Annotated in this window: 646 protein-coding genes, 5 tRNA genes, 4 pseudogenes and 1 riboswitch (1 of these 656 only partly in view); of the genes and pseudogenes, 357 read left to right on the top strand and 298 right to left on the bottom strand. The window is 69.0% G+C overall.

The window, feature by feature from the left end; genetic code table 11:
- The first annotated feature begins 199 nt into the window (after positions 1 to 199).
- From SPF06_RS04650 to ku, 5 genes are all read left to right on the top strand, one after another.
- Entirely contained in the window at positions 200 to 1,741 is a 1,542-nt protein-coding gene (locus tag SPF06_RS04650) for a glycoside hydrolase family 32 protein (protein ID WP_323277753.1), read from the top strand.
- 109 nt (positions 1,742 to 1,850) lie between these two features.
- Positions 1,851 to 2,270 (top strand): YciI family protein, encoded by a 420-nt coding sequence (locus SPF06_RS04645; RefSeq protein ID WP_323277752.1) that lies wholly within the window; start codon positions 1,851 to 1,853, stop codon positions 2,268 to 2,270.
- Positions 2,267 to 3,574, top strand: coding sequence for an RNA polymerase sigma factor (locus SPF06_RS04640; protein WP_323277797.1), 1,308 nt, complete (start codon positions 2,267 to 2,269; stop codon positions 3,572 to 3,574). Before SPF06_RS04645 ends, SPF06_RS04640 begins: the two co-directional genes overlap by 4 nt.
- A 160-nt stretch (positions 3,575 to 3,734) precedes the next feature.
- Positions 3,735 to 4,589: an alpha/beta hydrolase gene (locus SPF06_RS04635; protein ID WP_323277751.1), complete on the top strand. Its 855-nt coding sequence runs from the start codon at positions 3,735 to 3,737 to the stop codon at positions 4,587 to 4,589.
- Between the two features lie 59 nt (positions 4,590 to 4,648).
- Positions 4,649 to 5,524 (top strand): non-homologous end joining protein Ku, encoded by an 876-nt coding sequence (ku, locus tag SPF06_RS04630; protein WP_323277749.1) that lies wholly within the window; start codon positions 4,649 to 4,651, stop codon positions 5,522 to 5,524.
- Positions 5,525 to 5,594: 70 nt separating this feature from the next.
- Here the strand turns inward: ku and SPF06_RS04625 are convergent, their stop codons facing one another.
- From SPF06_RS04625 to SPF06_RS04610, 4 genes are read right to left on the bottom strand one after another with little or no spacing between them, the layout of a single operon-like run.
- Positions 5,595 to 6,356 carry an ABC transporter permease gene (locus tag SPF06_RS04625; RefSeq protein ID WP_323277748.1) on the bottom strand — a complete coding sequence of 254 codons (762 nt, stop codon included), beginning with the start codon at positions 6,354 to 6,356 and terminating at the stop codon, positions 5,595 to 5,597.
- Positions 6,353 to 7,162: an ABC transporter ATP-binding protein gene (locus SPF06_RS04620; RefSeq protein ID WP_323277747.1), complete on the bottom strand. Its 810-nt coding sequence runs from the start codon at positions 7,160 to 7,162 to the stop codon at positions 6,353 to 6,355. The genes SPF06_RS04625 and SPF06_RS04620 overlap by 4 nt, the downstream gene beginning before the upstream one ends.
- On the bottom strand, positions 7,159 to 7,542 hold the full coding sequence (locus SPF06_RS04615) for a DUF1048 domain-containing protein (RefSeq protein ID WP_323277746.1): 384 nt from the start codon (positions 7,540 to 7,542) through the stop codon (positions 7,159 to 7,161). The genes SPF06_RS04620 and SPF06_RS04615 overlap by 4 nt, the downstream gene beginning before the upstream one ends.
- Position 7,543: 1 nt before the next feature.
- Complete coding sequence (locus SPF06_RS04610; RefSeq protein ID WP_323277745.1) at positions 7,544 to 7,876, bottom strand: PadR family transcriptional regulator; 333 nt, start codon at positions 7,874 to 7,876, stop codon at positions 7,544 to 7,546.
- A gap of 154 nt (positions 7,877 to 8,030) precedes the next feature.
- Here SPF06_RS04610 and SPF06_RS04605 point away from each other — a divergent pair, with 154 nt between their 5' ends.
- Positions 8,031 to 8,864: a MurR/RpiR family transcriptional regulator gene (locus SPF06_RS04605; protein WP_323277744.1), complete on the top strand. Its 834-nt coding sequence runs from the start codon at positions 8,031 to 8,033 to the stop codon at positions 8,862 to 8,864.
- A gap of 129 nt (positions 8,865 to 8,993) precedes the next feature.
- Complete coding sequence (locus SPF06_RS04600; RefSeq protein ID WP_323277743.1) at positions 8,994 to 10,346, top strand: cation:dicarboxylate symporter family transporter; 1,353 nt, start codon at positions 8,994 to 8,996, stop codon at positions 10,344 to 10,346.
- Positions 10,347 to 10,369: 23 nt separating this feature from the next.
- Here SPF06_RS04600 and SPF06_RS04595 read toward each other — a convergent pair whose 3' ends face one another.
- The gene (locus SPF06_RS04595) at positions 10,370 to 11,218 is read right to left on the bottom strand and encodes an SDR family oxidoreductase (RefSeq protein ID WP_323277742.1); all 849 of its coding nucleotides are present in this window, start codon (positions 11,216 to 11,218) and stop codon (positions 10,370 to 10,372) included.
- A 76-nt stretch (positions 11,219 to 11,294) separates the two neighbouring features.
- Between SPF06_RS04595 and SPF06_RS04590 the strand changes: the two genes are divergently transcribed.
- The 4 genes from SPF06_RS04590 (at position 11,295) to SPF06_RS04575 (ending at position 13,478) form a co-directional block, all read left to right on the top strand.
- On the top strand, positions 11,295 to 11,513 hold the full coding sequence (locus tag SPF06_RS04590; protein ID WP_323277741.1) for a hypothetical protein: 219 nt from the start codon (positions 11,295 to 11,297) through the stop codon (positions 11,511 to 11,513).
- Between the two features lie 170 nt (positions 11,514 to 11,683).
- Entirely contained in the window at positions 11,684 to 12,505 is an 822-nt protein-coding gene (locus SPF06_RS04585) for an aminoglycoside phosphotransferase/kinase family protein (protein ID WP_323277740.1), read from the top strand.
- 8 nt (positions 12,506 to 12,513) lie between these two features.
- Positions 12,514 to 12,897 carry a nuclear transport factor 2 family protein gene (locus SPF06_RS04580; protein ID WP_323277739.1) on the top strand — a complete coding sequence of 128 codons (384 nt, stop codon included), beginning with the start codon at positions 12,514 to 12,516 and terminating at the stop codon, positions 12,895 to 12,897.
- 53 nt (positions 12,898 to 12,950) lie between these two features.
- Entirely contained in the window at positions 12,951 to 13,478 is a 528-nt protein-coding gene (locus SPF06_RS04575) for a GNAT family N-acetyltransferase (RefSeq protein WP_323277738.1), read from the top strand.
- An 18-nt stretch (positions 13,479 to 13,496) separates the two neighbouring features.
- On the opposite strand, the gene SPF06_RS04570 is transcribed toward SPF06_RS04575, so the two are convergent.
- The 4 genes from SPF06_RS04570 to SPF06_RS04555 all read right to left on the bottom strand — a co-directional run bounded on the left by SPF06_RS04570 (position 13,497) and on the right by SPF06_RS04555 (position 17,793).
- Positions 13,497 to 13,955, bottom strand: a complete 459-nt coding sequence (locus SPF06_RS04570; protein WP_323277737.1) for an SRPBCC family protein — start codon at positions 13,953 to 13,955, stop codon at positions 13,497 to 13,499.
- 98 nt (positions 13,956 to 14,053) lie between these two features.
- Complete coding sequence (locus SPF06_RS04565) at positions 14,054 to 15,280, bottom strand: S53 family peptidase (protein ID WP_323277736.1); 1,227 nt, start codon at positions 15,278 to 15,280, stop codon at positions 14,054 to 14,056.
- A 216-nt stretch (positions 15,281 to 15,496) separates the two neighbouring features.
- Entirely contained in the window at positions 15,497 to 16,171 is a 675-nt protein-coding gene (locus SPF06_RS04560; protein WP_323277735.1) for a response regulator transcription factor, read from the bottom strand.
- Entirely contained in the window at positions 16,168 to 17,793 is a 1,626-nt protein-coding gene (locus SPF06_RS04555) for a sensor histidine kinase (protein ID WP_323277734.1), read from the bottom strand. Before SPF06_RS04555 ends, SPF06_RS04560 begins: the two co-directional genes overlap by 4 nt.
- 312 nt (positions 17,794 to 18,105) lie before the next feature.
- Between SPF06_RS04555 and SPF06_RS04550 the strand changes: the two genes are divergently transcribed.
- The 3 genes from SPF06_RS04550 (at position 18,106) to SPF06_RS04540 (ending at position 21,029) form a co-directional block, all read left to right on the top strand.
- The gene (locus tag SPF06_RS04550; RefSeq protein ID WP_323277733.1) at positions 18,106 to 18,957 is read left to right on the top strand and encodes an ABC transporter ATP-binding protein; all 852 of its coding nucleotides are present in this window, start codon (positions 18,106 to 18,108) and stop codon (positions 18,955 to 18,957) included.
- Positions 18,954 to 19,865 carry an ABC transporter permease gene (locus tag SPF06_RS04545; RefSeq protein WP_323277732.1) on the top strand — a complete coding sequence of 304 codons (912 nt, stop codon included), beginning with the start codon at positions 18,954 to 18,956 and terminating at the stop codon, positions 19,863 to 19,865. Before SPF06_RS04550 ends, SPF06_RS04545 begins: the two co-directional genes overlap by 4 nt.
- Positions 19,866 to 19,928: 63 nt before the next feature.
- The gene (locus SPF06_RS04540; protein WP_323277731.1) at positions 19,929 to 21,029 is read left to right on the top strand and encodes an ABC transporter substrate-binding protein; all 1,101 of its coding nucleotides are present in this window, start codon (positions 19,929 to 19,931) and stop codon (positions 21,027 to 21,029) included.
- Positions 21,030 to 21,205: 176 nt separating this feature from the next.
- Here the strand turns inward: SPF06_RS04540 and SPF06_RS04535 are convergent, their stop codons facing one another.
- From SPF06_RS04535 to SPF06_RS04525, 3 genes are read right to left on the bottom strand one after another with little or no spacing between them, the layout of a single operon-like run.
- Positions 21,206 to 22,195: an aldo/keto reductase gene (locus tag SPF06_RS04535; RefSeq protein WP_323277730.1), complete on the bottom strand. Its 990-nt coding sequence runs from the start codon at positions 22,193 to 22,195 to the stop codon at positions 21,206 to 21,208.
- 54 nt (positions 22,196 to 22,249) lie between these two features.
- On the bottom strand, positions 22,250 to 22,948 hold the full coding sequence (locus tag SPF06_RS04530; protein ID WP_323277729.1) for a hypothetical protein: 699 nt from the start codon (positions 22,946 to 22,948) through the stop codon (positions 22,250 to 22,252).
- Positions 22,945 to 23,313, bottom strand: a complete 369-nt coding sequence (locus SPF06_RS04525; RefSeq protein ID WP_323277728.1) for a MerR family transcriptional regulator — start codon at positions 23,311 to 23,313, stop codon at positions 22,945 to 22,947. Before SPF06_RS04525 ends, SPF06_RS04530 begins: the two co-directional genes overlap by 4 nt.
- 80 nt (positions 23,314 to 23,393) lie before the next feature.
- On the opposite strand from SPF06_RS04525, the gene SPF06_RS04520 reads away from it, so the two are divergent.
- A complete protein-coding gene (locus SPF06_RS04520) occupies positions 23,394 to 24,524 on the top strand; it encodes a glutamate--cysteine ligase (RefSeq protein ID WP_323277727.1) in 1,131 nt (376 codons plus the stop codon).
- A 13-nt stretch (positions 24,525 to 24,537) separates the two neighbouring features.
- On the opposite strand, the gene SPF06_RS04515 is transcribed toward SPF06_RS04520, so the two are convergent.
- From SPF06_RS04515 to SPF06_RS04475, 9 genes are all read right to left on the bottom strand, one after another.
- Complete coding sequence (locus tag SPF06_RS04515) at positions 24,538 to 25,038, bottom strand: hypothetical protein (RefSeq protein ID WP_323277726.1); 501 nt, start codon at positions 25,036 to 25,038, stop codon at positions 24,538 to 24,540.
- A 12-nt stretch (positions 25,039 to 25,050) separates the two neighbouring features.
- Positions 25,051 to 26,253, bottom strand: a complete 1,203-nt coding sequence (locus SPF06_RS04510) for an O-succinylhomoserine sulfhydrylase (protein ID WP_323277725.1) — start codon at positions 26,251 to 26,253, stop codon at positions 25,051 to 25,053.
- Between the two features lie 4 nt (positions 26,254 to 26,257).
- Positions 26,258 to 26,671: a rhodanese-like domain-containing protein gene (locus SPF06_RS04505; protein ID WP_323277724.1), complete on the bottom strand. Its 414-nt coding sequence runs from the start codon at positions 26,669 to 26,671 to the stop codon at positions 26,258 to 26,260.
- On the bottom strand, positions 26,668 to 27,006 hold the full coding sequence (locus SPF06_RS04500; RefSeq protein WP_323277723.1) for a DUF1737 domain-containing protein: 339 nt from the start codon (positions 27,004 to 27,006) through the stop codon (positions 26,668 to 26,670). Before SPF06_RS04500 ends, SPF06_RS04505 begins: the two co-directional genes overlap by 4 nt.
- An 8-nt stretch (positions 27,007 to 27,014) precedes the next feature.
- Positions 27,015 to 27,153, bottom strand: a riboswitch (SAM riboswitch).
- A 150-nt stretch (positions 27,154 to 27,303) separates the two neighbouring features.
- Positions 27,304 to 28,710, bottom strand: coding sequence for a DUF3100 domain-containing protein (locus SPF06_RS04495; RefSeq protein WP_323277722.1), 1,407 nt, complete (start codon positions 28,708 to 28,710; stop codon positions 27,304 to 27,306).
- 220 nt (positions 28,711 to 28,930) lie between these two features.
- Positions 28,931 to 29,293, bottom strand: coding sequence for a hypothetical protein (locus SPF06_RS04490; protein ID WP_323277721.1), 363 nt, complete (start codon positions 29,291 to 29,293; stop codon positions 28,931 to 28,933).
- A gap of 253 nt (positions 29,294 to 29,546) precedes the next feature.
- Positions 29,547 to 30,563: a sulfite oxidase gene (locus SPF06_RS04485; RefSeq protein WP_323277720.1), complete on the bottom strand. Its 1,017-nt coding sequence runs from the start codon at positions 30,561 to 30,563 to the stop codon at positions 29,547 to 29,549.
- 1 nt (position 30,564) lies between these two features.
- Entirely contained in the window at positions 30,565 to 31,221 is a 657-nt protein-coding gene (locus SPF06_RS04480) for a peroxiredoxin (protein ID WP_323277719.1), read from the bottom strand.
- A gap of 18 nt (positions 31,222 to 31,239) precedes the next feature.
- Positions 31,240 to 31,542 (bottom strand): antibiotic biosynthesis monooxygenase family protein, encoded by a 303-nt coding sequence (locus SPF06_RS04475; protein ID WP_323277718.1) that lies wholly within the window; start codon positions 31,540 to 31,542, stop codon positions 31,240 to 31,242.
- Between the two features lie 84 nt (positions 31,543 to 31,626).
- On the opposite strand from SPF06_RS04475, the gene SPF06_RS04470 reads away from it, so the two are divergent.
- Positions 31,627 to 33,354, top strand: coding sequence for a BTAD domain-containing putative transcriptional regulator (locus tag SPF06_RS04470; protein ID WP_323277717.1), 1,728 nt, complete (start codon positions 31,627 to 31,629; stop codon positions 33,352 to 33,354).
- A gap of 51 nt (positions 33,355 to 33,405) precedes the next feature.
- On the opposite strand, the gene SPF06_RS04465 is transcribed toward SPF06_RS04470, so the two are convergent.
- On the bottom strand, positions 33,406 to 34,392 hold the full coding sequence (locus tag SPF06_RS04465; protein ID WP_323277716.1) for an acyl-CoA thioesterase: 987 nt from the start codon (positions 34,390 to 34,392) through the stop codon (positions 33,406 to 33,408).
- A 194-nt stretch (positions 34,393 to 34,586) separates the two neighbouring features.
- Here SPF06_RS04465 and SPF06_RS04460 point away from each other — a divergent pair, with 194 nt between their 5' ends.
- Entirely contained in the window at positions 34,587 to 36,653 is a 2,067-nt protein-coding gene (locus SPF06_RS04460; RefSeq protein WP_323277715.1) for an MDR family MFS transporter, read from the top strand.
- 62 nt (positions 36,654 to 36,715) lie between these two features.
- Positions 36,716 to 37,300, top strand: coding sequence for a TetR/AcrR family transcriptional regulator (locus SPF06_RS04455; protein ID WP_323277714.1), 585 nt, complete (start codon positions 36,716 to 36,718; stop codon positions 37,298 to 37,300).
- A gap of 3 nt (positions 37,301 to 37,303) precedes the next feature.
- Here the strand turns inward: SPF06_RS04455 and SPF06_RS04450 are convergent, their stop codons facing one another.
- Both SPF06_RS04450 and SPF06_RS04445 read right to left on the bottom strand, forming a co-directional pair.
- Entirely contained in the window at positions 37,304 to 37,603 is a 300-nt protein-coding gene (locus SPF06_RS04450) for a hypothetical protein (RefSeq protein WP_323277713.1), read from the bottom strand.
- Between the two features lie 119 nt (positions 37,604 to 37,722).
- A complete protein-coding gene (locus tag SPF06_RS04445) occupies positions 37,723 to 38,610 on the bottom strand; it encodes a helix-turn-helix transcriptional regulator (protein WP_323277712.1) in 888 nt (295 codons plus the stop codon).
- Between the two features lie 102 nt (positions 38,611 to 38,712).
- Here SPF06_RS04445 and SPF06_RS04440 point away from each other — a divergent pair, with 102 nt between their 5' ends.
- The 4 genes from SPF06_RS04440 (at position 38,713) to SPF06_RS04425 (ending at position 43,811) form a co-directional block, all read left to right on the top strand.
- Positions 38,713 to 40,620 carry an SDR family NAD(P)-dependent oxidoreductase gene (locus tag SPF06_RS04440; RefSeq protein WP_323277711.1) on the top strand — a complete coding sequence of 636 codons (1,908 nt, stop codon included), beginning with the start codon at positions 38,713 to 38,715 and terminating at the stop codon, positions 40,618 to 40,620.
- 158 nt (positions 40,621 to 40,778) lie between these two features.
- Positions 40,779 to 41,258, top strand: coding sequence for a hypothetical protein (locus SPF06_RS04435; RefSeq protein WP_323277710.1), 480 nt, complete (start codon positions 40,779 to 40,781; stop codon positions 41,256 to 41,258).
- Positions 41,259 to 41,499: 241 nt separating this feature from the next.
- Positions 41,500 to 43,299: an AMP-binding protein gene (locus tag SPF06_RS04430; protein WP_323277709.1), complete on the top strand. Its 1,800-nt coding sequence runs from the start codon at positions 41,500 to 41,502 to the stop codon at positions 43,297 to 43,299.
- A gap of 2 nt (positions 43,300 to 43,301) precedes the next feature.
- Entirely contained in the window at positions 43,302 to 43,811 is a 510-nt protein-coding gene (locus tag SPF06_RS04425) for a MarR family winged helix-turn-helix transcriptional regulator (protein ID WP_323277708.1), read from the top strand.
- Positions 43,812 to 43,837: 26 nt separating this feature from the next.
- Here the strand turns inward: SPF06_RS04425 and mmsB are convergent, their stop codons facing one another.
- The 3 genes from mmsB to SPF06_RS04410 all read right to left on the bottom strand — a co-directional run bounded on the left by mmsB (position 43,838) and on the right by SPF06_RS04410 (position 47,114).
- Entirely contained in the window at positions 43,838 to 44,809 is a 972-nt protein-coding gene (mmsB, locus tag SPF06_RS04420) for a 3-hydroxyisobutyrate dehydrogenase (protein WP_323277707.1), read from the bottom strand.
- 9 nt (positions 44,810 to 44,818) lie between these two features.
- Complete coding sequence (locus SPF06_RS04415; protein WP_323277706.1) at positions 44,819 to 46,339, bottom strand: CoA-acylating methylmalonate-semialdehyde dehydrogenase; 1,521 nt, start codon at positions 46,337 to 46,339, stop codon at positions 44,819 to 44,821.
- 133 nt (positions 46,340 to 46,472) lie between these two features.
- Positions 46,473 to 47,114: a metal ABC transporter ATP-binding protein gene (locus tag SPF06_RS04410; protein ID WP_323277705.1), complete on the bottom strand. Its 642-nt coding sequence runs from the start codon at positions 47,112 to 47,114 to the stop codon at positions 46,473 to 46,475.
- 56 nt (positions 47,115 to 47,170) lie between these two features.
- Here SPF06_RS04410 and aztB point away from each other — a divergent pair, with 56 nt between their 5' ends.
- From aztB to aztD, 4 genes are all read left to right on the top strand, one after another.
- The gene (gene aztB, locus SPF06_RS04405) at positions 47,171 to 48,058 is read left to right on the top strand and encodes a zinc ABC transporter permease AztB (RefSeq protein ID WP_323277704.1); all 888 of its coding nucleotides are present in this window, start codon (positions 47,171 to 47,173) and stop codon (positions 48,056 to 48,058) included.
- 185 nt (positions 48,059 to 48,243) lie between these two features.
- Positions 48,244 to 49,320, top strand: coding sequence for an ABC transporter (locus SPF06_RS04400; protein ID WP_323277702.1), 1,077 nt, complete (start codon positions 48,244 to 48,246; stop codon positions 49,318 to 49,320).
- On the top strand, positions 49,317 to 50,252 hold the full coding sequence (gene aztC, locus SPF06_RS04395; protein ID WP_323277701.1) for a zinc ABC transporter substrate-binding protein AztC: 936 nt from the start codon (positions 49,317 to 49,319) through the stop codon (positions 50,250 to 50,252). The genes SPF06_RS04400 and aztC overlap by 4 nt, the downstream gene beginning before the upstream one ends.
- 134 nt (positions 50,253 to 50,386) lie before the next feature.
- Complete coding sequence (aztD, locus tag SPF06_RS04390; RefSeq protein ID WP_323277700.1) at positions 50,387 to 51,445, top strand: zinc metallochaperone AztD; 1,059 nt, start codon at positions 50,387 to 50,389, stop codon at positions 51,443 to 51,445.
- 12 nt (positions 51,446 to 51,457) lie between these two features.
- On the opposite strand, the gene SPF06_RS04385 is transcribed toward aztD, so the two are convergent.
- Positions 51,458 to 52,372, bottom strand: coding sequence for an aminodeoxychorismate lyase (locus SPF06_RS04385; RefSeq protein WP_323277699.1), 915 nt, complete (start codon positions 52,370 to 52,372; stop codon positions 51,458 to 51,460).
- A 22-nt stretch (positions 52,373 to 52,394) separates the two neighbouring features.
- Here SPF06_RS04385 and cls point away from each other — a divergent pair, with 22 nt between their 5' ends.
- Positions 52,395 to 53,867, top strand: coding sequence for a cardiolipin synthase (gene cls, locus SPF06_RS04380; protein ID WP_323277698.1), 1,473 nt, complete (start codon positions 52,395 to 52,397; stop codon positions 53,865 to 53,867).
- 9 nt (positions 53,868 to 53,876) lie between these two features.
- On the opposite strand, the gene pabB is transcribed toward cls, so the two are convergent.
- From pabB to SPF06_RS04355, 5 genes are all read right to left on the bottom strand, one after another.
- Positions 53,877 to 55,973 carry an aminodeoxychorismate synthase component I gene (pabB, locus tag SPF06_RS04375; RefSeq protein WP_323277697.1) on the bottom strand — a complete coding sequence of 699 codons (2,097 nt, stop codon included), beginning with the start codon at positions 55,971 to 55,973 and terminating at the stop codon, positions 53,877 to 53,879.
- On the bottom strand, positions 55,970 to 56,503 hold the full coding sequence (locus SPF06_RS04370; RefSeq protein ID WP_323277696.1) for a low molecular weight protein-tyrosine-phosphatase: 534 nt from the start codon (positions 56,501 to 56,503) through the stop codon (positions 55,970 to 55,972). The genes pabB and SPF06_RS04370 overlap by 4 nt, the downstream gene beginning before the upstream one ends.
- 61 nt (positions 56,504 to 56,564) lie before the next feature.
- Positions 56,565 to 57,185, bottom strand: a complete 621-nt coding sequence (locus SPF06_RS04365; RefSeq protein ID WP_323277695.1) for a LysE family transporter — start codon at positions 57,183 to 57,185, stop codon at positions 56,565 to 56,567.
- A gap of 56 nt (positions 57,186 to 57,241) precedes the next feature.
- Entirely contained in the window at positions 57,242 to 57,553 is a 312-nt protein-coding gene (locus SPF06_RS04360) for a type II toxin-antitoxin system VapC family toxin (protein WP_323277694.1), read from the bottom strand.
- 173 nt (positions 57,554 to 57,726) lie between these two features.
- Positions 57,727 to 58,548, bottom strand: a complete 822-nt coding sequence (locus SPF06_RS04355; protein WP_323277693.1) for a class I SAM-dependent methyltransferase — start codon at positions 58,546 to 58,548, stop codon at positions 57,727 to 57,729.
- 239 nt (positions 58,549 to 58,787) lie between these two features.
- Here SPF06_RS04355 and SPF06_RS04350 point away from each other — a divergent pair, with 239 nt between their 5' ends.
- The 7 genes from SPF06_RS04350 to SPF06_RS04320 all read left to right on the top strand — a co-directional run bounded on the left by SPF06_RS04350 (position 58,788) and on the right by SPF06_RS04320 (position 65,932).
- Entirely contained in the window at positions 58,788 to 59,201 is a 414-nt protein-coding gene (locus tag SPF06_RS04350) for a hypothetical protein (protein WP_323277692.1), read from the top strand.
- A 154-nt stretch (positions 59,202 to 59,355) separates the two neighbouring features.
- On the top strand, positions 59,356 to 60,732 hold the full coding sequence (locus tag SPF06_RS04345) for an MFS transporter (protein WP_323277796.1): 1,377 nt from the start codon (positions 59,356 to 59,358) through the stop codon (positions 60,730 to 60,732).
- Between the two features lie 173 nt (positions 60,733 to 60,905).
- Positions 60,906 to 62,786 (top strand): molecular chaperone DnaK, encoded by a 1,881-nt coding sequence (dnaK, locus tag SPF06_RS04340; RefSeq protein ID WP_323277691.1) that lies wholly within the window; start codon positions 60,906 to 60,908, stop codon positions 62,784 to 62,786.
- A 2-nt stretch (positions 62,787 to 62,788) separates the two neighbouring features.
- Entirely contained in the window at positions 62,789 to 63,487 is a 699-nt protein-coding gene (locus SPF06_RS04335) for a nucleotide exchange factor GrpE (RefSeq protein ID WP_323277690.1), read from the top strand.
- Between the two features lie 111 nt (positions 63,488 to 63,598).
- Positions 63,599 to 64,576 carry a DnaJ C-terminal domain-containing protein gene (locus SPF06_RS04330; protein ID WP_323277689.1) on the top strand — a complete coding sequence of 326 codons (978 nt, stop codon included), beginning with the start codon at positions 63,599 to 63,601 and terminating at the stop codon, positions 64,574 to 64,576.
- 3 nt (positions 64,577 to 64,579) lie between these two features.
- On the top strand, positions 64,580 to 65,005 hold the full coding sequence (locus SPF06_RS04325; protein ID WP_323277688.1) for a heat shock protein transcriptional repressor HspR: 426 nt from the start codon (positions 64,580 to 64,582) through the stop codon (positions 65,003 to 65,005).
- Positions 65,006 to 65,197: 192 nt separating this feature from the next.
- Positions 65,198 to 65,932, top strand: a complete 735-nt coding sequence (locus tag SPF06_RS04320) for a DMP19 family protein (RefSeq protein ID WP_323277687.1) — start codon at positions 65,198 to 65,200, stop codon at positions 65,930 to 65,932.
- A 55-nt stretch (positions 65,933 to 65,987) separates the two neighbouring features.
- Here SPF06_RS04320 and SPF06_RS04315 read toward each other — a convergent pair whose 3' ends face one another.
- On the bottom strand, positions 65,988 to 66,161 hold the full coding sequence (locus tag SPF06_RS04315; RefSeq protein WP_323277686.1) for a hypothetical protein: 174 nt from the start codon (positions 66,159 to 66,161) through the stop codon (positions 65,988 to 65,990).
- 155 nt (positions 66,162 to 66,316) lie between these two features.
- Positions 66,317 to 66,847 carry a COG4315 family predicted lipoprotein gene (locus SPF06_RS04310; RefSeq protein WP_323277685.1) on the bottom strand — a complete coding sequence of 177 codons (531 nt, stop codon included), beginning with the start codon at positions 66,845 to 66,847 and terminating at the stop codon, positions 66,317 to 66,319.
- 248 nt (positions 66,848 to 67,095) lie between these two features.
- Between SPF06_RS04310 and SPF06_RS04305 the strand changes: the two genes are divergently transcribed.
- Entirely contained in the window at positions 67,096 to 67,599 is a 504-nt protein-coding gene (locus SPF06_RS04305) for a sigma-70 family RNA polymerase sigma factor (RefSeq protein WP_323277684.1), read from the top strand.
- Positions 67,596 to 68,285 carry an anti-sigma factor family protein gene (locus tag SPF06_RS04300; RefSeq protein WP_323277683.1) on the top strand — a complete coding sequence of 230 codons (690 nt, stop codon included), beginning with the start codon at positions 67,596 to 67,598 and terminating at the stop codon, positions 68,283 to 68,285. The genes SPF06_RS04305 and SPF06_RS04300 overlap by 4 nt, the downstream gene beginning before the upstream one ends.
- A gap of 25 nt (positions 68,286 to 68,310) precedes the next feature.
- Here SPF06_RS04300 and SPF06_RS04295 read toward each other — a convergent pair whose 3' ends face one another.
- Positions 68,311 to 69,285, bottom strand: a complete 975-nt coding sequence (locus SPF06_RS04295) for a DMT family transporter (protein ID WP_323277682.1) — start codon at positions 69,283 to 69,285, stop codon at positions 68,311 to 68,313.
- A 69-nt stretch (positions 69,286 to 69,354) separates the two neighbouring features.
- On the opposite strand from SPF06_RS04295, the gene SPF06_RS04290 reads away from it, so the two are divergent.
- The 3 genes from SPF06_RS04290 (at position 69,355) to SPF06_RS04280 (ending at position 71,974) form a co-directional block, all read left to right on the top strand.
- Positions 69,355 to 70,218, top strand: a complete 864-nt coding sequence (locus SPF06_RS04290; RefSeq protein WP_323277681.1) for a LysR family transcriptional regulator — start codon at positions 69,355 to 69,357, stop codon at positions 70,216 to 70,218.
- A 233-nt stretch (positions 70,219 to 70,451) separates the two neighbouring features.
- The gene (locus SPF06_RS04285; RefSeq protein WP_323277680.1) at positions 70,452 to 71,537 is read left to right on the top strand and encodes a hypothetical protein; all 1,086 of its coding nucleotides are present in this window, start codon (positions 70,452 to 70,454) and stop codon (positions 71,535 to 71,537) included.
- Entirely contained in the window at positions 71,534 to 71,974 is a 441-nt protein-coding gene (locus tag SPF06_RS04280; RefSeq protein ID WP_323277679.1) for a hypothetical protein, read from the top strand. The genes SPF06_RS04285 and SPF06_RS04280 overlap by 4 nt, the downstream gene beginning before the upstream one ends.
- A gap of 184 nt (positions 71,975 to 72,158) precedes the next feature.
- On the opposite strand, the gene trmB is transcribed toward SPF06_RS04280, so the two are convergent.
- The 3 genes from trmB to SPF06_RS04265 are packed head-to-tail and all read right to left on the bottom strand — an operon-like array spanning position 72,159 to position 75,733.
- Positions 72,159 to 73,040 (bottom strand): tRNA (guanosine(46)-N7)-methyltransferase TrmB, encoded by an 882-nt coding sequence (gene trmB, locus SPF06_RS04275; protein WP_323277678.1) that lies wholly within the window; start codon positions 73,038 to 73,040, stop codon positions 72,159 to 72,161.
- Between the two features lie 23 nt (positions 73,041 to 73,063).
- Positions 73,064 to 74,368: an MFS transporter gene (locus SPF06_RS04270; RefSeq protein ID WP_323277677.1), complete on the bottom strand. Its 1,305-nt coding sequence runs from the start codon at positions 74,366 to 74,368 to the stop codon at positions 73,064 to 73,066.
- A 36-nt stretch (positions 74,369 to 74,404) separates the two neighbouring features.
- Positions 74,405 to 75,733 (bottom strand): M20 metallopeptidase family protein, encoded by a 1,329-nt coding sequence (locus tag SPF06_RS04265; protein WP_428985698.1) that lies wholly within the window; start codon positions 75,731 to 75,733, stop codon positions 74,405 to 74,407.
- Positions 75,734 to 75,820: 87 nt separating this feature from the next.
- Between SPF06_RS04265 and SPF06_RS04260 the strand changes: the two genes are divergently transcribed.
- The 5 genes from SPF06_RS04260 to SPF06_RS04240 all read left to right on the top strand — a co-directional run bounded on the left by SPF06_RS04260 (position 75,821) and on the right by SPF06_RS04240 (position 80,451).
- Positions 75,821 to 76,867, top strand: coding sequence for an Lrp/AsnC family transcriptional regulator (locus SPF06_RS04260; RefSeq protein ID WP_323277674.1), 1,047 nt, complete (start codon positions 75,821 to 75,823; stop codon positions 76,865 to 76,867).
- Positions 76,868 to 77,041: 174 nt separating this feature from the next.
- A complete protein-coding gene (locus SPF06_RS04255) occupies positions 77,042 to 78,751 on the top strand; it encodes a DEAD/DEAH box helicase (RefSeq protein WP_323277673.1) in 1,710 nt (569 codons plus the stop codon).
- A 127-nt stretch (positions 78,752 to 78,878) separates the two neighbouring features.
- Complete coding sequence (locus SPF06_RS04250) at positions 78,879 to 79,280, top strand: YccF domain-containing protein (RefSeq protein WP_323277672.1); 402 nt, start codon at positions 78,879 to 78,881, stop codon at positions 79,278 to 79,280.
- 75 nt (positions 79,281 to 79,355) lie between these two features.
- Positions 79,356 to 79,919, top strand: coding sequence for a YceI family protein (locus SPF06_RS04245; RefSeq protein ID WP_323277671.1), 564 nt, complete (start codon positions 79,356 to 79,358; stop codon positions 79,917 to 79,919).
- Between the two features lie 4 nt (positions 79,920 to 79,923).
- Entirely contained in the window at positions 79,924 to 80,451 is a 528-nt protein-coding gene (locus SPF06_RS04240) for a 2'-5' RNA ligase family protein (RefSeq protein WP_323277670.1), read from the top strand.
- 31 nt (positions 80,452 to 80,482) lie between these two features.
- On the opposite strand, the gene SPF06_RS04235 is transcribed toward SPF06_RS04240, so the two are convergent.
- Positions 80,483 to 81,385, bottom strand: coding sequence for a DUF4031 domain-containing protein (locus SPF06_RS04235; protein ID WP_323277669.1), 903 nt, complete (start codon positions 81,383 to 81,385; stop codon positions 80,483 to 80,485).
- Between the two features lie 144 nt (positions 81,386 to 81,529).
- Between SPF06_RS04235 and clpB the strand changes: the two genes are divergently transcribed.
- Positions 81,530 to 84,172, top strand: a complete 2,643-nt coding sequence (gene clpB / locus SPF06_RS04230) for an ATP-dependent chaperone ClpB (RefSeq protein ID WP_323277668.1) — start codon at positions 81,530 to 81,532, stop codon at positions 84,170 to 84,172.
- A 40-nt stretch (positions 84,173 to 84,212) separates the two neighbouring features.
- On the opposite strand, the gene SPF06_RS04225 is transcribed toward clpB, so the two are convergent.
- A complete protein-coding gene (locus SPF06_RS04225) occupies positions 84,213 to 84,803 on the bottom strand; it encodes a septum formation family protein (protein ID WP_323277667.1) in 591 nt (196 codons plus the stop codon).
- 201 nt (positions 84,804 to 85,004) lie between these two features.
- Here SPF06_RS04225 and SPF06_RS04220 point away from each other — a divergent pair, with 201 nt between their 5' ends.
- Both SPF06_RS04220 and SPF06_RS04215 read left to right on the top strand, forming a co-directional pair.
- Positions 85,005 to 85,223, top strand: coding sequence for a DUF3073 domain-containing protein (locus SPF06_RS04220; RefSeq protein WP_323277666.1), 219 nt, complete (start codon positions 85,005 to 85,007; stop codon positions 85,221 to 85,223).
- Positions 85,224 to 85,232: 9 nt separating this feature from the next.
- Positions 85,233 to 86,174, top strand: coding sequence for a Sir2 family NAD-dependent protein deacetylase (locus SPF06_RS04215; RefSeq protein WP_323277665.1), 942 nt, complete (start codon positions 85,233 to 85,235; stop codon positions 86,172 to 86,174).
- 145 nt (positions 86,175 to 86,319) lie between these two features.
- On the opposite strand, the gene purM is transcribed toward SPF06_RS04215, so the two are convergent.
- The 3 genes from purM to SPF06_RS04200 are packed head-to-tail and all read right to left on the bottom strand — an operon-like array spanning position 86,320 to position 89,503.
- A complete protein-coding gene (purM, locus tag SPF06_RS04210; RefSeq protein ID WP_323277664.1) occupies positions 86,320 to 87,525 on the bottom strand; it encodes a phosphoribosylformylglycinamidine cyclo-ligase in 1,206 nt (401 codons plus the stop codon).
- Complete coding sequence (gene purF, locus SPF06_RS04205) at positions 87,522 to 89,123, bottom strand: amidophosphoribosyltransferase (RefSeq protein ID WP_323277663.1); 1,602 nt, start codon at positions 89,121 to 89,123, stop codon at positions 87,522 to 87,524. Before purF ends, purM begins: the two co-directional genes overlap by 4 nt.
- Positions 89,124 to 89,158: 35 nt before the next feature.
- A complete protein-coding gene (locus SPF06_RS04200) occupies positions 89,159 to 89,503 on the bottom strand; it encodes a hypothetical protein (RefSeq protein ID WP_323277662.1) in 345 nt (114 codons plus the stop codon).
- A 324-nt stretch (positions 89,504 to 89,827) separates the two neighbouring features.
- Between SPF06_RS04200 and SPF06_RS04195 the strand changes: the two genes are divergently transcribed.
- Positions 89,828 to 90,724, top strand: a complete 897-nt coding sequence (locus SPF06_RS04195) for a helix-turn-helix domain-containing protein (RefSeq protein WP_323277661.1) — start codon at positions 89,828 to 89,830, stop codon at positions 90,722 to 90,724.
- An 83-nt stretch (positions 90,725 to 90,807) separates the two neighbouring features.
- Here the strand turns inward: SPF06_RS04195 and SPF06_RS04190 are convergent, their stop codons facing one another.
- The 10 genes from SPF06_RS04190 to SPF06_RS04145 all read right to left on the bottom strand — a co-directional run bounded on the left by SPF06_RS04190 (position 90,808) and on the right by SPF06_RS04145 (position 101,288).
- Complete coding sequence (locus tag SPF06_RS04190) at positions 90,808 to 92,310, bottom strand: nucleobase:cation symporter-2 family protein (RefSeq protein ID WP_323277660.1); 1,503 nt, start codon at positions 92,308 to 92,310, stop codon at positions 90,808 to 90,810.
- Between the two features lie 216 nt (positions 92,311 to 92,526).
- A complete protein-coding gene (gene pucL / locus SPF06_RS04185) occupies positions 92,527 to 93,447 on the bottom strand; it encodes a factor-independent urate hydroxylase (protein WP_323277659.1) in 921 nt (306 codons plus the stop codon).
- Positions 93,448 to 93,453: 6 nt separating this feature from the next.
- Complete coding sequence (gene uraH, locus SPF06_RS04180; protein WP_323277658.1) at positions 93,454 to 93,795, bottom strand: hydroxyisourate hydrolase; 342 nt, start codon at positions 93,793 to 93,795, stop codon at positions 93,454 to 93,456.
- A 4-nt stretch (positions 93,796 to 93,799) separates the two neighbouring features.
- Complete coding sequence (uraD, locus tag SPF06_RS04175) at positions 93,800 to 94,339, bottom strand: 2-oxo-4-hydroxy-4-carboxy-5-ureidoimidazoline decarboxylase (protein WP_323277795.1); 540 nt, start codon at positions 94,337 to 94,339, stop codon at positions 93,800 to 93,802.
- Positions 94,340 to 94,670: 331 nt separating this feature from the next.
- Positions 94,671 to 95,144, bottom strand: a complete 474-nt coding sequence (gene bcp / locus SPF06_RS04170) for a thioredoxin-dependent thiol peroxidase (protein ID WP_323277657.1) — start codon at positions 95,142 to 95,144, stop codon at positions 94,671 to 94,673.
- 21 nt (positions 95,145 to 95,165) lie between these two features.
- Positions 95,166 to 96,509: an allantoinase AllB gene (allB, locus tag SPF06_RS04165; protein WP_323277655.1), complete on the bottom strand. Its 1,344-nt coding sequence runs from the start codon at positions 96,507 to 96,509 to the stop codon at positions 95,166 to 95,168.
- Positions 96,506 to 97,717 carry a glycerate kinase gene (locus SPF06_RS04160; protein WP_323277654.1) on the bottom strand — a complete coding sequence of 404 codons (1,212 nt, stop codon included), beginning with the start codon at positions 97,715 to 97,717 and terminating at the stop codon, positions 96,506 to 96,508. The genes allB and SPF06_RS04160 overlap by 4 nt, the downstream gene beginning before the upstream one ends.
- A 12-nt stretch (positions 97,718 to 97,729) precedes the next feature.
- Entirely contained in the window at positions 97,730 to 99,517 is a 1,788-nt protein-coding gene (gcl, locus tag SPF06_RS04155) for a glyoxylate carboligase (RefSeq protein WP_323277653.1), read from the bottom strand.
- A gap of 12 nt (positions 99,518 to 99,529) precedes the next feature.
- Positions 99,530 to 100,462 carry a 2-hydroxy-3-oxopropionate reductase gene (locus tag SPF06_RS04150; protein WP_323277794.1) on the bottom strand — a complete coding sequence of 311 codons (933 nt, stop codon included), beginning with the start codon at positions 100,460 to 100,462 and terminating at the stop codon, positions 99,530 to 99,532.
- Positions 100,463 to 100,493: 31 nt separating this feature from the next.
- Entirely contained in the window at positions 100,494 to 101,288 is a 795-nt protein-coding gene (locus tag SPF06_RS04145; protein WP_323277652.1) for a hydroxypyruvate isomerase family protein, read from the bottom strand.
- Between the two features lie 263 nt (positions 101,289 to 101,551).
- On the opposite strand from SPF06_RS04145, the gene SPF06_RS04140 reads away from it, so the two are divergent.
- From SPF06_RS04140 to SPF06_RS04130, 3 genes are all read left to right on the top strand, one after another.
- Positions 101,552 to 101,800: a hypothetical protein gene (locus SPF06_RS04140; protein WP_323277651.1), complete on the top strand. Its 249-nt coding sequence runs from the start codon at positions 101,552 to 101,554 to the stop codon at positions 101,798 to 101,800.
- A gap of 108 nt (positions 101,801 to 101,908) precedes the next feature.
- Positions 101,909 to 102,478, top strand: a complete 570-nt coding sequence (locus tag SPF06_RS04135) for a dihydrofolate reductase family protein (RefSeq protein WP_323277650.1) — start codon at positions 101,909 to 101,911, stop codon at positions 102,476 to 102,478.
- Positions 102,478 to 102,795, top strand: a complete 318-nt coding sequence (locus SPF06_RS04130) for an MmcQ/YjbR family DNA-binding protein (protein ID WP_323277649.1) — start codon at positions 102,478 to 102,480, stop codon at positions 102,793 to 102,795. Before SPF06_RS04135 ends, SPF06_RS04130 begins: the two co-directional genes overlap by 1 nt.
- Before the next feature lie 145 nt (positions 102,796 to 102,940).
- Here the strand turns inward: SPF06_RS04130 and SPF06_RS04125 are convergent, their stop codons facing one another.
- Genes SPF06_RS04125 through SPF06_RS04110 form a run of 4 tightly spaced genes read right to left on the bottom strand, consistent with a single transcriptional unit; the run spans position 102,941 to position 108,147 of the window.
- Positions 102,941 to 103,771, bottom strand: a complete 831-nt coding sequence (locus tag SPF06_RS04125) for a bifunctional allantoicase/(S)-ureidoglycine aminohydrolase (RefSeq protein ID WP_323277648.1) — start codon at positions 103,769 to 103,771, stop codon at positions 102,941 to 102,943.
- 40 nt (positions 103,772 to 103,811) lie between these two features.
- Positions 103,812 to 105,119 (bottom strand): DUF6986 family protein, encoded by a 1,308-nt coding sequence (locus SPF06_RS04120; protein WP_323277647.1) that lies wholly within the window; start codon positions 105,117 to 105,119, stop codon positions 103,812 to 103,814.
- Positions 105,119 to 106,717: a malate synthase A gene (gene aceB / locus SPF06_RS04115; protein WP_323277646.1), complete on the bottom strand. Its 1,599-nt coding sequence runs from the start codon at positions 106,715 to 106,717 to the stop codon at positions 105,119 to 105,121. The genes SPF06_RS04120 and aceB overlap by 1 nt, the downstream gene beginning before the upstream one ends.
- A gap of 47 nt (positions 106,718 to 106,764) precedes the next feature.
- A complete protein-coding gene (locus SPF06_RS04110; protein WP_323277645.1) occupies positions 106,765 to 108,147 on the bottom strand; it encodes an NAD-dependent malic enzyme in 1,383 nt (460 codons plus the stop codon).
- 208 nt (positions 108,148 to 108,355) lie between these two features.
- Here SPF06_RS04110 and SPF06_RS04105 point away from each other — a divergent pair, with 208 nt between their 5' ends.
- From SPF06_RS04105 to SPF06_RS04075, 7 genes are all read left to right on the top strand, one after another.
- Positions 108,356 to 109,111 carry an IclR family transcriptional regulator gene (locus SPF06_RS04105; RefSeq protein ID WP_323277644.1) on the top strand — a complete coding sequence of 252 codons (756 nt, stop codon included), beginning with the start codon at positions 108,356 to 108,358 and terminating at the stop codon, positions 109,109 to 109,111.
- A 427-nt stretch (positions 109,112 to 109,538) separates the two neighbouring features.
- Complete coding sequence (locus SPF06_RS04100) at positions 109,539 to 110,045, top strand: nucleoside deaminase (RefSeq protein WP_323277643.1); 507 nt, start codon at positions 109,539 to 109,541, stop codon at positions 110,043 to 110,045.
- A 10-nt stretch (positions 110,046 to 110,055) separates the two neighbouring features.
- Positions 110,056 to 111,603, top strand: coding sequence for an NCS2 family permease (locus SPF06_RS04095; protein ID WP_323277642.1), 1,548 nt, complete (start codon positions 110,056 to 110,058; stop codon positions 111,601 to 111,603).
- Between the two features lie 116 nt (positions 111,604 to 111,719).
- Entirely contained in the window at positions 111,720 to 113,003 is a 1,284-nt protein-coding gene (locus SPF06_RS04090; RefSeq protein ID WP_323277641.1) for an XdhC family protein, read from the top strand.
- The gene (locus tag SPF06_RS04085; protein WP_323277640.1) at positions 112,994 to 113,827 is read left to right on the top strand and encodes an FAD binding domain-containing protein; all 834 of its coding nucleotides are present in this window, start codon (positions 112,994 to 112,996) and stop codon (positions 113,825 to 113,827) included. The genes SPF06_RS04090 and SPF06_RS04085 overlap by 10 nt, the downstream gene beginning before the upstream one ends.
- Before the next feature lie 2 nt (positions 113,828 to 113,829).
- Positions 113,830 to 116,757, top strand: a complete 2,928-nt coding sequence (locus SPF06_RS04080; protein ID WP_323277639.1) for a molybdopterin-dependent oxidoreductase — start codon at positions 113,830 to 113,832, stop codon at positions 116,755 to 116,757.
- Positions 116,758 to 116,875: 118 nt separating this feature from the next.
- Positions 116,876 to 117,037 carry a hypothetical protein gene (locus SPF06_RS04075; protein ID WP_323277638.1) on the top strand — a complete coding sequence of 54 codons (162 nt, stop codon included), beginning with the start codon at positions 116,876 to 116,878 and terminating at the stop codon, positions 117,035 to 117,037.
- A 150-nt stretch (positions 117,038 to 117,187) separates the two neighbouring features.
- Here SPF06_RS04075 and SPF06_RS04070 read toward each other — a convergent pair whose 3' ends face one another.
- A complete protein-coding gene (locus SPF06_RS04070) occupies positions 117,188 to 117,637 on the bottom strand; it encodes an SRPBCC family protein (RefSeq protein WP_323277637.1) in 450 nt (149 codons plus the stop codon).
- A gap of 155 nt (positions 117,638 to 117,792) precedes the next feature.
- Positions 117,793 to 120,564: a pyruvate dehydrogenase (acetyl-transferring), homodimeric type gene (gene aceE, locus SPF06_RS04065; protein ID WP_323277636.1), complete on the bottom strand. Its 2,772-nt coding sequence runs from the start codon at positions 120,562 to 120,564 to the stop codon at positions 117,793 to 117,795.
- A gap of 189 nt (positions 120,565 to 120,753) precedes the next feature.
- On the opposite strand from aceE, the gene SPF06_RS04060 reads away from it, so the two are divergent.
- Complete coding sequence (locus SPF06_RS04060; RefSeq protein WP_323277634.1) at positions 120,754 to 121,533, top strand: SDR family oxidoreductase; 780 nt, start codon at positions 120,754 to 120,756, stop codon at positions 121,531 to 121,533.
- Positions 121,534 to 121,542: 9 nt separating this feature from the next.
- On the opposite strand, the gene SPF06_RS04055 is transcribed toward SPF06_RS04060, so the two are convergent.
- Positions 121,543 to 121,959, bottom strand: a complete 417-nt coding sequence (locus SPF06_RS04055; RefSeq protein ID WP_323277633.1) for a sterol carrier family protein — start codon at positions 121,957 to 121,959, stop codon at positions 121,543 to 121,545.
- 11 nt (positions 121,960 to 121,970) lie between these two features.
- Positions 121,971 to 122,990, bottom strand: coding sequence for an asparaginase (locus tag SPF06_RS04050; RefSeq protein WP_323277632.1), 1,020 nt, complete (start codon positions 122,988 to 122,990; stop codon positions 121,971 to 121,973).
- 160 nt (positions 122,991 to 123,150) lie between these two features.
- On the opposite strand from SPF06_RS04050, the gene purD reads away from it, so the two are divergent.
- Positions 123,151 to 124,449, top strand: a complete 1,299-nt coding sequence (gene purD / locus SPF06_RS04045) for a phosphoribosylamine--glycine ligase (protein ID WP_323277631.1) — start codon at positions 123,151 to 123,153, stop codon at positions 124,447 to 124,449.
- Complete coding sequence (locus tag SPF06_RS04040) at positions 124,449 to 125,363, top strand: phosphoribosylaminoimidazolesuccinocarboxamide synthase (protein ID WP_323277630.1); 915 nt, start codon at positions 124,449 to 124,451, stop codon at positions 125,361 to 125,363. Before purD ends, SPF06_RS04040 begins: the two co-directional genes overlap by 1 nt.
- Positions 125,364 to 125,374: 11 nt before the next feature.
- Here the strand turns inward: SPF06_RS04040 and SPF06_RS04035 are convergent, their stop codons facing one another.
- The gene (locus tag SPF06_RS04035; protein WP_323277629.1) at positions 125,375 to 126,631 is read right to left on the bottom strand and encodes a helix-turn-helix domain-containing protein; all 1,257 of its coding nucleotides are present in this window, start codon (positions 126,629 to 126,631) and stop codon (positions 125,375 to 125,377) included.
- A 156-nt stretch (positions 126,632 to 126,787) separates the two neighbouring features.
- On the opposite strand from SPF06_RS04035, the gene SPF06_RS04030 reads away from it, so the two are divergent.
- From SPF06_RS04030 to SPF06_RS04005, 6 genes are all read left to right on the top strand, one after another.
- Positions 126,788 to 127,084 (top strand): hypothetical protein, encoded by a 297-nt coding sequence (locus SPF06_RS04030; RefSeq protein ID WP_323277628.1) that lies wholly within the window; start codon positions 126,788 to 126,790, stop codon positions 127,082 to 127,084.
- A gap of 528 nt (positions 127,085 to 127,612) precedes the next feature.
- A complete protein-coding gene (locus SPF06_RS04025; protein WP_323277627.1) occupies positions 127,613 to 128,272 on the top strand; it encodes a MerR family transcriptional regulator in 660 nt (219 codons plus the stop codon).
- A gap of 468 nt (positions 128,273 to 128,740) precedes the next feature.
- On the top strand, positions 128,741 to 129,286 hold the full coding sequence (locus SPF06_RS04020; protein ID WP_323277626.1) for a MauE/DoxX family redox-associated membrane protein: 546 nt from the start codon (positions 128,741 to 128,743) through the stop codon (positions 129,284 to 129,286).
- Positions 129,287 to 129,289: 3 nt separating this feature from the next.
- Complete coding sequence (locus SPF06_RS04015; RefSeq protein ID WP_323277625.1) at positions 129,290 to 130,021, top strand: hypothetical protein; 732 nt, start codon at positions 129,290 to 129,292, stop codon at positions 130,019 to 130,021.
- A 103-nt stretch (positions 130,022 to 130,124) separates the two neighbouring features.
- On the top strand, positions 130,125 to 130,517 hold the full coding sequence (locus SPF06_RS04010; RefSeq protein WP_323277624.1) for a hypothetical protein: 393 nt from the start codon (positions 130,125 to 130,127) through the stop codon (positions 130,515 to 130,517).
- A gap of 650 nt (positions 130,518 to 131,167) precedes the next feature.
- On the top strand, positions 131,168 to 132,016 hold the full coding sequence (locus SPF06_RS04005; protein WP_323277623.1) for a hypothetical protein: 849 nt from the start codon (positions 131,168 to 131,170) through the stop codon (positions 132,014 to 132,016).
- Positions 132,017 to 132,085: 69 nt separating this feature from the next.
- Here SPF06_RS04005 and SPF06_RS04000 read toward each other — a convergent pair whose 3' ends face one another.
- The 12 genes from SPF06_RS04000 to SPF06_RS03945 form a co-directional block, all read right to left on the bottom strand.
- Entirely contained in the window at positions 132,086 to 132,907 is an 822-nt protein-coding gene (locus tag SPF06_RS04000) for a hypothetical protein (RefSeq protein ID WP_323277622.1), read from the bottom strand.
- Between the two features lie 366 nt (positions 132,908 to 133,273).
- Positions 133,274 to 134,071, bottom strand: coding sequence for a metallophosphoesterase family protein (locus tag SPF06_RS03995; RefSeq protein ID WP_323277621.1), 798 nt, complete (start codon positions 134,069 to 134,071; stop codon positions 133,274 to 133,276).
- Positions 134,072 to 134,272: 201 nt separating this feature from the next.
- Entirely contained in the window at positions 134,273 to 135,490 is a 1,218-nt protein-coding gene (gene fdhA, locus SPF06_RS03990) for a formaldehyde dehydrogenase, glutathione-independent (RefSeq protein WP_323277620.1), read from the bottom strand.
- A gap of 39 nt (positions 135,491 to 135,529) precedes the next feature.
- Complete coding sequence (locus tag SPF06_RS03985) at positions 135,530 to 137,071, bottom strand: aldehyde dehydrogenase family protein (protein WP_323277619.1); 1,542 nt, start codon at positions 137,069 to 137,071, stop codon at positions 135,530 to 135,532.
- Between the two features lie 40 nt (positions 137,072 to 137,111).
- Entirely contained in the window at positions 137,112 to 138,119 is a 1,008-nt protein-coding gene (locus SPF06_RS03980; RefSeq protein ID WP_323277618.1) for an ABC transporter substrate-binding protein, read from the bottom strand.
- Positions 138,120 to 138,135: 16 nt separating this feature from the next.
- Entirely contained in the window at positions 138,136 to 140,190 is a 2,055-nt protein-coding gene (locus SPF06_RS03975) for an ABC transporter permease (protein WP_323277617.1), read from the bottom strand.
- Positions 140,187 to 141,302, bottom strand: a complete 1,116-nt coding sequence (locus tag SPF06_RS03970) for a quaternary amine ABC transporter ATP-binding protein (protein ID WP_323277616.1) — start codon at positions 141,300 to 141,302, stop codon at positions 140,187 to 140,189. Before SPF06_RS03970 ends, SPF06_RS03975 begins: the two co-directional genes overlap by 4 nt.
- Positions 141,299 to 142,972, bottom strand: coding sequence for a choline dehydrogenase (gene betA, locus SPF06_RS03965; protein ID WP_323277615.1), 1,674 nt, complete (start codon positions 142,970 to 142,972; stop codon positions 141,299 to 141,301). Before betA ends, SPF06_RS03970 begins: the two co-directional genes overlap by 4 nt.
- A 39-nt stretch (positions 142,973 to 143,011) precedes the next feature.
- On the bottom strand, positions 143,012 to 143,362 hold the full coding sequence (locus SPF06_RS03960) for a bifunctional 3-phenylpropionate/cinnamic acid dioxygenase ferredoxin subunit (RefSeq protein WP_323277793.1): 351 nt from the start codon (positions 143,360 to 143,362) through the stop codon (positions 143,012 to 143,014).
- 11 nt (positions 143,363 to 143,373) lie between these two features.
- A complete protein-coding gene (locus SPF06_RS03955; protein ID WP_323277614.1) occupies positions 143,374 to 144,582 on the bottom strand; it encodes an aromatic ring-hydroxylating oxygenase subunit alpha in 1,209 nt (402 codons plus the stop codon).
- 70 nt (positions 144,583 to 144,652) lie between these two features.
- A complete protein-coding gene (locus SPF06_RS03950) occupies positions 144,653 to 145,846 on the bottom strand; it encodes an NAD(P)/FAD-dependent oxidoreductase (RefSeq protein ID WP_323277613.1) in 1,194 nt (397 codons plus the stop codon).
- Positions 145,847 to 146,191: 345 nt separating this feature from the next.
- Positions 146,192 to 147,757 carry an HNH endonuclease signature motif containing protein gene (locus SPF06_RS03945; RefSeq protein ID WP_323277792.1) on the bottom strand — a complete coding sequence of 522 codons (1,566 nt, stop codon included), beginning with the start codon at positions 147,755 to 147,757 and terminating at the stop codon, positions 146,192 to 146,194.
- Positions 147,758 to 147,976: 219 nt separating this feature from the next.
- Between SPF06_RS03945 and SPF06_RS03940 the strand changes: the two genes are divergently transcribed.
- The 3 genes from SPF06_RS03940 (at position 147,977) to SPF06_RS03930 (ending at position 149,266) form a co-directional block, all read left to right on the top strand.
- On the top strand, positions 147,977 to 148,336 hold the full coding sequence (locus SPF06_RS03940; RefSeq protein ID WP_323277612.1) for a DUF2750 domain-containing protein: 360 nt from the start codon (positions 147,977 to 147,979) through the stop codon (positions 148,334 to 148,336).
- Positions 148,337 to 148,338: 2 nt separating this feature from the next.
- The gene (locus tag SPF06_RS03935) at positions 148,339 to 148,737 is read left to right on the top strand and encodes an ankyrin repeat domain-containing protein (RefSeq protein WP_323277611.1); all 399 of its coding nucleotides are present in this window, start codon (positions 148,339 to 148,341) and stop codon (positions 148,735 to 148,737) included.
- 100 nt (positions 148,738 to 148,837) lie between these two features.
- Positions 148,838 to 149,266 carry a hypothetical protein gene (locus SPF06_RS03930; RefSeq protein WP_323277610.1) on the top strand — a complete coding sequence of 143 codons (429 nt, stop codon included), beginning with the start codon at positions 148,838 to 148,840 and terminating at the stop codon, positions 149,264 to 149,266.
- Between the two features lie 225 nt (positions 149,267 to 149,491).
- Here the strand turns inward: SPF06_RS03930 and SPF06_RS03925 are convergent, their stop codons facing one another.
- From SPF06_RS03925 to glyA, 8 genes are read right to left on the bottom strand one after another with little or no spacing between them, the layout of a single operon-like run.
- Complete coding sequence (locus tag SPF06_RS03925) at positions 149,492 to 149,653, bottom strand: hypothetical protein (RefSeq protein WP_323277609.1); 162 nt, start codon at positions 149,651 to 149,653, stop codon at positions 149,492 to 149,494.
- 59 nt (positions 149,654 to 149,712) lie between these two features.
- Complete coding sequence (locus SPF06_RS03920) at positions 149,713 to 149,934, bottom strand: hypothetical protein (protein ID WP_323277608.1); 222 nt, start codon at positions 149,932 to 149,934, stop codon at positions 149,713 to 149,715.
- 24 nt (positions 149,935 to 149,958) lie between these two features.
- Positions 149,959 to 151,335, bottom strand: a complete 1,377-nt coding sequence (locus SPF06_RS03915) for an L-serine ammonia-lyase (RefSeq protein WP_323277607.1) — start codon at positions 151,333 to 151,335, stop codon at positions 149,959 to 149,961.
- Positions 151,335 to 151,967 carry a sarcosine oxidase subunit gamma gene (locus SPF06_RS03910; protein ID WP_323277606.1) on the bottom strand — a complete coding sequence of 211 codons (633 nt, stop codon included), beginning with the start codon at positions 151,965 to 151,967 and terminating at the stop codon, positions 151,335 to 151,337. Before SPF06_RS03910 ends, SPF06_RS03915 begins: the two co-directional genes overlap by 1 nt.
- Positions 151,960 to 154,893 (bottom strand): sarcosine oxidase subunit alpha family protein, encoded by a 2,934-nt coding sequence (locus tag SPF06_RS03905; RefSeq protein WP_323277605.1) that lies wholly within the window; start codon positions 154,891 to 154,893, stop codon positions 151,960 to 151,962. Before SPF06_RS03905 ends, SPF06_RS03910 begins: the two co-directional genes overlap by 8 nt.
- Complete coding sequence (locus SPF06_RS03900; protein ID WP_323277604.1) at positions 154,890 to 155,213, bottom strand: sarcosine oxidase subunit delta; 324 nt, start codon at positions 155,211 to 155,213, stop codon at positions 154,890 to 154,892. The genes SPF06_RS03905 and SPF06_RS03900 overlap by 4 nt, the downstream gene beginning before the upstream one ends.
- Positions 155,214 to 155,244: 31 nt before the next feature.
- Positions 155,245 to 156,462, bottom strand: coding sequence for a sarcosine oxidase subunit beta family protein (locus SPF06_RS03895; protein WP_323277602.1), 1,218 nt, complete (start codon positions 156,460 to 156,462; stop codon positions 155,245 to 155,247).
- The gene (glyA, locus tag SPF06_RS03890) at positions 156,462 to 157,775 is read right to left on the bottom strand and encodes a serine hydroxymethyltransferase (protein ID WP_323277601.1); all 1,314 of its coding nucleotides are present in this window, start codon (positions 157,773 to 157,775) and stop codon (positions 156,462 to 156,464) included. Before glyA ends, SPF06_RS03895 begins: the two co-directional genes overlap by 1 nt.
- 124 nt (positions 157,776 to 157,899) lie before the next feature.
- On the opposite strand from glyA, the gene SPF06_RS03885 reads away from it, so the two are divergent.
- The gene (locus tag SPF06_RS03885; protein WP_323277600.1) at positions 157,900 to 158,571 is read left to right on the top strand and encodes a GntR family transcriptional regulator; all 672 of its coding nucleotides are present in this window, start codon (positions 157,900 to 157,902) and stop codon (positions 158,569 to 158,571) included.
- Between the two features lie 46 nt (positions 158,572 to 158,617).
- Here SPF06_RS03885 and SPF06_RS03880 read toward each other — a convergent pair whose 3' ends face one another.
- Complete coding sequence (locus tag SPF06_RS03880; protein WP_323277599.1) at positions 158,618 to 159,910, bottom strand: LuxR C-terminal-related transcriptional regulator; 1,293 nt, start codon at positions 159,908 to 159,910, stop codon at positions 158,618 to 158,620.
- 149 nt (positions 159,911 to 160,059) lie between these two features.
- Here SPF06_RS03880 and hxlB point away from each other — a divergent pair, with 149 nt between their 5' ends.
- Positions 160,060 to 160,680: a 6-phospho-3-hexuloisomerase gene (gene hxlB / locus SPF06_RS03875; RefSeq protein WP_323277598.1), complete on the top strand. Its 621-nt coding sequence runs from the start codon at positions 160,060 to 160,062 to the stop codon at positions 160,678 to 160,680.
- Positions 160,681 to 160,725: 45 nt separating this feature from the next.
- Positions 160,726 to 161,349, top strand: coding sequence for a 3-hexulose-6-phosphate synthase (gene hxlA, locus SPF06_RS03870; protein ID WP_323277597.1), 624 nt, complete (start codon positions 160,726 to 160,728; stop codon positions 161,347 to 161,349).
- 69 nt (positions 161,350 to 161,418) lie between these two features.
- Here hxlA and SPF06_RS03865 read toward each other — a convergent pair whose 3' ends face one another.
- From SPF06_RS03865 to purU, 3 genes are all read right to left on the bottom strand, one after another.
- Positions 161,419 to 162,222 carry an IclR family transcriptional regulator gene (locus SPF06_RS03865; protein WP_323277596.1) on the bottom strand — a complete coding sequence of 268 codons (804 nt, stop codon included), beginning with the start codon at positions 162,220 to 162,222 and terminating at the stop codon, positions 161,419 to 161,421.
- Between the two features lie 129 nt (positions 162,223 to 162,351).
- Complete coding sequence (locus SPF06_RS03860) at positions 162,352 to 164,823, bottom strand: GcvT family protein (RefSeq protein ID WP_323277594.1); 2,472 nt, start codon at positions 164,821 to 164,823, stop codon at positions 162,352 to 162,354.
- Between the two features lie 51 nt (positions 164,824 to 164,874).
- The gene (purU, locus tag SPF06_RS03855; RefSeq protein ID WP_428985697.1) at positions 164,875 to 165,804 is read right to left on the bottom strand and encodes a formyltetrahydrofolate deformylase; all 930 of its coding nucleotides are present in this window, start codon (positions 165,802 to 165,804) and stop codon (positions 164,875 to 164,877) included.
- 120 nt (positions 165,805 to 165,924) lie between these two features.
- On the opposite strand from purU, the gene SPF06_RS03850 reads away from it, so the two are divergent.
- A complete protein-coding gene (locus tag SPF06_RS03850; protein ID WP_323277791.1) occupies positions 165,925 to 166,596 on the top strand; it encodes a GntR family transcriptional regulator in 672 nt (223 codons plus the stop codon).
- Here SPF06_RS03850 and SPF06_RS03845 read toward each other — a convergent pair.
- Positions 166,593 to 168,059, bottom strand: coding sequence for an FCD domain-containing protein (locus SPF06_RS03845; RefSeq protein WP_323277592.1), 1,467 nt, complete (start codon positions 168,057 to 168,059; stop codon positions 166,593 to 166,595). The two genes, SPF06_RS03850 and SPF06_RS03845, sit on opposite strands and share 4 nt — an antisense overlap.
- Before the next feature lie 131 nt (positions 168,060 to 168,190).
- On the opposite strand from SPF06_RS03845, the gene SPF06_RS03840 reads away from it, so the two are divergent.
- The 4 genes from SPF06_RS03840 (at position 168,191) to SPF06_RS03825 (ending at position 171,848) form a co-directional block, all read left to right on the top strand.
- Positions 168,191 to 168,508 carry a hypothetical protein gene (locus SPF06_RS03840; RefSeq protein ID WP_323277591.1) on the top strand — a complete coding sequence of 106 codons (318 nt, stop codon included), beginning with the start codon at positions 168,191 to 168,193 and terminating at the stop codon, positions 168,506 to 168,508.
- Entirely contained in the window at positions 168,505 to 168,705 is a 201-nt protein-coding gene (locus SPF06_RS03835; protein ID WP_323277590.1) for a hypothetical protein, read from the top strand. Before SPF06_RS03840 ends, SPF06_RS03835 begins: the two co-directional genes overlap by 4 nt.
- A gap of 363 nt (positions 168,706 to 169,068) precedes the next feature.
- Positions 169,069 to 169,479, top strand: coding sequence for a GlcG/HbpS family heme-binding protein (locus SPF06_RS03830; RefSeq protein WP_323277589.1), 411 nt, complete (start codon positions 169,069 to 169,071; stop codon positions 169,477 to 169,479).
- Positions 169,480 to 169,550: 71 nt separating this feature from the next.
- Positions 169,551 to 171,848, top strand: coding sequence for an FdhF/YdeP family oxidoreductase (locus tag SPF06_RS03825; RefSeq protein WP_323277588.1), 2,298 nt, complete (start codon positions 169,551 to 169,553; stop codon positions 171,846 to 171,848).
- A 94-nt stretch (positions 171,849 to 171,942) separates the two neighbouring features.
- Here SPF06_RS03825 and SPF06_RS03820 read toward each other — a convergent pair whose 3' ends face one another.
- The 8 genes from SPF06_RS03820 to SPF06_RS03785 form a co-directional block, all read right to left on the bottom strand.
- Positions 171,943 to 172,572, bottom strand: coding sequence for an MBL fold metallo-hydrolase (locus SPF06_RS03820; protein ID WP_323277587.1), 630 nt, complete (start codon positions 172,570 to 172,572; stop codon positions 171,943 to 171,945).
- Positions 172,572 to 173,666, bottom strand: a complete 1,095-nt coding sequence (locus SPF06_RS03815) for an S-(hydroxymethyl)mycothiol dehydrogenase (RefSeq protein ID WP_323277586.1) — start codon at positions 173,664 to 173,666, stop codon at positions 172,572 to 172,574. Before SPF06_RS03815 ends, SPF06_RS03820 begins: the two co-directional genes overlap by 1 nt.
- 285 nt (positions 173,667 to 173,951) lie before the next feature.
- Entirely contained in the window at positions 173,952 to 174,095 is a 144-nt protein-coding gene (locus SPF06_RS03810; RefSeq protein ID WP_323277585.1) for a hypothetical protein, read from the bottom strand.
- Positions 174,096 to 174,362: 267 nt separating this feature from the next.
- Positions 174,363 to 174,439, bottom strand: a tRNA-Pro gene (locus SPF06_RS03805).
- Positions 174,440 to 174,563: 124 nt separating this feature from the next.
- Positions 174,564 to 176,426, bottom strand: a complete 1,863-nt coding sequence (locus SPF06_RS03800; RefSeq protein WP_323277584.1) for an ABC transporter ATP-binding protein — start codon at positions 176,424 to 176,426, stop codon at positions 174,564 to 174,566.
- Positions 176,423 to 178,339, bottom strand: a complete 1,917-nt coding sequence (locus SPF06_RS03795) for an ABC transporter ATP-binding protein (protein WP_323277583.1) — start codon at positions 178,337 to 178,339, stop codon at positions 176,423 to 176,425. Before SPF06_RS03795 ends, SPF06_RS03800 begins: the two co-directional genes overlap by 4 nt.
- 75 nt (positions 178,340 to 178,414) lie before the next feature.
- A complete protein-coding gene (locus tag SPF06_RS03790) occupies positions 178,415 to 179,413 on the bottom strand; it encodes a metallophosphoesterase (RefSeq protein ID WP_323277582.1) in 999 nt (332 codons plus the stop codon).
- A complete protein-coding gene (locus SPF06_RS03785; RefSeq protein ID WP_323277581.1) occupies positions 179,413 to 181,713 on the bottom strand; it encodes a transglycosylase domain-containing protein in 2,301 nt (766 codons plus the stop codon). The genes SPF06_RS03790 and SPF06_RS03785 overlap by 1 nt, the downstream gene beginning before the upstream one ends.
- A 37-nt stretch (positions 181,714 to 181,750) precedes the next feature.
- Here SPF06_RS03785 and sp36 point away from each other — a divergent pair, with 37 nt between their 5' ends.
- From sp36 to SPF06_RS03770, 3 genes are read left to right on the top strand one after another with little or no spacing between them, the layout of a single operon-like run.
- Positions 181,751 to 181,909 (top strand): Sp36 family protein, encoded by a 159-nt coding sequence (sp36, locus tag SPF06_RS03780; RefSeq protein WP_197061821.1) that lies wholly within the window; start codon positions 181,751 to 181,753, stop codon positions 181,907 to 181,909.
- Positions 181,906 to 182,421 (top strand): RidA family protein, encoded by a 516-nt coding sequence (locus SPF06_RS03775; protein ID WP_323277580.1) that lies wholly within the window; start codon positions 181,906 to 181,908, stop codon positions 182,419 to 182,421. The genes sp36 and SPF06_RS03775 overlap by 4 nt, the downstream gene beginning before the upstream one ends.
- Positions 182,405 to 183,343 carry an NUDIX hydrolase gene (locus tag SPF06_RS03770; protein WP_428985696.1) on the top strand — a complete coding sequence of 313 codons (939 nt, stop codon included), beginning with the start codon at positions 182,405 to 182,407 and terminating at the stop codon, positions 183,341 to 183,343. Before SPF06_RS03775 ends, SPF06_RS03770 begins: the two co-directional genes overlap by 17 nt.
- A 98-nt stretch (positions 183,344 to 183,441) precedes the next feature.
- On the opposite strand, the gene SPF06_RS03765 is transcribed toward SPF06_RS03770, so the two are convergent.
- Positions 183,442 to 184,119, bottom strand: a complete 678-nt coding sequence (locus tag SPF06_RS03765; protein WP_136611216.1) for a Crp/Fnr family transcriptional regulator — start codon at positions 184,117 to 184,119, stop codon at positions 183,442 to 183,444.
- 130 nt (positions 184,120 to 184,249) lie between these two features.
- Here SPF06_RS03765 and SPF06_RS03760 point away from each other — a divergent pair, with 130 nt between their 5' ends.
- Positions 184,250 to 185,434, top strand: a complete 1,185-nt coding sequence (locus SPF06_RS03760) for a MarP family serine protease (RefSeq protein ID WP_323277578.1) — start codon at positions 184,250 to 184,252, stop codon at positions 185,432 to 185,434.
- Between the two features lie 15 nt (positions 185,435 to 185,449).
- Here SPF06_RS03760 and aroQ read toward each other — a convergent pair whose 3' ends face one another.
- Positions 185,450 to 185,956, bottom strand: coding sequence for a type II 3-dehydroquinate dehydratase (aroQ, locus tag SPF06_RS03755; RefSeq protein WP_323277577.1), 507 nt, complete (start codon positions 185,954 to 185,956; stop codon positions 185,450 to 185,452).
- Positions 185,957 to 186,226: 270 nt separating this feature from the next.
- Here aroQ and SPF06_RS03750 point away from each other — a divergent pair, with 270 nt between their 5' ends.
- Both SPF06_RS03750 and SPF06_RS03745 read left to right on the top strand, forming a co-directional pair.
- A complete protein-coding gene (locus tag SPF06_RS03750) occupies positions 186,227 to 186,673 on the top strand; it encodes a hypothetical protein (RefSeq protein WP_323277576.1) in 447 nt (148 codons plus the stop codon).
- A 207-nt stretch (positions 186,674 to 186,880) separates the two neighbouring features.
- Complete coding sequence (locus tag SPF06_RS03745; protein ID WP_323277575.1) at positions 186,881 to 187,813, top strand: cupredoxin domain-containing protein; 933 nt, start codon at positions 186,881 to 186,883, stop codon at positions 187,811 to 187,813.
- Between the two features lie 66 nt (positions 187,814 to 187,879).
- On the opposite strand, the gene SPF06_RS03740 is transcribed toward SPF06_RS03745, so the two are convergent.
- The 10 genes from SPF06_RS03740 to SPF06_RS03695 form a co-directional block, all read right to left on the bottom strand.
- Complete coding sequence (locus SPF06_RS03740) at positions 187,880 to 188,647, bottom strand: DeoR/GlpR family DNA-binding transcription regulator (RefSeq protein WP_323277573.1); 768 nt, start codon at positions 188,645 to 188,647, stop codon at positions 187,880 to 187,882.
- 4 nt (positions 188,648 to 188,651) lie between these two features.
- Positions 188,652 to 189,560, bottom strand: coding sequence for a carbohydrate ABC transporter permease (locus SPF06_RS03735; protein WP_323277572.1), 909 nt, complete (start codon positions 189,558 to 189,560; stop codon positions 188,652 to 188,654).
- Positions 189,557 to 190,474 carry a carbohydrate ABC transporter permease gene (locus SPF06_RS03730; protein ID WP_323277571.1) on the bottom strand — a complete coding sequence of 306 codons (918 nt, stop codon included), beginning with the start codon at positions 190,472 to 190,474 and terminating at the stop codon, positions 189,557 to 189,559. The genes SPF06_RS03735 and SPF06_RS03730 overlap by 4 nt, the downstream gene beginning before the upstream one ends.
- Positions 190,475 to 190,541: 67 nt before the next feature.
- Positions 190,542 to 191,843 carry an ABC transporter substrate-binding protein gene (locus SPF06_RS03725; RefSeq protein ID WP_323277570.1) on the bottom strand — a complete coding sequence of 434 codons (1,302 nt, stop codon included), beginning with the start codon at positions 191,841 to 191,843 and terminating at the stop codon, positions 190,542 to 190,544.
- A 112-nt stretch (positions 191,844 to 191,955) separates the two neighbouring features.
- A complete protein-coding gene (locus tag SPF06_RS03720) occupies positions 191,956 to 194,016 on the bottom strand; it encodes a beta-galactosidase (RefSeq protein ID WP_428985695.1) in 2,061 nt (686 codons plus the stop codon).
- Positions 194,017 to 194,182: 166 nt separating this feature from the next.
- Positions 194,183 to 194,485: a YciI family protein gene (locus tag SPF06_RS03715; RefSeq protein WP_323277569.1), complete on the bottom strand. Its 303-nt coding sequence runs from the start codon at positions 194,483 to 194,485 to the stop codon at positions 194,183 to 194,185.
- Positions 194,486 to 194,696: 211 nt separating this feature from the next.
- Positions 194,697 to 196,886 carry an alpha-galactosidase gene (locus SPF06_RS03710; protein ID WP_323277568.1) on the bottom strand — a complete coding sequence of 730 codons (2,190 nt, stop codon included), beginning with the start codon at positions 196,884 to 196,886 and terminating at the stop codon, positions 194,697 to 194,699.
- A 131-nt stretch (positions 196,887 to 197,017) separates the two neighbouring features.
- The gene (locus SPF06_RS03705) at positions 197,018 to 198,373 is read right to left on the bottom strand and encodes an ABC transporter substrate-binding protein (protein ID WP_323277788.1); all 1,356 of its coding nucleotides are present in this window, start codon (positions 198,371 to 198,373) and stop codon (positions 197,018 to 197,020) included.
- A gap of 79 nt (positions 198,374 to 198,452) precedes the next feature.
- Positions 198,453 to 199,361: a carbohydrate ABC transporter permease gene (locus SPF06_RS03700; RefSeq protein ID WP_323277567.1), complete on the bottom strand. Its 909-nt coding sequence runs from the start codon at positions 199,359 to 199,361 to the stop codon at positions 198,453 to 198,455.
- Positions 199,362 to 199,374: 13 nt separating this feature from the next.
- Positions 199,375 to 200,325 carry a carbohydrate ABC transporter permease gene (locus tag SPF06_RS03695; RefSeq protein ID WP_323277566.1) on the bottom strand — a complete coding sequence of 317 codons (951 nt, stop codon included), beginning with the start codon at positions 200,323 to 200,325 and terminating at the stop codon, positions 199,375 to 199,377.
- Positions 200,326 to 200,476: 151 nt separating this feature from the next.
- Between SPF06_RS03695 and SPF06_RS03690 the strand changes: the two genes are divergently transcribed.
- From SPF06_RS03690 to SPF06_RS03680, 3 genes are all read left to right on the top strand, one after another.
- On the top strand, positions 200,477 to 201,748 hold the full coding sequence (locus SPF06_RS03690) for a Gfo/Idh/MocA family protein (protein WP_323277565.1): 1,272 nt from the start codon (positions 200,477 to 200,479) through the stop codon (positions 201,746 to 201,748).
- Position 201,749: 1 nt separating this feature from the next.
- Entirely contained in the window at positions 201,750 to 202,775 is a 1,026-nt protein-coding gene (locus SPF06_RS03685; protein ID WP_323277564.1) for a LacI family DNA-binding transcriptional regulator, read from the top strand.
- A 241-nt stretch (positions 202,776 to 203,016) separates the two neighbouring features.
- Positions 203,017 to 204,048 carry a hypothetical protein gene (locus SPF06_RS03680; RefSeq protein WP_323277563.1) on the top strand — a complete coding sequence of 344 codons (1,032 nt, stop codon included), beginning with the start codon at positions 203,017 to 203,019 and terminating at the stop codon, positions 204,046 to 204,048.
- A gap of 54 nt (positions 204,049 to 204,102) precedes the next feature.
- Here SPF06_RS03680 and SPF06_RS03675 read toward each other — a convergent pair whose 3' ends face one another.
- A complete protein-coding gene (locus SPF06_RS03675; RefSeq protein WP_323277787.1) occupies positions 204,103 to 204,579 on the bottom strand; it encodes an IclR family transcriptional regulator in 477 nt (158 codons plus the stop codon).
- Positions 204,580 to 204,753: 174 nt separating this feature from the next.
- Positions 204,754 to 204,873, bottom strand: a pseudogene (locus SPF06_RS03670) (helix-turn-helix domain-containing protein); the annotation flags it as partial.
- A gap of 183 nt (positions 204,874 to 205,056) precedes the next feature.
- On the opposite strand from SPF06_RS03670, the gene SPF06_RS03665 reads away from it, so the two are divergent.
- The 6 genes from SPF06_RS03665 to SPF06_RS03640 all read left to right on the top strand — a co-directional run bounded on the left by SPF06_RS03665 (position 205,057) and on the right by SPF06_RS03640 (position 211,935).
- Complete coding sequence (locus tag SPF06_RS03665) at positions 205,057 to 206,565, top strand: mannitol dehydrogenase family protein (protein WP_323277562.1); 1,509 nt, start codon at positions 205,057 to 205,059, stop codon at positions 206,563 to 206,565.
- On the top strand, positions 206,562 to 207,566 hold the full coding sequence (locus SPF06_RS03660) for a zinc-binding dehydrogenase (protein WP_323277561.1): 1,005 nt from the start codon (positions 206,562 to 206,564) through the stop codon (positions 207,564 to 207,566). The genes SPF06_RS03665 and SPF06_RS03660 overlap by 4 nt, the downstream gene beginning before the upstream one ends.
- Before the next feature lie 47 nt (positions 207,567 to 207,613).
- Positions 207,614 to 209,005, top strand: coding sequence for an MFS transporter (locus tag SPF06_RS03655; protein ID WP_323277786.1), 1,392 nt, complete (start codon positions 207,614 to 207,616; stop codon positions 209,003 to 209,005).
- A gap of 74 nt (positions 209,006 to 209,079) precedes the next feature.
- A complete protein-coding gene (gene manD, locus SPF06_RS03650) occupies positions 209,080 to 210,321 on the top strand; it encodes a D-mannonate dehydratase ManD (RefSeq protein ID WP_323277560.1) in 1,242 nt (413 codons plus the stop codon).
- Positions 210,311 to 210,970: a bifunctional 4-hydroxy-2-oxoglutarate aldolase/2-dehydro-3-deoxy-phosphogluconate aldolase gene (locus SPF06_RS03645; RefSeq protein WP_323277559.1), complete on the top strand. Its 660-nt coding sequence runs from the start codon at positions 210,311 to 210,313 to the stop codon at positions 210,968 to 210,970. The genes manD and SPF06_RS03645 overlap by 11 nt, the downstream gene beginning before the upstream one ends.
- On the top strand, positions 210,967 to 211,935 hold the full coding sequence (locus SPF06_RS03640) for a sugar kinase (protein WP_323277558.1): 969 nt from the start codon (positions 210,967 to 210,969) through the stop codon (positions 211,933 to 211,935). The genes SPF06_RS03645 and SPF06_RS03640 overlap by 4 nt, the downstream gene beginning before the upstream one ends.
- Before the next feature lie 107 nt (positions 211,936 to 212,042).
- Here SPF06_RS03640 and acs read toward each other — a convergent pair whose 3' ends face one another.
- Entirely contained in the window at positions 212,043 to 214,022 is a 1,980-nt protein-coding gene (acs, locus tag SPF06_RS03635; RefSeq protein ID WP_323277557.1) for an acetate--CoA ligase, read from the bottom strand.
- A 254-nt stretch (positions 214,023 to 214,276) separates the two neighbouring features.
- Between acs and SPF06_RS03630 the strand changes: the two genes are divergently transcribed.
- Genes SPF06_RS03630 through SPF06_RS03620 form a run of 3 tightly spaced genes read left to right on the top strand, consistent with a single transcriptional unit; the run spans position 214,277 to position 217,304 of the window.
- Complete coding sequence (locus SPF06_RS03630; protein ID WP_323277556.1) at positions 214,277 to 215,743, top strand: hypothetical protein; 1,467 nt, start codon at positions 214,277 to 214,279, stop codon at positions 215,741 to 215,743.
- Positions 215,740 to 216,630: an endonuclease III gene (nth, locus tag SPF06_RS03625; protein WP_428985705.1), complete on the top strand. Its 891-nt coding sequence runs from the start codon at positions 215,740 to 215,742 to the stop codon at positions 216,628 to 216,630. Before SPF06_RS03630 ends, nth begins: the two co-directional genes overlap by 4 nt.
- Positions 216,627 to 217,304: an NUDIX hydrolase gene (locus SPF06_RS03620; protein ID WP_428985694.1), complete on the top strand. Its 678-nt coding sequence runs from the start codon at positions 216,627 to 216,629 to the stop codon at positions 217,302 to 217,304. Before nth ends, SPF06_RS03620 begins: the two co-directional genes overlap by 4 nt.
- A gap of 8 nt (positions 217,305 to 217,312) precedes the next feature.
- Here SPF06_RS03620 and SPF06_RS03615 read toward each other — a convergent pair whose 3' ends face one another.
- Positions 217,313 to 218,989, bottom strand: coding sequence for a bifunctional 3'-5' exonuclease/DNA polymerase (locus tag SPF06_RS03615; RefSeq protein ID WP_428985693.1), 1,677 nt, complete (start codon positions 218,987 to 218,989; stop codon positions 217,313 to 217,315).
- A gap of 115 nt (positions 218,990 to 219,104) precedes the next feature.
- On the opposite strand from SPF06_RS03615, the gene ssd reads away from it, so the two are divergent.
- From ssd to SPF06_RS03580, 7 genes are all read left to right on the top strand, one after another.
- On the top strand, positions 219,105 to 220,262 hold the full coding sequence (gene ssd, locus SPF06_RS03610) for a septum site-determining protein Ssd (RefSeq protein WP_323277554.1): 1,158 nt from the start codon (positions 219,105 to 219,107) through the stop codon (positions 220,260 to 220,262).
- Positions 220,259 to 221,437: a TadA family conjugal transfer-associated ATPase gene (locus SPF06_RS03605; protein ID WP_323277553.1), complete on the top strand. Its 1,179-nt coding sequence runs from the start codon at positions 220,259 to 220,261 to the stop codon at positions 221,435 to 221,437. Before ssd ends, SPF06_RS03605 begins: the two co-directional genes overlap by 4 nt.
- Positions 221,434 to 222,180, top strand: a complete 747-nt coding sequence (locus SPF06_RS03600; RefSeq protein WP_323277551.1) for a type II secretion system F family protein — start codon at positions 221,434 to 221,436, stop codon at positions 222,178 to 222,180. Before SPF06_RS03605 ends, SPF06_RS03600 begins: the two co-directional genes overlap by 4 nt.
- A 248-nt stretch (positions 222,181 to 222,428) precedes the next feature.
- Positions 222,429 to 222,830: a type II secretion system F family protein gene (locus SPF06_RS03595; RefSeq protein WP_323277550.1), complete on the top strand. Its 402-nt coding sequence runs from the start codon at positions 222,429 to 222,431 to the stop codon at positions 222,828 to 222,830.
- A gap of 171 nt (positions 222,831 to 223,001) precedes the next feature.
- Positions 223,002 to 223,433, top strand: coding sequence for a DUF4244 domain-containing protein (locus SPF06_RS03590; protein ID WP_428985692.1), 432 nt, complete (start codon positions 223,002 to 223,004; stop codon positions 223,431 to 223,433).
- A complete protein-coding gene (locus SPF06_RS03585; RefSeq protein ID WP_323277549.1) occupies positions 223,433 to 223,879 on the top strand; it encodes a TadE family type IV pilus minor pilin in 447 nt (148 codons plus the stop codon). The genes SPF06_RS03590 and SPF06_RS03585 overlap by 1 nt, the downstream gene beginning before the upstream one ends.
- A complete protein-coding gene (locus tag SPF06_RS03580; RefSeq protein WP_323277548.1) occupies positions 223,876 to 224,229 on the top strand; it encodes an Rv3654c family TadE-like protein in 354 nt (117 codons plus the stop codon). Before SPF06_RS03585 ends, SPF06_RS03580 begins: the two co-directional genes overlap by 4 nt.
- Positions 224,230 to 224,347: 118 nt before the next feature.
- Here the strand turns inward: SPF06_RS03580 and SPF06_RS03575 are convergent, their stop codons facing one another.
- A complete protein-coding gene (locus SPF06_RS03575) occupies positions 224,348 to 226,708 on the bottom strand; it encodes a DEAD/DEAH box helicase (protein ID WP_323277546.1) in 2,361 nt (786 codons plus the stop codon).
- A gap of 91 nt (positions 226,709 to 226,799) precedes the next feature.
- Positions 226,800 to 227,486 (bottom strand): GNAT family N-acetyltransferase, encoded by a 687-nt coding sequence (locus tag SPF06_RS03570; RefSeq protein WP_323277545.1) that lies wholly within the window; start codon positions 227,484 to 227,486, stop codon positions 226,800 to 226,802.
- Positions 227,487 to 227,602: 116 nt separating this feature from the next.
- Here SPF06_RS03570 and trhO point away from each other — a divergent pair, with 116 nt between their 5' ends.
- Positions 227,603 to 228,541 carry an oxygen-dependent tRNA uridine(34) hydroxylase TrhO gene (gene trhO / locus SPF06_RS03565; RefSeq protein WP_323277544.1) on the top strand — a complete coding sequence of 313 codons (939 nt, stop codon included), beginning with the start codon at positions 227,603 to 227,605 and terminating at the stop codon, positions 228,539 to 228,541.
- Here the strand turns inward: trhO and SPF06_RS03560 are convergent.
- Positions 228,531 to 229,085, bottom strand: a complete 555-nt coding sequence (locus SPF06_RS03560; RefSeq protein WP_323277543.1) for a hypothetical protein — start codon at positions 229,083 to 229,085, stop codon at positions 228,531 to 228,533. The two genes, trhO and SPF06_RS03560, sit on opposite strands and share 11 nt — an antisense overlap.
- Positions 229,086 to 229,208: 123 nt before the next feature.
- Between SPF06_RS03560 and SPF06_RS03555 the strand changes: the two genes are divergently transcribed.
- The 10 genes from SPF06_RS03555 (at position 229,209) to SPF06_RS03510 (ending at position 240,482) form a co-directional block, all read left to right on the top strand.
- A complete protein-coding gene (locus SPF06_RS03555) occupies positions 229,209 to 229,592 on the top strand; it encodes a hypothetical protein (protein ID WP_323277542.1) in 384 nt (127 codons plus the stop codon).
- Positions 229,593 to 229,635: 43 nt separating this feature from the next.
- Entirely contained in the window at positions 229,636 to 231,336 is a 1,701-nt protein-coding gene (locus SPF06_RS03550) for a DUF7059 domain-containing protein (RefSeq protein ID WP_323277541.1), read from the top strand.
- Between the two features lie 61 nt (positions 231,337 to 231,397).
- Positions 231,398 to 232,174, top strand: coding sequence for an ArsR/SmtB family transcription factor (locus SPF06_RS03545; RefSeq protein WP_323277540.1), 777 nt, complete (start codon positions 231,398 to 231,400; stop codon positions 232,172 to 232,174).
- A gap of 165 nt (positions 232,175 to 232,339) precedes the next feature.
- Positions 232,340 to 235,135 (top strand): type I DNA topoisomerase, encoded by a 2,796-nt coding sequence (gene topA, locus SPF06_RS03540; RefSeq protein WP_323277539.1) that lies wholly within the window; start codon positions 232,340 to 232,342, stop codon positions 235,133 to 235,135.
- Between the two features lie 153 nt (positions 235,136 to 235,288).
- Positions 235,289 to 235,666 (top strand): SseB family protein, encoded by a 378-nt coding sequence (locus tag SPF06_RS03535; protein WP_323277538.1) that lies wholly within the window; start codon positions 235,289 to 235,291, stop codon positions 235,664 to 235,666.
- A 7-nt stretch (positions 235,667 to 235,673) separates the two neighbouring features.
- Entirely contained in the window at positions 235,674 to 236,693 is a 1,020-nt protein-coding gene (locus SPF06_RS03530) for a Ppx/GppA phosphatase family protein (RefSeq protein WP_323277537.1), read from the top strand.
- Positions 236,690 to 237,559: a sugar phosphate isomerase/epimerase family protein gene (locus tag SPF06_RS03525; protein ID WP_323277535.1), complete on the top strand. Its 870-nt coding sequence runs from the start codon at positions 236,690 to 236,692 to the stop codon at positions 237,557 to 237,559. Before SPF06_RS03530 ends, SPF06_RS03525 begins: the two co-directional genes overlap by 4 nt.
- Positions 237,560 to 238,011: 452 nt before the next feature.
- Entirely contained in the window at positions 238,012 to 238,842 is an 831-nt protein-coding gene (proC, locus tag SPF06_RS03520; RefSeq protein WP_323277534.1) for a pyrroline-5-carboxylate reductase, read from the top strand.
- 111 nt (positions 238,843 to 238,953) lie between these two features.
- Positions 238,954 to 239,301, top strand: a complete 348-nt coding sequence (locus tag SPF06_RS03515) for a YciI family protein (RefSeq protein ID WP_323277533.1) — start codon at positions 238,954 to 238,956, stop codon at positions 239,299 to 239,301.
- Complete coding sequence (locus SPF06_RS03510; protein ID WP_323277532.1) at positions 239,295 to 240,482, top strand: RNA polymerase sigma factor; 1,188 nt, start codon at positions 239,295 to 239,297, stop codon at positions 240,480 to 240,482. Before SPF06_RS03515 ends, SPF06_RS03510 begins: the two co-directional genes overlap by 7 nt.
- Before the next feature lies 1 nt (position 240,483).
- Here SPF06_RS03510 and SPF06_RS03505 read toward each other — a convergent pair whose 3' ends face one another.
- Positions 240,484 to 241,995 (bottom strand): HD domain-containing phosphohydrolase, encoded by a 1,512-nt coding sequence (locus SPF06_RS03505; protein ID WP_323277531.1) that lies wholly within the window; start codon positions 241,993 to 241,995, stop codon positions 240,484 to 240,486.
- Between the two features lie 112 nt (positions 241,996 to 242,107).
- Here SPF06_RS03505 and SPF06_RS03500 point away from each other — a divergent pair, with 112 nt between their 5' ends.
- Positions 242,108 to 242,893 carry an alpha/beta fold hydrolase gene (locus tag SPF06_RS03500; RefSeq protein ID WP_323277530.1) on the top strand — a complete coding sequence of 262 codons (786 nt, stop codon included), beginning with the start codon at positions 242,108 to 242,110 and terminating at the stop codon, positions 242,891 to 242,893.
- Positions 242,894 to 243,019: 126 nt separating this feature from the next.
- Here SPF06_RS03500 and SPF06_RS03495 read toward each other — a convergent pair whose 3' ends face one another.
- Both SPF06_RS03495 and SPF06_RS03490 read right to left on the bottom strand, forming a co-directional pair.
- The gene (locus SPF06_RS03495) at positions 243,020 to 243,703 is read right to left on the bottom strand and encodes a potassium channel family protein (protein ID WP_323277529.1); all 684 of its coding nucleotides are present in this window, start codon (positions 243,701 to 243,703) and stop codon (positions 243,020 to 243,022) included.
- Complete coding sequence (locus tag SPF06_RS03490; RefSeq protein WP_323277528.1) at positions 243,696 to 245,108, bottom strand: TrkH family potassium uptake protein; 1,413 nt, start codon at positions 245,106 to 245,108, stop codon at positions 243,696 to 243,698. Before SPF06_RS03490 ends, SPF06_RS03495 begins: the two co-directional genes overlap by 8 nt.
- A 127-nt stretch (positions 245,109 to 245,235) precedes the next feature.
- Here SPF06_RS03490 and SPF06_RS03485 point away from each other — a divergent pair, with 127 nt between their 5' ends.
- On the top strand, positions 245,236 to 246,513 hold the full coding sequence (locus SPF06_RS03485) for an acetoin utilization protein AcuC (protein WP_428985691.1): 1,278 nt from the start codon (positions 245,236 to 245,238) through the stop codon (positions 246,511 to 246,513).
- 85 nt (positions 246,514 to 246,598) lie between these two features.
- Complete coding sequence (locus SPF06_RS03480; protein ID WP_323277527.1) at positions 246,599 to 247,087, top strand: ArsR/SmtB family transcription factor; 489 nt, start codon at positions 246,599 to 246,601, stop codon at positions 247,085 to 247,087.
- A gap of 28 nt (positions 247,088 to 247,115) precedes the next feature.
- Here SPF06_RS03480 and SPF06_RS03475 read toward each other — a convergent pair whose 3' ends face one another.
- The 6 genes from SPF06_RS03475 to SPF06_RS03450 all read right to left on the bottom strand — a co-directional run bounded on the left by SPF06_RS03475 (position 247,116) and on the right by SPF06_RS03450 (position 253,507).
- Entirely contained in the window at positions 247,116 to 249,257 is a 2,142-nt protein-coding gene (locus SPF06_RS03475) for an Ig-like domain-containing protein (protein WP_323277526.1), read from the bottom strand.
- On the bottom strand, positions 249,254 to 249,763 hold the full coding sequence (locus SPF06_RS03470; protein ID WP_323277525.1) for a hypothetical protein: 510 nt from the start codon (positions 249,761 to 249,763) through the stop codon (positions 249,254 to 249,256). Before SPF06_RS03470 ends, SPF06_RS03475 begins: the two co-directional genes overlap by 4 nt.
- 1 nt (position 249,764) lies before the next feature.
- A complete protein-coding gene (locus SPF06_RS03465; RefSeq protein WP_428985704.1) occupies positions 249,765 to 250,913 on the bottom strand; it encodes a COG1470 family protein in 1,149 nt (382 codons plus the stop codon).
- A 91-nt stretch (positions 250,914 to 251,004) separates the two neighbouring features.
- Complete coding sequence (locus tag SPF06_RS03460) at positions 251,005 to 251,454, bottom strand: hypothetical protein (RefSeq protein ID WP_323277523.1); 450 nt, start codon at positions 251,452 to 251,454, stop codon at positions 251,005 to 251,007.
- Between the two features lie 394 nt (positions 251,455 to 251,848).
- On the bottom strand, positions 251,849 to 252,433 hold the full coding sequence (locus SPF06_RS03455) for a DinB family protein (RefSeq protein ID WP_323277522.1): 585 nt from the start codon (positions 252,431 to 252,433) through the stop codon (positions 251,849 to 251,851).
- Between the two features lie 144 nt (positions 252,434 to 252,577).
- The gene (locus SPF06_RS03450) at positions 252,578 to 253,507 is read right to left on the bottom strand and encodes a carbamate kinase (RefSeq protein ID WP_323277521.1); all 930 of its coding nucleotides are present in this window, start codon (positions 253,505 to 253,507) and stop codon (positions 252,578 to 252,580) included.
- Between the two features lie 144 nt (positions 253,508 to 253,651).
- Here SPF06_RS03450 and SPF06_RS03445 point away from each other — a divergent pair, with 144 nt between their 5' ends.
- The 5 genes from SPF06_RS03445 (at position 253,652) to SPF06_RS03425 (ending at position 259,417) form a co-directional block, all read left to right on the top strand.
- Positions 253,652 to 254,542, top strand: a complete 891-nt coding sequence (locus SPF06_RS03445; protein ID WP_323277520.1) for an oxamate carbamoyltransferase subunit AllH family protein — start codon at positions 253,652 to 253,654, stop codon at positions 254,540 to 254,542.
- Positions 254,539 to 256,083: an acyl-CoA synthetase FdrA gene (gene fdrA, locus SPF06_RS03440; protein WP_323277519.1), complete on the top strand. Its 1,545-nt coding sequence runs from the start codon at positions 254,539 to 254,541 to the stop codon at positions 256,081 to 256,083. The genes SPF06_RS03445 and fdrA overlap by 4 nt, the downstream gene beginning before the upstream one ends.
- Positions 256,080 to 257,501, top strand: coding sequence for a YlbE family protein (locus SPF06_RS03435; protein ID WP_323277518.1), 1,422 nt, complete (start codon positions 256,080 to 256,082; stop codon positions 257,499 to 257,501). Before fdrA ends, SPF06_RS03435 begins: the two co-directional genes overlap by 4 nt.
- A 31-nt stretch (positions 257,502 to 257,532) precedes the next feature.
- The gene (locus SPF06_RS03430; RefSeq protein ID WP_323277517.1) at positions 257,533 to 258,843 is read left to right on the top strand and encodes a purine-cytosine permease family protein; all 1,311 of its coding nucleotides are present in this window, start codon (positions 257,533 to 257,535) and stop codon (positions 258,841 to 258,843) included.
- A gap of 181 nt (positions 258,844 to 259,024) precedes the next feature.
- On the top strand, positions 259,025 to 259,417 hold the full coding sequence (locus tag SPF06_RS03425; RefSeq protein ID WP_323277516.1) for a hypothetical protein: 393 nt from the start codon (positions 259,025 to 259,027) through the stop codon (positions 259,415 to 259,417).
- A 93-nt stretch (positions 259,418 to 259,510) separates the two neighbouring features.
- Here SPF06_RS03425 and SPF06_RS03420 read toward each other — a convergent pair whose 3' ends face one another.
- Both SPF06_RS03420 and SPF06_RS03415 read right to left on the bottom strand, forming a co-directional pair.
- A complete protein-coding gene (locus SPF06_RS03420; RefSeq protein ID WP_323277514.1) occupies positions 259,511 to 260,857 on the bottom strand; it encodes an MBL fold metallo-hydrolase in 1,347 nt (448 codons plus the stop codon).
- A 13-nt stretch (positions 260,858 to 260,870) separates the two neighbouring features.
- Positions 260,871 to 261,572 (bottom strand): ArsR/SmtB family transcription factor, encoded by a 702-nt coding sequence (locus SPF06_RS03415; protein ID WP_323277513.1) that lies wholly within the window; start codon positions 261,570 to 261,572, stop codon positions 260,871 to 260,873.
- A gap of 136 nt (positions 261,573 to 261,708) precedes the next feature.
- On the opposite strand from SPF06_RS03415, the gene SPF06_RS03410 reads away from it, so the two are divergent.
- Entirely contained in the window at positions 261,709 to 262,944 is a 1,236-nt protein-coding gene (locus tag SPF06_RS03410) for an MFS transporter (protein ID WP_323277781.1), read from the top strand.
- Between the two features lie 66 nt (positions 262,945 to 263,010).
- Here SPF06_RS03410 and SPF06_RS03405 read toward each other — a convergent pair whose 3' ends face one another.
- From SPF06_RS03405 to SPF06_RS03350, 12 genes are all read right to left on the bottom strand, one after another.
- Entirely contained in the window at positions 263,011 to 264,048 is a 1,038-nt protein-coding gene (locus tag SPF06_RS03405) for an aromatic ring-hydroxylating dioxygenase subunit alpha (RefSeq protein WP_323277511.1), read from the bottom strand.
- 4 nt (positions 264,049 to 264,052) lie between these two features.
- Positions 264,053 to 264,280, bottom strand: coding sequence for a recombinase-like helix-turn-helix domain-containing protein (locus SPF06_RS03400; protein WP_323277509.1), 228 nt, complete (start codon positions 264,278 to 264,280; stop codon positions 264,053 to 264,055).
- Between the two features lie 25 nt (positions 264,281 to 264,305).
- On the bottom strand, positions 264,306 to 265,268 hold the full coding sequence (locus SPF06_RS03395) for a PDR/VanB family oxidoreductase (protein ID WP_323277508.1): 963 nt from the start codon (positions 265,266 to 265,268) through the stop codon (positions 264,306 to 264,308).
- Complete coding sequence (locus SPF06_RS03390; protein WP_323277507.1) at positions 265,265 to 266,953, bottom strand: thiamine pyrophosphate-binding protein; 1,689 nt, start codon at positions 266,951 to 266,953, stop codon at positions 265,265 to 265,267. Before SPF06_RS03390 ends, SPF06_RS03395 begins: the two co-directional genes overlap by 4 nt.
- An 11-nt stretch (positions 266,954 to 266,964) precedes the next feature.
- Entirely contained in the window at positions 266,965 to 267,753 is a 789-nt protein-coding gene (locus tag SPF06_RS03385; protein WP_323277506.1) for an SDR family oxidoreductase, read from the bottom strand.
- An 18-nt stretch (positions 267,754 to 267,771) separates the two neighbouring features.
- On the bottom strand, positions 267,772 to 268,512 hold the full coding sequence (locus tag SPF06_RS03380; protein ID WP_323277505.1) for a 3-oxoacyl-ACP reductase family protein: 741 nt from the start codon (positions 268,510 to 268,512) through the stop codon (positions 267,772 to 267,774).
- Complete coding sequence (locus SPF06_RS03375) at positions 268,512 to 269,036, bottom strand: cupin domain-containing protein (RefSeq protein WP_323277504.1); 525 nt, start codon at positions 269,034 to 269,036, stop codon at positions 268,512 to 268,514. The genes SPF06_RS03380 and SPF06_RS03375 overlap by 1 nt, the downstream gene beginning before the upstream one ends.
- A gap of 20 nt (positions 269,037 to 269,056) precedes the next feature.
- Positions 269,057 to 269,857 carry an alpha/beta fold hydrolase gene (locus tag SPF06_RS03370; protein ID WP_323277503.1) on the bottom strand — a complete coding sequence of 267 codons (801 nt, stop codon included), beginning with the start codon at positions 269,855 to 269,857 and terminating at the stop codon, positions 269,057 to 269,059.
- 5 nt (positions 269,858 to 269,862) lie between these two features.
- Positions 269,863 to 270,702, bottom strand: a complete 840-nt coding sequence (locus SPF06_RS03365) for an aspartate dehydrogenase domain-containing protein (RefSeq protein WP_323277502.1) — start codon at positions 270,700 to 270,702, stop codon at positions 269,863 to 269,865.
- Positions 270,699 to 271,631, bottom strand: coding sequence for a VOC family protein (locus tag SPF06_RS03360; RefSeq protein WP_323277501.1), 933 nt, complete (start codon positions 271,629 to 271,631; stop codon positions 270,699 to 270,701). Before SPF06_RS03360 ends, SPF06_RS03365 begins: the two co-directional genes overlap by 4 nt.
- Before the next feature lie 84 nt (positions 271,632 to 271,715).
- The gene (locus SPF06_RS03355; protein ID WP_323277500.1) at positions 271,716 to 273,203 is read right to left on the bottom strand and encodes an aldehyde dehydrogenase; all 1,488 of its coding nucleotides are present in this window, start codon (positions 273,201 to 273,203) and stop codon (positions 271,716 to 271,718) included.
- Entirely contained in the window at positions 273,200 to 274,546 is a 1,347-nt protein-coding gene (locus SPF06_RS03350) for an MFS transporter (protein WP_323277499.1), read from the bottom strand. The genes SPF06_RS03355 and SPF06_RS03350 overlap by 4 nt, the downstream gene beginning before the upstream one ends.
- Positions 274,547 to 274,729: 183 nt before the next feature.
- On the opposite strand from SPF06_RS03350, the gene SPF06_RS03345 reads away from it, so the two are divergent.
- The 5 genes from SPF06_RS03345 to SPF06_RS03325 all read left to right on the top strand — a co-directional run bounded on the left by SPF06_RS03345 (position 274,730) and on the right by SPF06_RS03325 (position 280,062).
- The gene (locus tag SPF06_RS03345; RefSeq protein WP_323277498.1) at positions 274,730 to 275,278 is read left to right on the top strand and encodes a MarR family winged helix-turn-helix transcriptional regulator; all 549 of its coding nucleotides are present in this window, start codon (positions 274,730 to 274,732) and stop codon (positions 275,276 to 275,278) included.
- 109 nt (positions 275,279 to 275,387) lie between these two features.
- Complete coding sequence (locus tag SPF06_RS03340; RefSeq protein WP_323277497.1) at positions 275,388 to 278,069, top strand: trehalase-like domain-containing protein; 2,682 nt, start codon at positions 275,388 to 275,390, stop codon at positions 278,067 to 278,069.
- 255 nt (positions 278,070 to 278,324) lie between these two features.
- On the top strand, positions 278,325 to 279,464 hold the full coding sequence (locus SPF06_RS03335) for a 3-deoxy-7-phosphoheptulonate synthase (protein ID WP_323277496.1): 1,140 nt from the start codon (positions 278,325 to 278,327) through the stop codon (positions 279,462 to 279,464).
- 140 nt (positions 279,465 to 279,604) lie between these two features.
- Positions 279,605 to 279,817, top strand: coding sequence for a helix-turn-helix domain-containing protein (locus SPF06_RS03330; RefSeq protein WP_323277495.1), 213 nt, complete (start codon positions 279,605 to 279,607; stop codon positions 279,815 to 279,817).
- Between the two features lie 146 nt (positions 279,818 to 279,963).
- Positions 279,964 to 280,062: a 30S ribosomal protein bS22 gene (locus SPF06_RS03325; RefSeq protein ID WP_003792170.1), complete on the top strand. Its 99-nt coding sequence runs from the start codon at positions 279,964 to 279,966 to the stop codon at positions 280,060 to 280,062.
- A gap of 166 nt (positions 280,063 to 280,228) precedes the next feature.
- Here SPF06_RS03325 and SPF06_RS03320 read toward each other — a convergent pair whose 3' ends face one another.
- Entirely contained in the window at positions 280,229 to 281,038 is an 810-nt protein-coding gene (locus SPF06_RS03320; RefSeq protein WP_323277491.1) for an HAD family hydrolase, read from the bottom strand.
- 48 nt (positions 281,039 to 281,086) lie between these two features.
- Here SPF06_RS03320 and SPF06_RS03315 point away from each other — a divergent pair, with 48 nt between their 5' ends.
- Positions 281,087 to 281,356, top strand: coding sequence for a glutaredoxin family protein (locus SPF06_RS03315; protein WP_323277490.1), 270 nt, complete (start codon positions 281,087 to 281,089; stop codon positions 281,354 to 281,356).
- A 96-nt stretch (positions 281,357 to 281,452) separates the two neighbouring features.
- Complete coding sequence (locus tag SPF06_RS03310; protein WP_323277489.1) at positions 281,453 to 282,184, top strand: redox-sensing transcriptional repressor Rex; 732 nt, start codon at positions 281,453 to 281,455, stop codon at positions 282,182 to 282,184.
- On the opposite strand, the gene SPF06_RS03305 is transcribed toward SPF06_RS03310, so the two are convergent.
- The 3 genes from SPF06_RS03305 to SPF06_RS03295 all read right to left on the bottom strand — a co-directional run bounded on the left by SPF06_RS03305 (position 282,181) and on the right by SPF06_RS03295 (position 284,555).
- A complete protein-coding gene (locus SPF06_RS03305) occupies positions 282,181 to 282,816 on the bottom strand; it encodes a hypothetical protein (protein WP_323277488.1) in 636 nt (211 codons plus the stop codon). The genes SPF06_RS03310 and SPF06_RS03305 overlap by 4 nt on opposite strands.
- 18 nt (positions 282,817 to 282,834) lie before the next feature.
- Positions 282,835 to 283,713 carry a hypothetical protein gene (locus SPF06_RS03300; protein ID WP_323277487.1) on the bottom strand — a complete coding sequence of 293 codons (879 nt, stop codon included), beginning with the start codon at positions 283,711 to 283,713 and terminating at the stop codon, positions 282,835 to 282,837.
- Between the two features lie 293 nt (positions 283,714 to 284,006).
- Complete coding sequence (locus SPF06_RS03295; RefSeq protein ID WP_323277486.1) at positions 284,007 to 284,555, bottom strand: YceI family protein; 549 nt, start codon at positions 284,553 to 284,555, stop codon at positions 284,007 to 284,009.
- A gap of 230 nt (positions 284,556 to 284,785) precedes the next feature.
- On the opposite strand from SPF06_RS03295, the gene SPF06_RS03290 reads away from it, so the two are divergent.
- The 5 genes from SPF06_RS03290 to ccsB are packed head-to-tail and all read left to right on the top strand — an operon-like array spanning position 284,786 to position 289,623.
- A complete protein-coding gene (locus tag SPF06_RS03290; protein ID WP_323277485.1) occupies positions 284,786 to 285,454 on the top strand; it encodes a histidine phosphatase family protein in 669 nt (222 codons plus the stop codon).
- Positions 285,455 to 286,063, top strand: a complete 609-nt coding sequence (locus SPF06_RS03285; protein ID WP_323277484.1) for a TlpA family protein disulfide reductase — start codon at positions 285,455 to 285,457, stop codon at positions 286,061 to 286,063.
- Position 286,064: 1 nt separating this feature from the next.
- Positions 286,065 to 286,817 carry a cytochrome c biogenesis CcdA family protein gene (locus tag SPF06_RS03280; protein WP_323277483.1) on the top strand — a complete coding sequence of 251 codons (753 nt, stop codon included), beginning with the start codon at positions 286,065 to 286,067 and terminating at the stop codon, positions 286,815 to 286,817.
- Positions 286,817 to 288,568 (top strand): cytochrome c biogenesis protein ResB, encoded by a 1,752-nt coding sequence (gene resB / locus SPF06_RS03275; protein ID WP_428985690.1) that lies wholly within the window; start codon positions 286,817 to 286,819, stop codon positions 288,566 to 288,568. Before SPF06_RS03280 ends, resB begins: the two co-directional genes overlap by 1 nt.
- Positions 288,568 to 289,623, top strand: coding sequence for a c-type cytochrome biogenesis protein CcsB (gene ccsB / locus SPF06_RS03270; protein ID WP_428985703.1), 1,056 nt, complete (start codon positions 288,568 to 288,570; stop codon positions 289,621 to 289,623). Before resB ends, ccsB begins: the two co-directional genes overlap by 1 nt.
- Before the next feature lie 132 nt (positions 289,624 to 289,755).
- Here ccsB and SPF06_RS03265 read toward each other — a convergent pair whose 3' ends face one another.
- On the bottom strand, positions 289,756 to 290,016 hold the full coding sequence (locus tag SPF06_RS03265; protein ID WP_323277481.1) for a PLDc N-terminal domain-containing protein: 261 nt from the start codon (positions 290,014 to 290,016) through the stop codon (positions 289,756 to 289,758).
- 25 nt (positions 290,017 to 290,041) lie between these two features.
- Between SPF06_RS03265 and SPF06_RS03260 the strand changes: the two genes are divergently transcribed.
- Positions 290,042 to 290,341: a DUF4229 domain-containing protein gene (locus SPF06_RS03260; protein WP_323277480.1), complete on the top strand. Its 300-nt coding sequence runs from the start codon at positions 290,042 to 290,044 to the stop codon at positions 290,339 to 290,341.
- A 10-nt stretch (positions 290,342 to 290,351) separates the two neighbouring features.
- On the opposite strand, the gene SPF06_RS03255 is transcribed toward SPF06_RS03260, so the two are convergent.
- Genes SPF06_RS03255 through SPF06_RS03240 form a run of 4 tightly spaced genes read right to left on the bottom strand, consistent with a single transcriptional unit; the run spans position 290,352 to position 293,929 of the window.
- Complete coding sequence (locus SPF06_RS03255) at positions 290,352 to 291,230, bottom strand: 1,4-dihydroxy-2-naphthoate polyprenyltransferase (protein WP_323277479.1); 879 nt, start codon at positions 291,228 to 291,230, stop codon at positions 290,352 to 290,354.
- 49 nt (positions 291,231 to 291,279) lie between these two features.
- A complete protein-coding gene (locus tag SPF06_RS03250; protein WP_323277478.1) occupies positions 291,280 to 292,455 on the bottom strand; it encodes an AMP-binding protein in 1,176 nt (391 codons plus the stop codon).
- A 16-nt stretch (positions 292,456 to 292,471) separates the two neighbouring features.
- The gene (locus SPF06_RS03245) at positions 292,472 to 293,434 is read right to left on the bottom strand and encodes a 1,4-dihydroxy-2-naphthoyl-CoA synthase (protein WP_323277477.1); all 963 of its coding nucleotides are present in this window, start codon (positions 293,432 to 293,434) and stop codon (positions 292,472 to 292,474) included.
- 57 nt (positions 293,435 to 293,491) lie between these two features.
- The gene (locus SPF06_RS03240; protein WP_323277476.1) at positions 293,492 to 293,929 is read right to left on the bottom strand and encodes a VOC family protein; all 438 of its coding nucleotides are present in this window, start codon (positions 293,927 to 293,929) and stop codon (positions 293,492 to 293,494) included.
- Positions 293,930 to 294,118: 189 nt separating this feature from the next.
- On the opposite strand from SPF06_RS03240, the gene SPF06_RS03235 reads away from it, so the two are divergent.
- Positions 294,119 to 295,720 (top strand): ABC-F family ATP-binding cassette domain-containing protein, encoded by a 1,602-nt coding sequence (locus SPF06_RS03235; protein WP_323277475.1) that lies wholly within the window; start codon positions 294,119 to 294,121, stop codon positions 295,718 to 295,720.
- Positions 295,721 to 295,738: 18 nt separating this feature from the next.
- On the opposite strand, the pseudogene SPF06_RS22075 reads toward SPF06_RS03235, so the two are convergent.
- A pseudogene (locus SPF06_RS22075) lies at positions 295,739 to 295,861 on the bottom strand (DUF6177 family protein); the annotation flags it as partial.
- A 285-nt stretch (positions 295,862 to 296,146) separates the two neighbouring features.
- Between SPF06_RS22075 and SPF06_RS03230 the strand changes: the two are divergent.
- The 4 genes from SPF06_RS03230 (at position 296,147) to SPF06_RS03220 (ending at position 298,815) form a co-directional block, all read left to right on the top strand.
- Complete coding sequence (locus tag SPF06_RS03230) at positions 296,147 to 296,404, top strand: DUF1016 N-terminal domain-containing protein (RefSeq protein WP_323277474.1); 258 nt, start codon at positions 296,147 to 296,149, stop codon at positions 296,402 to 296,404.
- Positions 296,405 to 296,534: 130 nt separating this feature from the next.
- Complete coding sequence (locus SPF06_RS03225; RefSeq protein WP_323277473.1) at positions 296,535 to 297,110, top strand: TSUP family transporter; 576 nt, start codon at positions 296,535 to 296,537, stop codon at positions 297,108 to 297,110.
- A gap of 63 nt (positions 297,111 to 297,173) precedes the next feature.
- Positions 297,174 to 297,659 carry an RrF2 family transcriptional regulator gene (locus SPF06_RS22070; RefSeq protein ID WP_428985689.1) on the top strand — a complete coding sequence of 162 codons (486 nt, stop codon included), beginning with the start codon at positions 297,174 to 297,176 and terminating at the stop codon, positions 297,657 to 297,659.
- Between the two features lie 229 nt (positions 297,660 to 297,888).
- Entirely contained in the window at positions 297,889 to 298,815 is a 927-nt protein-coding gene (locus SPF06_RS03220) for an NADP-dependent oxidoreductase (protein WP_323277472.1), read from the top strand.
- Positions 298,816 to 298,929: 114 nt separating this feature from the next.
- Here the strand turns inward: SPF06_RS03220 and SPF06_RS03215 are convergent, their stop codons facing one another.
- Positions 298,930 to 299,259: a hypothetical protein gene (locus SPF06_RS03215; RefSeq protein ID WP_323277471.1), complete on the bottom strand. Its 330-nt coding sequence runs from the start codon at positions 299,257 to 299,259 to the stop codon at positions 298,930 to 298,932.
- 14 nt (positions 299,260 to 299,273) lie between these two features.
- On the opposite strand from SPF06_RS03215, the gene SPF06_RS03210 reads away from it, so the two are divergent.
- The 5 genes from SPF06_RS03210 (at position 299,274) to SPF06_RS03190 (ending at position 302,376) form a co-directional block, all read left to right on the top strand.
- Complete coding sequence (locus tag SPF06_RS03210; protein ID WP_323277470.1) at positions 299,274 to 300,221, top strand: AraC family transcriptional regulator; 948 nt, start codon at positions 299,274 to 299,276, stop codon at positions 300,219 to 300,221.
- A 129-nt stretch (positions 300,222 to 300,350) separates the two neighbouring features.
- On the top strand, positions 300,351 to 300,899 hold the full coding sequence (locus tag SPF06_RS03205) for a carboxymuconolactone decarboxylase family protein (RefSeq protein WP_323277469.1): 549 nt from the start codon (positions 300,351 to 300,353) through the stop codon (positions 300,897 to 300,899).
- A 29-nt stretch (positions 300,900 to 300,928) separates the two neighbouring features.
- Positions 300,929 to 301,273, top strand: a complete 345-nt coding sequence (gene trxA, locus SPF06_RS03200; protein ID WP_323277468.1) for a thioredoxin — start codon at positions 300,929 to 300,931, stop codon at positions 301,271 to 301,273.
- Positions 301,263 to 302,012 (top strand): SDR family NAD(P)-dependent oxidoreductase, encoded by a 750-nt coding sequence (locus SPF06_RS03195; protein ID WP_323277467.1) that lies wholly within the window; start codon positions 301,263 to 301,265, stop codon positions 302,010 to 302,012. Before trxA ends, SPF06_RS03195 begins: the two co-directional genes overlap by 11 nt.
- Before the next feature lie 88 nt (positions 302,013 to 302,100).
- Positions 302,101 to 302,376 (top strand): pyridoxamine 5'-phosphate oxidase family protein, encoded by a 276-nt coding sequence (locus tag SPF06_RS03190; protein WP_323277466.1) that lies wholly within the window; start codon positions 302,101 to 302,103, stop codon positions 302,374 to 302,376.
- A 563-nt stretch (positions 302,377 to 302,939) separates the two neighbouring features.
- Here the strand turns inward: SPF06_RS03190 and SPF06_RS03185 are convergent.
- Positions 302,940 to 303,119 (bottom strand): annotated as a pseudogene (locus SPF06_RS03185) (ISL3 family transposase); the annotation flags it as partial.
- A 452-nt stretch (positions 303,120 to 303,571) separates the two neighbouring features.
- The gene (locus SPF06_RS03180; RefSeq protein WP_323277465.1) at positions 303,572 to 304,333 is read right to left on the bottom strand and encodes a CPBP family intramembrane glutamic endopeptidase; all 762 of its coding nucleotides are present in this window, start codon (positions 304,331 to 304,333) and stop codon (positions 303,572 to 303,574) included.
- A 215-nt stretch (positions 304,334 to 304,548) separates the two neighbouring features.
- Between SPF06_RS03180 and SPF06_RS03175 the strand changes: the two genes are divergently transcribed.
- The 6 genes from SPF06_RS03175 to SPF06_RS03150 all read left to right on the top strand — a co-directional run bounded on the left by SPF06_RS03175 (position 304,549) and on the right by SPF06_RS03150 (position 309,330).
- Positions 304,549 to 304,758 carry a hypothetical protein gene (locus SPF06_RS03175; protein ID WP_323277464.1) on the top strand — a complete coding sequence of 70 codons (210 nt, stop codon included), beginning with the start codon at positions 304,549 to 304,551 and terminating at the stop codon, positions 304,756 to 304,758.
- 118 nt (positions 304,759 to 304,876) lie between these two features.
- On the top strand, positions 304,877 to 306,103 hold the full coding sequence (locus tag SPF06_RS03170) for an acetyl-CoA C-acyltransferase (RefSeq protein ID WP_323277463.1): 1,227 nt from the start codon (positions 304,877 to 304,879) through the stop codon (positions 306,101 to 306,103).
- On the top strand, positions 306,103 to 306,978 hold the full coding sequence (locus SPF06_RS03165) for an enoyl-CoA hydratase/isomerase family protein (protein ID WP_323277462.1): 876 nt from the start codon (positions 306,103 to 306,105) through the stop codon (positions 306,976 to 306,978). The genes SPF06_RS03170 and SPF06_RS03165 overlap by 1 nt, the downstream gene beginning before the upstream one ends.
- A 4-nt stretch (positions 306,979 to 306,982) precedes the next feature.
- A complete protein-coding gene (locus tag SPF06_RS03160; RefSeq protein WP_323277461.1) occupies positions 306,983 to 307,897 on the top strand; it encodes a 3-hydroxyacyl-CoA dehydrogenase family protein in 915 nt (304 codons plus the stop codon).
- 31 nt (positions 307,898 to 307,928) lie between these two features.
- Positions 307,929 to 308,591, top strand: coding sequence for a hypothetical protein (locus tag SPF06_RS03155; RefSeq protein WP_323277460.1), 663 nt, complete (start codon positions 307,929 to 307,931; stop codon positions 308,589 to 308,591).
- Positions 308,584 to 309,330 carry a tyrosine-protein phosphatase gene (locus SPF06_RS03150; RefSeq protein ID WP_323277459.1) on the top strand — a complete coding sequence of 249 codons (747 nt, stop codon included), beginning with the start codon at positions 308,584 to 308,586 and terminating at the stop codon, positions 309,328 to 309,330. Before SPF06_RS03155 ends, SPF06_RS03150 begins: the two co-directional genes overlap by 8 nt.
- Here SPF06_RS03150 and SPF06_RS03145 read toward each other — a convergent pair.
- Positions 309,327 to 310,115: an SGNH/GDSL hydrolase family protein gene (locus tag SPF06_RS03145; protein WP_323277458.1), complete on the bottom strand. Its 789-nt coding sequence runs from the start codon at positions 310,113 to 310,115 to the stop codon at positions 309,327 to 309,329. The two genes, SPF06_RS03150 and SPF06_RS03145, sit on opposite strands and share 4 nt — an antisense overlap.
- Before the next feature lie 145 nt (positions 310,116 to 310,260).
- Here SPF06_RS03145 and paaZ point away from each other — a divergent pair, with 145 nt between their 5' ends.
- On the top strand, positions 310,261 to 312,384 hold the full coding sequence (paaZ, locus tag SPF06_RS03140) for a phenylacetic acid degradation bifunctional protein PaaZ (protein WP_323277457.1): 2,124 nt from the start codon (positions 310,261 to 310,263) through the stop codon (positions 312,382 to 312,384).
- Positions 312,385 to 312,421: 37 nt separating this feature from the next.
- A complete protein-coding gene (locus SPF06_RS03135) occupies positions 312,422 to 312,826 on the top strand; it encodes a VOC family protein (RefSeq protein ID WP_323277456.1) in 405 nt (134 codons plus the stop codon).
- A 126-nt stretch (positions 312,827 to 312,952) separates the two neighbouring features.
- Here SPF06_RS03135 and SPF06_RS03130 read toward each other — a convergent pair whose 3' ends face one another.
- From SPF06_RS03130 to SPF06_RS03105, 7 genes are all read right to left on the bottom strand, one after another.
- Positions 312,953 to 313,252, bottom strand: a complete 300-nt coding sequence (locus SPF06_RS03130) for a TetR-like C-terminal domain-containing protein (protein ID WP_323277455.1) — start codon at positions 313,250 to 313,252, stop codon at positions 312,953 to 312,955.
- Positions 313,253 to 313,399: 147 nt separating this feature from the next.
- The gene (locus SPF06_RS22065; RefSeq protein ID WP_428985702.1) at positions 313,400 to 313,978 is read right to left on the bottom strand and encodes a 4'-phosphopantetheinyl transferase superfamily protein; all 579 of its coding nucleotides are present in this window, start codon (positions 313,976 to 313,978) and stop codon (positions 313,400 to 313,402) included.
- A gap of 44 nt (positions 313,979 to 314,022) precedes the next feature.
- Positions 314,023 to 315,207 carry a lysophospholipid acyltransferase family protein gene (locus SPF06_RS03125; RefSeq protein WP_323277454.1) on the bottom strand — a complete coding sequence of 395 codons (1,185 nt, stop codon included), beginning with the start codon at positions 315,205 to 315,207 and terminating at the stop codon, positions 314,023 to 314,025.
- A gap of 17 nt (positions 315,208 to 315,224) precedes the next feature.
- Positions 315,225 to 315,875, bottom strand: coding sequence for a 3,4-dihydroxy-2-butanone-4-phosphate synthase (gene ribB, locus SPF06_RS03120; protein WP_323277453.1), 651 nt, complete (start codon positions 315,873 to 315,875; stop codon positions 315,225 to 315,227).
- Between the two features lie 21 nt (positions 315,876 to 315,896).
- Positions 315,897 to 316,784: a glycosyltransferase family 2 protein gene (locus tag SPF06_RS03115; RefSeq protein WP_323277452.1), complete on the bottom strand. Its 888-nt coding sequence runs from the start codon at positions 316,782 to 316,784 to the stop codon at positions 315,897 to 315,899.
- Positions 316,781 to 317,542, bottom strand: a complete 762-nt coding sequence (locus tag SPF06_RS03110; protein WP_323277451.1) for an SDR family NAD(P)-dependent oxidoreductase — start codon at positions 317,540 to 317,542, stop codon at positions 316,781 to 316,783. Before SPF06_RS03110 ends, SPF06_RS03115 begins: the two co-directional genes overlap by 4 nt.
- On the bottom strand, positions 317,539 to 317,805 hold the full coding sequence (locus SPF06_RS03105; RefSeq protein ID WP_323277450.1) for an acyl carrier protein: 267 nt from the start codon (positions 317,803 to 317,805) through the stop codon (positions 317,539 to 317,541). Before SPF06_RS03105 ends, SPF06_RS03110 begins: the two co-directional genes overlap by 4 nt.
- Before the next feature lie 216 nt (positions 317,806 to 318,021).
- On the opposite strand from SPF06_RS03105, the gene SPF06_RS03100 reads away from it, so the two are divergent.
- Genes SPF06_RS03100 through SPF06_RS03080 form a run of 5 tightly spaced genes read left to right on the top strand, consistent with a single transcriptional unit; the run spans position 318,022 to position 322,930 of the window.
- On the top strand, positions 318,022 to 319,011 hold the full coding sequence (locus tag SPF06_RS03100; protein ID WP_323277449.1) for an ABC transporter ATP-binding protein: 990 nt from the start codon (positions 318,022 to 318,024) through the stop codon (positions 319,009 to 319,011).
- Between the two features lie 29 nt (positions 319,012 to 319,040).
- Positions 319,041 to 320,186, top strand: a complete 1,146-nt coding sequence (locus SPF06_RS03095; RefSeq protein ID WP_323277448.1) for an ABC transporter permease — start codon at positions 319,041 to 319,043, stop codon at positions 320,184 to 320,186.
- Between the two features lies 1 nt (position 320,187).
- Positions 320,188 to 320,655: a 3-hydroxyacyl-ACP dehydratase FabZ gene (fabZ, locus tag SPF06_RS03090; RefSeq protein WP_323277447.1), complete on the top strand. Its 468-nt coding sequence runs from the start codon at positions 320,188 to 320,190 to the stop codon at positions 320,653 to 320,655.
- Entirely contained in the window at positions 320,652 to 321,713 is a 1,062-nt protein-coding gene (locus tag SPF06_RS03085; protein WP_323277446.1) for a beta-ketoacyl synthase N-terminal-like domain-containing protein, read from the top strand. Before fabZ ends, SPF06_RS03085 begins: the two co-directional genes overlap by 4 nt.
- Complete coding sequence (locus SPF06_RS03080; RefSeq protein ID WP_323277445.1) at positions 321,710 to 322,930, top strand: beta-ketoacyl-[acyl-carrier-protein] synthase family protein; 1,221 nt, start codon at positions 321,710 to 321,712, stop codon at positions 322,928 to 322,930. The genes SPF06_RS03085 and SPF06_RS03080 overlap by 4 nt, the downstream gene beginning before the upstream one ends.
- Here SPF06_RS03080 and SPF06_RS03075 read toward each other — a convergent pair.
- Positions 322,920 to 323,570, bottom strand: coding sequence for a response regulator transcription factor (locus SPF06_RS03075; protein ID WP_323277444.1), 651 nt, complete (start codon positions 323,568 to 323,570; stop codon positions 322,920 to 322,922). The two genes, SPF06_RS03080 and SPF06_RS03075, sit on opposite strands and share 11 nt — an antisense overlap.
- Positions 323,567 to 324,334 carry a sensor histidine kinase gene (locus SPF06_RS22060; RefSeq protein WP_428985688.1) on the bottom strand — a complete coding sequence of 256 codons (768 nt, stop codon included), beginning with the start codon at positions 324,332 to 324,334 and terminating at the stop codon, positions 323,567 to 323,569. Before SPF06_RS22060 ends, SPF06_RS03075 begins: the two co-directional genes overlap by 4 nt.
- 197 nt (positions 324,335 to 324,531) lie before the next feature.
- Between SPF06_RS22060 and SPF06_RS03065 the strand changes: the two genes are divergently transcribed.
- Positions 324,532 to 325,899 (top strand): CoA transferase, encoded by a 1,368-nt coding sequence (locus SPF06_RS03065; protein WP_323277442.1) that lies wholly within the window; start codon positions 324,532 to 324,534, stop codon positions 325,897 to 325,899.
- Between the two features lie 16 nt (positions 325,900 to 325,915).
- Here the strand turns inward: SPF06_RS03065 and SPF06_RS03060 are convergent, their stop codons facing one another.
- From SPF06_RS03060 to SPF06_RS02995, 14 genes are all read right to left on the bottom strand, one after another.
- The gene (locus tag SPF06_RS03060) at positions 325,916 to 328,441 is read right to left on the bottom strand and encodes an HAD-IC family P-type ATPase (protein ID WP_323277441.1); all 2,526 of its coding nucleotides are present in this window, start codon (positions 328,439 to 328,441) and stop codon (positions 325,916 to 325,918) included.
- A 20-nt stretch (positions 328,442 to 328,461) separates the two neighbouring features.
- Positions 328,462 to 329,535: a hypothetical protein gene (locus tag SPF06_RS03055; protein WP_323277440.1), complete on the bottom strand. Its 1,074-nt coding sequence runs from the start codon at positions 329,533 to 329,535 to the stop codon at positions 328,462 to 328,464.
- Entirely contained in the window at positions 329,522 to 330,184 is a 663-nt protein-coding gene (locus SPF06_RS03050) for an ATP-binding cassette domain-containing protein (RefSeq protein WP_323277439.1), read from the bottom strand. The genes SPF06_RS03055 and SPF06_RS03050 overlap by 14 nt, the downstream gene beginning before the upstream one ends.
- On the bottom strand, positions 330,169 to 331,224 hold the full coding sequence (locus SPF06_RS03045; RefSeq protein ID WP_323277438.1) for a hypothetical protein: 1,056 nt from the start codon (positions 331,222 to 331,224) through the stop codon (positions 330,169 to 330,171). The genes SPF06_RS03050 and SPF06_RS03045 overlap by 16 nt, the downstream gene beginning before the upstream one ends.
- Positions 331,225 to 331,251: 27 nt before the next feature.
- Positions 331,252 to 331,872, bottom strand: coding sequence for a hypothetical protein (locus tag SPF06_RS03040; RefSeq protein WP_323277437.1), 621 nt, complete (start codon positions 331,870 to 331,872; stop codon positions 331,252 to 331,254).
- Positions 331,866 to 332,162: a hypothetical protein gene (locus SPF06_RS03035; protein WP_323277436.1), complete on the bottom strand. Its 297-nt coding sequence runs from the start codon at positions 332,160 to 332,162 to the stop codon at positions 331,866 to 331,868. The genes SPF06_RS03040 and SPF06_RS03035 overlap by 7 nt, the downstream gene beginning before the upstream one ends.
- A gap of 111 nt (positions 332,163 to 332,273) precedes the next feature.
- On the bottom strand, positions 332,274 to 332,585 hold the full coding sequence (locus tag SPF06_RS03030) for a hypothetical protein (RefSeq protein ID WP_323277435.1): 312 nt from the start codon (positions 332,583 to 332,585) through the stop codon (positions 332,274 to 332,276).
- A 16-nt stretch (positions 332,586 to 332,601) separates the two neighbouring features.
- Positions 332,602 to 333,201, bottom strand: a complete 600-nt coding sequence (locus SPF06_RS03025; protein WP_323277434.1) for a hypothetical protein — start codon at positions 333,199 to 333,201, stop codon at positions 332,602 to 332,604.
- Between the two features lie 70 nt (positions 333,202 to 333,271).
- Positions 333,272 to 333,913 carry a hypothetical protein gene (locus tag SPF06_RS03020; protein WP_323277433.1) on the bottom strand — a complete coding sequence of 214 codons (642 nt, stop codon included), beginning with the start codon at positions 333,911 to 333,913 and terminating at the stop codon, positions 333,272 to 333,274.
- Complete coding sequence (locus tag SPF06_RS03015) at positions 333,907 to 334,203, bottom strand: hypothetical protein (protein WP_323277432.1); 297 nt, start codon at positions 334,201 to 334,203, stop codon at positions 333,907 to 333,909. Before SPF06_RS03015 ends, SPF06_RS03020 begins: the two co-directional genes overlap by 7 nt.
- A gap of 205 nt (positions 334,204 to 334,408) precedes the next feature.
- Positions 334,409 to 335,497 carry a lactonase family protein gene (locus SPF06_RS03010; RefSeq protein ID WP_323277431.1) on the bottom strand — a complete coding sequence of 363 codons (1,089 nt, stop codon included), beginning with the start codon at positions 335,495 to 335,497 and terminating at the stop codon, positions 334,409 to 334,411.
- A 2-nt stretch (positions 335,498 to 335,499) separates the two neighbouring features.
- Positions 335,500 to 336,009 carry a GrpB family protein gene (locus SPF06_RS03005; protein ID WP_323277430.1) on the bottom strand — a complete coding sequence of 170 codons (510 nt, stop codon included), beginning with the start codon at positions 336,007 to 336,009 and terminating at the stop codon, positions 335,500 to 335,502.
- A 39-nt stretch (positions 336,010 to 336,048) separates the two neighbouring features.
- Positions 336,049 to 336,327 (bottom strand): HPr family phosphocarrier protein, encoded by a 279-nt coding sequence (locus tag SPF06_RS03000; protein WP_323277429.1) that lies wholly within the window; start codon positions 336,325 to 336,327, stop codon positions 336,049 to 336,051.
- Between the two features lie 23 nt (positions 336,328 to 336,350).
- Positions 336,351 to 338,066 carry a putative PEP-binding protein gene (locus tag SPF06_RS02995; protein ID WP_323277428.1) on the bottom strand — a complete coding sequence of 572 codons (1,716 nt, stop codon included), beginning with the start codon at positions 338,064 to 338,066 and terminating at the stop codon, positions 336,351 to 336,353.
- A 310-nt stretch (positions 338,067 to 338,376) separates the two neighbouring features.
- Between SPF06_RS02995 and SPF06_RS02990 the strand changes: the two genes are divergently transcribed.
- The 4 genes from SPF06_RS02990 (at position 338,377) to SPF06_RS02975 (ending at position 343,589) form a co-directional block, all read left to right on the top strand.
- Positions 338,377 to 339,387, top strand: a complete 1,011-nt coding sequence (locus SPF06_RS02990; RefSeq protein ID WP_323277427.1) for an LCP family protein — start codon at positions 338,377 to 338,379, stop codon at positions 339,385 to 339,387.
- A 106-nt stretch (positions 339,388 to 339,493) separates the two neighbouring features.
- Entirely contained in the window at positions 339,494 to 340,342 is an 849-nt protein-coding gene (locus SPF06_RS02985; RefSeq protein ID WP_428985687.1) for a TetR/AcrR family transcriptional regulator, read from the top strand.
- Between the two features lie 29 nt (positions 340,343 to 340,371).
- The gene (locus SPF06_RS02980) at positions 340,372 to 342,381 is read left to right on the top strand and encodes a PTS mannitol transporter subunit IICBA (protein ID WP_323277426.1); all 2,010 of its coding nucleotides are present in this window, start codon (positions 340,372 to 340,374) and stop codon (positions 342,379 to 342,381) included.
- Positions 342,378 to 343,589, top strand: coding sequence for a mannitol-1-phosphate 5-dehydrogenase (locus SPF06_RS02975; protein WP_323277425.1), 1,212 nt, complete (start codon positions 342,378 to 342,380; stop codon positions 343,587 to 343,589). The genes SPF06_RS02980 and SPF06_RS02975 overlap by 4 nt, the downstream gene beginning before the upstream one ends.
- A gap of 239 nt (positions 343,590 to 343,828) precedes the next feature.
- Here SPF06_RS02975 and SPF06_RS02970 read toward each other — a convergent pair whose 3' ends face one another.
- The 4 genes from SPF06_RS02970 to SPF06_RS02955 form a co-directional block, all read right to left on the bottom strand.
- Positions 343,829 to 345,529 carry a phospholipase C gene (locus SPF06_RS02970; protein WP_323277424.1) on the bottom strand — a complete coding sequence of 567 codons (1,701 nt, stop codon included), beginning with the start codon at positions 345,527 to 345,529 and terminating at the stop codon, positions 343,829 to 343,831.
- A 129-nt stretch (positions 345,530 to 345,658) separates the two neighbouring features.
- A complete protein-coding gene (locus tag SPF06_RS02965) occupies positions 345,659 to 346,291 on the bottom strand; it encodes a TetR/AcrR family transcriptional regulator (protein ID WP_323277423.1) in 633 nt (210 codons plus the stop codon).
- 54 nt (positions 346,292 to 346,345) lie between these two features.
- Positions 346,346 to 347,719, bottom strand: coding sequence for a phenylacetate--CoA ligase PaaK (paaK, locus tag SPF06_RS02960; RefSeq protein WP_428985686.1), 1,374 nt, complete (start codon positions 347,717 to 347,719; stop codon positions 346,346 to 346,348).
- A gap of 85 nt (positions 347,720 to 347,804) precedes the next feature.
- Entirely contained in the window at positions 347,805 to 348,368 is a 564-nt protein-coding gene (locus tag SPF06_RS02955; protein WP_323277422.1) for a hotdog fold thioesterase, read from the bottom strand.
- Positions 348,369 to 348,522: 154 nt separating this feature from the next.
- On the opposite strand from SPF06_RS02955, the gene pta reads away from it, so the two are divergent.
- Together pta and SPF06_RS02945 are read left to right on the top strand one after the other, a co-directional pair.
- The gene (gene pta / locus SPF06_RS02950; RefSeq protein ID WP_323277421.1) at positions 348,523 to 350,619 is read left to right on the top strand and encodes a phosphate acetyltransferase; all 2,097 of its coding nucleotides are present in this window, start codon (positions 348,523 to 348,525) and stop codon (positions 350,617 to 350,619) included.
- Between the two features lie 2 nt (positions 350,620 to 350,621).
- Complete coding sequence (locus tag SPF06_RS02945; protein ID WP_323277420.1) at positions 350,622 to 351,776, top strand: acetate/propionate family kinase; 1,155 nt, start codon at positions 350,622 to 350,624, stop codon at positions 351,774 to 351,776.
- A 9-nt stretch (positions 351,777 to 351,785) separates the two neighbouring features.
- On the opposite strand, the gene SPF06_RS02940 is transcribed toward SPF06_RS02945, so the two are convergent.
- Both SPF06_RS02940 and SPF06_RS02935 read right to left on the bottom strand, forming a co-directional pair.
- Positions 351,786 to 354,002 carry a S9 family peptidase gene (locus tag SPF06_RS02940; protein WP_323277419.1) on the bottom strand — a complete coding sequence of 739 codons (2,217 nt, stop codon included), beginning with the start codon at positions 354,000 to 354,002 and terminating at the stop codon, positions 351,786 to 351,788.
- 63 nt (positions 354,003 to 354,065) lie between these two features.
- Positions 354,066 to 355,064 (bottom strand): LCP family protein, encoded by a 999-nt coding sequence (locus tag SPF06_RS02935; RefSeq protein ID WP_323277418.1) that lies wholly within the window; start codon positions 355,062 to 355,064, stop codon positions 354,066 to 354,068.
- Between the two features lie 144 nt (positions 355,065 to 355,208).
- Here SPF06_RS02935 and SPF06_RS02930 point away from each other — a divergent pair, with 144 nt between their 5' ends.
- Positions 355,209 to 355,535, top strand: a complete 327-nt coding sequence (locus tag SPF06_RS02930; RefSeq protein ID WP_323277417.1) for a PqqD family peptide modification chaperone — start codon at positions 355,209 to 355,211, stop codon at positions 355,533 to 355,535.
- Complete coding sequence (locus SPF06_RS02925; RefSeq protein WP_323277416.1) at positions 355,532 to 356,809, top strand: PqqD family protein; 1,278 nt, start codon at positions 355,532 to 355,534, stop codon at positions 356,807 to 356,809. The genes SPF06_RS02930 and SPF06_RS02925 overlap by 4 nt, the downstream gene beginning before the upstream one ends.
- A gap of 25 nt (positions 356,810 to 356,834) precedes the next feature.
- Here the strand turns inward: SPF06_RS02925 and lepB are convergent, their stop codons facing one another.
- Positions 356,835 to 357,557 carry a signal peptidase I gene (gene lepB, locus SPF06_RS02920; protein WP_323277415.1) on the bottom strand — a complete coding sequence of 241 codons (723 nt, stop codon included), beginning with the start codon at positions 357,555 to 357,557 and terminating at the stop codon, positions 356,835 to 356,837.
- A 168-nt stretch (positions 357,558 to 357,725) separates the two neighbouring features.
- Between lepB and paaA the strand changes: the two genes are divergently transcribed.
- The 8 genes from paaA (at position 357,726) to SPF06_RS22055 (ending at position 364,896) form a co-directional block, all read left to right on the top strand.
- Positions 357,726 to 358,736, top strand: a complete 1,011-nt coding sequence (gene paaA, locus SPF06_RS02915; protein ID WP_323277414.1) for a 1,2-phenylacetyl-CoA epoxidase subunit PaaA — start codon at positions 357,726 to 357,728, stop codon at positions 358,734 to 358,736.
- On the top strand, positions 358,736 to 359,074 hold the full coding sequence (gene paaB / locus SPF06_RS02910; protein ID WP_323277413.1) for a 1,2-phenylacetyl-CoA epoxidase subunit PaaB: 339 nt from the start codon (positions 358,736 to 358,738) through the stop codon (positions 359,072 to 359,074). Before paaA ends, paaB begins: the two co-directional genes overlap by 1 nt.
- A complete protein-coding gene (gene paaC, locus SPF06_RS02905; RefSeq protein WP_323277412.1) occupies positions 359,071 to 359,928 on the top strand; it encodes a 1,2-phenylacetyl-CoA epoxidase subunit PaaC in 858 nt (285 codons plus the stop codon). Before paaB ends, paaC begins: the two co-directional genes overlap by 4 nt.
- A gap of 22 nt (positions 359,929 to 359,950) precedes the next feature.
- A complete protein-coding gene (gene paaD, locus SPF06_RS02900; protein WP_323277411.1) occupies positions 359,951 to 360,436 on the top strand; it encodes a 1,2-phenylacetyl-CoA epoxidase subunit PaaD in 486 nt (161 codons plus the stop codon).
- 18 nt (positions 360,437 to 360,454) lie between these two features.
- On the top strand, positions 360,455 to 361,648 hold the full coding sequence (gene paaE / locus SPF06_RS02895) for a 1,2-phenylacetyl-CoA epoxidase subunit PaaE (RefSeq protein WP_323277410.1): 1,194 nt from the start codon (positions 360,455 to 360,457) through the stop codon (positions 361,646 to 361,648).
- 22 nt (positions 361,649 to 361,670) lie between these two features.
- Positions 361,671 to 362,453, top strand: a complete 783-nt coding sequence (locus SPF06_RS02890; RefSeq protein ID WP_323277409.1) for an enoyl-CoA hydratase/isomerase family protein — start codon at positions 361,671 to 361,673, stop codon at positions 362,451 to 362,453.
- A gap of 20 nt (positions 362,454 to 362,473) precedes the next feature.
- Positions 362,474 to 363,889, top strand: a complete 1,416-nt coding sequence (gene gad / locus SPF06_RS02885) for a glutamate decarboxylase (RefSeq protein ID WP_323277408.1) — start codon at positions 362,474 to 362,476, stop codon at positions 363,887 to 363,889.
- 86 nt (positions 363,890 to 363,975) lie between these two features.
- Positions 363,976 to 364,896, top strand: a complete 921-nt coding sequence (locus SPF06_RS22055) for an HNH endonuclease (protein ID WP_428985685.1) — start codon at positions 363,976 to 363,978, stop codon at positions 364,894 to 364,896.
- Between the two features lie 93 nt (positions 364,897 to 364,989).
- Here the strand turns inward: SPF06_RS22055 and SPF06_RS02875 are convergent, their stop codons facing one another.
- Positions 364,990 to 365,442, bottom strand: a complete 453-nt coding sequence (locus tag SPF06_RS02875) for an Lrp/AsnC family transcriptional regulator (protein WP_323277407.1) — start codon at positions 365,440 to 365,442, stop codon at positions 364,990 to 364,992.
- Between the two features lie 125 nt (positions 365,443 to 365,567).
- Between SPF06_RS02875 and pdhA the strand changes: the two genes are divergently transcribed.
- The 5 genes from pdhA to SPF06_RS02850 all read left to right on the top strand — a co-directional run bounded on the left by pdhA (position 365,568) and on the right by SPF06_RS02850 (position 371,872).
- Positions 365,568 to 366,737: a pyruvate dehydrogenase (acetyl-transferring) E1 component subunit alpha gene (gene pdhA / locus SPF06_RS02870; RefSeq protein ID WP_323277406.1), complete on the top strand. Its 1,170-nt coding sequence runs from the start codon at positions 365,568 to 365,570 to the stop codon at positions 366,735 to 366,737.
- Positions 366,737 to 367,792, top strand: coding sequence for an alpha-ketoacid dehydrogenase subunit beta (locus tag SPF06_RS02865; RefSeq protein WP_323277405.1), 1,056 nt, complete (start codon positions 366,737 to 366,739; stop codon positions 367,790 to 367,792). Before pdhA ends, SPF06_RS02865 begins: the two co-directional genes overlap by 1 nt.
- Positions 367,792 to 369,228 (top strand): dihydrolipoamide acetyltransferase family protein, encoded by a 1,437-nt coding sequence (locus SPF06_RS02860; protein ID WP_323277404.1) that lies wholly within the window; start codon positions 367,792 to 367,794, stop codon positions 369,226 to 369,228. Before SPF06_RS02865 ends, SPF06_RS02860 begins: the two co-directional genes overlap by 1 nt.
- A 67-nt stretch (positions 369,229 to 369,295) precedes the next feature.
- The gene (locus SPF06_RS02855; protein ID WP_323277403.1) at positions 369,296 to 370,111 is read left to right on the top strand and encodes an MBL fold metallo-hydrolase; all 816 of its coding nucleotides are present in this window, start codon (positions 369,296 to 369,298) and stop codon (positions 370,109 to 370,111) included.
- A 69-nt stretch (positions 370,112 to 370,180) separates the two neighbouring features.
- A complete protein-coding gene (locus SPF06_RS02850) occupies positions 370,181 to 371,872 on the top strand; it encodes a nucleotide-binding protein (protein WP_323277402.1) in 1,692 nt (563 codons plus the stop codon).
- Positions 371,873 to 372,030: 158 nt separating this feature from the next.
- Here SPF06_RS02850 and SPF06_RS02845 read toward each other — a convergent pair whose 3' ends face one another.
- From SPF06_RS02845 to SPF06_RS02830, 4 genes are all read right to left on the bottom strand, one after another.
- Positions 372,031 to 372,942: a phosphatase PAP2 family protein gene (locus tag SPF06_RS02845; protein ID WP_323277401.1), complete on the bottom strand. Its 912-nt coding sequence runs from the start codon at positions 372,940 to 372,942 to the stop codon at positions 372,031 to 372,033.
- 59 nt (positions 372,943 to 373,001) lie between these two features.
- Positions 373,002 to 373,352, bottom strand: coding sequence for a PASTA domain-containing protein (locus SPF06_RS02840; RefSeq protein WP_323277400.1), 351 nt, complete (start codon positions 373,350 to 373,352; stop codon positions 373,002 to 373,004).
- Between the two features lie 93 nt (positions 373,353 to 373,445).
- Complete coding sequence (locus SPF06_RS02835; RefSeq protein ID WP_323277399.1) at positions 373,446 to 375,116, bottom strand: HNH endonuclease signature motif containing protein; 1,671 nt, start codon at positions 375,114 to 375,116, stop codon at positions 373,446 to 373,448.
- 182 nt (positions 375,117 to 375,298) lie between these two features.
- Positions 375,299 to 376,987, bottom strand: a complete 1,689-nt coding sequence (locus tag SPF06_RS02830; RefSeq protein ID WP_323277398.1) for a hypothetical protein — start codon at positions 376,985 to 376,987, stop codon at positions 375,299 to 375,301.
- Positions 376,988 to 377,130: 143 nt separating this feature from the next.
- On the opposite strand from SPF06_RS02830, the gene SPF06_RS02825 reads away from it, so the two are divergent.
- A complete protein-coding gene (locus SPF06_RS02825; RefSeq protein WP_323277397.1) occupies positions 377,131 to 377,847 on the top strand; it encodes a M50 family metallopeptidase in 717 nt (238 codons plus the stop codon).
- Complete coding sequence (locus SPF06_RS02820) at positions 377,844 to 378,860, top strand: o-succinylbenzoate synthase (protein ID WP_428985684.1); 1,017 nt, start codon at positions 377,844 to 377,846, stop codon at positions 378,858 to 378,860. The genes SPF06_RS02825 and SPF06_RS02820 overlap by 4 nt, the downstream gene beginning before the upstream one ends.
- A gap of 10 nt (positions 378,861 to 378,870) precedes the next feature.
- On the opposite strand, the gene SPF06_RS02815 is transcribed toward SPF06_RS02820, so the two are convergent.
- A complete protein-coding gene (locus SPF06_RS02815) occupies positions 378,871 to 381,522 on the bottom strand; it encodes an MGH1-like glycoside hydrolase domain-containing protein (protein WP_323277396.1) in 2,652 nt (883 codons plus the stop codon).
- A gap of 143 nt (positions 381,523 to 381,665) precedes the next feature.
- Here SPF06_RS02815 and SPF06_RS02810 point away from each other — a divergent pair, with 143 nt between their 5' ends.
- From SPF06_RS02810 to SPF06_RS02800, 3 genes are all read left to right on the top strand, one after another.
- Complete coding sequence (locus SPF06_RS02810; protein WP_323277395.1) at positions 381,666 to 383,756, top strand: PhoX family protein; 2,091 nt, start codon at positions 381,666 to 381,668, stop codon at positions 383,754 to 383,756.
- 66 nt (positions 383,757 to 383,822) lie between these two features.
- Complete coding sequence (menD, locus tag SPF06_RS02805; RefSeq protein WP_323277394.1) at positions 383,823 to 385,526, top strand: 2-succinyl-5-enolpyruvyl-6-hydroxy-3-cyclohexene-1-carboxylic-acid synthase; 1,704 nt, start codon at positions 383,823 to 383,825, stop codon at positions 385,524 to 385,526.
- 51 nt (positions 385,527 to 385,577) lie between these two features.
- Positions 385,578 to 386,198 carry a Pr6Pr family membrane protein gene (locus SPF06_RS02800; RefSeq protein ID WP_323277393.1) on the top strand — a complete coding sequence of 207 codons (621 nt, stop codon included), beginning with the start codon at positions 385,578 to 385,580 and terminating at the stop codon, positions 386,196 to 386,198.
- Between the two features lie 177 nt (positions 386,199 to 386,375).
- On the opposite strand, the pseudogene SPF06_RS02795 reads toward SPF06_RS02800, so the two are convergent.
- The 4 genes and pseudogenes from SPF06_RS02795 to SPF06_RS02780 all read right to left on the bottom strand — a co-directional run bounded on the left by SPF06_RS02795 (position 386,376) and on the right by SPF06_RS02780 (position 390,726).
- Positions 386,376 to 387,167 (bottom strand): annotated as a pseudogene (locus SPF06_RS02795) (amino acid ABC transporter ATP-binding protein).
- Between the two features lie 35 nt (positions 387,168 to 387,202).
- Complete coding sequence (locus SPF06_RS02790) at positions 387,203 to 388,207, bottom strand: amino acid ABC transporter permease (protein WP_323277392.1); 1,005 nt, start codon at positions 388,205 to 388,207, stop codon at positions 387,203 to 387,205.
- A gap of 5 nt (positions 388,208 to 388,212) precedes the next feature.
- On the bottom strand, positions 388,213 to 389,154 hold the full coding sequence (locus tag SPF06_RS02785; protein ID WP_323277391.1) for an ABC transporter substrate-binding protein: 942 nt from the start codon (positions 389,152 to 389,154) through the stop codon (positions 388,213 to 388,215).
- A gap of 228 nt (positions 389,155 to 389,382) precedes the next feature.
- The gene (locus SPF06_RS02780) at positions 389,383 to 390,726 is read right to left on the bottom strand and encodes an isochorismate synthase (RefSeq protein WP_323277390.1); all 1,344 of its coding nucleotides are present in this window, start codon (positions 390,724 to 390,726) and stop codon (positions 389,383 to 389,385) included.
- Between the two features lie 76 nt (positions 390,727 to 390,802).
- Between SPF06_RS02780 and SPF06_RS02775 the strand changes: the two genes are divergently transcribed.
- The 4 genes from SPF06_RS02775 to SPF06_RS02760 all read left to right on the top strand — a co-directional run bounded on the left by SPF06_RS02775 (position 390,803) and on the right by SPF06_RS02760 (position 395,134).
- On the top strand, positions 390,803 to 391,855 hold the full coding sequence (locus SPF06_RS02775) for an L-idonate 5-dehydrogenase (protein WP_323277389.1): 1,053 nt from the start codon (positions 390,803 to 390,805) through the stop codon (positions 391,853 to 391,855).
- A 67-nt stretch (positions 391,856 to 391,922) separates the two neighbouring features.
- The gene (locus tag SPF06_RS02770; protein WP_323277388.1) at positions 391,923 to 392,690 is read left to right on the top strand and encodes a demethylmenaquinone methyltransferase; all 768 of its coding nucleotides are present in this window, start codon (positions 391,923 to 391,925) and stop codon (positions 392,688 to 392,690) included.
- A gap of 12 nt (positions 392,691 to 392,702) precedes the next feature.
- Positions 392,703 to 394,040 (top strand): geranylgeranyl reductase family protein, encoded by a 1,338-nt coding sequence (locus tag SPF06_RS02765; RefSeq protein ID WP_323277387.1) that lies wholly within the window; start codon positions 392,703 to 392,705, stop codon positions 394,038 to 394,040.
- Positions 394,037 to 395,134 carry a polyprenyl synthetase family protein gene (locus tag SPF06_RS02760; RefSeq protein WP_323277386.1) on the top strand — a complete coding sequence of 366 codons (1,098 nt, stop codon included), beginning with the start codon at positions 394,037 to 394,039 and terminating at the stop codon, positions 395,132 to 395,134. The genes SPF06_RS02765 and SPF06_RS02760 overlap by 4 nt, the downstream gene beginning before the upstream one ends.
- A gap of 381 nt (positions 395,135 to 395,515) precedes the next feature.
- Here the strand turns inward: SPF06_RS02760 and SPF06_RS02755 are convergent, their stop codons facing one another.
- On the bottom strand, positions 395,516 to 395,944 hold the full coding sequence (locus SPF06_RS02755) for an SMI1/KNR4 family protein (RefSeq protein WP_323277385.1): 429 nt from the start codon (positions 395,942 to 395,944) through the stop codon (positions 395,516 to 395,518).
- A 58-nt stretch (positions 395,945 to 396,002) separates the two neighbouring features.
- On the opposite strand from SPF06_RS02755, the gene SPF06_RS02750 reads away from it, so the two are divergent.
- From SPF06_RS02750 to SPF06_RS02700, 11 genes are all read left to right on the top strand, one after another.
- The gene (locus SPF06_RS02750) at positions 396,003 to 396,689 is read left to right on the top strand and encodes a sirohydrochlorin chelatase (RefSeq protein ID WP_323277384.1); all 687 of its coding nucleotides are present in this window, start codon (positions 396,003 to 396,005) and stop codon (positions 396,687 to 396,689) included.
- A 115-nt stretch (positions 396,690 to 396,804) separates the two neighbouring features.
- Positions 396,805 to 398,538: a nitrite/sulfite reductase gene (locus tag SPF06_RS02745; RefSeq protein ID WP_323277383.1), complete on the top strand. Its 1,734-nt coding sequence runs from the start codon at positions 396,805 to 396,807 to the stop codon at positions 398,536 to 398,538.
- Positions 398,502 to 399,284, top strand: coding sequence for a phosphoadenylyl-sulfate reductase (locus SPF06_RS02740; protein ID WP_428985683.1), 783 nt, complete (start codon positions 398,502 to 398,504; stop codon positions 399,282 to 399,284). The genes SPF06_RS02745 and SPF06_RS02740 overlap by 37 nt, the downstream gene beginning before the upstream one ends.
- A gap of 137 nt (positions 399,285 to 399,421) precedes the next feature.
- Positions 399,422 to 400,366 (top strand): sulfate adenylyltransferase subunit CysD, encoded by a 945-nt coding sequence (gene cysD, locus SPF06_RS02735; protein ID WP_428985701.1) that lies wholly within the window; start codon positions 399,422 to 399,424, stop codon positions 400,364 to 400,366.
- Positions 400,366 to 401,736, top strand: coding sequence for a sulfate adenylyltransferase subunit 1 (locus SPF06_RS02730; protein WP_323277380.1), 1,371 nt, complete (start codon positions 400,366 to 400,368; stop codon positions 401,734 to 401,736). Before cysD ends, SPF06_RS02730 begins: the two co-directional genes overlap by 1 nt.
- Before the next feature lie 170 nt (positions 401,737 to 401,906).
- The gene (locus SPF06_RS02725; RefSeq protein ID WP_323277379.1) at positions 401,907 to 402,767 is read left to right on the top strand and encodes a hypothetical protein; all 861 of its coding nucleotides are present in this window, start codon (positions 401,907 to 401,909) and stop codon (positions 402,765 to 402,767) included.
- Between the two features lie 207 nt (positions 402,768 to 402,974).
- Positions 402,975 to 404,180: an ABC transporter substrate-binding protein gene (locus tag SPF06_RS02720; RefSeq protein ID WP_323277378.1), complete on the top strand. Its 1,206-nt coding sequence runs from the start codon at positions 402,975 to 402,977 to the stop codon at positions 404,178 to 404,180.
- Between the two features lie 9 nt (positions 404,181 to 404,189).
- Positions 404,190 to 404,915 carry an ABC transporter ATP-binding protein gene (locus SPF06_RS02715; RefSeq protein ID WP_323277377.1) on the top strand — a complete coding sequence of 242 codons (726 nt, stop codon included), beginning with the start codon at positions 404,190 to 404,192 and terminating at the stop codon, positions 404,913 to 404,915.
- Entirely contained in the window at positions 404,905 to 405,855 is a 951-nt protein-coding gene (locus SPF06_RS02710; RefSeq protein WP_323277376.1) for an ABC transporter permease, read from the top strand. Before SPF06_RS02715 ends, SPF06_RS02710 begins: the two co-directional genes overlap by 11 nt.
- A gap of 31 nt (positions 405,856 to 405,886) precedes the next feature.
- Complete coding sequence (gene cobA, locus SPF06_RS02705) at positions 405,887 to 407,131, top strand: uroporphyrinogen-III C-methyltransferase (RefSeq protein ID WP_323277375.1); 1,245 nt, start codon at positions 405,887 to 405,889, stop codon at positions 407,129 to 407,131.
- Positions 407,132 to 407,153: 22 nt separating this feature from the next.
- Positions 407,154 to 408,704 (top strand): FAD-dependent oxidoreductase, encoded by a 1,551-nt coding sequence (locus SPF06_RS02700; protein ID WP_428985682.1) that lies wholly within the window; start codon positions 407,154 to 407,156, stop codon positions 408,702 to 408,704.
- 124 nt (positions 408,705 to 408,828) lie between these two features.
- Here the strand turns inward: SPF06_RS02700 and SPF06_RS02695 are convergent, their stop codons facing one another.
- The 5 genes from SPF06_RS02695 to SPF06_RS02675 form a co-directional block, all read right to left on the bottom strand.
- Complete coding sequence (locus SPF06_RS02695) at positions 408,829 to 409,524, bottom strand: ABC transporter ATP-binding protein (protein ID WP_323277373.1); 696 nt, start codon at positions 409,522 to 409,524, stop codon at positions 408,829 to 408,831.
- The gene (locus tag SPF06_RS02690; protein WP_323277372.1) at positions 409,521 to 411,254 is read right to left on the bottom strand and encodes a branched-chain amino acid ABC transporter ATP-binding protein/permease; all 1,734 of its coding nucleotides are present in this window, start codon (positions 411,252 to 411,254) and stop codon (positions 409,521 to 409,523) included. Before SPF06_RS02690 ends, SPF06_RS02695 begins: the two co-directional genes overlap by 4 nt.
- Before the next feature lie 10 nt (positions 411,255 to 411,264).
- Entirely contained in the window at positions 411,265 to 412,125 is an 861-nt protein-coding gene (locus SPF06_RS02685) for a branched-chain amino acid ABC transporter permease (protein ID WP_323277371.1), read from the bottom strand.
- 98 nt (positions 412,126 to 412,223) lie between these two features.
- A complete protein-coding gene (locus SPF06_RS02680) occupies positions 412,224 to 413,402 on the bottom strand; it encodes an ABC transporter substrate-binding protein (protein ID WP_323277370.1) in 1,179 nt (392 codons plus the stop codon).
- Positions 413,403 to 413,634: 232 nt separating this feature from the next.
- Entirely contained in the window at positions 413,635 to 415,068 is a 1,434-nt protein-coding gene (locus tag SPF06_RS02675) for a PucR family transcriptional regulator (protein WP_323277369.1), read from the bottom strand.
- 104 nt (positions 415,069 to 415,172) lie between these two features.
- On the opposite strand from SPF06_RS02675, the gene SPF06_RS02670 reads away from it, so the two are divergent.
- The 6 genes from SPF06_RS02670 (at position 415,173) to SPF06_RS02645 (ending at position 421,392) form a co-directional block, all read left to right on the top strand.
- Positions 415,173 to 416,603 carry an aminobutyraldehyde dehydrogenase gene (locus SPF06_RS02670; protein WP_323277368.1) on the top strand — a complete coding sequence of 477 codons (1,431 nt, stop codon included), beginning with the start codon at positions 415,173 to 415,175 and terminating at the stop codon, positions 416,601 to 416,603.
- Positions 416,604 to 416,658: 55 nt separating this feature from the next.
- Entirely contained in the window at positions 416,659 to 418,017 is a 1,359-nt protein-coding gene (gabT, locus tag SPF06_RS02665; protein WP_323277367.1) for a 4-aminobutyrate--2-oxoglutarate transaminase, read from the top strand.
- An 87-nt stretch (positions 418,018 to 418,104) separates the two neighbouring features.
- Positions 418,105 to 418,986 (top strand): universal stress protein, encoded by an 882-nt coding sequence (locus SPF06_RS02660; protein WP_323277366.1) that lies wholly within the window; start codon positions 418,105 to 418,107, stop codon positions 418,984 to 418,986.
- A gap of 43 nt (positions 418,987 to 419,029) precedes the next feature.
- Complete coding sequence (locus SPF06_RS02655) at positions 419,030 to 419,467, top strand: OsmC family protein (RefSeq protein WP_323277365.1); 438 nt, start codon at positions 419,030 to 419,032, stop codon at positions 419,465 to 419,467.
- Positions 419,464 to 420,168, top strand: coding sequence for a hypothetical protein (locus tag SPF06_RS02650; RefSeq protein WP_323277364.1), 705 nt, complete (start codon positions 419,464 to 419,466; stop codon positions 420,166 to 420,168). Before SPF06_RS02655 ends, SPF06_RS02650 begins: the two co-directional genes overlap by 4 nt.
- Positions 420,169 to 420,429: 261 nt before the next feature.
- Positions 420,430 to 421,392, top strand: a complete 963-nt coding sequence (locus SPF06_RS02645; protein ID WP_323277363.1) for a type IV toxin-antitoxin system AbiEi family antitoxin domain-containing protein — start codon at positions 420,430 to 420,432, stop codon at positions 421,390 to 421,392.
- A 169-nt stretch (positions 421,393 to 421,561) separates the two neighbouring features.
- Here the strand turns inward: SPF06_RS02645 and rarD are convergent, their stop codons facing one another.
- Both rarD and SPF06_RS02635 read right to left on the bottom strand, forming a co-directional pair.
- Entirely contained in the window at positions 421,562 to 422,554 is a 993-nt protein-coding gene (rarD, locus tag SPF06_RS02640; RefSeq protein WP_428985681.1) for an EamA family transporter RarD, read from the bottom strand.
- Between the two features lie 62 nt (positions 422,555 to 422,616).
- Positions 422,617 to 423,366 carry an ABC transporter permease gene (locus SPF06_RS02635; protein WP_323277362.1) on the bottom strand — a complete coding sequence of 250 codons (750 nt, stop codon included), beginning with the start codon at positions 423,364 to 423,366 and terminating at the stop codon, positions 422,617 to 422,619.
- Positions 423,367 to 423,428: 62 nt separating this feature from the next.
- Here SPF06_RS02635 and SPF06_RS02630 point away from each other — a divergent pair, with 62 nt between their 5' ends.
- Entirely contained in the window at positions 423,429 to 424,862 is a 1,434-nt protein-coding gene (locus SPF06_RS02630; protein ID WP_323277361.1) for an FAD-dependent oxidoreductase, read from the top strand.
- A gap of 12 nt (positions 424,863 to 424,874) precedes the next feature.
- Here the strand turns inward: SPF06_RS02630 and SPF06_RS02625 are convergent, their stop codons facing one another.
- Positions 424,875 to 425,525: a hypothetical protein gene (locus tag SPF06_RS02625; RefSeq protein WP_323277360.1), complete on the bottom strand. Its 651-nt coding sequence runs from the start codon at positions 425,523 to 425,525 to the stop codon at positions 424,875 to 424,877.
- A gap of 243 nt (positions 425,526 to 425,768) precedes the next feature.
- Here SPF06_RS02625 and SPF06_RS02620 point away from each other — a divergent pair, with 243 nt between their 5' ends.
- The 3 genes from SPF06_RS02620 to SPF06_RS02610 all read left to right on the top strand — a co-directional run bounded on the left by SPF06_RS02620 (position 425,769) and on the right by SPF06_RS02610 (position 429,820).
- Complete coding sequence (locus SPF06_RS02620; RefSeq protein ID WP_323277359.1) at positions 425,769 to 427,373, top strand: sigma-70 family RNA polymerase sigma factor; 1,605 nt, start codon at positions 425,769 to 425,771, stop codon at positions 427,371 to 427,373.
- Positions 427,374 to 427,611: 238 nt separating this feature from the next.
- The gene (locus SPF06_RS02615; RefSeq protein WP_323277358.1) at positions 427,612 to 429,144 is read left to right on the top strand and encodes an APC family permease; all 1,533 of its coding nucleotides are present in this window, start codon (positions 427,612 to 427,614) and stop codon (positions 429,142 to 429,144) included.
- 82 nt (positions 429,145 to 429,226) lie between these two features.
- Positions 429,227 to 429,820 carry a TetR/AcrR family transcriptional regulator gene (locus SPF06_RS02610; RefSeq protein ID WP_323277357.1) on the top strand — a complete coding sequence of 198 codons (594 nt, stop codon included), beginning with the start codon at positions 429,227 to 429,229 and terminating at the stop codon, positions 429,818 to 429,820.
- 12 nt (positions 429,821 to 429,832) lie between these two features.
- Here the strand turns inward: SPF06_RS02610 and SPF06_RS02605 are convergent, their stop codons facing one another.
- Complete coding sequence (locus tag SPF06_RS02605; protein ID WP_323277356.1) at positions 429,833 to 430,303, bottom strand: Fur family transcriptional regulator; 471 nt, start codon at positions 430,301 to 430,303, stop codon at positions 429,833 to 429,835.
- 163 nt (positions 430,304 to 430,466) lie between these two features.
- Here SPF06_RS02605 and SPF06_RS02600 point away from each other — a divergent pair, with 163 nt between their 5' ends.
- Positions 430,467 to 431,264 carry an esterase/lipase family protein gene (locus tag SPF06_RS02600; RefSeq protein WP_323277355.1) on the top strand — a complete coding sequence of 266 codons (798 nt, stop codon included), beginning with the start codon at positions 430,467 to 430,469 and terminating at the stop codon, positions 431,262 to 431,264.
- A gap of 29 nt (positions 431,265 to 431,293) precedes the next feature.
- Positions 431,294 to 432,169 (top strand): zinc metalloprotease HtpX, encoded by an 876-nt coding sequence (gene htpX / locus SPF06_RS02595; protein WP_323277354.1) that lies wholly within the window; start codon positions 431,294 to 431,296, stop codon positions 432,167 to 432,169.
- 40 nt (positions 432,170 to 432,209) lie between these two features.
- On the opposite strand, the gene SPF06_RS02590 is transcribed toward htpX, so the two are convergent.
- From SPF06_RS02590 to SPF06_RS02580, 3 genes are read right to left on the bottom strand one after another with little or no spacing between them, the layout of a single operon-like run.
- Complete coding sequence (locus SPF06_RS02590; protein ID WP_323277353.1) at positions 432,210 to 432,782, bottom strand: RDD family protein; 573 nt, start codon at positions 432,780 to 432,782, stop codon at positions 432,210 to 432,212.
- Complete coding sequence (locus SPF06_RS02585; RefSeq protein ID WP_323277352.1) at positions 432,779 to 433,555, bottom strand: hypothetical protein; 777 nt, start codon at positions 433,553 to 433,555, stop codon at positions 432,779 to 432,781. The genes SPF06_RS02590 and SPF06_RS02585 overlap by 4 nt, the downstream gene beginning before the upstream one ends.
- Positions 433,552 to 434,607 carry a WXG100 family type VII secretion target gene (locus SPF06_RS02580; protein WP_323277351.1) on the bottom strand — a complete coding sequence of 352 codons (1,056 nt, stop codon included), beginning with the start codon at positions 434,605 to 434,607 and terminating at the stop codon, positions 433,552 to 433,554. Before SPF06_RS02580 ends, SPF06_RS02585 begins: the two co-directional genes overlap by 4 nt.
- Before the next feature lie 162 nt (positions 434,608 to 434,769).
- Between SPF06_RS02580 and SPF06_RS02575 the strand changes: the two genes are divergently transcribed.
- Positions 434,770 to 436,041, top strand: coding sequence for an MFS transporter (locus tag SPF06_RS02575; RefSeq protein WP_323277350.1), 1,272 nt, complete (start codon positions 434,770 to 434,772; stop codon positions 436,039 to 436,041).
- 180 nt (positions 436,042 to 436,221) lie between these two features.
- Here the strand turns inward: SPF06_RS02575 and SPF06_RS02570 are convergent, their stop codons facing one another.
- Complete coding sequence (locus tag SPF06_RS02570; RefSeq protein WP_323277349.1) at positions 436,222 to 436,707, bottom strand: YajQ family cyclic di-GMP-binding protein; 486 nt, start codon at positions 436,705 to 436,707, stop codon at positions 436,222 to 436,224.
- A gap of 181 nt (positions 436,708 to 436,888) precedes the next feature.
- Between SPF06_RS02570 and SPF06_RS02565 the strand changes: the two genes are divergently transcribed.
- Complete coding sequence (locus tag SPF06_RS02565; RefSeq protein ID WP_323277348.1) at positions 436,889 to 437,203, top strand: hypothetical protein; 315 nt, start codon at positions 436,889 to 436,891, stop codon at positions 437,201 to 437,203.
- Positions 437,204 to 437,308: 105 nt separating this feature from the next.
- Positions 437,309 to 437,390 (top strand) — tRNA-Tyr (locus SPF06_RS02560).
- A gap of 117 nt (positions 437,391 to 437,507) precedes the next feature.
- Here the strand turns inward: SPF06_RS02560 and SPF06_RS02555 are convergent.
- Entirely contained in the window at positions 437,508 to 438,794 is a 1,287-nt protein-coding gene (locus SPF06_RS02555) for a tyrosine-type recombinase/integrase (RefSeq protein WP_323277347.1), read from the bottom strand.
- The gene (locus tag SPF06_RS02550; RefSeq protein ID WP_323277346.1) at positions 438,791 to 439,339 is read right to left on the bottom strand and encodes a helix-turn-helix domain-containing protein; all 549 of its coding nucleotides are present in this window, start codon (positions 439,337 to 439,339) and stop codon (positions 438,791 to 438,793) included. Before SPF06_RS02550 ends, SPF06_RS02555 begins: the two co-directional genes overlap by 4 nt.
- A gap of 135 nt (positions 439,340 to 439,474) precedes the next feature.
- On the opposite strand from SPF06_RS02550, the gene SPF06_RS02545 reads away from it, so the two are divergent.
- The 15 genes from SPF06_RS02545 to SPF06_RS02475 all read left to right on the top strand — a co-directional run bounded on the left by SPF06_RS02545 (position 439,475) and on the right by SPF06_RS02475 (position 447,990).
- Positions 439,475 to 439,663: a helix-turn-helix domain-containing protein gene (locus SPF06_RS02545; RefSeq protein ID WP_323277345.1), complete on the top strand. Its 189-nt coding sequence runs from the start codon at positions 439,475 to 439,477 to the stop codon at positions 439,661 to 439,663.
- A gap of 127 nt (positions 439,664 to 439,790) precedes the next feature.
- On the top strand, positions 439,791 to 440,294 hold the full coding sequence (locus SPF06_RS02540) for a hypothetical protein (RefSeq protein WP_323277344.1): 504 nt from the start codon (positions 439,791 to 439,793) through the stop codon (positions 440,292 to 440,294).
- Positions 440,295 to 440,400: 106 nt separating this feature from the next.
- Positions 440,401 to 440,754, top strand: coding sequence for a hypothetical protein (locus SPF06_RS02535; RefSeq protein WP_323277343.1), 354 nt, complete (start codon positions 440,401 to 440,403; stop codon positions 440,752 to 440,754).
- Positions 440,754 to 441,644: a hypothetical protein gene (locus SPF06_RS02530; protein ID WP_323277342.1), complete on the top strand. Its 891-nt coding sequence runs from the start codon at positions 440,754 to 440,756 to the stop codon at positions 441,642 to 441,644. The genes SPF06_RS02535 and SPF06_RS02530 overlap by 1 nt, the downstream gene beginning before the upstream one ends.
- Positions 441,641 to 441,808, top strand: coding sequence for a hypothetical protein (locus SPF06_RS02525; protein WP_323277341.1), 168 nt, complete (start codon positions 441,641 to 441,643; stop codon positions 441,806 to 441,808). Before SPF06_RS02530 ends, SPF06_RS02525 begins: the two co-directional genes overlap by 4 nt.
- 157 nt (positions 441,809 to 441,965) lie before the next feature.
- A complete protein-coding gene (locus tag SPF06_RS02520; RefSeq protein WP_323277340.1) occupies positions 441,966 to 442,202 on the top strand; it encodes a hypothetical protein in 237 nt (78 codons plus the stop codon).
- Positions 442,199 to 442,834, top strand: coding sequence for a hypothetical protein (locus SPF06_RS02515; RefSeq protein ID WP_323277339.1), 636 nt, complete (start codon positions 442,199 to 442,201; stop codon positions 442,832 to 442,834). Before SPF06_RS02520 ends, SPF06_RS02515 begins: the two co-directional genes overlap by 4 nt.
- Positions 442,831 to 443,229 (top strand): excisionase family DNA-binding protein, encoded by a 399-nt coding sequence (locus SPF06_RS02510; RefSeq protein WP_323277338.1) that lies wholly within the window; start codon positions 442,831 to 442,833, stop codon positions 443,227 to 443,229. The genes SPF06_RS02515 and SPF06_RS02510 overlap by 4 nt, the downstream gene beginning before the upstream one ends.
- A gap of 7 nt (positions 443,230 to 443,236) precedes the next feature.
- Positions 443,237 to 443,524, top strand: a complete 288-nt coding sequence (locus SPF06_RS02505; protein WP_323277337.1) for a hypothetical protein — start codon at positions 443,237 to 443,239, stop codon at positions 443,522 to 443,524.
- Positions 443,521 to 444,087 (top strand): hypothetical protein, encoded by a 567-nt coding sequence (locus tag SPF06_RS02500; RefSeq protein ID WP_323277336.1) that lies wholly within the window; start codon positions 443,521 to 443,523, stop codon positions 444,085 to 444,087. Before SPF06_RS02505 ends, SPF06_RS02500 begins: the two co-directional genes overlap by 4 nt.
- 8 nt (positions 444,088 to 444,095) lie before the next feature.
- Entirely contained in the window at positions 444,096 to 444,308 is a 213-nt protein-coding gene (locus SPF06_RS02495) for a hypothetical protein (RefSeq protein WP_323277335.1), read from the top strand.
- A complete protein-coding gene (locus SPF06_RS02490; RefSeq protein ID WP_323277334.1) occupies positions 444,305 to 444,529 on the top strand; it encodes a hypothetical protein in 225 nt (74 codons plus the stop codon). Before SPF06_RS02495 ends, SPF06_RS02490 begins: the two co-directional genes overlap by 4 nt.
- A gap of 5 nt (positions 444,530 to 444,534) precedes the next feature.
- On the top strand, positions 444,535 to 444,954 hold the full coding sequence (locus SPF06_RS02485) for a DUF7426 family protein (RefSeq protein ID WP_323277333.1): 420 nt from the start codon (positions 444,535 to 444,537) through the stop codon (positions 444,952 to 444,954).
- 3 nt (positions 444,955 to 444,957) lie between these two features.
- On the top strand, positions 444,958 to 445,305 hold the full coding sequence (locus SPF06_RS02480) for an HK97 gp10 family phage protein (RefSeq protein ID WP_323277332.1): 348 nt from the start codon (positions 444,958 to 444,960) through the stop codon (positions 445,303 to 445,305).
- Between the two features lie 12 nt (positions 445,306 to 445,317).
- Positions 445,318 to 447,990: a hypothetical protein gene (locus SPF06_RS02475; RefSeq protein ID WP_323277331.1), complete on the top strand. Its 2,673-nt coding sequence runs from the start codon at positions 445,318 to 445,320 to the stop codon at positions 447,988 to 447,990.
- Between the two features lie 440 nt (positions 447,991 to 448,430).
- On the opposite strand, the gene SPF06_RS02470 is transcribed toward SPF06_RS02475, so the two are convergent.
- Positions 448,431 to 448,712 (bottom strand): hypothetical protein, encoded by a 282-nt coding sequence (locus SPF06_RS02470; protein ID WP_323277330.1) that lies wholly within the window; start codon positions 448,710 to 448,712, stop codon positions 448,431 to 448,433.
- Between the two features lie 96 nt (positions 448,713 to 448,808).
- Between SPF06_RS02470 and SPF06_RS02465 the strand changes: the two genes are divergently transcribed.
- From SPF06_RS02465 to SPF06_RS02450, 4 genes are all read left to right on the top strand, one after another.
- On the top strand, positions 448,809 to 449,105 hold the full coding sequence (locus SPF06_RS02465; protein ID WP_323277329.1) for a hypothetical protein: 297 nt from the start codon (positions 448,809 to 448,811) through the stop codon (positions 449,103 to 449,105).
- Between the two features lie 413 nt (positions 449,106 to 449,518).
- Positions 449,519 to 449,980, top strand: a complete 462-nt coding sequence (locus SPF06_RS02460) for a MarR family winged helix-turn-helix transcriptional regulator (RefSeq protein WP_323277328.1) — start codon at positions 449,519 to 449,521, stop codon at positions 449,978 to 449,980.
- Positions 449,977 to 451,191, top strand: coding sequence for an MFS transporter (locus SPF06_RS02455; RefSeq protein WP_323277327.1), 1,215 nt, complete (start codon positions 449,977 to 449,979; stop codon positions 451,189 to 451,191). The genes SPF06_RS02460 and SPF06_RS02455 overlap by 4 nt, the downstream gene beginning before the upstream one ends.
- A 78-nt stretch (positions 451,192 to 451,269) precedes the next feature.
- Positions 451,270 to 451,644, top strand: coding sequence for a thioredoxin family protein (locus SPF06_RS02450; RefSeq protein WP_323277326.1), 375 nt, complete (start codon positions 451,270 to 451,272; stop codon positions 451,642 to 451,644).
- Positions 451,645 to 451,732: 88 nt separating this feature from the next.
- On the opposite strand, the gene SPF06_RS02445 is transcribed toward SPF06_RS02450, so the two are convergent.
- From SPF06_RS02445 to SPF06_RS02430, 4 genes are all read right to left on the bottom strand, one after another.
- Positions 451,733 to 452,953 carry an SLC13 family permease gene (locus SPF06_RS02445; RefSeq protein ID WP_323277325.1) on the bottom strand — a complete coding sequence of 407 codons (1,221 nt, stop codon included), beginning with the start codon at positions 452,951 to 452,953 and terminating at the stop codon, positions 451,733 to 451,735.
- A gap of 36 nt (positions 452,954 to 452,989) precedes the next feature.
- Positions 452,990 to 453,427: a hypothetical protein gene (locus tag SPF06_RS02440; RefSeq protein ID WP_323277324.1), complete on the bottom strand. Its 438-nt coding sequence runs from the start codon at positions 453,425 to 453,427 to the stop codon at positions 452,990 to 452,992.
- Entirely contained in the window at positions 453,424 to 454,863 is a 1,440-nt protein-coding gene (locus tag SPF06_RS02435) for a hypothetical protein (protein WP_323277323.1), read from the bottom strand. Before SPF06_RS02435 ends, SPF06_RS02440 begins: the two co-directional genes overlap by 4 nt.
- A 111-nt stretch (positions 454,864 to 454,974) precedes the next feature.
- Positions 454,975 to 455,961 (bottom strand): DNA-3-methyladenine glycosylase family protein, encoded by a 987-nt coding sequence (locus SPF06_RS02430; protein WP_323277322.1) that lies wholly within the window; start codon positions 455,959 to 455,961, stop codon positions 454,975 to 454,977.
- 138 nt (positions 455,962 to 456,099) lie between these two features.
- Between SPF06_RS02430 and SPF06_RS02425 the strand changes: the two genes are divergently transcribed.
- Complete coding sequence (locus tag SPF06_RS02425) at positions 456,100 to 456,498, top strand: VOC family protein (protein WP_323277321.1); 399 nt, start codon at positions 456,100 to 456,102, stop codon at positions 456,496 to 456,498.
- Between the two features lie 3 nt (positions 456,499 to 456,501).
- Here the strand turns inward: SPF06_RS02425 and SPF06_RS02420 are convergent, their stop codons facing one another.
- From SPF06_RS02420 to SPF06_RS02410, 3 genes are all read right to left on the bottom strand, one after another.
- Entirely contained in the window at positions 456,502 to 460,272 is a 3,771-nt protein-coding gene (locus SPF06_RS02420) for an error-prone DNA polymerase (RefSeq protein ID WP_323277320.1), read from the bottom strand.
- A gap of 183 nt (positions 460,273 to 460,455) precedes the next feature.
- Positions 460,456 to 462,045 carry a DNA polymerase Y family protein gene (locus SPF06_RS02415; RefSeq protein ID WP_323277319.1) on the bottom strand — a complete coding sequence of 530 codons (1,590 nt, stop codon included), beginning with the start codon at positions 462,043 to 462,045 and terminating at the stop codon, positions 460,456 to 460,458.
- Positions 462,042 to 462,740: a hypothetical protein gene (locus tag SPF06_RS02410; RefSeq protein WP_323277318.1), complete on the bottom strand. Its 699-nt coding sequence runs from the start codon at positions 462,738 to 462,740 to the stop codon at positions 462,042 to 462,044. Before SPF06_RS02410 ends, SPF06_RS02415 begins: the two co-directional genes overlap by 4 nt.
- Before the next feature lie 127 nt (positions 462,741 to 462,867).
- On the opposite strand from SPF06_RS02410, the gene SPF06_RS02405 reads away from it, so the two are divergent.
- The 3 genes from SPF06_RS02405 to SPF06_RS02395 are packed head-to-tail and all read left to right on the top strand — an operon-like array spanning position 462,868 to position 466,402.
- On the top strand, positions 462,868 to 464,253 hold the full coding sequence (locus SPF06_RS02405) for a cystathionine beta-synthase (protein WP_323277317.1): 1,386 nt from the start codon (positions 462,868 to 462,870) through the stop codon (positions 464,251 to 464,253).
- Positions 464,254 to 464,264: 11 nt separating this feature from the next.
- Positions 464,265 to 465,443 carry a cystathionine gamma-synthase gene (locus tag SPF06_RS02400; protein WP_323277316.1) on the top strand — a complete coding sequence of 393 codons (1,179 nt, stop codon included), beginning with the start codon at positions 464,265 to 464,267 and terminating at the stop codon, positions 465,441 to 465,443.
- A gap of 20 nt (positions 465,444 to 465,463) precedes the next feature.
- On the top strand, positions 465,464 to 466,402 hold the full coding sequence (locus SPF06_RS02395; RefSeq protein WP_323277315.1) for a cytochrome b/b6 domain-containing protein: 939 nt from the start codon (positions 465,464 to 465,466) through the stop codon (positions 466,400 to 466,402).
- On the opposite strand, the gene SPF06_RS02390 is transcribed toward SPF06_RS02395, so the two are convergent.
- Positions 466,377 to 466,778 (bottom strand): hypothetical protein, encoded by a 402-nt coding sequence (locus SPF06_RS02390; RefSeq protein WP_323277314.1) that lies wholly within the window; start codon positions 466,776 to 466,778, stop codon positions 466,377 to 466,379. The genes SPF06_RS02395 and SPF06_RS02390 overlap by 26 nt on opposite strands.
- 198 nt (positions 466,779 to 466,976) lie before the next feature.
- Here SPF06_RS02390 and SPF06_RS02385 point away from each other — a divergent pair, with 198 nt between their 5' ends.
- The 9 genes from SPF06_RS02385 (at position 466,977) to SPF06_RS02345 (ending at position 475,561) form a co-directional block, all read left to right on the top strand.
- Complete coding sequence (locus SPF06_RS02385) at positions 466,977 to 468,548, top strand: sensor histidine kinase (RefSeq protein WP_323277313.1); 1,572 nt, start codon at positions 466,977 to 466,979, stop codon at positions 468,546 to 468,548.
- Entirely contained in the window at positions 468,545 to 469,219 is a 675-nt protein-coding gene (locus SPF06_RS02380; RefSeq protein WP_323277312.1) for a response regulator, read from the top strand. The genes SPF06_RS02385 and SPF06_RS02380 overlap by 4 nt, the downstream gene beginning before the upstream one ends.
- 71 nt (positions 469,220 to 469,290) lie before the next feature.
- On the top strand, positions 469,291 to 469,938 hold the full coding sequence (locus SPF06_RS02375; RefSeq protein ID WP_323277311.1) for an MOSC domain-containing protein: 648 nt from the start codon (positions 469,291 to 469,293) through the stop codon (positions 469,936 to 469,938).
- 328 nt (positions 469,939 to 470,266) lie between these two features.
- Positions 470,267 to 472,330 (top strand): DEAD/DEAH box helicase, encoded by a 2,064-nt coding sequence (locus SPF06_RS02370; protein ID WP_323277310.1) that lies wholly within the window; start codon positions 470,267 to 470,269, stop codon positions 472,328 to 472,330.
- 137 nt (positions 472,331 to 472,467) lie between these two features.
- Positions 472,468 to 472,539, top strand: a tRNA-Thr gene (locus tag SPF06_RS02365).
- A 56-nt stretch (positions 472,540 to 472,595) separates the two neighbouring features.
- Positions 472,596 to 472,669 (top strand) — tRNA-Met (locus SPF06_RS02360).
- A gap of 80 nt (positions 472,670 to 472,749) precedes the next feature.
- On the top strand, positions 472,750 to 473,475 hold the full coding sequence (locus SPF06_RS02355) for an SGNH/GDSL hydrolase family protein (protein WP_323277309.1): 726 nt from the start codon (positions 472,750 to 472,752) through the stop codon (positions 473,473 to 473,475).
- Between the two features lie 107 nt (positions 473,476 to 473,582).
- On the top strand, positions 473,583 to 474,632 hold the full coding sequence (locus SPF06_RS02350) for an acyltransferase family protein (protein WP_323277308.1): 1,050 nt from the start codon (positions 473,583 to 473,585) through the stop codon (positions 474,630 to 474,632).
- Between the two features lie 11 nt (positions 474,633 to 474,643).
- Positions 474,644 to 475,561, top strand: coding sequence for an aldo/keto reductase (locus tag SPF06_RS02345; RefSeq protein ID WP_323277775.1), 918 nt, complete (start codon positions 474,644 to 474,646; stop codon positions 475,559 to 475,561).
- A gap of 294 nt (positions 475,562 to 475,855) precedes the next feature.
- Here the strand turns inward: SPF06_RS02345 and SPF06_RS02340 are convergent, their stop codons facing one another.
- The 3 genes from SPF06_RS02340 to SPF06_RS02330 form a co-directional block, all read right to left on the bottom strand.
- A complete protein-coding gene (locus SPF06_RS02340; RefSeq protein WP_323277307.1) occupies positions 475,856 to 476,773 on the bottom strand; it encodes a hypothetical protein in 918 nt (305 codons plus the stop codon).
- 287 nt (positions 476,774 to 477,060) lie between these two features.
- Positions 477,061 to 477,966, bottom strand: coding sequence for an SDR family oxidoreductase (locus SPF06_RS02335; RefSeq protein ID WP_323277306.1), 906 nt, complete (start codon positions 477,964 to 477,966; stop codon positions 477,061 to 477,063).
- Between the two features lie 203 nt (positions 477,967 to 478,169).
- On the bottom strand, positions 478,170 to 479,393 hold the full coding sequence (locus SPF06_RS02330) for an ROK family transcriptional regulator (protein ID WP_323277305.1): 1,224 nt from the start codon (positions 479,391 to 479,393) through the stop codon (positions 478,170 to 478,172).
- 82 nt (positions 479,394 to 479,475) lie between these two features.
- On the opposite strand from SPF06_RS02330, the gene SPF06_RS02325 reads away from it, so the two are divergent.
- The 12 genes from SPF06_RS02325 (at position 479,476) to SPF06_RS02270 (ending at position 489,735) form a co-directional block, all read left to right on the top strand.
- A complete protein-coding gene (locus SPF06_RS02325) occupies positions 479,476 to 481,227 on the top strand; it encodes a glycoside hydrolase family 13 protein (protein ID WP_428985680.1) in 1,752 nt (583 codons plus the stop codon).
- A gap of 111 nt (positions 481,228 to 481,338) precedes the next feature.
- Complete coding sequence (locus SPF06_RS02320) at positions 481,339 to 481,776, top strand: pyridoxamine 5'-phosphate oxidase family protein (RefSeq protein ID WP_323277303.1); 438 nt, start codon at positions 481,339 to 481,341, stop codon at positions 481,774 to 481,776.
- A gap of 113 nt (positions 481,777 to 481,889) precedes the next feature.
- Positions 481,890 to 482,072 (top strand): hypothetical protein, encoded by a 183-nt coding sequence (locus SPF06_RS02315; RefSeq protein WP_323277302.1) that lies wholly within the window; start codon positions 481,890 to 481,892, stop codon positions 482,070 to 482,072.
- Between the two features lie 62 nt (positions 482,073 to 482,134).
- Positions 482,135 to 483,022: an HpcH/HpaI aldolase/citrate lyase family protein gene (locus SPF06_RS02310; protein WP_323277301.1), complete on the top strand. Its 888-nt coding sequence runs from the start codon at positions 482,135 to 482,137 to the stop codon at positions 483,020 to 483,022.
- A gap of 8 nt (positions 483,023 to 483,030) precedes the next feature.
- Positions 483,031 to 483,270, top strand: coding sequence for a hypothetical protein (locus SPF06_RS02305; protein WP_323277300.1), 240 nt, complete (start codon positions 483,031 to 483,033; stop codon positions 483,268 to 483,270).
- A 26-nt stretch (positions 483,271 to 483,296) separates the two neighbouring features.
- Positions 483,297 to 483,746 carry an FAS1-like dehydratase domain-containing protein gene (locus tag SPF06_RS02300; protein ID WP_323277299.1) on the top strand — a complete coding sequence of 150 codons (450 nt, stop codon included), beginning with the start codon at positions 483,297 to 483,299 and terminating at the stop codon, positions 483,744 to 483,746.
- On the top strand, positions 483,746 to 484,201 hold the full coding sequence (locus SPF06_RS02295) for a MaoC/PaaZ C-terminal domain-containing protein (RefSeq protein ID WP_323277298.1): 456 nt from the start codon (positions 483,746 to 483,748) through the stop codon (positions 484,199 to 484,201). The genes SPF06_RS02300 and SPF06_RS02295 overlap by 1 nt, the downstream gene beginning before the upstream one ends.
- 70 nt (positions 484,202 to 484,271) lie before the next feature.
- The gene (locus tag SPF06_RS02290) at positions 484,272 to 485,336 is read left to right on the top strand and encodes a UDP-N-acetylmuramate dehydrogenase (RefSeq protein ID WP_323277297.1); all 1,065 of its coding nucleotides are present in this window, start codon (positions 484,272 to 484,274) and stop codon (positions 485,334 to 485,336) included.
- On the top strand, positions 485,333 to 486,040 hold the full coding sequence (locus tag SPF06_RS02285; RefSeq protein ID WP_323277296.1) for a TetR/AcrR family transcriptional regulator: 708 nt from the start codon (positions 485,333 to 485,335) through the stop codon (positions 486,038 to 486,040). The genes SPF06_RS02290 and SPF06_RS02285 overlap by 4 nt, the downstream gene beginning before the upstream one ends.
- Positions 486,041 to 486,090: 50 nt before the next feature.
- The gene (locus SPF06_RS02280) at positions 486,091 to 487,272 is read left to right on the top strand and encodes an acyl-CoA dehydrogenase family protein (protein ID WP_323277295.1); all 1,182 of its coding nucleotides are present in this window, start codon (positions 486,091 to 486,093) and stop codon (positions 487,270 to 487,272) included.
- Positions 487,273 to 487,402: 130 nt separating this feature from the next.
- Positions 487,403 to 488,542 (top strand): winged helix DNA-binding domain-containing protein, encoded by a 1,140-nt coding sequence (locus SPF06_RS02275; RefSeq protein WP_323277294.1) that lies wholly within the window; start codon positions 487,403 to 487,405, stop codon positions 488,540 to 488,542.
- 236 nt (positions 488,543 to 488,778) lie between these two features.
- On the top strand, positions 488,779 to 489,735 hold the full coding sequence (locus SPF06_RS02270) for a type IV toxin-antitoxin system AbiEi family antitoxin domain-containing protein (protein WP_323277293.1): 957 nt from the start codon (positions 488,779 to 488,781) through the stop codon (positions 489,733 to 489,735).
- A gap of 125 nt (positions 489,736 to 489,860) precedes the next feature.
- Here the strand turns inward: SPF06_RS02270 and asd are convergent, their stop codons facing one another.
- From asd to SPF06_RS02255, 3 genes are read right to left on the bottom strand one after another with little or no spacing between them, the layout of a single operon-like run.
- Positions 489,861 to 490,988: an aspartate-semialdehyde dehydrogenase gene (asd, locus tag SPF06_RS02265; protein WP_323277292.1), complete on the bottom strand. Its 1,128-nt coding sequence runs from the start codon at positions 490,986 to 490,988 to the stop codon at positions 489,861 to 489,863.
- A 48-nt stretch (positions 490,989 to 491,036) separates the two neighbouring features.
- Positions 491,037 to 492,326, bottom strand: coding sequence for a M20 metallopeptidase family protein (locus SPF06_RS02260; RefSeq protein WP_323277291.1), 1,290 nt, complete (start codon positions 492,324 to 492,326; stop codon positions 491,037 to 491,039).
- Entirely contained in the window at positions 492,323 to 492,754 is a 432-nt protein-coding gene (locus SPF06_RS02255; protein WP_323277290.1) for an ester cyclase, read from the bottom strand. Before SPF06_RS02255 ends, SPF06_RS02260 begins: the two co-directional genes overlap by 4 nt.
- 155 nt (positions 492,755 to 492,909) lie before the next feature.
- Between SPF06_RS02255 and SPF06_RS02250 the strand changes: the two genes are divergently transcribed.
- The gene (locus SPF06_RS02250; protein ID WP_323277289.1) at positions 492,910 to 495,123 is read left to right on the top strand and encodes an ATP-binding protein; all 2,214 of its coding nucleotides are present in this window, start codon (positions 492,910 to 492,912) and stop codon (positions 495,121 to 495,123) included.
- 13 nt (positions 495,124 to 495,136) lie between these two features.
- Here the strand turns inward: SPF06_RS02250 and SPF06_RS02245 are convergent, their stop codons facing one another.
- The 6 genes from SPF06_RS02245 to SPF06_RS02220 form a co-directional block, all read right to left on the bottom strand.
- On the bottom strand, positions 495,137 to 495,676 hold the full coding sequence (locus tag SPF06_RS02245) for a dihydrofolate reductase (RefSeq protein ID WP_323277288.1): 540 nt from the start codon (positions 495,674 to 495,676) through the stop codon (positions 495,137 to 495,139).
- A gap of 17 nt (positions 495,677 to 495,693) precedes the next feature.
- Positions 495,694 to 496,527 (bottom strand): thymidylate synthase, encoded by an 834-nt coding sequence (locus SPF06_RS02240; RefSeq protein WP_323277287.1) that lies wholly within the window; start codon positions 496,525 to 496,527, stop codon positions 495,694 to 495,696.
- Between the two features lie 9 nt (positions 496,528 to 496,536).
- A complete protein-coding gene (locus tag SPF06_RS02235) occupies positions 496,537 to 497,514 on the bottom strand; it encodes an NUDIX hydrolase (RefSeq protein WP_323277286.1) in 978 nt (325 codons plus the stop codon).
- Between the two features lie 2 nt (positions 497,515 to 497,516).
- A complete protein-coding gene (locus tag SPF06_RS02230) occupies positions 497,517 to 499,745 on the bottom strand; it encodes an RNA degradosome polyphosphate kinase (protein ID WP_323277774.1) in 2,229 nt (742 codons plus the stop codon).
- A 185-nt stretch (positions 499,746 to 499,930) separates the two neighbouring features.
- Positions 499,931 to 500,914, bottom strand: a complete 984-nt coding sequence (gene mshD / locus SPF06_RS02225) for a mycothiol synthase (RefSeq protein ID WP_323277285.1) — start codon at positions 500,912 to 500,914, stop codon at positions 499,931 to 499,933.
- A gap of 244 nt (positions 500,915 to 501,158) precedes the next feature.
- Positions 501,159 to 501,854, bottom strand: coding sequence for a winged helix-turn-helix transcriptional regulator (locus SPF06_RS02220; RefSeq protein ID WP_323277284.1), 696 nt, complete (start codon positions 501,852 to 501,854; stop codon positions 501,159 to 501,161).
- A gap of 89 nt (positions 501,855 to 501,943) precedes the next feature.
- Between SPF06_RS02220 and SPF06_RS02215 the strand changes: the two genes are divergently transcribed.
- The 8 genes from SPF06_RS02215 to SPF06_RS02180 all read left to right on the top strand — a co-directional run bounded on the left by SPF06_RS02215 (position 501,944) and on the right by SPF06_RS02180 (position 514,529).
- Complete coding sequence (locus SPF06_RS02215) at positions 501,944 to 502,690, top strand: permease (protein WP_323277283.1); 747 nt, start codon at positions 501,944 to 501,946, stop codon at positions 502,688 to 502,690.
- Between the two features lie 191 nt (positions 502,691 to 502,881).
- Positions 502,882 to 503,511 (top strand): nitrobindin family protein, encoded by a 630-nt coding sequence (locus SPF06_RS02210; protein WP_323277282.1) that lies wholly within the window; start codon positions 502,882 to 502,884, stop codon positions 503,509 to 503,511.
- A gap of 75 nt (positions 503,512 to 503,586) precedes the next feature.
- Positions 503,587 to 504,714 (top strand): CAF17-like 4Fe-4S cluster assembly/insertion protein YgfZ, encoded by a 1,128-nt coding sequence (gene ygfZ, locus SPF06_RS02205; RefSeq protein WP_323277281.1) that lies wholly within the window; start codon positions 503,587 to 503,589, stop codon positions 504,712 to 504,714.
- Positions 504,715 to 504,955: 241 nt separating this feature from the next.
- Positions 504,956 to 511,033 carry an Ig-like domain-containing protein gene (locus tag SPF06_RS02200; protein ID WP_323277280.1) on the top strand — a complete coding sequence of 2,026 codons (6,078 nt, stop codon included), beginning with the start codon at positions 504,956 to 504,958 and terminating at the stop codon, positions 511,031 to 511,033.
- Positions 511,034 to 511,114: 81 nt separating this feature from the next.
- On the top strand, positions 511,115 to 512,680 hold the full coding sequence (locus SPF06_RS02195; RefSeq protein ID WP_323277279.1) for a DHA2 family efflux MFS transporter permease subunit: 1,566 nt from the start codon (positions 511,115 to 511,117) through the stop codon (positions 512,678 to 512,680).
- Between the two features lie 9 nt (positions 512,681 to 512,689).
- Positions 512,690 to 513,520, top strand: a complete 831-nt coding sequence (locus SPF06_RS02190) for an aldo/keto reductase (RefSeq protein WP_323277278.1) — start codon at positions 512,690 to 512,692, stop codon at positions 513,518 to 513,520.
- A gap of 230 nt (positions 513,521 to 513,750) precedes the next feature.
- The gene (locus SPF06_RS02185) at positions 513,751 to 514,260 is read left to right on the top strand and encodes a DUF2975 domain-containing protein (RefSeq protein ID WP_323277277.1); all 510 of its coding nucleotides are present in this window, start codon (positions 513,751 to 513,753) and stop codon (positions 514,258 to 514,260) included.
- On the top strand, positions 514,260 to 514,529 hold the full coding sequence (locus SPF06_RS02180; protein ID WP_323277276.1) for a helix-turn-helix domain-containing protein: 270 nt from the start codon (positions 514,260 to 514,262) through the stop codon (positions 514,527 to 514,529). Before SPF06_RS02185 ends, SPF06_RS02180 begins: the two co-directional genes overlap by 1 nt.
- A gap of 5 nt (positions 514,530 to 514,534) precedes the next feature.
- Here the strand turns inward: SPF06_RS02180 and SPF06_RS02175 are convergent, their stop codons facing one another.
- The 7 genes from SPF06_RS02175 to SPF06_RS02150 all read right to left on the bottom strand — a co-directional run bounded on the left by SPF06_RS02175 (position 514,535) and on the right by SPF06_RS02150 (position 521,234).
- Complete coding sequence (locus SPF06_RS02175) at positions 514,535 to 516,514, bottom strand: ABC transporter ATP-binding protein/permease (protein ID WP_323277275.1); 1,980 nt, start codon at positions 516,512 to 516,514, stop codon at positions 514,535 to 514,537.
- Positions 516,511 to 517,677, bottom strand: a complete 1,167-nt coding sequence (locus SPF06_RS02170; RefSeq protein ID WP_323277274.1) for an efflux RND transporter periplasmic adaptor subunit — start codon at positions 517,675 to 517,677, stop codon at positions 516,511 to 516,513. Before SPF06_RS02170 ends, SPF06_RS02175 begins: the two co-directional genes overlap by 4 nt.
- An 18-nt stretch (positions 517,678 to 517,695) precedes the next feature.
- Positions 517,696 to 518,568: a hypothetical protein gene (locus SPF06_RS02165; RefSeq protein WP_323277273.1), complete on the bottom strand. Its 873-nt coding sequence runs from the start codon at positions 518,566 to 518,568 to the stop codon at positions 517,696 to 517,698.
- A 12-nt stretch (positions 518,569 to 518,580) separates the two neighbouring features.
- Positions 518,581 to 518,967: a peptidase inhibitor family I36 protein gene (locus tag SPF06_RS02160; RefSeq protein WP_323277272.1), complete on the bottom strand. Its 387-nt coding sequence runs from the start codon at positions 518,965 to 518,967 to the stop codon at positions 518,581 to 518,583.
- A gap of 121 nt (positions 518,968 to 519,088) precedes the next feature.
- Positions 519,089 to 519,391, bottom strand: coding sequence for a LysR family transcriptional regulator (locus SPF06_RS22050; RefSeq protein WP_428985679.1), 303 nt, complete (start codon positions 519,389 to 519,391; stop codon positions 519,089 to 519,091).
- A 67-nt stretch (positions 519,392 to 519,458) separates the two neighbouring features.
- On the bottom strand, positions 519,459 to 520,163 hold the full coding sequence (locus tag SPF06_RS02155; RefSeq protein ID WP_323277271.1) for a GNAT family N-acetyltransferase: 705 nt from the start codon (positions 520,161 to 520,163) through the stop codon (positions 519,459 to 519,461).
- A gap of 45 nt (positions 520,164 to 520,208) precedes the next feature.
- On the bottom strand, positions 520,209 to 521,234 hold the full coding sequence (locus SPF06_RS02150) for a 6-phosphofructokinase (protein WP_323277270.1): 1,026 nt from the start codon (positions 521,232 to 521,234) through the stop codon (positions 520,209 to 520,211).
- A 199-nt stretch (positions 521,235 to 521,433) separates the two neighbouring features.
- Between SPF06_RS02150 and SPF06_RS02145 the strand changes: the two genes are divergently transcribed.
- The 6 genes from SPF06_RS02145 to SPF06_RS02120 all read left to right on the top strand — a co-directional run bounded on the left by SPF06_RS02145 (position 521,434) and on the right by SPF06_RS02120 (position 527,415).
- Positions 521,434 to 522,003: a helix-turn-helix domain-containing protein gene (locus tag SPF06_RS02145; RefSeq protein WP_323277269.1), complete on the top strand. Its 570-nt coding sequence runs from the start codon at positions 521,434 to 521,436 to the stop codon at positions 522,001 to 522,003.
- A gap of 140 nt (positions 522,004 to 522,143) precedes the next feature.
- Positions 522,144 to 523,148, top strand: coding sequence for a sugar ABC transporter substrate-binding protein (locus SPF06_RS02140; protein WP_323277268.1), 1,005 nt, complete (start codon positions 522,144 to 522,146; stop codon positions 523,146 to 523,148).
- On the top strand, positions 523,145 to 524,686 hold the full coding sequence (locus tag SPF06_RS02135) for a sugar ABC transporter ATP-binding protein (protein ID WP_323277267.1): 1,542 nt from the start codon (positions 523,145 to 523,147) through the stop codon (positions 524,684 to 524,686). Before SPF06_RS02140 ends, SPF06_RS02135 begins: the two co-directional genes overlap by 4 nt.
- Positions 524,683 to 525,804 (top strand): ABC transporter permease, encoded by a 1,122-nt coding sequence (locus tag SPF06_RS02130; protein WP_323277266.1) that lies wholly within the window; start codon positions 524,683 to 524,685, stop codon positions 525,802 to 525,804. Before SPF06_RS02135 ends, SPF06_RS02130 begins: the two co-directional genes overlap by 4 nt.
- Positions 525,801 to 526,043 carry a hypothetical protein gene (locus SPF06_RS02125; protein ID WP_323277265.1) on the top strand — a complete coding sequence of 81 codons (243 nt, stop codon included), beginning with the start codon at positions 525,801 to 525,803 and terminating at the stop codon, positions 526,041 to 526,043. Before SPF06_RS02130 ends, SPF06_RS02125 begins: the two co-directional genes overlap by 4 nt.
- Entirely contained in the window at positions 526,036 to 527,415 is a 1,380-nt protein-coding gene (locus SPF06_RS02120) for an amidase (protein ID WP_323277264.1), read from the top strand. Before SPF06_RS02125 ends, SPF06_RS02120 begins: the two co-directional genes overlap by 8 nt.
- 17 nt (positions 527,416 to 527,432) lie before the next feature.
- Here the strand turns inward: SPF06_RS02120 and SPF06_RS02115 are convergent, their stop codons facing one another.
- From SPF06_RS02115 to SPF06_RS02105, 3 genes are read right to left on the bottom strand one after another with little or no spacing between them, the layout of a single operon-like run.
- Entirely contained in the window at positions 527,433 to 527,735 is a 303-nt protein-coding gene (locus SPF06_RS02115; protein ID WP_323277263.1) for a PspC domain-containing protein, read from the bottom strand.
- Between the two features lie 44 nt (positions 527,736 to 527,779).
- The gene (locus SPF06_RS02110; protein ID WP_323277262.1) at positions 527,780 to 528,136 is read right to left on the bottom strand and encodes a hypothetical protein; all 357 of its coding nucleotides are present in this window, start codon (positions 528,134 to 528,136) and stop codon (positions 527,780 to 527,782) included.
- Position 528,137: 1 nt separating this feature from the next.
- Positions 528,138 to 529,661: a PspC domain-containing protein gene (locus tag SPF06_RS02105; RefSeq protein ID WP_323277261.1), complete on the bottom strand. Its 1,524-nt coding sequence runs from the start codon at positions 529,659 to 529,661 to the stop codon at positions 528,138 to 528,140.
- A gap of 125 nt (positions 529,662 to 529,786) precedes the next feature.
- Between SPF06_RS02105 and SPF06_RS02100 the strand changes: the two genes are divergently transcribed.
- A complete protein-coding gene (locus SPF06_RS02100; RefSeq protein WP_323277260.1) occupies positions 529,787 to 531,085 on the top strand; it encodes an ATP-binding protein in 1,299 nt (432 codons plus the stop codon).
- Entirely contained in the window at positions 531,082 to 531,735 is a 654-nt protein-coding gene (locus SPF06_RS02095) for a response regulator transcription factor (RefSeq protein WP_323277259.1), read from the top strand. The genes SPF06_RS02100 and SPF06_RS02095 overlap by 4 nt, the downstream gene beginning before the upstream one ends.
- Before the next feature lie 89 nt (positions 531,736 to 531,824).
- Here SPF06_RS02095 and SPF06_RS02090 read toward each other — a convergent pair whose 3' ends face one another.
- The 4 genes from SPF06_RS02090 to SPF06_RS02075 all read right to left on the bottom strand — a co-directional run bounded on the left by SPF06_RS02090 (position 531,825) and on the right by SPF06_RS02075 (position 535,557).
- Positions 531,825 to 532,070 (bottom strand): hypothetical protein, encoded by a 246-nt coding sequence (locus SPF06_RS02090; RefSeq protein ID WP_323277258.1) that lies wholly within the window; start codon positions 532,068 to 532,070, stop codon positions 531,825 to 531,827.
- A 1-nt stretch (position 532,071) separates the two neighbouring features.
- On the bottom strand, positions 532,072 to 533,367 hold the full coding sequence (locus SPF06_RS02085) for a PspC domain-containing protein (protein ID WP_323277257.1): 1,296 nt from the start codon (positions 533,365 to 533,367) through the stop codon (positions 532,072 to 532,074).
- Positions 533,368 to 533,440: 73 nt separating this feature from the next.
- Positions 533,441 to 534,346 (bottom strand): diacylglycerol/lipid kinase family protein, encoded by a 906-nt coding sequence (locus SPF06_RS02080; protein ID WP_323277256.1) that lies wholly within the window; start codon positions 534,344 to 534,346, stop codon positions 533,441 to 533,443.
- A gap of 5 nt (positions 534,347 to 534,351) precedes the next feature.
- Positions 534,352 to 535,557 (bottom strand): pyridoxal phosphate-dependent aminotransferase, encoded by a 1,206-nt coding sequence (locus SPF06_RS02075; RefSeq protein ID WP_323277255.1) that lies wholly within the window; start codon positions 535,555 to 535,557, stop codon positions 534,352 to 534,354.
- Between the two features lie 253 nt (positions 535,558 to 535,810).
- On the opposite strand from SPF06_RS02075, the gene SPF06_RS02070 reads away from it, so the two are divergent.
- The 9 genes from SPF06_RS02070 (at position 535,811) to rplL (ending at position 542,300) form a co-directional block, all read left to right on the top strand.
- Positions 535,811 to 535,883: transfer RNA gene (locus SPF06_RS02070), tRNA-Trp, on the top strand.
- A gap of 82 nt (positions 535,884 to 535,965) precedes the next feature.
- Positions 535,966 to 536,247 (top strand): preprotein translocase subunit SecE, encoded by a 282-nt coding sequence (gene secE / locus SPF06_RS02065; RefSeq protein WP_323277254.1) that lies wholly within the window; start codon positions 535,966 to 535,968, stop codon positions 536,245 to 536,247.
- Positions 536,248 to 536,345: 98 nt separating this feature from the next.
- A complete protein-coding gene (gene nusG / locus SPF06_RS02060; RefSeq protein WP_323277253.1) occupies positions 536,346 to 537,206 on the top strand; it encodes a transcription termination/antitermination protein NusG in 861 nt (286 codons plus the stop codon).
- A 133-nt stretch (positions 537,207 to 537,339) separates the two neighbouring features.
- A complete protein-coding gene (rplK, locus tag SPF06_RS02055) occupies positions 537,340 to 537,771 on the top strand; it encodes a 50S ribosomal protein L11 (RefSeq protein WP_307965108.1) in 432 nt (143 codons plus the stop codon).
- A gap of 147 nt (positions 537,772 to 537,918) precedes the next feature.
- Positions 537,919 to 538,626, top strand: a complete 708-nt coding sequence (rplA, locus tag SPF06_RS02050) for a 50S ribosomal protein L1 (RefSeq protein ID WP_323277252.1) — start codon at positions 537,919 to 537,921, stop codon at positions 538,624 to 538,626.
- 85 nt (positions 538,627 to 538,711) lie between these two features.
- Entirely contained in the window at positions 538,712 to 539,797 is a 1,086-nt protein-coding gene (locus SPF06_RS02045) for a GNAT family N-acetyltransferase (RefSeq protein WP_323277251.1), read from the top strand.
- A complete protein-coding gene (locus SPF06_RS02040; RefSeq protein WP_323277250.1) occupies positions 539,794 to 540,978 on the top strand; it encodes a hypothetical protein in 1,185 nt (394 codons plus the stop codon). The genes SPF06_RS02045 and SPF06_RS02040 overlap by 4 nt, the downstream gene beginning before the upstream one ends.
- Positions 540,979 to 541,262: 284 nt before the next feature.
- Positions 541,263 to 541,844, top strand: a complete 582-nt coding sequence (gene rplJ / locus SPF06_RS02035) for a 50S ribosomal protein L10 (RefSeq protein ID WP_323277249.1) — start codon at positions 541,263 to 541,265, stop codon at positions 541,842 to 541,844.
- Positions 541,845 to 541,919: 75 nt separating this feature from the next.
- Positions 541,920 to 542,300 carry a 50S ribosomal protein L7/L12 gene (gene rplL, locus SPF06_RS02030; RefSeq protein WP_323277248.1) on the top strand — a complete coding sequence of 127 codons (381 nt, stop codon included), beginning with the start codon at positions 541,920 to 541,922 and terminating at the stop codon, positions 542,298 to 542,300.
- Positions 542,301 to 542,504: 204 nt separating this feature from the next.
- Here the strand turns inward: rplL and SPF06_RS02025 are convergent, their stop codons facing one another.
- Positions 542,505 to 542,990: an aminoacyl-tRNA deacylase gene (locus tag SPF06_RS02025; RefSeq protein WP_323277247.1), complete on the bottom strand. Its 486-nt coding sequence runs from the start codon at positions 542,988 to 542,990 to the stop codon at positions 542,505 to 542,507.
- Between the two features lie 21 nt (positions 542,991 to 543,011).
- The gene (locus tag SPF06_RS02020; RefSeq protein WP_323277246.1) at positions 543,012 to 544,202 is read right to left on the bottom strand and encodes an acetyl-CoA C-acetyltransferase; all 1,191 of its coding nucleotides are present in this window, start codon (positions 544,200 to 544,202) and stop codon (positions 543,012 to 543,014) included.
- A gap of 381 nt (positions 544,203 to 544,583) precedes the next feature.
- On the opposite strand from SPF06_RS02020, the gene rpoB reads away from it, so the two are divergent.
- The 8 genes from rpoB (at position 544,584) to SPF06_RS01980 (ending at position 561,365) form a co-directional block, all read left to right on the top strand.
- The gene (gene rpoB / locus SPF06_RS02015) at positions 544,584 to 548,084 is read left to right on the top strand and encodes a DNA-directed RNA polymerase subunit beta (RefSeq protein WP_323277245.1); all 3,501 of its coding nucleotides are present in this window, start codon (positions 544,584 to 544,586) and stop codon (positions 548,082 to 548,084) included.
- A 55-nt stretch (positions 548,085 to 548,139) separates the two neighbouring features.
- Positions 548,140 to 552,042 carry a DNA-directed RNA polymerase subunit beta' gene (locus SPF06_RS02010; RefSeq protein ID WP_323277244.1) on the top strand — a complete coding sequence of 1,301 codons (3,903 nt, stop codon included), beginning with the start codon at positions 548,140 to 548,142 and terminating at the stop codon, positions 552,040 to 552,042.
- A gap of 362 nt (positions 552,043 to 552,404) precedes the next feature.
- Positions 552,405 to 552,779 carry a 30S ribosomal protein S12 gene (gene rpsL / locus SPF06_RS02005; RefSeq protein WP_043119407.1) on the top strand — a complete coding sequence of 125 codons (375 nt, stop codon included), beginning with the start codon at positions 552,405 to 552,407 and terminating at the stop codon, positions 552,777 to 552,779.
- Entirely contained in the window at positions 552,779 to 553,249 is a 471-nt protein-coding gene (rpsG, locus tag SPF06_RS02000) for a 30S ribosomal protein S7 (protein WP_323277243.1), read from the top strand. Before rpsL ends, rpsG begins: the two co-directional genes overlap by 1 nt.
- Before the next feature lie 88 nt (positions 553,250 to 553,337).
- A complete protein-coding gene (fusA, locus tag SPF06_RS01995) occupies positions 553,338 to 555,452 on the top strand; it encodes an elongation factor G (protein WP_323277242.1) in 2,115 nt (704 codons plus the stop codon).
- Positions 555,453 to 555,653: 201 nt separating this feature from the next.
- Positions 555,654 to 556,844: an elongation factor Tu gene (gene tuf, locus SPF06_RS01990; RefSeq protein WP_323277241.1), complete on the top strand. Its 1,191-nt coding sequence runs from the start codon at positions 555,654 to 555,656 to the stop codon at positions 556,842 to 556,844.
- Between the two features lie 142 nt (positions 556,845 to 556,986).
- Positions 556,987 to 561,204, top strand: coding sequence for a hypothetical protein (locus tag SPF06_RS01985; protein WP_323277240.1), 4,218 nt, complete (start codon positions 556,987 to 556,989; stop codon positions 561,202 to 561,204).
- Positions 561,205 to 561,239: 35 nt separating this feature from the next.
- Positions 561,240 to 561,365, top strand: a complete 126-nt coding sequence (locus tag SPF06_RS01980; protein WP_323277239.1) for a hypothetical protein — start codon at positions 561,240 to 561,242, stop codon at positions 561,363 to 561,365.
- Between the two features lie 10 nt (positions 561,366 to 561,375).
- Here SPF06_RS01980 and SPF06_RS01975 read toward each other — a convergent pair whose 3' ends face one another.
- The gene (locus SPF06_RS01975) at positions 561,376 to 562,806 is read right to left on the bottom strand and encodes a glycoside hydrolase family 1 protein (protein WP_323277238.1); all 1,431 of its coding nucleotides are present in this window, start codon (positions 562,804 to 562,806) and stop codon (positions 561,376 to 561,378) included.
- 385 nt (positions 562,807 to 563,191) lie between these two features.
- On the opposite strand from SPF06_RS01975, the gene rpsJ reads away from it, so the two are divergent.
- The 25 genes from rpsJ to SPF06_RS01850 all read left to right on the top strand — a co-directional run bounded on the left by rpsJ (position 563,192) and on the right by SPF06_RS01850 (position 578,847).
- Positions 563,192 to 563,500, top strand: a complete 309-nt coding sequence (rpsJ, locus tag SPF06_RS01970) for a 30S ribosomal protein S10 (RefSeq protein ID WP_043119398.1) — start codon at positions 563,192 to 563,194, stop codon at positions 563,498 to 563,500.
- A 20-nt stretch (positions 563,501 to 563,520) separates the two neighbouring features.
- Positions 563,521 to 564,171: a 50S ribosomal protein L3 gene (gene rplC, locus SPF06_RS01965; protein ID WP_323277237.1), complete on the top strand. Its 651-nt coding sequence runs from the start codon at positions 563,521 to 563,523 to the stop codon at positions 564,169 to 564,171.
- Between the two features lie 4 nt (positions 564,172 to 564,175).
- Complete coding sequence (rplD, locus tag SPF06_RS01960) at positions 564,176 to 564,799, top strand: 50S ribosomal protein L4 (RefSeq protein ID WP_323277236.1); 624 nt, start codon at positions 564,176 to 564,178, stop codon at positions 564,797 to 564,799.
- The gene (rplW, locus tag SPF06_RS01955) at positions 564,796 to 565,104 is read left to right on the top strand and encodes a 50S ribosomal protein L23 (RefSeq protein ID WP_323277235.1); all 309 of its coding nucleotides are present in this window, start codon (positions 564,796 to 564,798) and stop codon (positions 565,102 to 565,104) included. Before rplD ends, rplW begins: the two co-directional genes overlap by 4 nt.
- Positions 565,105 to 565,134: 30 nt before the next feature.
- Complete coding sequence (gene rplB / locus SPF06_RS01950) at positions 565,135 to 565,974, top strand: 50S ribosomal protein L2 (protein ID WP_323277234.1); 840 nt, start codon at positions 565,135 to 565,137, stop codon at positions 565,972 to 565,974.
- 12 nt (positions 565,975 to 565,986) lie between these two features.
- Complete coding sequence (rpsS, locus tag SPF06_RS01945; protein ID WP_043119392.1) at positions 565,987 to 566,268, top strand: 30S ribosomal protein S19; 282 nt, start codon at positions 565,987 to 565,989, stop codon at positions 566,266 to 566,268.
- A 57-nt stretch (positions 566,269 to 566,325) separates the two neighbouring features.
- Positions 566,326 to 566,691, top strand: a complete 366-nt coding sequence (gene rplV, locus SPF06_RS01940; RefSeq protein WP_323277233.1) for a 50S ribosomal protein L22 — start codon at positions 566,326 to 566,328, stop codon at positions 566,689 to 566,691.
- Positions 566,692 to 567,525 (top strand): 30S ribosomal protein S3, encoded by an 834-nt coding sequence (gene rpsC / locus SPF06_RS01935; RefSeq protein WP_323277232.1) that lies wholly within the window; start codon positions 566,692 to 566,694, stop codon positions 567,523 to 567,525.
- Positions 567,526 to 567,942: a 50S ribosomal protein L16 gene (gene rplP, locus SPF06_RS01930; protein ID WP_323277231.1), complete on the top strand. Its 417-nt coding sequence runs from the start codon at positions 567,526 to 567,528 to the stop codon at positions 567,940 to 567,942. It abuts the gene before it with no gap.
- 2 nt (positions 567,943 to 567,944) lie between these two features.
- Complete coding sequence (rpmC, locus tag SPF06_RS01925; protein ID WP_323277230.1) at positions 567,945 to 568,271, top strand: 50S ribosomal protein L29; 327 nt, start codon at positions 567,945 to 567,947, stop codon at positions 568,269 to 568,271.
- Positions 568,268 to 568,570 carry a 30S ribosomal protein S17 gene (rpsQ, locus tag SPF06_RS01920; protein WP_323277229.1) on the top strand — a complete coding sequence of 101 codons (303 nt, stop codon included), beginning with the start codon at positions 568,268 to 568,270 and terminating at the stop codon, positions 568,568 to 568,570. Before rpmC ends, rpsQ begins: the two co-directional genes overlap by 4 nt.
- Positions 568,571 to 568,988: 418 nt before the next feature.
- The gene (rplN, locus tag SPF06_RS01915) at positions 568,989 to 569,357 is read left to right on the top strand and encodes a 50S ribosomal protein L14 (RefSeq protein ID WP_307965132.1); all 369 of its coding nucleotides are present in this window, start codon (positions 568,989 to 568,991) and stop codon (positions 569,355 to 569,357) included.
- A 3-nt stretch (positions 569,358 to 569,360) separates the two neighbouring features.
- Positions 569,361 to 569,723 (top strand): 50S ribosomal protein L24, encoded by a 363-nt coding sequence (gene rplX / locus SPF06_RS01910; protein ID WP_323277228.1) that lies wholly within the window; start codon positions 569,361 to 569,363, stop codon positions 569,721 to 569,723.
- On the top strand, positions 569,723 to 570,301 hold the full coding sequence (gene rplE / locus SPF06_RS01905; RefSeq protein ID WP_323277227.1) for a 50S ribosomal protein L5: 579 nt from the start codon (positions 569,723 to 569,725) through the stop codon (positions 570,299 to 570,301). Before rplX ends, rplE begins: the two co-directional genes overlap by 1 nt.
- Positions 570,302 to 570,376: 75 nt before the next feature.
- On the top strand, positions 570,377 to 570,775 hold the full coding sequence (gene rpsH / locus SPF06_RS01900) for a 30S ribosomal protein S8 (RefSeq protein WP_323277226.1): 399 nt from the start codon (positions 570,377 to 570,379) through the stop codon (positions 570,773 to 570,775).
- A 19-nt stretch (positions 570,776 to 570,794) separates the two neighbouring features.
- On the top strand, positions 570,795 to 571,331 hold the full coding sequence (rplF, locus tag SPF06_RS01895) for a 50S ribosomal protein L6 (RefSeq protein ID WP_323277225.1): 537 nt from the start codon (positions 570,795 to 570,797) through the stop codon (positions 571,329 to 571,331).
- Positions 571,332 to 571,333: 2 nt separating this feature from the next.
- Positions 571,334 to 571,717: a 50S ribosomal protein L18 gene (gene rplR, locus SPF06_RS01890; protein WP_323277224.1), complete on the top strand. Its 384-nt coding sequence runs from the start codon at positions 571,334 to 571,336 to the stop codon at positions 571,715 to 571,717.
- 38 nt (positions 571,718 to 571,755) lie between these two features.
- Positions 571,756 to 572,406 carry a 30S ribosomal protein S5 gene (gene rpsE, locus SPF06_RS01885; RefSeq protein WP_323277773.1) on the top strand — a complete coding sequence of 217 codons (651 nt, stop codon included), beginning with the start codon at positions 571,756 to 571,758 and terminating at the stop codon, positions 572,404 to 572,406.
- 3 nt (positions 572,407 to 572,409) lie between these two features.
- A complete protein-coding gene (gene rpmD, locus SPF06_RS01880) occupies positions 572,410 to 572,616 on the top strand; it encodes a 50S ribosomal protein L30 (RefSeq protein ID WP_323277223.1) in 207 nt (68 codons plus the stop codon).
- A complete protein-coding gene (gene rplO, locus SPF06_RS01875; protein ID WP_323277222.1) occupies positions 572,616 to 573,086 on the top strand; it encodes a 50S ribosomal protein L15 in 471 nt (156 codons plus the stop codon). The genes rpmD and rplO overlap by 1 nt, the downstream gene beginning before the upstream one ends.
- Positions 573,087 to 573,377: 291 nt before the next feature.
- Positions 573,378 to 574,697, top strand: coding sequence for a preprotein translocase subunit SecY (gene secY / locus SPF06_RS01870; protein WP_323277221.1), 1,320 nt, complete (start codon positions 573,378 to 573,380; stop codon positions 574,695 to 574,697).
- Entirely contained in the window at positions 574,694 to 575,278 is a 585-nt protein-coding gene (locus SPF06_RS01865; protein ID WP_323277220.1) for an adenylate kinase, read from the top strand. The genes secY and SPF06_RS01865 overlap by 4 nt, the downstream gene beginning before the upstream one ends.
- Positions 575,279 to 575,365: 87 nt before the next feature.
- Positions 575,366 to 576,193 carry a type I methionyl aminopeptidase gene (gene map / locus SPF06_RS01860; RefSeq protein WP_323277219.1) on the top strand — a complete coding sequence of 276 codons (828 nt, stop codon included), beginning with the start codon at positions 575,366 to 575,368 and terminating at the stop codon, positions 576,191 to 576,193.
- A 33-nt stretch (positions 576,194 to 576,226) separates the two neighbouring features.
- Entirely contained in the window at positions 576,227 to 577,846 is a 1,620-nt protein-coding gene (locus SPF06_RS01855) for a hypothetical protein (RefSeq protein WP_323277218.1), read from the top strand.
- A 74-nt stretch (positions 577,847 to 577,920) separates the two neighbouring features.
- Positions 577,921 to 578,847: an NADP-dependent oxidoreductase gene (locus SPF06_RS01850; protein ID WP_323277217.1), complete on the top strand. Its 927-nt coding sequence runs from the start codon at positions 577,921 to 577,923 to the stop codon at positions 578,845 to 578,847.
- Between the two features lie 86 nt (positions 578,848 to 578,933).
- Here the strand turns inward: SPF06_RS01850 and SPF06_RS01845 are convergent, their stop codons facing one another.
- The 3 genes from SPF06_RS01845 to SPF06_RS01835 all read right to left on the bottom strand — a co-directional run bounded on the left by SPF06_RS01845 (position 578,934) and on the right by SPF06_RS01835 (position 582,202).
- Entirely contained in the window at positions 578,934 to 580,280 is a 1,347-nt protein-coding gene (locus SPF06_RS01845; RefSeq protein WP_323277216.1) for an ABC transporter substrate-binding protein, read from the bottom strand.
- 66 nt (positions 580,281 to 580,346) lie between these two features.
- Complete coding sequence (locus SPF06_RS01840; protein WP_323277214.1) at positions 580,347 to 581,258, bottom strand: carbohydrate ABC transporter permease; 912 nt, start codon at positions 581,256 to 581,258, stop codon at positions 580,347 to 580,349.
- Positions 581,255 to 582,202: a carbohydrate ABC transporter permease gene (locus SPF06_RS01835; protein WP_323277213.1), complete on the bottom strand. Its 948-nt coding sequence runs from the start codon at positions 582,200 to 582,202 to the stop codon at positions 581,255 to 581,257. Before SPF06_RS01835 ends, SPF06_RS01840 begins: the two co-directional genes overlap by 4 nt.
- A 216-nt stretch (positions 582,203 to 582,418) precedes the next feature.
- Here SPF06_RS01835 and SPF06_RS01830 point away from each other — a divergent pair, with 216 nt between their 5' ends.
- A complete protein-coding gene (locus SPF06_RS01830; RefSeq protein WP_323277212.1) occupies positions 582,419 to 583,429 on the top strand; it encodes a P1 family peptidase in 1,011 nt (336 codons plus the stop codon).
- 129 nt (positions 583,430 to 583,558) lie between these two features.
- Here SPF06_RS01830 and SPF06_RS01825 read toward each other — a convergent pair whose 3' ends face one another.
- Positions 583,559 to 584,065, bottom strand: a complete 507-nt coding sequence (locus tag SPF06_RS01825) for a type IV toxin-antitoxin system AbiEi family antitoxin domain-containing protein (RefSeq protein ID WP_323277211.1) — start codon at positions 584,063 to 584,065, stop codon at positions 583,559 to 583,561.
- A 441-nt stretch (positions 584,066 to 584,506) separates the two neighbouring features.
- Here SPF06_RS01825 and infA point away from each other — a divergent pair, with 441 nt between their 5' ends.
- From infA to truA, 7 genes are all read left to right on the top strand, one after another.
- Positions 584,507 to 584,728 (top strand): translation initiation factor IF-1, encoded by a 222-nt coding sequence (infA, locus tag SPF06_RS01820; protein ID WP_011775571.1) that lies wholly within the window; start codon positions 584,507 to 584,509, stop codon positions 584,726 to 584,728.
- A 64-nt stretch (positions 584,729 to 584,792) separates the two neighbouring features.
- Positions 584,793 to 584,906: a 50S ribosomal protein L36 gene (gene rpmJ, locus SPF06_RS01815; protein ID WP_011775570.1), complete on the top strand. Its 114-nt coding sequence runs from the start codon at positions 584,793 to 584,795 to the stop codon at positions 584,904 to 584,906.
- A 183-nt stretch (positions 584,907 to 585,089) separates the two neighbouring features.
- Complete coding sequence (gene rpsM / locus SPF06_RS01810) at positions 585,090 to 585,467, top strand: 30S ribosomal protein S13 (protein ID WP_307965148.1); 378 nt, start codon at positions 585,090 to 585,092, stop codon at positions 585,465 to 585,467.
- Positions 585,468 to 585,501: 34 nt separating this feature from the next.
- Complete coding sequence (gene rpsK, locus SPF06_RS01805; RefSeq protein ID WP_138414213.1) at positions 585,502 to 585,906, top strand: 30S ribosomal protein S11; 405 nt, start codon at positions 585,502 to 585,504, stop codon at positions 585,904 to 585,906.
- A 126-nt stretch (positions 585,907 to 586,032) separates the two neighbouring features.
- On the top strand, positions 586,033 to 587,043 hold the full coding sequence (locus SPF06_RS01800) for a DNA-directed RNA polymerase subunit alpha (protein ID WP_138442257.1): 1,011 nt from the start codon (positions 586,033 to 586,035) through the stop codon (positions 587,041 to 587,043).
- Between the two features lie 65 nt (positions 587,044 to 587,108).
- Positions 587,109 to 587,708 carry a 50S ribosomal protein L17 gene (gene rplQ, locus SPF06_RS01795; protein WP_323277209.1) on the top strand — a complete coding sequence of 200 codons (600 nt, stop codon included), beginning with the start codon at positions 587,109 to 587,111 and terminating at the stop codon, positions 587,706 to 587,708.
- A gap of 33 nt (positions 587,709 to 587,741) precedes the next feature.
- Positions 587,742 to 588,692, top strand: coding sequence for a tRNA pseudouridine(38-40) synthase TruA (truA, locus tag SPF06_RS01790; protein WP_323277208.1), 951 nt, complete (start codon positions 587,742 to 587,744; stop codon positions 588,690 to 588,692).
- Between the two features lie 3 nt (positions 588,693 to 588,695).
- On the opposite strand, the gene SPF06_RS01785 is transcribed toward truA, so the two are convergent.
- Positions 588,696 to 590,336 (bottom strand): sensor histidine kinase, encoded by a 1,641-nt coding sequence (locus SPF06_RS01785; protein WP_323277207.1) that lies wholly within the window; start codon positions 590,334 to 590,336, stop codon positions 588,696 to 588,698.
- Positions 590,337 to 590,463: 127 nt separating this feature from the next.
- Here SPF06_RS01785 and SPF06_RS01780 point away from each other — a divergent pair, with 127 nt between their 5' ends.
- Positions 590,464 to 591,306 carry a response regulator transcription factor gene (locus SPF06_RS01780; protein ID WP_323277206.1) on the top strand — a complete coding sequence of 281 codons (843 nt, stop codon included), beginning with the start codon at positions 590,464 to 590,466 and terminating at the stop codon, positions 591,304 to 591,306.
- A gap of 37 nt (positions 591,307 to 591,343) precedes the next feature.
- Here SPF06_RS01780 and SPF06_RS01775 read toward each other — a convergent pair whose 3' ends face one another.
- The 20 genes from SPF06_RS01775 to SPF06_RS01680 form a co-directional block, all read right to left on the bottom strand.
- Complete coding sequence (locus SPF06_RS01775; protein ID WP_323277205.1) at positions 591,344 to 591,736, bottom strand: Hpt domain-containing protein; 393 nt, start codon at positions 591,734 to 591,736, stop codon at positions 591,344 to 591,346.
- Between the two features lie 31 nt (positions 591,737 to 591,767).
- A complete protein-coding gene (locus SPF06_RS01770) occupies positions 591,768 to 592,655 on the bottom strand; it encodes a type II secretion system F family protein (RefSeq protein WP_323277204.1) in 888 nt (295 codons plus the stop codon).
- Between the two features lie 10 nt (positions 592,656 to 592,665).
- Entirely contained in the window at positions 592,666 to 593,598 is a 933-nt protein-coding gene (locus SPF06_RS01765; RefSeq protein WP_323277203.1) for a type II secretion system F family protein, read from the bottom strand.
- Positions 593,589 to 595,052, bottom strand: coding sequence for a TadA family conjugal transfer-associated ATPase (locus tag SPF06_RS01760; RefSeq protein WP_323277202.1), 1,464 nt, complete (start codon positions 595,050 to 595,052; stop codon positions 593,589 to 593,591). The genes SPF06_RS01765 and SPF06_RS01760 overlap by 10 nt, the downstream gene beginning before the upstream one ends.
- Entirely contained in the window at positions 595,049 to 596,245 is a 1,197-nt protein-coding gene (locus SPF06_RS01755) for a CpaE/TadZ family protein (protein ID WP_323277201.1), read from the bottom strand. Before SPF06_RS01755 ends, SPF06_RS01760 begins: the two co-directional genes overlap by 4 nt.
- On the bottom strand, positions 596,242 to 596,979 hold the full coding sequence (gene cpaB, locus SPF06_RS01750) for a Flp pilus assembly protein CpaB (protein WP_323277200.1): 738 nt from the start codon (positions 596,977 to 596,979) through the stop codon (positions 596,242 to 596,244). Before cpaB (SPF06_RS01750) ends, SPF06_RS01755 begins: the two co-directional genes overlap by 4 nt.
- Before the next feature lie 13 nt (positions 596,980 to 596,992).
- Positions 596,993 to 598,045, bottom strand: coding sequence for a pilus assembly protein TadG-related protein (locus SPF06_RS01745; RefSeq protein ID WP_323277199.1), 1,053 nt, complete (start codon positions 598,043 to 598,045; stop codon positions 596,993 to 596,995).
- Positions 598,045 to 598,419 (bottom strand): TadE family protein, encoded by a 375-nt coding sequence (locus SPF06_RS01740; protein ID WP_323277198.1) that lies wholly within the window; start codon positions 598,417 to 598,419, stop codon positions 598,045 to 598,047. Before SPF06_RS01740 ends, SPF06_RS01745 begins: the two co-directional genes overlap by 1 nt.
- An 89-nt stretch (positions 598,420 to 598,508) precedes the next feature.
- On the bottom strand, positions 598,509 to 598,688 hold the full coding sequence (locus tag SPF06_RS01735) for a Flp family type IVb pilin (protein ID WP_323277197.1): 180 nt from the start codon (positions 598,686 to 598,688) through the stop codon (positions 598,509 to 598,511).
- Complete coding sequence (locus SPF06_RS01730) at positions 598,685 to 598,894, bottom strand: Flp family type IVb pilin (protein WP_323277196.1); 210 nt, start codon at positions 598,892 to 598,894, stop codon at positions 598,685 to 598,687. Before SPF06_RS01730 ends, SPF06_RS01735 begins: the two co-directional genes overlap by 4 nt.
- 169 nt (positions 598,895 to 599,063) lie before the next feature.
- Positions 599,064 to 600,125 carry an acyltransferase family protein gene (locus SPF06_RS01725; RefSeq protein ID WP_323277195.1) on the bottom strand — a complete coding sequence of 354 codons (1,062 nt, stop codon included), beginning with the start codon at positions 600,123 to 600,125 and terminating at the stop codon, positions 599,064 to 599,066.
- Positions 600,126 to 600,217: 92 nt separating this feature from the next.
- A complete protein-coding gene (locus tag SPF06_RS01720) occupies positions 600,218 to 600,415 on the bottom strand; it encodes a Flp family type IVb pilin (RefSeq protein WP_323277194.1) in 198 nt (65 codons plus the stop codon).
- Entirely contained in the window at positions 600,412 to 601,380 is a 969-nt protein-coding gene (locus SPF06_RS01715) for a type II secretion system F family protein (RefSeq protein WP_323277193.1), read from the bottom strand. Before SPF06_RS01715 ends, SPF06_RS01720 begins: the two co-directional genes overlap by 4 nt.
- Complete coding sequence (locus tag SPF06_RS01710; protein WP_323277192.1) at positions 601,299 to 602,240, bottom strand: type II secretion system F family protein; 942 nt, start codon at positions 602,238 to 602,240, stop codon at positions 601,299 to 601,301. The genes SPF06_RS01715 and SPF06_RS01710 overlap by 82 nt, the downstream gene beginning before the upstream one ends.
- A gap of 5 nt (positions 602,241 to 602,245) precedes the next feature.
- Positions 602,246 to 603,745: a TadA family conjugal transfer-associated ATPase gene (locus SPF06_RS01705; RefSeq protein ID WP_323277190.1), complete on the bottom strand. Its 1,500-nt coding sequence runs from the start codon at positions 603,743 to 603,745 to the stop codon at positions 602,246 to 602,248.
- Positions 603,742 to 604,938 (bottom strand): CpaE/TadZ family protein, encoded by a 1,197-nt coding sequence (locus tag SPF06_RS01700; RefSeq protein WP_323277189.1) that lies wholly within the window; start codon positions 604,936 to 604,938, stop codon positions 603,742 to 603,744. The genes SPF06_RS01705 and SPF06_RS01700 overlap by 4 nt, the downstream gene beginning before the upstream one ends.
- On the bottom strand, positions 604,935 to 605,699 hold the full coding sequence (gene cpaB, locus SPF06_RS01695; RefSeq protein WP_323277188.1) for a Flp pilus assembly protein CpaB: 765 nt from the start codon (positions 605,697 to 605,699) through the stop codon (positions 604,935 to 604,937). Before cpaB (SPF06_RS01695) ends, SPF06_RS01700 begins: the two co-directional genes overlap by 4 nt.
- An 18-nt stretch (positions 605,700 to 605,717) precedes the next feature.
- Positions 605,718 to 606,689, bottom strand: a complete 972-nt coding sequence (locus SPF06_RS01690) for a Tad domain-containing protein (protein ID WP_323277187.1) — start codon at positions 606,687 to 606,689, stop codon at positions 605,718 to 605,720.
- 38 nt (positions 606,690 to 606,727) lie between these two features.
- Positions 606,728 to 607,072 carry a TadE/TadG family type IV pilus assembly protein gene (locus tag SPF06_RS01685; protein WP_323277186.1) on the bottom strand — a complete coding sequence of 115 codons (345 nt, stop codon included), beginning with the start codon at positions 607,070 to 607,072 and terminating at the stop codon, positions 606,728 to 606,730.
- Positions 607,073 to 607,189: 117 nt separating this feature from the next.
- On the bottom strand, positions 607,190 to 607,405 hold the full coding sequence (locus SPF06_RS01680) for a Flp family type IVb pilin (RefSeq protein ID WP_323277185.1): 216 nt from the start codon (positions 607,403 to 607,405) through the stop codon (positions 607,190 to 607,192).
- Between the two features lie 454 nt (positions 607,406 to 607,859).
- Between SPF06_RS01680 and rplM the strand changes: the two genes are divergently transcribed.
- Both rplM and rpsI read left to right on the top strand, forming a co-directional pair.
- Positions 607,860 to 608,303, top strand: a complete 444-nt coding sequence (gene rplM, locus SPF06_RS01675; protein ID WP_323277184.1) for a 50S ribosomal protein L13 — start codon at positions 607,860 to 607,862, stop codon at positions 608,301 to 608,303.
- Positions 608,304 to 608,341: 38 nt separating this feature from the next.
- Positions 608,342 to 608,845, top strand: coding sequence for a 30S ribosomal protein S9 (rpsI, locus tag SPF06_RS01670; protein ID WP_323277183.1), 504 nt, complete (start codon positions 608,342 to 608,344; stop codon positions 608,843 to 608,845).
- 74 nt (positions 608,846 to 608,919) lie between these two features.
- Here rpsI and SPF06_RS01665 read toward each other — a convergent pair whose 3' ends face one another.
- Genes SPF06_RS01665 through SPF06_RS01655 form a run of 3 tightly spaced genes read right to left on the bottom strand, consistent with a single transcriptional unit; the run spans position 608,920 to position 613,936 of the window.
- Positions 608,920 to 610,806, bottom strand: coding sequence for an ArnT family glycosyltransferase (locus SPF06_RS01665; RefSeq protein WP_323277182.1), 1,887 nt, complete (start codon positions 610,804 to 610,806; stop codon positions 608,920 to 608,922).
- Complete coding sequence (locus tag SPF06_RS01660) at positions 610,803 to 612,776, bottom strand: ArnT family glycosyltransferase (protein WP_323277181.1); 1,974 nt, start codon at positions 612,774 to 612,776, stop codon at positions 610,803 to 610,805. Before SPF06_RS01660 ends, SPF06_RS01665 begins: the two co-directional genes overlap by 4 nt.
- Entirely contained in the window at positions 612,695 to 613,936 is a 1,242-nt protein-coding gene (locus SPF06_RS01655) for a bifunctional glycosyltransferase family 2/GtrA family protein (RefSeq protein ID WP_323277180.1), read from the bottom strand. The genes SPF06_RS01660 and SPF06_RS01655 overlap by 82 nt, the downstream gene beginning before the upstream one ends.
- 287 nt (positions 613,937 to 614,223) lie before the next feature.
- Between SPF06_RS01655 and glmM the strand changes: the two genes are divergently transcribed.
- Both glmM and SPF06_RS01645 read left to right on the top strand, forming a co-directional pair.
- Positions 614,224 to 615,573 carry a phosphoglucosamine mutase gene (gene glmM / locus SPF06_RS01650; protein ID WP_323277179.1) on the top strand — a complete coding sequence of 450 codons (1,350 nt, stop codon included), beginning with the start codon at positions 614,224 to 614,226 and terminating at the stop codon, positions 615,571 to 615,573.
- A gap of 56 nt (positions 615,574 to 615,629) precedes the next feature.
- Entirely contained in the window at positions 615,630 to 616,706 is a 1,077-nt protein-coding gene (locus SPF06_RS01645) for a methyltransferase (RefSeq protein ID WP_323277178.1), read from the top strand.
- A 60-nt stretch (positions 616,707 to 616,766) separates the two neighbouring features.
- On the opposite strand, the gene mscL is transcribed toward SPF06_RS01645, so the two are convergent.
- The 3 genes from mscL to coaA form a co-directional block, all read right to left on the bottom strand.
- Complete coding sequence (gene mscL / locus SPF06_RS01640) at positions 616,767 to 617,156, bottom strand: large conductance mechanosensitive channel protein MscL (protein ID WP_323277177.1); 390 nt, start codon at positions 617,154 to 617,156, stop codon at positions 616,767 to 616,769.
- A gap of 83 nt (positions 617,157 to 617,239) precedes the next feature.
- The gene (locus tag SPF06_RS01635) at positions 617,240 to 618,085 is read right to left on the bottom strand and encodes a M15 family metallopeptidase (protein WP_323277176.1); all 846 of its coding nucleotides are present in this window, start codon (positions 618,083 to 618,085) and stop codon (positions 617,240 to 617,242) included.
- Between the two features lie 5 nt (positions 618,086 to 618,090).
- On the bottom strand, positions 618,091 to 619,056 hold the full coding sequence (gene coaA / locus SPF06_RS01630; protein ID WP_323277175.1) for a type I pantothenate kinase: 966 nt from the start codon (positions 619,054 to 619,056) through the stop codon (positions 618,091 to 618,093).
- Positions 619,057 to 619,131: 75 nt separating this feature from the next.
- Here coaA and glmS point away from each other — a divergent pair, with 75 nt between their 5' ends.
- The gene (gene glmS / locus SPF06_RS01625) at positions 619,132 to 621,009 is read left to right on the top strand and encodes a glutamine--fructose-6-phosphate transaminase (isomerizing) (protein WP_323277174.1); all 1,878 of its coding nucleotides are present in this window, start codon (positions 619,132 to 619,134) and stop codon (positions 621,007 to 621,009) included.
- Positions 621,010 to 621,024: 15 nt separating this feature from the next.
- Here the strand turns inward: glmS and SPF06_RS01620 are convergent, their stop codons facing one another.
- Entirely contained in the window at positions 621,025 to 621,993 is a 969-nt protein-coding gene (locus SPF06_RS01620) for a polysaccharide deacetylase family protein (protein WP_323277173.1), read from the bottom strand.
- Between the two features lie 49 nt (positions 621,994 to 622,042).
- Positions 622,043 to 622,606, bottom strand: coding sequence for a mycothiol transferase (locus SPF06_RS01615; protein WP_323277172.1), 564 nt, complete (start codon positions 622,604 to 622,606; stop codon positions 622,043 to 622,045).
- 107 nt (positions 622,607 to 622,713) lie between these two features.
- Between SPF06_RS01615 and SPF06_RS01610 the strand changes: the two genes are divergently transcribed.
- The 3 genes from SPF06_RS01610 to SPF06_RS01600 all read left to right on the top strand — a co-directional run bounded on the left by SPF06_RS01610 (position 622,714) and on the right by SPF06_RS01600 (position 625,619).
- Complete coding sequence (locus tag SPF06_RS01610; RefSeq protein WP_323277171.1) at positions 622,714 to 623,064, top strand: holo-ACP synthase; 351 nt, start codon at positions 622,714 to 622,716, stop codon at positions 623,062 to 623,064.
- Positions 623,065 to 623,474: 410 nt separating this feature from the next.
- Positions 623,475 to 624,905: an NAD(P)H-hydrate dehydratase gene (locus tag SPF06_RS01605; protein WP_323277170.1), complete on the top strand. Its 1,431-nt coding sequence runs from the start codon at positions 623,475 to 623,477 to the stop codon at positions 624,903 to 624,905.
- A gap of 180 nt (positions 624,906 to 625,085) precedes the next feature.
- The gene (locus SPF06_RS01600; RefSeq protein WP_323277169.1) at positions 625,086 to 625,619 is read left to right on the top strand and encodes a hypothetical protein; all 534 of its coding nucleotides are present in this window, start codon (positions 625,086 to 625,088) and stop codon (positions 625,617 to 625,619) included.
- Positions 625,620 to 625,696: 77 nt separating this feature from the next.
- On the opposite strand, the gene SPF06_RS01595 is transcribed toward SPF06_RS01600, so the two are convergent.
- On the bottom strand, positions 625,697 to 627,109 hold the full coding sequence (locus SPF06_RS01595) for a sugar transferase (protein WP_323277168.1): 1,413 nt from the start codon (positions 627,107 to 627,109) through the stop codon (positions 625,697 to 625,699).
- Positions 627,110 to 627,358: 249 nt separating this feature from the next.
- Between SPF06_RS01595 and SPF06_RS01590 the strand changes: the two genes are divergently transcribed.
- The 7 genes from SPF06_RS01590 (at position 627,359) to SPF06_RS01560 (ending at position 635,691) form a co-directional block, all read left to right on the top strand.
- Positions 627,359 to 628,540, top strand: coding sequence for a glycosyltransferase family 4 protein (locus SPF06_RS01590; RefSeq protein ID WP_323277167.1), 1,182 nt, complete (start codon positions 627,359 to 627,361; stop codon positions 628,538 to 628,540).
- A 6-nt stretch (positions 628,541 to 628,546) separates the two neighbouring features.
- The gene (locus SPF06_RS01585; RefSeq protein ID WP_323277166.1) at positions 628,547 to 629,593 is read left to right on the top strand and encodes a glycosyltransferase family 4 protein; all 1,047 of its coding nucleotides are present in this window, start codon (positions 628,547 to 628,549) and stop codon (positions 629,591 to 629,593) included.
- Positions 629,590 to 631,677, top strand: coding sequence for an acyltransferase family protein (locus SPF06_RS01580; RefSeq protein WP_323277165.1), 2,088 nt, complete (start codon positions 629,590 to 629,592; stop codon positions 631,675 to 631,677). The genes SPF06_RS01585 and SPF06_RS01580 overlap by 4 nt, the downstream gene beginning before the upstream one ends.
- Before the next feature lie 77 nt (positions 631,678 to 631,754).
- Positions 631,755 to 632,303 carry an LbetaH domain-containing protein gene (locus tag SPF06_RS01575; protein WP_323277772.1) on the top strand — a complete coding sequence of 183 codons (549 nt, stop codon included), beginning with the start codon at positions 631,755 to 631,757 and terminating at the stop codon, positions 632,301 to 632,303.
- Between the two features lie 9 nt (positions 632,304 to 632,312).
- Positions 632,313 to 633,443, top strand: coding sequence for a glycosyltransferase (locus SPF06_RS01570; protein ID WP_323277164.1), 1,131 nt, complete (start codon positions 632,313 to 632,315; stop codon positions 633,441 to 633,443).
- The gene (locus SPF06_RS01565; RefSeq protein WP_323277163.1) at positions 633,440 to 634,669 is read left to right on the top strand and encodes a hypothetical protein; all 1,230 of its coding nucleotides are present in this window, start codon (positions 633,440 to 633,442) and stop codon (positions 634,667 to 634,669) included. The genes SPF06_RS01570 and SPF06_RS01565 overlap by 4 nt, the downstream gene beginning before the upstream one ends.
- Complete coding sequence (locus tag SPF06_RS01560; RefSeq protein WP_323277162.1) at positions 634,666 to 635,691, top strand: acyltransferase family protein; 1,026 nt, start codon at positions 634,666 to 634,668, stop codon at positions 635,689 to 635,691. The genes SPF06_RS01565 and SPF06_RS01560 overlap by 4 nt, the downstream gene beginning before the upstream one ends.
- Here SPF06_RS01560 and SPF06_RS01555 read toward each other — a convergent pair.
- The 11 genes from SPF06_RS01555 to SPF06_RS01505 all read right to left on the bottom strand — a co-directional run bounded on the left by SPF06_RS01555 (position 635,669) and on the right by SPF06_RS01505 (position 647,676).
- Complete coding sequence (locus SPF06_RS01555; RefSeq protein WP_323277161.1) at positions 635,669 to 636,412, bottom strand: SGNH/GDSL hydrolase family protein; 744 nt, start codon at positions 636,410 to 636,412, stop codon at positions 635,669 to 635,671. The genes SPF06_RS01560 and SPF06_RS01555 overlap by 23 nt on opposite strands.
- The gene (locus SPF06_RS01550) at positions 636,409 to 637,293 is read right to left on the bottom strand and encodes a hypothetical protein (RefSeq protein WP_323277160.1); all 885 of its coding nucleotides are present in this window, start codon (positions 637,291 to 637,293) and stop codon (positions 636,409 to 636,411) included. The genes SPF06_RS01555 and SPF06_RS01550 overlap by 4 nt, the downstream gene beginning before the upstream one ends.
- Before the next feature lie 10 nt (positions 637,294 to 637,303).
- The gene (locus SPF06_RS01545) at positions 637,304 to 638,695 is read right to left on the bottom strand and encodes an oligosaccharide flippase family protein (RefSeq protein WP_323277159.1); all 1,392 of its coding nucleotides are present in this window, start codon (positions 638,693 to 638,695) and stop codon (positions 637,304 to 637,306) included.
- Positions 638,692 to 639,627, bottom strand: a complete 936-nt coding sequence (locus SPF06_RS01540) for a nucleotidyltransferase family protein (RefSeq protein ID WP_323277158.1) — start codon at positions 639,625 to 639,627, stop codon at positions 638,692 to 638,694. Before SPF06_RS01540 ends, SPF06_RS01545 begins: the two co-directional genes overlap by 4 nt.
- Before the next feature lie 19 nt (positions 639,628 to 639,646).
- Positions 639,647 to 641,155 carry a tyrosine-protein kinase domain-containing protein gene (locus SPF06_RS01535; RefSeq protein WP_323277157.1) on the bottom strand — a complete coding sequence of 503 codons (1,509 nt, stop codon included), beginning with the start codon at positions 641,153 to 641,155 and terminating at the stop codon, positions 639,647 to 639,649.
- 76 nt (positions 641,156 to 641,231) lie between these two features.
- Positions 641,232 to 641,822 carry an arsenate reductase/protein-tyrosine-phosphatase family protein gene (locus tag SPF06_RS01530; RefSeq protein ID WP_323277156.1) on the bottom strand — a complete coding sequence of 197 codons (591 nt, stop codon included), beginning with the start codon at positions 641,820 to 641,822 and terminating at the stop codon, positions 641,232 to 641,234.
- A 1-nt stretch (position 641,823) separates the two neighbouring features.
- A complete protein-coding gene (locus tag SPF06_RS01525; protein ID WP_323277155.1) occupies positions 641,824 to 643,086 on the bottom strand; it encodes a nucleotide sugar dehydrogenase in 1,263 nt (420 codons plus the stop codon).
- Positions 643,087 to 643,107: 21 nt separating this feature from the next.
- A complete protein-coding gene (locus tag SPF06_RS01520) occupies positions 643,108 to 644,781 on the bottom strand; it encodes a GMC family oxidoreductase (RefSeq protein WP_323277154.1) in 1,674 nt (557 codons plus the stop codon).
- Positions 644,778 to 645,686: an aldo/keto reductase gene (locus SPF06_RS01515; protein ID WP_323277153.1), complete on the bottom strand. Its 909-nt coding sequence runs from the start codon at positions 645,684 to 645,686 to the stop codon at positions 644,778 to 644,780. Before SPF06_RS01515 ends, SPF06_RS01520 begins: the two co-directional genes overlap by 4 nt.
- A complete protein-coding gene (locus SPF06_RS01510; RefSeq protein ID WP_323277152.1) occupies positions 645,683 to 646,942 on the bottom strand; it encodes a glycosyltransferase in 1,260 nt (419 codons plus the stop codon). Before SPF06_RS01510 ends, SPF06_RS01515 begins: the two co-directional genes overlap by 4 nt.
- A gap of 392 nt (positions 646,943 to 647,334) precedes the next feature.
- Positions 647,335 to 647,676 (bottom strand): hypothetical protein, encoded by a 342-nt coding sequence (locus tag SPF06_RS01505; protein ID WP_323277151.1) that lies wholly within the window; start codon positions 647,674 to 647,676, stop codon positions 647,335 to 647,337.
- 185 nt (positions 647,677 to 647,861) lie between these two features.
- On the opposite strand from SPF06_RS01505, the gene glgX (SPF06_RS01500) reads away from it, so the two are divergent.
- The 4 genes from glgX (SPF06_RS01500) to treZ all read left to right on the top strand — a co-directional run bounded on the left by glgX (SPF06_RS01500) (position 647,862) and on the right by treZ (position 656,789).
- Positions 647,862 to 649,967, top strand: coding sequence for a glycogen debranching protein GlgX (gene glgX / locus SPF06_RS01500; RefSeq protein ID WP_323277150.1), 2,106 nt, complete (start codon positions 647,862 to 647,864; stop codon positions 649,965 to 649,967).
- A gap of 96 nt (positions 649,968 to 650,063) precedes the next feature.
- Positions 650,064 to 652,502 carry a glycogen debranching protein GlgX gene (gene glgX / locus SPF06_RS01495; protein ID WP_323277149.1) on the top strand — a complete coding sequence of 813 codons (2,439 nt, stop codon included), beginning with the start codon at positions 650,064 to 650,066 and terminating at the stop codon, positions 652,500 to 652,502.
- A gap of 1 nt (position 652,503) precedes the next feature.
- Entirely contained in the window at positions 652,504 to 654,984 is a 2,481-nt protein-coding gene (locus SPF06_RS01490; protein ID WP_323277148.1) for a malto-oligosyltrehalose synthase, read from the top strand.
- On the top strand, positions 654,981 to 656,789 hold the full coding sequence (gene treZ / locus SPF06_RS01485) for a malto-oligosyltrehalose trehalohydrolase (RefSeq protein WP_323277147.1): 1,809 nt from the start codon (positions 654,981 to 654,983) through the stop codon (positions 656,787 to 656,789). The genes SPF06_RS01490 and treZ overlap by 4 nt, the downstream gene beginning before the upstream one ends.
- A 38-nt stretch (positions 656,790 to 656,827) precedes the next feature.
- On the opposite strand, the gene SPF06_RS01480 is transcribed toward treZ, so the two are convergent.
- Complete coding sequence (locus tag SPF06_RS01480; RefSeq protein ID WP_323277146.1) at positions 656,828 to 657,091, bottom strand: GlsB/YeaQ/YmgE family stress response membrane protein; 264 nt, start codon at positions 657,089 to 657,091, stop codon at positions 656,828 to 656,830.
- 59 nt (positions 657,092 to 657,150) lie between these two features.
- Here SPF06_RS01480 and SPF06_RS01475 point away from each other — a divergent pair, with 59 nt between their 5' ends.
- A complete protein-coding gene (locus SPF06_RS01475; RefSeq protein ID WP_323277145.1) occupies positions 657,151 to 658,167 on the top strand; it encodes an aldo/keto reductase in 1,017 nt (338 codons plus the stop codon).
- Positions 658,168 to 658,228: 61 nt separating this feature from the next.
- On the opposite strand, the gene SPF06_RS01470 is transcribed toward SPF06_RS01475, so the two are convergent.
- A complete protein-coding gene (locus tag SPF06_RS01470) occupies positions 658,229 to 658,486 on the bottom strand; it encodes a PLD nuclease N-terminal domain-containing protein (protein WP_323277144.1) in 258 nt (85 codons plus the stop codon).
- A gap of 126 nt (positions 658,487 to 658,612) precedes the next feature.
- Here SPF06_RS01470 and SPF06_RS01465 point away from each other — a divergent pair, with 126 nt between their 5' ends.
- The 6 genes from SPF06_RS01465 (at position 658,613) to SPF06_RS01440 (ending at position 665,250) form a co-directional block, all read left to right on the top strand.
- Entirely contained in the window at positions 658,613 to 659,698 is a 1,086-nt protein-coding gene (locus SPF06_RS01465; RefSeq protein ID WP_323277143.1) for an inositol-3-phosphate synthase, read from the top strand.
- A 281-nt stretch (positions 659,699 to 659,979) separates the two neighbouring features.
- Positions 659,980 to 661,317: an MFS transporter gene (locus tag SPF06_RS01460; RefSeq protein WP_323277142.1), complete on the top strand. Its 1,338-nt coding sequence runs from the start codon at positions 659,980 to 659,982 to the stop codon at positions 661,315 to 661,317.
- Between the two features lie 99 nt (positions 661,318 to 661,416).
- Positions 661,417 to 662,064 carry a GntR family transcriptional regulator gene (locus tag SPF06_RS01455; RefSeq protein WP_323277141.1) on the top strand — a complete coding sequence of 216 codons (648 nt, stop codon included), beginning with the start codon at positions 661,417 to 661,419 and terminating at the stop codon, positions 662,062 to 662,064.
- Positions 662,065 to 662,195: 131 nt separating this feature from the next.
- A complete protein-coding gene (locus SPF06_RS01450) occupies positions 662,196 to 663,014 on the top strand; it encodes an aspartate/glutamate racemase family protein (protein WP_323277140.1) in 819 nt (272 codons plus the stop codon).
- Complete coding sequence (locus SPF06_RS01445) at positions 663,014 to 664,516, top strand: amidohydrolase family protein (protein ID WP_323277139.1); 1,503 nt, start codon at positions 663,014 to 663,016, stop codon at positions 664,514 to 664,516. Before SPF06_RS01450 ends, SPF06_RS01445 begins: the two co-directional genes overlap by 1 nt.
- Positions 664,517 to 664,518: 2 nt before the next feature.
- On the top strand, positions 664,519 to 665,250 hold the full coding sequence (locus SPF06_RS01440; protein WP_323277771.1) for a maleate cis-trans isomerase family protein: 732 nt from the start codon (positions 664,519 to 664,521) through the stop codon (positions 665,248 to 665,250).
- A 205-nt stretch (positions 665,251 to 665,455) separates the two neighbouring features.
- On the opposite strand, the gene dctA is transcribed toward SPF06_RS01440, so the two are convergent.
- Complete coding sequence (dctA, locus tag SPF06_RS01435) at positions 665,456 to 666,766, bottom strand: C4-dicarboxylate transporter DctA (protein ID WP_323277138.1); 1,311 nt, start codon at positions 666,764 to 666,766, stop codon at positions 665,456 to 665,458.
- A 75-nt stretch (positions 666,767 to 666,841) separates the two neighbouring features.
- On the bottom strand, positions 666,842 to 667,981 hold the full coding sequence (locus tag SPF06_RS01430) for a PrpF domain-containing protein (RefSeq protein WP_323277137.1): 1,140 nt from the start codon (positions 667,979 to 667,981) through the stop codon (positions 666,842 to 666,844).
- Positions 667,982 to 668,107: 126 nt separating this feature from the next.
- Here SPF06_RS01430 and SPF06_RS01425 point away from each other — a divergent pair, with 126 nt between their 5' ends.
- Positions 668,108 to 669,040 carry a LysR family transcriptional regulator gene (locus tag SPF06_RS01425; protein WP_323277136.1) on the top strand — a complete coding sequence of 311 codons (933 nt, stop codon included), beginning with the start codon at positions 668,108 to 668,110 and terminating at the stop codon, positions 669,038 to 669,040.
- A 105-nt stretch (positions 669,041 to 669,145) separates the two neighbouring features.
- Positions 669,146 to 670,582, top strand: a complete 1,437-nt coding sequence (locus SPF06_RS01420; RefSeq protein ID WP_323277135.1) for an FAD-binding oxidoreductase — start codon at positions 669,146 to 669,148, stop codon at positions 670,580 to 670,582.
- Here the strand turns inward: SPF06_RS01420 and SPF06_RS01415 are convergent.
- From SPF06_RS01415 to mshA, 3 genes are all read right to left on the bottom strand, one after another.
- The gene (locus tag SPF06_RS01415; protein WP_323277134.1) at positions 670,572 to 671,240 is read right to left on the bottom strand and encodes a MerR family transcriptional regulator; all 669 of its coding nucleotides are present in this window, start codon (positions 671,238 to 671,240) and stop codon (positions 670,572 to 670,574) included. The genes SPF06_RS01420 and SPF06_RS01415 overlap by 11 nt on opposite strands.
- Positions 671,241 to 671,482: 242 nt before the next feature.
- Positions 671,483 to 673,168 (bottom strand): formate--tetrahydrofolate ligase, encoded by a 1,686-nt coding sequence (locus tag SPF06_RS01410; RefSeq protein WP_323277133.1) that lies wholly within the window; start codon positions 673,166 to 673,168, stop codon positions 671,483 to 671,485.
- 10 nt (positions 673,169 to 673,178) lie between these two features.
- On the bottom strand, positions 673,179 to 674,465 hold the full coding sequence (gene mshA, locus SPF06_RS01405; RefSeq protein WP_323277770.1) for a D-inositol-3-phosphate glycosyltransferase: 1,287 nt from the start codon (positions 674,463 to 674,465) through the stop codon (positions 673,179 to 673,181).
- Between the two features lie 173 nt (positions 674,466 to 674,638).
- Here mshA and alr point away from each other — a divergent pair, with 173 nt between their 5' ends.
- Positions 674,639 to 674,714, top strand: the beginning of a protein-coding gene (alr, locus tag SPF06_RS01400) for an alanine racemase (RefSeq protein ID WP_323277132.1). It continues 1,169 nt past the right edge of the window; the window shows 76 of its 1,245 coding nt (coding positions 1-76); the start codon lies at positions 674,639 to 674,641; its stop codon lies off the right edge, out of view.

The raw sequence follows: 674,714 nt of genomic DNA, 5'->3' as shown, positions 1-674,714 counted from the left end.
CCCTCCATCGCCATCTTCCTCCTCGCCCAGAAATACTTCGTCGAAGGCATCACCACCGGCTCATTCCGCTGACGAAATTGGGTGTTGGGGGTTTATGCCAGCGGGCCCGCCACATTGTCGGCGGGCCCGCTGTTCCATCCTGAATTGCGGCCCCGGCCTTTCGCTTCCCGCCTTTCGAAACCAAGAGAACAGCAGAGAAATGACTTCGACCGTTCCCGCATCCACGCGCGATCTCTACCGCCCACGGCTGCACTACACGTGTGCTCAGAATTGGCTCAACGATCCGAACGGACTCGTCTACCACGAGGGCGTGTACCACCTCTTCTACCAGCACAATCCGTTCGGCACGGGCTGGGGGAATATGTCGTGGGGGCATGCGACGTCGACCGATCTCCTCACGTGGACCGAGCGGCCGGTGGCGATCCTGTGCGACGAGGAGGAGCAGATCTTCTCGGGCAGCGCCGTCGTCGACGAGGGCAACACCGCCGGGTTCGGCGGCCCCGGCACCACGCCCCTCGTCGCGATCTACACGAGCGCCTACTCCGAGGCCTCCGCCCGCCCGCGCATCCAGGCCCAGTCCCTCGCCTACAGCCTCGACGGCGGCGAGACCTGGACCAAGCACTCCGGCAACCCCGTCCTCGACCGCGGCTCCGAGAACTTCCGCGACCCCAAGGTCTTCCGCTACGACAGCCCCACCGGCCCCTACTGGGTCATGGTCGCCGTCGAAGCCACCGAGCAGCGCGTGCTCCTGCACAAGTCGTCCAATCTCATCGACTGGGAGTACCTGAGCGACTTCACGGCTGACGGTCCCGACGACATCCTGTGGGAGTGCCCCGACCTCTTCGAGCTGGCGATCGACGGCGACCTGACGCGGACGGCGTGGGTGCTCATCGTGAGCGTCAACCCGGGCGGAGTGGCTGGCGGCTCCGGCACCAGATACTTCATCGGGACGTTCGACGGCGAGCGCTTCATCGAGGAGCCGTCGGCGGCCTCCGGGGCGGGGACAGCGGACGACGGCGGCCGGCAGTGCGGCATGTCGGGTCCTCTGGGCGGAGGCCTGCGGGGCTCGTGGCTCGATTGGGGCCGCGACTACTACGCCGCGGTCTCGTTCAGCGGCCTGCCGTACCGCCGCGTCATGATCGGCTGGATGAGCAACTGGGACTACGCGAACTCGACGCCGACCGAGGGCTGGCGCAGCGCCATGGCCCTGCCCCGCGAGATCTCGCTCAGGACGGTCGACGGGCGTGTGCGGCTCGCGCAGAGTCCCATCGCGCCCGAGGCGACGCGCACGACGGACGCGAGCGACGCCGTCGGCCGCCCCCTGTCCGCGCGGCGCACGCACCTCGCCTCGATGCCGCGTGGCTCCGCGTGCCGCGTGCGCCTGACCGCCCCCGCGCCCGCGCGCGGCACGTTCGGGCTGGTCTTCGGCGCGGGCGGCAGCGAGGGCGCGTGCGTGACTGTCGACGCGGCGGCGCGCGCGATCCGGCTGGACCGGACGGCTTCCGGCGTCGTCGACTTCCACGAGCTGTTCCCCTCGGTCGAGCACGCCCCGCTCGATCTCCTCGACGGCCGGATCCAGCTCGAGATCTACGTAGACGCATGCTCCGTCGAGGTCTTCGCACAGGGCGGCCTCTCGACGATCACGGATCTGGTCTTCCCGCAGGGCGAGCCGACGTCGATCGAATTCTTCGCGTCGTCCGATGTCACCGTGGACGAGCTCGAAGTCGCAGTCTTGGGCTGAGGCTCCGTCCCGGGGAATACTCGTCGACGTGCCGTGTCGATCCGTTGCCGTCCCGTTCGACCTGAGATAGACAGGGTCGAGAGGCGACCCCGGGATCAAGGAGATTGACATGGCCAAGTACATGCTCGTCCTGCGCGGCACTGACGAGTCCTTCAAGCAGATGATGGAAACGCCCTTCGACCAGATGCTCGAGACGATGGGGCGCTTCAACGAGGAGCTGATCCGCGCGGGCGTGCTGGTCGCGGCCGAGGGCCTGGATGACCCGAGCCAAGGCGTCGTGGTCGACTTCAGCGGGGAGACCCCGGTGGTCACCGATGGCCCCTACGGCGAGACGAAGGAGCTGTTCGGCGGCTTCTACATCCTCGACGTGGCGTCCAAGGAGGAAGCCGTCGAATGGGCCAAGCGGATCCCGGCGATCCCGGGCACCAAGGTCGAGATCCGCCGCGTGCCCGGCATCGACGAGTTCCCGCAGGACAACGAGTGGATCATCAGGGAGCGGGAGTGGCGGGAGCGGACCGGTCAGCGCTGAGGCCTCCGACCGGCGGCGGCGCGCCGAGCCCTGAGGGGGCGCGGCGTGCCGTCGAGGCCGTCTGGCGGATCGAGTCCGCCCGCATCGTCGGGGCGCTCGCACGTTACACCGGGAGTTTCGAGCTTGCCGAGGACGTCGCTCAAGAGGCGGTCGCGGAGGCGCTCGTGACGTGGGCGCGCGACGGCGAGCCGACGAACCCGGTCGGGTGGCTGCTCGCGACTGCGCGCCGGCGTGCCATCGATACGTTCCGCCGCACGTCCGCGCTCGACGAGCGGTACGCCCTGCTCGCTCACCAACTCGCCGAAGGCGAAGCGAGCTCAGGAGCATTGGGGCCAAGGGGGCAGTCCGCCGACCTGCCGTGGGACCCAGACCGGTTCGACGACGACGTCCTCGCCTTGATGTTCGTGGCCTGCCATCCGGTGCTCTCGCCCGAGGCCCGCGTGGCCCTGACGCTGCGTGTGGTCGGCGGGCTGTCGAGCGAGGAGATCGCGCGGGCGTTCCTTGTACCTGTGCCGACCATTCAGGCGCGGATCACGCGGGCGAAGAAGACGATCGCCGCCGCCGGGGTGCCGTTCGAGCTGCCGCCCTCCGACGAGCGGCGAGAGCGGCTCAGCGGTGTGCTGAGCGTGCTGTATGTGATCTTCACCGAAGGCTCGACGGCGACGAGCGGCGACCGCCTGCTGCGCACCGATCTCGCCTACGAGGCGATCCGGCTCGCGCGGATGTTGGCCGCAATGCTTCCTGACGAGCCAGAGGTGTACGGCCTGCTCGCGCTGTTCGAACTGACGGCCGCGCGTTTTCCCGCTCGCCTAGGGCCGGATGGCGAGGCGGTGCTCCTCGAGGATCAGGATCGCCGCCTGTGGGATCGCTCGGCGATTCGCCGAGGTCTGGCCGCGCTCGAGCGGGCTTCGGCCGCTGGTCGTGGCCTCGGCCCCTACGGACTGCAAGCGGCCATCGCAGCCTGCCACGCGTCGTCGCCCTCGGTGCGGGAGACTGATTGGGAACGCATCGTGCTGCTCTACGAGGCGCTCGGGCGGGTGGCTCCCTCACCCATCGTCGAGCTCAATCGCGCGGTCGCCGTCGCCATGGCGAATGGGCCGCAGCAGGCGCTGGATCTGGTGGACGAACTGACCGCGTCCGGTCGCCTCTCCGGCTCGCATCTGCTCCCGAGCGTTCGCGGCGAGCTGCTGGCCAGACTCGGCCGAACCGCCGAGGCGCGGGCCGAGCTGGAGCTCGCCGCGCGGCTGTGCCGCAATGTCCGTGAGCGTTCCGTGCTGCTGAACAAGGCCGCTGCCTTGCCGTGATGCTGTGCGTCCACGCGTCGCCGTGCCCGTGTGTCGCCGAGAAGGCCTGCGCGAGGCTGAGTGAGACCTTCCTGTCCGGCGCATTGCTGACGTAGCCTCGATCATCCGTGCGGCGCCCGCTGGGTGCCGTGGTGGTTCGAAGCGGCAAGAAGGGATCCGAATGAGCACCCTGACCCAAGCAGAGCAGGACGAGGTCGCTCGGGCGAACGCGAGCGGGCGGCGCGCCGTCGTGTTCGTCCACGGCCTGTGGCTGCTCTCGAGCAGCTGGGATCGCTGGCGGCGGCTGTTTGAGGATAACGGCTACGCGACCGTGGCCCCGGGGTGGCCCGACGATCCGGGCAGCGTCGAGGAGGCCCGCCAGAACCCCGACGTCTTTGCCAAGAAGATGGTGGGGCAGGTCACCGACCACTATCTCGAGGCGGTCGCCGGTCTCACGCACGCGCCCGCCGTCGTCGGCCATTCATTCGGTGGGCTGATCGCGCAGAAGATGGCGGGGGAGGGCATCGCGGCTGCGACCGTCTCGATCGACAACGCGCCGTTCCAAGGCGTCCTCGCGCTGCCGGCTTCTGCTTTGAAGTCGGCGGCCCCCGTGCTGACCCACCCGGGCAGCCTCGGCAAGGGGGTGTCGTTGTCTTTCGAGCAGTTCGTCTACGGCTGGGCCAACAATCTCGACGAGGCCGAGGCCCGCGAACTGTACGACACGTACCACGTGCCGGCTTCCGGTGCGCCGATCTTCCAGGCCGCGACGGCGAATCTCAACCCCTTTGCGGAGACGAAGGTGGATACGAAAAACCCCGAGCGTGGCCCGCTCCTGCTCATCTCTGGCGAGAACGACAACACCGTCCCGTGGGCCATCGTCGAATCGAGCTACAAGCTTCAGTCGAAGAACAGTGGCGTGACGCGAGTGGTGCGCTTGCCGGATCGCGGCCACTCGCTGGTGATCGACTCAGGCTGGCGTGAGGTCGCCGATACCGCGCTCGAATTCATCCAGGAGTTCGCGCCAGCGGAACCCTGAGCGGTTGTGCCGCTGCGCCACTCTCGCCAAGCCCGGAATTGTGCGGTTCACTGGGACACATGCGGTCGATCTGGAAGGGCGCCATCAGCTTTGGTCTGGTCAGCGTGCCCGTGAAGGTGTACAGCGCCACGGAGGACCACGACCTCAAGCTGCATCAGGTGCACGACAAGGACCAAGGGCGGATCCGGTACCAGCGTCGGTGCGAAGTGTGCGGCGAGGTCGTCGAATATGCGGACATCGACAAGGCCTACGAGGAGGGTGGCCAGACGGTCGTGCTCTCGGACGAGGACTTCGAGTCGCTTCCCGTCGAGCGGAGCCGCGAGATCGAGGTCGTCGAGTTCGTGCCCGACGCGCAGATCGATCCGATGCTGTTCGAGAAGAGCTACTATCTCGAGCCCGAGAAGGTCGGGGTGAAGCCGTATCAGCTCCTGCGGCAGACCCTCGAGGAGACCGAGCTCACCGCGGTCGTGAAGTTCGCCCTGCGGCAGAAGACGCGGCTCGGTGCGCTGCGTGTCCGCGGGAACACGATGGTGCTCCAGGCCCTCCTGTGGCGGGACGAGGTGCGCGAGGCCGAGTTCCCGATCCTTGAGGAGGAGGTCAAGATCTCCGACAAGGAGCTCAAGATGTCCTCCTCGCTCGTCGAGAGCCTTTCAACCGACTTCACACCCGAGTCGTTCACCGACGAGTATCAGGTTCAGCTGCGCCAGCTCGTCGAGGCGAAGCTCGAGCAGGGCGAGTCGATCGACACGGAGGCGACGTTCGGCGTGGCCGCCACGGAAGAGGGCGAGGGCGCCGAAGTGCTCGACCTCATGGAGGCGCTGCGGCGCAGCGTCGAGAACCGGCGCAATGCGGCCCGCGAGGGCAAGGCCGGCGGGGAGAAGGAGCCCAAGGAGGAGAAGCCTGCGCCGAAGCGGCGCACCCGCAGCGCGGGGTGAGGTCGCGGGTGGCGCGCGGACGACGGCGGGGCGTCCCGCTGTCGTCGTTCGTTGCCCAGGTGATTTGCGCCTAGGAGATCTTGCGTCGGTAGGTGGCCATCGCGACCGCGTACGCGACGACGAGGATTCCGACGCACCACGCGAGGGCGACCCAGATGTCGCTCCCGACCGGCTGTTGCGTGAACAAGTCGCGGATCGCGTTGACGATCGACGTCACCGGCTGGTTTTCCGCGAAGGCCCGCACCGGGCCGGGCATTGTGGCGGTGGGCACGAAGGCCGAGCTGATGAACGGCAGGAAGATGAGCGGGTAGGAGAACGCGCTCGCGCCGTCGACGGACTTCGCGGTGAGGCCCGGGATGACGGCGAGCCACGTGAGCGCGAGCGTGAACAGGACCAGGATCCCGGCGACGGCGAGCCACGCGAGCACTCCCGCGCCCGAGCGGAAGCCCATGAGGAGAGCGACGATCACGACGACGACGAGCGAGCCCAGGTTCGCGACGAGGGACGTCAGCACGTGCGCCCACAGCACGGACGAGCGCGCGATCGGCATGGACTGGAAGCGCTCGAAGATGCCGCCCTTCATGTCCAGGAACAGCCTGTATGCCGTGTACGAGATGCCCGAGGCGATCGTGATGAGCAGAATGCCGGGCAGGAGGTAGCTCACGTACGAATCCGACCCTGAATTGATCGCGCCGCCGAACACGTACACGAAGAGGAGCATGAAGCCGATCGGCATGATCGCCGTCGTGATGATGGTGTCGAGGCTCCGGGTGATGTGGCGCAGGGACCGTCCGAGCAGGACGGCGGTGTCGCCGAAGAAGTGCGTGGTCATGGCTGGTCCTTCCTCGTGCGTGTTGTGGTCATGGCCGGCGTCGTGTCTTTGCCGTCGTCGCCGACGATGGCGAGGAAGACGTCTTCGAGGCTCGGCTGCTTCTCGACGTACTCGATTTCGGCGGGCGGGAGCAGCTGCTTGAGCTCGGCGAGCGTGCCGTTGACGATGATCCGGCCCTCGTGGAGGATCGCGATCCGGTCGGCAAGCTGTTCGGCCTCGTCGAGGTATTGCGTCGTGAGGAGCACGGTTGTGCCATTGTGGGCGAGTTCCCGGATGGCCTGCCACACCTCGATGCGGGCCTGTGGGTCGAGGCCAGTCGTCGGTTCGTCGAGGAAGATGAGCGGCGGGTTGCCGATAAGGCTCATCGCGATATCGAGGCGGCGGCGCATGCCGCCCGAATACTCGGCGACTTTGCGCCCGGCGGCGTCGGTGAGCGAGAAGCGGTCGAGCAGGCCGTCGGCGACCTTGCCTGCGTCTTTGAGATGACGCAGCCGCGCGACGAGCACGAGGTTCTCCCGCCCGCTGAGGACCTCGTCGACGGCCGCGAACTGCCCCGTGAGGCTGATGGATTCGCGCACGTTCGCGGCCTGCGCCGCGACGTCGAACCCGTTGACGCTCGCCGTTCCCGCGTCGGCTTTGAGCAGCGTGGAGAGGATGCGCACGATCGTGGTCTTGCCTGCCCCGTTCGAGCCGAGCAGGGCGAAGATGCTGCCCCGCGCGACGTCGAAATCCACCCCGCGCAGGACCGTCAGGTTCTTGTAGGACTTCTCCAGGCCCTTCACCTGGATGGCTGCATCGGCGCTCATTGCTGTTCTCCTAGCTGTTTTCCTCTCTCCGCTTCCTCGATTGCCTTCGTCAGGCGGGCGCGTTCCTTGTCGATCCACCGCGTGCCTTCGTAGGCCTGCGCGAACGTCTCGGCGAACTCGACGGGATCCTCGCCGACGATCGCGCGCACCGACGTGCCGTCGGCCGCCGCACGCTCCCAGAAGTCGGCGAAATCGCTGAACATCTTGAGGGCGAGTTCGCCGTCCGTGGTCATGCCTCCGTAGTACATGAGGTACCGCTGGAGGGCCTTCGCCGCCGTGCCGTACGGCTCGGGGAGGGCCTCGATGCGGGACTTGTACTGCTTGTACTGCTTCTTCTGCTCGAGCGATCCTGTGACCAGCTCGATCCATTTCGCTGCCAATTCAGTTCCCTCCCTCGGTGTGGAGCTGCTCGAGCCGTTCGGCGAGGAAGCCCCACGTCGTCCAGAATTCGTCGAGATACTCACGCCCTTGAGCGTTGAGCGAATACACCTTGCGCGGTGGTCCCTTCTCGGACGGGACCTTCTCCACGTCGACAAAGCCTTTTTGCTCGATCCGCACGAGCAGGGCGTAGATCGTGCCCTCGGCGATGTCGGCGAAGCCCTCGTCGCGCAGCCGTGCCGTGATCTCGTAGCCGTACGCGGGCCGAACGGACAGGATCGCCAGGACGATGCCTTCGAGAGTGCCCTTGAGCATTTCGGTCATCTGTTTGCCCACCGAACACCTCCTGACTACTCAGTGTTGCTGATTACTAGTACATAGTAACGCTGAATAGTCGCCGCGCAAGTCCCCTGGTGGGCGGGCTGCACGGGGCGGAATTCGCCACCGAGGATTCGGCCGTTCCGGCCCGGGTCCGTGAGACGGTTGTTTCATGAGGATCGACGAGCGGATCGAGCAGCATTATGCGGCGCTCGGCCCGCAGGAGCAGCTCGTGGCGGACACCATCCTGAACCACATGGGCGATCTCGCCGTCTATAACGCCGCGGAGCTTGCACGCCTGAGCGGGGTCTCCAAGGCGACGGTGAGCCGATTGTTTCGCCGGCTGGGCTTCGCAGACTTTCATGAAGTCAAGGAACACGCGAGGGCGCTGCGGTCCAGCGGAGTGCCGCTCGCGACGAGAGGCTCCGAGGATGATCTGCTGGCGCATGCCGCTCAGGAGCAGGAGAACCTCGGGCGCCTGTTCGGGTCGGTCGACAAGGCACGGCTGGGCCACGCGGCACGCCTGGTCGCGGAGGCTCGGAGCGCGCTGCTCATCGGATTCCGAAACAGCTTTCCCCTCGCGCTTCACCTGCGTCAGCAGCTCCTCCAGTGTCGTGACGGCATCGGGCTGGCTCCGCAGCCGGGCCAGACTCTGGGGGAGGAGCTCGCGGGGCTTGGCCCGGCGGACGCCGTCGTGCTGCTGGGGTTTCGCCGCCGCCCGGAGGCATTTGCAAGCGTCCTCAAGGCGGCGGCCGGAACCGGCGCCTCGACCGTCCTGATGGGCGACGCGAGCGCGCGGCGCCTGGCCGCCCATGCCACGGTATGGATCGAGTGTCCCGTGGAATCCAGTGGGGCCTTTGACAGCTATGCCGCCGCGATGAGCCTCCTGAGCGTCTTCGCCAATGAGGTGCTGGCGACCGTGGGGAGGCTGGGGACCAAGCGCATCAGCGACATCTCGGCCCTTTTCGACTCGCTCCACGAAATCGAACGGCTGCCGAATCATTGAAACACATGTTTCAATGATTCAATAGCTTAATACCTTCGTTTCAGGCCGGAAATATTGCTCCCCTAGGTTGGAGAGGTCCCTTGAACTTCGGCCGCGGGCCCCTGGTTCCGCATGAGGATCGGCTTCGCCATGAAACTCGACAACACCGCTGCGCGGGCAGCCATCGTCAAGAAACCGCTGCACAAGTCCCTGTTCCTCCAGATCTTCATCGCCGTCGTCGCCGGTGTCCTGATCGGGTACCTCTGGCCGTCGATCGGACCGGGGCTGCGTCCGCTCGGCGACGGGTTCATCCAGCTCATCAAGATGATCATCGCGCCGCTGATATTCCTGGTGATCGTCACCGGCATCGCTGCCGTTGGCGACGTCAAGGCCGTCGGCCGTGTTGGGGTCAAGGCTTTGGTGTACTTCACCGGGGCCACCCTGTTTGCTCTCGCCTTCGGGCTCGTGGTCGCCAACATCGTGCAGCCGGGTGCCGGGTTGAACATCGACCCGAGCACCCTGAGCCAGGACGCGCTCAAGGCGAAGACCGGCACGGCTCCGCCCAGCGATGCCGGGCAGTTCATCCTGGGCATCATCCCGACCAGCGTGGTCGGCGCCTTCGCGAGCAACAACCTCCTCCAGGTCCTGTGCTTCTCGGTCTTCTTCGGCTCCGCCATCGTGGTGATCGGCAAGGACCGCTGCGCTCCGGTGCTGAATGTCATGGACACGACCCTCGAGGTCTTCTTCAAGATCATGGGCTGGGTCATGCGGCTCGCGCCGATCGGCGCCTTCGGTGCCATGGCGTTCATCATCGGCCAGTACGGGCTGGGCACGCTGGGCACCTACGCCCTGCTCATTGCGGCCTGCTACGGCGCGGCGATTGTCTTCATTGCCTTGCTCTTCCTGGTCGCGTGGAGCCTGGTCCGGGTTCCGCTGTGGCAGTTCATCAAGTTCACGCGGGAGGAGTTCCTCCTTGCGCTGGGCACCGCGTCCACCGAGTCGGTGCTGCCGCGGATCATGGCCAAGCTGACCGACGCCGGCTGCTCGCGGTCAACCGCAGGCCTGGTCATCCCGACCGGCTACTCCTTCAATCTGGACGGCGCAGCCATCTACCTTTCGATTTCGCTGCTGTTCCTCGCGCAGGCCTTCGGCCACCATCTGGACCTCGGGCAGCAGCTGGCGGCCCTCGGCATCCTGATGCTCACGTCAAAGGGCATGGCGGGCGTTCCCGGATCCGCCTTCTTGGCGCTTTCGGCGACGGCGGGCGCCTTGGGGATCTTCCCGGTGGCCGGCGTCGCGCTCCTGCTCGGGGCCGACCGGCTCATGGATTCCATGCGCGTCGTCGTGAATCTGCTCGGCAACTGCGTGGCGACTTTCGTCGTCGCCAAATGGGAGGGGCAGTTCGACCGCGACGCCATGCTCCGTGCCTTCAGCGGGCAGGGCCTCGCGGACGAAAGCGGCCCAGCAACAGAGAACCCCGCTCTGCTGGGCGCGGGAGCCTGATCAGGCTCGCGCGGCGGTGAGCGCTACCGTTGCGCGAGCAGCTCGGCGAGGCTTACCGGGCGACGGCCGGTGAGGCGTTCGACGTCGTCCGTCCTTTCGGCGACCTCGCCCGCGGCAATCGCGGTGTAGGTGGAGACCCAGGCGTCGTACTGCCACTGCGGTGCGGGCCACTTCTTGCGGGACTCGTAGGCCTCCGGGATGGTTTCGTTGTGGAACGTAAAGGGCCGGTTGCGGACCTTCGAGATGATCGCCGCTGCCTCTGTGAGCGTGAGCGACTCCGGGCCGGTGAGCGTATACGTCGCGTTCGCGTGCTGCTCCGGGGCCTTGAGGACGGCGGCGGCCGAACGCGCGACGTCGGCCTGCGCCACCGCGGCAACCCTCCCATCGGCCGCGGGGCCGCGGATCACGCCGTCCTCGCCGCCGAAGTACTCGAGATAGTCCATGTACAGGCAGTCGCGGAGGAACGTGTAGGCGAGGCCCGTTGCCTTGATGTGCTCTTCGGTCGCGTAGTGGTCGCGGGCGAGGGTGAAGATGGCGTCCGGCGCTGCCCCCATGAATGACGTGTAGACGATGCGCCGGACCCCCGCTGCCTTTGCGGCGTCGATGAAGGTCTTGTGCTCGGCCAGCCGGTTCTCGTTCTCGCGGCCGGACACCATGAAGAGCGTCTCGACGCCCTCGAGGGAGGGTTCGCACACGCTGCGGTTCCCGTAGTCGCAGGGGAGGACGACGGCGCCGGGCAGCTCGGGTGCCTTCGCCGGGTTCCGTGCGAGGAGGCGGAGCGGGAAGCCTGCTTCTGCGAGTTCTCGGCTCACTCGGGCGCCCACGACTCCCGTGACTCCGGTGATCGCTAGCGGGGGAGCGGCGGTGGTCATGGGTGGATCGTACGCCCGGGTAGCCGGAGCTGCGTGCCCTATTTTGTGTTTTGACCTGCGGGTCTACAGTGTGCGCATGAGTGAGCCGCGCGAGACCGCCCCCGAACCGGCCGACGACGTGCCGGTCGAATACCCCGCCGAGCAGGAGGCCTCCGGCCCCGGCGACTCGGGCGACGAGGCCAACGCCCTCCGCTTCACCGAGGAGGAGCAGCTCATCCATGAGCAGATTCGCCGACATCGCGAGGAGCGCGAGCGGCGGGAGCGGTTGGAGCGGGAGCGCCAGCAGAGGGGGTAAGGCTGACGCCCGAGAAGCGGTTCGCATCAAGTAACCGGTTGCTGGCAAGTTGACACCGCGACGAGCTCGCTCTTGCCGGCGTACCCCACGGTGGTCTCTTCCTCGGCCATCGTTCCCCCTGCCTTAGCCAATGAGGGGAGGCTACAGAGGGCCTCCGACAGAATAGAGGCGTGGCCCATCCCGAACCCGAACTCCCCCTCCCCAACGGCGACGTGACCGACGGGATCGTCCGCGTCGGAGGCACCGTCCGGAGGCCCCAAGGCCCGCACTCGCCGCTCGTCCATGCGGTGCTCCGCCATCTGGAACAGAGGGGCTTCGAGGGTGCCCCGCGCTTCCTCGGCATCGATGAGCGGGGCCGCGAGATCCTCACATACGTCGAGGGCGAGGTCGCCGGTCGACCGGCGCCAGCGTGGCTCGCGGACGAGTCTAGGCTCGTCTCGCTAGCCCGCCTCGTCAGACGCCTCGATAACGCGATGGCCGGCTTCGCGCCGTCGTCGTCCGCCCTGGAAGGCATCGCGGCGCCGGACATTCCCGGCATGCCGCCCGAGCCCGACGGCGCCCCGGAGTTCATCGGCCACCTGGACATCACGCCGGAGAACGTCGTGTTCCGGGACGGCGAGGCGGTCGCGCTCATTGACTTCGACCTCGCGAAGCCGGCAACGCATGTGGACGAGGTCTTCAACCTGTGCCTGTGGTGGGCACCGCTCATGCCGGACGAAGACCGGCCCGAACCGCTCAAGGGCGTCGCCGCCGTCGACCGCACCAGGCTCGTCGCGGATGCCTACGGCCTGTCCGCGGAAGGCCGCGCCCGCTTCGTCCCGACCGCCGTCAGGCGGACTGAACGGAGCTGGCATCTCATGAAATACCGTGCCGAGCACGACGGCGGAGGCTGGCTCCGCATGTGGCAGGACGGTGTGGGGGAGCGGATCGCCCGCCGCCTCTTGTGGCTCGAAGCAGAGGGGCCCAAGCTGGCCGAAGGACTCCGAATCTAGGAGGCAGGATGTCCCCCGAAGCGATCATCGAAACCTCGACAGCGCTCCGCGCCTACTACGCGATCCTCCTGGGCGGGATCGAGCGGTACGGCGATGGCCAGGAACTCCTCCCGATCCTCGCCGACGACTTCACCTTCGAGGGCCCCATCGCGGGCAGGGTCGCGGGCGCCGCCCGCTTCGCACAGGGCGTGAAGGGCTTCATCGAGGCGGTCCGCGAGATCACCTTCGTCCAGGCGGTGGCGACCGACGACGGCGCCGCGGTCCTGTACGACGCCGAGCTCCCCAACGCGACGGTCCGGTTCGCGGAGTTCTTCGAGTTCGAGGGCGGCGTGATCAGGGCCGTCCGCATCCAGTACAGCGCGGCGGATTACATCGCCGCAGGCGGACACTAGCCCGCCTAGCCTGTAGATTCGCGGAAGACACTCTCCGCAACCTTGGGGGATACATGGCTTCACCGACCGCCGTCGTCCGGGCCGCCGCCCCGGGTGACCTCGCCGCCGTCGCCCGCGTGTACGCATACTACGTCCACAACACGGTTGCGACGTTCGACGAGGTCGCCCCGAGCCCGGCCGAGTGGGAGGACAAGTTCGACGATCTCGTCGCACGGAGCCTGCCGTTCCTCGTCGCGGAACTCTCGGGCGCCGTCGTCGGCTTCGCGTACGCGTCGCCGTGGCGGCCCAAGCCCGGGTACCGGCACACGGTCGAGGACACGATCTACCTCGCGCCGGAGGCCGCCGGCCAGGGCATCGGGAGGGCGTTGCTCGGGGCGCTCATCGCCGCGGCCGCCCGGGCCGGCAAACGGCAGATGATCGCCGTCGTCAGCGAGAGCGCCACCGGCCCGTCCGCCAAGCTGCACACGCGGTTCGGGTTCACGGTGGCCGGGCACCTGGCTGGCGTCGGGTTCAAGCACGGCCGATGGATCGACACCTTCCTCCTGCAGCGCGCGCTTTCCGCCGACGACGGCGACCGCTAGCGTGCGGGCGGCCTCGCCTCAGGCATTGGCCTCGGCGAGGGCCGCGAGGCGGTCGATCGAGGCGCGCAGCCGCTCGGAGGTCGTCTGGCGGGCCCGTTCGAAGCGGGCGGGATCGGTCAGGTTGGTCCAGTCGTATGTGTGGGTCACGAGGGTGCGCCGCTCGTCGAGGGGCTCGAGTTCCCACCGCCACAGATGCCCGGGGGTGGGCTTGCCCGGCTCGCTCGGGAGCCACGCGATGCGGCGGCCCTCCTCGAACTCGACAACATGGTTCTCGCGCAGCGCCCCTCGCGTGATGCGCATCATGAACACGTCGCCGGCCGAGCGGACGCGTTGCCCCGGTGCGGCCTCGCTGAGGTTGTTGTTGCCGTCCCATTCAGGCTGGCGGGACGGATCGGCGATCAGCTCGAAGATCGCGGCGGCGGGGGCGTTGATCTCTCGAGAGGCAGTGGCTACGCGGGCATCCTGGTCTTCGCTCATGCGACCAGTCTTGCAGGAAGCGCGCGGCTGGGATGTGCGGCGTGAGGGAGGCCCGGGACACGCCCCCAACGCGCGTCCCGGGCCTCCCTTGGCGTGGGCTAGAAGCCGCTCACGCCGTTCGGGGTCCCCAGCCCCGTAGGCCCGTCCCACCCGGTGCGGGCTGTGCACCATTGGGTGGTCGGGCACGTCCCGTTGGTTCCGGACGCCACATCGAACAGCGCGCCCGGATGGGCGTACGGGATGCTGTTCGCGTACGTGCGGGTGGCCGCGGAACCAGTGTTCCCCGAGAGCGCGTACACCGACGCGATGATCGGCGAGGCCTCGCTCGTGCCGCCGAACTGGCCCCACGTGGACGAGCTGCTCGACGTCGGGTAGACCACCGCGAGGCCGCCGTTGTTCGGATCCGAGGCCGCGGCGACGTCGTTCATCGCGCGCTTCGAGCAGCCCGTGCCGTACGAGCTCGCGGCCGGGAGGGCGGCGTTGTACGCCGAGCAGCCGGAGCCTGTGCCGCTCCACACCGACTCGGTCCAGCCACGCGCATTCGTCGCCTTGACGAGCGAGGTGCCGCCGACGGCGGTCACGTAGCTCGACGTCGCAGGGTACGAGGCGCCCTTGTAGCCGCTGTCGCCTGCGCTCGCCGTGACGGCGATGCCGGGGAAGCTGTAGTACTTCCCGTAGGCTGCGTCGGAGGCGTCGGAGCCGCCGTAGCTGTTCGAGATCGCCACCACGCCGGGGATCCGGGCCGCTGCCTGCACGCCCGTGCCGAGGTCCGTGAACGATGCGCTGTTGGCCTGGATCACCACGATCTTGCAGTCGGGGCATGCGGCGGAGACCGCGTCGACGTCGAGCGCCTGCTCCTGCGCCCAGCCAAGGTTGAACGATGGCAGCGTCGTGCCGCCGTTCTGGTTGAGGATGCGCAGGCAGCCGCTCGCGACCGTGCAGGCGGGGAGGCCGAACTGCGCGCGATACGTCGCGAGGTCGCTCGCGAGGTTCGGGTAGCCGTACGCGTCGACGATCGCGACCGTCCTACCCCCGGAGGAGGTTCCGGTGAGCTTGTAGGCGTCCCGGAGCTGGGCCGGAGTGAGACCGGACGACGGCGGGGCGCTCAGCCGCGGAGCCGCCTTGCCGTTGGGCGTCACCTGACGTGCCGTACACGCCGCCTCGCCCGCGGCGGGGAGCGAACAGACCCTCGTGCTGTTCTCGAGTGCGTGGACGTTCGGTCCGCCGGGATCTGCCATAGCCGAGGCGCTCCCGGCGGCAAGGGCGGCCGCGAGCAGCAGGCCCGTGCCGGCGAAGGACAGTAGCTTTTTGATGGGACGCCCCAATCTGGTCGATCCGTGCTGGGCGGCGAGCCAGCCTCGAATTAGACCGTACGGGGGCGGACGGTAGCGTGGGCCGAACCTCACGTGAACCTTGGGAAAGCCTTGCAGAGCACGATTCTGCCGCGGCGTCTGCTGCCCTGAGCCGCATCTCCTGCCCGGATCCCGCACGGAGATGCGGCTTTGCCACGCAGAAGCGATTTCGCACTCCGCGGCGCCAACTTAGGCGCCGGCGCGTGCCGTGTAGGTGTTCACCGGCCGCCCCGTGGTCCCGTATTCGAGGCGCAGCTCAAGCCGCCCCTTCCGCTCGAGCTCGCTCAGATACCGCTGCGCCGTAGGACGCGAAATGCCGATGAGGTCGGAGACGTCCTGGGCACCGAGCGGGCGTTCGGCCGCGCGCACGGCGTCGAGCACTTTCTGCATCGTGGGCGGGAGGCTCCGGGCGGTCGGCTTGGGCGCGGGCGCGTGGCGGGACGTAAAGAGGGCGTCGACGTCGGTCTGGCCGGAGATGTGTCGCGACTCGGTCTCCGCGCGCCACCGGCGATACGCCTCGAGCTGGATTGTGAGCTGGTCGAACGTGAAAGGCTTCACGAGGTAGTAGACGGCGCCGCCGCGCATCGCGGCGCGCACGGTCGCGACGTCCCGCGCCGCCGTGATGATGATGGCGTCGACGTCCTCGCCCGCCTCGCGCAGCGAGCGGAGGAGCGCGATCCCGTCCTCGTCCGGAAGGTAGACATCGAGGAGCAGAAGGTCCGGCTTGAGCCGGGCGACGGCGGCCCGCGCCTCAGCCGCCGTGTGCGCCTCGCCGATCAATTCGTAGCCGGCCACACGCGTCACATGGGTCGCGTGGATCCTCGCCACCCGATAGTCGTCGTCGACCACGAGGGTACGGATCATCCCTGAGCTCCTTCTTCGTTGACCGCCGCCGGCACCGGAATCCACACCTCGAACCGTCCGCCCGGTCCGGCGAACACGTCCATCGTGCCACCAGAGCGGTGGACGATCCTCGCGACGAGTGCGAGGCCGATCCCGCGGCGCAGTCCCGTGGGCGAGCCAACCTTGCCGTCCTTCGTCGTGTACCCGTCCCGGACGACGTCGTCGATCGCCTCGGCTGGCACGCCCGGCCCGGTGTCGGTCACCGAGATGAAGATGCCGGAGGAGTCGTCGAGCTGGAGCGTGACGGTGCGGGGCTGTGGCTGGGGGACGACGGCGTCGATCGCGTTGTCCAAGAGGTTGCCGACGATCGTGAGCAGGTCCTGGGCGCCGAGGAACGGCTGGCGGAGCCGTGAATCGTCTGTGATGGAGAGCTGGACGTCCTGCTCTCCTGCGATCGTGATCTTGGCGAGGATGAGGGCCGCGAGCTCGGGCGGCTCGACGCGCGCGCGGAGGCCCTCTCCGAGCGAGCGGGACGTGTCCGAGACGCCCGAGATGAATGTCCTCGCCTGATCGACGTCGCCGAGGTCGAGCAGCCCGCTCACGACATGCAGGCGATTCGCGTACTCGTGCTCTTGCGCGCGGAGGGCCTGGATGAGCCCTTCCGTGGACCGAAGGTCGCGGACGAGCGCCTCGACTTCCGTGCGGTCGCGGAGCGTGACGACGGCGCCGACGCTCCGCCCCCCGACGCTCACCGGCATGCGGTTGGCCACGAGCAGGGCATCCTCGGTCAGCACCGTCTGGTCCGCTCCCGCTGCCTTGCCCGTCAGGATGTCCCGCAGGCGGCCGGCCGGCAGGACTTCTTCGATGGGCTGGCCGAGCGCGTTGCCTTCCACGCCCAGCAGGCGGCGGGCCTCGCTGTTGATGACCGTGATGCGGTCGTCGTCGTCGAGCCCGATCATCGCCTCGCGGATGCCATGAAGAAGCGCCTCCCGGTCCTGGAGGAGCGAGCTGATCTCAGCGGGCTCAAGCCCGAAGGTGGCTCGCTTGATGGCCCGCGCGAGCAGCACGGAGCTCGCCGTGCCGATGAGCAGGACGAGGGCCGAATAGCCGACGATGAGCCCGGCCTCCTCGCCGATCGCTGTATCCACCGCGGCCTCGAGGATGCCGACGGAGACTTGGCCGATCACGTTCCCCTCGGCGTCGCGGATCGGCGCCTTCGCGTTCGCGGAGAGTCCCAGGCTGCCGGGGTCCATTCCCACGTGCGTCTGCCCGTCGAGGGCGGCCACGGGTTCTTCGAGCTGCCGGCCGATGAGCGCCGGGTTCGGGTGGGAGAAACGGATGCCGTTGCGGTCGGCGACGACGACATAGTCGGGATGCGCCTGGTTCCGGACCTCCTCGGCGATCGCCTGGATCCGCTTGGAGGGATCTCCCGTTTCGAGGCCGGAGGCGATCTCGGGGATCTCGGCGACGGTCGTCGCGATCCCGAGGGCGCGGAGGCGGTATTGGTCGTCGAGGGTCTGGCGCAGGATCCGGCTCGTCACGAAGCCGCCGAGCGCCACGGTGAGCAGCAGGATGCACAGCGTCCAGGCGAGGATCTGCGAAGCGAGTGGCCGTGCGCGCCACCACGAACGAGCGAGTTTCACGGGGTTCTCACCAGACGATCAAAAGGCTCAAAACCTGAATGAAAGCTAAGAACCCTCGCAATCCGCGCAACTCTGGCTGCATCGTCGCGGCCCTTTCTATGGTTGGTGAAGCCACTGTGATTCAGCTCACCGGGGCCTACAGAAAGGATCCCGCAGAAGGCGACGTCGAGGCAAATTCTCCATCGGCCCCGAGCCGTATGGCGCCCGATTGAACCGACGTCTGCGGGACCGAAAACCCGAAGCTGCAATCCACAGGTTTTTTGCACTGAAAGACGCTGGCGTCTTTCCCGAAAGACAGAGAGGTCTTCCCAGATGGGTGACAATCCAATTCGCCCGCCCGCCGCCCGAGAGGGGGCTGACGAGGCGGCACGCATTGAGATCGCCGGGCTGGCCAAGCGCTACCTCACGCCCAAGGGCGAGACGTTCACGGCGATTCGCGACGTGACGCTGACCATCGAGCCCGGGCAGTTCTGCTCGATCGTGGGCCCGACCGGCTGCGGCAAGTCCACGACGCTCGCCCAGGTCTCCGGCCTCGAGAGGCCGAGCGCAGGCTCCGTCAAGGTCGGCGGCCACATCGTCGACGGCATCACGAACGGCGTGAGCTACATGTTCCAGGCCGACGCCCTCTTCCCCTGGAAGAGCGTGCTCAGCAACGTCATGATGGGCCCTATCCTCGTCGGCACGCCGAAGCGCGAGGCCACCGAGCTCGCACGGGACTGGCTGCGTCGGGTTGGCCTCGCCGGTTTCGAGGACCGCTATCCGCACCAGCTGTCCGGCGGCATGCGCAAGCGCGTCGCGATGGCCGCGGCGCTCATCAACAACCCGCGGATCCTCCTCATGGACGAGCCATTCGGCGCGCTCGACGTCCAGACGAAGGCCATCATGCAGAACGAGCTGCTCCAGCTCTGGGAGGAACTGCGCCCCTCGGTGCTGTTCATCACGCACGACCTCGACGAGGCCGTCGCGCTGTCGGACCGGGTCGTCATCATGACGAGCAGCCCGGGATCGGTCAAGGACGTCTTCGACATCGATCTCCCGCGGCCGCGCGGCAACGTCCAGCAGATCCGCCACGAGGAGCGCTTCCTCGAACTCCAGGAGCAGATCTGGGAGTCCCTCAAGGATGAAGTGACCCGCGCCTACGCGCGAACGGCAGGTGCAGCATGACAACTCTCACGCAGGGCAACGCGCGCGGCGAAGCCCGCAAGGCCGAGCAGCCGGCGGCCGAGATCGCGGCCAAGGCGCGCCGCGCCAACCAACGCCGCAAGGTGTGGATCTGGGTCGGAAGGGTCGCTCTCGCCGTCGTCATCATCGGCGGGTGGCAGCTGTGCACCAACGTGAAGCCCGACGGCAAGCACCCTTTGGTTGACCCCTTCTTCTTCGGCATGCCGACGCAGATCTGGGACAGCCTCGTGGCGCTCTTCACCAACACGGAAGATGCCTCCTTCGGCTCGATCTGGGAGAACATCTGGGTCACGGGTCAAGAAGCGATCCTCGGCTTCCTCCTCGGAACGGGGGTGGGAATCGTGCTCGGCCTGCTCCTCGGCTCGAACAGGTACCTCTCCGCAGTGGTCGGCCCGTACATCCGGATCGTCAACTCGATCCCCCGCATCATCCTCGGCTCGATCTTCATCGTCGCCTTCGGCCTCGGAACCTTCCCGAAGGTCCTGCTCGCGGCCGTGCTCGTGTTCTTCGTCGTCTTCTTCAACGCCTTCCAGGGCGTCCGCGAGGTGGACCAGAACCTCGTCGCGAACGTCAGGGTGCTCGGGGCGTCGCCGTTCCAGGTCGCGATGCACGTGACTATCCCGTCCGCCATGACGTGGATCATCGCGAGCCTCCACACGGCCTTCGGATTCGCGATCATCGGCGCGCTCGTGGCCGAGGTGCTCGGTGCGCAGCAGGGGCTTGGCCTCATCATTAGCCAAGCTCAGGGGAAGTTCGACCCAGACACTGTCTTTGCGTGCATGATCATCATCGCGGTCATCACGCTCGTGGCCGAATTCCTCATCGGACTCCTCGAGCACACGCTCCTCAAATGGCGGCCCCCGAACAAGTCCGAAGCCCAAACCATCTGACCCCAGATATCTGTCCCCCAACAATCCAATTCCCCAATTGATCAACAAAGGATGCGTAAAACAATGATGAAGCGCACTATCTTTGCCGTCGCCGCCGTCGGCGCCGTAGCGCTCAGCCTCACCGCGTGTGGCAGCTCCGGCAGCCCCGCCGCGGGAGCGGGCACTTCGGGTGCCTCCGGCCCGATGCCCACCGTGAAGATGATGATCGGTGGCATCGACAAGCAGATCTACCTCCCCTACAAGCTCGCAGAGCAGCTCGGCTACTACAAGGAGCAGGGCATCGACATGCAGCTCTCCACCGAGCAGGATGGCGGCGTCGGCGCGGAGGACGCGATGGTCTCCGGCCAGGTCGACATGTCGGGCGCGTGGTACAACCACACGTACGACTTCCAGCTCCAGGGCAAGGACATCATCAGCGTCGTCCAGCTCTCGGGCGCTCCCGGCGAGCGGATCATGTGCAGCCCCAAGGCCAACGTCCACTCGCCCGCGGACATCAAGGGCAAGAACATGGGCGTCACGGACCTCGGTTCGGGCACGGACACCCTCACGCAGTTCATCGCGTCGAAGGCTGGGCTCAAGTCCGGCAAGGACTACAAGACCGTCAAGGCGGGCGCCGGCGCAACCGCGATCGCTGCGATCAAGAACGGCCTGGCCGACTGTGTCATGACCACGCAGCCCACCGTCACCGCGCTTGAGAGCCAGGGTGTCGCGGAGTCGGCGATCGACCTCGCCACGACCGACGGCGCCACGAAGGCCGTGGGCGGCAACTGGCCGGCCGCGAGCATCATCGCGAAGAAGGAATGGGTCGACGCCAACAAGGACACCGTCCAGAAGGTCGTCAACGCCATCGTCAAGACGATGCACTGGATTGCCACGCACTCCGCTCAGGAGATCGCGGACAAGCTGCCCTCGGACTACACCACGAACAAGAACATCACGAAGGCGGATTACGTCAAAGCCCTCACGGCGGACAAGGGGCAGTTCCTTCCCGACGGCCTGATGCCGGCGGGCGGCCCGAAGACGATCGCGGACATGTTCACGACGCTCGGCAAGGACGTCTCGAAGATCAAGTACACCGACACCTTCGACATCAGCTTCGCCACGAAGGCGAACCAGACGCTCGGCGAGAAGACCACGACGACGCCGGCCGGCGCTGACGGCTAACTCCGGCGTCGCCTAGAACCCCCGGGGTGCGGCTCCCGCTCAGCCCGGGGACGCAAAGGCGGGCCCGCAGGACAACCTGCGGGCCCGCCGTCGTCTGTTTCGGGGGCGCACCATCCGGTCGTCACCTCTGGTGGGTGCGTCGTCGTTTGGTGGTCACCTCTTGAACGGGGGGGCGGTCAGCCCTGGTCTATGTGGCTCATGTCCCCGTAGCGAGAGCCGACGACGGCGCCGCGCGGCACGGCGGCTTCGAGCGCCGCGAGCTCGTCGGGAGTGAGCTCGACGTTCAGCGCGGCGGCGTTCTCCTCGAGGTATACGACGCGCTTCGTGCCGGGGATCGGCACGATGTCCTCGCCCTGCGCGAGCACCCATGCGAGCGCGATCTGGCCCGGCGTGACGCCCTTGCGCGCCGCGATCGCCTCAACCTGGGCGACCAGCCGGAGGTTGGCCTCAAGCGCCTCCCCCTGGAACCGCGGGAAGTAGCGCGAAGCCCGCGCGTCGCCGTCGTGCGCCATCGACTCCGCGGTGAGCCGCCCCGTGAGGATCCCGCGGCCCAAGGGGGAGTAGGGCACGAGTCCGATCCCGAGCTCGCGGATGGTGGGGAGGATCTCGTCCTCGAGGTCGCGCGTGAAGAGCGAGTACTCCGTCTGGAGAGCGGTGATCGGGTGGACGGCGTGCGCGCGGCGGATCGTCGACGCCGAGGCCTCCGAGAGCCCGAGGTGCCGCACCTTGCCCGCCGCGACGAGCTCGGCCATCGCGCCCACGGTCTCCTCGATCGGGACGCTCGGGTCGACGCGGTGCTGGTAGTACAGGTCGATGTGGTCCACGCCGAGCCGCTGGAGCGACGCGTCGCACGCGGCGCGCACATACTCGGGGCTCCCGTCGATGCCGAGGCGCTCGCCGCTCGGGCCGCGCTTGTTGCCGAACTTCGTGGCGAGCTGCACCTCGTCGCGGCGGCCCGCGATCGCGCGGCCCACGAGCCGCTCGTTCGTGAACGGGCCGTACATGTCCGCGGTGTCGAGGAGGGTGATGCCGAGGTCGAGGGCGCGGCGGATGGTGTCGAGGCCTGAGGCCTCGTCCGGCGCGCCGTAGAACTCGGACATGCCCATGCAGCCGAGGCCCATGGAGGAGACGGTGAGCGGAGAGGCGATGCCAAGGGTTCTGGTCATGGCTCCAGCCAACCCCTTAGAGTGCGCTCTAAGTCAAGCCCCTGCGCTCGCGGACTAGCGACGCCTGCGGCGCACCGCGACCGCGAGTCCCGCGGCGGCGACGGCGATCACGGCGAGGATGCCGAATCCGGTCACGGGCTGGCCAAACCACCCGTCCCACGCCCCCGCGGCGGGCGCGATGAGGGCGGCCGGGACGATCCCGCACGCGAGGCCCCCGGCGGTGACCGCGAGGCGCGCCCCGCGGCCCGCGCGGTCGGACGGGGGTGCAGCCTCCCGACTCAGCCAGTCTTCGCCGACCGCCCTCACCGCGCGCGCCCCATACACGACGACGTGCGCGATCACGAGGACGAGCCACACGAGAAAGCTCACAACGTGGATCCGCAGGAGGATGTCCGGCGCGGGGCCAGTGACGGCGAGCGCGATCCCGCTCCCGATGACGGCGAACGTCGACGCCATGAGGACCGGGGACAGCACCCGCATGAGGAGCCGCGGCGGGCCCTTGCGACGGTACGCCGCGTCGCGCGCGTAGTAGCGGACGAACCGCCAGCCCGTGCTCGCGGTCTTGACCGCCACGGGACCCGCGAGGAGCACGCCGACCACGAAGTGCCACAGCATGAGCTCGCGCAGGAGGGCGACCGTGACGATTTCCGCGGCGAACAGGACGAGCAGGACAGCCCCGGTCAGCGCCGTGAGCCGCTCGTTGGCGACGGCCCCGGAGCCGTTCCGCTTCGCCCGAGCGGGGCGCGCGTTCACCCGTCCCCGAGAAGCGAGCGGTACAGCTCGATCTTCGTCTCGACTGCGTTCAGGTTCTCGGTGACCTCGGCGAGCTGTGCGAGGACCCGCTCGCGGTGCGCCTCGAGGAGCGCCAGGCGCTCGCGCTCGTTGCCGTTGCCCGCGCGCACAAGCTCGGCGTACCGGCGCACCTCCCGCACGGGCATCCCGGTCGCCCTGAGGCGCGCGACCATGAGGATCCCCGTGACGTCCTGATCCGAGTACTCGCGCCGCCCCGATGGGCTGCGGTCCACGTCGTGGAGCATGAGCCCATCGCGCTCGTAGTAGCGGAGGGTGTGCGCGCTCAGCCCGGTGCGCTCGGCGACTTCGGCAATGGTCAGGCCCATGCTTCACTACTCTGGCCCCTCGGGAACACTTCGGCAATCGCCCCATTCAGGCGCGCCATCGCTGCTGACACAATGGCCGCATGCGCACCTTCGGCGTGGAGGAAGAGCTGCTCATCGTGGACCCGGCGACGGGCCAGCCGGCAGCCCTCGCTGACCGCATGCTCGCGGTCACGGGCAGGCCGCCGGACATGGTGCGCGAGTTCAAGCTCGAGCAGATCGAGGTCCAGACGCCGCCGTGCCGCGACCACGACGAGCTGCTTGAATCCCTCTTCGCGGGCCGCCAGCTCGCCGACCGCGCCGCTCGACGGTGCGGGGGTCGCGTCGTCGCGCTTGCGACGTCCCCCCTGAGCAGCGCCACGACCCTCACCCCCGACGAGCGCTTCGCGCACATGGACCACGAATTCCGCCTCACCGCGCGCGAGCAGCTCACGTGCGGCCTGCACGTGCACGTGGGCGTCGCCTCGCCGGACGAGGGGGTGGCCGTGCTCGACAGGATCCGCGAGTGGCTCCCGCTTTTCGCGGCCCTGAGCGCGAACTCGCCGTTCTGGTTCGGCGTCGCGACGGGGTACGCGAGCTACCGCACGCAGGCGTGGAACCGCTGGCCGTCCTCCGGCCCGCAAGAGCTGTACGGGAGCGTCGCGGCCTACCGCGAGCGGATCGCGGCGATGATCGCGACGGGCTCGATCTTCGACGAGGCGATGGCCTATTTCGACGCCCGGCTCTCCAGGAACCACCCCACGGTCGAGGTGCGCGTGCCCGACGTCCCGCTCGTCGCGGGCGATTCGGCGCTTCTCGCCGTCCTGATCCGCGCCCTGGTCGAGACGACCGCGCGGGAAGCGGCCGACGGCGTCGCCCCCTTGGGCACGCCGGTCGCCGTCTTGCGCCTCGCGGCGTGGAGGGCGAGCCGCTCGGGCCTCGACGCCGACCTCGTGCACCCGGTCGATGGCGTTCCCGTGCCCGCGGGCGCCGCCGTCGAGGCTCTCATGGCGTATATCGCCCCGGTGCTGCGAGACGGGGGCGAGTACGCGCGGACCGAGCTCGCCGTCGCCGAGCTCCTCGCGCGGGGCCCCGGTGAACGCGCGCAGCGCGAAGCGGCCGGCCGAGGAGGGCTCGCGGCGGTCGTGGCCATGGCGATCTCGCGTACCGCTTCGCCTGCCGGCGGCTGGGACGACGGCGCGCGAGCCACCTTGAGCGTCGTGCCGCGCGTGTAGGGTGGGTCGTGCCTCAGCCCCGCAGGAGGCGATGCAGCATCGCCCGGTACGCGACCGGGGCGATCCACGAGGCCACGAGGCCGACGGCGGCAGGGAACCTCCCGAGGCCGAACTCTTGGACCCAGCGGACGGTCGCGCCGTCCGAAGTACCCTCGCGGCCGTGCCCGACGGTACGACCATACTCAACCGTGAGGTCCACGAATCCGCGAATGAGCTTCCCCGACTTGACGATGAACACGTGGCCAGGAGACCCCGGAGCCGGGGGCGAGATCTCCTCGACCGTCATGATGTCGTTGAAGCCCACGCGCCCCAGCGTCGTGCAAGCCACAAACCGATGGCCGGGCTGCAGCTCCTCGGCCGGCGCCATGCCGTGCGTGATGTGCGTGAACGGGATGAGACGGTCGTGGGCCCGGAGATCGAGGATCCGGGCCCACGCCTCAGGGGGAGGCAGCGGCGTCTTGAGCTTCAGCTCGAATCGCGTCAGGTGGCCACGGGTTGGGCGGGATGTGGCCACGGGTTGGATCCGTTACCCGCGCAGCGCCTGCTCGAGGTCCCCGATGAGGTCCCCGACCTCCTCGAGGCCCACGCTCAGCCGCACGACGCCGTCGCCCAGCCCGATCGCGGCCCGCCCCTCGGCACCCATGGCGCGGTGCGTCGTCGTCGCCGGATGTGTGATGAGGGACTTCGAGTCGCCCAGGTTGTTCGAGATGTCGATGATCCGCAGGCCGTTGAGGAGGCGGAACGCGGCGTCCTTGCCCCCGCCGTCGGGCGCGTTGAGCTCGAACGTGAGCACGGTCCCGCCGGCGCTCATCTGCTTGCGCGCGAGCTCGTACTGCGGGTGGGACGCGAGGAACGGGTACTTGACCCAGCTGACCTCGGGCTGCGCCTCGAGCCACTCGGCGATCGCGAGGGCGCTCGCCGACGAGTGCCGCACGCGCAGCCCCATCGTCTCGAGTCCCTTCGTGAGGACCCACGCGTTGAACGAGCTGAGCGACGGGCCCGTGTGCCGCATGAGCTGCTTGACCGGGCCGTCGATGTAGTCCTTTGGCCCGAGGATCGCGCCCCCGAGCACGCGGCCCTGGCCGTCGATGTGCTTCGTGCCCGAGTACACGACGACGTCCGCGCCGAAGTCGAGGCTCCGCTGCAGGAGCGGGGTCGCGAAGACATTGTCGACGACGACGGTGGCGCCCGCTGCGTGCGCGAGGTCCGCGACGGCCTGGATGTCGACGAGCTCCTGCATGGGGTTCGACGGCGATTCGAAGAACACCGCGGTCGTCGGGACCGAGAGCGCCTCGCGCCATTGCTCGAGGTCAGGTCCGTCGACGAAGACCGTCTCGACGCCCCAGCGCGGGAGGATTTCGTTGAGGATCACGAAACACGAGCCGAAGAGGCTCCGGGCGGCCACGACGCGGTCGCCCGCGGCGAGCAGCGCCCCGAGTGCCGTGAAGACCGCGGACATGCCGGACGCTGTCGCGAAGCACGCCTCGGTGCCCTCGAGCAGCCGAAGCCGCTCCTGGAACGTGGCCACGGTCGGATTTCCGTACCGGGAGTAGACGAAGCGCTCGTCCTCGCCCGTGAAGGCACGCTCGGCGGCCTCCGCCGACTCGTAGACGAAGCCGGAGTTGAGGAACAGCGCCTCGGAGGTCTCCTGGAAGTTGGTGCGGTCGAGCCCGCCGCGCACAGCCTTGGTGTCTTCGCTCCAGCTGGCGGCGTTGATGTTGAAGGTCACTGACTTACTCTTGTCCTACGTTCGTGGGGAGACCCCGGTTCTTCCAGCCGTTGACGTTGCGCTGCCCATCGGGGCCCGGGACGCCTTCGAAGCCCTCGGTCACGTTGTATGCCGTGAATCCGAGGTTCGTCGCGGCGGCCGCGGCGGCCGCGGAGCGCTGGCCCGAACGGCACAGGAACAGGAGCTCGGTGCCCCTGTCCTCGGGGCCCTGGAGTTCGAGCTCCATGATGAAGTCCGGGTTCGGAATTCCACCCGCGAAGACCCACGGGATGAAGAGCGGGTCGTTGTCGGTCTGCCGCGTGTCCGGGATGCCGATGTGCGCCCATTCCTCCTCGGTGCGCACGTCCACGAGGACGGCGGAGCCGGACTTGAGCTTCTTCCACGCCTCGTCGGGCGTGATGTCTCCCGCGTAGCTCACGCGTGCCCCTCCCCGTCGTATTCGCCGTCGCTGCCAATGCCTTCGGCCAGGTCATCCACCGCCGAGGCGACGGCCGCGTCCGCGCGCGCCACGGCGTGGGGGAGGATCACGGCTTGGGCCACGATCACGTCGGTGCCGTTGAACGTCGCGGCGGGGCTTCCGTGCAGCACGTAGCCGTCGGCGAGGGCCTGGGAGATCCGGGCGCAGAATTCGCGCGTGTCGGGGCCGGTCAGGAGCCGGTAGGCGAGGCGCTCTTCGGAGGGGGTCGCCGGGGCGGCGGGATCGTTGAGCGGCGTGGCGGCCGGCTCTCCCGTGTCAAGGGCAGTGTCGGACATGGCGGGCTCCTTCTGGCTTGCGTATCGAACGTCGAATGGCCGAGTCGTCACCTGAGGCACCCCGCCGGACGGAGGGTTGCCGGCCAGCATGTCAGGGCAGTGCGACGGGGAGGGTGGCTCCGCCGTCGCGCGCTGGCGCTCGTTACTCTTCGTTGAACGTAGCATGCACCGCTGGGGCCAGCCATGGGAGGGCGGTAACGATTGGCAATATCGGCCCGCCGCCCGCTCAGTACCGCCAAGAGGCGAGGGGACGACGGCGGGAGGCTCCGCCGTCGTCCCCCCGCCTTCCGCCGGGCGTCAGTGGAGCACGAGCTGCCCGAGCACCGCGGCCGCGATGAAAGACGCACTGTAGGTCACGAGGGCCACGATGATGATCTTCCAGCTGAGCGACTTGAGGGCCGCGACGTCGCGGCCCAGCGTGAGGCCGATGAGCGTGAGCGACGGGAGGCCCACGAGGGTCGAGTCGAGGTGCTGGGTGATGCCGGCGATAAATCCGGCCGTCGGCATGAAGGGAGCTGAGACGATCGTTGCGAGGGAGAGGACCCACACGCTCGACGGGACGGACGGCAGCAGCCTGGCCAGGGCGAAGGAGACCCCGGTGAGCGCGAGCAGCACGACGACGCCGAGGATGTCCTCGGGGTGGAAGGACTTCGTGCCCACGGCGTTCGTCACGAGGGCGATGACGCCCATGATCGCGTAGGCGAAGACGAGCGTCCGCGGACTCGTCCTGACGGTCGGATCGTTCTCCACCGCGACCGGCGCCTCGCCCTCCGAGGCCGCCTCGGTCTCCACGGCGAGCTTCCGGAGGGACTTGCCCTCGTCGTTCCGGCCGAAGACGCGGCTCCAGAAGCGGTAGAGGGCGCGGCCCAGCGGCAGGGAGAGGAACACGCCCGCGTAGAAGCCCACGATGTTGGTCACGAGATTGGAGAGGGCGGCGAGCGCGGCGATCTCGCCCGCGTGCTGGGGGTAGAGGATCGACAGCGCGCCCACGCCGCCGAGCATCATCGAGGCCGAGCCGAGGCCCAGGCCGAGGGCGAGGGCGCGCGGGTCCAGGATGCCGAGGTTGCCGATCGTGCCGGCGAGCAGCGAGATGAAGACGGCGCCGAACAGGCTCCCGAGGAGCCACACCGAGAAGACGCCGCGGTATTCGCCCGAGCGGACGCCGAAGCGCTGGAGGGCGTAGGCGAGGAAGGACTCGCGGTCGATCGACCACGTTGCCCCGATGGCCACGCGCCCGAGGCCGAGGGCGACGGCGATGGGCAGTGCCAGGATGACGGTGCCGAAGATGTGCCCGGCCTCCTGGAGCACGACGGCCGGCCCGATCTCGGTGATCTTCGCGAGCGACGGCCCGATCCCGAGGCCGAGCCGGGCGAGGAAGACGATGATGCCGATCTCGAGGAGAAGCGTCGCGACGGCGCGGCTCGACGCGGACAGCCGCCGCACGCGCTGTGTGCCGACGATGCCCCCGATGATGACCGCCCAGATGATGGGGAGCAGCACGAGGGCGGCGGGGCCGATCTGGAACTTGTACGTTCCGATGAGCACCGCGACGACCGAGATGACGGCGGACACGACGATGACGGTCGTCCAATGCCCGCGCGTGATCCCTCGGGTGGATGTCTCTGAGGCCTGATCGAGGACCTGCGCTGGGGCGGTGGCGGGGGTGTCGGGGGTCTGGCCAACCGTCTGGGGCTGTTGAGCCATGTGATCACTGTCCTTTGGGAAGCGCATCGTTGCGCTCGTTTCTGTATACCAAATAACTCTAGGCTGTTCGCGCTGAGATGTAAATCACGTGCAGATTCTAGGTCGGCAGCTCGAACATAGGTATACCAAAGAACCGATGGCATGCCACCGTGGCCCGAAGCGGCTTTCGGCGACGCGAAGCGGCCGCCGCCCCCGCGCCCCGCGCGGGCGTCAGGTGGGGTCAGAACCCGCGCGCGGTGCCCAGCGTGCGCGCGAGCATCTCGAGACGGCTCACGTGCCGGCTCACGGCCTCGTTCACCAGCACGAGGTCGACCCCATGGGTTTCAGCGAAGGCGCGATGGGTGCTGGACGAGCGCATGAGGTCGGCGGCGGCGCGAGCGGCCTGCTCGGCCCGGTCGAGGGTGCGCTCGCAGGCTTCGAACGACGACGGCGTCTCCGCACCCAGGAGCCCCTCGATGCGGGCTTCGAGCGATGCGGCGGCGTCTCCCATCGCCTCGAGGCCGGCGGTCTTCGCTGCGACCCGCGTGCGCGCGAGCATGGGGAGGGCCTCGTCGAGGCTGAGCGGGCGGGCGGCAGGAGCCATGGCTGGTGTACCTCACGGTCGCGGTTCAGGGAGGTCGACGCTGACGCCGTGACGCTATCGGCTCGACGTGAAGGCGCGGGTCCGGGTGCGGTGAAGCCCGGATGAACGGTGTTTGAAGTCTGTCCACGGGCGCCTTGCGGTCGAGAAGGCGGCCTGAGGCCCCCTTTTCGACCGCAACGCGTCTCTCCCCGCGCGCGGGGTTAGCCGTGGCGGGAACTCAGTCTCAGCCGCCCAGTGTGTCGAAGCCGAGGCATCAGGCAACCCGGAACGACACGGCGTGGACTGCGTTGTTCCCGTAGCCCTGGCGGTTCCACGTGGGCGATTCCGGCTGGGTGCGACCGGCGAGATCCGTTGCCCGGGCTCGAACAGTTACATCGCCAGGCCGCTCAAGTCTCGCGCGCAGTTCCCACTGTTGCCAACTGTGCGGGCGGCGTTCGCCGACAAGCCGGGCGTCCTGCCATTCGGCACCGTTGACGCTGACCTCCACGCGGGCGATCGCGGCCGCCCCAGACCACGCGACGCCGCGAACGATGGTCTCGCCCCGCGGCAGGTCGGCCCCTTCGGTGGGCTCGATGATGAGCGATTTGACTCGCTGAAGGGTGACCGCATACGAGGCTCCCTCGACCTCGTACTGGTACGTCGTCGTCTGGAAGTGTCCAACGAAGGGATGATCCGTGAGTTCGATGGCGTGGAGCCACTTCACCGAGGCGACGCCGTACCACCCGGGCACGATCATGCGCAGGGGGAAGCCGTGCTGGATCGGGAGCGCTTCGCCGTTCATGGCGTAGGCGAGCAGGATCTCGCCGTCCCGGGCCGTGGCGAGGGACAGTCCGCGTTCGAACGAAACCTCTCCCGTCGAGCCGGAGACCGAGCCGTGGTCGGTACCCCGGAACACGACGTCGGTCGCCCCCGGCCGCACCCCAGCACGGTCAAGGACGACGGCGAGCGGGACACCTGTCCATTCGGCGGTGCTCACCGCCCCGCGCTCCCACTGCTCCCCGGGTGTCGCCGGCGACAGGAAACGGCGGCCGTTCCCAGCGCATTCGAGCAATACGGCGTGGGTCTCGGAGGGCAATCGGATCAGATCAGTCAAGCTCATGGCCAGCGGGCGCTCCACGAGACCCGTGACCTCGAGCTTCCAGGTGTCGGCATCAGAAGCCGGCACCTGGAAGTGATTGCGCACGTAGAAGTGCGCATTGGCTGTCACCGAATCGCCCAAGGCGCCGACGGGCGTCTCGCAGTTGAGCGGTTCCGCGCGGTGGATCAACATCTCACGCCGGCTGCGGGACGATCCGGATGTAGGGCTTCGGCTCCTTCCATTCTCCGAAGATCTCGCGGGCCTCGTCGTTCTTGACGGAGCCAGCGATGATGACGTCCTCACCTTGTTTCCAATTGACTGGCGTCGCGACACGGTGCTTCGCGGTGAGCTGGAGGGAGTCGACGACGCGGAGCACCTCGTCGAAATTGCGCCCTGTGGTCATGGGGTAGACGAGGATCAGTTTGACCTTCTTGTCAGGCCCGATGACGAAGACATTGCGCACCGTCTGGTTGTCCGCGGGCGTGCGGCTTTTGGCGTCCCCGGAGGTGGCTGCCGGAAGCATGCCGTACAGCTTCGCCACGGTGAAGTCGTCATCGCCGATCACGGGGTAATTGGGACGAGCTCCCTGCGTTTCCTCGATATCGGCGGCCCACCGTTCGTGGTCGGCTGTGGCGTCAACAGACAGGCCGATGATCTTGACGCCGCGCCGGTCGAATTCGGGCTTGATCTTGGCCATGTAGCCGAGCTCGGTTGTGCAGACGGGCGTGAAGTCCTTCGGATGCGAGAACAGCACTCCCCATGAATCGCCGAGCCATTCGTGGAAGTGGATATCTCCGGTGGTTGTCTTCGCGGAGAAATCGGGTGCGATATCACCCAGCTGCAGTCCCATCGTTTCCTCCTAAATTATTCACGGGACGCGTACTACGCGTTCGTAATCTGTACCGGCCATGTGTTCGCAGAGCGCCCTGCACGCACCGATCTTTTCGGCGAATCCCGGGTCGCGTTTCCATTGGGCCCGCGAGTCGGCGTCCTTCCACTCCGAGAAGGACAGAAACTCGCTGGGATTTGTCAGCCCCTGAAGCAGGCTCGCATCGACCATCGCTGGATGATGCTGGTGGGTCCACTCCAGGAACTCCCTCCAGCGGAGGACGAATTCCTCTTCCCGGCCCGGCAGCACCTGCCACCTTCCCGAGGCGTACGCGTCTGGCATCTGAAGTCACCTCCTGCGTTGTTTCCGCATTTCTGACGGTAGGGAAGCCTTGTTCCCCAACTGTTCCCCGCCTACCATCAGGTCGTGGTGACGTGTGTCATCGTCGTGCTGGGGTCTTTCCGGGTCGTGGTCGACGGCCGGCAAGTCCCCGACGATTCGTGGAAGCGGACCAAAGCGGCCGGGCTCGTCAAGATCCTCGCGCTCGCGGAAGGCCGGCAAGTGCACCGGGACGTCCTGGCCGACCAGCTCTGGCCCGATCTCAGCGGGCCGGCAGCCGGTGCGAACCTCCGCAAGGCGCTGCATTTCGCGCGGGCCGCGCTGGGCTCCCCCGACGCTGTGCAGGCGCGCGGCGACCTGCTGGTGCTGCTGCCCGACGCCGACGTCTCGATCGATGCGGAACGATTCGAGTCCGAGGGGCGAGCCGCACTCGCCTCATCGGCCGGGGTGGCCCCGGCCCTCGCCCTGTATGGAGGCGAGCTGCTTCCTGACGACCGATTCGCCGTATGGGCCGAGGCTCCACGCGACCGACTGCGTACGCTCTACCTGCGCCTGCTCAAGGCTGCGGGTCGGTGGGACGACGTGCTAAAGGCTGAGCCGACAGACGAAGAGGCCCACCGCGCGATCATGGTCAGGGCGCTCGGCGCCGGCGATCGCCAGAGCGCCATTCGTCAGTTTGAGCAACTCTGCCGCGAGTTGCGTGCCGATCTGGGGATCGGACCGAGTGCGGAGACGGTCGCGGTCTACGAGGAGGCAATAGCCGAGGACCGCCGGCGCGCGGAGCACCGTGCACGGGCGACGTTGGCGCGAGCGCTCATCGCGCTCAACAGGGGCGACCTCGACGAGGCCTCGTCATCTGCCAGGCGGGCGCGCGAGTTGGCCATTTCGGCGAATCTGGGCCGGGAAATAGGCGAGGCGAGCGCGGTGTTGGGGATCGCGGCGAACATGCAGAACCGATGGCCCGAGGTTTTCGAGGCGGAGTTCGAGGACTTCGCGCAGGGCGACTCCGCGCGAGCCGACTACGTGCTCGACGCCCAGCTGTGCCTCGCCGACTACTGCCTGTGCGGTCCTGACGGGCACCGCAGTATTGCGCAGCGCGCCGCGCGTCTTCGCACGGTCGCCGAGCAGACGGGTTCGCTTCACGGTCAAGCCATTGCGGAACTCTTGCTGGGGGTGGCATCGCTGTTCTCTGGTGACCTCGACGGGGCGCGGAGATTTCTTGAATCAGCCTTGGAGCTCCACCGACGGGCGGGAGCCAAGGCCGGTGAGATCCTCACGCGCCAGCGGTTGGCAGAGCTCGACGTCCTCCAGGACCGACGTCCCGACGCGGCCAGGGAAGCGAGCCGTGCGCTGACAGCCGCCGAGTCGACGTGGCTCGAGCCCCACCTCGTGGTTCGCCTCTACGGCGTGCTTGCCGGGGCAGCCCGGTCTCCGGCTGAAGCCGTCCGCGTTATCGAGCGAGCCGACGCTGCCCTGGCCGGCAGGAGCGTCTGTTCGCCGTGCTCGATGGGCTATCACGTGGCAGCCGCGACGAGCTACGCCCTCGCGGGGCGACTGGCCACCGCCCGCCGTCGGCTCGCCACTGCTGAACAACTCGCTGGCATGTGGCCCGGGGGCCCTTGGCACGCCGCCCTCTGGGAGGCGAGGGCCGTCCTCCGTCAGGCTGAGGGTCACGACGATCAGGCCAACGCCCTGTTCCGGGAGGCCGCAGCTGGCTTCGCGGAGCTTGGAAGGCCCCTCGATGAGCTGCGTTGCCTGACCCGCGCCGAGCGGAGGCCCTCGCTCGCGACGAGCGGAACGCCTCTTGCCGGCTAAACGCTGGCGCGCGACCGATAGGCGCCGGTCCGCGCAACGTTCACGTGTGGACTACGTGTAGCCGTTCTCCATGAGGTGGTTCGGGAGGCGGTTGCCGGGGGCCCGGCCGCGGATCTCGAGAAGCTCGTGCGCGTGGGCCCAGAGGCGCTTGTCTTCGTCTGAGACGGGGGTCCAGGGCGGGATCGGCACGGCGGTTCCGCTCTCGTCCCGGGCCACCATGACGGTGAGGCAATAGGTCGTGAGCTTGAGCTCGCCGCCCTTCGGGCTGCCCGAGCGCACGTGGACGGCAACGTGCATTCCCTTGCGGCCCGTGTAGACGAGCCGGGCCTCGACCTCGACGACGTCACCGATGAGGAGCGGCCGATAGAAGCGCACGCCGCCCGAGAACACCGCGACGGTGTCGCGCCCGCAGTACCGCGCGGAACACACGTAGGCTGCCTCGTCGATCCACTTCATGACGGTGCCGCCGTGCACTTTGCCGCCCCAGTTCACGTCCGTCGGCGCGGCGAGGAACCGCAGGACGACGCGCTCGCCGGTTCCGGCGTCCGTGTACTCCTGGCGGCCCATCGCCTTCACAATCTCGTCGCGCACCCCGATGCGGGCTATGGCGTGCTGTTCGGCCTCGCGCTCGGCATCCGTGCGGGGGGTGAACTTGGGCACCTCGACGGGCCTGCCGTCGTCGCCCACTGCGACGAAGATCACGAGGCAGTCGCTGCGCATGGTCGGGGCGCCGCCTTTCGGGTCTCCGGACGAGACGACGGTGCGGATGTGCATCGAGGAGCGGCCGGTGTAGACGATCGCCGCGGTGACCTCGACCATGTCGCCCACGTTCACCGGGTCCGCGAAGTGAATGTTCCCCACGTAGGCCGTGACGCAATACGCCTTCGCCCAGCCGACGGCGGCCGCGTACGCGGCCTTGTCGACCCACTCGAGGACCGTGCCGGCGTCGACGGATCCGGAGTGGCCGACGTCGGTGGGCGCAGCGAGGAAACGCAGGGTGACCGTGGAGTTCAGAGCTGCCTTGGTGCTCTCGTGCATGGGGCCAGTCTCGCCCACGGATGCCCGGAGCCGCGATTGTGTCGCTGGACGTTTTCTTGCAGAATGCGTAAACTTGCAGAGTCTGCAAAAATCAAGCCGAACACGGCATCGGTTCCTCGAGAGATTCGGATCTCCTTCCCATGTCTAGCGCAGCCTCCCATCCTGGGGCACCCGGTGGATCCTCAAGCCCGGTGATGACCCACCGGCAGATCCTGCTTGTCATCTACGGCCTCATGGCCGGCATGTTCCTCTCGTCGCTCGATCAGACCATCGTCGGCACGGCGATCCGCACGATCGGCGACGACCTTCACGGCCTCGACCAGCAGGCCTGGGTCACGACGGCCTACCTCATCACGTCGACCATCGCGACGCCGATCTACGGCAAGCTCTCCGATCTCTTCGGCCGCCGCCCGCTGTACATCTTCGGCCTCGGCGTGTTCATTGTCGGCTCGCTGCTCTCGTCGTTCTCGACGTCGATGCTCATGCTCGCCGTGTTCCGCGCCTTCCAGGGCGTGGGCGCCGGCGCGCTCATGTCTCTCCCGCTCGCGATCATGGGGGACATCCTCGCGCCCCGCGAACGCGCCAAGTACCAGGGCTACTTCCTCGCGGTCTTCGCTGTCTCATCCGTCATCGGCCCGCTCATCGGCGGCCTCTTCTCGGGCGCGAGCCAGATCCTCTTCATCTCCGGCTGGCGCTGGGTCTTCCTCGTCAACGTGCCGATCGGCTTCATCGCGCTCGGCATGGTGCTCGCCTTCCTGCACCTGCCCAAGTTCCACGACCGCTCGACGGCGCGCATCGACTGGTGGGGCGCGACCTCCGTCATCGCGACGCTCGTCCCCCTCCTCCTCGTGGCCGAGCAGGGCCGCGAATGGGGCTGGACCTCGGCCGCCTCCATCACGTGCTACGCGATTGGCGCGATCGGCCTGGCCTCCTTCGTCATCGTCGAGACCGCCATGAAGGACGACGCGATCATCCCGCTCCGGCTCTTCCGCTCGAGCACGTTCTCGATGGCCACGGTCCTCGGCTTCCTCGTCGGCTTCGCGATGTTCGGCGCCATGCTGACCCTCCCGCTCTACCTCCAGCTCGTGACGGGCCTGACCCCGACCGAGTCCGGCTTCGCGACCCTCCCGATGGTCGGCGGCCTCATGGTCGCGTCGATCATCTCGGGCCAGATCGTCGCGCGGACCGGGAAGTACCGCATCTTCCCCATCACGGGAACGCTGTTCACGGCGTGCGGCTACCTCGTCCTCACGTTCATGACGATCGACAAGCCGCTCTGGTACCTCATGATCGCCATGTTCCTCATCGGCCTCGGCCTCGGCCAGCTCATGCAGTCGCTCACGCTCGCCACCCAGAACGCGGTGGACCCTCGGGACATGGGCGTGGCGACGAGCTCGTCCACGTTCTTCCGCCAGATCGGCGGCACGATGGGCACGGCCGTGCTGCTCTCGATCTTGTTCGCGGTCATGCCCGCGAACATCCAGACGGCGATGCAGAACAAGGACGACCTCACGACCGCCCTCGATACGGCACTCACTCCGTCCGTCGCGACCGATCCCGCGAACGCGGGCATCATGCAGCAGCTCTGGAACCCGATCGTGACGCCGGTCAAGCAGCAGGTGCAGGCGGGCCTCGACCAGGGTGCCGCCGCCGCGAAGCAGGCCGCCGACCAGGCCGTCACGCAGCAGGTCACGGCCGCCGTCCAGCAGCAGGTCGCCGCGGGCCGCGTCCCTGCCGCCGCCGCGCCGTCGGTCATCGAGCAGCAGGTCGCCGCAGCCAAGCCCGCGGCCGAGCAGAAGGCGCTCGAAACCGCCGCGCAGAAGGCGGGCGCCGCCGTCGTCGACGGTCGCCTCGTGGTGGACTACTCGAACCAGGCGCAGCGCGCGGCGATCGTGGACAAGCTCGTGCCGACCATGATCGATCAGCTCAAGAACGCAAAATCGGGGCAGTCGTCGACGGCCAGCACCTCGGATACGTCCTACCTCAAGGGCGCCGACGCGCGGCTCACGCGGCCGTTCATGGCGGGCTTCAATGCCTCGGCCGTAAGCATCTACTGGGTGGGCCTCGGCGTGATCCTGCTCGCGTTCATCCTGAGCTGGTTCTTCAAGACGCCGCCGCTGCGCCAGCGCTCCGCCCTTCAGGAGCAGGCCGACAAGCAGGGCACTCTCGACGACCTCGAGGTCTACGCCATGGAGGCCGCCGCCGAGGCGGGCTCGCCGGTCGGGCCCGACACCGGGTCGATCCGAGTCCACCGGCCTTGATCCAAGGCCCGGGGCCCGCACCACGCGGGGCCCCGGGCTTCCGCGGCACGACAGGAACCACCGTGAGCACCGACCCCACATCCCCCGATGACCAGCAGACCTCGCTGCGCGAGCGCAAGAAGCGCCAGACGCGCGAGGCGATCCACCAGGCTGCGCGCAAACTCGTCGCCGAGCGCGGCCTCGCCCATGTGACCGTCGCCGATATCTGCGCGGGCGCGAACATCTCCGAGCGGACGTTCTTCAACTACTTCCCCTCGAAGGCCGCCGCCGCGCTCGGCCTCCCGCCGGCGGCCATCACCGAGGAGCGAGAGCAGCGATTCCTCGCGAGCACGAACCCGCTCATCGACGACCTGTGCGAACTCGTGGCGGGCCTCGCCGGGTCGCGCAACGACGTCGTGCGGCTCAAGGAGCTCGTGAGCCACGAGCCCGACCTCCTGCGGGAGGTCCACCAGTGGGCCACGGGGCTGCGCGAGCAGGTCTTCCGCCTCGCCGAGAAGCGAACCGAGCCGACGAGGGCGCGCCTCGCAGTCACACTCGTCTATGCGGCGCTCGTGCTTCAGACCGACGTCTCGGCGCCTACCCGCAAGACCACCCCGGAGGAGCTCCGCGCGGCCGTGACCGCGCTGGTCTCCGTCGCGAACGACTAGCGTTCAGTCGCGGTCCGAGTCCCCGAACCCCGTGTGAGTGCGCCCCTCGCCGTCGGGGATGCCCGCGGCGCCTGCGGTGCCGAGGCCGATCCCGGCGATGCGCCGCCGTCGTTCGCGGTGGGCGGGCTCGGCCTGCCTCTCGTCGCTCTCGCGGGGATCGCGCAGCAGGAGGAAGTCCTGGTTGTGGCCGTAGTGCTCGTCCTGGTTGTAGCCCTCGTCGAGCGGTGCGTCCCGGTCGAAGGCGGCGAGGCCCGGGGGAGGAGCCACGCGATCGCTCGGTTCCGTGGGGGCAGGGTGTTCCATAAAGGCACCGTAGACGGACGACGGCGCCGCGCGCCAGAGGCGTCCGCGTCACCGCGCTTTCGGGGCGAAATGCGACGACGGCGACGCCGCGACGTCGTCCTTTGTCCGGCGCCGCGAGGCTATCCGCCCGGATTGCGCTCCCTGCGATGGCCGCCTTCCGCCGCCGCCGGCTCGAACCGCTGCGTCCCGAGAACCGCGAGCAGCTGCAGCTTCTCCTCCGCTTCGCTTCGGGGCTCGGCGGTGAGGACGAGGAGGGCCTGGGACTGGTCGTCGGTGAACAGCACCTGGCAGTCCAGCTCGATGGGGCCGACCTCGGGGTGGAGGAGCACCTTGTGATCGGCGAAGCGCTGGGCCACCTCGTGCCGCTCCCAGAGCTCGCGGAACTCCTCGCTTCGTTTGGCTAGCTCCGCCACGAGCTCGGCGGCGCGCGACCTGCCGCCCATGGATCCGTACGCCGCGCGGAGGCCCGCGACGAGCGCGCGGCTCTGCCGCGGCCGATCGTGCCCGGGGTAGCGCTGCCGCTCCGTCTCGGGATGCGCGAACCAACGGTAGCTCTCGTAGCGCTCCCACCCCGTCGCGTGGGAGTGATCGCCGAGGAGGGCAGAGGCCAGGGCGTTCTGGAGGAGTGTTTGGCCGAGATTCGAGATGACGAGCGCCGGGGTGTCGGAAAGCCGGTCGAAGACGCGCTGCAGCGCGGGCGCGACATGCTCCGACGCGCTCAGCCGATCAGGCACCGCATGACCCGCGGTGCGGTAGAGGTAGTCGCGCTCGTCGGCCGTGAGACGCAAGGCACGGCTCAGCGACGCGAGCATCTGCGTGCTCGGCTGGGGGCCGCGCTGCTGTTCGAGGCGCGTGTAGTAGTCGGTCGACATGAGTGCGAGCTGCGCGACCTCCTCGCGCCGGAGCCCTGCGGCCCTGCGCCGCGGACCCGCGGGCAGGCCGACGTCCGCCGGGCGCAGGGCTTCGCGCCTGCGGCGCAGGAACTCGGAAAGGGCTTGGCGATCCACGGGTCCATCTTGCCCTCGGGGCGCGCGGCGGGACCATAGGACTCCGAGTCCCCCGACAAGCGCTCTCTGGAAGCCGCTGCGAGCCGGCTGAAGACTCAGGACATGCGAATCAGTGGAAACACCATCTTCATCCCCGGAGCGACGAGCGGCATTGGCCTCGCCCTTGCACAGCGGCTCCACGAGGCGGGCAACACCGTCATCGTAGGCGGCCGGCGTGCCCAGCTCCTCGACGAGATCGCGGAGCGGCATCCCGGCCTCGACACCATCCAGATCGACACCGCGGACGCGGCGAGCATTGCGTCTGCCGCTGAAACTGTGATCGCCCGCCACCCGGACCTCGACGTCCTCGTGACCATGGCCGGCATCATGCGGATCGAGGACTGGACGAGCCCGGCGGGCTTCGTCGAGTCGGCGGAGCAGACGGTCGCAACGAATCTCCTCGGCCCCATCCGGCTCATCGGCGCCTTCATCGAGCACCTGCGTGCTCAGAAGGACGCGACGATCATGACCGTCTCGTCCGGCCTCGCGTTCGCCCCGTTGCGCGTGACGCCGTCGTACAACGCGACCAAGGCCGCCGTGCACATGCTGAGCGAGTCCGTCCGGCTCCAGCTCGCGGAGACGAACGTGAGCGTGCTCGAACTCGAGCCCCCGGCCGTGCGCACAGGCCTCCTTCCCGGTCAGGAAGGGCGAGTTCACGCGCTGCGCGCGCACGCGGTGGCAGCGCTGCACGAGGAGCTGCGGCGGGTCTGCCGCACGCGGATCGAGGCCGCCGAGGCCCTCACCGTGACGGCTGCGGAGCTCGCGGCTGCGCTGAACGTGGGCCAACGCAGTGCCCGGGCGATGGTGGACGAGTGCCTGACCCTCGCCGAGCCCGGTCTGGCTCCGGTCCTCGACGCCCTCCGAGACGGGCGGCTCACCCGCCGCCGAGCTCGGGCCGTCATGGACCTGGCCTGCATTGTCCCGCCGGAGGGAACGGAGGCGTTCTGCGCCGCCGCAGTCGACCTGGCGTGTCCCGACGATGCGTCGCGGGCCCCTAGCCCCGGGGCCTTGGGCCGGAGGCTGCGTCGTCTCGTGGAGGACTACACGACCGAACCCCTCGCCGCCCGGAAGGAGCGCGCCGCCGCGTTCCGACGTGTCGATCTCGAGCCCGGCAAGGACGGCATGTGCTGGCTCACCGCTCATCTGCCCCTTGAGGTCGGGGCCGCGATCGATACCCGGCTTGAGGCCCTCGCCCGCTCGCTCCAAGGCCCCGACGAAGTCCGCGGGATCTCCCAGTTGCGCGCGGACGCCTTTCGAGACCTGCTCCTGGACTCCGCCCTTCCCGTGTGCGGCCCGGCGGCCGTTGGCTCACCCGTCGCGCTAGCGCCCGCGGTCGGCTCGCCCGCAACAGGACGGCACCGCGCCGAGCCGGTCGGCGGCGCCGGGCCGATGGGAGGGGTCCGCACCGAGCTCGTCGTGACGGTTCCTGCCCGGACCCTCACAGGCGAGAGCGAGGCGCCGGGGGAGATCCTGGGCCACGGGCCCTTGGACGCCCCGACCGCTCGGCTTCTGGCGGCCGAGGCGGCGTCGTGGACGACCATGTTCGTCGACCCGCACAGCGGTGCCCCGCTCGGGCTCGGACGACGCCGTTACACCCCGTCCCTCGCGATCCGGCGCTTCCTCGGCGCCCGCGATCGCGTATGCAGGTTCCCCGGCTGTGACAAGCCAGCCCCTGCCACCGAGGCCGACCACACCACCGAATGGCAGCACGGCGGAGCCACGGATGCGACTAACCTCGCCCTGCTCTGCCGCGAACACCACCGTCTCAAGACCCTCGGCCTGTGGTCCGTCCGGCAATTTGATGAGCAAGAAACTCCACCCACCGAAACGTGGGAATTCCATCCCGATCGATCGCCCGCCAAATCACACACGCCACAGAGTGTGCCGTCCGGCGGCGTGCTCGAATGGACCTCCCCGACCGGGCGGCGATACGTCACCCACCCAGAATCTGACGCCCCGCCACCCTTCTGAGCCGGTGGCTTCAACACGACAATCTCTGATGAGGGGCAGCTGAATCCGATGGTGCGATGCACCGCTGGACCACCTCTGCTCGCTCGTTCATCGGTTGAGTCTTATGCTCGGCCCGTGTTGGATCGGCCAGCGATGCTTGGCACCGGAGGGACTGCCGGATGAGCGCCAAACAGTCGAGAATGCGTCGCGTGACGTTAGCCGAAATCGTTTATCGACCGCTCCGGATGGCGGTAGCCGCGCTGTGGCTTGTCGGGGCGGCCTTGGCGGGGGCCACAGCACCGATTGCTGCGGTGCGCCTCAACTTCCCGTCGGCGCTCGTCTTTGCCGTGGTGGCGGTCGCGGCGGTGATCCTCGCGGTGAGTACGCTGCGCGGCAGAAAATGGGCCTTGGCGATCGACGTGCTCGGGTGCGCAGGGCAGGTGCTCGGCGTCATCGGAACGGTGTGGGAGCTGGCCGATCCCGTCGGGACCGCCAAGTCCCTGGAACTTCAGGCGCTGGGTTTCGACCCCACGGTCGCGGTCGTCATCAATCTCGCGTACTCGGCTGTGGCATCTCTGCTCTTTGGATGGATGGCGTTCCGCTTCGTCGCCAAGCGCCGCGCCGCGCGACGAGCGGAACCCAGGGCTCCTCGCGAGTGAGCGCCTGGGAACTGGGCTGAGCCCGACTTTATGAACTGACCCCCACTTTCTGAACTGACACCGATGGCAGACCTCGGTCGGAGAGTTGCCCAAATAGACGACGGATTCTGCCAGCTGCACTCGACGGTCCTCGCACCTCGCCCCCTTCCAACCCCTTGGACGTCCTAGTAGATTTCAGGGTGACGTGGATCACCACCGGCGCGGGCCACGCGGGCCCGACCGCAGCGGAGAAGGGCGCGAGATGACGGTCACCGACGACTTCAGGCAGGCTCGCGACAGCCTTCTCGCCCTGAGCGAGAACTACGATGAGGCGCGTCGGGCCTTCGCCTGGCCACGCTTCGACGAGTTCAACTTTGCGACTGACTGGTTCGACGCGCTCGCGGCCGACCCGGAACGCGGCCAGCAGGCGGCGCTGATCATCGTCGAGCAGGACGGCACCTCGACCCGCCGCACGTTCGCTGAACTCGCCGAGGCCTCGCGGCGCGCGGCGACGTGGCTCCGCGATCAGGGCGTAGGCCGCGGCGACCACCTCATCATCATGCTCGGCAACCAGGTCGAGCTCTGGGAACTGCTGCTGGCAAGCATCAGGCTCGGCGCCGTCATGATCCCGACCACGACCCTCATGGGCCCGCGAGACCTCCAGGACCGAGTAGACCGTGGTGCCGCGCGCTGGGCGGCGGTCGGCGCGGCGCACCTCGCCAAGTTCGACGATGTCGAGGGCGCCTACACGCTCATCGCCGTGGGGCCGGCGGGGGCAGCGGCCGACGGCGCAGAGGGAGCGGCCGACGGTGCTGGGGCAGCGGACGACGGCGGGCGGCAGGGCGGCGTCGTCCGTTCGGGCCGCGCCGTGCTCGACTACGCGGAGGCCGCTCAGGCCAGCCCCGACTTCGCCCCCGAAGCGCCGACCCGCGCCGACGAGACGCTCCTGCTGTACTTCACGTCCGGCACGACGTCGAAGCCCAAGCTCGTCGAGCACACGCACACGTCCTACCCGGTCGGCCACCTCTCGACCGCGTACTGGATCGGCCTCGAACCCGGCGACGTGCACCTCAACGTCGCGTCGCCCGGCTGGGCGAAGCACGCGTGGTCCAACGTGTTCGCGCCATGGATCGCAGAGGCCACGGTGTTCATCTACAACTACGAGCGCTTCGACGCCGCGGCGCTCATGGACCAGATGGGTCGCCAACACGTCACGAGCTTCTGCGCCCCGCCCACGGTATGGCGCATGCTCATCCAGTCGGACCTGACCCGTCTCACGACCCCGCCAAGCAAGGTCGTCTCGGCGGGTGAGCCCCTCAACGCCGAGGTCATCGATCAGGTCAAGAAGGCGTGGGGCGTCACGATCCGCGACGGCTTCGGCCAGACCGAGACCACGGTCCAGGTCGCGAACACGCCCGGCCAGCCAGTCACCGCCGGTGCGATGGGACGCCCGCTGCCTGGCTACGACGTCGTCCTCGTGGACCCCGCGACAGGCGAGGAAACGGACGACGGCGAGCTGTGCCTGCGCCTCAACCCGCGCCCGGTCGGCCTCATGGCCGGCTACCACGGCGACCCCGAGCGCACGGCCGAGGCGTTCCGGGGCGGCTATTACCACACGGGGGACATGGCGCGGCGCGACGCCGACGGCGTCATCACGTACGTGGGCCGCGACGACGACGTCTTCAAATCCTCCGACTACCGGCTCTCGCCGTTCGAGCTCGAGAGCGTGCTCATCGAGCATCCGGCGGTCGCGGAGGCGGCCGTCGTGCCCTCGCCGGACCCCGTGCGGCTCGCGGTGCCGAAGGCGTTCGTGGTCCTCGCGCGCGGCTACGAAGCCGGCCCTGCGCTCGCGGAGGAGATCCTTCGCTTCGCCCGCGAGCACCTCGCGCCGTTCAAGCGCATCCGACGCCTCGAGTTCAGCGAGCTGCCCAAGACGATCTCGGGGAAGATCCGCCGCGTCGAGCTGCGGCACGGCGAGGAGGCCCGGCACGCCGGGGCCGGAGCCTCCCAGACGGCGGGGATCGAATACTCCGAGGCGGATTTCCCGGGCCTCAAGGACTAGCCATGGGCACCCCGCTTCCCCGCGATCCGATCGCCGAGGCCCGGCGAAATTGGGAGCGGCGCGGCTGGGGGGACGTCGCGGCGCCGATGGCCGCTATCACGGCGATCATGCGGACCCAGCAGATCCTCCTCGCCCGCATCGAGGAGATCCTGAAGCCGTTCGGGCTCACGTTCGCGCGGTACGAGCTGCTCGCGCTCCTGGGCTTTTCGCGGGACGGCTCGCTGCCCATGAGCCACGCGAGCGCGCTTCTTCAGGTCCACCCGACATCGGTGACGAACGCCGTCGACCGCCTTGAGCAGGCCGGGCTCGTCGCGCGGTCGCCGCACCCCACGGACGGGCGCACGACGCTCGTCGGGCTCACCGCGGACGGGCGGCGCCTCGCAGAACGTGCGACGGCGGCGCTCAACACCGAGGTCTTCGCCCACTCGGGCTTCACGGACGACGACGTCGAGCAGCTCATCCGCGTGCTCGGCGGCTTCCGTCGCCGGGCGGGGGACTTCGTGGACGGGTGATCGCTTGGGCTACTGGCTCGGGCGGGTTAGGGGTTCGAGCGGTAGCGGATGTCCGTGATGATGCCCGAGAAGTCGCGCGTGGCGCCGCCGTGTTCCACGAACTCGTCGTAGATCTTCGCCGCGAGCGGACCTACCCGCGCCGCGACGCCCGTGCTCTCCACAGCTTGGAGCGCGAGGTGGAGGTCCTTCGCCATGAGCGCGCCTGTGAAGCCGGGCTCGTAGTTGCGATTGGCCGGGCTCGTTGGAACCGGGCCTGGGACGGGGCAGTTCGTGGTGAGCGCCCAGCATTGGCCCGACGCGTGAGCGGCGACGTCGAACAGCACGTCGTGGGTGATCCCGAGCTTCTCGCCGAGGACGAAGGCCTCGCACACGGCGATCATCGAGGCGCCGAGGATCATGTTGTTGCACACCTTGGCCGCTTGGCCGGACCCGTGGCCTCCGCAATGCACCACGCGCTTGCCCATGAGTTCGAGCAACGGCTCCACCTCGGCGAAGTCGGCGTCTTCGGCGCCCACCATGAACGTGAGCGTTGCCGCCTCGGCGCCCACGACGCCGCCCGAGACCGGCGCGTCGATGAAGCGGTACCCCGCCTCGGTGACGACCGCCGCAGCCTCGCGGGCCTCGTTGACGTTGATGGTCGAGCAGTCGAGGAACATCGTGCGGGGTGCCGCTCCCTCGAGCAGGCCGCGCTGATCCTCCGTCCCACGGTAGAGGTCTAGAACCTGCTGGCCCGCCTGAAGCATCGTGAGGACGACCGATGCGCCCGCCGCGGCGTCGAGGGCTGACTCGGCGACCTTGACGCCATGGGCCCGTGCGGCGTCGGCTGCTGCGGGAACGGGATCGTAGCCGACCACGTCCTTCCCGGCCTTGACGAGATTCGCCGCCATCGGCCCGCCCATGTGGCCGAGGCCGAGGAACGCGATCCGGCCCTGTGGGAATTCTCTGGCCGCCCTCGATTCCGGGGTTGCTGCGTTCTCAGGGGATGCTGCGTGTGACATCTTCTCTCCTCAGCTGCCCTCAGGCATCACGAAGTGCGCTCCCTGGCGGATCCCGGAGGGCCAGCGGCTCGTGACGGTCTTCGTCTTGGTGTAGAAGCGGAACGCGTCCGGTCCGTGCTGGTTGAGGTCACCGAAGCCTGAGGCCTTCCAGCCGCCGAACGTGTAGTACGCGATCGGCACGGGGATCGGCACGTTGACGCCGACCATGCCGACTTCGACGCGGCTCGCGAAGTCCCGGGCCGAGTCGCCGTCGCGCGTGAAGATCGCGACGCCGTTGCCGTACGGGTTCTCGCTGCACAGCCGCAGCGCTTCCTCGTAGTCCTCGGCGCGGACCACGCTCAGGACGGGCCCGAAGATTTCGTGCTGATAGATGCTCATCTCGGGTGTGACGCGGTCGAAAAGGGTTGGGCCGACCCAGAAGCCGCCGTCGTAGCCTTCGACCTTCGCGCCCCGGCCGTCGGTGACGAGCGTCGCGCCCTCCTCGACGCCTGCGGCGATGTAGCCCTCGATTCGCTCCTTCGCGGCGGGCGTCACGACGGGGCCGAAATCCGAGCCCTTCTCGAGGCTCGGGCCGACGGTGAGGCCCTTGATCCGGTCTTGGAGCGCCGCGATGAGCCGATCCCCGGTCTCCTCGCCCACGGGGACCGCGACAGAGATCGCCATGCAGCGCTCGCCGGCCGAGCCGTACGCGGCGCCGATGAGGGCGTCCGCGGCCATGTCGAGGTCCGCGTCGGGCATGATCACCATGTGGTTCTTCGCGCCGCCGAAGCACTGCGCGCGCTTCCCGTGGGCCGCGGCGGTCGCGTAGATGTACTGCGCGATCGGGGTCGAGCCGACGAAGCCGATGGCCTTCACGCGCGGGTCCTCGAGCAGCGCGTCCACGGCCTCCTTGTCCCCATTCACGACGCTGAACACGCCGTCGGGCACCCCCGCCTCGGTGAAGAGCTCGGCGAGCCTGAGAGGCACAGAGGGATCACGCTCGGACGGCTTGAGGACGAAGGCGTTGCCCGCGGCGAGCGCGGGGCCGCATTGCCACAGCGGGATCATGGCCGGGAAGTTGAACGGCGAGATCCCCGCGACGACGCCGAGCGGCTGCCGAAGTGAGTGCACGTCGAGACCGGTTCCCACGCTGTCCGAGAACTCGCCCTTGAGCAGATGCGGCGCACCGGCCGCGAATTCGACGACCTCGATCCCGCGCTGCACGTCGCTCCGGGCGTCGGCGAGGGTCTTGCCGTGTTCGCGGGAGAGGAGGGTCGCGATCTCGTCGAGGTGCTCGTTGACGAGGTCCACGAACTTGAGCAGGATCCGGCCGCGGCGCTGAGGGTTGATTGCGGCCCACTCGGCCTGCCCCTTCTCGGCCGCGGAGACTGCGTTGTGTACCTCCTCCGCACTCGCGAAGGGGACGCGGCCTTGGACTCGGCCCGCGCAGGGGTCATAGATATCGCCGAAGCGACCCGACGTGCCGTCGACCCTCTGCCCGCCCACATAGTGAGCGAGTTCGTAGACCGTCGCGGAGGACTCGTGGACCATGGCGAACGCTCCTTTGCATCCGACTCGGTTGTGACATGCATCTCAGATGCCGTCCAGTACCGAACATACTCGGACTTCCAAGTAAGTTCCAGAGGCTGGACAGGGCGCCGGTCCTGCCTCGCACGTGAGGCTGTCACGAGAGGATGGTGCCCCGTTCTAGCCGGATGACATGGTCAGCTGCCGCGATGTCGGCACGATCATGGGTGACGCACAAGACGGCGATGCCCCGACTGGCTTCCTCTGCGAGGATGGTGCGGGCACGGGCTTGGCTTTCGGTATCAAGCCCCGCGGCGGGTTCGTCAAGAACGAGGATCTCGGCGGAGCGAGCGAGACCTTGGGCGATCAGGACCCGTTGGCGCTGGCCTCCGGAGAGGGCGAAGAACGGGCGCCGCTCAAAGCCGTCCATCTCCACCCGGGCGATCGCATCGCCCACGATTCGCGCGCGCTCGCGTGCGGAGCGGGGACCACGGCCACGCCGCCGATCACCCCAGGTGCCCATCGTGACCACGTCACGGACAGTGACACAGAGCGTTTCGGGCACCGCGGGCCGCTGTACGACGAGTGCGACATCCTCGGCACGTTCGATGACTCCTTCAAGGGGGCTGCGGACGCCTGCGAGCAGTTCCACGAGGGTGGACTTTCCCGCACCGTTGGGACCCGTCAACGCCGTCACGGCACCCCACGGGACATCCACGGTGACCTTCTCGAGCACCTTGCTGCCACCGAAGGCGTAGGAGAGACCGCTTGCTTGGATCGCTGGACGCACAGGGTTCATCCTCAGGCTCATCCTTCGTTTTGATAATGATTCTTATTAATCCTAGACTCTGGATCATGCCCTTGCCTGCCGATCCGCCCGTCGCCGACTTTCTCGTGCGCGCTCTGACCGGCGGGGTGCTGGCCGCGCTGATCTGCGGGGTGGTGGGCACGTGGGTGGTGATCCGCGGGATGGCCTTCTTCGGAGAAGCGATCGGCCACGGGATGTTGCCCGGAGTTGCCGCTGCAACGGTGTTCGGCATGCCCGTCTTGGTCGGCGGCGCACTCAGCGCGGTCGCCATGAGCGGATTGATTGGGCTACTCCAGCGGCGCGGTCGGCTCTCGTATGACACGAGCATTGGACTTCTGTTCGTCGGGATGCTCTCGCTCGGCGTCATCGTCGTCTCGCACTCGCGCACCTTCGCCACAGACGCCACAGTGATGTTGTTCGGAGACATTCTTGCCATCGGCGCGAGCGAGATCATGGTGCTCGCGGTCACGGCCGCACTGACGATCGCGATCGCCGCTGCCTTCCATCGCTCGTTCATCGCCGTAGCGTTCGACGCGCGGATCGCCCGAGCTCTCGGGCTCCGACCACAACTGGCGAAACTCCTTCAGGTCGGGCTGGTCACGCTGGCGGTCGTGGCGTCGTACAAGGCCGTGGGATCACTGTTGGTGGTCGGTCTCCTGCTTGCACCAGCCGTAGCGGCCAGTCCGTGGACGACCCGGATTCCCCTCCGGATGTGCGCAGCAGTGGGGTTCGGAGCCGCCGCCGTTGTTCTCGGCCTCGCCGTCTCCTGGTACGCGGGCACCGCCGCGGGGGCCTCGATCGCCGCGTCGGCCATCCTCCTCGCGTGCTGCTCGGCGGCCACGCATGGGCTCTGGGGCCGCCTCTCGTGCCGACACTCTGCGCGCCACGACCGAACTCATCTGTTGATCGACCGCAAGAGGGAAAAGCACTCATGAATCCTCGACGTATCGTTGCCGCGCTTCCCGTGCTGGCGCTCATCGCCTTGTCGGGATGTTCGAACGCCGCTTCGTCCGGCCACGTCTCGCCGAGCTCGGCCGCGCCGTCTGGAGCCGCACCGTCTGGGGCCGGGCACGGGGCGGTCACTGGAGCGTCGGAAGTTGCCGAACCACAGCTCCACCTCGTGGCCATCGACAGCACTGGCAACGTCGGGATGCTTGACCTGCTGGCGAACGGCGAGACAAAGATCGGCAGGGTCGAGGCTCCGTCGACCATCGCGACTGATGGCCGTTATGTGTTTGCCACGACCTCGAAAGGGGTCGAGATCGTCGACAGCGGCGTGTGGACGTGGGATCACGGGGACCATTTCCATTACTACCGGGCTACGCCAGCGCTGCTCGGAACCGTCGGTGGCGGTGGCGCACCAGCCGTCTCGACCAGCATGCTCTCCACCGCCGGTGGCACTGGCCTGTTCTTTCCTGAATCGGGTGAGGCCGTGCTCCTCGACAACGCTTCCCTCTCCCGGGGAGAAGTCAGGGAGAAGTTTCGGATCGAGCTGCCACGTCACAAGGGACTCGTTGTCCCGGTTGGTAACGGTGCAGTCGTGACCACTCCGGGTACCGAGGGAAGGCGGACGGCGTTGCAATACTACGACGCCGACGGCAAGCCGCTGGAGGGGGCACGGGTCGATTGCCCCGACGCTCGTGGCAGCATCGCGACCCGCATCGGCGCAGTGGTGGGCTGCGCGGACGGCGCCGTGCTGATCACCGAGCAAGGGGATGCGCCGACGCTCGAGAAAGTGCCCTACCCGGATGCGGCGTCAGCCGGTGCAGCCATAGAGTTCGATGCACGCAAGGGGCGCCCGACTGTGGCGGGGTTGGGCGGATCCTCCGGAGTGTGGCTGCTGAGCACGCGCCAGCGCTCCTGGCACTGGCTGCCGACCCCAGTCCCCATGGTGCGTGCCACCGCCGTCGACGACGAGAAAGGGCACGTCGCCACCCTCGATGCCGAAGGCCGAGTGCACATCTATCTCGCGAAGACCGGCGAAGAGGTCGCCGTGACCGAACCGCTGCTGCCGAAGACCATCTCGACTTCGTCATCACTCGAGACAGTGAGCCTGACGGTCGACGCACAACGGGCCTATCTCAACGCTCCTGCCGATGGTGTGGTCTACGAAATCGACTTCGCCGACAAGGCCCGCATCGCTCGGACGCTCTCACCTTCGGTGCAGCCGGCATTCATGGCGGAGACGGGTCGATGAGGCGTCTCCTCGCCCTCGCGCTTGTGGTGTCTGGCGCGGTCCTGTCGGGCTGTGCCCCAACCCGCGCGGCTGACAAGCCCCACATCGTGGTGACCACCAACATCCTCGGGGACGTCGTGCAACAGATGGTGGGCGACGACGCCGAAGTGACAACGCTCATGAAGCCGAACGCAGACCCACGCTCGTTCGAGATCTCCGCGCAGCAGGCCGCCCGGATAAGCGAGGCGGATCTCGTCGTCGCCAACGGCCTTGGTCTCGAAGAAGGTCTCCAACAACATCTCAACCGCGTGGCCAAGGCAGGCGGAAAGGTATTTGCCGCCGGAGACCATCTCAAGCCACTTCCCTATTCATCCGGTGACGCCGCCGGAACCCCAGACCCGCATTTCCGGACGGACCCAGCGCGAATGACCGACGTTGTCAACGCGTTGGAGGAAGCCCTTTCCGGCATCAAGGGCATCGAGCAGCCTGCGGTTGCGGAGCGCGCCGCCACTTACCGCAACCGGCTCGAGCAGCTCGATCGCGAGATGGGAGAGTCATTTGCCTCGATACCATCCGCCCAGCGCGCCCTCGTCACCAATCACCATGTTTTCGGCTACCTCGCTGATCGTTTCAAATTCCGGGTGATCGGCGCTGTGATTCCCGGTGGCACCACCCTCGCCGCGCCCAGCGCCGCAGACCTCCACTCGCTCGCCGAAGCGATCAAAGACGCCGGGGTGCCGGCGATCTTCGCCGAGTCCTCGCAACCCGACCGGCTCGTTCAGGTGCTGGCCCGAGAGGCCGGCATCGACGTCGACGTCATCGCCCTCTACACGGAATCCCTCTCCGAACCCGGCCAAGACGCCGAAACCTATCTCGCGATGATGCGCACGAACACCAATCGAATAACAACCGCTCTCACCAAAACGACCACCCACCAGAGAGGAACGCTATGAAGAGATCAGGATCCGTGCGCGTTGCAAGCGCCGCAGCCACCGTTGCGGCAGCGCTAGCCCTCAGTTCTTGTGCAAGCTCAGCGCCAGGAAGCCCGTCGAGCTCGGGGTCGGCGACAGCCGAGACAACCGGAAGGGTGGCCGTCGCCTACAAGAACGGCATCGCGGTACTCGACGGCAAGACCCTCAAGGTCGTCGAGACCTTCTCGACCGAGGATTTCACCCGAGTCAACGGCGTCGGCGACGGGCGGAACGTGCTCGTCACAACCTCGAAGGGGTTCCAAGTCCTCGACACCGCGAAACCTGCGCTCACTGACACCGTCTTCAAGGCCACCAGCCCCGGCCATGTCGTGCGCCACGCCGATCGCACCATCCTCTTCGACGACGGAACGGGCACCACCACGATCTTCGGCACTGACGCGCTTCTCAAGAGCGGAGGCGCGCTGCCCGAGACAGAGACGTACAAAGCGGCGGCACCACACCACGGTGTGTCGATTCAGCTCAAGGACAGTACCCTCCTCACCACAGTCGGGGACAAGACCGGGCGCACCGGCGCCGCGGCCCTCCGCCCCAACGGCGAGAAGTGGGACAAGGTATCCGAGAACAGCCAGTGCCGCGGAATCCACGGCGAGGGGGCCGCGGCCGACGAAGCCGTCGTCTTCGGCTGTGAAGACGGCGCACTCCTCTATCACCGCGGCACGTTCGAGAAGTTCACAGCCCCGGACAAATTCGGCCGCATGGGCAACGCCTACACGTCGGAAACAAGCCCCATCATCGTGGGCGACTACAAGAGCAACCCGGATGCGGAGGGGTACCTGCTTAATGCGGTCACTCTAATCGACACGGCAAAACACGCCTACAGGGTCGTGAACCTACCCAGTGACGTCCGGTACACATGGCGCGACATCGCGCGAGGCTCTGATGGCCTCGCATACATCCTGTCGACCGACGGATCGATCCACGTGCTCGACCCGTCGTCGGGAGAAATTGTCAAGAGATACCCGGTGATTTCACCGTGGGAGGGTCCCTCCCATTGGCAAGACCCCCACCCCGCAATCGCCGTGAAAGGCACCACTGGCTACATCACGGAACCGGCCACCAGCACGGTTCACGCGATTGACCTCACGACCGGCGCCGATCTCGGGTCGGTCAAGCTATCCGCGGCACCGAATGAAATCACCGTGGCTCAGCACTGACCGGCCAAAGCCTCACGCGATGCGGTCGAAGAGGCTCGCGAGCTCCTCCGTGAGGGCCTTGACGAGGGAGGGGTTTGCGCCGATCGGCTTGCCGTCGATGTGGTTCACGGGCGTGAGGAGCCGCACCGAGGAGATGAGCCACACTGCATCGGCGTCGAACAGATCGTCCGGCTCGAGCGGCCCGTAGCCGAGCTCCCACCCGGCCTCCTTCGCGGCCGCGAAGAGCGCGCCCTGCGAGGTGCCCGGCAGGATTCCCGAATCGAGCTGGGGGGTGACGAGCCGCTTGAAGGTGACCCGGCCGTCGTCGTCCGTTTCCGCGTGGGCGACCAGCACGGTCGAGGTGGGCCCCTCGAGGACCTTGCCGTCGCGGGAGGTGAAGATGACGTCGTCGGCGGCGCGGTCGTGGGCGTAGCGGAGCGCCGCCATGTTGACGGCATAGCTGAGCGTCTTGGCCCCGAGCAGGAGCCATGGCGCGCGCTCCGCGAGGTCCGAGTCGTAGCCGCGGTCCAGGAGGAGGACGTCGATGCCGTGCTCGCGCTGCCGCTTCGCCGAGGGCGCGGGCGGGAACGCGGCGACCCAGCACGTGGGCACATGCGTGCCCTCGACGCCGCGCGTCGCGACGAGCCGCACCACAACCTCGTCGAGCACCCCAACGGTCTCCTGGTACTCCGCGAGTGCCGTCACGATCGCACGCTCCCACTCCTCGTGCCCGGGGACGTCGAGGTGCATCATGCGGGCGCTCGAGGCGAGGCGCGCGAGATGGGCCGGGAGCTTGCGGACGTGCCCGTCGAGGACGAGGAGGGTCTCGAATACACCGTCGCCGCGGTTCACTCCTTGGTCCGTCGCGTAGAGCGTGGGCTTGCCGGCGTCCTCGATCCGTCCGTCAGGGTGGGCAGGATCGAGGAACACAAGCACCGTCTGAGTCATACGGACAGCTTAGGCTGTGGCCATGCTCTTCCAGCTGCCGCTTGTGGGGGTCCTGCCCAACTGGATGACGTTCCTGCTCGCGGTCGTCGATCTCGTGATCCGCGTCGCAGTCGTCGGCATCATCCCCGGCAACCGGCGCCCCACGACCGCCATGGCGTGGCTCCTTGCCATCTTCTTCATCCCGACCATTGGACTTCTCCTCTTCCTCATGTTCGGGAATTTCCGACTGTCCCGGAAGCGGCGCGAGCAGCAGCGGGAGGTCGACGAGCAGGTGCGCGCCCTCGTAGAGTCCGACGGCGGCGACTCCACCTCGGCGTTCGCGGGCGCGGAGTGGCTGCGCTCGGCGTCGAAGCTCAATCAGCAGCTCGGCTCGCTGCCCATGGTGGACGGCAACTCCGTGCGCCTCATCCCGGGCTACGAGGACGCGCTCGCGGCCATGGCCGAGGCGGTCCGCGGCGCGACGAGGTTCGTCAACGCCGAGTTCTACATCATGAGCTCGGACGAGGCGACGGACGAGCTCCTCACCGCCCTCGAAGAGGCCGCCGAGCGCGGCGTCGAGGTGAGGCTCCTGTTCGACCACATCGGGACGGCGCGCATCCGCGGGTACCGGGGGCTCCTGCGCCGGCTCAGGTCCTCGGAGATCCAGTGGCGGCGCATGCTCCCGCTCCTCCCGATCCTCGGCCAGTGGCGTCGGCCGGACCTGAGGAATCACCGCAAGATCCTCGTGGTCGACGGCGAGGTGGCCTTCACGGGCTCGCTCAACCTCATCGAGCGCTCGTACCGAAACCCGCGGCATCGCCGGGCGGGGCGGCGGTGGGTCGAGCTCATGGCCCGCCTCGACGGGCCCGCCGTGACGACGCTCAACGTCGTCTTCGCGACGGACTGGCTCGGCGAGACCGGGCAGCTCCTTGCTGAGCAGATGGAGCCCGCGGCCGCCGCGGGCACGGTGCCCGCCCAGGTGGTCCCGAGCGGCCCCGCGTTCGCCAACGAGAACAACCTGCGACTCTTCAACACCCTCATCTACTCGGCCCAGCACCGCCTCTCGATCTGCAGCCCCTACTTCGTGCCGGACGATTCGCTCCTCTACGCCGTGACGACGGCGGCGCAGCGCGGGGTCCATGTCGAGCTGTTCGTCTCCGAGCAGGGCGACCAGTTCCTCGTGCACCACGCCCAGCAGTCGTACTACGAAGTGCTGCTCGCCGCGGGCGTGAAGATCTACCGCTATCCGAAGCCGTATGTGCTCCACGCGAAGCACTTCACCGTCGACGACGACGTGGCCGTCCTCGGCTCCTCGAACATGGACATGCGTTCGTTCTCGCTCAACATGGAGGTCTCGCTCATGCTCCCGGGCGCCGGTATTGTCGCCCAGATGCGGCAGGTCGAGGACCTGTACCGGAAGGTGAGCCTGCCGCTCGACCTTGACGCATGGCGGAGCCGCTCGATCCTGAGCCGCTACATCGACAACGTCGCGCGGCTCACGGCGACCGTGCAGTAACCCCGGCGGTCAGTCCGGGAACTCGGCCCCGAGCGTGCTCAGCACCGCGAAGGCCTTCGCCCGGATCTCGTCGTGCTCGGCGTCGGGATCCGAGTCCGCGACGACGGCGCCGCCCACCCCGAGCGTGAGCCGCATCGAGCCGTCGTCCGCGCTGTGGGCGACGAGCGTCCGGATGACGACCGAGAGGTCGGCCGCGCCCGTCCGCGAGAAGTAGCCGATGGCCCCGGAGTAGACGCCGCGGGGCCCGGATTCGAGCCGGTCGAGGATGTCCATCGTGCTGATCTTGGGCGCGCCCGTCATCGACCCCGGAGGGAATGCGGCCGCGACGGCCTCGGCCCTCGATGCGTCGGGGCGCAGCCGTGCGTCGACCGTGCTCACGAGCTGGTGCACGGTGGCGTACGTTTCGACTGCGAAGAGCCGTGAGACGGAGACGGACCCCGGCACGGCGAAATGGCTCAGGTCGTTCCGCAGGAGGTCGACGATCATGAGGTTCTCGGCCTGGTCTTTGGGACTCGCGGCGAGTTCGGCGCGCACGCGCGCGTCCTCGGCAGGGTCGGCGTCCGGCGACCGGCGGCGGGTGCCCTTGATCGGCTCGGCGCGGAGCCCGCCGTCGTCCGTGAGGCTCAGGAAGCGCTCGGGGGAGGTGCTCGCGACGGCGAGCGCCCCGAAGCGCGCGAACGCGGCGAACGGCGCAGGGCTGCGGCGCCGCAGGGCGCGGTAGGCGAGCCATGGGTCCACGGCCGAGGCGGGGGCCAGGTCGGCCTCGAGCGTCGTCGTGAGGCACACCTCATAGGTGTTGCCCTCGGTGATCTCGGACTTCGCCTCCCGCACTTTGCGGCGATACACCTCCGCGGAGTCGCGGGCCGCGAAGAGGGGCGCATCCCCGCTGGCGGCCGGCGTGGGGTCGGAGGAACGGGTCGCTTCGTGCGCGGCGCGCTCCGCGTCGTCGAGCCACGCGGCGGCGTCCGGCGCGTCGAGCGCGAGGAGCCAGGTCTCGCCGAGCTCGTGGTCGAGCACGACGGCGCGCGCCGCGAACACGAGCTGCGCGTCGGCGAGCGGCACGCCGCCGTAGGACCCGACGCTGACGTCGTTCCCGCCGCACTCGCGCTTGAGCTCGTACCCCAGGTAGCCGAGCCAGCCGAGCGCGAACCCGCACTCGAGCCCTGCCACGCCGGCGCGCGGGACGGACAGGCGGCCCCACGCGGCGTCGAGCCACCGGAAGAAGGGCTGCTCGAAGAGGGCCGTGGCCGGGGTGCCCGACCCCGGGCCGAACGTGACTTCCGTGCGCCCGCTGCGGTGCGCCATGTGCCTCCCGCGGATGCCGCCGTCGTCCGCCATGATGCTGAAGCGGCTGCGCCGCCCGGAACCGACCGCGCCCGCGTCGGACGAATCGAGCCACACCGCGTGGGACGACGCGCCGAAGAGCGAGCTGAAGAGCGCCTCGGGATCGGGGGAGGCCGCGAGCCGCCGGGCCGAGACGGCCCTGGACTCTCGGGCCGCGCGCTCCGGCGCGAGGGCCTCGCGCAGCGCGGGGAGCTCGGCGAGCGCGTCGATGACGCGGGCCGTCGCCCCCTCGGGCCGGTCGGTGCCCGCCCCGGCGAGGACGGTGACGGCGGCGGCAGACGGGACGTCGTCGGCCGCGAGCCACGCGTCTTCCTGCGCCGCCCAGTGATCCCAGTGCGGCGCGTAGGTCTCGCCATCCCGCGCGAGGGCGCGCCGCCTGCGGTCCTCGGCTGGGGCCTCGACCCACACGACGGCGTCCGCGAGGGCGCGCAGTGGCGCGGCGCCCGCACCCACGCCTTCGAGGACGACGACGTCGGCCGGCTCGGTCCAGCGTTCCTCGCCGTCCGCGTCGGCGAGCCAATCCCAGGCCCGCCAGCGCGCGGCCTCGCCGCCGCGGAGCGGGCCCAGCGCGGCGTCCGCGCATCGCCGGATGCCTTCGGCGAGCCCATCCCATCCGGGGTAGAAGTCTTCGAGGTGGAGCAGAATGACAGAGCGGTGCTCGCGGAGGGCCGCGGCGAGCTCGACCGCGAGGGACGTCTTGCCCGCGCCCGAGCGACCGTCGACGGCGATGACGGCGGGGCGCGTCAGCTGGCCGCGGGTCACGCCTCGGCGAGGGCTGGCGGCCGGCGCGTGAGTTCGGCCCGGACGTGCTCGACGACGCCAGGCACGGCCGCGTCGATGAGCTCCCAGGTCAGCTCGAAGTCGCTCTGATCGCCGAACCACGGGTCTTCGATGCCTTGGTCGAGGTGGTCGAGCCGGGCGACGGCGGGATCGAACTCGCGCAGCATCCGCACCTTGTGCTCGGTGCCGGCCGGGGCTAGTTCACGCAGGTGCCCGTAGTGGTCCACGTCGAGGGCGAGGATGAGGTCTCGCTCGTCGAACCATTCCGGGCGGAACTTGCGGGCCACGTGGGCGTGCGAGTGGATGCCGTGCGCGTCGAGGACGCGTGCGGCGCGCGGGTCGATCGGCCGGCCGACCTCGTAGCTGGTGGTGCCCGCCGAATCGACAAGTGCGCGGTCCGAAAGGCCGGCCGCGGCGAAGGCATCGACGAGCATGAACTCGGCCATCGGCGAGCGGCAGATGTTCCCGGTACAGACCGTGATGATCCGGTAGGGGCTCGCCGTCGAGTTCATGCGACTAAGCATAGGGTCCGCGGGGAGCGGAGCCGGAATCCGTGGCGAAAAATGAAAGCGCTTAGACAACGGCGAGCAGCACGCCGACACCCACGAAGAGGGCGCCGAAGATGCGGTTGAGCACGCGCTGGCCGCGCTCGTCTCGCGTGAACCGCTGGAAGCTCTTGGCCGCGAGGGCGAAGAAGAACCACATCACCACGATGTCGACGCCGACGATCGTCGCGCCGATGACGGCGTACTGGCTCCACAGCGGAAGTTCTGGCCGCACGAACCCCGGAATGAAGGCGAGGAAGAACACGATCGCCTTCGGGTTGAGGAGGTTGACCCACAGGCCGCGCTGGAACATCGAGAACGCCGGCTCGTTCTCGAGGGCCTGGGCAGCCTCTTGGGTGACGTCCGGCCGGCGGAGGAACTGCCGGATCCCGAGGTACATGAGGTACGCGGCACCGAGGTAGCGGATCACGTTGAACGCGATCGGGGAGCTCGAAACGAGCACGCCGAGGCCTGCTGCGACGATGGCCAGGTGCACGACCAGGGCTGCCTGCTGCCCGAGCACACCCCAGATCGCACGCCGGAAGCCCGCGTTGAGCGAGTTGCTCATCGTGTTGATGGCACCGGCGCCGGGGGTGAAGCTGATGAGGAGGCAGGCGCCCAGAAGGGCGGCCCAGATCGAAAAAGGCACCCTTTCAGGTTACGGCCGTCCATGAGGTCACTCACCTACAGGACGTCGAGGGGGCCCTACCACAGGACGTCGAGGCCGGGGAGGGCCAAGAAGGCCGGGTCCGCCGTGACGAGGGTGTAGCCCTCGACGAGCGCCTGCGCCGCGATGATCCTGTCGAATGGGTCGCGATGAAACCACGCCAGACGGCCCGCTTCGAGAGCGTGGCCGCCCGTCACCGGAAGCTCCTCGGAGACGAGGGCGAGGATGTGCTTCTCGTACCCGGTGAGCAGTCCGTGGAGGTCAGGGAGCTTGCCGATTCGGCGCTTGTTCGCGAGCTCATACCCCGAAACCGCGGAGGCCAGGAGTGGAGAGCCGCGTCTTGGCGTCAAGGATGTTGTAGGTCCCTATGTTGATCAAGCCTACTTGGTCAATGCCCGTGGCAGAACCAGCTCCGGAAGATCTCATGCCTCGACGCTACGGTGCGGGACCCCGCGGAGGGGGAGCGGCGCCGTCGTATGTGGATGACTCGCTCGGAAGCGTTGTGGAGGGGAAGAGAGAGCCGTCAGGCCCGCCCGATCACCTCGCCGTTCGGGATGAGGAACCAGCCGTCGGAAGAGGAGCCCCAACGGTGCCAGCCGGCCGCGATCCTCTCGAGGTCCGCGCGTTCGGCGAATCCGTACGCGATCGCCTGCTCCGCGAACGCCGAGTGCAGCACGCGCTCGCTCCACACGCGCGCCTGCCACGTGCGCTGCTGGGGCGTCGCGTAGAGCCAGTTGCTGCTCGACGGCGCGACGTCGGTGAAGCCGGCCTCCTGCATCCAGCTCACGAGGCGGCGCCCCGCGTCCGGCTCCGCGCCATTGCGCCGGGCAATCCGCTGGTAGAGCTCCATCCACTCGGCGAGCTCGGCGATCTCGGGGAACCAGCTCATGCCGTGGAAGTCGGCGTCTCGCACGGCGACAATGCCGCCGGGCTTCGCGACGCGCCGCATCTCGCGCAGGGCCGCGACGGGGTCCGTGAGGTGCTGGAGCACCTGGTGGGCGTGGACGACGTCGAAGGACTCGTCTTCGAGGTCGAGGTCGTAGACGTTCCCGACGGCGAAGCTCACGTTCTCAACCCCGCGGTCCTCGGCGAGCGCGCGGGCCTGGGCCACGACGTCTTCCGAGCGGTCGAGGCCGAGCACCTCGCCGGGCGCGGCGAGCACCGCGAAGTCGCACGTGATGCTCCCGGGCCCGCAGCCGACGTCGAGCACGCGGAGCCCCGGGACGAGGTGGGGGAGCACGAAGGACGCCGAGTTCTCGGCCGTCCGTGCAGCATGCGCCCGCACGACGCTCTCGTGGTGCCCATGCGTGTAGACATCGTCGGGAGTGCTCTGCTGGCCGTCCATGGCACCACGTTACGCGCCCCGCGGTTCGGGCTCGTGACAGACGCGACAGGCCCCTGTGATCCTGGCAACGGGAGACCGTGACCTTCGCAATGGGAGACCGTGAGCTTGGCTACGAAAGCAGCAGTCCAGGGAAAATTCACTACCCTACCGCCCTAAGCTTGAAGAGACAAGCATCCCGACGACTCTCCGGGATCCACCTGCGGGCAAGGGCGCCCCAAGGCAGCGAAAGGAGCACTTCCATGACCGTTCTCGCCACGAGCCTCCGCACCCGCCGCAAGGGCCTCTTCAGCCGCCATCGCGCCATCCCCCTCGGCGAGGACATCCTCCTCGCGCGCCACGGAGACCGCATCCACCGCTTCGCACACGATCGCCGCAACCGCCGCACGGTCGCCGTGCTCGTCGACGGCACGACCGACCACGCCCCGAACGCGATCGCCCCGGCCATCACGCCGGCCGAGCGCCTTTCGCTGCAGCTCCACGACTTCCGGAACGATCTCGCGCCGGTCACGAAGCAGGACCTCAGGGTCCTCGGGTGGGCGACGGCCGCGTGGGCGGTGGCCTCCGCGGTGTTCATCGCCTTCGTCGTCGCGGTCGGCATGGCGAGCGGGCCCGAGATCTTCAGCCAGGCATCGGCGCTCTACTCCGCGTACTGACCTATCCGCGCGCTGGCCTACTCCGCGCACTGACACACTTCAGGTATTGAGACCGCCGTCCCGGCCGCGTCGTTAGGCTGGATCGGTGACCACACCCGAGCCCACGCCGTCGTCCGTCGATCCCGGCTCGGCGGAAGCGGCCCCCGCGCTCGGCCTGTGGAGCCCGCACCTCGCGCTGCTCGTCGCCGCGACGTACTTCATGGAGTTCCTCGACGGGACCGCGCTCTCGACGGCCCTGCCCGCCATCGGCGCGGACTTCCGGGTGGTTCCCGCGGACGTCAACGTGGCCATGACGGCGTACCTCGTCGCCGTCGCGATGGGGATTCCGTTCAGCTCATGGCTCGCGGAACGCTTCGGATCGCGGCGCGTGTTCTGCTCGGCGATCGCGGTCTTCACGCTCGCGTCCCTCCTGTGCGCGCTCAGCCCGAACCTCGGCGCGCTCACCGCGTTCCGGGCGCTCCAGGGGTTCGGCGGCGCGATGATGGTGCCGGTCGGCTCGCTCGTCGTGCTGCGCGGCACGCCGAAGGCCCAGCTCCTCAAGGCGACCGCGTACCTCGTGTGGCCGGGCCTTCTCGCCCCCGTGATCGCCCCGCTCGTGGGCGGCGCCCTGACCCAGTACCTCTCGTGGCACTGGATCTTCCTCGTGAACCTTCCCCTCGGCCTTGCCGCGTTCGTCGTCGCGCTGCGGCTCGTGCCGCGCGGGGGAGCGGACAGCGAGCGGCGGCTCGACTGGCCCGGACTCGTGCTCACGACGGCGGGGGTCGCGGCCGTCGTCGTCGGCCTCGAGCTCTTCTCCGAGGGGCGGCCGGCGGCATGGGCGACGGCGGCGCTCGCCGTCGGGTTCGCGGCCCTCGGGGCGGCCGTGGGGTGGATGCGCCGCGCCCGGCGCCCGCTGTTCGACTTCCACGTGCTGCGGGTGCGCACGTTCCGCGCGACCCAGACGGGCGGCTTCGTCTACCGGCTCACGATCATGGCCGTCCCATTCCTCCTGCCGCTCCTGTTCCAGGATGGCTTCGGCTGGGACCCGGTGCATTCGGGGCTTCTCGTCGCGTCGGTGTTCGTCGGGAACATCGGGATCAAGCCGACGACGACGCCGCTCATCCGGCGCTTCGGCTTCAAGCCGGTGCTCGTGGTCGCCGCGGCGGTCTCGGCTGCGACGTTCGCGGCCTGTGCCCTGCTCACTCCGGCCACCCCTGATCTCCTCATCGCGGCGCTCCTGCTCGTCTCCGGTGCGTTCCGCTCGATCGGCTTCTCGGCGTACATGACGGTCCAGTACTCGGACGTCTCGGGGGCGCAGCTGCCGAGCGCGACCGCGATCGCGAACACGCTCGTGCAGCTAGCTGCAGCCCTCGGGGTCGCCGTCGGCGCGCTCCTCGTCCGGGCCGGCGCCGCGTTCGGCCCGGTCGGCGCGGACCACGCGATGCCGTATCGCGTCGCGTTCGTCGCGATTGCCGTGCTCATGCTCGCGAGCGTTGCCGACAGCCTCTTCCTCCCGCGCCACGCGGGGACCGAGGTGAGCGGGCGGCGCTGAGGCGGGCACGCGCCGTCGTCCGCGCGGGGAAGTTGAGCGCACCTCACTCAACTTCATTTGACATCCGAAACCCGGTGCGTAGACTTGAGTGCAGATCGCTCAACTTGATCGGGACCCCTCGGGGCGCCTCGGCGGGTTGGCCTCTGTCCATGAGCAAAACAGCAGGAGGAACTATGTCCCGTGCAGTCGGCATCGACCTGGGCACCACCAACTCCGTCGTCTCCGTCCTCGAGGGCGGCGAGCCGACGGTCATCGCGAACGCCGAGGGCGGACGCACCACGCCGTCCGTCGTCGCGTTCTCCAAGACTGGCGAGGTGCTCGTCGGCGAGATCGCCAAGCGCCAGGCGGTCAACAACATCGAGCGCACCATCACGTCCGTCAAGCGCCACATGGGCACCGACTGGACGATCGGCATCGACGAGAAGAAGTACACGCCGCAGGAGATTTCCGCGCGCATTCTCATGAAGCTCAAGAACGACGCCGAGGCGTACCTCGGCGAGAAGGTCACCGACGCAGTCGTCACCGTCCCGGCGTACTTCAACGACGCCGAGCGCCAGGCCACGAAGGAGGCCGGCGAGATCGCGGGCCTCAACGTGCTCCGCATCATCAACGAGCCCACCGCGGCGGCTCTCGCCTACGGCCTCGACAAGGGCAAGGAAGACGAGCTCATCCTCGTCTTCGACCTCGGCGGCGGCACGTTCGACGTCTCGCTCCTCGAGGTGGGCAAGGACGACGACGGCTTCTCGACCATCCAGGTCCGCGCGACCGCCGGCGACAACCGCCTCGGCGGCGACGACTGGGACCAGCGCGTCGTCGAGTACCTCCTGAGCCAGCTCAAGCTCAAGGGCATCGACCTCTCGAAGGACCGCATCGCCCTCCAGCGCCTCCGCGAGGCCGCCGAGCAGGCCAAGAAGGAGCTCTCGTCCTCGACGAGCACGAACATCTCGCTCCAATACCTCTCCGTCACGCCGGACGGCCCCGTGCACCTCGACGAGGCCCTCACGCGCGCCAAGTTCCAGGACCTCACGAAGGACCTCCTCGAGCGCACCAAGAAGCCGTTCCATGACGTCATCGCGGAGGCCGGCATCAAGGTCTCGGACATCGACCACGTCGTGCTCGTGGGCGGTTCGACCCGCATGCCCGCCGTCTCCGACCTCGTGAAGGAGCTCACGGGCGGCAAGGAGCCCAACAAGGGCGTGAACCCGGATGAGGTCGTCGCCGTCGGCGCCGCCCTCCAGGCCGGCGTCCTCAAGGGCGAGCGCAAGGACGTCCTGCTCATCGACGTGACCCCGCTCTCGCTCGGCATCGAGACCAAGGGCGGCGTCATGACGAAGCTCATCGAGCGCAACACGGCGATCCCGACCAAGCGCTCAGAGACCTTCACGACGGCCGACGACAACCAGCCGTCCGTCTCGATCCAGGTGTTCCAGGGCGAGCGCGAGTTCACGCGGGACAACAAGCCGCTCGGCACGTTCGAGCTCACGGGCATCGCCCCGGCGCCCCGCGGCATCCCGCAGATCGAGGTCACGTTCGACCTCGACGCGAACGGCATCGTCCACGTCTCGGCGAAGGACAAGGGCACCGGCAAGGAGCAGTCGATGACCATCACGGGCGGCACCGCGCTGTCCAAGGAGGACATCGAGCGCATGGTCTCCGACGCCGAGGCGCACGCGGCCGAGGACAAGAAGCGCCGCGAGGCCGCAGACCGCCGCAACACGGCCGAGCAGCTCGCCTACTCGGTGGACAAGCTCATTGCGGACAACAAGGACAAGCTGCCCGAAGAGGTCAAGAACGAAGTCCAGGGCGACGTCGACGCCCTCAAGAAGGCCCTCGAGGGCACCGACGACGATGCCGTGAAGGCCGCGTTCGAGAAGCTGCAGCACTCGCAGTCCAAGCTCGGCGAGGCCATCTACGCCGGCGCGCAGGGCGCGGGTGCGGACGCCACGAGCGACGGCTCGCACACCGCAGGCAGCGCAGGCTCGACCGGGGGCGCCGGCTCCCACGACGAGGACATCGTCGACGCGGAGATCGTTGACGAGGACGAGAAGAAGTAGCCATGGCTCCCCACCACGGCAACGACGAAGAGCACGAGGTCCGCGGCGAACCGCAGAAGCCGGTGATCCGGGACAACCGCAAGGTCGACCCGGTCACCGGCGGAGTGCGGCAGCCCGATCAGCCCCAGCCCGAAGCGACAGGCGACGCCAGCCCCGCAGCCTCGGCTGCCGGAGCCGCCGCCGGTGCCCAGCCCGAGCATGAGGACCTCCGTCCCGTGGACGAGGCCCACGATTCGGAGGACGTGCTCGCCCAGGCCGAGCGCATCCTGAGCGAGGCGGCTGGCGTGCAGAACGAGGCTGCCGAGCTCCGCGAGGACCTCCAGCGCCTTCAGGCCGAGTACGTCAACTACCGCAAGCGCGTGGACCGCGACCGCGCGGTCGCGGGCGAGGTCGCCGTCATGGGCGTGCTTTCCTCGCTCCTGCCGGTGCTCGACGACATCGACGCGGCCCGCGCCCACGGTGACCTCACCGACGGGCCGTTCGCCTCGATCGCGGCGAAGCTCGAGCAGATCCTCACGAGCCACGGGCTCGAGCGGATCGACGCGACGGGCGTGGAGTTCGATCCGAACATCCATGAGGCGCTCATCCAGCAGCCCGGCGAGGGCATCACGGTGGACACGGTCCAGCAGGTGCTGCGCTCGGGCTACCGGACGAAGGCCCGCGTGCTGCGCCCGGCGCAGGTGATCGTCGCGGTGCCGTAACCGCGCGCCCTCACCGCGCGGCGGTTCTGCAGCTGCGACGGCCCGGCGGCAACCACGCCGCCGGGCCGTCGCCCTACCATCAGAAGTAAGAGAGAAGCGAAGGAGGCCCTTGTGGCCAGTCAGGACTGGGTGGAGAAGGATTTCTACTCCATTCTGGGCGTGCCCAAGGACGCCTCTGAGGCCGATATCAAGAAGGCCTACCGCAAGCTAGCCCGCAAGTACCACCCCGACCAGAACCCCGGGGACGCCGAGGCCGAGAAGAAGTTCAAGGACATCACCGAGGCCAACTCGGTGCTGAGCGACCCCGAGGAGCGCCAGCAGTACGACGCGATCCGGGCCATGGGCGGCGCCCGCTTCTCCGCGGGAGGCCCGGGCGGCGGCGCGGGCGCGGCGGGATTCGAGGACCTCTTCGGCGGCCTCTTCGGCGGAAGCGCCGGGCGGCATTCGCGCGGCTTCAGCACGGGCGACCTCCCGCCCGAATTCGCCGACCTCTTCGGAGGCTTCGGCACGGGCGGCGGATTCCAGGCGCCGCCGCAGAAGGGCGCCGACCGCCAGGCGACGACGACGATCTCCTTCGCGGGCTCGATCCGCGGCACGACCGTGGGCCTGCGCGAGCAGAGCGGCGAGGTCATCGACGTCCGGATCCCCGCGGGGATCCGGGACGGCCAGAAGGTCCGCGTGCGCGGCAAGGGCGGGCCGGGATCGGCGGGTCCCGGCGACCTCATGGTCACCGTCAACGTCACGCCCCACGAGTTCTTCGTGCGCGACGGCGACAACATCCGCATTCACGTTCCCGTGAGCTTCGACGAGGCAGCCCTCGGCGCCCAGATCGACGTGCCCACGCTCGACGGCCAGCACGTCACGATGAAGGTCCCCGCGGGCACAGGCTCCGGCAAGACGCTCCGCGTCAAGGGCCAGGGCGTCAAGACGCCCAAGGGTGCTGGCGACCTCTTGGTGACGATCGACGTCGTCGTCCCCCAGAACCTCTCGAAGGAAGCCGAGGACGCGGTGCGCGCCTTCGCCGCGGCCACCGCGAAGAACTCCGAATCGAACCCCCGTGCGGGGCTCGCCGCCAAAGCGAGGCTCTGAGCCATGGCCATCGATCCGTACGCTCCGATCTTCGTGATCTCCGTAGCGGCGGAGCTGGCCGAGATGCACCCCCAGACGCTTCGCCAGTACGACCGCCTGGGGCTCGTCTCGCCGTCGCGGCAGCCGGGCCGGCAGCGGCGCTATTCCCAGCACGACGTCGAACTCCTGCGCGAGGTGCAGCGACTCTCGAAGGACGGCGTCTCGCTCGAGGGCATCAGGCGCATCCTCGAGCTCGAGAACCAGGTTGCGGCGCTGCGGCTGCGCGTTGCGGAGCTTCAGCGCGAGGTGGAGGACGCGCGGCGCAGCGGTGCCGAATCCCGCCGGATCTTCGCGGCAGGGATCGGGGGCGACGTCGTCACGCTCGCCCGCGGGCAGCGGCCTGAACAGCGTTCGCAGGCCGTCGTCGTGTGGCGGCCCCGCGAGTCCTAGTCAGGGACTTGGCTGGCCGCACCCCAATCCGTGGCCACTTCTCGCGGGACGCGTGGCCACCTCTCGCCGGACGCGTGGCCACCTCTCGATCTCGCCCAAGGTTCGCCCAACGTTAACCATGGCTTCCCGCGTGGGACGAGCTCCGCCGTCGTACGGTCGAAACGTAGCCGGCCGCCTGAGCGAGGAGCCCCCATGAGCACGAACCAGCACCCCGTTGTCCTGCCCGCCGAAGTCCTCGAGGGCCCCGACGACGAGGTGGTCGACGCGAACATCGACGTGGTCAACGCGATGTACTCCGAGCTGCTCGGCGAGGACGAGATCGCGGTCAACGCGCTGCGGAGCTACTACGTCGACTTCTACTTCACCGAGGCGCTCGACGGCGGATTCGCCCAGTACGCCGTGAGCGCGGGCGATCGCGAGGAGATCGACGGCTACGTCCGCGACGGCCTCCGCGAGATGGGCGCCGCGCAGCACCTCGAGCTCTTCGACGCGATCGCCGCAGCGTACGACGCGCTCGACGACGACGAGGAGGAGACCTACCTCGTGGGCGACGGCAAGCCTACCGACGCGGTCAAGGCCGTCGAGGAACTCGACGAACGCTTCGAGGAGATCCTCGCCGTCGAAGACCTCGTGGCCCTCAACGCGGCGTGGCTCCGCGGTCAGGAAGGCCTGCTTGCGCTGGACGACGACGGAATCGAGGACGAGATCGCCCGCCGCGTCGGCCTGATCCCCGACCTCGAGGAGCGTCGCGCCGAGGCTGCGGCGCTCGACGAGGAGCTCGAGCACGAGGGGGCCTTCGACGACGCCTACGATGACGACGACTTCGAAGACCTTGAAGAGTCCGACGACGACGCGTCGCCGGCCGCGCACGCCGCCGGGCACGCCTCGCACGCCGCCGGGCAGGCGCGCGGGGAGGCGGCCAAATAGCCGCTGGGCCGCATGAAGCGGGGGGCGACCGCTGCCGGCCGCCCCCCGCGTCAGGTCACGCCGCGCCGCCGAATTGCGGGCAGGCCTCATTCGAGCATCCGTGATCGCGCGGAATCCACCGCCCGTCCTCTTCGCGCCACACGATGTGGCGGTGCTGCCCGCACAGTTCGCACGTCGGGGCGACGTAGCTGTGCCGTTCCTCTTCCGTGTAGCTCCGGAAGCCTGACATGACTCCTCCTAGCTTTTCGGGGACATCCAGCCTACTCCCCAGTTTCGGAGGTCACCAGAGACGGTGCAGGGCCCGGGGTCAGTCGATCATGCCCTTCCAGGTCCGCATGGCACCGCCCCTACAGGCGATGCCATGCGGACCTGTCCGGCGCCCGATCAGTAGCCCGACGTGTTCGGCGAGCTCGACGACGTGAGCGAGCCCTGGATCATCGACCCGTCGGCGCCCACGACGTACCACACGCCCGCGACGCCCTGCCCGTTGGTCTGGCCGGGCGCGGTGTCCTTCGAGTAGTAGTAGATCGGCATGCCGTTGATCGTGACCTGCTGCTTGCCGCTCGCCGTCGTGATGCTGCCGATCGTGCCGGTCACGCCCTGCAGGGCGGGCGCGCCGTCATTCGTCACGGCGGGCCACAGGGTTGCGCAGCCTCCCGTGCACGCGCTCTGCGTCGCGCCCTTGTTGTCCCGCGTGTAGAAGTAGACGGTGTTGCCCTTGCCGTCCACGACGATCTTCTGACCGCCGACGGTCGACGTCATGAGCGTGAGGCCCGCGGCGGCGGCCGCCGAGGACGGGGCCGACGAGCTGGCCGGGGCAGAGGACGACGGCGAGGTTCCGTAGCCGCCGCCGCATCCGGCAAGCGCGAGCGCCGTCGAGATCGTGGCCAGGGCGAGTGCCGCTCGCTTGTTCATGGTTCCGCCTTCCGCTCGTAGGACGGTTGCTTCCGCTTGGTGGACGGCTGTGTGCCGCTGACCATGAGACGCCTGGTCGGGCCGATCGGTTCACCTGTTCGGTTCACCCCGTTCGGTTCACCCCGTTCGGTTCACCCCGTTCGGTTCACGCTGCCCGGGTCACAGCGCGGGACAATGGCGGTGAACCGTTCGCCCTCGCGCGGCGTCTTAGGGGCGAACGGATGAGACGAGGCAGCCGGGGAGGCTCCATGCCGATGGACGAGGACGCGGTGGCGGCGATCTACCGCGACCACGGCGCCGCGCTCAGGCGCTTCGCCCGCGGGGCCGTCGAGAGCGACGAACAGGCTGAGGACATCGTGCAGGAAGCCATCATCAGGGTGTGGCGGCTCGCGCCCGAGCCCACCGCTGGGCTGCGGGCGTATCTCTACCGCACGGTCCGGAACCTCATCGTGGACCAGCACCGCGCGCGGGCGCGCCGCCCCCAGGCGGTGGCATCGATCGAGAACGGGTTCGACGCCGCGATCGTCGGCGAACGCGTCGACGACCTGCTCGACCGCGTCGTCATGGAGGAGGCACTCATGCGGCTTACCCGCGAGCACCGCCAGGCCCTCGTCGCCGTGCACTATCGGCGGCTCACGGTCGCCGAGGCCGCGGAGGAGCTGGGCGTCCCCGCCGGGACGGTCAAGTCGCGCTGCTTCTATGCGCTCAAGGCGCTGCGCACAGCGCTCGATGAACTGGGGGTGGAACGGTGAACCACGCGGAGCTGCGGCTGTCCCTCGGTGCGTATCTCCTCGGCGGGCTCGACCTGGAGGAGGCCCGCGCCGTCGAGCAGCATCTCGCGTCCTGCCCGGAGTGCCGCGCCGAAGTCGAGCAGCTCGAGATTCTTCCGGCGCTGCTTGACGCCGTGCCGGTCTCCCGCGCGGAGGCGCTCGCCGAGCGGCCGGTAGCCGCTGCGGTCGCCCCCGCGCCGCCGGCCCTCCTCGCGAAGGTGCGCACGCGCCGTCGCGCGCTGCGGATGCGCTGGGCGGGTGCGATCGCCGGTGCCGCCGCGGCGTCGCTGGCCGTGGGGATCGCGCTCGGGCCGGTCGTGGGGTGGGCCCCGCCCGCGCCGAGCGGGACGCCGTCGCCCACTGCCGCGCCGGCGGCGAGCGCAACCCTCATCTCGGCGGACGGGACTCAGGTCGACGTCGCGTTCGTGCGCAAGGGGTGGGGGACCGAACTCGATCTCGTGTGCCGGGGGATGCCGAGCGCGGGCGTGTTCAGTGTGTGGATCGTGACGGCAGACGGGGCTCAGGAACGCGCGGCGAGCTGGAGCTCGACGGGCTATTCGGGCCGGGCCGTGCTCACGGGCGCGACGTCGTTCCAGCTCGCGTCCATCCGTGGCGTCGAGGTCCGGGACGCGTCGCAGAACACGCTCGCGCGCGCTACGGTCGGCTGAGCCCGGGGTGTCAGCGGGCCGGGCGTCAGCGGGCCGGCACGGGCTGCTCGACTGGCCGGACCTCGGCGGCCGTCGGTTGGCCCGGGCGCGGGCGGGCCGCCCCCCGGTGGATCGCGATGATGCCCGCGATGACCACGACGCACCCCACCGGCTGGTTCCACGTGAGGCTCTCGGCGAGCAGGGTGGTGCCGAGGGCGACGCCCACGAGCGGCGTGAGGTACGTGACGGTCGAGGCCGCGACAGCGCCCCAATGGGTCACGATCACGGTGTTCCAGATGTACGCGATGCCCGTGCCGAAGATGCCGAGCAGCGCGAGCGCGCCGAGCGCCCACGGGTTCGGGGCGGGGGCGGGGGCGAGGGCCCCGAGCAGGGGCGCGCACGAGAGCGCGACCGCGGCAGCCATCGTGAGCTGCACGGTCGAGACGCTCAGGGCGTCGTAGCGGTACCGCCCGACGACGAAACGCCGCATGTACGCGAAGCCGAGGCCGTAGCAGGCCGTCGCACCCAGGCACGCGAGCTGGGCGGGGAATGAGCTCAGGGCGGGCGAGACGGCGTTCGCCGCGAGCCCCCACGGCCCCACGACGAGGACGACGCCGGCGCCCCCCACCGCGACGCCGAGCACCTGCCGCGACGCGAGCCGTTCCGACGGGAGGACGGCCGCCGTCGCGAGGGCGGTCATGAGCGGGGTCGACGCGTTGAGGATTGCCGAGAGTCCCGAGGGGAGCGATTCGCCCGCCCATGCGTACAGGCTGAACGGCACGACGCACAGCAGGATCCCGACCGCGGCCATATGCCCCCAGAAGCGTGGCTCGCGGGGCCACGCGCGGTCGGTCGCGACCATGATCAGGCGCAGCGTGATCGCTCCCAGCACGATGCGCCCGACGGCGACCTGGCCGGGAGTGAAGCCCGTGAGCGATTCCTTGATGAGGAGGAAGCTCGCGCCCCAGATGAGGGCGAGCGCGACGAAGGCGGCGGTGAGAGCGAAGCGGCGGGTCGTCATGACCTCACTGTCGCGCCGTCCTATGCATGAATCAAATACATCGAGCGCATTTGCCTATACCATGAATGCATGGCCCCGACCGTACCGCAGCTGCGCACGCTGCTCGCCGTCGTCGACAGTGGCTCGTTCACCTCGGCAGCCCAGCTGCTCGGGGTGAGCCAGTCGTCCGTGTCTCGCACTCTGCGCGCGCTCGAAGAGCATCTCGGCGGGATCCTCCTCGACCGGGAGCGGGCCAATGCGCCCACGGCGCTCGCGGGAGAGGTGCTTCCGCACGCGCGGGCCGCCGTCGCCGCCCTGGATGCCCTCGACGGCAGCATGCGGGCGCGATCCGGGGTGCCTGAGGGCCGCGTGCGGCTCGGCGCAGTGCCGACCGTGTGCCAAGGCCTCGTCCCCGGGCTGCTCGGGGTCTGGTCGGCGCTCCTGCCGAAGGTCGAGGTGAGTCTCTTCGAGGGCGACGACGACGAGATTCCCGCGTGGCTCGACAACGGCACCGTGGACGCCGCGATCCTCGTCGATCCCCACCCCGACCCACCCGGGGCTGTGCTCGTTGGCCAGGACGAATACTGCGCCGTGGTGCGGCGCGACCACCCGCTCGCGGGGGAGGTTCGGATTCCGCTTCGGGAGCTCCACGAGGACGGGCTCATCGTGAACACGGGCGGGTGCGAGAACGAGGTTCGCCGGATCCACGCCAAGGCCGGCGTGCCGTTCGAGATGCGCCAGCGCGTGCGCGAGCTCGCGACCCTCATCGTGATGGTCCAGGAGGGCGTCGGCGTCGCGATCATGCCGGGCCTCGGCGAGGCCATGCTCCCGAAGGAGCTCCAGATGGTCCCGCTCGAGCCGACCCTCGGGCGCCGGCTCATGCTGAGCGGGCCGACGAATCGCGCGTGGAACCCGCTCACCGAGGCCCTCGTGGGCGCCCTGCATTCCAGGTAGCGCAGCCTTTTCACATCTGCGTGCATCGCGAAGACGCGAATGTCAGAATTTCGTGAATTGCTGCGGCCTGGAACATCAAACCTACGTCCTCAAGAGTTGATCTCTCTGGGTTCCGCGGCTAGGGTTTGAGAATCTTCGAACAATAGGGGGGACCATGGCAAGAATTATCCGAAGCGTAGCCGTGTTCACGATTGCAGTGCTCGTAAGCATGGGCTTTGGCGCAAGCGGGGCAAATGCCCAACGCCGGCCAGCCGGTGAAAGTAATCCAGTTTGAGAGTCCGGCTGATGTTGCCGAGGACCAGCCCAAGTCTTCAGGTATCGACTGGGTAGCCACGTCTATGGCGCAGAATCCAGGTACTGTCGATGCATCGATAGACCGTAACCAGATCGATATCGGTCCGGCCGAAATGTTGCCGAGTCTGGCTGTTGCCACGACAGAGTCCACAGTCAGCCTCAGTTGGCGAGCGGTGCCCGGAAGCGCGACCTATACGATCAAGCGGGACGATCGCAATCTGGGTCAGACACCTTCAACAAGCTTCCAGGAGGGTGGCCTGACCAGTGGGGCTACGTATACCTACCGAATCATCGCCGACATCTCTGGACAAACCGCGGTGGTTTCCGACAGGACGCTCAAAGCCACCACGACGGGCGCCTTGAAGTCGGAGAGGGCGCCCGGCTCCCTCCTTACTCAACAGGCCTACCAGCCCTACAACAACGCGGTGGAATACAAGACGTTTATCCCCAACTCGCGAGTGGGTCTGAACGTTTTCGGTGCTGCGAGTTGTGAAGTGTTCGGGCAGGACGGCTGGGAATTCGGCGGAGACAACCGGGGCTATCGAGCTCCTTCTGCTTCGGCGCCGAATGGGGAGTCTCAGTTCAGGACTTTTATGTGGGCAACGGTCAACTGGGGGAACCCGGACAGTCAATCGCTCGTTCTTCTGAAGGCTGTGGGTCCCACCACGCGTTATCGTTACGGATCGTTCGTGGACACCCGAACGGCTAGTTCGGCCGGGATGCAGTTCACCGAGGCCTACCGGAGCGGCTCCTATGCGCAGGTCCGATTCAAGCATGATGTCGGTAATCCATATTGCAGCATCGGGTCGATCCAGTACAACGTCATGAATCGCTTCTACCGGTCCGGTCTCATTGAAATGGTCGGATGGCGGTTCCAAGCACCCGCTCATGAGGCCTACGCGCGGTTCAATCCGTATGGGACGGAGTATTGGCAGCCACTGATTCAGCGGCCGAACAATTCTTTCGATTGCCTCTTCGGACCGAGGTGTCCCGTTGACCAAATCAATACAGCGGTGTCAGGGTGAGGTACATACTACGTGTCCACCCTCTTGGGTTCTACGGGTGCTTTGCTCTGGCTGGGGTGCTCGTCGCCGGTGTGTACGAGCTGTGGTCGAGTCCGGAGGGAGTAGGGACGCGGGGAAGCGAGCTCGCGGTATTAGGCTTCGCCGCCGTCCTGACGGTACCGGCGACCCAACTTCTCTGGGGACCACTCCTTGCGGTCATGGAGGAGCTCGGTCTGCGCAGAATGCTGTGGCCGGTGGTTGCGCCCGTCGCCACCATGGCTCTTGCCGCACTCGCGGGCTTCGTCGAAGGTGCCATGACCCGACTGGACAACTACTCGGTCGTTTTCGGAACCTTCCTTACCGTCGTCGCCCTGGTAGGCGCGTCGATGGCGGCCTTCGTGGTCCGCGGGCCGTTGGACCCAGGCACGCGGCGGCGACGGCGGGAAGACGCCTTCTAGTCGACAGGACGGCCTCAGTGCGTCCTCTCGGCGACAAGCCGTCTTCCCGAGAGAGCCTCGCGATTCGGACATTGCCCCGCGCTGAAACCTAGGGCAATGTCCGAATCGCCGGGCGTTCAGCTGGCGCAGGGCGGGCGGCGACGGACGACGGCGCCGGTCACCGTGCGGCGCCGCGTCACCACAGCTACTCCCGCACCGCCGTGAGGTCGAAGATGACACGCCCCGCTTTGAGGGCCTTGTTCTCGAAGCTCGTCTGCACGCGGCCCTCGAAGCGCGGCGCCCACCCGCCCACGGAATCGGTCTCGCCGGTCGGCTCGCAGTCCGCCCCGGAGGCCCAGGCCGCCGTGAGCGGGCTCGCCGCCCCCGCCCGTTCGCCGTCGTGCGCGTTGCGGAAGTCCGGCGACGCGGCGACGACGCTGCGCATCTGCTGCGCGTAGCCGGACCAGTCGGTCGCCAGCCGCCAGACGCCCCCCGGGGCGAGGACCCGCGCGGCGAGCTCGGCGAACGAGTCGTTCACGAGGCGCCGCTTGTGGTGCTTCGTCTTGTGCCACGGATCGGGGAAGAACACCCAGAGCTCGCTCACCGAACCCGGGGGCAGCATCGTGCCGAGCACCTCGGGCGCGTTCGCCTGGACGACGCGCACGTTCGTGAGGCCGCGCTGCCCGATCCGGAGGAGCGTGTTCGCGAGCCCGGGCCGGTACACCTCGACGGCGAGGAAGTTCTGCTCGGGGCTCGCCTCGGCCGCGGCGACGATCGCCTCCCCGAGGCCCGAGCCGATTTCGACGATGAGCGGCGCCTCCTGTGCCGGACGCCCGAACTCCGCATCGGCGTCGAACACGTAGTCCGGGTGCACCGACGTGTCCGCGACGTGCCGGGGAACATCGATGACGAAGGCCTCCGCGTGCTCGTCCCACGCCTGCTGCCGCCGGCCCTGGAGGCGCGTGCCGCGGCGCACGAAGCTCACGGGCTGGCGTCGATACGTGCCGAAGGACGCCTGGCTGCCGGGAGTGATCGGGTTGCCGCCCGAGGGCGGGTCCGGTGTGGGGGTTTCGTGCTGCTCGCTCATCGCCCCCAAGCGTAGTTCAGGCGTCAGACGGTGAGGTCCTTCGCCTTCGTCTCGGGCAGGCCGAGCACGACGGCGACGGAGACGAGCACCATGACGACCGCGTACGCGTTGAACATCCACGGCTGCTTCACGACGTCAGTGAAGAGCGTCTGCAGGTACGGCGCGGTACCGCCGAAGGCCGCGACGGCGATTGCGTACGGGACGCCGACGCCGGCAGTGCGCACCTTCGCGGGGAACAGCTCGGCGTAGGCGGCGGGGGCGATGGCGGCGCCCGCGGCGATGAAGATGAGCATGACGGACATCGAGACGAAGAGCTGCCACAGCGAGTCGTGCAGGAGCCACGTCATGGGGAAGTGCAGCACCGCGCACCCGACGCCGCCGATGATGAGCACGGGCTTGCGGCCGATCCGGTCGCTCAGCCTGCCCCACAGCGGGAGCGCGACGAGGAACACCACGTTGGCGGCAAACCCGTACCAGAGGGCCTGCCCCGGGTCGAGCTTGAGGCTCGTCGCGGCGTAGGTGGGGGCGACGATGGCCCACACGTAGTAGATGACGGTGAGGCCCACCGTCATGCCGATGACCTGGAGCGCCTGCTTGCGGTGCTCGAGGATGTCCCGGATGAGGCTCTGCGACTTGTGGTGCGCGGTGTCGAGCTCCTCGAACGCCTCGGTCTCGGGCATGCGCGCCCGCATCACGAGCCCGTAGAGGCCCATGACCGCCCCGAGGATGAACGGGAGGCGCCAGCCCCACGCGGCCATGTCTGCCTTGGGGAGGGCGATCGCGAGGATCGCGCCGATGAGCGCGCCCACCATGTTGCCGATCGTGCCCGAGAAGTAGATGAGCGTGGACCAGAAGCCGCGCTTCTCGCGCGGGGCCATCTCGGAGAGGTACGTCTGCGACGAGGGGAGCTCGCCGCCGTGCGCGAGGCCCTGAACGAGGCGCGCGACGAGGAGCACGAGGGACGCGAGCGCACCGACGGCGCCGAACGTCGGGGCGATGCCGATGAGGAGGCTTCCGACCGCCGCGAGCGCGACGGTCAACGTCATCGAGTTCTTGCGGCCGAACCTGTCGCCGATCCAGCCGAAGACGAAGCCGCCGAACGGGCGGGCCACGAAGCCGACGGCGAAGATCGCGAGCGTCGAGAGGATCGCAGACGTCGGGTCGGAGGGGTTGAAGAGCTGCTTCGAGAAGTACGGCGCGAACGTCGCGTAGATCGCCCAGTCGTACCATTCTGCGGCGTTGCCGATGCCGGTGCTGATGAGCGTGCGACGCGCGGAGGGGGCGATGACGGCGGAACTCGCCGTGCGCGTGCTGGGGCTGGTTGTCATGGGGTCTCTCTCGTGGGGGTCTGGTCCGGTCCGGGGTCAGCGCGCTGCGAGCTCTGCCGTCTTGGCGAGGGCGAGCTGGGCGTATAGGGCCGCGCCGTCGGCGAGGACGGCGTCGTCGAACGTTGCGAAGGGGGAGTGGTTGAAGGCGCTTGTCGCGGGGTCGACGCCCGCGGGGACGGCGCTCAGGCCGATGAAGCTCCCGGGGACTTCCGCGAGGACGCGCGAGAAGTCCTCGGAACCGCTCAGGGGCTGCGCGAGCCGCGAGTGACGGCCGCTGGCCTGGCCGAACAGTTCCGCGATCGTGGACTCGGCGAACTCCGTCTCGGCCACGTCCGTGATCGTGAGCGGGTACTCGGCCGCGTACCGCACGTCGACCTCGAGGCCGTGGGCGTGGGCGATGCCCTCGAGGAGGCGCGGGATCGCGCGCTGCATATGCTCGCGGTTCGCTTCGGAGAACGTGCGGATGGTCGCGTCGAACTCGGCAGTGTCCGGGATGACGTTGCGCTTCGTGCCCGCCGCGAGCCGCCCGACCGTCACGACCACGGGATCGAACATGTTGAACTGCCGCGTGACCATCGTCTGGAGCGCGAGGACCATCTCGGCCGCGACCGTGACCGGATCCTTCGCGGCATGCGGTGCCGAGCCGTGGCCGCCCGCGCCGCGCACCGTGACGAAGAGGCCGTCGGACGCGCTCATCATGACGCCGGGGCGGGTCACGAAGCGCCCGTGCGGCTCCATGGACGAGAACACGTGGAGGCCGAACGCCGCGTCGGCGCGGCGGCCGGCGGCGTCGAGGACGCCCTCGCGGACCATGACGCTCGCGCCGTCGTAGCCTTCCTCGCCGGGCTGGAACATGAGGACGACGTCGCCCGCGAGCTTGTGCCGATTGTCCGCCAGGAGCGTCGCGGCGCCGAGGAGCATCGACGTGTGGAGGTCGTGGCCGCACGCGTGCATCGCGCCGTCGATGCGGGACGTGAACCCGACGCCCGTGCGCTCCTGGACGGGTAGCGCGTCCATGTCGGCCCGGAGAAGCACGACGGGGCGGTGCCCGGAAGAAGGTGCGAGGGGTCGCTCGCTTCCCGCGGATGGAGCCGGATCGGCGGACGACGACGCGCCACCGGCGGCGAGTTCCTCACGAGCGGTGCCCCGCAGCACGGCGGTGACCGACGTGGTGTCGGTGCCCGTGCTGATCTCGAGCCCGAGGTCGTCGAGGACCGCGAGGACCTTCTCCTGCGTGCGGGGGAGGTCGAGTCCGATCTCCGGTTCCTCGTGGAGGGCGTGCCGCCACGTCGTGAGGGTCTCCTGCAGGCCGCGTGCCTCGTCGATCACTTCGGCTCCTTCCTTCGGGCGCTGCCCGGCGCCCATGGTGTGGCGTACGCCACGTTGTGGTGTTTGCCTGACAGTGTGCGGGACGCAGTATTCCCCGCGCGTAAAACTGCAATAATCGATCAGATGGATTCTGCTCGGCAGAGATTTCTCTCATGGGGAGCTCCCGTCGTCGAACTCTCCGAGGACGATCTCGCGCTCCTCCATGCGCTCCAGATCGCCCCGCGCGTCGCGTGGCTCGACGCCGCCGACATCCTGGGGGCGCACCCCGCGACCCTCGCTCGCCGGTGGGAGCGGCTCCATTCGGCCGGGCTCGCGTGGGTGACCGCCCATCTCCGGGGCGATCCATCCGAGATGGTGCTCGCGTTCGTCGACGTCGAATGCGTGCCGGGCCGCCGCGAAGAGGCTGTCGCGGCGCTCGCCGTCATCCCCGAGGTGCAGACGGTCGACGTCGCGGCGAGCCAGCCCGACCTCGCGCTCACGGTCTTCGCGCGCAACCTGTCCGAATGCGCGGAGTCCATCCTTCCGCGCCTCGCCGCGGCCCCGGGCGTGAGCCGCATCCAGACCGAGCTGTGCACGCGCCTCCACTCGGGCGGGCACTCGTGGCGGCTCGCGGCACTCGACCGCGAGCAGATCGCCGCGTTCTCGGCACTCGCACGGTCCGAGCCGTTCACGGGCCGGCTCCCGCCCGCGTGCTTCGACCTCCTTCCGCTCCTGGCCCGCAACGGCCGCGCGAGTGCGGCGGACATGGCCCGCGAACTCGGCCGGAGCCCCGCGACCGTGCACCGGCAGCTCGCGCGCGTCATCGGGAGCGGCCTGCTCTCGTTCCGATGCGAGGTCGCGCAGGGCCCCGCGGGCTATCCGGTCGCGTGCAAATGGCTCACGAAGGTCCCCCCGGGCCAGCATGCCCAAGCCGCCGCGGCGCTGGGTGGCCTCCGCAACGTGCGGCTCGTTGCGTCGACGACCGGCCAGACCAACTTCACGATCGTGATGTGGCTGCGCACCGTGGCCGACGTCATGACCGCGGAGCTCGCCCTCCAGGAGCGGATTCCGGGGATCGAGCTCGTCCAGAGCACGGTCATGCTGAGCAGCGTCAAGCGCGTCGGCTGCCTGCTGAGGCCGGACGGCACCGCGACCGGGGAAGTGGTCGCCTCGCCCATCCTGATAGAATGAACCAACTGGGCCGCGGCCATTCGCCTTACGGGGATCTCACCTCGCAGGCGTCGGCACGCAGAGCCCTGCGTCGTAGAACGCGTTGACAGGCCCCGTGCCAGGCTCCCTTTCTTCGGCGAACCCGCTTGCCGCCCCGGCCTGCGGGACCTTCCGATGCTGGAGCTGACTGCATTCATGCCTGCCCTGACTACCCCTGCGCCGACTACACCGGCCCCCACCTCTGCCACCTCCTTTGCGACGCTCGGCGTGCCCTCTGTTCTTGACCGCGCCCTCGCGCATCAGGGCATCGAGACCCCGTTCCCCATCCAGGCGGCGACCCTGCCGGACACGCTCGCGGGCCGCGACGTGCTCGGTCGCGGCCGCACCGGCTCGGGCAAGACGCTCGCGTTCGCGATCCCGCTCGTCGCGCGCCTCGACGCGGCGGGCGCCGCCGTCGTCCGCGCCCCGCGCCGCCCGCTCGGCCTCGTGCTCGCCCCGACCCGCGAGCTCGCCACCCAGATCAACGCGACCGTCGAGCCGCTCGCCCGCGCCGCCGGCCTCACGACGACCGTCATCTACGGCGGTGTCTCCCAGCAGCGCCAGGAGCGCGCGCTCAACGCCGGCGTCGACATCGTCATCGCGTGCCCGGGCCGCCTCGAGGACCTCGGACGGCAGGGGCTCGTCGACCTCGGCCATGTCGAGGTCACGGTGCTCGACGAGGCGGACCACATGGCGGACCTCGGCTTCCTGCCCGTCGTGAAGCGGCTGCTCGACGCGACGCCCAAGGACGCCCAGCGGCTCCTCTTCTCTGCGACGCTCGACAACGGCGTCGACGCCCTCGTCAAGCGCTACCTCCACAACCCGCTCACGCACTCGGTCGACGAGGCTCGCGCCGCCGTGACGACGATGGAGCACCACGTGTTCGTCGCCGCCGACGCGGGCGCGAAGAAGAACCTCGTGCACGCCCTCGCGTCCGGCCGTGGGCGCCGCGTCCTCTTCATGCGGACCAAGCACCACGCGAAGCGGCTCGCGAAGCAGCTCACTCAGGCGGGCATCCCTGCCGTCGACCTCCACGGCAACCTCTCCCAGAACGCGCGTGACCGCAACCTCGCGGACTTCGCCTCGGGTGCCGTGCGCGTGCTCGTCGCAACCGACGTCGCCGCGCGCGGCGTGCACGTGGACGACGTCGAGCTCGTCGTCCATGTCGATCCGCCCGCCGAGCACAAGTCCTACCTGCACCGCTCGGGGCGCACGGCCCGCGCTGGCTCGGAGGGCGCCGTCGTCACGCTCTCGCTGCCCGAGCAGCAGGGTGAGGTGCGGGACCTCCTGCGCCACGCGGGCGTCAAGGTCGCGTTCCAGCCCGTGACGTCGACGTCGGCGGCCGTCGCCGAACTCGTCGGCGAGCGCGCCGAGTACGTCGACCCCGCCGAGCGCGCGGCGGCCGTCGCGTCGAAGCTCCCCCAGCAGGGCGGCGGCGCCTCGACCGGCGCGAACGCGCAGCGCAAGCGCGCGCGGCGCGGGCGGGGCTCGGGCGGTTCAGCTGCCGGAGGAGCGACGTCCGCTGGGCGCGGGGAAGCCCGCAACGGCGAGCGCGGCTCGAAGCCCCGCAACGGCGAGCGTTCGTCCGCTCCGCGTGGCCAGAAGTCCGAGTCTCGCGGCGGCCAGACGCAGCGGTCGACGCCGCGTGCGGGCAGCAGCGCGGTGTGGAGCACGACGACGGGCGGCACCTCTGGCGGAAGCTTCGCCGGCGGCCGTTCCGCCGGGTCTGCCGTGGGGTCCCGCGGCAGCGCAGGAACTGGGCAGCAAGGCGGCGGGCAGCGTGGTGGCGCCGGGCAGCGCAACGGGGGCGGGCAGCGCGGTCCGCGCCGGGCGAGCGCCCCGGCGTCGAACGCCCGCCGCGGCTGACGCGAGCCTCACACGCAGCGGCGCGGCTGACGCGCGGGTGACGTGCCGCGCCTGGGTGTGCGGCGCCGTCGCCCGTCGTCGCGCCCGGGAGTAGGCGCGAGCCTCGCTCGGGGGGCAGACTGGTGGCATGAAGACCCTGCTCAACCTGATCTGGTTTGTCTTCGGCGGCTTCGCCCTCGCGCTCGGCTACTTCCTCGCGGGGATCGTGTGCTGCCTCCTCGTCGTGACGATCCCGTGGGGGATCGCGTCCTTCCGCATCGGCGCGTACGCGCTCTGGCCTTTCGGCCGGACGATCGTGGACCGGCATGAGCACGTGAGCGTGCCGGCCGAGCTCGGCAACATCATCTGGCTCCTCGTCGCAGGGATCTGGATCGCGATCGCGCATGTCGCGACCGCCATCGCGATGGCCGCGACGATCGTCGGGATCCCGCTCGCGATCGCCAATCTCAAGCTCATCCCGGTCTCGCTGTTCCCGCTCGGCAAGCGCATCGTCCGCACGGATCGCCTCATGCCGGGATACTCCCGCTGACCTTCGCAACTTCAACGCGCTGCCTTTGTGACCAGTGGCCGGTGCAGATAGGTTGTCTACGTCAAAGGAGGCTCCATGCCAGACATCGACCCCTCATACGCCGGAGAGTGGCGATTCGACCCCGCGCACACGCGCCTCGGCTTCTCGACCCGCCACGCGATGGTCACGAAGGTCCGCGGCTCCTTCAATGACGTCGAAGGCGTCATCAGGGTCAATCCTGAGGACCCGACCGACTCGACCGTGAAGGTCACGATCCAGGTCGCGAGCATCGACACGCGCAACGCCCAGCGCGACGAGCACCTGCGCACGAACGACTTCTTCGATGCGCCGCACTACCCCGAGATCACGTTCGAGAGCACGCGCATCGACCAGGTCGAGGAAAGCAGCTTCATCGTCAACGGCGAGCTCACGATCCGCGGAGTGACGCGGGAGATCGCCGTGCCGCTCGAGTTCATCGGCGTCGAGCGGGACCCGATGGGCAACCTCCGCGCCGGGTTCGAGGGGTCCCGTCGCATCGACCGCAAGGATTTCGGGCTCAACTGGAACGTCGCACTCGATTCGGGCGGCGTCCTCGTGTCCGATCGGATCCTGCTCGAGTTCGAGATCTCGGCCGTCAAGACCGAGGCGTCGCAGAACTAGTCCGATGGACGCGCACGAGGCGCTGAGGGGTTCGGCTTCGGCCGAGCCGCTCGGCGCCTTCGTCGTCGTCTCCTTCGTCGAGCCGACGCCCGTGGGCACGCGCTTCAGCAAGCGCGCGTGGCCGCTCCACGTGACGCTCGTGCGCGTCGACATGCCCCGCGCGGCCGCGCTGGCCGCGTGCGGAAGGGCATTCTCGGCGCTCGACGGCGCGATCCGCGTCCACGTCGCGGGCGACGCCGATTTCGGCTACCGCGGGCGCGTGCGGGTCTCGCTCATCGAGGCTGAGCCCGCGCTCCAAGAGCTTCACGAGCGCGTCCTCGCGGAGGTGCAAGAAGCCGTGCGCGAGGGCCGCGGCCACGTGCACAGCCCGCAGCACACGGGGGCCGGCTTCCGCCCGCACGTATCCGTCCAGGGGGAGAGGCGCGTGCACCGCGGGGACTGGCTCGCGCTCGAGACGGTCTCGCTTGTCGACATGGCGCCCGGCGGGGACACGTCGATGCGCGACGTCGTCGCCGCGTGGGGGAGCGGGTGACGGGACGGAGATGCGTGCGACGGCGGCGGGCCTAGCCTGTGGGCGTGGCAGCCAGCCCCTCGAGCTCGGCACGCAGATTCGCGTGGGCCCGTTCGAGCCACAGGGACCGGGCCGTCTCGGTGTGGAAGAGCGGATCCAAGGCCAGGAGGCGTTCGAGGACCGCAGCCCGCCCGGCGCGGAACTGGCCGTCGGGAACGTGTGCGTACTCCGCGCGGACTTGGGCGGTGTAGCGGCGGTACCCCGAGGGATTCCGGCCGAGCACCGAGAGGTCCGCGTCGCACAGGGCCTGCCCCGCGCCGTCGTCCGCCTCCGGCGAGTGCCCCGCCGTGAGCCGCACGAGCCGCGCGATTTCGGCGACCTCGCCCCGCGCAAGCCCCGCGTCCGCGAGCCGCGCCTCGGCGAGCTGGGCCGACTCCTCTTCGTCCCGTCCCGGAACCCTCGCGTAGACGGCGTCGTGGAACCACGCGGCCAGATCGACGGCCCTCCGCAGCTCGCGCGGCGCGCCGTCGTCGGCAATCGCGTCGAGCGCGGTGAGGACCGCGAAGAGGTGCGCCCCCGTGTGGTACCTGCGGTGCGGCTCGGACCAGCGGCCGAGGAGCTCACGCCCGAGCTCGGGGCGTCCCGGGAGCAGCCGCTCCCAGCGCTGGGCGAGGGGGAGCTCGAGGGCCTTCGCGCGTTCGCGGGCGGGGACGCGCAGGCCCGAGGCGATGAGCGCGCGGGCCAGGGTTCGGCCGTCGACGGGCACGGCGCCGAGGCGGACGAGGTCCGCGTGGCGGCGTTCGGGAACGTCGTAGTGGTCCTCGTCGAAGGCTCGGTCGGGGATCTCGGCCGCGGTGGCGAACGCGTGGAGCTCGTCCAGCGAGGTATCCGAGATGAGGTGGGCGAACACGGTTCCGTGCGCGGGCCAGATCGGGGCATCGATGAGGATTGCCATACGTCACAGCATCGCACGCCTGGTTTGCTGCGGAGAGTTGAGCCTAGTACACTCAAGTTAAATGCGCTGACCTGAGTGAGGCCGTTGACCTCACTGAATCGACGCGGTTGGATGGGGTCCGGTAACCGGGGAAGGAGCTCTCTTTTGGACGTCAAATTCACCACAAAGAGCCAGGAGGCGCTCTCGGCTGCTGCCATGAATGCCTCGACGGCAGGCAATCCGCAGATCGAGCCGGCTCACCTGCTCAAGGCCCTCATGGATCAGCGCGAAGGCGTCGCGGTCGCGCTCCTCCGGGCCACCGGCGCGGATCCGGACGTCGTGAGCGTCGCCGCGAGCACCGCCATCAAGGCGCTGCCCTCGAGCTCGGGCACCACCGTGGCGCAGGCCCAGCTGAGCCGCCAGGGCCTCCAAGTCATCCACGCGGCACAGCAGGAAGCGGAGGGTCTGGGGGACAGCTTCGTCTCGACCGAGCACCTCCTGTTAGGGCTTGCGGCCGACGGCGGGGCAGCCGGCAAGGCGCTGCGGGACTCCGGGGCGTCGCTCGAGTCGCTCAAGGCGGCGCTTCCCGGCGTCCGCGGCGATCGCAAGGTCGATAGCCCCGACCCCGAGAACACGTTCCAGGCCCTCGAGAAATATGGCACCGACCTCACGGCCATCGCCCGCTCGGGCAAGCTCGATCCCGTCATTGGCCGCGACGCCGAGATCCGCCGCGTCATCCAGGTCCTCTCGCGCCGCACGAAGAACAACCCCGTGCTCATCGGGGAGCCCGGCGTCGGCAAGACAGCCGTCGTCGAGGGCCTCGCCCAGCGCGTCGTCGCGGGCGACGTGCCCGAGAGCCTGCGCGGGAAGACGCTCATCTCGCTCGACCTCGGCTCGATGGTCGCGGGCGCGAAGTACCGCGGCGAGTTCGAGGAGCGGCTCAAGGCAGTGCTTGAGGAGATCAAGGGCTCCGAGGGGCAGATCGTCACGTTCATCGACGAGCTCCACACGGTCGTCGGCGCGGGGGCCACGGGGGATTCCTCGATGGACGCCGGCAACATGCTCAAGCCCATGCTCGCGCGTGGGGAGCTGCGCCTCATCGGCGCGACGACCCTCGACGAGTACCGCGAGAACATCGAGAAGGACGCCGCCCTCGAGCGTCGCTTCCAGCAGGTCTTCGTGGGGGAGCCGAGCGTCGACGACACCATTGCGATCCTCCGTGGCCTCAAGGAGCGGTACGAGGCGCACCACAAGGTCGCCATCGCCGACTCCGCGCTCGTCGCCGCCGCGACGCTCTCGAACCGCTACATCACGGGCCGCCAGCTCCCGGACAAGGCCATCGACCTCGTGGACGAGGCCGCGTCGAGGCTCCGCATGGAGATCGACTCGGCGCCGGAGGAAATCGACCAGCTGCGCCGCGCCGTCGACCGTCTCACAATGGAGGAGCTCGCCCTCGAGGGCGAGACTGACGCCGCCTCGGTCGAGCGGCTCGAAGCGCTGCGCGAGGACATGGCGGACAAGAAGGAGCAGCTCGCGGGCCTCAATGCACGCTGGGAGGCCGAGAAGGCGGGGCTCAACCGCGTGGGCGAGCTCAAGGCCAAGCTCGACGAACTGCGCTCGCTCGCCGACAAGGCCCAGCGAGACGGCGATCTCGCGGAGGCGTCCCGCATCCTGTACGGAGAGATCCCGACGCTTGAGCGCGAACTCAAAGCGGCATCTGCCGCCGAAGAGGAGGTCGTAGGCAAGGCCACGATGGTCGCCGAGGAAGTCACCGCGGACGACATCGCCGAGGTCATCTCCGCGTGGACCGGGATCCCGGCCGGCCGCATGCTCCAGGGCGAGAGCCAGAAGCTCCTCCACATGGAGGAGGAGCTCGGCAGGCGGCTCATCGGCCAGTCCAAGGCGGTCCGGGCGGTCTCGGACGCCGTGCGCCGCGCCCGCGCGGGCATCAGCGACCCCAACCGGCCCACGGGCTCGTTCATGTTCCTCGGCCCGACCGGCGTCGGCAAGACCGAGCTCGCGAAGGCGCTCGCGGACTTCCTGTTCGACGACGAGCGCGCCATGGTGCGCATCGACATGAGCGAATACTCCGAGAAGCATGCCGTGGCCAGGCTTGTCGGCGCGCCTCCCGGGTATGTCGGCTACGAAGAGGGTGGGCAGCTCACGGAGGCCGTGCGGCGCCGCCCGTACTCGGTGATCCTCCTCGACGAGGTCGAGAAGGCGCACCCCGAGGTGTTCGACATCCTGCTCCAGGTGCTCGACGACGGCCGCCTCACCGACGGCCAGGGTCGCACCGTGGACTTCCGGAACACGATCCTGGTCCTGACCTCGAACCTCGGGAGCCAGTTCCTCGTGGATCCGGACCTGAGCCCGACGACGAAGCGAGAGGCCGTCATGGGCGTCGTGAACTCGTCCTTCAAGCCCGAGTTCCTCAACCGCCTCGACGAGGTCATCATGTTCGACGCGCTGAGCGTCGAGGAGCTCGCGCAGATCGTGCAGCTTCAGATCGACGCGCTTCAGCGGCGCCTCCACGATCGGCGCCTCACGCTCGAGGTCACCGACAGTGCACGGGCGTGGCTCGCGATGTCCGGCTACGACGCGGCGTACGGCGCGCGCCCGCTGCGGCGGCTCGTCCAGCGCGAGATCGGGGACCGGCTTGCGCGAGAGCTCCTGGCGGGCGAGATCGCGGAGGGGGACACGGTATTCGTCGACGTGGCCGACGTCTCGGTGGACCTCCAGGACCTCACCGGGGCCTCGAGCGGGGGCCTGAGCGTCACGCGGAAGCTTCCGGCAGGCCACGGGGCGTAAGGCGGGCTGCGCCGCGGTGGGGCAGCGGGAGGCCCGCGTCCTACGGGAGCAGCGACGCGCTGAGGGAATTGCCCTTCGAGCTCACCACGAAGCAGTCCACCCGCCGGTCGCCGGTGCCCCACCCGCCCTGGGTGGGGTAGCCCGTGCTCTGCTTGAGGCTGCTCGTATCCTGCGGGAGGTTGAGCTTCGTCTGGCGGCAGAGTTCGTCCGCGCGGGAGGCGAGGGCGTCCTTCCCCGGGTACGAGTCGCTCGCCGCGTACGAGGCGATCGCGACGAGCTGCGCCGAATGGGCGTCCGTGCACGAGACGACGCGATTGGCCTGGGCCTTGCTGTCGAAGTCCGCGAAGCAGTCGCCGACCTTGTACTCGGCCGAGTACGTGGTGCCTTCCGCGGCGGGCGCTGGCCCATCGTGGTTCGCCGTGAGCGAAGCGATCATCGCCCAGAAGACGAGCACGACGACGACGGCGCCCCCGGCTGCGATCACGCGGCCCCACGGCGTGTGCGGCCAGCGTGCGAGGATCCTGGTGGGCAGCGAGGCCGGCCGCCGTCGTTGGGGTGCGCGGGCCTGGCGGCGCGTGGTGGGCTGCGGTGCAACATCCGAGGGGACGTGCGAACCCTGCGCGCTCTCCATGCCGGTTCTGTGCCCTTCCGTTGTGCCAACGAGAGAGAGGGGAGCTGGGTCCCCGCATGCCAACAGCGGGCTCCTCCCGAATACGCAGGCGACCGCAATTACATGTAGTCTAGACCTACGACAAATTGATCATGACTCCGGGGCCTCGCGAGCCTGCCTTCGCGACTACCTCCGGGACGAGGCAAAAGAGGGGGTCACGCCATGGGGCGCGGCCGTCAAAAGGCTAAGGCAACCAAGCAGGCTCGGGACATCAAGTACTACAGCCCGAACACTGACTATGCGGCACTTCAGCGCGAACTGGGCGCTTCGAACAGCCACCCGCATCACGATGCGGACGACCTCGAGCCGGACTACTCCGAGTACGAGGACAAGTACGCGGATCAATTTGACGACGACGAGGACACTCGGCAGATCGGCTGACCTCCGCCCATGAGCGAGGTCACCGATCGCACGAACGATCCCGCCGTAGCGCGAGCCCACGCGGCAGCTCTCCGTTCGATCGCCCGCGAGGTGGTCGAGAACGCAGACCTTCAAGACCCTGATGAGGCGCGCGCCGGGCTGCTCGGGCTCCTGCGCGGGGGCGGCGTCATGGCCCTGACGGGCGCTGGAGTTTCGACTGCGTCCGGGATCCCCGACTATCGCGGTCCGCAGGGCTCGTGGCGCAAGCACCGGCCCATGACGTATCAGGAGTTCCGCCACGATCCGGCGGCGCGCCACCGGTACTGGGCGCGGAGCTTCGTGGGCTGGCGGCACATCGACCGGGCGCAGCCGAACCGTGCCCATCGCGTCCTCGCAGGCCTTGAGGCGGACGGCGTCGTGCTCGGCGTCGTCACGCAGAACGTCGACGGCCTGCACGCCGCCGCGGGCTCGCGCAACCTCGTCACGCTGCATGGGGACCTCGACAAGGTCCTGTGCCTCAACTGCGGCAACGTCGAGGGCCGTTCCAACCTCGACGAGCGGCTCACCCAGGCCAACCCGGGATACGCCGAGGCCGTGCGCCTCGATCCCGGGACCGTGAACCCCGACGGCGACGTCGAGCTCCCGCCCGTCTGGGTGGACCGATTCCGCATGGTGGGCTGCCTCGTGTGCGGCTCGGTCGAGCTCAAGCCCGACGTCGTGTACTTCGGCGAGAGCGTCCCCTCCGAGCGCAAGGAGCGGGCGACGGCGATGCTCGCCCAGGCGCGTGGGCTCCTCGTCCTCGGTTCGTCCCTCGCCGTCATGAGCGGCTTCCGGTTTGTGCTCGACGCGGTGCGCGAGGGCAAGCCCGTGGGGATCGTCAACGCGGGGCCGACACGCGGGGACAGCCGGGCCCATTGGAGATGGCGCACCGACGTGGGCGAGGCCCTCGAGGAACTCGCGACGGCGCTCTGAGCCGCATGGCCTCACGCGAGCTGACGGCGAGGACCCGGCAGCGTCCGACAACAACCGGGGCATCAAAATGCCCCGGCTTTCGGACTCTGCCTCGCACTTGAGCGCAGGGCGGAGTCCGAAAGCCGAGGCAGTTCGGGCTGAGAAGTCAGGCGTACGCGTTGACGAGGCGGACAGCCCCGCCGTCGACGCCCTTGGCGCCCTGCACGTAGTCGGGGTTGCCCGCGGTTCCAAATACGCCGTCGTCCGCTCCGACGGTACCCATGACCCAGGCCGGCACGCCGCGCTCGGCGAGGCGCGCGAGAGCCGCGTCGGCCGCGGAGGGCGCGACGATCGCGACCATGCCGACGCCGAGGTTGAGCGTCCTCTCAAGGTCCGCCTGCGGGACGCCTCCGAGCTCGGCGACGAGCTTGAACACCGCGGGAAGCTCCCACGTGGAGCGGTCGACGGTCGCGAGGAGGCCCTTCGGCAGGACGCGTGCGAGGTTCGCGGCGAGGCCGCCGCCCGTCACGTGGCTGAATCCACGGAGTGCGAGGTCAGCTCCGGCCGCGGAAGCCGGGTTGAGCGTGCGGACGAGGTCGAGGCAGTCGCCGGCGTAGACGCGCGTCGGCTCGAGGAGCTCCTCGCCGAGCGTGCGGCCGAGCTCGGAGACCTGGCGGTCGAGGGCCCAGCCCGCGTGGTTGATGACGCGACGCACGAGCGAATAGCCGTTCGAGTGGATGCCCGAGGACGCCATCGCGATCACGACGTCCCCCGTCCGGACCCGCTCGGGGCCGAGCAGCGCGTCCGCCTCGACGACGCCCGTCGCCGCGCCCGCAACGTCGTACTCGCTCTCGCCCAGGAGGCCCGGGTGCTCGGCGGTCTCGCCGCCAACGAGGGCCGTGCCGGCCACGGAACAGGCTGCGGCGATGCCGCGCACGATGTCCGCGATCCGCTCAGGGACGACCTTCCCGCACGCGATGTAGTCCGTCATGTAGAGCGGCTCGGCGCCGACCACGACGATGTCGTCCACGACCATGCCGACGAGGTCGAAGCCAATCGTGTCGTGCACGTCCATGGCCTGCGCGATCGCGACCTTCGTGCCCACGCCGTCCGTCGACGTCGCGAGCAGCGGGCGGCGGTACGTGAGCAGGCGGCTCACGTCGAACAGCCCGGCGAAGCCGCCGACACCGCCCAGGACCGAGGCGCTGTGGGTCGCCTTGACGGCGTCCTTCATGAGTTCGACGGCGCGGTCCCCGGCTTCGACGTCGACGCCGGCGGCGGCGTACGTAAGGGAGGGGCGGGTGGGTGAGTCGGGGCCGGTGGACTGGGTCGCTGCGGGCTGCGGCGGGAGGGCGGGGGTGGGGGCGTTCATACAGTGGCCTCGCGGTCTGCCGGGGTCAGGAGGGATTCGAGTTCGGAGCCGGGCCCGGGGTCGCAGCCCGCGGCGCCCGGGCGGACGCCGGGATCTTCGTCCTCGGCGGGTTCGGTCCGCTCGCCGTCTGGCGCGTCGTCCCGCTCGAGGAGGTTCTTGCCCAGCTTGTCCGCGCTCGGCAGGGCGATCGGGTACTTGCCCGTGAAGCACGCCGTGCAGAGCCGCTCGCGGGGCTGCTGCGTCGCCGCGATCATGCCCTCCTCGGAGATGTACCCGAGGGAGTCCGCGCCGATCGCCTGGGAGATCTCCTCGACCGTCGCGCCGTTCGCGATGAGCTCCGCGCGGGACGCGAAGTCGATGCCGTAGAAGCATGGCCACTTCACAGGCGGCGAGGAGATCTTGATGTGGACCTCTTTCGCGCCGGCCTCCCGGAGCATGCGCACGATCGCGCGCTGCGTGTTGCCCCGCACGATCGAATCGTCCACGACGACCACGCGCTTGCCGCGGATCACCGACTCGAGGGCGTTGAGCTTGAGCCGGATGCCGAGCTGGCGGAGCGTCTGGGACGGCTGGATGAACGTGCGGCCCACGTAGGAGTTCTTGACGAAGCCGTGGGCGAACGGGATCCCCGACTGCTCGGCGTATCCAACGGCGGCCGGCGTGCCGGATTCGGGGACGGGGATGACGATGTCCGCCTCATGCGTATTCTCGCGCGCGAGCTGGCGGCCCATCTCGACGCGCGATTCGTACACCGAGCGGCCCGCGATGGCCGCGTCCGGGCGGGCGAGGTAGACGTACTCGAAGACGCAGCCGGCCGGCGTCGCCGTCCCGAAGCGCTGCGAGCGCACGCCCTTCTCGTCGATCGCGATGAACTCGCCCGGCTCGATCTCGCGGATGAAGCTCGCGCCGACGGTCGCAAGCGCGGACTGCTCCGACGCGACCACCCAGCCGCGCTCGAGGCGGCCGAGGCACAGGGGCCGGATCCCGTAGGTGTCGCGCGCGGCGTAGAGCGTGCCCTCGTCCATGAAGACGAAGCAGAACCCGCCGCGGATCTTGGGGAGGAGGTCCATCGCGGTCTCCTCGAGCGTGTGGCCCCTCTCGCCCGCGAGCAGGGCCGTCACGAGCGCCGTGTCCGACGTGTTGCCCTGCTTCATCTCGCCGGTCAGGTGCCCGCCCGTGAGCTCCTCGATCATGTCGCGGAGCTCGGCCGTGTTGGTGAGGTTGCCGTTGTGCGCGAGGGCGACCGTGCCGTTGGCCGTCGCGCCGAGCGTCGGCTGGGCGTTGGCCCAGTGGCTCGCACCCGTGGTCGAGTACCGGCAGTGGCCGACGGCGATGTGCCCCGTGAGCGTGTTGAGCGTCGACTCGTCGAAGACCTGCGAGACGAGGCCCATGTCCTTGTACACGCTGATGCGCGTGCCGTCGCTCGCCGCGATGCCCGCGGACTCTTGGCCGCGGTGCTGCAGGGCATAGAGGCCGTAGTAGGTCAGCTTGGCGACTTCTTCGCCAGGTGCCCATACGCCAAAGACGCCGCAGGCGTCCTTGGGGCCTTTGTCGAGAGGGTCTAGGTCAAGTGAGAGGAGTCCGTCACCGCGTACCACTGGTCAATTGTCTCATGGCCGCGGGAGCGCCCCTCTCACGCGGCGGACGGGCCCTGCTCGCCGTCGTCGTCGGCGCGTCCCGGCCCCTCCTGAGACCCGTCCTGCGGCTCTTCGTCGGGGAGTTCTTCGACGATCGCCTTCCGCGCCCGTGCGATGCTCACGCGGTCCAGGACGAGGACGACGACGCCGCCCAGGAGCACTCCGACCGCCACGAAGATCACGAGGAAGTAGCCGAAGATCGCTGCGCGCGTGTAGCCGTCCGGAACCGTCCCGGTGTAGCCCACGATCGCGGCCGCGACTGCACCGAGCAGCGCGCCCGCGACGAGGAAGGGGACGTACTTCGGGGCACGGCGAACGGTGATGTGGCGCTGAGAAGGCATGAATCAAGCGTACCGATCTCCGCGGAGGCCGGCGTGGCCCCCGCGCCGGGAGGCGGGGACCACGCGGTCCGGGTGCGAGCCGGACGGCGGCGAATTCCACGCGCGGGGGACAATTCGCGTGACGCCGACATTGTGAACGGTAGGGGTTCCCAGACATATCGACGCCCGAAAGGGCACCTTTGCGCCATCCGAGGGGCATTTTCGCGACTCCTCGGTCTCGTAGCGGTTATCGTGGAAGTTCGGTCGGCGAACGAAGAAGGCGGCGCACCACGTCCGCTTTGCGCCGGTGAAACTCTATCCAGCGACAGACGTGGGGGATTTGTTGTGAAGGAATGGACGGAAGGCGTCCAGAGGAATTTCCTGGGGTCCAGGGGGATCGCCGAGCTCGGGGGGCTCGTCTCGCCGCTCGCGCACACCCGCTCGTTCGCTCTGCGGGTGAAATCGGTCGCAGTGGGCGGCATTTCCGTGAGCTACGTCGCCGCAAGCCCGTGTCGTCTCGGTGGCCAGGCGGTGGCGGAGTCCGCGGACAGGTCTGTTCATCTGCTCTTCCCGTTCAACACGCGGCTCGTTGTCGAGGGCCTCGTTGAGCAGGGAGTTTCCGCGGGCGGCGCCGTGGCCTTCGGGGAGGCATACCTGCCGAAAATCCGCATGGAATCGGCCGGGCGCGTGCTCGTGGTGAGCATGAAGGAAGGGGTGCGGTCAGCCGGGGTCGTCTTCTCGGCGAAGACGCCCTACCTTGTCATCCCGTCGTCGCCCAGCGTGTCGGTCGTGCGCGCGGTCGCGCAGCTCGTCTTCCGTTCCTCGGAACGGGACGCGGCGATGAGCGAGATCCTGGTGGGCGTGTGCGGCATGGTGCTGCTCGATGCCTACGTCGCCGCGGAGGCGGAGCCCAGGGATGACCAGCTCGTGGTCGGCGGGCTACGCATTATCGCCGAGGAATACCGGAAGAAGGGGTTCAAGGCGAGCGACGTCGCCGACGCCCTCGGGATTTCCCTCCGGGTCCTCCAACGCGCCTTTAGGGACCGCGGGGGTGTCACGAATGTCATTCGTGCCTACCGCACTCAAGAGGCCCTGAGGATTCTTGAATCCGAGGCCGCTAATGGGGTGCCCTTCGATGCGATTGCGCGGAAGAGCGGATTCGCCGACGGCCGGGCCATGCGCAAAGCGATAGCGGGCACCACCGGAATGCTCCCTCACGAATATCGGAAGAATTTCGGATGACACTCTGATGGCCAGCATAGAGCAGGCCCTGACCACCTCCGTGGTGGGCAGGGCCTTTCTCAGTGGTAGTGGCGAGACGCGTCTCAGTGGTCGTGCGCGCCGCCCGACGCGCTGACGTGAACCTCGTTGCCGTCCTTGTCGAAGATCTTCCCGTTCTCGATCCGGTCGCCGTCCTCGAGCGCGTCGAGGACCACGAGGGGGATCATGCGCGTCGGCGCGGCCGCGAACACCGAGGGGCTGCCCTTCGGATTGCCGCGCTTGATGACGTTGAACAGGATGTTGAGCAGGACGGCCATGAGGGCGGCCGAGCTGATGCCCGAGTCGAAGATGACCTGGACCCACGTCGGGAACTTCGAGTAGAACGTGGGGCTCACCACGGGGACCAGGCCGAACGCGATCGACGTTGCCACGATGATGAGGTTCATGCTGTCCTTGTAGTCCACCTTCGAGAGCGTCCGGATGCCGGAGGCCGCGACGGTGCCGAAAAGGACGATGCCGGCCCCGCCGAGGACGGGCATCGGGACGGCCGCGACGATGCGGCCGAGGACCGGGAGCAGGCCGAGGAGCATGAGCACCACACCGCCCGCGGCGACCGCGAAGCGGCTCTTGATGCCCGTCACGGCCACGAGGCCGACGTTCTGCGCGAACGCGCTCTGCGTGAACCCGTTGAAGACGGGCGAGATGGCCGAGGAGAGCATGTCGGCGCGAAGGCCGTTCGCGATGCGTTTCGAATCGACCTTGGCGCCCGTGACCTCGCCCACGGCCAGGATGTCCGCGGTGGTCTCGGTCAGGATGACCAGGACGACGATGACCATCGAGATGATTCCGGCCGGCTCGAACGTGGGGAGGCCGAAGTGGAATGGCTGGGGGAAGGCGAAGATCGGGCCGTTGAAGACCTGCGAGAAGTCCGCCTTGCCGAGGACCGCCGCGATGACGGTGCCGATGACGATGGAGAGGAGTATGGACAAGCGCGAGACCATGCCGCTGCCGAGCTTGCTCAGGAGCATGATGATGACGAGCGTGAGCGCGGTGAGTCCGATGTTCGCGGGATCGCCGTAGGTCGGTGCCTTCGCATTGCCGCCAAGGGACCAGCCCGCCGCGACGGGGACGAGGGAGAGCCCGATCGTCGTGATCACGACGCCCGTCACGACGGGCGGGAAGAAGTGGATGATCCGGGCGAAGAACGGCGCGATGACGAGGCCGATGAGCGAGGCGGTCATGACGGCGCCGAAGATGGCCGGGAGCCCCCCGCCGCCGTTGATGATCGCGAGCAGCGTCGCGACCGAGGCGAACGACGTGCCCTGGACGAGCGGGAGCTGCGAGCCGAACCACTTGACGCCGAGGGTCTGGAGCAGGGTCGCGAGACCGCCGATGAACAGGCAGCACGTGATGAGCAGGGCAAGATCCGGGCCCTTGACGCCGGCGGCCGAGCCGATGATGAGGGGCGGGGCGATGATGCCGCCGTACATCGTGAGCACGTGCTGGAAGCCGTACGCGAATGCGGTTGCGATGGGCAGCTTCTGGTGTTCGGGACTGGTGGCCTCCGCGCTCGTGGCGAAGGGGACGGGTGCGGGATTTCGGGTCACAGCGGACCTCCTTGTCAGCTTTGAAATCCGAGGGCGCAGCAGAAAGAGAGCGGGGGACGGTACGAAGCGGTCCCTCGCGCGGCGAATCGCCGAGGAGGCGAAAAGAGGGGCGGGACGACGGCGGGCAGGGAGTCCCGCCGTCGTCCGGAAGGGTGGGAAGAGCGCGTAACGAAACGGCGCGGCGCCGGAGCTTGGGCGCCGGGTCGGAACGCGCGATCAGCAGAAGCCGGCGATGCCGTCCCAGGAGTTCCCAGCGTCCGAGATCGTCTCGCGCTGGAAGTTCGCCTCGATGAGGCCGTACGGGCGGTCGGCCGCGAAGAAGACCTCGCCCGGGTTGTCGAGCCCGAACGGCGTCAGGTCCACGAGGAAGTGGTGGTTGTTCGGCGTCGAGAAGCGGATCTCATCGATCTCGGGATGCGCGTCGAGGACCTTCTGGGCCATCTGGAAGAGGGTCTGCTGGAGCGCGTACGAGTACTCCTCCGAGAAGCCCTCGAGCAGGAGCGCCTTGACGTCGTCGTACGCCTTGTTGAAGTCGATGGCGCCGCTCGCGATCGCCTCGTTGTTGTAGCGCCAGCGCGCCGAGACGTCCGTCGCGAGGATGCGGTCCGTGGTCTCCGCGAGGGTCGTGAAGCGATCCTTCGGGTAGCCCACGAAGCCCGACTGCGTCGACTTGAGGACCGTGAGGTCGTTGAGGCCCGAGATGACGTAGACATTGTCGCCGTCCTTCGTCACGACGGCGTTGCGGACCTCCTGGCCCTTGCGGACGAACGAGTGGTCGTGGGGCGCGCCGTGGGAGATGATGCGCTCCCACGCGTACTGCTCGGCCTCCCAGCGGCCACCCGAGACCCAGCTGAACGAGGAGGTGAAGTGGTTCGCGAGGCGGATGAGGAACTCCTCGGGCGAGCCGATGCCGTCGCGGGCGAAGCCGTAGACGGTGTTCTTCTGCGTGTCCGTCGGGACGACGTGCGAGTTGTCGCCTTCGAAGTGGGCCGCGTCGAAATCCCCGCGGAGCTGGGACGTGACGTTGAGATCCTCGATCTCGTGGCGGTCTGTGCTGCGCGTGATCTTGACGACGCGCACCTCGGCCTTGCCGTACTGGTTCTTGCCGAGAATGATCTTGCTGTTCGTGGTGGTCATGGCGGGTTAGCTCCCTCGGTACGTGGAAAAGGCGAATGGACTCAGCAGGAGCGGCACGTGGTAGTGCGCCTCGTTCTCGTTGACCGTGAAGGTCAGAGACACCTCCGGGAAGAAGGTCTCCTGCCCGATGCCGGCGAAGTAGGCGCCGGTCGCGAACTCGAGGCGGTATGCACCGCTCGGGAGCCGCTCCGGGCCGAGGTCTTTCACCCGCCCGTCGGCATCGGTGGTGCCCGTTCCAATCTGGGACCATGCCTCGCCGTCGCGGGCGTAGAGTTCGACGGCGACACCTGCCGCCGGCTTCCCGGCTGCGGTATCCAGAATGTGGGTGGTCACATGTGAGACGCTCATGCGCTCATGCTCCTCTCAAGGCAGTGCTCTGCTCGAGAAGGTTCTGCTTCAGTCGAAGCACCGCAATCTCGCGGAGCTGCTCGGCGACGACCGGCTCCTCCTCCTCGGGCGTGTGTCCCAAGCGCTCCTGGAGGGCGGAGAGCATCTCCTTGGCCGAGCGGCCGGCGGCACGGATCAGGAAGACCCGGCCGAATTTCTCTTCGTACGCCTTGTTGCCCGCGGCCAGGGCCGCGACCGTCGCCGCGTCGCGAGCATCCACACCGGACTGTTCGCTGCGGGACATCGTGGCCTCGGCCGATGCGCCGGCGGCCCGTTCGCCAATGCGGGGGTGGTGGGCGAGCGCGCCCTCCAGCTCCTCGGCGGTGAAAGGGTCGGCTGCGTTGCGCGCGGCATCGAGGAGGGCGTCCAAGCTCGCGAAGGGGCGGGCTGCGGTGATCTCCTCGATCCAACGAGGCACGTCGAGGCACGGCTTGAGAAGCTCGTGTGCCTCGGCGGCTGGGGCGGCGTTGAACTGTTCAAGCGACATGGCTTGTCTGGTCCTCAACTGCTCAATGCTGGCATCCACGGTGACGGCTATACGGAACGTCGGTTTCTGTGGTTCCGTATCGTGGAACTGTTATTTCAGCATGTGTAATTAGTGTGGTGCATCACACTGTGATTGTCAACACCCTACCGGGTGGCCTGTTTCGCGCAGGTTGCGGGGTGAGACGTGGCCAGGCGTGGGGTGAGACGTGGCCAGGCGTGGGGCGAGACGTGGCCAGGCGTGGGGCGAGACGTGGCCAGGCGTGGGGCGAGACGGCGAAGGGCCCCGAACCAGCGAAAATCCGCTGGCCGGGGCCCTCGAGGCGGGGCGGGCCCCCGCGGACACGCCTGGGTCAGACGCCCAGGCGGTCCCGCAGCGCCGCGACGTGGCCGTCTGCCTTGACGGCGTAGTCGACCGACTCGATGGAACCATCAGGCGCGACGACCGCCGTCGAACGCAGGATGCCCTCGACGACTTCTCCGTTGACGATCTTCTCGCCCCACGCGCCCCACGCCTTGGCGACGGCGGCGCCGTCGTCCGCGAGGAGCGGGAACGTGAGGCTGTAGTCGTCGGCGAACGAGGCGATGGCCTCGACCGGGTCGGGCGAGATGCCCACCACGCTCACGCCCGCGGCGTTGAGTGCGTCGAGGCTGTCGCGGAAGTCGCACGCCTCGGTCGTGCAGCCCGGCGTCGCGGCCTTCGGATAGAAGTACACGACGACGCGCCCGCCGCGATAGTCGGCGAGCGAGACGCCCTTCCCGGTCGCGTCCGGCAGCGTGAACTCAGGAGCCGGCTGTCCGGCGGCGAGCTTCGTGGTGGTTGTCATGGTTCCTCCTCCGGTAGGGGGTCAGGCCGTGCCGCGGCGGATCAGCTGGCCATGGGGCTCGCTGAAGTCCACCTCGGTGCCGCGCACAAAGGTGCGGCGCACCACGCCGGAGAGAGTCTTGCCCTGATACGGCGTGATGTGGTTCTTGTGGTACAGCTTGTCAGCGTCGACGACGAACGCGTCGTCGGCGGCGAAGATCGCGAGGTCAGCATCGTACCCGGGCGCGAGCGTGCCCTTGCGCTGCAGCCGCGCGAGCTCGGCTGGCTTGCTGCCCATCCACTCGACGACGCGCTCGAGGGGGATCCCGCGGCGGCGCGCCTCGGTCCAGATGATCGGGAGCCCGAGCTGGAGCGACGCGACGCCGCCCCACGCGACGCCGAAATCGCCGTTCTTGAGGTCCTTGAGGTCGATCGTGCTGGGGGAGTGGTCCGAGACGATGCAGTCGATCGTGCCGTCCTCGAGGCCCTTCCACAGGAGCTCGCGGTTCGACGCCTCGCGGATGGGCGGGCAGCACTTGAACGCCGTGGCGCCGTTCGGGATCTCCTCCGCGAGCAGCGTGAGGTAGTGCGGGCACGTCTCGACGGTGAGCTTGACGCCGTCGCGCTTCGCCGAGGCGATCATCGGCAGGGCGTCCGACGACGAGAGGTGCAGGATGTGGGCGCGCGCGCCCGTCCAGCGGGCCCGCTCGATGACCTCGGCGATCGCGACGTTCTCGGCGCCGCGCGGGCGCGAATGCAGGAAGCTCTCGTAGATGTCGCCCTCGGGGTTCGGCGCGCGGTCGATCGCGCGCGAATCCTCGGCGTGGACGATCATGAGCCCGTCGAACGACGCGATCTCCGCGAGGTCCTTCTCGAGCTCGTCGACTTCGAGGTGCGGGAATTCGTCGACGCCTGAATGGAGCAGGAAGCACTTGAAGCCGAACACGCCCTCGTCGTGGAGCGCGCGGAGGTCGCCCGTGTTGCCCGGGATCGCTCCGCCCCAGAACCCGACGTCGACGAACGACTGCGTCTCCGCCGACGCGCGCTTGAGCTTGAGCGCGTCGACGTTCGTGGTCGGCGGGATGCTGTTGAGCGGCATGTCGATGATCGTGGTCACGCCGCCGGCCGCGGCAGCCTTCGTCGCGGAGGCGAAGCCCTCCCACTCAGTGCGGCCAGGCTCGTTGACGTGCACGTGGCTGTCGACGAGGCCTGGGATCAGCGTCTCGTCGTCGACGAGCTCGATGACCTCGCGCCCGGACAGGTTGTTGCCGAACGGCTCGAGCGCGACGATGCGCCCGTCGATGATGCCGACCTCGCGCGGCACGATGCCCGCCGTGGTCAGGACCCGCTGCCCGCGGATGACGAGGTCGAATTCGATGTCATTCATCGCACAGACTCCTTCCTGCTCTCAGTGTCAACAATAGTGAAACCCTTGCCGATACCCTGCGTTCCCGAGTCGCGCAGTCCCTGGGCGACGAGTCGGCCGGTCTCCCGGACGAGGCGGCGTGCGTCGCGAAGGCAGACGTCGACGTCGGCCTCGAGATCGGTGAGCGCGTGGACGGCGGCGAATCCCGCCGAGGCGCGTGCGGCGCCGTCGAGCTGGCTCCGCCCGCACACCGCGACGACGGGGACGCCCGCAGCGCGGGCTTCGGCGGCCACGCCGACGGGCGCCTTGCCCGAGAGCGACTGGGCGTCGAGGCTGCCCTCGCCCGTGACGACGAGCGACGCGCCCTTGAGCTTCTCCCGCAGGCCCGTGAATTCGACGACGACGTCGATGCCGCGCCTGCGCTGCGCCCCGAGGGCGAGCGCCGCATAGCCGACGCCGCCGGCCGCGCCCGCACCAGGGGCATCCTTCGCGGCTGCTGCGCGGGGCCCGAGCGCCGCTCCGAGGACGTCGGCGAAGCGCGCGAGGGCAGCGTCGAGTTCGGCAACGTCCGACGGCGTTGCCCCCTTCTGCGGGCCGAACACGGCGGCGGCGCCACGATCACCGAGAAGGGGATTGTCGACGTCGGCCGCGAGGATGAGCGTTGCCGTATCCAAGCGAGCGTCGAGCCCGCCCAGGTCTGCCTCGGCGATGCGCGCGAGGGCCGCGCCGCCGAGCGGAAGCTCGTTCCCGGCGTCGTCCGTGAACCGCGCGCCGAGGCCCTGAAGCATTCCGGCGCCACCATCGGTGCACGCGCTCCCGCCGACGCCGAGGACGATCTCGCGCGCGCCGGCGTCGAACGCGGCGCGGATGAGCTGGCCCGTGCCGAGGCTTGTGGCGTTCCGGGCATGTTTGACGCCTCCGGGGAGGACGTCGAGGCCGGAGGCCGCGGCCATTTCGACGACGGCGCGGCGCCGGCCCCCAGCAGCGGAGACATCGAGCGCGAACTCGGCCGTGAGCGGCTCGCCTGTGGGGCCCGAGACGGCCGCTCGGCGCGGGGAGAACCCCGCGCCGAGCGCTGCACTCACGGTGCCCTCGCCGCCGTCGGCCACTGGGACCAGCACGAGCTTCGCCTCCGGGAGCACCTCGAGGATGCCCTCCGCGAGCGCCTCTGCGACCTCGGGCGCGGTGAGCGTGCCCTTGAACTTGTCCGGGGCGAGGACGATTTTCACGCCTGTCCCGTCCTAGTCGAGCAGTGCGACGATCGCGGTCGGGGCGTCCTCGCGGCGCTCCGCGAGGTCCTCGAACTCCACGACATTGTCCAGCTCCGTGCCCATCGCGATGTTCGTGACGCGCTCGAGGATGGCCTCGACGACCACCGGCACCTTGTACTCCGCCATGAGGGCGCGGGCCTTCTCGAAGGCCGGGGCCAGATCCTCCGGGTGCTCGACGCGGATCGCCTTGCAGCCGAGGCCCTCGGCCACCTTGACGTGGTCCACGCCGTAGCCCTGGGCGCGCTCCGAGCCGGTCGCGTTGACGTTCTCGAACGCGAGGGAGACGTGGTAGTCCATCTCGAAGCCGCGCTGCGACTGGCGGATGAGGCCGAGGTACGAGTTGTTCACCACGACGTGGATGTACGGCAGCTGGAACTGCGCGCCCACGGCGAGCTCCTCGATCATGAACTGGAAGTCGTAGTCGCCCGAGAGTGCTACAACGGTCTCGCCCGGCTTGCCGCGCACGACGCCGAGCGCCGCGGGGCCAGTCCAGCCCAGCGGACCCGCCTGGCCGGCGTTGATCCACTTGCGGGGTCCGAACACGTGCAGCAGCTGCGCGCCGGCGATCTGGGAGAGGCCGATCGTCGTCACATACGTGGTCTCGGGACCGAACGCCCTGTTCATCTCCTCGTACACGCGGAACGGCTTCATGGGCACGTTGTCGTAGTGCGTCTTGCGCTGCATGCGGCCGCGCTTCTCCTGCGCCGCCGCGGCCCACGTCGAGTAGTCCGGCAGGGTTCCGGCGGCCTGGCGCTCGCGGGCCACTTCGAGGAGTGCCTCGAGGGCGAGGCCCGCGTCCGAGACGATGCCGAAGTCGGGCGAGAACACGCGGCCGATCTGCGTCGGCTCGATGTCGATGTGGACGAACTTCCGGCCCTCGGTGTACTTCTCGATCGAGCCCGTGTGGCGGTTGGCCCACCGGTTGCCGATGCCGATCACGAAGTCCGATTCGAGGAACGTCGCGTTGCCGTACTTGTGGCTCGTCTGGAGGCCGACCATGCCGGCCATGAGACGGTGGTCGTCCGGGATCGCGCCCCAGCCCATGAGCGTCGGGACCACGGGCACGTCGAGGATCTCGGCGAGCTCGACGAGCTTGTCCGATGCGTCCGCGTTGATGATGCCGCCGCCGGCCACGATGAGGGGGCGCTGAGCGGCCGTGAGCATGTCGAGCGCCTTCTCGGCCTGCTTGCGCGTGGCGCGCGGCTTCTCGACCGGGAGCGGCTCGTAGGCGTCGATGTCGAACTCGATCTGCGCCATCTGCACGTCGAACGGCAGGTCGAGCAGCACGGGGCCGGGGCGGCCCGTGCGCATGAGCTGGAACGCCTTCTGTACCGCGCCGGGCACCTGGCCGGGCTCGAGGATGGTCATCGCCATCTTCGTGAGCGGCTTCGCGATCGACTCGATGTCAACGGCCTGGAAGTCTTCCTTGTGCAGCTTCGCGACGGGCGCCTGGCCCGTGAAGCACAGCATCGGGATGGAGTCGGCCTGGGCTGCGTAGAGACCCGTGATCATGTCGGTGCCCGCGGGGCCGGACGTGCCGAGGCAGATGCCGATGTTGCCGGCCTTCGCCCGCGAGTAGCCGTCGGCCATGTGCGAGGCGCCCTCGACATGGCGTGCGAGGGTGTGGCGGATGCCGCCGTGGGCGCGCATCGCGGAGTACATTGGGTTGATCGCGGCGCCGGGCAGGCCGAAGGCCTCGGTCGCGCCCTCCTTCTCGAGGATGGCCACGATCGCGTCGACAGTGCGCATCTTTGCCATTGTCGGTGCTCCTTAGTTCTTGCCGGAGAGTAGGTCTTTGCCGGAAAGCTCGGCGGTTAGCTTGAACAGGCCCGAGTGGTCGAGCCCGCCGTCGCCGCGCGCGACGAGGGCCGAGACGAGCTGGGCGACCGCCGCGCCGAGCGGGACGACGACGCCGGCCTCGCGGGCTGCGGACGTCACGATGCCGAGGTCCTTGTTGTGGAGGGCGAGGCGGAAGCCGGGGTCGAAGTTGCGATCGAGCATCTTCTGGCCCTTCTGGTCGAGGACCTTCGAGCCCGCGAGCCCGCCGCCGAGGACCTTGAGGGCCGCGTCGGTGTCGACGCTGTAGGCCTCGAGGAAGACGATGGCCTCGGAGAGCGCCTGGATGTTGACGGCGACGATGAGCTGGTTCGCGGCCTTGACGGTTTGGCCCGAGCCGGACGGGCCGACGTGGACGATGGTCTTGCCGACGGCGTTGAGAACCGGCTGGGCCGCCTCGAAGTCCTCGGCCGAGCCGCCGACCATGATCGAGAGGACGGCGTCGATCGCGCCCTGCTCGCCGCCCGAGACCGGGGCGTCGAGCGGGCGGATGCCGGCCTCGCGCGCGTCCGAAGCGAGGCGGGCGGCGACGTCGGGGCGGATCGAGGACGCGTCGATCCAGAGCGCGCCCTGCTTTGCGTTCGCGAACACGCCGTCAGGTCCGCTCACGACGGCCTCGACGTCGGGCGAGTCCGGCACCATGGTGATGACGACGTCGGCGTCCTTGACCGCCTCGGCAACGCTCGAGGCGCCCTGGCCGCCCTCGCCGACGAGCTTGGCGATCTTGTCCTCGCTCCGGTTGTAGCCGGTGACCTGGTGCCCGGCCTTGACGAGGTTGACGGCCATGGGAAGGCCCATGATGCCGAGGCCGATGACTGCGATGCGGCTCTTGTTCTCTGAATTGCTCATTGGTTTCTCCTGGGAAATCTGTGGGGTGGGAGTTCAGGCGGTGGCGAGATCAGTTGGCGATCGGCCGGATCGCCCACGTGAAGGCTTCGGCCGCGGGCGCCTTGTACTCGAGGCCGACGTAGCCGGTGTAGCCGAGCTCGCGCGAGCGGGCGATCCACTCGCCGAGCGGGAGCTCGCCCGTGCCGGGGGCGCCGCGGCCCGGGTTGTCCGCGATCTGGATGTGGCCGAAGTCCTTGGCATGCTGCTCGATGACGGCGGGGACGTCGTCGCCGTTGACCGCGAGGTGGTAGAAGTCGGCGAGGAGCTTGACGTTGTCGACGCCCGCCTCCTGCGTCTTCGCGATGACCGCCAGCGCGTCGGCAGCGGTCTTGAGCGGGTAGGCGGGGGTGCCCGAGACCGGCTCGAGGAGCACCGTGCCGCCGATCTCGGCGATGCCCTTCGCGGCCGCGACGAGGTTCTCGACCGCGAGCTCGTCCTGCGCCTCGGGAGTGGAACTCTCGAGGCGGTTGCCGTAGAGGGCGTTGAAGGCCTTCGTGCCGAGGCGCTCGCCGATCGCGGCGACGACGGCGATGTTGGCCTTGAATTCGCTCTCGCGACCGACCCACGAGACGAGGCCGCGGTCGCCCGCCGGCATGTCTCCTGCGAAGAAGTTGAGGCCGCTCAGCTGCACGCCCGCGTTCTTGATCGCGGACACAAAGGCGTCGATCTCCTTGTCAGCGGGGACGGCCTCGGCGAAGGGCCACCAGAACTCGACGGCGTCGAAGCCCGCAGCCTTTGCAGCAGCGGGCCGCTCGTGCAGGGGGAGCTCAGTGAGGAGGATGGAGCAGTTCACCGTGTACGTCATTGTCGGGGGCCTCTCTTCGCTTTCGTCGTCTTTCACATTGCGGAAGAAGATTTTCTCTTGATGAAAGTGTAGGCCTCGGGTGTGATGGGGTCAACCCGGTATACCGCGTTGATCTCCTCATCGCCAGCCCCCCTTGTGACGGCGGCGCCGGGGAGATGGGCGCAGAAACTGGGGCGGTGTGAGCTGAAGCGGTGGCGGCCGGCAGGGGTGGCCGGGGACATTGGTCACTGGCGTGTCTTGCCGGTTCCGACCACAATCAATGCATGGCCAGCTACGTTGGCGCCGAGCGCGCCTCAAGTACTGACCCGCGGGACTGGGGGCGAGCCTTGGCTGTTGCTCTCGAGCGGCTGCTTGAGGCCGCTCGTCTCGACGGGCACTACGCACAACATGAGCACCTCTGCGGTGTCGACCTTGTCCTCCGGATCGAGGAGGACGGCGACGGCGCGAAGGTGGCCGTCCGCTGGGTCCCGGAAGGGAACGGCGACCTCGACGGCGAGAAGCTCGCCAGCTGAGCTTCACCGCTCGCGATGATGGCTTCCTGGCGTGATGTCTCCGCGCCCCGAAGGATCCACTGCCCGAACTCTTGTCACTGTCGCTGACCTGATGGAACGGTGGGCTGCATGGGACGGCTTGTCGTGCAGGAAATAGTCACCGCCGACGGCTTCGCTGCGGATTACGACGGCAACTTCACGTTCACGCAGAAGCTCGAAGGCCCCGTCGAGGCCTGGGACCGCCACCAGTTCGAGTGGCTCGACGGCGTGAGTGCGATGGCACTCGGCGCCCGCACCTATGAGATCTTCCAAGGCTTCTGGCCCACGCCCGCCTCCGCGGGCGAGATCATCGCGGACAAGCTCAACGCCCTCGACCGCTACGTCTTCTCGACGACGCTGCGCGAGGCGCCATGGGGCTCCCATGGCGAGTGCCGCATCGAATCGGGCGACGCAGCCGAGGCGATCCAGCGCATCAAGCGCGAGGCGAGCGGCGCCGTCGTCGTCTGGGGGAGCCTGACGCTCGCTGCGTCTCTCTTCGCGGCCGGAGAGGTCGATGAGCTGCGGCTCCTCGTGACGCCCGTGGTGATCGGTGCGGGGCGGGGCTTCCTCCCCGAGCGCCCGCAGCGGCTTGCGCTGACCGGCACCACAACGTTCGACGGCGGCATGGTCGAGTTGGTCTACGACGTCGAGAACGCCTGATGGCCACCGAGGACGACGTCCGGGCACTGTGCCTCGCGCTGCCCGGGGTCACCGAGAGGCCCAGCGGGAAGCAGCCCGCCTGGTTCGGGAAGACGATCTTTGCCAGGATCTGGGAACCCGGCGTCGTGACGCTCAAGAGCGAGGAACGCGAGGCGCTCGCCAGAACAGACCCCGAAACGTTCTTCTGGACGCCGCATCACGACCGCCCGCCCGCCAACCTCGTCCTGATTCGGCTCGCGCGGATTGGACGCGACGAGCTCGCGGAGATGATCGGGGAGTCGTATCGGATTGCCGGAGGGCCGGGTAAGCCAGTTTGAGAGTGGGGTGGCTGAGAAGAAAGCGGCGGAAGGTTCGGGTAGCGGGATTCAGCCAACCCGGTGGGTACGACGGCGCGGGGCGGCTCAGTGCCAGTCCTGCCCCGCGCCGTCGTGCTTGGGGGACCCGCCGAAACGGGTGCGCCGGCTATCCCGGCAGAGGCGCGCCCGTGAGGCGGACCTGGCGGTTGACGTCCTTGTAGAGGAGGTAGCGGAACTCGCCGGGACCGCCCGCGTAGCAGGCCTGCGGGCAGAATGCGCGGAGCCACATGAAGTCGCCGGCCTCGACCTCGACCCAGTCGTTGTTGAGGAGGTACATGGCCTTGCCCTCGAGGACGTAGAGGCCGTGCTCCATGACGTGGGTCTCGGGGAACGGGATGACGCCGCCGGGCTGGAACGTCACGATGTTCACGTGCATGTCGTGGGCGAGGTCGTCGGGGTCCACGAAGCGGGTCGTCTTCCACACGCCGTTGACGTTCGGCATCTCGCGCGGCGCAACCTCGGCGTCGCTCGTCACGAACGATTTCGCCTCGTAGCCTTCGAGCCGCTCATAGGCCTTGCGGATCCAGTGGAACGAGACGACGTCGTCCGAGACGTTCTCAAGGCCCCACGCGTCGCCCGCCGCGAGGTAGGCGTAGCCGCCCTCCTCAAGCTCGTGGACCTCGCCGCCGAGCGTGAGGTTGACCTTGCCCTTCGTCACGAAGACCACGCCCTCGACGCCCGCCTCGAACTCGGCCTTCGGGGCCGCGCCGCCCGGGCCGATCTCGACGATGAGCTGCGAGAACGTCGTCGCGAAGCCCGAGATGGGACGCGCGATGATCCACGCCCGCGTGTTCGAGAAGCCCGGGAGGTTGCTCGTGACGATGTCCGTGAGCACGCCCTTCGGGATGACCGTGTAGGCCTCCTTCACGATTGCGCGCTCGGTGGTCAGGTGGGTCTGCGGCGGCAGGCCGCCCTCGGGGGAGTAGTACTTGCCCATAGTCAGTCCTTACTTCGGGTGAGGTTGAATCGACGTCGAATCACTTCACGGTAACGGCGAGTCGCGGGTGTGCGAGGCGCGTGAGCTCGGCTTCGGTCAGGCCCGCCGCGGTGAGCACCTCGTCCGCGCCGACCGCGCCGCATTGGACGCCGCGGAGCACGAAGGCCGCGAGGGCCCGAGCCGTGGCGGGCTCGTCGAGGACGGCGCCGAGGGTCTGCTGCACGTAGTTGCGGAGGCGTTCGGCGGCCTTCGCGAAGCCTTCGCGGTAGAACGCGTACGTTGCGATGTACCGCGTGGGCAGCTGGTGCGCGTGCAGGTCCCAGCCCTGGTAGTAGCCGCGCTCGAGGGAACGGCGCACGAGCCGCGCGTGGAGCTTCCACGCCTCCTCGCGCTGGGCCGCGTCGCCGAGCGGGAGGATGTTCGTCGAGCCGTCCGAGAGGCGGATGCCGGTCCCTGCGACCGCGAGCTGCATGACTTCCTTCGCGAAGTCCGCCGCCGGGTGCTCCATCGACTGGTACGCGGCGGCGATCTGGAGCGACGCCGAGTAGTCATACGTGCCGTAGTGCAGCGCCGTGATCCGGCCCTCGGCCTTGTGCGGAAGCTGGGCCACGGGGTGGCTGCCGTCCGCGCCGATGATGAGCTGCGGCGTCTCGACCTGCACCTCGAAGCCGAGGCGGCCGTGGTGCAGGCCGAGGGCGGATTCGAGGCGTTCGACGGCGTAGACCATCGCCTTGACCTGGTCGACCGTGCTCACCTTGGGCAGGGTCAGGACGAGACCCTCGGGGAGTCCGCCGTTCTCAACCAAGCGGGAAACGAACAGCTCAAGCGTGCGGAGGCCCCGGCGTCGCGTGGCTTCCTCGAAGCACTTGAAGCGGATGCCGATGAATGGCGTCGCGGTGCCTGTCGCGATGGCCTCGGTGACGCGGTCCGCGGCGCGGAGGGCCTCGGCGTCCTCGGTCGCCTCCGGATCCTCCGACTTGCCGGGCGCCAGGTAGCCGTCCTCGAAGTCGATCCGTAGGTCCTCGATGGCCTCAGTGCGCAGCTTCGACTCGACGCGCGGGGCGACCTCGGCAGCGAGCTCGGGGGAGAGGCCCACGAGCTCGGCAAGGCGCTGGATGCCCCCGGCTTCGGCCGCCGCGGCCAGGGCCTGCTGGCCCCAGTCCGCGGCGATCGACGGCGTGAAGCGGTCCGCGGGCACGTACACCGTGTGTACAGGCTGACGGGTGCCCGAGTCCCCGGGGTAGCCGTCCGCGAGCAGGCGATCGGTATCGGCGAGGCCGGCGTCGATCCGCTCGTAGTCGGCGTCCCCGAAGATCGGGGCCGAAGCGCTTCGGCCGGTCGGGCTCATCAGCCCACCAGCTCGTAGGCGGGCGTCGTGAGGAAGTCCGTGTAGTCCTCGGAGAGGCAGATGTCCGCGATGAGGCGGCTCGCCGGCTCGTAGTACTTGGTGAACTGCTCAGCGTCGACTTCGCCGCGCAGGCGCTCGGTCTCCTCGGCGAGGAGCGTCTCGACGAGTTCCCGCGTCACGGTGTTGCCCGTATCCGAGAGGACCACCTTGTTGTGGATCTGCTGCCAGACCTGCGAGCGGGAGATCTCCGCGGTCGCCGCATCCTCCATGAGGTTGTGGATCGCGACGGCCCCGTTGCCCGAAAGCCACACGGCGGTGTACGCGACGGCGACGTAGAGGTTGAGGCGCAGGCCCTCTTCAGTCGCGACGCCCTCGGCGGAGGAGACGTCGAGGAGCTCGTCCGCGGTCACGTGGACCTCGGGGCGCTGGCGGTCCACCTGGTTCGGTTTGCTGCCGAGGAACTGGTCGAAGACCGCCTGGCACGTCTCGACGAGGTCCGGGTGCGCAACCCACGAGCCGTCGAAGCCGTCCGTGGCCTCGCGGGTCTTGTCGGCGCGGACCTTCTCGATCGCGGCGGCCGTGATCTCGGGCTCCTTGCGGTTCGGGATGAACGCGGCCATGCCGCCCATCGCGAAGGCGCCGCGCTTGTGGCACGTCTGCACGAGGAGCTCGGTGTACGCGCGCATGAACGGCGCCGTCATGACGACGGACGCGCGGTCCGGGAGCGTGAACTTCTCGCCCGCGTCGCGGAAGAACTTGATGATGCTGAACAGGTAGTCCCAGCGGCCCGCGTTGAGGCCCGAGGCATGGTCGCGGAGCTCGTACAGGATCTCGTCCATCTCGAACGCCGCCGGGATGGTCTCGATGAGCACGGTTGCGCGGATGGTGCCCTGCGGGATGCCGAGGTAGTCCTGCGCGAACACGAAGATCTCGTTCCAGAGGCGCGCCTCGAGGTGGCTCTCCATCTTGGGCAGGTAGTAGTACGGGCCGCGGCCGGATTCGATGAGGAGCTTGGCCACGTGGAAGAAGTGGAGGCCGAAGTCGACGAGAGCGCCCGAGGCGGCCTCGCCGTCGACCAGGACGTGGCGCTCCTCCATGTGCCACCCGCGGGGGCGGGTGACGACGACGGCGAGCGGCGCGTCGGTCCGGAGTCGGTACTCCTTGCCCTCGGGGGACGTGTATGCGAGCGTGCCGAGGGCCGCGTCGCGAAGGTTGAGCACGGAGTCGACGACGTTGGCCCAATGCGGGCTCGACGCGTCCTCCATGTCCGCGAGCCACACCCTCGCGCCCGAGTTGAGCGCGTTGATGGCCATCTTCGCGGGACTCGCCGGTCCCGTCATCTCGACGCGGCGGTCCTGGAGCGGCTCGGGCGCGGCGGCGACCTTCCAATCGCCCGCGCGGATCTCCGCCGTCTCGGGGAGGAAGTCGAGGCGCCCCGTCGTGGCGGCCTCCGCGCGTCGTGCCTTGCGGGCCTCGAGGCGCGCCTTGCGCTCGCCGCCGAAGCGGCGGTGCAGCTCCTCGACGAAGGCGAGTGCCTCATCGGTCAGGATCTGCTCGGCGCGCTCGACCGGGTTCGTGTCGGTGACGGTGATGGCCATAGTTCTGCTTCCTTCTCCCTGGTTGCCGAAGTCTTGTTCCGTGAAGATCAGGCGCCCGCCGCGGCGACGATGGCCGCAGCGACATCCTGCGCGACGTGCGGATCGAACACGCTCGGGATGATGAAGCTCGCGTTGAGCTCCTCGTCCGAGACGCGCGCCGCGATGGCCTGGGCCGCCGCGACCAGCATCGCAGGCTTGATGTCGGCCACGCCAGCATCGAGCAGGCCGCGGAAGACGCCCGGGAACGCGAGGACGTTGTTGATCTGGTTCGGGAAATCGCTGCGGCCGGTCGCGACGACGGCGGCGTACTCGGAAGCGGCGATCGGATCGGTTTCGGGGTCCGGGTTGGCCATCGCGAAGACAATCGCGTTCTCGGCCATCGTGGCGACCTGCTCGGGGCCGAACAGGTTCGGGGCCGAGACGCCGATGAACACGTCGGCGCCCTTGAGGGCCTCGTGGAGGGTGCCGGCGAACTGCTCGGGGTTCGTGTTCTCGGCGATCCAGATGCGGTGTGCGTCCGTGAGTTCGAGGCCCCTGTGGATCGCGCCCTTGCGGTCGCACGCGACGATGTTCTTCGCGCCCTGCGCGAGGAGGAGCTGGATGATCGCATTGCCCGCGGCGCCGACGCCCGAGACGACGATCCGGACGTCCTCGATCTTCTTCTCGACGAGCTTGAGCGCGTTGACGAGCGCCGCGAGCGTCACGATTGCCGTGCCGTGCTGGTCGTCGTGGAACACCGGGATGTCGAGCTCCTCGCGCAGGCGGGCCTCGATCTCGAAGCAGCGCGGTGCCGCGATGTCCTCGAGGTTCACACCGCCGTAGACGGGCGCGAGGGCCTTGACGATCTTGATGATCTCCTCGGTGTCCTGCGTGTCGAGGCAGACCGGCCACGCGTCGACGTTCGCGAACTGCTTGAAGAGCGCTGCCTTGCCCTCCATGACGGGAAGCGCCGCGGCGGGGCCGATGTTGCCGAGGCCGAGGACGGCCGAACCGTCGGTGACGACGGCGACGGTGTTGCGCTTGACTGTGAGGCGGCGGGCGTCCTCGGGGTTCGCGGCGATCGCGAGGCACACGCGGGCGACGCCGGGGGTGTAGGCGCGCGAGAGGTCGTCGCGGTTGCGGAGGGGAACCTTCGGGACGACTTCGAGCTTGCCGCCGAGGTGCATGAGGAAGGTGCGGTCGGAGACCTTGCGCACGCTCACGCCGTCCAGCGCGTTGAGCGCCGCGGCGACGTCTTCGGCGTGCTGCTCCGACGTCGTGTTGCACGTGATGTCGACGACGAGGCGGTCGTGGTGCGACTCGCTGATGTCGAGGGCCGTGACGGGAGCTCCGGCGGCCGCGACGGCGGCGGCGAGCTCGCCGGTAATGCTGATGCGCGACGGCGCGTCGACGCGGAGGGTGATGGAGTTTCCGGGGCTGGGACTCGCCATTGAATCGTCCTTCGGTCGGGGAGGCATCAGCCTCGATCAATTTCCGTACTACGGATATTATTGTCTGCATCTTGGAAAAACAAGTCCTCGACCGAGGCTCGGCCTCGCGCGGGGGCGCTGCGTTATCGTGGAGGTAGCCGCAGAGTTTCCGGGATGCGGATAATAAATGCCGGTACCAGTATCCGGCCGCTACCCCTTGGAGGACACCATGGCCGAGAAGGCCTCTGGCGGCGTTCAGTCGGTCGAGCGCGTCTTCGAGCTCCTCGAACTCATCACCGATGCAGGGGGCGACGTGACGCTGAGCGAGCTCTCGTCGTCGACCGAGCTCCCGCTCCCCACAATCCACCGCCTCCTGCGCACTCTGGTTTCGCTCGGCTACATCCGCCAGCTCGCCAACCGCAGGTACGCGCTCGGCCCCCGCCTCATCCGCCTCGGCGAAGGAGCCAACAAGCAGCTCGGCGCGCTCGCCCAGCCCGAGCTCCGCACGCTCGTCGAGCTCCTCGGCGAGACGGCGAACATGGCGGTGCTCGATTCGGACATGGTCATCTACGTCGCCCAGGTTCCCTCGCCGCACTCGATGCGCATGTTCACCGAAGTCGGCCGGCGCGCGCATACGCACGACACGGGCGTGGGCAAGGCGATCCTCTCCCAGCTCAGCGACGAGCAGGTCCGGGCCATCGTGGGCCGTCAGGGCATGCCGACGCCGACGCCGTACAGCATCGGCGACGTCGAGACGCTCCTCGCGGACCTCGACAAGATCCGTGCCCGCGGGTACTCGATCGATGAGCAGGAGCAGGAGATCGGCGTGCGCTGCTTCTCGATGGCGGTCCCGAACGCGCCGACGCCCACGGCCATCTCCGTGTCCGGCCCGGTCTCGCGCGTCGACGAGGCGTTCGGCGAGCGGGCCGTCCCGCTCCTGCGCGAGGCTGCTGCCCGCATCTCGGAGGACCTCAACCGGGCCTAGCGCCTCTCCTCTCCCGTTTCAGGGGTCAACTTTGGTGGGTACGTGTCGCCGTCGTCCGGTCCGCACCCGCGGGGACGGCCTGACGTCCGCCCGCAGTCGCCTTGTCGCCGACCGCAGTCCTCTTCTCGCTGTGGAGTTCACTTCAAGGGGACTTGGGTGCGAGAAGGGGACTGCGATCGGCGAGGTGCGGCTGGGGCTTCCACTTCGCGGAAACGGGATTCCAAAAAATACCGCAAAACCTATGGCGCAGCTCACATCGGCTTGCTATCGTCGATGTGTCACGGCGGGCCCCCGGGCAGATCCGAGTCAGCGGATCCCGGGAAGCTATCTACCAGGCAACCTCAATGCAGAGCTTTGGAAGTCTGGTCAGGTCTGGTCTCAGATAGCCCCGGTCGGGCCGGACTTCCCCAAGTGAGGGAGTCTCCCCATGACCACCATCCCCAGCCGCACGTCCACAGCCGTGGACAGCAGCCTTCACCTAGCACGAGCAGTCCAGCTGGCCACCCAGAACGTCCTCGAGGACGGCGGCCCGTTCGGCGCCGTGGTCGTCAGCGCCGACGGCCAGATCTTCGACGGCGTCAATCGCGTCACCGCGAACAACGACCCGACAGCGCACGCTGAGGTCACGGCCATCCGCGCGGCATGCCGAGAGCTTGGCACCTTCGACCTGAGCGGCGCGGTGCTCTACTCGAGCTGCGAGCCGTGCCCCATGTGCCTCGCGTCGGCGCTCTGGGCGCGCATCGCCGTCGTCCATTTCGCTGCGGACCGTCACGACGCCGCGGCAGCGGGCTTCGACGACGCTGCGTTCTACGACTACTTCGACACGCCCGTCGAGCTCCGCTCGATGCCGGTCGTGCACGCCGAGCCCGAGGGGATCCGCCGGACGGCGCCCTTCGAGCAGTGGTCGAGCTTCGCGCAGCGCATCGAGTACTGAGGCGGCCGCGATGAGCATCGACATCACACAGCGCACCGACGAGCTCGGGCCCGAGGGCGAGAGCGCGAAGCAGAGCACGACGCAGACGACGACGGCGCCCGCCGACGGCGCCCGCACCGCGCCGTCCCGCGGGGGTCTCCTCGACCGGATCTTCAGCATCACCCGGCGGGGCTCAACGGTTTCCCGCGAGATCCGCGGCGGCCTCGTCACGTTCTTCACGATGGCGTACATCGTCATCCTGAACCCGCTCATCCTGGGCGGCTTCAACGCGGCCACGGCACCCACAGACGTCACGGGCGCATTCCTCCCGGCCGCCCAGGTCGGGGCCGTCACGGGCCTCACGGCCGGCGTGCTCACGATCCTGTTCGGGATCTTCGCGAACCTCCCCTTCGGCCTGGCAGCGGGCCTCGGGATCAACTCGTTCCTCGCGGTCGCCGTCGTCAAGGACGTCTCGTGGCCCGAGGCGATGGGGCTCGTCGTGATCAACGGCGTCCTCATCGTCCTGTTCGGCGTGACCGGCGCGCGGACCGCGATCTTCCGGGCGGTCCCGCAAGAGCTCAAGGCCGCCATCACGGTCGGGATCGGACTCTTCATCGCGTTCATCGGCTTTGTCGACTCGGGCTTCGTGCGCGGCACGAAGGCCGGCCCGCCCGTACAGCTCGGCCACGACGGCTCCATCACGACACTGCCCACCCTCGTGTTCATCATCGGCCTCGTGCTCATGGGCATTCTCGTGGCGCGGAAGGTCCAGGGCGGCCTGCTCATCGGCATCATCGCCACGACCGGGCTCGCGATGGCCGTCGAGGCGATCTGGCATCTCGGCGCGGCCGGGCCGGACAATCCCGACGGCTGGCACCTCAACACCCCGGTCCTCTCGGGCCAGCTCGTCTCGATGCCGGACCTGAGCCTCGTGGGCCACTTCGACCTGTTCGGCGCTTTCGGCCGCGTCGGCGTCCTCGCGGCGCTCACGCTCGTCTTCACGCTCGTGTTCACGAACTTCTTCGACGCGATGGGAACCATGACCGGCCTCGCCAAGAGCGCTGGGGTGGCCCACAAGGACGGCACGTTCCCGCGGCTCAAGTCCGCCTTCATCATCGAAGGCTTCGGCGCAGTGCTCGGCGGCGCGAACTCGGGCTCGTCGAACACCGTGTACATCGATTCGGCGGCGGGCATCGGCGAGGGAGCCCGGACGGGCCTGGCCTCCGTCGTCACCGGTGCCCTGTTCCTCGGGTCGATGTTCCTCACGCCGCTCACGAGCGTTGTTCCGCTCGAGGTCGCGTCCGCGGCGCTCGTTGTCGTCGGCACGATGATGGCCGGGCAGATCCGCGAGATCGACTTCACGAAGTTCGACGTCGCCCTGCCGTCCTTCCTCACGATCGTGACGATGCCGCTCACGTATTCGATCGCGAACGGCATCGGCGCCGGATTCGTCACGTGGGTGCTCGTCCGGTCCGCGAGCGGCAAGGCGCGCTCGATCCACCCGCTCATGTGGATCGTCGCGGCCGGATTCGTCGTGTACTTCGTGCGCGGCCCGCTGGGCCACCTCATCGGCACGTAGCCCAGAGCGCGTCGCCACGAGGAATTCCCTGAACCGCGCCCGCGGGACCCGGATGTGACGCTCCGGGCCTCCGCGGGCGCACCATTGATCTACTACACCATCGAAGAGGGGGAGCCATGATCGAGCTCCTGAGCGCGCTGCCCGGCTGGCCGCCCGCGGCCCGAGGAGAGCGCTGTGCCGTCGCGACCGTCGTCGCGGCAAGCGGATCGGTGCCGCGTCCCGTCGGCACGTCCATGCTCGTCGCCCGACCTTCCGCCGACGGCAGCGCCCCGAGCGTCCTCGGCAGCCTGTCAGGGGGATGCGTCGAAGCCTCCGCCATCGCCGCGGCGCTCGAAGTGATCGACGACGGCGCCGCCCGCCTCGAGCGCTTCGGCTACAGCCCCGAGGATGCGTTCGCCGTCGGCCTCGCGTGCGGCGGCGAGCTCGAGGTGCACATCGAGCCGCTGTCTCCCGCGGCCACGCGGGAACTCGCCTCGTGCGCCCGGGTTCCCTTCGCCGTCGTCCGTCGTCTCGCCGCCGGAGGCCAGCAGCGAGCGGACGACGACGGCGCACGCCCCGTGTTCCTCGACGCGCCGCCCGCGGGCCGCGCAGGGCAGGCCGGTGCGGAACTGGCTGGTGAGGAATTGGCCGGCGCGCTCGCGGGACTTTTCCCGGAGTCCGCGGACGCCGCGCGCCGCGCCGCAGCGCTCGTCGCGCCCGTGCTCGCGCAGGGGATCAGCGCCGTCGTGCCCGTCGAGCCGGACGCTGGCTGCTCTGGCCTGCCCGAGCCCGGCCCGATCCGCCTCCTCGTCGAGAGCCGCCTGCCCGCGCCGCGCTTCCTCGTGGTAGGCGCGAACGACTTCGGTGCAGCGCTCGTGCCCGCCGCGAAGCTCCTCGGGTACCGCGTGACACTTGTCGACGCGCGGCCCGCCTTCGCCGCGCAGGATCGATTCGGCGCCGCGGACGAGGTCGCCGTCGCCTGGCCGCACGAATACCTCCTGGCCGAGGCCGCGGCCGGACGGCTCGACGCGCGGACGGTCGTGTGCGTGCTGAGCCATGACCCGAAGTTCGACGTGCCGCTGCTCGACGCCGCGCTGCGCCTCGACCTCGCGTATGTCGGTGCGATGGGCTCGCGCCGGAGCCACGAGCAACGCATCGCGTCGCTCCTCGAGGCGGGTTTCGGGCCCCTCGACCTCGCGCGCCTGCACTCGCCGATCGGGCTCGATCTCGGCGCCGTGACCCCCGCCGAGGTCGCGGTGTCCGTCCTCGCCGAGGTGGTCGCGTCGCGCGCCCCCGGGGCGACGGGAGAGTCGCTGCGGGACCGCCCGGGGCGCATCCATCTCGTTCACGGGTCACCTTCGGTGGGTGCGGATCCGCGGGACGCGGCGATTGGACGGAAGGCCGAGCCCTCATGGACATGAACACGATCGAGGCCCTCGTCCCCACGGCCGACCCCGCGGACTGGCGCGACGGCGACGCATGGCTCGCGGGCGGCACCGTGCTGTTCTCCTATGGCAGCCAGACGCTCCGCCGCCTGCTCGACCTCACCTCGGCGGGCTGGGAACCGGTCGAGGAGGACGACGGCGGCATGACCCTCGCGTCGACGTGCACCATCGCGAGGCTGTGGGAACTCGGGGACCCGGCAGGGGAGACGGTCGCGCGCTGGCCGGGGCTCGCCGTCGTCCGCGCGTGCTGCGACGCGTTCGTGGCGTCGTTCAAGATCTGGAATCTCTCGACGGTGGGCGGCAACATCGCGACGGCCCTCCCGGCAGGCCCGATGACTTCCCTCTGCGCGGGGCTCGACGGCTTCGCGACGCTATGGGACAAAGCCGGAGGGCGTGAGCTCCCGGTTGCGGAGCTCGTGACCGGCGACGGGCGGAACGCGCTCGCGCCCGGCGAGCTCATCCGCTCGATCCGCCTCCCCGCGCACGCGCTCCTGGCCCGCACGGCGTTCCGAAGGCTCTCGCTCAGCAACCTGGGCCGCTCGGGCGTGCTGCTCATCGGCCGGCTCGACCCGGACGGCGGCTTCGTGCTGACCGTCACGGCGTCCACGAAACGGCCGGTCCAGCTGCGCTTCGCGGCCGCGGGGCTCCCGGACGCCGAGGGGCTGGCCGAAGCGATCGACGCCGCGATTCCCGGGCACCTCTACCACGACGACATCCACGGCCTGCCCGCGTGGCGCCGCGATATGACCTACCGGCTCGCGGAGGAACTCCGCGTCGAGCTGGTCGAAGGAGGGGCCTGACGATGGCCATCGAGATCAACGGGGCGCCCGCCGAGGGTACGCCCCGCCCCGGCCAGTGCCTGCGCACCTTCCTCCGCGAGCAGGGCGCGCTCGGCGTCAAGAAGGGCTGCGACGGCGGCGACTGCGGTGCGTGCACCGTGCACGTCGACGGCGTGCCAGTCCACTCGTGCCTCTACCCGGCGCAGCGCGCCGAGGGCCACGCGATCACGACCATCGAAGGCCTCGCGGCGACGTGCGGTTTGGGCGGGGTGGGCGGTTCGGGCGGCGTGGGCGGGTCCGAGGAGCTCCTGCATCCCATGCAGCGCCAGTTCGTCGAGGCCCAGGGCTTCCAGTGCGGCTTCTGCACTGCCGGGATGGTCATGACGGCGGCGACGTTCGACGGCGCCCAGCTCGCCAACCTGCCGCGGAACCTCAAGGGCAACCTGTGCCGCTGCACGGGCTACGCCGCGATCGAGACCGCGGTCACCGGCTCCGGCCGGGGCGGGCCCGCGGACGGGCGCATGGGCGACGACGTCCCCGCGCTCGCGGGCAGGCGGATCGTCACGGGCGCCGAGCGGTACACGCTCGACGTCACGGACGCCGAGGTCCCCGGCGGGCAGGCCGCGCTCCTGCACCTCAAGCTCGTCCGCTCGCCGCACTCCCACGCACGGATCCGCTCGATCGATACCGCCGCCGCGCTCGCGGTGCCCGGCGTCGTCGCGGTCTTCACCCACGAAGACGCGCCCGAGATCCTCTACTCGACCGCCCAGCACGAGCTCATCGAGGACGATCCCGACGACGGCCGCCTCCTCGACACAGTCGTGCGCTTCCGGGGGCAGCGGGTTGCCGCCGTCGTCGGCGAAACCGTTGCCGCGGCGGAAGCCGGGGTGCGCGCCGTCGTCGTCGACTACGAGGTGCTGCCCGCCGTCTTCACCCCGGAGGAAGCGCTCGCGCCCGGCGCGCCGCTCGTCCACGGTGAGAAGGACGCCGCGGCCGCGCGCATCGCGGACCCCGCGCGGAACATCGTCGCGGAGCTGCATTCCGAGGTCGGGGACGTCGAGGCCGGCCTCGCCGCCGCGGACTTCGTCTACGAGGACACGTTCCGGACGCACCGCGTGCAGCACGTTGCCCTCGAGACGCATAGTTCGATCGCGTGGACCGAGGGCAACCCCCTTGGCGAAAACGGGCCGCTTGGAGACGGAATCCTTGTGGTGCGCTCCTCGACTCAGGTGCCGTTCCTTGCGCGCCGCACGATCTCGCGGATCTTCGGGCTCCCGCTCAATCGCGTCCGTGTTGTCACGGGACGCGTGGGCGGCGGCTTCGGCGGCAAGCAGGAGGTCCTCACGGAGGACGTCGCGGCGCTCGCCGCCCTGCGCCTCGGGCGGCCCGTGCAGCTCGAATTCACGCGGTCCGAACAGTTCCAAGCCTCGACAACGCGGCACCCCTTCACGATCCGCCTGCGCGCGGGAGCGAAGCGGGACGGGACGCTCACGGCGCTCGCGCTCGACGTCGTCACGGACACGGGCGCCTACGGGAACCATGGGCCCGGCGTCATGTTCCACGGGTGCAACGAGTCCGTGAGCGTGTACCGATGCGCGAACAAGAAGATCGACGCGCGGTCCGTCTACACGCACACCGTGCCGGCCGGGGCGTTCCGCGGCTACGGGCTGAGCCAGATGATCTTCGCCGTGGAGTCGGCGGTGGACGAGCTCGCGGCCGGGATCGGCATGGATCCGCTGCAGTTCCGGCGGCGCAACATGGTGCACCGTGGAGACCCCATGATCGCCTCGAACCCAGAACCCGAGCCGGACGTCCTCTACGGGAGCTACGGCCTCGACCAATGCGTGCGGCTCGTGACGAGGGCGCTCAAGCGCGGCCGCGACCGGGAGCGCGTTTTCAACGGCCCGCTCGGAACGGGCGAGCTCGGGCCCGAATGGATGGTCGGCGAGGGCGCCGCCCTGTCGATGATCGACACGGTCCCGCCGCGCGGCCACTACGCGCAGTCGCGGATCTCGCTACTGCCCGACGGGCGTTTTGGGCTCGACGTCGGCACGGCCGAGTTCGGCAACGGCACGAGCACCGTGCACGCGCAGCTCGCCGCGACGGCGCTCTCGGCCGGAGCTTCGGACATCGTGCTCCGCAACGCGGATACGGCGCTCACGGAGTACGACACGGGCGCGTTCGGCTCGACCGGGACCGTTGTCGCCGGGAAGGCCACGCTTGCGGCCGCGGAGGACCTCGCGGCCCGGATCGTGAAGTTCGGCGCCGAGGTGACCGGCGCCGCGGCCGCCGAATGCGCGCTCGTGGGCGGCGCCGTCGTCTGTTCTGGCACGACCGTGCCACTTGCTGAGCTTGCGGCGGCCGCGGCCGCCGCGGGCATCGAATTGGCCGCCGAGGGGCGTTGGGGCGGCACCCCGCGCTCAGTCGCGTTCAACGTGCACGGCTTCCGGGTCGCGGTCCATCGCGGGACGGGCGAGCTGCAGATCCTGCAGAGCGTCCAGGCCGCGGACGCGGGCGTCGTCGTGAACCCGAGGCAGTGCCGAGGCCAGATCGAGGGCGGCATCGCGCAGGCACTCGGCGCCGCGCTGTGGGAGGAGGTCCGTCTGGATGACCACGGCACGGTGACGACCGACATCCTGCGGCAGTATCACATCCCGACCTTCGCGGACGTGCCCCGGAGCGAGGTGTACTTCGCGGAGACGTCGGACGAACTCGGGCCTCTCGGGGCGAAGTCGATGAGCGAGAGCCCGTTCAATCCCGTCGCGCCGGCGCTCGCGAACGCGCTGCGGGCGGCCACGGGACTCCGGTTCACCGAGCTGCCCGTGACCCGCGACCGGATCTACCTCGCGCTCAAGGAGGCCGGCCTGGCGCTGCCCGCGCGGCCCACCCGGCCGGCCTTCTCGTCGGCGCCCGCCACCACGCCCGCACCTGCACCCGCGCCGGGCGCGTAGCGCGTCCGCACCGCGCGACCACCCTCTTGACCGCCACTCGGTATCCCAACTAGAATTTCATGTGTCAGAAAATATATTCCGACATACGGAATAAGACGAGTCCAGAAAGGGGAGGAAGATGCCCACGAAAGAGATCAACCAACTTGCACCCACGCAGGAGGCGGCGGCCGTCTACATTCCCCGAGAGTGGACCACGGATCCCGACTTCGCAGTGAGTGACGAGCGGCACGCACAGCGCGACTGGTTCACGCGCGTGCTCGGCTGGTTCGCCGCCCGCTGACCCGCCCGCACGCAAGGGCCCAGGCACTCGGTGCCTGGGCCCTTTTCGTGTCGGATCCCATCTGAGATCCATGCGGCGTCAACCGATGGCGCTGCGCGCTCTGGGGGCTAGTTCCCTCGCCGCCTGATGGCCCACGTCGGCGACGCGCGGTCAGTGCGTCCCGGCGTCGAGCTTGTCGCGCAGCGCGCGCAGGGTGCGTCTGTTCTCCCAGCGCGTTGCCGCCACGACGAGCGGGTGCCCCCAGGCGAGCAGCCCCCGCGTGGTGATCTGACCGGTCCTGGACACCCTGGTAACGCTCCCGGCCGATGCGGCTTCGTAGCGGATCACGAAGGACAGGGTTCGGGCCCGATTGGCTTGGCGAAACTCGATCAGCCGCCCCGCCTCGATCCGGGTCACCTCGCCGTGCACCGCACCGACCACGGTGTGGTCAGCGTAGGTGTCGCCGACGGCGGCGGCTCGCGGCACCGCCCCGCTTGTGCCGCGATAGACGGGCGAATGGGGCAACCAGGAGCCCCAGCCCCGGACGTCGCACAGCGCCGCGATCACCTCCTCGGCGCTCGCATTCGTCTCGACGGTCACGGTGGAGGTGCTGGTCGGCATGGTCGCTCCCTTTCCTGGCCTTCTCAGGATGCCCTAGGGCGCGGCCATGCGCTGCAGGGGCGGCGGGCGCCCGGCAGGAAAACGACTGCTCCGTAACTGTCGTTTTGGGGCCTCAAAACGACAGTTACGGAGCAATCGATGGGGGTGGGGGCGGCTTACTCGTCCGAGCTGGCCTCCGGGCCCGCGTTGACGTCGAGGAGCCGATACTTCGCGATTGCCTCGCGCGGGGCGTCCGCCGAGACCTCGCCGCGCCGGGCGAGCTCCTGGAGCGTGCGGACGACGACGGAGGTCGAGTCGATCTTGAAGAACCGGCGCGCGGCGGCGCGGGTGTCCGAGAAGCCGAAGCCGTCGGCGCCGAGCACGGCGTAGTCGCTCGGGACGAACTGGCGGATCTGGTCCGGAACAGACTTCATGTAGTCGGTTACGGCGACCACCGGCCCCTGCGTGTCCGCGAGCTGCTGGGTCACGAACGGGACGGGAGCCTCGGTCTCGGGATACAGGAACATCTGCTCCTCGGCGGCGAGGCCGTCACGGCGCAGCTCGGTCCACGACGTCACGCTCCACACGTCCGCGGCCACGCCCCAGTCCTCGGCGAGGAGGCGGCGCGCCTCGATGGCCCACGGCACCGCGACGCCTGAGGCGAGCAGCTGCGCGCGGGGAGCGTTGCCGGAGAGGCGGGCGACGGCGTCGTCCGGCTCTCCCGGGCCCCCGAGCGGAAGGCGGTACATTCCGCGCAGGAGCCCGTCGACGTCGAGGCCCTCGGGTTCGGCGGGCTGGACGATCGGCTCGTTGTAGACCGTGAGGTAGTACATGACATTGGGGTCGGCATGGGAGCCCCCGTACATGCGCTCGAGGCCGGCCCGCACGATGTGCCCGATCTCGTACCCGTACGCCGGGTCGTACGTGATGACGGCGGGGTTCGTCGAGGCGAGGATGGGGGAGTGGCCGTCTGCGTGCTGGAGGCCCTCGCCGGTCAGCGTGGTGCGGCCCGCGGTGGCGCCGATGATGAAGCCTCGGGTCATCTGGTCCCCGGCGGCCCAGAAGGAGTCGCCCGTGCGCTGGAAGCCGAACATCGAGTAGAACACGTAGATCGGCACGAGCGGTTCGCCGTGCGTCGCGTAGGCGGTTCCGGCGGCGGTGAAGGCCGCGACCGCGCCGGCCTCGTTGATGCCCGGATGGATGAGCTGCCCAGCCGGGGACTCCTTGTACGCGAGCACGAGGTCGCGGTCCACGGAGAGGTAGTTCTGGCCCTTCGGGTTGTAGATCTTCGCCGTCGGGAAGAACGCGTCCATGCCGAAGGTCCGGCTCTCGTCCGGGACGATCGGCACGATCCGGCGCCCGAACTCCTTGTCCCGCATGAGGTCCTTGAGGAGGCGCACGAACGCCATTGTGGTCGCGGCCTGCTGCTTCCCCGAACCGCGGGCGGCCACGGCGTACGCGGACGACGGCGGGAGGCTCACCTCGGCGTGCCTGCTGCGCCGCTCGGGAACGGAGCCGCCCAGGGCGCGCCGCCGCTCGAGGAGGTACTGGATCTCGGGCGAGTCCATCCCGGGGTGGTAGTACGGCGGGAGGTACGGGTTCGCCTCGAGCTGCTCGTCCGTGATCGGGATGCGCAGGTGATCGCGGAAGTCCTTGAGGTCCTGGAGGGTGAGCTTCTTCATCTGATGGGTCGCGTTGCGGCCCTCGAAGTGGGAGCCAAGCCCGTAGCCCTTGACCGTCTTGACCAAGATGACCGTCGGCTTGCCCTTGAACTCGGTGGCTGCCTTATAGGCCGCGTACACCTTGTGGTAGTCGTGGCCGCCGCGCTTGAGGTTCCAGATCTGCTCGTCGGTGAGGTCCGCGACGAGTTCCTTCGTCTCGGGGGACTTCCCGAAGAAGTGCTCGCGGACGAACCCGCCGTCCTCCGCCTTGTACGTCTGGTAGTCGCCGTCGGGCGTCTCGTTCATGATCCGGACGAGGTGGCCCTCGCGGTCCTTGCCGAGCAGCGAATCCCACTGCCGCCCCCACACGACCTTGATGACGTTCCAGCCCGCACCGCGGAAGAACGCCTCGAGCTCCTGCACGATCTTGCCGTTGCCGCGTACGGGCCCGTCGAGGCGCTGGAGGTTGCAGTTGACCACGAAGGTCAGGTTGTCCAGGTTCTCGTTCGCGGCGAGCTGCAGGAGCCCGCGGCTTTCGGGCTCGTCCATCTCGCCGTCGCCGAGGAACGCCCACACGTGCTGGTCCGAGGTGTCCTTGATGCCGCGCTGCTCGAGGTAGCGGTTCGACTGCGCCTGGTAGATCGCGTTCATGGGCCCGATGCCCATGGACACGGTCGGGAACTCCCAGAAGGACGGCATGAGCCGCGGGTGGGGGTACGAGGAGAGCGCGTGGCCCTCGTGCGACTTCTCCTGGCGGAAGCCGTCGAGGTCTTCCTCGCTGAGGCGACCTTCCATGAACGCGCGGGCATACATGCCGGGCGAAGCATGCCCCTGGAAGAACACCTGGTCGCCGCCGCCGTGGTGGTCCTTGCCGCGGAAGAAGTGGTTGAAGCCGACCTCGTAGAGCGTGGCCGCTCCGGCGTACGTCGAGATGTGCCCGCCGACCCCGATGCCGGGGCGCTGCGCGCGGTGCACCATGATCGCGGCGTTCCAGCGCATCCATGCGCGGTAGCGGCGCTCGGTCTCTTCGTCGCCGGGGTATTCGGGCTCTTGGTCGGCCGGGATCGTGTTGACGTAGTCCGTCGTGGTGACCATGGGGACGCCCACGCTCTGGGCGCCCGCGCGCTGGAGGATGTTCCGCACCATGAACTGCGCGCGCTCAGTGCCCCGCTCCTGGACGAGGGCGTCGAAGGACTCGATCCATTCGGCGGTCTCTTCCGGGTCGCGGTCGGGCAGCTGGGCCCCGAGACCGCTGAGGATGTCCTGAGTATTCTCTCCAGTCAACACGTGCAACCTCTCTTCCGCGCGGGGTTCGCGCGCTTGTCCATCGGGACGTCGTCATCCCCGAGTGGCCTGGTCAGCTTGGCAGCATCGTTTCCATTCTTCCGTATAATGGAAACGAAATATTGCAATGTGGATATAAGCGTGACGTGTCGGCCTGACGCACGTCAAGTGTTTACAACCCGAGGAGACTCTATGAACGAGACAGCACCCGCGACGCCGCGTGTCGCGATTGTGACGGGCGCCGGGACGGGGATCGGCCGCGCCGTCGCCCGAAGGCTCCTCGCCGAGGGCTGGAACGTCGCCCTTGCGGGCCGCCGGCCCGAGCCGCTCGCGGCGGCGGCCGACGGCTTCGGCGACCACGCGCTCGCGGTGACTGCCGACGTCACGGCGCGCGACGACGTCGACCGCCTCTTCGCCGAGGTGACGAGCCGTTGGGGGCGGGTCGACGTGCTGTTCAACAACGCCGGCATGTTCGGGCCTTCGGGCGACGTCGGGGAGATCGACCCTGCCGAGTGGGGGGCGACGGTCGCGGTGAACCTCACGGGCAGCTTCCTGTGCGCCGCGGCGGCGTTCCGAGCCATGAAGGGGCAGAGCCCGCAGGGTGGGCGCATCATCAACAACGGCTCGATCTCGGCCCACAGCCCGCGCCCCCGGTCTGTCGCGTACACCGCGACGAAGCACGCGATCACGGGCCTCACGAAGAGCATCGAGCTCGACGGCCGGCCGTACGGCATCACGTGCGGCCAGATCGACATCGGCAACACGCGGACGGAGCTCGTAGAGCAGCTGAACAGGACGCTCGGCGTCGGCGACGGAGCCCTCCAGGCCGACGGATCGCGGCGTGTCGAGCCGACGTTCCCCGTCGAGGAGGCCGCGAACGCCGTCGTCCTCATGGCGTCGCTCCCGCGCGAGGCCACGATCGGCTCGCTCCTCATCACGGCGTCGGGCATGCCGTTCGTGGGGCGGGGGTAGCGCGTGGCCTTAAGCGAGCGGCAGGAGTGCGCTCAGATCCGTGCGGGTCCCTGACGCGCTGAGCTTCCCCGACGCTATTGCGTCGGTCCACGTGGCGGCCCCGGTCGCGAGGCCGAGCCACGTCTCGGCGTCCGTCTCGACGACGTTCGGCGGAGTCCCGCGCGTGTGCCGAGGCCCCTCGATGCACTGGGCGACCCCGAACGGCGGCACGCGCACCTCGACCGAGTTCCCGGGGGCGCGCGCAGCGAGCTCCTCGAGCGTGTAGCGGACGGCGGTCGCAAGCGTTGCCCGGTCGGGGCCGACGACGGCGCCGCTCGCCCCGCTGAGAGGGCCCGGCTCGCTGCCGGGGCCCGGCTCGCGCGCCTCGCGCCACTGGGCAACGGCCGCGCGCCCGTCGTCGACCGCAATCCGGCGTCTGACTGCCATGGAAGTGCTCCTCAGCCCAAGAGCGCGGAGACCGCGCTGCCCAGCCGGATGCGGCCCACGGGTCGGCCCCCGCCCAGAATGGGCTCGACGACCGATTCGAGGACGCGCGCGACGTCGGGAATGTCCACCGCGTCCGCCGCGGCGAGCATCGTGAGCGCCACGAGGGTCGCGGCCCGCGCGTTCCCGTCGAGCATCTTGACCGCTGCCGCCGCGCCGTGGGCCGTCGAGAGGACGAGGACCCCCTCGGCGCCGCCCTTCGCGAGGATCCCGAGCTCCTGCATGACCACGGTGTTCTCGCGGCCGCGGCCTTGGACGGCCCACGCGTAGTCGAGCATCGACGTCGCAATCGTGGCCGCCCGCGCGTCGCCGATGTTGTCGCGTCCCGAGCCAGCTGCTGTGGCGAGCCGCGAGTAGGCGCGGGCGAGCCCCGTGAGGGAGACGGCGGCAACGGGCGCGCCGCAGCCGTCGATGCCGAGGTGCGCGATGCGCTCGTCCGTGTACTCCTCGATCGTCTCGCGGACGCGCTGCTGGATCGGATGGTTCGGCTCGAGGTAGCTGCGCCGGTCCCAGCCGTTGATCGAGCAGGCCCACAGGAACCCCGCGTGCTTGCCCGAGCAGTTGAACGCGAGGCGGCGCTGGCCGGTCTCCGAGCGGACGAGCCAGGCGCGGGCGTCCTCGTCCTGCGGCCACCCGGCCGGGCACTGGAGGTCGGATTCGCGCACGCCCGCGGCCTTGAGCATTCCTTCGACGACGTCCATGTGGTCGAGCGAGCCGACGTGGGAGGCACACGCGAGCGCGACCTGCGCGCCGCGAAGGGGGACGCCGCTGCGGAGTGTCGCGAGGGCCTGGAGCGGCTTGAGGGAGGACCGGCCGAAGACCGGCGTGCGGATGTCCCCGAGGGCCGTCACGACGGTGCCGTCGCCCGCGAGCACGACGGCGGAGCCGATGTGGCGGGACTCGACGAACCCGCTGCGTTCGATCACCGCGAGTTCCACGGCGTCGTCCGCCGTGAACGTTGCGTGGGAGGCCATAGGCGCAGTCTATTTGGGGATGGACCGTTCGGTTCGCCACAACTCGCGGCCCGTTGCGCTTCCTGGGGGGCCCGTGCGGCGGGAATTGTGTCGTTGGGCGCCGCCCCCTGTGACGTCGGCGGCGGTGCATGCCCCGTGGAGGGGCGGATACCCTTGGGGGGTGAAGGTTCTCGTGATCGGCCCCGGCGGCCGCGAACACGCCATTGTCCGTTCCCTCCTCGCCGACCCGGCCGTTTCCGAGGTTCACGCAGCCCCCGGCAACGCGGGGATCGCGCAGGTCGTGCCGACTCATGCCGTGAACGCGAACGACCCGGCAGCCGTGACGGAGCTCGCGCAGAAGCTCGAGGTGGACCTCGTTGTCGTCGGCCCGGAGGCGCCGCTCGCTGCGGGCGTTTCGGACGCTGTCCGCGAGGCGGGCATCCCGGTCTTCGGCCCGAGCCGGGAGGCCGCCCAGCTCGAGGCGTCGAAGGCCTTTGCGAAGCAGATCATGGCCGAGGCCGGAGTGCCGACCGCGATGGCCCGCGTCGCCGCCAACGCCGACGAGGCCGCCGACGCGCTCGACGCGTTCGGCGCCCCGTACGTCGTCAAGGACGACGGGCTCGCAGCGGGCAAGGGCGTCGTCGTGACGGAGGACCGCGAGGCCGCGCTCGCCCACGCGCAGGCGTGCTTCACCGCGGGGGGCACGGTGGTCATCGAGGAGTACCTCGACGGGCCCGAGGTCTCCCTTTTTGTCCTCAGCGACGGCAAGACGGTCATCCCGCTCTCACCTGCCCAGGACTTCAAGCGCATCTACGATGGCGACCGCGGCCCGAACACGGGCGGCATGGGCGCCTACACGCCGCTCGACTGGGCACCCGAGGGCCTCGTCGACGAGGTCGTGAGCCGCATCGCGCAGCCGACGGTGGACGAGATGGCCAAGCGCGGAACGCCCTTCGTGGGCGTGCTCTACTGCGGCCTCGCGCTCACGTCGCGCGGCACGCGCGTCATCGAGTTCAACGCGCGCTTCGGGGACCCCGAGACGCAAGCCGTCCTCGCGCGCCTCAAGACGCCGCTCGGCGGGCTCCTCCTCGCGGCCGCGAAGGGCCGCCTCGATGAGGAGCGCGAGCTGCGCTGGTCTCGCGAGGCCGCAGTCGCCGTCGTGCTTGCCTCGGAGAACTATCCCGACACCCCGCGCACGGGCGACCGCATCCGCGGCCTCAAGAAGGCCGGCGCGGTCGAGGGCGTGCACATCCTCCACGCGGGCACGAAGCTCGACGACGACGGGAACGTCGCGAGCGCGGGCGGCCGCGTGCTCGCGGTCGTCGCCCTCGGCGAGGACCTGCAGGAGGCGCGCGAGCGGGCCTACGAGGGCATCGGCCTCATCCGGCTCGACGGGGGCCAGTACCGCACGGACATCGCGGCCAAGGCGGCGCGCGGCGAGATCACGGTTCCCGAGCGGGCCGGGAAGGCGGGCGTCTGATGACGGAGACCAAGGGCTTCGCGGTGGACGCCCCTCAGCTCGAGGGCTGGCGGCACATCTATTCGGGCAAGGTCCGCGACCTCTACGAGCCGATCGATGGGCCCGACGACGTCGTCCTGGTGGTCGCGAGCGATCGCATCAGCGCCTACGACTTCGTGCTCTCGAGCACGATCCCGGACAAGGGCCGCATCCTGACCCAGCTGAGCCTGTGGTGGTTCGAGCAGCTCAACGTGCCGAACCATGTGGTCGGCTCGACGGCGGACGACGGCGTGCCCGCCGAAGTCGTGGGCCGCGCCATGATCTGCCGGCGGCTTGAGATGTACCCGGTCGAGTGCATCGCGCGCGGCTACCTCACGGGCTCGGGGCTGGCCGAGTACCGCGAGAGCGGCACCGTGTGCGAGATCCCGCTGCCCGCGGGGCTCGTGGACGGCTCGCGGCTGCCTGAGGCGATTTTCACGCCGTCCGCTAAGGCCGAGGTGGGCGAGCACGACGAGAACATCACGTACGAGGACGTCACCGGGATGGTGGGCGACGACGCCGCGGCCCAGCTGCGCGACCTCACCCTCGAGATCTACCGCGAGGCGGAGCGGATCGCGCGCGAGCGCGGGATCATCCTCGCGGACACGAAGGTCGAGTTCGGCCTCGATCCCGTGACGGGCTACATCACGCTCGGCGACGAGGTGCTCACCCCGGATTCGTCGCGATTCTGGGACGCCGCCATGTGGGAGCCGGGCAAGGCACAGCCCTCGTTCGACAAGCAGTTCGTGCGCGACTGGCTCACGTCCCCGGCATCGGGCTGGGACCGCGTCTCAGGCGAGGAGCCCCCGGCTTTGCCGGCCGACGTCGTGGTGCGCACGCGCGCGCGGTACATCGAGGCGTACGAGCGGCTCACCGGCCGGGCGTTCGAGGCCTGAGGCGCGGCGGCCTACGCGGAGCGGTCTGTGCGCTGCTGGGCGAGCCTGATCTCGAGGATCGCGTCCATGGTCTGCTGCACCTTGTCCGAGGCGCCTGCGTAGCTGAACTGCTCGCGGGCGTCCTTGAGCAGCTCGAGGGCCTCGTCGTTGCGGCCGAGGGCCTTGAGGGCCCGGCCGTACAGGAGCGCGACCTCGCCGGCGGTGTGGCGGCCCAGGACGTTCTTCTCGGCGTGGATCTCCTTGAGCCGCTCGATCGCGGCCGCGATCTCGCCGGTGAGGTAGAGCCAGCGCGCGCGGATGAAGGCGACCTCGAGCTGTTCGGTTCGGCTTCCGCCCACGATCGAGAGGGCGAGCTCGGCGCGTTCGATCGCGGCGAGCGTCTCGGGCTCGACGATGCCGCCGGACAGCCGCACGGATGCGGAGGCCTTGTTGAAGCGCGCCCAGAGCTCGATGTCGTTCGCGGGGGAGAGTCGCTTCGCGGCGCGCTCGTGGTGCTTGACGCCCGATTCGTAGTCGCCCCGGATGAACGCCACGTTGCCGATGACCCATTCGACCTCGCCCGAGAGCTGGCCCATGGACTCGTCGTCGACGAGGGTGCCGAGGATCTGGCAGTAGTCCCATGCCTCGTCGAGGCGTCCGGTTTCGGCGAGCGCGCCGATGAGGGCGCGCAGGGCGCCGATGTAGATGGTCGAGCCCGCGGGGAGCTGGGCTCCGATGCGCACGGCCTCGCGGGCGTGCTCGACGGCGGTGGAGAGCTGGCCGAGCCCGTGGCACGCGGCGGCGAGCATCTGGCGGGCGCGGACGGCAAGGCCGTCCGATTCGGCGATGATCGGGTGCTCGAGGAGGTGCTGGACGATGCGCTGGCACTCGGCAAGGTGGCCCTGCTTGAGCATGCACTCGGCCTGCATGTAGGTCATGTTCCACCACGCACTGTTGTTCTTGCCCTCGAGGGCGAACTGGGCGGCGGTCGCGGCGTGGCTTGCGGCCTGTGCGTAGTCGCGCATGTCCCACGCCTGCCGTGCATACAGCCCCGCGAGCACATATTCGGCGTCGTTGACGGTGACTGGCTGGCTCCAAGCCTCAAGGGCCTTGGGGGCGAGTTCGAGGCGGCGTGCGAGTTCTTGGATGACCTCGGGCGTGGGTTCGCGGCGACCGGTTTCGAGCAGGGAGATGTAGCTTGGCGAGTAGAGATCCTTCCCTAACTCAGCCTGCGTCAGGCCGCGCTCAAGTCGCTCGGCCCTGAGCTTCTCTCCGAAACCGCTCCCCACAACTTCCTCCTACTGCGGAGCTGCCGCCCCGCCGTGCAGAGCAATGCGGAACATCGGCAGCTTGACACTCGCTGTGGATCTTATTTTACTTGGTGTGTCAATCACGACAAAGCACGCTCTGCCCGAAATGCACCCGCTACAACATAAGGACATGACATGCTGAAGAAGTTGACAGCGTCGCTCGCCCTCGTGGGCGCCCTGGCGCTGGGAGGCGTTTCGGTGGCCCCCACCGCGGTCGGCATCTGGCCCGACCCGATGAAGACTACCGCGGTCGGGGACTGGCCCGACCCGATGTCGGCCACTGCGGTCGGGGACTGGCCCGACCCGATGAGTGCGACTGCGACCGGGATCTGGCCCGACTCGGTGACCGCAACCGCGACCGGGATCTGGCCCGACTCGGTGACCGCAACCGCGACCGGGATCTGGCCCGACTCGGTGAAGCACAGCTACTGACCTGAGCCTCTGCCGCTGAGTGCCAGATCGCCGAGAGGCTGGCGTCTGGGCATCCCCTTTTGCGGCTGTGGTTCTGCGGCCTTGAGAAGTGCCCCAAAGGGCCCCGCCCACCTCTTGTGGTGGGCGGGGCCATTTGGTTTATCCGATGGGTCTGGGAATCCCTCTGAGCGGGTCCGACTATTCCGGACGCCCGGTTTTGGGAATCGTTCCTGCTTTTCTTCGATCCGCTCCTCTGCGGTGATTGCGGCGTCGTGCGCTGGATGGTGGCCGGGAGCCGCGAGTGGCCGGCATCCGCGGCGTGACGCGGATCCGGGGCCTCCGTACTGCTCGGGCAGACCGGGGGAATTCTTCGCCCGGATGCAGTTTCGGTGCTGATCTGCTGAAATTCGCTGTGTTGTCGATACCGTTCCACCGGCGAACTATCCATGCATATGCCGCACGGTATATCGCGGTTTTCGGCATGCTCTCATTCCTGTATCTTTGGTGAGGTTTGTTGTTTTAGATGGGGGAATGAGGAGTCACCAGACTATGCAGCTGCGCGAGCTCAGCAGCCTGACGGGCGTGCCTATCGCGAGCATCAAGTTCTACCTCCGGGAGGGCCTCCTCCCGCCGGGGCGGAGGCTGAGCGCGACCCGCTCGGACTACGACGAGGCGCACGCCCGGCGCATCGCCACGATCCAGACCCTGCGCGGGGTGAACGACCTGAGCATCGCCCAGATCCGCGCGATCGTGGCCCTCATCGACGCCGGGGCGAGCCGGGTCGAGATCATGAAGTCCCTCCAGCGCGAGGTCCAGTCCCTCGGCGAGCCGGTGCCCGGGCGCACCCAGGCGGGCAACGCCGTCGTCGCCCTGCGCGGCTGGCCCGACGTGCCCACCGCCGCGCGCGGGGCCCTCGATGCGCACCTCGAGCAGATGGCCCGGCTCGGGGTCTCCGTCCCGCCCGCGGCGCTGGACGTCTACAGCCGGGCCGTGGACCTCATCGCGCACGTCGACGTCGAGGACGCGGCCGCGGCCGAGGACCTCGACACCCTCGTGGCCCGCGTCGCCGTCGGGATGCACATGCACCGCGAGCTTGTCCTCAAGCTCCTCGCCCTCGCCCAGACCAGCCGATCCATCGAGATCGATCGCCGCGTTCCCATGTCGGTGCGGGCCCGCTCCTACGCGACGCGGGTCGCCGAGTCCGCATAAGGCTCCGCCCCCACGCCCGTCTGGGTACGGGAGTGGAGGCGGCCGCCGTGATCACCCGTCAGCAGAGCTCGACGTCGTTGGGGTGGCTTGTGAATTCGTGAAATATCCGACGCCAGCGGGTCTGGCGTCATCTGGCTGCGCATCGATCGGATGTCGACCAGCGATCTCGCGGAGCGTCTCGCAAACGCCCAGTGGCTTGTCGTAGGCGAGTACACGGCAACCTTTACAGCGCGGCCCTTGTGATCCGGCGGTCGGGTCCATGCAGATCTTCGCGTCTTACAAACAATCGTTCATCTGACGCGACGTCTTCGGGCCGAGTCGACGCGGGTGGGGAAGGGTTGAATTCGGCGGGGTGCTTGACAGCAGCCGGTCTTGAGAGTCGACTACGACCTGATCCGGAGTTCTTCGAAACGCTGGGCAAATAGGGTTATGGCTTCACTCGTCACGAGGCCCATGGGGGGGTAATCGTTGGCTTTCATTCTGCTCGGCCTCAGGGTTGTTCCTGGCCTTGTGCTGGTGCTGTTCGGTTTGGCGAAGGCGTTTGAGCATCAGGCCGCCGGCGTCGCCGCGGTGCGGGGATACCGGCTCTTGGGGCCAAGGTCCTCCGCCATCGTCTCTGCCGCTCTCCCTGGGGCCGAAATTGCCCTTGGGGTCCTGCTCTCGCTCGGCATCGAGACGCGGGCCGCAGGCGTGCTTTCCGCGGCCCTGTTCGTGGGATTCTCGGCCGCGATGGCATCTGCGCTGCTCCGGGGAGTCGCGAATGAATGCGGATGCGGAGGAGCGCTTCGGACAGGCGAAGTCAGATGGCCCCTCGTGGCCAGGAACGGGCTCCTCGCCGCCTCAGCCGCATCAGCCGCCCTGCTCGGCCCTGGCGACCTGTCACTCAGTGCGCTCACCGCAGACAGCCCCGTCGAAGGGGCTGTGGTGCTCGTAGCAGCGCTCGGCGCGACAGTCCTGGCCTTCGCAAGACTCCTCCAGGCAAAGACGCCGCCAGCCGCAACCACAGGAAGGTAATCGATGTTCACCTTAAACCGCAGGACAATCCTCCGGAGCACCGGCATTGCAGGGCTTGCGAGCATCACCGCGGGGCTGTTCCCCGAGCTCTCCCCGCTAGCTGCGTTCGCCAAGGCGCCCAGCACCGCTCCGGCTCGGCCATGGTACGCAGAAGCCGGATCGGCGCGCGAGGCCAGGGCCGGCGAACTCGAGAAGGCATCGGCGGACTATCTCCCCCGCCTGGGCGTGCTGGCCAGCTCGGGCGCATTCCAGTTCCCATCCGGAGGGAAGATCGACCAGCAGCACGCCGCGAAGATGGCAGTGCACACGATGCAGGACGGTACCTCGGTCAGCGCGTGGTCGAAGCCGCTGGACGATTCCCATGTCGTAGTCATCTATTCAGAAGAAGATGCCAAGGGGCGCACGGGACGTTCACAGGTCTTCGTCTGGGAAGTCGACGCCGTGCTGAAGGCCGGCCGAGTGGCGGCCAAGGGCCCGGCCCTGAAGAGCCTGACGAAGGCTTCGGCCCCTGCCGGCGGGGGCCTCGCGGCCGCCCACGCGATCGACTGCGGGCCGGGGACCTACGTCTGCTCCTACTGCGTCGGCTTCGACGCAGGATTCGTCGACTGCTGCGGCCCTTGCGGGTTCGCGTTCCTCGGCGGCCTCGTCTCCGGGCTGTCGTGCGTGCTCATCTGGTGCAATTGGTGCGTCTGGGAACACTGCACCCAATTCGCGGACTCATGCTGTTCCGCCTGAGACGGGGCGCGACCGGATTCGCGCCCGGCGCCGCCGTGACGGCAGCCGCCTTCGAGCCGTACGCTCGAAGAGAACCTGCAAAGGCCCGAATCGGGGAGGCACGATGAGCAGCATCAGCAGCAGCGCCAAGCCCACTGTCCGCACGGGCCGAAGCTACTGGCTGGCCATATCGGCAATCTACGGGATTTCCCTAGGATTCATGGCCGTCGCCGACCGCGTCTGGCTATGGGCCGTCCTGCCCGGATTCGTGCTGGGCCTAGTGGTCTTGGCCCGGCTGTACGGACAGCTCCAGGCTTGGGTGCAGGGACGATCAGTGCCGGCCTGGATCGGTATTCTCGCCTTCATCCTCGGTGTCGCCGCCACGCAGATCCACGCAAGCGGCCTCGCCATCTGGCTGGGGCCGATCTTCGCGGCCGCGGCCCTTGGAGCTTTGTTCGTGCTGCTGGACCGCTTCGGCAAGTTCGACGACCACGGCTCAAGCCACGACCCCAGCTGACCTCGCACCGGCAGGACGAGGGATGGCCGGCTCCCACGGAGCCGGCCATCCGCTCTGCATGGCAACGCGAAGCCTCAGGGTACGCAGAACGCGAGGCGGACGGACAGGCCTGCCGCGGGCCATGAGAAGGCCGACGGCGGCATGGCCGCGGGCCGGGCGACGTCGGTGACGTCGCCGGCTCGGAGGCCTCGGGAGTTGCCGCGGACGGGGAGGGGGAGGGGACGAGCGGGCAAGCCCTGACCGGCGCCGGAAAGAATGGAAATCCATTCATTTCCTTTAATGTTCCGGAGCAATGGGAACACGGAATTCTGCGGCGAATCCACCCCGTGGTTTGCTCCAATTTGAAATGCTCTTTGTGGGTGGGCCGAAGAAGTCCATGACGATATTCGACTTGTGTCGTCCTCCGGCGAAGAGGACCGCGAGCGACTTCCTCCCGGCTGCTTCCTCCGCGAGAGACCGGGCGAGCCCGATTCCGTGGAAGGCGCCCGGATGGCCCTCGCGACTGCCCGAGACCTCCGCCGTGAAACTCCACATGAGAAGTGGAACCGAGCTGTCGAAGTATTCGGTGGAAAGGTGTGGTTGGCTGAAAAGGCGGTGCCCTGAGTATTTGTCTGTCGGGGTGCGGTGCAGAGGTGGGAGGACTATCAGCGGTGGAAACCGACGGCACTCAGGCATCCGGGCACGAGTTGGATCTCACCAATGTTGTGACGCGCCTCAATCGGATTCGTTCGAGCACGCGGTCGCGCCTCGCCAATTCCGATCTCACGAGGGCTTTCCTCACCTCGGCGGTCGCGTTGCTCGAGGAGCGATTCGGGAGCGCGAGGCCGCTGCCCGTGCCGGAGGACGCGTTCCCGTTCTCCTTCCTGACCCGGGCTCGCGTCCTCCGGCGGGCTCAGGACGACTTCCCCGAACTCCTCCCGACCGAGGCGAAGTTCCGCGACCGGTGGGCCGGGCAGCAGGACTTCCTCTTCGACGTCGTCTCCTACTCCCTCGCGGCGCGCCGACAACGCCACCGCGAGATCCTGGGGAGCTGGGTCGAGGAGGCTCTCGTCGAGGAGGCCGACTTCGTGGGGGCCGTCTACCGGCTCGCGCGGCTCGCGTTCGGCCTCTTGTCGGGACCGGAGTACCGGCTGCAGCTGCTCGCCGTCGCGTGGTCGAACGCCTACGGCGCCGACGACGCGGTCAAGGACGTGTTCGCCGCGTCGGGCCGCGACCTCGTGGAACTGTGCGGGCGGATCGCCGCCCGCTACGGGCTCGAGCTCCGTCCGGGGGTGAGCCTCGACGACTACGTGCTTCTCGTGAGCGCCCTCGCCGAGGGCATGAGCATGCGCATGCTCGCGGATGCCGACGGCTTCCTCGCAGACGTCGAGGGTCAGCGCGAGCTCTTCGCCACGGGCTGCGTCGCGCTCATGATGTCCCTCGTGGATGTCGGGGATGGCCTGACGGTCGAGGATGCCGCGGGGCGGCGGGTCAAGGGCTCCCGGTCACGGCTCTCGTGACGCGCGCCGGCTCTCGTGACGCGCGCCGCCCGCCGGGGCGCTCGCCGCTGGCGGTCCCGCCGAGGGGCGCTAGGCGGCGCCGGCAGGGATGCCTGGGCTCGCGAGGACGGCGGCGTGGCGGGGGCCCGCGGCGCTGTATGCCGTGCGGCTGCTGCGGAAGCGCATCCTCGTCGCGGCAGCCTCTTCGAGGCTTGCGCCGTCGCCTGGGTCGATCAGCGAGGTGAGGAGCGCGAGCACGCCCGTGCCGAGGAGGGAGGTGCCCTTCGACGCGTCGACGAGGCGCCCCTTGCTCCCGCTGATCACGCGCATGGCGAGGCCGTCGGCGAGGGCATGGAGAAGCGTGCACAGCTGTTCCGCGTCGATCCCCGGGCGCAGCTGGAAGCCGAATCGATGTGCGACCCTCTCGTAGGCCTCGAGGACGACGTGGGTGATCGAGAGGAGCGAGTCCGAGAGGAGCTTTCGGGTCGCGGGGTCGTCGGTGGACGCGCCCGCCATGAGCTGGAGTCGGTATTCCGGCGGCTCGCTCATGAGGCGGAGGCAATAGGCCGCCACCCCGTGCACGGCCTGGGCGAAGTCGGCCCCCGATGACTCGAGCTCGTCGGACAGCGCCGCGAGCGACTCCTCGAGGCGACGACGACGGATGGCCAGAGAGAAGGCGAGGAAGTCGCCGAGGAAATCCTGCTGCCCGATCCAGCGGTCGCGGAACTTCGCTTCCGTGGGGACGAGTTCGGGCCGCTCCTCCCTCGTGCGCCCGACAACGCGGGACCGTGAGAGGAAGGCCAGCGGAAGCGTCTCGTCTGCGCCGAGGGTGAGGGCGGTTCCGTCGAACTTCTCCTCGGACAATCTGAGCGCTGCATTGAGGAATGCCCGGGTGAGATCTTCGTTGGCCACTCGCTGTCTGGTGCTGGCACGAATTCTGTTGATTCTCGTTACAACATTCGTAAGATCGATGCTGAAATCATCAATCCCCGATGATCTGACTTCGCGCGACGAAAACATCTGCGCCTCCCCAATCGGCCTGGTCCGACTTTGCCCGCGAGACCCGTGTGAGCCAAGGATGCCGCTACTCTTGTGAATTTTCCAGCCCTTGGAAAGCCAGACTATCCTCCGAGTTCAATTCGTTCATTTGTGACGCAATGCGGAGGCTTCCGACGGGCGCATTCTGTACCGTCAAACGCCGCGGTAGAAGAGGTGTTCTGTCGGGGGATCTGACGGATTCCTCCAGCCGCGGACCACTAGAATTCTTGAGGCCCGCTGTCAGATTCCCGTCGTCAGTCCGGCCGGTGCAGGCGCTTGGATGAACGGCTCGACGGTCAGAGTTCTTGTATCGAACACGACTGAATTGCCCGCGCGCCGCTGCCTGTCGAGAATGTGCAGGACCGTCGTCGTCCCCGGGACGTCGACGGTGAGCCGCTGGTGCCAGTGGGCCGAGAACACGAGCCGCGGCTGGGTCGCGTCGAGCGCCTGCTGAACGAAGTCGCGGCTCCGCTGGGCGACGGCAGCGTCGTCGGGAGTCAGCCGGTAGGGGAACGGGAGACTGACGCCGGAGGGCGCCTCGTGCGCGAGCAGCACGTCGAGCGGCCTGCCGCCGAGGCGGCGGACGTCGTTGGCCGTGACGTCCTCTTCGGGCCACCAGTCCACTCCGCTGCGGCGCTGGGCACGGTCGATCGAGGAGGCCCCGCCCAGGGCGCCGAAGCGCAGGCCGCCAAGCCGGAAGCGCGTGCCGCGGGGAAGGTAGGTGAGGCCCATGAGTTCGGCGGTTCCACTGCGGCTGCGCGGCACACGGGCCAGGAACTCGTGAGGGTCGTTGTTCCCGTCGATGAACATGAACCGCATTTTCGCGGCCCGCACCGCGTCGGCGAGGGAGCGCGTGAAGCCATAGGCGCGGCCCAGGGGATGGTCGCGGCCCGGGAGTTCGGGGAAATCGGTCGGCCAGAAGGCGCCGAGATCGCCGAGGTGGATCAGATGCTGGATGCCCTGCTGATGGGCGGCGTTGATGGTCTCCACCGCCCAGTGGGCGTCGCGGTGCCAGTCACCGGCGATCAGGATCCTCATGTGCCCCCTTCCCGGCGCGCGTCGCAATCAATTCTTCCATGTGGGGGCCGGCGCGAGCGGCGGGAAAGCGGGCGACGACGTGTGACATTCGGTACGCTGCACGCCGCCCCGCGGCCCGAGGACCGCAGAACGTCCCCGCACAGGACGAAGCAGGCCCCGCCAGAGCGGGGCCTGCTTCGTGGGTCAGCTTCCTCTCGGCGGCTAGTTCTTGATGTAGCCGTTCGGGTTCAGGACGTACTTGGTCGCGGCCCCGGCGTCGAATTCTGCGTAGCCGCGGGGAGCGTCTTCGAGCGTGATGGCCTTGGCGTTGACGGCCTTCGCGATCTGTACCTTGTCGTGCAGGATCGCCATCATGAGGCCCCGGTTGTACTTCATGACCGGGCACTGGCCCGTCGTGAAGGACAGGGACTTGGCCCACCCGGTGCCCAGGGACAGGGAGAGCGAGCCGTGCTTGGCCGCCTCGTCGATCCCGCCCGGGTCGCCCGTGACGTACAGGCCTGGGATGCCCAGCGCGCCGCCGGCGGCGGTGAGGTCCATGAGGGAGTTCAGCACCGTGGCAGGGGCCTCGTGGGTGGCGTCCTTGCCGTGCCCGCGGGCCTCGAAGCCGACGGCGTCGACACCGCAGTCGACCTCGGGCACGCCGAGAATCTGCTCGATCTGGTCCTTCGGGTCCCCGGCGGAGACGTTCACGGTCTCGCAGCCGAACGAGCGGGCCTGCGCGAGGCGGTCCTCGTTCATGTCCCCGACGATGACGACGGCGGCGCCCAGGAGCTGCGCGCCCGCTGCCGCGGCGAGGCCGACGGGCCCCGCTCCCGCGATGTAGACCGTCGAGCCGACGCCGACGCCCGCCGTGACGGCGCCGTGGAAGCCGGTCGGGAAGATGTCCGAGAGCATGGTCAGGTCCATGATCTTCTCGAGCGCCTGGTCGCGGTCCGGGAACTTCAGCAGGTTCCAGTCGGCGTACGGGACCAAGACGTACTCGGCCTGGCCGCCGACCCAGCCGCCCATATCCACGTAGCCGTAGGCGGACCCGGGGCGGTCGGGGTTGACATTGAGGCAGATGCCGGTCTTGCGCTCCTTGCAGTTCCGGCAGCGGCCACACGAGATGTTGAACGGCACCGAGACGATGTCGCCGACCTTGATGAACTCCACGTCCGGGCCGACCTCGACGACCTCGCCCGTGATCTCGTGCCCTAGGACCAGGTCCCGCGGGGCCGTCGTCCGGCCGCGCACCATGTGCTGGTCCGAGCCGCAGATATTGGTCGACACCGTCCGCAGGATCACCCCGTGCGGGACCTTGCGGCCCACGTTGAGCGGATTGACGCCCGGTCCGTCCTTGAGCTCGAACGTCGGGTAGTCCGTGTCGATGACCTCGACAACACCGGGTTCCTTGTAGGCAACTGCTCTGTTTCCTGCCATGGTCCGTCCTTTCGGTTGATCGGTAGGTGTTCTGAAGGTCTAGATGGCGCCGAACCAGCCGCTCGGCGCGGGGGAGAGGTTCTGCCAGATGTGCTTGGCCTCGCGGTACTCGTCGAGTCCCGCGCGGCCGAGCTCGCGGCCGATCCCGGACTTCCCGAAGCCGCCCCACTCGGCCTGCGGCACGTAGGGGTGGTAGTCGTTGATCCACACGGTTCCGTGCCGGAGCGCGCCTGCGACCCGCTGGGCCTTCGAGGCGTCCGAGGTCCACACGGCGCCGGCCAGGCCGAACTCGGTGTCGTTCGCGATCGCGATGGCCTCGGCTTCGTCGCGGAACGTCTCAACCGTCAGGACGGGCCCGAACGACTCCTCCTGCACCACGCTCATGCCAGAGCGGCAGTTGGCGAGCACTGTGGGCGGGTAGAAGAAGCCGTTCGCGAGCGGCCCCTCCTCGGGGATGTAGCCCCCGCACAGGAGTTCCGCGCCCTCGGCGATGCCGGCCTGGACGTAGGCGTGGACCCCGTCGCGCTGCTTCGCGGAGATGAGCGGCCCCGTCTCGGCGTCGGCGTCGAACGGCCCGCCCATCCGGATCTTCTGCGCCCGCTCGACCACCTCGGCGACGAATCGCTCCGCGATCGTCTCCTCGACGACGAGCCGCGCGCCCGCCGAGCAGACCTGCCCCGAGTGCAGGAAGACGGCCGTGAGGGCGTTGTCGACGGCGGCGTCCCAGTCCGCGTCCGCGAAGATGACGTTGGGGTTCTTCCCGCCGAGCTCGAACGCGACGCGCTTGACCGTCTCGGCCGCGGCGGCCATGATCGTCTGCCCCGTGCGGAGGCTGCCCGTGAGCGAGACGAGGTCGACGCGCGGGTCCGCGCTGAGCGGGCCGCCCACCTTCGAGCCCGTGCCTGTCACGAGGTTCGCGACGCCCGCGGGAACGCCGGCTTCCGCGAGGGTCTCCATGAGGAGAATGGAGGTCGACGGCGTGAGCTCGCTCGGCTTGAGGACGAACGAGTTCCCCGTGACGAGGGCCGGCGCGACCTTCCACGCCGCCTGCAGGAGGGGGTAGTTCCACGGCGCGATGAGCGCGCACACCCCGATCGGCTCATACACGACGCGGCTGATGGCGTTCGGCCGCCCGGTGTCGATGACTCGCCCAGCGTCGAGGCCCGCGATCTTCCCGTAATACCGGAAGCACGCCGCGATGTCGTCCATGTCGTACTCGGCCTCGACGAGCCGCTTGCCCGTGTCGAGGGCCTCGGCGCGGGCGTAGATCGCCTTGTCGCGCTCGAGGAGCTCTGCCACGCGGAGCATGACCGCGCCGCGCTCGAGGTCGGTCATGCGCCGCCACGGGCCGCCGTCGAACGCGGAGCGCGCACTCGAAATGGCGCGCTCCGCGTCCTCCGCCGTCGACGAGACGACGACCGCCACCTCTGTGCCGTCCGCAGGGCACCGCACGGTGGTCGTACCGCCGTCGGACGCTTGCTGCCAAGCCCCGTCGATGTACAGGCCCTTGATCGTGCGCCCTGCTAGAGTCGCGTCCTCGCGGACGTCGCCCTCCGGGACATGGTGAACAGCGGCGGTCATCGTCTCTCCTATCGTGTCGAAGCTGACTGTGCGTTCCCGGCTACTTGAGCCAGGCCGCGACCTTGTCCGGGTTGGCGTCGATCCACTTCTGGGCGGCCGCGTCCGGGCTCATGTTGTCCTTCGCGATGTACCCGGCGACCGCGTTCTGGTCCTCGTTGGTCCACTTGAAGTTCTTCACGAGGTTGTATGCGGGGCTGCCCGAGTTGGCGAACTTGGTCGAGACGACCTTGTTGAGGTCGTACTTCGGGTAGTCGCACGCAACCTTCGCCGCGTCAGCGTCGCAGCCGTCCGTGTACGCCGGGAGGTTGACCTTCATGAGCGGAACCTCGTTCAGGAACCATTGCGGCTCGTAGAAGTAGCCGATGAGCGGGGTGTGGTTCTGCTCGGCCTGGCGGAACGCCTGGATGAGCGCCGGTTCGCTGCCCGCGTAGACGACCTTGAAGTTGAGGCCGAGGTTCTTCACGAGGGCGTCGTCGTTGGTCACGAACGAGGGGTCGCCGTCGAGGAGCTGGCCCTGCGCGCCGGACTCGGAGGTCTTGAACATGCTGGCGTACTTGTTCAGGTTCTTGTAGTCCGTGATGTCCGGGTACTGCTTGGCCATCCACGGCGGAACGTACCAGCCGATCACGCCGGTGTTGCCGGTGGGCCCGGCGTCGACGGCGGTCTTCTGCTGCTTGATGTACTTGTCCACGAGCTCGGGGTGGCCCCAGTTCTCGAGGACGGCGTCCACCTCGCCGCTGCCGAAGCCCTGCCAGGAGACTTCTTCCTTGAGGGTCTTGTAGTTCACGGTGCAGCCGAGCTTCTGCTTGGCCACCGTGCCGACGACGTAGGCGTCCGCCTCGTAGCCGACCCACGGGTTCACTGCGACGTTGAAGGCGCCGCACTTGGCGGAGCTGCCTCCGCCGTTTGACGAGCTCGAGATGTCGCCGCCGCCGCAGGCGGTCAGGCCGAGCGCCGCGGCGAGGGCGAGCGCGCCCAAGACGACGGCGCCCGATTTCTTCTTCGCCGGTCTTTCCATACCCCCACGGTTGTCGATCCACTTTGTCATGGGTCATTTTCCTTTGTCAGGCGCGGCCCAGGCGGGCAGCGGTGTGTTGGGTGATGCGGTCGAGCATGACGCCGAGGGCCGTGATGGCGATCCCGGCGGCGAGACCCTTGCCGAAGAGCTGGCTTTGGGAGAATCCGGACACGACGAGGTAGCCGAGCCCGCCGCCGCCCACGAGGCCGCCGACGACGACCATGGACAGCACGTACAGGAGGCCCTGGTTCGCGGCGAGGACCACCGCGGCGCGGGACATGGGGAGCTGGACCTTCGAGACCATCTGCCACGAGGTGGTCCCCATGGATTCGGAGGCCTCGACGGTCACGGGGGAGACGCCGCGGATGCCGTCCGCGACGAGCTTCGTGGCGATCGGCACGCCGTACGCGAACGCGGCGACGATGGCCGTGAACCGCGTGGGGCCGAACAGCGCGAGGGCCGGCACGAGGTACACGAACGACGGGATGGTCTGGAAGGCGTCCAGCACGGGGCGGATGATCGAATCCACGAGCTTGTTCCGACCCATCCACACACCGATCGCCAGTGCAACGAGCACCACGATGAGGGTCGCGACGAGGGTCGTCGCGAGCGTCTTCATGCTCTCGTTCCACAGGCCCGTTCCGAGGATGACCGCCTCGCACACGACCGTGATCGCCGCAGCCCGCAGCCCGCCGAGAGCGAGGGCGACGCCGAGCAGCACGATGGCCATGGCCCACCACGGCGATTGCGCGAGGAGGGACTCGAGCGGGTTGACCAGCAGCGCCGTGATCGTGTCCTTGATCCAGCCGGTGAAGCCGGCGAACGTCGTCACGATCCACTGGACGATGGTTGAGACCGTGCTCGCGAGGGGCGATCCGAGATCGGGCGAGGTCGGGAACTTCGCGAGTGCAAGGTAGCCGTGCGAGAGGTAGATGGCGATCGCAGCGATGACCGCGCCAACGATGACGACGAGGCGCCGGCGGCGGGGGCCGCGGCGGGCGCCGCCCCCGCGCTGCACGCGAGCCGCGATGCTGGAGCGCTCGGAGGCGGCCGTCGTCGTCCGGTCGAGCATGATCGCCATGAGGACGATGGCGAGGCCCGAGACGAAGGCCGAGCCGACGTCGAGCGACTGGAGGGCCTGCAAGACGGGCTGGCCGAGGCCGGGGCCGTTGATGAGCGCGGCGATGGTTGCCATCGAGAGAGCGGCCATCATGCTCTGGTTCACTCCGACGACGATCGTGCGGCGCGCCATGGGCAGCTGGACCTTGATGAGGGTCTGCCACGCGGTGCCGCCCATCGACGTCACGGCCTCGAGCGTCGTGGGGGAGACGTTGCGGATGCCGTGCTCCGTGATGCGCACGAGCGGCGGGAGGGCGTAGATGATCGTCGTGACGATCGCGGCCGCGGGCCCGATGCCGAACACGAGGGCGAGCGGCGCGAGGTAGGCGAATGAGGGGAGCGTCTGCATGAGGTCGAGCACCGGCGTGATGGCCGTCGACGCGCGGCGGCTGCGGGCCATCCAAATGCCGAGGGGGAGTCCGAGGACGGTGCAGAGGCCGACGGCGACGAACGTCACGATAAGGGTGTCGATGCTCTGCTGCCAGTAGCCGAAGAAGCCGAACAGGAGCACGCAGACTGCGACGAGGAGCATCGAGCGCAGCCCGGCGAACGCGAAGGTCACCCAGGCGAGGAGCACGACGACGCCGAACCACCCTACTTGGGGCACGGGCCGCCCCGCGGGGGCCTGGCTGAAGAGGTTCTGGAGGAACGTGACGAGGCCGTTGATGCCGTCTGTGATCGGCTGGACGATGTACTCGAAGACCGCCGAATTGGTGCGCGCCGCGTCGAAGCTGTCACGCACGCTGTTGAGCCAGAGATGGACGCTGGTCTTCTCGGCGCCGCCGAGCTCGAGCGTCTGGGTCCCGCGCAGCACGGCCCAGAGGACGAGCCATAGGACGACGACGGCGGCGAGGAGGAGGGGCCGCCAGCGGCGGCGGATGAACGCTGTTGCCTTGACTGCGGGGGCTGTTTCTCCCGGCGGTGTCGGCGGTCGCGTGGCTGGTTCGGCGGCACGCTCGCGTGCCCCGGCGATCGTGCTCATGACCCACGCTCCTTGCCCGCTCCCGCGTCGGCAGCCTCTTCGGCCACGACGACGCGGAGGATGTCGTCGTCGTCGACCAGCCCCAGGAACTGGTCGCCGTCGAACACCCGCACGGGAAGCGTGGAGTGCAGAACCTGCCGTGCGGCGTCGCGCACGATTCGGTTCGCCTGCATGACCGGCCCGTCGAGGGATTCGCCCTCGTGCGGCGGCCGCACGACGTAGCGGAGCGTCAGGACGTGCGAACGGGGAACCTCGGAGACGAAGTCGCGCACGTAGTCGTCCGCGGGATTAGCCACGACCTCGGCGGGTGTGCCGATCTGGACGATCTCGCCGTCGCGCATGATGAGGATGCGGTCGCCGAGCTTGAGCGCCTCCTGGAGGTCGTGGGTGATGAAGACCATCGTCTTCCCGACCTCCTCGTGGAGCCGGCAGACCTCGTTCTGCATGTCGCGGCGGATGAGCGGATCGAGCGCGGAGAACGGCTCGTCGAACAGCAGCACCTGCGGGTCGACGGCGAGGGCGCGGGCCAGGCCGACGCGCTGCTGCATGCCGCCCGAGAGCTGATCGGGGAACGAACGCTCGTATCCCGAGAGCCCCACGAGGTCGACCATCTCCTGGGCCCGGGCAAGGCGGTTCGATTTCCCCTCGCCGCGGACCTCGAGCCCGTAGGCCACGTTGTCGATGACCTTGCGGTGTGGGAGCAGGCCGAACTGCTGGAAGACCATGGACATGTGGTTCCGGCGAAGGGCCCGCAGCTTGTTCTTGCTCGCGCGGGTGACGTCCTCGCCGTCGATCGTGACTGTCCCTGCCGTCGGCTCGATGAGCCGCGTGAGGAGCCGCACGAGGGTGGACTTGCCCGAGCCGGACAGGCCCATGACGACGAAGACCTCGCCGTGCGACACCTCGAAGGAGACGTCCTTCACGGCCGCGAGGCAGCCGGTCTTGACCTGGAGCTCCTTTCGGGTCAGGCGCTCATCGGGCGAGCCGATGATCTTGTCGGCCTTCGGACCGAAGATCTTCCACAGGCCCTCGACTTTCAGGGCGGGTTCGGCGGAGCCCGCGCCGCGCGCCGCGCGTCGTGAACTCGTGGGATCGATGACCGGGGCGCTCATGATGCCTCCTTGATTTGGTGGCGGTGGCGGTAGAACGGCTCAGGCTCCGCGGGGAGAGCCCGGCCGAGGATGAGGTCCGCGGCCTTTTCCGCGAGCATCATGACGGGGGCGAAGATGTTGCCGTTGGTCACGTACGGCATGGCGGACGCGTCTGCGACGCGGAGGCCCTCCGTACCGTGCACTTTCATGGTGAGCGGATCGACGACGGCGAGCGGGTCCGAGGCGGGGCCCATTTTCGCCGTGCACGAGGGGTGCAGGGCCGTCTCCGCGTCCCGGGCCACCCAGTCGAGGATCTCCTGGTCGGTCGTGACGCTCGCGCCGGGTGAGATCTCGCCGCCATTGAACGGCGCCATTGCCGGCTGGCGCAGGATCTCGCGGGAGACGTTGACGGCCTCAATCCATTCGCGGCGGTCGTTCTCGGTCGAGAGGTAGTTGAACAGGATCGAGGGACGCGCCATCGGATCCTTGGAGCGGATCTTGAGGTGGCCGCGAACATCCGAGTACATAGGCCCGACATGGACCTGGAAACCGTGCTTGACGTCGGCCTTCTTGCCGTCGTAGCGAACGGCGACCGGCAGGAAGTGGTACATGAGGTTCGGGTAGTCGACGTCGTCGTTCGAGCGGACGAAGCCGCCGCCCTCGAAGTGGTTGGTCGCCGCCGGGCCCTTCCGGCCCAGGAGCCATTCGAGGCCGATGAACGGCATGCGCCACAGGTCGAGGGAGGGCTGCTGGGAGACCGGCTGGAGGCACGCGTGCTGGATGTACACCTCGAGATGGTCCTGCAGGTTCTCGCCGACGCCGGGAAGTTCCACGCGCGGGGCGATGCCGACCGAGCGCAGGTGGTCGGGGTCTCCGATGCCTGCGAGCTGGAGGAGTTGAGGGGTGTTGAACGCCCCGCCGCACAGGATGATCTCGCCGCCGCCCACGGTGTGGTTCTGGCCCCCGCGGCGGTACGTCACGCCCGTCGCCCGTGTTCCCGCGAACTCGATTCCGGTGACGTACGCGAGCGTCTGCACCGTGACGTTCCCGCGCTTCCGGGCCGGGCGCAGGTAGCCGCGGGACGCGGAGTAGCGCTCGCCCCGGTGGACGTTGCGGTCGAACGGGCCAAAGCCTTCCTGACGATAGCCGTTCACGTCGTCCGTGCGCGGGTAGCCGGCCTCGACCGCGGCATCGAAAAACGCCTGGAACAGGGGGTTCGTAGCCGGGCCGCGCTCGAGGATCAGGGGGCCGTCGTGGCCGCGGTACGGGTCGTCGGGCGCGGCCGCGAGGGCGTTCTCCATGCGCTTGAAGTACGGGAGGCAGTGGGCGAAATCCCACGACTCCATGCCCGCGTCCGCTCCCCACCGCTCGTAGTCGAGCGGGTTTCCGCGCTGGAAGATCATGCCGTTGATCGAGCTCGACCCGCCGAGGACCTTGCCTCGGGCGTGGGCCACGCGACGGCCTCCCATGAACGGCTCGGGATCCGATTCATATCGCCAGTCGTAGAGCGGGTTGCCGCTCGGGAACGTGAGGGCTGCGGGCATCTGGATGAAGAGATCCCAGGGATAGTCGCTCCGCCCGGCCTCGAGGACGAGGACTGTGCGGTCACCGTCCGCGCTCAGTCTGTCCGCAAGGACAGAGCCAGCGCTGCCACCGCCGACGATGATGTAGTCGTAATGTTTGGCTGTCATGTTGGTCGCTCCTTTGGCGTGGCCCCCGCGCGGGGCGCTCTAGGCGTGGCCGTCGATCGTGATTCCAGGCGGCAGGTTGGGTGCCTCGTCGGACTCCTTGACGTAAATGTCCCCGTCGCGAACCTCGACGGCGTGCACACGGACCGGCAGTTTTGCGGGTGGTGCATCCACCATGCCAGTCCGCAGGTCGAACTTCGAGGCATGGAGTGGGCATTCGACCTCGCACCCCTCGACGTAGCCGTCCGCGAGGGACGCGTCCTGGTGGGTGCAGGTGTCGTCGACCGCGAAAAGCTCGCCATCTTCCGTGTGGAACAGCGCGATCGGGGGACGGGTATCGAGACGCATTGCGTCACCCCTCGCGAGCTGCGAGAGCGGGCACGCTCGGATCATGTCGTCAGCTGTCATCGGACTTCCGTTCGCGTTCCGTGGGAGCTTTCGGGGACGAATTCCCCGACGCGCTCCATGACCCAGTCGTGGAAGGCACCGATGTGGTGCTCGCTGGGAACCAGCACGCCGCCCTTGGCGTAGATCTTGGAGCCCATGGCGGGCTGGCAGCGCTCGCACGCGTCGAAGTCCTGCTGGTTCACGCGGTGGAACAGCTCCACGGAGGCGCTGACGTCCTTGCCGCTCTCCACGACGGAGGGGAGGTACAGCCAGTCGCACTCGACGATCGTGTGGTCCGTCGCAAGCGGGAACATGCGGTGGATGATGACGTGGTCCGGAACGAGGTTCACGAACACCGTGGGCTTGATCGTGATGGCGTAGTAGCGGCGGTCCTGGTCCTCGGCAACGCCGGGGAGGTGGTCGAAGCCCTCGGAGCCGTCCACCGTGAAGCCCTTGATATTCTCGCCGAACTCGGCGCCGTGGCCCACGAAGTACTGCGCCGCGAGGCCGTCGGCGAACTCGGGGAGGACCTCGGTGAGCTCCGGGTGGATCGTGGCGCAGTGGTAGCACTCCATGAAGTTCTCGATGATGAGCTTCCAGTTGGCCTTGACGTCGTAGCGGATGCGCCGACCGAGGCTCAGGTTCGCGACGTCGTAGCCGTCGATCTTGTGCACGTCGCCGAGGCGCTCTTCGATGGCGCCCATGACGTCCTCTTCGAACGAGGGCGGCTCATCGGCAAGGCAGACCCACACGTAGCCGAGGTACTCGCGGATGTGGACCTTCGCAAGGCCGTACGTGTCCCGGTCGATGTCCGGCATCTTCGTGAGGTTGGGCGCGGCGATGAGCTTGCCCTCGAAGTCGTACGTCCACGCGTGGTACGGGCACTGGAAGTTGCGGCTGGCTTCGCCCTGCTCTTCCATGCAGAGCTTCACGCCGCGGTGGCGGCAGATGTTGTAGAACGCGCGGATCTCGCCCTTGCGCGTCCGCGAGATCAGCACGCTCTCGCGGCCGATCTGGACTGTCTTCCACGAACCAGCCTTCTCGAGGTCGGAAGAGCGGATCGCGCAGAACCACATCTGCTCGAAGATCCGCTCCTGCTCGGCGCGGAATACGGCCTCATCCACGTAGGTGGAGCCGGGCAGTGTCGAGATCAGGCTCTCCGAGATTTTCGTGGTACCGCTGCCCTGTGATGCGAGCTTCTCGGTGGAATCAGTCGAGGTAGTCATGTCGTCCCTTCTGAGGTGGTGAGTCGTGTCTCGTGAAGATCGGTGGTCGGTGCCGGCTCAGTGCGCGGCGTCAGCTAGCGGAGAGTTCGGCGGTCGTGACGCTGCGCTGGGCCCGTTCGATCTCGCGCCGTCGCTTCGCGAAGAGCCTCGGCTGGGCGCTGCTGAGGACTCCGACGGGCTGGTCGCCCCGGTAGTACGCGGCCAGGAAGCTGTGGGTTGTCGCGTCGCCTTCCTCGATCTCGACGCGGTCGGCGAGTTCTGCGTGCCCGCTGAACTGGATGCGGACGCCGTACTGGTCGGACCAGAAGTAGGGGAGAGTCGCGAGCGGTTCTGGGTCGGGGACACCGAGGAGCGCCTTGATCGCACGGGCGGGCTGCGTAAGTGCCGCGTTCCAGTGGCCCTGGCGGTGGGACCGTCCGAGGTGCCGGTCGTGCCAGGCCGCGCAGTCGCCGACGGCGACGACGCCCGGGACGTTTGTTCGCCCGTGGTCGTCACAGACGACGCCGTCGGAGAGATGGATTCCGGAGCCTTCGAGCCAACCCGTCGCAGGCTCCCCGCCGACCGCGAGGAGGACCGCGTCGGCTTCAATGACGCGCCCGTCGGAAAGCTCGACGGCGTGGATCCGCTTGGTGTTGTGGCGCTGGCCGACGATGGTCGCCCCCCGGATGAGCTCGACGCCGTTGACGGCGTGGAGTCCCGCGAGGATGTCGCCCATGTTCGGCCCGACGCTGCGTCCGAGCGGAACGCCCGCGCCGGCGAGGAGGACGACGTCGACTCCCGCGGCCCGCGCGGTCGACGCCACTTCGGCGCCGATGAGTCCCGCACCGACGACGAGGAGCTTGGCTCCCGGGCGAAGCTCGTCGCGGAGGAGTTGAGCGTCGTCGAGCGTGCGCAGCGTGTAGACGTTCTCGAATCCCTCGAAGCCGGGCAGCATGCGTGCCGTCGAGCCCGTGGCGAGGACGACGCCGTCGGCCTCGACTCGGCGACCGTCAGCCAGGACGACGGTCTTGCTCGCGGCATCGAAGGATTCGGCGCGCGTCCCGAGAAGCCACTCGACGCCCAAGTCTTGGTCCGGATCCTCGAGCGCGAGGCTCTCGGCGCCGACCTTCCCGCTCAGGAAGTCCTTGCTGAGCGGCGGGCGGTCGTACGGGCGGTGGATCTCGTCGCCGATGAGCACGAGTCGGCCCTCGAAGCCCTCGGAGCGCGCCGCGCGGGCGGCCGAGAGGCCTGCGAGGGAGGAGCCGACAATCGCGAGAGTCTTCATGGAGTTTCCTCAACCACCGTGGGGGATTCGGTCAATTGCAGTAAATGCAACAAGAAGCGGTATTCACAACAGTGAGACAACTCACAGGGCCGTGTCAAGAGGTTCGCCCGAAGTGGTTTGGCGCCCTCGGATGGCCTTGATGAGCGCAACTCCGCCCTCGTACGATGGTCTGATATATCAACGGTGTATCAGAACGATGGGCACGCGTTCTCGATGCCTTGGCTCGCACGACCTTGCTGCCCACGCGCTTTTCGGCGTGCTGAAGCCTTGCGGTCGGCGCGAGCCGCGCAAGGGGGTTGAGGGTCGACGCAGCTGGGCACGTTACCAGCGCGCCAGGAGCACCGGTTAGAACGGTGGCGGCTCAGCAGCGACTGGAGCCGGCCCGGATTCCCGGCTTCCCGTTGTCCTTGTCTCTGAGCTTTGGGTCGATGCTGGCTCCGCGCTTGGAGCCGCCTCGCGCTCTGCGCTTTCCGTTGACTTGAGTTCGGGGTCTCTCGCGGTCTCGATTTCAGAGCTTCCGGCTGCCTCGGGCTCCTGATCTTTCCCGGCCCCGAATTCCCGGTCGACGGGTCCCCCGAGAACTCGCGCCCCGAGCGGCGAAACCCAGAGGATGTCGCCAGGGCGTGCGTCGGCCTCGGCCTTGAGCCGCGTGGGTTTCCACAAGTGCAGGCTCTTGAGGGCGTGGTGCTTTCTGCAGAGCGCCTGGAGGTTCTCCGCGTCGGTGGTTCCGCCGTCCTGCCATTCCGCGAGGTGGTCGATCTCGGCCTTCGATGCGGGACTTGAACACGTCGGGAACTGGCAGACGCCGTCGCGGTACTCGATGAAGCGCCGCAGCCGTTTCGGCGGTCGGTACGCCGTGCGGCCAAGGGAGAGGGGTACGCCGTTTTCTCCTCTGGACAGCAGCTGCCACGTCGGTGCGGTCACGGCCAAGGCGCGGGCGGTTTCGGCGTCGATCGGCCCGTAGCCTTCCAGTTCGCCCGGTTCCTCAGTGACCCCGATCAGTGACTCCGCGGAGATATGCACGACGACCTCGGCCGCCGGGCGTGGCATGTCGGACTGGGCCACTTCTCGCCCGATGCCCGCGGAAGTGCCTTCGCCGGCGGTGGTGCCCTCGCGGTGATCGGAGCCGCCGTCGCCCATGAGCAGGCCGGCCAGCTCGTCGGCGCGGAGCTGGGGGAGCGTACGGCCTTCTCCTGACGCGGTATCCCGACGAGCACGGGCGAGGGCGTCGACGCGGTTATAGGAGGCCAAGCCGATTTCCGCCGGGAGGAACGCGGTCAGAGTGCACATGCCGTCCGGTTCGGGCCTGATCCACACGCCACGATCCCGCTCGGCCCGCACCCGACGGGCCCGGATCGATTCTGGGTGGAGCCGTTCGCGCAGGGCCCGCACGGCTTTCCGGAACTCGCCCGGCGTGCGCCGCCGGCCGGTGCGCGTCTCGAGGCGTCGCAGGCACTCGATCCCGAACTCCTCCGCCGCGGCCTCGGGCAGGGTCGATGTCTCGTCTGTGATGACCCGAGCATGCGCCTCAGACAGGACGCCGCCCTCGAGCGAGCTCAGGACGGCCATCTGCGGTCCGCACAGAGCCTCCGACGTGTTCACGAGCCTCGCGGCCGCGAACTCGCTGATGCCTTCCGCGACGGCTACCTCGGAGACCGCGAGCGCCCGGCCCACGTCACCGCCGAACCGCTCGGCCTGGCCCTCAGATTGGGTGCGGGCGCCCACCTCGCGGGCCTCCTCTTCGCTCGCGAGCCGGATGCGCTCCACGGCGAGGGCCTCAAGGGCGGCCAAGAATGACCGTGCCTGTCCGATATCTGCGAGTGCCCGTCGTGCGTCCTCGCCCGAGAGTGTCGACGGGTCCGGGTGCCAGAGCGAGCCCTCAAGCAGCGACCCCGGACGAGGGACCAGCATCACCGCCCCGGAAGTCTCAGGCCTGGCCCTCCAGGCGCCTGACGTACTCGAGTCCGCGTCCGCAGTCATCGATGCCCCCAACATCAATCGAAGATATAGACTAAGTTTATCACGCCAGAGCATCATGGTCGAATATAGATACTAGATATCTGCTTAGCTGAAGTGTTGCAGGGGCGGACCTTCCCGTCCTGTGCGCCCGCAGGTCATAGGGTGTCGGGCATGAGCGTCAGCGCAGCGCAGGCAGCCGTCTTCTACAAAGAGATCCTCAAGAACGGTCAGGTGTGGGGGATCCGCGATTCGGGCGGCATCCCCGCCCTGCTCAACAGCGACGGTGATCGCAGCATGCCGTTCTGGTCCCTCCAGAGCAGAGCAGAGAAGGTCATCGCGAATGTTCCCGCCTACAGGGCCTTCGAGCCTGTGGCCATACCGATCGACGTCTGGCGCACGCGCTGGATCGATGGGCTCGAACGCGACGGGATCCTCGTGGGGCTCAATTGGACGGGTGCTCGGGCCATCGGTTACGACTTCCGCCCGGCTGAAGGGCGCGCCCGCCTCGGCGTCGTCGAGAGCACAGATTGAACATGCGCATGGACCCCGCCGGCCGTTCTCCGCTCCATTACGCGGCACTGGAAAACGATGCCGAGGCCATCGCACGGTTGCTCGCCGCGGGGACATCGCCCGATGTTGCCGACCGTCAGGGCTTCACGCCACTCCATCTCGCAGCGCAGGAGTTCGCCCCTGCCGCGGCGGCTGCCCTGATCGATGCAGAGGCGACGGTGGACGCAGCAAACGCCTTCGGCAATACGCCTCTTTGGGTCGCGGTGTTCAATTCCAAAGGTCGGGGCGAACTGATTGGTCTGCTCCGATCCCGCGGCGCGGACCCGCTGCACGTCAATGCGAGCGGACAGACACCAGTCGGGCTGGCAAGGCTCATTGGCAACTACGACGTCGCCCAATACTTCCACGACGTGCCTCAATGACTTTCGGAAGCGCCGGAGACCTATCGTGCGCTGCCAGAGTCCCTCGAGTCCGGTGCCTAGAGCGGGTCGGTTGACGTCCTGGGCAGGCGGCGCCGGACGCTTGGAGAGCAGCGCTGCATGCTCAGACACTAGCGTCGAGCGCGTGATCTTTGCCACGGAACTCCTCATCCTGGGGTATGACAGTCCGTCACTTCGCGAACTCGCGGGCCTTCCAAAGGGAGATCGCTCCGACGCAGCAGCGCTGTGGGAGGCCGTCCGCGAAGAATTCGGCACCCGCCGTGAGCCCGAGGAGGAAGCCGCAAGATTCCTCCTCAAGCACTGGGCCAGGGAGATTGTGGAAGGTGGGCTCGACATCGTCGAGGGGTCCAGACTGATGCAGCGCGTCGGCTGGTTCCCTCTCGGACGGCCAGACATGCTCACTGGACTCGTGTATCTGCTGGATGTCTGGGACGAGATGCCATTGCGCCGCGAAGAGACTGCCTCCGAGCTCCTCGCCTTCGCCAAAGAGCTTTTGCGCGTCAACCCCTGATCGGGGCCATTCGCGAGGGCTTGGGTCCCCGGCGAGGTCCGCTGAAGAATTCGATCAGCTCGCGCGTGCGCGAAACCATAACAATCATGAGCCATGATCGAATATATATTCGACATGCTTGCATGGCTGACTGGTTTACCGCAGGTTTCCAGGGCCTCACTGATTCCGGCCGTCGCTACTTAAAGGTGCATGCCACGCCATCGCGCACACCGTGCCGCCATTCGACTACGTGACCTGGGTCAACGCCGAGCGCCGGCCGATAGCCGGTCTGGTGACGATTTCCTGGCCCCGGATCACGAGGAGGTCGTCACCGGCAAGCTCCGCCCAGGCGTCGTGGGCGGCTGTCTTGTCGTGCCCGGTGATGACGCGGAAACCCACCCGACTCATCCGCGCAACGGTCGCCAGCTGCTCCGGCGCAAGCTCGCCGCCGTGCGAATGGGTCCGCCTCAGGCCCAGATCTCGTAGCCCGTCAGCTTGTCGTAGAGCTTGCGCCGCTGGATTCCCTGGGCGGCGATCCACACGACGGTGTCGTCCGCGGTCGCCTCGTCGACGACGCCCGTGGTCACGAGCCGGCCTCCGAGCCACACCTCGACGGTGCGGCCGATCAGCTGGGACCAGTCCTCACGCCGTCCGCGTCCCGTCACGGTCTTGATGGCCTGCAACAACATGCCCAATCACCCGCTTTTCTCGCATCAGCACTCGATGACGTTGACGGCGAGCCCGCCGCGGGACGTCTCCTTGTACTTGACTTTCATATCGGCGCCGGTCTCGCGCATGGTCTTGATCGCCTTGTCGAGGGAGACCTTGTGGCTTCCGTCGCCGCGCAGCGCGATGCGCGCCGCGTTGATGGCCTTGTTGCTCGCGACCGCATTCCGCTCGATGCACGGAATCTGCACGAGCCCGCCCACGGGATCGCATGTGAGCCCAAGATTGTGCTCGATCCCGATCTCGGCGGCGTTCTCGACCTGCTCGGGCGTCCCGCCCAAGACCTCGCACAGCCCGCCGGCCGCCATTGCGCACGCCGAGCCGACCTCGCCCTGGCAGCCGACCTCGGCCCCCGAGATCGAGGCGTTCTCCTTGAAGAGGATTCCGACGGCCGCCGCCGTGAGCAGGAAGCGGACCACGCCGTCGTCGTCAGCGCCCGGCACGAACGTCGAGTAGTAGTGCAGGACGGCCGGCACGATCCCGGCCGCTCCGTTCGTGGGTGCCGTCACGATCCGGCCACCGGACGCGTTCTCCTCGTTAACGGCCAGCGCGAACAGGTTGACCCAGTCCATGGCCCGGAACGGGTCGGTCTGGTCGTTGGCGGCTTCGAGGTCGGCGAGCAGCTTCGGCGCCCGCCGCGGGACCTTGAGCCCGCCGGGCAGGAGCTTCTCGGTGCGCGTGCAGCCGTTGCGCACGCACTCCTTCATGACCGCCCAGATGTGCAGGAGCTCCGAGCGCAGTTCGGACTCGGTGCGCCACGCGAGCTCGTTCGCGAGCATCACGTCGCTCACTCGCAGGCCCTCGCGGCGGCAGTGCGCGAGCAGCTGCGCCCCGGTCGTGAACGGGTACGGCAGCGGCGTCGAGTCCTCGACGATGCGGTCCGCCCCGACGGCGTCCTCGTCGACGACGAATCCGCCGCCCACGGAATAGAAGGTGGCCTCGCGCAGGAGGGCGCCGCCGTCGTCGTACGCCCTGAAGACCATCCCGTTGGGGTGGGCCGGCAGCGTTCGACGGCGGTGGAGCACTACATCGTCCGCGCGCGAAAACCCGATGTGCCGCTCGCCCGCGAGAAGCAGCTTGCCTTCCGCGCAGGCTTGGGCGACCCGCGCGTCGGCCGCGTCCGTATCCACGGTCTCCGGCCGCTCGCCCTCCAGACCCAGGATCACGGCCTTGTCCGAGCCGTGCCCATGACCGGTGGCGCCGAGCGAGCCGAAGAGCTCGGCCTGCACGCGCCCGACGCCGCCGAGGAGCCCCTCCGAGCGGAGGCCCTCGATGAAGAGTGCCGCGGCCCGCATCGGCCCGACCGTGTGTGACGACGACGGGCCGATGCCAACCGAGAACATGTCGAGCGCGCTGAGCGCCATCAGAGCAGCTCCAGCGCCCTGAATTCCGCCATCGCGTCGAGGAGCCAGCGCCCGAGGTAGTCCGCGAAGGACGCGCGCGGGTAGATCTCGTACGTCTCGGGGCCCGTCTTCCAGAGGATGATCGGCACGGGACCGAGCTGGGTGGCATACGCGGCGCCGACTGCGAACGCCCGGGGGTGCAGGTCGAGCGGGCAGCCCTTCTCGAGGAGGTCGCGGGCCGCGCGGCCCGCGAGCTCGAACGTCGTGCGGTTGGCGGAGAGGTCGACGGCGGAGCCCGGCTCGCTGCCGAGGGCCTGGACGAGGCGCGCGGTGAACTCCGTGGGGTTCGCGGCCGAGACGACGAGGAACTCGTCGGGGCTCAGCCACAGCACCGAGCAGCCCGTGCCGATGCCGACCTCGCCGACGCGGGCGGGAAGCGGCGTGCCGAGACGGGCCTCGACCCGGTGCGCCGCTTCCGACCCCGGGGCCACGCGAAGCCCGACCATGGTCAGGAACGGCACCTCGCGCAGCGACACCCCGTACGGCCCAGTGACCTCGGCCTCGGCGAAGCGCTCCGCGAGATGGGCGGCAGGGCTGCGACGCAGGTCTGCTGTGCTGAGGGCGCTGTTACGGGTCGTGAGAGTCTCAGCCATCGCGGCGCTTCCCTTCGGGGTCGTAGAGGACGGTGTCGCCGACGACGACATCGATGAGCTGGTTGCCCACGGGGGCGACGAGGGTCTGGCCGATGCGGTTCCGGCCGTTCTTGATGAGCGCGAGCGCGAACGACCGTCCCAGCGCCGCCGAGTGGTAGCTCGACGTCACGTGGCCGAGCATCGGCACGGGGCCGTACGCGGGGTTGACCGTGATCCCCGACTCGACGACCTGGGTGCCCTCCGGCAGCCGGAACGTCGGGTCGACCGGGAGGAGCGAGACGAGGTGCTTGCGGTCCGTCCGCGCCGTGTCGACACGCGAGTACGAGCGCTTGCCGATGAAGTCCTTCGCCTTCGAGACGATCCACTCCATGCCCGCGTCCTGCGGCGTCACGGTGCCGTCCGTGTCCTGGCCCACGATCGGGTAGCCCTTCTCGGCGCGGAGCACGTGCATCGTCTCGGTGCCGTAGGGGGTGATGTTGAACTCCGCTCCCGCCTCGACGATGTCCTCCCAGACCTGCTGGCCGTACCAGCCCGAGACGTTGACCTCGAAGGCCAGCTCGCCCGAGAACGAGATGCGGCACACGCGGGCGGGGATGCCCGAGGCGAGCGTCGTCTCGCGGAACGTCATGAATGGGAACGCTTCGTTGTCGAGATCCAGCTCGGGCGCGATGCGGGCGATGACGGCGCGGGACTTGGGCCCGACGACGGCGACCGTGGTCCACTGCTCGGTGACGGACGTGAAGTTCACGTCGAGCGCGGGCCACTCGGTCTGGTGCCACTCCTCGAGCCAGTCGAGGACGCGCGCGGCGCCGCCCGTCGTCGTCGTCATGAAGAAGCGGTTCTCATCGACGCGCAGGGTCACGCCGTCGTCGAAGATCATGCCGTCCGGCGTGCACATGACGCCGTAGCGGGCCGAGCCGGGGGCGAGCTTCTTGAACGCGTTCGTGTAGATGCGGTTGAGGAACTCGCCCGCATCCGTGCCCCAGATCTCGATCTTGCCGAGGGTCGTCGCGTCCATCATGCCCACGGAGTCACGCACGGCCGCGCACTCGCGCAGCACGGCCTCGTCCATCGACTCGCCCGGCTGCGGGTAGTACCACGGGCGCAGCCACTGGCCCACGAGCTCGAACTCTGCGCCGTGCTCGACGTGCCATGCGTGGATGGACGTGAGGCGCTCGGGGTCGAACAGGTCCCCTCGCTCGCGACCCGCGAGGGCCGCAAACGCGACCGGTGCGTACGGCGCGCGGTACGTCGTGGTGCCGATCTCGCCCGGCGTCGCGCCGTTGTTGAGCGCGGCGGCGATGACGCCGATCGCGTTGACGCCCGAGGTCTTGCCCTGGTCGTTCGCGGTGCTGATCGACGTGTACCGCTTGATGTGCTCCACGGAACGCATGCCCGCGCCCGTCGCGCGGAGGACGTCATGGACGGTCTGGTCACGCTGGAGGTCCACGAAGTGCTCGCCGAGATCGGCGAGGGTGCCGTCGTCGTCCCGGACCACCCAGAGCGGCCGGGTCGTCCCGAGCACGCGCGGGGCGGTTGCCGCGAGCGAGAGCGCGTGCGCGCCACCCTCCGTGACGAAGCCCGCGTTGAACGCCGCGACGGCTCCCGCGTTGGTTCCCTCCGCGAGCGCGTCCTCGAGCGCATAGCTGCCGCGCGCCGACCCCACAATCTGCTGGCCCTCGACCGCGCCCGAGGGCACGAACGCGGCAAGCTCGTCGTCCCAGCGGATCTTGCCCTGGCGCTGGCTGTGCAGGTGGACCACGGGGCTCCAGCCGCCCGAGACTGCGACGAGGTCGCAGGGGATCTGTTGGCGCGAACCGTAAGGCGTGCCGTCGCGCTCAATTGTCTGCACCGTCGCCGAGGTGACCCGCGGGGCGCCGGCCGTGTTCACGACGGCCGAGCCGGAGAGGACGACGACGCCGCTCGCCACCGCTGCCTGCGCGGCATCGGAGAGCTCGGGGCGCGCGTCCGCGACGGCCGCGACCTGGATGCCCGCCGCGGCGAGCTCGGCGACGAGCGGGTAGACGCCGTCGTTCGTCGTCGAGACGACGACGCGCGAGCCCGCAGCGACGGCGTACCGGTTGAGATACGTCCGCACGGCCGAGGCGAGCATGACGCCCGGGCGGTCGTTGTTGCGGAATACGATCGGGCGCTCGTGCGCGCCGGTCGCGAGCACGACCTGCTGCGCGCGGACGTGCCACACGCGCTGGCGGGACACGCTCGCGAGCGCGGGGTTCTCGATGCGGCTGCCGAGGTGGTCCGTGCGGTTCTCGAGCGCGATGACGTAGTTCGAGTCGTAGCTGCCGAACGCGTTGGTGCGCGTGAGGACCGTGACCTCGGGCGCGGCGTCGAGCTCCGCGCGGACCGACGCGACCCATTCGAGAGCGGGGAGAGCTGTGCCGCTTCCGGTCGAGACCGTGGCGTTCGGCTCGGAGAGCAGCGAGCCGCCGAGCTCGGGCTGGTCGTCCATGAGGATCACGCGCGCGCCGGTCTGGGCGGCCTCGCGCGCCGCGGCGAGCCCCGCCGGGCCAGCGCCGATGACGAGGACGTCGGTGTGCACGTACTTCTTGTCGTAGACGGACGTATCGTCTGCGGGGTCGAGCTGCCCGAGGCCCGAGAGGTACTGGGCGTCGAGCCCGCCGACGAGCTCGACGGTCGTGGCCGGCAGCATGGACTCTGCGACCGAGTGGCCCGGGCGGCGGACCTTGAGGAGCGCGTTCGGCTCCTCGACGCCCGCCGCGACGATGCCGCGCGGACGGTTGAGGTACAGCGACGGGGCCGTCTCGATGACCCCGGACGCGAGGAGCGCGGAGGCGACGGTATCGCCCGGGTGGCCCGTGTACGTCTGGCCGTCTACCGTGAACGGCAGCTCGACCGAGCGGTCGATGCGCCCGCCCTGGCGCAGTCGGAACGGTTGGCGGCTCATTTGGCTCCTCCGGGGTGGGTTGGGCGGGTCTCGCCGGAGGCGAGTGAAGAAACAGGGCTGGCCTCGCCCATGCGGTAGATGGCGGCGATGCGGTACGTGGCGGTGTCCCGGACGGCGTTGAACCACTTCCGGCATCCGCCCGTATGGACCCAGCGCTCGGCGAAGAGGCCCTTCGTGTTCTCGCGGTAGAAAAGGTAACGGCCCCACTCGTCGTCGCTGAGCGCGTTCGGGTCCTCGGGGTAGGGGACGTGGGCCTGCCCGCCGTAGTGGAACTCGGTCTCGTCGCGGGGCCCGCAGTTCGGGCAGCTGATCAGGATCATCGCTGGCTCTCCTTATTAATCGGCGACGGCGCTAGTGGGCGACGGCGGCCGCGCCGTGTTCGTCGATGAGCGCCCCCGTGACGAAGCGCTCGAGGGCGAAGGGCGCGTTGAGTCGGTGCGGCTCGCCGGTGGCGATCGTGTGGGCCATGGTCCAGCCGGCGCCGGGCGTTCCCTTGAAGCCTCCGGTGCCCCAGCCGCAGTTGACGAACAGGTTCTCGACGGGGCTCTTGCCCACGATCGGGGAGGCGTCGAGCGTGACGTCCACGATCCCGCCCCACGTGCGGAGGAGGTGCGCCCGCGCGAAGATCGGGAACAGCTCGACCGCGGCTGCCATCTGCTCCTCGATAACGTGGAACGCGCCGCGCTGCCCGTAGCCGTTGTACGAGTCGATGCCCGCGCCCATGACGAGCTCGCCCTTGTGCGCCTGCGAGACGTACACGTGCACGTGGTTCGACATGACGACCGTCGGGTGCACGATCTCGTGGAGCTCCGAGACGAGGGCCTGGAGCGGATGGGACTGGATCGGGAGGTCGAAGCCGGCCATCTTCGCGAGGACGCTCGAGTGGCCGGCCGCGCACAGCGCGACCTTCTCGGTCGCGATCGTGCCCCGGTTCGTCTGGACGCCGACCACGCGGTTGCCGTCCTTGACGAAGCCCGTGACCTCGCAGTTCTGGATGAGGTCGACGCCGAGCTCGTCCGCCTTGCGGGCGAAGGCCCACGCGACGTGGTCGTGTTTCGCGATGCCCGCGCGCGGCTGGTAGGTCGCGCCGAGCACGGGGTAGCGGATCTTGTCGCTCGTGTTGAGGATCGGGCAGAGTTCCTTGACCTGGTCCACGTCGAGCCATTCGGCGTCGACCCCGTTGAGCTTGTTCGCGCTCACGCGGCGCACCGATTCGCGCACGTCCTGGAGCGTGTGCGCGAGGTTCATGACGCCGCGCTGGCTGAAGAGGAAGTCGTACTCGAGCTCGTCGGGGAGGGTCTCCCAGAGCTTGAGCGAGTGCTCGTAGATGGCCGCGGACTCGTCCCACAGGTAGTTCGAGCGGATGATCGTCGTGTTGCGGGCCATGTTGCCGCCCGCTAGCCAGCCGCGCTCAAGCACGGCGATGTTGGTCATCCCGTGGTTTTTGGCGAGGTAGTACGCGGTGGCGAGGCCATGCCCGCCGCCGCCCACGATCACGGCGTCATACGAGGGCTTGGGGTCCGGGTTGCGCCACAGGAAATCCGGGTGCTCGGGCAGGAGGTCCGCCATCACAGGGCTCCGTTCGAGATGAGGTTCGACTCGTTGATGCTGAGGTTCGGGTAGAGGGGGTGCTGGTCCGCGAGGGCCTGGACTCGGGTGCGAAGCGCCCCCGCCAGTTCGTCGTCGAAGCCGGGCTTGAGCGCGGTGGCGATGATGTCCGCGACCTCGCGGAACTCGGCCTCGCCGAAACCGCGGGTGGCCAGAGCAGGGGTGCCGATGCGCAGGCCGGAGGAGACCATCGGCGGGCGCGGGTCGAACGGCACGGCGTTGCGGTTCACCGTGATCCCGATGCGGTGCAGGCGGTCCTCGCCCTGCTGGCCGTCGAGGTCCGAGTTCCGCAGGTCCACGAGCACGAGGTGGACATCGGTGCCGCCGTTCACGACCGAGACGCCGCCAGCTGCGACGTCGTCCTCGAGGAGGCGCTCGGCGATGATGCGCGCGCCCGCGAGTGTGCGCTCCTGACGCTCGCGGAAGGCGGGCTCGGCGGCGAGCTTGAAGGCGACTGCCTTGCCCGCGATGACGTGCTCGAGCGGGCCGCCCTGCTGACCCGGGAACACCGAGGAGTTGATCTTCTTCGCGAGCTCGGGGCTGTTCGTGAAGATCACGCCGCCGCGCGGACCGCCCAGGGTCTTGTGCGTCGTCGTCGTCACGATGTCCGCGTGCGGGACCGGGTTCGGGTGGAGCCCCGCCGCAACGAGTCCCGCGAAGTGCGCCATATCGACCATCAAGTACGCGCCCACGAGGTCCGCGATCCGGCGGAACTCGGCGAAGTCGAGCTGACGCGAGTAGGCCGACCAGCCGGCGACGATGAGCTTGGGCCGGTGCTCGAGCGCGAGCCGCTCGACCTCCGCCATGTCGATGAGGAAGTCCGTGGGGCTCACCTCGTAGGGGACCACCTTGTAGAGGCGGCCCGAGAAGTTGATCTTCATCCCGTGCGTGAGGTGGCCGCCGTGGGCGAGGGAGAGGCCGAGGATCGTGTCGCCCGGCTCGAGCAGCGCGAACATGGCCGCGGCGTTCGCCTGCGCGCCCGAGTGTGGCTGGACGTTCGCGAACTCCGCGCCGAAGAGGGCCTTGACCCGGTCGATGGCGAGCTGCTCGATGACGTCGACGTTCTCGCACCCGCCGTAGTAGCGGCGTCCTGGATAGCCCTCTGCATACTTGTTAGTCAGGACGGAGCCCTGCGCCTCCATGACCGCGGTCGGGGCGAAGTTCTCCGACGCGATCATCTCGAGTGTGCCGCGCTGTCGGCCCAATTCATCCGCAATCGCGGCGTGGACTTCCGGGTCGGTCTCCGCGAGCGAACGGGTCAGGACATCAGCCATCTCGCCTCCTCCTAGGGGAGTAGATCCAAACTAGTATCACACTGATATATCAATGTCTTTCGACGAGTATGATTGAGCCCAGAGGAGAAGTCAACCATCGGGAAACAGGGAAGGCAGGCTGGCAATGACGCTGCAGGAAGCGCTCGCATCGGGGGAATCGAGGGCGGGGCTCTCGCTCGCTGACTTCGCCTATCAGCGCCTGCAGGACAAGCTCATCATGCTCGAGATCCGGCCCGGGGAGCCCATCAATGATGGGCAGCTCGCCGCGGAGCTCGGCGTCGGGCGGACTCCCGTGCGCGAGGCGCTCAAGCGGCTCGAGACGGACCATCTCGTGGTGACGTACCCCCGCCGCGGAACGTTCGCGACCGTCGTCGACATCACCGAGCTCGCCGCCATCTCGGAGATCCGGGAACTGCTCGAACCGCTCGCCGCGCGCCGCGCCGCCGAGAACGCCGGGGCGCAGATGCGGGCCGAGCTGCGGGCCAAGGCCAAGGAGATCAGCCGGCTCGACAGCAGCGGCGACCGCACGACCCTCATGCGCGTCGACATGTCGGTGCACAAGCTCATCTACCAGGCGGCGGGAAACTCCCACCTCGAGGACGTGCTCGTCCGCTACGACAACCTCGCGACCCGCATCTGGTGCCTCGTGATCGATCGGCTGCCCGACCTCGCCCACCACGTCCGCGAGCACACCCGGCTCCTTGAGGCCGTCGCGGACGGCGACGCCGACACCGCGGAAAGCCTCACCCTCGAGCACGTCAAGAGCTTTGAGATGGCGATCCGCGACGTGCTCTGAGCGGCTTCCTTCCCGGGCGCCCCTGCCTTCCCCCTCCCAGCCGCCCCTACTTTCGCGCGCTCGCCTCGTTCGCCAGCGCGACGGCCTCGGCCCGTGAGGTCACGCCGAGCTTGCGGAAGACGTTCCGCACATGGAACTTCACGGTGTTCTCGCTGACGTGCAGTTCCGCGGCAATCGTCCGGTTCCGCAGCCCTGCGGCGAGGAGGCGCAGCACCTCTTCTTCCCGCCGTCCGAGGCCCCACGCCGCGGCCTCGGGGGACGGCGGGGCCGGGGGATCGAGCGGGAGCGACACGAACGCGTCAGACCCCCAGCCCGCCATGACCTCGAGCCTGAGGTGGCCGTCGAGCGCCTCGACGCGCTGCTCGATGCGGCGCATGCCGTCCTCGGCCAGCGAAAGCCGGCCTTCGCCGTCGTCCCTGATGTTGACGAGCAGATTGGTGCCGTCGCAGTCCCACTGAACCCGGATTCGGCTCACGCCGTCCTGCTCGACCATGGCGAGCACGAGCGAGCGCACGACCGCCCGCGCCGCGTGGGCCACCTCGCCCGGCAGGGCCCGGCCGTCCGCCGGCGGCTCGACGAACTGCAGGTCGATCCCGCCGAAGCGCTCAAGCGGCCGCAGATCGGCGCGAAGCCGCTCGAACGCCTTGACGACCGGCTCCTCGAGGAGCGCCGCCGTGCGATCCGCCGATGCGCGCAGGCTCACGAGGGCCGCGGCGGCAAGCTCGGTCGCGGCCCGTCGGGCAGACGCGTCCGTCTCGTGCGGCGACCGCAGCGCGGAGAGCAGCGTCTCAAGCGTCGTCGAATGCTGGTCGGTGAGTTCGGCGGTGAGGCGCGCCCGCTCCGCTGACGCAGCCCGGGACTCGCGCAAGTACGACGGCGGGGCTTCCGCCACCTTGTCGCGGATCCGTGCGGCCGCGATGCCCCACAGGCGCTCGAGGAGGGGGAGGGCCTGTTCTTCGCGTCGCCCCGGCGCCAGTGAGGGGTGCGTGAGCACGAGCAGCGCGTTCGTGGTCGAGCGCATCACGAGCACGGGAAGAAGCTGGCCGGCGATGCGTTCGTCGCTCCATCGCGGCTCGAGGTCGGGGAGCGAGGCCCTGACCCGGTCGAGCTCTTCGATCGAGACCAGGCTGATGATCTCTTCGGCTCCGGCTTTCTTCTGCGGCCGGCCCGTGCAGTCCTCGGTGAAGATCACGAGTGCCGTGCAGCGGATGTAGGCCGAAACCCGCCGGCGCAGGTTCTCCGCGATCTGAAGAAGAGGGGAGTCGGCGATCTCGGCGGCGGCGTCGAGGAGCGCCACTGCCTCGGGCACGGCCGGATCGGTCAGCGCGGGCTCGGTCATCGGCTCAGTCAACCACCTACCCGAAGGGGTGGGCAAGACCGTACCGCCGGGCAGTTACCCCACCCATTCGTGCTGGCCATGCTGGAATGCAAGCCCGTGAAAGCCCCGGACGCCGGAACCCCGAAGGCGCGGAACCCGAAGGAGCCACCATGACCCAGGATCTTGCAAGCGAGGCGACCCAGGAAGACGAGACGCCGTCGAGCCCCGCGACCTCCGAGGGGCTTCACGAGAACCTCACGCAGATCCTTGACGAGATCTCCTCGACGGCGGGCCATCTCGACCGTGGCCAGCTGGCCGACGTCGCGCGCCTCGTCTGGGAGGCGCCGCGCGTCTTCGTCGTGGGCGCAGGCCGGAGCGGCCTCGTGCTGCGGATGGCCGCCATGCGCCTCATGCATCTCGGCCTCGGCGTCCACGTCGTGGGCGACACGACCACGCCGGCCATCAGCGCGGGAGACCTGCTCATCGCAGCGTCGGGATCCGGGACCACCGCCGGCGTCGTCAAGGCGGCCAGCACGGCCGCGGCCGTCGGGGCCAAGATCGCGGTTTACACGACCGCCCCCGAGTCGCCGCTCGCCTCACGCGCGGACGCCGTCGTCGTCATCCCCGCCGCGCGGAAGACGGACCACGGCTCGACGGTCTCGTGCCAGTACGCCGGCAGCCTCTTCGAGCAGGTGCTCCTGCTCGCCACGGAAGCCGTCTTCCAGAGCCTCTGGGACGCGGACGGCACGCCCGCCGAGGAGCTCTGGCTCCGTCACGCCAACCTTGAATAGCCAACCCACCCAACCGCACAAGACCGCAACAAGAAGGAGAAGAACATGAAGCTGCAGGTCGCCATGGACGTCCTGACCATCGACGAGGCCCTGGCCCTGGCCGAGAAGGTCGCCGAGCACGTGGACATCATCGAGCTCGGCACGCCGCTCGTGAAGAACGAGGGCCTCGCCGCGGTGACGGCCATCAAGCAGGCGCATCCCGACAAGGTGGTTTTCGCAGACCTGAAGACCATGGATGCCGGCGAGCTCGAGGCCGAGCTCGCGTTCGCTGCGGGTGCCGACCTGGTCTCGGTGCTGGGCGGAGCGGACGATTCCACGATTGCCGGCGCGGTCAAGGCTGCCCGCGCCCACAACAAGGGCGTTGTCGTGGACCTCATCGGGGTCGCGGACAAGGTCACGCGCGCCCAGGAGGCTCGTGCGCTCGGCGCCAAGTACGTCGAGTTCCACGCCGGCCTGGACGAGCAGGCCAAGCCCGGCTACGACCTCAGCGTCCTGCTGACGGCCGGCGAGAAGGCGCGCGTGCCGTTCTCCGTGGCCGGCGGCGTCAACGCCGCGACGATCGCCTCGGTCCAGCGGGCCGGCGCCGACGTCGCCGTCGCGGGCGGCGCGATCTACGGTGCTGCGGACCCGGCGAAGGCCGCGTACGAGCTCAAGTCCGCCATCATCTGAGCCGCTAGACCCACGTGAGGGGCGCCACCGACGCGAAGTCGGTGGCGCCCCTCACGCGTGTCTGAGGCCCTACTCGGTGTGCGCGGGCCCGCCCATGAGCTCGGTGATCTCCCTGCCGGCGGCGACGACCGCTTTGATCACCTCGGGATCTGACGGGTCGAAGCGGAAGGCGGGCCCGGAGACGCTCACCGCGCCGATGAGATCCCCCGCGTGGCCGAACACGGGCGCGGCGATCGCGTTGAGTCCGTCCTCGAGTTCGCCGCGCGTCGACGCGTAGCCGCGCTCGACGATCACGGGGAGCTCGCGCTCGAGGCGCTCGCGGTCGAGCGTGAGCGGCGTGAGGGCCTTGAGCTCGACGCCCCGGAGCAGTTCGTCCCGCTCGGTCGTGTGGAGATACGCGAGGAAGACCTTTCCGCTCGACGTCGCGTAGAGGGGGGTCAGGTTGCCGATCCAGTCGAAGCTCGCGAGGTTCGCCGCGCCCAGCGCCTGGTCGACGTTCACGGCGTAGACGTCGCGGCGCACCGCGAGGTTGACGGTCTCGCCGTACCGCTGCGCAAGGTCTTCGAGGACCGGGCGTGCCGTGTGGACGAGGCTGAGCCTGCGCGGGATCGAGCTCGCCACGCGGAGCAGGCCCACCCCGAGCTGGTACTTCCCGCGGCGCGCGCTCTGCTGCACGAAGCCGTGGGTTTCGAGCGCGCCGAGGATCCGCGACGCGGTCGATTTGTGCACGCCCATGCGTTCGGCCATGTCGCCGACGGCGGCGCTTCCTTCCTTGGCGAGGATCTCGAGGGCGCGGACTACCCGATCGACGGCTTGGACGCCGTTCGCGGATCGTCCTTCGTCCGGTTCCTCAGACTCGGGTATCTTCCCCATGACGTGATTCTGCCAGATGAGATCGGCACGACAGTGAGCTTTTCGCAACAAGATGAAAATTATGCAACAACGAGAAGGTGGCCCGAACCGTGAGGCTCGGGCCACCAGATGCACTTCGGCGGCAGGGACTCAGCCGCGCAGGCGCTTCATCTCCGGATCGAAGAGCGGCTCAGGCGTGACGGTCGCCCGGACGCGTGCGCCGAAGTACTCGATCTCCACGGCGTCGCCCTCGGTGACCGTGCTCGGGAGGTACGCGTACGCGATGGGCTTGCCGATCGAGTACCCGTACGCGGCGCTCGTGACGTAGCCCACGGGCTCGTCCTTGTAGAACACCGGTTCCTTGCCCAGCACCATCGAGCGGCCGTCGTCGACCGTGAGGCAGCGGAGCCGCCGCCCCGGCGTGTCCTCGGTCCAGCCCTCGATGGCCGACTTGCCCACGAAGCTCTCCTTCGCGGTCTTGACCGCGAAGCCGAGGCCGGACTCGTACGGGTCGTGCTCGGTGGTCATGTCCGTGCCCCACGAGCGGTAGCCCTTCTCGAGCCGGAGCGCGCTGAACGCCGCACGGCCCGCGGCGACGATGCCGTGCGGCTGGCCGGCAGCCCACAGGACGTCCCACAGCCGCTGGCCGTTGTCCGCCGTCGTGTAGATCTCCCAGCCGAGCTCGCCGACGTAGGAGAGGCGCATGACCGTCACCGGCACCCCGCCGATCGTGGCCTTCTTGGCGCGGAAGTAGCGCAGGCCGTCGTTCGAGAAGTCGTCGCTGCTGATCGCGGAGACGACCTCGCGGGCGAGCGGGCCCCACAGGCCGATGCAGCACGTGCCGCCCGTGATGTCGCGGACCTGGGCCCACTGGGTCGGGTCCTCCGCGCGCTGGCGGCGCGCTTCGCGCGTGAAGTACGCGAGGTCGATGTTGCCGTTGGCGCCGACCTGGAACGTCTCCTCGTCGAGGCGCGCGACCGTGATGTCGCTGCGGATGCCGCCGTGGTCGTTCAGGAGGAGGCAGTAGGTGACGGCGCCGGGCTTCTTGGCGACGTCACCGGTCGTGAGCCTCTGGAGGAGGGCGACGGCGCCGGGTCCGGAGATCTCGAGGCGCTTGAGCGGCGTCATGTCATACATGGCGACGGCCGTGCGCGTCTTCCAGGCCTCGACCGCGGCGATGGGGGAGCTGTAGCGCGCGGACCACGAGTCCCGGGCCGGCGGCTGCCACTCGGCGGGGAGCTCGTCGAGGAGTGCGGCGTTGGCCTCGAACCAGTACGGGCGCTCCCAGCCGGCCCCTTCGAGGAAGTAGCCGCCGAGCTCGCGGTGGCGCGCGTTGAACGGGCTCACGCGGAGGTTGCGCGGGGATTCCTTGGGCTGGAGCGGGTGCAGCACGTCGTAGATCTCCACGAAGTTCTGCTGCGACGTCTCGCTCACGTAGGAGGGGGCGAGCTGGACGTCCTCGAAGCGGTCGACGTCGCACTCGCCGAGGTCGATCTCGGAGGCTCCGTCCGTGAGGAGCTGGGCGACGGCGCGCGCCACGCCTGCTGAGTGGGTGACCCACACGGCCTCGGCAACGTAGAAGCCCTCGACATCCCGCGACTGGCCCACGATCGGGCCGCCGTCCGGGGTGAACGAGAAGATCCCGTTGAAGCCGTCCTCGATCTCGGCCTCGCGCAGCCCGGGAAGGATCTCCTTCGAGGCCTCCCACGGCTCGGCGAAGTCCTCGAACGTGAAGTCGAGTCGCGAGGGCATGTTGTGTTCGTCGACGTGCTTCGGCGTGAGGCCGAGGTCCGCCGCGACGACGGGCATGGGGCGGTGGGCGTACGAGCCGATGCCGTAGCGCTCGCCGTGCTCGCGGTAGTAGAGGTCCTGGTCCTGGTGGCGGAGGATCGGGAGGGTGGCGCCGTTGGGGAGCTCGTTGCGGCCCTTGAGCTCGGGGACCGGGCCCGTCTTGACATACTGGTGCGCGAGCGGCAGGAGCGGGATCTGCATCCCGACCATCGCGCCGACCTCGACGCCCCAGAAGCCCGCGCAGGAGATGACGATGTCAGCCGGGATCACGCCGCCGGGCGTCTGCACTCCGGTGACCCGACCGCCGTCGTGCTCCACGCCGGTGACCGGGGTCGAGCCGAGGTAGACGACCCCCGCCTCGCGGGTCCGCTCGATGAGCAGCTGGACGGAGCGGGCCGCGAGGGCGAGACCGTCGCTCGGGATGTGCAGGCCGCCGAGCACGATCTCCTCGTTGAGGAGCGGGTAGATCCGCTTGCATTCGGCCGCGTCGACGAGCCGCGCCTCGATGCCCCACGACTGGGCGTAGCCGAGCTTGCGCTTGAGGTCCTCGTAGCGGGCCTCGGTCGTGGCGACCTCGAGGCCGCCGACCTGGTTGAAGCAGTCGAGGGAGAGGAGCTTCTGCACGGTGTACTTCGCGAAGAGGCTCATGGTCTTCGACGCGTTGGTCTGGAACACGAGGCCCGGGGCGTGGGACGTCGAGCCACCGGGCATGTCGAGCGGGCCCTGGTCCAGAACCGTGATGTTCGTCCAGCCCCGCTGGACGAGCTCGTCCGCGACGTTGGTTCCGACGATGCCTGCGCCGATGATGACGACGCGCGAGGAGTTGGTCATGATGGCCCTTTCTGCGGTGGGCGGGTCTTGAGGCGGGGTGCGGGTGCCGGCTTAGCGGAAGACGACGGTGCTCGCGCCGTCGAGGAGGATGCGGTGCTCGCAGTGCCACCGGACGGCGCGCGAGAGCGCAAGGCACTCGGCGTCCTGCCCGACCGTCGCGAGAGTCTGCGGGTGGTACGTGTGGTCGACGCGGAGGACCTCTTGCTCGATGATCGGGCCCTCGTCGAGGTCCGCCGTGACGTAGTGCGCGGTCGCTCCCACGTGCTTGACCCCGCGCTCGTAGGCCTGATGGTACGGCTTGGCGCCCTTGAAGCCCGGCAGGAACGAGTGGTGGATGTTGATCGCGCGGCCCTTGAGCGCCGTCGTGAGCTCGTCGGAGAGGATCTGCATGTAGCGCGCCAGGACGACGAGGTCGATGCTGTGCTCGTCGATGAGCGCCAGGAGCCGTGCCTCGGCCTCGGGCTTCGTCTCGGGGGTCAGCGGAACGTGCACGAACTCCAGCCCCGCGGCCTCGGCCATCGGCCGGAGGTCCTCGTGGTTGGACACCACGAGCGCGATCTCGCCGCCGAGCGTGCCTGCCCGCCAGCGGAAGATGAGGTCGTTGAGGCAGTGCCCGAGCTTGGACACCATGACGAGGAGCCGGGGCTTCGTCTCGTCGTGGAACGAGAAGTCCATCTCGAACTTGCTGGCTGTGGCCCGGAACTCTTCTTCGAGCTTCGAGGCGTCGACGGGCGATTCCGAGGAGAACGCGGTGCGGAGGAAGAAGGCCCCGCGCTCGCGGTCGTCGAACTGCTGGTGCTCGACGATGTCGAAGCCGTGCTCGTACAGGAAGCCCGTGACGGCCTGGACGATGCCGGGGCGCTCTGGGCAGGAAAGGGTCAGGACCGAGGTATGCCCCTGCTGTTCTTTCCCATTCTGGGGTTTCGCCTTCCGGGGCGACGAAGCGGCGGGCTCAGCCAGACGTGTGGCGGTCTCACTCATGGACATCGGTGCTCCTGGTAGGAGAGTTATATCCGTCTGATACAACTCTGATATATTAGCTGTGTGACTCAGGCTATCCTGCCGAGAACGGTGGGGTCAACAGTGGAGGTGCAGACCGACGTGGTCCAGGCAGTGATCGATCCGCAGCTCAGGCCGTCCTTGGCGGATACGGCCTACCTCTCCCTCAGGGACCGGCTCCTGACTCTCGAGATCAGGCCCGGCGATCCCCTCAACGACGAGGCACTCGCGAAGGAGTTCGGGTTCGGCCGCACGCCCGTGCGCGAGGCGCTCAAGCGCCTCGAGGCGGATCGGCTCGTCATGACCTATCCGCGGCGGGGCACCTTCGCGACCCCCGTGGAGGTGACGGACCTCGCCTACATCTCCGAGATCCGCTCTCAGCTCGAGCCCCTCGCGGCGGCGCGGGCCGCGCGCGTCGCCTCGCTCGCCGCGCGTCGTCATCTCGTATCGCTCATCGAGCAGGTGCGGACTTTCGACGCGTCGACGGCGACCGTCCGCGAGACCCTCCGGTTCGACGCCGAGATGCACCGCGGCATCTACGCGGCGGCGGGCAACCCGCATCTCGAGGACGCGCTCATCCGCTATGACAATCTCGCGACCCGCATCTGGTGCCTCGTCATGGACCGCCTTCCGGGCCTCGCGGGGCACCTCCATGAGCATGTCGCGCTCCTCCGGGCCGTCGTCGACGGCCAAGAGCAGCGCGCCGCGGAGCTTGCGGCCCTGCACGTCGAGGGATTCGAGTCGGCGGTGCGGGCGGCGCTCTTCGCCGTCTAGGCCGAGCCCCCGGCTTTCTCATCGCCCACGAAGAGGCGCCACGGCACGGCCGGAAGCGCGGCGCTTCTCTGTGTGCGCTCGCGGGGGAGGGCTCCGCCGATGAGGCTTCCGGAGTTGGTGGCGATGACAACGCCATTCTGATCCACGATGCTCGAGCCCGGGGGCAGGCTCAGGAGGAGCGGCTCGAAGCCGGACTGGAGCTGCGTGATGAGAATGTCCGTCATTGCCGCGCCCGCCGGCCTCCCAGCGATCATGATCATCTTGCTGAACGTGACAATGTAGGCGTTGGAGCCGTTCGCGTCCACGTAGGCGTAGCTCACGTGGAGGTCATCGACGCCGTCCCGGGGCCACCAGGGCGTGCTCGCGTAGTCGTAGAACTCGAGGTCCATCTCCAGTCGCTGCGGCTCGTCCTGTCCGGGCGGGATGAAGGCCCAGATGATCTCTGCGTCGCCGAAGAAGGAGGCGTCGGCGAGGAAGCCGAGGCCATAGAAGGCCGGCGTCGCGCCGTCGAGGGTCTCATGTACGACGTCGTAGACCCCTGCGAGGTCGTCGAGCCGGGGCATAGGGGCACCATTGAGGGCCTTGCGGACGGCCTCTTCGACGACGCGGATCGAGGCACCGGCGGTTTCCCTGATCCTCGTCGCGAGGGATTCGATGGATGCGGTCGTGTGGGCGATGAGGCGATCTCCCGTGGACGCGGCGGGCGGCGCACCCGGGACCGCGCTGTCGAGGGAAGCGGCAGAGTCCATCGACATGCGCAGGTCGATGAGCCCGTTCATGTCGTGGCGGACGTGGTCCTCGGCGTGGGCGCGGGCGAGGACGGGATCCCCCTCGCGGATGGCCTCCACGATCGCCGTGTGTTCCGAGGCGGCCGTGGTGGCTCGGTTTGGGGTGTTCGTCCAGATGAGGGGGCCAATCTCGGCCTGCAGGGTCATTTCCTGGCGGGTGAGCCGGACGGATCGGGATGCGGCCGAGAGCTCGAGGTGGAACTGGCTGTCCGCGCGGGTCATCTCCGCTGGTGTGCGGGCGCTCCCGATCATCCCGGCGAGCGATGCCAAGCGCGCGATCGAGATCTGCTGGGCCCTCGCCGCGGCGGCAGCCGCCGCCGATCCTGCCAGCACCGCTCGATACTCCCGGATATCGCGCAGGTCCTCGAGGGAGTAGGCGGCGAGGCTCTCTCGCCGGGCTTTGGCGATGTCCCCAGTGTTGGCCCTGACGAAGCTTCCTCCGCCGCGCCCGCGCCGGGTCTCCACAAGCCCGAGATGGCGCAGCTCGGCAAGTGCGGCACGCAGGGTCTGGGTCGAGACCCGCATCCTCGCGGCCAGGTCGTTCTCGCTGGGCAACTGGGTGCCGTCCTCAAGGACCCCAAGCTCGATCGCGTGGCGGATCCGGCGCTCGATCTCTTCGCCGCGCTCGGCGGCTTCCAGAGGGGCAAATGCGAGTTGTTCTCTCCAGCTGACCATGAGTCCTCCTGCCTCTGCTGCCTCCGAATTCAGTATAGATGAAACTCTTGACATGTGAACTCACATGTTTATGCTTAAAGAACGGACGCAAGCCCGACCTACCGCGAAACGAGACTTGAAGGAGCGGGGTCATGTTCGACAGCAATGATGTGGTCCACGCGTGGCGCAGAGCTGGAAACAGCATGGCGCCTGACCGCCTCGGCCTGTACGCCTCCGCACTGTCGTCTCAGCTTCCGATCGGGTCCTACTCCGCCCTCAATGACGCCCAAGAGGACTGCGCCATCCTCGCGATGTATCGGGTGGATAGGCCCCATGCGACGATTGCGGACCTGCACCAGATGCCTCCGCTCGCGCTTTCGAGCTATCACCAGCTGCTTCATGACCTGGCCCGCGAAGGGCTCGGCCCCGTCGACCATTACCGCAGCGACTCGATCGGAGACCGGCGATGAAGCGCCGCACGCGTCCGACCTCCACGGCCCCGCGAATCTCAGCGATCTCCCTCGCCGCCGCGTGGTCCGACGGCTCAGCGCCGGAGCTTCCGCTGACGAGCTCTGCCAATGCTGGAGCGGGCGACCCGCTCGTCAGTCGCAATGAGCGGCTCATCCGTCAGCTCGAGATCGCCGCCATCCTCATCGACCTCGCCTGACCGCGTCGCCTGACCGCCTCGCCTCGAGCCCTCCTCCGGGCCCACCGGCCCGACCCGTGGCCAGGTCTCCCCAACCTGTGGCCACGTCTCCCCATCCAGTGGCCACGTCTTCCCGTCCAGTGGCCACTAATCCAGATCCCGTGGCCACTAATCGCGATCCCGTGGCCAGTTTTCCCCATCCAGTGGCCATTGGCCACGGGATTGGTGAGAGGTGGCCAGGCGTGGGTGAGAGGTGGCCAGGCGTGGGTGAGAGGTGGCCAGGCGTGGGTGAGAGGTGGCCAGGCGTGGGTGGGTCAACTCTTGACACTCATATATTAGTTATCTAACTTCAGATATGGCAGTTCCCTTCGAAAGGAGCCACAAATGAGTGACATCACGACAGACCAGGCAGAGCAGGTTCTCGAGGCAGCCATCAAGGCGGCGGGCGAGGTCGGCTGCCGCATGAACGTCGCCATTGTCGACGCCGGCGGCAACCTCAAGGCGTTCCGCCGGATGGACGGCGCGTGGCTGGGGAGCATCGACATCTCCATCCGGAAGGCCCGGACGTCGCGGCAGTTCGATATGGAGAGCGGCGACCTCGGCGGCCTCTCCCAGCCTGGCGGCCCCCTGTACCAGATCGAGGTCTCGAACGGAGGCCTCATCACGTTCCCGGGCGGCGTTCCGCTGCGCAACGGCTCGGGCGAGGTCATCGGGGCCATCGGCGTGAGCGGAGACACCGTGGAGAACGACCGGCACGTTGCCGTGGCCGGCGCCAAGGTTCTTCAGTCCGCCTGAGCCGATAGCCTCGGATCGGCCTCGCCCATGCTGTTTCGCAGCTGAGGCTGATCAACCGAAAGGAGCGGGCCGTGTTCGCCCAGAAGCCAGACCCCCATGACATCGATGAGGATGCCCTGGAGGTCCATCCGCCCAAGACAGCTGCGGCGGGGGTCAAGGCGGTCGCGGTGGCCATGGAGCGGGGCCTCGCCCAGGCCGGCCTTGTCCGCACGGCCCGCTCCATGCTCCGCATCAACCAGCGCGGCGGCTTCGACTGCCCCGGCTGCGCCTGGCCCGAGTCGATCACCGGCGCGCGTAAGCCCGCCGAGTTCTGCGAGAACGGCGCCAAAGCCATCGCCGAAGAGGGCACCCTTCGCACCGTGACCCCTCAGTTCTGGGCCGAGCACTCGATCGCGGAACTGGAGGGCAAGACCGAGTTCTGGCTCGGCAGTCGAGGCCGGATCACGGAGCCCGTGGTCATCAGGCCCGGGGAGACGCACTACTCGCCGATCAGTTGGCAGGACGCCTTCGATCTGATCGGGGCGCACATCAACGCGACCACTCCGGACCGCTGCGTGTTCTACACCTCTGGGCGCACCGCGAACGAGACGGCGTTCATGTATCAGCTGTTCGCCCGCAGCCTCGGGAGCAACAATCTGCCTGACTGCTCGAACATGTGCCACGAGTCGTCGGGAGTCGCGCTCATTCCGACGATCGGCATCGGCAAGGGAACGGTCTCGCTCGAAGACATCCACCACGCCCAGCTCGTCCTCGTCATCGGGCAGAATCCCGGTACGAATCACCCTCGCATGCTCTCGGCGCTCGCCGACTGCAAGAAGAACGGCGGCAAGGTTGTCGCCGTGAACCCGCTTCCCGAGGCGGGGCTCCTCAATTTCAAGGACCCGCAGACTATTGAGGGCGTCGTCGGCGACGGGGCATCCATTGCCGACGAATTCCTGCAGATCAGGATCGGGGGAGATCTGGCCCTGCTCCAGGCTCTCGGGCACCTCCTCGTGGCGCGCGAAGAGCGCGAGCCGGGCTCCGTCGTCGACCGCGAATTCGTCGAGTCGCAGACGCTCGGCTTCGAGGCCTACGTCGAGGCGCGCCGCGCGATCGATTGGGACGCAACCGAGACCGCCACCGGTTTGGCCCGCGCCGAGATCGAGAAGATCGCGGACATGCTCGTGGCCTCGAAGGGCACCATCATCTGCTGGGCCCTCGGCCTGACCCAGCAGCCGCATTCAGTGCCCACGCTCAAGGAAATCATCAATCTCCTGCTGCTGCAGGGGAATTTCGGAAAGCCGGGCGCCGGCGCGTGCCCGGTCCGCGGGCATTCGAATGTCCAGGGCGACCGCACGATGGGAATCTGGGAGAAGCCGACCGAGGCCCTGAGCGCCGCGCTTGAAAAGGAATTCGGCTTTCCGATGCCTCGAAAGCACGGGTACGACTCGGTCGAAACCCAGCATGCGCTCGAAGCCGGGGACGTTGACGTCTTCGTCTCGATGGGCGGCAATTTCGCCTCGGCCGGCTCCGACACCGAGCTCCTCGAGCGGGGGCTCAAAAGCGCCGGCCTGACGGTACATATCTCCACGAAGCCCAATCGGTCCCACATCGTCCACGGCCGAACGTCGCTCATCCTGCCAACGCTCGGGCGGACCGATACCGACGACAAGCACCCTTCCGGCCGCCAATTCGTCTCGATCGAGGATTCGATGTCGGTCGTGCGCTCGAGTCAGGGCCGCCTCCGTCCTGTTTCGGAACATCTCCTCGCCGAGCCCGTCATTGTCGCCAGAATGGCGCAGGCCACCTTTGGGGACGAGCACCCCGTGGACTGGCGGGCGATGGCCGAGGATTACGACGTGATCCGCGACCACATTTCCCGGACGATTCCGGGCTTTGAGGACTACAACCGCAGGGTCAGGGACAAGAGCGGATTCGTCCTGCCGAGCCCGCCGCGGGACACTCGCACGTTCGCGACAGAAGCGGGCAAGGCGATGTTCACTGTCAGCCCGTTCGAATACCTCGAGGCTCCACCCGGCCATCTCGTCCTGCAGACACTCCGGAGCCATGACCAATACAACACGACCATCTACGGTCTCGATGACCGCTATCGCGGAATTTCGAAGGCCCGCCGCGTCGTCTTGGTCCACCCCGAAGACCTCGAAAGTCTTGGATTCGCGGATCAGGAGCTCGTCGACGTGGTGTCGACGTTCAATGGCTCGGAACGCCGTGCCGAGCGGTTCAGGCTCGTCTCCTATCCGACGGCCAAGGGGTGCGCGGCGGCGTACTATCCCGAGACCAATGTGCTCGTCCACAAGGAGCTCGTCGCGCGGGAATCCAATACTCCGGGTTACAAGGCCGTCATGATCAGGTTCGAGAAGCGGGATTAGCCCGCGGCATACACAAAGTAGGACGGCGAAAGGCGGCTTCCGCGCGGAAGCCGCCTTTCGCCGTCCTACGTGATGAGAAGGCGGGCCCAGGGCGTCAGTGGCCCCGGTCGATCCACTCCTGGAGGTGTGGGGCCTCATCGCCGATCGTCGTCGAGTCGCCGTGGCCCGTGTTGACGACGGTTTCCGCCGGCAGGGTCAGGAGCCGCTCGCGGATCGAGCCGATGATCGTGGGGAAGTCGCTGAACGAGCGGCCCGTGGCTCCGGGGCCGCCCTGGAACAGCGTGTCGCCCGTGAAGACGGTTCCGAGCTCGGGCGCGTGGAAGCTCACCGAGCCGGGGGAGTGGCCCGGGGTGTGGAGGGCGATGAGCTCGGTGCCGCCAACGGCGAACCGCTGCCCGTCCACGATCTCGGCGTCGGGAGTCGTCCCGGGATACACGGCCTCCCACAGCATCTGGTCCTCGGGGTGCAGATGAAGGGGTGCGCCGACCCTTTCGGCGAAGTCGACGGCGTGCCGGATGTGGTCGTCGTGGCCGTGCGTGAGCAGCACGGCCGTCACGGTCCGGCCGCCCACGGCCTCGGCGACCCGTGCTGCACTGTGCGCGGGGTCGATGACGATGGCCTCGGCGTCGTCGCCCACGATCCACACGTTGTTGTCGACGTCCCACGTTCCGCCGTCGAGCGAGAACGTGCCCGAGGTGACGATCCGCTCGATGCGCGCCGCCATCAGAGCTCCACCACCGAACGCAGCACCTCGCCGCGGTGCATCTTCTCGAACGCGGCCTCGACGTCGCCGAGGCCGATCCGCTCGGTCACGAAGGCGTCGAGCGGCAGACGGCCGAGCCGGTACTGGTCCACGAGCATCGGGAAGTCGCGGCTCGGGAGGCAGTCGCCGTACCACGAGGACTTGAGCGAGCCGCCGCGGCCGAAGACGTCGAGGAGCGGGAGCTCGAGCGTCATGTCCGGCGTCGGCACGCCGACGAGGACGACGCGGCCCGCGAGGTCGCGCGCGTAGAACGCCTGTTTGTATGTCTCCGGGCGGCCGACGGCGTCGATCACCACGTCCGCGCCGAAGCCGCCCGTGAGATCGCGGATCGCCTCGACGGGATCCTGTTCGCGAGAGACGACGCCGTGGGTCGCGCCGAGTTTCTTGGCGATCTCGACCTTGGCGGGGTCGAGGTCGACGGCGATGATCGTCGTCGCCCCCGCAAGCTTCGCACCCGCGATGGCCGCGATGCCGACGCCGCCGCAGCCGATGACGGCGACGGACTCGCCGCGCTGGACTGCGCCCGTGTTGATGGCCGCGCCGATGCCGGCCATGATGCCGCAGCCGAGGAGGCCGACGGCGGCGGGGTCGACGTCGTCGTCGATCTTCGTGCACTGCCCCGCGGCGACGAGCGTCTTCTCGGCGAAGGAGCCGATGCCGAGGGCCGGCGAGAGCGGGGTGCCGTCCTGGAGCGTCATCTTCTGGGTCGCGTTGTGCGTCGCGAAGCAGTACTGTGGCTGGCCCTTGCGGCACGCGCGGCACTCGCCGCACACGGCGCGCCAGTTGAGGATTACGCGGTCGCCCGGCTTGAGGTCGGTGACGTCGGGGCCGACGGCGCTCACGACGGCGGTCGATTCGTGGCCGAGGAGATACGGGTAGTCGTTGCCGATCCCGCCGAGCTTGTAGTGCAGATCCGTGTGGCACACGCCACAGCTCAGGACGTCGACGAGCGCCTCGCCGGGGCCTGGATCGGGGACGAGGATCGTCTCGAGGGTTGCGGGGGCGCCCTTCTCGCGAACGACGACTGCCTTGACTTCGTGGACGGCTGCGGCCATGGATAATCCTCCTCCTGGGCGAATGACGGTGCCCATGTTCCTTGGGAAGCCTACGGGATGGCCAATATATGTGAGATATATTACAGTGGGGTCGGCTCGGGGGCCCGTTCTTCGTGGGCGACGGTCGGGGACGCGTTCAGCCGGAGTGAGTGTCAGAGGTGCCGGGGCCGCGACTCTGCGGTCCCCCGGCACCGGCCCTGCGGCAGGTCAAGGTGTGATACGCGCAGCATCTTAGCGCTACCCGGAGACTGGGCGGTTGAAGCGCATTCAGGTTTCGGGCTGGGTCTAGGACTCCTCGGGAAGCCTGCGATCAACGCGGTCGGCAACGAAGATGAGCATCAACATGGCGACGACGGTGCCGCCGATCCACGAGACGCGCGCCGGCACGCCGAGCGGCAGGCCGACCACGCCGCTGAGCACGAGCTGCACGCCCAGGCTCGCCAGAGCTACCGCGGCGGCGATGAGCCCCAGAGTTGTGCCCTTCGACCGGTGGCGTCCCTTGGGAACTGCCGCGGCGAAGTCCGCTACGTTGAACGTTGAGTCTTCCTGGGCGGGCTCTTCGCGAGCCCTCTGCAGCAGGCCAGGAAGCGACGCGCTCAGTGGGGAGCAGCGAGACCTCAGTGGTGCTCGGCGCGGGCCTTCGGTGCGCGGAAGCAGCGAAGGGCGCCGATTGCTCGGCGCCCTTCGCTATTCAACTGGTCGGGATGACAGGATTTGAACCTGCGACCTCTTCGTCCCGAACGAAGCGCGCTACCAAGCTGCGCTACATCCCGATCCGCTGCGCGGTTCGCCCACCAGTTTCCCGGCGCGGCTCCCCGAAGCAACTCATCCAGACTACCCGATCTGGCCACGGGACGCGAAATCGACAGGCCTCCGAAATCAGGCGGCGCGAGGACGCTACACGAGCGAGTCCTGCCACGCCCCGTGCAGGGCGGCGAAACGCCCGCCCCCGCGGATGAGTTCGTCGGGCGTGCCGTCCTCGACGATCCGCCCACCGTCCATGACGAGTACGCGATCGGCGATCTCCACGGTCGAGAGGCGGTGCGCGATGATGATCGCCGTGCGGCCTCGCTGCGCAAGCAGGCGGGCGAGCCCGGCCTGGACGAGCCGCTCCGATGGGATATCAAGCGAGGACGTGGCCTCGTCGAGGATGAGCACCGCGGGTGCCGCGAGGAACGCCCTCGCAAAGGAGATGAGCTGCCGCTGCCCCGCCGAGACGCGCCCGCCGCGCTTGTTCACGTCGGTGTCATAGCCGTCCGGCAGTGCCGAGATGAACTCGTGGGCGCCCACCGCTCTGGCCGCGGCCTCGATCTCGGTGCGCGTCGCCGTCGGACGCCCCAAGGCGATGTTGTCCGCGACCGAGCCGCTGAACAGGAACGCCTCCTGGGTGACCATGACGACGGCGCGGCGCAGGTCGGGCGTCGAGAGGCGCCGGAGGTCGACGCCGTCGAGCGTGAGCGCGCCCGAGGTGACGTCGTAGAACCGCGCGACGAGCTTGGCGAGCGTCGACTTTCCCGCGCCCGTCGCCCCGACGAGCGCGACGGTCTGCCCCGCGGGTATGTGGAGGTCGAAGCGCGGCAGGACGACGGGCCCGGCACCGTAGTGGAACTCGACGCCGTCGAAGCGCACGTCCCCGCGGGGATCGCGGAGCGGCTCGGGCTCGCGCGGCGGCACCACGGTGGGTGCCTCCGCGAGGAGGCCGGAGACCTTCTCGAGCGCCGCCGTCGCGCTCTGGAATGAGTTGTAGAACATCGCCATGTCGGCGAGCGGCTGGAAGAACCGCTTGACCGAGAGGACGAGCGCGAGCAGCACGCCGACCGCGAGCCCGCCGTCCAGCACGCGCAGGCCCGCGACGAGCAGCACGACGGCGACCGTCACGTTCCCGATGAGCACAAGACCCGGCTGCAGGACGCCGTTGAGCTGGATCGAGCGGGCGGTCACGCTGCGGTAGTCCTCCGCGAGCTCGCCGTAGCGCTCGTTGTTCTCCGCCTCCTTGCGGAACGCCTTGACCGCGCGAATCCCGGTCATGGTCTCGACGAAATGCACGATGAGCCGCGCGGACGCGACGCGCGACGCGCGGAATGCGACCTCCGAGCGGGTCTGGTACCACCGCGCGAGCGCGAACATCGGCACCGCGGCGAAGAGCATGATGATCCCGGACGGCCAGTCGAGCAGGAACACGGTCCCGGCCGTGAAGAGCATGAACAGGACGCCCGAGACGAGCGAGCTCACGCCCGAATCGAGGAGCTCGCGCAGCGCCTCGAGATCCGACGTCTGCCGGCTGATGATGCGCCCCGAGGTGTAGTGCTCGTGGAAGTCGAGGCTCAGGCGCTGCGTGTGCCGGAACACCCTGACGCGCAGGTCGAGGAGCATGGCCTGGCTGAGCTTCGCGGTCGAGGTCACGTAGCCGGCCGTGAGGAACGCGGTCGCGAGGGCGGCCCCGAGGTACGCCGCGCCCGTGAGCCAGATGAGCGCCGACTCGCCGCGCAGGAGGGCGGGCAGGGCGCGGTCGATCCCGAGCGCGATGATCGCGGGTCCGGCCGCCTTCGTGGCCTGCGACACGACGACCATCGCGAGCGTCACCCAGAACCGCACGCGGACCGGGCGGATGAGCTCGCCGAGCAGAGACAGCGAACGACGGCGAGCGGCCCGCGAGGCTTCCTTTGTCAGCTCGACGGCGTCCTCGACGTGCGCTTCGCCGTCGTCGCGGCGCGCGGCCTGGCGGTTGATGCGCGGGCGCGAGGACGGGGCAGTGCTCATCGGGCCTCCTCGAGGTCTTCCAGGGTGTCGTCGGGGTCGAGGCTGCTGTCGAGATCGCGGGGCTCGGCGTCGAGGCTCGCGATGACGTAGCGGTAGTGCTCGCTGCGCGCGAGGAGCTCGGCGTGCGTGCCGACGTCGTCGATCACCCCGTCGCGGAGGAGAGCGACGCGGTCCGCGAGGGCGACTGTCGAGGGCCGGTGCGCGACGATGAGCGTCGTCGTGTCCGCGAGGACCTCGCGGAGACGGGCCTCGACGCGCTCCTCGGTCGCGACGTCGAGTGCGGACAGCGGGTCGTCGAGGACGAGCACGGCGGGCTTCGCCGCGATGGCCCGCGCGAGCGCGATGCGCTGCCGCTGGCCGCCCGAGAGGCTCAGCCCCTCCTCGCCGATCCGGGTGTCGACGCCGTCGGGAAGCGAGTACGCGAACTGGGCCTGCGCGACGTCGAGCGCTTCGTCGAGGAGCAGTTCCGCGCCGGAGCCCTCGCGCACGGCCGCGCCGAGCAGGACGTTGTCCCGCACAGAGCTCGAAAACAGGGTCGTGTCCTCGAATGCGACGGAGACGAGGCGGCGCAGCTCCGCGAGCGGAAGGTCGCGGATGTCCACGCCGTCGATCTCGACCGCGCCGCCCGTCACGTCGTAGAGCCGCGGGACGAGCTGGAGGAGCGTGCTCTTGCCGGACCCCGTGACGCCGACGAGGGCCATCGTCTCGCCGGGGACGAGCTCGAGGTCGATATGCCTCAAAATGGGGGACGCCGCGCCGTCCTCGGCGGGCGAGCCGTGCAAGGCAGCGCGCGCGCCGTCGTCCGCCGGCCTCTCCGCGGCGGGGCCGCCCCGCCCGTCGAAGCCGAAGCGCACGCCGCGGAACATAAGCAGGCCGCGGGGCGCGCCGACCCGGGCCGGCTTCTCGGGGTCCGCGATCGCGACCTCCTGGTCCATGACCTCGTAATGCCGGTCGATCGCGGTCTTCGCCATGAGCGCCATGCCGACGAGCGCGCCGGACATCTCGACCGGGTTCGCCACCGCGGCGGCCGTGCCGAAGAACGCCGCGAGCGCGCCGACCGTGATCTGCCCCGTCGCGGCCAGCCACACACCCGTCACGAGCCCCGTGCCGAGCGCGAGCTCGGGCAGGAGTGTCACGACCATGCTGAACACCGCGAGGTGCCGCGCCTTCGTGACCTCCGTGTCCCGCAACTCCTCCGCTTGCGCGGCGAAGCTCTCGAGCGCCTCGCCGCTGCGGCCGAACGCCTTGAGCACGCGGATCCCGTGCACGGACTCTTCGACGGCCGTCGCGAGATCCCCGGCTTGGTCCTGGCTGCGGCGCGACGCCGCCATGAACTGGCGGCGGAACCGGAAGCTGTAGATGCTGATCGGCACGGCTGCCGCGAGGAAGATGAGGGCGAGCTGCCAGCTGATCGTGAACAGCATCGCGATGCCGACGCCGACCGTCGCGACCGAGATCACGAGGAAGATCGCCCCGAACGCGAGCCAGCGGCGCAGCATGTTGAGATCCGTCATGGCGCGGGAGAGGAGCTGACCCGAGCCCCAGCGGTCGTGGAACGAGACGGGGAGGAGCTGGAGGTGGCGGTACAGCTTGAGGCGCATCGACGTCTCGACATTCGTTGCCGGATCGATGACGAAGATGCGGCGCAGGAACGTCAGCCCCGCTTCGAGGACTCCCATGACGAGGACGACGACGGCGGCCCACAACACTGCCGATGCGCCCGGCCCGGGCTTCAAGAGGGCATCGATGACGGCGCGGAACACCTGGGGGACCAGGACCGCGAGGACTGATGCCGTCAGTCCTACGACCAGGCCGCCCACGAGCCGCGGAACGATGGGGCGCACCTCGGGCGCGAGCCGGGTGAGGCTGCGGTTGAAGGGAATCTGCTCTCGGGCGGGGGCTTGCTGTGGCATGCCGGCGCTCACACCTCCGGTCAGGAGTAGTTAGCTGTGGCAACTACCCTACGCCATGCGGCTGTGAGGGCTGGGTCAGGACTTCGCCCGTAGCGTCAGCAGCACGGCCTCCGGGCGGCACGCGACGCGGATCGGCGCGAAGCGGGACGTGCCGATGCCTCCCGAGACGTTGAGCGGAGCCCATCGGCCCGCGTGCTCCCACGTTGTGAGGCCCTTCGCGCGCCACGTCGGGAGGTCGCAGTTCGAGACAAGGGCGCCGTAGCCGGGGAGGCAGATCTGCCCGCCGTGCGTGTGGCCCGCAAGAATGATGTCCGCCCCCGCCCCGGTGAAGTGGTCGAGCACGCGCTGGTACGGCGCGTGGATGACAGCGACCTTGACGTGCGGCTTGCGGTCGTGGCCGGACGCGCCGCGGGGCCAGTCGGCGTAGCGCTCGCGCTTGAGGTGCGGATCGTCGACGCCTGAGAAGTCGAAGCGAGTCCCGTTGAACGCGAGCGACTGGGACCGGTTCGTGAGGTCTACCCAGCCGGCCGCGCCGAAGCCCTCTGACAGGCGGCGCCAGTCGAGAGGGATGCGCGTGGGGAGCGGGCGCGTGTTCGACGGACCGAGCAGGTACGATGCCGGGTTCCTCAGAACTGGCGCGTAGTAGTCGTTCGAGCCCGGGACATAGACGCCCGGGTAGCGCAGGAGCGGCCCGAGCGCGTCGAGGAGCGGGTCGATCGCCTCGACGTGACTCAGGTTGTCGCCCGTGTTGACGACAAGATCCGGCGCGAGGTCGGCGAGGCCCGCGAGCCAGCGCGCCTTCTTGTTCTGGCCGGGGACGAAGTGGATATCACTCAGGTGCAGGACGCGCAGGGGCCGAGACCCGGCCGGGAGGACCGCGACGGTCTCCTCGCGGAGCCGGAACTGGTCCTTCTCCCACCACCCGTACGCCGCGGCCGCGACCCCGGCCGACACCGCCATGCCCGCGAGGAGCGCGGTGCGCTTCGCGCCCGTGGCGAGGACCGCCGTCGTCCGCCCCGCCACACGGGCGAGGGCCCGCCCCGAAGTGGGGGCGAGCCCGTCGCTGGCTGCCATCAGGGCTTCTTCCCCTTGTCTGGCGGCGTCGGCTGCGTTGCTGGCTGCGAGGGGCCGTTCGACGGCGAGGGCGAGTTGCCGCCGTTCTGGTCTGTCGGCTGCGATCCGCCGATGAGGTTCTGCGGCGGGGCGTCGAACGCGCCGTTGTCGTAGAGGGGAGCGGCCTTCAGCATGTAGTACGCCCACTGCGGACCTGCGATGTAGGCACCGTCGACGCTCTTGTAGAAGCGGCCGTTGACCATCACGTTTTGCCCGAGACTCTTTGGATCTGCGATCCCAACGCCGGTCGTGACGCCGAAGAAGGAGGCGGTAACGAGGCCCTTCGTGTAGCCCACGACCCATGTCTGGTTGTTGTAGTTGTTCGTTCCGGTCTTGGCAGCGTCCGGGTACGCGAGCTTGATCGTATTGCCCGAAGCGTCCTTGATGTTGTAGCCGGAGCCTTTCGTCAGAACGTCCTGCAGAACATTCGTCACGGCTTTTGCGACATCCGGTTTGATGGCGTTCTGCTGGCAGGTCGGTGCCTGTCCGCCGATCTTCTTGCCCTGGGAATCCATGACGTCGGTGATCGCCATGGGCGTGCAATAGGTGCCATTGCTCGCGAAGGTGGCGAACGCGTTGGCCATCGTCATCGGCGCGACGTTCATGCCGCCGAGGAGGTTGCCGAGGGTGGACATGTCAAGTTTCTGGACTTGGCCCGCGTGATCCTTGTCTCCGCCTATGCCGTCATGCATGCCGAGCGAATCCGCAGCGCGCTGGATGTCGCAGAAGTCATTGAGTCCGGCAGCGGAGGCGAACGTCGCGGTGTTGATCGACTGGTAGATGCCTTCGCGGACAGTCATCGGCCGGTACCACTGAGGCTCGTCGTTCTGCAGGTCCGTCGAGTCTTTGACGCTCGCGTCGAACCATCCCTGGACATGGTCGCAGGTCGTCTTCCAGGGATAGTTGATGCCGTACCGCCGCTTGGACGCATCAACGATCTGGTTCGTGGGCTTGCCCTCATTGAGCCACGCTGTGAGGGTCACGGGCTTCATGGTCGAACCGGGCTGCATGCCGCCCAGACCGCCAAGCGAATTGCCGTTGGCGTCCGTCTTGTCGACGTTGAAGTTGTACGTCGTGACGTAGTCGAGCCCTTGGCCCGGCAGCATCCGCGAATTCTGCGCCATCGCGACGATCTTGCCGGTTCCGGGCTGGACCGTCACGAGAGACGCGCCCCAGGGAAACGCTCCGTTGTTCGCCCCGGCGGTGGAATCAACCTGCGCCTGGGCCGGCCCCTGAAGGCGCGGATCGAGCGTCGTCTTGATGGTGAGGCCGCCGCGGGAGATCTTGAGGGCGCGTGAGTCCTCGTCCGGCCCGTAGGCGGGGTCGTTGAGCAGCTGGTGGTACACGTAGTCGCAGAAGTACTGCGCCTGCGACGCGTACTGGCAGCCCTGCTTCGGCGCGTTGACCTTCGTCTGCATCGGCGTATTGACGGCGTCGTCGTGCTGCTTCTGGTCGATCTTGCCGTGCTCGAGCATCGCGTCGAGCACGAGGTTGCGGCGCTTCGTCGAGGCGTCGGGATTCGTGATCGGGTTGTATGCGCTCGGGCTGTTCACGAGGCCCGCGAGCGTCGCGGCCTGGGGAAGCGTGAGGTCCTTCGCGTCGACCGAGAAGAAGTACTGGCTCGCGGCCTCGATACCGTAAGCGTTGCTGTTGAAGAAGACGATGTTGAGGTAGCCCTCGAGGATCTGGTCCTTGCTCATCTGCTTCTCGAGTGCGATTGCGAGCTTCATCTCGCGCAGCTTGTCGCCCACGCCCTTCTGGCCGTTGAGGACGACCTGATCGTCCTTGCCCTGGGCGATGAGGTTCTCGTTGATCACGTTCGTCACATACTGCTGCGTGAGCGTCGAGGCGCCCTGGCGCCCGCCCCGGAGGTTCGAGGAGAGCGCGCGGAGGATGCCCGTCATGTCGACGCCGCCGTGTTCGTAGAAGCGGTAGTCCTCGATCGAGATGATCGCGTTCTTGACGTTCGGCGACATCTGGTCGAGCTTGACCGGCGTGCGGTTCTCGCTGAACAGGGTCGCGATCGGCGAGCCATCGGACGCGACGATCTTCGTCACCTGCCCCGGAGGGGTCACCGTGAGCTCGCTCGGAAGGTTGTTGAAGAACTGGACCGAGCCGTTCGCAGCACCCCCCGTGACCGCCGCGGCGGGCACCATGAGGCCTGCCACGAGCACTCCGCAGATCGCACTGATGCCAAGGAAGGCGATGATCTTGCCGAGCGTTGTGGCCGTGTCGAAGAGCGGATTCTTGCCAGACGCCATGCAGGGCAGTCTACCGGGAGCGACTAACCTAGACCTTATGACCACGTGGGAGTACGCCACCGTACCGCTGATCGTCCACGCCACCAAGCAGATCCTCGACCAGTGGGGCGAGGACAGCTGGGAGCTCGTCCAAGTCGTCCCGGGACCCGGCGGAAACGGTTTGGTTGCCTACATGAAGAGGGAGAAGCAGGCATGAGTGAAGCACAGGCCGGCACGGCAGAGTCGGTCACGGCAGAGACAACGGCACTCGGCGCCGTCGAGCAGCGTCTGGCCGATCTCGGCCTGAGCCTGCCTGAGGTCGCCGCCCCCGTCGCCGCCTACGTTCCGGCCGCTGTCGCCGGGGGCTTCGTGTACACGGCGGGCCAGCTCCCGTTCGTCAAGGGCGAACTGCCCGCCACTGGCAAGGTCGGCGCCGAGGTCAGCGCCGAGGACGCCAAGCGCTACGCCGAGCTGAGCATCATCAACGCCCTCGCGGCGGTCAAGGCCCAGATCGGCGACCTGGACCGCGTCACGCGCATCGTCAAGGTCGTGGGCTTTGTCGCCTCCGATCCCTCGTTCACGGGCCAGCCCGGCGTCGTCAACGGAGCTTCCGAGCTCCTGGGTAAGGTTTTCGGCGAGGCGGGCATTCACGCCCGGTCCGCCGTCGGCGTCGCGGTCCTGCCGCTCGACGCCCCAGTCGAGGTGGAACTGATTGCTGAGTTCGCATAGCCGTCGCTTCGTCGTTCCCAAACGGCTCCAGGGAGCCGCACGAAGCTGGCTTGAAGAAGGGGATCGCCCGCCGAGGACGGCGCGGCTCGCATCCTCAGTCGTCCTGATCCGCGATTCGGTCGAAGGCGCCGAAACGTGGCTTGCATACCGCCCTGGCAATTCGCCGCTCGGGGTCGTCGCGTTCCCCGGGGGATCGGTCCAGAACACCGATCACGACACGTTCGACTGGTTCGGGCCCTCCGTGGGCCAGTGGGCGGAGATGCTCGGCGTGACCGATTTCGCGCTTGCCCGCTCGCACGTCGTCGCGGCCATCCGCGAGCTCTTCGAGGAAACTGGGGTGCTCCTCGCCGGCACGGATGCCACGACGCTCGTCGAGGGCACGAACACGCCCGAATGGACGCGGGCGCGCGAGGCCGTCGCGAGCGAGGAGATCGGATTCGCCGAGCTCGTCGCCAAGCGCGGCCTCGGCCTCCGGACGGATCTGCTCCGCCCGCTCGTGCATTGGGTCTCGCCGGAGTTCGCCCACCGGCGCTTCGATACCCGCTACTTCGCCGCGACCCTCCCGGTAGGCCAGACTCCGACGCTCCTCCCGAGCAAGGGCGTGTGGGGAGAATGGGTCCTTCCCGCTCGGCTGCTCAAGGACCGCGACACGACCGAGCTCGGCGATCGGATCGGCGAAGAGGACGCGCGGGGCCTCACGCTGCCGCAGCTCCTCGTGCCGGCGAGCGAGATCATCCTCGAGAAGATCGCGAAGGCCAAGGGCTGCATCGCGTACCTCAACATCAAGCGCTCGACGCACACGTACCAGGCCGAGCTCGAAGAGGACAACGGCGAACTCTGGCTCCGCGTCGAGGCCCCCAGCGCGGCTCCGCCCACCGAGGCGCTCACCGCCGTCCCGCATCCCAGCGCCACACCTTCCTGAGCACCTGCCCCGACGGGCCAGGCGTTGAGATAGACGTACGACGACGGCCGGCGCCTTCCCCACGGAAGGGCGCCGGCCGTTGTGCGCCGTGCGAAGTCTTACCGGCTGCGCTGGCGCAGGCGCGGCATGTCGAGGATGACGACGGCGCGCGCCTCAAGGCGGATCCAGCCGCGCTGCACGAACTCGGCAAGGGCCTTGTTGACCGTCTCGCGAGAGGCGCCGACGAGCTGCGCGAGCTCCTCCTGCGTGAGCTCGTGGGCGACGAGGACGCCGTCGGTCGCGGGGCGACCGAAGCGGTCGGCGAGATCGAGGAGCGCCTTGGCCACGCGGCCGGGGACGTCCGAGAAGACGAGGTCGGAAAGCGAATCGTTCGTGCGGCGGAGGCGGCGCGCGAGGGCCTGCAGCAGCTGGGCCGAGACCTCGGGGCGAGCGCGGAGGAGAGCCACCAGGGCGTCGTTCTTGAGGCCCGCGAGGCGCGTCTCGGAGACGGCGGTCGCGGTCGCGGTGCGCGGGGCAGGGTCGAAGAGGGCCATCTCGCCGAACAGCTCGCCGGGCCCGAGGATCGCGAGGAGCGACTCTCGGCCATCGGGGGACGTGCGTCCGAGCTTGATCTTGCCGGAGACGATGAAGTACATCTGGTCGCCCTGGTCGCCTTCGCGGAACACGGAGGCACCTCGGGAGAGGTCGACCTCCATGAGCTCATCGGTCAGCAGGCGGAAAGCCTCGTCGTCGAGAGTGGCGAATAGCGGCGCGCGGCGCAGTACTTCGATGTCCAATTCAGTCTCCTCGTCATTTGCCATTGCTTGCGCTGCGGTCATTCTTTCAGATTCAGCAAGGGTTTGTGACGAACACACCATCGACAGGCCGCCCAGCTTGGCTCCAGACAGCGCCGATAGACTGACGGGGATGCTCGATACGACCTTCCTGGACCTTGTACTCGTGGTGGTCCTCATCGGCTACCTCGTCTACGGGGCGCGGGTGGGCTTCCTCGTGAGCCTCGGCGGAATCATCGGCTTCATCGTGGGCGGGGCCGCCGCGTTCTTCGCCGTCCCGCTCGTGAGCCAATGGCTCTCGGACAGCGGGTGGCGCGCCGCCGCCGTCGTCATTGCGGCGATCGTGCTTATGGTCGCCGGCAACGCCGTCGGCACGACCATCGGGCGCCGGGTGCGCCGCCAGATCCGCTGGAAGCCGCTCGGCGTCGTCGACCGCGTGCTCGGCGGGATCGCCAACGTCTCCGTCGCGGCCCTCGTCATGTCGATGCTCGCGTTCACGGTCTCGAGCGTCGGCGTGCCCGTGCTCTCGCAGCAGCTTTCGTCGTCGCGCGTGATCACGACGATCGACGCGCTCACGCCGAATCCCGTCAAGGCGGAGGCCGCGCAGCTCCGGGCCTTCGTGCTCGGCGACACCCTTCCGCGGATCATCGAGGGCATCGGCCCGCTCCAGCCGGTTCCCATCCCAGACGAGAACATGGACTCGTCCGCCCTGCGCGCGGCCTCCCGGTCAATCGTCCGCATCACAGGCACGGCATTCCAGTGCGGGCAGAACCAGACCGGAAGCGGCTTCGTCGTCGCGCCGGGCCGGGTCATGACGAATGCGCACGTCGTTGCCGGTGTGCCGGAACCAGTCGTCGAGCTGCAGAACACCGGTGCGCGCACGGCCCACGTGGTCTACTTCGACGGCGTCCACGACCTCGCGGTGCTCGCCGTCGACGGACTCCCGCTCCCGGCTCTCACCCTCACCGGGAACAGTCCCGCTGGGACGTCCGCGGCCTTTGGCGGCTACCCGCTCGGCGGCCCGTTCGCGATGCGTCCCGCTGTGATCCAAGGGACGACGACGGTGCTCGCCCCCGATATCTACGGCGCCAATGCGGTGCCCAAGACGGTCTATCAGATCTCCGGGCAGGTCCAGCAGGGCAATTCGGGCGGTCCGCTGCTCACCCTCGACGGTGCCGTGACCGGCGTCGTGTTCGCCAAGTCGGAGAACACGGACGGCGTGGGCTACGCGATCACGATGAGCGAGGTCCGTCCCGTTGCCGACCAGGCCGAGTCCCTCAGCCAGCCCGTGCAGCCGGGCGCGTGCACTCGAAAGTAACCGGCCTGGGGCGGGTCAGGCCGCGGGGCCCTGGGTGAGCTCCGCGAGGTACTCGATCGCGAAGCGGTAGCCGAGCGTGCCCGCGCCGGCGATGACGGCCTTGCACACGTCGCTCAGGTAGGAGTGGTGGCGGAACGGCTCGCGTGAGTGGACGTTCGTGATGTGCACCTCGACGGCCGGGAGCTGGACCGCGGAGATCGCGTCGCGGATCGCGACCGAGGTGTGCGTGTAGGCGCCCGCGTTGATGACGATCCCGACGGAGGACCCGCGCGCCGCGTGGATCGCGTCGATGAGCGCGCCCTCGTGGTTGGACTGGACGAACTCGCACGCGAGCCCCCGCGAATCTGCGGCACCCGCGCACAGCCGCTCGATGTCGCCGAGCGTCGCCGTCCCGTACTTCTCCGGCTCGCGCGTGCCGAGGAGGTTGAGGTTGGGGCCGTTGACGATGAGAACGCTGGGGCGGGCGGCGGGAGAAGCCGGGCGGGCGGCGGCAGGGGAGGACGGCTCTGTCGGCTGGGTCATGGTCCGATCCTACGGTGTGCCCCTGAGGTGTGCTTTCCGGTGTTGTCCTGGAGAATCGCCGGGTCTACCCTTGACCCAGATCCCGGGGGTTTGTGGGATTGCACCTTGGTTCGGCGAGGTCTCGGTGCCGAAGCGGCGGAGGCGCGTGCACGGCGCATCGCGCGGCCGCCGCCTGCTGCCGGTCCGCGACTGGGCGCCGCCGGTGTCTCTGCCGATTGCCTTGCTGGCAGGCACGGCGTGCGCTCTCCTTTCGCGAATCAGGAGTGCATCATGAAGCCATCGAGAATGGCCACGTTTGGAATTGCGGCGGCGGCTTTGGCGGCTGCGGCGTTCGGAACAGCGGGACCGGCGTCCGCGGACTACGGCAACACTGCCATCTATCAGATCGCCTTGTCGGACAACGTCTCCGGCCCCCAGGGCGGCGGCGTGTGGCTCTGGTACGAGCTCAGCAGCGACGGCACCGGCGATTACCAGGGTGCCGACTGCGGCCACGGCTTCGGGGCCGTCCATGACGGCGGCTCCGTCAGGTGGGGCTGGGCCGACAGCAAGCACATCGTCATCTGGGGCACGGTCCTCAACGGCCTCGAGGGCTTCCCGACGACCGTGACGATTCCCGCGGCCTTCGGGCATTACTCGGGAACTGACGAGACCTTCCTGACCCTCCCGCCGTTCATCCCGGGAGGCATCGGCAACGCCCAGCTCCAGGTGGCCCCGTAACAGCATCCGTTCTGTCCCCGGTTCTCTGGGCCCGGGGACAGAGCGGTGTTCGGCGAGTCTCGACGCCGAGCGAGCCGCGGTCAAGGCGCTGGGGGTCTGCGAACCGAGCCGCACACACGCCGCCCGCTCACTGCGGAGCGGCGCCTGACACGCCGTCGTCCGTGCTGGAGAACGACGCATGCGCACCCTTGTGAGGAGCACCCTCTCATGTCCTTCCGTCCCTTCTCCAAGCGCCCCTTGGCCGTCCTGGTCGCTCTCATCGGACTCTTGGTCGGCCTGTTCGGTACCGCGCCGGCCCAGGCGAGCGTCACCAACAACAAGAACGCCGTCACGTGGAATGTCCTCGTCGGCGAGCAGTCGCCGGATCTGGCGATCCAAGGCATGCGGTTCCTGCCCGGCGAAATCTGGATCGACCAAGGCGACGTCGTCAAGTTCTGGGCCAATAGCGCCGAAATCCACACCGTGAGCTTCGGAACTCCCCCGCTGCCGCCCACGAGTATCGACAACCTGCTCTTCGACGCCGTCAACCCGGTCGGCGGCCCCGTGTTCGATCCCACCGAGCCGTGGACCAACTCGGGCATCCTGAGCACGCAGTCGTCGCCGGAATTCCCGACGATCAAGGCATATCAGCTGAAGTTCGCCAACCGCGGTGCCTTCACGTTCTATTGCCTCATTCACGGCATCATGATGTCGATCACCATCCACGTCGCGGCTCCGAACACCCCGTACCCGCACACCCAGGCGTTCTATGACGCCCAGGCGGCGGCGCAGGGCGCAGCGGTATTGGCGGATGGCTATGCACTGTGGGCCGCGACGGCGGCCAAGGCCACGCCGACTCACGTCTACGCGGGCGCGTCCGATGACACGGCGATGGTCATGCGGTTCATCCCGGAGGCCGACACGGTTTCCGTCGGCTCGACCGTCTTGTTCGACCTAGGTGCCAACCAAGTGATCGTGCCTCACACGGTGACGTTCGCGACGCTCATGCAGAACGGCAGTCTCGTCGACTCGGGGACTCTCTTGCCAGTGCCCGGACTCTCGACGTTCTCGGTCACGTTCGACCAGGTCGGAACCTGGAACTACTTCTGCCAGTTCCACGACGACCTGGGCATGGTGGGGAGCGTGACCGTCACTCCCTAGCCCCTTCACACTCTGCCCGATGACGGCGGCGCGCTCCCCACAGAGGGGCGGCGCCGCCGTCGTGCGCTATCCGGCGACGCGAACTGACGGGACGCGGTCCCGAAGGTACGCGAGGGCGGGCTGCGGGAGCCCATGGTCGGTGACGAGCACGTCGACTTCGTTGAAACCGCATATGCTGCCAATGCCCTGAACGCCCCACTTGGTGTGGTCCGCGACGACGACCACGCGGCGGGACGACGCCGCGAAGGCCTGGTTCGTCTCGGCCTCGAGCAGGTTGGGCGTCGTGAACCCCGCGCGTTCGTCCATGCCGTGCACCCCGAGGAAGAGGAGGTCGAGGTGCAGATGGCGGATGGACGAGGTGGCGAGCGGGCCGACAAGGGCGTCCGACGGCGTGCGCTCGCCGCCCGTGAGGAGCACCGTGGAGCCGGACGACGTCGTGTCGAAGGCCTCCATGACGCGCACCGAATTCGTGAGGACCGTGACGCGCGGGCCCGCCGAGAGCGCCTTGGCGAGCATCCACGTGGTGGAGCCCGCCGTGATGCCGACCGCCATTCCCTCGGCGACAAGGCTCGCCGCCTCCCGGGCGATGGCGGCCTTCTCCTCGAGCCGCTGCGTCGACTTGAGTGCGAACCCGGGCTCGTGCGTCCCGACGTCCTCTTGGAGCATGACGCCGCCGTGGACGCGGGTCAGGAGGCCGGAGTCGCTCAGGGCGTCGATGTCGCGGCGGACCGTGACGGCGGAGACCCCGAGGCGCTGGGCGAGGTCCGCGACCTTGACCACGCCCTCCTTGTGGACGGTGTCGAGGATCACGGACTGCCGGGCAGCTGCGAGCATGCGCCTACCCCTTGCTCGATCCGAGCGTGAGCCCGGCGACGAATTGGCGCTGCAGGAGGAGGTAGATGACGAGAGTCGGGATCACCGTGATGGTCGCCCCCGCCGCGAGCAGGTTGTAGTTGCTGAGGAAGACGCCCTGGAGGTTGTTGATCGCCGTCGTCACGGGCAGGCGGTCGCCGCTCTGGATGAACAGGAGAGGCCAGAAGAAGTCGTTGTAGATGAAGATGACTTCGAGCGTGCCGAGCGCCGCGAATGCCGGGCGGCACAGCGGCATGATGATCGACCAGTACTGCCGCCAGATCCCTGCGCCGTCCACGAGCGCGGCCTCGGTGAGGTCGGAGGAGAGGGCCTTCATGTAATTCGAGAGCACGAAAGTACAGAAGCCGATTTGGAACGCCGTGTCCACCGCGATGACCGAAATATACGTATTGAGGAGCGTTCCCGAATCGCTGAACCAATACGGCAGGTTCAGGTGCTTGAACATCTGGAACAGCGGCGCGGCGAGCACCTGCGGGGGCAGGAGATTGCCGGCCGTGAACATGATGAGCAGCGTGATGTTGAACTTCCAGTTCACGCGGCTCACGGCGAACGCCATGAGGGAGGAGAGGAACAAGGTCAGGAGCACGGCGGGGACCGTGATCGTGACGGAGTTCAAGAAGTACTTCGAGAATCCGCCCTGATTCCATGCGGTGACGAAATTGTCGAAGTTGTATGGCCCACCGACGCTGAAGTAGCCGTTCTGGTTCGTCGACTCGATCGGGCGGAGGGCCGTGTAGAGGGACCAGCCGAGCGGCAGGAGCCACATGACGGCGAGGACGAGCAGGATGAGGTGGGTTCCGAGGTGGCGCTTCGGCCGGGACCCGGAATACTCGGTTCCGCGCGCGAGGTCCGAAGGCGCAATGACCGTGGTCATGATTCCTTGGCCTCCTTTCCGAACGTTCGGGTCAGGTAGAAGATGATCGGCACGAGCGAGATGACGAGCAGGATCGTCGCGAGGGCGGAGCCGACGCCGATCACCTGGCCTTCGCCGACGAGGTTCTGGATGACGAGGGCGGAGATGAGCTCGAGGCCGTTCGTGCCGCGGTTGATGACGTACACGATGTCGAAGGCCCGGAGGGACTCGATGATCGTGATGACGACGATCACGATGTTGATGGGGCGCATCGCCGGGAACACGACACGGAAGAACGTCTGGGCGGCGTTCGCGCCGTCGAGCGCCGCGGCCTCCTTGAGCGCGGGGTCCACACCCTTGAGGCCCGCGAGGTAGAGCAGCATGACGTAGCCGGAATGCCGCCACGTCGCGGCGATGAGCGCGGCCCAGATGTTGACGTTGCTGTCCCCGAACCAGTCGACGGCGGCGGGCTTGCCGGCCGTGCCGAGGAGGAAGTTCAGAAGGCCATGGTCGCGCTGGTAGAAGAGCTGCCAGATGACGCCGACGAGGGCGAGCGAGAGCATGACCGGCGCGAAGAAGATGCTCTGGTAGATGCGGCTGCCCCGGATCTTCTGGTCGAGGAGCACGGCCAGGAGGAGGCCGAGCGGCGTCGCGATGGCGGCGAGGAACACGAGCCAGAGGATGTTGTGCTGGACGGCCGGCCAGAACGGCGGGTATTCCTGCGCGACGAATTGGTAGTTCGAGGCGCCGGCGGGGCGGATGTCGGTCAGGTCGAGGCCGTTCCAGCGGGCGAGGCTGAGGCCGATCGAGAAGAGCGTGGGCAGCCAGACGAAGACGAGTTCGATGAGCGTCGGGATCGCGACCATGGCGGCCAGGACGATCTTGTCCCGCTTCGTGAGGCGGCGGACTTTGCGGCGGGCGGTGGTGGTGGGCATGGCGTTTCCTGCGAGTCGGGCCGGCGTGGGTGGGGGAGGCCCGCCCACGCCGGCGGTCCGTGTGGTCCTACTGGGCCGCGTAGAGCGTCGCGGCCTGCGACTCGAGGTTCTTGATGTCCACGCTGCCGTCCTTGATGAAGGACTGCAGCGCCGGGATCATCACGTTGTTCGCCATCGCGGGGAGCGCATCCCGGTCGAAGAACTGGCTGATGTGCTTCGCGTTGGCGATCGCGTCCGCGCACTTCTTGTTGAGCGCGCTGAACTTCGAGGTGTCGGAGCCCTTCGCGGTCGCGATGTTGGAGCTGTCCACGGCGTAGTAGGCGTTCTGCGCCTCGGGGGTGCCCATGAACGCGAGGAAGTCCTTCGCGGTCTGGTTCTGGCCGCCCTTCTTCGAGAGCAGGAGGCCGTCGATGGGCGCCTCGATCGAGTCCTGGCCCTCGACCGCGATGGACGGGAACGGGAAGAAGTCGATGTCGGCGAGCACGGCAGGGTCGGTGAACTGCTGCGTCACGAAGGAGCCGAGCAGGTACATGCCCGTCTTCTTCTGGGCGAGGAACTGTGCCGCGTCCTGCCACGTCTGCCCGAGGGCCGCCGGGTCCTGGTAGGGGAGGAGGGCCTTCCACGTGTCGAAGATGGCCTGGACCTTGGGCTGGTTCCAGGATTCCTTGTGGGCGCAGAGGTCCACGTGGAACTGGTAGCCGTTGAGGCGCATGTTGATGTAGTCGAACGTGCCCATGGCCGGCCAGCCGTCCTTGTCGGCGAAGCCGATCGGGATGATCCCGTCCGCCTTCATCTTCGCCGCGAGCGTCTTGAGCTCGTCGAACGTGGTCGGAACCGTGTAGCCCTTCTCGGCCCAGAAGCTCTTCCGGTAGAAGAAGCCCCACGGGTAGTTGTAGTTCGGGACGAAGTACATCTTGCCGTCGGGGCCGGTCGAGGCCTTCTTGAGCGCGTCCGAGTAGTTGCCGCCGATCTGCTGCCACACGTCGTCGATCGGCGCGAGGAGGCCCTTGCCCGCGTAGTACTGCATGCGGTAGCCCGCGAACCACGTGAACGCGTCGTCAGGGCTGCCCTGGAGGTACGAGTTGATCTTGTTTTGGAAGTCGTTGTGCGGGACGACGTTCGTGCTGACCGTCGCCCCCGTCTTCTTCTGGAACGCGTCGACGACCGCCTGGTAGGCGCGCTTCGGCACGTCGTCCGAGGCGGACGAGCCGAACGTCAGCGACTTGCCGCCGCCCGATCCGCCGGCCGGCCCCGAGCCGCCCGTGCAGGCTGAGAGGAGCGGGATCCCCGCGAGGCCGACGGCCCCGATGCCGAGAGTCTTGAGGACCGTGCGGCGATCAAGAGTGCGGGAGGGGACTTCAATGTCCATGTGTGTCTCCTGGGGGTGCTTGCGCGGTCGGTGTGACCTGCGCCACACCGCTATGGTAGACGTTCAAAAACGATCGGAAAAGATCAGGAACGAAAGTGATTCCGATCCGTGATCAGGCGAGCGGCTCCGCGACGGGCGTCGCCTCTGAGGAGAGGCGGACGACGACGACGCCGCCGGCCGGGACGGTGAGCTCGCCGTGCGTCGGGGTGCCCGAGAGGAGCTCGGTTCCGTCGACGTCGAGCCGTGCATCGGCCTCCCCGTGGTTGATCGCGACGATCCACGACGCCTCGCCGGACGATCTCGTGACGACCTCGAGGTCGGGGAACTCGGAGGAATGCGCCGGGCGCTCGAGCCCTGCGTCGGCGAACACGCGCGGCAGGAGGCTCCTGAGTGCCTCCTCGTCCGGGGCCGTGCCGACGTAGTAGGCGTGGCCCTCCCCGGCGAGGTTGCGCGTCATGGCCGGGGACCCCGCCGTCGGCCCCGCCTCGTAGCGGGAGATGACCTCTGCCGTCGTCGGCCGTCCCAGCTCGCTCCAGCGCGCGCCCGAGCCGGCGGTCAGCGCGACTGCCTCGCCCGCGCGCAGGGGGAAGAACTCCTCGATCTCGACGCCGAGCAGCTCGCGGAAGGCGCCCGGGTAGCCGCCGCCCTCGACGGGGTCCATGATGATGCGGTCGTGCTCGTCGACGATGCCGGAGAAGTAGCTCAGGAGGAGCGTGCCGCCGCCCTCGACGTACCGCCGCAGGTTCGCCGCGCCGTCGGCCGTCACGGCGTACAGCATCGGGGCGACGACGAGCCGGTAGGAGCTGAGGTCGTCGGTGCTCTGCCGCAGGTCGGTCGTGATGCCCGCGCGGTAGAGCGCGTCGTGCCATTCGCGCAGCTCGCGCACGGGCTGGGCCTCGACGCTCGGGTGGGAGTCGAGCTCGGCGCCCCAGCGCGCGTCGGTGTCGAACACGAGCGCGGCCGGCGCCACCACGCGCGAGCCGGCCAGCTCCGAGGCCTTCTCGAGGGCGGCTCCGAGCTCGACGACCTCCCGCCACACCTTCGTGTCGCGGCCCGCGTGGGGGACCATGCCCGAGTGGTACTTCTCGGCGCCCGCGCGCGAGGCGCGCCACTGGAAGAACAGGATGCCGTCCGCGCCGCGGGCCAGGTGCTGGAAGGAGTTCCGCAGCATCTGGCCGGGGGCCTTGGCGATGTTGCGGGGCTGCCAGTTCACGGCGGACGTCGAGTGCTCCATGAGCAGCCAGGGGCTATTGTCCGCCCAGCCTCGCGTGAGGTCCGCGACGAGCGCGAGGTCCTGGTGGTTCCGCGGGTCCTCGGCGATGAGGTAGTGATCGTTGGAGACGAGGTCCATGCTCTGCGCCCAGCGCCAGTAGTCGACCGGGGCGTGCAGGCCCATGCCGTGGCCCATGAAGTTGGTCGTGACGGGCTTGTCCGAGCGGGCGCGGATGATCGCGGCCTCGGCCTCGAAGCACTCGAGCAGCGCGTCCGAGGAGAAGCGGGCGAAGTCCAGCTGCTGGGACGGGTTCACGTGCGCACCCGAGCGGCGGGGCGGCATGATCTCGGACCAGTCGTAGTAGTGCTGGGACCAGAACGCGGTGCCCCACGCGTCGTTGAGCGCCTCGAGGCTCTCGTAGCGGCGCCCGAGCCACTCGCGGAAGGCGCGTTCGGCGTGGGGGCCGAAATCGGGCTGGTTGTGGCAGCCGTACTCGTTGTGGACGTGCCACATCGCCAGCGCGGGGTGCTGCGCGTAGCGCTCGGCGATGGCCGTGGTGAGGGCTGCAGCGGCCCGGCGGTAGTCGGGCGAGCAGGCCGCGAAGGCCTGGCGCGAGCCGTGCGTCTGCCTGACTCCGTCCGCGTCCACCGGGGCCGAGTCCGGGTACCTGACGGTGAACCACGGCGGCGGGGAGGCGCTCGCGTTCGCGAGGTCGACGGCGATGCCGTTCGCGTGCAGGAGGTCCATGACCTCATCCAGCCAGCCGAACTCGTACCGGCCCTCCTCGGGCTCGAGCAGGGCCCAGCTGAAGATGCCCAGGCTCACGAGGTTGACGCCGGCCTCGCGCATGAGCTCGACGTCGTGCTTCCACACCTCCTTCGGCCACTGCTCGGGGTTGTAGTCGGCGCCGAAGGCGATGCGGGGTGTCCCGCCGCCGAGGCGGCGGGTGAGGTCGTTCATGTCCATGCTTTGGCCTGTCTCCACGGTGAGGGCGGACGGGGTCTTCGAAGGGGCGCGGCCGCCTCGTGTGGTGCAGATGGGTGGCCGTCGTCACATCAGACTACGGCGTGACGATCAAGAACGTACAGAACAAATCAAAAACGAAAGCCTTTCGAGGCGGCCCTGATCAGAGGTCGAGGCATTCGTTGATCTGGATCGTGCCGCCGAGCGCGATGTAGGGGTGGTCCGAAAGCAGGGCGCGCGCATCGCTCAGCGAGCGTGCCTCGATGATCGAGTAGCCGTCGATGTCGACGGCGTCGACGGGTTCGCTCTTCGCGAGCTGGCCGCCCAGGAGCAGGGGAGCGCCGAAGTCGACCATCGCCGTGCCGAGCGACTTCTCGGACCACGTGCGCAGCGCCGCGCGGGAGGCGGAGATGATCTCCGGCTGCGGGTACGGCATGCCGTGATAGGTGATGAGGAAGCGCATCATTGCTGTCCTTCCGGCCGCTTGAGCCTACGGTACAGCCGGGCGGGGTCGGTGCGAAGGCTCCGTCACGCGCTCTGGTTCGCCGTCGCCGTCAAGGTCGGGAACGAACGCCGTCCAACCCCGGTTGACGTCAGGAAGCGTCCCCCGGCACGAGCTCGCGGGCCGACCGCACCGCATAGGTGACCCGCGATGGCCCGCGCGCGGCGGCCACGGCTCAGCCCACCGTCGTCGCCCGGAGCAGCAAGGCGTGCTCGGGCTGCAGGACCGGGAGCGCGAGGCCCACCTCCGAGAGAAAGCGACCGGACGCCGTCGTGCCATGGGCGAGCCACGCCGGCGGCGAGATCTGCACGAACGGGCTCGCTGCGTCGCCCTCTACGGTCCTGGGCAGATCCTCGGATGTCGGCATGACGGCCTCGATCCGGTACACGCGCTCGGGGTCGAGGCCGGGGAGGCCCACGCGGCCGGGCGTCTCGGTGGCGAGGGTCCCATGGACGACGGCGGCGAACAGAGCCTCCGAGCCGTCCTGGGCGACGACGCCGTGGAGCTTGAGGTTCGGCTCCGCGAGATCCGCGTTGACACGGACGCCCGAGTGCAGGAGCCCCCGGTGCTGCTTGTACAGCCTGATGGTCCGGCCGAGCACCGCGCGGTCGCGATCCGACGCCTGCCGGATGTCCCATTCCATGCCGAAGTGGCCGAAGAGGGCCGTGATGGCGCGGAACGTGATGTCGTGGATGCGGCCGGTCGTGTGCGAATGGGTCGGGCCGACGTGCGAGCCGACGAGCTCGGGCGGGAGCACGGCCTGGGTCCACCGCTGGATGGTCTGGCGTTCAAGGGCGTCGTTGCAGTCCGACGCCCACACGCGGTCGGTGCGCTGCAGGACGCCGAGGTCCACGCGCGCGCCGCCCGATGCGCACGACTCGATCTCGACCCCGGGATGGGCAGCCCTGAGCGCGTCGAGCAGGCGATAGTAGGCGAGCGTCTGCTCGTGCACCGACGGCCGGCCGGTGTGGCCGTGCTCGGTGATGTCGCGGTTCTGGTCCCACTTGAGGTACGCGATGTTGTTCTCGGTCAGGAGGGCGTCGAGGCGCTCATAGATGTATTGCCACGCGTCAGGGTTCACGAGGTCGAGGATGTGCTGGTGGCGCCACTCGAGCGGAAGGCGGCCGCCGTCCTTGTGGGACTTCGCCGCGGGGCCCACGATCCAGTCGGGGTGCGCGCGCGCCACATCCGAATCGAGATTGACCATCTCGGGCTCGACCCACAGGCCGAACTCCATGCCGAGGCCGTTGACCCGCTCGATCAGGGGTGTGAGGCCCTCGGGCCACAGGCTCTCGTCGACATACCAGTCGCCGAGGCCCGCGTGATCGTCGCGGCGGCCGCGGAACCAGCCGTCGTCCAGCACGAAGCGTTCGACGCCGAGCTCCGCCCCCGACTCCGCGAGCTCGAGGAGCGGCTCGAGGCGGTGGTCGAAATACACGGCCTCCCACGTGTTGAGCACGACGGGGCGCTGCCGCCCCGACGTCGTGCCCACATGGTTCGGCCGCGCCCGGAACCAGTGGTAGAACGCGTCCGTGACGCCGTCGATGCCGCGATCCGAGTACGCCGCGTAGAGGATCGGGGTGCGGTACGACTCGCCCGGGGCGAGGACCACTTCGCCCGAGCCGAGCAGCTCCGTCGCGCCGAGCATGCGCCGACCGTCCGCGAGCGAGTCGAGGTACTGCTCGTGGTTGCCCGACCAGGCGAAGTGCACGGCCCACACGCGGCCCGAGCGGTTCGCAAAACCGGGCGTGCCGGCCGCGACGAGGAGCGAGGAGTCGTGGCCCGTGCGGCCGTGCCGGCCCGAGCGTACCCACGTGCCCTGCTGGATCGGGCGGCGCTGCGGGTGGTTCTCGCGGCACCAGCGGCCCGTGAGGTCGAGCAGTTCAGCCGCCTGGGCGGGGACGGGGACGACGACGCCGAGCTCGTCGAGGTGGTACGCGCCGGCTCCCGCGTTGGTCAGCTCGTGCGAGATCTCGAGGAGCCCGCCCTCGTGCAGGACAAGTTCGGACACGACTTCGAGGCCCGCCTCCGCATCGGACTGGACGATCCGCGCCCCGCGGCCGTCCTCGCTCTGCTCCGCCGCCACGACACGCAGGGCGGGGGAGAAGGCGAAGCCGGGGACGCCGTCGTCGTTCGCTCGATGCCCGCGCAGCCCAGCCCGCCCCAGCCAGCCCGACGAAGCCTGCGGGAGCAGCCCCGCGACCACGGGGACGTCGAGCGCCGAATGGGGGATCGGGCTCCGGAGGAGGGAGAGGTCCGGGATCGAATCGCCGAGGTCCGCGCCCCAATGGACGATCTCGGCCTCACCGGCGTCGAAGGCCAGGAGGAGACTCGTGCCGGAGGTGCGGAGGTGCAGGGGGTGCATGAAAATCGCTTTCGTATCGGTGCCTGCTGGTGGCAGGCTGTCGGGGTCAGTGCTGGTTGCGGAGGGGACGGCGGGACGGGGCCCGGCAGCGTGTACGCCGGACCCCGTCCTAGTCAATGCCTCTTCGCGGGCTACTGGAAGAGCGCGTTGACCTGGCTGTTGGCGTCGGTGAGCGAGCCCGCGGGCGACTTGCCGGAGAAGACGGCGTCCATGGCGGGCTTCATGATGCCGTCGACCTTCGCAGCGTTCTCGGTGATCGGGAACAGGAACGTCGTGTTGTCCTTGACCTGCTGGGTGAACGAGCCGACGTCGACGCCCTTGGCCTTGAACGCCGCGGCGGCCCTGTCAGTCGCCTCCGAGACGGCGGGGAACACGACGGCCTTCGACGCGACGACGTCCTGGCACGCCGGGGAGGCGAGGTATTCGACCCACTTTGTCGCGGCCGCGGGGTTCTTCGTGGCGGCGTTGATCGAGTCGGCGAGGCCGTTGAACATCGAGGCGCGCTTCCCGTCGGGGCCGGTCGGGGTCGGCGCGAGGCCCACGTTGATGCCCTTGTACCCGAAGTACTGGCCGATCATCCACGAGCCGTTCGCGTTGATCGCGGCCTTGCCGGCGGCGAAGGTATCGGACATGGAGGCGCCGACGGTGGTCTCGAGCTTGGGCATGTAGCCCTTGTCGATGACGCTGTGGAACCAGGCGATGGTGTCCTGGAACTTCTTGTCGTCGTAGTTGTACTTGGTGCCCCATGGGTTCTTGTCCGTGTGCGTCCAGCCGGTGGTGCCAGTCAGCCAGCTCCACTCGGTCTGGCCGTTGCCCGAGCCCGAGCCGGCCAGGCCGAGGCCGTAGACCGCGACGTTGTTCTTGTCGAACCCGGCCTCGTCGCCGTGCTTGCCGTTCTTGTCGACTGTCAAGTGGGCGATGGCCTTCTCGAAGGATCCGCCGTCCTGCGGGTTCCACGCGAGGCTGCCCATCTGGTCCGCCGAGAGGCCGGCCTTGGAGATCATGTCCTTGTTGTAGAACAGCGAGATGGTGTCCCAGTCCTTCGGGAGGCCGTAGCGCTTGCCGTCCTTGCCGACCCAGAGGTCCGCGAGGCCCTTCTGGTACTGGTTGAGGTCGACGTTGTCGGTCTTGACCGCGTCGTCGAGGGCGAGGATCTGGTTGTTCTTGACGAAGTCGCCGAACTTGGAGAGGTGATCGGTGAAGACGTCAGGGCCGTTGCCCGCGACGAAGCCGTTCGTGATGTTCGTCCAGTAGTCGTCCCAGCCGGTCTGGGTGATCTTGACGTTGATGTTCGGGTTCGCCTTGTGGAAGTCGTCCGCGCACTGCTGGTAGGCCGGAAGCTGGTTCGCGTCCCACAGCCAGTAGCTGATGTCGCCCTTGGCGTCGCCGCCGGCCGCAGCCTGGTTGCTTGAGCCGCTGCCTGTGCAGGCCGAGAGCGCAATCGCTGCGGCGGCTGCGACGGCGACGGCGCCGAGTGCTTTCTTCATCATGGTGTCCTTTCCGGGACAGGGGGGTGGTGACGATCGGGCGTTTCCCGGTCGCCTGGGGGTGGGTTGGCTAGAACCCCTACTTGATGCCCGAGAATCCGATCGAGTTGACGATCTTCTTCCCGAAGGCAACGAACAGGAGCAGGATCGGCAGGGCCGAGATGAGGGTCGCCGCCATGAGTCCGGACCAGTCCGGCGCGCCCTGCGGCGACTGCGACTTGAAGACGCCCAGTCCGACGGTGAGCACGCGGACGGCGGGGTCGTTGCCCACGAGCAGCGGCCAGAAGTAGTCGTTCCACGCGGCGATGAAGGTCAGCAGGCACAGCGTCGCGAGGGGGGCTGCGGCGTTGGGGAGCACGATCTGGAAGAAGATGCGGCCGTGCTTCGCGCCGTCGAGCATCGCTGCCTCCTCGACCTCGCGGGACATGCCTAGGAAGAACTGGCGCAGGAAGAACACCGCGAACGGGGTCATGAGCATGCTCGGCAGCGCGATGCCGAGGTACGTGTTCAGCAGGCCGAGGTTCTTGATGAGCAGGAAGTTCGGCAGCGCGGTGAAGATCGCGGGCACGAGGAGCGTTCCGAGGAAGAGCGCGAACACCTTGTCGCGTCCCTTCCACTGGAGGCGGGCGAACGCGTAGGCGGCGAGCGAGCTGAAGAACACCTGGGAGGCCGTGATGAGCGTCGAGACGATGAGCGAGTTCACGAGGTACTGCCAGAAGCTGATCGACGCGCCCGAGCCGCCCTCGGCCTGGGCCTGTGCCTGCGACTGGAGCCCGAAGACGCGGGCGAACGCGCCCCACGTGAAGTCCGCCGGGAGGAGGTTGCTCGACTGCGAGGCGAGCGCGTGGTTGTTGGACAGCGCCGTGCGGAGCATCCACAGGAAGGGGCCGATCGTGACGACGATGGCGAGGATGAGCGCGGCCCACGAGGCGATGCGGCCCCAGTTGATCGGACGACGGCGGCGGGCGGCTGAAGCGAGGGTGGTCATAGTCTGCGTCCTCTCAGGAAAGGTCGTTCTCGTTGCCGCGGAGGAACTTCATCTGCAGGAAGGCCACGATCGCGAGGATGATGAAGAGGATCACGCTCAGGGCCGAGCCGTAGCCGAAGTCCTGCTGGCTGAACGCGCGCTGGTAGATGTAGTACTGGATGACGCGGCTCGCGTTGACGGGGCCGCCCTGGGTCGTGACCGCGACGGTGTCGAAGATCTGGAATGAACCGGTGATCGTCACGACCATGACGAGGAGGAGCACGGGCCGCAGGAGCGGCATCGTGATCTTCCAGAACGTCTGCCACTTGCTCGCTCCGTCGAGGTTGGCCACTTCGTACAGCTGGCCCGGGATGGCCTGCAGGCCCGCGAAGATGAGCAGCGCCGTGTAGCCCATGTGGCGCCACACATTGACGAACGCGATGGTGGGGATGGCCCAGAACTCATTGCCGAAGAACGCCACGCGGGGGATTCCGAGCCATTGGATGATCTGGTTGACGATGCCGATCTGGTAGTCGAGCATCCAGAACCACAGCAGGGCGACGATGACGTTGGCCACGAGATATGGCAGGAGCAGGACCCCTCGGATGAGGGTCGACTTGGCCACGTGGTACATGAGCAGTCCGAGCCCGAGCGCGATCACGGTCTGGAAGCCGATGTTCAGCACCACGTACTCGAGCGTGACGCCCATCGCGTTCCAGAAGAGCTTGTCCTGGAAGATCTTGACGTAGTTCTTGACCCCGACCCACACCGGGTTCCCCAGGATGCTGTAGTCGGTGAAGCTCAGGTAGACGCCGCGGATCGTGGGAACGAGGTAGAAGAGCACGAAGCCCACGAGCGCCGGGGCTACGAAGATGAGTGCGACCCGGAGGTCGCCGAGTCCGCGACGGCGGACGGTGCGTTGGGGGCCCTCGGAATCGCTGCTGCGCCGCGTCGGCTTCCGCGTCCCCACTGAGGTGGTCGTCATTGGTTCCTCACTGTGATGTGGCTAACACTTGCCAAGGAATCTACACGAGTAACTTTTGGATTCGCAAGAGTTGTTCCTGAAATTTCGCGGATCTCACGGCGGTGTCAGTTCATCGGTTGACTCGTGTAACCGGTAGTGGGAGACTCCCAGCATGACTCAGCCCACACAGTTCTCCCTCGGCATCGTTGGCGCAGGCCAGTTCTCCGGCCAGTTCTCGAAGCTCTTCCAGGCGCACCCATACGTCTCGTCCGTCTACGTCACCGACGTCCTGTCCGAGCGCGCCGAAGCGCTCGTCGAACAGCAGGGCCTCTCGGGAACGTTCCCGAGCTTCGAGGCGATGCTCGAGAGCGACGTCGACGCCATCGCGATCTTCACCCAGCGCTGGACCCACGGCCCCCTCGTGGTCCAGGCCTTGCGCGCGGGCAAGCACGTCTACTCGGCCGTGCCGATGGCCATCAGCGTCGAGGAGATCGCGGCGATCATCGAAGCCGTCCGTGAGACCGGCCTGACATACATGATGGGCGAGACGAGCTACTACAACCCCGCAACGGTCTACGCGCGCCAGCGGCGCTCTGAGGGCGCGTTCGGCCGGATCTTCTACGCCGAGGGCGACTATGTCCATGACATGGACCTCGGCTTCTACGCCGCGTACGAGTACAGCGGCGGGCCCGAGTGGAAGCGCACCGCGAGCTACCCGCCCATGCTCTACCCGACCCATTCCGTCGGCGGCGTCATCGGGGCGATCGGCGGGCACGCCGTGAGCGTGAGCTGCATCGGCGTGCGCGACGAGCGCGGCGACGGCGTGTTCGACCGCGAGGTCAGCATGTTCGACAACGATTTCTCCAACGCGACCGCCCTCTTCGAGCTCGCCGGCGGCGGCTCGATGCGCATCAACGAGTTCCGCCGCGTCGGCTACCCCTCGCATCTGCGCGAGAGCCGCTTCCGGTACTTCGGCACCGAAGGCAGCTTCGAGCAGCTCGTCGAGACCGCCGTGTGGCAGGACAAGGAGGGCTTCACGGACGTGAGCGAGCAGCTCAAGACCGTCCCGACGATGTCCCTCGATGACCCGTCGCTCGCGAATGTCGACCCCGCGCTGCGCGACGCCTTCATCTCGGGCCTCGCCCCCGTGCACGACGGCGATCGCCTCCCCGAGGAGCTCCGTCGCCTTCCGAGCGGCCACGAGGGCAGCCACCACTTCCTCGTCGACGACTTCGCGACGGCCGTCGCGACCCGCACGCTCCCGGCCGTCAACGCGTGGGAGGCCGCGCGGTACACCCTCCCAGGGATCGTCGCGCACCAGTCGGCCCTCCACGGCGGCGAACGCCTTCCCGTGCCCGACTTCGGCGACGCCCCGGGCGAGGAGACCGACGCTCACGCCGTGGCGCCGTCGTCGTCTGCCGTCGCGGGAGGAGCCCGCAGCTAGCATGGTGGCTATGCCGCACCTGCCCACCCCCGCGAAGCCGACTGCCACCCGAAAAGACGTGGCGCGGCTCGCGGGGGTGAGCACCGCCGTCGTGAGCTACGTGGTCAACGGCGGGCCCAAGCGGGTGTCGCCGGCTACGGAAGCCAAGGTCCGCGAGGCGATCGCCGTGCTCGGCTACCGGCCGAACGCGGCGGCGCGCGCGCTCAAGCTCGGCTCAAGCGAGATGCTCGGGATGGTGGTCCCGGACATGACGAGCCCGTTCTTCGCGACGCTCGCCCACGCCGTCGAGGAGGCCGCCGCGGCGCGTGGCTATGCGCTGCTCATGGTGAATTCGGGCGGCTCGCTCGCTGCCGAACGGCGCGCCGTCGAGCACCTCGCGAGCCGCCGGGTCGACGGCGTGTTCCTCTCGAGCGTCCTGTTCGAGCCCGACCTCCGCGAACTCGAAGCGGTCGAGATCCCGGCCGTCCTGCTCAACCACAGCACCGAGAGCCCGGGCTTCGACTCCGTCGGCGTCGATTTCGTCCAGGCGGGGCGCGACGCCGTCGATCACCTCGTCTCCCACGGCCACCGGAACATCGGGCTGGTCATGGGCATCTCGACGTCGGGAGACCTTGACGGTCGCGAGGCCGGCTGGCGGATGGGCCTGGAGCGCGCCGGCCTCCCGATCGGCCCGGTCATGCGGCAGCACTTCGACCGCGACGGCGGGTACCAGGCCGGGAAGTGGCTGCTCAATTCGTCGGAACGGCCCACGGCCGTGTTCGCCTCGTCGGATCTCATCGCCGTAGGCCTGCTCCGCGCCTTCCACGAGGGCGGCGTGCGGGTTCCCGAGGACGTCGCGATCGTCTCGTTCGATGGCCTTGCCGAATCAGAGTACTGCTGGCCGCCGCTCACGACCCTCGCCCAGCCCGTCGAGGAGATGGCCCAGGCGGCGGTCGAGGCGCTCGTCGGCGGGGGCGGGCACAAGAGCAACCGGCGGTTCTCCGCGACGCTCGTGCGGCGCGCGTCCTGCGGGTGCGCGGCGCCGTAGCGCGGGGGCGGACGACGGCGGGGCGCCGCGGGGCTTGCAAGGGTCCGCGCCGGCTCTCTCGTCGGTCGCAGTCCAGGTCTCGCCCAGAAGTTCGCTTGAGGTGGACTTCCTCGCGAGGACAGGACTGCAATCGGAGTGATCCTGGCCAGCTGTATTCCTCAACAGTGTCGATAGCGGCGAGCCGTCCACGTTCGGCACGACTTGCGGCGCGGAGGCTTCCGCGTCCGGGCAGAGTCGAGCCATGGAGCCCCTCGCGCACCTCGTCGACAGTTCACTGCGGGCCATCGATAGGGCGATGGACCCGCGATCGGGCTTCGCCTCGGGACGCCTCGTCCGGCTTCGCCGGGGCTTCTACGTGCCGACTTCGGCGTGGCTCGAGGCTCAGGGCCACGAACGGTTCCGGCTAGCCGTCGCGGCGTACGCGCGTGCATGCCCGGGTGCTGTGTTCTGTGGCGAGACGGCCGTCTTCCTCCACGGTCTGCCCGTCGTGCGGGCACCGCTCTTCATCGATGTCGTGGTCCGAGGCTCGACGCGCCTCGGGGTGCGGCCGAACACCTTCGACGTGCGCGGGGACTCGGCGGCTGCTCTCCGCGCCCGTAATGCGCCGCCTCCCCCGATCCGGCGGCATCATCACGAGGGCGTGGATATTGTGGCGGCCGGAGAATACTCGACCATTCCTCTCGCAGATGCGCTCGCCGAGGTCTTCGCGGCTGGGCGCTTCGCCCGTGCCCTCACTGTCGCAGACGGGATGCTGCGGGCGAGCCACGTGGCGTCTCTTCACGAGCTCCCCGAGCTTACGCAAGCCATCGCCGCGCTCAGATGTCGGGCTCACCGGGAGCGCGCCATGACCCTGGTATCCCTTGCGAGAGGTGGCGCCGAGTCGCCGGGCGAATCCGTGAGCCGGGCGCTCATACACCTGTTCGGGTTCCCCGAGCCAGCGCTCCAGAAGGAGTTTCGCGATTCGCGGGGGTTCATCGGACGGACTGACTTCGCGTGGGACATCGCCCCGGAACCGGTCGGCGAGTTCGACGGCTGGGGCAAGTACTTCAGTCGGGAACTGACTGGGGGAGAGGACCCGCGTGAGGTCATCAGTCGCGAAAAGCGGCGCGAGAGTCGCCTGCTTGCCCTCGGCCATCCGGTGCTCCGATGGGACTGGTCCGAGCTCGAACGGCCAGAGTTCCTTCGCGCGAAGCTCCTCGAGGGCGGCTTGCGTCCGGAGCGAAGTCCCCTTGTTGCCGATCGCAGTTCATGGCTCGCAGGAAAGTTCGCTTGAAGAGGACTTCCTTGCGACGAGTGGACTGCCATCGGTGGCCGCTCATCGAGCCGCTCAGCCTCCCACTGAGGAACCTGGTTCGGAGATCGAGAATCCGGCGGGCGCGTCAGCGGCCAGACGTTCTCGGAGCAGGACGCCCAGCTCTCGGATCCGGGCGGGCGACATGCGTCCGCTGGGCCCGGTGATGCTGACGGCGACGGGGGCCCCGATCGGGCGGCGGAGTGCGACGGCAACGCAGGAGATGCCGGCCTCGTTCTCTTCTTCCTCGGACGCATAGCCGAGGTCTCGAGCCTTCTGGACGGCTGCGCGGAAGCGGTCGGCGACGCTGGGATCGGCCCCGTTGGTGTAGGCGTCCAAGAGCTCCGGCGAGGGGCGTTCGGCCGCCACCATCGCTCGTCCCAGAGCCGTCGTCAGTACTCCTGCCTGCCGCCCGACTTGGGACCAGACGCGGATAGAGCGGTCCGGTTCGACCTTGTCGAGATAGAGGACTTGGCGGCCCTCGAGGAGGCCCAGATGTACGAGTTCTTGCACTTCATGGGACAGCACGACGAGCGCCGGACGGAAAAGGGACGGCAGGCTGTCCTCGCGCAGGAAGCGTTCCACCAGAAGGATCGGCTTTGCGCCCAAGCGGTAGCGCTGGCCCGCATCCTGATCCACAAAGCCGCGGTGCATGAGCGCCTGCAACAGGCGGTGTGCGGATGCCTTGTTCAGGCCGCTGATCCTGACCACGTCGCGCAGCGCGCAGCCGTCTGGCCCGGCATCGGCAAGGAGCTCGAGAAGCGCCAGCGCCTTGTCGACGCTTCCGACGGGCGACGTGGCCGACATATCCGATGTCGAGTCCACAGGCCTCCGATCCGCTTTCAGTGCAAGGTGAGCACGTTCAGGCTCCCACAAGGCTTGGCAAGCACCAAGTCACCTGGTACTTTGGTTCGAGTCGCGATACGATCGGTTCATAATACGGAACATATCGTACGCCCCCTTCCACCGCCACCAAATCCCCGGAGCGTGATGATGCGTCGACTCGGCCGCGAAAACATCCCATCTGGCGTGCTCATCGGTGCCGGGGCGCCCGAGGATGCGGGAATCGTTCACCTCGGACTCGGCAACTTCCACCGCGCCCACGCTGCTGTCTATACGGCCTTGGCCCTGGCCCATCAGGAGGGCCCGTGGGGAATTCATGGCTTCGCGAATCGCTCTCGGGCGGTCGTAGACGCGATGCGGGCCCAAGACGGCATGTACAGCGTGCTCGAACTCTCCGAGCATGGTCGGAAGGCCGGCGTCGTGGATGTCCACCGTGGTCTGGACGTGCTCAGCCAGAATCCGGAGGCATTCATTGCGTCCGTCGCGCACCCTGGTGCCAGGATCCTGACGCTCACGGTCAGCGAGGTGGGGTACTGCCGTTCATCCCGGACGGGTACCTTGGACGTCGATCTGCCGGATGTCGCGCACGACGTGGCCGACCCCCACCATCCCCGGAGCACCGTGGGCCTCATCGCGAGAGGCCTTGCCGTCCGAGCGGCTCAGGGGGAGCCGTTCACGGTGCTCTCGTGCGACAACCTCAGCTCGAACGGCGCGGCTACCCGCACTGTTCTGACGGAGTTCTTGGGAAGGAGCGGAGCTTCCGACGACGTGCTCTCGTACGTCCGAGAGAAGGTCTCATTCCCCAATTCCATGGTTGACCGGATCGTTCCGGCCACCGTGCCGTCCACCATCGCGGACGTCAGGGACCTGCTCGGTCTCGTGGATGATGCGCCGGTGCCCGCTGAAGAGTTCAGCATGTGGGTTCTCGAAGACGACTTCGCTGCCGGCCGACCCTCGTGGGAACAAGCGGGGGCGATCCTCAGCGATGAAGTGGAAGCCTACGAACTCGTCAAGCTTCGCCTGCTGAACGGGTCCCATTCGCTCATTGCCTATCTCGGTGCTCTCTGCGGTGAGGAGACGATCGCGGGCGCATGGGGCCGGGGATTCATCCGGGAGGCCGTCGACGTGGCTGTCCACGCGGACTACCTGCCCAGCATTGGGCTGCCGCGTGGGTTCGACGTCGCCGGATATCTCGCACGGCTTTCTCATCGCTGGAGCAACGCGCCCCTCGGCCACAAGACGCAGCAGGTCGGCACTGACGGGTCGGTCAAGCTGCTGCAGCGGGTGCCGGAACCCGCCCTTCTCGCCCTCGCCGAGGGGCGCGTCCCGCATCTGCTCGCGCTGACGATCGCGGCCTGGATCTGCTGCGTGGCGCCGCCTGCCGGCTTTGCCCCGGGTCCGTTCGCAGATGCGATGCGTGAACCGGCGAGGGAACGTCTGGCAGAGATCACGGAGGGAAAGACCTCGCCACGGGAGAACGCCCGGGCCATCCTCGCGGGCGGATTCTTCCCCGATGAGCTGGTGCGGTTCCCCGAATTCACCACCCGCATCGAGGAGCTCGTCGACACCATCGTCCGGCATGGCGCGCCGGCCGCTGCCAGCGATGCCGTGGCGGCATCGATGCCGACCCCACAGACCACGGAGGCGAAGCCATGAAAGCCCTTGTCATCCACGCCGCGGGGGACATCCGCTGGGAAGATCGCGACATCCCCGTTCCGGGTCCGGGGGAGGTCCGCCTCCGTGTCCGCTATGTCGGAATCTGCGGCTCGGACCTGCACTACTATTTCCACGGCGCCAACGGGCAATATGTACTCCAGCAGCCTTTCACCCCGGGGCATGAGCTTTCCGCCGTCGTCGACCTGGACCCGTCTGGCAAGCTGGCCCCGGGCACGCAGGTGACCGTCCACCCAGCACGTTACGGCCCCGCCATGCCGGGGCTTGAGCACCATCCCCACCTGCGCCCGGGCGGAGACTATCTCGGCAGCGCCGCCACGATGCCACACCGGCAGGGTGCCGCCGCGGAATTCCTGGTTGTCGCAGACCACATGGTGCGCGTGCTCCCCGCGGCATTGCCCCTCGACCGCGCGGCACTTGCCGAGCCGCTCGCCGTCGCCATCCATGCGGTGACGCTCGCGGGCGGGCTCGAGGGGAAAGACGTGTTCGTGGCGGGCTGCGGCCCGATCGGACTCCTCGTCGTTGCCGCGGCAAAACGCGCCGGGGCCGCCTCGATCGCCGTGAGCGACCTCAGCGTTGAACCCCTCGACCGTGCGGCCGCGCTCGGCGCCCGAAGGCTTCTGATCAGCGGACGGGACGCGATCGACGACGAATCGTGCGACGTCGTCTTCGAATGCTCGGGTGCCGCGCCCTCCCTGACGCAAGCAGTCCGCACTGTGCGGCGCACTGGCACGATCGTGCAGGTCGGCATGCTCCCGAACTCGGAGATCCGCGTCAACCTTGCGCCGCTGCTCGCCAAGGAGGTCACGATCCGGGGAGCATTCCGCTTTGCCGAGGAACTCGACGACGCGATCGCCTATCTCGCCGAGTCTCCCGAGCTGGATGGCGTGGTCTCCCATGTGGTCGCCGCGGCCGACGCGGCGGAGGCGTTCTCGCTCGCCCGTAACTCGGCGGCCTCGGCAAAGGTGCTCCTGGCCCTCTGAATTTCACCCACCCAACTGCTCGCACCTACGAAGGAGTACGCATGAGCATGTCTGACCGCCTGGGCGCACCAGGCACCGCAACACCCACCGCAACGAGGTCCGTCGGTGACCTCGTTCGGGCTGCGGTCTCCGGCTGGCTCGGGACCGCCCTCGAGTTCATGGATTTCCAGCTGTACTCGCTCGCTGCGGCTCTCGTCTTCAACAAGGTGTTCTTCTCGTCCAACGATCCGGCGATGGCGGTGGTCCTTGCGATGGCCACCTACGGTGTCGGCTACGTGGCACGCCCTCTGGGCGCGGCGTTCTTCGCGCGCATCGGAGACAGGCTTGGCCGCAAGCAGGTGCTCTTCTACACCATCCTCCTCATGGGAGCAGCGACGACGCTCATCGGCGTGCTCCCGACGTCGGATCAGGTGGGCATCCTCGCGCCCATCCTGCTCGTCGTCCTCCGCCTGGCCCAGGGCTTCGGGGCCGGCGCCGAGATCTCCGGCGCCGGCGTCATGCTCTCCGAATACGCCCCCGCCAACCGCCGCGGCATCATCGCCTCGCTCGTGGCCCTCGGCACCAATTGCGGAACGCTTTTCGCCTCTGGCGTCTGGGCCCTCCTGCTGGGAGTCATCGTGGAAGGCGACGTGGTGGCCTGGGGGTGGCGCCTCCCGTTCATCGGCAGCGCGCTCATCATGGTCTTCGCGCTGTGGGTTCGCTTCAACCTCAAGGAAAGCCCGGTGTTCGAGCAGCGCACCGACGTCGTCGACGGCCGCGCGCTCTCTCGCGAGGAGATGATTGCCAACGCCACGGAGTCAGGGGATACCCGGACCCTCGAAGCCGCGCACCGGAAGCCGGTCAAGGCAGTGGCGGTGTCCTTCCTCCTGCGATTCGGGCAGGCCGGGAACTCTGGGATGATCCAGACCTACCTCATCTCGTTCATCACCGTCACCCTCGCCATGAACAAGGCCCTCGGCCCAGAAATCGTCCTCGTCTCCTCCCTCATCGGCTTCCTCACCATTCCGCTCGTCGGATACCTTGGAGATCGCTTCGGACGGCGGCGCATGTACATCGTGATGAGCTCTCTGTCGCTGCTCCTCATCGTGCCGACACTGCTCGCGATCACGTCGAAGGAGGCCAGCGGGGTCTTCGTCGGCTACGCGATCGTCCACAACATCTCGGTGCTCGGCCTCGCGTCGCTCGAGAACATTTCCCTCCCGGAGATCTTCGGGGCCCGGAACCGCTACACCCTGACCGCGATCGTCCGCGAGATCGCGGCCGTCATCGCCACGGGCATCGCGCCCATCGTTGCTGCGGCGTGGGTGGCTGCGACGACCGGCAGCGCCATCCCGATCATTGCCCTCTTGGGCATCTTCACCCTGTGCGCCCTCGTCGCGGCGGTCTGGGCCCCCGAGTGGACGGGCCGTGACCTGACAGATCCGCGCTCGGCCATGTGAGCACCGACCCGGAGACCCACGCCCCGCGGGCCCGGTCTTGGACTGGGCCCCGCAGCATACGAAAGTAGGAAGCCATGACCATCAAAACCGTCAGCGTCAACATCACGAGTCCCGGACGGAACTTCGTGACGCTCAAGATCGTCACCTCTGACGGGCTCGTGGGCTGGGGCGATGCGACGTTGAACGGCCGGGAGCTTTCGGTGGCCTCCTACCTGCGCGACCACCTCGCCTCGACGCTTGTGGGCCGTGACGAGGACCGGATCGAGGACACCTGGCAGTATCTGTACAGGGGCGCCTACTGGCGGCGCGGCCCCGTGACCATGGCGGCGATCGCCGCCGTGGACATGGCCCTGTGGGACATCAAGGCCAAGAAGGCCGGGGTTCCGCTGTACCAGCTGCTGGGTGGCGCCAGCCGCGACGGCATCCGTGCGTACGCGCACGCTTCCGGAACCGACTACGCGGCGCTCAAGGATGCAATTGCGGGGTATCAGGAAGCGGGCTTCACCGCGGTCCGGGTCCAGACGGGTGTGCCCGGGCTCGGGCAGATCTACGGCGTCTCGTCGTCGGGACCCGGGGCTCGGTATGACTACGAGCCCGCCAAACGGGCCGCGGACGGCTCAGCCGCAACGGCTCCTTCGTCGGAGACCTGGGACACGAACGCGTACCTCTCCCACATGCCGGGCATCTTCTCGCGGATTCGGGAGGATTTCGGCACGGACCTGAGGATCCTGCACGACGGGCACCACCGGATGACTCCCGCTGAGGCCGCCCGCTTCGCCAAGGACATCGAACCGTACGGCCTTTTCTGGCTCGAGGACTGCACGCCCGGCGAAGATCAGACGGCGCTCCGCCTGGTCCGCCAGCATTCGACCACGCCGCTGGCCATCGGCGAGGTGTTCAATTCGGTCTACGACTACCAGACCCTGATCACCGAACGCCTTATCGACTACGTGCGTTCGGCGGTCACCCACACCGGTGGCATCACTGCGATGAAGAAGCTGCTCGACTTCGCGGCGATCTACGGAATCAAGTCCGGCATCCACGGGCCGACGGACATCTCGCCGATCGGCATGGCAGCCGCGTTGCACCTCGACCTCGCGATCCACAACTTCGGAATCCAGGAGTACATGCCGCATAACAAACAGACCCTCGAGGTGTTCCGCACCTCGTTCACGTTCGACAAGGGCTTCCTGCATCCCGGAGAGACCCCGGGGCTGGGCGTCGAACTCGACGAAGAAGCCGCGGGCGCCTTCGACTACATGACCGCTTATCTGCCCGTGAACCGCCTGACTGATGGGACTGTCCATGACTGGTGATGTCGTCATCCAGCGCGTCGCTCTGCCGTCCCGCACGGCAAGCGCGCGCCTCATCGTGGTGGTCCGAGCCCCGGACGCCGCGGCTTACGCCCCCGTGCTCGACGTCCTTGTCGACGCGGGGATCCAGAGCCTCGAACTCACCCTTTCCACGCCGGGAACGCTCGAGGCCCTCCCGCAGCTCCGTGAGCGGTACGACGGCGTCGCCGACGTTGGCGTGGGCACGGTCACCGATGCGGACCAGCTCACGGCGGCGATCGATTCCGGGGCGCGGTACATCGTCACACCCATCACGTCTGCGGAACTCGTCACGCAGTCGACCGGCGCTGGGGTGCCGATCGTTCCCGGTGGCTTCACCCCCACGGAACTCTTCACGTCGTGGGCGGCTGGAGCCTCCGCCGTGAAGGTCTTCCCCGCTGGTCGGCTCGGTCCGGGTTACGCGGCCGACCTCAGAGGCCCGTTCCCGGACCTCGAATTCGTTCCTTCGGGCGGCGTCGATCTTGAGAGTGCGGACGCCTGGCTGCGGGCGGGGGCCGTCGCGGTCAGCGTCGGCGGCCCCCTCCTCGGGGACGCCTTCGCGGGTGGGGACGCGCAGGCCCTCCGACGTCGCGCCGAGGCCTTCGTCGCCCTCTGCCGGCGGGAACCGGCATGATCGATCATGGAGCACGCCGGCCGCGTGTCGTCACCCTGGGGGAGACGATGGCGCTCGCGCGGACGGTTGAGACGGGTTCGCTGCGGCACGTGAGCTCGCTGGCGCTCGGCATCGGCGGGGCTGAGAGCAATGTGGCGATTGCCCTGAGCCGCCTGGGGGTCGACGTGTCATGGCTCGGCCGGGTGGGAGACGATCCTCTCGGCGAACGGGTACTGCGGGAGATCCGTGCCGAGGGCGTTGAGGTGCTCGGGATCGTCGACCCCGATGCTCCCACCGGCCTCATGCTGAAAGAGCGCGCGACGGCGAGCGCCACGTCCGTCTACTACTACCGCAGCGCTTCGGCCGGGTCGAGGCTCTCGCCGGGAGATCTGCCCGACGGCTGGGTCGAAGGCGCGGCGATCCTCCACATCTGCGGCATCACGGCACTGGTCTCAGAGTCCGGACATGCCGCTCTCACCGCCGCGATCGACCGAGCGAAAGCGGCCGGGGTGCTCGTCAGCTTCGACGTGAACTTCCGGTCGTCGCTCGCCTCGGCTGGGGATGCCGCCCCGGTGCTCCGGGGACTCGCCGAGCAGGCCGACATCGTCTTCGGCGGGCCGGAGGAGGCCGCGCTCCTCGGCTGCGGCGAGTCCCCCGAGGACATCGCGGAGCAGCTCCGTGGATCCGGGGTCTCGGAGCTCGTCCTGAAGCAGGGCGCTCTCGGCGCCACTGCCTTCACGGGAAGCGGGGCCGAAGAGTCACCCGGCTTCCTCGTGCAGGCCGTGGACACGGTTGGCGCCGGCGACGCGTTCGTCGCGGGCTACCTCAGCGCGTATCTGGAGGGACGGACCGTCGCCGAGCGGCTCGTGCGGGCCAACGCCTGCGGGGCCATCGCGTGCACGAGCCCGGGCGACTGGGAGGCGAACCCCACGCTGCGCGATCTCAAGAGATTCATCGCTCCGGCGGGTGACCCGGTGAACCGCTGACCCCGTGAACCGCTGCTCGTGCATGAAAGGCCACAAGTCGCGGCGGAAATAGCCTCAAAAGGCTCGATTTCCGCCGCGACTTGTGGCGTTTGCGACGTTGCTCCGGGCTACTTCCGCAGGTCCGCGGCGATCTGCTGCATGACGGACGGATCGGCGAGGGTCGTCGCGTCGCCCGGGTCGCGGCCCTCGGCGACGTCCTTGAGGAGCCGGCGCATGATCTTGCCCGAGCGGGTCTTCGGGAGCTCCGGCACCACGAGCACGTGCTTCGGCTTCGCGATCGGGCCGATCTCCTTGCCGACATGGGCCCGCAGCACCGCGGAGGCGTCCTCGGCGGCGTTCTCCCCGGTAGGGATCTCCGCCTCGCTGCGAAGGATCACGAACGCGACCACTGCCTGGCCCGTCGTCGCGTCCGCCGCCCCCACGACCGCGGCCTCGGCCACCCATTCGTGGGAGACGAGCGCGGACTCGATCTCGGTGGTCGAGAGGCGGTGGCCCGAGACGTTCATGACGTCGTCGACGCGCCCGAGGAGCCAGATGTCGCCGTCGTCGTCCTTCTTGGCGCCGTCGCCCGCGAAGTACTCGCCCTCGAAGCGCGACCAGTATGTGTCCCTGTACCGCTCGGGGTCGCCCCAGATGGTGCGCAGCATCGCGGGCCACGGCTCGCGGAGCACGAGGAAGCCGCCGTGCCCGTTCGGCACCGACTTGCCGGAATCGTCGACGACGTCCACCACGATGCCCGGGAGGGCGACCTGCGCGGAGCCGGGCTTGGTCGCCGTGACCCCGGGGAGCGGGGCGATCATGATCGCGCCGGTCTCGGTCTGCCACCACGTGTCGACGATCGGCGCGCGGCCGCCACCGATCACTTCGCGGTACCACATCCACGCCTCGGGGTTGATGGGCTCGCCCACGGAGCCAAGGAGGCGGATGCTTGAGAGGTCGTACTTCGCGGGGATGTCGGAGCCCCACTTCATCATGGTGCGGATCGCGGTCGGGGCGGTGTAGAGGATCGAGACCTTGTACTTCTCGACGAGCTCCCACCAGCGGCCCTGATGCGGCGTGTCCGGCGTGCCCTCGTACATGACCTGGGTCGCCCCGTTGATGAGCGGCGCGTAGGTGATGTACGAGTGGCCCGTCACCCAGCCGATGTCCGCCGTGCACCAATAGACGTCCGTCTCGGGCTTGAGGTCGAATACAACCGAATGCGTATACGCGGCCTGCGTGAGGTAGCCGCCCGTCGTGTGGAGGATGCCCTTGGGCTTCCCCGTGGTGCCGGAGGTGTAGAGGATGAAGAGCGGGTGCTCGGAGTCATGGCCGACGGCGGTGTGCTCAGGAGAGGCGGCCTCCATGACGTCGGTCCAGTGCAGGTCGCGCGCTTCGGTCCACGCGACATCCTGCCCGTTGCGGCGGACGACGACGACGTGCTCGACCGTGTGCCCCGGCTCGGCAAGGGCCTCGTCCACGGCGGGCTTGAGCGAGCTCGGCTTGCCGCGGCGGTACGTGCCGTCGGCCGTGACGACGAGCTTGGCCTGGGCGTCGTCGATCCGCGAGCGGAGGGCGTCCGCGGAGAAGCCGCCGAAGACCACCGAGTGGACCGCGCCGATGCGCGCGCACGCGAGCATCGTCACAACGGCCTCGGGAATCATGGGCAGGTACACGGCCACACGGTCGCCTTTGCGGACGCCGAGGGCCTCGAACGCGTTCGCCGCGCGCTTGACCCGCTCCGTGAGGTCGGCGTACGTGATGGTCTCGGTATCCCCGGGCTCTCCCTCGAAGTGGATCGCGACGCGGTCGCCGAGACCGTTCTCGACGTGCCGGTCAAGGGCGTTGTACGCCGCGTTGACCTCGCCGCCCACGAACCACTTCGTGAACGGGGCCTGGGACCAGTCGAGGGTCTCCGAGAAGTCCTTCGACCACGTGAGGCGCGTGCGGGCCTGCTCGGCCCAGAACGCGAGACGGTCCGCGGCGGCGCTCGCGTAGATGTCCTCGTGCACGTTGGCGGCCGCCGCGAACTCAGGCGACGGCGGGAAGCGGCGCTCCTCGCGAAGGAGGTTCTCGAAAGCGTCTCCGTTGACGGTTTGCTGGGACATGAACGTCCTTTCGGCTCGATCGGGTCGCGGTTCCAGCCCATGCGTCGGCCCGGCGGGAACCCGCGCGGGCGGGGCCCAGATGGCGAGTCCGGACACAGGTGGCTGCCTCACGTCCACACTAGTCCCTCCCCAGTAGCGAGGGAGTTGCGTGGGTCACATTCATTCTGGGCCCGCACTTGCCTGCTGCTTCCCCGCTAGGTGGTGCACAGGCGATGTGGCTAGGCTGAACTGCAAGGACGACCGAAGGAGCAGTCATGTCTGATTCGCGTCTTGGTCCCGCCCGCGCCGAGAGCGCGGCGCCGGGGCCTGGGAACGAACCCCCCAAACAGCCGGTGAATCAGGCCGTTCTGGGCCCGTTCACGGTGCGCGACCTCGCGGTCTTCGCGGGCGTTCTCGTGACGTTCATCGGCTCGCTCCTGCCGATGATGATCCTCAACACTCCGTACGGCTATCCGAACCTGTGGAATGCGGCTGGCCTGTACTACCTCGGCATCGGGGTCCTCGTCCCGCTCGCGCTGGCCGGGCTCTTCGTGTGGCGTCGGCTCGCACCCGCGGCATCGATCCGGATCGGGTCGCTCTCGCTCGACCAATTCGCCTCCGTCGTCGCGGTCCTCTCGGCCACGTTCTTCTTCCTGCTGGCCGTGACCACAGCCAGCCTCGGCGGGATCATCGGCTTCCTCGGCGGCGCAATCCTTGTCGCCGCGACGGTCTTCGCACGCTTCATCCCGGCCCTCGCCGGCGACTTCGAGGGCCGCGCCGAGGTGCCGGCGCACGTCGTCGCGCGCGACGCCGTCGCCCCCGTCCCGAAGCCCAAGCCGCAGCCGGCCGCGGCCTCGCAGGCCCAACCGGGCCACCCCCAGCCGTCCGCAGCGCAGCCGGTATCCCCCCAGACGAGCGCTGCGGGGGCTCCGTGGGCGGGTTCCTTCGAGCACGACGACGCCGGAGCCCGCGAGGGCGGGGACGGCACCCCGGCGTTCGGCGCGGGGGTCTCCGCGGCCGGGGCCGCTGCCGCTGCGGCCGGCTTCGCCGGGGCGACGGCGGCCGGCGCGGGCGTCGCGGCGATCGCCGCGGGCGCGCTGGCCGCGGGCGAGGGCGGGACGCGCCCAGAGGAAGCCGAGCAGGCCGAGCACACCGACGCGGTGGGAACCCCTTTCGAGGCGGACGAGACACCCGCGGAGGAACCCCAGGCGCTCGTGCCTGGCTTCGAGCCCGAACCTGACGTGACCAGCACAGCCGAGCCGGAGATGACCAGTGCAGCCGAGTCGGACGCGCGCGCAGCCCTTGCAGAGCCGGACGTGACGAGCGCAGCAGAGCCGGCCACCGCCGTCGTCATCCCCGGAGACGCCGACGGCGAGGCCTACGGCGCTCCGGGCCCGGAATCGCCCGCCGGGGCCGACTTCGGCCACACGCGCCTCATGCCCGCGGCCGCAGCCACGGCCCCGGAGAGCCGCGAGCCCGAGGCGAGCGCCGCCGTCGACCGCTCCGCCGGCCTCGAGGCGACCCAGCGGGACGAAGAGCCCGAGCCTGCCTACGACGCGTTCTGGTTCGCCGTGAGCGAGTCGCGCACGGCAGTCGACCCGCAGAGCGGCCTGCCCGTCTTCACGCTCGACCCAGGGCAGTGGATCCTCGCGCTCCAAGACCGCGGCAGCGAATTCCTTGTCCAGAGCCAGGACGGGAGGGTCGGCGTGCTGCGCGACCTCTCGGGAATCGAGCGGGGCTGACCAGCCTCGCCGGTGCTGCGCGCCAGCCCGCGCGTCGCCGGCTCACGGCGGACGAGTCGCCGCTCGCGCTCAAGCGCCGCGCCCGCAAGATCGATCGGATCCTCGCCGAGTTCTACCCGTACGCGCACGCCGAGCTCGACTTCCGCAGCCCGTTCGAGCTCCTCGTCGCGACCGTGCTCTCCGCGCAGACCACCGACGTGCGCGTCAACCAGGTCACGCCGGTCCTGTTCGCGAAGTACCCCGACGCCCGCGCCCTGAGCGAGGCCGAGCCGGAGGAGATCGAGGAGATCATCAAGCCCACCGGCTTCTTCCGGGCGAAGGCCCGCAGCCTGCACGTGCTGTCGCAGCGGATTGTCGACGACTTCGACGGCGTCGTGCCGGGACGGCTCGAGGATCTCGTCACGCTGCCGGGTGTCGGGCGAAAGACGGCGAACGTGGTGCTCGGCAACGCCTTCGGGGTGCCGGGGATCACGGTCGACACGCACTTCGGGCGCCTCGCCAAGCGCTTCGGCTGGACGGCGTCCGAGGACCCGGTCAAGGTCGAGCAGGACGTCATGGAGCTCTTCCCGCCGGGCGACTGGACGATGCTCTCCCATCACGTCGTCTTCCACGGCCGGCGCGTCTGCCACGCCCGGAAGCCCGCATGCGGCGCGTGTCCGGTCGCGGCGCTGTGCCCTTCGTTCGGCGACGGCGAGACGGACCCCGAGAAGGCGCGCAGGCTCCTCAAGTACGAACTGGCCCCCGGTCAGGAGGACCTGCGCGCCGAGATGATCGAGAACGTCCACCGCGCGGCCGAGATCCGCATGCGCACCCAGCGCGCGGCCGCGGCGCAGAACACGGCCGCCGACGCAGCGCGGAACGGCGGGGCGGGGAAGGACCGGGCGTGAGCGCCCGGGCGCAGCTCGAATCGCTCGCCGCGGGCATCCGTTCGGGCGAGGTCGACCCGTTCGACCCCCGCTGGCACCCCAAGGTCGTGGGGAACAAGGCCCGTGAAGCCGCCGTGCTCGTGCTCTTCGGCGTGCTCGACGACGTCCCGGCTGCCTCCGACCGCCCGCTCGCGCCCGCCGACCTCGACGTGCTCCTCCTCGAGCGTGCCCAGACGCTCGGCTCCCACCCGGGGCAGGTCGCGTTCCCGGGCGGAAGCCGCGACCCGGAGGACGCGAGCCTCGTCGACTGTGCCCTCCGCGAGGCGGTCGAGGAGACGGGACTCGACCCCACGGGCGTCGACGTCCTCGCCGAGCTGCCCGCCCTCGGGCTCGGGGCGAGCGGCTTCCTCGTGACGCCCGTCCTCGCGTGGTGGGCGGCGCCGTCGCCCGTCGACGTCGTCGACTTCGCCGAGTCCGCGCAGGTGTTCCGCACCCCCATCCGCGATCTGCTCGACCCGGCCAACCGCGTCACGGGCGTGCTCAAGCGCCGCGGCGTCACATTCACGAGCCCCGCGTTTGAGGTCAACGGCGTGCTCGTGTGGGGGTTCACGGCGATGGTCCTCGACGCGCTCCTCGACGGCCTCGGCTGGTCCGTGCCGTGGGACCGCGACCGGAAGCATTACATCTCGCCCTGAGCCTGCCGCTATTTCGCCTGATCGTAGGAGTCGACGACGGCGATGCTCACCGGGAATTCGACCGGTGCGCTGCCGAAGAGGAGGCGGCGCGCGGCCGCGGCGGCCTCCCGGATCGCGTCGGCACACGCCTCCGCGGCCGGTTCCTCCGCGTGCACCATGACCTCGTCGTGCAAAAAATACACGAGTTCTCCGTGAAGTCCGCGCCCGGCGAGGCGGCGCAGGCGCAGCCGAAGCTCGGCCATCCAGCACTCGGCCCACTCGGCCGCCGTCCCCTGGACCACGAAGTTGCGCGTGAACCGCCCCCGGTCGCGCGCGGCGGCGTCGGCCCGGCGCTGCTCTTCCGCCGTCGTCGACTGCTGGAGGCGCTGCCAGCGCTCCGAGGGGCGCGGCGAGCTGCGCCCGAGGTGGGTCGTCACGGTGAGGCCGCGCTCGCCGTCGCGCGCCGCCTGCTCGACGTACGCGACGGCGCGCGGGTAGAGCTTGGCGAGCTGGGGCATGAGACGGCCGGACTCGCCCGTCGTCGCCCCGTAGATGGCGCCCAGGAGCGCGACCTTCGCCTTCGCGCGGTCGCCGCCGAAGCCCGCTGCGGCGATGCGTGCGTAGAGGTCGGCGTCCTGAGCGGCGGCCGCCATCTCGTCGTCCCGGGCGAGGGCGGCCAGGACGCGCGGTTCGAGCTGGGAGGCGTCCGCGACGACGAGCTTGTGGCCCGGGAGCGCGCGGGCTGCCGCGCGGACCTGCTTCGGAATCTGCAGGGCCCCGCCTCCGCGTGACGCCCATCGTCCTGTCACCACGCCCGCCACGACGTACTCGGGCCGGAAGCGGCCATCGCGCACCCAGGCGTCGAGCCAGGCCCAACCGTTCGCGGCGAGGAGGCGCGCGAGCTTCTTGTACTCGAGGAGCGGCTGGATCGCGGGATGCGTGAACTCGCGGAGCTCCCACGCGCGCGTCGTACGGGCCTCGATGCCTGCCCGGTGGAGCGCCCTCATGAGCTCCTGCGGCGAATCCGGGTTGAGCCGTGGGGCGCCGAGGTGTTCGCGGAGCTCGTTCGCCTTCTCCTCGAGGAGCGCCGGGCGTTCGAGGCCGCGCGGGCGCGGGCCGAGCTGTTCGGCGAGGAGCGATTCGTGGGTCGTGGAGTCCCACGGGATCCCCGCCGCCTGCATCTCCGCCGCGACGAGGGCCCCCGCCGAGTCGGCGGCGCAGAGGAGGCGCAGGCGCCCGGGCTGGGTCGCCCCGGCGATGGCCGCGAGCTGGGCCTTGAGTTCGTATTCGAGCTTGTCGGCGTCGGGACCGTGGTCCGGAGTGTCCTCGAACAGGGAGCCCTGGCCTTCGGGCGCCGGGAGCTGGGGGAGGGAGCCGCCTGGCTCGGTCGGCTCGCTGCGCGGCGCGAACGTGCTTGTGTAGTGGGTCGCGGCCGCGAACGCCGAGCCTTCGAGCGCAGCCCCGCACAGCGCGAGGTCGTGGCAGCGTTCGAGGCGGACCCCCGCCGCGAGGAACCCGGGGTACCAGTCGGCCGCGCGCCGCCACACCCAGCGAGGGCGTTCTTCTCTCTCGATGCGCTCTGCCTCGCGGGCGAGCTCGGGCCGCGCGGCCGTCATGTCCGGGCCGATCCGGTGGCCCCGCGCGTCGAGCCGACGGAGGACGACGCTCCCGTCCGGAGCGGGGGCGAGGATGACGTGCACCCCCATATTCTCGCGTGACCTGCGGACAGGATTTGTCCTCCACACAGTTCGGTGAGGAGTGTCGTCCACATGGGCGCTCCTGGCCGCGCGGCGTGTCCTTCCTGGCGGGCAGGGTTGGGGCATGGGCAACGAACGGGACTCCTCAGGGCATCGGGACGGGGCGTGGCTGCCGGACGAGTCGCCTGTCCTCTGCGTCACGGCCGACGGCGAGCTGCTTGAGGAGTGCGCGCGCGTGGCGGCCGTGGCCGGCGTGCGGCTTGAAGCGGTCTCGAGCTTTGCCGCGGCGGGGCGCGCCGTGGGCGGTCCGCTCCTCCTGGGCGCCGATATCGGCGACGTCCCACCCCGCAGGCCCGTCGACACCGTCCTCGTGGGAAGAGCGCCCGGGCGCGAGCTCCTGTGGAGGCGCGCCGCCGACCTCGGCGTCGAACACGTCGCCGAACTGCCCGATGCCGCCGGATGGCTCGTGGACTTCCTCGGCAGGAGACAGCCCCATGCGAGCGAGGGAGTGGTCCTCGGCGTCATCGGCGGCTGCGGCGGCGCCGGGGCGAGTACGACGGCGGTGCTGCTCGCCGGCGCGGCTTCGGCGCGGGGGAGAACGACCGTCCTCGTCGACGGCGACCGCATGGGCGGCGGACTCGAGCTCTGGCTCTCCGATGAGCGGCCGTCGGGGGTTTCGTGGCCCGATCTCGCGACCGCGAGCGGGACGATCAACCCCTCCGAGCTCGACGCCTCGCTTCCGCGCGTCGGCGGCCTCGCGACCCTCTCGTGGCCCGTGGCGCCGTCGCCCGCCCCAAATCTCCCCTCTGCTGCGGCCGCGGGGGTCCTCGACGCAGCGCGGAGGGCTTTCGAGCTGGTTGTCGTCGACGTGGGGCGGGGCCGAGAGGCCATTGAGGACTTCGCGTGGGCCAGCGATCGGCTGCTCATCGTGGTGCCAGGTCGGCTCGGCTCGGCGCTCGCGGCCGCCCACCTCCTGCAGGAGCTTCCGCCGGTCTCGACGGCCGTCGTCGCGCGGGGGCGCATGGCGGACGGGGTCGACGCCGAACGGCTCGCGGCGACGGTCGGCGCGCCGCTCGCCGCACACGTTCCGGAGCTGCGGGGGGTCGCCGCCGCGGCCGAGGCCGGGAGGCTCCTCGACCATGCGCGGCGGCGGGCCGTGAGGCGCATGGCGGACGAGGTGCTCGATGGCCTCGCCGCCAGTGCTGACGGGGAGCGTGAGGGCTGGGGGATGCCCGGTGCTCGCACCAGGCGCGTCCCGCGAGATCTCGTGGAGGTGCGATGAGGTCCGCGCGGCTCGTCGACGCCGAGCTCCTCGACACCGTCCGCCAACGGGTCCTGTCGGAGCCCGGGCCGGTCACGCCAGCCCGCATCGCGGCGGCCGTCCACGAGAGCGGGCGGCTCCTCGGGACCGCGGGAACGCTTGCGGCTGTCGAAGCGATCACCGCGGAACTGAGCGGACTCGGGCCGCTTCAGGCGCTCGCGAAGGACCCATCGGTGACGGACATCTTCGTCAATGGCCCGGAGGACGTGTGGCTCGACCGCGGGAACGGGCTCGAACCGGCGGGAGTGCGCTTCGGCTCGGAGGAGGCGATCCGGGCACTGGCGGTGCGCCTCGTGGCTGCCGGCGGGCGGCGCCTCGACGACAGCAGCCCGTGCGTCGACGTCCGGCTCGCTGGCGGCTACCGCGTCCATGCCGTGCTGCCGCCGGTCTCGGCGAACGGGCCGCTCATCTCCGTGCGCATCCGGAGAGAGCGCGTGTTCGGGCTCGATGAGCTCGAACGCTCGCGGATGGTGCTCGCCGAGCAGCGGTCGGTACTCGAGGCCCTCGTCGCGCAGAGGACCAGCTATCTCGTGAGCGGGGCGACCGGATCCGGGAAGACGACGTTTCTGAGTACGCTGCTCGGCCTCTCCGCTCCCTCCGAACGGCTCGTCCTCGTCGAGGATGCCGCGGAGCTGAATCCGGAGCACGGCCACGTTGTGGGCCTCGAGGTCCGGCACGGAAACGTCGAGGGAACCGGCGGCGTCGACCTCGCCGAGCTCGTGCGGCAGGCCCTCCGCATGCGGCCGGACCGCCTCATCGTCGGCGAATGCCGAGGAGCGGAGGTGCGCGAGCTCCTCGCGGCCCTCAATACCGGGCACTCGGGCGCCGGCACGATCCACGCGAACTCAGCGGAGTCGGTCGCGGCACGGCTCGCCGCGCTGGGTGCCCTCGCGGGGCTCTCGCCCGAGGCGTTGGCCCTTCAGTCCGCGCATGCCCTAGGCGTTGTGCTGCACCTCGAACGGACGCGATCCGGCCGGCGGTTGGTGACGATCGCTGCCGCCGTCGAGCGCGGCGGCCGATTGCACATCGAGCCTGCCCTCGTGCGAGATGGCGAGACGGACCGGCTTGATCGTGGCCCCGGGTGGCCCGTGCTCGCGGGGAGGCTTGCAGGCGCATGGGGGGAGGATCGGCCATGATCGGCGCCGCCGCCGTCTTCAGCCTGCTCTGGGCCGGGGTCCTTCTCCTGGCCCCACGGCGCAGGGAAGGCTGGGTCCGCGAGTCACTCGGCCGGAGTGCCGCGGCTCCCCGGGGCCTTCTTCGATTCCTGCCGAGGGAGAGGATGGCGGCTCGTGAGTCCTCGGCCGGGCTCCACGAGGCCTCGCTCATGGTGGCCCAGCTTGCTGCGCTCTTGCGTGCAGGACGGACGCCCGAGCAGCTGTGGAGCCAGGCCGCGACGAGCGCCCCTCCCTTCTTCGCCGCCGTCCTCGGGGCAGCCGCGCGCGCGGCATCGCTCGGTGCGCCGGTCTCCCCGGCGATCCGGGACTCGGCGACGGCTGGCGATGCGCCACGGAGTCGCGGCGGCATTGCCCACGATCGTGTTGTCCTTTGGCTTGAGGTGGCTGCGTGCATCGAAGCGGCGGAAGATTCGGGCTGTCCGCTCGCGGGGGTTTTCGACAGGCTTTCGGCCCAGCTTGAGGCCGACGCGGACGCGGCCGCGGCGCGGTCGACCGCCCTCGCGGGCCCCAAGGCCACGACGCAGATCTTGAGCGTTCTTCCCGTGATCGGCCTCGTCCTCGGGACGCTCATCGGGGCCGATCCGCTCAAGATCCTGCTCGGAACGCCCCTCGGACTCGCGTGCCTCGCTGCGGGCGCGGTGCTCACCGTCCTCGGGCGGTCGTGGTCGTCTCGGCTTGTGGCAGCAGCGGCGGTGGCCCGGTGACTCTATTGGGGGCTCTTGCTGCTGGCGCTGCGGTCTTCTCCGCGTGGTGGCTTGCGTGGGGATCGCCGAGGAGGACGTTTCCGGACGCGGGATCGGCCGTTTGGCGGAGGACAGGCCCTCTGTCCCGCGGGCGGCAGGGGACGCGGGGCGGCGCGGCTTCTGATGGTGTCCTCGGTGCCATAGAGCTCCGTGCTGCCGGGCGTCGTGGTGCTGCCGATTCGCGCGCCGGGGCCCTGCGCGCCGCGCTCGTGCTCGAACTCGTGGCCGCCATGCTCGATGCCGGATTGTCCGTGCAGCGGGCCTTGGGGATTGCCGCTCGCGTGTCGGGGTGCGGCGAGGGCCCTGTGGGCCGAGCTGCCGCTGCCCTCGACCTCGGAGTGCCATGGGAACAGGCATGGCCCCGCGAGGGGCTCGACGATGACGCGTCTGAGATCCAGGCCTCCCTTCAGTTCGCAGCGGCGACGGGGGCGCCCTCGGCTCAGCTCATCTCCGCCCGGGCTCGGCTGCTCCGGCGTGCACGCCACCGTGAACTCGAGCGGAGGGCCGCGGCCCTCGGGGTGAGGCTCGTCGTTCCGCTCGGCGCCTGTTCGCTGCCCGCCTTCCTGTGCCTCGGCGTTGTGCCCGTGCTCATCTCGATGATGCCTGGATGAGGCGACGCCGATGCCCTCACACGCGATGCGCGCACCACACGCTTCCGCCGGAACCCGGCGGGGACGGCACCGGAACGACCGGTACCGGACAACGAAGGGGGAAACATGACAGCACCGACAAGATTGGCACCGACCAGAACGGCACCGACCAGAACGGCACCGACTAGGACCTTGGGCCGGTCCGAGGACGCCGCGACGGAAGGGATGCCGGGCCAGCATCCACGTGGCCAGGATCCAGCTCTCGCTGGAGGGCTTGGGTCTCTGGCAGCGGAAGGCTCACTGTTCACGGACGTCGTCGAGCTCTATCCGGGAGCGTGCTCGGCGCCCGCGGTGCGGCAGCCTGGAGAGCTCGTGCGGCCTTCTCCCGGCGACGACGACCTAGAGGACGGCTTCGAGGGCAGCCATGTTCGTATGCCACGACCTCGCGGAGCCCGCGGCGCTCGAAGGGTTCTCCAGGGCCAGCTTGGGATGGCGACGGCCGAATACGCGATCGCGACGCTAGCGGCCGTGGCCTTCGCGGGGCTGCTCGTCGTCATCATGCGCAGCGACGAGGTGCGCGGGTTCCTCATGAACATCGTCCGCTCGGCGCTGGCCATTCCGTGATGCGGCCTGCGGCCGGCCTGCACCGCTTCGGCCATGGCAGGGTGCAGCCCGGCCGCCTCCGGCGCCTCAGGCCGACGTTGCGTTGCGGGTCCTCGGCGGCATCGGCCGAGGCGCGCGGGGCCGTGACGGCCGAGTTCGCCGTGGGCATTCCGGCGGTGATCGTCCTCCTGGGGGTACTACTCACCGTGGTGGCCGCAGGGGTCACCCAGCTTCGTGCCGAGGAAGCGGTGCGCGCGGCCGCGCGCGAGCTCGCGCGGGGTGAACCACCGGACGTGGTAGCGGCCACGGCCAGGCGCGTGGCGGGCGACGACGCGGCGCCTGACGTGGCGGCCGAGGGCGGCTCGGTGGTGGTCCGTATTCGGCTTCCCGTTCCCGGTCCGCTGGCGATGGCGGCCGGAATCGTCGCCGAGGCGCGCGCGGCCCTTCCCCTCGAGGCGGGTCGGTGAGTCGGCGCGATCGCGAGCGAGGGGCCGGGACAATCCTCGCGCTCGGCCTCGTGCTCGTCGTGCTCGTCGTGTGCGGCGCTGCTGTCCTCGTGTCTCAAGGGCTGGCGGCGGCGGCGAGGTCCGCGCGCGTCGCGGACCTCGCCGCGCTTGCGGCCGCCGATGCCGAGAGGGGCCTCGTGCCGGGCGGCACGTGTCCGAGAGCCATCGCGGTTGCGCGGCTCAACGGGGCCGCACTCGTTTCGTGCGAGGTCGAAAGCCCGGGCAGGATCGTCCGCGTCATCGTGACGATTCCCGCTCCCGCGGGTCTGGGCGTCGCCGAGGGCCGCGCCCGAGCGGGGAGCCCGCCGTGAGACGGCCCTCGATAGGTCGGGCACGTTCATTCGCGCTGCTTATGGCGCGTTCTCATGTCGCTTTCGGGCGGTGCGCCGCGGATCGCGTGCAGGGGCGGAGCCTTGGCACGTTCTCGGCTCACCAGGGAGCCGGGCCAGCCTTGGCCCGAGCCCTGTCGGCTTCCTGGAGCAGCGCCCCGAGCAGCCTGATCGCGGACGCCTTGTCGAGCGGGTTGTTCTTGTTGCCGCACTTTGGGCTCTGGACGCACGACGGGCAGCCCGAAGGGCACTCGCACGCCTCGATCGCATCCTTCGTGGCCGAGAGCCACTCGCGCGCCCGCTCGAAGCCCCGCTCGGCGAAGCCCGCGCCGCCGGGGTGGCCGTCGTACACGAAGATCGTCGGCTCCTCGGTGTCCGCGTGGAGTGCGGTGGAGACGCCGCCGATGTCCCACCGGTCGCTCGATGCGACAAGCGGCAGCAGTCCGATGGCCGCGTGCTCGGCCGCGTGCAACGCACCGGGGAACTGTGCCTCGATGAGTCCGGCCGCAAAGAGGCTCCGCGCGTCCATCGTGAACCACACGGCCTTGGTGAAGAGATCACGTGCGCCGAGTTCGAGGGGCTCCTCGCCGAGCACTTCGTTCGAGACGAGCGCCTTGCGCTGGAAGGAGACCACTTGCGTCGTGACTTTGACCTCGCCGAAATGCACGGCCACGGGCCCCCACGCCTCCGCGCGCTGCTCGGAGAGGACCTCGATCTGGGTGATGTCGCGCGCCGTCGTGTAGTAGTCGGGATTCACGCGGCGCACCGCAACGTAATGCTCCGCCTCGTTGAGCTCCTCGACGAGATAGCTCGCGCCCTGATGCACGTAGATCGCACCCTCGTGCGCTTGATAGTGCGTCTGAGGGGAATCCATCGACCCGAGCACCTGGCCTGTCTCGGACTCGATGATCTGGACGGGGCCTCCGCCGTCGGACCTCAGGCTCACCATCCCGGCCGCGCTTTCGGGATGCGTCCAGTACCAGCCGGAGGGGCGCCGGCGCAGGAGCCCTTGGCGCTCGAGCTGGCCGAGGATTCCCTCGGCGGCGGGGCCGAAGAGCTTGAGGTCGTCAGGGACAATCGGCTTCTCTGCCGCCGCGGCGCACAGATGAGGGCCGAGGACGTACGGATTCGAGGGGTCGAACACCGTCGCCTCGACCGGGACGTCGAAGATCGCCTCCGGGTGGTTGACGAGGTACGTGTCGAGCGGGTCGTCGCTCGCGACGAACGCGGCGAGGGCGTCCTGGCCCGCGCGCCCGGCCCGCCCGATCTGCTGGAAGAGCGACGCACGGGTCCCCGGCCACCCGGCGACGAGAACGGCATCGAGGCCGGAGACGTCGATCCCGAGCTCGAGGGCGGACGTGCTCGCGACGCCGAGCAGTTCCCCGGTTCGGAGCCGACGCTCGAGCTCACGCCGCTCCTCGGGGAGATAGCCCGAGCGATAGGCCGCGACGCGTCCCACGAGGCTCGGATCCACTTCGTCGAGATGCCGTTGGGCGATCGAGGAGATGGCCTCCGCGCCCCGGCGGGACTTGATGAACGCGATCGTGCGCACGTGCGCGGAGACGAGGTTCGCGAGCAGGTCCGATGCCTCGGCGACTGCGCTCCGCCGCTGCGGCGCCCCGTTCTCGCCCTTCGCCTCGGTCAGGGCTGGCTCCCAGAAGGCGATCTCGGTGGCACCGTGCGGCGATCCGTCGTCTGTGACGGCGACGACGGGCGCGCCGATAAGCCGCGACACGGACGTCTCGGGCTCGGCCGTCGTCGCCGACGCTGCGATGAAGACAGGCTCGGAGCCGTAATACGCGCACACGCGCCGCAGTCGCCGCAGGAGATTCGCCACGTGCGAGCCGAACACGCCGCGATAGCTGTGCGCCTCGTCGATCACGACGTAGCGCAGACGCCGGAAGAACGTGGCCCACCACGTGTGATTCGGGAGGATCCCGAAATGCAGCATGTCCGGGTTGGCGAGGATCACGTTCGCATGGTCGCGGATCCAGCGCCGTGCCGCCTGGTCGGTGTCGCCGTCGTATGTCTCGGCGCGCACGGTCCGCAGCCCCAAGGCGCGGATGGCCGAGAGCTGGTCCGCGGCGAGGGCCTTGGTGGGGGAGAGATAGAGGGTGACGGCGCCGTCGTCGTGGATTCGTCCGGGCTCGGCGAGGACTCTGAGCTCGGCTCGATGCACGGCGTCGAGCGCGGGAAGCTGGTAGGCGAGCGACTTCCCGGACGCAGTCCCGGTGGCGACGACGACGTGCGCCCCTCCGTGCGCCAGCGTGGCCGCCTGGGCCTGATGCGTGTAGGGCCGCGTGACGCCGAGCCTGCCGTACGCGGCGACAAGGTCCGGATGGACCCATGCGGGCCACGGTGCCGTCCTGGCCTCCCGAGCGGGGATCTGCCGGACGTGGCGGAGCTGCTCCGGCTGAGGGCTGCGCCCCAGGAGCGGAAGGAGGGAATCGTGCTGCGCCACCCCAGCATTCTGCCAGTCCGGGCTCTCGGACGGCGCGACCGCACCCGCGCTCGTCTGCCCCTCGCGCAGCGCGAGGGGACCCGACAGGGGATCAGTCGTTGAGCGAGGGGCCGTCCGGGTTGGTGGGGTTCTTGAGCATGAGGACTCCCGAGACGTCGCCCCAGCCGAGGTGGTGGTACAGGTGCTGCCCGTCGATCGAGGCGATGAGGAGCCCCTGGTCGGCGCCGTGCTCGCTCACGGCCGCCGTGAGCGCCCGCATGACGAACGAGCCCAGGCCTCGGCGCCGGAAATCCGGCTCGGTCACAATCCGGTCGAACACCGCGAAGCCGTCCGCTACGGCGACGTGCCCGCTCGCGGCGAGGTCGCCGTCGTGCGTGACGACCGTGACGGTCGCAGCGCGCTCTTCGATGTCGGTCTTGAGCTTGAGCTCGTCGTCGTTGAGCCACGGCTCCTCGACGTCCTTGCCCTCGAAGTCCATGACCATGAGCTCCTGGTCGGCCCCGAGCACGGCAAGCCCGTGCTGGTCGGCCAGCGTCCGGTAGCGCAAGTGGTCATCCGTGAGGATGGTCAGAATGCGGTCGCGGCTCGCGGCCGTGAACTCGGCGAGCCGTGCGAAATCGTCGTCCGTCGGGTCGGTTGCAAAGGCGACCCAGTCGCCGCTGCGGTCGAGCAGCTGGGCTGCGGGGAAGCCGCCGATCGTCTGGGTCGGATAGTGACGCGATGAGGCCCAGCCCTCCACCCAAATGGCCAAAAGTTCTTTGAGCTCTGCCTCTGCCATAGCCATGACCATACCGGTACGCGGGGTTTCTGATAACCCTTGTGACTCAACTGTCACCGCCCGGCAACCCGCCCGCCATTCCGGGGCATGACGGCCTTGGCGATACCCTTGAATCCGTGGCTCTGCACCGAATCGTCCTCTTCTATTGCTTCACTCCGCTGGCCGATCCGGAGGCCGTCCGGCTGTGGCAGCGCACCCTGTGCGAGGGCCTCGGACTGCGTGGCCGCATCATCGTCTCGGCGCACGGCATCAACGCGACGGTGGGCGGCGAGCTCGATGCCGTCAAGCGCTACGTGCGGGTGACCAGGGAATATCCGGGCTTCCGCGGGATCGACGTCAAATGGTCCGAGGGCAGTGCCGACGACTTCCCTCGGCTGAGCGTCAAGGTGCGCCCCGAACTCGTGTCGTTCGGCGCGCCCGAGGAGCTCAGCGTCGGCAACGGCGGAGTTGTGGGCGGTGGCGCGCGGTTGAGCCCCGAGGAGCTCCACGAGCTCGTCGATGCGAAGCGGGCCGCGGGCACTGACGTCGTGTTCTTCGACGGGCGCAACGCCTTCGAAGCCAAGATCGGCCGATTCAAGGGAGCGGTTGTCCCGGATGTCGAGACGACGAGGGATTTCATGCGCGAGCTCGACTCGGGCGCGTACGACGGGCTCAAGGACAAGCCCGTCGTGACGTACTGCACGGGCGGCGTACGCTGCGAGGTGCTCACGGCGCTCATGCGCCGCCGAGGGTTCCAAGAGGTCTACCAGCTCGACGGCGGCATCGTGCGCTACGGCGAGGCGTTCGGGGACGCGGGCCTGTGGGAGGGCTCGCTCTACGTCTTCGACCGCCGCATGCACCTTGAGTTCAGCGACGAGTCCTCGACCATCGGCTCGTGCGCACGCTGTGATGGCCCGACGAGCGATTTCCACAATTGCGCGAACCCCGCATGCCGGCAGCTCACCCTGTTCTGCGAGGCCTGCGCCGGCGGCGGCGAGCTGCGCTGCCCGGGCGGTTGCGACGTCGACGGCGAGACTGAGTCAGCGGCACCGGACCGGGCCGTCGTCATTTCATGACGATGCGGAAGGCGTAGGCCGCGGGTGCGGTTCCGGCGGGAGCCGAGCGCACCTCGGCGACGGATTCCTTCTCGATGACGATCGTGCGCACCCACAGGCGTCCGCACGTGTAGTCCGAATCGATGAGCGCTGTGCCGGCCACCGAGAGGGTGAGGCGCGCGGCGTCCGCGCCGCGGCAGGCGTATTCGACGACGAGCGTCCCGATCGGCACCGCCGCGGTTGCGAGGACTGGCTGGTCGGAGAGCGCGAGGCCATAGCCGAACGCGAGAGAGATGCCGCTTGCGTCCGGAACAGTTGCCTCCGCCCACGAGGCGAGCATGTCCGGCGTCCAGCTCTCGGGCGGGGCCTCCGTCACACCGGACGACGGCGGAAGCGGGTCGCGCTGGCGTGGGAACCGCAGGCTCGGGGCGGGCGAGGTCGACGGCGTGGAACGGCTTCCGAGCGGAGGCAGGCCATCGCCGTAGGAATACGCGCATCCCGCGAGGGAGCCAACAGAGAGCACGGCGGCGAGGACGGCACCGAGAAGACGGGCCGAGCGATGCATGGCTCACCTCCTCGCGCTGTCCTTTCGAGCATGCGCCCCGATGCGGGCTCGCGCCAGATCCGGCGATGGGCGCCCGGGTCGGGGGTCATGAGCCCTTCTACGAGCAACTCGGCGATAAGCCCAATGGCGAGGACGTCGCTGCTCGGGGTCGGTGATCCCCGCAAGTCGAGTACTCCCATAGACCCAGCCTGCGTCGGCCCAGTCCTGCGCGCCGAGATCGCCGCGGAGGTCCCGGCCGCCCAGGAGAAGGCCGCGACGGTCATCGCCGCCCTCCTCGAGGGCCTCGAGGGCGACGGCGACTACGTCACCAACCTCAGGACGCTCCTGCGCGGCCGGTACGTGGAGGACCGCCATATGGGCTACGTCGTATCCGCCGTGTCGGCTTACGAGCGCATGGTCGGGGACCGCGTCCACCAGGAGACGGCAGCGCCCATGCGGACATTCAAGCATTCGGGTGATCCGCAGTGGGCGGCGTTCGCGGGCTTCCGTGTCGGTGTCTCGCGATAGCGTGTCACCCAGCACCGATACCCATCGCTCAGGAGGATTGCCCGTGGGCTCCGAGACCGCCGTCGACGTTCCGAGTTCGAGCGAGCTCCCACTCCTTCGCCGCCTCGCTGCGGACCTCGCGGCGGTCGGCTACACCGTCGACAACGTGGCAGAACTCCTCGGGCCCGCCGCTCACGCGGCCCTGTCGCGCGACCAGATTGTTCCGGCCCTCGTCGCGACCGAGCGGGCCATGCGGCTGACCGCCGAGGCGGGAGCCCCGCGCGAGGTGGCGGCCTCGGGGGGCGTACACGAGGCCGACGACGACGATGGTGCGGTGCGGCGCGCGGCGCTCGCCGCCGTCGTGCGCCTCTTCCTTCTGGGGCGGGACGTGCCCGAGTCCGCCGTTGCCGCGGCCCTTCCAGCGATCGGACCGTCGGGTCTCGCGGAGCTCGGGCTCGCCGAAGCGGTCCCGGGGTGCCCGGGCTCGGAGCCCGCCCCGCTTCGCGCCCTGGTAGACCTCCGGCCGTACGAATGGATCGATGCGGAAGGGGCGGAGATGGACCGGGGAGAGGTGCGAATGTGGGTCGCCTCCGATCTCGCGGCCCATCAGCGCCCCGGCATCCTGCGCAAGGACCACGTTCTCGGCATCGGGCATGCGTCGACGACGCTCGTCCAGTCGACCGCGCGGCGCCGGGTTGGGACCGCCCTCGACCTCGGCACCGGGTGCGGGATCCAGACGTTCCACCTGCTCCGCCACGCGGACCGCGTCGTCGCAACCGACGTCTCGGAGCGCGCGCTCGGGTTCACGCGCTTCAATCTCCTGCTCAACGCCGCGCAGCTCGGGCTCGACCCGGAGCATCCGGGCGAGCGCGTGGACCTCCGCCTGGGATCGCTTTTCGAACCGGTCGCGGGGGAGCGCTTCGACTTCGTCGTGTCGAATCCGCCCTTCGTCATCACGCCACGCGAAGAGGGCGAGACCGCCGAGGATCAATTCACCTACCGCGACGGCGGTCTGCCCGGGGACCAGCTCGTCGCGGGACTCGTCGCGAGTCTCGGCGACGTGCTGGCCGAGGGCGGTACGGCGCAGCTCCTCGGCAACTGGGAGGTTCGCGCGGGCGAGGAATGGCATGAGCGGGTGCGTTCGTGGGTGCCGACGGGCCTTGACGCGTGGGTCCTCCAGCGCGAGCTCGTGAGCCCTGAGCAGTATGCGGAGACCTGGCTTCGGGACGCGTCCGAGCAGCGCGACCCCGACGCGTATGCGACCTCGTACGCGGCCTATCTCGACGATTTCGCGTCGCGCGGGACGGAGGGCATCGGGTTCGGCATGATGTGGTTCCGCCGGCCGGCGCCCGGGCAGGCCCGGCTCGATCGATTCGAGAGCCTCACCCACCCGATCGAACAGCCGATCGGCCCGCATTGGCAGGCCGCGGTCGAACGCGCCGACTGGCTTGGCTCGATTGGCCCGTCCGGGTTCGCACAGGTGCATCTCGTCGTCGCCGACGACGTGACGGAGGAACGCCATCAGCGCCCCGGCGCCGAGCATCCGGGCGTGATCCTCGTCCGGCAGGGAGCGGGATTCCGCCGCACCGCGCTCTTGAGCACCGAGCAGGCCGGATTCATCTCGGCGTGCGACGGCGAGCTCGCAGCCGGGCAGATCGCGGCGGCCCTGGGCGCCCTTCTGGGCCGCGACGACGAGGGGTTCGCGCAGCATTTGCTGGAAGAGATCCGGGAATTGACGGAGGACGGGTTCCTTATGAAGGCATAGTTTGACATCCTTGGAGAGATGTGGCGTAAATAACAGCCCCACCCCACAACGTAAGAAGCACATGACCGACAAGAAGCGCAGTCCCCGCACCGAGAACCCCGTGCGGATCACGGACCCCAAGGCCATTCGGGCGCTCGCCCACGGTGCCCGGCTCGCTGCGATCAACGAGCTGTATTCGAGCCAGAAGAGCTGGACGGCCACGGAGCTCGCAGCTTTCACTGGCCTGACGCCGAGCGCCATGAGCTATCACCTGCGCGCGCTCAAGAAGTGGGGCATCGTCGTGGACGCGCCCAATGACGGGGACGGCCGTGAGCGGCGCTGGAAGGCCGCCGGCACCGATCTCAATCTCGACACCGCGACGACTGGCCAGACGCCGGGACTCGCGATCGTCGACATGGAGCTCGATTCGCTCCGCAAGCGCATCGCAAGCCATGCCAAGCACCGCGATGCGGCTCGCCGTCGCGGCGAGCCGGACGAGTCTCCCGTCATGATGGTCTCGGGCAATGTGCTCAAGCTCACACTCGATCAGCGGGCAGAGTTCAAGCGCCGCATGTCCGACCTTCTCGACGAGTTCGACCAGGCCTCGGCCGAGGCCGCGGAGAGCGCCGAGGGCGCCGAGGGCGCCGCGCCCGAGACCGAGCGCATGTACGTCCTGTGGTCCATGCTGCCCGAGGTCCGCGAGGTCGCACACGAGGGCCGCAAGCCCGCCTCCCGCCCGGCCCCGGCGAAGACCGCCGCGGCGGCCAGGAGCTACCCCGCGTCCACCAACGGGACCACGAGCGCCGCCCCCGAGCACGCGGACGACGGCGACGAAGGCGCGCTCGAGTCGACGGCGTGAGAGCCGGGTCTCCGCAGGGGTTGTCCACATAGCCCCGGCGGCACTTGCACTTCCAGAGCCGTCGTATGGTGAACTAAGGACTTGCGCGGCGGACGCGAACCGTCCGCCCTCCGTCGGCTCGCCATGCCGACGGTCCCGCACCCGTTGCTGTCCTCAAGGAGAAGAGTGGCCACGAAGGCTAAATCCGGCAAGAAGCTCGTGATCGTGGAGTCGCCGGCCAAGAGCAAGACGATCGCCCAGTACCTGGGCGATGGCTTCGAGGTCGACGCGTCCATGGGCCACATCCGAGACCTGCCGCAGCCGTCGGACCTTCCTGCCGAGCTCAAGAAGACCTCGCTCGGCAAGTTCGCCGTCGACATCGAGCACAACTTCGAGCCGTATTACGTCGTCTCCCCGGACAAGAGGAAGAAGGTCGCCGAGCTCAAGGCCAAGCTCAAGGACGCCGACGAGCTCTACCTCGCGACCGACGGTGACCGCGAGGGCGAGGCCATCGCGTGGCACCTGCTCGAGGTGCTCAAGCCCAAGGTCCCCGTGCACCGCCTCACGTTCCCCGAGATCACGAAGGAAGCGATCCAGCGGGCCATGGCGGAACTCCGCAACATCGACGAATCGCTCGTCGACGCGCAGGAGACCCGCCGCGTCCTCGACCGCCTCTACGGCTACGAGATCTCCCCGGTCCTGTGGCGCAAGGTCGCGGGCGGCCTCTCCGCGGGCCGCGTCCAGTCGGTCGCGACCCGCCTCGTCGTCGAGCGCGAGCGCGAGCGCATGGCGTTCCGGGCGGCCGACTACTGGGACCTCGTGGCGACGTTTGTGCCGGAGGCACAGGGAACAGCGCAGGGAGCGGCCGACGGCGGCGCGCGCCAGAGCTTCCAGGCCCGCCTTGCTGCCGTGGACGGCCAGAAGGTCGCGTCCGGCCGTGATTTCGACGACCGCGGCCGGCTCACGGCCAAGAACGCCGTCCTGCTCGACGAGGCCGCGGCGCGCGCGCTCGCAGCGGGTCTCGAGGCCGCGCAGTTTGCGGTCCGCTCGGTCGAGGAGAAGCCCTACACGCGGCGCCCCGCGGCGCCGTTCACCACGTCGACGCTCCAGCAGGAGGCGGCACGAAAGCTCCGGTTCTCGGCACGCGTCACGATGCAGGTGGCACAGCGCCTCTACGAGAACGGCTACATCACGTATATGCGTACGGACTCGACGGCGCTGAGCGATCAGGCCGTGAGCGCGGCGCGCCGCCAGGCCTCGGAGCTGTACGGTCCCGAGTTCGTGCCGGCGCGGCCGCGTGTGTACGCGTCGAAGGCCAAGAACGCGCAGGAGGCCCACGAAGCCATCCGACCCGCCGGCGACTCGTTCCGCACGCCCGCCCAGGTCTCGACCCAGCTCCGGGGTGACGAGTTCCGCCTCTACGAGCTCATCTGGAAGCGCACGGTGGCGTCCCAGATGGAGGACGCGAAGGGCTCGACGGCCACGGTTCGCCTCGGCGCCGTAGCGATCGGCGGCGAGGCGGACGGCCAGGATGCCGAGTTCACGGCGTCGGGAACGGTCATCACGTTCCGCGGCTTCCTCGCCGCGTACGAGGAGGGCCGCGACGAGGTCCGCGAAGACACCGAGAACGGCGCTGGCGGGAAGGGAAGCGCGGGCGACGACGGCGGGCGCCTTCCAAGCCTCGCGACAGGCCAGGGCCTCGAGGTCCGCGAACTCGCCCCGAACGGGCACCAGACGTCTCCGCCGCCGCGGTTCACCGAGGCGTCGCTCGTCAAGACGCTCGAGGAGCGGGGCATTGGCCGCCCGTCGACGTACGCCGCGACGATCTCGACGATCATGGACCGCGGCTACGTCCGCTCGCGCGGAAACGCCCTCGTGCCAAGCTGGATCGCGTTCTCCGTGGTCCGCCTCCTCGAGGAGTACTTCCACGACTATGTGGACTACGACTTCACGGCGGAGATGGAGGAGGACCTCGACCGCATCGCGGCCGGCGAGCAGCCCGGTTCGGCATGGCTGAGCGAGTTCTACTTCGGCGTCGAGGGGAAGCCGGGCCTGACCACGATCGTCAACGGCCTCGGCGAGATCGATGCGCGAGAGGTCAATTCGGTCGAGATCGCGCCGGGCATCGTGCTGCGCGTGGGCAAGTACGGCCCGTACCTCGAGAAGCCGCTCCCGCCGGGAGCTCCCGAGGGCACGGCGCCAGAGCGTGCGAACGTCCCCGAGGATCTCGCCCCGGACGAGCTCACGGCGGACAAGGCGCGTGAGCTCATGGAGAGCGCGGGGCCCGAGGAGCGCGCGCTCGGTACGGACCCTCTCACGGGCCACGCCGTGGTCGCGAAGAACGGCAGGTATGGCGCCTACGTCACGGAGGTCATCGCCGAGCCGACGCCCGAACAGCTCGCGGCCCAGCCTGTCGAGTACTACAAGAACGGCAAGCCCAAGCCGCCCAAGAAGCCCGTCAAGGTCAAGCCGCGCACGGCGTCGCTCTTCAAGTCCATGTCGATCGACACGGTCACGCTCGACGACGCCCTCAAGCTCATGAGCCTCCCGAGGGCGCTCGGCAAGGACGATGAAGGCAACGTCATCACGGTGCAGAACGGCCGCTTCGGTCCCTACCTCAAGAAGGGCACCGACTCCCGGTCCATCGGGAGCGAGGAAGAGATCTTCACGATCACCCTCGAGGATGCACTCAAGATCTACGCGCAGCCCAAGACCCGCGGCGGCCGCACCGCGGCCGCGCCCCTCGCAGAGTTCGGCGACGACCCCGAATCGGGCAAGCCGATTGTCGTGAAAGAAGGGCGCTTCGGCCCGTACATCACCGATGGCGTCACGAACATCACGGTTCCGCGCGCCACGCCGATCGAGGAGCTCACGCGCGAACGCGCGGTCGAGCTGCTCGCCGAGAAGCGGGCGAAGGGCCCGGTCAAGCCGGCCCGCCGCGCGTCGAACGGCGGCAGCCGGACGAAGGCGGGAGCAAAATGACCGAGAACGTGACGCCTGGGCTCGGCGAGGGCGCAGGCGGGCCGAACGCGGGAGGCGCGGCGCCGTCGTCGTCCGCTCCGCACCTCGACGCGAAGCCGCTCAACGCGCTCGAGCAGGCGCTCGACGTGGCCACCGCGTCAGGCACCGAGGACGATGGCCAGAAGTCGGTCCTCGCGTTCCTCAACAGCCTCGTGCCTGCTCGTCCCCGAGCCGGTGCCGGGAGAGACCGAATTCGTCGAACCGCTCGTGCTCACGAACGCCGACGGCAAGCCCCTTGTCGCGGCCTTCACGGACCGGGCCCGGATCCGGCCAGACTTCCTCGATCACGCCCCGACGGTCGTGACGACCCAAGGCGCGGTGCTCCTGCAGAACCTGGGCGCGGAGCTTGGCCTCGTGCTCAACCCCGGCGCAGCCTTCGGATTCGAGCTGAGCGCCGAGCACGTCGCGGCGGTCCTGAAGGATTTCCGGCCGGCCACTCCGGAAGAAATGAATGGGAGCGGGGGACAATCGGTGGGGGCCAGCGGGGAATAATGGGCTCATGCGTCTAGGCGTCCTCGACATCGGCTCGAACACCGTGCACCTGTTGTTGGTGGACGCCCATCCCGGCGCACAGCCGGTCGCCTTCGCCTCGCACAAGCGGCCGCTCTCGCTCGTCAAGCACCTTGACGAGGACGGGAGCATCAGCGAGACGGGCCAGCGAGAGCTCATCGACTTCGTGCTCGAGGCGTGGGACTTCGCGGGCCGCCACGACGCGGAGGATCTCCTCGCGTTCTGCACATCGGCGATCCGCGAGGCGACGAACGGCGAGTCGGTCATCGAGCGCATTCACCGCGAAGCCAACGTGACGCTCCAGGAGCTCACGGGCCGCGAGGAAGCCGCCATGACGTTCTTCGCGGTGCGCCGCTGGTACGGGTGGGGCCGTGAGCGGATCCTCTCCCTCGACATCGGCGGCGGCTCGTTCGAAATGGCCATGGGCAACGACTCTCTCCCGGACATCGCGGAATCCGTGCCGCTCGGCGCGCAGCGGCTCACGCGCGACTGGCTCCCCGAGGATCCGCCGAGCGCCAAGAGCATCAAGGAGCTGCGCCGGTACATCCGCTCGACGCTCAAGCCGGTGGTACGGAGCTTCGAGAACCTCGGCAGGCCCACGCTCGTGACCGGCACGTCGAAGACCTTCCGCTCGCTCGCGCGCATCGCGGGCGCCGCACCGAGCGGCGCCGGACCGTACGTGCGGCGCGTGCTGCAGCGAACGGATCTGGGGCTGTGGGCCCAGCGCATCTCGGCGATGTCCGCGGCAGACCGCATTCATCTGCCGGGGGTCTCCGACGCGCGGGCCCTCCAGCTGCTCGCGGGAGCGCTCGTCTCGGAGGCGGCGATGGAGCTCTTCGAGGTCGAGGAGCTCGAGATCTGCCCGTGGGCACTCCGCGAGGGCCTCATCCTGCGCCGCCTCGACCAGCTCGTCTTCGACGGGCCCCTCGCGCCGCCGGATCACATCAAGCCGATCGAGAGTGAGCGACGACGGATCGTGGCGCAGCACCCGGTGGGGAGCGCGCGATGATCGACGGCGTCGTGCCCGAGTGGCGGAAATCGGATTCGGTGCCGGACGTGCCGATCGGCCTGTCGAGTGCCTCCGTCTACCCGCTCAGCGTGCATGACGCCTTTGCCTGCGCGGCCGATCTCGGCTACGACGGGGTCGAGGTCATGGTGACCAACAACTCGGCGAGCCAGGATCCCCACGCACTCATCCAGCTCTCCGAGCGCTACGACCAGCCGATCGTCTCGATCCACGCTCCAACCCTCCTGCTCACGCAGCAGGTGTGGGGCGGCGCGTGGAGCAAGGTCCGGCGTTCGTGCGAGATGGCCCGTGCCGTGGGGTCCGACACGGTGGTCGTGCACCCGCCGTTCCGGTGGCAGAGCGGCTACGCCGAGGGCTTCCCGATCGGCATCCGGGACCTCGCCGACGAGTACGAGGTGCACATCGCGGTCGAGAACATGTACCCGTGGCGCGTGCGCGGCCGCGAGACGCGAGCGTATCTTCCGCACTGGGACCCGGTAGGGCAGGACTACCGCGACGTCACGTGGGACTTCTCCCATGCCGCGACCGCGCGCGAAGACAGCCTCGAATCCCTCAAGGCGCTCGGCGATTCGCTGCGCCACATCCACCTCACGGACGGCTCGGGGGGGTCGTTCCGCGACGAGCATCTGCTCCCGGGGCAGGGCACCCAGCGCGTGGCCGAGTGCCTCCAGTTCCTCGCGGATTCGGCGTTCGACGGCGTCGTCGTCGCCGAGGTGAGCACACGCAAGGCCAAGGCTGCGGGGGAGCGCGAGCAGATGCTCGCCGAGGTGTTGGATTTCGCGCGCGAACACCTGGGGCATTTCGCGCGGCCCGGGCACACCTCCGCGACGGAGCAGCGCACGTCCTAGCGGAGGGGGCTTGCGGGTCAGACTCGCCGGTTAAAAGGAAACGCCGGACGAGTTTCGCAGGAAACATTGGGGGGGAGTTTCTTGCGCTCGTCCGGCGCCCGGACCCTTCCGACGAATCGGAGGAGTCCATCACTCGCACCTAATGAGTGACACGACTATACCCGTTCGTACCTGAACCGAAGCCGAAATCAAGCTGGAAAAAAGCTGGGAGTTCGTCCATGACGGCCGGTCGGCTTCGGACATGAGTAAGGCGCTGGCAGCAGCGGGGAAGATGGGGGACCAATATCCGCGGCTGCCAGCGCCGTGCGGCCACTTGGGGGAAGCGGCCGCTCCATCACTCGCACCCTGTGAGGTGATTGAAACACTAGGCCGCGTTCTTGGGAGTATCCCCAGCCCACGATGGGAAGAAGCTGGGAATGCGCGCGCAGGGTCGAGGCTGGCAGGATGGAGGCATGAGCTACAAGATCGCCTTCCTCGGCTGTGGGTCCATGAACGAGGCCATCTTGGCCGGACTCCTGGCGGCAGGGGTCCACAAGACCGACGTGATCGCGACCGTGAGGCGGGGCGAACGTGCCGACGAGCTCGCCAAGCGCTATGGCGTGACGGCCATGGCCACGGGTGAGGAATCGGACGCGAACCAGCAGGCGGTGCGCGGCGCGTCGCTCGTGATCATCGGGGTCAAGCCGATCGGGGTGACCGACCTCGCGGCGGAGATCGGCCCGGTGCTGCCGCACGGCGCCGTCGTCGTGAGCGTCGCCGCCGCCGTCTCAATCGAGCAGCTCGAGCGCGCGCTCCCCGCGGGCCAGCCCGTCATCCGCACGATGCCGAACACGCCCGCGCGGGTCGGCCGCGGAGTCGTCTCCGTGTCCGGCGGAACGAACGCGACCCGCGAGCAGATCGACCAGGTCAAGGAGCTGTTCGCCAACCTCGGGCTCGTCGTCGAGGTCCCCGAGGAGCAGGTCGACGCGGTGAGCGCGGTAAGCGGCTCGGGCCCCGCGTACGCGTTCTACCTCGCCGAGGCCATGGCCGACGCCGGCGCGAAGCTCGGGCTCGACCCGGAGCTTTCGCTCTTGCTGGCCCGCGAGACGGTCGTCGGCGCCGGATACATGCTCGCCGAGCCGGGCGCCGATCCCGCTGCTCTCCGCAAGGCTGTCACGAGCCCGAATGGGACGACCGAGCGCGCCATCGCGACGTTCGAGGAGCGCGGTCTTCCCGACATCATTGCCGACGGCGCCCGGGCGGCGGCAGAGCGCTCGAGGGCCATCACACGCGAGCTCGGCTGAGCCTCTCCGGGCCCCCGAGAATTCTTTCGCGCGTGCTGTCGATTTCAGTGCCCCTCGTTCGTCTTAGTGTCGTCTGATTGGCCAAGCAACGGCCACCACGAGGAGGAATCGATGAAGTACATTGCTTTGATCTACCAGGGCACCGCGCTTGAGCGGCAGTCCGAGCTCCCCGAGGAGGAGCTCAAGCAGGTCTACGCCGACTACCAGGGGATCAACCAGACACCCGGTGTCACCCCTGGGATCCCGATGGGGCTGCCGCAGAACGCGACCACCGTTCGGGTCGAAGACGGCAAGACCCTGACGACGGATGGCCCGTTCGTCGGCATGAAGGAGGCCGTCGGCGGCTGGTTCATCGTCGAGGCCGATGACCTCGACGCGGCCATTGAAGTGGCCGCCCGCGTCCCCGCGGCTCGTTATGGCGGCGCCGTCGAGATCCGTCCCTCGGAGGTCTATTGGTAACGAGCCTCGAGCGGGTCTTCCGCGAAGAGTGGGGGCGTGTCCTGGCTACCCTGATCGGACTCCTCGGCGACTTCGACCTCGCCGAGGAGTCCGCGCAGGAGGCCTTCGCCATCGCCGCTGAACGGTGGCCGCGCGACGGCGTCCCCGACAATCCGCGCGCCTGGCTCATGAGGACGGCACGGAACCGGGCGACGGACCGCATCCGCCGCTATCGCGTCCTCGCCGCGAAGACCAGCCTGCTCGCGGCCGAGGACCGTGCTGAGGCTCCCGTGAACACGTCGACATTTCCCGATGAGCGGCTTGAGCTCATCTTCACGTGCTGCCACCCTGCGCTCGCCGTCGAGGCGCAGGTCGCGTTGACCCTGCGGGCCGTCGTCGGCCTGACGACCGACGAGATTGCCCGTGCGTTCCTCGTCTCGGAACCCACGATGGCGCAGCGGATCGTGCGCGCCAAGCGGAAAATCAAGGCCGCGGGAATCGCGTTCCGTGTCCCGCCGCCGCATCTGCTCCGGGAACGCCTCAACGCGGTTCTCGCCGTCGTCTACCTCATCTTCAACGAGGGCTATACGTCCGGAGAAGGAGAACGCGACGGGCTCTCGGCCGAGGCCATCTGGCTCGGCCGGGCGCTTGCAGAACTCCTTCCCCGCGAGCCCGAAGTCCACGGGCTGCTCGCCATGATGCTCCTGCACGATTCCCGGCGCGACGCACGATTCCGCGATGGCGAGCTCGTGCTCCTCGATGCCCAAGACAGGTCGCGGTGGGACGGCGGTCAGATCGCGCAGGGACGCGCCGAACTCGACCTCGCTTTCGGCCTCGGGGGCCGAGGCCCGTACGTCGTCCAGGCGGCGATCGCCTCGCTCCATGCCGATGTTCCGTGCGATTGGGCGCAGATCGCGGCGCTTTACGCGGAACTCTCGCGGCTCACCGACTCGCCCGTCGTCGAGCTCAACCGCGCCATCGCAGTGGCCGAGACCGAGGGCCCCGAGGCCGGATTGCGCATCCTCGAGGGCCTCGAGCTCGACGGTTTCCGCTATTTCTTCTCGACGAGGGCAGAGCTCCTGCGGCGCCTAGGCCGCAATGACGAAGCACGCGCGGCCTTCCGCCGCGCGTGGGAACTCACCGAGGACGGCCCGGAGCGGCGCTTCCTCGAGGGTCGGCTCGCCGAGCTGGGTGCGGGCTGAATCAGAGGAGATCGCGTTCGACGGCGAAGAGCGTCGCCGCGGCGCGCGAGGACACCCCGATCTTGGCGTAGATGTGGCGAAGGTGATGGTCCGCCGTGCTGGGCGCGATGAAGAGCGCCGCGGCGACCTCCTTCTTCGTGGCGCCTCGGCAGATGAGGCGCAGCACGTCGACCTCTCGCTCCGTGAGCCCCGCCGGCCACTCGGGTCGCGGCCGCCCCGACCGGCCGACGGCAGCGGCCAGCACCGCATCCACGGCGTCTGCGTCGAGCTTGCGGGGCGCGAGACGGGCGAGCGCGTCGGCCGCGGCGGCGGGCGTCGGGGCCTGGTCCTCGGGTGTTCCGGCCAGGAGTTCGCGGAACGCGTCGGCAGCTGCAAGCACGCGTGCCTCCCAGGGAAGCTCGGCGCCGGATGCTCCCCGGTAGTATCCCGAGCCGTCCACGCGCTCGTGGTGCATTCCCGCGATTCTGGCGAGCGGCGCCGTCGTCGTGATCCGCGTGAGGATGCGCTCGCTGTAGTACGGGTGCAGTCGAAGCCGCTCCTCATCCGCAGCGGACCGGCCGCCGTCCCGGCGGCTCGGAACGGCGACGCGCCCGAGGTCTTGGACGAGGCCCGTGCGCCGCAGAAGCGGTGCGTCGTTCGGGCTCGCAGCCGCGGCGAGTGCCGCGACGTCCCGCGAGAAGCCCGCCCGGTCCGGCTCCTTGAGGTCGGCGAAGTCGGCGAACACGGCGAAGACGTCATCGAGCTGTTCGGCGGGGATCTCGGCAACCGGCTTCGGTTCGAGAGCCATCGCGACGTCCCATGGCATCTCGGTGCGGGCGGCCTCGAGGAGCTCGTCGAGGCTCGCGAGGGCGGCGAGCGCGAGAGCGGGATCGTACGATCTGCCTGCGCGCTCGCGCAGGGCCTCGCGGACGACGTCGGGACCGTGCAGCCGCGCGATGACCTCGATGTCGCGAGCGATGAAGACGATGCGCGCCGCGACCGGGATGGCCTCGCCCCTGACGCCGTGCGGGAACCCCCGCCCGTCCCACCGCTCGAAGGCCGCCCCGAGCGCCGCACGGGTGCCTGCGGGGAGCCCGAGCCTCACCGCGAGCATCTCGGCTGCCTCGCAGTGGGCGCGCACGCCGTCGCGCATCCGTGCCGGGCCAGTGGCGAGGAAGCTCGCTGCGAGCGCGGCGCGCCGCGGAGCCGGCAGACCGCGGCCAAGCGCTGGGAGGACGGACTTCAGGATGGCCGGAGGCGCTCCGCCGAGTACCGGCGCGATCGCGGCGCGGAGGGCGATGTCGTCGCCGCCGATCCCGGCGGCCTCGTGCGCGTCCGCTGTGCAGCCGAGGAAGCGCAGCAGGGCTGTGTAGAACACTTCGGAGCGGACGTGCTCCGCGAGCCGGGCAGCGTCCGCGAGCTCGAGCGAGACGAGGCAGGTCCGGAGGCCTTGCTCGAGAGGTTGGCCCATGCCGAGATCCGTCGCGAGCGAGACAGCGGCGATGAACTCGGCGAGCCGCAGCGGAGGCGTCATGCATCGATCATGGCCCCGCGCGCCGGTCCCGGACAGGTCCACCACGCGCCGTCGGGACGAATAGCGCGAACGCGCGATGCGGTCTGTCCGGACTCGGGCCGATGCTGAAGCCATGAGCAGACAGGCCAACAGCCCGCATCGGGCCATCCTCCTCCCCGGCAGCGTGCTGCCGGCCTCCCTCGCCTACGGAGCGCTCATCGCAGCGTTCGGCGACGGCGTCGACGCTGTCGCGAAAGAGCTTGAGGTCTACGCCGCGTCCACCCCGCCGCCCGACTACAGCCTCGACACCGAGGTGGCCGGGGTGCTTCGCGTTGCCGACGCCCGAGGCTGGGACACGTTTCATCTCGTGGGCTACTCGGGCGGCGGGGCCTCGGCCCTCGCGTTTGCGGCCAAGTTCCCCGAGCGCCCTGAAAGCCTCGGGCTGCTCGAGCCTGCGTGGGCGGGGAACTGGGGGTGGAGCCCCGCCCATCGGGCCCTCTGGGCGAGATATCGGGAACTCGACGGACTCGCGCCGGATGAGTTCATGGCGGCGTTCGTGCGGCTCGGCGTCCGGCCGGGCGTGACGGCGGGGCTCCCCGTGCGGGGCGGCGAGGAGCCGCCGTGGATGGTTCTCAGGCCGGCCGGGATCCGGGCGTTCATCCGCACGTTCGAGACGTACGCGCTCGATCGCGACGCCCTCGCCCGCTTCGACCGGCCCGTCTACTTCGCCCTCGGCGCCCTCTCGAACCCGGACGACTACGGCGAGATCGCCGAGCGGCTCTCCGGCGTCTTCCCGGACTTCCGGCTCGAGGTGTTCGCGGGACGACACCACTTCGACCCGCCACATCGCGCGGAGCCAGAGCGGGTCGCGACGGCGTTGCGCACCCTGTGGGCCGACGCCCAAGTTCCCCAACCTTAGGCGCCAACCTTCGGCGTGTTGCCCGGAATCGTCGGCGGGTCGCGCAGTCGTCCGTCTGAAGTTGGGGAGATAGGGTGCGCGGACGGGACGCTCGGCCTATGGCCTTGCTGTGTTCTGCCGGTCGGCCTACGGGCGGGCTGCGAAGCGCTCGAGCAGATCGACGTGGCCCGAGACGATGAGCATGTCCCGCCCGCTGACCTTTGTGTGCGGCTGCGCATACGTGAAGTCCTCGCCGGGGCTCTTGACGCCGACGATCGTCACGCCGTACTTCGCGCGCACCTGGGACTCGGCGAGCGTGAAGCCCTGCGTCTCCTTGGGCGGGTACATCTTGACGATCGCGAAGTCGTCGTCGAACTCGATGAAGTCGAGCATGCGGCCGCTCACGAGGTGCGCGGTGCGCACCCCCGCGTCGGCCTCGGGGTAGATGACGTGGTTCGCGCCGATGCGGGCCAGGATCTTGCCGTGCGAGGGCGTGATGGCCTTGGCCCACACGTGCTCGATCCCGAGGTCCACGAGATTCGCCGTGATGAGCACCGAGGACTCGATGGAGGTCCCGACCCCGACCACAGCGGACTGGAACTCCTGCGCGCCCAGCTGCCGCAGCACCTCGATGTTGGTCGCGTCCGCCTGCACCGCGTGCGTGAGCACGGGCGCCCACGTCTCGACGAGCTCCTGATCGCGCTCGATCGCGAGGACTTCGCGGCCCTGCTTGACGAGCTGCTGCGCCGTGGCCGATCCGAACCGGCCGAGGCCGATCACGAGAACCGGCGCGTTCGGGCTGGGCCGGCCCGAGGGAGTCTTGTCAGCCAATGATCGGCCTCTCTTCCGGGTAGTGGTACAGGGTGCTGCGCTGGCGGAGGGCGAGGGCCGTGGCCATGGTGATCGTGCCGACGCGGCCGAAGAACATGAGCGCCGTGAGGATGTACACGCCCTCGGGCGGGAGCTCGGACGTGAGGCCCGTGCTGAGGCCGACGGTGGCGAACGCAGAGATCGAGTCGAACAGGACGCGGTCGAGGCTCTGGCCCGAAATGGCCAGCAGCAGCCCGCACGCCACCATGACGAGGGTCGCGGCCGCCACGATCACGCTGATGGCCACGCGCATGGTCCCCTCGGGGATCGTCCGGCCGTAGGCGCGGACGTCGCGGTCGCCGCGCGCCTCGGCGACGATCGCGAGGAACATGACGGCGACGGTCGTCACCTTGATGCCGCCCGCGGTCGACGCGGAGCCGCCGCCCGCGAACATGAGGGCATCCGAGAGGAGCATCGTGGAGGGCTCCAGGTGGTTCATGTCGACGAGGTTGAAGCCGAGCGACCGGGTCATGACGGACGCGAAGACGGCCTGGACCATCTTCTCGCTGGGCGGCATGTTCCCGATCGTCCGGACGTTGTCCCACTCCATCGCGCCCCATAGGAACGCCCCAACGAGGAGCAGGATGATCGAGACGACGACCGTGAGTTTCGCGTGGAGGCTCCACAGGCGCACGCGGGCCCTGAACCGCAGGAACACCATGAGCACGGGGAAGCCGAGGCTCCCCACGAATCCCCCGAGCATGAGCGGCACGAGGACCCACAGGTCGTATTGGTACGGCACGACCCCGTCGCTGTGCGGTGTGAAGCCCGCGTTGTTGAACGATGAGATCGAGTAGAAGATCCCGTGCCACAGGGCCTGGCCGAAGTCCTCCCCATGGGCCATGAACGCGGGTGTGAGGAAGAGGGCGAGCACGGCTTCGACAGCGGCGGACGTCGCGACGACGATGCGCAGAAGGCCGCCGACCTCGCCGAGGCGTCCCGCGTTGTTCATGGCCTCCCGGGCGATGAGCTTGCCCCGGACGCCGAGCCGGCGGCTCACCGCGAGGGAGAGGATGGACGCGAGGGTCAGGATGCCCAAGCCGCCTAGCTGGATGCCGATGAGGATCACGACCTGCCCGAACCCGGACCAGTGCGTCGCCGTCGAGACGACCGTGAGGCCTGTGACGCACACGGCCGAGGTGGCCGTGAACAAGGCCTCGTGCAGCGGGGTGACCCGGCCCGTGGCCGAGGAGAACGGGAGGGCGAGGAGGAGGGTGAAGAGCAGGATCACGCCCGTGAAGGAGAGCAGTGCGAGGCGCGCGGGGGAGGACGCCGCGAGGCGGTCGATGAAGTCCCGCAGCCCGGTCAGAGGTCCCAGGCTCTCGTGCTGCGGCGCGGGCCGCCACGACGACTGCGTCTGTGCCACACTCAACCGTCCCTTGTGCCGGGCTTGCTTCTGACCTCTGGCCGCGCCTGACTGGCCTGCGGCCGTGCCTGAGCGGCCGGTGGCCGCACCGGACCAGTAAATCACGAGCGTCGGGTAGCCTGAGCGTATGTCCGACGCCGCACCGATGCCGCCGAGCGCGGAATCGTCGGCCGATTCGCGGGCCCCGCAGAACATCCGGCGCATCGAGTACGCGACGCAGGTCGCGTGGGGTGACTCGCTCCTCGCGTACGACTTCGGCCCCACCCACCCCATGCACCCCGGCCGGCTCGCGATGACGGCCCGGCTGTGCGAGGAGCTCGGGCTCTTCGCCCTGCCGCGCGTCGTCGTCGTCGAACCTCGCGAGGCCGACGACGACGAACTCGCCGGTGTCCACACGCGCGACTACATCGCCGAGGTGCGCCGAGTGAGCGAGGACCCGGCGTTTCCCGCGCCAGAGCGCGGGCTTGGCACCGAGGACGACCCCGCGTTCGCGGGCATGCACGAGGCGAGCGCGCGGATCGCGGGCGGCTCCCTCGACGCGGCGGACGCGATCCTCGCGGGCCGCGCCCAGCACGCCGTCAACTTCGCCGGGGGCATGCACCACGCCGCGGCCGACCGCGCGAGTGGCTTCTGCATCTACAACGACGCCGCGCTCGCCATCCGGAGACTCCTCGACGGCGGCCTCTCGCGCGTCGTGTACATCGACACGGATGCCCACCACGGCGACGGAACGCAGTCGATCTTCTGGAACGATCCGCGCGTCCTGACCATCTCCCTCCACGAGAGCGGGCTGACCCTCTTCCCGGGCACCGGATTCGCCCACGAGATCGGCGGGCCGGACGCGCTGGGCTCCGCGGTGAACGTGGCGCTGCCCGCGCGCACGGGCGACGCCGGATGGCTGCGCGCCTTCCATGCAATCGTCCCGCCTCTTGTCGAGGCGTTCGAGCCCGAAGCGATCGTGAGCCAGCACGGCTGCGACTCGCACGCCCTCGACCCCCTCACGAACCTTCGCACGAGCGTTGACGCCCAGCGCGAGGCAGCGCTCACCATCTCGCGGCTTGCCGCGCGGCACTGCGACGACCGGTGGCTCGCGACGGGCGGGGGAGGGTACGACGTCGTCCGCGTAGTCCCGCGGGCGTGGACGCACCTCGTAGGCATCGCCGCCGGGCACCCCGTCCCCCTGCGCACGAAGACCCCCGGCGCGTGGCGCGACTACGTGGCCGATGCCTACCCCGAGCGGCTCGCCCCCGGAGAGACGCCGCCCGAGACGATGGGCGACGACGCCGACATCTGGTGGCGCTCGTGGGAGGTTGGCTTCAACCCGAACGACGCCGTCGACCGGGCCGTCATGGCCACGCGCAAGGAAGTCTTCCCCCTCCACGGACTCGACCCGTGGTTCGACTGAGCCGCCACGGTGCCGGGTGGTTCCGGGCCGGCTCAGTGGTGGACGGCGGGGCGCGCACGGGGCGCGGGATCGGTAGTCTGGAAGCATGGTGACAGACATCTTCGCCGTCATCGCGGACCAGACCCGGAGGGACATTCTCCAGGAGCTGCGCGGCGGCGACAAGGCGGTGGGCGAACTCGTCGAAGCCCTCGACGCGAGCCAGCCCACGGTGTCGAAGCACCTCAAGGTCCTGCGCGACGCCGGCCTCGTCACGACGCGCGCTCAGGGTCAGAAGCGCTTCTATGGACTGCGGCTCGAGCCCCTCGCCGAGGTGGGCGGCTGGCTCACGTCGCTGCGTACGACGGCGCCGCCCGCCGTCGAGATTGTCGGCGCGCCGGCGGCGGTGGCCGGGGGAGTTCCGGCGGGTGCGGCCGCGTTCGCTGCCGCCGGGCCGGGAGACGACTCCGAAACGCGGCCGCAGCAGCTCCAGCGCACGGTCGAGCGGACCGTCGAGCGCGCGGCGAAGGGCGCCGCGGAGATTATTGCGAACCTCCCCAAGTGGCGGCGCCGCGAGGCGGGGCGCCAGCAGGGGTAGCGGCGGGCGAGAGCGTGACCACAAGGAGTCAGAAGCGCGACGACGTCCCTGAGACGGGATGCGTGCTGAGCGTGACCCCTCCAGTGTCAGTCGGGGTGCCAGTGGTGGCGGGCGTGTAGGAAGGCGTGCCGGCTGCCACTCCCGTGGCGGGGGTGCCGGACTTGATGCCGCCGAGCGTGATGGTGAGCGTCTTGCCGTCGGAGCTCAGCGAGACCGAGGACGTCTGGGTCTGGCCGGAGCCCTTGAAGGTGAGGTTCCCGCCCGTGCTCGTGGTGTAGCTGGCTCCGAGTGCGAGGCTGCCGAAATTCGAGGTCGTGCAGCCGGTCGCAGGCAGCGCGAGCGTATCGTTGCCGGCGTTTCGCGTGATCTGGACGCTCACGCTGTTCGTGTTCTGGGTCCACGGCCCGGTGGGGCTCGTCCAGAGGTCGCAGAACGAGCTCGGGCTCATCGCCTCATCGAAGACGACCACCACCTTGTCGTTCGTGTCTGCGGTGCCGGCCGTGCCGCCGTTCTGCAGCGTGACGGAGACGACCTTGGGGCCGATGCGGCTCGCGGCCGTCGTCACCGTGCTCACGTTCCCGGCGACATCCGTGGCCTGGGCCGAGAACGTCAGCGGTCCGGGGTTCAGCGCGCTCAGATTCATCGTGGCGGACCAGTTCCCCGAGCCGTTGGCCGTGGCGCTGGCCGTGGCGCTGTGGTTGGCCGAGTCGGTGGCCGTGAGGGCGACGGTCGCGCCGGCCTCGGCGGTGCCGGCCAGCTGGACGGAGGACACAGAGTCGCTTGTGATCTTGGACGGCACGGTCGTGAAGACGGGCGCGGCCGAGACCGTGTCCTTCGTGCCGGTCTGCGTCGCGGTGGCTCCCGTGTTGCCGGCGGCGTCCGTCGCGGTGGCGGCGTAGGTCAGCTGACCGTCGGCGAGCGCGGTGAGGTTCAGCCCAGGCATGGTCCAGTGCCCGGTCCCGTCGGCGGTCGCTGCCGCGGTGACGGTGTGGGAGGCGCCTGCGTCGGTGATCTTCAGCGCGACGGAGGCGCCCGGCTCGGCGGTGCCGCTGACGGTCACCGACGCGGCCGTTGCGGCCGAGACCGTCGCAGGCGCCGACATGGTCGGGGCCGTGGGCGGCGCGGTGTCCTTGGCGAGGCTCACGGCCGTCGCGCTGCTCGTGTTGCCGGCGGCGTCCTGGGCCGTGGCGCTCACCGTCACGGCGCCGTCATACAGGGCCGTCACGTTCAGCGTCGGGAGCGACCACGCCCCCGTCGTGCTTGCCGTGGCCGTTCCAGTCGCGAGGTGTCCTGCGCCGTCGGACGCCGTGACGGTCACAGTGCTCCCAGACTCAGCGGTGCCGGAGACCGGGAGCGCTGCGGCGTTCGCCGCGTTGACGACGGCGGGGACGGCCAAGGTTGGGGCGGCGGGCGCCTGGGTGTCGATCTTGACCGTGAGGGTTTGGGCCGCCGACACGTTGCCGGCCTGGTCCGCGGTGGAGTACACCAGCGTGTGGGTGCCGTCGCCTGCCACGGAAACCGATGCGGCGCTCCCCGCGACGGTGACCGGCTGCCCTCCGTCCAGGGCATATCTCACAGACGCGACGCCACTGCCCCCAGGGTTGTCCACCGCAGTCAGTGTCACGACGACGGGGCTGGTGTTGTCATAGCCTGCGCCGTTGGGCGCGGGCGAGATCGACGTCACGGAGACCGAGGGCGGCGTGCCGTCGGAGAGCGCGCCGCCGCTGCGGGCGCTTTCCGCCCCGGACCAGTTCCCGAGCATCGGTGTGACGGTGTAGTACCACGTTCCGTTGGGAACGCCGGTCTCGGTGCAGGAGAGCGTGGCCAGGACGCCTGCGCAGCCTCCCGTCGCGGCGACAGGGGTGCCTCCCGTCGACGCGTTGTAGCGACGGACGGTGTAGCCGGATGCCGCGTGCCCGCCCGCCGTCGTGCCCGCGGCCCAGGACACGGTGACGCTCTGCTGAGCGGCGCTCGCCGAGGGCGTCGCGCCCTGCTGGAGCGAATCGGCGGCCGCCATGCCGCCCTGGGTGCTCGAGGTCGCCTGCCAGTACGCGAATGCGGCAGCACCGCCTCCGGCGGCGAGAAGGCCGGCCACAAGCGCCGCGCCGCTGAGTCGGCTGGCCCGGCGGAGCCGCCCGGAGCGGCCCGGGGTGATCTGGTCGTGGCTCACTTGCGCACCTCGAGAGTCAGCGGAAGGTGGAAGACCGCGCCTTGGCAGCCGGAATCCGAGCCGAGGTCCATCGTGACCGTCCCGGGGAGGATGACGGTTGCCGTGGAATTGGCGGGAATAGTGACGTTTGGCGTCAAGGGCGCGGCGGGGTTCTGGAAGGTGACTCCCGTCGTCGTGCACTGCGGGTGCCCGGCGTCGGGGGCGGCCGGCCCGGCGGCCGCGACGCTGTACAGCTGCACGTCGTAGGGGTTCGGGTTGGTGACGCTGAGTACCGCGTCCGCCGTGCCGCCGGGAAACAGCAGCTGCTGGCCGGGAGCGGGTTGGACGAGCGCCTGCGCCGTGAGGGCCTGCAGCTGGCCCGCCGCCGCTGCGCCGGATCCGGTCCCGGCCATGAGCCAGTAGGCGAACCCGGCGCTCGCCGAGGCGACGAGGAGGACGACGGCGGCCGCGGCCGTCGTCGCGCGACGGCCCGCCCGGATCGCCCCGAGACGCTGGAGGACTTTCATCTCAGTTCCCCTGTCCGGAGCCGGAGAAGCCAAGCAGGAGGGTTGCGCCTTTGCAGCCGTCCTGGTTGGCAGTCGTGTCGAGCATGGAGACCTTGGGCCACTGGCTGCTCGGGACCCCGAGGGAAGCGAGCGAGCTCGTGCCGACCGGGGCCGCAAGAGGATAGGGTCCGCTGTACTGGGTCACGGCGTAGTCGGCGATGCTGCAGGGGAGGCCTTTGGACACGGCGTCCGCAGTGCGGGTGACACCCGTCAGCGTCACCGAGAGATTCGTGATGGCCAGGGTCTGGCTGTTCGGGTTGGAGAATCCGAGGGCCAACGGCTTGGACAGCCCCGGGGCGAGCGGGGAGTCAAGGCTGCCCGTGATCGTGAAGGCCTTGCCGTTGCTGAGGACCTCGAACTGCACGCTCGCGTAGGCGTACCGCGTCGTGCCGGTGGGGTCCTGCCCTGAGCCGACGATGTAGAGGGTCGTCTTGGCTGCTGGGGCGGACGCAGACGCGCTGACCTGCAGGCTCGAGGTTCCCCCGGTGGCGGGGTTCGGGCTGAAGCTCGCTGTGACCCCCGACGGGGCGCCGGCCACGCTGAAGGTGATGGGACCGGGCATGTTGGTGCGGGTGATGGCCAGGCTGTAGACCCCGCTCGAACCTGGCGAGATGCTCAGCGACGCGGGGGTGCTGGCAAGGGAGAACGATCCGGAGAGAGGGTAGTTGACGGTGAGGCCGGCGGTAGCCGTCGCGACGGTCTTCCCCGACGTCGCCGTGATCTGGACGCTATAGGTCCCCACCGGCGTGGACGACGTCGTCGACACCGTCAGCGTCGACGTCGCCGTCGAGCCCGAGGTGAGGCTGAGGCTCGACGGCGAGAAGGCCGCCGTCGCGGCGCTCGGCAGCGAGCCCGCGGAGAGGGACGCAGTCCCCGCGAAGCCGTTCTGCGACGTCACGGTGACGGTGTACGCGGCGCTCGACCCACGGACGACCGATTGGCTCGCCGGCGAAACCTGCACGGTGAAGCTTGGCTTGGCCGTCTGGGTCGCGGCGAACAGCGCGCCGGCGGGCAGCAGCACGCCGAGCAGGCTGATGACCGCGATCTTGGCTGCCTGCCCCAAGCCACGCGGCATGGCCGCCGGGACGTTCCGCAAACCCCGCACCTGCATCTCCTTTGCCCGTATCGTCAAACCCGCGATTGCTTCGGCGCCGAGGCCTGGCGGGGGTGGGGGCCGTCCTCGCCCCCGCCCGGCTCCGTGGCTAGTTGCTCGTGACCGAGACGGTGATGGTGGCGCCCTTGCAGGCGTCCTGGTCCGCCGCGGAATCGTTGAACGCCAGCGTGCCGCTGCCGACCGAGACGCCGGAGGCGTGGGCTGCGACGGTCGAGTTGGACGTGTTCGCCGACACGGTGAACCACGAAGGCAGGCACTGCGCGTTGCTCGTGCTCACGGACGCCGAGAGCGCGCCGACGACTGTGCTCGTGTCGTTCGCATTGTCGGCCGTGTAGGCCACCGACTGAGACTGGCCGGGCGTGAGCCCGCCGGTGAACGTCGCGTGCAGCGTGACGGTCTGGCCGCCGGCGGACGCGGCAGCGTTGCCGCTGCCGGAGCCGGTCGTGGTCCAGTACGCGAAGGCGCCCCCGCCGATGCCGACCAGCCCAGCGGTGGTGACGGCAACAGCGACCTTGCCCTTGATGGACAGCTTCTTCATGGGAGTACTCCTTGTCTGTGATGAGACCAGCGCGATACGAGCGGCGGCGCCGGAATGCCCCACCGTTGACGCTCTGCGGGCCCCGGATCGGCTGAGCCTGGGGACCGTTGGAAAAGACTTTCGCAGGGCAGCTTGGGGCTCGCCTACACTTGCCCGTACTCGACTTTTCCACGCAGGTGGGCCCCGGGGCGGTACTCAGGAACCGGCCCGGGGCCACCCAGAACGGCCGCTCGGAGAGGCCCGAAGGGGCCGTCGAACGCCGTGGGGCACCGGCCATCTGCGGTGGTCGCGACGGTCCGAGTACTCAAGTGGTGCCGGTGGCGACGGTGATCAACGTCCGCGTCGGAAGGCATGGCTGCATCGACCGCATGGTTGTGGACCTGGCGGGTCTCTGTCAGAAGCGGTCTGCGAGCTCCGTGAGCTTGCGCACGTACGCGGGCCAGTCTTGGTCCGGAAGGTTGCTGTTGCCGGCGAGGAGCCCCGCCTCGCCGTCGATCGATTCACGGAGGATGTCCGCCTGGCCTGTGTGGCGGGCAAGATCGGCGAGCACATGCACGATGACCCGCCCGAGCGTGACCTGGGCTCGGCTTTCGGGCCACCACGGAACGCGCCCCGGCGCGTCCAACGGGAGAGCATCGATCGTCGAGTCCGCGAATCTCCACACCCGACGGTAGAAGTCAACGACGCCCGCCGCAGACTCGCCCTGCGTCGCGTACCAGTCCGCCTGTGGATCGGCCTCGAATTCGGGCTCGGAGACCCGTTCTTCTGGAATGGGCCAATGGCGCCCGAAGGTGTCGCCGAAGTACCCAATCTCGACGTTGGCCATGTGCTTGACGATGCCGAGGAGATTTGTGCCGGTCGGTGTGCGCGGCATCCGGAGTTCGCGTTCGCTGAGTCCGTCGAGTTTCCACAGGAGCGCTTCTCGATTTTCCTGAAGGTAATGCTGGAGCACGATCTTGGGGTCCCTGAGATCCGTCATGCCAGCATTCTCGCCGAGACAACCGCCGGGTGGGGGCTCGGCTCACCCGTCCCGGCGGCGAAGGCAAGACGCCTTGTGGTCGAGAAACCGGCGTCAGGCCGTCTTCTCGACCACAAGGCGTCCTAGAGACGCAGCGTCAGGGCGTCACACGTACACGATGCCCTCCGCGACGTCGGGCCGGATCTCGGTCCCGACCTTGCGCGCGAGGAGGTCATCGAGGCGATCGAGCGGCCCGATGAGGGCGCGGCCGCCAGCCTTCGCGACGCGAATCGCCGCGTCGACCTTGGGCTGCATCGAGCCCTCGGCGAACGCGAGCTGCGAGATGGCCTCGGGGGACGCCGTGAGGATGTCGCGCTGCTCGGGAGAGCCCCAGTTCTCACTCACGAAGTCGCCGTCGGTGAGCATGATGAGCGTGTCCGCCTCGAGCTCGGCGGCGAGGGCCGCGCTCGCAAGGTCCTTGTCCACGACCGCCTGCATCCCGGTCTGCCGGCCCTTGTGGTCGGCCTTGACGGGCACACCGCCGCCGCCGACGCACACCACGAGGAGGCCGTTCTCGAGCAGGAGCCGCACGAGCGGGGCCTGCACGATGCGCACGGGGTCGGGGGACGGGACCACGCGGCGGAACGCCTTGCCGTCCTTCGCGATGGTCCAGCGGTATTCTGCGGCGGCCTCAGCTGCGTCCTGAGCCGAGTACTGCGGGCCGATGAGCTTCGTGGGGCGGTCGAACGCGGGGTCGTCCTCGCTGACGACCGTCGTCGTGATCACCGCGGCGACCTCGCGGTCGCCAGCGAGTGCGTTCGAGAGCTCCTGCTGCACGACGTAGCCGATCATGCCCTGGGTCTCGGCCCCGAGGATGTCGAGCGGGTACGCGGCCACATCCTGGTACGCGAGGTTCTGCAGGGCCAGGAGGCCCACCTGCGGGCCATTGCCGTGCGTGATGACGAGCTCGTGCTCGCGGGCGAGGCCCGCGAGGGCCTGACAGGTCGCCTTGACGTTCGCGCGCAGGCGGTCGGCCGTCATCGGCTCCCCGCGGCGGGCAAGGGCGTTGCCGCCCAGGGCCACAACAACTCGCATTGGCTCTCCTTCTTGGGATCCCAGTTGTGGCTTCGATGGTATACCCTTTTTCGGGGGATGAGACTTTCGCCACTTTTGGCGGCTCGCGTCATGAGGAGGGCGATGGGCACAGCGCTTCGGGCACCGGTGTGCCACGCTGTCTCGATGGATGCACGCCTCGCGTCCGTGCTCGCCGAGTGGCCCCGCATTGGCCGTCTTCACTCGGTTTTTGCCCGCGTTGTCAACGTTCTTGCGCCCAGCGGCCGTCTTATATCGCTCTCTGCGGACAGCCTCGACGACGCCCCGTGGACCATCCGCGTGGCCACCGTTGAGTGGGAGGCCTTCGGCCTTGAGGTGGGTGCCGCTGTCGTCCTCGAACCCCGCCGGATCACCCTCGTCGGAGTCCCGGGAGTCGTCCTCGACCTCCGTAATATTTCGAAATGGTATTCCAGTCTTCCTGCGGCGGGCCTCATGAGACTCGACGTTCTCACCCACCGCGCCACGGCCCTCGAGCGCTTGCTCGACGCGCGCGGTGTCCGAGGCGGCATCCTCCCCGCGGCCTCCGCAGCGCCGATCGACGCCGAGATCGGCAGGCGGCTCCGCGCCGGATGCGAGCGGCTTACCGAGGCGATCAGAGAGGACGACGACGGCGCCGCCCGCCTCGCCGCGCAAAGCCTCCTCGGCCTCGGGCCCGGCCTCACCCCGGCCGGGGACGACTTCATGGCGGGCCTCGCCCTCGTCGCCGCCGTCCCGGGAACCCGGCTCGGCGCCGTCAGCCGCGTACTCCGCGCCGTCCTCGACGGCTGTCCCGACCAGACGACCCTCGTGAGCCGCACCACGCTCCGCGAAGCCGTCGACGGCAGGGCCCGAGAAAGCCTGCTCGGCATCCTGAACCGCGTGTTCGCCGCCCCGCGAGGGGACGAGGCGCAGTTCGCCGAGCACCTTCGAGTCCCCATGGAACGTGCGCTGGGCATCGGCCACACCTCAGGGACCGACATCCTGTCCGGCCTCGTGGCCGGGCTCCGCCTGGAAATCGAACTGAGAGGTTCCATGTGAGCGTCACCGCTTTGGTCAAGAAGAACACCTATGTCGACTCGGTGTCCCTGATGTCGATCTCGACGAAGGCGAACGCGATCGCCGGCGTCCGGCAGGCGTTCGTCGCGATGGGCACGGAGAAGAACAAGGAGGTCCTCAAGAGCGTCGGCCTGCTCGCGCCCGAGCTCGCGGCCGCCGTCAACGGCGACCTCATGATCGTCATCGATGCCGAGGACGGCGTCGACACCGAAGCGCTCGTGCCCGAGATCGAGGAGCTGCTCGTTCGCAAGGCCCCCACAGGGGGCGCCGCGGACATCACCTACCGCACAATCACGACGGCGGCGCAAGCCGACGACGGCGCCAACCTCGCCGTCATCGCGGTCAACGGCGCGTACGCCGCGCGCGAGGCGCGGCAGGCCCTCGACAACGGCCTTCACGTCATGCTGTTCAGCGACAACGTGCCGGTCGAGGACGAAGTGGCGCTCAAGACGCTCGCCCACGAGAAGGGCCTCCTGCTCATGGGCCCCGACTGCGGCACGGCCATCATCAACAACGTGGGCCTGTGCTTCGCGAACGCCGTGCGCCCAGGCTCGATCGGGATCGTCGCGGCCTCGGGGACCGGGTCCCAGGAAGTCAGCGTGCGCATCCACGCGCTCGGCGGCGGTGTCTCGCAGCTCATCGGCACGGGCGGAAGGGACCTGAGCGAGCAGGTCGGCGGCATCATGATGATCGACGGCATCCGCGCGCTCGCGGCAGACCCCGCGACCGAGGCGATCGTCCTCGTCTCGAAGCCGCCCGCGCCGTCGGTCGAGGAGAAGGTCCTCGCCGAGATCGCCGCGGCCGGCAAGCCCGTCGTCGTCTACTTCATCGGCGGCTCGGAAGCCGCGGTCGTCGCGGCCGGCGGCCACTTCGCGTCGAGCAGCCAGGACGCGGCCCTCCAGGCCGTGCGGCTCACCGGCAGCGCCGATGCGGCCGTGCCGGCGCTCGACGACGCGCGGGTCGAGGCGGCGCGCGCGAGCCTGGCGCCCGAGCAGCAGTACGTCCGCGGCCTGTTCTGCGGCGGAACCCTCTGCGACGAGTCGATGTTCGCGCTCCTCGAAGCGGGGGAAACCGTCTGGAGCAACATCCAGAAGGATCCCTCGTTCGTCCTCCCAGCCGGGAGCCCGAGCACGGGCCACACGTTCCTCGACTTCGGCGACGACGAGTTCACGAACGGCCGCCCGCACCCCATGATCGACCCGTCGCTGCGCCTCGCACGCCTCGTCGAGGAGGCCAAGGACCCGAGCGTCGCCGCGATCGTCATGGACTTCGTGCTCGGCTTCGGTTCGCACGAAGACCCCGTCGGCGTCACCCTGCCCGCGATCACCGAGGCGAAGAAGATCGCCGCCGACGCCGGCCGGCACCTTGAGATCGTCGGCTACGTCCTCGGCACCGACCAGGACACCCCGAACGTCGACGCCGAGATCGCCGCCCTCGAATCCGTCGGCGTCACCGTCACCCGCAGCAGCACCGAGACGGGCCAGTACGCCCGCGCGATCGTCCGGAAGGGGCACACCGCATGAGCATCACCGAGCTTTTCGGGAGCGAACTCGACGTCATCAACGTCGGGCTGACCATGTTCGAGGAGGATCTCAAAGCCCAGGGCGCCAAGGTCACGACGCTCGACTGGGCCCCGCCCGGCGGCGGCGATCCCGCCGTCATCGCGGCCCTCGACGCCCTCGAGGCACCCGAGGTTGCCGCGCGGATCGAGGCCGCCAACGCCGAGGCCGTCCAGCGGATCATCACCGCCCAGCCGATGCTCGTGGGCTTCGGCCGCGCCCTCGACGTCGTCCCCGGCATGACGCCGACGACCATCCTCCACGCGGGCCCGCCCATTACGTGGGAGCGCATGTCCGGCCCCATGAAGGGCGCCGTGCTCGGCGCGATCGTGTTCGAAGGGCTCGCCGCAGACCTCGAGGAGGCCGAGACCGTCGCGGCCTCGGGCCAGATCACGTTCTCGCCGTGTCACGAACACGACTGCGTCGGCTCGATGGCGGGCGTCACATCCGCGTCGATGTACATGCATATCGTGCGCAACGAGACGCACGGGAACGTCGCGTTCACGAACCTCTCCGAGCAGCTCGCGAAGATCCTCCGCATGGGCGCCAACGACGAAAGCGTCCTCGCGCGCCTCTACTGGATGCGGGACGTCCTCGGCCCCATGCTCAAGGAGGCCCTCGAGATCGGCGGTCCCGTCGACCTCCGCCTCCTCCTCGCCCAGGCACTCCACATGGGCGACGAGGCCCACAACCGCAACATCGCCGGAACCGTTCTCCTCCTCCAGGCCCTCGCGCCGTCGCTCATCCAGACGAGCTTCACGACCGAGCAGAAGAAGGAGGTCTTCGAGTTCATCGCGTGCTCCGATTACTTCTCCGGACCCACGTGGATGGCGACGGCGAAGGCCGCCCTCGACGCGTCGCACGGCATCGAGGGCTCGACGATCGTGACGACGATGGCGCGCAACGGCGTCGAGTTCGGCATCCGGGTGAGCGGCTTCCCCGGGAACCACTGGTTCACCGGCCCCGCCCAGAAGGTGGTCGGTCCCATGTTCGCGGGCTACAAGCCCGAGGACTCGGGCCTCGACATCGGGGACAGTGCGATCACGGAGACCTACGGCTTCGGCGGCTTCGCGATGGCCGCAGCGCCCGCCATCGTGGCCCTCGTGGGCGGCACGGTCGAGGAGGCCGTCTCCTACACGAAGGAGATGGCCGAGATCACGACCGCCGAGAACCCGAACGTGACCATCCCGTCCCTCGGCTTCCAGGGCCTGCCCACCGGGATCGACGTCCGCAAGGTCGTCGCGACGGGCATCCTCCCCATCATCAACACCGCGATCGCCCACAAGGACGCGGGAATCGGCATGATCGGCGCCGGCATCACCCATCCGCCCGCCGAGGCCTTCGCGAAGGCGATCACGGCCCTCGCGGACAAGCTCGCATGAGCCAACCCCATCCCCCGTCCGAAAGACACCCATGACAACCCAGGAAAAGACCCCTCACGAAACCCACGCGGTAGAGCTCGAATCCGAGTTCGAGCACGAGCCTGTTCCCCAGAATCGGAGGAAGTCGCTGCTCACGGTCTCGGCCGTGTGGTTCGGCTTCCCCATGATCCTGACGAACGCGGTGCCTGGCGGCGTCGTCGTCGCCCTCCTTGGCTTCTGGCGCGGACTCGCGGCCATCCTCGTCGCGAACCTCATCATGTTCGTCTACGTGAGCCTGCTCAGCTATCGTGCCGGGCGTACAGGCGAGAGCTTCGCGCTCCAGGCGACCAAGACGTTTGGCACGATCGGCTACACGCTCGCGTCCGGCTTCCTCGCGACGATCGTCGTCGGCTGGTTCGCGTTCAACACGGGCGCGACGGGGGCGACGGCGAACCAGGCCTTCGGCTGGAACGAGCAGCTCGTCGTCGTCCTCGCCGGCCTCGCGTTCATCGCGGTGACGTACCTCGGCATCCGCGCGCTCTCGGTGCTCGGCGCGATCGCGGCGCCGCTGTTCATCGTCTCGGCGATCATCGCCGTCGTCATCGCGGCCCAGTCCCACAACCTCGGTGCGATTGCCTCGTACGCAGGAGTCGGCGGGGGAGGGCTCACGTTCGGCGCGGCCGTCTCGCTCATCATGGCGACGTTCGCCGACTCGGGCACGATGACGGCCGACTTCACGCGCTGGTCGAAGAACGGCCGCGAAGCCGTTCTCGCAACCGCGACCGCGTTCCCGGTCGCGAGCGTCGTCGCCCAGCTCACGGGCGGCGTCATCGTCGCGGCGGGCGCGATCGCCGGGGCGGACAAGGTGGGCGGCAACTTCCTCCCGCTCCTGACCGACGGCCAAGGGGTCCTGCTGAGCGCGCTCGCGGCCGTGTTCGTGTTCGTGAACCTCGGCTCGGTGTGCACGCACTGCCTCTACAACGGTGCACTCGGCTGGTCCCACCTCACGAAGTCGAAGATGCGCATCATGACGCTCATCCTCGGCGTGCTCGGCCTCGTCGCGGCGCTCGCGGGCGTGTGGAACCACTTCCTCGATTGGCTCGTGGTGCTGAGCATCTTCGTGCCGCCGCTCGGCGGCGTGCTCATCGCGGACCAGATCGTCCTGTGGCGGCGCTCGGCCCAGCGGGCTGTGGCGAAGGCGCGGCCGACGGCGTTCATCGCGTGGACGATCGGGGCCGTGGCGGGCGGCTCGGTGCACTGGCTGGCCCCCGAGCTATCCGACGCCGTGAGCGGGCTGCTCGTCGCCATCATCGCGTACGTCGTGGCCGAGACGGTCTCGGCGCGGACGCCGGTCAAGGTCTGATGTGCCCCGGAGGGAGCCCTCGCGCGCTGCGCGGGGGCTCCCCGCGTGTGCGGGGACCCCAGCTCCGCCTACCTGACGCCCGGTATGTCGTCGCGAACTATTGCTCTCGATTCGTGTGTCCCTCTACTATCCACACATCGCGCGGCCTACGGGGGGCCGCGCGGGCCGTCAGGGGGCGGACGTGAACGAAGACACGGGGGCACTGCACGAGCCCCAGCCATACGCAATTTTCCGGGACGCGATTGCCGTGTTGGGGAGCGACGAATCGATACCGGGCGAGATCCGCCGCCTCGCGATCGGTCTCGTCGGGAGCCCAGAGCGCGAGCAGGCCGACGGCCTGATCGGGGCCGTTGATGCGCTCCCAGAGGCCATCTGGCAAGGCCTGTCCTTTGCCGACCGGCAGGTTGTCCTCGTCGCGCGCGTCGCGGCCGAGCATCATGCCGTTCCCGCGGGGTTGGCGGCAGCTGGCGGCGGGGGTCCTTTGCGAGCCTGGATGCGCAAGCTCTCGCCTCGCGAGTTCTTCCCGGTCGGCGAGATCTCGACGGGGGTTTCGGCGCCGGCCTGGGGGCCGTAGGTCCTGAGGGCCTCGGCCGACGACGGCGCCACTCCGCCGCCGCTGGGGGCGGCGGGGTGGCCTGCGCCGCGTGCCACCGGCGCAGCCGTCGGCTTAGGACGCGACAGGCAGCCCCGCGGCGGCCGCCCGCGAGAACGAGTCGTCGATATAGACGACGTCGCGTCCCGCGCGGTCGAGGAGGCTCGCGGCGATGCCGGCGCGGTAGCCGGAAGCGCAGTGGACCCACAGCTTCCCGGCGGGCACCTCGTCGAGGCGGGAGAGCAGCTCGTGGATGGGAATGTTGACGGCGCCCTCGATCCTCGAGGCCTTGAACTCCTCGGCCCGGCGCACGTCGAGGATCGTCTCGCCGGCCTGGTGCTCCGCTACGACGGTTTCCCAGCCGACACGCGGGTAGGAGGAGAGTGGGACGTCGGGAGCAAGCCTGCGGGCATCCTCGCCGAGCGCCGCGTCGGGCGAGTCGAGCCCGATGCGGGAGAGGTCGCGAATGGCGTGCGCGACGTCGTCGCGCGAGCCGACGAGGGTGAGCTTCCGGTCATACGGGAAGAGCCAGCCGAGATACGTGGTGAAGTGGTCGCCGTACTCGAAGCTCGCGGTCCCCTTGAGGTGCTCTGACGCGTAGGCGACGCGGTTGCGCAGGTCCACGACCCATTCGCCGGCGTCGAGGCGGGCCGTGAGCTCCTGCGGGTCCAGGGGTTCAGGCACGGACAGATCGGGTTCGCCGGGGCCGGCCGAATTCAGCGGGCTCATATGGGCGTAATAGCTCGGGTAGGCGGTGAGGTTCGCGATGAGTTCGGCGACGAAGTGCTCCTCGTCGCGGTCCGTGTAGACGTGGTTCGTGGCGAACTGCTCGCCCAGGGTGGACGCGCCCGCGCCCGAGGCGGGGCCGACGGAGCAGAACGAGCCGAAGCCGTGGGTGGGGTAGAGGGCGGCGGCCGCCCCCGCCTCGTCGGCGAGCCGGCGCGCGGAGGCGTACTGGTCGTGGGCGAGGCCGACGGCGTGTTCCCGGCCAAGCAGATCCGTTCGCCCCACCGATCCATACAGCACGCTCCCGCCGGAGAACACCGCCTGCTGCTCGCCGTGCTCGACGACGAACGAAAGATGGTTGTGGGTGTGGCCCGGGGTCGCAACCGCCTTGACCGTCAGCTCCCCGACTCGGAGCGTTTCGCCGTCCGCGATCGGCGTCCGCTCGAAGGACACCTTGTCCGCGGCGTTGACCAGATACGAGGCCCCGTGCTTCTGCGCGTAGACGAACCCGCCCGTCACGTAGTCGTTGTGGACATGGGTCTCGGCGACGTGGGTCACGGCGACGCCGGCCTCTTGGGCCGCAGACTCGATGCGGTCGATATCGCGCTGGGCGTCGATGACGAGCCCATACCGGCCGTCGTGGACGAGGTAGCTCCGGTCGCCCAACTGGGGCGTCTCGATGACGATGACTTCCATGGGATCCTCCAAATCAGCGTCGCGAGCCGGTGCCGACGGTCTCGGCCGGGGGAGTCACGGGTAGCCCGGCGAGGCGCCATTCGAGCATGCCCTCTTCGAGGCGGCGTGCCTTGAGTCCTTGTGCCCGAAGGATGTCGAGGGCGTCATAGGCCATGACGCAATAGGCCCCGCGGCAGTACGCGACGACCTCACCCCCGGCAGGCAGTTCGTGCACCCGGGCCTCGAGCTCATCGAGCGGAATGGAGAGGGCGCCGGGGATATGGCCCGCCACGTACTCGTCCGTGGGCCGGACGTCGAGGATCGTGACGCGGCCTTCTGCCGCCCGCGCGGCCAGCTCGTCGCGCGTGAGCTCTTCTTGCTCGGCTCGTGGCCCGTCGAGCCGGAGGTAGGCGACGCGCCGGTTTTCGACGGCGGGGACCCGCTCCTGCGCGACCGACCGCACCAGCTCGAAGAGCCGCATGACGTCGTCGCCCGCAGTGTCGTAGTAGATCTTGGTGCCCTCGCGCCGCGTGGTGACGAGGCCTGCCTGCCGCAGCGTCTGAAGGTGGGCCGAGGCCGTGCTGAGGCCGAGCCCCGCAGCGGCGGCGAGCGCTTCGACGCTCCGTTCCCCTTGGGCGAGCAGGTCGAGGAGCTCGAGCCTCTTGCCGTTGGCGAGGGCCTTGCCGACTCGCGCGAACTCCTCGAACAGCGCGGCCTTGGCTGCACGGTTTCCCACCCTTGGCCCTCCGATCCAGTCCCGATCCATTCCAAAAACCTTTATTCCAAAGATCCGTGTAATACTGGAACAACTATAATCCAGATTTCTTCGGAAGATCCACCGCGGGTTGGAGGCGGATGTGAACGCCGAGAGAATGCCGCTGCTTGGCCTCCGGCAGAACCTCGCCCAGTTCACGCTGCTGGTCGCCGTCAACGCGCTCGTCGGCGGCACGCTCGGCCAAGAGCGCACGGTGCTGCCGCTTCTCGCGACCAATGTCTTCCACCTCGGCCTCTACACGAGTGCACTGACGTACATCCTCGCGTTCGGCCTGTCGAAGGCCGCGATGAACTACTTCGCGGGGGCCCTCGCGGACCGCTTCGGTCGTAAGCCGACCCTCGTTGCCGGGTGGCTCGCCGCGATTCCGGTGCCGCTCCTGCTCATCTTTGGTCCCAACTGGGGATTGATCGTTGCGGCGAACGTGTTCCTGGGCGTCAGCCAGGGCCTGACGTGGTCCACGACCGTGATCATGAAGATGGACCTCGTCGGCCCAGCCCGGCGCGGTCTCGCGATGGGTCTCAACGAGGCGGCGGGATATCTCGGCGTCGCCCTCACCGCTCTCGCCACCGGCTACCTCGCTTCGGCCTACGGCCTGCGGCCCGCGCCCTTTCTCGTCGGCGCGGCCTACGTCGCGCTCGGGCTCGGGCTTTCCGTTCTCACCGTGCGGGAGACGCGGCATCACGTCGGCGTCGAAGCCGCGGCTCATGTCGCGGCGCACGCCCAAGCTCACGCGGGCCTCACGAGCAGGCAGGTCTTCACCCTCACGAGCGTCCGCGACCGCTCCCTCTCCGCGGTGAGCCAAGCCGGCATGGTCAACAACCTCAACGACGGCCTCGCGTGGGGCCTCTTCCCGGTGCTGTTCGCCTCGGCCGGACTGAGCGTCGGCGAGATCGGTATTCTCGCCGCCGTCTACCCCGCCGTATGGGGCGCCGGGCAACTCGTCACGGGTGCCGCCTCGGACCGCTTCGGCCGCAAGGGCCTCATCGCGTCCGGGATGCTCGTCCAGGCAATCGGGCTGGGCCTCGTCGCGGCAGGAACCAGCTTCGGGGTGTGGCTTCTCGCGGCCGTACTTCTGGGCGTCGGCACCGCCATGGTCTACCCGACGCTGCTCGCCGCCATCGGCGACGTCGCCCATCCCGCATGGCGCGCCCGCGCCGTCGGCGTCTACCGGCTGTGGCGCGACGGCGGCTTTGCGGTCGGTGCGCTCCTTTCGGGAGCACTCGCGGACCTGTTCGGCATCCCTGCCGCCGTCGCCGTCGTCGGTGCATTGACCGCGCTCTCGGGCCTCGTCGTCGCCCTCCGCATGCGGCCCCGGGATCACAAGGCGCGGTAGCTTCTGCGGGATGACGGCGACGGCACCTGAAAGGAGGCCGCCGCCGTCATGAATCCGCGTGGTCGCTCACACAGCCGCCAGCTCTGGGGCCAGGGCCACTTGCTCCTCGGCCAGGTTCCGGTAGAGGCGGCGCAGCCGAACGACGCCAAGATCGTGCTGGTAGAGGTTCTCGGCCTGGTCCGCATCATGGGGCATCGCCTCGAGCATCACGCGGTCCTGTTCGAGCACCTGCCAGTGCCGGGCTTCGAGCTTCGTGCGGTACAGGAACCGCCACGTGTCACGCTGCCAGCCGCTGACCCTTCGATAGCGCCAGAAGAATACCGCGGTCCGCTCCGCGTCGATGGGTGTTCCGATGCCGACAATGCCGAACGGGCCCCCGGGGCCGGCGGTCGGCGGGTACGGGATCTCGAGGTCGACCCAGTCGATCCCGGTTCGGCAGAACTCCACCCAGTCGAAGTTCAGGCCCCGCTGATCGGTCTTCTCGAAGAAGAACCCGCGTTCGGTCTCACGGATCCGGAATCGGGCCTGGGTGCCGCCGCCGAACATCGAGTGCGACTCGCGATGCAGGAAGGCGCCGTGCATGGGGTCCAGCAGATTCTCCATGGCGTAGCGCCACGGGGTGTCCCATTCCGCATAGCAAAGGAACGACGAGACGCCTTCATCGACGAGCGGGTCGGGGAGGGTCAGCGGCTCCGGCTCGGGATGGGCGTCATCGCCGATATAGGCCAGAACCGCTCCGGCCACCTCTTTGATGGGCGGGCTCGGTACGAGCCGCTTGCCCTCGAGGTTGCATCCGGGCAGGCCGGGCACCGAGACCACCATGCCTTCGCCGTCCACCTGGACCCCGTGGTACGCGCAGGCAAGCTTGGTTCCGAGATGCTGGCCGAGGGAGAGAGCGGCGCCCCGATGCGGGCAGCGGTCCTCGAGCATGCGCAGCCGTCCGTTCGGCTCGCGGAAGAGCACCCAGTCCATCCCGAGACGGCGGACCCTGTGGATGCTGCCCTTGGGCACCTGGCTGGACGGGCAGATCGCGTACCACTGGTTGCGCAGGCCCGTGGCAACGATCTCATCGGCACTCAGCTGCTTCTTGACCATAGGTCCCATGGGATCAGCCTTCCTTCCCGGCCTCGGCCAGCCGGTGGATCTCGGTGGTGAATGATTCGGGAGTCCAGGCGTCCCCGCTGGGGGCGGAAACGCCCAGTTCGTTGAGTCCGTCGACGAGGCTGACGAGGTCGTGGCGTCCCGTGCCGAAAATCTCCTCGATGGCGCCGGCGAGCTTGAGGTCGTAGGGCGTGGGCGCATTCGGGCTAGCCTGACGTGGCTGCAGATAGCTCATGATGGTTCTCCTTGGCTGTGGTGGATCAGAGGTCCAAGACGAGTCGCGGCGTGCGGGAGCGCGAGACGCAGACCATCATGCACGTGCCCTTGGCCTTTTCTGACGCGCTCAGCACCGAGTCGCGATGGTCGGGGACGCCTTCGACGACCTTGGTCTCGCACGTGCCGCAGATTCCGTCGCGGCACGACGTGGGTACGCGCACGCCGGCTGAGGCGAGCGCGTCCACGATCGAGCAGCCTGCCGCGACGTCGACCGAGCGGCCCGAGCGATGGCATTCGACGGTAAAGCCCTGCTCGCCCTCGGCGGGCGCCTCGACGGCTCTCGCCTTGAAACGCTCGACTTGGAGACTCCCCTCCGGCCAGCTCGCAGTGCGCTCTTCGACGGCGGCCAGCAACGGCTCGGGCCCGCAGCAGTAGATGAGGGTGCCGTCCTGTGGGGCGTCGAGGATCGCCGCGAGGTCGAGCCGACCGTATTGATCCTCCGGGACGACGTTCACCCGATCGCCGTAAGACTCGAGTTCGTCGAGGAAGGCCATCGACTGGCGGCGCCTGCCGCCGTACCACAACACCCAGTCGGCGCCTGCGGATTCGGCGAGGCGGATCATCCCGAGGATCGGCGTGATGCCGATGCCGCCGGCGATGAACACGTAACGCTCCGCCGCGATGAGCGCGAAGTTGTTGCGCGGGCCCGCCACGTGAATCCTGTGGCCGGGGCGGAGGGCCTCGTGGACGTATTCGGACCCACCGAGCGCGGCCTGCTCGCGCAGCACGGCAACACGGTAGAGCGACTCATCGGTGGGATCGCCGCACAGCGAATACTGGCGGACGAGCGAGCCCTTCAGGGTCAGGTCGATGTGCGCGCCGGGCTGCCACTCGGGAAGCGATTTCCCGTCGGGGTGCACGAGCGAGACGGAAAGCACGCCATCGGCTTCCCAGGTCATCTGCTTGACGAGCAGCTCGAACTGCCGCTCGTGGGTGTTCTCGATCATGACGGCCTCTCTGCTGTCGTCTCTGCTGTCTGGGTGGTCACCTTCACCGGCGGGGTGAAGGGCGCGGGCATCTCGCCGTAGGCCGCGAGGTCGATCTCCACGAGGACGGGCCCGCGTGTCGCCACAGCCTCCGCGAGCACCGGTGCGGCCTCGGATGCGTGTGCTATGCGGCAGTAGGGCAGGCCCAGCGCGGAAGCCACCTCGGCGAAGTCGGGAGTGACGAGGTCGACGCCCGAGCGCGGCTTGCCCTGCGACTCCTGGAGGTTGCGGAGGACCCCATAGCCGCCGTCGTTGAAGACGAGCAGCGTAAGCCACGGCTTCTCCTGGGCTAGGGTGCAGAGCTCGCCGAAGTGCACGGCGAGTCCGCCGTCCCCGGCGATCACCGCCGTCGGACGCTGGGGTCGGCCCGCAGCGGCGCCCAAGCCCATGCCGAGTCCCTGCCCGATACCCCCTCCGCGGGGAAAGACGTTGTCTCGGGGGTCGTACATCTCGAGCAATCGGTTTCCCCATGAACTGGAGGCGATTGTCACATCGCGGGCTACGACAGCGTCCCGGGGCAGGGCGGCGCGCAGTGCGTCGGCCAGGGCGGCGTGGTCGCCGAGGCTCGCACGCTGGGCCGCCCGGACCTCAGCACGAGCACGGCGGACCCGCTCGCGCCAATCCGCCTGCGTCGAGGAACCCGTGCGCAGCGCCTCGGTGAGGGCCGGCAGCACCGAGCGGACATCCGCCACGACGCCGGCCTTGACCGGGTAGACCCGGCCAACGGCCGCGGGGTCGACGTCGATCTGGACGTGGACCGCTGGGATCCGGAGAGCGTAGTCCCGCGTCTCGTTGGAGCGGAAGTGCGTTCCGAGGCTCAGCAGGAAGTCGGCCTCGTCGAGCAGCTCCTGCCCGGCGGCGGTCGCTCCGTAGTTGCCCACGACATGGGGATGATCCTCCGGAACAGCCCCGCGGCCCGAGTTGGACGTGAGCAGTCCCGCTCCCCACGTCTCGAGCAGCTCGGCGAGTTCCGATCCGCTCCGGGCAACCCCTCCGCCCGCCCAGATCAGGGGGCGCTGAGCACGCGTGGCCAGCTCGATGAGCTCGTCGAGCCCCTCGGGCGCGGTCGACGGCGGCGCAGCCGCTTGGGCGCGTGGAGCGCCGGCCTCGTCGGGGTCGGCTGGGTGCGGCAGGTACTGCAGATCGATCGGCCACTCCACGCTGACCGGGCCACCGGGCACGGCGAGGGCCGTCTGAACAGCCTCGCGCAGGACACGGCTTGCCTCCTCGACGGAGCGGATCGTGTGGGCGGCCTTCGAGACCGCCCGAAGCATGCCGAGCTGGTCCTTGGTCTCGTGGATGAAGCCGCGCCCGGAGCCCAGGAACTCAAGCTCGACCTGGCCCGTCACGTGCAGGACGGACGTGCCAGCACTGAGCGACTCGATGAGCGAGCCGGCGGCGTTGCCCGCGCCCGTGCCGGTGCTGGTCAGGGCGCAGCCGAGCCCGCCGGTCGACCGGGCATAGCCGTCGGCGGCGTTGACCGCCGTCGCCTCGTGCCGGACGGGGACGAAGCGGAGCTCCCGCGAGACCGCCTCTACGAGGGGCAGGTTGTGCACGGAGACGACGCCGAAGACCGTGTCGACCCCTGCCTCGCGCAGTACTTGGACGAGAAGCTCGCCGCCATCGGCATGATGGTGATTGCTCACGGATAAGCTCCTCAGGCCAGGTAGCGGCTCACGCCGCCACACACGTCGAGCGCGGCGCCGGTGACGTACGACGCGCGGGGGGACAGCAGGGTGACGACCATCGCGGCGACCTCGTCGGCCGTGCCGAACCGGCCGAGGGCGATGCCGCGGTCGTCGGCGAGCTCGCGCTCCCATGCCGCGAAGGAGAGCTCGCGGGCATCGGCTTCGTAACGGCGCCGCCATTGGCCAGTGTCGATCAGGCCCAGGCAAACGCTGTTCACCCGGATCCCGCACTCGGCGAACTCGAGGGCCATGGTCTTCGTCAGATTCAGCAGGCCGGCTCGCGCGGCCGAGGTGGTGGCGAGGCGTGGTTCCGGCTGGCGGGCGAGCACGGCGTTGATGGTGACGACGGCGGCGGCGTCCGAGCGCTTGAGATGCGGAAGCGCGGCGGTCATGGTGTTGAGGACGGAGCTGAACTTGAGGTCGAGCTCGTCGCGGAAGTCTTCGATGGTGGCGTCGGAGAGGCCGAGCATCCGGGACTGGCCTGCGTTGTTCACGACGCCGTCGAGGCCGCCGAAGCGGCGCACGCCGGCCTCGATCATTGCCGCAACCTCGTCTTCCCTGCGGACGTCGCAGGTTACGGCGTGGACGCGGTCGCTGTCGGCGCCGAGGTCCGCGAGGGCCTTCTCGAGGGCGTCGAGGCGGCGGCCGCAGGTGATGACTCGGGCGCCCTCGTCAAGGAGCGTGGCGACCGTGGCCAGTCCGACGCCGGAGCTGCCGCCCGTGACGAGGACTGTGCGTTCGGAGAGCTGGAGATCCATGTGGCTTCCTGGGGAGGGTCAGTTGAGGACGAACCCGCCGTTGACGACGAGTTGTTGGCCGGTGATATAGCCGGCCTCGGGGCCGAGGAGAAAGGCGACCGCTCCGACGACGTCGTCGGGCTCCTGATCGCGGTCGAGGGCGCGGTTGTCGCGGTAGAGCTGGTGCCGGTGCTCGGGGATCTGGGCTGCGGCCTCGGTGTGCGTGAGGCCGGGCGAGACGGTGTTGACGGTGATGCCGTGGGGGCCGAGATCGCGGGACATGGCTCGAGTCAGCGCCGACAGGCCGCCCTTCGAGGCGATGTAGTGCGCCAGGCGGGGTGATCCGTAGAGGGCGGCATCGGAGCCGATGTTGACGATGCGACCCCGGCCTGCGGCGATCATGTGAGGTACGACGGCTCGAGAGACGAGCCACGGGCCGCGAAGATTCACTGCCATGAGGCCGTCCCATTCGGCGGGGCTGATCTCGTGGACCGGTCTGCCGCCGACGCCGTCGGCGCGGGCGGCGTTGTTGACGAGCCCGTACAGTGGGCCGGCGATCCTGGACATCTCTCGGACGGATTCCTCGTCCGTGACGTCGACGGGCACCGCGTCGACGTCGAGCCCCTCGCCGCGGAGCTCGTCCACGGCCGCGGCGAGCCAGTCGGCGCGGATGTCGGCGAGCCAAACTTTGGCGCGAGAGCGGGCCAGGCGGCGGGACATGGCCAGACCGAGGCCACGTCCCGCGCCCGTCACGAGGATCGGAAGACCCTGGAGGTCCATCAGTCGCGGCTGATCCCGTGCACGGCCGACGTCTCGGGGTACGTCGGGACCTGGGGCTTCTGGGCGCCGATGATCACGCAGAACAACGCGTCCTCGGTGCCCGTGTTCTTGAGGCTGCGCGGGACGCCAGCCGGTACGACGATCATGTCGCGGTAGCCAAGCGTGCGCTTGATGACCTCGCCGTTGCGGTGAATGCCGACCTCCACCTCGCCCTCGAGCACGAAGAAGGCTTCCTCGGCGTCGTGGTGGGTGTGCTCGGGGCCCTCGGCGCCGGCGGGGAGCAGCATGTTGGAGAACGTGAATCCGCGCGACTTGATGGTGCGGTTGTCGTCCTCGTGGTTCCCGGTGGCGCCCGAGCCAACGTAGCGGATCTGAGCGCGACGGAACTGGTCGCCGGCCTTGGCTTGGAAGCCGAGCGTGTCCCAGTCCTCGTGACGCGACTCGCGCGTGAGGATCAGGGAGTCGGTGAAGGCCTCGAGGTTTTCGGCCGTCTCATAGGTCAGGGCTTCGTGGGTCGTGGTCATGGTTTTCCCTTTCGTTGTTCTCAGCCGTAGAGGCGTTCGATGATGTGGACAAAGCAGGACAGCCACGCGTTGAAGGTCTCCGGGGCCTCCTGGTTGGCAAGGTGACCCGCGTCGTGCAGGGTCACGAAGACCGCGTCCCGGATGCCGCCGGCCAAGGCCTGCGACTCGGAGACCCCCGTCACGGTGTCCCCGTCCCCGCACAGCACGAGGGTCGGCACGAGCAGGCGCGGAAGATCGTCGGTGTGATCCGTTGCGGCCATGGACTCGACGGCGTGGGCGTAGCCCGGCAGTCGCACGGCGTCGCGCATGGTCGCCACCACACGGTCGACGAGCTCGGCGGAGGCAGCCGGCGTCACCAACCGCGGGCCGCGCGCTGTGGCGAACTGGTCCGGGCCCAGCCGCCTCAGCTCGTCGCCGCGGGAACGCATCGCCGCCGCCTGCTCGGCGCTCTGGCCGGACCCCCTTGAGGAGTCGGCCAGAATAAGGCTCCGAACCAGGTCGGGGTGGCGGAGCGCCAGCCGTGTGGCGATGACACCGCCCCACGAGACCCCGAGCACGTGCACGGGGTGATCGGCGCGCTCGCGCACGACGGCGGCTGCGGCGTCCGCGTAGGCGTCGAGGTCCAGAGGAGCCTCCGGGTCGGCCGAGGCCGCGTACCCGGGAGCATCCCAGGCAAGGAACCGGAACTCCCGGCCGAGCGCCTCGATCTGCGGCCTGAAGGCGGCCGAGCTGGAGCCGATGCCGTGCAGGCATAGCACCGTCGGGCCGGTTCCGATGTCGAGGACGTGAAGGTCCTCGCGAGGCAGCACCGTCGTCGTCATCGGTCTCACACGATCCGGACGGGATGGCCGACGAGGACGGAGAGAGAGCGCAGCACGGCATGCGGCACGACTCCGCTCGTCCGGGGGTTCTCGGGCGAGGGCCGGTTGGCGATCTCGAAGCGGTACCGCCCAGTGGGCCCCTCGGCCTCGATGACGTGGGTGGTGAGCTCCGCCGTGGGGTCGGCCACGAGCGAGACCTCGACGAGGTCGAAGTCGCCGACAGCGAACGCGACTGTCGCCGCAACGTTGAGGGAGCGCGGGAAGAAGCGGGCGGCCTCGCGGGCCGATCCGTGGAAGATCTCCAGGGGAGCTTCCGTGGTTCGGACGCGCTCATGGGTCTCCGCGTCCATCCATGGCTGCAGGAGAGAGGACGGGAGCTTGCGGGACACGATGCGTACGCGCTCGAGCGGCTCCTCGGCCGCCGCGTTGGCCAAGAGGTCGACGCCGCCGACCGCACCGGAGGTGAACATGAGCCGCCCGGGACCGGCCGCGAGGGCCGTGCGCAGGAGAGCTTCGTCCGCGAACGCGCCCACGGAGGTGACGAGGAAGTCGACGCCGCTGTCGAGGATCTTGGCCGCGTACTGGCGGACAACCACCTGGTCGGCGCACTCGACGATCACGTCGCATGTGCCGATCGCCTCCGTCGGCGTGAGCTGGGGGACGCTCAGGCCCCCGACGGGGTGCTGGCTGACCACGCAGGCGAGTACGGCGCCGTCGACCCCTCCTCGGGCGAGGACATCGATGACGGAGCGCCCGATCGCGCCAGCGCCGATGACGCCGACGCGGCGGGCCGCCTGCTCCGCGCGAACGATGCCGGGCGTGAGTTGGTTGGTTGCGAGGGTCATCGAGCCGCCTCCGCAGCCGTGATGAGGTCCAAGACTCCGCGGTCCTCGACGCCGGCCATGTGAGAGCGGGCGTCGCGCGACGGCGGGCCAGCCGTCCCCCACAGATCCGAGAGTTCGGGAACACGCCGCCAGACCTTGCACAGCCACTCGTCCTCGACCACCTGGGCCACGTCGGACGTGTATTCGCAGACCAGGCCAGCCGGGTCGGCGAAGTAGGAGAACGTGTTGTTCCCAGGCCCGTGACGTCCCGGACCCCACAACGGGGTGACGCCCTGCTGCTTGAGGGAGCCGATACCGCGCATGAAGTGGTCCATGCTCGGCATCTCGTACGCCACGTGGTTCACCGAGGTCCAGTGCGCCTGGTTGAACGCGATGCTGTGGTGGTCGCTTCCGCACCTCAGGAACGCCATCTGGTGCTCCGACCAGTCGGAAACCCGCATTCCGAGCACGTCGGTGTAGAAGGCCACTGCGCGGTCGATGTCGACGGTGTTGAGGACCACGTGGGTGACGCCGATCGGCACCGCACGGTCCCGATCCAGAGGCTTGACCGCGTGGACCTCGGCCACGAGCTCGATGAGCCGGCCCTCGGGATCGACGAACTGGACCCCGTATCCGCCGCCCGCGCTCTCGAGGGCCTGCGGCTCGAGCAGCATCGGAACGCCGCGCGCGGCGAGCCTACGACCCGCTTCGTCGACCTCGGCCCGAGTGCGGACGGCGAATGAGATCCGGCCGAGGCCGTTGCGTTCCGATCGGCTCAGCTGGAGGACGTGGTGGTTCCCGCCGGTTCCGCGCAGCCACGTGTCGTCGTGGTCCTGTTCGATCACCGACAGGCCCCACACCTCCGAGTAGAAGTCAGTCGATTCGGCGAGGGTCGGGATCCGCAGCTGCACGCTGCGCAGCGAGTGAAGCCGGGCTACAGGCTGGTTCATCTCCGCTCCTTACTTTAGGTATTGATATTTAATAGCTTAAACATTCTGAGGTCAAGGGTTTCCGCGGACCTTCGGCGGGAAGTGTCAGTTCGCCCAGCCGAGCGGGGTCTCGTCGAGGCCCCAGTAGATGCTCTTCTGCCGCGAATAGGCAGCGATGCCGGCGCGGCCCTTCTCGCGGCCCAAGCCGCTCTCCTTCGTGCCCCCGAACGGAGTGGACACGCTGAACTGCTTGTACGTGTTGACCCAGACTGTCCCGGCCTCGATCTTCCGGGCCACCCGCCAGGCTCGCCGGTAGTCGGCGGTCCAGAGCCCGCAGGCGAGCCCGTAGACGGAGTCGTTGGCCTGCTCCACCAGATCGTCCTCGTCCTTGAAGGGGAGCACGGTCAGGACCGGCCCGAAGATCTCCTCTTGGCAGGCCCGTGCCGTGTTGGATAGCCCGTCGATGACGGTGGGGAGGTAGTAAGCGCCTTTCTCGAACGAAGGCCCGAGCGGGGGAGCGCCACCCGTGAGCAGTCGGCCGCCCTCGGCGAGGGCGCGCTCGACGTGCTCGGCGACACTGTCACGGTGGCGGTGATGGACCAGCGGGGCGACCTGGGTGCTCGGGTCGAGGCCGTGGCCAACCCGCAGTGCCTTGGCCCGCTCGACCATCATCGAGACGATCCGATCCCGCAAAGGTTCGGCCACGAAGAGGCGCGAGCCGGCGATGCAGCTCTGGCCCGAACTCGAGAAGATGCCGTAGAGGATGCCGTTGACGGCGAGGTCGAGGTCGGCGTCCTCGAAGACCACGGTCGGAGACTTGCCGCCGAGTTCGAGCGAGACGGGCATGAGCTTCTCGGCGGCGGCATGGGCGATCCGCCGTCCCGTCGTCGTTCCCCCGGTGAAGGACACCTTGCCGACGCCCGGATGGTTCACCAAGGCTTCGCCGACGACTCGTCCAGAGCCAGGCAATATGGACAGCAGCCCTGGTGGCAGGCCGGCGTCGGTCGCGATCCGGCCCAGGGCGAGCGAGACGAGTGGCGTCCATTCGGCGGGCTTGAGCAGCACGGCGTTCCCGGCCGCGAGGGCCGGGGCGATCTTCTGCGCATCGCTTGCGATCGGGGAGTTCCAGGGGGTGATGGCCGCGATGACTCCGATCGGCTCGTGCACGCTCATCGTCAGCGAGGGGCCGCGGCGCGCCGTCAGCTCGTCGTCGAACGTCTCAAGCACTGCGGCGAAGTAGCGGAAGGTGCCGGCCGCGCTTGCCACGAGGGCCCTCGTCTCCTTGAGGGTCTTGCCGGTGTCGCGCGTCTGCAGGCGGGCCAGGCGCTCGGCGCTGCCCTCGATGCCGTCGGCGATCCGGTGCAGGTGACGTGCGCGTTCGTGCGGGAGCAGGTCCCGCCAGCCTGGCGCGCTGGCCGCCTCGGCGCCGAGCTGGACGGCCTCGTCCACGTCCTCGACGGTCGCGCGGTGGATCGTCGTGATGGCCGAGCCATCGGCAGGGTCAACGGTTTCCAGCGGCGTTCCGGCGCCGCGGCGCCACCGGCCGGCCACGAGGATCTCGTCGGGAGGGGGAGCAATCGTCGCCTCGCTCATTGGGAGATGTCCTCGAGCACTCGTTCGCGTGTCTCCACGGCGAGAAAAGCCGTGCTGACTCCACCGACGACGGCGACCGCGGCCATGACCCAGAAGACGTCGGCGATCGAAAAGTGCCGTTCGATCAGCTGGCCGACGACGAGCGGCCCCAAGACGACGCCGACTCTTCCTATGGCTCCGCCGACGCTGCAGCCCAAGGCCCGCATCCGCGTCGGATAGAGCTCCGCGGTGTAGACATAGAGGGCCAGGTTGACAGCGAAGATGAAGACGGCGGAGGTGGCCGACCAGACGAGGACCGTCGTCGCCGAGGCCGCGCCCGTGGCGGCGAGGATGCCCAGGGCGAGAGCGCTGCCGATAAGTCCCGCCGTGATGGCTGCTCGGCGCCCGATCTTGTCGATGGTGAGGGCGATGACAAGGCAGCCGAAGATGCCGGCCACGCTCGTGGCGACGCTGTAAGAGAGTGCGGTCCCCATCGAGAGATGGAAGACCTGGCCGTATAGCGTGGGCAGCCAGGACGCGATGCCGTAGTTGACGAAGTAGGCAGTCAGCCAGGCGATCGCCAGCATGATCGTGCGGCGCAGGTAAGCGCCTTGAAAAAGTTCCACCACCCGTCCGCGGGTCAGGCGTACCTCGCGCGCGGGCGCCGGGTCTGGCAGGTTGCCCCTCTGGGCGGCGACTTCGGCTTCGATTCGGCGCAGCGCCGCATCGGCTTCGTCCAGACGCCCCCGAACTGCGAGCCAGCGCGGCGACTCCGGCACCCTGCGCAGGAAGGGGACGAGCAGCACTGGGACGGCGCCAAGGGCGAAGAGCCAGCGCCAGCCCAAAGTCGGAACCGCCCACGAGGAGACAAGGGCCGCGGCGAGCAGGCCTGCTGGGAAGATGAGCTCGAACAGGAGCACGAAGCGGCCTCGCCGCTCGGCCCGCGTGATTTCGCCGATATAGGTCGCCGCGACGGGCACTTCCGCGCCGAGGCCGAACCCCTGAACGAACCGTAGGACGAGGAACAGCCAGAACGTATCGGTGGCGACCATGGCGAGGCTGGTCAAGGAGTAGACGGCAAGCGACCCCATGAGGACCGGGACGCGTCCCAGGTAGTCGGCGGCTCGGCCGCCCGCAAGGGCTCCGACGAGCATGCCGATGCCGCCGATGGCGATCGTCCAGGCGATCGAGCTCGGGCTGAGATGGAAGTGTGGAATGAGGACGGGGAGGGCGTAGGCGATCATCAGCTGATCGAAGCCGTCGAAGAACGTGGCGACGCCGACGAGGACACGCGTCTTTACGTGCCAGCGGGACAGGGGCAGACGCTCGAGGCGAGCGCTGATCTGGCCAGCGGTCGTCGTCACGTGCGGTGCACTGTTAGCAACCATGATGGGAACTCTCTTGTTCGGACCACTGTGATGCGAAGCTTCAGTTAAGTGCTTGATGGTTAAGCACTTAAGAGTGTTCCGGATCACAGGCATGCCGTCAACCCCACACTGCAAGCATGATTCGTCAAGGGCTCGATGATCTAGCGCTAAAGTAAATTCATGGGCGAGCAAAAGGGCCAGGCCTCAACTCTCGACGAGGTTGGCACCATCCTTGAGCAGTGGATACGGGAGCGGCCAGACCTCGACCCGTCGCCGATAGCGTTGTTCGGCCGCGTCCATAGGGTCTACCTTCGCTATCAGGCGGTTCTGAACAAGACGTTCTCCCGGTACGGCCTCAACTCGGCCTCCTTCGATGTCCTCGCTTCACTCCGTCGTGCGGGGGCTCCGTATCGGAAGACGGGCACCCAGCTTGCAGCCGGATCGCTGCTGTCCTCGGCTGGCATAACCCTCCGTCTCGATCGCCTCGAAGAGGCTGGCCTGATCAAGCGCGAGCGCGACCGCATTGACCGGCGCGTCGTCTACTCGAGCCTCACGGACGAGGGTCTCGAAGTGATCGACCGCACGATTGAAGCCCACCTCGATGCCGAGGCTGCCCTCCTCGCTGGCCTTTCCGGGAAGGAGCGCTCCCAGCTCACGGAGCTCTTGGCCAAGCTCGAGCAGTCCATCGTCTCCACGGTTGAGGCTGAGGACGACCACCCCGGTCAGTAAGTCCCTCGAAGAAGACAGCAACCCTTTTACGCCGGCGCAACAACCCCGCCGTCGGGCTGAAACCCCGCCCTCCGAAACTGGTGCCCAAGCGCGTCGAAGCGGAGGCACCATGGCAACACCCTTGAACAGGACGGTCGCAGACACGGCTCTGCTCGGCGGCTCCCTCCCGCTCGGCCTCCTGCGCCCCTTCCTGCAGGCCGACGACGACGGCGACGGGCTGGGCCCTGGGCTCATGGCGGAGCTCAAGCTCCTCGCGAGGCAGCCGTCGCTGCTCGTCGCGTGCAACTACGGCGGTACGCTCACGCCGACCGATGGCCAGACCACCGAGACGCTTCCGCTCGGCAGCGCCGCGGTCGCACTCCGCGCGCTCGCGGCGCTGCCGAACACGCACGCCGCGGTGATCTCGGGACGTTCGCTCCGTGATCTCGCGGCGATCTCGCGCCTCCCCGCGGAGATCCACCTCGTCGGGTCGCACGGACACGAGTTCGACATGTCCTTCGCGTATACGATGCCCCAGGCCACGGAGGGCCTGCTCCAGCGTGCGGGGGACCTGCTCGTCGAGCGGCTCACTGAGCGGCTCGGCGAGATGCACCGGGAGCGCCTCGTGAGGGGCCGCGGGCTGGCGTTCGAGCGCAAGCCCACGGCCTTCGCCGTCCATCGCCGCGACGCCGATCCCGACGCGGCCGAGGCCGCGACCGCCGTCGCCCGCGAGGTCGCCTCGACGTTCGGCCTGTTCTTCATCGAGGACGGCACGGTCGTGGACCTCTCCGCCCTGCCGCCCGCGAAGGACGCGGCCCTGGATCGCCTGCGTGCCCAGCTCGGGGTGAGCGCGGCGCTGTTCGCGGGGGACGCGTCGAGCGACGAGGATGCTCTCGCGACGCTGCGCGGCCCCGACCTTGGCCTGCACATCGGCCCGAGGACGACGACGGCGCGGCACCGCCTGCGCGATCCCGAGTCGTTTGCGCGTCTCCTCGCCGTCCTGTTCGAGCTGCGGAGGGCATGGCTGTTCGGCGAGGAGGCCGTCGCGCTCGAGCGGCACTCGATGCTCGGCGACGGGAGCTCGACGGCGCTCGTCACTCCCGACGGCAAGATCTGCTGGATGACGCACCCGCTGCCGGATTCGGGATCGCTCTTCGCGCACGTCCTGGGCGGCGATCCCGCGGGGCACTTCACGGTCGAACCGGTGGCCGCCTCGCGCCTCCTCGGCCAGCGGTACGTCGACAACACGATGATCGTCGAGACGCGGTGGGCGGACCTCACGGTCACGGACTATCTCGAGCCGTCCCCCGAGGGTGTCACCCAGCTCGTGCGGGTGCTCTCCGGGCCGGGCACGGCTCGGATCGTCTTCGCGCCGCGCCCCGACTATGCCGGAGCGCCCTGCGCGATCGAGGCGCGGGGCGATTCGCTGCACGTCGTTGGCACGTCGGAGCCGATCGTCCTCCACGCGCCGGGGATCCGGTTCATCGTCGAATCCGACGGACGGCACGCGACGGCCACGGCCCACGCGGACCTCTCGCTCGGCCCTGTGGTCCTCACGCTGCGCTGCGGCGATCCCGACCCCGCGGAGCCGGATCCCGCGGGGGAGCCCGCGCGGCGGGAAGGGGTCGCGCTGGCCTCGCGGAGCTGGGTGGCCCAGCTGGACGTCCCGGCCGTCAAGCCCTCGCTCGTCGTCCGCTCGGCGCTCACGCTCCGGCACCTCGTCCATGAGCCGACGGGCGCGGTCCTGGCCGCACCCACGACGTCGTTGCCCGAGGGCATCGGCGGGACGCGGAACTGGGACTACCGGTACTGCTGGCTCCGGGACGCGTCCCTCACGGTCATGGCCCTTGTGGAGCTCGGCTCGACGGATGAGGCGGACGGCTTCCTCTCGTGGCTCGGGCGCATCCTTGACTCGGCCCCCGGCCCCGAGTGGCTGCACCCCCTCTACTCGGTGACGGGCGCGCCGCTCTCCACCGAGGCCTCGATCGAGCACCTTCCGGGATACGCCGGCTCGCGGCCGGTCCGCATCGGCAACGCCGCGGACCACCAGGTGCAGCTCGACGTGTTCGGACCCGTGGCTCAGCTCATCGACATCCTGTCCGAGCGGACGGGGGAGCTGCCCGACACGCACTGGCGGCTCCTCGTCCAGATGGCCGCCGCCGTGACGGCCCGCTGGCACGAGCCGGACCACGGCATCTGGGAGGCCCGCCGCGCCCCGCGCCACCATGTCTACTCGAAGACGATGTGCTGGGTCACGCTCGATCGAGCCCTCCGCGTTGCCCGCCGCCACGGACGCGCGGCCGACGACGGCTGGGAGCCGCTCGCCGCCGTCGTCCGTTCGGAGGTGCTCGCCGAGGGGTGGGACGATGGCGCGCGAGCGTACACCGTCGCCTACGACAGCCCCGATCTCGACGCCGCCGTGCTGCACGTGGGCCTCTCCGGGCTGCTTGATCCGCGGGATCCGCGCTTCCTCGCGACGGTCGCGGCGGTCGAGCGCGAGCTGCGCGTGGGGCCGACCGTGTTCCGCTACACGTACGACGACGGCCTGCCGGGCCTCGAGGGCGGCTTCCACCTGTGCACGTCGTGGCTCATCGAGGCGTTCCTCGCCGTGGGCCGCCTCGATGACGCGGAGGAGCTGTTCGCGCGGCTTGTCGCCCTCATGGGCCCGACGGGGCTCCTGCCGGAGGAATACGATCCCTCGACCGAGACGCATCTCGGGAATCACCCCCAGGCGTACTCACATCTGGGTTTCATCCGCTGCGCGCGGCTCCTGGACGAGGCGCGGCGGCAGCCCTCATCGACTGCTCCATAACTGTCGTTTTCGAGGCTCATAACGACAGTTGTGGAGCAGTCGATGCCCGTCACAATTGCGCCGTCGGCCGGCGAGCCCGTAGGGTGCATCCATGACCAAGCGTTGGTATGCGTATTTTGCGTTGGCTCTGGAGGGCCAAGCGTAGACTCGCGCGTATCAACCTTCAGAGCCAACAGGGCAGGGACATCGTCCCTGCCCTTCGCCGTTCCAGGCAGGCTCTGAACGCTCGGGGCCTGTCGGAGAGAGACAGGAACCATGAGCACCCCCACCCTCAAGCCCACATCCGAACCGGCCCTGCGCAACTCGCGCGCCGCCGAGTTCATGCCCCTCCCAACCCCGCGCGAGCTCCTCGCCGAGCTGCCGCTGACCGCCGCGGCCGGGGCGACCGTCGCGCGCGCCCGCGACGAGGTCCGCGCAGTGCTCGACGGCGTCGACGACCGCCTCCTCGTGATCGTCGGCCCCTGCTCGATCCACGACCCCGAAGCCGGCCTCGACTACGCACGCCGCCTCGCCGCCGTCGCCCGCGATCACCGCGAGGACCTGCTCGTGGTGATGCGCACGTACTTCGAGAAGCCCCGCACGACGGTCGGCTGGAAGGGCCTCATCAACGATCCCCGCCTCGACGGCTCGCACGACATCGCGGCCGGGCTGCGCGCCGCCCGGGAGGTGCTGCTCGGCGTCCTGGGCCTCGGGCTGCCGACCGCCACCGAGTTCCTCGAGCCCATCTCCCCGCAGTACACCGCGGACGCGATCGCGTGGGGCGCGATCGGTGCCCGCACGGCGGAGAGCCAGATCCACCGCCAGCTGGTCTCCGGCCTCTCGACGCCCGTCGGGTTCAAGAACGGCACCGACGGCGGGCTCCAGGTCGCGATCGACGCGTGCGGCGCGGCGTCCGCACCGCAGGCGTTCCTCGGAATCGACGACGACGGCCGCGCGGCCCTCGTTGCGACCTCCGGCAACCCGGACACCCACCTCGTGCTGCGCGGCGGCGCGACCGGGCCGAATTACGACGCCGAATCCGTCACCTCGGCGTCCGTGACGATGGCCGCGAAGGGCCTCAATCCGCGGCTCATCGTGGATGCGAGCCACGCCAACAGCGGCAAGGACCACCACCGCCAGGCGGAGGTGGCGCTCGAGCTCGGTGCGCAGATCGCGTCTCAGGGCCCGAGCTCGGCGGCGATCGCGGGCGTCATGCTCGAGAGCTTCCTCGTGGGCGGGGCGCAGAAGCTGGACACCGAGGCGAACGCCCGGGCGCGTGCCGCGGGGCGGGATCAGCTCGTGTACGGCCAATCGGTCACGGATGCGTGCATGGACTGGGACGTCACGGTCCGCGTGCTCGACGAGCTCGCGGGAGCGGCGCGCTCGAGGAGGTCTTTGCGGCCAACCGGCGAGTGACATGGGAGAATGCCACTTTCACAACCGTCCCTCCAGCATCTACAGTAGCTAGCACAAAGCACCGTGAGGGCACCCCGCAGGAGCTGGGCCGTCGGAACGACCTCCAAGGTGCGCACCGACGGCAGGCAAAGGATTCTGAAATGGCAGGTTCGGGGGAGTTCGCGAACACCCGCTTCCTCACGGTTGCAGAAGTCGCCGAGATGATGCGCGTCTCCAAGATGACCGTCTACCGTCTTGTCCACTCGGGGGAGATGCCGGCCGTGCGTTTCGGGCGCTCCTACCGCGTGCCCGAGGCCGCCGTGGACGAGTATGTGCGTCGCTCCGCCGTCGAAGGGCACACCGAGACGGCGTAGCCCGGCGCCTGCACGGGACGGCCGGTCTGTTCGGTGCTGTATCCTGTTCAGGAACGTTTCACGTCACGTCACCAGCAGTTGGTTGCAAGCGGCCCTCCGGGCGCCCCGGCCAGCAGCACCGGGGACACCAACTGTAAGGAACTTCTGTGGGTTCGGTTATCAAGAAGCGCCGCAAGCGCATGGCCAAGAAGAAGCACCGCAAGCTGCTTCGCAAGACTCGTCACCAGCGCCGCAACAAGAAGTAGCCGGCGCGCCTCGCCGAGAGGCACATGAAGGAGGCCCATCCCCATCGTGGGGGCGGGCCTCCTTCGCATTCCCGACGCGTGGCCACGTAACGCCGACGCGTGGCCACGTAACGCCGACGCGTGGCCACGTAACGCCGACGCGTGGCCGGGAAGCCGATGCTCCGCGTTACCGCCGGAAGCGCGAGTAGCTGCGCCAGAGCCCGTAGACGGCGCCGCCGACGGTCGCGAGCTTGAGGCCGAGCGTCGCCGCGCGACGTCCCGCACGGAAGTCGTAGATGGGCCAGTTGTGCGCGTTGGCGTGGCGGCGGAGCCGCGCGTCGGGGTTGATCGCGACGGGGTGCCCGACGAGGCTCAGGAGCGGGATGTCGTTGTGCGAATCCGAGTACGCCCAGCAGTGCGAGAGGTCGAGGCTTTCGCGCTCGGCAAGCTCCTCGACGGCGTGGGCCTTCGCCCTCCCGTGCAGGATCTCGCCCACGAGCCGCCCCGTGTACGCCCCGTCCTCAATCTCCCCGACAGTCCCGAGCGCTCCCGTGAGGCCGAGCCGCTCCGAGATGACCGACGCGATCTCGATGGGCGTCGCGGTCACGAGCCACACGCGGCGCCCCACGCGCAGGTGCTGCTCGGCGAGGGCCTTCGCCCCGGGCCAGATCCGCGACTCGATCATCTCGTCGTAGACCTCGTACCCGACCGTCGCGACGTCCTCGGCGCGGATCCCGGCCGCGAGCGAGAGGGCCGAGTTCTGGATCGACTGCACATCGTCGAGGCTTTCGCCGCGGAGCAGGAACGTGAACTGCTTCCACGCGAACCCGGTGGCCTCGCGCAGCGTGAACGCGCCACGCTCGTACATCTTCCGGCCCACGTGGAAGAGGCTCGCGCCGCGCATGAGCGTGTTGTCGACGTCGAAGAACGCAGCCTCGGCGGGCCGGGCCTGGGGGAGCGGGCGCACCGCTACAGGCACGTTCTTCTCGACGGGCATGCTCAGAGTCTAGCGATTGCGCGCCCGAGGACCGGTTACCGTGGATGCATGCGGACCCCCGAGATCGTCCTAGTCACCCGCCGCGAGTGCCACCTCTGCGAGGCGGCACGCGAGGTCGTGGCGCGCGTCGCCGCCGATGCGGGCCTCCCGTGGAGCGAGCGGCTCATGGACGACGACGCCGAACTCGCCGAGCGCTTCGCCGAGGAGGTCCCCGTAGTCCTGGTCGACGGCGTGCAACGCGATTTCTGGCGGATCGACGAGGCGAGGCTCCGCCGGACGATCGCGGCGGCCGTGGCCCAGTCGGCGTCCTCCGACTGACGTTTTGGCGGCACGCATCGGCAGTCCTAGAGTGATTCGGGCCGAAGGAGAACGCGCCGCGCGAAGCGGCAGCCAGACCGTGAGGAGGGACGCTCCGTGACGACTCATGCGAAATCGCCCGAAGACGTGCCCGCCGAGCCGACGGCGAAGCGGCTCCCGAGCGCCGTCGTCGCCCGTCTCACGGTGTATCTGCGTGCCCTCAACGGCTTCGTCGCGGAGGGCGTCGAGCGGGTCTCCTCGGAGGAACTCGCGGACGCTTCGGGCGTGAGTTCGGCGACCCTCCGGAAGGACCTCTCGCAGCTCGGCTCGTACGGCACGCGCGGCGTCGGGTACGAGGTCGAGAACCTCCTGCAGCACCTGTCGGCCGCGCTGGGACTCACGCGGGACTGGCGCGTGGCGATCGTCGGCGCCGGCAACCTGGGCCGGGCCCTAGCACGGTACGGCGGATTCGAGACGCGCGGCTTCGAGGTCGTCGCGCTCCTCGACACCGATCCCCAGATCATCGGGAACGAGGTCGGCTGGCTCCGCGTCGCGGATGCGGCCAATCTCGAGTCCATCTTCAAGCGGACGCGGGCCAACATGGCTGTTCTCGCGCTCCCGGGGTCCGCAGCGCAGCAGGCATGCGATCGCGTTGTCGCGGCCGGCGTGCGGAGCATCCTGAGCTTCGCGCCCGCGATCCTTCAGGTTCCGCGGGGTGTCACCCTGCGCAAGGTGGACATGGCCACCGAGCTCCAGATCCTCGCCTACCACGCCCAGCGGGGCGAGGCGGGGGGCCAGACCGGCGAGGACGAGCACGGCGAGCCCGCCGCGGGGACGGCCTCGGCCTAGCGCAGGTAGCCTGCGCGGGCGGCCTTGGACATCGCGAAGAAGTAGTTCGACGCGGGAAGCCAGATCAGAACGAGAATGGCCGCGTTGGCTGCGAGCTGGACAACTGACAGGCCGTAGCTCGCGAGCATCAGGGGACCGCTGGACAGATATTCCCTGCTGTAGATGCTCGGCGCCATGGTCGCCACCGCGAGGCTGAACATCGATCCCAGGAGGCCGACACCGATGAAGACTGTGAGCACGATCCGAACCCAGTTTCGGCCGGTCCAGATTCCGAGCGCCACGAGTACTTCAATGGCGGCAACGATGATCACGATGATCCAGATGAATGGCACCATGACCGAGAGAAGCTGCTCCGCGAAACCGGGCGGAAGGGGTTGCCGGCTCCGAGCCGACGCCTGCGCCAAGATGGCGGGGAAGCTCTCGTTGAAGTACTGGACCTCGAAAGGAACGAAGGCCAGCGGAAGGACCGCGAGCGCGATGAGGAGCCAGAACGCGACCTTGATCGTCGTCGGCTTGTGGACGGTCGGCTGCGGCTGCATGCCCGGGAAAGACCCCGTGGGGAGTTGGCTCGGCCACGGGCCAGAATACTGATTGCCGTCGTGCTGGCCGCCGGGAAACTGGCGTTCTGACATGGTCTCCTGCCTCTCCTGCTACTGCCCGTACGGGTTGCCGAAAGTCCGCGGGGGGCCGGGGGTGTAGGGGTTGTTGAAGGTGTTGTGCGCGTTGACGAACGCGGTCACGCCCGGGCGGAACAGCATGATGATCGTGATGATGGCGAGCGCGATCGTCACGAGCGCGAAGAAGCCTGCGTTGAAGAAGGAGAACACCGAGAGGGCGAGGAAGACAGTTCCGAGGATCCGGCTCCAGCGACGCCCCTTGCGCAGGAAGAACGCGCAGAGCCCGAGGATGATCGCGTTGACCACGGCTCCAGCGAACACGGTCCAGAGGACGCCCAGCACGAGGCTCTTGAACTCCTCGTACGTGAAGGGCGTCGGGCGGCCTGCCGCCTGGTCGTCGTAGATCGTGCGCAGCACGCTCGTGCTGCCGAGGTTGATGATGAGGCCGACGACGCCGAGGATCACCTCCGCGGCAGCTGTCGAGAGCATGAGCCAGAAGGCGATGGTGACTGCAGACTGCTGCTCGTTCGGGCCCGGCGCAGGTGTGAGCGACCCGTAGCCATAGGGCTGGGCTGGCGGCTGGCCATAGGGCTGCTGGCCGTACTGCGGCGGCTGCCCATACTGCGGCGGCTGCTGGCCATACTGGGGAGGCTGCTGGCCGTACTGGGGAGGCTGCCCATACTGCGGCGGCTGCTGGCCGTACTGCGGAGGCTGCGCGGGCGAGGGCGGCTGCTGGCCGTACTGCGGCGGCTGCGCTGGCCGATGCGGCGGTTCGAAGCCGGGAGCGTATTGCCCGTAGCGCGGAGTGGGGCGCGGCTCACCGGAAGCCGACGCACCGGGCGCGGCGTGCGGCGGCTCGGTCGCCGAGGCCTCCTCGCGAGGCTCGTCGGGCTGCTCTGATGAGGTGGTCATGGACTCGTCCTCCGGTCGGCTCACACGGAGCGGCACCTGTCCCGTCCCCGCACTGCCCACCATACCGGCCAGATTCGCCGTTGGCCCGGCGTTCCGGTCCACTTCTCAGACGGCTTGGTGCGCGTCGTGGCGAAACACGCCGCGTTCCTCATCGATTGGGAAAGTGCAACCGGTCGGGAACGCGGCAGCGCCGGCCCGGGCGAACCCGAACCGGCGCTGCGAAAAGCCGCGGAAAGCGCCGCAGCCGAAGGCGGTTCCGCCACGCGAGGCGGGAGCGGAACCGCCGGATGCGATCAGGCCTGCGGAGCCGTGAACGCGAGGTCGAGGGAGATGACGACCTTGTCGCTCACGAGCACCCCGCCCGTCTCGAGGACGGCGTTCCACGTGAGGCCGAACTCCTTGCGGGAGATCGTGGTTTCGCCGGAGAGGCCCGCGCGCGTCGTGCCGAACGGGTCCACGGCCACGCCGTTGAACTCGGTCTCGATCGTGATCTCCTGCGTGACGCCCTTGATCGTGAGCTGGCCCGTGACGTCGTAGGACTCGCCGTTGTGCTCGATCGCGGTCGAGGCGAACGTCATCTCGGGGAACTCCTCGACGTCGAAGAAGTCGGCGCTCTTGACGTGGCCGTCGCGGTTGGCGTCGCCCGAGTCGAACGAGGCCGTCTTGACGGTGGCCGAGACCTTGGTCTCCGCGAGGCTGTGGCCCACGTTGACGGTGCCGGCGGCGTCGGTGAAGCGGCCGCGGACCTTGCTGATGCCGGCGTGGCGCACGGTGAACGCGATGTCGCTGTGGGCGATGTCGAGGGTCCAGATGCCGGGGGTGATGCCAGTGGGAACCGTCACGGTGTTCTCCTTCGCTCGGGCAGGGACACTGCCGCAGGTAGTTGAGGTGTCAATCAACATGCTCAGCTTATCCATGCAAATGCATCTTCCGCTACCTCCTGTGTCATATTTCACAGGGAACTCTCGGGAAGGGCAGGTAGTTCTACTGTCTGTAGAATGAGGGGGCGGAGGCAGTCCGGGCCGCTCAGGCGATTTCTCCGCCGCCTCCCACATTTGAGAAACTGGATGTCATGCCTTCCTCCACCGTCCATCTCCTGCGCCACGGCGAGGTGTACAACCCTGCTGGGGTGCTCTACGGCCGACTCCCGGAGTACCACCTCTCCGAGCGCGGGCGGCGGATGGCGGAATGCGTCGCCGAGCACTTCGCCCAGCAGACGCACGACGGCGCCCGCATCGTCCTGCTCAAGGCCTCACCCTTGACGAGGGCCCAGGAGACCGCGGCCCCGACCGCAGCCGCCCTCGGCCTCGAGGTCGAGACGGAACCGCGCATCATCGAGGCCGAGAACCACTTCGAGGGCCTCAAGGTCAACCCGGCCGAGCTCGCCAGGCCACGCCACTGGCGCTACCTCGTGAACCCGCTCCGGCCCTCGTGGGGCGAGCCGTACGAGGCCCAGGCCGCCCGCGTCCTGGCCGCCGTCGTCGATGCGGCCCGCACGGCCGTCGACCGTGGAGGCGACGGCGCGCAGGCCGTCCTCGTCGCCCACCAGCTCCCCATCTGGGCCGCGCGCCTCAAGGCCGAGGGCCGCGCGCTCTGGCACGACCCGCGCAAGCGCGAATGCACCCTTGCCTCGCTCACGAGCCTCACGGTCGATACTGCGACCGGCGCCGTCGTCTCCCTCCGCTACACCGAGCCCGCCGCGGCCTTCCTCCCCGGCGCCGCGACTACTCCGGGGGCCTGAATGGCGAGCCCAGCCCATCCGTCCCGCAGAAGCGTCCTCGCGTTCGCCGTCGCCGTGCCCGCCGCGCTCGCGGGTCTCTCTGCCTGCGCCGCGAACGATCCGCTCGCGCAGCAAGCACGCGCGGGCGACAACAAGAACTACGTCGCGGGCGACGGCTCCGTCACCGAATACGCGAAGGACCAGCGCAAGCCGCCCGTCGCGTTCACCGGGACGCTCTACGACGGCACGAGCGTGGCCTCGTCGAGCTTCGCGGGCCGCGTGACGGTGCTCAACTTCTGGTTCGCGTCGTGCGCGCCGTGCCGCGTCGAGGCCCCGAGCCTCAAGGCGCTCTCCGACGAGTTCGCCCCGAAGGGCGTCGTGTTCTACGGCGTGAACCTCCGGGACGAGAAGGGCACGGCCGAGGCGTTCGAGCAGAACTTCGGCCTCACGTACCCGAGCTTCAATGACCAGGACGGCCACGTGCTGCTCGCGCTCTCCGGCATGGTCCCGCCGGGGGCCGTGCCCACGACGCTCGTCCTCGACAAGCAGGGCCGCGTCTCCGCGCGCATCCTCGGCGAGCTCGACAAGAGCACGCTCAAGGCGCTCATCGAGTCCGCGGCGGCCGAGTAGCGTGGGCGCGAACAGCTTCAGCGAGGCCGTCCTGAACGGCTCCCTTCTCCTTGCCGTACCCGTTGCACTGCTGGCAGGAATCGTCTCGTTCCTCTCGCCGTGCGTCCTTCCCCTCGTGCCCGGCTACCTCGGCTACGTCACGGGCCTCACGGGCGTGGACCTCGAGAAGCAGAAGCGCGGGCGCATGGTCGCGGGCATCGGGCTGTTCGTGCTCGGCTTCACGGTCGTGTTCGTCGCGACGGGCGCCGTCTTCGGCCAGCTCGGCTCGTGGCTCGCGACGTCCCAGGTGTGGCTCACGCGCGTGCTGGGGATCGTCGTCGTCCTCATGGGCATCGTGTTCATGGGCGGGCTGGGAATCTTCCAGCGCGAGGCGCGCGTCCACGCGAAGCCGCCAGCGGGCCTGTGGGGCGCACCGGTGCTCGGGATGACGTTCGGGCTCGGCTGGGTGCCGTGCATCGGCCCGACCCTCGCCTCGGTCCAGCTGCTCGCGTTCACGGACGGCCCGACGGCGTACAAGGGCGCGTTCCTCACGTTTGTCTACTGCCTCGGCCTGGGCGTGCCGTTCCTCCTCATCGCCCTCGCGTTCCGCCGCGGCATGGGCGCCCTCAAATTCTTCAAGAAGCACCGCAGGGCGCTGCAGGCCTTCGGCGGGGGCATGCTGATCCTCATCGGCGTGCTCATCGTCTCGGGCGTGTGGAGCCATTGGATTTCGCAGCTGCAGCTGTGGATCGGAACCGTGAGGCCACCCATCTGATGAGCCTGAAGACCCAGAACTCCCAAGACCCCAAGAGCCCGAAGAAGCGCCCCGCGCAGCGCGACGACGTCGCGCTTCCCGCCCTCGGCTTCGTGGGCATGCTGCGCTGGGCGTGGACCCAGCTCACGAGCATGCGCACGGCGCTGTTCCTCCTGCTCCTCCTCGCGGTTGCGGCCGTTCCCGGCTCGCTGTTCCCGCAGCGGCCCATCAACCCGGCCATCGTGACGCAGTACCTCAAGGACCACGCGGACTACGGGCCGATCCTCGACAAGCTCCAGATGTTCGACGTCTATTCGTCGGCATGGTTCTCGGCGATCTACCTGCTCCTGTTCATCTCGCTCATCGGCTGCGTGGTGCCGCGGGCCATCGCGCACTGGAAGGCGTGGCGCTCGAAGCCGCCGCGCACGCCCGCGCGCCTCTCGCGCCTCCCCGTGTACGGCACGCTCGTGGTCCCGGCTGAGCGAGGGCTTGGATCGGCGGAGGCCGCCGAGCAGGCGGCGGCGCTCCTGCGCACGCGCGGCTACCGTGTGGAGTTGCGGCCCGCGGACGACGACGGCGCCCCGGGCGACGCTGGGGACGCCGGCTCCGGCGGCGCTCGCCGACGCAACGACCTCGCCTCGGTGGGCGCCGAGCGCGGCTACCTCAAGGAGCTCGGGAACCTGTGCTTCCACGGCGGGCTTGTGGGCGTGCTCGTCTCGGTCGCGGTCGGCATCCTGTTCGGCTACAGCGGGCAGCGCATCCTCGTCGAGGGGGATACGTTCGTGAACACCCTCGTGGGCTACGACCAGTTCAACCCGGGAACCGACTTCCAGTCCTCGTGGCTCAAGCCCTACTCGATCCAGCTCGACAAGTTCGACGTGCGCTACGACCGCGAGTCGCCCGGCAAGTTCGGGCAGCCCCTCGACTTCACGGCGCATATCGCAACCAAGGATTCGCCCGAGGCCGCCTCGAAGGACCAGACGCTCAAGGTCAACGATCCGCTGAGCATCGGCGATACCGATGTCTACCTCGTCGGCAACGGCTACGCCCCCGTCGTCACGGTGCGCGGCGGCGACGGGAAGGTCGCCTACCAAGGCCCCATCCCCGCCCAGGCCACGGACACGGTCTACACGTCGACGATCGTCATCAAGGCCCCGGACGCGAAGCCGAGCCAGCTCGGGTTCGTCGGGTTCTTCCTGCCGACCGCCGTGACCGGCCAGGACGGCGTCTCCTTCAGCGCCGATCCCGATCCCCTCAGCCCGCAGCTGAGCCTCAACTCGTACGTGGGCGATCTGGGCCTCGACAAGGGCGCGCCGCAGAACGTCTACGCCCTCGACGTCTCGAAGCTCAAGCAGGTCAACGGCCGCGACCTCCCCGCGAAGGGCATCGTGCTGAGCGCGGGGCAGTCGTACTCGCTCCCGGACGGGCAGGGGTCCATCAGCTTCGACGGCCTCAAGCGCTACGTGGGCCTCGACATCCACCACAACCCGGGCCAGACGTGGGCGCTCGGCTTCGCGCTGTTCTCGCTCGCCGGCCTTATCGCCTCGCTCTTCGTGCCGCGACGGCGCCTGTGGGTCCGATTCGGCGATCACGCGGACGGCCGCACGATGATCGAGTACGGCCTCCTCGCGCGCGGCGAGGACCACGGCCTCGCCGCCGAGGGGCGCGCCGTGCGCGAGGTCCTCGCGAAGGCGTGGGGCGTCGCCGCGGAACCGGGCGCCGAGGGCGAGGCGCACAATAGGACTCAGTCAACCTCAGGAAAGGGCGCATGATGGGCCCCATCAACCAGACGCTCGGCGAGTACAGCGAACTCTTCATGCTCCTCGCTGCCGGCACGTACGTCATCGCGTTCCTCGCCTTCGCGTGGGACATGGCGACGAGCGGCAAGACCGCCCGGCGGGACGCGTCGCGCCTCGCGGGGGCGAAGGCAGCTGCGAAGGTGCCAGCCATGGCCGGCGCCTCGTCGGCAGGCGCGGCCGACGGCGGAAGCCGACCTGCGTCGTCGTCCGGTGCGAACGGGCTCGCCGAGGTCGCGGACGCGGGGCTCGCGTACGCGACGCGGCGGAATGCCGCGCGCGTCGGAGTGGCGCTGAGCATCCTGGGCCTCGCGATCCATGTGGCCGGCGTCGCGACGCGCGGTATCGCGGCGGGGCGTGTGCCGTGGGGCAACATGTACGAGTTCTGCACCACGGGCGCGCTCCTCGTGACCGCGGTCTTTCTGCTCACGCTCATCAAGCGCGATCTGCGCTTCCTCGGGACGTTCGTCCTCGGCCTCGTCGTCGTCATGATGGTGGCCGCGGCCGTGGCGTTCTGGACGCCTGTCGGCCACCTCGTGCCGGCGCTGCAGAGCTATTGGCTCGTGATCCACGTCTCGATCGCCGTGCTTTCCTCGGCCCTCTTCACGCTCACGTTCTCGATGGCCGTGCTGCAGCTCGTCCAGTCGCGGCGCGAGGCGAAGATCGCCGCGGGCGGCCTCGACCACGGCGGGTTCATGCGCCTCGTACCGAGTTCGCTGACGCTCGAAACCCTGAGCTACCGGATCAACACGATCGCTTTCGTCGGCTGGACCCTCACGGTTATGTTCGGTGCGATCTGGGCCGAGAAGGCGTGGGGCCGATTCTGGGGCTGGGACACGAAGGAAGTCTGGAGCTTCGTCATCTGGGTGGTCTACGCGGCGTACCTTCACGCGCGCGCGACGCGCGGCTGGACCGGGAGCCGGGCGGCATGGCTCTCGATCGTGGGCTACGTGTGCGTGATCTTCAACTTCACGATCGTGAACATCTACTTCACGGGCCTGCACTCGTACGGCGGCGTCAGCGCGGGCTAATCCGCCGCCCCCTCACGGGCCACGTTCCGCAGGTTCTCGAGCTTCCGTGCTGCTTCCCCGCTATGGTGCCGCGGGGCAGCGGCCCAATAGCGGCTAAGGGCGCCCGATATGGGCCGTCGCTCCCGGGGAGGCTCAGAGCCCGCGCAGGAAATCGGGGTCGTCATCCGGAGCCACCGGGCGGCGGCCCCGCGTGCTGCCCGACGTCGGGGGAGCGGTCCGGCGAGGCCGGCCGAAGATGAACCACAAGAGGGTTCCGATGATGGGGAGGATCGTGATCAGGAACCATGACGTCTTGGACAGCCCGCGCACCGCCGCGCGGTCGGCCATGGCGCAGTCCACCATTGCGTAGAGCCAGGCCGCCAGGATGACGATGACGGGCAGGAGACGGGCCATAGGCCTATTTTAGTAAACTTGGCTAGTGGCGTTTTTGAAGTACACCCTCATCCGTGCGGCTCTCTTCGTTGTTCCGTTCGTAGTGTTCCTGCTGCTCGGCATCGGCGGTGTCCTCTCGGCGGTGTACGCCGTCGTGATCGCGTTTGCAGTGAGCTTCCTGTTCCTCAACCGGCAGCGGAATGCCGCAGCGTCCGACGTGAGCGATGTGTTCGGCGGCCGCAAGAAGGTGCGCTCGTCGCGCGAGCAGGAGGACGCCGAGGCCGAGGACTCAATCGACGAGGCGCAGCGTCGGGCCGACGGCGAGGGTGGGCCGGCCGAGGCCTGACCCCCGAGGCCTACGCGCGCCCGAGCACCGACGCGACCGCGAACAGGGCGCTGAAGCCGAGGTTGATGAACCCCGTCTGCTGGAGGACGGGAATGAGCCCGGGCCCGGCCGCGCCCGAGAGCATCGTCCGCGACGGCGCGATGCAGGCCGGGACGAGAGCGAGGACGAGCAGCATCCACGGGTTCGACGGCGCGAGCACGAGTGCGGCGACGACGGCGACGGCGAGCATCACCGGGTACGAGAGCCGCGCGGCGCGGTCGCCGAGCCGCACCGCGAGGGTCCGCTTCCCGGCCACGCGGTCCGTCGGGATGTCGCGCACATTGTTCGCCATGAGGAGGGCGTCCGCGATGAGGCCCGTCGCGATGGCGCCAGCCCACGCGGCAGGGCTCAGGGCGAGGGCCTGCGTGTAGGTGGTGCCGAGGGTCGCGACGAGGCCGAAGAACACGAACACGAACAGGTCCCCGAGGCCGAGGTACCCGTACGGCCGCCTGCCGCCTGTGTAGCCCCACGCCGCGAGGACGCTCGCCGCGCCGACGATGATGAGCCACCACGTCTGCGAGAGCATCACGAGCGCGAGACCGAACAGGGCCGCCACCCCGAACGAGATGAACGCGGCCCGCTTGACCGCGCCCGGCGCCGCGGCGCCTGCGCCCACCAGCCGGAAGGGCCCCACACGATGGTCGTCGGTGCCGCGGATCCCGTCCGAGTAGTCGTTCGCGTAGTTCACGCCGACCTGGAGCATGACGGCGACGAGCGCCGCGAGGATCGCATTGACCGGCTTGAACGAGCCGAGCCCGAAGGCGGCCGCGCTTCCGACGATGACGGGCGCGACGGCCATGGGGAGGGTCCGCGGGCGGGCGCCCTGGACCCATTGGGCGAATGTTGCCACGGGGGTTCCTGACTTCTTTCCTGGGGAGCAGAGCGGGCTTCGCGGAGGGCTACGGACCCGACGCGCCGTGCCCGTGCCGTGCGGCGTGCGCGCGTGAGAGGGCCTCGCCGAGCGTCTGGCGGTCCGGCTTGCCGTTCGGCAGGTGCGGCAGCTCGTCGACCACGAGCCACGTCTTGGGTGCGAGCCGCCCGAGGCGGACGACGGCGGAGCCGCGCACCTCGTCGAGCGAACCGCCCTGGTCGCCCGAGAGCACGACGGCGGCCGCAAGCGCCTGCCCCCATTCGGCGTCGCGGACCCCGACGACGAACGCCTCGCGCACGCCGCCGATCCCTTCGAGCTCGCGCGCGATGTGCGCGGCGGAGACTTTGACGCCGCCCGTGATGACGACGTCGTCCGTCCGCCCGAGCACGTGGAGACGGCCGTCGTCGCCGATCTCGCCCACATCGGAGGTCACGAACCAGCGCTCGCCGCCCTCTTCCACGAAGTGCTCGGCCGTGCGCGCCGGATCGCCCACGTAGCCGGCCGCGACGACCTCGCCGCCGAGGCGGATGCGCCCGTCGTCGGCGAGCCGCACGGAGACGCCGTCGAGCGGCTTGCCGTTGTACACGCACCCGCCGCACGTCTCGGCCGATCCGTACGTCGTGACGACGTGGACACCTGCCTCGCCTGCGCGCTCGAGCAGGCCCGGCGGGATGGGTGCACCGCCGAGGAGGACGGCGTTGAAGCGGCGCAGCGCCTTCGCGACGCGGGGGCTGGGGTCTTCGAGGAGCCTCCGCAGCTGGGTGGGCACGAGGGACGTGAATCGGACGGGGTCCGTGAGTTCCTCGGCCGCGTCCGCGAACGCCTCGGGCGTGAAGCCCGCGGCGGGGTTCATCTCGACCGGCCGCGTGCCCGCGTAGAGCGACCGCACGAGCACCTGCACCCCGGCGATGTACTCGAGCGGGAGCGCGAGGAGCCACTGGCCCTCGCCGCGCAGTGCCACGGCGGTGCTTGCCGAGGAGGCCGCGAGCGCGTCGATCGTGAGTGCTGTGGCCTTGGGCGTCCCCGTGGACCCTGAGGTGCGGACGACGACGGCCGTGTGCTCGGGCAGCGAGCCCACCGCCGTCGTCGGTTGCCAGACGCGCCACGCGCCGGTGGCACCGGTTCCCGCGGGACCGAACTCGACCGCGGGCCCCTCGTCGGCGAGGGCGGCGGCGAGGGCCTTGAGAACGGGGTCGAGGCTCATGGGCGTGTTCTTCCGCTCAGTAGTAGTAGGGGAACTCGGACCAGTCCGGATCCCGCTTCTCGAGGAACGCGTCGCGGCCCTCGACCGCCTCGTCCGTCATATACGCGAGACGCGTGGCCTCGCCCGCGAAGACCTGCTGGCCCGCGAGCCCGTCGTCGGCGAGGTTGAACGCGAACTTGAGCATGCGGATGGCCTGGGGCGACTGCCGCGCGATATCGGCCGCGTACTCGAGCGCGACCTCCTCGAGGCGCGCATGGTCCACGGCCTCGTTCACGGCCCCCATCGCGGCCATGTCCTCGGCCGAGTATTCGCGGGCCAGGAAGAAGATCTCGCGGGCGCGCTTCTGCCCGATCTGGCGGGCCAGGAGCGCCGAGCCGTACCCGGCGTCGAACGAGCCGACCGTCGCGTCCGTCTGCTTGAACCTGCCGTGCTCGCGCGAGGCGATCGTGAGGTCCGCGACGACGTGCAGCGAGTGGCCGCCGCCCGCCGCCCAGCCGCTGATGACGGCGATGACCACCTTGGGCATGGTCCGCATGAGCCGCTGGACCTCGAGGATGTGGAGCCGGCCTGCGCGCGCCGGGTCGATCGTCTCGGCTGTCTCGCCCGACGCGTACTTGTAGCCCTCGCGCCCGCGGATCCGCTGGTCGCCGCCCGAGCAGAACGCGTGGCCGCCGTCCTTCGGCGACGGGCCGTTGCCCGTCAAGAGGACGGTCGCGACGTCCGGCGTCATGCGCGCGTGGTCCATCGCGCGGTAGAGCTCGTCGACAGTGCCCGGCCGGAACGCGTTGCGGACTTCGGGCCGGTTGAACGCGATGCGGACGGCGGGGAGGTCGCGCACGATCGCCCCGTCCGCGTCCCGCTCGACCTGCCGGTGGTAGGTCAGGTCCGCAAAGTCGAAGCCCTCGACGACGCGCCAGCGAGCGGGGTCGAAGACGTCGGAGACTTTCTCGGGGAGGGCGGTTGCGGCGGAGGAGGTCACGGCTGAAAGTCTATCCGCGGCCGCCGACACCCTTCGCGGCGCGTGGCGACGTGAAGCTCACGAGATGCAGAACTCGTTCCCCTCGGGGTCTGCCATCGTGTACCACGAGTGCGGTCCCTCGGCCGCCTCCCACAGGAACGTCGCCCCGCGGGCCTCAAGCTTCGCGCGGACAACGTCTTTGTCGTCGCCGTCGAGCCGTACGTCCCAGTGGACCCGGTTCTTGACGGACTTTCCCTCGGGCACCACTTGGAAGAGGATGCGCCGGCGGTCTTTGCGCCCGAGCTCGTCCTCGGGAGCGATGGCCTGGGCGCTCGCCCACATGAGCACGCCGCGATAGACCATCGTCTCGTCCTCGGTCGCGTAGCCCTCGGAGATCATGCGCCGGATGAAGTCCTCGTTGCTTGGCTCGACGGCCCAGCCGAGCGTCTCAGCCCACCACTCTGCTTGGGCGTGGGGGTCCCGCGAATCGACCACGATCTGGATGCCGTATGCCATGGCTCAACGCTAGGCCTCGGCCTCGGCGGCCGGAAGGGAGAAGCGGACAGTCTGCGTCCGCAGCGTGTCCCTGAACCCGCTTGACACCCCGCAGGGCGCCCTGCACGCTGGAACGCATGGTCCGCTGATCGCCTCCCATCCCCTATCTGCCCGGGCACGAGTCTGCCTGTCACTGAAGCGAGGACCTGCATGGCGTTGAGCACCATCCACATCACCGCGACCGATGTCTCCCACGGCTACGGCGACCGCCTCCTCCTCGATCGCGTGAGCTTAGTGATCGCGGATGGCGAGCGGATCGCCGTCGTCGGCGAAAACGGGGCGGGGAAGTCCACGCTCCTGCGCCTCCTCGCGGGTGAGGAACTGCCTGACTCGGGCACGGTTGCCGTGCACGGTCGGGCGTCGCGGCTCGCTCAAATGCCCGATAGCGCCGCGACCGTGGGCGGACTGCTCGCCGCTGCGGAAGCCCGCGCGAGCGCGGGAGAATCTGCTGTGGATGGCGAGGCAGCCGACGGCGTTGCGGCCCGGGTGCGGGCGGTCATCGCGCTCGAGCGCCTCGGCGTGGGGGAACTCGCGCGCAGCGGGCTTGATCGGACGCTTGCGAGCCTCTCAGGTGGCGAGGCCGAGCGCGTGGGCCTTGCCTTCGCGCTCGCGGATCCTGCCCCGATCCTTTTGCTCGACGAGCCCACGAACCATCTCGATGGGGACGCCGTGGCTTGGCTCGAGGCGGAGCTCGCGGCGCGGCCCGGCGTTGTCGTGGCCGTCTCGCACGATCGGGACTTCCTTGGTCGTTTTGCGCGCGTCATCCTCGAGGTCGATGCCGACCGGCGCGCTGTGCGCCGCTACGGCGGTGGCTACGCCGGGTACCGTGCGGCAAAGGTGCTCGAGCGGCGCACATGGGAACGCGAATACGCAGAGTGGGTCGAGGCCAAGGAGCATGAACGAGAGAAGGCCGCCGCGGTCTCCGGTCGCGTGGCCTATGGCCGCATGACGGACAAGGACAAGTCCGGGTTCAACTACTTCGGGCAGCGTGTGAGTGCGGCCGTCGAGAGCCAGATCCGGTCCGCCCGGGAGCGGCTCAGGCGCCTTGAGGCCGATCCCGTGATGCCGCCGCCGCGGCCACTCCACCTCGCCGCCGCGTTCGATGTTTCCCGGGGCGCCGCCGTGTCCCTTCGCGGCGCCGCCGTTCTCGGACGGCTGCATCCAGTCGACCTCGACGTTTCGGCGGGTGGGCGTCTCGCCGTGACCGGCCCGAACGGCGCTGGCAAGACGACGCTGCTTGGAGTGCTTGCGGGGCGGCTTCCCTTCGAGGGGGCCGTCGAGGTGCGCGCCGGCGGGGGAGCCGACGACGACGGCGCGGCCTCCGCCGTCGTCGGCCTCCTCCCGCAGGAACTCGCCCCGCCCGTGGACCCGCATGCGAGGCTGCTCGCTGCCTACGCCGCCGGGCTCCCGGGCGACCTCGACGATCATGCCGAGCGGCTCCTGCATCTTGGGCTGTTCCGGATCCAGGAGTTCTTCGTGCCGGTGGGCTCCCTCTCGGCCGGGCAATATCGGCGGCTGGCGCTCGCTAGGCTCCTTTCGGGCCAGCCTGAGCTTCTCCTGCTCGACGAGCCGAGCAATCACCTCGCGCCGCTGCTCGTCGGAGAGCTCGAAGAGGCGCTCGAGCGGTACCGGGGAACGCTCATGGTGACGAGTCACGACGCGGCGCTCCTGCGGTGGTTCGGCCGACTTGAGGGCGCCTCCGAGCTGAGACTCGAGCGGCGAGACGTGCAGGAGGTGCACGTGCACCATTAGGGTCGATGACGTTAGGTCCGGGGGTTTCCAGGCCAGGTTTGTCGGCTCGTGGGCGCCCCACGCCGTCACGGTGCATCCGCCGGGCTCGCCTGCGAGAGCATCGGCCGCGGCGCCGAGGACGGTGCCCTCCGACGGCGGGTGGTGGACCGAGACGAGAAGACGGCGTGCAGGACGGCGGCCTCGGGCGGTCGTCGGCTACCGGCGTGGCTCGCAAGGCGCTGTCCTCGACGAAATCGTCGAGGGTCCGGAAGACTTTCCCGGTTCGGGGGTCCCTGAGGCCGTCGTCGGCATAGGTGAGCCACACGCCGCCCAGCGCATCGAGGTAGTAGCGGGCGGCGAAGGTCTATTGGGCGTCCGGAACTGTGAGGAGCACAGGGCGGACAATCCTGGACCGGCAGGCGGCCGAACCGTGGGGGAGCAGGGTCCTTGAGCGACTCGCTCACGACCTGCGCGGAGTTCCCCCACATGAAGGGCTTCGACAGGCGGAACCTGTTCTATATGCGCTCCTACGCTCAGGCATGGAGTGGGCCCGAGCCGATTGTGCAGACGGTCTCTGCACAATTGAGCTGGAGCCACAACATCGCCCTGCTCGAGAAGGTCAAAGACCAGGAGGCGCAGCAGTGGTACGCCGCGCAGGCAGTCCAGCGGGGCTGGTCGCTCTCAGCCCTCGCTGCCCGAGCGTGATGACTAGCGGCCATCGGATCCGAATCCCTAGGTCCGGAAGCGGTGAGCAGGAGCCTGATGTGCCTCACGGAAGTTGTCCCACAAGCTGTGGGACTTTTGCCTCCGGCCCCAGGCGGCGGCGAAGGCGCGCATGTCCTGGCACGGGTGTACCGGAACGTGGACTCGAAGAAGTACCTGCTCCTCGTTCCTGCGCATCGCCGGAATCGTGCCCGGTGCCCTGGCCGTCCAGACCGTGCCTGCACCCCGGCTCGAGGTCCTCGTCGGCGGAACCGTCCTCGTCGCGTTGGCCACAGCCCAGATGTCCCGTTCCTCACCATGGCGACCCGGGGCGAAGCCGCTTGCGGCAGCCGGTTCGGTGAGCGCTTTCATGAACGCGACGGCCGGAGTGGGCGGGCTGGCGTTGAGCGTCTACGCGCTGCGCACCCGGCGGGAGCAGACCGAGTTTTCCGCCACCATGCAGCCGCATTTGCTGACGATCGGCCTGGCTTCGGTCGCTGCGAAGCTGGTGGCCAGGCCGTCATCCCACCCCGGGCTCTCGCCGTGGGTCTGGGTCGCGATCGTAGCGTCCATTTGCGCGGGGCTCGTCGCCGGCGAAGTGCTGTCGCACAGAACCGGGCTCCAGACGGCACGTCGGCTCATGCTCACGCTGGCCTATGTCGGATCCATCGCCACGGTCGCCTGGGGCGTACTGGAGCTGCTGCCATGATGCGCCCAGACGGGTTCGCGAACATATCTTGACACTAAATATCTGGATATATATTATCCTGATATGCGTTTCAGTGATGGTGTTGAGTGGTCTGTACACAGCTGCCTGGTGCTGGCCGCGCTGCCGGAAGGCGTGGGGCTGCCGGGTGCGAAGCTTGCCGAGTTCCACTCGCTTCCGGCGGCTTATCTCGCCAAGCACATGCAGGCACTCGTCCGGGCCGGTGTCGTCGAGTCAATCCCTGGTCGGCACGGGGGGTATCGGCTTGCGAGACCCGCGAGCGAGATCACTGTGGCCGACGTCGTCACCGCAATAGAAGGGAACCGCTCTGCGTTCCGTTGCACTGAGATTCGTAGACAAGGCCCGGGTGCTGGCCAGCCATGTGAGTACCAGACGGCCTGCCTGGTATCTCGTGTCATGGGTGGGGCCGAGCAGGCATGGCGCAGCGAGCTAAGCAAATGGACTCTGGCCGACCTTGCGTTCGACCCAGCGAGTGCCGCGTACCTCCGCCAGGACGCCTGGCTTTCGGATGTCCTGGAGGCGAGGGGGTAGCGAGCTCCCTCGGCTCCCAGTGTGCCAAAGCCGACAAGCGACCACAGGGCGCGATCGAAAGCGCCGATTCATGGCCTGGCAACGGGGAACTCAGAAGTGGCGCTCGAGCCGTGCATCGTCGGTGAGTCTCGGGCGACAAAGTTTGCAATCGTTAGCCGCCGTCATCAACCAAGTCTGCCCAAAGGCGGACCCGACAACGCATGACCCGACAACCTATTAGGAGGACGACATGCAAGTAGCAGGCATCAACGAGATCGGTGGCCCTGTCGAGATTCTCGACGTGCAGGATCCTCGACCGCTGGCAGCGGACGAGGTTCTGATCGCGGTGAAGGCCGCGGGCATCGGCAACTGGGACGAGATCGTGCGTACTGGCGGTTGGGACGTCGGCGCCAGCGTCCCCATGGCGTTGGGCGTCGAGGCGGCGGGCGTCGTCACGGAGGTGGGAGAGAACGTAGACGGCTTCCACCCTGGCGACGAGGTGCTCTGTCACCCCCTTCAGCTGCGCCACCAGGGTGCCTGGGCGCCCTTGCTCATCGCCCCAGCGTCATTGCTCGCGCGCAAGCCGGCGTCTGTCGCCTGGGAGACCGCAGCCGCGTTTCCGGTGCCTGCGCTGACCGCGGAGCAGGTGCTGACCGAGGCATTGGCCTTGAAGGCTGGCGAAACACTGCTCGTGCATGGCGCGGGAGGAGTCACTGGTGGACTGCTCGTGCAGCTCGCAGTGCTGCGTGGGGCGAATGTGCTAGCGACCAGTGGGCCGGCCAGCATGGCTCGAGTGCGCCAGTACGGGGCCCTTGAGGTGTTCGACTACAACGATCCATCCTGGCCGGCTCTGGCGCGCCGGGTCGCGGCCGCTGCCGGGATCACGGCTGTCGTGAACGCAGCCCGCGACGGTGCGGCGACGGCTATGAGCACGCTCGTCGACGGTGGACGGCTAGCCACCATTACGTCGGATCCGCCGGCGGAAGAGCGCGGTATCAGCGTCTCGAACGTCTACGTGCGCCCCGACGGCGCGCAGCTCGAGCGTCTCGCCGAGTTGCTGGGCAACGACCAGCTGACCTTCGCCGTCGCGAGCAGCAACCGACTGGCCGGGGCCGGCGCGGCGCTCGCGGCAGTAGTCGCGGGGGGAGTCTCGGGCGCAGCCGTTGTCATCCCGTGAATCGGTGAGCAGCTCAGTTCGCCAGACAAGGCCACCACCTTCTCATGGTGAGAGCTGGGGCGTGGCATCGGCGGCTTGGCCCTTGGGTACGCGGACAATGCTGAGGACGTACGGCTAGATTCTCGGTGCGGCCCGCGGGCCGGCGAGCGGCAGGCAGCAGTCACCAAATTTGGGATTGTCGCCTGCCACTCCGGATCCTCGTCTTCGACCGTCCAGAGCAGCCGGCAGCCGCCGGGGCTGTTTGCGGCCTTTGGGCCGAGCGTCCAGCTCGCCCAACACGATCAATGCCGTCTGCGCCAGGGTGCTCGTGATTGTCCAGACCGTCCCCGCCGCGGAATGGCTGGAAATCACCGCCGGATCAAACATTACCGTCGTGCGGGGAGTGGCCCAGACCCTTTCATAATCAACGCAGATGATTCCGCTGCCGTAATCCGCAATCTTCAATTGGGAAAACCTGAATGGACGCCATCAGCCAACTCCTCCGTCTCGCACGTCTCGAAGCGCAACTGGACAAGCACTGCCTTCTCGGCCAAGCGACCACCATGGAGACAGCGGGTCATAGGGACCTGGAGGTCCCTTTCCACGTGCTGCTCGAGGGAACATGCGAGTTGCACGTCGGGTCGACGCACCTTCAGCTGAGCGCGGGAGATGTAGTCCTGCTGCCAGACGGAGCACTCCACCGCATAACGACATCTGGCGCTGGTCGCAGGAGCACGACGATCGACGAAGACGGGAAGGCCTTCACTACAACCCGGAGTTCGGACGGGGGGTCGCCGGTCATCGACCTCTTCTGTGGCCGGTACACCTTCGGGATCGGCGCCGGGACTATCCTCGTACGGAGCCTACCTTCGGTCATCCACGTAGCGTTCGGCCATGCCCCTGAAAGCGACCAGGTGCTTCGATCTCTCAGCCAGCTGATCCGGGGCGAGGCCCAGAGGCACGGCGAAGGCACCGCCGCGATCCTGGCATCGCTGTGCACGGTGCTCCTCGCCATGGTCCTGCGCACATCTAGCGTGAATACCGACAGTGTCCTGTGGACGGCCGCGGCGGAGGGCACCGTTGCCAACGCCATCGCGGCCATTCTCGAGCGCCCGGAGGAACAATGGTCGATCGAACGTCTCAGCAGAGGTGCGAACATGTCCCGGGCCACGTTCCTGCGCCACTTCGGCAAGAGCACGGGAATGACCGTGGGCGCGTTCGTCACCAAAGCTCGGCTCATCGCGGCCGCCGAACTGCTCGACACCACCGATGCGACTGTCGCCGTAGTGGCACAGCGGGTGGGGTACCACTCGGAAGCCGCATTCACCCGGGCATTCCACGCAGGTGTGGGGTTCACGCCTTCCCGATTCAGGCGAAGGGCCCATGATGCCGCTACAGAGAACGCGGCCGTGAGACCTGAGGGTTGAAAGGTGATCCATAACCGCCTGTTCGAGTCAAGAGGGCCGCGGGAGACTCAATGAGTGGAGCAGTAAAGCTCCACCCGCGAACTGCACGCGCAGTTGCGCGGCGTCTCTTCTAGACAGGAGTTCCCTCTTATGCCAATGCTTGGTCGGATTTCCCCCACCGAAGCCCCCGACGATATTGCAGACCTCTATGCCAAGGTGAGGAAGACGATCGGCGCGGTCCCCAGCATGGTCACTTACATGGCCAACAGCCCCGCCGCCCTCACCGCATGGCTCGGGCTTATTGAGGCATTGAAGGGCGGCTCTTTGCCGGCCGCCGTCCAAGAGCGTCTTGCCCTCGCCACGGCCGAGTACAACGAATGCAGCTATTGCCTCTCGGCCCACACTTTCGTTGCGAAGAATGTAGTCAAAATGGAGCCGGCGGAGATCTCCCGGGCGCGCGATGCCGCGTCGGAGAACCCCCACACCGACGCGATTCTCAAGCTGTCCGACGCCGTCGCGCGCGGTCGTGGGAACGTCGACCCCACAGCTGTCGATGACGCTCGAGCCGCCGGTGTGACTGACGGCGAGATCGCGGAAGTCATCGCTCATCTCGCTCTGAACACCCTCACGAACTACTTCAACATCCTTGTCGATACCCCGAACGAGTACCCCGAGCTCGTAACTGCTCGCGCCCGCTGACGCGGCAAATTCTGCCAAGGAGACGAATCATGAGTGCGATCAAGCACGTGCCCGACGAGACTTTCGAGTCCCACGTCCTCGAGTCCGAGAAGCCCGTCCTGGTCGATTTCTGGGCCGAATGGTGCGCCCCGTGCCGCGTCCTCGGCCCGATCCTCGAACAGATCCACGAAGAACATGACGAGATCGAAATAGTGAAGATCAATATCGACGAGAACCCGGCAATTACGCGGTCCTACGGGATCACCTCCATTCCGACTATGAAGCTCTACAAGGGCGGCGAAGTAGAGAAGACAATCATCGGAGCGATGTCGAAAACGCATCTCGAACAGGAAATGGGAAGCTTCCTGAGAAAGGCAAACAAAAATGGAATCTAGCCTCAATGGAAAGGTTGCTCTCGTTACGGGCGGCAACAGCGGCATCGGAAGGGCTGTCGCAACCGAGCTGGCTGGGCGCGGTGCCCATGTCATCCTCTCCGGGAGGAATCAGGATCGCGGGGCGCTGGCCGTCGCCGACATCCGCGCCAACGGCGGGCGCGCCGACTTCGTCCCTGCGACCCTGGATGACGAAGCGAGCGCTCGCAAACTCGCAAAGGAGGCGGTTGCCCTCGGTGGAGGACATGTCGACATCCTCGTGAACAACGCCGGCATGTTCCCGTTCGGCCCCACGCACAAGACGACCGAGGAACAGTTCGACGCAATCTACGGCCTGAACGTGAAGGTCCCGTACTTCCTCGTGGCCGAACTGGCGCCGCCCATGGTCCAGCGCGGACACGGCGCGATCGTGAACATCGGAACGATGGTCGCGCACTTCGGCATGGCTGGAATGGCGCTCTACGGCTCGACCAAGGCAGCCCTGGTGCTCCTGACCAAGGCATGGGCGGCAGAATTTGGTCCGGCAGGGGTTCGGGTGAACGCGGTGAGTCCCGGTCCGACACGCACCGAAGGTGCCGAAGTCATGGGCGAAGGGCTCGATCAGCTCGCTCAGACGCTTCCGCTGCGGCGCACTGGTCAGCCGGAGGAGATCGCCGCGGCGGTCGCATTCCTGGTGAGCGACGACGCCGCCTATGTCCAGGGAGCCGTGCTGCCCGTCGATGGCGGACGTGTCGCCGTCTGATCACCTGACGCCCCGCACGGAAATGGCAGCCGAGGGGAAGTCACCGAATGTAAAGGCGGGAAAGGCTATGGGAATTATTACTCAGGACATGCGAGACATCATCGCCAGCGCGAAGCTCGCGTTCGTGGCGACGGTCTGCGAAGATGGCTCCCCGAACCTATCTCCGAAGGGGTCTCTGCGCGCTTACGACGACGATCATCTGGTCTTCATGGACATCGCCTCACCCACGACGGTGGCGAACCTGCGGCGCACCCCCCAGCTGGAGGTGAATGTGATCGACTTCATCCTCAGGCGCGGCTACCGCTTCAAGGGGGTCGCCGAAATCCGCAGCGCTGGCGACCCTGCATATGAGTGGTTCCGCTAGTGGATGCTCGATACCCATGACGACCCCGTCTATCCGTGTCACGAGGCCGTACTGATCCGGGTAGAACGGGCGCTGCGCGTGGATTCTCCTGCCTACACGTTCGGGCACGCGAGCGACGGCGACCTGAAACGCACCTGGGCCACAACCTACGATCTAGCAAACAGGGAAAGTGGACGGTTGTGATCTTGGCCGGTAGTGGCGGCCGACGCAGGGCGCAGCCTCCAACGCTGTCACCGACCATTGGTCAGAGCGTGTAGCACTGCAGCCCCTTGGACAACCGTTCTTCCTACGACAGGGGGAAGGGCCGGTCCAAGGGGCTGCGGTGCGCCATGGAGCGCTCGACCGTTTCCCGAACGCCGGCGCCGAGTCGAGCGACAATGTCATCGCCGTCGCCGACGAGGTGCAGGACCCGTCGCCCCGAAGGCAGCGCGGCAGGAGGCAATCGCTTCGGGCGCATTCTCAACCCCGGAGTTCCGGCTGGACACCCGTCATCATGGCGCCTTGCGACGGGCATTGCGCGGGTGAAGCAGGTTGAGGTCTTCAGGACGGCGAGCAACATGCGTGACCGTGCCGCGCGCGATGCCCAGCGCACCGCAGGAATGGCACCATTCGTCAGGCTCGGTGGCACAGCACTCCAGCACCGCCCGGTCCGGCCCGAGGCGCTGCCCGACGGCTTCGAGGCCGAGCCCGTCGAGCCGGCAGAACGTGGAAAGGTCGGGAGCCAGGAAGGTACCGTGGGACACGTCGAGGTCTTGCGGACGGGCGGCGTAGGAACCACCATCATCGGAAGACCTCGACCCCTGTTCGGCCAACCACGCGCCCACCCAACTACACCCTTCACTGCGAAGAGCCGTTAAAGGGCCGTCTCGGCAAGCCGAAGCAATGGAACTTTTTTCGCGGCGATCGCGGCTCGGAGAGGGATGCGTCGAATCAGCTGATGACCGTCGAATCAGCTGATGACCACCGTGCAGGTACATGATGCGTTGTCGGTGCTCGACCGGGAGACGGATCTTGTAGGGCAAGCGTTCGGGCTTGATCCGACTTGGTGGAGAGGCCGGCTGGAAGAGGCCGGATGGGTGCCGCGCGGCTTCTTCAAGGAGCACGAGGTCGTCATCGGGCGACGGCATCTCTTTTCCATGGCTCCCAGCTCGGCGTCGCGGCTATTGAGGCAGTGCGACAGTCGCCGTTGGGACGATCACGGTTGCAGGGCGGAGAGGTCCAGCGTGTACATGAGCACGACCGAGAGCAGGTTCTTGAGGGCGTGGAGCGAGACGCTGAACGCGAGATTGTTGCCTGTCCACGCGTAGGCGAACACGAGGACCGCGCCGAGCCCGAGATAGGGCGCAAGCGCCTGGATCGTGAAGTCGTCGCGGCCCACGATGTGCAGCGATGCGAAAAGCGCAATCGAGATCGCGTAGCAGAGCCAGCGGTTGAGGAAGAGGCTCAGCTTGCCGATCATGAGGTGCCGGAACACGAACTCTTCGACGAAGGGCCCGACGACGACGAGCAGCGGCGCCGTGAACCACCACGGAACACCCTGCGCGACCGATTCGATGTCCTGCTGGTTCTGCGAGATCCGGATCCCGCCCGCGAGCGTCACAAGGATCGCCGTCACGACGAGCATTGCGATGAGCATGAGCGGCAGGATCCCGGCCGTGAACCAAGGGCGCGTTGCGAGAATCCGGACGTCGCGCGCGAAATAGGCCCGTGCGGAGATCGCCGCGACAACGAACACGACCCCGTACACGCCGAGGTTGAGGAGATACGAGGCGACGGCCGGATTCGTGCGGATCCAGCCCGCGCGATCGAGCGGCAGCAGCACGACGGCGAGCGGCAGCGCGACATAGAGGACGACGGCGAGGAGATCGGTGCCCGTGAAGCGCCCGAAGCGGCGACCCGGCGCGGGATTGCCCGGGCGGGGGCCGCGGGGCCTGGGCATGGAGTCGAGAGTGCTCATTTGCCGATGGAACGACCGGGCGACCGGTTGCGTTCCGGATGTCCTCGCGGCCAGGCGCGGTGCGCTGGCGCATCGCGTCGGCCGAGCCGCTGTGCGCCCGCCTTGAACGGATCTTGAACTTTTCTTGTCCGCAGCACGCGAGTGGCCTTGAAGGGCCGGCGGGACAGTTGTCGATGTCAGCTGCTGGGGCTGGCGATGACAAATGGGTGATTGAGATGATGTCTCGCACGCTTGCACATTCCCGCCACCTGCGGCGTCAGGCGCTGCAGCGATCCGTCTCCGAGGGAGCCGCCGTGCAGACCTCGACGATGGGCGTCCTGATCGCCGACTCAGCCCCCGACTCGCTGGGCTTCTTCCCGGCCCACGATTGGAGCGGGCAGACCTATGTCGTCAGCCTCGCGGAGGTGAGCTTCCGCGCCCTCTGAGGGCAGCGCAGCCGACTGCCGTTCGTCGTCATGGGTTGACCCCCAGCCCGCCGCAGGTAATCTTTATAGAACGAACGGTCGGTAATTTGGCCGGGAACCTACGCATAAGGATGTGCTCATGGCTGAGGCCTTTCTGATCGGCGGCGCGCGGACTCCGGTAGGCCGCTACGGCGGTGCCCTCTCCTCCGTCCGCCCCGACGACCTCGCGGCACTCACGGTGAGCGCCGCCGTCGAACGTGCCGGCATCGACCCCGCGGCCGTGGACGAGGTGATCCTCGGCAACGCGAACGGAGCGGGCGAGGAGAACCGGAACGTCGCGCGGATGGCGTGGCTCCTCGCGGGGTACCCGGACAGCGTGCCGGGCATCACGGTCAACCGCCTGTGCGCCTCGGGGCTCTCGGCGATCATCATGGCGAGCCACATGGTCAAGGCCGGGGCCGCGGACCTCGTCGTCGCGGGCGGCGTCGAGTCGATGAGCCGCGCGCCGTGGGTCATGGAGAAGCCGACGACGGCGTTCGCCAAGCCCGGGGCCGTGTTCGACACCTCGATCGGCTGGCGGTTCACGAACCCGGCCTTCCTCTCGGGCGAGCTCTCCCGCGACGGCAAGGCGACGTTCTCGATGCCGGAGACGGCGGAGGAGGTCGCGCGCGTGTTCGAGACCTCGCGCGAGGACTGCGACGCGTTCGCCGTCCGCTCGCATGAGCGGGCGCTCGCCGCGATCGAGGCGGGAAGGTTCGCGGGCGAGATCGTGCCCGTGAGCGTCACCGGGCGCAAGGGTGCCCGGACCGTCGTCGACACGGACGAAGGACCGCGCCCCGGCACGACCATGGAGGTCCTCGCGGGGCTGCGGCCCGTCGTGAAGGGCGGCACCGTGGTGACGGCAGGCAACGCGTCGAGCCTCAACGACGGCGCCTCGGCGATCGTCGTGGCCTCGGAGGCCGCGGTCGAGCGCTTCGGGCTCGCGCCTCGCGCGAGGATTCTCGACGGCGCCTCAGCCGGCGTTGCCCCCGAGATCATGGGGATGGGCCCGGTTCCGGCGACGCGGAAGGTGCTCGAGCGCACGGGCCTCTCGGTCGGCGACATCGGCGCCGTCGAGCTCAACGAGGCGTTCGCGTCCCAGTCCCTTGCCGTGATGCGGGAGCTCAAGCTCGAGGAGGACATTGTCAACGCCGACGGCGGCGCGATTGCGCTCGGCCACCCGCTCGGCTCCTCCGGCTCGCGCCTCGTCGTGACGCTCTTGGGCCGGATGGAGCGAGAGCTCGCGGGCTCGGGCCGGAAACTCGGCCTTGCGACGATGTGCGTCGGCGTCGGCCAGGGCACGGCGCTCATCGTGGAGGGGATGTGATGGCGGAGGGGAGCACTCCTCGCACGGCGGAAGACCAGGAGACGACGGCGGACGGCACCGGGCCGTCGTCGTCCGCTGACGGCGCGAACGACGGCGTGGCGCGCCTCGACGCGGCTGGCTTCACGACGCTGCGGGTCGCCGAGGGAGGCGACCGCCTGCACGCGACGCTGCACCGCCCCGAGGTGCGCAATGCGATCGACGCCGCGATGGTCGCGGAGCTCCACGCGGTGTGCACGCATCTCGAGGCGAACCCCAAGATCCTCATCCTCTCGGGCACGCCCGCGGACGCTGCGTCGGGGGCGAAGGGGATCTTCGCCTCCGGTGCGGACATCGCGCAGCTGCGCGATCGCCGTCGCGACGACGCCCTCGCGGGCATCAACTCGACGGTCTTCGACCGCATCGCGAGGCTGCCCATGCCCGTCATCGCGGCGTTGGACGGCTACGCGCTCGGCGGCGGAGCCGAGCTCGCCTACGCGGCGGACTTCCGCATCGGCACGCCCGCGCTGCGGCTGGGCAACCCCGAGACCGGGCTCGGCATCATGGCTGCGGCCGGGGCGACGTGGCGGCTGCGCGAGCTCGTGGGGGAGCCGCTCGCGAAGGAGATCCTCCTCGCGGGGCGTGTGCTCACGGGACAAGAATGCCTCGACGCCGGCCTCGTCACACAGCTCGTCGCACCGGACGAGCTGCTGGGCGCCGCGGACGCGCTTGCGGACCGCATCGCCAGCCAAGACCCGCTCGCCGTACGGATTTCGAAGGCCGTATTCCACACCCCGCGGGAGGCTCATCCCGTCATCGACACCTTGGCCCAGGGCATCCTCTTCGAGTCCCAGGCCAAGTTCGACCGCATGCAGCAGTTTCTCGACAGGAAGAAGTGACGCCATGAACATCGAAGAGGCTCTCAACGAAGCCCTCGGCGAGAAGCCCGCGCCGGGCATCCCCCTCGCGGAAGGGCTGCCCGCGACCGTCGGCGTCCTCGGCGGCGGGCGCATGGGCGCGGGCATCGCGCACGCCTTCCTCACGCGCGGGGCGAAGGTCGTCGTCGTCGAACGCGACACCGAGGCCGCCCAGGGAGCGCGGGGGCGCGTCGAATCCTCGGTCGAGGCCTCGATCGAGCGCGGAGCCGTGACCGCGGGCCTCGAAGCCATCCTCAGCCGCTTCGCGACCTCGACCGACTACGCCGACTTCGCGTTCTGCGACCTCGTGGTCGAGGCGGTCCCAGAGGACCCAACGCTCAAGGCCACGGCCCTCGCCGACGTCGAACGCGAGCTCTCCCCGCACGCCTACCTCGCGACGAACACCTCGTCCCTTTCGGTGGGCGACCTCGCCGAATCGCTCGCCCGGCCCGAGAACTTCCTCGGCCTGCACTTCTTCAACCCGGTTCCGGCGTCGACGCTCATCGAGGTGGTCGTCGCCGAGCGGACCTCGCCCGAGGTGCTCGCCGCCGCCCGCGAGTGGGTGCACGCGCTCGGGAAGACCGCCGTCGTCGTCGCGGACGCGCCGGGCTTCGCGTCGTCGCGGCTCGGGGTCGCGATCGCGCTCGAGGCGATGCGCATGCTGGAGGAGGGGGTCGCGACCGCCGAAGACATCGACAACGCCATGGTGCTCGGCTACAAGCACCCCGTCGGGCCGCTCCGGACGACCGACATCGTGGGCCTCGACGTGCGCCTCGGCATCGCGGAATACCTCCACAAGACGCTGGGGGAGCGCTTCGCCCCGCCGCAGATCCTGCGCGACAAGGTGGCCGCGGGAGAGCTCGGCCGCAAGACGGGCAAGGGCTTCTACGACTGGTCATGACGCGTGGCCACCTCTCGCCCAACCCGTGGCCATGTCTCGCCCGTCCGCCGCACGGTTCTACCTCCCGTGGCTCGCATGGGTTGCCCTCGGCGAGTTCGCGGGCTTCCTCGTCCCGCTAGCGGCCGAGGCGCTGAGTCTCGCCCTCGGGCTCCCCGACCTGCTCGCGGCGGCGCTCCTCGCCGTCGCGGGCGCGGGGGAGGGAGCCATCCTCGGTTCCGTGCAGGGGTGGCGCCTCAGCCGCGAGGCACCCCGACTGAAACGCCGCCGATTCGCGGCGCTCACCGCAGCCGCCGCGGCTGTGGCCTGGCTGCTCGGCATGCTTCCCGTGGTGGCCGAACCCGTGTGGACTCGGTGGCCGCCCGCCCTCGCGGCGGCGGCGGGTATCGCCGTCGCCGCGCTGCTCCTCGCGAGCATCGGCACGGGCCAATGGCTCGCGCTCCGTCGTGTGCTGCCGGGGGCCTGGATGTGGATCCCTTCGACGGCCGCGGCGTCGTGCGTCGGGCTGGGGGCGTTCTTCGCCGTCGCCACGCCCCTATGGCAGGAAGGCCAGCCCTTCGCTCTCGTCCTCGCCATCGGGGCGCTCGCCGCCGCCGTCATGGCGCTGGGCATGGCGGCCGTGACCGGCTGGGCGGCTGGGCGGCTCCTTCGACGGTCGGCCGCCGCCCGCCGGCCGGTAAGCTCGGCGCATGAGTGACGCCGCACCGCGCCCCGATGACGCCGTCGCGTGGGAGGGTGCCGTCAACGCGCGCCGCGTGCTCGGTTCCATCTACCGCATGGGCCGCAGCGAGTGGCTCACCGCGCGCGGCTGGCGTCAGATGCACGACGACGGCGTCCGCACCGTCATCGACCTGAGGAACCCGGGCGAGCGGCGCCGCCGCCCGACGGATCCGGACGTGGCCCCCGAGGCCATGGCGGGCATCGACGTCGTCAATGCCCCGACCGAGGACCCGGAGCACCCAGAGCACGCCGAGCTCTTCGCCCGCCAGACGCCTCCGTATCTGAGCCATCCGAGCGGCTACGCGGGGGTCGTCCGGCTGTTCCCCGAGCGGATTGCCGCCGTCTTTCGGGCCATCGCTCAGGCGCCGGCCGGGGTCGTCGTCCATTGTTCGGCGGGTCGGGACCGCACGGGGATCATCGTCACGCTGCTGCTCCAGCTAGCGGACCCTGCCGCGGCGCGGCAGGCCGCGGCGGACCAGTACGAGGCGAGCGTCCGGAGCATCAACGAATGGCACCGGATCAGCCCGTACAAGCATCCCTACGAGCGCTACCAGGAGGCGGACGAGCTCGAGCCCGTCATCGCCGAGCGGCAGGCCGCGCTCGCCGAGTTCGGCGCGGGCATCGACGCCGAGGAGTACCTCCTCGAGCACGGCCTCACGCGCGATGAGCTTGAGCGGGTTCGCGCGAAGCTGGGCGGGGGCCCTGAACGGAATTAGTGCAGGAGCGGCGCTACTACGGGCACATAGCCTTCCCCGTAGCCCGTAGCGGTCGGATGGAAGGATCCGGGGTCGCCGGGTGTGAAGGGATTGATCCACGGATCGGATGAGCCGAGTCCGTGGCCGAGGAACTTGGACGTCACGTCGGCGAAATGCACGCTGTTGACAAGAGCGGTCCCGCCGATCGTCGAGTTGAGGAGGGCGGTCGCCGTGTTGATCTCCGCCGCGATCGGCTGTTCGGAGGCGGGCAGCCCCGAGACGGTGAACAGCAGCGGATAACCCGTGAGGGTGATCTGGGCGCCCGGTGCCCGGGAGCGCACGGCTGCGATCGTTGCGGTGACCTTCGCGGGCAGCTGGGGCAGGAGGACGAATACGGCGTCGTAGAGGGCCTGCTGGCAGGCGAGCGACGTGGGGTCGGTAGTGCAGGCGACCGCAACTTGCACGTCGCCGACGTCGTTCGCCCCGACCGTGATCGTCACGCTGCGGACCGTCGGAGGAAGGCCCGGAACCTGTGTCGCGACGACGTCCGCGGTGGTGGCCCCGAAGCAGGCTTCGTTGGCGCTCGCGCCGAGGAGGGCCGGGTACGAGGACGCCGTTTGGAGGCATGCGTTGAGGAAGGCACCGCCTCCCGTGCCCGCGGCGATGGAGTCGCCGAGCGCGACGTATCGAGTCGACGGCGCCGCGGACGCGGGGAGCGCGGCCGTTCCGGCCATGAGACCGAGTGCCGCGAGTAGGGAGAGCACGGCGCGGGTGAAGCGCGTTGCTTTGTGGGCTATGCGAGTCATGCGGCTCAGGGTAGGCCCGCCGGGGTTGCCAGACTAGGCTCCGCGATGAGCGTTGTGTATCCTAGACACGTTACCGAACGGCCGGTCAGTAATTTCCTCTGAAGGCCCCTCGGCCCGAGCCCCGCATCGGAAGGAACCGTCGACGATGACCACTGCCGCCGCAGAATCCGCTCAGACCACGATCGTGCCCAGCTACGTCCTCGACGGCTGGTGGACGCCCTCATCGGAGGCCGCAGGCGCCGCCGGCGCGCTCGCCGAAGTGCGCGACGCGAGCACCGGCGAGCTCCTGGCCGCGGTGAGCACCGAGGGGCTCGACCTCGGCGCCGTCGTCCGTCATGGCCGCAGCGTGGGGCAGGCGGGCCTCGGCGCGCTGACCATCCATGAGCGCGCCCTCAAGCTCAAGGAGCTCGCGCAGTTCCTCAACGGGCACCGCAACGAGCTCTACGAGCTCTCCTACAAGACCGGCGCGACAAAGCTCGACTCGATGGTCGACGTCGACGGCGGCATCGGCGTCCTCTTCACGTTCGGCTCGAAGGGCCGCCGCGAGCTGCCGAACAGCCACGTGATCGTGGAGGGGCCCATGGAGGTCCTCTCCCGCGACGGTTCGTTCGTGGGCGAGCATATCTACTCGCGCATCCCCGGCGTCGCCGTGCAGATCAACGCCTTCAACTTCCCCGTGTGGGGCATGCTTGAAAAGCTTGCTCCCGCGTTCGTCGCGGGTGTCCCGACGATCGTGAAGCCGGCCACGCCCACGGGCTACGTGACCGAGGCCGTCGTGCGGCTCATGATCGACTCTGGCATCCTCCCGGCCGGCTCGCTCCAGCTCATCTCGGGCTCCGCGCGCACGCTGCTCGACGAGCTCGACTACCGCGACATGGTGTCGTTCACCGGGTCTGCCTCGACGGCGAACCTCCTCAAGTCCCACCCCAACGTGGTCCACGGCGGCGTGCGCTTCACGTCCGAGACGGACTCGCTCAACGCCGCGATCCTCGGGCCGGACGGAGTGCCCGGGACGCCCGAGTTCGACGCGTTCGTTCGCTCCGTGGTCACCGAGATGACCGTCAAGGCGGGGCAGAAGTGCACGGCGATCCGGCGCACCATTGTTCCCGCCGGGATCGTGGACGACGTCGTTGCCGCCATCGGCGCGCGCGTCGCCGAGAAGGTGGTCATCGGGGATCCCCGTGCCGAAGGGGTGACGATGGGCGCGCTCGCGTCGGTGGGCCAGCTCGCCGACGTGCGCGACGCCGTCGAGTCCCTCGTCGCGGCCGGCGGCCGGATCGCGTGGGGTTCGCTCGACGCGCCGGAGGTCGTGACGGCCGGCGGCGCGAAGGCGGTCGTTTCGGACGGCGCGTTCATGTCCCCTGTCGTGCTCGCGTGGGACGACGTCCGCGCCGCTGCTCTGCATGGCACCGAGGCCTTCGGCCCCGTCTCCTCGGTTGTCGGGTACTCCTCCATCGAGGAGGCGATCGAGCTTGCCGCCCTGGGCGCGGGCTCGCTCGTGGCGACCGTGTGCACGAACGATCCGGCCACGGCCCAGGCCCTCACGCTCGGCATCGCGTCCCACCACGGCCGGGTGCTCGTGCTCAACCGCGAGGACGCCCGCACCTCGACGGGGCATGGCTCTCCCGTGCCGCATCTCGTCCATGGCGGCCCGGGCCGTGCGGGCGGCGGCGAGGAACTCGGCGGGATCCGCTCGGTCAAGCATCACATGCAGCGCACCGCGATCCAGGGCTCGCCCAACATGCTCACGGCGGTGACGGGCGTGTGGCACAAGGGCGCCGACCGGCACCTGGCCGACCCGGCAGATCCTTCGGCGCATCCGTTCCGCAAGTCGCTTGCCGAGCTCCGTGTCGGAGACGCCGTCCGTTCCGAGCTGCGCCAGGTGGCCCTCGAGGACATCACGGCCTTCGCGAACGAGACCGGTGACCGATTCTATGCCCACACGAACGAGGAGGCGGCGGCCGCGAACCCGTTCTTCCCCGGCATCGTCGCACACGGGTACCTGCTCGTGAGCTGGGCCGCGGGCCTCTTCGTCTCGCCCGAGCCTGGACCCGTATTGGCCAACTACGGGCTCGAGAACCTGCGCTTCCTCACCCCGGTTCCCGCCGGCGATTCGATCCGCGTGACGCTCACCGCCAAGCAGATCACGCCTCGCGTCACGGACGAATACGGCGAAGTGTGCTGGGATGCCGTGATCGAGAACCAGAACGACGAGATTGTCGCAACCTACGACGTTCTGACTCTCGTCGCGAAGGAGTGGCCCGCCTAAAATGGGTGGCGTCAGTTCCCCCTCGTGGAGGTGTTCCATGAATCTGGCGACACGACCGGCAACAACGATCCTGACGGTGGCCGACGAGGCCCGCGCCAAGGACTTCTACGAGGGAGCGCTGGGGCTCCCTGTCCGCGGGAAAGACCCGACCGGAATGATGATCTTCGGTCTGGACGGATCCGCATCGCTCGGCCTTCTGGTGGATCCGAATTCGGTCCACTCCGGCCACACCGCCATCACGTTCGAGGTTGACGACCTCGACACGGCGATGACGGATCTCGAATCACACGGTGTGCGCTTCGAGGACTACGATCTGCCCGATATGAAGACCGATGAGCATCACATCTACACCATGGGCGACGAGCGCGCCTCGTGGTTCGCGGATCCGGACGGCAACATCATCTGTCTGCATCAAGGTGGAGCGATCGAATACAACATGTGAGCTGCGCGGCTCGCCTCCCCGAGGTGGACCGGCGGACGACGGCGGAGGGCCGGGCTGAGTGCCCGGCCCTCCGCGCGTCGCGGGCCGCCCCTCGCGGCCGTCTCTCTCTGACGGCGGGATGCTGAACTAGAGTCCCAGGAGGTCTGCGAGCATCTCGAGGTGGCCGAGGAACAGCTGTTTGGGTCCTGCCGATGTCGCTCCCACACCGCGCCCAAAGACCTCGGACGAGACGGCGCCGAGAATCGCCGTCCAGACGAAGATCTCGATGGCGACGGCCTTGCCGGGGAGATGGCTCTTCGTATCTGTGCGATGCCCAGCCACCCGCGCAGCCTCGAGGATGTCCAGGAGTCTGGCCACAATACGCGCGCCTGGGGTGATTCTCGGTCCCGCTGGTGCGGGGTAGCCGGACAACCGCGTTCGGGACATAGCGGTACACCGCAGATGAGACGACTCCGAGATCGCAGGCGATGGCACGCAAACTCAATGCCTCGGGTCCGTTCATCTTGAGGTGCGCTCGCCCCCACCCGGAGAATGTCCTCCATCGCCTGGGTTCGGGATCGGCGTTGAGGCGGACTAGGCATGCTGCTCCTGGATTTGCCAACAGAGGGCTCGCACCGTGTTGCCGTCGCAGCAGAATCGGGCGAAGAGACTCGCCCCGCGCATCGGCGCGATCACCACGGCACACGTTCCCCGGTGCCAATCGGTCTCGAACCGGACGTCTGACCAGTCCATCGGGGCGCGCAGAGATGGGAAGACGCATTTGTAGGCGGCCTCACGAAGGGCAAAGAACACGGTAGCCACAAGAGCCGGCGAAGACTTAGGGTCTGCGGCAGCGGCGTCTTCCGGCATGACGACCCGCTCGGCGAGGACGGCCCGCCGAGGATGGACGGCCTCTGCGTCGATGCCTACACCCAGCACGCCGTGCCGCTTCCACGCGACTGCGGCGGCGGCCCACGGCGCCGAGTGGGCGATGCTCCCAACCACCGCGGAGGGCCATACGGGACATCCGTCAGCGTCTCTGGGCAGAGGGGCGACCGCCAAGCAAGGCCCACCAAGGAGGAAGAGTGCCTCCCGCGCTGCGGCTCTCCCGTGGGCGTGTTCTGAGGCACGGTGCAGCCTTCGGTCGCCCTCGGGAACGTCCCGACGACGCACCACGACGTGTCCCGGAAAGTCCGGCCACGCCTTCGCGGCGAGACTCACGGCTCGGTCTCGACGGGGGTGTCTCCCCCGCGAAGCTCGTCCCACAGCCTCCGCCCCTGCTGGAGCCTCATTCGGTTGGCGTTGGTCGGGTCGAGCCGGAGGAACAGCTCGAGCCATCGTGCGGCCTCGTCGGTCCTGCCGACATCGCGGAAACTGCGCGCCGTGTGAAAGACATTGCGATGGCTCTGTTCGATCGACACCGCGACGCGATGACCCATGCGGGCGGCCTCAGTATCGCCGCCGATCCAAACTGGGAGGCTCTCCATGAGCGAGGCCCATACATGCCACGCGAGGGAGAGCCCGGGTAGGCGGCGAACGGAGCGCCAGATGAGGCGTTTGCTCCGCAGCGCCCACGCGATCTGAGCGATGGGATTTCGCGTGTACTGGACCATCTGTCCGGCCGCCCGGCCTCGCTCGAGTCGTGCGTAGTCGCAGCGCACGCCACTGGTGATCGCGAGCACGCGACGGAAACTTCGCCGTGCCTCTTCTCCCGGGGAGCAGAACGCCCGCTCGACGAGGATGTGTGCCGCGGCAGCCCTCGACGGGCGGCGCGGGGCTTCCGGAGTCGGCATGAATTCGGGCGCGATGAAGGCAGGCCACTGTCCCGTGCACCCCGCGATACGGCCGAAGGCTCGAAGGATAAACTCCTGGCCGGCGGCGCGGCCTGACTCTGGCGGCGGCACAGGAGCGGCGACGTGCATGGCGATGCGTCGCCGCCGACGCGGCCAGCGAGAGCCGACGGGCAGAACTCCATTGACGCCGAAGAGCCCCACCGGAACTACGGGGACACGTGTCTCCGCGGCGAGTGAGGCGACGCCACGCCTCGGGGCGCGCATCCAACCGTCGCGGCTCCGAGTGCCTTCCGCGTACATGACAAGTACGCCGTCGGCTTCGAGGACGGCTCGCGCAGCGTCGAACGCGTCGGTGTCGGCTCCCCCTCGCTTCACGGGGATGCCTCCCCCTCGGCGGTTGAACCACGCGGATAGAGGCGAATTGAAGAGCTCGGACTTGGAAAGGAATTTCGGGTAGGGGAGCCCTCTGCACAGGAGCCACCACGCGAGGACGACGTGGTCGAAGTAGCTCGTGTGGTTTGCGGTGACGATGAACGGTGGGGCGGGGGGCTCCTCGCCAAGCACGCCGATGATGCGCCGGTCCACCCACGCTTTGATGATGGAAAGCACGATCCTCTGGAGGAACCTCACTTGGACGCGGCCGTTTCGAGGTCCCAGGCGACGTGCGCGCGGCGGGCTTGGACCACGTCTTCGACGGTGACCGTCGTCAGGCCGTGGACACGGGCGAACTCCTTGAGGGCGGTATCGCGCGCCATCCGCCCGTCGGGCCCGAGCACCTCGACGATGACGGACGCCCGACGCAGCCCGGCAAGGGTGCAGAGGTCGGTGGATGCCTCAGTGTGACCGCGCCGACCAAGCACACCAGCCGGATGGGCGACGAGCGGGAACATGTGCCCGGGCCGGCGGAGCGACTCGGGCCCGAGGCCATTGTCGAGCAGGACCCGGATGGTCTCGGCTCGGTCGAACGCGGAGATCCCGGTTGTGACAACGAACTCGGGCGCGGCGTCGACGGACACAGTGAAGGCCGTCCCCAGGTAGTCCTCGTTGCGCCCGACCATCTGCGGAAGATCCTTCGCCTCGGCGATCGACTGTTCAACGGCGACGCAAATCAGTCCGCGGGCTTCGCGTGCCATGAAGTTGATCTGCTCGCCCGTCACCAGTTCTGCGGCCGCGACGAGGTCGCCCTCGTTCTCGCGGTCGGCGTCGTCCACGATCAGGATGATCCGGCCGTCCCGCAGGTCTCGCAGGGCCTCTCCAAAGTTCTCGCTGTCAAACATGATGTGCTCCTTTGAGGTCTTCTAGCCGTGAAGGATGATTTCAGGTGAATCCCAGTCAACGAATGCCTGCTCGTCGAAAAGTTCCGCCGCGTGCCCCCTCTCGACCGCAAGTTCGACATACCGCACGAGCGTGGAAATTCCCTTGCTGTCGTGATGAATTTCGCCAAGCCGACGGAAATTGTCGAGTCCTTGGCTGAATTTCGCGCCAGAATCCGTTGAATGCTCGAGGTGCAGATTCTTCGCCGACTGTGTGAGCCGGATGCCAACGCCCGCAAGCTGCGCGCGGTAGCCGAACTCGGTGTCCTCGGCGCCCCACCGGGTACCGAAGGACTCGTCGAATCCGCCGATCCGATCGAATGATGCGCGACGGACTGCGAGATTGCTCGTGCACGTCTGAAGGAATCGGTAATGGTGTGCCGGGCGCATCGTGAGAGCGTCGAGCGCCCACTTCTCGGCGACAGTCATTCGCGCGCGGCGCCAGACTTCGATGTACTGCATCGCGTCGACCGCGTGCCCGAGAAAGAGCGGCACGACTTCGATCGGCACCGCCCAGCGCTCGCCGCGGGAGAGCACGTCGTCCGCCGAGCAGGCCTCGACATGGCGTGACAGGTACCCCGGCGCCGGGACCATATCGTCGTCGTTGAAAACGAGAACGTCCCCGCGCGCCGCCGCGGCGGCGCAATTCCGCGCGGCACCCGCACCCCCGTGCGACCCAGATACCGTCACCAGCGGATACGGCATCTCGTCCCGAAGGCGTTCGAGGATGCCTGCAGTCTGGTCGTTCGATCCGTCGTCGCACACGACGACCTCGAAATCGCAGTCCTGCTGGTGCGCGAAGCTCTCGAGGGTGAACGCGAGGCGCTCATGCTTGTTGAACGTCGGCACGATGACAGACGCCTCGGGGTTCATGCCGAGGTCCCTCCGTCCACCGGTATGACGGCGCCATGAAGATACTCGGCGTGCTCGCTCGCCAGGAACCGGACCATGCCTGCGACCTCGTCCGCGGTTGCGAAACGGCCGAGCGGCACCCGACTGGTGAAGTTCGCCCTCGTTGTCTCGTCGAAGCCTCTGATCATAGGTGTCTCGACGAAGCCTGGTGCCACGGCATTGACGCGGATGCCGAAGCGCCCGAGCTCGATGGCGAAGGACTTCGTGAGCGATACGACGGCAGCCTTCGTGCTCGCGTAGACACTGCGCCCGGGAGAATTCACGGTCGCCGCGATCGACGCGACGTTGATGATGCGTCCACGCCGGTAATACGCCATGTCCCGTCCCACCACGACCATGGCGAGCCAAGGTGCGGTGACGTTCACCTGGTACTGGTGCGTGAATGTGTCAATGCCGACGTCGATGCACAGGGCGTCGTCGCTCGTTCCGGCCGCGTTCACGAGGAGGTCAATCGGCTCAGCCTTGGTGAGAGAACAGAGCGTCTGTTCCCAGGCTGGAGCATCGCCCAGATCGGAACGGACGGCCGTGGCTGCCACCCCTTTGCCAGCGAGCTCGTGCTCGAGCCCACGAGCAGCTTCCTCCTGATGGCCATAGGTGAACAGAATCCGTTCGCACACAGGTGCGAGGTGTCGGACGACGGCGGTGCCGATCCCTCCGGTGCCGCCCACGACCAGCGCCGTGCGGGGCGGGCCGAGAGCTACGGCAGGACGGCGTCTCATTTGACCGTGGCGAGACCCTGCTCGCGGCAGAAGTCGTAAAGGGACTGCAGAGTCGCGAATGCCGCTGTGTCGTTCTGGGTGATCTTGATCTTGTACGTCCGCTCAATCCCGATAGCGACTTCGAGGAGGTCCACAGAGTCGAGGCCGAGATCCTGTAGGAGAGACATGTCCGGGACAATGTCCTCGGGCTCCATATCGAGACTGAGCCGAGAGATCATGAGTTCTCTGAGGCCGTCCAGAGTGATTTCCGGGATCATTTCCATGCCGAATTGTGCCTTTCCCATGGGTGCGTGCAGGCGTTTTGCCCTTGCTGACTGCAATTGAGATAAGTCCTTGCGTCTGGGACTCTACAGGACGCGCTGGGGGTGGCCACCCAGCAGAAATGCCGGACAATAACCTGCAGTTTGTGCGGTGTTTCCATATCGGCCTCCGCCGGTACTGTGAAGCGAAATCGTGCACTCCGGGCGAGAGGGAACCTCATGACCACTTTTCAGCAAGCGCCCGCAGGCTCCGCTGCGTCAGGGACAGATGCTGCGCTTGAGCTGAACAGCATCGTCAAGAGCTTCGGCACGACCCTGGCGGTCGACGGCATCTCGTGGACCGTGCGCCGCGGTGACTTCGTGGGCTTGCTCGGGCCCAACGGTGCCGGCAAGACAACGCTCATCTCGATCATCGCGGGCCTCGTCAAGAACGACTCCGGCCAGGCCCGCGTCCTCACCATCGACACATCCAAGGAACCGAACCGGGTCAAGGGGGTCCTCGGGATCGTCCCTCAGGACCTCGCGGTCTACCCGGAGCTCAGCGCGCGGGACAACCTGCAATTCTTCGGTGCGATGTACGGACTGCGCGGCCGGGAGCTCAAGAGTCGCATCGACGACGCCCTGCGCCGCGTCGGCCTCGATGACCGCGCCGCCCGTCCCGCCGTCGGCAAGTTCAGTGGCGGCCAGAAGCGCCGACTCAACATCGCGGCAGCCCTGTTGCATCGGCCCCAGATCCTCATCCTCGACGAGCCGACGGTGGGCATCGACCCGCAATCGCGAAACTACATCTTCGACACGCTCCGCGAACTCAACAGAGGCGGCATGACGATCGTCTATGTCACTCACTATATGGAAGAGGTCGAGGCACTCTGTCGCACCGTGGCCATCGTCGACCACGGCCGGATCATCGAAGAAGGCCCGCTCGACGACATCCTCGCACGGCACGGCACGTCCCTCGTCCGCCTCACGCTCCGCCCCGAAGAGCTGCGGTCGGCCGTTGCACTTCTTGAGCAGCACCCGGAGGTCACCCACCGCATCACGGGTGACGGCGTCCTGCAGATCTCGTCGCGCGCCCTCCAAGACGCAGTGGCCCTAGTCACGAGGATCCTGGCGGACATCGCTCCGAACCCCGAGTCCTGCCAGATCCTTCCGCCATCGCTCGAGACGGTCTTCATCGAGCTGACAGGGAATCAGCTCCGCGACGCCTGACACGGCTTGACCACAGAAAGGCACCGCCCGTGAAAACCCTTCACGTCTTCTGGAAAGACCTCCTGATCCTCTCCAAAGACCGCGGAACGTATATCAACCTGTTCGTCCTGCCCCTCATGTTCAGCATCGTGCTGACGATCGCCCTCGGCGGCGTCTTCGGCGGTGGCAAGTCCGACTCGCCCGTCACGATTCCGGTCGCGGCGTCTGGCACCCAGGCCGAGGCCGTCGCCCAGACCATTACGTCGATCCCGGGCATTACGTGGCGCGCGACCAATGCTGACGACGCCAAGGCAGCTGTAGACCAGGGCAAGTCGATCGGAGCTGTCCTGGTGTCCAGGGATGGCAAGGGCATCGACTTCTACGAGGACCCGTCCCAGCTGACGAACGCGCAGCTCCTCTATGGCCAGATCTCGGCAGCCCTCCATGCCTCCCACGCGGCCTCCCAAGCGGCGCGCTTGGGGCAGGCGGTCAAGTCATCCGGGAATCCGCAGGCCGAAGCTTTGGCGGAATCGGTCGCGAACGAGCAGGGTGTGAGCCTCACGACGAGCCGAGCAGGCAATCGGGACTCATCGGCGCAGCCCACAGCCGCGGAACAGTACATCCCTGGCTTCACTGTCGCGTTCCTGTTCTTTATCGCTTCGACGATCGCGCAATACCTCTTCATGGAGCGCGAACGCGGCACGCTCCGGCGCCTGCTCACCAGCCCTGTGAGCCGGTCCTCGATCCTCGCTGGCAAGCTCCTGCCGACCATCCTCATCGGTTTCGTACAGGTCGTGGTGATCTTCGCCGTCGGACGTCTGGCTTTTGGGATGACGCTCGGAAGCCCCGCCGCGCTGTTCCTTGTGACGTGCGCCGCGGTCGCCGCCGCCAACGGCTTCGGCCTCATGATCACCTCGCTGAGCAAAACGCAGGCGCAGGCCACGGGCCTCGCAACACTGCTCGTGTTCACCCTGGCAACCGTTGCCGGCTGCTACGTGCCGTTGTCGTTGATGCCGGGCTTCATGCAGAGCATCGCCCTCGCGACCCCGCAAGGCTGGGCGATGCAGGCATATCAGAGCATCATCATGAAGGGAGCCGACAGCCTTGAGATCCTGCCGAGCGTCGGCGTGCTCGTGGCCTTCTCGCTCGCCTTCTTCGGAATCGGCCTCGTCCGCTTCCGGTTCGAGGAGCGCTGACATGATCCAACAGCCCACCTCGGCGGGGACGCCCGCGAGCATGGCCGACTTCTTCCCGCATCGTCACCCCTTCCTCCTCATTGATCGCGTGGAGGAGGCTGGCTCCGAGCGCGCCGTCGCCGTCAAGGCAGTGAGCGCGACTGAGCCGTGGTTCGCCGGCCACTTCCCCGAGCGCCCGGTCCTTCCCGGCGTCATCCTGCTCGAGGCGATGGCCCAAGTGGGCCGTTTCCTCAAGCCTCTCGACCGAGAGCTCGTCTCTTCCAGACTCGCGAGGATCGACGGAGTCCGCTTCGTCCGCGAGGCCGTGCCAGGCGACGTGATCCGCATGGAGGCTGTTCGAGAAGCGGAACTCGGCGAGGTCAGCAAGTACAGGGTCACCGCGAGCATCGACGGCGAGCCGTGCGCCGCAGCCCAGTTCACCGTCCATACGGTCCTGTCCAGTGTGCGAGATGGGAAGGCCGCACGATGAGCGTCGTGGTCACCGGGTATGGCCTTTGCACGAGCTTGCCGGGCACGGCCACGGAGATCCTTGAGGCCGCCTTCGGTGGAACCGCGGCCCAGCGCGCAGCTGAGGGCGCGACTCCCGTCCGGCGCGTGGACGACGCCCAAACCCTGCCATGGGTGCCTCGGCGGCTCCTACGCAAGATGGACCGTGTGAGCCGAATCACGACGGCGGCCGTCGCCCAGGGGCTCCGGCATGCCGGTCTCGACGCCCCCGACCTCGTAGAAGACACCGGTCTCGTCCTCGACACGAGCTTCGGCTCCGCAGGGGTGGTAAGCAAGGTCGTCGCGGACGTGCTCTCAGACGATCCGATCATCTCGCCGCTGCTCTTTCCCAACGTCGTGGCGAATGCCGCGGCCGGACAGGCCGCCATCTCGTTCGGACTCCGCGGACCGAGTTCGGTCCTAGGCGGCCTCGGAAGCCTGATGTACGCGCTCGACTTGCTGCGCGCTGGTCGCGCTGAGCGCCTCATCGTCGGGGGGTTCGATGAAATGACCGAGGTCTACGAGCACGCCCTCGACGCCACGGGCTTTCCGCGAGTCGTCCGGGCGCTCGGAGAAGGGGCCGCCGTGGTGGTCCTTGAGACCGACAAGGCGGCGTGGCAGCGAGGTGCCGATCCACTCGCCGAGCTGGTTGAGGCGTCGACCGCCTCAGACATCGAATTCGAACTCGACGGTATGTCCGCCTACGCCGGCGATGGCATCACGCGAGCCCTCGAGGTTGTGCTCCGCGGCCAGTCCCTACCGGACCTATTCATCGGCTCGGGGTGGCCCGAGACGCTCCTGCGTCACTCTGAGGAGGGGTTCGTGCGACGATCGCTCGTTTCGAAGGGCGCGTGGCCGAAGGACACAACAGGCGAGATGTTCGCCTGCTCGAGTGCACTCAACAGTGTTCTGGCCGTTTCGGCGCTTTCTGGGGCTGACGTCGGCACCCGGCCTCGCGCCGTCGTCGTCACGGGGCACGACAGCACGCGCGGCCAGTCCGCAGCAGCCCTGTTCCGCGCGCCCATGAGGAGATCGGCATGACAAGAATAGTGATCACAGGCATGGGCTGCGTGTCGCCGTTCGGCGCCGGGGTCGACTCCCTGAAAGAGGGGATCCTGAGCGCGCGGACGGCATTCGGTCCTGTCCGGAAGTTCGACGGCACACACTACGGAATCAACGCCGCGGCCGAGATCCCCGAGGACGTTGACCTGAGCGGACTCGACGGAAGCCGCCCCTCGCGTCTCCTGCGGCTCGCAGCCGAGGAGGCCAGGGCCGATGCCCGCCTCGGCCCCGATGAACTTCGGGATGCTGCGATAGTCCTCGGAACGACGCTCGGCTCCGACGAGATCAGTTCGGCGCTGTGGCACCGGACCCACGGCTACAAGCCCGACTACGCTGCGGTGATGCGCTCGATGTCTGAATGCGGCGGCAGGGCGCTTGTCGATCTGTGGAAGATAGCAGGACCCTGCCTCACTGTCATCACGGCCTGCGCCGCGGGGACGAACGCGATCGGCTTGGGCGTCGACCTCATCCGCGCCGGACGGGCGGAACGCGTCCTTGTAGGTGGACTCGACACACTCACCCAGCTCATCTACGGGGGTTTCGCGAGCATCGGGGCACTGGGAAGCGCATGCAGGCCATTCGCAGAGGAATCACACCGTCGAGGAACCGTCCTCGGAGAGAATGCCGCGGTCTTGGTTCTCGAAACTGCCGATCGCGCGATTGAACGTGATGCGAACATTCATGCCGAGGTCTTGGGGTACGGCCTATCGAACGATGCACACCACATGACCGCGCCCGAGCCCGAAGGACGGGGCGCCACGCTCGCCATGCGGCGGTGCCTCGATCACTCCGGCCTTGCCCCTGAGGACATCGACTACGTCAATGCCCATGGGACAGGCACGCGCCTCAACGACCCGGTAGAGGTTGCGGCTCTGCGTGAGGTCTTCGGCCACGGGCTTAGCGCAATCCCGGTCAGCTCCCTCAAGTCGCAGATCGGTCACGGCCTCAGCAGTGCGGGCGCGATCGAGGCGATCGCGACCGTTCTTGCGCTTGAGGAGCAGTTTCTGCCGCCGACGGCGCACACGGCCCCGCCGCTTGATCCGGACATCGACTTCGTGCGCGAGCCCAGGCCTTCCCCGGGACTTCGGCGGGCAATGTCGAACTCGTTCGCGTTCGGGGGCCACAATGCGAGTGTCGCTTTCGCCGCATGGGTGCCCGGTTCTGTGCAGTCCGATGCCGGAGCCGTCAGTCGCTGAGCCAGCCGAGTTCCCGGCCACGTGCCACGGCCTGAGTTCGGGAGCTCGACTGGAGCTTGGAGAGGAGATTGCCGACGTGAAAGTGGACTGTCCGCTCGCTCACCACAAGCCTCCGCGCGATGTCCCTATTGCTCAACCCTGTCCTGATGTGCGAGAGCACTTCAAGCTCACGACGGGTGAGTGGCGGAACGTCGGGAACTCGGCCATTCCGACTGTGGATCTCCGAGCCGAACACGAGCCGTCCGTCTCGCACTGCCACGAGCGCAGCGGAGAGTTCAGCGCTCGTGCAGGTCTTCTGGAGGTAGCCGTGCGCACCGATCTGGAAGGCTGTCCGCTGGTACTGCACCTCATGATGACCGCTCAGGACAAGGATCTTGGCTCCCGGCCGACGTGCGAGAAGTATGCGGGCAAGGGAGAAGCCGCTCTCCCCTTGAAGGTTTACGTCGAGGATCGTCACATCGGGGGAGACTGCGTCGAACAGCTCCACCGCGGCTTTCGCAGTGGTGGCGGTGCCCGCCATGGCCATCGCCGGGTCGGCCTCGACGAGCCGGGCCATTCCGGCAAGAACGAGTGGGTGATCGTCCACGAGGATCACTCGGATGGGTGGTTCGCCCGGACCTTCGGCCACGGAGGAAGTCACGTAGTTTCCCCTCTCCAGTACGGAACTCTGATGTGAACCTCTGTGCCACCGCCGGCGCGCCGATCCACGCTCGCCGTCCCGTCGAATTCCTGGACTCGTTCGAAGATGCCGGCGAGGCCCAGATGGCCGCATGCGGTGAGAGCTGGAAGGTCCTCTTTGGTTGCAGCGAACCCGCGGCCATCGTCGGCCACAACGAGCGAGACGGAATCTGGTCGAAGGTCGAGCCGTACTTCTGCGTGTTCGGCTTGGGCGTGCCGCTCGGCATTCGAGAGCGCCTCGCTCGCCACGCGGTACAGCAACGTGGCGAGTTGGCCCTGCGGTGGCTCGGAATATCCGGTGACCACGAGGGTCACGTGCATCCCGAACGTGGCCCTATATCGGTTGATGAGGGAGTCGAGGGTCAGCGGGAGCGGGAGTCGGTCCAACATCGGCGGCCGAAGATCCTCGCAGACTTGGCGCAACTCAAACGCGATATCCCTCGCGAGATCGGCGATCTCGACCAAAGTGCGCAGCAGTTCACCGTCGTCCAATGCATGGCCAGAAGTTGGTCGGCACGGTCTCTCAGCAACCTCGATGAGGTGAACCAGTGACTGGAGCGCTCCGTCGTGGAGATCCCGAGAGAGCCGCGCCCACGTCCTTTCCTCACCGAACCGCGGTACGTTCGACGGGTCGCTCGCTTGAGGGATGCCTACCTTCGGAGGACCTTGTGATGATCGATCCTCATGGAAGTGATGATAGGCGAGCCGGGCAGTACCTCCAGGCATCAGAATCCCCCCAATGGCGTATCTAGATCTGCGGTCGCAGGCGCGTGTTGCTACCCGCAATCTACCAGCGTTTGAAGCTCCATAGTGCACTGCTAGGAAATCTTAGGCAGATGTTAGGCACTTGTGGCGCGAGAGTGCCCCCGCGGCGGCGCAGAAGTGCCGTTGACCGAGGCGTCGACTCTCGCGAGGCTGTTCTCGTGACGACTGATCTCCTTGAGCTCCGCCGGGCGCTCCATCCAGTGCTGGGAGACGTGGCCTTGCCCCAATCGGCGTGGGATGGCCCCCGCTCGTGGTGGCGAGGGCCGCTCGACGTCGAGGGGCTCGCCATCGGTTCGCTCGTTGCCGTTGCCACGTCCCTCACAGCCCTTGAGGCGTCGCGAGGCAGGACGAGCGAGTTCACGACCAGTTCGGAACTCATCGCGGCATCGTTCGACTCGATCCGTCAGCTCCGGCTCAACGGTGCCGCCGCCGACATCTGGGCACCCATGTCCGGCTTCCATGCAACGGCGGACGGCTGGGTTCGCCTGCACGCGAACTACCCGCATCACGCGGCGCGCCTGCTTTCAGCGCTCGGCCTGTCGACGCCCGAAGATCTCGGCTCCGCACTCCGCGAACGCGCCGCACTCGACGTCGAGGCCGCAGTCCGGGCCGGCGGCGGAGTTGCCGCTGCCGTCCGCAGTCCCGAGGAGTGGGCGGCGAGCCCCATGGGACGGGCCTCGGCCGATGAGCCGTGGATCGCCGTCATCCTCGACGACGTGGCGCCGAAGGCTCGCGAGAGGACCGCACCGCCGTCGAGCGCGCCCCTCACGGGTGTCCGTATCCTCGACTTCACCCGGGTCATCGCCGGGCCGAGCGCAACGCGCCTGCTCGCAGCCCTCGGCGCGGACGTTCTGCGGGTCGACCCTCCTCAGCTTCCCGAGCTTCTCGACGCGCATCTCGACACAGACTTCGGGAAGCGAAGCGCTCTTGCCGATCTGCGCATTCCGGAACAGCTCGAACGGATTGGTGCTCTCGCCTCGGAGGCCGATGTCGTTCTTCTGGGATATCGTTCGGCCGGCCTCGCCCGATTCGGCCTCGACGCGGCATCGCTCCGGGCTGAGCATCCGCAGCTCGCGGTCGTCTCGATCAATGCGTGGGGCATGGAGGGTCCGTGGCGTGACGGCCGGGGGTTCGACAGCATCGTCCAGGCGGCGTGCGGCATCGCGCACCTTTGCGGGGCCGCGAGCGACGGCGAATGGCGGCCAGGCGCGCTGCCGGTACAGGCGCTCGACCACGCGACGGGCATGGGCATGGCGGCGGCCGCCGTCGCCCTGCTGGCCGCAAGGCGCCGTGGAGTCGTCGGCAGCGCGCACCTCTCGCTCATCGCGACGGCGAACCAGCTCCTGCGTGCCGTACCCGCACCCGGCGAGCCGGTGACATTGCCGGTCCCGCTCCGGCAGGCCTCGAGCGACTACGGCGAACTCGATTTCGTGCCGCCGCCGCTCAGGATCGGTGGCCAACAGCTCGAGTACCCGCACCCGCCCGAACTCTACGGCTCGTCACCGCTCAGGTGGCTCCCTCGCTAACCAGGGACGCGGGCGCTCAGCCTCGCGTGGCCTTCGCTCTCCGGAGCCAGCCGTCCACCCACCAGCCGAGCTCGATGACGGCGATGCCGACGGCGGCGCAGCCCAGGGCGGTGCCGGTCGAGGACGCGCTGCCTGGATCCAGCTCGAAGAGCCGCTGCGTCAGCGGAAGGGCGAACATCGCGAAAGACGCCGCCATCATGACGGCGACGAGGAGCACCTTCCACCACGCGTACGGCCGGGCCACGATCGCGAGCACCCACAGCGCGATGGCGATGAGCGTCATGAGCGCTGACGTGCTGGCCTGAACTTGGGACACGTCTCCCGTCGCGACCGCCGGACGCACGAGGAGGTAGCACGTGAACGACGCGACCGCGATGACCACCCCCGCGGGGATCGCCATCCGCATGACGCGGCCCACGAAGCCGGGTTGGGCGCGATCGTGGTTCGGCGCGAGCGAGAGGATGAACGCCGGGAGGCCGATCGTGAACCACCCCGTGATCGTCACGTGCCGCGGGAGGAACGGATACGGAAGGGCGTCGAGGCCGATGAGCCCCGGAACGCCGACCATGAGCGCGAGCAGGACCGAGTACACGGTCTTCGTGAGGAAGAGGTTCGCAACTCGTTCGATGTTCCCAATGACGCGGCGGCCCTCGCCGACCACGTGGGGGAGCGTCGCGAACTTGTTGTCGAGCAGCACGATCTGCGCGACGGCCCGCGTCGCGGGGGAGCCTGCCCCCATCGCGACGCCGATGTCCGCGTCCTTGAGCGCGAGCACGTCGTTGACGCCGTCGCCCGTCATCGCGACGGTGTGTCCGCGCGACTGGAGAGCGCGCACCATCGAGCGCTTCTGGTCGGGGCTCACCCTGCCGAACACCGCGCGCTCGTTGACGACGTCCGCGAGGTGCGCGCGGTCGTCCGGGAGGGTTCGGGCGTCGAGGGGTGAGTCCGCGCCCGGGAGCGCGAGCTGATGCGCGACGGCGCCGACCGACGTCGCGTTGTCCCCAGAGATGACCTTGACGGCGACGCGCTGGGCGGCGAAGTAGTCGAGCGTCGGGCGGGCATCGTCGCGCACCTTCTGCTCGAGGACGACGAGCGCGACCGGCTCGATGCCCGGCACCGCGGGCTCGATGCCCGGCTCCGCTGGGCTGCCGACGACGGCGGAGCTCGCCTCTGCGGGGCTTCCGCTGGCGACGGGCAGTGCGCCCGTGGGGCTTCCGCCGAGGGCGGGGAGCCGCTCCGCGTGCGTGAGAAGCAGTACGCGCAACCCGCGCGAGCCGAGCGCCTCGGCGTCGTTCCGCGCGGGGGACCCTACGGGCAGGAGCACATCGGGGGCGCCGAGGAGCCATGCCCCCTGCCCGCTGAAGCCCGCACCTCCGTATTTGCGTGCGGAGGAGAACGGGAGGGCGCCCTCGATCTGCCAGCCCGGCGGCTCGGGGAACGCCGCGGCGATCGCCTGGAGGCTCGCGTTGGGGCGGGGATCCGCCGCGGCGAGAGCGGCGAGGGCCTGCGGAGCGAGCGCACGGCGAGCCGCGCCGTCGTCCGTCGCGCGGGTTGAGCCCGGGCCCGCATGGGCGACCATCCGCAGCTCGGCGACTTCCATCGCGTTCTCGGTCAGCGTCCCGGTCTTGTCCGCGCACACGACGTCGACGCGCGCGAGCCCCTCGATCGCGGGCAGCTCGTTGACCAGGCAGTTGCGCCGCCCGAGGCGGACGACGCCCACGGCGAACGCGATCGTCGTCATCAGGATGAGGCCCTCGGGGACCATCGGCACGAGGGCGGCGACCATGCCGCGCAGGGCGTCGGGCAGGGGCTGGCGTCCGGTGAGCTGGTTGTAGATGGAGAGGATTCCGGCCGGCACGAGGAGCCACGTGATGACTTTGAGGATCGTGTTGATGCCGTTGCGGAGCTCCGAATTGACGAGCGTGAATTTGCTCGCCTCGTCCTCGAGCTGGGCCGCGTAGGCTTCGCGGCCCACCTTCGTGGCGCGGTACAGCCCCCAGCCGGCGACGACGAAGCTGCCCGAGAGCACCGCGTCACCCTCGGCTTTGAGGATGGAGTCGGACTCGCCGGTGAGGAGGGATTCGTCGACTTCGAGGGAGCGCGCGGCGAGGACGTCGCCGTCGACCACGACCTGATCGCCCGGGCCGAGCTCGATGACGTCGCCGAGCACGATCTCGTTCGGCGCGAGGCTCTCGGTGCGTCCGTCCCTGCGGACGCGAGGCCGGGTCTGGCTCACAATCGCGAGCCGATCGAGGGTGCGCTTGGCACGCAGCTCTTGGACGATCCCCACGATGCTGTTCGCCACGATGAGGCCCGCGAAGAGGCCGTCGAGAAAATGCCCCGTCGCGAAGATCAGGGCCGCGAGCACGGCGAAGATCGCGTTGATCCGCGTGAACAGGTTCGAACGCACGATCTCCCACGCGCTGCGGCTCGCGCGCGGCGGAACGTCGTTCGTCGCGCCGTCGGCGACGCGCCGGGCCACGTCGGCGGCGCTCAGGCCGCGCTCGGCCACGGCGGAATCGGTCCCCACCTCATTCCCCATGGGTCAACACTAGATGCTCGTCAGCTCCTGTTCTTGAAGTGCCGGAACAGCTGGCTCTCCCGCACGGCCCCTGTCGCCGCGACGGCTCCCGCGATGGCGGCGAGCATTCCCGCGGCGGACGTGAGACCCGCGGTCGAGAGCGCCGGGCCGATTGTCGAGCGGAAGAGGACGACGCCGATCGCGCCGGACGCCGCGAAGGCGCCCGCCGCTGCTGCCGCGGTCCACATGGCCGACTCCGCCCCGACAAGAACGGCCAGGCGTCCGGGCCCCACGCCGGTGTGGAGCGCCGCCGCGAACTCGAGCCGTCGGCGGATCGTGGCTCCCGCGCCGAGCACGGCTCCGAGAACAGCGCCGGCGATCGGGGCGAACCGCGTGACGCGGGCTTCGAAGTCGGACGAGCCCTGCCAGTTTCGCCCGAACGCCTCGTTGAGGAGCGAGACCGACGCGCCGCCGGGCTTCCCGTCGAGGCCGTCCGCGGTTCCGCGCAGGAGGCCGTCCCGCGATGCCGTGCTCGGCCAGACCTCGGCGAGGCATGCGTCGAAGTGGCCGGTGGCCGGAGTCGGCAGGAGGACGGCATTCGCGAAGCGCGGGTCGCGGCCGTCGCGTTCGGTGTAGGGGAACAGGCCCGCGATGGCGAGGGGTCCTCGGTCTGTCGCGACGGTGTCGCCTGGCTCGACGTTCCAGCGAGAGGCCAGCGTGCTCGAGATAAAGGCTCCCGAGGATTCGGGGTGGCTCGCCCCGAGGACTGCCGGGAGCCCCTGCGTGACGTCGTAGACCGGAACGGTGAGGCCGCCGAGCGCGCCGAGCGAGAGGGAGGCCGAGTCCCTGAGCGCGCCCGAAGAAGTGATTCCGTCGACGGCGGCGATCGCCTCACATGCTGCGGGGTTGATGGAATGCGGCGCGGACGCCGCCCGGATCGCCGCGCCCGAGGAACGGTACGTCTGGGCTTGGGCGTCGAGCCGATTGACGGCCGCGGCGTCCGCGATGGAGAGGGCCGCGAGCAGCAGCCCGAGCAGACCGGCGAGCAGGGCCGCCCTGCTCGTTCCCGTCACGATGTTGCGCCAGCTTTCGCGGAGGCATTCACGGATGAGCATGCGCGGCCTCCCCTTGCGCGGTGGCTGCGCGGGCGGAGAGGTCCACGACGGCGTCGCACGCCGCGAGCGTCTCGGCGTCGTGGCTTGCGACGACGACGGCGGAACCTCGCGCCGCGAGGGCCGCGAGCACTGAATTGACGGTGGCCGCGTTGGCGCGGTCGAGCTGGGCGGTCGGTTCGTCGACGAGGATCAGGTCCGGGTGTCCCGCGACGGCGCGGGCCAGCATGAGCCGCTGGGCCTCGCCGCCGGAGAGCGCCGAGAACGTGCTGTCCGCGCTGCCTGCGAGGCCGAAGTCGGCAAGGAGCGCGGCGGCCTCCGCCGTCGCGGCCGCCCGCCCCAGCCCGCGGGCGAGGAGGGCGAGCGCAACATGGTCGAGCGCGGTGCGGCGGGGTACGCCGAAGGGGTTCTGGAACACCCAGCGGATCGTCGTTCCGCGGGCGACGACGACGCGTCCCCGGCGCGGCTTCTCCCACCCCGCGATGATCGAGAGGAGGGTGGACTTCCCCGAGCCCGAGGGGCCGGACACGCCCGTGATGGTGCCGCGCGGGAACGTCGCGCTGAGGCCCTCGAAGAGCCATTGGTCGCGGACGAAGCCATGCCCCACGCCGTGAAGCACCACGGCGGGCTCCGAGGTCAGCTTGCTGCGCACGAGGCCTCGGTCCAGGTCCAGCCCAGCCTCGCCGCGTTCGGGGCGGGGCTGTCGAACAGGCCCAGCACCGCGCCGCCGCTGGACCCGACGATGCGAAGCCGGTGGTCGGCGTCGTCGTCCCCTCGCACGCACGCTGCGGAGCCCTTGGGCGGGGAGACCGCGGAGAGCGGCAGCCGCGCGACCCGCAGCGGCTCGGCGAGGGTCACGCGGAGGCTCACGGGCTTGGCTGCGGATCCCTGGGCGCGAGCGGCCGTGTACTCCGTGCTGCTGGCGACAGATCGGAGGAATTCGGGGTCGGTGATGACGCCGTCGTCTCCGATGCGCGCCGACGCCGAGCCGAACTGCGCGGTGCGCGCGCCCGGAGTCCACGACGATCCGTCCGGTGCCGCGACCTGGAGGCTCTGGAGGGTTCCCGCGGCCGTGAGGAACGGTGAGCCGGGGGAGTAGGCGGATCCCACGAGCGCGTCGCACGTAAGGACCTCCGTCGAGGCCGAGGGGAGCCACATGACGTCGCGGAGCGAGAGGCCGCCGTCGCGCTGCTCAAGGCCGTGCTCGACCTGGATCGCGCGGACGGCACGGGCGACGGCGGAGTCGTAGGCGCCCTTCTCGGCAACGTCGTGGCGCATGGACCGGAGCGTCGCTCGCAGGGCATCGACATCCGGGCCTGACATTCCGGCGCGGAGGTCCCGGAAGAAGGGCACGGCAGTGGAAAGTCCCAGCACGGGGTGGCCGTCGATCGAGGCGACGATCCGTCCGGACTCGATTGAGGCACCGCCGACGCATTCGGTCGAAGTGACGGTCCCTCCCCGGCCGAGCGACACCGCCGCTGGCTTGGACGTCGTGACGGTTGCCCCGGCAGACCGTTCGTCGCGGTGATCGACGTAGACAACGGGAACGGTGCGGGGCGCCGAAGGCTCCGAGAGGTTGGGCGGAGGCGCGGCCCAGAGGGCTGCGCACACCGCTGCCGCGGAGCCCGCACCGATCAGGAGGGCGGCGAGGGCGATGGACATCGTGGCCACCACGCGCCGTGGATTCTTCATTTCACGATTCCTGTAGGTTGATCGGATTCACATCTTTCCAATCTCGCATGCCTGAAAATCTTCAGAATTGAGATCGAACGGAAGATCATCGGTGGAGCGTTTCCCGGGTGGCGGTGGTTCCAGCTGGGCCTTCTTGAACCGTTCGAGAGAATACCCGTCGGGTACTAGACCAGCACGCTCGAGGCACCGGTACGTGACTTCAAAGGAATCGCCAATGAGTTCAGGATTCACTTGCTGGATCTGGAAGAGTTCCGGGATGAAGCCAGTAGTCGAATCCTCGCACGATGAGATGATGGCTATGGCGTGTTCAGTCGACTCGTTGGGATCGAGAGGTGTGCTCGTGATCCGGTACAGCCCGTTCTTCAGTTTTCGGAGAGTGATGGGCTTGCCGCTTTCGGTCATGCAGGCCGACAGTCGCGAATAGGCCTCATCATGGTCGGCCTGGGAAATCCGACCGCTTTCTTTGGCGCGCTGGTAGACCTCGCGCTCGAAATCGTTGAGATCGGGCAGGGAGAGCCTGTGGTCGAGTAGTTCGTCGAAACTCCCGGCGATCTTGCGCGGAGGTGTCTGGTCGGGCGTCACAGAGACGCATCCCGCAAGGGCCACCACAGTCAGCAGTGCACTTGCCGTGTGGCGGAGCTTCAGCATCCGCGCTGGTAGGCCTCGTGCGTCCAGCTGAATCCGGAAGCGTCGGCCTTGCTCTCCCAGTACGATTTCCGCCCGGAGTTGATGGTGTCTCCGATGCGAGCAAATGACTGTCGGCACAGGTTGTGGTTATAGATCTGGACGTACGCGTGTGCCTCCCACCAGTTGGACCAGTTCCACGTCCAGCCGTCGATGGCGGCATTCGCGGTCGCTGGAATCGCCGTGGGAAGTCCCGCGCTCAGCGCCCCGGCAGCGAGCACTTTTGCGGCACGAGAAGTGGTAACTTTGATCATTTGGTCCTCCAAAGGATACGGGTTCTTGTTAGTCGACAACCCCAAGAGCGATGCCCGCCCCGACGAGGCAGGCCTGGACGTCGTTGGATACGAAGTCGAAAGGCATGTCCTTCAGGCGGCTTCCGCGCTCCCATTTGGCAGCTTCTTGAGAGTGACGGGATAGCCTCTTTCGGACATGCAGTCGGCGTACCGCGCATACGCCTCGTCATAGTCGGCCTGAGCGATTCGCCCCGTCTCCTTGGCGCGTTTGTAGACATCGCGCTCGAAGTCATTGATGTCCGAACGAGACAGCTTGAAGTCGAGCAGTTCCTCGAAGCTCCCCGCGATTTTTCCGGATGGTCTGGTCTGCGCGACGTTTGACCCGCAACCGGCAAGCGAGATGACTGCGAGAATGGCTGCCGCGACTCGGTGCCTCCTCAGCATGCCCGCAACCGTGTCATCACATCATTCCGAGAAGGCAGCTCTGTGCCTCGTCAGAGTAGAAGTCGAACGGCATGTCGTCCGTCGAGCGCTTTCCGGGCGGCGGCGGCTCATGCTGCGACTTCCTGAACTCTTCTAGCGAGTACTCCTCTCGTATCAGGCCGGACTGTTCTAGGCACCGATACTCGGCCTCGATCGAATCGCCTATAAGTTCAGGATTTATTTGCTGGATTTTGAAAAGTTCTGGAATGTAGCCCGTAGTCGTCCTCTGGCACGCCGAGACCACATCCATGGCCTGCTCTAGTGACTCACCAGGACTCAGAGGCGTGGTCTGGATTCGGTATATCCCATTTTTGAGCCTTCGCAGCATAATGGGCTCGCCCCCTTCGCTCAGGCACGCAGAAAGCATTGAGTAGGCCTCGTCATAGTCTGCCTGGGCGATTCTCCCGGTCTCCTTCGCCCGGCGGTACACCTCGCGTTCGAAGTCGTTGATCCCCGGCAAAGCAAGCGTTTGATCAACCAATTCCTCGAAGCTCCCCGCGAGCTTGCGGGGAGGCGTGAATTCCGGTTTGTTTGCAGCGCAGCCAGCAAGGGCAGCGATTGCCAGCAGGGCGCACACCACCCGGCGCGGCCTCAGCATCCGTAACCATCATTGACCATTTAGCCCTCCAAAGGATACGGATTCTTGTTTAGTCGACAACCCCAAGAGCGATGCCCGCCCCGACGAGGCAGGCCTGGACATCATCGGACTTGAAGTCGAAAGGCATGTCGTTCAGACGGCTCCCGCCGCCCGGCTCCGGTTCATTCATGGACTTGCTGAATTGTTCCAGCGAGTATCCCTCGGGAACCAGCGAAGAGCGTTCGAGACAGCGGTACGCAGCTTCGTCCATATCTCTCAGCAGTTCGGGGTTGCCCTGTTGGAACGCGAACATCTCGGGAAGGTAGCCGACGGTGATCTTCTGGCAGGCCGACACGATGTCCATGCTCTGCTCGAGTGACTGGCCGGGCTTGAGGGGGGCTGCCTTCTCCTGGTAAAGCCCGTTCGGCAGCTTCTTGAGAGTGACGGGATCGCCTCTTTCGGACATGCAGTCGGCGTACCGCGCATATGCCTCGTCATAGTCGGCCTGAGCGATTCGCCCCGTCTCCTTGGCGCGCATATAGGCCTCGCGTTCAAAATCATTGAGATCAGAACGGGAGAGCTTGAAGTCGAGCAGTTCCTCGAAGCTCCCGGCGATTTTTCCGGATGCTCTGGTCTGCGCAGCATTTGACCCGCAACCGACAAGCGAGATGACTGCGAGAATGGCTGCGGTGACTCGGTGCCTCCTCAGCATGCCCGTTGGTACGCCTCGTGCGTCCAGCTGTACCCGGAAGCATAGGCTCGACTCTGCCAGTTGGACGATCGGCCATAGACCCTGTAGTCGCCCATGCGGGCGATCGACTGGCGGCAAATTGACGGGTTATAGATCTCGATATAGGCGTTGGCCTCCCACCAGTTGGACCAGTTCCAGGTCCAGCCGTCGATTGCTGCGTTTGCGGTGGCTGGCACCGCCGTGAGAAGTCCCGCGCTCAAGGCAACGGCGGTGAGGACTTTTGCGACACGTGAAGTGGCAACTTTGACCATGTGATCCCCCATAGATCATTCACGCCAGATTCGACTGGCTGGTGCAGCGGATGGCATGAACCTAGCACCCCGAATGGCCCACCGCAAGCACGCTGAAATCGCCCGGATGGGACCCCAGGCCGATTCTTAGGCATTTCTTAGGCGCCTTTTTCAGGCGATTTTGATGAACGAAATCTAGAGAATCAAGAATTGCTCTCGGTAGATATTAGGCAGTCGCCCAGCACTCGATCCACAGCGGCCCACCCGCAGTCGCCGCGCGGGATGCGGCAGCGAGCGATCCGTCAGCCCCGATTCGATACGCCGTGATGTGGTCGGAGCGTTCGCCGCACGCGAGGAGATACTTCCCCGAAGGGTCGATCGCCATGCCGCGCGGCTGCGCTTCGGTGGGGGTGCGCCGGAGGAATTCGAGGAGGCCGCCGTCGCGGATCGCGAAAGTCGCGAGCGTGCTCGTAGAGCGCTCTGCGGCCACGAGGTACCGGCCGTCGGGCGTGATCCGGAGGTCCGAGCACCACACGACGCCGAGCCCCGGGTCCGCCGACGTCGGCGAGCGGACCGGCCCCGGCGCGAGCTCGAGCCCTTCGATGGCGGAGGCTCGCTGGAGGAGGGCGAGCCGCCCCGTCGCCGTGTCGCGTTCGTAGACGGCCACGTCGCCCGAGAGTTCGTGGAGCACGTAGGCGCGCTCGCCCGACGCGTCGAACCGCAGATGCCGCGGGCCCGACCCCGACGCGGTGGCGACGTGCCCGCTCGGGGCGACGGCGCCGTCGTCGTCCGCTCCGGCTGCGCGCGCGGGGGCGAGCCCGGACGCGTCGATGCGGAACCAGCTCACGCGGTCGTCCCCGAGCGACGCCGTATAGACGAAGGCGCCGTCTGGGCTCACGACGGCGCAGTGGGTGTTCGCGCCCGAATCGAACGTTGCCACGGTGCCCGCCACGCCCGGTGCCGGGAAGCGGATCAGGCGCCCCTCGTGGTACGACGCGCCGAAGAGCGCCCGACCGTCCGGGGAGAGGGAGACGTAGCACGTCGTGACCGGGAGCTCGCGGGAAGGGCCCGCGGACGCTGCACCGGTGCGCTGCGCAAGGGAGAGTGCTACGACGCGCGGCGGCACGTCCGGGAACGGCCGATCGACATTGCACGCCGCGTAGAGCGTGCCGGCGGGGTCGAGGGCGAGCGACGAGACGTGGTCGAGGCCCCCTGTGCGGCTGCCCGCCTCGAGGGCACCCGTTTCGGGGTCAAGCGCTAGGACGTCGACCGTCCCGCCCGACGCGCACGCGACATAGACGAAGGTCCGGGACACGCTTACTCCTTGCCGTCGGGGGTCGGGCCGTCGCCGTCGAGCCATCCCGCCGCGCGGAACATGCGCTCGTAGATGGCCCGGATCGTCGGCTCCTTGTGCCGGTTGTAGTTCATCACAAGCTGCTCGCTCGTGGCGCGCGCGGCATCGAGTTTGGCCTCACGGTATTCGTCGCGGTCCGTGGGATGGGTGCGCAGCCACTCTCGGAACATGCGGTGCCGCTCGGTCTCGGGGCAGCCCGGGCCGAACACATGGAGGTTGACCTGGGAGGTGGAGCCGACGTGGTCGACGGCGATGGCCGCGTCCCCGAGCGCGCCGCGGATTCTGGCGGCGACGGCGTCGAACTGGGCCGGCCACGCGTCGTCGTACTCGACGACGCGGACCCGGGCGGGGGCAGGCGCGCCGCCGACCCACTCGAGCCCCCCGTCGGCCGCAACATGGTGCGCCATGACGGCCTCGCGCCACGCCTGCGTGGCCTCTCGGGATCCTCCGCCCGCGGAGGAACGTCCGTCCACGCACGCCACGCTAGCAAGCCCGCGCACGCCGCGGTGGGGTTATTCGGCGTCGTGGTCGGTTTCGAGGACGGTGGCGAGGTGGTCGAGGGCGGTGTCGGCGTCGGGGTGGTCCGCGCGGAGGATGACCTTCTGGCCGTATTCGGCGCCGAGGGACATGAGGGAGAGGATGCTGGAGGCGTCCATGGCCTCGTCGGCGGGCTCGCCTTCTTTGGCGATGGTGATCTCGAAGTCGTATTCGCCGGCGGCCTCGGCGAAGATCGCGGCGGGGCGGGCGTGGAGGCCGACTCGGGAGCCGATGGTCGCGGTGCGTTCTGCCATGGGAGTTCTCCTTGGGGTGGGTTTCAGAGGCCGAGTTTATCGAGGATGGGCAGGTGGGCCCGGACGCCATCCCGAGCCGCTTGCGCGGAGGGCGCCGCAAGGGCCTCGGCGGCGAGCCGCTGCGCCTCGGCGACGGTCACGGTGGCCAGGACCGCGGCGACGGCCGGGAGCGCGCGGGGCGTCATGGACAGGGTCGTTACGCCGAGTCCTGCGAGGACGACGGCGAGGGCCGGGTCCGCGGCCGACTCGCCGCACACGCCCACGGGCTTGGGTGCTCCGGTCGCCGCCCGGGCTGCCGCGGCGCCGTCGCACGTGGCCTTGATGAGGTGCAGGACGGCGGGCTGCCACGGGTCGTTGAGCGCCGCGAGCGGGCCGAGCATGCGGTCGGCCGCCATGGCGTACTGGGTGAGGTCGTTCGTGCCGAGAGAGGCGAAGTCCGCGCCGACGAGGATGTGGGCGCTCGTGAGAGCCGCGGACGGGACCTCGACCATGACCCCGGCCGTGGGCAGGCCCGCGGCGTGGGCGAGGGCGGTGAAGGCTGCGGCCTCGTCGGGGGTCGAGATCATAGGAGCCATGACCCACACATCGGCTTCGTGCTCTTTCGCGGCGGCCGCGATCGCGGCGAGCTGGCGTTCGAGCACACCGGGAGAGGTGCGGTCGGTGCGGTAGCCGCGCACGCCGAGCGCGGGGTTGGGCTCGTCGGCGTTGGTCAGGAACGGCAGGGGCTTGTCCGCCCCGGCGTCGAGCGTGCGGATCACGACCTTCTTGCCCGCGAAGTGCTCGAACACGGCTCCGTACGCGGCGACCTGTTCCTCGTGGGTGGGCTCGGTGTCCCGGTCCAGGAAGGCGAACTCGGTGCGCAGCAGGCCGACCCCCTCGGCCCCGGCCGCGGCGGCCTTGGCCGCGTCCGCGCCCGTCGCGACGTTCGCCAGCAGTGGCACGGGGTAACCGTCGGCGAGGCGGTTGTTTCCGGCGAACGAAGCGAGAGTCTGTGCTTGGGCAGCCCACGCCCGGGCGGCGTCGGCCTCGGCCTGCCCGGGCTCGGTCTCGATCCGGCCCGCGGCGCCGTCGACGTACACCTCGGTGCCGTCGGCGATGGCGTCCACGCCCTCGGCCGCGACCACGGCGGGCAGGCCCAGGGCGCGGGCCAGGATCGCGGTGTGCGACTGCGGGCCCCCGCCAGAGGTGATCAGGGCGACGACCTTGGCGGGGTCCAGGGTCGCGGTGTCCGCCGGGGCCAGGTCCTCGGCCGCGAGGACGAACGGGGTGTCCGAGACCGGGATCCCCGGCGCCGGAAGCCCGCGCAGCTCGGCCACGATCCGGGCCCGGACGTCCAGGACGTCCGCGGCCCGCTCGGCCATGTACCCGCCCAGGGCCTTGAGCTTGTCCGCGACCGAGGCCCCGGACTCCCACACGGCACGCTCGGCCGTGCGCGGGCCGCCGTCGGCGGCGGGATTGAGAAGCTTCACGGCGCCCTTGACCAGCATCGGGTCCGCCGCCATCAGCGCGGTGGCCTCCAGGACGTTCCTCGCGTCCCCCGCGGCCCCCGCCGCGCGGGCCTTGAGCTCGGCCTGGACCGCCTTGGACGCGGCCTTGATCCGCTCCGCCTCTGACTCGACCGTCACCCCCGCCGGGATCGCCACATGAGCATGCGGCTCGTGCACCGGGGCCGGCATCTGCCGCACCCGCCCGACCACCCGCCCGGGCGTCACACCGACGCCGTGAAACTCTCGACTCATGGGATTCCTCTCGGCTGTTTCGTCGTGCCGGCTTCGCCTCCCTGCGGGGGCGGCACGTTGGTTTCGGTGGTCTGGTGTCTCGTGGTTGGGGTCGCACATCGTGCGGTCGTCGCTCGGTCCGGCCCGCCGTCGTCGGCAGGAGGATTCCGCTACCTTAGCGTCTATAGCGTTGCTATACAAGCATGTTTCGTGATCCTCACCACACGAATTTTCGCGACCTCTCCCGCTCGCGGGATCCGCGTGCCATTGTGGCGTTATGAGCGGCGCGGAGCCCTCCGATGCGGCTGGGGGCCGGGCACGACGACGTCGATTGGCCGTCATCATCGGCGCGATCGCCGTCGTGCTCATTGCCGTCGCGGTGGTCGTCTTCTCGCTGGCCCGGCGCCCCGGCCCGCCGACGGCGGCGCCGACCACCGCGACATCGAGCGCGAGTCCCAGCCCGACTCCGACCCCGCGCGCGACGACGAAGCCCCCTTCACTGCCGGAGCTTCCGCCCGGCGCGATGAACATCCTCGTCCTGGGGAGCGACATTCGCGGCAGCGCCCAGCAGGCGGTTCAGAGCCAGGCCGCTTCGGGCGGGATCGCGGATGAGCGCTCGGACATGATCATGCTCATCCACGTCCCCGCGGACCGGAGCAAGGTCTACGGGATCTCGATCATGCGGGACAACTGGGTGGCGATACCCGGCTATGCCAACGCGAAGATCAACGCGAGCCTTTCGCTGGGCGGCCCGCCGCTCGTCGTTGCCACGGTCGAGTCGCTTCTCAAGACGCACATCGACCACTACGTCATGACGGACTTCGACGGGTTCAAGGCCATCGTCGACGTGCTCGGCGGCGTCACCGTCGACGTCACGCGCCCGTTCACCGCGACATTCGACACCCATCACGCCTTCACGCCCGGCCCCAACAAGCTGGACGGCCAGGCGGCCCTCGAATTCGTCCGGGAACGCTACGCGTTCCCTGACGGTGACTTCCAGCGGGTCCGCGACCAGCAGACGTTCGTGCGCTCCCTCATAGTCCAGCTGCTCAGCACGGGAACAGTCCGCGATGCGTCGAGTGCCATCGCGATCATCGCGGTGGCGGCGCCCCACCTCGTCGTGGACCAGCATTTCGATCCGACGACGCTCGCGGCTCTCGCCTACGCGCTGAGGGGTGTCGACCCGGCGTCGTCGGTCTTCTTCACGCTCCCGACCGCGGGGACCGGCACCTCGCCGGATGGGCAGTCCATCGTCGTGCCGGACTATCGGGGCATCGCCGAGGTCTCGGCGGCCCTGGCGAGCGACGGCCTCGCCGCCTACGCGGCGGCGCACCATCTGTGAGCCGATGTGGATCTATCTGTGAGCCGATGTGGATCTATGAGCCGGATGTGGCGCAGTTCACTCTCAGCTCTTGTATAGCGTTGCTATATCGCCTAGGCTAGCAATCATGCGTGATGCGGACATGGGCGTCGCCGACGACGCCCAGGGCGGAGATCCAGCTAAGTCTTCGCCCCGTGAACGGCTTATTTCAGCCGCCACGGAACTGCTTGCCCAGTCGGATGGCAAGCCGGTGTCCACCCGCCAGATCACGGACCTCGCTGGAGTGACGGCACCAACGCTGTACCACCACTTCCGCGACAAAGACGGACTCATGGAAGCTGTCGTGGCGAGAGGCTTCGAGGAGTTCGTCCAGCGCGAGGGGATGATCGAAAGATCGGCCAGCCCGATCAAAGACGTCCAACGGCTGTGGGATATCCATGTCCACTTCGGGCTGACCCACGTGCAGCTGTACACCCTCATGTTCGGCAACGCCGGCCCAGGCCGTCGCCCGGTCCTCGTCGAAGAGGCTGAGCACCTCCTCGAGCGGGAGCTCGGGCGCGCGGCCGCGGCTGGACTGCTCTCCGTGGCGCCCGCTCAAGCGGCACGGGCCGTCCTCGCCGCCAACATCGGAGTAACCCTCATGCTGTTGGCGGACGAGCCCGACCAACCACTCTCCGCGGACGACATCGCGGGCCTGCCCCTCTCGGTGCAGACGCGCGACGCCGTCCTCCGCTCCGTGGTCTCGGATCCGTCAGTCCTTGACGATCCGAGCCGTGGCACACCAAGCGGCCAGCCGTCGTATGTCGCAGCGGCGATCGCCCTTAACGCAACCCTCGAGTCCTCTCACCCGGACCAGCTCTCCGGCACCGAGATGCGGCTCTTCCTCGAATGGCTCCACCGGCTCTCCAACGCCTCGGGCGGCGGGAACGGCGCGAGCGGGGAGGCCCTTCCTCCCTCAACCCCCGGCGGCCGCTAGGCCGCCACCTGACACGAAAGCAGGGAACCATGTCGACCACCGCAGCCCCCACAAGGCTTCATGCCGCGCGGGCCGGGGTGCAGAAATTCGGCACCTTCCTCTCCGGCATGATCATGCCGAACATCGGCGCCTTCATCGCCTGGGGCCTCATTACCGCCCTCTTCATCAAGACTGGCTGGCTTCCGGTCCCTGCCCTCGGCGGGTTTGGAAACGACGCGTCGGGTGCCCCGAACATCGGACTCGTCGGACCGATGATCACCTATCTGCTCCCGCTCCTCATCGCCTACACGGGCGGCAAGGCCGTCTACGACGTACGCGGCGGCGTGGTCGGCGCGATCGCCACGATGGGCGTCATCATCGGCGCGGGCATCCCGATGTTCATCGGCGCCATGATCATGGGCCCGCTCGGCGGCTGGACCATGAAGAAGATCGACGCCATCTGGGATGGCAAGATCCGCCCTGGCTTCGAGATGCTCGTCAACAACTTCTCGGCGGGCATCTGGGGAGCAGTCCTCGCGCTGTTCGGCTTCTACGCCATCAGCCCGGTCGTGCAGGGGATCAGCACGTTCGCCAGTTCCGTCGTGCAGTTCATGGTCAACGCCGGGATCCTGCCGCTCACCTCGATCTTCATCGAGCCGGCCAAGGTCCTCTTCCTCAACAACGCCGTCAACCACGGCGTGCTGACCCCGCTCGGCATCCAGCAGGCCGCCTCGCAGGGCAAGTCGATCCTGTTCCTGCTCGAAGCGAACCCCGGTCCCGGCCTCGGCGTGCTGCTTGCGTACATGTTCTTCGGGAAGGGCGCGGCGAAGGCGTCGGCTCCGGGTGCCGCGATCATCCAGTTCATCGGCGGCATCCACGAGATCTACTTCCCGTACATCCTCATGCGCCCGCTTCTTATCCTTGCCACCATCGGCGGCGGCATGACGGGCATTGCGACGCTCGCGATCACCCATTCGGGCCTCGTCGCACCGTCCGCACCGGGCTCGATCATCGCCGTCCTCGCGCAGACCTCGCGGGACAGCTACGTCGGCGTGATCCTGTCCGTGATCCTCGCGTGCACCGTGTCGTTCCTCATCGCCTCGATCATCCTTCGGGCGTCGAGGAACAGGGAGGAGGGCGACCTCGCGGCCGCGACCTCGCACATGGAGGAGATGAAGGGCAAGAAGTCGATGGCGTCGACGCTGCTTCGGGGCGCTGGCGGCGTCGCGACGGCGACCGAGATCAAGAACATCGTCTTCGCGTGCGACGCCGGAATGGGCTCGAGCGCGATGGGCGCCTCGGTGCTGCGCAACAAGATCCGGGCCGCGGGGCACAAGGAGGTCACGGTCACCAACCAATCGATCGCGAACCTCACGGACACGTATGACATGGTCGTCGTCCACCAGGACCTCGCCCTCCGCGCCGAGCAGAAGACCCCGAGCGCGCAGATCGTCACCGTGGACAACTTCATGGGCAGCCCGAAGTATGACGAGATCGTCGATCTGCTCAACGAGCAGGCAGCAACTGAGCCGTATCCGTTCGAGGGCGTGGTCGGCAAGACCGAGCCTGCGTCCGATGCGGAGGCCGCGGCAGCGCATGTCACGGTACCTCACGTCCACGCCGAGACGAAGAACGTCCTGCGGCCCCAGTCGGTGATCCTCTCCGGGAGCGCCTCGGATATGGCGGGCGCGATCGACGAGGCCGGACGCCTCCTCAAGGCCGCGGGCGCGGTCGACGACGCGTACGTCGCCGCGATGCATGAGCGCGAGACCTCCGTCTCGACGTTCATGGGCAACGGCCTCGCGATCCCGCACGGCACGAACGAGGCCAAGCCGCACATCATGGCCTCGGCCGTGACTTTCGTCCGCTATACCGAGCCGATCGACTGGCAGGGCCAGTCCGTGAAGTTCGTCGTCGGCATCGCGGGCAAGGACAAGGAGCACCTCGGGATCCTCGCGAAGATCGCGAAGGTCTTCGGGGACCGCGAGCAGGTGGCGCGTCTCGAAGCGGCCCAGACCGTGGATGAGGTGCTCGAGATCTTCGGAAAGGTCAACGCATGAGTTCGCAGGGCACGTCAGCGCAGGCCAAGTCGGCGGTCCATTTCGGGGCCGGCAACATCGGGCGCGGCTTCGTGGGGCTCCTGCTCCACGAGGCGGGCTACGACCTCGTCTTCGCCGACGTCGCGGCGCCGCTCATCGACGCGCTGCAGGCCACGCCGTCGTACACCGTGCACGAGGTCGGGGAGGGCGGCCGGGACCACGTCGTGGACCGGTACGCCGCCGTGAACTCGGCGACGGACGAGGCCGAGCTCGTCGAGCGGATCGCCCGTGCGGACATCGTGACGACGGCGGTGGGCCCGAACATCCTCAAGTTCGTGGCCCCCGTCATCGCCCGCGGCATCGCGGCCCGGCCGGAGGGCGCCCCGCGGCTCGCCGTGCTGGCGTGCGAGAACGCCATCAACGCGACGGACCTCCTCGAGGCCGAGGTTCGGGCCGCGGCCCGCGCCGCCGGGCTCGCGGACGAGGACGTCGACGCGAAGGCCCTCTTCGCGAACACGGCGGTGGACCGGATCGTCCCGGCCCAGGCCCCGGGGGGCGGTCTCGACGTCCGCGTCGAGCCGTACTTCGAGTGGGCGATCGAGCGGGGTCCGTTCGGCGGCGATGTTCCGGAGATCCCGGGCGTCACGTGGGTCGACTCCCTCGGGCCGTACATCGAGCGGAAGCTCTTCACGGTCAACACGGGCCACGCCTCCGCGGCGTACTTCGGGCGGGCGGCGGGGAAGGAGAAGATCGCCGAGGCGATCGCCGACCCCGAGATCCGCGCGAAGGTCGAGGCCGTGCTCGCCGAGACGAAGGCGCTCCTCGTCGCGAAGTACGGCTTCGCGCCCGACGAACAGGAGGGCTACATCCGCAAGATCCTGGGGCGGTTCGCGAACGCCGAGCTCCCGGACACGGTGGACCGCGTGGGCCGCGCGCCCGTGCGCAAGCTCAGCCGGCACGAGCGCTTCGTGGGCCCCGCGGCGGAGCTCGCCGAGCGGGGCCTCGCGGCGGACGCGCTGCTCGAGGCGATGGGCGCGGCCCTTCGCTTCGACGCGGCCGACGACGACGAGGCGCAGCGCCTCCAGGCGATGCTCGCGGGGGACGGCGCAGATGCGGCCGTTGCCGAGGAACTCACCGGGCTTGGGCCGGGGCACCCGCTGCACGGAGCCGTCGTCGGCCTTGTGTCCCGCGCGCGGGCGCGCGAGTCAAGCGCCGGGACGACGCGCTAGCGCGTGCGTGGACGAGCCGCCGAAGGAGTGGACGGCGCATAGAGAAAACCTGCATCGCGCCATTGAGATGCAGGTCACAGGAAAGAGTGTAGGCGCCTCCCAGCGCGAGTGCCCACGCTGTGGCCAAAATGTTGCCAGAACGTTGCCTTTCGCTCACGGAAAAGAGACGGGTCCCGCCGAGGAGAACGCTTGAGTGCGTCCTCTCGGCGGGAACCCGTCTCGTCGAGAAGCCTTGCAGGCTACTGGCAGGAACCGCCCTGGCCGAGGTGCAGGCCGTCGTTGCCCGAGCAGTAGGCGGCCTGGACGACCGCGCCGTTGGCCGGGTCGAGGATCAGGCCGTCGCGGCGCGCGTGGGTGAAGTCGAACAGGTTCCCGAGCGAGCCCGCGATCGCGTCGAACGAGCCGTCGCCGAGGCGGCCGAGGCCCCAGTTGTCCTCGATGAACCGAAGGATCGACGACTGCTGCGTCACCGTGTGGTCCACGAAGTTGCTCTTCGCGTACGGCGAGACGACGAGGAGCGGCTGGCGCGGGCCGGGGCCGCAGCGGTCCACGTAGCCGCCGAGGATCGGGGTGCCGGCCTTCGCGGCGTCGGTGCAGATCGCGGCGTCCGCGGTCGGATCGTTCGAGGCGTTGAGAACCTTCGTCGCGACGTGGTCGTACCAGCCGTCTGAGTCGTCATAGGCGAGGACGATCGCCGTGGAGTCCCAGTTCTTGGACTTCTGGATCGCGTTGACCTGCTCGACCACGAACTTCTGCTCGTCGATCGGGTCCGAGTAGGCGGCGTGGCCGTCCTGGTAGTTCGGCGCCTTGAGGAAGGACACGGCCGGCATGTTGTCCGAGTTGACGACCTTGTCGAAGTCCGTGAGGTCGTACTGGTGGTTGGCCTGGCCATTGTGCCCGATCTCAGCCTCATTGGCGGGCGCGAGGTGGTGCGGGTTCGCCGTCGACGCGTAGTACTGGAACGGCTCGTGGTGCGGGTTGTAGTCGGTGCGGGACGCGCCGACGATATTCGCGTGCGCGGTGGTGCACTGCGCGTAGTCGGTGCCCGCGATGTTCTTCGTGCCGTTCGGCGTGAAGCCGCCCTGGAACCAGCCCCACGAGACGTTCTTCTCGTTGAGGAGGTCGCCCACGTTCTTGCCGCTCATCGCGGCGAGCGCGTAGGGCTTGCCGTTGCGGCTGTTGTCCGAGCAGTCATCGAACGCGGGGTCCGGGTCCTCGGTCAGGGTGCCGACGCCCTGCGCGTTGGGCGACTTGACCGTGTACGAGTCCGGCGTCGCCGTCTGCTTGCCCGTGAGCGCGTCGATGCTCGTCACGCCGTGGGTCTGGCCTGAGACGAGGTTGAGCGCGCCCGGCGTGGACGGCCCGAACGTGTCGCTGAAGCTGTTGTCGCTCATCGCGAAGTGCTGGGCGTAGTTCCACAGGCCCGTGACGGTGTTGCCGTCGTAGTAGTCCATCGTGAGGCCGGGACTGGAGTACATCGGAGCCTTGCACGTGTCCGTGCTCGTGTTCTCGACGAACTTGTCCATGAGCCCGCCGTTGAACGCCTTCTGCTCCGCGGTGTACTCGTGGTCCTGGTCGCACGTGACGGCCTGGCCCGGCGTGAGCCGCGACGGCTGGACCGAATTCGGGTTGTTCGGCGCGAGGAGGTTCGCGTTCGCGAGCGTGTTGATGTCCTTGGGCGTGTTCGGCGCGGCCGTGAAGGACGACGCCGCGGCGCCCGTCCCCTGGACCTTCTCGCCCGGGGTGTTGGCGGCCTTGGGATAAGTCGCGAAGTAGTGGTCGAACGAGACGTTCTCCCCGAAGATGACGACGACATGCTTGATGGGCGTCGACGTTGAGGCGGCGTGGGCGGGCAGGGCGGCGGCGATGGATCCGCCTGCCGCGGCAGCGAGCCCGAAGGCGCTCGCGGCAGCGGCCGTGCGGATGCTGAGCTTCGGCATCAGGAAAGGTCTTTCTCGAGGCGACGGATGTCCCTCATCAAGGTGCGAATACGGTCCCCGTGAAGACCCTAGACCCGCCGTGAGCCCGAAAAGCAAGAGTTGCCGATCAATTCAGCAAGTGTTCACTAACTACGCCCGCCCGGCCCGCAGCCCGTTGAAGAGGACGGCGACGACGTCGTCCGCAAGCCTTTCCGGCGTGAGCGCACCGCCGGGCCGGTACCACTCGACGATGGAGTTGACCGTGCCGAACAGGAGGCGCGAGACGGTCCGCGGATCGATGTCGCTGCGGACCGTCCCCTCGGCGCGGGCCTCCCCGATGAGCTCGGCGACCTTGCGGTCGAAGCCGCGCCGGCGCTCCATGGCCTTACGCTCCGTCTCGGTGTTGCCGCGGAGCCGCAGGAGGAGCGTGACGAACGGGAGCCTCTCGGTGAGGACCCGGACCGTCGAGCGCACCACGAACTCGAGGCGCTCCTCGGCTGTCCCGTGCTGCGTCTCGGGCGCCTCCCACACGGACTCGAGCCCTCCGAGGGCCTGCTCGAGGGCGAGGGAGAGCAGGTCCTCCTTCGAGGGCACGTGGTGGTAGATCGCGGACTTCGAGATGCCGAGGTTCTCCGCGAGGATGCCCATGGACGTCGCGTCGTAGCCGTGCCGATTGAACACCTCGACCGCGACGTTCAGCACCGACTGCTGGTCGTAGCCCGGCCGGCCTCGGCGCCCCGTGGGGCCGGGTCCGGGTGTCTCTGTTGCGGCGGCGGAAGGCATGGGCTCAAGTCTAATTCGGCGTCTGGGCGAGGCTTTGGCTGGGCGCGGGCGTGGCTAGCTCTTCTTGCGCAGGTCGTAGATGCGGCGGAGCTTGCCGTTCGAGCGCTCGAGCGAGCCGGGCTCGACGACGTCGATGCGGCACGACGAGCCGATGTGCACCTTGATCTGCTGGCGCAGGGTCGCGCCCGCTGCGCTGCGCTGTTCCGTCGTCGTCCCTTCTCGGGGCTCGATCTTGACGGTGAGCTCGTCCATCCTGCGGCCCTCGGGCCGCGTGATCTCGAGCTGGAAGTGGGGGCTCAGCTCGGGGATGCGGAGGGCGATCTCCTCGATCTGCGACGGGAAGAGGTTGACGCCGCGCAGGATGATCATGTCGTCGCTGCGGCCCGAGATGCGGCCCATGCGGCGGTGGCCGGGCCGGGCGGATCCAGCGTGGAGGGCCGTGAGGTCTTTCGTGCGGTAGCGGATGATCGGCAGGGCCTGCTTCGTGAGCGACGTGAACACGAGCTCGCCGGTCTGGCCGTCCTCCAGTGCGGTGCCGAGATCGAACGGGTCCACGATCTCGGGGCGGAAGTGGTCTTCCCAGATGTGGCTCCCGTCCTGCGTCTCGACCGCCTCGCCGGCAACGCCGGGGCCCATGACCTCCGAGAGGCCGTAGATGTCGCAGGCCTTGATGTCGAACATCTCCTCGAGCTCGTGCCGCATCTCCTGCGTCCACGGCTCGGCCCCGAGGACCGCGTACTTGAGCGACGTCGAGCGCGGGTCGATGCCCTGGTGCATCATCGCGTCCCCGATGGTGAGGAGGTACGTCGGCGTGCACAGGATCGCGTCCGGGGCGAAGTCGCCGATGAGCTGGATCTGCTTCTCGGTCTGGCCGCCTGACATCGGGATGACGGTCGCGCCGAGCTTCTCGGCGCCCGCGTGCGCGCCGAGGCCGCCCGTGAAGAGGCCGTAGCCGTACGCGTTGTGCACCTTCATGCCGGGGCGGACGCCGGACGCGCGGAGGCAGCGGGCCACGAGCGTCGCCCAGGTGTCGAGGTCCTGCTTGGTGTAGCCGACGACGGTCGGTCGGCCCGTCGTGCCCGAGCTCGCGTGGATGCGGGCCACCTGGTCCATGGGGACGGCGAACATGCCGAAGGGGTATGCCTGGCGGAGATCCTCCTTCGTCGTGAACGGGAACTTCGCGAGGTCGGCGAGTTCCTTGAGGTCGCTCGGGTTCACCCCGGCCTCGTCGAACTTGCGCGTGTACAGCGGGACACGGCTATACGCGTACTGGAGGGTCTCCTGGAGCCGCGCGAGCTGGAGTGCCTCGATCTGGTCTCGGGACATGGTCTCCTCGGCGTCGAGGATCGCGCGGCCGAAGGAGGTCGGGGCATGAGGGGCCGAGCGGGCGGGGGCGGGGTGGGCGGCGGCAGCAGAACTGTGGGTCATGGCGGGGCTTTCGAACGTGGCGGGCGGGTGGGGAAGCGGGGAGGGCGGGCGGGGAGGATGTACGAGACGGACTGTGGGTGTGGCGCTAGCGCTTCGGGATGGTGCGCGAGCGCCCGCGGAATTCGGCGATAAGCCTCGGCGCGGGCGTGCCCGAGGGGGTCGCCCGAGCCGGGGACGCCCCGTCGTCCGCTGCCGGAGGCGACCCGGCGGGCGTGTTGCCCGGCGCCACTGTGTTGTGCGACGCCGTCGCGAAGACCTGGACGTCGTAGAGGCCGCTGCGCCCGGTCTGGGCACGGCGCTCGGCGACGGCGGTGATGCGCTCTCCGACGTGGGCGGGGGCAAGGAAGTTGACGTCGACGCCGGCGGCGACGGTGATCGTGTTGTCGTCGTCCTCGGGCGTGTGCGGATTGCACGCGAGGGCGAATGCTGAGTCTGCGATGGCGAAGATCATTCCGCCGTGTGCGATCCCGAAGCCGTTGAGCATCTCGCGGCGGATCGTCGTCGCCACGGTCGCGCTCCCGTCCCCGAGCGCGAGGACTTCGAGGCCCATCCATTCGGTCGCGTAGTCGTCGGTAAGGATGGGGTGGGCCAGCGTACTGGGACTGTGGGCCAGCTGGGACAGGGCTTCCGGGCGAGCGGCGTTGCTCATGGGTGACCTCGCATTTCTTTACCGAATGTTCATTAGGTAATCCCATGAGCGCGGATGTGTCAAGGCACACAGGCGTCATGTGGCCCGCACGGTGCCGGGCTCAGCGCCGTGGTGCGAGGATGTTGGTCAAACGGTGCGGGCTCGAGGAGTGAGCATGTCCAAGGGAATCTATGTGAGCGCGACGACCCCCGGGTCGGGAAAATCGCTCGTGGCGCTTGGGCTCGCCGAGGCCCTGCACAGCCACACCGACCGCATCGGCTTCTTCAAGCCCATCGTCCGCGATGATCGCGATGGCGATCCGATGGTGGCCCTCATCCGGTCCCGCTACGGACTCGACGAATCGGTCTGCCGGGGTGGACTCACCATGCGCGAAGTCCGGCGGTTCCTCGCCGAGGGGCGGCGCGAGGAGATCGGCGCGCGATGCGTCGAGCTCTACTCCGAGATCGCGGCGCGGTGCGATGTCGTCGTGGTCGAGGGCACGGACCTCACGGGCCAGGATGCGGCGGTCGAGTTCGACCTCAACGCGCGCCTCGCGAACGACCTCGGATGCAGCGTCGTCGCCGTCGTGAGCGGAAAGGGCCGCGCGCCCGAGGAGATCGCAGACGCCGTCGACGTTGCGCGCAAGGAACTCCTCGCCGCCCGCTGCAGCCTGCTCGTCATGATGGTCAACCGTGCCGATCCCGAGCACCTCGAGGACATCTCGGCGGCCATCCGCCCCGGGCGCCTCCAGCGGCCCGTGTATGTGCTGCCCGAGATCGAGGAGATTTCGCGGCCGACGACGGGCGAGGTCTCCACGGCGCTCGGGCTCCGCCAGATCGCGGGGAAGGCGGACATGGAACGCGAGGTCCGCGGAGTCAAGGTCGCAGCCATGAGCGTCGCAAACTTCATCGGGGCGCTCGAATCGGGGGATCTCGTCATCGCGCCGGGGGACCGGGCCGACATCATGGTCGGGGCCCTCGCCTCGACCTTCTCGCCCGAGTTCCCCGTGCCCTCGGCAATGATCCTCACAGGCGGCCTGCCCCCGGATTCGCACATCCTCCCGCTCCTGGCTCCCGCGCCCTTCCCGGTCTTCGCGTACGCCGACGACACGTATCACGCGGCCCGCGACGTCTCGGCCGTGCGCAGCGAGATCTGGACGGGCCACCGCCGCAAGGTCGCGTCGGCGCTCGGCGCGTGGGCGAAACACGTGGACGACGCCGAGATCCTCGACCGCCTCAACCTTCCCCGGCCCGAGAACATGACGCCGCTGCGCTTCCTCCACGAGCTCATCGCCCGGGCGCGCGCCGACCGCCGTCACATCGTGCTCCCCGAGGGCACCGACGTGCGGATCCTGCGCGCGGCCGAGATCCTCCGGCGGCGCGACGTGTGCGACCTGACGCTCCTCGGCAGCGATCCGCTCGTGCGGGAGACGGCCGCCGCGAACGGCATCTCCCTCGACGGCATCAGCATCGTCGATCCGGCCACGAGCGAGCTGCGGCAGAAGTTCGCCGAGGAGTACGCGCGGCTGCGCGCCCACCGGGGCGTCGACCTCGCGAAGGCCCTCGAGACGATGCTCGACGTGAGCTACTTCGGGACCATGATGGTGCAGCTCGGCATCGTCGACGGCATGGTCTCGGGTGCGGCCCACACGACAGCGCACACGATCCGCCCGGCCCTCGAATTCGTCAAGACGCGCCCCGGCGTCGCCATCGTCTCCTCCGTCTTCCTCATGCTCCTCCGGGACAGAGTCCTCGTGTACGGGGACTGCGCCGTGAACCCCGAGCCGAACGAGGAGCAGCTTGCGGACATCGCGATCGCCTCTGCGGAGACGGCCGCACAATTCGGGGTCGAGGCGAGGGTCGCGATGCTCAGCTACTCGACCGGGGGCTCGGGCGCCGGCGCGACGGTCGACAAGGTGCGGCGCGCCACCGAGATCGTGCGCTCGCGCAAGCCCGAGCTCGCCGTCGAGGGTCCTATCCAGTACGACGCCGCCGTGGACGCCTCCATCGCCGCGACGAAGCTCCCGGGGTCCGATGTCGCGGGGCAGGCGACCGTGTTCATCTTCCCGGACCTCAACACGGGCAACAACACGTACAAGGCGGTCCAGCAGTCCGCGGGGGCCGTCGCCGTCGGCCCCGTCCTCCAGGGCCTGCGCAAGCCCGTCAACGACCTCTCGCGCGGCTGCACGGTCGAGGACATCGTCAACACCGTCGCGATCACGGCCGTGCAGGCCCAAGCTGCCCTCGTCCCGGCCGAATCCTCCAAGGAGTAGCTGTGCTCGTCCTCGTCATCAACTCTGGATCATCGTCGCTCAAGTACCAGCTTCGGGACGTCGCAGCCGGGGACGTCCTCGTGCAGGGCATCGTCGAACGCATCGGGTTCCCGGCCGAGGACGGCGGGCCGGGCATCCCGAACCACGAGGCGGCGCTCGAGCTCGTCGACGACGCGCTGCGGGGCGCGCTCGCGGGGCGCGGGATCGACGCCGTCGGGCATCGCGTGGTGCACGGGGGCGAGCGGTTCGCCGAGCCCGTGCTCATCGACAACGAGATCACGCGCGCCATCGAGCGCCTCAACCCGCTCGCGCCGCTCCACAACCCGGCCAATGTGGTCGGCATCCGTGCGATCGCCGAGAAGTGGCCCGAGCTCCCGCAGGTGGCCGTCTTCGACACCGCCTACCACCGGACCATGCCCGAGCATGCGTGGCGCTACGCAGTGCCCGACTGGCTCTACACACGCCACGGGATTCGCCGCTACGGCTTCCACGGGACGTCCCACGAGTACGTCGCGGGGCGCGCCGCGGCGCTCCTCGGAGTCGACGCCGAAGCGTTCGACGGCGTCATCCTCCACCTCGGCAACGGCGCCTCCGCGACGGCCGTCCACGGCGGCAAGTCGGTGGATACCTCGATGGGCTTCACGCCGCTTGAGGGCCTCGTCATGGGGACCCGCTCGGGGGACATCGACCCCTCGATCCTCGTCTACCTCGGGCGGCAGGGGCTGAGCCCCGACGAGATCGACGACCTCCTCAACCGCGAGTCCGGTCTCAAGGCGCTCGGCGGCTCGCATGACATGCGCACGCTCGTCGACGCGGCCGAGCGCGGCGACGCGAAGGCGCAGCGCGCGCTCGACGTCGCGTCGTATCGGCTCGCGAAGTACGTCGGTGCGTACCACGTGGCCGTCGGCGGGGCGAAGGCCATCGTCTTCACGGCCGGCATCGGCGAGAACTCGACGGCGTTCCGCCGCCTCGTCGTTGACCGGCTCGGCGCGCTCGGCGTAGCCCTCGACGAGGACGCGAACGCCGTCCGCTCGCCCGAGCCGCGCATCATCTCGCGCGCCGACTCCGCGATTCCCGTCCTGGTGGTGCCCACGGACGAGGAACGCGCGATCGCCGAGGCGACGGCCGCCGTCGTCCGTGCGGCCGTGGCCGGTTAGGCCAGGGCCCTAGGCGAGCAGCTCGCGCGCCCCCAGCGCGCTCGCAATGAACGCGTAGTCCCACGCGCGGTCCTTCCACGCCTCGTAACGGCCGGAGGCGCCGCCGTGGCCCGCGTCCATCTCGGTCTTGAGCACGATGGGACGGCCGCTCGTCGAGGCCTCCCGCAGCGCCTGGACCCACTTTGCGGGCTCGACGTACAGCACGCGCGTGTCGTTGAATGACGTCACCGCGGCGACGGTGGGGTAGTCGGCCGGCCGGACGTTCTCATACGGCGAGTAGGACTTCATGTACGCGTACACGTCGGCGTCCTCGATCGGGTTGCCCCATTCCTCCCACTCGAGCGCGGAGAGCGGGAGTTCGGGGTCGAGGATCGTCGTGAGGGCGTCGACAAACGGGACTTGGGCGACGGCGGCGGCGAACCGTTTGGGCGCCGCGTTGAGCACCGCGCCGATGAGGAGGCCTCCCGCCGAGCCGCCCATGCACGCAATGCGCTGCGGATCGGCCCAGCCCGCGGCCGCGACCCAGTCCGCGGCCGCGACGAAGTCCGTGAACGTGTTCTTCTTGCGCAGCTTCTTGCCGTCCTCGTACCAGCGGCGCCCGAGCTCGCCGCCGCCGCGGATGTGCGCGATCACGAACACGACGCCCCGGTCGAGGAGGCTCAGGCGCGGGATCGCGAAGGCCGGGTCCATGCTCACCTCATAGGAGCCGTATCCGTAGACGAGGGCGGGGTTCGTTCCGTCCGGGCGCACCGACGCCCGCCGCAGCACGGAGAGCGGAACCCGGGTGCCGTCGTCGGCCGTCGCCCACGCGCGCTCGGCGACGTAGTCCGAGGGGTCGTAGCCGCCCAGCACGGGCGTCTCCTTGCGCAGGATCAGCTCGCCGGTCGCGAGGACGTAGTCGTACACGCGGGGCGGGGTGAAATACGAGGTGTAGGAGAGCCGCGCGACGGGCGCGCGGTAGTCCGAGACGCTGGCCCCCGCCGTGTAGAGCTCCTCGCCGAACGCGGGCTCCGCGAACGACGGCGCAGGGCGACCACCGGCTGTCGGGTTCAGCGCCGCGAGCGCTTCGGTGAGGGGCGCGAAGCGAACGGTCTCGATCGTGTCCCGGCGGAGCGAGACGACGAGGTGGCTCGTGGTGACCTCGGCGCTCTCGACCTTGACGGCGTCGTCGTGGGGGACGACGGTCTGCCAGTGCTGCTCCGCGAGCGGCTTCGCGAATTCGGCGAGCGGCGCGACGGAGACCATGTTGTTGACGGCCTTCGCGCCCTCGGAACCGCGGTTGTGGACCAGCAGGACGTGGGCGGCGCCGTCGTGCTCGAAGAGGTCCACGGCGTGGAGGACGCGCTCCTCCCGGCCGAGCAGGAGCTCGAGCCGCGCCTCCGGGGCATGGAGGTCGAGGTAGCGGGTCTCGCTGTACTCCGAGTTGCCGATGCTCACGAGAAGCCAGCGGCGGTCGCTCGAGAGGTCGAGCGAGGTCCATTGGGCGACGTCGCGCTCTTCAAACAACACCTCGTCCTGCTCGGCCGGAGTGCCGAGCGTGTGGACGCGGATCTGGTGAGGACGCCAGGACTCGTCCGCCACGACGTAGTAGAGGCGGCGGCCGTCGGCCGAGAACTCGAGCCCGTAGAACACGCGCTCGATGACGTCCGGCAGGTCCTCTCCCGCTTCGAGGTCCTTGATGCGGAGCGTGAACGTCTCGTCGCCCGCGTTGTCCACCGCGTACGCGTACAGGCTGCCGTCGCGGCTCACGGTCGCGCCGCCGAGGGCGAAGAACGGCTGGCCCTCGGCCTCCGCGTTGCCGTCGAGGAGCACCCGCTCGCCGGGAACCGGTACGCCGGGGGCGACGGTGGGCGGCGTCCACGACGCGAGGGTGTCGGCTGGGCCGGCGGGGCGCTCCGCGGCGACCCGGCAGTAGATCGGGTACTGCTGGCCCTCGACCGTGCGCGCGTAGTACCACCAGTCGTCGAGGCGGCTCGGAACGGAGAGGTCCGTCTCCTGCGTGCGGCCCTTGATCTCGGCGAAGATCGCGTCGCGGAGCGGCTGCTGGTCCGCGGTCACGGCCTCGGTGTACGCGTTCTCGGCCTCGAGATGCGCCACGACCTCAGGGTTCTCCTTGTCCCGCAGCCACTCGTACTGGTCCGCGAACGTGTCCCCGTGGTGCGTGCGGAGCGTGGGCACCTTCTTCGCGACGGGCGGGGCTGATGCGGGGGAGAGCGCTTCGTTCATAGGCCCACCCTAGCCAGTGCCGAGCGGGGACGTGATGGGGCCCGCGGCGGCCCTGTCTTCCCGCTAGTTCCCGTTCTGCAGCTTGTTGTCCGCGACGTATTGAGGCATGGTCCCCTTGGCCATCGCGTCGGCCAGCCCGCTCGTGGCCGGCTGGTTGAAGAGGACAATCGACTGTTGGCTGTCAGGAGACCAGCCCGTCCCATTTGTGGGCAGCGTGAATGTCACAATGTCGCCTGGGCGCACTTTTCCCAGTTCGAGTCCGAGAGAAACGACGGCCCCCGAGTTGAATCCGGAATCGACCGTGAGATACGACGATAACTCGTTGACGACATTTGCGAGGGTGACGGGATTCGCGAGGGTTTGGGGCGTCGCGAGCTTCGTGACGAGGGCCTTGAGGAAGATCTGCTGATTGCGGACGCGCTGATAGTCGCCGTCGGGGAACGCATAGCGCTCGCGCACGAATGCGAGGGCCTGGGTGCCGTTCATCGTCTGGGTCCCGGCCTCGAACCGCGTGTTCCCCGACTGCTGGGCCGTGAACGCCTTGGGAACGGTGACGGGCACGCCGCCGACGGCGTCCGTGAGGCTCTTGAACCCCTCGAAGTCCATGAACACGACATGGTCGAGGCGCTGCCCGAGCACGGACTCGATGGTCTGGACCATGAGCGGAACCCCGCCGAACGCGAGGGCCGCGTTGATCTTCGCGCTGCCGTGGCCCGGGATCGGGACCCAGAGGTCCCGCATGATCGAGATGACGTACACGTTCTTCCGGTCTGCTGGGACGTGTACGACCATCATCGTGTCGGAGCGCTGATTGGACGGCGTGCCCGATTCGGCCTGGAAAATCGTCGCGTCGCGGCTGTCCGAGCCGACGAGCAGGATGTTCAGGGCCGCCTTGCCGTCCGCTGCGGGCGATGCGGCCGGCGGCCTCGCCGACTCGCTGGGGAACACCGTCTCGAGCTTCTTCGTCTGGGTGTCGAAGCTTCGCGAGAGGGTGCCGAGATAGATGAGTGCCGCGACCGCCGCGAGCACGACGACGAGCAGCGCGCTCAGGAGAACGTACATCGCTGTGCGATTCTTCTTTTTCTTTCGGGCTGCGGTCTGCTCGCTCACGGTCCCTCTTGTCGTGTCAGTGCTGCGGTTAGGATCAGTCTGCCCCGACGGCGGACTTCGCCAAGGCCCGGGGTACCTATGGGGGGAGGAAAAGCGATGCCAATCTGGCGCAAATGTGCACATATTGCCGAAGTCTCGATCGAGGACGAAGGGCGGGTGGCCCTGCTCAATCTGGAGGCGGAGAGGCCTGTCGTCTTGACCGGATCCGCCGCTATCATCTGGGGGCTCATTGACGGAATCCGCACCGACGCGGACATTCTTGCCGAACTCCGCGACATCTTTGTCTACACCGCGGACGGCGGCGCCGGGAATGCGGGCGGCGCCGGGACTGCAGCCGACGACGGCGCAGCCGAGATGGCGCGTCAGCTCGCCGAATTCCTCGCTCAGCTCGAGCGTCAGGGTTTCGCGGAGGCGATCGCATGAGGCCGGACGGCCTGCGGCTCCGGGCGCTGGGGGCAGAGATCGACGTCGTCTTCGGGGACGGATTCACGCCCGAGCTCGCCGCCGCCCTCCGACGGGCCTGGTCGAGGTGTCTCGACGCGGAGGCGGCGCCTGTCCCCGACGTGACCCTTCCTCCCGGGTCCGGCGAGACCCCTTTAGCGCCGAACTCGGCCTGGCGCCCCATGATCGGCGACGCGGCCCCCGGCGCGCTCCGCGCGAGCGTCCGGACGGCGCACGCGATCACCTCGATCGAAGCGGAATCGCCCGAGCGCTTCGCGTCCGAGCTCACGAGCACGGTCACCCTGCGCGCTATCGAGGCGCGGGCAGGGGAGCTGCTCATGCTGCACGCGGCCGCGCTCGCGGATCCTGCCACGGGCCGCGCCGTCGCGTTCGTCGGCCGTTCGGGCATGGGCAAGACCACGGTGACCCGGGTCCTCGGTGCCGGGTGGGGCTATGTGACGGATGAGACCGTCGCGCTCGACCGCTCGGGATTCCTCGTGCCCTACGCGAAGCCCCTCTCGCTCATCGCCGACGACCCTGGCCACCCGAAGCGCCAGATCGGACCCGATGACGCGGGGCTGCGCCGCTCGCCGCACGAGGCGACGCTCGGCGCCGTCGTCCTCCTCGATCGCTGCCCCGACGACGATGCCTCCGCGGATGCCGCGGCGGGCCGGCCGCAGGTCGTCGAGCTCAGTCATGCCGAGGCGGTCGTCGAGCTCGCGCCGCACACGTCGTCGCTCGCGCGGATCGACCGGCCGCTCGCGTGGCTGTGTTCGACGCTTGATGCGGCGGGCGGCGCCGTGCGCGTCAGGTATCGTGACGCGCGCGACCTCGAGGCCCTCCTGCCTTCGCTGCTCGATCGAGAGCCACTGCACCGTGCGTGGGCATCCGCCCTCCAGGGGCCGTCGGAGCCAGACAGCGGTGCCGATTGTCCTGCCGGCGCAGACCGCGGGGGCGGCGACAAAGATGCCGCAGCGAATGGCGGACTTGTGCGCCGGGCCCAGGTTGTGGACGCCGTGACTGTCACGCGCGGCGACGGAACCGAGGAACTGCTCGCCATGGTGGGCCACTGCGTACTGCGCCTCAGCGGGATCGCGCCCACGGTCTGGCGGGCACTCGACACGCCGCTCAGCCTCGCCGGGATCGCCGAGCGGATCGCGCCCGAGGTCGGCCTCCCGGAGGGCTACGAGGCGAGCCTCGCCGCGGCCATCGATGAGCTTGAGTCCAACGGGCTGGTCCAGAAAGGCATGGCCTGACGGGCCCGGCGGCCGCGCCGGGCTCCTAGCCGACCGGTCCGAGCCGACCGAGAGGCCAGATCCGCACGTCGACGCGACCCACGATGTCGCCGAGCGCGACGGTGCGGACGCAGGATTCCGGGGACGGCGCCGAATCGGCGGGCTGGCTCGAGCGGCACGCGATGAGCGAATCCGCTGACACCGAGCGATGATCGCCGAGGACCACGAGCTGACCCTCCGGCACCGCGAAGGCCCCGAAGCAGCGGAGCGAGCGCGGCGCCGTCGTGCAGTCGAGCCTGCCGCGCACGAACGGGAGGTCCTCGAAGACATAGGGCTCGTCGATGCCCTGCCCGTCGCGCTCGAGGCGCCCGTCGGCGTCGCAGCATGCGACGGTCTGGCCCGCGCGGGCGATGACCCGCTTGACAAGGTGCTCCTCGTGGGACGGGCCGATGCCGGTGAGGTCGCCGAACCTGCGGACGACGTCGGCGAGCCCGCCCGCCGAATCGGCTGGGGCGTCCGCAGCCCACGTGGCCGGGCGCGTGAAGACGACGATGTCACCGGGCTGTGGGGACGCGCCCGCGAGGTACGCGAGGCGGTTGATGAGCACGCGGTCGCCGCCAGCCTCGCTGCTTCGAAGGGTCCGTTCCATGGAGCCCGACGGGATGCGGCCTAGCTTGAAGGCAAAGGCCTGCACGAGCGCGACGACGACGATGGCGGCGAGCACTTTGAGGGCGGCGCTGGCCCAGGGCGGAGGTCGGCGTCGGGCCATGGGGTTCCGTTCATCCGGTGGGAGGGCGCTTGGATAGCCATGCTATCCAGCGGGCCCGAGGTTTCTGCCGTGTTCGCTGTGCGGCCGCCAACCGGGCTGGTCGGCTTGACGGAGCCGGGGCCCCCACATATTCTGAACGAACGGTCGGTAATTATTTGAGGAGGAGCCATGGCCGCTGCGAAGCTGCAGCCCGTTCCCGCACCCAGCAACGAAAGCCCCGCCCCTGAGCTGTCCGCCGAGGACGCGGCGGGGCAGGCATACTTTGACCGCATCATCGCGGAGGACTCGCGCATCGAGCCGAAGGACTGGATGCCGGAGGCCTACCGCAAGACCCTCGTGCGCCAGATCTCGCAGCATGCGCATTCCGAGATCATCGGCATGCAGCCGGAGGCCAACTGGATCACGCGTGCCCCGAGCCTCAAGCGCAAGGCCATCCTCATGGCCAAGGTCCAGGACGAGGCCGGCCACGGGCTCTACCTGTACTCGGCGGCCGAGACCCTCGGCACCCCGCGCGACGTCATGAACCAGCAGCTGCTCGAGGGCAAGGCCAAGTACTCGTCGATCTTCAACTATCCGGCTCGCAGCTGGGCGGACATGGGAGCGATCGGCTGGCTCGTCGACGGTGCCGCGATCGCGAACCAGGTTCCGCTGTGCCGCGCAAGCTACGGACCTTACGGACGCGCAATGGTGCGCATCTGCAAGGAGGAGTCGTTCCACCAGCGCCAGGGGTTCGAGATCCTCCTCGAGCTCTCTCAGGGCACGCCCGCGCAGAAGCAGATGGCGCAGGACGCCGTCGACCGCTTCTATGCGCCCGCACTCATGATGTTCGGGCCGCCGGACGACGACTCGCCCAACTCGAAGCAATCCATGGCGTGGAACATCAAGCGCTTCTCGAACGACGAGCTGCGCCAGCGCTTCGTCGGCATGATCGCCGAGCAGGTCAAGGTCCTCGGCCTCACGCTCCCGGATCCCGACCTCCGCTTCGACGAGGAGACGGGCCAGTGGATCCACATGGAGCTCGACTGGCAGGAGTTCAAGGACGTCATCTCGGGCCGAGGCCCGTGCAACGCGCAGCGCATGGCGCGGCGGCGCGAGGCCCACGAGAACGGAACCTGGGTCCGCGAGGCGGCGCGCGCCTACGCGGCCAAGCAAGCACAGAAGAAGGCAGGTGCCGCCTGATGGGCCAGAACACGGAAAGCCAGAAGACAGCGAGCAACGAGACCACGAGCCAACAGCCCAACATCTGGCCCCTCTGGGAGGTCTTCGTGCGCTCGAGCCGCGGCCTCTCCCACGTCCACGCGGGCTCGCTCCACGCGCCCGACGCCGAGATGGCACTGCGCAACGCGCGTGACCTCTACACGCGGCGCAACGAGGGCGTCTCGATCTGGGTCGTGCCCTCGGACGCGATCACTGCTTCGGACCCCGACGCGAAGGGCTCGTTCTTCGAGTCGCCGCAGGGCAAGGACTACCGCCACGCGACGTACTACACCAAGAGCGAAGGCGTGAAGCACCTGTGAGTATTCACCAAGACCACTCCCTCGACAGCTTCGGCGACGCCGCGGCGTCGGCAACCCGGGTCACGCCCGGCAACGCGCTGCGCCCCGAAGACATCGCGCTCCGCCCGGACAAGCCGAACGACGACGTCGCAGAGTACGCGCTCCGGCTCGGCGACGATTCGCTCATCCTCGCGCAGCGGCTGAGCCGCTGGATCTCGCGCGGCCCGGAGCTCGAGGAGGACATCGCGCTCGGCAACATCGCGCTCGACCTCCTGGGCCACGCGCGCTCCTTCCTCATCTACGCGGGCCACGCGCTCGGCAGGTCCGAGGACGAGCTCGCGTACTGGCGCGAGGAGGACGAGTTCCGCTCGGCGTGGATTTTCGAGCAGCCGAACGGGGACTTCGGCGTGACCATCGCGCGCCAGCTCGTGGTCTCCATCTACCAGCACCTCCTCTATTCGCGCCTCGTGAACTCGAGCGACGCGACGATCGCGGCGATCTCGGCGAAGGCGCTTAAAGAGGTCGACTATCACCGCGACCACGCGACGCAGTGGACGCTCCGCCTCGGCGACGGCACGGATGAATCGCACGCCCGCATGCAGGCCGCGCTCGAGCTCCTGTGGCCGTACGTCGACGAGCTGTTCGACGATGACGAACTCGTCGAGCGGATCGGCGAGGCGGGCGTGCGGCCGGCGAGCCTGCGCGAGCAGTTCGACGCCGAAATCGCGGCCGTGATCGACGAAGCCACGCTCACCGTGCCGCAGGTGCCCCGCGCGCGCGGCGGCGGGCGGGGCGGCGAGCACAGCGAACACCTCGGCTACGTGCTCGCCGAGATGCAGGTGCTCGCCCGCAAGCATCCGGGCGCGACGTGGTAGCCAGACTGTGCAGGGAGACAGCGTGATCACCACCGACGCCGACGTCATCGCCCTCGCGGCGACCGTCAACGACCCTGAGATCCCCGTGCTCAGCATCCGCGACCTCGGGATCCTGCGCGACGGCCACGTCGAGGCCGACGGGACCGTGCGGCTCACCATCACCCCGACGTACTCGGGCTGCCCCGCGATGGATGCCATCCGCGACGACCTCGCCAAGGTCTTCCACGAGGCTGGCCACGAGAAGGTCGAAGTCGAGCTCGTGCTCGCACCGGCCTGGACCACGGACTGGATGACGGCCGAGGGCAAGGCGAAGCTCACCGAATACGGCATCGCGCCGCCGACCGGCCGCGCCGCGGCGGGCCCCATCCGGCTCGGCCTCGCCGTCAAGTGCCCGCGCTGCCATTCGCTCAACACGCGCGAGCTCTCACGCTTCGGCTCGACCTCGTGCAAGGCGCTCTACGTGTGCCAGGACTGCCACGAACCCTTCGACTACTTCAAGGTGCTCTGATGATTTTGAGGCCAACACATGACTGACCAGGTGACAGAAGCCCCCGAGGCGACCGGCCGCCGTCGTGCGTCCTTCCACACTCTCGCGGTGAGCGACGTCCGCCGCCTCACGAACGACGCGATCGAGGTGACGTTCGGCGTCCCCGCCGCGCTCGCCGACGAGTACGACTACGTTCCCGGGCAGTACGTCGCGCTCCGCTCGCAGCTCCCTGACCCCGCGTCGGGCGAGCCGCGCGAGATCCGGCGCAGCTATTCGATCTGCGCGACCCCGCAGCGCTTCGAGGACGGCAGCAGCGAGATCAGGGTCGCGATCAAGCGCGACCTCGGCGGTCAGTTCTCCACGTGGGCGAACGAGAGCCTCAAGCCCGGAGACACGCTCGATGTGATGAGCCCCGCTGGGGCGTTCATCTCGAAGCACAAGATGACGGGCCTCAACGACCCGACGAGCATCGACACGGAGCGCGAGCACACGTTCGTCGCTGTCGCAGCGGGCTCGGGGATCACGCCCGTGATCGCGATCGCGAAGACCGTCCTCGCCGCCAACGAGAACGTGCGCTTCGACCTCATCTATGCGAACAAGGCCGCGATGGACGTCATGTTCGTCGAGGAGCTCGCGGACCTCAAGGACAAATACCCCTCGCGCTTCGCGCTGCATCACGTGCTCTCGCGCGAGCAGCGCATCTCGCCGCTCCTTTCGGGCCGCGTTGACGCCGAGAAGCTCACGACGCTGCTCAATACGGTGATCCACGCGGACGACGTCGACGAGTGGTTCCTCTGCGGGCCGTTCGAGCTCGTCCAGCTCGTGCGGGACACGCTTTCGGCCCGCAGGGTCGAGCCCGAGAATGTGCGCTTCGAGCTCTTCACGACCGGCACGCCGACCAGCCTCGAGGGCAACATCGGGCGGCCAGTGGTCGACGACGAGTCGGGCGAGACATTCGAGATCGAGTTCCGCCTCGACGGGCTTCAGGGCGTGGTCAAGAGCCCCGTGGCCGCGAACGAGACGATCCTCAATGCCGCCCTGCGCGTCCGCCCGGATGTCCCGTTCGCGTGTGCGGGCGGCGTGTGCGGCACGTGCCGTGCGAAGCTCGTCAAGGGAACCGTCGACATGGCCGAGAATTACGCTCTCGAACCGGACGAGATCGAGCGAGGATATGTTCTGACGTGCCAGTCGCGGCCGACGTCCGAGGCTGTTTCGGTCGACTTCGACGCCTGATCCAAGCGCCTAGGAGACGTTCATGATTTCGCTCACGATTGAGGGTGGCGTCGCCGAGGTCGTCCTCGACGCGCCCGGCAAGCTCAACGCCGTCGACCCCGCGGCGCTCGCCGAACTTTCCCAGGCGTACGACGACGCCGCTGCCGCCGCCTCCCGCGGCGAGGTCCGCGCGCTGCTCCTGCGCGGCGTCGGACGCGCGTTCTGTGCGGGCCGGGACATCTCCGGCGTCGACCCGGCCGACGACGACGTGCTCGGCTACTTAGGTGGGCTCGTCACGCCGCTCATGCGGAAGATGGCGGCGTTCCCGGCGCCGACGTTCGCGGCCGCCCAGGGGGCATCGCTCGGGGTGGGCCTCGGGCTCCTGCTCGCGACCGACGTCGTCTATGTCGCCGACAATGCCAAGATCGGCTCGCCGTTCGCCAACCTCGGGGCGACGCTCGATTCAGGCGGCCACTGGTACTTCACCGAGCGACTCGGCATGCATCGCACGCTCGACCTCGTCTACACGGGCGAGCTCATGAGCGGGGACGAAGCCGTGCGGGCAGGGCTCTTCAGCCGCTCATTCCCGGCGGACGAGCTGCTTGAGCGGACGCGGTCTGTCGTGACCCGGGTCGCGTTGGGCGCGACGGGCGCGTTCGTGGCCTCGAAGGAGCTCGTCGCGCAGATCCGTGACCGCCGCCTCGGGCTGTGGGAATCCATGGATGCGGAGAACAAGGCGCAGGCCGCGCTGTGCGATTCGGACGACTATCGCGAAGGCTTCAAGGCCTTCCAAGAGAAGCGCAAGCCGGTGTTCTCTGGGAAGTGATGGTCTCCTAGGCTGGGCGGGTGACCGCCTCTCGCAGAGCAACTCACCAGTCCCTTCCCGACTTCCAAGCCTCGGCCAACGTCGAGCTGAACCCCTTGTTCAGTCGGCCGGGCGAATCGACGGAATTCCCCCGCTTCACGATCCCCGGGGGTGAGTCCCTGCCCTCGACTGCCTATCAGATCGTCCACGACGATGCGATGCTCGACGGCAACGCGCGCCTCAACCTCGCCACGTTCGTCGGAACGTGGATGGAACCCGAGGCTGCGCATCTGTACGCAGAAACCGTCGACAAGAACATGATCGACAAGGACGAATATCCCAAGACGGCGGAGATCGAACATCGCTGCTGGCGGATGCTCGCTGACCTGTGGAACGCACCCGACCCCGCCAACGCCGTCGGCACCTCCACGATCGGCTCGTCGGAGGCCTGCATGCTCGCCGGCCTGGCCCTCAAGCGCCGGTGGCAGCACGCCCGCCGGGCCGCCGGGAAGCCCACGGAGAGGCCGAACCTCATCATGAGCTCGGCCGTGCAGGTGTGCTGGGAGAAGTTCTGCAACTACTTCGAGGTCGAGGCCCGCTACGTGCCGATCTCCGAGGAGCACCGCGTCCTCGATGGGCACGCGCTCGAGGAGTACGTGGACGAGAACACGATCGGCGTCGTCTCGATCATGGGGGTGACGTACACGGGAATGTACGAGCCCGTGCAGGAGATCTCTGCGGTCCTCGACGCGATCCAGGCCTCAACCGGCCTCGACGTGCCGATCCACGTGGACGGGGCCTCGGGAGCGATGGTCGCGCCGTTCCTCCAGCCCGAGCTCGTGTGGGACTTCCGGCTCCCGCGCGTGGCCTCGATCAACACGTCGGGGCACAAGTACGGGCTCGTGTATCCGGGGCTTGGGTGGGTCGTCTGGCGGGATCGGGACGCCCTGCCCGAGGATCTCGTTTTCCACGTGAGCTACCTCGGCGGGGACATGCCGACGTTCGCGCTGAACTTCTCGCGCCCGGGCGCCCAGGTGCTCCTGCAGTACTACCTGTTCCTTCGGCTCGGGGTCGAGGGCTACCGGGCTGTCCATGCTGCGTGCCGCGACGTGGCCGAGTACCTTGCGCGCGAGATCGGGGCGATGGAGGCGTTCGAGCTCTGGAACGACGGTTCCGACATCCCGGTATTCGCGTGGCGGCTCAAGCCGGGCCACACGGACAAGTGGAACCTTCACCACCTCTCGGATCGGCTCCGGATGTCGGGGTGGCTCGTGCCTGCCTATCCAATGCCGGACGGGCTCGCGGACTTGACGGTGCAGCGTGTCGTGGTGCGGAACGGGTTCACACGGGACCTCGCGTCGAGCTTCCTCGAGGACCTTCGCGGCGCCGTCGCGTTCCTGGACTCGGCGGACGCGCCTTTCCCGGATCCGGGTCACGGCGAGGCATTCCACCACTGAGACGACCAGCGGACGCGCTGAGTCTTGCCCTCACGTTCTCCTGGAGCTTCCGCTGCGGATGGGCGCCGATCAGGCAGGCTGTGGCTATGGACACTGGGGGCGATGATCTGCAGATCGACGACCATGGCATGGCGTACAAGCTCACGTACATCGCAGCGGTCACGCTGCAGCGCCCGCTGCTCGTACTCGGCGGCATCCTCTCCGGGATCAATGCCTTCGTTCCTGTTCGGTGGATCTCGTGCACCTGGATGAGCCTGGCCGCGGCGGGGATTTTCCTCTACGGTCTGGCGAAGGCGATGGATTACGAGGAACTCCGCGGCCTTCCCGGCGGCCGCCGCATGCTCGCGTCCGCGTCCCCAGCCCAGGCGGCCTGTTGGCGAGTGTGCCCCGCTGCACAGTCGTACTCCAGCCTCCTTCAGCTAAGCAGATACCCAATACACATATATTGGGTATCTGCTTGGCTGAAGTCGCTGCACTCTCGAAGGTACGGGAGCATCACCTCGGAGGAGGCTCGAGGGATGGTGGCCGTCACGGCTCGAAGCGAATGCGGTGCCGGTCGTGGAATAAGCGGTGCGGGTCCTGCGGCACGGGCCGCCGAGACAGGTCCCGGGGCGTCGGCGCTCGCGGGCGTGTGGCTGAGGCGCTTGTTCCTTGACCCTTCGACGGGCGAGCTCGCGGCAATGGATGCGAGATCACGTCTGTTCCCCCGCGCGTTGGCCGAGTTCATCAGGATCCGCGACCAGGTCTGCCGGACCCCGTACTGTGATGCTCCTATTCGCCACATCGATCATGTCGTGCCGGCCGCTCTCGGCGGTGAGACGAGTGCCGAAAACGGCCAAGGTCTTTGCGAAGCCTGCAACTACGCCAAGGAATCGCCCGGCTGGGAACGAGCGGTGGTTGGTGCTCGCGACGACGACGGAGATGTCACGCACGGCGATATTCTCACCATCACCCCAACGGGCCACGAATACTTCTCACCACCACTCCGACTGCCGGGTGCCGCCTGAACGACGCCGTCGTCCAGAAGGATCGCTGCAAGCTCCCTCGTGCGGGCTGACGGTCGACACTCCGCCTGCAGTCGCCGGGCCCTGCCGCCACGGCTATCTCGTGTCCAGATCCTCGAACACGAGGAACGTCTGCGTGTCCAAGACGCCCGGCATGCTCTGGAGCTGGTCGAAGACGACGCGGCGGAGGTCCGTGTTGTCCACGGCCCGCACGAGCAGGATGACGTCGAAGTCCCCGCCGACGAGCGCGATGTGGTGCACCTCGGGGATGGCCTTGAGCTGCTCCCGCAGCTCGCGCCACGAGTGCTGACGTACCTTGAGGGTCACGTACGCGCTGGACCGCAGCCCTGCCTTGAGCGGATCCACGAGCGCCGTGTACTTCGTGATGATCCCTTGCTCCTGGAGCTTCGCGATCCGGTTGTAGGCGTGCGCTCGGGAGATGTGCACGTTCTCGGCGATGGTCGTGACGGACTGCCGTGCGTCCTGGGTGAGCTGGGCAAGGATGGCGCGGTCCACATCGTCCACGGGGGCTCCTGTGATCTGGGTCATTCGCGGTGCTTTGTCTACAGATTCTTCCTTCAGGTGAGCAAAATTCCAAGATTCGCCGGAATTCTGGATACGAAACCCGCATGGAACCGATACTTGTGTCAACACACATGCTGCGAGGAGGCATCATGACCATTCCCGCGGAGGCCCAAGAGGCCGTGAAGCGGTTCGGGATCAGCATTGAGGACTACATGCTCCCCGTGCACGGCCAGATCCAGATCCTCTCCGAGGACGGGACGATGCTCCCGGAGGACCAGCGCGGCTCGAGCCCGGGGCACCAGTACCCCGTCCCGAGCGACAACGAACTGCTCGAGGCCTATCGCCAGCTCGTCATTGGGCGGCGCGTCAACGACCAGAACTCGGCCCTCGTCCGTCAGGGCCGTCTCGCCGTGTACCCGTCGAGCCATGGGCAGGAAGCCTGCCAGGTCGCCGCCGCGCTCTGCCTGCGCGAGGGCGACTGGATGTTCCCCACCTACCGCGACTCGGTTGCCGTCATGACGCGAGGCGTGGACCCCGTCGAGACGATGACGCTCTTCCGCGGCGACTGGCATGGCGGCTACGACCCGCATGCGCACAAGGTCGGCATCCAGAGCACACCGCTCACCACCCAGCTGCTCCACGCCGTCGGCGTCGCCCACGCGGCCAAGCTGCGCGGCGAGGACACCGTGGTCCTCGCGATGTGCGGCGACGGCGCCACGAGCGAGGGCGACTTCCACGAAGCCCTCAACTTCGCCGCGGTCTTCCACCTCCCGGTCGTGTTCTTCGTCCAGAACAACCAGTACGCGATCTCGGTGCCGCTCGTGCATCAGTCGGTCGCGCCGTCGCTCGCACACAAGGCGGTTGGGTACGGCATGGCAGGGGAGCGCGTGGACGGCAACGACATCGTGGCCCTCCTCGCGGTCCTCGACCGCGCGGTCACCCTCGCCCGGTCCGGCTCCGGCCCGCTCCTCGTCGAGGCCAACACCTACCGCATGCAGGCCCACACCAACGCCGACGACGCGACCCGCTACCGCAACCAGGCCGAGGTCGAGGCCTGGGCGGCGAAGGATCCGCTCAACCGCATGCGGCACTACCTCCGCTCGACTGGGCATCTCACGGACGACGTCGAAACCGCCTTCGCGGGCGACGCCGAGGATGTCGCCCAGCGGCTCCGCGACGGCCTCGGGACCGAGCCGAGCCTCGATCCCCAGGACCTGTTCCGCCACGTCTTCGCCGAACCGACCCCACAGCTGCGCGAGCAGGCGACTTTCCTGGCTGAAGAAATCTCGCGCGACGAGCAGTCGGGAAAGGAACTCTGATGAGCACCGTAGCCGAAGCCGCCGCAGCTCGAGCGGCTGCCACAGCAGGCCCCGAGCCCGTGACCTTCGCTAAGGCCCTCACCACCGCGATGGCGGACGCCATGCGCGCGGACGACGGCGTCGTCGTCTTCGGCGAGGACGTCGCCAAGCTGGGTGGCGTGTTCCGGATCACTGACGGGCTCAACGCCGAGTTCGGCGAGCAGCGCTGCTTCGACACGCCGCTCGCCGAGTCCGGGATCGTCGGCATGGCGCTCGGCATGGCCATGAACGGCATGCGCCCGATTGTCGAGATGCAGTTCGACGCGTTCGCGTACCCCGCGTTCGAGCAGATCGCGAGCCACGTGGCCAAGATGCACAACCGGACGCGCGGCCGCGTGACGCTGCCCATGGTCATCCGCGTCCCGTACGCGGGCGGAATCGGCGGCGTGGAGCATCACTGCGACTCGTCGGAGGCCTACTACGCCCACACGCCCGGCCTCAAGGTCTTCACGCCGTCAACCGTTGCGGACGCCTACCGGCTCCTCCGCGTGGCCATCGCGAGCGACGACCCCGTCGTCTTCATGGAGCCCAAGAAGCTCTACTGGTCGAAGGAAGCCGTGGATCTCGAGGCCCTGCGCATCGAGTTCGAGGCGAAGGCTGAGCGGCAGGCGGCGGGGCGTGCCGGCGTCGTCCGGCCCGGCACGGACGCCACGATCATCGCTTACGGGCCCGCGGTCCCGCCCGCCCTCGCTGCGGCGGAGGCCGCGGCCGCCGAGGGCCGCTCCGTCGAGGTCGTGGACCTGCGCACGATCGTCCCGTTCGACGACGAGACGGTGTGCGCCTCGGTGCGCAAGACCGGGCGCGTCGTCGTCGTGGCGGAGGCGCAAGGTTTCGCGTCGGTGGCTTCGGAGATCACGGCGCGAGTCCAGGAGCGCTGCTTCCATTCGCTCGCCGCGCCCGTGCGGCGCGTGACCGGCTTCGACATCCCGTTCCCGCCGCCCAAGCTCGAGCACTGGTACCTGCCGAGCGTTGACCGCATTCTCGACGCCCTCGACGAGCTCCAGTGGGAGGACTGATGACGCGCGAATTCCTGCTGCCCGACCTCGGCGAAGGTCTCACCGAGGCTGAACTCGTGCGCTGGCTCGTCGCCGTGGGCGATTCCGTGGCCGTCGACCAGCCCGTCGTCGAGGTCGAGACGGCCAAGGCAGTGGTCGAGGTGCCGTCGCCGTTCGCCGGGATCGTCGCCGTGCTGCACGGGCAGCCGGGCGAGACGCTCGACGTCGGCCGACCCCTCATCAGCATCGACGATGCCGCGTCGCAGAAGGGCGGGCCCGCCGCGGTCGCGTCTGGTGCCCCCGAGGCCGCGTCCGGCGCGGCCGAGGCCTATCGCACGGAAGAGCGCGCGGGCGCTGGCGCGGCCAGCGGCGCTGGCTCAGCCAAGGGCTCCGGCAACGTGCTCATCGGGTACGGGACGTCCGAGTCATCCTCCGGCGGGCGGCGGCGCCGTCGCCGAGGCCACTCCGCGCCGTCGGCTGCCGCTCCGGAGGGCTCGCTCGCGGCCACGGCCGCGGCCACCGCGGAGCGGACGGAAGCGGTCCGCGTCGTGTCCCCGCTCGTGCGGAAGCTCGCCCGCGAGCTCGGCGTGAGCCTGCGGACGCTCGCCGGGTCCGGCCCGGACGGGCTCATCCTGCGCCGCGATGTTGAGCACGCGGCTCGCGTCACGACGGGTGCGCCGACAGCCCGAACTGCACGCGAGGCCCAGGTTCCTGCCGCGGCGGGAACGGACGTCGACGCTGTGTCTCTGCTCGCGATCGCCTCCCGCACCCCCGTGCGCGGGGTGCGCCGCGCCGTCGCCCAGGCGATGACGCGCAGCCGCACCGAGATTCCCGAGGCCACGGTGTGGGTCGACGCCGACGCAACTGAGCTCGTCGATCTCCGCGCCGACCTCAAGCGCCGCGACCCCGAGGGCACGCCGAGCCTGCTCGCGTTCATCGCGCGCTTCGTCGTCGCCGGTCTCGCGAAGTTCCCCGAGCTCAACACGCGCCTTGAAACCGCGGACGACGGCAGCCAGGAGATCGTCGCGTTCGACGGCGTCAACCTCGGCTTCGCGGCGCAGACCGAGCGCGGCCTCGTCGTCCCGAGCATCCGAGGTGCCCACCGGCTCAGCGCCCGCGGCCTCGACGCGGAGCTCAGGCGGCTCACCGCCGTCGCCCGTGACGGGAAGGCGACGCCGGCCGACCTCAGCGGCAGCACATTCACGCTCAACAACTATGGCGTGTTCGGCGTCGACGGGAGCGCGGCGATCATCAACTACCCCGAGGCTGCGATCCTCGGCGTCGGCCGGATCCTGGACCGGCCGTGGGTGGTCGAGGGCGCGCTCGCGGTGCGCAAAGTCGTGGAACTCACGCTCGTGTTCGATCACCGCGTGTGCGACGGCGGGACCGCGGGAGGCTTCCTGCGCTACGTCGCGGACGCAGTCGAACACCCCGGCAGCATCCTCGCTGACCTCTGAAGCCCATGGCAGAATCGGACCCACAGCCGGACCGGCTGGCTAGCCTCGAAAGTTAGGACATGCGGCGATGGCTCACTGGCGCGACCTCGGTGGAGACACGTACACGCTCAGCCTCGAGCCGCTCCGGCTCAACGTCGGGCTCGTGATCGGGGCCGAGCGGGCCCTCGTGATCGACACGGGCGAAGGGCCGCGCCAGGCGCGGCTGATCCTCGACGCGGTGAGGGAGAAGACGCAGCTGCCGCTCGTCGTCGTCAATACGCACGCCCATTACGACCACTTCTTCGGCAACGCCGTGTTCCGCGCGGCCGGGGTCAACGAATTCTGGGCGCACGAGAACGCGGCGGCGGCCATCGCCGCCTCGGGAGACGCCGCGCGGGTCGAGGTTGCGGGCCGTGAACCCGAGATGGCGGCGGCCGAGGGCGAGGACACCGAGATCGTTGTTCCCCAGGCGATCGTCCGGGAGCAGCCGGTGCTCGTCGACCTCGGCGGCCAGGCCGTCACGCTCTTCTACCTCGGGCGGGGGCACACGGACGGCGACCTCCTCGTCGGCACCCCGTCGTCCCTCTTCAGCGGCGACCTCGTCGAAGAGGGCGCCTACCCCGAGTTCGGCGACTCCTACCCCGAAGAGTGGGCGGACGTCCTCCGGCACATCTCGGCGCTGCGGCACAGGTACGAGCACCTCGTGCCCGGCCACGGCGCACTCAGCACGGACTCCACCGTGCGGACGATGGCCGAGACCATGGCGATGGCAGTCCGCTCCGCGCGCCAGGCCACCCGCGAATCGCCCAACGACGCGACGAAGGCGATCCCGATCCTCCCGTACGGCCCCGAACAGTCGCGGCTGTTCATCTCGCGGCTCCGGGCGCCTCACAGCCTGCACTAGTACCTGAGGCTCCACTGGGCCGGTCCGGCTGGACTAGAGTTACCAGCGGTCGGGTACGAAAGGGGCGGGATGGTCGACGACGGAACGCAGCAGGCGGAGACCGCGCAGGCCGCGCTGGGGCGCGATCCGGGCGACGGCGGGGATCCCGCCCGCGATTCCGGCGAGGCCGCCCCACGGCACTTGACCCGGCGTGAGCTGAGGAAGATGCGCGAGGCCGAGGAGGCCGCACGGGCCGAGCACGCCGAGCTCACGTGGGACCAGCTGTTTGCCGCGCCCCCGGTCGAGCCGCACGAGGCATGGGTCGAGCCTGGCCCCGCACTGGGCAGCATCGAGACCCCCGCCGATGACCGCGCTCCTGCCGAGCCCGATACGCGCCCCCTTCGCGCCGTCGTGCCGCCGCTTCCTGAGGCCCCGCCGCTGTCGGCGCTGAACGCCGCCCCGGATTCCGCCGTCGTCCGCGGTCAGGACGCGGGGGAGCCGGTCGCCGCCGGTGACCAGCCGTCGTTGGGCGGCATGATCGGCGAGCCCGAGCCGGGGCCGGAGCAGGCCGCGTCGCCGGAACCAGGCGTTGAGCCGGAACTGGCCGCCGCGCCGGAACCAGCCATTGAGCCAGAACTGACCGCCGAGCCTTCCGAATGGGTGGGCGAGCCACCGGCGTTTGTGCCCGCGGGCGCGGTGCCGGCTGAGGCCTTCATGCCGGCTGAGGCCGTGACACCGGCTGAGGCCTTGATGCCCGCCGAGGCGTTGGTGCCTGCCGAGCAGCCCGTGGAGGCCACGGTCGAGGCCGAGCAGTTCGCTGAGCGGATGGCTCCCGCCGCCCAACTCCCCGAGGCGGTGGCGCGCGCCGAGCAGCCCGCGGGCTTCGTCAAGGCGGCGCCGAGTGTTGCGCCCCGAGGTTTCAGGGGCTTCCTGTACCGCATTACGGGCGGAGCCCTCAATCTCGGCCCGACCGCGGCGGAGGAGGCCGAGGCCGAACTCGACCGGCGCATCCGTCGTCGCCTCGACGGGAGCCGGAACACGGTGTTCCTCTCGCTCAAGGGCGGGGTAGGCAAGACGTCGACGACGGTCGGCGTCGGGCTCACGCTCGCGGACCTTCGCTCGGGAAGCGTGTGCGCGATTGACGCGAATCCAGACGCGGGCGATCTCATCGAGCGCGCCCTCGGCGAGGGGGCGTACGAGTCCGAGCGCGAGCTGAACATCACGCGTCTCGTGCGCGAGCTCGGAGACGGCGACTCGCGGGTCGCGCTCGATCGGTACCTCCACGAGGTGGGACGCCTGCGTCTCCTGGCGGGGGAGCAGGATCCGGATATTTCGGACTCGCTCCGCGCCGAGGACTATCAGCGGATCTACGGGCTCGTCTCCCTGCACTACGGTGTCACCCTCACGGATTGCGGGACGGGCGTGAGCCGACCCTCGATGCGGGGGATCCTCGAGAGTGCGGACAACGTCGTGGTCGCGTCCGGCTTTGCTGTGAGCGGGGCCAAGCGGGCGCGGGACACCCTCGCGTGGCTCGCGGGCCACGGCTTCGCCGAGCTCGCGGAGAACGCGATCGTCGTGGTGACGGACAAGGATGACGTCTCGGGTCGGGTCGACAAGCATGCGATTGAGGCGACCCTCGCCGGCATGTGCCGCACGCTCATCAGCGTTCCGCACGACCGGGCCGTCGCCGACGGGGACCTCGTCTCGCTCGAGACGGTACGCCCCGAAACCCGTCGCGCGTACAAGGAGATCGCTGCGGCGATCGTCGACGGCTATCGCTGACAAGAACGTATCGCTGACAAGAACGGCACGGCTGCCCCCAATAGCAGTCGTGCCGTTCTGATTAGTCCAATGAATGGACGAGCCTTAGCGTAGCTGCCCGGCCCACCGTGCGCAATGACGGGTTGCGCGGCGTCGTCATGTGTCTCTGTGCGGCTCGTTCATGCCCGCCGTGCGGCCACGCTGAAGAGCCACGTCGCGGCGATACAGAGCAGGTAGCCGCTGATGACGATGAGCGAGACCCCTGCCCAGAAGTAATGAGTCGTACTTGCCGTGCCACTGCCCGGGGCGATCCGCACAAGCACGGAGACGGCGAGGGCCGTTGCCCCGAGGCCTGCGAGGAGGGGGAGCGAGAGCCAGAGCCGCGACGCGGCCCACCCGCTGCCGAAACCCTGCCACGCGTTCCAGCGCCAGCCCACGCGCATGATGAGCCACCCGGCAGGTGCCGTGCACGCGCCGACGACCAGGAACGCCGCGACGACATCGGCAGGGCGATGCCACTGGTTGACGAGCGTGGCCGCGCCCGAGGCGATCGCGAAGGTGCTCCCTGCGAACGCGACAAACGGGCGCTTCGAGGGCGAGGCGACGAGGAAGACAGCGGCTGCGGCCGAGGCGGCGAGGGTCGTGTGGCCCGAGGGCAGCGAATTCTCCATGAGGGTCTCGACGCCCCGGAATGGGCGGGTGAAGACGTACGCCTTGAGGACTTGGGTGATGAGGTTGGCTGCCGCCGCAGAGGAGAGGGCGACGGCGGCCGCGAACCAGCGGCGTTTGACGACCGCCGCGTAGAGCAGCCCGGCCGCCCCGACGACGACGGCGATGGTCGGCAGCGCGTCGAGGAACCCGAGGGCGGCCTTCACCGCCCTGCCGTATACGTCGACAGCCTCGTCGAGGGCTGATTCGTCGATGTACTGCCCCGTGGTCGTCCGGACGAAGAATCCATACGTCGCGGCCACGCCGAGCGCCGAGGCGACGGCTGCCGCGATGAACAGGCCAGGCCCCGCGATGCTGTCGCGGATCGGCTGCCCGTGCCGCGGAGGGCTCGGCGTATCGGGGTGCATGCGGATGGAAGCCATGACCCCAAGCGTGGCACACGAGCCTGTGGGCGCGCCGAAGGGCGTTGGAGCCCGCAGGCTCACCGCTCGTCTGGCCGGTGAGGGTCTGGCCTGTGAGGTTCTGGCTCGGCCGCCCGGGCCTCGCCCTCGCCCGGGAACGGACGCCGAGGTTTGCGCACACCTGCGGGTCCGTCGTCGATGATGACGTCGACAACGAGCGAGTCCCATTTGAGCGCTGCTGCTCCGGGTTCCGGATGTTGACCAACGATGAGGCAGCGCCGTTTCCACGCGAGCGCGGAGAGTGGTGGCCCATCGGCGTCCCTCTGGGCGAGGACCAGCCCGGCGCCAGACGCAACGTCTCGTGCTTCGTCGAAGTGGAGGCCGACAACGTCGGGCACCGTCACCTGGGGCCGGAACGGGGTGCCCTGCATGCAAGCATCCTGACTCCCTCGCGGACACCGCGCTAGGGTCCGTCGCTCGCATCGCTGTGGGTGCTTGCTGCGGGGTGGGGTTCGGCGGGGCTGTCAGAAGGGTGGGGGTGGGTCGGTTTCGGGGTAGGTGAGGTGTCGGCGTCCGGTGGGGGAGGTCCATTCGAGGACTCCGCCGCCGGGAGGGGGCTGTGGTGGCTGTGGTCGTTCGGCCTCGGATTCGGGTTTCGTTTCGGGGGCGGGGTGTGGGTGCTGGTGGTGCGGGGGTTCGTGGGTGTGGGGGAGGTGTTGGACTTTCCAGTGGCCGAGGGTTTTGAGGCGGTGGTGTTCGCGGCAGAGGAGGGCGAGGTTGGCGGTGTCGGTGGTTCCGCCGTGCTGCCATTCGGTGGTGTGGTCGGCTTCGGTGGCAGAAGCTGGCTTGTCGCAGCCGGGGAACCTGCATACCCGGTCGCGGGCGCCGAGGAAGCGGCGGATCGCGAGGGAGGGGGTATAGCGGCGTCGTCCGAGGGCGAGCGGGGCACCGTTGTGCGGGTCGACGAACATGGTCGTCCACGACGCCGCCTCCGCGGCCAGAAGCCGGGCGGTCGGGGCGTCCAAGGGCCCGTGGCCCAGGATCTCCCCCGGCGCCTCGCTCTCGCCTGTGAGGGTCCGGGCAGGAACCGTCACGACGAGCTCGGTGCGCACCCCTCCCATCGGCCCGGAGCCGCCGAGCGGCTCGGCGCGGTGCCGTCCTGTTGCGGGCGAGCCGACCGCAGGCGCTCCCGCGGCTGGCGAGCCGGCTAAAAGCGGACCGACCGCACGCGAGCCGGCCCTGGATGCTCCGGCGACGGACGCTCCCTCGGCGCCCGGCCCAACTGCGGGGGAGCCAACTGCGGGCACTCCAGCGGCGGACGCACCCGCGACGGGCGAGCCAGCGGCCGTCGGTCCGCACACCGGAAGGGCGGAGTCCAGGAGCAGGTCCCGAAAGGCGTCCGCGCGCAACTGGGAGATCCCGCGGACTTCATCGGGGCCTTGGAGCGAGCGGGCGATGGCCTCGAGCCGGGTATCGATCGCGGCCCCGACCTCGAGGGGCAGATGAGCGGTGAGCCAGCACATGCCGTCCTTGCCGGGTTCGAGGTCGACGCGGCGGAACGCGGCGGCGCGCTCCTTGCGGGCGGCGAGGGGCTCGTCGTGGTAGTCCTCGGCCAGGCGGCGGAGCCGGCGGGAGAGGGCTCCAGGGCTGGGGGCCGGGTGGGGGTCGGCGGGGCAGGCGATCTCGATTGCGGCGGCGCTGAACCGTGCGCCCTGGCCGGGCGGGAGCGCGCACGCGTGCTCCATCACGGCCCTGGCCCGGCGCCGGTCGAGGCGGCCTGCGCCGAGGGCTTCGAGGACGGGGGCGAGGTCGGGGTCGGCCAGGGCCAGGGCCTCTTGGACGATGGCGTGGCCGGTGCGTGCGGAGACGTTCAGGGCCGCGGCGACCTCGGAGGCGGTGATCGGGGTGGCGTCGGCGGCTTCGAGGGCGTCCCTGGCGCCGCGGCGGAAGTGCGCGTGCAACTCGGAGACGACCAGCGCCCGCAGGGCGTGGATCCGGGACTCCTGGGCCTCGAGCAGTCGGACCGTCTCGACCAGGCGGTCGGCGAACTCGGTCCGGGCCTCGAACTCCGCAGCGGCCGGGGACAGCGCAGCACCCCCCGGCTCGTCAGGCGCAGGCCCCGCGCCAGGCGCAGGCGACTTGTCGCCGTCGTCCGCCGAATCGTCCGCAGGACCGTCGGCCGGTTCTTCCCCCATGATTTCCCCCATAGACCAACCATCCCACTCGCCACCGACAAAATAAGGCGCCGCTCAGGATGGCCCGGGTATCGGGGCAACGCTGATGGCGCCGCTCGCGGCGGCCCGGCGCCGTCGTCGTCCTCTCCTGCGCCCTCGGGAGGCGACGCCTCAGCGGTGGGCCCAACAAGAGCGCTGCGGCGTCATTGCATGAAGTGGGCAGGGACTGGCCCGATGGGGAGGATGTCGGTGCCGAAGTCCGTGATCGTGTACCGGCCGCATCGGATGGTGGTGGATGGCGCGGTGCGCGCGGCGGGCGGCAACGCGAGCCGGGGATGCTCGGACTCGGTCAGGGAGTCGGCCAGCACGAACGACACCATGGATCGGGAGTAGTCCGCGCGATCGGCGAGCCAAGGATAGGCGCGGAAGAGGTAGTCGACCTGGATCAGGCGGTAGGGCTCGGCGAGATAGGCCTTGGGCCCGCGCGTGCTGAAGAAGTCTCCAGCGCCGGTGCGCTGGTTCGCAGTGGTCCACGCGTCGACGCACTGGATGTCCGGGTCGACGACGGCGGCCGACCTGCCCAGGGCGAGCGTCAGACCAGCCGACACGACCAGAAGCACTGCGAGGATGCTGGCCAGCAGCCTCCGAATCTCCCGCTTGGAAAGGCGGCGCACGAAGGCGATGCCATGGGGGAACAGCCGTGGCGCGAAAACGAGCGTGCACACGGGGGCGAAGAACAGCGGCTGGACGTACCGCGGGGTGTACGCGCCGAGGGCGATCGAGCCGACGAGGACCGCCACGGGCGCCACCCAACCTATTCCGGAGACCATCAATGTCGTCGCATCCCGTGACGCGAGGGATCTGCGGTACACGATCGCGGAGACGAGGATCAGCGCGACGACCAGGGTCAGAGCCAGGGCCCCGGGGATCGTCGAAGTACGGTCGGCGAGGCTCAGCGGATACCGGAGGGCGGCCCAGGCGGCGAGCCCGGGCTTGGCGTAGTCGGGCCCGTCCTTGGCGACAAGGTGCGCGAACGGGATTCTCGCCGCGAACCCCACGCCGCCGCCCAATAGGAGGAAGGCCCCGACCCGCAGGAAGCGGTGCCACCCGATGACGCGTCGCCCGGCCATGAGGGCGAGGACCAGCACCAAGGGCATCGCGGCCCATGCCAGGTATAGGGGATTGGTCAGGGTCGCCCCGGCACTCATGGCCGTGAGTGCGGCTTCCTGCCACCGTCGGCGTCTGCTGGGCGGCGCAGTGACCAGACGGGCTGCCAGTCCCGTTGCCGTGATCGACGCGAGCACGGTCAGGCCGTAGTACGTCGTGGTTGCCAGCAGCGACGCGATCTCGAACGTGTCCCCGCGAGGGGAGTCCTCGAGAAGCATCAGGAACACGACCGTGGCGAACGCCACGAGGGCACCGCCGACGCGACGCGATGGCGGCAGCGCCCGCTGGGCGATGCCGCTCAGGAACCTGAGCGCGGCGTAGAGCAGGAGGAGATTGACGACGGCGTTGAGCGCGAGCGTGCCCTTCACCCCGAGTCCGAGCGCGGCCAAGGCGAAATACAGTCCCATCTCCGGGATGAAGAGCACGGCCGAGAGGAACCAATCCTGCGGCTGCCCGGCCTGGACAGACCCGCGGACGAGTGCGGGCAGCACCGAGTCGGAGTCGTAATACAGGAGCCATGAGCGATCGGTGGCATCCAAGTGCACTACGGCCAGCAGGGCCAGCGCCACGGCCAACACGAGGCCCACGAGCTCGGCCAGGCCCCGAGCCCCGAAGGCCGAGGGAAGGGCCCCAAGCCGCCACCCGGCAGCGACCAGCTGCTTTGTCGCGCCGGGCGCCGGCGAATCGGACTCCGTCGCCGAGGCAGAGGAACTGAGCGCCGGCATGCCGCGCACCCCCTTTCCCGGAGTCCTCTCGAAAGCACTTCGTCCCCCATCCCACACTGCCGACGGAGGGCCGACCGGAAACCTTGCCCAATCCTCGGCAGATCTTTCGGTGGGCCCAGCCGGGTCCGCTAGGGTCGTGAGCGATGCTTCACGATTGGTGGACGGCCTTCGTCCAAGGATTCACCCACACCGCACCGCTGGCCGTGCCCCTGCCCGAGCTCGTGTGGCTCGTCGCCGGGGCGGCGGCGCTGTGCGCGATCCCCATCCTGTGGCGGTTCTTCGGCCGCTTCGTCACGATCGTCCACGAGCTCGGCCACGCGTTCGCGGGCCTCGCGACGGGGATGCGCGTCACCGGGATCACGCTTCGCATGGACCAGGGCGGCACGACGCAGGGCCTGGGCCGGGGCCGCGCCGTATGGTTCGGCTTCTGGGGCTACCCGGCGCCGGCCGTCGTGGGTGCGGCCCTCGTCTGGGCCTCGGCGGCGGGGTGGGGCCGCGCGGCGCTCTCGGCCGCGGTCGTCGTCCTCGTCGCAGTGTTCCTCTTCATCCGCAACCTCCAAGGTGTCCTGATCCTGAGCGGGACGATCCTCGCGGTCGCGGCGCTCGTCGTGGCCGTGCCGCCCGGGCTGCAGGGGCACCTCACGCTCGGCGTGGGCGTCGCGCTCGTGTTCGGCGCGGTGCGCGACTGGTGGAACCTCGTGACCGTCCACACGACCCGGCGACGCGAGCTCGCGAGTTCGGACGCCTTCATCCTCGCCCGCAAGACCGGGATTCCCGCGGCCGTGTGGCTGTTCTCCTTCGCCCTCGTGATCGGCGCGTGCGGTGCGGCCGCGTGGCTCGTGCTGAGGGTCGTGGCATGATGTCTGCTCGCGCCCTCCCACCGCTTGCGGAGCTCGAGGCGAGCGCCGCCGTCGTCCGCCTTCCGCTCACGGTGCGCTTCCGTGGGGTGCTCGAGCGAGAGGCGCTCCTCGTGCGCGGCCCGGCAGGGTGGGGCGAGTTCGCGCCCTTCCTCGAGTACGACGACGCCGAATCCTCCCGCTGGCTCGCGTCCGCCGTCGAAGCGGCGTGGGAGGGCTTCCCGGCCCCGGTGCGGGACAGGATTCCCGTCAACGCGACCGTGCCCGCAGTGTCCGCCGACCGCGTCCCCGAGGTCCTCGCCAAATACGGCGCGGTGACCGCCGTCAAGGTCAAGGTCGCCGAGCGCGGGCAGAGCCTTGAGGACGACGTCGCGCGCGTCGCCGCGGTGCGCGACGCCCTGCCCGACGCGGCCCTGCGCGTCGACGCGAATGCCGCGTGGACGGTGGCCGAGGCCGTCGCCGCGCTCACGGCCCTCGCTCCCTATGGACTCGAGTACGCCGAGCAGCCCGCCGCGGGCATCGAGGGCCTCGCCGAGGTTCGCGCGCGGCTCGCGGCGGCCGGGACGCCCGTGCCGATTGCCGCCGACGAGAGCGTCCGCAAGGCCGAGGACCCGCTGCGGGTCGCCCGCGCGGGTGCCGCGGATCTCATCGTCGTCAAGGCGGCGCCGCTCGGGGGAGTACGGCGCGCCCTCGCGATCGTGCGTGAGGCCGGGCTTCCCGCCGTCGTGAGCTCTGCGCTCGACACCTCGATCGGACTCGCCGCCGGGGTCGCCCTCGCGGCCGCGCTGCCCGAACTGCCTTACGCGTGCGGGCTTGGCACGGGTGCGCTCTTCTCGCACGATGTCGCACGGCCGGCCCTCGTGCCCCGTGGCGGCTTCCTGCCGGTCGGCCCGGTGGTGTCCGGCGCGGTGACGCCGGATCTGGCGCTGCTCGCCGAATATGCCGCGCCCGCCGAGCGCCGGGCATGGTGGCTCGACCGGCTGCGGCGGTGCTACGGGGTGCTCGCCGCGTCCTGACGCTAGGGGTCTACGAGTGGCAGATCAGGTGTGCCACGAGGGCCGTCCACCCCGTCTGATGGGACGCGCCCAGGCCTGCGCCGGTGTCGCCGTGGAAATACTCGCTGAACGTCGGGTGCACGTCCCAGAGCGGGCCGGACGGATGGTGCCGCGGCGTGGCGGGCCGACGCCCGCCGTCGTCCGCCCGGAAGAGCCGCACGAGGCGTTCCTCGAGGTTGCGCGCTGCCTCGGCGAGCGGCACCTTCGTGCCGGAGCCCGTGGGGAACTCGACGGCGAGGTCCGCCCCTGCGCCCTGCGCGTAGACCGCGAGGGCGTCCGCCACGAGGACGTTGACCGGGAACCACACGGGCCCGCGCCAGTTCGAGTTGCCCCCGAACAGGCCGGAGTCCGACTCGCCCGGGAGATAGGCGATGCTCATGGGCTGGCCCGCGACGTCGACCGTGTACGGAACGCGGTAGGCCGCGGAGAGAGACCGGATGCCGAACGGGGAGAGGAACTCGTTCTCGTCGAGAAGCCGCGCCAGGACGCGTTCGAGCCTCTCCCCGTGCAGGACCGCGAGCGTGAGCGGCGAGCCGTTCGAGGTCCGCACGAGCGCGTCCGTCTCGTCCGGCCGGTGCCGCTGGAGCCAATGCAGGTTCTGGGCGAAGTCGGGCAGCCCGTCGACGGCCCATTCGGGTGCGACCGCGACCGCGAGGAGCGGCAGGAGCCCGACCATGCTCCGCACGGGAAGGCGCTCCTGGCTCCCGTCCTCGCCCACGAGCACGTCGTAGAAGAAGCCATCGGTGTCGTCCCAGAGCGAGACGCCCGCGCTTCCGAACGTGTCCATGGCCTCCGCGATCGCGAGGAAATGCTCGAGGAACTTCGTCGCGAGATCGTCCCACACGCGGTCCCCGCGCGCGAGCTCGAGCGCGATCCGCATCATCGTGAGGCAATAGAACGCCATCCAGCTCGTCGCGTCGGACTGTTCGAGGCGATGCCCTGCGGGGAGCCCCTTCGATCGGTCGAAGAGCCCGATGTTGTCCATCCCGAGAAAGCCGCCCTCGAACAGGTTCGAGCCGTCGGCGTCCTTGCGGTTGACCCACCACGAGAAATTGAGGAGCAGCTTCGCGAAGATCCGCATGAGGAAGTCCGCATCCCGCGAGCCGTCGATGCAGTAGATCTGCCAAGCGGCCCACGCGTGCACGGGCGGATTCACGTCGCCGAAGGCCCACTCGTACGCGGGGAGCTGCCCGTCTGGGTGCATCGCCCACTCGCGGCACTTGAGCACGAGCTGGCTCTTCGCGAACTCCGGGTCGATGTGCGCGAGCGCCGTGCAGTGGAACGCGAGATCCCAGGACGCGAACCATGGGTACTCCCATTCGTCGGGCATCGAGATCACGTCCGCGAGCGCGAGATGCCGCCAGCCGGTGTTCCTCGCGTCCGGCGCCCGGCGCTGGGGTGGCGGGGGTGGAAAGGCGGGGTCGCCTTCGAGCCATTCGCGCACCGAGTAGCGATAGTGCTGCTTGCCCCACAGGAGGCCCGCGAAGGCGCGCCGGGCGACGAAAACGTCCTCGGTGCTCGCGTTGGGAAGGACCGCTGAGTAGAACTCGTCGGCCTCGCGCGCGCGGTCCGCGAGGACGTCGTCGAACCCGAGCCCGAACGGCTCGAGCGGCAGCGTCTCGCCCGTGAACCGAAGTCGGACGGTCACGCTCTCGCTCGGCGCGATGGACGCGAAGTGCCAGCGGAACGCAGCCTTCGTTCCCGTCTCGGCCGGATTGAGGAGCGAGCGGTCCCCGCGCACGATCGCGGCGTCGATCGCGTCCTTCGGGTGTGCCGTTCGGTTCTTGGCGGCGCCGAAGAGGGCGACGTCGTTGCTCTCGTTGTCGCAGAACATCACCTCGGGCGCGCCGTGGGACGGCGAGTCGGTCTGGGCGGCCAGAAGGTAGGTGCCGAGGAATCCGTGGCTCGCCTCGACGGCGACGACGCCGCCCGGCCTCAGCTCCGGCGGTAGCACGCGTCGGATGAGCGGCGTGCGGTCGTCGCGGCCCCACGCCCACGTGTTGCGGAACCAGAGCTGCGCGAGCAGATCGAGCGGCGCGGGATCCGGCCCGCGGTTCGTGGCCGTGATCGTCACGCACACGTCGTCGGGCGAGGCCTTCGCGTAGACCGTCTCGACGTCGAAGAAGCGGTCCTCGCGCAGCACTCCCGTATCGGCGAGCTCATACTCGGGGTCCTCCCTCGGGAGGGACCCGTTGACGCGCACGAGATCCTCATAGGGATAGGCGGCCTGCGGATAGCGATACAAGGTCTGGGCCCACGAATGCGTCGGCGTCGCGTCGAGGTGCCACCAATGCTCCTTCACATCCTCGCCATGGTTGCCCTGGCTGTTCGTGAGGCCGAAATAGCGCTCCTTGAGCCGATCGTCCTCCCCGTTCCACAGCGCGAGGCCGAAGTTGAGGAAGCCGAACCGGTCGCACAGCCCGGCGATCCCGTCCTCTCCCCACCGATAGGCGCGGCGATGCGCGTGATCGAACGGGAAGAAGTTCCACGCGTCGCCATCGGCGGAGTAGTCCTCGCGGACCGTTCCCCACTGGCGTCCGGCGACATACGGCCCCCAGAGGCGCCAGGGGTCCGAGTCCCCGGGGGACTCTGCAAGGCGGCGGTGTTCGGCGGTGTCGGCCATGGCCACAGTCTCCCATCGGGCTCCGACATTCTTGGGCCGGAGCAGGTTTTCCTGAAATTAACCTGAAAACCAACTGGGTTTTGACTGCCAATGTTCAGCTTGAGGCCCGTCCACCTCAGCACCCCTGCACCCGGAGGAACCCTATGTTCGATCAACGCCGCCCGCTCCTGCCCATGCTCGACCACGTCCGTGGCAAGCGCAGCGCCGTCACGTGCGCGCTCAAGTGCGACAACGCGTGCCTCGGCGACGTCTGCAATACGTCGTCCAACGGCTATTTACGGGACATCGTCGCGGGCGAGCTCTCGCGCCGCTCCGCCCTCGGCCTGGGCCTCGCGAGCGCGCTCACGCTCGCGTTCACGGGCGGCGCGGCCGGGCGCGCGGAGGCTGTGTCATCCTCGAACACCAAGCTCGACTTCACCCCGATCCGCCCGGTCGACAAGCTCGTCGACGAGTTCACGGTGCCCGAGGGCTACGCGTGGCGGCCGATCATCCGCTGGGGCGACGGCCTCTTCGACGACAGTCCCGCGTTCGACCTCGAGCACCAGACGGCCGCAGCGCAGGCCCGCCAGTTCGGCTACAACAACGACTACACGGACGTCATCGAGATCCCCGGAACCGCAGGGAAGCGGGCTGTCCTCTTCACGAATCACGAGTACACGAACGAGGGCATCATGTTCTCCGACGCCCAGGCCACTGCCGACCCGGCCGGAGTCCGCGCCGTCGCCCGCGCAGCGCACGGACTGAGCGTCGTCGAACTCGAACGGAAGAACAAGAATGAGGCCTGGCGCTACGTCAAGGGCGCCCCGCTCAACCGCCGCTACCTCTCCGACACGGTGTATGAGTTCACCGGCCCCGCCGCCGGCTCTGCGCTCCTGGCCAACCCGAGCGACCCCAGGGGCCAGGAGGGCCGCACCGTCCGCGGGACGCTCGGCAACTGCTCGGGCGGCACGACGCCGTGGGGCACCGTGCTCTCGGGCGAGGAGAATTTCAACGGCTACTTCCGCACGTCCGGGACGTCGAGGGAGGAGAAGCGCTATGGGCTTGCGGACAAGCCGACCAACCGCAGGTGGGAGCTCGACGACCCGCGCTTCGATACCCGGACCCCGGACTACGCCCACGAGGCGAACCGCTTCGGCTGGATCGTCGAGGTCGACCCGCTCGACCCGACGTCGACCCCGAAGAAGCACACCTCGCTCGGCCGCTTCAAGCACGAGGGCGCGAACGTCCGCATCGCCGCGAACGGGCGCGTCGTCGCGTACTCGGGCGACGACGAGCGCTTTGACTACCTCTACAAGTTCGTCTCGAAGGGCGTCTACCGGCCCGGCACCGGTAAGGCCGACCGCGAGCACAACAAGACGCTGCTCTCCGAGGGCAACCTCTACGTCGCGCGCTTTGCCGGGAACTCGCCGTCGTCCGAGGTCGACGGCTCCGGCAAGCTGCCGAGCGACGGCGCGTTCGACGGCCGCGGCGAGTGGCTCCCGCTCGTCGTCGACGGGAAGTCCGCGGTGGCCGGCATGAGCGTCGAGCAGGTGCTCGTGTACACGCGCCTCGCCGCGGACCTGGCAGGCGCCACGAAGATGGACCGGTGCGAGGACGTCGAACCGCACCCCGAGACCGGCAAGGTCTACGTGGTCTGCACGAACAACTCGAACCGCGGCGTCGGCTCGAACGCGCCCGCGGACGAGGCCAACCCCCGCCGGCAGAACCGCGATGGCCACATTGTCGAGATCACGGAGGACGGCGGCGACCAGACCGCGACGACGTTCGCGTGGAACCTGCTGCTCGTGTGTGGCGACCCGGCCACGAATCAATCTACGTACTTCGGCGGCTACCCCGCGGACGAGGTCTCGCCGATCTCGTGCCCGGACAACGTCGCGTTCGACTCGTCCGGCTACATGTGGCTCGCCACGGACGGCGCCCCGAGCTCGATCGGCTACAACGACGGCCTCTTCCGCGTGACCCTTGAGGGCCCCGAGCGCGGCAAGGTTGAGCAGTTCCTCTCGGTGCCGCGCGACGCCGAAACGTGCGGGCCGGTGGTGCGCGACGCCGACCGGCACGTCTTCGTCGCCGTTCAGCATCCGGGCGAGGAGGGCACCTTCACGGTGCCGAATTCGTACTTCCCGGACTACGTCCCGGGGCTCGTCTCGGCTGGCGCGGCAGTCCCCGCCGAGGCCGTGCGCGCGCCGCGCCCCGCGATCGTGCAGGTGCTCCCGGCGGTCCACGCGAAGAAGTAGCGGGCTGCCGCGAGAAGTGCAGGTTTCGCGGAGCCGCGCGGCCCTCCGCTTGCCTACGATGGAAGTGTGACTTCTCTCGGCTCCCTCGACGCCGCCCGCGAAGTGGTCTCCGGACTGCTCGCGGGCGGCGTCCGTCGCGTTGTGGTGTGCCCCGGCTCCCGCAGTGCTCCGCTCGCGTACGCCCTCGCCGAGGCCGAGGGTCGCGGGCTGCTCGAGCTCGTCGTGCGGATCGATGAGCGGGCGGGGGCCTTCACGGCCTTGGGCGCGGCGCTCTCGTCGGGGCGGCCGACGGCGGTGCTCACCACGAGCGGCACGGCCGTCGGGAACGTCCTGCCCGCCGTCATGGAGGCGAACCACGCCGAGGTTCCGCTCGTCGTCCTCTCGGCCGACCGGCCCGAGGAACTGCATGGGACCGGCGCGAACCAGACGACCGAGCAGCTCGACCTCTTCGGCGAGCACGTGCGCTTCGCGACGTCGGTCGCGGCAGGGGAGTCGCCGTCGTCGGCCGTGCGGACGGCGCTGAGCGCCGCGTCGGGGCTGCTCCCAGGGGTGCCTTCGGGGCCCGTCCAGCTCAACGTGTGCTTCCGCGAGCCGCTCGTCCCGGCCGAGGGGTGGGCGCCGCCCGCGGGTGGGTGGGAGCAGCCGCCGTCCGAGGGCTTCGCGTACCGCCGGCCCGCCGTTGCGGCGCTCGGCGGGCTCCCGCCACGGCGTACCGTCGTCATGGCGGGGCACGGTGCCGGGCCGCTCGCCGAGGCCTTCGCGGCGGCCCACGGGCTCCCGCTCCTCGCGGAGCCGTCGTCGAACGCGCGCTTCGGGACCCACGCCGTCGGGCCGTACCGGGTGCTGCTCGACGCGCATCCGGGCGAGGGCATCGAGCGGGTCGTGCTGTTCGGGCGGCCCACGCTCAGCCGCCCCGTGACGGCGCTCCTCGCACGCGACGGCGTCGAGACTGCGCTGTTCCACCCTCGCCCCGTCGCGTGGTTCGAGGAGGGGCGACGGCGTGAGCGGCTGGTCGCGGATCTCGACGAGCTCTCCGAGTTCGCGGGCCGCGGAGCTGAAGGCTGGCTTGACACGTGGCTCCTTGCGGGGGCCGCCGCCCAAGAGGCGCTCGACCGGGTGCTCGCCGCGGCGCCGCTCTCCGGGCCGCGGCTTGCGCAGCTCGTCTGGCAGAGCACGGCGGGCCAGCTCCTGCTCGGCTCGTCGAACGGCATCCGCGACGTCGACCTCGCGGCGTCCCCGGCCACGGAGCCCGGCGCGCGCGTCTTCGCGAACCGCGGGCTCGCCGGCATCGACGGCACCGTCTCGACCGCGACGGGTCTCTGGCTCGGGAACCGGATCGAGACGACGCTGTTCCTCGGCGACCTCACGTTCCTGCACGACGCCGGGGGCCTCCTGCTCGGCGTGGGGGAGGCCGAGCCGTCGCTGCGGATCGTCGTGCTCAACGACTCGGGCGGGGCGATCTTCGGGCTCCTCGAGCACGGCCGAGTGGGCGGCGACGGAGCCAGCGCGGGGGCCGCGGCCGCCGTCGAACGCCTCTTCGGCACCCCGCACCAAGCGGATCTCCGCGCGCTCGCGGCCGGCTACGGCGTGCGGCACACCCTCGTGCGGACGACGGCGGAGGCGGCTTCCGCGTTGGCCCGGCCGAGGTCGGGCGGCCGGGAGATCATCGAGGCCCGTGTGGACCGCGCCGGCCTGCGCGGGCTGCACGGGCGGGTGCGGTCCGCCGTCGCGGAGTCAGTCGCGCCGCAGCACCGCATCGGGTACCGGTAGATTCCGGCGTGGCGGACGGCGCCGCGGCGCCGTCTCGCGGAAGCTTGACCCATGAAGCGGAATATATTCGTGGGGGCACGCTTCTTCTTCGCGGCTCTCACCTTCGCGGCCGTCGGCACGCAGCTCGTCATCAGCTCGCAGCACGGTGCTGACATCGTCAATTTCTTCAGCTATTTCACGATCCTCTCGAACGTCTTCACGGCCGTGGTGCTTGCGATCAGCGGCTACCGCGTACTCGTGGGGCGCCGGCCGAGCGAGGCCGACGACGTCATCCGGGGGACGGCGACGATCGCCATCGCGATCGTCGGGATCGTGTTTGGTCTCCTCCTCTCCAACCAGGACGTCGGCATCGTGGCGCCGTGGGTGAACGCCGTCACGCACTACGTCATGCCGGTCGTGATGGTGGCCGATTGGCTGTTCCAGCCGCCGCTCGCCCGCCTTGAGCTTCGTCACCTCTGGTGGTGGCTCCTGTACCCGATTGCCTACCTTGTGTATTCGCTCGTCCGCGGCGCCTTCGTCGGGTGGTACCCGTATTGGTTCATCGACCCGGCCCGCGCCGGCGGCTGGGGCGGCGTCGCCGTGTTCGGGGTGGGTATCGCCGTCGGCTTCCTCGTCGTGAGCCTCGCGATGCTCTGGCTCGGCAACAAGCTCCGGCGCAACGTCGACTACTGACGACGGCGCGCCCGCCCGGGTGGGATCTGGCCACGGGTGGGGCGAGAGGTGGCCACGGGTGGGGCGAGAGGTGGCCACGGGTACGAACAGAGGTGGCCACGCGTCGGGGATTTCCCGATGCGTGGCCACCTCTCGTGCGTTGCGTGGCCAGGTCTCGCCTGATGAGCGGCCTGGCGTTCAGAGCACCTTGCTGAGGAAGCTCTTGGTGCGCTCGTGCTGGGGGTTGGCGATGACGTCGCGGGGGTTGCCGGATTCGACGACGACGCCGCCGTCCATGAAGGTCAGGGTGTCCCCGACCTCGCGGGCGAAGCCGATCTCGTGGGTGACGACGATCATGGTCATGCCCGTCCGGGCGAGGTCCTTCATGACGTTCAGGACGTCGCCGACGAGCTCGGGGTCCAGAGCGCTGGTGGGCTCGTCGAAGAGCATGAGGTCGGGGTCCATGGCCAGGGCCCGGGCGATCGCGACGCGCTGCTGCTGGCCGCCCGAGAGCTAGGCGGGGTAGTGGTGCATGCGCGAGCCGAGCCCGACCATGTCGAGGAGCTCCCCGGCACGCTTCTTGGCCGCGGCCTTGTCCTGGCCGTTGACCTGGATGGGGGCCTCGATGACGTTCTCGAGGGCGGTCTTGTGGCCGAAGAGGTTGAAGCGCTGGAAGACCATGCCGATGTTGCGGCGCTGGGCGGCGATCTCCTTCACGTGCAGCTCGTGGAGCTTGCCGCCGCGTTCGCGGTAGCCGATGAGTTCGTCGTTGACCCACACCCGGCCGGCGCTGATGGTCTCGAGGTGGTTGATGCAGCGCAGCAGGGTGGACTTGCCCGACCCCGAGGGGCCGATGAGGACCGCGACCTCGCCCTGCTTGACCGTCATGTCGATCCCGCGCAGCACGTGGTGCTCGCCGAAGTACTTGTGCACCCCCTCGATCCGCACGAGGTCCCGGGCTCCGGCCAGGGACGGCGAGACGGAGGGCATGGGCTGGTTATTCGGGCTGGTTTGGGCTGCGGCGCTCATCGGCCACTCTCCTCGACGGTCTCGCCGGCCACGGTGGGCCCGCCCGGCATGGTCTCGGCCGCGGGGCCGAGTCCTGCGGCGGCGGCCTTGGCCGCTGCGGGGTTGACGGCGGCCGCGACGAGGTTGTCCACGCCCTTGCCGTAGTACTTCTCGATGTAGTGCTGGCCGACCATGAGGATGCTCGTGACGAGCAGGTACCAGAAGGCCGCGACGATGAGCAGCGGGATGGGCTGGTACGTGCGGTTGGCCAGGGCGTTCGTGACGAACGTCAGGTCAAGGGTGAACGGCACCGCGAGGACGAGCGAGGTCGTCTTGAGCATGCCGATGGTCTCGTTGCCCGTCGGGGGAACGATGACGCGCATCGCCTGCGGGAGCACGATGCGCCACATGATCTTCGTTCCGCGCATGCCGAGTGCCTCGGCGGCCTCGATCTGGCCCTTGTCCACGGACTTGAGTCCCGCCCGGAAGATCTCGGCGAGGTACGCGGATTCGTTGAGGCCCAAGCCCAGCACAGCGGGCACGAAGCCCTTCGACGGGTCGCTCAGGACGACGTTGAGCAGCTCGGGACCGAACGGGATGCCGAGGGAGATGCTCGGGTACAGCACGGTTACGAGGCCCCAGAAGAGCAGCTGGGTGTAGACCGGAGTGCCGCGGAAGAACCACACCCAGAACCACGACGACCAGCGCAGGATCGGGTTGTCCGACTCGCGCATGAACGAGAGGATGACCGCGAGGATGATCGCGAGCACCATTGACAGGACCGTCAGCAGGAGCGTCCAGCCCACGCCCCGGAAGACGTTGACGTCGAGGATGTAAGCGGCGACCGTGCCCCAGCCGAAGCGGGGGTTGGTCGCGAGGCTCTGGACGGCCAGAGCCACGAGGATGAGGATGACAGCGGCCGCAACCCAGCGGCCGGGGTGGCGGACCGGAACTGCCTTGATCAGTTCCGGTGCGCCGCCCTGCTTCGCGGTTTCAGCGGTTTCCGCGCGATGAGTGGTCATGACATTCACGAGGAGACGGACGGGTTGAGCTCAGCCTTGGTGACGGCGCCTTCGGAGTTGTTCCACGTGTCGAGGATCTTCTTGTAGGTGCCGTCGGCGATGAGCTTGGTCACCGTCTTCTGGATAAGGTCTGCGAGGGCGGTATCGCCCTTCGCGATGGCGATGCCTTCGGGCGCGACCTCGGTCGTGTCGCCGATCTTCTCGACCGCGCCGTTGGTCTGCGTGATCGCGTAGCTGATCACGGGCGAGTCGGCGGACATCGCGTCGAGGGCGCCGTTGACGAGGCGTGTGTTGAGGTCGGTCTGCTTGTCGAGGGAGACGATGTCGACAGCCTTCTTCCCGCCCGCGGTGCACTTGTCGCTGAGGGCCTTGACCTCGTCCGCCTCGGTCGTTCCGGTCTGGACGCCGACGGACTTGCCGCACACGTCGTCGACGGAGAACTTCTTGGGGTTCCCCTTCTGCACCGCCCACGAGACGCCCGCGTTGAAGTAGCTCACGAAGTTCACCGCGCCGAGCCGCTCCTTCGTGATGGTGAACGAGCTGATGCCGAGGTCGTACTTCGGCCCGAGCGCGGGGAGGATGCCCGTGAATTCCGCCGTCTCGACGTCGACCTTGAGGCCGAGCGTCGCGCCGATTGCCTTCGCGAGGTCGACGTCGTAGCCCATCGGGGTGTGGTTGTCGGAGCCACCCAGGAACTCGGCCGGGGCGTACGTCGTGTCCGAGCCGACCGTGAGCGTGCCCTTCGACTTGATCGCGGCAGGCACCTGCGAAGCGAGCGAGTCGTCCTTCTTGACCGAGCTGGGATCGAAGCTGGCGCCCGCGGATCCGGAGCCGCTCGGCTGTGCGCCGCCGCCCGTCTCGGAGGCGTTCGTGCAGGCGGTGAGCGCAAGTGCGCTTGCCGCAAGTACCACAGCGCTCTTTACGGCAAGCTTCGTGGTGAAAGTCATATGTCGTCCCTTGCTTGGAGGTACTGGCAATCAGGTGCTAAAGCGACATCCATCCTAGTGGCTGCCCCCGCCCCGATGAGATGTTCGTCACATGCAACTTTAGTTTCACCATTGGACAACGAATCGAGGGGAAGTGCAAGCCCGCTTCCGGCGCAAGAGTCTGAGATCCCGGACACGTCGATCTGGCATGCCGGACGAGCCGCCCGGCCAGGGCGGCAGAAGGCGCGCTTAGCGCTCGACTCCTAGCGCCTCGAGCATGGGCCGGAATTTGGCCCAGGTCTCGGCGAGCTCGGACTCCGGCGACGACCCATCCACGATGCCGCAGCCCGCATAGAGGCGCGCCGCCGTCGTCCCTTCGATCACGCCGCCGCGCAGCGCGATCCCGAACTCCCCGTTCCCCGCGCCGTCGAGCCAACCGACCGGCCCCGCGTACGGGCCGCGGTCGAGTTCCTCGAGCTCGCGGATGAGCTCGCCCGCGACCTGAGTGGGCGTTCCGCACACCGCGGCCGTGGGGTGGAGCGCGTTGACGAGCGCGAGCGGGGTCGGAACGTGGCCCTCGATCTCGGCGAGCTCGGCCTTGACATCCGAGGCGAGGTGGAAGACGTTCGGGAGCTCGAGGATGAACGGCTCGTCGTGGGCGTTGAGCGCCTCGGCGAATGGTTCTAGCGCGGTCGTGAGGGATTCGATCGCGATCTGGTGCTCGTGCCGCTGCTTCGGGGACCCTGCGAGGACGCGCTCCGCGTAGCCGGGGCCCGCGCCGTCGGCGTCGCGGCGGTCGAGCGTGCCCGCGAGCACGCGCGCCTGCGCAGTGCGCCCCTCGACCTGGATGAGCATTTCGGGCGTCGCGCCGACGAGCCCGTCGACCCCGTAGACCCAGCAGTCCCGGTACGCCGACGCGAGGCGCCGCAGCACGAGCGCTCGGGGGATCCCGCCGTCGTCCTCGACCACGACGTCGCGCGCGAGGACCAGCTTCTCGAGCTCGCCCGCGCGGATGTGCCGCACCCCGGACGCGACCGCGGCCATCCAGCGCTGCTCGCCGAGGCTCCCCGGCCGCACCGCGAGGTGCGTGCCGTTGGCGGCCCCGGGCTTGCCCGCGGAGGAACTGCCGGCGGCGGAACGCGGCGCGGTCCAGTGGCCGACGGCGGCGCGCAGGCTCTCGCGCGTGGGCCGGCTGCCGTCGGCCGTGAGCTGGGTGGCCCAGGCGCGACCCTCGCGGACGCCGACGACGAGCTCGGGCACGATGAGCCGCGACTCGTAGGCGGAGATCCGGGAGAAGGCGAACGAGCCGAATGCGAGCGGGCCGGTCCCCGGGTGGCGGACCTCGTCCTCGACGTCCGCGTCGAGGAGGAGCTGCTTCCACCACGCCTCGGCCTCGATGAAGCGGTCGGGGCCCTTCGCCGTGAACCGGGCTGCGTCCCCGAAGCCCACATGACCCTCGCCGCGCCGGATCCAGCACAGCGCGTCCGGGTGCTCGAGCGCGCCTGCGAGCCCGCCGTGGGGGAAGTGTGTGCCGCCCGCGCCAGGATCTACAGGGCCCAGATCAAGGGTGAGGGCGCGCAAACGGGAGCTCATGATGGATCAAGAGTACGCGCGCGCGGTCCCCTATGCTGTTCAACACTCTGGACACTGTTCAGCGTGGAGTGTTTGAATGGAATCAACCCCACCCTTCAAGGAGGAAGCCCCCGTGAGCCTTGCCGTCGTCGTCCACGCAGCCGGTGACCTGCGCCTCGATCCAGCCGAACCCGGCAAGCTCGGCCCCCGCGACGCCCTCGTCGCGGTCGAATACGGCGGCATCTGCGGCAGCGACCTCCACTACGTCAAGCACGGCGCAGCGGGGTTGAGCATCCTGCGTGAGCCCATGGTCCTCGGCCACGAGGTCGCGGGGCGGATTGCCGGCCTCGGTTCCGAGGTCACGGGCTTCGAGGTTGGGCAGGCGGTCACGATCCATCCCGCGACCGTGTGCGGCGAGTGCGAGTTCTGCACATCGGGCCGTCCCAACCTGTGCGAGTCCGTCCGCTACCTCGGCTCGGCCGCGTACCACCCCCACACCGAGGGCGCGTTCGCGGGCCTCAGCGTGATCCCCGCGAGGCAGCTCCGCGCCGTTCCCGACGGCGTGAGCACGCGCCTCGCGGCCGTCGCCGAACCGCTCGGCGTCGCGATCCACGCCGTCAACCGGGCCGGCTCGGTGGCGGGGAAGACCGTCCTCGTCAACGGCGCCGGCCCGATCGGCGTCCTCGTCGTCGCGGCTGCCCGGAAGGCCGGCGCGGCCCGCGTCGTGGCGAGCGACCTCGCTGCCGGATCGCTCGACGTCGCCCGCCGGATGGGCGCGCACGACGTCGTCAACCTCGCCGAGGGCGGCGAGCTGCCCGCGACCGACGTCGTGTTCGAGGCCTCCGGCGCCCCGCCCGCCGTCACGAGCGTGCTCCGCGCCGTCAAGCGCGGCGGCATCGTGGTCCAGGTCGGCAACCTCCCCGCGGGCAAGCTCGAGGTCTCGCTCGCCGAGCTCGTGTTCCGCGAGATCGACTACCGCGGCACGTTCCGCTTCGTCGACGAGATCTCGACCGCGCTCGAGTATCTCGCCGACGGCCTCGACGTCGAGCCGATCCTCACCCACGAGTTCCCCGTCGAGGAGGCCGCCGAGGCGTTCCGCGTCGCGGGGGATCGCAGCACGGGCTCGTCCAAGGTGCTCCTGAAGTTCTGAGAGCGGCCCGCGGCGGGTGCGGTGGGTGCGTCCTGAGCGGCAGCGGAAGTTTGGCAGAATGGGCAGGGTGACCAGCACAGGCAAGAGGGCATCACTCGACAAGCTCCCCGAGGAAGTCGCGAGCATGTTCGACGACGTCGCGCCTCGCTACGACGTCGTCAACGACATCCTCTCGCTGGGGCAGACGCGCCGCTGGCGCAAGGTGGTGTTCGACGCCGTCGGCGCGAAGCCCGGCCAGCGCGTGCTCGACCTCGCTGCAGGGACCGGGACCTCCGCCGAGCCGTACGCCGACGCGGGCATCGAAGTGGTCGCGTGCGACTTCTCCCTCGGCATGCTGCGCGTCGGGAAGCGGCGCCGCCCCGACATCGACTTTGTCGCCGGAGACGCAACGAACCTCCCGTTCGCCGACAACGCGTTCGACGCCGCGACGATCTCCTTCGGCCTGCGCAATGTCACGGACCCGCACGCCGCGCTCCGCGAGATGCTGCGCGTCACGAAGCCGGGCGGGAAGCTCGTGATCGCCGAATTCTCGTCTCCGGTCAACCCCCTCTGGCGCACGATGTACCTCGAGTACCTCATGCGGGCGCTCCCCGAAGTGGCCCGCCGCGCGTCGTCCAACCCGGACGCATACATCTACCTCGCCGAGTCGATCCGGGCGTGGCCGGACCAGGACCATCTCGCGGCGTGGCTCGCCGACGCGGGGTGGGAGAGCGTCGCGTACCGCAACCTCTCGGGCGGCATCGTCGCCGTCCACCGCGCGACGAAGCCCGGCCAGGCGCCTGTGCACTCGGGCCCGGTCGGGAAGATCCGGCGCGCGCGCCGGGCGGCGGGCTGACGGCGCGCCCTGATGCAGGTTCTCATCGTCGGAGCCGGCCCCGCCGGCTCGACTGCGGCGCATTACCTCGCGCGGTCGGGCGTGCCCGTGACGGTGCTCGAGAAGACGCGCTTCCCGCGCGAGAAGGTCTGCGGCGATGGCCTCACGCCGCGTGCGGTGCGCGAGATCCAGCTCCTCGGCCTGCCGCATGCCGAGGCGGATGGCTGGCGGCGCAACCGCGGCCTGCGGTTCATCGCGGGCGGGCGCACGCTCGAGCTTCCCTGGCCCGAGGGCGGCGAGTTTCCCGCGTATGGGCTCATCCGCACCCGCTTGGGCTTCGACGAGGCGCTCGCGCGCCACGCCGAGGGGGCCGGGGCGCGGATCCTCGAGGGCCACAGCGTGACCGACGTGCTCACGGACGACGGCGGGCGCGTCGTGGGTGCGAGGGCGCAGCTTCTCGATGAGGACGGCCGGAAGACGGGGGAGACGCGGGAGTTCCGCGCCGATGTCGTCCTTGCGGCCGACGGCAACTCGACTCGGGCCGCCCTCTCGCGCGGCCTCACGAAGCGCGACGACCGCCCGCTCGGCGTCGCGTACCGCACGTATTTCAGGAGCCCGCGCCACGAGGATGACTGGATGGAAGGCTGGCTCGAGCTTCCCGGCCGCGACGGCAAGCCGCTCCCCGGCTACGGCTGGGTGTTCGGCGTCGGGGACGGGACCTCGAACGTGGGCCTCGGCATCCTCAACTCCTCGAAGGAGTTCGGCAAGCTCGACTACCGCCAGGTGCTGCGCGACTGGACCGCCGGGATGCCCGAGGAATGGGGCTTCACGGAGGCCAACCAGGTGGGCCCCGTCCGCGGGGCCGCGCTGCCGATGGGCTTCAACCGGACGCCGCACGTCGTGCCCGGCATGGCGCTCCTCGGCGACGCGGGCGGCATGGTGAGCCCGTTCAACGGCGAGGGGATCAGCTACGCGATGGAGTCCGGGCGCTACGCGGCACAGTTCCTCGTGGACGCCGCAGCAGCCCAGCGGGCGTCGGGCCGCGCGCGGCCTGCGGACGACGACGTCGACGGTCGCCTGCGTGCCTACGCCGACTACGTGCGCGAGCAGTGGGGGAGCCACTTCACGCTCGGCCGGACGTTCGCCGCGCTCATCGGCCGCCCCGCCGTCATGCGCCTCGCGCTCCGCACCGGGATGCCGCTGCCCGCGCTCATGCGCGTCGTCGTCCGCCTGCTCGCGAACCTCACCGAACGGCGCGGCGGTAGCCTCGAAGACCGGGCCATCCGGTTGCTCGAGTCGCTCACGCCCGCAACATCGAACATCACCGGCTTTCAACCCACCCGCCCACCCGAAGCTAGGCTTGACCCGTGACAAACACTGAACACAGCTGGACGCGTGCGGGACACGGGAGCCCCGAACAGGAGCCGGCCCCGACCACGACGGCCATCGCCGCCGGCATCCAGCTGCCCGCGGGCTTCGCTGCGATCGCGGGAGACCCGGAGCTGGGCCCTGCGATCACGACGAACATGGCCCGCGTCGAGAAGCGCCTGCGCGAGGCCATCGCGAACTCCGATCCGCTCGCCGATGCGACGAGCCGGCACCTCGTCGAAGCCGGCGGCAAGCGCATCCGCCCGCTCCTCACGCTCTTGTGCTCGCACCTCGGCGACTGGACGCGGCCCGAGGTCCTGCAGGCCGCCGCCGTCGTCGAGCTCACGCACCTCGCGACCCTCTATCACGACGACGTGATGGACTCCGCGCCGTACCGGCGTGGTGCGCCCACCGCCCACGAGGTGTGGGGCAACACGGTCGCGATCCTCACGGGGGACCTCATCTTCGCGCGCGCCTCGATCCTCGTCTCCGAGCTCGGGGGCCGCGCGCTCTCGATCCAGGCCCGCACGTTCGAGCGCCTGTGCCTCGGGCAGCTCCACGAGACCGTGGGCCCGCGCGAGGACGAGGATCCCGTGGATCACTACCTCTCCGTGCTCGCCGACAAGACCGGCTCGCTCATCGCCGCCTCAGGGCAGATGGGGGCGATCTTCGCGGGCGCGCCAGCGGAGTACGAGGATGTGCTCGTGGCGTATGGCGAGCGCGTGGGCGTCGCGTTCCAGCTCGCCGACGACGTCATCGACGTGACCGGCGGCAAGGTCACGTCCGGCAAATCGGCCGGGACGGATCTTCGCGAGGGTGTGCCCACCCTGCCCGTGCTGCTGCTTCGGCGTGCAGCGGCTCGCGGCGACGAGTCCGCTGCCGACGTCCTCCGCCTCGTCGACGGCGACCTGACGTCGGATGAGGCCCTGGCCGAGGCCGTCGCGGCACTCGCGGCGCACCCCGTCACGGGCGAGTCGTGGAGCGTTGCCCGCGAGTGGGCCGACGCGGCGAAGTCCGCGCTGCGTCCCCTGCCCGACGGTGTGGTGAAGGCCTCGCTCACGGCCTTCGCGGACGCCGTCGTCGATCGCCGGGCGTAGTAGGGCGAGGCGCGGCGACCAGCCCAGCTGCTGTGGCCACCGCGCTTATCTCCCTTTGTGTGCCCCTGCTTAAACGGCTGGGCCCTGGCTTGCGGATTCCGCTCGCCAGGGCCCTCTTCCGTTCGCACCCGGATCCACTGGAGGCTGAAGTGGACCCGTTAACAAGCATATGACAGATCTGTCATATGTCCAGTGATTGCGGTCAACTTTTTTCGGGAAGCTGTTAGACGTGTCCAATCTTGGGCGGCTGGGAGCGTGAAACCCGCTGGCACGCAAAGGGAAGTCCCCTTATCCTCCGGGAAGTTCGCTTGAAGGTGACTTCCCGAGGGATAAGGGGACTTCAATAGTCGCTCTGGTGACGTGACGCCGTGTGGTCAGGGCCTAGACGTGTTCCTCGTCCTCGGAGAAGACCCACTCGAACATGTCGAACGTGAACTCGGAGAACGTGCCGTCCTCGGAGACCCACTCGCCGCGTGCGTTGTTCTTCCGGTAGACGATCGGATCCGGGACGCGGAGGTCGCCCGCACGGAAGCCCCACGTGAACTGCTCTTCCTCGTCTTCGAGGAACATGAGGAAGCCCTCGTCGTCGACCTCGAGCTCCTCGGGGTCCCAGAAGTAGTGGTACGCCTCCATGAGCTCTGAGCCGCCGAGGGCAAGGTAGAACTCGCGCAGCGCGAGGGGGATCGTGAATGCGTGCTCTTCGAGGGCCTCGTCGAGCTCCTTCTCGGAGATCCCGTCGCCCAGCTGCCAGGGTTCGCCGAGGTACTTGGGGACAAGCGCGCGGAACTTCTCCAAGAATATTTCGCTCACACGATCATCCTAGCCAATCGGCACGGCGCCGGATCCCCGCCGCCGGTAGGCTCCCACTATGACCCAGCCGATCCTCGTCGCGTGCGCCCACGGAACCAGCAACCCGGACGGCAAGGCCGCGATTCTGCGGGTCGTCGACGAGCTCCGCGCCGCCCGCCCGGACGTGACGGTGCTCGACGCGTACGTCGACGTCCACGGTCCCGAGCTGCCTGACGTCGTCGCCGGCCTGCCCGCGGAGGCGCCCGCCGTCGTCGTCCCCCTTCTTCTCAGCGTGGGCTACCACGTCAAGGTGGACATCGGCCGGGCGGTCAAGTCCCGAGAGCGGACGACGGCGGCCGCGCCCCTCGGCCCCGATCCCCGCCTTGCGCGCGTCCTCGCCGAGCGGCTCGGCGAGGCGGGGCTGACCGCGGAAGACGCCGTCGTCCTCGCGGCGGCGGGCTCGTCCAATCCGGCGGCCGCGGACGACGTCGAGCGGCTCGCCGACATGCTGCGGCACCTCGTCCCCAACCGCGTGCTCGCGGCGTACGGCGCGAGCGCGGAACCGAGCGTCCCGGACGCCGTCGGCGAGCTGCGGGCCGAGGAAGTCGGGCGGATCGTCGTGGCGAGCTACCTCCTCGCGCCGGGCTACTTCCACGACCAGCTCGCGAAGGCGGGGGCGGACGTCGTGGCCGCGCCGCTGCTTCCGGCGCCTGAGGTCGCGGAGATCGCGCTCGAGCGCTTCGACGAGGCCCTCGCCCGCCTCTGAGGGGGTCACGCGCCGCGCATTCCCCGTGACGCGAATGCGAAGAAATGTTTCCCCCGGTGACATCGCATTGCACCCTCTCTGGGGACACGCCGAGGGTGGTCCGTACCCTCGAAACATGACTGATGCCACCCTCGCGCGCCCAGAACGTGCCTCTGCGAAGGCGGGCCGCCCGCGTTCTTCGAAGCCCAATGGGCAGTGGAAGGTCGACGGCACCGAGCCGCTCAACGCCAACGAGGTGTGGAAGCAGGAAGACGGCGGCCTGAGCGTCCGCGAGCGGATCGAGACGATCTACGCGAAGGGCGGGTTCGACTCGATCGACCCGACCGACCTCCACGGCCGCTTCCGCTGGTGGGGCCTCTACACGCAGCGCAAGCCCGGGATCGACGGCGGCAAGACCGCGACGCTCGAGCCCGAGGAGCTCGAGGACCGCTACTTCATGATGCGCGTCCGCATCGACGGCGGTGCGCTCACGACTGAGCAGCTCCGCGTGATCGGCGAGATCTCACGCGACTTCGCGCGCGGCACCGCGGACATCACGGACCGGCAGAACATCCAGCTGCACTGGGTCGAGGTCGAGAACGTGCCGGAGATCTGGCGGCGCCTCGAGGCCGTCGGCCTGCACACGACTGAGGCGTGCGGCGACGTGCCGCGCGTCATTCTCGGTTCCCCTGTCGCCGGGATCTCGGCCGACGAGATCATCGACCCGACGCCGCAGATCCGCGAGATCGCGGACCGCTACATCGGCGACGAGAGCTTCGCGAACCTCCCGCGCAAGTACAAGACCGCTATTACGGGCCACCCGAGCCAGGACGTGGTCCACGAGATCAACGACTTCGCCCTCGTGGGCGTCGTCCACCCCGAGCTCGGCCCGGGTTACGACCTGTGGGTCGGCGGCGGGCTCTCGACGGCGGCGCATCTCGCCGTCCGCCTCGGTACGTTCGTCGAGCCGTCGCGTGCCGCCGAGGTGTGGGCCGGCGTCACGAGCATCTTCCGTGACTACGGCTACCGCCGCCTGCGCAACCGCGCGCGCCTCAAGTACCTCGTGCAGGACTGGGGCGCCGAGAAGTTCCGCGAGGTGCTCGAGACCGAGTACCTCGAGTCCCCCCTTCCCGACGGTCCCGCCGCCGAAAAGCCGACGACGCCTGGGGACCACGTGGGCGTGCACGCCCAGAAGGACGGCCGCTTCTACGTCGGCGCGACGCCGACCGTGGGCCGCGTGTCCGGCGACGTGCTGCTCAAGCTCGCCGACCTCATCGAGGCCCACGGATCGCAGCGCCTCCGCACCACGCCGCACCAGAAGATCGTCGTGCTCGACATCGAGGAGGGCCGCGTCGAGTCGCTCGTCGCGGGCCTCGAGGAGATCGGACTCTACGCGAACCCGAGCCCGTGGCGGCGCTCGACCATCGCGTGCACGGGCATCGAGTTCTGCAAGCTCGCGATCGTGGACACGAAGGACACGGCGACGGCGGCTGTCGCTGAGCTGGAAAAGCGCTTTACACCTGAGACTGGGGCCAACGAGCTGCTCAAACCTCTAACTCTGCACGTCAATGGCTGCCCGAACTCGTGCGCCCGTATCCAGACCGCGGACATCGGGCTCAAAGGCCAGCTTCTGCCCGACGGCAACGGCGGCCAGACGCCTGGCTTCCAGGTGCACCTCGGCGGCGGCCTCGCCTCCGAGATCCGCTCGGAGGCCGGAACGGGCCGCACGGTCCGCGGCCTCAAGGTGACGACCGAGGACCTTCCGGATTACGTCGAGCGCGTCACGCGGAGCTACCTCGCGGGCCGCGCCGACGAGAACCAGAGCTTTGCCGAATGGGCCCTCGCGGCCGACGAGGAGGCACTCCAGTGACCACAGAGTCTTCGGGTAACCCGCCCACCCACCCGGGCAAGCCCGCCAAGCGTTCCGCGGAGGAGCTTCGTGCCCTCGCCGAGGCTGGCGCGGCCGAGCTCGGCTGGGACGCTTCCGCCGAGGAGGTCATCGCCTGGGTAGCGAAGAACTTCGCGACCGAGGCGACCGCCGTCGCCTGTTCGATGGCCGATGCCGTGCTGCCCGCGCTCGTCGCGGACCAGCTGCCCGGCGTCGACGTCCTCTTCCTCGACACCGGGTACCACTTCCCGGAGACGTACCAGACGCGGAACGAGGTCGCCGAGAACCTGCGCGTCAACATCGTGGACGTGCTCCCGAAGCGGACCGTCGCCGAGCAGGACGCCGCGGAAGGCAAGGACCTCTTCGCCCGCGACCCCGCCCGCTGCTGCGCGCTCCGAAAGGTTGAGCCGCTGCAGCGAGTGCTCGCGGGCTACGAGCTGTGGTTCACGGGCGTTCGCCGCGACGAGGCGCCCACCCGGACCAACACGCCGCTCGTGACGTTTGACGAGAAGAACGGCCTCGTCAAGGTCAACCCGGTCGCGCCGTGGACGTTCGACCAGCTCGTCCAGTACTCGGAAGACAACATCCTGCCCGTCAACCCTCTCCTTGCCCAGGGGTTCCTCTCGATCGGCTGCGCGCCGTGCACTCGCGCCGTCGCCCCAGGAGAAGACCCCCGAGCCGGCCGCTGGTCCGGAACCGACAAGACAGAATGCGGACTCCACGTATGAGCACCTACACCAACGAGAGCCTCGGCGCGGTCGGGGAGCTGAGCGAGGCTGACGTGCCCACTGAGGCTGGAGCGGGCAATGCCGCCCCGGCAGTGGCATCGGGCCTGCCTGAGCGGGACGGATTGCCGCTTGCGGCAATGCCGTCCCGCGAAGGGGCGGGGGCGGCATCGCCCGCGGAAGCCGGAGCTGCCCACCTCGGGCTCCTCGACGCGCTCGAGGCCGAGTCGATCCACATCATCCGCGAGGTCGTTGCGGAGTTCGAGCGTCCCGCCATGCTGTTCTCGGGTGGCAAGGACTCGGTCGTCATGCTGCACCTCGCGGCCAAGGCCTTCTGGCCCGGCAAGATCCCGTTCCCCGTGCTGCACGTGGACACGGGCCACAACTTCCCCGAGGTCCTCGACTTCCGCGACCGGACGGTCGCGCGGTTGGGCCTCAAGCTCGTGGTGGGCTCCGTGCAGGAGTACATCGATCGCGGCGAGCTCCAGGAGCGCGCCGACGGCACGCGCAACCCGCTGCAGACCGTCCCGCTGCTCGATACCATCGCGGCCAACAAGTTCGACGCCGTGTTCGGCGGCGGCCGCCGCGACGAGGACAAGGCCCGCGCCAAGGAGCGCATCCTCTCGCTGCGCGACGAGTTCGGCCAGTGGGACCCGCGCAACCAGCGCCCCGAGCTGTGGAACCTGTACAACGGCCGCCACACCGTGGGCCAGCACGTGCGGGCGTTCCCGATCAGCAACTGGACCGAGCTCGACATCTGGCGCTACATCGAGCGCGAGGGCATCGAGCTGCCGAGCATCTACTACGCGCACGAGCGTGACGTGTTCCGGCGCGACGGCATGTGGCGCGCCGTGGGCGAGGTGAGCCTGCCACGGCCGGACGAGGACGTCGTCGTGCGCACTGTGCGCTACCGCACGGTCGGCGACATGTCCTGCACGGGTGCCGTGCTCTCGGACGCGTTCACCGTCTCTGACGTTGTGCGCGAGGTCGCGGCCTCGACCCTCACCGAGCGCGGCGCGACCCGCGCCGACGACCGCATTTCCGAGGCGGCGATGGAAGACCGCAAGAAGGACGGGTACTTCTGATGACTGCCGAAACAACCCTCGAACAGGGCACTGTGCCTTCCGGAACGTTGTTCCGGTTCGCGACCGCCGGATCGGTCGACGACGGCAAGTCCACGCTGGTGGGCCGGCTCCTCCACGACTCGAAGGCGATCCTCGCCGACCAGCTCGACGCCGTGGCCCGCACCTCCGAGGCGCGCGGCTTCGGTGGGGAGAAGGGCGGGCTCGACCTCGCGCTGCTCACAGACGGCCTGCGCGCCGAGCGCGAGCAGGGCATCACGATCGATGTCGCGTACCGCTACTTCGCGACCGACCGCCGCACGTTCATCCTCGCGGACTGCCCGGGCCACGTGCAGTACACGAAGAACACGGTGACGGGGGCTTCCACGGCCGACGCCGTCGTCCTCCTCATCGACGCGCGCAAGGGCGTGCTCGAGCAGACGCGACGGCACCTCTCCGTCGCGGCGCTCCTGCGCGTGCCGCACGTCGTCGTCGCGGTCAACAAGATCGACCTCGTGGACTTCTCCGAGACTGTCTTCTCGGCGATCTCTGCCGATGTCGCGCGAGTTGCCGCTGAGCTCGGCCTGCGCGAGGCGGTTGCCGTGCCGGTGTCGGCGCTCGACGGCGACAACGTCGTGGACCGCTCGGACCGCACCCCGTGGTATACGGGCCCGACCATGCTCGAGCTGCTCGAGACCCTGCCCGGCACGGACGAGCTCGACGACGCCCAGGAGGCCTTCCGCTTCCCGGTGCAGACGGTCATCCGTCCGCAGGGTGCGCTCGCGCCAGGCCTCGACGAGGGCGAGTTCCGCGACTACCGCGCGTACGCGGGCCAAGTCACGGAGGGCATCGTGCGCGTGGGTGACCGCGTCTCCGTGGTGACCCCGGGCCAGACCGCTCGCGAGACGACGGTGGTGGGCATCGACGTCGCCGGTCGCTCGCTTGAGGAGGCCGCCGCGCCGCTCTCGGTCGCGCTGCGCCTCGCGGACGAGTTCGACGTCGCGCGCGGCGACACCATTGCCGCCGCCGGGACGCTGCCCGAGAGCACCGCGGACCTCTACGGCTCGCTGTGCTGGCTCTCGACCAAGCCCCTGCGGGAGGGCGCCAAGGTTCTCGTGAAGCACGGGACGTCCACGGTGCGCGCCCTCGTGCGCTCGGTGACGGGCAAGCTCGACCTTGACAGCTTCGAAGTCGCCCCCGCCAACGGCCTCGAGCTCAACGACATCGGCGAGGCCCAGCTCCGGCTCGCCGCTCCGCTCCCGCTCGAGCCGTACGCGGCCCACCGCCGCACCGGTGCCTTCCTCGTGATCGACCCGCAGGACGGCTCGACGCTCGCCGCGGGCATGGTGCGCCCCCACCCGGGCGACACGGAGGACGAGCGGTACTGGATCTAGGCCCGCGCCCGCTCGGCGCGCCCCAGGCGAACGACGACGGCGCCCGTCACCTCGCGGTGGCGGGCGCCGCTGCCTTTGCGTACCGGCCAAGAGGTTTGGCCCGCGGCGCCCGGGGCCTTCGCGTACCGACTACTCGTGACGGGGAACGGACCGCGGGCTCTACTTGACCTATGGAGTCAGCGGCTCACGCTGCCTGGAACAACTTCGAAGAATTCGATCTCTCGGCCACGCTCACGAAGCTCAACCGGGTGAAGGCCAAGAACCGGGCACGCTTGGCCAACTCCGAACTGACGCGTGCCTTTCTGAACTCGGCGCTCGCGCTGTCCGAATTCCTCTTCGTCGAGGACGCGGACACCGTGCCCGAAAGCGGGCCGCCGACCTTCGACTATCTCTCGCGGCCCCGCATCGTTCTGCGGGCCCAGGTGGAGTTTCCGCACCTCTCGCCGACGGTGGCCAAATTCCGTGATCGCTGGCCCAGCCATCACGACTTTCTTGACGACTTCATCGCCTACGCCATGCTGACGCTGCAGCACTCCGTGCAGCACGCCCTCATCGCGTGGTCGGAGGCCTTGCTCGGCGGCGGCGCCGACTTCGCGACGGCGGTGCACCGCGTGGCCTACGAGGGCGCCCATCTGATTCTCGGTCTACCCGCGTATCGCCTCCGGCTGCTCTCGGTTGCCTCCGCGTCCGCAGATCACGACGTCTCCGACGCGCTCAAGCGGATGTACGCCTCGCTCGCAGATTCGTGGTCCGACCTGTACGGTCGCGTAGCCGAGGTCTACGGGTTCACGCTGCGGCGCGGACTTTCGGTGCAGGAGTTCACCATCATCCTCCAGGCGGTCTCGGAGGGGCTCTGTGTGCGGCTGCTCGCGGGCCTCGATGAGCCCCTCGTCAACGACGAGACGTACGAGTCGATTCTCGGAAAGGCGGCCTTGGCCCTTTTTGTCTCCCTCGTGGACAACGGGGACGGCCTGACCATCGAGCAGGCCGCGAATGAGCGCTTTTCCGGCAGGGGCGGGCGAACGACGTAGCGCGGGGTGCACCCTGTGTGACGCTGCGTGACGCACCGTGACTGACCATGACCGGGCCCTTGGGCCGCCGGAAGGCCGTCCCTAGGCTGGAAGGCATGTTCCGCAGAATCATGACCCGCGCCATGGGGCGAATGCCCCGATGTCGGGCCCGTCGTTAGGCCCAGCCGACCTTCCGACCCTTCCCTGCGAGCATTCCGAGGACTCCCCATGAGCAAGAGCCCCACTCCCGACACCCAGATCGAGACCGAGCCGAAGACCGTCCGCATCACCGCCGAGACTCACACGAAGGGCGCCAAGCGTGGCCGCGGCCTGTGGATCGGAGTCGGCGCCGTCGTCGTCGCCCTCCTCGCGGCGAGCGCCGCGTTCCTGACCGCCAACGCCAACCAGGCCGCAAGCCAGCCCGGTCAGACCGCCGCGGCCCAGACCGGCACCCCCGCGGCGCAGCTCAAGCTCGGCTACTTCGGCAACGTCACGCACGCCCCGGCGCTTATCGGCGTCGGGCAGGGCCTCGTCGCGAAGGCCCTCAAAGACGCCGGAACGAACTCCCTCACGACCCAGGTCTTCAACGCCGGGCCCGCCGCGATCGAGGCCCTCAACGCGGGCGCGATCGACGCCGCCTACCTCGGGCCGAACCCCGCCATCAACTCGTTCGTCCAGAGCCACGGCGAGTCCGTCGCGGTCATCGCGGGCGCGGCGGCGGGCGGCGCCCAGCTCGTCGTCAAGCCTGGGATCTCCTCCGCGGCGGACCTCAAGGGCAAGAAGCTTGCGACGCCCCAGCTCGGCGGGACGCAGGACGTTGCCCTGAGGGCCTGGCTCGCGAAGCAGGGCCTCAAGACGACGCCTAATGGCACCGGCGACGTCACGATCAACCCGACCGACAACGCCCAGACCCTCAAGCTCTTCCAGAACGGCCAGCTCGACGGCGCATGGCTGCCCGAGCCGTGGGCGTCCCGCCTCGTGCTGCAGGCGGGCGGCAAGGTCCTCGTCGACGAGAAGGACCTGTGGGACGGCTCGCAGACCGGCAAGCCGGGCCTCTTCACGACGACGATCCTCATCGTGAGCAAGAAGTTCGCCGCCGACCACCCGCAGACCGTCGAAGCGCTCCTCAAGGGCCACGTCGCCGCCGTCGACTGGCTCAACAAGGCCACCCCGGCGGAGAAGGCGCAGGCCGTCAACGCAGGCCTCAAGGCGGCCGCGGGCCAGGAGCTCCCGGGCGACGTCATCGACCGGGCCCTCGCGAACATCACGTTCACCACCGATCCGCTCGCGGGAACGTACCCGAAGCTGCTTCAGGACGGCGTCGACGCGGGCGTCACGAAGCCCGCCGACCTCCACGGGCTCTTCGATCTCAGCATCCTCAACCGGATCTCGGGCCAGGCGAAGGTCAGCGCCGCAGGGCTGGGACAGGACTAGGAGCCACGCATGACGGTACTGCTCGAGAACCTCGGCAAGCGTTTCGGCGACGGCGCGCCCGTCCTTGACGGCGTCACCGCAACGATCCGCACGGGCGAGTTCGTGGCCCTGCTCGGCGCGTCCGGGTGCGGCAAGTCGACGCTGCTCAACATCATCGCGGGCCTCGAGCGGCCGTCCGCGGGCGCCCTCGAGGTGCCCGCGGATGGCGCCGCGTTCATGTTCCAGGACGCCGCGCTCTACCCGTGGCTCACGGCGCGCGGCAACGTCGAGCTCGCGCTCAAGCTGCGCGGCGTCGAGAAGGCCGAGCGGCGCGCCCGCGCAATCGAGCTCCTCGACCTCGTCCACCTCGGCGAGGCCGCGGACAAGCGCCCGCACGAGCTCTCGGGGGGCATGCGCCAGCGCGTCGCCCTGGCCCGCGCACTGAGCCAGGACCGCGAGGTCCTCCTCATGGACGAGCCGTTCGCCGCCCTCGATGCCATCACCCGGGACCTCCTCCACGAGGAGCTCACGCGCATTTGGCGCGAGACCGGCCGCACGATTATTTTTGTCACCCACAACGTGCGCGAGGCCGTGCGCCTCGGGCAGCGCGTCCTCCTGCTCTCGTCCCGCCCGGGGCGCGTGGTGAGCGAGTGGGACGTGCCCGGCGTCGTCAAGGACGACGCCGCTGCTGTCGCCGCCCTGACGGCGGACATCACGACCCGCCTGCGCGAGGAGATCCGACGCCATGGCAAGTAATGTGACCGAACTCGACCGTCCCCCGCGGGCGGCGGGAGCCGACGCAGTCCCCGCGCCCGAGGAGGTGGCCGTGCCGATCGAGGCATCTGCCGACGAGCTCCGCGCCCTCGAGGCCGGCCTCGACGAGCTTCAGTCCGAGCGTTCCCTCCGGCAGCGCGACTGGAGCCGCGTCCTGCTCCCGGTTGGCGCCGTCGTCGTCCTCCTCCTCGTGTGGCAGATCGTCGCGTCCCTCGGCCTCAAGCGGCACGACCTCGTGCCCGGCCCGCTGGACGTCGCCGCGACTCTCGGCCAGCTGTGGCAAGAAGGCCAGGTACAGCAGGCCATCGCGACCTCGCTTGGCCGCGGCCTGCTCGGCTTCGTCGTCTCGGTGCTCGTCGGCACGCCGCTCGGGCTCCTCCTCGCTCAGGTCAGGCCGCTGCGCCGCGCGTTCGGACCGCTCGTCTCAGGGCTCCAGGTGCTCCCATCTGTCGCGTGGGTTCCCGCCGCAATCATCTGGTTCGGGCTCACGGACGGGACCGTGTACTTCGTGGTGCTCATGGGCGCGATCCCGTCGATCGTGAACGGGCTCATTGCGGGCGTCGACCAGATCCCGCCCCATTACCGTTCGGTCGCGAAGGTTCTGGGCGCGTCGCGGCTCGAACTCGCGCTCCAGGTCATCCTGCCGGCGTCGCTGCCCGGCTACGTGGCGGGGCTCAAGCAGGGCTGGGCGTTTTCGTGGCGCTCGCTCATGGCGGCGGAGATCATCGCCGTCGGCGGCTCGCTCGGCTTCGGGCTCGGCTCGCTCCTCGACCAGGGGCGCACGCTGAGCGACATGGGGATCGTCATGGGTGCGATCCTCGCGATCCTCGCGGTCGGGATCCTTGTCGAGCTCGTTGTGTTCGGGCCCGTCGAGCGGCGCTTGTTGCTTCGCCGCGGGCTACTTGCGGGGGGGAGCAGATGATGCGCCAGGGGCTACTTGCGGGCGGCTCGCGATGAGCGGCCGCGACCTGTTCCCCACGTCGCTCCGGCTCCTCGGCAAGCCGGTCCTCGTCGTCGGCGCGGGCCGGGTTGCGGGGCGCCGGGTCCGCGCGCTTCTGGACGCGGGCGCCGTCGTCACCGTCGTCGCGCCTGAGGCGGGCGACGACGTCGCTCGCCTCGCGGACGCTGGCCTCCTCACGTGGGTGCGCCGCGACTACACGACGTCGGATCTCGACGGCGCCTGGTTCGCCCAGACTGCGACGGGTGTTGCCGAGGTCGACGCGCGGGTCGCCGCCGACGCCGAGGCGCGCCGCGTATGGTGCGTCAATGCCTCCGACCACGAGACTTCGACCGCGTGGACGCCTGCTTCCGCACGCGTCGATGACGTGACGGTCGCGGTCAACGCCGGGGGAGACCCTCTCCGGGCCAAGGCCCTCAAGGACGCGATCGTGCTCGCGCTCCAGACCGGCCGGCTGCCGCTGCGGCGGCATCGCTCGGGGGCCGGGCGCGTCGCGCTCGTGGGCGGCGGCCCGGGAGACTCCGGGCTCATCACCGTGCGCGGCCGCCAGCTGCTCGCGGAGGCGGACGTCGTCGTCGCGGACCGGCTCGGGCCGCGCGGGCTGCTCTCGGAGCTTCCCGACTCTGCCGAGGGCGGGCCCCGCGTGATCGAGGTCGGGAAGGCCCCCGGCGCTCACAGCGCGACGCAGGACGAGATCAACCGGATCCTCGTCGACGAGGCGCGGGCCGGGAACGTCGTGGTGCGGCTCAAGGGCGGTGACCCGTACGTGCTCGGCCGCGGCGGCGAGGAGGCCGAGTTCTGCCGCGCGCATCGCGTGGACGTCGAGGTGGTGCCAGGAGTCACGAGTGCCATTTCGGTGCCTGCGGCCGCCGGGATCCCCGTCACCCACCGCGGGCTCGCGACGGGCTTCAGCGTCGTGACGGGCCACGAGGAACTCACTGAAATCCCTGCCCGGCCCGACCACACCGTCATTCTGCTCATGGGCGTGCGCCGGCTTGCGCACTCCGTCAAGCAGCTCCGCCACCGAGGGCTGCCGGCAAGCACGCCCGTCGCGATCGTCGAGAGCGGCTGGACCCCGCAGCAGCGCGTCACGATCGGGACTCTCGGGACCATTGCCGAACAGGCCGCGGCTGTCGGCGTCGCGAACCCGGCCGTGATCGTGATCGGGGACGTCGTCAGAGTTTCCCCCTACGCGCCAGCACACTTCCGAACCCACCAGCCCTTTCACGCCCACCCCTAACGACTGCTCCGTAACTGTCGTTATGAGCCGTCAAAACGACAGTTACGCAGCAACGGATCACCCACAACGAAGGAACACCGCAGTGTCGAACACCAACCCCGCCCCCGCCCGCGGCACCGCGGAGCGCGGTTCTGTGCAACGGCCGTTGCGTATCGCCGTCGTCGGCTCCGGCCCGGCCGGCGTCTACGCCGCGGACCTCCTCACGAAGAGCGCGCCGGTCGCCTCGGGCGAGCTCACGCTGAGCATCGACCTCTTCGACCGCTACCCGGCGCCGTACGGCCTCATCCGCTACGGCGTGGCTCCGGATCACCCGCGCATCAAGGGCATCGTGAACGCCCTGCACAAGGTCCTCGACCGCGGCGACATCCGCTTCTTCGGAAACGTCGACTACGGCACGGACCTCTCGCTTGAGGACCTCCAGCGCCACTACGACGCCGTCATCTTCGCGACGGGCGCCATCAAGGATGCGGACCTCAACATTCCGGGCATCGAGCTCGAGGGCTCGTTCGGCGCGGCCGATTTCGTCTCGTGGTACGACGGCCACCCGGACGTCTCGCGCGAGTGGCCGCTCGACGCGAAGGAGATCGCGGTCATCGGCAACGGCAACGTCGCGCTCGACGTCGCGCGCGTCCTGTCGAAGCACGCAGACGAGCTCCTCGTGACCGAGATCCCGGACAACGTGTACCGGATCCTCAAGGAGTCGCCGGTCACGGACGTCCATGTGTTCGGCCGCCGCGGCCCCGCGCAGGTCAAGTTCACCCCGCTCGAGCTCCGCGAGCTCTCGCACTCGCACGACGTTGACATCGTCCTCTACCCCGAGGACTTCGAGTTCGACGAGGCCTCCGACCGCGAGATCCAGAGCAACAACCAGGTCAAGACCATGGTCGGCACGCTGACCAACTGGATCGCCGAGCAGCCCGAGGAGCTCTCCGAGCTCACGGCGTCGCGCCGCCTGCACCTGCACTTCCTGCACAGCCCGGTCGAAATCGTCGACTCGGCCGAGACGCCCGGCCGTGTGGCTGGCATGCGCTTCGAGCGCACCGAGCTCGACGGCACGGGCAACGTCCGCGGCACGGGTGAGATCCTCGAATACCCGATCCAGGCCGTCTACCGGGCGATCGGCTACTTCGGCTCGTCGCTTCCCGACGTCGAGTTCGATCACCGCCGCGGCGTCGTCCCGAACGACGGCGGCCGTGTCCTCGATGCCGACGGCGCCTTCGTGCCGGGCGTCTACACGACCGGTTGGATCAAGCGTGGTCCCGTGGGCCTCATCGGCCACACGAAGGGCGACGCGCTCGAGACCATCGGCCACATCCTCGACGCCCGCGAGGAGCTGCCGTCCGCCGTCGAGCCTGAGGAGGCAGCCGTCGTCGCCCTCCTCGAGGGGCGCGGCGTCGACTACACGACGTGGGAGGGCTGGCTCGCCCTCGACGCGCACGAGAAGGCGCTCGGCGCCGCGGCCGAGCCGGCCCCGACGCACAAGGGCGCCGTCGCGCGCGAGCGCGTCAAGGTCGTCTCCCGCGAGGAGATGGTCGCGATCTCGAACGACGGCGCGGCGGTCACCGCGGGCTGAGCCCGTTCATCCGTCACCTTTCGTGGGTGACCTCGCGTTCAAGGGTCACGTTCCGTTGGTTCAACCAGCGGGACGTGACCCTTGAACGTTGGCGCACGAGCAGGACGTGACCCCTGGACGTGGGTCACCCGCCGCCGAGGTACGCGCGGTGCAGGAGCTCGGAGTCGTCCCGGAGCGCGGCGGCGGGGCCGTGGTAGCCCACCTTGCCGCCCGCCACGACGAGGGCCTCCTGCGCGATGCCGAGTGCGAGGTGCGTGAACTGCTCGACGAGCAGCACGCCGGCTCCGGCCTGCGCGAGCTCCTCGACGTACGGCAGGAGCCGCATGAAGACGACGGGCGCGAGCCCGAGCGACATCTCGTCGATGAGCAGGACCCGCGGCTTCGCGGCGAATGCCCGCGCGAGCACGACCATCTGCTGCTCGCCGCCCGAGAGGAGCGCGGCTGGAGAGTTGATCCGCTTCTCAAGCTCGGGGAACCGCCCGATTGCCGCGTCCAGGTCCGCCCCCGTGCGCGCTGTCAGTGACAGGTTCTCGCGTACGGTCAGGGACGGGAACACGGCGCGGCCCTGCTCGATGTGCAGGAGGCCGCGCCTGACCCTCGCCACACGGGAGAGCCTCTCGACGGGCTCGCCGTCGAGCAGGATGCGTCCGCCCGAGATCCCGACGACCCCCGAGATGCCATCGAGCAGGCTCGTCTTGCCGGCACCGTTGGGGCCGACGAGCGCGGTCACCTCGCCGCGACCGACGGCGAGCGAGACGCCCGAGATGACGGGGCCGGCACCGCGGCTCACCGTGACGTTGTCGAGCACGAGGGAACTCACAGCATCTCCGTTTCGCCCATGTAGGCCTTGATGACGGCGGGATTCGCGAGGACCTCGTCCTGCGGCCCGCTCGCGAGGACCCTGCCGAAGTCGAGCACGGTCAGCTGGCTGCAGACGGCGCGCACGAGGTCGAGGTCGTGCTCGATGAGCACCACGGACATCCCATACGTCGAGGGCAGCGTCCGCAGCCGCTCGCCGAGGGCTACGTGCTCTTCGTGGGAGAGGCCGGCGGCCGGCTCGTCGAGCACGAGCAGGCTCGGCTTCGCGGCGACGTTGGCGGCCACTTCGATGAGCCTCCGCGTCCCGATGTCCGCGCTCGAGAGTCGGGTCCCCGCGGGCGGGCACCCGAAGAAGCCGAGGACGTCGGCGAGCTCGGCGTCGCTCACGTGCCGCCGCGCCACGAAGCGCACGTAGGCGCCGACTGTGAGCGACGGCGGCACCCGGTCCTGCTGGAACGTGCGGCGCAGCCCGAGCCGCGCGCGGTGCGTGGGGGAGAGGCCGTTGAGGTGCGTGCCGCCGAGGCGCATCGTGCCGGTCGCGCGGGGCAGGAACCCGGAGATCGCGTCGACGAAAGTCGACTTGCCCGCGCCGTTCGGCCCGATGAGCCCCATGACGGTTCCCGCGGGCACTTCGACGCTCACGTCATCGAGCGCCTTGAGGGCGCCGAACTGCACCGTGAGATGGTCGACGGCGAGCGCGAGCCCACCCGCTGGGCGCTCGCCCCGCGTGATCCCTGCGGGAGCGGACGACGACGGCGCCGGGCTCGGCGACGCGGGTGACGCCCCGCCGTCGTGCGTGCCCTTGCCGCGGCGCGTCCACCACGCGGCGCGGAGCTCCTCGCCGAGGTTGGTGCCGCTCGTGAGGGCCTGGACGCCGAGCGCGCCGAAGATCACGAAGCCCCAATCCTGCGGGATGCCGAAGCGCTTGAGGAGCTCGGGCACGAGGACCCACATGATGCCGCCGAACACGGCCATGTCGATGAGCTGGGTGCCGCTCATGACGGCGAGCACGTACAGCGCGAGCGACTGGATCGGGGTGAAGCTCGAGGCGTACGGGAGCTGGACCTGCCCCGCGAGGAGTCCCCCGGAGATGCCGGCGAGGGCCGCGGAGACGGCGAACGCCGTGAGCTTGGCCGTGCGGACGCTCTGCCCGACGGCCGCCGTGCCGCGCTCCGAGAACGCGACCGACTTCCAGCTCGCGCCCCACCGGCTGCGCTGGAGCCAGAAGACGCCGAGCGCGCACACCACGAGGACGATGACGCTGAAGAAGAAGAACTCGCGGTCGTCCGAGAACGCGTCGGGCCGCTCGACGGGGATGCCGTCTTTCGACCCGGGGAACTGGATCTGCTGGAGTGTGACGTCGGCCGCCGCGGCGAAGCCGAGCGTGACGACGGCGAGGTTGACGCCGCGCAGACGGAGCGCGGGCAGTCCGACGAGGATCCCCACGGCGCCCGCGGCGATCCCGCCCGCGATGAGCCACACGATGAAGCCGCCGGGGGCCTCCATGACGTTGAACAGCGAGACGACCCACGCCCCGACGGCGGCGAAGGTCAGCTGGCACAACGCGATCATGCCGGCCGAGCCGGTCACGATGCCGAGGCCGAGGAGGGCGAGCGCGGCCGTGACGGCCGAGACGGCGAAGAACACGAAATAGCCCGAGAGCGAGATGCTCAGGGTGTACCCCACGAGGAGGGCCGCGACGGCGGCGAGCAACGGCCGGCCGGCGCGCACGAGGCTGGGATTAGCGCGCAGAGTCCCACACCTCCTTTCGCTGCGTCCAGAGCAGCAGCACGACGATGAACAGGAAGGGGAGGAAGTTGCGGATGAGCGCGACCTCCTCGATCTGGGCCACGAGGCCCGAGAGCACCCCGAGCGCGAGGCCGCCGACGACGGCGAGGCCGGGCCGCGTGAAGCCGCCGAGGAGCGCTGCGGCCGAGGCCGGGACGATGAGCATGGCGAGGCTCGTCGCATCGTTCGACTGCGAGGGGGCCACGATGACGATCGCGATCGCGCTGATCACGCCGGTGGCCGCCCACACGGCGATCGAGAGCGGCTTGGACGGGATGCCGAGCAGCTCGGCTGTGGTCGGCCGTTCGGAGAGCGCGCGGAGCTGGGTCCCGACGGCCGTCCGGGTGAGGATGAGCTGCACGGCGACGGCGACGACGACGGCGAGCAGGACCATCGCGACGGTCACCTGGCTCACGACGACGCCGCCGAGCTCGAACGCCGGGCCGCCGAGGATGGGGCTGAACGGCTGGGGCTTGTTCCCGAACAGGATGAATGAGAGCGAGATGAGCGCCAGGAGCGGCCCGACGGTCATGGCGGAGCGCGCCGTCGTGCTCGCTTCGGAGAGCCACGTCGCGGCGATCCACCCGATCGCGGCGGAGAGCAGGCCCGCGAGCACGATCCCGAGCAGGGAGCCGAGCCAGATCGGAAGCCCAGCGGCCGTGACGAGCCAGACGGCGACGAACGCGCCGAACATGCCCGTCGCGGCCTGTGAGAAGTTCACGACCCGGACGAGCCGGGACATGAGTGTGAGGCACACGGCGAGCGCGGCATAGAGTCCCCCGGCGGCGAGGCCGGCGAGCGCGCCTTGCAGCATTGGACTTTCCTTCTTTCGATCCAGGGACGGTGACGTGAAGCGCGAGGGGCGAGCCGTCGTCGTCGGCCCGCCCCTCGCGGCGCAGCGCTGCTGGGGCGCTACTGCGGGAGCTTGATCCAGTCGGATCCGCTCGACTGCCACGCGTTCGTGCCGCTCGCGAGCTTGATCGGCCAGGCGGCCGTGTTGTTCGCGTGGCTCGCGGCGGTGCCGAACGTGTACGGCGTGCCGACCATCGGGTTCTGGATGGGCTGCAGCTCGTGGAGGGCCTTCGTGACGGATTCGCGCGTGATGTCCCCCTTGATGCCCTGGAGGGCTTGGATGAGGTACTTCGCGGCGAGGAAGCCGCCCTGGCTGAACGAGGTGAGCGGGATGTTGTTCTTCGCCATGAGGTCGCGCCATTCCTTGTTGGCCTGGTTCGACGCGTCGGTGAACGGGTAGAACTCGGCTGGCACGTAGATGCCCGCTCCGGCGTTCGAGACGGCCTTTGCGAAGTTGTCGCTGTAGACGCTCGTGAGGTACAGCCACGTGACGTCGTTCCAGCCCTGGGCGTTCGCGGCCTTGACCTGCGCGACGGCGTCGGGCTCGATCGCGTTGATGGCGACCGACTTGCAGCCCGCGTTCTTGGCCTTGACGATGTACGGCGTGAAGTCGGACGCCCCGACCTGGACCGTGTCGTCGATGTAGAACGGCTTCTTGCCGGTTGCCTTCGACCACGCATCGATCGCGCCCTGGTACGCCGGGCGCGTCGATCCGGCGATCTCGAGGAGCACACAGATCTTGTCGAGGTTGAGCTTCTCCGAGCCGTAGTAGAGGGTCAGCGCCATGTCGTTGTACGGGCCGACGTTCGCGGGAGAGATGTTCGGGCTGCTGAAGCATCCCGGGTCGACGCCGATGCCGGGGATCGAGAGGATCTTCTCCTGCTCGTAGTACTTCTGGTTGACCTGGCATTCGAGGAGGCTCGCCGAGCCCGCGAGCGCCACAGCGCTGTCGCTGCCCACGAGCTCGCGGGCGCTCGCCGAGGCCGTCGCCGGGTCGCCCTTGTCGTCGAACGTCTTGTAGTCGATCTTCCGGCCGTTGAGGCCGCCGGCCTGGTTGAACGCGTCGAAGACCGCGGCGGCGGCCTGGCTCGCCTCGGGGAAGGTCGCAGGGCCGCTGCGGGTGTTGATCGAGCCCACGACGATGGGGGAGTTCGAGGAGCCGCTGCTCGCTCCGCCGCAGCCGCTCAGCACCAAGGCGGCCGCGGCGAGAGCCGCAACGCCGATCACGCGTCGATTCATCGGATATCTGCCTCTCGATTGCCGCTATTTCAGGGGGATGCGGCGTTATTGCGGCCCGCTCGTGCGGGTCGCCGTTGATGCGATGAGAAGCAGTGTCCACCGCTCGGTGGGCGGGGGACATGTCGTTGAGCGCAAGACGCTTGACTGTCCGGGCACGGGTGTGTCGGGGATCACCCTCGGGAGGTGACCTCTGGATGGCGGCCCGCCGTTCCGGGGGTCACCCCCGTGGGTGTCAGGCGCGGGCCACCCTCCGCACCGCGAGGGCGAGGTAGAGCTGGACGCGGTCGGCGGTCACAGCCGGATCGTAGCCCGTGAGCTCGGCGATCTGCGCGAGCCGGTAGCGCACGGTGTTCCGGTGCAGGCTCAGCTCGTCGGCGACCGCCGCGACGGAGCCGTTGAGGTTGAGGTACGCCTCGAGCGTGTGCACGAGTTCCGATCCGTGCTGCTTGTCGAAGCGCACGAGCGGCCCGATGGCCTCGCCCGCCATGTCCGCGAGCGGAACGTCCTCGCTCGAGAGCAGGAGCGAGGTCAGGCTCAGCCGCTCGGGCTCGTTGACCTCGAGCCCGCGGGCCGCGGCTTCCTTGGACTCGAAGTAGCTCCACCGCAGTCCGTTCGGCTTCGTGTAGCTCCCGCCGATCCCGATCGTCGCGTGGATGCCCGCCTCGACGAGGTGGTCCGCGAGGTTCCGTGCGAGCTTGGGCGCGCGCCCGCCGTCGTCCTCGACCACCACCACAAGGTCGTGGTCGACCATTGCACTCACGGCGCCGTCGAGCGTTGCGGGCAGCGTCGTGCCGCGGAGGTTCTTGTGGTGCGCGGCCGACTCCGCGAGCAGCACGACGTTGCGCCGCGTCGAGTTGACGCCCACCCCGGCGAGGCGGCGCGACGCCTCGTCCGTGTCGAGGGCTCCGCGGACGACGTCGGCCATCACTTGCCCCGCGAGCGCCCGCTGGGCCTGGCGCTGCTTCGTGAGGTTGTTGAGCTCGATGCTGATGAGATTCTGCGCGTAGCCGACGATGCCGGAATCGTCGAAGGGCTTCTTGGCCCACAGGGTGCACGCGTCGCGGCGGCCCGTCGGCACGGGGAACGGGACCCAGCGGTCCATGGTCGGGGCGCCGGCGTCCTTGCTGCTTGAGTAGAGCTCGGCGGTGAACTGCGTGAGCACGAGTTCCGTGCCGAGCATCCCGCCGAGGTGCTTGAGCAGCTCGGGCAGCCCGCCGCCAGTGAGGAGGGAGCGCGCGAGGACCTGGTGGTCCGCGATGAGCCGCTCGAGCTTCGCGAAGTGGTCCGCCGAGTGCGAGTCGGCGACGAGCTTCCCGAGCGCGATGAAGGGCGTCTGGTAGGGGACCTCGATGACGGGCAGGCCCCAGCGGTTCGCCTCGGCCACGAGGGCTGCCGGGACTGTATCGTGCCCGAGGCCAACGCCGAAGCCGATGCCGACGGCGCCCGCGCGCTGGAGCACGCGGACGAACCGCCGCTGCTCCTCGGCCGTGCGCTGCCGCACGCCGGTCGTGAGGACGAGCTCCCCGCCGGTCAGGAACATCGCGGGATTCTCCTGCTCCGTGACGGCGACCCACGCGATCTCCCGTTCGAGCGTCGACGTCGCGGAGCCGGCGAGGGAGAGCCCGAGGCCGGGCGCGCTGAGCAGTGCGGACAGGGTCAGGGCCATGCGTGGATTATAGAGCGGGCGCTAGTCGATCGCACGATAAGTCGCTTCCAGTCCAGTGCATTCGGCCATACAGCTTGTGGCGTGGGTCGCCTTAGTCTCGGAACATGCTCCAGACCCTGCAGAACTTCATCGACGGCGAGTTCGTGACCCCCGTCGGTGCCGAGGTCCTCGACGTCGTCAACCCGGCGAACGGCGAGGTAGTCGCAAAGGCACCCATCTCCGTGCGCGACGACGTCGATGCCGCCATGGCCGCCGCCGAGGCCGCGTTCGCGACGTGGAAGCACGTGACCCCGGGCGAACGCCAGCGCCTCCTCCTCAAGCTCGCCGACGCGATTGAGGCCGCGAGCGAAGAGCTCGTCGAGGCCCAGCACCGCAACACGGGCCAGGTCCGCTCCCTCATCGCCTCGGAAGAGGTCGCGGCGGGCGCCGACCAGCTCCGCTTCTTCGCAGGGGCCGCGCGCCTCCTCGAGGGCAAGTCGGCGGGCGAGTACTTCGAGGGCCACACGTCCTTCGTGCGCCGCGAGCCGATCGGCGTCGTCGCCCAGGTCGCGCCGTGGAACTATCCGTTCCTCATGGCCATCTGGAAGATCGGCCCCGCCCTCGCGGCCGGCAACACGGTCGTCCTCAAGCCTTCGGACACGACGCCCGAATCGACCCTCGTCCTCGCGCGCCTCATCCAGGGGATCTTCCCCGCCGGCGTCGTCAATGTCGTCCTCGGCAACGCGGCCACGGGCTCGCTCATGGTCGAGCACCCCGTCCCTGGCCTCGTCTCGATCACGGGCTCGGTCCGCGCGGGCATCGCGGTCGCGACCGGCGCCGCGAAGGGCCTCAAGCGCTCGCACCTCGAACTCGGCGGCAAGGCCCCCGCCGTCGTCTTCGCGGACGCGGACCTCAAGAAGTCGGCCGCCGCGATCGCGGAGTTCGCGTTCTTCAACGCGGGCCAGGACTGCACGGCGATCACGCGCGTCCTCGTCGAGGAAGCCGCCCACGACGAGTTCGTGCGCCTCATGGTCGAGCACACGAAGACGCTCGAGACCGGCCACGCGAACGACGCCGAGAACTACTTCGGCCCGCTCAACAACGTCAACCATTTCAATGCCGTCAACCGCGTCGTCGAGTCCCTGCCCGACTACGCGACGGTCGAGACTGGCGGCCACCGCGCGGGGGAGAAGGGCTTCTTCTTCGAGCCCACGATCATCACGGGCGTCCACCAGGATGACGATGTCGTGCAGAAGGAGACGTTCGGCCCCGTCGTCACGGTCCAGAAGTTCACGACCGAGGCCGAGGCCGTCCAGCTCGCGAACGACGTCGAGTACGCGCTCGCCTCGAGCGTCTGGACCTCGAACCACGGCCGCGCGATGCGCCTCGCGCGCGACCTCGACTTCGGCGCCGTGTGGATCAACACCCACATCCTGCTCACCGCGGAGATGCCGCATGGGGGCTTCAAGCAGTCCGGCTACGGCAAGGACCTCTCCATGTACTCCGTCGAGGACTACACCCGGGTCAAGCATGTCATGAGCAGCTTGGATGCCTGAGGCCATATCGATGCCTGAGCTCGAGCCCCTCCGCGAACCAGAAAGGAACCCCTCCATGGACATCACCTACCGCCTCGAGCAGAAGCGCCAGGTCCTCAAGGACTTCCCCGGCCCCAAGTCCCTTGAGCTCGCCGCCCGCCGTGCCGCGAGCGTCGCGAAGGGCGTCGCCTCGACCGTCCCGGTCTACGTGGCCGACGCCGACGGCGGCATCATCCACGACGTCGACGGCAACTCGTTCATCGACTTCGGCTCGGGGATCGCGGTGACGACCGTCGGGGCGTCGGACGCGGCCGTCGTCGGCGCCGTCAAGGAGCAGGTCGAGCACTTCACGCACACGTGCTTCATGGTCTCCCCCTACGAGGGGTACGTCGCCGTCGCCGAGAAGCTCAACCAGCTCACGCCCGGCGAGCACGAGAAGCGCACCGTCCTGTTCAACTCGGGCGCCGAGGCGGTCGAGAACGCCGTCAAGATCGCGCGCGTCGCGACGGGCCGCAACGCCGTCGTCGCGTTCGACCACGCCTACCACGGCCGCACGAACCTCACGATGGGCCTCACCGCGAAGGCCATGCCGTACAAGTACGGCTTCGGCCCGTTCGCGAGCGAGATCTACCGCGTGCCGATGAGCTACCCGTTCCGCGAGGAGAACCCGCAGATCACGGGAAAGGAGGCCGCCGAGCGCGCGATCCTCATGATCCAGAAGCAGATCGGCTCCGACCAGGTCGCGGCCATCATCATCGAGCCGGTCCAGGGCGAGGGCGGCTTCATCGTCCCGGCTGAGGGCTTCCTCCCGCGCATCGCGGAGTTCGCGAAGGAGAATGGGATCGTCTTCATCGCGGACGAGGTGCAGTCCGGCTTCTGCCGCACGGGCGAGTGGTTCGCCGTGCAGCACGAGGGCGTCGTGCCGGACCTCATTACGACGGCGAAGGGCATCGCGGGCGGCATGCCGCTCTCCGCGGTGACCGGCCGCGCCGAGCTGCTCGACGCCGTCCACGGCGGCGGCCTCGGAGGCACGTACGGCGGCAACCCCGTCGCGTGCGCCGCGGCGCTCGCAGCCATCGAGACGATGGAGACGCAGGACCTCCGCGGCCGCGCCCGCGAGATCGAGTCGATCGTCAAGGGCCGCCTCGGGACGCTTCGCGACGAGCTCGGCGACGGCATCATCGGCGACCTCCGCGGCCGCGGCGGCATGCTCGCGATCGAGTTCGTCAAGAAGGGCAGCGCGGGGACGACGAAGCAGCCCGACGCCGAAGTCACGAAGAAGATCGCCGACTACTGCCTCAAGGAGGGCGTCATCATCCTCACGTGCGGCACGTACGGCAACGTGATCCGCCTTCTCCCGCCGCTCGTGATCGGCGACGAGCTGCTCGCCGACGGTCTCGACGTCCTCGAGGCCGCGATCCGCGCCAATTCCTGACTCCGCTCGCGAGACCGACGACGGCGCGCCCTCACCAAGGGCGCGCCGTTGTCGTAGAGTCTGCTGTGTCACGCAGGGAGGTTGCACATGCGGTACGTCGTCGGCTACCAGCCGGATGAGCGGGGCGCGGACGCCGTCGCCCTCGGGATCGCGATCGCCCGGGCCCAGGGCGCCAAGCTCGATCTCATGCTCGTGCTCGGCGAGAACGCCCCGTACGTCGCGGCGAACCCCGACGGAGCGCGCGTCAGCCCGGAGGAGCGGCAGGTCCTCGAGGCGCAGCGGACCGCGCTCGGCATGGTCCCCGCGGACGTCGCGGCCGAGTTCCACGTGCGCCAGGGCAGCTCCTTCGCGGCCGTCCTGATCGAAGCGGCCGTCGAGTTCGAGGCCGCGCTCATCATCGTGGGGGCCGCGAGCAACGGCCTCTTCAAGCGCTACACCGTGGGAAGCGTCGCGAATTCGCTCCTCCACGCGTCGCCCGTCCCCGTCGCCCTCGCGCCGCGCGGCTATCACCGCACCGCGCCCATCGAGCGGCTCACGGCGTTCATCGGGCGACGGCGGGGAGCGGACGCCGCCGTCGACGTCGCCCTCGTCGCCGCGGGCCGGCGCAACGTGCCGCTCCGCTTCGTCTCGCTCGTCGAACTCGACAGGCCTTTCGGGGCCAATGGGCACGGCGAGAACATCAACGCCGCGCATCGGCACGCGAACACCGTGCTCGAGGAGGCCGCGCATCGGCTCCCGCACGGGCACGAGGCGAGCGTCGCCGTCGCCCATGGACGGACGCTCGAGGCCGCCGTCGACAGCCTCGATTGGCGCGACGGCGAGCTCGTGATCATCGGCTCGAGCCGCCTGGCCCAGAAGCACCGGATCTTCATCGGTTCGACGGCCAACAAGATCCTGCGTTCGCTGCCCGTTCCGCTCGTCGTGGTCCCGCTCGAATACGAGGGCGCCGAGTCGCGCCCGCTCGGCTGAGACGGGGCTGGGCAAGGGCCCCGCAACGGCTCATGATGGTCGCATGGATTTCGCGGCAAGCATCGCGACGGCGAGCCCCGACGACGCGCGGATCCCGGTGCCGACGGCGGATCTGCTCATCCAGCACCACAAGACTCGCGCGGCCCGAGTCTCGGTCGGGGTGCCGACGGGCGGCCATATGCTCCACCTCGCGGTCGCGACGTGCCTCTTCAACGACCTCCACACGGCGGCCGCCCGCGCGGGCCTGAGCCTCGGGCCCGTGGCCGTCCGCGCGGCCGGTGGGTTCGACGAGACGCTCACGTCCTCGACTGGAATCGTGCTCGAGGTCGAGGTGACCGGCGACGCCGACCCCGAGGAGCTCCGCACCCTCGTCCTGGAGACCTTCGAGGTCTCGACCGTCGCGAGCATCCTGCGGGAGAGCACGAGCGTAGAGATCACGCACATCACCGCGCGGACGACGACGGCGAGCGGCTCCCCGTGACCGCCGACCCGCACGCCCTGCCTCCCCGCACCTTCGCCGACGCCGCGCCGAGCGAGCCGGAGTTCCGCGAGGTTCCGGCCGCCGTCGTCGTCCAGATCCTCGCGACCGAGCACTGGAGCCTTCTCGCGACGCGCAGCATGCTGTGGAGCGAGCTCATGAGCCGCATCTCGATCCACCTCACGGTCTCCTCTGCCGCGCTTGTCGTGCTCGCCCTCGTCGCGCAGGCCACGGGGTTCGGGCCCGGGTTCTGGGTCATGGCCGTGGGGCTTTCGTCGGTGCTGCTCATTCTGGGCACGCTCACGCTGCTGCGCGTGACGCTCGGGAGCGTCGAGGACCACCGGCTCGTGGCGGGCATGAACCGCCTGCGAGGAGCGTACGGCGAGCTCGACCCGTCCGTCCTCGACCGCTTCGTGACCTCGGCGCGCGACGACAGCGCCGGCGTCGCCGCGACGTACTCGCTCGGTGCGCCGCGCCCGATGTTCTTGCAGGCCTACTCGAGCACGCTGTTCTTCCTCGCGTGCTTCAACGCCATCGTCGCGGGGACGCTTGCGGCCATCGTGACGTTCGTGTCCGGCGGCTCGACCGTCCTCGTGGCGACGCTCGGCGTCGTCGGCCTCGTGGCCTACGCCGGGGGGCACTCGTTCATGGCGCGCCGCCTGTTCAAGGGGACGGAGGGGCGTAGGGCCGTCCCTGCAGCGTGACGGTCTCTCGGGGGCGTGGCCGCCCGTCCTGCGCATAACCGTGCCTTGCCCGCATAACCGTCCCTTGGCGGCATGACCGTGCCTTGCCCGCATAACCGTCCCTTGGCTCGTGATATGGGGGACGGTTATGCCGCTCAGGGACGGTTATGCGGCGTCACGACGTTGTGGGTCCCGCGCGAGGACGCCGGGCGGTGCCGGACGTTATCCACATACGGCCCTCCGACCGCGCGCCGAGGGCACGAGATGGGCAAGACTGCGCTCATGGCACCCCTCGAGCTCACGACGTTGCTTGACACACGATGGCCCGCGCTGAGAGTCGCTTCGACGGAACAGCTCAACGCCGCCGGCCTCGATGAGCGCGCGTTGGCCGCAGCCGTCCGGGACCGCGTCCTGGTCCGGGTCCGGCGGGGCGTCTACGTTCGCCGGACGCTGTGGCAATCGCTGACGCCCTGGGAGAGGGACCATCTGCGGATCGAGGCGCACTGGCTCGCAGGCCGCGGCTCCTCCGTCTACAGCCATGTCTCGGCGGCCCGCCTCCTGGGCTGCTCGACCTGGGGCGTTGGCCCCGAGATCCATGTCACCGTGCCGTATTCGGTGTCGCGCGCGAGCCACGGTCGCGACGTGTCACCCCACCGCTTCGCCCTGCCAGACGACGACGTCGTCGAGGTTCCGCTGGGGCTGGGGCAGATCGCGCGGGCCACGTCCCTCGAACGCACGGTGGCGGACTGTGCGCGGACGCTCGACGTTGAACGCGCGGCGATCGTGGGCGACCACGCGTTGCGGCTCGGAGCGAGCCTCGAAGGCATCCGTGCCGCGGCGGACCGCACGGGCGCGAGTCGAGGGGCCCGCCGCATCGAGCGGCTCTCGAGCCTGCTCGACGGCCGGTCCGAATCGCCCGGTGAAACCCGAACGCGCCTTGCGCTCCTCGCCGCGGGGCTTCCCGCACCCGAGCTTCAGTTCGAGATTTCCACGTCGGCAGGCCGCTTTCGTGCTGACTTCGCGTGGCCCGACGTCCTCGTGATCCTGGAGTTCGACGGCGAGGCCAAGTATTTCGACTATCGCCCGACTGACGCCGTCCTCCTCGCCGAGCGCCGCCGCGAGAACGCGCTTGTCGACGAGGGATGGACCCTTGTCCGAGCCCGATGGGCCGATCTGTCGATCCCCGGCGCGATCCCAGCCAAGGTCTTCGCTGCGTTCGAACGGGCCCGACGGCTCGCCGGCTGACCGGTTTCCGGTCCTGGCGGCCATCGCGCGGCTGCATAACCGTCGGTTGGCGGCATGACCGTCCCTTGGCTCGCGATACAAGGGACGGTCATGCCGCTCAGGGACGGTTTTTCGATCTCGCTGCGGTGATCGGATCCCACGCATGCAGTCGACGCCCCGGCGCCGCAGCCTACGCCGCGGACGCCGCCTCGGCGCGTGCCTGTGCGGCGCGAACTGCGCTGCGGCGCCGGCGCGTCGCGAGCAGCATGTCCCCGGTGAGGACGACGAGCGCGAGCCACACGATCCCGAAGCCGACCCACCGCTCAGGGCCCATGTGCTCGCCGAGCACCGTGACAGCGAGGATGAACTGGAGCAGCGGCGCCATGTACTGCAGCATGCCGATCGTCGACATCGGCAGCCGCCGCGCCGCAGCGCCGAAGAAGAGCAGGGGAACCGCCGTCACGACGCCGCTGAGCGCGAGCAGGCCAAGGTGGCCCGGCCCGTGGCCGAACAGCGTGAGCGATCCCGCGGCGCCGAGCCAGCCGATGGCTGCGAGAGCGAGGGGCGCGAGCACCACCGTCTCGACCGTGAGGCTCGTGACGGCCGTCACTGTCGCCCCGACGCGGTTCTTGACGAGGCCGTAGAAGCCGAAGCTGAACGCGAGGATGAGGGCGATCCACGGAACGCGCCCGTACGCGATCGCGAGCACGAGCACGGCTGCGAAGCCGATCCCGACCGCGGCCCATTGGAGCGGGCGGAGCCGTTCCTTGAGCACGAGGACGCCGAGCAGCACACTCACGAGCGGGTTGATGAAGTACCCGAGCGAGGCCTCGATCGTCTGGCCGCTCAGCACGCCGTACGTGTAGGTGAGCCAGTTGACAGCGATGAGGATGGCGGCGAGCGTCAGGGCGCCGAAAGTCCGGCGCGAGCGGAAGGCGGCCGTGAGCGCGCGCCACGAGCGCGTCGCCGAGATGAGCACGAGGCAGACGACGACGGAGAACACGACCCGGTCCGCGACGATCTCCACCGGGCCGGCCGGCATAAGCGTCATGAAATAGAGCGGAAGCAGGCCCCAGAGCCCGTAGGCCCCGATCCCGTAGAGCAGGCCGGCCGTGGGCGACGAGGCCGTGCGGCTCGTGCCGAAGTTTCGGGCAGTCTGCTGGGGCTGGGCGTCGGGCGTCACGGTCACGACCGTACAACGGGAATGCCCCTGTCAGGTATTCCTGCGGGGGGTGGTCCGCGAGCTCAGGCCATCCGGTGGGTCCAGCGCCCCGACGCGCAGAGCCGGAGCGCGACGGCGGCCGCGATCGCCGAGACGGCGACGAGCGAGACGAGCACGACGAGTTGGACGATCGCCGCGTCGACGGGGCTGGCCCCGCCGAGCACCATGCCGACGAACGCCCCCGGGAGCGTGACCGTGCCGACTGTCCGGGTCTGGTCGAGCGCGGGAATGAGGGCTTCCCGGGCCGTATGCCGGGCCACGAGCAGGCGCGCGGGCCGCCATTCGAAGCCGAGGGCGACGGCGGCCTCGACTTCTCCGCGCCGTGTGTCGAGTTCGGCGAGGACCCGGCGTGCGGCGAGGCTCGTCGTCGTCATCGCGCCGCCCACCTGCTGGCCGATGAGCGCGATGAGCGCGAGCCCGTTCAACGGCAGCACGCCCGTCGCGAGCAGGATGAGCACGGGCGGCGCAACGCCCGCCGCGATCGGCGCGGCGGCCCACCACCAGCGAGTGCGGTCGGCGCGCCGCCCCGCCGTCACGACCGCGATGACGAACATCGCGAACGTGAACGCGAGCGCGAGGAGGGGATCCTTCCCGAGCTGGGAGACGAGGAGGGCGACGACGGCGAGCTGGCCAACGGCGCGAAGGCTTGCCGTGGCGGGCGGCCGCCAGCCGCCGTCGAGCGCCCAGCGGTGCACGGCTGAGGCGAGCGCGGTCAGGAGGACGACGGCGACGACGACGCCGGGCCCGAGTCCCAGGAGCGTCGAGGTCTGCACGCGAACTACAATAAGAGGTTGCGCGCCCAATCCTGCGCGCACGCCGCCGGAAGGATCATCCCGTGACCAACGTCCCTGCTGCACGACCGCTGCGCGTCGCCATCATCGGCGCCGGGCCCGCCGGAGTCTACGCGGCAGACATCCTGACGAAGTCGAACGAGGTCAAGGGCGGCGACTTCGAGGTCAGCATCGACCTTTTCGACCAGTACCCCGCGCCGTACGGGCTTATCCGCTACGGCGTCGCGCCGGACCACCCCCGCATCAAGGGCATCGTCAACGCCCTTCACAGGGTGCTCGACCGAGGCGACATCCGCTTCATCGGCAACGTCACGTATGGGCGCGATGTGACGCTGAGCGACTTCCGGCACTTCTACGATGCGGTGATCTTCGCGACGGGCGCGATCAAGGACGCGAAGCTTGAGATCCCCGGAGCCGACCTCGAGGGCTCGTACGGCGGCGCCGACTTCGTCTCGTGGTACGACGGCCACCCGGACGTCTCGCGCGACTGGCCGCTCGAGGCCAAGGAGGTCGCGGTCATCGGCAACGGCAACGTGGCCCTCGACGTCGCGCGCATGCTCTCGAAGCACGCGGACGACCTCCTTGTCACGGAGATCCCGGACAACGTGTACCAGGTGCTCAAGGGCAGCCCCGTCACGGACGTGCACGTGTTCGGCCGGCGAGGCCCCGCACAGGTCAAGTTCACGCCGCTCGAGCTGCGTGAGCTCTCGCACTCGCGAGACGTCGACATTGTGCTGTACCCCGAGGACTTCGAGTTCGACGAGGCCTCGGACGAGGCGATCCGCACGAACAACCAGGTCAAGACCATGGTCAACACCCTCGCGAACTGGATCGCCGAGGACCAGGACACGGGAGCTTCGCGGCGCCTCCACCTTCATTTCCTCCACAGCCCGGTCGAGATCTACGACTCCCCCGAGGCCCCCGGGAAGGTCGCCGGGATCCGCTTCGAGCGCATGGAGCTCGACGGCACGGGCAACGTGAGCGGCACGGGCGAGTTCGAGGACTACCCGGTGCAGGCGGTGTACCGCGCGATCGGCTACCACGGCTCCGAGCTGGCCGAGCTCGAGTACGACGCACACCGAGGCGTCATCCCGAACGACGGCGGCCGCGTCCTCGACGAGGAAGGCAGCCCGGTTCCCGGCGTCTACACGACGGGCTGGATCAAGCGCGGACCCGTGGGCCTCATCGGCCACACGAAGGGCGACGCGCTCGAGACGATCGGCTGCCTCCTCGAAGACCGCGACTCGCTGCCGCCCGCCCAGAACCCCGACGAGCACGCGATCATCGCGCTCCTTGAGGAACGCGGCGTCGAGTACACGACGTGGGAGGGCTGGAACGAGCTCGACGCGCACGAGAAGTCGCTGGGCGAGAAGTTCACGGCCGAGTCGGCGGAGCAGGGAGCCGCGGTCGAGCGCGAGCGCGTCAAGGTCGTGCCGCGGGACGAGATGGTGCGCATCTCCCGCAAGCGCAAGCACTGACCCCCGAACGCGTCAGCGGCGCAGGCTCTCGAGCAGGAGCGCGACCCCGTTCGCCGTCCTCGGCAGCGGTTCGACGTCGAGGCGGCACCCGCGGCCCTTCTCGACGCGGAAGAGCCGGTCGAGCCGGGCCGCCGCGTCGTGCAGCCTCGCGAACGCCCCCTTGGCGCGCGGCATGAGCGAGGCGATCGTCGCGCCGGTGTGGCTCAGTACCGCCGCGGAGCCCGCGAACGCATCGAGAACCTCGCGCCCGAGCGTCACCTGGACCTCCCACGGGAGTGACGCGACGCTCGCCGTCCCCTCGGGGAGCCGCAGTACGGCGACGAGCCTCGCGTCGGTGGCTGCGCCGTCGCCCGCCGCATCGTCTTCCGAGTAGAGCTCATAGATGCGGGCGCGGAAGTGGGCCCACGTCGAGAGCCCCGTGGCGGGGTCGACGCACGAGATGCCGGGGCAGCAGCCGTCCGCGAACTCGGCCCACGTCTCCGCGAACGCCGCGACAAGCTGGGCCGGCGCGGCCATGCCGAGCGCGCCGAAGAACGCGAAGAGGTCCATGACGGCCTCCGCGGCGCCGACGCCCTGTTCGGCGCGGGCCCGTCCGAGGGCGCGCACGGAGGGCTCGAGGCCCGCAGCCGACGCCGATCGGGACGCGGAGCGGACCAGATCCATCACCTCGGGACACAGCCAGTCGCTCGCAACGCGCCAGGAACCACAGAGCGCGTCGTGACGCCAAGAACGGAGGAGCTGGTCGTGTCCCTTCGGCCGACTCCTCGGTGTCACAAGGTGGGTCATACGTGCTGAGAGGCGAGAACCTCGCACCTATGACGCGAAATTCGCCTCGGAACTCACGTCATAGAATCGATACCCGAGACTCACGTATGCGTGACCGTCAACAGCGGGAAGGAACAATCCATGACCGCACGTGCCGATCCCGCGACCGCGGCACTTGCTGCCCCGAGCGACGCCGAGCTGATCGCTGAGGTTCGCGCCGGGGACACCGAAGCGTACGCGCGCCTCTTCGAGCGCCACCATAGCGCCGCCGTCGGGCTCGCGCGCCGCTACGCGCGCAATGCGAGCGACGCCGAAGACCTCGCCGCCGAGGGCTTCGCGAACGTCCTCACGGCCCTGCGGAGCGGCTCCGGCCCGGACGCGTTCTTCCGGGCCTACCTCTTCACGTCCATTTCGCGCCTCGCAGCGCGCGGGAACATCAAGGCGAATCGCCAGACGCTCAGCGACGAGATGGAGCGCTACGAGGGCGAGCAGCCGTACGACGACCCCGTGCTCGCGGGCTTCGAGTCCGACGCCGTCGCCGCCGCCTTCCGTTCCCTTCCCGAGCGCTGGCAGGCCGTGCTCTGGTACACGGAGGTTGACGGCATGCAGCCCGCCGCGGTCGCGCCGCTCCTCGGCCTCTCGCCCAACGCGGTCTCCGCCCTCGCGCTGCGCGCCCGCGAAGGCCTCCGGCAGGCGTACCTCCAGGCCCACGTCTCGGCGTCGGCCGTCGAGGACGCGTGCGCAGGGTTCGCCGACAAGCTCGGCGCGTACGCACGCAACGGGCTGAGCCCGCGCAACGAGGCGAAAGTGGGCGAGCACCTCCACGACTGCCCGCGGTGCACGGCCGCCCTGCTCCAGCTCCAGGACGTGGGCCACGGCATGCGCGGAATCGTGTTCCCGCTTGTCACCGCGCTTCCGTTCGCTCTGCCGGCGGCCGGGAAGATCGTGGGCGGCGGGCTATTCGTGGGGTTCCTCGCGTGGCTACGGGGGATTTTCGACAAGCTTGGGCCGCGGAACCTTGCGCTTGGTGCCGCGGTCGCTGCCGTGGCCGTCATCGGCGGGATCGCCTTCGCGGCCCTGACGACGACGCCGGAGCCTCCCGCCGCCGCCCCCTCGCCCGCCGCGTCGGCCCCGGATGCGGGTTCGTCCGGGTCAGGTGGGGGAGCGGGCCTGGCCGCCGCACCAGTTCCCGCCACCACCGCGGCCTCGCCGGCGCCCACGGAGGCGCCTGCCCCCGCGCCCGCACCTGTTGCGGGCGCGCCGGCGCCGGTCCAGCGGGCCGCGCCCGCGCGCCAGCCGGCCCCCGCGCCTGCGCCCGCCCCGGCACCGGCTCCGGCTCCTGAACCGGTCGCATCCCCAAGCCCGACGCCGACGCCGAGCCCAACTGCGACATACCCGTACACCCTCACCGCGACGTCGACCCCCACCTCGGGGGTCCCGAGTTCGGACACGATTCAGCTTGGCGTTAGCCCTGCGAACCCTCCCAAGACGTCGACTGCCGCGGTCGTCACCGTGAAGTACCAGTCGGTGTTGAGCCCGGGCTCGCAGTCGCCGTGGTCGTGTTCGCTTCCGGTCACCGACTTCACGACGAACGTCTCCACGATCACGTGCACAACTCCTTACACGGGAGGAAACCAAGTCTCGCCGCTCGTGCTCGATTGGCTCACCAGCACGGCACCGGGGGTCTCGGGCACCGCCGTCATGGAACAGGGCAGCACTCCGGTCTCGAACACCGAGGAGTTCTAGCCCACGACGTTCACGGGAAGTCGCCTCGTCGCAGGCCGCAGTCCCCTTATCGCTCCAGAAGTCACCCTCAAGAGGACTTCCAAGCGATAAGGGGACTGCCAACCGCGACGAGTGGCCTCGCTCGGCCGGCCCACGCCCAACCGTCCGCATGGCGAGACGATTTGAGCGTCCCATGAGGTGGACTCCTAAGGTTAACGGGTTTGTTCTGGCCCCGGCCGCCCCGACCCTCAGGTAGACGATGAAGATCCTCCGCACCAAGCCCATCGAGCAGACGCTTGCCGATTCGAACGAGCCCGGCAGGCGTCTCAAGCGTTCCCTCAGCACGTGGGACCTCATGATCATGGGCATCGCGGTCGCGGTCGGCGCCGGCATCTTCTCGGTCGGTGCGAAGGCTGCCGCGAACTTCGCGGGACCGGCCGTCACGGTCTCGTTCGCGGTCGCCGCCGTCGCGTGCGCGCTCGCGATCATGTGCTACGCGGAGTTCGCGACGGCGATCCCCGTGGCGGGCTCCGCCTACGTCTTCACGTACGCGACCATGGGCGAACTCCTCGCGTGGATCATCGGCTGGAACCTCATCCTCGAGCTCTTCACGGCGGCGGCCGTCGTCGCGAAGTACTGGGGCCTCTACCTCAGCAAGGTCTTCTCGCTCGTGGGGCTCAGCATTCCGCCGAGCATCCACCTCGGCGGAATCGAGCTCGTGTGGGGCCCGTTCCTCATCGTCTCGGTCTTCACCGTCCTGCTGGTCCTCGGCACGAAGCTCTCGGCGCGCGTCGGCAACGTCTTCACGATCGTCAAGATCGCCGTCGTCCTCTTCGTCATCGTCGTCGGCTTCATGTACGTCAAGGCGCAGAACTACGCGCCGTTCGTTCCCGCCGCCGTCCCGGCGCACGGCAGCGATGGCACGGCCGTGCTCAAGCAGTCCCTGTTTGCGTTCGCTACCGGCGCCGCCCCGGCCCAGTACGGACTCTTCGGCGTCTTCGCGGGCGCGGCGCTCGTGTTCTTCGCGTTCATCGGCTTCGACGTCGTCGCGACGAGCGCCGAGGAAGTCAAGGACCCGCAGAAGACTCTCCCGCGCGGCATCTTCGCGGGCCTCGGAGCCGTGACGCTCCTCTACATCCTCGTCTCGCTTGCGCTCACGGGCATGGTCCCGTACACGACGCTCGCGGCCGCCGAGCAGCCCACCCTGACCACGGCGTTCGAGGCCGTGGGCAACACGGACGCCGCCAAGGTCATCGCGTTCGGCTCGCTCGTGGGCCTCACGACGGTCATCATGGTGCTCCTCATGGGCTTTGCCCGCGTCGTGCTCGCGATGAGCCGCGACGGCCTCCTGCCCCGTGCGCTCTCGGTCACCTCGGACAAGCGGTCGACGCCGGCCCGCCTCCAGATCCTGTGCGGTGTCCTGGTCGCCGTGGTTGCGGGCCTTACCCAGGTGGACGTGCTCGAGGAGATGATCAACATCGGCACGCTCTCCGCGTTCGTCGTCGTGAGCCTCGGCATCATCGTGCTGCGCCGCCGTCGCCCGGACCTCAAGCCGTCCTTCCGCGTTCCGTTCGGGAAGGTGCTCCCGGTCGTCTCGGCGCTCCTGTGCCTCTACCTCATGACGAATCTGGCGGTCGAAACGTGGATCTACTTCGCCGGTTGGCTTGTGGTGGGCCTTGTAATCTATTTTGCATATGGACAGCGGAATTCCCGTCTCAACGATCGTTTTGCGGAAGCCCGCGCTGCCGTCGACGCGAACGACGTCGAGGGCGTCGCGAGCCGCGTGTCCTGAACCGCCTGTAGGATCGCAGGCGGGGATGGAGGCACTATACGGCCACTCACGCGTGTGACGGTCGAAGCGAGGACATCGGTTTATGGCTAGACCGCCACGGCCTGAGCGCAAGACGGAGCTGCTCGAGCAGATTCTTGACTTCCTTCTGGACAAGACGCTAGCGGACCTGACCTTCCGGAGCCTCGCCGACGGCCTCGGCATCAGCAGCTACGTTCTCGTCTACCACTTCGGGAACCGCGAACAGCTCGTCGCCGAGATCATCCGGGGGATCGAGTCCCGCTTCGATGTTCATCGGCCGGGGGCGGACCGTCTCACCGTGGACGGTCTCGTCCTGTGGGCGCGGGCGGTGTTCGAGAACTCGCTCGACCATCGCGGCCGGCACCTCCAGCGCCTCGAGTTCGAGGCCGCGGTGCAGGACGTCGTGGCTCCCCAGCCCCGCGGGAACAGCGCGACCGGCTATCTTGCGTGGTGCCGGTTCCTTGCGGCGTGGCTCGAGCACGAGGGTGTTCCCGCCGACGAGGCTGCGGTGCTGGCGCGGACGTTCATCGCGGCCGTCATCGGGGTCCTGTACGACTACGTGATCTTCGGCGACCGCCCGGCGGCGACCGCCTCGTTCGAGAAGATCGTCGACGCGTTCATCCGCGAGCTCGCGGCGAGCCGCGCCGCGCTCGGCTGATCGCGGGTCCGCCTACGAGGACGGCAATCCCGCGGCGGGATGCGCGGCGGCCTGCTTGGCGGCGCACTCGGAGCAGATGCCGACGTAGGTCACGTCGGCGATCATGATCGTCATCCCGTGCGTGTCGCTCGGGGTGAGGCACGGCGCGTGGCCGACGGCGCATTCGACGTCCTCGACCCGCCCGCAGGACGAGCAGATGGCGTGGTGATGGTTGTCGCCCACGCGCGTCTCGTAGAGGGCTGGGGAGTGCGGCGGTTCGAAGCGCCGCAGCATGCCGAGGTCCGTGAGGTCGCCGAGCACGACGTAGACGGACTGCGGCGTGAGCTCGGGGAGCGCCTCGCGGGCCTGGGCGAGGATCGCGTCGGCTGGGGAATGAGGGTGGCGATCGACGGCGTCGAGCACCGCGAGCCGCTGGCGGGTCACCCGTCGCCCGTGATCGCGGAGGGCCGAGGTCCAGCCCTCGATCCCGTGCATCGGTTCCATGACCCCATTGAAGCATTTATTTTGATCAGCTCACAATAAAGCGCCTTGCCGAGCGGGTTGGGCCGTGTGACAGGCGGAACACAGCTCCGCTCGCTACTCTGGGCGGCGGGGGACGGCGTGTCCCCGCGACGGGGTCCGTCCCCTTGCCTGGAAGGAGCCATCCATGGACGCTGCCATGCGAACGACGGCGATGCCGCCGCCGGCGCTTGCGGTCGCGGGCGGCGTCGTTCTCGACGCCTGGTACGCGCTCGTCCGGCAGGTGGCGGCGCTCCGGGCCGAGAGCACGGCAGGGCGCGCGACGGCGGCGGGCAGCACGGGGGAACTCACGATCGCCCCCGCGCCGGGCACCGCGGCCGGAGGCTCCACGCACACGACGGCCCCCGCCGTCGTCGTCCTCATTCCGGGGGTCTACGAACCCGCCGGGTTCATGGACCCCCTCCGCCGCAGGCTCGAGGGCCGCGGGCACCGCGTCATCGCGGTCCCCGAACTCGGCTACAACCGCCGCACGATCCCGGACTCCGCAGCGGCCGTCGCCGGACGGCTCCGTGCGCTCGGGGTGCGGGGCGCCGTCGTCGTCGCCCATAGCAAGGGCGGGCTCATCGGGAAGCTGCTCATGACCGCGTATGCGGACGAGGGACTCGTCCGGCGCATGCTCGCGGTCTCGACCCCGTTCGAAGGAGCCCGTTACTCCCGCTACGCCCCCACCCGGCCGCTGCGCTCGTTCCACGCGGGACACCCTGTCATGGGCTCGCTCGCGAAGAACCTCGAGGCGAACGCGCGTATCGTCTCGGTCGGCGCCGTCGTGGACCCGCTCATCGGCCGCGCGACGAGGCTCGACGGCGCCCGCAACGTAGTGCTTCCCGTGGTCGGGCACTTCCGCATCCTCGCCGATCCGGGCCTGCTGGCGATCGTCGAGGACTTCCTCGCGGACCCCGGGGAAACTGGGGAGCAAGCGGGCTGATTCGTTCGTTGAGGGAGCAGGAGGTCACTGTGCACAACCATCACAACGGACTCAAGACGGCCGCCCTGTTCGGCGTCCTCTGGGCCGTGCTCCTCGGCATCGGAGCGCTCATCGGCGTCGGCACCCGCAGCGCCGCGCCCATCTGGATCTTCGCCGTCATCGGCCTCGCGACGACGGCGTTCAGCTACTGGAACAGCGACAAGATCGCGCTCCGGTCCATGCAGGCCTACCCCGTCACGGAGGAGCAGGCGCCGGGGCTGTACCAAATTGTCCGCGAGCTCTCGCAGCGCGCGAACCAGCCCATGCCGCGCATCTACATCTCGCCGACGCAGGCGCCCAACGCGTTCGCGACCGGGCGCGACCCCGCGCACGCCGCCGTGTGCTGCACCGAGGGAATCCTCCAGATGCTCGATGCGCGCGAGCTCCGCGGCGTGCTCGGCCACGAGCTCATGCACGTCTACAACCGGGACATCCTCACGTCCTCGATCGCGGCGGCCGTGGCAGGCGTCATCACCTCGGTCGCGCAGTTCGCGATGTTCTTCGGCGGCGGCCGCGACAACCGCAACGCGAATCCGATCGCGCTGCTCGTCCTCGCCCTCTTCGCGCCGTTCGCCGCGAGCCTCATCCAGCTCGCGATCTCGCGCACCCGCGAGTACGACGCCGACGAGGACGGCTCACGCCTCACGGGCGATCCGCTCGGGCTCGCCTCGGCGCTCAACAAGATCGACGGCGGCGTGCGGCAGTACCCGCTCCCGCAGGACCAGTCGCTCGTCAACACGTCCCACCTCATGATCGCGAACCCGTTCAAGCGCGGCGGCGGCGTTGCCAACATGTTCTCGACGCACCCGCCGATGGCGGACCGCATCGCGCGGCTCGAGGCCATGGCCGGCCAGATCGGGCGCTGAACACCCGGTCGCTCCCTGCGGAGGTCCGGGGGGCGCGGGCTCAGGCTTGGCGGCGCCGCTCGCGCTCCCGCTCCCGGGCTTCACGGAGGGCGACGCGCGGATCGGGCACGGGTGCCGTGCCGCGCTCGATCCCCGCGCGCAGGTCGCGGGCAGCGTAGCGCGCGGTCCACACGTCAACCGGCCCGCCTGAGAAGACGGCCGTGACCGTGAAGACGACGAACAGCGGGGCGAACGACCACAGGACGGCACGCCAGCCCCCGCGCCACGGGCCGGGCCCAGTCCCGTCGTCGAGCCGAATGGCCCGGATACCGGCCGCGCGGTCGCCGAGGCTTCCCGCCGTCCCAGCGATGACGCCATAGCCGAAGACCACGGCGAACCACGCCACCGCGCACACTCCGAAGATCGCGGAGCCGGAGGCCGCCGTGCGCGCGAGCGCCGAGGCAACGACGCTGATGAGGACGCCCGCGACCACCAGGACGACGACGGCGTCGAGGACGCGGGCCCAGAAGACGCGCCCCGCCGGGGCGACGGCGAAGAGCTCGCCCGTGCTCGCGACTGTGCGGATCGGCTTCCCCGTCTGTCCGTCGACGAGCCTCGCTTCAGCGGCCGTCATGCCGCGGAGTTCACGAGTGCCGCGAGCGTCCCCTGAAGCGTCTGGCCGGATACGGGCTGAAGCGCGACCCGGGTCTGGCCCTCCCTCTCCTCCGGGACGAGGAGCGTGACGGTGGACCGGGAGACGTAGACGGTGAAGGAGCGCTCGGCGCCGTCGGCCGAAACGGCGGTCGCTACGGTCACCGCGAGGACCTCTCCGAGCCGTTCGAGCGCCACGGCCTCGAACTCCGACCGGTCCAGCGACTCGGGCGCGCCGTCGGTGCTCGCGACGGACTGCGGGTCGACGAAGCCCGCGACGAGCCCGCCGATTCCGCCCGGGGTGACCGCTCGGAACTCATGGAGGCCGGATTCGTCGACCGCCTCGGTGAGGATTCCGCCGTCGTGCACGTAGGCGTACAGCCAGGCGCTGCCCGTCGAGACCTGGCGCTCGAAGCGGACGAGCCGCGCCGCCGTGCGCCGGAGCACGAGCGCCCCCGTGATGTCGACGCTCGCCTCGAGCCCCACGGGGTCAAGGCTTCCCTCGGCGTGGACAGGATAGGCGATGCCCTTCGCGAGGAGGCCGCGGAGCGCCACGGCCGCGGCCATGTCCTTGCCGACCTCCTGGGACGCGACCCACGGGAGCTCGACGAGCTGCTCGCGGGAGGGCCCATCGAGGGCAAGCACCTCCTCGTCCGTGAGCGTCGGCAGGACGTGCCCCTCGTCGGTCGCGGCGTCGAGGACGGATGCGGCCGCCCGGACATCCCGCTCGGTCCACGTGATCTGTGACTGGGTCATCCGAAGATCCCTCCAATGAAGTTCGTGGCGGACTTCGCCGCGCTCGAGATGCCGCTCACCACACTATGCGCCGCGCCGCTCACGGCGTGGGAGACCCCGCTCGCGACCTCGGAAGCCGCCCCGGTGATTGTGCCCGTGACGTCGCCTGCGAAATGCGTGATCGATCCCCAGTGGTCATAGATCGCGTTGCCGAGCGCCCACCCCGCCGCGACGAGGCCCGCGCCGATCACGACCGGCGCGCCGATGGGGCCGAGCATCGCGGCACCGCCCGCCGTCGCGAGCATGATGCTCCCGACGCCGCCGACCACCGAGAGGCCTCCTGCGACCCGGTCGCCGACGCCCCGCAGGCCGTCGTGGCTCGGGCTGATGGCGTCGTGGATGCCTCCGACGATCGCAAACGGTGCGGCGAGCGCCCCCGCCCAGCGCAGGCCTTGGGAGAACTTGCCTGCGTCCTCGAAGGCCTGCGCGTACGGGATGCCCGAGCGAACCGACTGGAACGCTTCGGACAGGCTGTCCCCCGATCGGAGCGAATTCACGCCGTCCCGCAGGTGCGAGCCCACGCTCGCCCAGTCTTGGAAGAGCTCCTTGCCCTGGGCCCATTTCTCGGCGTTGATGCTGTAGGAGATCGCGCTCCAGAGCGCGCTTCCGACCTTCTTGGCGTCCTTGCCCGTATCGAAGATGTCGTTGAGAATGCTCAGGTCGCTCGGCGCGCCACCCGGTCCGGCGGGTGTGCCGGGCCCGCCCCCTGGCCCGACGGGCGAGCCGCCGATGGCGCCGGTGGACCCCTCGGACGCGGCCTCCTGAGCCGCCGCGTTCGAATACAGGGTCTTCGACGCCTCGTCGAGCCGCTGGGAAAGGGCCTTGAGCGCAGGGCCGTGCTGCCGGTGCCAGCGCTGGCGGAACTCCTCGGCGTCGGACCCGGCCCACACATCGGGGCGGGGGAGCAGGGCCGTGAGCTGCTGGCCCTGCCGGTCGACGTTCTGGGCGGCCTTGCCGAACTGCATGGCGAGCGCCCGGAGCTCCTCGACGTTGGCTCCCGAACGAATGGCCATGCGTTCTCCTTCCCCCACTAAAGGTGCGGCCCAGTCTGCGCCGTGCATATGGACCCTAGCGTGAAAGGTGCCCCGAGCGGCATGGGGAGACGTCCCCATGGCCGGCGCCGCGCCCTCGTCCGTTCGGGCCAGCGCCTGCTCGGCCCCGGGTAGTCTGTCCCGGTGCGAAGTCTGCTGGCCGATGTCTCCCCGCTCCGCGAGAGCCCGGACTTCCGCCGGATGTGGTCGGGGCAGCTCCTGAGCATCCTCGGAAGCCAGCTCACCCTCACGGCCGTGAGCCTTCAGGTCTACGACCTCACCCGCTCGAGCTTCAACGTCGGCCTTCTGGGGCTCGTCGCGCTCGTGCCGCTCGTCGCTGCCGGGCTCTACGGCGGCGCAGTCGTCGACGCATACGATCGGCGGGTCGTGGCGATCGCGTCGTCCTCGCTCCTGTGGGCCACAAGCGCGCTCATTGCCCTCCAGGCGTGGCTCCGGCTCGACAACGTCGAGCTCATCTACGCCCTCGTGGCGCTCCAGGCCCTGGGATCCGGCATCAATATGCCTGCGCGGAGCGCGATTGTTCCGCGGCTCATCCGGCCCGAGTTTCTCGCGGCGGCGAATTCCCTCAACATGATCACGTTCGGCCTCGGCGGGGCCGCGGGTCCGCTGCTCGCGGGCGCCCTCGTGGCGAGCGTGGGGTACGGATGGACCTACACCCTCGACGTGCTGAGCTTCACGGCCGCGATGTGGGCGCTCTTCCGGCTCCCGCCGCTCCCGCCCGAGGGCCGCGTGCGGCGTGCGGGGCTCCGTTCGGTCGGGGAGGGGCTGCAGTTCCTCGGCACGCGTCCCAACATCCGCATGACGTTCCTCATCGACCTCTGCGCGATGGTCTTCGCGATGCCGCGGTCCCTCCTGCCCGCCGTCGCTGCGCTGTCACTCGGCGGGGGAGCGGCCACGGCTGGAGCCCTCCTCGGGGCGATCGCCGCGGGGACTTTCCTCGGCGGGCTGTTCTCGGGGCCCGTCGGGCGCGTGCGGTGGCAGGGCCGCGGCGTCCAGATCGCCGTCGTCGCGTGGGGCGCGAGCATCCTCGCGTTCGGACTCGTGGTGCTCGGGGCCGGACGGACGACGCCGGGCGGCGCCACGTGGTGGGTCGTGCCCGCGGTCGCGTGCATGGTCGCCGCCGGTGCCGCCGATTCCGTGAGCGCCGCGCTGCGCTCGACGATCCTGCAGGCTGCGACGCCCGATGCGATGCGCGGCCGCCTCCAAGGCGTCTTCACGGTCGTCGTGGCCGGCGGGCCGCGCCTCGGCGACGTGTTCTCCGGCGGCCTCGCGGGCCTGCTCGGCGAGGGCACCGCCGTCGTCGTTGGCGCCCTCATGTGCGTAGCGCTCGTGGGGGTCCTGCGGGTGGCCCAGCCGCGCTTCGCCACGTACGACGCGCTGCATCCAGCGCCGTAGTCGCCCGGGCGGGGCGGCCGGGCCCGCGCGGCGCTGGGCAGGGGGTGCGGGCTGCCGGTGGCCTTAGGTGTCGCCGCACCAAGCAAGTGCTGCCCTGAGCCGCTTCTCCTTGCGGGATATCCCACGGAGAAGCGGCTCAGGGCAGCACACGCCGCTAAGCCAAGGAGATACTGGCCGGCCTCAGCGGAAGTTGACGAACTGGAGGTCCGCGTCTTCGAAGCCCTTGAGGAGCGCGATCGTGGCCTGGAGGTCGTCGCGCGACTTCGAGGAGACGCGCAGCTCGTCGCCCTGGATCTGGGCCTTGACGCTCTTGGGGCCCTCGTCGCGGATGAGCTTCGTGATCTTCTTGGCGTGCTCCTGCGAGATGCCCTCCTTGATGGAGGCCTCAATGCGGTATTCCTTGCCCGACGCGAACGGGTCCCCGGCGTCGAGCGACTTGAGCGAGATGCCGCGCTTGACGAGCTTTGACTGGAATACGTCGAGGACCGCCTTGACGCGCTCCTCAGAATTCGCCTTCATGAGGATCTTCTCGCCGCTGAAGTCGATCTCGGCGCCGACTCCCTTGAAGTCGTACCGCTGCGCGACTTCCTTCTGCGACTGGTTGAGAGCGTTGGCGACTTCCTGCTTGTCGACCTTGCTCACCACGTCGAACGTCGAATCAGCCATTGCTGCCTCCTACCCTGGCGCGCCGGGGCCCGGCGGCGCTCGCGATGTTGTCTGGGGCCAAGCCTAGTGCGTGTGCGCGGAGCGCGGCCTCCGGTCACAGTTCACTCATAGCCGAAGCCCAGCGGGAGCGCACGGTCGGGAGAGACCGTTGAACAGGACGGAAGCTCTCGAAGGAGGAAAGGTGGCGAGACGTCACGGCTCAGGGTCCGCAGGGTCGGCAGCCGCGGACGACGGCGCGCGGCGGGCACGGGCGACGGCGCGCGCCGTCGTCGGCGGGGTTGCGGCGGCTGCCGGCGGGGTCGTCGCGGCGACGCTCGCGGCGGGCATCGTCATGGCGCCGGCACAGGCCCCCATCGCCAGACTCGGCGGGATCCACGACGACCTCCAACGAGCCGTCGCGCTCCGCCAGATCACGCCCGAACAGGCCGCGATGTTCGAGGCGAAGCTCGAGCGAGAGATCCTCGGCCCGGGCTCGAACACGTCCTCTGAGGCGTAACGTGAGGGCGCGTCTGCGCCGATTCGACTGGTGGCCCGATGTTCTGTAAGGTTGTCTTGCTCGCCCAGCGGAACGAGGCTCAGGCCCGGCCCGTTGTGTGTGCTCGGCAGATTACCCGAGCGGCCAAAGGGGGCTGACTGTAAATCAGCTGGCATTGCCTACGGGGGTTCGAATCCCTCATCTGCCACCGATCCCCGGGAATCCGGGGAAGTCAGGCCCGCTAGAACCTCGATCGAGGGGACGGCGGGTCTTTCTTTTTGCCTTCAGACGGGGCAATGTGCGCACGTTGTGAGCACGGTGCGATTCAGGCGGGCTCCTCCGCGGGCGCCAGCCACGACGACGCCGCCACCGAGACCCGCCGCGCCTTGTCCTCGAAAGCGTGCGTGTACAGGTCGGACGTGATCGCTGTGTTCGCGTGTCCCATCAGCTTCGAGATGGTCACGATGTCCTCGCCGAGGTCGTTCAGGATCGACGCGAACTGATGCCGCAAGTCGTGGAAGCGCAGCCGGGGGAGCGGCTTGAGGCCCGCTATCACCGTATCGAGCAGCTTGGACACATACTCGGGCCGGAGGTCGCGGCCGTCCTCATACGTGAACACGCGGCCCGTCTCGGTGTAGGCCTCGCCCCACGCCTTCCGCTCGGCGTCCTGCCGGTTGGCCCAGCCCGCGAGAAGGGTCACGAGCGACGGATCGAGCATGACAACCCGGTTGCCCTTCTCGGTCTTCGGTTCGCCTTCCACCACGTCCGGGCCGACTTGGACGCGGTTCCTTCGCACCGTCAGGCGGCCGGCCACAAGGTCGATGTCCTCCCACTTGAGCCCGCAGACCTCGCCGCGGCGCAAGCCCGTGAAGATCACGAGCCGGTACAGGGCACCCAGCCGGTGACCCGCGACCCCGTCGAGGAACCGTGCGGCGTCGTGCTTCTCCCACACCGTCAGAGGCTTCTTGGCGGCCGTCGGCAGCTCCTGATCCTCCGCAGGGTTGGCCTCGATCAGGCCCCGCTTCTTGGCGTCCCCAAGCGCTGACGAGAGAGTCGCGACGACACGGCGGATCGTCACAGCACCGAGGGGCTTCGGCTTCCCATCAGGGCCCTTGACCGGGACGCCGAGCTTCGGGTCCATGAGGTGTTTCGCACGCAGCCCGTCGATGAACACGGCGACATCGTTGCGGGTCACCTTGATGAGCCTCTTCTCGCCGAGGTCTGGCATGATGTGCCGCTCCGCGTATGACCGGTACATGCGCAGGGTGCTCGGCTTGTGGTCGCCGTCGCGCTCGAGGCGGCCCAGCCAGTCGCCCATGTAGTCGCTGACTGTGGTGCGGTCGAAGAACTTCTCACCCTGGCCGCGATAGGCCCTGAGAGCCTTGTCCAGAGCCTCCTCGGCGTCCTTCTTCCGGTCGAACCCGCTCCCGGTCAGGTAGCGGCGCTTGCGGTGACCAGGGGCACCCGGCTTCGGATCCGCCATAGTGCCGGCCGAGACCCGGTAGCCCCAGCTGCCGTGCCGCGGATCCTTGAGCTTGGGGCACTTCCGCCCAGCCGTGTACTGCCTCCCCTCCTCGTCGCGGCAGCCGCAACGACGGGTTATGTCGCTCATTTCCTGTTCCTTCCTCTCTTGGGTTTCTGGCGCTCACCGATCAGGCGCTCAAGATCCGGCAACAGCTCCCGCATATCGTCGCTGACGGGCATCCGGAGCTCTTCGTCGACCCTGACGCGTACTTTCTCCAGCCATTCCGCCATCGCGGGGTCATCAGAGGATGCATCACTCAGCCAGTCGTCGATCCACGGCAGGAGATCCTGTCGCCTCTCGATCAGAGCCTCGAGTCTGTCAATTGCCTCGTCGCGGGATTTTTTGTACGCGTTGAGTTCCCTCTCGGCGACGACGACTTGAAGCGCGGCGGGGTCTCCTGGCCCGAGGAGCCATTGGGGGTCAATGTGGAGAATCTCCGCAACTCTGACGCCCTCTTCGAACTTGAGTGTCCTTTTGCCACCCTCGATCTTCGCGATCGTCTGCGAGTACATCCCCGGTATTCCATGCAGCGTGAGCCGTTCCGCAAGCTCGGCCTGCGTTAGACCCGCGTTGTCACGGAAGTTCTTCAGGTTCTCCCCGAGGGGTCCGTCATTGAGGCTCTTCTCTTCCATGCCGACCAGCCTAACCTGACATGAACCAGAACGCCACAGAACGTTTGACACCCATTTGGTACAAGAGCTATTCTGGCACTATGGCGATGAACCAAACGGGTGAGTCGGGATGGCAAGGGGATGAGGAGCCTTCGAGTGAACACAGCAGAGAACGATCGGCGCCCGCTGAGGGTCGAGGAGGCCGCCACGCTCGCGGGCATCGGCAGAGGTGCGATGTACACCGCAGTGAAGGACGGCACTGTGCCGTCCTTGCGCATCGGCCGGCGCGTGCTGATCCCGCGTAAGGCCTTCTTCGAATGGCTCGACGGCGACAAGGCGGCCTGAGCTGTGGCGGCTGACCGGGACTCAGCAGGCAAGCCCGTGACCTGCGACAGCGTCGGTCAAGCGCGCGATGTGAACACGGGCGAACACAGCAACTAAGCAACAAACGGGGAAAAGGGGAATCGTCATCATGACCACCACCACCGAAACCATCGAGACCGTCGACCTCTCGCCGACGCGAATCGTGCGCAGCATGGAGTTCGTCAGCATCCATGACAGCCGCGTACGCACGATGGTCCCGTTCGGGCACGACGTCACGCGACGGCTCGGCCCGGAAGGGCTCACGGAACTCGTCTTCGACAGGAACTACGTCGCCCTCGAGGAAGAGGGCGACACCCTCGCCCAGGCCGGGCACCGTCCGTGGTGCGCGTACCCCGACCACGACCCCGAACTCCTCTGTGGGGGATTCGAGGAATTCACCAACGGCGATGGCGGCAAGGACGGCGTACCCGCGGCAGTCATGGTGCAGATCGTCGGCGGCCACGACAAGCCGGACGCCGTCGATGTGTGGCTCGAGGGCGAGCCCACCGCGCAGGGGGCCGTCCGGCTGAGCATGCGGGCTGTGTTCGAGCTCGAGCGCACCCTCAGCGAGATCCGGCGGCGCCACGACTACTTCGACGGGGTCGCACGATGAGCACGCTGGAGCGGATCTGCGCGGCCATCAACTCGATCATCGAGCAAGGCGGCACCAGCGAGGACATGTGCGCGAGAGTCAACGCCCTCCTCGGGGAGACCACGGCGTGAGCACCCAGCAACGGAAGGGCGACGGCGCGAAGGCGCTCCCGATGAGCGTCGTCGCCCTTGAAGATACCCGTTACCGCCTCGCCGAGTGCATCGACGCTGACGGCACAGTCTGGCCGTGGCTCCTCGACACCGACCCCAACCGCCAGAACGTCGCCGTGCCCATCCCGGCCCATGAACGCCTCGGCTCCCTGCCCAAGGACGTCCTGACCGCGCTCGGGCGCACATGCGGCGCCAGAACCCGCTCAGGGGCATCCTGCCGCCAGATCGTCGACCAGTTCGGCCAACGATGCATCCAGCACCCCGACAAGCCCCGGGGGGCCACCAGCGGGACGCAGGAAGGACTCTTTTGATGGGTTCCGGGAACGTCAAGAAGGTCTTCGACGACTGGTCACACCTCGGGCACAGGGAGAAGATCCTGCTCGTCTACATGGCGCTCGTGTCGCTCGACAAGGACCAGCCTCCGGTGTACTGGGGAGGCTGGGAGCAGGCCGCCCGGGCGATGGGCCTCGACCCGGGAGGCAAAGCAGGCAACGCGAAAAAGCTCATCCAACGCGCGATCGCCGAGCTCCGCAACGCCGGCGCCGTCGTTTCAGACGGCCGCGCCAGGATCGGACACCGCGCCAGATACGCCCTCGCCCTCGACCCCGCGGAGACGTACGTCCCAGTCGTCTCGGAGACCGACGGCCGCGCCGAAGTCCAGTGGATCGCGCAGCCCAGGAACGGCCAAGAGGGGGACAAATTCGTACCCCAAGAGGGGGACAAATTTGTCCCCCAAGAGGGGGACAAATTCGTACCCAAGAGGGGGACAAATTCGTACCCAAGAGGGGGGACGGAGATGTCCCCCGGAGGAGTACTACTTCATGAGAAAAAAGAAGAGAAAGAACGGGACGAGGACACCCGACCCGACCCAGGGCTCTCGACTCACCTTCTCGCGCGCGATAGCTTTTCTCTCCCCGAACTCGACAGTGACGACACGTCGACCTTCAACGCCCGGTTCGATGAGTTCTGGAAGTCCTACCCCCGCAAAGCAGACAAGGGCCTCGCGAAGACGTCCTACGCCACAGCCACTACGCTCGCCACCCACGAGCGCATCCTAGGCGAACTCGGAGCCCTCCACGCGGCTCTCTCGGAAGACCCCAAGCACTACGTGCCCTCCGCAGCCACATGGCTCGCCACAGGCCCATGGGTTGACGAAGTCGAAGCCCGCATGCTCGAAGAACTCTCCAGGACACAGCAATGAGAGGTCAGACCACGGTTCCCGAGGACTGGGCCGAACCGAAATGGACCCAACCATTCAACCGTCGAGAGCTGGCCTACCTCATCGTGCGCCTCGATGCGTCGAACACCGCTCTTCGCATTGTCAACCGGAAGCTCGCAGCCAAGCTCGAGGAGAAAACCTCGTGAGCCGACCGCAGTGCCCAGGGTGCCGTGCCGTTGAGCTGCCCATCTTCTACAGCGGAGTTCCCGACAACTCCCCGCCCGTCGCATACCGCACCAAGCACAAGGCCAACTGCCCAACCCTCGCAGCCCGCCGAGCCAGAACCAAGGAGAACCCAACCCCATGACAATCGATGCGACCAGTCGCCCCTACGCGCGCGTGAGGAGCGACGATCCCGGACCGATGCCGCTGGCGGATCTGCGGAGAGAGGTGCAGCGTCGTCAGGGAATCGGGATTCCCGTGCCCGCTCACTGGCTATCGTTTCTCGCGGCGGCTGACAGCACATCAACTTCCTTGCCTCTGACGTGCATGGACGCCACCTGTTCGCACGATGCGTGCACGCCCGAGGCGGCGGAATGAACGCCGCCGCACCCTACTTCGTCCACGTCAACGGTGACCCTGCCGGCTTCGGGCTGCCGTGGGAGGATCGTGACGCCGTGCTCGTGTGCTTCCGGGCCGAACAGCTCAGCGGCCGCGTGACGGGCGTAGCGGACGCTGATGTAGCTCTCATGATCGCTGAGGCCGCGAATCAGGCCGCGCCTGGCATGGTGCCCGTGCGTCTCAGCATGTTCCGCCGCCTTACCGCCGGGTGGCCGAGCGACTGGCCCCAAGGGCGACCTCTCGGCTGGTTCGCATATGACCCTGCTGCCGACGCGATCGACCCGACGCCCCGCCTTGCTGTGGCGAAGGACTCGAACGTCGCCGTTCGTATCCAGCTCCTCGACACCGACGAAGCCGCCCAGCTCGGCCTGCCGCCCACGCCGGAAGGTTGGGCCCGTGGATGGCTCGTGAACGCCGCCACGGGCGCGGAAAGCGTGGTCCTGCTCGAGGGCACCTACGCGGCCCAGCTCATGGAAAGCTGGCACCTCGGCGACGGCTCACTGCCGCGAATGCCGTTCGCGGCCATCGTGGGCCACCAGGAAGCCCCTCCCGAAGCGTGGAGGCCCACGGATGACGCCTTGGCCCGTCTGACTCTGCAGGACGGCGCGTGACGGCCCAAGGCGATCGGTACTCGGTCGACGTCCACGGCTCGGTGTGGTTCAGCGCCGAGGATTGGGCGGCGCTGAGCAGTTGGGCTCAGGGCAAGCTCGTTGAGGATGCGCGACGGAACGGGGGCGGCTACCCGAGGCTAGGCCTCGCGTTCGTGCACGCCAGCGCGAAAGCCGCCACGATGCAGGCCGCCTTTCCGAACACTGTTTCGACAGCGAAACCTCAAACTGTAGCACATGGGAAAATGATTTCAGTAGCCGAGGCGGCCTCCAGGCGAGGCTGTTCCGAACAGCTGCTTCGAAGATTGGCCAGACGCGGCGACATTCGCGCTTATCGGATGGGCCGCGTCTGGCTGATCGACGAGTCCCAATTCCCCGCAGAGCCCGAGGAGGGCTGAAACCCCAATGCCAGAAAACCGAGTCCACTACGTCCAATGGGACGGCGGCGACGTCCAGAGCGTCGACCACGACCACTTCGTCGAGGTGCTGTGCGAAACCGTGGCCGGAAAGCTCTACCTGCGGCACGGATTCACCGAGGTCGACGAGTCAGAGGCCCGCGAGCTCCACCCGGCGCTCTTCGGCACGCCCGACAAGAGGGTCGAGGCCGCTCGAACCCCGGCCGAGCTCGTGGCGGAGTTCGAGCGACGCCAGACTCTCGCCCGCATGCACCGGCTCACGGGCGGCACCGAATGAGCCCCACCAAGCGCAACACCCCGCTCGACCCCGCACCGGACACCCCCGACGCCATCCTCGCCGCCGCCGACGCGGAGATTTCGGCTGCGCAGGACGCCGTAACTGCCCTCACCGCCGCTGTGAAGGCCGGAGACGAGACGATCACCCAGGACAGCCTCATCGAGGCCGAGAAGCGGGTCTCATGGGCCAAACTCCGCCGCGCTGCCGCTGACGTCAAGGCACGCCAGCTAGCAGACCAGCAGGCCAAGGAAGCCGCCGCGAAGGCCGTCGAGACCTTCTACACGACCGCGACCGCGGACATCGAGGCCCAGGTGCGGCAGCTCCTCGACCAGGCCCGCGGCCCAATCGCCGAAGCCCTTGAGGCAATCGCCACGAAGAACGCCGCTGTCCACGGCCTCGCCACCGCCCTTGCGAGCAACCCTCAGCCCGAGAATCCAGTTACGTTCGCGGGCATGCACCCGGAAACCTCGTGGGTCGACGGCCCCGACGGTCGCCGGCACATCTACACGCCCGGTCGGTCTCTCGTCCTCGAGATGCTCGACGAAGTCGTCCACGGATTGTGAGTGCTCAGATGGCAGATTTCCCTTACACCCCGGAACAGCTCGCTGATCCCGCGTTCTACCAAGCCAACAAATCCGAAATTTGGGCGGCCGTCGTCGCGAACGCGAAGCAGACCCTCAATGCTCAGGCCGCACGGATGCGTGAGCTGCCTGCGTCGCTGCCCAGTCCCGAAGCCGAAGCAGCCCAGCAGGCCTACATGGCGCGGGTCAAGGAGGGCCGATGACGAGCTACGAGGCCCAGCTCATCGGTACACCCGTCGAATTCACGCTCAACGCCAACACGACCGGGACCGGGGTTATCGCCGAGGTCATCGGCTACGGCCCCGGCAACGAGCTTCAGGTCCGGATTAAAGACCTCCGCTTCACCCAGATCCTCCTCGACGGCGTGACCATCACAGAATCTGGCACAAGCCCCGTCTTTACTGTTCCAATCAAGGAGGCCTGAACACCTTGGCATTCAAAAGCTACGAAGAGGTCGTCGGCCCGATCGAACTCAACCTCCGCGGCAAGACCTACACCCTGCCGCAGCCCATCGGTGACGATGCGAGCGAGCTGCATCGGCGCGTCGCCAACCAAAGAACGACACTTTCGGACGTTGCCCCCGCTCTCCTCGGCATCGCCCTCAGCGAGCTAGAGAAGGACGGCGCTCCACCCGCCCTCGTCCAGCGCGTGACCATGACAGCGCTCGTCGACTTCGTACATGGGCGCGACGCCGCAGAACGGGCATGGAACAACCCTGAACTCCTCTTGGCCGACCCTTCGGCAGCTGCCAAGATCGCGGACACAACCGCGGAGGCTCCCAAGAAGAAGCCGCGTGCACGCAAGGCCCGCACAAGCGACGTTTCCGCAGATGAGAAGACGGGGAGCTGAGCATTGGTCAGCTTCGACGAGGCGGCGGGGGAGTTCGAGGAGAGGATCCTCGCGGCTTTCCCCGCAGCAGCGGCCAAGGCGGCCGAACACCTGAAACAGGTGGCAGTGGATCGCGCCCCGCTCGAAACAGGGAACCTGCGGGCAGAGGCCGAGGTAATCCCCGAGGAAAACGGTGCAACCGTGCGGTTCCCCGGACCTTACGCGCGCTATCAGGAATTTGGCGTGTCGAAGGACGGCAGCACGCTCCACCACGAGGTGGGGCAGTCCTTCTACCTGACGAGCTCGGTCTTCAGCGAGAAGCAGACCTGCATTGAAATCGTCGCCCAGGAACTCAACCAAGCGACCGACTGAGAGAAGAGGGAATTGAGCGATTCAACCAACGTCGGCTCAATCACCGCCAAGCTCGTCCTCGACGGCGACGAGTTCCAGCGGAAGCTCGGCGCAGCCAAAGATGAAGCCCGGCAGCTCGACGGCAAGAACATCAAGCTCAAGGCCGATGTGGACACCGCCAAGGCCCAGGCGTCCCTCGAGGCCCTTGCCATCGCGGATGGCAAGCTGCGCATTGCCCAGCTCAACCTCGACAAGGTCAACAAGGACTCCGCCGCCACGGAGCAGCAGAAGCTCCGTGCCGAGAACGCGCTGATCGTCGCGAGCCAAGGCCTCAACAAGGCCATCGCCGCCCGCAGATCGCTCCTCGACGACGACACCGACTCGGAGAAGAAGAACAGCGAAGCGAAGTGGGAGGGCGTCTCCGCGCTCAGCGCCATGGTGGCGCTCTCGCCCGTCGCGTTGGGTGGGGCTGCCGCCCTCGCCGCTGGTGCCACTGGTCTCGGGCTCGGATTCACGGCTATGGGCGCGGCCGGTCTCCTCGCCGTCAAGGGCGTCAAGGACGAGATGGCCCAGGGCACCGAGGCAGGGGACCGGTACAGCGCCGGCATCCTGACCCTCAAAGACGACCTCGACCAGCTCGGCCACACCTCCGCGCTCGCCATGCTCCACTCGTTCGACGGTGCGGTCGCGAACATCAACGACCGCATGCCCGTGCTCAACCGCCTCACAGGCGACCTGGGCTCCGCGCTCGGGAACGTAACCGGCGGTGCCCTCGACGCGTTCCTCACCGGCCTCGAACGGGCCGAACCCCTGATCGACGACGGTGCCCTCTACCTGTCCCGGTTCGTAGGCTGGCTAGACCAGTTCGCCACGTCCCAAGGGTTCGGCGACTTCCTCAACTACGCGCAGGCGAATCTGCCGGGCACCGTGAACCTCATCGAGAACCTCGTCACGACCGCGGGCCACATCGTGGCAGCGTTCGCCCCGCTCGGGCCGGACGTGATCGGCATCCTCAACGGCGTCACCGGCGCGCTCAATGCGCTCCCGCTGCCCGTCCTCGCAGGGCTTGCCGCCGGCGCACTCTCCATCGGCCCGGCCTTCACGATCGCGAAGGGCGCCGTCGCGGTCTTCGGCGAGACATCAGCCCTCAGCGCGTTGCAGGTGAGCGCGCTCGGCGTCAGTGTGAATCTCGCCGTCCCAGTCGTCGGGATTCTCGCCGCGACGCTCGCGGGGATCGCGGTCGCTTCGGCCACTGCCGCATCGTCGACCCAGAGCCTCACCGTGGCCACCCAGACCTACACGCAGGCCGTGAAGGACGACAACAACACGATCGGCGAGAACGTCCGACTCAAGGCCGCCCAGGAGCTCGCAAGCGATGGTGCAGCCGCGTCGGCGGAGCGGCAGGGTATCTCGTTGAAGACCCTCCTCGACACGACCCTCGGGAACGCCGATGCGTCCAAGGAGCTGAATGCCGCGCTCGACACGATGGATCGCAAGATGCGTAACATCGAGCTTGCAGGGCAGACGAACTCCGACACCTACAAGCACCTCGTCACCGACTCCCAGGTGCTGCGCGGCGCCGTGGACAGCAACAGCTCTGCCATCCACAACGCGGTCGACGCCGCTCGCCTCATGGCTCAGATGGACGCCGAAGGCGCCGACGCCAAGCAGGGCAACACGTCGGCCACGCAGTCCCAGACGTCCGCCCTCCAAGCCCTGGCCACGCAGTACAACACCACCGTCGGGGCGATCATGGCGGCTCAGATCGCCCAGCAGGGCACCGCGGGCGCTACGTCGAACGCCACGCTGCAGATGCAGTTCGAGAACAACGCAGCCGGGCTCCTCAAGCAGGCCCTCGATGCGCTCAACGGCGGGCACCTGAACTTGATGCAGGCGCAGACGAACGCGGCCAAAGCCACCAACAGCGTGACGCAGTCGTTCAAGCAGAACGGCAAGGCGATCGATGGGACCACCGACGCTGCTCTCGCGAACCAGTCTGCGTTGCAGCAGAAGGCCCAGGCCGATCAGGCCGCGGCGCAGGCGACCGCTCAGGCCACGGGAAAGACCGAGGACGGCACGAAGGCATATGCGGCGGCGAAGGACCAGCTCGAGCAGAACATGCAGAAGCAGGGCCTCCTCACGGACGCCGTGAAGGCGTACATCGAGAAGCTGTACGACGTGAACGACTTCAAACCGACCCCGACGAAGCTCGAGGTGGACACGTCACAGGCGCTCGCGCAGATCGCGATCATGGAAAGGACGATTCAGTCCGTGCATGACCGCACCATCCACATGACCGTGGTCAACGACCAGATCAACACCACCTCGTCTGCGGATGGCCTCTTTGTGGGCAACGGCAGCGCCCCGCAGGCGCACGCGCACGGCGGGTGGATCTCCTATCTCGCTGCCGGCGGCCCGGCCAACCCGTACGCGCGGGGCACAGACACCGTTCCTGCCATGCTCACCCCGGGCGAGTTCGTGGTCCGTCGGCCGTCGGCTCAATCCGTCGGTGCGGGCACTCTCGACTACATCAACCGCCACGGGCAGCTCCCACCGCAGCAGCAGCAGGCGCCCGTGATAGTCCAACCGGTCGTGCACGTTTACCTGGACGGGCGGGACATCACCGCGAACATGGTCACCAAGATCCAGCAGGAGATCGGCGCCGCCGCGCGGGACGCCGCATACACCCGGATCGGCAACGCCTAGTGCCCACATCGTGCATTAACCCGAAGTTTCCGCAGGTCAGCGGCGTGAAAGCTGATGACCGATCAATCCTCCTCGCCCCTCTAAGGACGGCACATCTATGAGCCTCTTGACCGAGCCAACCTTGTCGATGCCTCTCGGCGCCTACGCCAAGCCGAACTGGGGCGCGAAGGTCGCCGCCATGGGCGACTCGATCACGGCGAGCAACGACTACGAGGCGAACTTCAATGGGCAGGCGAACAGCCTGTACCAGGACTCGTGGATCGACTACGCATGCCTGCTGTCCGGGGGCCTCCTCAGGCGAGGGCCGAACTTCGGCATCCCCGGGCAGACCAGCGTGCAGATGGCGGCCCCCTTCATTGTGGTGTCCCTTCCCCATGAGGTATCGCACGGCGATGCTACGCCGACTTGGACGCGTCAATCAAGACGTTGGCGAAAGGTGCTCACACGATCCGTCTGCGGCCACGCCGACGGGTCGTGTCTTGGGTCGGCGGTCGAGACTCGCTCATGGCGAGGATCCGGGCAACATGCTGTTCGGTGAAACGCTTGGTCCTGGGTCCGAGGTCGAGGTGAGGCCACTCACGGGTCTGGACCTTTCTGGCAACCGTTTTGGGATCAACCTGCAGCAGCTCGGCGAGCTGTGCGATAGTCCAAGTCCGCTCGGGAAAGAATCCGGCCTCCGTCGTCGCCCCCCGGAGCGCTTGGGCTGCAATGTCGTTCGTCATGGGTGTATTTTCCTTGCGTTGTCAGTCTGTGCCGGTAACCTCGCGTTGTGACTCGCCGTCATTGGGGGCGGCGGGCAAGATGGAAGGGGAAAGCTCATGAGCGTTGCGTTCGATACCGACGGCAGGCATGGTCGCTACACCGACACGGATGAGAAGCAGTACACCTATGCCATTACGGGTAACGGCGTGCTCCAGATCCTTGCCTTGGAAATCGAGGAATCGACGCAAAGGATCGCCGCCGAAGTGTCGCCGGCCTATTGGCGTTCCGTGGTCGGGGACCGGTTCGTAGGCGACACCGCCGGCATCCCCGGATCCAAGCCGCCGATGTCAGCGGGCCAGGCGCACCTCGAGTTCATGAAGAACGAGGTGGCGAAGCATCAGCCCGGGATGTGAGCACGTTGTGCGCACGCACCACACGTGAGCACCCGAAACGGGGCACCACGGCGGGTGGTCCATGTCCCCGGGGATCCGCACCAAATCAAGGAAGACGACACCGTGCGAGACGGCCCGTGATGGCCGCCAAGTGACTGTAAATCAGCTGGCATTGCCTACGGGGGTTCGAATCCCTCATCTGCCACTTTGTGAAATTGCACTACGGGAACACCCCCGGTCTTCGGACCGGGGGTGTTTTGTGTCCCTGTACCGGTGCCGCGTCCTCGCACCCGTGCCGCGTCCCCGCAATTGGGCTGCGGACCCGCAGCACATTCGCGGCGAAGGGCGCCCGGTGCGTTTCCGGCTACGCCGTGACCGTGATCTAGCTCTCACCCGATTGAGCTTAGGGTCCCTAACATTTAGGATACCTAAGTATGAATGATCAGGAGCTCGCAGACCTCGCGGAACGCTATCGCAGCACACTCCGGCTAGCCGTCTTCGTGAGCCGCCGCCTCGACGGCGCCACAGGGCTGAGCACCACGCAGACGTCGATCCTCAACATGCTCGCAGGCGAGGGTCTCCGCATGGGGGCGATCGCCGAGAACCTCGGGGTCCGCGTGCCGTCCGCCACCGAGCAGGTGGGCCGCCTCGAGCGGGCCGGCCTGATCGAACGGCGCGCCGACCCCGCGGACGCGCGCGCCGTCGTCGTCGTCCGGACGCCAGCCGGGGACGCGGCCGCCGCCGACGCCAACCGCCGCCGCACCGCCCGCATGGTCGCCGCCTTCAGCGGCCTCGACGCCGAGGAACTCGAATCCCTCCGCGCCGCGCTGCCCGTCATGGACAAGATCAACGAGCGCCTCCACACCCTCTCGAACCCCAAGGAGAACATCGCATGACTGCCGAGTCCGCAGTCCACACCACCCTCGAGGCCGAAAAGGCGTCCTTCTTCCGCCAGCCGAAGGCCGTGTGGGCGACAGCGGCGGCCGCCGTCTTCGCGTTCATGGGCATCGGCCTCGTGGACCCGATCCTCCCGGCCATCGCGGTGAACCTCAAGGCGACGCCGAGCGAGGTCTCGCTCCTCTTCACAAGCTATTTCCTCGTGACAGCGATCGCGATGCTCCTCACGGGCTTCGTCTCGTCGCGGATCGGCGGCAAGAAGACGCTCCTCATCGGCCTCGCGCTCATCGTCGCGTTCGCGTCCCTCTCGGGCACGAGCAACTCGGTGTGGCAGCTTGTCGACTTCCGTGCGGGCTGGGGCCTCGGCAACGCGCTTTTTGTCGCGACGGCACTCGCGGTGATCGTGGGCGTCGCGTCGGGCGGCACGTCGACGGCGATCATCCTCTACGAGGCCGCGCTCGGCCTCGGCATCTCGCTGGGCCCGCTCGTGGGCGCCCTCCTGGGCGGCTGGCAGTGGCGCGCACCGTTCTTCGGCACGGCCACGCTCATGGCGATCGCGTTCATCGCGCTCGTCACGATGCTCCCCAAGACTCCCGTCCCCGCGCAGAAGACGAAGCTCAGCGCCCCGATCCGCGCGCTCGGCCACGCGGGACTGCGGACGACGGCGGGAAGCGCCTTCTTCTACAACTTCGGCTTCTTCACGGTGCTCGCCTTCACGCCGTTCATCCTCGGCATGAACGCGTACGGCATCGGCGCCGTCTTCTTCGGGTGGGGCGTTGCGCTCGCCCTCACGTCCGTGTTCGTCGCCCCGTCGCTCCAGGTCCGCTTCGGCGACGTCAAGGTCCTCGCCGGCATGCTCGCGCTCCTCGCGCTCGACCTCGTGGGCCTCGGCATCGCCGCGGCCGCACACTCGGTGCCCGCCGTCGTCGTCCTCGTGATCGCCGCGGGAGGGTTCCTCGGCGTCAACAACACGGTGTACACGGAGCTCGCGATGGGCGTCTCCGACTCGCCGCGCCCGGTCGCGAGCGCGGGGTACAACTTCGTGCGCTGGATGGGCGGCGCCCTTGCGCCGTACATCGCGGCGAAGCTCGGGGAGGACTTCGGTGCGCCCGTGCCGTTCTACGTGGCCGCCGTCGCGCTCGTCGTGGCGCTCGCCATCGCGCTGGCGGGCCGGGTATACCTCACGGAACATGAGCCCGCAGCGGTTTGAGTTTGCCGCAGCTGGGAATGAACCCCGAGACAAGGCCGTTGACCATATAACCGGTTGCTAGACCCGAGGAGTTCGCACATGGCCACCAGGAACATCACCGGCGAGGAGTTCGCCCCGACCATCGAGGACAACGACATCGTCCTCGTCGACTTCTGGGCTTCGTGGTGCGGCCCGTGCCGCCAGTTCGCGCCGACTTACGAGGCCTCGTCCGAGAAGCACCCTGACGTCGTCTTCGCGAAGGTCGACACCGAGGCCGAGCAGGTGCTCGCCGCCCAGGCGAACATCACGTCGATCCCGACGCTCATGGCGTTCCGCGAGAAGGTTCTCGTCTTCTCGCAGCCCGGCGCCCTTCCGCCCGCGGCGCTCGAGCAGGTGATCACCGCGGTCAAGGGACTCGACATGGAGGATGTCCACCGAAAGGTCGCCCAGGCTCAGGCTTCGCGCGAGAACTGAACCCGAGCCGAAGCCGACGGCGCCGCTCCCCGCTGGGGGCGGCGCCGTCGCTGTTTCGCGCCCCAATCTGGGCAGGGCGCGGGCGGCGCTACGCGAGGGCCGCGAGAAGCGCGGCCGGCACGATCAGGAGCGGCACGAGCACGACGCCGGCCACGGCATAGCCCCACCACGAGATGTTGACGCCGAGGCGCCGGAGCTGCTCGTGCCAGATGAGGGTCGCGAGGGACGCCCACGGCGTCACGAGCGGGCCCGCGTTGACGCCCACGAGGAGTGCCACAAGCCGGGCGGGGCTTCCAGCGGCCTGCTCGAGGGCGAGATAGGCCGGGAGGTTGTTGATGGCGTTCGAGGCCAGCGCCCCGGCGGCGGAGACACGGACGAGGTCGAACGGGCCCTCCCCGGACCCGAGGAGCCCCGCGGCGAGGGCCCGCGCCCCGAGGCCCTGGAGGGTCTCCATGACGACGAAGAGCCCCGCCGCGAACACGATGAGCTGCCACGGCACGAGCGACCACGAGAGCGCGGAACGTCGCCGGACGCCGAACGCAGCGGTGAGCACCGCGGCCGCGGCTGTCGCCGGGATCCACACCGGCACGCCCGAGACGAGGGCGGGCAGCAGGAGGACAAGCACACATCCGGAAAGCGCGAGGAGCACTCGGTCCGCGCCCCCGGCCCGGACCGTCGGTTCGGTCGCGCCGGGACCGGAAGAGGGGATCCGCGGTGCAGGAGCCGCTACATTGCGGATGCCCGGCAGGTCGTAGCGCGCTGCAAGCTCGCGACGGAACAGCACGGCCACCGCGGTCAGCGGCACCGCCGCACACCACAGAGCGGGCAGCGCCAGGCGCGCGGCGAAGGTCCCCGGCGATACGTCGCCGAGCGCGTGCAGCGCAAGCAGATTGGTGAGGTTCGATACCGGCAGGAGCAATGAACCGGTGTTGGCGATCCACACGGCCGTGAGGGCGAACGGCAGAGGAGCGAGACCGCAGCGCTTCGCGAGGATCACGACGATGGGCGTGAGCAGCACGGCCGTCGTATCGAGCGAGAGGAAGACCGTCGCGGCGAGCGAGAGCGCCGCGACGAGCACCCAGAGCGCGAAGGCCCGCCCGCGGCCCCAGCGGCGGAAGTGGGAGGCAAACCAGTCGAAGAGCCCGGATGCGTTGAGGAGTTCGGTCACCACCGTGATGGCCGCGACGAACGCGAGGATCGGGACCACGCGGTCCGCGAGGATCCCGAGGGCAGGCCACGGCAGGAGGCCGGTCAAGACCGCCACGAGCCCGAGAACCAGCAGCACGGCACCCGTGATGGCGAGAGGCATACGGTCAGTCTAGGTGCGGCGCTCGGGCGGGGCGCGCTAGGGGTGTGAGACGACGTCGAACCAGGCCTCGCCGTCACAGATGTCCGTCACCCGTACCGTATAACCGCCGAATTCGGCGGCGGATCCTACTGTCAGGCCCGCGAATTCCTTCGGACCGCCGAGTGCGGGGTCGTCTGCCGTGATCGAGACGTCGAGCGTCGGCGGCGTCGCGTGGGGCTTGGCCGAGACCATGCGGACCCGGGGCGTCGCAGCCGCTCCCCGCGGGGATGTGGGCAGGAGCGGGTAGGAGCCGTTGACGGAGGGGACGAGCTTGTAGGCCCCCGTGTGCTGGCAGTCGGCAGACATGCTGGTTCCTTTCGACGCGGATGGCTCGGGCGCTTGGGTCTCCGCGCCGCATCCGGCGACGACGGCGGCGAGGACGGCGGCGAGGGGCGTCGTGAGCGCGGCGGCGCCCAGAACGACGGGCCGCCTCATCGGTTCACCACCGTCGCGTTCTGGAAGTACTTCGAATACTGATCCTGCGTGATGACGAGCTTCGTCTCGGTGGGGCCCCACGGATTCTGCAGTATCACCTTGTCCCCGTCCGTGCCGACGACGAAGAACTCGTGCCCCGCGACGTAACCGTCCGGCGCTCCGTCAGGCTTGGTGCCGAAGGTCGAGACGATGGCCGGCCGTCCGTCGTGCGCGGCTTGCCAGAGCGTCCCGGGGTCGTGGTCCTGCGTTGTGCCCTGAGGCGTGAGGTACTTGAGCACGTCCGGGCCGTAATTGCCCTCGATGGCCCGGTAGTTGCCGGGGCCGTAGGTCTTGTCGCCCGGGCCGTCGTTAGAGTCGTCGTCGGCGTAGACCTGGGCGAGCGCCTTCTCGACGTACGCGTTCCAGTTGCCGCCCGGCCCCGGCTTGGCCCCCTTCTGGCCGCCGCTCCCGTCATCGGGAAGGTCCTTTGAGACCGTGACCCAATGCTCGTGGCCGTCTTCGTAGAGCTTGACGGAGACGGTGCCGTTCGCGTTCTCCACGACATGGTCCTTCGCCCAATTCGGGTCCGCGTTGACGAGAGCCCCCGCGGACGAATCGACGACGCACGTTCCGTAGCCTCCCTGGCGGATGTCTGCCGGGCCTTGCGGGTGGTCGGAGATGACGGGACCGTTCGGCGTCATCCACGCGTTGCTGTGGTCGCCGGTCTGCCCGTGGGCCTGATCACCCATGGCCTGAGCGTCCGGCTGGTACCACGGGATGAGCGACTCGACGCGGCGGGCCTGATCGGGCGATGCCTTCGAGAGGAGCTGGTCGAGGAGGTCTTGGCGGTCGAACGCGTTCGTCCCGCCGCCGAACAGGCCGCTGTTGTCGCCTCCGACGGTCTGGCCGAGTCGCCGCAGCTCGTCGTCGGAGAGGCTCGCGAGGAATTGATTGAGCTCGGCGGGGGAGAGCTTGGCCAAGGCATCCCGCAGGCTCGCGATGTCGCCGCCGTTGCCGACGAAGTCGTCGCCCGTCGTGATGTCCGTTGCGTCGCGCAGCTTGTCCTTGAGATCGCGGAGCTGCGCGTCGGTCAGATCCGCCTGCCCCTGATTCGGGTAGCGCGGCACCGAATGGTCTGCGTTCGGGTCGGGGCGCGGAGTTGGGATCGGCGCGAGTTCGGCGCCGAGGTCATTGCTCACGGCCTCCTGCGCGTCCGCGTTGCGCAGCATCGTCTCTCCCGCCGATCGCACCGCCGCGACAACCGCCGTCAGCTGCGGACGGGTTCCGCGGAACCACGCGGCCTGGAAAGAATCGGTGTCTTGCCCGGCCCAAACGGTCTCGAGCTGGGCGATCCGGTCAAGCTCCCGCGAGCACTGCTCGAGCCCCCCAGCCCGTGCGATCATCGACCGTCCTGCGCTGCGGAGCGCTTCGACGTCGGCCCCTACCTTGTGTCCCACGGGCGACCCCCTGTCATCGCTGATGTGGCTTCTGGCGGACGTACCGCCGCCAGCACCCTAGAGCCGGGCGATCCGCGTAGGCCATGGGGAGGACTCCCCGCGGCCAGTGGATCAGTGCCCCCGGTGGTCCTGGACCGTCATCCGGGGGCCGAAGCGTGGGGCGCGGACCCCCGCGAGATACAGCATCCTCACGACGCGTTGCCGCTGTCCGCGCCACGGCTCGAGCAGTTTGATCATCCCGGAATCGTCCGTGCGCTCGCCCGTGAGCGCGAAGCCCACGAACTTCGCGAGGTGATAGTCGCCCACCGAGATCGAGTCCGGGTCCGCATGCGTGCGCTGCGTGACCTCGGCCGCCGTCCACACGCCGATGCCCGGAATGCTCTGAAGCGCCGCGGCGGCGTCGGCGGCAGATTTCGCGGCGAGGCGTTCGAGGGCCGACGCCGATTGCAGCGCGCGCATGACCGTCGCCGAGCGCTGCGGCCCGACGCCCGCGCGATGCCATTCCCACGACGGCACGCGGAGCCACTCCGCGGCGGACGGCGCGACGACGAGTCCCGCCGGGGCGATGCGGCCCGCCCCCGGGGCCGGGGAGCCGAAGCGGCGCATGAGGTACCGGTAGGCGCGCCGCGCCTCGAGCGTCGTGACCTTCTGCTCGAGGATGGTCGGCACGAGCGCGTCCACCACGCGTCCCGTCGCGGGCAGGCGCAGGCCGGGATTCCGCCGTCGTGCTTCGCGCACGAGGGGAGGCAGCGTCGCGTGGAAGGGGTCGGCGTCGAACGCCTCCCACGCATCGGTGAGCCCGAGGAGCGCGGGCGCGGACGCCACGGCCGACGGCGCCCCCTCGCCCCAGGCGCGTGCCCGCAGCTCGCGCCCGGCGTGCGTGACGAGCAGCGACACCGGGCCATCGGGCGTGCGGAACGACGTCCAGAGCCCGGCGGGGTGCCGCGCGAAGGCCGGGTCGCCGTCGCCCCTCTGAAGGGGGAAGCACGTCGCGGCGAGGGAATAGTGCTCGGGGGCCTCCCACACGCCCTCGGCGTCCGGCGAGCCCGACGCGGATGCGGCGGGTGCAGTGCGCGCGAGCGGGGGAGCCAAGGTCACCCGAGCATCATGCCACGGCCCCCTGACAATTCCGGCGCACCCTGCTGCTCGACCCTTGACGCCCCTGTGGCAGGCCCGAAGAATCGCCGTAGGGCGCTCATCCGACGCTCGGCACCCCCACCGGAAGAGGGCAACACTATGGCCGGACAAGTTGTGCACTTCGAGATTCCCGCAGACGATGCGTCCCGCGCGAGCACGTTCTACAGCGAGGCGTTCGGGTGGAACATCATGCCCGTTCCCGGAATGGACTACACGATGGTGGGTACGACGCCGTCCGGTGAGACCGGGGCCCCGCTTGAGCCCGGGGCCATCAACGGCGGCATGTACACGCGCAACGAGCAGTTCCCGCAGTCTCCCGTCGTCACAGTCGACGTCGATGACATCGACGCAGCGCTCGCGAAGATCGAGTCCCTCGGCGGGAGCACCGTGGCCCCGAAGATCCCGGTCGGCGAGATGGGCTTCGCGGCGTACTTCAAGGACACCGAGGGCAACGTCCTGGGCCTGTGGCAGAACACGCCGCAGGCGCCCGCCGAATAGCAGTCAGCGGAAGTTCCGGCTCGAGGTCTTCGCCCGCAGCGGCAAGGCCTCGAGCCGGTCTGCGACAAGGTTCGTGACGCCCTCCTTCGACCGCTCGAGCAGGCCGCGCACGATCATCGCCCCCGCGCCCTGGGCCACCCTCCGGTAGCGGGTCCACACCCCGATGCTGCACACGATGTTGAGGATCCCCGTCTCGTCCTCGAGATTCATGAACGTGATTCCCTGGGCGGTCTGGGGCCGCTGCCGGTGCGTCACGATCCCCGCGGCCTCGACCCGGCTCCCCGTCTCCGCGGCGCGCAGCCCGTCGATCCGCAGGACGCCGCGGGCATCGAGGGCCTCGCGCGCGTGCCGCACGGGGTGGTCGTCGGTCGCGACCCCCGTGGCCCACATGTCGTAGGCCACCGCTTCCTCGGGGCTGAGCTCCGGCAGGAGGGGCGGCTGGACGAACGGCTGGGTGCCGGGGAGCTGGCCCGGCCGCTCGAGCGCGGCCGCCCCGGCCCGCCACAGCGCCTCGCGCCGGGTGAGCCCGAGGGATTCGAGGGCGCCGGCCGAGGCGAGGGACTCGAGCTGCTCTGCGCTCAGGCCTGTGCGGCGTGAGAGCTCGGCGAGTTCCCGGAACGGGCCGTTGGCCTCGCGGTCCGCGACGATCCGCTCGGCGAGATCCTTCCCAATGCCCGTGACGCTCGAAAGGCCCATCCGCACGGCGCGGGATGCGTCGCGGCGGTGAGCGGCGCCGTCGTCGGGCGCCTCGGGGTCGAAGGCCCCGATGTCCGGCTGGAAGATGTCGAGGCACGAGTCGAGGCCGCGGGGCTCGCCGGCCCCCTCGTGAGCGAGAGGTTCCAGGCACGCCTCCGCCTGCGAGCGGAGAATGTCGGGGCGCAGCACGGTCACGCCGTGCCGCCGCGCGTCGGCGACGAGGGTCTGCGGCGAGTAGAAGCCCATGGGCTGGGCGCGCAGGAGCGCCGCGAGGAACGCGCCGGGGTAGTGGAGTTTGAGCCACGAGCTCGCGTATACGAGCACGCCGAACGCGATCGAGTGCGACTCCGCGAAGCCGAAGTCCGCGAACGCCGCGATCTGAGCGTAGATGGCCTTCGACTCGTCGTGGCTCAGCCCGTTCGCGGCCATGCCCGCGAAGAGCTTCTCGCGCAGGCTCCCGATCTTCTCGACGCCGCGCTTGGACCCCATGGCGCGGCGCAGCAGATCGGCGTCTTCGGCGCTGCAGCCGCCGATCGCCATGGCCATCTGCATGAGCTGTTCCTGGAAGAGGGGGACGCCGAGCGTCCGCTCGAGCACGGGCTCGAGGAGCGGATGCGGGTACGTCACGTCCTCCTCGCCCGCGCGTCGCCGGATATACGGGTGCACGGCCCCGCCCTGGATGGGCCCGGGCCGGATGAGCGCGATCTCGACGACGAGATCGTAGAAGCTGCGGGGCCGGAGGCGCGGGAGCGTGCTCATCTGGGCGCGGGATTCGACCTGGAACACGCCCACGGAATCGGCCCGGCACAGCATGTCGTAGACCGCGGGCTCCTCCTTCGGGATGTCCTCGATGCGCCAGCGCTCGCCAAAGTGCTCGTCCACGAGGTCGAAGCAGTACTGGAGCGCCGCGAGCATGCCGAGGCCGAGGAGGTCGAACTTGACGAGGCCCATCCATTCGCAGTCGTCCTTGTCCCACTGCAGCACCGTCCGGTTCTCCATGCGGGCGTGCTCGATCGGCACGACCTCGCCCACAGGCCGCTCCGTGAGCACCATCCCGCCCGAGTGGATGCCGAGGTGTCGAGGCGCACCGAGGAGCTCTTGGGCGAGGGCCACGACGCGCGGGGGGATGCGGTCGTCGTCGTCGTCTTTCTGCTGCGCCTTCTGCTGCGCCGCTTCCCCGGCCTCGGCGGCCTCGGTCGCGAGCCCATCCCACCGCTCGAGCCGCTTGGACCACGCGTCCTGCTGGCCCTGGCTGTACCCGAGCGCCTTCGCGACATCCCGCACGGCGTTCTTGGGCCGGTAGCTCACGACGTTCGCGACCTGCGCCGCGTTCGCCCGCCCATACTTCTCGTAGACGTGCTGGATGACCTCTTCGCGGCGGTCCGAGTCGAAGTCGACGTCGATGTCCGGCTCCTCCTCGCGCAGGCTCGAGAGGAAGCGCTCGAACGGGAGCCGGTACCGGATGCTGTCCACGGCCGTGATGCCGAGGAAGTAGCACACGGCCGAATTGGCGGCCGAGCCCCGGCCCTGGCACAGGATGCCCTGGCCCTTCGAGAACTGCACGATCTCGTAGACGATGAGGAAATAGCCCGGGAAGTCCTTCTTCTCGATCACCGCGAGCTCCTGCTCGACGCGCTCGCGGACCTCCTCGGGCGAGGCCGTGCTCCTCCATTGGCCGCCGGGCGTGCCGTAGCGCTCGGCGATGCCGTGGTCCACGAGCTCGCGCAGATAGGACATGGGCGTGTGCCCGTGCGGGACCTTCTGCCGGGGCAGCTTGGGCCGAGCCGCGCGGAGCGGGAACGCGAGCTCGTCGGCGAAGCGGACGGTGTTCTCGACCGCGCCCGGATAGCGGGCGAAGCGGCGCGCCATCTCGGCGCCGCTGCGCAGATGGGCGCCGTCGCCCCCGGGGAGCCAGCCGTCGAGCTCGTCGAGGCTCCTGCGCGCGCGCACGGCGGCGACGGCCGTCGCGAGAGGGTGCCCGGACGGCTCAGCGTAGTGGACGGCGTTCGTCGCGACCGTCGGAAGGCCGAGCCGCGCGGCGATCGAGGCGAGCGCGTCGTTGTGCGCGCTGTCGAGCGGGTTGCCGTGGTCGAAGAGCTCGACGGCGACGGCGCCCCACCCGAAACGGTCCGCGAGCTCCCGGAGTGCACGGGCGGCCGCGGGCTTCCCTCCCGACTCGAGCGCCCGGCGCACGGCGCCCTTGCGGCAGCCCGAGAGCACGAGGCAATGGCCCCGCAGCTTCTCTGTGAGGCCGTCGAGATCATAGACGGGGCGGCCTTTCTCGGCCCCTCCCGTGAGCTGGGCGGCCGTGATCGCCCCCGCGAGCCGGTGGTAGCCCTCCTCGCCGCGCGCAAGGACGAGGAGGTGTTCGCCCTCTGGGTCCGCGACCCCGTTCTGCGGGCCCCCGAGCCCGAGCGAGAGCTCGGCGCCGAACACGGTCTTGAGCCCATACGCCTCCGCGGCCTCCGCGAGGCGGACGACGCCGTAGAAGCCGTCGTGGTCCGTGATCGCGAGGGCGTGGAGGCCGAGCCGGACCGATTCCTCGACGAGTTCCTCGGGAGACGAGGCGCCGTCGAGGAAGCTGTAGTGCGAGTGCGCGTGGAGCTCGGCGTACGGGACCGTGGGCAGGGCTGTTGGGGTGGCGGGCGTGGCGGGCGCGGGGACGGAAACGGACGACGACGCGCGCTCGCCTCCCGGCGCTGCCTCGCCGCCCGGCGCGGCCGAACCTGTGGCCCCGTCCGGAGCCGCGATGTCGGGGACGACGCCGGCCGCGCTGCCCGGCACGAGGGGCAGAGGGATATACGGGCCGCGCTTCCGCGTCCACGCGGGGCTGTCCCCGCCGTCGTGCAGTTCGGGGGCGCGGCCAGCTCCGGTGCGCGGCGTCGGGGGCCGTCCCTTTTTGCCCTTGCCGGCCTTCCCGTCGGTGCCGGCCGTTCTGCCAGTGCCGGCCGTTCTGCCAGTGCCGGCCTTCTCCGTGCCCGGCTCGGACGAGGCCTTGCTCGTGGGGAGCGTGACCTCCTTGCCTTCGAGGATGTCGTGGAGCTGCTGCCACGGTATTGGCGGGTTGTTCCACCCCATTCGTGCCTCCTGGATTCGCCTGGGGCGCCATAACCGTCCCTCAGCGCCATAACCGTCCCTGAACGGCATAACCGTCCCTGAAACCCGGGTCTGAGGGACGGTTGTGCATCTTTCAGACGGTTGTGCATCTTTCAGACGGTTGTCGTCGAGGGACGGCTGCGCCCCCACGCCACACAGCCGCGCTCAGTCGTAGCGGGCCTCCGCCCGCCAGGCCCCGTCCTCGCCGAGGAGGAGCCATGCCTCGCCGTCGCCGTCGAGGATCTGGAACCGTTCGGCGTGGCGGCTCTGATCGGCGTCCCACCATCGCTGCCGGAGCGGCCACGGGCCGGCCCAGCTTCGGACCTTCCTGCGGCCTTGGCCCGGGTCGGGCCGGAACCACGCAGGCGGTGCCATGAGGTCCCCGCGTGGCCCCACGCGGACCGTGGACCCGGCGTCGTCGACGAGCTCGACGGGGAGTGGCTCGGGGAACACCGTGGCCGGGAGCGGCTCGGGGACGGTCCCGGGCCATGGCTGCGCAGCGTGGGCTGCGGTGCCCGACGGCGGGGCCTCGCCCCACGGGAGCAGGAGGCAGCGCTCAGCGAGGAGGCGGCCCCCGTTTGCGACTGGGTGCAGCACCGAGCCGTGCCCGAGCATGCTCTGGAGACGGCGGAGACCGTGGTCGAGCCGCTCGTCGACGCCCCCGAAGAGGGCCTGCCCGCGTCGCCCGAGCCGGTCCGTGCGCTCGGGCGAGAGGCGGAGCTGCACGACAGGCGCGGCCAGGCCGTCCCCCGTCGAACGCCACGGGGCCCTCGGCGAGCGCGCGCGAGGGTCTGTGGGCCCGGACTGGAGCTGCCAGCGCACGCGGTCCACGACGTCGTTTGCGCCGAAATGCTGCGGGTGTCCCCAACAGCGTTCGGAACGCTGGCCGGCGTCGTCTGTGATCTGGACGCGCAGCTCGGTGCACGCGAGCCCCTGGAGCCGCAGCCCCTCGACGAACTCCTCGGCCGTGGGCCGGATGGCGAAGGCGATCCGGTCCACGCGGTCGAGCCCGGGCTCGAAGTCCGCGACGCGCTCGAGCGGTGGGGGCGGCACGCGGGGCGCAACCGCCCGCGCGTCCTCCCCGCGCGCCCGTGCGTGGGCTTCGAGGCCCTCCGGCCCGAACCGCGAGCGGACGTCCGACGGCGGGAGGGCGGCGAAGTCTCCCAAGGTGCGGATTCCGAGCCGCACGAGGAGCGAAGCGAGCTTGGGGTCCCCGAGGACGCGCACGGGCAGCGGTGCGAGGAACGCGGGCGAGGCCCCCGGCGCGAGCACGAGCAGGGGAGAGAGGTCGTGGGCCGTGCGCGCCGCCTGTTCCGCCGCAAAGACCGAATCGGCGATCCCCGCCCGGACCTCGAGCCCGAGCCGCGAGGCGGCCTCGAGGGCCGCGCCGCCGGCGGCCTCCTCGCTCCCGTAGTAGCGTGCGGCACCGCGCGCCCGCAGCACGCAGAGCCCTGGCCGGAGGACTTGGACGCCGGGGAGCGTTTCGTCGAACCGGAGGAGCGTGGGCTCGAACTCGCGGGCGTCGCGGGCGGCATCGGCTGGGACCACGACGAGGTCCGGGCAGCGTGACTGGGCTTCGCGGAGGCGCAGTCCCCGCACGACGCCGGCGCTCCTCGCCTCCGCCGAGCACACCGCGACGCGCCCCTTCTCCATGACGGCTGCAGGGACCCGATCCGGCAGCTCGCCCGCGAGTTGGGCGGCCACGAGCGGCCAGTCGGGGAACCAGACGACAAGGGCTCGGACGGCGCCGCTCACGGCCAGCCCCCCGCGGCCTGGGGCCGCGCGGCCCCCGTCCGGAGCGCGACGACGCCCGGCGCACCGAGGTCGACGACGGCGCTGCGGGCCAGGCCGCGCTGCGTGAGCTCGAGCTCCACGCGATGCCGCGAGAGATGGCCGTGGCCCTCGCCGAGGCCCTCCCAGCTTGTGCCGCGCACCCGTAGGACGGCTTCGCTCTGGGGCCAGGGCCCGAGCACGAGGAGCGCTCCGGCCCGCTCGCGCAGCCGCGATCCGAGCATTGCGGCTTCTCCGGGCGCCACGCGCCCGGGGCCCTGGACGAGGAGGAGCGGCAGGACGTCGACGAGGGCCGCGACGACGGGGAACCAGTGCTCCCCGGGATCGGGGACGAGCACGAGCCGGTCGAGGACGATGCCAAAGCCCGCGGCGGCCTCGGTGCCGAAGTCCGGGAACCCGACGGCTCCGCACCACTGCCCCTCGGCCGAGGCGCCCGCGAGCAGGGCCATGGCTACGGAGAGTGGAACTTCGAGCGAGTAGGCCGCGCCGCCGCGCAGGCCCGAGGGCAGGAGCGGGGCGAAGCACGGGAGCACGGGATACGAGCCCTCGCGGTTGCGCCGCCCCTGGAGCACGTGGATGCGTTCCTGCAGCTCCTGGAGCGTGCCCGCGCCGGAGGCTGCGGGTGCTGCGGGGAGCAGCGTGGGGAGAGACAGGGACATACCTCTATTTTCGAAAGTGTGTTCGATTAAGTCAATCGGACGGCTCGCCCATTCGGAAAGATCATCGTGCTAAGCAGGGCGTCGCGCGAGACCTCCCACCACCGCCCCAGCGGATAGAGTTGGGGGCGTGAAATACGCCAACTCCGTCGTCGAGCTCATCGGGCACACGCCGCTGGTCAAGCTGCAGAAGGTGACTGAGGGCATCAAGGCAACGGTCCTCGTCAAGCTCGAGTACCTCAACCCCGGCGGCTCCATCAAGGACCGTATCGCCCTCAAGATGATCGAGGAGGCTGAGCGCTCCGGCCAGCTCGAGCCCGGCGGCACGATCGTCGAGCCGACGAGCGGGAACACGGGCGTGGGCCTGGCCCTCGTGGGCCAGCAGAAGGGCTACAAGTGCATCTTCGTCGTGCCGGACAAGGTCGGCGAGGAGAAGCGCGCGGTGCTCGAGGCATATGGCGCCGAGGTCGTCGTGACCCCGACGGCGGTTCCGCCCGAATCGCCCCAGTCCTACTACGGGGTCTCGGACAGGCTGGTCGGCGAGATCCCCGGCGCGTTCAAGCCGGACCAGTTCTCCAACCCCGGCGCCCCCGCGAGCCACTACGAGACCACGGGCCCCGAGATCTGGGCCGATACGGACGGCAAGATCACCCACATCGTGATCGGCGCCGGCACGGGCGGCACCATCACGGGAACCGGCCGCTACCTCAAGGACGTCTCCAAGGACCGCCCCGAGTCGGAGGGCGGCCAGGTCAGGGTCATCGGCGCGGATCCCGAGGGATCGGTGTATTCGGGCGGCAGCGGCCGGCCGTACTTCGTCGAGGGCGTCGGCGAGGACATGTGGCCCGCAAACTACGACAAGGCCGTCCCGGACGAGGTCCTCGCCGTGAGCGACGCCGATTCGTTCGCGATGACCCGCCGCCTCGCACGCGAGGAGGGCCTCCTCGTGGGCGGCTCGTCGGGCATGGCCGTCGTCGCGGCCCTGCGCGCGGCGCGCGACCTGCCCGAGTCGGCGGTCGTCGTCGTCATCCTCCCGGACAGCGGCCGCGGCTACCTCGCCAAGATCTTCAACGACGACTGGATGCGCTCGTACGGCTTCCTCCCCGGCGAATCCGAGGCGACCGTAGGGGACGTGCTGCGCGGCAAGGACGGCAAGCTCCCGGACCTCGTCCACACGCACCCGAATGAAACCGTGCGCGACGTCATCGACATCATGACGGAGTACGGCGTGAGCCACCTCCCGATCCTCTCGAACGAGCCGCCGGTCGTCATGGGCGAGGTGCTCGGCGCCGTCGACGAGCGCACGCTCTCGGCGAAGCTCTTCAGCGGCGAGGCCAAGCTCACGGACAAGATCTCGCAGCACATGGGCCCGCGGCTGCCGGTCATCGGCTCGCTCGAGAGCCAGGCCACGGCTCGCAAGATGCTCACCGAGGAGGATGCCCTCATGGTGACGTTCGTCGGCGCGCCCATCGGCATCGTGACCCGCCACGACCTTCTGGCAAGCCTGAACAAGTAGAGGAGCGAAGCATGAGCGAGACCGCGGAAACGCACCAGACCGGCTTCAACACCCGCGCCGTCCACGCGGGCCAGGAGTTCGAGCCCCGCACGGGCGCGGTCGTGCCACCCCTCCACTTCAGTTCGACGTACGCGCAGGACGGCATCGGCGGCCTGCGCTCGGGCTACGAGTACGGCCGCGGCGGCAACCCGACCCGCGACGCGCTCCAAGAGCAGCTCGCGGCGCTCGAGGGCGGCCGCCATGCGTTCTCGTTCGGCTCCGGGCTCGCGGCCGAGGACGGGCTCATCCGAGCCGTGTGCTCGCCCGGGGATCGGATCGTGCTCGGCAACGACGCGTACGGCGGCACGTACCGCCTCATCAACCGGGTCCTGGGCCCGTGGGGCATCCAGAACACGCCAATCGATATGTCCGCGCTCGACGGCGTGCGGTCGGCTGTTTCCGCCGAAGGCAAGGACCGTGCCCGGCTCGTGTGGGTCGAGACGCCGTCCAACCCGCTGATGAAAATCACCGATATCGCTGCGCTCGCCGAGATCGCGCACGACGCCGGGGCCCTCCTCGTCGTCGACAACACCTTCGCGTCGCCCTACCTGCAGAACCCGCTCGCCTTGGGCGCGGACGTCGTCGTGCATTCGACGACCAAGTACATCGGCGGGCATTCCGACGTCGTCGGGGGCGCCCTCGTCGTCAACGACGGCGAGCTCGCGGAGAAGATCGGCTTCGTGCAGTTCGCGGTCGGCGCGGTCTCCGGCCCCATGGACGCGTTCCTCACGACGCGCGGCCTCAAGACCCTCGGGGTGCGCATGGAGCGCCACTCGGACAACGCGCAGAAGATCGCGGAGTGGCTCGTGGGGCGACCCGGCATCGAGAACGTCCTGTACCCCGGGCTGCCCGACCACCCGGGCCACGAACTCGCGGCGAAGCAGATGCGGCGCTTCGGCGGCATGATCTCGGTCCAGTTCACGGGTGGCGAGGCCGCGGCGCGCAAGGTCGCGGAGTCCACCGAGCTCTTCACGCTTGCCGAGTCGCTCGGCGGGATCGAGTCCCTCATGAACTACCCGTCCGAGATGACCCATGCGTCCGTGAAGGGGACGGAGCTCGCCGTTCCCGAGAACCTCATTCGCCTCTCTGTGGGCATTGAGGACGCCGAGGATCTTATCGCGGACCTCGATCAGGCGATCAGCCGACTGTAACCCGAGAGGACCCTGTCAACATGCCGTCGTCGCCCACGACCGCTCCCGCCTGGACCAAGGCGGCCTGGTTCAAGCCCGCCGCGATCGCCGTCGGCGCAATCATCGTGCTCGGGCTGCTCGTCCTGCTGGCCAGGTGGCTGCGCAGCACCGAGGCGGTCTCGCAGTTCATCGCGACCTACCCAGGCCATGCAGCCCTCCCCGCGGACACGCCCACGGGACTGCCCCTGTGGCTCAACTGGTCGCACTTCTTCAACGTGTTCTTCATCGTGCTCATCGTGCGCTCGGGAATCCAAGTGCGGTACACGACGCGGCCTCAGGGCTACTGGAAGCGCAACAACAAGGGCCTCATCAAGACCAAGGGCCAGCCCAAGAAGATCAGCCTCGACCTGTGGTTCCACCTCACGCTCGACGCCCTGTGGGTGCTCAACGGGCTCATCTACGTGATCCTGCTGTTCTCCACCGGTCAGTGGAAGCGCATCGTCCCGACCGGCTGGGACGTGTTCCCGCACGCGCTCTCGGTGGTCATCCAGTACGCGTCCCTTGACTGGCCGCTCGAGAACGGCTGGGTCAACTACAACGCCTTGCAGCTCCTCGCTTACTTCGTGACGGTGTTCATCGCCGCCCCGCTCGCCGTCCTCACGGGCCTGCGCATGTCCGGCGCGTGGCCCGCCAAGGCGCCGCGCCTCAACAACGCCTATCCGATCGAGGCGGCCCGGGCCATGCACTTCCCGATTGCGATCTACTTCGTTGCGTTCGTCGTCGTGCATGTGTTCCTCGTGCTCACCACGGGGGCGCTGCGGAACCTCAACCACATGTTCGCCTCGAACGACGGCGAGGGCTGGCTCGGGTTCGGATTCTTCGCCGCCGCGATCGTCGTCATCGTCGCTGCGTGGTTCCTCGCGCGGCCGCTCTTCCTGCGGCCGATCGCCTCCCTTATGGGATCCGTGACGCGGAACTGATTCCGGCCCGCTCGTAGCCGCGCAGCTGCTCCGAGGTGATGTACCAGTCCCCGGCGACTTGAGTGCACGTGAGCGCGGCGTCGCCCGCGAGGTCCAGGACGGTCCCGTCGGACGTGACGCCCGAGACGGACCAGTCGAGGATGATCTCGCCGCAGCCGCCCATCTCCGTGATGCTCCGCACGGTCATCCCGATGGGAAGCCCGAGCCGGGCCCGGTCGACTGCCGCGTCCTCGGGGGTTGCCTCGAAGCGGGCCTTGCCGACGACGAGCACGAGGACTGCCGTCGGGAGGTAGAGCGAGCGCAGCGCCTTGGCGTCCCCGAGGGCGAGGGCGTGTTCGAGCGCGGTGCAGAGGCCTTCGAGTGATCGTCCGGCCATGGTCAAGTCCTTCCCGCTTCGGGCGCGCTTTGCGCCTCTTGCCAAGGGAGAGCCGCGGCCCCCGCGACTATGACGCGAAACCCCGCCGCGCTCGCCGACCCGTGGCCACCTCTCGCCGACCCGTGGCCACCTCCCGCCGACCCGTGGCCACCTCTCGCCGACCCGTGGCCACCTCTCGCGATGTGCAAGCATGGTCACATGCCGCAGCGAGCGCCGCTCCTCCCCGCCCGCGAGCACCGCCTCGGGCTCGCGAAGCTGGGCACGCTGGATCGCCGTCGCACGCTCTGGGGGCTCGCGCTCGCGGTCATCCTGCCCAGCGTGGTCGAGGCGATCGTCGTCGCGAGTGGGTACCGCAACGTGGCGATGACGATGCTCGTGCAGCTCGCCGCCGCGGTCGCGGTCGCCGTCGTCGGCGGTCTGTGGCCTGCGGCCTTCGCCGCGGTCGTCGGCGCTCTCTTGCTCAACTATTTCTCGGTCGAGCCGATTGGGAGCTTCCAGATCGCAGACCCGCAGGTCGTCGGCGAGCTCGCGATCTTCATTGCGGTCGCGTGCGCGGTGGGGCTCGCGGTCGGCGCCGCGACCCGCCGCTACGAGCAGGCGACCCGCGCCCAGGCCGATGCCCGCGCCATGGCCGAGCTCGCGCGGGGGATGCTCGGATCCGGCGGGAGCATCGAGGACTTCCTCGAGCGCGTGCGCGCCGCACTCGGCCTGCGGGCGGTCACGCTCCTCGACCGCCGCGAGCCCGGCACGCTCGAGGTTGGCCCCGGGTGGGCTGTCGTCGCGAGCGCCGGCTCGGCGCCGCCGGTGACGCCTCCCGCCGCGGACGACGTCGTCGTCGCCGACGAGGACTACACCCTCCTCGCGGGCGGACGCGCCCTCGAACCGGCCGAACGCCGCATGATGGAGGCATTCGGCGCCTATCTCGTGGCGATCCGCCAGGGCCGCCAGCTGGCGTCGAGCCGCGAGGCGAACCGCCGCCTCGAGGAAGGGAACAAGATCCGGACGTCGATTCTCCGCGCCGTCTCCCACGACCTCCGCACCCCGCTCTCCGGGATCAAGCTGAGCGTGAGCAGCCTCCGCCAGCCGGGCGTCGACTTCGCGCCCGAGGAGAGGGCCGAGCTGCTCGCAACCATCGAGGACTACACGGACAGGCTCTCGGCCCTCGTCGGGAACCTGCTCGACATGTCCCGGATCTCGGCGGACAGCGTCACTCCGCTCCTGCGCACCGTGCGCTGGCGCGAGGGCATCCCGAAGTGGCCGGCGGACGTCGCGGCGCGCATCGAGGACCGCGTCTCGGACGGCGGCCCGGCGGTCGTCGCCGATCCCGTGCTCCTTGAGCGTGTCGTCGCGAACCTCGTCGAGAACGCCGTCAAGCATGCGCCCGGCTCGCCGATCGAGCTCGAGGCCGGGCTCGCGGGGGCCGGCCCCGGCGGCCGGGGCTCGGGCGAGCTGCGCGTCGTCGACCATGGGGCCGGCATCCCGCCCGAGCAGCTCCTCGCGGTCTTCAGCCCGTTCCAGCGTGCGGGGGATTCCGGCGCGCAGGCGAGCGGCATCGGGCTCGGGCTCGCCGTCGCGAAGGGCTTCGCCGAAGCGATGGGCGGTGGGATCGTGGCGCAGCAGACGCCGGGCGGCGGGCTTACGATGCGCGTCGTCCTGCCGCTCGCAGAGGACGACGGCGGCGCGCACCCGCCGGTCGGCGGCGGCCGAGGCGCGGCACAGCAGCGCGCGGGCGACGACGGCGATCCGGCCTCGGCGGTGAGCGCACCGTGACGCGCGTGCTCGTCGTCGAGGACGAGACCCAGATCGCCCGCGCCCTCCAGATCAACTTGCGCGTGCATGGCTACGAGGCCGTGACGGCGTCCTCGGGCGAGGCGGCGCTCGCGGCGGCGGCCGAGGCACCTGCGGACATCGTCGTGCTCGACCTCGGGCTCCCGGGCATGGACGGGGTCGAGGTCATCCGACGGCTGAGGGAGTGGTCGTCGGTCCCGATCATCGTCCTCTCGGCCCGGCACGGCGCGGAAGACAAGGTCGAGGCCCTCGACGCGGGCGCCGACGACTACGTGACGAAACCGTTCGGCCTCGAGGAGCTCATGGCCCGCCTCCGTGCGGCTGCCCGCCGAGGGACCGCGAGGCCCGAGACGCCGCGCGTGCAGACCCGCGACTTCAGCGTGGATCTCGCGGCCCGACGCGTGGTCCGGGATGGGAAAGACGTGCGCCTCACTCCCACGGAGTGGAGCATCCTCGCGGTGCTCGTCCGCCAGCCGGGCACCCTCGTGACCCAGCGCGAACTCCTCATGCAGGTCTGGGGGCCCGCGTACGCGAAGGAGAGCCAGTACCTGCGCGTGTACATGGCGCAGCTGCGGCGCAAGCTCGAGCGGGATCCCTCGAATCCCCGCCATCTCAGGACGGAGGCGGGGATCGGATACCGCTTCGATCCGTAGGCGGGCGCCCGGTCTCTCTGCGCCGCGGATCGGGATCCCGCGGGAACGCGTCGAGGGCTAGGCTGTGCTCCATGAAGACCGCACGCATCGTCGCCGTCTGCCGCGTCCAGCAGCTCCTGCCCGATTCGGGGACCGTGGGAGTCACTGCGATCGACAAGCGGCCGGTCGAGGGGCCCGTGCGGGTGCGCCGGCTGGGCGTCTATGGCGACGTGCAGGCGGATCGCGCGAACCACGGCGGCGAGAACAAGGCCGTCTACGCCTACTCGGAGGACGACGCCGCGCTGTGGGCCCGCGAGCTCGGCCGCGAGATCCCGCCGGGCTACTTCGGCGAGAACCTCCGGGTCGAGGGCATCACGGCGAGCCGCGCCGTCATCGGGGAGCGCTGGCGCTTCCCGGGCGGGACCGTGCTCGAGGTCACGATGCCCCGCGTCCCATGCGCAACGTTCGCGCGCCGCGTGGGCGAGGATGGATGGGTCAAGCGGTTCATAGGCTCGGGTCTGTGCGGGGCGTATCTCCGGGTCATCACGCCGGGGGACCTCGAGGCCGGCGAGCCCTTCAACGTCGAGCATGTCCCGGATCACGGCGTGCGGGTGGGGGAGTGGCTCGCCGATCCGACGCCCGCGCAGGCCGAGGCCCTTCTCGACGCCGAGGCCGAGGGCACGCTCCGGATCGCGTCCGAGCTGCGGCCGTACATCGAAAGGGTCCTCGGCCGGGCCTGAGCGCGAACGACGGCGGCGCGTCCCCTCCTGTGCCCAAGCTCACGGCCCGATGGACGACGACGGCGAGCGGCGCCGTCGTCGTTCCTGTACAGTAGTTGTATCCCCCACTGCGCCGGATTCCCTCTTCCTGCCCAATTCTTGAGGCAGGAGTAGTGCGTGTTGGGGCCCGCAGGGGCGGGCAGTTTCATAGGGGAGCCGGCTGAAGAAAACGCTGACGTGCGCGTGTGGCGCCGAATGCAGCGAGAAGTCCTGCCATGGGATTGAGAGAGCGCCGGGCTTCGGCAGTTGACCGACGAGCCGCATGAGGCTCCCCGACCTGAGGACACCCATGTCTGAAACCCTCGACACCGCAATCGACACCATCAACGACGAAGCCCCGCAGGAGACCGAAGAGCGCGGCGTTCTCTTCACCGATCTCGGCATCGACGAGCGCGTCCTCGCCGCGCTCCGCGACGTCGGCTACGAGAAGCCCTCGCCCATCCAGGCCGCCACGATCCCGCTCCTCCTCGAGGGCCGCGACGTCGTCGGCCTCGCCCAGACCGGCACCGGCAAGACGGCCGCGTTCGCCGTCCCCGCGCTCTCGCGCCTCGCCGAGCTGCACGACCAGAACGGGCCGTCCCGCGCGACCCAGGCCCTCGTCCTCGCCCCGACGCGCGAGCTCGCGCTCCAGGTCGCCGAGGCCTTCACGTCATACGCGAAGCACCTTGAGGACTTCACGGTCCTGCCCGTCTACGGCGGCTCCGCCTATGGCCCTCAGCTGGCCGGCCTCCGCCGCGGCGCGCAGGTCGTCGTCGGGACGCCCGGCCGCGTGATCGACCACCTCGAGAAGGGCTCGCTCGACCTTTCCCAGCTCCAGTACCTCGTGCTCGACGAGGCCGACGAGATGCTGCGCATGGGCTTTGCCGACGACGTCGAGCGGATCTTCCAGGAGACCCCCGAGGGCCGCCAGGTTGCGCTGTTCTCGGCGACCATGCCGTCGCAGATCCGCCGCATGTCGAAGCAGTACCTCAACGACCCCGAAGAGGTCACGGTCAAGTCGAAGACCACGACCGGCACGAACATCCGCCAGCGCTTCGTGCAGGTCGTCGGCTCGCACAAGCTCGACGCCCTCACGCGCATTCTCGAGGTCGAGGACTTCGACGGCGTCATCGCGTTCGTCCGCACGAAGATGGCCACGGAGGATCTCGCGGACAAGCTCAAGGCGCGTGGCTTCCAGGCCGCCGCGATCAATGGCGACATCGCCCAGGCCCAGCGCGAGCGCACGGTCGAGGCGCTGCGCGAGGGCAAGATCGACATCCTCGTGGCGACGGACGTCGCGGCGCGCGGCCTCGACGTCGAGCGCATTAGCCACGTCATCAACTACGACATCCCGCACGACACCGAGAGCTACGTGCACCGCATCGGCCGCACGGGCCGCGCGGGCCGCAACGGCGATGCGATCCTCTTCATGACCCCGCGCGAGAAGTTCCTCCTCCGCGCGATCGAGAAGGCCACGCACCAGGCCGTCGAGCAGATGTCGCTCCCGACGGCGGAGACGGTCAACTCGCTGCGCATGAGCAAGTTCGCGGACCAGATCACGGAGACGCTCGAGTCCGAGGACGTCTCGCTCTTCCGCGACCTCATCGCTTCCTATGAGACCGAGCACAACGTGCCCGCCGCCGAGATCGCCGCCGCGCTCGCGGTCATGGTCCAGGGCGACGCGCCGTTCTTCGTCGAGGAGCTCCCGAGCGTCCCCGACTTCGCGAAGCGCGGCGACAGGACTCAGCGCGACGGCGCACGGGGCGATCGCGGCCAGGGCGGCCGTGGCGCCCGCGGACCGGCCGAGGGCAGCGCGACGTACCGCATCGCCGTCGGCCGCCGCCACCGCGTGCAGCCCGGCTCGATCGTGGGCGCGCTCGCGAACGAGGGCGGCTTCCACTCGAGCCAGATCGGCGGCATCGACATCCGCTCGGACTTCTCGCTCGTCGAGCTCCCCGCGGACATCACGGGCGATCAGTGGAAGGCCCTCTCGAAGACGCGGATCGGCGGCGAGCTCATCAAGCTCGAGCTCGACTCGGGCCGTCGGCCCGCGCGTGACGACGCCGATCGCGGCGGCGACCGCGGCTTCGGCGGCCCGCGGGGCGGGCGCGGCGGCTTCGACCGCGGCTCGCGCGGCGGTGACTGGGGCGCGCGCGACGGCGGCCGCGGCGGACGGGGTGACTTCGGCGATCGCGGTGGCTTCGGCGACCGCGGTGGGCGTGGCGGCTTCGACCGCGGTTCGCGCAGCGGTGACTTCGGTGACCGCGGTTCGCGCAGCGGCGACTGGGGCGACCGCGGAGGCCGCAGCAGCTTCGGCGGCAGCCGCAAGGGCGGCTCCGGCGGGGCCCGTCGCTTCGGCGGCAGCCGCGGCTGATAGGGCCTGATCCTCTTGCTCGGGCCGGCCACTCATGGCGAGTGGCCGGCCCTCTGCGTCCCCCGGCCTCCTCGCGGGGGCGAGGGGCCTCGCGATTTGTTCGGAGGCTGGGGACTCCGGTAAAGTATCTGTCTGTTGCCCCCCTAGCTCAGTGGTAGAGCGCCATCTTGGTAAGATGGAGGTCACGGGATCGATTCCCGTGGGGGGCTCTCTGAAAAGGGTTCGCGTCCACGGCTGTGGCCGGAGCGTGTGGCCCTTTTCGTATGGCGGTGTAGCTCAGTTGGTTAGAGCGCACGACTCATAATCGTGAGGTCGGGAGATCGAGCCTCCCCACCGCTACGACTCAAAGCCCCGGTTCTCCGGGGCTTTCGTCGTCTTCACCCGCGGTCCATTCTGGACGTGCGGGGAGCCCTTGAGAAATGGGGGCCGAGATGCGGCGTCGGCGTGCGGTGATCGTCGGGGGAGCCATGCTCGCCCTCGCGGCCTTGGGAGCTGTCATGTGGGCGGTGGATCCCTCGTGGGGGAGGCCCGGCATGCTGCAGGCGGCGCCGGCTCAGGCGTCGGGTGAGCCTTCGGGTATCGCTGCGGCGGGAGAGCGCGCGTGGCCCCCGGTGCAGCACCTCGTCCGCTTCGCCGCCATCGGGGACTCGATCACCTATGCGAATAGCCCCGACTTCCTCGGGGGCAGGACGGGCTCACTCTCCTGGATCACGTATGCCGTCGGCCCGGACCTCCGCTTCGTGGGCGGCTGGGCCCGCGGCGGGGCGACGACGGAGGTCATGGCGGCGAACGCCGGGCCCGAGGACGCTGACGTCCTCGCGATCATCGCGGGGACGAACGACGTCGCCCGGAATGTGCCGTTTTCCGTGACCGCTGCCAATCTCGAGAAGATCGTCGCGACGGTCGGGGCGAGGCGTGTCGTCGTGTCCGCGATCCCGCCCCGCAACGACAATGCGCAGGGCACCGAGGCCTTCAACGAGGCCCTTGAACTGTTCGTGGCCCAGCGCGGCTGGACGTTCGTCGACGCCGTCGCCGGCGTGCGGGACGGCGAGCGGTACGCGGCGGGCATGAGCGACGACGGCGTGCACCCTTCCGAGGAAGGCGCCCGGATCATCGGGACGGCGCTGGGGCAGGCGCTCATGTAGTCTTCGGGCTACAGCCGCGGGGAAACCCTTGGGAAGAACCTGCGCGGGCGGGCGCTGAAAGCGTTTCCTGTGAACGGCTCCCAGACTCGGGGGTTAGGCTGAATCAGGTGACCGTTACCGAATCGTTGTCTGTTGCCCGAGGACATGCTCCGCGGCTCGGCCACCTTCCGGCGCTCGACGGGCTCCGGGCCGTGGCCATCACGCTTGTCGCTGTGTATCACGCGATCATGCCTGCACATTTCGGCGGTGCGGGCGGCGTCGACGTCTTCTTCGTCCTGTCCGGGTTCCTCATCACGACGCTCCTGCTCGAGGAGCACGACGCGCGGAAGGCAGTTTCGTTCCGCCGCTTCTACTTCCGCCGGCTCGCCCGACTCGGGCCGCCGCTCGTGCTCATGCTCGCCGTCGTCTTCGTCCCCATCGCGATCACGATGGGTCTCTCGACCGCCCTCGGCGGCACGGCCCTCTCGCTCTTCTACGTCATGCCGATCGGCGCCGAATCCGGCGCGACGGCTCTTTCCCCCTACGAGCACACGTGGTCGCTCGGGGTCGAGGAATGGTTCTACGCCCTGTGGCCTCCGGTCCTCGTGTGGATACTGCAGGGCCGCCGGCGGTGGGCCCTCGTCGGTGCCGCCGCGACCACGGGTATTCTCGTCCTCGCCGCGTTCGCGGCCGAGGCGCAGTCGGCCGAGGTGTCCTTCATCCTGCGCGCGTGCGGTCTCATGGCCGGATGCGCCCTCGCCCTCGGACTCCACGCCACGAAGCTCACGGTCGGCAAATGGGCAGGAATCACCGGCCTCGCCCTGCTGGGACTCAGCGTCCTGCGGTCCTCGATCGAGCCGTTTTCGACCATCGACGTCCTGAGCGCCGATCTCGGGACGCTCCTCCTTGTCCTCGCGATCGTGCGCGGCCCGGAAGGCGTGCTCCATCGCGTGCTCTCCTTCGGTCCTGTGGCCTACGTGGGGCGGATCAGCTACGAGATCTACCTGTGGCACTATCCCGTGCTGTGCGTGCTCGGCGTCCTGAACCGTTCGGATTGGCTCGAGGTCGGCTGGATCGCGCTTCCGCTCTCGTTCGGCCTGGCCGCGGTTGCCCACCGGGTCACGCAGCCGGTCGCAGCGCGCCTCCGGTCTAGGATGGCGAGGTGGATTCCCGCCTGATCTATGGATGCATGGGCCTCGGTGGCCCGTGGGACGCGCCCGACTACGGGCCCGAGCACATCGACGCCGCCGCGGACGCGGTCGAGGCCGCGCTCTCGATCGGCATCACCCGTTTCGACCACGCCGACATCTACGGCCGCGGCAAGTCCGAAGGGGTCTTCGGCGAGCTCCTCGTGCGGGATGCGTCGCTGCGCGCCCGGATCCAGATCCAGAGCAAGGTCGGCATCCGGCTCGGCGAGGCCGGGGGCTTCGGCCATTACGACCTGAGCGGGAAGGCGATCCTCGACGGCGTCGAAGGCACCCTGCGCCGCCTCCGCACCGACTATCTCGACCTCCTGCTCCTGCACCGCCCGGACCCGCTGCTCGACCCAGCAGAGGTGGGCGACGCCGTCGCGCGTCTCCTCGCGGACGGCGCCATCCGCGCGATCGGCGTCTCCAACATGTCCGCCGCCCAGATGGACGCGCTCCAGGACCATCTGCCCGTTCGCCTCGCGGCGGATCAGCTCGAGCTGAGCCTGCGGCACCACGCGTTCGCGGAGAGCGCCGTGCTCGTCAACCACGGCGACGGCGCCAGCGTGAGTTTCCCCCACGGCACGCTCGAGCATTGCATGCGTCACGGGATCGAGCTCCAGGCGTGGTCGCCTCTCGCGGGCGGCCGCTACACGGGGCGTCCGCCGGCCGAGGCGAGCGACGCCGATCGGGCGACGTCGGCGCTCGTCGCCGAGCTTGCAGCCGCGAAGGGCGTGACCCCCGAGGCGATCGTGCTCGGCTGGCTCATGCGGCACCCAGCGCGGATCGGGCCCGTCATCGGTTCAGCGAACCCCGCTCGGATCCGGGCCTGCGCCGGGGCCGAAGCCGTGGCGGAGGCGATGACGCGCGCCGAGTGGTTCGCGCTCTTCCAGACGGCGCGGGGCCAGCGGGTTCCCTGAGCTGCACCGCGGGGCTGATTTATCATCGTTCTTCTCTCGAAGGGGGGTCCGGATCACGGTTCCGGACCCCCTTCGGCAGCTACGAGTTGTTTTTCAGAAGTAGCGTTGTGCAGAATACGGCTATTCCCAAGGCGGTGATGGAGATGCTCGTTCCGACGCTTCCCCAGGGTAGGCTAGCGATTCCTGCCGTGAATAGCATGAAGCCCACGAGTTCCACAACGGTCTTGGTTGCTCCTCTGTCACGCCGCTTCGCAGCTGTGAATCCGAGTATTTTTCCCCACTTATTTTCCGTCATTACACGCCGATCCCACGAGAACCGAGAACATTCTTTACGATACTTCCGACCATGCCTGCAACGGCACCAAGGGCCGCCCCTGAGACGCATCCCCAGAAGCCTCCCCAGAAGTCTGCGCCATCCCACATCGCATTCAACGCTCCGACCACGCAGCCTCCCACAATCCCTCCGACGGTCGGACCCACTCCCGGAACTGCTGCAACCACAGCGGCACCGACGGCAGCACCAGCAGCAGCTGAGATCCCCATTTGCCACCACTGCGGATCTGCAACGACTGGGAAGGCCGTCCGCTCGTCGAACTCAACGTGCTGTACCAAACTGGTTCCGCTAAGGCTGAAGGTAGTCGGAACACTCCGCCCGTTAGCATCGATGGCCCAAGGTGCGGCGAGCCCAGCGACGGCTGTGCCCTTGCTGTCCAGATAGTCGATTGCGCCGGTGCTCCGAACGATTGGCGTGAGGTTTGGCGTGACTTCCAACTTGAAGGTGACGTCTCTGGCGGCATTTGCGGAGTCAAAGATGATGATCGTCTGCATGCCATCCTCTAGCGCACTCGTCTGGATAGTTGTGTCGCGCATGGCTGTGCTCAGCTTCTTTAGTCCCCGGTCTTTCGCGCGGCCGCCTACGGCCGCCTGATGTCCAGTCGGTAGGCTGATCGGCGGGGTGATTTGGCCCGGCTGCGTGATGGTCGCGCTTACGCGCCCGATCTTGTCTGACGAGGTCACCTCCGCCACGAGCGGGTTGCTCGTCACCTCGACTTCCTCGAGGATGGCGGATGAGTGGCGAGGATTCATGGCGTCGGCGGGCTCGGATGCCGATTCTGTCATTGCCCCGGCAGCGCCAGGATTGAATCCCAAAAGTGCGAGGCTAAGACATCCGATGGTCCCGATCGCGGCAACAAACTTCTTGCTGATCACCATTCCCCCAATGGTTGGCCCGCGGATCGACCCCGTGCCGTCCGTCGTTGGCATAAGGCAATTCTTGGTTAATTTATGCGACAGTGTCAAGGTCAGATCGGAGAAATTCTCATTCCGTTCGGGCTGCGACGTGGCTGCATTTGACGGTATTCCGAGACATTCGTTGCCCTGGATGTCGTTGCGAATGTCTCATATGCATGTCACATTTGTTTTTCGAGAACATGCCTTATATGTGTCGTCGAGCGGGTGATCGCATTCGCGCATGACGGCGCACGGGTGGCCGATCGTCGTCATGCGCGGAGCGGGTGCCCCAGGCCCGTGATGAATCGGGCGATCGCGTCCTCGGCGGTGGGAACGCCGAAGACCTGGGCTTGGCGGGTCGTGTCCGCCACGTAGCGGCCGGTCTCGAACCAGTTGAGCATCGAGCCCATGTCTCTCGCCATCGGCATGACGGGGCCGAGCACGCGGCCCGCGGTGCGGATGAGTCCGGTTGGCGCGGACCGGACTGTGATCGGTCTCCCGAGGAGCCGGCTCGAGATGCCGGCGACGTCCTGCATGCTCACGGGGCGGTCCCAGCCGATGTCGATGCGCTCGCCGGAGGCGATGTCGGCGTCGACGGCGGCCGCCAGGTAGGCGGCGAGGTCAGCCGTGAGCACGAAGGTGATCCGGGTCCCGGGGGAGCCGATCCACGAAAGCCTGCCCTTGGCGAACGGATCGCCGCCGAATCTCGTGATCTGGTCGAGGAACGCGCCGGGCCGAAGCGCCACGAACGGGACCTGCTGCTGTTCAAGCCGGTCTTCCATGAGCTTCTTGTGCCAGAAATGCGGCACGTCGGGCGTCTGGTCGCACGTGAGGATGCTCGTGAGGACGAAGCAGCGAACCCCCGTTCGTGCGGCCGCGTCGGCGAGGTTGCGGTTCCCGGTCACGTCAATCTCGGCCGTGTCGCCCTTGCTGTGGCGTGTATAGCCGGCCGCCGTCGTGATGACCGCGTCGGCGCCCTCCATGGCGCGCACGAGCGAGTCGAGGTCCATCATGTCCCCGCGGGCAATCTCCACGCCGGCCGCTTCGAGCCGCGACGCGTCCGACGCGGGCCTCACGAGGCCCCGCACGCTCTTCCCCCGCTCCCGCAGCGCAGTGACGACCTGGCCGCCCACAAACCCCGTGCCGCCTACCATCAGGACCGGTGAACTGTTCATGGTCGGCTTCCTGTCGTTTGCCTGCCGCTTGGCACGCTACGCGCGTGGATGCAGGGCCACAAGGCTCGACGGCGCCAGTTCAGGAGCCGTGCCGCTGATCACGCGACGGCTTCTGCTGGAGCGATGCGTGAATGTCCGGGATATGGCTTCGCGACCACGCGGATTCTTGCGTGATTGTCACATTTGCCTCCGTCGCGGGGGAATTAAATGTGTCCGGGGGAACCCGTGCTCGGCGCCCCCGGCAGCTCGATCTCGAGCGCCCGCTCGGCCACGTCGTCGAGCGCGCGCCGCACGGCACCGAGCGCAACCGCCTCGCCCCCGAGCGAGGACACCTCGACGCGCGCGGGCGTGTTCGTGAGCAGGGGAAGCTCGGCCCGGATCTGGGGGAGGAGGCGGGCGGTCGCCGGGGCGACTGCGCCCCCGAGGACCACGAGCTCGGGGTTGAGCAGCGTCGAGAGCACCGCGACGACCCGGGCCATGCGCCCCGCGAGCCGGGCGAGGACGCGCACGGCGGCGGGGTCGCCGTCGTCGGCCGCGGCGAAGACCGCCTCGGCGGTGACGTCCGACGGCGCGAGGCGGGCCAGGCCTCCCGGCGCGGCGGCCGCCTCGGCCCCCCACGCGCGCGCGAGCGGCGCGATGCCGTGCGGGCCCGCCGCGCCGTCGACGAGGGCGAGGAACGCGAGCTCGCCCGCCCCTCCGCTCCGCCCGCGCAGGAGCCTGCCCGATTCGATGAGTCCTGCACCCAGGCGCTCGCCTGCGAGGAGGACGGCGACGTCGTCGACACCTTGGGCCGCCCCGCGCCATTGCTCCGCGAGGGCGGCGAGGTTCGCGTCGTTCTCGAGGAGCACGTGCCAGCCGTGCCGCTCGAGCAGCGCCTCGGCGAGGCCGACGTCGAACATCTCCCAGAAGCTCGAGCCCTCGGCGACTCGGCCCTCGCGGTCGACCGGAGCCGCGACCCCGGCACCCACGGCGAGCACGCTCTCGGGCCCCGCGCCCGCAGAGCCGAGCGCGGCCAGGGCAGCGCCGCTCACGCGGTCGAGCCTCGCCTCGGCCGTCCGCGCGCCGCGGGGGAGGCCGCGCGACGCCGTGCCGAGGAGCCTGCCGCGAAGATCGGCGACGAGCGCGGTCGTCTTGTGCGCGCCGACGTCGAGGCCGACGACGACGCCCGCGGCCGCGCGGAAGTCGAACGTGCGCGGGGGCCGCCCGCGCTGCGGTCCCGAACGGTCGGGGTCCAGCTCTTCGGCCCAGCCGCGGCGCGTGAGGTCCTCGCACACCGCGATCACCGTGGCACGCGTGAGCCCCGTGAGCTCGACGAGGTCGGTGACCGTGAGCGGCCCGCCTCGGCGCAGCTCGCCGAGCACGGTCCGGGCCGTGACGAGGCGAACGACGTGAGGCCCGACGGGGCCCGCTTCGCTTCTTCCCTTCACGTTCCGACGGCCTCCTTGACGCGCTCCGCGCGGCGTCACAATAATGGACTCGCGACTCTATATTTAGAGTCTAAATTATTCCATGCGAACCCCGGAGTCCAGAGACTCCGCCCATCCACGAGGAGAGCCGGTGCCCACGTCCGCCGAGACCGCCGCCACCATCCACGACGCCGACTGGTGGCGTCAGGCCGCTGTCTACCAGATCTATCCGCGCAGCTTCGCCGACGCGAGCGGCGACGGCATCGGCGACATCAAGGGGATCACGTCGAAGGTGCCCTATCTCGCCGAGCTCGGGGTCGACGCCGTGTGGCTGAGCCCGTTCTATCCGTCCGCTCTCGCGGACGGCGGCTACGACGTCGACGACTACCGCAACGTCGACCCGCGCCTCGGCACGCTCGAGGACTTCGACGAGATGGTCGCCGCCCTCCACGGCGCGGGCATCAAGGTGATCGCGGACATCGTGCCCAACCACACCTCCGACCGCCACGAGTGGTTCCAGGAGGCCCTCGCGGCGCCGAAGGGCTCCCCGGCCCGGCAGCGCTACATCTTCCGCGACGGCCTCGGCGAGAACGGCGAGCTCCCGCCGAACGACTGGACGTCGATCTTCGGCGGCGGCGCGTGGGAGCGGATCACGGAACCCGGTCCAGAACAGACGCCCGGCCAGTGGTACTTCCACCTGTTCGCGAAGGAGCAGCCCGACCTCAACTGGGACAACCCCGAGGTCCACGAGGACTTCCTCACGACGCTGCGCTTCTGGTCCGACCGTGGCGTTGACGGCTTCCGCGTCGACGTCGCCCACGGCCTCAAGAAGGACTTCGACGCCGAGCTCCCGAGCCTCGAGACGATTCACCGCGCCGACCTCTTCAACAACGGCGAACACCCGCTCTGGGATCGCGACGAGGTTCACACGGTGTACGCCGAGTGGCGCAAGGTCTTCAACGAGTACAACCCGCCGCGCACGGCCGTCGCCGAGGCGTGGGTCCACGCCGACCGTCGCGCCCGCTACGCGTCCCCCGAGGGCCTCGGCCAGGCGTTCAACTTCGACCTCCTGCAGGCCGATTTCGACGCCGAGCAGTTCCGCACGGTCATTGCGAAGAACCTCGCCGAAGCCGCCGCGACCGGCGCGTCCTCGACGTGGGTCTTCTCGAACCACGACGTCGTCCGGCACGCGACCCGCTACGGCCTGCCCAAGGGCACGGGCCGCGGCGGCGTGGGCACCGACGGCAAGGACTGGCTCCTCGAGGGCGGCGATCCGGCCGAGGTCGACGCCGAGCGGGGCCTGCGCCGCGCGAAGGCCGCGACCCTGCTCATGCTCGCCCTCCCGGGCTCGGCGTACCTCTACCAGGGCGAGGAGCTCGGCCTCCAGGAGGTCGGCCAGATCTCGGACGAGGACCGCCAGGACCCGACGTTCTTCCGCAACAAGGGCGTCGAGGTCGGCCGCGACGGCTGCCGCGTGCCGCTGCCGTGGGAGGCTGCGCCGGCCGAGGGCTCCTCGTTCGGCTTCGGCGCGAACGGCTCGCACCTCCCGCAGCCCGCATGGTTCGCGGGGTACGCCGCGAGTGTCCAGGACGCCGACGGGGGCTCGACCCTCGCCTTCTACCGCCGCGCCCTCGGCCTGCGCCGCGAGCTTCAGGGCGCCGAGGCGTTGGGCTGGCAGGACGCGGACGACGACGACGTCCTGCACTTCGTGCGCCCCGGCAGCTGGCACGTCGTGGCCAACTTCGGGACGACGCCGGTGGCACTCCCCGAGGGCGAGGTGCTCCTCGCGAGCGCCGACGTCGAGGGCGGGAAGCTCCCGGGTGAGGCCACCGCCTGGATCCGCGCGGCGCGCTGACCCGGCTGCTGCGGGCTCCTGCGGAGGGCTGACCCGACGGCCAGGGCCGAAGGCCCTTCCCCCGAGGCCCGTAGCCGTGTAAGCCTGACCATGACGCATGAGGAGGCAGTCATGTCGACGGTGGATTTCGGCTACGGGCCCGGGGCCCGTCATCAGGACATCAATCTCGATGAGGAGAAGTGCTGGTCGCTGCTCGGCTCGTCGGGGATCGGGCGCTTCGCGTTCCTGCACGAGGGGCGCATCAACGTCTTCCCCGTGCATTACGTGGTGCACCGTGGCGGCGTGTATTTCCGCACGTCGCGCGCGGGCACGATCGCCTCCTCGGTCCCGCAGGGGAACGTCGCGCTCCAGATCGATTCGGCGCAGCCCCAGGTCCAGGCCGGGTGGACCGTGCTCGTCTCGGGGGACGCGCGGCCGGTCGAGGACGAAGCGCTTGTCACCGAACTCTTCGGCCTCTCGGTGTCGGAACCCTGGGCTGGCGGCGTGCGGGACTACTTCGTGGGTCTTGCCCCGACCGCCCTGACCGGGCGACAGGTGTTCCTCGCCTGATTGGCTTTACTCAAATCGCTTGACATACTCCGCTTCTGGGAGTCCACTAATACTTGGATCGTCGCGCTGGGGAGCGATTCGTCGAGCCGCTTCGAGGAATCAGGAGGTCAGCCATGGCTGACGTCGAGTCCCAGTCTGCCGAGAGCGCCGCGAGCGAGGCACATCCTGCCGGCGAACGGGAGACGTCCGCGACGTTCTACGCTGCGGCGGGATCGAGGCAGCAGTCGAAACGGTCCGGGATCACGTGGTGGGAGGCCTGCGGGGGCTGGAACTCGCGCTACGCGCTGAGCATGTAGAGAGCGGCTGCAGGAAAGCGCAGAAATAGGACGACGACGGGCGCGCGGGATACCGTTGACCCATGACGTCATTGACCGCCGCCGACTCTTCGCCCTCCGCCAGCAGCGATTCCTCGCTCCGCCCCGCCCGCCAGGTGAATCCAGAGATCGCCCGCTCGTGGCTCCTGGTCAACGCGATGCGCGTCGAGACGTTCAGCGAGGCGGCCGCATCCCGCGCCGACGCCATCATCCTCGACATCGAGGACGCCGTGGACCCGTCGCACAAGGACGAGGCGCGCGAGAACGTCGTCCAGTGGATGCAGGCGGGCGGGCAGGCATGGGTCCGCGTCAACGACGCGACGAGCCCCTTCTGGGCCGACGACCTCGCGGGCCTGCGCGGCACCCCCGGCCTCCTCGGCGTCGTGCTTGCGAAGACCGAGTCCGCGGACCAGGTGACCGAGAGCTTCCACCGCATGGACGGCAAGGTCCCGGTCGTCCCGCTCGTCGAATCGGCGGTGGGCATCGAAGAGGCCAACAACATCGCGAAGGCGCAGGGCGCGTTCCGCCTCGCGTTCGGCTCGGGCGACTTCCGCCGGGACACGGGCATGGCGGCCACGCCCGAGGCCATGGCGTACCCGAGGGCCAAGCTCGTCGTCGCGAGCCGCGTCGGCAACCTGCCGGGCCCGATCGACGGCCCGACCGTCGGGACCAACCACCCGATCCTGCGCGAGCAGAGCGCGATCACGGTCATGATGGGCATGACCGGGAAGCTGTGCCTCGCGATCGACCAGACCGCGGTCATCAACGAGGTCATCAGCCCGACGCCGAGCGACGTCGCCTGGGCCTCGGACTTCATGCGCGACTTCGAGGCCAACGGCCGCGTGATCCGGGACGGCTCCGACCTCCCGCGCCTCGGCCGTGCCGAGAAGATCATGAAGCTCGCGACAGCATTCGGCGTCCAGCCTGCGTAAGCCCTGACGTGCTCGACTGGGAGAACGCCTCGCCGCTCTACAAGGGGGTCGTGCTGTCCGGCATGGCCTTCTTGGCCGTCGGCCTGATCCTCAGCCTCACCGCGAACCTCGCCCACATCACGTGGCTCTTGTACGCGTCGATGGCGATCATCGGCGTCGGCCTCGTGACGCATCTCGTGGGGCTCGGGATCCGATCGCGGGACGCGCGGCGACGCGCTCGCGAGCGCGCGGGCAAGGAGGGCGGCTAGGCGCGGCGCCGGATAAGCTACTGGCCATGGCCATCAACCCCGACCTCCAGGGGCGCGTCTACCCGCCCGCCGAGGTGTACGACGTCGCCCGCGAGAAGATCCGCGAATTCGCCCGAGCCGTCAAGGCCGAGCATGCCGCGCATTACGACGTCGAGGCAGCCGCCGCGCTCGGCTACGCGGACCTCGTGGCCCCGCCGTCGTTCGCGATCATCGTCGCCCAGCGCGCCGACGCGCAGCTCATCGCGGATCCCGAGTCCGGCATCGACTTCTCGCGCGTCGTCCACGCGGAGCAGCGCTTCACGCACCACCGCCCCATCGTGGCGGGGGACCGCCTCCGGGCCGAGCTCCACGTGGACCAGGTCCGCGCGATGGGCGGCGGGGCGATGATCACGACCCGCGCCGAGATCTCCACCGAGCTGGGGGAGAAGGTCGCCACGACCACGTCGTCCATCCTGGTCCGAGGGGAGGGCCAGTGATGGCCGCACACGTCGTAGCAGCACCCGTTTTCGACGAGCTCGAGACGGGGCTCGAGATCGGGCGGCGCGAGATCGCCGTGACCCGCTCGGACCTTGTCAAGTACGCGGGCGCGTCGGGAGACTTCAACCCGATCCACTGGAACAACGACTTCGCCGTGGCCGTCGAGCTTCCGGGCGTGATCGCGCACGGCATGTTCACGATGGGTGCCGCCGTCCAGCTCGTCGTCGACTGGGTGGGGGATCCGGGGCGCGTCAGCGACTACCAGACCCGCTTCACGAAGCCGGTTCCCGTCGCGGACACGACCGGGACGGAGGAGGCGGGCGCGGTCCTCCAGGTCGTCGGCACGATCGGGGCGATCGACGCCGAGGCCCGCACCGCGCGCGTGGACCTAGCCGTGACGAACGCAGGCCAGCGCGTCCTCACGAAAGCCCAGGCCGTCGTCCGGTTCCCCTGACGCGGGCGCCGCGGTAGGCGCGCCCGCCACCCGGGGCGCCCCCCCGCCGACGTCCGACTAGGCTAGTTCCGTGAGCCAGACGCTTCTCTCCTCCCTGACGACCTCTGCCGTGGGCGGGCCCGCGGCCCGTTTCGAGGAGGCCCGCACCGAGGCGGAGATCATCGACGCCGTCCGGACGGCGGACGACGCGGGGGAGCCGCTCCTCATCATCGGCGGCGGATCGAACCTCGTCGTGTCCGACGACGGCTACCCCGGAACTGTCCTGAGGATCGCCACGGAGGGGTTCGCCGTGAACTCCGCGGACACGTGTGGCGGGGTATCTGTCGCCGTCCAGGCCGGGCACCCGTGGGACGACTTCGTCGACTACGCCGTGCACCACGCATGGAGCGGCGTCGAGGCACTCTCCGGGATCCCCGGCTCGGCGGGCGCCACCCCCGTGCAGAACGTCGGCGCCTACGGTGCGGACGTCTCGCAGACCATCTGGCAGGTGCGCACGTATGATCGCGCGGCGCGCGCCGTGAAGACGTTCGTCCCGTCCGAGCTCGCGTTCGGCTACCGCGATTCGCTCCTCAAGCAGACGACGACGGCGGGCTCGCCCCGGTACGTCGTGCTCTCGGCCGAGTTCCAGCTTCCCCTCGGGCGCATGAGCGCGCCCGTGAGGTACGGCGAGCTCGCGCGGACCCTCGGCGTCGGGCCCGGTGAGCGCGCCTCGGCCCTCGACGTTCGGCGTGCCGTGCTGAGCCTGCGTGCGTCCAAGGGGATGGTCCTCGACGCGGGGGACCGCGACACGTACTCGACCGGTTCGTTCTTCACCAACCCGATCCTCACGCCCGAGGCTGCGGAGGCCCTGCCGGAGGGCGCACCGAGGTACCCGGCGGCCGGCGGGCTCGTCAAGACCTCGGCCGCGTGGCTCATTGAGCACGCTGGCTTCCCGAAGGGGTATGGGCTCGCGGCGGACAGCGTGACGGGCGGCCGCGCATCCCTCTCGACGAAGCACACGCTCGCACTCACGAACCGTGGCGGCGCGACGGCGAAGGACCTGCTCGCGCTGGCGCGGGAGGTGCGCGACGGCGTGCACGAGCGCTTCGGGATCGAGCTCACGAACGAGCCGCTCCTCATCGGGATCGAGCTGTGAGCGAGGCCGCGGGGGCGGCTCGAGCCGGAAATCCCGGAGGGCAGCGCGAGCGAGCGCTCTTCCGTCACGACGTCGCCGCCGCGGCCGTCCGCCTCTACGCTGACCAGGGGTATGAGGCGACGAGCGCCGAGCAGGTCGCGGCCGCGGCCGGCCTGTCGCGCAGCACGTTCTTCCGGCAGTTCCGCTCGAAGGAGGACGTGGTCTTCGCCGATCACGACGTGCTCCTCGAGGAGGCCGAGGCCTTCCTCGCCCGACGGCACGAGGATCCGTGGGAAGCCGTGTGCGAGGCCGCCGAGCTCGTGTTCGCGCACTTCGATGGGCAGCGGGATCTGGCACAGCTGCGCTACCAAGTGGTCAACCGCGAACCGAGCCTCCGGGACAAGGAGCTGGTCACGACGTTCCGGTACGAGCGGCTCTTCCGGCGCTACCTCCGCTCGGCCGTCGCGGGGATCGAGCCGATCGATGCCGTGCGCTTCGCCGCCACCGTCATCGCGACCCACAACTACCTGCTCCGGGGGCTTATGCGCGGGGAGCCGGGCTGCGACGTCGCACGTCTTCGCAGCGAGCTCGATACCGTGAAGCGGCTCTTCCGGGTGGGGTCGCGGGGCGACGCGGAGGACGTTGTCGTTGCCGTCTTCCCGCGCTTGACGCCCGCTGCCGACATCGCCCGCCGTGTGAGGGAAGCACTCGAGAACACTCTCTGACATTCAGTTTCACTTGACCTGATACTCAGTTTCACGCTACAAGTGGAACCGTGCCTGATTACGACGTCTCCGCTGCCCTCGACACCGACTACTACGACGTGTTCGCCGACCTGCCCGCGGCCGATCGCGCCGCGTGGGACCGAGCGCGCGGATTCGTCGACGAGGCCCTGCCGGGCATGAACGGCTACTGGGACCGCGCCGAGTACCCCCTGCATCTCGTCAAGCGCATGGGCGAGCTCAACCTCCTCGCCGACGGGATCGAGGTCCCCGGCCTCGAGCCCATGAGCCCGCTCGCGGCCGGCCTCGTGACCATGGAGATCTCGCGCGGAGACGGCTCGCTCGGCACCGTCGTCGCGGTCCAAGGCGGCCTCTCACTCCGCTCGATCGCGTTCCACGGCTCGCCCGAGCAGAAGGAGCGCTGGCTCGGGCCGCTCGCGCGCGGCGAGGAGCTCGGGGCATTCGCCCTCACCGAGCCGGACCACGGCTCCGACTCCGTGAGCCTCGAGACGCGCGCGCGGCTCGACGGCGGCCACTGGGTGCTCGACGGAGAGAAGAAGTGGATCGGCAACGGCGCCTCGGGCGGCGTCACGGTCGTGTGGGCCCGCGACGAGGCGGGCGACGTGCGCGGCTTCCTCGTCGAGCAGGAGACGCCGGGCTACGAGGCCGAGGTCATCGAAGGCAAAGGCTCCCTCCGTGCGATCCATCAGGCCCGCATCCGGCTCGAGGGCGTGCGGATTCCCCGGGAGAACGTGCTCCCCGGCGCGAGGACGTTCAAGGACACGTCGCGCGTGCTCGTCGCGACGCGGCTCGGGGTCGCGTGGTCCGCGCTCGGGCACGCGACCGCCGCGTATGAGGCCGCGCTAAGCTACGCGAACCAGCGCGTCCAGTTCGGGAGGCCGCTCGCGACGTTCCAGCTCGTCCAGGATCGGCTCTCGCAGATGCTTGCCGAGCTCACGGGCATGCAGCTCCACTGCGTCCACCTCGCGCGGCTCGACGCCGCCGGCCTCATGCGGCCCACCCAGGCCTCGATGGCGAAGTACCACAACACGCGCAAGGCCCGCCTGATCGCCTCGACCGCGCGCGACCTGCTCGGCGGCAACGGGATTCTCCTCGAGAACCACGTGATCCGGCACCTCGCGGACATCGAGTCCATCCACACGTACGAGGGGACCGAGAGCATTCAGGCGCTCCTCATCGGCCGCGACGTCACGGGCGTCGGCGCCTTCGTCTGATCCACGTCACCCGACGCGTGGCCATCTCTGACGGACGCGTGGCCATCTCTCGCTCTCTGAACCTTGGTCAGCCGTGAGATTTGCCGTGCTGCGGACTGATCCTGTCCGCACACAGGGGCATGATGGTGGGATGCGGACTTCCGAGGGTGGGGTCCCCGGGGGCGGGGGCAGGAAAGCCAGTACGACGGCGGTTGCCCGCCTGCGGCTCGCGGCGCAAGGCCTGCTGCCCGCCGGCTCGGACGCGAACGGCCTCGGCCAGGCCGATGATCCGCTCGCGGCCGTCCGCCGCATGGGCGCCCTCCAGAGCCAGGATCTCGCCTCGGGACTGCTCGCCGTCGGAGTCCGCACCCGGGCGGGGACGGCGTCCGGCGTCGCGGCCGCCCTGGCGAGCGGCGCCGTCGTCCGCACTTGGACGATGCGCGGGACGCTCTTCCTGGTCGCTGCCGAGGACGTGCGCACGTTCGTCGGGCTCGCCGCGGATCGGGTCATGCGCTCGGCGGCCACGCGCCACCGTGGGCTCGGGATCGCCGAGGAGGACGTCGCCGTCGTCCGGAAGGTCGCCGAGGACCGCCTCGCGGGGGACAGGGGGCTGACCCGCGCCGAGCTCTTCGAGGCGTTCGACGCCGCGGGGCAGCCGACGGCGGGCCAGCGCGGCATCCACCTGCTCTCGATCCTGAGCCACCAGATGGTCCTCGTGCAGGGGCCCCTGCGCGGCCGCCAGCAGGAGTTCCGCCTCGCGGACGAGTGGCTCCCGCGCGGGGAAGGCCTCGCGGGCGACGACGCCGTCGAGCATCTCGCGCGGCGGTACCTCGCGTCGCACGGCCCGGCATGCGAGCGCGACTTCGCGTGGTGGCTGGGCCAGCCCCTCGGCGTCGTGCGAGGCCCGTTCCGGGCGGCCGCGGCCGATGGCGCATCGCTCGAGTTCGAGGGGCGCGAGCTGTTCTGCGCGCCCGAGGTGGCCGCGCTGCTCGGCACGCGCAGGGGGGCCCGCGCGGTCCTCGCGCTGCCGGGCTTCGACGAGCTCATCCTCGGGTACCAGGACCGATCCGTCGCGGTTCCCGACGCGTACCTTGAGCGCGTGATCCCCGGCATCAACGGCGTGTTCAAGGCGACCGTGTCCGTGGGCGGGCGGACAGTCGGCACGTGGGTCAAGGGTGGGACGCCCTCGGCGCCGCGCGCTGTGCCCGAGCTGTTCGAGGAGCTCGCGCCCGCGGCCGCGGCCGGTGTCGAGCGCGCCGTGGCCCGTATCGAGGCCTACTGGGCTGGCTAGACTCCGGTCGGGCTGGCTAGACTCCGGTCGGTCCTCCTCGCCCGAGCAAGTGCTGCCCTCGGCCGCTTCTCCGTGCGTCATGTCCCACGTACATGCGGCCGAGCCACGGAGATGCAATCTTGCCACGGAGTCGTCGCGAACCTTCTTTAGCCCTCCACGCGGCGGTCGGCGGCGAGCCGTCCACATGAGCAGCGAAGCCGGTTGCCCACCCGTCCGGCCGACGCGAGGATCGGAGCATGGGGACACACGCCACTGAACGCCTGCTTGCTTCCACCTGGCCACGACACGACGTGGCCCCGACGGCGGAGCTGCGGTCCGCTGGCATCGACGACCGCCTGCTCGCGAAGGCCGTGCGAAGCGGACTGCTACTCAGGCTGCGCCATGGCGCGTACATTCCAGCTCATCGATGTGATGCCCTGACACCGTGGGAACGGGAGGTCGCCCGGCTCGACGCCCACGTCGAGGCGACGGGTGGTGCCTCGGTCTACTGTTTAGCAAGCGCGGCAGTATTGCATGGATGCTCAGTCTGGAACGTTGGCCCCGAGATCCATGTTGCGACGACGTACGCGGGTTCGCGGGCGAGCCGATCGAGCGACACGGCGACCCATCAGCTGTTCCTCGCGGAGCACGATCTCACGCTCGTCGAACGGCGAGGCCGGCACCTGAAGGCGACCACGCTCGTCCGCACCGCCGCCGACTGCGCACGCACCATGCCCTTCGAGCAGGCCGTGGTGATGGGCGACAGCGCCCTCCAGCGTGGACTGGATCCGCGAGCTCTCCGCCGGGAGGTGGAACAAGGGTCGCCGCGAGGCAGGCGCAGGGCGCTCGACGTGGTGGATTCGCTTGAGCCTGCAACGGAGTCGGTCGGGGAGACACGAACCCGGATGCTGCTCGAGCGCCTAGGCTTCGAAAAGCCTCACGTGCAGTTCGAGGTGGAGACCGCAGCAGGCGTGTACCGAGCAGATTTCGCGTGGCCGAGGCTCATGGTCATCATCGAATTCGAGGGCGAGGGCAAGTATCGGAACCACGGCCCCGCCTCTGACGTCCTTCTGGCGGAGCGACGTCGCGAGACGCTCCTCATGGAACAGGGTTGGGTTTTCGTGCGCCTTCGCTGGGCAGACTTGGAGAAGCCGGACGAGGTGCGGCGGCGCATCGAGGCCGCGATCCAGACCGCGGCGCGACGGTCGGCGTGAGGCCGAGTATGAGGATGGCCCGAACAAGTGCTGCCCTTGGCCGCAAATCCGGGGGGAACTTCCCACGGACAAGCGGCCAAGGGCAGCAGATGCGAAGCTCGTTGCTGCGAGTGTGCCGGCCTGGCCTAGAGCGTGCCGGTCGCGATCTTGAGCATGCGGCGCAGCGGCTCGGCGGCGCCCCACAGGAGCTGGTCTCCGACCGTGAAGGCCGAGATGTACTCGGGCCCCATCTCGAGCTTGCGGATGCGGCCCACCGGGATGTCGAGCGTGCCGGACGCCGCGACGGGGGTCAGCTCGTCCATCGAGGCCTGCTTCTCGTTCGGCACGACGTGAGCCCACTCGTTGTCCGCGTCGATGAGCTTCTCGATCTCAGCGACCGAGAGGTCCTCGCGGAGCATGAGCGTGAGCGCCTGCGAGTGCGAGCGCATGGCCCCGATCCGGACGCACAGGCCGTCCATGATCACCGGGTCGATCGAGCCGCCCGAGCGGGTGCCGAGAATCTTGTTCGTCTCGACGCCAGCCTTCCACTCTTCCTTGGACTGGCCGTTGCCGAGGTCCGCGTCGATCCACGGGATGAGCGAGCCCGCGAGCGGCACGCCGAATTGGGTTGCATCAACGCCGCCGCGCTGGGCCGCGAGGACCTTGCGGTCGATCTCGAGGATGGCCGACGCCGGGTCCGAGAGCTCCGCGGCCACCGCGCCGTTGAGCGTCCCGAACTGGGTGAGGAGCTCGCGCATGTGCCGAGCGCCGCCGCCGGAGGCGGCTTGGTACGTCATCGACGTGCCCCACTCGACGAGGTTGTTCCGGAACAGGCCGCCGAGGCCCATGAGCATGCACGAGACAGTGCAGTTGCCGCCGACGAAGTCCTTGACGCCGGATGCGAGGCCCTCATCGATGACGCTCCGGTTCACCGGATCGAGCACGATGATCGAGTCGTCGTTCATCCTCAGCGTCGAGGCCGCATCGATCCAGAGGCCGTCCCAGCCCGCGGCACGCAGCTGCGGGTGGACCTTCTTCGTATAGTCGCCGCCCTGGGCGGTCACGATAATCGGCAGCTTGGCGAGGGCGTCGACGTCGTAGGCATCCTGCAGGGGACCGGCGCCGTCGGCGAACGACGGCGCGGAGCCGCCCGCGTTCGACGTCGAGAAGAACACGGGGTTGATCGAGGCGAAATCGCCCTCGTCCTGCATCCGCTCCATGAGCACGGAGCCCACCATGCCGCGCCAGCCGACAAAGCCCACCGAAGAAGTCATAGGTTCCATTCTACGGGCGGGCGGCGTCGCGCGGATGTGGGCTGCATCTCAACGCGATTTCGCTGGCTCCCGGGGGTGGCCGGCGGACGCTCCTGCAGGCCAACCCGACAAGGTAACGGCGGGCCACCCGGTGAGAATGCTCAGCAGCGCCCGGCACAGTACTCGCGCGGCCAGCAGAACGGCCCGTTCGTCAACTTCGAAGCGCGGGTGATGGTGAGGGGCGCTCCCGGGCCCGCCGCATCCGATCCCCAGGAAGAGCCCGGGAACGCGGCCGGAGAACTCGGCGAAGTCGTCGCTGGCGGTGAGCGGCGCGAGCTTCGCAACCTCGGCAAGCTTGTCCGAGAGGATCGCGCGTTGGGCGACGGCAGCGAGGTCGGGGTCATTGGCCAGAACCGGCGCGTGGCCGGTCCATGCGATCTCCGCGCGGCAGCCGAGGGCAGACGCCACCCCGGCACAGACCTCCTCGACCCGCCGGGTGGCCCGCTCCGCCGTCGCGGCCTCGAGCCACCGCACGTTCCCGAGCAGCGCCACGTCCTCCGGTGCCGCGTTCGCGGCATCGCCGCCGTGCACCGCGCCGATCCCGATCACGAGGAGCTCGCCAGGCGACGTCTCGCGCGCAACAACGGCGTGGAGCGCCGTCGTGATGTGGGCGGCGGCGAGGATCGCATCGGCGAACTGGCCCGGGGTTCCCGCGTGGCCTGCGCCGCCGGACACGGTTGCCCGGAAGAAATCGGCGCCTGAGAGCACGACGCCGGGATTGATGGCCACGGTCCCGTACGGAACCCCGGAGAGGACGTGTGCGCCGAGCGCACCGTCTATCCCGTCGAGGACCCCGTCGGCGAGCATCGGCCCTGCGCCGGCCAGGAGCTCCTCGGCCGGCTGGAGGCAGAACCGCACGCCGCCGGGCACGGCGTGCCTCAGCCCGGCGAGAGCCGTGGCGACACCGAGCGCTGCCGCCAGATGCACGTCGTGACCGCACAGATGCGCCGTCGGGCCGGTCGCAGCGAACGCGAGTCCCGAGGCTTCGCGAACAGGGAGGGCATCGAGTTCCGCGCGAACGAGGAGGCGAGGTCCCGGCCCGGTGCCGTCGAGGTCCGCGATGACCCCAGCGCCGCCGACGCCGGTCCTCACCGAAAGGCCCACGTCGCGCAGCTCGTCGGCCATCAGGCTGGCGGTGCGGCTCACGTCGAACCCCACCTCGGGGTGGGCGTGGACGTCGCGACGCACGGCGACGAGTTTCGCCTCGAGGGCTACGAGCGCATGGTCCGCCTCAGCGGCGAGGGCGGACGGTCCCGCGGGGGCGAAGGGCGGGACCGTTGTCGTCCGTACATCGCTCACGGTGACGCCGTTTCGGGAGCGGGGATGAAGCCGAGCTGCATGAGCAAGGCAAGCTGATCCACGACGTGCCAATGCTCGGCGAGGCGACCGCCCTCCACGCGGTAGATGTCGATGCCGGCGATGTCGAAGGGTTTGCCCGAGGCGGGAAGCCCGAGAAACGGCTCGACGTGCGTCCCGCGGTTGCGCCAACGCACGACGACGCGATCGCCTTCCGCGATCACGTCCTCGACCGTGAAGCTCGGATCGAGCGCCGTGACGAGCATCGACACACGATCGCGAAGGCCCGACCGTCCTTCGCCCTGGCCAGGCATCGGATCGTTTTCGATGTAGTCCTCGACCGCGATCTGGTCGATCACCTCGAGGGATCGCTTGTTGAGCACTTCTTCGTACAGGCGGCCTACGAGGCTGCGGGAGGTCTCGGTTGACATGGTGTCCTCCTTCTGAATTCCTATGGGTTCAGCGTGCGCCCACGCGCGGTCGTAGGCCACGACGGGGACCCACCGAGTGGCCCACCGAGTTGGCGGTTTCGCGCTCCCGCTCGGCGTGCCGCGGCTCTACCCTTGGCCTAGAAGGAAGGTGTCGCATGGGCGCGGACCCGACGTTGTCCCACGAACTCCGGCGGCTGCGCGTCGCAGCTGGGCTGACCCAGGAAGAGCTCGCTGGGCGGGCAGGCATCAGCGTTCGTGCCGTGAGCGACACGGAGCGCGGGCTTCGGGGCCGCCTCTATCCGGCGACGGCGGGGCGCCTGGCGGACGCGCTCGGCCTGGGAGGTTCTCTGAGGGAACGGTTCACCGCCCTCGCCCGCGGGACCCTCGGGCCCGGTGGCCGGATGGCGCCGCTGCCCGTCCCGAGGACACCGTTGCTCGGCCGCAACGAGGCCCTCGACGATCTCACAGCGAGCCTTGGCGACCCCGCAACGAGACTCGTTACGCTCACCGGTCCGGGCGGCGTGGGCAAGACGCGGCTCGCGCTCGCTGCGGCCGAGAGGTGCGCACCGCTGTTCGACGACGGCGTGGCTTACGTCCAGCTTGCGAGCTGCCGCGACGCGGACGCGGCCGGCCTCGCGATCGCGACCGCCGTAGGCGCGAACATCGCTCACGGCACGGTCGCGGACATGGTGTGTGCGGCGATCGGGGAGCGCAGGATGCTGCTCGTGTGCGACACCTTCGAAGGAGTCGTCGGGGCCGCGCCCCTCGTCGGCGAAGTCCTTGCACGTTGCCCGCGGACGAGCGTTCTCGCAACGAGCCGGACCCCGTTGCGACTCCTCGCCGAGCATCTCGTGCGGGTCGAACCGCTCGAAGCGCCCGCGGCGTGCGAGCTGTTCGTCGAACGAGCCGCTTTCGCGCGGCCAGGGGGTGAGCTCTCGGGCTCACTTTCGCTGGTCAACGACATCTGTGCGCGAGTGCAAGGGGTCCCCCTCGCGGTCGAGCTGGCGGCGGCGCGCGTGGCCCACCTCGGGCTCGGGGACCTGAGAGAGCGCTTGAGCCATCAGCTCGAGATCCTCACCGGAGGACCGGTCGACGACGACGCGCGGCACCGAACGATCGAAGCCACTGTTGCGTGGAGCTACGGGCTCCTCGGGAAGACGGCACAGGAGGCACTCGCGCAACTCGCCGTGTTCGACGGGTGGGCCCTCGTCGGCGCTCGCGCGGTCCTCGGCCGTGACCCGCTCCCGGACGTGAGCGCCCTCGTGGATCAGAGTCTCGCGGCGGCACCGCCACTCGTCGGGGGCCACGGGCGGTATCGCATGCTCGACGCCGCCCGCGAGTTCGGTGCCGCGAGACTCGTGGAATCGGGCGGCGACTCCGCAGCCCGGGACCGCCATGCGGCATGGTTCCTGCGCACGGCAGAGGCGGAGGCCCTTGCCATCCGACAAGAGGGCCAGCGCGGAGCCCACCGGGAAACGTTCGCGGACCTCGGCAACCTCCGGCTCGCGTTCCGCTGGTTCACCGATGCCGGTCGGGGCGTTGAGGCCCTGCGGCTTGCCGCGTCTCTGTGGATGTTCTGGCTGTGGGAGGGCGGATTCTCGGAAGGCCGAGCGTGGTTGCGGACGGCGCTTGCCTCTGGGGACGACGCCGATTCGACCCTCGCAGCGAGGGCCCGGTCGGGGGCGGGATGGCTTGCTTATCTTCAGGGCGACTATGCCGAAGCGCGGATCCACGCGAGTGCGCTTCGGCGTCTCGCGGAGGCGGGCGGCGGTCCGCTGGAACGCAGGAACGCCCTGACGCTCCGTGGCATGATCGCGCTCGCGGACCGTCGCACCGCCGAGGCCGCCGCTCTGCTCCGCGAGGCGCTCGGAGTGGCGCAGGAACTTGCCGGAGATCATTGGCTCGTCGCGATCTCGACGCTCAACGACGGTTCTGGGCTGACGCATTCAGGCCATCTCGTTGAAGCGGACCGCCGCTTCTCGGAGGCGCGGGACATGTTCGCCGAGTTGGGCGACGAGACGTATCTGGCTCGCGCCGTCCGTCACGTCGCGGCGGTCCGGCTTGTGAGCGGCGACCTCCCAGGCGCGGCTCGGGCGCTCGACGAGAGCCTCGCCGTGGTGGGCGCCGCGGACGATCGGTGGGGGCTGGGAGAGACATTGGAGGGTCTCGCGCATGTCGCTGCCGCGATGGGCGACGCGCGGCGGGCCGGTGCGCTCGCGGCGAGGGCCGCCGTCATACGTCGCTCCCTTGGCGTGGCCCCGCATCCGTTCGACGCGATTCTCGCCGAGGGCCACCTCGGCCCCCTCCGCGGCACCGAAGCGTTCGAGGCGGGCTGGCGCGAAGGCGGCGAGCAGGCCTGGGAGGCCTGACCAGCCGTCCCGGTCAGCGTCGGTAGACCGCGATGCGGTAGCGGACGCCAGTGCGCGACGCGAGCCACGCGCCCTCGACCGGCTCCGACGAGGCGAGAACCCATTCCGGGCCGAGCTTCGGGGCAAACGCGTCCCCGTCGAGCTCGAGGTCGAGATACGTGACGACCGCGATATTCACGGCGTCGAGGTCGAGGGCTTGGCCGAACAGCTCGCCGCCGCCGATGAGCCACGTGCGCGTTCCCCCGGGCGCGGACGCCGCCGCCGCGAGGGCCTCCTCGAGCGAATGGACGACGACGGCGCCGCCCGCCGCCCAGCCCTGCCGGCGGGTCACGACGATGTTGGTGCGGTCGGAGAACGGCCTGAAGCGGACCGGAATCGAGTCCCACGTCTTCCGGCCCATGACCACGGGATGCCCCTTCGTGACGGACGCGAAGTGGGCCATGTCCTCGGGCACGTGCCAGGGCATGGTCCCGTCGCGGCCGATCACGCCACTGTGGGTCTGCGCCCAGATGAGCCCGACGCCCTCAGTCTGGTTCGCGGCCTGGGGGCTCACACGACTGTTCACGCAGCTCACACCGCGATGGGGGCCTTGATGGTCGGGTGGTGGTCGTAGCCGACGATCTCGAAGTCCTCGAATCGGTAGTCGAAGATCGTCTCGGGCTTCCTCAGGATGTGCATCGCCGGAGCCTCGTACGGCTCGCGGGAGAGCTGCTCCTGGACCTGGGCGACGTGGTTGTCGTAGATGTGGCAGTCTCCGCCGGTCCAGACGAATTCGCCGACAGCGAGGCCGAGCTGCTGGGCCATCATGTGGGTGAGAAGGGAGTACGAGGCGATGTTGAACGGGACGCCGAGGAACATGTCTGCGCTGCGCTGATAGAGCTGGCACGAGAGCTTCCCGGGCTCGCCGTCCGGGCCGGGTTCGACGTAGAACTGGAAGAACGCGTGGCAGGGAGGCAGCGCCATCTTCGACAGCTCGGCGACGTTCCAGGCCGAGACAATGTGGCGCCGCGAGTCCGGGTTGTTCCGCAACGAGTCCATGACCGCCGCGATCTGGTCGATATGCTGGCCGTCCGGAGTGGGCCACGACCGCCACTGGACGCCGTAGACGGGGCCGAGCTCGCCGTCGTCGTCCGCCCATTCGTCCCAGATGGTGACGCCCTGATCCTGCATCCAGCGCACGTTCGAATCGCCGCGGAGGAACCACAGGAGCTCGACGGCCACGGACTTGAAGTGCACGCGCTTCGTCGTCACGAGCGGGAAGCCCTCGGAGAGGTCGAAGCGGATCTGGCGCCCGAACACGCTCCGCGTGCCCGTGCCGGTGCGGTCCGACTTGTGTGCCCCGTGCTCGAGGACGTCGCGGAGGAGGTCCTCGTAGGGGGAGGCAACGCGCGTGGTGGTGGGCATGGTCCTAGCCTAGTCGTCGTACGGCTTGATCTGCTCGACCGCAACGACCCGTGCCGGCCCCTCGACTGGGACGTGGAACACGATCATCTCCCCGGCCGCGAGGAACGGGTCCTCGGTGGGGAGCTCGGCCTCGAGCCCCGGTTCGCAGCGGAGCACGAAGGATGCGAGGAGCGTGGGCAGCACAGGCCGATGCGAGCAGAGGACCGCGCTCCTGCGCTTGTCGAAGAGCCTGTCCACGGCTGCGGCGGCACGGTCCGGCTTGCGCTTGTGCGAGGCCTCCGTGAGCCGCTCGTCGAGCTTGACCTTGATGCGGCCATTCGCGGCCGCAATGTAGGGGCGCACGGTGTCGACGCAGCGCCGCCACGGGCTCGTGACCACGCGTTCGGGGCTCCACACCGCGAGGAGCCGCCCGACGGCCGCTGCCTGCCGGACTCCGGACGCCGCGAGCGTGCGGTCGCCCTCGGCCTTCGTCCACGAGCCCCGGGGCTTGGCCTTCGCGTGCCGCAGGAGCACGAGCGGCCGCGTGTCGAGCTCGCCGCGCCGGTGCGCCTCCGCGAGCCAGCGCAGGGGGAGCACGTCCGTCTGGTTGCTCAGGAGCGTCGCGGCCTCGTCGACGCCGCACCAGTGGATCGAATCGACCTCCGTGCCGTCAGGACGGACGACGGCGGACGCGGACACCTTGAGTGCCCAGTAGTGGACGACCTTGAGCCCGACCGGCACGTGATAGCTCGTCGACGGGAGCGGGATGCCGAGCGGCTCGTCGAGGCCGATCTCCTCGCGCACCTCGCGCGCCGCGCACTCGGGCATCGTTTCGCCGGGATCGAGCTTGCCCTTGGGCCAGGACCAGTCGTCGTAGCGCGGCCGATGGATGAGCAGGACTTCGAGTTCGCCCGAACGGACGCGCCACGGGAGAGCGCCCGCGGCGAACACGGCCACGGGTTCGCCCGTATGGTCCACCGGCTCGGCGGTTCCAGGCTGATCGGTCATCGTCACCGGAGGGCGGCGGTACGCTGCCGGGCGCGCGACGCGAGCAGCCAAGACTGGACGTCCTGGAGGGGGCGTCCGTCCTCGTCGAGGTGATGGCGGGTCCAGGTGCCCGTGTCATCGAGGTGCCAGCTCGCCGTGCCGTCGTCGAGGTAGCGGTCCAGGAGCGAGATGAGGTCGTTGATGTCTTCGCGGTTCCGCAGCTGCACGAGGGCCTCGACGCGGCGGTCGAGATTGCGGTGCATCATGTCCGCCGAGCCGATGTAGACGACCGGGTTGCCCCCGTTCGCGAACGCGAAGACGCGCGAGTGCTCCAGGAAGCGGCCGAGCACCGAGCGGACGGTGATGTTCTCGCTCAGGCCGGGCACACCCGGTCGCAGGGAGCAGATCCCGCGCACGACGATGTCCACCTTCACCCCGGCCTGCGACGCGCGGTAGAGGGAATCGATGATGGCCTCGTCGACCATCGAGTTGACCTTGATGATGACGCGCGAGCGCAGGCCCGCACGTGCATTCCTGATCTCGGTCTCGATCCGGTCGATGAGTCCCGAACGTACGGAACGGGGCGCGACGAGGAGCCGCTTGAACGTCGACTTGGGGGCGTAGCCCGAGAGCTGGTTGAAGAGCTTCGAGAGGTCCTCGCCAACCTGCTCGTCACACGTGAGGAGCCCGAGGTCCTCGTAGTAGCGGGCGGTCCGCGGGTGGTAGTTGCCCGTCCCGATGTGGCAGTAGCGGCGCAGGCCGTCGTTCTCCTGCCGCACGACGAGCGAGAGCTTGCAGTGGGTCTTGAGGCCCACGATGCCGTAGACCACATGCACCCCGGCCTGCTCGAGCTTGCGCGCCCACGAGATGTTGGCCTGCTCGTCGAAGCGGGCCTTGATCTCGACGAGGGCGAGGACCTGCTTGCCGGCCTCCGCCGCGTCGATGAGGGCGTCGACGATCGGGGAGTCTCCTGACGTGCGGTACAGGGTCTGCTTGATGGCCTGCACCTTGGGGTCCGCGGCGGCCTGCTCGAGGAAGGCCTGGACCGACGTCGAGAACGAGTCGTACGGGTGGTGCAGCAGGATGTCGCGCCGGCGCATCGCCGCGAACACGTTCGCTGCCTTCGCTGTCTCGGACTCGTTGAGGAAGCGCGACGTGTGCGCGAGCTGCTTGGGGTAGTGCAGCTCGTTCCGGTCTATCCCGCCGATGACGGAGAGGCCGCGCAGGTCGAGGGGGGCGGGCAGCGAATACACCTCGGCCTCCTCGACCCCGAGCTCGCGGACGAGAAGCGCGCGGATGTTCGGGTTGATGTCCGTCGTCACCTCGAGGCGCACGGGCGGGCCGAACCGACGCCGCAGGAGTTCCTTCTCGAGCGCCTGGAGGAGGTTCTCGGCGTCGTCCTCCTCGACTTCGAGATCCTCGTTGCGGGTCACGCGGAACGTGTGGTGCTCGACGACTTCCATCCCCGGGAAGAGCTGGTCGAGATGCACCGCGATGAGGTCTTCGAGCGGGATGAAGCGCGCGAGCCGCCCCGCGACGTTGCCCGCGCGCGGGCCGTCGACCGAGATGAGGCGGGGGAGCTGGTCCGGCACCTTGAGTCGCGCGAAGAGGTCCTTGTCGCTCACGGGGTTCCGGACCACGACGGCGAGGTTGAGGGAGAGGCCCGAGATGTACGGGAACGGGTGCGCGGGATCGACCGCGAGCGGCGTCAGGATCGGGAAGACCTGCTCCGCGAAGAGCGCGCTCAGGCGCTCATGCTCGGCCTCGCCGAGGTCGTGCCACGAGACGAGCCTGATGCCCGCGTCCTCGAGGGCCGGGCGGATGTGGTCGGCGAACGCGCGGCAGTGCCGCTCCTGCAGCTCGTGCGCGGCGACGGAGATCTGGTCGAGCACCTCGTGGGGGCTCAGGCCCGAGGCCGAGGGGACGGCGAGGCCCGTCGCGATGCGCCGCTTGAGGCCCGCGACGCGGACCATGAAGAACTCGTCGAGGTTGGACGCGAAGATCGAGAGGAAGTTGACCCGTTCGAGCAGGAACAGATCAGGGTCCTCGGCGAGCTCGAGCACGCGGGCGTTGAAGGCGAGCCAGCTCAGCTCGCGGTCGAGGAACCGGTCGGGTCCGATCTCCCCTTCGGGGGAGGGGCTCGGGAGGAACTGCGGGATGTCGATCCGGTCTTCGGTGGCCCGCGAAGCGGGGACCTCCGAGGAGCCGAAGACGGGCGTCGCCGTCGGGCGCGGCGCCGGTCGGGTCGACACGGCAACGGCAAGGTCGGTGGTCTGCGGCGCCGTTGCTGCAGGGCTCTCGTGCTGGGATTCGGTCACTGTTCCTCCGCTGGAGCTCTGGTGTGGTCCGGGTCCAGCCTACAAGGGCTCGGGGCAGGATGTGCGGGGGCCGTCATGCGTTCGCAGCGCCCCCAGTGTGACGTTGGCCTCCGCCTCGGCTACACCTCGTCAGGATCGCTTGGGCCGTACATGATGTCCTTGTCCCACAGCGTGAAGCCGAGCTTCCGGTAGAGCGCGACGGCGGCCGGGTTGTCCGCGTCCGTGTACAGCATGACGGTCTTGAGTCCCTTGCCGCGCAGGTAGTCGATTCCCGTGCGGGTGAGCGCGAGGCCGAGGCCTCGTCCCTGAGCGGCCGGGTCGACGCCGACGACGTAGACCTCGCCGACGGCTCGGTGCTCGCCATGCGCGGGGTGCACCTTGGTCCAGTGGAAGCCCAGGATCCGATCGTCTTCGTCGACCGCGAGGAAGAATCCCTCGGGGTCGAACCACGGCTCGCCCATGCGGGCCTCGAGGTCGCTGCGCCGCAGGGCGCCCTGCTCTGGGTGATGGGCGAAAGCCGCGCGGTTGGCGGCGAGCCAAGCCTCCTCGTCGCGCCCGGGTTCGAACGTCCGGATCGTGACCCCCGCCGGCAGGGCAGGGGCTGGGCCGTCCTCGTGGCGGACGAGCACCATCTTCCAAAGCTCGCGCAGCGGCACGAACCCGTACAGTGCCGCGAGTTCCGCGGCCGCCTCGTGGTTGCCGTGCGACCACGCCGTGAGGCGCGAGCGCCCGGCGGGGCCGCGCAGATCGCGGATGGCCTCGACGAGCCGCACGCCCACGCCCTGGTTCCGGTATGCGGGGTGGACCGCGAGTTCGAGGACCCCCTCGCCGTCCTCCCTGAACGCGATCGCGGCGATTCCCGCGAGGTCCTCGGGCGCCGACGAGCCGGACGTGTCGTCGAGCGCGTGGACGGCGATGGTCAGGATCTCCTCGGATCTCGTCTCGGGAGACCGCATGAGCACTGTGGTCTGCTCCGAAAGGGACGGGTTGCCGTCGGATTCCTCCGCGGCCGCGAGGAGGGCCTCGACCTCCGTCCAGAGTGCCCGCGGTATGCGGCCTTCGACGACGGTGGCGGGCCAGTCCTGCGGGTAAGCGCTCGTCATGGAGCAAGGCTAGCGAATGCGTGGGCGGTTTGCCCCGGGTCGGGTGTTGTGACCGCGGAGCAGTCGGATTGCTCCAGCCCCGCCCTGCCGTGTAGTGTGGAGCCCCGCGGCGGAGGCTTGCGCCAGCCGCGCGAGGGGGATCCACCAGTGGGGTGGCCGCGATACGTTCGACCCGTATGTCCTCCACAGAGACAGAAGACCCCGCGCCGGGAACGGCGCGGGGTCTTCTGCGGTCTTCGGAGCCTTAGGCGTCGCTCAGCTCGTCCTCGCTGAGCCGCGTGAGCGTGAGGCGGTACCCGACGTTGCGGACCGTGCCGATGAGGCCCTCGTGGTCGGGGCCGAGCTTCGCACGGAGGCGCCGCACGTGGACGTCGACCGTGCGCGTGCCGCCGTAGTAGTCGTAGCCCCACACCTCGGTGAGGAGCTGCTGGCGCGTGAACACGCGGCCGGGATGCTGCGCGAGGTACTTGAGGAGCTCGAACTCCTTGAACGTGAGGTTGAGCGCCTGCCCATTCACGCGGGCGGTGTAGCTTGCCTCGTCGATCACGACGCCCGCGGCCCGAATCTCCGTCTCGGGCTCCTCGACGTGCGCGTTCCGGGACATCGCGAGGCGGATGCGCGCCTCGATCTCGGCCGGACCGGCAGATTCGAGCACGATGTCATCCACGGCCCACGCGGCAGACACCGCGGCCATGCCGCCCTCCGTGAGGATGAGGAGGAGCGGCGAGCTGAGCCCCGTTGCCTTGAGCAGCTGGGTCAGCGACCGTGCACCGACGAGGTCGCGGCGGGCGTCGAGGAAGACGACGTCGGCGGGGTCGGCATCGAGGAGCGCGGTCGGCTCCGCCGGGAGGATATGAACCTGATGATTCAGAAGTTCGAGGGCAGGAAGGACTTCAACCGAAGAACCTCGGCTGTTGGTCAGCAGCAGGATGTGCGACATGGATCCTCCCCAAGAGCAGTCTGCACAGCGTCGGGCAGGTCGTACCTATGCCGACGATTATACGGGGGCGCCTATGGAAGGATGGCAGCGTGAAGACATGGATCGGGGGCGCGGCGGCTGCGGGCATCGGAGTGGCCGGCACTGCGGCGCTCGTCGTGTCGAGCCTCGCGGGTCCTTCCGCGCAGGCCGCAGTCGCCGTCGTCCTTGCCGCCGCGGCCGGTATTGGGTGGCCCTACTTCCTTGGAATTCCGGCGAAGAAGACCAATGGGACCATCCTCGCGCTCGCGGGAGCCGCAGCCGGGATCTCCGCCGCAGCCGTGGCGGGGCCCGAGTATCTCTTCTGGACGCCCGCCGCGATCGCCTTCGGCCTTATGGCCGTAACAGTCGTCCAGCTCATCCGTGGCACCGGCCAGAGCCATCGGCTCGAATCGGCCCTTGGCGCGAGCACCGGCGTCCTCCTGTGCTGTCTCGGCGCCGGATGGATCGCGACCGCCCGCCTCACCGGCACCGGCTCGATGCTCATCGTCGCGGGCATCAGCACGGCCGTCGCGCTGCTCGTGGGCGCAATCAACTGGCCGGACACGATCATCGCGCCCCTCGCCGTCGTCTTCGCGGGCCTTGCCGCACCGCTCGCGGCGCTCGTCATGACGGACATCTCGGTGATTCCCGCCACGGTCGCGGGCGCCCTCATCGGCGCGGTCCTCGCGGCGGTGCGCCGCCTCAACCGCACCCGCTCGCGGCCCATGCCCCCGGCGGGCCTCATGGCCCTCGCGCTCGCGCCCGTCCTCGCCGTCGGCTCGCTGGCCTATTTCATCGACAAACTCCTCCTCTATTAGGGCCCCGCCGGCCCGTGACACGCGGCGAGGAGGCCCCTGCCGAGGCGCTACGATGGCGCTATGTCTGTTCTTGCGTGGGAAATCCTCTTCATCGTCCTCCTCGTGATCGCCGGCGTGTCGATGGCGTGGTTCGCCGTCTACACGATCCTCGGCCTCTTCCGCGGCCAGCGCTGACCCTAGCGGAGAACGCGGTGCCCATCGAGATCCCCACCGGACTCACTCCCGAGCTCGTCCCGCTGTCGTGGCTCATCGGAGAGTGGGAGGGCCGCGGGCGTCTCGGCGCGGGCGAGGGCGAGGACGATCACTTCGGCCAGCACGTCACGTTCGCCCACCATGGCTTCCCCTATCTCGAATACACGGCCGAGAGCTGGCTGTGCGACGAGGCGGGGGTGCGGCTGCGGCCGCTCTCGATCGAGACCGGCTTCTGGCAGCTTGACCGCCCGATCCAGGAGGCCGACGGCGGCCCGGGGCTCACGCCCGCGGACATTGTCCCGGCGTACAAGACCGCCGATGAGGTGGAAGCCCTGCGCAACGACGACGGCGGCTTCGACATCACGGTCTCGGTGCTGCACCCCGGCGGCATCGCCGAGCTGTACTACGGCCAGATCAAGGGGCCGCAGATCCACCTCAGCACGGACGCCGTGCTCCGCGGCGCGAACAGCCGCGACTACTCGGCCGCGACCCGGATCTTCGGGCTCGTCAACGGCGAGCTCTTCTGGCGGTGGGATGTCGCGTCGGGAGGGGCACCGCTTGCGCCGCACGCGTCTGCGATCCTGCGGCGCGTCGCCACGCCCGTGCCGCCCCAGCAGCCCACGGAATGACCCCGGGCCAGCCGAGCTGCGGAACCGTTTCCGCCTCGATGGACTGAATCCGACTCCCTGGACGTTGATAAGAACATGAGCTTCACTTCGCCACTCCTTGCCCGTCCCGGCGCCGTCGCGGCCTCGGGGGCCGACGCCGGGGTCGCCGCCCACTATGGCGACCCCGTCCGAGAGCAGCGCGCGCTCGCGGGCGGCCGTGCCGCCGTCGACCTGTCCTTCCGCGGCGTCGTCACGGTGACGGGGCCGGACCGCCTCACGTGGCTCACGACGCTCTCCTCGCAGCAGGTCGCAAAGCTCGCCCCGGGGGAGTCGGCGGAACTCCTCCTCCTGAGCATCCAGGGCCGCATCGAGTATGACGCGCGGATTGTCGACGACGGCACGACGGCGTGGCTGCTCGTCGAGGCGGGCGAGGCCGCGGGGCTCGCGGCGTGGCTCGATTCGATGCGCTTCATGCTCCGGGTCGAGGTCGCGGACGTGAGCGACGCTTGGGGCGTCCTCGCGGCGACGCGGCGGCTTGACGAGCTCGCGGGACTTTCCGGGACCGGCCCCGTGTGGCGCGACCCGTGGCCCCACGTCGCGCCCGGTGGCTACAGCTACGCGGCCGTGGCCGAGGAGCGTCACCCAGGCCTCGAGCGGCCGTGGTTCGAGCACCTCATCCGCACAGACGAGCTCGAGGCGGCCGCTGCCGCCCTCGACGCCTCGGGCGTGGGGCTCGCGGGCTCCATGGCCGCCGAGGCCCTCCGCATCGCGGCCTGGCGCCCGCGCGTCGGCTTCGAGACGGACGAGAAGACGATCCCGCATGAACTCGACCTCCTGCGCACCGCAGTGCACCTCTCCAAGGGCTGCTACAAGGGCCAGGAGACGATCGCCCGCGTGCACAACCTCGGGCACCCGCCGCGGCGGCTCGTGATGCTCCAGCTCGATGGCACCGCCCATACGCTGCCGGCCGCGGGAAGCACCGTGACCGTGGCGGGCGACGGCGGAGCGAAGGCCGTCGGGCGCGTCACCTCGGCGGCGCTCCACCACGAGATGGGCCCCATCGCCCTCGCCGTCGTCAAGCGCAGCACGGACCCCCATGCGCCGCTTGTCGTCCACGGAGAGGCCGAGGGCGAGACCTACGCCGCCGCGCAGGAGGCCATCGTCGCACCGGACGCGGGGCAGGTCGTCCAGCGGCCCACGGGGCTCCTGCGCGGCCGTCCCTGACCAGCCCGTAAGGCGCGAGGATCCCCCACGCGCGGCAGCGGCGTGCGACTCGCCGACCCTCTCGGCCTCACGCGCGGGATGGGGAGAACTCCCCACGAGGTGGTTCCTTGTCGGACCCGTCGGGTAGCCTCGGTGGCGTGGCCGGGTACCTCTCGGGGAGGTGGCCGGCCAGCGGAACCGCAGGGGGCGGGACCTCGGGGGTCGTGCCTTTCTGCCGCGAGGACGGACGGAGAGGGTACTTTTGCGAGCTGGGGAGCTGCGCCGTCATGCCCGAACGCTCATCACGGGCACGGCCATGGCCCTTGTCGCGACCGTCATCGTGGTTGCGGCCGTGCTCTACCCGGGATTCCGCTCCGTCTCGGCGGACCTCAACGACGGCGGAATTTGGGTCACGAACTCGTCGATGGGGCTCGTGGGCCACCTCAACTTCCAGTCGAAGACCCTGGACGGCGGCGTCGCGTCCCGTTCGCCCAAGTTCGACGTCGTCCAGCAGGGCAAGTCCGTTGCCGTGAGCGATGCGGGGGCGTCGACGCTGAGCCCGGTCGACCCGGCCAATGTGCGCCTGACCCAAGACCTCAAATTCGCGGGCTCCGACTCCGCGTCCTTCGGGACGACGACGGCGGCGCTCGCCGATCCGGACAAGGGCCTCGTGTGGGCCGTTCCCCTCGCGTCTCTCGCGACGTTCAACCCGGACACGACCGCGCCCGCGGTCGAGGACGTGAAAGGCGTTGCCGCGACCGTGACGACCGGCAACGAGATCCTCGCGGTCGCTCCGCAGCGCGGCGAGATCGTCCGGGTCGCGGAAGGCGGGACCGCGAAGTTCTCGCCGATTGACGGACTCAGCCAGTCCGCGAAGGCGCAGATCGCCGCGGTGGGGGACAGCGCCGTCGTCCTCGATCCGGATTCCGGCACGCTCTTCCTCCCGGGCGGGGCCAAGATCGAGCGCGACGACTTCAAGGGCGCGGCGCTCCAGCAGTCCGGGCCTTCGGCGGACTCGGCTGCCGTCGCGACGGCGACAGGCCTCGTCATGCAGCCCCTCGGCGGCGGGAACGCGACAGTCACCCCTGCGTCGGACGGAACCGGGCAGGGCCCGGCCCAAGGCAGGGCCGGGCAGCCCGCACGCCCCGTGCAGCAAGGCGGATGCGTGCACTCGGCGTGGTCGGGCAGCGCGATCTACCTGCGCGTGTGCGCCGGGGCCGCGCCGCTCGCCAAGGCCGTCCCGTCAGCGGCCCCGGACACCCAGCTCGTGTTCCGCACCAATCGCGACCTCGTGGTGCTCAACGACGTGCGCGGCGGCAACGTGTGGCTCGTGACGGACAAGATGCAGCTCGTCAACAACTGGCAGGAGATCGTCCCCCAGAAGGTGACGAAGAACGGCGACCGCGAGGATTCCGCGGACATCACGCTCCAGCGGGAACTGCCGGACCGCAAGGGCGAGAACCATCCGCCCCTCGCGAACCCCGACGACTTCGGCGTGCGCGCCGGCCGGACCGTGATCCTGCCCGTGCTCCTCAACGACACCGATCCCGACGGCGACGTCCTCACCGCGAAGCTCGCGGGCGCGGACCCCAAGATCGGCCACGTCCAGCCCATCTTCAACGGTGCCGCGCTCCAGGTCGTCGTGAACGCCGACGCCCAAGGGGCCGATACATTCGACTACGAGGTCTCGGACGGCCGCGGCGGCGTCGCGCGAACCCGCGTCACCCTCACAGTGCGCGACTCGTCGCAGAACTCCCCGCCGAAAGCCGTGCGCGCCACGACCCTCGCGGCCGAGCAGGGCGCGACGGTCTCCCAGAACATCCTCGGCGACTGGGTCGACCCCGATGGCGACGACATGTTCCTCACCGGGGCGAGCACGACGGGTGACGGCGATTCCGTGCGCTTCCAGGCGGACGGCACCGTGATCTTCCAGGACGGCGGGAAGAGCATCGGCAAGAAGAGCGTCACCGTCCTCGTCTCCGACAGCCGCGACGCCACCACTGCCACGATCACGGTCGACGTGAGGCCGCATGGGACGCTCGCGCCGCAGACGACCGCCGACCACGTCCGCACCGGCGTGAACGAGCCCATCGTCGTCTCGCCGCTCGCGAATGACATCGACCCCTCCGGGACCGGGCTCAGGCTCCTGCGCGTCGAGCCCGTCGCCGGCCTCGACATCGTCATGAACTCCGAGGACGGCACGTTCTCGGCTCGCGCCGCGACGCCCGGCGTCTACTACGCCGTCTACCTCGCGTCGAACGGCTCGGGCGCCGCGAAGGGCCTCGTGAGAATCGACGTCGACCCTCCTGCGACGGGTTCGGACGCGCCCATCGCCGTGCGCGCGATCGGCCTGCTTCCCGCGGGCGGGAACGTGCTCGTCGACCCGCTCGCGAACGACACGGACCCCGGCGGCGGCGTCCTCGTCCTCCAGTCCATCGCGGTGCCGGCCGACGCGCCCATCAGCGTCGCCGTCGTCAACCACCAGGTGCTGCGGATCACCGACGTCCGCGGGCTCAAGGAGCCGCTCACGTTCACCTACGTCATCTCGAACGGGGACAAGACCGCGAGCTCGACCGTCACGGTGATCCCCATCCCGCCGCCGGCCAAGCTCCATCCGCCCGTCGCGAAGGACGACCAGGCCGTCGTCCGGGCCGGGGACACCGTGACGATCCCCGTCCTCGCCAACGATTCGCACCCCGACAACGCACAGATCACGCTCGATCCCAAGCTCGTCGAGACGCCCGATCCCGCCATGGGGCACCTGTGGGTGGATCAGGACAAGGTCCGCTTCACAGCCGGGAGCAAGACCGGGACCGTCCAGGCCGTGTATTCGGTCATCGACCCCGCGGGGCAGAAGGACTCGGCCAAGATCATGATCACGATCAAGGCAGCCGATCCGTCGCAGAACGCGAATCCCGTCCCCAAGAACATCACGGCTCGCGTGCTCGCGGGGCAGACGGCGAAGATTGCCGTGCCCGTCGACGGCATCGACCCGGATGGCGACTCCGCCTCGATCACGGGCCTCGAGAAGGCTCCCCAGCTCGGCACGGCGATCATCAAGGATGGGTACATCGAGTACACCGCGACGGCCGATGCCCACGGCAAGGACACGTTCACATACGTCGTCGAGGATCGGTTCGGCGGCCGCGGCGTCGCGACTGTCCTCGTCGGCGTCGCACCCGTGCCCTCGGTCAACCACAATCCCGTCGCGGCCGACGACCGCGTCTCCGTCCGCCCGGGCCGCCCCGTCTCGGTCGACGCCCTCGCGAACGACACGGATCCGGACGGCGACACGATCCACCTCGCGACGGACGGCTTCGAAGTTCCGCCTGACACGACCGCGAAGGCCGCGAACGGGCGCGTCGTCATCACGCCGCCGTCGTCCTCGGGGACCTACACCGTCCGGTACACCATCACGGACGGCCGCGGCGGCCGCGGCGTCGGGAACATCGTGGTCTCGGTCGACCCCAACGCGCCGCTCCAGGCACCCATCGCCCGCGACGTGCACGTGAACGCGATGGACGTCGCGGGCAAGGCCAACATCACGGTCGACGTGCTCAAGGACGCCGAGGACCCGGACGGGCTCGCGAGCGAGCTCAAAGTCTCGCTGCCCGTCAGCGGTGGCGCCGCCGTCGACGGCCGCACGGTCAAGATCTCGCTCACGCCGGAGCCCCAGGAGATCCCGTTCACCCTCACGGACATCGACGGGCTCACCGGTTCGGCCCTCGTGTGGGTGCCCGGGCTCAAGGACCAGCGCCCCGTGCTCAAGTCCCTCGACCCGATCACAGTCAAGGCCGGCGAGAAGAGCGAGATCAAGCTGTCAGACTACGTCGCCGTGCGCGGCGGCCACGCGCCGCGCATCACGACCGAGGACTCGGTCCACGCTGTCGCCGCGGACGGCTCCGCGCTCGTCAAGGATGCCGGGACGCTCACGTACACGGCCCGGAAGGACTACGCAGGCCACGCGTCGATCACGTTCGAGGCCACCGACGGATCGAGCCCGGACGATCCGGACGGCCACAAGAGCACCCTCACGCTCCCGATCGAGGTCCAGCCCGCATCGGATCGCCCCAACACGCCGCCCACGATCGCCGCGAGCACACTCGAGGTCGCGCAGAAGGAACCGCCCGCGACGCTCGACCTCAAGGCCGCGACGACCGACCCGGACCCGGGCGACATCGACCGGATGGCCTATCGGATCACGTCCCAGATCCCCGCGGGCCTCAAGGTGACGCTCGACGGCGCGACGCTCACCGCGAGCGCCGACGGGGCACCCAAGGGCACGAACGCCCAAATGACGATCGAAGCCGACGACGGGCGGGCCAAGTCGCTCGGCACAGTGACGGTCGCCGTCGTCGGCTCGACGCGCCCGCTCGCCGTCGCCAATCCGGACAGCGTCCCCGACGCGAAGTCCGGCCAGCCGGTCGAGATCCCCGTGCTCGCGAACGACTCGAACCCGTTCCCCGACACTCCGCTCAAGGTCACGTCCGCGAGCGTCAACGGCGGCGCGGGCACGGCGACGGTCGACGGCGACCGCATCCTTGTGACGCCCGCGGCCGGCTTCCACGGTCAGCTTTCGGGGCTGTACCACGTCCAGGATGCAACCGGGGATCCAGACCGCGAGGTCGTCGGCCAGTTCACGGTCACGGTCCGCGACCGCCCGGACGCCCCGAGCGCGCCGGTCGTCGACGGCATGGCGAGCCGCCAGGTCACCCTGCACTGGGCACCGCCCGCCAACAACGGCGCCGAGATCACGCAGTACAAGGTCCAGTTCGCCGGCGGGAGCCAGTCGTGCCCGACGACGACGTGCACCATCACGGGCCTCGCCAACGGCACCCAGTACACGTTCTCCATCGTGGCCGCGAACGCCGTCGGGGATTCCCCGGCGAGCGCCTCCTCGGCGCCGATCACGCCGGACGCGCGGCCGTCGCAGCCGGCGCCGCCCACGCTCACGCGCGGCGACCAGAAGATCACGCTCGCGTGGACGCCTCCCGCGAACGAAGGCACGCCGATCTCGTCGTACGTCATCGAGCTCTCCTCGGCCCAGGGCATCCAGCAGAAGACCGTCGGCGCCGTCACGAGCCTCGAGTGGACCGGGCTGACGAACGGCGTCGAGTACCGGGCTCGGATCCAGGCGAAGAACGGGGCGAAGGATCCGTCCGACTTCTCGGCGTACTCCGCGCCGGCCAAGCCCGCGGGCGTGCCGCTCGCCCCGAGCGCCCCGGCGGCGGCGCGCACGACGTCGGCGATCGACGGCGGCGTCGCGGACGTCTCGTGGGCGTCCGAGCCGCTCAAGGACAACGGCGAGCCCGTCACCGGCTACGTCGTCAAGGTGTACCGGAACGGCGCCTACGAGAAGTCGACGCCTCAGACCTCGAGCACGACCCAGCGGGTGACCGGCCTCGACACGAGCAGCACGTACACGTTCACGCTCACCTCGGTCAACGCCGTCGGCCCCTCGCCGGAAAGCCCGAAGTCTCCCGCGGTCGTCCCCTACGGGCGCCCCGGCGCGGTCAACAACCTCTCGGCCTCGCCCACGAACACGAGCGGCTCGGGGCATCAGGTCCAGCTCTCGTACACGGCGCCGTCGTCGAACGGCAACTCGATCTCGGGCTACCAGTATTCGACGGACGGCGGCACCTCGTGGAACCAGCTCGCGTCGAACAACGTGGTCTCGGGCCTTTCGAACGGCCAGAACTACTCGTTCACCGTGCGAGCCGTCAACGCGGCCGGTCCGGGCCTCGCGAGCAATTCGGCGGGGGCCAACCCGTACGGCGCGCCCCTCACGCCTGTCGTCTCGGCGTCCCAGAACGGGATCCGCGTCGACATGCGCTGGAACACGGGTGGGTACGACAACGGGCGGCCCACTACAGTGAGCGTCACGATCGACGGCTCGCCGGTGGCGAACGACGGCGCGCAGACCGTCGGGAACGGGCCGGACCAGGCCCACTCGATCACCGTGCGCGCGTGCATCACGTCGGAGCCGAGCAATTGCACGAGCAACACGGCGTCGGCGCGCACCGCTTCGCCGTCGGCCACGCTGTCTCAGGGGCCTCGGGCCTACGACCCCCAGTGCACGTCGAATGCCTGCTACTACTTCGATGTCCGCGGGTACAACTTCCACCCGAACTCGACGGTCACTGTCCAGTGCTGGAACGACAGCTCGCCGAATCCGCACGTTTTCGCGTCCTACACCGACACGACGGACGCCAACGGCTATTTCCGCAACAATTCGCACTGCTTCCTCGGCCGCGCGTCGATCAACCCGTGGTCAGCGGGCTGGGCGACCATCACCGATTCCCAGGGCTCGAGCGCGAGGACCAACAACAGCTCGTGGTGACGGCGCGTCCTCCTGCCGTGATCGCGGCGGGCGAACGCCCTGCGGACAGCCGCTGTCCGCAGGAAGTGAGAACCTAGACCGGTGGAACGCATCGAACGGCCGTGGGCGGCCCTCTGGTCTCTGGTCATCGGCTTCTTCATGATCCTCATCGACACGACCATCGTCTCGGTCGCCAACCCGGCGATCATGCGCGGGGTCGGTGCGGACATCAACGAGGTCATCTGGGTCACGAGCGCCTATCTGCTCGCGTATGTCGTGCCGCTGCTCATCACGGGGCGGCTCGGCGATCGCTTCGGGCCCAAGAACATGTATCTCGCGGGGCTCGTGATCTTCACCCTCGCGTCCCTGTGGTGCGGGCTCTCGGGGAACGTCGCGTCGCTCATCGCGGCGCGCGTGGTCCAGGGCCTCGGCGCGGGCCTCATGACGCCGCAGACGATGGCCGTGATCACACGCATCTTCCCGCCTGAGCGGCGCGGCGCGGCGATGAGCATCTGGGGCTCCACGGCAGGCGTCGCGATGCTCGTCGGGCCGATCCTCGGCGGCCTCCTCGTCGACGGGTTCGGCTGGGAGTGGGTCTTCTTCATCAACGTGCCCGTCGGCGTCGTGGGCTTCGTCCTCGCACTCCGGCTCGTCCCGCATCTCACGACGCATTCGCACCGCTTCGACTGGCTCGGCGTTGCCCTGAGCGGCGTGGGGATGTTCCTCCTTGTCTTCGGCATCCAAGAGGGGCAGACGTATTCGTGGGGCACGATCTCGGGTCCGATCACGGTGTGGAGCATCATCATCGCGGGCCTCGTCGTGATGGCCGCGTTCGTCGTGTGGCAGGCCGTCAACAAGGCTGAGCCGCTCGTGCCGCTCAGCCTCTTCCGCGACCGCAACTTCTCGCTCGCGAACCTCGGCATCTCGACGGTCGGCTTCGCCGTGACGTCCTTCGGCCTCCCGACGATCTTCTACTACCAGCTCGTGCGCGGCATGACGCCCACGCAGTCGGCGCTCATGATGATCCCCATGGCGGTCCTCTCGGGCGGCCTCGCCCCTGTCGCGGGGAAGTTGGTGGACCGCGGCCACGCGAAGGTCATGAACATCGGCGGGATGTTCCTCTTCGTCGTCTCGCTCGTGCTCTACTACGTGCTGCTCACGCCCGATCGACCCATCTGGATGCTCCTCATCCCGGGCACGGTCCTCGGCTTCGCGAACGCGGGCATCTGGGGCCCGCTCGCGACCCTCGCGACGCGCAGCCTTCCTCCGCACCTCGCCGGCGCGGGCTCGGGCATCTACAACACGACGCGGCAGATCGGCTCGGTGCTCGGGAGCGCCGCGATCGCCGCGCTCATCCAGGCCCGGCTCGCGGCCGAGCTCCCCGCCCGCCCGGGCGGGGCGGCGCAGAACACGGGGGCGCTTGCGGCCGGCCAGCTTCCCGCGTTCCTCCAGGGCGGGTTCACGACGGCGATGGCCCAGTCGATTCTCCTGCCCGCCGGCGTCCTCGTTGTCGGCGTCGTCGTCGCCTTCTTCTACGTCAAGGTGCGCCCGGTGCCGCCGACGTCCCTGGCCGGCGCGCAGGGCGCCGCAGGTCGCGAGGCGGCCGCGTCCGGGCCCACCGCAGGGACCGAGCGCGAGGGGTCGCCTGTCGACGCAGAGCGCCCTTAGGCTGGGCCCATGACTGCTGCACCGCTGGTTCCGCTGTCCTCTGGCTATCACATCCCCCAGCTCGGTCTCGGCACGTGGCCACTCGACAACGAGCAGGCGGCGGACGTCGTCGGCACGGCGCTCGAGCTCGGCTATCGGCTTATCGACACGGCCGAGAACTATGGCAACGAAGAGGGCGTGGGGGAGGGGCTGCGCCGATCCGGCGTGCCCCGCAACGAGATCTTCGTGACGACGAAGTTCAACCGCGCATGGCACAGCGTCGCGGGCGTGCACGAGGCGTGGGAGAAGAGCGTGAGGCGCCTCGGGGTAGGGTACCTTGACCTGTTCCTGATCCATTGGCCGAACCCGGATCAGGGTACCTACATCGAGGCGTGGGAGGGGCTCCTCGAGCTTCGCGACGAGGGCAAGATCCGTTCCGCGGGCGTCTCCAACTTCACCCCCGAGCACCTCGGCGCGATCATCGAGGCGACGGGCGTCGGCCCCGACGTCAACCAGATCCAGCTCAGCCCCTATTGGGTTCAGGACCAGACTCGCGCGTTCCACGGCGCCCACGCGATCGTCACAGAGTCCTGGAGCCCGATCGGAAAGGGGCGCGACCTCCTCGCCGAGCCCGCCGTCGTCGCCGCTGCCGAGGCACACGGCGTGACGCCTGCTCAGGCCGTGCTGCGCTGGCACACGCAGCAGGGTCTCGTCGCGATCCCTAAGTCGGCGTCCCGGGAACGGCTCGTGCAGAACCTCGACGTGTTCGGCTTCTCGCTCACGGCTGACGAGATCGCGGCCCTCAACGCCCTCGACGGAACGGGCCCGAAGGCCGCCGACCCTGACACCTTCGGGCACTGACGGCAGCGCTGCCCTCCCCGCTTGACCACCTTATTGTTTACCGATAAGAATGAGTTTGCCGTTTATCGGCAAGCGAGGGCTGCTTTCGGCGGCCTCGGTCGTGACAGGGGGAAATGATGTCCAGGAACAGGCAGTCGACGTTCTCGGGGAGCCGTTGGTTCGACCGTGCCGACTCTTTGGCTCTTCGTGGGTTCCTGTTGCTAGTCGGATTCGCTGCGATCGGGGCTGGCATGCTCGCCCCCGTGCTGGGTTGGCTGCAGGGCTCGGCGCTGTCGACGACCGTGACCTTGGATGCGCGAGCTGCCCTTGGCCCCAATCCGGGGCCGGGGCTCGTCCCTGGAAGCACGGGCCGGGCCGACATCGAGATCGTGGACCCGACCGCATCCGAGCGGCTCGTTGCCGCCCTGCCCGGCCTGGGTGGCTCGCTCACCGCCCTCGTTGTCGCGATGTTGCTGTACCGTTTCGTTGCCGACCTGAACCGCGGCGAGCCCTTCTCCAAGGCCAATGTGCGCCGGTTTCGGCTGATCTCCCTCGCGATCGCGGCCGGGGCGATGGCTGTTGCCGGCGCGAACAGCGCCCTCGGCTATGTCATTGCCGGAAGGCTCTCGGACCCGGCTCGGCTCGCGTTCACCTTCGAGCTTCCCCTCGCTTGGTTCGGCGCCGCGTTGGCTGTCGCTGCCATTGCGGAGGCCTTCGCGATCGGCGCGCGCCTCCGTAGCGATGTCGAAGGGGTCATCTGATGCCCGCTCCCGAGACCGAGCGCGTGGTGTGCCACCTCGAGGAGCTGCTCGACGCCCGGGGCATGACCCTCACCGCGCTTTCCGCCGCGATCGGAGTCACCCTGGAGAACCTGAGCGTCCTGAAGAACCAGAGAGCCAAGGCGATCCGGTTCAGCACACTTGTGGCCCTGTGCGACGCACTCGGGTGCACGCCTGGAGACCTCCTCACCGTCGCACCTGACCTTCAACGCGGACTTGACGGAGCAGGCCCGAATCAGCGAGAGCGATGAGCTCCTTATGAGCGGAGCGCTGAGGCAGGGTCTGCTCGGGCCGCGATCAGCGCAGGGTAAAGGGCGGCTAGCGCACCTGTTGCCCCTCCTGATCCGATGGAGAGCAGGGGCAGGCTCAGTGACAAGACCGGTTCCCAAGCGTTTGCCGCGGAGATTGCGATGACGGCCAGCGTCCCTGCGACGCCGCCGGCCAGCCCGCCGGCCAAGCCGATGAGGGTTCCCTCAAGAATGAAGATCGAGGCGACGGTGCGCTTTTTCATGCCAAGTGCTCGCCGCAGGGCGATTTCGGGAATTCGGGACTGCACGGACAGGTACATCGCAGTCGCGGCAGTGAGTGCAGCGAGAACCAGCAGCACGGTGGAGACGCCGGCGATCATTAGCCCCAGTTCGGCGCCGACCCCCAAGCGGAGGTTTCTGAGGTCTGCGACTGAGCCGACTGAGATGCTTGCGGGTGCGCCGGGAGCCAAGGCCTTGGGAATCGCTTCGCCGAGCGCCGCGGGGAAGCCATCCGTGGTTCTGACGACATATTGGGGATGGAGGTTGCCGAGGTGCCTCGCGGCGGCCGCATTGAGGTAGACCTGCTGGTCGACGAGCGCGTCACGGCCTGCGTGGGACGCGATCCCAACCACTGGAACGGGGAGTCCGCCTACCCAGATAAGCGCGCCCGGGGCGGCTCGTGCGACGCCGAGCCGCTCGGCGGCTGAACGGCCCATGATCGCGGCGGGAACGCTGCCCGGGAGATCCATGAGCTGCGAGGCGTTCGCCGGGACGGTTCGAACCTCCATGAGCGAGAGGTATCCGGAATCTGCGAGTCGGATCGCCCCGGAATAGAGCCCGCCGTGGGAATCGGTATCGGGGAGGCGTCCGATCCGAGCGTCAGCGGGTGCGATGGATGCGCTCACGCCCAGCTGGACGAAGCCGTTGAGCCTTCCCACGGCATGGCGTATCCCCTCTACTTCCTCGGGAGTGGGGATCGTGCCCGACTTCAGCGACGGATCTGTGAAACGAAGCTCATCCAGCGCAGCTTCCGTGAGCCTCTCGGCGATCTGGTTCGACGCGGTGTGGGTAAGGCCAGTGCCCGCGATGAGGCCGCCGGCTCCTAGGAGGAAGACCATCAGCAGGAGGATGCTCCTCACCGGTCGAGACGTGAGCGAGTTTGCGGCGTCGGCGAGGTTGTCGAGAAGGGGGGCCGACTTCCGCTGGTTCTCGGATGCAGGCTGCTGAGCCGAACTCGCTCGGCCGGGTGTCGCGGACGTGGAAGGCTCGGCGATAGTGCCGTCGACAAGGGGCAGGCAGCGATCCGCGGCAGCTGCCACCTGTTCATCGTGGGTGATGACGACGACGGTCGTTCCCTGGTCGGACAGCTCCTTCAGGTCGTGGATGACTTTGCGGGTGTTCTCGTTGTCCAGGTTCCCGGTCGGTTCGTCGGCGAGGACAATCCTGGGTCTCGTGACGATGGCTCGTGCGAGGGCGACGCGTTGGCGCTCGCCCCCTGAGAGGGACCGGGCAGGAGTGTTCCGGATGCGGCTGAGGCCGAGAGAGTCGAACACCTCGGAGACTCTCGCGTATCTCTCCGCTGGGGGGACGTTCTGGATCCGAAGCCCCAGTGACGCGCCAAGGTAGGCGGGCTCGGTCTGGACCATGTTGGAGCTCTGGAAGACGAATCCGATTTCTCGGCTGCGAAGTGCGTTCCGTTCTCGCTCCGAAAGGTGGCCGACAGGCTTCCCCCTGAGGAGATATGTTCCCTCCGTCGGCGTATCGAGGAGCCCGAGGAGGTTCAGAAGGGTGGTCTTCCCCGATCCCGAAGGTCCGACAATCGCGACGAACTCGCCTTCGTAGATGTCGAAGGTGGCGTTCGCGAGCGGCTCTGCGCTGCCGAAGCGTCGGGCCAGGTTCTTGACGCGAATCAGCGGATCCGCTGACACTCCGCGCGCCGCACCGCGCATGTTCGGATCTGCTTCGCCCCTGGACGCGGGCTCGGTCATGGAACTCGGATTTCCGTTCCGGCCGGAAGGCTCGGGTCCGCCTCGATCTCGGCCCAGCCCGCTGCCTGGGTCTTGACGGTGATCTTCACCTTGCGGGGCACGGGTGGTGAGGTTGACGCGGAGGATAGCCCGTCGGCGCCCGGGAGAACTTCGACGAATGCTCCGCCGGCGTCGTGTTGGATTGATATCAGCGGGATGGCCAGGACGGCTTTGCCCACGGTGGGAAGCGAAATGTCGACGTCCTGCCCGGGAGGCAAGCCAGACGCCTGGTCGGAGAGCTTGATCGTGACGTCCTTCCCGGCCGGCTTGGTCGCACCAGAGTCGGCCGGGAGGAGTTTGCTGACTGCCTCGACGATGCTCGACGACTCTCCACCGGGCCATTTCAGTTTGACCGGCGTTCCCGGCGGCAGCCGGTCAGCCTGCAGGATGAGTGCCCTAGCCGTGATGGTGTTCGGGCTGGTCTGGACAAGGACCAGGGGAGCGTCGCCGCTGACGCGCGACGCCACAGTCGAAGCACGGATCACGCGGCCCGAATCGCCAGGTATCTGCACGAAATCAAGCCATCGGAAGGTCGTGTCATCCTTTGTCTTGCCGGGTGTTTCGAGGCCGGCCTTCGCATAGATCAGCCGAACCGCTTCAAGCGTCACGGCCTCGATCTTGCCGGTCGTGGGGATGCCTTGGTAACCCATGCGCCGAAGCGACTTCTGGAGGCGTGCCACATCCGCCCCGGTGTCGTTCAGCTTGAGGTCCCTGTAGAGGGGAACGTCATCGCCGATGACGATCTGGGGGCGCCCTGCGATCGACCCGATATAGCTCCCCGGGGAAAGGCTGTCGCCAGGACCGACAGCAATGTCGGTGACGACGGTTGCGTCTGGCGCGCTCGCGCTGAGAGCTGGGAGCGGGACCGTGGTCCCGCTGACCACGCTTCCCTTGAGGGCCAAGACCTCCTGTACTTCCCGCAGCTCTGCGCGCGCCGTGACCGGCACGGCAATGTCCCGATTCTCAAGCGCGGTGGACTCTGGGCGGCGGACCAGCGAACCGGCGGCGAAGGAAGCCATGAGGATGAGGATCATGACGACGGTGAAGACAACGATTCGCCAAGGATGCAGCGTCCGGCGTCCTCGTCCGCCGGACGCGGTGTCAGAGGTTCTGTTATTCGTCACGGGCATTGGTCGAGACCGCTACGCTCCCGCCGAGAGAATCGCCTCGTCGGCCCTCGCAAGCATTGTGTCGATGGCCTGTCGCTCCGCCCTCAGCTGGCTCTCATTCTGCTTGATGAGCGCTGTCTGATAGGACGCCTCGATATTCGCAAGGCGTTGGACGAGCGAGACGGTCTGCTTGCATTCGACGTCGCCGACTGCGATGCGGATGATCTTCTCCTGATCGCCGTTCGTTGTCGACAGGTCGGGATTCCAGGAGTCACCATCCTTGAGGGAGATGCCCTTCCCCTTGAGGCAGTCTTTCCACGCGCCGACGACCTTCGTGAACTCCTCGCTCTGGGGAGCGAGCATTGCCGCTTGCTGGAAAAGCCGCTCGGCCGTCCTGTCGGAGTGCGCGCCTTTGGAGACCAATGACGTGGCAAGACAGACGTCCCACGCCTCGTTGAACTTCTCTCCCTGCGTGGACAGGTCCAAGTCCTTCCCATCGGTGAACCCCTCGGGCATGTCGTAGCCGCGCTCTTGGGCGCTCTTCAGGCTCCAGGCCCCGTACGGCCGCTCCCCGGCGAACGTTCGATGCCGGTTGTAAGGACTCAGATCGATTTTCTGCCCTTGGAACGCAAGGCACTGTTGCATCTTTGCGCTGTTGGCCTGCTCGATCTTCTCCATCTCCGGGATCGTGAGCATGAACTTGTCGAGCGGAAAATCAATCTGCTCTGCGTCCGGATCCAGGTTCACCGTCGTCGCGATCGGATCGACGTTCACCGGCCCTTTCCCAGCTTGCCGAGGGGTCGGGCTGCAGGAGGCGAGGGAGAGGAGGAACACCGCGACTATGACGAAACGTCTTCCCCTCACAACACCCGCGCCCCGTCCTTCGGGTCTATTTGCCACGTCCATGGATCCAATTGGCTAACTGCGGTAGCTGCTTACGGCATCGTTCCAGCTCAAATAGCCGCCGTACCGGTAGTAGCTATAATCATTGAAATTAAGCACGACTTCCCCGGGATCGAGCCGGAGCCATGGGCCGGAGTAATTTGCGTCGACATGGAAGTACAGGTATCGCCAATTGCGGTTGTTAGCCGACGAGATGCTGTCGTTCCAGTAGTTGCCCACGTAGCCGACGTTTGCCGCGTCCCACGCCCCGCGGTCGCCGCCGAGATTCGCATCCTTCCACGAACACATATTGGAGACGCATGAGGTCGTGCTTGCCTGCGCCGGAACCGCCGCGCTGATGGTGCCGGCAGCTGCAATCAAGGCAGCCACTGAAGCGGACAGAATCTTCTTCGTCGTCGACATTTCCCCCGCCTTTGTCGGTTATCGCCCGCCGCTATTTCGACGGCGCCTGGGTGCTATGCCTTCGATGCTCGCTGCCTGCCAGAACAACCGTCAAGCGAGGCGGGTCCAATATGCCCACCTGTCATAAATGCCTAACATTTCGGGGTCTCGGCCGGCCATGTGATCGCTGTTCAACGGCGGCGGTCTCGGGCATCGACTCAGCGAGCCGCAGGATCTCGACGGCGGTGGGGAGCACCGCCGTCCCCATCGCGTTCAGCCTCAATCCGCCTTGGCCGCGCGAGAAGACCTTCGTCCCTACATAGCGCTCGAAGTCCGCGACCTGCCGGCTGATGGCCGATTGGGTGAACCCCAGCTCGGCAGCTGCCTCAGTCGTGCTTCCGCACTGCGCCACGGCAACGAAGGCCCGTATTCCACTCAGATGCACCGGATCCCCCCACGGTCGCCTTCATCGACGTCAATACACGGTACTCGATGTCGGAAGCGTCAGTTGATCAGTGGCCGCGCAGCCGAACGGAGGCGAGGCGGCCCGAGGGGACGACGCCGAGTGCGTCGGCGAGCCGCAGGGCGGCGACGTTCTGGGACTGCGCCTCCACTTGGATGAGGTAGCCCTCCGCGAGCGCCTCATGTGCGGCGAGCTGCGCCATGAAGGCGCCGAGGCCGCGGTTGCGGAGCCCTGGCGCGACGAGGACGCCGAGGTCCGCAAGCAGTCCCTCGTGTACCCCGTAGGCCGCGCAGGCGGCGGGGCCGCTGCCGAGCATGAGGGTGAAGCGGTGCTCCCGCTGCTCGATTCCTGCCGAGCTCACGTCGTCGGGCGGGCAGAGCGATGCGAGCTCGATGGCCTCGGGGTTGCCCCTCGACACCTCGGGGTCCTCCTCGGGCTGGAAGACGGGCAGATCGTCGGCGAAGCCGAGGATGGCGGAGCTCAGCCCGTGCGCGCCGGGCCCGGCGAGGCGCAGGAGCGCCCCGCCGGAGAGGAGTTCGTCGTCGGGCAGCTTCGCGGCAGCCTCGACGAGTTCTGTCGGTCCGCTCAGCGCGAGCTGTCCGAAGAGCTCGACGGCGACGAGCTCGGCAGAAGAGTCGAGGAACCCGAGGAGGCGCGCGCCGTCGTCCGAGAACGCAAGGTCCGGCAGCCCGAGCCGCCGCGCCCACGCGAGGCGCACGACGCCGCGGCTGCCGTTATGGAAGGTTCCGCCCACGCTCTCCTCTTACCCGCTGTCGTTCCTCTCCCCCGCCCGGCCACCCTAGCCGAACAGGACGCGGGCCTCGTCGTACCGGTCTTGGGGCACGGTCTTGAGCCGGCCGAGGGCGGCGTCGAAGCCGACGTGCACGATATCCGTGCCATTGAGCGAGACCATCGTGCCCCAGCGGCCCTCGACGACCGAGTCGATCGCGGCCATGCCGAGGCGGGTCGCGAGGACGCGGTCGAAGGCCGTGGGGACGCCGCCGCGCTGGATGTGGCCGAGGACGGTTGCACGGGTCTCGATGCCCGTGAGGGCCTCGAGCTCGGGGGCGAGCCGCTCGCCGATGCCGCCGAGCCTCGGGCGGCCGAAAGTGTCGAGGCCGCGCTCGGAGTGCGCCTGCTCCATCGTGTCGGTCGAGAAGCCCTCGGCGACGACGACGAGGGGAGCGCGTCCTCGGTCGTGGGCGAGCTTGACCCACGCGGCGATCTGGTCGATGCTGACGCGCTGCTCGGGGATGAGGATCGCGTGGGCGCCCGAGGCCATGCCCGAGTGGAGTGCGATCCAGCCGACGTGGCGGCCCATGACCTCGGCGATCATGCAGCGGTGGTGGGATTCGCCCGTCGTGCGCAGGCGGTCGATCGCCTCGGTCGCGATCTCGACGGCAGTGTCGAAGCCGAAGGTGTAGTCGGTGGCGTCGAGGTCGTTGTCGATCGTCTTGGGGACGCCGACGATCTTGAGCCCCACGTCGGTGAGGCGCTTCGCGGCAGCGAGCGTGCCCTCGCCGCCTATGGCGATGATCGCGTCGATCCCGAGGCGGTCCATGTGGGCCTTGATGACGTCCGGCCCGCCCCCGTTCTCGAACGGGTTGGTCCGCGAGGTGCCGAGGATCGTCCCGCCCTGCTTGGCGATGCCCCGCACGAGCGTGCGCGGGATCTCGATGATGTCGCCCTCGACTACACCGCGCCAGCCGTCCCGGAAGCCGACGAACTCCTGACCGTGGACCGCGATGCCCTTGAGCACGGCCCCCCGGATGACTGCGTTGAGACCGGGGCAGTCGCCGCCGGAGGTGAGGATGCCGATCTTCATGCAGGGCCTTTCCGCTGTGGGTGCGATCGGTCCGCGCGCTGAGGCGGGCCGTCGATGAGACTGGTGCTTGAGGCGCCCCGTTGAGCCCACGCCGATTCTAGCGGCGCGCCCTTGGTGATGCACACCACAGAAGCCGACGACGGCGGATCGCGTCACACGGGCGCTTCGGACGTTCTGCGCGCAGTACTACTGTGATCGGGTGACCCGAACCGAATCGAATCCGGCCGACGGCGATGCCCTGCTTGACCTGGGCCGCGCAATTCGCGCCCGCCGCCGGGACCTCGGACTCACGCTCGTGCAGATGGCCGCCCTCTCGGGGCTGAGCCAGCCGTTCCTGAGCCAAGTCGAGCGGGGCCAGGCGCGTCCGAGCATGCGTTCGCTCGGCACGATCGCGCTCGCGCTCGGCACGACAGCGCCGTCGCTCCTTGCGCTCCCGCGCTCGGCCGGCGTCTCGCTCGTCCATGCGGGGGACATGCCGAGCATCGACAACTCGGCCCAGGGCACCGCGCGCTCGATCGCCGTCGGGGCCCGCGAACTGCTGCCGATGGAGTTCCTGGGCGGACCGTCGGAGTTCGAGGAGTATCTCGAGCATGAGGGCGAGGAGATCATCTATGTCGTATCGGGGACGATCGAGGTAGATCTCGCGGGGGAGGAACGCAAGACCCTCTCGGTGCGGGACTCGCTCTACTTCGACGCCCGGGTTCCTCACCGCTGGCGCGTCCTGTCCGAGCCCGCATGGGTCATCGCGGTGTCGACGCGCGCACACTGACGCCCTCGGGGCCGAGCCCCGGGGCAGGCTTCGCGTCGGAGAGGAAGACTTAACAAGAACGACATCCTGCCGGTCTTTGGGGGAAATGGCCCCCGAGGAATATTGATGCCATCAATATTCCTCATCCCCCGGAGGACCTCATGTTCCGTTCCCTCACCCCCCGCCGTGCGGCCCTCGCCGCGACGGCGATGCTGACCGCAGGCATCCTCGCCGCGTGCGGCGCGACCCCGAACACCGGCACCGCAGCGGCCGGCGCGGCCGCGGGCGATGTCAAGCACACGATCGCCGTCAGCTTCCCCAACGCCTCGGCGGCGCCCGTGGTCCAGAACCTCTTCCGGATCGCGAAGGACGAAGCGAAGGCCAAGGGCTACAACCTCGTGATCGACGATCCCGGAAGCGACGAGGCGAAGCAGGTCAACACGATCCAGACCTGGATCCAGCAGGGCGTGGGCGCGATCGTCGCCTCGACGCTCGACCCCAAGGTGCTCGACGGCGTCGCGAAGCAGGCGCGCGCGGCGGGCATCAAGTGGGTCACGTTCGGCGACAGCATCCCCGATCAGGACGCGACGCTCGGCTTCCCGCACTCCGAGGCAGGGCAGAAGCTCGGGCAGGCCGCGGGCGACTGGATCACGAAGCAGCGCGGCGGGCACGCCAAGGTCGCCATCCTCTCCTGGGCGCCCGCCGAATACGCGCGCCAGCGCCAGGACGGGATCACCTCCGCGCTCAAGGCCGCCGCGCCAGGCGCCGAGATCGTCGCGACGCAGGACGCGCTCTCCTCGACGGATGGGCTCGCCAAGGTCTCGACGATCCTCCAGGCACACCCCGACCTCAACATGGTGCTCGCCGTCGAGGACGCCGCCGGGCAGGGGGGCTACCAGGCCTTCCTGAACGCCGGCCACGCGGGCAACGACCCGAAGGTCTTCATCGGCGGCATCGACGGCGCCCAGGACGAGCTCAAACTCGTCCAGCAGGGAACGGTGTACCGCGCGACGTCGGCCTTCAACCAGCAGCTGCTCGGCGAGGGATTCGTGACGCTCCCAGACGCCCTCCTGCACGGAGAGACCAAGAGCTACTACACGCCCGTCGAACTCGTGGAGAACGGAAACCCGGACATCACGAAGCTCCTCGGGTACTACGGCGGATGACAGCCTCGAAGGCGGAGGCGGCGGCACCGGCCGCCGCCTTCGCGGTCCGCGCGCTGCACAAGTCCTACGGCGGGGTTCCCGTGCTCCGGGGAGTCGACCTCGACGTGCGGCCCGGCGAGATCCATGCTCTTCTCGGCGCGAACGGCGCAGGCAAGTCGACCCTCATCAAGTGCATCGCGGGGGTCACGCAGCCGGACTCCGGCGCGATCGAGATCGGCGGGTCGAGCTACGCGCAGCTCACGCCGTCGTCGTCCCGCGCCGCGGGCGTCGCCGTCATCTACCAAGAGCTCAGCGTCGCCCCGACGCTCAGCGTGACGGCGAACGTGTTCCTCGGCAACGAACGCCGCTTCGGGCCCTTCGTCAGGCACCGCGCGCAGGCCCGCGAGGCGAAGCGGGCGCTCGCCGACCTCGGCATGGACCTCGATCTCGCGCGGCCGCTCGGCTCATACGGCGCGGCGGAGTCGCAGGTCGTCGAGATCGTCAAGGCGCTCCGGAGCGAGCCCCAGGTGCTCATCCTCGACGAGCCGACGGCGTCGCTCACCCAGAAGGAGGCCGAGCAGCTCGCGGACAAGATGCGCGCACTTCGGGCCCAGGGCGTCCCGCTCTTGTTCGTCACCCACCGCCTCGACGAGGTGTTCGCGCTCGCGGATCGCGTCTCGATCCTACGGGCCGGGAAGATCGTGCTCTCCAAGGCAACGAGCGACTGCACGCCGCGCGAGCTTGTGACGGCGATCGTCGGGCGGGATCCCGAGACCCTCGCGCGGACAGGCGCTGCCCCGAGCACGGGCAGGCCTCCGCTCCTCGCTGTCCGCGACCTCGTCGGGCCGGACCTCGGCCCGCTCGACCTCGACGTATTCCCCGGCGAGGTGCTCGGCCTCTACGGGCTCGTCGGCTCAGGGCGCACCGAGCTGCTCGAATCGCTCTTCGGCGCGCGGCTCACCGTGCACGGCCAGATGGTGCTCGATGGCGACGAGCTTCGCCTCACGGGCCCAGGCGCAGCGATCGGAGCGGGCATCGCGCTCGTCCCCTCGGACCGCAAGCGCAAGGGGATCATCGGCGAGCTCTCGGCCCAGGCCAACGTCATCCTCTCCTCTGGCCGCGCTCTGGGACACGCCGGATTCCGCCGCCGTGCGGCCGAGGGCCGCTCCTTCCGCTCGATCGGGAAGGAGCTCGATCTGCGGCCCCTGAACCCCGGGCTCGAGGGGCGCCGCTTCTCGGGCGGCAACCAGCAGAAGCTCGTGGTGGGCCGATGGCTCCAGCCGGAGCTCGGATGCCGCATCCTGCTGCTCGACGAGCCAACCCAGGGCGTCGACGTCGGCGCCCGCGCCGATCTGTACCGAGCAGTCCGCGCTTTCGTCGGGACCGAGCGTGCCGCAATCGTCGCCTCGTCCGAGCCGACTGAGCTCCAGCAGCTGGCCGACCGCGTGATCGTGCTGTCGCGCGGCCGTGTCGCGACGACGCTTCCGGTGGCCGAGGCCACCGAGCACCGCCTCATCGAACTAGCCCACCTGTCCGAAATCCCCGGAGGGACCCCATGAACCTCAGGCGCCCCACGTCAGCCCAGGGCTTTCGGCCCGAATGGATCACCAACAACGTCCTCCTCGTCGCCCTCGTGCTTCTGTGCTCGTACTTCGCCGCCCAGACGCCGTTCTTCCTCGATGCCGGCAACGCAAAGGTCATCCTCCAGAACAATGCGACGCTCGGCATCGTCGTCGTCGCGCTCACGTGCCTCGTCATCTCGGGCGGCGTCGACCTCTCGGTGGGTTCCGCCGTCGGCCTCTCGGGCACCCTCACGGCGCTCGCGTCGGTCGAATGGGGGCTCGGGGACGTTCAGGCGGCCGGCATCGGCGTCCTCGCTGGCGTCGGCGTGGGCCTCGTCAACGGCATCCTGTGCGGCCTCCTCGAGTTCAACCCCGTGATCGTGACACTCGGCATGCTCGGCGCCGTCCGCGGCCTCACGCTCCTCATCCACCACGACCAGGTGTTCGGCCTCAACGGCAGCCTCCCCGCGCTCGCCTCGGCCCAGATCGCCGGGATCCCGGTCATCGCGGTGATCGCTCTTGCCGCGTTCGCGGTCGGGGCCGTCTTCCTCCGCACGACCGTGTGGGGCCCGTACCTCTTCGCGATCGGGACGAACCGCGAGGCCGCGTTCCTCGCGGGGCTCCCTGTTCGGGCTCTCCCGTTCGCCCTGTATCTCCTCTCCGGAACAACCGCCGGCATCGCGGGGGTCCTCCTTGCGGCCCGCCTCAACGGGGCCGCGCCGGGTCAGCAGGGGATCAACCTCGAGCTACAGGCGCTCACGGTGGTCCTCCTCGGCGGGGTGGCGTTCTCCGGCGGCCGCGGCCGGCTCCTCGGCGTCTTCACGGGCTGGATCTTCCTCGGCGTGCTCGAGAACGGCCTCACGCTCACGAACGTCACGCCATTCGTCGAGACGCTCGTCGAGGGGCTCGCGCTCGTGTTCGCTGCCGGTCTTGAGGCCCTCAGCACAGTGCTCGCAACGCGCCTCGCGGATCGCCGCAAAGCCGTGGCGCGGCTGTCCGCGGGCCCCGGTGCGAGCCCTATTATGGGCGACGGCGCCGCACCCGGCGGCGAGACGGCCGACGGCGACGCACCCGACTCGGCCGGCGGCGAGACGGCCGTGGCGGCGGGCCGGTGACGGGCGCGACGGGCACGCCGGGCGGGGTCGCGCACGAGCCGCCCTCAGCGCCGCCGCCCGTGACGGGCGCGACAGTTCGCGCCGCGGCGTCGCTCGTGGGCCTGCTGCTCTCGGACGCCGAGTGCGAGGCGCTCGTTCCGCGGGTGGCCGCCTACATGCGGATGGGCCTCCTCATCGCCCACGCGGCAGACACCGACGTGCTCCCGACCGACGACCCGAGGTGGTTCTTCCGTGACTGATCCAGCCGACCTGACCCTCAGCGAGGCGAGTGCCCTCGTCGCGGCACGCGAGCTCTCGTCGGCGGAGCTGGTGCAGGCGACCCTGCGCCGCCTCGATGCGACGGAGCCCAGCGTGCACGCCTATGCCCACCGCTTCGACGAGGCGGCCCTCGCGGCTGCGCGGGCCGCGGATTCCGCTCCTCGGCGCGGCCCGCTCCACGGCCTTCCCTTCGCGGTCAAGGACACCTTGTTCACGCGTGGCACGCCGACCGAGGCCGGCTCGCGCTCGCTCGCCGGCAGCATCGGCACGTTCGACGCGACCGCCGTCGACCGTCTTCGCGCAGCGGGCGCTATCCTGCTCGGCAAGCACGTCACGCACGAGTTTGCACAGGGCCAGGAAGAGGCGGTGACGCGCAACCCGTGGGCGCGAGAGCGTTTCGCGGGCGGCTCGAGCGCGGGGAGCGGGGCATCAGTCGCGGTGGGCTCGTCGATGCTCTCCGTGGCGACCGATGCGGGTGGATCCACGCGGATGCCCGCGGCACTCACGGGAGTCGTGGGGCTCAAGCCCACATACGGCCGGATCAGCACGTACGGCACGGTGCCTGGCGCGGCCGTCGCGGGGGCCGAGCACATCGGCCTCGTGACCCGTTCGGCCGCGGACCTCGATCTCGTGCTCCCGGTCGTCTCGGGCGCCGATCCCCACGACGCACGCACTGCAGACCAGCCTGCCTATCGGCCGTCGCCCGCGCGCGGTGCCGCGGGACGCCGCATCGGGGTCATCCGCCGCGTGGGCGCCGGCCAGCGGGTCGAGGGTGCCGTTGACGAGGGATTCGAGCGCACGCTCGGAGCCCTGCGAGGCCTCGGCGCGACGCCCGTCGAGCTCGAGCTCGACCTTTCTCTCGCGTCCCCGGCGGCCGCGCTGCTCGTGGGCGCCGCGGCGTCGGCACCGCATCTCGCGGCCCTCCGGCAGGGCGGGGACGGGATCCGCCGCGAGGTCAGGCTGCACCTCGCGGCGGGCCTCCTCGTCCCCGCGCAGTTCGTCCACGCCGCCCGCAGCGTGCGAACGCTCCTTCGCCGTCAGGTGGCAGCAGCATTCAGGGCGCATCGGCTCGACGCGCTCGCGACTCCCACCCTCCCGTGCGTGCCGCCGCTCCTCGCGGACTTCGACCCGGCCACGGACATGGGCGCGCTCACCGACTTCGTCTCGCCATGGAACCTCACGGGCCAGCCGGCTGTCAGCGTTCCGGCCGGCCTTTCGCCGGAGGGCCTTCCGCTCGCGGTCCAGTTCGTCGGGGTGCCGTTCGGCGAAGCGGACCTCGTGGCACTTGCTTCTGCCTTCGAGGCTGTCATGGCGCAGTCACGGCCCGCGCCCCTCGCGGAGCGCGTGCCGTGACTGGTGTTCCCCGTTCCTTATGCGGTCGGGGCGCCCGGGCCCTGCGAGCCCTGGCCGGCCGATCCGCCGCGGCCGGACCGCGGTCCGCCGAGGAGATTCTCGAGGATGATCGAGCCGTTCTGGTCCGGGATGATCGCCCACGCCACGAGGTACGCGAAGACCGCGGGCCCGGGGAGGAAGCACAGGACGACGAAGATGATCCGGACGAAGGCGACGTCGATGTCGAGCCGCTCGGCGAGCCCGCCGAGCACGCCGCCGACGATGCGCCGCGGCCCGCGGCGGAGTCCGCTCGAGCGGAGGGAGTTGAAGAACGAGTCCATGGAGATCTCCTGAAGGTGCTGGTCAGTGGGTCTGGGGCGGCACGTCACCGCTCGTCGGCGGGGCCGCTCTCGTAGGGGTTCGGTCGGGGTGTCTCGGCGCCGTCGGACGTCTGGGAAGGGCCGGCGGACGACGGCGCGTGCTCGCCAAGGCCGCTTGGCGCGCCCGGGTGGGCGGCGCCGTCGAGCGCCTTCCGCCCCCGCGCCGCAGCGAGGGTCCCGCCGACGACGAGGCCGACGCCGGCGATCACCAGGATCGACACCGAGGCCACCGCCGGATCCACTGAGAACCAGCCGAGCCGGCTCGCGAGGAGCAGACCTGCTATTGCCACGATCACAACCCCCCACACCATCGTGCCCACGCTCGGGCCCCGCTGGAAGTCCTGCTGCTCGGGAATGCTCATCTCACTTCTCCTGCTCGATCGTGACGTTGCTCATCGTGGCGTCCACCTTCACGACGAGCGTCGCGCCGGCTGCGGACGGGTTGTAGGTCTGCGAGTCCTGGGTGTTGAAGCCTGAAATCGACCTGCCGCCGAACTGGACGTTGCTCATCGTCGCGTCCGCCTGGACCTTCACGGGGATGCCCTTGGGGATCTCGATCGCGAGCTGGCTCATGGTCGCGTCGACTGGAACCGTGGTTTCGGTGGCGAGCGGGCCGGAGGAGTCGAGCTGCCGGAGGTCGAGCTTCCCGGTCGACCCCGTGACGTGGTAACCCGTGACCGCCTGCTGGACCGATGTCGGCTCGAAGCTGACGGATCCGCGCGGACGGCCGAACTGGTAGACCGGCTGGGTCACCGCCGCGATGATGAGCGCGACGACGGCGAAGAGCGAGAGAAGCCCGCCCGTGCGGCCCCGCAGCCCCGCGACGACGATGCCGAGGCCGATGATCCCGGCGCCGATCGCCCACAGCGCGCCCGTCGTCGGTTCGACGATCGTCGTCCCGGAGACGTTGAGCGCCATGAGCGTGCCCGCGACGAGCACGGCGAGTCCGAGGACGACGGCGGTGAACGGCCCGCCCGGACCACGGCGGCGGGGCTTGAGGGCAGTCTGCTGCGGTGCGGGCTGTTGCCATGCGGTGCCCTGGTGCCGCCTGGGGGATCCGCCGTAATAGCCGCCATACGGTCCGCCGTACGTGCCTTGGTACTGGCCATACGCGTCGCGGTAGCGCCCGCTACGGTAGGGGCCGCTGTAGGGCTGCCCACCCGAAGCGGCAGGGTCGTAGGACGTCTGGTCGAAGGAGGCATGGCCGTAGGAAGCTTCGTCGTAGGAGGTATCGCCGGCGGAAGCTGGGTCATAGTGAGGCTGGGCAGGGAACCCGGGCTGCTCCTCTGCCGTCGGCTCGGTAGGGCCCTCGAACCGGGGCTGCGCCGAACGGCGAGACCGCCGCGACCGGGCGATGCTGATGAAGACAAGGCCCACGAGCCCGATCCAGAACAGCGCCCACAGCGGCTCGGCTCCCCGCATCTCCCCGAACCAGAAGCCTGCGCGGGCGCCCCCGAGACCGAGGATCGTGGCGATGAGGCCGCCGGTCATTCCGCCGGTCCAGCGGCCGCGCATGGCTTCCTGCACGTGGATCCGGCCGTCCGGCTCGGGAAGGAGGAGCCACAGGACGCCGTACGCGAGGACGCCGACGCCGAGGAAGATCGCCGCGACGATGAAGAGTCCGCGGACGATAACGGGGTCGATGCCCCAGCGGTGCGCGAGGCCGCTCGCGACGCCGCCGGCCCAGCGGTCGGGGCCTCGGGTCACGCCGAGGCCGCGGATCCAGCCGAAGAAGTCGCCGCCCGCCTTGCCGGGGTGCCCGGAGCCGGGGTGCCCGGAGCCGGGGTGCCCGGCGCCGGGACGGGCAGCGCCGGGATGGCCAGCGGGCTGGCCCGGCGTGCCGGGGAGGGGGGAGTCGGAGCTCCCCGGGGTCTGTTCGGTGCTCATGCCTCCATCCTTCCCGTGCGCATCCCCGAGACCCATGGGGTGAACCCCTGATCGGACCCTGATTCCGCCCCGAGTTCCCCGGATCCACGCCCCTGAGCGCCCTGAAGCGTGCTTGGATTGATGGCATGAGCATCGCCCACGCAAGGCCACCCCTCGTGCGGTCGGAGGACCGTCTCGTGGCTGGCGTCTGCTCTGGGCTTGCCCGCCATCTCGGGCTGCGCACCGACGTCGTGCGGTGGGCCATGGTCATCGCGACGCTCCTCGGCGGGGCCGGGATCGTGTTCTACGGCTGGCTGTGGATCATGGTTCCCACGGCGGCCGAGGCGGCGCGGCGCGAGGCGCGCCGGCCGGCGTCGTCCATTGCCCCCGCTGTGAGCGAGCCGGCCGAGCCTCGGCGGACGACGGCGTCGCCCGCCTTTCCCGGCGCTGGCCGCCGTGCGCCGCGACTCGGCGGGCACGGCCGGGAAGTGCTGCTCGGCGCGGTCCTCCTGCTCGGGGCGCTCGCCGTCGGAACGGGGCTCCTCGGGCTCACGGTGCCGCTCGGCGTCGTCGTTCCCGTAGCGGCGATTCTGGGCGGCGCCGCGCTCGCGTGGCTCCAGCTCGACGAATCACGGCGCACCCAGCTCGTGCGCGGTGCGGGAACGGGCCGGTGGGTCGGCTGGCTGCGGCTCGGGGCGGGGCTCGCGCTCGTCGTCGCGGGCGTGACGCTCGCCGTCTCGGGCAGCCAGTGGAATGTGCTGGGCCTCGCGCTGCTCGCGTCGCTCGCCGTCCTCGCAGGGGTTGCGCTGGTGCTGCTGCCGTGGGGCGTCAAGTTCTGGCGCGATTTCGGCGCCGAGCGCGCCGCGCGCGTGCGGGAGGCGGAGCGGGCCGAGATCGCGGCGCACCTCCACGATTCAGTTCTCCAGACGCTCGCCCTCATCCAGCGCCGCGCGGGAAGCGAGGCGGACGTGACTCGGCTTGCGCGCGCCCAGGAGCGCGAGCTGCGCGAGTGGCTCTACCGCGACGAGCGGCGCGGCGGGGGCGCGTTCGCGGACCGGCTCAAGGGACTCGCCGCCGAGGTCGAGGACGCGCATGGGCAGGCGGTCGACGTCGTCTGCGTCGGCGACGCGTCGCTGCGCGAGGAGCAGCGCGAGCGCATCGAGGCGCTCCTGCAGGCCTCGCGGGAGGCGATGCTCAACGCCGTCCGCCACGGCGGAGGGCCCGTGTCCGTCTATGCGGAGGCGTCGCACGACGCGATCGAGGTATTCGTGAAGGACCGCGGCCCGGGGTTCGAGCCTGACGCGGTGCCCGAGGACAGGCTCGGGGTGCGCGAATCGATCGTGGGGCGCATGCGGCGCCACGGCGGCGAGGCGAAGATCGTGTCCGGGGCGGACGGCACGGAAGTGCGCCTCCGCCTTCCCGGCATCGGAACGGAGGAGTCATGAGCGAGCCGGTCAGAGTCGTCATCGTGGACGACCACACGATTTTCCGCTCGGGACTCAAGGCCGATCTCGATGAGCGGGTGCGCGTCGTGGGGGAGGCCGGGACCGTCGAGGAGGCCGTCGCCGTCATCGAGGAGCTCGCGCCGCAGGTCGTGCTTCTGGACGTGCACCTTCCGGGCGGGCTCGGCGGGGGAGGGCGCGAGGTGCTGACGCGGTCGACGGCGCTGCTCTCCCGCGTGCGCTTCCTCGCCCTGAGCGTCTCCGACGCCGCCGAGGACGTCGTCTCCGTGATCCGCGCGGGCGCGCGGGGCTACGTGACGAAGACGGCGTCCGGACCGGAGATCACGGACGCCGTGCTGCGGGTGGCCGAGGGGGACGCCGTGTTCTCGCCGCGGCTCGCGGGGTTCGTCCTTGACGCCTTCGGGACCTCCGCGGTTGCCGACGTCGCCGACGACGAGCTCGACCGCCTCTCGGCCCGCGAACTCGAGGTCATGCGGCTCATCGCGCGCGGGTACTCCTACAAGGAGGTCGCGAAGGAGCTGTTCATCTCGGTCAAGACTGTCGAGACGCACGTTTCCGCCGTCCTCCGGAAGCTCCAGCTCACGAACCGCCACGAGCTGAGCCGCTGGGCCGCGGACCGCCGCATCTGGTAGCCCCCACGCGTGTCCAGCTCTCGTCCACGCGTGGCCAGCTCTCGTCCACGCGTGGCCAGCTCTCGTCCACGCGTGGCCAGGCAGGCCGCTCAGGTGCCATCCCCGGCGACGCGCCCGCGTCGCCCTCGGAGCGACGCGAGGATCCCCCCACCGACGAGCCCGATGCCCGCGACGACGAGCAGCGCGACGAGCGCGAACTCCGGGGCCACAGTGAACCAGCCGAACCTGCTGGCTCCGATGATCCCCGCAAGCGCCACGACGATAACGCCCCACACCACGGTGCCCATGCTCGGGCCGAGCTCGGTGCCCGGCTCCTGTGGAAGTCCAGTGCTCATGTCACCGCTCCTGCTCGATGTTGACGTTGCTCATGACGGCGTGCACGGTCACAACGAGTGTCGCGCCGGGAGCCGAGGCGTTGTACGTCTGGGAGTCGCCGAGGGCCAGCCCGGAGGCGGAACGGCCGCCGAACTGCACGTTGCTCATGGCGCCGTCGGCTTGAACCCGCACGGGGATGCCCTTCGGGATCTCGATCTTGAGGTCACTCATCGTCGCGTTCACGGGAACGACCGATTCCGAGGCGAGCGGCCCCGAGTTGTCGAGGGCCCGGAGGTCAAGCTGGGCCGAGGCCGCGGTGGCCGTGTACCCCTGGGTCGCCTGGGCGATCGAGGTGGGCGCGGAGGTCGTGGGCGAGTGCTGCTGGCTCAGCACGTAGGCGGGCTCGGTCACCGCGGCGATGATGAGGGCAACGATCGCGAAGACCGACAGGACGCCGGCCGTCCGGCCCCGGAGTCCCGCAGCGATGATGCCCAGGCCAACGACGGCGGCGCCCACTGCCCACAGCGTGCCGGTGCTGGGGTCGACGACGATGGCGCCCGTTGACTGGAGGGCGAGCAGGCCGCCGACGGCGAGTGCGGCAAGCCCGATCACGATTGCGGTGAACGGTCCGCCTGGACCTTGCCGGTGCGTCCTGACAGCGCTGAGGGGCGGGCCGACGTGGTGCACGTCCGCAGTGGGCGCATTCGGGCCGTACGCGGCGGGTCCGGCCGTGTAGCCGGCGTAGGGCGACGGCGGTGTGACGCCCGCGGGCGACGGCGGCGGATCCGCGGGCGATGGCGGTGCGTCCGGGGGAGCGCCGCGACCTTGAGACGAGGCCCGAGGACTCACGCGGTGCCGACGGGCTGAAGCTGCGACCCCATACACGACGAGCAACAGAATGCCGACCCAGAACACGGCCCACAGCGGCCCTGCCCAGCGGATGTTTCCGAAAGAGTACGTCGTCGGGAGGCCGCCGAGACCGAAGACGGTTGCGATCAGGGCACCGACCATTCCGCTGCTCCACCGGCCATGGCTGGCCTCTTGGACATGGATTCGGCCATCGGGCTCGGGCAACACGAGCCAGAGGAGCCCGTAAACCAGGAGGCCGACGCCGAGGAAGAGGGCGGCGACGACGAAAAGAACGCGCACGAGCGCGGGAGCGACGCCCCAGCGATGCGCGAGGCCAGAGGCGACTCCGCCGGCCACGCGATCGCGACCGCGGACGACGCCGAGGCTGCGGATCCACAGGAAGAAGTCAGGGGAGGCGGGATGCGGGGCGCGAGCCCCTCCGCCCCCTGACGCGGGTGAAGTGCTCATGGATCCATCGTGGCCCCCTGCGCGCCTCGCCCCCACGGCCGAAAGCCCCTGTCTTTGCGACGATTCCCGCGCGTCAGGGGGCGAGGACCCGCAGCGCCCCTGGCCGGATCCGGACTCTCGCGGGGAGCCATCCCGCTTGGTCCCCGTCGAGGCACAGGGGGAGCGGCCGGTCCGCGGAGATCGCGACGTTGCCGCCCGTGAAGCGCCGCACTCCGGGCTCGGTCACGTGGGCGCCGGTCGCGGCAAGCCTCATGAATCTGGCCACGTTCCTCTTCGGAATCTCCGCCCCGGCCACGAGCACGTGGATCAGGCCGTCGTCGAGCACCGCGTCCGGAACGATGTCGAGGCCGTGCCCATAGCGCCCCGAGTTGGCCATGACCACGAGGTGCGCGAGGACGCTGTGGCGCGAGCCGTCGATATCCAGCTCGAAGCGTGCAGGCTTCCACCGCACGATGGCGACGACGGGCGCCACCCGGTAGGCGATCTCGGAGGGGATGCGCGAGTCGTTCATCATGAGGTTTGCGATCGCGTCGAGCCCCGTGTAGGCGTTGCCCGGCGCGAGCTGGCCGTCGACGTCGAGCAGGTCCACGGTGCGCTCTCGGCCTGAGAGGAGCACACTCGCGACCGCCGAGGGCTCGCGCGGCATCCTGAGCTTGGCGGCGAAGCCGTTGCCCCGCCCCGCGGCGACGAGCGCAAACACGCCGCGGGAGCGGGCGACGGCGGCCGCGACGTCCCGCACGATCCCGTCCCCACCCACGGCGACCACCACGTCACCCCGCGCCGCGGCCTCGGAAGCCAGCCGCGCGCCGTCGTCCGCCGTTCGCGTCGTCGTGGTCCGCACGCGCGCCCCCGCGGCCTCGAGCGCGCGGGCGATGGGCGCCCACAGCGACGGCGCGTGGCCGCCGCCCGCCACCGGATTGACGACGGCGGTGAACGAGCGCCCGGCGGATTCCTCCGCCGGCCGGCCCGATCGTGTCATGTCCGTCAGCGCGCGGCGCCGAGGAACTCCTGGATGCGGCTCACGCCCTCCGCGAGGTCGTCGTCGCCGAGCGCGTAGGAAAGGCGCACGTAGCCGCTCGGGCCGAACGCCTCGCCGGGCACGATGGCGACTTCGACCTTGTCGAGGATGAGTGCCGCGAGCTCGGCGGACGTCGCCGGCCGCACGCCGCCGATCTCCTTGCCGAGGAGGCGGCGCACGTCGGCGTAGGCGTAGAAGGCGCCGTGCGGCGTCGGGCAATTGACGCCGGGGATCGCCGAAAGCCCGGCGACCATGGCCTTGCGGCGCCGGTCGAACGCGACCTTCATCTCTTCGACGGCGTCGAGCGGACCCGCGACGGCGGCGAGCGCGGCCATCTGGGAGACGTTCGAGACGTTCGATGTCGCGTGCGACTGGAGGTTCGTCGCGGCCTTGATGACGTCCCCGGGGCCGATCATCCAGCCGACGCGCCAGCCAGTCATCGCGTACGTCTTCGCGACGCCGTTGAGGATCACGACCCGGTCGCCGAGCGCGGGCACCGCGGTCGCGATCGAGGTGAACGGCACGCCGTCATACGTGAGGTGCTCGTAGATCTCGTCCGTCACGACCCACAGGCCCTTGGACGCCGCCCACTCGCCGATCTCCTTGACCTGCTCGGGCAAGTACACGGCGCCTGTCGGGTTCGACGGAGAGACGAAGAGGAGGATCTTCGTGCGTTCTGTGAGCGCGGCCTCGAGCTGGTCGACGGTCACGAGGTAGCCCTGCTCAGGGCCGGCGAAGACCTCGACGGGCACGCCGCCCGCGAGGCGGATTGCCTCGGGGTAGGTGGTCCAGTAGGGCGTCGGGAGGAGGACCTCGTCGCCCGGGTCGAGGAGGGTCGCGAACGTGTTGTAGACGGCCTGCTTGCCGCCGTTCGTCACGAGCACCTGCGACGCCGCGGCCTCGTACCCCGAATCGCGCAGGGTCTTCTCGGCGATGGCCTGCTTGAGCTCGGGAAGCCCTCCCGCGGGGGAGTAGCGGTGGAAGCGAGGCTGGCGGGCCGCCTCGATCGCGGCCTCGACGATGTATCCCGGCGTCGGGAAGTCCGGCTCGCCCGCGCCGAAGCCGATCACAGGCCGCCCGGCGGCCTTGAGCGCCTTGGCCTTCGCATCGACGGCCAAGGTCGCGGATTCGGCGATGGATCCGATGCGCTGCGAGACACGGGCGGAGGTCATGGGGCTCTCCTGACTTTCGGTCGGCGGTAATCAACGGCGAATGAGGCGCAGACGCGGGGGAGGTCCCCGCGTCTCCAACTTTAGGCGCTCTGGCGGGTTCTCGGCCTTCGCGTGCCTCGGTTCGACGCGGGACGCGAATATGCGTAGACTTGACCACCGGTATCAGAAACCACTGAGTTGCCCATGCCTTGGATTCGCCTGCGAATTCCGGGCGCGAATCCTTGATAAGCTGGGAACTCGGTGTTCTGACCGAAGGGTAGTGGCGCAATTGGTAGCGCAGCGGTCTCCAAAACCGCAGGTTGCAGGTTCGAGTCCTGTCTGCCCTGCGCACGGCGTGCCCCGGATGAAACTGGGGCGTTCCAGTGCCCACAGAGCGGAACCGGCGGGGATGTCCTGCGGGAACACAGGATGAGCGAGGAACAGGTGACCGAAACAGCTGCCAGCAGCTCTCAGGGCCGCCCAGCCAAGCAGGCGAAGAAGCTCGGTTTCTTCGGCCGCATCTCCCTCTTCCTCCGTCAGGTGATCGGAGAGCTTCGCAAGGTCGTCACGCCGACCCGGCAGGAGCTTCTCAACATGACGTTCGTGGTGCTGGCGTTCGTGGTGGTCATGATGGTGGTCGTCTTCGTTCTCGACTTCCTCTTCGGGCTCGGCGTCGGCTGGGTCTTCGACGGGTCGTCGCAGGGCAAGTAGGGCCAGTCTCCGCAGACCGTGTCAGGGCCGAGAGAATGGGTCCCGGGGCGCGGTGTGCGGATTCGCATTTAAGTCGCAAGAGGAGAGCAGGAGACTAAGTGTCTGAGCACGAGCTCGAGAGCGAGACCGAGCGCGAGGCCACGGCCCCCGAGGCCGCGGTCTTCAGCGACGCTGCCCCGGTGCCGGCGGCGCCGACCGCGTCAGACGTCGAGCCCGCGTTCGACGACGAGGCTGCCTCGGAGGGCGACGCGGCGGAATTCGAGGCGGAGGCTTCCGAGGCAGAGGCCGAGGAGTCCGAAGCCGTCGAGGGCGGGGCCGAGCCGGTGGATCCGGCCGAGGCCGCCGCGAAGGCCGCCGAGGAGTTCAAGTCCAAGCTCCGCCGCCAGCCCGGCGACTGGTACGTGATCCACTCCTACGCCGGCTACGAGAACCGCGTGAAGGCGAATCTCGAGACCCGCATCCAGACCCTGGACATGGAAGATTTCATCTACGAGATCCAGGTCCCGATGGAGGAGGTCGTCGAGATCAAGAACGCGCAGCGCAAGATCGTCAAGCGCGTTCGCATCCCCGGCTACGTGCTCGTCCGCATGGACCTCACGGATGCCTCGTGGGGCGCCGTCCGGCACACGCCCGGAGTGACGGGCTTCGTCGGCAACGCCCACAATCCGGTCCCGCTGCGCCTCGACGAGGTCTTCACGATGCTTGCCCCTGTGTTCGAGCAGGAGCAGCAGGCCGAGGCCAAGGCCGCGGGCAAGGCCGGCGTGCGCCAGCCGTCCGCGCCCGTCACCGTCGACTTCGAGGTCGGCGAGTCGGTCATCGTCAAGGAGGGCCCGTTCGAGACCCTGCCCGCGACGATCTCCGAGATCAAGCCCGAGTCGCAGACGCTCGTCGTGCTCGTCTCGATCTTCGAGCGCGAGACGCCTGTCACGCTCGCGTTCAACCAGGTCTCCAAGATCTGATTCCCAACTGAAGACTTCGCCCCGGGGCCGGCCCGCTTTGCCGGCCCCGGGGCGGCCGACTGTCTGGCCAGGGCAGTCACCACCTGGACGGCGCTCCTGCTGCCCAGGAAGCAAAGGAAGAAAAGGATCCTCAATGGCTCCCAAGAAGAAGGTCACCGGCCTCATCAAGCTGCAGATCCAGGCAGGCGCCGCCAACCCGGCCCCGCCGATCGGCCCTGCGCTTGGTCAGCACGGCGTCAACATCATGGAATTCTGCAAGGCGTACAACGCCGCAACGGAATCCCAGCGCGGCAACGTCATCCCCGTGGAGATCACGGTCTACGAAGACCGCTCCTTCACGTTCATCACGAAGACCCCGCCGGCCGCCGAGCTCATCAAGAAGGCTGCGGGCGTCCAGAAGGGCTCCGCGACGCCGCACACCGTCAAGGTTGCGAAGCTGACCGACGCCCAGGTCGAGGAGATCGCGAAGACGAAGCTCGAGGACCTCAACGCGAACGACGTCGACGCCGCGAAGAAGATCATCGCGGGCACGGCCCGGAGCATGGGCATCACCGTAGAAGGCTGACGCCCTCTCACCGGGCACCGTCGAGGGCTGAGCCCTTCGACGCACCCAACTGAACAACAACGACGCACGGCGAGTCCCGCCGTCGTCCGTGGCAGGGCCGAGCGCGGCCCATTGTGACCACAACTGCACAAGGAGAAACAGAGCAGCATGGCAAAGCGCAGCAAAGCATACGAGGCAGCGGCCGCGAAGATCGAGGACGGCAAGCTGTACGCCCCGGCCGAGGGCATCGCCCTCGCCAAGGAGATCAACCCGTCGAAGACGGACGCGACGGTCGAGGTCGCCTTCCGCCTCGGCGTCGACCCGCGCAAGGCGGACCAGATGGTCCGCGGCACCGTCAACCTCCCGCATGGCACGGGCAAGACGGCCCGCGTCCTCGTCTTCGCGACGGGCGACAAGGCCGCGGCCGCCGAGGCCGCCGGTGCCGACTTCGTCGGTTCCGATGACCTCATCGAGCGCATCCAGGGTGGCTGGACGGACTTCGACGCCGCGGTTGCGACGCCGGAGCTCATGGGCAAGGTCGGCCGCCTCGGCAAGATCCTCGGTCCCCGCAACCTCATGCCGAACCCCAAGACCGGCACGGTGACCCCGGACGTCGCGAAGGCCGTCACGGACATCAAGGGCGGCAAGATCGACTTCCGCGTCGACAAGCACTCGAACCTGCACTTCATCATCGGCAGGACCTCGTTCGACGCGCGCCAGCTCGCCGAGAACTATGCGGCCGCGCTCGACGAGGTGCTCCGCCTCAAGCCGTCCGCGTCGAAGGGCCGCTACATCCAGAAGGCGACCGTCGCCACGACGTTCGGCCCGGGTGTCCCGGTCGACCCGAACGTGACGCGCGTACTCCTCGAGGGCTGATCGTCCTTTCAGCGCGGCAACGCCTCTCCCCGGATTGCGGGGAGGGGCGTTGTGCTTTTGTGGCACGGTTTGTGAGACTGGCCCCATGGGCTCTCAGTTCGGGGTTCAGCGTCTTCGTCTGCCCGCGTCGGTGCACGGGCGGGCGGCAGCCGAGTTCCTCGAATTCTCCGATCTCACGGACGCGATCGAGCGGCAGATCTGGGGGCATGAGGATCGCTGTTCGCCCGCGGACTACCGGCTCGGCGTCTGGCGCGACACGCGCTATGAGCTCACGTCCCTGTTCTTCGTCCGCGATGGCGGGCGCATGGTCGGCCGCGCGTGGTGCCAGCTCCCGCTCAAGGAGGACCTCAACCGCGCGACGGTCCGGGCCGAGGTCCTCGACGAGTACGCAGGCCGGGGGATCGGGCGTCGGCTGCTCGCGGCGGCGACCGAGGAGGCCATGCGCCATGGACGCACTGTCCTGAGCTCGTTCACCGAGCATCCGGCGGGCTTCGACGCGGGCGCCCCGGACGCCGTTGTCCCCTCGACGGGAAGGGGCGCGCTTCCGGCCGCGGACCGCGCCGTCGCGTTCGCGCGCGCCGCGGGCTTCGAGCTGAGCCAGGTCGAGCGCTTCAGCGAGCTGGTCCTTGCCGAGCACGACGGCGGCTGGCCGGCCCTCGAGGCGGCCGCGGCCGCGGCGGCCCACGACTACGACGTGCTCGTGTGGGAGGGGGTCCCGCCCGTGCATCGGACGGAGATGGCCGGGCTGTTCGCCCGGATGTCGACGGACGTGCCGTACGGCGTCGACCACTTTGACCCCGCGGTGTGGGACGCCGACCGCGTCGCGGCGCTCGAGGAGCAGCTTACGGACGCCGGAACGCTTCCCCTCTACGCGGTCGCGCGCCACCGCGCGAGCGGGCGCCTCGCCGCCTACACGGTCCTGTGGATCCGGGCGGCCAAGGCGGAGATCGCGGATCAGGACGATACGCTCGTGCTCGCCGAGCACCGTGGCCATTCGCTCGGAATGCTCATCAAGCTTGCGAATCTCGCGGCCTACCGCGAGCGATTCCCGCACGCGCGCAAGGTCATCACGTTCAACGCGGAGGAGAACCGCCACATGCTCGCCATCAACGAGGCCCTGGGCTTCCGGCCGGCAGGGTATGACGGCGAGTGGTACAGGAGGCTTGCATGACCGCGGAGCGGAACCCGGCCGCAGTCGAGGGCAGGCGGGGGAGCAGGCCACAGAGGCGGACGACGCGCGGGGGCACGCCTTCCGCGCCGACCCCGCCCACGTCGTCCGTCCGCACCGAGGCGCGGGCAGCGCAGGTGGCGGGCCTCGCCGTCGTCGTGAGCTTCGTCGTCGCGTTCTTCGCCTTCGCAGGGCGGCGCCCCGCGCTCTCGGGCGACCACGGCGTGGGGGACATCGCGGCGATCGTCGGCGGCGTCGTCGCCCTCCTCGTGCTCCCCGTGGCGTACCGGCATACCTATGACCACCCGCAGCACCACTGGCTCGCCGAACGGCCCGCGTGGCGACGGTATCTCGGCGTCATCGCCCTGGCTGCCGCCCACGGCGCGATCGCCTACATGGCGACCTGGGCAGGGTTTCGGATCTTCCAGGGGACGTTCAGCAAGCTCACGCTCGATGCGTTCGCGGGCGCCCTCGCGACGGCCATCGTCGGCGGATTGGCGGCCTACGCGACGTACCAGTCGGGTGCGCGCATGAACAGCTATCTGCTCTCGAACTTCCTTGCCACGTATCTCGCCGCCGGCGTCTTGACCTCGATGGTCACGACCATGAACTCCCATTGGTGGGAAGTCAACTTCAGCGTCTTGGGCGCCCGTGACAGCGGGGCGGCCTCGTGGACCTTCAACATGACCCTCATCACGTCCGGGATCGTCATCACAATGCTCGCCGAGTACGTGACGCGTGACATCCAGGCGCTCGCGGCCTATCGGGAGGACTGCCCGGCCGAGGAGCGGAGGGGCTCGGCTGCCAGGGTCCAGACGCGGCCGATCCTCGTGTGCCTCGTGCTCATCGGCATCTTCCTCGCGGGCACGGGCCTTGTGCCCGTCGACTTCTACATGCCCGCACACAATTCGATGGCGACGGCTATGACCGGCGCCTATACGCTCCTCGTCCTGTTCCTGCCGTGGTGGCTCCCGGGGCTGAGCAGGACGTTCCACGTGACCGGGTTCGCGATGCTCGGCGGGGCGATCCTCGCGGTCTTCCTGTGGTTCCCGTTCGGGTACTACAACATGACGGCCATGGAGTTCTTCGTGGCCGGCGTGATCCTCGCGTGGCTCGTCCTGCTCATCCGGAACGTCGCTGCCGCCCTCGAGGACGCCCGGCGCGACGCCCTGGGCCGTTTCTGAGCGAGTGACGGCTGGGTTCGCGCGCATCGCGCGGATCTGGAGCAGCCGATTTGGAGTAATCGGGGCGCGTCCCATACTCTTGAGAGACCAAAGACCGCCGGTCGCTGTTGTCGTGCGCCACGCACGTCTCAGCCTAAGGTCCCCGGAAGGGGCGGCCTGCGCAGGTGAACGAGCGAAAGCTCCGACTGGGTTCAGCCCGGTTGGCCCTCACGCCCCGTGCATCTGCGCGGGGCGTTCGTATTTCCGGGACCGTGTATCGGCCTAGTTTCCCCGGAAGGAGGGTTATGGCAACGCCTGCCAAGGTCTCAGCTGTTGCGGAGATCACGAAGGACTTCGAGGAGTCGGCTGCTGCTGTCCTGACCGAATACCGTGGGCTCTCCGTCGCCCAGCTCAAGAAGCTGCGCCGTGCGCTCGGCCAGGACAACAAGTTCTCGGTCGTGAAGAACTCCCTGACCGCCATCGCCGCGAAGGAGGCCGGCGTCGACGCGTTCGACGGCCAGCTCGCCGGACCGACCGCGATCGCGTTCATCAAGGGTGACGCCGTTGCGGCCGCCAAGAGCCTGACCGACTTTGCCAAGGAGAACAAGCAGCTGGTCATCAAGACCGGCTACTTCGAGGGCAAGGCGCTCGACGCGAGCGAGGTGGCCGCCCTGGCCGCCCTGGAGTCCCGCGAACTGCAGCTCGCGAAGGTTGCCGGCGTCCTCAAGGCGCCCATGGCCGCCGTCGCGCGCATCGTCGATGCCCTGCGCATCAAGCTCGAGGAGGAGGGCGGCGCTCCGGCTGCTGCCGCTTCCGAGGCTCCGGCCGCCGAGGCGCCTGCCGAGGCCGAGGCCGCCGCTGAGCCGGCTGCCGCCGAAGAGAACTGATCTCTTCCCCACCCACACACTCGGCGCGCTGAGGGTCCGCCCCGGACGCGCCACTGAAACGAAAGGACGCCAACCATGGCGAAGCTCACCCAGGACGAGCTGATCGAGGCCTTCAAGGAGCTCACCATCATCGAGCTCTCCGAGTTCGTGAAGAAGTTCGAGGAGGTCTTCGAGGTCACCGCTGCGGCCGTCGCCGTTGCCGGCCCGGCCGGCGGCGGTGCCGAGGCTGCTGCCGAGGAGGAGAAGGACTCCTTCGACGTCATCCTCGAGGCTGCTGGCGACAAGAAGATCGCGGTCATCAAGGAGGTGCGCGCCCTCACGTCGCTCGGCCTCAAGGAGGCCAAGGACCTCGTCGACGGTGCCCCCAAGGCCGTCCTCGAAGGCGCCAACAAGGAGGCGGCGGAGAAGGCCAAGGAGGTCCTCGAGGCCGCTGGCGCTACCGTCACCCTCAAGTAAGCTCTCTGCTTGCACGAGCAGGCCTCCGGCCTGCCCAGGGCCCCGGTTCCCGCGTGGAACCGGGGCCCTTCCCGTTCCCCCCGACGGTTGGCCACCTCGCACCGACGGTTGGCCACCTCTCACCGACGGTTGGCCACCTCTCACCGACGGTTGGCCACTTCTCACCGCCGGTGAGAAATGGCCACGCGTCGCGAGGCGGCAGGGTCAGAGCGGGTCGCTGATGTCCGCGACGGTCGCGTCGAGCGAGCGGAACAGCTCGGCGGAGTCCACGAACGCGCTCCGGCCGTGCTGCCCGGCCCCTATCGAGATGCGCCCGGCGATGCTCTCGTCCGCGAAGACGGGCCACGCGGTCGTCGAGCCGAGCGGCGTGATCGTGCCCCGCTCGAAGCCCGTCGCCTCGAACGCGACGTCGGCGGAGGGGAGCGAGAGCCGGTTGACTCCGAGGAGCCTTCGGAGCTTCGGCCACGAGATCTGCCGATCGCCCGGGATGAGGGCGAAGAGGAAGGTCCCGTCGGGGCGGCGCACGACGAGCGACTTTACGATCTCGCGCGGCTCGATCCCGAGGATGGCCGCGGCCTCCTCGAGGCTCCGCGCGCGCCCGCGCTCCACGACGTCGATGCGCAGGCCGCGCGCGGGGGCGTCGTCCACGAAGCGCGCGTGCCCGCCGTCGGCCGGCTCTGTCTCACTCATCGGCCCAGTCTCGCTCAAGGCTCAGTCGCGGTACAGCAGGAGCGCCTCGCCCTGCCCGCCGCCTCCGCACAGGGAGACGGCGGTCCGGCCGGAGCCGCGCCGCGCGAGCTCGTGCGCCGCGTGCCCGGCGAGCCGGGCGCCTGACGCCCCGATCGGATGGCCGAGGGCGATGGCCCCGCCGTGGATGTTGGTCTTCTCGAGCGGGTACTTGAGTTCCTTGAGCGACTGGACCGCAACGGAGCCGAAGGCTTCGTTGATCTCGATGAAGTCGAGGTCCTCGGTGCTCCATCCCGCGCGCGCGAGCGCCTGGGCGATCGCGTTGGCGGGCTGGGAGTGCAGCGAATTGTCGGGGCCCGCGACTTGGCCGGGCTTGCCGACGACGGCGAGCCACGGGAGCCCGCGCGCCTCGGCGTAGGCGCGGTTCGTCAGCACGAGGGCCGCGGCTCCGTCCGAGAGCGGCGACGAATTGCCCGCGGTGATCGTGCCATCCGACGCAAAGGCCGGCTTGAGCGGGGCGAGCGTCTCGAGCGACGTATTGGGCCGCACGCCCTCGTCGACGCTGACCGTGAGGGGGTCGCCCCTGCGCTGCTTGACGCTCACGGGCACGATCTCGTCGTCGAACACGCCGTCCTTCTGCGCGATCGCGGCCCGCTGATGCGACGCCGCGGCGACCGCATCCTGCGCCTTCCGGTCGATACCGAGCGTGAGATTCCGGGTCTCGGTCGAGAGGCCCATCGACTGCCCGTCGAAGGCGTCGGTGAGACCGTCGTGCGCGGCGACGTCGAGCGCACCCACCGTCCCGTACATCCAGCCCTGACGCGAGCCGGGGAGGATGTGCGGGGCCCGGCTCATGGATTCCTGGCCCCCGGCGACGACGACGACGGCGTCCCCGGCGCGGATCATGCGGGCGGCGTCGATCACCGCGGTGAGTCCCGAGAGGCACACCTTGTTGATGGTCACGCTCGGGATGTTCCAGCCGAGCCCCGCGCCGATCGCTGCCTGCCGCGCGGGGTTCTGCCCGGCGCCGGCTTGGAGCACCTGGCCCATGATGACGGCGTCGACCGCGCTCGCCTCGACGCCGCTCCTCGAGAGCGCGGCGCGGATGGCCTGGGCGCCGAGTTCGGCGGCCGTGAAGGTCACCAATTGGCCGTTGAGGCGGCCGAACGGGGTCCGTGCCGCCGAGAGGATGACAACTTCGTCGCCGTTGCCCATGGCGTCTCCTGTCACGTCGTCGTGAGGACTCCGTGAGCCGGTGGGCCCGAGGAGCCAGTGGCCGCGGGTCCGCGGCCCTCGTGTGATCAGGCTACCGCCGTTCGCCCCACGTGGCCGTGGCCGTTCGCGCGGGGTGTACAGTGTTTGCGACGCGTCGCCGCAGGGGGCCCGGAAGGGGCCACTTGACCACGGCCAAGATGTGCGGTAGACACGCGCGCCCAGACAGGCTATGCTGGATCTTTGCGTTCTCCCTTTCTGACCTCCAGCCTTCATATAGCGGTGGGCTCGTGGGCGGTCGCCCTTTTAACAGAACAGTTGCTGGGCGACTGCACGGTTGGGGGAGGGTGCGGACAATCCTGAAGGTCTGTGGAAGGATCCCTCTTGGTCGCCTCGAGCACCTCTGACACCCAAACCGCTAACACTGACGGCGCACGCAGCCGGCTCTCTTTCGCCAAGATTCACGAGCCCCTCGACGTCCCGAACCTCCTGGCCCTCCAGACCGAGTCCTTTGACTGGCTCGTCGGCAACGAGCGCTGGCAGGCGCGCGTCGCGAAGGCCGCTGAGGAAGGCGACGCAAGCGTTGCGACGACTTCCGGCCTCGCCGACATCTTCGAGGAGATCTCCCCGATCGAGGACTTCCAGGGCACCATGTCCCTGAGCTTCTCGGACCCCGAGTTCGCGGATCCCAAGTACACCATGGAGGAGTGCAAGGAGCGCGACGCCACCTACTCGGCCCCGCTGTACGTCAAGGCCGAGTTCATGAACAACAACACGGGCGAGATCAAGCAGCAGACCGTGTTCATGGGCGACTTCCCGCTCATGACGGACAAGGGCACGTTCGTCGTCAACGGCACCGAGCGCGTCGTCGTGTCGCAGCTCGTCCGCTCGCCGGGCGCCTACTTCGAGCGCACGGCCGACAAGACGAGCGACAAGGACATCTTCACGGCGAAGATCATCCCGTCGCGCGGCGCGTGGTTCGAGCTCGAGATCGACAAGCGCGACCAGGTCGGCGTCCGCCTCGACCGCAAGCGCAAGCAGTCCGTGACTGTCCTCCTCAAGGCGCTCGGCTGGACCGAGGGCCAGATCCTCGAGGAGTTCGGCGAGTACGACTCGATGCGCGCGACGCTCGAGAAGGACACGACCGAGACGCGCGAGGACGCCCTCCTCGACATCTACCGCAAGCTCCGCCCGGGCGAGCCGCCCACGGTCGAGGCCGCCCAGTCGCTCCTCGACAACCTCTACTTCAACCCGAAGCGCTATGACCTCGCCAAGGTCGGCCGCTACAAGATCAACCGGAAGCTCGGCGTCGACCGCCCGCTCTCGGACCGCGACGCGTCCGTCCTCCACATCGAGGACATCGTCGCGATGATCAAGTTCCTCGTCGCGCTCCACGCCGGGGAGAAGGCGATCAAGGGCGTCCGCGACGGTCAGGAGATCGAGGTCCGCGTCGATGTCGACGACATCGACCACTTCGGCAACCGCCGAATCCGCGCCGTCGGCGAGCTCATCGAGAACCAGGTCCGCACGGGCCTCTCCCGCATGGAGCGCGTCGTCCGCGAGCGTATGACGACGCAGGACGTCGAGGCGATCACGCCGCAGACCCTCATCAACATCCGACCGGTTGTCGCTGCGATCAAGGAGTTCTTCGGAACGTCCCAGCTCTCGCAGTTCATGGACCAGAACAACCCGCTCTCGGGCCTCACCCACAAGCGCCGCCTCTCGGCGCTCGGCCCGGGCGGCCTTTCGCGCGACCGCGCGGGCATGGAAGTCCGTGACGTCCACCCGTCGCACTACGGCCGCATGTGCCCGATCGAGACCCCTGAAGGCCCAAACATTGGTTTGATTGGCTCATTGGCGTCTTACGGCCGCATCAACCCGTTCGGCTTCATCGAGACGCCGTACCGCAAGGTGTCCAACGGCGTCGTCTCCGACGAGGTCGAGTACCTCACGGCCGACGACGAGGCCGAGGTCCAGATCGCCCAGGCCAACTCGCCGCTGAACGAGGACGGCAGCTTCGCCGAGGACATGGTCCTCGTCCGCCAGCGCGGCGGCGGCGGCGAGCCGACCCTGATCCCGGCCGACGAGGTCGAGTTCATGGACGTCTCCCCGCGCCAGATGGTGTCGGTCGCGACGGCCCTCATCCCGTTCCTCGAGCACGACGACGCAAACCGAGCCCTCATGGGCGCGAACATGCAGCGTCAGGCCGTGCCGCTCGTCCGCTCCGAGGCGCCGTTCGTCGGCACCGGCATGGAGCGCTCGGCGGCGGTTGACGCGGGCGACGTCGTCGTGGCCACGAAGCCGGGCGTTGTCACCGAGGTCTCGGCGGACCTCGTCGTCGTCCTCAATGACGACGGCACGGAGACGAATTACCGCATCGGCAAGTTCGACCGCTCGAACCAGGGCAACTGCTACAACCACCGCGTCCTCGTGAACGACGGTGACCGCCTCGAGCTCGGCGGCATCATCGCCGACGGCCCCGCGACGGACCAGGGCGAGCTCGCGCTCGGCCGCAACCTCCTCGTCGCGTTCATGTCGTGGGAGGGCCACAACTTCGAGGACGCGATCATCCTCTCGCAGCGGCTCGTGGCCGAGGACGTCCTGTCCTCGATCCACATCGAGGAGCACGAGATCGACGCTCGCGACACGAAGCTCGGCGCGGAGGAGATCACCCGGGACATCCCGAACGTCTCCGAAGAGGTCCTCGCCCAGCTCGACGAGCGCGGCATCATCCACATCGGCGCCGAGGTCGAGGCTGGCGACATCCTCGTTGGCAAGGTCACCCCGAAGGGCGAGACCGAGCTGACCCCGGAGGAGCGCCTCCTCCGCGCGATCTTCGGCGAGAAGTCCCGCGAGGTCCGCGACACGTCCCTCAAGGTCCCGCACGGCGAGTCGGGCACGGTCATCGGGGTGCGCGTCTTCGACCGCGAGAGCGACGACGAACTGCCCCCGGGCGTCAACCAGCTCGTCCGCGTCTACGTGGCCGCGAAGCGCAAGATCACAGACGGCGACAAGCTCGCCGGCCGCCACGGCAACAAGGGTGTCATCTCCAAGATCCTCCCGATCGAGGACATGCCGTTCCTCGCCGACGGAACGCCGGTCGACGTCGTCCTCAACCCGCTCGGCGTGCCCGGCCGCATGAACGTCGGCCAGGTCCTCGAGACGCACCTCGGGTGGGTCGCGAAGACCGGCTGGAAGATCGAGGGCGAGCCCGAGTGGATCCAGGGCCTCCCGAGCATGCCGCGCGAGACGGGCCCGAACCAGAAGGTCGCGACCCCGGTGTTCGACGGCGCGCGCGAGGAGGAGATCGCGGGTCTGCTCGACTCGACGAACGTCACGCGCGACGGCGACCGGCTCATCAACTCCTCGGGCAAGGCCCAGCTGTTCGACGGCCGCTCCGGCGAGCCGTTCCCGGACCCGATCTCCGTGGGCTACATGTACATCCTGAAGCTCCACCACCTCGTCGACGACAAGATCCACGCTCGGTCGACCGGCCCGTACTCGATGATCACCCAGCAGCCGCTCGGTGGTAAGGCGCAGTTCGGCGGCCAGCGCTTCGGCGAGATGGAGGTGTGGGCGCTCGAAGCCTATGGCGCGGCGTACACCCTCCAGGAGCTCCTCACCATCAAGTCCGACGACATCCATGGACGTGTGAAGGTCTACGAGGCCATCGTCAAGGGAGAGAACATCCCCGAGCCCGGTGTCCCCGAGTCCTTCAAGGTCCTCATCAAGGAAATGCAGTCCCTGTGCCTGAACGTGGAGGTTCTCTCCACCGACGGCCAGACGATCGAGATGCGCGACTCCGACGACGCCGTGTTCACGGCCGCGGAGGAACTGGGCATCGACCTCTCCCGCGACGAGCCCAGCTCGGTCGAAGAGGTCTAGTCCTTCACGTATCGGCGTTACGAACGACTTAGAGAACGAGAGAACAGGGACCATATTGTCCAGCGAATCCTCCTTCGGCCTCATGCAGATCGGCCTCGCCACCGCGGATGACATCCGCACGTGGTCGCACGGCGAGGTCAAGAAGCCGGAAACCATCAACTACCGCACGCTCAAGCCCGAGAAGGACGGCCTCTTCTGCGAGAAGATCTTCGGCCCGTCCCGTGACTGGGAGTGCTACTGCGGCAAGTACAAGCGCGTGCGCTTCAAGGGCATCATCTGCGAGCGCTGTGGCGTCGAGGTCACGCGCGCCAAGGTGCGCCGCGAGCGGATGGGCCACATTGAGCTCGCCGCTCCCGTGACCCACATCTGGTACTTCAAGGGCGTTCCGTCGCGTCTGGGCTACCTGCTCGACCTTGCCCCGAAGGACCTTGAGAAGGTCATCTACTTCGCCGCGTACATGATCACGAGCGTCGACGAAGATCGCCGCCACGAGCAGCTGCCGAACCTCCAGGCCGAGCACGACCTCGAGAAGAAGCAGCTCGTCGATGCGCGCGACGCCGACATCGCCGCCGTCGCCCGCGACCTCGAGGAGGAGCTCGGCAAGCTCGAGGCCGAGGGTGCCAAGGCCGCGGACAAGAAGAAGGCCCGTGACTCGGCCGACAAGACGATGGCGACGATCCGCAAGCGCGCGGACGCCGACATCGAGCGTCTCGACGCCGTGTGGGACCGCTTCAAGAACCTCAAGGTCGCTGACCTCGAGGGCGACGAGGCGCTCTACCGCGAGCTCCGCGACCGCTACGGCATGTACTTCGAGGGCTCGATGGGTGCCGAGGCGATCCAGCGTCGCCTCCAGGCCTTCGACCTCGAGGCCGAGGCTGAGAACCTGCGGGACATCATCCAGAACGGCAAGGGGCAGCGCAAGACCCGTGCGCTCAAGCGCCTCAAGGTTGTCAACGCGTTCCTCACGACGGACAACAAGCCGCAGGGCATGGTCCTCGATGCCGTTCCGGTGATCCCGCCGGAGCTCCGCCCGATGGTCCAGCTCGACGGCGGCCGCTTCGCGACCTCCGACCTCAACGACCTGTACCGCCGTGTGATCAACCGCAACAACCGCCTCAAGCGGCTGCTTGACCTCGGCGCGCCCGAGATCATCGTCAACAACGAGAAGCGCATGCTGCAGGAAGCTGTCGACTCGCTGTTCGACAACGGCCGCCGCGGCCGCCCGGTCACGGGCCCCGGGAACCGTCCGCTCAAGTCGCTCTCGGACATGCTCAAGGGCAAGCAGGGCCGGTTCCGCCAGAACCTGCTCGGCAAGCGCGTCGACTACTCGGGCCGTTCGGTCATCGTCGTCGGCCCGCAGCTCAAGCTGCACCAGTGCGGCCTGCCGAAGCAGATGGCGCTCGAGCTCTTCAAGCCCTTCGTCATGAAGCGGCTCGTGGACCTCAACCACGCCCAGAACATCAAGAGCGCCAAGCGGATGGTCGAGCGCTACCGCCCGCAGGTGTGGGACGTGCTCGAGGAGATCATCACCGAACACCCGGTGCTGCTCAACCGTGCGCCTACCCTCCACCGCCTCGGCATCCAGGCGTTCGAGCCGCAGCTCGTCGAGGGCAAGGCCATCCAGCTGCACCCGCTCGTGTGCGCGGCGTTCAACGCCGACTTCGACGGCGACCAGATGGCTGTGCACCTTCCGCTGAGCCCGGAGGCCCAGGCCGAGGCCCGCATCCTCATGCTGTCCTCGAACAACATCCTCAAGCCGTCGGATGGCCGTCCGGTGACCCTGCCCTCGCAGGACATGATCATCGGTCTGTACCACCTCACGACCAAGCGTGAGGGTGCGGCCGGCGAGGGTCGCGTGTTCGCGTCTGTGGCCGAGGCGATCATGGCGTACGACAACCGCGAGCTGCACCTCAACGCCCAGGTCAAGATCCGCCTCGAGGACTTCGTCCCGTCGGCGGAGCGCTCGGCGCCCGAGGGCTGGGAGCCCGGTGAGCCCGCGCTCGTGGAGACCTCGCTCGGCCAGGTGATCTTCAACGAGACGCTGCCCGAGGACTACCCGTGGGTCGAGGCCGTCGCGGACAAGGGCCAGCTCTCGAAGATCGTCAACGATCTCGCCGAGCGCTACCCGAAGGTCGTCGTCGCGGCCACGCTCGACAACCTCAAGGACGCGGGCTTCCACTGGGCCACGCGTTCGGGTGTCACGGTGGCCATCTCGGACATCGCCGTGCCCGACGCGAAGCCTGCCATCCTGGCCGGCTACGAGGACCGCGCGGCGAAGATCCAGAGCCAGTACGACAAGGGTCTCATCGACGACGAGGAGCGCCGCTCCGAGCTCATCGAGATCTGGGACAAGGCGACGAACGAGATCGCGTCGGTCATGCGCGATTCCATGCCGAAGATGAACACCATCAACCGCATGGTCTCCTCGGGTGCCCGTGGTAACTGGATGCAGGTCCGCCAGATCGCCGGCATCCGTGGCCTCGTGGCCAACCCGAAGGGCGAGATCATCCCGCGTCCGATCAAGTCCTCGTACCGCGAGGGCCTCTCGGTCCTCGAGTACTTCATCGCGACGCACGGTGCCCGCAAGGGTCTCGCCGACACGGCTCTCCGTACGGCCAACTCGGGCTACCTGACCCGTCGTCTCGTCGATGTCTCGCAGGACGTCATCGTGCGCGAGGAAGACTGTGGCACCGAGCGCGGCCTGATGGTCCCGATTGCCATCGCGGACCACAACGGGGAACTCGTCCGCGAGGAGAACGTCGAGAACACGGTGTACACGCGCACGCTCGCGGTCGACGTCGTCGACTCCGAGGGCAACGTGCTCGCCGAGGGTGGTGCGGACCTGGGCGACGTGCTCATCGACCGCCTCATCGAGTCGGGAATCACCGAGCTCCGCGTCCGCTCCGTCCTGACTTGCGAGTCGGCGGTCGGCACGTGCGCGAAGTGCTACGGGCGCTCGCTTGCCAGCGGCAAGCTCGTGGACATCGGCGAGGCGGTCGGCATCATCGCCGCCCAGTCGATCGGTGAGCCCGGCACGCAGCTCACGATGCGTACGTTCCACACCGGTGGCGCCGTCTCGGCGTCCGGCAGCGAGGACATCACGCAGGGTCTGCCGCGTATCCAGGAGCTCTTCGAGGCGCGTACCCCGAAGGGTGTGGCCCCGATCTCCGAGGCTGCCGGCCGGGTCACGATCGAGGACACGGAGAAGCAGCTCCGCATCGTCCTCACGCCGGACGACGGCACGGAGGAGATCGCGTACCCGGTGTCGCGCCGCGCCCGCCTCCTCGTCGAGGACGGCGATCGCGTCGAGGTCGGCCAGAAGCTCGTCAACGGTCCGGTCGATCCCAAGCAGGTGCTCCGCATCCAGGGCCCGCGCGAGGCGCAGAAGTTCCTCGTCGACGAGGTCCAGGGCGTGTACCGCTCGCAGGGCATCGGCATCCACGACAAGCACGTGGAGGTCATCGTTCGGCAGATGCTGCGCCGCGTCACGGTCATCGAGTCGGGCGACACGGACCTGCTCCCGGGCGAGCTCGCCGAGTCGCGCCGCTACCGCGACGAGAACCGCCGCGTCGTGTCCGAGGGCAAGAAGCCGGCCTCTGGCCGTCCCGAGCTCATGGGCATCACGAAGGCGTCGCTCGCCACGGAGTCCTGGCTTTCGGCCGCGTCCTTCCAGGAGACCACCCGCGTCCTCACGCAGGCGGCCATGGAGGCGAAGAGCGACCCGCTGCTGGGCCTCAAGGAGAACGTCATCATCGGTAAGCTCATCCCGGCCGGCACCGGTCTTCCCCGGTACACGGAGGTCGCGGTCGAGCCGACCGAGGAGGCCAAGGCGACGCTCTTCACCGGTCCGAGCGCGTTCAGCGACTTCGCTTACGACCCGCTGAACGGCGACGGCGTTCAGGAGTTCCACGCGATCCCGCTGGACGACTACGACCTCGGCGGCGGCGACTACCGCTGACGTCCCCGCCGCCGTCGTCGTTCTCCCCGGAGACGGACGACGGCGGCGCTCACCCTTCGGCGCGGCCGGCATCCCTTCGCAGGGGTGCCGGCCGCGCGGCCGTTTAGGGCAGGCCCTCCAACGCGTGCTACCATTTCTACGATTGTTTCTGTGTGGCAGAGGATGATGGCCGCCTGCGCGAGAGCGCGGATGGTGCCTGTTTCCGGGTTGCGGGGTTGATGCGCGACAAATGCCACACTTTCGCACGCCTACGGTCGAACACCGCAGCGAAGTGTGAATCGACCGTCAATGCTCGTCACGGAACGCCCGGCTTCGGGTGAGCCTGCCCGGGCGAAGTTCAACGAAGTACGGAGAACACGAAAGTGCCTACTATTCAGCAGCTGGTCCGCAAGGGCCGCACGCCGAAGGTCTCCAAGACCAAGGCTCCTGCCCTCAAGGGCAGCCCCATGCGCCGAGGCGTGTGCACGCGTGTGTACACGACCACCCCGAAGAAGCCGAACTCGGCCCTCCGCAAGGTGGCCCGTGTCCGCCTCAACGGCGGCGTCGAGGTCACCGCGTACATCCCGGGCGTCGGCCACAACCTGCAGGAGCACTCGATTGTGCTCGTCCGCGGCGGCCGTGTGAAGGACCTTCCCGGTGTCCGCTACAAGATTGTCCGCGGTGCGCTCGACACGCAGGGCGTCAAGAACCGCCAGCAGGCTCGCAGCCGCTACGGCGCGAAGAAGGAGAAGAAGTAATGCCTCGCAAGGGTCCTGCCCCGAAGCGCCCGCTCGTCGTCGACCCCGTCTACGGCTCGCCGCTCGTCACGCAGCTCATCAACAAGGTCCTCGTGGACGGCAAGAAGTCCACGGCCGAGCGCATCGTCTACGGCGCCCTTGAGGGTGCCCGCCAGAAGAGCGGAAGCGACCCGGTTGCGACGCTCAAGAAGGCCATGGACAACGTCCGCCCGACCCTTGAGGTCAAGTCCCGCCGCGTCGGTGGCGCGACCTACCAGGTCCCGGTCGAGGTCAAGCCGGGCCGCGCGACGGCTCTCGCCCTCCGCTGGCTCGTGGGCTACTCGAAGGCCCGCCGCGAGAAGACGATGACCGAGCGCCTCCAGAACGAGATCCTGGACGCGTCGAACGGCCTCGGTGCCGCGGTCAAGCGCCGCGAGGACACGCACAAGATGGCCGAGTCGAACAAGGCCTTCGCCCACTACCGCTGGTAAATGCCGCTTTCGCCGCCGGCCCCACGAGGGCCGGCGGCGAATGTGCAGCCTACAAGGGACACCCTGCAGGGACAACATAGGAGACACCGTGGCACTCGACGTGCTTACCGACCTCAGCAAGGTCCGCAACATCGGCATCATGGCGCACATCGATGCCGGCAAGACCACCACGACCGAGCGGATCCTCTTCTACACGGGCGTGAACCACAAGATCGGCGAGACGCACGACGGTGCTTCGACGACCGACTGGATGGAGCAGGAGAAGGAGCGCGGCATCACCATCACGTCCGCCGCCGTGACCTGCTTCTGGAACCAGAACCAGATCAACATCATTGACACCCCCGGCCACGTGGACTTCACGGTCGAGGTCGAGCGCTCCCTGCGCGTGCTCGACGGCGCCGTCGCGGTCTTCGACGGCAAGGAGGGCGTGGAGCCGCAGTCGGAGACGGTCTGGCGCCAGGCCGACAAGTACGACGTGCCGCGCATCTGCTTCGTCAACAAGATGGACAAGCTCGGTGCGGACTTCTACTTCACCGTCGACACGATCATCAAGCGCCTCGGCGCGAAGCCGCTTGTCATGCAGCTTCCGATCGGTTCGGAGAACGACTTCGTCGGTGTCGTCGACCTGCTCACCATGAAGGCCCTTGTGTGGCCGGGCGACGCCAAGGGCGACGTGACCATGGGTGCCGCCTATGAGATCCAGGACGTCCCCGCGGACCTCAAGGAGAAGGCCGAGGAGTATCGCCACCAGCTCGTCGAGACGGTTGCTGAGGCCACCGAGGAGCTCATGGAGAAGTACCTCGAGGGCGAAGAGCTCACGGTCGACGAGCTCAAGGCCGGCGTCCGCAAGCTCACGGTCAACTCGGAGATCTACCCGGTCTTCTGTGGTTCGGCGTTCAAGAACCGCGGTGTCCAGCCGATGCTCGACGCGGTCATCGACTACCTCCCCTCGCCCCTCGACGTGCCGGCCATGCTCGGCCACGACCCGAAGGACGAGTCGATCGAGCTGACCCGCAAGCCGAGCGAGACGGAGCCGTTCTCGGCCCTCGCGTTCAAGATCGCGGCGCACCCGTTCTTCGGCCAGCTCAACTTCATCCGCGTGTACTCGGGCAAGGCGACCTCGGGCATGCAGGTGCTGAACTCGACGAAGGGCAAGAAGGAGCGCCTCGGCAAGCTCTTCCAGATGCACGCCAACAAGGAGAACCCCGTCGAGGAGCTCCACGCTGGCCACATCTACGCCGTGATCGGCCTCAAGGACACCACGACCGGTGACACGCTCTGCGACATGAGCAACCCGATCGTCCTCGAGTCGATGACGTTCCCGGAGCCGGTGATCTTCGTGGCGATCGAGCCGAAGACGAAGGGCGACCAGGAGAAGCTCTCCACGGCCATCCAGAAGCTCTCCGCCGAGGACCCGACGTTCACCGTCTCCCTCAACGAGGAGACCGGCCAGACCGAGATCGGCGGCATGGGCGAGCTCCACCTCGACATCCTCGTGGACCGCATGCGCCGCGAGTTCAAGGTCGAGGCCAACGTGGGCAAGCCGCAGGTCGCGTACCGCGAGACCATCAAGAAGACGGTCGAGAAGGTCGACTACACGCACAAGAAGCAGACTGGCGGTTCCGGCCAGTTCGCGAAGGTGCAGGTCACGTTCGAGCCGCTCGACACGTCCGAGGGCACGTTCTACGAGTTCGTCAACGCCGTCACGGGTGGCCGCGTGCCGCGCGAGTACATCCCGTCCGTCGACGCCGGCATCCAGGACGCCATGCAGTTCGGCATCCTCGCGGGCTACCCGATGGTGGGCGTCAAGGCGTCCCTCATCGACGGTGCCTACCACGACGTCGACTCTTCGGAAATGGCGTTCAAGATCGCCGGTTCCCAGGTCTTCAAGGAAGGCGCGCGCCGCGCCAACCCGGTGCTCCTCGAGCCGCTCATGGCGGTCGAGGTCCGTACTCCTGAGGACTACATGGGCGATGTCATCGGCGACCTCAACTCCCGCCGTGGCCAGATCCAGTCCATGGAGGACGCGGTCGGCGTGAAGGTCATCCGCGCGCTGGTCCCGCTGTCCGAGATGTTCGGCTACATCGGCGACCTTCGCTCCAAGACCCAGGGCCGTGCTGTCTACTCGATGCAGTTCGACAGCTACGCCGAGGTCCCGAAGGCCGTTGCCGACGAGATCATCCAGAAGTCGCGCGGCGAGTAGTTCTGGAAGGCGGTGAGCCCGCCGTCTTTCCGTGGCAGCTGCCCCGGAAGAACGACGACGGCGGGCCCCGCCGCCCCGTGTGGGGCCGGTAGCCCCGCGAATTTCACGAAAGAAACAGCCCCAAGTAGACTTGCAAGAGTTTCAGTTGCGACAAGCGCGGCTGGAGGCAGTCTTCTTAAAGAAACCTTCTAGGAGGAACCAGTGGCGAAGGCAAAGTTCGAGCGGACTAAGCCGCACGTCAACATCGGCACCATCGGTCACGTTGACCACGGTAAGACCACGTTGACCGCTGCCATTTCCAAGGTGCTTGCCGACAAGTACCCGGACCTTAACGAGAAGCGCGACTTCTCGTCGATCGACGCCGCTCCCGAGGAGCGCCAGCGCGGTATCACGATCAACATCGCCCACATCGAGTACCAGACGGAGAAGCGCCACTACGCTCACGTCGACGCTCCGGGCCACGCCGACTACATCAAGAACATGATCACCGGTGCGGCTCAGATGGACGGTGCGATCCTCGTGGTCGCCGCGACCGACGGTCCGATGGCCCAGACCCGCGAGCACGTCCTCCTTGCCCGCCAGGTTGGTGTTCCGTACCTCCTGGTCGCGCTGAACAAGGCCGACATGGTCGACGACGAGGAGCTCCTTGACCTCGTCGAGATGGAGGTGCGCGAGCTCCTCTCCTCGCAGGGCTTCGACGGCGACAACGCTCCGGTTGTCCGCGTCTCCGGCCTCAAGGCTCTCGAGGGCGACCCCAAGTGGGTCAAGTCGGTCGAGGAGCTCATGGACGCTGTCGACGAGAACGTTCCGGACCCGGTTCGTGACCGCGACAAGCCGTTCCTCATGCCGATCGAGGACGTCTTCACCATCACCGGTCGTGGCACCGTCGTCACCGGCCGCGCCGAGCGTGGCACGCTCGCCCTCAACTCCGAGGTCGAGATCGTCGGCATCCGTCCGGTCCAGAAGACCACGGTCACGGGTATCGAGATGTTCCACAAGCAGCTCGACGAGGCGTGGGCGGGCGAGAACTGTGGCCTCCTGCTCCGCGGCATCAAGCGCGAGGACGTCGAGCGTGGCCAGGTTGTCGTCAAGCCGGGTTCGATCACCCCGCACACCGACTTCGAGGCGAACGTCTACATCCTCTCCAAGGACGAGGGTGGCCGCCACAACCCGTTCTACTCGAACTACCGCCCGCAGTTCTACTTCCGTACTACGGACGTGACCGGCGTCATCACCCTCCCCGAGGGCACCGAGATGGTCATGCCCGGCGACAACACTGAGATGACCGTTGCGCTCATCCAGCCCATCGCCATGGAAGAGGGCCTCGGCTTCGCCATCCGTGAGGGTGGCCGCACCGTTGGCTCGGGCCGTGTGACCAAGATCATCAAGTAAGACCTTGAGGATCTCCCGGCCCTGAGCCGGTTCGAAGAAGCCCCGCCGCAGCATTGCGGCGGGGTTTCTTTTTGACCTAATATTCCATCGAGTGGATTAATTCTCATGGCGCACAGCTGTGGGCCAAACACGGGGAGAAGGCATGGACGCATACACGCCGGAGACCGAAGGGGCCTATCGGGCGGGCTTTGACGCCGGTCGGCTTGCTGGCTATCGCGAGGGGCATCGCGCAGGATTTTTCGAAGGGCACCGTGCCGGGTGGGAACAGGGGCTCCGCGACGCTGGCCCCGGCGCGACGGCGGCGTCTGTCGTCGCGCCGGCGTCCGTGCCGAAAGCAGCGACCGCCGGCCCGCCGCCCGCCCAGCTGCCGGCGCCGCCGCCCGCCGATTCGCCGACGCCGCGTCCCGCCCAGCACCCGGCGGGCCCGCCGGGTGGGGGTGCGACCGTGGCGACCGCTGCGCCCATCGCGATGCCTTCGTCGCGGGGAACCGTGCCCCAGATCATGGCCGGGGGCCCGCCCGTGCTCGGCTCGGCGTCAGTGCGTATAGCCGCGGAGGAGGACGAGCGTCGCCGGCGGCGGCGCGGAATCCAGAACGCGAATCTCGCCCTCTACGCCGCGTCCCTGCTCATCATTGCTGCGGCGGCACTCTTCCTTGCGAGCGGCACTGCCGCGCCGCTGCGCCTGGCCGGGCTCGGGGCGCTCACGATGCTCTTCTATGGAGCAGGCCTGATTGTCCATGCCCGTGTGCCGCGCCTTCGCCCCGCGGCGGTCGCGTTCACGGGGACCGGGCTCGCGCTCGTTCCCGTCGTCGGGCTCGCGGTCGACGTCATCCTCGTGCACAGCCCTGCAGCGACGTGGCTCGTGACCAGCGTGGTCGGCTTCGCCGCGTTCGCCGTCGCGGCCGTGCGGCTCGCGAGCCGCGTCCTCGTGTACCTCTCCCTCACGTTTGTCTTTTCCGCCGCGTGGTCCGGCGCGTCAGTTCTGAGCGGCGCGCTGGCCGCTGACTTCGGGGCCCTGCTCGCCGTCGGGTTCCTTCTGGGGCTTGCGGCCGTGCTCCGCCCCCGCTGGATTCCGCCGCTCATCCTGCGTCCCGTGACGCGCCTGCACCCCTTCATCGCTCCCGCGACGTTCTGCGCCGCGACCCTTTCGGCCGCGCATCTGGACCGATGGCAGTATCCGGCGCTCGTCGCGGCCATGTCCGGATACTTCGCAGTCTCGGTCTTCATCCGCGGGCAGGTCGCGGTTCGGCGCGGGTCGTGGTGGGCGGCGAGGACGACGGCGATGGTCGCAGCGGGGGCGGCCTTCGCCCAAGCGGCGGATGCTGGCCTTCTCGGCGCGGGCGCCCGCGCCCTCGATGCGGGGGCGGTCGCCGCGAGCGTGATGTCGGCCGTCGTGCTCGTCGTGGCCGGGCTCCTCGAAATGCGGCTCGCTGCCGCGCTCGGTGTTTCGCGGCGCGCGATCGTCGCCGAACAGCTCACGGCGATTGGCGTTCAGCTCGTCATCGCGGCCACCGTAATCGGTGAGGGCCTGTTCCACGCAGGCGGTCCTTCCGACGCCGCCTTCGTAGTCACAGCCCTTGCCGTGTTCTCCGCGCAGTTCGCCGCGTGGTGGCACGGGCGTGCTGGTGAGTTCGCCGTGGTCGCGGCGTTCGCCTTCGCCGTCCTTGCTCGGGGAGGCGAGACGCCGGCGCATTTCGCTCTCCTCGTCGGGTGGATGATGCTGTTCTGGCTCACCCGTGCGGTCCTGCCTGCGACGCGGTCCAGGGATCCGCGGTCCGGTGATCGGCCGGCCTGGACGGGCGCTCAGCTGGTCGCGGCCGCGCGGTTCGCGTCGATCGTCGTGGCGCCCGCGGTCGTCGACGTCGTCCTTCCCCTGGGAATGCCGGGCGAGGACCGCACAGTCGTGATCGTCGGCGTCGTCGCCGCCACGGCATCGCTCGAGCTCATCGCGACCGCGATCGTCGGGGCGCTCGGCCACGCGGAGTTCGCACGTGCCGCGATGGTTTCCGCCATGGCATCCGTGGGTGGGGCGGCGAGCCTCCTCGTGGGCCTTGAGCGGGGACTCGCGGCGGATACCGTGCATGGAGTTGTCGTCGCGCTTGCGAGCCTCGCAGCAGTTGCCGTCTCGGTCGGTCTGTTCCCGGCCGCGGAGCTGCGGCACGCGTCCGCGCGCGTCCGCCCCGGGACGGGGGAGCTGGCGCCGCCCCTGCTCCTCTTCGCGATGGTCGGCGGCGCACTCGCCGGTGGCCGATGGGTCGCCGCCGATGCTGCCCTCGGGGTCCTGTGCGGCGTCCTCGCGGCGGGCGCGCTCCGGTCCGCCCCGCGCACGCGACGCTGGGTGTACGTGTGGGGCGCGCGGGCCGCCGCGATCCTGTTCGTCCTCGCGCTCTTCCACACGCTCGAACGAGACCGCTGGACCTTTTCCGTCTTCGGCGAGCCCCTCACGGCGTGGCACCTCCTGGCCGCCGCGCTGCTGGTCCAGCTCGCCGTCCCGCTCGTCACGGAGGTGCGCGCACTGCGCCGCGGCTCGCCGTTTCCCTGGTCGCTCGAGGACGCTGCGGTCCTCCTCGTCCTCGCGGCCGGGGCGCTCGTCGCGCTGCGGGCAGCCGTCGCCGGTGGGCCGGGGCCGGCTGCCTCGGCGCTTATCGTGGCGATGGCGGCGGGGGCGGCCCTCACGGGGATGGTGCTGAGACGGCGCCCCGCGTCTCTGGTCGCGGGCCCGTTCGCGCTCGCTGCCTCAGTCTCGCTTGCAGCCGGCAGTATCCGCCTCGTCGAAATTCTGCTCGGGCTCGTCGCGGTGTATTCCGCCGTCATGGTCTACCTCGCCGCCGGTCGCATGGCGAAGGGGGCGCACTTGGCCGCCGCGAGGGTGCTTCCGCTCGTCCTCGCGGTCCTCGTCGCGCACGACGCCGCCGCCTCGCCCACGGCGGTGAGCCTCGTCCTGGCGTTCGGACTCGTCGCCCAGCATGGCGTGCGGCGGCTCCTGAGCCGGACGACGTCGGGACTGCCGTTTGTCGAGGCGACGTACTGGAGCGGGCTGCTCGCCCAGCTCGCGCTCCCGGTCGCCTACGCCGTCACGGCTCGGGGCGAGGCCGGCGGCGGGCGATGGGTGCTCATCGTGGAGTCGCTCCTCGCCCTCGCGAGCGTCCTCGCAACGGTCCGAGCGCACCCCCGTGCGGGATACGTGGGGGTCAGCGCGGGGCTTCTCGCGCTCGTGTGGCTCGGACCGTCCGTGAGCTTCCCGTCGGGCCAGCCTCTCGCGGCTCCCGTGCTGAGCGGCGCCGGACTCACGCTAGTCCTCGCGGTCGTCGGCACGGCGCACGCCATCGGCATGCGGAGGCGGGAACAGCGCGGTGCGAGGTTCCCGTGGCCGTGGACGGCAGGGTCGGCGGCCTCCGCGGCCGTCTCGGCGGCCACAGGGCTCGCCGAGAAGCCATGGGTTCTGGGTGTCGGGCTCGCGGCCTGCGCAGTCGCGCTCCTTGTCGCGAGCTGGGCGTGGGCGGAGGTGCGCGGTGTGGCCGAGGGGACTTTCCCCGTCGGCGTCCTCGCCGCTGTCGGGGCAGGGGTTTCGATCGGGCACAGCGTCTTCGCCGGCGAGGCGGCTCCGTGGGACGTCTTGTTGCCCATGCTCGTCGGGGGCGCCGTTCCGGCAGGCGTCGGGATCCTCCTGCGCTGGGCCGTGATCTGGGCTCGCGCCGATGCGGCCCGCCTGGGCATCATCGTCTCGCTTGCCGCGGAGCCCGTCCGCCGCTGGACGCTCGTCGCCTCGTGCGCCCTCGTGCTCGCCGCCGCGGCGCGGATCGCGTGGGAGCCGCCCGCCGTCGTCGTGCTCCCCGGACTCGCGCTCGCGGGTGGCGCCCTCGTGGTGCCCGAGCTCCGCCGCTCGGGGCGGCGCCTGGGCGCGGAGCTCGGCGCCGTCCTCCTAGTGGCCGCGATCCAGCGCGCGCTCTTCGCGGGCGACGACGAGGCGAGCGTCTTCTGGCTCGCGCAGTGGTACGTCGTGCTCGGCCTTGTTGTAGCACTGCTGCGCTACTACGGGCGCAGTCGACGCGGCGGGCGCTCGTGGCTCGCCGGGTCGGCCGCCCTCGCAAGCCTCTCTGCGCTGTGGCTAGCGTTCGACGCCCGGGTGGACACGGCGCAGCAGGCCTGGTCGCTCGTGGTGTTCGCCGCGCTCGTCGCGGTGGGGGTTGCGACGACCGAGCGGCGGTTCACGGCGTGGGGCGCCGCGGGAGTCGTCGCGTGCGTCCTGTGGGCTGCGCGCGCGTATCCGTATGTGCTCCTCGGGGTCCTCGGGCTCGCGCTCCTCGGCGCCGTCGTCTGGTGGCTCGTGCGCTCGCCGCGCGGCACGCTGCTACCGTAGGAGCCACAGCGCGCTCATTCCCCGTGGAGGACCTCGTGGCCTGGATCGTCGTCATTGCCCTCATCGTCGTCCTTGTGGGCGGCTATTTCGCCGTCCGGAAGAACTTCAAGAACGAGATCGAACGCTTCAAGCGGATTCGCCGCGCCAACCGCGGCGAATAGCGGGGCTCGGTCAGCGGCGCGCCGCGTTGAGCCGCCGCAGCCATTCGTAGGACGCCTTCGGCGTCCGCTCGAGCGTCTCGAAGTCGACGTGCACGAGCCCAAATCGCTGCGAATAGCCTGCGGCCCACTCGAAGTTGTCCAAGAGCGTCCACACGAACCAGCCCAGGAGACGGACCCCCTCGGCGGGCCCGCCCGGACGGACCGCGAGTAGTGCCGCCTCGAGGTGAGAGGCGAGATAGCCGATGCGGAGGCCATCGTCGATCGGGGTGTCGGCGCGGTCGGGCTCGGGGAAGCTCGCGCCGTTCTCGGTCACGACGATCGGCGGAAGCGCGGGCCCGTAGCGGCGCCGCAGCTCCGCGAGCTGGATCGCGATATGTCCCGGAGCGATCGGCCATCCGAAGCCCGTCCGGGGGAACTCGGGGAACTCGGCGAGGTGGAACGGGAGGCGCTTGAGGGCCGGCAGATGCGAGTGGTGGCCCGTGGAGGCCGCGCTTCCGGGGCCGCTGCCCGCCGCAATCCGCATGGGGTAGTAGTAGTTGAGCCCGTAGAAGTCGAGCGGCTGGCGGATGATGCGCAGATCGCCCGGTCGGATAGCCGCCGCGAGCGGGCGGAAGTCGCGGCGCGCGAGCCACGGAATGCGCGGATAGCGGCCGAGCAGCACAGGGTCGGCGTAGAGCCGATTGAAGATGAGGTCGAAGACCCCCGCGTGCAGGCGGTCGAGCGGATGGCGCGACTTGGGGAACACGGGCGCGTGCAGATTGGTGATCCCGACGCCGCCGACCACGCCGGCCGCGCGGAGGGCCTGGGCGGCCAGGCCGTGCGCGAGCAGCTGGTGGTGCACGCACGGAAGCGCCCCGAACAGGAGCTCGCGGCCCGGTGCATGGATGCCGAGCCCGTAGCCGTTGAGGGTCACGGTGACCGGTTCGTTGACCGTGACCCACTGCGACACTCGGTCTCCGAACCGGCGCCCGGCCTCTGCCGCGTAGTCGGCGAAGCGCTCCGCGGTCGCGCGGGCGAGCCAGCCGCCGTCGTGCTCGAGCGGCAGGGGAGTGTCCCAGTGGTAGAGCGTCACGACGGGTCGGATGCCCGCTGCGAGAAGCACGTCCAGGAGGCGGTCGTAGAACGCCCAGCCCTTCTCGTTCCACGGCCCGCGCCCGTCCGGCTGGACGCGTGGCCACGAGATCGAAAGGCGATAGGCGTCGACGCCAAGGCGCTCGACGAGCCCGATGTCCTCCTCCATGCGGTGATAATGGTCTGCGGCCACAGCGGGGGACGCGCCGCCCGCAATGGTCCCCGGTTTCCGCGCGAACTCGTCCCACCCCGAGGGGCCCCGGCCGTCGTCGTCGACCGCTCCCTCGATTTGGAAGGCGGCCGTCGCGACGCCGAGCGAGAAGTCCCGCGGGAGCAGGGCTGCCAGGCGGTCGACGGCGGTGCGCGGCATGCGCCTATCATCGCTCCGCCCGCGGCGGAGGGCCACCTCTGCGGCTGCGCTGGTCATCCCGGGCCGATTCGCCTTCCCCGAGGATCTCTGGCACACTAGATGAGTTGTTCAAGCGCTCCTTCGCGTCTCGATCCGGATAATGCCGGGTGCAGGGTCCAGGCTGGAGCCCAAATATGACCCACCTCCGCAATCAAGCTACGGGTACGTGCGTGCGAAAATCGCGACACGCCCGACCGCGGGGGTCGGATGGTCGGCTGGTTGAGGAACCCGGAGACTCCGGATTCAGCCCGTGCGGCCAGTGGTGGTTACGACCTCGAATGCCTCGGCAGCCACGGATAGCTGAAACCGAACAGTGCAGCACTGACATGAAAGCGAGTCGGACGATATGGCGGGACAGAAGATCCGCATCCGGCTGAAGTCGTATGACCACGAGGTCATCGATACTTCGGCCCGGAAGATCGTTGAGACGGTCACGCGCGCAGGCGCAACGGTGGTCGGCCCCGTGCCGCTGCCCACGGAGAAGAACGTTTACTGCGTTATCCGCTCTCCGCACAAGTACAAGGACAGCCGCGAGCACTTCGAAATGCGCACGCACAAGCGGCTGATCGACATCATCGACCCGACGCCCAAGGCCGTCGACTCGCTCATGCGTCTCGACCTGCCGGCCGACGTCAACATCGAGATCAAGCTCTAGAGGGAGGTGCTGAGAGAACTATGACCGCAACCCGCAACGTCAAGGGCCTGCTGGGCACGAAGCTCGGCATGACCCAGGTCTGGGACGAGAACAACAACGTCATCCCCGTCACTGTCGTCAAGGCCGACACGAACGTCGTGACCCAGCTCCGCAACGCTGAGACCGATGGCTACACGGCCGTTCAGATCGGCTACGGCCAGATCGACCCCCGCAAGGTCACGAAGCCGCTCGCCGGCCACTTCGAGAAGGCCGGCGTGACGCCGCGCCGCCACCTCGTCGAGGTCCGCACCGCGGACGCCGAGACCTACTCGCTCGGCCAGGAGCTCTCCGTCGAGCAGTTCGCCGCCGGTCAGAAGATCGACGTCGTCGGCACGACCAAGGGCAAGGGCTTCGCCGGTGTCATGAAGCGCCACGGCTTTGCCGGTGTCTCCGCCTCGCACGGTGCCCACAAGAACCACCGCAAGCCCGGTTCCATCGGTGCTTGCGCCACCCCGGGCCGCGTCTTCAAGGGTCTCCGCATGGCTGGCCGCATGGGCAACGAGCGTCAGACGACGCTCAACCTCACGGTCCACGCCGTCGACACCGAGAACTCGCTGCTCCTCATCAAGGGTGCCCTCCCCGGTGCCCGCGGCTCGGTCGTCCTCGTCCGCACCGCTGTGAAGGGAGCCTGAACTCATGGCTAACGCAACTGTGAAGGTCGATCTCCCCGCCGAGATCTTCGACGTCCAGACCAACGTTCCGCTTCTGCACCAGGTCGTCGTCGCCCAGCTGGCCGCTGCACGCCAGGGCACGCACAAGGTGAAGAACCGCGGCGAGGTTTCCGGCGCAGGCCGCAAGCCGTTCAAGCAGAAGGGCACCGGCCGTGCCCGTCAGGGCTCGGTCCGCGCTCCGCACATGACCGGCGGTGGCGTGGTGCACGGCCCGACCCCGCGTGACTACTCGCAGCGGACCCCCAAGAAGATGAAGGCCGCCGCGCTCCGCGGTGCCCTCTCGGATCGCGCCCGCAACGGCCGCATCCACGTCGTGGAGTCGCTCGCGGGCGGCGAGAAGCCGAGCACCAAGGGTGCCCTGGCGACCCTCAAGTCCATCACCGACCGCAAGAACATCCTTGTCGTCCTCGAGCGCGCCGAGGAGAACGCGGCCCTTTCGGTCCGCAACCTCCCCGAGGTCCACGCGCTCTACGCGGACCAGCTCAACACGTATGACGTGCTGGTCTCCGACGATGTGGTGTTCACCAAGGCGGCCTTCGACGCGTTCGTCGCCGATCGGGCGCCCAAGAACGAGGAGACCTCCAAGTGACTGCATCGAGCTACAAGGACCCGCGCGACGTCATCATCGCCCCGGTTGTCTCCGAGAAGAGCTACGGGCTGATCGACGAGGGCCAGTACACCTTCCTGGTGGACCCCCGCTCCAACAAGTCCGAGATCAAGAACGCGGTCGAGCAGATCTTCTCGGTCAAGGTCGAGTCGGTCAACACGCTCAACCGGGCCGGCAAGCGCAAGCGCACCAAGTTCGGCTGGGGCCAGCGCAAGAGCACCAAGCGTGCGATCGTCACTCTCAAGGACGGCGCCACGATCGACATCTTCGGCGGTCCGCTCGCCTGAGCGGAGACCACTTTAACGAGGAATAGGTAAATGGGAATCCGTAACTACAAGCCGACTACCCCGGGCCGCCGCGGCTCGAGCGTGGCCGACTTCGCAGAAATCACGCGAGCGACGCCGGAGAAGTCCCTGGTTCGTCCGCTCCCCAAGAAGGGCGGCCGCAACAACACGGGCCGCATCACGACGCGCCACAAGGGTGGCGGGCACAAGCGCCAGTACCGTCTGATCGACTTCCGCCGCCACGACAAGGACGGCGTCAACGCCCGCGTCGCGGAGATCGAGTACGACCCGAACCGCACGGCCCGCATCGCGCTCCTGCACTACGTGGACGGCACGAAGCGCTACATCATCGCGCCGAACAAGCTCGCCCAGGGCGACTTCGTCGAGTCCGGTCCGGACGCCGACATCAAGCCCGGCAACAACCTGCCGCTCCGGAACATCCCGGTCGGTACGGTCATCCACGCCGTCGAGCTCCGCCCCGGTGGCGGCGCCAAGCTCGCCCGCTCCGCGGGCGCCTCGGTGCAGCTCGTTGCGAAGGAGGGCAAGTACGCCCAGCTTCGCCTGCCGTCCGGCGAGGTCCGCAACGTCGACGTGCGCTGCCGCGCCACGGTCGGCGAGGTCGGCAACGCCGAGCAGTCGAACATCAACTGGGGCAAGGCCGGCCGCATGCGCTGGAAGGGCGTCCGCCCGACCGTCCGCGGTGTCGCCATGAACCCGGTCGACCACCCGCATGGTGGTGGTGAGGGCAAGACCTCCGGTGGTCGCCACCCGGTCAACCCGAACGGCAAGCCCGAGGGCCGCACCCGCCGCCCGAACAAGGCGAGCGACAAGCTCATCGTCCGCCGTCGTCGTACTGGCAAGAACAAGCGATAGGAGCCTGGACACATGCCACGCAGCCTGAAGAAGGGTCCTTTCGTTGACCAGCACCTCTTTGTGAAGGTCGCCCGGGAAAACGATAAGGGCACCAAGAATGTCATCAAGACCTGGTCCCGCCGCTCGATGATCATCCCCGACATGCTCGGGCACACGATCGCCGTGCACGACGGCCGGAAGCACGTCCCGGTCTTCATCACCGAGTCGATGGTCGGGCACAAGCTCGGCGAATTCGCCCCGACGCGGACTTTCCGCGGCCACGTGAAGGACGACAAGAAGGGCAAGCGCCGCTGATCCTGCCTCACGGCAGAGTGAAGCAGTGCTTGGACTTCGAGAAAGAGAAGGAAAGCAATGGAAGCCAAGGCAATTGCGCGCCACATCCGCGTAACGCCGATGAAGGCCCGGCGCGTCGTCAACCTTGTTCGTGGCAAGCAGGCGAATGAGGCTCTGGCGATCCTGAAGTTCGCCCAGCAGGCGGCTTCGGAGCCGGTCTACAAGGTGGTCGCGTCCGCGATGGCCAACGCGCGCGTTCTGGCCGACCGCGACGGTCTGCCCTTCGATGAGGGCGACCTCTACATCAGCGAGGCGTTCGTCGACGAGGGTCCGACCATGAAGCGGTTCCAGCCGCGTGCCCAGGGCCGCGCGTACCGCATCAAGAAGCGCACCAGCCACATCACTGTGGTCGTGGCGACCCCGGAGAACGAGGAGGCCCGCTAAATGGGACAGAAGGTCAACCCGCACGGGTTCCGACTCGGCATCACCACCGACCACGTCTCGCACTGGTTTGCCGACAGCAACAAGCCCGGCCAGCGCTACAAGGACTTCGTCCGCGAGGACGTCCAGATCCGCAAGCTCATGACCAACGGCATGGAGCGCGCCGGCATCGCCCGCGTCGAGATCGAGCGCACCCGCGACCGCGTCCGCGTGGACATCCACACGGCGCGTCCGGGCATCGTCATCGGCCGCCGCGGCGCCGAGGCCGACCGCATCCGCGGCGAGCTCGAGAAGCTCACTGGCAAGCAGGTCCAGCTGAACATCCTCGAGGTCAAGAACCCCGAGATCGAGGCTCAGCTCGTGGCCCAGGGCATCGCGGAGCAGCTCTCGAGCCGCGTCGCGTTCCGCCGCGCCATGAAGAAGGCCATGCAGTCGGCGCAGCGCGCCGGTGCCAAGGGCATCCGCGTTGCGTGCTCGGGCCGCCTCGGTGGCGCCGAAATGTCGCGCTCGGAGTTCTACCGCGAAGGCCGCGTGCCGCTGCACACGCTCCGCGCGAACATCGACTACGGCTTCTACGAGGCCAAGACGACGTTCGGCCGCATCGGCGTGAAGGTCTGGATCTACAAGGGCGACGTGACGTCGAAGGAGCTGGCTGCCCAGGCCGCCGCTGCTCCGTCGTCGCGCGGTCCCCGTGGTGACCGTGGCGATCGCCCGGGCCGCCCGGGTGGCGAGCGCCGTCGTCGTCCGTCTGGCGACCGTCCGGCTCAGGCTGCCGAGGCAGCCGAGGCTCCGGCCGCTGAGGCTGCCGCCCCGGCAGCGGAAGGAGGAGAGGCTTAAATGCTTATTCCCCGTCGTGTGAAGCACCGTAAGCAGCACCACCCCGGCCGTTCGGGCGCTGCGACTGGCGGTACGAAGGTCAGCTTCGGCGAGTACGGCATCCAGGCCCTCTCGCCGGCGTACGTGACCAACCGCCAGATCGAGGCGGCCCGTATCGCCATGACCCGCTACATCAAGCGTGGCGGCAAGGTCTGGATCAACATCTACCCGGACCGTCCGCTCACGAAGAAGCCCGCCGAAACCCGCATGGGTTCCGGTAAGGGTTCGCCGGAGTGGTGGGTCGCGAACATCAAGCCGGGCCGGGTTCTCTTCGAACTCGCCGGTGTGAACGAAGAGGTGGCGCGCGAGGCGCTCCGCCTCGCGATCCACAAGCTCCCGTTGAAGGCGCGCATCGTGCGTCGCGAAGGTGGTGAATGAGAATGGCAGTCGGATCCAAGGAACTGACCGCTGAGAAGCTCGACCAGCTGGACAGCGAGCACCTCCTCGAGGAGCTCAAGAAGGCGAAGGAAGAGCTGTTCAACCTGCGCTTCCAGTCCGCCACGGGCCAGCTCGAGAGCCACGGCCGCCTTCGCGCCGTGAAGAAGGACATCGCGCGCATCTACACGATCCTCCGTGAGCGCGAGCTCGGCATCCGTGTCGAGCCCGTCTCGGTCGTCGAGGAGACGAAGGGCGCGAAGAAGTCCAAGAAGGCCGAAAGCAAGGCGGCAGAGACCCCCGCGGCTGAGACCGAGGAGGACGCCAAGTGAGCGAGCAGGAGAACACGGTGTCGCAGAACACCCCGGAAGCGGCTGAAGAGCGCGGGCACCGCAAGACCGCCCGCGGCTACGTCGTGTCCGACAAGATGGAGAAGACCATCGTCGTCGAGGTCGAGGACCGCGTGAAGCACTCGCTCTACGGCAAGGTCATTCGCCGCACGAGCAAGCGCAAGGCCCACGACGAGAACAACGTTGCCGGGATCGGCGACCTCGTTCTCATCGCGGAGACCCGTCCGCTGTCCGCCACCAAGCGGTGGCGCCTCGTGGAGGTCCTCGAGAAGGCCAAGTAGGCCTTCCGGACCTTCCGGTTCAGCAACGAGCGGCCCGTCCCTTTTCGAAGGGGCGGGCCGCTCGCGTTGTGTGCCAATCGCATGGTGCGGCGGCCGTGTCAAGGCCGTTGGCCGTTCCGTGCTACGATATTGAGCTTGTACGGCTGTGTTCGGCGCGCCCTCTGAAGTCCTCGTGGCTTCGGGTGTCCCGCGCGGGAGTGGCCGTGCAGTACCTCGTGAACCATCGTGCCACCGCATAATGCCCTTCAGTCTGCCCGTGCTCGGGCGCGCCGGAAGGGGCCCATTGCGCCTGGCACGGCGATTCAGGCCCGCACTGGCCACATCCAGGCGGGTCGTGAGACACCCCGACAATCCGTTCCGCAAGGCTCGGCGCAGGCTTCACCGCGATCCGAGAACCAGCGTGACGTAAGGAGTAGAAGTGATTCAGCAGGAGTCGCGGCTCAAGGTCGCCGACAACACGGGTGCGAAGGAAATCCTGACCATCCGCGTTCTCGGGGGTTCTGGCCGCCGCTACGCAGGCATCGGCGACGTCATCGTCGCCACCGTCAAGGACGCGATCCCTGGCGGCAACGTGAAGAAGGGCGACGTCGTCAAGGCGGTCGTCGTCCGCACCAAGAAGGAGCGCCGCCGCGCGGACGGCTCCTACATCCGCTTCGACGAGAACGCGGCAGTCATCCTCAAGAACGACGGCGACCCCCGTGGCACGCGTATCTTCGGCCCGGTGGGCCGCGAGCTGCGCGACAAGAAGTTCATGAAGATCGTCTCGCTGGCTCCGGAGGTGCTCTGACTCATGGGCGCAAAGATCAAGAAGGGCGACCTGGTCCAGGTCATCACCGGCACCAAGCAGGAAAAGGGCGGTGACAAGGGCAAGCAGGGCAAGGTCCTGAAGGTGTTCCCCGAGACGGGCCGCGTGCTCGTCGAGGGCATCAACCGCGTCACCAAGCACACGAAGGTCGGCCAGTCGCAGCGCGGCACCAAGACCGGCGGCATCGAGCAGGTCGAGGCCCCGATCCACGCTTCGAACGTGGCTCTCGTGGACCCCGAGACCAAGAAGCCCACGAAGGTCGGCTTCCGCGTCGAGACCGTGGAGAAGGACGGCCGCCAGAAGACGGTCCGCATCCGCTACTCCAAGGCCACTGGGAAGGACATCTGATGACTGAGACCGTCGAGACTCCGGTCAAGATCGTGCCCCGTCTCAAGGCGAAGTACGCGGAGACCATCAAGGCCTCGCTCCAGGACGAGTTCAACTACGAGAACGTCAACCAGGTCCCGCGCCTGGTCAAGGTCGTTGTCAACATGGGCGTCGGCGACGCCGCGAAGGACTCGAAGCTCATCGAAGGCGCTGTGCGCGATCTGACCCTCATCACGGGCCAGAAGCCGCAGGTCACGAAGGCCCGCAAGTCGATCGCCCAGTTCAAGCTCCGTGAGGGCATGCCGATCGGCGCCTTCGCGACGCTTCGCGGCGACCGCATGTGGGAGTTCGTGGACCGCCTCGTGACCCTCGCGCTGCCCCGTATCCGCGACTTCCGCGGCCTCAGCGGCAAGCAGTTCGACGGCAACGGCAACTACACGTTCGGCCTCACCGAGCAGGTGATGTTCCACGAGATCGACCAGGACAAGATCGATCGCCTCCGTGGCATGGACATCACGGTCGTCACGACTGCCAAGACCGACGACGAGGGCCGCGCGCTGCTCAAGGCGCTGGGCTTCCCGTTCAAGACCGAAGACTGAATCACTACGTGACAGGTCCGCGCGGAGCCGGATGGTTCCGCGGGGAAACCGCCACGAGGAAGGGCAAGAGCCCACATGACTATGACTGATCCCGTCGCAGACATGCTCACGCGTCTGCGCAATGCCAACTCGGCCTACCACGACGAGGTTTCCATGCCGTCGTCGAAGCTCAAGGTCCGGGTTGCCGACATCCTCAAGGCCGAGGGCTTCATCGCCGGCTGGAAGGAAGAGGACGCCGAGGTCGGCAAGAAGCTGACCCTCTCGCTCAAGTTCGGTCCGAACCGCGAGCGTTCGATCGCCGGCGTCCGCCGCATCTCGAAGCCGGGTCTCCGCGTGTACGCGAAGTCCACGAACCTCCCGCACGTGCTGGGCGGCCTCGGCATCGCCATCCTGTCCACCTCTTCTGGCCTCCTGACTGACCGTCAGGCCGCCAAGAAGGGCGTGGGCGGCGAAGTCCTCGCGTACGTCTGGTAAGGGAAGGAAGGAAGAAGATATGTCCCGCATTGGACGTCTCCCCATCACCGTCCCGGCCGACGTCGAGGTCAAGATCGACGGCTCGGTTGTCACCGTCAAGGGTGGCAAGGGCGAGCTCGTGCACACCGTTGCAAGCCCCATCGAGGTCAACCTCGAGGACGCCAAGCTCTCGGTGACGCGCCCGAACGACGAGCGCCTCTCGCGTTCGCTCCACGGCCTCACGCGCACGCTCATCGCGAACATGATCGAGGGTGTCACGAAGGGCTACGAGAAGAAGCTCGAGATCATCGGCACCGGTTACCGCGTGCAGGCGAAGGGCTCGGACCTCGAGTTCGCGCTCGGCTTCTCGCACCCGGTCACCGTGTCTGCCCCCGAGGGCATCGCGTTCACCGTCGAGGGCCCCACGAAGTTCACCGTGTCCGGCATCGACAAGCAGCGGGTCGGCGAGGTTGCGGCCAACATCCGCAAGCTGCGCAAGCCTGACCCGTACAAGGGCAAGGGCATTCGTTACGCCGGCGAAGTTGTCCGCCGCAAGGTCGGAAAGGCTGGTAAGTAACCATGGGTCTGAGCATCAACAAGAAGCGCCCGGCCAAGTCGCGCGCTGCTTCCCGCTCGCGTCGCCACATCCGCCTGCGCAAGCGCGTCGTCGGCTCGGCCGAGCGTCCGCGCCTTGTCGTGACGCGTTCGGCGCGCCACGTGTTCGTCCAGGTTGTCGACGACAGCAAGGGCGTCACGGTCGCTTCCGCGTCCACGCTCGAGGCTGACCTCCGCGCGTTCGAGGGCGACAAGACGGCCAAGGCCAAGCGCGTGGGCGAGCTCGTCGCCGAGCGTGCCAAGGCTGCGGGTGTCGAGGCTGTCGTGTTCGACCGCGGCGGCAACAAGTACCACGGCCGCGTTGCTGCGATTGCAGACGGCGCCCGGGAAGGCGGGCTGGCACTGTGACCGTCGAGAACAACGAGAAGGACAACGTGTCTGAGAATGTGACCGAGGGCGCCGCTGAGGCTGCCGCTCCCGCCAACGAGGACCGCCGCGGCGGCCGTCGTGGCGAGGGCCGCGGCCGTGGCGACCGTGGTGGCCGTGGCGGCCGCGACGGTGGCCGTGACGCCGAGAAGAGCCAGTTCGTCGAGCGCGTCGTGACGATCAACCGCGTGGCCAAGGTCGTCAAGGGCGGCCGCCGCTTCAGCTTCACCGCCCTCGTGGTGGTCGGCGACGGCAACGGCACCGTGGGCGTCGGCTACGGCAAGGCCAAGGAAGTTCCCGCGGCCATCGCGAAGGGCGTCGAGGAGGCCAAGAAGTCCTTCTTCCGCGTCCCGCGCATCGGCACGACCGTTCCGCACCGTGTGCAGGGTGAGGCCGCCGCTGGCGTCGTCATGCTGCGCCCGGCTGCCCCGGGTACCGGTGTGATCGCCGGTGGTCCGGTCCGCGCCGTGCTCGAGTGCGCCGGCATCCACGACGTGCTGTCGAAGTCCCTCGGATCCTCGAACGCCATCAACATCGTCCACGCGACGATCGAGGCGCTCAAGGGTCTCGAGGAGCCGCAGGCCGTGGCCGCCCGCCGTGGCCTCCCTCTGGACGAGATCGCGCCGGCCGCTATGGTCCGCAACATCGAGAACCAGAAGGCAGGTGCATGAGTCATGTCGAAGAACCTGGCTCCCTCTGACGCGACGTTGGAGATCACCCAGATCAAGGGCGTCATCGGCGCCAAGCAGAACCAGCGCGAGACCCTGCGTTCCCTCGGCCTCAAGCGCATCGGCCACACCGTCGTCCGCAAGGCCGACGCTGTGACGGTGGGCATGATCAACACGGTTCCGCACCTCGTGAAGGTTGAGGAGGCGAAGTAATGGCTGAGAACGAGACTGAGAAGAAGGCCCACGCGCTCAAGGTCCACCACCTGCGTCCGGCCGCTGGCGCCAAGACCGCGAAGACCCGTGTGGGTCGCGGTGAGGGCTCCAAGGGCAAGACCGCGGGTCGCGGTACCAAGGGCACGAAGGCCCGCTACCAGGTGCGTGCCGGCTTCGCCGGCGGTCAGCTCCCGCTGCACATGCGCCTGCCGAAGCTCCGCGGCTTCAAGAACCCGTTCCGGGTCGAGTACTCGGTGGTCAACCTCGAGCGGCTCGTCGAGCTGTTCCCCGAGGGCGGCACCGTGGGCGTCGACGAGCTCATCGCGAAGGGCGCGGTCCGCAAGAACCAGCCCGTCAAGGTGCTCGGCAACGGCGACATCGACGTGAAGTTCGACGTCACCGCGCACGCGTTCTCGGCGGCTGCCGCCGAGAAGATCGCTGCGGCCGGCGGCTCCACGACCGTCCTCTGACGTTCGCAGGAGCACAGCCGACGCTGTGAATTGAAGGCCTCTGCCGCCGTCGTGAGTTTCTTGCTCACGACGGCGGCAGGGGCCCTTCGCGTTAAGGCTCGCCGAGCGTGCGCGGGGACGGGGGGCCGACGGCGGGGGCCCTTCGCGCCATCGGACGCCCGCAACCCCACCGCAACCCCGTGATTATCGGCTGGGCGGTGCGTGCCGTTAGACTCGGTAGCTGGACCCTGCTCGCGCCGTATCCTGTGCGCGGGCCATACCCTACGTTCCTCGGGATCGGGGAGGAGAAGCGTGCTTTCTGCCATCGGCCGGGCATTCCGTACGCCGGACCTGCGGCGCAAGCTGCTGTTCACGCTGGGCATCATCGCCATCTTCCGCCTGGGCGCCTTCATCCCTGCGCCGGGCGTCAACTACAGCAACGTCAAGACGTGCCTTTCGCCGCTCGTGACTGGGCAGGACCAGCCGGGCATCTACCAGCTCATGAACCTGTTCAGCGGCGGCGCGCTCCTGCAGGTTTCGGTGTTCGCGCTCGGGATCATGCCGTACATCACGTCGAGCATCATCGTGCAGCTCCTCCGCGTGGTCATCCCGCGCTTCCAGGAACTGTACGAGGAGGGCCAGGCGGGGCAGACGAAGCTCACGCAGTACACGCGCTACCTCACGATCGCGCTCGGCCTGCTCAATGCGACGACGCTCGTCTCGCTCGTCCGCTCGGGCCAGCTCTTCCCGAACTGCAACCTGCAGATCATCCCGGACTCGAGCATCATCGCGACGATCCTCATCATCATCACGCTGACGGCAGGCACGGGCCTCATCATGTGGATGGGCGAGCTCGTGACCGAGAAGGGCATCGGCAACGGCATGTCGCTGCTCATCTTCACGTCGATCGCTGCAAACTTCCCGGCGTCGCTCGGCGCGATCTGGTCGTCGAAGGGCCCGGGCACGTTCTTCATCGTGCTCGCGATCGGCCTTGTGACGATGGCCCTCGTGGTCTTCGTCGAGCAGTCGCAGCGCCGCATCCCGGTGCAGTACGCGAAGCGCATGATCGGCCGCCGCACGGTGGGCGGCACGACGACGTACATTCCAGTGAAGGTCAACATGGCCGGCGTCATCCCGGTCATCTTCGCGTCCTCGATGCTCTACCTCCCAGCCCTTGTCGCGCAGTTCAACACGCCGCGTGACGGCTCGGCCATCCAGCCATGGGTCGAGTGGATCAACAACAACCTGACCAAGGGCGACCACCCGGTCTACATGGTGATCTACTTCTTCCTGATCATCTTCTTCACCTACTTCTATGTTGCGATCACCTTCAACCCCGAAGAGGTCGCGGACAACATGAAGAAGTACGGCGGCTTCATCCCGGGCATCCGTGCCGGAAAGCCGACTGCGGATTACCTGCAGTACGTACTTTCGCGCATCACGCTGCCGGGCTCCCTGTACCTCGGCATCGTGGCTCTCATCCCGCTGATCGCCCTCGTGCTGGTCCAGGCCAACACGAACTTCCCGTTCGGCGGCACGTCGATCCTCATCATGGTGGGTGTGGGTCTCGAGACGGTCAAGCAGATCGATGCGCAGCTCCAACAGCGACACTACGAAGGACTACTGCGATGACGAGAATGCTTCTCATTGGCCCTCCTGGATCCGGAAAAGGCACTCAGGCCGAACGGATCTCGGACCGACTCGGCATTGTCGCCATCTCGACCGGGGACATCTTCCGCTTCAACGTCAAGGAGCAGACGCCGCTCGGCGTCGAGGCCCAGAAGTACATGGACGCCGGCGACTTCGTGCCGGACAGCGTGACGAACAGCATGGTGCGCGATCGCCTGGCCCAGGAGGACGCGCGCGAGGGCTTCCTCCTCGACGGCTACCCGCGGACCGTTGCCCAGGTCGAGTACCTCGATGGGATCCTCGCCGACGGCGGGCTCGAGCTCGACGTCGTCCTCCAGCTCACGGCGGACGACGAGGAGCTTGTCCACCGCCTCCTCGGCCGCGCGAAGGAGACGGGGCGCAGCGACGACAACGAGGCCGTCATCCGCCACCGCCTCGAGCTCTACCACACGCAGACCGAGGCCGTCGTCGCCCACTACGCGGAGCGCGGCATCCTGACGAAGGTCGACGGCATCGGGGCGATCGACGAGGTCACCGAGCGCGTGCTCGCGGCCATCAAGAACGGGGCGCCGGACCTGGCCTGAGCCGGGTCGCAGCGCAATTATTGACGACGACGGCGCCTCTCGCCTTGGGCGGGCGGGCGCCGTCGCCGGTTGGGGAAGAGGAGTCCTGTGATCGGGCAGCGGAAGATCGAATACAAGAACAACGGGCAGCTTCGCATCATGGCGGAGGCGGGCCTCCTCCTGAGCCGCGCCCTCGACGCCGCGGTCGCTGCCGCCGCCCCCGGCACCACGACCGACGAGCTCGACGCGGTCTTCGCCGACGTTGTGGACGCGGCAGGAGCCCAGTACAACTTCCTCGGCTACTACGGCTACCCCAAGCACATCTGTGTCTCGGTCAACGACGAGGTGGTGCATGGCATCCCCGGCCCGAGGAAGCTCCGCGAGGGGGACATCGTCTCGATCGACGGCGGCTGCGTCGTGCGCGGGTGGAACGCCGATTCGGCGCGCACCGTGATCGTCGGCGAGGGCGATCCCGAGGACGCGCGTCTCTCCGAAGTGACGCGCCAGGCGATGTGGCGCGGCGTTGCGGCGTTTGCGCGGGGGACCCACGTGGGCGACATCGGCGACGCGATCGACGACTTCGTGTCGGAGCAGGACGGAGCCCCCCTGGGCATCCTCGAGGACTACGTGGGCCACGGCATCGGCTCGCAGATGCACATGGCGCCTGACGTGCTGAACTACCGAACTGGGCACCGCGGCGCCAAGATCAAGCCCGGAATGGCGCTCGCGATCGAGCCCATGCTTGTGCGCGGCTCGATCGAGACCCGCGTGCTCGACGACGAGTGGACTGTCGTGACCACCGACGGCTCCCGGTCATGCCAGTGGGAGCACTCCGTGGCCCGGCACAGCGACGGGATCTGGGTGCTCACGGCCGAGGACGGCGGCGCGTCCGAGCTGCTGCCGCTCGGCGTCACGCCCGTGCCGATTCCGGCCTGACCTCTTCCGCCGATGAGGGGGATGCGGAATCGGGTGACGGACGAGCACGCCCTCGCGCGCGCAGTCCCCGCCTGGGCGGCGGAAGCCTGCGGCTGGGGTGCCGCGCTGCTGCTCTCGCTTGTCGCGGTCGCGCATCTTGATGCGACCGATCGCTCGTGGATGCTCTACTACGACCCCGAGACGGTGCTGCCGGCCCTCGTGCGCGGTTCTGCCGTAGCCGGCCAGCCTCAGGACTGGGCCCTCTCCGCCGTGCTGTTCATCCCCGAGATGGCCCTCTACCTCGGACTCGCGGCCCTCGGGCTGGGCGTCAAGGGCACGTTCGCCCTCAACGCCGCGGTCAACTTCCTCCTGCTCTATGGTGCGCTGCGGCTCGTGAGCGGGGCCGTGCGTCCGGGGCGGCCCCACGGCCGTCGGATAGCCGGGGCCCTCGTGGCCTTCGGGGCCGTGATCGGGCTGAGCCTCCTCGAGGACACGTCCGGGTGGGACACGTTCGAGGTCGCCTCGCTCCTGGCCACCGCGACGTTCTACAGCACGACGGTGCTCGCGGTGACCGCGACGACGGGCCTCGTGGCGCGGGCCATCGCGGCCCGGAGCGGCCAGGGGTCCGGCGCGACGCCGGGACCGAAGCGCGGGCGCTGGCTCGCCGCGGCCCTGTTTGCGGTGAGCGCCGTTGCGACCCTGACCAATCCGCTGTACCTCGCGTGGGAGGCCGCGCCGCTCGTCGTCGTGTTCGCGATGCTCGGCTGGCGGCGAGTTGTCGCCTGGGTTCTCCTCGCGCGCGTGGCGGCGGTCCTCGGGGCCGGCGCCGTCGTCGGCCTCGCGGGCCGGATCCCCTTCGCTGCCCTCATCACGAAGGACGGCCCCGCCTACGCCAAGCCGGGCCAAGCTCTCGGAACCGCGATCTACTACGCCGAGAAGCTCGCCGACCGAGCGTCGACTCTGCCCGGTGCGCTGTCGCTCACGTTCGCCGTGGCTCTCGTGGTCGGGTGCGTGCTCGTCTTCCGCCGGTCGCTCGCGCGGCGCGACGCCGCGACGGCGCTCGTCGCGGGCGTCGGCTGGGTCGCCCCGCTCGGCGTGCTCGTCGGCGCGGTGGCGCTCGGCATCGTCGGCACCCGGTACGTGCAGCCCCTTTTCTTCGCGCCCGTGTGCCTCCTCGTGCTCGCGCCGGACCTCGCCGCCCCGGGCGCGTTGGCGCGGCGGCTCCCTGCGCGCGGCCTACGCGTCCTCCTGGCCGGTTGGGCCGCCGCATGCCTCGCCGCCTCCGCGATCCTCACGGCCTCGCTCGGCAGCTCGGCGGGACGCATCGACGCCGACGTGCGCTGCGTCGACGCGTGGGTCTCGGCGAGCCACCGCACGGGCGCCGGCCGCTACTGGACGATCCGCGGCCCCAAGGCCTACCTCGCCGAGCCCAACCAGCTCGTCCAGGTGGATGATGCATTCAACGCGTACCCGTGGCTGACCGATCGCGACGACTACCGGAACGTGCCTGCGGTCTCGTTCGTGCTGAGCGACGATCGCTACCCGGCCCCGCCGCTCCCAAGCGCGGCCCGGGGCCTGCCGCACGAGACCGTGGCCTGCGGACGCTACACCATCACCGACTTCGGGCAGGACGTCCTGGCCATCGGCCCGGCGCACGCGAACGCCACGCCGTGACGGCGATCCCGCGGAATGGCCGCGGGCATCGCCCCGCGGGAATGCCCGCCCGCGCGAGCACGTTCGGACCTTTCGTGAAAGCACTGACGTATGAGAAGTTCGGCGGACCCGACGTGCTCGCGGTCAAGGATGTGCCGGAGCCGCACATCGGCCCGGACACCGTAGTCATCAAGGTCGAGGCGGCTGCCCTGAACCCGGTCGACTACAAGATCCGCGAAGGGCATGTCCGTCGGGTCATCGACACGATCCTGCCGGCGATCCCCGGATGGGATGTCGCGGGAGTCGTGGTCAAGGCGGGACTCGATACGCCTGAGTTCGAAGTGGGCGACGAGATCCTCGCCTACGCCCGCAAGGACGTGGTCTCCTCGGGAACCCTTGCCGAGTTCGCGTCGGTGCCCGTGCGGACGGCCGCGAAGAAGCCGGCCGGGCTCAGCTTCGAGCAGGCGGCCGCGTTGCCCCTCGCGGGACTCACGGCGCTGCAGTCCGTGAGGCGGGCCGGGGTCTCGAGCGGTGCTCGGGTGCTGGTCCACGGGGCGGCCGGGGGAGTGGGTTCGTTCGCGACGCAGCTCGCGCTCCTCGAGGGGGCGGCAACGGTGGTCGGCACCGCGTCCGAGCGCAATCACGAGTATCTGCGGACCCTCGGCGCCGTCCCGGTCCAGTATGGGGACGGCCTCGTCGAGCGGGCCCGCGCCGTGGTGCCCGAGGGCTTCGACGTGATCCTCGACTTCGCGGGCGGCTCATCGCTCGACACAGTCCCCGAGCTTCTCCGCGACGGCGGCGTCGTCGCCTCGGTCGCGGATCGCCGGGCGCGGGACGAGTTCGGCGGCCAGTACATCTGGGTCCGTCCCGATCCGGCGCAGCTGGCCGAGCTCGCGGACCTCGTCGCGAGCGGGAGGCTCAAGGTCGAGATCGCGGGCGTCTACAGCCTCGAGGACGCTGCCGCCGCGTACCGCGAGCTCGAGGGCGGCCACGTGCGCGGGAAGCTCATCGTGCGTCCGTAGGGCGTAGCACCGGGCCGAACGACGACGACGCCGCCCACACGAGGTGAGCGGCGCCGTCGTCGTTGGTCGTCCTGCGAGACGCGAGGTCAGGCCGTGAGCTTCGGCTTGACGTCCTTCTCGTAGATGCCCTGGAGGGTCTTCTTGAGCGCGGCCATCTCGGTCTTGACGTCGCCCTGCTGGGTGAGGATTTTGGCCGCGGTCTTGCCCATCTCCTGGTCGGCGCCCGGCAGGAACACGCGGGCGTTGTCCTGCACGCGCGTGACGGCGAGCTGATCGATCGCCGTCTGGATCTGCGGCGTCTTTGCGAGGACCTCGGTCATGTCCGCCGACTTGCGGACCGGCATGTAGCCCGTCGCGGCGGAGAAGAGCGCGGCGTTCTCCGGCTCGCCGACGAACTTGATGAACGTCGCGGCCGCGAGCTGCTGCTCCTTCGAGATGCCGGACGGGATGCCGAGGCCGGCGCCGCCGGTCGGGCAGACGCTCGTCGAGGCCTTGGGGCCGCCGGGGAGGAAGCCCACGCCCACGGTGAACTTGGCGTTCTTGAGGACGCCCACGAGCGAGCCGGTCGAGGCGAGCGTCGTCGAGGCGATGCCCGCCGCGAAGTCGTCCGCCTGGTCCTTCGACGAGACGCCCGCCCACTTGCCCTTGTAGACCGAGTCCTGGGCCCACTGCATCGCGGCGACGGCGTCGTCGGAATCGCACGTGACGTCCCAGTCCTTCGACCAGCCCGTGCCCCAGCCCCACAGGTTGTTCTGCATGGTCCAGCCGGCGTAGCCCGCCATCGGGCCGTACTGGAACGCGTGCTGCGCCACTCCGGCGGCCGCGAGCTTCGGGGCCCACTCTGCGAACTCGTCCCACGTCTTCGGGGCGCGGTCGGGCAGGCCCGCGGCCTTGAAGTGGTCCTTGTTGTAGTAGAAGAGCGGGGTCGAGCGGGCGTACGGCATGGCCCACTGCTTGCCGCCGTACTGATAGTCCTTGACGAGCGAGTCGCGGTAGTCGCTCACCTGCACGCCGAGCTGCTTGGTGAGCGCGTCCAGCGGGATGATGTTGCCGTTGATGTAGTAGCGGAACCACCACACGTCGGAGAGGACGACGACGGCCGGCAGGCCCGACCTCGCAGCCTGGGCCGTCTGGAACTTCTGGGCGATGTCCTCGTAGCTCGAGCCAGCGGTCACGAGGTTGACCGTGATGCCGGGGTTGGCCTTCTGGAACTTGTCGATGAGCTGCTTCTCGACGTCCTGGGACTTGCCCGGGTGGTTCGTCCAGAAGTCGATGCTCGCAGCCGGCTTGACGTTCGAGAAGTCGGCGTCAGCGGTCTTCGACGCGCCGGCGCCGCCCGAGGTGTCGGGACCGCCGCACGCGGCGAGGGCGAGGGTGCCGGCGCCGGCGCTCGCGAGGGCGAGGAAGTGCCGGCGGTCAACGGGGAATGACATGGTGCGCCTTTCAGGGTGGGTGGGTGCGTGGGAAGGGAAGGGCGGGTGCGGCGGGGCCGAGTGCTGCTAGTTGGAGACGCTGCCCTGGGTGAGGCCCGCGACGATGTAGCGCTGGAGCATTGCGAAGACCACGAGGACGGGGAGGATGACGAGGACGGCGCCGGCCATGAGGATGCCCCAGCCCGAGCCCGTGTTGCCCTCGGAGTTCTGGAGCAGCGTGAGGCCCACCGGGAGGGTCATGGTCTCGGGCCGATCCGTGATGATGAGCGGCCAGATGTAGTCGTTCCACTCGTTGACGATGGTCACGAGCGCGACCGTGGCGATCGAGGGGAGCGAGACGGGCGCGACGATCCGCCACAGTCGGCGCCAGTGGCCGGCCCCGTCGATCTCGGCGGCCTCGAGGATCGAGCTCGGGAGCGTCATGAAGTGCTGCCGCAGGAGGAACGTGCCGAACGCCGTCCCGAGGCCGGGGAGGATGATGCCCCAGAGCGTGTTCTTCCCGCCGATGCCCGCGATGAGCACGTAGTTGGGCAGGATCGCGACCTGGGGAGGGACCATGAGCGCGACGAGGATGAGGATGAAGATCGCGTTCTTGAACGGGAACCGCACGAAGACGAGCGCGTAGGCCGTGAGGATTGCGAGGGCCACCTTGATGGCCGAGCCCACGAAAGTCACGATCGCCGAGTTGAGGAAGAACTGGGCGAACGGGACGGTCGTCATCGCCTCGACGTAGTTCTGCGTGTAGAGCTGCGCGGGAAGGACCTTGAGGTCCGTCGTGACGATCTCGCCGGGCGTCTTGAACGAGCTCAGCACCATCCACGCGAGCGGGAGAAACACGATGAGCGTCGCGAGGATGAGCGGAAGGTAGCCGCCGCCGATCGTCTTCGCGAGGTTCGCCTTCGAGAACACGCGGTCGCGGGCCGGGATGGGGTCGGCCGCCGTCGCGGGGGCGGGGACGGAGGTCGCGGTTGTGCTCATGCGTAGTGCACCTTCTTCTCGACGAAGCGGACCTGGACCACCGTGACGATGAGCAGGATCACGAAGAGGACGACCGAGATCGAGGCCGAATAGCCAGCACGGTTGTACGCGCCGAATGCCTGGAGGTACGCCTCGTAGATGAGCGTGCTGGTCCCGTTGCCGAGCGGCGTCATGATCCGGATGAGGTCGAAGGCCTGGAGGCTCGAGAGGATCGTCGTGATGAGGAGGAAGAACGTCGTGGGGGACAGGAGCGGCAGCGCCATGTTCCAGAAGCGGCGCACGGCACCCGCGCCGTCGAGCGCCGCGGCCTCCATGACGTCGCCCGGAAGCGACTGCAGGCCCGCGAGGTAGACCACCGCGCAGTAGCCCAGGTTCTTCCAGACGTAGACAATCGTGACCATCGTGAGCCCGAGCTGCGGATCGTTGAACCACTCGGGGCTCTTGCCGCCGAGGCCCTTGAGGATCCACGCGAGGACGCCGTAGCCGGGGTCGAAGATGAACATCCACACGAGGCCGACGCCGACTCCCGAGAGGACGTACGGCGCGAAGACCGCGGCGCGCGCGAACGTCGTGCCGCGCACCTTGGAGTTGAGCGCGAGGGCCACGAGGAGGCCAAGCACCATCGAGAGGCCCACCGTGAATACGGTGAAGACGGCGGTCGTGCCGAAGACACGCGGGGCGTCCTCGCTCGTGAAGAACGTGACGTAGTTCTCGAGCCCGACCACCCGGGCGGTCGTCGAGCCGAGCGTCCAGTCGAGCATCGAGTACTGGATGTTCGCGAAGAGCGGCCGGTACGTGAAGACCGCGATGAGGACGAGGTTCGGCAGGGCCATCGCGAGGAACACGACGAAGTCCCTCCGGCTCCGTGCCGACCAGCGCGCGCGGCGCGGCGGCGGCGCGGCCTCGGCGACCGCGACAGGGCGGTCGAGCTCAAGCTTGCTCATGATTGTCTGGTGCTCCTCACCGTGGCCCCCACTGCAGAAAATCCGGGCACCGTGCAGCGACGCCGCGACGGTGGCACGAAACAGTGCAGCACAGTCGCCGGGCCCGAAACTCCGGGAAAGGGGATTCTCGGAAAGAGTTCCGGCGCGCGTAGCCAAGAGTTAACTCTTTGTTGTGCTCGAGGACGATCAGGGCGAGACGTGGGGCACAATGTCCCCATGGGCTCCCTCCTCGACGTTCCCGGGATGCGCGTGGGCCACGCCCAGCGCATCGGCGACGGCTGGCTCACGGGCGTGACCGCGGTTCTGGCCCCGCCCGGCTCGGCCGGCGGAGTCGACGTCCGCGGGGGAGGGCCTGGAACGAGCGAGACCGACGCCCTCGACCCCTCGACCCTCGCCCAGAACGTCGACGGCGTCGCGCTCTGCGGCGGCAGCGCGTACGGGCTTGCCGCCGCGACCGGCGTCCAGCTCTTCCTCGAATCCGAGGGCCAGGGCTTCGGGGTCCTCGGAGGGGTCGTGCCGATCGTCCCCGGAGCCGTCATCTTCGACCTCGGGCGCGGCGGCGACTTCGCCAAGCGCCCGGACACCGCGATGGGCTTGGAGGCGGCGTCCCGCGCGGTGGCCTCTGGGGGAGCGGACGACGGCGCGCTCCGCGGCTGCGTCGGGGCCGGCACCGGCGCGGTGTTCGGACGGGGTCAGTACAAGGGCGGAGTCGGGATGGCGTCGGTCGCGATCCCGGCTGGGCCCGTGCAGGGGCCGCCCGGCGCGCCAGAAGTGATCTTGCCGGACGGCATCGTCGTGGGGGCGCTCGCCGTCGTGAACGCGGCGGGCAGGCCCGTCTTCCCTGACGGGCCCGCTGCGGACGGCGACGCCATCCTCGGGGGCGCACGCGCGCCGTCGTCGGCCAATACGACGCTGGCCGTCGTCGCGACGAACGCGGCCCTCACCCCGGCCGAATGCAAGCGGACGGCTACGGCCGCCCACGCCGGCCTGGCCCGCGCGCTCAACCCGAGCCACACCCTCGTGGACGGGGACACGGTCTTCGCGCTCTCCACTCAGGCGCTTGAGCTCGAGCGCGTTCCCGACTTCGCGCGGCAGATCGGGCTCTTCATGGTGCAGACGGCCGCGGCCGAGGCCGTGCGGCTCGCGATCCTCGACGGCGTGCGGTCGGCGACGGCCGTGACGACGCCGGCCGGGACGTGGGAGCCCTACCCGGCGCCGCCGGTCTGACCCTGCCGGCCACCCTCCCCAGCTTTCCGGCTTCGGCCGCGGGCAGCCGTTCCGGTAAGCCCAGTGATTCGCGCCATCGTCTCGTGAAGGATGGGGAGGACGGCCGAGAGGATGGGGGATGAAGGCCGGTCAGTATCGGGGCAGTTGACCCAACGAGAGCCGTTTGGCGACAACTTCTCTGACGCGCCCGACCATCTCATCCGGACGATGCACCACGTCGGCGTACGCGAAGCGAACGGTAGCGAAGCCAAGGGCCTGGGCTGCGGCGTCCCGGACATAGTCCTTCTGCCAGGCTCTCGGATTCGTTGTGCGTCTCGCCGTCCAGTTCAACATCAACGATTGGAGCCGGCCGTCGGCCCGGGCCACATGGATGCGCTCGGGCTCGTGCAGCAGCCAGAGTCCGTGCCGCCTTGCGGCCGACGCGCAGGTCAGCAACGAGTTGGTCGAGACACATCGGATCATCAAAGGATCAGCGTCAGGGAGGGCGATGACCCCACGACTAGGGCGGAGAGCTCGCCCGGCCGCAACCGCCTCGGACAAGGCGTACTTCGTCACCCCCGCACTCAGCAGTTCGCCGGTGCGTGCTACGCCATCGCGAGCCTGCAGCACACGGAGGAATGCGTCCGTGATCTTCATGGTTGGTCTGGAGGTCCCGGTGCCGAAACCGGGGCGAACGCTATGTGGACGACTTCCGCGGCTGGTGCTGTGGAGGGACATCGAGCCGGGTCAGGCCGCCGAGGCGTACCGGCCATCCTCCCCAGCCTTTCGGCCATCGTCCCCCATCTTGCCCGTACGACGGCGCGCGGTTCCGCGGCTGGATCATCCTTGCGGCGGGCAGTTGAAACCTAAAGTTGGGGACAACGGCCTACGGGATCAAGGATGGGAGGTGGCCACTCGTCGCGAAAGGGCGCGGCGTGTACGATAGGCCGATTTAACTTCCCGGGCGAGGTGGCGTACAGTTGTTTGTTGGCTGTCGGCCCAGCCGTGCCCTTTTCGGGGTGGCTGCCGCCGGCCGAATCAATCAATGAAGACCGCCGGACGCACGTGTGCCCGGAGGCGCAACAGATAGCGGAGGCTATGGCCAAGAAGGACGGTGTCATCGAGATCGAGGGCGTCGTGACTGAAGCGCTGCCCAACGCGATGTTCCGCGTTGAGCTGACGAACAAGCACGTCGTGCTCGCCCACATCTCGGGGAAGATGCGTCAGCACTACATCCGTATCCTCCCGGAGGACCGTGTGGTGGTGGAGCTCAGCCCTTACGACCTGACCCGCGGCCGGATCGTCTACCGCTACAAGTAAGCAGCGCGGCCGGGGGCACCCGGCCGTCATTGCTGACCACCTGCAGAACACGCAAAGGAATGCCATGAAGGTCAAGCCGAGCGTCAAGCAGATCTGCGACAAGTGCAAGGTGATCCGCCGCAACGGGCGGGTCATGGTGATCTGCGAGAACCCGCGCCACAAGCAGCGCCAGGGCTGATCTTCTCCTCGGAGAAGCAGCTCGGGCGGCGCCCACGCAATAACTAGATAGAAGGCAGCACAAGCTGCGCTGGGACGAGAATCAGAGCCCGGACAGCTAACCCCCGGCCCGGAGGCTGGGGCCGCACGGCAAATGCGGGTGTACTGCCTACGACCTCCGGACAACACAAGGAGAACCGCCACTATGGCTCGTCTCGCTGGCGTTGACATTCCCCGCGAAAAGCGGCTGGAAATCGCGCTCACTTACATCTACGGCGTGGGTCGCACCCGTGCGAAGGAGACGCTCGCTGCTACCGGCATCAGCCCGGACGTCCGCGTGAAGGACCTCACGGACGCCGAGCTGGTCCAGCTGCGTGACTACATCGAGGGCAACTACAAGGTTGAGGGTGACCTTCGCCGCGAAGTGGCCGCCGACATCCGCCGCAAGGTCGAGATTGGCAGCTACGAGGGCCTGCGCCACCGTAAGGGCCTCCCGGTCCGTGGCCAGCGCACCAAGACCAACGCCCGTACCCGCAAGGGTCCGAAGCGGACCGTCGCCGGCAAGAAGAAGGCCGGCCGCTGATCGCGGCTAGCGTCACCAAGAAGTAGGAGTACTCATGCCCCCGAAGACTCGTGCGACCTCGGTCCGCAAGCCGCGTCGCAAGGACAAGAAGAACATTGCGCTCGGCCAGGCGCACATCAAGAGCACGTTCAACAACACGATCGTTTCGATCACCGACCCCTCGGGTGCCGTGATCTCGTGGGCCTCGGCCGGCGAGGTCGGCTTCAAGGGCTCGCGCAAGTCGACCCCGTACGCCGCCCAGCAGGCCGCCGAGGCCGCTGCGAAGCGCGCCCAGGAGCATGGCCTCCGCAAGGTCGACGTGTTCGTCAAGGGCCCGGGTTCGGGCCGCGAGACCGCGATCCGCGCCCTTCAGGCCGCGGGCCTCGAGGTTGGCTCCATCCAGGACGTCACCCCGAGCGCGCACAACGGCTGCCGTCCGCCGAAGCGTCGCCGCGTCTAATTGGTTGTCGCAGGGCCGCGCCGGCTGCGGGGAACCTCAGCCGGCCGCGCGCCCGTTGCTTAGTCAGACCGTTTTCCATCCATCTGTGTTGCGTCATATAGCGGATGCTCGCTGAAAGGAAACTCCGTGCTTATTGCACAGCGCCCCACACTGTCTGAAGAAGTGGTGTCCGACAACCGCAGCCGCTTCGTCATCGAGCCGCTCGAGCCGGGCTTCGGCTACACGCTCGGCAACTCGCTGCGTCGCACTCTTCTGTCCTCGATCCCGGGTGCCGCCGTCACGAGCATCCGGATCGACGGCGTGCTGCACGAATTCACCACGGTTCCTGGGGTCAAGGAGGATGTCACCGAGATCATCCTGAACCTCAAGAGCCTGTCCATCTCCTCCGACCAGGATGAGCCGGTCGTCGCCTACCTGCGCAAGCAGGGCCCGGGCGTCGTCACCGCAGCGGACATCGCGCCGCCGGCCGGTGTGGAGATCCACAACCCGGATCTGCACATCGCCACGCTCAACTCCAAGGGCAAGTTCGAGCTCGAGCTGACCATCGAGCGCGGCCGCGGCTACGTCTCCGCGGCGCAGAACAAGTCCGCGGACGCGGAGATCGGCCGGATCCCGGTCGACTCGATCTACTCGCCCGTGCTGAAGGTCACCTTCCGCGTCGAGGCGACCCGTGTCGAGCAGCGCACCGACTTCGACCGCCTGATCGTGGACGTCGAGACGAAGCCGGCCATCAAGCCGCGCGACGCCGTCGCCTCCGCCGGCACGACCCTCGTTGAGCTCTTCGGCCTCGCCCGCGAGCTCAACACGGCTGCCGAGGGCATCGAGATCGGCCCGTCCCCGACGGACGCCGCGCTCGCCGCGGACATGGCTCTGCCGATCGAGGACCTGGACCTCACCGTGCGTTCGTACAACTGCCTCAAGCGCGAAGGCATCCACACCGTGGGTGAGCTCGTGGCGCGCTCCGAGGCTGACCTGATGGACATCCGGAACTTCGGTGCCAAGTCCATCGACGAGGTCAAGGCCAAGCTCACCGAGCTCGGCCTCTCCCTCAAGGACTCGCCTCCCGGTTTCGACCTCGCCGCTCGCGCTGCCGCGATCGACGAGGACGAGGCCCCGTTCGGCGACGACGACCTCTAAGCCACCACAGTATTGACCGCTGCCGGGCCACCCCCCGGCTGCGGCCCACCCGAGGAGAAACTACTATGCCTGCACCCGCCAAGGGTCCGCGCCTGGGCGGCGGCCCGGCGCACGAGCGCCTCATGCTCAACAACCTCGCCGCCGCGCTGTTCGAGCACAAGCGCATCACGACGACCGTGACGAAGGCCAAGCGCCTCCGCCCGGTCGCCGAGCGCCTCATCACGTTCGCGAAGCGCGGCGACCTCGCCTCGCGCCGTCGTGTCCAGGCCGCCATCTCGGCCCGCACGAACACGAACAAGGGCATCATCCACGAGCTCTTCACGGAGATCGCGCCGCAGCTGGCCAACCGCGAGGGCGGCTACACGCGCATCACCAAGATCGGCAACCGCAAGGGTGACAACGCCCCCATGGCTGTGATCGAGCTCGTGCTCGAGCCGGTTTCGCCGAAGCAGGCTGTCGTGGCCGAGGCCACGAAGGCCGCCGAACGTGCTGCTGCCCCGAAGGCCGAGCCGGTTGTCGAGGCTGAAGTCGAGGAGACGGCTGCTGCCGAGGCTCCGGCCGAGGCTGAGGTCGAGGAGACCGCCGCCGCCGAGGCTGAGGTCGCCGCCGAGGAGACCGAGGCTCCCGCCGCCGAGGCCGAGGCCAAGGACGACGACGCCAAGTAAGTCGCGCCGTCGGGCGCCACTAGACTGGGGCGCATGACTGCAGAGAAGGCCCCCGTTCCCGTGTCAGGGAACGGGGGCCTTCCCGCGTCTGGGGGCCCACACGCGTTGGGGGAGACGGCCGGTCCGGACCGCGTCCGCGTCCGCCTCGACGTCGCGTACGACGGCGGCCCCTTTAGCGGGTGGGCCGTCCAGCCGGGCCTCCGGACAGTCCAGGGATCCCTCGAGGAGGCACTCGAACTCATCCTGCGACGGCCAGTGCGCGTCGTCGTCGCCGGTCGCACGGACGCGGGCGTGCACGCGCGCGGCCAAGTGGTCCACCTCGATCTCGAGGCCGGCGAATGGGCGTCGCTTCCGCGACGCTCGGACAGCCCGCCTGAGGAGGTGCTCGCGCGGCGCCTCCGAGGCGCTCTGAGCCGCGTCCTCGCGGAGGAGACAGGCGCGCTCGAGGTGCGCCGCGCCGTCGTCCCTCCGGCGGGGTTCGACGCGCGGTTCTCGGCGCTGTGGCGCCGCTATTCGTACCGGATCGCCGACCGCCCTGAGCAGTGGGACCCGACGCTCCGCGGGATCACCCTGTGGCACAAGGCGCCCCTCGACGTCGGGCGCATGAACGGCGCGGCCGCCCAGCTTCTCGGGCTTCGGGACTTCCTCGCGTTCTGCAAGCCGCGCGAGGGCTCGACGACCGTCCGTGAGCTTCAAGACTTCTCCTTCGAGAGGACGCACGACGGCGTGGTCGTGGCCCACGTGCGGGCGGACGCGTTCTGCCACAACATGGTGCGCGCGCTCGTGGGCTCGGCGCTGCGCGTCGGCGAGGGGATCGAGCGCCCCGAATGGCTCCACGAGCGCATGCTTGCGCGGGTCCGCGACGCGAAGACCCGCCTCGCGCCCGCCCATCCGCTCGTCCTCGAAGAGGTCGGCTACCCGGAGACAGGAGCCGAGCTCGCGCTGCGGGCCGAGCAGACGCGCGCGCTTCGCGACTCGGTCTGAGCCCTAGACGGGACCGGCAACGGGGAGCCGGAGGGTGAAGACGCTGCCCTGGCCGGGCTCGCTCTCGCAGTCGAGGCGGCCGCCGTGCCGCTCCGCGATCCAACTGCTGATCGCGAGGCCCAGACCGACTCCGGGGATCTCGGAGCGCCGGGCCTCGGAGGTCCGGAAGAAGCGCTCGAAGATGCGTTCGCGGTCACCGGGGGCGATGCCCATGCCGCTGTCGCGGACCTTGACGGTGACCCACCCGTCGTCGCGAACCCCACGGAGGGTGACGGTCCCGCCGTCGGGCGAGTACTTGATGGCGTTCGAGAGGAGGTTGTCGACCACCTGCCCGACGCGCAGCGGGTCGGCGCGCGCGAGGAGCGTGTCGTCGACGTCGACGGTGATGTGCACGCCCGCGGCCACCGCGGCGAGGCGGGCCGCCTCGGCCCGGGCAGCGAGGACCGCGCCGAGATCCGCTTCCTCGAGGCGGATCGGCACGGAGTGCGACGACGACGCGACCAAGTCTGCCGCGAGGTTGAGGAGACGTTCGGCGCTCCGCTGGGCGACCTCGAGGCGGGACCGGTCGACGTCGGTGAGCGCCTCGGATTCGAGGACGAGGTCGAGATTGCCGAGCACTGCTGTGAGGGGGGAACGGAATTCGTGGGCCACCGTGCGGATGAGCTCGGCCTTGTCCTCTGCGGCGTTCGCGAGTGCCGTGACGTCTCCGAAGGCGACGACGGCGCCGCCTCTCGGGCCGTTCACGGGGCGCGATGCGATGGAGAGGGCGATCGCGTCGGAGCCCTGCCCGAGCCATACGATCTCGCCGTCGATCTGCTCGCCGTCGGCGGCCCTGCGGAGCGGCTGCTGCGAGGGTGAGAGCGGGGTTCGGTGGTCTCGCGCGAAGAGGGGAAGGGGCGCGTCTCCCGCTGCGGCCACGGTGGTGGACCGTCCGAAGGGGGCGACGAGCTCGCGGAAGCGCCGGTTCGTGCGGACCGGCAGGCCCTCGGGGTCGACGGCGACGATGCCGACGCTCGCGGCCTCGAGGATGGCTGCGACGAGCCGCTCCGTCGACTGGGATTCGAGGAGGAGGCGTCTGAGGCGCGCCCGCTGGGTCCGGAGCTCGCGCTCCTGGACGCGAAGGCCGGCCGTGGTCGCCCGGATCGCCACGGCGATCGTGAGCATGAGGACCGACACGAGGACGGCCGAGCTCACGGTCGTCCGGCCCCCGATAGTGGGCAGGGTGATGAGCAGCGGGAAGACGAAGGACAGCACGAGGGACCAGACGGCCGAGCGCATGGTGGCGGCGATCCAGATGATGGGGAAGATCGCGAGCGTGACGAGCCCGAGGAGCCCGTTGCCGGGGGCGTTGCGCAGGAGGCCGATGGCCACGAGATCGGCGAGCGGAATAGCGGTCGCCGCCCCAGGGGGCAGGCGGTCCCAGGGAGCCATGAGGCACGCGGCGCACGCTGCTCCCAGGACGACCACTCCGGCGATGACGAGCGGCCGGGCCACAGGGCTTGCCCATTCCTGGGGCTGGACGGCTATCGCGAGGATGCAGGTCGAGATGAGCGGAAGCTGCCAGAGCGCGAGCCGGGACCTCGCGCCCGCATGTCTGAGGTAACGCTGGGCCCGACGGACCACGGCCTGCTCACCGGTAGACACGATTCCTCCCTCAGTAGCCCCCAATGACAGATCAGGCAGTGTCATATTCGCCCCCAGAATGAGAGTATGACAATGAATCTAAGTCCCAGTGACAAAGCTGTCGATGGTTGTGGCAGAGGAGACCGAGATGGAAGATCCTGGACTCGCCCTTGTGGTCGAGGATGACGACGACGTGCGTCACCTCGTGGAGGACGTTCTCCGTCAGGCAGGATTCGAGGTGATGAGCGCCTCGACGGGCCGCGAGGGAGCCGAGATCGCGCGGCGGGAGGATCCCGCCGTCGTGACCCTTGACCTCGGTCTGCCCGACATCGACGGGTTCGAAGTGCTGCGCCGCATCCGGTCCGCGAGCGACGCGTACGTCGTGATGCTCACGGGCCGCGACGAGGAATCGGACACGCTGCTCGCGCTGCAGTCAGGCGCGGACGACTATCTCACGAAGCCGTTCCGCCCGCGCGAGCTGCGCGCGCGGATCTCGGCCATGCTGCGGCGGCCCCGGGCCGGATCGGGGGCCGAGGCGCGGGACGACGGTCAGGTCGTCGGGGCGGTGCCCGCCTCCCCGCGCGGCGGCAGCGGCCAGCCCGACGACGCCGCGGCCGGAGGCTACCGGGGGACGGCCACGGCGCCCCAGAGCCCGGTACCGCCGATGCTCCTCCGGCACAGCGGGCTCACGCTCGACCCGAGGGCGCGGACGGCCGCACTCGTCGGGACGCCTCTGGACCTGACCCGCACCGAATTCGACCTCCTGCACGCGCTCCTGCGCGCGGGCGGAGCCGTCATCACGCGAGCCGAACTCGTCCGCGTGGCGCGGGGCGAACGCGCCCGCGACGATTCGTACGTGAGCGATGCCGACGAACGCGCCGTCGAGGTCCACCTCGGCAACCTCCGGCGCAAGCTGGGCGACGACCCCCGGAGCCCCCGGTGGCTCGTGACAGTGCGCGGGGTCGGCTACCGCTTGGCGCCCGCCTCGTGAGCCCGCTCGGCCCCCGGGCTGCGGCGAGGCCGACGCGCTAGCGAACCCCGCCGTCGTCCTCGCGCAAGGCGTCGACGGTCAGTTCGCCGCACTCCGCGACCTCCGGGAGATGCCCGGCCGCCGCGTCGAAGCCGTCGGCGCGGAGCCGGCGCTCGAGGCCTTCGGACAGCGCCGCGAGGCGACTGGCGCCGACCATGACCGAGGATGTCCGCAGGCTCAGCGCGGCGTCGATCGCCCGAGTCAGGTCCGTCCCCTGCAGAGCTGCCGCGAGCGCTTCGCGCCGCTGCGGCCAGATTCTCACGAAGTCGCGCGCGAAGGACGCCGCCGTTTCGGGCCCGACGTCCTCGGCCAGCATCCGCAGGGCGTCCGGGTCGACGAGGGGCAGGATCCTGCCTGCCTCCTCGGGCGGGACGCTGGGTGGTGCCGTCATGACCGTCTCCCTTTTCCCCATCATGCGAACACTACCGTCCCGAAAATGTAGCAATGGTATTGATGACAGCCGGCCCCAGAATCGCGATGAACAGGGTTGGAAAGATAAAAAGCAGCAGGGGGAAGAGGACCTTCACCGGAAGCTTCATGGCCTGCTGCTCGGCGCGCTGGCGGCGGCGCACGCGCATCGCCTTCGCCTGGACGCGCAGGACCCGGGAGATGGCTATGCCGTAGGCGTCCGCCTGGACCACCGCCTGGACGAAGCTCCGCACCTCCGGCGCGGTCGTCCGTTCGGCGAGTCCCAGATAGGCTTCGCGCCGCGAGCGCCCCACCTGCATGTCCTGAAGCGTGCGCGTGAGCTCCTCGGAGAGCGGGCCCTTGCCTGTCGTGCTCGCGCGGGACAGTGCCGCTTCGAAGCCGAGCCCCGCCTCGACGGAGATGAGGAGCTGGTCGAGCGTGTTGGGGAGGTCCTGCTGGATGGTGGTCTGGCGTTCCATGCCCCGGCTGAGCAGCAGGAGGTCCGGCAGCATGTAGCCCAGCCCGACGCAGAACAGCGCGACGAGGCGCATGATCGGGTCCGACCCCACCGAGAGGAGGAGCCCCCCGACGACGGCGCCGAGCCCGCCGAGCGCGGGCTTGGCGGCCAGGAGCCGGCCCAGCGGAAGCGACGACGGGCGGCCGGCGAGGGCCAGGAGCCGATCGAGGCGGCGGACGTACGACTCGGGGGTGAGCCTCCGGGCCAGCCGTTCGAGGGCCACGAGAAGGCCGGATTCGGACTCCTGCCCGGCCACGGCCTCGATGCCGCGGCCCAGATTCCGGCGCACCGCACGGGCCTCGCGGCGGTCGACCGACAGGAGCGACCAGCAGAGGGCGCCGACGGCGGTGGCCACGAGGGCGGCTGCGACGAGTGGGATGGTCATGGCTGCCTGCCTAGAACTTGATGGTGATGATCTTCTTGAGCCACATGCTGCCGATGAACATGAGGACCGCGGAGGCCGCGATCATGGCCCAGCCGAGCGGGTCAGTGAACATGACGGTCATGTAGGTGGGGTTGACGAGCTCGAGCAGGAGCACGATCGCGAAGGGCAGCGCGATGAGGATGTACGCCGAGAACTTCCCTTCGGCCGCAAGCGCCGAGATGTGGCCTTTGATCTCGCTGCGCTCGCGGATCGTCTCGTTGACCTGGTCGAGCACGTCGGCAAGGTTGCCGCCCACCTCGCGGTTGATCTGGATCGCCTGCGCGACCCAGAGGAAGTCCTGGCTCTCCATGTGCGTTGCGGTGTCCTCGAGGGAGGCGAGCAAATCACGGCCGAGGGCCGTCTCGTGCACGACGCGGCGCATCTCGTGCGCCGTCGGCTCCGGGCTTTCGGCGGCTGCGGCGTCGATGGCGCGCAGGATGCTGTGACCCGCGCGCAGGCCGCCCGAGAGGAGATGCAGGGTGTCGCCGAGCTGCGTGTCGAATCGCTTCCGCCGCGAGGCGATGCGGAAGCGGACGACGACGCGCGGCACGAATGGCATCAGGAGGGCGAGGAGGAGCCCCAGCGCGAGGTTGCCCGCGAGCAGGCCGAGCGCGATGCACGCGGCGGCGCCGCTCGCGACGAGCACGAGCAGGTCCGCCTGGCGGAGCCGCATCCCGGCAAGGTCGAGGGACTCGGGCGAGACGAGGCCTACGCGGTGCTTCGTGAGCCACGCCTGCAGCGCGTCCGTGGCGCTCTCGGTCGCTTTCCCGAAGGCGGAGCTGCCGGTCGCCTGTGGGGGCCTGCGGCGCGAGGCCGGGAGGGCCTGGTGGCCGGGCCGCAGCGCGAGCACCGACGTCACGGCGCCGCCCGCGAGGATCAGGCCGCACCCCAGGATCACTTCCATGGCTGCTCCTGCGCGTGGCTGGTCGGCGTTGCGAAGATGCTGGGCCGGACGTGGATGCCGAGATCCTCGAAGCGCTCGAGGAAGCGCGGGCGCACGCCGGTCGCCACGGCGCTGCCGAGGAATCGTCCGTTGGCGTCCACCCCCGCGGCGTAGTCGAAGACGAACGCGTCCTGGAGCGTTACGACGTCGCCCTCCATGCCCTGCACCTCGGTGATGTGCGTGATGCGCCGAGTGCCGTCCCGCAGGCGCGAGATCTGCACGATGAGATTGACCGCGGAGGCGATCTGCTCGCGGATGGCTCGGAGCGGAAGGTCCATGCCCGCCATGAGCACGAGGGTCTCGAGGCGGGCGATCGCGTCGCGGGGAGAGTTCGAGTGCACGGTCGAGAGCGAGCCGTCGTGGCCCGTGTTCATGGCCTGGAGCATGTCGAGCGACTCGCCCGAGCGGACCTCGCCGACCACGATGCGGTCGGGCCGCATGCGGAGGGAGTTGCGGACGAGGTCGCGGATCGTGATCTCGCCCTTGCCCTCGGTGTTCGGGGGGCGGCTCTCGAGGCGCACGACGTGCTCCTGCTGGATCTGGAGTTCGACGGCGTCCTCGATCGTGACGATCCGCTCGCCGTCGGGGATGAAGGCCGAGAGGACGTTGAGGAGCGTCGTCTTTCCCGTGCCCGTTCCGCCCGAGACGATGATATTGAGCTTGGCCTTGACGCACGCCTGGAGGAGCTCGGCCATCTCGAGGCTGAGCGTCCCGAAGCCGACGAGGTCGCGCACCGTCAGCGGGATCTTGCCGAACTTCCGAATGGTGAGCGACGAACCGCCGACGGCAAGCGGGGGGATGACGGCGTTGACGCGCGAGCCGTCCGAGAGGCGCGCGTCGACGAGCGGGGACGATTCGTCGATGCGGCGGCCGACCTTCGAGACGATGCGCTCGATGACGGTGCGCAGCTGAGCCTCCGAGTTGAACCGCACCTCCGCGAGCTGCAGCCTGCCCTTGCGCTCGATGTAGATCTGGTCGTGGCGGTTGACCATGATCTCGGTGACGTCGTCGTCGTCGAGCAGCCGCTGGAGCGGGCCGTAGCCCAGCACGTCGTCTTCGATGTCGCGCAGGAGGCGCGAGCGCTCGGTGGCGCTGAGCGGCACGTGCTCGTCGTCGATGATGCGGGTCAGCTCGTCCCGCGCCGCGGAGCGCAGCTCCTCTTCCGTGGCGCCGGAGTCGCCGAAGCGCGAGCCCATGCGGTCATACAGGGCCTCGGCGGCCCGCTGCTTGAGGCCGGCCAAGGCGTCCGACGGTCCGTTCCGCGGCGCGGTTCCCGCCGGAGCCGCCGCCAGTGCTGCCGCCCCGAGCCCCGACGCGGCGGGCACGGCCGGAGTCGCGTACTCGCTCACGGCCGGATCCGCGGCATCCGCAGCCGGCCGGCCTTCGGCGATGCTGAAGCGCTCTGAAAGCTTCACGAGACGACGACCCTTCGATGTTGACGACGGCGATTGCGCGCGGCGCCGGACGGGCTGAGCCGGTCGACGACTTCGCCGAGGGCCGCCGTCGCCCGGTCACGGCGCGAGGACTGGAGGACGGGGATGCCCCGATTCGTCGAGTAGGCGACGAGCCGCGAGCGGGGAACGCTCACGTCGACCGGCACGCCGACGGTTGCCTCGATGTCGCGGACGCTGAGCCCGGTCTTCGCGTCCGCCATATTGAGCACGAGGTGCCGCGCCTCGGGAAGCAGCCCGAGACGGCCGAGCACGTCGAGGCTCGAGCGCAGGCCGCGCACGCCCGGGACGTCCATCCCCGTGACCCAGATGCCGTCGGAGCACTCTTCGAGCGCGGCGAGCGTGCATTCGCCGAGGCCCGGGGCCGTGTCCACGACCACGTACTCGAACTGCTCGGCGAGCTGGCGGATGAGGCGCCCGACCTGCTCGGGCGTGATGCTGTCCGCATCGACAGGGTCCTTCGGCGCGCACAGGGCGTAGATGCCCGCCGGGTGCAGCGTGAGGAACGCCTTGAGCACGAGTGAGTCCTGCGCCGCGGCACGCGTGACGGCATCCGTCACCGTGTGCTCGGGGTCGAGGTCGAGGCCGGACGCGACGTCCCCGAACTGGAGGTCGAGGTCGACGATGACGACGCCGAGCGGCGCGGCTTTGCCGAGGCCGACGGCGATGTTCGTTGCGAGCGTCGTCTTGCCGACGCCGCCCTTGGGGGAGAACACGCCGATCACCCGCCCGCGGTGGGCCTCGGCCACTGGGCCCACCGCCTCGCGGCGTCGGCTCTCCGTAGCCTGGACCGAGCGCTGGAGCACCACGCGCAGCTGCTCGGGCTCGACCCCGGGGGAGACGACGTCTCGCACGCCCGTGCGCATCGCCTGGAGCATGAGGTCCGCGTCGGCGTCGGCCGCCAGCAGCACGGCCACGTCGGGGAAGCGGACATCGAAGACCGTGGCGAGGCGCAGGGCGCCCTCGAGCGAGACCGCCGGCCCCAGGACGACGACGGCGGGACGCACCCCGCCGAGATACTCGAAAAGCTGCTCGGGCTGCTCGGGGAGTTCCGCGGTGGCGACGACCTTCAGCCCGCCCGGCAGGGCGCCGTCGACCGCCGCCCGCATGCGCTCGGCAAAGTCCGGGTTCGGGGAGATCAGCACGAAGCGGCTCACTGGTACACCTTCCCCCGCTCGATCGGGCCTGTGTTGCTGTGTGCGGCGTTGGCCGGCTCCTTGCTGAGCCAGATGGTGCCGAACTGGGCAGCGAAGACGATCTTCGCCGCCTGCACGTCGGTGACGGCGACCGTGATCATGAGGGGCACGGTCGCGGGCTTCGCGTTCGTGGTGGAGGAGGAGCTGTCCGTCGTCGCCTGGCCGCCCTGAACTGACGTGAGGAGCACCGTGTGGAACGCGAGCTCCGTGCTCTCGGGGCCGCCCGTCGGCACCGCGCCGTGGTCGAAGGAGAGGAAGATGCCGACCGTATCGCCCGCCTGGAGCTTGCCGCCCACGGCCCGATCTGGGCTGAGCTGGAACGAGACCTCCTGGAGGCCCGCCGGCACGGGGACCGTGCCGGGCTGGGCGAGCGAGTTCGGGGCCACGAGGCGTTCCGAGAGGAGCTGCTCGCCTGGCTGGAGGGCGGTCGAGACAACCTTGCCGGACATCCCGTCGAGGGAGTGGAGCGCCGTCGGTGCAATCGCGTCGGCCGGAAGGGTCTTGAGCTTTACGGAGTCCCCGAGCTGCTCGGACGGCGTGCCTTGGGGCACCGCCTTGACCACGACGAGCACGTCGGTCGGCTGCATTCCCGCCTGGGCGCGGGCGTCCGCGCCGTTGGCGTACGAGATCACCAGGACGACGCCGATGATGGCTGCGACGAGGGCTGCGGCGCCAGCCACGAGTCTTGACTTCACGATGCTCCTGGTCCTACTGCGTGAGGCGCACGATGGTGGCGCCGAAAGGGGTCGAGGGGCCGACTTGGTAGGTGTTGTCGAGGGTGACGTAGGTGACGAACTGGCCGATGATGCCGCGGCAGTTGCCGTCGCACCAGAGGCTCTTGTCCACCGTGGACGGATCGTTGTTGTAGACGTACTGCGGTGGGGTCGACGAGGAGTTGCCGCCCGAGAACTTCCACCCGATCACCTTGTAGGCCGCGAAGCCGGCGAGCGTGTAGATCGCGCCGGTTCCCGTCCCCACCACTGCCGTGAAGACGGGGAGCAGGACCACCGGATTCTGGCCGCTCTGGAGCGTGGTGTACCACTGCTGGAAGACGGCGTCGCAGTTCGCCGGCGGGCTGCTGCCAGGAGCGCTCCCGCCCTCAGCCAAGGCGATGTTGATGGTCGCGCCGCACTGGCCCGGGTTCTGCGCGAGCCAGCCGAAGCCGCCCGGAACTACCAGCCCGGAGGGGCCATAGTTGCAGCTCGGGTTGGCCCCAGATCCGTGGTCCTGGAGAAGCTGGGCTCCTCCGTCCACTTGGCCCACCACTTGGCAGACCGAGAACGTGAGCGGGAAGGGCGCGATCCCCGTGCTGGGGCTGCCCCACGCTGCCTGCGCTGTCGCGCCCAGAGCGGCGCTCCGGATCCCGATCGTCTGAGCGAGGAAGAGGGAGACCGAGCCGGGCTGCATTCCGGGTTGGAGGGGCTGGGTGGTCGCCGTGACGGTCTGTGCCGTGGTGTTGATCGCGAGCGAGGCAATGCCCGCCTGCTTAGCAGCCATGTTCGACTGCGCGAGAGACGTGGCGAGCGTGGACGTGGATACACAGTCCGGGTCGGTGAGCGACTTGGCGCACTTCTGCGCGACGGCGATGGCCGCCGCGTCGGCACCGCTCTGAAGCTGGGCGCGCTTCCCATAGAGCATGCCGCCGTCGACGGCCAGCGCCGCCGCGCCGAGCAGCACGAACAGGAGGAGCACCGTGACCACGGCGACTGCTCCGCGCTCGCGGTGAGCGCCGCCGTCGTACTGTGACTTTGCGTAGCGCATTAGCCGCCGCACAGCATGACCCCCGTTCCGGTCAGCGGGAAGCTTGCCCAGAAGAAGCCCGTGCCCTTGAGCGTGTAGTTCGCCGTGAAGGTGACCTGCGTTCCCGCGGCGCACGTCGTGGGGGAGACAGAGAAGGCCGACGTCGAGAGCGTGCCGAGAGGCGACGCCGCCGTCTGCGCCGCAGCGATCGCTGCGGTCGAGCTGTTCTGGAGCACCATGACGCGTGCACCGGAGCGAGCGGCATAGGTGAGCGTCTGCTGGGCGCTGAACAGCCGGCCGAAGTCGATGATGCCGAGCACGAGCACGAGCAGAACCGGCAGTACGAGCGCGAACTCGACGGCGACGGCACCCCGCTCGCGGGTCGTGGGCAGCATGGCAGGCTCCTCATGCGGACGTCAGGCGGGACGGTGTCTGGTAGGGGCGCCCGGGCGGGCGGGGGCCCGGCCCGGGCGCCGCGAGCGGATCACGGTGCGGTGGTGGGGACCTGGCCGGCGACGTTGTTGAACAGCGCTTGGAGGTTCCCGCCGAGCAGCGTGACGGCGACGATGATGACGACCGCAATGAGGGCCACCATGATGCCGTACTCGACGGCCGTGGCACCCTTCTCGCCGGACCACGCGCGGCGGATCACGGAGCGGATCACGGGGCGGTGGTGGGGACTTGGGTGGCGACGTTGTTGAACATCGTCTTCAGGTTGCCGCCGAGGAGGGTCACGGCGACGATGATGACGACCGCAATGAGGGCCACCATGATGCCGTACTCGACGGCCGTGGCGCCCTTCTCGCCCGAGAGGACGCGCTCTTTGGCCTTGATGCCGAGGACGTGCAGGGTTGCGATGAACGAAAGCATTTTTGGCTCCTGTTGGGGGATGTCGGCTGGCCCGAGTGCCTGCCACACCATCGACGTTAGGAGCGCTAGGAAGCCCGCGGAGCGAATCTGCGCGGAAGCTTGGGGAACCTTGGGGGAGTCCTGGGGGATGATCGGATTCTTGCGGGTTTCCTGAGTCTTTCGCGCGGAACTAATCGGCTATGAGCTGCGGCTGTCTGGCGTTTCGCCTAGCGGTCCACGCGCGCCGCCACCGCTGGGCTGGCTGCTCGACGAGGACGCAGCTCAGGAACCCAAGAGGCCAGACGGCGACGAGCGTGAGGGCCGCATAGCCCAGCGGCGGCATCGTGGCTGGCACGTGGAGAGCTGCAAGGAGCTGCTGGATCGGCCAGCCGTAGATGTACACCCCGTAGGAGATGTCGTACCGCGCGCCGATCCGGGCGAACGGTCGGAGTGAGCCGGCGCACAGGACGAGGTAGGAGAGGGGCAGCGGCGCCAGAACAGAGCCGAGGCCGGAGGCGAGGAGAGCCCACGCGGCGGCCGAGGCCAGGATGATGGGAACCAAGCCCACGGGGATGCGCTCGCGGAAGTGCGCCAGGACCGAGCCGGCAAGGAAGAAAGCCATCAGAGGCATCGCGACATCCACGATGCTGGTGATGACACCTCCTTGAAGCCGCACGGTGATCTGGCTGGTGACTGCCACGAAGAGGACGACGGCACCCAGCGACGCTCTCCCTGCGTCCGTCCTGCGGCGGGCGGCCATCACGACTATCGCGATGATCACATAGCACAGTGCTTCCCAGGAAAGCGTCCACAGCGGACCGTTCCAGGTGTCGGCATCGTAATTCCCCAAGAGGGAGGTGCCGATATGAGGCGGCCCCAGAAAGCCAATGGTCAGCGCGAGAGCCGCGCCGAGGAACGCGAATGCGCCGCCCAGATCGTAGCTACCGCCGGTGAGGATTGCCCCGATCGGCGCAGCAACGAACGCTACCGCGATGCTCGCGGCAATGAGTGCAGGGTAAATTCGTGCGAAGCGGGCGAGAGCGTATTCACTGACCGAACGCGAATGCTGGGCGCTGAGCGTGATGAGGTAGCCAGATATCGCGAAGAAGCCCATGACCCCGGCCCTGCCGAGGTTGATCCCGAAGAGGGCTGGTTCAGGACCATAGTTGCCGAGCAGCCATGCGTGGGAGACGATCACGGCGCCTGCGAAGAGGAGCCGCAACGCATTGAGTGAGTTGCGGTGCTGATCCACAGCATGGGACAAGGGGCGGAGTCCCCTCCAGGCTCTGGGTACCGGGAGGGGACTCCAGTCTGTGCGGACCATATTGGTCGGCCGACGCCCGCTCATTTCGCGTTGAGCATCGAAGAGAGAACGTGGGCCAGGGTGAAGTACACGTTGCCGAGGGCAGTTCCGAAGATCGTGGCTCCGGCGGTGATCGCAAAGGCGATGAAGCCAACGAGTACCGCGTACTCAGTTGATGTGCTGCCGGATTCATCTGGGCCGGCAGCGCTCGCGATGGGGGGCGTGTGTCGGTCTTTCATGAGAACATCCGGATGACGTTGATGATCGGGGGGCCGAGGATGATGACGAACATCGCCGGCAGGATGGTGATGACGAGTGGGAAGAGGACCTTCACGGGGATCTTCATGGCGTGTTCTTCGGCTCTTTGCCGGCGCTTGAGCCGCATTTCCTTGGCCTGGCTGCGCAACACGTTGGCGATCGCGATGCCGTACTGATCTGCTTGGACGACGGCGCGGATGAAGGACCGTAGCTCGGAGAAGCCGCAGCGTTCCGCGAGATCGAGATACGCCTCGTGCCGGGAACGGCCGACCTGGATGTCCTGGAGCGTCCGAACGAATTCGTCGGCCAGCGGGCCGCTGCTGTTCTCGGCGGCCTTCGCCATGGCACCCTCGAAACCGACACCCGCCTCGACGGAGATGAGCATCTGGTCGAGCATGTTGGGGAGCGCCAGGTGCATAGCCTTTCGGCGCTTTTGGGCAGTGTTGTTGAGGAGTAGGTCAGGGAGGAAGTAACCCGCCGCTCCGACGGCGAGAATGCCCAAGACCGCCTGCGGACTGAGAGCACGGCTAAAAGCAAGAAGCCCGAGGATGATGAGGCAAAGAGCCACGATCGGCTTTGCGACGAGGACTTTTTCCATCGGCCAGCTCTTGGGGCGCCCGGCGCCGGCCAGCTTCTTGTCCAGCCACGCGACATACCCGGTAGGAAGGGAACGTCGTGAGAGACCGACGACCAGCTCCGGCACGGAGGACGGCGCCTTCTTGATGGCCTTGGACAGTCCGAGGTTGAGCTGGACCCGCTTGCGCGTGGAACGGTCCGCCGTGATGAGGCTCCAGGTCAGGAGGCTGATAGGCGCGACGATGGCGAGGATCGCGGCAAGAGCAAGGAATGACATGTTGCGCTCCTTCAGAACTTCGGCTTGATGAGCCGGCTCAGCCAGAAAGACCCGACGCCGAGCAACGCGGCTGCGCCCGCCAACATGAGCCAACCCGGCACAGTTCCGAAGAATGTCGGCGCATAGGTCGGGTTGATGAGGCACAAGATGACGAGCATGACGATGGGCATTCCGACGAGGACGTAGGCCGAGACGCGTCCTTCCGCGCTGAGAGCTTGGACTTGACGGACTAGCGCGGCGCGCTCCCGAATCGTCTCGTTGACGTTTTCGAGGACCTCGGCGAGATTGCCTCCGATTTCCCGCTGCGTCTCAATGGCTTGCGCCGTCCATTGGAAATCCTGCGACTTCATCCGCGCTGCTGTGTCGAGCAGCGAATCGATGAGGTCGCGCCCGATGCGCGTTTCATTGACGATCCGGCGCAGTTCTTCGCTCATGGGCGCTTCTGCATCGCCGGATGCCGCGTCGACTGCCCGCATGAGGCTGTGTCCGGCGCGCATGCTTCCGGCCAGCATCTGAAGCGTGTCGGGAAGCTGCTCGGCGAACTTGGCCTGGCGTCGCGACGCCTTCAGATTGAGCCAGAACAGCATTCCCGCGGGAGCGAGGATCGCCAAGAGCAAGCCGAGTCCGATTCCCGCGATCACAAAGCCGACGACGCCGGCCATCAGGAAGGCCGCTGCGCAGATGAGGACGAAGTCCGCAGCGCGCATCTTGAGGCCGGCCTGCTCGAACTTGTCGGCCTTGATGAATCGGAGCTGCTTTCCCTTGAGGGTCTTGTTGATTGCCTCGACTGCGGATTCCGTGACTTTGGTGAGCGTTGAGACGGATGAGGGAGCGTCGGGCCGTCTGCGGCTGAGGGGGACGATGCGGCGGGATTTGAAGACGAGGGCAAGGACTACGCCGAGGGCGGCATAGATGCAGAGGAGCCCCAGGGCGAGGGTTATTGGCGAATCCATCGTTGTCACCGCCGTCCAGCATGGAGGCCGAAGATCGACGGATTGACCTTGATGCCCAAATCGGCGAAGCGCTCGACGAAGCGGGGGCGGACTCCGGTCGGCATGGGCTTCCCGAGGAACCGGCCGTTGGCATCGATGCCTGCCCCGTAGTCGAACACAAATGCGTCCTGAAGCGTAACGACGTCGCCCTCCATGCCCTGCACTTCGGTGACGTGGGTGACCCGGCGGGTGCCGTCGCGAAGGCGGGTGAGGTGGACGATGAGGTTCACGGCGGAGGCGACCTGCTCGCGGATGGCGCGCAGGGGGAGGTCCATGCCGGCCATGAGCACGAGGGTCTCGAGGCGGGCGACGGCGTCGCGGGGGGAGTTGGCGTGGACGGTCGAGAGGGAGCCGTCGTGGCCGGTGTTCATGGCCTGGAGCATGTCGAGCGTCTCGCCGCCGCGGACCTCGCCGACCACGATGCGGTCGGGGCGCATGCGCAGGGAGTTCCGGACGAGGTCGCGGATCGTGATCGCGCCCTTGCCCTCGATGTTCGGGGGGCGACTCTCAAGCCGGATCACGTGATCCTGCTGGAGCTGGAGTTCCACGGCGTCTTCGATCGTGACGATCCGTTCGGTGTGCGGAATGTACCCGGAGAGGACGTTCAAGAGAGTCGTCTTCCCAGTGCCCGTTCCGCCCGAGACGATCACGTTCATGCGGGCCTCGACGCACGCCTGCATGAGTTCCGCCATCTCAGGATTGAGGGTCCCGAGCTGGATGAGTTTCTCGACGCTGAGGGCCTCGCGCGAGAACTTGCGGATGGTGAGCGCTGCCCCGTTGACCGCGAGCGGCGGAATGATCGCGTTGACGCGAGAACCGTCGGCGAGGCGGGCATCGACGAGTGGGGAGGCTTCATCGATGCGGCGCCCGACCCGGGAGACGATGCGGTCGATGACTCGCCGCAGCTGCTCCTCGGACGTGAAGGTCGTCTCCGTGGCGAAGAGCTGGCCCCGCCGCTCGACGTAGACCTGGTCGGCGCGGTTGACCATGACCTCGGTGACGCTCGGGTCGTCGATGTAGCGCTGGATCGGGCCGAGGCCTAGGACGTCATCCATGATCTCGTCGATGAGCCGCTCGCGCTCGCTCGCCGTGAGCGGAACCTGCTGTTCGGCGACGACGCCGCGGAGCTCGCCGCGAACATAGTCCCCGAGCTCGCTCTCGCTCATGCTCGAGTCCGTGATGCGGCTCCCAACCCGGTCGTATAGCTCGGCTGAGGCCTTCTCTTTGAGCTCGCGGAGCGCCTGGCTCGCGCGCACGCTGCCGTGGTTCGGCTCGCTGTCCGCGAGGCGGGCCTCTGCGACGGCAGCGGCCTGGGCGGTCACTCGAACCCCCAGGGTCGCCGACTGCGCGTCGGGTGAGGAGCTCGGCGGCTCCTGAGCTGCCTGGGGACCGACTCCGGCCTCAGCAGACTCGGCCGGTTGGCCTGCGCCGCCGCGTGCCGCCTGAAGACGTTCGATGAGACTCACTGGAACACCACCCTCCGGTGCACGGCCTTGCGGTCGCGCTCCTGCCACGTGGGCTTGAAGCGCTCGACCAGCTGGCGAAGGCCTTTGACAGTTGCGTCGCGGAAGCCATCCTGGAGTGCGGGGACGCCCCGGTTGGTCGAGATGGGGAGCATCCGGGAACGCGGCAGGACCACGTCGACGGGAACGCCGACCGTCGCCTCCACATCCTGAAGCGTGAGCCCGGATTTCCTGTCCGCCATGTTGACGACCACGTGACGTCGCTCGGGAAGCATGTGCAGTTCCGCGAGGATCTCGAGCCCTGACTTGAGACCCCGCACGCTCGGAATGTCCATTCCGCACACCCAGACGACGTCGGTGGCCTGTTCGAGAACCGCCAAGACATGTTCTCCGAGACCTGGCGACGTATCGATGACTACGTACTGGAATTCAGCTGCGAGGCGGGAGATGAGTTCTCCTACGCTCGGGGCCGAGATCCGGTCTGCATCCGCGGGGTTCCTCGGGGCGCACAGCGCGTAGAGGTTCGTGGAGTGGTGAGTCAGGTACGTCTTGAGCGATAGAGCGTCCATGGGCCCGTTCACGGCGTCGAGCACCGTGCGCTCAGGATCCAGCATGAGGCCGCTCGCAACGTCGCCGAACTGCAGGTCCAGGTCGACGACGACGACCGAAAGCGGCGCGGTCTTCGCGAGTCCGACGGCGATATTGGTCGAGATTGTCGTCTTGCCGACCCCTCCCTTGGGAGACATCACGGTGATGACGCGACCGCGCCCCTGATGGGGATCCTCTCCATCGCCCACAGGTGCGGCGGAGTAGCGGAACGCGGCCGACGCCGCGGCCTCCTCAAGGCGCGATCGAAGCGCTTCGACCGGGGTTGACGCCGACAGGATGTCGCGCACTCCCGACCTCATGGCCGCGATGGTCAGCTCGGGCGTGGGCTCCGCGGCGTAGACGAGGCTCACATGCGGAAAGCGGACATCCACCGCGGCGGCGAATTTGAGAACTTCTTCGGCCCGCAGGTCCGGGCCGAACACCAGCACCTCAAGTGGTTCGCCGACGAGTTGCCTGAAGACGTCGTCGATCGTGGCGGGCAAGTAGTCCGCTCGGAATACCTGGACGCTCCCCGGTAGGCTGGCCGCGGCCAGACGAACATCGTGGTCGAATTCCGCGTCTGCGGTGATCAACGCGAAGCGGCTCATTGGAACACCCTCGTCCTGTCCATGGTGCCCGACGCGTTCAGCTGCGCGTTCGCCGGCTCCTTGGTGAGGTAGACCTTGCCGAACTCCACCGCGTAGACGATGCGCTGGGCATCTGCGGCGGCGAGGGCGAACGTCACGAGGTAATCGCCCCCCGAGTTGCTGCTCGCGCTTCCGATACCTGAGCCTCCGCTCGCGGCAGTCTGTGTCGTCGACGTGTCCCGCGCGTTTGCGCCGGAGGAGAGCTGCACCGCGGTGAGGAGCACCTTGTTGTAGGTGAGCTGAGTCTGGGCTGGCTGGCCGTTGTCGGCGCCGAAGGAGATCAGGATGCCCACCGTGTCGCCCGGGGCGAGAGCGCCCCCAACAACGCGCTCGATGGGCAGTTTGATGGTCACTTCCTGCATCCCTGCCGGCACGTTGGCGCGGCCAGAGGTTGCGGCGGCCGTCGGGTCAACGAAGCGGCTCGTGAGAAGGTCTTCGCCAGGCTGGAGGTCTACAGAGGCCACCTTGCCCTGGACTGCCGCAAGGTCTGTGACGGCGTTCGCGGCGATGGCCGCCTTGGGAAGGGTCTTCTTGGCGACGGAATCGCCAAGGCTCGCCGCCGCGGTGCCGGCGGGGATCGTCTTCTGGACGACGTAGACGTCTTCCGTCTCGACATTCGCGAAGGCGCGTCGGTCGGCGCCGTTGACATAGGTGAGGAGAAGCACGGTGCCGATGACTGCGACAATCAGAGCGGCCACGCCTCCCAGTAGGCGGGTTCTCATGGTAATTCCCTTCTAGCGCTAATTGATCAGTGAAACGATCTCTGATCCGTAGTTCTGGCCGTTTCCTATTACGAAGCTCGGATCTGAGAGGTCGAACCGAATAAATTGGGCGATGACGCAGCGGTCGGTCCCACCGCTACAGGCCAGGGAGGAACTGATGCCGAGGCTGGTCAGGGCGGCTGCCGTGTTTCGAAAGCTGCCAGGAGCGCTATTGTTGGCTACTAGCTTCCAGCCGATCATTTTGAACGTGGCGTAGCCGGTGATGTGATACGAAGCGTTTGTGCCGGTTCCTGTGACGGTATCGAAAATTGGGAAGACAACATCAGCCTCGCCTCCGGCGTTGATCGTGTCGACCCACGTCTGAAGGATTGCCAGGCATCCTGATGGCAGATTATTTCCTGGATCGGATCCGATGCTCGTCTGCCCGGCCACCGTGCTCGTCTGGCAGTTTGTGTTATCCAACCAGCCCCAGCCTCCTGGTATCTGCAAGCCTGACGGTCCCGTGCAGTACATGCCCGGCTTGTAGCTGAATTGCTGAGGTTGGCCTGCCGATGTCGTCGGTGAGATGTCGTAGCACGCGCTCGAGAATGCGAACGGGAATCCGCTCCCCTTCCCAGGAGGACCCCACGTGGCCGTCGCGCCCGCCTGGACCTGCTCCGAACTGAAGCCGAGAGCATGGGCGAAGCCCAGTGAAAGACCAGATGCGGGCGTCGAGGTACCGACAGTGACCGTACTTGCTGTGGGGAACGTCACGGACTGCACGACGGCAGTGCTGTCGTTGGAGTTGGCCGGCGTGTACTGAGTGGCGAGAGACGGTCCCGTGCTCTGGCAGGACGCCGCGTTCTTGACGCAATAGTTGGCGATCGCGAGCGCAGACGCGTCAGCCCCGTTCTGGAGCTGGGCCTTCTCCGCCGCGACGCGGCCGATGTCGACCGCCATGGCGCCCATGCCAATGAGCGCGATCACGACGATAGCGACAATGACAGCCACGGCCCCGCGCTCGTTCTCGGCATGTCCTTGGCGAAGTCTCAGCCACCGCATCGCATAGCTCCTACTCCCGTGATGTGAATGGATGAGCCAAACCCGAGCCAGTTGCCGGTCAGCAGGCTGACGTCTGATGCCACATTCGAGGCAATCTGGCTCCCCGAGGTGCATGAGCTCGGCGAGAAGGTAACGGTCACCGTGTAGGGCGAGGCCACCTTCTGCGCTGCGCTGGTTGCGGCATTGGCATCGTTCGTGAGGGCCATCGTCCTCGCGGCCTCGCGGGCCGCGTTGGTGACGAGGATCTGCGCGTTGTAAATGCGCGAGAACTCGACTATGCCGCCGAGGAGCGCAAGAAGCAGCGGCGCGATGATGGCAAATTCGACGGCCACTGCACCGCGCTGTCTTTGTCGATTGGTGGATCGCACGCTAGCCCCCGTCTTTGGTTCGCTATGTCCAGGAAAGAGATGATGGCGGGCGGCAAAATCTGCCGCCCGCCTCCATCGCGTTCAGGCAGCGGCCTTGGCCCAGCTGCCGATGTTGGTGGCCAGGTCCGAGAACCAGTTGCTGAGGGCGGTGCCGAAAAGTCCTGCGCCGACGATGATGACCAGAGCAACGAAGGCGATGAGGAGCGCATATTCCGTCGCCGTTGCGCCTTTTTCTCCGTTCGCGCGGTCCTTGAGGTCGTTCCAGAAAGTGAGGAGGGAGACCATGAGAGCGTTCATGACGATTTCCTTTTCGAGAAGATTTAGCCGGCTCCGGGGCGGCGACCCCCAATTCGAGCGTCGTCGGGAGCTGACGCATATAAAGCTCCCACTCCGGAGACTCCCCGCCATCCGTAGCCGGTACTCGTCTTTTCGATACGTGATTACGGAAGCGGTACTCGCATCACCCTCCGAGTACTCAGTAGGTACTGTGATTGAGGGCGGGGTGCGCGGGGCCGCGCCTCGCTTTGACCGGCCTGCGGCGGACGCGGTACCCTTGATAGTCGTTGTGCGTGTCCTACCTCGATGGGACGTGTCCGTCGGGTGTCCAGTTGCAGGACCCACCAACCCGCCGGCGCATTCGAGGCCCAGGGATGACTGGTCGGTAGAGTCCTCACCTCTTCTCCGGTAGCGCACTGAAGTACACAGGTGCACCTCACGGCGCCTACCAAGACCGAGAACGAAGGCAATAACTGTGCGTACGTACACTCCGAAGCCGGGCGACGCCAACCGTCAGTGGCACATCATCGATGCCACCGACGTCGTCCTTGGTCGTCTTGCCAGCCAGACCGCAACACTGCTGCGCGGGAAGCACAAGCCGACCTACGCCCCCCACATGGACATGGGCGATTTCGTCATCATCATCAACGCCGAGAAGGTCGCTCTCACGGGTGCCAAGCTCGACCAGAAGCGCGCCTACCGGCACTCAGGCTTCCCGGGCGGTCTTACGAGCGTGACCTACGCCGAGCTCCTCGAGAAGAACCCGGTTCGCGCCGTGGAGAAGGCCGTCAAGGGCATGCTTCCGAAGAACAAGCTCGCGGACCAGCAGATCTCGAAGCTCAAGGTCTACGCGGGCCCGAACCACCCGCACACGGCGCAGCAGCCGAAGACCTTTGAGATCACCCAGGTCGCTCAGTAGTCCTGGCCACTACCCAAGAATTCACCAAGGAGAACACTGTGGCTCAGAACGACGAGCTCAACCCGGCCGCTGAGGCCGAGGAGAACCTGACCAGCTACACGAGCGAGAGCGCTCCGACCGCCGAGGCCGTCAAGCGCGAGCGCCCGGCCCTCACGGTGTCTGGTGCCGCCGTCGGCCGCCGCAAGCAGGCCGTCGCCCGCGTGCGCGTCATTCCCGGCTCCGGGCAGTGGACCATCAACGGCCGCACGCTCGAGAACTACTTCCCGAACAAGCTCCACCAGCAGGAAGTCAACGATCCGTTCAAGCTCCTCGACCTTGAGGGTGCCTACGACGTCGTTGTCCGCATCCACGGCGGTGGCCCCTCGGGCCAGGCCGGCGCCGTGCGCCTCGGCGTGTCCCGCGCGCTCAACGGGATCGACGTCGAGAACAACCGCCCGGCCCTCAAGAAGGCCGGCTTCCTGACCCGCGACGCCCGCGTGGTCGAGCGCAAGAAGGCCGGTCTCAAGAAGGCCCGCCGCGCTCCGCAGTACTCGAAGCGTTAGTCGTTTCGCCACCGCTCAACGAGCGGACGCTCGGAAGGCCCGCCCCGTTCCTGGGGCGGGCCTTTTCCGTGTTTCTAGGGCGGCGGAGTTCTCAGGTCGTAGACCGTCGGCTCGCCGGTCATCACGACCGGAAAATTCTTCTCCACCCATGCCGCGATGGAGCGGGCTTCGGGGCTCAGTTCATCGGGCCGATCTCGGATGATGGTGAAATCGGCAAAGTAGGCGACACGGCCACGTCGAACTAGCTCTTGGAACTGCGCCAGAGTTGGGGTCGGGTCTGAGCCGAGCCAGCCACCGATCGACATGACCGGTGTATCGGACGCGAGCTGATATTGCGCCACATTCTGGGCGCTGTAAGTTGCTAAGGTCCACGTGGACGAGCCTGAGGCCTCGTGCATCAAACTGATGAGTCGGGGGTCAGGTGGGGCGCCGAAATCCACCTCTTTTGCCCACGACAGCTCGGGCGAGGCTCGGACGTCATCGAGGACATTCTTGAGTGCCATGGGGTAACGGCTGGTAGATCCCGAGGCGGGATTGGTGCCCTCCTGCGGCTGGGATGCCGTGAAAATGTTGCTTGCCGCAGGTGCTGCACCGAGGGCTACCGCGGCGAGCAACGCGGCCCCGGCTTGCAGCGCTCGTCGTGGCGGGGTGGCGAGAAAATGAGCCGCGGCCGCCACGACGCCGATCCCCCCGACGGCCCAAGGCACCCAAACTGGCCACTGTATCCCGTACTCAATGATGCGCAGCTGTCCATAAACCCCGGCTCCGATGACCACGACGGTCAATGCACGCTGTGCCCATCGATCCGCGGACTGCCTCAGCATGTGCAAAGCGGCTGCCGTCGTGAGGGCCGCCCACGGGGCGAGGGAATGGGTGTAATACGAATGCAGCATGGTGCCCATGAACGATAGGACCAGGGCCACCGTGAGGAACACTGCCGCAGAGGCGGTGCTGAGAAACTGCTGGCTCCGGTTCAGCCGTCGCCAAGCGTAGACCAGCACGAGCACGGAACCCATTAGGGCGGGCAGGACGAGCCAGCCAGCCGCTACGGACAGGTTCGCATTGAAAAGTCTCCCTGGTCCCCCGTCATACGTAAGGCCTGGGGCGTCGACTTGTATGAAACGGGCCAAGCCGTTGTAGTCCCATGCCAGCTCGAGGGCGCTATTGCCTAGCGAGCCGCCCACATAAGGCCGGTTCACTGCACTGACAGAGTCGACGATAAATATCCACCCGAATCCGGTCGTGAGCATGCATGCTCCGGACGCGAGCACCCGCCGCCACCGTTGGCCCGCAGTTCCTGCCCCGAAGATCAGGAGACCGGCCGCGATTGCCGGCACTGGGATCCACGCTTGGACCTCCTTCGCCATGAAGCCGAGGCCGAACATCGTTCCGCACAGCAGGTAGGGGGCCCAGCGTGTGCTCTCCCGGGACCGGACGGCGAAATAGAACCCCAACGCCACGAGGAATCCGGTGGTGGCCTCCGGATTGTTGAACCGCGACATCAAAAAGACAACCGGTGTTGTCATATAGAACACGCTCGCCGTGAGCGCCGTCCACCGCGGAAATACGCGGCGTACGGTGAGGTAGTACACGACGACCGTGGCAGCGCCGAGGATTGCGTGTGGGGCCAGGACGCTCCAGGAGGAGAGGCCGAAGAGTCGAACGGCGATGGCGGACGGCCAGACTGAAAGTGGCGGCTTGTCAATCGAAATGGAATTGCCCCAATCGAGGGAGCCGAAGAAGAAGGCTTTCCAGTCGTGGGCACCGGCTTGTGCAGCCGCGGCGTAGAAGGGGTTCCCCCAGCCGTTGAGGTCCAGTCGGTAGAGGTAAAGGGACAGGGCCGCCACGGCCAATCCGCCGACGACGGCCCATTCGGAGGTCCAGCGACGGCCCCTGTGGCGCGCGGACCGTCCGCGGGTTCTGCGTTCGGTCAACTGGGGCCTCAAGATCTGGAGGGTCATCGCGTCTCCCCGAAAGAATAGAAGGTGAGCGACCCGTAGGCGCTGCTGCTGTAGGTCTTTTGGACCCAATCGACAATCCGTTGGCTCTCGCTCCCGTTTTGTGCCCCTAGCGGGAGGGTTCCGAGCACGAGCCCGCCCACTCGACCTTGGACCACCAACTGCTGGAATTGTTCAAGGGTGGGCGTCGGATCCGATCCGTCGAACCCACCGAGTGGAAGGACCGGGACCCCCGTTGCGAGGGTCGCAAGCGCGGCGTTCTGCCCGCCCACTGCAGCCGCGTTCCAACCTGTCTGCGTGGTCGCCGAATCGATGCGTCCGGCGAGCTCTGCGTTGGGCGTGACGCCGAGCATGATCGATTCGCTCGGTGGTGTCATCGACGGCAGCAGGCCGCGGTGATCTGGAGAGTCCGTTACACCGATGACGCCCGGGGGGCCAGCATTGGGTGCGGACCCCACGTGCCCTGACGAGGCGGTCACGGCAGACCACACCAGCGGGCCCGTCATGAGCGCAGCAGCTGTGAGCCCCGCGATAACGCGAGCGATGATCAACGGCGGCGTCCTTGAGAGCACGAGCCCGGCGCAGGCCACAGCTCCCATCAGGACGATCGCGTCGGCGAGAAACGCGTAGCCTCGCGTGTACAGGCCGATGATGATGAGGTTCATCAGCATCGTGGCGAGAATGCCGATGGCTAGAGTTCGGCGAGTCCATCGGCGTGCGCTTCGATGCAGGCCGATCCGGAGCGCCCACGCCGCAAGCATCGCAGTCGGCGAGACGAGCACAAGCGAATAGTAGGGGTGAATGATCCCACCCATGTACGCCAGAACGGGCACGCTGGTCCACCACCACAAACAGGCGAACGTGACTGGCAGGGGCACCGATCCCAGTCGGCGGCGCATTGCCAAGAAGAGCACGAAGACAGTGGCCACGACCGCGAGGGGCAGCAGCCACGAGATCTGACCTGCGTAATTGGGATAGATGAAGCGAATGAATCCAGATGCAGGGTCCGTGCCCTCCGTGGCCGGCCCCGTGCGGGACGCATCGAGTCCGGTCAGCCGGTCCAGACCGTTGTACCCGAGCGTGAGATCCCAGATGCTGTTGGTCCGCGAACCGCCGATGAACGGGCGCGAGCCGGTTGGCACGAGGCTGACCGCGACGAACCACGTCAGTCCTGTCGCGAGCGCGGTGGCCACGGCGATGGCAGCTTGTCGGAGCTTCTGGTGCCACGACGTGCGCCGTGTTCCCAGAAGGCACACGGCCACCGCAGGAGCGATCAAGAGCACCTGCAGCTGCTTGGTCATGAAGCCGAGTCCGATCGAGGCTCCGATCACGAGCGACCACGCAAGAGACGGTCGCCGCACGGCGCGCAATGTGGCCCACGCGCCCACCGTCATGAGGAGCACGAGCAGCGCGTCGGGGTTGTTGTAGCGGAACATGACGGTCGCGACCGGCGTCGTGGCCGTCGCGGCACCTGCGAACAGCGCGTAAGCACTTGGAAGGAACGTGCGGCAGATCGCATAGACGAGGAGCACGGTGCAGATGCCCATGAGGGCCTGCGGAACGAGCATCGACCACACATTGAAGCCGAAGACACGTGCCGAGAGGGCCATGACCCAGATGCCCAGCGGAGGCTTGTCGACGGAGAGGAAGTTGCCCATGTCGGCGCTCGCGAACCAGAAGGACGTCCAGCTCTTAGCGGCGGCCTGTACCGCGGCCGAGTAGTACGCGTTGGCCCACCCGTTCTGATCGAGTCCAGGGAGATAGAGCGCCCCCGACAGGAGAGCGAGAAACACGCGATGCACGGTGCTGCTGCGGGCCCACGTGCCCAGGGCCGCCGAAACTCCTGCGCCGCGCCGCCGGCGGAGCCCGGCCTCGGCGGCGGCTACCGCGCTCATGCCGCCGAGGCCCTGCTCGTTGCGGCGACCTGATCTCCCGAGCCCCGCGCCGTCGTCGTCTGCGCCCTGAAGACCCACGCCTTGAGGAGGGCGAACCGCAGGATCGTCGCGACGATGTTCGCGGCGGTGAGCGTCACGAGCTCGGCGGTCGCGCCGGGCTGCGCAGCCGCCGCGTGCAGCACGAGGAGCGACGACGCCGTGAGCCCCCACGCGAGGCCGAAGACGATGAGCCCCTGGAACTGCTGGACGCTGTAGCGTTCGGGCCCCCGGATGCCGAACGTGAACCGCCTGTTGGCCGCTGTGTTGAGCACCGCGGTGATGAGGAGCGCCGAGAAGTTGGCGAGCTGCGCCCCGAGGCCCGGCTGGAGGAGGAGGTACAGGAGCGCGAAGGCGAGGGTCGAGAAGACGCCGACGGCGCCGAAGCGCAGCACTTGGCCGAAGAAGGACGGCGCCCGCCCGGGCAGAAGCGGGCGCCGTCCAAGCTCTGCGTAGATGGCCGCGAGCGGCACCCTGCCGCGCGCGAGAGACCCCGCGACGCGCATGATCCCGCGCATGTCGTCGATGGCGGTCTGCCTGATGTCGACGGTGCTCGTGGGATCGTCGGTCCAGTCGACGGGAATCTCGTGGATGCGGAGGCCCGCGCGTTCGGCGAGGACGAGGAGCTCGGTGTCGAAGAACCACTTGTTGTCCTCGACGTGGGGCAGGAGCGCCCGCGCGACCTCCGCCCGCATGGCCTTGAACCCGCATTGGGCGTCGGAGAAGCGCACGCCGAGCGCGCTGCGCAGCATCACGTTGTACGTGCGGGAGATGAACTCGCGCTTCGGCCCGCGGACCACGCGGCAGCCGCTGCGGAGCCGTGTGCCGATCGAGATGTCCGAGTGTCCCGAGAGGAGGGGTGCGATGAGCGGCGGAAGCGCTGCGAGGTCGGTCGAGAGGTCGACGTCGAGGTACGCGACGACCTGCGCCGGCGACGCCGCCCACGCGTCGCGGAGCGCGTACCCGCGCCCCTTCGTGGCGAGCCGCCGATAGACGACGCCGTCGTACTCCTCGGCGAGCGCCTCGCCGATCTCCTGGGTGCGGTCGGTGCTCGCGTTGTCGGCGATCGTCACGCGCCACGGGACGTGGAACGCGTCGTCGAGGTACTCCACGAGCGTCGTGATGCATGCGCTCAGGCTGAGCTCTTCGTTGAAGACCGGAACGACGATATCGATCGCCAGGGCCCCGTTTCCACTGGTCATGCCGATCAAGGTAGGGGCCTCAGGACGGCCCGCACCATAGCCTCTGAGAAAGACGAGTACCGCTCGCGGAGAAGTCAGGTAATGGCCCTTTCCACTCGATTTCACCCCCCGCGAGATACACCAAAATCGAGTACTCGGCGGCCCCTTCCAAGTAGTGCTTTGGCCCCGTCCGACGGCTAGCCTCACATCACCCCGAAAGGCGCCGAGAGCGGGCTCGCAGCTGGTCCGCTCTTGGCGCCGAGGTCACGGGACTGCCTCTTCGTCGGCTCCACGTACACTAGGACGCGATGACTAGGCTTTTCGGAACCGACGGCGTCCGCGGCTTGGCCAATGGCCTCCTCGACGCGCAGCTTGCACTCAGACTCTCCCAGGCGGCTGCGGTCGTGCTCGGGCACCGGGAGGTCGCGGAAGGCGTGCGGCCTCGTGCCGTGGTCGCGAGGGATCCGCGGGCGAGCGGGGAATTCATCAGCGCGGCGGTCGAGGCAGGACTCGCGAGTGCGGGCGTTGACGTGTACGACGCCGGTGTCCTTCCGACGCCTGCTGCGGCCTACCTCATCGCGGACCTCGACGCGGATTTCGGCGTCATGATCTCGGCGTCGCACAATCCGGCACCGGACAACGGGATCAAGTTCTTTGCCCGCGGCGGGCACAAGCTCCCGGACGAGGTCGAGGACGCGATCGAGGCCGAGCTTGCGAGCGAGCCCGTGCGGCCCACGGGTGCTGGGGTGGGCCGGGTGCGCCGGTTCGCCGACGCCGAGGACCGCTACATCGTGCACCTGCTCACGACGCTCCCACACCGACTCGACGGGCTCACCGTGGTCTTGGACTGCGCGAATGGGGCGGCGTCGGGCTGCTCGCCGCAGGTGTTCAAGGATGCCGGCGCCAACGTCATCGTGATCGGCGCGGATCCGGACGGCCTCAACATCAACGACGGCGTCGGCTCGACGCACCTCGGGGCACTCCAGGCGGCGGTGCGCGAGCATGGCGCGGACCTTGGCATCGCGCACGACGGCGATGCGGACCGGTGCCTCGCGGTCGACCACGAAGGCACGGTCGTGGACGGCGACCAGATCATGGCGATCCTCGCCCTCGCGCTCAAGGAGGCCGGGCACCTGCGGGACGACGTGCTCGTCGCGACGGTCATGAGCAATCTCGGGCTCAAGCTCGCGCTCCGCGCCGCCGGCATCACCATCCGCGAGACCGCCGTCGGGGACCGCTACGTCCTCGAGGAGATGCGCGCCAACAACTATTCCCTCGGCGGCGAGCAGAGCGGCCACGTCATTTTCCTGGACCACGCGACGACGGGCGACGGCGTCCTGACGGGCCTCCAGCTCGCGGCGCAGATCGCGCAGTCCGGCAAGAGCCTCAAGGAGCTCGCCACGGTCATGACCCGCCTCCCGCAGGTGCTCATCAACGTCAGAGGCGTCGACAAGGCGCGCGTCACGGCGGACGACGGCGTGCGGCTCGCTGTCGCCGAGGCCGAGGCGGAGCTTGGCGACACCGGGCGCATCCTCCTGCGGCCCTCGGGCACGGAGCCGCTCGTGCGGGTCATGGTCGAGGCGGCCGACCAGACGACGGCGCAGGCCATCGCCGAGCGCCTCGCCGCCGTCGTCCAGAGCCAGCTCGCCCTCGCCTAGGCCCGTTTGGCGGGGGCGACCCTAGACGGGAGGGGGACGGCGCGTAGGCTAGCCGCATGCGCACGCCGCCGCCCGCCGTCGTCCGCTTCGTCCAGAGGCTCAGCCGAACGCTCGGCCGCGCCGGGGCGGCGCTCGGGCCACGTCAGGCCCGGCTCCTCGAGCTCACGGGAGGCGTCGCAGCGGTCATGCTCATGCGTGCCGCGGTGCAGACGCGCTTGGTCGAGCCGCTCGCGGGGGGTCCGCTCACAGCCGGCCAGGTCGCGAGTCGGCTCGGGCTCCACGCGGACAGCGTGCACCGCGTGCTGCGGGGCCTCGCCGTCTACGGCCTCGCGCGCCTCTCGCCGGACGGGCGCTTCTCGCTGACCTCCACGGGCCGCCTGCTCCTCGACGACGAGCCGCATTCGATGGCCGGCTGGATCCGCTACGTCACGTCGCCCATGGTCATCCTCGGCTGGTCGCGCCTCCCCGAGACGCTCCGGGATGGGCGCCCGGCGTTCAACGCAGCGTCGGGCACGACCATCTGGCAGCACCTCGCCGAGCACCCCGACGAGGAGGAGGGCTTCACCCGCACGATGCGCGAGCTGACCCTCCTTGCGGCGCCCCTCATGATCGCCGCCTATCCGTGGCCGAGCACGGGCACGGTGTGCGACGTCGGCGGGGGAGTGGGCAGCATGCTCGCCGAGGTGCTGCGGGCGCGCGAAGGGCTCAGGGGTGTGCTCGTCGACCAGCCGGGTCCGCTCGCGGCGGCGCGCGACTATCTCGCGTCGCGGGGAGTGGCGGACCGCGTGGACCTCGTCGAGGGGGACCTGTTCGAGGGCTTCGACGCGAGGGCGGATGTCTACCTGCTCAAGGACGTCCTCCACGATTGGGACGACGCCCAATGCGCGAGGATCCTCGGCAGCGTGCGGGCCGCCGCCCCGCGCGGGGCTCGCGTGCTCGTCCTCGAATGGCTTCAGGAGCCGAATCGCGCGGAGTTCCCCGTCTCGATCTCGGACCTCATGATGCTCGCGCAGACCGAGGGGCGGCAGAGGTCCGCGGGCGAGTTCCACACTCTGGGGGCTCAGGCGGGCTTCGCGCCGGGGCGGGTCATCGACTCGGGTGCCTACGGCATCGTCGAGCTCGTCGCGCCGTGACCCCGCGGACGACGGCGGCCGCCCACCGCGAGGTGGACGGCCGCCGCGCAGCTGAGGTGCTTAGTTCTGGCGCGCTTGGAGCGAGTCACGGATCTCGGTGAGGAGGGCGATCTGCGGGTCCACGGTCTCGCCGTCCGCCTCCTCCTTGATGCCGAGCTTGCGGTTGCGGCGCTCGATGAGGTGGTTCATGGGCATGACGATCACGAAGTAGATCGTCGACGCGATGATGAGGAAGTTGACGGCGGCCGTGAGGAACACGCCGATTTTGACGGGCCCGAACACGAGGAAGCTGTCGAAGTTCGGCTGCCCTGCGATGAGCGAGATAAGGGGCATGAGCACGTTCTGGACGAGTGCCGTGACGACGGCGCTGAACGCCGCGCCCATGATGACGGCGACGGCAAGGTCAACAACATTGCCCTTCATGATGAATTCTTTGAAACCGTTGAGCATGGCGCCAAGACTAGTCGCATCATAGTGGCCGTTATGTGAACCGGGAGTAACTTCTTACTTCCCGTGTCGAATCCGCGGCCGGCTCAGTAGGTCGGCGCGGCCGGCAGGCCGAAGTAGTCCTCGAGCGTCCCGATGCCCCGTTGCTTCATGTCTGTCGCGGCCTCGACGCCGATGAATCGCACGTGCCAGGGCTCGTAGTAGTACCCCGTGATCTCGTGGAGCATCCACGGATACCGGACGATGAACCCGAACTCGTGTGCGTGCGCGGCGATCCATTGGGCAGCCGAGGTGTCCGCGAAGCACGGCGCAAAGTCACACCCTCCGGGCGCGCCGATGTCGAACGCCCAACCGGTCTGGTGCTCCGAATGCCCGGGCCGCGCCGAAGCGACATCCGCCATCGCCTGGCCGTGCGCCGCGACCTGGGCGTTGTACGTCGCGACCTGCGTCGTGTACGAGCGATACCCGCTCGCGAGGGTCATGGCTACGCCGGCCGAGGCAGCGGCCGCGAAGAGCGCCTCGGCCGCGCGCGCCGTCGTCGGATGCACTTGGGTGCTCTCGCCGCTCGTCGCGAGCGGGACGTTGGGTTGCGCGAGCGGGGGCGCGTAGTCGATCGGGTCGAGCGGCCTGCGCTTGTTCACCACGACCCACTGGCTCGCGGGGTCGGTGAGCGAGAACGCGCCGGGAGGGGTCGGTGCCGACGAGGGCGCGGGGGAGGCGGCCGGGTTCGGCGGCGCAGACGAAGTGCCCGAAGGCACGGGGGCGGACGACGACGGCGCGGCGCCCGCCGTCGTCGTCACGGGTCCGGACGAGGAGCGGTTCGCGGCCTGCTCGGCAGGCGCGCACGCCGAGAGGCCGAGGCCGAGCGCGCTGAGTGCGACGGTCCGGCGGGAGACGAATCGGGGTCTGGGTTCGTGGGTGCCGTCGCGCATGCGCGTCACACCTTTCTCAAGAGCATCCTGCGCATCGAATGGTCCGCGTCCTTGGTCAGCACGAGCTGGGCGCGGCCGCGGGTCGGCAGGACGTTCTGGATGAGGTTCGGTTCGTTGATGCCCTTCCAGATGCTACGCGCGGTCGTGACGGCTTCGGAATCGGACAGCGAGGCGTATCGGTGGAAGTAGCTTTCGGGCTGGGCGAACGCGCCCGAGCGGAGCTTGAGGAAGCGCTGGACGTACCACTCCTCGATGGAGCTCGTCTTGGCGTCGACGAAGACCGAGAAGTCGAAGAAGTCGCTCAGGGCGAGCCCGGTCGTGCCATCGTGGCGCGGGCGGGCGGGGGCGAGGACATTGAGCCCCTCGACGATGAGGACGTCGGGACGCCGCACGACGATCTCCTCCCCGGGCACGATGTCATACGTGAGGTGCGAGTACCGCGGCGCCCGGACCTCCTCGGCGCCCGACTTGATCTCGGCGACGAAGCGCAGGAGCGCCCGCCGATCGTAGGACTCCGGGAAGCCCTTGCGTTCGAGCAGGCCCCGCCGGGTGAGCTCGGCGAGCGGATAGAGGAATCCGTCCGTCGTGATGAGCTGGACGTCGGGCGTCGAAGGCCAGCGTCGGAGCATTTCGCGCAGCACGCGTGAGATCGTGGACTTGCCGACGGCCACGGAACCCGCGACACCGATGACGAAGGGGGTTCGCTGGGTCTGCTCCCCGAGGAACGTCGATGTGGCCGAATGCAGTTGCCCGGACGCCTCGACGTAGAGCGAGAGGAGGCGGCTGAGGGGGAGGTAGACCTCGCGGATCTCCCGCATGTCGAGCGGATCTCCGAGGCCTCGGAGCCGCACGATGTCGTCTTCGTTGAGCGGCTGCTCCATCCGGTTGGCGAGCTGCGACCAGCGGGCACGGTCGAGCTCGACAAAGGGGGTGGCGCCGTCGCCGTCGAACTCGCTCCTGTGCAGACTCACTCACGTGATTCTGCCAATACCACTGGCGCAGAGTGAAATACGCCGGTGAAATACGCGCCCGGTAGGATGGAGCGCATGTGTGGAATCGTCGGCTATGTCGGGAGCGCCTCCGTGCGCCGTGATGGGGAGCGCAGCGCGCTCGATGTCGTGATCGAGGGTCTCCGGCGTCTCGAATACCGCGGATACGACTCGGCCGGGGTGGCCGTGCTCTCCGAGGGGGCGGTCGAGTCCCGGAAGAAGGCCGGCAAGCTCGCGAACCTCGTGGCCGAGCTCGAGGAGCGTCCGCTCCCGGAGAGCCTCACGGGGATCGGCCACACGCGCTGGGCCACGCACGGCGGTCCGACGGACGCGAACGCGCACCCGCACCTCGCGGACAAGGGCCGGCTCGCGGTCATCCACAACGGGATCATCGAGAACTACGCCTCGCTCAAGCAGGGGCTCGTCGCGAAGGGCGTCGAGTTCATCTCCGAGACGGACACCGAGGTCGCGGCCGCGCTGATCGGCGACCTCTTCCGCGGCGAGGCCGACGGCGACATCACCAAGGCGATGCAGCTCGCCGCCCAGCGGCTCGAGGGAGCGTTCACGCTCCTCGCCGTGCACGCGGACCAGCCCGGCGTCGTCGTCGCTGCGCGCCGGAACTCGCCGCTCGTCGTCGGGCTCGGCGACGGGGAGAACTTCCTCGGCTCGGACGTCTCGGGGTTCATCGACTACACGCGCCGCGCCGTCGAGCTCGGCCAGGACCAGATCGTCACGATCACCCCGGACTCGTTCGAGGTGACCGACTTCTTCGGCAAACCCGCCCAGGGCAAGGAATTCGAGGTCTCGTGGGACGCGGCCTCGGCCGAGAAGGGCGGCTTCCCGTCCTTCATGGAGAAGGAGATCCACGACCAGCCCGCGGCCGTCCACGACACCCTCCTGGGCCGCTCGGACACGCAGGGCCACCTCATCCTCGACGAGCTCCGCATCGACCCTGCCGAGCTCAAGCAGGTCAACAAGATCATCGTCCTCGCGTGCGGCACGGCCGCGTACGCGGGCATGGTCGCGAAGTACGCGATTGAGAACTGGTGCCGGATCCCGACCGAGGTCGAGCTCGCGCACGAGTTCCGCTACCGGGACCCGATCGTGGACAAGAACACCCTCATTGTCTCGATCAGCCAGTCCGGCGAGACGATGGACACCCTCATGGCGGTGCGCTACGCGCGCGAGCAGGGCGCGAAGGCCGTCTCGATCTGCAACACGAACGGCTCGTCGATCCCGCGCGAGTCCGACGCCGTGCTCTACACGCACGCGGGCCCCGAGATCGCGGTCGCGTCGACGAAGGCGTTCCTCGCCCAGATCACGGCCGCGTACCTGCTCGGCCTCTACCTCGCTCAGCTGCGCGGGAACATCTTCACCGGCCAGATCAAGGACGTCCTCGCGGACCTGAACAAGATCCCCGACAAGATCCAGAAGGTCCTCGACTCCGCGGGCCCGCTGCGCGAGCTGGCCCGGAGCATGAAGGACGAGAAGTCCGTCCTGTTCCTCGGCCGCAACGTGGGCTATCCCGTGGCGCTCGAGGGCGCGCTCAAGCTCAAGGAGATCGCGTACCTGCACGCCGAGGGCTTCGCCGCAGGCGAGCTCAAGCACGGCCCGATCGCGCTCATCGACGAGGGCCAGCCCGTGTTCGTCGTCGTCCCCTCCCCGCGCGGGCGGGACTCCCTGCACTCCAAGGTCGTCTCCAACATCCAGGAAGTCCGGGCCCGCGGGGCCCGGACCCTCGTGATCGCGGAGGAAGGCGACGAGGCCGTGCGCGAATACGCCGAGCACGTCGTCTACGTCCCCGAGACCCCGCCGCTCCTTATGCCGCTCCTCACGACCGTGCCGCTGCAGATCTTCGCTGCCGAGCTCGCGGCAGCGAAGGGCTTCGACGTGGACCAGCCCCGCAACCTCGCGAAGTCCGTCACCGTCGAATAGTCCGAGGCTGAGTGCTCAGCCGAGCGCGGCGTCAAGCGTGACGAAGCCGTAGCCCGCCGCCCGGAGCTGCGAAATCACCTGGGGAAGCGCGTCGGCGTCGAGCGTTGACGCGTCGTCGGGATTCGAACCGAGGTGCATGAGCACGATCTCGCCTGGCTGCGCCGCTGCGAGGACGCGCTGGACGATGAAGGCCGGCCCGCGGGTGCCGTTCATCGTGCCCTGCCATCCGAGCGTGTCCACGGTCCAGCGGAACGCCGCATACCCTGCGCCGTTGACATCTGCGATGGTCCGGGCGTCACGATCGCCCGACGGGAAACGGAAGAGGGGGCGCGGATCGGCACCCGCGACCCGGATGGACGCTTCGGCGTCGGACAGCTGGGCGGCGATCTGCGCGTCGGTCAAGGTCGTGAACGATGGGTGTGTCATCGAATGGTTTCCCACCCGGTATCCGCCTGCGACGATCTCCGCCACCCCCGCCGGATAGCGTGCTGCCCACGCGCCCGTGAGGAAGAATGTCCCCGGCACGCCGTTCGCTGCGAGCGTCGACAGGATCGACGTGAGAGCGGCGTCGTTCGCGCCCGCGTCGAACGTGAGGGCGACGACGTGCTGGGACGTCGGAAGGCGCTCGAGATCGACGCCCCGCAGCGAGGCCGGGAATCCCGCGGGCTGCGGAGAAGAAGGTTCCGCCGGCGTCGATGGGGATTGCGGGGTCGTTTCCGGTTCCGAGGGCCGGCTGCTCGAGGCAGTGGACGGCGCTGCCGCGGACGACGGCGATGCGGCGGACGACGGCGGGGCACTGGTGGAGGGCGCGGTCAGGGCCTGGGCTGTCGACGTGGGCGAGGCTGACACAGAAACCGTCGGCGAAGGCCCCGGAAGGGGGCCCAGCAGGCCGGACCTCAGCAGCCCGAACGCGACGGCGGCCCCAGAGAGGCACAGGGCGATGACAGTGCCGATGATGATGTGGGTCCATCTCCAAACTCGCATGGCGCTCCTGCTTCCTGCGACCTCCGGCCTCCTCGGCACCCCTTCCGCCTCAATGGCCCAGGAGCCCCTTCACGTAGGCGGCCTGGCCGACGTGTTGCGTCGCGTCGTTGAGGATGCTCACGAGCCGGACCGCCACGATGACGGGCGGATTCCAGCGGAAGTCGACAATTCGCCCCCAGTCTTCTTCCGTCAGCCCGCGGAGGATGTGGACCGCTCGCTCGTGCACTGCCGCGTGGTAGTCGGCGAGGAGCCGCGGATCGATGCGAGGAAAATCCGCCACGTTCTCGGCGGTGTGGCCGAAGCCCGTGCTGCTTTCGGGGTATGGCGTGCCGAACCGCGGGCGCCACGACGGCCAGAGCTGGTTCGGCGGCATGGGAGCCCTTCGGTCGCGCGGCGGTTCAGCTCCGTCAAGGACGAGGGAAAGGGCCGCGAAATGGTCGTCGGTGATTCGCGTGAGATGCCACACGAGCCAGCCCACCGAGTTTGCAGTCGGCCCGGGCTGTTCCACGAGCTTCTCGGGGGAGAGGCCGAGGAGGACGTGTTCGACGCTTTCGCGGACGCGGCCGAAGCCGTCCTCGAGGATCCGCTGGGCCCACGTCGGCTGAGGTTCCATGTCGTCACGGTAACCCCGCGGCATGGTCTGCGGCAGGGTCGCAAGTCTCCTTGTGGGCGTCACTGCATCGCGGGCGGCGAGCGGTCGCCGGACGCTACAGTAGCCCCATGGCTATCATCGGCATCGGCGTGGACGTCGTGGACATCGACCGGTTCGAGCGTCAGCTCGAGCGCACTCCCGGCCTGCGGGATCGTCTTTTCGTCCCGGCCGAGCGCGAGCTCAACGCCCGCTCGCTCGCCGCGCGCTTTGCCGCGAAGGAAGCCGTTGCCAAAGTGCTCGGCGCCCCGGCCGGCATGAATTGGCAGGACTGCTGGATCGGCCTCGACTCGTCAGGCCCGACGATCCAGATCACTGGGACGGTGCTGGCCGTCGCGAAAGACCGCGGAGTGCGCAAGTGGCACCTCAGCATGTCCCATGACGGCGGGATCGCGACGGCGATGGTCGTCGCCGAGAGCTGAGGAGCCGAGCGGGCCCTCGTGCCTGGTGGAGCCGAGTGGGCTCGGCCCGATCGCGAAAAGGCCGTTCCCCGCGCTGCGGAACCGGTTGAGCGTCCCGAGCCCGAGTGCGGCGCCGAATACGCCCGATGCCCCCCAGATGAGGAGGGCCGGATCCGCTGCGCCGCCGGCGGCGAGGTGCATCCCGAGATAGGCGGTCGCAGCTGCCGCTGCGGAGATGACAAGACGGATCTTCACTGTGCCCCCATGGCTCGCGTCACTTGGATTCCCGCGGACACGTTCGCCTCCGCTTCTCTCGGCCCGGCTCGAGGTGCTGCCCTCGCCAGGCCCGGGCGCCAGTCTAAGCACACAATTGACCGTGCTCGGACCGATCGTCCGGGGTAGCCGCACCGTGCGTCACTACACTCGACTCTGTGATCACCGCCTTCACCGGCAGTCAGATTCGGGACGCCGAGCGCCCGCTCCTCGACCGGGGCCGCGGCCCCGAGCTCATGTCGCGCGCGGCCCACGGCCTCTGCCGGGTCCTCGTCTCCGAGCTGCTCCGCACACGCGGGCAGCTCCGCGGAGCCCGGGCCGCCGCCGTCGTCGGCAAGGGGAACAACGGCGGCGACGCCCTGTTCGCGCTCGCCGAGCTCGCGTCGCGCGGTGTGCGGACGACGGCGGTGCTCGCCTCGTCGTCGGCCCACCCCCATGCGCTCGCGGCCTTTCTCGCCCGGGGCGGCCGCGTCGAACCGGGGCTTGGGGCCGCGGATGTCGTTGTCGATGCGGTGCTCGGAACGGGGGCCTCGCGGGACTATCGGGCGCCCTTCGCCCGGCCTGATGGGCTCGTCGTCGCTTGTGACCTCCCTTCGGGATTGGACGCGGACAGCGGCCTCGCGTCGGCCGACGTCTGGCGCGCGGACGTGACGGTCACGTTCGGGGCGCTCAAGTCGGGGCTCCTCGCGGGTCGCGGCCGTTCGCTCGCGGGGAGGGTCGAGCTCGTGGACATCGGGCTCGGGCCCTATCTCCTCCAGCCCGACGCGTTCGTCCTCGAGCCGGCCGACATCGCCGGGCTTCTCCCGGCACCCCGCGACGATTGGCACAAATATGCCCGCGGCGTGCTCGGGGTTGTCGCAGGTTCCGAGCAATACCCGGGTGCGGCCGTCCTCACGGCGGCAGCGGCCCTCTCGACCGGCGTGGGCATGGTCCGGCATGTTGGCCCGCCGAGCGTGCGTGCCGGCGTGGTGGCAGCCCATCCCGAGGTCGTCGCCTCGGGCACGGCCGAAGGGCGGGTCCAGGCGTGGGCGATAGGGCCCGGCATCGCGGACGACGCCGGGCAGCACCGCGCGTTCGACGTCGCCGTCGAATGGGGCCTCCCCACGGTGATTGACGCCTCTGGCCTCGAACGGATCCCCGGCCCTCGCCTCGGCGGGCGGGCCGTCCTGACTCCGCATGCTGGTGAGCTGGCACGCATGCTGGCGCGCGCGGGCATCGAGGCAGAGCGCGAGGAGATTGAGGGCCGCCCCATCCGATGGGCGCGGTTCGCCGCGGAACGACTCGGTGCGACGATCCTCCTCAAGGGACCGGCCACCGTGTGCGCGGCGCCCGACGGAACCGTGTGCGTGCAGGCCTCCGCCCATCCGTACCTCGCAACAGCCGGCTCCGGTGACACGCTCACCGGAGTGCTCGGTGCGCTTCTCGCCACGGTGCCCGACGCCCGGCCCGTTCATCTTGCAGCGGCCGCGGCCATGATCCACGGGCTCGCGGGCCGGATCGCCGCCGAGGAGGGGCCGTTCGGGGCGCGTGAGCTGGCGCCGGCGGTGCGCCGCGCCGTCGCGCGCCTCGCGGCGCTCGCGGGGAACTGACCAGCCCCGGACCGTCATGAAGGGCAAGACGCGACGGATTCTCGTGCAATGCGCGTCAGGATGCCCGGAGGAATTGTTCCTCGGCGCTTTGCCCGGTACAACTAGGCAGAAGAGGCCTGCCGATGCGGCCTCTCCAGCTCAGTTCGGGGGGACACCATGGAAAGATCACAAGGAACGCCTGTGCCTGTCGTCGACCGCCGCCGCGTCGTGAAGGGTGCGGCGTGGGCCGTGCCGCTCATCGCGGCCGCAGCCGCGGCTCCTGCCTCGGCAGCTTCCGGGCCGCAGTGGGATGTCGGCGTCACGGGTTCGTGCTCGACCGGTCTCGTGGGCGTTGTGGGACAGGCGAAGCTGCAGTTCACGATCACCGCGGTAGCCGGAACGGTGCCGTCGGGGACGAGCTTCACGCTCTCGTCATCGGAGAAGGCCGAGCTCGCGGCCCTGGAGTCGAGCCCGGGCGTCGGATTGACTCTCGCAGTGTTGAACGACACCTCCGCGATTGTCACGCTCGCGACCCCGCTCGCGGAGGGAAGGGCTGTGACGCTCGACCTCCTCGGCATGCCCATGGCCGTGGGCGTCTCCTACACGTTCGCGCTCCGGCTCAACGGAAACGATCGCGCCGCGAGTGCGGACGCGCCGGATTCGGCCACCCTCTCTGCCGTGCTCAGCACCAATATCGGGGCGACGACGCTCGCGGAGCCGCCGTCCGGGCCGTAGCGCGGGAATATCCGGAAGCTCACAGATGCGCGGGCCGCACCTTCGGGTGTCGGCCCGTGCATTCTTCTTGGGTGCCCTTAATAGGCGCCGGTCTTTCCCACGACTGCTTTGGCCGTTCGGAGGAGAATAATGAGGTCTTGGACCATCGACCAGTTCTCGACGTAATAGAGGTCGAGGCGAATTGAATCGTCCCACGAGAGATTGCTGCGCCCGCTCACCTGCCAGAGCCCGGTGATGCCCGGTTTGATCAAGAGCCTGCGATGAGCGAATTGGTCATATTGCTCGACTTCACGCGGGAGCGGCGGCCGGGGGCCGACGAGGCTCATGCTTCCATTCAGGACATTGAAGAGCTGTGGGAGCTCGTCGAGCGAATAACGCCGGAGGAATCGGCCCGATCGGGTCACCCGCGGATCGTCTTTTATTTTGAAGAGCAGGCCGCTGCCCTGATTCCGTGCGCGAAGGGCCTCGAGCCTTGCCTCGGCATCGGCGACCATTGAGCGGAATTTGAGCATCTTGAAAGGCTCGCCGGCGCGGCCGATTCGAGCCTGCCGGAAGATGACGGGCCCCGGAGAATCGAGCCTGACCCAGAGGGCGATGGCCAGCATGGGGAATGCGAGCAGCGCGAGGAGCGCGAGCGACGACGCAATGTCGAAGCCCCGCTTGGCGATCCCCTTGAGCCCGTCGAGCCGTGGGGTCGTCACATGGATGAGCGGGAGGCCTGCGACCGGCGTCGTGTGGATGCGCGGCCCGGCGACGTCGGTGAGCGCCGGGGCCATGACGAGGCTCACGTCGCGTCCCGCGAGCGCCCAGCCGAGCTGCCGGATGGTCGTCGGTGGAAGGGCGGCACCGCCTGACACGACGACGGTGTCGGCGTTGTGCTCTTCGACGGCTGCGAGGATGTTCGCCAGATCGGGCCGCGTTCGGAACACCCCACCCCCGAAGTCGTCAGAGGCAGACGGTCCCTCGGCCGTGAGATAGAGCGCGACGGGGGAGTATCCGGCCTCGGGATGGCTGCTCAGCTGTCGGTTCAGATGGGCCGCGGTCTGGGGTGCTCCGATGATGAGGACGCGCCGGAGGCTGAGGCCGGCGTTGCGCTCGTGCACGAGGACGATCCGGAGGATCCAGCGGCTGAAGAGCAGTGCCGTGATGCCGAGAGGCAGCGCCACCGCGACATACCCCCGGGCAGGGTCGAGCTGGAAGACGTAGGAGACCACGGCGATGGCGCCGAACAGCCACAGCGAGGTCGACGTGACCCTCTTGTACTCCTCCGGTCCGTACCCCAGGATCCTCGAGTCGCGCGTCCCCGAGAGCCACAGGGCAAGCCACCAGGCGGCCGCCAAGATGAGGCCTACGGCGACGTACGGAATCTGGCTTCGGCCCAGATCGACCGAGGTCGCATCCACTCCGAAGCGGATCAGCTGCGCGCCTGCGACGGCCCAGACGACGCCCGCAAGGTCGAACAGGCCGAGCCGGAACTGGTGGCTTGTCACAAATGCGCCAAAGCGTTTCGCGGATTTGTTCTTTTTGAGACGCGGTGCTGTCACAACCGTGTTCGAAATCGAGGCCAGTTTGTTCACCTCGTCCATCCAAATAACCCCCATGAATGACGTCGAATCTGTTCCGGGCGCCCGCCGGATGCATCGGGCAGAGCATATCCGAGCAGGGTCATTCGCGATACTTGAGCCGTTCGGTGCATTTGATCTCCGAGCAGAACTACAGGGAAGGAATGACGCTGCGCTATGGGCTTCATTGTCGGCTTCAACCGCGATCGCGACTCCTATCAGGCCGCCATTGCGTTCGCGGAAGCCGGGCTCTTGGACCGCTTCGTCACCGACTACTACCGCGGGAAGCTCCCGGTCGGCCTGCCGAACCTCGACCATCGATATGCGCCCAGCGTGCCGCCCTCCAAGGTCGTCGCGTCCTTCGGGGCGTTCGCACGGCAGCTCCCCTATGAAGTGAAGCGCCGGTTCGGACACGCGCTCTTCCCCTCCGCGCAAGTGGAGGCCGCGCTCGGCCGGACGGCCGCCTCAGTGGCGAGCACGATGCCGTCGAGCGACCTCTTCCTCTACTCGGGCTCAGCGCTCGCCGCGTTCCGGGGACCGAGCCAGGGCCGGCGGATCCTCTTCCAGTACCACCCCTCGCCGTCGTACATCGAGAAGGTCATGCGGGGCGTGGACGAGCTCGGCGACTACCGGCCGTGGATCGCCGAGGCCGAGGTCAACAACGTCCACATGGAGCGCACCCATCTCGAAGAAGTGAGGCTCGCCGAGCGCGTCGTGTGCGCTTCGAGCTTCACGCGAGCGAGCCTCGTCAGCGTCGGCATGCCCTACGCCGCGATCAATGTCGTGCCGTATGGCTGCCCTGAACCGACGTCCGAAAGGCCCCCGAATCCGTCCGACGAATGCCGATTCCTCTTCGTCGGGCAAGGAGTGCAGAGGAAGGGGCTGCACCTGCTCGTCGAGGCGTGGCGGCGGGCCGGGCTGCGCAAGGCGAGCCTCACCGTCGTCGCCCAGCGGATCGATCCCGCCATCGAGTCGCTGGCTGCCGGGGTGCCTCGCCTCGACCTGAGGGGGCGCGTGGGCCGCGACGAGCTCAAGGGCCTCCTGGCTGCCTGCGACACCTTCGTCCTGCCGAGCCTCGTCGAGGGCTTCGGCCTCGTGCTCGGCGAAGCGCTCGCCTCGGGCGCGAGGCTCATCGGGTCCGGGAGCACGGGCCTCGTGGACATGGGCCTTCCGCCCGAAATCGGATCGGTGATCCCCGCGGGAACCGTCGATCCGCTCGCCGACGCCCTGCGATCTGCGGCCGAGAGCTATGACCCGGCACGTCCCTACCGTGATCTCGCGCTCGCAGAGGCGCGGCGGCTTTCGTGGGCGTCATTCAGGGCGGGCATCCTTGCTGCCGCGCATGCAGAGGGGGCCTGAGCGGCTATGAACATCGTCTTGATGGTCCATCGGTTTCGCCCGGACTTCGGAGGCGTCGAGGTGACGGCCGAGATCCTCGCGCGTGGCTTCGTCGAGCGTCATGGGGCGGAGGTCGTCGTGGTGACCCATACGAGGCACGCGGGCTCCGACCGCGAGTTCCCGTTCGTGGTCCTGCGCGAGCCCGGGCCGCTTGCGCTCTTCCGGGCCATCCGAGGCGCCGACGTCGTCTTCCACAACAACCCGTGCCTCCAGTTCTACTGGCCCCAGCTGCTCGTCCGCCGTCCGTGGCTTGTCGCCCTGCGAACGTGGATCACGATGCCGGGCGAGAAGCTCGGCCTCCTGCAGCGGGCCAAGTATCGGGCGAAGTACGCGCTCGTCGAGCGGGCGGATCACCTCGTCTCGAACAGCCATGCCCTCGCGGGCCATGTGCGCGGGAAGGTGGAAGTCATCCACAACAGCTATCGCGACGACGTCTTCGGCATCTCCAATCCAGCGCCGCGACCGCGCGATTCCGTCGTCTACCTCGGCCGGCTGAGCGCGGACAAGGGAATCGACCTGCTGCTCGGGGCACTTGCGCTTCTTCGGGAGCGGGGTCGGAACCTCCGCCTCACGCTCGTCGGGGACGGCGACTACCGGCCCGACATCGAGCGCCTCATCGACGAGCTGGGGCTCCGGGACGCCGTTACCCTCGTCGGTCCGAAGAAGGGCAAAGACATCGCGGACGAGCTGAACAGGCACGCCATCGCCGTCGTTCCCTCGCGGATCCCCGAGCCCTTCGGGACGGTCGCCCTCGAGGCGGCCGCGAGCGGCTGCGTCACCGTGGTTGCCCGGCACGGCGGGCTCCCCGAGGCGATCGGAGAGGCTGGGCCGACCTTCTCTCCCAACGATGCGGCGTCCTTGGCCGCGGAACTCGAGCGCCTTCACGACGACGACGCCTACTTCGAGTCGTTTCTTGCCGCGATGCCGGGGCACGTGGGCAGACACCGAGAGCACGTCATGGTCGACAGGTTCTATGCGGCCCTCGAATCGGCGATCCGAAAGGCCCGCGCGTGACGTCGGCGGTGGGTGCAGTCCGCCAGACGCAGGTCGCCGCGGAGTCCGCGAAGCGTGCCGGCATCCAAGGACTCCGGGCCGTCGCGGTGGCGCTCGTCGTGTCCGAGCATGCCTTCGGATTCCCTCGCGGGGGCTTCACGGGCGTTGACGTCTTCTTCGTCATCTCGGGCTACCTCATCTCGCGCATCCTCCTGGGTGGCCTAGAGTCCGCGAGGACCGTCGGCCTCATGAGGTTCTACGCCCGCAGGGTCCGCCGCATCGTTCCGGTCGCTGCCGTCGTCGCGGCCGCGACGATCGCGGTCGCCTACCTGCTGTGGTACCGCCCGCGAGCCGACCAGACTCTCTTGGACGGCCTCGCCTCGGTCTTCTGGGTCGCGAATTGGCACTTCGCAGCCATGGGGACGGATTACCTCGCAGGCTCAGCTGATCCTTCCCCTTTCCAGCATTACTGGTCGCTTTCCGTCGAGGAGCAGTTCTACGTCTTCTGGCCACTGTGCCTCGTCGCGCTCACCGCGCTCGGAGCGCGGCTGCGCCGTCGTCCCGCGGTGCTCGCCGGCGGCCTCGCCGGGATCGCTGCCGTCGGGTTCGCGTGGGCCACCGTGCTCACGGCGCTCGACGCGCCGCTTGCGTACTTCGACCTCGTCTCGCGGACGTGGGAGTTCGCCGTCGGCGCGCTCGCCGCCGTCCTCGGCGATGCGGGATGGGTGCCTGCGACTATCCGCCGGTGGGCCCCGATCTGCGGCCTCGGCCTGATCCTCGTCGGTGCGCTGCTCCTCACTGATCACACGCCGTTCCCGGGACCGTGGGCCGCAGTTCCGGTGGCCGGCGCAGCGTTCGTCCTCCTCGGAACGGACGCCTCACGCGGCGCTTTCCTGATCACGAACGCCCCGATGCGGTATCTCGGCGACATCTCCTATTCCCTCTACCTCTGGCACTTCCCAGTCCTCGTCTTCGCGGCGTCGCTCACGGGTAGGCCGGGATGGTTCAGCGGCCTGATCGCCCTGCCGCTTGCCGCGGTCCTCTCGATCGCCTCCTACCGCTGGGTGGAGGATCCGCTCAGGAGCTCCCGATGGCTTCGAGCCTGGGAGAGCCCGTCCGCGAACCTCCGCCGGCACTCGATGGCGCTCGGGGCCGCGCTCATCGCCGTTGTCATGGGACTCGCCGCCTTCCAGTTCCATCCGTCGCGAAGCTTCGTGATGGCGAGCCGGACGGTACCGGCCGAACGCGCGGCGGCGACCGTCAGCTTCCAGAGCGGCCAGGAGGTCTCCGCGGCGATCCGCGGCGCCTCGCATCCTTCAGCCGGCGTGGAGCCCATCCCGTCGTTCGACGAGCTCACGCCCGCGCAGCTGAGCGAGGAGATGGAGCGCTGCAGCAATGACGTCTCGGCCCGTCCGCTCCGTGCATGCGAATCCGGGCGGGGGCCCCTCAGGGTCGCGATCATGGGTGACTCCGTCGCGTTGAGCTGGGCGCCTCTGCTCGAACGCGCTTTTCCCGAGGGAACGAGCTTTCTCGGGGTCGGAGTCGCGAGCTGCAGCCCCTGGGATCTCGCCCACGGGGCCCGATTCTCGCGCGAGGGCTTTGTGCGGGACTGCGCGCAGGCGAGGCAGCTCCAGTTCGAACGGATCCGTGCGTGGTCCCCGGACGTGGTCGTGGTGTCGAGCGCCGCGGGGGCCTTCTCGCTCCAGCAGGGCGACGAGACCGGCGTCGCAGGGTGGGCCGCGGGCGTCGCCAGGACGGTCGCGACGCTCAAGACCAGCGCGCGCCGCGTCGTCGTCCTTGGATCACCGCCCGTGGGGGAGGACCCCCGGGCCTGCCTGAACAAGGTCACGGGAGCAGACGGGTGCCGCTCCTCACTTCGTCAGGTCGACGTGGACAAGGTCACGGCCGAACGTGCAGGGTCCACCGCCGCGGGCGGCGAGTACATCGACGTCACGTCATGGTTCTGTGGCGCGGACGGGAAGTGTCCTCTCACGATCGGCCCGTACGCCGTCCGCGTCGACTCCACGCACATCACGGCGGCGATGGCCCAGAGCCTGGCCCCGCTCCTCGTGGCCGCCCTCGAGCGCTCCTCCGGATCGCAGTGACCTGTGAGGCCGCGCCCGGCCCGTTCCCCCACCCTGCAAGCTGTCCTCCCCGCTATGAAAGGAAACCCCCTGTGCCCATGCGACTGGCCGGCTTCACCGGTGCCGGGTACGAGAAAGGCCGCAACAGGCTCTGGCAGGCCGGCTGGCTTGCCGTGCAGGGCGCGGTCCTCCAGCACTGGTGGTGCCCGGCGAAGCTCAGGATCGCGTCCCTCCGCTTCTTCGGGGCATCGATCGGCGACGGCGTCCTGATCCGGCACCGCGTGCGCATCCATTGGCCGTGGAAGCTCACCGTCCACGAGAACGCGTGGATCGGCGAGGGCGTGTGGATCCTCAATCTCGAGCCGGTCGAGATCGGGGCCGATACGTGCCTCTCCCAAGGCGTGTTCCTCTGCACAGGCAGCCACGACTTCGCGAGCGAGACCTTCGAGTTCGACAACGCTCCGATCACCATCGGTGCGCGCTCGTGGATTGCCGCGCAGGCCACGATTCTCCGGGGCGTCACGGTAGGAGACGGCGTCGTCGTCGGCGCGAAGGCCCTCGTCGTCAAGGACGTCCCGGATGGGGCTCGGGTGCTCGCGCCCCTCGGCACAGTGCGCCTTCCCGAGACACACGAGACCCACGGCTAGGGCGCACCGATGCGGATCCTCCATGTCCTGACCCTCGTCACGCCCGACGGCTCCCTCGGCGGCCCGCTCAGGGTCGCGGTGAACCAGCTCGCGGCCCTCCGCGAGAAGGGGCATGAAGTCCTCCTCGCGGCGGGTGCGAGGGGCTTCGACGGCCCGCTGCCGGACGAGTACGAGGGCATACCGGTCAGGCTCTTCAGCGCCTTTCCCTCGGTTCCGGGGACCGGATTCGCCGGCCTCGCTGCGCCGGCCATGCTCCCGTGGCTCGCGCGGTGGGCGAGGGACGCCGACGTCGTCCATGTCCATCTCGCGCGCGACCTCGTGACGCTGCCCGCCGCCGTCGTCCTCGGCGCGCTGGGCGTCCCCTACGTCGTCCAGACGCACGGAATGATCGACTCCTCCGAACGGCGACTCGCCGCGGTGCTCGACGTGGTGGCTACGAGGCGTGCGGTGCGCGACGCACAGGCCGTGCTCGCGCTCACCGCGCGGGAGCGTTCCGACCTTCTCGAGGTGGTGCCGGGCCTCCCGACCCCTGAGCTCCTCCACAACGGGGTTCCCGCAACGCGCCTCAGGGCGCGCCCCGGACGCTCCGCCGTCGACGTGCTCTTTCTCGCGCGCCTGCACGAGCGCAAGCGGCCCCTGGTCTTTGTCGACGCGGCGAAGCTGCTCGCGAGGGAGTTCCCCACGGCTCGCTTCAGCCTCGTGGGGCCGGACGAGGGGCAAGGAGACGCGGTGCGAGCCGCGCTGGCATCGGACGACGCCGACGGCAGGATCCGCTGGGAGGGTCCCCTCGAGCCCGGGCAGACGTTGGAGCGGATGGCGCAGAGCTCCGTCTACGTCCTGCCGGCCTCCCACGAGCCCTTCGGCATGACCGTCGTCGAGGCCATGAGCGTGGGCCTGCCCGTCGTCGTCCTGAACGACTGCGGCCTTGCGCCGACAGTGCTTGCGGCCGAAGGAGAAGTCTGCGGGGAGGGCGCAGAGGAGCTCGTGCGCTCGATCGCGGCCCTGCTCCGCGATCCAGGACGCCGGAAGCGTTCGGGCGCCAAGGGCTTGGCCTACGTGCACGAGCGCGCGGGCATGGCCGCCGTCGCCGCGCGCCTCGAGTCGGTCTATTTCACCGCGAGCGGATGCGCGCCCTCATGACGCTCCTCATCGGGTGGCTCGCGCTGTGCGTGGTCGGAAGTCTCCTCGCGCTGCGGAGGCCGGCTTGGATTCTGTCCGCCGTGATCGTCACGCGCGTCCTGATTCCCGGTGTCGCGCAGGGAATCGTCATGCCCGGCCTGCACCCGAGCGCGTATCTGGTGCTCGTGTTCGTCCTGGTCCGGCTCGTCGCCGCCCCCGCCCTGCTGGCGGAGGCGCTCAGGCCGTCGCGAGGAGGCTTGATCGCCATAGGCCTCCTCGTCGTCTGGGGTTTCCTGGACGTCCTGAACCCCGGCGGACGCGGGGCTCTGAACACGCTCGCGAGCCTCTTCTCGGTGTTCGTCGCTCCGGCCCTCATGTTCGCCCTGATCCGCCACGAACTCGTGCGGAGACCCCGCTCCGAGGCCGTCCTGCTGTGGCCGTTCCTCGCGGTGACGCTCCTCGAAGTTCCGCTGGCCTTCTGGCAGGTGGAGACGGGCGAGGCCATCGTGTGGCAGAGCGTCTATCAGCGGATGTGGTGGTGGGGATCGGTCGGACGCGGGCTCGGCACTACCGGCCACGGCCTGCAGCTGGCGCTGCTGTTCGTCGCGGCCATTGCCCTTTCCGCGCGAGTGCGGTCGATCGCCGTTCGGTTCGTGCTCGCTGGCGCCTACATCCTCGGCATCTTCTACACCGATGGGCGCCTCGCACTCCTGCTGGCGATTCCGGCCGTGGGATTCCTCATCTTCTACAGCCTTCGCTCCTGGTTCCGGACCTTCGCCTTCTCGGGAGTGATCGCGCTCGGCGCCTGGATCGGACTTGAATCGGAGGCCGGGCAGAAGCTGCTCGAGAAGTTCACCGACGATGGCGGGTCCAACGCCAAGCGGGTCGCGGCATTTGACTGGGCCTTCGGGCACCTCGGCGAATTCCTCGTGGTCGGGTATCCCGGCAATCGCGATACCCGCGGCGTCGGCGTGGTGAATTCGTCGCTCGAGAACGGCTTCCTCATGGCCGCGCTGAGCTACGGGGCCGTCTTCGCCGTCGGTCTGCTCGCCCTGTACGTGGCGTACATCCTCAAGGGATTCTCGGCCTTGGATCGGGCGTTCCCCGCGGCGCTGGCCGCCCTGCTTGTTGCCGTCGGGATGAACGGATCGAGCTCCTTCATGGCGAACGCCCTCGAGGGGTATGTGTTCTGGTACGCGTTGGCCTTCGCGCTCGCGCGCCCAGGCGCGGCAGGCGGAACCACGTGACCCTTGCCGCCCCTTCGCCAGGCACCCCGTCACCCGCACGCGAGGCCGGCATCGACCTCCTCCGTGTCGTCGGGGTCATCGCCGTGGTCGCGGGGCACGTCTTCGAGGGGCCATGGGTGCAGCGCGGGATCTACGGCTGGCACGTGCCGCTCTTCTTCTTCCTTTCGGGCTACTTCTGGTCCCGCGGCCGCACTCTCGCCGAGGAAGCGGCACGGCGCAGCCGCGCCCTGCTCAGGCCCTACGTCTTCTGGCTCTCCGTGATCGGCGTGCCGTTCGTCGCGCTCAGGCTGCTCGAAGGGCAGGGCGCGAAGGATGCGGCCCTGCCCCTCGTCCTCGGGGGTGCGTACCTGACCCGCCCGTTCTCGGCGTTCTGGTTCGTGACAGCCCTCTTCGCCGCGTGTCTCGCCTTCCGGCTCCTCGAACGGCAATCGATGCCCGTGAAGGCCGGCGTTGTGGCCGCCGCACTCCTCGCCTGCCAACTCGCCCCGCGCTACGTTGCCCACGTGCCGGCGGCCGTCGGCACCGCGTTCGCGGCGCTCGTGTTCATGTATGCGGGCCAGTGCGCGAGGGCGTTCGGGCCGCAGCTCCCGACGGTCTGGATCGGTTGGGCGGCGCTCGCAGTCGGGGGCGTCCTCGCTGGGGGCGGCACCCTGCTCCCGCTCGATCTGAAGCAGGCGCTCTTCGGGACTCCGGTCGCGAGCGTCGCCGCGGCGATCCTCATCTGCGCGGGCCTGACCCGGCTCGCCGAGACCTACGGAGCCCTCGTGCCGCCCCGGGCGGGTCGATGGATCAGCAGCCTCGCACAGAGCGCGATCATGGTGGTCCTGAGCCATTCCGCGGTGCTTGAGGTGCTCGGCACCCGGTCCGAGACCTGGTGGCCCGGCTTTCCGCTCGCGCTCGGCGTCCCGTGGGCCATCGGACTGCTCCTTCTCGGAACCCCTGCCGCGCCGTGGGTCTTGGGCGTCGAACGGGTGAAAGGGCTGGGAGGGCGACGGCGACTCAGCCCGCCGCGCGCTCGATGATCGTGCTCAGCTCCTCCGCAAGGACCACTGCGCCCGCCTCGTTGGGATGCACCTCGTCGCGAGCATAGGCAGGCAGCCAGCGGTTGGCCGAATCCCTGAGCCTTGTCCACGGGTCGGCGTACGTCCATCCCCGTGCGGCGCTCTCCGCCTCGAGCCTCCGATTCCATTCGCGGATCTGTGCGGCATCACGGTCCGCCATGGGACCGAGCGCGACTGTGATGACGCGCGGGGTTCCCATGCTCGCTCCGCGCGCGGCGTAGAACGCGGCGAAGTTCGCGGCCATCCGCTCGACGCTCGCCTCGCGAGTCCGGAAATCGTTCGTTCCCAGGAAGAGGACCAGGACGTTGGACCGGACTCCTTCCTGGTACCTGTCCGGGAGGTCGCCGCTCCGCGTTCCGCCGATGGCCTGCCCGCCGACGAATCTGACTCGGCCGGGCTGCAGATGGCTGACCCATGACGTCTTCCCGAGATCGAGGTACGCGAATCCGCGGGAGTCGCCCTGGCTGATCGAGTCCCCGTAGACCGCAACCGTGACCGAACGGTCAGCCTTGTAGCTGTGCACGGGCGCGGCGGAGGAAGGCGAGCGTGGGGGAGCGGGGGCGGCCTCGTGCGAGAACGCGAGCCACCCCGTCACGACGACGCCGAGGAGGGCCGCACCGACGAGCGCAGCGCCGAGCAGCCGCGTGAGGAGGCCTCGGCGGCCCGTGCGCCGTGACTTCATGCCCGGTCTCCAGCCAGCCGGAGGGCGGCGGCCTTCACGAGGCGTGCGCGGTCCGTCTCCGTCAAGGATGCCGCGAGCTGCCGGTCGTTGCCCCCGCCGTCGACGTTGGAGTGGTGGAGCGCGTTCCGCTGGGAGCGTGGGTACGACAGGGCGAGGAGGTGCGACGAGGGGAGCAGCTGGGCCTCGGCGCCGATCCTCGAGGCGATGACGTTGATCCAGATGTCGTCCGCCCTCGGGCACACCTCGGCGAACGATTCTCCCGCATCCCGCAGCGCGCGAAGGAGGCGTGCCGGGAAGACCGCCCCCGCCCCGCCCGTGAGGAACACATCATGGCCCACGTCCCCCGGTTCCGCTCGGCGCCACTCGCGGTACGGGGCGAGTTGGCCCCCGGCGCAGAGAGACACACGGTGGGCTCGGTAGCCGGCAAAGCTTCCCGGATTGGACAGGTGATGCCTCGCAAGGCCCTCGAACCACCGCCCGGGGTAGAGGATGTCGTCGTCGGCCGTCACGAGCGGAAGCCCGCTGTCCGCGAACTCTCGGGCGTAGGCGTAGTTCTTCTTGTGGGGGCCGAAGTCCTCGCAGCGGAGGATCTCCAGTCCGCGCCGTTCGAGGCGCGCGAGCATGGGGTAGTCCTCGATCTCGAAGGCCGGGTCGTCGACCCATAGGATGAGCCGTTTCGGCCGTACCGTGCCGCGCGCAATGGATTCGATCGTGTGCCCGACGGTGGCGAGTCGCTCGCCGTACGACGTGAGGGAGACGGCGAGCGGCGCGGCCCCGGTGACGGGCTTCCGACCGAGGAGGTTCTGGATCCGAATCCACATGATGGCGGCGCCTTTGACGACGAACTTGACGGGGCGCGGCGATGACAGATCGAGACGCAACGAAAGTCTCCTAGTGCTTGGTGGTTGGTACCGGCGGCTTCCGGAGCGCGGAGGCGACCCTCCGGGCTCCTGTCCAGATCGCCCTCACGTCAGTGCTGCGAACGCCCGCGAACGAGCGCACTGGCATGCCGAAGCGGCGCTTGAGCCAGATGAGGTTGGCTGTGCCTGAGATCGAGGCGCCGACGAGGGTGGCGGTCGCCGCGCCGAGTGCGCCCCACGCCGGCACCAGGACGACGAGGGTGCCGAGGTTGCCGATCGCCCCATAGAGCATGCTGAGGCTTCGCAGCTCAGGGTGGCCCCGGGCCCCCAGCCCTGCGCCGGCCACGGATCCGGCGGTTCCGGCCACGGTTGCGAGGAGAAGGACGACGGCGGCGGGCAGCGACGCCGCGAACGTCGCCCCGAAGAGGAGCGGCAGCCACCACGGCATCGACGCGCCGATGAGGAGTGCCGCGAGCACCGTGAACAGGACGGTCACCCTGGTCGTCTGCTGAAGCCTCACGGCGTGGGCGCTCTCGTCTCCTTCGGCGGCGTCGGCGGAGAAGGTCACACTGCGCGCAGCCGCGGAGATGATGGTGGGAAGCTCTCCCACTGTCACGGCGACGGCGTACAGCCCGAGCTGCGATTCGCTCGACAGAGGCACCATGAGCACTTGATCCAGGCGCGTCAGCACGATTCCCGAGAGGGCGCCGAGCCACACCTTCCAGCCGAACTGGAGGATTCCCCTGCCGGTCTCCTCCCGGCCGGAGCGCGGAGTCCGTCCTAGGGCTCGTCCCCATCGGACGAGGAACGGGATGTAGACCGCGGCGCAGAGCAGCGGCACTCCGGCGGCGGCAAGGAGGGCGGTGAACGGCGTGAGCGAGCCCCCCAGCCAGAGCCCCCCGACGGCGGCAAGCCGCACGATCCCGGTCATCGCGGACTCTCGGGCCGCGAGCTTCCACTCGTGGCATCCAGCGGCGATGCTGCGCGGGATCGCGAGCAGGAAGGTCGGCACCACGGCGATCGATGTCCACCTCATCAGGACGACGAGTTCGTCGTTGCCGCCAGCCAGGAGCGGCGCGAGCAGGAACGTGGACGTGGCTCCCACGAGGCCGAAGGCGCTCAGGGTGAACGAGGTGAACACCGCGGAAGTCCGCGCCCGTTCGGGCGCCCTCGCGATGTGGAAGGTCAGGGATTCCTGGAGGCCGAACATCCCCACCGCCGCAACCAGCTGGAGGAGCGAGATCGAGGCCGCGAGTTCGCCGCGTCCGCCCTCGCCCAGCGCTCTCGCGAGCATCGGGGCCGTGGCAAGCCCAGCGAGCGGCGGGAAGATCATCCCGATGATCTGGCGGACGATATTCCCCCCGACGGGGGCCGCCGCCGGAGAGTCCGAATCGCCCTGAGGAGCTGGCGAAGCGAGTGTCACAGCGCGCCCCCTCGTCGCGCCGCTTGACGCCATTGCGCGCGGAACTTGTGATAGCTCCGCAGGGTCGAGCGGATTTCCCGGAGGGATTGGCAGAGCCTTCGCCAGCGTGGGCGCCACAGCGACGTGGATTCGTCGACGATGTGCAGGTTCATGGCTGCCAGGGCATCGCGCGACGGAAAGAGCGCTCGCCTGAGCATGCCGGGCTTTCGGTGCCACGGCGCATCGACGAGTTCTATGAGCCGAATCGCCGCCGAGGTCTGCCCGGTGGTTCGGAGCATCCATTCCCGCGAGGGCGGCGGTACGTCGATTTCTCCCAGATCGAGTCCGAGGTTCTCCTCGAAGAACGGGCGCAGTGCGGCCTGCCCGCCGCCGCGCTCGGCGATGTGCAGGAGAACGCCCGGGTCGATATCAGCGCACCGCCTCGCCAGGCCGTCGAGCAGGCCCTTCGTCTCGGGCAGCCACGGCGAACGGAGCAGATGCAGCGCGAGCACGAGCGCGCCTGCGGGCTTGTCCGGGATCGAGACCAGGCGCCCGGCGATCGGCATGGGCGTCCGGCGCCCCCAGAGGAGTCCGAAAACGTCGCCGGCAGGAGCCTCGAATCCCGGGAAATAGGTGTGGACGTCGATATCCGTCATCCAGCCGTGGTGGTACAGGCTGCGGGAATGCTGGGGGAAGACGTCATCGGCAGGGTCGCGGGGCCGTTCGATCCAACCCCGGGACGCGAGCAATAAAGTGAGTCGTTCGATCTCGGCCGGGTGCACGAGGACATCCGTGTCATGTGAGGTCCGGCGGTCGCGGAGGCCGGAGTAGGCGGCCCCGGGGCCCTTGATGAAGAGTGCGCGCAGCCCTGCCTCCTGGCAGACGTGCTCCACGAGGGCATGGCAGAGCGCGACATTTTCGTCGGCGCCGATGTCTGCGGAGGGAAGGTCCATGATTCGCCCGGGGTCAGGGCTACTTGCGTCGCCTCATCCGAGGGACCCGGCCCTTGCGCTTTCTCGCGCTGGGCCGCCTCTCGGCTGAGTCGGAGTAGTAGTAGCTCTGGCCGTAGTAGTTGTAATAGGCCGCTTCGGCCTTCTTCGTCGGGATTCGGTTGAGGACGGTGCCGAAGACGTGGCCGTTGACCCGTTCGAGGGTCTCCACGGCCTTCGCGAACTCGTCCTTCTTCGTGCGGGCCGCGCTCACGACGATGAGGGCACCGTCGAAGCGTGCGGCCAGGACGGCCGCGTCGGTCACGGGGAGGAGCGGAGGCGAATCGATGATCACGAAATGATCACGTGCGAGCGCCCGCATCGTGCTGTGCATCTTCTCGGAGGAGAGGATCTCCGACGGGTTGGGCGGTAGCGGCCCTGCCCCGAGGATCCGCAGATTGGGGTAGTCGGCGTGGTCCTGGATGACGTCCTCGACTTCGGCATCACCGACGATCACGTCAGTGAGGCCGACGTTCTCGACCAGGCTGAACGTCTTGGCAACCGTCGGGCGGCGCAGATCTCCGTCGACCAGGATGACGGGCTCGCCGCCGGCCGCGAGGGCGATCGCGAGGTTGTCCGCGACGGTCGATTTGCCGTCTCCGGGAAGCGAGCTCGTGACGGTGATGATTCTCGGCGGACGGTCGGGGCTCATGAACTTGAGATTCGTCCGGAGACCCTTGAACGCCTCGTTGATGCGGAAGTTGGTTGCCGCGGCGCTTCTCGTCGACGCCCGTTCGATGGTCCTGCTGCTGCCGATGGCCTCAGACACGGGGATCGTTCCGACGACCGGAACCTTGAACTCGTCCTCGATGACGGCGGCCGAGCGTATTCTCCGATCGAAGAAGCCGCGGACGAACGCATAGAAGAGGCTCAGGACGAGGCCTCCGAGAAGGCCGACGGCGGCAGCGATCCTCACATTGGGGGAGGAGGGCGCGGAGGGCGCCGTCGCGGGAGAGAAGGCGAGGATCTTGATGACGGAGCGTGCGCCGGCCGCGTTGGCGCCAGCTCCGTCGACCTCCTGATTCTCGACGCGCTCGACCTCCCGCCCCAACGCGGCGATCCAGGAATCGGCCAGCAGCCGTGCGCCGTCGGGATCGCCCCACGAGACAGAGACCTTGATCTGCGCGGTATCGAGGGGCACAGATGTCGTGACGCGGGCGAGTGCCGCAGCCGGCGTCGCGTCGAGGCCCGCGAGCTTGACCGCTCGCTCGGCGACGGTTCGAGACTCGGCCATGCTCTTGTACTGCGTGGCCTTCGACTTCGCGAGATTGTCCGCCGAGAGGGCAAGGCCGAGGTTCTCGTTCACCCCCGTCGAGACCACGCCGGATGCCTCCGACGTGAACATCTTGGCCTGCGTCAGGGTCCACGCAAAGCCTGCGACGAGCCCGAGCAGCATGCTCGCGACGACGACGACCCAGTGCCTGCGCACGGATCGCCAGAAGTTGCGTGCCGCCACGCCCGCACGGTCGGCGTTGGCTTTCTCTTCCTTCACGGGTGGGCCCGGCCTTTCTCCTTGCGGCGTGGGCCGCGACGTCGTTCGTAGTGCTGCTGTGCGATGCCGGCCGAATTCATCGACGGCGGGCAAGCCGATCTGCGATCTGGTCCAGAAGAGGCACGAGCTCGCGTTCCATCGATGCATACGCCTCGGGGCCCAGGCCGAAGGGATCGGCGATGTCGAGGGCCTGGTTCAGCCGCACGCGGGAGCGCAAAGCGCCGACTTCCCTCACGAGGGCGGCCGGGTCGCGCTGTGCTGCCGCGCCGTCCTCCTCCTCGTCCGCGAGCGAAGCTCCCAAGACGAATTCCCGGATCGTGAAGCTGCGCCGCAGGGCGGCGGGGTACTCGGCGAGGACCTGGCGAATGTGCTCGTGGGTGGCCGTGAGGACCAGATCCGAGCGGCGGAGGGCTTCCCGTTCGAGGGGCCGCGGCACACGACCGTCGATGCCCTCGAGGCGATGCGCGGCGGCCAGGTCGACGATGTCGGCCGGCGGCGTGAGGAAGGGATTGATTCCCGTTCCGGCGCTTGCGATCTCGAAGCCTCCCGGATCGAGAGCTTCCATCCGGTGCCGGAGGTAATGCTCCGCGATGACGGACCGGCAGATGTTCCCCGTGCAGACGACGAGGATGCGGAAAGGGGACGTCGGCGTAGGCGGCGTGGTCATGTCAAAGCCGGACTGCTCGGCTATTCCGGGACGCGGCTCCGCGCGTGTCGAACAGCAGGGGCGAGATCGCGGCAAGATGCTCGACGTCGTAGTCGCGATGCCGCTGGAGGAGGAGGACGGCGTCCGAGGCGGAGGCCGCCGAGTCGAGATCGGCCACGCGGCGCAGCGTCGCGTCGCCGAGCCTCCACTGGTCGACATGGGGGTCGTGGAACGCCACCCTCGCGCCCTTGAGCCGTAATACTTCGGCCAAGGGGGCCGCGGGCGATTCGCGTTGGTCGGCGATGTTGGCCTTGTAGGTGACGCCGAGGAGCAGGACGTCGGCACCCCTCAGCGGCTTTCCCCGTTCGTTGAGCAGGTCCTGAAGCCGGCCCACGACGTAACGGGGCATCGACTGATTGATCTCCTGGGCCAGTTCGACGAACCGGAACGGGTATCCGAGCGATCGCTTGACCTCATAGCTGAGGTAGTTCGGGTCGATCGGGATGCAGTGGCCGCCCACGCCGGGCCCGGGGTAGAAGGCCTCGAAGCCGAAGGGCTTGGTCCTCGCCGCGTCGATGACGCTCCAGAGATCGATGCCCATCTCGTGGCAGAACTTCGCCATTTCGTTCACGAGCGCGATGTTGACGTGGCGATAGGTGTTTTCGAGGAGCTTCGCGGTCTCCGCCTCGCGGGCGCCGGGGACCTCGACGACGGAATCGATGAATCTCGAGTAGAGCTCGACCGCCTTCCGCGTCGACGCCGCGGTCACGCCGCCGACGACCTTCGGGGTGTTGCGAAGCCCGTGCACGCTGTTGCCGGGATCGATCCGCTCGGGTGAGAAGGCGAGGAAGTAGTCCTCGTCGATGCGGTGCCCCGCGTCGTCGAGTATTCCCTTGACGAGCTGGTCGGTCGTCCCGGGGTACGTCGTCGACTCGAGGACGATCACGGCGCCCTTCCGGAGGTGGGCGGCGATGGAGCGTGCAGCGGCCTTCACGGCACCGAGATCTGGGCTGTTGTCCTGGGAGAGCGGGGTCGGCACGCAGATGACGACGTAGTCGGCCTCGGCGATGGCGAGGGGAGACGTCGTGGCCTGGTAGCCCTGGCAGACCATGCTCGCGAGGTCGGCGGAAGAGATGTCGTCGACGTGGGAGATCGACTGATTGAGCGAATCGACGATGCGCCCGTCGAGGTCCAGTCCCCTGACCCTCAGCCCCGAAGCGACCGCCTCCCGGGACAGTGGAAGGCCGACGTACCCCTGGCCGACGACGACAAGTGTCTTGCTCATGTTCTCTCTTTCGCGAGAAGGTCAGTTGGCACCGCAGGCGGAACTCGCGTTCTGCCGGCGGCGCGATTCGATGCGGAGGTGGTCCGCGAGCCGGATGGCCAGCGCGACGGCGGTCAACGTGGGCCCCGCGTGACTCGAGGTCGGAAAGACCCCAGTCGTCGCGCAGAAGAGGTTGGGAGAGCTCCACGCACGCAGCTGTGGGTCGACGACGCTCCGGGCCGGGCTCGTGCCCATGCGCAGGAGACCCATCTGATGGGTCGCGTCGGCGAAGGGCAGGTCAAGGACTTCGTCGAGGTCCGGGGGATCGTAGGAGCCCCATCCGCTCGCACCGATGGCGTCGGCGAGGTGGACGAGCGACCGATGGTAGTTCTCCCGATCCGACCTGCTCACGCGGTGCCGCACGCTGAGCCGCGGAACGCCGAAGGCGTCCGTCTCCTTCGCAAGGGTCACACGGCTCTCCGGATCAGGGGACTGCTCTGCGTCGAACCGGATCCGGTAGGCGCCGCTCGCGGAGCGCCGGGCAAACGCGGGAAGCGTTCGCGAGCCGATCCAACGCTCGCGCGCCCACCGGCCCCCGAACAGGGCGAGCTCGGGAAGCCCGCGGAGGACGTTCAGAGTGTGCTCCGCCGTGTGGCCGGGCTGCGCGAAGCGGCGGTGCATGCCCGCAGACTTGAAGCCGCCGGTGTGGATGAGCGCCGCGCGCGCGAGCACGTAGGCGGAGAGCAGCGGATCCCCGTGTGATGGGTCGCGGGGATCGCGATACCAGGTCGCGAAACCCATGTTCAAGAGGCCCTCTCTGCGGCGGAGCCTCTCGTCGAGCTGAAGCAGGCGGCGCACCCAGACCCCGTCGCGCGACTTCACGTAGCCGGCGGCGGCCCCAACGGAACGGGGGTCGCGCAAGCGGAGCAGGCCGACTTCCGCGATGGGGTGGATCATGTAGTTCCGGCCGAGCTGGTCGTGCTCGTTGCCGATTCCGCTCGCGAGTAGGAGCCTCGCGGTTTCGAGTCCTCCCGCCGCGACGACGACGACACCGCCACAGAACTCGAGGTGTCTCCCCTCGCCGGTCGCTGCCTCGACCGCGCAGATCCGCCCGTCCTCCGCGGTGCGGCGAAGCCGCGTGACGTTGGCGTGGTGGAAGAGCCGGACGTTGGGCAGCCCTTCGAGCTCCCGGCGGTACACGTCGCCGAACCGGACGGGAGGGCTGAACCGCCAGATGCCCGTGTCCGCGAGGTCCGCGCCGGGGCGGCCCGTGAGGTGCGCCGCATGTCCCGGAAGCGCCTCGCCTGCGGTCCACTCGAAGCGGCCGAGATCGAGGGCGACGGCGGCTCGCCGGTAGTAGGGCATCAGGTCGTCCCGACTGAGAGGCCAGCCGCTCGCGCCGAGTTCGCGCCGGGGTTCGAAGTCGAGCGCATCGAACGGAGCGGTTCTCCCGCCCCATTGGCGGCTCGTGCCGCCTAGGCCCTTCTGCCGGGCCTTGTCGAGTGGTTCGGCTGACTGCGAGGCGCTATCCCCGCGAAGCGTGTCCTGGGAGACGGCGTCGGGCCGCGTTCCCCCTCCTTCGAGCAGGACGATGTCGGCGCCGGTCGGGGCGAGCTCGCGGGCGACTGTCATGCCGCACGGGCCGGTGCCGACGATGACGATCTGAGCGGCGATCCTGGATCCGCCGGGAAGGCTGCGTGCGTCGATCGTGGTCATCCCGCGACTCGATCCCGGAGGATTGCCGTCGCGTGGGCCAGATCGCCTTCCGGGAGGCCCCGATGGATCGCGCCGAGGTTGTCCACCGCGTGCTGCCTGCTGCTCATGCCGAGCAGAACGCCGTCGATGCCGGGCAGAGCGGCCGCGGCCTCCGTGAGGGCGGCGACGCCGTCCGCGCCGTGGAGCCCGCAGCGTGACGCTTCCCGCACGAGCGAACCGTCGCCGAGGACGCCCAGCGCGACGACGACGACCTCCTGGGACCGGGGATGCTGGGCAACAGCCGCGGCGATCTCGGGTGCCGCGAGGTTTGCGGGGATCTCGAGCCATGCCAATCCCGGGAGATCGAGGGCCGCGACCGCGGCGTCGAGCGTCCGAACGGACGCCCCCCAGCATCGGATCGTGCCGCCGTCGGCCATTCGCTCCATCGCCTCTCCGAACCGGGCACCCCGGAGGTCGTCGGCGGTTGGCTCATGAAGGAGAAGGACGTCGAGGACGGAGCGCCCCTGGCGGCGGAGGCAGCGCTGCGCTGCCTCCTCGACGTAGCGCGACGCGAAGCAGGTTCCGGCCGTGCTGTTCATGCTGAGCCCCGACCCGGTAGGGGCGCGATCGCCGAACCGCGCGGCGGCCGCGAGGCCGGCCGGCGTCTTGAGCAGACCGACCTTCGTCACGACGACGACGTCGTCCCGGCCCCGGACGGCGCGGCCCACGAGGCGCTCCGCGATGCCGCGCGCGTAGACGTCTGCCGTGTCGATGAGGGTGATGCCCAAGTCGAGCGCCGTCTCAAGCGCCCTCAGGCCGTCGCCCGGAAGGCGCCGCTGCCAGAATGCACCGAGACGGGCAGTCCCGATGCCAAGGGGCGTGGCCTCGAATCCGCCGAGCCTGCTCGGGGTGAGAAGGCGGCTCATCGCTGGCCCGCCTTCATCGCCTCCGAGAGGGCGTCGTGCCAGCCCTCGTCGACGGTTGCCGGCGAGAGGTGCTCGATCAGGACGTTGCGGCCCGCCGCGCCGATCGTCCGGGCGAGTTCGGGGTCCGCGTGGAGGGCCGCGACATGGTCCGCCAGTTCCTCGGCCGAGTCGGCCACGAGCGCGCTCCGGCCGTCCTCGACGGGGATGCCCGCGATGCCGAGGGGCGTCGCGACCACGGGGAGCCCCACGCTCAGGCTGTCGAGGACCTTGGTCTTGACCCCCGTCCCGCTGAGGATCGGGGAGATGAACATGCGATGCCCTCTGAGCGCTTCGGAGAGGTCGTCCACGTACCCCGTAAAGGACAGCCCGCTGCGGAGGAACTCCTCGCGCTGTTCAGGCCCCCCCTGCCCGATGACCGTGACCTTGAGGTCGATGCCGCGTTGGCGGAGTGCGGGCAGGAGCTCGTCTCGGACGAATCGGAGGGCGGCGATGTTCGGTCCGTAATGCAGGACGCCGAGGAAGGCTGCCGATGCAGGATCGGCGTTCCCGGGGTCACCGGGCTCGCGAGGCTCGACCGCCATAGGCAGGGCCATCACCCGGCTGCCCGAGGATGCCTCGAGCCTGCGGGCCTCGGCTTCCCCTGTGAGGGCGGTCACGACCGCCTCGCGGGCGATCGCGAGCTCTCGTCTCCTGGCCCGTCGCGCCTCAAGCCACAGCAGCCGTTTGACCACGGCTTCGAGAGGTCGGACGAGCCCGCTTGGAATGTGGCTCCGGAAATAGCCGAACAGGGAATTGTTTCCGTCGGCGAACTCTGTCGACGCGTATCTCTCGGAGAGGAGGTCGTCGAGGTGTGCGATCACTGGCAGTCCCGTCGAGCGGGCCGCCTCCCAGGTCCGGATGCCGTCCGCCACGACCGTCATGGCACCGTGCTCGCGCGCGACCTCTGTGATGCGGGTCCGAAGCCTGGCCGAGTCGAAGAGGGCCTCGTTGAGCGTCCGTCGGAGGACTATCGAGGCGCATGCCGCCACGCCCATGCGAATGAGCGACGGCGGCCGGAGTCGGACCACGGGGCAGCCGAGCCATTCGCCAGGGCCGGGCTCGGCGGTGATCGCGACGGTGACGACGCGTGCTCCGGTGCGTCGCAGCCCTCGGACGGCGGTCTCGAGCACGGCGATGCGGCCAGTGCGTGCAGCGGTGACATTGCGTGCCGCGAGAAGCAGCACCACGGGCCCTGCGGCCGAGGATTGGGCCGTCATCCGGCGCAGCACCTAGGCATCGGCTCTGCGGGGGCGCCCCGATGGCGCAGGGAAGTCCGTGGATGAGTCCATGGACGTCAATGTAGGTTTCGCTCAGGAGCACTGAGATGCGTCTTCGAAAGGCCGTAGGTGGCGGCGCCAGACCGTCTCTCGATGCTTCAACCGCGCGGCGGTCGCGGGCCGCGCGCCCCGCCGGCCCCGGCGATCCCGCGCGCGGCAACGCCCTCACAGGGATTCGGGGCAGGGGCCGCGGGACCGGGCTCACGGCTCGCGAATTCCAGTGCAGCCGCTCGAGCGTGGTCTGGCTCTCCGTGGCGTCCGGCCCCGATTTCAGTGGAGGCCGACGGCCGGCCTCCGTGGTGGGACGCCCGCAGCCAGCGGTGGGCAGGAGCCTATGGCCGTCCGTTCACGGCATCGATTGAGATGCCCACCCAGTTCGTGAAGTCCATGACGGTCTGCGTGGAGGGGGCGTCTGTCGTGACGCCGCGGAAGAACCTCCACAGGTTGCGGTGGACGCCGGATCCGAGGATGTGGCCGCGGCCGTGCGTGCCGTCGAGGCCTCGTGCGCCGCGGTCCCAGTCGATCATCGTGTATTCGACCGCGCTGCCGTCCTCGATCGGGCGGCTCAGGATGACCATCCTCTGGTCCGGCGAGATGGCGCGCACGTTGAAGGGTCTGGGACCGGTGTCACGGAACGTGACCTTGTCCCCGAGTGCGAGGTTTCGGAAGCTCATGGCGACCCCTTGTTACTACGGCCCCCGCCGAAAAATCCGGATCTAGTGTAAGCGGTTACGCAAACATGTGTCATTCGCGTTACGCAAGCTTCACCTTGTGACGCCTTGAGTGCCAACTGTGACGGGCCGAGTGGCCGGCGAAGGTTCTCGGCTTCGCTGTCGGCCCCGTGGGATAGGGTCACCTCATGGAGCCAAAGCCGTATGGTGCGCACCTTGCCGAGGCGGGAACCTCCTTCGCGCTCGCGACCGCTCCAGAGGCGGAACGCGTCGAAGTCTGCCTCATCGATGACGCCGGCGGCCAGACCTGCGCGGACCTCGCGCGGGTGGGGGAGGCCGAAGGCGGCGCCGCCCGCTGGGAGGCGGTGATCCCCGGGGTCGGCGAAGGGCAGTCCTACGGGTATCGGGTCCGCGGACCGTGGGATCCGTCTCGCGGACTCCGCTTCAACCCGGCCAAACTGCTCCTCGATCCGTACTCCCTGGCCGTCTCAGGGATCTACCGGGGCGAGCAGGAAGTGCACGCGTACGTCTTCGGGGACCCGGCCGCGATCGATCGCTCTGATTCGCTCGGCTGCGCCATGCTCTCGATCGTGTGCGACCACGGCGAATACGACTGGGAGGGGGACGCGCCGCCCCGCCGCCCCTACAGCGAGACGATCGTCTACGAGGCGCACGTCAAAGGCCTGACCGAGCTCCACCCCGAGGTCCCGCTGGAACTCAGGGGAACCTACCGCGGCGCGGCGCATCCCGCCGTCGTCGGCCATCTCACGAAGCTCGGTGTGACGGCCCTCGAGCTCATGCCGGTGCACCAGTTCATCGAGGATCCGATCCTCGTCGGAAAGGGCCTCTCCAACTATTGGGGCTACAACACGATCGGGTTCTTCGCCCCGCACAACGCGTACTCCTCGAGCGGCGACCGCGGCCAGCAGATCGCGGAATTCAAAGACCTCGTGAAGGCCTACCACCGCGCGGGCATCGAGGTGATCCTCGACGTCGTCTACAACCACACGGCGGAGGGAAGCCACCTCGGGCCGACGCTCTCGTTCCGGGGGATCGACAACGCGGCCTACTACCACTTGGTGCCCGGGGACGAATTCCACTACATGGACTACACGGGCACGGGGAACACCCTCAACGTGGGGCATCCCCTCGCGCTCCGGCTTGTCATCGACTCGCTCCGGTACTGGGTCACCGAGATGCACGTCGACGGCTTCCGCTTCGACCTCGCGGCGGCCCTCGCCCGTGAAGACGGCAACGTGGACATGGTCTCGCCCTTCTTCGAGCTCGTGGCCGCGGACCCTGTGCTTTCGCGCGTCAAGCTCATCGCGGAGCCATGGGACGTCGGGCCAGGGGGCTACCAGGTGGGCAACTTCCCGCGGCAGTGGGTCGAATGGAACGGCAAGTTCCGTGACTGCGTGCGGGACTTCTGGCGGGGCGAGCCCGGGACCCTGCGGGAGCTCGCGACCCGGCTCTCGGGTTCGGCCGACCTCTACCAGGACGACGGCCGGCGCCCGTCCGCATCGGTCAACTTCGTCGCGATCCATGACGGGTTCACGCTCCGCGACCTCGTCTCGTACAACGTGAAGCACAACGAGGCCAACGGCGAGGACAATCGCGACGGAACCGACGACAACCGCTCGTGGAACTGTGGCGCGGAAGGGCCGACAGAGGATCCGCACGTCCTCGAACTCCGCTCGCGCCAGGAGAGGAACTTCCTCCTCGCCCTCCTGCTCTCGCAGGGAGTGCCCATGCTCTCGCACGGGGACGAGCTAGGAAGGACGCAGTCCGGCAACAACAACGCGTATTGCCAGGACAACCGCACGACGTGGATCGACTGGGAGCATGGCGACCGCGAACTCCTCGACTTCCTCGAACGCCTCGGCGAGCTCCGGAAACAGCATCCCGTCTTCCGGCGTCGCAGCTTCTTCGACGGCACGCCCGTGGCGCCCGCAGAAGGCGATCCGCTGCCCGACATCGTATGGCTCGACGCCGACGGCTCGACGATGGGGAGCAACGACTGGGACGAGGACTGGGCGAAATCGCTCGCGTTCTTCCTCAACGGGGACGCCGTGCCGGGCACCGGCGGCGCGCCGCGTGATTCGGACATGCTCGTGATCCTCAACGCCGCGGACAACGACGTCGACTATCTCATCCCTGCCGGTCCGTTTCCTGCCAAGTGGGAGACAGTCCTCACGACCTGCGCGGCTGCCCTCGTCGGCGAGCGGACGGGGGCGGGAGAGAGGTTCACCGTTCCCGCGCGCAGCGCGGTGGTCCTTGAGGCCGTTCCGGACTGAGGCCGGCGAATGCGGGTAACAGGAGCGTCATCACCCCTCGCTAAGATGCGAGGCACCGGGTCGGGGGACGGCCCACCATCATCCGCGAGGAGCCCTATGGAGATCTGGCCCGGAACGCCCTACCCGCTGGGCGCAACGTTCGATGGCACGGGGACCAACTTCGCCATCTTCAGCGAGGCGGCCGCGAAGGTCGAGCTGTGCCTCTTCGACGCGGAACGGCGCGAGACCCGCGTGCCCCTGACCGAAGTCGACGGGTTCGTGTGGCACTGCTATCTGCCGGACATCCAGCCGGGCCAGCTCTACGGCTACCGAGTGCACGGCTCATACGATCCCGAGCAGGGGCAGCGCTGCAATCCGACGAAGCTCCTGCTCGACCCCTATGCGAAGGCCGTCCACGGCCAGCTCGATTGGGCCCAGCCGCTCTTCTCGTACACCTTCGGGGATCCCCTGAGCCGCAACGACGAAGACTCGGCGCCCCACATGATGCTCGGCGTCGTGACCAACCCGTTCTTCGACTGGGCCGGGGACACCCAGCTCAAGGTCCCGTATCACGAGACCGTCATCTACGAGGCGCACGTCAAGGGCCTCACCCAGCTGCATCCCGAGGTTCCCGAAAACCAGCGGGGCACGTACGCGGGAGTCGCGCACCCCGCCGTCGTCGCCCATCTCAAGAAGCTCGGCGTGACGGCCCTCGAGCTCATGCCGGTGCACCAGTTCGTCGACGACAGCACGCTCCAAGAGAAGGGCCTGCACAACTACTGGGGCTACAACACGATCGGATTCTTCGCCCCCCACGCGGGCTACAGCTCGTCAGGGGACCTCGGATCCCAAGTGCAGGAATTCAAGGCGATGGTCCGCGCCCTGCATGAGGCGGACATCGAGGTGATCCTCGACGTCGTCTACAACCACACGGCGGAGGGCAACCACCTCGGGCCGACGCTCTCGCTCAAGGGCATCGACAACGCGCGCTACTACCGCCTCGTCGACGACGACCCGCAGTACTACATGGACTACACGGGCACCGGCAACTCGCTCAACGCCCGCCAGCCGCATTCGCTCCAGCTGCTCATGGACTCCCTCCGCTACTGGGTGACCGAGATGCACGTGGATGGCTTCCGCTTCGACCTCGCCTCGACGCTCGCGCGCGAGTTCTACGACGTGGACAAGCTCTCGAGCTTCTTCGAGCTCATCCAGCAGGATCCGGTCGTCTCCCAGGTCAAGCTCATCGCCGAGCCCTGGGACGTGGGGCCCGGCGGCTACCAGGTGGGCAACTTCCCGCCGCAGTGGACAGAGTGGAACGGCAAATACCGCGACACGGTGCGCGACTTCTGGCGAGGCGAGCCTGCGACGCTCGGCGAGTTCGCGTTCCGGCTCACGGGCTCTGCGGACCTCTACGAGCGCAGCGGCCGGCGCCCTGCGGCGTCCATCAACTTCGTCACGGCCCACGACGGGTTCACGCTGCGCGATCTCGTCTCCTACAACGAGAAGCACAACGAGGCCAACGGCGAGGACAACCAAGACGGCGAATCTCACAACCGGTCGTGGAACTGCGGCGCCGAAGGGCCGACGAAGGACGACAAGGTCCTCGAGCTGCGCGCACGCCAGCAGCGGAACTTCCTCGCGACGCTCTTCCTCTCCCAGGGAGTGCCCATGCTGAGCCATGGCGACGAACTCGGCCGCACGCAGCAGGGCAACAACAACGCCTACTGCCAGGACTCCGAGCTCACGTGGATCAACTGGGGCGCGGCGGACAAGCCGCTCGTCGAGTTCACGGCCGCCGTCGCGCGGCTGCGCGCCGAACACCCGACATTCCGGCGGAGCACGTTCTTCATCGGCAAGCCCGTGCCCCGCGGCGAGGGCGAGCGGCTGCCGGACATCGTGTTCCTCCGGCCCGACGGCGGGATGATGGTGCCCGAGGACTGGGACACCGCGTTCGGGCGCTGCGTGGGAGTGTTCCTCAACGGGAACGGCATCAATGGCGTCGACCGCCGCGGCCGGCCCATCACGGACGCGCACTTCCTCCTGTACTTCAATGCGCACGACGGAGAGGTCGCGTTCCGCCTCCCACCCAGCGACTACGCTCCCGGGTGGGACGTGCTCCTCGACACCTCGGGTGCGCTCCCGAACGGCAAGGAGGTGCGGGCCGGGGCCGAGCTCGGGATCGCGGCGAAGAGTCTCGCCGTGCTCCGCGCCCACGAGTCGGCTGTCCCTGAGGCCGATCACTCGGTCGCGGCGTCCCTCGCGGCGCTCGCTCTCAGCGAGGGCCAGATTTCCAGGATTGAGGCCGCGCGAGAAGCCGCGGCCGAGCTGGTTGCGCAAGGTTTGCCTGAGCACCCCGCCGAGCCTGAGCACCCCGCCGAGCCCGAGCAGCCGGCGGAGCCCGGGGCACCGGAGCCGCCCGTGGAGCCCGAGGAGCCCGCCGAGCCGGCGCCTGGGCCAGCGGCGCCGGAGCCCGAGCGGCCTGCGCCCGGTCCTCCAGCGGACAGGCCGCGGCCAGCCCGGCCAGCACCGACGACGCGCCGGGGAAGGCGCTGACATGGCCGTTCCGTCCTCGACGTACCGCCTCCAGATCCGACCCGGCTTCACACTCGACGACGCCGCGCGCATCGTGCCGTACCTCCATCGGCTCGGCATCGGCTGGCTCTACCTCTCGCCGATCCTCACCGCGGTGCGCGGCTCGGAGCACGGCTACGACGTCGCCGACCCGACACGCGTCGACCCCGAGCGCGGCGGGCGGGAAGGCCTTGAGCGGCTGTCGGGGGCGGCGCACGCCCTCGGGATGGGCGTGCTCGTCGACATCGTCCCGAACCACGTGGGCATCGCGGTCCCCGAGGAGAACCCGTGGTGGTGGTCGTTGCTGGCTGAGGGCCGGGACTCGCCGTGGGCGGAGGCGTTCGACGTCGACTGGGACGCCGGCGCGGGACGCGTGCTCCTTCCGCTCCTGGGAGTCGCGGACGACCTCGATCGGCTGAGGGTCGACGGCGACCGCCTGCTCCTCGGGGACCTCGCGCTCCCGATCGCGGCGGGCTCGGCCGAGCCCTGGGACGCGCCGCGCGAGGTCGCCGCTCGGCAGCACTACGAGCTCATCCCGTGGCGAGAGGGCGACGAGCGGCTCAACTACCGCCGCTTCTTCACGATCACGAGCCTCGCGGGGCTCCGCGTCGAGGAGCCGCACGTGTTCGACGCGGCCCACGCCGAGATCGAGCGCTGGTTCGAGGAGGGCCTCGTGGACGGTCTCCGCATCGACCACCCGGACGGGCTCGCCGATCCGATCGGCTATCTCAAGAGGCTCAGGGTCCTAACTCGCGGCGCCTACACCGTCGTCGAGAAGATCCTCGAGGCGGACGAGCGGCTGCCCGACGCGTTCGTGTGCGAGGGCACCACGGGCTACGACGCCCTGGGCCTCGTCGACCGGGTTTTCACGGATCCGGCGGGAGAGGCCGTGCTCGACGCCCTCGACCTCTCGCTCGCTTCCCGAGGGGCAGAAGGTCCCGAGGACGGCGATCAGCCGCGAGGGGCCGGCTCCTCGGCGCGGGATCGCTTTGCGCGTCTCGCCCACAGCGCCAAGCGAGAGGTCGCCGAAGGCGCGCTCCGGGCGGAGATCCTGAGGCTCGCCCGGCTCGTTCCCGCAGCGCACGCGGCGACGGCGCCGTCGTCGTTCACGTCTCAGGTGACCGCGGGCGGAGTCCCCGTCCCATCTCCCCGAGGCGCCGGGGCACCCGGAAGCGGCAGCCTGCCGCTCGCGCTCGCGGAGCAGCGGACGACGGCGGAAGCGCTCGCCGAGATCGCCGTTGCGTTCCCCGTCTACCGCACCTACTTTCCCGACGTCCCGGAGGGCCGCGCGGTGCTCCGGGAGGCGTGCCACGCCGCGGTGGAGGGGCGCCCGGATCTCGCCGACACGGTCGCCGCGCTCGAACCTCTCCTCGGCGACGCGCGCACCGAGCTCGCGCGCCGCTTCCAGCAGACCACCGGCATGATCATGGCGAAGGGCGTCGAGGACACCGCGTTCTACCGCTTCACGAGGCTCGGGACGCTGACCGAGGTCGGCACTGATCCGGCGCGCTTCGCGATCGGCCTTGACGAGTTCCATGCGCGGATGGGGGAGCGCGAGCGCACAGCTCCACGCTCGATGACGACCCTCACGACGCACGATACGAAGCGCAGCGAGGACACTCGGGCGAGGATCACCGTCCTGTCCGAGCTCGCCGACGAATGGGCGGGCCTCCTGTCGCGGCTCATCGAGCTCTCGCCGATTCCGGACGGGCAGTTCGCGAACCTCGCGTGGCAGGCAGTCGTGGGCGCGTGGCCTGCCGACGCCGAGCGGCTCGCCGCCTACACGCTCAAGGCCGCGCGCGAGGCCGCCCTTCGTACGACGTGGATCGACCCCGAGCCCACCTTCGAAGACCGCGTGCGGGCGATTGCCGAGGCCGCAGCGAACGACGCAGGCGTGCGTGAGCTCGTTGGCACCTTCGTCGCCCGAATCGAGCCGTTCGCGGCGTCGAACGGGCTCTCCGCGAAGCTCGTCCAGCTCGCAGGGCCCGGTGTGCCCGACGTCTATCAGGGCACCGAGTTCTGGGACCGTTCCCTCGCGGACCCCGACAACCGCCGCCCCGTCGACTTCGCGCGGCGCGAGGCCGCGCTCGCGGCGCTCGACGCCGGCACCCCAACCCCGCTGGCGACCGCGCCCGAGGCGAAGCTCCTCGTCGTCTCCCGGACCCTACGGCTCCGCCGCGACCGGCCCGAACTGTTCGACGGCTACGTTCCGCTCGACGCGACCGGCCGAGCCGCCGCGCACGTGGTGGGTTTCCGCCGCGGAGCGCGCGGCGCCGTCGCCCTCGCGACCCGGCTCCCCGCGGGACTCGAGCGGGACGGCGGCTGGGGGGACACCGCCGTCGTGCTCCCGTGGCCCACGCGGGACGAGTTCACGGGGGCCGAGCACGAAGCGGGCCGGGTGCTTCTCGCGGAGGCGTTCGCGGCACTCCCCGTCGCCCTCCTCGTGCCGAAGGAGGCACCGTGAACACCAGCTCCGCGCGCTCAGTGCCGAACGCCGCAGCACACGGACCCGGCGCGGTCTGGGCGCCCCGGTGCCGCTCCGTCGACCTCGTCCTCGGCGACGAGCGGATCGCGCTCGAGGACCGCGGCGGCGGATGGCGGGGAGTGCCGTCCGGCCATGAGGAGCACGTGCGCTCGGCGCTTGCGGCGGGAGCCCGCTACGGGTACGTCGTGGACGGCACCGGCCCGTTCGCGGACCCGCGCTCTCGGCGGCAGCCCGACGGGGTCCACGCCCTCTCGGCGGGCTTCGACCCCGGACGCCACGAGTGGTCGGATGCCGCGTGGCGCGGCCGTGGGCTTGCCGGATCGGTGCTGTACGAGCTGCACGTGGGCACGTTCACGCCCGAGGGGACGCTTGACGCCGCCGCCGGCCGCCTCGCGTACCTCGCGGAGCTCGGCGTCGGCTTCGTCGAGCTCCTGCCCGTCAACGCGTTCAATGGGCCGTACAACTGGGGCTACGACGGCGTCCTCTGGTCCGCCGTGCACGAGGGGTATGGCGGCCCGTCCGCGTACCAGCGGTTCGTGGACGCCGCGCACGCCCACGGGATCGGGGTGATCCAGGACGTCGTCTACAACCATCTCGGGCCGAGCGGGAACTACCTCCCGCAATTCGGGCCGTATCTGCTCGACGGGATCGGGACCGGGTGGGGCGAGGCCGTCAACCTCGACGGGCCCGGCTCTGACGAGGTCCGCGCGTTCATCCTTGACAACGCCCGCCTGTGGCTCGAGGACTACCGGGTGGACGGGCTCCGGCTCGATGCCGTGCACGCCTTCGTGGACCGGCGCGCCGTCCCGCTGCTCGAGGAGCTCTCTCTCCTCGCCGCCGAGATCGAGGCGGCCACCGGCCGGACCAAGGTGCTCATCGCCGAATCGGACCTCAACGATCCACGGATCGTGTCGCCGCGCAAGCGGGGCGGCTACGGCATCGACGCCCAGTGGAACGACGACTTCCACCACGCCGTCCATGTGGCCCTCACCGGCGAGACGCAGGGCTACTACGAGGATTTCGCTGATCGGGAAGCGCTGCCGAAGGTCCTCCGCGAGGGCTACTACCACGACGGAACGTATTCGAGCTTCCGCGGCCGCTGCCATGGGCGCCCACTCGACGCTGAAATCATCGGGCCCGAGCGGCTCGTCGTGTGCAGCCAGAACCACGACCAGGTGGGAAACCGGGCCGCGGGGGACCGGCCCAGCGCGCTCCTCGGCTACGACGGGCTTGCCGTCGCCGCCGTGCTCACCCTCGCCTCGCCCTTCACGCCCATGATCTTCATGGGCGAGGAATTCGGGGCCCGCACGCCGTGGCAGTTCTTCACGTCGCACCCGGAGCCCGAGCTCGCCCGGGCCACGGCCGAGGGGCGGCTGCGCGAGTTCGAGCGCATGGGATGGGATCCGGCCCTCGTGCCCGACCCGCAGGACCCAGCCACGCGCCTGCGCTCCATGCTCGACTGGAGCGAAGTGGCGACCGACGACGGCGCGAGGCTGCTCGCGCTGTACTCTCGCCTCATCGCCGCTCGGCGGAGCCTATCGGGCCTCTGGGCCGCGCCGCTCAACGAGACCGTCGTGAGCTCGGGCGGCACGGATGAGGGCCGGTGGATCGCCTGGCGGCGGCCCGGGGCCACGGTCGCGGCGTGCCTCGGCCAGGGCGGTGCGGACGTAAGGCTCGACGGCGGTCCCCGCCGGCGCATCGTCGTCGCTACGCACGAGGCCATCCGCACGGAGGGTATGGTGATCAGCTTCCCGGGACCCGGCGCCGTCGTCCTCGCCGAATGACGCGCGGGGCGCCCGCCCGGGGGAGCGCCGGGAATCGCTCAGATGCGTCGCTTCGTCACGAGCCCCCAGATGAACAGGACGATGAGCGAGCCGATGATCGCCGTGATCCACGTGACGGGGCTCCAGAAGTTCCTGATGAGGTCCTCATGGAAGATCAGTCCGCTGAGCCAGCCGCCCAGCAGGGCACCGACGACGCCGAGGATGAGCGTTGCGATCAGGCCTCCGCCTTGCCGGCCCGGCATGATGGCCTTGGCAATGGCCCCGGCAATCAGGCCGAGGATCAGAAATCCAATGAAACCCATGTCTTCTCCTCCTCGTACGTTGTGCGTTGGATTAATTCTTACCCCCTACGATGAAGGCCGTGACGTATATCGCAGACTCCAGCCGCTACGGATCCATGACGTACAACCGGGTCGGGCGCAGTGGGCTCAAGCTCCCCGCCATTTCCCTCGGCCTCTGGCACAACTTTGGCGACGACAAGCGCCACGACGAGCAGCGCGCCATCCTGCGACGGGCCTTCGATCTCGGGGTGACCCATTTCGACCTCGCCAACAACTACGGACCGCCGCCCGGAACCGCCGAATCGAACTTCGGGCGTCATCTCCGCGAAGACTTCCGGCCCTACCGTGACGAGCTCGTCATCTCGACCAAGGCCGGCTACCTCATGTGGGACGGCCCCTACGGCGAATGGGGTTCCCGGAAATACCTCATCTCGAGCCTCGACCAGTCGCTCAAGCGGATGGGCCTCGAGTACGTGGATATCTTCTACAGCCACCGGCCGGACCCGGACACGCCGCTCGAAGAGACGATGGGAGCGCTCGACTACGCCGTGCGCTCGGGACGCGCCCTGTATGCGGGCATCTCCTCGTACACGCCCCAGCAGACGCTCGAGGCCGCCCACATCCTCGCCGACCTCGGGACCCCGCTGCTCATCCACCAGCCCCGCTATTCGATGGCGGACCGGTGGACCGAGCAGGGGAGCCCCAACCTCTACGACGTGCTCGACGAGGTCGGCGCCGGTTCGATCGTGTTCTCGCCGCTCGCACAGGGCCTCCTGACCAATCGCTACCTCAAGGGGATTCCCGAGGACTCGCGTGCCGCGAAAGAGCACTTCCTCCGCTCGGCCTCGCTCACCGAGGAGAAACTCGCGATGGTCCGCGCGCTCGACGGCATCGCGCAGGGTCGGGGCCAGACCCTCGCGCAGATGGCGATCTCGTGGGTCCTGCGCCCCCAGCCCTCGGGTGCCTCGTCCGTGACGTCGGCGCTCATCGGGGCGTCATCGGTCGCGCAGCTCGAGGACTCGCTCGGCGCGCTCGCCGGGGCAGAGTTCCTCGATGACGAGCTCGCCGAGATCGATCGGATCCTCGCGGGCCGCTGACTCACGCGGGATCCGGCCACGGGTTGGGTGGGATCTGGCCACGGGTGGGGGGCGCGCCCCGTCAGCGGTGCGTCACCTTGACCGGGGTCGAGGCGTGCCGCTTCCGGCCGAACAGGAAGTAGGCGATCGGGCCGAAGGTGTTGATGAACGTGGCCGCGAACCACGCAGCCTTCGGCCCGTTCACTTCCCCTGGCTGCCGGCGGGCAAGATCCCGCCACGCGAGGGCCTTGAGGCTCAGCTCGGCCGCGGCGGCCAGTACGACTCCGAAGCGCTTGCCCGGGCTGAGGTCTTTCCATTTCGTCTTGGTGCGTCGCGCCATGACCCCTCCTCATGAACCATCTGTGACGAGTGTAGGCCTCACGCGCCACGTGTGGTTCGTTACCATGGCAATGCGCCCTCGACGCCGAGCTGTGTGCGGCGAGGACTTTGATCTGCAAGGAGAACCGTGTCTGAGAATCCGATCCGTGTGGCCATCGTCGGCGTGGGCAACTGTGCCGCTTCGCTCGTCCAGGGTGTGCACTATTACCGCGATGCCGACCCCGACGAGACGGTTCCCGGCCTCATGCACGTGAAGTTCGGCGACTACCACGTGAGCGACCTCGAATTCGTCGCGGCGTTCGACGTCGACGGCAAGAAGGTCGGTGTCGATCTCGCCGACGCGATCCTCGCGAGCGAGAACAACACGATCAAGATCGCGGATGTCCCGCCCACCGGCGTCACCGTGCAGCGCGGCCACACCCTCGACGGCCTCGGGAAGTACTACCGCGAGACGATCGAGGAGTCGGGCGCCGAGCCGGTCGACGTCGTCGCCGCCCTCAAGGAGGCGAAGGTCGACGTCCTCGTGTGCTACCTGCCTGTCGGCTCGGAGAAGGCCGCGAAGTTCTACGCGCAGTGCGCGATCGACGCACACGTCGCGTTCGTGAACGCGCTGCCCGTGTTCATCGCGGGCACCCCGGAGTGGGCGCAGAAGTTCGCCGAGGCCGGCGTCCCGATCGTGGGCGACGACATCAAGAGCCAGATCGGCGCGACGATCACGCACCGCGTCCTCGCGAAGCTCTTCGAGGACCGCGGTGTGACGGTGGACCGCACGTACCAGCTCAACGTCGGCGGCAACATGGACTTCAAGAACATGCTCGAGCGCGAGCGGCTCCAGTCCAAGAAGATCTCCAAGACGCAGGCCGTGACCTCGAACGTCGAGGCGGAGCTCGCCGAGCGCGACGTCCACATCGGGCCGAGCGACTACGTCGAATGGCTCGACGACCGCAAGTGGGCGTTCGTGCGCCTCGAGGGCCGCAACTTCGGCGACGCGCCCGTCTCGCTCGAATACAAGCTCGAGGTCTGGGACTCGCCCAATTCGGCCGGCGTCATCATCGACGCCGTGCGCGCGGCGAAGATCGGCCTCGACCGTGGCGTCGGCGGCCCGCTCACGTCCCCGAGCGCCTACTTCATGAAGTCCCCGCCCGAGCAGCGCGCCGACGATGTGGCACGTGCCCAGGTCGAGGCGTTCATCCGCGGCGACGTCGAGCGCTAGGCGACGTCGAGACCGAACTGGGCGGCGCCGTCGTCGTCCGCTCGGGCTCCACTACGCGCAGGCCCCTGCACCTCGAGAGGTGCGGGGGCCTGCGTGTTTCTCAATTTTCGCGAATTTGGGATCCCAAGTTCTTGACTGTGGCATCCACCACATCTATTCTGAATTTGGGATCCCAAGTTGGGATCCTTGATTCGTGACGTTGCGCAACCATCCGCTGGGAACTGGCCCCTCCCGGACCATCCGTGAACATCACCCCACAGCGAAAAGCGAAGGAGGACCACGTGTCCTTTCAGAAGGAGGCGTCCGCCACGCGGAGCCCCGCGGCCGTCGGCACGGGGACGCGGGCGTCGCGCAGCAGCGTCCGTTGGAGGCTCTTCATCCTGTTGCTCGTCCTCGTGACGGTCAACTACGTGGACCGCGGCTCGATCTCAGTCGCGCTCCCCATCATCCAGAAGGAGTTCGGGCTCACGCCAGAGCTCGTGGGGCTCCTGCTCTCGGCATTCTTCTGGACCTACGCCTTCATGCAGGTGCCCGTCGGCTGGCTCATCGACCGCTTCGGGCCGCGCAAGGTCGTCACGGCGTCGTGCATCGGCTGGGGCGCGGCGACCGCCGCGTCCGGCCTCGCGGGAGGCTTCCTCAGCATGTTCATCGCCCGCATGGGGATCGGCGTCACTGAGGCGGGCGTCATGCCCGCGGGAGGCAAGCTCAACGCCCTGTGGATGCACTCGAAGGAGCGCGGCCGCGGCGCCACGATCCTCGACGCGGGCGCGCCCCTCGGGGCGGGCGTGGGCGGCATCCTCATCACGTGGCTCATCTCCGCGTTCGGCGGATGGCGCATGTCCTTCATCATCGCGGGCATCGCGACCGTCACCCTCGGCGCCTTCATCTGGTGGTACGTGCGGGACAACCCCCGCCAGCACCGCGCGGTCAACGATGCCGAGGCGGAGTACATCGAGGCTTCGCACGCGGCCGAAGACGCCGCCGCGGAGGCCGGGGGCAGCACCGCCCGGCGCGGGCTCCTGCCGTACCTCAGGTTCCGCTCGTTCTGGGCCATGTGCTTCGGCTGGCTCGGCTTCAACGGCGTCTTCTACGGCCTCCTCACCTGGGGCCCGCTGTATCTCGCCCAGGCCAAGCACTTCAACCTCAACACGATCGGCTGGTCGACGTTCGTGATCTTCGGCGCGGGATTCGTCGGCGAGATCCTCGGCGGGTCTCTCGCGGACCGGCTCCGGGCGAAGGGCTACGGCGCCAACGTCGTCATGCGTTCGCTCCTGGGCGCATCGAGCGTCATCGTGACCGCTGGCCTCGTCGGGGTCACCATCGTCGGGGACCCGGTCACCGCCGTCGTCCTCCTCTCGGTCGTGCTCTTCTTCCTGCGCTGGGTGGGGCTCTTCTGGGCCGTCCCCGCGACGCTCGGGGGTCGGACGAACGCAGGCGTGCTCGGCGGCGCGATGAACCTGAGCGGAAACATCGCCGGGTTCGTGACGCCGATCGCGGTCGGGTTCATCGTGGGCGCGACCGGCGGGTACACGGGCGCGCTCCTGTACTTCGTCGGGTCGGCGATCGTCATGGCGGCTTCAGTGCTCGTGCTCGACTACAGCAAGAGGCTCCCGGTGTAGCCCGCGCGGCGTTAGGCACTGCGCCCGCCCGCGTGGGCGTGGTCGAATGGACCGGGAACGAATCCGCTGCCTCGCGCAGCATGACCTGAGGGGATCGACATGGCACAGCCCGCCGAAGAGCCGCAGCGAGACCGGCCGCTGCGCGAGGTGATCCGCGACACCCTGCGGACGCGCATCTTCGAGGGCCACTATGCCCCGGGCACGCGCCTCATCGAACGCGATCTCGCCGGCGAGTTCAATGTCTCGCGCCTCCCGGTGCGCGAAGCCCTGAGGATGCTCGTCCAGGAAGGCATCCTGGCCGAGCGCGCGTCGCGCGGCTCGGTGGTCGCGGCCCTGAGCGACAAGGATGTCGAGGACCTCTTCGACGTCCGGCTCTCGCTTGAGGTGCTCGCGTGCCGGCTCGCCGCCCAGCGCGCGAAGCCCGAGGACATCGCGAAGCTCGAGTCCCTCCTGGACCGGGCCGACGACGCGATCGGTCGGGGGAGCATCAACGAAGCCCATCGCGCGAACAACGAGTTCCACGACGAGGTCACGCGCATCGCGGACAACGGCTTCCTGCGCTCGGCCCTCGAACCCCTCCAAGGCCGCATGCACTGGCTGTTCCGGCACGTCACGGACCTGCCAGAGCTCGTGGGCGAGCACCGGGACCTCCTCGCAGCCATCGCGAGCGGCGATCCCGACCGCGCCGCAGCGCAATCGGCGCACCACATCGGCAAGTACCGGGCTCAATACCCAGAGACGATCTGAGCCCGGTCCGGCACCCCCGCATCGGACATCCAGCACCAGCCGCACACGGTCGGGTGCTGCGTGGCGGGCCCGCCCCGCGGGCCCGCCCGTGTCCAGACAACCCGCCCTGTCCCCAGGGCAAGGAGACACCCATGAGACTTCTCGTCGTCAACCCCAACATCAGCGGCGAGGTGACCGACCTCATCCGCGCCGAAGCGACACGATCGGCCGGCCCCTCGACCGAGCTGATCGTGCGCACCGCGCCGCGGGGCGTCGAGTACATCGAGACCCGCTTCGAATCGCTGCTTGCGGCGACCGCCGTCGCGGAGGTCATCGCCGAGCATCGCGACGAGCTCACGGGGGGCTGCGGCGTCGACGGCGTCGTCGTGGCGGCGTTCGGGGACCCGGGCATGCCCGCGCTCAAGGAGCTCGTCGACGTCCCGGTCATCGGGATCACGGAGGCCGCGCTGTGCGCGGCGGCGCTCCAGGGGCACCGCTTCTCGATCATCGCGATCTCGGACCGCATCACGGCGTGGTACCGCGAATGCGTCGAGCACTTCGGCTTCGGCGGCCGGCTCGCGTCGATCCGCTCGATCAAGGAGGCCCTTCGCGGGATCGGGAGCGTCCAGGACGACTTCCGCCCGACCCTTGTCGAGCTCGCCCGCCTCGCTGTCGCGGAGGACGGCGCCGACGTCGTCATCCTCGCGGGGGCGCCCCTCGCGGGGCTCGCGCGCGAGGTCGCGTCGGAGATCCCCGTGCCGGTCGTCGACGGCATCGGCGCTGGCGTGCGGCTCGCCGAGGCTCTCGTGGGGCTCCGCTCGGGGGTGCACCGCGCGGGCTCGTTCGCGCCCCCGCCGCCCAAGCGGCGCGCCGGGCTGAGCCCGGCCCTCGATGCCGCGCTCGACGCCGCGCAGCTCGCCGCGGGCGCCTCGGCGCCGGCCGCCGGCACCACCGCGGGAGGGAGGCTCTGATGGCCGATCTCGTCATCGCCCACGGCCTCGTCGTCAACGCGTTCGGTACCCAGACGGCGCACGTCGTCGTCGACGGCGGCCGTGTGACCGCCGTCGTCGACGCGGCGGAGCCCGTGCCCGCGGCGGCGCGCGTCATCGACGCCGCGGGCCGCGCGGTCATCCCCGGAGGCGTCGACGGGCATTGCCACGTGGCACAGGTGACGGGCCGATTCCGGACCCTCGACGACTTCGCCGTCACCTCGACCGCGGCCCTGTGGGGCGGCACGACGACGATCCTCGACTTCGGCATTCCCCGCGACGCGTCCGAGACCCCGCTCGACGCCGCCAAGAACAAGCTCGCCCTCGCGAGCGCCGCGCGCTGCGACGTCGCGCTCCACGGCTCCGTCATCGCGTGGGACGAGACCGTTCCGGCCCAGCTCGAGGAGCTCGCGGGCCTCGGCATCCGGTCCGTCAAGATGTACATGACGAACCGCGGCACGACGATCGCGGACAACGACACAGTGCTCAGGGTCATGCGCGAGATGGTGCGGCTCGACGGGCTCACGTACATCCATGCGGAGCACGACGCGATCGTCGTCGACTGCACGCAGGCGCACGCCGAAGCCGGGACGATCGGCATCGGCCACCTGCACGAGACCCGTCCCGAGCTCGCCGAGGAGGCCTCCGTGCGCGAGGTCATCGCGATGGCCGAATACACGGGCGCGCCTGTGTACTTCGTGCACCAGTCGACGCCCGGCGCCGTCGACCTCGTCGCGGAGGCCCGCTCGCGCGGCTTCGACATCCACTCCGAGACGTGCCCGCATTACCTTGTGCTCGACGACGGCGTGTACTCCTCACGCTACCCCGAGTGGTTCGCGTGCTGCCCGCCGATGCGCTCGCCCGAGACGGTCGCCGCGCTGCGCGAGCGCTTCGCGGACGGCTCGATCCACACGGTCTCGAGCGACCATTCGTGCTACGACCTCACCCAGAAGCGCGAGCGCACCGACGACGTGCGGCAGATGCCGCATGGCCTCCCGGGGGTCGAGACCCGCATGCCCGTCACGTTCACGGCGCTCGCCGAGGCCGCTGCGGCTGCCTCTGACCGTGACGTGCTCGAAAGGTTCGTCGAGGTCTTCTCGGCGGCGCCCGCGCGGATCAACGCGCTCCCGGGCAAGGGCGCGATCGCGCCCGGCTACGACGCCGACCTCGTGGTCTTCGACCCCGCCGAGGCGCGCACAGTCGACGGCGGCGCCCTCCACATGGGCACCGACTTCTCGCCGTTCGACGGGCGCGAGCTGCGCGGCTGGCCGCAGGTCGTCGTCTCTGGCGGGCGGGTGGTCCTCGACAGGGACGGCTTCCACGATCCCGGCCCCGTGGGCCGCTTTGTAGCACGTCTGGGCTACCGCGAGTCGGCCGCCGCATCGGGCGGCGCCCCGGGCACGGTGCCCCACCCGGACGGACGGACGACGGCGCGGGGCGAGTTCGCCGTCGTCGTCGGCTCGCACGCGGGGGAGGGGGAGTGACGATGCAGCACGCGAAGCCCGCCCGGCCGACCCGCATCGGCATGATCGTGCCCTCGTCCAACACGTGCCTCGAGCCCATGAGCTACCGGATCCTCGGCGATCGCGAGGACGTCACGATCCACTCGACGCGCATCCCGGTAACCCGCATCGCCCTCGACGCCGGCTCGGACCGGCAGTTCGACGTCGAGGGCATGCGCCGCGCCGCCGAGCTGCTCGCGACGGCGGACGTCGACGTCATCGCGTGGAACGGCACATCGGGCTCGTGGCTCGGGCCCGCGCACGATCGGGAGATCGCCGCGGAGATCACCGCGGCGACAGGCGTTCCGGCCACGACGTCGACTCTTGCGTACCTCGATGCGTTCCGCCAGTTCGGCACGGAGTCCATCGGGCTCGTGACCCCGTACACGGCGGACGTCAATCTCCAAGTCGCGGTCTGCTACGCGGGGGAGGGGATCCGCGTCACGGGGCACCGCGCGCTTGGGCTCAGCGACAACGAGTCGTTCGGGCGCGTCGCCCCCGGGGAACTCGTCCCAGGGTCCCTCGAGCTCGCGGCGGACCGGCCCGACGCGCTCGTGTACCTGTGCACGAACCTCTACGGCGCGCCGATCGCGGCCGACGTCGAGCGCCGCACGGGGGTGCCGGCGCTCGACTCCGTCGCCGTCACCCTGTGGCGCTGCCTCCAGCTCGCGGGCGCCCCGCTGCTCGACCCCCGCTGGGGGAAGCTCCTCGCGTAGGCCGTTGAAATCCGGGCATGGGTCGAGGCGGGACGCAGATGGCTGCGTCCCGCCTCGTGTGCACCGGCTCAGTCCTGCGCCCGGCCTTCGGGCTACCTGTTGCGATGGGGTGTGCAGGCCTGTATTGCACGGCGCGGCCTAGATGAGCTTGTGGCGTTTCCGGAGTGCGAGCGCTTGGGAGAGGCTCGCATCGGGGTGGCGGCGGCTAATGGGCCAGGGCTGGTTCGGCCAGCTGGACCTTATCGCCGTCTGCGGAGGTGAATCCGGCCTTGAGCTCGGAGCGGAGCTTCTCCATGTCGAGGGCGCGCTGCCACTTGGCAACGGCGACGCACGAGACGATGTTGCACACGGTGCTGGTGAGGGCACGCGCTTCGCTCATGAATCGGTCGATGCCGACGATGAGGGCCACGCCGGCCACCGGAAGTGTGGGCATGACGGTGAGGGTGGCGACGAGGGCGACGAAGCCGCTGCCGGTGACGCCAGCCGCGCCCTTGGAGGTCAGGAGCATCATGCCGAGCATGAGGAGGATCTGGTCCCAGCTGAGGTGGATGTCGCAGGCCTGGGCGATGAACATCGAGGCGAGGGTCAGGTAGACGGCGGTGCCGGTGAGGTTGAAGGAGTAGCCGGTCGGGACGACGAGTCCGACGACGCCGCGCTCGCAGCCAATCCGCTCGAGCTTGGAGAGCAGGCGGGGCAGCACGGGCTCGCTCGACGACGTGGCCAGGACGATGAGGAACTCGTCCTTGAAGTAGCGCAGGAGCCGCCAGAGGCTGAAGCCCGTGATCTTGGCCAGGATCCCCAGGCCGACGACGACGAAGACGATGCAGGCGGCGTAGAAGGCCAGGATCAGCATGCCGAGGTTGCCGATCGAGTGAGCGCCATACTTTCCGACGGTGAACGCCATGGCCCCGAAGGCGCCGATGGGGGCGACCTTCATGATGTAGCCGAAGACGACGAACAGCAGCCGGTTGAAGCTGTTGACGACGTCGAGCGCGAGCTTTCCGGGTGCGCCGAGCCTGCTGAAGGCGAAGCCGCACAGGAGGGCGATCAGGAGCACGGGCAGGACTTCTCCGTTGGCGAAGGCCCCGACGAAAGTGGCCGGGATGATGTTCAGCAGGAAGTCCGCCGGGTTGCTGCTGGGCAGCTGGCTCGTGTACTTCGAGGCGACGGATGCGTTGAGGTGGGCGGGGTCGATGTGCATCCCCGCTCCGGGCTGGAAGAGCAGGACTGCCCCGAGGCCAAGGGCAAGGGCCAGTGCGGTGAGAGTGTAGAAGAGCCCGAGCGAACGCAGCAGGGTCGGCCCGACCTTCTTGGTGTCGGTCAGCGAGGTGATGCCACTGACGATCGTGCAGAAGACGATCGGAGCGATCAGGAACTTCACCAGCTTGACGAAGCCGTCGCCGAGGGGCTGGAGCGAAGAGCCGAGGTCGGGCCAGAGGGCGCCGACCAGGACGCCGAGCGCGACGCCGATGAGGACCTGGACGTAGAGGTGTCCGAGGATGGATTTGATCTTCATTGAACAACTTCCTGGGTGAGCGCCCCCCTCCATGATGGCAGGGGGCGGGTTTCGTAGCTACGCAGTGCTAGGGAGCTAGGCCGTCTGGGCCACTGAATGTGCGACGTCGATGTCGGCGACGGCGAGCTGGCGGGCCGCGCGGTGGAGCGCGACTTCGCTGACGAGGCCGTTGTCGTCTGTGACGACTTCGGTGGTGATGACACCGGCGGGTGTGCCGATGCGCAGGAGCAGCGCCCCTGATTCGGGGTTCCGAGTGGCGGGCAGGGCGTTGGCGACGACGGAGGACGGCAGCGCGGCTGCAAGGGAGACGGCCACGGCGGAGGTGAGGCCGATCGCGGGATGCGGCGCGAGCATCGAGAGCATCCGCACTCGGATGTCGTGAGTGTTCGCGGCGATGAGCGAGCCGTCGGCTGCGGTGTAATCGCCGGCGGGAGCCACCACGCCGACCTTCGGCACAGCGTTCTGTGGCGGATCCTCCGGTTTCCGCAGACCCATCGCCAGGCCCGCTGCGGCGCGGGCGGCGACGAGCCGGGGGAGTTGTTCGCTCATCCCGTCGGTCATCGAGGACAGGTCGATGCCTACCTCGTCCGCCGGGATGAGGACGGCCGGCGCTCCGGCGTCGACAAGAGTCGCCGAGATCCGCGTTCCCTCGACCATGATCTCGTCGGTCACGCTCCCCGTGGGCAGGAGCGCTCCCGTCGTCTGGCCCCACGGGGCGTGGAACGAAAGGCTCACGGGGACCCCCGCTGCGCTGCTGCCCGGGACCCTCGCCAGACCCGACTTGGGGATGCGGCCGCCGGGAGTGGCGATGGTCCCGCTCAGCACGGCCCCTGTGTTGAGGTTCCGCATGCTGACGCGCGTGATTCCGTCGTCGGGGGGAACGATTCCCGTCTGAACGGCGTACAGGGCGATCGCCGTGGCACAGTTCCCGCAATTGGAACCGAGCTCAACCGTCTCATCCCCGATGCCGACTTGGGCGAAAAGGTAATCCAAATCGGCAGGACCATCCGGGCTCCCTGCGATGATCGCCGCTTTCGAGGTGGTGGAGGTCCCGCCCCCGACGCCGTCGAGTTGGCGCGCATCGGCAGCACCGAAGGCATCGGCCAGCAGCGTCCGGATCTCATCTTGACTCGTCGCGTGGCGAGCTACGTCCTCGGCGTCGAACAGCCAGCACTTGCTCGTGCCGCCTCGGTACCAGTGACCGCGGAGTTGCACGGTCTTCTCCTTCATGCTTCGTGGTGTCGCGCCTCACAGCGCCTGCTCCTTCTACGATCCGCGCAGAGAGCTTTCAGCACAATCAGAGGAATATTGAGGACCGTCTAGTTTTGCTAAACTCAGGCTGTGGCAAATCTCGACCTCCATCGGCTCCATCTGCTCCGGGAAGTGGCTCGGTCCGGCTCTCTCACCTCGGCCGCGACGGCCCTTTCTTTCACGACCTCCGCGGTCTCACAGCAGATCGGAAAGCTCGAGCACGAAGTCGGGGTAGCCCTCATCGAGCGTCACCCCAGGGGCGTGGCGCTGACTGATGCAGGTCATGCGCTCCTGGGATACGCGGACGAGATCGACAGGACCATCGAGGCCGCCCGCGCCGAGATGGAGGAGTTCGCCGGCCTCCGCCGTGGCCAGCTGCGAATGGGCACCTTCCCGACCGTCGGGGCATCTCTGATGCCCGAGGTCGTGTTGGCGTTCCGCGCGCGCCACCCGGACGTCGCCGTCACAGTGGTCAGCGCGCGTCGGGACGGCCTCCTTGAGAAGCTCCGCCGCCGGGACATCGAACTCACGCTCCTCTGGGACTATCCCTGGGAACAGATTGAGGGCGAAGACCTGAATCTCATCGGCCTGATGAGCGACCCCACCGTGCTTCTCGTGCCCCGCACGCACCCCCTCGCCACGAACCAGAGGGTGCGGATTGAGGACCTACGCGAGCAAGAGTGGATCGTCCGCGACGAGCACCCCGTGGCTGACGTCCTGCGCCGCGTATGCCGCGAGGCGGGGTTCGAGCCACGCATCGCGTTCGCTGCCAATGATTACCAAGAGACGCAGGGCATGGTGGCGGCAGGCATCGGCATCGCCTTGGCCCCCGAGCTCGCGCTCAGCGCCCTGCGCAGGGACGTCGTCGCCGTCCCGCTCCGTGGGGCACCGGCCCGAAGGATCCTCCTCGCCCACCTCGCAAACCGGCGCCTGAGCCCCGCAGGCGAACAAGCAGCGGCAGTCTTCCTTTCCACGGCGGAACACGCGCAGGCCGCCCGGGAAATCCGGCGCGCGCGTCATTGACGCGGCGCCGGGCGCGGCGTACACAGATCGTGTCACCACGCGTCGTCTGGCTGGGGCTTCCACGGGCGCGCGCAACCGCGGTCTCATGAGTTTCTGGAGCGGATCATGGGCACCGAACGGTTCGATGCGCTGCGTGAGCAGGTGCGCGGGCAGGTCATCGAGAGCGACGATCCCGAATACGACGCGGCGCGCGCTGTGTACAACGGCATGGTCGACAGGCACCCCGCCGCGGTCCTGCGCGTCTCGCAGGTCGCGGACGTCCTGGCCGCGGTGCGCTTCGCGCACGGGCTGGGCCTCGACGTCGCCCTCCGGGGAGGCGGGCACAGCGCGCCGGGCTTCGGGACGGTCGACGGCGGCCTCGTGCTCGACTTCTCGGCGCGCCGCGGGGTCCGGGTCGACCCGGCCGCGCGGACGGCGCGCGTCGAGGCGGGCGCGACCTGGGCCGACTTCAACCACGCGACGCACGCGTTCGGGCTCGCGAGCACGGGCGGGATTATCGGCTCCACGGGCGTCGCGGGCCTCACGCTCGGCGGCGGCATCGGGTACCTCGCCCGCAAGTACGGCCTCGCGTGCGACAACCTCATCTCGGCCGACGTCGTCTTGGCCGACGGCAGCTTCGTCACGGCGAGCGAGGCGCAGAACGTGGACCTCTTCTGGGCCCTGCGCGGGGGGAGCGGCAACTTCGGAGTGGTGACGTCCTTCGAGTTCCGCCTGCACCCGGTCGACATGGTGCACGTCGGGCTCATCTTCTACGACGCCGAACTCGGGGTCGAGGCCGGGGCCGCGTATCGCGAGTGGCTCGCCGCCGAGCCCGAGGAGATGGGCGCGTTCTTCGGATTCCACCAGGGCCCGCCGGTCCCGTTCCTGCCGGAGGAGTGGCATGGCAGGCCGGTCGCCGTCATCGGCGGAATGTGGACGGGCGACGTCGACGCGGGGCCCGCCCACTGGCAGCCGATGCTGGACGCGGCGCCCGTGCTCGGATCCATGCTCGCGCCGATGCCCTACCCGGCCCTCAATATCATGTTCGACGGGCTCAACGGGGTCCCCGGGCTCCAGGGCTATTGGAAGGCCGACTTCCTCCGCACGCTGAGCGACGACGCGCTCCGCGTGGGCGTCGAATTCGCTCCCGGCATCCCCTCGGTCCATTCAGCCAACCACTTCTATCCGATCGACGGAGCCGTCCAGCGCGTGGCACCCGAGGCGACGGCCTTCGCGTACCGGAACGTGGCGTTCGCCCCGGCCATCGCGGGGCAGTGGCCGGACGCCGCGGAGAACGAGAAGAACATCGCGTGGGTGCGCTCCTACTGGTCCGCGCTGCATGACTACGCCGAGCCCGGCGGCTACATCAACTTCCAGGACGCGGACGACCAGTCCAGGATCGAGGACAACTACGCCGCGAACTACGCCCGGCTGTCCCAGGTGAAGGCGAAATACGATCCGGAGAACTTCTTCCACATCAACCAGAACATCAAGCCCGCGGCCGCTGCCGTGACGGCCGACGCCGTCGTCGCGCCCCCGACGGAGCCCGCGCCTAGGCCGTGACCTGACTCTTCGGGATATCCGGGCCGGGCGGGAGGGATCCGTTCGGCCCGGGCGCGCGCCCATATAGCGCGATGGATCGGCTGGTCTGGGCGAGGGCGAGGAGTTTGAGGACGAGCTCGCGGTGCATGTGCATCCCGACGGCGACGCGGGCCACGAGGGTGTCGAGGTCCTCGGCCGCGGCCGCGTCCTCGACGTCGACGTGCGCGATGAGGTCCACGGCCCGGCTGTAGACGTCCAGCGCCGCGGGCGGGACGGAGACCCCGAGCCGGGCCATCTGCTCGAGGTGCGCATCGAGGGCCCCGCGCGCGGCGGTGGGCACGTCGGGCCAGCCGCGCAGGGCGACGACGGCGTTGCCCGCCTGGGTGCGCCCGGGCACCGGCTCGCCGAGGGACTGGACCTCGCGCTGGAGGGACTTCATGATCTCGACCCGGCTCGCCCCGGTGTCGATGAGGGCCACGATCGCGCGGATCTGGGCGATGCTCAGGTCGTTCACCCCGCGCAGGGTCTGGATCGTGGCGATGCGCCGGGCGTGCGCCTCGTCGTAGTCCGAGCGGGTCGCGGTCAGCCTCCGCCCCGGCGGGAGGAGGCCCTCCCGGAGGTAGAACTTGATGCTCGCGATAGGCACGCCCGTCAGGCTGCTGAGCTCGCGCAGCTGCATGTCATTCGCCCCTCAGACCATCCCCCATGTGGATAGCTGTTTCACCTACGAAGATACATGTCACCGTTGGAGAGCGAACCGGTCGCCCGATATCCTCATGGCGGAGCCGTGGATAGTACATGTATCTTCCTGTCCAGGCACCAAGCGGGAACAGGGGCCGAGGGAGCGCTGCATATGGGGGGCGTTCCCTCGGCCCCCTGTCATGGGCGGCGCTCCTCGCGCTGGGCCCCAAGGCCGGACGGTCAGAAGAGGCCCACGGGGCGGCCGTCGTCGTCGAGCCTCATGCGCAGGGCCGCGGGGTGTGCCGGGAGCCCAGGCATCGTCATGAGCGCTCCCGTGACGGCGACGATGAATCCCGCACCCGTGCGCGGCCAGAGCTCCCTCACGTGCACCGTGAAGCCCTCGGGGGCGCCGAGCTGCGTCGCATCGTCGGTGAAGGAGTACTGGGTCTTCGCCATGCACACGGGGAGGCCTCCCCAGCCGTTCTCCTCGATCTGGGCGAGCTGGCGCCGCGCGAGGTCGGAGAACTCGACGTCCGCACCGCCGTACACGTCCCGCACGATCGTCCGGATCTTCTCGTCCACCGGCAGGGCGAGCGGGTAGAGCTGGCGGCATTGCCCGGGTGCTTCGAGCGCGGCGAGGACCTCCCGCGCGAGCTCGTCGCCGCCGTCGCCCCCTCCGCCCCGGCCCCACACGTCCGCGACCGCGGCGCGTACCCCGGCCCTGGAGCACCACGCGAGCACTGTGTCGAGCTCCTCGGTGCTGTCGGAGGAGAACCTGTTGACGGCGACGACCGGCTCAAGACCGAACCTGCGCACCGTCGCCACGTGCCGCGCAAGGTTCGGCATCCCGCGGGCGAGCGCGTCGGCGTCGGGCTCGGCGAGGCAGTCCTTCGGCACGCCGCCGTGCATCTTGAGGGCGCGGACCGTCGTGACGAGGACGACGACGGACGGCGCCACGTCCGCGGACCGCGCCTTGATGTCCACGAACTTCTCCGCGCCGAGGTCCGCGCCGAACCCCGCCTCGGTCACGACGATCTCGGCGAGGCGCCGCGCCGTCGTCGTCGCGATGACCGAATTGCAGCCATGGGCGATGTTCGCGAACGGGCCGCCGTGGATGAGGGCGGGAGTTCCCGCGATGGTCTGGACGAGGTTCGGCTTGATCGCGTCCTTGAGGAGCATCGCCATGACGCCCTCCGCGCCGAGGTCCGCGACGGTGACGGGCTTGCGGCTGTAGGTGTAGCCGATCGTGATGCGCGCGAGCCGGTCCGCGAGGTCTGTGGCGTCCTTCGCGAGGCAGAACACCGCCATGACCTCGGAGGCGACCGTGATGTCGAAGCCGTCCTGCCGTGGGACGCCCTGCGTCGGCCCGCCGAGCCCCACGACGATCTCCCGCAGCGCGCGGTCGTTCATGTCCATCACGCGGCGGAACGTCACGCGCCGCGGGTCGATCCCGAGCTCGTTGCCGTGGAAGACGTGGTTGTCGATGAGCGCGCACAGGGCGTTGTTCGCGCTCGTGATCGCGTGGAAGTCTCCCGTGAAGTGGAGGTTGATGTCCTCCATCGGGAGCACCTGGGAGCGGCCTCCGCCGGTCGCACCGCCCTTGAGGCCGAGGATCGGCCCGAGGCTCGGCTCGCGCAGCGCGACCATCGTGCGCCTCCCCGCCCGTGCGAGCGAGTCCGCGAGGCCCACGGTGAGCGTGGACTTGCCCTCGCCCGCGGGCGTCGGCGAGATCGCCGAGACGAGCACGACTCGCCCGAGCTGGTCCGCGGGAGGCAGGCGTTCGACGTCGATCTTCGCCTTGTAGCGCCCGTACAGCTCGAGGGCGTCGGCAGGGATGCCCGCTGACGCGGCGATCTCTTCGATGGGACGGAGAGTGACGGCGCGGGCGATCTCGAGGTCGCTCGGCGTCGTTGCCTTGGCGCTCATGGGGCTCACCCTACCGTTTGGGCGTCACCTTCGGTGGGTGCTCGCCGGTTCGGAGGTCACGTCCTGTGGGCACGGCCCGCGCGAGGTGACCGTTGGATGGGCGGTCGCGAACCGCTTGGCGGTACGCCGCGCGCGTCCCCTCCGCCGTCTGGTCCCAGCCAAAGCGCTGCGCATACATCGATGCCGCGCGGCCGAGGTCCACGCGGGTCGCGGGATCGTCGTACAGCTGCTCGAGCACGGAGGCCCAGGCCGAGGCCTCGTGGCCGTCCACGAGGAACCCGGTCCGGCCGTCGCACACGGCCTTGGGGAGCCCGCCCACGCGCGCCGCGACGACCGGCGTGCCGCACGCCTGAGCCTCGAGCGCGACGAGCCCGAACGACTCCGAGAAGCTCGGCATCGCAAGCACGTCCGCCGAGCGGAACCATTCGGCGAGCACCCCGGCCGGGACGGGTGGGAGGCGCCGGACGGCGTCGTCGACCCCCTCCTCGCGGGCGAGCTCGTCGAGGTCGAGGCCCAGCGAGCCGCTCGGCGCGCCGATGATCGTCACCCTCAGGGGGAGGTCCGGACGACGACGGCGCAGCTCGCCGACCGCGGCCACGAGCACCTGGGGGCCTTTGAGCCGCTGGAGCCGGCCCGCGAACAGGACGTGGAACGTCGAGGCCGGAACGCCCGACGCGACGCGCGAACGCGAGCGGAACGCCGGCCGGAACACGTCGAGGTCGACGCCCGGGCTCACGACGTCGATCCGCTCCTCGGCCACCCCGTAGTGCCGCACGAGCTCGTCCCGCTCGGCCGCCGTGTTGGCCGTGAGCCGCGCCGCCGCGTCGGCGATGAGCTGCTCGCCCCGCTCGCGCCACGTCGGCTCGGGCACGTCGCCCGCGGCGAGGTGCCGGTTCTTGACGCGCGCCATCGTGTGCATCGTGTGCACGAGCGGAACGCCCCACGCCGAAGCTGCCTGGAGCCCCGCGAGGCCCGAGACCCAATAGTGGCTGTGCACGACGCGCGGAAGGCTCGCGCGGCTCATCCGCTGCACGAGCCCTTCGGCGAATTCGTCCACGATCGGGGGCATCTGCTCCTTCGCGAGCCGCCGCCGCGGCCCGGCCTCGATGTGGTGCACCGCGACCCCCGGCGCGACGAGCTCGACGTCGGGCTGGGCGGGGTCGGTCGCGCGCGTGAAGATGTCTACCCCCAGCCCGTCGGCGGCGAGCGCCTTCGCGAGGTGGCTGATGTATACGTTCATTCCGCCCGCGTCGCCCGCGCCGGGCTGTTCGAGGGGCGATGTGTGGAGGCTGATCATCGCCACGCGGTCCTGGTGCTGCACGCTACAAGGCTACGGTTTGGGCCCGGCCCGCGCTCGCGGGGCCCCGCGAGCTTCTTCCGGGGCGCCGTGCCGGCGGCAACGCTGTCCCTAGCGCCGTCCCTCCAGGCGGTGGCCCGCTCCCAGACGGGAGCCGCCGGTAGACTCGGGGCGTGACTTCCACGCCCCACCCCGCATCGCCGCGCCCCGCGGATCTCCCGGAGCGCGCCGCCGTCGTCGATCTCGAGG

It is taken from the genome of Sinomonas terricola, assembly GCF_034931225.1.
Lineage (GTDB): Bacteria > Actinomycetota > Actinomycetes > Actinomycetales > Micrococcaceae > Sinomonas > Sinomonas terricola.
This window is presented reverse-complemented; position numbering and strand designations above follow the sequence as displayed.

Excerpts from the sequence above, each read along its gene's own strand:
- SPF06_RS04650 (WP_323277753.1), top strand. The coding sequence starts at position 200 with ATGACTTCGACCGTTCCCGCATCCACGCGCGATCTCTACCGCCCACGG.
- SPF06_RS04645 (WP_323277752.1), top strand. The coding sequence starts at position 1,851 with ATGGCCAAGTACATGCTCGTCCTGCGCGGCACTGACGAGTCCTTCAAG.
- SPF06_RS04635 (WP_323277751.1), top strand. The coding sequence starts at position 3,735 with ATGAGCACCCTGACCCAAGCAGAGCAGGACGAGGTCGCTCGGGCGAAC.
- ku (WP_323277749.1), top strand. The coding sequence starts at position 4,649 with ATGCGGTCGATCTGGAAGGGCGCCATCAGCTTTGGTCTGGTCAGCGTG.
- SPF06_RS04625 (WP_323277748.1), bottom strand. The coding sequence starts at position 6,356 with ATGACCACGCACTTCTTCGGCGACACCGCCGTCCTGCTCGGACGGTCC.
- SPF06_RS04620 (WP_323277747.1), bottom strand. The coding sequence starts at position 7,162 with ATGAGCGCCGATGCAGCCATCCAGGTGAAGGGCCTGGAGAAGTCCTAC.
- SPF06_RS04605 (WP_323277744.1), top strand. The coding sequence starts at position 8,031 with ATGAGGATCGACGAGCGGATCGAGCAGCATTATGCGGCGCTCGGCCCG.
- SPF06_RS04600 (WP_323277743.1), top strand. The coding sequence starts at position 8,994 with ATGAAACTCGACAACACCGCTGCGCGGGCAGCCATCGTCAAGAAACCG.
- SPF06_RS04595 (WP_323277742.1), bottom strand. The coding sequence starts at position 11,218 with ATGACCACCGCCGCTCCCCCGCTAGCGATCACCGGAGTCACGGGAGTC.
- SPF06_RS04590 (WP_323277741.1), top strand. The coding sequence starts at position 11,295 with ATGAGTGAGCCGCGCGAGACCGCCCCCGAACCGGCCGACGACGTGCCG.
- SPF06_RS04580 (WP_323277739.1), top strand. The coding sequence starts at position 12,514 with ATGTCCCCCGAAGCGATCATCGAAACCTCGACAGCGCTCCGCGCCTAC.
- SPF06_RS04575 (WP_323277738.1), top strand. The coding sequence starts at position 12,951 with ATGGCTTCACCGACCGCCGTCGTCCGGGCCGCCGCCCCGGGTGACCTC.
- SPF06_RS04570 (WP_323277737.1), bottom strand. The coding sequence starts at position 13,955 with ATGAGCGAAGACCAGGATGCCCGCGTAGCCACTGCCTCTCGAGAGATC.
- SPF06_RS04560 (WP_323277735.1), bottom strand. The coding sequence starts at position 16,171 with ATGATCCGTACCCTCGTGGTCGACGACGACTATCGGGTGGCGAGGATC.
- SPF06_RS04550 (WP_323277733.1), top strand. The coding sequence starts at position 18,106 with ATGGGTGACAATCCAATTCGCCCGCCCGCCGCCCGAGAGGGGGCTGAC.
- SPF06_RS04545 (WP_323277732.1), top strand. The coding sequence starts at position 18,954 with ATGACAACTCTCACGCAGGGCAACGCGCGCGGCGAAGCCCGCAAGGCC.
- SPF06_RS04540 (WP_323277731.1), top strand. The coding sequence starts at position 19,929 with ATGATGAAGCGCACTATCTTTGCCGTCGCCGCCGTCGGCGCCGTAGCG.
- SPF06_RS04535 (WP_323277730.1), bottom strand. The coding sequence starts at position 22,195 with ATGACCAGAACCCTTGGCATCGCCTCTCCGCTCACCGTCTCCTCCATG.
- SPF06_RS04525 (WP_323277728.1), bottom strand. The coding sequence starts at position 23,313 with ATGGGCCTGACCATTGCCGAAGTCGCCGAGCGCACCGGGCTGAGCGCG.
- SPF06_RS04520 (WP_323277727.1), top strand. The coding sequence starts at position 23,394 with ATGCGCACCTTCGGCGTGGAGGAAGAGCTGCTCATCGTGGACCCGGCG.
- SPF06_RS04500 (WP_323277723.1), bottom strand. The coding sequence starts at position 27,006 with ATGTCCGACACTGCCCTTGACACGGGAGAGCCGGCCGCCACGCCGCTC.
- SPF06_RS04495 (WP_323277722.1), bottom strand. The coding sequence starts at position 28,710 with ATGGCTCAACAGCCCCAGACGGTTGGCCAGACCCCCGACACCCCCGCC.
- SPF06_RS04490 (WP_323277721.1), bottom strand. The coding sequence starts at position 29,293 with ATGGCTCCTGCCGCCCGCCCGCTCAGCCTCGACGAGGCCCTCCCCATG.
- SPF06_RS04485 (WP_323277720.1), bottom strand. The coding sequence starts at position 30,563 with ATGTTGATCCACCGCGCGGAACCGCTCAACTGCGAGACGCCCGTCGGC.
- SPF06_RS04480 (WP_323277719.1), bottom strand. The coding sequence starts at position 31,221 with ATGGGACTGCAGCTGGGTGATATCGCACCCGATTTCTCCGCGAAGACA.
- SPF06_RS04475 (WP_323277718.1), bottom strand. The coding sequence starts at position 31,542 with ATGCCAGACGCGTACGCCTCGGGAAGGTGGCAGGTGCTGCCGGGCCGG.
- SPF06_RS04465 (WP_323277716.1), bottom strand. The coding sequence starts at position 34,392 with ATGCACGAGAGCACCAAGGCAGCTCTGAACTCCACGGTCACCCTGCGT.
- SPF06_RS04460 (WP_323277715.1), top strand. The coding sequence starts at position 34,587 with ATGACCCACCGGCAGATCCTGCTTGTCATCTACGGCCTCATGGCCGGC.
- SPF06_RS04450 (WP_323277713.1), bottom strand. The coding sequence starts at position 37,603 with ATGGAACACCCTGCCCCCACGGAACCGAGCGATCGCGTGGCTCCTCCC.
- SPF06_RS04440 (WP_323277711.1), top strand. The coding sequence starts at position 38,713 with ATGCGAATCAGTGGAAACACCATCTTCATCCCCGGAGCGACGAGCGGC.
- SPF06_RS04435 (WP_323277710.1), top strand. The coding sequence starts at position 40,779 with ATGAGCGCCAAACAGTCGAGAATGCGTCGCGTGACGTTAGCCGAAATC.
- SPF06_RS04430 (WP_323277709.1), top strand. The coding sequence starts at position 41,500 with ATGACGGTCACCGACGACTTCAGGCAGGCTCGCGACAGCCTTCTCGCC.
- SPF06_RS04425 (WP_323277708.1), top strand. The coding sequence starts at position 43,302 with ATGGGCACCCCGCTTCCCCGCGATCCGATCGCCGAGGCCCGGCGAAAT.
- mmsB (WP_323277707.1), bottom strand. The coding sequence starts at position 44,809 with ATGTCACACGCAGCATCCCCTGAGAACGCAGCAACCCCGGAATCGAGG.
- SPF06_RS04415 (WP_323277706.1), bottom strand. The coding sequence starts at position 46,339 with ATGGTCCACGAGTCCTCCGCGACGGTCTACGAACTCGCTCACTATGTG.
- SPF06_RS04410 (WP_323277705.1), bottom strand. The coding sequence starts at position 47,114 with ATGAACCCTGTGCGTCCAGCGATCCAAGCAAGCGGTCTCTCCTACGCC.
- aztB (WP_323277704.1), top strand. The coding sequence starts at position 47,171 with ATGCCCTTGCCTGCCGATCCGCCCGTCGCCGACTTTCTCGTGCGCGCT.
- aztC (WP_323277701.1), top strand. The coding sequence starts at position 49,317 with ATGAGGCGTCTCCTCGCCCTCGCGCTTGTGGTGTCTGGCGCGGTCCTG.
- SPF06_RS04385 (WP_323277699.1), bottom strand. The coding sequence starts at position 52,372 with ATGACTCAGACGGTGCTTGTGTTCCTCGATCCTGCCCACCCTGACGGA.
- cls (WP_323277698.1), top strand. The coding sequence starts at position 52,395 with ATGCTCTTCCAGCTGCCGCTTGTGGGGGTCCTGCCCAACTGGATGACG.
- SPF06_RS04370 (WP_323277696.1), bottom strand. The coding sequence starts at position 56,503 with ATGAACTCGACGGCGAGCCCCTACCGGATCATCACGGTCTGTACCGGG.
- SPF06_RS04355 (WP_323277693.1), bottom strand. The coding sequence starts at position 58,548 with ATGGACGGCCAGCAGAGCACTCCCGACGATGTCTACACGCATGGGCAC.
- SPF06_RS04350 (WP_323277692.1), top strand. The coding sequence starts at position 58,788 with ATGACCGTTCTCGCCACGAGCCTCCGCACCCGCCGCAAGGGCCTCTTC.
- dnaK (WP_323277691.1), top strand. The coding sequence starts at position 60,906 with ATGTCCCGTGCAGTCGGCATCGACCTGGGCACCACCAACTCCGTCGTC.
- SPF06_RS04335 (WP_323277690.1), top strand. The coding sequence starts at position 62,789 with ATGGCTCCCCACCACGGCAACGACGAAGAGCACGAGGTCCGCGGCGAA.
- SPF06_RS04325 (WP_323277688.1), top strand. The coding sequence starts at position 64,580 with ATGGCCATCGATCCGTACGCTCCGATCTTCGTGATCTCCGTAGCGGCG.
- SPF06_RS04320 (WP_323277687.1), top strand. The coding sequence starts at position 65,198 with ATGAGCACGAACCAGCACCCCGTTGTCCTGCCCGCCGAAGTCCTCGAG.
- SPF06_RS04315 (WP_323277686.1), bottom strand. The coding sequence starts at position 66,161 with ATGTCAGGCTTCCGGAGCTACACGGAAGAGGAACGGCACAGCTACGTC.
- SPF06_RS04310 (WP_323277685.1), bottom strand. The coding sequence starts at position 66,847 with ATGAACAAGCGAGCGGCACTCGCCCTGGCCACGATCTCGACGGCGCTC.
- SPF06_RS04305 (WP_323277684.1), top strand. The coding sequence starts at position 67,096 with ATGCCGATGGACGAGGACGCGGTGGCGGCGATCTACCGCGACCACGGC.
- SPF06_RS04295 (WP_323277682.1), bottom strand. The coding sequence starts at position 69,285 with ATGACGACCCGCCGCTTCGCTCTCACCGCCGCCTTCGTCGCGCTCGCC.
- SPF06_RS04290 (WP_323277681.1), top strand. The coding sequence starts at position 69,355 with ATGGCCCCGACCGTACCGCAGCTGCGCACGCTGCTCGCCGTCGTCGAC.
- SPF06_RS04285 (WP_323277680.1), top strand. The coding sequence starts at position 70,452 with ATGCCCAACGCCGGCCAGCCGGTGAAAGTAATCCAGTTTGAGAGTCCG.
- trmB (WP_323277678.1), bottom strand. The coding sequence starts at position 73,040 with ATGAGCGAGCAGCACGAAACCCCCACACCGGACCCGCCCTCGGGCGGC.
- SPF06_RS04270 (WP_323277677.1), bottom strand. The coding sequence starts at position 74,368 with ATGACAACCAGCCCCAGCACGCGCACGGCGAGTTCCGCCGTCATCGCC.
- SPF06_RS04265 (WP_428985698.1), bottom strand. The coding sequence starts at position 75,733 with ATGGGCGCCGGGCAGCGCCCGAAGGAAGGAGCCGAAGTGATCGACGAG.
- SPF06_RS04260 (WP_323277674.1), top strand. The coding sequence starts at position 75,821 with ATGGATTCTGCTCGGCAGAGATTTCTCTCATGGGGAGCTCCCGTCGTC.
- SPF06_RS04255 (WP_323277673.1), top strand. The coding sequence starts at position 77,042 with ATGCCTGCCCTGACTACCCCTGCGCCGACTACACCGGCCCCCACCTCT.
- SPF06_RS04250 (WP_323277672.1), top strand. The coding sequence starts at position 78,879 with ATGAAGACCCTGCTCAACCTGATCTGGTTTGTCTTCGGCGGCTTCGCC.
- SPF06_RS04245 (WP_323277671.1), top strand. The coding sequence starts at position 79,356 with ATGCCAGACATCGACCCCTCATACGCCGGAGAGTGGCGATTCGACCCC.
- SPF06_RS04240 (WP_323277670.1), top strand. The coding sequence starts at position 79,924 with ATGGACGCGCACGAGGCGCTGAGGGGTTCGGCTTCGGCCGAGCCGCTC.
- SPF06_RS04235 (WP_323277669.1), bottom strand. The coding sequence starts at position 81,385 with ATGGCAATCCTCATCGATGCCCCGATCTGGCCCGCGCACGGAACCGTG.
- SPF06_RS04225 (WP_323277667.1), bottom strand. The coding sequence starts at position 84,803 with ATGGAGAGCGCGCAGGGTTCGCACGTCCCCTCGGATGTTGCACCGCAG.
- SPF06_RS04220 (WP_323277666.1), top strand. The coding sequence starts at position 85,005 with ATGGGGCGCGGCCGTCAAAAGGCTAAGGCAACCAAGCAGGCTCGGGAC.
- SPF06_RS04215 (WP_323277665.1), top strand. The coding sequence starts at position 85,233 with ATGAGCGAGGTCACCGATCGCACGAACGATCCCGCCGTAGCGCGAGCC.
- purM (WP_323277664.1), bottom strand. The coding sequence starts at position 87,525 with ATGAACGCCCCCACCCCCGCCCTCCCGCCGCAGCCCGCAGCGACCCAG.
- SPF06_RS04200 (WP_323277662.1), bottom strand. The coding sequence starts at position 89,503 with ATGCCTTCTCAGCGCCACATCACCGTTCGCCGTGCCCCGAAGTACGTC.
- pucL (WP_323277659.1), bottom strand. The coding sequence starts at position 93,447 with ATGACCACCACGAACAGCAAGATCATTCTCGGCAAGAACCAGTACGGC.
- uraH (WP_323277658.1), bottom strand. The coding sequence starts at position 93,795 with ATGAGCGTCTCACATGTGACCACCCACATTCTGGATACCGCAGCCGGG.
- bcp (WP_323277657.1), bottom strand. The coding sequence starts at position 95,144 with ATGACAACCACCACGAAGCTCGCCGCCGGACAGCCGGCTCCTGAGTTC.
- allB (WP_323277655.1), bottom strand. The coding sequence starts at position 96,509 with ATGAATGACATCGAATTCGACCTCGTCATCCGCGGGCAGCGGGTCCTG.
- gcl (WP_323277653.1), bottom strand. The coding sequence starts at position 99,517 with ATGGCAAAGATGCGCACTGTCGACGCGATCGTGGCCATCCTCGAGAAG.
- SPF06_RS04145 (WP_323277652.1), bottom strand. The coding sequence starts at position 101,288 with ATGACGTACACGGTGAACTGCTCCATCCTCCTCACTGAGCTCCCCCTG.
- SPF06_RS04140 (WP_323277651.1), top strand. The coding sequence starts at position 101,552 with ATGGCCAGCTACGTTGGCGCCGAGCGCGCCTCAAGTACTGACCCGCGG.
- SPF06_RS04135 (WP_323277650.1), top strand. The coding sequence starts at position 101,909 with ATGGGACGGCTTGTCGTGCAGGAAATAGTCACCGCCGACGGCTTCGCT.
- SPF06_RS04130 (WP_323277649.1), top strand. The coding sequence starts at position 102,478 with ATGGCCACCGAGGACGACGTCCGGGCACTGTGCCTCGCGCTGCCCGGG.
- SPF06_RS04125 (WP_323277648.1), bottom strand. The coding sequence starts at position 103,771 with ATGGGCAAGTACTACTCCCCCGAGGGCGGCCTGCCGCCGCAGACCCAC.
- SPF06_RS04120 (WP_323277647.1), bottom strand. The coding sequence starts at position 105,119 with ATGAGCCCGACCGGCCGAAGCGCTTCGGCCCCGATCTTCGGGGACGCC.
- aceB (WP_323277646.1), bottom strand. The coding sequence starts at position 106,717 with ATGGCCATCACCGTCACCGACACGAACCCGGTCGAGCGCGCCGAGCAG.
- SPF06_RS04110 (WP_323277645.1), bottom strand. The coding sequence starts at position 108,147 with ATGGCGAGTCCCAGCCCCGGAAACTCCATCACCCTCCGCGTCGACGCG.
- SPF06_RS04105 (WP_323277644.1), top strand. The coding sequence starts at position 108,356 with ATGGCCGAGAAGGCCTCTGGCGGCGTTCAGTCGGTCGAGCGCGTCTTC.
- SPF06_RS04100 (WP_323277643.1), top strand. The coding sequence starts at position 109,539 with ATGACCACCATCCCCAGCCGCACGTCCACAGCCGTGGACAGCAGCCTT.
- SPF06_RS04095 (WP_323277642.1), top strand. The coding sequence starts at position 110,056 with ATGAGCATCGACATCACACAGCGCACCGACGAGCTCGGGCCCGAGGGC.
- SPF06_RS04090 (WP_323277641.1), top strand. The coding sequence starts at position 111,720 with ATGATCGAGCTCCTGAGCGCGCTGCCCGGCTGGCCGCCCGCGGCCCGA.
- SPF06_RS04085 (WP_323277640.1), top strand. The coding sequence starts at position 112,994 with ATGGACATGAACACGATCGAGGCCCTCGTCCCCACGGCCGACCCCGCG.
- SPF06_RS04080 (WP_323277639.1), top strand. The coding sequence starts at position 113,830 with ATGGCCATCGAGATCAACGGGGCGCCCGCCGAGGGTACGCCCCGCCCC.
- SPF06_RS04075 (WP_323277638.1), top strand. The coding sequence starts at position 116,876 with ATGCCCACGAAAGAGATCAACCAACTTGCACCCACGCAGGAGGCGGCG.
- SPF06_RS04070 (WP_323277637.1), bottom strand. The coding sequence starts at position 117,637 with ATGCCGACCAGCACCTCCACCGTGACCGTCGAGACGAATGCGAGCGCC.
- SPF06_RS04060 (WP_323277634.1), top strand. The coding sequence starts at position 120,754 with ATGAACGAGACAGCACCCGCGACGCCGCGTGTCGCGATTGTGACGGGC.
- SPF06_RS04055 (WP_323277633.1), bottom strand. The coding sequence starts at position 121,959 with ATGGCAGTCAGACGCCGGATTGCGGTCGACGACGGGCGCGCGGCCGTT.
- SPF06_RS04050 (WP_323277632.1), bottom strand. The coding sequence starts at position 122,990 with ATGGCCTCCCACGCAACGTTCACGGCGGACGACGCCGTGGAACTCGCG.
- SPF06_RS04040 (WP_323277630.1), top strand. The coding sequence starts at position 124,449 with ATGACGGAGACCAAGGGCTTCGCGGTGGACGCCCCTCAGCTCGAGGGC.
- SPF06_RS04030 (WP_323277628.1), top strand. The coding sequence starts at position 126,788 with ATGCTGAAGAAGTTGACAGCGTCGCTCGCCCTCGTGGGCGCCCTGGCG.
- SPF06_RS04025 (WP_323277627.1), top strand. The coding sequence starts at position 127,613 with ATGCAGCTGCGCGAGCTCAGCAGCCTGACGGGCGTGCCTATCGCGAGC.
- SPF06_RS04015 (WP_323277625.1), top strand. The coding sequence starts at position 129,290 with ATGTTCACCTTAAACCGCAGGACAATCCTCCGGAGCACCGGCATTGCA.
- SPF06_RS04010 (WP_323277624.1), top strand. The coding sequence starts at position 130,125 with ATGAGCAGCATCAGCAGCAGCGCCAAGCCCACTGTCCGCACGGGCCGA.
- SPF06_RS03995 (WP_323277621.1), bottom strand. The coding sequence starts at position 134,071 with ATGAGGATCCTGATCGCCGGTGACTGGCACCGCGACGCCCACTGGGCG.
- fdhA (WP_323277620.1), bottom strand. The coding sequence starts at position 135,490 with ATGGCAGGAAACAGAGCAGTTGCCTACAAGGAACCCGGTGTTGTCGAG.
- SPF06_RS03985 (WP_323277619.1), bottom strand. The coding sequence starts at position 137,071 with ATGACCGCCGCTGTTCACCATGTCCCGGAGGGCGACGTCCGCGAGGAC.
- SPF06_RS03980 (WP_323277618.1), bottom strand. The coding sequence starts at position 138,119 with ATGACAAAGTGGATCGACAACCGTGGGGGTATGGAAAGACCGGCGAAG.
- SPF06_RS03975 (WP_323277617.1), bottom strand. The coding sequence starts at position 140,190 with ATGAGCACGATCGCCGGGGCACGCGAGCGTGCCGCCGAACCAGCCACG.
- SPF06_RS03970 (WP_323277616.1), bottom strand. The coding sequence starts at position 141,302 with ATGAGCGCCCCGGTCATCGATCCCACGAGTTCACGACGCGCGGCGCGC.
- betA (WP_323277615.1), bottom strand. The coding sequence starts at position 142,972 with ATGACAGCCAAACATTACGACTACATCATCGTCGGCGGTGGCAGCGCT.
- SPF06_RS03960 (WP_323277793.1), bottom strand. The coding sequence starts at position 143,362 with ATGATCCGAGCGTGCCCGCTCTCGCAGCTCGCGAGGGGTGACGCAATG.
- SPF06_RS03955 (WP_323277614.1), bottom strand. The coding sequence starts at position 144,582 with ATGACTACCTCGACTGATTCCACCGAGAAGCTCGCATCACAGGGCAGC.
- SPF06_RS03950 (WP_323277613.1), bottom strand. The coding sequence starts at position 145,846 with ATGAAGACTCTCGCGATTGTCGGCTCCTCCCTCGCAGGCCTCTCGGCC.
- SPF06_RS03945 (WP_323277792.1), bottom strand. The coding sequence starts at position 147,757 with ATGCTGGTCCCTCGTCCGGGGTCGCTGCTTGAGGGCTCGCTCTGGCAC.
- SPF06_RS03940 (WP_323277612.1), top strand. The coding sequence starts at position 147,977 with ATGAGCGTCAGCGCAGCGCAGGCAGCCGTCTTCTACAAAGAGATCCTC.
- SPF06_RS03935 (WP_323277611.1), top strand. The coding sequence starts at position 148,339 with ATGCGCATGGACCCCGCCGGCCGTTCTCCGCTCCATTACGCGGCACTG.
- SPF06_RS03925 (WP_323277609.1), bottom strand. The coding sequence starts at position 149,653 with ATGAGTCGGGTGGGTTTCCGCGTCATCACCGGGCACGACAAGACAGCC.
- SPF06_RS03920 (WP_323277608.1), bottom strand. The coding sequence starts at position 149,934 with ATGTTGTTGCAGGCCATCAAGACCGTGACGGGACGCGGACGGCGTGAG.
- SPF06_RS03915 (WP_323277607.1), bottom strand. The coding sequence starts at position 151,335 with ATGGCGCTCAGCGCGCTCGACATGTTCTCGGTTGGCATCGGCCCGTCG.
- SPF06_RS03910 (WP_323277606.1), bottom strand. The coding sequence starts at position 151,967 with ATGGCTGAGACTCTCACGACCCGTAACAGCGCCCTCAGCACAGCAGAC.
- SPF06_RS03905 (WP_323277605.1), bottom strand. The coding sequence starts at position 154,893 with ATGAGCCGCCAACCGTTCCGACTGCGCCAGGGCGGGCGCATCGACCGC.
- SPF06_RS03900 (WP_323277604.1), bottom strand. The coding sequence starts at position 155,213 with ATGATCCTGATCAGCTGCCCGAACTGCGGGCCCCGCGACGAGACCGAG.
- SPF06_RS03895 (WP_323277602.1), bottom strand. The coding sequence starts at position 156,462 with ATGGCGGACCTCCTGCCCGAGCACCCGGATTTCCTGTGGCGCAACCCG.
- glyA (WP_323277601.1), bottom strand. The coding sequence starts at position 157,775 with ATGGCTGATGTCCTGACCCGTTCGCTCGCGGAGACCGACCCGGAAGTC.
- SPF06_RS03885 (WP_323277600.1), top strand. The coding sequence starts at position 157,900 with ATGACGCTGCAGGAAGCGCTCGCATCGGGGGAATCGAGGGCGGGGCTC.
- SPF06_RS03880 (WP_323277599.1), bottom strand. The coding sequence starts at position 159,910 with ATGACCGAGCCCGCGCTGACCGATCCGGCCGTGCCCGAGGCAGTGGCG.
- hxlB (WP_323277598.1), top strand. The coding sequence starts at position 160,060 with ATGACCCAGGATCTTGCAAGCGAGGCGACCCAGGAAGACGAGACGCCG.
- hxlA (WP_323277597.1), top strand. The coding sequence starts at position 160,726 with ATGAAGCTGCAGGTCGCCATGGACGTCCTGACCATCGACGAGGCCCTG.
- SPF06_RS03865 (WP_323277596.1), bottom strand. The coding sequence starts at position 162,222 with ATGGGGAAGATACCCGAGTCTGAGGAACCGGACGAAGGACGATCCGCG.
- SPF06_RS03860 (WP_323277594.1), bottom strand. The coding sequence starts at position 164,823 with ATGACCAACTCCTCGCGCGTCGTCATCATCGGCGCAGGCATCGTCGGA.
- purU (WP_428985697.1), bottom strand. The coding sequence starts at position 165,804 with ATGAGTGAGACCGCCACACGTCTGGCTGAGCCCGCCGCTTCGTCGCCC.
- SPF06_RS03845 (WP_323277592.1), bottom strand. The coding sequence starts at position 168,059 with ATGGTCAGCTGGAGAGAACAACTCGCATTTGCCCCTCTGGAAGCCGCC.
- SPF06_RS03840 (WP_323277591.1), top strand. The coding sequence starts at position 168,191 with ATGTTCGACAGCAATGATGTGGTCCACGCGTGGCGCAGAGCTGGAAAC.
- SPF06_RS03835 (WP_323277590.1), top strand. The coding sequence starts at position 168,505 with ATGAAGCGCCGCACGCGTCCGACCTCCACGGCCCCGCGAATCTCAGCG.
- SPF06_RS03830 (WP_323277589.1), top strand. The coding sequence starts at position 169,069 with ATGAGTGACATCACGACAGACCAGGCAGAGCAGGTTCTCGAGGCAGCC.
- SPF06_RS03820 (WP_323277587.1), bottom strand. The coding sequence starts at position 172,572 with ATGGCGGCGCGCATCGAGCGGATCGTCACCTCGGGCACGTTCTCGCTC.
- SPF06_RS03815 (WP_323277586.1), bottom strand. The coding sequence starts at position 173,666 with ATGGCCGCAGCCGTCCACGAAGTCAAGGCAGTCGTCGTTCGCGAGAAG.
- SPF06_RS03800 (WP_323277584.1), bottom strand. The coding sequence starts at position 176,426 with ATGAGCACTGCCCCGTCCTCGCGCCCGCGCATCAACCGCCAGGCCGCG.
- SPF06_RS03795 (WP_323277583.1), bottom strand. The coding sequence starts at position 178,339 with ATGCCACAGCAAGCCCCCGCCCGAGAGCAGATTCCCTTCAACCGCAGC.
- SPF06_RS03790 (WP_323277582.1), bottom strand. The coding sequence starts at position 179,413 with ATGGCAGCCAGCGACGGGCTCGCCCCCACTTCGGGGCGGGCCCTCGCC.
- SPF06_RS03785 (WP_323277581.1), bottom strand. The coding sequence starts at position 181,713 with ATGGCGTCTGGCAAGAATCCGCTCTTCGACACGGCCACAACGCTCGGC.
- sp36 (WP_197061821.1), top strand. The coding sequence starts at position 181,751 with ATGACCACGTGGGAGTACGCCACCGTACCGCTGATCGTCCACGCCACC.
- SPF06_RS03775 (WP_323277580.1), top strand. The coding sequence starts at position 181,906 with ATGAGTGAAGCACAGGCCGGCACGGCAGAGTCGGTCACGGCAGAGACA.
- SPF06_RS03760 (WP_323277578.1), top strand. The coding sequence starts at position 184,250 with ATGCTCGATACGACCTTCCTGGACCTTGTACTCGTGGTGGTCCTCATC.
- aroQ (WP_323277577.1), bottom strand. The coding sequence starts at position 185,956 with ATGACCCAGCCGACAGAGCCGTCCTCCCCTGCCGCCGCCCGCCCGGCT.
- SPF06_RS03750 (WP_323277576.1), top strand. The coding sequence starts at position 186,227 with ATGAAGCCATCGAGAATGGCCACGTTTGGAATTGCGGCGGCGGCTTTG.
- SPF06_RS03745 (WP_323277575.1), top strand. The coding sequence starts at position 186,881 with ATGTCCTTCCGTCCCTTCTCCAAGCGCCCCTTGGCCGTCCTGGTCGCT.
- SPF06_RS03740 (WP_323277573.1), bottom strand. The coding sequence starts at position 188,647 with ATGCTCGCAGCTGCCCGGCAGTCCGTGATCCTCGACACCGTCCACAAG.
- SPF06_RS03735 (WP_323277572.1), bottom strand. The coding sequence starts at position 189,560 with ATGACCACGGTCATTGCGCCTTCGGACCTCGCGCGCGGAACCGAGTAT.
- SPF06_RS03730 (WP_323277571.1), bottom strand. The coding sequence starts at position 190,474 with ATGCCCACCACCACCGCCCGCCGCAAAGTCCGCCGCCTCACGAAGCGG.
- SPF06_RS03725 (WP_323277570.1), bottom strand. The coding sequence starts at position 191,843 with ATGGACATTGAAGTCCCCTCCCGCACTCTTGATCGCCGCACGGTCCTC.
- SPF06_RS03720 (WP_428985695.1), bottom strand. The coding sequence starts at position 194,016 with ATGAACGACCTCACCCGCCGCCTCGGCGGCGGGACACCCCGCATCGCC.
- SPF06_RS03715 (WP_323277569.1), bottom strand. The coding sequence starts at position 194,485 with ATGATGCGCTTCCTCATCACCTATCACGGCATGCCGTACCCGCAGCCG.
- SPF06_RS03710 (WP_323277568.1), bottom strand. The coding sequence starts at position 196,886 with ATGCACCCCCTGCACCTCCGCACCTCCGGCACGAGTCTCCTCCTGGCC.
- SPF06_RS03705 (WP_323277788.1), bottom strand. The coding sequence starts at position 198,373 with ATGAAGAAAGCACTCGGCGCCGTCGCCGTCGCAGCCGCCGCAGCGATT.
- SPF06_RS03700 (WP_323277567.1), bottom strand. The coding sequence starts at position 199,361 with ATGACCACCCTCGCTTCAGCCGCCCGCCGCCGTCGTCCGATCAACTGG.
- SPF06_RS03695 (WP_323277566.1), bottom strand. The coding sequence starts at position 200,325 with ATGACGACCACCTCAGTGGGGACGCGGAAGCCGACGCGGCGCAGCAGC.
- SPF06_RS03690 (WP_323277565.1), top strand. The coding sequence starts at position 200,477 with ATGACTCAGCCCACACAGTTCTCCCTCGGCATCGTTGGCGCAGGCCAG.
- SPF06_RS03685 (WP_323277564.1), top strand. The coding sequence starts at position 201,750 with ATGGTGGCTATGCCGCACCTGCCCACCCCCGCGAAGCCGACTGCCACC.
- SPF06_RS03680 (WP_323277563.1), top strand. The coding sequence starts at position 203,017 with ATGGAGCCCCTCGCGCACCTCGTCGACAGTTCACTGCGGGCCATCGAT.
- SPF06_RS03665 (WP_323277562.1), top strand. The coding sequence starts at position 205,057 with ATGATGCGTCGACTCGGCCGCGAAAACATCCCATCTGGCGTGCTCATC.
- SPF06_RS03660 (WP_323277561.1), top strand. The coding sequence starts at position 206,562 with ATGAAAGCCCTTGTCATCCACGCCGCGGGGGACATCCGCTGGGAAGAT.
- SPF06_RS03655 (WP_323277786.1), top strand. The coding sequence starts at position 207,614 with ATGTCTGACCGCCTGGGCGCACCAGGCACCGCAACACCCACCGCAACG.
- manD (WP_323277560.1), top strand. The coding sequence starts at position 209,080 with ATGACCATCAAAACCGTCAGCGTCAACATCACGAGTCCCGGACGGAAC.
- SPF06_RS03645 (WP_323277559.1), top strand. The coding sequence starts at position 210,311 with ATGACTGGTGATGTCGTCATCCAGCGCGTCGCTCTGCCGTCCCGCACG.
- SPF06_RS03640 (WP_323277558.1), top strand. The coding sequence starts at position 210,967 with ATGATCGATCATGGAGCACGCCGGCCGCGTGTCGTCACCCTGGGGGAG.
- acs (WP_323277557.1), bottom strand. The coding sequence starts at position 214,022 with ATGTCCCAGCAAACCGTCAACGGAGACGCTTTCGAGAACCTCCTTCGC.
- SPF06_RS03630 (WP_323277556.1), top strand. The coding sequence starts at position 214,277 with ATGTCTGATTCGCGTCTTGGTCCCGCCCGCGCCGAGAGCGCGGCGCCG.
- SPF06_RS03615 (WP_428985693.1), bottom strand. The coding sequence starts at position 218,989 with ATGGGGGTGCACGTCATCCTCGCCCCCGCTCCGGACGGGAGCGTCGTC.
- ssd (WP_323277554.1), top strand. The coding sequence starts at position 219,105 with ATGGGCAACGAACGGGACTCCTCAGGGCATCGGGACGGGGCGTGGCTG.
- SPF06_RS03605 (WP_323277553.1), top strand. The coding sequence starts at position 220,259 with ATGAGGTCCGCGCGGCTCGTCGACGCCGAGCTCCTCGACACCGTCCGC.
- SPF06_RS03600 (WP_323277551.1), top strand. The coding sequence starts at position 221,434 with ATGATCGGCGCCGCCGCCGTCTTCAGCCTGCTCTGGGCCGGGGTCCTT.
- SPF06_RS03585 (WP_323277549.1), top strand. The coding sequence starts at position 223,433 with ATGCGGCCTGCGGCCGGCCTGCACCGCTTCGGCCATGGCAGGGTGCAG.
- SPF06_RS03570 (WP_323277545.1), bottom strand. The coding sequence starts at position 227,486 with ATGGCAGAGGCAGAGCTCAAAGAACTTTTGGCCATTTGGGTGGAGGGC.
- SPF06_RS03560 (WP_323277543.1), bottom strand. The coding sequence starts at position 229,085 with ATGCATCGCTCGGCCCGTCTTCTCGGTGCCGTCCTCGCCGCCGTGCTC.
- SPF06_RS03555 (WP_323277542.1), top strand. The coding sequence starts at position 229,209 with ATGGCGAGGACGTCGCTGCTCGGGGTCGGTGATCCCCGCAAGTCGAGT.
- SPF06_RS03545 (WP_323277540.1), top strand. The coding sequence starts at position 231,398 with ATGACCGACAAGAAGCGCAGTCCCCGCACCGAGAACCCCGTGCGGATC.
- SPF06_RS03535 (WP_323277538.1), top strand. The coding sequence starts at position 235,289 with ATGGCCAGAAGTCGGTCCTCGCGTTCCTCAACAGCCTCGTGCCTGCTC.
- SPF06_RS03530 (WP_323277537.1), top strand. The coding sequence starts at position 235,674 with ATGCGTCTAGGCGTCCTCGACATCGGCTCGAACACCGTGCACCTGTTG.
- SPF06_RS03525 (WP_323277535.1), top strand. The coding sequence starts at position 236,690 with ATGATCGACGGCGTCGTGCCCGAGTGGCGGAAATCGGATTCGGTGCCG.
- proC (WP_323277534.1), top strand. The coding sequence starts at position 238,012 with ATGAGCTACAAGATCGCCTTCCTCGGCTGTGGGTCCATGAACGAGGCC.
- SPF06_RS03515 (WP_323277533.1), top strand. The coding sequence starts at position 238,954 with ATGAAGTACATTGCTTTGATCTACCAGGGCACCGCGCTTGAGCGGCAG.
- SPF06_RS03505 (WP_323277531.1), bottom strand. The coding sequence starts at position 241,995 with ATGACGCCTCCGCTGCGGCTCGCCGAGTTCATCGCCGCTGTCTCGCTC.
- SPF06_RS03500 (WP_323277530.1), top strand. The coding sequence starts at position 242,108 with ATGAGCAGACAGGCCAACAGCCCGCATCGGGCCATCCTCCTCCCCGGC.
- SPF06_RS03485 (WP_428985691.1), top strand. The coding sequence starts at position 245,236 with ATGTCCGACGCCGCACCGATGCCGCCGAGCGCGGAATCGTCGGCCGAT.
- SPF06_RS03480 (WP_323277527.1), top strand. The coding sequence starts at position 246,599 with ATGGTGACAGACATCTTCGCCGTCATCGCGGACCAGACCCGGAGGGAC.
- SPF06_RS03470 (WP_323277525.1), bottom strand. The coding sequence starts at position 249,763 with ATGAAAGTCCTCCAGCGTCTCGGGGCGATCCGGGCGGGCCGTCGCGCG.
- SPF06_RS03465 (WP_428985704.1), bottom strand. The coding sequence starts at position 250,913 with ATGCAGGTGCGGGGTTTGCGGAACGTCCCGGCGGCCATGCCGCGTGGC.
- SPF06_RS03460 (WP_323277523.1), bottom strand. The coding sequence starts at position 251,454 with ATGAAGAAGCTGTCCATCAAGGGCAAGGTCGCTGTTGCCGTCACCACC.
- SPF06_RS03455 (WP_323277522.1), bottom strand. The coding sequence starts at position 252,433 with ATGACGGATCTCAGGGACCCCAAGATCGTGCTCCAGCATTACCTTCAG.
- SPF06_RS03450 (WP_323277521.1), bottom strand. The coding sequence starts at position 253,507 with ATGCGAGTTGTTGTGGCCCTGGGCGGCAACGCCCTTGCCCGCCGCGGG.
- SPF06_RS03445 (WP_323277520.1), top strand. The coding sequence starts at position 253,652 with ATGGATGCACGCCTCGCGTCCGTGCTCGCCGAGTGGCCCCGCATTGGC.
- SPF06_RS03435 (WP_323277518.1), top strand. The coding sequence starts at position 256,080 with ATGAGCATCACCGAGCTTTTCGGGAGCGAACTCGACGTCATCAACGTC.
- SPF06_RS03430 (WP_323277517.1), top strand. The coding sequence starts at position 257,533 with ATGACAACCCAGGAAAAGACCCCTCACGAAACCCACGCGGTAGAGCTC.
- SPF06_RS03420 (WP_323277514.1), bottom strand. The coding sequence starts at position 260,857 with ATGGAAGTCATCGTCATCGAGACGCCCCAGTTGGGCGACCGGAGCTAC.
- SPF06_RS03410 (WP_323277781.1), top strand. The coding sequence starts at position 261,709 with ATGCCGCTGCTTGGCCTCCGGCAGAACCTCGCCCAGTTCACGCTGCTG.
- SPF06_RS03405 (WP_323277511.1), bottom strand. The coding sequence starts at position 264,048 with ATGGGACCTATGGTCAAGAAGCAGCTGAGTGCCGATGAGATCGTTGCC.
- SPF06_RS03400 (WP_323277509.1), bottom strand. The coding sequence starts at position 264,280 with ATGAGCTATCTGCAGCCACGTCAGGCTAGCCCGAATGCGCCCACGCCC.
- SPF06_RS03395 (WP_323277508.1), bottom strand. The coding sequence starts at position 265,268 with ATGATCGAGAACACCCACGAGCGGCAGTTCGAGCTGCTCGTCAAGCAG.
- SPF06_RS03385 (WP_323277506.1), bottom strand. The coding sequence starts at position 267,753 with ATGGATCTCCAGCTCTCCGAACGCACAGTCCTCGTCACGGGCGGCAGC.
- SPF06_RS03380 (WP_323277505.1), bottom strand. The coding sequence starts at position 268,512 with ATGGACCTCCAGGGTCTTCCGATCCTCGTGACGGGCGCGGGACGTGGC.
- SPF06_RS03375 (WP_323277504.1), bottom strand. The coding sequence starts at position 269,036 with ATGACCACGACCCACGAAGCCCTGACCTATGAGACGGCCGAAAACCTC.
- SPF06_RS03370 (WP_323277503.1), bottom strand. The coding sequence starts at position 269,857 with ATGACGACGACGGTGCTGCCTCGCGAGGACCTTCACGTCCTCGACATC.
- SPF06_RS03365 (WP_323277502.1), bottom strand. The coding sequence starts at position 270,702 with ATGACCCTCGCAACCAACCAACTCACGCCCGGCATCGTTCGCGCGGAG.
- SPF06_RS03360 (WP_323277501.1), bottom strand. The coding sequence starts at position 271,631 with ATGAACCAGCCTGTAGCCCGGCTTCACTCGCTGCGCAGCGTGCAGCTG.
- SPF06_RS03355 (WP_323277500.1), bottom strand. The coding sequence starts at position 273,203 with ATGAGCGAGGCGACGATTGCTCCCCCTCCCGACGAGATCCTCGTGGCC.
- SPF06_RS03345 (WP_323277498.1), top strand. The coding sequence starts at position 274,730 with ATGGGCGAGCAAAAGGGCCAGGCCTCAACTCTCGACGAGGTTGGCACC.
- SPF06_RS03340 (WP_323277497.1), top strand. The coding sequence starts at position 275,388 with ATGGCAACACCCTTGAACAGGACGGTCGCAGACACGGCTCTGCTCGGC.
- SPF06_RS03335 (WP_323277496.1), top strand. The coding sequence starts at position 278,325 with ATGAGCACCCCCACCCTCAAGCCCACATCCGAACCGGCCCTGCGCAAC.
- SPF06_RS03330 (WP_323277495.1), top strand. The coding sequence starts at position 279,605 with ATGGCAGGTTCGGGGGAGTTCGCGAACACCCGCTTCCTCACGGTTGCA.
- SPF06_RS03320 (WP_323277491.1), bottom strand. The coding sequence starts at position 281,038 with ATGCCCGTCGAGAAGAACGTGCCTGTAGCGGTGCGCCCGCTCCCCCAG.
- SPF06_RS03315 (WP_323277490.1), top strand. The coding sequence starts at position 281,087 with ATGCGGACCCCCGAGATCGTCCTAGTCACCCGCCGCGAGTGCCACCTC.
- SPF06_RS03305 (WP_323277488.1), bottom strand. The coding sequence starts at position 282,816 with ATGTCAGAACGCCAGTTTCCCGGCGGCCAGCACGACGGCAATCAGTAT.
- SPF06_RS03300 (WP_323277487.1), bottom strand. The coding sequence starts at position 283,713 with ATGACCACCTCATCAGAGCAGCCCGACGAGCCTCGCGAGGAGGCCTCG.
- SPF06_RS03290 (WP_323277485.1), top strand. The coding sequence starts at position 284,786 with ATGCCTTCCTCCACCGTCCATCTCCTGCGCCACGGCGAGGTGTACAAC.
- SPF06_RS03285 (WP_323277484.1), top strand. The coding sequence starts at position 285,455 with ATGGCGAGCCCAGCCCATCCGTCCCGCAGAAGCGTCCTCGCGTTCGCC.
- resB (WP_428985690.1), top strand. The coding sequence starts at position 286,817 with ATGAGCCTGAAGACCCAGAACTCCCAAGACCCCAAGAGCCCGAAGAAG.
- ccsB (WP_428985703.1), top strand. The coding sequence starts at position 288,568 with ATGGGCCCCATCAACCAGACGCTCGGCGAGTACAGCGAACTCTTCATG.
- SPF06_RS03265 (WP_323277481.1), bottom strand. The coding sequence starts at position 290,016 with ATGGCCCGTCTCCTGCCCGTCATCGTCATCCTGGCGGCCTGGCTCTAC.
- SPF06_RS03250 (WP_323277478.1), bottom strand. The coding sequence starts at position 292,455 with ATGAGCCTCGACCCCGTTCTCAAGGCCCTCGCCGCCGCCCTCGCCGAC.
- SPF06_RS03240 (WP_323277476.1), bottom strand. The coding sequence starts at position 293,929 with ATGGCATACGGCATCCAGATCGTGGTCGATTCGCGGGACCCCCACGCC.
- SPF06_RS03235 (WP_323277475.1), top strand. The coding sequence starts at position 294,119 with ATGGCGTTGAGCACCATCCACATCACCGCGACCGATGTCTCCCACGGC.
- SPF06_RS03225 (WP_323277473.1), top strand. The coding sequence starts at position 296,535 with ATGTCCTGGCACGGGTGTACCGGAACGTGGACTCGAAGAAGTACCTGC.
- SPF06_RS22070 (WP_428985689.1), top strand. The coding sequence starts at position 297,174 with ATGCGTTTCAGTGATGGTGTTGAGTGGTCTGTACACAGCTGCCTGGTG.
- SPF06_RS03220 (WP_323277472.1), top strand. The coding sequence starts at position 297,889 with ATGCAAGTAGCAGGCATCAACGAGATCGGTGGCCCTGTCGAGATTCTC.
- SPF06_RS03210 (WP_323277470.1), top strand. The coding sequence starts at position 299,274 with ATGGACGCCATCAGCCAACTCCTCCGTCTCGCACGTCTCGAAGCGCAA.
- SPF06_RS03205 (WP_323277469.1), top strand. The coding sequence starts at position 300,351 with ATGCCAATGCTTGGTCGGATTTCCCCCACCGAAGCCCCCGACGATATT.
- trxA (WP_323277468.1), top strand. The coding sequence starts at position 300,929 with ATGAGTGCGATCAAGCACGTGCCCGACGAGACTTTCGAGTCCCACGTC.
- SPF06_RS03195 (WP_323277467.1), top strand. The coding sequence starts at position 301,263 with ATGGAATCTAGCCTCAATGGAAAGGTTGCTCTCGTTACGGGCGGCAAC.
- SPF06_RS03190 (WP_323277466.1), top strand. The coding sequence starts at position 302,101 with ATGCGAGACATCATCGCCAGCGCGAAGCTCGCGTTCGTGGCGACGGTC.
- SPF06_RS03180 (WP_323277465.1), bottom strand. The coding sequence starts at position 304,333 with ATGAGCACTCTCGACTCCATGCCCAGGCCCCGCGGCCCCCGCCCGGGC.
- SPF06_RS03175 (WP_323277464.1), top strand. The coding sequence starts at position 304,549 with ATGATGTCTCGCACGCTTGCACATTCCCGCCACCTGCGGCGTCAGGCG.
- SPF06_RS03170 (WP_323277463.1), top strand. The coding sequence starts at position 304,877 with ATGGCTGAGGCCTTTCTGATCGGCGGCGCGCGGACTCCGGTAGGCCGC.
- SPF06_RS03165 (WP_323277462.1), top strand. The coding sequence starts at position 306,103 with ATGGCGGAGGGGAGCACTCCTCGCACGGCGGAAGACCAGGAGACGACG.
- SPF06_RS03160 (WP_323277461.1), top strand. The coding sequence starts at position 306,983 with ATGAACATCGAAGAGGCTCTCAACGAAGCCCTCGGCGAGAAGCCCGCG.
- SPF06_RS03155 (WP_323277460.1), top strand. The coding sequence starts at position 307,929 with ATGTCTCGCCCGTCCGCCGCACGGTTCTACCTCCCGTGGCTCGCATGG.
- SPF06_RS03150 (WP_323277459.1), top strand. The coding sequence starts at position 308,584 with ATGAGTGACGCCGCACCGCGCCCCGATGACGCCGTCGCGTGGGAGGGT.
- SPF06_RS03145 (WP_323277458.1), bottom strand. The coding sequence starts at position 310,115 with ATGACTCGCATAGCCCACAAAGCAACGCGCTTCACCCGCGCCGTGCTC.
- paaZ (WP_323277457.1), top strand. The coding sequence starts at position 310,261 with ATGACCACTGCCGCCGCAGAATCCGCTCAGACCACGATCGTGCCCAGC.
- SPF06_RS03135 (WP_323277456.1), top strand. The coding sequence starts at position 312,422 with ATGAATCTGGCGACACGACCGGCAACAACGATCCTGACGGTGGCCGAC.
- SPF06_RS03130 (WP_323277455.1), bottom strand. The coding sequence starts at position 313,252 with ATGTCCCGAACGCGGTTGTCCGGCTACCCCGCACCAGCGGGACCGAGA.
- ribB (WP_323277453.1), bottom strand. The coding sequence starts at position 315,875 with ATGTTTGACAGCGAGAACTTTGGAGAGGCCCTGCGAGACCTGCGGGAC.
- SPF06_RS03115 (WP_323277452.1), bottom strand. The coding sequence starts at position 316,784 with ATGAACCCCGAGGCGTCTGTCATCGTGCCGACGTTCAACAAGCATGAG.
- SPF06_RS03110 (WP_323277451.1), bottom strand. The coding sequence starts at position 317,542 with ATGAGACGCCGTCCTGCCGTAGCTCTCGGCCCGCCCCGCACGGCGCTG.
- SPF06_RS03105 (WP_323277450.1), bottom strand. The coding sequence starts at position 317,805 with ATGGAAATGATCCCGGAAATCACTCTGGACGGCCTCAGAGAACTCATG.
- SPF06_RS03100 (WP_323277449.1), top strand. The coding sequence starts at position 318,022 with ATGACCACTTTTCAGCAAGCGCCCGCAGGCTCCGCTGCGTCAGGGACA.
- fabZ (WP_323277447.1), top strand. The coding sequence starts at position 320,188 with ATGATCCAACAGCCCACCTCGGCGGGGACGCCCGCGAGCATGGCCGAC.
- SPF06_RS03085 (WP_323277446.1), top strand. The coding sequence starts at position 320,652 with ATGAGCGTCGTGGTCACCGGGTATGGCCTTTGCACGAGCTTGCCGGGC.
- SPF06_RS03080 (WP_323277445.1), top strand. The coding sequence starts at position 321,710 with ATGACAAGAATAGTGATCACAGGCATGGGCTGCGTGTCGCCGTTCGGC.
- SPF06_RS22060 (WP_428985688.1), bottom strand. The coding sequence starts at position 324,334 with ATGCCTGGAGGTACTGCCCGGCTCGCCTATCATCACTTCCATGAGGAT.
- SPF06_RS03060 (WP_323277441.1), bottom strand. The coding sequence starts at position 328,441 with ATGGGGAATGAGGTGGGGACCGATTCCGCCGTGGCCGAGCGCGGCCTG.
- SPF06_RS03055 (WP_323277440.1), bottom strand. The coding sequence starts at position 329,535 with ATGCTCATCCGTGAATGCCTCCGCGAAAGCTGGCGCAACATCGTGACG.
- SPF06_RS03045 (WP_323277438.1), bottom strand. The coding sequence starts at position 331,224 with ATGAAGAATCCACGGCGCGTGGTGGCCACGATGTCCATCGCCCTCGCC.
- SPF06_RS03040 (WP_323277437.1), bottom strand. The coding sequence starts at position 331,872 with ATGCTGAAGCTCCGCCACACGGCAAGTGCACTGCTGACTGTGGTGGCC.
- SPF06_RS03035 (WP_323277436.1), bottom strand. The coding sequence starts at position 332,162 with ATGATCAAAGTTACCACTTCTCGTGCCGCAAAAGTGCTCGCTGCCGGG.
- SPF06_RS03030 (WP_323277435.1), bottom strand. The coding sequence starts at position 332,585 with ATGCTGAGGAGGCACCGAGTCGCGGCAGCCATTCTCGCAGTCATCTCG.
- SPF06_RS03020 (WP_323277433.1), bottom strand. The coding sequence starts at position 333,913 with ATGCTGAGGAGGCACCGAGTCACCGCAGCCATTCTCGCAGTCATCTCG.
- SPF06_RS03015 (WP_323277432.1), bottom strand. The coding sequence starts at position 334,203 with ATGGTCAAAGTTGCCACTTCACGTGTCGCAAAAGTCCTCACCGCCGTT.
- SPF06_RS03000 (WP_323277429.1), bottom strand. The coding sequence starts at position 336,327 with ATGGCAGAACGCACCGCGACCATCGGCTCCCGAGTCGGCCTCCACGCC.
- SPF06_RS02995 (WP_323277428.1), bottom strand. The coding sequence starts at position 338,066 with ATGAGTCGAGAGTTTCACGGCGTCGGTGTGACGCCCGGGCGGGTGGTC.
- SPF06_RS02985 (WP_428985687.1), top strand. The coding sequence starts at position 339,494 with ATGCGTGATGCGGACATGGGCGTCGCCGACGACGCCCAGGGCGGAGAT.
- SPF06_RS02980 (WP_323277426.1), top strand. The coding sequence starts at position 340,372 with ATGTCGACCACCGCAGCCCCCACAAGGCTTCATGCCGCGCGGGCCGGG.
- SPF06_RS02975 (WP_323277425.1), top strand. The coding sequence starts at position 342,378 with ATGAGTTCGCAGGGCACGTCAGCGCAGGCCAAGTCGGCGGTCCATTTC.
- SPF06_RS02970 (WP_323277424.1), bottom strand. The coding sequence starts at position 345,529 with ATGCCGAAGCTCAGCATCCGCACGGCCGCTGCCGCGAGCGCCTTCGGG.
- SPF06_RS02965 (WP_323277423.1), bottom strand. The coding sequence starts at position 346,291 with ATGCCTTCCGCCGCCGCAACAGAGACACCCGGACCCGGCCCCACGGGG.
- paaK (WP_428985686.1), bottom strand. The coding sequence starts at position 347,719 with ATGACCCACAGTTCTGCTGCCGCCGCCCACCCCGCCCCCGCCCGCTCG.
- SPF06_RS02955 (WP_323277422.1), bottom strand. The coding sequence starts at position 348,368 with ATGAGCAACGCCGCTCGCCCGGAAGCCCTGTCCCAGCTGGCCCACAGT.
- pta (WP_323277421.1), top strand. The coding sequence starts at position 348,523 with ATGTCCAAGGGAATCTATGTGAGCGCGACGACCCCCGGGTCGGGAAAA.
- SPF06_RS02940 (WP_323277419.1), bottom strand. The coding sequence starts at position 354,002 with ATGAACGAAGCGCTCTCCCCCGCATCAGCCCCGCCCGTCGCGAAGAAG.
- SPF06_RS02935 (WP_323277418.1), bottom strand. The coding sequence starts at position 355,064 with ATGTACGTTCTCCTGAGCGCGCTGCTCGTCGTCGTGCTCGCGGCGGTC.
- SPF06_RS02930 (WP_323277417.1), top strand. The coding sequence starts at position 355,209 with ATGCCAATCTGGCGCAAATGTGCACATATTGCCGAAGTCTCGATCGAG.
- SPF06_RS02925 (WP_323277416.1), top strand. The coding sequence starts at position 355,532 with ATGAGGCCGGACGGCCTGCGGCTCCGGGCGCTGGGGGCAGAGATCGAC.
- lepB (WP_323277415.1), bottom strand. The coding sequence starts at position 357,557 with ATGGCCCGACGCCGACCTCCGCCCTGGGCCAGCGCCGCCCTCAAAGTG.
- paaA (WP_323277414.1), top strand. The coding sequence starts at position 357,726 with ATGGCCGCTGCGAAGCTGCAGCCCGTTCCCGCACCCAGCAACGAAAGC.
- paaB (WP_323277413.1), top strand. The coding sequence starts at position 358,736 with ATGGGCCAGAACACGGAAAGCCAGAAGACAGCGAGCAACGAGACCACG.
- paaE (WP_323277410.1), top strand. The coding sequence starts at position 360,455 with ATGACTGACCAGGTGACAGAAGCCCCCGAGGCGACCGGCCGCCGTCGT.
- SPF06_RS02890 (WP_323277409.1), top strand. The coding sequence starts at position 361,671 with ATGATTTCGCTCACGATTGAGGGTGGCGTCGCCGAGGTCGTCCTCGAC.
- SPF06_RS22055 (WP_428985685.1), top strand. The coding sequence starts at position 363,976 with ATGGACACTGGGGGCGATGATCTGCAGATCGACGACCATGGCATGGCG.
- SPF06_RS02875 (WP_323277407.1), bottom strand. The coding sequence starts at position 365,442 with ATGACCCAGATCACAGGAGCCCCCGTGGACGATGTGGACCGCGCCATC.
- pdhA (WP_323277406.1), top strand. The coding sequence starts at position 365,568 with ATGACCATTCCCGCGGAGGCCCAAGAGGCCGTGAAGCGGTTCGGGATC.
- SPF06_RS02865 (WP_323277405.1), top strand. The coding sequence starts at position 366,737 with ATGAGCACCGTAGCCGAAGCCGCCGCAGCTCGAGCGGCTGCCACAGCA.
- SPF06_RS02860 (WP_323277404.1), top strand. The coding sequence starts at position 367,792 with ATGACGCGCGAATTCCTGCTGCCCGACCTCGGCGAAGGTCTCACCGAG.
- SPF06_RS02855 (WP_323277403.1), top strand. The coding sequence starts at position 369,296 with ATGGCTCACTGGCGCGACCTCGGTGGAGACACGTACACGCTCAGCCTC.
- SPF06_RS02850 (WP_323277402.1), top strand. The coding sequence starts at position 370,181 with ATGGTCGACGACGGAACGCAGCAGGCGGAGACCGCGCAGGCCGCGCTG.
- SPF06_RS02845 (WP_323277401.1), bottom strand. The coding sequence starts at position 372,942 with ATGGCTTCCATCCGCATGCACCCCGATACGCCGAGCCCTCCGCGGCAC.
- SPF06_RS02840 (WP_323277400.1), bottom strand. The coding sequence starts at position 373,352 with ATGCAGGGCACCCCGTTCCGGCCCCAGGTGACGGTGCCCGACGTTGTC.
- SPF06_RS02835 (WP_323277399.1), bottom strand. The coding sequence starts at position 375,116 with ATGGGGGAAGAACCGGCCGACGGTCCTGCGGACGATTCGGCGGACGAC.
- SPF06_RS02830 (WP_323277398.1), bottom strand. The coding sequence starts at position 376,987 with ATGCCGGCGCTCAGTTCCTCTGCCTCGGCGACGGAGTCCGATTCGCCG.
- SPF06_RS02825 (WP_323277397.1), top strand. The coding sequence starts at position 377,131 with ATGCTTCACGATTGGTGGACGGCCTTCGTCCAAGGATTCACCCACACC.
- SPF06_RS02820 (WP_428985684.1), top strand. The coding sequence starts at position 377,844 with ATGATGTCTGCTCGCGCCCTCCCACCGCTTGCGGAGCTCGAGGCGAGC.
- SPF06_RS02815 (WP_323277396.1), bottom strand. The coding sequence starts at position 381,522 with ATGGCCGACACCGCCGAACACCGCCGCCTTGCAGAGTCCCCCGGGGAC.
- SPF06_RS02810 (WP_323277395.1), top strand. The coding sequence starts at position 381,666 with ATGTTCGATCAACGCCGCCCGCTCCTGCCCATGCTCGACCACGTCCGT.
- SPF06_RS02800 (WP_323277393.1), top strand. The coding sequence starts at position 385,578 with ATGAAGCGGAATATATTCGTGGGGGCACGCTTCTTCTTCGCGGCTCTC.
- SPF06_RS02790 (WP_323277392.1), bottom strand. The coding sequence starts at position 388,207 with ATGACCACTCATCGCGCGGAAACCGCTGAAACCGCGAAGCAGGGCGGC.
- SPF06_RS02785 (WP_323277391.1), bottom strand. The coding sequence starts at position 389,154 with ATGACTTTCACCACGAAGCTTGCCGTAAAGAGCGCTGTGGTACTTGCG.
- SPF06_RS02780 (WP_323277390.1), bottom strand. The coding sequence starts at position 390,726 with ATGAGCTCCCGTTTGCGCGCCCTCACCCTTGATCTGGGCCCTGTAGAT.
- SPF06_RS02775 (WP_323277389.1), top strand. The coding sequence starts at position 390,803 with ATGGAATCAACCCCACCCTTCAAGGAGGAAGCCCCCGTGAGCCTTGCC.
- SPF06_RS02765 (WP_323277387.1), top strand. The coding sequence starts at position 392,703 with ATGCAGGTTCTCATCGTCGGAGCCGGCCCCGCCGGCTCGACTGCGGCG.
- SPF06_RS02750 (WP_323277384.1), top strand. The coding sequence starts at position 396,003 with ATGACCCAGCCGATCCTCGTCGCGTGCGCCCACGGAACCAGCAACCCG.
- SPF06_RS02745 (WP_323277383.1), top strand. The coding sequence starts at position 396,805 with ATGACTGATGCCACCCTCGCGCGCCCAGAACGTGCCTCTGCGAAGGCG.
- SPF06_RS02740 (WP_428985683.1), top strand. The coding sequence starts at position 398,502 with ATGGGCCCTCGCGGCCGACGAGGAGGCACTCCAGTGACCACAGAGTCT.
- cysD (WP_428985701.1), top strand. The coding sequence starts at position 399,422 with ATGCCGTCCCGCGAAGGGGCGGGGGCGGCATCGCCCGCGGAAGCCGGA.
- SPF06_RS02730 (WP_323277380.1), top strand. The coding sequence starts at position 400,366 with ATGACTGCCGAAACAACCCTCGAACAGGGCACTGTGCCTTCCGGAACG.
- SPF06_RS02725 (WP_323277379.1), top strand. The coding sequence starts at position 401,907 with ATGGAGTCAGCGGCTCACGCTGCCTGGAACAACTTCGAAGAATTCGAT.
- SPF06_RS02720 (WP_323277378.1), top strand. The coding sequence starts at position 402,975 with ATGAGCAAGAGCCCCACTCCCGACACCCAGATCGAGACCGAGCCGAAG.
- SPF06_RS02715 (WP_323277377.1), top strand. The coding sequence starts at position 404,190 with ATGACGGTACTGCTCGAGAACCTCGGCAAGCGTTTCGGCGACGGCGCG.
- SPF06_RS02710 (WP_323277376.1), top strand. The coding sequence starts at position 404,905 with ATGGCAAGTAATGTGACCGAACTCGACCGTCCCCCGCGGGCGGCGGGA.
- cobA (WP_323277375.1), top strand. The coding sequence starts at position 405,887 with ATGAGCGGCCGCGACCTGTTCCCCACGTCGCTCCGGCTCCTCGGCAAG.
- SPF06_RS02700 (WP_428985682.1), top strand. The coding sequence starts at position 407,154 with ATGAGCCGTCAAAACGACAGTTACGCAGCAACGGATCACCCACAACGA.
- SPF06_RS02685 (WP_323277371.1), bottom strand. The coding sequence starts at position 412,125 with ATGCTGCAAGGCGCGCTCGCCGGCCTCGCCGCCGGGGGACTCTATGCC.
- SPF06_RS02680 (WP_323277370.1), bottom strand. The coding sequence starts at position 413,402 with ATGAATCGACGCGTGATCGGCGTTGCGGCTCTCGCCGCGGCCGCCTTG.
- SPF06_RS02675 (WP_323277369.1), bottom strand. The coding sequence starts at position 415,068 with ATGGCCCTGACCCTGTCCGCACTGCTCAGCGCGCCCGGCCTCGGGCTC.
- SPF06_RS02670 (WP_323277368.1), top strand. The coding sequence starts at position 415,173 with ATGCTCCAGACCCTGCAGAACTTCATCGACGGCGAGTTCGTGACCCCC.
- gabT (WP_323277367.1), top strand. The coding sequence starts at position 416,659 with ATGGACATCACCTACCGCCTCGAGCAGAAGCGCCAGGTCCTCAAGGAC.
- SPF06_RS02660 (WP_323277366.1), top strand. The coding sequence starts at position 418,105 with ATGCGGTACGTCGTCGGCTACCAGCCGGATGAGCGGGGCGCGGACGCC.
- SPF06_RS02655 (WP_323277365.1), top strand. The coding sequence starts at position 419,030 with ATGGATTTCGCGGCAAGCATCGCGACGGCGAGCCCCGACGACGCGCGG.
- SPF06_RS02645 (WP_323277363.1), top strand. The coding sequence starts at position 420,430 with ATGGCACCCCTCGAGCTCACGACGTTGCTTGACACACGATGGCCCGCG.
- SPF06_RS02625 (WP_323277360.1), bottom strand. The coding sequence starts at position 425,525 with ATGGATCTGGTCCGCTCCGCGTCCCGATCGGCGTCGGCTGCGGGCCTC.
- SPF06_RS02620 (WP_323277359.1), top strand. The coding sequence starts at position 425,769 with ATGACCGCACGTGCCGATCCCGCGACCGCGGCACTTGCTGCCCCGAGC.
- SPF06_RS02615 (WP_323277358.1), top strand. The coding sequence starts at position 427,612 with ATGAAGATCCTCCGCACCAAGCCCATCGAGCAGACGCTTGCCGATTCG.
- SPF06_RS02610 (WP_323277357.1), top strand. The coding sequence starts at position 429,227 with ATGGCTAGACCGCCACGGCCTGAGCGCAAGACGGAGCTGCTCGAGCAG.
- SPF06_RS02605 (WP_323277356.1), bottom strand. The coding sequence starts at position 430,303 with ATGGAACCGATGCACGGGATCGAGGGCTGGACCTCGGCCCTCCGCGAT.
- SPF06_RS02600 (WP_323277355.1), top strand. The coding sequence starts at position 430,467 with ATGGACGCTGCCATGCGAACGACGGCGATGCCGCCGCCGGCGCTTGCG.
- SPF06_RS02590 (WP_323277353.1), bottom strand. The coding sequence starts at position 432,782 with ATGACGGCCGCTGAAGCGAGGCTCGTCGACGGACAGACGGGGAAGCCG.
- SPF06_RS02585 (WP_323277352.1), bottom strand. The coding sequence starts at position 433,555 with ATGACCCAGTCACAGATCACGTGGACCGAGCGGGATGTCCGGGCGGCC.
- SPF06_RS02580 (WP_323277351.1), bottom strand. The coding sequence starts at position 434,607 with ATGGCCATTCGTTCGGGAGCCAACGTCGAGGAGCTCCGGGCGCTCGCC.
- SPF06_RS02570 (WP_323277349.1), bottom strand. The coding sequence starts at position 436,707 with ATGGCTGATTCGACGTTCGACGTGGTGAGCAAGGTCGACAAGCAGGAA.
- SPF06_RS02555 (WP_323277347.1), bottom strand. The coding sequence starts at position 438,794 with ATGAGCGACATAACCCGTCGTTGCGGCTGCCGCGACGAGGAGGGGAGG.
- SPF06_RS02550 (WP_323277346.1), bottom strand. The coding sequence starts at position 439,339 with ATGGAAGAGAAGAGCCTCAATGACGGACCCCTCGGGGAGAACCTGAAG.
- SPF06_RS02540 (WP_323277344.1), top strand. The coding sequence starts at position 439,791 with ATGACCACCACCACCGAAACCATCGAGACCGTCGACCTCTCGCCGACG.
- SPF06_RS02530 (WP_323277342.1), top strand. The coding sequence starts at position 440,754 with ATGGGTTCCGGGAACGTCAAGAAGGTCTTCGACGACTGGTCACACCTC.
- SPF06_RS02525 (WP_323277341.1), top strand. The coding sequence starts at position 441,641 with ATGAGAGGTCAGACCACGGTTCCCGAGGACTGGGCCGAACCGAAATGG.
- SPF06_RS02520 (WP_323277340.1), top strand. The coding sequence starts at position 441,966 with ATGACAATCGATGCGACCAGTCGCCCCTACGCGCGCGTGAGGAGCGAC.
- SPF06_RS02515 (WP_323277339.1), top strand. The coding sequence starts at position 442,199 with ATGAACGCCGCCGCACCCTACTTCGTCCACGTCAACGGTGACCCTGCC.
- SPF06_RS02505 (WP_323277337.1), top strand. The coding sequence starts at position 443,237 with ATGCCAGAAAACCGAGTCCACTACGTCCAATGGGACGGCGGCGACGTC.
- SPF06_RS02500 (WP_323277336.1), top strand. The coding sequence starts at position 443,521 with ATGAGCCCCACCAAGCGCAACACCCCGCTCGACCCCGCACCGGACACC.
- SPF06_RS02495 (WP_323277335.1), top strand. The coding sequence starts at position 444,096 with ATGGCAGATTTCCCTTACACCCCGGAACAGCTCGCTGATCCCGCGTTC.
- SPF06_RS02490 (WP_323277334.1), top strand. The coding sequence starts at position 444,305 with ATGACGAGCTACGAGGCCCAGCTCATCGGTACACCCGTCGAATTCACG.
- SPF06_RS02470 (WP_323277330.1), bottom strand. The coding sequence starts at position 448,712 with ATGACGAACGACATTGCAGCCCAAGCGCTCCGGGGGGCGACGACGGAG.
- SPF06_RS02465 (WP_323277329.1), top strand. The coding sequence starts at position 448,809 with ATGAGCGTTGCGTTCGATACCGACGGCAGGCATGGTCGCTACACCGAC.
- SPF06_RS02460 (WP_323277328.1), top strand. The coding sequence starts at position 449,519 with ATGAATGATCAGGAGCTCGCAGACCTCGCGGAACGCTATCGCAGCACA.
- SPF06_RS02455 (WP_323277327.1), top strand. The coding sequence starts at position 449,977 with ATGACTGCCGAGTCCGCAGTCCACACCACCCTCGAGGCCGAAAAGGCG.
- SPF06_RS02450 (WP_323277326.1), top strand. The coding sequence starts at position 451,270 with ATGGCCACCAGGAACATCACCGGCGAGGAGTTCGCCCCGACCATCGAG.
- SPF06_RS02445 (WP_323277325.1), bottom strand. The coding sequence starts at position 452,953 with ATGCCTCTCGCCATCACGGGTGCCGTGCTGCTGGTTCTCGGGCTCGTG.
- SPF06_RS02440 (WP_323277324.1), bottom strand. The coding sequence starts at position 453,427 with ATGAGGCGGCCCGTCGTTCTGGGCGCCGCCGCGCTCACGACGCCCCTC.
- SPF06_RS02425 (WP_323277321.1), top strand. The coding sequence starts at position 456,100 with ATGGCCGGACAAGTTGTGCACTTCGAGATTCCCGCAGACGATGCGTCC.
- SPF06_RS02420 (WP_323277320.1), bottom strand. The coding sequence starts at position 460,272 with ATGGGGTGGAACAACCCGCCAATACCGTGGCAGCAGCTCCACGACATC.
- SPF06_RS02410 (WP_323277318.1), bottom strand. The coding sequence starts at position 462,740 with ATGTCCCTGTCTCTCCCCACGCTGCTCCCCGCAGCACCCGCAGCCTCC.
- SPF06_RS02400 (WP_323277316.1), top strand. The coding sequence starts at position 464,265 with ATGAGCGAGACCGCGGAAACGCACCAGACCGGCTTCAACACCCGCGCC.
- SPF06_RS02395 (WP_323277315.1), top strand. The coding sequence starts at position 465,464 with ATGCCGTCGTCGCCCACGACCGCTCCCGCCTGGACCAAGGCGGCCTGG.
- SPF06_RS02390 (WP_323277314.1), bottom strand. The coding sequence starts at position 466,778 with ATGGCCGGACGATCACTCGAAGGCCTCTGCACCGCGCTCGAACACGCC.
- SPF06_RS02385 (WP_323277313.1), top strand. The coding sequence starts at position 466,977 with ATGCCGCAGCGAGCGCCGCTCCTCCCCGCCCGCGAGCACCGCCTCGGG.
- SPF06_RS02375 (WP_323277311.1), top strand. The coding sequence starts at position 469,291 with ATGAAGACCGCACGCATCGTCGCCGTCTGCCGCGTCCAGCAGCTCCTG.
- SPF06_RS02370 (WP_323277310.1), top strand. The coding sequence starts at position 470,267 with ATGTCTGAAACCCTCGACACCGCAATCGACACCATCAACGACGAAGCC.
- SPF06_RS02355 (WP_323277309.1), top strand. The coding sequence starts at position 472,750 with ATGGGGGCCGAGATGCGGCGTCGGCGTGCGGTGATCGTCGGGGGAGCC.
- SPF06_RS02345 (WP_323277775.1), top strand. The coding sequence starts at position 474,644 with ATGGGCCTCGGTGGCCCGTGGGACGCGCCCGACTACGGGCCCGAGCAC.
- SPF06_RS02340 (WP_323277307.1), bottom strand. The coding sequence starts at position 476,773 with ATGGTGATCAGCAAGAAGTTTGTTGCCGCGATCGGGACCATCGGATGT.
- SPF06_RS02335 (WP_323277306.1), bottom strand. The coding sequence starts at position 477,966 with ATGAACAGTTCACCGGTCCTGATGGTAGGCGGCACGGGGTTTGTGGGC.
- SPF06_RS02325 (WP_428985680.1), top strand. The coding sequence starts at position 479,476 with ATGCGAACCCCGGAGTCCAGAGACTCCGCCCATCCACGAGGAGAGCCG.
- SPF06_RS02320 (WP_323277303.1), top strand. The coding sequence starts at position 481,339 with ATGTCGACGGTGGATTTCGGCTACGGGCCCGGGGCCCGTCATCAGGAC.
- SPF06_RS02315 (WP_323277302.1), top strand. The coding sequence starts at position 481,890 with ATGGCTGACGTCGAGTCCCAGTCTGCCGAGAGCGCCGCGAGCGAGGCA.
- SPF06_RS02310 (WP_323277301.1), top strand. The coding sequence starts at position 482,135 with ATGACGTCATTGACCGCCGCCGACTCTTCGCCCTCCGCCAGCAGCGAT.
- SPF06_RS02300 (WP_323277299.1), top strand. The coding sequence starts at position 483,297 with ATGGCCATCAACCCCGACCTCCAGGGGCGCGTCTACCCGCCCGCCGAG.
- SPF06_RS02295 (WP_323277298.1), top strand. The coding sequence starts at position 483,746 with ATGGCCGCACACGTCGTAGCAGCACCCGTTTTCGACGAGCTCGAGACG.
- SPF06_RS02275 (WP_323277294.1), top strand. The coding sequence starts at position 487,403 with ATGCGGACTTCCGAGGGTGGGGTCCCCGGGGGCGGGGGCAGGAAAGCC.
- SPF06_RS02270 (WP_323277293.1), top strand. The coding sequence starts at position 488,779 with ATGGGGACACACGCCACTGAACGCCTGCTTGCTTCCACCTGGCCACGA.
- asd (WP_323277292.1), bottom strand. The coding sequence starts at position 490,988 with ATGACTTCTTCGGTGGGCTTTGTCGGCTGGCGCGGCATGGTGGGCTCC.
- SPF06_RS02255 (WP_323277290.1), bottom strand. The coding sequence starts at position 492,754 with ATGTCAACCGAGACCTCCCGCAGCCTCGTAGGCCGCCTGTACGAAGAA.
- SPF06_RS02250 (WP_323277289.1), top strand. The coding sequence starts at position 492,910 with ATGGGCGCGGACCCGACGTTGTCCCACGAACTCCGGCGGCTGCGCGTC.
- SPF06_RS02240 (WP_323277287.1), bottom strand. The coding sequence starts at position 496,527 with ATGCCCACCACCACGCGCGTTGCCTCCCCCTACGAGGACCTCCTCCGC.
- SPF06_RS02235 (WP_323277286.1), bottom strand. The coding sequence starts at position 497,514 with ATGACCGATCAGCCTGGAACCGCCGAGCCGGTGGACCATACGGGCGAA.
- mshD (WP_323277285.1), bottom strand. The coding sequence starts at position 500,914 with ATGACGAGCGCTTACCCGCAGGACTGGCCCGCCACCGTCGTCGAAGGC.
- SPF06_RS02220 (WP_323277284.1), bottom strand. The coding sequence starts at position 501,854 with ATGTCGCACATCCTGCTGCTGACCAACAGCCGAGGTTCTTCGGTTGAA.
- ygfZ (WP_323277281.1), top strand. The coding sequence starts at position 503,587 with ATGAGCTTCACTTCGCCACTCCTTGCCCGTCCCGGCGCCGTCGCGGCC.
- SPF06_RS02190 (WP_323277278.1), top strand. The coding sequence starts at position 512,690 with ATGACTGCTGCACCGCTGGTTCCGCTGTCCTCTGGCTATCACATCCCC.
- SPF06_RS02185 (WP_323277277.1), top strand. The coding sequence starts at position 513,751 with ATGCTCGCCCCCGTGCTGGGTTGGCTGCAGGGCTCGGCGCTGTCGACG.
- SPF06_RS02180 (WP_323277276.1), top strand. The coding sequence starts at position 514,260 with ATGCCCGCTCCCGAGACCGAGCGCGTGGTGTGCCACCTCGAGGAGCTG.
- SPF06_RS02175 (WP_323277275.1), bottom strand. The coding sequence starts at position 516,514 with ATGACCGAGCCCGCGTCCAGGGGCGAAGCAGATCCGAACATGCGCGGT.
- SPF06_RS02165 (WP_323277273.1), bottom strand. The coding sequence starts at position 518,568 with ATGGACGTGGCAAATAGACCCGAAGGACGGGGCGCGGGTGTTGTGAGG.
- SPF06_RS02160 (WP_323277272.1), bottom strand. The coding sequence starts at position 518,967 with ATGTCGACGACGAAGAAGATTCTGTCCGCTTCAGTGGCTGCCTTGATT.
- SPF06_RS02150 (WP_323277270.1), bottom strand. The coding sequence starts at position 521,234 with ATGAAGATCGGCATCCTCACCTCCGGCGGCGACTGCCCCGGTCTCAAC.
- SPF06_RS02140 (WP_323277268.1), top strand. The coding sequence starts at position 522,144 with ATGTTCCGTTCCCTCACCCCCCGCCGTGCGGCCCTCGCCGCGACGGCG.
- SPF06_RS02135 (WP_323277267.1), top strand. The coding sequence starts at position 523,145 with ATGACAGCCTCGAAGGCGGAGGCGGCGGCACCGGCCGCCGCCTTCGCG.
- SPF06_RS02130 (WP_323277266.1), top strand. The coding sequence starts at position 524,683 with ATGAACCTCAGGCGCCCCACGTCAGCCCAGGGCTTTCGGCCCGAATGG.
- SPF06_RS02115 (WP_323277263.1), bottom strand. The coding sequence starts at position 527,735 with ATGGACTCGTTCTTCAACTCCCTCCGCTCGAGCGGACTCCGCCGCGGG.
- SPF06_RS02110 (WP_323277262.1), bottom strand. The coding sequence starts at position 528,136 with ATGAGCATTCCCGAGCAGCAGGACTTCCAGCGGGGCCCGAGCGTGGGC.
- SPF06_RS02105 (WP_323277261.1), bottom strand. The coding sequence starts at position 529,661 with ATGAGCACCGAACAGACCCCGGGGAGCTCCGACTCCCCCCTCCCCGGC.
- SPF06_RS02100 (WP_323277260.1), top strand. The coding sequence starts at position 529,787 with ATGAGCATCGCCCACGCAAGGCCACCCCTCGTGCGGTCGGAGGACCGT.
- SPF06_RS02095 (WP_323277259.1), top strand. The coding sequence starts at position 531,082 with ATGAGCGAGCCGGTCAGAGTCGTCATCGTGGACGACCACACGATTTTC.
- SPF06_RS02090 (WP_323277258.1), bottom strand. The coding sequence starts at position 532,070 with ATGAGCACTGGACTTCCACAGGAGCCGGGCACCGAGCTCGGCCCGAGC.
- SPF06_RS02085 (WP_323277257.1), bottom strand. The coding sequence starts at position 533,367 with ATGAGCACTTCACCCGCGTCAGGGGGCGGAGGGGCTCGCGCCCCGCAT.
- SPF06_RS02080 (WP_323277256.1), bottom strand. The coding sequence starts at position 534,346 with ATGACACGATCGGGCCGGCCGGCGGAGGAATCCGCCGGGCGCTCGTTC.
- SPF06_RS02075 (WP_323277255.1), bottom strand. The coding sequence starts at position 535,557 with ATGACCTCCGCCCGTGTCTCGCAGCGCATCGGATCCATCGCCGAATCC.
- secE (WP_323277254.1), top strand. The coding sequence starts at position 535,966 with ATGAGCGAGGAACAGGTGACCGAAACAGCTGCCAGCAGCTCTCAGGGC.
- rplK (WP_307965108.1), top strand. The coding sequence starts at position 537,340 with ATGGCTCCCAAGAAGAAGGTCACCGGCCTCATCAAGCTGCAGATCCAG.
- rplA (WP_323277252.1), top strand. The coding sequence starts at position 537,919 with ATGGCAAAGCGCAGCAAAGCATACGAGGCAGCGGCCGCGAAGATCGAG.
- SPF06_RS02045 (WP_323277251.1), top strand. The coding sequence starts at position 538,712 with ATGGGCTCTCAGTTCGGGGTTCAGCGTCTTCGTCTGCCCGCGTCGGTG.
- SPF06_RS02040 (WP_323277250.1), top strand. The coding sequence starts at position 539,794 with ATGACCGCGGAGCGGAACCCGGCCGCAGTCGAGGGCAGGCGGGGGAGC.
- rplJ (WP_323277249.1), top strand. The coding sequence starts at position 541,263 with ATGGCAACGCCTGCCAAGGTCTCAGCTGTTGCGGAGATCACGAAGGAC.
- rplL (WP_323277248.1), top strand. The coding sequence starts at position 541,920 with ATGGCGAAGCTCACCCAGGACGAGCTGATCGAGGCCTTCAAGGAGCTC.
- SPF06_RS02025 (WP_323277247.1), bottom strand. The coding sequence starts at position 542,990 with ATGAGTGAGACAGAGCCGGCCGACGGCGGGCACGCGCGCTTCGTGGAC.
- SPF06_RS02020 (WP_323277246.1), bottom strand. The coding sequence starts at position 544,202 with ATGGGCAACGGCGACGAAGTTGTCATCCTCTCGGCGGCACGGACCCCG.
- rpsG (WP_323277243.1), top strand. The coding sequence starts at position 552,779 with ATGCCTCGCAAGGGTCCTGCCCCGAAGCGCCCGCTCGTCGTCGACCCC.
- SPF06_RS01985 (WP_323277240.1), top strand. The coding sequence starts at position 556,987 with ATGGACGCATACACGCCGGAGACCGAAGGGGCCTATCGGGCGGGCTTT.
- SPF06_RS01975 (WP_323277238.1), bottom strand. The coding sequence starts at position 562,806 with ATGCCGCGCACCGCCGTCGACCGCCTGGCAGCCCTGCTCCCGCGGGAC.
- rpsJ (WP_043119398.1), top strand. The coding sequence starts at position 563,192 with ATGGCGGGACAGAAGATCCGCATCCGGCTGAAGTCGTATGACCACGAG.
- rplC (WP_323277237.1), top strand. The coding sequence starts at position 563,521 with ATGACCGCAACCCGCAACGTCAAGGGCCTGCTGGGCACGAAGCTCGGC.
- rplD (WP_323277236.1), top strand. The coding sequence starts at position 564,176 with ATGGCTAACGCAACTGTGAAGGTCGATCTCCCCGCCGAGATCTTCGAC.
- rplB (WP_323277234.1), top strand. The coding sequence starts at position 565,135 with ATGGGAATCCGTAACTACAAGCCGACTACCCCGGGCCGCCGCGGCTCG.
- rpsS (WP_043119392.1), top strand. The coding sequence starts at position 565,987 with ATGCCACGCAGCCTGAAGAAGGGTCCTTTCGTTGACCAGCACCTCTTT.
- rplV (WP_323277233.1), top strand. The coding sequence starts at position 566,326 with ATGGAAGCCAAGGCAATTGCGCGCCACATCCGCGTAACGCCGATGAAG.
- rpsC (WP_323277232.1), top strand. The coding sequence starts at position 566,692 with ATGGGACAGAAGGTCAACCCGCACGGGTTCCGACTCGGCATCACCACC.
- rplP (WP_323277231.1), top strand. The coding sequence starts at position 567,526 with ATGCTTATTCCCCGTCGTGTGAAGCACCGTAAGCAGCACCACCCCGGC.
- rpmC (WP_323277230.1), top strand. The coding sequence starts at position 567,945 with ATGGCAGTCGGATCCAAGGAACTGACCGCTGAGAAGCTCGACCAGCTG.
- rplX (WP_323277228.1), top strand. The coding sequence starts at position 569,361 with ATGGGCGCAAAGATCAAGAAGGGCGACCTGGTCCAGGTCATCACCGGC.
- rplE (WP_323277227.1), top strand. The coding sequence starts at position 569,723 with ATGACTGAGACCGTCGAGACTCCGGTCAAGATCGTGCCCCGTCTCAAG.
- rpsH (WP_323277226.1), top strand. The coding sequence starts at position 570,377 with ATGACTATGACTGATCCCGTCGCAGACATGCTCACGCGTCTGCGCAAT.
- rplF (WP_323277225.1), top strand. The coding sequence starts at position 570,795 with ATGTCCCGCATTGGACGTCTCCCCATCACCGTCCCGGCCGACGTCGAG.
- rplR (WP_323277224.1), top strand. The coding sequence starts at position 571,334 with ATGGGTCTGAGCATCAACAAGAAGCGCCCGGCCAAGTCGCGCGCTGCT.
- rpmD (WP_323277223.1), top strand. The coding sequence starts at position 572,410 with ATGTCGAAGAACCTGGCTCCCTCTGACGCGACGTTGGAGATCACCCAG.
- rplO (WP_323277222.1), top strand. The coding sequence starts at position 572,616 with ATGGCTGAGAACGAGACTGAGAAGAAGGCCCACGCGCTCAAGGTCCAC.
- SPF06_RS01865 (WP_323277220.1), top strand. The coding sequence starts at position 574,694 with ATGACGAGAATGCTTCTCATTGGCCCTCCTGGATCCGGAAAAGGCACT.
- SPF06_RS01845 (WP_323277216.1), bottom strand. The coding sequence starts at position 580,280 with ATGTCATTCCCCGTTGACCGCCGGCACTTCCTCGCCCTCGCGAGCGCC.
- SPF06_RS01840 (WP_323277214.1), bottom strand. The coding sequence starts at position 581,258 with ATGAGCACAACCGCGACCTCCGTCCCCGCCCCCGCGACGGCGGCCGAC.
- SPF06_RS01835 (WP_323277213.1), bottom strand. The coding sequence starts at position 582,202 with ATGAGCAAGCTTGAGCTCGACCGCCCTGTCGCGGTCGCCGAGGCCGCG.
- SPF06_RS01830 (WP_323277212.1), top strand. The coding sequence starts at position 582,419 with ATGGGCTCCCTCCTCGACGTTCCCGGGATGCGCGTGGGCCACGCCCAG.
- SPF06_RS01825 (WP_323277211.1), bottom strand. The coding sequence starts at position 584,065 with ATGAAGATCACGGACGCATTCCTCCGTGTGCTGCAGGCTCGCGATGGC.
- infA (WP_011775571.1), top strand. The coding sequence starts at position 584,507 with ATGGCCAAGAAGGACGGTGTCATCGAGATCGAGGGCGTCGTGACTGAA.
- rpmJ (WP_011775570.1), top strand. The coding sequence starts at position 584,793 with ATGAAGGTCAAGCCGAGCGTCAAGCAGATCTGCGACAAGTGCAAGGTG.
- rpsM (WP_307965148.1), top strand. The coding sequence starts at position 585,090 with ATGGCTCGTCTCGCTGGCGTTGACATTCCCCGCGAAAAGCGGCTGGAA.
- rpsK (WP_138414213.1), top strand. The coding sequence starts at position 585,502 with ATGCCCCCGAAGACTCGTGCGACCTCGGTCCGCAAGCCGCGTCGCAAG.
- rplQ (WP_323277209.1), top strand. The coding sequence starts at position 587,109 with ATGCCTGCACCCGCCAAGGGTCCGCGCCTGGGCGGCGGCCCGGCGCAC.
- truA (WP_323277208.1), top strand. The coding sequence starts at position 587,742 with ATGACTGCAGAGAAGGCCCCCGTTCCCGTGTCAGGGAACGGGGGCCTT.
- SPF06_RS01780 (WP_323277206.1), top strand. The coding sequence starts at position 590,464 with ATGGAAGATCCTGGACTCGCCCTTGTGGTCGAGGATGACGACGACGTG.
- SPF06_RS01775 (WP_323277205.1), bottom strand. The coding sequence starts at position 591,736 with ATGACGGCACCACCCAGCGTCCCGCCCGAGGAGGCAGGCAGGATCCTG.
- SPF06_RS01770 (WP_323277204.1), bottom strand. The coding sequence starts at position 592,655 with ATGACCATCCCACTCGTCGCAGCCGCCCTCGTGGCCACCGCCGTCGGC.
- SPF06_RS01765 (WP_323277203.1), bottom strand. The coding sequence starts at position 593,598 with ATGGAAGTGATCCTGGGGTGCGGCCTGATCCTCGCGGGCGGCGCCGTG.
- SPF06_RS01745 (WP_323277199.1), bottom strand. The coding sequence starts at position 598,045 with ATGCGCTACGCAAAGTCACAGTACGACGGCGGCGCTCACCGCGAGCGC.
- SPF06_RS01740 (WP_323277198.1), bottom strand. The coding sequence starts at position 598,419 with ATGCTGCCCACGACCCGCGAGCGGGGTGCCGTCGCCGTCGAGTTCGCG.
- SPF06_RS01730 (WP_323277196.1), bottom strand. The coding sequence starts at position 598,894 with ATGCTTTCGTTCATCGCAACCCTGCACGTCCTCGGCATCAAGGCCAAA.
- SPF06_RS01720 (WP_323277194.1), bottom strand. The coding sequence starts at position 600,415 with ATGAAAGACCGACACACGCCCCCCATCGCGAGCGCTGCCGGCCCAGAT.
- SPF06_RS01710 (WP_323277192.1), bottom strand. The coding sequence starts at position 602,240 with ATGGATTCGCCAATAACCCTCGCCCTGGGGCTCCTCTGCATCTATGCC.
- SPF06_RS01700 (WP_323277189.1), bottom strand. The coding sequence starts at position 604,938 with ATGAGCCGCTTCGCGTTGATCACCGCAGACGCGGAATTCGACCACGAT.
- cpaB (WP_323277188.1), bottom strand. The coding sequence starts at position 605,699 with ATGAGAACCCGCCTACTGGGAGGCGTGGCCGCTCTGATTGTCGCAGTC.
- SPF06_RS01680 (WP_323277185.1), bottom strand. The coding sequence starts at position 607,405 with ATGAACGCTCTCATGGTCTCCCTCCTCACTTTCTGGAACGACCTCAAG.
- SPF06_RS01665 (WP_323277182.1), bottom strand. The coding sequence starts at position 610,806 with ATGACCCTCCAGATCTTGAGGCCCCAGTTGACCGAACGCAGAACCCGC.
- SPF06_RS01655 (WP_323277180.1), bottom strand. The coding sequence starts at position 613,936 with ATGACCAGTGGAAACGGGGCCCTGGCGATCGATATCGTCGTTCCGGTC.
- glmM (WP_323277179.1), top strand. The coding sequence starts at position 614,224 with ATGACTAGGCTTTTCGGAACCGACGGCGTCCGCGGCTTGGCCAATGGC.
- SPF06_RS01645 (WP_323277178.1), top strand. The coding sequence starts at position 615,630 with ATGCGCACGCCGCCGCCCGCCGTCGTCCGCTTCGTCCAGAGGCTCAGC.
- mscL (WP_323277177.1), bottom strand. The coding sequence starts at position 617,156 with ATGCTCAACGGTTTCAAAGAATTCATCATGAAGGGCAATGTTGTTGAC.
- SPF06_RS01635 (WP_323277176.1), bottom strand. The coding sequence starts at position 618,085 with ATGCGCGACGGCACCCACGAACCCAGACCCCGATTCGTCTCCCGCCGG.
- glmS (WP_323277174.1), top strand. The coding sequence starts at position 619,132 with ATGTGTGGAATCGTCGGCTATGTCGGGAGCGCCTCCGTGCGCCGTGAT.
- SPF06_RS01620 (WP_323277173.1), bottom strand. The coding sequence starts at position 621,993 with ATGCGAGTTTGGAGATGGACCCACATCATCATCGGCACTGTCATCGCC.
- SPF06_RS01615 (WP_323277172.1), bottom strand. The coding sequence starts at position 622,606 with ATGGAACCTCAGCCGACGTGGGCCCAGCGGATCCTCGAGGACGGCTTC.
- SPF06_RS01610 (WP_323277171.1), top strand. The coding sequence starts at position 622,714 with ATGGCTATCATCGGCATCGGCGTGGACGTCGTGGACATCGACCGGTTC.
- SPF06_RS01590 (WP_323277167.1), top strand. The coding sequence starts at position 627,359 with ATGGGCTTCATTGTCGGCTTCAACCGCGATCGCGACTCCTATCAGGCC.
- SPF06_RS01585 (WP_323277166.1), top strand. The coding sequence starts at position 628,547 with ATGAACATCGTCTTGATGGTCCATCGGTTTCGCCCGGACTTCGGAGGC.
- SPF06_RS01575 (WP_323277772.1), top strand. The coding sequence starts at position 631,755 with ATGCGACTGGCCGGCTTCACCGGTGCCGGGTACGAGAAAGGCCGCAAC.
- SPF06_RS01570 (WP_323277164.1), top strand. The coding sequence starts at position 632,313 with ATGCGGATCCTCCATGTCCTGACCCTCGTCACGCCCGACGGCTCCCTC.
- SPF06_RS01565 (WP_323277163.1), top strand. The coding sequence starts at position 633,440 with ATGACGCTCCTCATCGGGTGGCTCGCGCTGTGCGTGGTCGGAAGTCTC.
- SPF06_RS01555 (WP_323277161.1), bottom strand. The coding sequence starts at position 636,412 with ATGAAGTCACGGCGCACGGGCCGCCGAGGCCTCCTCACGCGGCTGCTC.
- SPF06_RS01540 (WP_323277158.1), bottom strand. The coding sequence starts at position 639,627 with ATGGACCTTCCCTCCGCAGACATCGGCGCCGACGAAAATGTCGCGCTC.
- SPF06_RS01530 (WP_323277156.1), bottom strand. The coding sequence starts at position 641,822 with ATGACCACGCCGCCTACGCCGACGTCCCCTTTCCGCATCCTCGTCGTC.
- SPF06_RS01525 (WP_323277155.1), bottom strand. The coding sequence starts at position 643,086 with ATGAGCAAGACACTTGTCGTCGTCGGCCAGGGGTACGTCGGCCTTCCA.
- SPF06_RS01520 (WP_323277154.1), bottom strand. The coding sequence starts at position 644,781 with ATGACCACGATCGACGCACGCAGCCTTCCCGGCGGATCCAGGATCGCC.
- SPF06_RS01515 (WP_323277153.1), bottom strand. The coding sequence starts at position 645,686 with ATGAGCCGCCTTCTCACCCCGAGCAGGCTCGGCGGATTCGAGGCCACG.
- SPF06_RS01510 (WP_323277152.1), bottom strand. The coding sequence starts at position 646,942 with ATGACGGCCCAATCCTCGGCCGCAGGGCCCGTGGTGCTGCTTCTCGCG.
- SPF06_RS01505 (WP_323277151.1), bottom strand. The coding sequence starts at position 647,676 with ATGAGCTTCCGAAACCTCGCACTCGGGGACAAGGTCACGTTCCGTGAC.
- glgX (WP_323277150.1), top strand. The coding sequence starts at position 647,862 with ATGGAGCCAAAGCCGTATGGTGCGCACCTTGCCGAGGCGGGAACCTCC.
- glgX (WP_323277149.1), top strand. The coding sequence starts at position 650,064 with ATGGAGATCTGGCCCGGAACGCCCTACCCGCTGGGCGCAACGTTCGAT.
- SPF06_RS01490 (WP_323277148.1), top strand. The coding sequence starts at position 652,504 with ATGGCCGTTCCGTCCTCGACGTACCGCCTCCAGATCCGACCCGGCTTC.
- SPF06_RS01480 (WP_323277146.1), bottom strand. The coding sequence starts at position 657,091 with ATGGGTTTCATTGGATTTCTGATCCTCGGCCTGATTGCCGGGGCCATT.
- SPF06_RS01470 (WP_323277144.1), bottom strand. The coding sequence starts at position 658,486 with ATGGCGCGACGCACCAAGACGAAATGGAAAGACCTCAGCCCGGGCAAG.
- SPF06_RS01455 (WP_323277141.1), top strand. The coding sequence starts at position 661,417 with ATGGCACAGCCCGCCGAAGAGCCGCAGCGAGACCGGCCGCTGCGCGAG.
- SPF06_RS01450 (WP_323277140.1), top strand. The coding sequence starts at position 662,196 with ATGAGACTTCTCGTCGTCAACCCCAACATCAGCGGCGAGGTGACCGAC.
- SPF06_RS01445 (WP_323277139.1), top strand. The coding sequence starts at position 663,014 with ATGGCCGATCTCGTCATCGCCCACGGCCTCGTCGTCAACGCGTTCGGT.
- SPF06_RS01440 (WP_323277771.1), top strand. The coding sequence starts at position 664,519 with ATGCAGCACGCGAAGCCCGCCCGGCCGACCCGCATCGGCATGATCGTG.
- dctA (WP_323277138.1), bottom strand. The coding sequence starts at position 666,766 with ATGAAGATCAAATCCATCCTCGGACACCTCTACGTCCAGGTCCTCATC.
- SPF06_RS01420 (WP_323277135.1), top strand. The coding sequence starts at position 669,146 with ATGGGCACCGAACGGTTCGATGCGCTGCGTGAGCAGGTGCGCGGGCAG.
- SPF06_RS01415 (WP_323277134.1), bottom strand. The coding sequence starts at position 671,240 with ATGCAGCTGCGCGAGCTCAGCAGCCTGACGGGCGTGCCTATCGCGAGC.
- SPF06_RS01410 (WP_323277133.1), bottom strand. The coding sequence starts at position 673,168 with ATGAGCGCCAAGGCAACGACGCCGAGCGACCTCGAGATCGCCCGCGCC.
- mshA (WP_323277770.1), bottom strand. The coding sequence starts at position 674,465 with ATGATCAGCCTCCACACATCGCCCCTCGAACAGCCCGGCGCGGGCGAC.